The following is a 922,746-nucleotide window of genomic DNA, read 5'->3' as shown; positions in this document are numbered from 1 at the left end:
GTGGCCGCTTCGGCGTGGGGTTTCTTCCGGGCGTTCGACATGTCCGGGATGGAGTCGATGGGCCCGATGGATTCCATGGGGCCGATGGATTCGATGGACTCGACGGGGTCGGCGGCCGACCGGAGGCTGCACGGCATGGCGCTGGCCGACATGCCGGAGATGTTCGTCGCCGGAGCGGCCTTGCTGCTGGCGCTGGTCGCCGCGCTGGTCCTCGGCCGGAAGCGGCCCGCGCCGGCCGTCTTGACACAGCCGACGGTGCGCGGACGGCGGATGATCGCGGCGGTCGCCACGGCCGCGCTGACGATCGACATCAGCAAGACCTCGACGCTGGGCTTCGTCATCCCCGGCCTGCGCACGGAATACGGCATCGACGCCTCGACCGCGTCGCTGCTGGCGGTGAGCGGGCTGTCCGGCACCGCGCTGGGCGCGCTGGCGTTCAGCCAGCTGGCCGAGCGCATCGGCAGGCGGGCCTGCTACCTGCTCGCCACGCTCGGGTTCACCGCGACCAGCATGTGCGGCACCATGCCGGACTTCGGCGGCAACGTGGTGATGTGCTTCCTGATGGGCATCGCGGTCGGCGGGCTGGCCCCGATGCTGATCACCGTGCTCAGCGACCTCTTCCCAGGACGCGGCAGGGGAGCGGTGGTGACCGGGCTGTCGATCGTCGCGACCGCGATCGGCTACCTGATCGCGTCCGGTTCGGCGCTGTGGCTGGAGCCGGTGTACGGATGGCGCGTGCTGTGGCTCATCGGCGCGCCGACCGGACTGCTGCTGGCGGCCGCCGCGGCGGTCATCCCGGATCGGCGGAGCGTCCCCGCGAACCCCGGGCCGGAGACGAACTGGCTGGTCCGGAACACGCTCACGACCCGGCTGCAATGGGTGTTCGCCTTCGCCATCGGCTTGACCACCTTCGGCCTGACCACGTGGGTGCCGACGCTGTCCCGCGTCGGCGGGCTCTCGCTGACCACGGCGAACGCCCTGCTGACCGGATCCGCGGTGGCGATGGTGGTGTGCGCGGGACTGCTGGTGCTCGGCTACCGCCGATTCGGCCCGACAGGCGTGACGGTCCGGCTGGCCGTGTGCACCGCGGTCCTGCTGCTGGCGCTCGCGGTGTCCGGATGGGCGGTCGCCGCGCCGTGGCTGTCGGCGGCGGTGCTGACGGTCGCCTTGCTGGGCGTCAACACGATGGCCGCGGTGTTCCTCCCGGTCGCGGCCGACGTGACCGAGGACGGCAAGCGCGGCCGCGTCGCCGGGTCGGTGTCGTTCTTCAACCGGCTGGGCGGGCTGACCGGGCCGCTGGTGCTTTCGCTGCTGGTGAAGTCGGTGACGGAGGTGCTGTGGTCGGTCGCGCTCCTGGCGCTGCTGTGCGGTTCAGTCGCGGCCTACACCAGCAGGCGGCAGCGGGTGCTGCGGAAATCCCGGGCCGGGCAGGCCTGACCGGCCGGCTTCGTCCCGGGGGCGCTGCCGGGACCGCCTCGGCGGTTCCGGCAGTACTGTCGCGGGCATGAACGCGTTCCAGGCGTGCCTCTGGGTGTTCGCGGGCGTCTGCGCCGGCTGCTGGCTGCTGTCGGTGCTCACCAGGGAGTACTCCTGGGTGGACCGGATCTGGTCGGTCGTCCCGGTGGGGTACGCCGGGATCTTCGCCGGGCACGCGGGATTCGCGGACGCCCGGCTGAACCTGCTGTTCGCGCTCGTTTTCCTGTGGGGCGCGCGGCTGACGTTCAACTACGCCCGCAAGGGCGGCTACGCGCCCGGCGGCGAGGACTACCGCTGGGCGGTGCTGCGCGGCCGGATGGCCCCGTGGCAGTTCCAGCTGTTCAACTTCTTCTTCATCACGCTCTACCAGAACGCGCTCCTGCTGCTCATCACGCTTCCCGCGGGGACCGCGCTGGAGCATCGGACGCCGCTGGGCATCGCCGACGTCGTGCTGGCCGTCGCGTTCCTGGCCTGCCTGGCCGGCGAGACGATCGCGGACCAGCAGCAGTGGAACTTCCACCAGTGGAAGAAGCGCGAGACGGCCGCCGGGCGGACTCCCGACCCGCGGTTCGCGCAGACCGGGCTCTTCCGGTTTTCCCGCCACCCCAACTTCTTCTTCGAACAAGCGCAGTGGTGGCTGGTGTTCCTGTTCGGCGTCTCCGCGGCGGGCGCGGTCACCTGGACCGTCGCCGGAGCGGTCCTGCTGACGGCGCTGTTCGCCGGTTCGACGATCTTCACCGAGAGCATCACGCTCGGCCGCTACCCGGAGTACGCGGACTACCAGCGGCGCGTTTCGCCGATCGTGCCGTGGTTCCCGCGCCGGCGTCCACTTCGGACTGAGTAGGGGCGGCTTTGTGACTGTCCTCACGCACGTGCCGTGAACCTCCCCGCGGTCCGATGAGTCGGAAAGGATACCGTTCGCCCGGTAGGGTCACGGTTCACACGACTGGGGGTAGTTTCATGATCGGTTTCGAAACCGACCTCGACGATCTGCGCAAGGCGAGCAGGTTCGTCGCGGCCGCCGGGGACGCGGCGGACACGGCACGCGGCGGCGTGCGCGGGCTGGACCTGCCCGACGCGGTCGGCCCGGCCGCCATCGTCGGCTCGATCAACCCGTTCGGCGGCGGCCCGGCCACCGCGTTCGGCGGCTCGCTCGGCATGCCCAAGGTCGCGGCGGCGTACGAAAACCACCGCGCGAAGGTGGAGGAAGCGCTCGCGAAGCTGGCCTACACGACGCACCAGGCGAGCGAAGCGCTCCAGCGGGTGGCCGAACTGTACGAAACGTCGGACGCCGACGCGCAGTCCGCGGTGCGGCGCGCGGGCGGGGAGGTGCGCTGACGTGAGCGAGCAGGAAGACTACTTCGGGCTCAGCGGCGGCGGGGAAGGCCGTCCGCGCGCGGAGCTGCTCGAAGGCATCAGCGAGGACCTGCAGAAGGGCGCCAACGACGCGCTCGACGGGCTGGAATTCCTGCGCTACGCGGAGTTCTTCAAGTTCTCCATGGCGAACGAGCTGTACGAGGCGTACCAGGACAAGGTCACCGAGGTCTTCCGGGAGTTCTCCGAGGCCGACCTCAAGGACACCGGCGGCGGCCTGCAGGCGATGATCAACTCGTACGAGCCGGTGTGGAAGAACCTCAGCCGCGGGTCGCTCACCGAACTGCGGCGGGCGAAGGAACTGCTGGGTTCGTGGCGCGGCAACGCGGCCGAGGACGTCAAGACCTATCTCGACCGGCTGTCGGAGACCTACGAGGCGCTCGCCGCCGAGATCACCGTCGTGGAGAGCGACCTCGTCGCCAGCCGGGACGCCATCTGGGCCGCGCGGGACGACCTCAGCTCGCTCGCGCTGACGTTCCGCGAGACCGCCGAGAAGTACCAGAAGGCGAAGGCCAAGGAGGGCGAGATCTCCTGGTCGAAGGTGGCGGCGGTGGCCTTCACCGGCGCGCTGGTCGGGATGCTCGCCGTGGTCGCCACCCCGGCCGGCGCCGCGGCTGTCGGGGGCGAGCTGACGATGAGCGCGGTCGGCGCGCAGGCCGCGGTCGCGGGCGCCGGAGCCGGCCTCACCGAGGTGACGGCGCAGGCGTCGGCCAAGGTCGAAGGCGACAACGCGGACGACATCTTCGAGAGCTTCCTCGGCGGCGTGGACAAGATCCGGTCGCACATGCGGGAGTCGGCGGGGCGGCTCGCGGACAAGATCCTCGAGAAGTCGGTCAACCTGCCGCCGGTCCCGAACCCGCCCGACGTGAGCCCCGGCGATTCGTTCGACCCTTCCAACTTCGAGACCTCGAACACCCCGAAGGAAACCGAAAAACGGGTCCGGGACCGCAACGTCGACATCGCGCCGGACGGTTCGGTGTCGCAGCCGCTGTCGCCGTCCGCGATGCACTGACGTGGCCGGTCCGGAAGACCTGATCCAGGCACTGTCCGCGTTGTCGGTCGAGGCGTCCTCGCCCGACAACGCGGTCACCGCCACCGTCAACACCGACGGTGTCCTCACTGGACTGAAACTGTCCGGCACGGCAAGGAATTTGCCGCCGGACGAGCTGGCCTCGCTGGTGCTGCGCACGTACGCCGAAGCGCAGCGGGAGTCGGCGAACCGGACGGCGGCCCTGCTCGCTCCACTCGGGACCCGCGGCTACGTGATGGACCGGTTGAAGTGGCGGGCCGGGTTCACGCCCGAGGTCGCGCCCGCGACGCCGGTTCCTCGACGGCCCGCTCCGCCCGCTGAGGAGCGGCCGCCTGCTTCGCCGGCCGAGGCGAAACCCGTTGCCACGCCGGTGTCTCGGCGAACGGCGGGAGGATCCGCCGCCGTGCAGGGGGAGGGCGACTACCTCCGCAACCGCACTGCCGACCCCGGGCATCCGGCGGAACCGGAACGCCCGGTGAGCGACGAGGACTGGTACGAGGCGGGCGTGCGGTTCGACGAGGCCTGGTAGCCGGTCAGCCGAGCGTTCCTTCGTCGCCGAGCAGCTTGCGCAGTCCGGGCAGGACGGCGGAAAGGTCTTTGCCAGTACGGAAAGCGACCACCGTCGTCTCGGTCTCGCCGGTGGTGCCGAACAGCGCGACCGTGTCCGCCATCGCGGCGTCGAAGGCCGCTTCCGGGTCCGTGGCCTGCCCGCGCAGCCACCGGCGAAGAACGTGGTTGTGCGCCGTGACCACTGCCGCCGCCATGAGTTCGGCGCGCAGTGCGGTGTCCTCTCCGCCGCCCATCCAGCGGTGGACGAATTCCTGGAACAGCCGCTGGTACTGCCGCGTTCCGGCGATTTCGCGCGCCCGCAGCGCGGGCACGCTGCGGGTGAGCCGGTACCGGGCCAGCGCCAGGTCGCCTTCCGCGACGTAATGCCGCAGCACCAGCCGCGCGGCTTCGGTGACCGCGACGATCGCGGTGCGCGGGTCGGATCCGGCGAGCCGGGCCTCGATCGCGCTCAGCAGCACCTCGTGGTCGGGGAAGATCACGTCCTCTTTGGACCGGAACGCGCGGAAGAACGTGCTGCGCCCGACGCCCGCGCGGTCAGTGATGTCGTCCACCGTCGTCTGGTCGTAGCCGCGTTCCTCGAACAGCGCGAACGCGGCCTCGGTCAGCCGCTGCTTGGCTGGTTTCTCGGGCATCGGGCCACCTTTCGCACGCACGCTGCGGCCAGCCTAATCCGCCGCCGCCCGGGCCGGGCACAGTGAGGTGGGCCACCCCGGTCTCGCCTACTCGCCGGTACTGAGTACCGTCATCATGAAACCAAGTACCGGAGGGATGGGTGAGGCACGTGGAGCTCGTCGGCGTGGTCGGCTGCGGCCAGATGGGGGCGGGGATCGCCGAGGTGTGCGCGCGGGCCGGCCTGGACGTCGTGGCGGTCGAATCGAGCCGGGCGGCCGCCGACGCGGGCCGGGCGCGGCTGGAGGCGTCGCTGGGCCGGGCCGAGCGCAAGGGGAAGATCGCGTCCGCGGCCGAGGTGCTGGAGCGGATCCGGATCACCGAGAACCTCGACGACCTGGCCGACCGGACGCTCGTCGTCGAGGCGATCGTGGAGAACGAGGCGGTCAAGGCGGAGCTGTTCGGGAAGCTGGACAAGATCGTCGCCGCGCCGGACGCGGTGCTGGCCTCCAACACGTCGTCGATCCCGATCATGAAGCTCGGCACCGCGACCGAGCGCCCGGCGCAGGTGCTGGGCATCCACTTCTTCAACCCGGTCCCGGTGCTGCCGCTGGTCGAACTGGTGCCGAGCCTGCTCACCGGCGACGAGACCACCGACCGCGCGCGGAAGTTCGCCGAGGAGACTCTCGGCAAGCACGCCATCCTGTGCCAGGACCGCGCCGGGTTCGTGGTGAACGCGCTGCTGATCCCGTTCATCCTCGCCGCGGTGCGCATGCTGGAGTCGGGCTTCGCGACGAAGGAGGCCATCGACGAGGGCCTCGTGCGCGGCGCCGCCCACCCGCAGGGCCCGCTCGCGCTGGCCGACCTGATCGGCTTGGACACCACGAAGGCGGTCGCGGAATCGCTGTACGAGGAGTTCAAGGAGCCGCTGTACGCGCCGCCGCCGCTGCTGGCCCGCATGGTCGACGCCGGCCTGCTGGGCCGCAAGACCGGCCGCGGCTTCTACACCTACTAGGAGATCTCCGATGAGCTTCGACCTGTTCAAAGTCAACGAGGACCACGAGGCGATCCGCGAGGCCGTCCGCGCGGTCGCCGAAGAGCAGATCGCCCCGCACGCCGCGGAGGCCGACGAACGCGAAGAATTCCCCAAGGCGTCCTACGACGCACTGGTCGCGTCCGACTTCCACGCCCCGCACGTGCCGGAACAGTACGGCGGCGCCGGCGCCGATGCCCTGGCCACCTGCATCGTGATCGAGGAAGTGGCACGCGTGTGCGCGTCGTCCTCGCTGATCCCCGCGGTGAACAAGCTCGGCAGCCTGCCGCTGATCCTGGCCGCGAACGAGGAAGTCAAGGCGAAGTACCTGCCGCCGCTGGCCTCGGGTGCGGCAGGATTCTCGTATGGACTGTCCGAACGCGACGCGGGCTCGGACACCGCCTCGATGCGGTGCCGCGCAACGCCTTCCGGCGACGACTGGATCCTGAATGGACAGAAGTCCTGGATCACCAACGCGGGATTCTCGGAGTATTACACGGTCCTGGCAGTCACTGATCCAGACGGCCGCCGCGGCGCCAACGTGACCGCCTTCGTAGTCGAGAAGTCCGACCCGGGATTCTCCTTCGGTGCCAAGGAAAAGAAACTGGGCATCAAGGGCTCGCCGACGCGTGAGCTGCTGTTCGACCAGGTGCGCATCCCGGGTGACCGCATGGTCGGCGAGCCGGGGCAGGGCCTGAAGATCGCTTTGAAGACACTGGACCACACCCGCGTGACGATCGCCGCCCAGGCCGTCGGCATCGCGCAGGGCGCCTTGGACCACGCACTGGCGTATGTCAAGGAGCGCAAGCAGTTCGGCAAGCACATCGCGGACTTCCAGGGAATCCAGTTCATGCTGGCAGACATGGCGATGGCGGTGGAGACGGCACGCCAGATGGTGTACACGGCTGCCGCCAAGTCCGAGCGAGGAGACGACGACCTGTCGTTCTTCGGCGCGGCGGCCAAGTGCCACGCCTCGGATGTGGCGATGAGCGTGACGACAGACGCGGTACAGCTGCTCGGCGGGTACGGGTACACGCGGGACTTTCCGCTGGAACGCATGATGCGGGACGCGAAGATTACGCAGATTTACGAAGGCACGAACCAAATCCAAAAGGTCGTCATGGCCCGTGCCCTGCTCAAGGGCTAGATCGATCTTGGTCCGGTAGTTCGGACGGTCCTGGTGGTCCATGATCAGGCCGCCTCTAGGCCGTCATCGGCATCAGGCCGTCCGAACACCGTGTCGATCGCCTGCCGGGCTCGCTCGTGGCTGGAGGGCACGAGATGGGTGTACGTGCGCAGTGTGAACCCCGCGTCGCGGTGCCCGAGGTACTCGGCCAGTTCCTTGATCGACACCGCCCGCGCGAGCAGGACAGAAGCGAAGAAGTGGCGCAGCGCGTGCATCCCGTCGGCTCGTCCCCGGTGGGTCAGGCCCGCTTTCCGGAATGCGCCCTGCCACACGACTTTAGTGAACAGATCTCCGGTGTAAAGCCGTCCGTTCTCTCCGGTCATCAGCAGCCGCACGGTGACCCGCTCGCCGTCCGCTTTCTGCCAGGGCAGTGTGACCGCGACGGCAGGGAAGCGGTCCTCGTGGTCGTCTATCTCAGCGAGCATGGACGGCGACAGCGGAATCGTCCGCGACCGGCCGCCCTTCGGCGGGGCGAACATCATCACGCCCTTCACCGTCTTGATCTGCCGCCGGATGTGCACGACCATCGCTTCGCGGTCCACATCGTCAGGTGAGAATCCGAGGATCTCGCCCTGCCTCAAGTCGAGTCCGCCGCCAAGCGGAACAGTGATCTTGAAGCGGTCCGGGAGTCCTTTTCGGACTTGCTCTACGCGTTTTTCCTCCCAGACCACGATGTCCGGGCTTTCGCCGACTGGGCGGCGGACAGTCTTGGCTTGGCAAGGATTCTCGCGGACGAGTCCTTGAGCGCATAGCGGCTGAACGCCTCCTCGGTGACTGCCTGACTCGGTGCCAGCCGGATCGTCATCGTCCGCGACAGCTCGATCAAGTCCTTGAGGAACCGCGTCTGCCGCAGCATCACGTCGGCATCTCCGAAGTGGTTCCGCAGCGCCTCCGACCCGATGAACATCTCCGCCTTGACTGCGCCCGCGCCGAACAGGATCCGGTTGCGTCCATGCGGCTCTCCACGACTTGGTCCAGCTTCTGCTTGTCCCGCAGGTCCGGGCCGAACACCAGGCGCGCGTACGTCTCGCCCGGGTCTGTGACCGCAGCCCGCCACTGCCGCTTGCCGGTCACCTCGTCAATGCGCTGCCGCACCGGCCGACCCGCAGCCCGGTCCTCCCGAGACTGATACTCGTTGTCCGGAATCACTTCGCCCACCATCACAAGCCCCTGCGGGAACGCGTCGTCGAAGTCGATCGCAAACCGGTGTCCCTTTTCGATAGCCATCTGCGCTCAGCGCCGTCTCTGCTTCGTGAAGTTGCTTGCCCAGAACCGCGATCGCGTCAGAGTCGACGAGAAGGACCACGGGGAACGCCTTGCCGAAGCGGATCTCCGCTCGGTTCGCGTACGTCAGCGCGCGGACGCGGATCGGCAGGTCTGCCGTCACGTGGATCTGGACCGTGTCGCGCATGTCGCCCGCGCCTAAGCCACGCGCTTGCGAGACACCTGCGCGGCCGGACCTCTCGACCAGTCGCCGAACGTCGTAGCCGTGCTTGCAGTCGTCATGTCTGCCTCCCTTGGCCTTTGTCGCCGAGCGAGTCTCGGCAACGTGCCACCCGATCTCCGCCAAAAGGCGGGACATGATCACCACGTGGCGGGACATCTTGGGACGTCCCTGGTACGGTCGAAGACGTCCCTAAAAGTCCCAAGGGGGTGCGGATGCCGAACGAACGGCTGCGTGACGCGCTGCTGCGCAACGGGCTCACGCTGGAACAGGTCGCCAAAGCGCTCAGCGTCGATCAGAAGACGGTCGAGCGGTGGATCACCAAGGGCCGCACCCCGTACCCGAAGCACCGGCACAAGATCGCCGCGATGGCACGCGAATCGGAGACCTACCTGTGGCCGGACTCCGTCGCTCCGGAACGCAGGGCCGAGACGGCCGCCGCCGAGGTCGTGAGCGTGTTCCCGCACCGCAACGCGATCCCGGTCGAGCTGTGGGACCGGCTGATCAACGACGCGTCAGAGACCGTGGAGATCCTGGTACACGCGGCCCTGTTCCTGGTCGAACGCCCGCGGTTCATCAAGGACATCGCAGCCAAAGCCGCGGCCGGCGCGAAAATCCGCCTGGCATTCGGCGACCCGGATGGCGACAGCGTCGCCCTGCGCGGAGAAGAAGAGCAACTCGGCGACGGGACGCTCCCGGCACGCGTCCGGAACGCTCTGGCGTTCTATCGACCGCTCGTCGGCGTCGAGGGGGTCGAGATGCGGTTCCACAACACGACGCTCTACAACTCCATCTTCCGCTTCGACGACGAGATGATCATCAACACGCACGTCTACGGGTTCCAAGGTGCGCACGCGCCATCCCTCCATCTGCGACGACTCTCCGCCGGGGACCTCTTCGAAACCTACTCGGAAAGCTTCGAGACCGTCTGGAACCTCGCCAAGCCCGCCACCATCTAGGAGGCACCACATGGCACGCGTCGACTACTACAACGATCCGGACGCGCCAAAGGCCAACAGCATCGCCGTCGCGGTGTCCGCCTTCATCCAAGACGAAAACGGGCGAATTTTAATGATCCGCCGTACGGACAACGACCTTTACTCCATTCCCGGCGGCCAGCTTGAGCTAGGCGAGACTCTAGTACAGGCAGCCGTACGAGAAGTCCGTGAGGAAACAGGCGCGGAGTGCAAAGTCGCAGAGGTAATCGGTCTCTACTCCGACCCGAAGCACGTCATTGCGTACGACGACGGCGAAGTACGTCAAGAATTCTCGATCTGCTTTCGCGCAAAATATTTGGGGGGAACCATTCGCGCTAGCAATGAAAGCTCTGAAGTCTTCTGGCTGCATCCAGATCTTGCAGACCAAGTAAAGATGCATCCTTCGATTCGCAAGCGAATCAAGGACGCACTCACACCCGGCACTGCTGTCACCTTCACGTGAGCAGTTAAAGCATTCACGCAAGAAAGGTTCGATTGATGCTGCGATACGGAATCAAGGAGCTACATTTCAAGGATGGTACCGCCGAACCGATACCCCCAACAGGATTGACAGTAATTGTCGGACCAAATAACGCGGGAAAGTCCGCACTCCTCCGAGAAATCAACATGGCGGTACAAAACGATGCAGTTCCACCGCAATATTCCTTCTGGCTAAGATCAATAACAGTAGAGCGCGAGCAGGATCAAACCAAGTTCGACGAATGGTTCAACAAGCTTGGAAGAAGCGTTCCATCCTGGATGCGGCACGCAAATAACAGTGACTTCGGGATCTGGGACAACAGCGGGCAGCAGTTCTTATCACGGGAGGAGGCCCGTTCGCTTTGGTTTCAAAGCCCCCATCTAGGCCTACTGGCTCGTCACGTGGTTGCACACCTAGAAGCGTCTGCCCGCGGATCCATTCCCCTATCAACAGGACCCCGCGATCCGCTGACGACAGCCTTTGATCCGATCCACAAGCTATGGGACGACCGCACCCTTGAACAATCATTCTCCCGAATGGTCAAACGTGCATTCGGGTTTGATATATGTATCAACCGGTTCACTCAGCAACTCAGACTTCTAGTCGGTTCCGTTCAGATGGGACCCGAGACCTTGCCGCCCAGCCGGGAATTGATGGAAGAGTACGCCAAACTAAAAGGTGTCGATGAACAAGGCGATGGAGTAAAGAGTTTCGTTGGAATCCTGTTAACAACCATCGCATCGGAGATGCCGCTCGTTTTAATCGACGAACCGGAGGCATTCTTACATCCTCCCCAGGCCAGACTTCTTGGAAAGTATTTGGTGGAAGAGACACCGGAAGACGGTCAAGTCCTCGTAGCAACACATAGCGGGGATGTCATTGAAGGCATACTTGATTCCAAGAATGGAAAAGAAGTAAAGATAGTTCGAGTGGCACAAAATTCGTTGGGCAACAGGAAGGTGAGTCAATTACCTCCGCATAGGGTCGCAAACCTTTGGTCGGATCCGCTGCTTCGATACTCGCGCATGCTCGATGGTTTATTCCAACGTGGAGTTATTCTCTGCGAATCCGACGGAGACTGCCGCTTCTACTCGGCTAGCTTGGACGTTCACCTATCAGGAGAAGTTGAGCATGATCTGCATTTAACGCACACGAACGGAAAGGCCAGATTTGCGAAAGCCTTACGTGAACTACGAGCTTTCGGAGTTCAATCAGCCGTAATTGGCGACATCGATATATTAAACGATAAGAAGCTTATGCGAGCTTTGATTGAAGCGGCTGGCGAAGACTGGATTTCGTGCGAGGCTGACCTAGATATACTGCTGGAAGAGGTAAAGAGCAGGGCATCTGGCGCGACAGTCCGCGACCTAAAGCCAGCAGTGCAAGGAGTAATAAATCGCCCTGATGGAAGTAGTATTAGTGACACCGAATCGTCCACGATCATCAAGGCCGTAAGGAACAAGTCGGGCTGGACGGACCTCAAACGCTCCGGCTTCTCCAGCCTTGAGGGACCGACCAGGCAAGCCACGATGAGACTAGTGAGCCGCCTTGAGCGAGCTGGAATCTTCATTGTCCCAGTAGGCGAACTTGAACGGTGGTTTCCGGATCTTAATGCAGGCCATGGACCATCTTTCGTAACAGCAGCACTTGAATCTGGCGCACACGCTACTCCAACAATCGAACTGAGGGATTTTATGCAAAAAATAGTCGATTACTTCGGCATCGAAATCGAGACAGAATGCGAGGAATAAATCGCGAAACACGCGCCCCGCGATGCGACGAATTTGTCCCTTTCCGATGGTGCTTAGCTGACAAGTACTTGCCGAACTTGGCTCTATAGGATCAAGGTGTGCGCTGCCTGCGGCGGCGCGCAACCGGTCACCTCGCGTACGGCGAGGCTCGCCGGTTGGCTGGGCGGGCCTCCGCTGGCGCTCCGGCCGGCCCGCCCGGCGAGCCCGCCGCAGAGTCGCCCCGGGTGTGCGCACCGCCGCAGACGCCGCCCACGATTCAATGAGCCAGTACCGGTCCAGCTCAACAGCAACAGCTTCCCGCGGATTCCGGCCAACACCCGCGCTCACCTCCGGCGCTGGGCTGTCCTCCTCGCGCCCGATTCTCGAATGCCGCGCCGGCAGCCTCAAGGGCGCCTACGGCGTCGCCGCGCGATGAGCGAAGCTCACCCTCGACCCCGCCAGCACGGCACTCACGATGGCAAGGGCGAGAACGACGGACAGAACAGCCAGCGCCTCCCCGCGCCTGCGCGACCGGCAGGCGCACGACAGCGACAGCCCCCGGACACCGGAGCGCTCGGGGGCTGTCCCAGGCCGTCTACAGGCCGCCGGACGTCGGGGAGAGCTGAGATTTGGCGAGAACTGTCAAGATGTGTTTGCGCAGCTCAGTGGTACTTTTCCGGCCGATCCCGCAAGTCGCTATTTATTGGGGGAGAGATCACCCAGATCTACGAGGGAACGAACCAAATCCAGCGGCTGGTGATGGCTCGGCAGTTGCTGAAGGACTGAGGTCCTGTTCCGGCGGTCCTGGTTGTCCGTGATCATGCTGTCACGGCCACCAGGATTGCCGGGACCCGAACGGTTACGCGCGTTTGCCCGATCCCGGGTGCCCGCCGCTGACGATCCGAACCTGGCGTACTGGATACAGAGGCCCGCTGATCCGTTTCCTGGCCCGGCTCCTGTCCGGGGCGAAGGGAACCGGTTTTGTGCCGCTGTTACGTCAGCGCTCCAGGACTAGCCTGGTCAAGACGTCGCGAGATCCTGACTGACGGCCGTCGAGCCAAGCCGAACTACTCGACGACCTCCGCCCCATGCACACGGGCGGCCCGCGTCCGACCCGGAGGCGGACCCCGCAGTGATCAGCCCTCGACAGCGGAACAAAGCGGCAAATCCGCCCCTCCGCCCGGACGGTCCGCGAAACCCGCGACCCGATCAGCGGTCGTAGTAAGTAGTCGGCCCCTCCGGCCACTGCCGCGTCGGAGGTGGCTGCTCCGTCCGCCCGTTCCGCTTCCGCCGGTGCAGCGTCCGTGCGCTGGCTGCCATGCTGCTCACCAGCGAAGCGATCACCAGCCCGATCACCAGGTTGATCGCCGCCGTGGCGATTTTCGCTTCCAGGCCCACCGTCAGGGTGAGCGGCAGGACCACGGCGATGGCCGTCACCAGCACCATGATCCAGCCGAAAAACTGTCCCGGCGCGGGGGTCGCCACGCTCAGCAGGTGCATCAGCCCCGTCGCCAGCAACGCGACAGCCGCGGCGGAAATGGCGTACGTCGGCGTGCTCGCCTTGCCCCACAGGCCGTCGCCTTTCGGGGCGAGGACTGGTACCTCGAAGATGCCCCGCGCGATCAGCAGGCCGACCACCGCCACCAGAGCCGCGACCACCGCGGTGGCTATTCCGCCTGCCCACAGCCTCGCCGCTGCGATGCCTGGCCGGGTGTCTTCCCCGTATTCGCCGGGGTAGTGCTGCGCCATCGGCGGTCCCTCCGTCGCAAAACCGGTCGCTGCCGATTGTCTCGCTATCGAGGCTGTTCCGCCGGGTCGGCGGACTTGGCCAGCGAACGCAGCCGGAACGACAGGACCACGAGGGTTACCCCGTAGATCACCGCGTAAATCCCGATCAGCAGCGCGACGCCGAACGCGCCCGCGATCGGGTGGAACAGCACGAGCACCCCGGCGATCACCGAGAGCGCGCCCGCGACGATCAAGAACGCCTCGCCGGTGATCTGCTTGCGCAGCCGGATCGCGGCGACGATTTCCATGATCCCGGTGACCACCGCCCACGCCCCGACGAGCGTCGCCAGCACCAGCACGGTCACCCCGGGCCACACCAGCGTCATGATCCCGGCGACCAGGCCCAGCACGCCGAGCAGGGCATACGCGATCCGGTGCGCGCCGTCGCCCGGCCGGAACGCCTGCAGGAGGGCGCCGACCGCGTCGACCAGCACGTAGATCCCGAACAGGAAAGCCAGCGCCAGCACGGTGATCCCGGGCCACACCAGCGCCAGCACGCCGAACAGGACGCCCAGGATCCCGCGCGTGAGCACGAGCGGCCACGCGCGCCGCGGATCGAGCACCGCGAAGCCGAGGACGGGCGGAATGGGCGTGGACATCGGATGCCTCCCGGGGTGTCGTGCTGACCTGGCGAAACGGTAGCCGGGCCCGGGCGGCAGCGCCGGGACCTCACCCGATCGAGGGCGTCACCACGCGACCGTCAGCCCGGCGAGCCGCCACGTTCCGGGGTCGGGTACCCGCTTCGCCTCGAGAACACGCAAACCGGGGAACCGGTCCAGCACCGCGGTCAGCGCCACCTCCGCCTGAACCCTCGCGAACGACGCGCCGAGGCAGAAATGCGGCCCGTGCGCGAAACCGAGGTGCGCGCCCGCCGAACGGCGGACGTCGAAGCGGTCCGGATCGGCGAAGACGCGCGGGTCCCGGTTCGCCGCCGCGATCGACGCGGTCACCGGCTCGCCCGCGCTGATCCGCGCCCCGGCCAAGTCCAGGTCCTCGGTCGCCCGCCGGGGGATCGTCAGCAGCTGCGAACCGCACCAGCGCATCAATTCCTCGACCGCGCCCGGCCACAGTTCCGGTTCGGCGCGCAGGATTTCGAGCTGATCCGGGTGCGCCAGCAGGGTTTCCACGGAATTGGCGATGAAATTCGCCGGGGTCTGCCCGGCCAGCACGAGCTGCCAGACCAGCGCGACGGCTTCCGTTTCGGACAGCCCCGCGCTCGTCAGATGCGCCAGCATCGCGCTGTCCGGACGCGTCACGAGCGTCCGCGAGCTGTCGATGATCCCGGGCACGGCGGCGGCGAACTCTTCTCCGGACACCTGGACGACCGCCGCGCCGTATTCGTGCCAGCGCGGCCGTTCGGCTTCCGGCACGCCGACGAGCGCGCAGATGACCTCCGTCGGCAGCGGCCGGGCGAATTCGGCCAGCAGGTCGACCGGGCCTTCCGCGGGCAGCGCGTCCAGGTACCGGGCGACGATTTTCTCGATCTCCGGACGGAAGTCCAGCGCCCGGCGGGCGGCGAACGCGGGCGCGGCGAGACGGCGCAGCCGGGCGTGCTCGGCCCCCTCCATTTCCTGCATGGTCCGCAGGTACGGACGGCAGTGCTCGGGCACGTCCGGACGTTGATAACTGGCCTCGCTCAAGGCGAACCGCTGGTCGGTGAGCATCGCGCGGGCCTCGGCGTGCCGCGTCAGCACCCACATCGGCGGGAAGCCGGGGCCGGTCAGCTTAGCCAGCGGAGCTTGTTCGCGGGCGGCTCCGTAGGAGGTGAACGGGTCGCTGGCGACGGCCGGATCGGTCAGGTCGAGCTCGGGAACGGGGCGCACGGGGGACACAGACGACCTCCAGATGGGCATTTCAGATGATCTCATCATATGAATGATGGCGGTATCTTGGCAAGGAAGCGGACCGGGAGGACTCACGATGGCGCGGCTGACCAGGGCGCAGACGCAGGAGCGCAACCGGGCGAAGGTGCTGGCCGCCGCCCGCGAGGAGTTCACCGAGCGCGGGTTCCGCGACGCCAAGATCGACGTGATCGCCGAGCGCGCCGAGCTGACCCGCGGCGCGGTCTACTCCAACTTCCCCGGCAAGCGCGCGCTCTACTTCGCCGTCCTCGCCGCCGAGGCGGAACAGTTCGCCGCCCGGCCGCCCGAACCGGATCCGGGCCTGACGCCCGCCGAGGCGCTCGGGGCGTTCGCCCGCGCCTGGGTCGCCCGGCTTCCGCTGGCCACCGATCCGGACGCGCGGCTCGGCGTCGATCTGCTGCCGGAAATCCTCGCCGACGAACTCACCCACCGGCCGTACGCGCAGCTGCTGCGGTTCGACGCGATCGTGCTCGGCCTGGTGCTGGAACGGCTTTCGCCGTCGTCCGGGCGGATGGTGCGCGTGGCCGAAGCGGCGCTGACGATGCTGCACGGGGCGAGTCAGCTCGCCGCCGCGGCACCGGGTTTCGGCGAGCCGTTCAACGTCGTGCGCGCTTGCGAAGCGTTGCCCACGCTGGGACTGAACGACAGCTGGCCGGAGCCGCCGATCGTCCCGCAAGCCCGGGAAGTCGGGGAAATCTGGGCTCCGCCCGAGGTTTTCGACGCCCTGCGCGAGCGTCCGGCGCGCATCGACGGCGACGGAGTGGTCGCGGTGATCGGGCTGCACCGGCTGTCCGCGGTGGAGGAAGCCTTGCGCGCGGCCAAGGACGTCACGCTCGTCGTCGTCACCGGTCAGCCGGGGGAGCTGGTGCCGTTGACCCAGCTGGTGCTGGCGGATCTGCGCGGGCTGCTGAAGCGGTCGTGCCCGGAATCGGCGTGGCCGCACGTGCGCGTGCTCGTGGACGAGACCGGCGCGGTCGCCGCCGCGGCAGGCGTTTCGGCGGTGAGCGACGCGACCGAGACCGCCATCCGGGTCCACAATGGACAGATCGTGCTGCGGGCGGAGGGCTTCGGCGCCTGCCACGCGGCCGCGACGGGCGCGGTGCCCGCCGGACCCGGGGGAGACCGGTAGGGCCCGCGGAATCCGCTGCCGGGGCCGGGCAAACCCTTCCGAGGTCGGTGGACACGGCCGTCGCCGCGGCAGATAGTGGAGCGAAGATCGGCCGAAAGGAGCGGCGATGGCCGAGATCGCTCCGGTGCTGCCGGCGGACCGGCGGTTGCGCGGCCTGCTGCGGCACGGCACGTTCGCGCAGGTCCTCGACCACGCGCTGAACGCACGGGGGCTGAGCCTCGAACAGGTCCGGCGGCGGCTCGCCGGACAGGGGGTGCGGGTCAGCCGGGCGGCGCTGAGCTACTGGCGCCACGGCCGCAGCCGTCCGGAACGGGCCGAATCGCTGCGCGCGGTGCGGGCGCTGGAGGAGGTGCTCGGCCTGCCGCCGGAATCGCTGGTTTCGCTGCTCGGCCCGCCTCGGCCGCGGGGAAGGGGAGCGGCGGCGGACCCGGAGGCCATCGACCGCAAACGGCTGTGGCCGGGCCACCGGCCGCTGCTGGCGGAGCTGGACCTGCCGCCGGACAGCCTGGTCCGCCGCCTCGACATCCACGAGCACCTGCGGGTCGACGAGCACCGGCGGCTCACCCGGGTGCACACCCGGCTGGTCGTGGAGGCCACCGCCGACCGGGTCGACCGGTGCGTGGTGTTCCTGTGGGCCGAAGGGTCCGCGCCCGCGCTACCCGCCGAGGTGCGGTACTGCCGCCCGGGCCGGGTCCGGGTGGATCCGGAAGCCGGGGCGACGGTCTGCGAACTGCTGCTGGACCAGCGGCTCGCGACGGGCGAGCGCAGCGTGCTCGAGTACACCGCGGTCTACCCGCCCGGCCCGGAACTGACCTTCTACCACCACCGGTTCACCCGCCCGGTGCGGCAGTACCTGCTGCAGGCGGAGTTCGCCGGGGCTCCGCCTGCCACCTGCGTTCCGTTCCGGCAGAACAGCGTGCAGGCGCCGCGCCGTCCCGGTCCGCCGCTGTGGATCGGCGCCTCCCGGACCGCGCACCTGGTGCTGACCGACGTGCGGCCGGGCATCGCGGGCCTGGCCTGGGAATGGGCTTGACCGGCGGTCCCGGGGAACCGCCGGTCAACTCCCTCTCTTCACCTGGTCAGTAGACGAACCAGGAGACCTTCGCCGTCCCCGCCGTGCCGGAGGTGTCGGTGGCGGTGATCGTCGAATCCCGCAGGCCCGAGGTGGTCTGCGGGGTTCCGGAGATCACGCCGGTGGCGCGGTCGATCGACAGCCCCGAAGGCAGTCCGGCGGCGCTCCAGGAATAGCTGCCGGTGCCGCCGGAGGCCCGCATCGCCAGGCGCACCGGCGTGCCGTGCGGCACGAACTGGAAACCCGGGTCGGCCACGGTGACCGGACCGGACGAACCGCCCTGCACGGTGAGCGTGAACGTGGTGCCGTGGCTCGCCGTGGCGTTCTTGCCGGTGATCGTCACCCGGTAGGTCCCCTGCGGCGTCGAGGCGCTGGTGGCGATCGTCAGCTTCGCCGAACCGCCCGCGTTGACCGACGCCGGATCGAACGTGGCACTCGCCCCGGTGGGCAGTCCGCTCGCGGACAACGCGATGTCCCCGTCCGAAGGCGTGCCGCCGATCTGCTGGTTGGCCCAGTCGCCCATCGAGCCCCACAGCTTGCCGTGCGCGTTGTAGGACGCGCAGTCGGTGCGCAGCCAGGAGAAAACGCCGTAGATCTTGCCGTTGTAGTAGTACGGCCCGCCCGAGTCGCCTTGGCACAGGCCCTTGCTGCCGTCGCCGTAGCCGTCGCAGAACATGTACTGCGGCTTGAACACCGACGAATCGATGCTGCTGCACTTCGAACCGTCCACAGTGGGCAGTACGACCTCGCGCAGCTTGGTGTTCTTGGTGGCGTCGTTGGCGTCGGTCTTGCCGTAGCCGATGGCGGTGCCCTGGGTGCCCAGCGGCAGGTCGTCGGCCGAGGACGCGATCTTCGGATAGGTCATGCCTGCCGGAACGGGGATGTCGGTCTTGGTGAAGATGATCGCCACGTCGTTGCCGTTGCGCCAGCCCTGGTCGCTCTGCGGGCTGTAGTCCGGATGGATCCGGAACTCCGCGATCTCGATCCGGGTGCCCTTGCTGGTGTCGCTGAGGTCGTCCCGTCCGTAGATCAGGTACTTCGGATCGCCGTCGGCGAACTTGCAGTGCGCCGCGATCAGCACGGCCCGTTTGGCGACCACGCTGCCGGTGCAGGACTGCTCCTGCGGGCGCACGCCGCCGGTGCGGTGCTCGGAAATGATGAACGGGTACTTGGCGACGGTGGTCGGCTGCCCGTTGATCACGCTCGGGGTCGCCGACGGCGCGGCACCGTTCACCGCGGTGGCCGAGACGGTGGCGGTCGTGGACTGCCCGGCGTTGACGGTCGCGGAAGCCGGGCTGACGCTGAGCGAGAAATCGCCTTGACCGGAACCGTTGACGGTCAGCGTGACCGGAGTCGTGTGCGTGGCGTCGGCGGTTTTTCCGGTCACCGTCACAGTGGTCTGCCCCGGCGAGGCCGAGGACGACGCCGCGAGCGTGAGCGTGGACGTGCCGCCCGCGGTCACCGACGCCGGGTCGAAGGTCGCCGTGACCCCGGCCGGAAGCCCGCTCGCCGAAAGCGCGACGCTCTGCGCGCTGCCCTTGACGACCTTGGTGGTGATCTTCGCGGTCGCCGACTTGCCCGGGTCCACGCTGACCGACGCCGGGTCCGCGGCGAGGGAGAAGTCGTTGGCCGCGGGCGGGGTCGTGCCGTTGATCAACGGGTCCGCGAGGTTGTCGCCCTGCATCGAACCCCACCCGGTGCACAGGTCGTAGCCGGTGCCCGCGTCGTAGGTGCCGTTGTTGCCGGAGATGACGTCGTGGAAGGCCGAGGAGTACTGCGAGGACTGGGCGATCGAGTACACCGTGGGGTTGATGGCGCCGAGATTGCTCTTGCCCGAGCTTTTCGCCTTCTGGTTGACCATCGCGAGGTAGCCGGCCCACAGCGGGGAGGACAGGCTGGTTCCGCCGACGTCCTGCCAGCCGCCGTTCATGTACACCGAAAGCGCGCCGGCCCCGTAGTCGGCGTCGAGCGCGACGTCGGGCACTGAACGGTATTTGCTGCTGCCCGGCTGCCATTCCGGCTTGCTGTAGACCGCCGAGTACCCGCCGCCGGAGCGGGTGTTGCCGGTGCCGCCCTGGTTCCAGCACGACTCCGACTGGTAGGTGCCCGCGCTGTCGCTCGTCCGCAGCTGGGTGCCGCCCACGCCGGTGAACAGCGGGTCGCTGGCCGGGTAATCGGCTTGCACGGTGGAGTTGTCGCCGTTGTAGCCGCAGCCGGTGGCGCCCCAGTCGCCGGAGGCCGACAGCAAGGTCACGCCCTGGGCGACCATCTGGGTGTAGGAATCGTGCGACGCGGCGATCGGGTCGGATTCGCACTTCTCGCCGAGCAGCCATGAGCCCGACAGGATGGTGATCGCGTTGTCGCTGGCGATTTTCGCCATCTCGTCGACCCAGGCTTTGTCGCTGTTGGGCGCCTCGTAGACGATCTGGGCGGCGCCCGGCGCGGTGGCCGCGACCGCCTGGATGTCCAGCGTCACCTCGAGCTGCCCGCTGCCCGGCTGGGAAACCCCGCCGTCCACCGGGACCACCTGGGGCTTGACCGCGGGCTGTTTGAAGTAGTTCGTCCAAGCGTCGATGTCGGACTGCTTGAACGAGTCGAACTCGATCAGCCCGACCGTCTGCCCGGAACCGTTGTAGGAACCGGAAAGCTGCTTCATGCTGTAGGCGGTGCGGAACTGCTCGGGCGTGTAGCCGCCGCCCGGACCGCCGGGTCCTGCCGGGGCCGAGGCGCGATGCGCGACGGGCCGGTTCGTCAGGCCGGTCACCGTGCGCACGACATTGGCGAGCGAGGACGGCACGCTCGAGGCGGATTCCCTGGCGTAGAAATGCTTTCCGCTCGAGTCGGAGTAGTCGCCGAGCCGGGTGCCGAACGCCGTCTCGACCTGTCCGACGGTCCCGACCGCGTCGATCACCTGGCGGTTGGCCGAAACGTCGGTGACCCGCAGGCCCTGTTTCTCCAGATACGCCTTCGCAGCGTCCACATCGGACGCTCGCGGGGCGAAGCGGGCCGTGTAGTCCGCGCTGGACAGGAAGTGCCGGTAGTCCGGCGAACGCGGATCGCTGACCGCAGCGACGAACTGGGCGAGCCCGGCTTCGTCGTGCGGCCGCAGCGACAGCGCGATCGGGATTTCCCGGTCGGTGTCGGTGGCGCCGAGGCGGTGCGCGCCGGCCGGGGCGGAGCCGGTGGGCGCCAGCGGCGTCCGCGACTCCTGTGCGGCGGCCGAGCCCGGTATCGCCAGGGCGGCGGTCAGGACGAGACCGGCGGCCGCGGCGGCCGGTCTCGCCCACGGGGAACGAGGGAGCACGATTCCTCCAAACTGGAGCGGAGAAGAAACAGCCGGCCAAGGCTAGCCGCGCCGGCGGTCTCCGAATCGGGCTCGCTGAACGTTCGACGATGTTCAGCCGGGATTTTGAACGACGCCGTTTTCCCTGGTCAGCGTGGGTGGGTTGAAACAGTTTTCCACAGAATGGCGGGCTGTTTCACCGCGCCGGGAGAACTGAACGGGAAAGGAGAACCGGCACGACCATCAGTGCGATGGCCGTCCAGGGCAGCGCCCCGGTGCCGAGCAGTGCTCCGCCGATCAGCGCGCCGCCTGCGACGGCTCCGTTCCAGCCGGCGATGGTCAACGATTGCGCGATATCGGCCCGGCGGCCGGCCAGGACCGCGGTGACTGCTTGAAACGACGTCGGCGCCCCGCCGAAAGCCAAGCCCCACAACGCACTCGCGGCGAGCAGCAGCACCGGTTCGCGGCCGCCGAAGACCAGTATCGCGAAACAGGCGGCAGTGACGGCGGCGCAGCACAGCAGTACGGCGCGCGGATGCCGGTCGAGAGCGAGCCCGACCAGCCACAGCCCGGCCACCGTGGCCGCGCCGAACAGCAACAGGCCGGCGCTCAACAGCGCGAGATGCCCGCGGCCGGCGTAGAATGGGCCGAGATACGTGTAGAACATGTTGTGCGCCAAGGAAAACGCGATCACCAGAAGCAGCAGCGGGCGCAGTCCCGGCGTGCGCAGGACCGCGCGGAGACTCGTCCGGGCACCCGGTTCCTCGCCGGGCAGCGGCGGAACCACCGCCACGATCCACCACAGCAGCGGCACCGCGACGAAGGCCATCCCGGCGAACACCCAACGCCAGCCGACGAGTTCGCCGAGCGCGGCGCCGGCCGGAACGCCGAGCGCGAAACCGACCGGCGTGCCCGCCATCGCGACGGCGAGCGCGCGGCCGGACCGCTCCGCGGGCACCAGCCGCATGGCGTAGTTCGCGACGAGGGACCACAGGATCCCGGTGAGCGCCCCGGAGGCCACCCGGGCCGCGAGCACCAGCGCGAACCACGGGGACAACGCGACCGTCAGGTTGGTCGCCACGAACCCGGCGACGAGCAGAAGCAGGAGTTTCCGGCGAGGCATCCGGGCCGACGCGGCAGTCAGCGGCAACGCGGTGAGCGCGGTGGTGATCGCGTACACCGACACGAGCTGCCCCGCGGCGGCCGGGGACACCCCGAGATCGGCCGCGGCGGGAAGCAGGATCCCGGCCGGGACGATCTCGGTCAGGCAACCGAGGAACACCGCGGTGGCGAGGGCGAGCAGAGCGGGCATCGGGAGGGTGGTGCGGCCGGGCGGTGCCGTGACGTCCATGGCGGGTCCTCGGGTGGTGGCGGTCGGTCCGGTCGCGTTCGTTGCGCGGGGAGGTGCGGTCGGTTGGTGGGCTTTTGAGGGGCGGTTTGGCTGGGTGGGTGTCTGGCGTTGGCGGGGGTGTCGGTGGCGGGAGCGGTGCGGTGGGGTTGCCGGTGGGGCGTTGCGGGTCGCGCGGTTTGGCGGGGCGGGTGTCTGGCGTTGGCGGGGGTGTCGGCGGAGGGAGCCGTGCGGTGGAGCCCACGAGAGCCGGGGCGGTTCGGCCGCCGGTGTGATGGGCGGCGCAGGAGTGCGTCCGGCGCAGTGCCCGGCGAACGGGGGAGATGCGGCCGGGCGGCGCCGCGCCGCCCAGGTGGGGGCCCCTGGCGTCGCGGTGACCGGCCCGGCCGCGCGCGGTTACGTCGTGTGCAGCAGCAGGTTGTGCGACCCTTCTCCGGGATCGACGACCTTGTCCTTCGCGGCCGCGTCGGTCATGCCCTTCAGCACCGCGTCCGGAGTGGCGTCCGGATGCTCGGCCAGGAACATCGCGGCGACCCCGGCGGCCTCCGCCGAAGCGAGCGACGTCCCGGAAACCACGCTGGACGCGCAATCGTCGGCATTGTCCGCCGTCCGGATGTCCTTGCCTGGCGCGTAAGGTCCACGCAGCTGCCGAAATTCGAGGACGGCACCCGGTGGTCGGCCTGGTCGGTGGCTCCCACGGTGATCCCGGTGGTCTGCCGGGCGGGCGTGACGTCGCAGGCGTTCACCCCGGCGCCGCCCGAACCGTTGCCCGCGGCGACGGTGTAGGCGAGGCCGTTCTGGGTCATCTTGTAGAGCTGGATGTCGAGAACTGTCCCGCTGGGGCCGGAGAAGCTGAGGTTCAGCAGGGCCGGGCGCTGCGCGTGGACGTTCACCCAGTCCAAAGCGGACAGAATCTCCTCGGTGGTGCCCGTGCCGTCGCAGCCGAGGGTCCGCACCGACTCGATCGAAGCCTCTTTCGCGACCCCGTAGCGGTGGCCGGCGATGGCAGCGGCGACCTGCGTGCCGTGGCCGTTGCAGTCCGATCCGCTCTGGTCGTCGCCGGGGTCGATCGCGTCGTACGCGGCGTGCGCGCGGCCGCCGAAGTCGTGGTGGCTCGTGCGCACCCCGGTGTCGAGCACGTACACGTGCACGTTCGCCGCGGTGTTCGGATAGGTGTAGCTGCCGTCGAGCGGGAGGTCCGTCTGGTCGATCCGGTCCTGACCCCACGAAGGCGGGTCTTCCTGGGTCCCGGCCGCGGTGTAGACCTGGTTGGCCCCGACCGTGGTGACGGCCGCGTCGGTGAGGTACTTGTCGTGCTGTTCCCGGGTCGCCGAAAGGGAAAACGCCTGCGAGACCGAGTAGTAGACCCGGCGCAGCGTGCCGCCGTACTTGGCGATCAGCGCGTTCGCGGCGGCGGTGACCTTGTCCTTGTCCTTGTCCATCGGCTTGAGCCGCACGAGGTACACCGCGGTGTCGTCGGCGACCGCCGCGGGCGCGGTGCTGCCGGCCGCGAGGCAGAGCAGCGCCGCCAGCACGACGGCTTTCGGGGTGCGTTTCATGGTGATCCCTTCGGGGACCGCCGCCGGGACCGGGGAGTCCCGGCGGCGTTCGGGCGAGGTCAGAGGTTGTTGAGCCAGGTGCGCAGGTCGTCCGGGCCGCTGCCCTCGTCGAACCCGACCACCCGGCTGCCCTTCTCCTGGCCGCCTGAGACGTCGATCAGCGTGGGGATGTACTCGATGCCGTACTTGTCGGCGATCTCCTTGTTCTGGCCCTGCTCGCTCAGGTCCACCTTCGCCCAGATCCACTTGCCGTTGTCGGCCGCGTGGTATTTCTCCAGGTACGGGGCCATCTTCTGACAGGGACCGCACCAGCTGGCGTAGAAGTCCAGCACCACCGGCTTGGTCTTGGACATCTCCATCACCTGGTCGTAGTTGGCCGAGGTGACGTCGACGACGGTCTCGTCCTGCGGGGCCAGCGAGGCGTACGACGCCGGGGCCGGCGCCGCGTTCGCCGGGGCCGCCGCGGCGCCGCCGAGGACGCCTGCCGTCATCGCCGCGACGGCCGCGAACATCCGGATTCTGGTTCCCATCGTTCTCTCCTCTATTCGGGGTGGTTGACCGGCACCGGCGCGGGACGCGCCGGGGTCTCGGGGGCCGGGCCGGTTTCGGTGGGATGCCCGGCCGCGACCCAGTCTTCGATTCCTTCGCGGTACTTGCGGACGTCGGCGTAGCCGAGTTCGAGCAGCCGGGCGCCGACGAATTCGCTGTTGCGGCAAGGGGTGTTGGCGCAGTAGACGACGATCGGCGCGGTTTTGTCCGGGACCACTCGCGGGGCGTGCTCGTCGGTGAACCGCGCGGCCTGCTCGTAGGGGAAGCCCGGGATGTTGCGGGCGCCGGGGAGGTGTTCGCGGGCGTAGTAGTCGGGCGGCATGGTGTCGACGACGATCACCGTGCCCTCGTCCATCGCGGTTTTCAGCTCTTCGCGGCCGATCAGCGGCAGCATGCCGGTTCCTCCCGGGTTCCGGCGGCGGGTCAGCAGGCCCGCCGCGAGGTGACTGACGAACGCCACGACCACCGAGTTGATCGTGGGAATCCCGAAGTCGAAGACGACCGCGAACGCCGTCCCCAGCGCCCAGCTGACCAGCGCGGCCGGCGCCCAGTCGCGGCCGGCGACCGCCTGCCCGCGGCGCAGCGCGGCGAAAACGGGACGGCACCGGCGAAGCACGAAGTACTCCGCGATGAGCACCCCGGCCACCGGCGGCGCGAGCACGCCGACCGCGGTCAGGAATCCGGCGAAGTCGTCCGCGATCCCGAGCGCCGACGCCGCGGTGCCGAAGACCCCGAGCACCAGCACGACGCGCACCCGGCCGACCTTCCGGTCGAACAGCACGTCCACGACGTTGACCAGGCCGAGCGAGGAGGAGTACAGGTTCCAGTCGTTGATCTTGAGGATCGCGGTGGCCAGCACCAGGGTGCCGAGCAGTCCCGAGGACGACGTGACGATGCCGACGACGTCCGAGGTCGCGGCGGCGTGCGCGAGCAGCACGCCGATCAGCCCGATCAGGTACTCGCCGAGCGTCACGCTGAGCACGGTCTGCTTGACCACGTCGCCGCGGGTGCGGTTGAACCGCGTCATGTCCGGGGTCATCAGCGCGCCGAGGATGAACGCGCCGGACACCAGCGTGGTCGCCGCGCCGAGCGACAGCGGCGGTCCCGGCGGGGGAGCGGCGATCAAGGCCGCCAGCGAGTGCGTGTGCAGCGCGTCCAGCACCGAATACCCGGCCAGCACCAGGAAAGCGGGCACGGTCAGGTAGGCGGTCCAGGCCATCAGGCGGAAGCCGTAGACGGTGATCACGGTGATCGCCAGCCCGCCGACCAGCGCCCAGCCCCATTCCGGCAGCGCGCCGCCGAAGGAGTGCATCCCGTGCGCGAACACCCCGTTCTGCACGCCGAACCAGCCCGCGAGGCTGATCGCGACCAGCAGGCCGACCAGCGCGGAACCCTTCCGGCCGAACCCGGCCCAGCGGGCCAGCACCGAGGTGGACAGCCCCTCGCGCACCCCGGCGATGCCGAGCAGCACGGTGATGACCTCCAGCAGCACCGACCCGATCGTGATGGCCAGCACCGCGTTCCAGAAGGTCATGCCGTAGCCGAGCAGCGCGCCGACGATGAACTGCTGGAACGAGGACACCTGCCCGAACCGCTGCACCGCGACCGAGGGCCAGGACCGGCGGGCGGAGTCCGGGACGCGGGTCAGCGAATAGTCGTCGTGGCGCCCGCTCATCGGCCGGTCGCTTCCAGCGCGGCTTCGGCGACGACCAGGAAACCCTGGCCGGGTTCGGGCCGGAAGGAGAATTCGCGGGCGAAGAACTTTTCCAGAAACGGCACCCGCTGGTGGTAGACGAACATCGACCGCGGATTTCCGGTGATCAGCCCGGAACCGGCGAACAACGGGAGTTCGGCGAGGAAGTAGCGCACCGCGAGGCGCAGCGCCTCCTCGTCCGGCGCGTTTCCGGTCCGGCCCTGCAGCACCCAGGTGGAAGCGCCGTAGCAGGCGGAACGGAATGCGCGGTCGGTTTCGAAGCAGTTTTCCGCCGCGGCCAGCAGCCGCCGATAGGCGGGCAGTTCGCGCAGCCGGGCCATGCCGAGGATCCGGCTCTCCGGATCGGGCACGTCCAGCGCGCGCAGCGCGGCGGCGATCTTGTTGTGCACGTGGCAGGACTGCCGGTGCGCCTTCTGTTTCGCCCTGGCCGGCGGGTATCCGAGCGCTTCGAGCGTGTAGGCGGTGACCTCGTCCGGGACGAAGAAGCAGAACTCGGCGAAGTGGTCCGCGGTCCACGCGGCGAGCCGGATCAGCCGTTCCGCGGTGAAATAGCCGTTGAACGGGCTCACCCCGACACAGGCGTGCCGGACGTCCGGGTACAGCCGGGCGCAGCCGGAAGACAGCGGAGTCGCGTCGAACATGGAAATCCTCCACCTTTTCTCGTCCCGATTCCGCGTTTCCCCGGCGGGGCGGGACCGGTGCGCTCACTGTGCCGGGACGGAAGCGGGCCGGGTAATGCCTGCCGGTTATGCCGTCGCGGGACGGCGAAGTGGCGAGTTCGGAAAGAGGATTTCCTACTTTGGTCGGGCGATCGCCACACTTTCGCCGGTGCACTCGCCCGCGAAAGCGTCATATCGTGGACTTTCGTGGAGTTGGAACTCAAGCATTTGCGCCACCTCCAGGCGATCGCGAAAGCGGGCAGCCTCAACCGCGCCGCCACCGAACTCGTGCTGCCGCAGCCCGCGCTCAGCCGCGAGCTGCGCCGGATCGAGGAACTGCTCGGCCGGCCGCTGTTCGAACGCGCCCGCGCCGGGGTGCGGCCCACGCCGTTCGGGCGGCTGATCCTCGACTACGCGGACGGGATCCTCGCGCGCGCCGCCCGGATCGGGCCCGCCCTCGCGCAGCAGTGCGCCCAGCGGGCCGGCGCGCTGCGGGTCGGCTGGTCGCAGACCGTGCTGTCCGGCCCGTTGCTCCGCGCGCTGGAGACGGCCGGGCTCGGCGACCGGGCGGAGATCCGGACCGCCGGGTCGACCGCCGAACTGCTCGTCTGGTTCGGGCGCGGCGAACTCGACCTCGCCGTGCTGTCGGAACAGTGCGAGGTGCCGCTCCCGGCGAACACCGGCCGGATCGACCTCGCCGAGGACCCGCTGCTGATGATGCTCCCGGACTGGCATCCGCTCGCCGCCCGGCACACCGTGGACCTGGCCGAGCTGGAACACGAGCGGTGGATCTCCTCGACCGGGCCGGACCGCTGCCGCGAGTTCCTGGCCCGGGTCTGCGGCCCGTACGGGTTCGCCCCGGTGATCGCGCACTACGTGCCGGTCTCCGGCCCGCGCGACGAGATCGTCCGCTACCAGGGCGACGTCACGCTCATCCAGGCCTCCCGTCCGCTCGCTCCGGGGGTGGTGCACCGGCCGGTCGCCGATCTGCGGATGCGGACCAGCCATTTTCTGCTCTACCGCGAGGACAGCCCGGTCGCCGCGCGCGCCGGTCTCCTGGCCGGCCTGGTCCTCGACGGCTTTCACGACGACCGCGGCGGCTACGACGGCCCGCGCGCGATTCCCGGGGAACTGCCGTGGCTGACCGCCCGGACCAGCTGATCCGCACCGGTCCGGACCTCGAGCTGCGGCAGCTGAAGCTGCTGGTCGCGATCGCCGAGGCAGGCAGCGTGCCGGCCGCCGCGGCCGCGCTCGGAACCACTCCGGCGAAGCTCGCGGCGCGGATCCGGCGGCTGGAACGGATGATCGGGGCGGCTCTGCTGGCCGCGGAACCGGCCGGGAAGCTGTTCACCGAGACCGGCGAACTCCTGCTCGAACACGCCGCGGTGGTGGTGCCGCAGTTCGACCGGATGCTGTCGGCCGCTCGCGCCGGCCTCGACCGGCCCGCCGCCCAGATCCGGATCGGCTCGGTGCCGACGCCCGTGCTGCCGCGGCTGATTCGCGAGGTGGGCCGCCGCAATCCCGGCGCCGAACTGGCGGTCCGGACCGGCGAATCGGCCGCGGAGCTGGCCGAAGCACTGCTTCGCGACGAACTGGACCTCGGCGTGCTGCGGCAGGACGCCGTGCGGGAACGCCCTGCTCTCGAATGGGTTTCGATCGCCACGGAACCGCTGGTGGTCGGGATTCCGCACCGGCATCCGCTCGGCGTTCCGGACTCGCTCACCCCGGCCGCGCTGTCCGGACAGCGCTGCGTTGCCCTGGACCAGCCGCGGACCCGCGCTTTGCTCGCGGCTTTCGCCGACGCGGGCGCCGATCCGCGGCTGTGCTACGCGGAAACCGAATGGGCGGCGTTGTGTCTTGGCTACGGTGCCGGGATTCTGTCGGTGACAGCTCTGCCGACGACCCCGATGCCGGACACCTCGTACCGGCCATTGCATTGTGCGGCAACGAATTCGACGCTGGTGCTGGCTTGGACTGGCGGGTCGCTCGCTGGTTGCGTCCCGCGCGTGCGGGCGGCGATGACGCGCGCGCATGCCGAGCACCTTCGCGCTCTGACAACTGCGTGAGGGCCGCTTCGGAAGAAACCCGAAGCGGCCCTCACGGAAACCCGTCAGCCGATGCGGTAGCTGTACAGCAGAGTCGCCAGCACCTCACCGGTTCCGACCTGCGGCAGGCCGGTCGCCCCGGTCGGCAGCGACGGCACGGTCACGATGTTCAAGTGCCCGGCCACCTGCTGCCCGCGGTCGCCCGACGGCGTGATCGTCACCAGGATGGTCGCGGTCTCGCCCGGTTTCACCAGCTGCGGCGTGCCGCCGGTGCCGTTCGGGTCCACCGACTGGCCGTACGGGTCGCCGGTCGACGACGTCACCGAGGCGTCGAAGCCCGCGGTCTGGATCGACGCCGTGTAGCTCGAATGCCCGGCCGGCGCGCCTTCCGGGCCAAACGGGCCGATCTCCTGCACGTCGGCGAACCAGACGCCCTTGGTGACATACCCGGTCTTCTCGCCGATCGCCGCGACCGACACCGTGCTGCCGTTCTGCGCGGACTTCAGGTCGCCGAGCACGTCGATGCCCGCCGCCGAACCCTGGATCTCCGCCTGCGCGGGCACGGTCGAGGACGTCGCGACGGTGAACTTGCTCGTCTCCGGCGGAATCGAGTACACCGGCGCGTTCGTGTTCAGCTCCGGCAGGTCGACCTCGGTCGAACCCTGGATCGGCTGCGGCTGCAGCGTTTGCCGGGCGTTGGTGCGCGCGTCGATGCCGATGGCGATCGGCTCGATGCCGGTGTTGCGCACCGTCACCGGCACGGTCACCGCCTTGCCCGCCGGGAGCGACGCCGCCCGCGGCAGCGCGGGCGCGCTGGCCGAGACCTGGTCGAAGCCGACGGTTCCGGTGAACGGCTGGTCGATCTGCTTGCCGGTGACCGGGTTCTGCACCACGAGCACGAGGTGCCAGCGGCCCGGCAGCGGATTCGCGTCGACGAGCTGCAATCCGGTGCCCTGCTTCAGCGTGGTGGCCGAATCGAGGTAGGCGTTGCTGTTCACGTCGGCGAGCTCGCCGTTCGGGTCGACCAGGACGCCGTCGAGCAGCGTGCCCGGATCCTGCAGTTTCACCGCGACGTCGAGGTCCCGTTTGCCGCGCGGGACGTCGAATTCGTAGGAGAACGTCTGCGCGGGCGACACGGCACGGGCGTTGCCGCCGGTGATCGTGCCGCTGAACGCGCCCGGCCCGTTCCTGGTCGGGATCAGCGCGCGCAGCACGGCCGACACGGAGGTCTGGTGGCCGTCGGAGCTGCCGAAGGTGATCGAATAGTCCGCGTCGCCGCCGCTGCCCGGAGTCTGCAGCGCGACGTGCACCGGCTTCGTCTGGCCCGGCTTGAGTTCCAGGATCTGCGGCGACACCTGGCCGTACGGGACGGCTCGCTGCGCGGTGGTCGCCAGCTGGACGTCACCGGTGTAGCCGGCCGGTCCGGACGCCGAGTACAGCACCGCGGTCCAGGTGCCCGCGGCCGGGCGCGTGACGTCCACGTTGGCGTAGTTCGCCGTCGCGGCCCCGCCCTGCGGACGGCTGTTGGCGACGAAGGTGCCGTCCGGCGCGAGCAGCGTCAGCCGCACCACCGGGGTGACACTCTGGCCGTTGACCGTCTTCGGGCTGCCCTGCCAGGCCATCCGCGCCAGCAGCCGCTGCGCGCCGTTCGGCACGGAGAACGTGACCTTCTGGTACGCCCAGTTCGTGCCGTTGAAGTACGGGAACGTCGGCAGCTTGGTCGAATCGAACGCGGTGGTCTGCGTCTGCGTGCCCATCGGGACGAACGTCCGCGTGCCGGTGCTGACCGTCAGCGGCTTGGCGCCCGAGTTGGTGACGTTCACCGACGCCTGCTGCGTGCTGCCCGGCGCGCCTTCCAGCGTCAGCTGGTCGGCCGACAGCGTGATGTTCGAGGAAACGCCTGCCGGCGCCCCAGTCGAACCCGGAGCGGTGAGCGCCGCTTCGACCGCCGCGCGCGCGTCGAGAAGGCCAGCGCCCTGCTCGTCGGCCGGGAGGTTGAGGTCGCGCGCGGTGCTGGTGATGATCTGCTTCACCTGCGCGGGCGACGGCGACGCACCGTGATGCGCATTGCGGTAACTCTGGATCACCAGCGCGGCGACACCCGCGGTCAGCGGGGCGGATTCGCTGGTGCCGCCGAAGGATTCGAGGTCGGTCGGCTTCGGGACGGTGTTGAAGTTGCGGCATTCCGAGTACGCCGGGGAGCAGTCGGCCCAGTTGCCCTCGCCGGGCGCGACGAGGTCGATGGTGCGGCCGTTCTGCGTGATGCCGGACGAGGACAGCGCGGAGATGTTGTCGCTCACCCACTTCCCGTTGGAGAAGCCGAAAGCCGCGTAACCGGTCTGCGCGTACAGCCGGTTGTCGGTCGTCGCGCCGGTGGAGATCACCAGCGGGTCGGTGGCCGGGCTGCCGATCGTGGACGTGGTGCCCGCGTCGCCGCTGGACGCGGTGACCGTGACGCCCGCTGCCACGGCCTGGTCGTTGAAGACCTGGAACAGGTTGCGGGAGCTGGAATCCGGGTACTGGTTGAGGCCGAGCGACTCGTTGAGCACGTCGACGTGGTCGACCGTCACCGCGTAGTCGATCGCCTGCAGCACCGCGGAGTTCGTGGCGGTCTTGCCGAAGACGTTCAGGCCGACCAGGCTCGCGCCCGGCGCGACGCCCTTGACGACGATGTTGCAGCCCGCCGGGAGCGGATGCTTTTCGTTCACGAACTTCGACAGGTCGTGCACCACCACGCCCTGCGCGGCGATCGAGGAAGCGTCGCCGAACGCCTCGGCCCCGGCGTCGGTCGTGTTCGGGCCGTCGCCGGAGAAGTCCTGGTAGTCGGAGAACACATGGCTGCCGTCCGGACGGATGAAGTCCGCGTAGTTCGGGTCCATGTTGTCGGCGAGGAACGCCACCTTGACCCCGGCGCCGTTGGCCAGATCGGACGCGCTCTTGCCGCCGGTGGTGCTGTACGCGCGGATCGAGGTCAGCGCTTCGGGCTCCAGCAACGGTTTCGCCGGATCGGCCGGGCAGGTCGCGTTCGGCACGCCCGGCGCGGCCGGCCCGCCTGCCTTGGGCGCGGCGGCCGGTGCGCCCGGTTTGGCGTCCGGCAGCGTCACCTTGCTGTCCGGCAGCACCTGCGCGACCGCCGGATCGTGCGCGAGCTGCGCGGCCTGCGCGGGCGTGACGGTGGCGGAAAACGCGTTGCCCAGCGCGAAATGCTTGACCTTCGCCGGTGCCGCGCCGGAGAGCTTGGCGAGCACCGAATCCTGTTCTTGGGTGGCTTTGGCGCGGCGGGTGTCCGAGGCCGCCTTGGTGGGCGGCGCGCTCGGCAGCTGGTCGGAAAGGACGACGATCACCGATTGCGGCGCGGAGTCGGCCGCGGCTGGTACGGCAGCCCGCGCCGGCTGGGTCGCCCCGGCCAGTACCAGGCTGCCGGTCGCAGCCATGACCAGGGCGCGAACGGATCGCGAGGAACGCCCCATGTGCGGTTCCCACTTCCTGCTAGAAGGGTTCGTGAGTTGCCGGCCCCGACGAAATCGGGCGCATTCGCGCCGCGCTCGATTTCCCGGCAACAGAACTCTTTCCGGTTCCTTCCCGATCCACAAGCGACAATAGTGGGAAACAAATCCGGCAAACGGGACCGAATTTCCGCGCGGCCGCGCATTCGGTCCCGTTTGCCGGAATCGCGTTCAGTCCTGGGGCAGGTGCCGGCGCGAGTGCCGGGTCACCACAAGGGTTCCCGCTACGGCGGCCAGCGCGACGCAGGCGAGCAGAACCGGGTAGCCCGCTACTCCGTTCAGGGCCGCTAAAAGTGACGGCAAGAGGAATCCGACGTAGGCCAGCGCGTAGTACACGCCGGTCAGTTCCGCGATTTCGCCCGGCCGGGCGAGCCGTTGCAATTCGAGCAGTCCGGACACGACGACGATGCCGTAAGCGGCGCCCAGCACGACTGCCGCGCCGAGCGCGAGCCACGGCGATTCCCGCGCCGCCGCGAAGACGCTCAGGACGAGGCCGGCGCAGAGCACCACCATCCCGGTGAGCACGGCCCGGGCGCTGGTCGCGCGGTCGACGCGCTTGGCGATCGGCTGGATGCCGACGCCCGCGCCGATCGCGCAGACGGTGAGCAAGGTGGAGTAGGCCAGCGCCCACGACCCGGTCCGGTGCTCGACGAGCTGCGGCAGGATCGCGTACGCCACGCCGCAGGAACCGAAAATCCACGGTGCGGCAGGCAGGATCACCCGGCGGAAGCGCGGATGCCGGGCGGCGGCGGGCAACGCGGCGCGGACCGAATCGGTCCGGACGGCGAGTGTTTCCGGACTGCGCGCGACCGCGGCCAGCGAGACCAGCGCGAGTCCGATGTGGACCAGATAGGGCAGGACCATCGGCCACGGTCCCCACTGCGCGAGCGCTCCGGCAATGCCCGGGCCGATGCCGAGGCCGAGCGTGAGGCACAACGCCGCGCGCCGGGTGCCCAGATCGGCCGCGCGGTACGGGTCGGCGTCGGTGAGTTCCTTGATCCAGGTGGAACCCACGGCCATCGCGATCGCCACCGCGATGCCGGAGAGGAACCGGCCGGCGGCGATCCACGCGACGCCGAGCGGGCCGAGCGCCAGCAGGACGCTCGCCAGCAGCGACAACGCGGTGCCCGCGAACATCACCGGGCGGCGACCGTGCCGATTGGACAGTCCGCCGGAGAGCAGCAGTCCCGGCACGAGACCGACGACGTACGCGCCGAGCAGGGCGTCGACGGTGAACGCGGAGTAGCCCGCGGCGTGGTACATCACGAGCAGCGGGGTGAACTGGTTGCCGCCCCAGCCGCAGGCGAACACCGCCGCGGCGGCCGGGAACCAAGCCGGGCGGGCGGTCGTTCCGGGCGTTCCGGTAATGCGGTGAGTGGTAGCAGTCATCGACGGTGCACCGAATCCAAGTGGGCTCGCAGGGCCGGAGCGAAGGTGTCGGCCTTCGTCTCGGCCTCCGCGATGATGTGCAGAAGCTCTTCGTGCTCGCCGACGACCTGCGGCAGGCGAGCCGGGATCGGCGCGAGCGCGTGGACGTTCATCCGGCGCTGGCGGTCGGCGAGGGTGGCGTAGAAGCTGAGCAGCAGCGCGTTGCCGCCCGCCTCGACGATTGTGCGGTGAAACAGCGCGTCGGCCTCCGCGAACGCAGGCACGTCGCCCGCTTCCGCGTGCCGCCGCTGGATGTCCAGCACCTCGCGCAGCTGCTCCAGCGCGGCGGGGATCAACTCCGGACGCCGCCCCAGCCGCTGTACCGCGGCGCTCTCGACGGCCTCGCGGGCCTCGAGCACGTCCTCGGCCTCGCCCGGGGTGATCGGCACGACGATCGCGCCGCGCTTCGGGATCAGGTTCAGCAACCCCTCGACCTGCAGCCGCAGGAACGCCTCGCGCACCGGAGTCCGGCTCACCCCGAGGCGCTCGGCGATCTCGCCCTCGCTGAACAGGTGCCCGCCGGGCAGTTCGCCGGTGAGCACCAGTTCCTTGGTGAGCTCGTAAGCGCGGTCGGCGGCGGGTTTCAACGCGTTCACGCTGAGACGCTAGCATGCATCCCAGCTTGTATCTAAGCTGTTGTGACCTGCGGATCAGCCGGTTTTGTCGGTGTCGCGTGGGATGCTCGTGCGGTGCTGCTCCTCGATGCCCGGCCGACCGTGCCCCAAGCCGTTGCCGCCCTCCGCGCCGCCCTGACCGGCGGCCTCGACCCCGACCAGGACCCGCCGCGGTCCGTCGTGCCCGTGCCCTCCGGGCAGCTCCTGCTCATGCCCGCGTTCTGGGACCGCTACGCCGGGGTCAAGGTCGCGTCCGTGGCTCCGGACAACCCCGCGCGGGGCCTGCCGCGAATCCAAGGCCACTACCTGCTGCTGGACGGCCCGACGCTCACCCCCATGGCCCTCCTGGACGGCGTCGCCCTCACGTCGGTGCGCACCGCCGCGGTCTCCGCGGTGGCGGCGGACCTGCTAGCGGTGCCGGACGCGGAACGCCTGGTGGTGTTCGGGACCGGCCCGCAAGCAGAGAGCCACATCGAAGCCCTCCGCGCGGTGCGGCCGGTGCGGGAGGTGGTGGTAGTCGGCCGGAATCCGGAGCGTACGCAAGCCTTCGCCGCGCAGTACCCATTCGCCCGGCCAGGCACGGCCGACGACGTGTCGTCCGCCGATCTGATCGCCTGCTGCACGTCGTCGCGCACGCCGGTGTTTGATGGTGCGAAGGTCCCCGAGCACGCCACCGTCGTCGCCGTAGGCTCTCACGAACCCGATGCGCGGGAAGTAGATGATGTCCTCATTGGACGGTCCACTGTGGTGGTCGAAGGAATCGCCGCGGCTACCCGCGAGGCGGGAGAGGTAGTGCAGGCAATGGAGTCCGGTGCGCTTGCCTCGGAGGACCTGGTTTCACTCGCGACATTGGCGCAGGGTTTCGCGGTGCCGTCGGGTCCGCGGCTGTTCAAGAGCGTCGGGATGGCTTGGGAAGACCTGGTAGTCGCTGCGGCCGTCTACGAAGCTTCCCTGTGATGTCACGGTGAGACGCGACTGCTCACCCGGACGCGGTCAGTGCGTGGCCCGAGCGCACCGCTCGCGGCGGGTCCGCTCGGGTGACCGGTTTGCTGGGCGAGCGCGTCGGTGAGGAGCCCGGACTCGGTGAGTGCCGTGGTGGCTCCGCCGGGAGGCCGCGCGAGTTCGGCAATCCGGTCGGTTGGGGGACTTCGCGGTGGTCGGCGGGTTTCGGTGTCGTTGAGGTGGCTGGGCTCGGTGTGCGGTGTGTGGGTTCGCCGGGAAGGCGGGGCGAGTTCGGCAACCCGGTCGGCTGGGGAGCCGTGCGGTGGTCGGTGGGCTCGGCGTCGTTGAGGTGGTTGGATTCGGTGTTCGGTGCGTGGGTCGGCCGGGAAGGTCGCGTGAGTTTCGGCAATCCGGTCGGTTGGGGAATCTCGCGGTGGTCGGCGGTTTTGGTGTCGCTGAGGGCTCGGTGTTCGGTGCGTGGGTCGGCCGGGAAGGTGGAGCGAGTTCGGCAATCCAGTCGGTTGGGGGACTTCGCGGTGGTCGCCGGATTCCGCATCGTCGAGCTGCCTGCCTGGTCCGGGCGGTCCACTTCGGACAGTCCAGGCGCGGCGAGATCCGTGGTGCCGCAGTTCGAGGGCCAACGGCAGCTCCGGCGTCGGCTGGACGCTCGAGGTCGCGGTGTCCTGCGGGCCGTCGGAGGCGATCGACCATTCGACGCCCGGCGAACGCGGCACGAACGGCTCCGGGGCGGCTAGCCTGGGTGCCCTCGACGGCGAGGGGAGACCGGGATGTCCGAGGAACCGACCACCGCGGCGGAACTGTTCGACGCGATCGGCGCCCAGTACGAGGAAGCGTTCGGCCACCGGCCGGTCGTGGAAGCGGCGGTACGGGAGCTGATCGACGTGCTGCCGCCGTCGGCGCGGGTGCTCGACGTCGGCAGCGGAACCGGCCGCCCCGCCGCGGCGGAGCTGGCGGCCGCGGGACATCGGGTGACCGGCATCGACGTGTCGGGGAAGATGGTGCGGATCGCCCGCGAGCAGGTGCCCGGAGCCGAGTTCGTGCAGGCTGACGTGCGGGAATGGCAGACCGCGCCGGGCACGTGGGACGCGGTGTGCGCGTTCTTCTCGTTCGTGCAGCTGTCGAGGACGGAGACGGAGCAGGTCCTCGGCCGCATCGCCGGCTGGCTGGCGCCGGGAGGAAGGTTCGCGCTGGTGACCGTACCCGGCGACATCGAGGACGTGCCGATCGAATTCCTCGGCCACTCGATCCGGGTGACAAGCTTCCCAGCGGACGCACTGACCGACCGGGTGCGAGCGGCAGGCCTGGAGGTGACCGGCACCCGAACGGAGCGCTTCGAACCGGACAAACCGGGCGCGGAACCGGAGGAGCACCTGCTGATCTCCGCCCGCAAACCCGGCTGAAACACATTCGTGTTCCGTCCGCCGGGAAAACGGGGCGGCATTTTTCGCGCTGACCGGATGAACACGCCGGAAACTGCGCGGAAAATACCGCCCCGCCCCGCTGGACGCGGCCGGGTTTTAGGCTGCCGAATGAATATCGCAGCGGCCGGGCAGCCGCCGGATCGGCACGTGTCGCACTGTTCGCGTCCCGGCCGATTCCGCCGACTGCACCCGCGGCCCGGCTGTCGCGGCCGACGCCTGCACTGACTGCGGCGCTCAACCTGCGTCCGCATCCCGCCTGTCGCGGCCGATGCTCGCACTGACTGCGGTGCTCGACCTGCGTCCGCGGCTCGCTGTCGCAGCTGATGCCTGCCCTGACCACGGCGCTCAACCTGTTTCCGAGGCTCGGCTGTTGCGGCCGATGCCTGCCCTGACCGCGGTGTTCGACCTGCGTCCGGAACTCGCCTGTCGCGGCCGATGCCTGGGACCGCGGGGCTTGCCTGTCGCGGCCGATGTCCGGACTGAGCGTGGCGCTCGACCTGCGTCCGCAGCTCGGTTGCCGCGGCCGATCCGCTTTGACCGCGGCGTTCGACCTGCTTCTCTCGACGGACTGGGCTGGCTGCCCGCCGCGGCCGGGATTCGCAGGTCGCCGCCGCGGGCGGTTCGCGCGCCTTCCCGGGGTGCGCGAACCGCGAGCGCTCAGGCGGGGATCGCCTTCGCTGCTACTGGTTGCCCCACTGCTGCTCGCCCTGCTGACCGCCCTGGTCGTAACCGCCCTGCTGCTCGTAACCGCCTTGCTCGCCGCCCTGGTCGAAACCCTGCTGCTGGCCGCCCTGCTGGAAGCCGCCCTGCTCGCCCTGGCCGAAACCGCCCTGGCCGCCTTGGTCGAAACCGCCTTGGCCGCCCTGGTCGAAGCCGCCCTGCTGACCGCCCTGGCCGCCCTGCTGGAAGCCGCCTTGGCCGCCCTGGTCAAAGCCGCCCTGACCACCCTGGTCGCCCTGGCCGAAACCGCCCTGCTGCTGCCCGGGCTGCCCGCCGCCCTGTTCCTGGCCGCCTTGCTGGCCGCCGCCGAAGTTCTCCTTCAGCTTGTCCGCGCCCTGGCGGATCTGGTCGCCGTGCTTGCCGCCGGTTTTCTCGTCGGCGAATTCGGCGGCCTTGTCGATGCCCTGGCCGACTTTGTCCGGGTTGTTGCCCGCGAATTCCTGGATCTTGTCCTTCGCCTGGTCGAAAAAGCTCATCGAAATCCTCCTTGATCTATTCGTGACACATGGATACCAGCCGGGTACCCGGCCGACCGGACGGCGAGACGCCAGTCCCCGGTTCGGGTGAGGCGCGGCGCCGGTTCTGCCCGGGTCGGGCCACGGGTGGGTTACCCCACACGCCCGGACTCGGACCCGACCGGCCGGTAGGGTCGCCGCGGCAGGGCGCCGGAGCCGAGGAGGACGCGTGGCGGGACCGTTGAGCGGGCTGAAAGTCGTCGAGCTGGCCGGGATCGGGCCGGGTCCGCACGCGTGCATGGTGCTCGCCGACCTGGGCGCGGACGTCGTCCGCGTGGAACGGCCCTCCGGATCGCTCGACCTCTCCGGCGGCAAGCCGGACCCGCTGCTGCGCGGCCGCCGCTCGGTCGCGGCCGACCTCAAGACCCCGGAAGGCCGCGAACTCGTCCTGCGCCTCGCGACGAAGGCGGACGTGCTGATCGAAGGCCTGCGCCCGGGCGTCACCGAACGGCTCGGCGTCGGCCCGGACGACTGTTTCGCGTGCAACCCCCGGCTGGTCTACGGCCGGATGACCGGCTGGGGCCAGGACGGCCCGCTCGCCCAGCGCGCCGGGCACGACATCAACTACCTCGGCCTCACCGGCGTGCTGCACGCGATCGGCCGCGCGGGCGAACGCCCGGTCCCGCCGCTCAACCTGGTCGGCGACTTCGGCGGCGGCTCGATGTTCCTGATCGCGGGCGTGCTCGCGGCGCTGTGGGAGTGCGCCCGGACCGGACGGGGCCAGGTCGTGGACGCGGCGATGGTCGACGGCGCGAACGTGCTGGCCCAGATGATGTGGTCCTTGCGCGGCCTCGGCTCGTGGTCCGACGAACGCGGCACCAACCTCTTGGACGGCGGCGCCCCGTTCTACGACACCTACGTCTGCGCGGACGGCCGCTACGTCGCCGTCGGCTCCCTGGAACCGCAGTTCTACGCCGCGCTCTTGGACGGCCTCGGCCTCGCCGCGGAAGACCTCCCGCCGCAACTCGACCGCGCCGGCTGGCCCACCCTCCGCGCCGCCTTCACCCGCGCGTTCCTGACCAAGACCCGCGACGAATGGACCGAAGTCTTCGACGGCACCGACGCGTGCGTCACCCCCGTCCTCGCCCCCGACGAGGCGCCCCGGCACCCGCACATCGCCGCCCGGTCCGGCCTGATCACCCTGGACGGCATCGTCCAGCCCGCCCCGGCGCCGCGGTTTTCGCGCAGCACGCCGGACGTGCCGTCCTCGCCGCCGGTCCCGGGCGCGGACACGGAAAAGGTCCTCGCCGACTGGGGCGCCTAGCTTCCGCAGCACCGGCGGGACATGGCGGGGGACGGCGTCGGTTCCGGCCGGTCGGCGACCTGTCAGTCGCAGCGCCTTGGCTTCGCGACCGCATCAGCCGGACGCGGCGAACGACGGCCCAGGCCCGGTCGGTCGGCGACCTGCCAGCCGCAGCACTCGAATTCGCGACCGCACCAGCCGCTCGCGGAGAACGCCGGCCCACGCCCAGCCAGCAAGCCCCAGAAACCACGGCCCACCAGCGCAACCGCCCCGCCTAACCCCGCAACCGCACCGGCAGCTCCATATGCCCGTTGGTGATGAACGACGGCACCGGCTCCAGCTTCTCCTCGGCCACCGCCAGCGCCAGCCCCGGGAACCGTTCGAACAACGCCGGCAGCGCGAGTTCCGCCTCCATCCGGGCGAGCTGCGCCCCGAGGCAATAATGCACGCCGTGGCCGAACGCGAGCGCTGACTTGTCCTTCCGCGACAGGTCGAACTCGTCGGCGTCCGGGCCGTGGTGGTTCTCGTCGCGGCCGGCCGGGCCGAAGGACGGAAGGATCGGGTCGCCCGCCCGGATGGTCGTGCCCGCGACCTCGATGTCCTCCAGCGCGAACCGCAGCGGCAGGTGCGAAAGCGGGGCCTGCCAGCGCAAAGTCTCGTCCACGACGTCGGTCCAGGTGCGCGTTCCGTCCAGCACCTGCCGCAGCTGCGCGGGATGGGTCAGCAGCGCGGTCACGGCCTGGTCGAGCAGGTTGACCGTCGTCTCGTGGCCGGCGGTGATCACCAGGATCAGCGTGTCCACGAGTTCCTCTTCGCTGAGCCGGGAGCCGTCGGAGTCGCGGGCGGCGATGAGCGCGGTGGCGAGGTCGTCGCCGGGCTCGGCGCGCCGCCGGGAGACGAGGTCGGCGAGAATTCCGTACAGCAGCTCGACGTTCGCGGTCGCTTCCTCCGCGGTCGCCGACGTCGCGAAGATCCCGGCCACCGCGGTGCGCAGGCCCGGCCGCGCTTGTTCGGGGACGCCGACCAGCCGGCAGATCACCTCGATCGGCAAGCGGTAGCAGTACTGTTCGCGCAGGTCGGTTTCCGCCGGTCCGGCGTCGAGCTCGGCGAGCAGGCGGTCGGCGATCTCGGCGACCACCGGGCGCAGCGCGGCGATCCGGCCGGGCGCGAAAGCCTTGGACACCAGCGAACGCAGCCGCCGGTGCTCCTCGCCGTAGGCGGTGAACATGTTCCGCACCGAAACCCAGATGTGCAGCGGCCAGTCGGAGGAGATCTCGCCGTCCCGGTAGGCGGGCCAGTGCCGCCGGGCGTCCTTCGACACCCGCGGGTCGGCGAGCAGGGCGCGCAGCAGCGGCAGGCTGGTGACCGACCAGGCGAGCACGCCGCCCGGCAGTTCGACCACGGTCAGCGGTCCGCGGGCGCGAAGCCGGGCGCCCTCGCCGTGCACGTCCGGCCCCGCCGGATCCAGCACGAAGGGCGTGACGGCGTGGTCCATGGGCGCTCCTCGCGGCCCGATGGTCCACAATGGACGGACGATGGGGGAGGTGTCCGTTGCGGCCGCCGGGTCCGCGACAAGCGTAGCGCGGCTAAGGATCGCGCTGCCGCGGTTGAGGGGTGGTCCGGACCAGGGGTTGACGTCAGCCGTCGGAGCGCTTGCGGTGCAGCGAAAACCGCTCGAACACCGACAGCTCGCCGGTCGGCTTGTTCACGTTGTAGTAGGTCACGTGCAGGGTCGTCGTTCCGCCCGGACGGTGCCCGGGGTCGACGGTGAACGCGGCGAATCCGTAGGGGTGGTCGAGGTCGCGCACCGCGCTCCACACCGCTTTTTCGCGCACGTAAGCGGGTTTCCGCTTGCCCGTGGCCGGATCCTGCTTGTCGGCGACGGAGGTCAGCACCTTTCCGGTGCCATCCTTGAAGAAGCTGCCGTTGGTGGTGCCGGAAACGCCGCCTCCGCCGAGAATCATGTGCACGGTGCCGTGCGTGGTGTCGATGTCGTCGGTCGCGTCGGACACCGGATTCGGCGTGAGCGTTTCGCTTTCCGCGACGACGCCGTGCACGGCGAGGGAGCGTTCGTAGTCGTGTTCGTGCCCGCAGAGCACCAGGTCGACGCCGTAGCGGTCGAACAGCGGGCCGTACTTCTCGCGCAGGCCGAGGTCGGCGCCGTTCGCGTCGGACGTGCTGATCATGACCTGGTGCATCGCGACGACGATCCAGTCGACGTCGCGCGACGCCCGGGCCGCGGCCAGTTCTTTCTCCAGCCAGGCCAGCTGCCGTCCGCCGGAATAGCCGTTGACATATATGTCGCCGCCGTCCTGCAGGCAGTGGTCGTCGTTCTGCAGCACCAGCACCCGCACCGAGCCGACGGTGAAGCCGTACCAGAGACCGGCGAGTTCCGGGTCGGTTTCGGTGGAGGGCAGCTGGAAGTACGCCTGGTAGGCGTCCATCCCGAGCGCGCCGTTCTTCCTCTCGATCTCGTGGTTGCCCGCGGCGGGCATCCACGGCCGGTACCGCGCCGAGCGGGTGTTGTTGGCGAAGAAGTTGTTCCAGGTGCGCACGCGGTCGACGTCGAGGTTGGCGTAGCAGAGGTCGCCGTTGAGCAGGTGGAACAGCGGCGCGACGGTCTCGATGCCGGTGACGATGTCCTTCGTGGCCGGGGTGGAGAAGAAGTCGAGCGCGGGCGCGCCCTTGAGATCCCAGGTGACCTGCGGCGCCGACTGGTCGCCGAAGCTGGTGAAGGTGAACGCGGAACGGCCGCTGGGCGCGGTGCGGAACGTACCCGCGTCGGGCGTCGCGCCGTCGTGCTGGGCGAGGTACAGGTACTCGGTGTTCGGGCAGAGCTGGTCGATCTGGGCGTGGTGCACCCAGACCGTGCGGTTGGAAGCGCCGTCGAGGTAGGTCCGCGTGACGGCGGGCGCGTACGAGCCGAAGCCGGCGTCGAGCGTGCCGTAGAGGACGCGGGGACGGCGGACCGGACCGTCGGTGAGCCACGAAACCACCATTTGCCGGGCCGGGTCGCGGCCGAAGGTGAGATGCAAACCCTGCACTGGTGTCGCACCACCGCCCCGAGTTGGCATGAGCGGAGCGGCAGTTGCCATACCAGTGCCGAGCAGTGGTACGGCAGCGGTTGCGCCCATGAGACCTAATGCTCCTCGACGGCTGACGGCGTTGGACATGGCGGCGGCCTCCTCCGGCTCCCCAGGCGGATGCGAAGCTATGCGGGCGGCGCGGCCCGCCGATGAACGGCGGCTGTCCGGCATGTGAAGTGTCGTCCGGGCCTATTCCGGTTCGTTCCCTTTGCCGGAAAAAGGTTTCCGTACTGTCCGAAGTGGACCGTCCAGGCTTCGCCGGATCGATTCAGAAGGGTTCTGCTAGCCTCCGGGGTGACGTGCGGCTCGCCGTGGTGCCGCGTTGCTGCCGGAGCGCTTCACGGAGCGTGCGCTGAGTGCTTCGGCTCGAACCTCCGAGGAGCGTTATGACAGGCATCGTCCGGGTCCGGGGCCGTGAGGTGCTCGACAGCCGGGGCAACCCGACGGTCGAGGTCGACGTGGTGCTGGCGGACGGGTCGGCGGGCCGGGCGGCGGTGCCGTCCGGGGCGTCCACCGGCACGCGCGAGGCCGTTGAGCTGCGGGACGGCGACGCGAAGCGGTTCCACGGCAAGGGCGTGCGCAAGGCGGTCGACGCGGTCAACGGCGAGATCGCCGACGCCGTGGTCGGCATGGAGGCCGAGGCGCAGGCCGACGTCGACCGCGCCCTGATCGCCCTCGACGGCACCGAGAACAAGGCGCGGCTGGGCGCGAACGCGACGCTCGGGGTCTCGCTGGCGGTGGCGAAGGCGGCCGCCGCGGCGAACACGCTGCCGCTGTACCGCTACGTCGGCGGGGTGTACGCGCACCTGCTGCCGATGCCGATGATGAACATCATCAACGGCGGCGCGCACGCGGACAACCCGATCGACTTCCAGGAGTTCATGATCGGCCCGGTCGGCGCGGAGACGTTCGCCGACGCCGTGCGGATGGGCTCGGAGGTGTTCCACACGCTGCGGAAATCGCTGCACGACGCGGGACACAACACGAATGTCGGCGACGAGGGCGGGTTCGCGCCGCAGCTGGGGTCGGCCGACGAGGCGCTCGAGTTCGTGGTCCGCGCGATCGAGCAGACCGGGTACGAGCCGGGCAAGGACATCGCGCTGCTGCTGGACCCGGCGGCGTCGGAGTTCTACCGCGACGGCGTCTACGACTACACCGGCGAGGGCCGCAAGCGCAGCGTCGAGGAGCACGTCGCGTACCTGACCGAGCTGACCGAGCGCTTCCCGATCGTCTCGATCGAGGACGGTCTCGCCCAGGACGACTACGCCGGCTGGAAGCAGCTGACCGACGGCATCGGCGACCGCGTGCAGCTCGTCGGCGACGACCTGTTCTGCACGAACGTCGAGATCCTGCGCGACGGCATCAAGCGCGGCATCGCCAACTCGATCCTCATCAAGGTCAACCAGATCGGCACCCTGACCGAGACGCTGTCCGCCGTCGACACCGCGCACAAGGCGGGTTACTCGGCGGTCATGTCGCACCGCTCGGGCGAAACCGAGGACACGACGATCGCCGACCTCGCGGTGGCGACCGGCTGCGGCCAGATCAAGACGGGTTCGCTGTCGCGGTCCGACCGCACGGCGAAGTACAACCAGCTGATCCGCATCGAGGAGGAGCTGGGCACCGAGGCTCGCTACGCGGGCTGGGACACCCTGCGCTGAGCTTGGCTTCAGGGCGGCCCGGGCTTTTCCGCCCGGGCCGCCTTTGTCTATTTCTTCACCCTCAGGAACATTGCCGTCGCGGTGAAGGCCGCGCTCACCCAGAACGCCGCCCGCGCATGCGCCGAGTCCACGACGACGGCACCCGCCACCGCGGGCCCGATCACCGCGCCGAGATTGAACGCAGTGGTCGCGATCGCCCCGGCCACCCGCGGCGCGTCAGTGCTGGCGGTGGTGACGATCGCGGCGATCAACGCGGACCCGACGCCGAACGCCGTCGCGCCGGTCAGCAAGGCGGCGGTCAGGAGCCCCGGAAGACTCTGCGCCGCGAAGAACGCCACCATCCACACGATGGTCAGCACGGCGATGCCCGCTTTGAGGACCTTCGGACCTGCCTTGCCCGCGATCGTGACGCCGACGAACGAGCCCACGCCGAACACCGCCAGCACAACCGGCACCCAGCCGGTCGATGTGGACATCGTGCCGAGGTAGGTGAACGCGGCGAACGTCCCGGCATTGACGAGAACACCCTTGAGCACGGTGGCCGCGACGCTCGGTCGAGCCAGGACCCGCCACTCGCGATACACCGGACTGGTCGTCGGCGGATTGTCGAACGAGGACGTGGTCAATGCGGCTGCGGCGGCCGCGGTGACCGCCGCGATGGCCCAGAACGCAGCCTGCCACCCGGCGTACTGCCCGAGCACGGTCCCGGCCGGAACGCCGACGATGCACGCGAGTGTGACCCCGGAAAGCAACACGGACGTCGCCCGCCCGACCGCGCCCGCCGGGACGAGCGAAGGCAACGACGCGAGAGCCACCGCGAGAAACCCGGCATTGGCGAACGCAGCGACGGCGCGGGTGGCGAGCAGGAGGGGGAAACTGACGGTGAGGGCGGCGATGACGTGCGCTCCGCTGAACAGCCCGAGGAAGGAGAGAAGCGCCAGCTTGCGCGGCAACTTGCTGCCGAGCATGGCGAGCATGGGCGCCCCGACGACCATTCCGGCCGCGAAGAGGGACGTCAGCAGCCCCGCGGTGCCGAGGGAAACGCCGGTGCTGGTGGCGATCTGGGGGAGGAGCCCGGAGAGGACGAACTCGGACGTGCCTTGGGCGAAGACTGCGGTGGCGAGGAGGAAGATTATGGGAGGCAAGGGGTTTCGCTCCGAGGTTGGTGGCGTCGCGGACGCCTGGGGATGAGGACGGTTTGGGTGCGGAGTGGGGCTTTGGCCTGCGGGCAGAGCAGCTGTGAGTTCGCTTGACCGCCTGGTTGTCGTTGCCGGGCAGGGCTTTGCTGCGGCGCGGTTGCCGCGTGCGGCCTTTGTCCGACGCTGCGATGCCAAGCACGCTTTGCCAGGGGTGCTCCGGTGGCAGCAGGCTTTGCCGTGATGTGGTCCCGTTGGGGAGCCGTGTTGCTCCGCTGTGGTGGGCGGGGTTTGCCAGCAGCGCGGGCATGCCTTGCCGTGACGCGGCCGTGGTGGGAGAGCTGTGTTGCTGGCTCCGCTGTGGTGGGCGGGGTTTGCCAGCAGCGCGGGCACGCCTTGCCGTGACGCGGCTGTGGCGGAGAGCTGTGTTGCTGGCTCCGCTGTGGTGGGCGGGGTTTGCCACCAGCGCGGGCACGCCCTGCCGTGACGCGGCCGTGGCGGGCGAGCCATGTTGCTGGCTCCGCTGTGGTGAGCAGGCTTTGCCACTCCCGCGGGCACGCCTTTGCTGGATGCAGCCGGGTCGGGAAAGCCGTGCTGCTAGCCCCGCCGCAGTGCGCAGGCTTTGCCGCTGACTGCCGTTGCCATGCGCGGACCTTGTCCGTGACATGCCTGGGCAGCATTAACCCCAGCGGCACCACGATGCGAGCGTGCTTTGCCGGCGACCCTGATGCGCGCAGGCTTCGCCCGGGCGCGTCTGCGACCAGCAGACTTTGCCTGGGGCGTCAGACTTCACCATGACGTGGCCGCCGCGCGCAGGGTTGGTGTTGGTCGGCTTGACCTCGCCGCCGCGGCCGCTTGTGCTGCGGCCGGTCGGTTGTGCCTGCTTGTGCTGGTGACTGCCGTGCGTGTTTGCACCGGTCAGAGCCAGCACAAACCTGCCCACGGCACAGCTCGACCGCGCGTGGTGGTGGTGAAGCTTTCGCCGGTCAGCCCGGCCCGGGAGTAATCCCGGCACCCGTCACTCCGCCGCCCACCTTGCGGATGGGCGGCTACCGTCTGTTGGCCTCCGGCGACGTCATGCCTCGAACTTTACCCTGTCGTTCTCACGGAGTCGCGTGCGTATTGCTGTTCCGCCGTCGTGGCAGGAAAACCCGGTCGGGGCGTGCGGTATGTCGATGCGGTCGCTGGTATTCGAGGCATGGCGGTTCGTCTCGCGCGGATCCGGGGTGGGCCGGGTTCGCGGTCAGCCGCACGCTGCCTTCCGGTTGGTGTGCTGACGGTGGGTTGTTGAGTCCGGTTTCGTTGGGGGAGGGCGGCGCGGGTTCGTGGTAGCTCGTCTCGCGTGGGCGCGGCGGGGGCTAGGTTCGCGGTTGGCCGCGGAGCGCCTGTCGGGCGGTGTGGCGATCGTGGGTCGTTGAGTCCGGTGTGGCCTGTGGGCGTGGTGGCGCGACTGCCGGAGCACGTGTTCGGTGCGTGGCAGCTCGCATAGCAGGGGCGCGATGGGGCGGAGGGTGGTGCTAGCGGGCTTAGCCGACTCCGGCGTGGGCTGCGATGTCGTCGGCGAAGGACGTCACCCTGGTGTACATCCCGGGCTTGCCCGGTTTCCCGCATCCGTCGCCGTAGGACACGATGCCCACTATCGTGTCTCCTACTACGAGCGGGCCTCCTGAATCTCCTTTGCAGGCGTCGACACCGCCGTTCGGGTAGCCGGCGCACAGCATGCTCGCCGCGGAGTATTCCGGGTAGGCGGTGTGGCAGGTGGCGTCGTCGGCCAGCGGCACCGTGGCTTGGCGGAGGTAGTCCGATCGGTCGCCGCCGTCGGCGGTGCGGCCCCAGCCCAGGACGGTGGCGTTGGTTCCGGCGGGGTAGCGGCTCGGGTCGCGGGCCAGGTCGGCGGGGCGGTAGGGGAGCGAGCCTCGGACGGTGAGGACGGCGATGTCCGAACCTTCTTGCGGCGTGCGGAAATCCGGGTGTTGCCAGACGTCTGACACCGCGCGGACGATGCCGTCCTGGCTGCGTTTGTCTTCCCGTCCGGCTACTACGCTGAGTTCCCTGGCCGGAACAGTGGCGGCGCAATGCGCGGCGGTCGCGACCGCGCTGCGGCTGACGATGACGCCTCCGCAGAACTGGGTTCCGTGACTGTCCACTAAGTACACTGCATACGGATATCGGGCCAGGGAAGCCTTTTCTCCCCCGATGATGACCGGGGCGGCACTGGCGACGGATGCGGTCAGGCTGATGACGGACAGGACGACGGCGACGATGAATGCGACTCGGCGTGGCATGGCGGACCCCCTCGGCTGCGGCAGCGCACGGAAACCACTTTAACCGGCGGTTGAGCGGAAAACCGTCGCTGAACCGGGTGGAAACCGGGACAGTCCGGGCCCGTGCTCCTGCGGCGGCTGGGGGAATGGGTTTCGAAACCTGGCTCGGGCAAAGGGATTCCGGGCGGATTCGCGGGTGGGGATCACGCGGATGGAGTAGCGACGGAGCCAGAACGCGGGATCCGGGGGCGGGACTCGTTGGCGGCTGGATCGCGATTGAGGAAAGCGTTCAGCGGCCACGGCTTCCGAACGGAACCGGCAGCTACTTCGGAAGGAGAGCAGGCGGTGAGGCCTTGGGCTACACGGCCAACCACCGAGAAATTCGGCGGGGCTTGCGGGGGTGGGGTCGCTGGTGACGCATCGGATCCGCTGGCAACTTCCGAGAAATTCGACGCAGCGGCGGGCGGGGTCCGCCGGTGAGACCTCGGGCTCCATCGGCAACCTCTGAGAGATTCGGCGGTCGCCGGGGAGGACTTCGGCCCCGCCGGGTACCTCGGAGGGACTCGGCGTGCGGATGGCTGAGGGCTGCCGGTGAGGTCTTGGGCCCCGCCGGGTACCTCCGTGGAATTGGGTGCGGCGGTGGCTGAGGGGCTGCCGGGGAGACCTCGGTCCTCGCTGGAAACTCCCGAGAGGTTCGGCGCAGCGGGGGAGTGCGGGTCGCCGGTGAGGCTTCGGGCGCGCCGGGAACCCCGGAGAGATTCGGCGGAGCGGTGGCTGAGGGTCCGGCGGTGAGACCTCAGGCTCGCTCGGCAACCTCCGAGGGATGCGGCGGTCGCCGAGGAAGCCTTCGGGCCCCGCTGGAAACGCCCGAGAAGTTCGGCGCAGCGGGGGAGTGCGGGGTCGCCGGTGAGGCCTCGGGTCCGCCGGGAACCCCGGAGAAATTCGGCGGGGCGGCGGGCGAGGGGTTGTCGGAGGACTCGGGCCGGACGGGAACCTCCGAGAGATTCGGCGGGGCGGTGGCTGAAGGACTGCCGGTGAGGCCTCACACCCCACCGGCAACCCCCGAGAAATTCACCGGAACGCCGAGCGACGGGCCGCCCCAAACCCCAAGCCCCGCACCGGCAACCCCGCACACGGTCAGCAGAGCGGCGCCACCGGCCCGTCCGAGCCGGTCTTCACGTACGTGTCCGAGATGTAGTGTCCGGGCCCGATCCGGTCCCAGATCTTGCTCGTCCCGAATTTTCCGGTCACACTGTCTCCGTTGACGTAGCATTCGATGTTCACCTTGGCGTAGTTCGCCGCCAGGCCCTTCACCGGCGAGGACGTGTGCGCGCCCGACCGGACGTTCACTGGGTCGCCTGCCGTCTGGACCAGGCCGGTCGCCGCCGCGGAGCCTGTCCACAGGTAGGTGACCTTCACGTTTCCGTTGTCGCTCAAGCCGACGCCGGAGCTGAAGGTGCCGTCCGCCAGGTCGATGCCCGCCGGGTTGCCCACTTTGTACCCGAGGTCGTCGCGGCCTCCGTTGTAGCCGTTGTGGTAGGCGGCGTAGGCCTCTGGCTGGCCTTGGGGCAGGTCCTTGTACTCGGCGCGCACCGAGGGCGGGTTCCAGTAGTCGTCCTTGGTGTTCCACGGGCCGACGTCCCAGACCGGCGCGTATTCGCAGCGGCTGTTGTCCGTCTTGCACACTCGAACGGTGTAGTTGCCGGTTCCCTTGGGCGACAAGGCTTTCCCGGACGGCAGCGCGACGAAGTGGTCGTTGCTCGCGATGACGTGGCCGTTCGCGGTGGTGTGGCCGGTGAGGCCTTCGCGGGTGGCGTAGATGGTGTAGGTGAGCGGGGCGGCCGCGACGAGGGTGTTCGCCTGCGGGGCAAGGGAAGCGGTCAGTGCGACGTCCCGCACGGCGGGGCGAGCGGCGGTCGTGCTGGACAGCGTGATCCTGGTCTGCACGACGCTCACCGCGCGCGGGAGCGCGGTGCCGGCGGGGGTCCATTCCGTCCAGTCGTCGGCACCGGAGCGGCCGCGGACGTCGACTTCCACCGACGTTCCCTGCGGCGCGTCGGCGGAGATGTCGGCGGCTACCCGGTTCGCCGGCGCGGACAGGCGGCGTTCGGCGGAAACCAGGTAGCCCTCGGCGCCCGCGGCCCGGTCTGCGGGTCTCCACGCGGAGTCCCGCAGCGTGAGCGTGCCGCTGGCCGCGGCGACGTTGACGTCGTCACTGTCCACTGAGGACAGATCGGCTCGCCAGGCGGCGGAGGTTTCGGCAGCGCTCACGGGGGTCGCGACTGCGGTGACCGCCCCCGCGGCGAGCAGTGCGGCGACCGTGCGCCGGACCGGTGCGTTTCCGACCACGACGGATCTCCCTTCACTCGTCCGAATCGAACTGCCGGAGTGTCGGAGGGATCCGTACACGATCCATACAACGATCTCGCCTGGCCGTGTACTGGAGGCGGGAGGTTGACAGCGGAGAGTGAAGCAATATAACTTTGCTAGCAAAGTTAATTTAGAAGCAAAGGAAGTTCGGGATGACCATCCTGGTGACGGGGGCGCGCGGGAATGTCGGGAGCGAGGTCGTCCGGGTGCTCCGCGAGGGCGGGCACGAGGTGCGGGGGTCGGCGCGGGACGCGGCCGTGCTGGACCTGCCGGACGCGGTGTCGCTGGACCTCGCGGCGGAGAGTGGGTTCGAGGACGCGCTGCGCGGCGTGGACGCGATTTTCCTGTATCCGACGCGGCCGAACGGCGCGGCGGATTTCCTTGCCGCAGCACGAAAGGCAGGCGTGTCGTACGTCGTGCTGCTGTCGTCGCCGGACGTCTACGAAGGGGCGGCGGACAACCCGATCCGGCTGGGGCATCTGCCCGCGGAGGCGGCGGTGGCGGAGTCCGGGCTGCCGTTCACCGTGCTGTATCCGGGCTGGCTGGCGGGCAACACCCGGCGCGACTGGGGCGCGGCGATCCGGGCCGGGGAACCGGTGCGGCTCTTCTCTCTGGAGGCGCAGTTCACGCCGACCGCTGAGGCGGACGTGGCCGCGGTTGCCGCGAAGCTGCTCACGGAACGTAGCTATCCTGGCCGCAGCCTGGCGGTGACCGGCCCGGAGTCGATGACGCAGCGTGCGGTGGTCCAGACCCTTGCGGAGGAATTGGGTCGCCCGATCGAAGTGGTGGCCGAAACGCGGAGCGAGGCTCTGGCGCGGCGTCCGGAATGGATGCCCGCGGCGATTCTGGAGCATCTGATGGACGTGGAGGAGGCATCGGTGGGCCGGGTGGCTCCGGTGAACAACACGGTGGAACGGTTCGCGGGACGGGCGACGTCCTTCCGCGAATGGGCGCGGGCGCACAAGGACGACTTCGCCCCGCGGCCCTGAACAAGTCCGATGTGGACGAAAACTACGTGCGCTTCCAGGACACGCAAGCGGGCTGCGTCCGCGATTCGCACAGTTCCCGCACCGCGCCCAGCACTTCTTCGGCGGAAACGTCGCTCCCGGCGGGCTGCGGGAAGTGCGCTCCCTGGAGGCTGAAATAGTCGACCGGATCCTCGCCGGCACCGTCCGCGGGGAAGAAAGTCTCGCCGTTTTCGTGCCACACCAGGCTTCCGCGCGCGCCGCGCAACCCGGCGACCAGGTACGGCGTCCGCGGCTTCCGCCCGGCGTAAAGCCACCAGACGACCCCGGCGTCCGGCCTGGGCGGTTCGGCGGCGCGCAGGGCGGAGAGCACGTCGTCGGCGGCCGTTTCGGTGACGTCGTACCCGGTCCGGCGACGGGCGTCTTCGCTGCTCGCCATGGTGTGCTCCGCTCGTGAAGTGTCCTGATACTACTCGGTGCCGCTCGGTGAGCTACTTGTGGAATGGCCGGCGCGGAGGCGGGCCGCGCGGAGCGTCAGATACCGCTGCTCGGCGGTGTTTCCGGTGCGGGCGGCGGCCGCGGTGTAGTGGCGGACGGCTTCCTCTCGTTCGCCGGCCAGTTCCAGGAGATGCGCGCGGGCGGCGGCGAGGCGGTGGTGGTCGGGGAGCCGGTCGTCGAGTCCGGCCAGCATGGTCAGCCCGGCGTCCGGCCCGTGCACCATCGCGGTCGCGATCGCGCGGTTGAGCGTGACGACCGGGTTGCCGGTCAACGCCTCCAGCCGCGTGTACAACGCGAGCACGCGCGGCCAATCGGTGTCTCGGGCGCGCGGCGCGATGTCGTGCGTGGCGGCGATCGCGGCCTGCAGGCGGTATTCGCCGATGCCGTCGCGGGTCAGGGCAGCGGTGATCAGCGCGACGCCTTCCCGGATCAGCGAACGGTCCCATCGCGACCGGTCCTGGTCGGCAAGGGGGATGAGGTCGCCGTCCGGTCCGGTGCGGGCCGGCCGGCGGGCGTCGGTGAGCAGCATCAGCGCGAGCAAACCGGCCGCCTCGCCGTCGTCCGGCAGCGCGGCGTGCAGGAGCCGCGCGAGCCGGATCGCCTCGGCGGACAGTTCGGTCCGGTGCAGCCGGCGGCCGCCGCTGCTCGTGTAACCCTCGTTGAAAATCAGGTACAGCACGTGCAGCACGGACCGCAGCCGCGCCTGCCGTTCCTCCGCGGCGGGCATCCGGAACGGCAGGCCGGACTTCTTGATTTTCGCCTTCGCCCGGCTGATCCGTTGCGCCATCGTGGTTTCCGGCACGAGGAACGCGCTCGCGATCTCCGCGGTCGTCAGCCCGCCGACGGCCCGCAACGTCAGCGCGATCGCCGACGCCGAGGTCAGCGACGGATGTGCGCACAGGAACAGCAGCGTCAGCGTGTCGTCGTGGTCCGGCACTTCGGCCGCCGGCGGCTCGGCGGCGACGGTGTCCTCGCGCCGCCGCCGGGCCTGGTCGCTGCGGAAGCTGTCGATGATCCGGCGGCTGGCCGTCTGCAGCAGCCAGCCGCGCGGATTCTCCGGGATCCCCTCGGCCGGCCAATGGCGCACGGCGGCGAGAAGGGCTTCCTGCGTCGCGTCCTCGGCCGCGCCGAAATCTCCGGACCGGCGCGCGAGGACGGCGAGGACCTGGGGCGCGAGCGTGCGCACCAGGTCCTCCACCTCGGTGCTCACACCTCCGGCGCGCTCATGACCTGGCGCACCTCGATCGGCACTCGCAGCGGCGCACCGTCCGGGCCGGGCGCGGCCGAGACCCGGGTCGCGATCTCCAGCGCGCGGGCCTCCGATTCGACGTCCACCACGCGGTACCCGGCCAGCAGTTCCTTGCCCTCCGGGAACGGCCCGTCGGTGACGACCGCGCCGCCCTTGCCGTCCGCGACCACGGTCTTCGCCGCTTCCGGCCCGGCCAGCCCCTCCGCCTCGACGAGCTCCCCGGCTTCGGACAGCTCCGCGTTGAGCACGTGCTGGAACTGGATGTGCGCGCGGATGTCCTCCGGAGCCCACTCCGGCATCGGCACGTCGCAGTCCTCGCCCTGGGCGTAGGTCTGCAGCAGCATGTACTTCGGCATCGCGTTCCTCCAGTGTCCGGCTCGCCGCTTCGGGGCGGGCTCATCAAGGGAACGGAGCCCGCGCGCGGTCCTCGACACGCCTCGCGGACATCTTGCCGGGGAAATGCGCGCCGCGGGTGGCGTGTGTCTCAGTGCCCGGGACGTCCGAACGGCCTAGCAGGTAGGTTGCGGGAAGCAACTCACCTGGAGGGACCCGTGAGCACGACGACCTTCGCCGCGGTGTCGGCGGTCAAGCAGCGCTCCGACACCGAGTTCAGCGTCGACCTCAGCCCGGCGTGGACCATCGGCGGCCGCCCGAACGGCGGCTACCTGCTCGCCACCGTCGCCCGCGCCGCGACCGTCGTTTCCGGGCATCCGGACGTGCTCGCCGCCAGCGCGCACTACCTGCGCTCGCCCGAACCGGGCCCGGCGGAGATCGAGGTCGAGGTGCTGCGGACCGGCCGGACCGCGACCCAGCTGCGCGGACGCCTGCTCAAGGACGGCGTTCCGCAGGTCGAGGCGCTGCTGACGCTGGGCGTGCTCGGCGAGGCCGAACCGTTCTGGCAGGACGGCGTGCCGCGGCCGGAGTTCGGGCCGTTCCCGGAGAAGCCGTGGGGCCCGGACGTGCTGTCGTCCGGCATCCCGATCGCGATCCGCGACGAGATCGACGTGTACTTCGACCGCCCGCTCGCCGACGGGCCCAGCGGCCGCGGCGAACTGCGCGCCCTGCTCGCGCTGCCCGGCGACGAGCCGTTCGACCCGGTCAGCCTGCTGTTCGCGGTCGACGCGCTGCCTCCGGCGACCCTCGATGTCGCGCCGTCCGGCTGGGTTCCGACCCTGGAACTGACCGCCTACGTGCGGGCGCATCCGGCTCCCGGCCCGGTGCGCGTGCTGCACCGCGCCCACCTGATCGGCGACGGCCGCGTCGACGAGTCCTGCCACGTGTGGGACAGCGCCGGGACGCTGGTCGCGCAGGGCACTCAGCTGGCCGGGATCCGGATCGGCTGAATCCGCGGAATCACTGCCCCGGGTACGGCGGCTGCTGCTGCGGGTAGCCGGGGTACGGGCCGGGGGCGGCCGGACCCGGGAACGCCGGCGCGGGCGCGGGCGAGTTCATCGACAGCAGCAGATTCTCGACGGTCCTGCGGCGCGCGCCCGCGACGACCGCGACGGCCATGATCTCGAGCGCGAGGCCGAGCACGAACCAGAACAGGTGGTAGCTGGTCAGCGCCTCGAGGTCGTGCTCGTAGCACCAAGTGGTCGCCTCCCCATTGCGGGAAACCTCGCAGTACCAATGCGGTTTGGCCGCCACCACCATGATCAGCCCGACGCCGATGCTGACCATCCCGGCGATCATGAAGAAAACCTGCAGAATCCGCGCGAAGATCGACATGCGCGGAGCGTAGCGACCCGGTGCCCGCCGGGTCAGCGGGTTCCGGCAAGTGCCCCCGTCGTGACCAACCGGTACCCGGTGCGGCCGGAGAACTCCGCGGTCAGCGCGAACCGGTCGCCGCGCACCAGCGTGTGCCGCCATTCGATGCGCTTGCCCGCGCTCGTTCCCAGGCGCCCGATGGAGAACGCGCCCACGGTTTCGCCGCAGCCGAGCAGGGTGCGCTCGGCCCGCGTCGGCACGACGGCGCGGATCTGCTCCTCGCCGTGGTCGAGCCGGACGCCGGTGCGGCGGTGGAGTTCGCCGTACAGGCTGGTGTGCTGGAAATCCGCTTCCAGCAGCGGCCGGGCGAGGTCGGCGGGCAGCCACACCCGGTCGACGGCCAGCGGGTCGTTCCCGGCCAGCCGCACGCGTTCCAGGTACAGCAGGGGAGTGGAGCCCTCCAGCGACAGCCGTTCGGCGACCACCGCGTCCGCGCGGATGTCGAGCCGGCGCACGACGCTGTGCTGGTCGAGCCCGGCCTCCTCGACCGCGGCGAAGAGGCTGTAGAGCGCGCCGAGCGGCTGCTGGATCTCCGCGGCCGCGGCGACGCGGGGCTGGCGGCCGCGTTCGGCGATGAGCGTGCCGTCCGCGCGCAGTTCCCGCAGCGCCTGCCGGACGGTCTGCCTGCTGACGCTGTACTCCTCGGCGAGCGCGAGCTCCCCGGGGAACGCGCTGTCGAACTCCCCGGCGCGGATGCGCACCAGCAGCCGCTGCTGCAACTGCCGCCACAGGGGCTGTCCGCCGGTGCGGACCAGCTCTGCCTCGCCCATGCCGGGAACAGTACCGCTTGCCAAATGTACGGACAGCTCTTAGATTAAATGTACGTACATTAGCGAGGAGGCCAGAGTGCGCACAGGAGTGAACCGGTGACCGGCGCGACGCTCGGAGCGACGCACGCGACGGCCGAATGGCGGGCCAAGCTCGCCCGCCCGGTGCCGGGACTCGCGGTCGCGCTGCTGGTCGCGGCGGTGGCCACGGCGGGCGGCAAGCTCGTTCCGGTGGTCGGCGGGCCGGTGCTCGCGATCCTGCTCGGCGCGGTCGCCGGGGCGGTCGTGCCGGGGCTGGGCGGCTGGCGGTTCAGCCCGGGCTACGCGATTGCGTCGCGGCCGGTGCTCCAGCTGTCGATCGTCGTGCTGGGCACGGGACTGTCGATCCAGCAGGTGGTGCACGTCGGCGGGCAGTCGCTGCCGGTGATGCTCGGCACGCTCGCGGTCGCGCTCGGCGGCGCGTGGGTGCTCGGCCGGGTGCTCGGCGTTCGCGGGGACACGCAGACGCTGATCGGCGTCGGCACCGGCATCTGCGGCGCGTCCGCGATCGCGGCGACCAGCGCGGTGCTGAAGCCGAAGGAAGCCCACGTCGCTTACGCACTCGGCACGATCTTCACCTTCAACGTCGCCGCGGTCCTACTGTTCCCGCCGCTCGGGCACGCGCTCGGGATGTCGCCGCACGCCTTCGGCCTGTGGGCGGGAACCGCGGTGAACGACACGTCTTCCGTCGTCGCGGCTTCCTACGCCTACGGCGGCGACGCCGGCGCGTACGGCCTCGTCGTGAAGCTCACCCGCACGCTCACGCTGATCCCGATCGTGCTGTTCCTGGCCGTGCTGGTCGCGCGCAAGCAGGCCGGCGGCCGGGTTTCCCTGCGCGCCATGCCTTGGCACCGCCTGGTGCCGCCGTTCCTGATCGGCTTCCTCGCCGCGGCCACGGTGGAAAGCGCGGGCTGGATCCCGGAATCCTGGCACGCGCCGCTCTCGACGCTCGGCACCTTCCTGATCACCATGGCGCTCGCCGGGATCGGCCTCGCGCTCAAGCCCTCCGACCTGCGCAAGGCGGGCCACAAGCCGTTGCTGATGGGGGCGATCCTGTGGATCGCGGTCGCCGCTTCCAGCCTCGGGCTGCAGGCGCTGACCGGCGCGATGTGACGCGCTAGCGCACGCGCGGATTCCGCTTCCGCCGCCTGCGCTCGGCAAGAGCCGCCAGGAGCCGGGGCACCGCCCGGCTCCGGCGCACGAACACCAAGGATTCGCCGCGTGGGGCCGGTTCGGTCCCCGCGGCGTTTTCGTGGTGCGGGCCGCGCCGGAATTCGCGGAGCCCGGCGGCGAACTCGTCCGGGTCGCCGCCGACGTCCGGATGGTGGGTGCGCACGAACCGGCGGTAGGCCGCCTTGTCGGCTTCGGACCACGCCCTCCGCTCGTCCACCGCCGTCCTTCCCCGGTTGAGGGTTTCGCTCATCGTTCCTGTTGGAAGTCGTGGTGAACTGCCAACCGGCGGTTCAACGATACAGTTCAAGCACATGACCGAGGAGATCGAACTCGGCCTGTCCGAGCTTCGCGCCGTCACGGCTTACGCGGTGGCCTGTGCGGAGCCCGCGCTGCCGATCTTCGAACAAGCCCGCCCAGGCGATCGACGCCCGCACGAGGCGATCGAGGCGGCCCGGGCGTTCGCCCAGGGAGCTAAGCGCGGCAAGGCGATTCGCGACGGTGCCTGGGCGGCGCAGCGGGCGTATCAGGAAGCCCGCGATGCCGGACAACACGCGGCCGGCGAGGCCGCGCGGGCCGCAGTCGCCGCTGCCGGAGCGGCGTTTCTGCATCCGCTCGCGAAGGCGACGCAGGTGTGGCACATCCTCGGCCCGGCCGGCCACGCGGCGTACGCGTTCGAGCTGGCTGGTCTGGAAGCGCGGCAGCCAGCGGCCGATCCGGTGGTGGTCCGGGTGTTGTCGCGATACCCGGAGGCTCCGGGCGGCCGCGGACGCGCGGGGGAGCTGGTGCGCGAGCTGGATGCCTTGCTGCGCAAGGGTTAGCGAACCCGCTCCACCCGCCGCTCGTCCCAGACCGGTTCCGGGGTCTCGCGCACCACGCCGTCCGAGCCGAAGACCAGGAAGCGGTCGAACGAGCGCGCGAACCAGCGGTCGTGGGTGACCGCGAGCACCGTGCCCTCGTACGATTCCAGCCCGTCCTGCAGCGCCTCGGCCGATTCCAGGTCGAGGTTGTCGGTCGGCTCGTCCAGCAGCAGCGCGGTGGTTCCGGCCAGTTCCAGCAACAGGATCTGGAACCGCGCCTGCTGCCCGCCGGACAACCGGTCGAACGTCTGCTCGCCCTGGCGATGCAGTTCGTACCGGCGCAGTGCGGCCATCGCCGCGCCGCGATCGGCCGAATGCTCCGTCCACAGCACGTCGACCAGCGTGCGGCCGGTGAGTTCCGGGCGGGCGTGCGTTTGCGCGAAATGGCCGGGCACGACGCGCGCGCCGGTCTTCCATTCGCCGGTGTGCGCGACGTCGCCGCCCGCGAGCAGCCGCAGGAAATGCGATTTCCCGGAGCCGTTCGAGCCGAGCACCGCGACGCGCTCGCCGAAGAAGATCTCCAGCGAGAACGGTTTCATCAACCCGGTGAGTTCCAGGTTCTTGCAGGTCACCGCGCGCACGCCGGTGCGGCCGCCGCGCAGCCGCATCCGGATGTCCTGCGGCCGCGGCGGTTCCGGCGGGGGACCGGCTTCCTCGAACTTCCGCAGCCGGGTCTGCGCCGCCTTGTACCGGGAGGCCATCTCGTCGCTGCGCGCCGCGTACTGCTGCATGTCCCGGACCAGCCGTTTGAGCTGGGCGTGTTTCTCGTCCCAGCGCCGCCGCAACTCGTCGTAGCGGGCGAACCGTTCCTGCCGCGCTTCGTGATACGTGCTGAATCCGCCGCCGTGCACCCAGGCGTCCGCGCCGTCACCGCCCGGTTCGACGCTCACGATCTTGTCCGCCGCTCGCGCGAGCAGTGCGCGGTCGTGCGACACGAACAGGACGGTTTTGCGGGTTTCCTTCAGCCGGGCTTCGAGCCAGCGTTTGCCGGGCACGTCGAGGTAGTTGTCCGGCTCGTCCAGCAGAAGCACCTCGTCCGGCCCGCGCAGCAGCGCCTCCAGCACCAGGCGTTTCTGCTCGCCGCCGCTGAGCGTGCGCACGAGCCGCCAGCGCGCGCGGTCGAACGGCACGCCGAGCGCCTCGGTCGTGCACATGTCCCAGGTCGTCTCGAACTCGTACCCGCGCGCTTCGGCCCAGTCGCTGAGTGCCTGCGCGTACTGCATTTGCGCGGCCTCGTCGTCGACCTCCAGCAACCGCTCCTCGGCCGCGTCGACGGCTTGGGCTGCGTCGCGAACCCGTTTCGGGGCAACGGAAACCAGGAGATCGCGCACCGTGCGTTCATCGCGCACTGACCCGACGAACTGCGCCATCACGCCCAGCCCGCCGGATACCGTGACCGCGCCCTCGTCCGGCTTCAGCTCTCCCGACAGCAGCCGCAGCAACGTGGTTTTGCCCGCGCCGTTGGGGCCGACCAGTGCGACGACCGCGCCCTCGCCGACCCGGAACGAGACGTCGCCGAGCAGCGGACGCCCGTCCGGCAGCACGTAGCGCAGATGCGCGGCTTCCAGATGGCCCATGGCGGGGACTCTACCCAGCGCGCCGCGAATGGCCGCACGGTTTTTCCGGCGTCGTGAGTGGCAATCCCGGTTCTAACCGGGATTGCCACTCACGAGCGGTTATGCCTTGCGCTGCATGCTTTCCCGGGCCGGGTTGGCCTGCTCGGCCGCCTTCGGGTCCTTCTCGTCCTGCTTCGCGCGCACGCCGGACTCGACGCGGTCGCCGAGGTCCTTGTCCACGTTGTGCCAGTACTCGAACGCCCGCTTCAGCACCGGTTCGGACACCCCGTTCAGCAGGTGCCCGACGATGTTGTCCACCAGCCGTTCGCGCGCGGCGTCGTCCAGCACCTCGCGCACGAGCGTGCCGGCCTGGCCCCAGTCGTCGTCCTCGGCGTGGTCGACGTAAGCCGAGCGGACCATCTCGCCGTCGGCGTGCCAGCCGGCCGGCGTGCCGTAGCGTTCGGTGTCGGCGCGCGGGCCGCCCTTGGAGTTCGGCGCGTACACCGGGTCGGAGACCTTGGCGTAGCGCATCGAACCGTCCTTGCTGTAGCTGTGCACCGGCGCGACCGGCGTGTTCACCGGCAGCTGCTTGTAGTTCGCGCCGATCCGGTACCGGTGCGCGTCGGCGTAGGCGAACAGCCGGCCGAGCAGCATCCGGTCCGGGCTCGGGCCGATGCCGGGCACCAGGTTGTTCGGCTCGAACGCGGCCTGCTCGATCTCGGTGTGGTGGTCGGTCGGGTTGCGGTCGAGCGTCATCCTGCCGACCTCGATCAGCGGGTAGTCGCCGTGCGGCCACACCTTCGTCAGGTCGAACGGGTTGAACCGGTAGGTCTTCGCGTCCTCGAACGGCATCACCTGGACGTGCAGCGTCCAGCTGGGGTAGTCGCCGCGCGCGATGGCCTCGAACAGGTCGCGGGTGTGGTAGTCGGTGTCGGCCGAGGCCATCTGGTCGGCCTCGTGCTGGGTGAAGAACTCGATGCCCTGGTCGGTCTTGAAGTGGTACTTCACCCAGAACTTCTCGCCCGCGGCGTTGACCCACATGTAGGTGTGCGAGCTGTAGCCGTTCATGTGCCGCCACGTGCGCGGGATCCCGCGGTCGCCCATCAGCCAGGTGACCTGGTGCGCCGATTCGGGGGACAGCGTCCAGAAGTCCCACTGCATGTCGTGGTCGCGGAGATTGCTGTCCGCGCGGCGTTTCTGCGACCGGATGAAGTGCTGGAACTTCAGCGGGTCCTTGATGAAGAACACCGGGGTGTTGTTGCCGACGAGGTCGTAGTTGCCCTCGGGGGTGTAGAACTTCAGCGCGAACCCGCGCGGGTCGCGCCAGGTGTCCGGGCTGCCGCGCTCGCCGGCCACGGTCGAGAACCGCGCCGCCATCGGGGTTTTCGCGCCCGGCTGGAACACCGCCGCCTTGGTGAAGCGGCTGACGTCGGCGGTCACCTCGAAGTGCCCGAACGCGCCGCTGCCCTTCGCGTGCGGCTGCCGCTCCGGCACCCGTTCCCGGTTGAACTGGGCCATCTGCTCGATCAGGTAGTGGTCCTGCAGCAGGATCGGGCCGCCCGGGCCGAGGGTGAGCGAATGCTCGTCGCTCTCGGCCGGGATCCCGGAGTCCGTGGTGGTCGCCGGGGGTTTCGGTTCTTCGGTCATCTCGCGAGCTCCTCGTGGTGGTCGGAAACGCCGGAGCAGTCCGGGCACAGGCCCCAGAAGACGATCTCGGCCTCGTCGACGGCGTACCCGTGCCGGTCGTGCGGCGTGAGGCAGGGGGCCTCGCCGCGGACGCAGTCGACGTCCTCGGCCCGGCCGCAGCGCCGGCACACGACGTGGTGGTGGTTGTCGCCGGTCCGCCGTTCGAACCGCGCCGGATGCCCGGACAGCTCGATCCGGCGGACGAGACCCGCTTCGCCGCACGCGGCGAGCACGTCGTAGACCGCCTGGATCGAAACGCTGCCCAGGCTTTCGCGCACGCCCGCCGCGATCGCCTCGACCGTCGCGTGCGGATGCTCGCCGAGCCAGCCGAGCACGGCTTGCCGCGGCTTGGTGACGCGCAGGCCGGCCGCCCGCAGCGTCGCCGCCGAGTCCGGCATCGGAGTCCTCCCCGGGGATCTGGAACCGCTCCAGTTCCGCCGGTTACCCGGTCTCCGCGAGCCTCACACCTGGGTGTCACCCACCGGCCGGACGAACTCGGCGAGATGCGCGCGAAGGACGGCGACGCATTCCTCCGGCGAGGTGAGTTCCGGCTGCAGCACGGCGCGGAACGCGATCCCGTCCAGGAGCGCGGCCAGCCGGGGCGCTTCGACCTCGGGGTCTTTCGGTTCGAACCGGCCGCTGCGGACCTGGGCGTCGAGGATGCGCCGGGCCAGCGTGACGGTGCCCTGGACCGCTTCCCGGGCCAGGTCGTCCAGGCCCGGATCGGCGCGCGCGGCCATCAGGAATTCGATCAGCACGGTCACCTCGGTGCGCCGCCGCTCGTCCAGCGGCAGCAGCTCGGACAGGAACTCGGCGAGCTGGTCGACGGCCTCGTCCGGCGACAGCTCCGACAGCGACCCGATCTTCTCGCGGCGTTCGACGAGCCGCGCGGTCGTGCGGTCGATGGTGGTGCGCATCGCGAACCGCATCAGCTCGTGCTGGCTGTCGAAGTAATGCCGCACTGACCCGATGTTCAGGCCCGATTCCGCGGCCACCGCGCGCAGCGACACCGCGTGCAGCCCGCCCTTCGCGGCCAGCCGCAGCACCGCGTCGGCGATGTGTGCGCGCCGCTCTTCCCCGTCCACCACTCTAGGCACTGGACTTTTATATCACAGCCGTGATAGAAACGGTTTGTATCACAGGTGTGACAGAAAGGGGTGCGCTGTGGAGACGGTGCTGAACATCCTGCTGATCCGGTTCGGCATCATCGCCGGGATCGTCGTGGTCCTCGGGCTGGGCGCGTTCGCGGTGATCGTTTCGCTGCGGCGGCGCGGCAAGGGGGAGCGCGTCCGGGAAGGCGCGGCGGTGCTGGCGAAATCCGCGGCGAGGGCGATGGACCGGCGCGGGGCGCGGGGAGTGCGCGGCCGGGTCGGCGGCGAGGTCGTGCGGCGGGCCGCGCGATGGCTGGACGAGGACCCGGGCCGGAAGCGGTCCGGCCGGTGAACGCGGTGCTGCTGGCCGACGGGAACGAGGTGCTGCAGCACCTGATGCACGACCTGCTGGTGAAGGGGCTGATCGTGCTGGGGGCGGTAGTGGTGGCGGTCGTCGGGATCGTGGTGATCTGGAAGAAGGTGGGGCGCTGAGGGTTTCCGCCGCGCCAGTCGGCGGGACAACCCCGCGCGGTACGCGACACGTGGCGGTGCCTGCCGGCGCCGGAATTTCGGCACGATGGAGTCTTCCCCTGGAAGACGGAGGCCGTCGATGAGTTATCCGTTCGATCCCGAAATCGCCGCCGCGATCCCGATGCTGCCCGAGGTCGACTTCCTCGATATCGCCGCTTCGCGGGCGGGCATGGCGGAGCTGATCGCCTCGATGCAAGGCGACGTCGACGAAACCGGCGTGACCGCGCGCGACGAGTCCGTGCCCGGCCCGGAGGGCGCGCCGGACGTCCCGATCCGGATCTACACCCCCGATCGCGTCGCCACGAAGGCGCTGGTGTTCGACATCCACGGCGGCGGTTTCGCGCTCGGCGACTTGCAAGTCGACCACGCGACCAACGTGGAACTGGCGAGGGACCTCGGCGTGGTGATCGTGTCGGTCGAGTACCGGCTCGCGCCGGAGAACCCGTACCCGGCCGGGCTGGAGGACTGCTACGCGGCGCTCGAATGGTCGGTCAAGCACGCCGGCGAACTGGGCGTAGATCCGGAAAAAGTGGTGCTCTACGGCGTGAGCGCGGGCGGCGGCCTGGCCGCGGCGCTGGCGTTGCTGGCCCGCGACCGGGGCGGCCCGTCGATCGCGTTCCAGTTCCTCGCCGTGCCGGAACTGGACGACCGCCTCGAGAGCGGAAGCATGCGCCGGTTCGCGGACACGCCGATGTGGCATCTGCGGGCGGCCGAGGCGAGCTGGGACTACTACTTGGGCGGACCGGGCAAACGCGGCGGCTCGGACGTCCCGGTATACGCGGCACCCGCTCGGGCCACCGATCTCTCGGGATTGCCGCCCGCGTACGTGTCGGTGGCGGAGTTCGACCCGCTGCGGGACGAGGGAATCGCCTATGCGCAGAGCCTTTTGGCGGCGGGGGTGCCGACGGAACTGCATTTGTTCCCGGGGACTTTCCACGGCTCCGGGGTGATCCGGCACGCGACGGTGAGCCGCCGGGAAGCCGCGGAACGACGGGCGGTGCTTGCCCGGGTTCTCGGGGTTGAGGCGGGCTGAGGCCGGGGTTCTGGGGGGTGAGGCGGGCTGGCGGGGGTTCTGGTTGCTGTGCTTCGGCAGGGTGCGGCTGGAATCGCCTGCCTCCAGGCCGATTCCGGCGCGCCCGTTGGGCTCGTTTCCGCGAGTGGGGCTGCTTGTGCTGCTCGGGCGCGCTTCCTGAACCCGCGCTCGTTTCCGCAATTGGGGCTTGCTTCCGGAACTGGGGCCTGCTTCCGCAACTTGCGCTCGCTTCAGCAACTGGGGCCTGCCACCACAACTCGGGCTCGCTTCCGCAACCCGCGGTCGCTTCCACAACCCGACCTTGCTGTGGACAGCTCAGCCAAAGACGCCGGAATTGTCCGCGGAGGCCGGTAGAGTAGAAACCGGGGGGACCCCCGCACCCCTCAACCGGATTCCGCCAACCTCCGTGCCACCAGCGCCAGCCGTGCCCGGAAGCGGCCCGCCGGGTCGTCCAGCGACCAGCCCAGTGCGTCCTCCACCTGCGCCAGCCGCGCCGCCACCGAGCTGTGGTGCCGGTGCAGCGCCACCGCTGCCTGGCGCAGGGAACCCGTGCGGCAGAAGGCTTCCAGCGTCTCCCGATCGGCTTTCCCGAGCGCGTTCAACGCCACCACGTCCGGCTGTGCGCGCAGCTGCTCCGCGGGGATCTCCGCCAGCAGCGTCACCGCGCCGAGGTCCTCGTGCACGACCAACGGCCGCGACGTCGCCGCGAATCGTTGTGCCAGGCGGGCTTGCAGCCACGAGCGCCGGGCTTCCAGGCCGTCGACCGCGTCGCCGACGCCTACCCGGACGGTGTCCGGAAGCGTGCGGTCCTTGGCCCGCAACGCCAACGTCTCGGACAGCGTCGGCACGACCGAATCCGGCCCCTCGCGCGGCTGCAGCACCACCGCGGCCACCCCGCCGACCACCGCCACCCGCGCGCCGAGCGGTTTGCCGCGGGCGACGAGCGCGACCGCGTCCGCCCCGGCGTCCCGGCCGGCTCCCGAAGCGACCGCGACCACTCGCAGCGGGCGCGTGGTGTCCAGGCCGAGAAGGCTCAGCGCCCGCGCCCGGTCCTCGTCCGCGGCCTGCTCGCCGAGCACCAGTTCGACCAGCGCCGGGTCGGCGAGATGCGGTGCGGCGGGCGGCGGTTCGACCGGATTGAGCACCTTCGCGGCGATCGCGAGCCGTTCGAGCACCAGGACGTCGAGCGGGCCCGGCTCGCCCGCGCGTTCCAGCCAGACCCGCCCGGCGCCGTCGAGGTCCACGACGACCGCGCCGGACGGTTCCGGGCCGTCGCCGCCGGGTTCGCCGGTCGGCCGGTACCGGAGCACGGTTCCGTCGACACAGCGAATCCCGGCGACGCATTCGGCGAGAAACGCCGTGGCGCGTAGCAGATCCGGCAGCGTCGCCCGGCGGGCGATCAGCTCGTCGAAATACGCGATGACGCGCACCGCCGTTTCCGCGCCGGAATCGACCGCCGACAACCGCAGCAGCAAGCCCTTCACGGGTTCCAGCCTAGCGCGAGTCTCAAGTGGACAGTCCGGCCAGCGGATGCAGCTCCTCCCAGCGCGGCACGCGCGGCGGGAAGCGCAGCGTCAGCCCGGCTTCCGCGGGCGTGCGGTCGGCCTTGCGCGCGTTGCAGCTGCGTGCCGACCCGCCGCAGGCGGCGACGGTGTTGAGCCAGCTCGTGCGCGCGCCGCCGCGCGAAACCGGCGTGATGTGGTCGACCGTGGTGGCCCGGCGGCCGCAGTAGGCGCACGTGTGCCGGTCGCGCCGCAGCACGCCGGAACGCGACCAGCGCGGCGGCCCGGAATAACGCCATTTCATCACGACGTAGCGCAGCAGCCGCACCACCTTCGGCCGCGGGAAGACGCCGAGGTCCGGCCCGTCGCTTTCGTGGACGACCGCGACCTGGCGGACCAGCATCCGGATGGCATGGGGGAGCGAGACGGTGTGCAGGGGCTCGTAGCCGGCGTTGAGAACCAGGACTCCCATGGCGACGGGCACCTCCTTTCCACAGTCGTTACGGGCCGGGAACGCAAAAGCCGCCCGGCCGGGGTTCCGGCGGGCGGCTCCTCGCTCACGGCGTGGCAGGCCACGTCATGGCGCGGAGCCGGAAATGCCCATCAGGTGCATGCATTCGTCGCGACGCGGCATTCCGGGGTTCCTTTCGTGGCTGGACGAGTTCATCATTGCCGTCCCGCGCCGCGGCGTCAACGGAAAATGATCGTCCCCGGGTTCAAGATCCACAGTGGACTATCGAGGACGCGCGGAAGCGGTTTCCCGTTTCGGCGAAGCGCGGTACAGCTCGCCCAGCAAGGCCACCGCGGCGTGCGTGGCCGGATGCGGATCGTGGGCGCGCCAGGCGAGCTGCACCGGCACCGGCGGAGCGTCGCGGACCCGGCGGTAAACAATGCCGTCACGGCGATACTGCGTCACCGTCGAATGCGGCGTGACGCCGACGCAGCGGCCCGTGGTGATGGCGGCGAGCCAGTCGTCGACGTCATGTGTGACCTCGATCCGCGGCCGCGATTCCGGCGGCCACAGCTCGGCGGAGGTGGTGCCAGTGCGCGGATCGACCACCAGCAGCCGCGACGCGAGATCGGCGAGCGTGACGGTGCGGCGCCGCGCGAGCGGGTCGTCGACCGCCATGGCGCAGTAGCGGTCCTCGTGGCCGACCGTCGCGTGCGCGAACTTCCCGGACGGCACCTGATGCCGGACCACCGCGAGGTCGGCCAGTCCTTCCGCCAGCCCGGCGGTCGCGGTGTTGGCGCGCACCAGCAGCAGTTCGACCTCCGGGTACCGGGAGGCCCAGCGGCGCTGGAATTCCGCGGTGTGCCTGCCCATCGCCGACCACGCGTGGCCGATGCGCAGCCGCGTGTGCCCGGTGGTCGCTTCGCGGACGAGATCGTCGGCCTCGGCGAGCAGATGCCGGGCGCGGGCGAGCACCTGGACGCCGGCGGTCGTCGGCTCGAGGCTCCGGCTGGTGCGGTGCAGCAGTCGCACGCCGAGAAACCGTTCCAGCGACGCCAGATTCCGGGACACCGCCGCTTGCGAGACGCCGAGTTCGAGCGCGGCGTCGGTGAACGTGCCGGCGTCCACGATCGTCACGAGGCAGCGCAGCTGACGCAGCTCCAGATCCATGCGTCCAGCGTATCGCTGATGCGGTCAATGCATTTTGCGCATGGATCGGCCGGACGCATGCTCGACCGCATGGCGACTACGGAACTGGCTCCTTCCGCGCGCGACCACGCCCGGGCGACCGGGGCCGCGATGCTGCTCGGGAGCGCGCTGTCCAACCAGGTCGGCGCGGCGACCGCGGCGCTCGCGTTCCCGGTGCTCGGCCCGCCGGGCGTGGTGGCGGTCCGCCAGTGGGTGGCCGCGGTGGTGCTGCTGGCGGTCGGCCGCCCGCGGTTGCGGACGTTCACCGCGCGGCAGTGGCGGCCGGTGCTCGGCCTGGCCGCCGTGTTCGCGACGATGAACCTGTCGCTCTACACCGCGGTCGACCGGATCGGCCTCGGCCTGGCCGTGACGCTCGAGTTCCTCGGCCCGCTGGCGATCGCGCTGGCCGGTTCGCGCCGCCGGACGGACCTGGCGTGCGCGATCGCCGCGGCGGTCGCGGTCGGCGCGCTGATGCGGCCGCAGCCGAGCACCGACTACCTCGGGATCGGGCTCGCGCTGGTCGCCGCGTCGTGCTGGGCCTGCTACATCCTGTTGAACCGGACCGTCGGCCGTCGCCTGCCCGGGGCCGCGGGTTCGGCCGCCGCGGCCGGGGTGTCCGGGCTGCTGTACGTGCCGATCGGGTTGGTCGCGATGCTGAACCACCCGCCGACGACCGGTGCGCTCGCGGCGGCGCTCACCGCCGGAGTGCTGTCGTCGGCGCTGCCGTTCCTCGTCGATCTGATCGCGTTGCGCCGGGTGCCGGCGCAGTTCTTCGGGGCGTTCATGAGCGTCAACCCGGTGATGGCCGCGCTGGTCGGGCTCGTGGTGCTCGACCAGCGGCTGGACGCCGTCGCGTGGGCGGCGATCGGGGTGATCGTGGCGGCGAACACGGTGGCCGTGCTGCGGCGGGCCGCGTAATTGTCGGTGGGGCGGGCTAACGTAGGCGGCGCTGGTTGAGGAGGTGCGGCATGGTGCGGATCGCGGATCAGGAGTGGCCTTCCACAGTCGTGCCCGCCGACGCGCGCGAACGCGCCCAGGCGACGGGCGTGCTGGTCCGCCGCATGGGCTGGGTGTCCGAGCGGCTGACCCGGGAGGAACGCGATGACGTCGAGCGGCAGCTGGAATTCTGGTACTCCCGCGGATACTGCCCGGACGCGCTGCTGATCGCGATGAGCGCGCTGCCGGACGGGACGCGCCAGCGGCCGCGGCGGTCCGGCGAGAAACCGGGGGACTTCCTGCGCTCGCGGATGAAGGCCTGGTTCGCCGACGAGACCGCCGCGGACCTGTCCGAGGTGCGCGAGCCGCCGCGGCGCGGGCAGACCTTCGAAGCCTGGCTGGCCAACCGGCGCAAGCAAATGGCCGACGAGGGCACGTACCAACGGCGCTCGCGGCTGAGCGACGCCGGGGAGCGGGCCCGGGCCGAGGCTCGTTCGATCGCGGCGTCCCGGCGGAAGGATCCGCTCGCGCGCGTGCGCGAAAGCGAACGTCGGCGTGCGGCGGCTTTGGAGAGTTTGCGGGTGGTCGGCGAGGCCGTGGAGGTGCCACCGCCGCCGGCCGAGACGCGCACGACGCCGCGGATGGTCGCGTCGTTCGCCGGAAGGCAGGCGCTGGCCGCGCATTCGCCGCAGGTGCGGCGGATCGTCGAGCGGTTGCGGGCGGAGAAGCGGGGTCCGTCGGCGGCAGAGCTGGCGGTGCTGCGGAACGCGGTCCGCGACGCGCACCACAGCGCCGGGCTGGGCACGTTGGAGGCGGCGAGCGCGGAGGTCAACGACGTCGAGACGCTGACCCCGGACGGGCAGCGGATCAAGGATTTCCTCGCGCGCGCCGCGGACGACCGGCTGCCGCTCGACGCGACAGTGCGGTTGCTTCACTCGATGCGGTGAGCCGTGCGTGTCGGGTCGCCCGCGGCGGGGAGGGAGCTTCCAGACTCGCCCGGTGACGAACACGGCGATGGACGATGCCGGGCGCTGCCTGCTTTCGGTGGCGTGGAACATCCGGACCGGCGGTCCGCGGGCGGATCCGCGGGCGGACGAGGTGCGGGAACGGCTGCGGACGGTGTGCCGGGAGCTGGGGCACGCGGCTTGCCGGTTCGCGGCGGGGGAGGTCGGCGGGGATCCGGTGCCGTTGTTGCGGTTGGCGGATCGGGCTTATGAAGTCGACACGTTGTTGTTGCTGGTGGGGACTTCGTTGATTCCGGATCCCGGGCGGGACGCGCGGTGGTGGGGGGAGATTGAGCGGCTGGTCGCCGAGGTGGACGGGATGGTGGTCGAGGCTTCGGCTTCGTTGGGTGGGGTTTGTGTGTGAGTCTCGGCTCGGCTCGTCGCCCTGGCGGGCGACATTGCCGGGTGAGTGGTGCGTGGGGCCCCCGATTTTTTAGTGTGACTACGGCGCTGGGGTGCTTGTCAAGGCGGGAAAGATGCCTTGACAAGCACCCCAGCGCCGTGTTTTTGGCTGTGTATCGGGGGTGGGGGAGGGGTGTGGGTGCCTCGCTCGTTGGGTGCAGTGGCTGCGGTGGGGTGGGTGGCTTGATGGTGCGGTGCGGTCGGGTGGGTGGCTCGATGGTTGGGCGGCGCGGTGCGGTGGGTGGACGCGCGGGGTGAGTGCGTCGGGTCAGTGCGGGGGCACGCGGGCTGGTGGGCGAGGGTCCGTGAAGGTGGTCCTCACGAGGTCGGCGGGTCGTGAGGGGAACCTTCACGGAATCGGAGTCCGTGAAGGGTTTCCGCACGGACTCCGAACTGCGGTGCGATCGTCGCGGAGTCGTTGGAGGGTAAGAAAAACAGCCCGGGAGGAGCGGCTCTCAGGCAAACGGACCCCAAATGCGAGGGCGGAGTGTCAGGGGCGTTGGCGCACTCCGGCAAGTACGGCGCTCACGCTCGGCAGCCAGCGGTGCCTCGGGTCCGGTGCGGTCAGCCATTCCGGGCCCGTTCCGGGTGCTTGCTGTCCGGTCGGCAGCGGGAGGAGTGCGCCGCTGTCCAGGACGGTGACGTCTGCGGGCAGGCTGCCGCGCAGGAGGAGTTCGCCGTCGGTTTCGGCGAGGATTGCCAGGCGCGGGCCGTGTTGGGTCGGGAGGATCAGGGACGGGCCTTCGCAGCCCAGCGCGGACAGGTGGTGCCGGACCGGGCCCGAGGTGAGTTTCGGCAGGGTTACCGCGCACAGGCCGTTTTCCAAGGCCAGAAACAGGCGCGCGCCTTGCCGCCGGACGGACCAGCCGAACACCCCGCCGTAATACGCGTCCGCCGGGTCTGGGCCGGTGTGGTGGTCGGGCCGCAGTTGCTGGTCGAGAGTCATCGTCGACGCCTTCCGCTCGCATAGGGGTGCCCGACCATGCTAACGGCACTCAGTGCCACTAGCAACCCGGGCTGCTACCGTTCGGGCATGACCGAGACGCCGCGCACCCGGGTCGGGGCAACGCCGGCCGGGCGGCGGCAGTTGCGTCGCGCGCTGGCGACGGCGGCCGTGGATCTCTTCGCCGCCAACGGGTACGAGGCCACGACCATCGACGACATCGCCGCGGCGGCGGGCGTCGGGCGGCGGACGTTTTTCCGGTATTTCGACAGCAAGGACGACGTCCTCTTCGCCAACCACGACGAGATCGTCGCCGAGATGGAGCAGGTCTTCGAGACCGCCGACCCGGCGCGCGACCCGATCGAGGTGGCGACCGCGGCGGTGTCGCTCGTGCTGGAGTCCTATGCCGCGGAACTGGACGTCTCGCTCAAGCGGTTCACCCTCACCCGCACGGTGCCTTCCTTGCGGGACAAGGAAGTCGCGACGGTCGACCGCTACCAGCGCGTCCTCGCCCGCTACCTCCAGGACCGCTTCGCCGCCGCGGGTGACGAGGCCGCGACTCTCCGGGCAGCAGTGGCGGCGGCGGCGATCGCGGCCGCCAACAACCACGTCCTGCGACGCTGGCTCCGCAGCGGCGGACGGGACGACATCGAAGCCGCGGCGAGGGAGGCGTTCGCCCTGGTCGCGGACGCATTCCGGACGTCCGGCGCGAAGCCTTCGAGCGAGCCGGAGCCCGGGACGGTGGTGGCGGTGCTCAGCACCGCGACGCCGCTGCACGAGGTGGTGACCCGGATCGGCGCCGCGCTGCGCGAGGCCGAATCCCCGTGAAGTGCACTGAGTGCCACTGAGGCATCGAGGTGCGGTGGCGCTGGGCTGCTCGGCGCGGTCCGGGGTGGTGACCGGATTCTGGGAGTGAGCGTCGTGCGCGGGCGGGAGAGTTGCTGGTTGTGCGGGGCCGGAGGTGGCGGCCGGGGCCGGTGAACGGGTGCGGTGTGCGAGCGGGACTGTGCTGGGCTGCTCCGGCGAGGCGGTTTCGCAGCGACGCCGGGCGTTGGAGCTGGGGGCGGTGCGTGGCCGTCGGCGGGAGTGTGGTGAGCGGCCTGGTGATAGGCGAGATGGTGCCGGGGTTGGGGCCGTGGGCGGGTGTTGGCGGGAGCGCGCCTGGCGAGAGGGCGAGACGGTGCGGTGCGCGGTCGTCGGTGGGACTGTGCTGGGGTGCCTGGCGAGAGGGTGAGACGGTGCCGGGATTGGGTGCCGTGCACTGGTGTCGGCGGCGAGGACGCTGGTGAGCGGGGTGCGCATCCCCGCGGCGGAGGAGCGCCGAAGCGGCAGGCATCGGCGCTCCAACCGGATCAGGCCTTGTCCACCGCGGGCTTCAGGACCTCTTCGCACCACTGCCGGAAGGTCGTCGGAGTTTCCTTGGCGTGCTGCGGAGTGCGGACGACACCCTCGTCCAGATGGTTCAGCTTCGCGGTCGCCATGTCCATCATGGACTGTGCCATCGCCTCCGAATATCCGCGGGCGAGGACCTGCGCGCCCAGCGCGGAGACCGGGATCTGCTGGTACTTAACAGAAATCCCCAGCGTGTCGCTGATGATGGACGCCTGCTCGTTCGGTGACAGGTCTTCCGGGCCGAGCACGGGGACGTCCTCCCGTCCGGTCCACAAAGGATCGAGCAGCAGCCGGGACGCGACGGCGGCGATGTCTCGCGTGCAGACGAGCGGGGCGGCGTAGTCGGGCGGCAGGACGTCGTAGAACGTGCCTTGTTCTTTGAGCGCACCGGTTTGGCGCAGCAGATTGTCCATAAAGGTCGGATTCGCGAGTGCACGGAAGGCGACTCCGGTGTCGGCGATGAGGTCGTCCATCGCCAGCGTCGCGGTGACGTGTCCGGCTCGTTCGGCGGAGGCGGTGCCGCGGCCCAGTGCGCTGACCGACACCACTCGGCGCACGCCGTGGGTTCGGATGGCTTCGACGGCGGGGCGGGCGAAGCCGGAGTAGGCCTCCTCGGCGCTCGCGGCTCGCGGGTCGGGCGGGACGAGCCAGAAGACGGTGTCCGCGCCGGCGAAGGCTCGGGCGAGTACTTCGGGGTCGCGGTGCGAACCGGGGTGGATCTCGACGCGTTCGCGCAGGTCAGCGGGGATTTTCGCGGGATCGCGGACGATCGCGCGGACGGGGCGGGAACCGTCGGCGACCTCGGCGAGCACTCGGCTGCCGATGTTTCCGGTGGGGGCGGTGACGACGATCATGCGGGCTCTCCTGGAGACTGTCGAAGAGGTGGAGAAGGAAGTAAACTCCACCGTACCGTTTACTTTTGGCGGAGGCAAGGATGGCGCGTGAAGGCGGTTCGCAGCTGCGGGGTGCGGAGTTGCGCAAGCACATCCTGCTGGCGGCGAAGAACGTGTTCCTCGAGACCGGGTTCGAGCGCGCGTCGATGGACGCCGTCGCGGCCAGCGCGGGGACGTCCAAGCGGTCGCTGTACGCGCACTTCGAGAGCAAGGACAAGCTGTTCCTCGCGGTGCTCGACCTGGTCCGCGAGCTGTATCTCGGCAAGCTGAGGACGCCGGACGCGTACGCGGGCGAGCCGATCGAGGCGGTCGCGCTGTTTTGCGGGCGGTTCCAGCAGCTGCTGACGTGGGAACCGCAGGCGCGGACGTGCCGGCTCTGCATTTCGGCTGCGGAGCGGTTGCCGGACAGCGCGAAGGCGTATTACGACGCGATGTTCGACGTGATGTACGCGCGGCTCGCCGGGTATCTGGCTGCGCAGTACAAAATGGACACTACAGAGGCGGCGGCGCTCGCCGAGGATCTCGTCGGGCGGACGGTGCTGCCGCGGGTGTTCCGGGTGCTGCTGAAGGCGGAGCCGGCGATCGAGGAAATGCCCGGGGTCGAGGCGACGGTGGAAAACGTCGAGCTGGAACCGATCCGGCAGATCGTCTCGGCGGCGCTGGGGCAGCGGGCAGGAAAATCGTCGGCGTCGACGTGATCCGCGGTGACGTCGGCCACGGGGCGGCGACGAAAGCGCTCGCCACGCGTGGTGAGACAGCGGCGAAGAACGAGCGGGAAGGCGATCTCACCGGAGGACGGTGCCGCGGTCCGAAAAGGACCGCGGCACGTCTTTGGTTCAGCGCAAGGCGTTTACCGTGATGGTGAGCGTGTCCGGGTCGCCTGCCTGGACGGCGCCGCTGAAATCGGGGCCGGGCGAAACGTCGTCGTAGGGGAAGGCGTAACCGCGGTTGTCCGGCAGTTTGCTGTGCACGATCCGCGCGTAGTGGTTGGTTTCCGGGTTTTGGTAGAACTTCGCCGGGTCCTCGTCGGTCGGCTGTTTCGGGTTGTCGCGCAAGGTGGTGCGGTTCAAGGCCGCCGCCAGCCGGGGGACGATCGCTTTGCGGGCGTCGCTGTCGCCTTGTTTGATGGCGAACGGGCCGCTGTCGCAGCTCCACACGTCCGGCGTGGCGGGCTTTTCGAAGCGTTCGCCGTTGGTGAAGGCAAGCACGCCGTCCGCGCCGACCTGGCCGGTGAACGCGCCGAGTCCGGGCACCTGGGTGTCGACGGTGAGCGTCTCGCTGCGGTATTTCTGCCACACCTCGTCGATATAGCCGTCGAGGTATCCGCCGAATTGGTCGGCGCGGTAATGCGCGGACAGCGCGCGCAACGGTTTGCCGTCGCCGCCGGTTTCGATCAGCGTGCTCCATTTGCCGCCCTGGGCGTTGAGTGCGTCGCAGATCGGGTCGAGCGAGCGGGCGGGCAGGCCGGGTACGGTCTGGTCGCCGGAACCGGTCGTGGTGAGGTGCAGGCCGAGCGGGATCGCGACGAAATCGACGTAGCTGATGTTGGCGAACAGCACGTCGTTGTTGAAGGTGAATTCGCAGAACGACCAGTTCCGGGCGTAATTCGGGTCGTCGGCGGCCAGGAAGCTCGGATGCACGAGCGCCGGGCCCTTGTTGACGAAAAAGTCCAGCTTGCTGTCGAGGGCCACATAAATCCGGGCCGCGTACATTTTCGGCACAGTGACCTGGGAAAGCGACTTCAGCGGGATCGCGCAGTCCTCGGCGAGCGGGGTGTGGTCGCTGTCCGGGGACGGCGGATAGTACGGCGTGCCATCGGATTTCAGGACGACGAGCCGGTTGTCGAGCGTCGTGCCGGTGATGTACGCGTAGGTCTGGCCGGCGCCGGACTGGTCGTCGAAAGCGACCTTCGCGGTGTCGGGGGTGGCAGCGGAGGCGAACGCCGAGTTCCAGAGTGGAAATGTCGCGGCCGCCGCGGATGCGCCGAGGAATGCCCGCCGGGAAATCAAGGAAAACCGCCTCCTGGAGTCGTGCCATTTTCCGGTGACCGGCACGCTAGTCACGGCCGGGAAAGCGGGTCAACGAGTCCGCGGGAAATTGGCTGGTTTTGTCATTTCCGGAGCCGGGCCCGGACGCGCGCTGAGGCACGGGCCGCCGCCACGGCCCGTGCCTCAGTGTCCGATGTGGACTTTCCGGGTCAGCTCGCCTGCAGGTCGATGCAGGCGTAGAAGGCGTTCGCGGTGTCCGCGATGTTCCAGACGGCGAGCACCGTCTGCCTTCCGGTGTGCCCCTTGAGGTTCACGTTGTGGGTGACCGTCGCCGGGGGCTGCTGGCCGCCGCCGTCCACGGTGGCGATCTTGTCGTTGCCGATCCAGTACTCGTAATTCGACGTGCGGTGCCGGGCGGTGAACTTCCAGGTGAAGGCCACCGTGGAGCCGACCGGCGTCGCCTTCCAGCCCTTGTTGTTGTCGTTCAGCTCGGCGAACTGCGCGTTGCCGCCGCTGCAGCTGTGCAGCCCCTTCGGCCCTTCGACGCTCTGCGGCTCCCACTTGATCTGGCCGCAGGACACCACGCCCTGCGCGCATTGGGCCTGCCGGCTCGCCGGCGCGTTGACATACCCGTGCGCGCTGGCGGTGCCTGCCGGGCTGATCAGCACGAGCACCGGCGCGATCGCCGTGCCGACCGCGGCGGCGACGAGTTTCCGGTTCGCTTTCATGGGCAGCTCCTTCGGGGAATGCTCGTTTCCCCGTGCGGGTACGACAAAACGACGCACCGGCTTTCCGGGAGCCGGCCCGCACGGGGTGGGAGCGAAGGGGGTGGGCTTCTTGGTCTAGACCATACGCCCGAGGTTCGGGAAAGGTCAACAGCTGGCAAAGAAAGGCGGGGGAGGGGTTATCCGTCAACGTTGTCACCCCGGACCACTGTCTCTTGTGGTGCGTGCGGCACGGGTTTCCGCGGATTGCGCCGGACGGGTGGCGAAGCGCGGATCATGGCCACCCAGCGTGATTTCGTCCGGTCCGGACTGTCTATAGTGGACAGTGGGAAGCTGCGCGGGCGCACGGAAAGCGGCGGGCCGGGGAAGTCCGGGGCAGCGATTCTGCCCGGGTTTCGAAATCCCCGACTTCCGGGGGGTTGAACGGATTCGATCCGGAATGCTCAACTGGTTGGTTGGCGTTCTCGCGGGCTTGGGGCAGGTTTGCCTTTGCCAGCCGCGGAATTTCGCACGGCCAGGGGACGGTCAGGGGCACCCTGGGACGGGGTACGGGATGCCTGGCGGCGCGACTCTGGCGGAGAACCAGGGAGCCGTGGAACGTTCAGGACTGTCGCGACGGGGTCAGCGGCGGGTTCCCTCGCCGCCGCGCCCGGTAAGCCGCCGCCTTCATCTTGTTCCCGCAGGTGGCCATCGCGCACCATTCGCGCCGCGACCCGCGCGAATGGTCCAGGTAGACCTGCGTGCATTCCGGCCGCCCGCATTCCTTCAGCAGATCCGCGTCCGGCCCGCCCAGGATCGTCACCGCGGCCCGGGCCACTGTCGACAGCGCCTGCGCTGCCGTCGCCCGGACCTGCAGTCCGGTCCGGGTCAGCTGGGGGACCGCGTCCGGCTGCGCGGCCGCTTCGTTGACCAGCGTCAGCGCCTCCGCGTCGTACTCGTCGCCGACCAGCCGGGCCGCGACCAGCGCGTAGATCGCCTCCCGGACCGCGATCGCCCCGGTCAGGTCCGCGGCCGTGCTCGCCGGGTCGGTGCCGGTGACCCCCGACTCGCGGAACCAGGCGTCCAGGCTGCGCGGCGACCCGAGCATCTCGGCCGGTTCGTCGTTGCGGCGGGCCCGCAGCGTGCCGACGAAGTCCAGCGCCGGGTTGCCGCAGGGGAAGGCGTGCTCCATGCGCACCAGTCTGACAGGTGACGAATCGCCGCGCAAGCACCTCTAACCGCTCTAGGGGGTTATGAGTAGCAGGTCACAGAAAAGCGTAACCGTCTTGACCGGTGACGAATTATCGTGCGAAGGTTCTCCCGTCGCCGAGACCGGAGGGCAGCGGCCCGGTCACCTGCCGGAAGGGCAAGTCCGATGGACCAGATCACGTGGGCGTTCCGGGAAGTTCTCGGCGCACTGGCGGCGCTTACCGGCACCGTCCTCAGCGGCTTCTGAAAATGTTCTGGAAAGGGAAAATCATGTCTGAAACCACTTACACCGCCGTCGTCACCACCACCGGCGAAGGCCGCAACGGGGGACGAGCGGTTTCCTCCGACGGTGCGCTCGACCTGAAATTCGCCATCCCGAAGGAACTGGGCGGCAACGGCGGCGCGACCAACCCGGAGCAGCTGCTCGCGGCCGGCTGGTCCTCGTGCTTCATGGGCGCGGTCCGGATCGCCGCGGCGCAGCGGAAGGTGAAGCTGGCCGACCTGGCGGTGGTCGCGGACGTGACGCTGCACCACGACGAGGCGAACTTCTGGCTCAGCGCCGCCCTGCATCTCGAGCTGACCGGCGTTGACCAGGAGACCGCCGACACGCTGGCCGCCGCCGCGCACCAGACCTGCCCGTATTCGAAGGCGCTGGGCGGAAGCATCGAGGTCACGGTGGACGCGACGGTGGCCTGACCGGGACGGTTGGTCGGGGGTGCGCACGGCATCCCCGACCCGGTGATGTCGCGGGCTCGCGGCCGCCGTTAAGAGCACCCGGCCGAAAGCTGCCGGCTCAGGTCCGTCCCGGCGGCGCCTGCCGGGCCAGCTCGCGCGCGACTTCGACCGCCACCTCGATGGTCCGCGCCGCGAGCGGGGACTCGGCGCCGCGGCCGGGCGGCCAGTGCAGGTAGATCGAGCGGGCCGGGGCGGGGTCGAGGTCGTGCACCCGCAGATCCGGCCATCCCTCCGGTCCGTGGATCGCACCGCAGTCGCGGCACACGACCTGGTGGATCGCCAGCCAGGGCAGCACCGCGAGCCCCATCCCGGCGCGCACCATCGACAGGATCGTCTCGCTGCCCGCGGACCGGAAGACGATCCGCGGCCGCGCGCCGGCGTCCGCGAGGGATTTCTCCAGTCTGGGCTGGTCGCACGTGGCCGGCCAGGCGACCATCGGCCTGCCGTCCAGTTTCCGGGCGGGCACCGGGCCCGCCGGCAGGTCGCCGGGCGGCGCGACGACCAGGTAGGGGTCCTCCAGCAGCAGGGCGTGTTCGGTTTCCTCGCCGAGCAGGCCGTCGTAGAACAGCAGGTCCAGCTCGCCGAGCCGGGGCTCGTCGGGTTCCGAGAGCCGGATCTCGCAGCGCGGGTGCTCCTCGCGGAGAAGGCGCAGCACCGTCGGCAGGATGGCGTGCGAGACGCTTTGCAGGGTGCCGACGTCGATCCGGCCTTCCCCGGCCTTGAAGCGGTCGACCGCCCGGCCCAGCGCTCCGGCTTTCGCCAGCACCTCCCGGCCGTGTTCGAGGACCACGGCGCCAAGGGGAGTGATCCGCACCGGCCGCGGACCGCCCGGCCGGTCGAACACCGCGCCGCCGAGGGACCGTTCCAAGGCCGCGATGTGCTGGCTCACGCTCGACTGCGTGTAGCCCAGCCGGGTCGCGGCGCGGGAGAACGTTCCCTCCTCGGCGATCGCGAGCATCGTCGTCAGCTGCCGCAGGTCCAGGTCCGCCATGACCTCAGTCTATTACGGTTCACGATGGATTCGATCGTGAACAATCGCTTTTCTTAATCTCCTGGCGCTCCTAGCGTCGTTGCCATGACAGTCGCAACGATCACCGCCGAGAGAACTTCCGCTCGCCGGCTCCCGTCGCTCGCGTGGGCGCTGGGCGCGTGCCACCTCGTCGCGCGAGGCGGTTCGTTCGTGCAGCCGATGCTGGTGCTGTATCTGACGCAGGACCAGCGGATGACCCCGGCGGCCGCGGGAGCCGTGGTGGCGGCGGTGGGCATCGGCGATTTCGGGTCGCAGCTGCTGGGAGGCTGGCTCGGGGACCGGGCCGGGCGGCGGAAGACGATGCTCCTCGGGTTCCTCGGGACGGCAATCGCCTTGGCTGCCTTGGGATCCGCCGAGGCGACGCCGGTCATCTGGGGCACGGCCGCCGGGTACGGCCTCGCGGCCGGGCTCTTCCGCCCGGCCGGATCCGCGGCGGTGGCGGACCTTCCGCCGGAGCAGCGGGTGCGGGCGTACAGCCTGCTTTATTGGGCGGCGAATCTCGGATATGCCGTCGCCGCAACGGTTTCCGGGGTGCTCGCGAGTCGCGGTTACGGGCTGCTGTTCTGGTTGAACGCAGTCGCGATGCTGGTCGCCGCCTTGATCGTGGTGGCGGCGGTGCCGGAGACGTGCTCCACTGCGAGCGGTCCGAAACGTGCGCTGCTGCCGGTGTTGCGGGCGGACCGGCTGATGCTCGCCATGACCGCGATTCACGTCGGCTGCTTCACGCTGCTCATGGAAGCGTTCGCCACCTTGCCGTTGCTGATGACCGCGCAACAGTTCAGCTCCGCCACCTATGGTGCGGTGCTCGCGCTCAATGGGCTCGCCATCGTTGTCCTGCAACCGTTGGCCGTCGGCGTGCTGGCGAATCGCGACCGGGGGACCGTGCTAGCCATCTCGATGGTGCTGGTCGGCCTCGGCGGTGGATGGGCGGCTTTGACGCACAGCATTGCTGGCTATGCCGTCGCGATTCTCATTGTCAGCCTTGGGCAGATCGGGCTCGCGGTCCAATTCGGAGCGACCTTCGCCGCTCTTGCGCCGCCGGACCTGCGCAGCGGGTACCTGGGCGTCGCGTCGAGTGCGTGGAGCCTCGGCGCGGTCCTTGGCCCGATCATCGGCACGGCGTTGCTGCAGCAAGCCGGTCGGACTTGCCTGGGCGTCGTTGCTTTCGCCGCTGGGCTCCTGCTTTTCCTGGCACAGCAAGCCGTTGCTGGACGCCTCCGCGTCCGAAGTGGTCAGTCAACCGAGAAGGGAACACACTGATGTCAACCATGACCGACAGCGAATGGCGCACCTTCCTCTCCGAAGGAACGAGGCTGGCGCATTTAGCTCTCACGCGCGCCGACGGACGTCCGCACGTCACCCCGATTTGTTTCGTGCTGGACGGGGACGAACTCGCCTTCGCTTTGTCGCCGGGGAGTGTCAAAGGGAAAAGCCTGGTGCGGGACGGACGCGTCGCGGTCTGCGTCAGCGACGAACAGCAGCCGTACAGCTTCGTGACTATCGAAGGCCAAGCCCGGATTTCCGCCGAGCCGGACCAGATCAGGCGGGTGGCGGCGGGGATCGCCGAACGCTACTACCCCGAGCAGTCCGCAGTGGACCTTGCCGAATCGTTCGTCCACGGTGGATTCACCGCGGTGCGGATCAGCATCGCGCACGTGATCGCCCACTCTGATCTCGGCTGAGTCTCACCGCAACCTCGCCCCCACCCGCTCGAGTGCAGCCAGCACTTCGGAGCGGGCGGTGGCGATTTCGCTCGCGGTCAGTGTTGCGGACTTCGGGCGGAGCGTGACCCGCAAGGTGAGCGACCGGTGGTCCGCCGGAATCCGCGAACCCCGGTACTCGCCGACGTAAGCCACCCGCTGCACCAAGGCATGGGCCCGGCTCGCGGAGTCGGCGACCAGAGACCAGGGCACCGTGTCGGCGGCGAGGACGGAGAGGTCGAAGTCCGACTCGGGCAGGTCGCCGACCGGGGTGTAGCGGTTCTCCCGGGACGGGTGTGCCCGCAGCGCGTCGAGATCCAGTTCGACGCAGGCGATCGCGCCCCGGTCGATCCCCGCCGCCCGGAGCACCGACGGCCGGACCAGCGCCAGCGTGCCTCCCGGGCGGATCGCCAGTCGCGCCGACTGGTCAGTCCAGGCCGGGCCGGGTGCACCGGACAGATCCAGCGCGGTGAGATGGCAGTACCGGCGGACCAGGTCGACCAGCCCCTTGGCCCGGCGGAACAGGGCGGCCCCGTCCGGTCCGGCGAGCAGGATCCCGGCGGACGTCCGTTCGGCGGCGGCGAAGACGGTGCCGACTTCGAAGATGCCGAACTCGTCGTAGTAGCGGAGGTTGGCGGCCGCGGCTTCGAGCAGGTTCGGGACCAGCGACGGGCGCAACCGGGCGCGGTCCGGGGCCGGCGGGTGGCTGATCGCCAGGTCGGCGTCGAGTCCGCAGGCGGTGAGCAGGTGGTCGGCGGACCAGGGGTAGGTCAGCACCTCGGTCGCCGCGCCGCGGGCGGCCAGCACCTCCCGGACTCGGCGGCTCAACGGGAGGCGGGGGCTCGGCGTGAGGGTCACGACGGGCCTCGGCGCGGGGAGCGCGTCGAAACCGTGGATCCGGGCCAGTTCCTCGACGATGTCCACGGGCAGCGAGAGATCGCCGGTGGAACGCCACGACGGAGCCGCCACCCGCAGCAGTTCCCCGGTGATCTCGGCGGTGCAGCCGAGGGCGCGGAGGATGCGCAGGATCTCGTCCGGAGGGAGCCGGACCCCGATCCGGCTTTCGAGTTCCGCCAGGCTCACCTCGATTTCGGCCCGCCGGGTGGCGGCGAGGACGAGATCCTCCTCGCCGAGTGCGACCGCGGACGGGTCGGCCTCGGTCAGGAGGTGGAGGAACAGGTCGGCGGCCTGGTCCGCGCGTTGGGTGTCCAAGCCTTTCTCCTGGCGTACCGACGCCTCGGTCCGGGTGCCGCGGCGGGCTCGGCTCGGGAGCAGAGCTGGTATCTCAAGCACGAGTGAGCCATCCGAAGTGCGGACGTCACTCGGTTGCCCGACGGCGAACATCACGTACGCGCTCAGGTCGGCGCACAGGTTCCGGCTTGGTGCGCCGATTCGCCGGAGCCGGTCGCGGACGAACGCCGGAGTCGGTACGGAACTGTCCACTGTGCACCGCAAGGCCAGGATCCTTCGGTGCCAAGCAGGGTCGGCCACGGTGAGGCCAGCAGTGCTCGGCGGCCGGACGACCTGGGGAAGGGGGGTCAGCGGGAGTCCATAGAGGACAGACAGCTCGCGGGCGATTCCATAGTGGCTCCACAGATCAGGACGATGGGTGAGCGATTTGTTGTCGATCTCGAAGACGACATCGCCCTCAACGAGGTCGTACCCCTCGACCTCGACGGTTTTCAAGGTCAGCTCGTGCGCCAACTGCTCCGGCGCACAGTCGGGCAGCGGCACGTAGTCGGCGAGCCAGTCCCGGGAAATCTTCACGGCAGCGGGCCTTTCAGGCGAATTGAGTGAGGAAGCGCAGGTCGGCGCTGTGCATCAGCCGGACGTCGTCGATGCCGTAGCGCATCATCGCCAGCCGGTCCAAGCCGACGTTCAGGTAGCAGCCGGACCAGCGTGCCGGGTCGAGCCCGGCCGCGCGCAGCACGTGCGGATGCGGGCTGCCGCCGGGCATCACCTCGAGCCAGCCGGTCCGTCCGCAGGTGCGGCAGCCGCGCCCCGAGCACACCCGGCAGGCCATGTCGATTTCGAAACCCGGCTCTACGAAAGGGAAGTATCCGGCGCGCATCCGCGTCCGCACCGGTTCGCCGAACACCGTGCCGAGGATGGTGTCGACGAGGAACCGGGCGGTGGCGAGCGGAACCGCGTCGTCGACCACGAGCACCTCGTACTGGAAGAACGCGCGCTCGTGCCGGGCGTCGGTGCTTTCGTTGCGGTAAACGCGGCCCGGGTAGGCGATCCGGACCGGCGGTGCGTGCGTGCTCAGGTGCCGGACGCTCGCGCCGGTCAGGTGCGGGCGCAGGCACCGGCCGTCGGCCAGCCAATAGGTGTCCATGCTTTCGCGCGCCGGATGGTCGGCGGGGAAGTTCAGCCGGTCGAATTCCCTCTCCGCGGAGCTGATTTCCGGACCCTCGACGACCGTGAAGTTGAGCGCGCGGAAGGCGTCGTCGAGGTCGTCTCTCAGCTGGGTCACCGGATGCAGCCCGGCGGTCGGCGGCGGAAGGCCGGGAATGGTGGGGTCGAGCGGGTGGTCCAGCGCGGTTTCGGCGACCGCCTTCGCGGCGAACGCGGCGGCAAGGCGTTGGTGTGCTTCGGAAAGCGCGAGGCCGAGCTGTTTGCGGGAGGCCGGGTCGTACTGGCCGAGGTCGCGGCGGACGGCGGCGAGCGGGCTGGATTTGCCGAGCACGGAACGGCGTGCGTCGGCGACGGCGGCCGGAGTGCGGGCCTGGGCGAGCTCGGCGAGGGCGGCGTCGGTCAGCGCGGTGATCCGGCGCAGCGTCGAGGCGGGGTCAAGGGGGTCCACGGGAAGGGTTTCCTCACTTCGGAGCGTGAAGTTCTGGACTTCACCCCCGGGCAGCGAGGGGAGACGCGGACGTCAGCGGGCGGAGCCCGACGCGCACGCGCAGCCCCCGGGCACTGCCCGGGGGCGGAGAAATCGCTGCGCACGCATGCGCCCATCATGGCACGCCCCGCTCGCGCTGAGCAAACCCTTTGCGTCGGTCGTGCGGGGAACTCCGAGAGAATCAGCGTCCCTCGGGGTTCCCCGCACGACCGGTGAGTCAGTGTCCGACGGCGGCCCGGACGGATTCCTTCAGCGAGCCGAGCGTCGCGATCACCGCGGTGGGTTCGTAGCCGCAGTGCGCCATGCAGTTCGAGCAGCGCGGGTCCTTGCCGCGGCCGAAGTTCTCCCATTCGGTGGTCTCGATGAGTTCCCGGTACGTTTTCGCGTAGCCGTCGTCGAGCAGATAGCACGGGCGCTGCCAGCCGAGCAGCGAATACGACGGAATGCCCCACGGCGTGCATTCCAGGTCGCGTTTGCCCTCGAGGAAATCGAGGAACACCGGCGAATGGTTGAGCCGCCAGCGTTTCCGGTTCCCGCCGCCGAAGGCCTTGGCGAACAGTTCCCGGGTCTGCTGCACGCCGAGCCAGTGGTCCTGGTCCGGGGCTTTCTCGTAGGCGTACCCGGGCGAGATCTGCATGTTGTCGACGCCGAGGTCGTTGAGGTAGTCGAGCACGTCGATGACGTCCTGCGGGGTGTCGCCGGTGAAGAACGTCGTGTTCGTCATGACGCGGAAGCCCTTTTCCTTGGCGAGCTTGATCGCGTCGACCGCCGCCTGGAAACCGCCCTCCTTGCGCACCGACGCGTCGTGCCGTTCTTCGAGGCCGTCGATGTGCACCATCCACGCGAAATTGCGGTGCGGCTTGAACTTGTGGATGTGCTTGGGCAGCAGCAGCGCGTTGGTGCACAGGAAAATGATCTTGTTGCGGGCGAGCAGCTGCCGGGTGATCTCGTCGATCTGCGGGTGCATCAGCGGTTCGCCGCCCGCGATCGACACCATCGGGGCGCCGCTCTCTTCGATCGCCCCGACGGCCTGTTCCACCGGCATCCGCTGTTTCAGCAGGGTGTGCGGCTGCGCGATCTTGCCGCAGCCGCCGCATTTGAGGTTGCACGCGAAGAGCGGTTCCAGCTCGACCAGGAGCGGGAACTTCTCCTTGCGCAGCAGCTTCTGCTTCATCAGGTAACCGCCCAGTCGAAGAGACTGGCGCAACGGCATGGCCATCGCTCAGAGCACCTCCCGAGGTAGGGTGAACGTCATTTCTTCCTCCGTCAGCGGGTTTTCCGCGACGCTGACCGGCCCCAGTCCGCGCAGGGCCTCGACCGTTTCGGCCACCAGATGCGGCGGCGCCGACGCGCCCGCGGTGAGCCCGATCCGCCCGGCCCCGGCGAGCCGGCGCAGGTCGACGTCGCCGCAGCCGTCCACCAGCACCGCCGGGGTCCCCTCGCGTTCGGAGACTTCCACCAGCCGCCGCGAGTTGGACGAATTCCCGGAACCCACGACCAGCACCAGGTCCACCTCGCGGGCGATCGCGCGCAAGGCTTGCTGCCGGTTGGTCGTGGCGTAGCAAATGTCGTCCTTGCGCGGCGCGGAAAGTCCCGGGAATCGTTCCCGCAGCACGGACGCGATCTCTTCGGCCTCGTCGAGCGCGAGGGTGGTCTGCATGGTGTAGGCGGTCCGCGAAGGGTCGCGCACGGTGACCGTCCGGGCGGCCTCGACATCTCTCACGACCACCACGTTGTCCGGCGCTTCCCCGACGGTTCCTTCGACTTCCTCGTGCTCGGCGTGCCCGATCAGGAACACCGTCTCGCCGCGCCCGGTGTAGCGGCGGACTTCGTTGTGCACCTTGGTGACCAACGGGCACGTCGCGTCCACAACGGACAGTCCGCGATCTGCGGCGGCCCGCCGGACGGCGGGAGAGACCCCGTGGGCGGCGAACACGAGCGTTTCGCCTTCCGGAACTTCCTCCACCTCGTCCACGAACACCGCACCGCGACCCTGCAACCGGTGCACGACATGAGTGTTGTGCACGATCTGCCGGCGCACGTACACCGGTGCACCATGCTTCTCCAGCGCCCGTTCGACGATCTCGATCGCCCGCTCCACTCCGGCGCAGAACGACCGCGGACTAGCTAACCGCACCGTACGCGGCCGCACCGCTTCGGCCCACGCGGCGAGCGCGGGCGCGGTCCGGCGCAGGCTCCGCAACCCGGCGAGTCCATTCGAGACAGTCGAAGGACGCAGCAGCGGTTCGCCGACCGTGTCCACAATGGCCCGGACCGCCGCGAACGGTTCACCGCTGGCAGCAAGCCACGCGGACTCCATGTCGACCGCAAGCGCGCCACTGGAAGCCAGCGAAGCCCGTTCCCGCTCTCGCACCACGTGCGAACTGCCGACCACCGGTCCTAGATGGACAGTGAGCCCCAGCCGCCGCAACGCACCCGCCAGCAATGGCGCGGACGGCACCGGAATTACGCCGGAAGGCCCGCGCACCTCGGTGGCTACGACGACGTCCCCCGGCCGTACGGAAGGAGTGAGCCCACCGCCGAGCCCCGCGACGATCCGCGGTCCGGACGGGAGCCGGGCCGCAGCGGCGGCGGCCCGGCGAGGCCCGAGTCCGGTGTGGACCGTCCGCGGACCGGGACCGCGCAGCGCGGCCTGCTCAATCCGCAGCGGGGTGCAGACGATCGGCGTCATGACCCGCCCCGTACGTACCGGCCGAGTGCGGACAGCGGAAACACCACGCGGTACAGGTGATACGAAAGGTAGAAGTCGCCCGGGAACCCGGTGCCGGTGTGCTTGTCCTCGTCCCATCCGCCGTCCGGCCGCTGGCGTTCGCACAGCCATTCGACGCCGCGGGAGACCACAGTGGACTCGCGCTCCCCGGCAGCCAGCAGCGCCAGCAACGCCCACGCGGTCTGCGACGGCGTCGAATCGCCGCGCCCGGCCCACGCCCGGTCGTCGTAGGACCGCAGGTCCTCGCCCCAGCCGCCGTCGTCGTTCTGGTGCTCGGCCAGCCACTCCACCGCGCGCCGGATTCGCGGGTCGGTCCCGGGGATCCCGGCCGCGACCAGCGCGGGCACCACCGCACCCGTGCCGTACACGTAGTTCGCGCCCCAGCGGCCGAACCACGAACCGTCCTCTTCCTGGTTGTCCAGCAGCCACCGCACCCCGCGACGGCAGGCGCGCGTGTCCGTTTTCCCTTCCGCGGCCAGCATTTCGACCACGTGCGCGGTCACGTCCGCCGACGGCGGATCGATCACCGCGCCGAAATCGCAGAACGGCAGCCGCGTGGTCAGCACCTGCGTGTTGTCCGCGTCGAACGCGCCCCATCCGCCGTCGCTGGACTGCATTCCCTCCAGCCACGCGACGCTCCGGTCGACCGCCTCGCGGATCCGCAGGTGGTCCGGTTTGCCCATCCGCCGCAGCGCGAGCACCACCTCGGCGGTGTCGTCGGTGTCCGGATACCCGTCGTTGGCGAATTCGAAGGCGAACCCGCCCGGCTCCAGCGAAGGCCGCCGCACCGCCCAGTCGCCGGGCACCCGGATTTCCTCGCCCAGCATCCACTCCGCGGCGCGGACCAGGGTTTCGTCGCCGGGGGAGACGCCCGCGTCGAGCAGCGCGGTCATCGCCAAGGCGGTGTCCCACACCGGCGACTGGCAGGCTTCGAGCCGCCGCACCCAGCCCTGCTCGGTCTTCTCCCGGATGGTGAAGCCGTCCAGCCCGGCGATCCCTGCCTTGAGCGCGGGATGGTCGAGCGGATAGCCGAGCAGGTGCAGCGCGAGGATCGAGTACACCCACGGCGGCTGGATCCCGCCCCACGAACCGTCGGCTTCCTGCCGCGCGAGAATCCACTCCGCCGCCTGCTTCATCGCCAGCTTCCGCACCGGGTTGAACGGCAGTTTCGCGTACGCGTGCAACGCGGTGTCGAGGTTCTGGAACACGCCGTCCCACGTCCACGGCGCGCGGGTCTTCGGCGGGCGTTTGCCGGTGCGCAGTTCGTCGACCTCGAAGGGCAGCTTCCGCACCGGGCGCAGCGTGCCGACGATGGTCAGCGGCACGATCGTCTGCCGCGCCCAGCAGGCGAAATCGTAGACGTTGAGCGGGAACCACGACGGCAGGAAGATCAGCTCCGGCGGCAGGCTCGGCAGGTCGTCCCACGACCACTGGCCCACCATCGCGAGCCAGATCCGGGTGAACACCCGCGTCGCCTCGATCCCGCCGTGCTCGCGGATCCATTCCGCGGCGGCGGCCAGCCACGGCGCGTCCGCCGGATCGCCGGCCAGCCGGAGCGCCACCCACGCCTCGACCGTGGTGGACAGGTCGGCCGGGCCGTCCGGGAAGTTCGCCCAGGTGCCGTCCGCGCGCTGCTGCGAGCGGATCCAGCGGGCGGACTCCTCGGCGATCTGCGGCGTCAGGATGCCGAGGAAATGCCGCAGCAGCAGGTCTTCGGCGTCCATCGTGACGTTGGTGGCGAGTTCGCCCTTCCACCATCCGGCGCGGTCCTGTTCGCGGCGCAGGAATTCGACGGCCGCCGCGACGGTGTCGGCGGCGGTGCGGGCGACGGGCGCGGAGGCGCGGGGGACGGTCTGGGTCATCACGCTTCCCTTCCGGCGATGAAACGGGCGATCGAAACGAGGTCGGAGCGCGGGCCGGACGGGACGACGGCCAGCGCTTGCTCGGCGGCGGCGACGTGCCGCGCCGCTTCCGCAGTGGCCCATTCGCGGCCGCCCGCGTCGTCCACCAGCGCCGCGATCCGGGCCAGGTCGGTGTCGTCGTCCCCGGCGAGCCATTCGGCCAGCCGGCGGCCCGCCGCGCCGCCTTGCGTGGTCGCGTAGGTGATCGGCAGCGACTTCTTGCGCGCCCGCAGATCGGAGTACACCGACTTCCCGGTGACCGCCGGGTCGCCCCAGATGCCGAGCACGTCGTCGACGAGCTGGAACGCCAGGCCGATCTCCTCGCCGAACACCGCCAGCGCGTCGACGACCTCGGCGGGCGCGCCGGCCAGCACCGCCCCGATCGCGGCGCTGGCGGACAGCAGCGCGCCGGTTTTCCCGGCGGCCATCGTCACGCATTCGGCGAGCGTGACGTTGTCCCGCTGTTCGAACGAGACGTCCAGGAACTGGCCGTGGATCAGGCGGCGCGTGGTCTCGGTGAGCAGCCGGCCGGCGGCGACCGCGTGCGGGGAACCGCTGTCCAGCACCACTTCCTGGGCGAGCGCGAGCATCGCGTCCCCGGTCAGGATCGCGCTCGCCGACCCCCACAGCGCCCACACCGTGGGCCGGTGCCTGCGTTCGGTGTCGCCGTCCATCAGATCGTCGTGCACGAGCGAGAAGTTGTGCACCAGTTCCACCGCGACCGCGCCGGGCACGCCGGCCTCCACCGGCGCGCCCGCGGCCTGCGCGGACACCACGGCGAGCGCCGAACGCACGGCCTTGCCCCCGTTGCCTCGCACCGGCACGCCGTTCGGGTCGGTCCAGCCGAGGTGGTAGGCGCTGATCGCGCGGCTGGTGTCGTCCAGCCGGTCGACGGCGGCGCGCAACGCTGGCTGCACGACGTCCCGGGCGCTGCCGAGCACCGGCGGCGCCGCCGCACGCGTTTTTTCGGCAGGAAACAGATTGGCGGTCATGCTCCGACTCCCTCCCTCTTACCGTTGTGCTGAAGAAGGGCAGCGGCCGCGGTCGCGCCACTGCGCGCGGCCCCCTCCATGGTCGCGGGCCATCCGGTCGCGGTCCACGCGCCCGCCAGGTACAGCCCGGGCAACGCGGTGCGCGCGGGCGGGCGAAGCGAGGCGGTGCCGGGACCGGGCCGGAATGTCGCGTGCCGCTCGCGGGTGACGAAAAAGTCGAGCACCTGCGCGCCCCGCGCCTCGGGCAGCAGCGCCAGCAGCTCGGGCAGCAACTGCTCGCGGAGTTTGGCCGTGGGCAGGTCGATCTGCGCGTCCGCGGCGGACAGCGACATCGCGAGATACTGCCCGGAGTCCAAACCGGACTGTCGCGTTCGGTCGAACACCCACTGCACCGGCGTGCGCACGCCCGCGACGAACGGTTCGCCGAGGACTTTCCGGTCGAGCACCACGTGCACGTTCACGATCGGGGAGCTGCCGAGCCCGCCCGACCAGCCCGGCGGCAGCCCGATCGCCCCGGCAGGCGCGAGCTGTTCGGTCACCGGCGGCGGAGTGGCGAGCACGACCTGGCTGAACTCCTCCTCGCCGCGATCCGTGACGACCCGCCAGCCCTCGCTGATCGCGCGCACCTTCGTGCTCACCCGGACGTCCGCTCCGGCCTCGATCAGCCGCTCGTGCGCGGGGTCGCCGTGCAGTTCCCGCAACGGCACCAGCGACCACCCGATGTCGGCGGCGGCCGGATCGGTGAGCAGGCCCTCTTGGAACACTGTCGCGGCGAGGCTGAGCGACGCGTCGTCGGCGGTCGCGTTCAGCGTGGCCACCCCGACCAAATCCCACAGCGCTTCGATCGCCGCCGCGCTCTGCCCGTGCCGCCGCAGCCATTCCCCGAACGACTGACGATCCGTGCGGTCCGCCTTCGGGTCCACCCGGCGCAACGCGAGCGCGGCGAGCGCGAACCGGGCCCGGTCGAGCGGGCGCAGCGGGTCGTAGCGCAGCAGCGAGGTGGCCAGGTGCAGCGGCGCGGGCAGATCGTCGCGCCGCAGCCACGTCGGCGCGGCCGCGCCCGGCAGCCGGATCGGGATTTCCAGGCGCGGCTGCAGCACCACCCGGTCCGCGACGCCGAGCCGGTCGAGCAGCGCGCGATAAGCGGTGCAGCAGCGGAGGAACACGTGCTGTCCATTGTCGACATGCAGCTCGCCGCGGGTGAACGAATGCGTGAGCCCGCCCAGATGCGGCCGCGCCTCGAACAGCGTGACCGGACGGCCGGCGTCGGCGCAGGCGAGCGCGGCGGCGATGCCCGCGAGCCCGCCGCCGACCACCGCGACCGGGGCGGTCATCGGCCGATCCCGGTCAGCGCCCGGAACGCCACCACCGCCTTTTCCCGGCCGGACAACGAAAGCCGCCGGTCGAACACGCGCGCCGGCTGTTCGTCGATCCGGTCCAGCAGGGTGCGGTAGATGCCGGACATCGCGGTGCAGCACGCGGCGCTGCGCCCGTCCAAAGAGGGCACCAGGCGAAGCCCGCGGGAATACCAGTCGCGGGCCCGCGCGGCGCTGTCGTGGATCAGCGCGGAGAGCCCGCCGTCGGGATCGGCCAGCCTGCCGTCCGGTCCGACGGACAGTTCGACGCCGAACCGGTCGAGGTCCTCTTTGGGCAGATACACGCGGCCGTTGAGCAGATCCTCGCGGATGTCGCGCAGGATATTGGTCTGCTGCAAGGCAATTCCCAATTCGTCGGCGTACACCGGCGCGTTCGGCTCCGGACGGCTGCCGAAGACGCCGAGGCACAGCCGCCCGACCGAACCCGCCACGCACCGGCAGTACTCGACCAGTTCCTCGAAGCGCACGTATTCGCGGCCGGTCACGTCCATTTCGACGCCGTCGAGCAGTTCCTCGAACGCGCCCAGCGGAATCGGGTACCGGCGCGCCGCGTCGGCGACCGCGACGTACACCGGATCGGTGGCCGCGGACAGATCGCCGAGCGATTTCCGCACCGCGGCGAGCCCCTGCAGCTTGGTCTCGGCGGACGCCTCGGTGTCGTCGCCGATGTCGTCGATGATCCGGGCCAGCGCGTACACCGCGCACAGCGCCGCGCGTTTGCCCGGCGGCAGCAATCGGATTCCGTAGTAGAAGTTGCGCGCCTGTTCCTTGGTGACCGCCGCGCAGTGCGCGTAGGCCTCGTCCACTGTGCCCAGTGCCGTCATCCGGACCGCCTCCTCGTGCCGACTTGCAGCCACCCCAGCCAACTCAGCAGTCCGGCCCGGCTCGGCCGGACCGGTGCGGACAGCACGTCGCCGCCGCTCGCGCGCAGCGCGTCGACCGTCGCGAGCCCGCCGGCGAGGAAGCCGCTGACCGCGAACCGCCCCCAGCCGGACAGGTGCCCGAGCAAATCCGCGCCGCCGCCCAGCAGGACGGCGGCGCGGTCGGTTTCCCACCGCATCAGCGCTTTCATCTCCGGCGACGCGTGCGCGGCGCCCAGCTCCTCCTCGGCCACGCCGAACTCGGCGAGATCCTCCTGCGGCAGGTACACCCGCCCGTTGCGGTAGTCCTCGCCGACGTCCTGCCAGTGCTCCACGAGCTGGAGCCCGGTGCAGATCCGGTCGGACAGCTGCTCGGCGACCGGATCGTGGACGCCGAGCAGGCCGAGCACGATGCGCCCGACCGGGTCGGCGGAAAGCCGGCAGTACGCCAGCAAGTCCGCGAAGACCGGATACCGGTGCACGCGCTGGTCCTGGATGTTGGCCTGCACGAGCCGCTGGAACGGTTCCTCGGTCAGCCGCCCGGCGCGGATCGCCGGGAGAAGTCCACGGACCGCGGGATCTTCCGGTTCGCCGTTGCCGAACGCCGCGGACAGCTGCGAAGAGAAAGCCTCGAGCCGCGCGACCCGGTCGCCCTCGGCCTCGTCGCCCAGATCGTCCACAGTGCGCGCGACGGAATAGACCGCGACGAGGTCGGCGCGCAGCTGTTCCGGCAGCACCCGCAGGGCCACCGGGAAGTTTTCCGCGCGCCGTTTCTCTCGCAGTCCGTTTGTGTCCGCAGTGTTACGGGCGGCCGGGGTCGCTCTCATCCCCGCCAGTGTCGCGCCCCCGGACGGGCGGCTTCTGCCGCCGGAAAGCGAATTTCGGTGGCTTCGACTTGGCACGAGGGGCCAAAGTGGGGACAGGATGTCCCGAGGCGACCCGAGACCGCTGCCTGCGACGGAAGGACTCCCGGACACATGGGACCAGATCAGGTGACCCGGCTTGACGAACTGGAGACGGTGGTGACCCGCCGGCTGCCCGCCATGCTCAACGAGGTCCGCGACCAGCTCGCGGACGAGCATCCCGACTACGCGGAGTTCCTGACCGAAGAGCTCGCCGACCTCGTCGCCGCCAGCGCGGGGTTCGTCCGGCGGCTGATCGACATCGCGGCCGAGCCCGACGAGCGGCTGCCGGAACTGGGGTCCGGCGTCGAGCAGACGGTGTTCGAGGAAATCGGCCGGGCGCAATACCAGCAGGGCAGGCGGGTCACGAGCCTGCTGTCGGCCTACCGGGTCGGCGCGCGCGTGGCGTGGCGGTACGTTTCGGAAGCGGCGCTCGATCTCGGCGTGCCCGCCGAACTGTTCGCCTCGCTCGCCACCACCGTGTTCGCTCTGGTGGACCAGCTTTCGGAATCGTCGCTGCGGGGGTACCTGCAGGAGCAGTCGGACGCGGTGCGCGCGCGGGAACGGCTGCGCGACGAGCTGACCGCGCTGCTGCTGTCCGACCGGGCGGACAAGGCCGCGGTGCGGGCCGCGGCGGCGCGCGCGGACTGGCGGCTGCCGAAGCACGCCGCGGTCGTGCTGGTGGAGGACGAAAACGAACTGGGGCGGGAATTGGTGTTCCGCCTCGAAGACAGCTGCCTGCGGCTGCGCCGGCCCGGCGTGGTGGTGGCGATCGTGCCGGACCCGGGCGGCCCCGGCAGACGCGCGTGGCTGGCCAGGGCGCTGCGCGGCGGCGGCGCGGTGGTCGGCGCGACGGTGCCGCTCGACCGGCTCCCGGCCAGCCTGCGCATCGCCGAGGTGACCGCCCGGTTGCGCCGCGACCACCTGCTCAGCGACGATCCGGTGTTCGCCGACGAACACCTCGACGCGATCATCGTGCACCGCGACGACCGGCTGCTCGACGTGCTGAGAAGACAGGCCCTCGCCCCGCTCGCCGAGCTGAACGAATCCGCGCGGGAACGATTGTTGACCACGCTCACGTCGTGGCTGCTGCATCTGGGGGAACGCAAGGCGGTCGCGGAGGATCTGCACATCCACCCGCAGACGGTGTCCTACCGGCTCGGCCGCCTGCACGACCTGTTCGGGCCCTCGCTGGACGACCCGGCCGTGCGCGCGACGCTGGTGCTGGCGCTCGCCTGGGGGCCGCCCGGGCAGGTGGACGAGATCGCCTGATCGGGGAATTCCCCTGATGCGGCGGCACAGGGGACGTGCTTGGGTCTCGTAAGCGGCCGGCGCCGGTACGGCATCGCCGCTCACGAGATACTGGGGGAGGAGGTTCGCGTGGACCCGTCAGCTTTCGGCGCCGAATCGCGCCGCGAGCGCGCGGTACAGGCCGGGCGCCGTGCCGCGCAATGCGACGGGGATTCGCAGCCAGCGCGGCACGTAGTAGTCGCCCGGACGCGCGGCGGCGCGCACCACGGCGGCGGCCACGCGTTCGGCGCTCACCGGCCGCGGGGTGCTGCGGGTGTACGGACGGCCGCGACGCTCGAAGAATTCCGTGCTTACCACGCCGGGAACTACGATTCCGACCGTAACTCCGGTGCCGTGCAACTCGAGTCGAAGGCTGTCGGCGAAAGCGTCCACACCGGACTTCGCCGCCGCGTACACGGCTTCTCCGGCGACGCCGGTGCGTCCGGCGATCGAGGAGACGAAAACGATCTGCCCGCGGTCGCGTTCCAGCATCGCGGGCAGCAGCGCGCGGGTCAGGTCGAGCGGCGCGGTCAGGTTCACCGCGATCAGGTGCCGCAGCCGTTCCGCGGACAGCTCGGGCAGCGGACCGGCCCAGCCGAGGCCGGCGTTGTTGACGAGCAGATCCACCGATCCGGTGACTTCCCGTGCGCGTTCGGCGAGTTCCGCCGCGGCTCCGGGGGGCGCGAGGTCGGCGGCGAGCGCGGTGCCGCCGGTTTCCCGGGCGAGGGCGGCCAGCCGGTCCTCGTCGCGGCCGTGCAGCAGCACGTGGGCGCCCGCGCGGGCGAGCCGGCGCGCGGTGGCGGCTCCGATGCCGGACGACGCGCCGGTGACGAGGGCGGTGCGGGCCATCAGGCGGCGGGCAGCGCGGCCGGACGGTGTCCCATGCGCAGCGTGATGCCCGCCGAGCGCAGCGAACGCCGGAACCACCACAGCGAACCGGCGATGGCCAGCCCGATCACCGAGTACGACCCCGCGGTGCTCACCATGAGGAAGCTGCCGACCGTTTCGCGCGCGAGCATCAGCAGCGTCACGCCGCCGTTCACCGCGAACACGAGCCCCCACAGCACCGACACGCGCTGGAAGAACCGGCGCATTCCGGGATGTCCGGAGAGCGTTTCCGGGAATGCGCAGAAATCGCCGGCCAGCCGCGCGAGCAGCGGTTTGTTGAACGGCGCGGACACCAGGAACAGGCCGGCGACGAGGAAATTCTGTAGAGTCGGCTGCAGGAAGTACAGGAAGGCGCTGCCGGTCGCCAGGCCCAGCACAGTGCGCGCGACCAGCAGAGCCGTGGTCAGCAGCAGCACGGCGGGGATCTTCTTGCGCAGGACCAGCCGGGCGCCGACCACGGCGACCGACCAGCACAGCGCGGCGATGACCCCGCTGTCGAAGCTCACCAGGGTCAGCAGGAGATAGAACAGGCCGGCCGGGACGAGCGCCGACTCCAGCAGGTGCCGGCTCCCGTCCGCCAGGAGATTGCGGAGCGAGGGGAGGTCGATCGTGTGGGGGTGTCGCATGCGGGTTCTGCTGCCTCCGGTGCCAACCGGGCGACTCGGCCTCGGACAAGGCTTGAGCATAAGCACGGGGGATGGGGACGGTGTGAGGTGAAGAGTCCGTGACAGTTTCGGGGATGTCGCTGGTCGTGGCTGTCCCCGCCGCCGTCGCCGGCGCGGCGTGCATGGGACTCGCGAGCGCAGCGCAGGCCAGGGCGACCAAAGAGGTGGAAACCGGCAAACCGCTCGACCTGACGCTCTTCAAGCGGCTCGTCGGACGCCCATTGTGGCTCATCGGGATCGCCGCCACCATCCTGGGTCTCGTCCTGCAGCTCGTCGCGCTCGCGTTCGGGCCGTTGCTGCTGGTCCAGCCGCTGCTCGTGACGTCGCTCATGTTCGCCGGGCTGGCGTCCGCGCGGCTGGAGCGCCGCCGCCCGGACCGCACGATGAGCGTCGGCGGGCTGCTGTGCGTGGCCGGGCTCGCCGCGTTCCTCGTGATCGCCCGTCCGAGCGGGAACAGCGAAACGCTGGTCAGCGGCGGCGCGCTGCTGCCGCTCGGCATCGCGCTCGCCGCGGTGACCCTGGTGTCGCTTGTCGTTGCCGCGTTGACGAATTCCGGATCTTGGCGGGTGCTCGGGCTGGCCGTCGCCACCGGCGTCCTGTACGGCCTCACCGCCGGGCTGATGAAGGTGGTCGCGGGCCAGTTCCGCGTCGGGATCGACGAGCCGTTCCGGCACTGGACGCTGTATCTGGTGTGCCTCGTGGGGCCGCTGGGATTCCTGTTGAGCCAGAACACGTTCCAGCAGGGCCGGTTCCTGACTCCCGCGCTCGCCGTGATCACCGCGCTGGACCCGCTGGTCGGCGTGGCGATCGGGCTGTCGTGGATGGGCGAATCGGCCGACGGGAGGCCGCTCGCGCTGTTCGGCGAGGCGCTGGCCGGGCTGGTGATCGTGGTCGGGATCGCGCTGCTGTCCACGCGCGCGTCGCATTTGTCGGCGGAATCGGACCAGCCGCCCGCCGAAGAGGAAACCGCATCGGAAGAATCCGGCGAACGGCCCGATTCGGACCCGGACGACGGGTACGGGCTGGCCGGGACCGCCTGCTAGCGAAAAAGGGGGCAGCGTTGGAGCGCGTGCTGATCGTGTCCGCGAACATGGGGCAGGGGCACAACGCCACGGGACACGCGCTCGAGGACGCGATCCGGCGGCGCTGGCCGGGCGCGACCGTGCGCTGGGTCAACGCGCTGGAACGGCTGGGCCCCGGTTTCGAGGGGCTTTTCCAGCGGATTTACGTCGCCAACGTGGAAAGCGTCCCGTGGCTGTACGAATTCTTTTACGGCGCGATCTGGCGGATTCCGTGGTTCGCCGCCGCGTCCCGGTGGTTCACCGCCGCGTGGTGCGGCCGGCGGCTCGCGAAACCGCTCGCGGAATTCGCGCCGGACCTGGTGCTGTCGACGTATCCGATGGGCACCGCCGGGCTGGCCTGGCTGCGCCGCAAGGGAAAGCTCTCGGCGCCGATCGGCGCATGGGTTTCGGACTTCGCGCCGCATCCGTTCTGGGTTTACGGCGCGGCCGATCTCACCATGGTGATGCACGACGTCGCGGTCGCGCCCGCGCTGCGCTCGTCGCCCTCGGCGCACGTCGGGGTGTCCGCGCCGCCGGTGCGCGCGGTGTTCCGGCCCGGGGACCAGGGTGCGGCGCGCCAGGAGCTGGGGCTGCCGCCGGACGCGTTCGTCCCGCTGGTTTCGTGCGGTTCGCTGGGTTTCGGCGAAATCGAGACCACGGTGCGGGAATTGCTGGCGGCGGACCCGTCGGTCGTGCCGATCGCGATCTGCGGGCGCAACGACGCGGTGGCCGACCGGTTGCGGGCGCTGAACGAACCGAGGCTGCACGTGGTCGGCTGGACCGATCAGCCGGAGCGGTACACGCTGGCGGCCGACGTCGTGGTGACGAACGCGGGCGGGGCGACCTCGCTGGAGGCGCTGGCGTGTGGGCGCCCGGTGCTGATGCATCGCCCGATCGCCGCGCACGGCAAGGCCAACGCCCGGCTGATGGCCGCGGCCGGGCTCGCCCTGGTGTCCACAAAGGACGGAGAGCTGGCGGAGACGGTGCGGGGCCTGCTGGCCGAACCGCACCGGCTCAAGGAGATGGCGGAAGCGGTCGCCCGGCATTGCGAGACGGCCACTCCGCTGGAGGAGGCACTGGAATCGCTGGTCTCCGCGCCGCTGAACCCGCCGACGCAACGGCTCCGGCCGGAGGATGCGCTGTTCGTGCACGTGGCCACCCCGGAGGTGCCGCAGCAGGTCGGGGCGGTGCTGGTGTTCGACCCCAAGGCGGACGGCACGCCGGTCACCCGCGCGGACGCGGAACATTTGCTGGCCGCGACGCCGGGTTTGCGCACGCGCTTGCTGCCCGGCAGCGGATTGTGGCGGGCGCGGTGGCAGGAGGACCCGGGCCGGACGCCGGCGGATGTGCTGACTTCCGTGCGGGTCGGCCCGGACGCGCCATTGGGCTCGGTGTTGACGCGTGAGATGGACGCGTTTTTCTCGGAGCCGGTGTCGCCGGAGCATCCGGTGCGGGCGCGGCTGGTGACGGGGATCGAGGGCGAGCAGGGGGCGCTGCTGATCGCGCTGCACCACGCGGCGAGCGACGGGATCGCGGTGATCAGCGCGCTGGTGGGGCAGGCTCGGGGGAAGGAACCGCTGGTTCCGGCGGCGATTCCTCGGCGGAGGGGGTGGCGGAGCCGCCTCAGTGCCGGTTGGGGTGCGTTGGCGCGCGGTGCTGTTGGGGGCGGGCGCACGGGTGGGGTATTCGGCGGGGCGAGTGTGTCTGCGGCGGGTGGTGCTGGTGCTGGGGTTGTCTCTGGGGTCGGTGAGCTTGCGGTGGGTGGTGTTGCCGTTGGGGGTGTCGGCGGGGCGAGTGCGCCTGCGGTAGGTGGCGTTGCTGGTGGGGCGAGTGTGCCTGCGGTGGATGGTGTTGCCGGTGGGGCGAGCGAGCCTGCGGTGGGTGCTGCTGCCGGTGGGGCATCCAGCCCGTCGCCGATCGAGCCGACGGCGCGTGCGGGCGGCGGGCGCATGGACGAAGCGTCCCCTGCCTCCTTGGGGCGCAACGGGTCTCGACCCGGGCCGGGTGCGGTGCGAGCGGGGCTTGCCCGGCTGGCGGCACCAGTACGTGGGGTGCTCGCTCGCGTGGCGGGCCCGGTGTGGCACGGACTTGACCGGCCGTCGGGAGCAGCCGGTGGGTCCGGCGTCGCCGAGACTGTGCGCCCGAACTCCAGTGCAGGCGGCAAAACCCAAGCCGCCGAGCTGGTCCGCGGGGTCTGGACTCTCGCTAGGGCCGGTGCCGCGCCCCGGGTCGAGTGGGAGAAGCGGATCGACAGCCCGCGGCGGCATTTCGCGCGGGCGCACCTCTCCGCCCCCGAGGTCCGGAAGGCGGCGCGGCGGGCGGGGGTGCCGACGACCAACCTCGTCCTCGCGCTCGTCGCCGAGGCCCTGCACCGCGAACTCGGCGGCACCGCGCCGGATCAGCTGCGAGTGCTGATCCCGATGTCGGTCCGCGACACCGGGACCTTCCGCCAGCTCGGCAACCACACCGGCGCGGCCTCGGTCGATCTGCCGACCGCCGCGATGTCGCTGCCCGAGCGGGTGCGCGAGACCGACCGGATGCTGTCGGAGCAGGTCGGTCGCGGCGCGCCGCGCGCGGGGAACGCGGTCGTGCGCGTGCTCGGGGTTCTGCCCCCGGCGCTCCACCGCCGGGCGGCCAAACTCGTCTACCGGGGCACGTGGTTCAGCGTCATCGCTTCGGTGCTCCCCGGCGCGCGGTCGCCGGTCGTGCTCAACGGCGCGCTCGTCCGCACGGTGTACCCGGTGTTGTCGCTCGCCCCGGGGGTCCCGGTGGCGGTCGGCATCATGACGTGGGCGGACCGGTTCACCGTCTGCATCACCGTGCCTTCCGCACACGAAGACCGCGGGGATCGGCTGGCGGCGGCGGTCGTGGAGGCGTTCGGGCGGTTGTGAGCTACTTCGAGAAGTGCGTCCGCGGACGGGGGAGAAGTTCGCCGTCTGCTTCGATGTCCACCATCTCGTTGTAGAACGCCACCAGTCCGGCGATCGGCTGGACTGCCGCGGCCGGGTAGGCGTACGTCCACGCGAGATGCTCGTGCAGGACGTCGCCGACGCGGACGGACCAGTAGCCGGACGTCTCGCCCTTGTACGGACAGGCGGTGGCCATGCCGGGCTCGGCGACCAGGTGCGTGAAGTCGACTTCGGTGCGGTTGAAGTAATACCGCGTCGGGAGGCCGGTTTCGAACAGCAGCACCGGTGACGACGATTCCGCCAAGGCCACCCCGTCCAGCCGCACGCGGACGTGCCGGGTCGAGCGCAGGGCGTCCACCCGCGTATACGGGCTGCGCGGGTGGACGAAAACCTGTTCGTCCTCTTCGAACCAGGCGTCCCAGGCGAACCGGAGGTGTCCGGACAGGACGTCGTCGGATGTCCAAGCGGCAGCAGGCTTTTCCACCTCGCCGACCCGCAGCGAGTACCGTCCGTCGGGCTCCGATGCCAGGACATCGGGGAGCACGTCGGCGATCGGGAAATAGAACTGCGGATAGTACGGCCATTCCCAGACGTATTTGGCCCGCCTGCTGTCCACAATGGTCTTCCCGGCGAGCACGCCGCGCACTCGCCGGGGGACCGGTTCGACGTGTCCGGTGTGGACTGCTGCCGCTGGGTAGTCGGTCATCGGTCAGCCGCGCTTCGGGAGTTTCCAGCCGGGGCGCGGGAAGTGGCAGGTGTAGCCGTGCGGGTAGCGCTGGAGGTAGTCCTGGTGCTCCGGTTCCGCCTCCCAGAAGTCTCCGGCCGCGGTGACCTCGGTGACGACTTTGCCGGGCCAGAGGCCGGAGGCGTCGACGTCGGCGATGGTGTCTTCGGCGATCTGCTTTTGCTCGTCGGTGGTGTAGAAGATCGCCGAGCGGTAGCTGGTGCCGATGTCGTTGCCTTGGCGGTTTTTGGTGGTGGGGTCGTGGACCTGGAAGAAGAATTCGAGCAGGGTGCGGAAGTCGGTCTGTGACGGGTCGTAGGTGACTTCGATGGTTTCGGCGTGGGTGCCGTGGTTGCGGTAGGTGGCGTGGGGGACGTCGCCGCCGCTGTAGCCGACGCGGGTCGCGGTCACGCCGGGCTGGTGGCGGAACAGCTCCTCCATGCCCCAGAAACACCCGCCGGCCAGGATCGCTTTTTCCGTCATTTCCATCTCTTCCGTCGAGGAATCCGTACCCAGCACGACGCCGCGGAGGCGGTCGCTATTCCGATCGCCCCGGGCCCGGTCAGAACTCCGTAATATCTCCCTCCGCCGCGGCCGCGACGAACAGGTCCAGCAGCGTCCGCAGGGCCTGCGACGGCGGTCGTTTCGCGGAGACGACGACAGTGAGCGGCCAGGTCAGCGAGGTTTCGGCGAGGGGGATCGCCACGACGCCCGGGAGGCCCAGCCGGGCGGTGCCGGGCAGCACCGCGACCCCGAGTCCGGCGGCGACGTAGCGCGGCACCGTCCGCAGGTCGGCGACCTCGGCGGTCACCCGGCGCGAGAGCCCGAGCGCGGCGAACTCGCGGTCGACCGCGAGCCGGTTGCCGAAGCCGCGCGGACAGTCGACGAACAGTTCGCCGTCCAGCTCCGGCAACCGGACCGCTTCGCGCTCGGCGAGCGGATGGCTGTCCGGCAGCACGGCGTAGTACGGCACGCTGGCCAGCTGCGTCGCGTCGAGGCCGCCCAGCTCCGCCCGGGAAAGGCCGAGCAGCGCGACGTCGAGGCGGCCGTGGCGGACGTCGTCGGCGAGGCCGGACGAGCCGGTCAGCGACACCGTCAGATGCAGGTCGACCAGCGGGTGCTTGCGGTGGAACGCGCCGAGCAGCACCGGCAGATCGAACGCGTTCATGCTGGTCAGCGTGCCGATCCGGAGGCTCCCGCGCAGGCCGGCGGACGCTTGCTGCACCACCTCTCGGGCCCGCTCGACCGACTCCAGCGCCGCTTTCGCCTCGGGCAGAAAGAGCGCGCCCGCGGGGGACAGCGCGACCCGGCGGGTAGACCGGTCGAACAGCGTCGCGCCGAGGTCGGTTTCGAGGGCGCGGATCGTCGCCGAGACCGTGGACTGCGTGGCGAACAGCCGCTGCGCCGCCCGCGTGAAGCTCAGCTCCTCGGCGACCGCCACGAAGTACTCCAGCTGCCGCGTGTCCACCGGCCGAATTATCGCGGATCCCGATAACTCTGTCCAAGACTTTTCGTTGGACTTGGTGAGTCCGGCGAGGGATCGTTTCAAGGGCAGGTTCTCGCTTGGAAGGTCGACATGGTCACCACAGCTCCGCCCGCTTTCCCCGCCTCGGCCGGATGGCGCGTCAGCCACGGCTGGGGATTCCGGGTGATCGCCTTCGCGTTCGCCGCGTGTCTCGCGTTCTCCACCGTGCCGACCCCGCTGTACGCGCTTTACCAGCAGCGGGACGGGTTTCCGACGTTCCTGGTCACCGTCATCTTCGCGGCGTACGCGGTCGGCGTGATGGCCAGCCTCTACCTCGCCGGGCACGTCAGCGACTGGCTCGGCCGCCGCCGCGTGATCCTCGCCTCGACGCTCGCCGAGGCGCTGTCCGCGGTCCTGTTCCTGCTCTGGCCGGAGGTCCCGGGCCTGCTCATCGCGCGCTTCGTGTGCGGCGTGGGCATCGGCGCGCTGACGGCCACCGCTACCGCGCACCTGTCCGAACTGCGCGCCGTGACCAGGCCGGACCAGGACCTCGGCCGCTCCGGGTTGATCGCCACGGTGGTCAACATGGGCGGCCTCGGGCTCGGCCCGGTGGTCGGCGGGGTCTTCGCGCAGTACCTCGACGGGCCGTTGACCAGCACGTTCGTCGTGTTCCTGATCGTGTTGCTGGCGGCGGCGCTCGCGGTGTGCCTGGTGCCGGAGACCGTCGAACGCCGCGAGGAGCGTCCGGCGTACCGGCCGCAGCGGGTGTCGCTGCCCGCCGGGGCGCGGCCGGCGTTCGTCGGCGCGGCGATCGGGGTGTTCGCCGCGTTCGCGATCACCGGACTGTTCATGTCGCTCGCGCCGACCCTGCTCGCCGAAGGACTGCACGAGCACAACCGGATGCTCGCCGGGGCGACCGCGGGGTCGATGCTGGGCGCGGCGGCGGTGGCGCAGGTGGTCTTCGCGCCGCTGGCCGCGCGGGTCCAGCTGCGCCTGGGATTCGTGCTGATGCCGATCGGGCTGGCGGTGCTTTCGGTGGCGGCGTTGCTGCCTTCGCTGACGCTGTTCCTGGTTGGCTCGGTGCTCGCGGGGAGCGGGATGGGGCTGGGTTTCCGTGCCGCGGTCGGGACGGTGGCCGCGCTGGCCGACCCGCTGTCGCGCGGGGAGGTGCTGGCCGGGATCTTCCTGGCGGCTTACGCCGGGCTGGTGGTGCCGGTCCTGCTGGTCGGCCTGACGCTGCTGTGGGTGCCGAGCCCGGTCGCGCTGGTCGGGTTCTCCGCGGCGGAGCTGGTGCTGCTGGGGTTCTCCGCCTGGCGGGTGCTGCGGACCGCGTGAGTCAGGCGACCTCGGTGGACCGCGTCCGGGCGGCGCGGGCGCTCCACCGTCCGTCGTGCCGGTCCACGCGGATCGGGTGGCCGAACGCCCGGCTGATGCTGGCCGTGGTCACCGCCTGGTCGATCGGCCCCGACGAAACCGCGGAACCGTCGGCGATCAGCATCGCGTGCGTGGTGGTTTCCGGCAGTTCCTCCAGGTGGTGGGTGACCACGATGGAGGCGAGCCGCGGATGCGTGCGGGTGAGCAGGTCGATCGTTTCGAGCAGCTGCTCACGGGCCGCGACGTCCAGGCCGGTGGACGGTTCGTCGAGCAGCAGCAGCCGGGGTTCGCTGATCAGCGCGCGGGCGATCAGGGCGCGGCCGCGTTCGCCCTGGGACAGCGTCGGCCAGCGTTCCCCGGCCTTGCCGGTCAGCCCGAGCAGGCCGAGGAGTTCGTCGGCCTGCTCGACCTGCGCGGCCGTGGGCTGCCAGCGCGGCGGCGTGTCGATGCTCCCGGTCACGCCGGTCAGCACGACCTCCCGGATGGTGAGCGGCGAACGCAGCGGATGCCGCGGGTTGACGTGCCCGATGCTGCGGCGCAGCGCCTGGAGTTCGACCTGGCCGAGACGTCCGCCGAGGACGTCGACGGTGCCGCTGGTCGGATGCGTGACCGCGCCGCAGAACCCCAGGATCGTGCTTTTCCCGGCCCCGTTCGGGCCGAGCAGCGCCCAGTGTTCGCCCGCCCGCACGGTCAGGCTCACGCCGTGCAGGATTTCCTTGCCCTGCCTGCGGAACACGACATCGGTCAGCCGCAGCACGACCTCGCTCACGAAAGTGCCTCCTTCAAGGCGGTCAGGTGCGCCCGGCTCAGTTCCGCGGCGGCGGACGCGTCTTTGTCCGCGATCGCTTCGACCAGCGCCAGATGCGTGGCTTGGTCTTCTTCGGGCGCGGTGATCGGCCGTGCGCGCAGCATGTCGGTCATCGCGCGGTGGATGCGCGGCACGAAACTGTCGAACAATTCCATCAGCACGTCGTTGTGCGCGGCGACGAGCACGGTGCGGTGGAACGCGGTGTCGGTGTCCACCAGGGCTTCGACGTCCGGATCGCCGATCGCGCGGGCGGCGAGCGCGCGGCGGATCGCGCGCAGGTCGGTCGGCGTCCGGCGGTGCGCGGCGAGGGCGGCGGCTTCCGCTTCGATGGCGATGCGCGCCTCGATCACCGCGCCGATGGTGGCGCGGCGCAGCACCGCGTCCCAATCCTCGGCGACGTCCAGCGCGGTCACGAAAACGCCGGAACCCTGGCGGGAATCGAGCACGCCTTTGCCCGCCAATTCGCGGATCGCTTCGCGCAGCGTCGAACGGCCGACGCCCAGTTGCGCGGCCAAAGTCGTTTCCCCGGGCAATTTGTGGCCGAGCGGCCATTCGCCGGCGCGAATGCGCCCGAGAAGGACTTCGGCGGCCTGCGCGGCGAGCGGGTGCCGGTGCACGAGAGGGGGCATCGGAGGGCTTTCTGGTCGGGCGGGAGTGCCGGAGCGAGGCTACTGCGGGACATTCGCGCGGCGGGGTGTCGAGTGTGGAGCGTCACTAGTCTACTTGTCTGAGGAGCGAGCGAATTTCTGACCCGTTCGGGTGGGTTACGGTGTTTCGACTGCCGGATTTCGGGCGGTCCGGGTGAGGATCGGCCGCATGCGTGCCAGGAAAATGGCCGTCGTGGGCGGAGCGATCGCCGCGGCGGTGTGTTCGGTGGCGTTCGTGGCCGGTCCCGGCGCGAGCGCCGCTCCGTTGCCCGGGGGCCTGGGGCCGTGCGTCGGCGACGCCTGCCCGGACAAGTACCCGCCGGTCAACAACGGGCCGTTCGCGGGACGGGACAACGGCATCAACGTCTTCGCCGGCGGCGATTTCCGGGTGCGCGAGGCCGCTGCCGAGGCGGAAGGCCGGGTCGTCGTGCTCGGCGGTTTCGACATGGCCAAGCGGGCGGGCGCGTCCTCGGTCTACAACGTCGGCATCGTGGGCGTCGGCTCGCGCGTGCCCCCGCCGGACGGCGCCGATTTCCTCACCACCGGCAAGGACGTCACCATCGCGCCGGGCCAGCGGCTGCTCGCGGAGGGCGGCGTCGTGCGGTACGGCGGCACTGTCACCGGGACCGTGGCCGGCACCCTGAAACAGGACCCGAACGCGGCGGACCCGTACCAGCAGCTCCGGCCGCAGCTGCAGGAAGCCAGCACCTGCTACGGCAAGGCCGCGGCGACCGGGACGGCGAAGAACGAGGGCTACCGCACGCTGTTCACCGGCGACGGGAAGTCCGCGCTGCAGGTGTTCAATGTGGACTTCGACCTCACCGGCGCCGGAGGCGGCATGCAGGGCCTGGAGTTCACCGGCATCCCGGCGGGCGCGACGGTCCTGGTGAACCTCGTCGGCGGCGCCAGGGTGATCAACACCTACACCGGCGACCTCGCCGACCAGGACCCGATCAACCATCTGCGCGAGAAGCTGCTGTGGAACTTCCCGGACGCGTCGCAGGTGAAGATCGCCGGGCAGGCACAGTTCCAGGGCAGCGTGCTGGTCGGCAACCCGGCCAGCGACACGACGGTCACCGCGTCCGGCACCAACGGCCGGTTCTTCACCGCGGGCAACCTGCTGCACACGTCCGACGGCGCGGCGGGCGGGCAGGAGTTCCACGCCTACCCGTTCACCGGCGACCTGCCGGACTGCACCGCCCCGACGACGACGCCCACGAGCGCTACGTCCACCTCGAGCAGCTCCAGCACGACTACGTCGACGGAGCCGACGAGTTCGACCAGCTCCACGACGTCGACCGGGCCGACGAGTTCGAGCAGCACCACGACGTCAACGGAGCCGACCAGTTCGACCAGCTCCAGCACGTCGACTTCTTCCACGACGTCGACCACGACTGAGCCGACGTCGTCCAGCACGACCTCGTCCAGCACGACCTCGTCCAGCACGACCTCGTCGAGCGTTACTTCGTCGACCAGTTCGACGACGTCCTCCTCGACCGCGCCGACGTCGTCCTCGGAGACTTCCAGCGCGACGTCCTCGAGTTCGCAGCCGACGTCCTCGGGCAGCAGCACGAGCCCGACGTCGTCCAGCTCGTCGTCCTCGGCGTCCTCGTCGTCTTCGGAGGCCCCGGCCCCGATCACGACCACGAGCGACAACTCCGGCGGCGTGGCCCCGGGCACCGGCCCGTCCGACCAGGGCCCGCTCGCCTCGACCGGCGCGGACATCCGCGGCTACCTCATCGGCGGCGGCGCGCTGCTGCTCATCGGCGGCGCGCTGGTGGCGGCAGTGGCAGTGCGGCGCAAGCGCTCCTGACGTAAGCCGGGAAGGACTCCGTGGGGGAATCTGATTCCCTCAAGGAGTCCTTCACGGACAGTCAGGCGGGGGTGCGGGAGGCGCGGTATTCGGCGGCCCGCGCTTCGTAGGCGCGGAGTTCCTCTTCCCGGTCCGGCGGCTCGTGCTGGCCGCCGTCCGGCTGGTCGGCGAAGAATCCCCGCAGGGCCTCGTTCGAGTCGGCGGCGAGGTGCCCGGTGCGGGCGAACATCGCCGTCTCGTAGCGGGTCAGCGCGGCTTCGACGGTCGGTTCCTCGTGCAGCGCGTGCGCCAGCTCGGCACCGTCGAGCAGTGCCAGGTTCGCGCCGTGCCCGCCGAACGGGGCCATCGCGTGCGCGGCGTCGCCGAGGACGGTGATGCCGGGCACCCTTTCCCAGGTCAGGGGAGCGGGCAGGGCGGTGAACGCGCGCGCCACGTAGTCGCCGTCGTTGTCGGTCAGCAGCGGGCGCATGGCCGGGGCCCAGCCGTGGAACTCGCGGAGCAGGAACTCCCGCACCGACTCGCGGTCGGTCAGATCGACGCCCGCCTGGGCGGCCCAGTCCTCTTCGGAACGGAACGCCACGTAGCCGCGGATGATTCCGTTGCTGTTGCGCTGCACGATCACCGCCCGGCCCGCGCCGTCGGCGGCGAACAGCTGGCCGTTGCCGACCAAAGCCGCGATGCCGGGGTGCCGGTTCTCGACGTCGTCGAATCGGACGTCCAAAAAGGACACTCCCAGGTACTCCGGCTGCGCGTCGGTGAGCCGGCGGCGCACCTTCGACCAGGTGCCGTCCGCGCCGATCACGACGTCGGCGTCCACTGTGGAGCCATCGGCGAAGTGCAGGCGGTGGACACCGTTTTCGGTGGTCACCTCGGCGAGTTTGCGTCCCCAGTGGACAGTGCCGGGCGGGAGCCGTTCGTACAGCATCGTGCGCAGCTGGCCGCGGTCGATTTCCGGGGCGGCGGTGTCGTCGTCGGCGGGGGTGAACTCCTTCAGCAGGGCGCCGCGGTGGTCGCGTCTGGTCATGGCTTGGCCTTCGGTGCGGGCCAGCGCGCGGAAATCGGCCAGCAGCCCGGCGTCTTCCAGCGCGATCTGCCCGCTGTCGGCGTGCAGGTCGAGCGTGCCGCCGGGATCTCGGGAGTCCACGGCGGTGTCGGCGTCGTAGACGGTCGCGGCGATTCCGTGGCGGCGCAGGACGTGCGCGGCGAGCAGCCCGCCCGGGCCGCCGCCGACGATCGCGATGCGTGGTGTCTCGTTCATGGTCTTCCCCTCTCGTGCCGGTGTGGTCCGCACCAGCATAAGTGGAACCATGCAAAAAGTGCAACTGTACAACTTAGTGAGTCATTGCACTTAGTGTGGCAGCTTCGCCTCCAGTCCGGCGAGCACGATGCCGAGGGCGTAGCCGAAGCTGTCCGTGCTCCGGCCGCCGCCTGCTCCCGCAATCCCTGCGCCAGCAGCGGAAACGGGATGCTTTCGAGGGTCGCTTCCAGGTCGTCGGGCCAGGTCTGGTCCTCGACCGGTCCCTTGTGGACGATGACGGCCGGGTAGCCCGGCTCTCGGACCACGCCCGTACCGGACGCGGGGTTACGTGGTGCCGGTGACGAACACCGAATCGTTCCTGTTGCGCCCAGACGGCCTCATCGCGTGGGCTGGGGGAGCCGAGTCGAACGTCGCGCTGGACACCTGGTTCGGCTAGGCGTTCGCGCGGCTCCGCCACAGCAGCCACCCGAAGTACGGCGCCCCGATCAACGCGGTCACCAGACCAGCCGCGATCTGGGTCGGGGCGAGCACGGTGCGGCCCAGCGTGTCGGCGACGCACACCAGCACCGCTCCCAGTGCGGCCGCCACCGGCAGCGAGCGCGCGTGCCGCGAACCCACCAACGCCCGCGCGGCGTGCGGGGCCACCAACCCGACGAAACCGAGCGCGCCGACCGCGCACGCGGCCGCGGCGGTCAGCACCGCGGCGAGTGCGGCGAAGGCGAGGCGAGACCGGTCCAGCGGGACGCCGAGGACGCGCGGCACGTCCTCGTCCAGCGAGACGAGGTCGAGGGTCCGTGCGCTCGACAGGGCGATCGGCAGGGCGATGACCAGGCACACCAGCACCGGCAGGACCTGGCTGAACTCCCGGCCGTAGGTCGATCCGGCGAGCCAGGTGAGCGCGAGGTGCGCGTTCCACGGCGACGTCAGGACCACGACCAGCGTCGTGATCGCCTGGGCTCCCGCGCTGACGCCGATGCCGACCAGCACCAGCCGGTCCGACGACAGTCCTCGGCCGGCCGAACCGCGGCCGGCGGCGAGCCAGTGCACGAGGGCGAAGGTGGCGAAGGCGGCGACGGTCGCCGCGCCCATCATCGGCCAGATTCCGATGCCGGGCACCAAAAGCACGACGCTGATCGCGCCGACGCTCGCGCCCGGCGTCACGCCGAGCAGGCTCGGTTCGGCCAGCGGGTTGCGGCAGATCGCCTGCACCAGCGCGCCCGCGACGGCCAGCGCGGCCCCGCCGAGCAGTGCGGCGAGCATTCGCGGCCAGCGCAGGTCGAGCGCGAACGACACCTCGGTGCCGGACACCCCGCGCAGCCAGTTCAGGACGTCGCCGAGCAGCACGATCCGGTCGCCCAGCAGGAGCGCGGCGAGCACCGCGCCGACGAGTGCGACGGCCAGCAGCACGCCGGTCCCGGCCACCCAGCGGCGAGACCGGACGGTGCCGTGTGTGCCGCGCGCGGACGGTGTTCCGGACGGCTGCCGTCGCGCGAGCCAGACCAGCACGGTCGCGCCGGCGAGGGTCGTGACGACGCCGGTCGGCACCGAAACCGCTTTGTCCGCCGGGACAAGAGCGCGCAGCAGGACGTCGGCAGCGACCACGACCAACGCTCCGGTCAGTCCGGCGAGCGGCAGCAGCAGCGGATGTTTGCCGAGCCCGGGCACGCGGCTGGCCAGCAGCCGCGCGATCACCGGCGCGCACAGGCCGACGAACCCGATCGGCCCGGCGACGGTGACCGCGATCGCCGAAAGCAGCACCGCCACGACGACGGCGAAGGTACGCGTGCGGCGGACGTCGATGCCCAGCACGCGCGCGTGGTCGTCGCCGAGGCTGAGGACGTCGAGCCGGTGCGCGAGCACGAGGGTAGCCACGATGCCGATCGCGATCACCGGTGCGGCAAGGGAAACCTGCCGAAGTCCGGATTGGACAGTCGTGCCGCTGCCCCAGCCGTACAGGCCCGCGGTCCGCTCCTGGAACAGCATCAGCAGCACCGACGTGAGCGCGGTCAGCGCCAGCGCGATCGCGGACCCGGCGAGGACGAGCCGGGCCGCTCCGCCGCTGCTGCTGCGCGCGACCAGCAACACCAGCCCGGCCGCCGCGAGACCGCCGAGGAAGGCGACGATTCCGTTGACGTAGAAGGGAAGCGAGATCCCGAACGCGGCGACGCCGACCACCGAGACGTACGCGCCGGCGTTGACCGCGAGCGTGTCCGGCGAGGTGAGCGGGTTCCGCGCCACCGATTGCAGCACGCAGCCCGCGAACCCGAGCGCCAGCCCCACGAGCAGCGCCGCGGCCAGCCGGGGGAGCCGGCTGGCCACGAGCACGGCCACCGCCTGGCCGCGCGCATCGTCTTCCGTGCCGGGGAAAACTGCGCGCAGAAGTTCGCCGAGCCCGATGTGCGACGTGCCTTGCAGCAGGTGCACGGCGGACAGGACGAGCAGCGCGACGATCCCGGTCCCGAAGATGACGGACGCGGTGAGCCGCGAGGCGCGCGGCCGGGCGGGCGCGGTGGCGGGTGCGGTCATCGGATCAGCGCGTCAGCGCGGCGGCGAGCGCGTCCACGTAGGCGATTGCCGACTTCGGGCCGCCGAACATCCAGATGCCGTCCGGGATCCGGTGCAGCTTCGCGGCCTTGACGAACGGCAGCTGCTTCCACACGGCGTTGCCGGCGAGATCCTGGGTGAAGACGTCGGATTCGGCGGCGTTGGCGGCGTAGACGAAGGTCGTGGCCGGGTCGGCGATCTTGGTCAGGCCCTCGACGTCGGTCGGCGCGAGGCCGTAGACCTTGTCGCCCTCGCCGGTCCACTGGTTGGCGGCGCCGAGCTGCTCGGCGACGGCGCCGAGGAACGAGCCCTTCGTGTACATCCGGACGGTGACCGTGCCGGAGGTCGAATAGCCGTCGGCCATGACGAACTTGGCCCCGGACTTGCCCGCGTCCGCCAGCTTCTTCTTGCCCTCGGAGACCTTGGCGTCGAATTCGGTCAGCAGTTTCCGGCCCTGCTCCTGCGTTCCGGTCGCCTCGGACAGCGTGGTCACGGTCTTGCGCAGGTAGCCGATCGGATCGGCCGAATCCGAGCCGCGCAGGGTGAGCACCTTCGTCTGCTTCGCGAGCTGCGCGATGACGTTCTCCGGCAGGTCCGTGGTGGTGACCACGAGATCCGGGTGCAGCGCGGCGATCGCGCCGAGGCTCGGCTCGCCGCGGGTGCCGACGTCCGGAGTGGACTCGGCGAGCGGAAGCACCTTGTCGTAAGTGTTGTAGCCCTTGACGTCCGCCGCGCCGATCGGCTTCACGCCCAGCGCCAGCAGGTTCTCGGTGAGCCCCCATTCCAGCGACACGATCTTGGCCGCCGGGCCGGGCAGGTCGACCTTGCCGCGCTCGTCGGTCAGGTGGACCGGGCCGGACGGCTTCGCGGCGGCGGCCGGGTCCCCGGCGGCGGGGGCCTCGGTGGTGCCGCACGCGGCGAGCGCGAACGTGGCGAGCACGGCCGCGGCGGTCTTCAGGATCGGCCTGCGGGCAGGACGGGAGAACACACTGGACACGGGTTTTCCTTCGGAACTAGAGGGGTGGGTCAAGCTGAGCGGACCGGCCGCGGCCGGGAGGTGTGCCGTCCGACCGGGCGCGTGCGGACGTGCCCCTCGCCGTCGACGTGCACGTCGATGCGCAGGCCGTAGACGTCGCTGAGCAGGTCGGCGGTCAGCACGTCGGCCGGGCGGCCTGCGGCGCGGACGGTGCCGCGGCACAGCAGCACCACCTCGTCGGCGACGGCGGCGGCCTGGTCGAGGTCGTGCAGCACGACGCCCACCGCGACGCCGTGCTCGTCGGCGAGATCGCGGACGAGGTCCAGCGTTTCGATCTGGTATCTCAGGTCGAGGAAGGTGGTCGGCTCGTCGAGCAGGACGACGCCGGTGTCCTGGGCGAAGCAGGTGGCCAGCCAGACCCGCTGGAGTTCGCCGCCGGACAGTTCGTCCACCGGGCGCTCGGCCATTCCGTCCACGCCGGTGTGCCGCATGGCCCGTTCGACCAGCTCCGGCCCCTCGGGATCGCCGGAGCCGAAGCGGCCGCGGTAGGGATGGCGGCCGTAGGACACGACGTCGCGCACGCGCACGCCGCCGGGCGTGGGGCGCGACTGGGTCAGCAGCGTGACGCGGCGGGCGAACTCCTTGGGGGACAACGCGAGCGCGTCTTGCCCGGCCAGGGAGACGTCGCCCGCGGTCAGCGGATGCAGCCGGGCCAGCGAGCGCAGGAGGGTCGATTTCCCGGACCCGTTGGGGCCCACCAGCACGGTGACCGCGCCCGCGCGCAGGACGATCTCCGCGTCCTGGACCACCGGCTTCGCGCCGTAGCCGAGGGCGAGCCCGGTGCCGGCGAGCGCCGGTGCTTCCGGCCAGGTCTGACTCATGAAGGTTAGCCTAACCTGATCGAGTGAATATCCGAAACCGGACACCGCGGCGGTGTCGGACGTCACGGGCGTTTTGTACCGGGCGGGGCCGCCAGGATGTGAAACGCCTTTCCCGCGTCCCGTTGCCGCTCTAGCTTCTGATCGGGTCAGAGGTTTTCGGATTTCCGGGTGACGAGGGGAGCCGGTGCGTGGCCACGGGCGAACTCGCGACGACGACGCTGCCGGTCGGGGCAGGCTGGCTCGGGTCCCGCATCGGCGAGCGCACCGCGCGGGGCGTGGCCGGGACGGTGTCCGGCCTGATCCGCGACGGGGAGGTGCCTCCCGGCACGCGGCTGCCGACGGTGCGGGCGCTGGCCGCGGAGCTTTCGGTCAGTCCCACGACGATCGCCGAAGCGTGGTCGCAGCTGCGCGCGGCCGGGTTGATCGGCACCGGCCGGCGGCGCGGCACGATAGTGCTGGAACCGCCGTCGAGTCCGCCGCCGGAGCGCGCGTTTTCCGGCTGGCAGACGGTCGACCTGGAACACGGCCTCCCGGATCCCGGACTGCTGCCGCCGCTGGAAGACGCTGTCGCCGCGGGAGTCCACACGGAACGGTTCGGCGGTCCGGTCAAGAACTCGATCACGCCCCAGTTGCGCGCTGCGGTCAAGCCGACGTGGCCGTTCGCCGCCGAATCGTGGACCGTCGCGGCGGGCGGGCAGGACGGGATGCTGCTGGCCTGCCAGGCGGTCGCGCGGCCGGGCGACGTGGTCGCGCTGGAAGCGCCGACCGCTCCGTGGCTGCGCGAAGTGCTGCGCCGGTCGCGGATCCACGTGGTACCGGTGCGTTGCGACGAGGACGGGCCGCTGCCGTCGTCGCTGGCGGCGGCGCTGGAACACCGTCCGGTCGCGTTCGTCTACCAGCCGCGCGCGCAGTCGCCGCTCGGCCATTCGGTTCCGGCGGACCGGCTCGCGGAACTCGCCGCCGTACTGTCCGAAGAGGACATCGCGGTGATCGAGGACGACGACTTCGGGCCGCTGGCTTCGGCTCCGTCGCTGAGCCTCGGCACGCACTTGCCCGGCCGGGTGTTGCTGGTGCGGTCGTATTGCACGGCTTTCGGGCTTGAACTGCGCAGTTGCGTGATCGGCGGTTCGGCGGTGCTGGTGGAGCGGGTGCGGCAGCAGCGCGGGCCCGGGTCGGTGTGGTCGAGCCGGATTCTTCAGGACGCACAGGCGTTTCTGCTCACTGACCCCGGCAGCGGGGAACTGCTGAACCGGGCGCGGCATCGGTACGCGCACCGCCGGGCCGCGTTGACGGAAGCGTTGCGGGAGCACGGGATTTCGGTGCGGGCCCGGGACGGGCTGACTCTGTGGGTGCCGGTTCCGGAGGAATCGCGGACGTTGATGACGTTGGCGGCCAACGGGGTTTCCGCCGGATCGGGCACGCGGGCGGGCAATCCGGGGACGCCGCATATCCGCGTGGCGACCGGGCAGCTGCCGGACGACCCGGCTTTGGTGGCGGATCTGGCGCGGATGATCGCCCGGGCTGCTCGGCGGCCTTGAGGTCTGTGGTGGACAGTTCTGTTCTGGACAACGCGGCTTGGGCTTCGCTGACTGGCCCGCATGCCGGGTTCGCCGAGCGGGCCGGGCAGGCCGTGCGTTATCCGGTCGACGTTTCGGTCTTTTCGGCGGTGCCCGACGAGCCGTCCGCGGGCGTGTGGGACGACGTCGCCGCGCTCGCCGGGCCGGGTGCGGTGGTGCCGGTCTTTCCGCAGGCCGGGCCGCCTCCGCCGGACTGGGAGCTGCTGGAGCGGATGGCCGGGGTCCAGCTGGTGGACGCCGGGGTCGACGCCGTGCCCGACCCGGAGGCGGTGCGGCTGACCGCGGCCGACGTGCCGGAGATGCTGGCTCTGGTCGCCCGTACGGAACCCGGCCCGTTTTTGCCGCGCACTGTTCTCCTCGGGACGTATCTCGGCATCCGGCACCGCGGGGTGCTGGTCGCGATGGCGGGGGAGCGGCTGCATCCGCCGGGGTGGACGGAGATCAGCGCGGTGTGCACGGATCCGGCTTACCGCGACCGCGGTCTCGCCGGACGGCTGGTGCGCGCGGTGGCCGCGGGGATCCGCGAGCGGGGCGAGACGCCGTTCATGCACGCGGTGGCGACGAACGTGAACGCGATCCGGCGGTACGAGGGAATGGGATTCCGGGTGCGGCGGCGGACTGCGTTCGGCCGGGTGCGCATTCCGGAGGACTGGCGGGCGGCGGCTTGAACTCGTGAGCGCCTGTGCCGGTGAGAACCGGCACAGGCACTCACGACGGTAGTCAGGAATCGCTCAGCGGAAGGCCCGGCGGATTGATGTCCGCCTTCTTCACCGCTTCGTTCTCCAGTCCGTACGCGGCGAGCCATTTCGCGTACTGGCCGTGCTGGATCAGGTAGTCGATCGCCGCGGCGACCGGTTTCACGAGGCCGTTGTCCTTTTTGGTGGTAGCCGCGATCAGCCCCTGCAACTTGGCTCCGGCCCCGGAGTACGTGCCCGCGGTGCGGGTCGGGTTCGGGGTTTTCGCCGTCTGCGCCACGTGGTAGGAGATGCTCGGGTTCGGTGAGAAGTAGGCGTCGATCCGACCGGACGCCAATGCCAGATACGTGCTGTTCTTGTCCGCGAAATTGCGCACGTCGAGCTTCTTGCCCTCGGCCGCCAGCTTCCGCTGCCATTCCCGGAGGATATTCTCCTGGTTCGTCCCGCTTTCGACGGCGACGGTTTTGCCCGCCAGCACTTCGTAATTCCCGTCGAAGGTCCACGGGTTCGAGCGGTTCGTCTCGAAGGCGAGGTTGTCCTCGCGGTACGCGGCGAAGTCGAAGCCTTGCTGCTTGCGCTGTTCGGTCACCGTGATGTTCGAGAACCCGGCGTCGAATTGGCCGCTTTGCAGGCGTACGAACAGGTTCTGCCAAGACGCGTTCTGCACGTCCGGTTCGAGGCCCAGCACCGCGGCGACGAGACGGCCGAGGTCGGGTTCGGCTCCGGTCAGGGTGCGCTGGTCGGTGCCGACGTAGGCCAGCGGCGGGAATCCCGACGGCAGCGCGCCGACGCCGATCGTCAGCTTGCCCCGGTCGAGGAACTTCTTCGGCAGTTGCGCGCGGATCTCCGCGACTACCGGGACGGTCAGCGAAACCGGGTGCGCGTCCGCGGTGTTCGCGGCGACGGTGACGGTCTGCGAACCGTTCCCGCCGGTCGACGCCTGGGTGTTGCCGCCGCAGGCGCCGGCGAGGAGCGCGATCGCGGCGAGGACGGGCAGGAGCGTGCGGGTTTTCATGCGTTCTCCGGGAGTTCGAGGCGGGCGACCTTGCCGAGGAAGGCTCGGGTCCGGTCGTGGCGGGGACGGTCGAGCACGGCGGACGGCGGTCCTTCTTCGAGGACGCGTCCTTCGTCGAGGAACACGACGTGGTCGGCGAGTTCGCGGGCGAATCCGATCTCGTGGGTCACCACGATCATCGTCGTGCCGGAGCGGGCCAGTTCCCGGATCACCGCCAGCACTTCGCCGACCAGCTCCGGGTCGAGCGCGGACGTCGGCTCGTCCAGCAGGATCAGCCGCGGTTCGAGCGCGAGCGCCCGGGCGATGGCGACGCGCTGCTGCTGGCCGCCGGACAGCTGCCGCGGATAGGCCCCGGCTTTGTCTTCGAGACCTACGCGGGCAAGCAATTCCTTCGCCCGTTTTTCCGCTTCGGCACGGGAGAGCCGTTGCGTGACGAGCGGCGCTTCCACGACGTTGTCGAGAATGGTGAGATGCGGGAAGAGGTTGAAATTCTGGAAGACGAACCCGATCCGGGACCGTTGCCGCAGAATGGCGCGCTCGCTCAGCTCCTTGAACCGGTCGCCGTGCACGCGCACGCCGACGAGTTCGCCGTCGATGCTGACGTAGCCGCTGTCAAGGCGTTCCAAATGGTTGATGGCCCGCAGCAAAGTCGATTTGCCGGAACCGGACGGACCCAGCACGACGGTCACCTGCCCGCCGGGCGCGGTGAGGTCGATGCCGTCGAGCACGCGGATTCCGTCGTAGGACTTGACCGCGCTGCGAACCCGGACTTCGGCGCTCATCGGGCGACCCCCAGCGCGCGCAGCCGGGCGCGGAACCGCTGGAACGGCGTCGGCGGGACAGTCCGCAACGCGCCGCGGGAGTAGAAGCGTTCCACGTAATACTGGATCACCGACAGGACGCTGGTGAGAATGATGTACCAGACCGTGCCGACGAGCAGCAGCGGAATGATCTGCCCGCTGTTGGTGCTGGCCTGGGTTTCGACCACGCCGAACAATTCCAGCAGCGACGTGATGTAGACGACCGAAGTGCCTTTGAGCAGGCCGATCAGCTGGTTCGCGTAGGCAGGCACGATCGCGCGGGTGGCCTGCGGCAGGATGATCCGCCGGTATTGCCGGGACCGCGGAAGTCCCAGCGCGGCCGCCGCTTCGAGCTGTCCTTGGTCCACCGAAAGCACCCCGGCGCGCACGATTTCCGCGGCGTAGGCGGCTTCGTTCAAGCTCAGGCCGAGCACCGCGACGACGAAGAAGCTCAGCACGTCGGTGGCGCTGAAGCTGAGAAACGACGGACCGAACGGAATGCCGAGGCTGAGCGTGCTGTACAGCGCGGTCACGTTGGCGAGAAACAGCAGCAAAACGATCAACGGAATCGACCGGAAGATCCACACATACGCCCACGAAACCGCTTGGAGCAGCGGGTTTTTCGACAACCGAAGGAGCGCGAGCACGATTCCGCCGACCAGCCCGAACACCGCGGCGAGGCCGGTCAGTTCCAGGGTGAGCAGCAGTCCTTCGAGGATCACCGGACGGAAGAACCAATAGCCGAAAACGTCCCACTGAAAGACCGGATTGGTGATCAGCGCGTGCGCCAGCTGGGCGAGCAGCACGAGCACGACCGCCGCCGAGAACCACCGGCCGGGACGGCGCAACGGGGCGACTTTCTTCGCGGCCAGCTCGCGCAACCGCGCTTCGCCGGGCGGCTCGGGACCTGCGGACGGCGCCGGCACGGCGCGCAGCGTAGGAGGAGAACTCACAGTGGCTCCTGGGGATCGCGGAGAGGGCGATGGCCACTGTGACCCGAGGGGTTCCCGGCTGTCGAGCGTCCTCTGGGGACTCCCACATGGTGAGCGCGGTGGTACGGCAGACGGTTTTGTACCGGCTTTGTTCCTGACTGTCTACTGTGGACTAACGGAGCAGGTGCCGTTCCAGGAACGGGTTCCGGAACTTCCCGGCCGGATCCAGCTCGGCCGCCAGCGCGCGGAACTGCCGTACCCCTTGGTGATCCAGATCCAAAACCGCGCCGTGGAACAGCTTCCCCCAATGCGCGCGGACCCCGAAGGGGGCCAGCTTCTCCTCGAGAGCCGGCAGCACCGCTTCCACCTCCGGTTGCCGCTGCTGCCAGGTGAAATGCAGCGCCACCCGGTCGCCGCCGTACGCCGGGCCGAGCCAATGCTCGTCGCCGGCGACCGTGCGGATTTCCGACACCACCAGCAGCGGCGCGATCCGGTCGCCGATGCTGCGCAACGCCTCGAACGCGGCGGCCGCGTGTGCTCGCGCCACGAAGTACTCGCTCTGCAATTCCGCTCCGACGCTTGGCGCGAATTCCAGGCGGAAATGCGGCAGCCGGGCGTACCACGGTCCGGGAACGCCGCCTTGCACCGTGGTGTTTTCCGCCGAAATGCCCGCCGCGTGGGCGGGGTGGCGCGGGCCGTCGGCGGGCAGCGCGCCGAACAGCGAACCGGGGATCTCCGCCGGGACGCGGTTTTTGAGCAGGACCTGGTCGACCGCGTCGCGCGCCCAGTTCGTGAACAGGCTGACGCTGTAGCCCGCGGCCTGGATTTCGTCGAAGTGCTCCAGGGCGGCGGACCACGGGAGGGCGTCGAAAACGTCTTGGCGGACCGAGTAAGCCGGCTCCAGGTCGAGGGTGAGCCGGGTGAGGATGCCGAGCGCGCCGACGTTCACCACCACTCCGGGGAACTCGGCGTCGCCGCGGGAAAAGGTGCGCAGGGAGCCGTCGGCGGCGAGGAGTTCGACTGCCGACACCGCCGAGGCCAGGCCGGGCAGTCGCTCGCCGGAGCCGTGGGTGCCGGTGGCGACGCTGCCGGCGACGGTGAGGTGGGGGAGCGACGCGAGGTTGGCCAGGGCGTACCCGGCTTCGTGCACCCGTGCGACCACGTCGCCGTAACGGGTCGCGCCGCCGATGGTGAGCGTCGCCGCGGTGATTTCCGGGGCGCGGTTGAGCGCGGAGAGGTCGAGCTGGACGCCGTCCGGGCTGTCGGCGATCGCGTTGAAGCTGTGCCGGCTGCCGAGGGCTTCGACCCGGGCCGCGCCGGCGACGAGGTCTTGCGCTTCGGCAACGGTGCGCGGGGCGACGACCTCGCGCGCGCGGTAAGCGAGATTGCCCGCCCAGTTTTCGATCACGAGCGCCGAGCCTAACCGGCCCCGGCACGGCAGACTGGGGACAGGCCGAGACGAGGAGACCGACATGCATTCCGCTGGACTCGTGCTGCACCCGCGCCGCGATTCGCAAGCCGCGGTGGACGCGGTGCTGGGCTGGGCCGCCGGGCGCGGGATCGAGATCCTCGGCATCGTGGACGAGATCGCCAGGGTCGATTGCGCGGCGACCGGCGTTCAGCCCGCTGAGCTGGGCAAACGGTCGGATTTGGTGGTCAGCCTCGGCGGCGACGGCACCATGCTGCGCGCGATGCGGCTCGCCGACGGGCAGCACGCGCCGGTGCTCGGCGTCAACCTCGGGAAGCTCGGCTTCCTCGCCGAGGTCGACGTGCCGGACCTGCCGCTCGCGCTGTCCGCGATCGACCGCGAGGAGTTCACCGTCGAGCCGCGGCTGGCGGTGGACGCGCGGTTCGGCTGCCGGATCGAGACCGCCTTCAACGACGTCGCGGTGGTGCGCGTGCCCGGGGACGGGAGCGCGGCGGTCGCGGTGCTGGTGAACGGTGAACAGTTCGTGAGTTACGCCGCCGACGCGGTCGTGGTCGCGACGCCGACCGGTTCCACCGCGTACAGCTTCTCCGCCGGAGGGCCGATCACGAGCCCAGCGGTGGAAGCGCTGCTGGTCACGCCCGCCGCGCCGCATTCGGCGTACAGCCGCGGCGTCGTGTTGTCGGTGCACGACACCGTGACGCTGGAGGTGCTGCCGTCGAGCGGGCGGCTCGCGGTGGAGGTCGACGGCCAGGTGGCGGGTTACGCCGGGCCCGGGGAGACGCTCGACCTGCATGCCCGGCCGAACGCGGCCCGCGTGGTCCGGCTCGGCATGACGACGTTCTACCAGCGCGCCCGGCGCAAGCTGCGGCTCTCCGATTCGGCGGAGATCCCGCTGTCCTGAGCAGCCCGCGCGTTCTCCTGGTAACCGTGCGCTGACCTGCGGTGATCCCGGCCGTGATGTGCCCGCTGTCACTTGTCGGTGACATTGCCGTGTCCTGTTCGTAATGTCGTGGCGGCTTTGCGACCCGAACGAGGAGATGGTGGTGCGAGGTGTCCGGTAGACATCGGGACGGATCGAAGTCGTGGCGGCTGCCGACCGCGGCCGGCGTGCTGGCCGTCGGCGCGCTCGCGGTGCCGGTGTGGCTGACCGCCGGCTCGGTCGAACCGCAGCAGTTCCCGGCCGCTGCCGCGGAGATGCACGCGTTCAGCGCGCCGCGGCCGTCGAGCACCGTTCCGTCGACCACTTCGACGCCGCCGCCGGCGTCTTCCAGCGCTGCGCCGACGTCCTCGCCTTCGCCCTCCTCGACGAGCAAAACGCCTTCGAGCACTCCGAAAACCCCGGCGGCGAAAGCATGTTCGTCCACTTTGGCCGGCACGCAGCCTTCGGTGGCCCAGGCGGGCAATTTCCTCAAGGAGAAGTTCTCGGTGGATTCGGTCGGCGGCCGGGCCGGACGGTCCGGCGCGAGCGACCATCCGGCCGGTCTCGCGCTGGACTTCATGGTCGACGCGAAGACCGGAAACGCTTTGGCCGCTTACGTTCTCGAGCACCAGGACGAACTCGGCGCGAAGTACGTGATCTGGCAGCAGCGCTACAACGACGGCAGCGGCTGGTCGGCGATGGAGGACCGCGGCGGCGAGACCGCGAACCACTACGACCACGTCCACGTTTCGTTCGAGCGCGGCGCGAAGGTTTCGGTCACCTGCTGACACCCGACTTTCGGAGGTGGGCCGGATTCGTCCCGGAGAGCACACTGTGCGCTGCCGAGTGGTCACCGTCCGCGCGTGGTGACCTTCCTTTCGCTGCGTGAGGAGCTCCGATGGCGGGCAAGTTCTCGATCCGGCTCACTCTCAGCGTCGTCGGAGTGCTGGCGGCACTCGGCGGCACCACGACCGCCGCGGCCGCCGCTGCGCCGGACGATCCGGTTTCGTGGCGTGTACCCGCGACTCCCGCGGAGGCGGCTTCGCTGGCTCGCGCCGGTTTCGACGTCGCCGAGACCGGCCCGGGCGTGGCGTACGTGATCGGAAACCAGACGGTCGCCGGGCAATTGCGGGACCGCGGTTACTCCCCGGAATTCTTCGACACTGTCTACAAAGGAGTGACCACGCGCGCCGCGGGCGACACGTTCTACGGCGGCTACCGCACAGTTCCGGCGCAGGAAGCGCACCTCGCGAAAGTCGCGGCGGCGCATCCGGATCTCGCCACTGAGTACACGATCGGCCAGTCGTGGCGGAAGACCCAGGGCAAGGGCGGCCACGACATCAACGCGATCTGCCTGACCAAGAAACAAGAGGGCGACTGCACGCTGTCGACGAAATCCCCGAAGCCGAAATTCGTGCTGATGGCGCAGATCCACGCGCGGGAGATCGCGACCGGCGAACTCGCCTGGCGCTGGATCGACTACCTCGCCGACGGCTACGCCGGCGACGCCACCGCCAAGTCCATTTTGGACACCACCGAGGTCTGGGTGGTGCCGATCTCGAACCCGGACGGCGTCGACATCGTCGCCTCCGGCGGGAATTCGCCGAAACTGCAGCGCAAAAACGCGAACACGAGCAACGGCAACTGCGGCGGGACGCGGAGCGGCATCGACCTGAACCGCAACTCGACCTTCCGCTGGGGCGCGGACTCGAACTCGCCGTGCGCGGAGACCTACCAGGGCCCGGAGGCCGGATCGGAACCCGAAGTCCAGGCGCTGGAAAAGCTGTTCCGCTCGATCTATCCCGAACAGCGCGGCAGCGGCGACAACGACCCGGCTCCCGACACCGCGCGCGGCACCATGATCACGTTGCACAGCTACGGGAACGACATCATCGTCCCGTGGGGCTTCACGTCCGACCCCGCGCCGAACGACGCCGCGTTGCGCAAGCTCGGCGCGAAGTTCAGCGATTCGAACGGGTATCTGGTGGGGACCAACACGGAAACCGTGGGCTACTCGACGAGCGGCACGACCGACGACTTCACCTACGGTGCGCTGGGAGTCGCGAGCTTCACCTTCGAGGTAGGCGGGCAGAGCGGCAGCTGCGGCGGGTTCCTGCCGCGGTACTCGTGCGTGGACAGCACGTTCTGGCCGAAGAACAAGGGAGCACTGATCACGGCAGCCCAGTCGGCGGCGGCTCCTTACCAGCAGTGAGGTCCGGGGCACTCGGGCGGATGACGCCTGGGTGTCCCGTAGCGTGTCCGCGTGGATTACCTCCAGTGGCGCGAAGACATGCGCGAAGCGATCGACGGTTACCTGCCCCGCATTCAGGCGATCTTCGCGCGTCTCGGTCAGCTCGAACCGGACACGGTGACTGACGAGGTCGATTCAGTCGCGCTGAGCAAGGCCGAGGAGGCCGATCTGCCGCGGGCGCTGCTCGAGCTGTACGCGTCCATCGGGGAAGCCAGTTTCGCGCACCTGCACAACGCTTACTTCATTCACCCGCTCGCCTTGGTGCTGGAGAGTCTGCACCGTCCCGACATCCCCGCCTGGGCGCCCGAGGTCACCGACGAGCGGCTCGCCGTCTTCGCCTCGGACGGTGGCGGACGCATGTTCGCGGTCGGATACCGCAGCGGAACCGTCTTCCGGCTACCCGTCGGCGGCGTGGTGGACCAGGTCTACGACGGCTCGATCGACGCCATCGGACCGGGCGAGATCGCGAAGGACGTCCCGGAGTTCCTGGACCGGCTTCTGCGCATCGCGCGGAGCTTCGCCGAGGAGCGCGAGGAAGACGAGGTGGAAAGCCTCATCATGTGAACGGGCTGCTATCCCCGAGGTTAACTCGGCGGGCGATCTACCTCACGCCGCCGACCCGGCAAACGTCACCATCCCGGCCCTGCCATATGTACGTACATCCCGTATAGTAGTTCTGTAACAGAACTAATCGCGCGGGAGGTGGCAGTGACGATCGGCCTGGAGCGGCCTCGGCCCGCGGTCGTGCGGGAGCATCCGAAGGCCGGGTGGTTCGCCGTCGGCGCGGTGTGTTTCGGGGCGTTCATGGGGCAGCTCGACGCCAGCATCGTCACGCTCACCTTTCCCGCGCTGCAGCACGAGTACGGGGCTCCGCTGGCCGCCGTCCAGTGGGTGTCGCTGGCGTATCTGCTCGCGCTCGTGGGGTTGCTGGCCGCGGTCGGGCGGGTCGCGGACGCGGTCGGGCGGAAGCTCACCTACGTGCAGGGGTTCGGCGTGTTCACCGTCGCGTCGGTCGCGTGCGGGCTCGCGCCGACGCTCGGCTGGCTGGTCGCGTTCCGCGTCGTGCAGGCGATCGGCGCGGCGATGCTGCAGGCCAACAGCGTCGCGCTGGTGGTGCGCAGCGTGCGCGAGGACCGGGCGCGCGCCGCGCTCGGGGTGCAGGCGGCGGCGCAGGCGCTGGGGCTCGCGCTCGGGCCCGCAGCGGGCGGGCTGCTGGTGGACACCGTCGGCTGGCGGTGGGTTTTCCTGGTCAACGCGCCGGTCGGGCTGGCCGGGCTGATCGCCGGGCGGTACCTGCTGCCGCGCACCCGCGAGCGCACGCCGCTGGGCCGCTTCGACGGGGCCGGGGTCGGGCTGCTGGCGACCGCGTCGACGGCGTTGCTGCTGGTGATTTCCGGGGTGTCCGGCCTGGAAATGCCGGGGTGGCTGCTCGTCGCGCTCGCCGGGGCGATGGTGTGCGCGGCGATCGGGTTCGTGCTGCGGGAAAAGGCGGCTAGCAGCCCGATTCTGCAGCTTTCGGTGCTGAAGCCGCCGGTGGTGTCGCTCGGGCTGGCCGGGGCGCTGTGCGGATACCTGGTGCTGTTCGGGCCGCTGACGTTGCTGCCGCAGGTCCTCGGCACGGCGGGCGGAACCGGGGCGGTGCTGACGTGCCTTCCCGCCGGGTTCGCGGTGGCGGCGGTGCTGGCCGACCGGGTGCTGCCGAAGCGGCTCGGCTCCCGCGGGCGCACCGTGCTGGGCGCGCTCGTCGCGGCGGCCGGCTGCGCGGCGCTGGGGCCGGCGTCCGCTCCGTGGGAGGTGGGCGTGTCGCTGGTGGTGGCCGGGCTCGGTCTGGGAGTGTTCATTCCAGCCAACAACTCGGCCGTCATGAGCGCGATCCCGGCGCGGATGTCGGCCACCGGAGGAGGACTGGTGAACATGGCGCGCGGACTGGGGACGGCGCTCGGCGTGGCGCTGGTGACACTGTGCCTGCACACCGGCGGGGAAACGGCCGCGCTGGCGGTGCTGGCCGGAGCCGGTGTCCTGGCCGCGGCGACCGGGCTGGCGGCGCGCCCGGAGCGGGCCCGGTGACCGCGCCCGAACCCGCCCTCGCCGACGTCGTCGCGCGGCTCCGGCGAGCCATGCGACGGGCCGCGCGCACCGCCGATCCGGACAACACGCTGTCGGTCGCGCAGCTCGAACTGCTGTCGTGCCTGTACGAGAATCCCGGCGCGCGGCCGAGCCGGATCGCGCAATTGCTGAAGCTCGCGCCGAACTCGGTGACCACGATGGTCACCGGCCTGCGCTCGCGGGACCTGGTCACCCGCACCAGCGGCGGCGACGACCGCCGGACGGTGGCGCTCGAACTCACCGACACCGGCCGCGCCGCGGTGGAACGGTGGCAGGGCCACAACGCCGCGATCCTGGCCGCCGCGCTGGACGGGGTGCACCCGGCGTGGCGGCACCTGATCGCGGCGGCGGTGCCCGCGCTGAACGAGCTGGTGGGGGCGATCGACGCGCTGGCGGAGTCCGGGCAGTCGCACTGAACCGGCGGGTTTCCGTTTGGCCACGCCGGTTGCGGTGGGTTGTTCGTTGTGACGCGGCGGTCGGTGTGGCGCGCTGGATCGGCGGGTTTTGTGTGGCCATGCCGATCGCGGTGGGTTGTTCGTTGTGATGTGGCGGTCGGTGTGGCGCGCTGAACCGGCGGGTTCTGTTTGGTCAAGCCGATCGCGGTGCGTTTTCCGTTGCGGTGCGCCGGCGAGTTGGCCGGGGCGGCGCGCTGAACCGGCGGTTTTCGCTCGCTGAGGCCGGTCGGCTCAGCGGCATCGGAGAAGCACGGCCTCTAAAGCGCGGGCGGCCCAGCCTCCACCCGGCGCAGCACGTGCTCCAGCTTGTCCTCCTCCGCGCTCCCGAACGGCAGGCATTCCTCCCACCACGTCACCCCGGCCTCGGCCAGCGGGGCGACGACGCTTCGCGCCCGGGCCGCGGCGGTTGGGCCATCGGCCCGCCACCCAGACCGGCGGGCGCGGGCGTTGCACCGGCGCGGGCAGCAGCGCGATGTCGCGGGCGGTGAAGTGCTTGCCGGAGAACGTCACCGGTTCGCCGGTCCAGAAGAGGGAGATCAGGTCGAGATTCTCGTCCAGCTTCTCGGCGACCGCCTTCGGGTCGCCGAAGTCGCCGTACTCCGCTTCCAGCGGCGCGCCAGCCCGGCTCGAACACCACCCGGCCGCCGGTCAGCTGGTCCAAAGTGGACACCAGACGGGCGAGCTGCTGCGCGCGACCGGCGTGACCATCGGGCCGAGCCGGATCCGGCCGGTGGCCAGCGCGTCGGCGGTGAGCAACTGCCACGGATCGCCGAAGGGGCGGCCGGGGCGTTGTCCAGCACCACGTGGTCCCACACGAACAAACCGTCCCAGTCCGCCCCTTCCGCCGCCGCGGCGACCTTGGCCACCGCGCGCGGGTCGGCGAAATCGCCGAAGTTCGGGACGCAGACCGAGAAGCGCAAGAGCACCACCCTGCCCACCCCCGGCGGACGCGTCAAACGGGTTTGCCCGCCACGAAAGTCTGCCGCACCCGCGCCCGCAGCAGTGCGTCCGCTTCGGTGAACGGATCGACGTCCAGCACCACGAAATCCGCGGCCAAGCCCGGCGCGAGCTGTCCGGTCAGGCCTTCCCATCGGCACGCGTACGCGGCATCGCGGGTGCCGTGGGCGAGGGCTTCGGCCAGCGGCAGGGCGTATTCCGGCAAGTTGGGTTCCAGGTCGGGGTTCAGCGCGGAGCGGCGGGTGGTCGCGATGTACATGTTCGGCAGCGGCGGATGCGGCGCGGTCGGGGCGTCGGAGCCGAACGCGAGGACGGCCCCGGCGGCGGTCATTTCCGGCCACGGGTAGCCGCGCTGTACGCGGTCGTCGCCCAGCATCGCGCGCCAGTTGTCCTGGATCGCCGGGTCCGCGTGCACCGGCTGCATCGACGCGACCGCACCGAGTTTGGCCAAGCGCTGGACGTTCTCCGGGGTCACCGTCTCCAGGTGTTCGAGCCGATGCCGCCGGTCGCGCGGGCCGTTGACCTCGATCGCGTGTTCCAACGCCGACAGCGCGATGTCCGACGCTTCGTCGCCGATGGCGTGCATCGCGACCTGAAGTCCGGCCGCGTCCGCCGCCGCGACGACCGGGGCCAGCGCTTCCAGCGGCCACAACGGCCCGGGGTGGCTGCCGTCCGCGAAGGGCTTTTTCATTGCCGCGGTGCAGGTGTCGATGACTCCGTCGACCATCACCTTGATCCCGGTCACCCGCAGCCACGGTCCGGACAGCCGGGCGCTCAACTCCGCCGCGCGCTCGACCTGGCGGAGGTCGTCCTCGGTGTTTCCGGTGCGCTCGATCAGCCAGTGTCCGGCGACGCGCAGGGGGAGCCGTCCGTTGTCGAGAGCCCGTTCGAGCGCGGCGAGGTCGGTCTCGGTGAGTGCCAGGTCGACAGCGGTCGTGACGCCGTCCGCGAGGTAATGCGTGAACGCCGACGCCAGTGCGCGGTCGCGGTCGGCGTCGCTGGTCTGCTCGTCGAGGAAGTGGCGCATCAGTTGCAGCGCAGCGGTTTCGTAGAGCATGCCGTCCGGTTCGCCGGACGCGTCGCGGCCGATGCGGCCGTCGAGCGGGTCGGGCGTGTCGCGGTCGATCCCCAGCTCGCGCAACGCGGCGCTGTTCACCCACGCGGAGTGGAGGTCGTTCGCGGCGAGGTAGACCGGACGGTCCGGGACCGCCGCGTCGATCAGCCGCCGGTGCGGTGCTTGGCCACCGAGCGCGTCGAAAAGCCAGCTGCGGCCCAGGATCCGGGGCGCGGACGGATCGGCCGCCGCGGCGCGGGCCAGCCGGTGCTGGAGGTCTTCGGGCGAGGTGGCGGAGAACAGGTCCACTTGCTCCAGCGCTTCGCCCATCGAGACCAGGTGGGTGTGCGCGTCGACGAAACCGGGCAGCACGAAGGCGCCGTCCAGGTCGACCACCCGGGCCTCGATCCGGTCGGCCTCCGCGGTGCTGCCCGCGTATTCGATGGTTTCGCCTCGGACGACCAGAGATTCCGCCCAGCCGGACGCGCTCGCGGTGAAGATCCGGCCGCCGCGGTAGTGCACCGGGGTCATCGGGCCACCACCGTCTCCGCGGCCAGCGTCGCCCACTGGCCGCCGAAAGAAGCGTCGGCGTCCGGGACACCGCACAGCTTGGATTCGCCGGGTCCGGAGCGAAGGAAGCCGACGAGATCGACGGCTTGCGTTGGGATGTCGGGGTCGAGGAAATGGTTGGTGTGCACCAGGAAACCTGCTTCCGGTTCGAGGGTGGTTACTGCGGCGGGGAGGTGCGGATCGGGACCGAGCGCAGGAGATCGCGCGCTTCGGCGAGGCCGAGGTCAGGCGGTGGCGCGGGGGCGGCCGGCGAGCAGGTAGACGCCGGCCGCGATCAGCATTCCCGCGGGCAGCGACAAGTCGATTCCGCCGGCCGCGCTCGCGAGGAACCCGGTGTACATCCCGGGCACGGCCAGGCAGGACGCCGAAGCCGCCGCGCCGAGGACGAGGGCGGCGATTCCGGCCCAGTGCACGCCGCCGACGTACCAGAACGGGCCGCCGCGGCGTTCGTCGGCGAGTGCGTGGCCGTCGTAGCGGTTGCGGCGCAGCAGAAGGTCGGTGGCGTAGATCGCCATCATCGGGCCGAGCACGACGACCATCAGCTGCATCAGGTCGTTGACCGCCTTGAGGAAATCCGACACCAGCAAGGCGTACAGGGTGAGCAGCACTCCGGCCGTGCCGTCGAGCAGAACGCTGCGGGAGCGGCGCAGGCGGACGCCGATCGCCTGCAGCGCGAGGCCGGAGCTGTACACGGTCATCGCGTTGTTGGCGATCGCGCCGAGGATCACCGCGATCAGGAAGATCGGGGTGAACCATGGCGGCAGCACGGATTCCAGCGCGGTTTGCGGATCGCTCATGTCCAAAGTGGTCGCCGCGAACGCGCCGAGCGCGGTGAACGCGATGCTCGGCAGAAAGGCTCCGGCGGCGGTCCAGGCGGCGACGGCGAACGGCTTGGTGTCGCGCGGAAGATACCGCGCGAAGTCCGCGCTGTTGTTGTAGGACAAGGAAGCCGACGCGACCAGCGCGACGCCGCCGGCCAGCGCCGCCCACAGCGCGACTCCGTGCAGCGGTGTCGCGGGCTGGTAGCTCCACGCGGTGTGCCGGATCAGGAATCCGCCCAGCACCAGGAATACCGCGGTCGTCACGATGGCCAGCGGCAGGTAGAGGCGCACGATCACGGAGTGGCCGTAGACGCTGATCACCAGGGTCGCGGCGGCGATCGCGACGATCACGAGGACCTTGCCCAGGGTGTTCAGCTCGATGCCGAGCCGCGCGCACAGGCTGAACGCGGTCACCGAGGCCGCGGACCAGCTCAATGCCACGTAACAGACCGAAACCAGCCAGCCGTTCAAGCCGATCACGAAGCGGTTGCCGCGGGTGCCGAACATCGCCCGCATGATGACCTCGCTCGGCGCGCCCGCCGCCGGGCCGCTGACCGCGACGAGGCCGACCAGCACCCAGCACAGGTTGCCGACGACGATCACCGCGAGCGCCTGCAGCAGGGTCAATCCGCTGAGCACCAGCGCGCCGCCGACCACCAGGCTGAGGTAGCTGACGTTGGGCGCGGCCCACACCCCGAACAGGTCCCGGGCGCGGCCGTGCCGTTCGGCGTCGCTGATGACGTCGATGCCGTGGGCTTCCACGCGGGGACCGCGCCCGGACCCGGCCGGGGGCGGCGCGGACGTGCCGGGCGACACGGGCGGGGTGGCGGGAGCGGTCATGGCGGAACCTCCGGACCGGGGACGCGACTCGGGCCACGGTAAGGACCCAAATCGATTTGGGCAATGCTCTCGGCGAACCGGGTTCCAAAACGATTTGGGCGAGGTTAGGCTCCTGCGTCATGGCCGGGAAACGAACGCGGGCGACCATCAAGGACGTCGCGCGGCGCGCCGGGGTTTCGCCGACGACGGTGTCGCACGCCTTCAGCGGCAACGGGACGGTCGCGGCCGAGACCGCGGAACGGGTGCGGGAGGCGGCGCGCGAGCTGGGCTACCGGCCGGACACGGTCGCGCGCGGGCTGCGGTCCAGCCGGCTCGGGGTGCTCGGGCTGGTGGTGCGGCCGCTCGACCCGTCGGACACCGCGTTCCTGGAGGGCGTCGACTACTTCCTGCGGTTCGCCGGGTCGGCGGCGCTGGCCGCGGTGGAACGCGGGTACGGCCTGATGCTGGTGCCGGATCCGACGCGCGCCGACGCGCCCTCGGTCGGCCTCGCCTGCGACGGGTTCCTGATCACCGAACCGGTGGAGAACGATCCGCTGATCACGATGCTGGACCGCGAATGCGTGCCGTTCCTCGGCGTCGGGCGGGATCCGGCGCGGCCCGCGTCGCCGGACTACCTCGACCTCGGCACCGGGCGGATCGTCGCCGAGGTGCTCGACCACCTGGCGGCGGCGGGCGGGACGCGGGTCGCGGCGGTGCTGGGCACCGACCGCAACGAATGGAACCTCGACGCCGAAACCGCTTATCTGGACTGGGTTCGCGCTCGCGGGCAAGAGCCGCTGGCGGTGCGCCGCGCGGAGGTCGCGGGAGAGGCGGGCGGACGCGAGGCGGGGGAGGAGCTGTTCGGTCTGGCTTCGCCGCCGGACGCGGTGTACTGCCAGACCGGGCGGCACGCGGCCGGGGTGCTCGCCGCGGCGCTGGCGCGGGGTTTGGCGGTGCCCGGCGACGTGCGCATCGCGTGCGGCGCGGATTCCGAGTCCGAGCACACGCGGGCGTGCGTCCCGCCGATCACCGCGGTCGACCTGCGGCCGGTGCGACTGGCCCGGACCGCGGTCGCGGTGCTGGCCGATCGGGTCGAAGGCATCGAGCCGCCGGTCCCCGGGCCGGCGGAGTACGAACTGATCGTGCGCGGGTCGACCCGGGGATAGACGGGGAGTTCAGGCGTGCGGAACCGCTCCGACGCGCGAGTCGCGCGGCCGCAGCGCGCCGCTGAGCGCGAGCCGGCCCGGGCCGGTGAACGCGAGCAGCAGCAGCGCCCAGCAGAACATCGCGGCCGCCTCGCCGCCGTTCTCGATGGGGAAAAGCCCTTGCGGCGCATGGACGGCGAAGTAGGCGTACGCCATCGACCCCGACCCGACCAGTGCCGCGATCCGGGTGGCGACGCCGAGCAGGACGAGCCCTCCCGCGACGAGCTGGATGAGCGCGGCCCACCAGCCCGGCCAGGAGCCCGCCGGGACCGCGCCGTGCGCGCCGAGCACCCCGAACAGCGATTTGACGCCGTGGCAGGCGAAAAGGAACCCGACGACGATGCGGAACAAACCGAGCGCGTAATCCTGTGCCGCGTCCAGCCGGTGCATGATGCCTCCACATAGGACGACTCGGGCGGACGGCGGGACGTCCGTTCGGACACCAGTGCCGGTCCGCGAGAGTGGTCCAGACCTTTCCTGGACCGTGTCAAGGTATACCGGTGACGCGCGTCTCCGCGATACCTGCGAAAGTCAGGTTCCGCCCGATCCGCCGGGTGTGGTAACCGCGGGGGAACGGGTCGGGGACCGGTTCGGGGAAAGGCCGGGTCCGTTGGGGGGAACGGGGTTTCCGGCGTCTGCGGGCGAGGATCGCGCCGGGCGGTCCGGTCTCGGCGGAGGATTCCGCCGCTGCTGAAATTGTTTCGCGTTCCGGGTCCGAAAACCAAGTCCGGACTTGGTTTTCGGAGCTTCGGCACCGGTTTACAGCGTGACCACGATCTTGCCGTGGGCGTGCCGAGCGGCCTGCATCTTCACGGCTTCGCGGAACTGCTCGACCGGGAAGGTCGCCGCGATCGGCACCGTGAGTTCGCCGGAACGGATCGCGTCCGTGATCCGTTCAAGGGTGCCTGGCTTGGCGTCGAACGCACCCGTCGCGTGCACGCCCGGCAAAGCGGGGCCGTCCGCGACCGTGGAGATCCGCCCGGGGTGTCACGCCGAGTTCGAGCGCGGTCTCGGCGGTCTCCCTGCCGAACAGGTCGGTCGCCGCGGTGATCCCTTCCGGTGCCAAGGCGCGCACCCGGTCCGAGAGGCCGGGACCGTAGGCGACGGGTTCGGCACCGAGGTCGCGCAGGAAGCCGAACGTGCTCTCGGAAGCCGTGCCGAGCACCCGGGCGCCCGCCAGCTTCGCCAATTGCACGGCGAAGATCCCGACGCCGCCCGCCGCGCCGCCGATCAGGACGGTGTCGCCGGCGCGGAGCCCGATCGCGGCGAGTGCGGCGGAGGCCGTCAGACCGGCGACCGGAAGCGTGCTCGCCACCTCGTCGCTGATGCCCTCCGGAGTGCGCCACAGCGTGGTGGCGGGGGTTTTGACCAGAACGAAATCGGCGACGGATCGGCCGATCGCGCCTCCGTGCACCCGGTCGCCCACGGCGAATCCGGTGGCTTCCGCTCCGATTTCGTCGACGACGCCGGCGAAATCGCTGCCGAACCCGGCGGGCAGGGCGATGCCGAACCGCGCCGCCATCTCGGGCTTGGCGGCGATCTGCCAGTCCATCGGATTCAGCCCGGCGGCGGTGACCCGGACCCGCACCTCGTCGGGTCCGGCGTGCGGCTCGGGCACTTCTTCCAGTTCGAGTGCTTCGAGTCCGCCGAATCGGTGGTAACGGACGGCTTTGCTCATCGGTCTCGTCTCCTCGGGGTGATGGGACTTGGTCTCATCAACCGTACCGCAGTGATGAGACCAAGTCCCGTAGACTGTCTTCATGGCTCGCTGGCAACCCGACGCAGCAGGACGGCTCGCCGCCGCGGCCCTCGACCTGTTCGAGGAACGCGGCTACGAAAACACGACCGTGATCGAGATCGCGGAGCGCGCGGGGCTTACGAAAAGCACGTTTTTCCGGCACTTCCCGGACAAGCGGGAGGTGCTTTTCGGGGAAAGCGGGATGACCGGTCTGCTGGTCGAAGCGATCGCCGCGGCGCCTGCCTCGGCCGGGCCGCTCGAGGCGGTGGCGCATGCCTTGGACGTGCTGGGCCGGGAGATCTTCACTGGTGTACGGCGCGAGTTCAGCGCCCGGCGGCAGGCTGTGCTGGACGCCAATCCGGAACTGCGGGAACGCGAGGCGCGCAAGAGGATCGGTCTGGTCGAGTCGATGATCGAGGCGCTCGAACGGCGTGGCGTGCCGGAGCGGACGGCGCGGGTGGCCGCGAAGGTGGGGGCGGTTGCTTGGGAGATCGCGCATGACGAGTGGATTGGCGGTGGTGGGGAGGAGTTCGGGTCTCTGGTGCGGGGGGTGCTTGCTGAGGTGGGGGTGGTTAGTTCTGGTGGGGGAGGTGCTGGCCGAGGTGGGGTGGTTAGTGCTGGTGGGGGAGGTGCTCCGCGGGGTGGGGGTGGTGCTGGTCGAGGTGGGGGTGGTGAGTGCTGGTGCGGGGGAGGTGCTCGCTGATGTGTGGGCGGTGAGTGCTGGTGGAGGAGATGGACGCCGGGGTGGGGGTGGTGAGTGCTGGTGGGGGAGTACTCGCCGGGGCGTGGCCGGTGAGTGCTGGTGGGGGAGGTACTCGCCGGGGCGTGGGCGGTGAGTGCTCGTGGAGGAGATGGTCGCCGGGGTGGGGGCGGTGAGTACTGGTGCGGGAAATGCTCGCCGGGGCGTGGGCGGTGAGTGCTGGTGGAGGAGATGGTCGCCGGGATGGGGGCGGTTAGCGCTGGTGCGGCAGGCGCTCGCCGAAGTGCGGGCGGTGAGCGTCGGTGGTTGCGGATGCTCGGGTTCGCGGCGTTGTCCACATCCCGTTTGAGTTGTGGAGTATTCGGCCCGTTCGCGTCTCGGGAGCCGGTTTTGTCGGGTGGGGGCAGTAGACTGGACTAGGGGCAGCCCCCCAGGAGAGGGCGGGGGTGGGTCCGGCCGCGAGAGCAAGGGCAAGCCGCTTCGCGTGCGCGATCTCGTTCGAGGTTCGGCTGGAGTCAGCGCTTGAGCGGCTTACTCGGCGAGGGCTTGGGCTCGGCGGTCAGGAAGGGTTCACCTCGAACGGAGCGACGGTTTCGTTCGCTCGGGCGTGGGAAATCCGCGGCTGTGGCTGTCAGCGATCGAACAATGCTCGGGTGGCGTGCGCGGTACCCCGGGAAACTGAATTCCCAAGCAGTTCAGAGGGCTCAAGACCGCGGCGGCCACCCGGATTCCAGCAGGGCGAACACCGACGCCAAGGCGGCCGCGGGGTCCGGTGCGGTGCCCGTGAGGTCCGGGATTTCCAGCACGAACCGCGCCAAAGCCCGCACTGCCGGGGCGTCCGGTGGCAGGCCGCTTTCCTCGGCCAGTGCTTCGGTCAGGTCCGGTTCGCAGGAATGCCACAGCCGGCGCGCGTATTCGCGCAAGGCGGGCGTTTGCACGATCAGGTCGCGTTTCGGGGCGTGTTCCGGCGGGATCTCCGTCGAGTACGGGCCGCGGGCGGCGAAGAATTTGTGCAGGGCTTCGAGAATCGGTTCCTTCCGGTCGCGGAGCGCGGCGACGATTCCGGCTCGCCGTTCCGAGCCGTCGTCGAAGATCAGGGCTTCCTTGCCGTCCGGGACGTGTGCGAAGAGGGTCGCGACGGAGATGTCGGCCTCTTCGGCGATCTGCGCGACGGTCACCCCGTCGTAGCCGTGCTCCAGGAACAGCCGCAGCGCGACTTCGTCCAGCTTGCGCCGGGTCTCGAGCTTGCGGCGTTCGCGTCGTCCGGTGTTGGCCACGACCCCACTCTACCCCAAACCTGAAGTGGGTTTAAACTTGGAATCACTTCAGGTTTAGGAGGGGTGTCATGGCGGTGCTGGTGACCGGGGGCAATGCCGGGATCGGCTACTTCGTCGCGGAGCAGCTGGCGGAGGCGGGTGCGGAGGTGGTGCTCGGCAGCCGGGACGCGGCGAAGGCGGAGGTCGCGGTGCGGGTGCTCCGCGAGCGGGCGCCGGGGGCGCGCGTGTCGTGGGCGCGGCTGGACCTCGCCGACCTGGCTTCGGTGAAGGGGATCGAGGTCGGCGAACTCGACGCGGTCGTGCTGAACGCGGGGGTGTATCTCGACGGGCCGGAGCGGCGGGAGACCAAGGACGGGCACGAGATGACGTTCGGGGTCAACCATCTCGGCCATTTCGCGCTGACCGCCGCGCTTCAGGACCGGTTGAAGCCGGGGGCGAGGATCGTGACCATGGGCAGCTTCGCGGCGAAATCGGCGAAACTCGATTTCGAGGATCTGCAAAGCAAGCGCGATTACCGGCCGAAAACCGCGTATGAACGGTCGAAGCTCGCGCAAACGCTCTTCGCGCTGGAGCTGGACCGGCGGCTGCGGGCAGCGGGCAGCAGCAGGCTGAGTGTCGTCGCGCATCCCGGCGGGGCGTTGGACAGCCTGACTCCGGACCGGCCGCCGCTGCACGTGCGGAGCAAGAAGCTGAGCCTCGCGCGGATTGCCTTGCAGGGCAAGGACGGCGGCGCGCGGCCGGCGGTGCGGGCGGCGGTCGGCCCGGATGTCCACAGTGGTCAGATCTGGGGGCCGCGCGTGTTCGGCCTCAAGGGAGCGCCGCGGCCGGAACCGGTGCGCGGGCCGTACGCGGACGCCGGCGCCGCCGCCCGGTTGTGGGCGGCGAGCGTGGAACTGACCGGGGTCGAGCCGGTGTTCAGCTGACGTCGATCAGCACCTTGCCGGTGATGCCCTTCTCCGACGCCTCGTGCGCGCGAGCGGTTTCCGCCAGCGGGAACCGGTGCACGGGCAGCCCGTGGTCGGGGCCGAGCCGGAGTCCGCCGTCGCGCAGGGCGGCGTTCAGGTCTTCCGCACCGGCGCGCAGCCGGTCGAATCCGACCGTGTAAAGCACCAAGAACTGGTAGCGGCTGTTAAGCCAAACGTTCTGTCCGAAGTCGACGGTCACCTTCCCGGTGCCGCGGTCGTCGCCGTAGGCCGCGACGACGCCGCGCGGGCGCAGGACCGCGGCGTGCAGGGGAGCGTTCACGCCGACGGCGACCTCCACGATCGTGTCGACCCCGTCCGGCGCGATTTCCCGGATCGCCGCGGCGACGTCTCCTTCGGTGTACCGCACGACATGCTGCGCACCGGCGGCCCGCGCGAGCGCGGCCTTGTCCTCGGTGCTGACCGTGGCGATGACGGTCGCTCCGGCCCAGCGCGCCAGCTGGATCGCGGCGTTGCCGACCGCGCCCGCGCCGCCGCTGACCAGAATCGTCTTGCCGGCCAACGCATTCGGCGCGAGCCGCTGCGGTCCGTCCTCGTCGACGGTGAGCGCGCGGTGCGCGGTGAGCGCCGGGATCGCGAAAGCGGCGCCCTCGTCGAAACCGACCTCGTCAGGGATCGGGACGAGCCGGTCCGCCGGGAGCACGGTGTACTCCTGCGCGGTCCCGGACGTCGGCGAGTACGCGGCGGCCAGCAGCAGCCACACCCGGTCGCCCACGGCGAAGCCGTCCACCCCGGCGCCGACCGCGTCCACGACGCCGGCCCCGTCCTGGTTGGGCACGGACAATTCCGCGTCGGCGCTGGCACGGGAGGAGCCGGCGCGCGCCTTCCAGTCGGTCGGGTTCACCGCGGACACGACGATCCGCACGCGCACTTCGCCCGGCCCCGGCTCGGGCACGGCGAGTTCGGACAACGTCAGCACTTCCGGGCCGCCGAACTGGCGGTAGGTCACAGCTTTCACCCTCGGTGCAATTCACCGGCGGGCGCGGCTATTCCCGGTGCGATCGGGTCAGCGCCCGCTGAGCCGCGCGATCACCGGGGCGAAGTCCTCGAGGAACGCGCCGTTCACGCTGAAATACGACACCCCGAGTTCCTCCCGCCGCCGCTGCAGCTCGTCGGCCATCGCCGCCGGTCCGCCGCGCAGCAGGGTGAGGGAGTCGTGTTCGATGAGGGTTTCGATGTCGTGCCCGATGAAACCGCGGATCCACGGCGGGATCTCCTCGCCGACGACGAAAATGTTCATCGCCAGTTCGATCTCCCGGCTCCCGGCCGCGGCGCGGATCTCGGCGGCGTGCTTCGCGGTGTCCGCGCGGCTGGTGAGGACGCTGCCGGCGAGAGTGACGATGTCCGCGCGCTCACCGGCCAGCTGACGGGCTTTCGGCCCGCCCGCGGCGACCATCACCGGCGTGTGCGCGTCGCCGTCGAGACGGCGCAGGTGCGAGATCGTCTCCGACACCTGGGCCAGCCGCTCCGGACCGGTGCCGTAGGGCAGGCCCACCTCGGCGGCGGCCTCGCGCATCGCCGGGATCCCGGTGCCGATCCCCATCTCGAACCGGCGGTCGGTGAGCACGCTGAGGCTGTGCGCCTCCCACGCGGCCGCGCGCGGCGTGCGCAGCGGGCTGGCGAACACGAAGGTGCCGACCCGCAGTTCGGTCGTCACCGCCGCCGCGACGGCCAGCGCCGCGGTCGGGGTCGGCAGATGGAGGTTGTCCGGCGACAACAGGGTCGAATACCCCAGGTCCTCGGCGCGGCGGGCGGTTTCGCGCCATTTCGCGCTGCCCTCCTGCGCTGCCGCGACGACCCCGAACCGAAATGTTTTTCCCGCCATGGCACCAGAAAACCACGGCTGCCGCACTCGCGCCAGCGAATGCGGCAGCCGGGTGAGTCAGCCGCGCTGGTACTGCTCCCAGGTCAGCTTCGGATTGACCGCGGGACCGTCGTCCTTGCCGTGGTCGGCCAGGCCGTTCTGCCCGAGGTAGTACGCGCCGACCTGGTGCTGCGCCCCCGAGGACAGGTCGGGATCGTTGACCGCGATCGCGTGGATGTGGTAGCCCCAGTCGCCTTGCGCGGGCGTGCGCACCCAGGCCGCGAACCCGACTTTCCGGAGGTCCTTGGCGAATTCGGTGCGGGTCGCCGAGGACATGTTCGCCACCGAAACGTCGAACGCGCCGCCGCCGTCGTGCGTTCCGGCCGACGCGCCGACGCCGCCCGGGTTGTACGAACCCTGGGTGAGGCCGACCTCCTTGCCGAACAGCTTCTCCGCCGCCTGCAGCATCGCCTTGGTGCGCGTGTTGAGCGTGACGCCGTGATAGGTCACGTGGCTGCCCGCGGAGACGACGTTCGACACGGTGTAGGTGCCGGAGCCGAGCTTCTCCAGCGACGTCTTGCCGGGCAGGCCGGACGCGTCGATTCCGGTGTAGCCCAAAGACTTCTGGTACTTCGAGTAGGCGTCGATGGTGGTGGTGCCGAAGTAGCCGTCGACGTACTTGGCGTCCAGCAGCCCCTTGGCCTGCAGCGCCTTCTCGACCAGCAGGACGCTGTCGTGCGCGCCCGGCGTCTGCGTGCTGTCCGCGCGCTGCGGGTCGATCTGGGCCGCGAGCAGCACGGCCTCCATGTTCGCCGCCGGCAGCGCGGCGGCCACGCCCGGAACGGCGACGGCGACCGTGGCCGCCGCCGCGGCCCCGGCGGTGAGCACTGCGAGTTTCCTGAACATCCGTGTCCTCCCGGTCCTGGTCGGTCCGGGCCGAGCATCGCCGAGCGGGATACACGGGACGTACAAATGCGGGTCGACCTCACTCCAGCCACTCGGTGACGAACCGGTCGTTCTCGTGGATGTGCACCGCCTCGTACGGTTCGGGACCGAGCGAGACGAACTTGTGCGGCATGTTCGCCGGGGCGACGAGCACGTCCCCGGCGACGCCCTCGCGCTGTTCGCCGCCGAGGGTGAACAGCGCGCGCCCCCGCTGGACGACGAAGGTTTCGCGGTAGGGATGCCGGTGCAGGCGCGGTCCGGCGCCGGGTTCGACGGCGTACTCGCGGATGACGGAGACGCCGGAGCCGACCTCGTAGCCCTCGACGTCCCGGGTGGCGGGTTCTGTCATGTCTTCCGAGGTTAGCCCGGTTGGCGCGGTTCAGGGGATCGTGCCGTGGGCCCGTCTCGGGGATGCCGCCGGTCGGATGTCTGTCCGGGCCAAACCGGCCAGATCTCTGTCATCCGGTTGACCTCGCCGCCCGCGAGCCGGAAAGGTCGGACAACACGAGGTCTGGGAGGCGCCGTGCGGTACTCGGTCGTGGCAGCGTTGGCGACGGCAGCGGTCGTCGGGGCGGGGACGGTCGCGGCGGCGGCGCCGCAGGCTCCGTTGGTCGGTGATCCGGCGGCGTACGTCGATCCGCTGATCGGCACCGGGCGCGGCGGCACTTCGGTCGGCGAGATCAACAACTTCCCCGGCCCGGCCGCGCCGTTCGGGATGATGCAGTTCTCTCCGGACACCGACGGGTCTTACGCCGGCTACCAGTACCACAGCGACAAGATCCGCGGCTTCAGCCTCGACCACGCGTCGGTCGGCTGCAACGCGTTCGGCGACGTGCCGATTCTGCCGATCACCGGCGACGTCGGAGCGAAACCGTGGGATCGCGTCGAGCGCTTCACTCATGACGGCGAGCAGGCTGAGCCCGGCTATTACGCGGTCACGTTCCCCGATTCCGGCGTGCGTACCGAGCTGACGGCGACCACGCGCACGGGGTTGGCGGCGTTCACCTTCCCCGCCGGACAGAACGCGCAGGTGCTGGTCAAGGGCGGCGCGAGCCTGGCGGGCAACTCCGCGGCCGCGCTGCGGATCACCGGCGACCGCGAGGTCAGCGGGCAGGCGACGACCGGTCGTTTCTGCGGGAAGCCGAACAAGTACACCGTTTACTACGATATCGTCTTCGACCGTCCGTTCACCGCCCACGGCACCTGGGACGGCAAAACCGTCCAGCCGGGCAGCGACCAGGCCGACGCGCCGAAAGCCGGGGCATACCTGACGTTCGGCGACGCTGGCGTGGTGCACGCGAAGGTCTCGATGTCCTATGTGGACGTTCAGGGCGCGAAGAAGAACATGACGCCCGGCTGGGACTTCGCCGCGATGCGCGAGAACACGAAGGACGCCTGGCGCGACGCACTCGGCCGGATCCGCGTGGCGGGCAAGGATTCCGCGCAGCTCAAGACCTTCTACACCGCGCTCTACCACGGCCTGATGCACCCCAACACGTTCAACGACGCCGACGGCCGGTATCTCGGCTTCGACAACCAGATCCGCACGCTCCCGGCCGGGCACGCGCAGTATGCCAACTTCTCCGACTGGGATACCTACCGCTCGCTCGCGCCCTTGCACGGCATGCTGTTCCCGAAGGAAGCCAGCGACATGGCGCAGTCGCTGACCAACGACGCGGTCCAGGGCGGCTGGTGGCCGCGCTGGCCGATGGCCAACGGCTACACCGGGCAGATGACCGGCGACAGCTCGGTCGCGCTGCTGTCCAGCCTCTACGCCTTCGGCGCGCACGACTTCGACGTCAAGACCGCGTTGAAGTACCTGGTCAAAGGCGCGACGTCGGTGGACGAAACGCCGGGCGCGTACCAGGAACGCCGGGGGATCGCGGACTACCTTGCCCGCGGCTACCTGCCGAACAACGACGCCTCCCGCGGCGACCACGCCCGCGTCGGCGCGTCGATCACGCTGGAATGGGCGATCGACGACTTCGCCATCGCGCAGTTCGCGGCCGCGATCGGCGACCGCGGCGTCGCCCGCGACTTCGCGAAACGCGGCCAGAACTGGCAGCACCTGTTCAACCCGGCCACCGGCTACCTCCAGCCGCGCGGACAGGACGGCCGGTTCCCGGACGGCCCGGCCTACCAGCCGCCCGCGCCCGGCACCTTCGGCCAGGACGGGTTCGACGAGGGCAACGCCGCGCAGTACACCTGGCTCGTGCCGCAGAACACGGCCGGGCTGGTGACCGCGATGGGCGGTCCGGCGGCGGTGTCCGCGCGGCTCGACACGTTCTTCCAGAAGCTCAACGCCGGCCCGAACGAACCGTACATGTGGGCGGGCAACGAACCCGACTTCGGCGTTCCCTGGCTGTACAACCACGTCGGCCAGCCGTGGAAGACGCAGGAAGTGGTGCGCCGGATCGCGACCACGCTGTTCAGCGCGACTCCGGACGGCGAACCCGGCAACGACGACCTCGGCGCGCAATCGTCCTGGTACGTCTGGGCCGCGCTGGGGCTGTACCCGTCGACTCCGGGCACGCCGGATCTCACCGTGCACAGCCCGCTGTTCGAACGCGCGGTGCTGACGCTGCCCGGCGGCCGCACCCTCGACCTTCGCGCGCCGGGAGCGTCGACGACCACGCAGTACGTCCACGGTCTGACGGTGAACGGGCACCGGTGGGATCGCACGTCGCTGCCGCAAGATCTCGCACGCAACGGCGGGCGGCTCGACTTCGCGCTGTCCGCACAGCCGGACCGCACCTGGGCGGCGAACACTCAGCCACCGTCCTATCGGGACGGTGAGGAACCGTTCGTCGGCTCAGTGGCCAACCAGGTCACCGTCGAACCGGGCGGCTCCGGCACTGTCGCGGTGAACGGCCAGCGGCTCGGCGGGCACTTGCGCTCGCTGGACCTCTCGACGTCGGCGCCGGCCGGGATCGCCGTGTCCGGCCCGCGAGCGGTGTGGCTCGACAACCGCACCGGCGGCGGGAAAACCGAACTGACCGTGACGGTCGCGGCCGGGACTCCCGCGGGTTACTACGAAGTGCCGGTGACCTTGCGTGGAGCCGGACATTCGGTTTCTTCCTCGGCAATTGTATTGGTCGCGCCGAAGGGAAGCCTGGCCGCCGCTTTCGGCAATGCCGGCGTTTCCGACGACGGCGACAGCGGTTCGGCCAATTTCGACGGAGCCGGGAACAGCTATTCGCGGAAAGCGCTCGCCGACGCCGGTCTCGCTCCGGGTTCGACCGGACACGCGGCGGGGACGACGTTCGTCTGGCCCGCCGCGCCGTCCGGCCGTCCGGACAACGCGGCGGCGGCCGGACAGAAGCTCGATTTAGGTGGAACTTCAGCCGCCCGCCTGCTTTTCGTCGGTTCGGCGACGAACGGAGACCACCGGGGGAGCGCGACCGTCGCGTTCACCGACGGCACCGCGGCGACCGCCGATCTTTCGTTCGGTGACTGGGTGTTGCCGGGCGGAAATGCCGAACCAGTGTTCGGCAATACGCTCGTGGCCCGCACCGCGTACCGGAACCAGCCCGGCGGCCAGGGAATCGGCGCCTCGGTTTACGCCACCGCGCCGCTGGAAATCCCGGCGGGCAAGAAGATCGCGGCGGTGACCCTCCCGTCCGATCCGGACCTCCACGTTTTCGCCCTCGGCCTCGGCTGAGATTGTCAAGCGGGATTCCCAAGGTGTGATCTGTTCGAGGGACCCGGAATTTCTCGGCCGTCTTCTTCGTAGGTGCTCAAGTGCTCACGACGAAGGGGAGTGGCGTGAACGAAACACGCGAAGCGCCCAAGGCCGGGAGCCAGCTGAAGCTGGTGCTCGTGCTGGGCGTTCTGGTGGCACTGGGGCCGCTGTCCATCGACATGTACCTTCCGGCCCTGCCGGACATCACCCGCGAACTGTCGACGACGGAGTCGACGATCCAGCTGACCCTCACCGGAACGGTGCTGGGGCTCGGGCTCGGCCAGCTGATCGCCGGCCCGCTTTCGGACGCGATGGGGCGGCGGATCCCGCTCGTCGCGGGAAGCGCGATCCACGTGCTCGCGTCCCTGCTGTGCCTGGTGGCTCCGACGGTCGAGCTGCTGAGCGCGGCCCGCGTGCTGCAGGGGCTGGGCGCCTCGGCGGGCGCGGTGCTGGCGCTGGCCGTGGTGCGCGATCTCTACACCGATCGCGCCGCGGCGAAACTGCTGTCCAAGCTCATCCTGGTGATGGGCGTTTCCCCGGTCCTGGCCCCGACGCTCGGCAGCGCGCTGCTGGCGTGGACGCACTGGCGCGGGGTGTTCGTGGCGCTCGCCGCGATCGGGCTGGCGAGCGGCGTCGCGGCGGCGCTCGCGCTGCCGGAGACCCTGCCGCCCGCGCGGCGGCAGCCGTTCCGGTTCCGGGCGACCGTGCGGTCCTACCGCGGCCTGTTCACCGACCGCTCGTTCGTCGGGCTGGTGCTGGTGGCCGGGTTCGCGATGGCCGGGCTGTTCGCGTTCGTCAGCGGCGGGTCGTTCGTGTTCCAGCAGCAGTACGGGCTGGACCAGCAGCAGTTCGGCCTGATGTTCGGGGCGAGCGCGGTGTGGCTGATCGCCGCGACGCAGGTCAACGCCCGGCTGATGAACCGGTTCGAACCGCACCAGGTGCTGCTGTTCGCGAGCGTCGCGGCGGCGGTGTCGGCGGCGGTGCTGCTGGCGACCGCGCTGACCGGGTTCGGCGGCATGTTCGGCGTCGCGGTGCCGGTGTGGGTGGTGCTGTTCTTCGCCGGGCTGATCCTGCCGAACGCGCCGGCGGTCGCGCTCGACGCGCACGGGGACAACGCCGGGACGGCGGCGTCGCTGCTGGGCGCGGTGCAGTTCGGCGTCGGCGCGGCGGTCTCGCCGGTGGTCGGCTTGCTGGGCAACAACGCGGTCGCGATGGCGACGGTGATGTTCGGCGGACTGCTGGTGTCCGGGCTCGTGCTGTGGCTGATCGCGCGGCCGTGGCAGGTCCGGGCCGCCGCCGGACAGGCGGACCTGGTCGACGCCCGGGTGCCGGTGGCGGTCGACTAGCTGGGGGTCGTGAGTGGCGTTGCCGGCTCTCACCGGGAACGCCACTCACGACGCATCACATGCTGCGGAGCACCGAGACGACCACGCCGAGCACCGTGGCCCGGTCGCCGTCGATCACGTCGTAGGCCGGGTTGCGCGGCTCGAGGTAGACGTGCCCGTCGCGGCGGCGGTAGACCTTCACCGTCGCCTCCTCGTCGATCATCGCGGCGACGATCTGGCCGGAATGCGCTTCGGACTGCTGCTTCACCACCACGATGTCGCCGTCGCAGATCGCCGCGTCGATCATCGAATCGCCGCGCACGCGCAGCCCGAACACGGTGCCCCGGCCGGTGAGCCCGCGCGGCAGCTGCATGACGTCGTCCACGTGCTCCTGCGCGGAGATCGGCGTGCCGGCCGCGATGTCGCCGACCACCGGCACCGGCACGGAGTCGCCGCCGTCGCGCGAGCGGACGTCGCCGAGGAAGGCGCGCACGTCGATCGGCCGCGACATAGTGGAGCTGCGGCGCAGGAAACCCTTGTCCTCCAGCGCGGCGAGGTGCTTCGACACCGAGGAAGTCGACCGCAGTCCGACCGCTTCGCCGATCTCGCGCGTGCTCGGCGAGTACCCGTGCCTGCCCACCCAGTCCCGGATGGTGGCGAGGATGTGCTGCTGCCGTTCGGGCAGGGCCGAAGCGTCGAGGTGGTCGAAGACGTCGTCGTAGGCGGTCACGGGCCGATCGTAGAGGGCGTCCGGGCCGGTCGCGCGGACCGGGGCGGGTTGTTCCCTCGGTCGCTCCACTGTGGACTGTGGCTGCGCTTGGTAGAGTCGTCCCTCCGGAGGGTGACGGGAGGGGACCGGGATGACTCAGCCGGTGATACGGCCGAAGGTGACGGGGATCGGCATCGCGGTGGCGGTTTTGCTCGCGTGGCTGGAGATATTCGCGATCCGCGGGGGATTCTGGTCGGTCAGCGAAATCGTGAGCGGGGGAACCCGCGTCAGCCTGTCCAGCTACCTGTCCGCGGCGAGCCTGCTGCTGGCGATCGTGGTGCTCGCCGGCATCGCGCTGATGTTCGCGCGGCGGCAATCGGCCGGCCGGATTCTGCTGTGGGGCGCGCCGGCGCAGCTGTTGTGCGCGCTCGCCGGGGTGGTCCTTGCCCATTCCTGGTGGGACAGCGCCTCGTTCGGCTTGATGACGGTCTTGGCGGTGGTGCTGCGGCTGCCCGCGGTGTCGGCGAAGATGCCTCCGCCCGCGGGACACGGAATGCCTTACGGGGCACCGGTTCCGGGGATGCCGCAGTATCCGGGGCAGGTTTCGACGGGGCAGCAGTATCCGCAGCCGGGCCCGGTCCCGCCGCAGTATCCGCAGCAGTACGGCGCACCGGGCATGCCGCAGCAATACCCGCCGCAGTACCCGCCGCAACCGCCTTATCCCCAGCAGCCGATGCCGGGCCAATGGCCTGCCTCCGGGCCGCCCCAGCAGGGGTGGCCGGGCCAGTGATCAGTGCCCGGCGAAGCGCCGCTGTTCGTCGGTGACCTCCGCCAGCACGCGCTTGAACTCCGCGTACTCGCCCCGCCCGAGCCGCTGGGCGTGCCGGTCCTCGATCGCGGCGAGAATCCGGGCCGAGGCCGCGATCATGGCCTGCCCGCGTTCGGTCGGGCAGACGAGTTTCGCGCGCCGGTCGGCCGGGTCGGGGCGGCGTTCGACGTAGCCGAGCGTCGCGAGTTCGTCGACCATGGCGCCGATGACCTGCTTGCGCCGTCCGGACCGGCGGGACAGCTCGGTCGCGCGCGCCCCGTCCGGGCCGAGGTAGGCGAGCACCGCGCCGTGCCGTGGGCTCAGGTCGCCGAACCCCTCGGCGGCCAGCGCGGTGAACAGCTCCCGCTGCACCGCGAACAGCAACCGCCCGGCGAGCATCCCGAGGTCGGGACCGGCGGGCACTCGGGAGTCGGGCACGGCGGAGATCGTAGCGCGGGGTCAGGACCGCCGGGGGAGCACGCAGAATTCGTTGTCCTCGGGGTCTTTCAACACGATCCAGTGGTCTTCTTCCGCATCTTCCACGACCTTCGCGCCGAGGGCGACGAGTCGGGCCACCTCGTCGCGCTGGTCGATCGTGTCCGGCGCGATGTCCAGGTGCAGCCGGTTCTTGACCGTCTTCCCCTCGGGCACCGGCTGGAACAGCAGCGACGGCCGGTCCGGCGCTTTCAGCTCGACATAGGTGAGTCCGTGGTTGTCCGTCCACCGCTCGGTCCGCGGATAGTCCAGCGCTTCCCGCCAGAACGCGGCGAGCGCGTCGGCGTCCCGGCAATCGATGGCGACGGCGATCAGGTGGCTGCTCATGATCGAGGAGTTACCCGCGATCGGCGTGGGTTATGCCCGGGACCTTATGTGTCCACAGTGGACAATCAATGCGGGTGGGCGAGCAGCGTGCCGAGACCCGGTCCGGCGGCAGGCCTGCCGAGCAGGGTGAGGCAGTGCCAGAGCGTCACCTGGGTCGCGGTGAGCACGGGTTTGCCCGCGCGTTGTTCGAGTTCGGCGAGCAGCGGCGCGGTGTGCAGGGCGGTCTCCGGCAGCAGGACGGCCTGGGCGTCCGAGGAGGCCGCGGAATCGACTAGGTCGCGGATGCGGCCGCTGTCCCAGGCGGCCAGGTCGCGGTCCGAACCGGCGTCGGCGGAGACGGCGTGCACGGTGGCGATGTCTTCCTCGGCGAGGAACGCCGAGAACGCGTCGGTGATCTCCGGCGCGTACACCGAGGCGAGCGCGACCCGCCGGAGGCCGAGCCGGTGCGCGGCGGCGAGGAACGCCAGCGACGTGCTGCTCGCCGGGACGCCCAGCGCGTCCGTCAGCGCGTCGGTCTGGGTTTTGGCCGCCGCGACGCCGTCGATGAAGCTGCAGCTCGTGCACGCCCAGCTGACCACGCGCGGGGACGTCGTGAACTTCGCCGCCGTCCGGACCAGCCGGTCCGGCTCGCTCAGCTCGCGCACGGCGGCCTGGACGTTCTCCCGCTCGACCGCCTGCCGGGCCCACGGGACGTAGGCGAATTCCACGCCCGGCCGGGCGTCGAGGCATCCGGCCAGGGCGGTGAAGTCGTCCTCGGCGCAATCGCGAGTGGGATACAGCAGACCGATCATCCCGGGCAGTGTCGCACCTGATCGCCCGGTCGGCAGAACTTCAGGAGCCGGGGCCGGAACGGATCTCGGCGGCGGGCGGGGCCGGGACCGGCTCGGGGCCGCTCCCGCTGAAGTCCAGCGTGCCTTGCTTCGGGGACTCGTACCGCAGCAGGGAGCAGGCCGAACCGACGCGCTCGAGGCAGATCGCCCGGCCGCCGTTCCGGTGCCGCGGCACCGGCGTGCCCGCCACGTCGAGGTCGTCGATCAGGGTGCCGACGAAGAAGTCGAGGTCCAGGAAGTGGTTGAGCGCCTCGCGGCAAACCCGGGCCATCGGGGAGTCCAGCGACCCCGCTCAGGAGAAGACCGGGCGAATCGTGCGAGGTCCGTTCAGGAGAGGTCCGGGCGGCGGGAACGCGAGACGGGGGCGGGTCAGGAGCCGGGGCCGGAGTAGATCTCGGCGGCGGGCGGGGCCTTGGCCGGGACGGGCTCGCCCAGCTCGAGGTCCACCGCGCCGTCCGTCGGGGACTCGTACCGCATCAGGGAGTAGGTCGTTCCGAAACGCCCGAGGTAGATCGTCTTGCCGCCGTTCCGGTACCGCACCGCCGGAGTGCCCGCCAGGTCGACGGGTTCGCCCGCGGAGTAGCCGGGCTTGTCGAGGTCGTCGGCGGCGGCGCCGAGGAAGGCATCGCAGTCCAGGAGGTTCTTCAATTTCGCGCCGCGACCGCGGAGCAGCGGAGCGTCCGCCGACAACCACTTGCCGCCTATCTTCGACCAGGCTCCGGCGGGCAGTCCGACGATCGTGGTCAGCGCGGTGTCGACCTTGATCCACATCTGGTCGCCGACGCGCACGAGCGACAGCGGCGCGCCGTCCTTCTCGACCGAACCGCTCGCACTGTCGTGGTTGAGCTGCAGGTCGACCATGAGGCCGTCGACGGTCGTGCCCTTGACGTGGACAGCTCTGGCCATGTCCAGTTCGTTCGCGACGGTCTCGCCGACCGTGGCGGCGTCGGGCGGCGCGTCGAACGGTTTGACCGGCGAACTCGGGGCCGCGCTGGCCGGCGGCTGGGCGGGAGCGCCCCCGGAGCAGGCGGTGCACGCGAGCGCGGCGGCGGCCGCGACACTGGCGCAGCGCAGGACGCGACGGGGCGAGACCGGGCGAATCATGCGGTTTTCCGTTCGGGAGAGGCCCGGGACGCCCCGGACGGCGGGAATGCGAGACGGTGCGGTCAGGAGCCGGGGCCGGAGTAGATCTCGGCGGCGGGCGGGGCCTTCGCCGGGACGGGTTCGTCCCATCCGCTGAACTCCATCGCGCCTTGCTCCGGGGACTCGTAGCGCAGCAGCCGGTGCGCGCCGGCCGCCTCGAGGAACATCGTCCGGCTGCCGTTGCGGTACTTCAGCGCCGGGACGCCCGCCACGTCGGCGGGTTCGCTCGCGGAATAGCCGGGCTGGTCGAGATCCTCGGCCATGGCGCCGACGAGGAAGTCGCGGTCCACGAAGAGCTTGACCCCCTCGCCCAGCCCCTTGGCCATCGGGGAGTCCATCGACACCCACTTGCCGTCCAGCGGGGAGCGGGCCCCGGCGGGCCGCCCGGCCAGCTTGGCCATGCCCCGGGTGAACTTGATCCAGACCTTGTCGCCGACGCGGACCACCGGGATCTCCGAGCCGTCCTGCTCGATCGAGCCGCTCGCGCTGTCCTTGTTGAGCTGCACGTCGATCTTCGTCGTGCCGTCCTTGCCCTTGACGTGCACCGCGGCGGACTTCTTCATCGCGGCCTTGACGGTGTCGCCGATCGTCGCGGCGTCGGGCGGCGCGTCGACCGGCGAACTCGCGGCCGCGCTAGCCGGAGACGGGGCAGGAGCGCCCCCGGAGCAGGCGGTGCATCCGAGCGCGGCCGCGACGGCGGCGCAGCTCAGGAGAAAACGGGGGGAGACCGGGCGAATCATGCGGTTTTCCGTTCGGGACAGGCCTGGGACACCCCCGGGCGCATCCGCTTATCGCCTGCTCCAGTGGTCCGTTACCGCTCGTCCGGCTCCGTCATGGATCCGTGATCACGCGGTCCGCGGCCTCGCGTTCCCGGGCGGGCGCGGGAACGCGAGGCGATCCGGTCAGGAACCGGGGCCGGAGTAGATCTCCGCCGCGGGCGGGGCCTTCGCCGGGACCGGTTCGTCCCATCCGGTGAACTCCATCGTGCCCTCCGAAGGGGACTCGAGCCGCAGCAGGCGGTGCGCACCGGCGGCCTCGAGGAAGATCGTCCGGCTGCCGTTGCGGTACTTCAGCGCCGGGACGCCCGCGACGTCGGCGGGTTCGGCCGCGGAGTAGCCGGTCTTGTCGACGTCGTCGGCCATGGAACCGACGAAGACGTCGTAGTCCATGAACAGCTTGAACACCTCGCCCATGCCCTGGGCGAGCTGGGAGTCGAGCGACACCCACTTGTCGTTGACCAGCGCGGCGGCCTCGGCGGGCAGCCCGGCCTCCTTGGTCAGCGACTTGCTGAACCGCATCCAGACCTTTTCGCCGACGCGCAGCACCGGGACCTCGACGCCGTCCTTCTCGATCGAGCCGCTCACGCTGTCCTTGTTGAACTGCATGTCGACTTTCATCTTGCCGTCGTCGCTCTTCGAGCCCTTGACGTGGACCGCGGTCGACTTCTTCATCGCGGCCTTGACGGTTTCGCCGACGGTCGCGGCGTCGGGCGGCGCCGCGGAGGGGGCGGCCGACGAGGTCGCGGCCGGGCTGGCGGCGGCGGGCGGCTGGGCGGCGTTGCCGCCGGAGCCGGAGCAGGAGGTGCACGCGAGCGCGGCGGCGGCCGCGACGGCGCCGTAGCTCAGCAGAAGACGGTGCGAGACCGGGCGAATCATGCGATTTCCGTTCGGGACAGGCCCGGGACGCCCCCGGGCACATCCGCTTATCGCCCGGATCCGCGGTCCGTTACGGCTTGTCCGGTTTCGTTACCGGCTTGTGCCGCCCGGCCGGTCCACAGTGGACGAATCAGCTTCAGCTGGCGGCGCGGGTCGCGGCGAAACCGGGGTGCGGCAGCCGCTGCGGACGGCCGTCCGGGTGGTGCTCGAAGTGCCACCATTCGTTGTCGTACACGCGATACAGGCCGAACCGTCCACCGTGGACTTCGAGCCACTGCGCGCCCTCGTAGGGCCGCACGTCGAGCGCGACGCCTCGCACGTGCTGCGATTGCGAGGGCGGAAGAGTGAGGTGCAGGGCGAGTTCGCGGGAACCGGCGCGTTGGACCTCGGCGCGGAACAGGTCGGCCTGCGTCGCCGCGTCGCGGTGGCCGGACGTCAGGCCGAGCAGGATTCCGTGCCGCCACAACGCTTCGGTGCGCGCGGCGGTGAACGCGGCGTGCGTGCCCGGCGTGAGCCCGGCGAGGTTTTCGGCCGGATAGCGGGCCCCCAGCGCCCACTGGCACGCGACGTGCCGCGCCCGGCCCCGCGCGACCACCCACGCGACGGGTACGAAAAGCACCGCGAGCACGTGGGTGACCACTCGGTAGATTCCGGTCACTGCAACGCCTTCACGACCGCGGCGGCGGCCTGCGCGATCAGCTTGTCGTCGGTCTTCGCGTCCTTGTGCGGGCGATCGGACAGCACGGCGAGCACGATCGGCGCGCGGTGCGGCGGCCATACCACGGCGATGTCGTTGCGCGTGGCGTAATCGGCGGATCCGGTCTTGTCCGCGACCTGCCAGTCCGCGGGGACGCCGGCGCGGATCACGTGCGCGCCGGTGGTGTTCGCGCGCATGATCTTGGTGAGCACGGCCTGCTTGTCCGCCGGGAGTCCCGAGTCGAGCGCGACGGCGCGCAGGTCCTTGGCCCAGACTCGCGGGGTGGTCGTGTCCCGGACGTCACCAGGGCTCGTCTCGTTGAGAGCGGGCTCGATGCGGTCCACGCGGGTGACCGTATCCCCCAGCCGGCGAAGCTCCGCAGCCAGCCCGGCGGGACCGCCGATTTCGCCGAACATGAGGTTATCCGCCGTGTTGTCGCTGTAACGCAGCGCAGCGTCGAGGACGCTCTGTAACGAGATTCGCTCCCCGACGTGCTTTTCCGTGATCGGCGAATTGGGCACGAGATCGCTTTGCCGAATCGTGACCGTCCGGGCCAGATCGTCCCCGCGGTGCAGGATGGCTGCCGCGTTGAACACCTTGTGCGTCGAAGCGTAGGCAAAGCGGTCGTCGGCGTGATAGGCGACCTCGCGGCCGTCGCCGGTGTCGATCGCGTACACGCCGAGCCGGGCGTCGAAAGCCTTCTCCAGCGCGGCGAAGTCCGGCTGCGCCACCGGCTTGGCCTTGACCGGCGCGGCGGACTGCGCGGCGCTCGCCGGGGCGTCCGGTGTTGCTGGTGCGGCACACGAGGCTAGCGCGGCCACTGCGAACGAGGCCAGGGTCAGCCTGCGGAACACGGGGTTCTCCCTCCGAAGTCGATCATCTCCTCGAGCAGCGTGCCCCCGGCCGGTTCATGCGGTCCAAGACACTTTTGTGCCAGTTGATGCGAATCTGGCATAAGCTCAGGTCGTGGACCTGGTCGGCTGCTGCAAGGCGTTCGTGAGCGTGACCGAAGCGGGGAGCTTCACCGGCGGCGCGGCGATCGCGCGGATCCCGCAGCCGGTGGCGAGCCGCCGGATCGCCGCGCTCGAGAAGCACCTGGGGGAGCGGCTGTTCGACCGGTCGACGCGGCGGGCGCGGCTCACGCCGTTCGGCCGGGACCTGCTGCCGTCCGCGCAGCGCCTGGTCCGGCTCGCCGAGGCGATGGAGCACGACGCGCAGCGCGCGCGGCGGCGGCCGGTGCGGCTGGCCGTCCCGGACACCGCGACCACTCGCGATCTCGCCGAACTCGAGGCGCAGGCGCGCACGGCCGAGGTGTTCCTGGAGTTCCGCGTCGCCGGTCCGGCGGAGCGGGCCGAGCTGGTGCGGACGCAGGAGGTGCGGGCCGCGCTGGTCGCGGTGCCGCCGGAGGACGGGGTGTGGACGGTGCCGCTCGGGCTGGCGAGCGAGGCCGAGCCGGACGAAGCGGTGGTGCACCTGGAAACCCTGCGCGCGGGCCGGTCGGCCGGTGCGCGCCGCCGCGTGTGGGTGCAGCCGGAGGACGACGTGCCGCATGTGCGCGACCGGGTGTTCCGCGCGCGCGACGCGGCCGGGCTATTGCCCTCGCAGGTCGAGGTCGCGGCGACGTTGACGACCGCCGCGGCGAGCGTGATCGCGTCGGCGGACCTGCTGCTGTGCTCGGCGGATCAGGCGCGGGAACTGGGGTTGGCGTGGCGTCCGGCGGGTGGCGTCCGGCTCGCGCGCGGCTATGACGTGGCCGCCGGGCTGGGCGACGACGTCGACCGGGTGCGCACGCCGCTGCGCGCGGCGATCGCTCGCTGTCTCGGCGCGAGCGTTGCGGCAGACTGACGCGGTGAACACTGAGGCGCTGCTGGCGCGGCTGCGGGACGAACTCGACGAAGGCGGGCTGCGAGGCTCGTTCCTCGTCCGAGACCTCGGGTCCGGCCGCGAAATCGGGATCGAGCCCGACCTGGAGTTCGCGACCGCGTCGCTGGTCAAGGTCCCGCTCGTGGCGGTGACGCAGGACCGGATCCGGCGCGGCGAACTGGACGGCGCGCAGCAGGTGGAGATCGAACCCGGCCGCGCGGACAACGCCGGGCCGACCGGGCTGGCGCGGTTCCGGCATCCGGCGCGGGTGGCGCTGGACGACCTGATGTACCTGGCTTCCGCGATCAGCGACAGCGCGGCGGCCGACGAACTGCTGGCCCTCACCTCGCCCGCGGAGGTCACGCGGACGGTGCGGGAGTGGGGCGTCACGGGCATTTCGGTGCGGCATTCGCTGAGCGAGCTGAACGACACGCCGCTGGAACGGTTCGACGCGGCCGAAGCGCACCTCGCGCATTCGCTGGCGATCGGCGCGGTGACCGAGGGGCGGGGACATCCGGTGCGGCAGCTGGACGTTTCGCGGGCGAGTTCCGGTTCGGCGCGCGCGTTCACCGACTTGCTGACCGCGTTGTGGACGCCGTCGAAAATCGACCCGGACGTGGCCGCCCGGGTGCGGCAGCTGATGGGCGAAAACCTGCTGCGCCAACGGCTGGCACCGGATTTCGCGTCGGATTCCGCGAAGTGGTCCTCGAAAACCGGGACGCTGGTGAACTTGCGGCACGAGATCGGCGTGGTGGAGCACTCGGACGGCCAGGCGTTCGCGGTCGCCGCGCTCACCGAATCCCGCGTGCCCGCGGCGATCCAGCCGGAGGCGGAGATCCTGATGGCGCGGGTCGCGCGGTCGCTGCGGGACCATCTGCGCGCTCGCGGCTGACCGGCGGCCGGATCCGCCCTCGCGGCGAATCCGGCCGTTCCCGCGTCAGGCCAGGCCCAGCAGCGTGAGGATGAGAACGATTCCGTGCGTCTGCATTTCCCGCACCTCCCTCCCGGATCCAGGCACGGAAAACCCCCGCCGCGAAAGAGCGTTCTTTCGCGGTAGAGCAGGGTTTCCGTGATTCTCGGCGAACCGCCCGGAGCGAGCGGCGTGCACCCAGAATGCGATCCGGGAACGAATGCGGAAAGGGGTTTCCCGTTTCCTCGGCGAGCAGGAAACACCGCCTCCCGGGCGGCTAGCGGAGGGCGGGGTTTCCCCAGGCCAGCGCGGCGGGGCGGGTCGCCCGGGCGAGCGGGTCCGCCGGGGGACGGCGGACCTCGAGCCGCAGCCGCCGGATTCCGGTGACGTCGAGTTCGAGGTGCCGGGGACTGCCGGACGCGGAATGGTCGAGATGGCGGATTTCGCCGTCGAGCCGGACGCAGAACACGCCGATCTGGAAAGCCGCGTCCTCGGCGTCGTCGAGCACCCCGGCGACCGCGGTGAAATGCGTGTACGCACCGCCGAGGTCGATTTCCGCGAACGCCCAGGCCCCGTTCGTCGGCCCGGCGGTGCGGAAAACGACGCTGTGCTCGTAGCTGATCCCGTCGATCCGCGCCGTGCCGGCGGCGATGTCCGCGCTCTTCTCGCGCCACGGCAGTTCGGTCGCCAGCACCGGCCCGGACGCGGAATCCGTTGCGCCGCGCCAGATCCCGCGCACCGGCCGCTCGTTCTGGCTGCGCCCGGTGATCGCGGAGACCAGCCCGGCGACGCCGTCGTCGGTGAACGCGGGAATCCGGAAATGCGTGGTGGAATACGGCGTGAGGAACGCCGGGACGTCCTCGACGGAACCGCCGGGCAGCACCACCGGCAGGATGCGTTTCGTCTCGCGCTCCAGGTCGCGGGTGAGCGCGTCGCGCATGATCCGCGCCTCGAACTGGGAGCCGCGGCCCTCGTCGAAGGGCGCCTCGCCGTCGGCGCGCCGTTTGTAGTCCGGCGAGGCGATCACCAGCACGAAATCGGCGGCGCGGATGTTCCGGATCGCCCAGGCCGACCAGTCGAGCCGGGAGGCGTCGTCCCATTGGTCGAGCCGGACGTCGAGCCCGATCCGGGCGCGCAGGAAGGTGGCGAAGGTCCCGACCTGCCGGTAGTGCTCGGCGGCGGTGTCGTGGGCGTAGCTGACGAAGATCCGGGGTGCGGCGGGGGCGGACATCGGGCTCCTCGAATTCCGGCGGAAGCGACCGGTCCAGTTTCGGCCCCGGCGCCCGCCCGGGGGTTTTCGGCCACAAAGTGTCCAGAATCTGTCCCTTGTCGGCGTCGCCGCCAAAGGTATCGTCGGGGTCCGGAACCGGGATCGCCAGGACGCGGAAATCGACGGGGGAGCGCTGCCCAGGTGTACCACTACGACGTTTTCATCAGTTATCTGCGCACCGCCGATCCGATCGCCCGGTGGGTCCGCAACCATTTCCATCCGCGGCTGTGCGAACTGCTCGACGGCAACCTGGACCGGGACGTCCAGGTGTTCTTCGACGGCTCGGTCCGGGTCGGCGGGAAGTGGCCGGACGAACTGCGCTCCGCCTTGCGGCACACCAGGATCCTGGTCCCGGTGTGTTCCCCGAAGTACTTCTACGACGAGTGGTGCCGGGCCGAATGGGCCTCGATGGAGCGCCGTGAGGAACTGGCCGGAGGGGACAGCCCGACGACGCTGATCTATCCGGTCATCTATTGCGATTCGAAGAATTTCCCGGCGTTCGCGCACGAACGCCGGATGCAGGACCTGACCGAGTGGAACCATCCGTACGAGCAATTCGAGGTCTCGGCCAAGTACATCGGTTTCCACGACCGGATGAACCGCATCGCGACCGAGATCGAGGAACTGGTCAGCGCGGCACCGGCGTGGCGGGCGGACTGGCCGGTGCTCAATCCCCGGCCGGACGCGCCGCCCGTCTCGAGCTTTCCGAGGCTCTGAGCGATGCCCGGCGTCGTGATCACGTTCTATTCCTACAAGGGCGGCGTCGGCCGCAGCTTCACCCTGGCCAACATCGCGGTGCTGCTGGCCCGCTGGGGGCATCGCGTGCTGTGCGTCGACTGGGATCTCGAGGCGCCGGGGCTGCGCGAGTACTTCCGGCCGGCGCTGGACCGCGACCCGGAAGGCGGGGTGGTCGACCTCGTCGCCGATTTCCGGGAGGGCGGCGTCCGGCCGAACCGGCACATCGTCCCGGTCGCGCTGGACAACGTGCCCGGCGCGCTGGACTTCCTCCCCGCGGGCGGCGACGGCCCGCGGTATCCGGGACAGGTGCAGGGAATCGACTGGGAAAGCCTGTACGACGAGGAGTTCGGCGAGTACCTCGAACGCTGCCGGAAGGCGTGGACCTCGGACTACGACTACGTCCTGCTCGACAGCCGCACCGGGATCTCCGACGTCGGCAGCATCTGCACCGCGCACCTGCCGGACCGGCTGGTCGTCCTCTACACCGCGAACATGCAGAGCGTGCGCGGCGCGGTCGACGTCGCCCAGCGCGCGAACGTCGCGCGGAACGCCCTGCCGTACGACCGTCCGCAACTTCCCGTGCTGCCCGTGCTTTCGCGGTTCGACACGCGCGAGGAGTACGACCGGTCGGAAAGCTGGCGGGAGATCTGCCTCGACGAGACGCGGAGCCTGTTCGACAGCTGGCTGGACCAGACCGTTTCGCCCGCGGTGATCGCCCGCCACCTCACGCTGCCCTACGTGTCGTATTGGACCTTCGGCGAGCAATTGCCAGTGCTGCTGGAAAAAAGCCCGGGCGCGGACCAGATCGGCTACGCGCTCGAGACCGTCGCCGCGGTGATCGCGCATTCCTTCGACCGGACCGAGCTGCTGGCCGAAAACCGCGACGCCTACGTGGCGGCGGTGCGCACCCAGACGCAGAATTTCGCCTACGACATCCAGGTCAGCATGCCCCGGTCGAACCTGGGAGTGTCCCGGGATCTGGTGGCGGAGCTGGAGAAACTCGGCATTCGGGTGGGGCGTTCGCTCTCCGGCGACCGGTCTTGGCTCGGCCGCGTGGAAACCGACGCCCGGCACCTGTGCCTGGTGATCGACGGCAAGGCGAGCCGGTGGCAGCTGGCGGAGGTCGAGCTGTTCCTGCACCGCACGCTCGGCCAGGACCGCAGGCTGATCCCGGTGCTCACCGAAGGGACCGACCCGCGCGACCTGTCCGGCTACCTCGGCAACCTGCGCCACCTGCGCCTTGGCCCGGCGACCGGCCCGGCGAAGGCCGCCCGCGCCCTCGCCGACGAGATCGGCGCCGGCCGGGCACTGGTCGACACCGGCCAGTCCGACCTGGTTTCCCTGCTGCGCCAAGCGGCGCACGCCCGGCTGCGGCCGCCGCTGTGGGACCTCGTCGACGACCTGGCGGGCGAAATCCCGGCCGCGGTCGGAGCCGGGGACAGCGTGCGGGCGCAGGAACTCGGCGCGGACCTGGCCGTGCTGCTGCGCCCGCGCCGCGGCGACGACGGCGCGACACCGCCGCCGCGACGGGTCCAGAACGCCCTGGCGTGGGCCCAGCAAGTGCTCGACGTGCGGGTGAACGGCAGCTAGCCGCGCCCCGCCAGACGCCCCGCCCGCGCCCGCGGCCGGGATGCCCCGAGAAAGGACGGCGGATGCACGAACGACTGAGCCACAAACAGTCCGCGGCGATGATCGCGCTGATGGTGAACGGCCGGGAGATGACGAACCCGGAACTGCGCGCGGCGGCGGGCTTCGCGCTCGACGGGAGGGACCGGCACAAGCTCAACGAACGCTACGTCAGCAGCCGGAAATCCGGCCGCGCCTACGCACACCAGCTGACCGACGCCGGCTGGGACTGGTGCGCGGAAGAACTGGCCGCGCTGAGCCCGCCGAAGCCGGTGCGGAGCACGTTGACGGTGGTGGCTTACCTGGCGTTGAACAAGTTCTTCGAGTACCTGCGGCTGCACAACGTTTCGCTGAAGGAGATCTTCGGCGGCGCGGACGGAAACGCGCCGCAGGCGGTGAACCTGAAGGAACTGATCGTCACGACCTACCGCAAACTCGCCAGCGAGCCGCGGGGCTGGGTGGGGCTGGCCGATCTGCGGTCGTCGCTCGGCGACGCGGAGACCGCCGAGGTCGACGCGGTGCTCAAGGAGCTGAGCCGGACCGGGCAGGCGAAACTGGTGCCGGAATCCAACCGCAAGATGCTGACCGCGGCGGACCGGGCGGCGGCGGTGCGCATCGGCGGTGAAGAGAATCATATGCTGTCGATCGAGGCGTCATGATCGAACATCTGGCCGTGCTGGCCACCTTGCGGTTCGACTGGGCCGACACTCCCGACCACGTGTGGCGGGATTCCCCTTACCACGTCGACGGACTGCACGCGGACGTGATGGCGGCGATCGACGTCGGCATCCGCGACGCGGCGGCGAGCGACGGGCCGAGCCCGATCGGCCTGGTCATGCAGGGCATGAAGGGCGTCGGCAAAACCCATCTCCTCGGGATGGTCCGGAGGGCGGCGCACCGCGCGGGCGGGTACTTCTTCCTCGACGACCTCACCGCCGGCGACGCGTTCTGGGAGAACACCGCCGACGCGTTGCGCCGCGGCTTGCTGCGCACCGACGATTCCGGGGAAACGCAGCTGCGCAGCTTTGTGCGCCGGGTCTGCGAACGCGGGGATGTGTCCTGGGAAGCGACCTCGGCTCTGCTGGGCACCGGAGCGTTGACGCGCGCCCACCTCGACGCGTTCGTGCTGGGACTGCGGAAGCTCGACCGCCAGGTCGCCGTGGAGTGCGCGGACACGGCCCGCGCACTGGTGCTGTACGCCGCCGAAGACCTGACCCAGAACGAGATCGGCGACGAGTACCTGGGCAGCTCCGAGGAATCGAAATCCGGCGTCCGCCGGAAGTGGGGCATCCGGGCGAAGCCGAAGTCCGCGCTGGGGCAGGTGCACGACATCACCCGGCTGCTCGCGCTGACCGGGCCGCTCGTGATCGGGGTCGACCAGCTCGACACGCTGATCGCCCGTTCTTCCTTGCAGGCGAGGGAAATCGGGCATCGCGGGGAGGAGGATTTCCTCGTCGCCCAGATCGCCGACGGGCTGATGGAACTGCGCGAGGTCACCCGGCGGACGCTGACCGTGCTCGCCTGCCTGCCGACGACGTGGATGCTGATCAAGGACAAGGCCGCCGACACCGTCCCCGACCGGTTCCGCGAAACCCTCACGCTCGGCCGGGTGCTGGACGCCGAGGTCGGACGGCGGCTGGTCGAACGGCGGCTCGGAGTGGCTTACGCCGCGATGGATTTCACTCCGCCGCATTCGACCTGGCCGGTCGCCCCTTCCGCGTTCGACGGGCCGTGGGAGGAGTACACCCCGCGGGAGCTGCTGAAGCGGATCGGCGCGCACATCGACGCGTGCGTCCGCGCGGAACGCGTGCAGGAGCTGACCAGCTTCGACACCGACGCGCCGCCGGTCCTGCCGGCGCGTGCGGAACCGAAGCCCGACCGTTTCTCCGAACTGGACGCCTGGTTCGAGCAGCTCCGCGCGGCCGCGGACCCCTCGGCGCTGCTCGACCACAAGGTGGAGGACGAGGTGATGCCCCGCCTGCTGTCGGCCGCGCTGCGCGGCTGGATCACCGAGGTCGGCGACGACGAAATGGAGTGGGACGCCCGCGGCAGCGAGGACGAACTGCACGCGTGGCTCACCCATACCCTCGACGAGGACTCCGACCTGGAGGAACACTGGGCGTTCCGGGCGATCTCCGTGCGGCATCCGCTCGCGGTGCTCAACCGGTTCCGCAAGGCGCGCTCGGCCGCCGGGCTCCGGCCGGGGGCGGACAACCGGCACCTCATCCTGATCCGGAACTCCTCGTGGTCCAAAGGAGAGAAAACCCAGGCCGAACTCCGGGCCTTCGAAGCCGCCGGGGGGAAGCGGCTCAAGATGTCCGAGGCGGACGTCCGCACGTTCTGGGCGCTGGACGAGATGTTCGTCAAGGGCGGCCCGGACGTCCACGAATGGCTCATCGACCGCAGGCCCGCCCGGCGGTCCCAGCTGCTTTCCGGAGTCCTCCCCGACACCGCGGCTCGTTCCGAAAGCCGCGCGACACCGCCATCCCCCGCACCGCAGCGGCCCGCGAACCCGAGTCCCGCTGCCCAGCCTTCCCTCTTCACCCAACCCGCCCCGCGCTCGAACCGCACCGGAAGCGCCCAAGCCCCCCGTTCCGACGGAACCCACCCCCCGCCCGGCGGCACGGTCACCCTCGGCACCGAAACCGGCTCCGGCAAGCCCGTCCGCATCGAACTCTCCGCACTCCGCAAGCACGCCGCCGTCTTCGCCGGTTCCGGATCGGGGAAAACCGTGCTGCTGCGCCGGATCATCGAGGAATGCGCGCTGCTCGGCGTGTCGTCCATCGTGCTGGACCCGAACAACGACCTCGCCCGCCTCGGCGACGCGTGGCCGAGTCCGCCGAGCGGCTGGGGGCCGGAAGACGCGCGGCTCGCCGAGCGCTATCTCGAGGACACCGACGTCGTCGTCTGGACTCCGGGCCGCGCCACCGGGCGTCCGCTCGGGTTCGAGCCGCTGCCGGATTTCGCCGGGGTGCTCGACGACGAGGACGAGTTCTCCGCGGCGGTCGAGGTGGCCGTCGCCGCTCTCGCGCCGCAGGCCCGGCTCACCGGAAGCACCGCGAAAGCGGACATCGGCCTGGCCGTGCTGCGGCAGACCATCGTGCACCACGCCCGCACCGGGTCGCGGAGCCTGCCGGAGCTGATCGGCCTCCTCGAGGATCTTCCCGACGGCGTCACGAATCTCAACGGCGGGCGAAAAATCGCCGCCGAGGTCGCGGAGCTGCTCAAGGCCGCGATGGTGAACGACCCGCTGTTCGCCGGAGCCGGAACCCCGGTCGATCCGGCGGTGCTGCTCACCCCCGCCGGCGGCAAGCGGGCGCGGATTTCGGTGATCAGCTTCGCCGGGCTGCCCGCCGAGGCGCAGCGGCAGAGCTTCGTGAACCAGCTGCAGATGGAGCTGTTCGCGTGGATCAAGCGGAATCCGGCGGGGGACCGGCCGCTGGGCGCGCTGTTCGTGATGGACGAGGCGCAGACGCTCGCGGCGTCCGGTTCGCTCACCGCCAGCACGCGCAGCACGATCGTGCTCGCCGCGCAGGCCCGGAAGTACGGGCTGGGGCTGCTGTTCGCGACGCAGGCGCCGAAGGGCCTGCACAACCAGATCGCCGGCAACGCGATGACGCAGTTCTTCGGTCGGCTCAACAGCCCGGCGCAGATCGCCGCGGCGAACGAGATGGCGCGGGCGAAGGGGAGTCCGGTGGCGGACATCTCGCGGCTCGAGCGCGCCCAGTTCTACGTGTCCGGCGAGGCGTTCGGGTTCCGGCGCGTGGCGACGCCGCTGTGCCTGAGCCACCATCCGGCGAGCCCGCTGCGCCTCGAGGAGGTGCTCGCGCGGGCCAGGAACGGGGAGGGAAGAGGGGAGGGGTGAAACAGCGGCCCGGGCCCGGGGATCCGTCCGGGCCCGGGCCGCTGCGGATCAGACGCCCGCGACCGACTGGATCCAGTCGCGGTACTGGGTGATGTTGATGTAGGCGGTGTAGGACTGGCGGTCGCTGGTGGAGGCGACGCCGACCTGCTTGCCGTTGGCGTACATCGGGCCGCCGGAGTCGCCGCCGGCGGTGATGCCGTCGACGCGGTTGGCGCACACCGAGACGCCGGCCGCGCCGTCCGGGCAGTCGACCGAGGTGACCTGGACGTTCGCCACCTTCAGCACCTGCGACTGGCAGTTGATCTCCGGCTGGTCGGTGCAGGTCGCGCCCCAGCCGTAGACCTGCGCGGTGTCGCCGACGTTGACGTCGCCCGCGGTGCCGAGCGGCGCGTACTCGGTCTGGACCTTCTGGTCGATCTGCACCAGCGAGATGTCGGCGTCGGGGGAGTCGTGCACCGACGTCGCGGAGACCTCGGTGCCCTGGGTCTGGTCGAGGCTGCCGACGTGGAAGGTGATCTGCTTGCCGCCCGCGCCCTGCGTGCAGTGCCGGGCGGTGAGGATCCAGTCGGGCGCGATGATCGTGGCGGAACAGAGTTCCTGGCCGCCGGCGAACATCCGGGCGGCGGCGTGCAGGGAGTCGGCGGTGCTGCCGTCGATGATGGCGGGCTGGGCGGGGGCGGCCGCGGCCGGGGAGGCCGCGGCGACGGCGGCGAAGGCCAGGCCGGACAGGACTGCGGCGGTACGCGCGATTCGCACTGGGGATCAACTCCGGTGGGTACGGGGAGTAGTGGTCAGGTACTGACCCACCGTCGTGAATGTCGGTAAATGACGGAACCCGCCGAAGGTTTGGGCCGCCCGAGTTCCCGACTTTCGTCGTAGGACAAGCGGCCCAGCCCGCCCTGACGCGGCGCGGAGGCGGACTGTGAGCGCGCTCACCGTGCCCGGAGGGCCAGAATGGTGTCGGGTGGACGAGCGGGCGCGAAGGGCCCCGCCTGGACAGGGAGTGCAGCACGCGGATGGAAGCCGGCTCACAGGGATCGGCACGGCTGAAGTCGTCGTACCGCTACGACGACCTCGACGTGCTCACGCTGCTGCTGGCGGGGGAACTCGACGCCGGCACCGCGCTGGTGGTGGTGCGGGCGGTGACGTTCGCGCTGGCGAAGCGCCCGATGGCGCTGGTGCTGGACCTGACCGGGCTGACCGAGCTGAGCGACGCGGGCGTGCACGTCCTGCGGGCCGCGCAGGACCGCGCGGCCGCCGAGGGCGTGGTGCTGCGGCTGCTCGCGCACCCCTCGGGCGCGGCGGGCCGGCGGCTCGCCGAGACCGGGATGACCGGCGTGTTCGACATCTACCCGGACCGCACCGCGGTCCGCGTGGAGACCGACCGGATCGCGTTCCTGCGCCGGATGAAGCGCCGGCTCGACGCGGGCTGAGCCGGTCCGGACCCCGGCGTTCCGGGCCTTTCCGCAGCGGCGAAGTGGCCCGAGCGGGTGAACTTCGGAAATTTCTTCGCCAGTGGTCCGGACCAGTGCGGGGATGTTGCGAGTTCACGCCAGCAGCGCTTCGGCCAGTCCCTGCTCCCGGATCGAGTCCCGCAGTTTCGCCAGCGCGCGGCACTGCGTCACCCGGACGTTGCCCGGCGAGATCCCCAGCGTCTTCGCCGTTTCGGCCGACGTCAGGCCGACCACCACGCGCAGGGTCAGGATTTCCTGCTGCAGCTTCGGCATCCCGGCCAGCAGCCGCCCGAGCGAGGCGCCGAGGTCGGCGGTGAGCGTGTGCGATTCGGGGCCGTCGCCGAGATCCGGGTTCTCCGGGACGTCGGGCACCGGCCGCGAGCGGTCGCGCGACACCGCGCGGAAGGCGTCGGCCACCTTGTTCGCCGCGATCGCGCGCACCAGGTGCAGGAACGATCCGCCGCGGTCCTCGTAGCCCGGCACCGCCTGCAGGACCGCGATGCACACTTCCTGCGCGACGTCGTCGGCCGACAGATAGGACAGGTCGCGTCCGCCGATGCGGGCGCGGCAGTAGCGCGCGATCACCGGTTTCAGCAGCGCCAGCAGTTCCGGGGCCGCGCCGGGGACCTCGTCGCGGGCCGCGCGGACCACGGTTTCCAGGCGTTCGGCCAGCCCGGACGGGCGCGGCAGCGCGGCGAGCGGGACGTAGCCTTCGACCGGTTCGGGCACGGTGGCGGTGGGCATAGGGGTCGTTCCTTTCGTACGGGCGGCCGCGGTGGTCTCGCCCGCTCGGTCCGGGAGTCGGGAGTCCGGGCGCGGATGTTGCGCCCCGGCGGGTGTTGTCCAGCTTCTGTCCGTTGCGCGGCAACGGAATTCGCGGGGACCTGGACAGATCTTGGACAGGTTTCGCCCGCCGGTAGCGCGTCCGGGCGCGCCGGCGATCCCGGTGCGGTCGGAGAAATCCCGAGCGGGAAGGGGAATCGCGATGATCACGCACTGACCGCCGGCCGCGGCCCGGCCGGCCGGGTTCAGCCGGCCGGGCTCCACCGGATGCCGTAGGCGAAGCCGGGCGCGAGCCGGTCGAACCCGAGGTGCACGTCGCCCGACCCGTCCGGGGTCACGAGGTCGCCGCGTGCGCCCGGATCGCGTGCGTCGTCCTGGAACACGCGGTCCAGCCGCACGATTTCGGCCGGCGGCGCGGCCGGGAAGCGCACGTGCAGGTCGAACCGGTCGACCGGATGCCGCGGCACGCACACGTAGTGCGGATGCCGGAACTCCGCGCGGAACCGCAGCGCGAGCTCGTGCTTTTCCCCGCGCGCCAACGGCTTGGCCAGCCGCAGCGCCAGCCCGACCCGGTCGTTCGACTCCATCGCGCGGCGGACCAGCGTGCCGCCGTGGAAGACGTCGACGTCGAGATCGCTTTCCCGCACCGGCCCGGCGGCCGCGGACGTGGTGGTGAGGGTGAGCGCGAGGTCCAGTTCGGCGACCCCGTCGTGGTCGGCGGCGATCCGCCGGAACTCGAACACCTCGGGCCGTTCCTGGTCCAGCGCGAGCGAGACGCGCAGCAGTTCGGTGTGCCAGCTGCCGTCGGGCGCGGGCCGTCTCCCGCCCTCGCGCGGGGCGGCGAGCGCGAGGTGCGCGACGTGCTCGATGCCCTCGTCGATGCGCCGCCGGATCGTGCGGTCGTCGCGGTCCAGTTCGCGCGCGGCCCAATGCACCCGTTCCTGGTAGAACGGCTTGCGCGCCGGCTCGTGCATCGCGAACGCCGCGAGCACGGCGATCCGGAGGTCGTCCGGGAGGGTCTTGGCCAGCGGCTCCAGCACGTGCGCGAGCCGGTCGCGGATCTCGACGTTTTCCGCGTGGTCGGGAATCCCGCACACCTCGCGCAGGACCGGGCCGACCCGAATCCCGAGCGGAGTGGTGAATACGCCGCGCCCCTTGCGGAGCACTTTCAATTCCGCGACCAAGTCCGCCGCGTTCGGTTCCACCCGTTCCTCCCTCGCGTCTCCCCGCCCGCAGCCACTGTTCCGCAATGCGGCCGCCGATGTCCAGCCTTGCCCGCGGATGGCGCACGGACTGTGACCGGAATGATTTCCCATTCCCGCGTCCGGCTGGCGCGCCCGGGTTTATCCGCGCGGGAAATTCGCTCGGATGGCGCCTTCCGGAAACGGCGGGTGACTGTTCCAGTCCGTTGCCGGCGAACGGTCAGCCGGTCCGGCTCGCGCTCTCGTGAGCCGGCCCGCGGCGGACTCCCCTGCTGGTCCCGGCCGAATTCCTTTCGCCGCGGGCCGGGCCGGGGCAATGCGACTGCGTTGCCTCTCCGTTCCCCGTTCACGCGACTAAGGCGGAAACGGGAAACTCCTTCCCCGATTGCCGCGTGCTCCCGCATTCTCGGGACAGGCCGCTGATCAGGCGGCCGGAAATCCTCGGAGGGAGCTTGTCGTGAAGGTCGTCTGTTCGTTTTCCCTGCTGGTGCGCGCCGCGTTGTGGCTCGCCGGGGTCGCGCTCGTGTCCGGGCTCGCCCTCGGCCATCCGGGCGGTCCCGCGCCGGTCGCGCCGCCGGTGTCGGTGCGGACCGCGCCGTGACGAAGCCGCGGCCCGGCGCCTGCCGGATCGTCATACTGGGAGCGAGAAGAGGGTGGAGGCGGATGACAGCGCGCGCGACGTTCGGGGCGGAACTGCGGCGGCTGCGCACTTCGGCCGGGCTTTCGCTGACCGAGCTGGCGGCCCGGGTGCACTACAGCAAGGGGTATCTGAGCAAAGTCGAAACCGGCCTGGCTGCTCCGAATTCCGCACTCGCTGCTTTATGTGAATCAGAATTCGGTACTCCGGGTGCCCTTACCGCACTGGTTCCCGCGGAAACCGGAAAACGCCGCACCCGGCCGGACGTCCGCCCGTCCGGCCTTCCCCCGATGGCTTCCGGCTTCACCGGGCGCGATTGCGAATCCGAAGCCGTCCGCGAGATTCTCGAGTCCGACGGCGGCGTCTGCGTCATTTCGGGGATGGGCGGAGCCGGCAAGACGGCGCTGGCGGTGCGGTGCGCGTACCGGCTCGAAGCGTCCTTCGCCGACGGCAGCCTCTTTCTCGATCTGCGCGGCACCTCCGACGAACCGGTCGCTCCAGCCGACGCGCACGACCGGCTGCTTCGGATCCTGCAGGTGCCCGCCGAGCGGATCCCGGCCGATCCCGACGACCGCGCCGCGCTGTTCCGGACCTGCCTGCGCGGCCGGAGTTTCCTGCTGGTGCTGGACAACGCGGGCAGCACCGGGCAAGTGCGCCCGCTGCTGCCCGCGGAACCGAAATGCCGCGTCGTGATCACCAGCCGCTCCCGCCTGCCCGCATTGGACGAAGCGCGGCACGTCTCGCTGGGCGTCCTCCCGTCCGCTTCCGCCGCCGCGCTGGTCGCCGCCTTGACCGGGGCGTCCCCCGACGCCGCCCTGCGGATCGCCGACCGCTGCGGCCGCCTCCCGCTGGCCATCCGGATCGCCGCGGCCCGCCTGCGCGCCCACCCGGCGTGGGATGTCGCGGAATTGGAGCGCCGCCTGGCCGACGAAACCCGCCGCCTGGGCGAACTCGACGACGGCGAACGAAGCCTGGCTGCCGCTTTCCGGTTGTCCGTCCGCCAATTGGAGCAGCCGGAAGCGCGGCTGTTCGGCTTGCTCGCCCTGCACCCCGGCCCGGACTTCGACGTCACCGCCGCGCAAGCGCTGGGCTCGCTGGACGCCCGGGAGGCCGAGCGGCTGCTGGACCGCCTGCACCAGGCGTACCTGCTCACCCAGCCGGAACTGGGCCGGTTCGGTTTCCATGACCTGGTAAGGGTTTTCGCCGCCTCCGGCGTGGTAGGCCAGGACGCTTTCCGCCGGCTGGCCGATTTCTCCGTCGCCGCCGCGGAACGCGCCGACCGGCTGGTGAGCGGCCCGCGATACCGCCCGGAAGTGACCTATCCGCCCGGCCTGCCCGAGCTCGAGTTCCCGGACCAGGACGCCGCGATCGCCTGGTTCCGCGCCGAATGGCCGAACCTGGTCGCGCTGTGCCGCCGGGCCGGGGCGTCCGAGCGATGCTGGCAGCTGGCGTTCTTCCTGCGCGGATTCTTCTACCTGACCAAACTGTGGGACCCGTGGATCGCGACGCACCGCTGGGCGCGCGCCGCCGCCGAAGCCGTCGGCAACCGCTGGGCCGCCGCCACGACGACCGCGAACCTGGGGATCGCCTACGTCGACCGCGGCGATCTGGACGAAGCCTCCCGGTGTTACCGCCAAGCGCTGCGCGAGTACCGGGAAATCGGCGACCGCCACGGCGAAGCGACCGCGCTGGCGCATTCGGCCTGGGCGGAGCACTACCGGGGCAACCACGAACAAGCCCTGCGCGACCTGCGCAGCGCGGCGGAGTTTTATGCCCTGACCGGCAACCGACGCAGCGGCGCCATCACGACGCGGGGCATCGCCCTGGTCCTGGCCGCGCTCGGGCAGCCGGACGAAGCTGGCCGTTTGGTCGAGGAGACGCTGGCGGTGTTCGAGGAGCTGGAGCTGGAATTGGACGTCGTGATGGCGCTGAACTGCCTTGGCTGGGCAAGGTTCCGCGCCGGGGACCACTCGGGTGCGGAATCGGCTTACCGGGAAGCCGCGGCTCGCGCGGAAGCCTGCGGCAGCACCCATGAGGCGGCGCGGGCTTACCTGGGGTTGGGAAATGCGGCTGCGGCGCTGGGGGCTGAGGGGGAGGCCGCGACGCAGTGGGAACGGGCCGAGGCGGCGCATCCTGGGCTGGATCCGGTGACGGTGGGGGAGGCGGCTGCTCGGGCCGAGTTTCGGTGAGGGGTTCGGCGTTGGCCGGGTGTCGAGTTGCCGAGGCAAGTGGCCGTCGAGCTGCGGGTTGTTGGTCTAGTAGGGAGCACGTGACTGGATTGGGGGCGGTGAACGCACCTGCAGCTGCCGGGGACGGCGTGGGTAGGGCGGCCGATCGGTGCGGGATGCGTGTGAACTGTGGCGGGTCTGGCTGGGTCGCCGCTTGCAGTCAAAGGGTCCGTGGGCGGAGCGAACTTGCGTGCCCGCTGTCTCTGCGGGGCGTGACTGGATTGTGAACCGTGGCGGGCCTGGTTGGAGTCACCGCTGCGGCTGGGTGACGAAAGAGTGCGCGCGGCGGAGAGGACCTGCGCGGGGAGTGTGCCCGCTGTCTCTGCGAGGCATGGCTGGGTTGTGAACTGTGGTGGGCCTGGCTGAGTTGCCGTCGTGGCCCGGTGGCAAGGGAGTGCGCGCAGCGGTGCGGAGTGTGCCCGCCGCCTCTTCTAGACGTGGTTGGACTGTGAACCGTCGCGGGTCTGGCTGGGTCGCCGCTTGCAGCCAAAGGGTCCGTGGGCGGAATGGACTCGCGGCGCGAGTGTGCCCGCTGTCTCTGCAGGCGTGGCTGGGTTGTGAACTGTGGCGGGCCTGGCTAAGTCACCGCCTGCAGCCAACGAGCGCGCGGCGGAGCGGACTTGCGACGGGAGTGTGCCCGCTGCCTCTGCGGGGCGGGCCTGGCTGAGTCACCGTCGCCCGCTGTCAGGGGGTGCGTGCGGCGGGGCGGGCTCGTGCCGGGGAGTGTGCCCGCCGTCTCTGCGGGGTGTGGTCGGGCTGTCCGGGCCGGTGGCGGCGTGTTGGGATGGGTGGATGGGATCGTCGCCCGAGCCGGTTGAGGAGTTGCCTCGCGTGGCGGGGTTTCGGGCGCTGATGTTCGCTTTGCCGCCGGTCGGGCGGAGGTGGTCGGCGGGGTTGCGGGCCGCGGCCGCGGTGGTGGTGCCGGGGGTTGCGCTGGTGCTCGCGGGGGCATCGGCGTCGGCGTTGTTCGTCACGTTGGGGACGTTCGCGGTCTTGTACGGCGAAGGGCGGCCGTACCGGGTGCGGGCGGGCGTCGTGGCTACTGCTGGTGCGGGGTTGCTCGCGGCGGCCGCGTTGGGTGCTTCGGTGGGGACGGTGGTTCCGCCCGGTCCGGTGTCGGTGCTGGTGGTTTCGGTGGTCGCGGTGCTGGCGACGTACGTCGTCGACGCGTTGCGGCTCGGACCGCCCGGGCCGTTGTTCTTCGCGCTCGTTTGCGCGGGCGCGCAGGCGGCGGTCGAGGCGGGGGCTCGGCCGTGGGTGGTGCTCGGGTGTGCCGCGGCGGGCGTCGGATCGTCGGTGGTGGTGTCAATGGCCGGGGTGCTGGCCGACCGGACCAAACCGGAGCGGACGGTCGTCGACCGTGCGGTTCGGGCCGTCGACGCGTTCGTTTCGGCGGAGCGGAAAACCGCCGAGGCACGGCACGCCGCCGGTGCTGCGGTGTCCGCGGCGTGGACTGCGCTGCATGACGCGGGACATCCTCGCCGTGGCACGCAACCGGATCTAGTGGCGACGTTGCTCGCCGCTCACCGGCGGTTCGCGGACGCCTCGCCGGGGGAGTCCGTCGAATTGCCGCCGGGGAAGCTGCCGTTGCCGCGGCCGAACATCGGGTACCGGTTGCGGCGGGCGGTTCCGTTGCAGTCGCACGCCGCGGTGACGGCGTTGCGCGTGGGCGTCGGGTGCGTGGTCGCCGGGGAACTGGCGGTGGCAGTCGGATTTGGCCGGCCGCATTGGGCAGTGCTCAGTGCGCTCGTGGTGCTGCAGCAGGGACTGGACCGGCGGCGGACGAATGTGCGTGCGCTGCACCGGTTCGCGGGCACGGCGGCGGGGCTGGTGCTGTTCGGGTTGGTGATGATGTTGTCGCCGTCCGGGGTGGTGTTGATCTTGATTCTGGCAGTGCTGCAGTTCTGTGTGGAGCTGGTGGTGCCGCGGAACTACGCGGTGGCGACAGTCGTCATCACGCCGCTCGCGTTGCTGGCCGCCGGAGTGGCGAGCCTGCCGGGCCCGGTGTGGCCCGCGGTGGCGGACCGTTTCGCCCAGACGGCGATCGGGGTCGTGGTGGCGGTGGCGGTGCAGTACGCGGTGGTGCCGCGTGCGCATCGGAAGACGTTGGACTGGACCGGATCTCGCGTGCGCGCCGCCGCGCGTGCGGTGCTCGCCGGTGCGCCGGTCCCGCGTGCGGCGGCGCGCCGGGACTTGCAGTTCGAACTGGAGGGCGCGACCCGGGCAGGGGTGGATTCGGTGCACAACGAACCCGGCTGGGCGGCGGAGCGCTGGTCCGCCCACGCGGCGCTGGTCCACGACGGGTACGACCTGCTCCAAGCCTGCTGGTCCGCACCGGACGGCGGGTTGCGGGACGCGGAACGCTGGGAGCGCGCGTTCGGCCGGTGAGCCTCGGATGACTGGCCGGAGGGATCGGCCCGGAGCGCGGATTGTGGGGATGCGTGCTTCGGCCGAATGGGGGCGCTGGCGCTCGGCGAAACTGCCCGGTCGGAGGTGACTCGCGATGTTGATCCCTTGGCCGGGTCTCGCGGATGCCGAACGCGAAGCGGCCGCGCTTCGGCTGGCCTGCTTCGCGAACCACGGAGCCGATCCGGCGAACAACTCGCGCCGGTCCCCCGCCTGGCCGTTCCGCCGCCGGACGCGGAGGCCGTCGAGAGCTGCCCCGCGGTCCGCCTCTTCCGCGACCGTGCCCGGGCGAGCGACCCGGCGTTCCGGCTGACCGACGAAACGGCGGTCGACGTCGTGCTTGGCAGATCGCGCCTTAACCACTGCCCGGCTGGCGAGCAGCGGCTCGGGTTCCGGCCGTGACCGTGCACCGGCCGTCCGCGTGGATTCCGAGCCGGTCCGAACGACGCTGGCTAAAGACGGTGCGGGGCGGCCTCGATCTCCTCCGGACCGGCCTTGTCGGCCGTTACCGCGCACCGGCCGTCCGCGCCGCTCCGAACCACGCTGGCTAAAGACGGCGCAGGGCGGCCTCGATCCTCCGGACCGGCCTCGCCGGGCGTGATCGTCAGCGGGCCCGCGACCTCCAGCAGAAGCAGCCGAACTGGCTTCTCCTCGATGGCGCGGCTGATCAGCGGGCCGACGCCGTGTGCGCGCAGGCGTCGGCGTGCACGGCGGCGAGGGATGCCGACGGTCCACTGCAGGACCGGCAGCAAATCCTTCGTCAGGTCGTGCGCGGACGTCACAGTGACGCCGGGCGTCGGGCCGCAGGTGACGAGGTCCGCGGTCGGCCGTCGCTGGCGCAGAAGGCGGCTCGGCCATCGGCGGACAGGGCCAGCAGGGCCCGGGCACCATCGGAGCTGACGGCGGGCAGGACGTGGTCGTAGCCCGCAATCCGGCGCGTGACCAGGCGGTGCACGCGCCGCCCGCGGATGCTGGTCATCAGTTCATCGGTGCGGTGCAGGCGCGGGCGACGGCGTCCAGCCGTTCTCGGTCCACAGGCGTCAGGATTCCTCCTTCGCCGGCTCTGGGCGGGACGGCCGGACGAACCAGGCTCCCACCACCGCGACCGCTCCGATGCAGCCAGCCACGATGAACGCCATCTGCAGCCCGTTGGCGTCGGGGCTCACGGCGGCGTGTTCGGCGCTGCTGACGGTCGCGACGCTGACGAACACCGCGGTGCCCAGTGCGCCGGCGACCTGTTGGAGCGTCGAGAGGATCGCGCTGCCGTGCGAGTAGAGGTGGTCGGGCAGCGCCGCCAGGGACTCGGTCATCAGCGGCGTCATCATCAGGCCCAGTCCGGCCATCAGGACGATGTGGATGCTGATCACCGCGATCAGCGGGGAACCCGGTCCCAGCAACGAGTACAGCCAGAGCGAGACCGTCATCGCGAGCGCGCCGGGGAGCACCAGCGGGCGCGCGCCGACCCGGTCGAACAGCGCGCCGACCGGGCGGCCGAGCAGGCCGAGCACCAGGCCGCCGGGCAGGACGGCCAGGCCGCTGACGAACGTGGACTTGTGCAGGACGGTCTGCAGGTACAGCGGCAGCAGGATCGCGCCCACGCCGATCAGGCACATGAACAGCAGCGCACTCAGCCCCAGCGCGACGACGAAACTGCGGTGGGTGAACGGCCGCAGGTCGAGCAGCGCGCGGTCGCGTCGCTGCAGGCGAAGCTGCCGCCAGCCGAACACCGCCAGCGAAACCACCCCGACCACAATCGGCAGCCACGGCGGCACCAGCGCGGTTTCGGCGGATTCACCCGCGGACGACAGGCCGTACAGGACTCCGCCGAAACCGACGGCGGAGAGGAGCACCGAGAGCACGTCGAGCGGAACCGCGCGGGTTTCGCTGTCGATCCGCAGCTGCAGCATCCCGGTGACCAGCGCGGCCAGCGACAGCGGCAGCACGATGAAGAACATCCACCGCCAGCCGAGCGACGACAGCACCGCGCCGCCGATCGTCGGGCCGATCGCGGGCGCGACCGCGATGACGATGCTGATCGTGCCCATCGTCGCGCCGCGGCGCTGGGCGGGCACGAGCCGCATGACGGTGGTCATCAGCAGCGGGATCATCACCGCGGTGCCGCACGCCTGCACGACCCGGCCCGCCATCAGCAGGCCGAAGCCGGGCGCGACGCCGCACAGCAGCGTGCCGAGGCTGAACGAGGCGAGCGAGAAGACGAACACCTGCCGCGGCGTGAACCGTTCGAGCAGGAACCCCGTCGTCGGGATCACCACCGCCATCGTCAGCAGGAAGCCGCTGGTGAGCCACTGGATCGTGGTGGTCGGCACGGAGAGGTCGACGGTGAGGTCGCGCAGCGCGACGCTCAGGATCGTCTCGTTGAGGATCATCACGAACGCCGACAGCACGAGCACGCTGATCAGCAGCCCGGGTTTGACGGGCGGCCGCGCCGGGGCCTCCGGCACGGGGGAGGAGACGCCGCTCATGCGCGCACCCCGCTGACGGACGCGAGGCCGAGTTCAAGGGGTCGGACACTCGCGACGACTGCGAGCCCGGCGGCGCGAACGGGACGGCCGGGGAACGTCGGACGGCTGCCGGGGAAAGCTCTGCGCGCGGCTGCACCGGCCGCTGCGGACGTGGTCGGGGACTGCTGGATCTTCACCTGGCCAGGATACGGAGGAGCACCGACAAAACCGGCGTCCTTTTCCGCCCGCAGCCCTCGGAACCAGCCGCGACCGGGCTTCCGAAAGCACCCGAAAAAGCCGCTCGACCAGCGATCGGCCGCCGTTCGCCGGAGCGGTAAGCGAATCAGGAATCTCGTCTCGCGGCCCTAGCGGCACTCCACAGTGGATAGTCGCAGCACTTCACGGATTCATCGCCAGCACCAGGAATCCCGCCAGCAACACCAGATGCACCCCGCCCTGAAGCCGCGTAGCGCGCCCCGGCACCACGGTCAGCACACTCACCACCACCGTGAGCGCGAGCAGCACGATGTGCGTCGGCCCGAGACCGAGCAGCAGCGGGCCCTTCAGCCACACCGAGGCGAGCGCGATGACCGGGATGGTCAGGCCGATGCTGGCGATCGCGGAGCCGTACGCGAGGTTGAGGCTGATCTGCATCCGGTCGCGCCGCGCCGCGCGGACGGCCGCGAGCGTCTCCGGGGCCAGGATCAGCAGGGCGATCACCACGCCCACGAACGACTGCGGCAGCCCGGCCGCGCGCACGCCGGCCTCGATGGCCGGGGATTCGACCTTCGCCAGTCCGACGACGGTGACCAGGGCGACCAGCAGCAGAGCGAGGCTCACCAAGGTCTTCTGGAGGCTCGGCGGTTCCGCGTGCTCTTCCTCGCGGGTCTCGCCGTCGGCGTCGACGGGCAGGAAGAAATCCCGGTGGCGGACGGTCTGCGTCATCACGAAGGTGGCGTACAGAACCAGCGACGCACCGGCCGCGAAAGCCAGCTGCGGACCGGAAAACGCCGGGCCGGGCGTGCTCGCGGTGAACGTCGGAAGCACAAGGCTCAGCGTCGCCAGGGTGCCGACCGTCGCCAACGCCGCACCGCTGCCTTCGGGGTGGAACCGCGTTTCCCCGTACCGCCGCGCGCCCACGAGAAGCGACAGCCCGACGATGCCGTTGGTGGTGATCATCACCGCGGCGAACACCGTGTCGCGCGCCAGGGTGTCGGCCTTTTCGCCGCCGGAAGCCATCATCGTGACGATCAGCGCGACTTCGATCACGGTCACCGCGACCGCGAGCACCAGCGAGCCGAACGGTTCGCCGACCCGGTGCGCGACCACCTCGGCGTGGTGCACCGCGGCGAGAACCGTGCCGGCCAGCGCGATCGCCACCAGCGCGACCGGCGCCGGACCCAGCGTGCGACCCCACGTGAGCGCCAGCAGGACCAGGGAAAGCAACGGCAGGAAAGTGGTCCAGGACAACAGATAACCGCGGACGCTCGCCATGCGCACACCCTGGCATACCGGACCCGCCGTCGCCGGGCACGCCGTCCGGGCGGGGGAGTGCCGCGTCCGAAATGGACACTGCCGGTCGTCCGGCGGGCGGCGCACCGTGACCGGGGCGGGCCAATTTCACTCGTTCGGCCTAGCAACACCAGGATTCCGCAGGTCGGCGGCGGGGTACGCGCGGCGCACAGGGGAGCTCGGCGCGGAAAGGAGCCGAAGATGACCCGCGAGATGAAGAGGGCCGACCGCGCGATGCCGGCCGGCGGCGACGGCGCGGAGTACGCGTTCTGGCGCGAGCACACGCACATCAACCTGAGCCCGGTGGCCGCACCGTCGATCCTGGGGCTCGCCGGGTTCGCGGTGTCGACGTTCATGGTGGCGGCCAACCTGGCCGGCTGGTTCGGCGACAGCACGACGACGCCGCTGCTGCTGGCCCCGTTCGCGTTCGCTTTCGGCGGCGTCGCGCAGTTCCTCGCCGGGATGTGGTCGTACCGGGCCCGCGACGCGCTCGCCACGGTCGTGCACGGGGCGTGGGGTGCGTTCTGGCTCGGCTACGGCGTCTACCAGCTGTTCGTCGGCCTCGGCGGACTGCCTTCGACGGCGGCGAGCCCGGTCGCGGCGGCCGCGATCGGCTTCTGGTTCATCGGGCTCGCGGCGATCACCTGGACCGGCGCGCTCGCCGCGCTGGCGGAAAGCCTCGTGCTCTGCGCGCTGCTCGCGGTCCTCGCCGCCGGGGCGACGCTGCTGGCCATCGGGATGATCGGCGACGTCGGCGTCGTGCGCACGATCGCCGCGTACTTCCTGCTCGCGTCCTCGGTGCTGGCCTGGTACGCGTGCAGCGCGATGGTGCTCGAAGCGGCGCACCACCGGGTAATCCTCCCGATGGGCCTGCGCGCTCCGCGGCCCGCCCGGACCACGACAGTGCCGTTGCACCAGGCGATCCAGTTCGACCACGGCGAACCGGGAATCAAGGCCGGGCAGTAGCCCCGCCGAGGAGGTGACCACGGAATGAAGATGAGCACGGCGCTCACCGCGCTGACTCCGCAGGACCGCAAACTGCGGGAAAGCAGGCTGCCGCTCACCGCGGAATTCCTGGCCGGCGCGTGGCTGGTGTTCGCGGCGTTCGCGTACAGCTACTCGTTCACGCTGTCCGCGACGGCCGGCTTCTGGAACAGCCTGGCGTGCGGGATCGCCGTGGCGGCGGTCGCGCTGGTCCGGTTCGGCCTGCCGGAACGGGCGCGCTGGCTGGGACTGGTCAACGTCGCGATCGGGTTCTGGCTCATCGCCGCGCCCTTCGCGTTCGGCTACCCGGTCGACGGCCACCGCGACGCGATCCGCACGAATTCGCTGATCGTCGGCGTCCTGCTGGCGATTTTCGCGGTGATCTCGGTGACCGTCGCCTATCGCAGGCACAGCGGCGAGTTCCGGGAGTAAGGAGCGTGTACTGGCCGGTGCTGGCGGTGCTCGCGCTCGGCGTGCTCGCCTTGGGCAGCGCGGGATTGCGGGCGCGCAAGACCGCGCCGCCGATCCGGAAGGAGGCGCTCGCCGGTGCCTGGCTAGTCGCCGCGTCGGGCGTGGTGTGGTGGGCGTCCGCGCCCGCCGCCGGGGCGGTGTTCCTGGTGATCGGCGCGGCGGTCGTGTTCGGCGCGGCGCTGCCGGACGGGCGGCTGCCGTTCCGCCGGGGCGGCTGAACAGGCCGGGGTTTGCCGCGGGCGGCGGCCGGTTACCCGCCCGGGGTGAGGCCGGGCGGCCGTCGGCTGCCCGGCGATTGTCGGGTGCGCGGGAGGTCGGTCATGACACAGCTGAAGCCCCGGCCAGTGGTGATCGCCGCGGCGCCGCACCGGGGCAAGAAAGGCTCGGTGCTGCTGGGACTTCTGCGCACCACCGACCACAAGCAGATCGGGCTGCTCTACCTCGGCAGTTCCTTCGCGTTCTTCCTGATCGGCGGCGCGATGGCGCTGCTGATGCGCGGCGAACTGGCCCAGCCCGGCCTGCAGTTCCTGTCGCAGGAGCAGTACAACCAGCTGTTCACCATGCACGGCACGATCATGCTGCTGCTGTACGCGACGCCGAATGTGTTCGGGTTCGCCAATTTCGTCCTGCCGCTGCAGATCGGCTCGCCGGACGTCGCGTTTCCCCGGTTGAACGCGTTTTCCTATTGGCTGTACCTTTTCGGCGGGCTGATCGTGCTGAGCTCGTTCCTCACGCCCGCCGGAGCGCCGGATTTCGGCTGGACGGCCTACACGCCGCTGTCGGACGCCGTGCACAGCCCCGGAATCGGCGGCGACCTGTGGATCATGGGCCTGATCGTGTCCGGTCTCGGCACGATTCTCGGCGCGGTCAACATGACCACGACGATCCTGTGCCTGCGCGCGCCGGGAATGACGCTGTTCCGGATGCCGCTTTTCACCTGGAACATCCTTTTCACCGCGATTCTCGTGCTGCTCGCGTTCCCGATCCTCACCGCCGCGCTGTTCGGCCTGGAAGCCGACCGGCGGCTCGGCGCGCACGTTTTCGATCCGGCCAACGGCGGCGCGATCCTATGGCAGCACCTGTTCTGGTTCTTCGGCCATCCCGAGGTGTACATCGTCGCCCTGCCGTATTTCGGGATCGTCACCGAGATCATCCCGGTGTTCAGCCGGAAACCGCTGTACGGCTACCGGCTGATGGTTTTCGCGACGGTCGGCATCACCGGCCTGTCCGCGACGGTGTGGGCGCACCACATGTTCGCCACCGGCGCGGTGCTGCTGCCGTTCTTCTCGATCCTCACCTTCCTCATCGCGGTGCCGACCGGGCTCAAGTTCTTCAACTGGATCGGCACGATGTGGAAGGGGACGCTGTCGTTCGAATCGCCGATGCTGTGGTCGATCGGATTCCTCGTCACGTTCCTGCTCGGCGGGCTGACCGGGGTGCTGCTGGCCTCGCCCGCGTTGGACTTCCACATCACCGACACCTATTTCGTGGTCGCGCACTTCCACTACGTGCTGTTCGGCACGATCGTGTTCGCCACGTTCGCCGGGATCTACTTCTGGTTCCCGAAGATGACCGGCCGGATGCTCGACGAATCGCTCGCCAAATGGCACTTCTGGACGACGTTCATCGGTTTCCACACGACCTTCCTGGTGCAGCACTGGCTCGGTGCGCAAGGAATGCCGAGGCGGTACGCGGACTATCTCCGCAGCGACGGTTTCACTGTGCTGAACACGATTTCCACCATCGGTGCGTTCATTCTGGGCGCTTCGGTGCTGCCGTTCATCTGGAACGTGGTGAAGAGCTACCGGTACGGCGAACGGGTCAACGTGGACGATCCGTGGGGCTTCGGCGGTTCCCTGGAATGGGCCACGTCGTGCCCGCCGCCGCGGCACAATTTCACCGAGCTGCCGCGCATCCGTTCTGAGCGCCCCGCTTTCGAACTGCATTACCCGGAAGTGGCGAAACGGGCGCGCGAGGAGCAGCACGTCCACTGGCGGCGGAAGGCCAAGGAGAAATCGAACGCCTGATCACGGCTGAAATCCCTTGACCATGGCGCGCAGCCCGGCCGCGAACCACCGGTCGTAGTACTCGGCGGCCGCCGGGTCGGCCGGCTCGTCCGGCGGCGAGCCGACCTGGGCGAGCGCGTGGCCGAGGGTGTAGACGCCGATGGACTGCAACGCGATCAGCGCGGTCTCCTGGGCGATGCCGTCCGCGGCGAACCGGTCGAGCACCCCCGCGAGCAGCGGCGTGACCGCGTCGGCGTCGACCGGATGGGTGGCCAGCAGCGGGACCGCGTTCGGATGGCTGAGCAGCATGGCGCGGTACGCCTCGGCGAACCCGGTCGCCGCCTCCGGCCAGGACTCCCGCGGCTCGAGGTCGGCGAGCGCGGTGGTGACCAGCCGGTTCACGACCGCGGCGAGCACGGCGTCGCGGTGCGGGACGTGGCGGTACAACGACATCGCCGCGACGCCGAGACGGGAGCCGAGCGCGCGCATGGTCAGGGCGTCGAGGCCTTCGTCGTCGATGAGGCCGATCGCCGCGGTGACGATCTGGTCGGCGCTGACCTGCGGCGGGCGACCCGGTCGGCGGCGCGGCGTGTCGTTCATGCGGTCAGCGTGGCAGCCAGCGTCGTGCCGAACATGACCAGGGTGAGCAGGCCGACGACCAGGTGCTGGACGTCCGGGACCACGTCGTGCCCGGCGGTCGGCAGGATCTTCCGGGTGCGCGCGTAGTCGCGGGCGTAGACCTCCCGCTGGGCGGCCGTGCTGATCCCGAAGTACGGCAGCCACCAGCTGGCCACGTGCCCGGCGAGGATCAGCGCGCACAACGCCAGCGCCGCGATCGAGGACCACGGCCGGTGCAGCGCCACGCCCGCGGCGATGAGCAGCGGGAACGGGTAGTTGATCGCGGCGGCGAGCAGCCGCGGGCGGAGGTTGCCCGGCGCGAGGTCGTTGAGCGGGAACATCGGCACCCATTCGGTCAGGACGAGCCAGGCCAGCCAGAGCAGGGGGACGGCGACGGCGATCGGGGTCACGGCGGGCTCCTCTTCCGGTGCGTACGTCGTAAGCTTACAAGGTACGCAAATGAGCCCGCAAGGAAGCGCCGGGTGAGCGCTTGGCGGGGTCAGCCCTGCTGCCGGCGGAATTCGTCCAGCACCCGGCGCTCCCGCTTCGTCGGGCGGCCCGCGCCGCGCTCGCGGCGGGCGACCGGGATCGCCGCTTCCGGCGGCGGCTTCGGGGTGCGGTCGATGAGGCAGGTGGCCGCGACGGCGGCGCCCACGCGTTTCTGGATCACCTGCACGACCTCGACCACGCGGGTCGTCGTCCCGATCCGGGCGCGGACCTCGTCTCCGGGAACCACTGTCGTCGCGGGTTTCGCCGGGCGGTCGTTCACGCGCACGTGCCCGCCCCGGCAGGCGGCCGCGGCGTCGGCGCGCGTCTTGGTCAGCCGGACCGCCCAGAGCCAGCGGTCGATCCGCGTCGATTCCATGCGTCCATCATGGCGCGTCCCAGTGCCAGCGGAGGCCGAGGATCCCCGGAGTGACCGAGGCGGAGACGACGTGCGCGGGCAGGCCGTCGGTGATCGGCAGTTCGGCGACGGCCGTCTCCGGTCCGGCGGGGGAGTCGAGCCGGTAGGCGTGGCAGGCGCGCGGCGCGAAGCCGGGTGCGAAGTGCAGTTCGAGCAGGTGTTCGTGCACGGCGTTGCGGAACCGGCGCTCGTACGACCGGTCCGGGCGGTCGTCGGTGAATTCGAACTCGTACTCGGCGATCGCGGTTTCGCCGCGGTCCAGGCCCCGGGCGAGGACGAGTTCGGCCACCGTGAACCCCTCCTCGGCGAGGGATTCCGTGCGCCCGGGCGAGCAGTAGCGGGTGCGCACCAGCCGCGGCGGGCAGCCGGGTCCGACGCCGTGCGCGGTGACCAGCCGGATGTGCGTGTCGTCCTCGGTCGCGCGCAGGACCTCGCGCACTTCCAGCCGGTGCAGCCGCCGGTCCGGGCCGACGTGCACGGCTTCGTGCAGGCTGACCACCACGAGCGACGTCCGGTACGCCGTCTCGAACGAGTTCAGCACCCGCAGCACGGCGTTTCGCTTTCCCCACAGCCGTTCCCAGCGCACCATCGGGACCGGCGGCGGTTCCGGAGCGCGCTCGATCAGCCCGGTCAGCGAGCCCGGCGGCAGGTCGAGCACGCCCTCGAGAATCCGCACCGCGACGCGCGAACGGGCGCGGGCGGGCACGGTGCGGCCGGTCCGCCAGTAGCTGAGCGTCGTGGTGCTGACCGCCGCGCCCGCCGCGGCGAGCCGGTCCCGGAGCCGGTCGAGTCCGAGCCCGCTGCGGTCGATGGCCAGGGTCAGGGCGCGGCTGAACGGCCCGTCCGCCAGCGCGTCGGCGAGCCGGTCCGGCTGGGCGCCGGGACCTGTCGAGAACACCTGCGTCCTCCTCGGGTCGTCCCCACCCATTCGCCTCCGGATCAGCCGGCGGCGCAACCCGTCGAAGGTCGGGTCTTGGCCGGTCAGCGCGGATTCCGGCGAACGGCGGGCGACCCCGCCGGACCGGGAACGGGCCGGCCCCCTGCGCCGACCCGCTCCCGGCGGCCCCCTCGTCCCCCGACGAACGAGGGGACCGCGCCGGTCCGCCGCCCTCCACAGGACGGACCGGCGCCGGCCGCGACTCCCGCGAACGGAACAGCGCCGGACGGCTTTCGTGACGGCGGTCGCCGGCAAAGCCACCCGATCGGGTGAGGATGTGCCGGTTCGTAGGCTGGCCGGGTGAATCGCACGGACCGGCTGTACGCACTGGTCGAGGAGCTCCGGGCGGTCGCGCCGCGCACCCGGACCGCGGCGTGGCTCGCGGCCCGGTTCGAGGTCAGCGTGCGCACGATCGAACGCGACCTCGGCGCGCTGCGCGAGGCAGGCGTCCCGATCTGGACCGAAACGGGCCGGACCGGCGGCTACGGCCTCGACCGCGAGCGGACCCTGCCGCCGCTCACCCTCACGCCGGAGGAGGCCATCGCGATCACCGTCGCGCTGCGTTCGGCCGCGGGGTCGCCCTTCGCGGGCGCGGCGGAGTCGGCGGCGCGGAAGGTGCTGGCGCGGCTGCCGTCGGACGTCCGCGACGCCGAACAGCACCTCGCCGCGCGGCTGCACCGGGTCGGCGAGCCCGAACCGCCTGCCGTCCGCAGCGGACTGATCCTCACCGCGCTCGCCGCGCGCCGCGTCCTCCGGCTGTCGTACGTGGACGCCAAGGGCAAGGAAACCGAACGCGACGTCGAGCCGCTGGGCCTGCTGTGGGGTCCGGCGGGCTGGTACGTGCTCGGCTGGTGCCGCCTGCGCGACGCGGTCCGCGGCTTTCTGCTGGACCGGATCCGCGCCCTCGCGCTTACCGGCGACCACGTCGAACGCCGCGAGGTCGACCTCGACGCCGAACTCGCCCGGATCTCCGCCCGCCCGCTCGGCGAGTGACCTGCGCCACGCGGCGGCGAAACACCGACAGGACGGTGTCGCCGGCGGCCGCGATCGTTCTCCCATGGCAAACGAATTGCACCCCGAAGAAATCCCCGCCCTCTGGTGTCGGATGTGGAACGAGGACGCCTCGCTCGCGCACCGGCTGCTCACCGCCGACGGCCGCCAGTGGTCCGGCGCCAAACCCGGCCTCGACCCGCTGGTCGGCCCGGCGGACGCGGAGGCGTTCATCGCGAAGTACCAGCGCGAGGTCGGCAACAAGTTCGTCCCGCGCACTTTTGTCGTCGACGGCGCCGACCGGCTCGCCTTCACCTGGGACGTCACCCGGCGCGACGGCGTGGTCATCACCGGAGCCGACCTGTGCGTGCTCACCGGCGGAAAAGTCTCGCGGAACTGGACGATCCCCTCGCCGGACGGCCGGTCGGACCTGCCGGACGGGCCGGGCCGAGGAGGCCTGGACCGCGAGGAACTGCGGGTGCTGGCGAAGGACGCGCATCCGTGGCAGGGCGAACTGGTGCTCGACCCGGTGCGGCAGACCGTCGCCGGGACCTGGTCGGACGGGGAGCGCGGCGGGATCGCGGTCATGGTCGCGGTCGACGGCCGGGTGGACCGGGAATGGGTGGTGCCGGGGACCCGTCCGCTTCCGTGATCCCGGGGGCCGGCGCGTGCGATCATGGGGTCCGGCCAGCAGGAAGGACCCCATGACCGCCTCGCCCGTCCACCGGTTCCGCGCCCGCGACGGGCTCGAACTGGCCTACCGCGAACTGGGCGAGGGCACGCCCGTCGTGCTGCTGCACGGGTTCACCTCGTCCGGCGAGGCGTGGCTGCGCAGCGGGCTGGCCGCGCAGCTCGCCGAGCGAGGATTCCGCGTGCTGCTGCCGGATTTCCGCGGCCACGGCGCGAGCCCGCAGCCGGCCGATCCGGCCCGCTACCCGCCGGAGGTGCTCGTGGACGACGGGCTCGCGTTCGTCGAGCAGCTCGGACTGACCGAATACGCCCTCGGCGGGTACTCGCTCGGCGCGCGAGTGGCGCTCCGCATGGTCGCGCGCGGTGCGCGGCCGTCGCGGCTTCTCCTTGGCGGGCAAGGACTTGCCGCGATGCGGCGAGGCGGCGGGGGAGGTCCGCTGCACCGGGTGCTGACGGCGTTGACCGAAGGCCGGACCGTGGAACCGGCCGACGCCCAGACCGCGCACTGGATCGCCCGCCTCGGCGCCGATCCGCGCGCGCTGATACAGGTTCTGCGTTCGGTCGTGCCGATGGAGGACCTCCCCGCGCTCACGATTCCGGCGCTCGTCGTGGTCGGCAGCGAGGACGCGGGGCACGCGGACGCCGAGCCGCTCGCCGAGCTGGTGAACGCGGAGTTCGCCTCGGTGCCCGGCGATCATTACGGTGCGTCGGCCGCGCCGGAGTTCACGGCCGAGGCGGTGCGGTTTTTCGCCGGTGGACGGTGGAACTGACCGGGCTCAGGCTCCGATCCGGCGCTCGAATCCTTCGGGAATGATCAGGTCGTCGCGGCTCAGGTCGTGCACGCTGCGGTGGCCTAGCGCGAGCAGTGTCGAGTCGATGCCGTTGCGCAGCACGTCCAGCACGTTCTCCACCCCGGCCTGTCCGCCGGCGGCGAGGCCCCACAGGTACGCGCGCCCGATCAGGACCGCGCGGGCCCCGAGCGCCAGCGCCTTCACGACGTCGCTGCCGCGGCGGATTCCGCCGTCCAGCAACACTTCCACCTCGCTCCCGACCGCCTCCGCGACCGCGGGCAGGGCGCGGATCGTGGCGGGCGTGCCGTCGAGATTGTTGCCGCCGTGGTTGGACACCGAGATCGCGCTGACCCCGGCGTCCACCGCGCGGCGCGCCTCGTCGACGCGGTACACGCCCTTCAGCAGGAACGGCCCGTCCCACTGCTTCCGCAGCCAGCTCACGTCTTCCCAGCTCGGCGGCGCGGTCTGCATCCACTGGCCGTACGCGCCGAAGAACGACGGCACCGGCGTGCCGGGTTCGGCCATGTTCGGGACGCTGAGGTCGGGCAGTTTCCGGGTGCGGGCGTAGGCGAGCAGCCAGCGCGGACGCGTCATGCCCTCGGGTGCGAACCGGATCAGCTCGCGCAGCGTCAGCTTGTCCGGGATGTGCGGGCTGCCCCAGTCGCGGCTGTGCGAGAAGGACCAGTCGAGCGTGAGGATGATCCCGACCGCGCCGGCGGACCGGGCGCGGTCCAGCCGGCGCAGGATGTCGTCGCGGCTGCCGGTCCAGTACACCTGGAAGTACGTGTTCGGATTGGCGGCCACCACTTCCTCGATCGGCTTGCTGGCGAACGAGGACAGCCCCATCGACGTCCCGCGCGCGGCGGCGGCGCGGGCGACTGCGACCTCGCCGTCGGGGTGCACCGCCTGCACGCCGGTCGGCGAAATCACCACCGGCAGCGCGACGTCCCGGCCGAGGACGTTCGTGCTCAGGTCGCGTTCGCCGGGCAGCCCGGCGGTGCGCGGGGCGAACCGCAGTTCGTCGTACGCCGCCAGGTTGTCCTGCAGCGTCAGGCCTTTTTCCGAACCGGCGATCAGTGCCGAGTAGACGGACGCGGGCAGGCGTTTCTTGGCCCGCCGCTGTGCTTCGGCGACGGATTCGAACCAGGTGCTCATCGTTTTCCCTTCGGGTCGGCGCGCAGCGGGCGCCAGGCGACGCGCGGCCGCAGCGGGACTGCGGTCCGGTGGTTGAGACAGCCCGCCCACACCCCGGCGCCGTACGCGAGATCGTCGGCGACCGCGCCGGCGGTGTAGCGGAGGGGATCGAGATCGGGGCGTTGCCGCAGCCAAGCGGTGAACGGCGGCCCGGCGAGCAGCGAGGCGAGCGCGGCCCGGCGGCCCCAGCGTTTCCGCCCGCCCGGCAGCAAGAACGCGGCGAGCAGGGGAGCGGCGAATTGCGTGCTGTACCGGCCGAATCCGAGCCACGTTTGTCCTGCGGCGGTGGCCATCGCTCGGGTGACCCCCTTGGTGGGCACGTCGCTTCGGCGGAGCAGGCGGGTCATGCTGAACACTGCGCCGGCGAACGCTGCGGCGGCCGGGAGCGGACGGCGAGCCAGCAGCGCGGCGACGGTGAGCGTCGGCCAGGGGTGCAGGACGAGCGGGGCCATCGCGGCCGGGCGACGGAGCGCTAGCGGTGCGGCGGAAGTTCCGTAGCTGGCGCGGCGGCGGAGCAATCCGCGCCAGGTGGCCGGTTCGTGGTGATCGACGTGTGCGGACGGGTCGTAGCGGATCCGGTAGCCCGCGTCGTGGAGCCGCCAGCCGAGGTCGACGTCCTCGCCGACGCGCATCGCCGGATCGAAGACCGCACCGTCGCGCGCGACGGATTCCAGTGCGCTCCGGCGGACCAGGAGGGCGGCAGTGGGCACATAGGACAGTCGGGTGCCGGGTGCGACGCGGGCGGCGGCGGTGCCCAGGTCGAGGCTGCTGGCGGCGCGCGTGTAGCGGCCGGCCCAGGTGTCGGGCGCGAGGGGGCGCACGCGCGGCGCGACGGCGGCGACGAGCGGGTCGGCGAAATGCCCGGCCAGCCGGTCGATCCAGTCCGGCGACGGGACGCAGTCGCTGTCCAGGAAAGCGATCAGGTCGGTGGAAACGTGCTCCAGCGCGGTGTTCCGGGCCGCGCCCGGGCCGCCGTTGACGTCGCGGCGGACGAGTTTCGCACCGTGCGCGGAGGCTGCCGCGGCGATGGCAGCGGGGTCGGCGGATCCGTCGTCGACGACCAGCGCGGGGCAGCGGCCGTCGAGTCCGGCCAGGCAGCGGCCGAGCAGTTCGGCGCGGTCGCGGACCGGGATCACGACGGTCGCGTCCGCGGTTTTGGCCGGTGGCAACGGATGTGCGAACCCGACGTCGGTGAGCAGCCGGGCGAGGACGCCTTCCGCCGAGGTCTCCACCGGGTGGTCCGCCAAGCGTTCCCAGGCCGTCCGACCGCCCTTCGTGAGGCGCAGGACGCGGGCGGGCGAGCCGCCGAAGAGCAGGCCTTCGGAGAGCTGTTTGACGCTCGGGTCCAGGGCGAGCCGGAATCCGGCGGGCAGCGGGGCGGTCACAGTGCCAGCCCTCCGTCCACCGGGATCACGGCACCGGTGGTCGCGCTGCTTTCCGGCCCGACGAGGAAGGCCAGGACGGCGGCGACCTCGGCGGGATCGAGCAGGCGTCGCATAGGTTGCTGCGCGGCAAAGCTTTTTGCTGAGGGGAGGCCGTATAAGCGGGCGCTCTCGGCGAGAATCGGCGTGTCGGTCGAGCCGGGGCTGACCGCGTTCGCGGTGACGCCGGAGTCGGCTAATTCCGTGCCCAGCGCGCGAATCAACCCGGCGACTCCGGCTTTCGCCGCGCAGTACGCGGCGAGCAGGGGCAATCCGCGTGTCGCGGCGGCGGACGCGACGGCGAGGAATCGTCCGGAGCGGGGTTTCGGCCGGCGCAGCAACGCGGGAATCGCGGTGTGGGCGAGGTTGAGGACGCCGCGGAGGTTGACGTCGAGGACCGCGTCTTCCTGCTCCGGCGGCATTTCCCACAGCGGCACGCCGCCCGCGATCACTCCGGCCGCTGCGATGGCTGCGTCCAGGCCGCCCCAGCGTTGTTCCGCTGCTGCTACCGCTGCGGCCAGTTGCGCGCGGTCGCGGACGTCTGCGTGGAATTCTTCTGCGGTGCCACCGGTTTCGCGGATCTTGGCGACCACTGTGGACAGTTCTTCGCCGGTGCCCATCGGATAGGGGAGAGCCGGGTTGTCTTCGGCGACGTCCACGGCGAGGACGGCCCAGCCTTGTTCAGCCAGCTTGGTCGCGGTGGCTGCGCCGATGCCGCGCGCCGCGCCGGTCACGAGGGCGGTTTTCATGGCGTCACCGCGGAAGTCCAGTCGCGCACGTGCGCTCGCAACTGCGCCGCGAGGTCGTCGAGGAGCTTCCGGCCTTCGTCCGCGGTCGCTCCGGTGGGGTCGCCGAGGATTCCGGTGTCGGTCACCGCGCGCACGCCGCCTTTGCGCAGAACCGGAAGCAACTCGCTCAGCGGCCGAGTGTCGCCCGGAACTGCTTTGCCCAGCTGCACTTTGTCCGGGCGAAGAGCCAGCTGCAGAGCGGTTTCCGGCCGTCCGGCGTGCGGATCTCCTTGCCAGCGCGGCTCGAACACCGAAACGTCCCGTGATTCGGCACGCAGGGTCGCGACCGCGCGGGTCACCGAAGCCGCGTTGCCGCCGTGCGCGGACACGAAAAGCAGCCGCCGGAAGGTCTCGCAGGCCGACCGGCCGAGTTCCACGAGCAGGAGTTCCGTGGCCGCCTGCCCGATCGACAGCGTCCCGGCGAATCCCGCGTGTTCGCCGCTCGATCCGTAGGGCACCGCTGGCGCGACCAGCACGTCCGGGCGCTCCGCGGCGAGGCGGTCGCACAACGCCGTGGCGAGGTCGGTGTCGGTGCTCAGCGGCAGGTGCGGACCGTGCTGCTCGGTCGCCCCGAGCGGCACGGCGAGGATCGCGCCGGACGCCGCGTGTTCGGCGACGTCCGGCGACGACAGGTCGGCCAGGCGCATTTCAGCGGCCCGGGGCGAAGCCCGCGAGCGGGTTCTCGTCGCAGGCCCGTTCCGGCGGACGGCGCATGCCGATGGTCACCGGGACCTTGCGGTGCGAATGGTCCAGCGACGGCTTCGGCACGCTGCCCGCGGCGACCCCGGCCAGCGCGCGTTCGCCGTGGCCGCGCACGCATTCCGGGTCCGGGCCGTCGAGCGGCAGCCCGGTGAAGAACTTCGCCGCCATGCACCCGCCGCGGCAGGCGTCGAAGGCCGAACACGACGTGCAGGCCCCGCCGCTCTGCGGGCTGCGCAGCTCGGCGAACAGCTCGGATTCCCGCCACACCCGGGCGAAACCGCCTTCGCCGCGCGTGTTGCCGGCGAGGAAGGTGTCGTGGATGGCGAACGGGCACGCGTAGACGTCGCCGACCGGGTCGATCAGGCACACCACCCGGCCGGCGCCGCACAGGTTCAGCCCGGGCAGGCCGCCGTCGCCGTACCCGGCGAGGTGGAAGAACGAGTCGCCGGTCAGCACGTTTTCGCCGTGGGCGACCAGCCAGTCGTACAGCTCCCGTTGCTGGGCGGCGGTGGGGTGCAGCTCGTCCCAGACGTCCGCGCCGCGGCCGGACGGGCGGAGCCGGGTGAGCCGCAGCTGGGCGCCGTAGCGGTCGGCGATGGCTTTGAAGTCGTCGAGCTGTCCCGCGTTCTGCCGGGTCACCACGACGGAAATCTTGAAGTTCCCGAACCCGGCGGCGGCGAGGTTCTCCATCGCCCGGATCGCGGTGCGGTAGGAGCCGGGGCCGCGGACGTGGTCGTTGACCTCCTCGGTGGCGCCGTCGAGGGAGATCTGGACGTCGACGTAGTCGCTGCCGGCGAGCCGTTTCGCGACGTCCTCGGTGATCTTGATGCCGTTGGTGGAGAACTTGACGCCGACGTGGTGCTCGGTCGCGTAGTCGACCAGCTCCCAGAAATCGGGCCGGACGGTCGGTTCGCCGCCGCCGATGTTCACGTAGAAGATCTGCATGCGCTCGAACTCGTCGATCAGCGCCTTGCATTCTTCCGTGCTCAGCTCGCGCGGATCGCGGCGGCCGGACGAGGAAAGGCAGTGCACGCACGACAGATTGCAGGCGTAGGTGAGTTCCCAGGTGAGGCAGATCGGCGCGGCGAGCCCGAACTGGAATTCGTCGACAAGCGACATCACACGCTCCTCGGATGGATCATGTCCGACGCCGCGAGGGCGGCGAGGGCGGCGCGGTAGCGGGGAAGTTCCGCCGGCGCGACTCCGGCCTGTGCGCACGCCGCGCGGGCGGAGGGGTGGTCGGGCAGCGCCTGCACCGCGGCGAGCATGGTGCGGCTCTTGAGAAAGGACAGCCGGCGGGTGCCGAAGTGGTACAGCAGCGCGCCGAACCGCTCCGGCCGGATGGAGACCCGGCTGTCCAGTTCCCAAGCACCGTCCAGATCGAACGCCGCGGCGCTGCGATCAGTAGACACCGCACATTCCGTCGATGGAGACCTCTTCGACGAGCAACTCGTCGGCTACGACCTCTTCGGCCTTCGTCTCGGCTGCGGCTGTCGTCTCGCTCATCGTGACTCCCTTGTCTCGGCCGGCGATATTTGACACTTGGTGTCGAATGTGAGGGCGACAATACTGTCACGCAGTGCCAGAAGCAATGCCTCGCCGGCGCGGGGCACCCGAACGGGCGTTCTCCGCGGCCGGGAACCGACTGCCCCGCCGGTCCGACTCCTCAGGAGGCGGACCACGCGAAGGGAGCGGAATGGCCATCGGCGTCGACGGAGAGCCACGCACGGAACCGGCACGACCCGCGGGGTGGGCGGCGATTCGCCCGTTGGTGCTGCGGCTGCACTTCTACGCCGGAGTGTTCGTCGGCCCGTTCCTCCTGATCGCTGCGCTGACGGGGATCGCGTACGTGTGGACGCCGCAGCTGGAACAGGCGGTCTACGCGCACGAACTGCACGTCCCGGCCGCTGCGGGTGTCGTGCCGCTCGATCAGCAGGTCCTCGTCGCCCGCGCTCAGGTCCCGGACGGCAAGATCATCGGCGTCCGCCCGGCACCGTCCGCGACCGACACCACCCAGGTGATCTTCGACCGTCCGGGCCTGGCGCCGAGCTATCGGTACACAGTGTTCGTCAACCCGCATGACGGGGAGATCCGCGGCGCGCTGGAGACCTACGGTTCCGGCCAGGCGCTGCCGGTCCGAGGCTGGATCGACACCCTGCACCGCAACCTCCATCTGGGCGATTTCGGCCGGCTGTACAGCGAACTGGCGGCAAGTTGGCTGTGGGTGATCACCCTGGCCGGCTTGGCTTTGTGGCTCGGCCGCCGGAGGCGCCTGCGTGCTGTGCTCCTGCCGTCCGCCGGAAAACCCGGACGCCGACGGCTGCGTTCCTGGCACGGTTCGACCGGCCTGTGGATCGCCGCGGGCTTGCTGTTCCTTTCCGCCACCGGCTTGACCTGGTCGCTGCACGCGGGCGCGAACATCACCGACCTGCGGTCCAATTTGGACTGGACGACGCCGTCGATCTCTTCTGGTTCCGCCTCGCCTGGCGACGTCGGCTGGCAGGCCGTCCGCGACGCGACGACCCGGGCCGGATTGTCCGACCCGGTGGAGATCCGCCCGCCTTCCAACGGCGGCTACGTGGTGCAGCAGGTGGGGCGGGGCTGGCCGTCCAAACAGGACTCGATGGCGGTCGATCCCGGTACGGGGAAGATCACCGGAACGCTGAGGTTCGCCGACTACCCGCTGGCCGCGAAACTGAGCCGGTGGGGGATCGACGCGCACATGGGGCTGCTGTTCGGGGTGGCGAACCAGGTGGTGCTGACGGTGCTCGGGGTGCTTTTGGCGTGCGTTGTCGGGTGGGGGTATCGGATGTGGTGGTTGAGGGGTCGTCCTGGCCGGGGTCGTTTGGGTGGCGGGGGTGGCTCCGGTGGGTTGCGGTCTGGTGGGGCGCGGTCTGGTGGGTTGTGGTCGGGTGGTGAGCCGCGCGGGACGCGTGTCGGTCGGATGCGGTCGAGTGGGGTTCAGCCTGGTCGGTTCTCGTCGGATGGCGCGTCGGGCGGGATTCGCTCCGATCGATTGCCCTCGGCTGACGCGCGGCCGAGCGACCTGGGAAGCCCGCCGGACGATCGCGGGGGCCGGCCTGCTCCGCACCCGGCCCGCGGAGTGCGCGGCGGGGCCACCTTCGGCCGGTTGCCGCTGCGGGGCGCGTGGCGGCGGATTCCCGGGCGAGTGCTGGCTCCGGTGCTGGTCGGAGTGGCGGTCGTGGGATGGTTCCTGCCGGTGTTCGGCGTGTCGCTGCTGGGCTTCCTGGCGGTCGACTGCCTGCTGGGACTGCGTCAGGAGGCCGCGCGATGATCGCCGAACCGGGGCTGCGATGGATTCTCACGCTGCTGTTCGCGGCGGCTGGAGTGTTTTGCTTGTACCGATGCGCGCGGCGTCCCGGCGTGAACGGCCGAGTGGCGGACGCGCTGCACGCGGCGATGTGCGTCGGAATGGTCACGATGGCGTGGCCGGCGACGATGACTTTCGCGCGGATCCCGCAGGTCGTCCTGTTCGCCGCGGCAGCCGGATGGTTCGCGGTGAGCGCGGCGCTGGGATTCGGGCACGGGCGGCTGCCGGGCGCACATCACGCGCTGATGATGGCCGGGATGGCGTGGATGGCGTTCGTGATGCCGTCGGCGATGGCGGGAATGACGATGTCCGCGACCGCGATGGGCGGCGAGCACGCCGGAATGGACATGGGCGACGCCGGGATGACCATGACCGGCCACGCTCCCGCGCACGTGGTGGTAGTCGCGGTGGTCCTGGCGGTGCTCTTTCTGGCGGCGGGAATCGCGTGGCTGGCCCGGGCCATCGACCACGCCCGGACGCTCGCCCGCCCTGGACGACGGGAAGTCGGGCTGGCGATGGAAGGCGTGATGAGCCTGGGGATGGCGGTGATGGCAGTGGCGATGATCTGAGCCGGGATTTGCGGCGATTGGCCGGGGTATTGCCTTCCAGGGCTGAGGTGGAGTTGGTTCGCCTCGCCTCGCCTCGCCTCGCCTCGCCTCGCAGCGCCTCGCCTCGCCTCGCGTCGCGTCGCTGGCCTCGCTTTACGTCGCGTCGCAGCGCGACCGGGCGGGTTGTTGCTGGGCCTTTGTTGGGGCTCGCGGGGCCAGAGCCGGAGCGGGCTTCGCGGGTCTGGTTCCGGCGGCGGAGCTTATTGTTTCGGTCGGGCAGGCACGAGCCTGTTGTTCGGGCTGGGCGTCCCGAGTTGCGCGGTTCTGAGCTGGGGAACCGGGATTGCGAGCCTGTTGTCGGGCGGCCAGCGAGCTGTGCGGGTTTGGCTTGGATTGCGCGGGAATCCCATCGTCTTGGCTTGGGCGGGCCGAGATTTGCGTGTTGTTGGCCAGAACAGGTCAGGCTTTACGGATTCGCGAATCTTGCCGATGAAGACGCCATTCCGAGTACCGCGGCTCTCGGATTCCCGCAGTCGGCGCCGCGGCTTGTTTCCACACTGCGCAGTCGCTCCCTATGCCATTCACGTCGCGTGGCGGCCCCGCGAGTGTTCCGGCTGGGTGAGCTGCCAGACCGGGATTCGCGGGAGGGTGGGTGTCAGGCGGCGCGGTGCCGTCCGGTCGGGCGTTGGGAATCTCGGCCGCGTTTCGGGTGCGGGCGGACCAAGGCGAGCGCGCCGTGGGTCGACACGGTGGGGTACTCCGGCGCGTCTGCGGTGTCGGCCAGGTCGGGGCCGGGCTGGTGCCGGAGGCGGTGTTGCCGGTGGACCGCGTAGAGCAATGCCAGTCCGACGACCAGGAAGACGTGCGACAGCACTCGCGCGACGGTCACCCGGTCGCCGATCAGGTCACTGGTCGTGAGCACCGCGAGGACGATCACGAACCCGGTGATCATCGGCAGCTGGCCGGCCGCCGCGCGGGTGCGCAGTGCGGCCCACAGCAGGCCGACGCCGACCGCGAGGTTCCAGGCCGCGCTTTCGTTGACCAGGTGGCCTTCCATAAAGCCGCCGTGCGCGTTGTCCATGCCGAGCAGTTGCGCGAACGCCAGCCCGCACTGGACCAGGCCGACCAGTCCCAGCGCGACCCGCAGACCCCATTTTTCCCGCGGCGGGGCCGGGGTTTCGGCGAGGATGCGGTCGGTGAGGTCGGGCACTTCGGGCGCACTGCGGACCAGCAGGGCGCGGCGCAGCGTCGCGCTCCGTTCGTACCAGTTCCGGCACGACGCGCAGGTCTCGAGGTGCTGGTCGACCTGCGGTTCGGGCGCGGGACCCGCTTCGCCGTCGAGTCGCGCGGACAGCGCTTCGCGGAAGATTTCACAGCTCACGTCTGTCATAGTCGCTCGGATGCGCGCCGGAGTTCCCGGCGGGTTCGGCGATTTTTCTCCGGGCTGGTCACGGAACTGTCCCGGACGGGCATGGACTACCGTGAGGTCCGTGTCCACCGGCCGCGACCACGACGACGAGCGGATCACCGCGCTGGCCCTCGCCGCCGGCCGCGGCGACCGGGCCGCGTTGGAAGCCTGGGTCCGCGCGACGCAAGCCGACGCGTGGCGCTTCCTCGCCCACCGCACCAGCCCGACCGAAGCGGACGACCTCACCCAGGAAACGTACCTGCGCGCGTTCGGCTCGCTGCCACGCTTCGCGGGCCGGTCATCGTCGAGGACGTGGCTGCTGTCCATCGCCCGCCGGGTGGTCGTGGACCGCATCCGCGCGCGCTCGGTCCGCCCCCGCGAATCCACGACGGCCGACTGGCAGCGCGCCGCAGAAGAACAGTCGGCCCGGACTCGCACCGCGGGCTTCGAAGACCTGATCGAACTGGGCCTGCTGCTCGACACTCTCGACGAGGACCGCCGCGAAGCCCTGGTCCTGACCCAGTTCCTGGGCCTGTCGTACGCGGAGGCAGCCGAGGTGTGCGGCTGCCCGGTCGGCACGGTGCGGTCCCGGGTGTCCCGCGCCCGCGACGACCTGCTGCGCGCCCAGGAGGAGAACGACACCGCGATGTGACGGCGTTGCTCCGGCTTCGCTGGGGCGCGGTTGCTGGCTGGTGAGCGGATCGTGCGGCGGCTGGGTTGATTGTGCGGTGGCCGGGCCCTGCTGCACGCGGCGGATGGCAGGCCGGAACTCGGTTGGTGCCGCCGGACAATGAGCTGCTGCCCGGTTTTTCGGCGGTCGTCTTGCGGAGCGGCGGTGGCGGATTGCCGGGCTGGGTGATTGGCTCGCTTCCAGAGCCAGAGCCAGAGCCAGAGCCAGAGCCAGAGCCAGAGCCAGAGCCAGAGCCAGAGCCAGAGCCAGAGCCAGAGCCAGAGCTATCAGCGTGCGCTCGGCGTGGCTTCGGCGCGGGACCGTGGCCGTGATCCACGTCGCGGGAACTCGCCGCGGTTTCCGCTCGACCATTCTGCTGTGCGCACAATTCCGGCCCCGCACCGGCGGGGTTTGCTTGCCGCGGCGGGGGTTGCCGCGGTGGCCGTCGTGGTGGTGGTCGCCGCGGCGGGCGATGTCTATTCGGCTCTCGGCAATCCGGTTCCCGGTGCGTTGACGTCGTTGGGCACCTCCTTGCTTCGGTTGGTCGCCGACGCGGCCGGGGTGGTTTGCGTCGGCGGGCTGGTGTTCGCGGCGTTTCTGAGCCCGCCGGGCGAGGCGGGGCGGCTTTCCCCGGACGGTTACGCGGCGACCCGCACCGCGGCGGGTGCTGCGGGCGTTTGGGCGCTCGCGGCCGCGGTGCTCGTGCCGTTCGACGCCGCCGACGCCTCCGGGCGGTCGGTTTCCGAGGCGTTGCGTCTCGCGGACCTCGCCGTCCTCGTCGACGCCATGGAGGAACCCAAGGCGTGGCTTTGCGTCCTGGCGGTCGCGGCCGTCGTGGCGATCGGCGTCTGGCGCACGTTGACCTGGCGCACCACGGTGCTGTGGCTCTGCCTCGCCATCGCCGGGTTGCTGCCGAGGGCGGTCGCCGGGCACGTCTCCATCGGGGCGTGGCACGACCTCGCCACGAATGCCTTGGTATGGCACGTGATCGCGGCGGCGCTGTGGACCGGTTCGCTGGTTGCGCTGCTGGTCCACCGCGGTCCGGACGCGGCACGAGAGATCGCGCTCCGCCGGTATCGACGGTTGGCTGCCGGTTGTCTCGTCGTGGTCGCCGCATCCGGCGTGGTCGACGGTCTCGCACTGGGCCGTCCGGCCGGATTAGGTACTGGCTATGGCTTACTCCTCGGGGTGAAGGTCGTGGTCACGATGGTGCTGACGGTGCTGATCGCCGTCACGCGCCGTCGTTGCGGCGGCGGCACAGCGGCTCTCGTGGCGGAGGTCGTGGTGCTGGCTGGAGCACTGGGCGTCTCAGCCGGGTTGGCACATCTGGTGCCGCCCGCGTTCGTGGACGATCCGGCGACCGTCGGCGAGACCGTGCTCGGCTACGACCTGCCGGACCCTCCGGCGTTCGCGCGTCTCCTTCTCGATTGGCGTCCGGATTTGCTCCTCGGTGTCGTGGCGGTGCTCGCCGTCGCGGCTTATGCGGTCGGGGCGCGGCGCCTCCGCAACCGCGGCGACGACTGGCCTCGCGGCCGGTTCTGGGCGTGGACGTCCGGCTGGGCGACGGTGCTGATCGCGACGTCGTCCGGCCTGGGCAAGTACTCGTCCGGAACCTTCAGCCTGCACATGGTCATCCACATGACACTGGCCATGCTCGCCCCGGTGCTGCTCGTCCTCGGCGGACCGGTGACCCTCGCACTGCGCGCCCTGCCGGTGGCGGGCAAGGGACCGGACGGTCCGCGCGAGTGGCTGGTGGCGCTGCTGCACTCGCGGTTCACGCGCCTGGTCTCGCACCCGCTGGTGGCGTCGGCGGTGTTCGTCGGCTCGTATTACGCGCTGTACTTTTCGGGCCTGTTCGGCGAGGCGATGCGCTACCACTGGGCGCACCAGTTGATGAACCTCCATTTCCTCGTGTCCGGCTACGTTTTCTTCTGGCTGGTGATCGGCGTCGACCGCCCGCCGCGTTCGCTGCCGCATCTCGCGCGGCTCGGCATGATGTTCGCGGTGATGCCGTTCCACGCGTTCTTCGGCGTGATCCTGATGAACAAGCAGACGGTGATCGCCGAGACGTTCTACCGCTACCTGTCCTTGCCGTGGATGCCCGACCTCCTTTCCGATCAACGTCTTGGCGGCGGCATCGCCTGGGCCACCGGGGAAATCCCGATGATCGTGGTCGTCGTGGCGCTGCTGGTGCAGTGGGGCCGCCACGACGACCGCGAAGCCGCCCGGCTGGACCGCCGCTTCGACCAAGGCGAGGACGACGATTTCGCCGCCTACAACGCGATGCTCGCCGACCTGGCGGCCAGAAGGCAGTAGCCGCGGCCCGACACCCGCCGCGGCGGAACCCAGGTTCGGGCGTGCCTGGGTTCCGCTCGACCGGCATCGGGACCGCCGCCTGCCGCACCCGGATTCCCGGCTGCCGCACGCCCCGCGTCGCGACCCACCGCGGCGATCTCCTTGCGCTGGGCCGATTCCCGTCGCTAGACCACGGCAGTCACCACCTTGTCCAAGGCTCCGCCTTTGACGTCTTCGACGAGAACTTTCAGCTGTGCCAAGCTCATCTGCACTCGCTGGCCGAAGTCGTCGGTCAGCACGACACGGCGCTCCGGCGGGGCGGCGTCGTCGAGGAACAGCTCGGGGCAGCCGCAGTCGCAGTTGCCGCAGAACGTGGCCACCGGCTGAAGATTCCCTGCTGTGGCTGGGCTTTCGGACATTCTCGCTCCTGTCTGATCGGGTCGGGTCGGGCACTGCCACCATCCGGATAGTCGTCGGGGAGGCGCGAAAGGTTCCCAAGTCACCCGAAGGAGTGGCGACGGAAAAACAGGCGTACTATGGAAATCAGTCCGCCTTCCGGCGCAGGCACTGCCACCGAATTCGTGCCCGTCCTGGAATCCGGAGAACCATGTCCACGCAGACCGCCGCCCCCGCGGCGACCCCGACCCGTCACCTCGATCTCGCCGTCGGCGGGATGACCTGTGCCGCTTGCGCGGCGCGCGTCGAGCGCTCCCTCGGCAAGCTCGACGGCGTCCGCGCCACGGTGAACTACGCGACCGAACGCGCGACCGTCCACTATCCGCCCGATCTCGACCCGGCCTCGCTGGTCGCGACGATCGAGAAGGCGGGCTACACCGCGACTGTCCGCGGCGAAACGAGCCCGGAACACCGCGATGCGCGGGTGCGTGACTTGCGCCGCCGGTTGATCGCGGCCGCGGTGCTGGCGGTCCCGCTCGGCAACCTCTCGATCACGCTCGCGCTGGTGCCCTCGTTGCGATTCCCGTTGTGGGAACTGGTGTGCCTGCTGCTCGCGACGCCGGTCGTGTTCTGGTCGGCCGCGCCGTTCCACCGGGCCGCGCTGCGCAATCTGCGGCACCGATCGTCCAGTATGGACACCCTCGTTTCGCTCGGCGTGCTGGCGTCCTATCTGTGGTCGGCGGCTTCGGTGCTGATCGGATCGGGCAGCGAGGCGGGTTACTGGATCGGGTTCGGCGCGACCGCGCCGGGCGCGGATTCGGTGTATCTCGATGTCGCGGCCGGGGTGACGACGTTCTTGCTCGCCGGCCGGTACTTCGAGGCGAGGTCCCGGCGCGGCGCGGCGGACCTGCTCGGCGCGCTGGACGCACTGGCCGCCAAAGACGTGCGGATTCTGCGCGCGGACGGCGAAGCGCTGGTCGGGATCGGCGAGCTGGCGGTCGGCGACCGGTTCGTGGTGCGGCCGGGGGAGAAGATCGCGGCGGACGGAACCGTCGACACCGGTTTGTCCACAGTGGACGTCAGCGCGATCACCGGAGAACCCGTTCCGGCGGAGGTCGGGCCGGGAAACCGGGTGATCGGCGGGAGCGTCAACCTGAACGGCCGGCTGGTGGTGCGCGCGGAGGCCGTCGGCGCGCGGTCGCAGCTGGCGCAGATGAGCGCGCTGGCCGAGCGGGCGCAGGAGCGGAAGGCGGCGGTGCAGCGGCTGGCCGACCGGGTGTGCGCGGTGTTCGTCCCGGTGGTTTCGGCGTTGGCGGTGCTCACCCTGGCGGGGTGGCTGCTCACCGGGAACCCGGTTCGGGACGCGTTCGGCGCGGCGGTGTCCGTGCTGATCATCGCGTGTCCGTGCGCGTTGGGGCTCGCGACGCCGACCGCGCTGATGGTCGGCGTCGGGCGGGGTGCCCAACTCGGGATTCTCGTGAAGGGGCCGGACGCGCTCGAGGCGAGTCGTACGGTCGACACCGTCGTGCTGGACAAGACCGGCACGGTCACGCAGGGGCGGATGACGCTCGCCGAGACCCGGGCGTTCGGGGCGTTCTCTCCAGCGGAGGTGCTTCGACTCGCGGCCGCGGTGGAAGTGTCGTCGGAACACCCGATTGCCGCGGCGATTGTCGCGGACGGGCCAGCGGTGCTTCCAGCCGCTGAGTTCCAGGCGTTGCCGGGACTGGGCGCGCGCGGCGTGGTTGAGGGAACGGCCGTGGTGGTCGGGCGGCCGAGGTTGCTGGTGGACGAAGGGGTTTCGGTTAGCCCGGACGTCGAGGCCGCGGTGGCGTCTGCGGAGGCGGACGGGGCGACGGTTGTGCTCGTGTCGGCGGCTGACGAAGTCGCGGGCATGCTCGTCGTGCGGGACGAGGTGAAGCCTTCGGCACGGGCGGCGGTCGGGCAATTGCATCGGCTAGGGCTGAAAACGGTGTTGCTGACCGGCGACAACGAGGCGACGGCCCAGGCGGTCGCCTCGGAGGTCGGGATTCCCGAGGTGCTCGCCGGGGTATTGCCGAGCGAAAAGGCGGCGGCGGTGTCCGCGTTGCAGCGCAAGGGACACCGGGTGGCGATGGTCGGCGACGGAGTGAACGACGCTCCGGCGCTGGCGACCGCTGACCTCGGGCTGGCTGTCGCCGAGGGGACTGATCTCGCCTTGCGCTCGGCCGACATCATCCTGGTCCGCGACGACCTGTCGGTGCTGCCGGACGCGATCCGTCTCGCGCAGCGGACGTTGCGCACCATCCGGGGCAATCTCGTCTGGGCCTTCGGGTACAACGTGGCCGCGCTGCCGCTCGCCGCGTGCGGGCTGCTGAACCCGCTGATCGCGGGGGCCGCGATGTCGCTGTCGTCGGTGCTGGTGGTGGCCAACAGCTTGCGGTTGCGGAACTTCGCGCCCGGGCGCTGAGCCGGAGGTGGGCGGGATCACCCTGGCCGTCGCTCACCCGATTAGGTTAGGTTTGCCTAATCAGTCGGCGACGGAGGGTGAGGTGCGCGGTGACGCGGGACGCGGGAGCCGGGATCGAGGGACGGATCGCGCTGGTCACGGGAGGTGCGCGCGGAATCGGCGCGGCCGTCGTGGAGGCGCTCGCCCGGGCCGGTGCCGTGGTGGCCGCGGTGGACATCGACGAGGAGGGGTTGCGGGAGGTTGCCGCGCGCGACTACGGCGCGGGGCTGGCTCTGGCGGGTGCCGGAGGTGCTTCGGGCAGCGGACCGCTGGGCGATGCCGCGACGGGTTCGGGTGCGGTGGGTGCGTCGGAGGGTCGTGCGGGTGCGCGGCTTTCGGGGAGTGCTGCGGCCGGGGCTTCCGTGAGCGGCGAGGTCGGGCGGGCTTCGGTCGGCGCGTCGCGGGCTTCGGCGGGTGCCTCGGATGATGCGTCGCGCGCTTCGGCGGGCGTGTCGGAGGTCTCGGGTGATGCGTTGCCAGCTTCGGTGGGCGTGTCGGAGGTCTCGGGTGATGCGTCGCGAGCTTCGGTCGACGCGGCAGGGGCTGCGGCGGGCGTGTCGCCAACTTTGGCTGATGCTTCAGCGGATGAGGTTGCGAGCGGGGATATCCCGCGACCGTCGGCCGATTCGGCGGCGGGAGCGTTCGCGGGGCGTGGCGCTGCGCGGGCAGCCGACCACGCTGATGCGGTGCGGGATCGTCCGGCGGGCGACGTCCGGTTGCCGGTCGGGCGGGTGGTGCCGTTTGTGGCGGATGTCGGGGATCCGGGGGCGGTCGCGCGGGTGGTGGCGGACGTCGAGAGGGAGCTGGGGCCGATCGGGATCGGGGTGTCGGTCGCGGGGGTGTTGCGGCCCGGATCGGTGGGGGAGACCAGCGACGAGGACTGGGCGGCGACGTTCGCGGTCAACTCGACCGGGGTTTTCACGCTGCTGCGCGAGATATCCCGGCGGATGCAGCCGCGGGGGAGCGGGGTGCTGATCACCGTCGGGTCGAACGCGGCCGGTGTCCCGCGGACCGGGATGGCCGCTTACGCGGCTTCGAAGGCGGCGGCGACCATGCTCACCCGTTGCCTCGGGCTGGAACTCGCCGGTTCGGGGATCCGGTGCAACATCGTCTCGCCGGGGTCGACCGACACCGCCATGCAGCGTCTACTGTGGACGGACGATTCCGGCGAAGCCCGGGTGATCGCGGGGGATCCGGAGGAGTTCCGCGTCGGGATTCCGCTCGGGCGGATCGCCGATCCGGCGGATATCGCGGACGCGGTGCTGTTCCTCGTGTCCGACCGGGCGCGGCACATCACCATGCAGAACCTCTATGTCGACGGCGGCGCCACGCTTCGTGCGTGACCCGGGTCGACCCGCCGGGCGGCTTTTCCTTTTCGTCCGGGTACGTTAGTGTCCATTAGGTTAGGCTAACCGAACAGTCGAGGTCCGGGCCCTGTGCGGGGAACGGACGGGGCGGCTCGGCCGCCTGCGCGTGTGCGAAAGGGAATTCACCTCGTGTCCTCACCTGCTCCGGCCCGTCCGCGGCCGGTCCACCGGGCGGCGGATCTCCTGGCCGCGTACCTGCCGGGGTCGTTCTACTACTCGTCGGCCCGCGGGGTGCTGCTCGCCGACGGGGTGCACTCGCACGTCCGCGGCACGGCCGGGAACCGGGCCGCGGCGGCGGCCGAGGCGTTGGAAGCCGCGGTGCTGGCGGGGGTCGAGAATCCGGTCGTGGTGGGGGCGATCGGGTTCCGGCCGGATTCCGGGAGCAGCCTGATCGTTCCCGCGGTGGTGCGCCGGGCCGAGGCTCCGGGCGGCGTCGCGGCGAACAGCCCGGGCGGCCGGGCGAAGCTGGCGGCCGGGACTTCTGGCTCCGCTGCGGGCGATCGGGCGGCGGACGGCGAGTGCTCGGCTCGGCTTGATCTCGGGGGCGCGCCGGGCGGCGCGGTGGAATCCAGGGAAAACCCGGACGGACCTTCGCGCACCGCAGACAGCCCGAACGTAGTGAAGCCCACCGAAAACCACCCCGCCCCCCACGGCGACGCAGCCTCCGAAGACCCCAAAGCCTCGCACACCAACCGATCCCCCTGGACCGTAGTCCCGAAGCCGGCTCCCGAGGTTTACGCCGAGAGCGTTCGCCGAGCGGTCGACCTCATCGGGGACGGGGAACTTCGCAAGGTCGTCCTCGCCCGGGCGCTGGATCTCGTTGGCGAGCAAGGCGTTTCGGTGCGGAAACTGCTCCGCGACCTCGTCCAGGCGGATCCCGCGGCGCATGCCTTCGCCGTGGACGTCAGTGCGCCCGGGGATCCGGCGCCGCGGACGCTTGTCGGGGCCAGTCCGGAGTTGCTGGTGTCTCGCAAGGGGAACGTCGTGACCGCGAATCCGCTCGCCGGGTCGCGGCGGCGGACCGGGGATCCGGCGCGGGACGCTCGGGCGGTCGCCGAGTTGCGGGTGTCCGAAAAGGATCTCGACGAGCACGCGCTCGTCGCCGCGCAGGTCGCGGAGGTGCTGGGACGCTACTGCACCGAGCTGGAAGTCCCGGAAGCGCCGGAAGTGATCGGCACGCCGACGATGTGGCACCTCTCGACCCGGATCACCGGGCGGGTCGGGCCGGGCGGGCCGTCGTCGTTGGAGCTGGCCGAGGCGTTGCATCCGACGCCTGCGGTGTGCGGGGTCCCGGTCGGGCTGGCGCGCGACACGATCGCCCGGCTCGAGCCCGAGGACCGGGGGTATTACGCGGGGCTCGTCGGCTGGACCGACCTCGCGGGGGACGGCGAATGGGTCGTCACGATCCGGTGCGCCGAGGTGTCCGGCGCTACCGCGCGGCTGTTCGCGGGGGCGGGCATCGTCGCCGGGTCGGATCCGGCCGCGGAATTGGCGGAGACCAGCGCGAAATTCGGGACGCTGCTGCGTGCGCTGGGTGCGGAGGGAGTCGCGTGAACCTCTGGCCGGAAGAGACCGCGGCCAGGTACCGGGCCAGCGGGTATTGGCGGGGGCAGACGTTCGGGGCCCTGCTGACGTCGCTCGAAGCGGCGTACGCGGACCGGACTGCGGTCGTCGGCGAGGAGCAGCGCTGGACGTTCGGCGAGCTGGACGAGCGCGCGCATCGGCTGGCCGCGGGGTTCGTCGCGAACGGGATCGGGCCGGGCGACCGGGTGGTCGTGCAGTTGCCGAACATTCCGGAGTTCGTGTCGGTCGTCTTCGGGCTGTGGCGGGCCGGCGCGGTGCCGGTGTTCGCGTTGCCCGCGCATCGCGAGAGCGAGTTGCGGCACTTCGTAGAGCAGAGCGACGCGAAAGCGATCCTCACTGTCGGTGAGCACGCTGGGCACGATCACGCGAAGATGGCGCGGGAAATCGCGCAGCAGCAACGGAAAGTGTTCGTCGTCGGGGAGCCGGAGTTCGCGGAGCTGGCGGCGACCGCGAAGCGGGAGTTGCCGGAGCCGGATCCGGAGAGCATGGCGTTTCTGCAGCTGTCCGGCGGAAGTACCGGGCTGCCGAAGCTGATTCCGCGCACGCACGACGACTACCTGTACAGCGTGCGGGAGAGCGCGCGGATCTGCGGGCTCCGGAAAGAAAGCGTGTACCTCGCGGCCTTGCCAGTGGCGCATAACTTTCCGCTCAGCTCGCCGGGGCTGCTCGGCGCGTTGCACGCGGGTGCGGCGACGGTGCTGGCGCCGCGGCCGGACGCGGACACCGCGTTTCGGCTGATCGAGGCCGAGGGGGTCACGATCAGCGGCGTCGTCCCGCCGTTGGCGGCGGCCTGGGTGCAGGCGGCGGCGCGGACGGAACGGGATCTGTCCTCTTTGGACGTTCTGCTCGTCGGCGGCGCGAAATGCGGCCGGGAGCTGGCGGAACGCATCGGTCCGGCGCTGGGATGCCAGCTGCAGCAGGTGTTCGGCATGGCCGAGGGCCTCGTCTGCTACACCCGGCTGGACGATCCGGAGGACCTCGTCCTGAGCACGCAGGGGCGGCCGATCTCGCCGGACGACGAGGTGCGCGTCGTGAATCCGGACGATCCGCTGGCGAAGTCGGACGACCTCGTCGCGCCGGGCGAAATCGGGGCGCTGCTCACGCGCGGGCCGTACACGATCCGCGGGTACTACAACGCGGCCGAGCACAACAAGACCGCGTTCACCGAGGACGGGTTCTACCGCACCGGCGATCTGGTGCGGCAGAGGGAATCCGGGCATCTCGAAGTCGTCGGGCGGGCGAAGGAGCAGATCAACCGCGGCGGCGAGAAGGTCGCGGCGGAAGAGGTCGAGAACCACCTGATGGCGCATCCGGGCGTGCTCGACGCGGCCGTCGTCGCGGTGCCCGACGAGTACCTCGGCGAGCGGACCTGCGCGTATGTCCTTCCGGCGGACGGAGCGCAGCCGAGCGCGGCGGAACTGCGCCGGTTCGTGCGCGGGCGCGGGGTGGCCGCGTTCAAGGTGCCGGATCTGGTGGAGGTGGTCGGGGAGTTCCCGGTCACCGGCGTGGGCAAGACCAGCAAACGCGAACTGCGGGCGGCGCTGGCCGCCCTGGCGAAGGAGAGGTGAGGCGTGTCCCTGCCGAAGATCCGGGCGTACCCGCTGCCGACGGCGGCGGACCTGCCCGAGGGACGGGTGCGGTGGCGGCCCGACCCGGCGCGGGCGGCTCTGCTCGTGCACGACGTCCAGCGGTATTTCCTTGCCCCGTACGAAGGTTCGCCGATTCCGGAGATGGTCGCGAACATCGCGGAACTCGCCGAAAAAGCGCGCAGCTACGGCATGCCGGTGTTCTACACCGCGCAGCCGGGCAGGCAGCCCGCCGCCGATCGCGGGCTGCTCACCGAGTTCTGGGGCGACGGCATCGGCGCGGTGATCGACGACGACCCGCGCGCGGCGGACATCGTCGACGAGCTGGCCCCGCGGCCGGGCGACACCGTGCTGGACAAATGGCGCTACAGCGCCTTCCAGCGCAGCACTTTCCGCGAGCAGCTCGGCGACCGCGACCAGCTGCTGATCACCGGCGTGTACGCGCACATCGGCTGCCAGGCCACGGCGGTCGAGGCGTTCATGCGCGACGTCCGGCCGTTCCTGATCAGCGACGCGGTCGCGGACTTCGATCGCTCCCGGCACGACCAGGCGTGCGAGTACGTCGCGCAACGCTGCGGCGTCGTCACCACCACCGCCGGCGCGCTCGCCGCGCTGTCGGCGCCGATTCCCGCAGGAGCACCTCGATGAGCACCCCCGGACTGACTGCCGAGCAGGTCAACGCCGACGTCGCCGAGCTGCTCGGCTGCGGCCTCGACGAGCTGACCTCGGACACCGACCTCGCCGACCTCGGCCTCGATTCGATGCGGATCATGAGCCTGGTCGAGAAGTGGCGCGGCGCGGGCGCGACCCAGCTGGAGTTCGCCGACCTCGCCGAGGACCCGCGGCTCGGGCACTGGACGAAGCTGCTCACCGGCGGCGCGCAGTGAGCCGGGACGCGCACCGGCATCGCCACCTCGCCCGGATCGCCGAGGTCCGCGCGGGCCGCCAGGCCGAGAAAGTGCCGTACCCGATCCGGATCCGGCGCGCGGAGGTCGTGCGGACCAGCGCGGTCGGCGCCGGACTGCTGCGCGTCACCCTCGGCGGGCCGGGCACGGCCGGGTTCGAGGCGCATTCGCCGGACGAGCACGTGAAGATCCTCTTCCCGGACGCCGACGGCCAGCTGCGGCTGCCCGAACCGAACGGCGACCTGCTCCGCTGGCCGAAGCCGTCGCCGGTCTCGCGCGAGTACACCGTCCGCCGTTACGACCCGGAGTCCGGCGAGCTGGACCTCGACGTCGCCCTGCACGACGGCGGACTCGGCTCGGACTGGGCGCGTGCGGTGCGGCCGGGCGAGACCGTGCACGTCGCCGGTCCGCCGGGCGGGCTGATCGTGCCGCACAACTACGACCGCTACCTGCTCGCTGGGGACATCACCGCGTTGCCCGCACTCGCGCGCTGGCTGGAGGAACTGCCGCGGACCGCCGTGGGCTGGGCGTTCGCCGAGGTCGCCGACGCGAGCGAGGAGATCGACCTCGACGCTCCGGACGGCGTCGAAGTCCATTGGCTGCACCGCGGAGCAGCCGCGCCGGGCAGCGTCGAGCTTCTCGCCGACGCCGTGCGCGAAGTCAAAGTGCCCGAAGGCGAACGGCTTTACGCGTGGGTCGCCGGGGAAGCGGGCGCGATCAAGCCGCTGCGCCGCTGGCTGCGCGACGACCTCGGCCTCGCCCGCGAGGACTACGACGTGACCGGCTACTGGAAACGCGGCGTCGCGGACTTCGACGACGAGCACGACCACTGACCCCTCGTGAGTGTTCATCCCGGTTAGAACCGCGACGAACACTCACGACCCCCCACCCGACCGCACTACTTGAGGACCCCCGCATGACCGTCACCAGAAAGACCCGTCTCGCCGCCGCCGCGCTCGCGGTCGCCCTCACCGTCGTCGCCGGCTGCGGTTCCGGCGACGCGCAGAGCGGCGGGAGCGACGCCCCGACCCGCGTGTTCGCCGCCGACAACGGCGAGATCAAGATCCCGGTCAAGCCCCAGCGCGTGATCGCCACCGGCTACGCCGTTCCCGCGCTGCTCGAGGCGAAGGCTCCGCTCGTCGGGATCTCGACGTGGAAGCGCGGACTGCCGATGATGACGGCCGAGGACCGCAAGAAGTACGACGAGCTGCCGAAGGTCGCCGGCGAGCAGGCCGCCGAGACGAACTACGAGGCCATCGCGCAGGCCGATCCGGACCTGATCGTGATCGGCGTGCCGAAGCCGGTGCTCGCGGACATCGACGTCAAGCGGCTGCAGGAAATCGCGCCGGTCGTGGCGATCGGCCCGTCGGTTCCTTCCGCGTGGCGGGACCTTTCGCGCAAGCAGTCCGACGCGGCGGGCGCGCTGGCCGGGTTCGACGCGGCGCGCCAGGAGTACGAGGCCAAGGCGAAGCAGCTCAAGGAGAAGTACCAGGCCGTGCTGCCGCAGCTGAAACTGGGCCACGTCGGCGCGTACGGCGAGGTCGCCAAGGGCAATTTCCAGCGCGAGTTCAACGATTCCTGGGGCACGAACGTCGCGCAGGACATCGGCGCGAGCTACTTCGGCCAGGTGAAGGTCAAGGGCGGCGGTTCGAAGGACGTCAGCGAGTACCCGTCGATCGAGGAGCTGCCGACCGCGTTCGCGCAGGCGGACGCGATCACCTACTCGGTCAAGCCGGACGGCTCGGTGCCGCCCGCGGTGAAGTACGTGCTCGATTCGCCGCTGTGGAAGGAACTTCCGGCGGTGAAGGCGGGCAAGACGTTCGCCTTCCGCTACACCGAAGCGGCCACCTACCGGGCGGCGATGAAGACGCTGGACGCGGTGGACCAGGCGTTCGCGCCGCTGCTGAAGAAGTGACCGCGCGCAGCCGGACCGCGCTGCTGGCCGCCGCCGTCGTCCTGCTGGCGGCGGTGGCCGTGGTCAGCGTGGGCGTCGGCGCGCACGGCATCGCGCCGGCGGAGGTGCTCCGGGCGATTTTCGGGCACGGCGATCCGGCCGATCAGGCGGTGGTGCGCGACGTCCGGGCGCCGCGGGCGTTGCTGGCGGTCGGGGTCGGCGCGGCACTGGCGGTAGCCGGGGTGCTCGTTCAGGTGCTGTCGCGGAACCCGTTGGCTGAACCTGGCGTGCTCGGCGTGACCGCCGGGGCCGGGTTCGCCATCACGATCGGTTCCGCGCTCGGCATCGCGGTTTCCGCTTCGGGAGAGCTGCTGTTCGCGGTGTTCGGCGCGGTGCTGGCGACCCTGCTGGTGTACGCGGTCGGCCGGCGGTCGCCGTTGCGGATGGTGCTGACCGGCACCGCGCTGACGTTCGTGCTCAGCGGCGTTTCGCTCGGGCTCCGGCTGTTGCTGCCGGACACCTTCGACCGGTACCGGTTCTGGGCGGTCGGTTCGCTGGCCGGGCGGGAACAGGCTCCGCTGACGGTTCCGTTGATCGTGATCGCGGCGAGCGTGGTCGCCGCGTTCCTGTTGAGCCGTCAGCTGAACGCGCTCGCGCTGGGGGACACCGTCGCGCACACTCTCGGCGCGCGCGTGGCCCGAATTCGTGCGGTGACGCTGTTGCTGATCACTTTGCTGGCCGGGGCGGCGACCGCGGTGGCCGGGCCGATTCTGTTCGTCGGATTGATCGTGCCGCATCTCGCGCGGCGCGCGGCGGGTGCTTCGGTGCCGTGGCTGACCGCGTTCGCGGTGGTGCTCGGCCCGATTCTGCTGCTGGTGTCGGACATCGGCTCGCGCGTGCTGCTGCCGACCGGCGAGGTGCCGGTCGCGATCGTGACTGCCTTCGTCGGCGGCCCGGTGCTGATCTGGGCGGTCCGCAAGTACGGGACGGCCGCGCTATGACCGCGTTTGTGTTCCGCCGCGGGCGGATTTCGCTGCGGGTCGAGCGCCGCACGGTCGTGCTCGTCGCCGTGCTCGGCGTCGTGCTCGCCGGACTTGCCTTGCTGGGGCTGTGTTACGGCGCGGCCTGGGCGAGTCCGGCGCGGGTGTTCGCCGCGCTCGGCGGATCGGGCGGCGGACCGGGCGTGGTGATCCGCGAATGGCGGCTGCCGCGGGTGGCGGCCGGGCTCGTGTTCGGCGCCGCGCTCGGGCTGGCCGGGGCGATTTTCCAGAACGTCACGCGGAATCCGCTCGGCAGCCCGGACGTGATCGGTCTCGATTCCGGCGCCTACACCGGTGCGCTGATCGCGATGACGGTGCTGTCCGGGTCGCCGGCGCAGCTGACGTTCGCGTCGGTGGTCGGCGGGCTGGTCGCCGCGGCCGCGGTCTATCTGCTGTCGATGGGCGGAAGCCGATCCGGATTGCGGCTGATCGTCATCGGGATCGCGGTCAACGCGATGCTGACCGCGTTGAACTCGTGGATCGTGCTGCGCGCCGACCTGGAAGTGGCGATCGCCGCGGTCGGCTGGAGTGCCGGTTCGCTCAACGGGATCGGCTGGAGCGACGTCGCGGTGCCGTTCGGGGTGCTCGCGGTGCTGTTCGCGGTGCTGCTGACCCGGGCGCCCGCGCTGCACCAGGCGGCGCTCGGCACGGAACTCGCGGTGACGACCGGGGTCCGGCACGAATCGCTGCGGCTGCAGCTGGTCGTGCTCGGCGTCGGCTGCACGGCGACGGTCACCGCGGTGGCCGGGCCGATCGCGTTCGTCGCGCTCGCCGCCCCGCAGATCGGCCGCCGGCTCGCCCGCGCGCCCGGCATTCCGCTGCTGCCCGCCGCGCTGGTCGGCGCGCTGCTGCTGGCCGGGGCCGATCTCGTCGCGCAAATGCTGCTCGCCCCGGTGTCGCTGCCGGTCGGCGTGGTCAGCACGGCGATCGGCGGCTGCTACCTGATCTGGCTGCTCACCAAGGAGGTGCGGCGGAAGTGACCGCCCGCTTGACCGCGCGGGACCTCACCCTGCGCTACGGCGACCGCGTCGTCTCGACGCAGTTGCGGCTCGACGTGCCGGACCGCGCGTTCACCGCGGTGGTCGGCCCGAACGCGTGCGGCAAATCGACATTGCTGCGCGCGTTCGTCCGGCTGCTGCGTCCGTCCGACGGCGGCGTGACTTTCGACGGCCGCGAAGTCGGGGCGTATCCGGCGAAGGCGCTGGCGCGGGAACTCGGCTTCCTGCCGCAGGATCCGTCCGCGCCGGAGGACGTCCGCGTCCGGCAGCTGGTCGCGCGCGGCCGGTTCCCGCACCAGTCGCTGCTGTCGTCGTGGTCGGCCGAGGACGAGACCGCGGTGGTCAGCGCGATGACCGCGGCCGGCGTCGCCGGGCTGGCCGACCGTCCGGTGCAGGAGCTGTCCGGCGGGCAGCGGCAGCGGGTGTGGATCGCGGTCGTGCTCGCGCAGCGCACGCCGTACCTGCTGCTCGACGAACCGACGTCGTTCCTCGACATCGCGCACCAGTACCAGGTGCTGGAGCTGCTGAAACGGCTGCGCGACGAGGGCCGCACGGTGATCGCGGTGCTGCACGACATCAACCAGGCCTGCCGCTACGCCGACCACGTGGTCGCCATGCGCGACGGCCGGGTCGTGGCGCAGGGCGCGCCCGGCGACGTCGTGGACGCCGATCTCATCAAGGAAGTCTTCGACCTGCCGAGCGTCGTGGTGCCCGATCCGGTCACCGGGACGCCGATGGTCGTGCCGTCGCTCTGACCCCAGGAGTCCCCAGTTGAGCACCGCACTCGCCACCCTCGAGCTGACCAGCGCCCAGCTGGGCATCTGGAACGCGCAGCGGCTGGAGCCGGATTCGCCGTACTACCTGGTCGGCGACGTGATCGAGATTTCCGGCGGCGCACCGGTCGATCTCGCTGCGCTCGCCGAGGCGATCCGGGCGACCACTGAGGAGGCCGAAAGCCTGCGGCTGCGGGTGCTCGACACCCCGGACGGGCCGCGGCAGGTCGTGTCCGCCGATCCGGTTCCGCTGCCGGAAGTCGTTGACCTGCGAGGGGAAGCGGATCCGCGGGCGGCCGCGCACGCCCGGGTCGCGGCGGAGCGGCGGCGGGCGGCCGAGGCGTGTCGCGGGATGCTGGACCGGGCGTTGTTCTCGCACCTGATCCTCCGGCTTTCCGACACCGAAGTGTGGTTCACCCAGCTCGGCCACCATCTGGTGTTCGACGGCTACACCGCGGCGATGCTCGCCCGGCGCACCGCTGCCCGGTACACCGCCGCGGTGCGGGGCGAAGAGCCGCCGCCGTCGACGTTCGGCCGGTTCGCGGATCTGGTCGAAGCCGACCGCGAGTACCGGATGAGCGAACGGTTCGCGAAGGATCGCGCGTACTGGTGCGACCGGTTCACGCCGATGCCGGAGCTGGCCGAGGACGCCAGCGCGGCCGGGCTGCCGGAAGCGACGTTCACCGCACGTGCCGAACTCGCCGCGGACGAGGTCGCCGCGCTGGGCGAACTGGGGAAACGCGCCGGGACGACCTGGGGTGACGCGCTGATCGCGTGTTACGCGGCGTTCCTGCACCGGGTGCTCGGGACGGCGGACGTCGTGTTCGCGGTGCCGTTGATGTGCCGGGTGGGCGCGGCGTTGCGGACCCCGGCGATGGCGGTCAACGTGCTGCCGTTGCGGGTGCGCGTGCAGCCGGGCGACCGGCCGGAGGAGCTGACCGCGCGGGTCGCGCAGGCGTTGCGGGAAATGCGCGCGCACCAGCGGTACCGCGGGGAGAACCTGCCGCAGGATCTGGCGGTGCCCGGCGCGGGCGCGTTGCTGCACGGACGCGGGATCAACCTCAAGGCGTTCGATCTGGAGCTGGCGTTCGGCGAGGCGCGCGGGACGATGCGGAACGTCGCGGGCGGGCCGCCGGAGGACATGGGGCTCAGCGTGCTGCCGACGGCCGGCGGCGGGCTGTTGCTGGGTTTCGAGGTCGACGCTCGGTCGCAGGATCAGGCTGGCGTCGACGCGCAGCTCGCCGCGTTGAAGGCGTTGATCTCCGCGTTCACCGGGGCGGACGCGCCGGTGGTCGGCGGGGTGGATCTGGTGCCGGACGTCGAGGCCTTGCTGGCCGAATGGTCGACACCCGCCGTCGTCTCGCCGGAAGAAGGGCTCCTGGACGGGCTCGGCGGGCAGACCGCGCTGGTCTGCGGGGACGAGCGGCTCACCGGCGACGAGGTCCGGGCGCGGGTGCACCGGATGGCGCGGGCGTTGCGGGCGCGGGGCGTCGGCGCGGACGACGTAGTGGCGCTGGCGTTGCCCCGGTCGGCCGATTTGGTGGTGGCGCTGCTGGCGGTTCTCGACGCGGGGGCCGCGTTCCTGCCGCTGGACTTGGCGCATCCGGCGGAACGGTTGCGCTCGCTGGTCGCCGAGGTGGCCCCGAAGCTCGCGGTGACGGATTCGGCCGCTTTGCCGGGGGTTCCACAGCTCCGGCTGGACGATCCGGCGGTGCGGAACGAGATCGCCGGGTACTCGGCGGCGGAACTGTCCGATGTGGACCGTCATCCGGAACACCTCGCGTACGTCATCTTCACCTCGGGTTCCACCGGGCAGCCCAAGGGAGTGCTGGTCCGGTCCGGCGGGCTGGAGACGTTGCTGCGGAACCACCGCGCGACCACCGTCGCCGAGACCGCGCAGGGGCGGCGGCTCCGCGTGGCGCACACGTATTCGTTCGCCTTCGACTCGGCGATCGAGCAGCTGCTGTGGATGCTGTGCGGGCACGAATTGCACGTCTACGACACGGAAACCGCGCGTGACGTCGACGCGCTGCACGCCGCCTTCGTGCGCGACCGGATCGACGTCATCGACACCACGCCGTCGATGGCGGCTCCGTTGCTGGACGCGGGATCGCTCGATCCGGCGTTGCTGGTGCTCGGCGGCGAGGCGACTCCTCCGGCGCTGTGGCAGCGGGTCGCTTCGTCCGGGATCCGCGCACGCAACATTTACGGTCCGACTGAGACCACTGTGGACGGTGCCAGCGCGCCGATCACCGGGGACGAACCGGTGATCGGGTTCGCCGTGCCCGGCACGCGGGCGTACGTGCTCGACGCGGCGCTGCGGCCGGTGCTGCCGGGCAGTCGCGGGGAGCTGTACCTCGCCGGGCCGCATCTGGCGCGCGGTTACCTCGGCCGTCCGGGCGGGACGGCGGAGCGGTTCGTCGCCGATCCGTTCGGGCCGCCGGGGAAGCGGATGTACCGCACCGGCGACGTCGTGCGCTGGGTTCCCGGCCGTGGGCTGGAGTATCTGGGGCGGCGCGACGGGCAGGTCAAGATTCGCGGCCACCGGGTGGAATTGGGCGAGGTCGAGAGCGCGCTCGGCGCGGTTCCCGGCGTGCGGGCCGCCGCGGCGGCGGTGCGCGGACCGCGGTTGGTCGGGTATGTCGTCGGCTCCGGGCTGGCGGCGGAAGACGTCCGGGCGGCCCTCGCGGAGCGATTGCCGGAGGCGATGGTCCCGGCGGCGGTCGTGGTGCTGGACGAACTTCCGGTGACCAGCAACGGAAAACTCGACCGGGCCGCGTTGCCCGCGCCCGCGGCGGCCGAGGGCGGACGGGAGCCCCGGACCGAGCGGGAACGGTTGCTGTGCGCCGCGATCGCCGAGGTGATCGGCGTGGAGCGGGTCGCGGTCGACGACGATTTCTTCGCCCTCGGCGGCGACAGCATCACCGCGATCAGCGTCAGCAGCCGGTTGCGGGCGCACGGACTGGATCTCCGGCCTCGGGATCTGCTGGCGCGGCGCAGTTTCGCGGCGTTGGCGGCGGCGAGCCGGGAACTGTCCGAACCGGACAGTGCGCCGGACGAGCCAGTCGGCGAGGTTCCGGCACCGCCGATCATGCGCACGTTGTTCGAGCTGAATCCCGATCCGGCCGCCCTTGTCGGTTATGCACAGTGGACAGTGCTGCGAGTGGACGGTCCGGTGCCGGGGCTTCTCGCCGGGGTCCAGAAGATTCTCGACCACCACGACGTGTTGCGGCTTCGCGTCGAACCCGATGGCACGGTGACGATCCGGCCGCGGGGATCCGTCGAAGCGTCGGTCATCGAGGCGACGGGGGACCCGGCCGAGGTGGCGGAGCGGCTGGCGTCCGAATTGGACCCGCGCGCCGGGGCGATGCTGCGGGTCGCGCGGGTGGGCGACCAGGTGGTGATCGTCGTGCACCACCTGGCTATCGACGGGGTCTCCTGGCGGATTCTGCTGCCTGATCTGCAGACGGCGTGCGAGGGCGGGGTGCTCGAACCCGTGCGCAATTCCTGGCGCCGGCATGCCTTGGCGCTCGCCGAACAGGGTGCGAGTGGTGCGCGGCGCGGCGAACTCGACTACTGGCGGTCGACGCGGAAAAGCAAGCTCGACCCGGCGCGCGACACCGTGGCCACCGCGCATCGTTCGGTCACCGTTGCCAGCGAAGAGGAAAGCACCGCGATCCTCACGACGCTGCCCGCGGCTTATCGCGCGGGTGTGGACGAGGTGTTGCTCGCCGCGCTCGTGCTGACGCTGCGCGGCGAGGAAGACTCGATCACGGTCACGATGGAGGGGCACGGCCGCGAAGGCCTGGATCTCGCCCGCACGGTCGGCTGGTTCACCGCCGAATATCCAGTCCGCATCGGACTGTCCGGTGTGGACACTCTCGATCGCTTGCTGCGCGCGGTCAAGGAAGCCCGGCGCGCGGTGCCGGACGGCGGGATCGGCTTCGGCATCCTCCGGTACCTGGACCCGGGTGCCGAGTTCGCCCCGGAGATGCCGGACGTCCTGCTCAACTACCTCGGCCGGTTCACTCCGCTGTCCGGCGGCTGGCAGCTTCCGGACGAGGACCCGTTCGCCGTAATCGAGCCGCCCGCGAAGGCGCTGGAGCAGGTTCTGGCGCTGAACTGTTTCGTCCGCGAGGAAAGCGCGCCGCGGATCGCCGTCGAATGGACCGCCGCCAGCCGGGTGCTGCCGCCGGAAGAAGTCGAACGTTTGCAGCAAGCCTGGGCGGCGGCGTTCGCCGCGCTCACCAAGCACGCGCGGGAGACCACCGGCGGGCTCACCCCGTCGGACCTTCCGCTGGTGACGCTTAGCCAGGAGGACATCGACGCCCTCGAACGGCAGGGTCCGGTCGCCGACGTCCTGCCCGCGACGCCGCTGCAGGCCGGATTGTCGTTCCACACGCTCACCAGCGGTGGACCCGACGTCTACACCGTGCAGGCGGTGACCCGGCTGGAGGGAAAGCTCGATCCGGAGCGGATGCGAGCCGCCGCCGAAGAACTGCTGCGCCGGCATCCGGCGTTGCGCGTCCACCTGCACACCACAGCGGCGGGCGAGGTCGTGCAGGTCGTGCCTGCTGAGGTGCACCTGGACTGGCGGCACGTCGAACATCCGGAGAGCGCCGACGACGAATGCGCGGCCGAGCTGGCGCGTCCGTTCGACCCGGCGGCGCCGCCGCTGATCCGGTTCCTGCTGCTCACCCTCGGCCCGGCCGAACACCGGCTGGTCCTGACCCTCCATCACGCGCTGCTCGACGGCTGGTCGATGCCGCTCGTCGGCCGCGCGCTGCTGGCCACTTACGCCGAGCTCGACGGCGGGCCGGCCGCTCCGGTCGCGCCGCCGCTGGCCGAGTACCACCGGGTGCTGGCCGCCCGCGAGCACGACGCGGCGGTCGAGGCCTGGCAGGCCGCGCTGGCCGGCCTGGAAGAAGGGACGCGGCTCGCCCCGGCGACCGCGGAGTCCTCTTCGGACCGTCCACAACGGATCTGGATCGGCCTCGGCGCGGAGTTCAGCGAACAGCTGCGCGTCTTCGCGCGGGAACGCGGCGTGACGGCGACGGCGGTGTTCCAGACCGCGTGGGGCGTCCTGCTGGCGCGGCTCACCGGACGCCAGGACGTGGTGTTCGGCTGCCCGGTGTCCGGCCGTCCGTCCGACGTCCCCGGCGTGGAAGCGATGATCGGCCAGCTCGGCACCACCATCCCGGTGCGCGTGGCGTTCGCGCCGTCCGATCCGGCCGCGGCGGTGCTGGCGCGCGTGCAGGACGAGAACGCGCGGCTCACCGACCACCATCACCTCGGCCTGCCGGACATCCAGCGCGCGGCGGGCGTCGGCGAGCTGTTCGACACGATGCTGGTGATGGAGAACTTCCCGCTCTCCAGCCGGGAACGCGAACCGCTCGCGGCCGGGCTCGACCTCGCCGGCGTCGACATCACCGACGCGACGCACTATCCGCTGACCGTGATCGTGCTGCCCGGCGACGAGATCTCGATCGGACTCGGCTACCAGCCGCAGGCCTTCGACGAACCGACCGTGCGGGCGTACGGCCGCTGGCTGACGACGCTGCTGCACGAGATCGTCGCCAACCCGCAGCAACCGGTCGCTCGGCTGCGTTCCCTTGGCGCCGATGAGGAAGCGGCTCTCCTGCGGCAAGGAATCGGGCCTGCACCGCGCCGGGAGGCCGGTACCTGCCTGGAGGAATTCGCCCGCTGGGTGCGGGAAACTCCGGACGCCGAAGCTGTCGTGTGCCGGGATCGCCGCCTGACCTATGCGGAACTGAACCGGAAGGCGAACCAGCTCGCGCACGCCTTGCGCGCGGCCGGGGTGCGGGAGCAGGACCCGGTCGCGGTGCTGCTGGAACGCGACGTCGACCTCGTGGTCGCGCTGTTCGGCGTGCTCAAAGCCGGTGCGGTGCACGTGCCGATGGATCCGACGTACCCGGCGGAACGCTTGGCGCATCTGGTGAAAGACAGTGCGCCAGCCGCGGTGGTGTCCACTTCAGCCCCCGGCTTCGGCGTTCCGGTCATCGACCCGAAGGTCCTGAGTGGACCATCCACTTGGGACGATGTGGTCCCGGATCCGGACGAGCTGGCGTATGTGATCTACACGTCCGGGACCACCGGAAAGCCCAAGGGCGTCGCGATCGCCCATCGCGGCATTCCGAGCCTGGTCGCGCTGCAGGAGGACGTCGTCGGCATCCGGCACGGCGAGCGGTACCTGCACTTCGCGTCCACGAGTTTCGACGTGTCGTACTGGCAGTTCTTCCTGCCGCTGCTGTCCGGCGGCACCTCGGTGATCGCGCCGGAGGAGGTCCGCGGGTCCGGCGACGACCTGCTCGCCTACGCCGCCGAGCACCGGGTCACCGGGCTGAACCTGCTGCCGTCGTTCCTCTCCGCGATGCCGGACGACGCGACCGTGGACCCGGAGGTGTTCTTCGTGGTCGGCGCCGAACGGCTCGACCCGGAGCTGGCGCACCGCTGGGGCGGCAGGCGGGCGCTGTTCAACGCCTACGGCCCGACCGAGGTCACGATCAACTCCGTCACCTGGGTGTACTCCGCGGACGACCCCGGCCCGCTGCCGATCGGCAGGCCGGACCCGCAGGTGCGGGCGTACGTGCTGGACGCCGGGCTGCGGCCGGTCGGGACCGGCGTCACCGGCGAGCTGTACCTCGCCGGGCCGAAGCTCGCGCGCGGGTACGTGAACCGGCCGGGGCAGACCGCGGAGCGGTTCGTGGCCGATCCGTTCGGCGCGCCCGGCGAGCGGATGTACCGCACCGGCGACCTGGTGCGCTGGCGGCCGGACGGGCAGCTGGTGTTCCTCGGCCGCGCCGACCACCAGGTCAAACTGCGCGGGTTCCGGATCGAGCCGGGCGAGATCGAGTCGGCGCTGGCGCGGCATCCGGACGTGCGGGCCGCCGTCGTGCTCGTGCGCGAGGACCGGCCGGGGGACCGGCGGCTCGTCGGGTACGTCGTGCCCGCCGACGGCGCGGATCCCGATCCGGCCGCGCTGCGCGAGCACCTGGCGGCCGAACTGCCCGCGCACATGGTGCCGTCCGCGGTGCTTTCGCTGGAGCGGCTGCCGCTCGGGCCGAGCGGCAAGCTCGACCGGGCCGCGCTGCCCGCGCCCGGTCCGCGCAACGTCGCCGCGGCCCGGCAACCGGCGACGGAAGCGGAAACCGTGCTGCTGGAAGTGGTTCGCGAACTGCTCGGCCCGGACGTCACGATCGACGACGGGTTCCTCGACGCTGGCGGCGACAGCATCGCCTCGCTTCGGCTGGTCGCGCGCGCTCGGCGCGCGGGCCTGCACCTGACCGCGCGGGACGTTTTCGAGGGCGGCACGATCGCCGGGATCGCGGCGCGCTGCGGCGAGCAGACCGTGGCGGTGTCGCCGGATCTCACCCCGGCGGTCGGCGACGCGCCGCTGACGCCGGTCATGCGTGACCTGCTGGAACGCGCTGGCTCGGCGGCCGACGGGTTCTGCCAGTGGGTCGAGGTGTGCGTGCCGTCCGGGGGCGACGTGCCGCGATGGCGGGCCGCGCTCGACGCGGTCCTCGAACGGCACGACGTGCTGCGTTCGCACCTGGCCGGCGACGTGCTGCGCGTCCCGGAACCGGGCGCGGTGACCGGGGCGGACGTGCTGATGGTCGTTCCGGCCGGCGAGGACGCGGACCTGCGGGCGCTGCTGGACGACGAGATCGCCGCGGTCCGGTCCGCCATGGACCCGCGGAAGGGGCCGATGCTGCGTGCGGTGTGGGCGGACGCCGGGCCCGCGCGCCCGGGGCGGCTCGCGCTCGTCGCGCACCACCTCGTGGTGGACGCGGTGTCGTGGCGGATCCTCCTCGACGACCTTGAGCAGGCCTATCTCGGCCGCCAGCTGCCGGAGCGCGGGCCGTCGTTCCTCGGCTGGGCCCGCGCGCTGGTCGCGGCCAAGCCCGCGCGGCAGGTGGAAAGCGCGCACTGGCAACGGCTCGCGGCTTCGGCTCGTCCGGTCAGCGGGGCGGCGCGGCACCACGAGATAGAGGTGTCGGAGGAGATCACCCAGGCGGTGCTGACGACGTTGCCGGGCGCGTACCGGACCGGCCCGGACGCCGTGCTGCTCACCGCGTTCGCGCGCGCTTACCGGGCTTGGCGCGGTACGGAGCTGCTCGTCGCCTTGGAAAGCCACGGCCGGCCGGACCACACGCCGGACTTCGCCGGGGCCGTCGACCTGTCCCGCACGGTCGGCTGGTTCACCGCGATGTACCCGGCCCGGATCACCCCGCCTTCCGACGAGACGGCCATCGCCGCGGTCCGCGATCAGCTCCGCGCCGCTGGCGACGGGCTCGGGTTCGGCATCCTCGGCGGTACATCGACCGGTGCGGACGTCAGCTGGAACTACCTCGGCCGGTTCGAAGCGGCGCCGCAAGCGGAGACGCCGTGGCAGCGGCCGCCGGACGCCGATCCGCTCGGCTCGGCCGGCGCACCGCTCGCGCACGCGCTGATGGTGAACGCGATGGTGCGCGACGACCGGCTGGCGGCTCGGTTCACCTGGCCGTCTTCGGAGTTCAGTGCGGAGGAGATCGCGGCGTTGGGTGCGGCGTTCCAGGCGGAACTCGCTGCGCTGGCGGACGCGGTGCCGGCCGGCGAACTGCTGCCGCTGACACCGCTGCAGGAGCTGATCCTGCGCGAATCGCGGGCCGCGAGCGAGGATCCGTATCCGGTGCAGGCGGCGTTTTCGCTGGCTGGAGCGTTGGATCTGGCCGCGCTGGAGGCTGCGGCGAACGCGTTGGTGCGGCGGCATCCGAACCTGGGCGCGGTTTTCCCGGCCGGGCACGAGGTGCAGGTGCTGCCGGCCGAGCCGCAGGTCGGGTTCCGCGTGCGCTCCGGGGACGTCGAGCGGTTGCTCGCGGAAGACCTCGCCGAGCCGTTCGACCTCGGCGCGGGACCGTTGCTGCGGGTCACCGTGCTCCGCCACGGCCCGGAGCGGCACGAACTCGTGCTCACCAGCCATCACCTGCTGTCCGACGGCTGGTCGGCGCCGAGGATCCTGGCCGAGTTGTTCGCCGGGTACTCCGGCGAGTCGCTGCCGGAAGCGGTGCCGGTGTCGCGGTACACGCGCTGGCTCGCGGCGCGGGACCACGCGGTGACCGGGCATGCGTGGCGGACGGAACTGGCCGGCCTGCCCCCGCGGAAGCTGCTGAGCGGACCGCCCGCGGCGGCCGAGCCGGAACTGTTCACTGTGGACGCTTCACTGGTCGCTTCGTTGACTCGAGCCGGTGCCGAACACGGCGTCACCGCGGGAACGTTGCTGCAGGGTGCGTGGGCGGCGGTGCTCGCGGCTCGGGCCGGGGTCGCCGATGTCGCCTTCGGGGCAATGGTTTCCGGGCGGACGTCCGAAGTGGACGGTGTCGAGGAGATCCTCGGCTTGCTCGCCAACCCGGTCCCGGTGCGGGTGCGGTTCGCCGGAACCGTGGGGGAGACGCTGGCGCGAACCCAAGCACGGCACCAGGAACTGCTCGCGCACCAGCACGTCGGTCTCGCCGAACTGGCCGCGCTGACCGGCCAGGACCGGCTGTTCGACAGTCTCGTCGTGTTCGAGAACTATCCGGTGGACCCGGCGAAGATGCGGGAACCGGCGCCGGGGCTGGAGATCACCGGGACCCGGTTCCGCGAACGCACGCACTATCCGATGACGGTCACCGTGGTGCCCGAACTCGCCGGCGGCTGGTCCGGCGTATTCGGTTACCAGTCCGGGATTCTGTCGGCGGCGGAGGCCCGGTCGCTGGTCGCGGACCTGCTGCGGTTCCTGGCCGAGCTTCCCTCGCGGCTGGACGAGGACGCGGGCGAGTGGCTGCGCTGAACCTGTGGCGGACCGCGTTCGTGCTCGTGCTGGGCACGTTCATGGCGACGCTCGACAGCACGATCGTCTCGGTCGGCGTGGAGACACTGGCGGAGCGGTTCGCCGCGTCCGTCGCCGAGGTCCAGTGGGTCACCACGGCGTATCTGCTCGCGGTGGTGGCCGCGGTGCCCGCGTCCGGCTGGCTCGCCGCGCGGTTCGGCGGACGGCGGACCTGGCTGGCCGCGGTGGTCGTGTTCGTGGCGGCGTCGCTGCTGTGCGGGCTGGCGAGTTCGTTGCCGATGCTGGTCGCGTTCCGCGTGCTGCAGGGGCTGGCGGGAGGGTTGCTGCCGCCGACGGGACAGGCGCTGCTGGCGCGGGCGGCCGGGCCGGAGCGGATCGGGCGGCTGATCAGCGTGGTCGGCGTGGTGCCGTTGCTGTCGCCGGTGCTGGGTCCGCTGGCGAGCGGGGCGATCCTCAGCGTCGCGGACTGGCCCTGGCTGTTTTACGTCAACCTGCCGGTCGGGGTGATCGCGGTCCTGCTCGGTCTGCGGTATGTCGCCGCGGACCAGCCGGCTGACCCGCGTGAGCCGTTCGATTTCCGGGGCGCTGCTTTGCTTTCCCCGGGACTGGCCGCGGTGGTGTTCGGCCTCACCGGGTTCGCTGACGGATATCCGAAGCTGCTTTCCACGGCGGCTGTCGTGGCGGGTTTGCTGATGCTGGCCGCATTTGTCCGGCACGGGCTGCGGGTGCGGGCGCCATTGCTGGACCCGCGATTGTTCGCCCGGCCGCCATTCGGTGCCGCGGCATTGGCGTTGGTCGTGCTGGGGGCTTCGGTGTTCGGCACGATGTTTTTGCTGCCGTTGTATTTGCGGCGCGGGGCCGGATTGGGCGCGTGGGACACCGGATTGTTGTTGGTGCCCCAGGGAATTGGCGCTGCTGCGGGGTCGGTGCTGGTGCATCGCCTGGTGGACAGGATGGCTCCGCGGACGCTGGTGCTGTCCGGAATCGGATTGGTCGCGCTCGGCACCGCGGCGTTCACTCAGCTGGGGCCGGAACTTCCGGAAGTCGTGCTGGTCATTTCCCTGGTGCTGCGGGGATTCGGCGCGGCGATGATCAGCGCGCCGGTGCTGGCGCTGGTTTATCGCAGCCTGGAGAAAACGCAGCTGCCGAAAGCGGCTGGCGCGTTGAATTTGCTGAACACTTTGGGCGGTTCGGTCGGGACCGCGGTGCTCGCGCTGATCTTGCAGAACCGGTTGGCCGTGCGGGGCGTGGACGTCGCGGCGGCCTTCGCGGACACGTTCTGGTGGGTGCTCGGACTGGTCGTGGCGGCGGCTGCCGGGGCGGCGAAGCTGCCGAAGGAAAGGAGCCGGTAGATGCAGGACACGTTGCCCAGCCCGGTGGAGGTGACCGCGGGAGCCGCGCCGGATGTCGCGCGGCACCGCGAAACGGTCTCGGCGGTGCTGGCCCGGCGCGATCCGCGGCTGCTGGTGATCGTGGGGCCGTGCTCGGTGCACGATCCCGCGGCGGCGCTGGAATACGCGGAGCTGCTCGCTGGGATGTCAGCTCGGTACGCCGACGATCTGGTGGTGGTGTTGCGGGCATATCTGGAGAAACCGCGGTCGGTGACCGGATGGACCGGGTTCCTGCCGGACCCGACGCTGGACGGCAAGGGCGATCTCGCCGCCGGGGTCCGGCTGGGGCGGCAGTTCCTGCTCGACGCGGCGGCGACCGGGCTGCCGCTGGCGTACGAGTTCGTGGACCCGGTGCTGGCGCCGTATGTCGCGGACACGGTGAGCTGGGGCGCGATCGGGGCGCGGACGGTGGCCAGCCAGCCGCACCGGCAGCTGGCGTCGTGGCTGCCGATGCCGGTGGGGATGAAGAACTGCGTGTCCGGACGGCTGGGACCGGCGGTGGACGCGATCCGCGCGGCCGGGGCGGCGCACGCGTTCCCCGGCCTCGGCGGGGACGGGCGGATGAAAACCTTGCGCAGCAGCGGAAATCCGGACGCGCATCTCGTTCTGCGTGGTGGTCCGGTGCCGAATTACGACGCGGCGTCGGTCGCGGAGGCGATGAAGGTGCTCGGCGAGGCGGGGCTGCCGCGAAGAGCGGTGATCGACGCCTCGCACGGGAACAGCGGGAAGGACCACAACCGGCAGCCGGGCGTGATCGCGGACGTGGCGGACCAGGTCCGCGCCGGGGCGGCGGTGGCCGGGGTGATGATCGAATCGTATCTGCGCGACGGGGCGCAGGATCCGGAGCGGGTGCCGGCCGATCGGGCGGTGAGCCGGACGGATCCGTGTCTCGGATGGGAGCGGACGGTTCCGTTGCTGGAGTCGCTGGCGCTGGCCAGCCGGGCGAGGTCGGTGCGGGTGGTCCGGGGGGCGTGGGGGAATCAGGGGGCGTGAAGGTGGCCCGCACGGACCGCGGGCGGGGCTGAGGTGGCAGGTTGGTTCGGCGGGCGGGGCTGAGGTGGCAGGTTGGCTCGGCGGGCGGGCTGAGGTGGCAGGTTGGCCAGGCGGGCGGGCTGAGGTGGCAGATTGGCCAGGCGGACGAGGCTAAGGCAGCAGATTGGCCCGGCGGGCGGCGTTGACCGCCTGCAGGCGGGTCTTCGCGTCCAGCTTCCGCATCGCGTTGCGCAGGTAGCTTTTCACCGTTTCCGGGCCCAGGCCGAGCGCCTCGGCGATGTCCGCGTTGGTCTGCCCGGCCGCGGCTCCTTCGAGGACGTCCAACTCGCGCGGGGACAAAGACGGACCGCGGACCGGGTCGCCGGTCAGGGACTGGCACACCGCGTCGATCCGGGCGCGCAGCTGCGGGTCTTCGACCGCGGCGGCGATCCGGCGAAGCTCCGCGTGGCTCTCCCGGATCGCTTGCAGATCGGCCGGTTTCCCGGGCGGCGCGGCCTCCGGTTCCGGGGCGAGCAGATCCAGCCGCCGGCGTACTTCGGCGCGCACCGCCAGCTCTTGTTCCAGATCCCGGGCCACCTCGACCATCGCGGTGACCGACCGGTCGCCGAAGCGGACGTGCTCGCGGACCGCGCCGTACAGCACCGCCCGGACGGTCCGCTGCACGATCACCGGCACCGCCATCACCGAACGCACGCCCTCGGCCTGGACGGCCCGGTCGAAGTGGTGGCTGATCGCGTCGCTGGTGTAGTAGTCCGGCAGCACCACCGGTTTCCGCACGCCGATCGCGCGGCCGCCGAGGCCCTTGCCCTCCGCGACGACGAGGCCGAGCAGCGACGTGTTGCCGAGCAGTTCGGTCATCCGCAGCCGCTTGCCGTCCGCGACCTCGCCGCCGAACGCCAGCGGCACCCCGGCCGCGCCGCGGAGCCGGGCCAGGGCGCGGCGCACTTCGGCGGCGGTCTCGGCGGCACTCGTCACGGCAGGCACCCCACTTCGGCGGCACGGAGGCTCCGGCAGGAGGTGCGATTCTACCCAGCCGGTCCGCCGTTGTCGCCGCACCTCGGGCGAAACGCCTGGTCAGGGCGGTTCCGGAAGGCGGTCCGGCGCTCCGGGCCGACTACCCCTCTTCGGGGGTGGCCGACCGGCTGACCCGCGGCGACGATGTGCCGACACCGGCCGACGATGACCGTGGAGCAGCCCCGTGAGCCCTGAACGCACCATGTTCGACCTGTTGCAGACCTATGCCGCGCCGGACGCGGACGCGACTCAGTTGCTGTGCGGACGCCATCCGGCCGACGCCGTCGCGTTCACCCTTGTCGAGGCCGACCTCAGCAGCCGCGACCTCACCTATGGCCAGCTCGAGGCCGCCTCCGCGCGGTTCGCCGCCGCGCTGGCCGCGCACGGCGTGGGTCCCGGCGACCGGGTCGCGACGCTGATGGGCAAGTCCGCCGAACTGGTCACCGCGCTGCTCGCGATCTGGCGGCTCGGCGCGGTCCACGTGCCGCTGTTCACCGCGTTCGCGCCGCCCGCGATCGCCCAGCGGATCGTCGGCAACGGGACGCGCGTGGTCGTGGTCGACGCCGGCCAGCGCGCCAAGCTCGATCCCAGCGACGACCTGCCCGCCGACCCGTCGCGGATCATCGTGACGACGGGCGAAGCGTCCGGCGGCGACCTGTCGTTCGACGCGCTGCTGGACGAACCGCACCCGCTGCCCGACCCGGTCGCGGTCGGCGGCGACGGCACGCTGGTCGAGATCTTCACCTCCGGCACGACCGGCACCCCGAAGGCGGTGCCGGTGCCGCTGCGCGGGCTTGCCGGGATCCACTCCTACCAGGAGTTCGGCCTCGACCAGACCGACGAGGACGTCTTCTGGAACGCCGCCGACCCGGGCTGGGCGTACGGGCTGTACTTCGCGCTGCTCGGCCCGCTCGCGACCGGGCGGCGCAGCATCCTGCTGCACGCCGGGTTCAGCCCCGAGCTGACCTGGCAGGTGCTCGAACGCTTCGGCGTCACCAACTTCACCGCCGGTCCCACGGTGTACCGGGCGCTGCGCAGCTCGGGCCTGCCGGTGCCCTCCGGGCTGCGGCTGCGGCACTGCTCGTCGGCCGGGGAGCCGCTGACGCCGGACGTCGTGACCTGGGCCGAGGAGGTCCTCGGCTGCCCGGTGCGCGACCACTACGGCCAGACCGAAACCGGCATGGTCGTCGGCAACGCCTGGCATCCGCAGCTGATCGCGCCGGTCAAGACCGGGTCGATGGGACGGCCGCTGCCCGGGTTCGCCGTCGAGGTGCTGAAGGCGGGCAGCGACGAGATCGCGGAGATCGGCGAGACCGGCCGCGTCGCGATCGACGTTTCCGCCAGCCCGCTGATGCCGTTCTCCGGCTACCGCGACGCCCCCGAGCGGACCGCGGAACGCTTCAGCCCCGACGGCCGCTGGTACTACACCGGCGACATCGCCGCCCGCGACCGCGACGGGTACCTGACCTTCGGCTCCCGCGACGACGACGTGATCCTCATGGCGGGCTACCGGATCGGCCCGTTCGAGGTGGAAAGCGCGCTGACGCAGCACGAGGCCGTCGCGGAAGCCGCGGTGATCGGCGCGCCGGACGAACTGCGCGGCGAGCTGGTGGTGGCCTACGTGGTGCTGAACCCGGGGGTCGAAGGATCGGACGACCTGGTCGAGGAGCTGAAACAGACGGTCAAGACCCGGCTGGCCGCGCACGTGTATCCGCGGCGGATCCACTTCGTGGCGGAACTGCCGAAGACGCCGAGCGGCAAAATCCAGCGCTTCGCCCTGCGCAGCCGGGAGCTGAGCGCGGCTTCGAGCTGAGTTTTCCCGCGGCCGGTGCCACACTGGCCCGATGCCGCCTGATCTGCACGGCCGGGTCGCCCTCGTCGCGGGGGCGACCCGCGGTGCGGGCCGGGGAATCGCCGCCGCGCTCGGCGAGTCCGGGGCGACCGTGATCTGCACCGGCCGCAGCAGCCGCGAGGTCCTTCGGCGCTCGGATTACGACCGGCCGGAGACCGTCGAAGAGACCGCTGAGCTGGTATCTCAGCTGGGCGGCGTTGGTATTCCGTTTGTCGCCGACCATCTGGACCACGATGACGTCCGTCGGCTGGCCGCTTTCGTCCGCGCGGAATACGGGCGGCTTCACTTGCTGGTCAACGACATTTGGGGTGCGGAACGGCTCAAGGGCGGCCCAGCGGAGTGGAACACGCCGGTGTGGGAGCACGACCTCGACGCTGGGTTGCGGATTCTGCGGCTGGGGGTGGAGACGCATCTCGTCACGTCGCATTTCCTGCTGCCGCTGGTGATCCGGGAGCCCGGCGGGTTGGTGGTCGAGGTGACCGACGGGACTGCGGCGCACAATGCCGAGCGCTATCGGATTTCGGTGTTCTACGACCTGGCCAAGGCCTCGGTGAATCGGCTGGCTTTCTCGCAGGGGCATGAGCTTGCGGCTTACGGAGGTGCGGCTGTTGCTGTCACACCGGGGTGGCTGCGGTCGGAGATGATGCTCGACGCTTACGGGGTGACTGAGGAGAACTGGCGATCGGCTTTGGCTGCTGGGGCTCCTGCCGGGTTCGCGGAGTCGGAGTCGCCGCGGTATGTGGGCCGCGGGGTGGCTGCGATGGCGGCGGATCCGGGGCGGGAGAGGTGGAATCAGCGGTCGGTGAGTTCGGCGGAGCTGGCGCGGGAGTACGGGGTGACCGATGTGGACGGGCGGCAGCCGGACAGCTGGTGAAGTCAGACGTATTGCTGCCAGCTGAGTTCGCTGCTCTCCAGATCTGCGCACACTCCGCGAAGCCAGGCCAGTTCTGCGGTGACCACGGCCGTGCGGTGCTCGTGTTCCAGCAGATGCAGCCGCGGGACGTAGGCGTCGCGCGATGCGCGGAGCACCGCCTCGGTACCGTCGAGACGTTCCTGCAGCGCGTCGATCCGCTGCCGTAGGCAGGATAGTGCGTCTTCCGGGGTGAGCAGGTGCAGGAACGACACCGCAGCCGGGAAGAGCGGGAACTCGTCTGCCGGGCTCGCGACGCCGGACCGGACCGCGGCCAGCAACGTTTCCCGGCCTGCCGGAGTGATCTCGTAGACCGTGCGCTCGGGTCGCCGTTCTGTGCGTTCGACAGCGTGGACGCGGACCAGCCCGTCGCGGACGAGCCGGTCCAGCGCGGTGTGCAAACCCGAGCGCGTACGCACATTCACGACCAGGTCGACGCCGCGTTCCTTGATCAGCTGCTGCATCCCGTAGGCGTGCCGCGGTTCTTCGGCGAGCAGTGCCAGAACCGCGAGAACTACGGGGGACAGGTTTCCTCGAGGTGCCATAGTCTGTATCGTACTAGTCTGTAACAGACTATTGAGGGGAGGGTCTGATGGAGAGCCGGAGGCTTGGTACGGCGCTGCTCGAAGTCGTGGTCTCCGTCGGGGGCTATTACGTGCTGCGCGCGTGCGGGGCGGGCGTCTTCTGGTCGCTGACGGGACCGGCGCTAGCGGTCGCGGGGCTTGCCGGGGCAACGACTATCCGCCGCAGGCGGCTGGACTCGGTCGGGCTGCTGGTCCTGATCGAACTGGCCACGACACTCACGCTGACGCTGGTGACGCAGGACCCGCTGATAGCTGCGCTGCGGGAGGCGGCTTACGTGCTGGTTGCTGGGCTTTTCTGCCTGGTCACGTTGTTTCGGCGGGCTCCGCTGACGCACGTGTTCGCAGCGTCAGTCGCGAGTTTCGGCGACTCGGCGCGGGAGCGGGCTTTCGCCTGTGCGTGGGCGTCCGTGCCGCGGTACCGGCGGTGGCAACGTGCGCTGACCGCGTTGACGGGAGCGATCTTGCTGGCTGCGGCAGCGGTGCGGGCGGTGATTCTGCTGAGCGCGTCGGAGGCCGGGCTTGCGCATGCGGTGGACGTGTCGAATACGGTGACGCTGTGCATGCTCGGGGCGCTTGGCGTGGCGAGCGGGGTGCTGATCCAGGTGCCCCGGCGGATCATCGAACGCCTCGCGTCGGCGGAGACGGCCGGCTGACTGTTCAGCGGTGTCCTCGTGCGGGATCCGGCCGCGTCGTCCGCCCGCGTAGATCGAGCGGACCCGGAAGATTGGCTTTCGTGTGACCTGGACTATTCCGCTGGAGTGTTCGTTCCGGTCGAACGTGCCTCGGTCCCAGAAGACCACCGGCCGCTGGGGTGTCGGGTTTTCGGGACTGGTGCGCCAGGAGAACACGCCGCCGCCGGTGTCGTTGGCCCAGGGGAGGAGGCCGCCGGCTTCGGGGAAGAGCCGGCAGTCCGTGCCTTCCAAGGAATTTCCCCCAGGGGAGTCGAAAGGCTCGAGCACTCCCGTGGATGTCGTCGCGGACGAACGTGCCCAGGTCGACGCGGGCGTCGATAGGATTGGCGAAGTTCACCGCGTTGCGGAAGAAGCGGGACAGCAGGGCCTGGTAGTCGTCGGGGAATCTGATGCCGACGGCCTGTTCGACCTCGGTCCAGTCCAGCCTTGGCGGATTCCGCCGGTCCAGCCGGAGTTTCGGCCGATCTCCTCGACCGGTTGGCTCACCTGCGCAATCACAACCGAGGCAACTGCCGTATCGCCGCCGTGTACTCCTTCGTGATCCGCGAGACGATCTCCGCTGCCGGAAGGACTTCCGTGATCAGACCGGCCGACTGGCCCGCCTCCACCTTTCCCGTAACGACATCGCCGTGCAGTGCCGCGTCCTTCAGCGAGGAAGCCTGAAAAACCTTGCGCCGCAAAGACTCCTCCGCGCCGGAAGTCTCCAGTTCCTCCATCCGCGCGGTGAAGTCGTTCGCCAGCGCCCGGATCACTCCCAGCCCGTGGCCCACCGTCCGCGTGTCGTCGACTCCGGCGGCGAGAACCGCCTCCTGGTACGACGGATGCACGGTCGCCTCGGAACTCGCCAGGAACCGGGTTCCGAATTGGGCTGCACCGGCGCCCAAGGACAGCATCGCGGCCAGACCGGCGCCGTCGGCAACCCCGCCGGAGGCGATCACGGGGAGCGAAGGCACGGCCGAGACCACGGCACGGACCAGAACCTGCGTGGTGACCATTCCGGGCGGCGGATGTCCGCCTGCCTCGGCACCGACTGCCACCAAACCGTCGACACCGGCGGCAGCGGCCTTCAACGCATGCGAGACACCCGCGACAACGTGCAGGCATCGGGTTCCGACGGCGTGGAATCGCTCGAGATACCGGCGTGGGCCGCCTTGGGAGGCGATCAGCACGGGAGGGCGGCGCGCGAGCAGGAGGTCGATCACCTCGTCGGCGCCAGCGCGGTAGAGCGGCAGGTTCACCGCCCACGGACGGTCGGTTCCGGCGGCCATTTCGTCCAGTACCCGCGCGAGGTCGGGCAAGCGCATCGGCCCGGCGGCGACGACACCCAGACCTCCGGCGTTCGACACCGCCAAGGGGAGCGCCGAGGAGGACGAGGCCCACGACATCCCGGCTTGGATGATGGGCAGGTCCACGCCCAGCAAATCGGTGACGGAAGTGCGCAGGCGGGTCATGAGTTCTCCAGCAGAGCCCGGGCATGGCGGGCCAGACGGGTTTTCTGCACCTTGGCGCTGGCGGTCATGCCGATCGACTCGAAGCCGTCCACAATGCGCAGGTATCGCGGGACTTTGAAGCCTGCCAAACGCTCTTTCGCCCACGCAAGCAGGTCTTCTTCCGAAATTCCGGGCGAGGTCAGGACGACAAAGGCGAAGGGTACTTCGATCAAGCGTTCGTCGGGGACTCCGACGACGGCGGCCTGGCGTACCGAGGGGTGCCGGTGCAGCACGTCTTCGACATCCGCGGGGGCCACGTTTTCCCCGCCCACGCGGATGATTTCCTTGGTGCGCCCGGTGAAATGGAACCGGCCCGAATCGTCCAGCAGGCCGACGTCTCCGGTGGACAGCCAGCCGTCGGCGTCGATGGTTTCGGCGGTGCGCACGGGGTCGTCCAGATAGCCTTGCATGACGTTCCATCCCCGGACCAGCACCGAACCGGGTTCGCCGGGGGCACAGTCGCGGGTGTCGTCCAAGGACCGGATGCGGATTTCCACTCCTGGTTCGGGGGCCATGGCTCCCGAGGCACGGATTTCCTCCGGTTCCCACCAGGCGGATTGGGCAACATTCGGGGAAGCTTCGGAAAGTCCATACCCGGCAACGCATTCGCGCGCGCCCAGTTCGTCGATGACGCGACGGACGACAGTGGGAGAGGCGGCGACCCAGGCGCCGCGCAGGGAAAGGCGGCGGCGCGGGCGGTCGGGGTGGTTGAGCAGGAGCAGGGCGATGGTGTCGTTGCCGGAGAAGTGGGTGCAACGTTCGGTTTCCAGCAAGCGCAACGCTTCCGCTGGTTCGAATTTCGGCATCGTCACCAGGGTGGTGGCGTGTTGCAAAGAGGACAACACTGACAGGGTGCTTCCGGCGACGTGGAAGAACGGGCGAGCGGAATGGAATCGGTCGCCGGGGCGCAAACCCATGCGGGCACCGGAAAAGAAAGCGTCGGCGCACATGCTGCGGTGGGTCAACAGGACGCCTTTGGGCCGCGAAGTCGTGCCGGAAGTGTATTGCACGAGAAGGAGATCGTCCGGCGTCGCAACGGGTTCGGCGGGAGAACCGGCGGCCAGGAAATCGGTCCAGCTGTCTTGGCCCAGGATGATGACCCGTTCCAGCGACGGAAGGGAAGTGCAGCCGGGTTCGATGCCTGCCTCGGCGAACATTTCGGGGAAGTTCACGTTCAGGACGCGCTCGGCGGCGAACAGAGTGCTGACCCCGGCGTGCGACAAAGTGTAATGCACCTCGTCGGCGGTGAAGCGGGTGTTCACCGGGACGACGAGCGCGCCCAGCGAACCCAGGGCCAGGAAAAGCGTGACCCACTCGGGAGTATTGCCCAGGCAGAGCCCGACTCGCGAACCCCGGACGATCCCGGAAGCGGCCAGCGCCCCGCGTACCCGGGAAACCTGAAGAGCCAGTTCCCGGTAGGTGATCCGGGCGTCGGCGGTGACGACGGCTTCGACGTCGGGGGCCAGGAGCGCGGCCCGGGCGAGGGCGTCTTGGACAGTGAGCGGGCAGGCGGTGCGCAGGTCGGTCATCGGGGCTCTCCAGTGAACCGGGCGACGCCGTCGCGCCAGCTGCCGTCGGCGAGGTTCTGTTCGATGGCGGACATTTCGATCCGGATTCCGCGGTCCAAGTCGGTTTCCGAACCCAGGTCCACCGCGCGTTTGGTCAGGGCGATCGCGCCGGGCGGGGCGGCGGCGATAGCGGCGGCCACCTCGGCTCCGGCGGCGGTGAGGTCGGGGACGACGCGGTTGACCAAGCCGAGCGACGCGGCTTCGGCAGCGGACAACGGCGTGTTGGTGAACAACAGTTCCTTGGCCCGGCGTTTGCCGATGGCTCGCTGAAGCCGTTGCGTCGCGCCGACGGTGCCCCAATGCGGTTCAGGGAAGCGGAAAACGGTGCCCGAGGCGGCGAGGGCGAAGTCGGCGGCGAGGGTGATCTCGCCGCCGGACCCGACGACGGTTCCGTGCACCAACGCGACCACGGGGCAGCGGCACGCCTCGATCGCCGCATAAGCCGCGAAGGACGCGACTCGGCGGCGGCGGACCCAGGCGGCGTCCTTGCCGGTCCGTTCCTTCAGATCGGCCCCGGCGCAGAAAACCGGACCGGCGCCGCTGAGCAGCACAACCCGGGCGTCTGAGATGTCAACGGCGTCGAAGGCTTCCTTCAGCGCGTGGCACATCGCGAGGTCCACGGCATTGCGCGCCGACGGCCGGGCCAGTTCGACGCGGGCGATTCCGTCGGTGACGTCCAGCGTCACGCGTTCGTTCATCAGAGCACTCCCGCGGCCCGCAGGCCCTCGATCTCGTTGTCCGACAGGCCCGCCAGGTCCCGCAGCACGGCGTCCGTGTCCGCTCCGAGCACCGGTGGCGTTCCCAGCGCCGGAGCCTCCCCGGCAGTCTCGCGCAACGGCGTGCGCAGCGCTGGGAACGTGCCTTCGACGGGATGCGTGAACTCCCCGACGACACCCCGCGCGACGGCGTGCGGATCGGCCAGCGCCTCGCGGACCGAACGTACGCCTCCAGCTGGTATCTCAGCTGCCTGCAGTTCTTTCACCAGCTGATCCCGGTCGTGCTGGGCGATCGCCCCGCGCAGCGCCTTCATCACGCGCGCGCGGTGTTCGACGCGGCCCGCGTTGTGCCGCAGCGAAGGGTCAGCGGCCAAAGTGGACAGTCCGAGCACAGCGCACAGCGGCTGCCAATGCTGGTCGCTGCCGCTGATGTGCAGCCATTCGCCGTCCCCGGCCTGGAACGCCGCCGACGGCACCCGGCCCGGGTGTTCGGTCCCGGTGCGGACGGGGTCCTCGCCGAGCGCGAACAGCCGCGCGGCGTTGAGGGCGTGCAGGCTGAGCTGGACGTCCATCATCGCGACGTCGAGGTGCCGGCCGCGCCCGTCGGACGAACGCCCGGCCAGCCCGGTCAGCACGGCGATCACCACCCACAGTCCGGACGTCAGGTCCGCCACCGGCACCCCGGTTTTCGCGGGCGGGCCGGCGGGATCGCCGGTCATCGCCATCACCCCGGACAAGGCTTGGAACACCGTGTCGTAGCCCTTGCGGTGCGCGTCTGGTCCGGTCTGGCCGAATCCGGTCGCGGACACCAGCACGAGGCCGGGATGGGCCGCGGACAGTTCGGCGTACCCGAGGCCGAGCCGATCGAGCGTGCCGGGCAGGAAGTTCTCCACCACGACGTCGGCGCGGGCGGCCAGTTTCCGGACCACATCCCGGCCGCGTGGGTCCTTCAAGTCCACAGTGACCGATCGCTTGCCACGGTTGAAGGCGAAGAAGTACGCGCTTTCGCCGTGCGGCAACCGCGGTTCGAAGCCGCGGGTTTCGTCGCCGGAGCCGGGGCGTTCGACCTTGATCACGGTCGCGCCGAGTTCGGCGAGGATCTGCGTGGCCAGCGGCGCGGCGAGGACCCGGGAAAGGTCCAGCACCGTGATCCCGGCGAGCGGGCCGGTCATGAGCGGAACCCGCGCATCAAGGCGTTGACGTCCTGGCCGGCGCGCATCGCAGCCTCCGTCGGCAGGTCCGCGACGCGGTAGAAAAGGTCCTTGGCGGCGGCGAGCGCGCGCGGTTCGACCGCGGCCCAGCGCTGCGCGACGGCGAGCGCGGCGGGCACGATCTCGGCAGGCTCGACCACCTGGTTCACCAACCCATAAGACAAGGCTTCGGCCGCGGTGAGCAGCCGCCCGGTGCTGACCAGCTCGAACGCCAGCTTGCGGCCCAGATGCCGGACCAGCCCGGTCATCACCAGCGCCGGCACGATCGAATGCTTCAGCTCGGGATAGCCGAACTTCAGATCCGACCCGGCCACCACCAGGTCCGCCCCGATCGCCAGCCCGGCGCCGCCGCCGACCGCCGCCCCGCGCACCGCGCTGACGACCGGGACCGGCAGTCGCTGCATGCGCGTCTGCAGCCGGGCAGTGAGCGCGGCGCGTTCGAGAACGGCCTCCGGCTGGTCCGGCGTGAGCGACGAGAACTCGTTCAGATCGGCCCCGGCGCAGAACCCGCGACCGGCCCCGGTCAAAACGACGGCGCGGACACTGGGATCCCGCCCGGCTTCGGCCAATGCGATGTCGAGCGCGCGGGTGAGCGCGGTGTCCAACGCGTTGAGTTTGTCCGGCCGGTTCAACGTGAGGACGCGGACGGCGTCGTGATTTTCGGTCAGCAGCACAGGTTTCTCCCCAAGAAAGGTCAGGCGGACGCGAAGCCGGCGCGGGCGACCATGCTGTGCAGCGGGCGGCCGAGCGCTTCTTCGCAGGCCGCGGACGCCGCGGCGAGCTGGTCGAGATCGAGGCCGGTTTCGACGCCCATCGCGGCGAACAGGCTGGCCAGGTCCTCTGTGCACACATTGCCGGTCAGCCCGGCCCCGTAGCCGATCTTCGCCGGATGCCCGCCGACGCCGCCCATCGCCGAATCGAAATGCCGGCACCCGGCTTCCAGCGCGGCGACGGCGTTGGCGATCCCGGTCCCGCGCGTGTTGTGCAGATGCGCGACCAGCGGCAGGTCCGGGTTTTCCCGCGACAGCCGGGTGTACAGCGCGCGCACCGAACCGGGAGTCGCGACGCCGGTCGTGTCGCCCAACGTCACCAGGCTCGCGCCGAGGTCCGCGAACCGCGCGACGTCTTCGGCCACCCGGCCCGGGTCGACCCTGCCCTCGAACGGACAGCCGAACGCCACCGAAACCACTCCGACCAGGCGAAACCGACCGCCGGCGAGCTGGACCATCTCGGTCACGCGCTCCCACTGCCCGGCCCGCGTGGTGCGCAGGTTCCGTTCGGTGTGCGCTTCGGTCGCCGACACCAGCAGGCTCAGTTCTTCCGCGCCGTGCCCGGCTTCGAGGTCGGCGAGCGCGCGTTCGACCGCACGCGGATTCGGGCAGGTCGCCTTGAACGCGACGCCGGGGCGGCGGTCGATCCCGGCGAGCACCTCGGAGGCGTCGGAGAACCCGGGCACCCGCGCGGGATGGCTGTAGCTGGTCGCCTCGATCCGGCGGAAACCGGTGCGCGCGAAGGAGTTCAGCAGCGCGATCTTCGTCGCGGTCGGCACGGGCTCCGGCTCGTGCTGCAGCCCGTCGCGGGCGAAGCACTCGCAGAGCGTGACGGCGTCGGACATCCTGGGCCCACCTCCTCGTCGGTGGGTCCAGAAGTACGCGAGGGTGTTGATAAAGTCAACACTACTCGGCGGCCGGGTGAGCCCGCTCACTCTCCTCGACGGCCAGCGCGTGCTCGGCCAGCTTGTCCAGCGCGCGGTCCAGCACCCGCGCCTCCTCGGCGGTGAGCACGGCGAGGAAGTCCGCGTCGCGCTCGTTGGCGGCGGTGATCAGGCCGCGGTACACCCGGGTGCCCTCGGCGGTCAGGGCCAGCTGCGACGTGCGCCCGGACCCGGCCGTGCGGTTCACCAGCCCGCGGTCGGTCAGCCTGCTGACGACGCGGCTCATCTGCGCTTTGTCGAGTCCGGCGCGGCGGGCGAGCCGGTTGAGGGTGAGCGTCGGGTCGGCCGCGATGAGCGCGATCGCGCGCCATTCGCCGAGGCTCACGTCGAAGTCGCGCCGGTAGCGCACCGCGGCGCTGCGCGACATCGCCGACGACGTGCGCGAGAGCCGGTAGGACAGCAGTCCGGAGATGGGGACCAGGTCGTGTCCGTCTGCGCGTTCGGCCATGGCCGGACATCGTAGCCGCTGCCCGCTGGGTGTTGACAAACTCAACACTTGATGCGGAGACTGCCACTCGCCCGATCCGGACGAAGGAGTCTCAGCCGTGGCCGAACCATCCGCTGTCACCGGCGCTCCGGCAGTCGCCGCTGTCGACCGCAAAGCGACCTATCGCACGATCGCCCGGCGCGTCATGCCGCTGCTGGTGCTGTGTTACGTCGTGAGCTACATCGACCGCACCAACATCGGGATCGCGCAGCAAGGCCTGAAACGGGACCTCGGCTTCGGCCCCGCGGTGTACGGGCTCGGTGTCACGCTGTTCTTCGTCGGCTTCATCCTCTTCGAAGTCCCGAGCAACGCTCTGCTCGCCCGGATCGGCGCGCGCAAAACTCTCGCTCGCATCATGGCGACCTGGGGCGTGCTGACCGTGGTGACCCTGTTCGTGCAGAACGAGATCATGTTCTACGCCGCGCGGTTCCTGCTCGGCGTCGCCGAAGCCGGGTTCTTCCCGGGTGCGCTGTACCTGCTGTCGCTGTGGTTCCCGTCGTCTCGGCGCACGCGGATGACGGCGGTGTTCTTCATCGGCATCCCGGTGTCCGGCGCGCTCGGTTCGGTGATGTCGGGCTGGATCATGCACTCGCTCGGCGGCGCCGGCGGGCTCGCGGACTGGCAGTGGCTGTTCCTGATCGAGGGCATTCCGCCGATCCTGCTGGCCGCGCTCGTGCTGCTCTTCGTCACCGACAGCCCGGAGCAGGCGAAGTGGCTGACCCCGGAGCAGAAGGCGGCCGTGCGCGCCGACCTCGACGCGGACCTGCGGGACAAGGGCCCGGCGAAGCGGAAACACAGCGGCCTGCTGCTCGCCCTGCGCGATCCGAAGGTCTGGATTCTCGGGCTCTGCGCGTGCGGCGCGTACACGCTGGCGAACGCCGTCTCGTACTGGACGCCGCGGATCATCGCCAACGCCGGCGTCGGCAACGTCCTGAACCTCGGGTTCTTCTCGGCGATCCCGCCGCTGCTCGGCATCGTGGTGATGCTGCTGGTCGGCCGGCATTCCGACCGCACCCTCGAGCGGCGCTGGCACGCGGCGACGAGCTGGATCGTCGCGGTGTTCGCGATGCTGGCGATCTCGGTGTCCGGCGGCGACGTCGTGGTCGTCGTCCTCCTGCTCGCCGTGATGGCGGCCGCGCACTACTCGGGGCTGACGGTGTTCTATTCCATCCCGTCGATCTACCTGACCGACCGGGCCGCGGCCACCGGGATCGCGGTCGTGACGTCGATGGGCTCGTTCGCCGCCGCCGCTTCGCCGTCGTTGCTCGGGTTCATCGAGTCCTCGACCGGGAGCCTGTCGCTGGGGCTGCAGATCAGCGCGGGCATCATCCTGCTCGCCGTCGTGGTGCTGCTGGTCGGCGTCCGGCCGGGCGACCTTCGCGAACGGCGGCGCTGACCCTCCACAGTGTGACTCTCGGCGCGCGGCGGCCCGGTCGGCCTCGGCGGGCCGTGGTCTCTCATCGCTCTCACAGCTTCCCCGGAGTAGACCGGGTGCGCCGGAGGGAGGAGCGGTGAGCGATGGAGCGCGCGAACGGGCATTGGGCCGAGCGGATCGGCGTGGTCGCGCTGGTCGCGGTCCTGCTGGGCGGGGCCGCCTACGGGTGGGCCGAACTGCGCGCGCTGCTGTCCGGCACGTCGGCGTCCACCGCGCTCGACGGGCAGGCCCGGCCGGGCGGGGACACGAACATCCTCGTCATGGGACTCGATTCGCGGCTCGACGAGCGGGGCGAACCGCTGCCCGCCGAGCTGTACGACCAGCTGCACGCGGGGGACCAGCACGCCGGCGGATACCACACCGACGTGCTGATGCTGCTGCACGTTCCGGCCGACGGGGGACATCCGACGGTCATCTCGATTCCGCGCGACGACTACACCGACCTCGCGGGGTGTCCGGACGGGGTGTGCCAGGGCCGGATCAAGGAGGCTTACGGGCACGCGTTCGCGGCGGAGTCCAAGCGTCTTGCCGCGCAAGGCGTTACCGAGAAGGCGGCTCGCGAACAGCGGGCCCGGGACGCCGGCCGCGCGGCGGAAGTCGCGACGGTGCGCCAGTTCCTCGGCGGAGTCGCGGTGGACCATTTCGTCGAAGTCAGCCTGGTCGCGTTTTTCCAGCTCGCCCAGGTCGTGCAGCCGATCACGGTGTGTTTGGCCGACGCGACGCACGACAGTTTCTCCGGAGCGGATTTCCCGGCCGGGCAGCAGCGGATTTCCGCGGCGCAGGCGCTCGCCTTCGTGCGGCAACGAAGCGATCCGCGGCGCGAGTTCACCGACCTGGACCGGGAACGGCGGCAGCAAGCGTTTCTCGTTTCGGTGGCGCATCAGCTGAAAGAAGGACGGGTGTTCGGGGACCCGGTGAAACTCGGGCAGCTGGTTTCGGTCGCGCGGGAGAACGTCGCGGTCGATTCCGGGCTCGATCTCAACGCACTGGCGCGGCAGGCGGAATCGTTCGCCGGCGGGGATCTGACGTTGGCGTCGCTTCCGGTCGAAAGGTTCGAAAAAGACGCGCGCGGCGAAGACGTCGATATTGTCGACCCGGTGAAAATCCGCGCCGCCGCCGCCCGGCTGCTCGGCCGGACGGTCCCGCCGCCGCCCGCCGCGACGGCCGGGCCGGCGGTGGACGTGGTGAACGCGAGCGGCCGGGAGGGCGCTGCCGCCCGGGTGCTGAAGACGCTCCCGTCGCGGGGGTACCGCGCCGGGCGCACGTCCAACGCGCGGCACACGCACCGCACCGTGGTCCGGTACGGGCGCGGGGATTCCGCGTCGGCGGCGAAACTCGTGGCCGCGCTCGGCGGCGGGTACGCCGTGTCCTACGACGGCGCGCTGGCCGCGGGGGAGCTGAAGCTGGTGCTCGGCGCCGACTTCCGGGAAACGGCCGACCAGGTGGACCCGGTCCCGGTCGCCCCGGAGTCTCCCGCCGACGAATTGTCCGGAGGCGGGGTGCCCTGCGTGCGGTGAACGGGAGAAGCACAACGTTCCTGTGAACCCGTTGAGAACGAATTCCTAAATTGCCTCCGCCGAGCGACCGCGGCGGCACTGCGTCCGCTAATGTCCGGAATCGCGTGCCGAGCCGCACAGCAGCGGCCGGGGGATTGCCCGATATCTGTTCTTGTTCCGATTTCAGTGCCTGGGAACGGCACTGCTGCTTCAACCCGGCCTCACGCCGCCCATTGTTGAGTGGCACCAGTCCGGTTTCGTGACTCCTGTTCTCCTGGAAAGAGGTTTCCCCGTGACGCTGGACGCGGATCGGGCGCGCGCGGTCGCGCCCGAGAGGCTCGCCGAAGAGGCGACGGCGGTTTACCGCGCGGGCCCGGCGCCCGCCGCGCGCACGCTTTACGACATTTTCGCCGAAACAGTGCGCAAGCACCCGAATGCGCTCGCGCTGGACGACGGAATCGAGCGGGCGACGTATCGCGAGTTCGCCGCGCAGGTCGAAGAACTCGGCGGACGCCTCCGTGCCGCCGGGGTGAAGCCGGGCGACCGGGTCGGCATCCGGATGACTTCCGGCACCGCGGCGCTCTACCGCGGCATTCTCGCCGTTCTTTCCGCCGGCGCGGCCTACGTTCCGGTCGACGCCGACGATCCGGCCGACCGCGCCGAAACCGTGTGGACGGAAGCCCAGGTCAACCTGGTGCTGAGCGACGCGGGCGTGCGGCGGCCGCGCGGACCGCAGTGGCCGCGGGTCCGTCCGCAGCCGCAGGACGACGCGTGGATCATCTTCACCTCCGGCTCCACCGGCAAACCCAAGGGCGTCGCCGTCACGCATCGCGCGGCCGCGGCCTTTGTGGACGCCGAAGCCCGGTTGTTCTGCACCGCGCGGCCACTCGGTCCGGGCGATCGCGTGCTGGCCGGGCTGAGCGTCGCGTTCGACGCGTCGTGCGAGGAGATGTGGCTGGCGTGGCGGCACGGCGCGTGTCTGGTCCCGGCTCCGCGCTCGCTGGTCCGCGCGGGTGCGGACCTCGGGCCGTGGCTGGCCGAGCGCGGTGTCACGGTCGTGTCGACCGTGCCGACGCTCGCCGCGCTGTGGCCGGTGGACGCTCTGGCCGGCGTCCGGCTGCTCATCCTCGGCGGCGAAGCCTGCCCGCCGGAGGTCGTGACGCGCTTCGACGACGGCGAACGGGAGATCTGGAACACTTACGGCCCAACGGAAACCACCGTCGTCGCGTGCGCGCAACGGCTGCGCGCGGGCGAGCCGGTGCGGATCGGGCTGCCGCTCCACGGCTGGGAACTCGCGGTCGTCGACCCGGAGGACCCGGCGGGCATCCCGGTGCCGTGGGGCCGCAGCGGCGAGCTGGTGATCGGCGGCGCCGGGCTCGCGCGGTACCTCGACGCGGCGAAGGACGCGCAGAAGTTCGTGCCGCTGCCGGGTCTCGGCTGGAGCCGCGCGTACCGCAGCGGCGACCTGGTGCGCGCGGTGCCGGAAGGGCTGGAGTTCGTCGGCCGCGCGGACGGTCAGGTCAAGATCGGCGGACGGCGCGTCGAGCTGGGCGAGATCGACGCGGCGCTGCGGGCGTTGCCCGGCGTCGCCGCAGCGGCGACGGTGGTGCGCCGGACGGACAGCGGCGCGCAGGTACTGGTGGGTTACGTCGTGCCGGAGGGCGCTGACCTCGACCGCGCCGCCGCGCGCAGTCGCCTGCGGGACCGGTTGCCTGCGGCCTTAGTGCCGAGGCTCGCGTTGGTGCCGGACCTGCCGGTGCGCGCGTCGGGCAAGCTCGACCGCGACGCGCTGCCGTGGCCGCTGGAGGAACCGGCCGCCGCGCCGGTGGCACCGTCCGATCCGAAGCTGGCCTGGCTGCTGCGGGTGTGGAGCGAACACCTCGGCACCGCGGCCGGGCCGGACGACGACTTCTTCGACCTGGGCGGCTCGAGCGTGACTGCCGCGCGGCTCGTTTCCGTGCTGCGCGAACGGTATCCGAACGCGGCAGTGTCCGAGGTGTACTCCTGCCCGACGCCGCGGGAGCTGTACGAACGCCTCGCCGGAGCGCCGGTCGAAACCGTCGCGGCGGAAGAGCCGCGCGTCGCTCCGGTGCGCGGCAGCGGCTGGTGGCAGGCCGGGGTGCAGCTGGTTTTGCTGGCGCTGTCCGGAATGCGCTGGCTGCTTTCGGTGTCGCTGCTCGGTTCGCTGGTCGCACTCGTGCTGCCGGTGCAGTGGCTGCCGCGGATGTCGTGGTGGATTCTCGTGCCCGCGTGGCTGGCGTTGCTGAGCCCGCCGGGCCGGATGCTGCTCGCCGCGGGCGGCGTGCGAGTGCTGCGCGGAAAGCTCGCGCCGGGGGAGTACCGCCGCGGCGGCATTGTCCACTTGCGACTCTGGACGGCCGAACGGTTCGCCGCCGTCGTCGGCCCGCCCGGGGTCGCCGGCACGCCGCTCGCCGCGCCGTATGCCCGGCTGCTCGGCAATCGGGTCGGCCGCGCCGCCGATCTGCATTCGCCGCCGCCGGTCAGCGGCCTCGCGGACTTCGGCGACGGATGCGCGATCGAGCCCGAGGCGGACCTCGCCGGATGGTGGCTGGACGGTCCGCTGCTGCGGATCGGCCGCGTCCGGGTCGGCGCCGGGGCGCGGGTCGGCGGCCGCAGCACGCTGCTGCCGGGCACGGACCTCGGGGTCGGGTCGGTGCTGCTGCCCGGCTCGACGCTCGACACCCGCGTGCCGGACGGCGCGGTCTGGGGCGGTTCCCCGGCCGGGCCTTCGGGAGACCGCCCTTCCCGGCCGGCCGAGCCGGCACCGCGGGCGAAGCGGTACTCGCTGGCCTTCGCGCTCGGCGGCACGGTGCGGTCGGCGTTCCTGTTCGTGTCCGCGCTTCCGCTGGTCGCGGTCGCGCTGCTGCTGGTCCCGACGGCGGACGATCCGCGCGGTGCCGCATTGGCGCTCCTGCCGTGGACGCCGTTGCTCGTCTTCGCCGGAATCGTCCTGTACGCGGTGACGATCGTCCTGCTCGTACGGCTGGCCAGCCTGGCGATCCGGCCTGGCATCCACCCGGTGCACAGCCGGGCGGGCTGGGCGGCCTGGTTCGTGCACGAACTGCTGGACATCGCCCGGCGGCAGCTGTTCCCGCTCTACGCCGCGCTCGCGACCCCGGTCTGGATGCGGCTGCTGGGCGCCCGGATCGGCCGCGGCGCCGAACTGTCCACTGTGCTCAGCCTGCCGTCGCTGCTTCGGGTGCGAGACGGGGCTTTCCTCGCCGACGACGTCCTCGCCGCACCGTACGAAGTGGACCGCGGCTGGGTCCGGCTGGGCGTCTCGGAGGTCGGAGAACGCGCGTTCGTCGGCAACTCCGCCGTCGTCGGCCCGGACCGGACGCTCGGGGCCGGGGCGCTCGTCGGCGTCCTGTCCGACACTCCGGCGGAGGTGCCCGACGGCACGTCCTGGCTCGGCCGCCCCGCGTTGGAGCTGCGGCGGACTGCCGACGCCGCCGACCCCGCCCGCACGTTCGCGCCGCCGCGCCGGTTGAAGCTGGCGCGGGCATTGGTCGAATCCTGCCGGATCGCGCCGCTGCTCGTCGCGGGCCTGCTCGGGCTGGCCGTGACCGCGGTACTGACCGGAGTGGACCTCGCCGACGGCTTCTGGCTCGCCGCCGCTCTCGCGCCGGTGGTGTTCGTGGCGGCCGGTCTCGCCGCCGCGCTGCTCACGACGCTGGCGAAATGGACGCTGGTCGGCCGATTCCGGCCGGGGCGGCATCCGCTGTGGAGCGCGTTCGTGTGGCGGAACGAGCTGTACGACACCTTCGTGGAGACGCTCGCGGTCCCGTGGTTCGCCGGGTCCTTCCTCGGCACGCCGGTGCTGAACTGGTGGCTGCGGACCCTCGGCGCCCGCATCGGCCGCGGCGTCTGGTGCGAAAGCTACTGGCTGCCGGAAACGGACCTCGTCCACCTTGGCGACGGCGCCGTGGTGAACCGCGGCTGCGTGCTGCAAACGCACCTGTTCCACGACCGGGTCATGCGCCTCGACCCGGTCCGCCTCGGTGCCGGCGCGACCCTCGGGCCGCGTGCGTTCCAGCTGCCGGGGAGCGGGATTTCCGAGGGGGCGACGGTGGGCCCGGGTTCGCTGGTGATGGCGGGGGAGACGGTGCCGGCGCGCACCCGGTGGCGGGGGACGCCGGTGCGGCCCTGGCGGTGAGGGGTTGTGAGTGTTTATCCCGGTTAGAACCGGGATAAACACTCACGACCCACCTACGGCAGCCGCGTATGCGCCGCCCCCCTCGCCAGCGCCCCCGCTACCTCCTCGTCGCTCAGCCCCGCCGCCGCCAGCACCTCCCGCGTGTCCGCCCCCGGCGGCCGCGGCGGCTCGGCGGCCCGGCCCGGCGTCCGGCCGAGCTTCACCGGCACCCCGACGCCGCGGTACCCGTCCCGCTCGACGACCATTTCCCGATGCCGCACCTGCGGAGCGTTCATCGCCTCCGCGATGTCGTGCACCGGGGACGCCGGAACCCCCTTGGCCAGCAGCAGTTCAGCCAAAGTGTCCCGGTTGTACTGTCCGATCAGGACACTCAACTCAGCGCGCAGCGCACCGACATTGGCGACCCGGTCGGCATTGCAAGCGAACCGAGGGTCGGAAGCCAGCCCGGGCGCGCCGAGCACGTCGACCAGCGCGGCGAACTGCCGGTTGTTCCCCGCCCCGACGAAGAAAGGTCCGTCCGCCGTCGAAAAAGTCTCGTAGGGCGCGATCGACGGATGCGCCGAACCAGTCCGCTGCGGCACCGCGCCGTCGGCGAGCCACGCCGCGGAATGCGGATGCAGCAGACTGATCACGGTGTCCAGCAAGGAGCAATCCACCAGCTGCCCGAGCCCGGACCGCTCCCGTTCGTGCAGCGCCAGCAGGATCCCGGAAAACCCGAGCACGCCGGTCACCACGTCGACCACCGGCACCCCGATCCGCAGCGGCGGCCCGTCGGCCTCGCCGTTCACGCTCATCAGCCCGCCGTACGCCTGCAGCACCGCGTCGTACCCGGGGAGCCCGCCGAGCGGCCCGTCAGTGCCGAAACCGGTGATCCGGCAGTGGATCAGCGCCGGGTGCTCCGCCCGGATCGTCTCGTCCGGCCAGCCCCAGCGCGCGAGCGTGCCCGCCTTGAAGTTCTCCACCACCACGTCCGCCCCGGCGAGCAAGGTGCCGAGCAGTTCGCGGCCGTCCGGACCGGACAGGTCCAGCACGATGTTCTTCTTGCCCCGGTTGAGATTCGCGTAGTACGCACTCGTCCCCTCGGACAGGAACGGCGGGCCCCAGCCCCGCGTCTCGTCTCCCGAAGGCGATTCGACCTTGACCACCTCGGCGCCGTGGTCGGCCAGCATCTGCGTGCAGTACGGCCCGGCCAGCACCCGCGAAAGGTCCAGCACCCGCAGCCCGTCGAGCGCGCCCATCAGTACGACCTCGGCAGCCCGAGCACGTGCTGGGACACGTAGTTCAGCACCATTTCCTGGCTGATCGGCGCGAGCCGCAGCAGCCGCGCCTCCCGGAAGTACCGCTCCACGTGGTACTCCCGTGCGTAGCCCATCCCGCCGTGGGTCTGGATCGCCTGGTCGGCGGCCTGGAACCCGGCGTCCGCGCACAGCCATTTCGCCATGTTCGCCTCCTTGCCGCAGGACATCCCGCGGTCGTAACGCCAGGCGGCGTTGCGGGCCATCAGCTCCGCCGCGTCGAGCCGGGTCGCGGCCTCGGCGAGCGGGAACGCCAGACCCTGGTTCTGCCCGATCGGCCGGCCGAACACCTGCCGTTCCCCGGCGTAGCGCACGGCCCTTCGCAGCGCGGCCCGGCCGATGCCGAGCGCCTCGTGCGCGAGCAGGATGCGTTCCGGGTTGAGCCCGTCGAGCAGGTACCGGAAGCCCTTGCCCTCCTCGCCGACGCGTGCCGATTCCGGCACCCGCAGCCCGTCGATCAGCACCTCGTAGGACGACACCGCGTTGCGGCCGAGCTTGGGGATCGCGCGCAGCTGCACCGCGTCGGATTCGATGTCCACGACGAACAGGGACATGCCGTCGGTCGGCTTCTCCACCTCGTCGCGGGGGGTGGTGCGGGCGATCAGCACCATTTTCTGCGACTGGCCTGCCTTGGTGATCCAGACCTTCCGGCCGTGCACCACGTAGGAATCGCCGTCGCGGCGGGCGAAGGTGGAAATCCGCGTGGTGTCGGTGCCCGCGTCCGGTTCGGTCACGCCGAAGCAGACGTGCAGCGAACCGTCGACCGCGCCGGGCAGGATCTCCCGGCGCATTTCCTCGCTGCCGTGCTTGACGATCGTGTTCAGCCCGAAGATGGTCAGGTGCATCGTGCTGCACCCGTTCATCCCGGCCCCGGACGCGGCCACTTCCTCCAGCAGCAGCGCGGCTTCGAGGATGCCGAGCCCGCCGCCGCCGTACTGCTCCGGGATCGCCATGCCGAGCCAGCCCGCCGAGGCGAACGCGTCGTAGAACTCGCGCGGGAACTCGGCCCGTTCGTCGCGTTCGGCCCAGTACTCGTCGGGGAACCGGGCGGCCAGCTCGCGCACGGCGCGCCGGATGTCCTCCTGGTCTTGGCTCAGCTGGAAGTCCACAGTGCTGCTCTCCATCGTGCGTATATGAGAACGCTAAGTTCGGATATACGACCAACGTAAGGCGGCACGCGGTTCGGGTCAAGCGCCGTTCCGGGCGATCGGCGCGATAGGGTTCGCAGATACGAACGCAGGGGAGGCTGGCATGACCGAGTCGACGGCCAAGGCGCACCGGACGGTCGGCCGCGTCACCAGCATCCTGGAGTGCGTCGCGCGGCAGCCCGGAATGCGGCTGCACGAGCTGGCGGTCGCCCTCGACGCGCCGAAATCCTCGGTGTTCGGCCTGGTCAAGGGGCTGGTGTCGACCGGATACCTGATCGAGGCGGACGGCGCCTACCGGCTCGGTCCGGCACTGGGGAACCTGCTCACCGGCGGCCTGCCCGGCATCGCGACCGCGGCCCGGCCCGCGCTGGAGGAGCTGCGCCGCCGGTTCGGGGAAACCGTGATGCTCGGCGCCGCGGTCGGGGATTCGCTGATCTACGTGGACGCGGTCGAGTCCGAGCAGCCGATCCGCTACTCCGCGCCGCTGCGCACCCGGCGGCCGCTGTACCCGCCGAGCGCGGGCAAGATCTTCCTCGCGTACTGGTCGGCTCGCCGGCGCGAGGCGTACCTGAAGTCGGTGCTCCCGGACGACGAGCGCGTGCGGGCGGCGATGGACGAACTCGACACTGTGCGGGCGAAGGGAGTCGCGCTCAACCGCGGCGAAACGCTGCCCGACGTGAGCGCGGCGGCCCGGCCGATCCTGGTCGACGGAGAGGTCGTCGCGGCGATCGCGGTGGCGGGTCCGACCCCGCGGATTTCCGGACGGCTGCCGGAGATCGGCGACGCGCTGGCCGGCGTCACGGCGGCGGTCGTGAAGCGCTGGGAAGCCGCGCGCCAGGGCTGAGCCCGAATTCCCGAAGCCCCTTGACCGGTGTGTTCGCGGTCTCTTAGCATCCGGATATACGCATCAAGCGTTCCCAAATACGCACGCAATGGCGCGCGCAGGCTGGCTTCCGCTCGCCCGTGCCCCAGTTCCGGAGAGCAGGACCATGCCCAGTGTTGTGGACGACAGCGTCGGAACGACCCGGAAAGCCCCGCGCGGAGTCGGGGTGGCGGTGATCGTCGGCTCCGCGCTCGAGTGGTTCGACTTCTACCTCTACGCCTCGATGGCCGCGCTGGTCTTCGGCCACGTGTTCTTCCCGCCCGGCAACGACGCCGCGGCGACCATGGCCTCGGTCGCGACGTTCGCGGTCGGCTTCCTGGCCCGGCCGGTCGGCGGCATCGTGTTCGGCGCGCTCGGCGACCGGATCGGCCGCAAAAAGGTGCTGTCCTGGACGTTCGTGCTGATGGGCGTGTCCTCGGCCGGGATCGGCTTGCTGCCCGGCTACGCGAGCGCCGGGCTTCTCGCGCCGGTGCTGCTCGTGGTGCTGCGGCTGCTGCAAGGACTCGGCGCCGGGGCGGAATTCGGCGGCGCGATCGCGGTCGCCTACGAGCACGCCGATCCGCGCAAACGCGGCCGGCAGGGTTCGTGGCCCGCGCTGGGCGTGAATGTCGGGCTGCTCGTCTCCTCGCTCGCCGTCGCCGGACTGACCACTTTGGACAAGGAGTTCCTGCACGGCTTCGGCTGGCGGATCCCGTTCCTGGCCAGCTTCCTGCTCGTCGGCGTCGGACTGTGGGTGCGCCGCCGGGTCCCGGAGACCCCGGAGTTCGAGAACCTGGTGCGCAGCAAGAAAAACCGGCCGCGCGGCTGGGCGAACCGGCCGCTGGTGAAGCTGTTCCGCAGCGACTGGCGCGCGCTCGCGGTGGTCATGGTGATCACCATCGGCTACAACGGCGTCAGCTATGTGTTCAAGACGTTTTCGCTGGCCTATCTGACGAATTTCCGCGGCGTGCCGGCGAATGTCGGCGCGCTGGGGATCAGCATCGCGAGCGGGACGGCGATCGTGACGGTGCCGATCGCCGGGTGGATCAGCGACCGGATCGGCGCGAAGAAGGTCGTGGTCGCCGGCGCGGTGGCGACCGGGTTGCTGGCGTTCCCGTTCTTCTGGCTGCTCGACACCGGGGTCAACTGGTACATCTGGCTCGGCCTGGTCTTCGCGACCGGCATCGTGGTCCCGGCGATGCTGTCGGCGCAGGGAGCGTTCCTGGCCAAGCAATTCCCGGCCGAAGTCCGTTCGACCGGCCTCGGCACCGGCCGCGAGGTCGGGGGAGCGGTGTCCGGCGGACTCGCGCCGCTGGCCGCGCTCGCGATCGTGGAAGCGTCCGCGACCCACGCGACCTGGGGCGTTTCGCTGCTGTTCCTCGCGGGTGCGCTGTGCATCGGGCTCGGCGCGCTGGCTGACCAGAGCCGCAACGCGCTCAACTGAGCCGAGGCCACCGGGTGCGGGTCTTGGGCAATTCCGGCCCGTACACGGCTTCGGCGACCGAGCGCTTCAAGTTCGCGCAGTGGTGCAGGACGTGCGCGGGAAAACCGTTGCCGGCAGGGCGTTCCGGCGGCTTCTCGGCGCCGGCGGCAACGAGTGTCCATCCTGAACCGAGTTCGAGGAGGCTCCGGTGTTTCGTGGTGTAGTACTCCGGAGAAACGTCGATCGCCACCCCGGTCGCACCCGCCGCGGCGGCGACCAGGTGCAGGTGGAACCGGCTGGAGATCCACGTCTGTCCGGGCGCGAGCGGAAGGCCGCGGCGCCAGACGTCGCGGAACGGGTGGAACTCCGCGCCGGGCAATTCGGGTTCCAGCAACGCGAAAACCTCGCGGTCGACGCGAGGAATCCCTTCCACCACAGCGAGTTCGCCCGGCGGAAGCCGCCACTCGCGCACCAAGTCGAGCACCTGCGCGGCGAGCGCGGACGGCCGCTCGGCGCCGATGTCCGATTGCACGCACAGGACGAACTCCCGCGACGTGGGCGTGGTCGGCGGATGCGGGTCGAGGAAAACATCGTCGCAAGACCGTTCGACGCCCGCGACACCGTGCAGGAGTTCGGCGGACGGATCGTCGCGGACGTCAACGACGTCGAACCGCTCAGCGAGCGCGCGCAACAGCACGGCCGCGCTCGCCGGGAACGGGACGAAACCCTGTCCGGTCATCGCCGAACGGGCTCCGGAACGCTGCGCGGCCGCGGCCGCCCCGGCGACCAGTCCCAGGTGCCGGGGCCACAACGCGTTGACATAGCCGCCGCCGAGCAGATGCACGACGTCGAGGTGCCCGAGCAATTCGATGCCCGCGTCCCAGCGCGGCGCCCGGCCGGGGTCGTGCACCGCGGCTCGCACCCAGGACGCGACTTCCCACGGATCGTCCGACGGTGCTTCGCCGCACAGCCGCCACAAGGTGTCGGTGCAGCGCAAACGCGGGTGCAGATCGCCGAGCAAATGCTGCGCGGGCCCGGGCGAATGCGTGTCGAGCCAGACTTCGGAGTCCGGTTCGGTGCGGGCCAAGCGGCGGATCCAGGCCGCGGCGATCAGTTCGTCGCCGAAGTTCGGATAGCCGCTCGGCCCGACCAGGTAATGCCGGCGGGGAGACGGGGACCGGGTCACGAAGCGACGCTGAGCTGCGTGTCCAACGCCTGGTCGCCCTGCGCCTTTTCGTTGCCGCTCGGCTCGCTCTGGATGCGGTCCTTGGCCACGCCGTCGGCCTCGAGCGCGCTCGAGATCGCCTGCGCGCGCTCCTCGGAAAGCTTCTTCGCCTTCTCCGCGTCCGGGTAGCCGGCGTGGGTCACGACCTTCAGCTTGACGTCGTTGCCCTGCATGGCTTTCGCGATCGCGGCGAGGCCTTCCTTGGCCGGGCCGGTCAGTTCCGCCTTCTCCGGCTCGAACTTGATCGGCGAGGCCTGCGACGCCTGCTGGATCGCGGCGGTGACCGCCTGCGCGGCCGGGCCGCCCTGCCCGGGGGCTCCGTTTTCCCCCGACGCGCCGTTCTGCCCGGACGCGCCGTTCTGCCCGGCGTCGCCGGACTGGTTGGCTCCGCTGGGCTGCGCGGCCGCGCTGGACTGGGCGGTGTTCTGCCCGGACGCTCCGGATCCGGACGAGTCGTTCGATCCGCCCGACCCGCACGCGCTGACCAGCGCGACGACGGCTGCGGCCCCGACGACCGCCTTGACGAGTGCCCTCTGCATGGGAATTGCGCTCCTTCGGCTGGGTTCGCCGGGATCTGAACACGGGGCCGGGGCGGCGGCAACCGGGGCGCACCCCGGCGAACGCGCCGAGCGACGGCGCGGTTTCGCGCCGTCAGCAGGGCGGGGGCGGCGGCTCGCGGCCCGGTTCGCCCGCGCTGACATCCACCCGGGTGAGGGACCCGCCAAGTCCACAAAGGACAGTAAGATCGACGCGCGCCTCACTGGTGTATAACGTCCTATTCAGCGGCGCGTCAGGGTGATTTGTCCGACCTCGCCGACGGCCGCCCGGAGGCGCGCGTCGGGACCATTCGGGCTTGAGAAGCCCCGGGAGCGGCCGCGGATTCCCGGGGTGCATCTCAGGGTGTTCCCCGATGCCGGGCAGTCGCGGCCGCCAGCATGCTGAGCGATGTGACCCTCATAACGCGGAAAGCCAGGGCGGCGGCGCCCGCGATCGCCGTCGGCGCGCTGGCTTTTTCGCTGGTGCCGATCCTTCTGCTGCATCTGGTCGCGGCGGGCACGATCGACCCGGTTCGCGACGTCATCAGCGATTACGTCTTCCCTCCCGGCGGAGCGGTGCTGCTGGCGGCGGCCTCGCTCGGGCTGGCCGGAGCGTCGCTCGCGGTCCGGCACGCGCTGCTCAAACAGGGCTTGCCGAGCCGAAGCCCGGAATCGGTGCTGATCGCGTTGTGGGCGGCCGGATTGGTCCTCGCGACGTTCTTCCCGACTGATCCGACCGGCGCGGAGACGTCGTTTTCCGGTGCGGTGCACCGATACGCGGGCGCGGCGATGTTCGTGTGCCTGCCGCTGGCGGGATGGTTGCTGGCACGCCGCCAACCGGAAGCGAAGGCGGTGCGCTGGCTTTCGCTGGCCTCCGGCGCCGCTTCGCTCGCCTTTTTGCTGGCCCACGCGCCATTGCTGGAGCAGTCCGTGCCCGAGTTCCTGGGGTTGTTCGAGCGCGTGCTGTACGCCCTGCTCTACGCACAGCTTTTCGCCGTCGCCGCGATGGCGCGAGCCGAGGTGGCCTCATGACGATTCTCGCCATCGCGCTAGCCGTGCTCGGCGCGGTTTTCTTTGCCACCGGCGCACTTTTGCAGCACGGCGTCGTCAACAGCCTGTCCGGCCGGCCGCGGCTGCGCGAACTGATCCGGGCGCCGCGCTGGCTCGGCGGCCTTGGGCTGCTCGGCGCCGGGGCGGGCGTGCACGCGGTGGCACTGGGGATGGCTCCGCTGACCGTCGTGCAGCCGGTCGGGGTCATCGCCGTGGCGATCACCGCGATTCTCGACCGGAGGCGGCGGGAGCTGCCCGCCGTCGCGGTCACCATGCTCGGCGTCGGCACGTTCGTGACCGTCGCCGCGGGCAGCACCACGAGCACCGAGGTCGGGGCCGACGCGCAATTGCGGGCAGCCTTGCTGGTGCTGGGGGCCGTGGCGCTGCTGACGCTGATCGGCGCGCTCGCTTCGCGTCCGTCGATCCGCGGACTTTGTTTCGGCGCGGCCGGCGGCGCTGCCTACGGCTTCGTCTCGGTATTGATGCGAGCCGTTTCCCTCGAGATCCGCGAGGGAACCGTCGACTTCGGCACCGCGGTGTCCGTCGCCGCGATGGTGACCGCGCTGCTGGTCGGCGGCTGGCTCGTGCAGTTGTCTTACCGGTGCGGCCCGCCGCATCTCGCCGTCGCTTGCCTGACTGTCGTGGATCCGCTGGTCGCGGTGGGCCTCGGCGCCGGGGTGCTGGGGGAAGCCACCCGCCTCGACGCTGCGGCGACCGCGGTCGCGCTGACCGCGGCTGTGCTGGCGGTCGGCGGCGTCGCGGTGCTGAGCCGCAGCAGCTCTTCTTCCGTCCACTCCACCAGATCGGAGCACCCTGTGAACGACGACCGGGCTTTGCGCATCGTGGTCGCCGCCGAAACCTATCCGCCGGACGTCAACGGCGCGGCGCAGTTCGCGCACCGGCTCGCCACCGGGCTCGCCGGCCGGGGCCACGAGGTCCACGTGCTCAGCGTCGACCCGGAGGGCCCGGCGCGCACCGAAAGAGACGGCGACGTCGTGGTGCACCGCGTCCGGTCGCACCGCACCCCCTTCCACCGGACCTTCCGGATCGGCCTGCCCTGGGAGGTGAGCAAGGACGTCGCTGCGCTGCTGGAGGAGCTGCAGCCCGACTTGGTGCACGTCCAGGCGCATTTCGTGGTCGGCCGGTACGTGCTGAAGCACGCCGCGGCGATGGGTGTCCCAGGCGTGGCGACGAACCATTTCATGCCGGAGAACCTGTTCGGTCACGTGCGAGTGCCGACGTGGCTGCGCGGCGCGGCTTCGCGGTGGGCCTGGCGCGACCTGACGCGCGTCTTCTCGACGGCCCGCGTGGTCACCGCGCCGACGCCTAGGGCGGTGGAACTGTTGCACGACAACGGTTTCCCGAAGCGTGCGATCCCAGTGTCATGCGGAATCGACATCGCTCGCTACCGGTCGCGCACGGTGCCTCGATCCTCCGGCGATCCGACGGTCTTGTTCGTGGGGCGGCTGGACGAAGAAAAGCGCGTCGACGAGCTGCTGCGCGCGGTCGCGCTCGTACCCCGGCTGCGCGCGGAGATCATCGGCGACGGTTCGTGCCGGGCGGACTGGGAAAAGCTGGCCGGCGAACTCGGAATCGCGGACCGGGTCCGGTTCCGCGGGTTCGTGTCCGAAGAGGACTTGCTGGACGCCTACGCGGCCGCGGACCTCTTCTGCATGCCGGGCGTCGCCGAATTGCAGAGCCTCGCGACGATGGAGGCGATGGCGGCGGGCAAGCCGGTGGTGGTGGCGGACGCGATGGCGCTGCCGCACCTGTGCCGTCCGGGGTACAACGGCTGGTTGTTCGAGCCGGGCAACGTGGGGCAGCTGGCCGAGCGGCTGCACGCGGTCGCCGCGGATCCGGCGACGGGGGCGCGGATGGGGGCGGCGAGCGGCAAGCTGATCGCCGGGCACGCGCTGGAGTCCACTTTGGACGCGTTCGAGGCCTGTTACGCCGAGGCGATGGGCCGGGTCGCGGCGGTGCCCGCGGCCGCCTGAGATTTCTGGGGGAAGAAGGGGGGATGGCCGGGTTCGCCGGACTAGGGGAGGGATCCGGCGAACCCGGCCGGGCTCAGGCCAGCGTAATGGCGTAGAGCTGGACGCGCGGGTCGTTCGGCAGGCTCACCGACTGGACGGTCTTGCTTCCGTCCACTGTGGCTGCGAGACCGAACAGCCGCACCGGCGGACCGTCGACCCCGCTGCCCGCTTTGATGCGGTGCGGCAGGTCGAGCACGACGGTCGTGCCGGACGGCGTCGAACCGGCCCAGTCGCCGAACGTCACCGGGAGATCCGCGCTGGATCCGTCGCTGTAGTGCACGGTCAGCGACGTGGACACCGGCCCGTTGTGCGATGAGCCGATCAGCCGCACCGCCTGGTGCTTTCCGGCGGGCAGCAGCAGTGATTGCCCGCGTGCTTCCACGAAGTTCGCCGCGGTGCCGGTGGGGTCTGGCACCGCATAGGTGACTCCATTGTGGACGAAGGTTCCGGCTGGCGGCAGCAGGTCAGCGTCGTAACTCCAGCCGCTGCCGTCGAAGTTGCCCTCCGTGGAAGCCGCGACGGTCGCGGTCCCGTCGTGGTTGCGGTCGTGGCTGAGATCGACCGCGCACTGGGTTCCGGAGGTCGCCGCGCACACCGTCGGTTCCCGGACTTCGATGCTCGCGGTGCGGGTGACGGTATTCGCTCCCGGCCCGGATACCTTGAGCTGCACCGAATACGTGCCGACTGGGGTGTTCGCCGGAACGGTCATGGTCACCGGTGCGGTCTTCTGGGTCGGCAGCCGGAAGGACCACAACAGCTGCAACGGTTCGGTCTGCACCCGCCAGCCAGACGGTGCCGACGAGGTCACGAAGACCGGCTGGGTCCCGGGATTCTGGCCCAGCACGTCCAGGCTCAAGTGGACTGTCTGCGGTGAAGATTGCTGAGGCAGCACAACGGAACTCGGCCGCAGCGTCGCGTCCACGTGCCGACGGAGATCGCCGGCCGCCTTGTTCACCGACGGCGGTTCCGTGCCCGGCTGCGTGCCCCAGCGGGACGGTGTCGCATCGACCTGGTAGGCGAGATCGCCGCCGTGCGCGACCGCGGACCAGTCGAGCCAGGTCTGCCGGATGTCGCGCCTGTTGAGGGAAACGCTTTGCACGTAACGGTTCGTGTCGCTCGCGCCCGGCGCGGTGATGGCGAGCGTGCCGCCTTGCCGGCCTTCGTACTGTCCGATCCGGACAGTCGCCGAGGCGAACTGCGGGCTGGACACGGCGAGGAAGTTCGCGCCGCTCATCGTCGGGTAGAGGCCGAGCGAGGAGAAGACGTACCAGGCGGACATCGTGCCGAGGTCGTCGTTGCCGGTCATGCCGTCCGGTCCGGTGGTGAACAGCGTCATCGCGGCGCGGACGACGGTCGCGGTCTTCGCCGGCGCGCCGACCCAGTTGTACATATACGGGGAAAGCAGGTCGGGTTCGTTGTTGGGGTTGTAGGTGGCCTTGGCGTAGTAGTCGTACGGGCTGGCGATCCAGTCCTTGCGCGCGGTGCCCGCCGGGTCCTTGAGCAGGTTGTCGTAAGCGAAGAAGGAATCGAGCCGCTTTTCGGTCGCCTGCCTGCCGCCCATCAGCTCGGTGAGCCCGGCCGGGTCCTGCGGGACCAGCCATTGGTACTGGTAGGCGCCGCCTTCGTGGAACTGATGGTCGGCGTCGACCGGGTCGTACGGCGTGAGCCAGGTGCCGTCGGCGGTGCGCGGCCGGAACTGCTTGTCGGCGGCGTTCCACACGTTGCGGTACCACTGGCCGCGGTCGGCGAACATGCGCGCGTCGGATTGGTGGCCCAAGCCCTTGGCCATCAACGCGAGCGCGGCGTCGGCGGCGGAGTACTCCATGGTCGCCGACGTCGGGTGCTCGCAGTCGTTGTCGCCGCCCTTGGCCGCGCAGTCCTTGCCGAGCGTGAGTCCGCTCGGGAGGTAGCCGCGGTCGTTGTAGTACTTCACGCCGGAGCGGCCGTTGTACGGCGAATCGGCGGGTGGCGTACTGGTCGCGTTCTTCTTGAGCAGCGCGTACGCCTCGTCCTCATGCCCGGCCAGCAGGCCCTTCGACCACGCTTCGACGAGGAACGGCGTCACCGGGTCGCCGGTCATGATGTTGGTTTCGCTGCCCGCCAGCGCCCATCTCGGCAGCCAGCCGCCGTCGCGGCCGATCGCCAGCACGGACAGCGCGACGTCCCGGGCTACCTGCGGTTCCAGCATTTCGAGCAGCTGGTTCTGCGGGCGATAAGTGTCCCAAAGCGAGAAGTTCTGATACGGCGTGTAGCCGTTGGCGCGGTGGACTTTGCCGTCGAAACCCGCGTAGTCGCCGTTGAGGTCGCCAGCCAGGTTGGGGTGCAGCTGCGCGTGATAGAGCGAGGTGTAGAAGGCGGTCTGCCGTTCGGTGGTGCCGCCGCTGATCTTGATCGCACCGAGCCGGTCCGCCCACTGCTTGCGCAACGCGGCGCGGGTGGCGTCGAAGTCGTAGCTGTCGCTGGTTTCCTTCGCCAGGTTGTCCCGCGCGCCAGCCAGACCGGTGTAGGAAAGCCCCACCTTCAGGACGACATCGTGGTCCGCGCTGGCGTCGAAGCTGACCCACGCGCCATTGCCGCCGATGCCCGCAGCGTCGCGGCTGCCCGCGGTGCGGGTGCTGCCGCGCCAGGTGCCGTAGGAGGCGAACGGACGGTCGAAAGTGGCGGTGAAGTAGACGGTGTGCTCGTCGTGCCCGGCGCAGAAACCGCCCGCGCGCACGCGACCCTCGAGGGTCCGGTCGCCGACGACGTGGATCTCGGAATCCTTCACGGACTGATTCGCCTGGCCGGTGTTGAACAGCACGTTGGCCTGGCCGGTCGACGGGAAGGTGTAGCGCTGCCAGCCGGTGCGCGGGGTAGCGGTGAGCTCGGCGTCGACGCCGTATTTCTTCAGCCCGACGCGGTAGTAGCCGGGTTCGGCCTTCTCGTCGTCGTGGCGGTACTCGGATTTGTAGGAGTTCTTGTCGACGGAATCGACGGCCCCGGTGGTCGGCATGACCGGCAGTTCGCCCATCACCCCGCAGCCGACGCCGGAGAGGTGGGTCTGGCTGAAGCCGTAGATCGCGTTCTGCTGGTAGTCGTAGCCGCCTTGGCCGCCGGTGTCCGGGCTGACCTGGACCATGCCGAAGGGAGCGCTGGCTCCGGGGAAGGTGTTGCCGAAGTTCTGCGTGCCGACGAACGGGTTGACCAGCGACACCGGATCCGCCGCCGCGACCGCGCTCGCCGGCGTGCCGGCCACCAGCCCGGCCGCCGCGAACCCCGCCGCCGCGACCGCGGCCACCCGTCTCTTCTGCGACCACATGGACGCGCTACCTCCAGGGCTGACAACGTTGTCATCGTGCGAGCCGGTCCGAAGACGACCGGCTGGTGAGCAGCTTGTCATCCCGCCGAGGGTTTGAGAAGGCCGACAACGGGACAGCTTCCGGGGTGCGTCGAGTTCGCTGGCCGAGGCGGGTCGCGCAGCTCTGCCGAGGTTCGTGAGGGGAACCCTGGGGGAATCAGAGTCCGTGAAGGTCCTCACGAACCACCGCACCGCCGCACGAGCCCGTCACTCGCCGTCCGGCCCAGCCGTCTCCGGCAACCGGAGCACCGCCTGTGCCCCGCCGCCGGGGAGGTTCGAGAATTCCAGCTCCGCTCCCAGCACCCGCGCCTGCGCGACCGCGATCGTCAGCCCCAGCCCGTGCCCGCCGCCGCGGGAGTCCGTGCCGGTCCGGAACCGGGCGGGGCCCTCCCGGAGCAGCACCTCCGGGTATCCCGGCCCCCGGTCGCCGACCACGACGCACCGGCCGGCGACCTCCACCGTCACCGGGGGCTCCCCGTGCTTGGCCGCGTTCGACAGCAGGTTCGCCAGGATCCGTTCCAGCCGCCGGGGATCCGTCCGCACCCGGACCGGGGCCGGGGCCGCCGCGTCCGGCACCCGCCGCCGGACGAACTCCGCCAGGTCGATGTCCGCCGGTTCGGCCCGTTCGGCCGCGGTGTCCAGCCGGGCCACCTCCAGGACGTCCTCCACCAGCGACCGCAGCGCCGCCACCCGGTCGCGGACCAGTTCCGCCGGACGGCCGGGCGGCAACAGCTCGGCCGCGGTCACCAAACCGGTCACCGGTGTCCGGAGTTCGTGCGCGATGTCCGCGGTGACCCGTTGCTCCGCGGCCAACCGGGCCTGCAACGCGTCCGCCATCGCGTCCACGGCCTGCGCGAGGTCCGCCGCTTCGTCGCGCGGACGCGGGCCGATCGCGTCGCGCACCCGGGCCGGAGCGCCGTTCGCGACGTCGCGGGCGGCGTCGGCGGCCCGGCGCAGCCGGCGCGCCATCCCGGCGCCGAGCACGACGCCCAGCAACGCCCCGGCGACGGTCACCACAGCCGAACCCGCCAGCAATTCCCGGTCCAAAGTGGCCAGTGCCTGCGTTTGCGCCGCATAGCTGGCCCGCACCGAAACGACGTGCCCGCCCGTTTCGGCGGCGGCCCACAGAACACCTCCGTCCAAAAAGGTCGCCCGGTTGCCGCCGCGGACGGCGTCGCGCAGGGGAGCGGGCAGCGCCGGATCGTCGAACTGGCCGTCGACGCCCGGATTGCGCAGCAGCAGCTGGATCCATTCGTCCTGCGCACGCCGCGCCTGATCGGCTTGGGTGCGCGCGAATTGCTGATGCACCAGCAAACTCAACGTCAGCGCGACGGCGGCCGACACGAGAGCCACCGCCGCGGTCAGCCGCCACCGAAGCGTGGCCGGGAGGAGTTTCACGGCTCGGCGCGGAGCTTGTATCCGAAGCCGCGCACGGTCCGCAGCCGGTCTTGCCCGATTTTCACCCGCAGCCGCTGCACGTGGACGTCGACCACCCGCGTATCGCCGCCCCACGCGTAATCCCACACGCTGGCCAGCAAGGTGTCCCGGCTGAGCACGATGCCGGGCGATTCGGCGAACCGCAGCAGCAGCCGCAGTTCGGTCGGGGTCAGGTCCACCGGCTGCCCGGCCCGGCGCACGTCCAGCCCGGCGCGGTCGATTTCGAGGTCGCCGAACCGGACGAACGCGTCCTCCTCGGGGCCGGACCACCCGCTTCGCCGCAGCACCGCCTGGATCCGGGCGATCAGGACCGCGGTGTCGAACGGTTTGACGACGTAGTCGTCGGCCCCGGCTTCGAGCCCGAGCACGACGTCGACCGCGTCGTCGCGGGCCGACACCATCAGGATCGGCGTCCGGCTTTCCTCGCGGATCCGGCGGCACAGGCTGACGCCGTTGAGGCCGGGCAGCATCACGTCGAGCAGCGCCACGTCCGGCGGCTGAGCGCGGAACCGGTCGAGCCCGGCGAGCCCGTCCGCGGCCGCCGACACCCGGAATCCGGCGCGTTCGAGGGCGAGCTGCGTCGCCTCCCGGATCACGTCGTCGTCCTCGACGAGCAGCACCCGCGTCATGTCCCCTCTCACTCCGGCGAAAACCCGTTGCCGGTCCAGCGGTAGCGCGCGACCCCGTTGTCCGGCCCGGTCGCCGACATCGTGGCCAGCCGCCCGTCGAGCACGGTCAGCAGCGCGCCGGAGTTCTCCAGCTTGAACAGCTGTTTCCCGGTGACGGTGTAGACGTAGCCGCCGAGGTACGCGCTGACCGGCACGCCGGTCGCGCCGCTGCTGCCGGTGCCGGGAGCCCCGGCCGCGGCGCACGGGTAGACGTTCACCACGACGTCGACCTCGCCGGTCAGCTCGTGGTAGGCGGTGCTGACCGGATACGACCCGGCGATCGGCCCGCTCGGGCACGGGCGCAGCGCCGCCTTGGTCCGCGCGCTGACCGTCGGGTCCGCGCGCAGCAGAGCGACGGCGTCCACGCTCGGGCCGCGCGGGTTGTTCGCCGGTGCCGGGGTGGCTGCTGCCGGCGGAGCCGGTCCGGCGACGCGCACACCGTCCACATCGGAGCAAGCAGTGAGCGACAGCAGCGCGACCGCCGCGACCACTGTCCTCCGCATGCTTCGCACAGTAGCCATTGTGCCGTCCGAGCGCTGCTCGGGAAGCGCTGTTACGAGACCGATGGGTTTCCTCCGGACAGCCGCGACGCGGAGCGAGGCCGGCGGTGATCCGCCGTTCCTACCTTGGCCGGGAACCGAGCAGGGAGAGGAGTCCGATGAGGACGGAAACGGTGCGGGACCCGGCGGAAACGCGGGTGCCGAAGGGACGGCTGCTGGGCGTGGACGCGGTCCGCGCGCTGGCGATCGTCGGGGTGTTCGTCGAGCACTTCTTCGCCAGCGGCTGGCTGCGCGGCGGTCCGCCCGACCAGGCCCCGGGAATCCTGGCCTGGCTGAACGTGCAGACGTCGTCCCGGGCGATGAGCCTGTTCGTGCTGCTGTTCGGGCTGTCCGCGGCGTTGATGACCGGCGGCGCGACCCCGTACGGCGGGAACGAACAGCGGCGCGCCCGCGGCAGGCTCGCGGTCCGGGCGGTGGTGTTGTTCCTGCTCAGCCTGGCGATCGACGAGTACGGCAGCTCGGTGATCGAGTACTACGCGGTGCTCCTGCTCCTCCTGCTGCCGCTGACCCGGCTGCGCGCGCGGACGTTGTCCGTTCTCTCCGGAATCGCCGTTCCGGCGGTGACGCTTTACGCCTTCTGGGTGTTCAACGCCCATTCCGAATGGCTGCGCTCCGGATCCGGCACAGCGAGCGGGCTGGCGATCCTCGGGCATCCCGGGCAGTGGGGCGAGTTCTTCACGGGGATGCTGCTGTCCGGCGGCGGCTTCCAGGTCGCGTACGGCCTGCCGCTGGCGCTGGCGGGAATGGCGATCGGCCGGCTCGACCTTCGCGCGCACCGGGTCCGGATCCGCTTGCTGTACACCGGTTTCGTGCTCGCTTCCGCGTCGGCCCTCGGCTCGTGGATCGCGACCTATCCGCTGGGCGGAGCCGACGCGATCGCGACGACCCCGCCGCCCGCGATGCCGTGGCAGGTGCTCCTGGCGATGCCGGCGGACGGCTCGCTGTACGCCACCAGCCCGCTCGGCATCGTGCTCATGATCGGCGTGGCGATGGTGCTGCTCGGCGGGCTGCTGATCGCCTTGGACCGCCCGTTCGGCCGTCGTGCGCTGTGGCCGCTCGCCGCGGCCGGCGGGATGGCGTTCACCTGGTACGCGGCGCATTTCGCGGTCTTGAAGCTGGTGCCGAAGCCGTATTCGTTCGTGTTCCTGGCGACGGTCGTCGCGGTGATGCTGGCCGCCTCGGCGGCGTGGCGGCACTGGCGGCGGCGGGGTCCGCTGGAATGGCTGGTGCACCGGGCGACGCTGCTCGTGCCGTGACCGCGGGGCCGGTCCGTGCGGGGATCAGCGTCCCTCACGGACCGCCGAGGCGGCCGGCGGGCGTCGGCGGGTGGCCAGCAGAGTGCAGCCGACCGCCGCCGCGTAGCCGAGGGCGACCACGGTCATCGGGACGCTCAGCGACATCGTCGAGCCCGCGCTCAGCAGCGTGCCGAGCACCGCGGTGCCCAGCGCGCCGCCGGTCTGGCGGGCGGTGTTCAGCACTCCGCTGGCCAGGCCGGTGTGCTCCTCCGGAGGCGTCGACATCGCGACCGACGTCATCGCGGGCATCGCGATCGAGCAGCAGCACAGCACCACGCCGCCCGCTACCACCAGCGGCAGGGAGTCGGCGGCGGCCAGCAGGACCGCGCCGAGCCCGGCGAGGCTGAAGCCGGTCAGCATCGGGACGCGAGCGCCGAAACGGGCGGTGAGCCGTCCGCTGGCGGTGGCTCCGATGCCGATCGCGACGGTGAGCGGGAGCGTCAGCATGCCGGTCGCGTACGCGCTCTGGTGCAGCGGGCCCTGGAGGAACAGCGACAGGCAGAGCAGGGTGCCGTAGAAGCAGAAGTTGAAGAGCAGCCCGGCGGTGCTCGCGGCGGAGAACGGGCGGGACGAGAAAATCGCCAACGGCAGCATCGGATCGCGGCGGCGCCGCTCGACCGCCACGAACGCGACCCCGGCCAGCACCCCGGCGGCGATCAGCGGGAGGGCCCAGCCGGAGCGGCCGACCTGGATCAGCCCGCCGGCGAGCGCGGACAGGGCGACGGTGCCGAGGACGAGCCCGTACGGGTCGAGGCGGCGGTCCCTCGGCGGCGATTCGACGACGTACCGGCAGGTCAGCACGATGGCGAGGGCGGCGAACGGAACGTTGACCCAGAAAATCGCGCGCCAGTCGGCCAGCGCGATGAGCATTCCGCCCGCCACCGGGCCGGTCGCGAGGCCGATGGCCGCGATGCCGCCCCACACGCCGAGTGCGTGCGCCCTAGCCCGCGGTTCCGGGAACTGCCGGACGATCAGCGCCAGCGAACACGGCAGCAACGCGGCCGCGCCGATCCCCTGCAGCGTCCGCGCGGCGATCAGCACCGGAAGGGTCGGGGCCAGCGAACACAGCGCCGACCCGGCGCCGAACACGACGGTCCCCAGGACGCAGATCCGGCGCGATCCGTAACGGTCGCCGAGCGAGCCCGCGGTGAGCATGCCCGCGGCGAGGGCGACGGTGTAGCTGGCGATCACCCATTGTTCGCCGCCCAGCCCGCCGCCGAGGTCGCGCCGGATCGCTTCGACGGCGACGTTCACCACGGTCGCGTCGAGCTGGACGACGAAAAAGGGCAGGCAGAGCGCGATCAGCGCCAGCCGTTGCGTGCGTGCGGAGGTGGTTGCGGTCACCAGACCAGGATGACGCGGAAACCGTTCGGTGTGGACCGAAGCGTCAAAGATACGGCCGCTGGTTCCGCTTTTCCGCGACATAAGTCTCGTAAGCCGCGCGCGTGGAGTCCAGCTCGGACACTTCGCTCACCGGAACGTCCCACCAGGCCGAGCCGGGCGGATTGGGCGCGAGCGGATCCGTCTCCACGTGCACCACCGTCGTGACCGGATTCGCCTTGGCCTGCTTCATCGCCGCCCGGAACTCGTCCACAGTGGACGCGCGGAGGACGGTCGCGCCGAGGCTGGCCGCGTTGGCCGCGAGGTCGACCGGCAGCACGTCGCCGTCCAGCAATCCGTTGTCGGCGCGATACCGATACGCCGTGCCGAACCGTTGCGAGCCAAGGGATTCCGACAGCGACCCGATCGAAGCGAACCCGTGGTTCTGCACCAGCACGATGATCACCTTGAGCCGCTCGGCGATCAGCGTCACGATCTCCTGCGCCATCATCAGGTACGACCCGTCGCCGACGAGCACGACCACCTCGCGGTCCGGCGCGGCCAGCTTCGCCCCGACGCCCGCGGCGACCTCGTATCCCATGCACGAGTACGCGTATTCCACGTGGTAGGCCTTGGGATCTCTGGCCCGCCACAGCATTTGCAGATCGCCGGGCATCGACCCGGCGGCGTTGATGACGACATCGCGGTCGTCGAGCGAGCGGTTCAGCGCGCCGAGGATCTCGGTTTGCGCGGGCAGCGGCGCGTGCCCGAGATCGAAGCAGGCGTCGGCGGCGCGGTTCCATTCGCCGGCGAGTTGCCGGGTCCGCGCGCGATGGGCGGCGGAGACCTGCCAGCCGGACAGCGCGGCCGACAACGCTTCCAGCCCGCGCCGGGCGTCGGCGACCACCATCTCGGCGGAGTGTTTCGCGGCGTCGAAGCGGGCGACGTTGAGGTTCACGAACCGCACGTCCGGGTTGCCGAACACGGTGTGCGAAGCGGTGGTGAAGTCGCTGTACCGGGTGCCGATTCCCAGCACCACATCAGCGTCGGCGGCCAGCGCGTTCGCGGCGGAAGTGCCGGTGGAGCCTAGACCGCCGACCGCGCACGGGTGGTCCCACGGCACCGCGCCCTTGCCCGCGTGCGTGTCGGCCACGGGAATCCCGGTGGTGTCGGCGAACGCGCGGAGTTCCGGCCAAGCCTCGGAGTACACGACGCCGCCGCCCGCGACGAGCAGCGGAGCCTTCGCCGACCGCAGCAGTTCCGCAGCGCGGGCCACGGCTTCCGGCGCGGGCACCGGGCGGTCGACGTGCCAAACCCGGCGGTGGAAGAAGTCTTCCGGCCAGTCGTACGCTTCGGCCTGGACGTCTTGCGGCAGCGCGAGGGTGACGGCGCCGGTCTCCACCGGATCGGTCAGCACCCGCATCGCGGCGAGCGCGGCCGGGATCAGCTGTTCGGGCCGGGTGATCCGGTCGAAGTACCTCGACACCGGGCGGAACGCGTCGTTCACCGACACGTCGCCGCAGCGCGGGTCTTCCAGCTGCTGCAGCACTGGATCGGGGCCGCGGCCAGCGAAAACATCGCTCGGCAACAGCAACACGGGCAGCCGGTTCGTGGTCGCCAGCGCGGCCCCGGTGATCATGTTCGTGGACCCCGGGCCGGTGGACGCGGTGCAGGCGAAGGTCTGGAGCCGGTTGCGCATTTTCGCGAACGCGGTCGCGGCGTGCACCTCGCCCTGCTCATTGCGCGCGAGGTAATACGGAAGGATTCCGGCGGGCGCGGCCTGCAGCAGGGCTTGGCCGAGCCCGGCGACGTTGCCGTGCCCGAAAATCCCGAAGCAGCCCGGGATCAACCGGTGCTCGACGCCGTCGCGTTCGGAGTACTGGTTGGCGAGAAACCGCACCAGGGCTTGCGCGGTCGTCAGTCTCATCGTGCGCCTCCGAACGGCAGCCGCGGGTCGACGGCCTGCGATTCCCAGGTCTCGCGGACCCACGCGTGGGCGGGGTCGTCGCAGATCAGCCACGCCCGCTCCGGGCCGGGCCCGGCCATCACGTTCAGGTAGTACAGGTCGTAGCCGGGCGCGGCCATCGACGGACCGTGCCAGCCGTGCGGGATCAGCACGACGTCGCCGGTGCGGACTTCCTTCAGCACGTCGATCGGGCGTTCCTCGGTGCCGTAGACCCGCTGATAGCCCATCCCGCCGGCGGCGACCTCGAAGTAGTAGATCTCCTCCAGCTCGCTCTCGCCCTCGCGCGCCTCGTCGTGCTTGTGCGGCGGATAGGACGACCAGTTCCCGCCCGGCGTGAGCACTTCGCAGACGAGCAGCTGGTCGGCGTCGAAGGTGTGCGGCAGGCAGTAGTTGTTGACCTGACGGCTGCAATTCCCCGCGCCGCGCAGTTCGGTCGGCACCCCCGAAGCGGGCCCGTAGCGCGCGGGCAGCCGCTTCGAGGTCTTCGCCGAGGGCAGCGCGAACCTTCCTCGGCCGGTCAGTACAGCTTCGGAATCCCTTGGCAGGTAAGCGAAATCGGTGACCGCATCGAACACGCTAGCACGACCGGCCAAGTCGAACTTCTGTCCGTCGACCGACACCGAACAGCTGCCGGACAGCGGGAGCACGAGCGTCTCCGCGTCGCCGGTGGAGACGGTCTCGGCGCCGTCGAGTTCCAGCACGCGCAGGCCGGAGAAACCCCAGTCCGCCGATTCGGGAGTGATTACGACACTGAACTGGTTCACCGCAACCCCACCGCCGTGTCGACCGCCTTGGCGACGTCGCCGTCGTGCGGATAGAGCAGCGAACGCCCGACTACCAATCCCTGCACCGTCGGCAGCGCGAGCGCCTCCTGCCAGGACGCGAACGCCGCGTCCGGATCGGCCACCTCGCCGCCGAGCAGCACGACGGGCAGCGTCGAGGCGGCCAGCACCCGCTCCATCTCGGCGACCACCGGCAGCTTCAGCCAGGTGTAGGCGGACGACCGGCCGAGGCCGGACGCGATGGTGACCGACCGGATGACCGCGTCGGGGGAGAGGTCGTTCTTGATCTTCCCGTCGACCCATCCGGACAGGAACGGCTCCACCAGCGCGAGCAGCTTCCGGTCCGCGAGCGCGTTGACGGCCTTCGCGGCGTTCTCCAGCACGCTCGGCGTCGCCGGGTCGTCCAGGCAGATCCGGGTGAGCATCTTCCCGCCGTCGAACCGCATGCGCGCGATGGTTTCCGCGTCGTAGCAGGCGAACCGGTCGTCGATCTCGAAGCTCGACCCGGCGAGTCCGGTGCGGTTCATCGAACCGAGGACGGTCTTGCCGTCGAGGACGCCGAGCAGCAGCAGGTCGTCGATCACGTCCGGCGTCGCGAGCACGCCGGTGACGCCCGGGCGTTCCAGCGCGAGGCACAGCCGTTCCAGCAGTTCGCCGCGGTCGGCCATCGCGAGCGGATCGGCCCCGACGGCGTTCGCGCCGCGGGCGGGGTGGTCGGCGGCGATGATCATCGCCACGCCTTTCTCGTTGAACGGCGATCGCGCCGGTACCCGCGCGGCGGCGGCTTCGGCGATGGCGTCCGGATCGTGGACCCGGGTGGTGACGATGCGTTCGACGGTGTTCATTCCGTCCCTCCGAGCCTGCGCAGGACCTGTTCTTCCGTGGGCATCGCGTCCGAACAAGCGAGTTCCCCAGCGACGTGCGCGCCCGCGGCGTTCGCGAACCGCATGATCCGTTCGACGTCCCAGCCCGCCAGCAGCCCGTGCACCAGCGCGCCGCCGAACGCGTCGCCCGCGCCAAGGCCGTTGACCACCTCCACCGGAACCGGCGGCACCTCCACCTCGCCGGTGTCGTCCACCGCGAGCACGCCCTTCGGCCCCTGCTTCACCACCGCGAGCGAGATACCTTTGTCCCGCAACGCTTTCGCCGCGTCGCGAGGTTCGCGCAGAGCCACCGCGGTGTCGCATTCGTCGAGGTTGCCGACCGCGACCGTCGCGTAGTCCAGCGCCTTGCCCGCCCATTCGCGCGCCTGCTCGCGGGACTCCCAGAACATCGGCCGGTAGTCGAGGTCGAGCACGGTGTGCCCCTCGCGGCCCCGGGCTTCCAGCGCGGCGAGCGTGGCGCTGCGGCTCGGCTCCTGCGACAGCCCGGTCACCGTCGCCCAGAAGACTTTCGCGCCGCGGATCGCGTCCAGGTCGAGTTCGCCGGGGGAGAGGTCGAGGTCGGGGGCCTTCGGGAACCGGTAGAAGTAGAGCGGAAACTCGTCCGGCGGGAAGACCTCGCAGAACGTGACCGGCGTCGGCAGGTGCGGCGAGGTCCCGACGAACCGGTCGTCCACGCCGTACCCGGCGAGCGCGCGGCGCAGGAACCGGCCGAACGGATCGTCGCCGGTTTTGGTGATCACCGCGCAGGAGCGGCCGTACCGGGCGGCGGCGACCGCGACGTTCGCGGCGCTGCCGCCGAGGTATTTGCCGAACGAGGCGACGTCTTCCAGTCCGACGCCGGTCTGCAGCGGGTAGAGGTCCACCCCGATCCGGCCCATCGTGACGAGGTCGAACCCCGTGGTCATCGCGTCCTCCTCGCAGGCTGTGCCCCGACCGTGCCCGGTGCGCGCGGACTTTGTCAAGACATACGGACATATGCGGTAGGCTTCGGCGATGACCACCAGCCCGGCCTGGGACCCGGTCCGCGGGATCGCGGTGGACCCGGCCAGCCCCGAGCCGCTGTACTTCCAGGTCGCCCGCCAGCTGCGGGCGGCGATCGACGACGGCCGCCTTCCCGCGGGCTCCCGGCTGGCGAACGAACTCGACCTCGCGGCCGGGCTGCGGCTGTCCCGGCCGACGGTGCGGCAGGCGATTCAGTCGCTGGTCAACCAGGGTCTGCTGGTGCGCAAACGCGGCGTCGGCACCCAGGTGGTGCGCACGAAAGTCACCCGTCCGCTGCGGCTGAGCAGCCTGTTCGACGACCTCGCCGGGCTGGGCGAGACGCCGTCGTCGGAGGTGCTGCTCAACCGCGTGGAACCGGCCGGCGCCGAGACCGCCGCGCTGCTGGAAGCACCCGGGCTGAAGCGGGTCCGCCGGCTGAAGCGGATCCGCCGCACCCGCGGCGAACCGCTGGCGATCATGAACAACTGCCTCCCGGACGGCGTTCTCGACGTCGAGGACGAGGAGTTGCGTTCCCAGGGGCTCTACCAGCTGTTACGACGGGCCGGGATCCGGCTGCATTCGGCCCAGCAGAGCATCGGCGCCCGCCTGGCGACCGAGGAAGACGCGGAGCTGCTGGAAGAACCGCCCGGCGCGGCGTTGCTGACCATGCAGCGCACCACGTACGACGAAACGGGCCGGGTGGTCGAATACGGCTGGCACGTTTACCGGGCTTCGCGGTATTCGTTCAATCTCCCGCTGACGCACGGTCCGCAGTAGAAATCTCCGCCGCCGATTCGGCGGGGCAGGACAATTCCTCCAGCCGCGCCAGCAACTCGGCCGGCGACTTGAGCAGATGCTGATTCTGTTCCAGCGCACGGACTTGCGCGACCGAAAGCGTCTGCGTGAACGCCGTGACCCGGCCGTTTTCGTCAGTGTGCTTCACCAGCAGCAGCGAACCGACCAGCGCGACGAAACTGTCGCACGCCGCGGCGGCGGAAAGCAGTTTGTTCGCCGCGTCCGCGTGCTGGGCGTTCACCTCGCTCATCGGTTTCTGCAAAGCGACGACCTCGACGGCGTGCTCGACCTTCTGCAGCCGCTGTCTGACCTCCTCGCGGGTCAGCGAGCGCCTCGCCCGCAGCGTGAACCGTTGCGCCCAGGACGAGATCACCGGCGGCCCGTCCGGGACGGCTTCGATGCCCTGCTGCGCGAACACCTCGGTGACGGCGGCGGCGAGCCGTTCCGCGGCCGCGTGATCGTCGCCGGAGACGTAGACGAAGCAGTGCTGGTCCAGCGCGCGGGTGCGGGCGGTCACCGCGACCGCCATCCGGGACGGCAGGTCGCCGGGAGCCGGGTCGGCCTTGTCCAGCACGCCGTCCAACCGGCCGCGCAGCTCCTCCTGATTGCCCTGTTCGCCGTCCTCGGCGAGGAGTTCGCGCAGCATCGCGAGGCAGCGGCCCCGCGTCGGCCCGACGCTGCCCCGCGGCAGGTGCATGACCTCGGCGATCAGCTGGTAGTCGGCGCGGCCGGCGAGCACGGTCAGCCGCAGCAGCTCCTGGCAGCGGTCGGGCAGCCGGCGGAAGGCGTTCCAGACCCGGCGGTCCCGGTCGGCGCGCAGCGCCTCCTCCTCGGGGCCGGGCAGGTCGCTTTCGAGGGTTTCGGCGACCTCGTCGCTCAGCGGGACCGGCCGGGCCTGCCGGCGGGCCGCTTCGCGGCGGGTGGTGACGATCAGCCAGGCGGTCAGCGAACGGGGATTCTTCAGCCGGTCGGCGTTCCGGAACAGCTCGAGCCACGTCGTCTGCAGCACGTCCTCGGTGTCCTGCGTGCTCAGCCCCTGCGCCCGCGCCACGTGCCAGGCGATCGGCGTCAGGTCCTCGACCAGGGCCTTCGCCGCCGACTGGTTCCCGGCCTTCGCCTCGCGCAGGGCGACGTCCAGCCGCTCCCCGTCCGCCGAACGGCCGACACTGTCCGCTGTCCCGGTCATCTTCCCCCCGCCGATCCGCCTGTCCCCGACCGCCGATCCTAGAGCAGCGCGGCCGTCGACTGTCTACTTAGGACTCGTGCACCCTCGTGAAGTCCGGCTCGCGGCGTTCCCGGTGCGAGGCGAGGCCTTCGCGCACCTCCGGACCGGCGAAGCCGTAGAACTCCAGTGCCAGCGAGGAGTCGAAGATCGCGCCCGCGAGCTGGCGGTACCAGAGGTTGAGGCTCTGTTTGGTCCAGCGGATCGCGTTCGGCGCGCCGTTGGCCAGCTCGTGCGCGATCTCCCGAGCGGCAGGCAGCAGCCCGGCCTCCTCCTCGACGCACAGCGACACGAGCCCGATCCGCTCCGCCTCGGCCCCGCTCATCGGACGGCAGGTCATCAGGTAGTACTTGGCCTTGGCCATCCCGCACAGCAGCGGCCAGCACACCGCCGCGTGGTCGCCCGCCGCCACGCCGAGCCGGGTGTGGCCGTCGATGATCTTGGCATTGGCGGCGGCCACGGAGATGTCCGACAGCAGCCCGGCGACCAGGCCCGCGCCGACGGCCGGGCCGTGGATCGCGGAGACGGTCGGCTTGGAGCAGTCGATGACGTTGTAGACCAGGTCGCGGGCCTCGCGCATGGTCCGGGAACGGGCTTCGAAGTCGTTCGCCAGCTTCTCGACCAGGTCGAAGGATCCGCCCGCGGAGAAACCCTTGCCCTCGCCGCGCAGCAGGACGGCCTTGACCTCGGGGTCGCGGTCGAACTCGCGCCAGATGGCGGCGAGTTCGCCGTGCGCGGCGTCGCTGACCGCGTTGAGGTGCGGCGCGTCCAGGACGAGTTCGATCACGCCGTCCTCGTCCGGCCCGTCGACCCGCAGGTTCTCGAACTGCGCGTAGCGGCTCATTCGGCTTCCCTCCGTCGTCCGGAACACCTGGGCCAGCCTGCCATCGGTGCGGACGTCGCCGCCAGAGCCGAGGTCACCCGCCGTCTTCGGACAGTTCGACGGCGAGGCTGGTGCTCGGTCCGGACGGGCCGAGCAGGTCGAGCGCGACCGAACCGGCGCCGGGGCTGGCCCGCAGCTGCGCGGGCTGTCCGCAGAACAGCGGAGCGTGGTTGCGGTGGCTGATCCGGCGCACCCGCGAGGCCGGGGAGTCGAGCCGCAGCACCTCGGCCAGCGCGAGCGACATCAGCGGCCCGTGCACGACCAGGCCGGGATAGCCCTCCACCCGGGTCGCGTACGGCCAGTCGTAGTGGATGCGGTGCGCGTTCGCGGTGGCCGCGGAGAAACGCATCAGCAGCGTCGGATCGGTGGCGAATTCCCACGTCTGCCCGTCAGTCCGGCGAAACGGCGACCCGACCGGCTCGAGCGCCGCGGCGGTTTCCGGGACCGCGGGCGCGGAGGACGGCCCGGCCTCGCGGTGCAGCAGGTCCTGGCGCTCCTCGAGGTACGGCGTTCCGTCCATTCCGGACAGTTCCGTGCGCACCTGGACGAGCACCAGTTTCCCGGAACGGCCGGACTTCTCGGCGACTGAGTCCACAATGGAGCGTCGGCGCACCGTCTCGCCGACCCGCGGCGCGCGGTGGACCACGACCTCGCCTCCGGCGAACATCCGGCGCGGCAGGTCCACCGGCGGAAGGAAACCGCCGCGGACCGGATGGCCGTCGAGGCCGAGCCGCGACGACACCGGCCAGCGCGGCAGCGCGACCCAATGCCACAGCGGCGGCAGGGCGTCGCCTTCGCGCGGCGCGGGGAGCCCGTCGTCGAACAGCGCGGCCAGCGAGGCGACGGGACCGGGTTCGACGACCTCTTCGCCGACGAGGGCGTGCGGTTCCCAGGCTTCCGGTTCGGGCATGGGGTTCCTCAGATCCTGTCGCGGGCGAGGCGGTCGGCTGAAAACCTTATCAGGAATGCGCCGGGCGACCCGCTCGAACAGCAGGGATGAGCGGGCCGGCAGAAGCACGGCTTGTGCAATACTTTGTCCGGAAGACGTGTGCCGGAGGGGGAGGCGATGCCCGAAACCACGGGCGCGGGACCGCGCCGCGGTCCGGCGAACCTGAAAGCGCTGGCCGCGCACGAGATCCGGCGACGGGTTTTCTCCGGTCAGCTGCGGGCCGGGGAGAAGATCGACCAGGAAGCGCTCGCCGACGAACTCGGCATCAGCAAACTGCCGATCCGCGAAGCCCTCATCACCCTCGACCACGAAGGCGTGGTGGAGCACATCGCGCGCCGCGGCGCGTTCGTCGCCCGGATGACGCGCGACGACATCCGCGACCACTACCGCGTGTTCGGCCTCGTGTCCGGGCTGGCGGCGGAGCGCGCGGCGAAAAACCTGTCGCCGGAAAGCCTTCAGGCCCTGCGCGATCTCGCGGACCGGATGGAGTCCGGAGCGGACCGGGCCGAGCAGGAACGGCTGAATTTCGAGTTCCACCGCAGGATCAACCACGCCGCCGACTCCCGCAGGCTGCTCTCGATCCTGGGCATCCTGGCGAAAACGGTGTCGCACGGGTTTTACGAGGCGCACGAGGACTGGCCGGGCAAGGCGCACGAGGACCACCGGAAAATCCTGAACGCGCTCAGCGCCCGGTCGGCCTCGCGGGCACGGTCCATTGTGGAGAAACACTTCTCCGACGGCGGCGAGCGCGCGGTCGCCTTGCTGGAGAAACAAGGCTTCTGGGACCGCTGATTCGTCAGCGTCGCTTCAGCAGCTGTGCCAAGTGGACCCCGCGCACCCCGGCCAGCTGGTCGGCTTGCGTGCGGCAGGAGAAACCGTCGGCGAGAAACACGGCGTCCGGGTTTTCCCGCAGGGCCGGAAGCAGCGCGTTCTCCGCTACCGCGACGGAAATGTCGTAGTGGCCGCGTTCCATGCCGAAGTTCCCGGCCAGGCCGCAGCATCCGGCGAGAGTGCGCAGTTCCGCCCCGGTCGCGGCGAGCAGCGCCCGGTCGGCCTCGAAGCCCAGCACCGAGTGGTGGTGGCAATGCGGCTGCGCGACCACGGTGACGCCGGACAGATCGGGAGCTTGCCAGCCTTCGGTCTTGGCGAGGAGTTCGGCGAGGGTGGTGACCGCGCCGGAGACCGTTTTGGCGTCCGGATCGTCTGGGAACAGGTCCAGCAGATCGGACCGCAGGACAGCGGTGCACGACGGTTCGACGCCGACGATCGGGAGCCCGGCCTGCGCGTACGGGCGCAGGGTGTGCACGAGATCGCGAAGCTTCCGGCGGGCGGTGTCGAGCTGTCCGGTGGTGATCCAGGTGAGCCCGCAGCACGGCCGGCGCGGCGGGACCAGCACGCGATATCCGGCGTCGGCGAGCACCGCCGCGACCGCTTCGGCGACCTCGGTGTCCATTCCGTCCGAAAAGGAATCCGCCCACAGCACCACTTCCGGTCCCTGTTCGCGGATCCTGCGCCGGGACCGGGTGAACGAACGGCGGGCGAACTTCGGCGCGCGGCGGCGGGTGTCCACTCCGGACAGTGCTAACAGGACCTTCTCAACCGGCCGGAGCGACATCAGCGCGTTGCCGACGAGCGGGCCGAGCACCGGGATCCGGTGCAGCAGGCGAAGCCAATCCGGCAATCGGCCCAGGGTGTAGTGCGAGATCGGACGGAGCCGGTTGCGGTATTTCCGGTGCAGTGCTTCGGATTTGTACTGCGCCAGGTCCACTCCGGCCGGGCAGTCGCTGCCGCAGGCCTTGCACGACAAGCAAAGATCGAGCGATTCGTGCACCGCGCGGTCCGACCAGCCGGACACCAGCGAACCGTTCGCCACTTCCTGCAGCACCCGCGCCCGGCCGCGCGTGCTGTCCTTTTCGTCGCGAGTGGCGAGATAGGACGGACACATGAACCCGCCGGCGGACCGGTTGTCGGCGCGGCATTTCCCGACCCCGACACAGCGGTGCACGGCGCGGGTGAAGTCGCCGCCGTCGCGCGCGAAGGAGAATCCGCCCGCGACGACCGGGAGCGGACGTGCTTGCGGGCGGCGGAGATCGGCGTCGAGCGGATGCGGCCGGACGACGACGCCCGGGTTGAGCAGGTCGTCGGGATCGAAGAGGTTTTTCACCGCGCCGAACAGTTCGATCGTTTCGGCCGAGTACATCCGCGGGAGCAGTTCGCCGCGCGCCCGGCCGTCGCCGTGCTCGCCGGAGAACGAGCCGCCGTAGCCGACGACCAGGTCCGCGGCGGCGGTCATGAACGCGCGGAACACCGACGTGTCGCGTTCCAGCGGCAGCCCGAGCCGGACGTGCACGCAACCGTCGCCGAAGTGGCCGTAGGGGAGTCCTTCGAGGCCGAATTCGTCCAGGAGCGCGTCGAAATCCCGCAGGTACGCGCCGAGCCGTTCGGGCGGGACCGCGGCGTCTTCCCAGCCGGGCCACGCCTGCTCGCCGGCCGGGGTCCGGCCCGCCAGCCCGGCCCCGTCCTCGCGGATCCTCCACATCGCGGCGGCCTCGGCGCCCGGGGCCAGCATGACGTGGTCGAGCGCCTGGGAGTCCGCGACCAGACGCTCGGCGTGGTGCCGGGCCTCGGCTTCCGTTTCGCCGCCGACCTCGATCATCAGCCAGCCGCCGCCTTCCGGCAGCGACGGGACGTCGCCGCGGTGGTTGCGCACCAGGTCGACCAGCCGCGCGTCGAGTCCTTCGACCGCCAGCGGGCGGTGCGGCAGCAACCCGGGCACCACGTCGCCGGCCGTCGCCATGTCCGGGTAGCCGAGCACGACCAGCAGCCGCGCGGGGGAGATGTCGACCAGGTCGACGGTCGCCTCCAGCGTGACCGCCAGCGTGCCTTCGGTGCCGACCAGCGCCCGGGCCAGCGACCGGCCGTTCTCCGGCAGCAGATGTTCGAGGGAGTAGCCGGAGACCTGGCGGCTGAACCGGCCGAATTCGGTGCGCAGCAGGCTGAGCCGGGTGTCGATCAGCTCCGCGAGGCCCGGCACCGCGTCCGACGGACCCGCGGCGAACCGGCGTCCGGTGCCGTCGACCACGCTGAGTTCGCGCACGTTGTCCGCGGTGCGGCCGTAGGCGATCGCGTGCGGACCGCAGGCGTTGTTGCCGATCATGCCGCCGAGCGTCGCGCGGGCGTGCGTGGACGGGTCGGGCCCGAAGCGCAGCCTGTGCGGCGCGGCCGCCCGCTGCAGGTCGGCGAGGACGACGCCGGGCTGGACGACCGCGGTCCGCGCTTGCGGGTCGAGGTCGACGATGCGGTTGAGGTGCCGGGAAAAGTCGAGCACGATGCCCGGCCCGATCGCGTTGCCCGCGACCGACGTGCCCCCGCCGCGGCTGGTCAGCGGAACGCCGTGGCGGCGGGCGATCTCGAGGGCCGCGAGAACGTCGCCGGTCTCCCTGGGCAGCACGACGACCTGCGGGACGACTCGGTAGTTCGACGCGTCGGCGGAGTACTCGGCGCGTCGCCGGACGTCGGCGTGCACCTCGCCGCGCACGTTCGCGCGGAGGTCGGCGAGCAGATCGGTTTTGGTGGGCATCCCGGCCTGAACTTAGGTGTTTGAAACAGTGCCGTCAATCCGTAGGCTGGCCCGATGACCTCGGGACGGAGGGGACCGCCGCCGGAGCTGGCCAGGGTGCGCCGGGTGAGCGTGGTGGACTCGCTGGTCGAAGAGATGACCCGGAAAATCCTCGGCGGCGAATGGCCGCCCGGGACCGCGCTGCCGTCGCTGCGGAACTTCGCGGCCTCGGCCGGGGTGTCGATGCTGACCGTCCGCGAAGCAGTCCGGACGCTGCAGGCGCGCGGCTGGGTCGAGACGCGCCAGGGGGTCGGGACGTTCGTGCTGGAACCCGAGGCCGGCGGTTTCGTGCCGTGGCAGCTGGGCGCTTCGGACGCGGCCGAGTACCGGGAGCTGGTCGAGGCGAGGGAGGCGATCGAATCGACCGTCATCGCCCTTGCCGCCCGCCGCCGGACCGCCGCCGAGCTGACGGTTCTGACGGATTTGGTCGACCGGATGGCGGCGGCCTCGACCGACCGGGACCGGTTCCTGGAAGCGGACGCGGAGTTCCACGTCGCGCTGGCCGAAGCCGCGCACAACCGGATCCTGCTGCGCAGCATGCTCGCGATCCGCGTGCCGCTGCGCCGCCTGATGGCCGACCGGCTCCGCGAAGAACTCGCCGAACACGGCGATCTCACCCGTTCGTGGGAGGACCACCGGACGATCGCGGAAGGCGTCGCGAGGGGCTCGCCGGAACCGGCGTGTGCCGCACTGGCACGGATCGCCGCGCGAGCCCGGTCCTATGTGGACTCGAGGCTGCCCGGGTTTGCCGCCCGGCCGTCCGGGTAACCGCCCTCGCGACGACGACGCCGGGAGGTGATCGACGTGGCCACGCACGAGACCGTGGACGACGAGCTGTGGACGGAATTCCACCGCGTAGTGAACATGACCTCGCGAGAACTGGCCGACTGGCTGCGCACCCGGGAAGCCGGACCGGACACCGAACCGCTGCCGGACCAGGCGGGCCCCGCCACCGGCCGCAAGGTCTTGGCCATCCTGGGCAAACGCAGGTCGGACGTGAACGAAGCGGACGCCGAGGTAATGCGCGACGTGGTGGACCGCGTGCACGCCTCGCGCAGAGACGACCTGGAACCGGTAGCGGGGGACGCTGGGTGGCGGCAGGGGCTGATGTCCCTGGGCCACGACCCGGTGAAACCGGTGCGGGGCTGATCCTCGCGGCTGGCTTGGGCGGAGACGGAGAGCCGCGGGTGGACGAAATCTGATCCAGCTCGGCTGCCGCTTGTTCCCGCGCGGGCGGTGGCGGTCGGTGTTGCTGGGGGACCGGCTGCCTGGGGCAGAGTGACGGCCGGGCGAGGGCGGCCTCCGGCAGGTCGGCCGCCGCGCATCGCGGGATTGAGCGCGGGACGTCTGAAGCGGGCCGTGCTCCTGCGGCGTGGAGCGCGGGGGCGGGCTGAATGCGGCAGGGGCAGCATGCCCAGCGGGTGGGGAGATCCCCGTGCGGAACGTCTGAAGTGCGGCCGTGCTGCGGGGGCGCGGGGGCGCGCCGAATGCGGCAAGGGCAGTGCGCCCAGCGGGAGGGGGAAATCCCCGTGCGGGATGACTGAAGTGCGGCCGTGTTGCGGCGGCGCGGAGCGCGCGGGCGGGCTGAAGGCGCAGGGGCAGTACGCCCAGCGGGAGGGGCACCGCGCGCGGGAAGCGTGAAGTGCGGCCGTGCTGCGGGGGCGTGGAGCGTGGAGCGTGCCGAATGCGGCAGGGGCGGCATGCCCAGCGGGAGGGAGATCCCCGTGCGGGATGCCTGAAGTGCGGCTGTGTTGCGGCGGCGTGGAGCGCGCGGGCGCGCTGAACCCGCAGGGGCAGTACGCCCAGCGGGAGGGGAAACCGCGCGCGGGAAGCGGGAAGTGCGGCCGTACTGCGGCAGCATGGAGCGCGGGCGCGTGCCGAATGCCGTAGGGGCATGCCAGCGCGACGGGAGATCCCCCTTGACTGCGCTCCTCCTCGACCGGTTCCGCGTGTCAGCCGTGCTCCTCCCGCCTGGCAACGACCAGCGCAGTCCCCGAGCGCGACCAGGCACAACCCGGCCCAGTAAGCCCCAGGCCTCGGTGCGCCCCCGCGACGCACCGAGGCCCGGGGTTCTTCCCCTCGGCCGGTGGTTCGTGGGTCAGCCGCCCGCCATGGCTCCGATGATCAGGAACGGTTCGGCTCCGGACAGGACCTCGGCGGGCAGCGTGGTGTCCGGGGCGGTGTTCGACAGGTCTTCCTCGCAGGCGAAGAACCGGACGAACGCGCGGCGCCGGCCGGTGGTCGTGTCGCGGACTGTGCCGCGCAGTTGCGGGTAGGCGCGTTCCAGCGCGTCCAGCAGGGCGTCTCGCGTCGGCGGGTCTTCGACCGGCAGCCGGATTTCTCCCTCGACCTTCGCCAGGCGGCGCAGGTGCGTGGGCAGTTTGACGCGCACGAGCGTGGTCATCGCAGCGTCTGCACCTCGACCGAGCACACCGCGGGCAGGTCGCGCACGATCGGGGCCCAGCTGTCGCCCCCGTTGTTCGACGCGTAGACCTGTCCGCCGGTGGTGCCGAAGTAGATGCCCGCTTCGTCGCAGGAATCCACGGCCATCGCGTCGCGCAGGATGTTGACGTAGCAGTTTTCCTGCGGCAGGCCGGCGGTGAGCGGCTCCCATTCGTCGCCGCCGGTGCGGCTGCGGTACACGCGCAGCTTGCCCTCCGGCGGGTAGTGCTCGGAATCGCTGTGGATCGGGACCACGTACACCGTTTCCGGTTCGTGCGGGTGCACCGCGATCGGGAAACCGAAGTCGCTCGGCAGGTTGCCGCTGATCTCCCGCCAGTGGTCGCCCGCGTCGTCCGAGCGCATCACGTCCCAGTGTTTCTGCATGAACAGCACGTCCGGCCGCGACGGGTGCAGCGCGATCCGGTGCACGCAGTGCCCGACCTCGGCGTCCGGGTCCGGGATGCCGTCGGAGTGCAGGCCGCGGTTGATCGGCTGCCAGGTTTCGCCGCTGTCGTCGCTGCGGAACGCGCCCGCGGCCGAGATCGCGGCGAACATCCGCTTCGAGTTCCGCGGGTCGAGGATGATCGTGTGCAGGCACAGCCCGCCCGCGCCGGGTTGCCAGCCCGGCCCGGACGCGTGGTTGCGCAGCCCGGTCAGCTCCCGCCAGCTCTTCCCGCCGTCGGTGCTGCGGTACAGCGCCGCGTCCTGCGCACCCGCGTACACCGTGTCCGGGTCGGTCAGCGACGGTTCCAGATGCCAGATCCGCGTGAACTCCCACGGTTTCGGCGTGCCGTCGTACCAGAGGTGCTCGCCCGCCCCGCCCTCGTAGGCGAAGTCGTGGTCGACCTGGTTCCACGTCTTCCCGCCGTCGTCGGAACGCTGGATCAGCTGGCCGAACCACGACGTGGACTGCGACGCGTACAGCCGGTCCGGGTCCGCGGGCGAGCCGGCGACGTGGTAGACCTCCCAGCCGCCGAAGTGCGGCCCGTCGACCTCCCAGCGCGTGCGGCCCTCGTCCGAGGTGAGGATGAACGCGCCTTTGCGCGTGCCGACCAGTACTCGAACTCCAGGCATGGCTTCTCCCTGACAACGGCCTTCTGACCTGGCCTAACCTAACTTCGCCAGCCGCGCGCCGCCTCTCCATTCTTGCGCTCCCGGCGACGCCAGCGGCGGCAGCGCGACCAGCACCGGAGGCGACCACGAGGGCGCGACGTCCAGCCGGACGTCCTGGCGCAGCGGCACCGGCCCGGCCCGGATCCGCACCGGCCGCGCGGCCGAGCCGACCGCCCGCACGCTCGGCGCGAGCTGCGCGCGCGGATCCGCGGCCGACGGCAGCGCGCAGGCCAGCAGCCGGTAGGTGCCCGGGGGCACGCCGACGAGCGCGAACTCCAGGTCCGGCCCGAGCAGCGAGCCGCTGACCGGCACGCCGCGCGCCGACGACGAGGCGAACAACCCGACGTACACCGCGGGCGCTCCGTCGAGCGCGGCCACCGCGGCCGGGCTCAGCAGCGCGCGGCCGGTGACCGCCCCGCCGGCGCAGTCCGGGCCCGCCACCCGCACCGGCTCCGGCGGGTGCTCGGCGAGGAGGCCGGGCAGCTGCCGGAACCGGTGCGGGCTCACCCCGACCGCCGCGGTGAACCGCGTGGTGAACGTGCCCGGCGCGGAGAACCCGACCTCGTGGCAGATGTCGACCACCTTCTCGCCGGTGTCCAGCAGCAGCTCCTTGGCGAGCTGGAACCGTTGCGCGGCAAGGAATTTCCCCGGCGGCAGGCCGATCTCCCGCTCGAACGCGCGCGCCAGGTGGAACGGGCTGTAGCGGACGTGGTCGGCCACGTCCTCGAGCGTGAGCTGCCGGGTGCGTCCGGCGGCCAGGAACCTCGCCGCCTCGAACACGGCGTCCCGCATGTGCACACCTCCTCGGATGTGCCGCCATGGTAAATCCGCGCACCGACAATTCCGGGACGTCGGCTGCCCGCGAAGCAAGGAAGCCAGGGAAACCGGGCGTCAGTCGTCTTCCAGCTCGACCACCACCGCGGAACGCGGGCAGCTGACGCAGGCGAGCACGTACCCGTCCGCGAGCTGCCGCGGGGTGAGGCAATTCGGCTGTTTCATCGAGACCTCCCCGGAGCGCAGCCGAACCAGGCATTCGCCGCAGTTTCCGACAGTGCACGAGTACGGCATCGGCAGCCCCGCGGCGAGCCCGGCGTCGAGCAGCGTGTCACCGGGTTCCACCGTCGCCGCGCCGACGTTCTCCACGACCATTTCCCGCGGTTCGGCGCTCATTTCCGCCGGGTCGAAAGCGCCGCTGGTGTAGCGCTCCTCGTGGAAGCGCCCGTCCGGCACGCCCAGTTCGGCGACCACCGCACGGGCCGCGGCCAGCACCGGTTCCGGACCGCACACGCAGTACTCGGCGGTCGGGGAAGCGTCGGCCAGCCAGCGGCGCAGCAGGTCCGCGTCGATCCGGCCGCGTTCGCCGGTCCAGCTCGAGTCCGGACGCGACAGTACGTGTGTGATCCGCAACCGGCGCGGATGCCGTCGTCGCAAACGGGCCAGTTGAGCGGCGAAGATGGTTTCTTCCGGAGACCGGTTCGCGTACAGCAGCGAAATCCGGCTGCGCCCCGGCCGGGACAGCCGCGTGCGGACGATGCTCATCATCGGCGTGATTCCGCTGCCCGCGGCGATCAGCACCAGGTCGGCGCGCGGATCGGGACGGAACGAACCGGACGGGCCGCGCACCGACAGCCGGTCGCCGACCCGCAGGCGGTCGTGCAGATAAGCGGAGAAGCGGCCGTCGTCGACCCGTTTCACGGTCACTTCGAGCCGCTTCTTTCCGGGGACCGACGAGGCGGAGTAGGCGCGGCGCACCGAACGGCCGCCGAGATCGGCGATCAAGGTGAAAAACTGGCCGGGACGGAAATCGAACGCGGCTCCGTCCTCCAGCGCGATGGTCACCGCCTGCGGGGTTTCCCGGCGGATTTCGGCGACCCGCACGGTTCGCAGCCGCCGCTCGAGTTCCGGCGCGGAATCGGCGTACCCCTCGGCGTGGAGCTGGCTGCGATAACTCCGGTCGATGACGAATCTGAGCAGTTTCGGGAATTTCGCGAGCAGCCTGAACAAGAACCCCGACGACGCGCCTACCGCGTTGTTGAGCGACGCCTGTTTCATCGCCAGCGCCATCAGGTCCGGCACTTCGGCCCGGTCGACGTGGGCCTCCGGATGCCACAGCCGCGAGCGTTCGACGGCTTCGCCGGGCGCCAGTTCGGCGTGCGTCACGTCGATCAGCAACGCGGCTTGGGGGAGATTTCCGCGCAGGGCAAGGGGTTCCAGCAGGGCCGGGTCGGCGGTGAGGGAGGCGGTGCCGCGCAAGTGGAGGATGCCGGTGCGTCCGGGGACGAGCGCGGCGAGGGCGAGTTCCGGGTCTTGGAGCAGGTTGCGGTCGGTGTCGGCGCGTTTGTTGCCGTTGCGGTCCGGCAGCAGGATCGTGCGGCCGTTGACGACCTGCGCGAAACCGGGCTGGTCGCCGCGCGGGCTGGTGTCGCTTCCGCCCGCCGCGTCGCCGGTGCTGAGGACCAGGAACGGGGAGCGGGCCAGGAACTCGGCGACGTCGGGCCGGGCCAGCGGACCGTCTCCGAGAGCGGGAGTCGGCTGCGCGGCCGACACTGGGCGCGGTTGCCAGAGCCGGGAGCGGAAGACGGCACGTCCACAGTGGATGTACGTCTCCTGCACTTTTACTACGGTTTCGCGGCCGTCTGTCGCGGTGACGGTTCCGTTGAGCCGGAGGGTTTCACCGACGCCGGGAAGCAGGACTACGAACGAAATGCCGTGGCCGATCGCCGGTTCCGGCGCGTTGGCGGGCAATGCGAAAGAAACCTCCTTTGGGGAGCGGACGCGCAGGAAGCCGGGCACGCCGCCGACGAACGTACTGTGCCGGGCGCCGGCGGCGGTCCGGTAGCCGCAGCCGGCGAACGGGGAGTGCGCCAGGATCGTTTCGCAGCCTTCGTCGAGCCAGTCGAGCTGCTTCAGCTTGATCGCCGCGCCGGGACGGCCGATGACCGCTTCCAGCTCCTCGACAGTGGTCATCCGGCGCGCGGTGGTCGCCGTGTTTGCGCTGGTCATGGCTATATTGTGAGCTTTAGCTCGGGTATTTGGCTACTCGCTTTTCCAGCCGCGCGAAACCGGTGTTCAGCGGGGATCGGCCCCGGTGGCTGCTCGCATTCGGCGGGTCACTTCGCCGCCGCGCGGTTCGCGTTGAAGCGCGCCTTTTTCTGCCGGTTGCCGCACGTGTTCATGTCGCACCACCTGCGGGTGCGGCTCTGGCTGGTGTCGAAGAAGGCGGCTCGGCAGGTCGGCGAGGCGCACAGCGCCAGCTTTCCGTCGCGTTCGCCCGAGATGATCTCGATCGCGTCGGCGGCGATCACGCCGAGGGCGTCTTCCACCGCGGTGGCCGGGCCGAGTTGCCAGCGCCGTTCGCCGTCGGGCGTCAGGACGGCTGCGGCCCGGCCTTGCGCGCTGCGGGCATTGATCACCTGGACCGCGGACGCGGGGAGGGGTTCCTGGAGCGCGGCCGCGGTCGCGGCGGCGTGGATCGACTCCCGCAGTTCCCGGGCGAGTTCGAGCTGTCCGGTGGTGCAGGAGTCCACGGCGAGGCCGCTCACTGCCAGCCAGTCGGCGAGCCGCTGCGGGGTGGGAATGCGCTCGACGGGATCGCCGCGACGCTCGGTCAGGGTCGCCGTGAAGCTGGTCGCGAGCACGGCGCCGAGGCGGAAGTCGGGGAACGCGGCAGGCATGGAACCAGCTTAGCCGGTTGCGCTCGGCCGCGTGGGCCTGCTAGAACCGGCTAAGCCGGTTCCAACTCCCGGAGGAGGATTCATGACCCGCCTGACCAGCGACGTAGAACCGTTCCAAGCCCGCGCGACGGACGCCGACCTCGAGGATCTGCGGGCGCGGCTGGCCGCGGCGAGGCTTCCGGAAGCCGAAACGGTGCCCGCCGACCAGCGATGGGGCCAGGGCGTTCCGCTCGCCGACCTGGTCGATCTCGTGCACTACTGGCGGACCGGGTACGACTGGCGTTCGTTCGAAGAGCGGCTCGACCGGATCGGCCAGTTCCGGACCGTCATCGACGGCCTGGGCATCCACTTCCTGCACCGCCGGTCCCCGCGCGCCGACGCCACCCCGCTGATCCTGACGCACGGGTGGCCGGGAAGCGTCGCGGAGTTCGTGGACGTCGTGGACGAATTGGCGGATCCGGACGAGGCCGGCGCGCCGGCCTTCCACGTGGTGATTCCGTCTTTGCCGGGATTCGGATACAGCGATAAACCGGCCGCGACGGGATGGGGGACGGAAAAGATCGCGGCCGCGTGGGCGGAACTGATGGATCGGCTCGGCTATCGGAGGTTTCTGGCACACGGCGGTGACTGGGGCGGCAATATCACCACGATTCTCGCTGGCCGGTTTCCGGAGCGGGTGATCGGTGTCCACACGTTGTTCGCCGAAGGCCCGCCCGGATTGCCGGCGGACGGGCTGACGGCGGACGAGCGCAGGTGGGCCGAGGAGACCCGGCATTTCTGGCGGCATCGCGCGGCGTATGCGAAACAGCAGGCGACGCGTCCGCAGACCATCGGGTACTCGCTGGTCGATTCGCCGGTGGGGCTGCTCGCCTGGATCGTGGACAAGTTCGCGGAGTGGTCGGACACCGAGGACAGTCCGTTCGAGACCATTTCCCGGGATCGCGTCCTGGACGACGTGACGCTGTATTGGCTGACGCGGTCCGGGGCGTCCGCGGCCCGGATTTACTACGAGAGCCACAATTCACTGGATCCGGAGCTGCGGGTGGACGTCCCGGCGGCGGTCAGCATGTATCCCCGCGACACCGAGAAGACCCCCCGGCCCTGGGCGCGGGAGCGGTTCCGGCAGATCGTCCGGTGGCGGGAGCCGGAACGGGGCGGGCATTTCCCGTCGCTGGAGGTCCCGGAGTACTTCGTGCGGGACTTGCGGGAGGGGCTCGCCGCGGTGCTGCGGGCGTGACCGGGGCACGGGAGCGGAACCCGGATTTCGTCCGGGTTCCCCTTCCGGCTATGCGGCGGCGAAGATCGGGGCGAAGAACGCGGCGAGTTCGGCGGTCGCGGCAAGGGGAAGGACGTTCGCGACGTACTGGTCCGGCCGGACCACCACGACCGCGCCGCCGGGCGAAATGCCGCGGGCCGCGAAGATGTCGTCCGCCGGATCCGCCGCGTACACCTTTTCGTAGTCGATCAGCGAGAAGGGGCCGGTGCGGGGGAGGAAGATCTCCGGGACCTCGCCGAGATCGATTTCCTCATAGGGTTGCGGGTAAACGACTTTCACGTCGAACCAGGCGTCGATGTCCAGGTTCTTCGGCGTGTGCGCCACGACCGGGGAATTCTCCGCGCTGCCCAGCCACGCGGCGAATTCGGCGAGTTCGGCGCCCGAATCGGGTGCGGCGGGGGCGAAAACGTAGACGCGCCACCGGCCGTCGGCTTGGGCGTGGTGTCCTAAGTGGACGACGTTCGCGTCGCACACCCGCATGACGGGGGCCGACTTGAACCGCTTGCCGATCGGGAAACCGGTCGCCAGGTCCTGGTGGTCCGGCCGGGCGATGAGCACCGAAGGCTGGTAGCACGTCATGAACCCGGACGGGAACTCGAAGGTCTTCACGTAGAATTCTTCCAGTTCCGCCGGATCGGCCAGGTCTTCCGGCCGGGCCGCCATCAGCGTCGACCATTCCTTGTCGAAGTCGATGAGGTTTTTCGCGATCAGCTGGCGTTCCGCGGAATAGGTGGACAGCAGCGAAGCGGGACCGCGGCCGTCGAGGACGTGGCCGAGTTTCCAGCCGAGGTTGAACCCGTCCTGCATCGAGACGTTCATGCCCTGCCCGGCTTTCGCGCTGTGCGTATGGCAGGCGTCGCCGGTGATGAAAACACGCGGCAGCCGGGTTTCGCCGACGGGAACGTCGTCGAATTTGTCAGTGAGCCGGTGGCCGACCTCGTACACGCTGTGCCAGGCGACGGTCTTCACGTCCAAAGTGTAGGGACGCATGATCGCGTTGGCGCGCGCGATGATTTGGTCGATCGTCGTCTTGCGCACCGCGCCGTGATCGTCCTCGGGCACCTCACCGAGGTCGACGTACATCCGGAACAGCGACCCTCCTTCGCGCGGGATCAGCAGGATGTTGCCGCCGTCGTGGGACTGGATAGCGCATTTCGTGCGAATGTCCGGGAAATCGGTGACGGCGAGGACGTCCATCACGCCCCAGGCGTGCAAAGCCTGGTCGCCGACGAGTTTCCGGCCGATCGCCTCGCGCACCGCGCTGCGCGCACCGTCGCAGCCGACCACGTATTTCGCCCGGACCACGCGATTCTCGCCGGTGCGCGGGCCGGTGGTGTGCCGCAGCGTGACGGTCACCGGGTATTCGTCGCCCTCGGTGATGGCCAGCGACTGGAATTCCAGGCCGAAATCGGGCTTCATCCGGCTCGGCGAATGGGCCATGTACTCGGCGAAATAGTCCTGCACGCGCGCCTGGTTCACGATGAGGTGCGGGAATTCGCTGATCCCGGTGGGGTCGTCGGGCACGCGCGACGAGCGGACGATGCGTTTCGGGTCGGCGGGATCGGGTTTCCAGAACGACATCGTGGTGATCCGGTACGCCTCTTCGACGATCCGGTTCGCGAAGCCGAAGGCCTGGAACGTTTCGACGCTGCGCGCCTGGATCCCGTCCGCCTGCCCGACCTCGAGCCGTCCGCCGCGGCGTTCCACGATGCGCGTGGCGACGTTCGGGAACCGGGACAGCTGCGCGGCGGTGATCATGCCCGCGGGGCCGGTGCCCACGATCAGCACGTCGACCTCGTCCGGCAGTTCCTCGGGCCGGTCGATCCCGGTTCCGGCGGCGGGCAGGACGCGCGGTTCGCCGGAAACGTAGCCGTGGTGGTGGAACTGCATGGGGTTTCCTCACCTCACTGTGAGCACTGCGAAGCGGCAACGTGTTCGATAATAGAACTCGTTGTTCAATTATTGAGTGCATCGATGCTAAGGTGGGCCGCTCCGGTGCACAAGACCCCGCGGGGAAGGACCGAGTCGTGACGGAAGCCAAGCAAGCGGCCGGGTCGCAGACGTTGTCGCGCGGGCTCACCGCGCTGGAAGTGCTCGCCGACGCCGATACGCCGCTGTCGATCGGCGAGCTGGCCGCGCGGCTCGGGCTGCACCGGTCGATCACCTACCGGATCGTGCGCACGCTCGAGGACCACGGCCTGGTCGTGCGCGGCGCGAACGGAGAGCTGGAACTGGGTGCGCGGCTGGCGGCGTTGGCGCGCAACGTTTCCCGCGATCTGCAGTCCACCGCGCTGCCCGAACTGACCGTGCTCGCCAACGAACTGGGCATGACGGCGTTCCTGGCAACGCTGGACGGCGAGGATTCCGTCGTCACGCTGGCCAGCGTCGAGCCGCGGCAGGCGACGGCGGCGGTGGCGCAGCGGCCGGGCAGCCGTCATCCGATCACCGACGGCGCACCGGGGCGCGCGATCCTGCAGCAGCTGCGCGGGGAGAAGGCGCCGTACGAAACGAGTCATGACGAGGTGATCCCCGGGCTGTCGTCGATCGCGGTGCCGCTCGCGGTGCCCGGGCAGCATCCGGCCGCGCTCGCGGTGGTGTATCTGACCGGCCCGGCTGATATCTCTGCGATCGGGGAGCGGCTGGCGCGGTCGGCCGAGGTGATCCGGGCCGAACTGCATCCGTAATGGACGCGGTGGACAGCGGCCGGGCGCGGGAAGCACGATGGCGACCGTGGTACAGACGACGCGCTTCGCCCGCTTCCCGCTCGGACACTTCCCGACCCCGCTGGAACCGCTGGACCGGCTCGCTGCGCGGCTGCGCGAACGCCACCGCGACGTTCCGGACCTCTGGATCAAGCGCGATGACTGCACCGGATTGGCGACCGGCGGCAACAAAACGCGCAAGCTGGAATTCCTCGTCGGCGACGCGCTCGCCCGCGGCGCCGACACGCTGATCACCCAGGGCGCGACGCAGTCCAACCACGCCCGGCAGACCGCCGCGGCCGCCGCGCGCGCCGGGCTGTCCTGCAAACTGCTGCTGGAACAACGCCAGGTGCGCGACGAGGAGTACGAGAATTCCGGCAACGTGTTCCTCGACGAACTGCTCGGCGCGGAGATCGTGGACCGAGTACCGGCCGGAACTGATATGTCAGCGGCGATGGAAGACGTGGCGGCGAAGCTGCGCGCGGAGGGACGGCGGCCGTACGTGATCCCGGGCGGCGGCTCGAACCCGATCGGCGCGCTCGGGTACGTCCAGTGCGCGCTGGAGCTGGACGCCGCGCCGGTCCCGGTCGATTGGGTCGTGCACGCGACCGGCAGCACCGGCACCCAGGCCGGACTCGTCGCCGGACTGCGCGCGGTGCACAGCCCGGCGAAGGTGCTCGGCGTGAGCGTGCGGCAGCCGGAAGCGCGGCAGATCGACGCGGTGCACGCGCTGGCCGGCCGGACGGCGGAGCTGATCGGCGCCGAGGTGTCCCGCGACGACGTGCTGGTGGACGACCGCTGGGTCGGCGAGGGCTACGGCGTGCCGACCCAGTCCATGGTGGACGCGGTGCGGCTGCTCGCCGAAACCGAAGGCATCCTGCTGGACCCGGTGTACTCGGGGAAGGGCTTCGCGGGCTTGCTCGGCGCGATCGCGGAGGGCCGGTTCGCCGCGACCGATCGCGTCGTGTTCGTGCACACCGGCGGCGTCGCCGGACTGTTCGGCTACCGGTCGGCCTTCTCGTGATCGCGGGGATCCTCGGCGGCATGGGTCCCGCGGCGACCGCGGAGTTCTACGCGAAACTCGTCGCGCGCACGGCCGCGGAACGCGACCAGGACCATCTGCGGGTGGCGATCTGGGCGGACCCGACGGTGCCGGACCGGGTGGCGGCGGTCCTCGACGGCAGCACCGACCCGTATCCGGCTTTGCTCGCCGGAGCGGAAAAACTGCGCGATCTCGGCGCGAACCTCATCGCGATTCCGTGTCACACCGCGCATTTCTTCCTGAACCGGCTGGCGGCCGAGAGCGGTGTGCCGTTCGTGGACATGATCGCGGAAACCGCGGATTACCTCGCCGGACGGACGGGTCCGGTCGGGCTGCTCGGCACTCGCGGGACGATCGCCGCCGGGCTGTACCAACGCGGGGTGCCCGGCGTCGAGTGGACAGTGCCGTCCGAAACGGGGCAGCGGAACGTCGATGCCGCGGTCGCGGCGGTGAAACGCGGCGACCTGGCAGGCGGAGCGGAGCATTTCGACCGGGCGCTGGCCGACGTCGACGCGCCGTTGTCGGTGCTGGCGTGCACAGAACTTCCGTTGGTGGCGGGGCAGGCGGCCGGAGTCCTGGACCCGACGGACCTGCTCGCCGACGCGATGATCCGCCGCTGCGGGGGAAAACCGGTCGACGCCCGGCCGTCCGGCTGACAGAGTCCGGCCATGACTGATCTGCTGACCGCCGCGGATGTGCAGCTCATGCAGGGTCTCGCGCAGCGGATCACCGCCGTGCGGCCGGAACTCGTCAACAGCGACGCGTCCTACGGCGAACTGGCCTGGAACTGGGGCAGAGCGCACGCCGCCCAAGGGGCGAGCTGGGTCCGCCGGCTGTGCTTCGCCGGGGACGACCTGGTCGCGTGGGGCTGGGCGCACCTGCCCCGGAGCGTGCGGCGCAGCGACGGGTCGGTCAAAGACATCACCGGCGCGTATCTGGCATATCAGGTCCATCCCGAACACGCCGAGCTGGTGGACGAGGTGATCGGCTGGTTCGACGCCACCGCCGACGGCCTCGAACGTACCGTGCTGCCCGGCGCGGCGGACAAGTTCGGCTTGGAACGCTGGGCGGCACACGGCTACCGGCCCGATCCGGACGGCCTCGGCGACACCGGATCCTGGACGCAGCTCAACGAACGCGCTCTCGAGGTGCTCGAAAAACCGTTGCTGCCGGACGGATTCCGCTTCCGCACCGCTGCCGAAGCCGGACCGGAGGCAGCCGTGCAGGCGCACCTGGCTGCGTGGGAAGCCAGCTCGTACTCGCTGGAGAGCTACGAGGGCGTCCGCGCGACCCCGGCGTATCGCGGCGACCTGCACGTCCTGGTCGAAGCACCGGACGGGACGATGGCGGCGTCCACGATCATGTGGCTCGACGAGGCGAACAAGACCGTCGAATTCGAGCCGGTCGGCACCCATCCGGACTACCGGCGGCGCGGGCTGGGCCGCGCGATGCTGCTGCACGGCATGGACCGCGCGCGGGCGGCCGGAGCCACCCACGCGACGGTCGCTTGCCTCGGCGCGCCGGGACGTCCGGCGGCGCGCGGGTTGTACTACAGCGTCGGATTCCGGGAGATCTCGCGGGACGTGCCGCTGCTCAAGCCTGCGTGAGCGGCGGCTGGCCCATCCGCATCGCGCCGAACTTCGCGGACCTCCGGACCGCCTCGAAACCGTAGTCGAGCATCGCGCTCTCGTACTCCCGCAGCGCCGGGAGGAGGTCGGCACCAGGCTCGGTGAGTTTTCTGGTGAGCAGTTCGGCGTCCCGCAGCGCGATGTTCGCGCCGACGCCGACCGCGGGGCTCATCGCGTGGATCGCGTCGCCGAGCAGCGTCACCGGCGTGGTCGGCCACGGCTCGATCGGCACGCTGGTGCGCATGAAAATGGGGAACACCGTCCCGGGATCCGCGAGGGCCAGCAGTTCGCTCGCCCGCGGATTCCACGTGCGGGCCAGCGAAACCGTCATCTCCCGCAACTCGAGTCCGGTGGCGGCGCGGAGTTCGTCGTCGGAGTACGGCAGCAGTTCGGTGCGGGCGGCGAGCAGGCACATCACGTAGTCGCCGGTGTCGGTCAGGCCCGGCAGCGAGGCCGGACGCCGGGAGTGGACCGGGGCGATGCCGATGTGCTGGTGGTCCGGGCCGACGAGCCCGCGGTAGAGCCCGAACCATTCGTCGGGGATCAGCTCGGCGGTCTCGCGGGTGAGCGGAAAGCGGCCGTACAGGATGCGCACGCCGGTGTCGATCACGCGGGCGTGCGGGAGATAGTGCCGGCGTAGCACGGAATTCACGCCGTCGGCGGCGACCAGGACGTCGGCGGACGCGGCCGATCCGTCGGCGAAGGTCGCGGTGACGGCGCCGTCCAGGCGGTATCCGGTGCACTCGCGGCCGAACTGCACGACATCGTCCAGGCCGTGCAGGAGGATCTCCCGCAGGGTGAGGCGGTTGATCGAGACATTGCGCTCGACGGGTTCCTCCGGCGGCGTCCCGGTGAGGTAGCTGGTACGCGACGGCGTCGAACTGGCATCCCAGATCGCCTGGCTGAGATGCGCGGGAAGCAGCCGGTCGAGGGCGTCGAGACCGTCGGGGTCGAGCCGCAGGCGATACCCCTGCCGCCGGCCGGCCGCTGAGATATCCCGTTCGCAGACTGTCACGGCAACCCCGGCGCGGTGCAATCCCTGCGCGAGCGCGAGACCGCCGACGCCGGCTCCGATGATCAGGACGCGAAGTTTTCCGGGCACAGCGAATTCCCCTTCTGGATACGGGACACGGGGACGTGCTGGACGCACCGGAGAGGTGCGGGTACGAGCGCGACGCGCCGCCCGGACTACCCACCGGGCCGTGGCTTTCGACGTCCTGGGCCACCCTAGCTTTTTCCGGAAGCGGATTGTCAAGGACCGATTTCCGCCTAGGCTGGAAGCATGTGCGCGACCGGGCCGGAGATCCGCGGGCCGCGGGTGGACCTGCTGACCGCCCCGGATTGCCCGCACGCCGAGGCGGCGCGGGCGCTGGTCGCCGAATGCCTCGCCGCGAGCGGCCTCGAGGCCGCGGTGGTCGAACGCGTCGGCCGGTACCGCTCTCCGACGATTCTGGTCGACGGGGTGGACGTGATGGGAACGGCCGAATCGGTCGCGGGAGCCGCGTGCCGGCTCGACGTGCCGACCCGGGAGCGGGTGCTCGCCGCGCTGTCCGCTGCCGCCGTGGAAGCCTGACCGGAAGCCGGCGCGGTCCGCGAGTTGTCTTCGCGGCACTCGTCGCCCTGGTCTACATTACAGATGTAATGTAGGGTCGGTCCGACTTCGGCCGAGGAGGTGCGGATGAGCCGGTCCGGAACCCCGGACGACCCGGCCGGGACGAAGCTCGCGCTGCGCCGGGCGGCGGTCGGCGTGGTCGCTTCGGAAGGGCTGCGCGGTCTCACCTACCGGGCGGTCGCCCGGGCGGCGGGCTGCACCACCGGCGCGGTCCAGCACCATTTCTCCTCGATCGACGACCTCCTCCAGTCCTCTTTGGACCTGGTGCTGGAGGAAAGCGCGGAAAACGGCCTGATCGGCGCCCGCACCGGCGTCTACGCGGACGGTCCCGAGGTGCGCCAGCGGTTCCGGGACAGCGCGGACCTGCAAGTGTTCCAGTACCAGCTGGTCGTGGAGGCGGCGCGGCGGCCCGAATTGCGGCCGGTCGTGCGGCGGCTCTACGACGGCTATCTCGCCGCGGTCGGCAAGGAGCTGTCGGCCGGCGGCGGGCTGGCCCAGCTCGTGTTCTACGCCCTCGACGGAATGTTCCTGCACCAGGCGGCGGATCCGGACGTCGATCCGGGCCCGGCGCTCGAAGCCCTGCGCGGCCTGCTCGCGGCCGCGCGGTAACCGAACCTCGCCGCACCCCGGTCGCGCACGGCGCGGCCGGGGTCGAAGTGTTGCCGAATGCCGTTGCGCGGCAAGATCTTCCCACTGTCCTTTTCGGAATTTCCCGGCCGCTCAAGGTGTTGACTTAATCAACACCCGGGGGCACACTCGGCGCATCCCCGAACCCGCCGAACCGAAAGGCGCACCGATGCCCGACACCGCCGCCGCGACGTTGCTGATCGACGGCCGCTGGCAGTCCGCCCCGGCGACCTTCGACGTCGTCGACCCCGCGAGCCTCGCCGTCCTCGGCCAGGCCGCCGACGCGGGGCCCGGGCAGGCGCGGGACGCGCTGGCCGCGGCCGCGCGCGCCGCCCGGGGCTGGGCGGACACCGATCCGGAGACCCGCAGCGGCCACCTGCGCGCCGCGGCCGCCGGAATCCGCGCGCGGCAAAGCGAACTGGCCGCGTTGCTGAGCCGCGAGAACGGGAAACCGCTCGCCGAGGCGAACGGCGAACTCGCCGGAGCCGCCCGGATGCTGGAGTGGGCGGCGGAGGAGGGCCGCCGCGCGTACGGGCGGGTCACCCCGGCGAACGCGGCCGGCCCGGGGCTCGTGCTGCGCGCTCCGGTCGGCCCGGTGCTCGCGATCACGCCGTGGAACTTCCCGGCCAGCATGCTGATCCGCAAGGTCGGCCTCGCGCTCGCCGCGGGCTGCCCGGTCCTCGCGAAACCGGCCGAGCAAACCCCGCTGATCGCCACCGCGCTGCTGGAAATCGTGCAGGACACCGGATTGCCGGACGGCGTGCTGCAGTCGCTGACCACCACGCGGCCTGCCGAACTCGTCGGGGAACTGCTGGCCGACCGGCGGTTGCGCAAGGTCAGTTTCACCGGTTCCACCGAGGTCGGGCTGGGCCTGCTGCGCCAGACCGGCGACATTCTCCGCCGCACGTCGCTCGAAATGGGCGGGCATTCCCCGGCGATCGTGTTCGAGGACGCCGATCTCGAAGCGGCCGCGGCGGGCGTCGTCGCCGGGAAGTTCTTCAACGCCGGGCAGAGCTGCACGGCGGTGAACCGGTTGTACGTTCACGAAAGCGTCCGCGACGACTTGCTTTCCTTGATCGAAAAGAAAACCGCCGCGCTGAAGGTCGGCCGGGGCGACGCCGAGGGCACCGACGTCGGGCCGTTGATCGACGAGGCCGGGCTGGCGAAGGTGGAGAACCAGGTCGCGGACGCGGTCGGCAAGGGCGCGCGCGTGCTCGTCGGCGGCCGCCGATGGACGGATTCCGCGCTGCCGGGCCATTTCTTCGAGCCCACGGTGCTGGCCGACGTCACGCCGGACATGCTCATCAGCCGTGAGGAAACGTTCGGCCCGGTGCTCGCGGTATCGGACTTCCGCACCGACGACGAAGCCGTCGAATTGGCCAATTCCACCGATTACGGCCTCGCCGCCTACGTGTTCGGCACCGATCTGCGCCGCATCTGGCGCACGCTCGACCGGCTCGATTTCGGCGTGTTCGGCGTCAACGACCCGGCACCGGTGCGTCCGGAACTTCCGTTCGGCGGCCAGAAGAACTCCGGCCAGGAACGCGAAGGCGGGGCCGAAGGCATCGAGGCCTACACCGAGACCAAAGCCGTCGCTCTGCGGTTCTGAACCGCTCCCCGAAAGGAATCCGCATTGACCACCGCCGAACTCGCCGCCGCCGACCGGCGCGCCCTCATCCATCCGCACACCGTCATCGGCGACCCGGCCGAACCACTCGTCCTCGACCGCGGCGAAGGCGCGCTGCTGTGGGACACCGACGGAAAGCAATACCTCGACGGCACCTGCGGCCTCTGGCAATGCCCGGTAGGCCACGGCCGCACCGAACTCGCCGACGTCGCCGCCGAACAGATCCGCAAGCTGGAGTTCTACTCGTCCTTCGGCGACTACTCCAACGCGCCGTCGATCCGCCTCGCCGAACGCCTGCTGTCGCTCGCCCCGGCCGGGCTGGAGCGCGTTTTCCTCACCAACGGCGGTTCGGAGGGCAACGAAACCGCGATCAAACTCGCCCGGCTCGCCTTCCACCACGCGGGCTCGCCGGAACGCACCGTGGTGCTGGCCCGGCACGGCGGCTACCACGGCATGGGAGGCGCGTCGCTGGCCGCGACCGGGATCGAGGGCCTGCGTGCCGGATACGGTCCGCTGCTGCCGGACGTCGAATGGCTCGGCAAACCGCACGGCCTCGAGCACGGTCCCAACGCGACTGAACTGCTGGTTGCCGAATTGGAGAAGCGCATCGAGGAGATCGGTCCACATCGGATCGCCGCGTTCATCGGGGAGCCGGTGCTCGGCGTCGGCGGAATGGTGCCGCCGCCCGAGGGCTACTGGCCGCGTGTACAGGAAGTGTTGCGCCGGCACGGGATTCTGCTCATCGTGGACGAGATCGTGACCGCGTTCGGCCGCACCGGACATTGGTTCGGCAGCGAGCATTTCGGCGTCGAACCGGACATGATCGTCACCGCTAAGGGGCTCACCAGCGGGTACATTCCGATGGGTGCGGTCCTCATTGGACGGAGGGTGCTCGAACTCGCCGAAGGCGCGACGTTCCTTCATGGTTTCACCTACAACGGCCATCCGGTCGGCTCGGCGGTCGCGCTGGCGAATCTCGACCTGATCGAAAAGGAGAACCTGCTCGAACGCGCCACCGTCCTCGGCGCCCGGCTGCGCGCCCGGCTCGATCCGCTCGCCGAACTGCCGCACGTGCGCGAGGTCCGCGGCGTCGGCCTGATGCTCGGCATCGAGTTCGCGGACCGGCCCACCGCGCCGGTGCAGGCGGGCTGCCGCGCGGACGGCGTGGTGGTCCGCGCGTCCGGGACCAGCATCGTGCTGTCCCCGCCGCTGGTGATCACCGAGGACCAGATCGACACGCTGGCCGACGTGCTGGGCAAGCACGTCGCGGCCGCGGCGAGCTGACGGAGGGGCCATGAGACGCCGGATGCCGACGCTGTTGTCCGCCGCGCTTCTGCTCGCCACCGCCGGCTGCGCGATTTCCGAGGGCGGCCCGAACTCGCTCGTGTTCGTTTCCTACGGCCAAGGCGCGTACCAGGCGGGCCAGCGCGCGGCGTGGTTCGACCCGTACGAGCAGCGGACCGGGACCACGGTCACCCTCGACGGCCCGTCGAGCAACGCCAAGCTCAAGGCGATGGTCGAGGCGGGGAAGGTGACCTGGGACGTCGTCGACACCGACGCGTCCGCGGCCGCCGCGGTGTGCGGGAGCCTCCTGGAGCCCATCGACATGGGGGCGCAGGCCGCCGGGTTCCCGGAAGGCTCGCTCACCGACTGCGGAGTGCCGGACGCCTTCTTCGGCATGATGCTGATGTACGACTCCAAGGTCTACGGCCAGCATCCGCCGACGAAACTCGCGGATTTCTTCGACCCCGAGCAGTTCCCCGGCCGCCGCATCATCTACGGCGGCGATCCGAGCGTCGGCACGATCGAGGCCGCGCTGCTGGCCGACGGCGTGCCGCGAGACCGGCTGTATCCGCTGGACCTGCCCCGGGCGCTGCGGATGTACGACCGGATCCGGCCGCAGCTGTCCATCAGCAGCACGTACGGCGACCAGCAGCAGCGCATGGCCGGCGGGCAGGCGGATCTGGCGCTGATTGTCAGCGCCCGGGCGTTCTCGCTGCTCAAGGCGGGGGCGACGAACTGGAAGGTGGTGCCTGACATCCCAGTGCCGGTGACCTGGGATGTCTTGGTGGTGCCGAAGGGGACGGCACGCGCCGAGGAGGCGAAGAAACTCATCCGCTTCGCCTCGCAACCGGCGCAAGCGGCGGACTTCGCCGCGCGGGCGGGCGTGGGACCGGCCAACACGGCCGCCCCCGCCGCCCGTTCGGAGATCGGCCGCCAGCTCGACATCTGGGGCGAGGGCAAGGAGGACTTGCGAGTGCTCAGCAACGTGCGTTATTGGGCGGCGAACCGGCCCGCGCTGGTGAAGGCGTGGTCGGATTGGACGACCGGATGACCGCCGCGGCGACGAGACCCCCGGCCGTGCCGCGGGCCGGGTCCGGAAAACGGCGGACCTCGTGGCTGCTGCTGCCCGCTGCGGCGGTGGTGCTGGTGTTCTTCTTCTATCCGCTGGCCGTGATCCTGTGGCGCAGCTTCACCGAACCGTCGTTCGGGATCGGCAACTACCTGGCGGTGCTGGGCGATGAGGTGCAGCTCCGGGTGCTGCTGCGGACGTTGCGGACCGCGCTGATCATCACCGCGGCCACGCTCGTCATCGGCTACCCCTACGCGTACGCGATGACGCTCGTCGGCCGCCGCGCGCGGTCGGTGCTGACGCTGCTGGTGCTGATGCCGTTCTGGACCAGCCTGATGGCGCGCAACTTCGCCTGGTACGTGCTCGAACAGCGCGGTGGCGTCCTCGACAAGGCGCTGTCGGCGATCGGCTTCGACGGCGTCGTGCTGCTGGGTTCGGTAGCCGGCGTGACGGTCGCGATGGTGCAGGTGATGCTGCCGTTCATGGTGCTGCCGCTGCAAAGTTCGATGCTGAGCATCGACCGCAGCCTGCTCCACGCGGCGGGCAGCCTCGGCGCGCGGCGGCCGGTGGCGTTCCTGCGGGTGTACCTGCCGCTGTCGATGCCGGGCGTGCTGGCCGGGGTGTCGGTGGTGTTCATCATGTCGCTGGGCTTCTACATCACCCCGGCGCTGCTCGGCACGCCGCAGCAGGCGCTGGTCGCGCAGGTGATCGGCACCCAGGTCAACGACCTGCTGGACTTCGCGGGCGCCGGTGCGCTCGGGACGATCCTGCTGGTCGTCACGCTCGTGGTGCTCGCCGTGCTCAGCCGCGTGGCCGCGCCGCTGGGCACCAGTGCGGCCGGAGGTGCCGGCCGTGGCTGACAAGCCGTCCATCAGCAGGGCCGCCGCGGTGCGGCAGCGCAGCCTCGGCTGGGGCTTGCGGGTGTGGGTCGTCCTCGTGGCGTTCGTGCTCGTCGCGCCGACGCTCGTGGTGATCCCGATGAGCTTCGGCGCGGGCTCGACGTTCGAGTTCCCGCCGAAGGACTGGTCGTGGCACTGGTACGCGGAGTTCTTCACCAGCAAGCAATGGCTGGCCGCGCTGGCGAATTCCGTGCAGGTCGGCCTGCTCGCGGCGGCGCTGGCGACGGTGCTCGGCGTGGCGGCCGCGCTGGCGCTCGACCGGATGCGCGGGGGCGTCGTGAGGCAGCTGCTGATGGCTCCGATGATCCTGCCCGGCGTCGTGGTGGCGGTCGCGATCTACGGGGTTTTCCTGCGCTGGCAGCTGAACGGCACGATGCTCGGTTTCGTGCTGGCGCACGCGGTGCTGGGGCTGCCGTTCGTGCTCACGTCCGTGCGGACGAGCCTGGCCGGGTACGACCCGACCATGGAGAAAGCCGCGGCCAGCCTCGGCGCGCCCCGGCTCACGACGCTGCGCAAGGTCGTGCTCCCGATCATCGCGCCCGGCGTGCTGTCCGGATTCGTGTTCGCCTTCGCCACGTCGTTCGACGAGGTCGTGGTCGCGTTGTTCCTGCAGACGCCCGCGATCAAGACGCTGCCGGTGAAAATGTACGAATCGATCGTGCTGGAAATCGACCCGACGATCGCCGCGGCGTCGAGCCTGATCGTCGTGTTCACCACCCTTCTGCTGTTCGTCCCCGCTGTTCTGCGCCGAAAAGAGCACTCATGACTGACGGAATCGCGACCGCACACGTGACGAAGGCTTATCCCGGCGTCGACCGGCCCGCCGTGGACGACGTTTCGCTGCACATCGCCGACGGCGAGTTCATGACCTTCCTCGGCCCGTCCGGTTCGGGCAAGACGACCATGCTGTCGATGATCGCCGGGTTCACCCCGCTCACGTCCGGATCGATCACTGTGGACGGTCAGGAGATCTCGCGGCTCAAACCGCACCGGCGGAATCTCGGCGTGGTTTTCCAGCAGTACGCGCTGTTTCCGCACCTGTCGGTGGCACGCAATGTCGCTTTTGGACTGACCCAGCGCAAGGTGCCGAAACCGGAGATCGCGCGGCGGGTGGACGAGGTGCTGGAACTGGTCGGGCTCACCGCGGTGCGGGACCGGTTGCCGCGCCAGCTTTCCGGCGGTCAGCAGCAACGGGTCGCCTTGGCGCGGGCGGTGGTGTACGAACCGCGCGCGCTGCTGATGGACGAGCCGCTGGGCGCGCTGGACAAGAAACTGCGCGATCAGCTGCAGCGCGAAATCGCCCGGATGCACCGGGAATTGGGAATGACGTTCCTCTTCGTGACGCACGACCAGCAGGAGGCGCTTACCTTGTCGGACCGGATCGCGGTGTTCAACGACGGCCGGATCGAACAGGTCGGCACGCCGGAGGAATTGTACGAGCGGCCGAAAACATTGTTCGTCGCGCAATTCGTAGGGGAGTCCAACGCGTTGTCGCTCACGCCGGGGGAGGTGACGATCGTGCGGCCGGAACGGTTGACCCTGCACACTTCCGCGGATCCAGTCCCGAGTGGACATCAGCGGGCGAGCGCGCGGGTGACCGACATCGTGTACGTCGGGGATCACACGCGGATCTGGTTGCGGTACTCCGACGGTGCCCGCGGTTGTGCGGTGCTGTCGGCCGGGGTCGCGCACGACCATCGACCGGGGGACGAGGTGATCGTCGCGTGGCATCCGGAGCATCAGGCCGTGGTGCCGAGCGGCGACGTTCCGGAATTGGCGGCGGTATGACTGAGGATCTGCTGCTGCGCGGCGGGGTAGTCCGGACTTTCGACCCCGCGATCGGAACGGTTTCCGCGGTGCTGATCTCGGACGGCCGCATCGCCGCGGTCGGCGACGACCAGACAGTTTCCGCCGCCGCGGCGCCGGACGCACGGGTCGTCGAGCTGGCCGGCCGGACTGTCCTGCCTGGACTGAACGACGCGCATCTGCACCTGGCCTTCCACGCGGCCGCAGGCCCGGAGTTCTGTGTGGACCTTTCCGCCGTCTCGGACCTGGCTTCGCTGGCCCGTGCGCTGGCGGACGCGTCGCCGGGGGAGTGGATCGTCGGCCGCGGCTGGCGGGAAACGACGATCGCCGAGTTCGCCGACGGTCGAGCGGCGCCGACCCGCGCCTGGCTCGACGGGGTGACCGGCTCGAAACCGACGGTGCTGCATCACGCGTCGTCCCACGAGGTGTGGGCGAACAGCGCGGCGCTCGCCGGTGCCGGAATCACCGCCGCGACCCCGGATCCGGAAGCTGGGGAGATCGTCCGGGACGCCGCCGGGGAGCCGACCGGCGTGCTCGTGGAGAGCGCGCAGGAACTGGTCGCTTCGCTGGTGCCGCAGCCGAGCCGGTCCGTCCGGCTGGATTCGATCGTGCGCGGCATGGAACGGCTGAACGCGCTCGGGATGACGAGCGTGACCGACCCGATCGTCCCGCCGGACCTGTGGCAGGACTACCGCGACCTGCACGCCGCCGGCCGGCTGCGACTGCGGATCACCGCGCTGCTGCACTGGAACTGGCCGTCGCCGGCGACTTCGGCCGCCTCGCTGGCGCAGCTGCTGGACGAGACGGACTTTTCCGTCGGCGACGACCTGCTGCGGATCGGCGGCATCAAGCTGTTCGCCGACGGGGTGCCGACGCACTGCACCGCGTGGATGCACTCGGCGTACCCGTCCGGCGGGCACGGAAGCCTGGTGACCTTCGGCCCGGACGACGAGGCGCGGGTCCGTGAGCTGCACGAACTGATCCGGGTCGCGCACGTGCGCCGGGTGCGGGTGCAGGTCCACGTGACCGGCGACCGGGCCGCGGACGCGGTAGTCGACGCGATCGAGGCGGCCCAGGCGGCCGACCCTTGGCCAGCCGCCCGGCACGCGCTGATCCACGGCACTTTCCTGTCCGCCGCGGTGCTCTCCCGCCTGGCGCGGTCCGGGATCGGAGTCATCACCAGCTCGCTGATGCGGACCTACAGCGGCCCGTCGATGGTCCGGGTGCTGGGCGAGGCTCGCTGGGCCGACGCGTTCCCCGCGCGAGCCCTGCTGGACCACGGCGTGGTGGTCGCCGACAGCTCGGACGCCCCGGTGACCGTGCCGGACTGGCGCCGCGGCGTGGCCACCTTCACCGGTTCGCCCGGGCCAAACGCCTACGCCGCCGTGGCCAGCCCGCTCACCAGGGAGGAAGCGCTGCGGTTGTGGACCACCGGCCCGGCGTGGCTGGAACACGCGGAGGGCGCCAAGGGCACTCTCCGCGTCGGATCCCTCGCCGACCTGGCGGTTTTTGCCCACGATCCGGTCACCGCGGCGGAGGCGGAGTTGCTGAGCGTACGGTCGGATCTGACTGTGCTCGGGGGACGGATCGTGACAGAGTGAGGTTTCGTGTACAGCAGCAATACGGACGCCGACCGCGGCGCTTTCGTGTGGATGGTGAAGAACGCCGTCGTCCCGCGGCCGATCGCGTGGGTCAGCACGGTGGACGGCGAGGGCGTGCGGAATCTCGCGCCGTTCAGCTACTTCGCGCCGCTGACGATGGACCCGCCGACGGTGGTCTTCTCGATTTCGGAAGCGACAAAGGACACTCTGGCCAACGTTGAGGCGCGGGGCGAGTTCGCGATCACGATAGCGCTGAGCGGCCAGGAGGAGTTGGTCGCGCGCACTGCGTCCACAGTGGACTCCTCAGTGGACGAAGCGGAACAGGTCGGGTTGTCGTGGACGCCCGGGGTGCGGATCGCCGTGCCGCATCCCGCGGGGGCGGGCCCGACCCTGGAATGCACGCTGGTGAAGATCGAGGAATTCCGCGGCGCGCACCTGGTGTTCGGCGAGGTGGTCGGAGTAGCGGTGGACGACCGCCTGCTGCGCCCGGACGGCCGCCTGGACCAGGACGTGTACCGGCCGGTGGGCCGCATGGGCGGCGCGACGTTCACCCGGGTGGACAACTGGGTGCGGGTGCCGATTCCCGCTCCGGAGGAGTTCCTGGCCGGAGGTCAGCACTCGGACGCGGGCAGCTGACCCTGCCGGCAGGCCGATTCGCGCTGGACTTCGCCGGAGGTCCTCGGCCGGCCGGGGCCGCCGGGGTCGAGGTAGCCCTGGTATTCCTTGCAGCGCGGGTTGAACTTGCCCGCGGTGACCGCGCGGAGGCCGCAACCGGGACTGGTCGCGGGATCGCGCCGTTTGGTTTTCGGCGTGGTGGTCTTCGGCGCGCGGGTCGCTTTGGCCGGGGTTGAGGCAGCCGGCGGTGCGGTGGCCGGGACTGCCGCGGCGGACGGAGCTGGTTCCGGAGTGAGCTGGCTCGTCGGCGGTGCTCCGGCGACGGCGTGCTGGGCAGGCGGATGCCCGGTGCACCCGGCCAGCGCCAAGACCAGCGCGACGGCGGCGGCGAGGCGGGTCCGGGTCATGCCAGGAAGACGGTCCCCGGTCCGTGATCGTTACCGCGCTTTCGCGTAGCCTCGACCCGGTCCGCACCTGAGCAGGGAGGTTCCCGTGGCCGACGCAACCCTCTCCGGGGTCCTCGACCGGCTCGCGGAGCTGCACGACCCCAAGATCCGGGCCGTCAACGAGAACCACGGCGACGACCACAGCGTCAACCTCGGCAAGCTCCGCGCCCTCGCCAAAGAACTCAAAGCCCAGCCCGACCTCGCCCGCGAGCTGTGGCGGACCGGCGACACCAACGCCCGTCTGCTGGCTCTCCTCGTCGCGCGGCCGACGCAGTTCGACCGTGCCGACCTCGACACGATGCTGCGCGAAGCGGGCACCCCCAAGGTCCACGACTGGCTCCTCGCGAACATCGTCAAGAAGAGCCGCCACGCCGAGGACCTCCGCGTGGCCTGGCTCGACGACCCCGATCCGGTCGTGGCGAGCGCGGGCTGGGCGCTGACCGCGGATCGCGTCGCCAAGAAACCCGACGGGGTGGACCTTTCCGGGCTGCTCGACGTCATCGAAGCCGAGATGAAAACCGCCCCGGACCGGTTGCAGTGGGCGATGAACCACTGCCTCGCCCAGATCGGCATCGAAAACCCCGGCCTGCGCGACCGCGCGATCGGCATCGGGGAGCGGCTGGGCGTGCTCAAGGCCTACCCGACGCCGCCGAACTGCACCTCGCCCTACGCGCCGGTGTGGATCGCGGAGATGGTCAAGCGGAAGGCTTGACGAAACCCTGACGAACACCGTAGTCGCCGCAATCCTTCCAGTCGCACGAGCGTGCCCTGCGAGATGATCGTCGGTTCCGCGGGCAGCCAGGCCGGCTCCGCGAAGGCCACGCGCCACACCGGGGCCGATCCGGTCGGCGAGGACCGGGACTACGGCCGTCAGGTCCGCCGAAGCGGGCCGCCAGCCGCCGTCCACGAAACCGGTGGGAGGCAGCGGCGGCTTGAGCCGAAGCCTCGGTTCGGCGGGCGGGCGGGTGGCGTCGGCATGGCGGGCTTCCGATCCCGGCCGCGGGACCGGCGAGCGGCTCGGGCGAGCTAGGCGAGCTGGCGCGAGAGGAGGATGCCGCTGCCGAGGAGGATCTCCAGCGCGGCATCGGTGCTGTCGGCGGCGGAAGCGGCGCTCAGCGCGCGTTCCGCGGCGTCCGGCGAGGCTTCCGGCGGAATCGCCAAGAGCGTCAAGTGGTGGAGGCGCGGCCCGACCACCACGACGGTGTGCTGCTGGAGGCCGAAGAATCCGGCCAGCCGCACCAGATTCGGGCCGTGCGCCAGACGGGCGGGCGCGAGGTCCCAGGCGGTCGGGTTGAAGCCGATCCGGTCCACTCGTCCGGAGCGGTCGGCGAGCGCGGCGACGAGGGCGCTGAACTCCGTGACCGGTTCTCGCGAACGAGGCCACCAGGCACCGTCGAAACAGCCTTTCGCGGCACCAGGTTCCTTGAGCCGCAACCGGTTTCCGGTCACGAGGGATTCGATCACCGGGCCGGCGGCACGGTGCTGGGGGACTGGCATCATCGGGGCGCTCCGTCCGGCGTGCGGGTGGCCCGGCGGCGGATGCCGTCGGCGCTGCGCGGCGGAAACAGGGTGCGCGCCGAAGAAGAGGGCAGGGCGTCAGCGGCGACGGTGCCGCGCTCGGCTTTCGTGCGGCTGCGGGTCGTTCCGTTCGCTGGAGGGGGCGGCGGGCTGGCGGAACAGGCCGCCGTAGCGGTCGTCCTGCGGCCGCACGAGCGCGCCGGGACGGGGCGTCTCGTCGACGGGATGGCTGAAAACGAGGGTGCTGACGAAAGTGGTGATCGGGTTTTCCTTTCCGGGTAAAGCAAGATCCGCCGGACACTGGGAATCAGGAGGCGGACGAGCCACGTCGCACCACCGCCATTCCCTGGTGGGCGCCACCGGCCGGCGCCGCGAAGCGGTTGCGGCGAGGGCGGCTCGGCGGCCTATCGGCCGCTTGGGGTGACGGTGGTGTGCCGTGGGCCCGGCTACACGCCGCGCTTTCGTCCCCGCCACGAGGGGGCTGGGCTGCCGGCACGGGATGTTCCCGGACACCACCGACGGTACACCCCTGCGTCCCGGCCGCGGGGACCGCCGAGTGCCCCGGCCGGTGCGGTGCGCCGCCGCACGAGTGCCGTTCCGGGCTTTCACCAGGGCGGGAAGCCGCAATCGGGTGAACCGGAGTTCGCCGTGCCCAGCCGTGCTGAACCCGCGCCGGGCGCCTGCTCGGTGTAGGGTTCGGGGCAGGGACCCCAGACCTCGGTCGCGCCGATCGAGCCGCGTCACGGCTGCCGACGACCGAGGAGGTTCCGCGCATGGCGGAAATCCGCGAGAACGGGCCTTTTCGCCGGGCGGATGCGCCCAGGGAGCGTTTCCGTCCCGCCAGGGCCGGCAGTTCCCGGACGGCTTCCGGCCCGCTTCCGCGGCCGGCCGGTCCTTCTCACGGCATCGGGTGGCGTCCTCCCGCCGCCCGCACTCGACTTGGAGTTCCACAATGGACGAAATGAAACCGGCGGCCCCGCGAGGGCCGGGCCCTCCGCACGGAAGCGATTACGCCGAGCTGTCGGCACTGGTGAAGTCGGCGGGACTGTTCCGCCGCCGTCCGGTGCACTACCTGATCCGCGGCAGCGCGGCCTTGCTGGCTTTCGGCGGGGCCTGGGTGCTGCTCGCGCTCGCCGGCGACGGCTGGTGGCAGCTGGGCACCGCTCTGCTGCTGGCGGTCGCCTACACGCAGCTTTCGTTCCTCGGCCACGACGCCGGGCACAAGCAGATCTTCCGGGGCCGCCGCGCGAACGACGCGGTCGGCACGGGACTGGCCGGACTGGTCGGCCTGAGCTACGGCTGGTGGGTGGGCAAGCACAACCGGCATCACGCGAACCCGAATCTCGAGGACTCCGATCCGGACATCGACATTCCCGCGCTGGCGTTCAGCACCGGCCAGGGCCGCGCGAAGGCGGGTTTCCTGCGCTGGATGGCGAAATACCAGGCGTTCCTGTTCTTTCCCTTGCTGCTGCTGGAAGGCCTCGACCTGCACTGGTCGGGGATCAAGGCGGTGTGGCACGGCGGGATCAAGTCGCGGAGACTGGACGCGGTGCTGCTGACCGGTCATCTGGCCGCGTATCTCGCGGCGGTGTTCCTGCTGCTGCCGCCGGGGATCGCGGTCGTGTTCATCGCGGTGCACCACGCCGCGTGGGGCGTCTACATGGGATGCTCGTTCGCGCCCAACCACAAGGCGATGCCGCACCTGGAGCAGGGCCACCGGCTGGACTTCCTCCGCCGCCAGGTGCTGACCTCGCACAACGTCCGCGGCGGCCACTGGATGACGTACGCGCTCGGCGGGCTGAACTACCAGATCGAGCACCACCTCTTCCCGAACATCCCGATGGCGACCTTGCGGCGGGCGCAGCCGCTGGTGCGGGACTTCTGCCGCGCCCGCGAGATCAGCTACAGCCAAGGCGGGCTGCTGCGCACCTACGCGGACGTCCTGCGGCATTTGCACCAGGTCGGTTCCCCGCTGCGGGCGGCGCCGGCCGGCGGGGGCGGTTCCCGATGACGGCGGGGCGGAGCCGGGAAACAGCGGCCCGGGTGACGATGAAGCGGGCCGGCGCCGAACGCGGGCACGTCGACGGCGGCTGGTGGCCGCGTTCGGCTGACCTGGCCGCCGAACTGCCCGCACTGGCCGCCGCGCTCGAAGAGTGGGTGGGCTCGGTGGCCCGCGTGTCGTATCACCTGGACACCTGGGGCCCGGCCGCGCGCAAAGTCCGCCTCGGCGACCGGACCGTGCGGCTGGAAGGGTTCCGGGAGACGGATCCGGACACCGTCATAGTGCTCGGGACGGACTCCCGCCGGGTGAGCCTGCTGGTGGTGCCGGAGGAAGTCCCCGGCGGGGCGGCCCGCGCGGTGCTGCGCTCGGCCGCGGACGGCGATTCCACCGCCACCGCGGCGGAAATCCTGTCCGCCAACGGCGCGGCCGGAACACGGTGACTGCGATGTCCATTGTGGACTGCCAACGGCCGCGGGCCGGCCAGCGCGGAGACCGGAGATGAACAGCCTGCGCGCCGCGCCGCCGCCCGCGGCCCGGCCCGCCGGCACCTGCCCGGTGTGCCGGCACGAGAAGACCGGGCACGACGCGATCGCGGAACGCTTCTGCGCCGCGACCGCGGCGGCCGGACACCACCGCGGCTGCGCTTGCGCCGCGGGAAGCACGGAAACCGCTGAAGAGGACGGGAACATGGCCCGCGAGCTCGACTACGTTTCACGGTACGACCAGCGGCTCGCGGCGGTACGGGACGTGCTCAAACAAGACACCGGCCTGACCGACGCCGCCTGCCAGGCTTTGGCGGCGCGGCTGCTGCACCTTCTCGACGAGGCGCCGGAACAACTGCGACGCTGACGGCCTTCGCGCGTCCGGGCCGTCCCGCGTCGGTGAGGGGTGCGGGAGTCCGGCCTCGGCCAGGGGCTGGCCGGAACCCTTGCCGATCGCTGTTGCGCGGGCTCCCCGGCCGTGAACACGGTGGTGAGCGGAGACGGCTCGAACGGTGTGGTGAGCGGAGGAGGCTCGAACGAGGCGGCTCTCGTCGAAGCGGGCCACATCGGAAGCCCGGCCACAGCGCCCGCGGCCGAAAGCGAACGCGATTCCGGGCGGGGCTCGTGGGCAGCAGCGCACTCCTCGACCACGCACCCTCGGTGGACTACGCCCGCCGCCATGCCACGGAACTGCCGCGCGAACGAGCCGCAGTGCTAGTGCAGGACTGGCTGTGCACCAGGTAGCAAAAACGCCCCCGCGATCAACCGCGGGAGCGCTTCCGCGCCACTACGCAGCCACCCTTCGTCTGGATCCTCCACCAGCAGTGCTGCCGGGAAACGGAGCCCGCGCACGGCTGGACACCAGTTCCGTCCGCTCGGCAGGCAATTTCCGGTGCGCTCCCTGGTCTCCGCCGAGGTCCGTGAGGGGAACTCTGAGGGAATCAGATTCCTTCAGAGGGTGTTCCGAAACCCGGGCAGCTAGTCGTTGAGCCTTGTGCTATGTGGCGGCTTGCCCGCCTCCACGCAATGGCCTCCGCGCCACGCCCTTATCGCAGCCGACGCCTGGCCACGCCACTGGGTTTCGAAACACAAGCTCAGGGATCCTCTCACGGACCTTCGCATCCCCGGCCGGGGGAGCAGCGCACTCGGAGGCGGGTCCGGCGGGATGCCCGGGCATTGCGGCGGCAGTGGAGCCCGGCCGGAGCGGCGGTCGTTCGAAGGAGCCGGAGCCACGCGCGCGGCTCCGGCTCCGCACGGGATCAGCCTCGCTTCAGCAGACCCTGCATCTCGGCGATCTCCGCCTGCTGCGCGTCGACGATCCGCTGCGCCAGAGCCTTCGCCCCGGCATCCGCCCCTTGGGCCAGCTCGGTCTTCGCCATCTCGACCGCGCCCTGGTGGTGCTTGATCATCATCTCCAGCCACGACCGGTCGAAGTCCGCACCCTTGGCGGCGTCCAGGCTTTTCATATCGGCGTCCGACATCATGCCGGTCATCTGGTGGTCGCCGGACATTTCGTGGCCGCCGGGCATGGAGTGGCTCGCGGACGGGGCGCCCCAGGCCGTCAGCCAGCCTTGCATCTGCCGGATTTCCGGGTCCTGCGCCTGGTCGATCCGGCCCGCCAGGTCCACCACCTTCGGGTTGCTGCTGCGCGACGGCACCATTTTCGCCATCTCCAGCGCCTGCTGGTGGTGCGGGACCATCTGCTGGGCGAACGCGACATCAGCGGCGTTGTGCCCCGCCTGCGCACTGGGCGCGGGAGCCGGGGCGTCCGGGCCACCGCACGCGCCGAGCAGGAGCGCGGCGGCCAGCACGGCACCGCCGAAAAAGATTTTGCGCATGAAAAAACCTTCTCTCAAAAGGAAAATTGCGAAGCAAGACCGGAACGGGAATGCCGATCAGGTTCGCAGCACGCAGAGAGAAGTCAGGACGACCCGGCCCCGTCTGTCGGGCGGGCGGTCGGTCGCGGGGGAGCCGCGCGTGCCGTCGAAGGCCGCGGTCACGGCGGTGTACCGGCGGAACGCCAGCAGGCCGAGGACGAGCGCGCCGGCGGCGTACAGGACCGCCAGGCAGAGATGCAGCATCGAGTGCTCGCCGGCGGGCATGCCGGAGTCGGCGGCCGGGGCGGTCGAATGCGTCTCGACGGACACCTGGCTCGTCATGGCGTGCCCGGCGGCGGGGGAGGGCGCGTGGTGCATCACGGCGACGCCCAGCGCCAGCGCGAACAGCAGCAGCACCCGCTGCACGCTGCCGAGCCGGGACGTCGCCATGGGGCCAACCGTACCCGGCACCAGGGAGTCAGCGCGGGGCGGACAAACCGGTCACGCTCAGTGGTCGGCGAACGCGTCCCGTATCGGAAGTTGAACATTCACTCAACCGGGTTCCAGCCCGTGGCGCCGAGGCTGCCCCCGCTCGCCCGGGGCCGGGGTGTGCTACTAGGTTCGAGGGGGCAAGACTTGATGTCGAAGACAGAAGGAGGGCCCATGGCCCGGTACGAGCTGCCCGAACTCGATTACGACTACGGTGCTCTCGCGCCGCACATCTCCGGTGAGATCAACGAGCTGCACCACAGCAAGCACCACGCGACCTACGTCAAGGGCGCGAACGACACGCTGGACAAGCTCGCCGCCGCGCGGGAGGCGGGCGACTTCGGCTCGATCGTGGGGCTGGAGACGACGCTGGCGTTCAACCTGGCCGGGCACGCCAACCACGTCGTGTGGTGGAAGATCCTCTCGCCGGAGGGCGGGGACAAGCCGACCGGCGAGCTGGCCGCGGCGATCGACGAGGCGTTCGGCTCGTTCGACAAGTTCAAGGCCCAGTTCACCGCGGTGTCCACCACGATCCAGGGCAACGGGTGGGGCGCGCTGTCGTGGGATCCGATCGGCAAGACGCTGATCACCCAGCAGCTGCGCGACCACCACAACAACCTGATCCTGCCGACCGTGCCGATCCTGCTGGTCGACGTCTGGGAGCACGCGTTCTACCTCGACTACAAGAACGTGAAGCCGGACTACGTCAACGCCCTGTGGAACGTCTTCAACTGGGCCGAGATCAGCAAGCGCTTCGACAACGCCGTCGCCGGCGGCAACGGCCTGCTGCTCAGCTGAGTCCGACGCACTGAAGGCACCGGAAACGGGGTCCGGCCCACGCGGCCGGGCCCCGTTTCGCACGTTCGGCGCACTCCTCGCCCGGGTGGGGGAAAAGCGCTGCGGCAAATGTCGGGAACTGCTGCTCCGCCGCGTCCGGCAACGCCTGCACGGCCCGGTTCCCGGTGCATCCGGGCGTGCACGCCGCACGCCCGCCGAATGCGCCGATCCGGCGGGACGATTTGCCCGCGTTCGCGGTTCCGCTTAACCGCGGGTGGAAGCGCCACCTGATTCAGCGAGATTCGCTGGCATTCGGTGGGTTCTTTCCGCAACCGGAAAAAGCGCCTGGACAGCGGCGGATCGGCGCGGCACTCTGGAAGCGCAACCATGTCGGGGGGCAGGGGGAGCCACATGGCGTTGCGCATTCATTTCACCGACGACGATTTCGGCCGGACGAGGCGGCGCACCGGCCCCGATCCGCTGTGGGAACTGGTGCTGAGCCTGACCGCGCTGCAGAGCCGCCGCCCGGCGGGCGGGCCGCGGGTCTGGTCCGCGCGCGCCCGCAAGCAGCTGCGCCGGGAAGGGCTGCTGCCGCACCCCCGTCCGGTGCCCGCGCTGGAACTGCGCACCCGGGCGGTGAAGGCGCTGCCGCCGGGAGGACAGTCCGGCGCCGGCGAGGCGGCGGTCCGCCGCACGGGTGCGCTGAGACCGGCGGACCGGCGGCGGGAGATCGGCCCGGTCGCCGGGGACGGCGTCGTACACGTGGAGAAAACGAAGCTGCGTGCCGGTCTTCAAACGTTTTTCGTGCACGGGACCGCGCCGTCGTGGGCCGGGGAGCTGGCCGAGCGGGCGCTGCTCGGGGCGGTGCCCGCGTCGTACCCCGCTGCGCGGGCCGCGGTCCGGCCGTCCGCCGGAGACGAACGCGTCGCGCCGATCCGCTGGGAGCGCCCGGAAACTTCCGGCGAACCTTCCGCGGACCGCAGTGTCTACTTCGGAGGCTTGCTCGTGATCCCGGCGTATTTCCGGGTCGTGGAACCGGATCCGGCGACCGGACCACCGCCGCCGGTGGTACTGGCCCGGCGCGCGCTCGAGGCCGCCCCGGACCCGCTGCCGGACCTGCTCGGCCCGACCCGGGCCCGTGCGCTGCACGCGCTGGCGGTCCCGCGGTCCACGGCGGAACTGGCCGGGGAGATCGGCGTGACCCCGGACGCGGCGGGCAAGCACGCGGGGGTCCTGCGCCGCGCCGGATTGGTGGAGAGCCGGAGGGACGGGAATACCGTCCGGCACGCGGTGACGGCCACCGGGCAGGCGTTGCTGAGCGCGTCCGGCGGACGGCGGGAATGAGGGTGCGGCCCGGAAAAACCTCACGTACTGGCGGAAGACAGCGGCAATAAACGACGGGCCGGGCACCTGCTCTGTGTGGCGTTACCCACGAATGAGTGAAAAGAATGGGTGAAATCGGGCGGCGGCCGCGACGTCGCTTGCCCGTGCCGGACGCCTTTTCCTGCGACTTGGGCACATTTGTCCCCCAACCCTGCCGCGTTCCGGGTTTTCCCGGCATTCTCGGTGCATGGCTTCTGCTGGTTTCCGCGCGTCCGCGGTGCGCGGTCGCGCGGTCCTCCTCCCGGTACTGGCCGCGGCCGTCGCGGTCTCGGCGCTGGCCGGGGTCTGGCTGGGCCTGTGGATCCACCGGGAGGGCTCGGCGGCGATCGACCGCGCGCCCGGCCGGACGATAGTCGCCGCCGTCGAACCCGGATCCGGTGCGCTGCGCGGAACCGAGGGCGCCGCGATGCCCGACACCCGGCGCGTCCGGTGGACCGCCCCGGACGGCGGCACCGAGGAAGCGAACATCCCGCTGCGTTCCGATCCGGCGGCGCGTGGTTTGACGCGGGTGCGGGTGGATGCGCGGGGTCAGTTGCGGTCGTCGTCGCCGGATCGGGCGGATGTGTGGTCGGTTTCGGTGCTGACGACGGTGGCGTGGGAGATGGTGACGGCGATCGCGGGGTTCGCGGTGTTCCGTCGTTTCGCGCGGGGGCGGGCCGTCGTCTGAGGGGTCGGCGCGGGCGGTGCGGAGGAGGCGAACATTCCGCTGCGTTCCGATCCGGCGGCGCGTGGTTTGACGCGGGTGCGGGTGGATGCGCGGGGTCAGTTGCGGTCGTCGTCGCCGGATCGGGCGGATGTGTGGTCGGTTTCGGTGCTGACGACGGTGGCGTGGGAGACGGTGACGGCGATCGCGGGGTTCGCGGTGTTCCGTCGTTTCGCGCGGGGGCCCGCCGTCGTCTGAGGGGTCAGCGCCAGCGGCAGCGGTAGAACCAGACGATCGCGAGCGGGATGGCGGTCGTGAGCACCGCGCCCGCCGCGATCGGCGGGGCCGAGCCCATGCCGAAGCCGACCACCAGGGTGACCAGGCCGGTCAGGAACACGCTCAGCACGCCGAGCGCGGCCGCGGCGAAGGCGAACGCCGGCATCGGGCGGAACTTCTCGAACCGGCGGGCGAGACGGGGATTCTCCCGGGCGAGGCAGCGCTCGATCTCGTCCAGCTGGTGTTGTTCGTGGTCGCGCAGCGCCATCGTCCGCTCCGCCCGTCGACCTGGCCGGGACTTCTCCGCTGATTCTGCCACGAAACGCGGCCGGAATCCGGGGCCGAATCCGATTCGGCGCCCCGGGCGGGCGAGTCCGCGGGCGACGGCGCGGGGCGGCCCGCCGCGCCGTCGCCCGCGCGGGTCAGTCGCGGCGGCGGCCGCCGGCGATGAGCCGGTAGCCGGTCAGGATGACCAGCGCGCCGAGCACCGCGAGACCCCACGTGCGCAGGTCGAAGAACGTCCCGAGCTGGGTGTGGAACAGCATTTTGCCGATCCACCCGCCCACGAACGCGCCTCCGATCCCGAGCAGGATGGTGATGATGCAGCCGCCCGGGTCCTTGCCCGGCATGAGGGCCTTCGCGATCAATCCCGCGATCAGGCCCAGCACGATCCAGCCGACAACGCCCACGTCGGTCCTCTCCTCGGTACGGCGGCGGCCCAGCGGGCCGCCCCTGGCCGGACCAGGATGGCATGGTCCGGCCAGGTGGCGCGCGCCAGCGCCGGGGCCCACGGTCGGGCCCCCTGTCGGCGGCGCCCGCCGGAAATCAGCGGCGAAGGGCGGTTTCCTTCTCCATGTGCGACAGCTTCGCCGGATTCCGCACCGCGTACAGGCCGGTGATCTTGCCCTCGTCGATCCGCAGCGTGAGGACAGTGTCGACCTCTCCGTCGAGCTTCAGCACCAGCGCCGGGTGGCCGTTGACCTGCGTCGGGCGCAGCGGCGCCGGAATCTGGGCGCTCCCGGCGGCCAGCAGCCGCGCGACCTTGTCCGCGCCGACGATCGGCCGCAGCACCGCCTGCTTCACGCCGCCGCCGTCGCCGAGGAAGACGACGTCCGGGGCGAGCAGGTCGAGCAGTCCCTGCAGGTCGCCGGTCTCGACGGCCTTCTGGAACGCGGCGAGCGCGCCGCGGGTTTCGGCGGGGCTGACGTCGCCGCGCGGACGGCGGGCCGCGACGTGCGACCGCGCCCGGTGCCCGATCTGCCGCACCGCGGCCGGGCTTTTGCCCACCGCTTCGGCGATTTCCTCATAGGGCAGGTCGAAGACCTCGCGCAGCACGAACACCGCGCGCTCGGTCGGCCGCAGCGTTTCGAGCACCAGCAGCATCGCCATCGAGACGTGGTCGGCGAGTTCGACGTCCTCGGCGACGTCCGGCGCGGTGAGCAGCGGTTCGGGCAGCCAGGTGCCGACGTAGGACTCCTTGCGCCGGTCGAGCGCGCGCAGCCGGGTCAGCGCCTGGCGGGTGGTGATCCGGACCAGGTAGGCGCGGTGCTCGCGGATCTCGTCGAGGTCGACGCCGGCCCACTTCAGCCAGGTTTCCTGCAGCACGTCCTCGGCGTCGGCGGCCGAGCCGAGCATCTCGTAGGCCACGGTGAACAGCAGGTTCCGGTGGGCGAGGAAGGTCTCGGTGGCGCGGTCCGGGCTCGCTTCGCCGGGTGCTGTCATGGGTGGCTCCTTCGCGTTCTGGGGGTCGATCGCCCATAGGACGCCGGCCGCCGGGGGTTTGTGACAGCGCGTCCGGTGCTGACTTCCCCCGCGGGATGCGAGGGTAGCCGGAGAGGACCCCGGCGGAGAGGAGTTCGCGACGATGGCGGAGCGGGGACCGGACTGGCTGCGGCGGACGTGGGACGAGGCCGCGCCGCGGTACGACCGCGACATCGCGTGGTTCGAGCGGGCGCTGCTCGCCGACGGCCGCGAATGGGTGTGCGGGCAGGCCTCCGGGGAGGTGCTGGAGGTCGCGGTCGGGACCGGCCGGAACCTGCCGCGGTATCCGCCGGACGTGCGGGTGACCGGGATCGACCTCAGCCCGTCGATGCTGGAGCTCGCGCGCCGCCGGGCCGCCGGGAGCGGCCGCGAGGTGACGCTGGCCGAGGCCGACGCGCAGTCGCTTCCGTTCCCGGACCGCACGTTCGACACCGTGGTCTGCACGCTGGGCCTGTGCGGCGTCCCGGACGAACGCGGCGCGCTCGCCGAGATGCACCGGGTGCTGCGGCCGGGCGGGCGGCTGTTGCTGCTGGACCACGTCGGCAGCGACCGCCGGGCGGTTCTCGCGGTGCAACGGCTCTTGGAGAAGCTGACCGTGTGGCGGCTGGGGGATTACCTGACCCGCCGGCCGCTGCCGTTGCTCGCCGCGGCCGGGTTCGAGGTGGAGCGGGCGGAACGCAGCAAGGCCGGGATCGTCGAGCGGGTGGCGGCGCGGAAGAGGTGACCAGTCCTGTACAGTCGTATTGTACGTTCGTATGGGAGGGTGCGATGAACGGAAACGGGAAGCATGTCGCCGCGGGCGCGCTGATGGTGGTCGTCGGCGCGGTGCTGTACTTCGTGTTTCACGACGTCGAGACGCCGGTGATCGGGCTGCGGCAGGTCGGCGTGGTGGTCGGGGTGATCGGGATTCTTGAACTGCTCGGGGTCGCGTGGCGGGCGCGCGCGGGGGCGTCCCGGCGGTGAAGCGCGCCACCCATGTGCTCGACGCGGTGCTGAAGGTGCTGGCAGATCAGGGAATCGGCGCGCTGAGCGTGCGGACCGTCGCCGCGGCGGCGGGGGTATCTCCGGCTCAGGTGCAGTACTACTACCGGACGAAGAGCGACCTCGTGCGCGCCGGTTTCGAGTACGCGGGTGAGCAGTTCCTGGCCGAAATCGAAGCGGCGCAACCGGAAACGATCTCTGGTTTCGTCGAACTCTGGCTGCCGGTGGACGAACCGCGCGCCCGGCGGGCCCGGGTGTGGCTCGCGTACGCGGCGGCGGCCGTGGTGGATCCCGTGCTGCGGAAGGAAAACGCGAAGCTCGATCGCGAGCTGCGGCAGTGGTACGTCGACGCCGGGCTGTCCGAGGACCTGGCGGCGCAGGTGTTCGCGATGATCGACGGCGTGACGCTCCAGTGTCTCTCGCTGCCGATGGCGGAACGCCGGGCGCTGGCCGACCGGACGGTCGGCGCGTTCCTCGCCGCGCTGCCCGGGTAGATGTAACACGTGATACATTCGCCGCTGTGGCAGAGAGCAAATGGCTGGTGCTGGTGGTGCGGGTGCCGTCCGCGCCGTCGCGGCACCGGGTCGCCGTGTGGCGCGAGCTGCGGCGGGTGGGTGCGTTGTCGCTCGGGCAGGGCGCCTGGGCGGTGCCGGACGTGCCCGGGTTCGCCGGCGGCGTCGCGCGGGTCGCTGAGCTGGCGCGGCGCGGCGAGGGCGAGGTCATCACGCTCGACGCCGCGGAACGGGACGGTTCCCGGCTGGTCGAGTTGTTCACTGCCGAGCGGGAAGAGGAGTGGGCGGAGTTCGTCGCCGACTGCGGGAAGTTCGACGCCGAGATCGACAAGGAAATCCGGATCGGCAAGTTCACGATGGCCGAACTGGAGGAGGAAGAGCAGAGCCTCGAGCGGTTGCGGCGCTGGCATCGGGACCTGAAGGCGCGGGACGTGTTCGGCGCGCCCTCGGCGGCCGAGGCCGAACAGCGGCTGAAGCGGTGCGCGGAGCGGCTCGCCGACTACACCGAGCGGGTTTTCCAAGCCCTGCACCAGATGTGAGGTTCCGTCGAGTCGCGGGGTTCGCCGCGGAGGTAAGGGTTCGCGATGCGTTCCGCTGAGCTGCGTCCGCTGTACGCCGCCGGTTTCGTCACCGCGTTCGGCGCGCACAGCATCGCCGCCAGCCTCGGCGCGTACACCCACGGCGATTCGTTGCTGACCTTGGGCTTGCTGTTCGCGGTCTACGACGGCGCCGAGGTCGTGCTGAAGCCGGTGTTCGGGTCGCTGGCCGACCGGATCGGTCCGCGCCCGGTCCTGCTCGGCGGGCTGCTGGCGTTCGCGCTCGCGTCGGCGGCCTTCGTCGTCGCGGGAAATCCGGCCGCGGTCGGGCTGGCGCGGTTCGGCCAGGGCGCGGCCGCGGCGGCCTTCTCGCCCGCGGCGGGGGCGTTGGTCGCCCGGCTGTCGCCGGCGAAACGGCAGGGGCGGGCGTTCGGGGGTTACGGGGCGTGGAAGAGCGTCGGCTACACGGCTGGTCCGTTGCTCGGCGGCGTGCTGATCATGCTGGGCGGGTTTTCCTTGCTGTTCGGCACTCTCGCGGTGCTGGCCTTCGCGGTCGCCGGGTGGGCCGCGTCGGCGGTGCCCGCGCCGGAGCCGTTGCCGCGGCAGCGCCAGACCGTCCTCGACCTGGCCCGGCGGCTCGTCGAACCCGGGTTCCTGCGGCCGGCCGCGGTGCTGGCCGGCACGACGGGGGCGCTCGCGGTCGGGATCGGATTCCTGCCGGTGGCCGGGGCGGCGAGCGGGCTCGGCACGGTGGCGACGGGCGCGGTGGTGTCGGTGCTGGCGCTGTGTTCCGCGCTGGTGCAGCCGTGGGCAGGCCGGCTCCGGGACGCCGGGCGGATCCCGGACGGCTGGGGGATGGCCGGCGGACTGCTGCTGACCGCGGCCGGACTGGCGCTGGGCGGCTTGGCGCCGGGCATCGCGGGCGTGGCGGCCGCGGCGGTGGCGATCGGCGTCGGGGTCGGGGTGGCTACGCCGATCGGGTTCGCGCACCTGGCGGGTTCCGCGCCGAAGGAACGGCTGGGACAGACGATGGGAGCGGCCGAGGTCGGCCGGGAACTGGGCGACGCGGGCGGACCGCTGCTGGTCGGAGCGCTCGCGTCGGCGGCGACGCTGGGCGCGGGATTCGGCGGGCTGGCTGTGGTGCTGGCGGTGGTCGGTTTGGTGGTGGCTGGCTTTCGGAAATCGTGAGGGAACCCTGGGGAGACTGATTCCCTGCGAGGGTGTGGCGGGACCTGGTGTTCGGTGCGGCGTCGCGTGATCTCGCGTCGTGGAGCACGGCGTAGTGGGTGTTCGCGGCCTGAGCGGCGGACGGGGCAACGCGTCCACGATGTACTGCGCGAGCAGGCCCGCGAACGCGACGGTCAGCCGGTAGCGATGGCCGGGTCGCTGAGCGAGGCCTGGCCGGTTTCCGCATGCCCCGCGAAGCGGCGGACGAACCGTCCGTCGTGGTCGGCTTTCACCGTGATGTCGTACCAGCCGTGGGCCACTCCCCATTTCGGCACCGCGCGGGTAGTGCCCGGGGCGAGGGTGTACTGGTATGTCTCGGCGGGTGCGTAAGCATCCACCCCGGTGAAGGTGACGGTACGGCTGGTCGGGTTCTTGAACGTCACCGTCACGTACCCGGCGGCGTGCCGGGCGGTGACCTCCGGGCCCAGCCCGCCGATCGTTCCGGCCTGTTCGCGGAGCCAGCCGTTCGGGCCGAAAACCGAGTACTGGTACCAGTCTCCCGCGCCGCTGGGCAGCCGCCAGCTGTCGGTGACCGACTTGCGGGCTTCCACCGTGTAGGGCCACGGGCCGTCGGAGCGCATCCGGGACGTCACATGGAATCCGGCCCCGGCGGTGCCCAGGTTGGTGAAGGTGAAGTGCATCCGGCCGTCACGGGCTTCGGTGTCCGCGGCCAGATCGTACGGCAGCGGGCGCGCTTTGCGGGCGCCCGGTTCCTGTTTGGGCAGCGAACCTTTCGACGGGGGCACCGGGTGGTAGGTCGGCGGGGTGCTGTGGTCGGCGGGCGGCTGGTAGTCGCCGGTGCCGGGCAGGGGCGGGACGGCGCTGGCGGCCCCGGTGAAGTCGAACGCCGACGTCAGGTCTCCGCACACCGCGCGCCGCCACGGCGAGATGTTCGGGTTGTGCACGCCGAAACGCTTTTCCACGAACTGGATCAGCGAAGTGTGGTCGAAAGTCTGCGAGCAGACCCAGCCGCCGGTGCTCCACGGCGAGATCGCCAGCAGCGGCACGCGCGGGCCGAGTCCGTAAGGCATTCCGGTGGCGTACGACGCGGCCGCGCCGCCTTCGTACCATTCCCCGGCGACGCTCGCGGTCGATTTGCCCCAATTGGCGTCGCGCGGCGGGTACGGCGGGACGACGTGGTCGAAGAAACCGTCGTTCTCGTCGTAGGTGATGAGCAGGACGGTTTTGCTCCACACGTCCGGATTGGACGTGAGCGCGTCGAGTACGCCGGAGACATACCAGGCGCCGTAATTGGCAGGCCACGCCGGATGTTCGCAGTACGCCTCCGGCGCGACGATCCAGGAAACCTGCGGAAGGCGGTTCGCTTTGACGTCCGCGGCGAGGTGGTCGAAAAAGCCGTCGCCCGCGGCGGCGCGGGTGCCGGTGCGCGCTTGGTCGTACAGCGGAGTGCCGGGAGCCGATTTCTGGTATTGGGTCAGGTAAAGCAGCGAATTGTCGCCGTAGTTGCCGAGGTAGGGGTCTTTGGTCCAGCCCCAGCCGTGGTCCTTGTCGAGACCGTCGCCGACGTCCTGGTAGATCTTCCACGAAATCCCGGCCTTTTCCAGGATCTCCGGGAAACTGGTCCAGCCGTAGCCGGATTCTTCGTTGCCCAGCACCGGACCGTTTCCCGAACCGTCGTTTCCGGTCCAGCCGGTGTACATGTAGTACCGGTTCGGGTCGGTCGAGGACAGCATCGAGCAGTGGTAGGCGTCGCAGATGGTGAACGCGTCGGCGAGAGCGTAGTGGAACGGGATGTCCTTGCGCGTCAGATACGCCATCGTGGTGCGGGTTTTCGCCGGGATCCACTTGTCCCACCGGCCGGTGCTCCACGCCGTGTGCGTGCCGTTCCAGTCGTGGTTGAGGTCCTCGATGAAGGTGAGGCCGAGGTTGTCCTCGGCGGGCCGGAACGGCAGCGTTTCGGCGCCGCTGGCGTCGGCCTGGTGCCACACCGGTTTTCCGTTCGGCAGCGAAACCGGGCGCGGGTCGCCGAAGCCGCGGACGCCGTTGAGGGTCCCGAAATAGTGGTCGAACGACCGGTTTTCCTGCATCAGCACGACCACGTGCTCGACGTCCGCGAGGGTGCCGGTGCGCACGGCGGCGGGCACCGAGGCCGCCCGCGCGATGCTCGCGGGCAGCGCCGTGCCCGCGGCGGTGGCCGCGGCCAGGTGCATGAATCTGCGGCGGCTGACCGATGACATCGGTGTCTCCTCGAAAACTCGGGGACAGTTCGCGGACGCGTTCGGGAATTTCCCACCCGGGAAAGCCGAACGAATCATCGACGGATCGTCCGCGCGCTGTCAACCGCTGACCGGGAGGGCGCCCGTTTTTACTGCGTCACAGCCGGTTCGCTGCCTGTTTCACCGTCTTGATCACCGGTGCCGTTTCCACGTGGGCGACCGCCGGGAGCGCGGCGACGCTCGTGGTGAGGTAGCGGTACAGCTCGTGATGGCTGCCGCACACCACTGTCGCGTACAGGTTGGTCGGGCCGGTGGTCGCGGCGGCGAAGGCGACTTCCGGGTGCGCGGCGAGTGCGGCACCCGCTTCCTCCAGCGCCGCCGGGGCGACCGAAAGCCACAGCAGAGTCCGGATTCCCTTGCCGTGCAACCGCCAGTCGAGGTCGAGATCGAAGTACAGCACGTCCCGTTCGCGCAGTTCCGCCATCCGGCGGCGGACGGTGGTGGGGGACCAGCCGGTCGCGGCGGCGAGCTGTTCGAATCCGACGCGGCCGTCGGCGGCGAGTTCGGCGAGCAGCTTGCGGTCGCCGTCGTCGAGCACTGCCGGGCCGGGCCGGCGGGGGAGCGGCGGCGGGCGCAACCGGGCGACCGTGGTGTCGTCCAGCACGCCGAGTTTGGCGACCAGGCTGTCCGACCCGCCGTAGAACGCGTGCAGCACCGAATGCGCGGTGACGCCTTCGACCCGTGGCGTGCGCGGAAGTTTGGCCAGCAGCAACGCTTCGCTGTCGGCCTCGCTTTCGAGGCGGACTGTGCAGGTGATTTCGGTGCCGCCGGACGTCAGGCTCACCCAGGCGGTGTCCGGGCGGCGCGCGAGCGCTTCGGCGACCGCGCCCGCGGCGGCGGGGGCGCATCGGATGCGCAGGAACCAGCGCACCGCACCGAAAGCGTTCTCGTTGACGCCGCCGATGACCCGGACCGCGCCGGTCGACCGGAGCCGGGCGTAGCGCCGGGCGACGGTGCGATCCGACACGCCGAGCGCTTCGGCAATCGCGCTGAACGGAGCCCTGGGATCGATCTGCAGGGCGTGGACGAGCTGGCGGTCCAGGTCGTCGTAGTCGGAATCCACCGTGTCGATCTTACTGATGTCGGAATCCGCCGCTCACGGGTCGTTTTCTGGCGGGTCGGCCACGGGCGGGCCGAGGGTCGGTTCTGCCCGCCAATCGAAGGAGAGATCATGACTACCGAGGTGCTCGTCGTCGGCGCCGGCCCGACCGGGATGACGACCGCGAACGAACTGCGGCTCGCCGGAGTGTCCTGCGTGCTGGTGGACCGATTGCCGCGGGCCAGCGAACTGTCCAAGGCGGGCGGGCTGCAGTCCCGCACGCAGGAGGCGCTCGACCAGCGCGGCCTGCTCGAACCGTTGCTGGCCACCGGCGACTATCCGGTCACCACCGCGCATTTCGCCGGAAACCTGCTGCCGCTGGTGCGGGGGCGGCACCGGTTTCCGTGGCGGTCGCTCCCGCAGGTGGCGCTCGAGGGATTCCTGGAGAAACACCTTGCCGCGGAAGGAATTCCGGTCCGCCGCGACCACGAACTGGTCGGGCTGGAGCAGGACGCGGACGGCGTGACCGCGAGCTTCGCCGACGGCACCGCGATCCGCTCTCGCTACCTGGTCGCCGCGGACGGCGGGCGCAGCACGGTCCGGAAGCTGGTGGGCGCGGAGTTCTCGGGCCGTCCCGGAACGGAGACCACAGTGGCCGCCGACGTGCGGCTGAGCGCCGAGGTCCCGATGCACACGATCACCCCGGAGGGCTACCGCGCACAGGTGTTCCCGCTCGGCGTCGACGCCGAAGGGCGACCGCTGCGCCGCCTCACGCTCGGCGGGCCCGGCTGGTCGCTGGACCGTGAGGTCCCGGTGACCGAGGACGAGATCCGCACCGGGCTGAAGACGGTTTTCGGCGACCGGGTGGAACTGGTCGAACTCCGCTACGCGCGCCGGATCACCAATGCCGCGTTGCAGGCCGCGCAGTACCGGCACGGCCGCGTTTTCCTGGCCGGTGACGCCGCGCACGTGCATCTTCCCCTTGGCGCACAAGGCATGAACAGCGGGATCCAAGACGCGATGAACCTCGGCTGGAAGCTCGGTGCGGCCGTCCGCGGCACCGCGCCGGAGGGACTGCTGGACAGCTACCACGCGGAACGGCACCCGGTCGGCGCGGCGGTGCTGCGCAACGTCCAGGCGCAGTCGCTCCTCCTGGACGCCGGGCCCGATTCGGCCGCGGCCCGGTCGCTGTTCGCGGAGCTGGTGCAGCTGCCCGAGGTGCAATACCAGCTGGACGACCTGCTGTCCGGCATGGGCTTCCGCTACGCCTTTCCGGGCAGCGAGGAGCATCCGCTGATCGGGCTTCCCGCGCACGATCTCGGTCCGGAGTTGCGTACCGGACGCGGGGTTCTCGTGGATCCGGAAAAGCGTTTCGGCGCTCTCGCGGTGCGGTGGGCGGACCGGGTCACCCGCGTCGAGACGGGGGCTGAGGCGATGCTGGTCCGTCCGGACGGATACGTGGCGTGGGCCGGCGCTCCGGAGGGTTTGGAACCCGCGATTCGCCAGTGGTTCGGTGCGCCGGTGAGCTAGCGTGGCCGTCGTGCGAACGTGGCTGACCGACACCCGGACCTCGTACGACACCGTCGCCGCCAGCTATGCCGACCGGTTGCGCGATTCGATCGCCGGAAGTCCTTCGCTGCGCATGACCCTGGGGTTGTTCGCCTCGCTGGTGCGCGAAACCGGCCCGGTGGCCGACATCGGCTGCGGCACCGGGCACGTCACCGCGCATCTGAACGGTCTCGGCCTGGCCGCGTTCGGTCTCGACCTCTCGCCCGGCATGATCGAGGTGGCCCGGCGAGACCACCCGGGACTGCGGTTCGCGGTCGGCTCGATGACCGCGCTCCCGCTGCCCGACGCTGCGGCGGCCGGGTTGCTGTCGTGGTGGTCGCTGATCCACGTCCCGGACGCGGAGGTGCCCACGGCGCTCGCGGAATTCCACCGCGTGCTGCGGCCGGGAGCACCGGTTGCGATCGGCTTCCACGTCGGTGACGTGGCTCGGTTGAAGACACAGGGTTACGGCGGCCATCCGATGCAGGTGCACGTTTATCGCCGCCGTCCCGCGCAGGTGTCGGAGTGGTTGCGCCAGGCCGGGTTCACCGTCGAGGCGGAGTGGGTGGAGCAGCTGGACAGCGAGGTGCCGCAAGCGGTTGTCTACGCTCGCCGTCCAGCCTGAGGGATTCAGCCGAGGTCGAGCTTCGCCAGCCGTGGCAGCACGCCGTCGCGCCAGCCCGGGCCCATCCGCTCGCACGCGTCGGCCTGGCGCTTGTCGTCGAGGTCGAAGCCGGAGTGGTTCAGCAGGAGCCGGGTGCCCTGGCCTTCGGGGACAAGCGTCCAAGTCAGGGTCCAGTCGCCGTTGAAGGTGTAGACGAACTTCGCCGGCGGCTCGGATTCGATGACGCGGCAAGGGATCGAGCCGAATCCGGGCATTTCTAGATGGAACTCGTGGCCGACGTCCGGCCCGACGTCGCCGGGCGCCCACCACTTCGCGTGCAGTTCGGGATCGGTGAGCGCGCGCCAGACCTTTTCCGGTGCGGCGGCGATGAACTGGTCGACCGAGATGCTGCCGGTCCGGGCGTACGTCACGGGGTTTCCTCCTCGTTTTCCAGCAGGTCGGCCATGCTCCGCAGGCGGCCGCGCCAGAACCGCTCGAACGGGTGCAGCCATGCGCCGACCTGCTCCAGCGGGTCGCTTTCCAAGTGGTAAAAGCGTTGTCGCCCAACGGGTTCGTCGCGGACCAGCGCGGCGTCCCGCAGCACCTTGAGATGCTCGGCCACCGCCGGACGGCTCAGCTCGAACCGCGCCGCGAGGTCGCCCGCCGTGCGCGGGCCGTCCGCCAGGATCTCCAGCAGGCGCCGCCGGACGGGACTGGCGAGAGCGAGGAAGACGTCGTCGGGCATGACGCTACGTTACGTCGGAAGTTTCCGACATGTCAACCGGCGGGGTGGCGGGCGGCGATTCCGAAGCTGGAGTGGATCAAGAAGATCGTCAAGGGCTGAGTGTCAGGACGGCGCTCCGGAGGGCGCGCACGGCTTCGTCGCGGGCACCGGTCAGGGCGGGGGCGTCCGTGGCGTGCGGGGCGCGCAGCGGGACGTGGCGGGGGAGTTGCGCGAATCGGTCGGACACCGCGTCGAGCACGTCGGGGCCCCAGGGGCCGCCCAGCACGATGAGTTCCGGGTCGGACACGGTCACCAAAGCCAGGAGCACGCCGCAGATCGCGTCGGCGAGGGTGGTGCGGACGGGGTCGGATTCGAGCGCGGTTCGCAGGGCGGCGACGTCGATCGTGGTCGAATCCGGTTGGCGCACGCCGAGATCCGCGAAGACATCGACGAACGCCATTGCCCTGCCGCCCGGGCCGCGGGTGAGGACGTGCGCGATTTCCCCGGCGAAACCGGCGTGTCCGCGCCGCACTTCGCCGTCCGCGACGACCGCGCAGCCGAGTCCTTCGCCGAGGAACAGGTACGCGAAATCGTCGGCGGCCTGTTCGGTGCGCGCGGCCCAGTTCACGTCATTGTCCACTGTGACCGGTCCCGCGACGAGCGGCGCGAGGACGTCGGCGGGGGAGAGTTCCCCGAGCAGGAAGGGGGAATCGGGCAGGTGGACCAGTTTCCCGGTGGCCCGGTCGACCGGATCGGCGGCGCTGACGACCGCGAGCCGGAGCGGATCCGCGTCGGCGGCGACCCGGGCGGCGGCCTTGCGCAGTGCCCGCGCGACCTTTCGCGGACGCACCGGGCGGCCGAGGTCTTCGACGTGCCGGGCGCGCACCTCGCCGAAAACGTCGACGGCTTCGGCGACGGCGCCGTCGTGGGCGATGCTCACCACCAGTGCCGTTCCGAGGTCGTCGGCCAGCGCGTAATAGGTGCCGACGCGGCCGCGGCCGGTGGTGCGTTCGCCGGTGTCGCGCAGCAGGCCGGCCTCGGCGAGCCGGGCCACGCTGTCGCCGACCGCGGGCTTGGAAATGCCGGTGCGGGCCGCGATCTGCGCGCGCGTCAGCCGCCGTTCGGCGAGCAGCGCCCGCAGGACGTGCTGGTCGGTCAGCGACCGGAGCAGGTCGAGAGAGGGCTTGGCCGGGGTCACCGGCGGGAGTGTAGCCGATTTGGTCAGGAGTGTTGCCTGAATCGGCGCGGGGCCTTACCGTCGGTTCAGTAAGGAGCCCTTCCTGAATGGAGCGCGCGCCATGCCTCTTCCCCCGTTGCCGCATTGGGAGACGACCCCGGACGACGTCCCGGCCGCGATTCGCGAGACCAAAACCGCGCTGCGGGCGCGGATCGAGGCGTCCGGGCGCACTGTGGAGGAGGTATTCGCGGTGGTGGAGGCTCGCGTCACCGCCGCGGTCGAGGAGATCGAAGCGGCGAAAGCACGGATATAGCGGGATGTGTGGCGCATGCCGTGAAGCGTGGTCAGGCTGACGGCATCTGGAAGCTGCTGAACCAATACACGGCGTTCTGGCTTCGAATCAGTCCATCTGTCGTCCGAACTGCGGAGAAGTTGCTGGCGTAGGAGCTGCCGTCGGAATGAGTGCCGCGGATGCGCAGTACTTCGGCCCCCTGCACACTGCCCGTGTCTGGGTGTTCGATGGCCTCTTCCACGAAAGGTGCTGCGGAGGACGGCATCGCGTGGGCGACATTTGCCCGCTCAAGGACTACCTTGCATGCGGCCCAGTCTTGCGCTATTGCGCGGCACAGCCCGTCGTAATCATGAGTTCGTGCGAAGCTGACAGCTTTGTTCAGCAGGGATTCGGCTTCGGCGCGAGTTGGAAGCGGAAGGATCTTTGTACTGGCGACTTGCTGACCGCCCCACACCACTGGAGTACTGCTGAGAACCAGGAGGCCAGCAGCCGCCGCGAGGCCCGCGCCGGTCAACACAAGCAGCGCTCGACGTGGATGTTTGGCCACAGCTGACCCCCTGGCTCACTTAGCTCTACCGGTGAAGCATGTGCGCGTCACGCGACGACTGCATCGTACCGCAGCCACCCGTAGTAGACCGCACGTTGATCACAAACTGATCGAAATTCCGCCGTAAAGTGCCTGAATGCCAATTCCGCTAGTGAGCGTATTGTGCACGGCGACGATTCCACCCGTATCCCTGGATTGACCATTAGGAGCAGTTCCCGACCAGTTGGTTAGAAAGTCCAGCGGTTTTTCCCCTTTGACGGGGTTCAAGGTGTCGCAAAAGTTTCCCAGAACAAGGGATCCGCCGATTCCGGCGACTGAAACTGAAAGCGTCAAGTTGGTGCACGGGCTCTGATTGATCGTCCCCTTGGGGCTCCAGTCATCCCAATCGAGAAGCTGCTCTCCGGGCGGAGGTGCTATTCCCGCATTGCAAGCAGTCAAGTCGTACGCAAGTCCGTCGGCATTGGTGGTCGCGCAAGTTTGCCATTCTTTTACTGCGTAGTCCGTGCCGTTCTGATTCGGGTATTTAATCTCCCCGGCCTGCGCGCAATAGTCCGCCCAGGCATCGATCTTGTTGGGATCGAGCTTGCTCGGCACATTTTTCCGCGCGAAGCACATCGGCCTGTTCCAGACGGTTCCGTCGTCAAGCACTGATGCGTCAGATTTGTCGCGATGGGGCACGGTCAAGCTGCTTGCCAGCATGTCCACGCCGTTGATTTCGACATGCTTCGGGGCAGGCAGGCCTTTTGGAACGATCAAAATGTCGCCAGGCTCGGTAATCACCTGGTAGTCGTCGGGATTTATGTCGAGATTCCATCTCTGGCGCACATTGCCGACGAGCTGGCCTACCAGCTGCCTTTGCTGTGCCGCTGACATCGGAGCTGCCTGCATTCCGTCAGATGCGGCGGCGGCATGGGCATATCCGAGCCCTGCTGTGAGCATTAGGCTCGCAAAAAATGCCGAAAATAGTTGCCTATTCTTTCGCACGTCGATTCCTTCGATTTCCGTTGATACCTTTAATGGACCTCAATCCGGAGGCAGGGGGAAATCAATTTCGATAACGCGGAGTGATTGACGCAAGACTTCAATCGATGATTTCCTCCCCCTCGAAGCACGCTACCGGAGGCAAGATCATGTCGTACATCTGCCATTTGAGTGAACTCGCAGTAACCAAAGGCTTCGGTCGCAAGCAAGCGTGCGCATAAGGGACAAATGCTCCCCTTAAAGTTCGGGCAAGACGAGACGGCGGAACTGGCCGAGGATGCAGTTTTCGTCTCAAAAGGTCGGTAGATGTACGAATATCGTTCCGCTAAAGATTATTTCTTCGGCACTCTCGCGAACGCGCCGGCCGTTCGGACACCACGCTCTCGGCCGCCGTGTTCGCCGACGTCGACACTGACTACAGCCCCGCCGCCCCGGCAAGTACCTGCCGATCGAGCTGCACGACTCCTCGCAAGGGATCTTCGAGGTCGTGTGGGTCGTCGGGCACTTGGCCGGGTCCCAGGCGGTCACCGTCGTGCGCGGCTGGGAAGGAACCCCGGCGCGGGCGTGGAACGCGGGCACGCAGCTGGTGTGCGCGCCGACCGCCGGGCGCGACACGTTGTCCGTACTGGCCTCGGCCGACCTGCCGATCGATCCGCACCTCGGGATGCGCGTGGCGCGCACGAACAAGCAGGACGTCGTGGAACGCGCCGAGCACCGGCGTGGCGACGGCTGCCGCGCCAGGGAGGCGGTGCGGCGAGGAAATCTGGCCGGTGCTGGACTACGCCGACATCGAGGCGGGCCGAGTCTCCGAAGAAGACCTCGCCCGGCTCCGGAAGCGCGGCTGCCTCGTCGTGCGCGGGCACTTCCCGCGCGAGCAGGCGCTGGCCTGGGACCAGAGGATCGTCGACTACGTAGAGGGCAACCGGTTCTTCGAGCACTATCGCGGTCCTGGGGACGATTTCTTCGGCACCGTCGGTTCGCGGCCGGAGATCTACCCGATCTACTGGTCCCCGCCGCAGATGGAGGCGCGGCAAAGCGACCGGATGGCGCGCGTGCAGGCGTTCCTCAACGCGCGGTGGCGCTCCGAATCCGACGGCGTCCAGTGGTTCGACCCCGGCCGGGATTCGCTGTACCCGGACCGCATCCGCCGCCGTCCGCCGGGCGTGGATTCCGGTGGTCTCGGCGCCCACCTCGACCCGGGCACGCTGGACCTCTGGATGACCGAGGCGTACCAGCGGGCGTTCCGGCATCTGTTCGACGGCACCGTCGAGTCCTACGATCCGTGGGACGCCGCGCACCGCACCGCCGGGCCGCAGTTCGAGGGCTCGACGATGTGCTCGGTGTTCCGCACTTTCCAGGGCTGGACCGCGCTTTCCGACATGAAACACGACCAGGGCGTGCTGCACACGGTGCCGATTCCGGAGGCGATGGGCTACCTGATGCTCCGCCCGCTGCTGGCCGACGTGCCGGAGGACGACATGTGCGGCGTCACGGTGAACCAGGTGTTCCCGGCCAGCGAGAAATGGCATTCCTTGCTGCTGCGGGCTTCCAGCGGCATCCCGGACGTGCGGGCCGGGGATTCCGTGTGGTGGCACTGCGCTCTGATCCACAGCGTCGCGCCGGTGAAGGACCAGCAGGGCTGGGGCAATGTCATGTACATCCCGGCCGCGCCGTGGTGCCCGCGCAACGAGGCGTACGCCGGGTCGGTGCGGGAAGCGTTCGAGTCGGGTTCCAGTCCCGCGGATTTCCCGCCCGAGCATTACGAGCGGTCCTGGCCGGACCGGTTCGCTCCCGCGCGGCTGAACGCGACCGGACGGCGCGGGCTCGGCATCGGATGACAGTGGTCTAGTCCATTCGGGCCAGTGGTACGGCCGGGTCCGGTACTGCGAGGTAAAGCTGGTGGTACGCGGGGGAAATCCCGGATGCCGCGGCCGGCCGGTGCGTGCCAGTGTCGGGAGACGGCGGTCGCAGCGGCCGCCGGAGCCGAACAACGGAGGCATCATGGACGTTCAGGACGAGCAGGTTCGCGAACTGCCCGAGTACACGCCGCCCGCGCTGGTCGAGGTCGGTGAATTCAGCGACGACACCCTCGGCTTCGGGGGCCGCCTGTCGGACACGATGGGCTTCTTCGGCTCCTGAGCCGGGCAGGAGCGCAGCCGATGAGCGGGCCGGGATTTCTGGTGCTGCCCGATCTTCCCGCCGCGGCGGGGATCCGGCGGCCGTGGGCGGACGCCCAGGTGCACGCCCACGCGTCCGGGAGGCCTTGGCTCGTCGGCCGTTGGCGTCGCGCCGAGGTGGCGGTGGGGACGGCCGGGCCGGTGCGGCTGGCGGTGATCGGGCATTGCCCGGTCGCCGCTGCCCGGCTCGAAAAGCTCGCGGCCGGGGTGTCCGCGCCGGCCGACCTCGACCGGATCGCCGCCGCGCTGCCCGGATCGTTCCACCTGGTGGCCACTGTGGACGGTGCAGTGCGGTTCCAGGGCAGCGCGACCGGATTGCGCCGGGTGTTCCATTGCCGGGTGGACGGGGTTCCGGTCGCCGCCGACCGGGCTGATCTGCTCGCCGGCCTGGTGGGGTCCTCAGTGGACGAAGAGCTGCTCGCCGCGCGGATGGCGTGCGGACTACAGCTTCCGCCGCCGCTGAACGAACGGCCGTTGTATACCGGAGTGTCCGCGGTGGATCCCGGAAGCTGTCTCTTGTGGACGGACGGGCGGACGCGGGTGCGGCAGTGGTGGCGGCCGCCGCTCGCCCGCGAGCCATTGGCCCGCGGCGCCGAGGGAGTACGGGCCGCGCTGGCCGAGACAGTCCCCTCGGGACGCGTTTCGTCGGACCTGTCCGGCGGCATGGATTCGACCTCGCTGTGTTTCCTCGCCGCCCGGGAAAATCCGGAGCTGCTGACCTTCCGCTGGGCCGAGGCGGAGGCGGGCAACGACGACGCGGAGTTCGCCGCCCGGTCCATCGCCGCGCTGGACCGGGCCGAACACGTGATCGTCCCGCAGCGCGAACTGCCCGCCGTCTTCGCCGATCCGGACCGGCCGGTCGACGCGGACGAGCCCTACGCGTTCACCCGTTCCGCGGCCAGAATCCGGTACAGCGCCGAAATAGTGGCCGCACGCGGATCCGAACTGCATTTCGCCGGGCACGGCGGGGACGAACTGTTCAGCCCGCTGCCCGGATACCTGCACTCGCTGCTGCGCCGTCGCCCGGTCGCCGCGATGCGGCAGGTCCGCGCACACGCGGCGCTCCGGCGCTGGCCGCTGTTCGGGACGATGGCGGAGCTTCTCCGGCCGGGAACCGTCGCCGGCTGGTGGCGGCAGCAGGCCGCGCACCTCGCCGATCCGGTCAGCCCGGCCCGCCGCCCGGTGCTCGGCTGGGGCGTCGCGCCGCTGCGGGCCCAGCCGGGGCTCACCGCCGACGGCCTGGCCTTGGCGCGGAAAGTCCTGCACCGCACCGCGAACGAGGCCCGGCCGCTCGGCCGGGATCCCGGCGAACACCAGGCGTTGCTCGTCCTGCGCTCGGCCGCCGCGCAGTACCGCTTGACCGCCGGGCTGTTCGCCGGCGCCGGGGTGGAACTGCGGTTGCCGTTCTTCGACGACCGGGTGGTGGAGGCCGTCCTGCGCGTCCGGCGGCACGAGCAGGCGGACCCCGGCCGCTACAAACCGTTGCTGGCCGAGGCGATGCGCGGGATCGTGCCGGACGCCGTGCTCGGCCGGGCGACGAAAGGCGAGTTCGGCGCGGACATCCGGGAGGGCTTGCGCCGCAACCAGACCGCCGTCCTGCGCCTGTTCGAGGATTCCGCTCTGGCCGCGCGCGGTCTCCTCGACCCGGACCGGCTGCGGGCCGCCGTGCTCGCGCCGCAACGGGACTACCGCGTGGTCGCCGCCCTGGAACCGCTCATCGGATGCGAGACGTGGCTTCGCGCCGCCGATCGCCCGTCCCCGAGGAGGCTCGATGCGCTTGCCCCCTGAGGTGACCGCCGCCGGAACTCCGGACGGCACGGTCCTGCTGGACCTGACGTCCGGTCGGTATTGGCAGCTCAACTCCACCGGAAGCGCGGTGTTGCAAGGACTTCTCGACGGCAGCGATCCGGAGGTCGTCGCGGCGGAACTGGCGGCTCGGCACGGGATAGACGAGGCGGTGGCGCAGAAGGACGTGGCTGCGGTGGTCGACCATCTGCGGTCCGCCGGGCTGGTGACGCCATGACCGCCCCAGTCGCGCTCGCCACCCGTACCCGCCTGCCGCTGCGCCGTCGCCCGATGCCGTTGCTCGCCGTCGCGCTGGCTCGTCCGCTGGCGAAGCTGCGTCCCGCCCGCCTGCGCCGAGTCCTGGAATTCGCCCGCCGCGGAGCGCGACCGGCCACCACGGGCGAGGCTTCCGCGGCCCGCTCAGACGTCGTTTCGGTCAGCCTCCGCTGCGCCGGGCAAGGCTGCCTGCAACGCTCGATCGCCGCCGCGCTCCTGTGCCGGCTGCGGGGTTCCTGGCCGACCTGGTGCACTGGCGTCCGCACGAGCCCGTTCGCCGCGCACGCCTGGATCGAGGCCGACGGCCACGCGGTCGGGGAGCCTTATCCGGACGGCCACTACGCGCCGATGCTGTCGGTTCCTCCTGCGGCGAGGGTGATGTCCACAAACGCCTGAGTTGCCGCGGTAATCGGCCCCGACCGATATATCAGCCACTGCGGGAGCGTTTCCGGCGGCGAGAACCGCAGCACCTCCGCCCCGGCCCGGCGGGCCAGGTCCGCCCAGCCGTCCGGCATCAGGCTCGCGCCGATCCCGCGCAGCACCATCGGCAGCACCACGCTCCGGTCGCCTGCTTCGGCCGCGATCGACAGGTCCGGCACCGTCGCCGCGAGGCGGTCGAAGAACCCGCGCACCGCGGTCGGCGACGTGGTCACGACGAACCGCATGCCGCGGAGCGCAGACCGCTCCACCGCCCCGTCCGAACCGATCTCCGTGCCCGGCGGGGCGACCAGCAGCAGCTCTTCGTCCCGCAGGTGATGCGCGACCAGCCCCGGCCCGACCGGGCGTTCCGCGCTCCCGCACACCCCGGCCTCGCAGCGGCCCTGCACCACCATCGCCACCACCTCGGCCGCCGACAACGCCGCCGACGTGCTCACCAGCACGCCCGGATACCGCGTGCGCATCTCGGCGACGATGCTGATCACCGGCTCCAGCGCGGACGACGACGTGGCCGCGACGTCGATCCGCCCGGCCGGCCCGTCGCCCGCCATCCGCGCGGCGGCGCGCAGGGCGTCGAGGTCGCGCAGCACCAGCCGGGCGCGCTCGGCCAGCAGTTCGCCGGCGTTCGACAGCACCGCGTTGCGCCCGACCCGGTGGAACAGCTCGACGCCAAGGTCCTGTTCCAGTTTCGCGATCGCGCGCGACAACGACGGCTGCGCCACCCGCAACGCCCGCGCCGCGTGCGTGAACCCGCCGTGCTCGGCGATCGCGACGAAGTACTCCAGCTGGCGGCGTTCCATAGCGATACGCTATCGGACTGGTGCCTCAGATGTCTTTGACGTACCGCCAGCGCACGCGCGACGATAGGGCCATGGTCCAGACGCGCCCGACGTTGCAGGGCACCTTCGGCATGGTGTCGTCCACCCACTGGCTCGCCTCGGCGGCCGCGATGGCGGTTCTCGAGGACGGCGGCAACGCCTACGACGCCGCGGTCGCCGGCGCGTTCGTGCTCCACGTCGTGGAACCGCATCTCAACGGGCCCGGCGGCGAGGTGCCGATGATCCTCGCGCCGGCGGGCGGCGCGCCGAAGGTGCTGTGCGGGCAAGGGCCCGCGCCCGCCGGGGCGACGATCGAGCACTACACCTCGCTCGGCCTCGACCTCGTCCCCGGCACCGGCCCGCTCGCCGCCGCGGTGCCCGGCGCGGTTGAGGCGTGGCTGCTCCTGCTGCACGACCACGGCACGAAGTCGCTGCGCGAGGTCCTCAAGTACGCCATTCACTACGCGGCGGACGGTCATCCCGCGGTCGAGCGCGTCGGTGCGACGGTGGAGACCGTCCGCGAATTGTTCGAGAACGAATGGACGACGTCGGCCGAGCTGTACTTGCCCGGCGGGGTCGCGCCGAAACCCGGTGGGCTGCTGAAGAATCCCGCGCTCGCGCAGACCTGGCGCCGGCTGATCGCGGAAGCGGAGGCGGCCGGAAGCGACCGGGAAGCGCAGATCGAGGCGGCGCGGAAGGCGTGGCGGGAAGGATTCGTCGCCGAAGCGCTCGCCGCCTTCGCCGCGAAACCGGCCATGGACTCGTCCGGCGAACGGCACGCGGGCACCCTCACCGCCGACGACATCGCCGCGTTCCGGCCGACGTATGAGGACCCGGTCACCTACGCCTGGAACGGCTGGACCGTCGCGAAACCCGGGCTGTGGAGCCAAGGTCCGGCGTTCCTGCAGCAACTCGCGCTCCTGCCGGACGAGCTGGAGTACGCGACGCCGGAGTACTACCACCGGCTCATCGAGGGCACGAAGCTCGCGATGGCCGACCGCGAAGCCTGGTACGGCGACAGCACGGACGTGTCCGTCGAGGCGCTGCTTTCCCCGGAGTACAACGAAACCCGGCGCGCGCTGATCGGCGAGCGCGCGTCGTTCGAGCTGCGTCCGGGCAGTCCCGGAGGCCGCACGCCCCGGCTGAGCCGGCACGCGCACTACGTCGCGGGCGGCGGGGTCACCGCGTCGGCGATCGGGGCGGGGGAGCCGACCGTCGCGAAGGACGGCCTGACCCGCGGCGACACGTGCCATCTGGACGTCGTCGACCGCTGGGGCAACATGATCGCCGCGACGCCGAGCGGGGGCTGGCTGCAGTCCAATCCCGTGGTGCCGGAGCTGGGTTTCCCGCTGGGCACCCGGCTGCAGATGGCGTGGCTCGACCCGGGCCTGCCCAACTCGCTCGCCCCGGGCAAACGGCCGCGCACCACGCTTTCGCCGTCGCTCGCGCTGCGCGACGGCGTGCCGGTGCTGGCGTTCGGCACCCCCGGCGGCGACCAGCAGGACCAGTGGAACTTCCACTTCTTTCTCGGCACGGCGCTGCGCGAAAAGGTCCGCGGCGGGCTCGATCTGCAGGGCGCGATCGACGCGCCGAACTGGCACACCGACAGCTTCCCGGGCTCGTTCTACCCGCGCGGCATGGCGGCGGGGAGCGTGACGGTGGAATCGCGGATCGGCGCGGACGTCATCGCCGCGCTGGAAAGCCGGGGCCATGCGGTGACGGTCGGCGAGCCCTGGTCGGAGGGGCGGTTGTGCGCGGTGGCGAAGGATCCGGAGACCGGGGTGTTGTCGGCGGCGGCGAATTCGCGTGGCGCGCAGGGGTATGCCGCGGGGCGGTGACCCCTCACGGACGGTCGCCAGGCCGCACCTCTACCGGGAAACTGCGGCGGCGGAATCGGTGTAGCGGGCCCGGAGTTCGCGTTTGAGCAGTTTCCCGGTGGCATTGCGCGGAAGCTCGTCCACCATTTCGACTCGGCGGGGACATTTGAAAGCGGCGATCCGTTCCCGGCAATAGGCGATCACCGTGTCGCCGTCGAGCGAATCGTTCGCGGGCACCACCACTGCCACCACGGTTTCGCCCCACTGCGGATCCGGCGCGCCGATCACCGCGACGTCGGCGATGTCCGGATGCCGGTGCAGCACCTGCTCGACCTCGATCGGATAGACGTTCTCGCCGCCGGAAATGATCATGTCTTTCTTGCGATCCACCAAAGTCACGAATCCGTCGGCGTCGGCACGGGCTAAGTCGCCGGAATGGAACCAGCCGCCGCGCAGGGCTTCGGCGCTCGCTTCGGGCAGGCCCCAGTACCCGGCGAAGACGTTGGGGCCGCGCAGCACCAGTTCGCCGACTGTCCCGGCGGGAACGTCGTCGTCGCGTTCGTCGACGATCCGGGCCTCGACGTGCAGGAAAGGCCGTCCGACGGAGCCCGCGTGCGAGCGGACGAACGCCGATTCCAGCACCAGCGCGGCGGGGGAGAGTTCGGTCATCCCGAAACCCTCCACAAAGGTCAGTCCCTTGCTCTCGTAGAACTCGATCACCGGCAGCGGGCACGGCGCGCCGCCGCACAGCAGATAGCGCAGCCGCGACAGATCGTAGGAATCGAAGTCCGGGACCTGCGTCATCGCCGCCCACATCGCGGGAACCATGAAGTGGACGGTGATCTTTTCCCGCTGGAGCAGCGCGAGTGTCTCTTGCGGATCGAATTTGCCCGCGACCACCACCGTTCCGCCCGCGTAGAGCAAAGGCAGGGTGAACAATGCCAGCCCGCCGATGTGGAAAAGCGGCGCCACGGTGAGCGTGCGGTCCGACGGGAGGATGCCTTCCCCGGAGGTGAGCACGTTGATCGCGTTCGCCTCCAGGTTGCCGTGGGTGAGCATGGCGCCCTTGGGCCGGCCGGTGGTGCCGGAGGTGTACATCAGCACCGCGACCTCGTCCGGCCCGGTCGGTTCGGGTTCGACGCGGTCCTCGCGGGGAAGTTCGCTGTTGTCGACCAGAGTCCGGCCGCCGGAGGCTTCTCGCGCGAGCGCGGCGAAGGTGCCGTCGTGCACTACGACCACCGGCCGGGCGTCGTCGAGGAGGTACTCGATTTCGGCCGCGGTGAGCCGGAAATTGATCGGCAGCGTGATCGCGCCGAGCCAGGCGACGGCGAAGAGCGTTTCGAGGTAACCGGTGGAATTCAAGCCCAGCAACGCCACCCGGTCGCCCTTGCGCACGCCCAGTTCGCGCAGCCCCGCCGCCCGGCGCGCGACCCGGCTTTCGAGGTCGGCGTACGTGATCCGCTCGCCGGTCTCCGCGGCGACGAGCGCGACCGACTCGGGGGTGACGGTACTGCGCCGGGAAATCCAGTGCGCCAAGCTCGATGCCATGCCGAGACTCCTTCGTCTCCGGGACCCCGACGAAGGTAACCGTACGGACGGTCAGTGGTCAAACTTCGATTACAGTGGGCCGATGCCACCGAAAGGCCGCGCCGCGGAGATCCTGGCGACGTTCACCCGCCGCGTCGCCGAACGCGGCTACGACGCCACGAACTTCTCCGACATCGCCGGCGAGCTGGGGCTGTCGAAGGGCACCATCGTGCACCACTTCGGCACAAAGGACCGGCTGTTCGCCGCGCTGCACGAGTCGTACCTGCGCCGGAGGCTCGCCGAGGCCAAGCTGATCCGCGACCGCCTCGCGACGCCGACGCAGCGCTTGGCCGGGCTGCTGTACGCGTTCGTGCTGTACCAGGTGGTGGACCGGGAGGCGACCGTCGCCTTCCAGCGCGAGGTCGTCCGGCTCGCCGACCACGAAGCGATGGCCGAGGGCCGCCGGTTGCGCGCGGAATACCTCGAGCTGGTGCGCGCGACGCTGTCCGAAGGGGTCGCGTCGGGGGAGTTCCGGCCGTGTGACGTGGAGGTGCAGAGCCTGCTGATCTTCGGGTCGGCGCACTGGGCGTGGACGTGGTTCGACCCGGCCGGCCCGGTGCCGGCGGAGCAGGTGGGTGCGCAGCTGGTCGACCTGGTCCTCGGCGGGTTGCTGACGCGTCGCACCCGGCTCGGGGGGTTGACCGGAGTGGACGGAAAGATCGCCGAGGTCGTGCATCAGTCCATTGCGGACACTACCGGATCCTGAGCCGCCGCATCATCTTCAGCCCGGACAGCATTCCCTCCACGTACTTCTCGTACTTCTGCCCCGGCCGCGGGCTCATCACCGGCTTCTTCAGCACCGCCAGGTTCTGCACGTCGGTGTACTTCAGCAGACCCTGGTCCCCATGCCGGGCGCCCACCCCGGAGGTCTTCACGCCGCCGGACGGGGTTCCCTTGGCGGCGTACGCGGTCGCCAGGCTGTCGTTCACGTTGACGTTTCCCGTCTCCAGCCGGGCCGCTACCGCGGAGGCCGCGCGGATGTCCTTGCCCCATAGCGAAGCGTTCAGGCCGTAGTCGGTGTCGTTGGCCAGCTCGACGGCCTCGTCCACCGTCCGGTAGCGGTGCAGCGCCACGACCGGGCCGAAGGTTTCGGTGACCCCGCACAGCATGTCCTTCGTGACGCCTTCGAGGATGGTCGGCTCGAAGAACGCCGGGCCGAGGTCCGGCCGGGGACGTCCGCCGCACAGGACGGTCGCGCCCTTAGAGACCGCATCGTCCACATGGGACTTGACGCGGTTCATGTGGTCCACCGAGACCAGCGAACCCATTTCCGGCCCGAAATCGTAAGCCGCTCGCACGTCCAGCGCGGAAGCCTTGGCGACAAAGGCTTCCTTGAATTCCTCGTAACGCGACTCCGGCAGGTAGATCCGCTCGATGTGCATGCAGATCTGCCCGGTGTTGCCGAACGCGCCGAACACCGCGCCCGGCACCACGTCGGCGAAATCGGCGTCCGGCAGCACGATCATCGGGTTCTTGCCGCCGAGCTCGAGACAGCAGCCGATCAGGTTCCGGCCCGCCCGTTCGCCGATCACCTTTCCGGTGGCGGTGGAGCCGGTGAACATCACGTAGTCGGCCTGGTCGATCAGCGTCGGGCCGACATCTGGGCCTTCGCCGCACACGACCTGGAACAGGCCGTGCGGCAGCCCGGCTTCTTCGAGCAACTGCACGCCGTACAGCGGGGACAGCGCGGTTTTGTTGTCCGGCTTCAACACCACCGCGTTGCCCGCCAGCAATGCCGGAATGGCGTCGGAAATGCCGGTCGCGAACGGGAAATTCCACGGCGCGATGATTCCGACCACGCCCTTGGGCACCCGGATCTCGGTCGACGAAGACACCAGCGGAACCGGCCCGCCGCGTCGAGCCGGGGCGAGCAGTTTGGGCGCCCGTCGCAGATAGTGGCTCATGACCATCGGCGGATCGCACGTTTCCTCGATCGCCATCCGCCGGTTCTTTCCGCTTTCGACCTGGATCAGGTCGGCGATCGTGCGTGCTCGGTCGAGGAACAGCGAATGCGCCCGCCGGAATACCGCGAGCCGCTGTTTGAGCGGCGTCGCGGCCCATTTCGCCTGCGCCGCCCGCGCGGTGGCGAAAGCCTGCTCGATGTCGGACGGCGTCGACTGCGGCAGGTCCACCAGGACGTCGCCGGTGTAGACCTCGGTGAGCGGCCACACCGCACCGCCCGAGCCGGGCACGCGCGCGACGAGCCGGCGGAGGAAGTCGTCGGTCGTCGAAGCCGGGCGGGTGGGCCGGACCGGGCTGAGGGTCATGGTCTTCCGCTCCTGTTCAGTTGCCGGAAAGGACCAGCTGCGCGCCCATTTCGCCGATCATGATGCAGGGCGCGTTGGTGTTGCCGCCGGTGATCGACGGCATGATCGAGGCGTCGCAGACCCGCAGCCCGTCGATCCCGCGGACCTTGAGGTCGGGCCCGACGACAGCCAGGTCGTCCACGCCCATCCGGCAGGTGCCGACGCCGTGGTACACCGAGGTCGCGCGGTTGAGGATCGCGTCGCGCAGCTCCTGGCCGCGCAGGTGCCGGCCCGGGTGGATCTCCTCGTTGACCGAGCCCTTGAACGCCTTCGACGCGAAGATCTCGCGCACCATCTCCGATCCCTCGCCGAGCACCTCGAGGTCGGACGGGTCGGAGAGGTACTGCGGGTCGATCAGCGGAGCCGCGGCCGGATCCGCCGAGGCGAGCCGGATCGTGCCGCGGCTCTTCGGGTAGATCAGCGTGGTGAGCACGGTCAGCGCCGGCCGCTTGTCGACCGGATGCCGGACCGGCGCGTCCTGGTTCGGCGACACGTACGCCCACGGCAGCAGGTGCAGCTGCAGGTCCGGCACGTCCCCGGCCTGCGACGTCTTGAGGAACGCGAGCGCCTCGAACACCGAGTTCGCCAGGAACGTCGAACCCGGCTTGAGCAGTTCCCGGGCCATCCCGCGGGCGAAGTACGGCGCGGTGCCCTTGTTCTTGCACGACGACACCTGGAACGTCAGCGCGTGGAACATGTGGTCGTGCAGGTTGTCGCCGACCGGCAGATCGGCGAGCACCTCGATGCCGTGCTCCCTGAGGTGCTCGGCGTGCCCGATCCCGGACAGCATCAGCAGCTGCGGCGAACCGACGAACCCGGCGGAGAGGATGACCTCCTTGCCGGCCCGGACGGTGCGGCGCTTGCCGTTGGCGTCGGTCACCTCGACGCCGGTCGCGCGGCCGTTCTCGATCACGACTTTCCGCACGAACACGCGGGACTGGATCTCGAGCGTCCGGGGCGCGAGGTGGTGCAGGTAGCCGCGCGAGGCGCTGTAGCGGAGGCCGTCGGCGGCGTTCTGCTGCATCCGGCTGACGCCTTCCTGCGATGCGCCGTTGTAGTCGTCGATGATCTCGCAGCCGATCGCGTCGGCCGTCGCGTCGAGGAACTGCAGCGTGCCTTCCTGCGGGATCTTGTTGCGGGTGATCTTGATCGGCCCGCCCGCGCCGCGGAAGGCGTTCTCGCCGTCCTCGAAGTCCTCCATGCGCTTGTACGCGGCGTTGACGCTGTCGGCGTCCCAGCCGGTGTTGCCTTCCGCCGCCCAGGAGTCGAAATTCGCCCGGTTGCCGCGGACGTAGACCATTCCGTTGACCGAACTGGAGCCGCCGAGCACCTTCCCCCGCGGCACCGGCATGCGCCGATCGAGAACATGTTTCTGCGGGACCGAGTAGTACCCCCAGTCGCTCATTTTCTTCAGCTGGGGCACCGCGTGCAACGGCGCGACCAGCCCCGGCTTGCGCAGCAGCAGCTGGTTGTCGCTCTTGCCCGCTTCGAGCACGATCACGCTGGCCCCGGACTCCGCGAGCCGCCCCGCGACGGCAGCCCCCGAGCTGCCCGACCCGACGACCACGTAGTCGGCTTCGCTCTTTCGGGCCACCCTGGCTGCCATGTCCGCTCCTCGTCCCGCGCCCCGCCGAAACTGTAACCTGTTCTAGTTCAGGCACGGTATAGCTTTCCCGTCGCACGCGCAACGCCTCGCGGGCGAACCTGATTGACTGGGCCGCATGGGGACCGAGGAAGCGAACCGCCGCATCGACGCCGCGCTCGCGGGCGGGGAGAAGACGCTCGATCTGCAGGGCCTGCATCTCGCGGAGGTCCCGCCGCGGGTGGCGGAGCTCGGCGGTCTCGAAGAGCTGGTGCTGGAGGACAACTTCCTGCGGGAGCTGCCGGAGTGGTTGACGGAGCTGCCGTTGCGGGCGCTGAACGCCCGGCTGAACCGGCTCGTCCGGCTACCGGAGCGGATGGGGGAGATGTCCACGCTGCGAAGCCTGGAGGTCGACCGCAACCGGCTCGCTGAACTGCCTCGGACGCTGGCCGGGCTGGACCTGACGGAGCTGTGCGTTTCGGTGAACCGGCTGGCGGAGCCGCCGGAGTGGATCGGCGGGATGACCAGCCTGGAAGCCCTCGATCTCGGCTCCAGCCGGCTGACGGCGGTCCCCGGATGGGTGCGCGGCCTGGCGAGGCTGACCCGCCTCGACCTGGACGGCAACCGGCTCGAAACCCTCCCGGACTGGCTCGGCGAGATCTCCGGTCTGGCGAAGCTGTTCCTGCACGGCAATTCGCTCGCCGAGCTGCCGGACTGGCTGCGGGGCTTGCCGCTGGACGAGCTGTACCTCGACGACAACCCGCTGGCGCAGGTGCCGGCCTGGCTGGGCGAACTGACCGGGCTGACGGAACTCGGCCTCGCCCGCCTGCACCTGGCCGAGGTCCCGGAATGGCTCGCCGGGCTGGACCGGCTGGCCGAACTCGACCTGAACGGCAACCGGCTGACCGAACTCCCGGACTGGATCGGCGGACGGGAAAACCTGACCGTGCTGGACGTCGCGCGGAACCGGCTGCGCACGGTGCCGCCGCTGCCGTCCGGGCTCCGCGGGCTGAACCTCGCGTCGAACCCGCTCCGGGAACTTCCCGCGCATCTGACGGCGCTGACCGGCCTGACGACCGTGACGCTCAGCGACTGCGCCCTGGCCGAGATTCCCGCGTGGGTCCGCGGCTGCACCGGGCTGACCCTGCTCTACGTCGACCAGAACAGGCTGACCGAGGTTCCGGAGTGGATCGGCGAGCTGACCGAGCTGGAAGCCTTGTGGCTCAACGACAACCGGCTGGCCGAGCTGCCGGAGTCGCTGCGCGGCCTGCGCGGTCTCCGCCGCTTGCACATCGGCGGCAACGTGCTGCACGGGCTTCCCGAGTGGCTCGGCGAGCTGACCGGCCTGACCACGCTCGGCATCGCCGGATGTCGCCTGTCCAAGCTGCCGCGGTGGCTGGGCGGGCTGACCGGGCTCGACACCTTGTGGCTCAACAACAATCCGCTGCGCGAGCTGCCGGATTGGCTCGCGCGGCTGGGGAGCCTCGAACAACTGCGGCTTGACAATACCCCGCTCGCCGAAATTCCGGACTGGCTCGGCGACCTCGCCCAGCTCTCCAAGCTGTACCTCGACTCCGTGCCGCTGGCCGAGTTGCCTTCGTGGCTGCGCCGGACCGAGCTGACCGAGCTGAGCATCCGCAACTGCGGGCTGGAATCCTTGCCCGAGTGGTTCGGCGACCTCGCGTCGTTGCGGGTTCTCGAGGTGTCCTCGAACCAGTTGACGGAGCTTCCCGGTTCCTTCGCCCGCCTGACCGGGCTGACTGACCTGCTGATGGACCACAACCGGCTCGCCGAGCTGCCCGCTCAGGTCGCCCCGCTGGCCGGCCTGCGCGTGCTTTCGTGCACCGGCAACCGGATCGCGAAGGTGCCGGACTGGGTTCGCCGGTTCACCGAACTTCAGGATCTGTCGATCGGAGGAAACCGGCTCAGCGGGGCGCCGGAATGGCTGGGCGATCTCGGCACGCTGACGAGACTGGACCTCGGGCGCAGCGATCTCGAAGCGGTGCCCGAGTGCCTGCGCGGCCTGCGTCATCTCGAGGGTCTCAGCCTGAACCACAATCGGATCGCGGACCTTCCCGCCTGGTTTCCGGAACTCGCGAGCCTGACCGAGGTGCGCTTGGACAGCAACAAGCTGACCCTCCTGCCCGCAGAACTGGCCGGGTTGAACCGCCTGGAATTGCTTTCCGTGCGGGACAATCAGCTGGCCGAGCTGCCGGACTGGCTCGGGTTGTACCCGGCGCTGACCGAGCTGTGGCTCAGCTCGAACCCGCTGGGCCGGCTGCCGGAGACGGTGCGGGAGCTGACCGGCCTCGCCATGCTGGAACTGGACGGCATCGGGATCACCGAACTGCCTGCGTGGCTGGGCGGTTTCGCCGGGCTGCGCTACCTCTCGGCGGACGGGAACCCGCTGGACCTGGCCGCCTTCGACTTCAGCGGGCTGACCCGGTTGCGCTCGGTGTTCCTGGCCCGGTGCTCGCTCGCTGAGGTGCCGGAAACGCTGGGGCAGCTCACCGGATTGAGGCATCTCATCCTCAGCAACAACCAGCTGACGCGGCTGCCGGACTGGCTGACCGGCCTGACGGACCTGGTGAATCTTCACGTGGACGGGAACTGTCTCACCGCATTGCCGGAGAACATCGGCGACCTGGCCAAACTCCGCCGGTTGCGTGCGGAACGGAACGACCTCGCGGACGTGCCGGCCAGCCTGACCGCGCTCGGCGGCCTCCAGACGCTCAACCTAACGGCCAACCAGCTGCGTCGCCTGCCGGACGATCTGGCCCGTATGGTCATGCTGGAGAATTTGTCCCTGGCCGGGAACTTCCTCTCCGAGCTGCCGGAATCTTTCGGCGACCTCGCCAGCCTCCGCGACCTGGACGTCCGGGGGAACCAGCTCGGTGCCCTCCCGGAAAGCCTGCCGTACCTGCACCGCCTCACCACTCTCCTCCTCTCCGACAACCGGCTCCGCAGCCTCCCCGCCGCCCTCTGCGAGCTGCCCAGCCTCGCCACGCTCACCGTCTCCGGAAACCCGCTCATCAGCCCGCCCCCGGAAATCACCGCCAGCGGGTCCGGATCCGTGCTCGAATTCCTCCGCGAATGCGAACGCGGCAGCACCGCGCAATGGGTTTCCAAGCTCCTCGTCGTCGGAGAAGGAGGCGTCGGTAAAACGTCGCTGGTCCGCGCCCTCGCCGAGGACGAGCACGACCCCGACGAACCCTCCACGCACGGCCTCCTGGTCCGCGACCTGCTGCTGGACCATCCCGGTCTTGACGTCCGGATGCGGCTGAGCACCTGGGATTTCGGCGGCCAGCAGATCTATCACGCCACCCACCAGTTCTTCCTCACCAACCGCTCCCTGTTCGTCCTGCTGTGGAATTCGCGGCTGGGCTGGGAACAGGGAAAACTGCATTACTGGCTCGATATCATCACCGCCCGCGCGCCGGAATCGCCGATCGTTCTCGTGGCTACGCACATCCACGGTCGTCCGGTCGATCTGCCGCTCGCCGAATTGCGGTCGAAATACCCGAGAATCGTCGCGAGCGTGCACGTCGACAACGCGACCCGGGACGGCGTCGGCGAACTTCGCGACCTTCTCGCGCAGCACGCGGCGGAGCTGCCGCTCATGGGTTCGGAATGGCCGACCTCCTGGCTGACCGCCGCGGACGCGGTGCGCGCGGTGCCGGAGAACCACATCACGGTCAGCCGGATGTGGCGGATCATCGCCGACGCTGGTGTCACCGGCGCGGAGCCGAGCCGGTTCATCGCGCGGGCGCTGCACGAACTCGGCGACATCCTCTACTACCCGGAGGATCCCGAACTGCGGGAAACAGTCGTGCTGCGCCCCTCGTGGGTCAACGACTACATCAGCCGCGTGCTCGACAGCGACGAGGTCGCCGAAAAGCACGGGCTGCTCACCCGGGAACACCTGACCGCGCTCTGGCACGACCTCGACACGGGGATCCGCGACCATTTCCTCGGCATGATGGACAAATACGACCTGTCGTATCGCGTCGAGTCGAGTGGCGGGGGAGACCTGAGCCTGGTCGTCGAACGGCTGCAGTGGAATCCGCCGGAGTACGAGGGGCAATGGGCGGCCGTGCGGGAGGGTTCCCAGCAAATCAAGGTCATCTACCAGCTCAACACCATGCCGCCGGGCATCCCGACGTGGTTCATCGCGCGGTCGCACCGGTTCAGCCGCGACGTGCACTGGCGCACCGGCGCGCTGCTCGGCCACCGCGACGGCCGCCACCTCGCGCTGGTGAGCGCGGACCGGCAGCACAACACCGTCGAGCTGACCGTGCGCGGGCCGTCGCCGGTCGGCTTCTTCATGGTGCTCGACGAAGGCCTCAACCTGACCCTGGAACGGTTCCCCGGCCTGAACATCACGCGCCGCGTGCCGTGCCGGTGCGAGCCGGACTGCCCGGAGCTGTTCGACTACGAGAACCTGCGCGCCCGGCTGGAACGCACGCCGCCGAGGCACGAGATCGAATGCCATCGCTCCGGCGAGCAGGTCTCGGTGCCGGAGCTGCTGTTCGGCCTCGCCCCGGCCGAGCGCGATTCGACGCGGGCGTCCGTGGAGCAGCTGGCTAGGACGGTGGAGCGGTTCGGCGAGCGGCTGGAGGAGCAGAGCGACTACCACCAGCGGATGTTCCTGCGCCTGCAGCGGCTCGCGCAGCAGCAGCAGGAAGCGCGCTGCCCCAGCGTGTTCGCGGTCGTCCCGGCCGGGCGGCGGCGGATCACCGGCTCGCCGTACGAGATCCACCTCTACTGCGAGGAACCCGGCGCCTGGCACCGGCTCGACGGCGACAAAGGCGTCTACTCGGTGGCGCAGCCGCGGGATTGGTTCGTGAAGCTCGGGCCGTATCTGGAGCATCTGATCCGGGTGCTGAAACACGCCGCGCCGCTCGCCGGACCAGTGCTCGGCGTGGCCGCGGGCGTGCTGAACGAGCAGCTGAAATCCGACTGCGACCTGATGAAGGAACTGGCCGCGCAGCTGCCGAAGGACCTGCACCGCGAGCGCGTGCTGCCCGGCGCGGACCGGCCGGAGGACGACCTCCCGGAACCGCACGCGAAGACCGACGCGGACTTCCGCGCGCTGAAAGCCATGCTCGGCAAACTCGACCCGGACGAGGAATGGGGCGGCCTGTCCCGCTACGACACGCCGGAGGGTCTCACCCTCTACCCGTGCCCGGAGCACCTGGCGTTCTATCGCGACCCCGCGTGAGCGCCTTTGCTCCGTTCGGTGCGACCCCGCGCACGTCGGCCGCGCAAACCGGGCCATAGCGGACACCCCGGACCCGCGGGCGATTGACGGCGGGCCGGGCGCCGCCGTACCGTGCTGCTCGCGCGACGGCTTCCCGAAGCCGGTGAGATTCCGGCACGGTCGCGCCACTGTGTGCCCATCGCGGGCGAGTCAGGTCGAGGAGCCGTCGTCAGGTCCACCCGCAAGGGACGCGTCATCCCGAAGGAGAGCCATGGCCACCATTCCGGCCGACCGGTCGACCCCGGTCGTTCTGCCCGTCTCGAAAGCCGCTTTGCTGCTCGGCGCGACGATCGTCGGCGCGCTGCTGCTGTACTACTTCATCGGCGTCGACCAGGGCGCGGTCTCGATCTTCGGCAGCGACACCCACGTGCACGAGTTCGTCCACGACGCGCGGCACTTCCTCGGCTTCCCCTGCCACTGACGCGCGCGCGGAACGGACAACCGAACAATGCAGAACAAGCTGATTCTGCGCGGCCTCCTCGCCGGAGCGCTGGGCGGACTGCTGGCGTTCGTCTTCGCCCGGATCTTCGCCGAACCGGTGACCCAGGCGGCGATCGACTACGAATCCGGCCGCGACGACGCGCGAATGGCGCTCGACAAGGCCGCCGGGATGCCCAGCGAACACGAAGGCCACGAGATTTTCAGCCGTGCCGTGCAAGGGAATCTCGGCCTCGGGCTCGGCATGGTGCTCTTCGGGGTCGCGATGGGCCTGCTGTTCGCGGTGACCTACACCGTGCTGCTGGGCCGGGTCGGCAAAATCCGGGCGCGGGTGCTGGCGGTGCTCGTGGCCGGGGCCGGATTCCTGACGCTGTACCTGGTGCCGTTCCTGAAATACCCGGCCAACCCGCCGGCGGTCGGGCACGAAGCCACCATCGGTGCGCGCACTGGGCTGTACTTGACGATGGTCGTCGCGTCAGTGCTTTTCCTGGTCGCCGCCGTCGTGGCGGGCAAACGGCTCGCGCCGCGGCTGGGCAACTGGAACGCGACGCTCGTCGCCGGCGCCGGGTTCGTCGTGCTGTCCGCGCTCCTGATGGCGGTGCTGCCGTCGCTGGGTTCGCTGGCCGTCAACGTCGCCGAATACGGCCCCCAGGCCAGCGAAATCCCGCTGCCGCTCAAGGGTCCCGACGGCCAGCTCGTGTACCCCGGATTCCCCGCCGACACCCTCGTCGAATTCCGGCTCTATTCGGTGCTGGCACAGGTCATTTTGTGGACGACCATCGCGCTCGTCTTCGGCCCGCTCGCCGAACGCGTGCTGGACCGCGGCCGCGCGGCTACCGTCGAGGCGTGAACCCGCTGACCGGACTGGGCCCGTTCTTCGCCGTCGACACGCATTCGGCGGGGGAACCGGCCGAGCCGTGGCGTCTTCTGTCCGAGGTGCTGGACGACGGCCCGGTGCTGCGGGACCGCGTCGCACAGAACCGGGCCGCGCTCGGCGGCGATTTCGTGGAACTGCGGGTCGCGGCGTCGATCGCCCATCTCGGGCTGGCGGCCCGGATCATCTCGCCCGCCCTGGGTCTCGCGGTCGGCGCGGGAGCGGTGCCGGACTATTCGACGGCGTGGTGGCAGCCGAAGCTGGGCGGCGCGTTTCCGTTGTCGTTGGCGGAAAACCCGCCGGTCGAGTCCGAGGTGGCCGGTGCGTTCGCCGCCCGGGTCCTGCGCGGGCCGCTGGCGCGGCTGGACCGGGCGATGGCGCGGTTCTCGCTGGCCCGGAACGTCCGGCGGGGAAATGTGGCGTCGGCGTTGAACGGCGCGGTGACGGTCTTGCGGTCCGAGCGTCCGGAGTGGACTGAACGGGTCGCCGGGATTGTTTCCGCGCTGGAGGAAACGCCGGAACTGGCCGGTACCGCGACCCGGGAGAACGGGCGGTTCCGGCGGCGCAGCTGCTGCTTGTTCTATCGCGCGGCACCGGATCGGGACGGCCCGAAGTGCGGGGACTGCGTGCTGGTGTGACGGACCTTCGCGCCGGTCGCGTCGGCGAGCGGGCGCGAAAACCGGCCGCCAGCGCCGAGTCACCCGAACGGGCGGACCCGACAGGGGCGGGGGCGTGCCGGGTTTGCCCGGAAACTGCGTAAGGTCGAACCTATGCCAGGGGATGACGGCCTGCTCACGCAGGACAGCACGCGCGGGCTCACCGCGGCCGAGGTGGCCGAGCGGGTCGCCGCGGGACGGACCAACGACGTGCCTTCGCGGACGAGCCGCAGCGCGTGGGAGATCGTCCGGTCGAACGTCTTCACCCGGATCAACGCGATCTTCGCGGTGCTCGCGGTCATCATCTTCTCCACCGGCTACCTGCTGGACGGCCTGTTCGCCGGGGTGATCGTCGCCAACAGCGTCGTCGGCATCGTGCAGGAGCTGCGGGCCAAGCGGACGCTGGACCGGCTCGCGATCGTCGGCCAGGTGCGCCCGCGCGTGCGCCGCGACGGGGTCAGCGGCGAGCTGGCCCCGGAGGAGGTCGTGGCCGACGACGTGATCGAGATCGGCGCGGGCGACCAGGTGGTGGTCGACGGCGAGGTGCTGGCCGCGGACGCGCTGGAGGTCGACGAATCGCTGCTCACCGGCGAATCGGACCCGGTGGTGAAGCGCGCAGGCGACCCGGTCATGTCCGGAAGTTTCGTGGTCGCCGGCAACGGCGCGTACCGGGCGACGAAGGTCGGCTCGGAGGCCTACGCGGCGAAGCTGGCCGAGGAGGCGGGCCGGTTCACGCTGGTCGATTCGGAGCTGCGGAACGGGATCAACAAGATCCTCAAGGTCATCACGTACCTGCTGATCCCGGCCGGCGCGCTGTCGGTCTACAACCAGCTTTCCGGTTCGCAGGAGCTGCCCGCCGCGCTGCGCGGGATGGTCGCGGCGCTCGTCCCGATGGTCCCCGAGGGCCTGATCCTGCTGACGTCGGTCGCGTTCGCGGTCGGCGTGATCCGGCTGGGCCGGCGGCAATGCCTGGTCAACGAGCTGCCCGCGATCGAAGGCCTGGCCCGGGTCGACGTCGTCTGCGCGGACAAGACCGGCACGCTCACCGAGAACACGATGCGGCTGTCCGAGCTGCGGCGGCTGCACGAGGCGGGCGAGGAGCCGGAAACCGTGCTGGCCGCGCTCGCCGCCGCCGACCCGCGGCCGAACGCCAGCCTGGTCGCGATCGCCGAGGGCTGCCCGGCCGCGCCGGACTGGACACCGACCGCCGTCGTGCCGTTCTCGTCGGCGCGGAAGTGGAGCGGCGCGGCGTTCGGCGAGCACGGCGACTGGGTGCTCGGCGCGCCGGACGTGCTGCTGCCCGCCGAGTCGCAGGAGCGCGCGGAGGCGGAACGGATCGGCGCGCAGGGCCTGCGGGTGCTGCTGCTCGGCCGCGCGGCGAACGCGGTCGACGCGCCGGACGGGCCGGGCAAGGTCACGCCGGTGGCGCTGGCCGTGCTGGAGCAGAAGATCCGCGGCGACGCCCGCGAGACGCTGGACTACTTCGCCGCCCAAGGCGTCGCGGTGAAACTGATTTCGGGCGACAACGCGGTGTCGGTCGGCGGCGTGGCCCGCGCGCTGGCGCTGCCCGGCGGCGACGCCCCGGTCGACGCGCGGACGCTGTCGGACGAGCCCGGCAAGCTGGCCGACCAGCTGGAAGGCACCGCCGTGTTCGGCCGCGCGACGCCCGCGCAGAAGCGGGCGATGGTCGCGGCGCTGCAGGCACGCGGCCACACGGTCGCGATGACCGGCGACGGCGTCAACGACGTTCTCGCGCTGAAGGACGCGGACGTCGGCGTCGCGATGGGCGCGGGCAGCCCGGCGACCCGGTCGGTCGCGCAGCTCGTGTTGCTGGACAACGCTTTCGCCACCCTGCCGCACGTCGTCGGCGAGGGCCGCCGGGTGATCGGCAACATCGAACGCGTCGCGAACCTGTTCCTCACCAAGACGGTCTACTCGGTGCTGCTGGCGCTCATCGTCGGCGTGCCCGGGCTGATCGGCCTGGACGCGATGCCGTACCCGTTCCTGCCGAGGCACGTGACGATCGTCGGCTGGTTCACGATCGGCCTGCCCGCGTTCGTGCTCTCGCTGGCCCCCAACAACGACCGTGCGCGCCCCGGATTCGTCGGCCGCGTGCTGCGGATGGCCGTTCCGGCCGGGGTGGTGATCGGAGCCGCGTCGTTCGCCGCCTACCTCCTGGTCCACCCCGGCACCGCGACCACCGAGGCCGAGCAGGTGCAGGCGAGCACCACGGCGTTGATGACGTTGATGGCGCTGGCGCTGTGGGTGCTGGCGGTCGTCGCGCGGCCCTACACCTGGTGGAAGGCCGCGCTGGTCGCGACGATGGCGGTCGTTTCGGCGCTGATGTTCCTGCTGCCGTGGACGCGCGAGATCTTCCAGCTGGACCCGAGCAACGCCAGGTACACCCTCACCGCGGTGTGCTGTGCCGCGGCCGGGGTGGTGCTGATCGAGATCGGGCGGTGGATCGGGAACCGGATCGGGAAGTAGCTCACCGGGGGACGCGATCGGCCTTCGGGAGCCGGAGGTCGATCTGGAATCCGCGCTCGCCGTGGGTGATGAAGGCTTCGCAGCGCGGGACGCCGGTGACGAGATGCCGGTAGCGGGCGCTCATCGCGGCGGTCAGTTCGCCGACGCGCTGGCCGTCGAGCCGGACTTCGATCGCGTAGGACCCCTTGTGCTTGCCACTGGACACAGTGGACGGTGCGAGTTCGGCGGCGACGATCGTGCGCGGCGCGCCGGAATGGTAGCGCCGCAAGGTTTCCTGGTGGTTTTCCTCTTTGGTGACGGTGACCGTCCGCTCCGGCTCCAGGAGATCGGCCTCGGCGGCGAGATTGGCGATCTCCAGCGCGTCCGGGCCCGCGAGATGCAGATACATTCCGTAGTGGCGGCCGTTCCCGCCGCCGGTGATCCGCGCCGGGCAGGTTCCGGCGTATCCGCTTTGGGCGAGCGCGCGGAGAACGGGCTGATAGCGGCGAGCGTCCGCGCGGGACAGATAGCCGACCGTTTCCGTGCCGGCGGGGTTGACCGCGTCCACGCGGACCGCGTGGAGATCATGGGGATTCTGCGGTTCCGGGACGAGGAGCGCGACGGCCGGGAGATGCTGGTCGAAGCCTTCGCCGGCGGCGATTCGGCGGGCCGCCCGCTGCAGTGCGGGCTGGTAGTGCGCTTCGCCGACGATCGCGACTCGTCCATCCGCCGACAGCCGCCGCCGGGTCAGCGGGGCGGCCGGGACCTGGGTCCGGGCGGGCGCGGCCGGTACGGCGGCTGGCTTGGCCACCGCCACTGGCGGCGCGTCGGTCCTGGTCATCGCTCGCAGCGCGTCCGCGAGCGCCCAACTCGCTCGCGGGGTCGAGAAGGCGAAGGTCGCGCGGTAGCCGTTCGGCCCGGACAGCCGCAGCGAACCGTATTCCACGACTGGGAGCCGCCGGTTGTTCTTGTACCGCCGGTCCGGTCCGCCCTTGACGTTCACGTACTGCCAGGTCTCGTCGACGACGCGGGAATCGCCGGGCACCGAGCCGTCCTCGATGAACCGTTGCACGTCCGCCTCGATCCGCAGCTCGCCGTACTCGACGTCGGCGTACTGCTTGCCCTCGCGCAGCAGGATCCGGTCGGGCAGAAAGTAGACCGCCCGGTGGCTCGTGGCGAGCGACGGGACCGCGATGTTCGCCGAGAGGTGCGGCGGCCCGCCGATGTCCCGGTCCAGCGAATGCCGTTTGACCAGCGCGGACGCTCCGGCGTTGAGCTTGTGCTGCCGCGTGGTCGACAACGCCGCCGACGCGACGACCTGCCAGGCCCGGCGTGCCTCCCGCACCGGTCCGAAGGCGTCGACCAGTCCCTGGAACCGTCGCGCGGCCCCGGCGTCCTGCACGTCGTAGAAGCCCACGACCGTCCGCCGGATCCGGTCGTGCAGGAAAACCCATGCGGTGAGCGGCGCCCCGGCCAGCAGCGTCCACGGCGACACGGCCGCGAGCGCCAGCGCGAGCACCAGCACCCACGGCCACCACCGCATCGACCGCGCCGCGGCATTGAGCTGGCTGACGAACTCGCTCGAATCGGCGGCCGCCATTTCGAGGGTGGTCGCGCCGGTGATGTCGGCCAGGACGACGTCGCTCGCGGGCAGCAGCGGCGGTGCGCTCGGGGCCGGTGTCCGGGTCGTTGTCCGCGTCGTGGTCCGGTAGCTGACCAGCCCGCCGCCGAGCGTGACGTAAGCGCCGCGCGGGCCGGCCCCGACGCGGAACCCGGGCACCCCGGCCGACGCGCCGAGCCCGGCCCGCGACATGCTCACGCGCAGCGGACCGACGTTGACCCTCGTACGCAGATAGAACGACATAGGCGACCTTCGACGGACGGCATTGGCCCGCTCTGGATCGCCGTGCGTGCGCCGACTGTTACGCGTCGGTCGGGAGACGGTGCTGCAACGCGCCCAGCCGCTCGCCCCGCTCCTGATCGCGCGCGTCCTGCGCGGCCATTTCCGCGTCGGTCAGCACGATCGCGTCCGGACCCGGGAAGACCGTCGAATCGTGGTCCGCTCCGGCCCAGCGGACGGTGAACGGCGGCCCGCCGTCCGGCGAGCCCACGGCCACGATGCGGCCCCGGTGCTCCGGCACGTCCACGTGGATTCCCTTCACGACCAGCCAGTCTCCGCGCTGTGCGTGCATGGTTCCTCCTCTGGCGGATGCTCCTCGCCCGACGCGATACCTCGCCGCGCCGGACGCGAAACCTCGGAGTAGTCCGATCAGGTGCGGGCAAGCGGCCTGCGGGTTCGGCCGGCCCGGTCCGCACGGGGGCGCCGGGGCAGGCCCGGTCCGCGTCAGCCGCCCAGATGAGCCAGGAACTCGTCGTTGAACCGCTGCACGGCGTGCGGGCTGCCCGGGAACAGCACCCGCTTGGCGGACAGCGTTTCCGCCAGCGCGTCGGCGACGTCCTCGAATCCCGGGGTGCCGCCGCCGGTCACCACCAGCTTCGGGAACGACGTGCGGGCCAGCGCCTCCGCCGGGACACCCGTTTCCCACGGCCGTTCCGTCATCAGGTTGCGGGCGGCCTCCAGCAGCGGCGGCGGAAGCGGCAGTTCGACGTTCAGCACCCGCAGGAACCCGGCCACGAACGTCGCGGGGTCGGCCGCCCAGTAGTCGCGGAGGGCGGCGAGCCGGTCGGCGCCGCGGCGACCGGAGCCGTTCGGCAGGGCGGGCGGCTCCGCCACGGTGAGCGACCAGACCTTGTCCGGCGCCAGCGCGGCGGCCCGCATCCGCCCATCGACGTGCCGAGCAGGTGCGCGCCGTCGCCGAGGAGTCCGGCTACGTCGGCGGCGTCGCGGTCCGGGGTCGATCCGAGCGGCCGGCGGGCTCGGCTGGCAGCCCCGGCGGTACGGCGCGATGATCCGGAACCGGCCGGCGAGCGCCTTCTGCCCGGCGAACGCGGCGGCGGCCGAACTCAGGCTGCCGTGCACCATGACGATCGGCGGGCCGGATTCTCCCCGCCGTTCGGCGGCCAGTCCGGTCATCGGGCGGCCGCCTCGGCGCGGTCGATGTCCAGGCAGCGGGATTCGAAGCGCCAGCCGTCGGGGTGCGGACCACGACGTCCTGGTAGCCGCCGGTGGCGATGATGAACGGCGGTTCTTCGACCTGCAGTTTGGTGACCAGGCAGGTGACGGCCGCGCGTCGGCGTCGCCGGTGACCACGTAGTTCGTCAGCAGGTGGCGAGCGCCGTCCTCCTTGCCCGCGGCGATGTGGCCCTTGATGAACTCGGCCCGTTCGGCGCGGCCGGAAAAGGTGCCGTAGGGGGAATGAACTGCCCGTCCGGGACCCAGGCATCGACTCACCCGTCGACGTCGTGGTTGTCGAGGGCGCGCATCTGGGCGTGGGAAAGCTCGACGATCGCGAGCTTGTCCTCAGTGGATAGTGGCATGGCGGCGTTCTCCTTTGCCGGTGCGGACTTGCGATGCGCAGAGCACAGCGGACGGCGATGCGCCGAACCGCCCGTGTGAACTGGGCGGCGAAATCGCCGAGACGCACGAAGCCGCAAGCGAGCGCGGTCGCGGTCACCGTGGTGCTGGCCGGATCCGCGGCGGCCAGCAGCGCGCGGGCCCCCCGCCGGACGCGGGCCGACGACGACGCTTTCCCTTTGTTGGCAAGGGTTTTGTCGAGGGTATTCGGGTGGCCGAGCAACAGCGTCTCGGCCAGCAGCGCGTCGAGATGTCCCGGCCGCGCGCCCTCGGTGGACAGGTGGATCGCCGCTTCGACCAGCGCGCGCTCGTCGTGCCGTAGCCGAACCGCGCCCGGCCGGCCACCGGCAGCGAAAGCAGGAACTCGTCCTGTTCGGGAGCCAGTTCCGAGATGCGCACGGCCGCGCCGTACCGCAGCCGGCTCACCGAATCGGTCGCGGCCTGCTGACCACCTTTTCGCCGGCTTACCCGAGCTTCGCGGTGACCACCGGACGCTCGGTCGGCCCGCTGTTCACATTGGTCCGCCGACGCCACCGCAACCGGTCGTCCTCGAACTCGATGGTGACCGTGTCGTGGAACGGCGATTCCACGAAATACCACTCCAGCACCAATTCCCCCGGAGAACGCCACTGCGCGGCGGCGAGGATACGCGTCGATTCGGCCTGATACGAGTGGTGCAGCTGCCAAGTGGTCACGCCAGTGTCCGACTCGACCCAAGTGGACAGTCCACATCGGACTGAGTGGCGGCCGCGCGCATCGTCCAAAGTCACTACTAAGACGTCATCGTCCACAGTGAACGAGATCTCCGAAAGGTCGTCCTCATTGGACTCGCATTCGTACCGCTTGCCGTCCAGGTCAACGGAAGTCGGCGAAAGCGCGGGCGCATCCACGGCAAGGTCAGCGGCCAGCGAAGCATCGGCCACAGTGGACGGAGTGCCGTCGAACGCGGGAACCAGCAGGTCGTGCACCAGTCCGGACAACAGGCGGTGCTTCCCGTGCGTGATGCTGCCCGTCGTGACGACCACCGCATCGTGCTGGGGGAGCACGAAGACGTCTTGGCCGAACATTCCGGAAGCCCGATAGCCGCCGTCGGCGTCGAGCCACAGCTGGTATCCGTAGCCTTCCGGGCGTTCCTCCCCGCCGGAACCCGGGGCCGGGACGAATTCGGCGCCGTTCCAGCTTCCGGCGTCGGCGTTCGGGACGTGCCACGCGGTCGCCTCGCGCACCCAGCCCGCGGGCAGGACCCGGTCGCCCTGCCAGAGTCCGTCGTGCAGGTGCAGGACGCCCCACTTCAGGAAGTCGATGCTGCGCAGGCTCAAACCGTTTCCGCCGGAGCAGATGCCCTCCGGGTCGGTGTCCCAGCTGTGGCCGGAAAAACTGAGCGGTTCGAACAATCGCGGCCGCAGGTAGTCGAACACCGACTGGCCGGACGCCCGCTGCACGATGGCGGACAGCATGTGCGACGTCGCGCTGGAGTAGGTGAACGCCTTGCCCGGCGGCGACTCGACCGGCGTGCGCAGGTATTCCCGCACCCAGCTGGTCTTCAGCAGCCGCCAGGTCTTGCCGGAGAGGCCGACGCGGTGGCCGGTCCGCATGGTCAGCAGGTCTTCGACGGTGATCGCGCGCAGGTGTTCCGACGCGTCGGTCGGCACGAGTTCCGGGAAGAACGAGACCAGGCGGTCGTCCAGCCGCAGCAAACCCTCGTCCCGGGCGAGGCCGATCGCCGTGCCGACAAAGGACTTCGTCGCCGAATGGGTCGTATGCGGCCGGTCCGCGCGGTAGGGCCACCAGTAGTGCTCGAACGCCAGCTTGCCCGACCGGTAGACGAGCAGGCTGTCGAGCGAGATCTCGTCGGCGGCCAGCCGCCGCAGGAAGCCGCGCACGCGGTGGGCGTCGAGGCCCGCTTCGGACGGGGCGACGGAGGGGAAAGCAGAGGTCACGAAGGCTCCCGGACGAGTGTTTTCTTGCGGTTCGCGAGCCGTTCGGCGACCCGCGAAAGGAGGATGTTCACGATGATGTAAAGCAGCCCGGCCCCGACGTAGGCCTGGATGAAGTCGCCGCTGAACTCGCCGAGCACCTTGCCGTTGTTCAGCAGTTCGGCGATGCCGACGACGTAGCCGAGGCTGGATTCCTTGATCACCCGCACGGTCTGGCTGATCAGCGCGGGCGCGAGCGCGCGGGCCGCCTGCGGGAGCACGACGAACGTCATGACCTCCCAGTGCCGCAGACCGATCGCGTGCCCGGCCTCGCTCTGCCCGCGCCCCACGGCGAGGATCCCGGCCCGCACGATCTCGGCGAAGATCGCCCCGGCGTGCGCGACGATCGCCAGCACCAGCTGCCAGAAGATCGGCACCCGGACGCCGAGGATCGGCAGCCCGAACATGAAGAAGAACAGGATCAGCAGCAGCGGCATCGCGCGGAAGAACTCGATCACGGTCGCGGACGGCCAGCTCAGCCACCGCTTCCGGCTCAGCCGGCCGAGTGCGAGCAGCACGCCGAGCGCGACCGACAGCACCGTCGACACCACGCCGACCAGCAGCGTCATCGCCAAGCCCTGCCCCAGGAAGCGCAGCATGGCGCCGTCGGCGAGGATCGCCCAGCGGGCCGGGTCGAGCTGGCCGGAGGCGCCGAGCCGGACGAGCACGAGGGTCAGCAAACCCAGCAGCACGAGTCCGCAAAGGATCGACACGGTGCGCAGCCGGGCCTTGGCCTTCGGGCCGAGCGCGTCGAAGAGGATGTCGTCGTTCACCGGAGCACCCGGACCTTTCGCTCGATGAGCCGGACGACCCCGCTGACCGCCAGGTTGATCGCCAGATAACCGCAGGCCGCGACGGCGAAGGCCAGGATCGGCTCGGCGGTCTCGAGGTTGAACGAGCGGGTCTCCAGCGTCAGCTCGTCCACGCCGACGGCCGCGCCGAGCGCCGACCCGAGCGCGACGTTGATCAGGATCGTGCCGAGCGGCTGCACCATCGCGCGAAACGCTTGCGGCAGCAGGACGTCCAGCACGACCCGGCGGAACGGCAGCCCGATCGCCCGGGCCGCTTCGACCTGCCCGCGATCCACCGCGCGGATGCCCGAACGGATGGTTTCGCAGACGTACGCACCGAAGTAAATGCCCAGTGCGAGCACCAGACACCAGAACAACGGAATCAGCACGCCGGCGTCGGGCAGCCCGAAGATGAGCAACACCGCGATCAGCAGCAACGGCGAGTTGCGGACCAGGTCGACGTACAGCCGGCCGGCGATCCGCAGCGGCCGGACCGGGCTGATCCGGCAGATCGCGACGGCGCAGCCGAGGACGAGCGCGAGCGGGAAGGCGCACGCGGTGAGCAGCAAAGTGGTGGTGAAACCGCCGAGGATTTCCCCGGCGTGACCGGAAAGCACGGATGGTCTCCCTTCAGGAGCCGGGGACGGAGCCGGGCACGGGCGGCTCGGGAGCGGGACCGGACACGAGCGGGCCGACGGTCTGTTCCCACAGCCGCCGCCAGCTGCCGTCGGCGGCGATGCGCCGCAGGAACCCGACGACGATCTGCTTGAACGCCGGATCGTCCTTCGGCAGCCCGATCCCGAACGGGCTGCTGCCGTACGTCGCGGGCGTCATCCGCAGCCGCGCGTCGACCGCCGCTTTGCCCAGCAGGATCGCGGTGTTCGCCGACCACGCTTGGACGCGGCCCTGCCGGACCGCGGCGGCGCACTGGCTCGATTCCTCGAACACCACCGCACGCGCCTGCGGACACGCCTTCTGCAGCGCTTCCTGCGCCGCGCCCGGCTGAACCGCGACGTCCTTGCCCGCCAGGTCGCGGACCGCGGTGATCCGGGGACCGTCCGCCGCGGTGACGATGCCGGAGCGCGCGACGTAGTACGGCCCGGCGAACGAGACGAGCCGGGCCCGGCTTTTGCTGATCGTGTAAGTACAGACGGCGACATCGACCGATTGGTTCTGCAGGATCGCTTCGCGCGTGTCGGCGCCGCCGGTGATGGTGTCCACCTCGGGCGTGCCGAGCAGGTATTTGGCCAGCAGCTGGGCGATCCCGATGTCGAACCCGGTGATCTTGCCGGTCGCCGGGTTCATCATGCCGAACCCGGGCGTGGTCACCGAACCGGACTGCCGCAGGACGCCCTGGGCGCGGATCCGGCGCAGCGTCGGCGTTTCCGGCAGGTCGGCGCCGACCGGACCGCGCGCGACGGCGTCGGCTTGATCGAGCGTGGCGTAGGCGGGGTTGCCCGCGGTGCGGGTGGTTCCGCCGCCGCAGGAGGCGAGCAGCGGGACCGTGCCGGCGGCGAGCAACGCGGTCCGGCGGGAGAAGAGGACGGACATGCGGACCTCCCGGCTCAGTGGCTGAGCACGCGGGCGAGGAAATCGCGCGCGCGTTCGGTCCGGGGCGAGCCGAAGAAGACGTCCGGCGCGGCGGATTCGGCGATCCGGCCGTCGGCCATGAACACGACGCGGTCGGCGGCCTTGCGGGCGAAGCCCATCTCGTGGGTCACCACGATCATGGTCATGCCGTCGGCGGCGAGCGCGGTCATCACGTCGAGCACCTCGTGGATCATCTCCGGGTCGAGTGCGCTGGTCGGTTCGTCGAACAGCAGCACGCGCGGCTCCATCGCCAGCGCGCGGGCGATCGCGACCCGCTGCTGCTGGCCGCCGGACAGCTGTGCCGGGTACTTGTCGCCGTGCGCGCCGACGCCCACCCGTTCCAGCAGCTCGTCGGCCCGTTTCCGCGCGTCGGCGCGGCTGAGCCCGCGCACGCGGACCGGGCCGAGCATCACGTTGTCCCGCACGGTTTTGTGCGCGAAGAGATTGAAGGACTGGAACACCATGCCGACGTCCGCGCGCAGCCGGGCGAGGTCCGCGCCCTCGGCGGGCAGCGGGCGGCCCTCGATCTCGATCGTGCCCTCGTCCGCGGTCTCCAGCCGGTTGACGCACCGGCACAGCGTCGATTTCCCGGACCCGGACGGGCCGATGACCACGACGACTTCGCCGCGCCGCACGTCGAGGTCGATCCCGGTCAGCACCCGGGCCGAGCCGAACGACTTGCCGACGCCGCGCAGCCGTACCAGAGGCTGATCTGTGCTCATGAGTGCTCCTCGTCGAGCCGGCGGGGTAGGGTTCACTACACAACGGAGAACCCTCCGGCATCTTGTAGTAGCCACTACGTCCAGTCAAGGGTGTCATGTCCACTACTTACCTCGGCGGCGACCATTTCGACGACCACGTCCGCGCCCGGCTCGACGACCTCAAGCCGGCGGAACGCCAGGTCGCGCGGTTCATGCTGGCCCATCCGAACGAGGTCCTGTTCTCCTCGGCGGGCGATCTCGGCGCGGCGGCCGGGACCAGCGACGCGACCGTGGTCCGCACCGCGAAAGCGCTCGGCTATTCGGGGCTGCCGGAGCTGAAGCGCCACCTCGGCCAGACGTTCACCGCGCGCACCGAGCCGACCGTCCGGCTGAGCGCGGCGATGGAGAACCTCGGGTCGACCGGCTCGCGCCAGATCGACCGCGTGATGGCCGACAGCGCCGAGCGGCTGCAGGAAATGCAGCGGCAGCTCGCGCCGGAGGCGGTCGAAGAGGCGGCGCAGCTGCTGCTCGACGCCCGGATGGTGTTCACCTGGGGGCTCGGGCTGTCGTCGGTCTGCGCCGAGTACGCCGCGTTCCGGCTGTCTCGGCGCGGCCTGGTGACGCGGCATTGCGCCGACACCGGGTTCCGGCTCGCGGACGCGCTCCTCCCGTTGACCGCCGAGGACGCGGTGCTGGTGTACGTCCCGGCTCGGCAGAACCGCGATGTCGAGCTGATCCTGCGTTACGCGGAGGAGGTCGGCGCGGCGGTAGTGCTCGTGACGAGCCAGCTGTCGGCGGACCTCGAATCCCGCGTCCGGGTAGTGCTGCCGGCGCCGGATTCCCCGACGAAGTTCACCGGCGAAACCCTGACCGCCTCGATCGTGACCGACATCCTGGCGCACACCATCGCGGGCCGGGAGCCGGACCGCGCGAAGACGACCGCGGACCTGCTGACCCGCCTCCGGGCGGACCTCGGCGAGCGGAAGTAGCTCCTCGTGCGCGGCGATCGCGGTGAGAACCGCCGCGCCCGGCCCTCGCCGCGCTCCGGCCTCCGCACGGCTCTTGCCCGTGTGCCGCCTCCGCCTCGTGAGTGCGTATCCCGGTTAGAACCGGGATCGCCGCTCACGAGTCTTGGCCACGCCTCGGTGCTCGGGGCCTCTCGCTCGCCGCCCGGTGCCCCCTCGGCAGCGCCTGTGCTGCGGGTCGGCCGACCCGCCCCCGCCCCTCTCCGCCCCGGCTCCCGCCGCGCTCCGGCCTCCGCACGGCTCTTGCCCGTGTGCCGCCTCCGCCTCGTGAGTGCGTATCCCGGTTAGAACCGGGATCGCCGCTCACGACCCCCTGACCTGCCAAAACGCACTACTCTATGGTGGTATACACGCCGCGTATACCTCTGCGGTATAGTGATCTTCACCCCGGGATTCCGGGGCCAAGGGAGGAACAGGGGAATGTCGGTTTCACACACCTTGCTCGCGTTGCTCGAGTCGGGTCCGAGACACGGGTACGACCTGAAACGGGCGTACGACGAGCAGTTCGGGCAGGACCGCCCGCTCGCGTACGGCCAGGTCTACTCGACGCTGTCGCGCCTGCTGCGCAACGGCATGGTCGAGGTCGCGGGGGTCGAGAGCGGCGACGGGCCGGAACGGAAGCGCTACACGATCACCGACGCCGGGATCACCGACGTCGAGCAGTGGCTGAGCACTCCGGAAAGCCCGGAGCCGTACCTGCAGAACACGCTGTACACGAAGGTGGTCCTCGCGCTGCTGTCCGGCCGCGACGCCACCGACGTGCTCGACGTCCAGCGCAGCGAGCACCTCAAGGTGATGCGCTCGCTCACCAAACGGAAGTACGAGGGCGACCTCGCCGATCAGCTGATCTGCGACCACGCGCTCTTCCACCTCGAGGCGGACCTGCGGTGGCTCGAGCTCACCGCGGCCCGGCTCGGCGAACTCGAGAAGGCGGTGCGCTGATGACCAGGCCGGGAACTCCGTTGCTCGCGGGCAACGGGCTGCACAAATCGTTCGGCCAGACGCGGGCGCTCGACGGGGCGGCGCTGACCGTCTCGGCGGGCGAGGTGCTCGCGATCATGGGCGCGTCCGGTTCGGGGAAATCGACGCTGCTGCACTGCCTGGCCGGGATCGTCCGGCCGGACTCGGGGGCGATCCACTACGGCGGGCGCGACCTGGTCGCGATGGACGACAAGGGCCGGAGCGCGCTGCGGCGCACCGAATTCGGCTTCGTGTTCCAGTTCGGCCAGCTCGTTCCCGAGCTGACCTGCCTGGAGAACGTCGCGCTCCCGCTGCGGCTGACCGGGGCGAAGCGCGGGCCGGCCGAGGCCAAGGCGAAGGAATGGCTCGCCCGGCTGGAGGTCGACAACCTGGCGAAGCGGCGTCCGGGCGACGTGTCCGGCGGCCAGGCGCAGCGGGTCGCGGTGGCGCGGGCGCTGGTGACCGGGCCGAAGGTCGTCTTCGCCGACGAGCCCACCGGCGCGCTCGACTCGCTCAACGGCGAGAAGGTCATGCAGATGCTCACCCAGGCGGCGCGGGAAACGCACGCCGCGGTGGTGCTGGTGACGCACGAACCGCGGGTCGCGGCGTACTCCGACCGCGAGATCGTGGTCCGGGACGGGCGCACGGTCGACCGGGAGCTGGTCGCATGACGCGGGATCTGCTGCTGGGACTCCGGCTGGCCGTCGGGGGCGGCCGGATGTCCGGCTCGGCGCTCCTGCGGCTCGCGATGACCGCGTTCGGGATCGCGCTCGCGGTCGCCGTGCTCCTGCCCGCCGCCTCGGTGAGCCACCTGGTGGACGCGCGGGCGGAGCGGGCGGCGGCGATCAAGCAGGACACCACGCCGCGGGAGGGGATCGCGCCGCTGGCGACCTACCGCTGGTACCCGTCGATCGGCGCGGACTTCCTCCAGCTGACCGCGGTGGCTGCGACCGGGCCGAACTCGCCGGTGCCGCCGGGGCTTTCCCGGCTGCCCGCGCCGGGCGAGGTGATCGTGTCGCCGGCGCTGGCGGAGAAGCTGGACTCGGCCGAGGGCGCGTCGATCAAGGCGCGGCTGCCGGGGACCGTGGCCGGCCGGATCGCCGAGCCGGGCGTCAGCGACGCGGCCGACCTGACGGCGTACTACGGGTCGACCGCCGCGGAGATCAAGGCCGAGGGGGAGAGCGCCAACAGCGTGTACGCCTTCGGCAAGCCGGTGGAAGGGTTCGCGCTGTCGGCGGTCATGTGGATGATCGTCGCGCCGATCGCCGCGGTGCTGCTGCTGCCGTTGCTGATCTTCGTGACCACCGCGTCGCGGATGGGCGCGGCGCAACGGGAACGGCGGCTCGCCGCGCTGCGGCTGATCGGGGTGGACGCCCGGCAGATCAAACGGGTCGCGGCGGCGGAGTCGCTGGTCGGCGCGGTGATCGGGCTCGTGGCGGGCGGTGCGCTGTTCTACGCGTTGCGGCCGTTCATCGGGGACTGGCTCCCGTTCGGCCTGCGCGTGTTCGCGGACGACTTCACGCCGTCGTGGGTGTCGCTGCTGGTGATCGTGCTGCTCGTGCCCGGCCTGGCGGTCGGCTCGGCGCTGTTCGGGCTGCGCCGGACGATCGTCGAACCGCTCGGCGTGGTCCGGCAGGGCAAACCGGTGCGGCGGCGGATGTGGTGGCGCTGGACGATCACCGCCGTCGGCGTGGTGTTCCTGCTCGGGACGCTCGTCGTCGCGCCGGGGTCGGGGGACCAGGCGGCCGCGCTGGCGCTCGCGGTGGGCAGCGTGTTCCTGCTGATGGGCGTGGCGGCGCTGCTGCCGTGGCTGGTGGAGCGGATCGTGGAACGGCTGCGGGGCGGTCCGCCGTCGTGGCAGCTCGCGGTGCGCCGGCTGCAGCTCGACAGCGGCACCGCCAGCCGGGTGGTGTCCGGGCTGGTCGTCGTGCTGGCCGGGACGATCCTGATCCAGGGCGTGCTGACGTCGATGACCAGCCGCACCACCCGGGCGTACGAAACGCCGGACGGCGTCGCGGCCGCGCCGGTGCGGGTGCAGACGACGAGCGCGCACGAGGCGGAGGTCCGCCGGCTGCTGTCCGGCGTGCCCGGGGTGACCGGCGTGCACAGCGCCCGATCCCTGCAGCTCAGCTCGGGCGACCGGGAGATTTACGGCACCGTCGGGGACTGCGTGGCGCTGAAGACGCAGGCGAACGTCGGCGACTGCGCCGACGGGGACATCTTCTACGTCGCGGGCTCCTCGGCCCAGGCCGCCCCGAAGGGCGACTACCAGCTGACCGGCTATCGCAACGGCAAGACGGTGTCCGGTCCTCAGTGGACAGTGCCGGACCACGTCCGGGTCGTGCCCGCCAGCAACACCGCGAAGGCGGCGGCCAGCAGCCTGCTGGTCACGCCGGGTGCGTTCGGCGACCACAAGCTGCCCGTGGAGCGCACCGAACTGTTCGTGGCGGGCACCGGAAGCGTCGATTCGCTGGTCGACCGGGTCGCGACCGCGGTGCGGCCGCTGGCGTGGAAGGCCGAAGTCGGCAAGACGGACTACCTGTCCGACTACTCCGGCCGCGACGAGCGGATGATGGCGAGCTTCCGCGCGGTGCTGCTGACCGCGTCGCTGTTCGTGCTGGCGGTGGCCGCGATGAGCCTGCTGATGCTGTCGATCGAGCAGATCAGCGAGCGCCGCCGCCCGCTCGCCGCGCTGTCCGCGGCCGGCGTGCCGATCGGGGTGCTGGCCAGGGGATCGCTGTGGCAGACCGCGGTTCCGGTGCTCGTCGGGGTGGTGCTGGCCGTCGGCGCCGGGCTCGGGCTGACCGCGCCGATCCTGCGGCTGGCCAAATTGCCGATGATGGTGGACGGCGGGGTCCTGGCCGGACTGGCCGGGGCCGCGGTCGCCGCGGTGCTGCTGGTGACGGCGCTGACGCTGCCGCTGCTGCGCCAGGTGACGCGGCTGGACACGCTGCGCTCGGAGTAGACCGGGGGCGGTCGGGGAAGGGCTCCTTGCGGGAATTCCCGCAAGGAGCCCTTCACGGCTTCTGTCGAGTTGCAGCTCCGCGCACCCGTCCCGGCCCTCGAGCCGCACTTCGACCCGGGAATCGGCGACCGCGACGACGTGTGCGCCGGGCGAGCCCACCATCGGCTTGCTCGCCGGGTGCAACAGCGGCCCGGAGACTGCGGCCAGTGCGGAAACCACTGGCATCGCCCCGCCAGCGCAGCGAAGGCAAGGTCAGCCCGTCCCGCATGGCCGCGGAGGCCCCGTTGCGGTCAGTTCCCGCCGACCCGGTCGGACAGTTCGCCGCAGTCGACCTCGACGCCGCGCTCGGCGAGCACCTTGACGGCGGCGATCCCGGACGATCCCGCGCCGACGACGCAGACCCGGAAGCGATATGACCACTGGTCATATGACCGGCGGTCAGATGAGTACGATCGAGGCCGGGGGAGAGTCAAGAAGAGGAGGCCGGGGGTGCCGACGGGAACGTGGGAGCGGCTGCCGGAGCAGCGGCGGGCGGCCGTGCTGGCGGCGGCGGAGGCGGAGTTCGCCGCGCGCGGTTTCAGCGGCGGCAGCCTCAACACGATCTGCCGCGAGGCCGGGGTGTCGAAAGGCAGCCTTTTCCAGTACTTCACCGACAAGGCCGACATGTACGTGCACCTCGCCGAGCTGGCGAGCGCGCGGATCCGCGCGGCCATGGAGACCGAAATCGCGAAGCTCCCGTGGGACGACGACTTCGCGGGCGCGCTCGACCAGCTGCTCGACGCGTGGGTGCGGTATTTCTACGACCACCCGCTCGAACGCGCGATGACCGCCGCGGCCAACCTGGAACCCGATCCGGTCGCGCGCACGCCGGTGCGCGAGGCGGTCAACCGGCACTATCTGGCAGTGCTGCGCCCGCTGTTCGAGCGGGCGGTGGCGGCGGGCCAACTGAGCGCGGAAACCGACGTCGAGATCGTGTTGTCGTTGCTGCTGCTTGTTTTGCCGCACTTGGCGCTGGCTCCGCACGTCGCGGGTTTGGACCCGCTTCTCGGCCTGGCGGAAGGAGATCCCGCGCACGCGACGGCGACGGCGCGCCGGATGACCGGGGCGATACTGGCTCCGTATCTCCGCTGAGGGTGCGGCACCGGCGGGTCAGGTCGGGACGCGTGCGGTGCGCAGGTAGGACGCCAGCCGGATTCGCAGTCCGCGCAGGTCTCGCAGGGCCAGCGGCAGGTGGTAGGCCGGGCGGTAGCCGACCGCGGGGCCGGTCTCGCCGCATGGCCCGGCGAAGTAGACGAAGCCGTCGTCGTGGTCGTGGCGGGCCGGGGACCACGGCTGGTCCTGCCAGGCGCGCGGGGCGGCGTGGCTGGCGATCCAGTAGTTCGGGGCCTTCATCGTCTCGGCGATCGCGGCGGCGAACCCGGAGGCGTCGGTCTCGCTGACGCCCAGCCCGCGGCCCGGCCACAGCCGCGGCAGCACCCGGTCCGCGGTGTGGTCCTCGAGCCACGGCGCACAGGCGAAGACGGCGTGGGAGCCGTCGACCGAGACCGACCAGCGCTGCATGGCCGCCGTGGGCGGGATTTCGTACATGGCGACCACCTGCCGGGAAGACGAGGGTTGGGCGAAGCATAAATGAACTCCGTCCCGGTGCGCCGGGCGCGGCGGGGATCCGGTGGCGGCGGGCCGAGGCGCGATTTCGGGGCGGGCACGGTGATTGTCGCCGCGCAAGCCGGTCACCGGCCCGCCGCCCCGGGCCCGGCGGGTTCCGTCCCGTTCGCTCGGCAACACCCGTCCGGGGGAGACCCGGCGTGCGGCTCGGGGATAATCCGCGTGGTGGCCATGCTGCGGTTCGAATTCCATCCGCCCTCCGAGCTGGGCGGTCCGGTCGTCATGCCCTACGTCGACGACGTCGCGCTCGCCGACCTGGTCGACCGGTTCGAACTCGCCGCCGGAATGTCCCCGGCAGGCGAGGCTTACGGCGGCCTGATCCCCGCGTATTTCCGCGGCACGATGGCCGAGCACTTCCACGGTCTCGGCGCGGAGGACGGCAAAACCACGCTGCTCGCCTGCGCGTGCGGGGATTGGGGCTGCTGGCCGCTGCTGGCGCGCGTCACCGTGACCGGGGACGAGGTGGTCTGGGATTCGTTCGGACAGCCGCACCGGCCGGAACGGGACTATCGCGGGTTCGGGCCGTTCCGGTTCGCCCGCGCCCAGTACGACGCGGCGGTGCTGCGGTTCGGGTCCGCCTGACGGGCTGCCCTAGCCGCGGGGGCCGGTTTCGGCGGCGGTTTTGAGGTCGGAGAGCCAGGTTTCCAGGCCCATGTCGGAAGCCGGGTCGGCTTGCGGGCCCGAGTGGCTTTCCTCGGTGCGGACGAGGACGCCGTCGCGGGACGGGCGGAAGGTCCAGACGTGGGCGCCGTCGATGTGGTAGCCGGCGCTGTCCGCCGGGCCGGTCCAGCTGAGGCATTCGCCGCGTTGGAATTGCCTGACGGTGGAGCTGATGACGACTGTGCTCGGGGGAGTCGTGGGCACGTGGACGGTCGCCTCGAACCGCGAATGCCTGCGCAGCGGACCCGGATCCAGCCAGCGCACGGTCATCGGCGCGGCGGGTTTCTGCCAGGATGTCCAGGCTTCCACATCGGTCTGAAGGTTCCAGATTCGGCGCAGCGGTGCGTGGATCAGGATTTCCGCCCGATGCCGGGCTTTCGCGGACTGGTCGACGCCTTTGCCTTGACAGGTCAGCGAGGCCAGTCCGGCGGCTTGAGCGGGGCCGCGGCGAGCGTGCCCGCGACAGCCAGCGGGATCGCGAGCAGGGCGGTCCGGAGGCGAGGGCGCGGCGAGATGGTCGGGAGCACGAGCGTTCTCCTCGCATTGTTAATGCTATTAACTATAATAAAACACTATAGTGAGGCGCTGGTGAACGTCAATAGGAGAAGTGAGAGGCTCTAACGCGACGGCGCGCTCAGGTCTGAAGGAGGACGTCCGTCAGGGCGAAGGCCGGTCGAGTTCGCACGCGCGCCCGGCCGCTGCAGCCTTCGGCGCGGTACTCCACCGCGACGACGGGGCCGGTTTCGTGGCGCTCGATCGTGAGCACGGTGACTCGTTCGCGGAAGACGTCGACCACGAGGTCCGACTCCCGCCGGTACCGGATGCGGACGCTGTGCTGGACCACGTCCCAGGTGAGGTGGAGTTCCTCGGCGCCGGAGAGGGGAATCCTGACCTCGCGCACGAAGTCGTCGCCCGACGCCTCCTCGGTTTGCGGGAGGACGTCGAAAACGGAAAACTACACCTCGTCCTCGGCGACCGCGAACTCCATGCGGGGCAAGTTATCGGGCGGCGAGGGCAGAACCGAAGTGAATTAACCGGTGCCGCGTCCTGAAAGCCAGCGGTGTGCCCGTCCGCGGAAAGGCGCGGATGCCAGGTCGAGAAGCCGCAGTGAAGGGGCGCGTTCGCCCCTGAAGCACGCGAAAGGGCCCCGCCTCCCGAAGGAAAGCGGGGCCCCGCGCGGAAAATCAGTGTGCCGCGGCCAGTGCCGCCGTCGCGGGCGGCATCAGCTTCGGGTATTCCTTCTGGAACTTCTCGATCATCTTCGCGGACGGGATGATCCGGTTCGGGTTGTTCTGGTTCACGGCCTGCTTCTCGCCCCACGCGCCGGCGGCCTTGCGCTGGTCGGGGGTGCCGTGGCTGTGGTAGCAGTCGCCGATGGAGGCGTCGAGGTAGGTGACCTCCTGCTGGATGCGGGCGTTCCACGCCTCGCCCTTGGCGTGCGCTACGAAGTAGCCGCCGTAGGCGTCCGGGCCCATTTCGCCGGATTCGTTGCGCGGGTAGTTGTTGTGCGCGAAGTCGACCTGGTGGCCGTATTCGTGGCCGACGACCGCTTCCACCGACACGTCGTCGAAGCCGAGGTGGTTGACCACGTCGAGCAGGCCGTCGCCGAGCATGATGCGCTTGCCGCCGAGGCTGTCGGCCGGAGCGGAGTACGCGTTCAGGGTCAGCAGCGGGTGGCGGCCGCCCTGCAGGGCCGGGACCTCGTACAGCACCTTGGTCGCGAGCGCGCCCGCTTCGGCGGCCCGCTTCGGGTCGAGGCCGAGCTTGAACGTCTGGGTCGTGCGTTCCTGGCTGCCCAGATCGGTGCCCTTCCAGGCGACCAGCTGGATGTTCCAGCTCTCGATGTCCCAGAACCCGCGCAGCTTGTCGATCGTCGCGCCGGCGCGCGGCGTGTACTGGCCGTCGGTGCCGAAGACCTGCGGGGTCTTGTCGCTGGCGACGGCCTGGGTGTAGAGCTGGCCGATCGCGCTCAGCGCGCTGAGCGCCTTGCCCTCGGTCGGGGTCAGCGTGGACGCGAGCTTGTTCGCGTACGTCAGCAGCGATCCCTCGGTGCAGCCCGGAATCGGGCCCTGCGCGGCGTGCGCCTGCTGGCCCGGCCGCTTGACCGGCGAATCGAACAGCGGGTCGACGCCGCGCAGCGCGTTCGCGGGCAGCCCGTTGTAGAGGTCTTCGACGTCCTGGTACAGCTGCGCGATGTCCTGGTCGACCGACGTCGGCTCGGCCGCCTGCGGCGCCGCGGTCGCCGGGACGGCCGTGGCCACCGTCAGCGCCGCGAGGGTGCCCGCCGCGGCGAGCGTTCTGCCGAGAATCCTGGTCCGTTTTCGCATGGGCCCCTCGTTCCGGTTTCAAGATCGCCAAGTACCGCCACCCTAAGACGATCTTGGGCGCGGAAACCGGGCCGGGGAAAAGAACCCCGGGATGGCCCACGCCTTTCGGCGGGTTTTCGCCCTGCGGACATCGGCCGAAAGTACTATCGGGCACTTCTCCGGCGGCACCGCGGAGACGGGCATTCGGGGAAAGCGGCCGCTAAGCCCCGATCCGGAACCGCATCCGGCAGACCACCGCGTCGGAACGGCGGCGCAGCGCCCGGGCCAGCACCGCGCCGCGGCGGTTCTGCAGCACGCGCTGCCAGACGTGTTCCGGCTCGACCTCGGCGACGAGCACGAAGACACGGCAGCCGTCGTGCCGGCGAAGATGCTCCACGATCGGCTCGCCGAGGCGGCGGCGCTCGTCGTGCAGCTGGACCAGCGCGACCTCCGGATGCCAGCGCTCCCACGCTTCGACGAACTCGCGCGCTGACGCTTCTTCCTCGGGGTGCGTCACGTGGACGGCCTCGACGTGATCGCCGAGCGAGAGCGCGGCGGCGAGCGCGTCGCGGGTCAGCCGGGACACCGTGTGGACCGGGACGACCACCAGCGACCGGTCGGGCTGCGGCGGAGACGGGACGCGCCCGAGTTCGAGGCGATCGCCGATCCGGCGGTAGCTGCGGTGGACCCATTCCATCAGCAGCACGAGCAGCGGCAGCGCGACCACGATCAGCCAGCCGCCTTCGGCGAATTTCGTCGCGGCGACGACGATCGCGGCGAGTCCGGTGAGCAGTGCGCCGAACCCGTTGAGCGCGGCTTTCCTCCGCCAGCCGCGCGGGCGGGCCCGGAACCAATGCCGCACCATTCCGGTTTGCGACAAGGTGAATCCGACGAACACTCCGATCGCGAACAGCGGCACCAGCGTGTTCATGTCGCCATTCGCGAGGAGCAGCAGCGATGCCGAAGCGAGCGCGAGGAAACCGACGCCGTAGCGGTACACCTGGCGTTCGGCGCGCAGGGCGAAAACGTGCGGCAGGTTGTTGTGTTTCGCGAGCAATTGGGCCAGCACTGGGAGCCCGCCGAAGGACGTGTTCGCGGCCAGCGCCAGCAAGACGACGGTGGAGAATTGCACTGCGTAGTAACCGAAACCGTTCCCGAGCGACGCGGCGGTCACCTGCGACAGCACGGTCACGCCGTCGACCGGGTGGATCGAGAACTTCCCGATCAGCACGGCGATTCCGAGCAGCATCACCGCGAGCAAGCCGCCGAGCGCGACCTCCGCGCGCTGCGCCCGGCGTACGCGCGGTTTGCGGAACGACGGGACGGCGTTGGCGATCGCTTCGACCCCGGTCAGCGCTGCGCAGCCGTTGGCGAAAGCCTTGAGCAGCAACAGGATTCCGACCGTTTGGAGGTTCTGGAGGGAGCCGCTCGCGACCGTCGCCGCCGGAGCGTCGCGGAAGAGGCCGACCACGACGACGGTGAGAATCGAGCCGACGAACACCGCGGTCGGCACGATGAACGCCCGCGCGCTCTCGGCGATGCCGCGGAGGTTGATGCCGGTGATCAGCGCGAGCACGCCGAGGCAGAGACACAGCTGAGAGGGCAGCAGCGAGGGAAACGCCGAGGTCAACGCGGCGACCCCGGCGGCCGCCGACACCGCGACGTTCAGCACGTAGTCGACGATCAGCGAGGCCGCGGCCACCAGCGAAGCGCGGCGGCCGAGGTGGGCGCGGCTGACGCCGTAGGCCCCGCCGCCGTCCGGGAACGCGGCGATGACCTGCCGATACGACAGCGTCAACACAGCGAGCAGAACGGCGATCGCGAGCGTGACGGGCAGCGTGAAGCCGAGTCCGGTCCCGCCGGCGACGGCCAGGACCACCACGATCGCCTCGGGTCCGTAGGCGACCGACGCCATCGCGTCGAGGGACAGCGCGGCGAGGCCGCCGACGACGGACAGCCGGTGCCGGTCGGCGGCTCGCGGCGTTTCCGGGCGGGACAAAGTTGCGGTCACCCGCTCAGGCTGACCTCCGGACCGCGCTGGCAGGATGGCCGTTGACGCTTTCCTGACAGTGATCTAGCGAACGCGGGTCACCTCGACGACCCGGCTTTCCAGTGGCGCACCGCGAACGGCCCGCCCAGAAGCACCGCGAGCCCGACTACCCCGGCCACGACCATGCCCGGCCGCGTGTCGAACGCTCCGGTCGCGACGAGCACCACGCTGGTGAAGATCGCCAGCACCTCCAGCGCGGAGCGGCGCCGGCGCGGACGCCCGGATCCGCGGGCCAGCTTCGCGCTGAGCCGCGGATCCGTGGCGGACAAACCGCGTTCGATTTCCTTGAGTGCACGCTGTTCCCGGTCGGTCAGCATGCCTCACCCTGCTTCCGGTGCGCGTGCCGGCGACGAAGCAGGAAACGGAGCACGAGCACCCCGCCGAAGACCGCCGCGAACAGCGGGAGCGGATTGCTCCGCACCGCCTGCGCGCCCGCGCGGACCTTCTCCGCGGCCGGTGCCGAGATGGTCTTCTCGACCTGCTCGGCAGCCCGGTCTATGGTCGCGTCGACCTTTTCGCCGGCTCGGCCGCGGACGTCCAGCTTCTGCGAAAGCGCGTCCAGCGTTTCGGCCAGTTCCTCGCGGGTGACGTCCCGGTCCGCCCGGGCCTGCTCAACCTTGCGTTCGGTCATCACTGCCCCCGTGCTTGATCGTCTCGACGTCCTCGCGGACCCTTTCGACGGATTCCTCCGGCACCACCGGCCCGGCGCGGCGCGCTTCCTTGCCGCCGACCAGCGCGGCGAGCCCCGCCATCAGCAGCAGCGCGCCCCCGATGATCAGCGCGGAGAGCCACCCCGGAAGCACCAGCGCGAGGGCGAGCACGGCCGCGGCGATCAGCGTCGCGCCGCCGAGCAGCGCCAGAACACCGGCGAAGCCGACGAGCCCGGCTCCGATGCCGAAACGCTTGCCCTTCGTCTGAAGTTCGGCCATGGCCAAGCGGAATTCGTCTTGGAGCAGGCGCTTGACGGAAGCGGTCAGGTCGGCGGCGAGGTCCGCGGTGGACTTCTCGCGCGCGGGCGTCCGGTTCATTTCCTCCAGCACGGCTTCCTCCCTTCCTGTTCGAGGCGTACCCGGCTCGCGGACGGCGAAACCGGTCAGCGCCCGGCTGATTCCCGCTTGGCGAGGGTTTCCCGGAGCGCGCCGACCACCCAGTCGTGGCCCAGCGGCAGCGGGCTCGGCACCTGGTCGTCCGGGTCGTCGGCACTGTGCGCGAGCACTTCGACTTCGACGCCGGACTCGCGCAGGGCGGCGATCTCGGCGTCGTGCCGGGCCAGCCAGGCTTCGTCGGCGACCGCGGCGTCACCGGGACTGGTCACGCCCTCGGCGGCCGGATCGACGAGCAGGACGGACCGCACCGACCCGGCATGTTCGGCGGCCAGCCGCAGGGCGTCGGCGGCGAGCGGGCCGCTCGTGACGAGGTCGCTGCGCTGCGGCGCGGCAAGGGCCTCCGCGCTCTCGCGCCACGCCCCCTCGACCGGGATCCGGTACCAGAGGATCTCGTGGTCCTCGGCGAGCGGCCGCCAGGTGGCGGGCAGGCCGTCGTGTTTGGCGAGGCCGGCCGGGTCGAGCACGACCAGCCGGGGCGCGCCGGTCCGGCCTGCCGTGACCACCGGCGGGCCTTCCGCGCGGACCGGGTCGGACGGGAACGGTTCGGGCATGTCGGCTCCTTCCACGAGCTTCCGGTTACCCGGGCGCGGGAAGGAGAAACGGCTCGGAGGCGTAACCGCGGCGAACGTGGGTAGCCGGGGAGTGATCGGAGGAAGGAGACGATCTCATGACCACTGCCCGCGACCTGATGACTCCGAACGCTGTCTGCGTACGCGAGTCGGAGACCGTGAACGACGCCGCACGGAAGATGGCGAGCGAACAGCTGGGTGCGCTGCCGGTGTGCGGCGAGGACAACCGGCTCAAGGGAATGCTGACCGACCGCGACATCGTGGTGAAGGTGATCGCCGAGGGCAAGGACCCGCGCGCCGTGCACGCGGGCGAGCTGGCGCAAGGGGAAGCGGTGACGATCGGCGCGGACGACGACGTCACCGAAATCCTGCAGACCATGTCCCAGCACCGGGTGCGCCGGCTGCCGGTGATCGACGGCCACGACCTGGTGGGCGTCGTCGCGCAGGCGGACGTCGCCCGCGCACTGCCCAATCCGGACACCGGCGTGCTGGTGGAGGCGCTGTCGCACGATTACTGAGCCTCGCGGGTTTGCCTTGAGCGTGCCTGGGTACCCGCCGGGCAACGCAGTGCGGGCCAGGGGCTGGCGGCCGCGTGACTGTCGCAGGGGGACGGTCACGCGGCCTTTCCCGTGATTGAACCGCGGCGCAGCGGGTAGCCGGAACGGAACAGAACCGACTTTTCCGGGGAGGACTCCGTGGCAGACCGCATCCGACCGCCGCAGCAGCAGGATCCGCCGGGCACCACCGCGGACATGGACCCGCGGCCGCGCGATTCGATGACCGACTACGAGGGCCGCGGCCTGCTCGCCGGACAGCGCGCGCTGATCACCGGCGGGGATTCCGGCATCGGCCGCGCGGTCGCGATCGCCTTCGCGAAAGAGGGCGCGGACGTCGCGATCTCCTACCTCAACGAGCACGAAGACGCTGAATACACCGCTGATCGCGTGCGTGCCGAGGGCCGCGAATGCGTGCTGCTTCCGGGCGATCTCGCCGAGGCGAAACAGTGCCGGGACATCGTCGAGAGCACTCTGTCCGAACTGGACGGACTCGACATCCTGGTCAACAACGCGGCGACGCAATGGCCGGTCGACAGCCCCGAAGACCTGACCGAAGAGCAGTGGATGCACACGTTCGACGTGAACCTGCACAGCTACTTCCGGGTGACCGCCGCCGCGCTGCCGCATCTGGGCGACGGCGACGTCATCATCAACACCGGTTCGGTGAACGGCTTGCGCGGCAACAAGAGCCTCATCGACTACTCGGCGACGAAGGGCGCGATCCACGCTTGGACGTACTCGATGGCGCAGGCGCTGGCCGACCGCGGGATCCGGGTGAACTGCGTCGCGCCGGGTCCAGTGTGGACACCGCTCATCCCGTCGACGTTCCCGCCGGAGAAGGTGGAGAAGTTCGGGTTGCAGGTGCCGCTCGAACGGGCCGCGCATCCGGACGATCTCGCGCCGTCGTACGTGTTCCTGGCTTCGAACCGGCTGTCGTCGTACTACAGCGGCGAGGTGCTGGCCGCGCTGGGCGGCGAGACCGTGCCGGGCGGGTAACCGGGGTTCGGTCCGGGAAGGGCTCCTGGGAGGAACCAGTTCCTTCAAGGAGCCCTTCGCACCTCGGGGATTGCGCCGACGACCGGGGTCCGGTCGCAGGTCAGCGAAGAATCCGCCAGTCGGGCCTTCACCGGTCCGGCGAGTCGAGACCGGCGGCCAGCAGTTCGGCGAGATGGATGCCTTCCCGGCCGCCGTTGTCCAGTTCGTGCAGCTGGGTCCGGCAGCTGAAGCCGTCCGCCAGCACCGCTGTCCGCCGGTCCGCTTGGCGCACTCGGGGCAGCAGCACCCGTTCCGCGCACGCCTTGCTGACTTCGAGGTGTCCTCGTTCGAAGCCGAAGTTCCCGGCGAGGCCGCAGCATCCCGAATCGAGCCGTTCGACGTCCACTCCGGCCGCCTGCAGCAGTTCCTTGTCCGCGTCCCAGCCCAGCACCGCGTGCTGGTGGCAGTGCACTTGAGCCAGCGCGTGCCCGGGAATCCGCGGCGGCCGGTAGCCGGGGGAGTGCCGGGTGAGCAGTTCCGCGAGGGTGACGGTCTGGTCCCGCAGCCGCCGGACGTCCTGGTCGCCGGGGAACAGCTCCGCCACGTCGGAGCGGAAGACCGCGGTGCAGCTCGGTTCCAGCCCGAGGACCAGGCCACCGGCTCGGAGATGCGGCGCCAACGTGCGCACGGTGCGCGTCAGCACTCGCTTCGCGACGCCGAGCTGGCCGGTCGAAATCCAGGTCAGACCGCAGCACCCGGACGGCTCCGGCAGCGTCACGCGCCAGCCCGCGTCCTCGAGGACCCGCACGGCGGCTTCGGCGACGTGCGGGTGGAAGTAGGACGTGAAAGTGTCCGGCCACAACAGCACAGTGCCGCGTGCGCCGGTACCGGTGGGTTGCCGCCGGGCGAACCAGCGCGGCAGGGTTTTCGGGGCGAAGCGGGGGATTTCGCGGTCTTCGACCCCGGCAGCGCGCGTGGCGAGGCGGGTTTTGCCCAGCAGGTTCACAAGCCGGGCGGTATGGGTTTTCGCGACCAGCCGGGCGATCAGCGGAAGCCAGCCCATGCTGAAGTCCGACCGCGGCCGTTTCCAGGGGCGGCCTTCGTAGTGGTGGGCAAGGAACTCCGCCTTGTAGGTGGCCATGTCCACATCGGCCGGACAGTCGGATTTGCAGCCCTTGCAGGAAAGGCACAGGTCGAGCGCCTCGCGGACCTCGGCGGAGCGCCAGCCGTCGGAGATCGGGCCGTCGCCGTGCCCGTTGAGCATCTCGAACAGCAGCCGGGCGCGGCCGCGCGTGGAATGTTCCTCCTCGCGGGTGACCTGGTACGACGGGCACATCACGTCGCCGCTTTCCGGAGTGGACTGACGGCAGCGGCCGACGCCGACGCACCGGTTGGCCGCCTGGGAGAACGAGCCGCCGTCGTTCGGGAAGCGGAAGTAGAGATCCTGCGGCTCGGCGGGGGACCACGAGCCGCCGAGCCGCAGGTTTTCGTCCAGCGAGTACGGCGCGACGACCTTGCCCGGATTCATCCGGTCGGCCGGGTCGAAGATCGCCTTCAGCTGGCCGAAAGCGGTGACCAGATCGGTGCCGAACATGCGCGGCAGCAGTTCGCCGCGGCTCTGCCCGTCGCCGTGCTCGCCGGAGAACGAGCCGCCGAACTCCGCGACCAGGTCGGCGGCCCGTTCCATGAACCGCCGGTAGGTCGCGACGCCGGACGCGGTGTACAGGTCGAACGGGATCCGCGTGTGCACGCAGCCCTGTCCGAAGTGGCCGTACAGGCTCGGCCCGGTTTCGTCGGCGTAGCCGAATTCCGCGTACAGCGCGTCGAGCCGGCGAAGGTAGTCGCCGAGTTTTTCCGGCGCTACCGCGGAATCCTCCCAGCCCTCGAAGGTGTCCCGCTCGCCGGGGACGTGCGCGGTCGCGCCGAGCCCGGCCTCCCGGACCTGCCAGAGTTCGGCCTCCTTGGCCGGATCGTCGAGAAACGCGACCTCGGCGCCCTCGATCGAGTCGAGCAGCCCGCGCGCCTGTTTGTCGGCTTCTTCCCGTGTCTGCGCGCCGAACTGGACCATCAGGAACGCCCGGCCGCGCGGCAGTTCCTCGCGGGCTTTTTCGTTGAGGTGCTTCAACCGCTCGTCGTAAAGCAGCCGGTGGTCGACGCCTTCGAGCGCGATCGGTTCGTGCGGCAGGATGTCCGGCACCGCGTCGGCGGCGGTCCCGATGTCCGGATAGCCCAGCACGACCATCGCGCGCTCCGGCAGCACCGGCACCAGCTTCAGCTCCGCGCGCAGGACGGTGACCAGCGTCGATTCGCTGCCGACGAGCAACCCGGCGACGTCGAAGCCGTGTTCGGGGAGCAGCGAATCGAGGTTGTAGCCCGACACCCGGCGCGGGATGTCCGGAAAACGGCGGCGGATCTCGTCGGCGTACTCGTCGCGCAACCGGCGCAGCTGCCGGTAAATCGCCGCGCGCCGGTCGCCGTGGTGCTCGATCTCGGCGTATTCGGCGTCGCTCGTTTTGCCGCACCAGAACCGGGTTCCGTCCGCCAGCAGCACTTCCAGCGCCGCGATGTTGTCCACGACCTTGCCGGTGCGCTGGGCGGTCGCGCCGCACGAGTTGTTGCCGATCATGCCGCCGAGCGTGCAGTTCATGTGCGTGGCGGGCTCCGGGCCGAAGCGGAGTCCGGTGTCGGCGAGCTGCCGGTTGAGGTCGTCCAGCACGATGCCCGGCTGCACCACGCAGGTGCGGCGCTCGGCGTCGACGGATTCCAGCTCGGAGCAGTATTTGGACCAGTCGAGCACGACCGCGGTGTTGGTGCACTGTCCGGCGAGACTCGTTCCGCCGCCGCGCGAGAGCACCGGCGCGCCGAACTCCCGAGCCACCGCCAACGCTTCGACGGCGTCGTCCGGGGAACGCGGGAGCACGACGCCGAGGGGAACCTGGCGGAAATTGGACGCGTCGGTGGAGTAGGCGGCGCGGCTGCCGTCGTCGAAGCGGACCTCGCCCTCGACCCGCTCGCGCAGGGCGGCGGCGAGGGCCTCGGTGTCGATTTCGGCGGGTTCCGGCGGGCGGACGACGGGATGGGGGAGTTCGGCAGTGCTCATCAGCCCTCCTTGACCGCGTATTCGGCGGCCGCGTCCGCGTGCAGGCGCAGCCCGTGCCCGGCGGCGGACATCGACGGGGAGACCCGGCCGCCGCTCGGGTCGAGACCGCCGTAGAACAGCTCCTGTTCGATCCGGTCGTGGTCGGCGAACCATTCGAGGTGCCGGAAGTTCGGGGTCGCCGCGGCCGCGTGCGCGGACAGATTCGGCGCGCAGTGCGCGGAAACGTCGCGATTCGCGGCGGCGGCCAAGGCGGCGACGCGTCGCCATTCCGTGTAGCCGCCGCAGCGCGTCACGTCGACCTGGAGACAGTCCACCGCGGGCAGCATCCGGGCGAAATAGGGCAGGTCGTAGCCGTATTCGCCAGCCGCGATGTCCGGTCCGTCCGGCGTGCGCAGCTGCGCGAGCCCGGGCAAATCGTCGCTGGACACCGGCTCCTCGAACCACGTCACGCCGAACTCCCGCAACGTGTCCGCGATCCGGCGGGCCCGGCCGATCGAATAGCCGCCGTTCGCGTCGACGTACAACGCGGCGTCGTCCCCGATCGTCTCGCGGGCGAGCCGGACCCGGCCGATGTCGCGGGCGACCGCGGATCCCCACGACTCGCCGATCTTGATCTTCACCCGCGGAATGCGCTGTTCGCGGACCCAGTGGTCGAGCTGTGCGGCCAGTTCGTCGTCGTCCTGCGAGGTGAACCCGCCGCTGCCGTACACGTCGACCTCTTCGTGCACCCGGCCGAGCAAGCGGCTCAGCGGAAGGTCGAGCAGCCGCGCGGCAGCGTCCCAGATCGCGATGTCCACAGCGGACAGTGCACAAGAGACCAATCCAGCGCGGCCGAGGTTCCGGATCGCGTGCTGCATCGCGGTCCAGCACGCGGGCGGGTCCAGCACCGGCATGCCGACGACCGCCGAGGCCAGTTTGCCCTCGATGAGCGGGACACCGGAGAAGTCGGCGTACGTCCAGCCGAGCCCGTCGGCGCCGCCGGCCCGCACCCTGGCCACGACGAGCGTGGTGGAGTCCCAGGAGAGCGTGCCGTCGGCCTCCGGCGAAGGAGTGGGCACCCGGTAGGCGCGCGCGTCGATCCGTTCGATGTGCGGGGCGGCGACGGTCACCGCGACCGTCCGGGCAGGAATTCCTGCAGCTTCGTCTTCGCGCCTTGGAACATCAGGTGGAACGCTTCCGGATCGCCCTTGAGCACGGACTCGGCCACCGATTTCATCTGCTCGAACGTCGCGTGCGGCGGAATCGGCGGGACCTCTGCGTCGCAGCGCACGTCGAGCACGGCCGGCCGGTCCGCGGCGAACGCGGTCCGCCAGGCCGCAGCGAGGTCGCCCGGATCGTCGACGTTCACGCCTTCGAGCCCGATGCTGCGGGCGAATCCGGCGTAATCGACGTCCGGCAGCGACTGCGATTCCTCGAACTTCGGCGCGCCGCCCATCGCGCGCAGCTCCCAGGTGACCTGGTTGAGGTCGTTGTTGTGGAACACGCAGACAATGCACCGCGGATCCGTCCACAACCCGTGGTAGCGGGCGATGGTGATCAGCTCGGCCATGCCGTTCATCTGCATCGCGCCGTCGCCGACCAGCGCGATCGCCGGCCGGTCGGGATGCGCGAACTTGGCCCCGATCGCGTAAGGCACGCCGGGGCCCATCGTCGCGAGCGTGCCGGACAGCGTGCTGCGGATGCCTTCGCGGATCCGGAGATTGCGCGCGTACCAGTTGGTCGACGAACCGGAATCGGCGGTGACCATCGCGTTGCCCGGGATCTGCTTCGACAGCTCGTGCACGATCCGCATCGGGTTGACCGGTTTCGCGCCGACCTCGGCCTGCTGGTCCATCGTGGTCCACCAGTCGGCGACGTTCTTCTCGATTTTCTCGCGCCACGACCGGTTTTCGTTCCGGTTGAGCTTCGGCAGCAGCGCGCGCAGGGTCGCCGCGGCGTCGCCGACCAGGTTGACCTCGGTGGGGTAGCGCATGCCGATGAACCGGCCGTCGAGGTCGATCTGCACCGCGCGGGCCTGGCCGTATTCCGGCAGGAACTGGCTGTAGGGGAAGTTGGAGCCGACGATCAGCAGCGTGTCGCAGTCGCGCATCATCTCGTAGCTCGGCCGGGTGCCCAGCAGCCCGATCGCGCCGGTCACGTACGGCAGGTCGTCCGGGAGGACGTCCTTGCCCAGCAAGGCTTTCGCCACTCCGGCCCCGGTGAGGTCGGCTGCCTGGCGCACCTCGTCGACCGCGCCGCGCGCGCCTTGCCCGACCAGGATCGCGACCTTCTCCCCGGCGTTGAGCACGTCGGCCGCTTCGCTGAGGGCGGGTTCGGGCGGCACCGGATTCGGCCACGCGGTCCCCGGCGGGCTGGACGGCATCTGCTTGAATGCGTGCTGCGGCGGCTCGTACGGCTCCTCCTGCAGGTCCGCCGGGATGATCAGCGCGGTCGGCGTGCGCGACGCCTGCGCGACCCGGAACGCGCGGTCGAGCGCGTTGGGCAGCTGCTCGGCGACGTTCACCTCGATGCAGTACTCGTTCGCGACGTCCCGGTACAGCGTCTGCAGCTCGACCTCCTGCTGGTAGCTGCCGCCCATCGCGGTCCGCGCGGTCTGCCCGACGATCGCGACCACCGGCACGTGGTCGAGTTTCGCGTCGTAAAGCCCGTTCAGCAGGTGGATCGCGCCCGGCCCGGATGTCGCCATGCACACGCCGACGGCCCCGCTGAACTTCGCGTAGCCGACCGCGGAGAAGGCGGCCATCTCCTCGTGCCGGGCCTGGACGAAGCGCGGCTGGTTGTCCGCTTTGCCGAAGGAGGCGACGAGACCGTTGATCCCGTCGCCGGGGTATGCGAACACCTGCTCCACGCCCCAGTCACGCAGCCGCGAAAGCACGTAATCGCCGACGGTTTCGGTCATGACAAGTCCCTCCCGTGCGTTGGGTCTTCCCCGGCTACCCGGAGGTCCGGGGCGTTACACGTCGTCGCGCAGGCCCTGTTCGGGTCCGGTCGCGTTCGTGGTGGTTTCCGCGCCGTCGAGGTGGCGCGCGGTGTTGACGAGCCCGACCATGCTGAAGGCCTGCGGCATGTTCCCGAGCTGCCGTCCGGCGGTCACGTCGTATTCCTCGCTCAGCAACCCGACATCGTTGCGGACCGCCAGCATCCGCTCGAAAACCTCGACGGCTTCCTCGGTGCGGCCGGTGCCGTGCAAGGCGTCGGCGAGCCAGAAACTGCACGGCAGGAACGCGCCTTCGCTGCCGCGCAAATCGGCAGGCCCGGGGTCGGCGTCCGGGTCGTACCGATGGACGAACCCGTCGTGAGACAGCTCTTTCCGCACCGCGTCGACGGTTCCGCGCACGCGGGGGTCGCTGCCGGGCAGGAAGCCGACGCGCGGGATCAGCAGCAAGGCCGCGTCCAAGCCGCGCGAACCGTAGAACTGGGTGAACGTATTGCGCTCGGCGTCGTAACCCTCGCGGCACACTTCCTCGTGAATCCGGTCGCGCAGCGCCCGCCAGCGGTCGACAGGCCCGTCGAGTTCATGGCGTTCCACCGTGCGGACGGCGCGGTCGATGCCCGCCCACGCCATCACCTTGGAATGCACGAAATGCTGCGGTTCGCCGCGTACTTCCCACAGGCTGCGGTCCGGCTGGTCCCAGTGGCCTTCGAGGAAATCGAGGAGCCCGCGCTGCAGGTCCCACGCCGGATGCGTCACCGGAAGCCCCGCCTCGCGGACGAGGTGCAGGCCGTCGAGCGCCTCGCCCCACACGTCGAGCTGGATCTGGCCCGCGGCGGCGTTCCCGATCCGCACCGGGGCCGAACCGGCGTACCCGTCCAGCCAGTCCAAAGTGGACTCCGGAACCCGGCGGGAACCGTCGAGTCCGTACAGGACCTGGAGTTCGGCCGGATCGCCGGCTGCTGCCCGGACGAGCCATTCGCGCCACGCGCGCGCCTCGTCGGGATAGCCGGTGCCGACGAGCGCTTGCAGCGTGAAAGTGGCGTCGCGCAGCCAGCAATAGCGGTAGTCCCAGTTGCGTTCGCCGCCGAGTTGTTCCGGCAGCGACGTCGTCGGCGCGGCGAGAATGCCGCCGGTCGGCTCGTAGGTCAGCGCCTTCAAGGTGATCAGCGCGCGGCGCACCGCGGCGGGCCACCGGCCGTCGTACCGGCAGCGGCCGATCCAGTCCGCCCAGAAGCGTTCGGTGTGCGCCAGTGCTTTCTCGGCGTCGGCCGGATCGGGACGTTCCCGGTAGGAGGGGTGGTAGGTCAGCACGAACGGCACCCGTTCGCCCTCGGCGACGGTGAACTCGGCCAAGCCGTCCGTCGGCACTGCGACCGGCGTGGTCAGCCGAACCGCGTCCGGACCGGCGACCGCGTCGAAGCGCCCGTCGACGTGCCGGACCCACGGCCGCACTGAGCCGTAGTCGAACCGGGGCCGCAGGCAGGTCCGCATCGGGACTCGGCCGCGCAGCCCTTCGACGATCCGGACGAGATCGGCCGCGCCGTCGCGCGGCGGCATGAAATCGAGCACGCGCACGGCACCGTCGGCGGTCTCCCATTCGCTGGCCAGGACGAGGGAATCGCCGACGTAGCCCCGGCGCGTCGCCGGACCGCCGCTCGCGGGCCCCAGCTGCCACACCCCCGCGCGCTCGTCGTGCAGGAGCGCGGCGAAGCACGCGGGGGAGTCGAACCGCGGCAGGCACAGCCACTCGACCGCACCCTCCCGCGACACCAACGCCGCGGTGTGCAGATCGCCGAGCAGGGCGTAGTCCTCGAGCGGGCGCTGGTTCATGGCGGGGAACTCAGTCCCGGCCGAGCGCCTTCGCCAGTTCCTTCTTCGTCATCGTGGACCGGCCGTGGATGTTGCGCTTCTTGGCCTCGTTGTACAGCTGGTCGCGCGTCGGGCCGCCGGGGCCGAGCCGCTTGCCGGAGCGGTGCCCGCCGCGCTGCTGCGGCGATTTGTCCCGCACCGAGGATTTGCTCGCGCGGTCCGATTCGCCCGACTGCGCCCGGTTCTTGTTCACCGTGCGCGCGGCGATCTCCTTCGCGCGCTTCTTGCTCGCGCCGCGCTCTTCCTGCGACTCCTCGATGTGCTGGTACTGCCGTTCGCGTTTCGCGCTCCAAGCCTGCTGCGGCATCCCAGTCTCCTTCCGCCGTTCTTGATCCCCGGGTTGCCCGCGCGGGCGAGGCGGAAACATCGCGGTTCGCCGCGCCGGAAACGGGTACCCGCTCGCGAGTGGGACGCGAACAGACTCTCGCCGGGCGGCTGCTGGCCGAGCACCTGGTCGCCGGCCGGCTCGAACCGGGGACCGAGATCGGCCTGCGGGTCGACCAGACGCTGACCCAGGACGCCACGGGCACGCTCGTGATGCAGGAACTGGAGGCGCTCGGGCTCGACCGGGCGCGGACCGAGCTGAGCGTGCAGTACGTCGACCACAACCTGCTGCAGGCGGACGAGAAGAACGCCGAGGACCACGCCTATCTGCGCTCGGCCTGCCGCCGGTTCGGGCTGTGGTTCTCCAAACCGGGCAACGGGGTGTCGCATCCGACGCACATGGAGCGCTTCGGCGTGCCCGGCAAGAGCCTCGCCGGGTCCGATTCGCACACCTGCGCGGCCGGGGCGCTGGGCATGCTCGCCGTCGGCGTCGGCGGCCTCGAAGTCGCGCTGGCCATCGCCGGGGAGCCGCTCTACCTGCGGATGCCGGAGATCTGGGGCGTCCGGCTGGAGAACGAGCTGCCGTCGTGGGTGTCGGCGAAGGACGTCGTGCTGGAGATGCTGCGCCGGCACGGCGTGAGCGGCGGACGGCACCGGATCGTCGAGTACCACGGCCCCGGGCTGGCCTGCCTGAGCGCGATGGACCGGCACGTGATCGCGAACATGGGCGCCGAGCTGGGCGCGACCGCCACGGTGTTCCCCGCCGACGAGGCGATCCGCGCCTTCCTGCGGGCGGAGGGCCGCGAACACGACTTCCGCGACCTGCGCGCCGGACGCGACGCTTCCTACGACCTCGAGGACGAGATCGATCTGTCCACTGTGGAGCCATTGGTGGCGAAGCCGTCGTCTCCGGGCAACGTGGTGCCGGTGCGCGAGGTGTCCGGGACGCCGGTCGGGCAGGTCGTGCTCGGGTCGTCGGCCAACCCCGGGTTCCGCGACTTCGCGGTCGCCGCCGCCACGATCCGGGGCAGGCAGACGGCCGATTCGGTCAGCTTCGACGTCAACCCGACGTCGCGGCAGATCCTCGTCGAACTGGCCCGCAGCGGGCACCTCACCGACCTGGTCGCGGCCGGGGCCCGGGTGCATCAGGCGGGCTGCCTCGGCTGCATCGGGATGGGGCAGGCGCCCGCGCCGGGCACGAACTCGCTGCGCACGTTCCCGCGCAACTTCCCCGGCCGGTCCGGCACCGCGGACGACGCGGTCTGGCTGTGCTCGCCGGAGACCGCCGCGGTGTCGGCGCTGACCGGCGTCCTGACCGATCCGCGCGATTACGCCACCGCCCACCACCTCGCGCACCCGCGCGTGACCGCTCCGGCCCGTTCGGCCGCCGACCCGCGCGTCTTCGCCGCTCCGCCGCCCGAGGAGGAGGCGCTGCGGGAGGAGCTGGTGAAGGGCCCGAACGTCGCCGGGCTGCCGGACTTCGACCCGCTGCCGGACGAGATCGAGGGCCCGGTCCTGCTGAAGGCCGGGGACAACGTGTCGACCGACGAGATCTCGCCCGCCGGCGCCCGCGCGCTGCCGTACCGCTCGAACATCCCGAAGCTGGCCGAGTTCACCTTCACCCGGATCGACGAGGACTACCCGAAGCGCGCCGCGGACAGCCCGGTGCATTTCGTGGTGGCGGGGGAGAACTACGGCCAGGGCTCCTCGCGCGAGCACGCCGCGATCACCGCCCGGTACCTGGGCCTGCGCGCGGTGCTGGCCCGCTCGTTCGCCCGGATCCACTGGCAGAACCTGGTCAACTTCGGCGTGCTGCCGCTGGAATTCGCCGACCCGGACGACAGCGGGAAGATCGAGCGCGAAGACGTGCTGTGCGTGTCCGGGCTGCACCGGCTGGCCGAGGTGGCGGAGTTCCTCGTGCGGAACCGGACGCGGGGCGAGGAATACCGGGCGAGGCACCAGTTGTCGCCGCGCCAAGTCGACGTGCTGCTGGCGGGCGGCCGGATTCCGCAGCTGGCGCGGACGCTGCACTGAGGCTGGTCAGGAAGCCTTCAGCGCGGCCTCCAGGTCGGCCCGGGACATCTTCGAACGGCCCTTGACGTCGCGTTCCTTCGCCAGTTTCTGCAGTTCCGTCTTGGACAGTTCGGACAGGTCCGGGGTCTTCGAGCGGCTGTCCGAACCGCGCGGCTTGCGGCTGCTGCGCACGCTGTTGGCCAGCGCCTCCATGAGGTCGACCACCTTCGTCGGCTGCTGCGGCTCCTCGGCGGGCGTGACGGTGTTCCCGGCCCGTTTCGCCTCGATCAGCTCGTCCACGCGCTGCCGGTAGGTGTCGTGGAACTCCTCCGGCTTCCACGGCTCGGACATCGCGTCGATCAGCTTGACCGCGAGGTCCAGCTCCTTCTGGTTGGTCTTGGCCTTGGCCGGCAGCTGCGGGACGTCGTCCGCCTTGCGCACCTCGGCGGCGTAATGCAGCGTGTTGAGCACGATCACCCCGTCGCCGGCGCGGGCGAGCGCGAGGTGCTCGCGGCCGTGGAAGACGAACTTCGCCACGGCTGCCTTGTCGCGGCGGGCCAGTGCGTCGAGCAGCAGCACGTACGGCCGCTGTCCTTCCTCTTTGGCCGGCGCGAGCCAGTAGGCGCGGTCGAAGTACACCGGGTCGACCTCGGCGAGGTCCACGAAGGCCTCCACCTCGAGCGAGCGCGACCGGCCCGGCGCGATCTCGTCCAGTTCCTCCTGCTCGACCAGCACGTACTCGTCGTCGCCGACCTCCCGGCCGCGGACGATGTCGGAGTAGGGCACCTCGTCGCCGGTCCGCTCGTTGACCCGCCGGTACCGGATCCGGTCGCGGGTCCCGCGCTGGAACTGCGTGAAGTGCACGGCGTGGTCCTCGACCGCCTTGTACATCCGCACCGGGACGTTCACCAGCCCGAACGACAGCGAACCCTGCCAGACCGGACGCATCGGCCGCTCCTTCCTCTTCGTTGCCCGCCGGGTACCCGATCCGGGCGCCCGGCACACCGCGCCGGTGTAACCGAGGGGGTTTCGGGGTAGCTTCTGCTCCGATGCGCATAAAACCTCGCGGAAGCCAGTTCTTCCAGCTGCTCGCGGACGCGGCCGCGAACCTCGTCACCGCCACCGCCCTGCTGCGCGACCTCACCGAGGCCGCTCCCCCCGACCGGGAGGCGATCGCGGCCCGGCTGCACGAGGTCGAACACGCCGGCGACGACCTGACGCACACCATCATGGTCGAGCTGAACAGCACGTTCGTCACGCCGTTCGACCGCGAGGACATCCAGGCGCTCGCCGCGCGGATCGACGACGTCCTGGACTTTTTGGACACTGCCGCCGACCTCGCGGTGCTGTACCGGCTCGAGGCGTTCCCGCCGGGCACCAAGGGGATGCTGCGCGTGCTGTGCCGGGCCGCGGAGCTGACCGCGGAAGCCATGCCGGGGCTGGCGAAGGTCGGCGAGCTGTCGCCGTACTGGATCGAGATCAACGCGCTGGAGAACGAGGCCGACCACACCTACCGGCGGATGCTGGCCGACCTGTTCCAGCCAGGGGCGGACGCGCTCGAGGTGCTCAAGGCGAAGGAAGTCGTCGAACAGTTCGAACTGGCCGCCGACGGGTTCGAGCACGTCGCGGACGTGGTGCAGACCATCGCGGTCAAGGAGTCCTGAGTGGACGGCACCGCCGCGCTGGTCGCCGTCGTGGTGCTGACGGTCTTCTTCGACTACACCAACGGTTTCCACGACGCCGCCAACGCGATCGCCAGCGCGGTGTCGACCCGGGCGCTCCCGCTGCGCACCGCGCTCGTGCTGGCCGCGGTGATGAACCTGGCCGGGGCGCTGCTGTCGACCGGGATCGCCGCGACCGTCGCGAAAGGAATCATCGACGTCCCGGCCGGGCCGGGCGCGCTGACCGTGGTGCTCGCCGCGCTGGTCGGCGCGATCGCGTGGAACCTCGTGACCTGGTATTTCGGGCTGCCGTCCTCGTCGTCGCATTCGCTGATCGGCGGCATGGTCGGGGCGGCGCTGGCCGCGGCGAGCACCGTGCACTGGACGGGCATCGTCGAGAAAGTGCTGGTGCCGATGGTCGCGTCGCCGCTGCTCGGGCTGGTGCTCGGCTACGGGGCGATGATGGCGGCGCTGTGGCTGCTGCGCCGGGCGAACCCGCACCGCAGCGGCCGGGTGTTCCGGCGGATGCAGATCGTGTCGGCCTCGGCGCTCGCGCTCGGACACGGGTTGCAGGACGCGCAGAAGGGCATGGGGGTGCTCGTCCTGGCCCTGATCGCGGCGGGCAAACAGGACACGTTCGCGGTGCCCCTGTGGGTGACGCTGGTGTGCGCCGGGGCGCTGTCGCTCGGCACCTGCTCGGGCGGCATGCGGATCATGCGGACGCTCGGCCGCCGAGTCTTCCCGCTCGACCCGCCGCACGGCTTCGTCGCGGAATCGGTCGGGGCTTCGGTGCTGTACCTGACCGCTTTCGCGGTGAAGGCCCCGATTTCGACCACGCACGTGATCACCGCGGCCGTGATGGGGGTGGGCGCCACCCGGCGGCTTTCGGCGGTGCGCTGGGGAATCGCGCGCGACATCGTGCTGGGATGGGTACTGACGTTCCCGGCGGCGGCTGGGGTGGCCGCGCTGATGTTCTGGCTTTTGTCGGCGTTCGGCTGATCACCTGGCGGCGGCGACCAGGTCTGCAGTGCGGTGGTGGTGCTGGCCTCTGTCGGGTTGCTCACCTGGGGACGAGGGGTTGTCGCTGGCGGGGCTGAAGTCAGGGAGACCGCTGCTTCGCGGGTGAGCGTGTCCAGCGCGCGGCGCGGTGGTTGTTCTGGCCTCTGTCGTTGGGCTGATCACCTGGGCACGAGGGCGAGGACTTCGTCGTCGCTGGTGGGGCTGAAGTCCGCGTAGAACTGGCCGACCGCGCGGAACTCGTCGGGTTCCTGCAGGCAGACCACTTCGTCCGCTTCGCGGGTGAGCTTGTCCAGCGCGGGCGGCGCACCGACCGGAGCGGCGAAGACCAGTCGCAGCGGGGCGTGTGACCGGAGTGCGCGCAGGGCGGCGATCGCGGTTCCGCCGGTGGCCACGCCGTCGTCGATCACTACCACGTCGTGGCCTGCAGGGGAGCGGGGAACGCGCTCGCCCAGGTAGCGGCGGACCTGGTCGCGGGCCTCGGAGCGGGCGTGGTCGACCTGAGGGGCGACGTCGTCGGGCGTCAATCCCAGCGCGCGGAGTCCGGCGCGGTCGAAGAACGGCGGTCCGTCCGCCGCGACGGCGCCGAGTCCGAGTTCCGGCTGTCCGGGTGCGCCGATTTTGCGGGCGACCATCAGTTCCAGCGGCGCGTCCAGTTCCTGCGCGACGGGTGCGGCAACCGGCAGCCCGCCGCGGGCGAGGCCGAAGACGACCGGGTCGGCCCACTCCCGGCAGGCCAGTGCGGAGGCCAGCCGGGCGCCCGCGTCGGCGCGGTTCCGGAACGGTCTCATCGGCGGTCCTTCTTCGCGATGCGGCGCAGCAACAACCCGGCGGCGGCCAAGCCCGCGGCTGGCTTCCGGGTTTTCTTCCGCTGAGCGGGTTTCCGGCGCGAACCGGTTGCCGCAGGCCGGGTGTCCTTTGTGGACTTCCCGGTGCGGCGAAGCAATTGCCCGGCGGCGACAGCAGCCGCGGCCACCCCGGCCGCCACCGCGCCGTGGTGGCGGCTGAGCACCGGCTGGACGTCGTGCGCCTTGGCCTGCTGGTCGAATTCCCCGTGCGCGCCGTAGTCGAAACCGCGCGGGCCGTCCGCCGGTTCCCACAGGTTCGCGGGCTGGGCCGGCGACTGGGGCTGCCCGGTCTGCTGTGCACCGAAGCCGGTGCGGGCGAGGTACCGGTCGAGCAGACCGGGCGCGACGGCGTTGGCCAGCAGCGTCGCGGCGGTGCTCGTGCCGACCCAGTACTCGCGGCGGCGCGGGTGGTCGGCGGCGTGCAGCACCGCGCGGGCGGCGAGTTCGGGCTGGTAAATCGGCGGCACCGGCTGGGCGTGCTCGGGAAGCCGGGACAGCAGCCAGCTGAACTGCGGCGTGTTGACCGCGGGCAACTGCACCATGGTCGTGCGGATTCCGCTGTGCTCGTGGAGAAGTTCGCAGCGAAGCGCTTCGTTGAAGCCCTGAATCGCGTGCTTGGCCCCGCAGTACGCGCTCTGCAGCGGAATTCCGCGATACGCGAGCGCCGAGCCGACCTGCACGATCGTGCCCGCGTCGCGCGGTTTCATCCGTTCGAGGGCGGCCATCGTGCCGTGCACGAAACCGAGGTACGTCACCTCGGTGACCCGGCGGTATTCGTCGGGGCGGATGTCGGCGAACCGGGCGAACACCGAGCTGAACGCGACATTCACCCAGACGTCGATCGGCCCCAGCTCTTCCTCGGCCCGGGACGCGGCGGCGTCGACCTGGGCGAAGTCGGCCACGTCCGTCGGCAGCTCCAGCGGCGTGCCCCCGGCTTCGTGGACGTCCTCGGCCGCGGCGGCGAGCCCCTTCTCGCCCCGCGCCAGCAACGCCACTTTCGCGCCGCGGGCTCCGTAAGCACGGGCGACGGCCCGGCCCACCCCGGCGCTGGCCCCGGTCACGACTACGACGGGCGGCATGGAAATCCTTTCCCCGGACCAGGAGTCCGGCGGCTCGGCGGACACTCCCCGCACACCGCGCTGAGCGGTGCCTCCGCCGGGGCTTACCCGCTCCTGGCCAGGCCAAACGGGAACGCCGAGAGCGCCCGGTTTGCCCAGCGAGGCCACGGGTAACCGGGCGGGCGACAGCGACCGCCGGAAGGAGCGCGAGATGAGCAGGCTGCTGGTAGACCCGGAAAGCGCGACCGTCCCCTGTGGACAGTGCGGGCGCGAGGCGGTGCACGTGGGCAGGCTGGTCCAGGAGGACGGGACGCCGGTCAGCCACGCGGTGGTGTGCACGGTGTGCCGCGCGCACCGGCCCGGACCCGGGCTGGGGGAGACGCGCCGTCCTCGGCTGGCCATGCTCGCGCGGCCCTCGGAAGGATGACCGGGAAACCTGGGCACGGCCGGAGAGCCTGATTCCGGAGCAGCCGGTCCGGAATCAGGCTCCCCGGTTGCCGGAACCGCGGCGGCATGACCATCAGGAGCACGGTGTTCTGCGCAGCGCCGACCCAGAAGAACGTGGGCTTGCGGCGCGGCGCGGCCGGAGTTCGCGCATCAGTCGATGCCGAGCACGGACTCCGCGGTGGTCCAGTCGGTCAGCATGGCGTGCTGCGCGTCGGCGAGGGTGGCCTTCCCCGCGCAGACCGCCTTCTTGACCGCGTTCTCGACGGAATCCTTGCGGTAGGAGTTCTGGTCGCCGTCGTGCGGTTCGGGCCAGAGATTCTTCGGGTCCTTCGGCGCGCCGCCCAGTTCGAGCGGCAGGAAGTGGTCCTCCTCGTACGAACTCAGCGAGGTGTCGGAATAGCCGTAATCGATGATGCCCTGCTTCTTGAGCTTGGTGGTGTAGGACGTAGGCGGGCGGACGGTGGCCGTCCAGCCGGGGACGCAGATCGTGTCGTCGAGGGTGTCCTGGGTGACGTCCGGGTTGGTCGCGCCGGGCGTGCAGACGGGATCGGGCAGCGGCAGATAGGCCTGCGAGCATTTCGCGGCGAGCGGGCGGGCAGCGGCGGCGTGCGCGGCGGGCGCGGTCAAAACGAGCGAACCGGCCAATAAAACGGCAGGCGCGCCGAAACGGGCAAGTCGGGACATGGAAATCTCCTCCCTGGAGCACGGTCGCGCCAGGGTGTGCCGAATCCGGACGAGCGCACTACCTACCTTCGAAGGAATGCGTGAAGAATTAACCGGGTGCTCAACTTGCCGGGCGACAAAATGCGCGAGCGGGCTCGAACTGCTTGATCTGTCGGCATTCGGGCGTTCAGGGCAGGCTGCGGCGGCGTGCCCCGGACGTCAGGAAAGATTCTTCGAAACCGTTTCCAGTCGGTTTTTATGCGCCTTCTCGGCGAGCCGGTAAAAAGCTGCGGGAATCGATTTCCGCTGCGCCGTTCGGCTGAAGTCGCGGTGCGCCGGTATCCGTTCCCGGCCCGGATGCGACCTTTTTCGTGAACGCGTCCGGAAGCGATCTTTTCGGGCGGAATTCCCGGGGGTGGACGATGGGCGAACGGGAAGAGCCGAGGTCCGGAGCCGGGCGCGGCGAGGGCGCGGAAAGCGGTCCGGCGGGCGAAAACGCGCCCGCCGAACCGGAACTGGGGTACGAGATTCCGATCGGGATGCCGGTTCCGGCCGCCGAGCTGGAGCGGCTGAAGGCGGCCGCGGAGCGGCACCGCGATCGGGAGGAGGAGGCCGACGCCCCGGCACGGGCCGGCGACGAGGCCGCGGAGGAAGAGGGTGATCACCGTGATGCCTGAGGCACAGGCGCTCGAGGGCCAGGCCGGCGGAACGGCGGGCGGCGCGTCGCGGGAAATGGCGGATCTGACGGTCGGCGAACTGCTCGCCGAACCGCCGTCGCCGGAACGGTCTCCGTTGTTCGCGCACCGGTTCCCGGTGCCGGTCGAGGAGTACGACCGGCTGAAGACCGGCGCGCGGGAGCACGGCGCGGAGGCGCTCGCGCCCGGGGACGCGCTCGACGTGCAGCTCGACGAAGAAGCGGCGGCGGAACCGGCGGAGGACAATCCGCCGGAGGACGAGATCGCCGAGGGCCTGGCCCCGGCGGCGTCGGCGAGTTTCGACGGGATTTCGCAGACCGCGTTCCGGCCGCCGGACTGCACGGTCGCGGTCGGTCCGAAGCAGGTGCTGGCCGCGGTCAACGTGGACCTGGTCGGCTACGACAAGACTGGCCTGCAGCAGTTCCGGTGGGCCAATTTCACCGCGCTGTTCAACCCGGTGCTGCCCGCCGGCGCGCAGCTTTTCGACCCGAAACTGGCCTACGACCACTACAGCGGCCGGTGGATCGTCTGCATCGCCGCCCGGCGGGCGAACCCGCAGGGCTCCTGGATCATGCTCGGCGTCTCGCAGACCGCCGACCCCGCGGGCGCGTACTGGATCTGGAGCACGGACGCGACGGCGAACGGCTCTACCGCGACCGGCAACTGGTCGGACTACCCGATGCTGGGCTTCGACACCCAGGCGATTTACGTGTCCACCAATCAGTTCGCCTTCGGCGGCGGGTTCGCCCACGCGAAACTGCGGATCTTCAACAAGGCGGAGCTGTACGGCGGCGGGGCCGGCGCGGCCCACACCATCCGCTGGTGGGATTTCTGGGGCCTGAAGAACCCGGACCGCAGCGACGCGTTCTCCGTCCAGCCGTGCTGCCATTTCCAGGGCCTGGGCGGGAATCCGCGCGCCTACCTGGTGAACTCGCTGTTCCCGTCGGGGTCGAGCCTCACCCTGTGGACGCTGGCGAACCCGCTGGCCCTGTGGTCCGGCGGCGCGCCGAGCCTGACCTCGGCCTCGGTGCCCTGCCGCAGCTACAACCTGCCGCCCGGCGCGGTGCAGAAGGACGGCGGGGCGACGCGGATCGCCACGAACGACACCCGGTTGCTCAACGCGGTCTTCCAGTCCGCGGGCCGCACCCAGCGGTTGTGGACGACGCACACGTCCGCGTACAGCTGGCCGGGCGACACCGAGGCGCGGTCCGTGGTGCAGTGGTACGAGATCGACGTGCCGAGCCACTCGATCGCGCAGCAAGGCGCGTTCGGCGCACCGAGCAGGCACTACTTCTTCCCGGTGATCCAGACCGACGTCTCGCGCAACGCCCACCTGGCGTTCGGCCGGTCCGCGGCCGACGAATACGGGCACTTCCGCCAGACCGGCCGCCTCGCCGCCGACCCGCCGGGCACGCTGCAGGGCAGCGCCTCGGTGATCGCCGGGCAGAGCGCCTACACCGGGGGCCGCTGGGGCGACTACTTCGGCATCGGCCGGGACCCCTCGGATTCCCGGACCGTGTGGAGCTACGGCGAATACGCCGGCGCCGGCAACACCTGGCGGACCCGCCTCAACGCGGCGAAGTACTGAGAGCAGGGAGGTTCTCATGAACACTGCGCACAAGCTCCGGATCGCGGCGGAGGCCGTGCTCGCCGCGCTCAGCGCGGTCACGCTGGTGCTGAGCCTGACGGTTCCGGACTGGATCGAGCGCACGACCGGCGCGTCTCCGGACGGCGGAGGCGGGGAAGCCGAATGGCTGCTGACCGCGGTCGCTTGCGTGGCGACGGTGCTGTTCGCGGGGCTGGCCGCGTGGGAGTGGCGGCGGTTGCGGACGGCGTAAGCGGCGGGGCGGGCACCGGCTCCGGTGCCCGCTTTTCCGGGTTTCAGCGAGGAATCTCGCGCGCCGCTCTAGGCTGGCCCGGTGACTTCCTTCGCACCGTCGGCCGCGGTCCGCCGCCCGGACGTTCCGAGGTATTTGGTGGAAGACTCGCACGTCCCGGCGAGCCCTGGTTCCCGGAACACCTTCGGCGGGCGGCCGATCCTGCCCGAAGGCGAGGACTGGCCGGAATGCTACTGCGGCGCGTGGATGGTGCTCTTCTTCCAGCTGGACGTCCCGCCGGACATCCCGCGCTTCGGCGGCGACCACCTGCTCGTGTTCCAGTGCCCGGTGCACAACGACGCGGCCTGTCTGCGGGAAAAGTCGGAGCAGTTTCCGCGGCGATACTGGGAAAAACCGCGGATTTGGGGCCATCCTGGCGCGTTCTGGCGGATCATGCTGCATCGGGATCCGACCGTTCCGGCCGAGGAGGAACCGCATCTCCCCGGCTCGGAACTGGTGCTCCGTCCGGAGTGCGAGACGGAGACCCGGTGGCGGGCCGGACCCTCAGGCGAAACCGGAGTGAGCGTCGGCCGGAGCGAGTTCAAGGTGGGCGGTCTGCCCCACTGGCAACAGGATCCGGAAAGCCACCGCTGCGGGTGCGGAGCCGAGATGCTGTTCTTGTGCGGGCTGCCGGAGGACGTCGGGTTCGAGAGCCGCCCCGGTCAGCCTGAACAGCCGGACAGCTCCTATTCCGACGCCTACGTGCTGTTTCTCGGCAACGCACTGTACTTGCTCGCGTGCCCGGAACACTGCCATCCGGCGGCGGTCTGGCCGGTGCTGCAGCGCTGAGCCCGCGCAGCGTCACTCCTCATATGTGATCGAGTACCGGGCCGCTACCGGATTGATCTTCGCCGGGTCCAGTGCGCCGTCCGTCAGCACCGCCGGTCCGGCCTCGAACAGGTCCTCCAGATAGTGCTCCCAGCCGCCCGGCGAGGAGATCTGCAGCAGCCGCGGCGGGGGATCCGACACCGCCCGCAGCGCGTGCGGGACCCCGCGCGGCAGCAGCGCGAACATCCCCTTCGTCGCGACATGAGTCTCGTCCGCGAAGTCGATGCCCAGTTCGCCCTCCAGGACGTAGACGCACTCGTCGGCCTCGTGGTGGACGTGGCGCGGGATGTCGCGCGCCAGCGTCACCTCCAGCAGGGAGAACCGGGTCTCGGTGTCGCCGGTCATCGCCTTCACCGCGAACGCGGGAGGCAGCGGCACCCGGCCCGGGCGCGCCTCGCCGGGCTGGAGGAGCAGGAAACGGTCCTTCGGCATGGGGTATCCTCGCAGACATAGTGGAAGCGGAGTCCGTTTCCAGATTAACCCGAGGAGGACGTCGGTTGTCAACGGAGCGCAGGCCGAGGGCGGACGCGGAACGCAACCGGGCGCGGGTGCTCGAGGCGGCCCGCACGCTGCTCGCCGGGCAGGAAGACGTCCAGCTGCCGGAGATCGCGCGGGTCGCCGGGGTGGGCGTCGGGACGGTGTATCGCAATTTCCCGGACCGGCGGGCGCTCGTGGAAGCGGTGGCGGAGCAGCGGTTCGCCGAGATCGCGGAGTACGCGCGCAAGCGGTGCCTCGACGGGAAATCCGGCGTCAAACGCTATCTGCGGCACGTCGGCGAGGTGCTGTCCGGGGACCGGGCGCTGTCGTCCGCGATCGAGGCGGCGCGCGGGTCGGCGGGGAGCGAACCGCGGGGGCAAGCGCGCGAGGAGCTGGAAACCGTGGTGGCGCAGGCGATCGAGGCGGACCAGGCGGCGGGGGTGCTCCGCGCGGATTGCACGGTCGGCGACGTGTATCTGCTGGTCGGCTGCCTGTCGTCGGTGGTCCGCACGGGGAGCGGGGACTGGCGGCGGTTCCTGGAACTGGCGCTGGAGGGCTTGCGGCCCCGGGACTAGTCGGCCAAGCGCAGCAAACGAGACTTGAGTTCGCCGCTGTCGTGCATCGCGATCAGCACGGCGGCCATGTTCCGCACGCCGGGTTCGCGGACGATCAGCCCGTCCGGCACCGCGAAATAGCTGCCGCCGGCGCACTCGCCGGTGCTTTCCCAGCGGCGCATGATCCGGTCCGCCTCGTCGAGGGTGACCATCGTCGCGCTCCACCGGGACCCGTCGGGGCAATGGACCTCGACGTCGACGTTGTCCACCTCGTCGGGGTCTTCGCCGCCGCCGACGAGGAACTTCGCGTCGAACGCCGACGTCCGGAAGACGTAGAACGATGAGTCCCAGCCTGCGGAGAGGATTTCGGTCGCCACGGCGAAAGCCTAGCGGGCCGTTCCGGGGCACGGTCCGGAACGGCCCGCGGGATCAGGCGAGGTCCTCCAGCGCGACCCCGGGGTCGGCCAGCCGCTCCGGGTCCACCGTCGTGCCGGAGCGGATGAGCGCCTTGATCGGGTCCGTGACGTCCCAGACGTTGACGTTCATCCCGGCCAGCACGCGGTTTTCCTTGAGCCAGAAGGCGATGAACTCGCGCCCGGGCACGTCGCCGCGGAACACCACGCGGTCGTGGCCCTCGATGGCGCCCAGGTACTCCATGCCGAGGTCGTACTGGTCGGTGAAGAAGTACGGAAGCTCGTCGTACGACTCCTCCTTGCCGAGCATCCCGGCCGCCGCCACCGCGGGCTGGTTGAGCGCGTTCGCCCAGTGCTCGACGCGCAGGTGCTTGCCGAGGAACGGGTGGTAGGCGTTCGCCACGTCGCCGGCGGCGAAGATGTCCGGGTCGCTCGTGCGCAGGCTCGCGTCGGTCACCACGCCGTTGTCGACGCGGAGGCCGGCCGCCTCGGCCAGCTCGACGTTCGGCTTCGCGCCGATCCCGGCCAGGACCGCGTCCGCCTCCAGGACGCTGCCGTCGCCGAGGCGGATCCGCTTGCCCTGACCGCCGTTGCTGATGTGCTCGACCTGGACGCCGAGCCGCAGGTCGACGCCGTGCGCGCGGTGCAGGTCGGCGAACACCGGGGCGACCTCCGGGCCGAGCGCGGTGAGCAGCGGCAGGTCGAGCGCCTCGACCACGGTGACCTCGACCCCGGCCTGGCGCGCGGCGGCGGTCGCTTCGAGGCCGATCCAGCCGCCTCCGATGACCACCAGCTTCGCCGCGGTGCCGAACAGCTCCTTGAGCCGGTCGGCGTCCTCGATCCGGCGCAGGTAGTGGATTCCCGCGGTGTCCGGCAGTTCGCGCGGGCTCGCGCCGGTGGCCAGCAGGAGCTTGTCGTAGCCGAGGCTGGTGCCGTCGTCGAGCGTCACCTGCTTCTCGTCCCGCGCGATCGCCGTCGCCTTGACGCCCTGGCGCAGCTCGATGTTCTTCTCGGCGTACCACGCGGCGTCGTGCACCTGGAAGCTCTCGGCCTCCGCGTTGCCCGCGAGGTAGTCCTTCGACAGCGGCGGACGCTCGTAGGGCAGGTGCCGCTCGTCGCCGACGATGGTGATCTTCCCGTCGAAACCCTTGTCGCGCAACGCTTCCGCGGCCTTGGCTCCGGCCAGCCCGGCTCCGATGATGACGAACGGCGAGGTCACTGGCGAACTCCTTCGATGCGGGGACGACGGGAGTACTTATATCACTAGCGAAGTTTGGTCTTATTCGGCCGCCCGGTCAAGGTCCCCTGATCAGAGGCACCCCTTGGGGGCAGCGCCTACCCGGAAGGGTGTTACTTCGCTGCTCAGTAGCCGCCTCCGCCGGATCCGCTCGCCGGCGCGGAAGTCGTGATCGCGGCACCGCCGGGCGTGACCGTCCACCACAGCCCGCCGTTGAGATTCAGGCCCTGGCCGTTGGTCTGCCCGGGGGACTTGTCGCCGATATACCGGTACAGCGGGTGCCCGCCGAGCGTTTCCTGCCGGGACCCGTCCGGCCGCGTGATCGCGCCGACGCTGCCCGGGGCCGGGCCGGCGAGCGGCGTGCCCGCCGCGACCGGGGGCCAGTAGCTCGCGCAGCTTCCGGTGCAGGCCGACTGGCCGTCGTGGTCCGCGGCGAACAGGTAGATCGTGTCGCCCTTGGTGTCGGTCAAATGCGTTGGCGCGGCGGGCGGGGCGGCCGTGCTCCCGCCGCCGCAGGCCGCGGCGAACAATCCCGCCGCGGCCAGTGCGGCCAGCAGTCCGAAGGTTCCCGGGTTCGCCGGAGTTTCGACAGTCATCCCAGCCTCCAACCGTGCGTGGGTGGCGCCCTTCCCCGGACACGCGGCCCGGACCGGAACGGTTCAGCCGGCTTTGTCGAGGGTCACAGCATCTGGACGGGAGGGACCCCGGCACGTACGGTATGGCGAGCCTTACCTAAGTCACTCTCCGAGGAGGACCCATGCCAGAGCGTGCGCTCGACCGGGCCGTCCCTTTCGTGCTCGCCTTGTTCCGGATCGTCGTCGGGCTGCTGTTCGCGGCCCACGGCGCGGCGGCGCTGTTCGGCGTTTTCGGCGGCGGGCCGAAGGGCGGCACCGTCGCCTTCGGCATGTGGCCGTCCTGGTACGCCGCGGTGATCCAGCTCGTCGGCGGCCTCCTGGTCGCCTTTGGCCTCGGCACCCGGATCGCGGCGCTGCTCGCGTCCGGCTCGATGGCGTACGCCTACTTCGTCGTCCACCAGCCGGACGGCTTGCTGCCGCTGCAGAACAAGGGCGAGCCCGCAGCGATGTTCTGCTGGGCCTTCTTGCTGCTGGTGTTCACCGGCCCGGGCGCGCTCGCGCTCGACGGGTTGTTCCGGAAGCGGTCCGGCGACGCGCCCGGCGCGGAAGCCGAATCGCGTGGGGTGCTGGGCGCGGTTCAGGCCAATCCCGAGTAGCCGGGCCGGCGTCCGCGATCAGACGATGCTCGCCGCCCGCGACCACTGGGCGGCCAGCCGCGCGGCGTCCCGGGCGCGACCGAGGTCGACTCCGGCGCGGGCGACCAGCCGGAGCCGGGAAACGCCGTCCGGGACGCTCGGCGGCCGGAAGCAGCCGACGACGATGTCCCTTTCGTACAGCAGGTTCGCGGCCTCGACGGCTTGTTCCGGAGAGTCGGCGGGAATCGACTGCACCGCGCCGGGCGCGCGCGAAACCCTTGCGGCGTCGGCGATCGCGACGGCAGCGCGGTGCAAGTCTTCGACTCGCGAAGGTTCGGCGGCGATGATCCGGCACGCTTCCGCCGCGCTCGCGGCCGCGGCGGGGGCGAGGCCGGTGTCGAAGATGAAGGTGCGCGCGGTGTTGACCAGATGTTCGCGCAGCAGCGGCGATCCGAGCACCGCGCCGCCTTGCGCACCCAACGCCTTCGACAGCGTGGCCGTCACCGCGACGTGCGGCGCGCCCGCGAGACCGGCCGCGTGCACCGCACCCCGGCCGTTGCCCGCGACGCCGATGCCGTGTGCTTCGTCGACCACCAGGAAAGCGTCGTACTTCGCGCACAATGCCGCGGTGCGCACAAGATCCGTGGCGTCGCCGAGCACCGAATAAATCGACTCGACCGCCACGATCGCCCGCTCCTGCGACCGGTCGCGCAGCAAGTGCGCGAGGGCGTCCAGGTCGCCGTGCGGGCAGATCGCGACGGGGGAGCGGGACAGCCGCGCGCCGTCGATCAGCGACGCGTGGATGTGCGCGTCGGTGATCAGCAGCGTGTCCGGCGAACCGAGCGCGGTGATCACGCCGATGTTCGCCGTGTAGCCGCTGGAAAACGCGAGCGCGGCCGGTTGCCCGGTGAGGCTGGCCAGTTCGCGTTCCAGTTCGGTGTGGCACGGCGTGGTGCCGGTGACGACTCGCGACGCGCCCGCGCCCGCACCGTACTTTTCGACGGCCTGGACAGCGGCGGCGCGCAGTCGCGGATCGGTGCTGAGGCTCAGGTAATCGTTGGACGCGAGGTCCAATGTGGACGCCCGCGGATGCCTCCGGTCGTCGGTCCGCCGGACGAGACCGGCGACGTGCCGGTCCCGTCCCGCGGCGGTGAGCCAGTCGTGCATCGACACCATGGCGGTCACGCGTTGGGCGCGGCGGCGGTGCCCGCTCCGCGTTCCCGCAGTGCCGGAGCGGTGTGCGCGGCCCGCTGCTGCTCGCCCGCGCCGAGCACCTCGAAGCCGGCGTCGGCGATCATCTCCAGGTCGGCCTTCGCCGCCTGGCCCTCGCTGGTCAGGTAGTCGCCGAGGAACAGCGAGTTCACCACGTGCAGCGCGAGCGGCTGCAGCGACCGCAGGTGCATCTCGCGGCCGCCGGCCATCCGGACTTCCGTTGCCGGGCAAGCGAACCGGGCGAGCGCGAGGATGCGCAGCGCGCGCAACGGGCTCAGCTCCCACGTGCCGGCGAGCGGCGTGCCCTCGAACGGCATCAGGAAGTTGACCGGGATCGAATCGCTGCCGAGGTCGCGCAGCGCGAAGATCGCGTCGATCAGCTCGTCGTCGGTCTCGCCCATGCCGACGATCAGGCCGGAGCACGCGGAAAGCCCGGCGGACTTGGCCTTTTCGACCGTGTCGACGCGGTCGTCGTACCCGTGCGTCGTGCAGATCTCGGAGTACCGGGACTCGCTCGTGTTCAGGTTGTGGTTGTACGCGTCGACCCCGGCCTCGCGCAGCTTCTCGGCCTGGCCGTCCTTGAGCAGCCCGAGGCAGGCGCACACCTCCACGTCGGAATGCGCGGACTTCACCGCCTCGACCGCCTGGGCGACCCGGTCGACGTCGCGGTCGCTCGGCCCGCGCCCGCTCGCGACCAGGCACACCCGCGACGCGCCGCCCTGGATGCCCGCGCCGGCCTGGCGCGCCGTTTCCTCGGCGGACAGCCACGAGTACTTGAGGATCTGCGCGGACGACCCGAGCCGCTGCGAGCAGTACCCGCAGTCCTCGGGGCACAGGCCCGATTTCAGGTTGACGAGGTAGTTGACCTTGACCTTGTTGCCGAAGTGCGCGCGTCGCAGCCGCCCCGCGGCCGCGACCAGGCCGAGCACGTCCTCGTCCGGCGCTTCCAGCACCGCGCGGGCGTCAGTTCGGTCGAGTACGCCGCCGGCCAGCTGCCGGTCGGCCAGGTCGTCGAAGGTTTTGAACACCTATCAAATCCTAGGCGGCCGATCGGCCGGAAGCAAGCGGCAGGCAGAATGGGAGGGGTGAAGGTGACGCGAGACCAGATCGTCGACCGGGCGTACGAGCTGCTGCGGGAAGCGGGGCTGAGCAGCTTGTCGATGCGGCGGGTGGCGCTCGACCTGGGGGTCCAGCCGGGCGCGCTGTACTACCACGTCGCCAACAAACAGGAGCTGCTCGCTGTCGTCGCCGCGCGGATCCTGAAGGGGCTGCCCGGGGTGGCCAAGGATCCGCGCGAGGCGGCCGAAGAATTCCGCTCGGCGCTGCTGCAGGTCCGCGACGGCGCCGAGGTGGTGTCGTTCGTGCAGGCGTACCGGCCGGATCTGCTGGTGCCCACGCACGCGCTGCGCGAGCTGTTCACCGGGAAATTCGACGAGCGGCGCGCGGAATGGGCCGCGCGGACGGTCGTCCACTATGTACTCGGGTTCGTCGCGGAGGAACAGAACCACGCCGAACTGGTGCGGGCCGGGATCGTCGAGGAGGACCCGGCGCACAGCGGGGATTCGGACGAGGCGTTCGGATTCGGCATCGACGCGATCCTCAATGGACTGTCGTGAGCGCTGGTTCTCGCCGGTGGCGGGACCGGTGCCAGGTCGCCATTTACCTCGGCGCGCTGGCCGTAGGCGCACTGGTCGGCTGGCTGGCCCCGGCTGCCGGGCCGGGGCTGGAACCGGCCATCAACCCGGTGCTCGCGGCACTGCTGTACGTCACGTTCCTGCAGGTGCCCGCCGCCGAACTTGGCCGCTCCCTTCGCGACGGCCGGTTTCTCGGCGCCGCACTGGCGGTGAACTTCGTCGTCGTGCCGTTGGTCGTCGCGGCGATGTCCGTCTTTTTCCCTGCCGGGCAAGCGTTGCGGCTGGGGATGCTGCTCGTGCTGCTGGCCCCGTGCGTGGACTACGTGCTCGTCTTCAACGGTCTGGCTGGAGGCAGCAGCCGCCGTCTGCTCGCCGCGACCCCGGTGTTGCTGCTCGCGCAAATGCTTCTGCTGCCCGGATTCCTGTTCCTCTTCCTCGGCGCGGATTTGGCGCGCGTGGCGCGGGCCGGACCGTTTCTCGAAGCGTTTCTCACGCTGATCGTGCTCCCGCTGGCACTGGCCTGGCTCACCCAAGCCTGGGCGGCCCGTAGCCCGGCCGGACGCCGGTTCGCCGACGCGGCCGGGACCGCGATGGTTCCGCTGATGGCCGCGACGCTGGCGACGGTGGCCGCGTCGCAAACCCCGAAACTGCACGGCGAACTCGGCCCGGTCGCGTCGGTGGTGCCGTTTTACGTGGTTTTCCTGGCGGTGATGGCGTTCGCGGGCCTCGGCGTCGCGCGGGTGTCCCGTTTGGACGTTCCGGCCGGACGCGCGATCGTTTTCACCGGGGCGACGCGGAACTCGCTCGTGGTGCTCCCGCTGGCATTGGCGTTGCCGGACGAATTCGCGGTCGCGCCGGTCGTGGTGGTGACGCAGACGTTGGTGGAAGTGCTCGGGATGGTGTGTTACGTCCGCTTAGTGCCGCGATTGCTGCCGTAGCCGGGGATAAAGCCGCGCCGGTTCGCCGCGGTCGAGTTGTGCGCGCAGGCGGGCGGCTCCGTCCGGGAGGAACGGGGAGAGTTCGGTTGCCAGTACCCGGCAAGTGCCGAGGACGGTGCCGAGCACCTCGTCGAGATCGTTGCCGCTCAACGTCCACGGCCGGGTCTGCTCGACGTACCGGTTGGCGTCCGAGATCGCCTCGACCACAGCGCCAGTGGCGGCGCGGAAGTCGAAATCGGCGAGTGCCGCGTCGATCCTCCCGGCGAGCGGGCGAACTGTCCTCAGTGGAGGCCCAGGGACGCTCCGGCGGGCGAGGCTGAGCACGCGGTGCACGAGATTGCCGAGACCGTTGGCGAGTTCGTCGTCGGCGCGGGCGATCAGCCGGGCTTCGGTGAAGTCGGTGTCGCCGAGCGGGGCGACTTCGCGCAGCAGCCACCAGCGGACCGGGTCGGTGCCGTAGCGGTCGATCAGGTCGGCCGGGCGGACGGTGTTGCCCGCGGTCTTGGAGATCTTCGCGCCGTCGAGGGTGAGATAGTCGTGCACGAAAATGGTGTCCGGCAGCCGTTCGCCCGTCGAGAGTAGCAGTGCGGGCCAGTAGACGGCGTGGAACCGCAGGATGCCTTTGCCGATCACGTGCACCCGCTCGTCCGCTTCGGTCCAGCGGACCGGATCGGCGGTGAGGTAGTTGGCAAGCGCGTCCCACCAGACGTAGATCACCTGTTCCGGATCGCCGGGCACCGGGATGCCCCACCCGTCCGAGCGCGCGGCGGGCCGGGAGACGCTGAGGTCGGACAACCCCGAGCGCACGAATCCCAGCACCTCGCGGAGCCGGGCCGCGGGCTCGATCCGGATGCGGCCGGATTCCAGCAGACCCAGGATTTCGCTGGTATAGCGGGAAAGCCGGAAGAACCAGTTCCGCTCGGTGACCACCTCGGGCGGGGTTTCGTGTTCCAGGCAGCGTTCGCCGTCCGCGTAGAACTGTTCGCAGCCCGGGCAGTAGCGGCCGGTGTAGTCGCGCAGGTGGAAGTCGCCGCGCCGGGCGCTGGCCCGCCACAGCCGCCGGACGCCTTCGAGATGGCGGCGATCGGTGCTGGTGCGGATGAAATCGTCGACGGCGAGCCCGAGCGGTTCCCGCAGCGCGGCGAATCGCGCGGCACCGCGGTCCACGAACTCCTGCACGGGAACGCCCGCCGCTTTTGCCGCGGTGACGTTCTTAAGGGCGTTCTCGTCCGTGCTGTGTTTGATTGCGCCGGCTCCGCCGACGCGGGCGGGATCGCCTTTAAGTCGGCGTCTGGAGGAGCAGCGCACCCGGCCCGGGGGGCCGTGCGCACTGCTCCTCCAGACGCCGACGCGATCCCGCGTTCGGGTTGGGTCAGTGCGCGACGGCGGCCCCCCGGTGGGTGAAGCCTCGAGGCCACTGGTTTTCCCGTCAGCGTCCGGTGGCGCCGTCGATCAGCTCGCGCAAGATGTCAGCGTGCCCGGCGTGCCGTCCGGTTTCCTCGATCAGGTGCGTCAGCGCCCAGCGGACGCTCGGCCCGTCGCGGCCCGGCAGCGGGGCGGCGAGATCCGGGCAGGCGTCGAGGACTTCGTTGGCGAGCTTGACCGTCTCCCGGTAGCGGGCGACCACGTCGGCCACGCTGTCCTCGGTGCGGAACGTCGACTGCCAGTTCGCCACGGGCTCGCCGAGGAACAACGACCGTTCCACGAACGTCAGGTGGTTGAGCAGTCCGGCGAGATTCGTGCCGGACGGCACCGCGGCGGCGTGGGCTTCCGGGTCCGGCGCACCGTCGGTCTTGGCGGCGACCGAAGTGCGGAGGTAGTCGAGGAAGCCGCGCAGGACTTCGGTTTCGCTGCTTCCGGTGCGGGGCGGCGGGGTGTCGCGACGGCGGGCCACAGTGGTCTCCTTCGGGGTTCAGGCGGCGCGGCGGATCAGCAGGACGTGGTCGACGACCTCGGCGGTCTGGCCGCCGGGGCCGGTCGCCATCCGGGTGGGGGAGCCGGTGCGTTCGACGGTCCATCCCGTCGGGTCGAGGGCGAGGTCCGCGGCGATCTCCGCCGGGCTGGGGAAATGCGGGTCCGGATCCTGGATCCACGACCACGGCGCGATCGAACCGTGGTCCACGACCAGCAGCCGGCCGCCCGCACGCAGGGCATGCGCGGCTGTGCGCAGGACCGTCGTCCGGTCCAGTTCGAAGGGGGTCTGCAGGTAGTGCGCCGTGATCAGGTCGAATTCGCCGGCCGGGAAGCTGACCCGCAGGTCGTGCCGCACGGCGGTGATCCGCGTGCCGGAAAGCCGGTTGACCGCTACGGCCGAGACGTCGGTGGCGGTCACGGTCCAGCCGCGCCCGGCGAGCCAGCGCGCGTCGCCGCCGTTGCCACAACCCAGGTCGAGCGCGGTGCCGGGCGGAAGGCCGGAGACGGCCTCTACCAGGCGGATGTTCGGCTGCGGGTCGCCGGGCGGCCGGGCGGCGTGCACTTCGTCCCAGAACAGGGTCGCGTCGGTGGTCATCGGCGGGCTCCTCGGGTCGGGTCCGTCCAGCGTCGCCGGAACCGGGCCGGGAGTGCACGCGATCTTGCCGGAACGGCAATTCCCGCCTGGTGGATTCGCCGGGAGGGCGGGTTCGATGTGGACCGGCCCGCGGCAACCGCGACGCGGCGGCGCCTCGCGGCGTTCCCGCCCGCGCACTTCCCGGAACGCGGCTGGGATCCAGGAGTTCGTCGGGGCTTAAGCGAAAATGCCCGGCCCGGACGCCCGCTCGTCACCCGGAACCGCAGCGGGGCGGGGTTTCCCGCGACCACGCGCAGGGCTGCCGGGTCCCGCCCAGCAGGAGCAGGACGTCCGGGCTCACGCCCGCGCGCACCCGGGAGGCCAGTTCGGGCGACGTCGTCCCGAGTGCCGAGTAGACCGCGCGGACCAGGCATCTCGCCGCGCGCGGGGAACGCCTGGTGCGCAACGAGATCTCGATCAGAAGGGCCTCGCGGTCGCACGTCCGGCCGCGGCTCGGCGCGACGATGCCCAGCCGGGATTGCTCGGCCAGAGGGAGACATCGCAGCAGGCTGTCGACGACGCAGTCGATCGCGAGCCGGTTCAGTTCCGTGCGAGGCAGGCGAGGCCCGGGCAGAATTTCCTTCCGCACCACCATGGGACCATCAACTCCTGGCCGCAGAGTAGCCGATCCTCCGCGCCGCGTGACGTTCCTGTTCCGTGCGACGGAAAACGATCCGCCGGGAATCCATTGTGGACGGTTCAGCCGGGCGACCCGGACAAAACGGCGAGCCGGTCGAGGGATTCGCGAATCCGGGCGGGCACGGCGTCGCGGGGCTCGCCGTCCGGGACCGACAGGTGCAGCGTCGCGCGGCTCGTGCCCGCCGCGCCGGGCGCCAGCTGCAGCCAGCCGCCGCTCCATTCGAGCCGGAGCCGGTCGCGGCGCCCGGAGAGGGGCGCGGCGACCGGCATCCATTCGTCCAGGTGCGCGGCATCGGCGGCGACGGCGTAGACGTGCTCGGCGGGCGCGGGCATCCTCCGCTGCGCTTCGAACTCGCTCATGGCCCAGGCTGCCCGTTCCGCGGCGGCGCGAAACCCGCGAGTCCACAGTGGACGCTCACGGACGGTAGCCGGTCCGGGCGCTGGTTCACACCACCTCGCGCAGGAGGGCGTCGAGGTCGGCGGGCGTGCCCAGGGTGCGGAGCTCGGGCGGGGCCAGGCAGCCGATCCGGTGGTCGTCGTCGCGCACCGCGGCGGCGAACTCGGCGACGCGGGACGCCGGCGGCGCGACCGTGGGCCCGCCCAGGTAGCGGATGACGATGAGGTCCTCGCCGGAATGCGTTTCCACGGCGGCGGCCCAGCCGCGGATCTCGTCCCACAGCAGGGCGACGTCGCGGCCGGGGTAGGCGGGGAGGTGGCCGTCGAGGGCGACGTAGGCCGACACCGGGGTGTCGTGGTCGACGGTGCAGGACTCGAGGCCGATGCCCAGTGCGCCGGTGACGTCGGCGAGGTAGTTCCACAGGCGCATCAGCGCGGGGTGCGACGGGCCGGTCTGGGCGGTGTGCAACGGCAAGGACACGGGGACAACGCCTTTCTCGCGCGAAGGACTGACACGGGACAGGGGTGGCCTGCTCCGCGTCACGGGCCGCATCCGGCGGCGCGGCGGGGGTTTCCGGCTAGTGGCCGGAACGCGCCCTTGCGGGCGGTCCGCACCTGATTCCCGGTGAAGGGGCGCGGGAAACCTGAGGAACGCGGCGAATCGGCCCGCGGGATCGGCAGGTCATCCGGATTCACCTCCGCCGCTCGACAGGGGACGCTCTTTTCTTCTAGCATGTCATCGAAACGATGACAACTGCCAAGTCGTCGAGAGGATGACGCGATGGCGGAAGTAGACCCCGGCCTGCTGGTCCAAGGCGTCCGCGAGGCGGTGCTGGCCGCCCGGAACGGCGGAGTGTCGGCCGACCGTTCGCTGGCCGCGCTGTCCGCGCTGCGGGAGGTGCGCGAGCAGCTCGGCGCCTGGGAACCGGAACTGATCGCGGCCGCGCGCGCCGCGGGCGCGAGCTGGGCGGCGCTGGCCCCGGCGCTGGGCGTGGCGAGCAGGCAGGCGGCGGAACGCCGGTACCTGCGGCTGCGGCCGTCGGCGACCGGGGAGACGACCGGCGAAGCCCGAGTCGACGCCGAACGCGACCGCCGCGCGGGAGACCGCGCGGTCGCCGACTGGGCCCGCCGCAACGCGGCGGTGCTGCGCCGGCTGGCCGCGGAGGCGAGCGCGGCGCCCGGCCTGGACCCCGCGGGACAGGAAAGCGCCGACCGGCTCGGCGTGGCGCTGGGAGAGGACGATGTCACGAACCTGCTGCCGCCCCTGGCGGACGTGCGCGCGCACCTCGAACCCCGGCACGCGGCCCTGGCGAACCGGGTCGGGGAGATCGGCGAGCACACCGACCGCCTCCGCCAGAACGCGGCCGGGCAGCGGCGGAGCCGGACGCGGTGAGCTGGGCCGGGGTGGTCGTGGGCGGGGTGTTGCGGCGGGGCGGTTGCGCCGGTTGGCCGAGCGAGGGTGTGGTCGGGCGGCGGAGCGAGGCGTGGTGGACCGGGCCGGGTTGGTCGCGGGCTGGGTTGTTGTGGTGGGGCGGTTGCGCCGATTGGCCGAGCGAAGGTGGTCGGGCGGCGGAGCGACGCGCGGTGAGCCGGGCGGGGCTGTTCGGGACTGGGCACGTTGTGACGCGGCGGTCGCGCCGGAGGTTCACGCGAGGGCGTGGTCGGGCTGCGGGCCCGGGCTCGCTGAACGGGACGAGGGCCCCGGTGGAGGAGGTCTGCGCGTGGCGGGAAGGTTGCGCCGATTGACCGAGCGAGGGTGCGGTCGGACGGCGGAGCGTGGCGTGGTGAGCCGGGCAGGGTTGTTCGAGAGCGGGGGCGTTGCGGCGCGGGAGCCTGCGTGCGGTCGGGCGTCGGCGCGACCAGCCGCGTCCCGAAAAGGGATTCTCGCCGGCGGCAAGCGGGTGCGAGAACCCCGCACCACCGCCACCCGGAGACCGCCCGCGCCGAGCCGACCCCGACGGCGTGCGGACGAATCGACCCCCGCCCGAAGACCGCCCCCACTGAGCCGAAGCTCTCACCCCGGGCGCCCCGCGCTGCCGATGCCCCGGCGATCCGAGATCATTTCCCGCGGCGGCGTTCGTGCGAGCCGCCGGTGTAAGGCATGCTATTCGCGGTTGAACAGCCAGCCGCGTACTTTTCCTGCCCGGACGCAGGCGTTCCGGGCTTCCTGAGGAGGGAAAGAGCGATGAGTGAGCTGACCGACCCGGTGCTCGACCCGCCGGGTTCGCTGTCGATCGAACGGGCCGACCGCGCGCCCGCGGCGGTGCTGGCCCTGAACGGGGATCTGGACCTCGGGACCGCCCCGAAATTGACGGCCGCGGTCGCCGAAACCGTTTCCGGGAAGCCCCCGGTGCTGGTGCTGGACCTGACGGGGGTCGACTTCCTCGCCTCGGCGGGGCTGACCGTGCTGCTGGCCGCGTGCCGGGAGGCGCCGGAGGGGACGCAGGTGCGGATCGTCGCGTCCGGGCGCGCGACCCTGCGGCCCATCCAGCTCACCGGGCTGGAGCCGAGCCTCCCGCTGTACCGCACGCTCGAAGAGGCGCTGGCCGCGGAGTGATCAGTGCGTTTCCGCCCCCGCAGTGCGCTGGAGCACCACGAGCGCGACGTCGTCCTGCGGGGGCCGGGAGCCCACCATCGCGGCCATGATCCGGGCGCAGGCCCGTTCCGGGTCCTCCGGCCCGACCAGCGCGGCGAGCTGCGCCATGCCGGCGTCGACGAGCCGGTCGCGGCGCTCGACGAGGCCGTCGGTGTAGAAGGCGGCGACCGCTCCCGGCGGCAGTTCCACCGTGGTGGTGCGCCGCTGCACGGTGGATCCGACGGTCAGGCCGACCGGCGGGTCCGGCGGGGCCTGCACGAGTTCGGCCGGTCTGCCCGGCGAGGCCACCACCGGCGGCAGGTGCCCGGCGAGCGACAGCACCATGCTCTCGTGCCCGGGCCGGAGCACGCCGTACGCGACCGTCGCCATCACGCCGTGCTCGAAGTGGTTCGCTTTCCGGTCGAGTTTGGCGAGCACGACGGCGGGATCGTCGCAGTCGAGCGCATACGCGCGCAGCGCGCTGCGGAGCCGTCCCATGATGACCGCGGCTTCGAGACCGTGCCCGGAGACGTCGCCCATCACGATGCCGGTCTGGTCGCCGGGCAGCCGGAAGACGTCGTACCAGTCGCCGCCGAGCCCGGCCTCCGCGCCCGGCACGTAGCGGGCGGCCAGCCGCAGGCCGTCGATGACGGGCAGGACGCCCGGCAGCAGGCTGCGCTGCAACGCGATGGTCGCGGCCTGGTTCTGATGCATGATCTCCGCCTGCAGCACGGCGGCCAGCCGGTCGGCGAGCAGCCGCAGGGTTTCGACGTCGGTGGTGGTGAACCGGCGTTCCCGCACGGTTCCGATGTGCAGCACGCCGACCAGTTCGGTGCCGGCCAGCATCGGCACGCCGAGCATGGTGTGCAGGCCGCGTTCCGACAGCAGCGTGTTGAGCACCGTCGTCGGGTCGATCTGGTCGATCACGACCGGCTCCCGGCGCGCCGCGACGGCCCCGGCGAATCCCGCGCCGACCGGCACCTGGACGCCCTGGTAGACCTCCTCCTCGAGCCCCGCGGCGGCGATGGCCACGAGGCGCTGCCAGCGCGAGTCGTGCCGCAGCACGGTGGCGGTGTCGACGTCGAGGACGGTGCAGGCCCGGGCGAGAATCTTCGCGAGGTTGTCGCCGAGGTCGGCGTTGCTCGCCCCGGCGCCGAGGATTTCGGCGAGACGGGTGCGAGATTCGGGCTCCGGCGCGTGAGGCGGCATGCAGCGACAGTAACCGAACCGCCGCCGCGGTCCAGAGACGCGCGGCAAGAGGTGTGAAGTCGGCCCGGTCCGGGTACGCCCGTTTGGGCATCGGCGAAGTCGAGCACGAGAAAGGGACTTCCCCACGTGAGGTCAAGCGGCTGCGGCGAGGGGCGGGCGAGCGCGGCGGCGTTTTCCGGCACGAACTGTTTCCGGCACCCCGGCGCGCGGTCCGCGGCCGAGGGGCCTGGTCGTCCTGGGCGGCGGAAGGGGGACCGGCGGTGACCGGCCCGGATTCCGCGGCGGGCGACGAGCCGTGGGTGCTGGACCTGCGCGGCACCGGAGTAGCGGCGCTGCCCCGGGTGCGCGCCTGGGCGGGCAAATCGCTGGGGCACCTGTCGCCGGACCACCTCGCGGACGTCCTGATGGTGATCGAAGAACTCGCCTCGAACGCCTACGAGCACACCTCGGGCCCGAGCTGCGCGCGGCTGACCGTGCTCTCCCGGCCGTGCGTCGTGGTGATCGAGGTGGAGGACCCCGAACCCGGCCGCCCGCGGGTCCGTCCGCCGGACTTCGAGCGGGCGCGCGGCCGCGGGATGCTGCTCGTCGACCGGCTCGCCGACGGCTGGGGAGTGCACGAGCATCCCGGCGGCAAGACAGTCTGGGCCCGGCTCGGCTGCGGGGCCCCGGAGCGGGAGGCCTGCGAGCCGTCCCGCTGAGCGCGCGGGTCACCGGCCCTGTTGCGGGTCGGAGTCGTCGTGCTCGTCGCCGGAAGTGCCCTGTTCACCTCGGATCGTCTCGCGTTCTTCTTCCGGGGTGTCGCCGTAGACGTCGTCGGATTCGCGGGGTTCGGTCATGGTCTCGCTCCTTCCGTTGCTTCTTCGGGTACCCGGTGGCGGCGCCGGCTACCCGGTTGTCCGCTGTGGCTCGGGGTACCCCTCGCGCGAGCGGAAGGAGGCTCGGAATGGCCGAAGGGGACATTCACACGTGCCGCGAGGGCGGGCTGTGGAAGAACCGGATCGAGGGCATCCGCCGGGTGGCGAACACCGCGGCGCGCCGGACGGACGCGGTTTCGGTCGGGCGGGAGATGGCGCAGGCGCGCGGGGTCGGGCACTTCGTCCACGGAGAGCCCCGGTCCAATAGCGACGGGGAGATCGTCGAGCAAAGTTCCTACCGGAGCGCGGCTCGCGTCCGCTGACGGGCCGTTTTCCGGGCGGTGCGGCGAAAATCGCGGTTTGCGCGCACCGGACGGGGGTATCCGGGCGGACCGACCGAGATGGAGGACCGCCATGACGATGTCCGTGCGCACCGCATCGGAGGCCCGGCCGCTGGGCAGAGTATTCCGGCTGCCCGGGGTCTACCGCCCGCAAGAGGACACTGCCCTGCTTTCGAGCGTCTTGGCCGCGGACGCGCGCATCGGCTGCGGAATGCGCTGCGCGGACCTGGGCACCGGCAGCGGTGCGCTCGCGATGGCGTTGGCCCGCACGGGCGCCACGGTCGTCGCGGCGGACATTTCGATGCGGGCGCTGGCTTCCGCGTGGATGAACACCGTGCTGCGGGCACTGCCGATCGGCCTGATCCGGGGCGGCCTCCAGGAAACCGTCGAAGCCGGACCCTACGACGTCGTGGTCGCGAACCCTCCGTACGTGCCGTCCCCGACGCCGACGGTCCGCTCGACGCGCGCGTGGGACGCCGGCCCGGACGGCCGCGCGATGCTGGATCCGTTGTGCGCGGCCGCTCCTTCGCTGCTGACTCCCGACGGCGCGCTCTACCTCGTGCAGTCGACGATGTCCGATGTGGACAAGACCCGCTACGCGCTGGCCGCGGGCGGGCTGCGCAGCGAGGTGCTCGCCCGGGCGGAAATCCCGTTCGGGCCGGTGGTCTCCGGACGGCTGGACTACCTGGTCGAACGCGGTTTCCTGCGGCCGGGCGACCGCACCGAGGAACTGGTGGTGCTCCGTGCGGCGCGATGAACGCCGGGTCCGGGTGGTGCCCGGCGGGCCGGTGCTGGTCGAGGGGCCGGTGGAAGTGTCCACTCCGGACGGACAGACGGTGCGGTCGGACCGGTTCGTCGTCGCGGTGTGCGCCTGCCGCCGGAGCAAGAGGTTTCCGTGGTGCGACACGAGCCATCGGAAGCGGGTCCGCGGCTGAACGGGGCCGGCCTGGTCGCGGGGGCGCCGCGACCAGGCCGTTTCGCGGCGGTCAGGGCAGCGGCCGGCGCAGCGACGACCGCCCCTCCTGCCAGCACCCGAGCAGATGCTGGTCCAGCTGCGCCTCCAGGAATCCGGTGGCCTGGACGCCGAACACGACGTCCGCCGCCAGTTCCGGTTCCGCGGCCAGCAGCCCGCCCACGACCTCGTGCCGCATCACCTGCTCGTGCACCGCGTCGGCCTCGATGTGCTCGGTGTAGAAGAACCGGCAGGCCTCGGGCGCGCCGAGGCGGCGCAGAATCCGGTCCATCCGCTGCGCGCCCGGCGCGGTGGTGATCTCCGCGGCGGCGAAGTGCCCGACCAGCGCCCCGCGCGACGCCCGGTGCAGGCCGAACATCGACATCATGTTGACCAGCGCGAGCATCGGCCCGGGAACGTGCTCCAGCAGCGCCAGGTACCCGTCGGGCAGGCCGGCCGCCGCGAGCAGGTCCGCGAACAGCTTGGCGTGCACCCGGTCGGCGTGCCCGCCGCCGAACTCGTCGAACTCCACCGCCACCAGCCCGGCCTTCGCCGGACCGGACAGCCGCGGGATGACCCACGCGTGCGGATCGGCTTCCTTGAGGTGGTAGACCGAGCGGTGCGCGAACAGTTCCCGCACGTGCCACCATTCGCCCTCGGCCAGCAGGAACCCGACCGCTCCGTCGGCGTCGTGTTCGGTCAGCAGCGCGTCGAACTCGGCGTCCACTTCGGAGCCGCCGGGGACCGCTTCGCGCAGTGCGGAGCGGAACGCTTTTTCCAGCTCTGCCCGGATTTTCAGCAGCCCGGTGTCCCACTCGCGGTCCGCGTCGACGCCCGGCAGGCCGCGGTAGTGCAGTTCGTAGCAGAGGTGCAGGGCGAGGTGGAGGTCGTCGCCGAACGGGTCGGCGTCGCGGAGGTCGACCGCGGTCTGCTGGCCTGGCTCGCGCAGGAGGTCCAGCAACGCCGCGGAGACCGGTCCGCGCGCGGTCGGCAAAGCGGTGAGGGAGGTCGTCATTGCCCCCGGGTACCCGCCTGGAGCGCCCTCACGCGTGGAACGGTGCGCGCGGCGAGCATCGCGACCACTCCGTCCGGCCCGGCTTTCCGCTGGGCGGCCGAGCCGGTGCCGTCCCGAAGCGCGGCTTGGAGGAGGCGGTGGGCGAGTTCGTGCTCTCCAGCCGCGCGAAGGGCGGGTTCGGTGTAGCGGAGCAGTTCGGCGAGAGCGTCGGCAGCGGGCAGCGGTCTCGCCCGCACCGGATCGACGAGAGTGCCGGTGAGGCCGTGCCGGGTCGCTGCCCACACCGCCGCCGAGCCGAGCTGCGGGTCGATCGCGGGGGCTTCGATGCCCTTGTCGAGGTCAGCCAGCGCGGTGGCGACGAGGGCCCGCGACAGGATCGCCTGGAGGAGCGCGCCCTCGACGGTCAGCGGCACGTCGGCGACCCGCAGTTCCACCGTCGGCCAGCGCGGCGAAGGCCAGGCAAGCCAGAACGTCTGCTCGCGATCCACCAGCGCTCCGCACTCGACCAGCGAATCGACGAGACGCAGGTGCTCGGCGTGCGAACTCGCGTGCGGGGTGAGCCCGGAGCCGGGGAAACGCGTCTGCAGCGCCATTCTCCAGCTGTGTAGCCCGGTGTCGCGGCCCCGGTCGAAAGGGGAGTTGGCCGACAGGGCGAGCAACGCCGGGAGCCAGCGCGCGAGGTGATTCACGACCGCGACCGCGGTGTCCGCGTCCGGCACTCCGACGTGCACGTGGCAGCCGCAAGCTTCGTAATCGGCGGCGAGATCGCCGTAGTGCGCGTCGATTCGCGCGTACCGGTCCGGCGGTACCGGCTCGCCGGAACAGCGCAGGGCGCCGACCGGGCTTCCGGTCGCGAGGAGCACGCAACCGGCCTCCGCCGCGGCGCGGGACAGCGCCAGCCGGCCGCGGCGCAACTGGTCTTCCAGCTGTGCCGCGGTCGTGCAGACGCCGGTGGCGTGCTCTACCTGGGTGGCGCGCAGTTCCCGGTGCACGGCCGCGCCGTCGGCGAGCCGCCCGACGTTGCCGAGGACCTCGTCCGCGACCGGCATCGGGCGGCCGTCTTCCGGCGCGGCCAGCAGGAACTCTTCCTCGACCCCGAATGTCGGCATGTCCATCGGCACCTCCCCGGGGTACCCACGCCGAGGGAAGGCAATCCGCAGCGGTCCTTTCCGGACCCTCGTCGCCGTGCTGCCGCGTCTGGGTTCAGCTGTGGAACCGGGTGGTCTCGTGCAGCGGCGCCCGCCCGACGGCGAACCGGTTGACCGGCGCGGCTTGATCCGCGTAACCGAAGGAGATGCCGAACAGCAGCTTGCCGCGGTCGAGGCCGAGCGTTTCCCGCACTGTGTCCGCGTAGAAGCTCAGCAATCCCTGCGGGCAGCTGGAAACTCCGTGCGCCTGCATGGCCAGCAGCAACGTCTGGCCGTACATCCCGACGTCCGCGGCGAGCCGGGCCTCGGCGGTGTCCGGGGCGAACAGCAGCGCTACGTGCGGGGCTCCGTAGAAGCGCAGGCTTTCGGCGTCGTAAGCGGCGCGTGCTTCGTGGTCGTCGAACCCGATCCGCAGCGCCCCGTACAACGCGCCGCCCGCCGCGGCCCGGCGCTCCTGGTGCACGGCTTCGTAAATGGCTTCGCTGTACGGGAAATCGACCGAGCGGCGGCCTTCCTGGTGTGCGGCGACCAGCGCGTCGGCGAGTTCGTCCCGCTTGGCTCCGCTGACCACCTCGACCTGCCACGGCTGCGCGTTGGAATTGGACGGCGCCGCGGCGGCGAGGCCGAAGATCTCGCGGAGGGTGCGGTCCGGAACGGGGTCGGGCCGGAACGACCGGGTCGCGCGCCGCCCGCGGATCAGGGTCGCGGCGGCGTCGGCGAGTTCGGGCATCGGGGCACTCCTTAGGTAAACGTGAACGTATACTTAAGTACGGTAGCAGGCTCCGGCGGCTTAAGTAAACGTTTCTGTACACTTGGGCGCATGGTCGAGGAGAAGGCCCGCCGGGCCGGTCGCGGGGGACGCGAGCGCATCCTGGCGGCCGCCGCGGGCCTGTTCGCCCGACACGGCATCACCGGCACGACGATGGAGCAGGTCGCGGCCGCGGCTCCGGTGTCGAAACGGACGCTGTACCTGCACTTCCCGGTGAAAGACGATCTGGTCGTCGCCTATTTGCAGGACCTCGTGCGCTCCGGCGACACCCTGCACGACGTGCTCACCCGCACGGATCTCCCGCCGCGGCAACGGCTGCTGGCGATGTTCGACCTGCCGGACTCCGAACCGGTGCGCGGCTGCTTGTTCGTGGACGCGGCGGCCGAGTACCCCGATCCGGACAGTGCGGTGCACGCGTACGCGCGGGAGCAGAAACTGCTGATGCTCCGATTGGTGACCGACCTCGTCGCGGAACTGGGGGCCCCGGACCCGCTGGGGCTCGCCGAGCAACTGGTGACGCTGGCCGACGGAGCCGCGAGCCGAGCGATGATCCTCGGCGACCCCGGATACGGCCGCCACGCCCGGGCGGCGGCGGAGGTGCTGCTGGAGTGCGCACTGGGCTGACTCCGTGCCTGCGGGTTGTCCACAATGGACTCGGGCGGCTAGTGCTCCCGCCGATCGTGGGTCAGGCAACGGCACGGCGACCTGGAGTGCGGCGGCGCGGGCCGGGTCAGGAGCGGTCAGGGCGGGGGGCTGCCTGCCGACCGGCCGCTGCTGGCTGGCACCGGGCCGCGGGTGAGATGGCAGCGTGGGCCGGGTGAAGAGCGGGCAAGAGCGGAGGTGGCGCGGCTGTCCGCTGCCGGGCCGTGTCGGGCCGTCGTGCCGCTTCGGGCGAGCCTCGGGCTGGGGGTGAGATGGCAGCGCGGGCTGGATGAGATGGCAGCGTGGGTCGGGTGAGATGGCGGCGCTGGTCTGGTGGAGAGCGGGCAGGGGTGGAGGCGGCTGTCCGCCGCCGGGCCGTGTCGGGCCGTCGTGCCGCTTCGGGCGAGCCTCGGGCCGCAGGTGAGATGGCAGCGCGGGTCGGGTGAGATGGCAGCGCTGGCCGGGTGAAGAGCGGGCAAGGGCGGAGGTGGCGCGGCTGTCCGCCGCCGGGCCGTGTCGGGCCGTCGTGCCGCTTCGGGCGAGCCTCGGGCCGCGGGTGAGATGGCAGCGTGGGCCGGGTGAGATGGCAGCGCTGGCCGGGTGAAGAGCGGGCAAGGGCGGAGGCGGTGGGGCTATTCGCCGCCGGGCCGTGCAGGGCCGTCGGGCAGCTTCCGCCGAGCACCGGGCCGCGGGTGAGATAGCAGTGCGGCCCGGATGAGATGGCAGCGTGGGCCGGGTGAGATGGCAGCATGGGCCAGGTGAAGAGCGGGCAAGGGCGGAGCCTGGGGTTGCGACCGCCCTTGCCCGAACCGGCCGGGAGGGTCTGGCCCGGCCGGTTCGTCCCCCTTGGCGTCGGTCCCACCCTCCCGGCGGACGCGACGCACCGTGGAGGACGCTGCCGGGACGGTATGGAACAGGTCTTGAATACCGCTGGAATCCGCAGGTCAGCGCGTTGCCGGGCGGTCGGCGAGCGGCACCTCGCGGACGAAGTGCGCGGCGGTGAGGGACAGCAGCGCGACGACGAGCGTCCCGATCGCGACCGCGTGCAGGCCGTCGGTCACCGCGGCCGGTGTGGTGCCGCCGGCGAGCGCGCCGACGTACAGCGAGCCGAACAGGGCCGCGCCGATGCCGCTGCCCAGCGTCCGGATCAGCGAGCCCAGGCCGAGTGCCGCGCCGAGGTCGCGGGGTTCGACGCTCAGCCGGGTGATCAGGATGGTGGTCTGGATCAGGCAGCCGAGCCCGGCCCCGAGCGGCAGTCCGACCAGCGACGCGAGCAGCGGGTCGGTGTCCGGGCCGAGGAAACACACCCCGGCCATGCCGGCGGCGACGCACGCGCTGCCGATGATCGGCAGGATCCGGAAACGGCCGGTGCGGCGGAGGTACCTCGAACTCCCGTTCATCACCGCGACCATTCCGGCGGTCGTCGGGATCAGCAGCAGCCCGCTCAGCGCCGGCGGCACCCCGCGCGCGTTCTGGAAGTACAGCGGGAGGAAGGCGACCGTGGCGACCATGGTGACGTTGAAGGCGAATCCGAGCACCTGCGCGAGGGCGAAATTGCGGGTGCGGAACATCCGGAACGGGACGAGCGGTTCGGGACAGCGGCGTTCCGCCAAGACGAACGCGGTCAGCGCGGCGACCGCGACCGCGCACAGTCCGAGGATCGTCGGCGAGTTCCAGGCGTAGCGGGTGCCCGCCCAGCTGGTGACGAGGGTGAGGCAGACGACCGCGGCGACCAGCAAAACCGTTCCGGCGTAATCGATTCTCGCCTTCCCGCTCTTCGGCGGCAGCCGGACCCCGACGACTGTCCCGACGAGACACAGCAGTCCGAAGGGGACATTGACGTAGAAGATCCAGCGCCAGTCGAGCGCGTCGGTGAGGAAGCCGCCGATCAGCGGACCGCCGACGAGGGAAACGCCCAGCAGCAATCCAGTCCAGCTCGAAATCCGCGTGGATTCCTGGGGTGGCACCAGGACCTGGACCATCGCCATCGCGCCGACGAGCAGCCCGCCCGCCCCGATGCCTTGCAGCGCGCGGAAACCGATCAGCGCGCCCATGGACGGGGCGAGGCCGCAGAGCATGGATCCGGCCAGGAACACCGCGACCGACACCAGGAACATCGCCTTGCGGTCGAACTGGTCGCTGAGCTTGCCCCAGACCTGGGTGGACGCCGCGATCGCCAGCGCGTAGGCGGTGATGATCCAGGTCATCGACCCCGGGCCGCCGAGATCCGCGGCGATGCTCGGCAGCGCGGTGGCCACGATGTAGCTGTCCAGCATGCCCAGCGCCATGCCGGACAGCGCCCCGGCGACGCCGATCTTGACGCGCGGGGTGAACGGGCTGGCTTCTTCGGGCACGGCGGTTTTCGGCATGGACGTCCTTCCCCCGGGAGATGTGCTCACACGGTAGCCATAAAAGTGCCCACTAGGCAACTTTGCCTGGTGGGCACTTCAGGCTGCGCGGCGGGGAGTCCTCCGGGCCGGGTTAGGCGAGTTTCAGCAGCAATTCGCTCAGCTCGACCGGCATCGTGATCATGCAGTCGTGCCCGGTCGGCAGCTCCCACACCTGCGACGGCGTCCCGTTCGGCTGGATCGCGGGCACCGGGCGGCGGACGATGCCTTCCGGGGTCGCGCCGACGCAGTGGATGTGCGTGCGCGGGATCGCCCGCGCGGCCGGGTTGTCGAGCCGCACCGGTTGCCGCAAGCAGCGCACCGGCTGGTCGGAGAGCATTTCGCGCAGCCAGGCGACGTCGGCCGGATCGGTGACGCCGAACAGCCCGAACGGTGCGGGCCGCTCCGGCAGCGGCGGAACGCGCCAGCCGTCGCCGTGCTGTTCGGCGAGGTCGATCAGGCTTTGGCTCACCGGCTGGACGTCGACCGCGGTTTCGCCGTCCTCGGGCACCATCGCGTCGAGGTAGACCAGCTCGGCGACCCGGTCCGGCACCTCGTTGGCGGCCGACGAGACGACCAGCCCGGCGTAGCTGTGGCCGACCAGGACCACGTCCTCTTCGCCGCGGAGCAGGTCCACGACGTCCTGGACGTGGGTGTCGAGCCCGACTTCCGGGCTGAGCAGGTGTTTCTTGTCGCCGTAGCCGGTCAGCGAGGGCGCGAGCACCCGGTGCCCGGCCGCCTCCAGCAGCGGGACCACCCGGTCCCAAGCCCGGCCGCTGTGCCACGCGCCGTGGACCAGCACAAACGTCGTCATATCAGGATTCCTCGGGGTTTTGCGGTTACCGGAAGTAACCCGGTACTGTTCGAGAACCATCGTGATCGCCTGTGTCGCGGCGGGCAATAAGGCACTCATTAGTGCCCCGGTTCTCCGGAGGTAACCATGGCCGACGAGGTGTGCCGGACCCGAGTGGTCCTGGAGATCGTGGGAGACAAGTGGGCGCTGCTGATCGTCCGCATGCTCCGCGACGGCCCGCGGCGGTTCACCGAACTCAAAAAGGAAATCGAAGGAATCAGCCAGCGGATGCTCACCGTGACGCTGCGGGATCTGGAGCGCGACGGGATTCTCACCCGGACTGTCCACAATGTCATGCCGCCGCACGTTTCCTACGAGCTGACGGAAATGGGCCGGACCCTCCGCGAAGCGACCGCACCATTGCTGGAATGGAGCGTCGAGAATTTAGCGAAAATCGAAAAGGCGCGCGCGGATTACGACGCGCGCTGAACGGAATGCGCCAATTCGCTGAACCGGCGCAGCAGCGGATCGCTTGACCGGCGCGTCGGCCACAGCAGGCGCAGTGCCACGCGGGGCGCGTTGCGCAGCGGGAGATGCGCGACGCGGGCGTGCGTATGAGCTTCCGCGGCCGAGGTGGTGGTCGATCCGACAGCCCGGCCGGACGCGATGATCGTGAGCCATTCGTCGTAACTGCCGCACTGAAGCACCCGCGCGGGCCGGTTTTCCGGCGGCCAGTCGAGCGGGCTGGTCGCGCCGCTGACCGTGTTCACGACCACTGGATGCGCGGCCAGTTCCGTCCAGTCCAATTCCGCGCGCGTCGCCAATTCTGAATTCGCGGCGACGGCGGCCAGCCGGTCTTCCTCGAACAGCAGGGTTCCGCTGATTCCGGAAGCGTCGATTTCCCCGCGCACCAATGCCGCGTCGACGTCGCCGGAATGCAGCGCGGCCACGATGTCGTCGCGCCGCAGGAGGGTGGCGGTCGCGCCGGTCGACGTTTCGAAAGCGGTCAGCAAATCGCTCGCCCACGGATCCGGCAGTGCCCACTGGAATCCGATCCGCAGCCCGGCGTTCCCGCTCGCCGCGGCGAGCGCGGTGTCGAGGTCGCGCAACACGACGCGCAGCCGTCCGAGCAGTTCCCCGCCGGCCTCGGTCGGTTCGGCGCCGTGCGGCGTGCGCTCCAGCAGACGGGTGCCGACCGACTCCTCGAGCTGCTGGATCGTGCGCGTGAGCGCTGGCTGGGTGATTAGCAGTTCGCGGCTCGCGGCCGTGAACGTGCCGCACGTCGCGACCGTCACGAACGCGCGCAGATGCCGCAGTTCGACCTCCATGCCCGGCAGCCTACCCAGCTATGCCCGCCGCGCATGGCGTCGCCGTGACAGGCATTTCCCTGCCAGGTTCCGGATTTCTAGCGTGGGAGGCATGGACCAGGAGACCTTCCCCGGCTGGCTCGTCCGCGACGCCTCCGGTGCGACGCTCGACCGGCTCGACCCGGCGATGCTGGACGACCTCGACACCACCGTCCGGGTGCGCTGCTCGAGCATCAACTACAAGGACGCGCTCGCGCTGCACGGCCGCCCCGGCGTCGTCCGGCGGCATCCGCTCGTCGCCGGGATCGACCTGACCGGCGAGGTGCTCGCGTCCCGGCATCCGCGCTGGCAACCCGGCGACCTGGTCACGCTCAACGGCGCCGGACTCGGCGAAGACCTGCACGGCGGCCTCGCCGGCGTCGCCGCGGTCAACGGCGACGACCTCGTCCGCGTCCCCTCGCGACTCGGGCCCCTGCGGGCTGCGGCGATCGGCACCGCCGGATTCACCGCCGCGCTCAGCCTGCTCGCGCTGGAACGCCACGGCCTCTCGCCGGAAACGGGCCCGGTCCTGGTCACCGGCGCGGGCGGCGGCGTCGGTTCGATCGCGGTAGCGCTGCTCGCGGCGGCGCGCTACGAGGTGATCGCCGCCACCGGCCGTCCGGCCGAACTGTCCGCTCGACTCGCCGCACTGGGCGCGGTTCAGATTCTCGACCGCTCGGAGCTTGCTTCTTCCGGCAAACCCCTGGGCAAACAACGCTGGGCAGGCGTGGTCGACGCGGTCGGCGGCTCCGTCCTCGCCGGTGCGCTCGCTGGCCTGCAACACTCCGGCGTCGCGACGACCTGCGGACTCGCCGGGGGCGCCGAGTATCCCGGCAATGTCCTGCCGTTCATCCTGCGCGGTGTCTCCCTGCTCGGGATCGACTCGGCCCGCACCCCGCCGCTCCGCCGCGAAGCCGCCTGGCAGCGCCTGGCTCAGCTGCTCGATCCGACGGTCCTGGACTCCGTGACCCGGGTCGTCCCGCTCGCGGAGGCCAAGGATGCCGCCGCTTCGCTTCTGGCCGGTGCCGGCACCGGTCGCATCGTGGTCGACGTCGCTTCGGCCGGAAAGGAACAATAATGGGTGCTTTCGAGGAATTGATGTCGTTGCGCGATGCCCCGCGCCCCGCGGCCGGCGAGGTCACGATCACCGGCTCGGATCCGCTTTTCGCGTCTCCATTCCGGATCGGCGAGACTCTCGCCGACGCACTCGCCGCCCGCGCGGTCGCCGCGAACGATTTGTGGGAACTGCGCACCGGACGTCGGCAGAAGATCGCCGTCGACGTCCGCGCCGCTGCCGCCACCGCACTCGGCGGCGAAGACATGACGCTCATCCGTGCCGAGGATGGCCACTATCGCCCCGCGCCGCTTTCGCCCGCCGTTGAGCACATGGTTTCGCTCACCCAGCCGTGGCCGACCGCCGACGGACGCTGGTTTCTGCCGCATTTCAACCTGCCGCATCTGGAACGCCTCGTGCTGGACGTCCTCGGCTGCGAGCCGACGCCGTTTTCGGTCGCCGCGGCTGTCGCCAAGTGGAAGGCCGATGATCTGGAAGACGCCATCGCCGCGGTCGGTGCGTGCGGGGGAGTGGTGCGGACGCCAGAGGAATGGCTCGCGCACCCGCACGGCGCATACCTGGCTTCACGCCCGGTTGTCGAGATCACCAAAATCGCGGATAGCGCGCCGTCGCTGCTGCCCGCTGGCGGCGCTTCGCCGCTCTCGGACGTCCGGGTCCTGGACCTGACTCGCATTCTGGCCGGTCCGACCGCCGCGCTGAGCCTGGCCGAACACGGCGCGAATGTACTGATGGTGACCGCTCCGCACCTGCCGCAGGTGGCACCGTTCGTCCGGGATGCCAGTCATGGCAAGCGAAGCACGTACCTCGATTACTCCACAGTGGACGGTGCGGCTCGATTGCGTTCCTTGGCCAGCACTGCGGATGTGTTCGTCGAAGGCTACCGCCCGGGCCGGATGTCGGCACACGGCTTCGGTCCGGAGGATCTCGCGGCGCTGCGTCCGGGAATCGTCTACGTGAGCGTGAACTGCTTCGGATCCGGCGGCCCGTTCGGAATGCGCGCTGGATGGGATCAGGTCGCGCAAGCCGTGACTGGTGCGTGTGTGCTGCAAGGCGGCGACCGTCCACAGTTGACTCCGGTGTACCTGTGCGATTTCCTGACCGGTTTTCTTGGTGGTTACGGCGCGATGCTGGCTTTGGCGCGGCGGGCTCGGGAAGGCGGGTCTTACCACGTGCGGGTTTCGCTGTGCCAATCGTCTATGTTGTTGCAGCGGCAGGGTTTGTTGACCGATTACGCGGATGCCCCGGGCCGTCTTTCGCCGGAGGAATTCGAGCGGTACGCGGTTTCGGATCCAGGCACGGTTTACGGCGACTTGAAGAGCCTCGGGCCGGTGATCCGGATGAGCGAGACCCCGCCGCGGTGGGAGGGGACGACGCCGGAGCTGGGGAGTTCCCCGCCGGAGTGGTGACCGGGTCCGGCCCGTTCTGCCGGGATGGTTTCCTCCTGCTTCGGATGGGTGCCTCGCAGGCGGGATTCGGGCGGTTCTCCGCGTTGCGTGCGTTCCAGGCCGCGAGCCTTTTTCTCGTACTGCGCCGCGAATTGGATGCCGCGGCGAACCGTCGGGTTGCCAGAAGTTCGCGGGGTGAGTATTCCATCGGGGCCGCTTCGAGGCTGCTCGCGGTGAGGATCGCATTGGCCATCGTCGATCACGGAGGTGAGATTCGCGACGGCCGCGCACTCTTTGCGTTCGTGGTGCGGTCGTCGCCCAAGGCTTCTTGCTCCGCGTCGGAGAGCTGCCGGCTGACTCGCCAGGAGACCGGCAGGCCGGCGAGTTCCGGGCGACGGTCGCTCCGGCCTGGCCGGTCGGCGCGGGGTCGGGGATCACCGGCCGCGACGAGTTCGTCCTGGCCGGTCCTGCGGTGCCGCGGGTTTCGTTGACGGTCCCGACTGTGCCTTCCGGGCGTTCGGGTGCTGCGTTTCGCGGCCGGGGTCCTGGCATTCTGTAGCGGCTCGGGCCGCGCGCAGGTGTCCGTCAGGGATGCTTCGGACCTCGCCTCCAGGACCGCGTCGGTTTGCTTGGCGAATTTTTCGCCTTCGGGATCATCGCTCCGTGCGGCCATCGGGGCGGCGCTGAACACGTGCGGGTCATCGACGTGCTTCAAGGAGAGGTTTGCCACCAGAAGTTCGTTGCGGGCCAGGATCCGCGCCGGTCCTCCCGGTTTTTGCCTGTGCGGCAAGAGGGAGGACTGATGGCGTCGCACGAAGACGAAATGGACCAGGGCAGGGCCGCGCTGGCGGTGCGGGATTTCCCTGCCGTATCCCGGCATTTCGGGCGCGCGCACAATCTCGGCCACGACGTGCTGGCCGATCATCTGGCCGCCCACCGCGGGCTGCTGGCAGCGGCAGCTCGACCGGGCCGGGACGCAGCTCTTCCTGATGGGCCGGCGCTGTTCGACCGGAACCGGCGGAAACCGGAGGGGGCTGCCTGAACGGAGTCGCCGTGCCCGCGCCGAACTTTGTCCGAGGACGTACTATTGTGGCTGGGCGGGGACAGGCCCGGGCGGACTGGACGGTCTGCCGGGGCACGGGTGCGTAGCTAAGGTCGAGGGATGTCGACAGCAGTGGGTGGGTCAGCGAAAGGCGGCTCCCGGGCGGGGCGGCGGGTGAGCCTGGAGGCGCCCGCGGATCTCGCCGCGGCTCCCGGGTATGGGGCTCGCCGGCTGTATCAGGCGTATTTGGCGGCGTGGAATCGGCATGTCGATTCGGTGCTGACCGGGCCGCAGTTCGCGGTGCTGTCGGCGGTGCGGGCTTATCCCGGGTTCGACCAGACGGCGCTGGCCAAGGCGGTGGCCCTGGATACGTCGACGATGGCGGACGTGTGCCGCCGGCTGGAGAACCGGGGCCTGATCGCCCGGGGGCCCGCGCCGCACGATGCGCGGGCGAAGGTGCTGACGCTGACCGAGGACGGGGCGGCGGCGTTTCGCGAGGTGACCCGGCGGACGCGGAAACTGGATCAGGCGTTGCTCGCGGACTGCCCGGCGGAGCGGCGGGGGGAGATCGCCGGGTTGCTGAACGAGCTGGGGGCGTTGTGGGAAGCGGTTGCTGAGCGTCGGGAGATTTGAGTCTGGGGGCGGTTCGGTCTCGGCTCGTCGCCTGGCGGCGACATTGCTGGTGAGGGCTGCGTGGGGCACCCCGAAGCCCATTGTGATGACGGTCCGGGGGTGCTTGTCAAGGCGGGAAAGATGCCTTAAACGTGTCGCTGCGTGCTGACCTGGCATTTTAGCCGGACGAGGCTCTCACCTGGTCGTTACGGTGTCAAGGGGTCGTCGCCAGTCGCACATCGGCGAGCCCGAGTCGCAGTTTTCCTCTCTCTTCCCACGTTCGTTCCCACAAACGGCGCGAGATCGGGGGCGGGATAGCCACCCGGCCCGCTGGGCCTCGCATGCCTCCCGAAGAGGTCGTGAGGGCTGTTGAGCCGAACCTTTGGGGCTCGGTTTCGCGACCGTGCCGCCGGACCTCGGCTCAAGTCCACGGTCGCATCCATTGCGCCGGTACAAGCGGCTCCTTGAGAACCCCACGTCAGACCTCCCCCGCGCGCGTCTTCGGTGCCACGCCCTTGACCGTCCTGTCCGCGCCCGGCACCATGGTCGAGCAGATTTCGCCAACTTCGAGCAAGGAGCACCTGCGCGCGGAGTTTCTTGGAAAAGACCCCGAGTCCATCGAGGGCGAGTCGCCCACGCTGTTTGCCACGGACGGACCGACCGCATCACCTGCATCGCTCAGGGGCGGAAGGTCACCGACCCGCAGGTGCTCGCCGACGTCGGCCCGGTGCCCGACCATGAGACGCTGATCGAAATCCTCGAAGACGGGGGAATCCCCGCGTACGGCGTCGATGACCGCCGGTGCCGCCTTGATCGAGAGCGGCGCTTCGGGGGAGCTTCAAGGGAGTTGTACATGATCCCGAGCGCCTCCGCTTTTTCGTACGCTTCGCGGGAGCGCTGTGCGACGCTGTCCTCCGACGGCTCGTACGCGTTGGTGATCGCGACCGTACGTGCGGAACTGTCAGCGGATTTCTTGGCCTTGCGGTCGATCACGTCCTACATGGCGTGACCTTTGTTGTTCGCCAGCCAGTGGTGAGTTTCCCGGCAACCACCAGGGTCGGCCTGCCGCCTTCAAGGGCCCGGGGTGACGAGGTGACGGCTTCGACGCGGACTTGGCCGCGGTCCGCGTAGATGATTTTCTTGCCGAGATCGATGTTGTAGCGCTGGATTGCCCGTTTGGAGATGAGCTGCGGGAACAACGACACCGTGTTCCGGCTCCGGTCCTTGCTGACCGCAGCGATTTGGACCCATGCCTCGGGATGCGGCTTCGCTACCGGTTCGCCGTCTTCGTCGAAGTGCGAAAAACGGCATGGGCCAACGAATTCCACTGCCGACCATGTGGTCAGGATAGGGTCCTTGCCCCGACCCTTGAGGCGCGACGACAATCCCGTCGCGATAAAAGAACCGTCCATTGTGGTCAATTGGGTACCAGCGGAGCGTGAGCCAGGCCTGCTCGTCGGTCTAGCGCTGCGGGCGTCCATCGCCGTGCTGGAACCAGTCCGCGGGTCCATCCGAGGAGTTGCCAGCCCAGAGTCAGTTCCGGCAGGACGAACCGGCCGACCAGTTCGCCAGCTCGGCCCAAGCTTGCCCGGGGAGTAGACCGGTGCATCGAGCGCTGTCACGAGCCAGCACCCTGCATTCCCCGGGAGAGCCGTGCGAGGCCATGGGCCTGGTTTCGCCAGAGAACGAGAAAAGCTATGAAATAAATGCGGCGTAGATTGCCCACCTCGAACGCTCATTGCGCCGGCCCAACAATCGGTGCACAGAACCGGCGGTCACGCACCGGCTTCAAGCATCCAGATACCGAGCATCGGGGGTGCAAACCCTCGGAGAAGGCCTTCGTGGACATTCCCGAGCAAGCGGGTGGTCGCCGCGCCTGAGTAGAGCCCTGCTGGTCTCTCTGTCCGCGACAGAAGTGACCCTCAGTAAACAGACTTGCCCCGCATGCGGCCACCAGGGTGATCTTGTGCCCGTAGTGTCGAAAATTTGTCACATGTCTGTATTGTCGGTGAGAGTGTTGCCTGTACATGACAGGCTTCCGAAAGTTCTAATAGTGCGTGACACACATTTAACGGGGAGTAAATTGTGGTCAAGCTGAAAAGACGTTTTGCGCGACGCGATTCAATTGCCTTAACAGGCATCTTCGCGGCGTTTGCCATGGCGTCGACGATTTCGCCTGCAATGGCATCCGCTGGCGGGCAGGATCTCGGGTCGACCGATTCATCGATCGGTACTTATTGTGCACAAACGTACGTGAAGAAGGTTCCCGGGAAGCCGGAAGCTATCCTGACGCACAAGGTGTGCGGTTCAACAGAGAAGGAAGTGCGGGCCAAGCTGCCCGTGACTGCGGCGTCCACACTGCTTGCGCAACTGTTCGAAAACCCCATAGGCCAGGCCGGTCTGCGAACCGACATCTACGCAGATTCGTTCTGTGATCCTGCCGGATGGGGGTTCTCTGACCTTCGCGCCGCGAACGATGCCGTCCGGGGCGCGACCCACATCAAGACCTTCAATTCGTGCAACGGCGGGGAGCTCTACACCGATACTCACTATGGGGGTCTCTGCCACAGGTGGAGTTACGCTTGGGAGTTCAATTTCCCCGGCGGTTGCAACGATCGACTGCATTCGATGAAGTTGTACGCCTATCCCGGCCCTCAGTAAAATTGAGTCTTCTGGTCCCGGCTCATGGGAACGTGAGCCGGGACCAGCCTCTTATTCGGTGCCGGGATGGATGAACCTGGCAAGGTCAGCATGAAACTGGTTGGGTGTGGGCATTCGGCCTTGGCTTGCGATGCGGTACTCCGCCTCGGTGGTGGGCTTGGAGAAGTCGAGGGAGTATCGGTGCCCGTTCTCCGGGACAAAGTCGAGGTAGTCGGGTGAGATCCCGACGCCGATGGCGAAGAGGTAAGAGTCGTCCAGTTTGCCGGTGACTGCCAGCCAGGCACCGGCGTAGTGGAGCACGGCAGCGTGCAGGCTGTGCCCGCCGACAATCCATGGTGTGGGTGGCCAGGTGTCGATACCCGCGACCAGATCGTCTAGGTGGGCTCGGATGCCCTGAAGCACTGCGCGGCGGTTTTCGGGCACGTGAGAAGGCTCGATGACAGTCAGGAACTTGCTGAGGGCGCGTCCAGGCGCTTCCCACTCCAGCGGTCCGGTCCGATCTTCGAACGATGTCTTCGGGACGGTCCCGACCAGCAGGCCGGCGCAACCCTCGGCCCAGTTGTGGCCGAACCAGATCCCGGCCGCAGGATTCCTCTCCAAGTCATGCACCCAGTGCGTCCCCTCGTCTCTCCACGCGGAGAGGTCATAGGCGACAAACGGCAGTGCCGGAGAGGCGTGATCGGATAGAGACAGACGTTCAGCTTGGGCCATGCCCACCATGGTGCACCCCACGCCGATCGGATGCTCAAGAGAGGTCGAGCGCGCGTTCGAACGCCTGGGCAGGCGTGTCCATAGCAGGATCACCGTCCATGCCAGCCGCACCGGACTGGCGCATGAGCACGTCACCTGGGCACGAGCGATTCCGGCTACGCATCAAACTGCCGGGTACCCGGCCAGTGGTGTCCGCCCCCGAAACTTCAGTCGATGAACACGGCCGTCGTTGCGCCTCCGTGGCCGTGGGTGGCGCGCGCTGCGTCAAGGTCGAGCCCGACGGCGATGCTGTGGTTTTCGCCGTGCCAGGGATTGTGACCGGGCGTTTGGCCAGACCGCCCGTCGGCAACTACTCCAGTCCTCGACACGCCGGTCGCATCCTCGACACGTTCCAGCGCGAGGCGCGTGGTGCCTCGGTCGTTCCGCCTCTGTGAGTTGGAGCGTGTCGATGGGCGAGAGCAAGGTCCCGTTGAGGTTTCGGAAGACGAAATCGCCGAGGCGTCGTCCGGCCGCGACTCCTGGAGGGCCCGGGGAGCCTCGACGCACCGCGGCGTCAACGACATCACTTGCGTGACCTTCCCTTGGGGTAGGACCGCAACGTCTTGTCGGGCTCCATGACATCCCGGACCGTGACCTGCGGCACCTTTGCGTCGAGGTCGAGCCGCATCCGGCGAAGACCTGCGACCTCGGCGGCGCGCAGGCCGCAGTCAAAGGCGAGCAGGCAGCCGCGTAGAACCAGAACGGCACGTAGTCGGTCAGGAGACACAGGCCCTGATCGGTGAGAATCCGCTGCTCGACCGCGACCTCAATTCCGTTGGCGCAGCCCTTCTCGACATAGCCCTTGGCCTGGGCGAAGCGCATGATCTGCCGCATGTACACCATGCGGCTTTCGATCGTGGAGGACGACATGCCTCGCTCCTCCTTGTCGAGGTACTCCAGGAACTTCTCCTGAGAGACCTGCCGCACGTCGTACCGCGCGAACGCGCGTGAAAGGACGTTCACCGCGCTTTTGCGCGCGGAGTGGGGTGGTGTGTCAGCCCGGGGCGAGCGAAGTGGCGTGGCGTCGGTCCTGCTGTATCAATCAATCCGGCCGAGTAGCAGTCGCTGCCGCATCGGTCTCGCCCCACTGCGGCGCGGTCTGAAGTGCCGCATCGCCTCGTTCGGTGACTGCCCCGGCGCCCACCGCTGCCGAAGTCTCCTCTTGGCACGAAAATCCCGCCGGACTATTGCGTGTTCGGATAATCCGTGTTCGGATTAACCGCGTCCGGGTGACGGGCGGGCGGAGGCGGCTAGCGGGTAGGAGGTCGAGCAGGTGGCGGCGAGTCAGTCTTTCGAGGTAGTGGTCGCCGGAGGCGGGTTGGGCGGGCTTTGTGCCGCCTTGTCGTTGCGGCAGCGCGGGTTGCGGGTCACCGTGGTCGAGGCGGCGCCGCAGCTCGGGGAGATCGGGGCCGGGATTCAGACGGCTCCCAATGCCAGCCGGATTCTGATTGGGCTTGGGTTGCGGGCCGAGTTGCAGAAGGTGCGGTGCGAGCCTCAGGATCAGGTTCGGCGGCGGTGGGCCGACGGGAGCATTATCGCGCAGTTGCCGCTCGGGCAGCGGGTCGTCGACAAGTACGGGGCGCCGTATTGGCATTACCACCGGGCGGATTTGCATTCCGTCTTGCTGCGGGCGTGTGTGGACCCCGACGGGGCCGGGCCGGTGGTGAAGGTGGCTACTGCGGCCAAGGTTGTCGATCTCGATCGCGGGAATCCCGAGAGGCCTGCGGTGATCACCGAGGACGGGCGGCGGTTCGAGGGCGACGTCGTCGTGGGCGCGGACGGGATTCGGTCCGCGGTAAGGGATCTCGCCGGATTCGACGACACGCTCGCGTTTTCCGGCGAGATGGCGTATCGGGCGTTGATTCCGGGCGATTCGATCGCGGCGGATCCGGCTACCCGCTTCCTGGTCGACCGTTACCATTCTACGATCTGGTATGGCCCGGACAAGCATCTGGTGCACTACATGATCCGCGGCGGCGAGTACCTCAACGTGGTGGCGATCGTGCCGTGCACGGAGGACGTCGAGAAGAACTGGAGCGCGCCCGCCAGCGCGGAGCAGCTCGCGGCCGAGTATTCCGATTGGGACGACCGCGTGCCGATGATGCTGTCGAAGGCCAAGGACGACGTTTCGGTCTGGGCGATGTACCGGCGGCGGCGCGATCCGGTGTGGGTCGACGGGCGCGTCGCGTTGCTCGGGGATGCTTGTCACGCAATGCTTCCGTACCAGGCGCAAGGGGCGTCGCAGGCGATGGAGGACGGGGCGGTTCTCGCGGAGGAGCTGGGGCAGGCGACTCGCGAGGGGATCGACAGCGCGTTGGCCCGGTATGTGCACCGGCGCGCCAAGCACGCGGGGATGGTGCAGGACGCGTCCCTGCGGAACATGAGTTTCTACCACCTGCCGGACGGCCCGGAGCAGCGCGAGCGCGACGAAAAGCTGCGGAGCTTCGTCGGCGAGTCCGATGTGTCCTACGACTGGCTGTGGAACGGAACCCCGCTCAACGACCCGGACAACGAATCGATTCACTACCAGTTCGCCCGATAGCACGAAACGGCACACGCAGACTTCGCAAAGGAGCAAAGGCTATGCGTACCGGAGACCAGGTGGTCCAAGACTTGCCGTGGCGCTGGCGCGTCCAGGGCAAGATCTTCCTCATCGGCGGGCTCGGCTACATGTTCGACGCCTGGGACGTGGCGCTCAACGGATTCCTCACCCCCTTGGTCGGCACGGAATTCGGGCTGTCGGCCACGCAGCGGGGGTTTGTCGCTACCGCCAATCTGATCGGCATGGCGGTGGGGGCGGTCGCCTGGGGGACGGTCGCGGACCGGATCGGCCGCAAGCGGGCTTTCAGCATTACGTTGCTGCTGTTCGCGTTTTTCTCGGTCTTCGCGGCGCTGTCGCCGAATATCGAGGTGTTCCTGCTGCTGCGGTTCCTCGCCGGAGTCGGGCTCGGCGGGTGCATTCCGGTGGATTACGCCATTGTCAGCGAATTCTCGCCGCGCAAGCAGCGCGGGCGCGTACTGTCCGCAATGGACGGTTGGTGGCCGGTCGGCACGACGCTGGCGGGGGCGTCCGCGACGCTGCTGGTTCCGGTTTCCGGGAACTGGCGGTGGATGCTGGTGCTGATGATCCTTCCCGCGGTGCTGTTGTTCTGGGCGCGGCGCGGGGTCCCGGAATCGCCGTTGTATCTGGTGCGCAAGGGACGCGAGGCGGAAGCGCGGCTGGTCATCGACGATCTCGTCGAGCGTACCGGCGCGCCGAAGGAGCCGTACCGGATTCCGCCGGCGATTCAGGAGGACAAGCGCGGTGGCGGGGTGTTCGCGGCGGTCGACCAGCTGCGCCGGGTCTGGGCGTACAACCCGAAGGTCACCGGGGTGGCCTGGGCGCTTTTCATCACCGTGATGCTGGTGTACTACGCCGCGCTCAGCTGGATGCCATCGATCCTCAAGGCACAGGGGTTCGGCGAGATCGCGGCGTTCGCTTCGACCACTTTGATGAACGCACTCGGCATCGTCGGGGTCGTGGTGGCGGTGCTGCTGGTGGACCGCATCGGCCGCAAGCGGGTGATCGCCGCGGCCGGGCCGCTGGCCGCGGTCACGCTGGTGATTTTCTCGCTGGTGCTCGGCTCGGCCGGGGCCGCGGTGGTGGCGATCGGCGCGTTCGGGCTGTTCTCGCTCATCGTGATCCCGGTGATGTACGCCTTCGTGTCCGAGCTGTACCCGACGGAGCTGCGCGCGTCGGGCTTCGGCTGGGCCTCGTCGTCCAGCCGGGCGGTCACCGGGTTCGCGCCGTTGCTGTTCGGCAGCGTGCTGTGGCCGGTGCTGGGGCTGCCGCTGACGTTCGCGCTGCTCGGCCTGCTCGTCGTCGGGGCCGTGGTGTTCATGGTCTTCTGCGCGCCGGAAACCCGGGGCCGGGAGCTGGACCGGATCGACGGCGAGACCTCGCCCGAGCCGCATCAGTCCGAACTGGACGCGGTCTGATCCGCCGCCGCAGAAAGGAAATCGCATGAAGCCCGCCGCGTTCGCCTACCATCGGGCGCACGACGTCGCCGACGCCGTCGGCCTGCTTTCCGACCTCGCCGGACGAGGCCGGGAGCCGAAAGCGATCGCGGGCGGGCAGAGCCTGATGCCGATGATGAGCTTCCGCCTGGCCCGCCCGAGCGACCTGGTCGACCTCGGACGGCTGCGGGACCTGCCGGGGATGACCGACATCGCGCACGCCGGTTCCGCGCTGGCCGTCGGCGCGATGACGACGCACCGCCAGGTCGAATTGGCCCGGCTCGGCCCCGGTTTCGCGGTGCTGTCGGAGGCGATGCGGTACGTCGGGCACCTCCCGATCCGGTCCCGCGGCACGGTCGGCGGCAGTCTCGTGCACGGCGACGCCACGGCGGAGTGGTGCATGCTCGCGCTGCTGCTGGACGCGGTGATCGTCGCGGAGGGTCCGAACGGCCGCCGGGAGATTCCGGCCGGGGAGATGTTCTACGGCTTCTACGCGACCGCGGTGGAGGCGGACGAGGTCGTCACCGAGATCCGGTTCACCCGGGCGGCGCCGAAGGCCGCGTTGACCGAGTTTTCCCGGCGTGCCGGGGATTTCGCGACGGTCGCGGCGGCGGTGTCGCTCGAAGCCCGCGCGGACGGGTCGCTGGAAGGCGGCCGGGTGGTGCTCGGCGGGGTCGCGCCCGCGCCGTTGCGGATCCCGGAGGCGGAGGCGGTGCTGGCGGACGGCGCGCCGGAACCGGAGTTGTTCGCCGAGTGCGGCCGGGCGGCGGCGGAGGCGATCGAGCCGCGGAGCGACGCGCAGGGGAGCGCGGACTATCGGAGGGCGTTGACGAGAACGTTGGTGGCGCGGAGTTTGGGCCAGGCTTGGGAAAAGGGGACGAGCGGATCCGAGGCCGCGGCGGCGGGAGGCCAGGGTTGGCAGGGGGGTGGTCGGTGATGGCGAGCAACCCCGAGGAACCCCGGTTCGACGGTCGGGGCGGCAAGTGGATCGGCGCGTCCGTGCGGCGGCGCGAGGATCCGCGGCTGGTCACTGGCCGGGGACGGTTCGTCGACGACATCCGTCTTCCCGGTCTGCTGCACGCCGGGTTCGTGCGGGCGACCGTCGCGCACGGCAAGATCACCGGGCTCGACCTCAGTGCGGTCCGCGAGGTCGACGGCGTCGTGGCAGCGTACTCGGCGGAAGACCTCCAGCTCGGCGACATGGTCGCATTGCTGGACCGCCCGCCCGAGGAGTTCACCCCGACCACGATGCCGATCCTGGCGCGCGGCAAAGTGCGGTTCGTCGGCGAGCCGATCGCACTGGTCGTCGCGAAGGATCCGTACGCGGTCGAGGACGGCATCGAGGCCGCGCAGGTGAGTTACGAGGTCCTCGACGCCGTGGTATCCGAGGAGACCGCGCTCGCCGAGAACGCTCCGCTGGTGCACGAGGACGCGCCGAGCAACGTGCTCCTCGACGTCACCGCGTTCGACACCCCGGGGGTGGACGAAGCGTTCGCGGACGGGTGCGTGATCGAGCTGGTCACCCGCAGCGGCCGGCAGAACGCGTTGCCGCTGGAAACCCGCGGCGCGGTGGCGTCCTGGGACGACCGCGACGAGCAGCTTCTCGTCCAGACGTGCAGCCAGGTGCCGCACCAGGTGCGCACCGTGCTGGCGCGTTCGCTGCGGATTCCGGAGCGTTCGGTGCGCGTGGTGGTCCCGGACATGGGCGGCGGCTTCGGGCAGAAATGCGTGGTGGGAAGGGAGGAAATCGCGGTCGCGGCGGCGGCGAAACGGTTGCGGCGTCCGGTGAAGTGGATCGAAGACCGCAGCGAAGCGCTCGCGTCCGGGTTCCTCGCGCGCGAGCAGCGGTACCGCACCCGCGCCGCGTTCGCGCCGGACGGCCAGCTGACCGCGCTGGAGTCCGACATCGTCTGCGACATGGGCGCGTACTCGTGCTATCCGTTCACCGTCGGCATCGAACCGTTGATGGCGGCAGCGGAAATGCCGTCGGTGTACCAGGTTCCGGCCTATCGCGTGCGGGCGAGGGCGATCGCCAGCAACAAAGCGCCGACCGCACCGTATCGCGGGGTCAGCCGTCCGCAGTACGTGATGGTGATGGAGCGGATCATGGACCTGGCCGCGCGGAAGCTCGGGCTCGACCCGGTGGAGATCCGCCGCCGCAACGTGATCACCGAGTTTCCGTACACCGGCGTCAACCAGGTCACCTACGATCCCGGCAGCTACCTGGAATCTCTGGAACTAGGCGAAAAGATACTTCGCGACGAGGGCTGGTACGACCTGCGCGAGAAGAACCCGCACATCGGAATCGGCTACAGCTGTTTCTCCGAGCGCACCGGCTACGGTTCGGAGGCGTTCGCGAAGCGGAAGATGACCGTCGTCCCGGGATTCGACGTGAGCGAGATCCGGATGGACCTCACCGGTTCGATCGTGGTCACCAGCGGCACGGTCAGCCACGGGCAGTCGCACGAGACGACGTTCGCGCAGATCGTCGCGGAACGGCTCGGCGTCGACCTCGCCAAGGTCAAACTGCGTCAAGGCGACACCGAACGGATTCCCTACGGCTGGGGCACTTTCGCGTCGCGGTCGGTGACCATCGGCGGCTCCGCGGTGGCGACCGCGGCTACCCGGCTGGGCGAGCAGCTCTGCCTCATCGCGGCGCACCTGATGGACACCCGCGTCGAGAACGTCGGCCTCGACGGCGACGGCGGAGTGATCCAGCTCGACGACCCCAGCCGGCGGCTTTCCTTCGAGGAGATCGCCGACGTCGCGTACCTGCGCAGCCACCTGCTGCCCAAGGAAGCCGAGCCGACGCTCACCGCCACCGCGGCGTTCGACGTCCCCGGCGACGGCACGTTCTCGAACGCCACCCACGCGGTGGTGGTCGAGGCCGACCCGGGCACCGGGCAGGTGAAAATCCTCCGCTACGCCTGCGTCGAGGACTGCGGCGTGGTGATCAACCCGAAGGTGGTCGACGGACAGGCGCGCGGCGGCATCGCGCAGGGCATCGCCGGCGCGTTGTTCGAGGAGGTCACCTACGCCGAGAACGGCGAACCGTCGGCGGCGAGCTTCATCGACTACCTCGTCCCGACCGCCGCGGAGATCCCCGACATCACCGTCGACCACCTCGAAACCCCTTGCGCCTTCACCGAAAGCGGCGCGAAGGGAGCCGGGGAGGGCGGCACGATCGGCGCGCCCGCGGCGGTGCTGAACGCGGTCAACGACCTCCTCTGGCGCACCGGGGTCCAGCTGGAGCAGACCCCGATCCACCCCGAGTCCGTCCTCGCCGCGCTGAGCGCGGCCGACCGGGAGAAAGCGGGTACCGGCGCATGACCGACAAACAGCTGATCGTCCTGACCGTCAACGGCGAGGAGCACGAACTGCTCGTCGAACCGCGCTGGACGCTGCTCGACGTGCTGCGCCACCACGTGGGCCTCACCGGCACGCACGCCGGCTGCGAGCACGGCGTGTGCGGCGCGTGCACGATCCTGGCCGACGGCGAACCGGTGCGCGCCTGCCTGATGTACGCCGTGCAGGCGGAAGGCTGCGCGATCCGGACCGTCGAGGACCTCGGCACCCCGGAGGAGCCGAACGATCTGCAGCAGGCGTTTTCCGAGCACCACGGCCTGCAGTGCGGGTTCTGCACGCCCGGTTTTCTCATGCTCGCCGAGGGGTTCCTCGCTCAGGAACCGGCTCCGACGCGCGAGGAGATCCGGGAAACGGTGTCGGCGAACCTGTGCCGCTGCACCGGATATCAGACCATTGTGGACGCTATCGAGGCGACCGCCGCGAAGCGGTGCGCCGAGTCCGGCAGGAAAGAGGACGCGGTCCGATGATTCTCGAGAACACCCTTGACCTTCCCGGCGATCCGGACACGGTGTTCGCGCTGCTCAACGACGTCGAGCGGGTCGCGGGCTGCCTGCCCGGCGCGGTGCTGGAGGGCCGGGACGGCGAGTCCTACCTCGGCAAGGTCAAGTTCAAGGTCGGCCCGGTCAGCGCCGCGTACGCGGGCAAGGTCCGGTTCACCGAGATCGCCGAGGGCGAGCGGCGGCTGCGGCTGTCGGCGCGGGGAGCGGACAGCCACGGCAACGGCGACGCGGAAGCGGACGTCACGCTGACCCTGGCGCCCGGGCCGAAGGGCTCGTCGCTGAACCTGCACACGGATCTCGTGGTGCGGGGCAAGATCGCGCAGTTCGGCAAGGGCGCGATCAGCACGGTGTCGAACCGGATCCTGCAGCAGTTCGCGGAGAATCTCGGTGCGCTGCTGGAAAACGGCGGCACCGCACCGGAACCGGCCGAAACCGCCCCCGCCGCGGATTCGCTCGACGGCCTGGCGATGCTGGTGCCGCCCAACGCGAAGCGGTATCTCCCCGTCGTCGCGGCGGGCGTGCTCGGGCTGTTCCAGGGCTGGCTGCTCGGCCGGGTCCGGTCGCAGCACAAACTGATCAAGGAGCTGCTGCGTGAACGCTCCTGAGAACGGACTGCACGGCGCAGAGACCGACCAGACCTACGCCCGCGCGGGTTTCGGCGCCGCGGTGCCGAGAGGAACCGCGCCGGTGCTGGTCGTGGTCGACCTGACCCGCGGCTTCACCGAACCGGAATTCCCTTCTGGCGCAGACCTTTCCGCGGAAGTCGAAGCCGCCGGCGCGCTGGTCCGGGCCGCCCGCGAGAGCGGGGCCCCGGTCGTGTACACCGCGATCAGCTACACCCCTGCCGAGGCGGACGGCGACGCGATCGCGTGGCTGCGCAAGGCTCCCGGCATGCGCGGCCTGCGCGACGGAAGCGCCGAAGTCGCGCTCGATCCGCGGTTGGAACGGCACGACACCGACCAGCTGATCGTCAAGAAGGGCGCGTCCGCGTTCCACGGCACGGGTCTCGCCGCGCTGCTCACCGGCCTCGGCGCGGACACCGTGCTGATCTGCGGTGCGACCACCTCGGGTTGCGTGCGAGCCACCGCCGTCGACGCGGTCCAGTCCGGATTCAACACGCTCGTCGTCCGCGAAGCCTGCGGCGACCGCGCGCGTGGACCGCACGACGCCGCTCTCTTTGACCTGCAAGCGAAATACGCCGACGTCATCGGGCTGAGCGAGGGCGTCGCGCTGCTCGCCAAGGCCCGCTAGGAGTTCCCGCATGTCTTCCGTTTCCGCCCGGGTGCTGAACCAGCCCGCGCTCGCCGAACTGGCGGACGTCCCGGCGCAAAGCGTCTGGGTGCGCTCCGGTTCCGTCCGGCTGCACGTCCTCGACTACGGCCCGGCCGACGGCGTCCCGCTCGTGGTCCTGCCCGGGATCACCAGCCCGGCGATCACCATGGACTTCGTCGCCCGCGAGCTGACCGACCTGGTCCGCCCGCTGGTGCTGGACATCCGCGGCCGCGGCCTGTCCGACGACGGGCCCGGCTACGACCTCGACGCGTACGCCGCGGACGTCGAGGCGGTTATCGACCAGTTGAACCTGTCCGCTCCGCTGCTGTTCGGCCACTCGATGGGCGCGCGGATCGCGGCCAAAGCCGCGCTGTCCGGCCGGATCGCGGGCACTGTCCTCGCCGATCCGCCGATGAGCGGCCCCGGACGGCCGTACCCGACCTCGCTGGCGGTCTTCGAATCGCAACTGGACCAAGCGCAACGGGGGACCAGTGCGGACGAGGTCGCCGCCTCGTGGCCGCGATGGCCGCGCCGGGAGCAGGAACTGCGCGCTCGCTGGCTCGCTTCGTGCTCTCGCTCCGCGATCGCGGCCACGCACGCCGGCTTCGAATCCGAGGAATTCCTTCCGCTGTGGGAAAATCTGCCCGGACCCGCCGTGCTGGTGTACGGCGCGGAGAGCCCGGTGGTGACCCCGGCGGATGTCGCGGTGCTGGAGAAATCGGCACATCAGCTGGCGCCCGTGGCGGGTGCCGGGCACATGATCTTCTGGGACGAGCCCCTGCCCGCCCTGCAGGCGCTGCGCTCGGCGCTGAAGGACCTGCTCGCTCGCTAGCCGGGGCGGCTTTTTCGTACTCGGATAATCCGTATTCGGACAATCAAGGAGGTCGCCATGGACCAGAACCTGTTCAACGACATCTGCTTGCGCCAGCTGACTTTTTCCGGCGTGCACGAGGGGGAGACGGTCGTCGTGCTGACGCGCGGCCACGAACGCGCCGAGTACGCGGACGCCTTCCTCTGGGCCGCTCAGCAACTCGGCGCGGCGACCTACCACCTGCGGCTGCCGTCGCCGGCGAGCGCGTCCGGCGCGTGGGCGGTCGGGCAGTCCGGCCTGGACCAGCTGCCGCTCGCCGTCGAGGCGCTGAAGGCCGCGGACATGGTCGTGGACTGCACGTTCCTGCTGTTCAGCGAGGAGCAGTTCGCCATTCAGGCCGCCGGAACGCGGATCCTGACCGCGGTTGAGCCGCCGGAGCTGCTCGCCCGGCTGATGCCGACGAAGGAACTGCGCGAGCGCGTCGAGATCGGCGCGGAGCTGCTGGCCAAGGCCAAGACCATGCGGATCACCAGTCCGCACGGGACGGACGTGACCTACCAGCTGGGCGTGTATCCGACGATGAGCGAGTACGGCTACACCGACCAGCCGGGCCGCTGGGACCACTGGCCCGCGGCGTTCGTGTTCACCGGCGGTTCCGACGACGGCGTGGACGGCAAGATCGTGCTCGCGCCCGGCGACGTGCTGCTTCCGTTCAACACCTACGTGCAGACGCCGGTCGAACTGACCATCGAAAAGGGTTTCATCCAGGACATCCGCGGCGGCGCGGGCTCGTCCGGGCTCGACGCCGACCTGCTGCGCAGCTACATCGAGTCCTTCCACGACCCGCGCGGCTACGGCATGTCGCACGTCGGCTGGGGCCTCGACGAGCGGGCGCACTGGCACGGCCTGACCCAGTTCCCCGGCGGCATGGGCATGGAGCTGCGCAGCTTCTACGGCAACGTGATGTTCTCGATCGGCCCGAACAACGAACTCGGCGGCCCGAACGACACGGCGTGCCACTTCGACATCCCGATGCGCGGCAACAGCCTGTACCTCGACGACGAGCTGATCGTCGACGCGGGCGAGCTGACCGTGAAGGACATGCGCCCGGCGGCGAAGCGATGACCGACCACCACATCGGGATGATCGTCCCGAGCTCGAACCTGACCATGGAAACCGAACTGCCGCGGATGCTGCGCGCCCGCGAGGAGCGATACCCGGAGGACCGGTTCGTCTTCCACTCCGCCCGCGCGCGGATGCAGCACGTGACGCCGGAACAGCTGCGCGCGATGAACGCCCAGGCGGAACGCGCGGCGACGGAACTGGCCGACGCGCGACCGGGCGTCGTCGCGACCGCGTGCCTGGTCGCGATCATGGCGCAGGGGCCCGGTTATCACTGCACCGCCGAGGAGTCGATCACTTCGGCATTGCGCGCGGAAGGCTCGGACGCGCCGGTGGTTTCGTCGGCGGGTGCGCTGCTGTCCGGCATCGCCGCGTTGGAGGCGAAGCGGGTCGCGATCGTCACGCCGTATCTGAAGCCGTTGACCCAGGCGGTGATCGAGTACCTGGAGGACGCGGGCGTCGAGGTGGTCGATTCGCTCTCGCTGGAGGTGCCGGACAATCTGGCGGTAGCGCGGCTGGACCCGGCGGATCTGCTGGCGCACTACCGGAAACTGGACCTTTCGCGGGCGGACGCGCTGGTGCTGTCGGCGTGCGTGCAGATGCCGTCGCTGCCGTCGATCCAGCCGGTGCAGGACGCGGTGGGGATCCCGGTGCTGTCGGCGGCCACGGCGACGACCTTCCGGATTCTCAGCGAGCTGGGGCTGCGGCCGGAGGTGCCGGACGCGGGGCATTTGCTGAGCGGGAAGGTTTCGGCGGCGCGGGCTGCCTGATCCGCGGAACCCCGAGGGCGGCGTCGGCCCTCGGGGTTCGCTGCGTTTTTACCGCCGGGCGACCGCCAGCTCCCGGACCCGCGGCGCGACTTCCCGGGCGAACAACCGGATCGCGTCGACGGAGTCCACTGACAGGAGAAACGCGCTCATCCCGTGCGTGAGGGCCAGTTCGGCAAGCTGCTCGGCCCACTCGGAGCTGCTGCCGGACGGAATCCCCGGCAGGTTGTACAGCCGCCGGATCTCGCTGGGGGAGCGGCCGGCTTTCCGGGCCGCCTCGTCGATCAGCGCGTTCGCGGCGGGCAGGCGGTCCGGCGGGATGCGGGTCATGCTCGGCAGCCAGCCGTCCGCGGCGCGGCCGATCAGCCGGAGCATCCGCGGGCCGAGCGCGCCCAGCCAGATTTCCATGCGGTGCACCGGAAACGGGCCGGGCGGACTGCCGGTCAGCCGATGGTGGGACCCGGGCACCGTGGCGGGCGGCCCGGGTGTCCACAGTGCACGGACGACGGCGATCGCTTCCGTGAGCGCGGCGAAGGCTTCGCCGGGCGGATACCGCGGGCCGCCCTGCGCGGCGATGTCGTCCCAGTACGCGCCGGCGCCGAGGGCGAGTTGGGTGCGGCCGCCGCTGAGCAGGTCGAGACTCGCGGCCGAGCGCGCGAGCACCGCCGGCGGGCGTAGCGGCAGGTTCGCGACGTTGGGGAACACGCGCAGCCGTTCGGTGCGCGCCGCGACGACGCTCAGGACGGTCCACGCGTCGAGCAGGTCCGGCCGGTACGGGTGGTCGGGGACGCTGAGCAGGTCGAGCCCAGCGGTGTCGGCGGCCTCGGCGAGCCTGGTCACCCGGCCGGGACTGGCGGCTTCCGGCAGGAGGATGACGCCGAACTGGAGGTCGTGGCCGTAGTCAGGCATCGGCGGCCCGAAATCGTGTCATGACGACATGATTACCGGACGGAATGATATCTGTCCAGCGGTAGGATTCCGGCATGGACGAACTGCGCCCGCCGACCCTGCTCGCGCTGCCGTCGTACCTGGCCGGGCACGTGGCGCGGATCGGGCGGCGGGAACTGGCCGGCGCGCTCGAGACGCACGGCCTCCGGCTGCCGCATTTCGCCGTGCTGGCCGGGCTTTCCGACTTCGGGCCGCTGGCGCAGCACGCGCTCGCCGACCGGCTCGGCCTCAACCGCAGCCACCTCGTCGGCTACCTGGACGAACTGGAACGCCGGGACCTGGTCGGCCGCGAACGGGACCCGGACGACCGGCGGCGCCAGCGCGTCGCGCTCACCGCGTCCGGGAAGGCGCTGACGCGGGAGCTGAAAGCCGAGGCCAGCCGTTCGCAGGACGTGCTCCTTTCCGCACTGTCCGCGAAGGAACGCGAGACGCTGACCTCCCTGCTCCGGCGGGTGGTGGCCGCGGACGACCGGGCACAGGCGGCCGGGTAGTTCCGCTCCGGGTGGTTGCCGTGCGGCACAACGGGTAACCGGAGGTTTCCCGACACCCGAGGAGGCAGCATGGCCGCACCCACCAGGACCGACCTGGTCACCGTGATCACCGACGACCATCGCGACGTGGAGCGGGTGTTCGCCGAACTCGAGAGCGAACCCGAGGCGGGCAACCGGAAAGACGTGGTCGACCACGTGATCGCCGAGCTGGTCCGGCATTCGGTCGCCGAGGAGCAGCTCATGTACCCGGCGGCGCGCAAGTACCTCGACGACGGCGACGAGATCGCCGACCACGAGATCGAGGAGCACGCCGAGGCCGAGAAGGTGATGAAGCGGCTCGAGCGCAAGAAGCCCGGCGAACCGGAGTTCGAGGAGCTGCTCGGCAAGCTGATCGCCGACGTGCGGCACCACATCAAGGACGAGGAGAACGGCCTGCTGCCGCGGCTGCGCGACGCGTGTTCCGCCGAGGAACTGGACAAGCTGGGCGAACGGGTGCTCGCGGCGAAGAAGGCCGCGCCGACCCGGCCGCATCCGCACGCGCCGAGCACCCCGCCGGCGAACCTGGTCCTCGCTCCGGGCGCGGCGATCGTCGACAAGATCCGCGACGCGCTGGCCGGGCGGAAGAGCTGACTGGACGGAAGAGCTGAACGATGACTGACGACGTGTTCGTGCTCGGGCTCGACGAGGAGAACGAGCGCATCCTGAAGAGACTCCCGTCGGCGGCCGGGCTGCGGTTCCGCCCGCTGCTCAGCCCCGACGAGCTGCAGCACGGCGAGATCGACTTCCCGGACCTGATGAAGAAGGCCCGCCAGCAGCTGGACGACTTCGACGGCGAGCCCGCCGCGATCGTGAGCTACTGGGACTTCCCGGCCGCCACGATGGCCCCGCTGCTGTGCGAGGAGCACGGCCTGCCGCACGTGCCGCTGCCGGCGGTGCTCAAGTGCGAGCACAAGTACTGGAGCAGGCTCGAACAGCGGAAGGTGATCGACGAGCTGCCCGGGTTCGGCATCGTCGACCTGGACGGGGACCCGCAGCCGCCGCCGGGGGTGGACTTCCCGATGTGGCTGAAGCCGGTCAAGGGATTCTCGTCGGAACTGGCGTTTCACGTGCGGGACGAACAGGGCTTCCGAGAAGCCGTGAAGGAACTGCGGGAGGGCGTCGGACGGGTCGGGGACGCGTTCGAGGACGTGCTGCGCCAGGTCGAGCTGCCGCGCGAGATCGCCGAGGTCGGCGGTGCCGCGTGCCTGGCCGAAACCGAGCTGCGCGGGGTGCAGGCGGCGGTCGAGGGGTACGTTTGGAAGGGCGAACCGCACCTGTACGCCGCGCTGGATTCGGTCGATTTCCCCGGCCGGTCCTCGTTTTTGCGGCACCAGTACCCGTCGCAGCTGCCGGACGAGACGGTCGGGCGGATGTTCGACGTCGCCGAGCGCGTGATGCGCCAGGTCGGCTTCGAGAACGGCACGTTCAGCATCGAGTTCTTCTGCGACCCGCGGTCCGGGCAGGTGTGCCTGCTGGAGATCAACCCGAGGCACTCGCAGTCGCACGCGGAGCTGTTCGAGCTGGTCGACGGCGTGGCCAACCACGAAATCATGGTCCGGCTCGGGCTCGGCCGGGAACCGGACTTCCCGCGCGGCCGCGGGCAGTACCGCATCGCCGGCCGCTGCTACCTGCGCCGCTTCGACGGCGACGCGGTGGTGACGCGGATTCCGACCGAGGCCGAGATCGCCGAGCTGTGCCGGGAACTCGGCGGCACGACGATCTCGATCACGCCGGAGGAAGGCCAGCGGCTGTCGGACCTTCCGGAGCAGGACAGCTACTCGTTCGAGCTGGCGGAGCTGGTCATCGGGGCGGACAGCCAGGACGAACTCGAGGCCAAGTACGAGAAGTGCCAGGAACGGCTGCGGTTTGAGTTCGAGGACTGACTAGGAGGGACAGACGGTGGAGGGCGACGTCGAGACGCGGTACGAGAACCAGCTGTGGAAGAACCGCGTGGAGGGGCACCAGCGCGCGGCGAACACGGCGAAGTCCCGTGAGGAAGCGGTGAAAACGGGACGGCATATGGCGAAGGCTCGACGGTCTGTCCACATTGTCCGCACGGAGGACGGAAAGGTGGCGAGCCGCGACGACTACCGGACGAGTCGTCGCGGCGTGCCGCTGCCGTTGGAATGACGCCGGGTGTTCGGCGGCGGGCTGGAGAATCCCGGCCACGAACAGCGGGCCGGGCGTGCCGGTGCGGAAAGGGCAGCGAGACCGAGGCGATCGGGTTGCCGGAGCGGGAAAACGCCGCCGTGCTCGACGAGCGCCGCCCGCGCTACCGGCGGAGGATGCGTTCGATGTGGTTGCGCGCCTGGCGTCCCTCGGGGATCTGCTGCATCAGCCAGTTGTGGAACATCCCGGGATACTCCGCGTAGTCGACGTCGATCCCGGCGTCGCGGGCGCGGTCGGCGAAGCGGCGGGCGTCCGGGAGAAGGACGTCGCGGGTGCCGATGAACAGGCTGAACGGGCCCAGCCCGGCCAGGTCCGCGTACAGCGGGCTGATCCGCGGGTCGTGCGGATCGGTGCCCTCGGCGTACATCTTGCCCGCCTCGCGCAGGCCGGTGATGCCGAGCATCGGGTCGTGTTCGTCCAATACGACCGAAATCGGGTCTTCGAGCGTCACGTCGAGCCACGGCGAGATCAGGATCGTCTGTTTCGGCTGCGGACGGCCCTCGTCGCGGAGCCGCTGCGCGACCGACAGCGCGAGGGCGGCGCCGGCGGAATCCCCGGACAGGACGGTGTTTTCCGCTGGTTCTGAACCAAGCGTTTGCTCGAACGCCGCGTGCACCATGGGAATCGTCTCGACGTTGCTGTGCCGCGGGACGAGCGGGTAGATCGGCAGCGTGACCGTGCAGCCGAGCCGGCGCACCAGGTCGGCGGCGAATTCCCAGTGGTGCGATTCGATTTCCTCGACGTACCCGCCGCCGTGCAGGTGGAAGACGTGCAGCCCGGCGTTCGCCCGCGGCCGCACGGTCCAGCACGGGAAGCCGTGCACCTCGCGGTGTTCCAGGTCGAACTGCTTGCGCAGCTTCCGCGGCGGCCGGGCTTGCGCCGGCCGCTGGTGGCGGTGCAGGCGCTGGTGGAGCACGCGGGCGTCGTCGTAGAAGGCTTTCTGCCGCGTCGCACGCAGGTACGCTTGATACAGCTGGGCTTTCATGCTGATCATGTGCGACGGGTACCCGTTTCGCTCCCACGGGCAACACCCGTTTCGGACTCGCCGGTCCGGGTACCCGGCAGGCATGATCACGCGCGCTCTTCCCTCGCTGCCGTACGAGATCATCGAGGACGAGGACGTCCGGATCCCGGTTTCGGACGGCACCCGGCTGGCGGCGCGGATCTGGCGGCCCGCCGGATCGGAATCGCTGCCCGTGCCGGGGATCGTCGAGTACATCCCGTACCGCAAGCGAGACCTGACCTCCGTCCGCGACTCGATCCACCATCCCTATCTCGCCGGGCACGGCTACGCCTGCGTGCGCGTCGACCTGCGCGGCTCCGGCGAGTCGGAGGGCGTGCTCGCGGACGAATACCTGGAACAGGAGCAACAAGACGCCGAGGACGTGCTGGCCTGGCTCGCCGACCGGCCGTGGTGCGACGGGCGCACCGGCATGATGGGCATTTCCTGGGGCGCGTTCGCCGCGCTGCAGGTGGCCGCGCGCAAGCCGCCGAGCCTCGGCGCGATCGTCATCTCGTCGTTCACCGACGACCGGTTCGCCGACGACATGCACTACATGGGCGGCTGCCTGCTGTCGGACAACATCGCCGAGTCCGGGACGATGTTCGGCGAGGCGACGATGCCGCCCGATCCCGCGCTGGTGGGGGACCGCTGGCGGGACATGTGGCGGGAACGGCTGGAAAACTGCAGTCTGTGGGCCGAACAGTGGCTGCGGCACCAGCGCCGGGACAGCTACTGGCGGCACGCCTCGGTGTCCGAGGACTACTCCGGGGTGCAGTGCCCGGTGCTCGCCTCCAGCGGCTGGGCCGACGGGTACTCCAACGCGGTCACCCGGCTGCTGGCGAATCTCGACGTGCCGTGCCGGGGGCTGATCGGGCCGTGGTCGCACAAGTACCCCCACCTCGGCGAGCCCGGTCCGGCGATCGGCTACCTGCAGGAGGTCGTGCGCTGGTGGGACCACTGGCTCAAGGGCGCCGACAACGGCGCGATGGACGGCCCGGTCCTGCGCACGTGGATGCAGGAAAGCGTGCCGCCGTCGACGTCCTACGAGGACCGTCCCGGCCGCTGGGTCGGCGAGGCGGAATGGCCTTCGCCGCACGTCCGGCCGACCGAGTACCCCTTGGCGCGGCACCGGCTCGCCCGGCCCGGCGAACCGGTCGAAGAGGAGTCGCTGAGCGTCTCGTCGCCGTTGTCGGTCGGGCAGTTCGCCGGGAAATGGGCGTCGTACAGCGCGCCGCCGGACCTGCCGTACGACCAGCGCGAGGAGGACGGCGGGTCGCTCGTGTTCGAGACGGACGTGCTCACCGAGCGTTGCGAAATCCTCGGTGCCCCGGTGGTGCGGCTGCGGGTTTCGGCGGACCAGCCGGTGGCGATGGTGGCCGCGCGGCTTTCGGACGTCGCGCCGGACGGCCGGGCGACCCGGGTCACTTACGGCCTGCTGAACCTCACCCACCGGGACGGCCACGAGGAGCCGAAACCGCTTGCGCCGGGCGAAGAGTGCACTGTGGACTTCGAGCTGAACGGCGTGGCGCAAGCTTTTCCGGCCGGGCACCGGATCCGGCTCGCACTGTCCACTTCGTACTGGCCGCTCGCGTGGCCGCCGCCAAAGCCGGTCACTCTCGCCGTGCGGACCGGCGCCAGCGCGCTGACCCTGCCGGTGCGGCCGATCGGCGAACCGGACGAGGTCGAGCCGGACGAGTTCGGCGAGCCGGAAGGGACGCCGCCGCTGCCGACCACGCAGGTGAGCCGGCCGGAGCAGAAGTGGACGGTGTCGCGGGACCTGGTGGAGTACCACTCGGCACTGGACATCGTGAAGAACTCCGGCACGATCCGCTACGACGACATCGACCTGGAAATCACCCGCGACGTGCACGAGCGCTACACGTGGGTGGCAGACGATTTCTGTTCCCCCGCCGCGGAAACCGCGTGGACGGTGACGTTCGAGCGGGACGACTGGCTGGTGCGGACGGAGACCTACACGCGGGTCACCTGCACGCCGGAGGAGTTCGTGATCGACGCCCAGCTCGACGGCTACGAGGGGGACCGGCGGCTGGTGTCGCGGAATTGGCATCGCCGGGTGCCGCGCGACCTCCTGTGACGGGCTATTCGACGAGCTGTTCGGACACCGCCCGGTCGCCGAGCGCGATGGTTTCCTTCACCGTCCCGTCGGAGACCTTGCGCAGCGCCGCGGCGGCTGTCTTGAACAGCGGCTGCTTCGACGCCGGATCCCAGTCCGTGATGGTCAGCTCGTTGGCCGCCCGGACCCCGTCCGCGCCGGTCGGGTCGGCGGTGTCCCAATAGCCGTAATGGAACGGCAGGAACAGCACCCCGTCGCGGATCCCGCACGGACGCGCCTTGGCGAGGACGCGTCCGCGCGGGGTGCGGATCTCGAGCAGGTCGCCCTCGGTGATCCCGGCGCGTTCGGCGTCCCGGCCGGACAGTTCGGCCCAGACCTCCGGGGCGGCGGTTTCCAGCTGCGGCGCGCGGCCGGTCTTGGTCCGGGTGTGGAAGTGGTACAGGGTTCGCCCGGTGATCAACGCGAACGGGTAGCCGGCGCTGGGCGGTTCCTTCGGAACGAGGTATTCGGCGGGTTTGAGCATGGCTTTGCCGTGCGGGTTGTAGTCCCGGTATTCCTCCGGCTCGACCAGTTTGCCGGTCTGCAGATCCTTGCCGTATTCCTCGCAGTAGTCCGGGTCGGCGAAGAACTTTCCGTCGGCGTAAAGCCGTTCGGTGCCGTCCGGATGGGCTTCGTCGACCGGCCATTGTACTCCGCTGACCACGCGGAGCTTCTCATAGGACAGTCCACTGTAGTCACAGGGGCGTCCGGCGGAAGCCTTTTGCCAAGCCGCGAAGGCGGATTCGGCGTCGTGCCACGGCGGGAAGGCCGCGCCGTCGCGGTCGCGTAACTCCATTCGGCGCGCGTAGTCGAGGAAGATGTCGAGATCCGGCCGTGCTTGCCCGGGCGGGTCGACTGCTTTCTCGGACAGGTGCACGGTGCGGTCGGCATTCGTGAAGGTGCCGGTTTTCTCGCCCCACATCGCCGCGGGCAGCACCACGTCGGCGAATTCCGTGGTTTCCGTGCGGAACGCGTCCTGCACGACGAGGAAAAGGCTGTCTTGGCCGAGAATCCTGCGCACCCGCGCGAGTTCCGGCAGCGACACCGCCGGGTTGGTCGCGGAAATCCACCAGAATCGCAGGTCGCCGCTTTCGGCGAGGTCGAGCATCTTCATCAGGTGGGTCGGCGGGCCGTCGTGCGGGATCTGCTCCGCCGGCACGTTCCACAGCTCGGCCAGTTCGGCCACGTGCGCGTCGTTGTTCCAGTTCCGGAACCCGGTGAGATCGCCGTCGGCGCCGCATTCGCGGGTGTTCTCGGCGGTCGGCTGGCCGTTCATCTGCAGCACGCCGCAGCCCGGTTTGCCCAGCATCCCGCGCAGCAGCACGAGATTGTTGACCTGCACCGCGGCGGCCGTCGCCTGGTGCGATTGGTAAAACCCTTGCAGCACCGTGCACAGCAGCCGGTCAGTGGTGCCGACCAGCCTTCCGGCGGCCCGGATTTCGTCCGCCGGGACCCCGCAGAGCGCCGCGGCGCGCTCCGGCGGATAGTCCCGGACGACCTTGACGAGATCGTCGTACCCCACGGTGTGCTGGTCGATCCAGGCGTCGTCGCACCAGCCGTGGTGGATGACTTCGTGGAGAATCCCGTTCATCAGCGCGACATTCGTGCCGGGCAGCGGGGCCAGATGCAGCTCCGCGGCTTCCGCGACCGGGGTTTTGCGAGGATCGACGCAGAGCAGCCGTGGCGGTTGCGGTCCGGCGAGCCGGTCGAGGATGCGGGACCACAGCACGGGTTGCGTCGCGGCGACGTTGTGCCCGAACAGCGCGATGACGTCGGCGTGGTCGACGTCGGTGTACGACGACGGCTGGCCGTCGCAGCCGAAGCTTTCCTTCAGCGCTTCGCCCGCGGTCGCGGTGCACAATCGCGTGTTGCCGTCGAGGTGGTTCGTCCCCAGCGCGCCGCGGGCGATCGCCGCCAGCGTGTAGTACTCCTCCGCGAAAAGCTGTCCGCTGGTGTAGAAGCCGAGCGAGCTGGGGCCTTCGGCGTCGAGCAACTCGCGGCTGCGTTGGACGATCCGGTCCATCGCTTCGTCCCAAGTGGACTCGCGGAGCACCCCGTGGTCGCGGACGAGCGGGGTGCGCAGCCGGTCCGGCGCGTTGTTCGCCTGCCAGCCGAAGAGGTCCTTCGGGTCGAGCCGCCCGCGGTTGACGCGGTCGTCGGCCCGGCCGCGGACGCCGGCGATGCGGCCGTCCTTCACTGCGATGTCGAGTCCGTCGCCGTTCGAGTGCAGGACCGCGGCGGTGCGGACCCAGCGGTCGACTTCGCCGACCTCCAAGCCGTCGGCGAGGTGGCAGTCCACGCGCACCGGCCAGTCCTCGCCCGGGCCGTACGGCGTGCGCGTGCCCCATGGTTCGGCGATCCCGTCCCGCACCCTGCCTCCCTTTTCCCGGCCGACCCGCCGGGGTACCCGCGCAGGCGGCGGCCAAACTCCGGGTTTCGGCCCCGCCCCCTCGGGTACGCCGCCGGGAAGAGGCGCGAAGGAGGCCTGGCAGATGACTGAGCAGCGGATGCTCGTGGTCCTGGACGAAGGTGCGACGGGCGAGGCCCCGCCGGGCTGGCGGCAGGCGGCTCCGGAGCACCGGGTCGTGCACTGCCCGCCCGACCGGGCCCCCGCGCTGCTCGAACAGGCCTCCGGCGCGAAGCCGCTGGCTGACGTGGTGGCGGGCGGCCAGTGGGTGCCGGTCGCGCTGCGGCTGGCCGAACGGTACCCGGACGCGGTGCGGTCGGTGCTGCTCGTCGGGCCGGATCCGGAGGGCAACGGCCGCGCGTCCGGCGACTGGTTCGCCGCGCACGGCACCCGCGTCGCGTCGGCCCGTGAGGCGGGCGTGGAGGTCGAGGTGCTTCCGCACGGTCCGGCGGGTGCTCCGCTGAGCGAACCGCGGGTCGCCGCGGCGGTGGTCGCGACGCTCGACCGGCTCCCGGCGGTGCGCCGCCCGGATTGGTGACTCGAGAAGGAGCGAACACAACCGGTTTGGAGGCGGCATGACCGACGAGCGGCATGCGGAGCGGAAGACGGCGAATCCGCGCCGGGCGCAGGTGGACGACGACGAGGGACGACCGCCCCGGCGGCCGGAGCCGGAGAGCCCGCTGGAGGACGAGGAGGGCCGGTCGAAGCGGGGGCATCCCCAGTCGGGCGACAATTTCCGCGGCGAAAGCTGACCGGGGTACCCGGCACAAGGCCTGGTTTAACGTCTGATCGGCGGGGTTAAGCCAGGGCGCATGAGGATCTTGCTCTGGCACGTGCACGGATCGTGGACCGACGCGTTCGTCCGCGGCCGGCACGAGTATTTCGTCCCGGCGAGCCCCGAGGGCGCCCCGTGGGGGCTGGGGCTGGCGGGACGGGACTGGCCCGCGGCGACCGAGGTCCCCGTCGACCGGCTCGCGGACGCGCGGCCGGACGTGGTCGTGCTCCAGCGGCCGGAGGAAGCCGCGTTCGTGCGGCCGCAGCTGGGCTCGCGGGTGCCGATGGTGTACGTCGAGCACAACGCGCCCCGGCACGGCGCCGCGGTGTCCCGGCATCCGATGGCCGGGCAGGACGAGGTGCCGATCGTGCACGTCACCTCGTACAACGCGCTCATGTGGGACAACGGGATCGCCCCGGTGGCGGTCATCCCGCACGGCATCCCGGACCCGGGCGAGCGCTACACCGGCGAGCTGCCCGCGGGCGCGGCGATGATCAACGAACCGCGCCGGCGCGCCCGGGTGACCGGCGCCGATCTGCTGCCCGCGTTCCGCGAGATCGCGCCGGTGAACGTGTTCGGCATGGGCACCGAGGAGCTGCCCGGCGGACAGGGCGACGTGCGCCCGCCGCGGCTGCACGACGAGCTGGCCCGGCACCGGGTGTATCTGCACACCGCGCGCTGGACGTCGCTCGGCCTGTCGCTGCTGGAGGCGATGCACCTGGGAATGCCGATCGTCGCGGTCGCCTCTACCGAAGCGCCTTCGGCGGTGCCCCCGGACGCCGGGGTGTGCTCCGCCGACATCGAAGTGCTCGCGCGGCGGTTCCGCGAGCTGGTGCACGAACCGGATTTTGCCGTTCTGGCCGGGAAAGCGGCCCGGGAACACGCCTTGGCGCACTTCGGTCTCGACGCGTTCCTGTCGCGCTGGGACCGCCTGCTGGCCGAAACCGCCCCCGCTGCGGAAGGAGTCTGATGAGGATCGCGATGGTATCCGAACACGCCAGCCCGCTCGCCGCACTGGGGGAGGAGGACGCCGGCGGGCAGAACGTGCACGTGGCGGACCTTTCCGCGGCGCTGGCGCGCGGCGGGCACGAAGTGACTGTCTACACGCGGCGCAACGACCCGAACCCGCCCGAGACGGTGGAGACCCCGGCGGGTTACCGGGTGGTGCACGTTCCGGCCGGTCCGGCGCGCCGGCTGCCGAAGGACGAGCTTTTGCCGCACATGGGGGAATTCGGCAGCTGGCTGCGCGACCGGTGGACGGAGGAGCCGCCGGACGTGGCGCACGCGCATTTCTGGATGTCCGGCGTGGCAACGGTGCTCGCCGCGCGCGAAGCCGGGGTGCCGACGGTGCAGACGTTTCACGCGCTCGGCGTGGTGAAGCGGCGGCATCAGGGCGACGCCGACACGAGCCCGCCGGACCGGATGCGGCTGGAGCGGATGGTCGGCAAGCAGGTCGACCGGATCGTCGCGACCTGTTCGGACGAGGTGTTCGAACTCGCTCGCCAGGGGGTGCCGCGGCAGCGGATCTCGGTGGTGCCGTGCGGGGTCGACCTGGACCGGTTCGGCGTCGGCGGCCCGGTCGCGGAGCGGACCGCGCCCAAGCGGCTGGTTTCGGTCGGGAGGCTGGTCCCGCGCAAGGGGTTCGACCTGGCGATCGCCGCGCTGCCGAGGGTCCCGGAGACCGAGCTGGTGATCGCGGGCGGCCCGGCCTCCGGCGCGCTGTCCCGGGACCCGGAGGCCCAGCGGCTGCGCCGCCTCGCGGAGCGGTTGGGGGTGGCCGACCGGGTGCACCTGGCAGGTCAGGTGAGCCGGGCGGAGATGCCGGCGTTGCTGCGTTCGGCGGACGCGGTCCTGTGCACGCCCTGGTACGAGCCGTTCGGAATCGTTCCGTTGGAAGCGATGGCCTGCGGAGTGCCGGTCGTGGCCGCGGCGGTCGGCGGCTTGACCGACACGGTGGTGGACGGAATCACCGGCCGCTTGGTGCCGCCGCGCGATCCGTCCCGGCTGGCGACCCGGTTGCGGGCGCTGCTGGACGAACCCGCGGAGCTGGAGGCCCTGGGGACGGCGGGACAGGAGCGGGTCCGGGCGCGGTACTCGTGGGACCGGATCGCGGCGGAGACGGTGCGGGCGTACGAGAAGGCGGCGCCGGTGGCGGCTTCCGACTGGGCTGCGGTGCGCTGACTGTCCGTGAGGGGAAGCCTGGGAGACTTTGATTCCTTCAGGGTTCCCCTCACGGACGGCTATCCGGACTTCCGCTGTGGTCCTTCCCGCAGCCCCCGCAGGCATTCCGCCGCCGCGGCGGTGCCATATCATTTCCGCTATCCGGTGTAGCGGCGCGCGACGGACTTTCGCTGCGGCTCCTCCAGCAACCGCAATCCGTGCTCGACCTCGGCCGGGACCACGGATCGCTCCCGGAGCACCCACGGCAATCCCCGCAGGCACTCCGCCACCGCGGCGAGCGTGGTCCGGTCCCGGGGCGCGGAGGCCAGCACCGCCGCGCCCCGGCGGAGGACCGAACGCCACGGGCGGCGCAACATCAGCGTCCACAAGGTGTTCCGGATCCCCAGTCCCCGCCGCCGGCGCGGGTCGCGGAGTTTCGACGGGGCGTGGTGGATCACGACGTCCTCTCGCCAGCACATCCGCCAGCCCCGCGCGGCCAGGTCGAGGGCGAGCAGTTCCTCCTCGCCGCCCAGCCACAGGCGCGGCGAGAAGCCACCGGCGTCGCGGAACGCGCGCACGCGGAACATCGTCAGCCCGGCCATCACGCCGAGCAGCGCCGGGCCCGGCATCCAGTCCGGGCCGGGCACCGGCGAGAACCGCATTTCCGGCGTGATCGGGTCCTCGCGCAGATCCGGTTCGACCAGGCAGCGGCCGGTCACCGAGCCGAGGCCGGGGTGGGCGTCCAGCACGTCGGCGGCGCGGGTGAGGGAGCCCGGCTGCCAGGTGGTGTCGTCGTCGCAGAACGCCACGTACGGCGTGGTCACCTCGCGCACCGCGAGGTTGCGCCCGACCGCGCCGAGGTTCCGGTCGAGCTTGATCAGCCGCAGGTCCGGGAAGTCGTGCGCGACCAGGTCGGCGGTGCCGTCCTCCGAAGCGTTGTCCACCACCAGAACCGGCGGCCGCTCGGGCAGCGCGACCAGGTGTTTCAGGGTTTCCCGCAGCTGTTCGCGGCGGTTGTGGGTGATCACCACAACGGACGTCCGGTCCATGTCATCCCTCCGTCAGCCGGGCTTGGCGTTCGATCGCCGCGGGCAGCACCCGGCGGCGGGCCAGCGCTCGCGGCAGCCGGACCGCGGCGGCGGGCAGCGCGGCGAGCAGGCCCGGTTCTCTCCGGGCGCGGGCGAACAGCCGCCGCAGCTGGGCCGCGCAGACGTCGGCCGGGCGGCGTTGCCAGCCGATGAGCAAGTGGTTGCGCGCCTCGGCTCGCCGCCGCCAGCCGGGCGACGGCCGGGACCGCGACGGATGATGGTGCGCGACCACGTCTTCCGCGTAGCAGAGCTGCCATCCCGCCGCGGCGAGGTCGTAGGACAGCAGCTGTTCCTCGGCGCCGAAGTGCAGCATCGGGTCGAATCCGCCGACCTGCAGGAACGCCGACCGCCGCACGATCGCGGAGCAGGCCAGGAAACCCAGCACGAGCGGGCCGGGCGCGTCCGGCGGCGTCCCGAGCGGACTTCGTTCCAGCGCCGGGTTGATGGGGTCTTCGCGTTCTTCCGGGCCGACCAGCGTCCGTCCGGTGAGGAGTCCGAGGCGCGGGTGCGTGTCGAAAATCGTTTCGGCGCGGCGGAACGCGTCCGGGGCCCACCAGGAATCGTCGTCGCTGAACGCGACGTACGGAGTCCGCGCCGCGATGACGCCCTGGTTGCGCGCGGTGGCGCCGTGGTTGCGCGGGCTCCGGATCACCCGGACCCGCTCGAAGGAAGCGGCGGTCTCGGCCGTGTGGTCCGCCGAGCCGTTGTCCAGGACGATCACCGGCGGCGGCGGGTCCATTGTGGACAGCCGGGTCAGCGTGCGCGCCAGTTCGTCGGCCCGGTCGCGGGTGGCCACGACGACGGTCGTCCGGTTCACGGCGTTTCCTCGAGCGCGCCGACGAGTTCGGCCAGCGGCCCGGGGAACGGGTGTTCGGCGGCGGCGCGGGCGCGTCCTTCCGCGGAGCAGCACCATTCGAACCACTTGTCGAGGTCGGCCCGGGTGGCGCTCGAGGGCAGGATCGCGGGCCAGCGCAGCGCGGTCGCCTGCGCGGTGACCTTGCCGCCGTGCGCGACGGGGTCGATCGCGAGCACCGGGACCCCGGCCTTCAGCCCGAGGGCGAGCCCGTGCAACCGGGTGCTGACCAGCACGTCCAACCGGGACAGCGTGCTGACGAACTGGTCCGGCGTCGCGCAGTGCCGCCAGTCGTCGGTGGCGAGGCGGGTGTCGAGCGGGACGCGGCCGCAGTCGAGGTCGCGCAGCCATTCGGCCAGCGTCGCGTGCACCGCGTCGTGCCGCCGGTCCGCGCCGTACTCGGGCTGGCCCGGCGCGAGGACCACGCCCACCACCGGCGGCGACGCGACCCATCCGGCGAAGGAAAGGTCGGCGGCGCAGGCATCTCCGTCGTCCCGGGGGAGGACCACGTCGAATCCGGTGACCGCGGGGTCCGCCGGATCGGGCACGGACACGCCGATCGCCAGCCGCCGGCACCGCGGGTAGCGCTGGTGCAGTTCTCGCAGTTGCGTGCCGCGCAACGGGCCGCAGGCGAAAACGACATGGGTGAACGCGTCCGGCGGAGCGTCGTCGAGGTGCGGGCCTTCGGGGCGGAACGCGGGGCTCCACGCGGTCAGGTGGTCGACCCCGGCTTCGGTCAGCACGTCGCTCACCGCGCGCAAACTCAGCACGTCGCCCGCGGTCGCCTCGCCGCGCCGGAAGCTCGCCCAGCCGGTCAGGAGTACTCGCATGCCCGGCGGTTACCCGTGAGTCGCGGGGGTTAACGCGGCGCTGCGCGGGTATCCGGCGCGGCATGGTTTTCTCCCACGCGGTAGTCACCGGCGGAGCCGGATTCGTAGGCGCGCGGCTGTGCGCGAAACTGCTCGAAGAAGGCACGCGAGTGACCGCGGTGGACAATCTCGCGACCGCCCGCCCCGGCGCGCTGGACGCGGTCGCCGGACATCCGCGCTTCGAACTGCTGGAGCACGACGTGACCGAGCCGATCCCGGTTCCCGGCGCGGTCGACGTGGTGTTCCACCTGGCTTCCCCAGCGTCCCCTCGGGACTACTTCCGGCTGCCGCTCGAGACCTTGCGCGTCGGTTCGGCAGGCACTGAGAACGCTCTCGCCGCGGCACGCGGGGCGCGGTTCGTTCTCGCGTCGACCAGCGAGGTGTACGGCGATCCGCTGGAGCATCCGCAGCGGGAAAGCTATTGGGGCAATGTCAACCCGATCGGCCCGCGCAGCGTGTACGACGAGGCCAAGCGCTATGCCGAGGCGCTGACCAGCGCGATGCGGCGCGGCGAAGGCGCGAACACTGGGATCGCGCGGATCTTCAACACCTACGGGCCCGGCATGCGCGCGGACGACGGCCGGATGGTGCCGTCGTTCATCGCCAAGGCGCTCGCCGGCGAGCCGCTCCAGGTCGAAGGCAGCGGACGGCAGACGCGGTCGTTGTGTTTTGTGGACGACACCGTCGACGGATTGCTCGCGCTGGCGCGGTCCGGCCATTCCGGACCGGTGAACATCGGCAACCCGGACGAGCTTTCCGTGCGGGAGATCGCGGAACGGGTGATCGCGATCACCGGCTCGGCGTCGCGGATCGTGCACGTCGACGCGGCGGTGGACGATCCGCGCCGGCGGTGTCCGGACATTTCGCTGGCGCGCCAAGCGCTCGGCTGGGCGCCGCGGGTCCCGGCGGGGGAGGGCCTGCGACGCACCGCGGAATGGTTCGCCGCGCACCGGGCCGCCGCCGCGTGAAGCGGGAGAGCCGCTTCGCGGAGTAGCGACGTCCTGGGCTTTTCCGGTGGTTTCGTTTATCCCCGACTTCGCCGGGTAGTGCTCCCGGGACGGCGGACCACCCGGGTCCGCGCCGGAGGAGAAGGGGTGAGCGGGTGCGCTTCCTGGGAATCAACGCGGTGTTCCACGACCCCGCCGCCGCGCTCGTCGTCGACGGCCGGATCGTCGCGGCGGCCGAGGAAGAGCGGTTCAGCCGGCGCAAGCACGGCAAGCAGGCGGTGCCGTTCTCGGCGTGGGAACAGCCCGGCCAGGCGGCCCGCTGGTGCCTGGAGCGGGCCGGGCTCACCGCGGCCGACCTCGACGCGGTCGGGTTTTCCTACGATCCGGACCTGGTCGAACCCGGCCTCGCCGGACACGATCCCAGCGGCGAGGAACTGCGGACCGAATTCGCCCGCCGGGCCCCGAAATTCCTGGCCAGCGAACTGCCCGGCCTGGACCAGGAGAAGGTGCGGTTCGTCCGGCACCACGTCGCGCACGCCGCGTCGGCCGCGCTGGCCGCGCCGCTGGGCGACTCGGCGGTCCTGGTCGCGGACGGACGCGGCGAAAGCACGTCGTATCTCGCCGGCGAATATCGCGACGGACGGTTCAAAGAGCTCGCCGCGCAGAAACTCCCGCATTCGCTCGGGCTGTTCTACGAGGACCTCACCGAACATCTGGGCTTCGCGCGGTCGAGCGACGAATACAAAGTGATGGCGCTGGCCTCCTACGGCGGACCGGTGCATCTCGATTACCTGCGCGAGCGCGTCTACGTGACCGGGGACGGGGGTTTCCGCACCGAACCGATCGACTGGTCCGCGCTCGCCCCGCGATGTTCTCCCGGGGAGGAACCGGCGCAGCGACACGCTGATCTGGCGTCCAGTGTCCAAAAAGTACTGGAGGAAGTACTCCTCGAGCTTGCTGGCTGGCTGCACGAACGGACCGGGCAGCGCACCTTGACCCTCGCTGGCGGCATCGCGCTCAACTGTGTGGCCAACACGCGGCTGTTCGCGGAAAGTCCCTTCGAAGCACTATGGATCCAGCCCGCCGCCGGCGACGCCGGAACCGCGCTCGGAGCGGCACTGCAGCTGGCGGCCGACGCCGGCGAGCGGATCGAACCGATGTCGGAGGCCGCGCTCGGTCGCGAGTGGACCGACGACGAGCTGGAAGCCGTTCTGCAGAAAGCGAAACTGGACTACGAGCGTCCGGACGACGTCTCGGACGCGGTGGCGGAGGCGCTGGCGGACGACCAGATCGTGGCCTGGTTCCAAGGCCGCGCCGAATTCGGCCCGCGCGCGCTCGGGCACCGGTCGCTGCTCGCGCACCCCGGCCGCGCCGGGAATCTCGAGCGGCTCAACGACGTGAAGGGCCGGGAGCAATTCCGTCCGGTGGCCCCGATGGTGCTCGCCGACCGCGCGCCGGAGATCTTCTCTCGCGGCCCGTTTCCCAGTCCCTACATGCTTTTCGTGCACGACGTCGCCGACGAGTGGCGGGAACGGCTGCCCGCGGTGACCCATGTGGACGGTACCGCCCGGGTGCAGACGGTCGACCCGGCCGGCGATCCGCGGACCGCGCGCGTGCTTTCCGGGTTCGCGGACCGGACCGGGCTTCCGGTGGTCGTCAATACCAGCCTGAATACCGCGGGGCGGCCGATGGTCGATTCTCCTCGCGACGCGTTGGAGTGTTTCGGTTCGGCTCCGGTGGATGTCCTGGCGTTGGGGCCGTTCGTGGTCCGGCGTCGCCGGAACCGCTGATTTTTCGAGGAGGTGCCGTCATGGCAGACCACTTCGCCGACTTGTGTTCGGCCGCGCGGCGACTGAGTTTCGCCACCCCGCGCCTTGCCGCGTGGGGCACGCATCTGGCCAGTGTTTTCGAAAGCGGCGGGCGGTTGCTCGCGTGCGGCAACGGCGGGAGCGCCGCCGAAGCCCAGCATCTGACCGGCGAGCTGGTCGGCCGGTTCCGGCGCGAACGCCGTCCGCTGTCGGCGATCTCGCTGCATGCCGACACCTCGGCGCTGACCGCGATCGGCAACGACTACGACGAGGCCGAGCTGTTCGCCCGCCAGGTCCGCGCCCACGGGCGGCCCGGCGACGTGCTCGTCTGCCTGTCGACCAGCGGCACCAGCCAAAACGTGGTGGCGGCGGCGAAAACGGCGCAGGAAATCGGCGTGACCACCTGGGCGTTCACCGGGCCGGCTCCGAACCCGCTCGCCGCGCTGTGCGACGACGCGGTGGCGGTCGACGCGCCGAGCGTGGCCACGGTGCAGGAACTGCATTTGGCGCTCGTGCACGCGCTGTGCGAAGCGCTGGACGACGCGCTCGGGGTGCCCGCGTGAAGCCGCTGGTAGTGGTCGGCGACGTGTTCCTCGACGTGGACGCCGAGGGCGTCGCGGAACGGCTCTGCCCGGACGCGCCCGTCCCGGTCGTCGACGTGACCAGCCGGTGGCTGCGGCCCGGCGGAGCGGGTCTCGCCGCGTTGCTGGCGGCCCGGTCGACCGCCGACGTGTCCCTCGTGACCGCGCTCGGCGACGATCGTTCCGCCCGTACGCTCGCCGCGTTGCTCGAACCGGAAGTGACGCTGGTGCCGGTCCCGTTGGAGGGCGCCACGGTGTCGAAGACCCGGGTCCGGGCGGCCGGGCAATCGCTGGTGCGCTTGGATTCCGGCGAAGGAACCGCGTCCGTCGACGGCTTGCCGGACCGCGCGGAGCAGGCGTTGCGCGGCGCCGGGGCGATCCTGGTGTCCGACTACGGCCGGGGCATTACCCGGAACCCGCGGCTGCGGGAGGTGCTGACCGAACTGGCGGCCCGGATTCCGGTGGTGTGGGACCCGCATCCGCGCGGCGCCGAGCCGGTGCCGGGCGCGCGGCTGGTCACGCCGAACGCCAGCGAGGCCACCGCAGTGGTCCCGGACGCGCTCGAAATGCCCGGCCTGCTGCGGGAACGCTGGAACGCCGAGACAATCGCGGTGACGATCGGTTCCCGCGGTGCGCTGGTGGCCGACGGCACCTCGGTGCGGCGGATTTCGGTACCGGAAGGCGCGCAGGTCAGCGGGAGCGCGACGGACACCTGCGGCGCGGGGGACCGGTTCGCCGCGGCTGCGGCGGCCAGGTTGCTGGACGGTGCGTCGGTCACCGAGGCGGTGCGCGTCGCGGTCGAGGCGGCAGCCCGGTTCGTCGCCGCGGGCGGGGCCAGTGCACTGTCCATTAAGGAGGATTCCATCGCGGAGTCCACAAAGGACTCTTCAGGGCCGGATTTCGCTGCCGGGAACGCCTTCGCGGTGGCGGAACGCGTCCGCGCGGCCGGCGGGCGGCTCGTCGCCACCGGCGGCTGTTTCGACCTCCTGCACCCCGGCCACGTAAGCCTGCTGCGCCAGGCGCGAGCCCTCGGCGACGCACTCGTGGTGTGCGTGAATTCGGACAGTTCCGTGCGCCGGTTGAAAGGACCGGGACGTCCGCTGCTGTCCGCGCAGGACCGGGCGCGGCTGCTGACCGCGCTGTCCGTGGTGGACGCGGTGGTGGTTTTCGAGGAATCGTCCCCGGTCGCGATCCTGGAACGGCTGCGGCCGGACGTCTGGGTCAAGGGCGGCGATTACGCCGAGGCGGAGCTGCCCGAGCGGGCGGTGGTCGAGCGGTACGGCGGCGAGGTCGTGCTGGTGCCGACCCTGCCCGGCTATTCGACGACGAGGCTGGTCGCCGCCGCGGCCGGCCAGTGAAGCTTCCGAGGGGAGTCTGATGCGTTCTCTTGGCAATGTCCTGATCACCGGCGGTGCGTCCGGTCTCGGCGCCGCGACGGTCGAGGCGGTCCGCGCGGAGGGCGGCACCCCGTGGGTGCTGGACCGCGCGCGGCCCGCCGACGGAGTGGAATTCGTGCAGGTCGACCTCGCGGACTCGGGCGCGGCCGAGGCAGCCGTGCGCGAGGTGGCCGACCGGGCAGGCGGGCTCGACGGGGTGGTGACCGCGGCGGGGATCGACGCGTGCGGCCCGCTCGGCGAGGTCCCGGCCAAGGACTGGGAGCGGGTCGTGCACGTGAACCTCCTCGGCACGGTCGCCGTGGTGCGTGCCGCGCTGCCGTTCCTAGAGCAGTCCCACGGCCGGATCGTCACGGTGTCTTCGACGCTCGGCATCAAGGCGGTCAGCGACGCGACCGCTTACTGCGCCTCGAAATTCGGCGTGGTCGGGTTCACGCGCGCGCTGGCCGCGGAACTGGCCGGGCGGGTCGGGGTGACGCTGCTCGTGCCCGGCGGGATGTGGACCCGGTTCTTCGACGACCGGACGGAGCAGTACCGCCCGCCCGCCGACGCGAAGCTGAACCGGCCGGAACACGTCGCCGGGACGATCGCGTTCGCCCTCGGCCAGCCGCCGGACGCGGAGGTGCGGGAACTGGTCGTGTGCGCGTCGGAGGAGGGGTCGTGGCCGTGAGCCTGCCCGGAGCCGCCGCGGAAGGGGCCCGGCCATGACCGTGCTCGCGTTGCGCGCCCTCGGCATCGGCGACCTGCTCACCGCGGTCCCGGCGCTGCGCGGCCTGCGGCAGGCATATCCGGACGAACGCCTCGTGCTGGCCGCGCCGGAATGGCTGCGGGACCTGGTCGGACTGGTCGACGCGGTCGACGAACTGCTCCCGACCCCCGGCCTCGGCGCGCTGCGGTGGCCCGGCCCGCCGCCGCGGCTGGCGGTGAACCTGCACGGCAACGGGCCGGAGAGCATCCGCGACCTGATGGCCGTCCTGCCGGACACGCTGCTCACCCACCGGAATCCGGCGGTCCCGGAGATCCCCGGCCTCGACTGGACGCCGGGCATCCACGAGGTCGACCGCTGGTGCCGGTTGCTCGAGTACGGCCAGTGCCCGGCCGACCGCCGCGACTTGCGGCTTCCCCCGCCGCCCGGGCCGAGTCCCGCGCCCGGGGCGGTCGTCGTGCACCCGGGCGCGGCGTTTCCGGCCCGCCGCTGGCCGCCGGAACGGTTCGCCGAGGTGGCGCGCGAGCTGGCCGCGGCCGGGCACCGCGTGGTGCTCACCGGCGGGCCGGCCGAACGCGACCTGGCGGAGGAGGTCGCGACCCGGGCCGGGCTGGGCGCCGACGCGGTGCTCGCCGGGCAGACCGGGCTGGCCGAGCTGGCCGCGCTGGTGGCGGAAGCGGCGCTGGTGGTGTGCGGGGACACCGGAGTCGGCCACCTCGCGACCGCGTTCGGCACGCCGTCCGTCCTGCTGTTCGGCCCGACGCCGCCGCGGTGCTGGGGCCCGCCGCCGGACGTGCCGCAGCATGTCGTGCTGTGGGTGGGCGACGTCGGCGACCCGCACGGCACGGAACCGGACGCCGGACTGCTGCTGCTGAGCACGGATCGCGTGCTGGAGGCGGCGCGGTCGGTGCTGCGCGAGGGGGTGTCGCATGGGTGAACGGATCGGCGTCCTCGGAGCGGGCTACGTCGGGCTGACGACGGCGGCCTGCTTCGCCGCGATGGGCCATCAAGTGTCCACTGTAGACATCGACGAGGCCAAGGTTTCCCGGCTGCGGGACGGAGAAGTCGGCCTCGCCGAGCCGGGCCTGAAAGAACTGGTCGCCGAGGGGCTCAGAACAGGCACGCTGGCCTTCTCCGGAGAGGTCGCCGCGGTCGCCGGGTCGGCGATCGTGTTCCTGTGCCTGCCGACGCCGCCGGGCGACGACGGCGCCCCGGACCTGCGCGCGCTCCGCGACGCGCTGGGCGACCTCGGCCGGGTGCTCGCGCCGGGCACGGTCGTGGTGACGAAATCGACCGTGCCGGTCGGGACCGCGCAGCGCCTTCCGGAGTACCTCGGCCGCGCTGACCTGCCCGTGGTCAGCAACCCGGAATTCCTGCGCGAAGGCCATGTCGTGCACGATTTCCGCTGCCCGGACCGGGTCGTCGTCGGCGCGGATCCGCCGGATTCGCCCGCCGCGGACCGGGTGGCGGAGCTCTACGCGCCGACCCAAGCCCGGATCGTGCGCACGAGCAGCGCGAGCGCCGAGCTGGCCAAGTACGCCAGCAACGGCTTCCTCGCGGTGAAGGCGTCGTATGCGAACACGCTGGCCGAACTGTGCGAACAGTGCGGCGCGGACGTCCGCGACGTGTCCGCGGTGATGGGCCTCGACCCGCGGATCGGCCCGCAGTTCCTGGCCCCCGGGCCGGGCTGGGGCGGCTCCTGCCTGCCGAAGGACGCCAGCGCGCTGCTGCGGGCGGCGGATTCGGCGGGCGTCGAGTTCGGGCTGCTGCGCGACGCGGTGCGGGTGAACGCCCGGCAGCGCACGCGCATGGTCCGCGCGATCCGGACGGCGGCGACCGGGCGGCCGGACGGTCCGCTGGACGGCGTGCGGATCGGCGTGCTGGGCCTCGCGTTCAAGGCCGGCACCGGCGACGTGCGCGATTCCCCCGCGGTCGCGGTCGCGGCCGAACTGGTCCGGCGGGGAGCCGAGGTCACCGCGTACGACCCGGCCGTCCAGTCCGAAATGGACGGAGCGACGGTGGTCGACGACCCCTATCTGGTCGCGAAAGACGCGGCCGCGCTGGCCGTTCTCACCGAATGGCCGGAGTTCCGCGGCCTCGACTGGCGCCGGCTCGCCGAGGCGGCGGACCGGCCGGTCGTGGTCGACACCCGCAATCTGCTCGATCCGACCGTGCTCGCCGAGGCCGGGTTCGCCCGGATCGGCGTCGGCACCCCCGTGGAGGTACCCGATGCGTGTTCTCGCCCTAGGCTGCACCCTCAAGCGCTCGCCGGACCGCTCCAGCAGCGACCTGATCGCCCGGCAGCTGCTCGAGCTGTTCGCGGAGCGGGGGGTGACCGGCGAACTGGTCCGGGTGGCCGACCATGACGTGCGCCCCGGCATCGAGACGGACATGGGCGACGGCGACGAATGGCCGGAGATCCGGCGCAAGGTGGCCGCCGCGGACATCCTGCTGATCTCGACGCCGACCTGGGTCGGGCACATGTCGAGCATCGCGCAGCGCGTGGTGGAACGGCTGAACGCCGAGCAGTCCGAGACCGACGACGAGGGCCGCCCGGGGATGTTCGGCAAGGTCGGCGTCGTCGCGGTGGTCGGCAACGAGGACGGCGCGCACAAGATCACCGCGGACCTTTTCCAGTCGCTCAACGACATCGGCTTCACTATTCCGGCCCAGGGCGGCACGTACTGGAACGGGGAAGCCATGCAGGGCGGCGACTACCAGGACCTGGACGAGACGCCCGAGGCGGTCGCGTCGACGAACGCGACTCTGGTGCGGAACGCGGTGCATCTGGCGGAGCTGCTGGGCAAGCAGCAGTACCCGGCTTCGTGACGCTGCCTTCGCGGGCCGGGCAGCGGCCTGGCCCGCGAAGGTTCACGGCCGCTGTCCGATTCCGGTCGCGATCTCGTGTCCGCGGTGCTCGTCCGGGGCCAGCGGCGGAGTGCCGCCGCCCTCGCCCCGGCGGAGCCCGTGCAGAAACTCCCGCACAGTCGCCTCCGCCGGCCACGCCGGCTGCCACTCCAGCTCGGACCGGGCCCGCGTCGTGTCCATCACCGGCAGCCGCAGCACTGTCTCGAACAGACCGGGCGTCGCGGGCACCAGATGCAGCCGCCAGGCCGCCGCGAGCGCGGGCTTGACCAGACCGGCCGGCACCGGCACCCGCCGCGCGCGCAGAATCCGCGCCAGCAACCGCGGGTCGACCACAGGGTCGGTCGCGATGTTGAACGCGCCCGACACCGGACGCAGTACGCAACGGCGGATCGCGTCGGCGAGGTCGTCGGCGTGCACGACCTGGAACCGCAGACCGGGGATGTCCGGCACGATCGGCACCAGGCCCGGCCGCAGCAGGCTGCCCGGCACGAACGGCCCGGCGAACAACCGCCGCTGTTCGGTCGACGCCGCGCGCTGGAAGACGAAACCGGGCCGGACGCGCACCACCCGGATCTCCGGATTCGCCCGTTCGAAGGAGTCCAGAAGCCGCTCCACGTAAGCCTTTTCGCGCGGGTACGCCGCGCCCGGCCAGCCGTGCGTCGGGTAGTCCTCGGTGACCGGGCGGTCGTCGGAAGCGGGGGAGTAGGCACCGACCGACGAGGCCACGACCAGCGTCGACACTCCCGCGGCCGCCGCGGCCTCGAACAGCCGGAGCGAGCCGCGGACGTTCGTCTCCCAGGTCAGGTCCGGGCGATGGGTCGGCTGGAAAAGCCAGGCCAGGTGGACCACCGTGTCGACGTCGCGGAGCACCGGAGCCAGCTCGTCGTGCGCCACGTCGACGCCGACGTACTCGGTCTTGGGCGGCGGAATGCCCGCCGGACGGCGTTCGAGGCCGGTGATCGCCTCGACGTCCGGGTCGGCCGCCAGCGCGCGCACTGTCGCGGTGCCGATGTTGCCGGTCGCGCCGGTCACTGCGATCCGTCGGGAAGTCATCCGGCCCGGGTACCCGCCGGGAGCTGGGCCAATCAGTGCTGGTCGAGCTGCCGCAGCAACCGGCGGACCGGCAGCGCCATCGCGCCCAGCCCGAGCGTCGCGGTCACCCCGTCCTTCGACGAGACCAGCCGGTCCTCGACCTGGCACACCAGCGACCGGCAGCGCTCCAGGTCCACCTCCCGGCCGGGCACCGCGGTGTCCCGCACCGCGGCGGCGAGTTCCCGCAGCAGGTCGGCGAGCGCGTCCCGGGCCTGCGGCCACGGGTAGACGAACGGCTCGCGGCCCTCCGAGGTCGTCCGCACCGCCTCGACCAGCTGCTCGACCGGCGGCCACAACGCGCCCAGCGTCCGCAGCGCCCGTTCGTGCTGCACCCCGGAATGGCGGCTTCGCTTGCGCAGATTGAGGAACCGGCCTTCCCGGGTGAGCCCGGAGGCGTCCTCGGCCGCCCGAGCGAGGCTGCGCACGTCGCTGATCCGGCCCAGCCACTCGTCCAGTTCCTCCGGCGGCTCGTCGGCCCGCACGAGCTCGGCGGTGTCCTCCAGCAGCCCGGCGAGCGCGGAAGCGAGCCGGTCGGCCGCGGCGGCGACGCGTTCTCCGTACAGCGGCGGGAAGATCAGCACGTTCACCGCCAGCCCGATCGCGGCGCCGAGCGCGGTCTCCAGCAGCCGGTCGCCGAGCAGTTCCGAACTCCGCGCCGTCCCGTAGGTGACCAGCAGCATCCCGGTCACCCCGACCCACACGCCGGACCCGCCGAACCTGCGCCAGGAACCCAGCAGCAACCCGATGAACACGACGATGGCCAGCGTCGCCGTCTGCTCCGGCACCAGCTGCGCGACGCCGGCGGCGAGCAGCACGCCGAGCGTGACCGAGCCGACCTGTTGCGCCCAGCCGAGCAGGCTGCGGTAGACGGTCGCCTCCACCAGGAAAACCGCCGCGTAGGGCGCGAGGAACGGCTGGGAAAGCCCGATCACCTGGGTGGCCAGCAGCCAGGCGGCCACGGCGGCGACGGTCGCCTTGGCCGCCTGCAGAGCGGTGCGCCGCTCGCTGCCGGGCACGCGGATCGCACGGGCGGCCCAGCCCAGCGGCGTGCGATCGAGTTTGGGCGTCACGCGCGTACGGGCGCGCCCAGGTGGACGAGCTTCGTCTGCGTCATCTCGTCGAGCAGCTCGGGGCCGTAGCCGTAGCCGGACCCGCTGCCGCGCCGCGGGTGGGCCGCCCCGCCGGGAGCGCCGCCGAAGACGTCGTTGACCTTGACCGTTCCGACCGCCAGCTCCCGCCACGCGTGCTGCGCGTGTTCCATCGACGCGGTGAGCACGGTCGCGGCGAGCCCGTAATCGTCGTTGGCGGCCTCGGCCAGCCCGTGTTCGAAGGAATCCACCACGCACACCGGCGCGACCGGGCCGAAGGTTTCCTCGCGCAGCACCCGCATCTGACTGGTGCATCCAGTCAGGACGGTCGCCGGGTAATGCGCGCCCGGTCCGGCCGGGACTTCGCCGCCGGTGCGGAGTTCGGCACCCAGCGACACGGCGTTCTCCACGTGGGAGTGCACATGGTCGCGGTGGCGAGGGTCGACCAGCGGCGCGAGCTTCTTGCCTCGGGCGATCTCGACCAGAGCTTCGGTGAACGGCTCGGCGATCGCGCGGTGCACGTAGATCCGTTCCACCGCAACGCAAATCTGCCCGGAGTTCGCGAACGCCCCGAGCGCGGCCTGCTCGGCGGCCCAGCGCGGGTCGACGTCCTCGTCCACGACGAGCGGGTCGTTGCCGCCGTTCTCCAGCAGCGCCTTCGCCCCGGTCGCCGCCGCGCTCGCCGCGATCGACCGGCCGGTGGCGGTGCTGCCGACATGCGCGAGCACATCCACGTCGCTCCGCGCGGCCAGCACCGCGCCGATCCGGCCGTCTCCGTGCACGGTCTGCAGCACGCCTTCCGGGAAAACCCCGGCCAGGACTTCGCCGAACAGCGTTCCGGTGTGCGGACACCGTTCGCTCGGCTTGTGCACCACAGTGTTTCCGGTGACGACGGCAGCGCCGATGAGCCCGCACGAGACCGCGACCGGGTCGTTCCAGGGCGTCAGCGCGACCACCACCCCGCGCGGCTCCGGGACCATCAGGTCGGTGGCGGCGAAGTCCCCGAGCAGGGTGCGGCCGCGGTGCACCGGGCCCAGTTCGGCGTACTGGTCGAGCGTTCCGGCGCCGGCCAGCACCCCGGCCTCGGCTTCGTCGAGCGGACGGCCGGTTTCGCGGCGGTTGATCTCGGCCAGGTCGCCGGCGTGCGCGCGCAGCCGGTCCGCGGCGGCCCGCAGCGCCGCGCCGCGTTCGGCGGCCGGGGTCCGGTCCCAGCCCGGCTGCGCCCGGTGCGCGAGGCCCAGCGCGGCGTCGAGTTCGTCCGGGCTGGCCATCGGGACCGCGCCGACCGGGCTCCCGTCGGCCGGGTCGGTGATCGCGAGCGTGGCGGCCCGGGCGTCGAGCGTGGTCATCGCACCTCCTGCTGAGTCGGGTCCCGCTGCGGGTACCCCGGCGCCCGGACTGTCATGCGTTCCGTTTGCCCGCGCCCAGGCGGGGTAAACCGGCGCGAGTGAACACTTTCCCGGACTACTCCGTGGTGATCCCGACCACCGGACGCCCCGCGCTGCGCACCCTGCTGGACACGCTCGCCGCCGCCGAAGGCTCCGGCCCGGCCGAGGTGATCGTGGTGGACGACCGTCCACAAGGGACTCCGCTGGAGACGCCCGGGGGCGTCCGGGTGCTGCGCACCTACGGCCGGGGCCCGGCCGCCGCGCGCAACGCCGGCTGGCGCGCGGCGAAATCGGACTGGATCGCCTTCGTGGACGACGACGTGGTCCTCGCCGCGGACTGGCCCGCCCAGCTGGCCGCCGACCTGGCCCGGCTCCCGCCGGAAGCCGCCGCGTCGCAGGCCAGGATCGTGGTTCCGCTGCCCGAAGACCGGAAACCGACCGACGACGAACGCGGCACCGCCGGGCTGGAAACGGCGCGGTGGATCACCGCGGACATGGCCTACCGGCGGTCGGCGCTGGTCGAGTCCGGCGGTTTCGACGAACGATTTCCGCGCGCGTTCCGGGAAGATTCCGACCTGGCCTTGCGCGTCGTCCTCAAGGGACACCGCATCGAGCGCGGCGAACGCGTCACGACGCACCCAGCGCGCCGGTCGGGCTTTTTTGCCAGCGTGAAAGCCCAACGAGGCAACGCGGACAACGCCCGGATGCGGTACAAGCACGGCGTCCTGTGGCGGCAGCGAACCGGCGCGGGCAGCGGGATGCTGGGGCGGCACGCGGTGACCGTCGCCGCGGCAGCCGCCGCGCTCGCGCCCCGATGGCGTCGCCCCGCCCTGGCCGCCTGGGCCGGGTTGACCGGCGCCTTCGCCGCGCAGCGCATCCGCTCCGGGCCGGCCACGCCGGGCGAGATCGCGCGCATGCTCGTGACGAGCGTCCTGATCCCGCCCGCGGCCTGCTACCACCGGCTTCGCGGGGAAATCGCCGCCCGCCGTTCGCTCGCGCCGCAAGCCGTGCTGTTCGACCGCGACGACACGTTGATCCACGACGTCCCGTACCTGTCCGACCCGCAGCAGGTCCGCCCGGTCGACGGCGCGGTCAGCCTGGTGCGGGAACTCCGGCGGAGGGGCGTGCGGGTCGGGGTGGTGAGCAATCAGTCCGGAGTCGCGAAAGGACTGATCGAACCGAGTCAGCTGAGCGCGGTGAACGCCCGCGTGGACGAGTTGTTCGGCGAATTCGGCACCTGGCAGGTGTGCCCGCACGATGCCGGCGACGGCTGCGACTGCCGCAAACCGTCCCCGGAACTCGTCCGGCGCGCGGCAAAGGAACTGCAGGTCGATCCGGCGCGATGCGTTGTCATCGGAGACACCGGCGCGGACGTCGAGGCCGGCCTCGCGGCGGGGGCGCGCGCTGTGCTGGTGCCGACCGCCCGCACGCTGCCCGCCGAGATCGTCCGCGCGCGGCGAGAGGCGCTGGTGGCACGAGATCTCGCGGACGCACTGCGGCAGGCCGGGGTCGTGGCGTGAACCGGGTTTTGGTGGCCCGGCAGGACAACCTCGGCGACGTCCTGCTGGCCGGCCCGGCTATCCGGGCGATCGCCGCGCAGGCCGGGCACGTCACGCTGCTGGCCGGACCGCACGGCGCGGCCGCCGGGGAACTGCTGCCGGGAGTCGACGAGGTGCGGGTCTTCCGCGCGCCGTGGATCGACCCGGATCCGCCGCCGCTGACCCGCGAATCCGCCGAAGCCCTCGCCGGGCAGCTGACCGGCTTCGACACGGCGTTCGTTCTGACGTCGTTCCACCAGTCGCCGTTGCCGCTCGCGCTGCTGCTGCGGATGGCCGGGGTGCCGTGGATCGGCGCGATCTGCGACGACTATCCGGGCAGCCTTCTCGACCTCCGCCACCGCGTGCCCGGCGATCCGCCGGAGGCGCTGCGGATGCTGTCGCTCGCCCAAGCTGCCGGATGCGCGCTGCCTCCCGGCGACGACGGACGGCTCGCGGTCCGGCGTCCGCTTCCGGAGGTTTCGGCGCTGACCGGCATCGGCGACTACGTCGTGGTGCACCCGACGGCCTCGGTCCCGGCGCGCAGTCCGTCTCCGGTCCACTGTGGACGGATCGTGGACGCGCTCGGCGAAGCCGGGCACCGGGTGGTGGTGACCGGCGCGAAACCGGAGGGGATGACCGCCGACGTCGATCTGAGCGGTCGCACCACTTTGCCCGAACTGGCCGCGGTACTCGCCGGTGCGGAGGCCGTCGTGGCCCCGAACACCGGTCCGGCGCATCTGGCGGCGGCGGTCGGAACGCCGGTGGTGTCGCTGTTCGCGCCGGTGGTGCCCGCCGCGCGCTGGGCTCCGTTCGGGGTTCCGGCGGCGTTGCTCGGCGACCAGCACGCGCCGTGCCGGGGCACCCGCGCCCGGACCTGCCCGGTCCCCGGGCATCCGTGCCTGGACGGCATCGACCCGGCCGAAGTCGTGGCCGCGGTGGAGGAACTGACCGCGAGGCCGAGCCGCCGGATCACCGCTTGACCCGCAAGGGCGCTCGAACCGCAAGGGAAGGAGAACCATGGTGGACCCAGCACCGTTGCCCGAGGAGGTCGACGGACCCCGCACGGCGATCGTGACCGGCGCGGATTCCGGCATCGGCCGGGCGGTGGCCGTCGCGCTCGCCGGCGGGGGAGCGGACGTCGGAATCACTTGGCACAGCGACGAAACCGGCGCGGAGGAGACCGCGGCCGAGGCGAGGGAACAGGGCGTGGAAGCGCACGTGCGGCAGCTCGACCTGACCGACCTGCCCGCCGCGGGGAGCGTCGTGGACGAACTCGCGGACGAACTCGGCGGCGTCGACGTGCTCGTGAACTGCTCCGGCACCGGCAGCAGCGAACTGGCGATGGACATGGACTTCGACACCTGGCGCAGCGTCGTCGACGTCGACCTGCACGGCGTTTTCGTGTGCTCGCAACGCGCCGCGCGGCACATGATCGACGCCGGGCGCGGCGGCCGGATCATCACGATCACCAGCGTCCACGAACACGTGCCCCGGGTCGGCGCGGCCCCGTACTGCGCGGCGAAAGCCGGTGCCGGCGCGCTGACCCAGGTGCTCGCGCTCGAACTCGCCGAGCACGGGATCACGGTCAATTCCGTGGCGCCGGGCGAAATCTCCACCCCGATGACCGGCCAGACCGACGCCGATCCGCGCGACCAGGACCGCCCCGGGATCCCGCTGGGCCGTCCCGGCCACGCCCGGGAAGTCGCCGCGGCGGTGGCTTTCCTGGCCACCCCCGCGGCGGGATACATCACGGGTGCGTCCCTGGTGGTCGACGGCGGGCTGATCCGCATGGGCGCGCAGGCCGGAACCGCGTTCCCGGACCACAGCTGGCGACGTCCCTAAGCCCGCTTTTCGCGGCTGCCGCTGAGCGCGACCGCCAAGGCGACGAGCGCGGTCAGCCCGTGCAGCCAGTTGTCCGCCCAGTTGAGGTTCACCGGGTCGTCGCGTGCGGTGCTGAACGCCGTCGCCAGGATCCCGTACGCGGTCAGCCCGGTGAACGCCACGAACAGCACCCAGCAGTACGCGATGGCACCGGCAAGCTTGCGTGCGGCCAAAAGTCCGAGCAGGCCGAGTGCGGTGTGGACGATGTTCAGCACCGTGCTGGAGCTGAACAGCCAGACGACGCGCGTGGTGTCGTGCCCGCCGTGCGCGGTTTCCGGCACGAAGAACCCGGCGATGCCGAGGGCCAGGTAGATCAGCCCGAGCACGGCGACGACCGGACGGGCCCAGGAACGGGTGGTGACCGTCGGCATGGGGGACTCCTTTTCCTTGCGGCCGTAGTTCCCTTGGCGCGCACCAGTTTTTCCGGTCACTCCTCGCGGAGCGACTTCGCGACGGAACCGCCGGCCTCGTCCGCCTGCTCGCCCGGGTCCGGGTCGGCCCGGCGCCGCGGGAGATCCTCGTCCGGGGCCACGGCCTCGGCCGCCTCCGCGCGAGCGAGCGTCTCGTCGTCGGGCGGGTTCGGCACGGGCTGGACGTCCGGCTGCTCCTCGGCGAGCCTGCGGCCGAGCGGCTCGCCCTCGCGCGCCTCGGCGGGGGTCGTGCCCTGCCGGGTCGCCGGGCTCCAGCGTTCGGCCGGTTCGACGCCGGCCTCCAGCGGGTCGACTCGCAGTTCGTCCTCGTCGAGAGATTCGGATTGATCGAGCGTTTCGGGCTCAGCCGGATCGCTGTCGGCCATTGTGCTCCCTTCTCGCTTGCTTTGCTCGCCGGATACCCGCTGGGAACGGGACAAAACGGTTTCTCAGGCGGCGGCGAGGTCGCGGATCGCGGCCTGCGCTTTCTGGATTTCCTGTCCGACCAGGAGCGCGGTGAAGCGCGCGACCGAGGCGCTGTGCGCGGCCGAGGCGACCGCGTCGCAGGCTGCCTGCGCGTCGTCGGAGACATGCCGCACGCGGCCGCCGAGCAGCGCTTCCTCGAGCTGCGCGGACAGGTCGGGCAGGAGTTCGGAGAGATCGTCGGCGAGGAGGCTCAGCAAACCGAGCGTCCGGTACAGCTGGGCGGGGGAGTCGTAGCCGCCGGCACCGGCTTCGCGACGGAGCCGGCGCAGCGCGGTCTGCGCCTGCTCGGCCGGTGCGGGAGACGTCGCTGAATGGTCCATGGAACGGCAGTACCCGGTGGTGGCACGGCTAACCGGAAGGGTTGCGGCCGGTTGCTCCGGGTATCCGGGGACGATGAACGAGATCGTCGAACTGATCCGGAGGCGCGGCTGCCTCGCCGAGCCCCGCGACGCGGAACGGATCGCGCACGCGGTGCTGCGGACGCTGTCCGAACGGATTTCCCCGGAGGCGGCGGCAAGCCTGGCGGTGCAACTGCCGGTCGAGCTGGCCGAGGACCTCCGCCCGGGCGGCGGCGCGGGAGAACGCTTCGAACTGGAGGACTTCGTCGGCCGGATCGCCGAGCGGGCGGATCTGCCGGACCCGGAGGCCGTCCACCGGACGGGCGTGGTGCTGGAGGTACTGGGCCGCGAGACGGTGCGGGTGGCCGCCGAGGTGTGGGAGGTGCTGCCGGAATCGCTGCGGCATCTGGTGGAGGCTCCGGCTGCTTGACGGTGCTGCCTCCGGGCCGGTGATGGTGCCTGAGGCTGGGTGGTGCTGTCGTTGCGGCGGCTGGTGGAGGCTTGCGGGATCGTTCAGCCGTGGCGCATTCGCCGCCCGTGGGCTCGCGTGGCCGGTTGGGGTCGGGTGACGGTTGCGTCTCCGGGGCTGGTGCGGTTGGGCATGGCTGGTCGATGGTGCGCGGGGTCTGGGCGGTGCTGCTGTCGCGGCGGCTGGTGGAGGCTGCGGGATTGCTCAGCTGCTCCGCATTCACGCCGATGGAGCCGAGCGTGGCCGACGGGGGGCCGACTGCTCTAGTGCTGCGCCTGCGGTTGGGCGTGGCCGTTCGATGTCGCACGGCACCTAGGCGGTGCTGCCGTCGCCGCGTCTGATCGAGACTCCGGCTGCCTGGCCGCTCAGGCGTTCCGCATCCGGGGCCGGTGCGGCTGGGCGTGGCCGCCGGGTTCGCTCGGGATGTCGCGGTCCACGTGGTCGGCGTGGTGGAGTGCCTGGGCGAGGAGCCCGCGGACGTGCTCGTCCGCGGCGGAGTAGTACACGAACGTTCCCTCGCGCCTGCCCTTCACCAGGCCCGCGAGCCGGAGCTTGGCCAGGTGCTGGCTGACCGCCGTCGGGGCGGCCCCGGCCAGTTCGGCGAGGCAGGCCACCGACGATTCTCCCTGCAGCAGCGCCCAGAGCACCTTGATCCGCGTCGGGTCGGAGAGCAGGCGGAAGCTTTCCGCGGCCAGGTGGACCTGCTCGTCGGAGGGCATGTCGAAGTCCGGCAGGGAGGAGTGCATGACCTGCATGCTACCGTCCCTTCCTGGCTATCTGCGCATCTGCGCAGGTATGCTGGCAGGAGGCCGGCGCGTTCGCCCGGTCGCGTGAGTTCCGAGCATCCCGGGAGTTGTCGATGGCAGAGCCGCGTCGGGACCGTCCGCAGCCGGGGCACGGCCACGGTCATGGTCATGGGCACGGCCACCCGGAGACCTGGCGGCACCGCGTCAAGCACTTCCTCACCCCGCACAGCCACGACAGCGCCGACCGCCTCGACACCGCCCTCGAGACCAGCCGGCGCGGCATCCGGGCGCTGATCTGGTCTTTCGCCGCTCTGTTCGGCACCGCCGTCATCCAGCTGGCCCTCGTGGCGGTCACCGGTTCGGTGGCCCTCCTCGGCGACACCATCCACAACTTCGCCGACGCCCTCACCGCCCTCCCGCTGGGCATCGCCTTCGCCCTCGGCCGCCGCGCCGCGACCCGCCGCTACACCTACGGGCTCGGCCGCGCCGAGGATCTGGCCGGAGTCGTCGTGGTGCTGATCATCGCCGGATCGGCCGCGCTCGCCGCGTACGAAGCGATCGACCGGCTGCTGCACCCGCATCCCGTGGAGCAGCTCTGGGTGCTCGCCGCGGCGGGAGTGGTCGGGTTCGCCGGAAACGAACTCGTCGCGCGGTACCGCATCGCCGTCGGCCGGGAAATCGGCTCCGCCGCCCTGGTCGCCGACGGCCTGCACGCCCGCACCGACGGGTTCACCTCGCTGGCCGTCGTCCTCGGCGCGCTCGGCGTCGCCCTCGGCTTCCCGGCGGCCGACCCGGTGATCGGATTGCTGATCACGGTCGCGATCCTGTTCGTCTTGCGCGACGCGGCGAAGGAAGTCTTCCGGCGGCTGATGGACGCCGTCGACCCGGCGACCGTCGAACTGGCCGAGCGGACAGCCGCGGCGGTGCCCGGCGTGGAGGGCGTCCGCGAAGTCCGGATGCGCTGGATCGGCCACAGCCTGCGCGCCGAACTCGCCATCCAGGTCAACAACACGCTCACCGTCGAACAGGCGCACCACCTGGCGCACACCCTGGAACACGACCTGATCGCCGCCGTGCCCCGGCTGACCGCGGCGACGGTCCACGTCGAACCGGCGATCGGAGCGGAGACGGTGCACCTGGGCTGAGGCGCGCATCGGCCGATCGGTTGATCCGCCGCTCCGCCCGGTCCGGCCGGAAAGTCTGGCCACCCAGTCGATTCGCCGCATCGGCGCCGCCGGGCACGGTTGAGGCATGGCAATCATCGAGGTGGACAGCCTCGTCAAGCGGTATGGCGCGCACACCGTCGTCGACGGGGTCAGCTTCGCCGTCGAGCCGGGCGAGATTTTCGGCATTCTCGGCCCGAACGGGGCGGGCAAGACCACGACCGTCGAGTGCGTCGAAGGGCTGCGCAGGCCGGACGGCGGCGCGATCCGGGTGTGCGGCCTCGACCCGCGACGCGACGAGCGCGAGCTGCGCCAGGTGCTCGGCGGACAGCTCCAGGAAAGCGAACTGCCGGACAAACTCAAGGTCGGCGAGGCGCTCCGGCTCTACAACTCGTTCTACCGCGACCCGGCCGACTGGCGGGAACTCGCCGAAATCCTCGCTCTCGACGGCAAGCTCGGCACCCAGTTCCGCCGCCTGTCCGGCGGCCAGAAACAACGGCTGTCGATCGCGCTCGCCCTGCTCGGGAACCCGAAGGTCGCGGTGCTCGACGAACTCACGACCGGCCTCGACCCGCAGGCCCGGCGCGACGTCTGGGGCCTGGTCGAGCGCGTCCGCGCGCGCGGCGTGACGATCCTGCTGGTCACGCACTTCATGGAGGAGGCCGAGCGGCTGTGCGACCGGCTGGCGGTCATCGACGCCGGTCAGGTCGTCGCGGTGGACAGCCCCGCCGGGCTGGTGTCCCGCGTCGACGACCGGCAGCGGCTCCGGTTCCGCCCGGCCGCGCCCCTGGACGACGCGGTGCTGACCGAACTGCCGGAGGTCTCCGCCGTCGAACGGGCGGGAAGCCAGCTCGTCGTCACCGGGACCGGAAATCTGCTGCTCGCGGTGACTTCCGCGCTCGCCCGGCGCCAGCTCGTCGTCGCGGACCTGCGAGTGGACCAGACCACGCTGGACGACGCGTTCGTCGCGCTCACCGGCCGTTCCATCGAATCCTGAGGAGACCCCGGTGCCCGCCTTGTTCCGGCTCGCCGCCACCGAAACGAAACTGTTCTTCCGCGAGCCGATCGTCGTGTTTTTCGCGCTCGCGTTCTCGCCGGTCCTTTACGCCGTCCTCGGCCTGATCCCGGCGCTGCGCGAACCCGGCGCGGACGGGGTCCGGACGATCAGCCGGTACCTGCCGATCGTGGTCGCGATGGGGATCGCGCTGTTCTCCCTCAGCGGGCTGGCGCAGCTGTTCGCCGCTTATCGCGAGAAGGGCGTTCTGCGGCGGATGCGGCTCACACCCGTGCGGCCGGCCGTCCTGCTTGGTGCGCAATTGCTGATGGCCGTGGTGCTGTCGGCAGCATCGACGCTGGTCATCCTCCTGATCGGACGGCTGGCCTTCGACGTCGACCTGCCTCGGCAACTGCCCGCGTACGTGCTCAGTTTCGCGCTGCTGGAGCTGGCGTTGTTCGCGCTCGGCCTGCTGGTCGCGGCGCTCGCGCGATCCGCGAAAAGCGCCAGCGCGGTCGGTTCCCTGGTGTTCTTCCCGCTCGTGTTCTTCGCCGGACTCTGGGTGCCGCGCGCCACGATGAACGAGGTGCTGCTCACGATCAGCGACCTGACGCCGCTCGGCGCGGGCGTACAAGCGTTGCAGGACACGGCTTCCGGGAATTGGCCGCACCTGTTGCACGTCGGTGTCATGCTAGGGTGGCTTGTCGCGACCGGGGGCTTGGCCGCGCGCTATTTCCGCTGGGAGTAACTGGTGGGCATCGAGGGGGACCTGCGCGAAGAGTTCGACCGCTGGGAACGCGCACAGACAGCGACCTTCACCGCGCTGCCTTACGTTCTTCTCGCGGTCAGCGTGAGCATTACGCTGCTGCAATTGCCCGCGCATCTCCCCGTCGTCCTTGGCCTTTCCGGTGCTGCCGCGCTGTGGCTGCGATGTTTTCCTTTGCGCGCATTGCGGGCCGGTTATTACGCAGGTTTCCTGGCGATAACGGCGGGGTTGGCGGCCCTCGCACCGTGGTACGGCTTGTTCGCTTTCGCCGGATACCCGCTGGCTTTTCAGTACTTGACCGGACGCTGGCGGTACGCGGGCGCCGCGGCCACCGCGATGGTCTCGGCGGTGGCGTTCCTCGGCGGAACAGCCAAGATCGACGCGGAGAATCTGTGGTGGGTGTGGCTGGGCGTCAGCGTGCTCTCGATCGCCGTCGCCTGGGCGGTGTGCTATTTCGTGGAAATGGCCTACCAGCGGAATGAACTGCAAAAACAGGCGCTCGCCGAACTGCACGAGGTCAACCTCGAACTGGAGGCCGCGTTGGCCGAGAACGCCGCGTTGCACGTCCGATTGCTGGCCCGGGCCCGCGAGGCCGGAGTGCTGGACGAACGCCAGCGAATGGCGCGGGAGATCCACGACACCCTCGCCCAGGGCCTGGCCGGGATCCTGACCCAGCTGCAGGCCGCCGAGCACACCGCCGCCGAGCCCGCGGTGCTGGGCCGGCACCTGGCGAACGCGACGGAGCTGGCCCGGGAAAGCCTGGTCGAGGCGCGCCGGACGGTCCAGTCCGTGGAGCCGGCGGTGCTCGCCGAAGCCCGGCTCCCGGAAGCGATCGGCGAGGTGGCGAGGAAGTGGTCGGCGGCCAACGGGATCGCGGCCGTGCTCACCACCACCGGCGACGCCCGGCCGATGCACACCGATGTCGAAGTGGCGTTGCTGCGCACCGCGCAGGAAGCGCTGTCGAACGTCGCCAAGCACGCACGAGCGAGGAGGGTCGGACTGACCCTGTCGTACATGCCGGACCTGGTGACCCTCGACGTCCGCGACGACGGCGTCGGCTTCGAACCGAATGCCAAGCGCGCCAACGGTTCCACGAACGGCGGTTTCGGACTGGCCGGAATGCGGCAACGGGTGCAGCGGTTCGCGGGACGCTTGGACGTCGAGTCGGAACCAGGCCGCGGCACCGCGATCTCGGCGGCCGTGCCCGCGATTCCGGCCGGGGGCGCGCGGTGATTTCGCTCTTGATCGTCGACGACCATCCGGTGGTGCGCGACGGGCTGCGCGGCATGTTCGGCGCCGATCCCCGCTTCGAGGTGGTCGGCGAGGCCGCGGACGGCGCCGCCGCGATTACCGCCGGGGAGAACCTGCGCCCGGACGTGATCCTGATGGACCTGCGAATGCCGGGCACGGACGGCGTCGCGGCGATCAGAGAATTGGCGAAACGCGGTGTCCCGGCGCGAATCCTGGTGCTGACGACGTACGACACCGACAGCGCCGTCCTCCCGGCCATCGAGGCGGGAGCCACCGGGTATCTGCTGAAGGAAGCGCCCCGGGAGGAGCTTTTCCGCGCGGTCGAGGCCGCGTCGCAAGGCCAGGCGGTGCTGTCGCCGACGGTCGCGACCCGGCTGATGGGCCAGCTGCGGCAACCTGCGGCGGACCTGTTGTCGGAGCGCGAGATCGAGGTCCTGCAGCTGATCGCGAAGGGCGCGACGAACCGCCGCGCGGCCGAGCAGTTGTTCATCAGCCAGGCGACGGTGAAGACGCATCTGCTGCACGTCTACGCGAAACTCGGCGTAAACGACCGCGCGGCGGCGGTGGCCGCTGCGTTCGCGCAGGGGTATTTGCCGCTCTAGACCGGTGCGTGAAGAGTCAGCTCGAACGGCGCGAACCCGCGGCCGCGGTAGAAGCGGATGGCGGATTCGTTGGCCGCATAAGCCGTGACGCTGGCTTGGTTCGCGCCGGATTCCCTTGCCCACGCGAAGAATTCCTCCGTCAAGGCCGTCGCGACCCCGGTTTCCCGGTGTGCGGGGTCGACGCGCAGGCTTTCCAGCACGCCGACCACCGCCCCCGGGCGAAGCGGGTCGGCGCGGCGGATTCGGCCGATCAGGTGGCCGATCGGGGAGCCCGTGGCGGAAAGCGCCAGCAGGCACTGGGAATCGTTGCGGTGCACCAGATCCGTGAAGTAGGCCGGGCCTTCCCGGCGCGGCCAGGAGAGGTCCAGATACGGATCGCGCCGCCCGCCGTCCTCGGCGAACAAGGCTGCTGCCGAGGCGACGAGCTGCGGCACGGATTCGGGTGTGGCGCGGACGACGGAAGAGGTCATTCCGAAAACGCTAACCGGTCCGATTAATCTTGCAAATATCGAATTCCGCCGATCAATCGCCTTCCCGCGACCGCTAGGCCGGCCAGACCCGTTCCCCGCCGACCCACGTCTCCCGCACCCGCACCTGGTCCAGCGTTTCCGGATCGACGGCGAACGGATCCTCCGCCAGCACCGCGAAATCGGCCAGGAAGCCCGGCGCGAGCCGCCCCTTCGTCGTTTCCTCGCCGGACGCGTAAGCCGACCCCGTCGTGTACACCCCGAGTGCGGCCTCGACGCTGATCCGCTGCGAAGGCCCGAACAACTCGCCGTCCGGGGCCCGCCGCGTCACGCAGCTGCGCAGGGCGTACAGCGGCGGGAACGGCCCGCACGGATGGTCGGACGAACCGGCCACCGCGACCCCGGCGTCGAGCATCGACCGGTGCGCGAACATCCGCTCGACGCGCTCCGCCCCGTAATACCGGGTCAGCTTGTCCCCGTGCGCGGCGGCGTAGTTCGCGAACGGCACCGCGACCATGCCGTGGCCGCGCATCCGCTTCAGGATCTCGTCGTCGATGATGGAACAGTGTTCGATGCGGTGCCGCGGGTCCTGCCGGGGGTGGGCGGCCTGGGCCTGGTCGACCGCGTCCAGGACGCGGCGGATCGCGCGGTCGCCGTTGGCGTGCACGCAGACTCGCCAGCCGGCGTCGTGCACGTGCCGCACGGTGTCGGCCAGTTCGGCCGCGCTCACGCGCTCGAGGCCGTGGCTGCCGGTGCCTTCGATGGGCTGTTCGACCAGGCAGGTCCCGCCGTTGACGGCACCGTCGGCGAAGGTCTTGACGCCGCCGAGGCGCAGCCGCGTTTCCGGGGTGAGCGGGGCCTCGGGGAGGGCGCGGAAGTAGTCGAAATGGTCGTAGGCGGCCAGCGCGTTGACCCGGAGCGTGAGCTGGTCCTGGTCGGCGAGATGGCGGAGGACCTGCCATTCGGTGCGGCCGACCAGTGCGTCCCCGACCGAGGTGATGCCCGCGGCGTGCAGGGCGGCGGCGTGCCGGGTGAAGGCGGCGGCCAGCACCTCGGTGGACGGGTCCCGCACGATCGTCGGGCGCGGGGTGAAGGCGGGGAACGCCAGGTCGTAGAGGGCCTGGTCGTGGATGACGCCGTCGAGACGGCCGGCGGCGTCGCGGCCGAGGTGGCCGCCGGGCGGCGGTTCGCTCGAGTCGGTCAGCCCGGCCAGTGCCAGGCCGGGGGAGTTGAGGACCCCGGCGTGCAGCGTCACGTGCACGACCAGCACCGGGTGGTCCGGGCAGGCCGCGTCCAGTTCGGCGCGGGTGAGCTCGCGGCCGCCGTTGCTGCGGAACGCGTCGTAGCCGCAGCCGATGACCCATTCGCCGGGCGGCGTCGCGGCGGCTCGTTCGCGCAGGGCCGCGGCGAGGTCGGCGGTCGAGCGGATTCGCGAAGGCGACAGGTCGACCTGCAGCGTCTGGGCGGCGACGACGGTCGGATGCTGGTGGGCGTCGTTGAACCCGGGGACGACGGTGGCGTCGCCGAAATCGTGCACCTGCGCCGAGGGGAACTCCGCGCGCAGGTCGGCGACGGTGCCGTGCGCGACGACCCGTTCGCCGCGCGTCGCGAAGGCCGGAGGCTCGGCGCCGGACCTGGCCACGATGCGCCGGGCGGTGACGATCTGCGCGGTTTCCGGTGCGGACACGGGGTTCCTCCAGGGTCGACGGCGGACCGGGCGGCGCTGTGTCCACAAAGGACGGTGTGACCACGGTGCCGCGCCGCCGATTCTAGGGGCGGCGCCGGCGCGGGCGCAGCGCCGAAGCGGGTTGCGGCATTCGGGTGATCTCCGCCCCATCCGGGCGAAGTCCGGAATGAGAACCGCCCGTCCGGCGGTGTATACGCTGGAAGCACAGGGCGTCCGGCCCGGCTCCGCGGCGGCAGGGAGGCTCTCATGTCCGGCATCGGTGCGGCGCGGATCGCGCTCAGTGCCGCGGCCGAGCCGTGGGAGGTCCGGATCGGCCGCGACCTCGCCGACCGGCTCGACACCAAACCGCCTTCCCGCTGGTCCCGGCCGGGCGCGGCGGCCGAGGACCTCGCGGACCTGGTCGGCCCGGGCGAGGTGGTGCTGGCCCCGTCGGCGACCCGGCCCTCAGGCGGCGACGTGGTGTGGACGCCGGAGCAGGCGCTGGGCGCGGGCGCGCGCGGGGTGGCGCTGTGGGTCGACGACCTGCCGTACCCGCGCATCGTCGGCGCGATCCCGTACCCGGAGCTGATCGCGGTCGAGCACGCGATGGCCGGGAAACACGCGTGCCTGGTGCTGACCGGCGTCCGGACGACGCTGGTTTTCCGCTACCGCTCGTGGGCGTGGCCCGCGGTGGCGGACCTCGTGACGCACGTGCGGTCGCGCGCGCATCGGCCCGGCGCGGCGGAACCGGCGCACGCGGGCCCTCCGGCGCTCGACTGGGACCGGCTCCCGGCGTCGCCGCTGGTGGCGCTCGGACAGCCCCGGCACGCGCGCTATGTGGGCGCGGAACCGGAACTCCCGCGGCGGTGGCTGTGGCAGCAATCCCGCCCGGCCGCGTTCGTCGTGCTGACGCGGCAGGAGCTGGTCGTGGTCCGGCATGTGCAGGGCAGGCGGCCGTTGACGCACGGGGTGCAGCTGCTGGCGGTGGCGCGAAACCGGATCGCCGGTCTCGGCGGCCGCGGCGATCGGCTGCGCATCGCCGCTCCGGCGGGCCGGTACGAGGCGGATCTGGGCGCCGAGCTGGCGCAGCAGGCGCGGTCGCGGTTCGGGCCGATGCTGCGCGCGGACGGACGGCGAGCGGTGCGGAAGGTCTCGAAGGCTGCTCCGCAAGCCTGACGGAAGTCTGGGAAGGGAACTCTGGGGAATCTGAAACCTGGTGATCGGTTCGGTGCGCCGGTGGTGGCAGCGCACGCCGAGGCCATGACTAACCGCCCAGGTTCCGCCACACCCTCTCCGGGCCGATCCCCGGCGGGTTGTCACAAATCGGGCAGCTGTCCGGTCTTAGCCGACGATCTGGCTGTGCTACTCCCGAGGAGAACCCATGAGCTTGGCCCCTTCCGCCCGTCTCGACGAGGCGGTCCCTTCGCGGTACGCGCTGAAGGTCGGCGACATCGACGTGCTGGTGATCAGCGACGGCGTGCTGCCGATCACCGCCGAAACGCTGGCCACCAACGCCGACCGGGCCGATCTGTCCGCCTGGCTCCGCGAAATGTTCCTGCCGCCGGAGACGATCGACTGGCCGCTGAACGTCGCCGTGGTGCGCAGCGGCGGCCGGACGGTCCTGATCGATTCCGGGCTCGGCGCCGAATTCCCCGGTTTCCCGCGCGCCGGGCAGCTGGCGACGCGGCTCGTCGCGGCCGGGATCGACCCGGCGGCGGTGACCGACGTGGTGCTCACCCACCTGCACATGGACCACATCGGCGGGCTGCTCGTCGAGGGTCTCCGGGGCCGCCTGCGCGAGGACCTGCGGGTCCACCTCGCGTCGGCGGAGGCGGAGTTCTGGCAGGCGCCCGATTTCTCCCGCACCGTCATGCCGGAGCCGATCCCGGAGGTGCTGCGCACGACCGCCGCGCGGTTCCTCGACGTGTACCGCGGCCAGCTGCGGCCGTTCGAGACCGAGCACGAGGTGGCGCCGGGCGTGCGGATCTGCCGGACCGGCGGGCACACTCCCGGCCACAGCATCGTCCGGCTGGAGTCCGGCGGCGACCGGCTGACCTTCGCCGGGGACGCGGTGTTCCAGCCCGGTTTCGACAATCCGGACTGGTACAACGGTTTCGAGCACGACCCCGAGGAATCGGCGCGCGTCCGGATCCGGCTGCTGCGGGAGCTGGCGGCCAGCGGCGAGCAGCTGGTGGCCACGCACCTGCCGTTCCCGTCGGTCTGCCACGTGGCGGTGGCGGGCAACGCGTTCCGCTTCGTGCCGACGGTGTGGGACTACTGACCGCGTTCCCCGGGTGCGTTCTCGCACCCGGGGTTCCGTCGCGGCTACTGCACCGCGTGCTCTTGTGGTAAGCAAGCGGGCTATGCGCGGAAAGATGATGCGCGGCCTGACGGTCGCCGCGATGAGCCTGCTGACCTGTCTCGTCGCCGCACCGCCGGCGCCGGCCGCACCGGAGCCGAAGGCGCCGCCGGAATTCGTCGCCCTGCGCGACATCGATCCGACCATCGTGCAGGAAATCCGGTACCGCACGCCGCACAACTTCACCGGCGCGCCGGTCGACGGCTACCGGCAGCCGATGTGCATCCTCACGCGGGACGCCGCCGTCGCCCTGCACAAGGCGCAGCTGTCGTTCCTGCGCCAGGGCTACACGCTGAAGGTCTACGACTGCTACCGGCCGCAGCGCGCGGTCGACACCTTCGTGCGCTGGGCCGAAAACCTGTCCGACCTGCGGATGAAAGCCGAGTTCTACCCGCGCGTGGACAAGGACCGGCTTTTCGCGGACGGCTACATCGCCGCGAAATCCGGGCACAGCCGGGGGAGCACGGTCGACCTGACGCTCGTCCGCCTTCCGGCGCTCCCGACGCGGCCGTATCGTCCGGGCGAACCGCTGACGCCTTGCTACGGCCCGAAAGCCGAACGATTCCCGGACAACTCGCTCGACATGGGCACCGGATTCGACTGCTTCGACACTCTCGCGCACACGCTCGACCCGCGGATCGCCGGCAAGCAGCGGGAGAACCGGATGCTCCTGCTGCACGGGCTGGAGCGGGCCGGATTCAAGAACCTGCCCGAGGAATGGTGGCACTACACGTTCAAGCCGGAGATGTTCCCGGACACCTATTTCGACTTCCCGGTCTCGCGGCGTTCGCTGAGCTGCCGTCCGTTCTAGGGCACTGGGCGACCGGCTTCGCGGCGGCAGCTGGAAAAGCGATTCCCCGGACCTTTCCGGACGACTTCGTCAAGCTCGCGATCATGACGACCGGCCTGGGGTTCGACGACTTCGAGTGGGGCGTGTGGGTGTCGCTCAGCGAAGCCAGCTCCTCACGCGTCACCGAACTGTGGGAGGACTCCGCCCGGGTCGGCGAACCGCCGTATTTCGCGGTCGAACAGCGGAACGGCATCGACCGGGCCCGGGTGCGGGAGATCGCCGAGCTGCTCCGGCATCCCGGGCGGTAGCCGCCTCAGCCCTTCCGCAGGTTCCGGCGCACCAGCGGCCAGAACGCCGCGATCACGGCCAGCGACACGATGCTGGTCCAGACCTGGGTGCGGGCGGAGTCGTCGGTCAGCAGCATCACGACGACGATCGCCACGACGCCGGCGACGGTCAGGATGCCGAGCCACGGGTGCAGCCACATCTTGAGCTTCAGCCCGGCGCGTTCCTCCGGCGTCATCTTCTGCCGCATCCGCATCTGGGTGAACGCGATGAACGAGTACACGAAGAGCGCGACCAGGCCCGCGGAGTTCATGATGAAGTCGAAGATGCCGGAGTCGGGCGCGACGAAGTTGACGAAGACCGCGAGGTACCCGCCGACCGTGCAAGCCACCACCGCGACGACCGGCACGCCGGACTTGTTCTTCCGGGCCACCGCGCGCGGGGCGAGCCGTTTCTCGCCGAGCGCGGAGAACATCCGCCCGGCGGAATAAAGCCCGGAATTGAGCACCGAACACGCGGCGGTGAGCACCACCGCGTTCATCACCAGACCGGCTCCGGGCAGCCCGAACAACGTGAAGGCGTGCGCGAACGGCCCCTCCTGCTTGGGATTCGGCAGCTGGTCCCACGGGACGATCGTGACGATCAGCAGCACCCCGCCGACGAAGAACAGCAGGATCCGCCAGATCACCGTGACGACGGCCTGGCGCACGCCCTTGGCCGGGTCCTCGGATTCGGCCGCGGCCATCACCGCGATCTCGGTGCCGAAGTAGGAGAAAATCACGATCGCGACGCCGCTGAGCACCGGCCACCAGCCGTGCGGCGCGAACCCGCCGTGCTGCCAGAGGTTCGGGATCGAAAAGCTCGCCTTCGGCCAGAGCCCGAGCGCGAACAGCGCGCCGACGGCGAGGAACACGACGATCGCGGCGACCTTGATGCTCGCCAGCCAGTACTCGACCTCGCCGAACGACCGCGCCGACACCAGGTTCGTCGCGGTGAAGAACAGCAGCAGCACGACGGAAAACGCCCACTGCGGCACGTCCGGGAACCACCCGCCGAGCACCGACCCGCCGACGACCGCCTCGAACGCGATCACGCCGATCCAGTAGTACCAGTACAGCCACCCGACGAGATACCCCGCCCACTCGCCGAGCCCGGCCCGGGCGTACTCCATGAACGACCCGATCGCCGGCCGCGCCGCCGCCATCTCCCCGAGCATCCGCATCGCGAGGAAGACGAGCAGCCCGCCGAGGAGATAGGAGACGACGGCCGCGGGCCCGACGGACCGCACGACGTTGCCGGAGCCGACGAAGAGGCTGGCCCCGATGATCCCGCCGAGGGCGATCATGGTGATGTGCCGGGAGCGGAGCTTTGAGGGGCTGCTCTTGGGCGGGGTTGCGGCGGCTTCGGTTGGGGTGGTGGGGGTTGCGGCGGCTTCGGTTGGGGTGGCGGGGGCTGCGGCTGCTTCGGTTGCGGTGGCGGGGGTTGTGGCTGCTTCGGCTGAGGTGGTGGGGCCTGTGGCTGCTTCGAATGGGGTGGTGGGGGGTGGGGTTGCGTCGGCGGGGGTCGGGTTGTGTGCGGTCGCTCCGCCACCGGCCACCTCGCCCGGAGCGCTCGTGCGCGGGATCGGTTCGCCGGGGGCCGCTTCGCTCGCGGTTGTTCGGCCTGCGGTCGCGCGGGCGGTGGCTTTGTCCACCGCCGAATCTGCCGAGGTTGTCTCGCGTGCGGCCGCTTCGCCCGGGGCAGTTGTGCGTGCGGTCGTTTCGTCCGGGGTCGCCGTGCGGGCGGTTGCCTCGGCCGGTGTCGCGTCGCCTGCGGTGGCCTCGCTCCGGGTCGCCTCGTCGGGGGAGTCCGGGTTTCCCTGGCCCTGCCCGGTGATCCGATCAGCCATCGATCGATCTTCCTCTCGTCCGGCCGTGCTGTCCCGCGGCTGGCCCGGCCGACAACGATGCCGGAACCGGGCCTCGCTGACGCGGGACAGTCTGCGGCCGCCGGGTCCGTCGAGGCTAGGGGCGGGCGGCGGAGGATGCCGGACGGAACAGTTGTCGATCATCCGAATGGAGCAGTGAAACCCTGCCGTGAATGCCGGATTTGTCTGGTGTTAGCCAGGCGGGCTGCGGAATCCGTCGTTCAGGCTCGCTCGAAGTCGCGCAGTGTCTCGGTGATCTGGTGCCTCGTGCTCGCCGCGACGCGGGGATTCGTTGCCGCGTAAGCGGTGTAGGCGTTGAGGCCGGTGCTCAACGCGTAACCGCGGCCGCGGGTCCAGGTGTCCTCGTCGAGGCCCGCCTCGGCGCGGAAGATCTCGCGAGCCGGAGACGGGAGGAGGGTCCACGCGATCAGCGCGTCGCAGGCCGGGTCGCCGACCCCGAGTCCGCCGAAGTCGAGGACTGCGCTGACTTCGCCGTCGTTCAGCAGCAGGTTGCCGGGGTGCAGGTCGCCGTGCACCCACACCGGCGGATGCGGCCACGGCGGCGCCGCGAGCGCGGCGTCCCAGATCGCGGTGAGCGCGGAGCTGTCGAAAACGTCGGCGGTCCCGGCGATCGCGATCCGGGTGTCGGCGTCCCGGCGGGCCAGCGGCGCGCCGATGAACCCGTTGTGCGGCCCCGCGGCGAGCGACGGGTCGGCGGGGATCCGGTGGAGTGCTGCGACGAACCGCGCCAGTTCCGCCGCGGTTCGGTCCGGGTGGGCGAGTCCGCCGATCTCCGGCGGCGAGCCCGTCAGCCAGCGCGACACCGACCACTGCCACGGATACCCTTCGCCCGGCGAGCCGAGCGCGACGGGCTCGGGAATCGCCAACGGCAGGTGCGGCGCGAGCCGGGGGAGCCAGCGGGATTCCTTCTCCGGCTGCTCCGCTGCCCATTCGCCGCGCGGCAGGCGCACGGACAATTCGTCGCCGAGCCGGTAGATGACGTTGTCCGACCCGGCAGGGTCGAGCCGCGACAGCGGGAGAGCCGCCAGTTCGGGCAGCTGGGCGGCGAGGAGACGCTTGACCAAGGCCGCGTCGGCGGAGTGGGTGGTCGGCAAAGGCGAATCTCTCGGGGAAAGGTCCGGAATGTTCGCCTTGATCAGACCACGCAACGCCGTGCTCGTCCAACGGTTTTCGCTCTTCCGGGCAGGTCGGCCAGCGTGGAAGGTCAGTGCGGCTGGGAAAGGTCGCCCGGGCGGAAGGCTTCCACCGTAATGCTCACCGGCCCGTCGAGTTCGGTTTTGTGTTCTCGGGGGTAGACCCAGCGCAGCGCGGCTGTCGACCCGGTTCCGGTATAGCCTCGTTCGTAGAAGATCTTGCCGTCGCTTTGGTAGCCGGAAATCGAGTAGTGGTCGCCTTCGTCCTTGCGGTAGGTCACTCGCCCGCCGGTTGATTCTTCCTTGGCCGCCGCGTCGGCCAATGCTGCCGCGGTGGTGCCGCCCGAGTTGGTGCCCCATACGGTCAAAGTCGCGTCGAGGGACGGGTTGGCGAACGTCATTCCGTCGCCGTTTTCCGGCTGGTAGGAAGCGGCGGTGTAGCCCTCGGGGACGCGCGTGGTGAAGCCGAACCGCGGGTTGGTGTAGGTGTTGCTGACGGCCGGAGCGGTCGACGAAGACGGCGGTGCGGAAGGCGTGGTGGCGCCCAGCATTGCCACGAATTTCGGCTGGAGCAGGTCGGCGATTTCACCGTATGGAACCGTCACGGTTTCTTTTCCGGCGGCGGTGACGCAGCCCAGGTCGTACCACAGGATTTCGAATTCGGCCCCGGCCTTGGTGAATCCGAGCGACGCCGCCGGGACGTGGCCGCGGTCCGGGGTTCGGTCGGCGGCGTCGATGGTGGATTTCCGGCCTGCCTCGGCGAAGGAGGACAGCTCGCAGAAACCGTTTTTGGTGTGCGGTTCGATGCGTTCGGTGAGTGTTTTCATGCCAGCGGCGGTGAGTGTTTCGGGCCGGAAGATGTCCTTCGGGCCGAGTGCGTTTCCGGTGGTGAGGTCGACGGTGACGGTTTCCGCGAAGCGCCACGTGGTGTGCCACAGCACCTTCGAGTCGAGATCGTGGTCGTACCGTACGGAAAGCAGGCTCGGGGTCTGCAGCAGGATCCGCGCGGTCGATCGCGCGGCGGGGGTTTCCCCGGCTTCGGTGAACAGCTGCTGCCACTCCGGATTGGCGCGGGCGTCGCGGATGGCTTTCAGGCGTTTGTCGATCGGAGCGCGCAAAGAATCGTTGGTGCGTTTCCGCACCGCGGCATCCGGTCCGCCGGACACTTGCGGGTATTGCAGACTAAAGGAGACCGGGAGGGTTTGGTCGCGGCCGGAATCGGTGTGGATCGCTACTGTGAGGGCCGCGGGCGCCGGCGGATCGTCTTGTCGGTTGAAGACCAGGATTCCGCCGGTGACCAGTGCGCCGACCACCACCAGCACCGCGACGACCTTGCCGGCGATGACCGCGGTCGCTCCGGCTCCGGTGCCGGCGGCGGGCACCCCGGCCGCGACGGCTCCGGCCCCGGCTCCGACGGGCGCGGCGGCGGTGCCGGCGGTGGTCAGCAGGGCCAGCGGGGTGAGCGCGGTCAGGGCGGCGGCCGAGGCGGCCAGGCGCTTCCAGCCGCGTTTCTCCCAGTCCTTTCCGTACGCCTGGCGGGCGACGGTTTCCAGTTCGGACACGAAAGCGTCCGCTGTGGACGGTCGCCACGCCGGGTCTTTGGCCATGCCGCGCGCGATCAGCGGACGCAGCTTTTCAGGCACCGCGTCGAGCGGCACGGGCGCCATCTGGTGCAGCGAACGCAATTCCTCGGTGGTGGTGGCCTCGAACGGCTGGTGCCCGGTGATGCATTGGTAGAACACGCAAGTGGCGGCGTACACGTCGGTGGCGGGCCGACCCGGTTGCCCGGCCCATTGCTCGGGCGCCATGTACGACGGGGAACCGGCGGTCAGTCCATTATGTCCGTCCAAAGTGGCCAGTCCGAAGTCGACCAGTTTCGATTGGCCTTCCCGCGACACCAGCACGTTTCCCGGTTTGTAGTCGCGGTGCACGACCCCGGCGGCGTGCGCGGCGGCGAGACCGAGCAGTGAACCCTTGAGAACGGCCAGCGCGGATTCCGGGGCGAGGACGTTTTCGGTCGCCAGGAGCGCGCGCAGGGACACGCCGGGCACGGCCTCCATCACCAGGGCGGCACCGTGCGGCGTCTCGACGAAATCGAACAGCTGCACCACGTGCGGGCTTCGGACGCCGGACAGCAGCCACGCCTCGCGCCGGAACGCGGCGGCGATGTCCGGGTCGGCGAGGTACTCCGCGAGCAGGTACTTGATCGCGGCCATCCGGCCGGATTCCTGGTGCTTGGCCAGCACGACGCGGCCGAAGCCGCCGACGCCGAGCACGTCGACCTCGGTGAACCCGGGCACTTGCCAGTCGCTCATCCCCGCCGCTTCCCCTCTCCGCGAGGCCGGTCGCGGTCGGCGAGATCGTACTCCGCGACTGTGGCATCCGGGGCGGAGTTGTCACATTTGTGCCCGGCCGAGGGACGGCGGTTCCGGGTCGGGGGCATCCTGGCCGCTCAGCAGGCGCAGTCCCGGCTCGGTGGTGCGGTAGAGGACCTCGCGGCCGGACCGCTGCCCGGCGACCAGGCCGCTGTCGCGTAAGACCCGGAGGTGCTGCGAAACCGCGCTCGGCGACACGCGCAGAGCTTCGGCCAGGCCGGTGGTCGTGGCGGGGGAGCGCAGGGTTTCGAGCAGCTCGGCGCGGCGGCGGCCCAGGAGACGGACCGCGGGTTCGGCGGGACGGCGCTCGGCGGCTGTCCACAATGCACCGCTGCCCCGGGCCGGATAGCGGATCGTGGTCTGGGTGGTGGTGTGCAGTTTGATCACCACCCACGACGGACCGAGCACGACGGGGGAGAGCACCAGCCCGCCGGAAGGACGACCGGGCGACGGGCGCTGGTCGCCGTCGAGAGTGAGCCGGCCGTGGTGCCAGTTCAGTCCGGCGTGCAGACCGGTGAACAGGTGGCCCGCGCCGCCGTCGGCCCACTGTCTGGCGCGGTAGGCGATGTCGGCGTCGAGGACGGCGCGCAGCCGGGCCCAATGCGGGGCGATCAGGCGGTCGTGCGCCTGGCGGAGTTCGGCGGCGACGGCCCGGAGCCCGGCCGCGGGGTCGGCGGCGAGTGCCCTGGCCGGGGCGGGCAGGTCGGCGCCGAAAACGCCGCGCAGGCTCCGCCGGACCTGGCTCGGGGTCGTCCGGCGCAGCGCGGCGAGCGCCTCGTCGATCGTGCTCGCCGCGCGGGCCGGGGCGGGCAGCAGGAACTGCGGCCAGCTGGTCCGCCGGGTGACGAGCAACGGCCAGGTCCAGGACAGGTCCAGCGGACGCACGGCGAGTTCGGCGGCGGCCCAGCGAGTCCAGCGTGCGTGGCGCGCCCGGCCCCAGCAGCCGGCCAGGGCCTGCAGACCGGAGACGGTTTCGGACAGCGGCGACACGGCGAGCCTGGTCCTGGCGAGGTCGTCGGTGCTCAGGGCGAGGGTCAGCGGCACGTCGCGATTATGCGGCAGTTGGTCGTGGTGCGGGAGGTTGCCGGGTGGGTGGGTGCTCCGCGGGGCGGTCAGGGTGGTGGCTGGCTTGCCGGTGCGGCCGAACCAGCGGCCTAGGTCTTGCTGGTCGTCGCTGGTTCAGGCGACGTATTCGGTTCGGGCAGCGGTGACACGGCGAGCCTGGTTGCGGCCAGGTCGTCGGTGCTGAGCGGGACGTCGCGATTATGCGGCAGCTGGTCGTTGTGCGGGAGCTTGCCGGATGGGTGGGTGCTGCCCGGGGTGGTCAGGGTGGCGGCTGGTCTGCCGGTGCGGCGGGGCGGCCGAACCAGCGGGCGAGCTGGTGGTTCAGGTCGTGCTGGTCATCGCCGATCCAGGCGACGTATCCGTCGGGGCGCAGCAGGACGGCCGGCGCGTCCAGGGCGGCGGCGGAGTCCGCCAGGAGGTCGACCCGGTCCGCCCAGCCGTTGACGGCCAGCCGTTCGGTGCGGTCTAGCACCAGGCCGCGGCCGCGGTGCGAGTGGTCGAAGAGGCGGCCCTGTTTCAGGGCGAGGTCGGGCAGGCGGCGGCCGAGCAGGTCGGGGCCTTCGCCGAAGTCGTAGCGGAGGTCGATCGCGGTGATTTTCCCGATCAGGCGGCGGTTGACCTCGTCGAGGTCCATCAGCTCGGCGAGCAGCCGCCGCACGGCCCGCGGTCCCGGCTCGGCGGACGACAGTTCCATCTGCGCGCGGGTGTTGTCGAGAACGTCCGCGGCGACCGGGCGGCGTTCGGCCGGATAGGTGTCCAGCAGCGGGTCCGGAGCCCAGCCGCGGACCTGGGCGGCCAGCTTCCAGCCGAGGTTGAACGCGTCCTGCACGCCCAGGTTGAGGCCCTGCCCGCCGGCCGGCGGATGGAGATGCGCGGCGTCGCCGGCCAGCAGCACCCGGCCGACGCGGTACCGGTCGGCCAGCCGGGTGGCGTCGCCGAAGCGGGACAGCCAGCGCGGCGAGTGCACGCCGAAATCGGTGCCGGCGACGGCGCGCAGTCGTTCTTGGAAGTCTTCGAGAACGGGTGGTTCGGCGCTGAGTCCGGCGGCGGGGACCAAGACGCGATAGATCCCATCTTCGACCGGACTCAGCAGGAACCGCTTGTCGGCCGCCCGGATCTCGGCCACCTTGGCGGCGATCTCCTCCGGCGGCGCGGTCGCGGCCATCTCGCCCATCAGGGTCTCGTTCCGCGAGGGTTCGCCCGGGAAGCCGACGCCGAGCAGTTTGCGCACGATGCTGCGCGCGCCGTCGCAGCCGACGAGGTACTGCGATCGCACCCGTTCCCCGTCGGCCAGTTCGACGGTCACCCCGTCCTCGTCCTGCTCGAAACCGGTGACCGGGCATCCGTGCCGGATCTCGGCGCCCAGCGCCATCGCGTGGTCTTCGAGCAGGCGGACGACGACCGGCTGCGGGATGCCCAGCAGGTAAGCGGACGCGAGGTCTTCCGGCGCGGGTTTGGCGATGCCGGCGAAGATGCCGCCTACCGGACGCCGCCGTCCGCGGTCGAGGAACGGCTGCAGCAGCCCGCGCATCGCGAGTTGTTCGAGGCTGCGGATGTGCAGGCTGACGATCCGCGCGAGCGGGAGGGGCTCGGTTTCCCTTTCCAGGACGAGAACCCGCACGCCGTGCAGCCGGAGTTCGGCGGCCAGCGTCGCGCCGGTCGGACCGCATCCGGCGATGACGACGTCGATCATGAACCACCTGTTCGTCCAGCCACCGCCCCGGGCCTGTCAGTCTGCGGCGCCCGGGTTCGCCCGGCAACCGGATATTCGCCCGCCCGGCCTTCGCCAACGCTGCCGGGCGGGCGGCGGTGCTCAGGGGAAGATGACGTCCGAGCAGGAGTAGAAGGCCTCGCCGGAGTCGGGCCAGTGGCGTTGCCAGATCGAGTAGATCAGGTGCCTGCCGCTGCGTCCGCCGGGCAGGTTGGCCTGGAGCTGGTAGGCGTTGCCGGCGATCGGCGGGTTGTCCTGCTTGTAGAACGGGGTGTCCTCGAGGTCGGACCACTTGAGCGGTTTCGTCGGGTCGTAGCCCGGTTTGGTGACGTACAGCTCGAAGGTGCCCTCGTGCGCGGCGGTCAGCTGGTACTGGAAGGTGTACGGGCCGCTGCCCGGCAGCGTGGTGACCGGCCAGTCGTCGCGGGCGAGGTCGAGCCCCTTGTACTTGTCGCGGCCGGCGCTGCACAGCTTGCCGTCCGGGATGATCTCGCGGCTGCGGCCGCTGGCGTCCCCGATGTTGACCTCGTCCCAGTCGTAGATCGGCCAGCTGTCGCCGACCGCGACGGCGGCCTTGCACGCGGCGGACTGCGGATTCTCCGGACCCTCCTGGAAACACTGCATGATCCGGCTGATCGGAGTGCCCATCGAACCGTGCGCGAGAGCGGGAACGGCGGTGACCGCCGAGGCGGCGCCGAACACGGCGGTCAGGATCGCGACCTTGACGGCGGAGCGGGAGAACTTCATCGCGGGCTTCCTCTCCTGAGAGGTCTAGACCATGCCACGGTAGGCGGGCCGGGGCGCGGGGGTGTAGGCCCGAAAGTCGGGCACGGGGGATTTCGCGCTTGCTGCGATCGCGTCGGTGTCCGGGGATTGGTGGGGCCGGGGTGGTCGGGGTTGGTTGTTCGTGTTCGCCGGGCGGATGGGCGGTGTGGCCTGGCTGGTTGTTCGTGCTCGCCGGGGTGGATGCGGGCGTGGGGCGGGGTGGCCTAGCTGGTCGTTCCTGCTCGCCGGGCGGATGGGATAGGGGGTGGTGTTGCTTGGGTTTGTCGGTCATGCGCGCCAAGGTAGTGCGGGGCGGTGTGGCCGGGCTTGTCGTTTCTGTGCGCCAGGGGGTGCGGATCGGCGTGGTCTGGGCCTGCCGCTCCCGCGCGCGGAGCGGGCGGGGTGCGGGACGGAGTGGCCTGGGCTAGTCGGTCTTGTGCGTCAAGCGGTTGCGGGGCGGGGGGCGTGGCGTGGCGAGGTCGTTCCTGCGCGTGAACCAGTTGCGGCGTCCGGAGCGGCGTGGTCGCACGCGTGGATCGGTTGTGGGGTGCAGAGCGGTGTGCCCAGGCTGGTCGCTTCTGCGCGCCAAGTGATGCGGGGCGTGGCCAGGGTTTGCCGTCCCTGCGCAGCAAGCGGGCGTCGATGAGCGCACCCGTCGCCCGGTACCAGGGCTACTCCGGCGAGCAGGTGGTCTCCGGCCTCCCGCCAGGCGTCGGCGACTGTCCTGCGCCGCAACTCGTGCAGTCATGCAGTCGTGCGGCCGGGCAGCCATGCGGCCGGGCAGCAGGTCGCCCCTCGTCGGCACCCCGGGCCGTCGGGATTCCAAGGAGGAACAACCCGGTCTCTGCGACGGCAACAACTTTCCCGCATAGCGTCGCCGCGCTGTCGCACCAGGGCCGAGCCACCCCGCCGACGGTGAACCCCGTCCGCAAACCGGAACTTTCGATGTAGCCCCAGTCTACATGATGGCGAACACATGTTCGACCCGAGAAAACTCCCGCCCATGAAGCGACGCGACCCCCAACCCAAGCTCCCCGCCGCGTACTGGCGGTTGTGGTGGGCCTCGGCGGTGGACAACGTCGGCGACGGGATCTTCTCGGCCGCCGTCCCCCTGCTGACGGTCACGCTCACTCGCGATCCCTTGCTGGTCTCGGTCGTCTCGGCGGCGACTTACCTCCCGTGGCTGCTGCTCTCCCTGCCCGCGGGCGCGCTCGTGGACCGGCGGGAGCGGGTTGGGCTGTTGTGGCGGTCGCAGGCTTTGCAGGCGGCGATCGTCGCGGTGGTCGCGGTTCTGGTCGGGGTGGGCCGGATCGACATCGTGGGGCTGGCGGTGACCGGGTTCGGCCTCAGTGCGTGCGAGGTCGTGTTCGCGAACGCGTCCCTCGCGGTGGTGCCGGACCTCGTTCCCGAGGCGCAGTTGCACCGGGCGAACGGCAGTCAGTACGCGGTTGCCACGGCGGGGCAGTTGTTCGTCGGGCCGCCGGTCGGCAGTCTGCTTTTCGCGGCTGCGGCGGCGTTGCCGTTCGGCGTGGACGCGGCTTCGTTCGTGGTGTCCGCCGCGGTGCTGGCGACCTTGCCTCGACGTCCCTCGCTGCGGAGGGCGCAGCCGCCGATTCGGGTCGCGGTGGCGGAGGGGGTGCGCTGGCTCGGGAGGCACCGGCTGTTGCGGACGTTGGCCGGGCTGCTCGCGGTGAACACCTTCTGCTACCAGCTCGGCAACGTCACGGTCGTGCTGCTCGCGACGCAGACTCTGCACGTCAGCGAGCGCGGTTACGGCGTGCTGCTCGCCGGGGCGGCGGTCGGCAGTGTGCTCGGCGGGATGGCCAACGCGCGGATCGTGGCGAAAATCGGGGCGCTGCAAGCATTATCGACGGCGTTGCTCGCCAACGCGGTGCTCTTCGTGCTCATCGGCACCAGCCCGAACGCGGTCGTTCTCGGGCTCCTGCTGGGGGCCAACGGATTCGCCACCACGCTCTGGAGCGTCGTCACGGTCAGCCTGCGGCAGCAGGCGGTGCCGACGGAACTGCGCGGGCGGGTGCACAGCGTTTACCGGATGCTGGGCTGGGGCCTGATGCCGCTGGGGTCGCTGGCCGGCGGACTGGTCGCGGACGCGTTCGGCATCCGGGCGGCGTACCCGGTGGCCGGGGTGCTGCGAGGGATCGCGTTGGCGGTTGCGCTGCCGGTGCTTCTGTCGGCGATGCGGGCCGGGAAACGGGCGGCTTAGCGGCGGTCCGCGGGTGGCTGAGGGGAAGCGAGCAGTTCGGCGGACTCGTGCAAGACGCCGCCCAGCATCACCTTGCGGACGTTGGCCGCCGCGGTGATGTCGGCGAGCGGATCGCCTTCGACGAAGACCAGATCGGCCAGTTTGCCCGGGGTGACGGCACCAAGATCGTCGCTTCTGCCTAGCAGTTGGGCTGCGTTGCCGGTTGCCGTGCGGAGCGCTTGGTACGGGCTGAAACCGTGGGCGACCATAGCGCGAAGGTTGAGATGCAGGCTCAGCCCGAGGAAGTCGATGGGTGCGTCGGTGCCCGCGACCACCAGGCCGCCTCCGTCGTGGATGCGGCGCAGGGTTCCCACTGCCGACGCGAGAACGTGTTCCAGGGTTTCGCGCACGGCGGGTTCGGTCACCGCGGCGGTCACCTGGGCGAGCGCTTCGGCTTCCCAGCGCGGAAACAGCGCGCGGACGCGAGGGTCGCTGGTCCAGTCGTGCTCGGCCAGCAGGACCGCGGCGGAGAAGAGCGTGGGAGTGAGCGACATGCCGCTGGTCGTCAGCGTGGACACGACGTCGGAGTAGGTGCGGCCGCGGCGGGTCATCGTCTGCGAATACCCGAGCCTGGTCGACGCGCCCAGATGCTCGACCCCGTCCAGGCCGAGCCAGGCGGCCGGGTGCAGGTAGTGGGACGTGACCGGGATTCCGGCCGCGCGGCCCGCCTCGGCGAGCGCGCGCTGCCCGCTGACCGGCAGCCGCACGTAGGCCTTCAGCAGGCGGTGGCCGAGCGCGCGAGCGCGGGCCAGTTCGCGTTCGACCTCCGCTGCCGAGGCGGTCGGCCGCATGAACCCGTAGTAGACGCGGCTGCCGTCGATCGGCTCGCCGGTGCCGAAGCAGCGTGGGCCCACCTGGCGGCCGGCGAGCAGCGCTTCTTCTTCCTGCAGCGCCTCGTAAGCCGGGTCGCCGGCCGACCGGACAGCGGTGATTCCGAACGACAGCCAGAGTTTTCCTTGCCGCGCGCCGAAAAACCGGCCTTTGAGCCGGTTGTGCACGTGCGCGTCCGTCAGTCCGGGCAGCACAGTCAGGGCGGAGGCGTCGACGCGCCGCCCGGGACGGTCTTCGCGATGGTCGTCGACCGCTGCGATCCGGTCGTGCTCGACCACGACGTCGACGTTTTCGCGTAGCGTGCGGGATTGGCCGTCCCACAGGCGGCCGGCGTGGATCACGGTACGACCGGAGGCTCTGGCCGCGGTGTAGCGGAGTCCCGTTTCGACAGTGCGGATCCGGCCGGTGGCCACTTCGGCCAGACGGAGTTTTCCGCCGCTGAGATAGAGGATCTGCCGCCCGTCGCCGCTCCAGGACGGCGCGTCGGCGATTTCGCCGGTCAGCCGACGGGGTTCGGCCGTGGGACGGCCGGCGCGGTCGACGGGCAGCAGATGCAGCTGTCCGCCGAGGACGCAGGCCATGCTCGTGCCGTCCGGCGACCACACCGGCCCGTCGTACCCGCGGGAGCTGAGGGAGCGGTGCGGCGCGGCTTCGTGGACGGTGCTTTCGCCGGAGCGCACATCGAGGACCAGGATCCCGTTGCCGCCCTCGCGAAACCGGGCCGAGTACGGCCGGGCCACGGCCATCGCGAGCTTCGTGCGGTCCGGGGACCAGCTGGGCCGCCCGGGGTACCACTGCGGGCCGAGAAGCTGCCGAACCGCGCCGTCCAGGGAAGCGAGGAAGAGAGCGCCTTCGTGGTCCTGGAAGGCGATGGCGGTCCCGTCCGGGGACCACGCCGGGGCGACCGCCGCCCCGTTCGTGCTGGTGAGCCTGCGCTGGTTTCCGGTGGCCAGCTCGTGCAGCCAGAGGGCCGGGCTGCCGGACCGGTCGCTGACATAGACCAGCTGCTGCCCGTCCGGTGCCCAGGCGGGCTCGGCGGTCAGCGCGTCGTCCCGGGTGAGCCGCTGCGCCGGACCGTCGAGCGGCATCGTCCAGAGCGAGCCGAGCGCACAGAACGCGATGCGGTCGCCGGCGGGGGAAAGCGCCGGGCTCACGATGCCCCGCACCGGGCCGGAATCCGCACGGCGCGGCGGGATCCGGGTCGCCGGACGGCGCGGCGGGTCCGGTACCTCCGCCTCGAAACTGATGTCCCGTACCGTTCCGGTCGCCAGGTTGCGCCGCCGGATGCGTCCGTCCGCGGTGTAGACCACTTCGGTCGGCGAGAGCCAGTGCGCCCGGAAGCCGAAGACGTCCTCGTCGGGCGCGGACACTGTCCGGTCCCCGATGACCAGTGCCGCGCGCCGCGCGTAACTCCCTAGCCGTTTCGGGGTGACGCCTTCGAAGCGGACGTAACCGATCTCCTGTCCGCCGGGGGTCCAGAACGGAGCGGCGAGCTGCGCGCCGTCCGCCTCCACCCGCCGTTCCCGGTCCCCGTGTGCGTCCACCACGTCGATCGCGGCGCCGTCGGCGGTGAACGCGAGCCGCTGGCCGTCGGGGGACCAGGCGGGTGCGGCTTCCTCTACCGCGCTGTCCGCCCACGTCGTAATCCGCCCGGTCGCCACCTCGAGGACGTGGATTCCGTAGCCGCGGCCCAGATCCGCTGAGAAGGCGAGCCGCGTGCCGTCCGGGGAGAAAGCGGGTTCGCGGTGGTCGTGCGGACCGCTGGTGAGCCGCCGCGGGTCCTGTCCGGGCACGACGGTCCAGAGCTGGAAAGCGCCGGTGCGATAGGACTGGAACGCCACCGCCCGCCCGTCCGGGGACCAGTCGGGCGCGGTCGCGTCGGCCAGCGGGCCGGTCGCCGCGGCCGCGGGCCCGCCGCCGGCCGGGACGATCCAGATCCGGCTGAGCAGATCGATCGCGACGGCGCCGGACGGGGCGAGCGCGGCGCGGAAGTGGGTTCCCTCGGCGATCCGGATGGTTCCTCCCCGGTTCATTCCCGGCATCCGGGAAATGGTCTGCGCGGCCCGTCCGAAGGCTGCGGCCGCTTCCGCACCGGTGTAGCATCCGCGGGGAACGCAAGCGAGCGGATTGTCTTTTCCGGCGAGGGGGAATTCGCGGTGCCGAGGACAACGCCCGGCCGGGGCCGATCGGAATTGGCCGGGTATTCGTTCCCGGGCCGTCCCTCCGGTTAGCGCGGCCGGACAATCGCTCATTGCTCCGAATGGAGTCCGGCGGGACCGCGAGGCGCGCGTTCCGGGCAGTGCGGTCGCGCAACGCGGCGCTGCGGTGATTTTTATCGTGTTATGCTCGTCCAGGCCGATTTATGCTCGCCCAGTCCGCAGGCGGCTGGGTGTCAGGGGGAGTGGCAGGCTTCATCATGGCGGTGGCGACCGAACTCACGGGATTCCTGGAACGGTTGAACTGGACGCCCGAGCGGCTGGCGAGAGAGGTGAACCGGCTCTGCGGGCCGGGCACGGTCAGCGCCAAGGCCCCCTACCACTGGCTGCGCGGCTCGTATCCGCGCCGGGGGATCCCGGAAGCCGTGGCGAAGGTGCTGTCGGAGTACCTGCGCGAGCCGGTCGAGGTCGCCGAGATCTGGCCGGGGTCCGCGGGTCCGGCGGCGCGCCGGTCCGGCCCGGCGGAGATCACCCCGCTGGTCCAGGACTCGTGCAGTTCGGCTCGGCTGGTCCAGCAGGTTTCCGAGACGAACGCGGACGAGGCGACCCTCGACCAGCTCAACCACGAGCTGTCCGGATTGACGACCTCGTACCTGCACGTCGCGCCCGGCCCGCTGCTGTACCGCGCGGCGATGCTGCGCGACCGGGTCGCGAGACTGCTGCGCGGGCAGCAGAAGCTCGCCCAGCGGCGGGAACTGCTCGCGCTGGGCGCGCGGCTCTGCGCGCTCCTGGCGTGGATGTCCGAGGACCTCGGCGACCGCAACGCGGCGTACAACCACGCGGCCGCGGCGTGGGAGCTGGCCGACCTGGCGGACGACGACCGGGCGCGGCGCTGGGTGCGCGCCGCGCAGGCCCGGCAGTCGTACTGGCTGGGCAGCTTCGTCGAGTCCGCGCAGTTCGCGCTCGACGGCCTCGACCGGCCCGCGGACGACGAGCTGGGAGTCCTGCTGAAACTCCTGGCCGCGCGCGCGTGGGCGGCGGCAGGCATGGAGACCGAAGCCCGGCGCGCCCTCGGCGAATGGGCCGAGCAGGCGGAACCGGTGCGCGGCGTGGGCCTGTTCGCCCTCCGGCAGGACGGGCAGACCTACCTCGCCGGGCACACGATGCTGCTGCTGGACGACGCCGGGGCGGCGCTCGGCGAACTGCAGACCTCGCTCGGCCTGCTGGAACGCGAGCCGGTCGAGCAGCGGTCGTATTCCGTGGAAGCACTGGCCCGGATCGACGCCGCCCGCGCGCGGATCAGGCTGGGCGAGCCGGACGGCGTCGCCGAGATGCTCGTCCCGGTGCTGCGGCTTCCGCCGGAGAAGATGATCACCACGATCTCCGCCCTGCTCCGCGCCGCCGCCGAGGAACTGCACGGCGCGCCCGTCCCGTTCGCCGACGCCTCCGAACTCGGGGGGCGAATCGAGGAATTCCTGGTCTCCGCGGTCGCGGAGCGGGCGGCCGGAAGGGCGAGCTGAAAAAAGCCCCCACCGCTATTCTTTCGGGCCCGGTCGCCTTTTCCGGCGGCCGGGCCCGGCTGCGTGAATTTCCTGGACAGTCCCGGTCAGCGGCCGGGGTCAGCGGTGCTGACCAAACTGACTTGTTGCTGACGAAGTTTACTGCAATTCGCTTGCTGCTCGCTGTCGGGGTCGCGTTCAATTAAAAGGAAAGCAGTCCACGGCGCCCGGTCGAGGGCGCCTCGCCGACGATGCAGGGGAATCGGAGCGCGATGGATCGCGTGGTGTACACGAACCGGAAAGAATTCTCGCACGACCACATTGTTTCGGTGGCCAAGAAAGATCGTTTCGCGGTTGTCGTCAAGGGATTCTGCGATCCGGAAGTGCTGCGGATCGCCCAGGAGAAGCTCTCTTCCTACCGTGCGCGGGAGCAGTCGACGACGGACGCGCAGTTCTGGCGGATGGGATTCCCGTACTCGGAGATCGAGGACGAGACGACCCGGCGCCGCTACCACGACGAGGCGTTGTCCAGCATCGAGCGGCTCCGCTCGATGTTCGCCCCGTACGCGTCCCCGGAGGACGATCTCCGGCTGCTGCTCGACGAACGGTGGCGGGCGGGCGCGGAGCTGATGCGGGTGCGGGGCGAGAAGTGTTTCGTCGGCGTGTGCCGGTTCCAGGGCAACAACGTGGACCTGGTGCCGCACACCGACAAGGTCGAACGGTTCCTGCCCGCGGGGTACCAGTCCCGGCTGCAGGCGCAGCTGTCGACCAACATCTACGTCAGCATCCCCGAGGTCGGCGGGGAACTCGAGATGTGGGACATGGAGCCCGCCGAAGACGAATACCAGCGGATGGTGGGCGGGCGCAGCTACGGCATCGAACGCGACCGGCTGCCCGCGCCGGTCGCCGTCGTCAAGCCCGAGCCGGGCGATCTCGCGCTGCTCAACCCGAGGCTGATCCACGCGGTGCGCCCGTCCGGCGACGCCACCCGGATCACCATCGGCACCTTCATCGGGTACCTCGGCGAAGACGAGCCGCTCGTCTACTGGAGCTGACCGCCTCCCGCCTCCCGACTCTCCCGCGGCCCGGCCCGGCCGCACGTTCCCGCCTGCCGTCGCGTTCCCGAGGGCGAACGCGATCGTCGTCCTGCGCTGACTCCTGGGGTGATCGATGACTTCTGTCGTGCCATTTGCCAACCGGTATTCGCTGACCGCCGCACAGCGCGAGGCGTGGCTGTCGGTCCAGCGGGACCCGGGCAGCGGGACACAGCGGATCGGCATCCTGTACGAGTGCGCCGGCGAGGTCGACCTGCCGGTGTTCGAGGAGGCGCTGCGCGGCGCGGTCTCGGAGGCGGAACCGTTGCACCTGTCGTTCGACGGAGAGCCGGAAAGCGTTGCAGGGAACCAGGTTCGCGGCGAAGCGGAGTGGGCGCTGCCCGTGTTCGACTTGAGCGGAGAGGCCGATCCGCGGGCGGCCGCCGCCGAATTGGCCCGCGCGGAACTTGCGCGGGTGCCGGACCCGGGACACGGTCCGCTGTTCCGGTTCGCGGTGTTCCGCTGGGGTCCGGGAAGCTTCGCGTGGTTCCAGGGCGCACATCGGCTGGTCGCCGACGAGACGTCGTTGTCCTTGCTGTGCCGGCGTACCGCTGAGCTGTACGACGCGTCCGCCGACGGCCGGCCGGCGCCGCCTTCGTGGTTCGGCTCGGTGCGGCAGATGGTCGATGCCGACCGCGATTATGCGTTGTCCACGGCGGAAATCGACCGCAAGTACTGGCACGAGCAGCTGGCCGTGCCGCCGGAACCGGTGCGCCTGGCCGAACCGGCCGGTGCGGCGCACCGCACGGACGATGCCGAACTGCCGGGCCTGCTCGCCGCCGCGCGCCGGACCGGGGTCCGGCCGGGCGACGTGCTGACGGCCGCGGTGGCGGTCTGCACGCACCGGATGACCGGGGCCGCCGATTTCGTTCTCGGGCTCTCGCTGCCCGCGCGCCCGGACGAAACTTCGGCGACGGTGCCCGGTCCGCTGGCCAACACGGTGCCGCTCCGGGTGCGGGTGAGTCCGGGCACGAGTCTCGGCGACTTCGTGCGCGAGGTCGCGGAGTCGGTCCGGGAGGCCGAACAGCACCAGCGGTACCGGGGCGAGGACGTCGCGCGGGAGGTCGGGATTCCCGGCGGGATCAGGGAATTCGCCGGTCCGACGGTGGTCTGGCGGCCCGAGCCGCGCGAGATCCGGCTCGCCGGCCGTCCGGTGACCGCGCGGCCGGTGCCCGGTGCGCCGCCGGCCGATCTGCTGGTGGCGGTGTCGGGCGCGCGGGTGCAGGTGGAGGCTCCCGGCGAGGCGGAGCCGCACCGGGAACGGCTGCAACGCCTGGCGACCGCGATCGCCGCCCGGCCGGGGACGCCGGTGGACGAGGTCGGGCTGCTCGGCGAGGACGAAGTGCGCCGCGTGCTCGTGGACTGGAGCGGCTCGTCGGACGAGATTCCCCCGGGGCTGGTGCACGAGTGGTTCGAAGCCCGCGCGGCGCTGCGGCCGGACGACGAGGCGGTGGTGTTCGGCGAGCACCGGCTGACCTACGCCGAACTGGACGCGCGTTCGGCCGCCCTCGCTGCGGCGCTGACCGCTCGCGGCGCGGGGCCGGAGGCCGTCGTGGGCGTGGTTCTTCCCCGGTCGGCCGATTTCGTCGTCTCGGTGCTGGCGGTGCTGAAGGCCGGCGCCGCCTACCTCCCGATCGACCCGGAGTACCCCGCCGGCCGGATCCGCTTCCTGCTGGACGACGCGAAACCCGTGCTGGTTCTGTCCGAACCGGACCATGAGCGCCGGCTGAGCGACGGTTCGGTCCCGTGGCTGACCGTTCGCTCCCGGGTGCCGGACCCGGACCAGCCGGCGCGGCGCCGGGCCGATCCCCGGAATCCGGCGTACGTCATCTACACCTCGGGCTCGACCGGCACTCCGAAGGGCGTCACGGTGCCGCACCAGGGTCTGCCCGGTCTGGTCTCCGCGCAGGCGGTCCGGTGGGAAGTGCGGCCGGGGAGCCGGGTGCTGCAGTTCGCGTCCCCCAGCTTCGACGCGTCCGTTTCCGATATTTTCGTCGCGTTGTGCACCGGCGCGACGCTGGTGCTCGCCCCGGCGGACGACTTGCTTCCCGGCTCCGCGCTGGCCGAAACCGTGCGGCGGCACCGAGTTACCCACCTCAAGCTGCCGCCGAGCGCGCTCGCCGCGATGTCCCCTGACGAGCTGCCGCCCGGGGTGACGGTGAGCGTCGCGGGGGAGGCATCCTCCGCCGAACTCGTCCGGAAGTGGTCCGCGGGGCGGCGGATGTTCAACGTCTACGGTCCGACCGAGACGACCGTGTGCGCCGCGATGAGCGACGAGCTCGCGGCCGACGCCGGGCCGCCGCCGATCGGACGGCCGCTGCCCGGCCACCGGCTGTACGTGCTGGACGCGGGTTTCTCGCCGGTTCCGGCAGGCGTGACCGGCGAGTTGTTCATCGCCGGGACCGGGGTCGCGCGCGGGTACGCGGACCGTGCGGGGCTGACGGCCGACCGGTTCGTGGCGTGCCCGTTCGGCGTGGGCGAACGGATGTACCGGACCGGCGACCTGGTGCGGTGGCGCGAGGACGGCCGGCTGGAGTTCGTGGGCCGGGCCGATGACCAGGTGAAGGTGCGGGGCTTCCGGATCGAGCTGGGCGAGGTGGAAGCGGCGCTGGCGGCCTGCCCGGGAGTCGGCCGGGCGGCCGCGGCGGTCCGCTCCGACGCCTCGGGCGACCAGCGGCTGATCGGCTACGTCGTGGCCGCGGAGGGCACGACCGCCGACCCCGTAGCGATCCGGAACCTGCTGCGGGAGCGGCTGCCGGAGCATCTGGTCCCGGCGGTGGTGCTCGTGCTGGACGACTTTCCCCGCACTCCCAACGGAAAATTGGACCGGCGGGCCCTGCCGGAGCCGGCGTTCGCGGCGCATTCGCCGGGACCGCGCACGCCGGTGGAAGAGGTCGTCGCGGGCCTGTTCGCCCAGGTGCTCGGATTGTCCGACGTGGGCGTGGCGGACAGTTTCTTCGAACTCGGCGGGCATTCCCTGTCCGCGACCCGGCTGGCCGCGAAACTGCGGTCGGTCTTCGGCGTGGAACTCGGCGTCCGGGAGCTGTTCCGGGCGCCGACCGTGGCCGCGCTCAGCCGCTGGCTGTCCGGCGCGCGGCGGGCCCGGCCCGCGCTGCGGCCGATGCCGAGACCCGCCCGGCCCGCGCTGTCGTTCGCGCAGTCCCGGCTGTGGTTCCTGCACCAGCTGGAGGGGCCGTCCCCGACCTACAACATCACCTCGGCGCTGCGCCTGACCGGCACGGTGGACCGGTCCTCGCTCGCCGATGCCCTAGCCGATCTCGTACAGCGGCACGAAAGCCTGCGGACGGTCTTCGCCGAACACGACGGGGTCCCGTGGCAGCGCGTCCTCGACGGCGACGACGCCCGTCCGGACCTCGCGACCGTCCGCGTGCGCTCGGCCGGCCTCGACGAGGAACTGCGCCGCGCGGCCCGCCACGCGTTCCGGCTCGGCGAAGAACTGCCGATCCGCGGCACCCTGTTCCAGGTCGAGGACCGGCCCGCGGAACACGTCCTGCTGCTCGCGGTGCACCACATCACCGGGGACGGCTGGTCGATGGAGAAGCTGTGGCGCGATCTCGCCGCGGCGTACCGGGCGCGGCTCGCCGGCGCGAAACCGGACTGGCCCGCGCTGCCGGTGCAGTACGCCGACTACACCCAGTGGCAGCAGGAAGTGTTGCGGGACCACGGGAAAGCGCAGCTGGACTACTGGAGCCGGAAACTGGCCGGGGCTCCGGAGCGGATGTCGCTGCCGACCGACCGGCCGCATCCGGACGTGATGTCCTACCGGGGCGAGACCTTCCTCGTCCGGTGGGATTCCGCGCTGCACGCGCGGCTGTCCGCGCTGGCCGCGGAATGCGAAGCCAGCATGTTCATGGTGGTCCACGCCGCGCTGGCGGCGCTGCTTTCCCGGCTCGGCGCGGGCGACGACGTGCTCGTCGGCGGCCCGACCGCGGGCCGGCTGGACGAGGCGCTGGACGACCTGGTCGGCTTCTTCGTCAACACCCTGGTGCTGCGGGTCGACACCGGGGGCGGGCCGAGTTTCCGCACGCTGCTCGCCCGGGTGCGGGAAACCGACCTGGACGCCTACGCCCATCAGGACGTGCCGTTCGAACAGGTCGTGGAGGCGGTCAACCCGGCGCGCTCGCTGGCGCACCATCCGCTCTTCCAGGTCAGCCTGGCCTGGCAGATCTCGCGCGGCGAGCCGGTTCTCCCCGGAGCCGAGGCGGAGACGGTGTTCGTGGACAACGGGACCGCGAAGTTCGACCTGACGTTCCACTTCTTCGAGCACCGGACGGACGGCGGCGATCCGCTGGGGCTCGAAGCGCTGGTCGAATACAACACCGACGTATTCGACCGGTCCACCGCGGAAGCCATCGCCGGACGGCTCGAACGGCTGGTGCGCGCCGCCGCCGAGGACCCGGACCGCGGCCTCGACCGCGTCGATCTGCTCACGCCCGCCGAAAGGCAGCAGGTGCTCCGCGACGGGACGGGCCCGGCAGCCGTCCGGCCGCCGGGGTTGGTGCACGAGTGGTTCCGGAGCCAGGCGAAGAGCTGCCCGGACGCGGTCGCGCTCGTCTGGGGCGAGCAGCCGACGACTTACGCCGAACTGGACGCCGCGTCGGACGAACTGGCCGCGGCGCTCGTCGCCCGGGGAATCGGACCCGAGCAGCTCGTCGCGCTCGTCCTGCCGCGCGGTCCGGAATTGGTCGCGGCCTTGCTGGCGGTGCTGAAAGCGGGAGCCGCGTACGTGCCGGTGGATCCGGACTACCCGGCCGAGCGGGTGCGCTTCGTTCTCGAGGACGCGGGAGCCGCGCTCGTGCTGTCGACCGCGGAACTGGCCGCCCGGTTCGGCGCCGCGTCCTGGACGGTGCTGGAGGACCTGGACCGGCCGGCCGGAGCGCCAGCGCCGGTCCGGGCAGCCGATCCGGAGAACCCGGCCTACGTGATCTACACGTCGGGCTCGACCGGCAAGCCGAAGGGCGTGGCGGTCCCGCATCGCGCGCTGGCGAACTTCCTCGCGTCGATGGCCGAACGATTTCCGCTGGGCCCGGACGACCGCTGGCTGGCCGTCACCACCGTTTCGTTCGACATCGCGGGCCTCGAGCTGCTGCTTCCGCTGATCCGGGGCGCCGCCGTCGTGCTCGCCGACCGCGACACCGTGCGCGATCCGGGCGAACTGGCGCGAGCGATTTCCCGGCAGGCGGTCACGGTCATGCAGGCGACCCCGTCTCTGTGGCGGACGCTCGTTCCCGAGCACGCCGGGGCGCTTTCCGGTCTGCGCGTGCTCGCCGGCGGCGAGGCCCTGCCCGCGGATCTCGCCCGCGAGCTGTGCGCGGCGGGGGCGCGGGTGACCAACCTGTACGGCCCGACCGAGACCACAGTCTGGTCCAGCGCCGCGCCCGTGTCGGCGGACGAACCGGTCTCGCTCGGCAGTCCACTGTGGAATACCCGGTTGTACGTGCTGGATTCCGGGCTCTCGCCGGTCCCGGCGGGAGTGGCCGGCGAGCTGTACATCGCCGGCGACGGAGTCGCGCGGGGCTACGCGGGGCGCGGGGGCCTGACGGCCGACCGGTTCGTGGCGTGCCCGTTCGGAACCGGGGAGCGGATGTACCGGACCGGCGACCTGGTGCGGTGGAGCGGCGACGGACGGCTGGAGTTCGTCGGCCGGGCCGACGACCAGGTCAAGGTGCGGGGTTTCCGGATCGAGCCGGGGGAGGTGGAAGCGGCGCTGGCGGCCTGCCCCGGGGTCGGCCGCGCGGTCGTCACGGCCCGTCCGGACAGCTTCGGGGACCAGCGGCTGATCGGGTACCTCGTCCCGGGCGGCGACCGGGCCGCGGCCGAGGAGCAGCGGGCCCGGCAGGTGGAGGACTGGCAGCGGATCTGGGACGACGCTTACCGTTCCGCCGACGACGCCGACTGGGGCGAGGACTTCTCCGGGTGGAATTCCAGCTTCGACGACGCGCCGATCCCGGTCGCCGAGATGCGGGAATGGCTGGACCACACGATCGCGTCGCTGCGGCGGCTGCGGCCGAAGCGGGTGCTGGAGATCGGCGTGGGCACCGGGCTCCTGCTGTCGCGGCTGGCCCCGGACTGCGAGGAGTACTGGGGGCTCGACCTTTCCGGCACGGTCGTCGAGGCGCTCGGCCGCCGGGCCGCCGCCGATCCGGTGCTGCGGGACCGGGTCCGGCTCCGCCGAGGGAGCGCCGACGACCTCGGGGACCTTCCCCGGGGCCGCTTCGACACCGTGGTGCTGAACTCGGTCGTCCAGTACTTCCCGGGCGGCGACTACCTGGCGGAGGTGCTGGAGTCGCTCGTGTCGCTGCTCGCGCCCGGCGGGAAGGTGTTCGTCGGCGACGTGCGCGACCTGCGGCTGGCTCCGCTGTTCCACACCGCGGTCGCGGCGGCCCGCCGCGCCGGGGAAGAAGATCCGGCGCGGGTGCGGGCGGCGGCGGAGCAGCAGCTGAGCCGGGAGAACGAATTGCTGGTCCCGCCGGGGTTCTTCGCGGCGCTGAGCCGGGACCTCCCGGCGATCACCGCCGCCGAGGCGACGCTCAAGCGCGGCCGCTACGACAATGAGCTTTCCCGGTACCGGTACGACGTCGTCCTGCGCACCGCGCCCGCGCCGGAGATCGCCCCGGAAAGCCTCCCGGCGGCTCCCGCGCGCAGCGTCGAAGAACTGGCGGAATGGCTGGAAAGCGCGCCGCGGGGCGACTTCCGGCTCGTCGGCCTGCCCGACCGGCGGCTGGCCGGCGAGGCGGCCGCGCACGCCGCGCTGGCGGACGGCCGTCCGATGGCCGAGGTCCTCTCCGCGCTCGCCCGGACCGAGGGACTGGTGCCCGAGGACCTGCACGAGGCGGGTGCGCGGTTCGGCTACCGGGTGAGCACGCAGGTGTCGGGCAGCGGGCCGGGCCGGTTCGACGCGTATTTCCTTTCCTCGCCGGACGTTTCGGTGGCCATCGCGGACGGCTCGCGGCGCACGAACAGCCCCGCCGCCTCCGGCGATTTCGGACGGCTGGCCTCCGCCGCGAAGGAGTTCGCGGCCGCCCGCCTCCCCGAGTACATGGTCCCGTCGGCGATCCTGGTTCTCGACGAGTTTCCCTTGACCCCCAACGGCAAGATCGACCGCAAGGCGCTGCCCGCGCCGCTCGCCGGGGCGGCGGGCCGGTCGCGGAAACCGCGCACGCCGGTCGAGGAGGTGCTGACCGGGCTCTTCGCCGAGGTGCTGGGCCTGCCCGAGGTCGGGGCCGAGGAGAGCTTCTTCGACCTCGGCGGCCATTCGCTGCTCGCGACCCGGCTGATGGACCGGGTGCGCTCGACGTTCGGGGCCGACCTCGGGGTCCGGGTGCTGTTCGAGGCCCCGACGAGCGCCGCGCTGGCCCGGCGGCTCGGCGCGGACCAGGAAGGGGACGGCCTGAAAGTCCTTTTCGGACTCCGCACTCGGGGAGCGCTGCCGCCGTTGTTCTGCGTGCATCCGCTCGGCGGCCTCGGCTGGCCGTACGCGGGCCTGCTGCGCTACCTCGAGCGGGACCGGCCGCTGTACGTGCTGCAGTCGCGCGGCATCGGGGAGCCCGGCGCCCTCCCGGAGTCGGTCGCGGAGATGGCCGCCGACTACGCGGACCGACTGCGTTCGGTGCAGCCGTCCGGTCCGTACCACTTGCTCGGCTGGTCGTTCGGCGGCGCGGTGGCCCAGGCCGTCGCGGTCCTGCTGGCCGAGCAGGGAGAGCAGGTGGACCTGCTGGCCGTGCTCGACGCCGGACCGGCCGTGCGCGATCCCGACCGCTCGCCGGAACTTGGCGACGAGGAAGTGCTGGCACTGCTGTGCGAGGCGACGGGCACGGACCCCGGCGGGATCGAGCGGGAAGGAGGCGGGCTGGCCGGATTCGCCCGCGCGGCCGGGGAATCCGGCGGCGCGCTCGCCGAACTCGCCCGCGACGAGGCCGCGTTCGCCGCCCTGGTCGGCGTCCTGCGCCGCAACTACCGGCTGCACCAGGAGCATCGAGCCGAGCGGTATTCCGGGGACCTGGTGCTGTTCCGCGCGACCGGTTCGCCGGGGCAGCCGCGGGACCTGGCCGCCGAATGGCGTCCGTACGTCGAGGGCAGGCTGGACGTGCACGACGTGGCGAGCCCGCACGAGCGGCTGTTGCGGCCCGAGGCGCTCGCGGAGATCGGCCCGGTCCTGGCCGCCGCGCTCGCGGCCGGACGGAAGTAGGCCGCGATGACCGACGACCTCCCGCCCGGCCCGCGCCGGGCAGCGCTCGCCGGCCCGGTGCGGCCGGAAGACAGCCCGCGGCCGGTTCCGGCCAAGGTCGTGCCGCTGCGCCGGCCCGGCAGGTGGATCGCCGCCGTCCTCGCCCTCGGCTGCCTGGCCTTCCTGCTCCGCTCGGTGGCGACGAACCCGAACTTCGACTGGCCGATCGCCGCGCGCTACTTCACTTCCCGCGCGGTGCTGGACGGCCTGGTGGTCACATTGTGGCTGACCGCGGTGACGGTGGTGGCCGGGTTCGTGCTCGGCATCGTGCTCGCGGTCATGCGGATCTCCGGCAACCCGGTGCTCGCGTCGCTCAGCTGGGGCTACGTCTGGCTGTTCCGGTCGACCCCGCTGCTGGTGCAGCTGCTGTTCTGGTTCAACATCGGAGCGCTGTACCCGACGCTGTCCATCGGGATCCCGTTCGGCCCGACGCTGCAGACGATCGACCTGGTCAACCTCATCGGCCCGACCGCGGCGGCGGTGATCGGCCTCGTCCTGCACGAGGCGGCCTACGCGGCGGAGATCGTCCGCGGCGGGCTGCTTTCGGTCGACCAGGGGCAGGTCGAGGCAGCGCAGGCGCTGGGCCTGCGGCCGTGGCGCACGTTCCGCCGGATCGTGCTGCCGCAGGCCATGCGCTCCATCGTCCCGGCCGCGGGCAACATGCTGATCGGCACGCTGAAGGGCACGTCGATGGTCAGCGTGCTCGCGGTGGAGGACCTGCTCTACGCGGTGCAGCTGATGTACAACCGCAACTACCGGATCATTCCGCTGCTGCTGGTGGCGACCCTGTGGTACGTCCTCGTCACGAGCCTGCTCTCGGTGGTGCAGTACTACGTCGAACGCTTCTACGCCAGGGGCGCGCTGCGCGAACTGCCGCCGACCCCGTTGCAGCGGCTGCGTTCCCGGTGGCGGGCCCTGCGCGGGACTCCCGGCGCCGGCCGGCCCGGACGGGAGGGCGCATGAGCGAGCCGGAACGGCTGATGGTGCGGGCGCGCGGGGTGACGAAGAGGTTCGGCGCGATTCCCGTGCTGCGCGGCGTCGACCTCGACGTGCGGCCGGGCGAGGTCACCTGCGTGATCGGCCCGTCGGGTTCGGGCAAGAGCACCCTGCTGCGCTGCCTGAACCACCTGGAGAAGATCGACGGCGGGGAGATCGAGATCGACGGCAGGCTGCTCGGCTACCGGCGCCGCAAGGGCAGGCTGTACGAGCTGAAGGAATCCGCGATCGCCCGCAGGCGGGCCGAGATCGGCATGGTGTTCCAGAGCTTCAACCTGTTCCCGCATCTGACCGTGCTGGACAACCTCGTCGAGGCTCCGATCGCGGTGCGCGGCCGCTCCCGCGCCGAGGCCGAGCGCACGGCCGCGGACCTGCTCGCCAAGGTCGGGCTCAGCGGCCGGGAACACGCCTATCCGCGGCAGCTTTCCGGCGGGCAGCAACAGCGCATCGCCATCGCCCGCGCGCTCGCGGTCGACCCCAAGCTCCTCCTGTTCGACGAGCCCACCAGCGCGCTCGACCCCGAACTCGTCGGCGAGGTGCTGGCGGTGATGCGGGAACTCGCGGCGGGCGGCATGACGATGGTGGTGGTCACGCACGAGATGAGCTTCGCCAGAGAGGTCGCCGACACCGTCGTCTTCTTCGACGGCGGCGAGGTGGTCGAGCACGGCCCGCCGGAGCGGGTGCTGGGTTCTCCGGAGCACGCGCGGACCCGCGCGTTCCTGTCCCGGGTGCAGGTCCAGCCGTGAGGGCCACGGCGCTCGCGGCGTGGTGCTGCGGGATCCTGCTCGCCGCCGGGTGCGCGGCGGGCGGCGTGCCGGCCGAGGACGCCGACCCGGTCGCGGACGTGGTGTCCGGGATCGCGACGGACCCGGCGCTCGCGGCGGCGGTTCCGGCGGGAATCCGGGCGAGCGGGCGGATCCGCGTGGCGACGTCGGCGAAGGGCAGCCCGCCGATCCGCTACCGCTCGGAGGAGACCGGCCGGCTGATCGGGGTCGAGATGGACCTGCAGCACGCGGTCGGCCGCGTCCTCGGGATCCGGATGGACTCCGAGGAGGCCACCTTCGACGAGATCCTGCCCGCGCTCGGCTCGGGCCGCTACGACGTCGGCCAAGGGAACTTCGGCGTCACCGAGGAGCGCAAGAAGGTCGTCGACTTCGTCACCTACTACACCGACGGCTTCGGCTTCCTGGTCCGCGCCGGGCGGCGCCAGGATCCGGTGTCGGGGCCGGCCGATCTGTGCGGGCTGCGGATCGGGGCGGTCGCGGGCACGAGCTTCGAGCAGCTCCTGCGGCAGCGGGCGGGCGAGTGCGCCGCGAAATCCCGGGAGCCGTACCGGGTTTCGGTGTACCGCAGCACCGCCGACGCCATGCTCGCGTTGTCGCAGAACAAAATGGACGTGCTCGTCTCCTCCAGCGTGTTCCTGCAGTACGCCGCGCAGCGGCTGCGGGGCCGGATGGTCTTCGTGAACAAGATCTACGAGGAGCAGGTGGGCTTCGTGGTCAAACGCGGTTCCCCGCTGGCCGAGCCGCTGCGGGCGGCGGTGCAGCGGCTGATCGACGACGGGACCTACCGCCGGATCATGGCGAAGTGGGGGCTGGAGCCGGCGTCGATCCGGCATTCGGAAGTGAATCCGCCCGGTCTGCGGTGAAAGGAGCCGAGGTGCGGACGCTGGGAGTGGTGACGATCGGGCAGACCCCGCGCGCGGACGTCACGGCGGAGCTGGAGCCGCTGCTGCCGCCGTGCCGGATCGTCGAACACGGCGCGCTGGACGGGCTGGACGCGGAAGCGCTCGCCGCGCTGCGGCCCGGGCCCGGCCAGGCGTCGCTCGCCACCACGCTGGCGGGCGGACGGCCGGTGGTGTACCGCCACGAGGCCGCCGAACCGCTGGTGGGCGCGGCGGTGCGGCGGGCGGAGGAGGACGGCGCGGACGTCGTGCTGCTGGCCTGCGGAGGAGCCTTCGGCGCGCTCGCGCACCGAAAACCGTTGCTGCGCACCGAAATTCTGGCCCAGCAAGGAGTGCGGGCGCTCGCCGGCGGGATGCGCGTCGGCGTGCTGCGCCCGCTGGCCGGGCAGGTCGAGGAGGCCCGGCTGGCCTGGCGCCGGGCGCTCGGGACCGACCAGGTGGTCGTGGACGCGGTCAATCCGTTCGACGCGCGTCCGGCCGATCTCGCGGCCGCGGCGGCGGGCCTGACCGGCCGGTGCGACGTGCTGGTCCTGGACTGCTTCGGCTTCGGCGAACGGATGCGGGCGGCCGCGGCGCGCGAGTTCGGCGGCCCGGTGCTGCTGATCCGGAGCGTCGCGGCGAGGCTGACCGCCGAGTTCCTGGCGGGGGTCTGACATGGCGGAGCTGGCCGCCGGACCCGCGCGCCGGGACGGCATGGACGCCCGCGCGCGGCGGAAATCGCTGCTGGCCAGCGTGCTGGGCAACGCGCTGGAGTGGTACGACTGGAACGTCTACGCGGTTTTCGCGACCTTCCTCGCCTCGGCGCTGTTCGACCAGGCGGACCGCGTCTCCGCGCTGCTGAGCACCTTCGCGGTGTTCGCCGTCGGTTTCGTCACCCGGCCGCTGGGCGGGATCGTGTTCGGGCTGCTGGCCGACCGCATCGGCCGCCGGGGCGTGCTGGTGGCGACCATGCTCACCACCGCGGGCGCCAGTCTCGTCGTCGGCGTGCTGCCCGGCTACTCGCACCTCGGCACGTGGTCCTCGGCGATCCTCCTGGTGGCCCGCCTCGCCCAGGGGATGGGGCACGGCGGCGAGTCCTCGGCCTCCTACGCCTACGTCGCCGAGATCGCTCCGCGGGAACGGCGTGGGCTGTGGTCCAGCTCGGTCTTCCTGAGCGTGTCCGCCGGCACGCTGCTGGCCACCGGACTCGGAGCGGTGCTGACCGCGACGCTGACCCCGGGGCAACTGGCCGAGTGGGGCTGGCGGGTGCCGTTCCTGGTGGGCGGCGTGCTCGGGTTGTTCGCGCTCTACCTGCGGCGCAACGCCGAAGAAAGCGACGTGTTCAAGGAAATGCCGGCCGGCGCCCGGCCCTGGCCGCGAAAGCGCTTGTTCGGCGCGGGCCTCCGGATCGTGGCGATCAGCGCGGCGATCGGCGTCATGTACTACTCGTGGATCGTGTTCGGGGTCGGCAACGCGGTCAGCAGGCACGGGATGCCCAGCAGTTCGGCGTTCGCCGCGGGGTTCCTCGCCCAGTCCGCGGTGCTGTTCGTGCTCCCGTTGTGGGGCAGGCTGTCCGACCGGATCGGGCGCAAGCCGGTGGTGCTGGTGTTCGCGCTGGGCTCGGCCGCGCTCGCCTTCCCGATCACCGCCGTCGTCACCGACCAGGGCTGGACTTTGTTCGTCTCCGAATTCACGGCGGCGCTGCTGTGGTCGGCGGTCGCGGCGGTGTATCCGGCTGTGGTTTCGGAGATGCTGCCTACTTCGTCGCGGGGGACGGGGATCGGGATCGCGAGTTCGTTGTCGAATGCGGTGTTCGGCGGGACTGCTCCGTATCTTGGTGAGTTGTTCGAGGCGTGGCGTCTGTCGTGGGTGTTCACTTGTTACGTCGTCGTGCTGTGTTTGCTCGCTGCGGTGGTGGTGGCGACGATGAAGGAAACCCGGGGGATCGAACTGTCCCAAGTGGACTGAGGGGCGGGGCTCGGGAAGAGCCCCGCCCCCGGATCACTCGCGGACGGCGGGGACGTCGGCTGCTTCCCGTTCCGGCTCCGCTTCCGTCGCGGCGGAGCGCCCGCGGCCCAGCAGGAAGATCGTCGCCATCGCGACCACTGAGATGCCCGCCAGGAGCAGCATCGTCGCGTTGTTGCCCGCGGCGAAGAGCGAGTCCGTCAGGCCGTCGGCGGACGCGCGGTCGAGGCCGGTGTGCTGCTGGAGCAGGTCGCTCGCCGAGCCTGGCTTCGCGACGACGTCCGCGGTCCACGGGCCGGGCGCGACCTGCTTCGCGGCCAGGTCGTCGTGCAGGGCGCCTCCGGCGACGCCGCGGAACAGCGTCATGCCGAGCGCGAGCCCGACCGCGCCGCCGAAGTTGTGGAAGGTCCAGGTGGCTCCGACCGCGAGACCGGACAGCCGCGGGGGAACCGAGGAAAGCGCGGCCACCGCGGACGGCCCCAGCACGAACGCCCAGCCGATGCCCATCAGGGCGAACGCGACGATCACGAAGCCGAGCCCGCTCGTCGCGTCCAATTGGGACTGCAGGAGCGCCGAAAGCGCGAAGGCGGCGAATCCGGTGCTGAGCACGACGATCGGGCCGACGCGGTCGACCAGCCTGCCGACGAACGGCGAAAGCACCGCCATGGTCGCGGTCGTCGGCAGCATCATCAGGCCGATCGCCACGTCCCCGTAGTGCCGGACGGTGCTCAGGTAGAGCGGCATGAGGAACAGCGCCGTGGCGTAGAAGAAGGCGAGCGAGAACTCCGCGGTCACCGCGCTGAGGAACAGCTTGCGGGCCAGCAGCCGGAACGGCACGAGCGGGTACTTCTGCCGCCCGTCGACGAGGACGAAGACCACGAGCGAGACCGCGCCGGCGACGAGGCTGCCGAGCACCTGCCAGGAACCCCAGCCGAAGGTGTCGCCGAAGGTGAAGCCGAAGATCACGCCGGAGAGCCCGAGCGCGAGCAGGACGAGCCCGGGCCAGTCGAGCTTCACGTCCCCGTCAGCCTTCGATTCGGTGAGGCTGACCGAGCAGATCGCCAGCGAGACGACCACCAGCGGCACGTTCACGAGGAAGACCCAGTGCCAGCTCAGCGCGCCGACGATCAGCCCGCCGAGCATCGGGCCGACGGCGAGGCCGATCCCGTTCACCGCGAACAGCATGCCGATCGCCCGTCCGCGCTGGGCTTCCGGGAAAGCGTTGGACACGATCGTGCTGGAACTCGTGTACAGCACCGCGCACGACGCGCCCTGCAGGAACCGGAAGAACACCAGCAGCGGGATCGTCGGGGCCAGCCCGGCCCCGAGCGAAGCCAGTCCGAAGAGGACAGTCCCGGCGTAGAGCACCTTGCGCCTGCCGAGGATGTCCGAGAGCCGGCCCGCGGTCACCATGAACATCGAAAGCGCGACGAGGAAGATGTTGACGATCAGCTGCGTCTGCGTCATCGTCGTGCCGAGATCGCGGGCGATGTCGGGTGCGGCGGTGTTGACGATGGTCAGGTCGATGCAGCCGAGAAAACTCACGATGCCGACTCCCGTCAGCACCCACCATTTCCTGCTGTTTTCGCCGATCACGCCGGTGTTCTCCTCAGGGGTTCGTCGTCGGGAAAGGGCGCCGGGCTCTCCGCCCGCCCGCGATCATTGGACCGGCATTTCGCCGTCCGCGGCGGCGCGCGGCCGGTCAATTTGGTCAGGACGCGGTCAACGTGGTCAAAGCCCGGGAGACCGGCGCGCGGGCCGGTAGGGTTTCCGTCCTGGCCGCCCGTCCCGTCCGGGCGCCGCCTTCCCGCCGGATCCGCGGAGGACAGCGATGAGCGGTGATCTGCCCGAGGTGCGCGCGCTGGGGTCGGAGCTGAGCAACTGGGGCCGCTGGGGCGCCGACGACGAACGCGGCACCACGAACCTGATCACGCCGGAGCGGATCGCGGCGGCGGCCGGGCTGATCCGCACCGGGGAGACGATCGACCTCGGCATCCCGCTCGACGCCGACGGCCCGCAGCCGGGCGGGCTCCGGCAGAACCCGGTCCGGCTGATGTCCGAGAACGGCCAGGAGCAGGAGCTGCCGGGCGGGCTCACCTGGGCCGACGACTACGTGTTCATGCCGCTGCAGGCGGGCAGCCAGTACGATTCGCTGGCGCACGTGCACTACGACGGGCTGCTCTACAACGGCCACCCCGGGCACGAGGTGACCAGCAAGGGCGCCGCCCGGTGCGGGATCGAGACGCAGGCGAAGGGCATCGTCGGCCGCGGAGTCCTGCTCGACCTGGCCCGGCTGCGCGGCGTCGACTGGCTCGACGGCGGCGAGGTCGTCACGCCGGCCGAACTCGAGGCGGCCGAGCGGGCGCACGGGGTGACCGTCGGAACGGGAGACATCCTGCTGATCCGCACCGGCTGGTGGCGCAAGTTCCTCCGCGACCGCGACGCCGCGGAGTTCATCCGCACCGAACCCGGCCTCGGCCTGGCGTGCCTGCCGTGGCTGCGCGAACGGGACGTGGCCGTGGTCGGCGCGGACAACTCCGCCGTCGAGGTGGTGCCCGGCGAGCGGCCGGACAGCATGTTCGAACTGCACATGGTGCTGATCCGCGACATGGGGGTCACGCTCGCGGAGATCCTCGACCTGGAGGAACTGTCGGAGTCGTGCGCGGCGGACGGACGGTACGAGTTCTTCTACGCCGGGCCGCCGCTGAAGTTCACCAGGGCGGTGGGCTCGCCGATCAACCCGCTGGCGATCAAGTAGGGCGGGTGGCGCGGGCCGGTCTGCTATTGAGGGTCGCTGAGGTGCTGATCAAGTAGCGCGGTTGTCCGTGGGCGTGGCTGTGGGGTCGGGCGGGGATCGCTTCGTTGTCGTGGGCGATGCGGGCGGCGTTGGGGGAGTTTTGCGCCAGTCTGCCGTTGTAGGTCATCGGGCGGGTTTGTTGATCAATTCGGCCGCGTTCAAATAGCGAGCGCGGCTGTGGCTTCGTTGTCGTGGGGCGATGCGGGCGGCGTTGGGGGAGTTTTGCGCCGGTCGGCCGTTGAGGGTCATCGGGGCGGGTTCGCTGATCAATTCGTTCGCGATCAAGTAGCGCGCCCGAACCGCGGGCGTGGCTGAGGTCCAGACCAAGATCGATTCGCCGCCGCCGAGCCAGCCGCACGCGGAGAGTCCATAGTGGACAATCCGTCGCGGCCGCCGCCCCGGCGAAGGTCAATCCGCGGGCAACCGCCCCTATAACTTCCTTTACCGAACCGTTCCCGTGGATCCCATGCGGAATATGCACCGTATTGGCAGTTTGCCGATAGCGGGCATTTCCTCCGCGGCGTCCGGGAAGGACGTTCGGCTGTTCGGCTATTGGTCCCGGAGAGGCTGCAACGTTTCGGCCGGCGGGGGCGACTGTGCGGGCGGAGGTGCTCATGGCGGAATCGACAGCGGCGATCCCCTCCGGGGCGCTGCCGGAAGTGCGATCTCGGGCGAGCGCGTTACCCGGCGGTAAGGCCTACTGCCGTCGCGCGCCATTCGTGTGGTGCGGCCCGAGTCGTGAATTCCGCGCGGCCGGGGAAGCGGCGGAATTTTCCGGTGATCGGGTGAGGTTTAGCGGGCGGATTCGGCGATTCTCCGAGATCGACTTGTACCGCAAGCAGTTCGGAAGCGTTTTAGGGAAGGCGGACGGTGATCATTTCCCGGTATGCGGCGGAAGTCCGGCATGCGGCCGCGACGTTGCTGCGATCGGGGGAACGGCGACGGCTGTCGGCACCACTTCTTTGGTGGCGGGCATTGTTCCGCCAGTCTGGAGAATGGACCGTTTACGCTGGTCGGAGCAGCGGGAATCGGTGCGCGGCGCGGCCGGGGCGTCCGCCGAACGCGAAGGCGGACCGTCCGCTTATCCGGGCGTCGCCTCGAGGTGTGAGTCCGTTGTTCATATTTTAGAATGCTCTCGGCAATGTGTGACGCTGGGTGCGAACCGGCGTATGCGGGAGTCCTTCGTTTGGCGGTTGCTGGAGCGCAACGGAGCTAGGCAGGGTATGGATTCCAGCGCGGGTCTGGGCTTGCTGACGCCCGCGCTCTGCTGGGGCTAGTGCCGCGCGGTCAGGGGGCAATTCACCGCGCGGTTCCGACGAGTATTCGAAAGGCATGGTCATGCACTCCCGGAAAGAAAGAACCGACGTCCCGAGACCGCGCCCGGTGCCCGGCGTCGGCAGTGCGGACCGGCTGGCCGCCGTGCTCCCGCGGCTGGCCGCCCGGCATCGGGTGCCGGGAGCGCAGGTCGCGGTGTGGTCCGGAGGCGAGGCCGTCATGGTCCAGACCGGGGACGCGGGCGGCGGCAGGCCCATGCGGGAGAGCACGCGGGTGCCGGTCGGCTCGATCACCAAAGTCGCCACCGCGACGGTCGCGATGCTGCTGGTGTCCGACGGCGATCTCGAGCTGGACCAGCCGGTCGGCGAGATCCTGGGCGATCCCGGGCTTTCCGCGTCGCTGACCTTGCGCAGGCTGCTCAGCCACACGAGCGGGCTGCCCTCGGACCCGGCCGACGCCGCCGGGTCCTGCCGGAAAGAGGTGCGCTCCGCGGAGTTCGTCTGCGAGCCGGGGACCGCGTTCTCCTATTCCAACCTCGGCTATGCGCTGGCCGGCCTGCTGATCGAAGAGGTCACCGGGATGAGCTGGCGCGAGGCGGTCGCGTCGATCCTGTTGCGGCCCTTGGAGATCGAACCGTTCTTCGTCGACAGCCCGGGCGTCGCGACCGGGCACGCGCGCGACGGCGGGCGGCCGCTCGCGCAGGTGCTGCCGCCGATGCTGGACCCGGCGGGCGCGCTCGCGCTGAGCGCCCGCGACCTGGTCGCGCTGGGCCGCGTCCACCTCGGCAAACCCGGCCTGCTCGACGTCGTGACCGCGAGCGACCTGCACCGGCCCGTGGAACGCGCGGAACCGTTCGGCCTCGCCGACGGCTGGGGACTGGGGCTGGCCTGTTTCGGCGACGAGGACTTCCGCTGGCTCGGGCACGACGGCACGGCCGACGGGACCTCGTGCCACCTGCGGATCGACCAGTCCGGCGCGTGCGTGCTCGCGCTGACCGCCAACGGGGCCGGGGGCGGCGACCTCTGGCACGACCTGGCCGGGGAGCTGCCGGAACTCGGCCTCCCGCCGCATCGCGTCCAGGCTGCGGAATCCTGCCCGATTCCCATGCCGGACGGCGATTTCGGCAATTATCGCAACGGCGCGATCGGATATGCGATCCGACCGGACGCCGCCGGCGGCGCCTGTCTCGACGTGGACGGCGACGTCTTCCCCGAACTGACCCGGTACGCCGACGGCTCCTTCACCGTCCGCGATCCGGCGACCGGCCGCGCCACGCCGTGCGGCCGGTTCCGCGGCCGGCCCGGCGCGGCGACCGCCGTCGAAATCGGCGGCCGGCTCGCGCGGCGGTGCTGAGCCCGCCCTCCGAACTTCTCGTCCTCGCCCGCGTCGAAGCGGGATCCCTTGGCGTGCCCGGAAGGTAGCGAAAAACGATGACCGCCCCCCACATTCCGGCCGGACCGGACCCTGCCGCCACTCTGCCCGAGCTGTTCGCCGCCCAGGCGCGGCAGGCTCCGGACGCGCTCGCCGTGGACGGCGCGGCGACCCGGCTGACGTACGCCGAACTGGCCGGCGAAGCCGGAAGCCTCGCCGCGCATCTGCTGCGGCTGGGCTTGCGGACCGAAGACCGGGTCGGAGTGCTGGCGCGGCGGTCGGCCGGGCTGGTCGTCGCGGAGCTGGCCGTGGTCGCCGCGGGCGGCGCGTACGTGCCGCTCGACCGGCGCGCGCCGGACAGCCGGTTGCGGACGCTGCTGCTCGAGGCCGGGGTCACGATCCTGCTTACCGACGATCCGGTCCGCGCCGCGGAGATCCACACTGGACAGATCGTCGTGCTCGGACGGGTGCGGCCGCGGGAGGATTTCCCTTCGGTGCGACTGCATCCGGACAACCTGGCCTACCTGATGCACACGTCCGGCTCGACCGGGACGCCCAAGGGGGTCGCGGTCCGGCACCGGGACGTCGCGGCCCTCGCGGCCGACCAGCGGTTCGCCGGGGCCGCGCATCGCCGGGTGCTGCTGCACTCGCCGGCGGCCTTCGACGCCTCCACCTACGAAATGTGGGTGCCCTTGCTGACCGGCGGCACCGTGGTGGTCGCGCCGCCGGGAGACCTCGACGTCGAGCTGCTCCGCGAAGTCGTTTCCCGGTACGGCATCGGCGCGATCTGGTTGACCGCGGGCCTGTTCCGGGTCGTCGCGCAGGAGGCGCCGGACTGTTTCCAGGGCGTGCGAGAGGTCTGGACCGGTGGCGACGTCGTTCCGGCCGGGGCGGTGCGGCGGGTGCTGCGCGCCTGCCCCGGCGTCACGGTCGTGGACGGGTACGGCCCGACCGAGACCACCACGTTCGCGACGGCCCACGCGGTCCAGCCGGGGGACGTGACCGCGGTGCCGATCGGCCGCCCGCTGGACGACGTGCGCGCGTACGTCCTGGACGACGCGCTGAACCCGGTCGCGGCCGGCGAACCCGGCGAGCTGCACCTGGCCGGGGCGGGGCTGGCGCGCGGGTACTGGGCGCGTCCCGGGGCGACGGCGGAGAAGTTCGTCGCCGATCCCGGCGTGCCCGGCGAGCGGATGTACCGCACCGGCGACCTGGTGCGCTGGAACGGCCAGGGCGAGCTGGAATTCCTCGGCCGCGCCGACGACCAGGTCAAGATCCGCGGCTTCCGGGTGGAACTCGGCGAGATCGAGGGCGTGCTCGCCGCGGACGACACGGTGGCGGAGGCGGTGGTGGTCGCGCGGGAGGACGGGCCGGGAGCCAAACGCCTGGTCGCCTACGTCGTGCTGGCTCCCGGCGCGCCGCGGAAAGACCTGAAGGCCGCGGCCGCGGCGGTGCTGCCGGGCTATCAAGTGCCCTCGGCGATCGTCGTGCTGGACGAGCTTCCGTTGAGCGCCAACGGAAAGGTCGACCGGAAAGCACTGCCCGCGCCGCCGAGCGAACCGGCGGACGGCGGCGCCGAACCGCGTACGGACACCGAACGCGCCGTCGCCGGGATCGTCGCGGAGGTGCTGGGACTGGACCGGATCGGCGCCGAGGACGATTTCTTCGCTCTCGGCGGCGACTCGATCCTGGCCGTGCAGGCGCTGTCCCGGCTGCGGCGCAAGCTCGGCGCCGAGCTGTCGGCGCGGGCGCTCTTCGACGCGCCCAGCGTGGCGGCACTCGCGCGGCTCGTGGACAGCGGTCCGAGAGCCGGGCAGGAGATCCCGGCGGGGCCGCCGCGGGACCTGCTGCCGCTCTCCCCGGCGCAGCGGCGGCTGTGGTTCCTCGACGAACTGACCGGCGGCAGCACCGAGTACAACACGGGCGTCGGGATCCGCCTGTCCGGCCCGCTGGACCTCGGAACTCTGCGCACCGCGCTGGCCTCTCTCTGCGCACGGCACGAATCGCTGCGCACGACCTTCGATTCCGTTGCGGGACAAGGCATGCAGCGCATCGCGCCGACCGGGGAAATCCCCTTGAGCATAGCGGATTCCGCCCCGGACGACGAGACTCTGAAGGCGGAATTGCGCCGGCCGTTCGACCTTCGGACGGGCCCGCTGACCCGGGCCGCGCTGTACCCGCTCGGCCCGGACGAGCACCTGCTTCTGCTGTGCCAGCACCACATCGTCACCGACGGCCGGTCGATCGAGGTGCTCACCGGCGAACTTCTCGACCTCTACCGCGGCGCGGCCCTGCCCCCGCTGCCGCTCGGCTACCAGGACTACACCCGGTGGCGGCTGGCGTCCGAACGCCTCGACCAGCTCGGCTACTGGCGCGCGGCACTCGACGGCCTCGAACCGCTCGCCCTGCCGACCGACCGTCCGCGGCCGCCGCAGCGCACCACCGAGGGCGCGGTGCACCGGCACGACCTGTCCGCCGACCTGGTCCGCCGGGTCGCGGAAGCGGGCCGTGAGCAGGGTGCCACGCTGTTCATGACCCTGACCGCGGCCGTGCAGGCAGTGCTGGCCGCCTACAGCGGGCAGCGGGACATCGCGGTCGGCACGGCGGTGTCCGGACGCGACCGGGCCGAACTGGAGCCGCTGACCGGATTCTTCGTCAACACGCTCGTGCTCCGGTCCTCTGTGGACAGTGCGCAGCCGTTCGAGCGCTTCCTGGCGGAATTCCGGGAGACCGTGCTGTCCGCGTTCGCGCACGGGGACGTGCCGTTCGACCGGGTCGTGGAGGAGGTCCAGCCCGAACGCGACCCGTCGCGGACGCCGTTGGTGCAGGCGGTCGTCGTCCTGCAGCGGCCGCTGGTGGCGGAGCGTACGGTCGCCGGGCTGCGGGTCAGCGAGTACGCCCTGCCGCGGCCGTCGGCGCGCTTCGATCTCGTGGTGGAGTTCTGGCCGCGCCCCGACGGCCTGCGCGTCACGATCGAGTACGCCACCGCGCTTTTCGACGGCGCCACCATCGAACGCCTCGCGCGCAGCCTGGAGGTCTTGCTCGCCGGGATCGCCGCTGATCCGGCGCGGCCGGTGGGCGACCTGCCGCTGCTCACCGCCGAGGACCGCCGGTTCCTGCTCCCGGGGCAACCGGAAAACCCGTCCGGCAACCGGCCTCGGCAGACGGTGCCGGACCTCTTCGACCGACGTGCCGGCCAACGGCCGGACGACCTCGCGGTGGTCTCCGGCGACGTCCGGCTGACCTACGCCGAACTGCGGGCCCGCGCGAACCGCCTCGCCCAGCGCCTGATCCGGCGAGGCGTCCGCCCGGAGGACCGGGTCGGCGTCCTGATGGACCGCTCGGCCGACCTCGTCGTGGCCGTGCTGGCGATCCTCAAGGCCGGTGGCGCCTACCTCCCGCTGGACCTGCGCGCTCCGGCCGACCGGCTGCGCCGCGTCCTCGACGGAGTGCCGCTGGTGCTCACCGACCGCACTTGGCACGACACCGCCACCACTGTCCATAATGGACTCACGCTGCTGGTGACAGACGTCGACGAACCTTCCACCGCGCCAGAAATCGCACTGAGCGAACAAAACCTCGCCTACGTCGAGTACACCTCAGGCTCCACCGGCGTCCCGAAGGGCGTAGCCGTGCGGCACGCGGACGTCACGGCCCTCGCGACCGACCCGCGGTTTTCCGGCCACGAGCGAGTCCTGCTGCATTCCCCGCTCGCCTTCGACGCCTCCACCTACGAGCTGTGGGTGCCGCTGCTCAACGGCGGCACCGTGGTCGTCGCGCCGCCGGGAGACCTCGACGCCGACGCGGTCCAGCAGCTGGTCGCCCGGCACGGCCTGAGCGCGCTCTGGCTGACCGCGGGCCTCTTCCGGCTCTTCGCCGAGGAGACGCCGGAGTGCTTCGCCGGCCTGCGCGAGGTCTGGACCGGCGGCGACGTCGTGCCGCCGGCCGCCGTCCGCCGGGTGCTCGACCGCTGCCCCGGCATCGCCGTCGTGGACGGCTACGGCCCGACCGAGACCACCACGTTCGCCACGTCGTTCCGGATGCCGGCCGAGGTCCCCGACCCGATCCCGATCGGCACGCCGCTGCGGGACGTCCGGATCCACGTCGTCGACGACCGGTTCCGCCTGCTCCCGCGCGGCGCGGCCGGCGAGGTCTGCGTCGCCGGAGCCGGGCTCGCGCGCGGGTACTTCGGCCAGCCGGGCGCGACCGCGGACCGGTTCGTCGCCGACCCGTTCGGCCGGCCCGGCGAGAGGATGTACCGGACCGGCGACCTCGGCCGGTGGCGGGGCGACGGCACGCTCGAATTCCTCGGCCGCGCGGACGATCAGGTCAAGATCCGCGGCTTCCGGGTCGAACCGGCCGAGATCGAACGCGCGCTGGCCGCGGAGGACGGGGTGGCGCGGGCGTTCGTGACGATCCGCACGACCGGCGGACGCAAGCAGCTCGTCGGCTACGTGGTCGGACCGGCCGACCCCGAGGACCTCCGCCGCGCCCTCGGCCGCACCCTGCCGGACTACCTGGTGCCGTCGGTCCTCGTCCCGATGGCCGAGCTGCCGCTCACCGCCAACGGCAAGGTCGACCGCCGCGCGCTGCCGGAACCGCAGGTCGCCAGCGAGCGGACGACGGCCCCGCGCACCGGGCGGGAGGCCGTGCTCGCCGGGATCTGGGCGGACGTGCTCGGCCTCGACCGGGTCGGCGTGGACGACAACTTCTTCGCCCTCGGCGGCGATTCGATCCTGAGCATCCAGGTGAGCGCCCGTGCCCGGCAGGCCGGGCTCAGCGTGACCACCGCCGACCTGTTCCGCCACCAGACCATCGCGGCGCTCGCGCCGGCCGTCGGCGAGGCCGGCGCGATCCCGGCGCGCGGCCCGGAGAGCGGCGAAGTCGTCCTGACCCCGATCCAGCACTGGTTCTTCGGCCTGGGCGCGGACCGCTTCGACCAGACGATCGCCGTCGAGCTGCCCGCCGACGTCGACTTGACCGCGCTGATCAGTGCGCTGGGCGCGTTGTCCGAGCGGCACGACGCGCTGCGGATGCGGTTCACCCAGGACCGCGACGCTTGGCAGCAGCACAACGCCCCGGTCGGCGAAGGGCACACGCTGCTGCGGTGGTCGCTGACCGGCGGGCCGCGGACCCTGCACCTGGCCGCGCCCCACCTGGTGGTCGACGGCGTGTCGTGGCGGCTGCTGCTGGAAGACCTCGACCGCGGTTATCAGCAGGCCGTGCGCGGCGAACCGATCGACCTCGGTCCGCGGACCACGTCCTTCCGCGAGTGGGCGCGAAGGCTCGCCGAACACGCGGCAGCGGGCGGCTTCGACGACGAACTCGCGCACTGGTGGGAACTGCCCGCGCCCGCCCCGCTCCCGGTCGACGGCACGGCGGAGAACACCTTCGGCCGCGCCCGCGTCGTCACGGCCCGGCTCACCGCCGACGAGACGCGCGCGCTGCTGCGCGAGGTGCCGCGGGCGTACCGGACGCAGGTCAACGACGTGCTGCTGGCCGCGCTGGGCCGGGTGCTGGGGGAGTGGACCGGGCAGCGGCCGGTGGTCGATCTCGAAGGGCACGGCCGCGAGGAGCTGTTCGACGGGGTCGACCTGTCGCGGACGGTCGGCTGGTTCACCAGCATCTTCCCGGTCGCGCTGGACGTTCCGGACGGCTGGGGCGCGGCGCTGAAAGCGGTCAAGGAGCAGCTGCGCGCGGTCCCGCGCCGGGGGATCGGCTACGGCGCGCTGCGGTATCTCGCCGGGTCCGCGCCGGTGATCGAACCGCAGGTGAGCTTCAACTACCTGGGCCAGTTCGACCTGCCCGGCGACCTGGTCCTGCACCGCGAACTCGCGCTGGACGTCTCGCCGGACACCGTCCGCCCGCACCTGCTGGAGGTCGTCGGTCGCGTCGAGGGCGGGGAGCTGGAGCTGGCCTGGCATTACGCCGACGGCGTCCACGAGAAGTCCACTGTGGACCGGCTGGCCGCGGCGACGGCCGAAGCGCTGCGCGAGATCGTCCGGCATTGCGCGGAGCCGGGAGCGGGCGGCCGGACGCCGTCGGATTTCCCGCTGGCCGCGCTGGACCAGTCCACAGTGGACGAATTGGCCGGCGACGGCCGTGACGTCGAGGACGTCTACCCGCTGACGCCGATGCAGGCCGGGATGGTGTTCCACGACCTCGCCCAGCCCGGCGACCGGGTCTACTTCGAACAGGTTTCGTTCACTGTGGACGACGTGCCCGAGCCGCGGCGGCTGGGCGAGGCCTGGCAGCGGATCGCCGAGCGGACCCCGATTCTGCGCAGCCGGATCGTCTGGGACGGCGTGCCGCAGCCGCTGCAGGTCGTGGACCGTACGGCGGAGCTGCCAGTGTCCTATCTGGACTGGTCCGCAGTGGACGCCGAAGAAGCCCTCGAGCAACTGCTGGAGCAGGACCTCGCCGAAGGATTCGATCTCGCCCAGGCCCCGTTGACGCGGCTGGTCATCGCGAGGGAATCCGCCACCAGAGTGCGCGTGCTCTGGACGTTCCACCACGTCCTGCTCGACGGCTGGAGCGTGTTCGGCCTCCTCTCCGACGTCGTGGCCTTGCTGCGCGGCGAAGAACCGCCGGTCCGGCCGCCGTTCCGCGACTACGCGGCCTGGCTCGCCGACCAGGACGACGAACGTGCCGAGGAGCACTGGCGCGCCGAACTCGCCGGGGTGACGCCGACTCCGTTGCCCCTCGAACGCCCCGCCGTCCGCACGCACACGGCAAGCTCGACCGGCCGCGTCCCGGTGGAGTTCGACGCCGAAACGTCCGCCGCGGTGTACGCCTTCGCGCGACGGAACCGGCTGACCGTCAACACCGTCGTCCAAGGCGCGTGGGCTGCGTTGCTGGCGCGCTACAGCGGCGAAACCGAGGTGTGCTTCGGCGCGACGGTCTCCGGCCGTCCGGCGGAACTGCCCGGCGCGGACGACATTCCCGGCATCTTCATCAACACCCTGCCGGTGCGCGTCCGGCTCGACCGCACCCGCGCGGTCGCGGACTGGCTGCGCGATCTCCAGGCGGCACAAGCGGAATCGCGCCGGTTCGGGCACGTCGGCCTGACGAAACTGCAGGCGTGGAGCGGCGGCGGCAGCTTGTTCGACAGCATCGTCGTCTTCGAGAACTACCCGATCGACGAGGTGTCGGAGCTGCGCGACGTCCGCGCGGCCGAGCGGACCAGCTACCCGCTGGGCGTCGTCGCCTACCCCGGGCGCAAGCTTTCGCTGATCCTCACACACGACCCGGCGCGGATCGGCGACCAAGCCGCGGCCAGGCTCGCGACGCACCTCGAAGCACTGCTCCGGAGCATGATCGCGGCACCGCACGAGCCGGTGTCCCGCGTGCCGATGCTGTCCGAGGCCGAGACTCAGCAGCTGCTCGCCGAACGGAACGAGACCGCGCGCCCGCTCCCGGCCAAGGCGGTGCCGGAGCTGTTCGAGGCCCAGGTCCTCGGTAACCCGGACGCCGTCGCGCTGGTGACCGACGACGAGCAGCTCACCTACCGGGACCTCGACCTCCGCGCGAACCGGCTCGCCCACCGGCTGCTCGAGGCGGGCGTGCGGGCGGAGGACCGGGTCGCCGTCCTGATGAACCGCGCGCCGGAACTCGTCGTCGCCGAACTCGCGATCCTCAAGGCCGGCGGCGCTTACCTTCCGCTGGACCTGCGCGCCCCGGCCGAGCGGCTGCGGCTGCTCCTGCGGGAAGCGGAAGCACGAGTCCTGCTCGCCGACGCGGCGTGGCTGGCGACCGCCGAGGAAGTCCACCTCGGCGCCATCCTCACCGGCGAGAGCGGCGGCCCGGACACCCCGCCAGCCGTCCGCGTCGAGCCCGACCAGCTCGCCTACGTCATCTACACGTCCGGTTCGACCGGCCGTCCGAAGGGCGTCGCGGCCCGGCATCGCGACGTCGTGGCCCTTGCCGCGGACCGGCGGTTCGCCCGGCACGACCGGGTTCTGCTGCACTCGCAACAGGCCTTCGACGCCGCGACCTACGAACTGTGGGTGCCGCTGCTCAACGGCGGCACCGTCGTGCTGGCCCCGCCGGGGGACGTGGACGTCGAGACGCTCGGCCGCTCGCTGACGACGCACGGCGTGACCGGGGCGTTCCTCACCACCGGGCTGTTCCGCCTGGTCGCGCAGGAATCGCCGGAGGTCTTCGCGGGCGTGCGGGAAGTCTGGACCGGCGGCGACGCCGTCCCCGCGGCCGCGCTGCGCCGGGTGCGGGCGGCGTGCCCGGACACCCTGGTCGCCGACGTGTACGGGCCCACCGAAACCACCACGTTCGCGACCGTGCACCCGCTGCCCGGCGAGGTGCCGGACGTCGTCCCGATCGGCGGGCCGCTCGACCACACCCGGGCCTACGTCCTCGACGACGACCTCCGGCTGGTCCCGCCCGGCGCGCCCGGCGAACTGCACCTCGCCGGCGCGGGCCTGGCGCGCGGGTACCTCGGCCGTCCCGGGCTGACCGCGGACCGGTTCGTCGCGGACCCGTTCGGCCCGCCGGGGGAGCGGATGTACCGCACCGGCGACCTGGTGCGCTGGAACGACGAGGGCTCGCTCGAGTTCGTCGGCCGGGCGGACGAGCAGGTCAAGATCCGCGGGTTCCGGGTCGAGCCGAGCGAGATCGAGGCGGCGCTCGGCGAGCATCCCGGCGTCGAGCAGGCGGCCGTGCTGGCCCGTTCGGACGGCGGCGTGAAGCGGCTGGTCGCCTACGTCGTCGGCGAAACCGAGGGCCTGGCGGAATTCCTCGGCCGGACGCTGCCGGACTATCTGGTGCCCGCCGCGTTCGTCCGGCTGGAGCGGTTCCCGGTGAACGTCAACGGGAAACTCGACCGGCAGGCGCTGCCGGAGCCCGAGTTCGGCGCGCGGGACCACGTCGCGCCGAGGACCGGGCGCGAACGCGCGATCGCGGAGATCTGGGCCGACGTGCTCAACGTCGACCGCGTCGGCGCGACGGACGACTTCTTCGAGCTGGGCGGCGATTCGATCCTCAGCATGCAGGTCGTCTCCCGGGCCCGCAGGGCCGGGCTGGAGCTGCAGCCGGGCGACCTCTTCGCGCACCGCACCCCGGCCGCGCTCGCCGCGGCGGCCCGCACCGCGGCCGCGGCCGTCGAACGCGGTCCGGTGCGGGGTCCGGTGCCGCTCACCCCGATCCAGCACTGGTTCTTCGCGACGCAAACCGCCGAGCCGGACCACTTCCACCAGTTCGTCCGCTTGGCACCGCTCGATCCGGACGCCGCGCACGCGGCCGTCGAGGCGCTCTTGACGCACCACGACGCGCTCCGGATGCGCTTCGCCCGCGGCGAAACCCACTGGCTTCAGGAAAACGGCCCGGCCGGCGCGGAAGCACCGCTGGTCCGCTTCGAGCAGGACCGGCTGTCCGTGCATCACCTCGTGGTCGACGGCGTGTCGTGGCGCGTGCTCCTCGAAGACTTCGAGCGCGCCTGCGACCAGGCGTCGCACGGCAAGCCGATCGACCTCGGCCCCCGCACGACGTCCTTCCGCGACTGGGCGATCCGGCTCGCCGAGCACGCTGCCGAGGGCGGCTTCGACGACGAACTCGGCTACTGGCGCGGCGTGTCCGGCAGCACCGCGGTGCCGGTCGACGGCCGAGGCGACGCGACCGTCGCGTCGATGCGCTCGGTGACCGCCCGGCTGTCCGCCGCCGAGACGAACGCGCTGCTGCGAGACGTCCCGAAGGTCTATCGCACGCAGGTCAACGACGTGCTGCTGACCGCGCTCGGCCGGGTCCTGCGCGACTGGACCGGCGGGACGCCCGTGGTCGATCTGGAAGGGCACGGGCGCGAGGAGCTGTTCGAGGACGTCGACCTGTCCCGCACGGTCGGTTGGTTCACCACCGTCTTCCCGGTGGCGCTGGACGTCCCGGACGACTGGGGCACGGCGCTCAAGTCCGTCAAGGAACAGCTGCGCGCGGTGCCGCGACGCGGGATCGGCTACGGCGCGCTGCGCTACCTGACCGGCACGGCCCCGGAGATCGACCCGCAGGTGAGCTTCAACTACCTCGGCCAGTTCGGCTCCGGCCGCATCGAATCCGACGAAAGCCCCCGCTCGGCTCGCGCGCACCTGCTGGACGTCGTCGGCCGCGTCGAGACCGGCGAACTGGAATTGACCTGGTACTACGCGGAAGGCGTCCACGATCGGTCCACTATGGACACTCTGGCCGCCGCGATGACCGCCGCGCTGCGCGAGATCATCCGGCACTGCGCCGATCCGGCGGCGGGCGGCCGGACCCCGTCGGACTTCCCGTTGGCCGCGCTGGACCAGTCTGCTGTGGACAGTCTGGTCGGCGACGGCCGCGAGGTCGAGGACGTCTACCCGCTGACGCCGATGCAGTCCGGGATGGTGTTCCACGCCCTGTCCCAACCTGGCGAGCGCGTCTACTTCCAGCAGGTCGGCTTCGTGCTCGACGGCGTCGAGGACCTGGCCGCGCTGGAACGGGCCTGGCAGCGGGTGGTCGACCGGACGCCGGTGCTGCGGACGCGGATCGCCTGGGAGGGCGTGCCCGAGCCGGTCCAGGTCGTGCGGCGGCGGCTCCCGGTCCCGATCACCCGGCACGACTGGCGCGACCGGACCCCGGACGACCGCGACCGGGCCTGGCGGGACCTGCTCGCCGCCGACCGGGCCCAGGGGCTCGATTTCACCGAAATGCCGTTGCTGCGGCTGGCTTTCGCGCGCTTGTCGGACACCGAAGTCCGGGTGCTGTGGACGTTCCACCACGTCCTGCTCGACGGCTGGAGCGTCTTCGGCGTGCTGTCCGACGTGTTCGCCGCCTATTCCGGCGCCGAGCTGCCCGAGCGTCCGCCGTTCCGCGACTACCTCGCCTGGCTGGACCGGCAGGACGACGCGGCCGCCGAAGAACACTGGCGGCGGGAACTCGGCAGCCTCGTCGCACCCGCGCGGCTGCCTTACGACCGGGCCCCCGCGCAGGCGCACACGAGCCGTTCGTCGGAATGGCTGCGCGTGCCGGTCGAAAATTCCGGACAGCTGCGGGACTTCGCGCGCCGGGCCGGCCTGACGCTCAACACCGTTCTGCAGGGCGCGTGGGCGCTGGTGCTGGCGCGGCTGAGCGGCGAGCGCGACGTCTGCTTCGGCACGACGGTTTCCGGCCGTCCGGTCGACCTGCCCGGCGCGGACGACATCACCGGCATCTTCATCAACACCCTGCCCGTGCGGACCACGGCGACCGGTGCCGACGTGACCGCGTGGCTGGCCGAACTGCAGGCCGCGCAGGTCGAGTCCCGCCGGTACGGCCACTTGCCGCTGACGAAGCTGCAGGCGTGGAGCGGCTGCGGCGGAAGCCTTTTCGACAGCATCGTGGTCTTCGAGAACTATCCGGTCGACCAGGCTTCGACGCGTGGCTTGCGGCTGCGCGACGTCGACGCGGCGGAGACGACGAACTACCCGATCAGCGTCGTCGCGTCGCCGGGGGAGCAGCTGACCTTGGACGTCGGCTACGACCCCGACCTGTTCGACGCCGAGACCGCCGAGCGGATCACCCGGCAGCTCACCGCCGTCCTCGACGCGTTCGGCGCGGACCCGCACCGGTCGCTGGAGGACATCGACCTGCTCACCGAGGCGGAACGGCACCGGGTGCTGGTCGAGTGGAACGACACCGCCCAGCCGCTCCCGGCCGACGACCTGACCGAGCTGTTCGCCGCACAGGTCCGGCGCGCTCCGGACGCGGTCGCGGTGGCTGGTGATGGAGTACGGCTGACGTACGCGGAGCTGGACCGGCAGACCGACCAGCTCGCGCGGTACCTGGTCTCGCTCGGAGCGGGACCGGAGCGGCTCGTCGGCGTGCTGATGGACCGCTCGCCGGGGCTGATCGTCGCGGAACTGGCGATCGTCAAAGCGGGCGCGGCCTATCTGCCGCTCGACACCCGTGCCCCCGAGCCCCGGCTCAAGACTCTCCTGTCCGGCGTGAAGCTCTTGGTCACTGACGAGTCTTGGCACCATACCGCCGTGAATGTCCACAGTGGACTGACAGTCGTCCCCGGCGAGCACACCGCGGACGTGCCGCTGCCGAAGGCGGACCCGGCCAACCTGGCGTACGTCATGTACACCTCCGGTTCGACCGGAAAGCCGAAGGGCGTCGCACCCAGCCGCCGCGACATCGTGGCACTCGCGGCGGACCGCCGTTTCGCCGCGCACAGCCGCGTCCTGCTGCACGCGTCGCAGGCCTTCGACGCCTCGACCTACGAACTCTGGGTGCCGCTGCTCAACGGCGGCACGGTCGTCGTCGCCCCGCCCGGCGACCTCGACCTCGAGACCCTCGGCCGGCTGTTCGCCGAGCACCGGGTCGACGCCTCCTTCCTCACCACCGGCCTGTTCCGGCTGGCCGCGAAGGAGGCCCCGGAGATCTTCCGCGGGCTGCGGGAAGTCTGGACCGGCGGCGACGCGGTCCCGTCGGCCGCGGTGCGGCGGGTGCGGGAAGCCTGCCCGGACACGACCGTGGTGGACGTCTACGGCCCGACCGAGACCACGACGTTCGCGCTGGCGCACCCGGTCCTCGGCCCGGTGCCGGACGTCGTGCCGATCGGGAAACCGCTGGACAACACGCGCGCCTACGTCCTCGGCCCGGACCTGCGGCCGGTGCCGCCGGGCGCGCTCGGCGAACTCCACCTCGCCGGCCCGGGCCTGGCGCGCGGCTACCACGGCGCGCCCGGCCTGACCGCCGAACGGTTCCTGCCCGACCCGTTCGGACCGCCAGGGGAGCGGATGTACCGCACCGGCGACCTCGTCCGCTGGACCGCGCGGGGCGAACTGGACTTCGCCGGGCGCGTGGACGAGCAGGTCAAGATCCGCGGCTTCCGGATCGAACCCGGCGAGGTCGAGGCCGCGCTGGCCGCGCATCCGGGGATCTCCCAGGCCGCCGTGCTGGCCCGGGAGGACCACGGCGTCAAACGGCTCGTCGCCTACTACACCGGCGACGCGGACGAGCTGACCGCCTTCCTCGCCCGAACCCTGCCGGACTACCTGATCCCGGCCGCGTTCGTCCGGCTCGACCGGCTGCCGTTGACCGGCAACGGAAAACTCGACCGGCACGCCCTGCCCGCCCCGGACTTCGCCGCGACCGGCGCCCGGACGGCCCCGGCGACGGAGGCCGAACGGGCACTGGCCGAGATCTGGTCCGAGGTGCTCGGGGTCGAAAACGTCGGGGCCGAGGCGAACTTCTTCGCACTCGGCGGCGACTCGATCCTCAGCATCCAGGTCGTCTCCCGCGCGCGCCGGGCCGGGCTGAACCTGTTGCCGCACGAGGTGTTCCGGCATCCGACGCTGGCCGCGCTGGCCGCGCACGCGGGCGGCGGGCGCGGGCCGGACGCCGAGCAGGGCCCGGTCGTCGGCGAAGCGCCGCTCACCCCGATCCAGCGGTGGTATTTCGAGACCCAGCCGGAGCGGTTCGACCAGCGGGTGGTCCTGGAATTCGCGGAGGACGTCGACGAGGCAGCGCTGCGGCGAGCCCTCGAAACGGTGTGGGCGCACCACGACGCCCTGCGCCTGCGCTTCGGCCAGACGCAACACTGCGCCCCGGCCGGCCCGGTGGAGCTGCTCGTCGGCGAGCCCGCCTTCGCCGTCGAACGCGGCCCGCTGCTGAACGCGGTCCTCGACGGGCGGCGGTTGCTGCTGGCCGCGCACCACCTGGTCATCGACGGCGTCTCGTGGCGAATCCTCTTGGAAGACCTGGAAACCGCCTACCGCGGCGGAGACCTCGAACCGAAGACGACGTCATTCCTCGCCTGGGCCCGCCGCCTCGCCGAACACGCCGAGGCGGGCGGTTTCGACGACGAACTCGCCCACTGGCAGTCCCTCCCGCCGGTCGCGCCGGGCGAGCCGGGCGTCGTCGCCGACACGCGCGAGGTCACCGTCCGGCTCACCGCCGAGGAAACCCGGGCGCTGCTGCAGGAGGTCCCCGAGGTGTACCGGACGCAGGTCAACGACGTGCTGCTGACCGCGCTCGGCCGGGTGCTCCGGGACTGGACCGGCGGGACGCCCGTGGTCGATCTGGAAGGCCACGGCCGCGAGGACCTGTTCTCCGGCGTCGACCTGTCCCGGACGGTCGGCTGGTTCACCAGCATGTTCCCGGTGGCGCTGGACGTTCCGGACGACTGGGGCGCGGCGCTCAAGTCGGTGAAGGAACAGCTGCGCGCGATCCCGCGGCGGGGCATCGGGTACGGCGCGCTGCGCTACCTGACCGGCACGGCCCCGGCGATCGACCCGCAGGTCAGTTTCAACTACCTCGGCCAGTTCAGCGCGGCCGAGGACGGGCTGTTCCGCGTCGGCAGCCTGGACTCCGATGTCGATCCGAACGCGCCCCGCACCCACGTGCTCGACGTCGTCGGCCGGGTCGAAAACGGGGTGCTGGAGCTGACCTGGTCCCATGCGATCGCGGGGGACACCGTCGCAACCCTGGCCGAGCGGATGCGGACGGCGCTGCGGGAAATCATCGCGCACTGCGCCGAACCCGGCGCGGGCGGACGCACCCCGTCCGACTTCCCGCTGGCCGCGCTCGACCAGTCCGCTGTGGACGCTCTGGTCGGCGACGGCCGCGAGGTCGAGGACATCTACCCGCTGACGCCGATGCAGGGCGGGATGGTCTTCCACGGTCTTTCCCAGACCGCGCAAGGCATGTACTTCGAGCAGGCCACCTTCGTGCTCGAAGGAGTCGCCGATCCGCAGCGGCTGGGCCGGGCGTGGCAGCAGGTCGTCGACCGCACGCCGGTCCTGCGCACGTCGTTCGCCTGGACCGGCGTGGCCGAACCCGTCCAGATCGTGCACCGCGAAGCCGAGCTGCCGGTGCGGCAGCTCGACTGGACGGACCTCGAGGAGCCCGGAACGGAGCTGGCGCGGCTGCTCGCCGAAGACCGCGCGCGAGGACTGGACCTGGCCGTCGCGCCGCTGTCCCGGGTCGCGCTCGCCCGGCTGTCGGACACGGAAGTCCAGGTGCTGTGGACGTTCCACCACGTCCTGCTCGACGGCTGGAGCGTCTTCCAGGTGCTCTCGGACGTCTGCACCGCCTACGCCGGGCAGCCGCTGCCGTCCCGGCCGCCGTTCCGCGACTACCTCGCCTGGCTGGGCGAACACGACCAGGCCGGCTCCGAAGAGTTCTGGCGCGCGGCACTCGCCGGGATCGAGGGCCCGACGCGGCTGCCTGCCGACCGGACGCCGCCGTCCGGCCACGCCCCGTGCTCGGCCGAATGGCTGCCCGTCCGGCTCGACCGGTCCGCCACCGCCCGGCTGGACGCGTTCGTCAAACGCCACGGCCTCACGCACAACGTCGTGCTGCAGGGCGCCTGGGCGCTGCTGCTGTCGGTCTACAGTGGACAGAGCGACGTCGTGTTCGGCGCCACCTCCTCCGGCCGCCCGGCCGAAGTGCCCGGGGTGGACGACATTCCCGGAATCTTCATCAACACCCTGCCGGTGCGGGTCGCCGTCGACCGGGGGGTTCCGGTCGCGGACTGGCTCGCCCGGCTGCAAGCGGCGCAGGCCGAAGCGCGCGGGCACGGGCACGTCCCGCTCGCCCGGGTGCGGGACTGGGCGGGCCTGCCGGGCGGGGTGAACCTGTGCGAGAGCCTGGTGGTGTTCGAGAACTACCCGATCACCGGGGCGGCGGCCGGGCACGGCCTGACCGTGCGCGACCTGTCCGCCCGGGAAACCACGAACTTCCCGGTCACCGTCGTCGCTTCGCCCGGTTCGGAGCTGTCGGTGGACGTCGGCTACGACCCGGCGCTCTTCGACCCGCGGACGGCGACCGACCTGGCCGCCCGATTGCTGGAAATCCTCCGCGGCCTGACCTCGGACGGCGCCCGCCCGCTCGGCGCCGTCCCGGTCCTGACCGCCGCCGAGACCCAGTTCCTCGCCGAACGGGCCGGGACCTGCGAGGAGCCGGACCCGCGGTCGCTGCCCGAGCTGTTCGCCGAGCAGGTCCGCCGCCGGCCGAACGCGCTCGCGGCCGTCCTCGGCGGCGAACCGGTCACCTACGCCGAGCTGAACCGGCGGGCCAACCGGCTCGCGAACCGGCTCGCCGGGCTCGGGCTGCGGCCGGAGGAACCGGTCGGCCTCGCGGTGGACCACGCGGCGGCGGTGGTCGCCGAGCTGGCCGTGGTCAAGGCGGGCGGCGCGTACCTGCCGATCGACGCGCGCGCCCCGCTCGAGCGGCAGCGGGTGCTGCTCGACGGGGTCCGGTTCGTCGTCGCCGCGGAAGAACATCCGCTGGGCCAGACGGTTCTGCTGTCCTCTGTGGACGACGAGCCGGACAGCGACCCCGGGTGCGCCGTCGACCCGGACCAGGCGGCCTGCGTGATGTACACGTCCGGCTCCGCCGGGGCGCCGAAGGGCGTCGTGGTGCGCCACCGCGACGTCGCGGCGCTGGCCGCCGACCACCGGTTCCGCGGCGGGGCGCACGAACGGGTCCTGCTGCACTCGCCGCTCGCGTTCGACGCCTCGACCTACGAGCTGTGGGTGCCGCTGCTCACCGGCGGCTGGGTCGTCACCAGCCCGGAAACCGGGCTCGACGCGCCGCTGCTGCGCGGCCTCGTCCGCGAGCACGGCCTGACCGCGATGTGGGTCACCGCCGGGCTGTTCCGGATCCTCGCCCAGGAAACCCCGGAGTGCTTCGCCGGCCTGCGCGAGGTCTGGACCGGCGGCGACGTCGTCCCGGCGGAGTCCGTGCGGCGGGTGCTGGCCGCGTGCCCGGGGCTGCGGATCGTCGACGGCTACGGCCCGACCGAGACGACCGTGTTCGCCACCGCCCACCCGATGGACGCGCCGCCGCCGGACCGGATCCCGATCGGCCGCCCGCTGGACGGCGCCCGCGCCCGGGTGCTCGACGCGGACCTGCGCCCGGTGCCGCCCGGCGTGCCCGGCGAGCTGTGCCTGGCCGGCGCGGGTCTCGCCCGGGGCTACCGGAACCGGCCGGGGCTGACCGCGGACCGGTTCGTCGCCGATCCGTCCGGCCCGCCGGGGGAGCGGATGTACCGCACCGGCGACCTCGTCCGCTGGCTGCCCGACGGCACGCTGGAATTCCTCGGCCGCCGCGACGACCAGGTCAAACTGCGCGGGTTCCGGGTCGAGCCGGGCGAGGTCGAGGCCGCGCTGGCGAAACATCCGGACGTCGCGCAGGCCGCGGTGCTCGTCCGGGAGGACCGGCCCGGCGCGAAGCAGCTGGTCGCCTATGTCGTGTCCGAGGCCGGCGAAGGCGTGCTCAGGGAGTTCCTGGCCCGGTCCCTGCCGGACTACCTGGTGCCGTCGGCGTTCGTGGCGCTCGACCGGCTTCCGGTCAGCGCCAACGGAAAACTCGACCGGCGGGCGCTGCCCGTCCCGCGGGCGGCGGAGACCGGGCACGTCGAACCGAAGACGGAGACCGAGCGCGCGCTCGCCGGGATCTGGGCCGAGGTGCTCGGCGCGGACCGGGTCGGCACGCAGGACAGCTTCTTCGCCCTCGGCGGCGATTCGCTGCGCAGCCTGCAGATTTCCGCCCAAGCCAGCGCGCTCTTCGACGTCCGGCTGACCCCGGCCGACGTGATGGCCGCGCGCACCGTCGCGGCGCTGGCCGAAACCGTCGAAGACCTCGTGCTGAGCGAGCTGGAACGGCTTGCCGCAGAACTGGAATCGTGAGGACTCCCCATGACGTCGTCCCGTGAGGACCGCATCGCGGCGCTGCCCGCCCACCTGCAGGAGGCGCTGCGCCGCCGGATGGCCGGGAAAGCGGCCGGCCGCGCGCCGGAGATCCCGGCCGCCGACCGTTCCGGCCCGCTGCCCCTGTCGTCCGCGCAACGGCGGCTGTGGTTTCTGAGCCGGCTCCGCCCGGACGATCCCGAGTACAACAGCGCGTTCGCCCTGCGGTTGACGGGCGAGCTGGACGTCTCCGCGCTGGCGACGGCGTTGCGGCTGCTGGTGGCTCGGCATGAACCGCTGCGCACGACCTTCGCGGAGGTCGACGGCGAACCCCGGCAGGTCGTTCAGCCGCCGTACGAGGTAGCGCTTCCGGTGGTGGATGCCGCGCCGGAGGACCTCGACGCGGTGCTGAAGGCGGAGTATTCCCGGCCGTTCGACCTCTCGCACGGGCCGGTGCTGCGTGCGGTGCTCGTCCGCCTCGGCCGGGCTGAACACGTGCTGCTGGTGTGCGTGCACCACATCGCCACCGACGGCGCGTCGATGGGCGTGCTGACCGAAGAACTCGGCCTCCTCTACCGCGACGGCGAGCGCGCGCAGCTGCCGCCGCAGCCGTTGCAGTACGCGGATTTCGCGGTCTGGCAGCACGATCGGCCGACCCGCGCGGCCGGGCTGGAGCACTGGACCCGGCAGCTGGCCGGCGTGTCCCCGCTCGACCTGCCGACCGACCGGCCGCGCCCGGCCGCCCGCGGCAGCGCAGGCGCGGTCCGCGAGTTCGGGGTTCCCGCCGACGTGGCGCGCAGGCTCGCCGAACTGGCGCGGACCTCGGAAACCACGCTGTTCACCGTGCTGCTCGCGGCCTGCCAGGCGTTGTTCGCGCGCTACACCGGGCAGGAGGACATCGCGCTCGGCACGGTCGTGTCCGGGCGAGACCGGCCGGAGCTGGAGCGGGTGGTCGGGTTCTTCGTCAACACCGTCGTCCTGCGCTCGGAGGTCGACCGGTCGGCTTCGTTCGCCGACCACCTGATCGCTGCCCGGCAGACCGTCCTGGACGCCTTCGCGCACGACGACGTCCCGTTCGAGGAAGTGGTCGACGCCGTGCACGCGGGCCGCGATCCCGGCCGCAACCCGCTGTTCGACGTCATGGTCCTGCTGCACAACGCCGCCGGGACCGGGCCGGTGTTCCCCGGGCTGGCCGCCGAACCGGCCGGGGTCGCGCGGGATTCCGCCACCTTCGACCTCACCGTCGAGTTCGAGGAATCCGGCGGCAGGCTGGCAGGGCTCGTGGAGTACAGCACCGAGCTGTTCGAGGTCGGGACGATCGACCGGCTGATCGCGCACCTGCTGCGGCTGCTGGCCGGGATCGCCGCGGACCCGGGCCGCCGGATCGCGGACCTGCCGCTGGCCACCGAGACCGAGGAAGCCCGGCTGCTCGGCTGGCGCGGCCCGGTGCTCGACGTCGCCGACGTTGCGGACGGCACGATCGTCGACCTCCTCGACCACCAGGCCCGGACGCAGCCGACCGCGACCGCGCTGGTCTGCGGCGACGTCCGGCTGAGCTTCGCCGAACTCGCCGCCCGCACCGACGTGCTCGCCGCGGATCTCGCCGCGCGCGGCGCGGGGCCGGAGCGCGTGGTGGCGGTGCTGCTGCCGCGCTCGGCGGACGCGATCGTCGCGTTGTTCGCCGTGCTCAAGGCGGGGGCGGTGCACCAGTCGATCGATCCCGGCCTTCCCGCCGAGCGGATCGAGACGCTGCTGGCCGACACGCGGCCGGCGGTGGTGCTGGACCGCCTCGGCGGCTTCACCGACCGGCCGCGCCCGCCCGCGCCCCGGCCCTCGGACGCCGCCTACGTCATCCACACGTCCGGTTCGACCGGCACTCCCAAGGGGGTCGTGGTCGAGCACGCGGCTTTGGCCAACCTGCTGGCCAACCACCGGGCTGTCTTCGGCCGGGAACGCCTGCGGGTGGCGCTGACCGCGTCGCTCTCGTTCGACACGTCGTGGGAAGGGCCGCTGCTGCTGGCCGACGGCCACGAACTGCACCTGATCAGCGACGAAATCCGGCTCGACCCGGACGCGCTGACCCGCTACGTCCGCGAGGAACGGATCGGCTTCCTCGACGTGACCCCGTCCTATCTGCGGCAATTGCTGCCCGCCGGGCTGCTCGAGGGGCAGCAGCGGCCGAGCTTCCTGATGGTCGGCGGCGAGGCCATCGGGCCGGGCCTGTGGCGCGAACTGGCCGCGTCCGGGGTGGCCGCCGGGAACTACTACGGCCCGACCGAGTCCACTGTGGACGCCACGTGGGCCCCGGTGGCCGGGAACCGGCCGTCGATCGGCCGTCCGCTGGGGAATGTCGGCGCGTACGTGCTCGACGACCGGCTCCGGCTCGTCCCGGCCGGGGTCCCGGGCGAACTCTGCCTCGCCGGAGCCCAGCTCGCGCGCGGCTACCTCGGCCGGCCGGGGCTGACCGCCGACCGGTTCGTGGCGAATCCCTTCGGCGCGCCCGGAACCCGGCTCTACCGGACCGGCGACCGCGCCCGCTGGACCGCCGACGGCAGGCTGGAACACCTCGGCCGCACCGACGACCAGGTCAAGGTCCGCGGCTTCCGGATCGAGCCCGGCGAGGTCGAGGCCGCGCTGCGCGCCCAGCCGGACGTGGTCGACGCCGCTGTCGACGCACGGGACGGACGCCTCGTCGCCTACCTGGTCGGCGATGCCGAACCCGCCGGGCTGCGCGCCGCGCTGACCCGGTCGCTGCCTGCCCATCTGGTGCCGTCCGCGTTCGTCCACCTCGACCGGCTTCCGCTGACGAGGCACGGAAAACTGGACCGCCGGGCGCTGCCGGAACCGGAAATCTCCGCGGCCGCGCAGTACGTCGCGCCGCGAGACGAACGCGAACGGCTCGTGACCGGCGTCTGGGCCGAAGTGCTCGGCCTGGAACGAGTCGGCGTCGAGGACGACTTCTTCGCGCTCGGCGGCGATTCGCTGCTCGGCATCCGGGTGGTCGCGCGGCTGCGGGCGGAGCTGGGCGCCGACGTCCCCGCGCGGCTGGTTTTCACCGCGCCGACCCCGGCGTTGCTGGCCGCGCAGCTGCCCGCCGCGTCCGCACCGCAGGAGGCGATCCCGGTCCTGCCGCGCGGCGACGGCCCGTTCCAAGCGCCGCTTTCCTTTGCCCAGCAACGGCTCTGGTTCCTCGACGAGTTCGACCCGGGCAGCACCGAATACGTCTCGCCGACCGCGCTGCGGCTGCGCGGCGAGCTGGACGTGCCCGCGCTGAACCAGGCCCTCACCGCGCTGGTGGCCCGGCACGAATCGCTGCGCACGACCTTCGCCACGGTCGACGGGCGCGGCGGACAGATCGTTCACCCGCCGTACGCGGTCGACCTCCAGCCGGTCGACGGCGACCTGGCCTCGGCGCTGGCCGCCGCGACCGGCCCGGTCGACCTGCACACCGGTCCGCTGCTGCGCGCCGCGCTCACCCGCCTCGGTCCCGACGACCACGTCCTCACGCTGGTGCTGCACCACATCGTCACCGACGGCTGGTCCTCCGGCGTGCTGCTGAGCGAACTCGCCGCCTGCTACGCCGCGTTCACCCGCGGCGAGGATCCCGGGCTGCCGCCGTTGCCGGTGCAGTACGCCGATTACGCGGTCTGGCAACGCAACCGCACCGATTTCGACGGCCAGCTCAGCTACTGGCGGCACCGCCTCGCCGGACTCGAACCGCTCGAACTGCCGACCGACCGGCCCCGTCCGGCGGTCCGCACGAAGAACGGCGCGCTGCACGAGTTCAGCGTCCCGGTCGGCACCACCGCGCGGCTGGCCGAACTGTCCCGGCAGCAGGGCAGCACGCTCTTCATGACCCTGCTCGCCGCCTGCCAGGTGCTGTTCGCGCGGTGGTCCGGACAGGACGACGTCGCGGTCGGCACCGTCGTGTCCGGCCGCGAGCGCACCGAACTGGAAGGCATGATCGGCTTCTTCGCCAACACCCTCGTCCTGCGGTCCACAGTGGACTTGAACCGCGGCTTCGCCGATTTCCTCGGCGAAGTCCGCGACACCGTGCTCGACGCCTTCGCGCACCAGGACGTCCCGTTCGACCGCGTCGTGGACGACGTCCAGCCCGAACGCGACCCCAGCCGCACCCCGTTGTGCCAGGTCATGGTCGTGCTGCACAACACGCCGGACGCCCGGCCCGCGCTGCCCGGGCTCGCCGTCGAGGAGGTCGCGCCGCCGATCGTGACCGCCGGATTCGACCTGGCGCTCCACTTCCAGCAGACCGCCGGGCGGCTCGACGCGGTGGTCAACTACAACACCGACCTCTTCGCCGCGGCCACGATCGAGCGGCTGAGCGACTGGCTGCGGATCCTGCTGGCCGGGATCGCGGCGACTCCGCGGCAGCCGCTCGGCCGGCTGCCGTGGATCACCGCCGACGAGCGCGACCGCGTCCTGCGCGAGTGGAACCCGGCCGCCGTCGCGGCCCCTGAGCCGACACTGCACCGGCTGTTCGCCGCGCAAGCCGCCCGCACGCCGCACGCCGTCGCGGTGACCTGTGAAGGCGTCGAACTGACCTACCGCGAACTGGATCGGCGGGCGAACCGCTTGGCGCACCGGCTCCTCGGAGAAGGGGCCGGGCCGGAACGCCTGGTAGCCCTGCGGTTGCCCCGTTCGGCGGACCTGGTCGTCGCGATCCTCGCCGTGCTGAAAACCGGCGCGGGTTACCTGCCGATCGACCCGGACTACCCGGCCGCACGCATCGACGCGATGCTCGCCGACGCGCGGCCAGTGTGCGTCGTGGACACCGTTACGGCGGACGGCCAGCCGGACACTGATCCGGGCGTGCGAGTCCGGCCGGAGAACACCGCGTACGTCATCTACACCTCCGGCTCCACCGGCGTGCCCAAGGGCGTGCTCGTCCCGCACGCGAACGTGACCCGGCTGTTCTCCTCGACCGAGCACTGGTTCGGCTTCGGCGACCAGGACGTCTGGACGCTCTTCCACTCCTACGCGTTCGACTTCTCGGTGTGGGAGCTGTGGGGCGCGCTGCTGCACGGCGGCCGCTTGGTGGTGGTCCCCTCGGACACGGTCCGCTCGCCGGAGGAGTTCCTGACCCTGCTGGCCGACCAGCGGGTGACCGTGCTCAACCAGACGCCGTCGGCGTTCTACCGGCTCGGCTCGCTGCCGTCGCCGCCGTTGAGCCTGCGGTACGTGATTTTCGGCGGCGAGGCCCTGGATCCGGCGCGCCTGGAAGACTGGCGACGGCGGCATCCGGACGGGCCGCGGCTGATCAACATGTACGGGATCACCGAGACCACCGTGCACGTCACGCATCGGGTGCTGGACGATCGCGCGACCGTCGGCGTGCCGATTCCGGACCTGCGCGCTTACGTCCTGGACGCGTGCCTCGAACCGGTGCCGCCCGGCGTCACCGGGGAGCTTTACGTCGCCGGTGCCGGGCTGGCGCGCGGCTATCTGAACCGGCCGGGGCTGACCGCGTCCCGGTTCGTCGCGGATCCGTTCGGCGAGCCGGGCACCCGGATGTACCGCACCGGCGACCTGCTGTGCTGGACCGCGGACGGCGAACTCGCCTACCGCGGCCGGGCCGACCACCAGGTCAAGATCCGCGGGTTCCGGATCGAGCTGGGCGAGGTCGAGGCGGCGCTGTCCGCGCACCCGGACGTGACCGGAGCGGTGGCGGTCGCGCACGGCGCCGGGGACGCCCGGCGGCTGGTCGCGTACCTGACCGGGACCGTGCCCGGAACGACGGCGCTGCGCGAATTCCTCGCCCGCTCGCTGCCCGCGCACATGATTCCCGCGGTGTTCGTCGCGCTGGACGAGCTGCCGCTCACCGCGAACGGGAAGCTCGACCGCCGAGCGCTGCCCGCACCGGGCGCGCGGGCCGAAAACCGCTATGTGGCCCCGAGGACCGAGATCGAGACCGTTCTCGCCGAGGTCTGGTCGGCGGTGCTCGGCGTGGAGCAGGTCGGCGTCGAGGACAACTTCTTCGGCCTCGGCGGCGACTCGATCCTCAGCATCCAGGTCGTGTCCCGCGCCCGCCAAGCCGGATTGGCGGTGTCGTCGAAGGATCTTTTCCAGCACCAGACCATCGCCGAGCTGGGCCGGGTCGTCACCGCGGGCGGGCCGGTCGCGCCGGCGCCGGAGCGGAGCGGGCCCGCGCCGCTCGGGCCGATCCAATCCTGGCTGTTCGAGCACCTGGCCGAACCGTGGCGGCTGACCATGTCCGTCCACCTTGTACTGTCCTCAGTGGACGTAACGCGGCTGACCGCCGCGATCGCCGACGTGACCGCTCATCATCCCGCGCTGCGGATGCGGTTCTCCCAAGCGGACGGGAACTGGCAGCAGGAACCGGCCGCGACGGAATCGGCGGATCTCCTGCGGCACGCCGATCTGTCCGAAGTGGACGACGTGGTCGCGGCGATGCACGAGGAGGCGGTGCGCGCACAGACCTCGTTGGACCTCGGCACCGGCCCGGTGTGGCGCGCGGTCCTGTTCACCTTCCGGGACCGCTCGCCGCAGCTGTTCCTCACCGCGCACCACCTGGTCATGGACGGCGTGTCCTGGCGCGTCCTGCTGGGCGACCTCGAACGCGCCTACCGGGGCGAAGCGCTGGAACCGGTGGGCAGTTCGTTCACCCACTGGGCGCGGACGCTCGCCGACCACGTCCGTTCCGGCGGGTTGGACGGCGAAGCGGAGTACTGGGGCAGCGTGCTGCGCGGTGTCGAGACCGCGCTCCCGGTCGACCGCGATGGGCGCAACACCGCGGAGTCGGCGCGCTCGGTGTCGGTTTTCCTCGGCCGGGCGGAGACTTCCGCTCTGTTGCAGGACGTCCCCGGCGCGTACCGGACCGAGGTCAACGACGTCCTCCTGAGCGCCCTCGCCCGCGTGCTGGCGCGCTGGACCGGCCGGTCCCAGGTCGTGCTCGAGATGGAAGGCCACGGCCGCGAGGACCTCGCCGCGCCGCTCGACCTGTCCCGGACGATCGGCTGGTTCACCGCGCAGTACCCGGTCGCGTTGACCGTGCCCGGCGAAGGCTGGGGCGAGATCCTCAAGTCGGTCAAGGAACAACTGCGCGCCATCCCGAACAAGGGCGTCGGCTACGAAGCGCTGCGCTACTTGACCGAATCCCCGCTGCGGAACGACCCGACCCCGCGGATCTCGTTCAACTACCACGGCCGCTGGGACGTCGGAACCGCCGAGGACGGGCTTTACCAGGGCCGCGGCGAAAGCCTCGGCCACGATTCCGCGCCGGACGGCATCCGCCCGTACCTGCTGGACGTCGTCGGCGTGGTCGAATCCGGCGCACTGCACCTGACCTGGGAATACTCCGCCGAGGTGCACGACGAGGCGACCGTCCGCGGCCTCGCCGAGGCGACCGTCGAGGCGCTGCGGGAAATCATCGCGCACTGCGCGGAGGCGGGCGGCCGCACGCCGTCGGACTTCCCGCTCGCCCGGCTCGACCAGGCGGCGGTGGACCGGCTGGCCGGCGACGGCCGCGAGGTCGAGGACATCTACCCGCTGACCGCGCTGCAGGCGGGCATGGTGTTCCACAGCCTGGTCGACACCGGGTCGAGCGCGTACTTCGACCAGTTCCGGCTGCGGCTGGCCGGAGTCCGGGACCCGCGCGCGCTGGCCGAGGCCTGGCAGCGGGTGGCGGACCGGACGCCGATCCTGCGCAGCAGCACGGTGTGGGACGGCGTGGACGAGCCGGTGCAGCGCGTCCATCGCGGCGTGCGGGTGCCGGTCGGGCAGCACGACTGGCGCGGTCTCTCGCCGGAGGACCAGCGGGCCGAGCTGGCGAAACTGCTCGAAGCCGATCTGGCCGCGGGCATGGACCTGACGACCCCGCCGTTGATGCGCCTGGAAATCGCCCGGGTCGCCGACGACGAGGTGCAGCTGCTGTGGACCTCGCACCACGTCCTGCTGGACGGCTGGAGCACCGCCCAGGTCTTCGCCGAGGTCTGCGAGCAGTACACGGCGATCGTCGAAGGCACGCCGGCGAAGCTGACGCCGCGGCGGCCGTTCCGCGACTACCTCGCCTGGCTGTCCGAACAGGACCGGACGGCGGCGGAGGAGCACTGGCGCGACGTGCTCGACGGCTTCGCCGCGCCGACGCCGCTGCCGTACGACCGCCGTCCCACGGAGGCGCACCGAGCGGAATCCGGGGCGACGGTGCTGGTCGAACTGTCCGAAGAGGAATCAGCGGCCCTGCGCGAAATGGCGAGAACCGCCGCGCTGACGGTCAATTCGGTGGTGCAGGGAGCGTGGGCGCTGCTGCTCGCGCGCTACAGCGGCGAGCCGGACGTCCTGTTCGGCACCACGGTGTCCGGACGGCCGCCCGAACTGCCCGGCGTCGAAGCGATGATCGGGATGTTCATCAACACCGTGCCGACGCGGGTGGAAGTCCGAAATGGACAGTCGGCGGCGGAATGGCTGCGCGCGATCCAGGCCGGGCAAGCGGAGGCGCGCCGGTACGACTTCCTGGCGCTTTCCCAGCTGCAGACCTTCACCGGGGTGCCAGCTGGTGCGTCGTTGTTCGACAGCGTGGTGGTTTTCGAGAACTACCCGATCGAAGACAGCGGACAGGACGGCGTCCGGGTGCTGGACGTGGAATCGCTCGACACCACCAGCTATCCGCTGAACCTGACCGCTTATCTCCACGACCGGCTCGGGCTCGAACTCTCCTACGACCCGAAGCTCTTCGACGCGTCGACCGCGCAACGGCTGGCCGGACACCTCGCTCAGCTGGTGCGTGCGATCGCCGAAGACCCGTCGCGGCGTGTCGGCTCGCTGTCGCCGCTCACTGCCGACGAACGCGACCAGGTGCTGGCTCTGGGGCAAGGCGAGACCGCCGACCTCCCGGCGGAGACGGTCCTGGAGGTCTTCGACGCGACCGTCGCGCGGAGGCCGCACGAGACCGCGTTGGTCTTCCACGACACCGTCCTGGACTTCGCGGAGGTCGACGCCCGCGCCACGCAGCTGGCGGAGGAACTCATCGAACGGGGTGCCGGGCCGGAGCGAGTGGTGGCCGTCATGCTGCCGCGTTCGGCCGAAGCTGTGATCGCAGTCCTGGCGATTTTCAAAGCGGGCGCGGTGTATCTGCCGATCGACCCGGACCTGCCGGAGGAGCGCGTCCGCTTCCTGCTGGACGACGCGCGCCCGGTGGTCGTGCTGGGCAGGCCGGACGAGAGCTATGCGCCGCCAGCACCGGTGTCGAAGCGGCCGGACGCGGACACCGCCGCGTACGTCATCTACACCTCGGGCTCGACCGGCACGCCGAAGGGCGTCGTCGTGGAGCACCGCGCGCTGGTGAACCTGCTGGTCGCGCACCGCGCGGTCTTCCTCGACCGCGGCCGGGAGCGGGCGGCGCTCACCGCGTCGCTGGCCTTCGACGCGTCCTGGGAACCGCTGCTGGCCATGATCGACGGCCACGAGCTGCACGTACTGGACGACGACACCCGCCTCGACCCGCGCGCTCTCGTCCGCGCCGTCCGCGCGCACGGGCTCAACCTGCTCGACCTCACCCCGGCCTACCTCCAGCAGCTGCTGGACGCCGGGCTGGCGACCGGCGAAGTGCGGCCGCGCACGGTGATCACCGGCGGCGAGGCGGCCACCGAAACGCTGTGGCGGCAGCTGGCCGCCGCGGACGTCACCGGCCACAACTACTACGGGCCCACCGAAGCGACCGTCGACTCGATCCACGCGCCGGTGGTCGGGGAGCAGCCGCTGATCGGCCGTCCGCTGGCCAACTTCCGCGCGTACGTCCTCGGCGACACCGGCGAACCCGTGCCGCCCGGCCTGCCCGGCGAGCTGTTCCTCGCCGGACCGCAGCTCGCGCGCGGCTACCTCGGCCGGCCGGGGCTGACCGCGGACCGGTTCGTCGCGGACCCGTTCGGTCCGCCGGGGGAGCGGATGTACCGCACCGGCGACCAGGTCCGCTGGACCGCCGAGGGCTCGCTCGACTACCTCGGCCGCGTCGACGACCAGGTCAAGATCCGCGGGTTCCGGGTCGAACCGGGGGAGATCGAGACGGTGCTGCGGCGGCATCCGGCGATCGCCGACGTCACCGTCGTCGCCCGCGAAGGCCGCCTGGTCGCGTATGTCGTCGGCGAAGCGCGGGGCTTGCGCGAGTGGACCCGCGAACGGCTGCCGGAGCACCTGGTCCCGTCGGCGTTCGTGTCCCTGGAGGCGCTCCCGCTCAACCGCAACGGCAAGCTCGACCGGCGCGCCCTGCCCGCCCCCGGCCGCGCCGGGACCGCCGAGTACGTCGCGCCGCGGACGGCCGCCGAACAGCGGCTCGCCGCGATCTGGGCGGACGTGCTCGGAATCGACCGCGTGGGTGCCGGCGACAATTTCTTCGAACTCGGCGGCGATTCGATCCTCAGCATGCGGCTCACGTCTCGGGTGCGGGCCGAATTCGGCGTCGAGGTGTCGCCGCGGATGCTGTTCTCCGCACCGACGCTGAGCCAGTTCGCCGCGGAACTGCCTGCGCGGCAAGCTGATCGGGAAGCGATCCCGGTGGTTCCGCGCGACGGCGGGCTGCCGTTGTCGTTCGCCCAGCAGCGATTGTGGTTCCTGGACGAATTCGAGCCCGGCGGCACGGAATACCTTTCCCCGACCGCTTTGCGGTTGCGCGGCGAACTCGATGTCGACGCCTTGCGGCGAGCGCTGAACACGGTCGTCGCAAGGCACGAATCGCTCCGCACCACCTTCGACGCGATCGAGGGCCGCGCCGTCCAATTCGTCCACGAGCCCGCGCCGGTCGACCTCCCGGTGGCGGACTTCGACGAGGAAACCCTGGTGCGCGAAGCACGCCGGCCGTTCGACCTGCGCACCGGACCGCTGCTGCGCGCCCGGTTGTTCCGCGAGGAGCCGGGCGACCACGTCCTGCTGCTGGTGCTGCACCACATCGTCACCGACGGCTGGTCGGCCGGGGTGCTGGCCGCGGAACTGGAGACCTGCTACTCCGCCTACGTCCGCGGCGAGGAGCCCCGGCTGCCCGAACTGCCGGTGCAGTACGCGGATTTCGCCGCCTGGCAACGGGATTTCCTCGACAGCCCCGACCTCGAAGAGCAGCTCGACCACTGGCGGGACCGCCTCGCCGGGCTCGCGCCGCTCGAGCTGCCCACCGACCGGCCGCGGCCCGCGGTCCGCACGAACGAGGGCGAGTGGTTCGGCTTCGCCGTTCCCGCCGAGGTCGCGGCGAACCTCCGCGCGCTCGCGGGCGCGCAGCACGGCACCCTGTTCATGACGCTGGTCGCGGCTTTCCAGGTCGTGCTGTCGCGGTGGTGCGGTCAGGAGGACGTCGCGGTCGGCACGGTCGCCGCCGGACGGGAGCGGGCCGAACTGGAACGCCTGATCGGCTTCTTCGTCAACACGCTGGTTCTGCGGTCCACAGTGGACTCGCGCGGCTCGTTCCGGGAATTCCTCGGCGAGGTGCGCGACACCGTGCTCGACGCGTTCGCCCACCAGGACGTGCCGTTCGAACGCGTGGTGGACGCCGCCCAGCCGGTGCGCGACCCGAGCCGGACGCCGCTGTTCCAGGCCATGGTCGTGCTGCAGAACACCGGCGACCGGCCGGGCGGCGGCGCGCTCGTCGCGGAGGAAGTCGCGCTGCCCGCGACGACCGCGACTTTCGACCTGCTCGTGCAGTTCGAGGAGGACGGCGGATCGCTGCACGCCGCGATCAACTACGCCACCGGCCTGTTCGACGCGACGACGATCGAGCGGTTCGCGAGCCGGTTGCTGACCGCGCTGACCGTTCTCGCCGCTCAGCCGGACCAGCCGATGGCGTCCCTGCCGCTGCTGCCGCAGGCGGAGCTGGACCAGCTGCGGGCCTGGAACGACACCGCCGCACCGGTCCCGGCGGCGTCGCTGGCGCAGTTGTTCGAAGCCCAGGTCGCGCGGACGCCGGACGCTCCGGCGCTGGTCTCCGCGGCCGGGGAAGTCACTTTCGCCGAGCTGAACGCGCGGGCGAATCAGCTGGCCCGGCTGCTGATCGAGCGGGGCGCCGCGACGGAGCGGATCGTCGCCGTCCGGCTGCCGCGCTCGCCCGCGCTCGTCCTCGCGGAACTGGCGGTGGCGAAGACCGGGGCCGCGTTCCTCCCGGTCGACCCGGGCTATCCGGCCGAGCGCATCGAGTTCATGCTCCGCGACGCCGGCCCGGTCTTCGTCGTGGACGGCGAACTCGACGCCGGGCAGTACGCGGAAACGAACCTGGACGTCCCCGCCGACCCGGACCAACCGGCGTACGTGATCTACACGTCCGGTTCGACCGGCCGCCCCAAGGGCGTGGTGGTGCCGAACGCCGGCCTGGCTTCGTTCTCCGCCGCCGAGATCGAGCATTTCCAGGTCCGGCCGGGCGACCGGGTGCTGGCGTTCAGCTCGCCCAGCTTCGACGCCTCGGTGCTGGAACTCTGCCTGTCGCTGCCCGCCGGTGCCGCGCTCGTCGTGCCGCCGGAGGGTCCGCTGCTCGGCGCGCAGCTGGCCGAAGTGCTGGCGGCGCAACGGATCACGCACGCGCTCTTCCCGCCGGTCGCGCTGGCGACAGTGCCCGACGTGCCGCTGCCGGACCTGCGCACCGTCGTGGTCGGCGGGGACGTCTGCCCGGCCGAGCTGGTCTCCCGCTGGGCACCGGGGCGGCGGATGATCAACGCGTACGGGCCCACCGAGACCACCGTGGTGACCTCGTGGAGCGAACCGCTGGCGCCCGGCGGGACGGTGCCGATCGGCAGACCGATCCGGAACACCGAGGTGCACGTGCTCGACGCCGGCCTGCGCGAGGTGCCGATCGGGTCGGCGGGGGAGCTGTATGTCCGCAGCATCGGCCTGGCGCGCGGCTACCTGTCCCGGCCCGGCCTCACCGCCGACCGGTTCGTCGCGGATCCGTTCGGCCCGCCCGGATCGCGGATGTACCGCACCGGCGACGTCGTCCGGCAGCTCGCTTCGGGCGAGCTGGAGTTCGCCGGGCGGGCGGACGACCAGGTCAAGATCCGCGGGTTCCGCGTCGAACTCGGCGAGATCGAGGCGGCCCTGCGGCGGCATCCCGCGGTTCGCGAGGCGGTGGTGGTGGCCCGGGAGGACGGCGGCCACAAGCGGCTGGTCGCCTACGTCGTCGGCGAAACGGCTCAGCTGCGCGCTTTCCTCGGCGAGACGCTGCCGGACTACCTGATCCCGTCCGTGTTCGTGCCGCTCGATTCGGTGCCGGTGAGCCCCAACGGGAAGATCGACCGCGCCGCGCTGCCCGCCCCGGACCTGTCCGCGCTGCAGACCGCCGAATACGTCGCCCCGGGCACGGACCTGGAAGAACTGCTGGCGAACGTCTGGGCGGAGGTGCTCGGGGTTCCGCGGGTCGGCGCCGCGGACAACTTCTTCGAACTCGGCGGGGATTCGCTGCTCAGCATCCAGGTCGTGCACCGCGCGCGGCAGGCCGGGCTGGCGATGCGGTCGAAGGACCTGTTCACCCACCAGACGGTCGCCGAGCTGGCCCGGGTGGTCCAGCCCGCCGATTCGGCCGAGGACGATCGCGAAGCCGTGGTCGGGGCCGTTCCGCTGACGCCGATCCAGCGCTGGTTCCTCGACGCCTCGCCGGCGAACCCCGCGCACTTCAACCAGTCCGTGCTGATCGAGCTGAACGGCCCGGTCGACGAGGAAGTGCTGCGCCAGGCCGTCGATGCGCTGGTGGCGCACCACGACGCGCTGCGCCTGCGCTTCGAGCGGACCGCCGGCGGATGGGTCCAGCACAACGACCCGGTCGCCCCCGGTTCTGTTCTCCGCCGAGTGTCCACTGTGGATCTGGAGCGGGCGGCGGACGCCGCCCAGGCGAGTTTCGACCTGGCCCGGCCGCCGCACCTGCGGGCGCTGGTGTCGGATTCCGCGGAGAACCCGTGCCTTTTCCTGGTCGCGCACCACCTGGTGGTCGACGCCGTCTCGTGGGGCATCCTGCTGGAAGACCTCGAACGGGCCTACCGGCAGATCGAAGCCGGGGAAAAGCCGGACCTGGGCCCGAAAACGACGTCGTTCCGGGACTGGGCGCACCGCCTGCGTTCCTATGCCGAATCCGGCGCGCTGGACGGGGAACGGGCGCATTGGGCCCGCGCGCTGCCCGGCTGCGAGATCCCGGTGGACCGGACGGGGGCGGCTCCGCAGCCGCAGCAGCTGGTGTCGGTCCGCGTCGGCGAACGGGACACCGACGCCCTGCTGCACCAGGCGCCCGGCGCCTACCGGACGCGGATCAACGACGTCCTGCTGACCGCGCTGGCCTGGACGCTCACCCGCTGGACCGGCGAACCGGCGGTGGCGGTCGACCTCGAAGGCCACGGCCGGGAGGAGATCCTGGACGACGTCGACCTGACCCGCACGGTCGGCTGGTTCACGACGCTGTTCCCGGTCGCGCTGGAGGTCGATCCGGCGGCGAGCTGGCGGAACCTGGTGAAATCGGTCCGCAGGCAGCTGCGCGCGGTGCCGGGCAACGGCTTCGGCCACGGCGTCCTGCGCTGCTTCCGCTTCCCGGACCTCGGCCGGTCCGCGCCGAGGGTCGCGTTCAACTACCTGGGACAAGGCGAGAACACCGGCTCCGGCGACGGCCTGTTCCGGCGCTCGCTCCCGCCGCTGGGCCGGGACCAGGACCCGGCGAACCGGTCGCCGCACGCGCTGGAGGTCGTCGGCGGGGTGCGGGAGGGGCAGCTGGAATTCTCCTGGTACTACCAGCCGGACCAGCACGCCCGGGAGACGGTGGCCGGGGTGGCGGCGGGATTCGCGGACGCACTGCGCGCCATCGCGGCGGACTGCCGGGGTGAGCAGGCGTGACCGGGATTGTCGTGGGCTGCCGCGCAGGGGGGCACGGGTTCGCTGCGGTCGGTTCGGTGGGCACTGCTGCCGTTGTGGGCTGGGCGGCGGGTGGGGTTTGGGGTGGGAGTCGTCGTGCGGGTGGTTATGGGTGCGCGGTGGTCGATTCCGTCGGTGTGGTGGGTGTTGCTGCGGTTGAGGGCCGGGAGGCAGGCGGGGTTGTCGTGGGCCGTTGCGCAGCGGGGCACGGGTTCGCTGCGGTCGGTTCGGTGCGCATTGCTGCTGTTGTGGGCCGGGTGCCGGGCGGGGTTTGTGGCGGGAGTCGTCGTGCATCTGGTTGCGGGTGCGCGGTGGTCGATTCCGTCGGTGTGGTGGGTGTTGCTGCGGTTGAGAGCCGGGTGCCGGGCGGGGTTTGTGGTGGGAGTCGTCGTGCCGCTGGTTGCGGGCTCGCCGCGGCCGATGTCGTGGGTGCGGCGGGAGTTGCTGCCGCTGAAAGCCGAGCGACGAGCCGGACGGTCGGCGGCAACCGAGTGCGGTGCGCGGGTCCGGTGGGCTTTGCCGCTGAGCCGGATGCGCCTGGGGCTCGCGTCGCGGGAGTTGCGGGCGGGCATGCCGGGAGTTGCCGAGCGCGGTGCTCGGGCGAGGTGGGCTTCGCTGCCGAGTTCGAGGCCGCGGCGGCAGGTGTCGCGGGAGTTCGGGGAGGCGGGGCATGAGCGGGATCGCGGGCAATCGCGACTATCGGCTTCTCTGGACGGGGCAGGTCGTGTCCGAGGCCGGGTTCAACACGACCACCATCGCCTTTCCGCTGCTGGTGCTGGCGCTCACCGGGTCGGCGGCGCAGTCCGGGCTCGTGCTCGGGGCGGTCGCGATCAGCCAGCTGGTCGCCGGGCTGCCCGCCGGGGCGTTGGTGGACCGGTGGCCGCGGAAGCGGATCATGCTCGGGTGCGAGGCGGTGCAGGCGGTCGCCGCGGGCGGGCTGGTGCTCGCGTTGCACTGGGGCGTCGCGCAGGTGTGGATGCTGGTGGCGGTCGCCGTCGTGATGGGGTTGAGCCGGGCCTTGTTCGAGCCGGCGGAGGAGGCGAGCCTGCCGAAACTGGTGGCGGAGGAGCAGGTGCCTTCGGCGGTGGCGATGAACGCCGCCCGGACCAGCGCGGGGCAGTTGTCCGGGACCGCGCTCGGCGGGTTTCTCTTCGCGGTGGGGCGGGTGGTTCCGTTCCTCTTCGACGTGGTCGCGCACGTGTTCGCGTTCGTGTCGCTGGTGTTCGTGCGGCTGCCCAAGGAGCCGGAGCGGACGGAGGGCGGGCCGCGGCATCTGGGGCGGGAGATCGTCGAGGGGCTGCGGTGGGTGTGGGGGCGCGCTTCGCTGCGGGTGACGGTTTTGTGCGTGGTCAGTTTGAATTTGTTTTTTTCCGCTTATTATTTGGTGATTATCGTGCTGGCCAGTGAGCGCGGGGTGCCCTCCGGGGAGATTGGCGTGATGGCGGCTATGCTGGGCGCCGGGGGGATCTTGGGGTCGTTGGCCGCGCCTTATCTGCATCGGTGGCTCAGCGCTTACGGGCTGGTGATCGGGGTTTTTTGGGCGTTGACTTTGCTGACTCCGCTGGCCGTGTTCGTTCATAATGGGTATGTGATGGGGGTGTTGTTCGCGGGGATTGCGTTTTTGCCCCCGGGGGCTAATACTGCGATCGCCACCTATCAGTTGTTGTCCACTCCGGATGGGTTGCGGGGGCGGCTTGGCGGGGTGATCGGGGTGACCGGCGGGTTGGCTGCCGCGGCTGGGCCCGCGTTGGGCGGGTGGCTGGTTGAGGCGTTGCCCGCGGTTCCGGCTGTGTTGGTGTGCAGTGGGGCTATTGCGGTGGTTACTTTGTTGACTACGTTCAGCCGGACTTTGCGGGGGTTGCCTGCGGCGGGTCGGGTTCTCGAGGCTTCTCAGTGACGGACGAAAGGGAGATGTGATGGACGACGGTGCCGTTTTTCAGGTTTTGGTCAATGACGAGGAGCAGTATTCGTTGTGGCCCGCGGACAAGGAGGTTCCTGCCGGGTGGCGGCCGGACGGGATGCGGGGGAGCCGGGAGGAGTGCATGAGCCACGTGGACGAGGTGTGGACGGATATGCGGCCTCGTTCTCTTCGGGAGAGGATGGCTGCTGAGTAGGGGTTTGGCTCGTCGCCTGGCGGCGACATTGCCGTCGTCTTGGGTTGCGTGGGGCACCCCGAAGCCCGATTGTGCTGACGGTTCGGGGGTGCTTGTCAAGGCGGGAAAGATGCCTTGACAAGCACCCCCGAACCGCAGGGAGGCTTCGTATCGGGGTGCGGGGGAGGGGCTGGGTGCCTCGCTCGTTGGGTGCCGATGCTGCGGTTTTAGGGCTGGGTGCCTCGCTGTTTGGGTGCAGCGGTTGCGGTTGGGGGCTGGATGCCTCGCTCGTTGGGTGCAGTGGTGCGGTTTTCGGGACGTGAGGGAGCCCTGAGGGAATTGCATTCCCTCAGGGCTCCCTCTTTTTCTGTTACGGCAGGGTCAGTCCGTAGGCGCTCAGTGCGGCTGGGACTGGCTGGAAGAAGGTTTCTCCGCCGGAGTTGCAGTCTCCGCTGCCGCCCGAGGTGAGGCCCAGTGCGGTGGCTCCGTCGAAGAGCGAGCCGCCGCTGTCGCCGGGTTCTGCGCAGACTGTGGTGTCGATCAGGCCGCTTACGCTGCCTTCCTGGTAGTTCACCGTGGCGTCCAGTGCGGTGACCTGGCCGTCGTGCACGCCGGTCGTCGAGCCGCTGCGGGTGACGGTTTCGCCTACTGTCGCGTCGCCTGCCGCGGTGATTTGCTGGCCGGTGTTCACGGCGCTCGGGGCGTCTACGCCGGGGTCGTAGGTGGCGTAGGAGTAGTCCGTGCCCGGGAAGTTTGCGCCGGACGTGCTGGCGATGTGCTGCGAGTTGCCCTGGTCGGCCCACCAGTCGTTGGTGGCCACGCCGCAGTGGCCGGCCGTGAGGATCGCGGCCTGGCCGCCCGAGGTGTGCACGTTGAAGCCCAGCGAGCAGCGCAGGCCCTGGCCCCAGATCGCGTCGCCGCCGCTGATCAGCGGGCGCAGTTCGCCCTTTGTCCGGGCGAAACGGGCCTTGTCGCCGAAGCGGTGCACGGCGGTGGTCACCTGGGCGAGCTTGGCTCCGGTCACCGTCGAGTCGGCGGTGACGAGCACCTGGCCGGTTCGCGGGTCGACGCGCCACGCGGTGCCGGGGACGCTCGCCGTGCGGGCGAGCTCCGCGGTGACCGCTTTCAGTTGCGACGCACGGTATTTCACGAACTTCGGCGTCGCGCCGGCCGCGCGGACCTGGTCGGCGGCAGCCTGGTCGGTGACGGTCACCGTCAGGCTCGAGGTGGCTTTGTCGTAGAACGAGCCCACGGTGCGGTCGCCGAGCGACTTCGCGATGCTGGCGGACATGGCGGTCGCGGCTCTCGCGTTCAGCGGCGCCGCCGAGGGCTGCGCGGCCGCGACGCCCGAGGCGGCGAAAACTGATCCAGCGGCCAGAACCGCCGCGGCGAAGGCGGCGGTGCCGCGTCCGCGTCTTTGACTGAGTGCTGGGATCATGCACATCTCCGTTTCTCGCGAATAGGACGATGGCGCGCCGCGGTCAGCGAATGCGGGCGCAATTCGCAGTTTAGGGACGCCGGGCAATCGCTTATACCCACGAAAGTCGCGAATCCCGTTCGGTTTTGCTGTTCAGTGGCGCCCGCCGTCCGCTGAACGGAAGTCCTTGCCTCATTAGCGGCGCGCTGAACTGCGCGGATGCTGAACCGGAACCGCTTATTCCGCGTTCGGTTCATCCCGGTAATCGAAGTTCGTGCCGCCGCGCACGGTTCGGCTTCCGGCCTTGTCCCTCCTTTCGACGGTGTTCGGACTCCGGCGGCCCTGGGACTCTGTGGTTTCCGTCGCGGGCCCGGCGCCCGCGAAGTCGTCCCCCGGCCGTATCCCGGGCCGAACTCCACTCCCGCGATCGGCGGGAATGGCTGCTATGGAAGGGAAAACGATGCGGAAAATCATGCTGGCGGTGATGGGCGCGGCGGCCCTGCTGTTCGGAGCCGCGGCACCGGCGGTCGCGGCGCAGCCGGCCATCATCGGAGGCGGCGACGCCACCGAAACCTACTCGTTCATGGTGTCCCTGGACAACGGCTGCGGCGGAAGCCTCGTCGCGCCCCAGTGGATCATCACCGCGCACCACTGCGGGTACGCCTCGCAGGCGCGGATCGGTTCCACCGACATCAACTCCGGCGAAGTCGGCCAGATCGACAACGTGATCACCAATCAGGGCACCGATCTCACCATGATGCACCTGAGCCAGCCCGCCCAGTCAGCGCCGGTCGCGATGGCGCAGAGCAACCCGGCGCCGGGAACGGGCGCGCGGCTGCTCGGCTGGGGCTGCACGAGCTGGCCCAACTGCCAGACGCCGCAAACCCTGCAGCAGATCGACCTTCAGGTCCTCGACAGCAGCGCGTGCGCGGAGGGCGGCGGCGGCTCGGGCGACGTCTGCATCTCCGGCGACTACGCGCATTCGGCGTGCCACGGCGATTCGGGCGGCCCGGCGATCGTCGGCACCGCCGGGAACTGGACGCTGGTAGGCGAAACCCACGGCCCCGGCGACAACGGCGGCGAATGCGCCACCACCACGCTCTACACCGGCATCGCCCAGTACCAGTCGTGGATCCAGCAGCAGATCGGAAGCTGACCCCTGCCCCGGAAACCCTCGTGCGGAGAGGAAAAACCATGACCCTGCACCGCTTTGGCCGCCTGGCCGCGGGCGCGGCCGTCGCGCTGGCGCTGCCGCTGACCGGAGCCGTCCCGGCCTCGGCCGCACCGCTGGACGCGGTCGAACTCTACTACGACGCCAGCGGCCTGCCCGACTACCAGTCCGAGGCCGCCCAAGCCGCGGCGAACTGGAACAACTCGGTGCACAACGTCCACCTGAACAGCGGCGGCGCCGCCACGATCATCATGCACGAAACCACCGGCGGCGGCTCCTACACGCAAACCGACGGCCACGGCACCGGCGACATCTACATCGACACCCAGCAGGTCGCCGAGGGCAACGACCCGACCCGGATCATCGCCCACGAGATCGGCCACAACCTCGGCCTCCCCGACCACTACGAGGGCCCGTGCTCGGAACTGATGTCCGGCCACGGCCCGGGAATCACGTGCAAGAACGCGATGCCCGACGCCCAGGAGGCGGCCCAGGTGGAGGCCAACTTCGCCAACGGGTTCGTGACGGTTCGGCTGCCGGACAAGCACATCTACCGCTGATCCCGCGGAGCGTGCCCGGCGCGCGGGTCGCGGTGGTGCGGTCGGCGTTGGCCGGGTTCGGTTGCGGGCAGGAAGATTTTTGTTGGTACGGCGGTGCTCGCCGGAAGCGCGGTGCTTCCGGCGAGCGTCGTTGTGGCTCAGGCGTGTGCAGTCGCTACATCGCCGGAGATTCCCGGCGCGCGGGTCGCGGTGCTGCGGTCGGCGTTGGCCGGGTTCGGTTGTGGGCAAGAAGATTGCCGTTGATACGGCGACGCTCGCCGGAAGCAGCACGCGTCCGGCGAGCACCGCCGTGGCTCAGGCGCGGGCCACCTCCACATCGTCCAGAATCCCCAGCGCATCCGGCACCAGGACCGCGACCGAGTGGTAGGCACTGACCAAATAGGACGAGACCGCGCGGTCGTTGATGCCCATGAACCGCACATTCAGGCCCGGCCGGTATTCGTCGGCGAGGGATTTCGGCCGCAATCCGATGACGCCCGCGTCGTCTTCCCCGGTGCGCATCGCCAGCACCGAAGTGGCGCCCGCCTCGCTCACCGGGATTTTGTCGCACGGCAGGATCGGGACCCCGCGCCACGCCATCACGCGTTTCCCGTCGACCACGACCGGCTCCGGGTAAATGCCCGCCCTCGTGCATTCCCGGCCGATCGCCGCGATCGCCCGCGGATGGGCGAGGAACAAGCGCGTTTTGCGCCGGCGGCAGAGCAGTTCGTCCAGATCTCCCGGCGTCGGCGGGCCGGTGCGCGTGGTGATCCGGTTTTTGAGGTCGGCATTGTGCAGCAGGCCGAAATCCGGGTTGTTGACCAGTTCGTGCTCCTGCCGTTCCCGCAGCGCTTCGACAGTGAGCCGCAATTGCTGCTCGAACTGGTTCATCGGGTCGTTGTACAGATCGGTGACGCGCGTGTGCACCCGCAGGACCGTTTGCGCCACCGCGAGGTCGTACTCGCGCGGCGACGGCTCGTAGTCGACGTAGGTCCCGGCGAGGACCGGTTCGCCGTCGTGGCCCGCGGACAGGGCGATGTTCGCCTCGCCCTTGTGGTTCTGCGGTTTCCGCGGCTGGGACGCGGCCTGGGCGACGTGCGCGCGCAGCGAATCGAGCCTGCCGTTGAGCCGGGCGTACGAACCGGCGGGCAGCACGAGGGCGACCACCCTGGTGGCGGCGCGGGCGGTGAACCTCCAGGCGGCGTCGTCCCCGGTGAGCAGCTCGCCGCCGAAATGATCGCCGTCGGTGGAGGTGCCCAGGAGGGTCTCGGCGCCGTACTGCCCGGGGCCGTGCCGGGTGACCTTGCCGTGCACGACGAGTACGAGCTGGTCCAGCGCCTGCCCGGCGGTGACGAGCGTGGCGCCCGCCTCGTACTCGCGCTGTTCGAACGCGTCGGCCAGCGCGCCGAGCGCCGTTTCGTCGGCGAACCCGCGCAGCAGCTCGATTTCGGTCAGCTCCAGCGGGACGACCTGCACCCGCGCTCCGGTCTGGAAGAAGCTCACCTTGCCGTCGCCGACGGTGTAGGTGAGCCGCCGGTTGACCCGGTAGCTGCCGCCGGGCACCTCGACCCACGGCAGCTGCGACAGCAGCCACCGCGGGGTGATCGAGCGCATCTGCGGCAGCGACTTGGTGGTCGTGGCGAGGGTGCGGGCCGCCTTGACGCCGAGGGAGAGCTGCTGCTCCTGGGGTTCCGCGTGTTCCGTGACGGGCACCGGGCTCAGCCCTCCCGGCCGATTTCGGCGGCTTCCAGCACGGCGAGCGCGTCGGGCACGAGGACGGCGGCGGAATAGTAGGCCGAGACCAGATAGGACAGGATGGCCTGCTCGTTGATGCCCATGAACCGCACGTTGAGGCCCGGCTGGTACTCGTCGGGCAGCCCGGTCTGGTGCAGCCCGACGACGCCTTGGGCCTGCTCGCCGGTCCGCATCAGCAGCACCGAGCTGGTGCGGGTCTCGGTGACCGGGATCTTGTTGCACGGCAGGATCGGCACGCCGCGCCACGACGGCACCTGGTGGCCGCCGAGGTCGACCGAGCCGGGGTAGATCCCGGCCTTGCTGCATTCCCGCCCGAACGCCGCGATCGTCTTAGGGTGCGCGAGGAAGAACCCGGGGTCCTTCCACACCAGCGAGAGCAGCTCGTCGAAGTCGTCCGGCGTCGGCGGGCCGGTGCGGGTGGGCACCCGCTGGTCGAAGTCGGCGTTGTTCAGCAGGCCGAAATCGGGGTTGTTGACGAGTTCGTGCTCCTGCCGCTCCCGCAGCGCCTCGACGGTGAGCCGCAACTGCTGCTCGGTCTGGTTCATCGGCTCGCTGTAGAGGTCGGCGACCCGGCTGTGGACCCGCAGCACGGTCTGCGCGACGCTCAGCTCGTACTCGCGCGGCGAGCTGTCGTAGTCGACGAACGTGCCGGGCAGCCGCGGTTCGCCGTCGTGCCCGGCGGCGAGGGCGATCTCGGCCTCGCCGTGCTCGTTGCGGGCCGTGTCCCCGCCCGCGAGGAAGGCGTCGAGGTGCGCGCGCAGCTCTTCCGAGCGGTTCAGCACGCCTTCGAATTCCTGGCGCGACAACGTCAGCACGGTCGCCGCGGTGACCGCCTTGGCGGTGTACTCCCAGATCCCGTCCGAGGTGGTGAGCACGTTCTCGCCGAAGTAGTCGCCGTCCACCAGCGTGCCGAGCACCGTCTGGTCGCCGTAGGAGCCGACGCCTGCCTTGGTGATCTTGCCGTGCGCGATGAGGAACACCTGGTCGGCGCGGCTGCCGAATTCGGCCAGCACGTCGCCCGGCTGGTACTCGCGCTGCTCGAACCGGCCGGCCAGCTCGGTCAGCGCCGCCTCGTCGTCGAATCCGCGCAGCGGCGCGAGCTCGCCGAGCTCGGGCGGGATGACCCGGACCTCGGAGCCGCTGGTCGCGAACGTGACCCGGCCGTCGCCGACGGTGTAGCTCAGCCGCCGGTTGACGCGGTAGGTGCCCGCGGACACCTCGACCCACGGCAGCACCTTCAGCAGCCACCGCGAGCTGATGCCCTGCATCTGCGGCACGGACTTCGTGGTCGTGGCCAGCTGCCGCGCCGCCGCGCGGCCTAGGCTCAGAGGTTCCTGGTCTTCCACGTCCGCGGAGTCGACCGGATCGGTGACAGTCACAGCGAAACCACCTTGTCTTCGGTTGCCAGGCCTGGGGCCGGGTTCAGGATCGGTAGCGAGGGTTCGTGGCGTGCCATTCGAAGCCGCCGCCCATCCAGTCGCGGACGCCGGCGAGGAAGCGCTGCAGTTCCGGCGACGGGATCGCGAGCAGGGCGCGGTGCCCCTGTTCGAACTCGCGCACGATCCGGTTGTGCAGCGCGACCGTGGTCTCGACCGCCTCGGAGACCGGGCAGTTCCGGTCGGCGGCGATCTGCAGCACCATGTTGCAGACCGGGTTCTCGTCGGCCGCGTCCTTGGCCACCGAATGGAGGTCGTTGACCAGGACGGTCGCGGTGCCCGCGCGCATCATCGCCTCCCGCACGCGCGGGTCGTAGTAGAAGGGCGCGGGCAGCTCGTACCCGCCGACGGCGTCGATCAGGGTCATCGACGTGTAGAAACTGTCGTGCTGGCGGGCCGCCAGGTACTCCCAGGCCGGGGGGTAGCGGCCGGTGTGGCGCCACGCGGCGTAGGCGTCCCAGCTGACGAACATCGCGAACGTCGAGTAGCAGACCCGCTGGACCAGCACCGGCGAACCGTGCCTGCCGAGATGGTCGACCGCGGAATGGAAGCCGACCCGGATCGGGTCCGCCCGCAGCGCCTCCTCCAGCGGCGCGGTGAACTCGCCGGCGGGCGCGACCGGGTCCATCGCGGCCATCACGAGCGCCAGCCGCGGCGGGAGTTCGGTCGGCGAGGCGCCGAGGGAGCTGTCGTCGGCGTAGTAGTCGTCGGCCGCCCACCACACCGCGTTGAGCTGCGCGGCGATCAGCAGCCGGTCGGGATCGGAGGAGTCCGGGTGGGCGAGCATCGCCAGCCTGCCGAAGCCGGCGTGCGCGATCTGGTCCAGTCCCTTTCCCTCGAACCCGCAGTCCGCCGCCCACGCGACGAGCCGCCGGTCCACCTCCTCGGCGAGCGGGTCGTCCACCCGCCGCACGACCGGGCAGTACAGCGGCGACGCGCTGCCGTCGCCCCACTCCCGTTCCGCGTACGCCGGGTCCTGCCCGCCGGACGGAGGCGCGAACTGCGCCGCGATCCGCGCCGCCGAGGTCCCCAGCCCGGCCGGCCCCGCCCAGAGCGAGGACGGGCACGCCAGGTCGGGGCGGACGGCCGCGATTCCGGACATGGCGGCCCTCAGACGCGGTCGGCGGCGATGAGCAGGTAGTGGAAGCTGCCCTCGCGGTAGGCGGTCAGGAACGGCTGCTCGATGCCGGTCGCGACGGACGACTGCTCGCGCAGTTCCCAGTACGGGATCGTCGCCTCGGTCAAGTCCACGACGGCGATCGGGACGAAGCCGGTGGCGGCCAGCGCCGCGAAATAGTCGCCGCGCGCGTGGATATTGCAGATGTAATGCTGGTCGATCTGGCTCACCGCGCGCGAACGCCCGCCGGTCAAGTCGTTGTAGCACCCGGTGATGGTGACGAATCGGCCGCCCGGGGCGAGCTGCCGCGCGTGTTCGGCGAAAAGCTCGGGCAGGTCGACGTACATCGTGCTCTCGTTGTTCCAGATCCCGGCGAAATCGCCGCTTTCGAATCCGGTGTCGAGCATGTTCCGGAGATGGAATCGCACCGAATCGTCGATTCCGCGCAGCCGGGCCTGTTCATTGGCGAAATCGACCTGCTGTTCGGAAATGGAGATGCCGTCCACCCGGCAGCCGAACCGCTGGTGCGCCTGCACGCTCGTGCCGCCGCGCCCGCACCCGGCGTCGAGCAGCCGGTCGGTCGGGGCGATGTCTCCGAGGTGCCGCAGCAGAAACTGCGACTGCGCGGTCTCCAGCCGGTGCATTTCGGCGATGATCGCCTTGTCCCGCTTCTCGCCGCGTCCGTCCAGGACGGACGGATCGTAGTCGCCGATTCCGTAGTGGTGGTGGTACAGCCCGTCGATGTCGCCGAGGCGCAGGTTGACCGGATCCTTTTCGGCGTTCCAGTAGTCGGCGACCGATTGCTGATACGCGGTGCGGGCAACCGGACGGGCAACAGACGTCATCATGTACTCCCTTTTCCGGAATGCGATTTCCGGTCGGCGCGCGGTGAACTGCGCCGGCGCCGTTCGTCTCGCGGCGGGGCGCTCGGCTTTTCTCCCTCTGCGTCCGAGGCTAGCGAGGATTCTTTTGCGCGGACAAGACGATTCGCGGGAATTCACTCGCGGGCTGGCGGGAGCGCTCCGGCGTGCCTCTTCTGGCCTAGGAAGCCACTCCTGCGGGGTGTTCGCGGCCCGGCCGCCGGGCCTCGTTCGATGCCGCAGCGGACACGGGCGGATGACGGCGGGCGACAGCCCGTGGGCGATCCTGGCAGACGGGTGACGCCCGATGGGCCGAAGCGGTTCCGGGCCGCGGAACTCCGCCGGCCCGCGCGGGCGAGCCGGTCCCGGGCCGGGCGCCGCGGGGACCGGCCCGGCGCGTCAGGCGGTCCGGGAGGCCAGCCGCAGCAGGACGACGCCGCCGACGATCAGCGCGAGCGCGAGGATCCGCGGCCCGCTCACGGTTTCATGAAGCCAGAAGATCCCGACGACAGCCGTGCCGACCGCGCCGATCCCGACGAACACCGCGTACGCCGTCCCGACCGGGACCGTCTTCATGCCTACGTTCAGCACGTACAGCACGAGGACGGTGAGCGCTCCGCAGCCGAGCGTCGGGACGAGTTTGGTGAACCCGTCGGTGAGGCGAATGCTGTGCGCCCAGGCGATTTCGAGCAGCCCGGCCGCGAAAACGGCGATCCAGCCCATCGTCAGGCCTCGGCGAGCGCGGCGCGGACCTCGGACGGCAGCGCCAGTTCCCGGGCGGCCAGGAGATCGGCGAGGTGGTCCGGGTCGCTCGTGCCGGGAATGACGGCGACGTTCGGCGCGAGGTCCAGGAGCCAGGCGAGCGCCAGCGTCGCCGCTGGAACGCCGAGCTGCCGGGCGTGCCGCGCGACCGGCGAATTCTCCTGGACCAGCGCTCCGTTGCCGAGCGGGCGGAACGCCAGGTACGGGATCCCGGCGGCGGTGGCGGCGTCGAGCACGTCCCGGCCGCCGCGATGCCCGACGTGGTGCTCGTTCTCGACCGAGGCGATCGGCGTGACCGCGCGCGCCTGGTCCAGCAACCCGAGGGTGACGTTCGAGACGCCGACGTGTTCGAGCAGGCCTTCGTCGCGCAGTTCGGCGAGCGCGCCGACGGTCTCCGCCCACGGCACGGTGCTGTCCGGCATGAACCTGGCGTGCACCAACGGAAGCCGCTCGACGCCGAGTTGCGCGAGGTTGTCCCGGACGGCCGACCGCACCGCTTCCGGCGTCGCGTCCGCGACGAACCCGCCGTCCGGGCCGCGGCGCGCGCCGACCTTGGTGGCGAGCAGCAGGTCCTCCGGGTACGGGCGCAGCGCCTCGGCGAGCAAGCGGTTCGCGACCTCGGGTCCGTAGTAGCCGGACGTGTCGATCAACCGGACGCCCGCGTCGACGGCTGCGCGGACGGCGGCCTTCGCGCGCTCCGGATCGGCCGGTTCGCCCATGGCTTTCGGCCCGGCGAGCTGCATGGTCCCGTAGCCGATCCGGGAGACGGTGTGGCCGGCGAGCGTGAACGAGTGCATGGTGCAACCCCCATCAGTCAGGTGGACACTGTGTCCACTTATGACTCTACTCGATCCGGACACGATGTCCAGATACAGTGGCGGGGTGAACGGCAAGCCAGTCACCGAGCGGGCGGACGCCGCGGCGAACCGGCGGCGGATCCTCGCCGCGGCCGAGCGGTTGTTCGCCGCGAAAGGCCCGGACATCACCATGGGCGACCTGGCCGCGGCGGCGGGCGTCGGCCGCGGCACGCTGTACCGGCGCTACGACAGCGTCGCCGCGGTCGCCGTCGCGCTGCTGGACGAGCACGAGCGGCGGCTGCAGGAAGCGATGCTGTCCGGTCCGCCGCCGCTCGGCCCGGGTGCTCCGCCGCGGGAGCGGCTGGTGGCGTTTTACGACGCGATGGTCGATTTGCTGGAGCGGCACCTGCCGCTGGCGCTGGGCGCGGAGACCGGGGCCCGGCGGTATCGGACCGGGGCGTACGGGTTCTGGCGGGTTTTCGTGGCGGCGCAGGTCCGGGAGGCCGGGCTGAAGGACGAGGCGCTGCCGGACGTGCTGCTGGCTCCGCTGGCGCCCGATCTGTACCAGAATCAACGGCATGAGCGCGGGTTGCCGGTCGCGGCGGTGAAGAAGGCGCTGCGCCGGCTGGCAGCCGCGCTGCCGGAAACGGGCTGAGCGGGTCCGGTGCGGGGTACATTCGCCGGATGAACGGCGGCGCGCCGATGCGGATCGGCTGGATCTGCCTCGCGGCGGTCAGCGCGGGGATCCTCGGGTTCGGGATCGTCGTCGCTGTCGTGCCGCCCGCGGGGACCCGCTGCTCTACCGCGCCGACGCGCTCGCCACCGCCGGGCTTGGCTTGTTCGGCGGGCTGATCGCGGTGTTCCCGTTCCGCGCCGGGCAACGGTGGGCGTGGTTCGCGCTGTGGTTCTACCCGGTGTTCTGGCTGGCGCATCTGGTGTTCGGCCTGCCGCCGGGGACCGACCACGTCCATCAGGCGGTCTTCGCGGCGCTCTCGCTGGCCGGGTTGCTGGCGCCGGCGCGGTCGTTCTTCCCGGCTGAGGGGCAGCACGCCCGCCGATGGCCGAGATCGGGGTCCGGCGTGTCATGATTCGCGGTGTGTCCGCGAGAAAGCCCGCTGTGGCAAGGGATTCCACTCCGGCGAGCGGTCGGGCCGTCGCTCTGCGTGCCGGGTGGTGCTGGCTCGCGGTGGTGGTCCTCGGCGCGGCGGCGGCGGTGGGGTTCGTCAGCTCGAGTCCGGTGGCGTCCGCGGCGGCCTTGCTCTTCGGGCTCCTGCTCGCCGCCTTGGCGACCGCCGCGGCGTTCATGTTCTCCGGACGCGGCTGGTTCCTCCTCGGCGGCTTCCTGCTGACTGCCTTCTATCTCGGGTCCGTCGGGGTGACGTCGGTCGGTTTCCTGGCGGCGCACGGGGACAGATACCGCGCGACCGCGGTTTCGTCCGAATGCCATCACGTCAAGGGCGGCACCGCCTGCACCGCGCGCGTCGACCGGCCGGACGGGACGCTGCTGGCCGAGGACCTGTCGGTGAAATCGCGGATGAAAGCGGGCGAGAAGGTCGCCGTCGTCGAGGATCCGGCGGGCATCGTCGCGGCGCATCGGGCGGATCAGCTGGACCCGGCGGCGCTGCCGCTCGATCTGCTGCTGCTGGGGGTGTCGGCGGCGTTGCTGGCCGGATTGTTCGGGTGGAGCGCGTGGCTCGGGGTCCGGCGGCCGCTGAGACGCTGACGTTGCGGTGATGTCTGCGCGTTCGTCTCTGGCCCGCCCGCGAAGCCCTGGCCATGCTCCAGTCTGAACCGTTCGACGCGGGAGGACGCCTTCATGACCATGCAGCCTGAGCGCGGCGCGGACGTGCCGCTGCCCGACCTGTGCGTGCACGAGCTGTTCGCCCAGCACGCCGCCGCCGCGCCGGACGCCGTGGCCGTGCGGTACGGCGACGAACGGCTCAGCTACGGCGAGCTGGACCGGCTCGCCAACCGGTTCGCGCACTCGCTGCGGGCACAGGGGATCGGGCCCGAGACGCCGGTCGCGCTGTGCATGGAGCGCGGGACGACGCTGCTGGTCGCGATGCTCGGCATCCTCAAGGCGGGCGGCTATTACGTCCCGCTCGACCCGGCTTATCCGCCCGAGCGGCTCGCGTTCATGCTCGGCGACTCCGGCGCGACCGTCGCGGTCACCGAACGCGCGCTGGCGGACCGGGTGCAAGCCGCGCCGACGGTGGTTCTCGCCGACGAGGCCGACCTCAGCGGGTGGCCGGACACTCCTCCGGAGACGAAGGCGGCGCCGGACAACCTGATCTACCAGATGTACACCTCCGGCTCCACCGGCCTGCCGAAGGGCGTGCAGGTGCCGCACCGCGGCGTGGTCCGGCTGGTGCACGGCTCCGGATTCGCCGAGTTCGGTCCGGGAGAGGTGTTCCTGCTGCTCACGTCGTTGTGCTTCGACGTGTCGACGTTCGAGCTGTGGGGCGCGCTCGCCACCGGCGCGACGCTGGCGGTGCTGCCGCCGGGAGTGCCGGCCGCGGCGTCGATCGAGGAGGCGGTGCGCCGGTTCGGGGTCACCACGGTGTGGCTCAGCTCCGGGCTGTTCGGGCACGTGGTCGACGACCGGGTGACCGCGCTCGCCGGGGTGCGGCACGTCATCGCGGGCGGCGACGTCGTGCCGCCGGTGCAGGCGCGGCGGGTGATCGAAGAACTCGGGGCCGAGATGAGCAACGGCTACGGCCCGACGGAGTGCACGACTTTCGCTTGCGTGCACCGGGGAATGACGGTCGCCGACACCGCCGGGCCGATCCCCATCGGCAAGCCGATCGCGAACACGCACGCGTACGTCGCCGATGCCGACGGCGTGCCGGTCGCACCCGGCGAGCGGGGCGAGCTGCTGCTCGGCGGCCCTGGCGTCGCGCGCGGCTATTTCCGCCGCCCGGCGCTGACCGCGGAACGCTTCGTCCCCGACCCGGCCGGCGGCGGCGGACGGCTCTATCGCACCGGCGACGAGGTCGCGCTCCGGCCGGACGGGGCGTTCGCCTTCTTCGGACGGCTCGACCAGCAGGTCAAGATCCGGGGTTTCCGGGTGGAGCCGGGAGAAGTGGAAGCGGCGCTGACGGCGCATCCGCTCGTCCGGTCAGCCGTGGTGGTGCCGTACGAACGCGACAGCGACGACCGGGTGCTGGCCGCGTACGTGGTCGCCGAACGGCCCGCGGCGGCGGAGTTGCGGGAGTTTTTGCTCGCCCGGTTGCCCGCGCATTTGGTGCCCTCGCTGTGGTCCTGGCTCGACGAGCTGCCGATCACGCCCAACGGCAAGGTGGACCGCGCGGCGCTGCCGGAGCCGGAGGAAGCGGGATCGGTTAAGGAGTTCGTGGCGCCGAGGACGCCGGTCGAGGAGGCGGTCGCCGAGGTGTGGCGGGAATTGCTGGACCTCGAACGCGTCGGCGTGCACGATGATTTCTTCGCCGACCTGGGCGGGCACTCGCTGCTGGCGACCCGGGTGGTGGCGTTGCTGGGGGAGCGGTTCCCGGTGGAGCTGCCGGTGAGCGTGGTGTTCGAGGCGTCGACGGTCGAATCGCTGGCGGCGCAGGTGCACCGGGCGGTGGCGGAGTACGTGGCCGGACTGTCCGATGTGGACGTGGAGCACGCGCTGGGCTGAGCGGGGCCGGGCTCCTTGGCGACGAGGAGCTTGCTCGCCTCGAGGAGGTGCGCCGGGCCGCGGCGCACCTCCTCGTTTCGCGTTGTTCGTGAGCTCGCACCTCTCGACGGCCGTGTCTTTGCCGTCCCGTACCGCGGAGCAACGGGGTTTCAGGCTCGTTCGATGACCGTGGCCAGTTCGGCGACCGTCCGGGCGGCGAAGAGGTCCCGCAGCGAGACCCGGACCCCGAGCTTCTTCCGGATCCGCGCGAGCACCCGGGTGGCCAGGAGGGAATGCCCGCCGATGCGGAAGAAGTCGTCGTGGACGCTGATTTCCTCCACCCGCAGCACTTCCCGCCAGATGTCCGCCAGCGCGTGCTCCACCGGGGACGACGGCTGCGCGATCGGTTCGGCGCGCACCGCGTCCTCGATCGACGGGTCCGGCAGCGCCGCGCGGTCCACCTTCTTGCTCGGCGTCAGCGGCAGCGCGGCCATCGCGACCCAGTGCGCCGGGACCAGGTAATCCGGCAGCTGCGACCGCAGACTTGCCCGCAGCGCGGCGAAATCCGGCTCGCCGGAGGCTGCGACGACATAGGCGACCAGCGTCCGCTCCGGCAGGTCCTTCACCACGACCGCGGCCGCGCGCACCGCGGGATGCGCGTCGAGGGCGGCTTCGATCTCGCCGAGTTCGATCCGGAAACCGCGGATCTTGACCTGCCGGTCGAGCCGCCCGAGGAATTCGACGGTCCCGTCCGAGCGGAAGCGGGCGAGGTCGCCGGTGCGGTACAGCCGCGCGCCGGCCGAGTACGGGTCCGGCACGAATTTGTCCGCGGTCAGCCCGGGACGGCGCAGGTAGCCGCGGGCCACGCGCAGGCCGCCGAGGTGCAGTTCGCCGGGTACGCCGACCGGCGCCGGCCGTCCGGCCGGGTCGAGCACGTACGCGCTGGTCGCGGCCACCGGACGGCCGATCGGCAGGCTGGGGGCGTCGAGATCGGCGTCGTCGGCCCACTGCAGCATGCTGGAGATCGTCGCCTCGGTCGGGCCGTAGCAGGCCAGGAAACGGCCGGGCGACCGCAGTTCGCGCCAGCGCCGGGCGTCTTCGGCGGTGACGACGTCCGCGCCGACGTTCACCAGGTTCAGGTGCGCGACCCGCGGATCGCGCGGCGCGAGCACGCCCAGCAGTTCCCGGTAGTAGGCCGGGGTGATGTTGACGCTGGTGATCCGGTGCCGGCCGAGCTGGTCGGCGAGTTCCTCCGGTTCCCAGAACAGCGGGTCGCTCAGCACCACCGACGCGCCGGCCAGCAGCGGCGCGCCGATCTGCTCCAGCGAACCGTCGAAGGCCAGCGACGCGAGCGACAGCACCCGGTCGGCCGCGGTGATCCCGTATTCCCGGGCGATGAGCTGTGCGTGTTCGGCGTAGGAGCCGTGCTGGATCTGGACGCCCTTCGGCCGCCCGGTCGAGCCGGAAGTGTAGATGACGTAAGCGAGTTGGTCCGGGTCGATTGTCCATTCCGGACTGTCCGAAGAGGAGTCCGCGGTCTGGTCGAGGTCGATGACTGGACAGCCGGCGTCGGCGAATAGCCCGGCGTAGCGTTCCTCGGTGATGACTGCGGCGGTGCGCGCGTCCTCGACGAGATAGGCCAGCCGCTCGGGCGGGTTGGCGGGATCGAACGGGACATACGCCGCACCGGATTTGAGGACGCCGACGAGCGCGACCACGGCGTTGACGCTGCGTTCGAGGCAGACTCCGACCGTCGCTTCCGGGCCGAGCCCGTTCGCGCGCAGGTGCCGGGCCAGCCGGTTGGCCGCTGCGTCGAGCTGGGCGTAGGTCAGTTCCTGGCCGCTGCAGTGGACCGCGAGGCGGTCCGGGGTTTCGGCTGCTCGTTGGGCGAACAGGTCGGGGAAACAGCCTGGTGCGACGTCGTAGCCCGGGGCCGTTGCCCAGTCCTCCAGTAAAGCGAGTTCTGCGGCAGGGGTAAGCGTCAGTTCGCTCAGCCGTCGCGCCGGATTGTCGGCGATGCTTTCCATCAGGCGCTGGAACCGGGCGGCGAGGCGGTGCGCTGTGGCGGGCTCGAACAGGGCGGTCGGATAAGTGAGCGTGCCGGTGAGCGAACCGTCGGGGCGATGCTCGAACTGCAGGCCGAGATCGAACGACGCGGCGGTCCAGTCCACATCGGACTCTTCGACGTCCAGCCCGGGCAGCCGGAACCGCCGCTCGGGCACCTCGTGCAGCCCGAAAAACGCTTGCACCAGCGGATTGCGGGAGAGATCGCGGTCCGGTTCGAATTCGCCGACGAGCCAGTCGAAGGGGACGTCCTGGTTGCCGAAGGCGTCCAGCGCGGTCCCGGACACCTGGTCGAGGAAGGCCGTGAACGCCGGGTCGCCGCCGAGGTCCGCGCGCAGCACGAGGGTGTTGACGAAGAATCCGGCCAGTCCCTCGACCTCGGCCGGGGTGCGCCCGGCGACCGGGCAGCCGACCGCGACGTCCGTGCCGCCGGTGTGCCGGGCGAGAAAGACCTGGTAGGCGGCCAGCAGGACCATGAACGGCGTCGCCCGCCGGGAGCGCCCGAGCGCGGTGAGCCGTTCCGCGAGCGCGGCGGGGACCTCGATCCGCACGGAGGCCCCGGCCGGATCCCACACCGGGCCCCGGGGGCGGTCTGCCGGCAGTTCCAGCGGGGCGAGCCCGGCGAGCCGTTCGCGCCAGTAGGAGAGCTGGCCGGCGAGCCGGGTCCGGGCGTCTTCCCGTTGCCAGAGCGCGAAATCGGCGTATTGGACCGGCAGGGCGGGCAGCTCGGGCAGCGTTCCGGTGTGGAACGCGCGGTAGAACTCGGCGAGTTCGGCGGCGAAAACGTCCCAGGACGCGCCGTCGAAGGCGATGTGGTGCACGACGATCAGCAGCACGTGCTCGCGCGCGTCGAGACGGAGCAGCCGGGCCCGCAACGGCAGGTCCGCCGAGAGGTCGAACGGCACCGCCAGCTCGGCCGCGACGACGGTGTCCAGCTCGGCGTGCGTGACTCCTTCGATCGGCAGCGGCACCGGCTGCGGCTGCCCGACCACCTGGACCGGCACGCCCTCGCGGCTGCGGTACCGCGTCCGCAGCACCTCGTGCCGGGCGACGAACGCGTCGAGCGAACGGCTCAGCGCGGCGACGTCCAGCTTGCCGCGCACGCGCAGCAGCAGCGGGAGGAGGTATTCGGTCCCGCCGGGCCGCAACGCGTCGAGGAACCACAGTCTTTCCTGCGAGAAGGACAGCGGCAGGTCGCCGGGCATGGTCATGGCGCCAGGGTGGCTGCTCGCCGGGTGCCGGGCCAGAGCCGGGACAGTGCGCTCGTTGCTGCGCGTTCTTCTCTGTCGCGCCGCCGCGCGCACGGGAAGGCTGGGCTCGCGACGGGACGGGTGTGCCCGGCGCGAGAACGAGGAGGACCGGATGAGCGAGGACGAGCGCACTTACGGCGTCGTGCTCAACGACGAGGAGCAGTACTCGATCTGGCTGGTGGACCGCGAACTGCCGGCGGGCTGGCGGTACGAGGGCAAACGCGGTTCGAAGCAGGAATGCCTCGACCACATCGACGAGGTGTGGACGGACATGCGGCCGAAGAGCCTGCGCGAGCGGATGCGCGCGGAGGCTTCGGCCTAGCTGCCGGGTCCGTGCGGGTTCCTCGCCCGGCTTGTCCGCTGAGCAGCCTCGGCTTGGCTCGGGGCCAAGTGCCTCGGCGAGGGGAACCCTCGAGGGACTCAGAGTCTGTGCAGGTTTCCTCATGGACGTCCGCCGACCAGCCCCGCCGATCGACCCGCAGGGGGAGCGATGACCACCGAACAGTCCCGGCGCGACGAGCTGCTGGAGCGCTACCTGGCCGCGGCACCGGTCCCGGCCGCGGACCCGGCCCGTCCGGCGATCCGGGCCGACCGCGGCCGTCCGTTGCCGCTTTCTCCGGCGCAGCAGCGCGTTTGGGTGCTGGACCGGCTCCGGCCCGGCGGCACCGAGTACGTCGTGACCGCGGCGTGGCGGCTGCGCGGCCCGCTCGACGTCGAGCGCTTGCGGGCCTGCTGGCAGACAATCGTGGAACGCCACGAGATCCTCCGCACCACCTACGGCGAACGCGATGGCGTACCGGAGCAAATCGTCGGAGCGGCCGCGGTGGATCTGACGGTCCAGGACGTCGCGGCGGAGGACGTCGAGGCGGTCACTCGGGAAGCGGCCTCGGTGCCGTTCGATCTGGCCCGGGACCGGCCGCTGCGGGTTCGGGTGCTGCGGCAGTCGGCGACGGAGCACGTGCTGCTTCTCGTCGTGCACCACATCGCGTACGACGGGTGGTCGACGTCCGTCGTCGCGCGGGAACTCGGGGCGCTGTACCGTGGGGAGACGTTGCCCGAGCTGCCGGTCCAGTACGCCGATTTCGCTTCCTGGCAACGGAAACTCGCGGCCAGTGCGCGGGTGGCGGAGCAGGTCGAGTTCTGGCGTCGCCGTCTCGACGGGGTCGCGGCGCTGTCCTTGCCGACGGACCGTCCGCGTCCGCCGGTGCACGATCCGCGCGGGGACATCCTGCGGTTCACCGTGGACGCGGACCTCGGCACCGCCGTCGCCGCGCTGGGCCGCGCGCATCGGGCGACGACGTTCATGGTGCTGCTGGCGGCGTATCAGATTCTGCTGAGCCGGTATTCGGGACAGGCGGACGTCACGGTCGGCACGCCGGTCGCCGGACGCACGCGTGCCGAGGCGCAGGAGTTGATCGGGCTTTTCCTGAATACCTTGGTGCTGCGCGCCGAGGTGGACGGTTCGCGGTCGTTCGCGGACTTTCTCGCCGACGTTCGCCGCGACACCCTCGACGCGTATTCCCATCAGGACGCGCCGTTCGAGCGGCTGGCCGACGAGCTGGCCCCGGACCGCGATCTGTCCCGCAATCCGCTTTTCCAAGCCATGCTGGTGCTGCAGAACACCGCTGACGCCGGGTTCGATGCGGCCGGGGTGCACGGCGAGCAGATCCATTCTCCTTGGCACAGTGCGAAGTTCGACCTCACGCTGGAAATGACCGAGCGGCCGGACCGAAGCCTCGACGGGGTGCTGGAATATCCGGTCGCGCTGTTCGATCGGTCCACTGTGGAACGGATCGGCGCGCATTTCACCGAGCTGCTGCGCGGGATTGTCGCGAATCCCGCCGCGCGGCTGTCGGATCTTCCCTGGATGAGCAGTGCGGAAAAGGCCGAGCTGGCCCGGTGGAACGACACTGACGTCCGTTTCGAGTCCGGGACATTGCTGTCGATGCTCGCCGAAGGCAGGGCTGCCGGGGGAATCGCGGTCGTCGCGGACCGGCGTGAGGTGTCCTATGTGGAGCTGGAGGAGCTGTCGAATCGGGCGGCGCACTGGCTTCGGGCGCGTGGGGTGGGCCCGGAGTCGGTGGTGGGGGTTCGGCTGGAGCGCGGCTTGGAGATGGTGGTCGCGCTGGTGGGGATTCTGAAGGCGGGGGCGGCGTATTTGCCGTTGGATCCGGGTTATCCCGAGGACCGGCTGCGGTTCATGGTCGAGGATTCCGGTGCAGAGGTGGTGATCGAGCCGGGTGATCTCACCGGGCTCGTTCAACCGGCGTATCCGGTAGATGTCGTGGTGCGGCCGGAGAACGCGGCGTACGTGATTTATACGTCGGGGTCGACTGGTCGGCCGAAGGGTGTTGTGATCGAGCATCGCGGGATCGTGAACCGGCTGCGGTGGATGCAGGACGAATACGGTCTCACGCCACAGGATCGGGTGCTGCAGAAGACACCGTTCGGCTTTGATGTGTCGGTGTGGGAGTTCTTCTGGACCCTCTCCGTCGGCGCGACCCTGGTGATGGCCCGCCCGGGTGGCCATCGCGACCCGGCTTATCTCGCCGAGGTTATGTCCGAGGGGATCACCACAGCGCATTTCGTGCCGTCGATGCTGCGGGCGTTTCTGTCCGGCCCGGTGCCCTCGTTGCGCCGGGTGCTCTGCAGCGGCGAGGCGCTCCCGGACGAGCTGGCCGACCGGTTCCACCAGGTCATCGACGCCGAGCTGCACAATCTCTACGGGCCGACCGAGGCGTCGGTGGACGTCACGGCGACCCGGTGCCTGCCGGGGGAGCCGGTCACGATCGGCCGTGCGATCGCGAACACGCGGGTTTTCGTGGTGGACGCCGAGCTGCGCGAGGTGCCGGCGGGCGTGCCCGGCGAGCTGGTCATCGCCGGGGTGCAGCTGGCGCGCGGTTACCTGAACCGGCCGTCGCTGACCGCCGAGAAGTTCGTCCCGGACCCGTTCGCGCGGCGGCCCGGCGAACGGCTGTACCGCACCGGCGACCTCGCCCGGAGGCTGCCCGACGGCCGGATCGAGTACCGCGGGCGGCTCGACCACCAGGTCAAGATCCACGGCAACCGGATCGAACTCGGCGAGGTCGAGGCGACCCTGCTGACCCACCCCGACCTGCGCGCGGCGGCGGCCGCGGTGCGCGACGACCGGCTGATCGGCTACTTCGTCGCCGAGCCCGGCCGCACCCCGGACCCGGCTGGCTTGCGCACCCATTTGGCGCGCACGCTTCCGGAACCGATGCTGCCGTCAGTGTGGCTCGCGCTCGACGCGTTGCCGCTGACCGCCAGCGGCAAGATAGATCGCAACGCCCTGCCCGCACCGGACGGCGCGCGCGTGAGCCATCGTTACGTCGCGCCGCGCACCCCGGCGGAGGCGGCGGTGGCGCGCGCGTTCGCGGCGGCGACCGGCGTCGACCGGGTCGGGGCGGAGGACAGCTTTTTCGCGCTGGGCGGCGATTCTCTGCGGGCGATCCGCGCCGTCGGGCTGTTGAACGCGGAGGGAATCGAGGCGAGCGTCGCGGACCTCTTCCGGCGGCAGCGGGTGGCCGACTTCGCCGCCGGGCTCGGCGGTCCGGCGGCAGCTTTCGAGGCGGTCGAGCCGTTCGCGCTGCTTGCCGCGGGGCAGCGCGAAGCATTGCCGGACGACGTGACCGACGCTTACCCGCTGTCGCTCGCGCAGGCAGGCATGGTGCACGAGATGCTCGCCGGGGCCGAGCGCGGGCTGTACCTGAACCATCTCGGCTACCCGGTGCACGAAGAATTCCGGCTGGACGCCTTGCAGCAGGCCGCAAACCGGCTGGTCGCACGGCACGAAATCCTGCGCACGTCGATTGATTTCGCCGCGGACCCGCCGTTGCAGCGGGTGCACGAGACCGCCGTCCTGGAAGTGACCTGCGACGATCTGCGCGCGCTGCCCGCCGACGAGCAGGCCGCGCGCGTGCGGCAGTACCCGGAGGAAGACCGGGCGCGCGGGTTCGACCTGCTCCGTCCGTGCCTGCTCCGGCTGCACGTGCACTGGCTTGCCGACCGCGAATGGCGGCTGTCGTTCAGCTACGTGCACGCGATTCTCGATGGCTGGAGCCAGAATTCGCTGGTCGCCGAGCTGCTCGAGGATTACCGGGCTGGCGCGGCCGGGCCGGTCGAACCACCGCCGGTCCGGTTCGCCGACACGGTCGCCCGGGAACGGGAAGCGCTGGAGTCCACTGTGGACCGCGAGTTCTGGGCGGACCGGGTGAGCGCCGCGGCCGAACGGTTCGCCGTGCCGCCGGGCTGGGCAGGCGAAGACGACGGGGTCTACCGCACGGTGCGGGTGCCGTTCGGAGATCTGACGTCGCGGTTGCGGGCGGTGGCTTCGTCGGCGGGAGTTCCGCTGAAGAGCCTGCTGCTGGCCGCGCATCTCACCGTGCTGCGGACGATCGCCGGACATGACCGGCCGTTCCACACCGGCGTGGTGACCAACAGCAGGCTCGAGCGCGCGGGCGGCGACCAGGTGCGCGGGATGTTCCTGAATACCGTGCCGTTCACGGCACCGGCCGACGCGCGAGACTGGCCGGAGCTGGCGCGCGCGGTGTTCGCGGAGGAGACCGCGCTGTGGCCCCACCGGCATTTCCCGCTGCCCGCGATGCAGGCCGCGTGGGGCGGGCAGGCCCCGCTCGTCGACGTTTTCTTCAACCACACCGACATGCACGTGCTCACCGACGCGCAGGTCGACCTCGCCGAGGTCGCCGACAGCACGCCCAACGAGTTCGGCCTGTCCGTCTCGACGGTGCCCGGGGCGTTCGTGCTGGAGGCGTTCACCTCCCGGATCGGGGTCGCGCATCTGGAGTTTCTCGCCCGGGTGTACCGGCATGTGCTGGAGCAGATCGTCGCCGCGCCGACCGCTGCCCCGCGCCGATCCGGGCTGCCCGCGGCGGATCGGGCAGCGCTGCTGCGGAACCCGCCGCGGACCGAGCAAGCCGCCCGGATGCTGCCGGAACTGTTCGCGGCCACCGCAGCGGCACACCCGAACGCCCCGGCCCTGCAGTGCGGTCCGGTGACGCTCACCTACCGGGAATTGTCGGTGCGGGTCGTTAGGCTGGCCAGGTATCTGAAGAAACGAGGAGTGCGGCGCGGTTCCCTGACCGGGGTCCTGCTCGACCGCGGTCCGGACCTGCTCGTCGCACTGCTGGCCGTGCACCGGGCGGGAGCCGCGTACCTGCCGATCGACCCGCGCTACCCAGCCAAGAGGGTCGGCTACGTGCTGGCCGATTCCGGAGTGGAGGTGGTGCTCAGCGAAGAGTCGCTGGTGGGGTTGCTGGAGGGGACCGGCTGCTCGGCAGTGCTGCTGGACCGAGACGCGGAGGCGATCGCTGCTTGTGCGGCGGAGGTGGCGGTGCCGGGGTTCGACGGTGGCGGAGTCGCGGCCTGCCCGGCGAGCGTACCGGTGTCCGAGCCTGACGGCAGCGGACTTGCGGGTTGCCCGCCGGATCTGCCCGTGCCTGGGCTCGATCGTGGCGATATCGTGGCCTACCCGGCGGATGCGCCGGTGCCCCAGCCCGAGGGTGGCGAACTTGCTGCCAGTGCGACAGGCGACCCCGAGGGTGGCGAATTCGCGGCAGATCCGGCGGGCGTGCCGATACCGCAGCACGAAGGCAGCGAACTCGCGACCCACCCCGAGCACCTCCCCGTACCCCAGCCAGACGGCAGCGAACTCGCCTACGTCATCTACACCTCCGGTTCCACCGGGCAGCCCAAGGGCGTCCAGATCGGGCACGCCGCGCTCGCGAACTTCCTGCTGTCCATGCGGCGGCGGCCCGGCCTCGCGCCGGGTGCCGCAGTGCTGGCGCTGACTACGGTTTCGTTCGACATCTCCGCGCTCGAGCTGTACTTGCCGTTGCTCGTCGGCGGTCAGGTGATTGTCGCGACTGCGGAGGAGAGTGTCGATCCGCAGCGTCAGGTCGCGTTGATCGAGCGGGCCGCGCCGGCGGTTGTGCAGGCGACGCCGTCTGGCTTGCGGCTGCTGGTCGATTCGGGATGGGTTCCTCCCGCGGAACTCACCGTCTTCGCGGGCGGCGAGAAGCTTCCGGCCGACCTGGCCCGGCGGCTCACCGCGGGCGGGGCGCGGCTGTGGGATCTCTACGGGCCCACCGAGACGACGATCTGGTCCACCGTCGCCGAACTCGACGGGGATCGGGTGGTTGCCTGGGAGCCGGTCGCCAATACCGACATCTTCCTGCTCGGCGACGACCTCGAGCCGGTCCCGTTCGGGGTGGTCGGCGAGGTCTGGATTGGCGGCGACGGGCTCGCCCGCGGCTACGCCGGCCGTCCCGGTCTTACCGCGGAGCGGTTCGCGCCCGATCCGCACGGGCTCCGGCCCGGCGGGCGGCTCTACCGCACCGGCGATCTGGCGCGGCGGCGTCTCGACGGGGCGGTGGAGATCCTCGGCCGGGCCGACGACCAGGTGAAGGTGCGCGGGCACCGGGTCGAACCGGGCGAGGTCGAGGCCGTGCTGCGGGCCGACCCGCGGATCCGGGACGTCGCGGTCCAGCCGACTCCCGTCGCGGACGGCTGGGAGCTGACCGCCTATGTCGTCGCGGCCGCGGAACTGTCCATTGCGGACGTCCGAAAAGGACTGTCCGGAATCCTGCCGGACTACCTGGTGCCCAGCAGCATTGTCCGGCTGCCGGAACTGCCGCGCACTCCGGCCGGGAAGCTCGACCGGGCCGCCTTGCCCGCGCCGGCGGCCGCGGTGCGCGAACGTCCGCACGTCGCACCGCGCGGGCCGGTCGAGGAACTGGTCGCCGGGGTGTGGGCTGAGGTGCTCGGCATCGAGCGGATCGGCGCACAGGACGATTTCTTCGACCTCGGCGGACATTCCGTTGCCGCCACCCGAATCTCGGTGCGGTTGCGCGCGGCTCTGGACGCCGACGTACCGGTGCGGGCGTTGTTCGACCACCCGACCGTCGAATCCCTCGCCGCCGCGGTGGCCGGGTACCCGCGGCTGGCTTCGGAACCGGCTGCCCGGTCGACCATCCGGCCGCGGGCCGCGGCGGTGAGTGAGGACGCATGAGCGAGACATTGCTGGACCTGATCGCCGAGGGAGTGGCTGCCGGGGGAACAGCGGTCGTCGCCGACCACCGCGAGGTGTCCTATGTGGAGCTGGAGGAGCTGTCGAATCAGGCGGCGCACTGGCTTCGAGCGCGTGGAGTGGGCCCGGAGTCGGTGGTGGGGGTTCGGCTGGAGCGCGGTCTGGAGATGGTGGTCGCGCTGGTCGGTATCCTCAAAACCGGGGCGGCGTATTTGCCGTTGGATCCGGATTATCCCGAGGACCGGTTGCGGTTCATGATCGAGGATTCCGGTGCTGAGCTGGTGATCGAGCCGGGTGATCTCACCGGGCTCGCGCAACCGGCGTATCCGGTGAATGTCCTGGTGCGTCCGGAAAACGCGGCGTACGTGATCTACACCTCGGGCTCGACGGGCAGGCCGAAGGGTGTCGTCATCGAGCATCGCGGCATCGTGAATCGGCTGCGGTGGATGCAGGACGAATACGGCCTGACCCCGCAAGACCGCGTATTGCAGAAGACACCGTTCGGCTTCGACGTGTCGGTGTGGGAGTTCTTCTGGACCCTCTCCGTCGGCGCAACCCTCGTCATGGCCCGCCCGGGCGGGCACCGTGACCCGGCTTATCTCGCCGAGGTCATGTCCGAAGGGATCACCACAGCGCATTTCGTGCCGTCGATGCTGCGGGCATTCTTGGCCGGACCGGTGCCGCCACTGCCGCTGCGGCGGGTGCTCTGCAGCGGCGAGGCGCTCCCGGACGAGCTGGCGGCTCGCTTCCACCGGATGGTCGGCGCCGAGCTGCACAACCTCTACGGGCCGACCGAAGCATCAGTCGACGTGACCGCGACCCGATGCCGGCCAGGGGAGCCCGTGACCATCGGCTACCCGATCGCCAACACCCGCATCCACCTCCTCGACGGCGAGCTGACCATCGCGGGAGTGCAGCTGGCGCGCGGCTACCTCAACCGCCCGGCGTTGACCGCGGAGAAATTTGTGCCCAATCCGTTCGCGGAGCAACCCGGCGAACGGCTGTACCGCACCGGCGACCGTGCCCGGCAGCGCGCGGACGGCGCGTTCGAGTACCTCGGCCGGTTCGACCATCAGGTCAAGATCCACGGCAACCGGATCGAACTCGGCGAGGTCGAGGCAGCGCTGCATGGGCATCCGATGATTGCCGCGGCGGCGGCTGCGGTGCAGGACGATCGGCTTGTCGCTTATTGCGTTTACCGCGAGGGAGCCCCGCCTTCGACGTCCGAGTTGCGGGCGCATCTGGCCCGCACCTTGCCGGAGCCGATGCTTCCGGCGGTGTGGATTCCGCTGCCCGCTCTGCCGCTCACGCCGAGCGGCAAGATCGACCGCAACGCCCTGCCCGAGCCCGACGGCACCCGGCCCGAGCTGGCTGGCGGCTATGTCGAACCCCGCAACGCGACCGAAGCGGCGATCGCCGGGATCTGGGCGGAGGCACTCGGCGTCAGTCCGGTCGGCGTGCACGATCCGTTTCTCGAACTCGGCGGTCGTTCGCTCGCCGCTACCCGGATTTGCGCACGGATCTCCCGGAACACGGGGCGCCGGTTGTCCGTCGCGGATCTGTTCACCGCACCGACCGTCGCGGAGCTGGCAGAAGTGGTCGAAGCGGCACCGCCGATCAGCAACGTCCATAGTGGACATAAGGCCATTTCGCCCGCACAGCACCGAATGTGGTTTCTCGATCAGCTGTCCGGGCCGTCCTCCACGTACACGATGTACGAGGCCTACCGGTGCGCTGGAGAGCTGGACGTCGAGGCGTTGCGGCGCGCGCTGGCCGAGGTGGTCCGGAGGCACGAGGCCTTGCGGACGACGTTCCGGAGCCGGCGCGGGGAACCGGAACTGGTCGTTTCCGCCGAAACCGACGTGCCGCTGACGGTGGTGGACGGCTCGGCGGAGGAGATCGTCGAGGCAGAGCTGAGCAGGCCGTTCGATCTGGCGCGCGGGCCGTTGCTGCGGTGCGCGGTGATCCGCGGCGAGCCGGGCCGGTTCACGCTGCTCGCGGTGCTCCACCACATCATCGCCGACGACACCTCGATGGAGATCTTCTGGCGCGACCTCGCCGAATGCTACGCCGGGCGAGCGGACGCGCTGCCGGAGCTGACCGCGTCGTACCCAGCGCCGGACCAGTCCGGTCTCGAATACTGGAAGTCCGCCCTGGCCGGCGCGCCACCGGCGATCGAGCTGCCGGACAGCCTTCCGCGACCGGCTCGTCAGGCCCAGCTGGAAGGCACTGTCGAATTCTCCGTGCCGCAGCAGGTCCTCACGGCGCTCGAATCCGTGGCGACCGAGGCGGGCGCGACCGGGTTCATGGCGTTGCTGGCCGCGTTCGTGCTCGACCTGAGCCGGGCGACAGGACGGGACGATCTCGTCGTCGGCACCTTCGCCGGCAACCGGCCGTCGGTCGAGGCCGAAGACCTGATCGGGCTGTTCGTGAACACGCTCGCGCTGCGCGTGCGCGTTCCCGGCGATCCGGAGTACCGCGAGGTGCTCGACGCGGTGCGGGAGGCGGTGCTCGGCGGGTTCCGGCATCAGGACGTCCCGTTCGACCAGGTCGTGACGGCAGTGCGGCCGCCGCGCGATCTGAGCCGGAATCCGGTGGCGCAGGTGGCTTTCCAGTCGCTCGGCTCGCTCTCGGACCGGCTCCGGCTCGACGGCGTCCGCGCCGAGCCGTGGCGGGCCGGGCAGGGCGGGAATCCGTTCGACGTGCTGGTGACGGTTCGCGAGCATCCCGCCGGTCTGGCCGGCACGCTGCATTACGACCGGGCGCTGTTCGCCGAAGCCGCGGCGAAGACGATGGCCGATCGGTTCGTGCAGGTGGTGCACACGGTCGCGGTCGCACCGGGCACGCGTGGCTCGCAGCTGCCGCGATGAACCGATCTCCTACACTGGCCGGGTGGACGGCGAGGCGGCGTACCGGCCGCAGCTCGGCGAACGCGAGCTGCGGGTGCTCCGGCTCGTCGCCGAGGGGTACAGCAACAGCGAGATCGCGGCCGAACTCGGCTGGTCGGAGCACACGGTGAAGAACGCGCTGTACGACCTGATGGCCCGGCTGGGAGTCCGCAACCGCGCACACGCCGCGGCTTACGCGGTGCGGAACGGCTTGATCTAGCCCAGTGCGAAAGGTCTCGGCTGGGCGTCGTGGTTTCGGTGAGTCTTTCGGGCGGCGCGGCGGGAGACGCGCCCTCCCGGCCGCGCCGAGTTCCGTCGGCGCGCAGGCGGTGGGGAGCGGTTTGGTTTAGCCGAGCGTGAAAGGTCTCGTCTGGGTGGTCTCCGCCCAGACGGCGGAGCGCAGTTCCTGGAGAACGTCTCGCCGCTGCCGCGTTGAGAAACGCGCCCCGCCGTAGCAACGCCAAGTTCCTCCGGCGCGCAGGCGGGGCGCAACCACCCCTAAATAAGCCCCTGCCGCAAGGCGAACGCAACCGCGTGCGCCCGATTCCGCAACCGCAGCCGGTGCGTAATGTCGTGCACGATCGTCGTCACCGTGCGTGCCGAATAGGCCAGTGCGGAAGCGATTTCGGCGGTCTCGTGGCCGTCCGCGACCATCCGCAGCACGTCGCGTTCTCGGGCGTCCAGCGTGGGCGCGGCCGGTGCCGGTCGCCGGGCTTCGAAGAGGTCGCTCAGCAAGTCCGGCGGCATGGTGCCGTGGCCGGTCGCCGCCGCGCGGACGGCGGAGACCAGCGTTTGTTCGCAGGCCTGTTCCCGCCGCAGCACTCCGCAGGCGCCCGCCTCGATCGCGCGTGCGGCCCGGGCCGCGTCGACCCTGCCGGTCACCAGCAGCACCGCGGCGTTGCGCTCCTTGGCGGTCCGGATCGCCTCGACGGCCGCGTCGTCGACCTCGTCGACCGCCAGCACGGCGACCCCGCCGTCGTCCCCGGTGAATTCCGCGCAGCCGTAGAGCGCGCTTTCCAGTCCGGCGCGCAGGAACGGGTCGGCGGCGAGCACGCGCACCGGGACGGTCCGTTCGAGGGTGGTCATTTCCCGTTCTCCTCTCGGCTCGCCGCCACCGCGACGGGTTCCGGTTCTTCGAGCAGGTCCGGCAGGTCCTCCACGCGCCGCAGCGACGGCCGCGCGGCCAGTGCGCCCAGCACGACGAGAAGCAGCCCGGCGAGCAGGAACATCAGCGCCATGCCGCGGCCGGGGCCGGTGCCGATCAGCTGCCCGACCGAACCGGCCAGCGCGCCGCCGGGGCGCAAAAGCGGTTCGAACACGCCGTCGGCGAGCGGGCCGGCGACGAGGTAGGCGACTGGGCTCGCGGCCTGCGACACGGCCCGCGAGGTGGCCATGACCTTGCCGAGGTTGGCCGGGTCGACCTTGCTCTGCAGCACGGTCTGCGCGGTCCCGGTGATCACCGGCAGGGTGCACAGGAAGAACGGCCCGATCGCGATCACCAGCGCCAGCGACGGGGCCAGCGAGTGGAGCGCCAGCGCGACCCCGCCGAACGCCATGAACGCCGCGATCCCGCGCATCCGCTTCTTCGGCCCGCCCCAGACGCCCATCACCAGGCTTCCGGCGAACAGCCCGCAGCCGCCCGCGAACACCTGGAAGCCGAGTCCGGCCGGGCTGGCGAAGGACAGCACCAGCGGCCGCACGAGCGTTCCGGCGATGCCGAAGCAGAAGTAGAACCCGGCCAGCACGCCGAGCAGTCCGGTCAGCCCGGGACGGCGCCGCAGTTCCGCCCAGCCGGCCGGAACTTGCCGCCAGATCGACGGTCCGCCCGGTTCCGGTGCGGCGGTGCGCACGGCGGCGCGCGGCAGCGGGACCAGCAAGACGACCAGCAGCGACGCGGCGAACGTCACCAGGTCGATCAGCACCACTCCGCGCAATCCGGTGAACGCCAGCAGCGTCCCGGCGACGACGGGGGCGGCGATTTGCGCGCTGAACACCACCTGCGACAGCCCGTTCGCCCGGCTGAGGTGCTGTTTCGGCACCAGCAGCGGGATCATCGCGCTGAACGTGACCTGCTGCAGGGTCCCGCACATCGCGGTCAGCGCGGTCACCACGTAGACGTGCCAGGTCTGCAACTGGTCCGCGTTGATCAGCAACGCGAGCACCCCGACCGAGGCGAGCGCGACGCAGTCCGCGGCGACGAGGATCCGGCGGCGGTGCCACCGGTCGGCCAGCGCGCCCGCGAACGGCGCGATCACCAGCGCCGGGATCGCGCCGGACAGCATGATCAGCGCGAACTGGGTGGCCGAACCGGACCGCTCGTAGGTCCAGACGCCGAGCACGAACCCGGTCAGCGCGGAACCGACGATCGAGACCAGCTGGGCCGACCAGAGGAGGACGAATCCCCGCGTTCCCATCGTGGTCAACGGTGCTCCTTCCGGGTGGCGGCGGCCGGGGCGGGCAGGTGCCCGATGCGGACGTAATGCGCGAGATACCGTTGCAGCAGAACGCGATCCGCCGCCGGGCAGACCAGCCCGCCGGCCGCGACCACCACCTCGGTGTGCGAGCAGTCGAACACCGTCCGCCGGGGCGGCGACGTCCGTTCGATCATCGCCGTGATCGCGCTCAGCGCCGGGTCCGCCGTTTCCGCGGCGGCCGCGGCCAGCGCGGCGTGCCAGTCCCCGAACGGGACCGCCTCGATCGGGTAGCCGAACTCGCGCAGCCCGGCGACGACCTCTCCGAACCGCATCGTCCGCTGGTTGTGGAAGTGGAAATCGCAGCCGTAGCCGGTGCGCCGCCGCGAAAGGTGCCCGATGGCGGCGGCCACGTGGTCGACCGGGGCCATGTCCTCCTCGATGGCGAAGTCCTCCTCCGGCGCGGACCCGAGCAGCGCCAGGCAGCGCAGCAGGTTCGCGAACCGGTCGCCGAGCGGGCCGATGCCGGTCTTGCTGTGCCCGGTCACCCGCGCCGGACGGTGCACGGTCACCGGCAGGCCGCGTTCGCGCGCGGCCCGGGCCAGCCGGTCGGCGGCCCATTTGCTCAGTTCGTAGCCGCGGTCCAGCCCGGCCGGATCGTCGGGCGGGACGTCCTCGGTGATCACCGCGTCGCGGTCCAGCGGGTAGACGCCCAGCGACGACACCAGGTGCACCGGGATTCCGCCGCCCCGGCAGGCCAGCCGGAGCAGTTCGACCGTACCGAGGACGTTGCCGGGGCGCAGCTGGGCGTACGGGCGCAGGAAATTCGCTTCGCCGCCGCAATGGAAGATGACGTCGAGGTCCGCGGCGACCGCGTCCAGTTCCGCGGCGGACAAACCCAGCCGAGGGCTGCCGAGGTCGCCCGGGACGGCGATGATCCGGGAGCGGAAGCTGTCGTCCCACAAGAGGTGGTCGCGCAGCACCTGTTCGATCCGGGCGGCGCCCTCGGCGGCGCCGGCTGCCCGGACCAGGCAGCGCACCACGACGTCGCTGTGCCGCAGCAGGTCGGCGAGCAGATGCGGGCCCAGGAAGCCGGACGCTCCGGTGAGCAGGGCGATCCGCGGGGCCATCGCGCGCTGGATCGCGGCCTCGGCCTGTGCGGGCGTGCACCGCGGATCGAGGTCGGCGGGCAGCACGGCGTCCGCGAGCACCTCGGCGAGACGGTCGTCGTCGCGGTGGCCGGGGGCGCGGACGGCGTCGGCGAAGGCGGCGAGGGTGCTGGCTTCGAAGAGGGTCCGCACCGGGACCTCGACGTCCAGTTCCGCGCGGACCTTCGCGATCAGCGTCCCGGCCAGCAGGGAATGCCCGCCGCGCAGGAAGAAGTCGTCGTCGCGGCCGATGCGGTCCACGTCCAGCACCGACGCCCAGATCGCGGCCAGCCGTTGCTCCAGCTCGCCCTCGGGCTCGGTGAAGGCGGACGTCGTGGTGTCCGCCGGTTCGGGCAGCGCGCGGTGGTCGACCTTGCCGTGGGAGTTGAGCGGCAACGCCGGGAGCACCGCGAAGGAGTCCGGGACCAGGTAGCCGGGCAGCGCGGCGCGGAGGGCGGAGCGGACGGACAGCGGGTCGACGGCTCCGACGAGGTAGGCGACCAGCCGGCCGTCTCGAGCGGTGACCACCACGTCCTGGACGCCGGGGTGGCGCCGGCAGGCCGCTTCGACCTCGGCCGGTTCGATGCGGTGGCCGCGGACTTTCAGCTGCCGGTCGACGCGGCCGAGGAACTCCAGCCGTCCCTCGCCGTCGAGCCGGGCGAGGTCGCCGGTGCGGTACATCCGCGCGCCGGGCGCCGGGGAGAACGGGTCCGGGACGAACTTCTCCGCGGTGGCGCCGGGCCGGTCCCGGTAGCCGCGGGCGGGCGCCTCGCCGCCGAGGCAGAGTTCGCCGGGCGCTCCGGGGAGCACCGGACGCAGCCGGTCGTCGACGACGCAGGCGCGGACGTGGGGGAGCGGATCGCCGATCGGCAGCTGCACGCGGCCGTCGAGTTCGCCGGCGTCGAAGGTGAGGTAGCTGGTCGCGCAGACGGTCGCTTCGGTGGGGCCGTAGTGGTTGTGGAGTTCGACGCGGCCTTTGGTGAGGGCTGCCCAGGTCTGCACGGCGGTGGTCGGAACCGCTTCGCCGCCGACCATCATCGTCCGCAGTGGACAGTCGAACGGGACGTTTTCCGTTGCCAGTTCGGCAACCCACTTCTGCCAGAGCGCGGACGGAGCGTCCACCATGGTGATCCCGCGCTCGCGGCAGAGCTGGACGAGTCCGGGACCGGTGAGCGACGCCGGGTCGCGCCAGGGCAGCACGGCCGCGCCGGAGACCAGCGCGGGGAAGATGTCGCCCGCGGCGGCGTCGAAGGTCAGCGGCGGGATCATCAGCACCCGTTCGCCGGGGCCGAATCCGTGCAGTTTCCGGAAGGATTCGGCCAGTTCGGCGAGTGCGCCGTGGCATACGGCGACCGGTTTCGCGGCTCCGGTCGAGCCAGAGGTGTAGATGACGTACGCCAGGTCGTCCGGCCCCAGCGAGATCTCCGGCGGCGGACCGGCTTCGGGGATGCTGCCGGTGCGCAGGACCGGGCCGTCGAACGCCAAGTCGTGGTCGGTGATCAAGGCGGCGGGAGCGGCGTCGGACAGGAGTTCGGCCAGCCGCGCGGGCGGATGGCCGGGATCGAGCGGCAGGTACGCGGCACCGGCCAGAAGCACGCCGAACAGACCGGTGATCGCGTCCGGGCCGGCGGGAAGGCCGAGGGCCACGACGTCGCCGCGCCGGACTCCGGAAGCGTGCAAGGCCCCGGCGATGCGGCGCGCGCGGGAGACGAGTTCTGCGTAAGTGAGGCGGCTGTCGTCCTCGACCGCGACGGCGTCCGGAGTCAGCGCGGCCTGCCGGGCGATGAGGCTGGTGACCAGGGTGCCATCGGAGACTACCGGCGCGGCCGGATGCCCGCCGTTGCGCAGCCGGATCCGGTCCGCCGCGGACAGTGCGTCCACTGTGGACACCGGGGCGTCCGGCGCGGCGAGGAGGGCCCGCAGCAGGTGTTCGTACTGGCCGGCGAAGCGGGCGATGGTGGCGGCGTCGAACAGGTCGGTCGCGTAGTCGAGCCGTCCTTCGATTCCGTCGGGGGTGGTGGCCAGCGCCAGGGTCAGGTCGAAGCGCGCGGTGGTCACCGGGAGGTCGAGCCAGTCCGCGCGGATTCCGGGCAGTTCGAGCCCGGCACCGGCGGTGTTGAGCACGAACATCACCTGGAACACCGGATTGTGGCTGAGATCGCGGGCCGGCCGCAGGTCCTGTGCCACGCGTTCCCACGGATAGCTCTGATGCTCCAGCGCGCCGAGACAGGCGTCCTGCACCTGTGCCAGCACCTCAGTGACTGTCGGATCGCCGGTCAGCTTCGTCCGGACGGCGACGGTGTTGGCGAACATCCCGACGCACTGCTCGATCCCCGGCACGGTCTCGTCGCGCATCGGCATGCCGACCACCACGTCGTCCTGACCGGCGTGGCGGGCGAGCAGAAGCACGTAGGCGGTCAGCAGCACGGTGTTGGCGGTGACGCCGTGCCGGTGGCAAAACGCGGAGAGGTTGTCGGCGGACAGGTGGAAGGAATGGCCGTTGCCGCGGAAGGATTCGGCGGGCGGACGCGGCCGGTCGGTCGGCAGTTCCAGCAACGCCGGGGCGTCGTGGAGCTGCTCGCGCCAGTACTGCTCGCCCGCGGCCAGCGGCCGGGTCGCTTGCCAGGCCGCGTAATCGCCGTAGCGCACGGGCGGCTCGGGCAAAGCAGGCGCGTTCGCCGGATAGAGCGCGGACATTTCGCGCAGCAGGATTCCGACGGACGCGGCGTCGGCGACGATGTGGTGCAGCGTCAGCACGAACAGGTGCACGTCGGCGGCGAGCGCGACCAGCAGCCCGCGCACCAGCGGCGGCCGGCTCAGGTCGAACGGCCGGGCCCGTTCGGCGGCGAGGACCGAATCGGCCGTCTCCGGCACCTCTCGCAGGTCTACATAGGACAGTTCCGGTGCGGTCCCGGGCAGCGCGAGAACCTGGACCGGTTCACCGTCGGACTCGGCGAAACCCGCCCGCAGCGCTTCGTGCCGATCGACCACCGTGGCCAGCGCCCGGCGCAATGCTTCGACATCGAGCGCGCCGGTAAGCCGCCAGGACTGGGAGATCGTGTACACGCCGTCGCGCGCGCCGAGCCGGTCCAGGAACCACAGCTGCCGTTGCGCGGGCAGCAGCGGGACGGGGGCGTCGCCGGTCCGGCGGGGGATCGAGCCGGTCGCGGCGCCGAGGCCGTCGCGCGCGGCCAGCAGCCGGAACAGCTGCTCTCGCTCGGGTTGCGTCATCGATGCGCTCCTGGTGGGGAATCGGCTTGGAGCAGGGAGAGAACCTCGTCGTCGGGCAGCGCGGCGATCCGCTCCCGCAGCAGCGCGATCTCGTCGGTCGCCCCGGGACTGGACTCGGCCGCCCGCAGTGCCGCGGCGAAAGCGGCGATCGTGCGCGCGGCGAACAGCGTCCGCAGGCCGACCCCGGACTGGAAGTGTTCGCGCACCTTGGCCAGCAGCCGCGCGGCGAGCAGCGAATGGCCGCCGAGGTGGAAGAAATCGTCGTACACCCCGATTTCCTCGACGCCCAGCACCTCCCGCCACAGCCCGGCCAGTTCCCGTTCGACGGCGTCGCGCGGGGCGACCCGCTCCGTTTCTCGGGACTCCCAGACGGGATCCGGCAGCGCGGTCCGGTCGGTCTTGCCGTTCTTCGTCAGCGGCAGCGCGGACAGGAACACGGCGGTCTGCGGGACCAGGTACGCGGGCAGCTGCTCGGAGAGCCGGTCGCGCAGCGGCGCCCACTCGGCCGTTTCCGCGACGACATAGGCGACCAGCCGCACGTCGTCCGGACCGGCCGCGCGGGCCAGCACGACGGCGTCCGAGACCCGCGGCTCGGCGCGCAACCGGGCTTCGATCTCGCCGAGTTCGATGCGCAGGCCGCGGATTTTCACCTGGTGATCGGTCCGGCCGAGGAACTCCAGCGTCCCGTCGGCGCGCCGCCGCGCGAGGTCGCCGGTGGCGTAGAGACGGCTTCCGCCGGCGGAGAACGGATCCGGCACGAACCGTTCGGCGGTCAGGCCGGGACGGTTGTGGTAGCCCCGGGTGATCCCCGCGCCGCCGACGAAGATCTCGCCCGCGACGCCCGGCGGGACCGGGTTCAGCCCGGCGTCGAGCACGTGCAGCCGGGTGTTCGGCAGCGGCGGGCCCAGCGGCACCACCGGACCGTCCGGACGGACGGCGCCCGCCGCGACGATCATCGTGACTTCCGTGGGGCCGTAAAGGTTCCAGACCCGGCCGTCGGACAGCGCGGCGACGAGTTCGCGATCGAGCGCTTCGCCGCCGCACAGCCGTTCCCGCACGTTCGCGGGCACCCCGCCGGAGGCCAGCAGCATCCGCCAGCGCGTGGGTGTGGCCTGCAGGATCGTCGCGCCGCAGTCCGCCAGCCGCCGCGACAACAGGACCGGTTCGGCGGAGTCCTCGGTGCTGATCACCGCGACCGTGCCGCCGCGGATCAACGGGATCAGCAGCTCTCGGACTGACATGTCGAACGCCAGCGTGGTGACCGACGCCCAGACGTCGTTCTCGGTCACGCCGAGCCGGTCGGCGAAGCCGGTGAGCAGGTTGACCACGCCGCGGTGCGGCACGGCGACGCCCTTGGGCCGCCCGGTCGAACCGGAGGTGTAGATGAGGTACGCGAGATCGGCCGGGTCGTGCGCTACTTCTGGCGCGGTGTCCGGCTCGGCGTAGTCCAGGCCGACGTCCAGCACGGTCTCGAACCGGGGCAGCCGGCCGGCGGTTTCGCGGTCGACGACGGCGATCCGGACGCCGGCCTCGGCGACGACGTAGGCGTGGCGTTCCAGCGGCCATTCCGGATCGAGCGGCACATACGCGCCGCCGGCCTTCCAGATCGCCAGCAGCGCCACCACCATCTCGGCGGACCGGCGTACCCCCAGCCCCACCGGCACGTCCGGGCCGACGCCGCGCCGGCGCAGGGCGTGCGCGAGCCGGTTCGCCCGGACGTCCAGTTCGCGGTAGGTGAGCGAACCGGCGATCGCGGTGGCCGAACCGCGGTTCCGGACGTGCGGCGCGATCAGGTCCAGCGCGGTGGCCGCGGCGGGCAGCGGACGCGTGAGACCGCTGTCGAGAGCGGCGCGGCGCTGTGCGGCGTCCAGCAGGGGGACTGCGCCGATCCGCTGAGCCGGGTCGGCGGTGACGGAGGTCAGGAACGTGCACAGGTGCTCGGCGAAGCGGACGATGGTGGCTTCGTCGAACAGATCGGTGCGGTACTCGAGGTATCCGTGCAGGCAGTCGCCTTCGTCGCGGACGCCGAGCATCAGGTCCAGCTTCGCGGTGCCGGTGTGCGGACCGGCGAAGTCGGCGACCGTCACCCCGGCCAGCTGAGGCAGTGCGCTGTCGCTGTGCCCGTTGAAGCCGACCTGGTAGATCGGCGAATGCCCGAGACTGCGCTCCGGGCGGACGGCCTCGACCACCCGCTCGAACGGGATTTCCGCCCCGCCGAGGGCGTCGACCAGCGCATCGCAGACGTCGAGGAGCAGGTCCTCGAAGGCCGGCTCGCCGGCGGTCGAAATCCGGACCGGGACGGTGTTGACGAAGAAGCCGATCAGGCGCTCGGTGTCGACTTGCGAGCGTTGCCCGACGACGGTCCCGACCACGACGTCGTCCTGCCCGCTGTACCGGGCGAGCAGTGCGTGGTAGGCGGCCAGCACGGTCATGAAAACCGTGGCCCCGGAGGTGTCCGCGAGCTTTCGCACCGCTTCGGTGAGCGCGGGCGGGAACCGGAACTCGTGGATGCCGCCTTCGTAAGCCGCGGTCGCGGGGCGAGGACGGTCGGTCGGCAGGGTGATCAGTTCCGGCGCGCCGCGCAGCCGGTCCGCCCACTCCCGCAGCAACTCGGCGCCTTCCGGGCCGTCGAGGTGGTCTCGTTGCCACCGCACGAAATCCGCGTACTGCATCGGGAGCGGCGGCAGGTCCGGTTCGGCGCCGGACAGCTCGGCCCGGTAGCTCTCGGCCAGTTCGTCCAGCAGCAGCGAGACCGACCAGCCGTCGGCGATCGCGTGGTGCAGCGTGACGACCAGAACGTGCCGGTCCTCGGCCTCGCGCAGGAGCAGGACCCGGGCGAGCGGCCCGGCGGTCAGGTCGAACGGGGTCCGGATCTCCGCCGACGCCGCCTGCCCGACGGAGTCCTCGCGGACCGAGCGGACGGCGAAGGAGAAGCCGTTCTCGGTGACGACCTGCTCCGGAACGCCGTCCCGCTCGCGGAAAACCGTGCGCAGCGCGGCGTGCCGGGCCGAGATCCTCGCGAAGGCGCGCCGGAGGGCGTCGGTGTCGAGCGGTCCGGAAAGCCGCAGCGCGGTGGGCACGTGGTAGACCGGCGAGCCGGGGTCGAGCCGGTCGAGGAACCACAGCCGTTCCTGGCCCGGCGAACACGGGAAGACGTTCACGGCGCCCCGATTCCGGCCTGGTCGGCCTCGGTCTCGTCCAGTTCGCGGGCGAGCCGGTCGTGCTCCACCAGCTCGCGCAGCTGGACCGGCACCTGGTCGCCGAACAGCCGCAGGTACGCCCGCGCCTGGTCCGGATCGGCGCGCAGGAACGGATAGTCGGTCGGCACCATGTGCCGCACCACCAGCATCGGCACCGGGCTGCGCAGCGGCCGGAACGCCGGGTTCCACAGCCCGCCCTTGTCCGGCGGCCCGTTGTGGAACTCGCCGATCATCAAGCCTTCGGCGACGTACTCCGACTTCAGCGCGTGCTGCACGGTGTCGATCACGCCGGAGCGGTCGTCCGGCGGCGCGTCCGGGAACAGCAGCAGGATCGTGGTCAGCTGCGCGCCCGGATGCCCGCGCGGCGCGAGTTCGAGGAACCAGTCCCGGTAGAAGTGCAGGGTTTCGGTCAGCCGAGGGCCGGCGGCCGGGACGCCGGGTTCGACGGCGAGGTAGAACCGGCCTCGCTCCAGCGAAGGCTGCGCGAACGGGCACACGTTGCCGCTGCGGCCGAGGTCGGGATGCGGGCCGGACAGATAGCCGCGGCCCCAGTCGAAGATCGCTCGCAGGTGGACTTCGTACCGCAGCAGGCGTTCGGGCAGGGCGAGCGGATCGAGGTCGTGCCGCTCCACCAGGACGCGGCCGGGATCGGTCGGATGGATGAGCATCAGCTTCGGTCTCCAGGCGAGTGCGGTCCGGCGGTCCGCCTGCGGGCGAGCGCGCCGCCGGTCAGGGCGAGGGCGAGCGCCGCGGCCCCGCCGCCCCAGGCCAGCGCGGCGTGCTGGCGGCGGGCGCGGCGCAGGGCGTCCGCGTACGGGATCGTGGTGTGCGAAACCATGGTGTAGAGCGGCATCCAGCGCTTCGGGAAGACGCGGCTGAGCACCAGGTCGGCCTTCTTGCGGGCCAGGAACAGCGGCGAGGCGACCCGGCTGCGCAGCTCGTCGAAGTTCTCCTCGGACAGGTCCGCGAGCACGTCGGTGTGCGGCTTGCGGCGTCGTTCGAAGGTGCGGAGCGCTTCGGCCCAGTCGTCGTCGGCGAGACACTCGCGCAGCACGGCGCAGTCCTCCAGCGCCGAGTTCATGCCTTGGCCGTAGAAGGGATAGACGGCGTGCGCGGCGTCGCCGATCAGCACCACGCGGCCCTCGTGCTGCCACGGCGAACTCCGGACGGTCACCAGGTGTCCGGTCGGATGCGAGAGGAACTGCTCGACGATGTCGGGGACCAGCCGGCGGACGTCCGGGAACCGGGTGTCGAACAGCGCCCGCACCGATTCTTCGGTGGTGAGAGAGGCGAAGCTCGGTTCGCCGGACAGCGGGAGGAACACGGTCGCGGTGAGCGAACCGTTGACATTGGGGTGCGCGACGATCAGCCCGTCGTCGCCCGGCCAGACGTGCAGCGCGTCCGGACTGCTGCGCATCTCGCCGGACGGGCCGGCGGCGATCGCGAACTCCTTGTAGCCCCAGGGCAGCACGCGCTGCCGGAAGTCGGCGGGCAGGCCGCGCAGCAGCCGGGTGCGCACGGCCGAGAACGCGCCGTCCGCGCCGACGACGAGATCCGCGGACGCGTGGTATGGACCACTCGCGCTGTCGAAAGCGCACACGGGTTCGGCGGTCGCGGACCCGCGGTCGAGGTCGGTGAGCGTGACGCCGAAGCGGGCGCTGACGTTCGGGTATTCCAGCGCTTTGCCGAGCAGGATCCGGTTGAGGTCGTCGCGCAGCACCGAGCGCAGGATCTGGTCCTCGTGGCTGCCGTAGGGCTGGAAATCCAGTTCCCCGTCGCGCTGGTGGATCACCCGCCCGCGCATCGGCGCGGCCGCGGCCAGCACCGGGCCGAGCAGGCCGACCTGGTCCAGCGCCCGGATTCCGCGCTGGGAAAGGCCGAGGTTGATCGACCGGCCGCCGCCCGCGCCGGCCGCGCGCGGATCGGGCCTGCGCTCGTGGATCTCCACCTGGTGCCCGAGCTGCGCGAAGTGGATCGCGGCGAGCGAACCGGCCAGCCCGGCCCCGGCCACCAGAACCCGTCTGCCGCTCATTCCGCCCGCCGCCGTCCCGCGTGAGGGCAATTGTGCCGTCGCCGTTCGGCGTGCTTTTCCGTTGAGCGGCCCCGGGCCGCCGGGCGGGCAATTCGGCCGATCGGAGCAGTATTGCCAATAGCGCTTCGGAAGCGCTCCCGATTAATCGCGAGCAAAGCGTGTCCGTCCGGCTGCGGAAAGTCGCCGGACCATTTCGGTAACGTTTCGCGGGCGCGTTCCGATCGACCGCCCGCCCTCCGTCCCGGTCGCGGCAAACGCCCAGGTCCGCTGCTGCTCACCGATCCTCCTGCGCGATTCGTGGCCGGCCGGGCGCGCGGCCGGGGTTCTCCCTGTTGGCCGATAGCCCGGGCCGGGGCGCGGGCACTACTCTGTTCCCGCTTGCCCGGCTGATTTACCGGGGCTGTCCCGGGCACTTAATAAACCGGAAGATAACGGGTGCCAGCATCCGTAGAATTACCGCAATTCGCTGGTCGGGCGAAGGGGGAGAGCGTGGTCGAGAAGGAGTTTGTCGGCAGGTCGGCGGAACTGGCCGCGTGCCTGGACCGCGCGGCCGCGGTGACGGTGGTGGAAGGGCGGCCGGGGATGGGGAAAACCCGGCTGCTGGCCGAGGTCGCCCGGCGGGCGCCGGATCCGGTGTGCGCGGTGCCCGGCGGCGCGCCGGAATTCCCCCGGCGCCTGGCGCACGCGCTCGGCTCGGAATCGCTGGTGGTGGTGGACGACGCGCAATGGGCCGACGAAGCGTCGCTGCGGCTGCTGATGTCGCTGGTCTCGGGACCGGGAAACGAGCGGCGGCTGGTGCTGTCGGTCCGCGACGGGCAGCGGCAGCCCGCGCTGACCCGGCTGCTGCACGCCGAGCGGGTCCCGGCCCGGTACGTGACGCTGCCCGCGTTCACCGACGACGAGGTCGCCCGGCTGCTGCCCGGGCACGACGAGGCCGAGCGGGCGCGGATCGCCGCCGCGGCCGAGCGCGTCCCGCTGTATTTGCTGCTGCTGGCCGATTTGCCGCCGCACGAGTGGCCGGGGCCGGACGACAGCCCGGCGGCCGAGGACCGGCCGATGCTGCCCGCGGAACGCGTGCTGTTCGCCGAAGTGTCGGCGCTGCCGGAACCCGAGCGGCTGGTCGCGCAGGCCGCGGCGTGCGGCGGCGCGACCATCGACGCGGACCTGGTCCAGGCGATGACCGTGCTGCCCCGGGCCGAAGTGGGCCACGCGATCGAACGGCTGCTGTGCCGAGGCGTGCTGGCGGGCGGCCCGGCGGGGCTGCGGTTCCGGCATCCGCTGGTCCGCGCCGCGGCCGCCCGGGTGGCCGGCCGCGGATGGGCGGCGGGCGCGCACCACCGGGCGGCGGCCTACCTGCGCGAACTCGACGCGCCGCTCACCTCGCGCGCCTATCACCTCGAGAAATCCTTGTACCGCCACGATCTGGTCGCGGTCGGCGAACTGGCGTCGGCGGGGGAGGAGGTGCTCGGCACCGATCCCGCGGCCGGCGCCCGCTGGCTCGGCGCGGCGGTGGCGAACCTGCCCGAACGGATGCGCGGCGGGCACGAGCACTGCCGGCTGTCGGTGCTGCGGGCCGAGGCGTTGCTGGCGTCCGGGCAACCGGCCGGGGCCCGCGCGGTGCTGGCGGCCCTGCCGGACTCGCCCCGCGTGCTGGCCGTGCTTTCCCGGTGCGAGCACGCGCTCGGCCGGACCCGGCGCGCCCGGTCGATCGCCGAAGCCGCGATCGCCGCGTCCGGCAAGGCGGACGCACGGGCCCAGCTCGAACTGGCCCACCTGGAATTGCTGGACGGCGACACCGCCGGGGCGCAGGAACGGCTCCGCCGGACCGCGGCCGACCCGGGCGCCGGACCCGCGGTGCAGGCCGCGATCGCCGCGCTCGCCGCCATCGGGCTGGCCTGCGCCGGGCGGACCGCCGAAGCCCGGCACGCCCAGCAGGCCGCGGCCGACGGGTTCGACCTGCTCGACGACAGCGACGCGCGTTCGGTGCTCTACACCGTGCCCGCGCTGTGCTGGGCCTCGTGTTTCCTTGACGACGACCGGCGCGCGCTCGCCCTGCTGGACCGGGCGCTGCACCTGAGCGAGTCCGGGCTGCGGCAGGGGTTGCCGTTCCTGTACTCGGTGCGCGGTTACGTGCTCTGGAAACTGGGCCGTCTCGGCGAAGCAGCGGAGGCGGCCGCGGAAGCGGAAACCGCCGCGACCCGTTTCGGCCACCACGACGTCGTGCCGATGGCCGCTGCGATCCGGTTGCGGGTCATGCTCGCGGCCGGGGACCGGTCGGCGGCCGAACGACAATGGCGGGCGGTGGAGAAACTGCCGCGGCCCACGGTCGAATGGTGGCGGCGGACGGTGGAGCACATCCTCGCCGAGGCCGGCCTCGAACTCGGCATGTTCCCCGGCGCGGTCGAACAGCCCGCGGAGCGGACGGCGAATCCGTTGGCAGTAGCCAGATTGGCGCAGGATTGCCGGGTCGCGCTCGCCGAGGGCGCCGGGGCGGAGGCGCGCCGGCGGGCGGCGGAAGCGATGGACCGCGCCGCGGCGACCGGGTTGAAGAGCGACCTCGGCCTCGCGCTGCTGGCTCGCGCGACGGTTTCGGCCGCCGAAAACGATCTCGCCGCCGCGTTGACGGACGCTTCCGCGGCGGCGGTCGCATTCGGCCGGGCGTCGATGGTGCTGCACCGGGGTCGCGCTGTGCTGATGGTCGCGGAAGTGCTGGGGAGACAAGGAAACTTCGACGCCGCGACGCAGCGGATCGGCGAGGCGCGGGAGGTGTTCCAGAGCGCGGGCGCCGGTGCGCTGCTGCGCGAGACCACGAAGGTGCAGCGGCGGCTGGCCGGCCGGCGCAAACTGGAATCGCCCTCGGGCGGGCGGGCTCTTTCGCGCCGCGAGCGGCAGGTGGCGGAAATGGTGGTGCGCGGGCTGACGACCAAGGAAATCGCGGCGGAGCTGTTCCTGAGCCCGCGCACGGTGGACGCGCATGTGGCTCGGGTGCTGAACAAACTCGACCTCAGCAGCCGCGCCGGGATCGCGCGCCGGCTGATCAGCTGACGCGCCGGGCGTTTCCGGGCCGGGGTCAGTGCTGTCCCGGGACATGGAACAAGCCGCTCGGCCCGGCCGCGCGCCGCTGTACCGTCAGCGCCGATAATCGGTGAAAGCGCGCACGGAAGGGCTGTTTTCGTGGCTGCGAAAAATCGGTGCTTCTCATGAACCCCGCGGCGAAATACGCCATTCTGGACTTGGACGGGACCCTGCTTCCCGGGCACACTTCGCGGCATTATCTGCGGGTGCTGGTCGACGACGGGACCTGCGATCGGCAAGCGGGACTGTCCTGCCTGGAAGCGATCGACCGGTTCGCGGCCGCGGACAAGGCGCCGCCCGGGCTGACGGAGGAGATCTACCGGCTCTACGCGCTCGCGATGAAAGGCGCGTCGGTCGAGCAGGCCCGGTTCGCCGCCCAGAAAACCTGGCGGGCGAGCCGCGGAAAACTGTTTTCCTTCGTCCCGGACCTGCTTTCGCTGCTGCGCGCGAGCGGGCGCCGGATCCACCTCCTGTCGGGCAATCACGATTTCCCGGTGCAGGAGGCGGCGATCGACCTCGGCCTGTCCGGCGGGCACGGCGCCGTCGTGGAAGTGGCCGACGGCCGGTTCACCGGACGCCTGCTGTCCGCCCCCGGCGCGGCCGGCGGCAAACTGGCCTTCGTGCGCTGCCTGGCCGAAGCGGCCGGGTTCGACGCGGAGAACTCCCTGGCGATCGGGAATTCCGCCTCGGACGCGGAGGTCTTTTCCTGCGTGGGCAAAGCCGTGGCCTTCGAACCGGACGCCGAACTCCGGCGGCTTTCCGCCGGACAGCCCTGGCACCTCGCGGATCGGCGCACGATCCTGGGAGTTTGCGCGCGCTTGGCCGGGCACTCGGCGGCCGCGTGACGAGACGTTTTCCGTCTTTCCGCGGGCGAGAATGCGGTGACCGCTTCGGGTCGGCGAGCGGCTCCGTGATCGTGTTGGGTGCCAACGTGATCGCGATCGGCGGCGCGTCCGGTTGACGCGGTTTGCGTGGAACATTGCTCTGCGGCCCGCCGGTCAGCCGTGGCACGTCGTAACGCGGCGCACGATTCTGGCGGTCTGCGCGCACTCGGCAGCGGCCTGAGGAGACGTTTTCCGTCTTCCTGCGGTCGGGAAACTGCGGTGTCCGCTTCGGATCGGCGCGCGGGCTTCGTGATCATGTTGGGTGCCAAGGTGATCGCGATCGCTGGCTCAGGTGCCGCGGGAATGTCAAGGCCCTGTTCCGCGTCCTGGAACATTGCTCTGCGTCCTTGATTGATCGCTCGCCGTCGACTGAGTGCTGGTATCGTCTTCCGGCGGAGGCGCGACGGCAGCCGGAAACGGTTTCCGCCCGTTCTCCCGTGGCCGGCACGGACGGCACCACCCCGCCGCCGTGGCCGGCCCGGTCGACCGCCGCTTCGGCGCCGGACCGTCCGCCGACCGCGGCGGTGCCGGGGCGGAACGGCGGCGGCGCCCGGAGTCCGCCGACGTGCTCCGGCGGAATGCAGGAGCGCCCGGAATATTCTGGGGCCGGGTCGAGGACGCGGCGGATTTCCGCGCGCCATTCCGCCCAGGTTCTCCGACGGACACGAAAAGCGGGGGAAGACCATTGTCACGGCCCGCGAGCACGACGGCGCGCGAACGCGTTTCGGTGACGCAGCGTGATGGTTTGCGACCCTTTCCGGGGACGGAGTTGTCGCACGACGAGGCGGGCAGGCCAACGCGCTGCGCCACTGGGGCGATCTCTTTCAGTGAACGGGTGCGACCGGTTGTGCCGGACGCGCCGCTGGGCAAGCATGAAGGCGCTGGAACGGGACGGCACCGGGAAAGACGCCGGTGCGCCCGAATCGGGCGGCGGCGGGGCGCGGCGCCGCCCGGCAGCGGCGGAAGCGCCGGGACCGCGAAGGGCAGCGGTCGCGCAGTCGCGCCGAGGCGCGCGGGACGAGGTCCCCGGCGCGCCGGACCGCGCGGGCGCACGAGGGACGGGTGGATTCGGTGGAGGTTGCGGCCGTGACTACGAGTGACGACAACGGGCGGTGGGCTTGCACGAGCGTGGTGCCGCGCAAGCCGATTCCCCGGGCGCTTTCGATACTGAGCGCCATTCGCGATTCGGGCGGGATCGAAACGCTGAGCGAGATATCGCGGTCGACCCGGCTGCCGAAAAGCACCGTGCACCGGCTTCTCGCCGAGATGCAGGGATACGGAATGGTCGTGCGGGCCGGATACCATTACCGGCACGGGGAAGCGGTGTGCCGGCTCGCCCGCCCCGGTTCGACGCAGGAACTGCAACGGCTGCGCAGAGGCATTCTCCCGTCGCTGATCGACATCCACTGGCGCACCGGCTACCTGGTCGGGCTCGGCGTGGCCAGCGGCAATGTCGTCGATTTCGTGCATTTGATCTACAGCAGCGGCTACTGCTCGCTGGCCGAGCGCATCGAAAACGATTCGCAGCTGGCCGGAAGCGCGGCGGGCCGCGTGCTGATGGCGTTCGACCCCGGCCTCGCCGCGCGCTTCGCGGTGTTCGCCGGCTACCGCGGGGAAGACGAGAACGGCGGCGGCCTCCCGGCGTGGCTGAGCGCGGAACTGCGCGAGATCCGGCAGCGCGAGGTGTCGTTCAACCCGCGCATCCCCGGCGCGCTGATCGCCGCGGCGGTGCCGGTCTTCAACGTGACCGGGACCGCGGTGGCCGCGCTGAGCGTGGCGGCCCCGCGCCGGGTGTTCAATTCGCGCGAAGCGCACGCGTCGCTGCAGGCGACCCGGATGACCGCGCAGCGCATCCTCCGCGAAACGGTGGCGGCTGATTGGCGCAGTGCGAAATCCGGCCGTCCGGTGGAATAACCGCGGCGGCGGGAGCGTCCGGAAGGCGGAACGTTTTTGGGGGAACGGCGCAATTCGGCTAGCGGCGAAACCCGGCAATGCCCGCGTTCTTGATGCCGAGCACGGCTTGGCGCCCGGCTGTGCCCCGCGAATGTCCGCTGATCGGCGCACGCCCTTTTGGCGCGCGGCCGTGTCCCGCCCGGTGAGCGGCGGAGCGGACGGGACAAAACCGCTGCCACGCAACCACTTCGCGCCCGAAACCCCCTGATCGGCCCAAGCCGTGCCCGCACCCGGAGCCGTGTTCTCCTCGCTGAACTCGCGCGAAGGGCCGCAGCGCCTTTCCCCCTGGGACCAAAGACTCCCGGGACGCGGACGTCCTCCCGCAGAGACACTGAGCCGCCGCGGCCTAGCGTCGGCCGCGAGACGACGAGGCACCGGCCGGAGGAGGCAGGACATGGACGAGGAGCGGAGGGCCCGATTGCCGAGGGCTGCCCGCCCGCCCGCCGAACGCGGCGAGCACGGTGCCGCGCTCTGCTGGCGAGCCGGGGAACGTCGCTGCCGCACCGGCGGCCACGACCTTCTTCGTGTCGTTCGGGTCGCTGTTCCGTCCGGCGGTGTTCGCGGTGCCGGTCTCCGGGCGGGTGAGGGGGGCCGGGTGCTGTGCCGGGGAGCCGGGGAACGCCACTGCTGCGTCAGTGGTCGCGATTCTCTTCGTGTCGTTCGGGTCGTTGCTCCGCCCGGCGACGTTTGCGATGCCGATCCCCGCGCGGACAAGGGGAGCCAGGTGCTCTGCTGGCGGGCTGGGGAACACCGCTGCCGCACCGGCCATGACCTTCTTCGTGTGGATCGGTTCGCTGTCCCACCCGGCACCGCTCGCGAACCCGATCCCCGCGCGGACAAGGGGAGCCGAGAGCCATGGCGGTGAGCCGGCCGGTGGTCGCCGGGGTCGACGGGTCCTCGGCCGCGGACGCGGCGGTCCGCTGGGCGGCGGTGGAGGCCGGACGGCGCGGCACGGGGCTCGTGGTGTTCCATGCCGAACTGTGCGACGACCCGGACCTCCTCCCGCACGGCAGCCCGCCCGGCGACGCTGAACCGCTGATGGAGCCCGCCCGCCTGCTGCTGCGGCAGGCGGCCGAAACCGCCCGCCAGGTCGCGCCCGCGGTGCCGGTGCGGATGTGCGTCCGGCTCGGGACCGCGGCCGAACTGCTGGCCGCGCTGTCCGACGAAGCCGGGCTGCTCGTGCTGGGCGCGCACGGGCTTGGCGGCGCGCGTGGCGGGGCGATCGGGTCGGTCGCGTTGCGGGCGGCCGCTTCCGCGCGGTGCCCGGTGGTGGTGATCCGGGGCAGCGCGGCGGAGGACGGACCGGTGGTGGTTGGCCTCGACGACTCTGACGGCGGCGAGCGCGCCCTCGCCTTCGCCTTCGACGCCGCCGTTTCCCGCGGGGCCGGAATCGAGGCGGTGCACGCGTGGCACGACGGCCGCCCCGGCCGGGAGAACGGATTGCGGGAGCAGGTGGCCGCCTGGGCGCGCAAGCATCCGGTCGTTCCGGTGCGCGTGCACGTGGTGCGAGTGCGGTCGGCGGCGCGGGCGCTGTCCGGTATTTCCGCTGGCGCGCAACTGATCGTCGCGGGTGCCCGGGCTCGCGGCCCACTCGCCGGGGGTCTGCTCGGTTCGACGGGGTATTGGCTGCTCGCGCACGCGTCCTGTCCGGTCGCGGTGGCTCGCTGAGCCCGGGGTGGGTCCTCAGTGGACAGTGCGCTTCCGGAACCCGGTCCGCCCGGTCTGTGACTTTCGGCCTTCGCCTTCGGGCAGTCCGGCCGCGTCGCGAAGGCGGCCGGGCGAGGTTTCCTGAAGGGGCGACCCCGTTCCCGAGAAAGGAGTGCGCAATGACGTCACTGTTGCCCGGTTCCCGGATAACGCTGCCGAACATCGCCGCCTGGCTCGACCGGCCGTGGCCCTTCGTCGACCACAACCCGGTGCGCATCGAGGAAATCACCGAAGGCGGGACCTATACGGTCCGCGCGGAACTCCCGGGTTTCGACCCGGAAAACCACATTTCCGTGACGACGCACGACGGTCTGCTGACCGTCGAGGCGGAGCGCGAGGAGCGCAAGCACCTCGACGGCCGCAGCGAGTTCGCCTACGGCAAGTTCAGCCGCACGGTCCAGCTGCCCGCCGGAGCGGTGACCGGCGAGGTGACCGCGCGCTACGCCGACGGCATCCTCGAGATCTCGATGCCGCTTGCCGGACAGCCGCATGAGAATCGGGTCAAGATCGAGGTCCAGTAGAACGCTGTTGAGTGTCCACTGTGGACTTCCGGGAAGCAGGACGGGCCTTCGATCCGCTCGCTGTTCTCGCGCCCGCTCGTCCGGGGAGAGCGCGTCCCGCCCTAGCGGTGAGGAGCCAGGTATGAAGAGAGGTCGCCAGGTCCGCGCGGTGATGACGGTCGACGTCGCCGTGGTCCAGCCGGGGATGCCGGTCGAAGCGGCCGCCGCGCTGCTGGAGCGGCGCGACGTCGGAGGTGCGCCGGTAGTCGGCGAGGACGGCCGGGTTCTCGGCTTCGTCACGCGCGGCGATCTGCCGAAGCGAGCCGGCCGCCGTCTCGGGAGATGGCGCAAGTCCGCGAAAGCGGCCGAGGTGATGAGCACGCCGCCGGTGACAGTCGGCGCGGACGACGACCTCGGCCGCGCGGCCCGGCTGATGAACGCGCGCCGGGTGCACCGCCTGCCGGTGCTGGCCGCCGACGGCACCCTCGCCGGTCTCGTCTCGCGCGGCGATCTCGGGCGGGTGTTCCTGCGGCCGGACAGCGAAATCCGCGACGAGGTGCGCGACGAGGTCCTGGACCGCGAACTCTGCCTCGACCCGGCGTCGCTGGACATCGCGGTGCGCGACGGCGTCGTGTCGCTTACCGGCACGGTCGAGCGGAACAGCGTGGTCCCGGTGATCCCGGTGATGCTGGCACTGGTCGGCCGCGTGGACGGCGTGGTGGCGGTGAAAGAGCATCTGCGGGTGGGAGTGGATGCCCGGACCGTCCTGGCCGACGAACCGGCCGCGGGCAGAGTGCTCGGGTGACCCCCGATTCCCCGTCGCCCGACGGGAAGAGCGGCCGTGGTCCTTTCCGGACTGCGGCCGCTTCCCTTGCCGGGGCGGGGGAGCGGGTGTGCTTGCGGGAAGGGGCTGGGAGGGGCCTCCGCCTTGCGCGCCGGGCTTTCGGTTGGACGCGAGTGTGCTTCCGGACGTGGGTCCCGCCTTGCGCCCGGTCTTGGGCTAGTTGTGGAGGGGTGTGGGAGGCGCCTCTGCCTCGCGCAGTGCCTTGGGTTGGTTGCGGGTGTGCTTGCGAAGGGGTGTGGAAGGGGCGTCTGCTTTGTGCGCGGGGCCTTCGGCTGGCTGCGAGTGTGCTTCCAGAAGGGGCTCCGCCACGCACGCCCGGCTCTTGGCCGAATGCGAACGTGCTTGCGGGAGGCACCTCTGCCTCGCGCACCCCGCCCCCGGCCGGATGCGAGTGTGTTCGCGGAGCAAGTCTGTAGTCCGGAAGCGCGGGTGCTTGCGGATCGGCCGAGGAGGGTTCTGACTTGCGTGGCTGCCCCTCGGCCGAGCGCGAGCGTGCCCCGAGAGCAGCGGGAAGGCCCCCTGCCCCGCACACCCGTCCCTCGTCCGAAACCGAGCGTTCTCCCCACCACCATCCGACCGCCGCTGCGTGCCGGGCTCCATCCCCAGCCGGAAACCCTCCGCGAAAACCCGCCCGGTCGCCGGAGATGCGCTTTCGTCCCTCCGGGAAGGGACTTCGGCCCCTGCCGGAGCACTCCCGGGCGGGCCACCGTGGACCCCGTCGCCGGAAGCGGCGGCGGGAAGGGGTGGCGGGGGTGGCCGGGAAGAAGCGCGACGGCGCGGTGCTCGTCGGGGTCGACGAGTCGGAGGCGTCGCTGGCGGCGGTGCGCTGGGCAGCCGCGGAGGCGGCGCTCCGGGGGTGCCGGCTGGAGCTGTTCCAAGCCGGGACTGCCGAGCGGCACGCGCGGGAGCGGTTCGCCCGCGCGCACCGGTGGCTGAGCCGCGCCGCGCAGGTCGCCGGGGAAGCCGCGCCGGGGGTGGCGACCCAGCCGGTCGTGCAGGCCGGATCGGCGGTCGAGCTGCTGGTCGGGCGGTCCCGGTCGATGTCGCTGGTGGTGCTGGGTTCGCACGGGCTCGGCGGGCTGCGCGGGGCGGCGATCGGCTCGGTCGCGCTGCGGGTGGCGGCGGGGGCGTACTGCCCGGTGGTCGTCGTGCGCGGGCGGGCGGCGCCGGGCGGGGCGGTCGTGGTCGGGGTGGCCGGCGACGACCGCGCCGGGGGATTCGCCTTCGAGGCGGCGGCGCACCGGCGGGTGCCGCTGATCGCGGTGCGCGCCTGGCGGTCCGACCGGCCGGGACGGGCCGCGGAGGAGGACCGCGCGCTGCGCGAGTGCGTCGCCGCGTGGGCGGACAAATACCCGGACGTCGCGGTGCGCGTCCGGGCGGTGCGGGAGCGTTCGGCGGGACGGGCGCTGATGGCGGTCGAGGGCGCGCAGCTGGTCGTGATCGGCAGCCGCGGCCGGGGCCCGGTCGCGGGCGGGCCGCTCGGGTCCACCGGCAACCGGCTGCTCGCGCAGGCGGCGTGCCCGGTCGCGGTCGTCCGCGGGGCGTGCCGGTGAACGGGCGGGAGAAAACCTCGCGGCTACGGGACATCAGGACCCGCCCGGACGGCCCGCCTGCGGACGGGCGAGGCGGATCCGAGGGTGCGTCGCGGGCAGCACCGCCCCGAGCCCGAACCGCGCAAAAGCGTTGTCGCGGCGGAGCTTTCCCCGCGCGTGACCGAGGAGGAGCGATGCGCGCACAGCCCGGCGACTGGCTGGTGGTGAAGAGCGCCCGGGCGGAAGTCCCGGACCGGCACGGCCGCATCGTCGCGGTCGGGACCGCGGACGGCGGGCCGCCGTTCACGGTCCGCTGGTTCCTCGGCGGCTACGTCTCGACGGTCTTCCCCGGACCGGACGCGGTCGTGCTCACCGCGGCCGAGCGGAAAGCCCTCGCGCCGGGCGGTGCGCGCCGCCCGCGCCGCGGCACTGAGGACGTTGGTCCCTCGCGCCGGTGACTCCGGACCGGCGTGCTCAGACGGGCCGGTCGCCTACTTTCGAGCCAGTGCCAGGGAAAGGACGGGTCTGATGCGCGCACGCGATCTGATGTCCTCGCCTGCGGAGACGGTGCGTCCGTGGACCTCCGCCGGCGAGGCTGCCGGGATTCTCGCCGGACGCGGCTTCCCCGCGCTCCCGGTGGTGGACGACGACGGGCGGCTGGTCGGCATCGTCACCCCGGCCCAGCTCGTCCGCGGCCGGACCCCGGGCGCGATCGAGACGACCGTCGGCGCGGTGATGACCTCGCCCGCCGCCGGGATGCCGCCCGGAGCCGACCTCGCCGACGTCTGCCGCGAGCTGGTGGACGCGGACAGCCAGGCGATGCCGATCGTCGAGGGCTCGCGGGTGGTCGGCGTCGTGACGCTCGGCGACGTGGTCCGCGCGCTCGCCCGCGCCGACACCGCGATCGCCGCGGACGTGCGGCACCGGCTCGAGGTCTACGGCGGGACCGGCCGCTGGAAAGTCGAGGTGCACGAAGGGATCGTGCGCATCACCGACCGGTACGACGACGAAACCGACCGCGACGTCGCGACGCTGCTGGCGCTCGCGGTGCCCGGCGTCGTCGGCGCGGCCCACGACGGGGCGGGCAGATGAACCGCCGGGACCGCACGGTGCTCGTCGGGATCGGCGGATGGGACGGCGCGGCCGAAGCGGTCCGGTGGGCCGCCCGGCTCGCCGAGGGCCGCGACCTCGAACTGGAGCTCGTGCACTGCCTGCAGACCGCGGCGCCGGCCGGGTTCGCCGGGCCGGGACCGCTTTTCGAGGACCCGCCCTCCGACGGCGGACTCCTCGCGCCCGCCGGGGACCCGGCCGTTCCGTTCGGCGACGCGTCCCCGGTCCGCAACGAGGTGTACACCGACTCCGCGCCCGATCTGCTGATCGACCGGTCCCGGGACGCCCGGATGGTCGTGCTCGGCGGCACCGGGGCCGACGGGTTCACCGCCGTGCTGGCGGGCGCGGCGGTGTCGGCGGTCGTGAGCAACGCGGGCTGCCCGGTCGTGGTGGTCCGCGGGCGGCGCGGCGAGGGCCCGGTCCCGCTCGACGGGCCGGTGGCGGTCGGCGTGGACACCAGCCCGAACAGCGAGGCGGCGATCGCGGCGGCGTTCGAGGAGGCCAGCGCGCGTAACGTCCCGCTCGTCGCGGTGCACGCCTGGGCCGACGTCGTGTGCGACGCGATCGAGCGCACCGCGCGCCCGGCGCAGCGGTGGGAGACCCGCCGCCAGCCGGTCGAGGAGCAGCTGTTCGCGCAGCGGCTCGACGGATGGCAGGAGAAGTACCCCGGCGTCGAGGTGCGCCGGAAGCTGGTCCGCGACCGGCCGCGGCAGGCGCTGCTCGACGAATCCGCGCGGGCCCAGCTGATGGTCGTCGGCACCCGCGGCCGAGGGGGCTTCGCCGGAATGCTGCTGGGCTCGACCGCCCAGGCGCTGATCCACCATTCCTCGTGCCCGGTCCTCGCGGTGCGGCCGGAGGCCCGGCGCTGAACCGGTTCACCGGGCCCGCGCACATCTGGCGAAATGACAACAACGGGGGCGGCCCGCGGAAAGCCCGGACGGAGCAACCGGCAATTCCGCCCGCGCCCGGGATTTACGCCGGAAGCGCCATTCCGCGGCCGGACGGCCCCGTCGTTGCGCCGCGCGGCGGACCGCCGGATCGCCCGCTTCCGCCGGGCGGCCAAGGAATCGCGGCGGCCGGGACGTTTTTCCCGCGCGATTTCCCCGCGGCGGGAGAACCCGGCACGATCGTTTTCCCGTGCAGCGCCGGAAAACGCGGCCGTGCCCTTTTCGCGCGCTTGACGGCCCGTCCCGCGAGCCGCAAGACTGAATTCCCAGTGGCGCCGCGCACCGGGACGCGGGGGCCGGACGGGCAGGAGCCGGGGTGAACCAGCGGGACACACCCGAACACGCGAATCTGACGTTCCCCGATCAGCCGAGGATGGAACTGGACCAGCTTCTCGGCGAACTGGTGGAACGCGCCCAGGAGGTCATCAGCACGCAGGGCAGGCTGCGCGGGCTGCTGCGCGCGACCCAGTCGATCACCGGCAGCCTCGCGCTGCCCGCGCTGCTGCGCCGCCTCGTGGAGGCCGCGGCCGAACTGGTCGGGGCGCGGTACGCGGCGCTCGGGGTGATCGGGCCGGACGGACGGCTCACCGAATTCGTGCACACCGGCATGGACCCGGAGGCGGTCGAGCGGATCGGCAGGCTGCCCGAGGGCAAGGGCCTGCTCGGCGCGGTCGTCGAGGACCCGCGTCCGGTGCGGCTGGCCCGGCTGCAGGACGATCCGCGCTCGACCGGGTTCCCGGAAGGGCATCCGCCGATGACCAGTTTCCTCGGCGTCCCGGTGCGGGTGCGCGGCGAGGTGTTCGGCGATCTCTATCTCGCGGACGCCGCACAGGGCCAGTTCGGCGAGGAGGACGAGCAGCTGGCGCTCGCGCTCGCCGCCGCGGCGGGCAGCGCGATCGAGAACGCGCGGCTGTACGAGACGGCGCGGAACCAGCAGGAATGGCTGCGCGCGTCCGCCGCGGTCACCCGGGAGCTGCTGTCGGCGGACCTCGGCGATCCGATGGGCCGCGTCGTGGAATACGCCCGCGCGCTCGCGTCCGCGGACCTGGTTTCGGTGACCCGCCCGGCGGAGCGGGAGGGCTACCTCCGCGTGGAACGCGCGGTCGGGACGGGCGCGGAGCAGCTGGCCGGGCGGGAGCTGCTCACCGAGTCCACTGTGGCCGGCACGGTCTTCGCCAGCGGCGAGCCGAGGATCGGTTCGTGGCCGGACGAGCTGTCGCGGCTGTCCGTGCCATCGGTGCTGACGCTGAACCTCGATTCGGTGATGCTGGTGCCGCTCGCCGGGAACGGGACGGTGGCCGGGGTGCTGACCGTCTCCCGGCTGGCTGGCCGCCCGCCGTTCACCGCCGACGACCTCGAGATCGCGGCCTGGTTCGCCGACCAGGCGTCGGTGGCGCTCGAACTGGCGCAGGCGCGGGCCGAACGCGAGGACGCCGCGCTGCACGACGAACGCGACCGGATCGCGGCGCGGCTGCACAGCGAGATCCTGAACCGGCTCTACGCCACCGGGCTGTCCCTGCAGACCACGGCCGGGCTGGCCAAATCCGCGGTGGTCGCGGCGCGGCTGCGCGAGACGATCGCCGACCTGGACGACGTGATCAACCACGTGCAGCAGACCGTGTTCCGGCTGGACGACGTCCTGCCGCCGGCCCCGGAGCCGATCCGCGACCAGGTGCTGCGGGTGCTCGCGCGGGCGCGCGAGGAATGGGGGCTGGCGGTGTCCACGCAGCTGACCGGGAAGCTCGATCCGGTGCCCTCGGACGTCGTGGTGCCGCTGCTCGCCGACGCGCTGCGGCTGATCGCCCGGCACACCTCGGCCGAATCGGTGGAGGTCGAGATCCACGCGGAGCCGGCGCAGACGACGGTGACCGTCCGGTACGAGGGCGCGGGCGACGTGGCCGTGACGGCCGCGCCCGGCCTGGCCGCGTTGGCGGAGCAGACGAGCCGCCGCGGCGGGACGCTGACCGTGGCCGGTGGTTCGCGGCTGAGCTGGACCGTGCCGGTGGAAACGCGGCCGCCGGAGAACGAGTGAGCACTGCAGGCCGCGCCGTACGCTCGAACGAGCCCGAGGTGGGAGAAGAACCGATGCTGCGGGTTTTCCTGGTGGACGATCACGAGGTGGTCCGGCGCGGGGTCGCCGACCTGCTGGAGGAGGACCCGGAGATCTCCGTGGTCGGCCAGGCGGGCGACGTCGCGCAGGCGCTGGCCCGGATCCCGGCGCTGCGCCCGGACGTGGCGGTGCTGGACGTGCGGCTGCCCGACGGCAACGGCATCGAACTGGCCCGCGAGCTGCGGTCGTGGTCGGCGGACCTGAAATGCCTGATGCTCACCTCCTACACCGACGAACAGGCGATGCTCGACGCGGTGCTGGCCGGCGCCGCCGGATACGTCATCAAGGACATCAAGGGCCTCGACCTGATCTCGGCGGTGCGGGAAGTCGGGGCGGGAAAATCCCTGCTGGACGCGCACGCGGCGGCCGCGCTGATGGCGAAACTGCGCGACAGCGCGGAAAAACAGCGCGGGCCGCTGTCGCATCTGTCGGATCAGGAGCGGACGCTGCTCGGCTTGATCGGGGAGGGATTGACGAACCGGCAGATTTCCGAGCGGATGTTCCTGGCGGAGAAAACGGTGAAGAATTACGTGTCGCGGTTGCTGACGAAGCTGGGGATGGAACGGCGGACACAGGCGGCGGTGCTGGCGACGGAACTGCGGGGCCGTCCGTCGCGGCCGGGCGGCTAGACGCTCGTCGGGCGGTCCACGCCGAGGAGGTCCTCGAGCGGTCGGCGCGGACGGCGGGAACTCGACGGGCGGGGAGTTGAACGAGGCGTCGATCCCGCGGGCGACGGAACTGCGGGGCCGCCCGTCGCGGCCGGGTGGTTAGACGCTGAGCGGCGAGGGCGTGACGAGCACGTCCTCGAGCGGTCGGCGCGGAGTGCGCGGAACCGGGGCGCCGTAGCCGAGCCGGAGGACGATCTGCGGCCAGAGCCCGCCGCCGAGCAGGTCGCGGAGGCGGGCGCGGATGGCGGGGACCTCGACCGGCTGGGAGATGAACGACGCGTCGATTCCGCGGGCGGTGGCGGTGAGCAGGACGCGTTGCAGGGCCTGTCCGGCGCGGAGCCGGTCGATCGGCTGGTCGGCGAACGTCCCGACCACGACGACCAGCGGCGCGGCTCCCGGCGCGCGGGCGCCGCCGCCGAAATCGCGCAGCACCCAGGTGTCGTCCGCGGTGACCGCTCCTCCGGCGGCGAACGGGACGCCGTCGCGGCGGTCGCGGCCGCGGCCGGTCCAGCGCCGCCATTCGGACCGGAAGGCCGGGTCCTCCGTCTGCAGCCGGTGGCTTTCGCGGATCAGCTCCTTGAGCCCGGCGAGCTGGTCCTCGCCGAGCCGCGGCAGCCAGGCGTGTTCGACCTCGGCCGCGTGCCGCAGCGCCCCCAGTGCCCCGGGCGGAACGCATCCGGCGGTGAACGGCGTGCGGTTGGTGTGCCGCAGCGGGATGGCCGCGGCCAGCGCGGCGAGCTTGCGGTCGGTCGCCGCGACCGCGCGCGGCCGCACGAGCGCGAGCAGGTCGGGATCGCCGCGGCGGGGGAAATAGCTGGTGGCGGGCTGGACGCCGGCCGCGTGGATCGCGGCGCGCAGGTTGAACAGCGCGGCCCCGCAGGACAGCAGCAGCTCGCGCCGGTCCGGGTCGGCGACGGGCAGCGTGCGGTCGGCGTCCGCGTGCACCTCGATGCCCGCCGGGCCGACGCTGAACAGCCACGGCTGCGTGTTGTGCGTCGACGGGGCGAGAGTGGCGCTGAGCAGCACCGACGCCACCTGTTCGGCGCTGAGCAGGCCGGACGGCGCCACCTGAAGGGTCATCCTTCTCCCCGGGGCCGCGAAACGCGGGACACTGTGTCGTGCGTAGTCGTTCGCTTCAGCATGCGTCCGCCGGGCGGGGGCGCACAGGGGCGAAAGTCATCTGTCTGAGCACGCCGAGCGCCGAGAGCAGGTCTGATGCCGGAAACCACCCGGAAGCTGTCCGGAACCCTGTCGCAGCTGCGGCTGCGGGAGACGCTGCGCGATCTGCAGGAGCGGATCGAGCTGCTGATCGGCACCCGGGACAAAATGGACGGCCTGCTCGAGGCGGTGCTGGCCGTCGCGTCGGGACTCGAGCTGGACGCCACGCTGCGGCGGATCGTGCGGGCGGCGGTCGAACTCGGCGAGGCGCACTACGGCGCGCTCGGCGTGCTCAGCGACGACGGCGCGCTCGCCGAATTCGTCTACCTCGGCATCGACGCCGAAACCCGGAAGCGGATCGGCCATCTTCCGGAGGGGCACGGCCTGCTCGGGCTGGTGATCGACGACGCGAAACCGTTGCGGCTGACGGAGATCTCCGCGCATCCGGCGTCGGTCGGCTTTCCGGCGAACCATCCGCCGATGCACTCGTTCCTCGGCGTGCCGGTGCGGGTCCGCGACGAGGTGTTCGGCAACCTCTACCTCACCGAGAAAAAGGGCGGGGCGGAGTTCACCGACGACGACGAGGTGATCGTGCAGGCGCTGGCTGCCGCGGCCGGGATCGCGATCGAGAACGCGCACCTGTACGAGCAGACCCGGTTGCGGCAGCGCTGGCTCGGCGCGACCGGCGAGGTGACCACGGAACTGCTCGGCGGCACCGACCCGGTCGACGCGCTCGAGCTGATCGCGGGCCGCGCTCTGGAGCTGACCGGCTCCGACGTCACGATGCTCGCGCTGCCGGGCACGGGCAGGCTCGACACCGACGACGACTGGGAAACCGACTCCGCCGAGCTGACTGTCACCGTGTGCGCGGGCGGCGGCGAGAACCTGGCCGGGCTGCGGATGCCGGTGGCCGGCACGGTGCCGGGCGCGGTGTTCCAGGACCGGACCCCGCGCCGGATGGCCGAGCTGGAGCTGCTGCACGGCCGCCGCGGTCCGGCGCTGGTGGTGCCGCTGCGCGCGGGCGACCACACCTCGGGTGTGCTGATCGCCTTGCGGGACCCGGGATCGGCGTTGTTCGAGACGGCGCAGCTGCCGGTGCTCGCGTCGTTCGCCGACCAGGCCGCGCTGGCGTTGCAGCTGGCTTCGCAGCAGCGGGCCGCGCGGGAGCGGGACGTGCTGTCGGACCGCGATCGGATCGCCCGGGACCTGCACGACCACGTGATCCAGCGGCTGTTCGCGGTCGGGCTGGCGATGCAGAGCACGCAGCGCCGCGCGAAAACGCCCGAACTGCAGCGGCGGCTGCAGGAGAGCATCGACCAGATGCACGAGATCGTGCGCGAGATCCGCACGGCGATCTTCGACCTGCACGGCGGCGCGGCGGGAGCGGTGCGGCTGCGGCACCGGCTGCACGACGCGATCGCGGAACTCACCGACGACGCGCCGCTGCACCCGACGGTCAGCATGGCCGGACCGCTCGACGCGATGCCCGCCCAGCTGGCCGAGCACGTGGAAGCGGTCGTGCGGGAAGGAGTGAGCAACGCGGTCCGGCACGCGGGCGCGACGGCGCTGTCGGTGTCGGTCGCGGTCCGCGACGAGACGGTCCGGATCTCGGTGACCGACGACGGGCGCGGGCTGCCGGAGGGGCTTTCGCCCAGCGGGCTGGGGAACCTGCGGGAACGGGCGGAGTCGGCGGGCGGCGAGTTCGCGATCGGCCCGGGACCGGGCGGCGGGGTGCGGCTGGACTGGTCGGCTCCGCTGAGCTGACGCGGCCGAATGCGGATTCCGCCGGAATGCGGCGAAAAGCGAGCGGAATTCAGCGGTGACGACCTCGAGCGGTTTCGGCGACAGGCGGTCCCAAGGCCCCTTCGGCGCGTCCGTCCACTGTGGAGCGGCGGAGTCCGGGCGAGCGGCCGGTTCCCGGACTGTCCATTGCGGACAATGCCGGGCGGGCCCGGGAAACCGGCCGCTTCCGGCGAGGCCGATTCGGCGGGAACACGGGCCGGGGTAAGGTGAAAAACCGTCCGACGGCACTGCGATCCTCGGTGGTTGCGTGCCTGAGAAGACGGTGAAACGGGCGGGGTCCGAAGCGGGGGATTTCTCGGAATCGGCCTTGCATTCCGAGCTGCTGGTCCCCGGGGAGAGGAAGGAGAAGAGACGCCGATGAGCGACGGGTTCGCCGGCTCGGTCGCGCGATCCGGCGAGGACGAGCTGTTGCGGGCGTTCGTGGAGATGGCCGACACGCTGGCCGACGAGTACGACGTGGCCCACCTGCTGCACCGGCTCGCGCGCTACTGCGTCACGCTGCTCGGGGCCTCGGCCGCCGGGCTGCTGCTCGCGGACCAGCGCGGCAACCTCGAGGTGATCGCCTCGTCGGAGGAGAGCGGCCGGCTGCGGGAACTGCTGCGGCTGCAGACCGAGCAGGGGCCGTGCCTGGACGCCTATCGCAGCGGCGAAGAGGTGGCGGTGGAAGACTTGGCCGCGCAGGCCGGCCGGTGGCCGAGGTTCTCGCCGGAGGCGACGCGGGCCGGGTTCCGGTCCGTGCGGGCGCTGCCGATGCGGCTGCGCAGTCAGGTGATCGGCACGCTGAACGTGTTCGGCCGCGACGGGACGCCGCTGACCGGGGCCGCGCTGAGCGTGGCGCACGCGCTGACCGACGTCGCCACGATCGGGATCCTGCAGGAACGCGCGATCCGCCGCCGCGAGCTGCTGACCGAGCAGCTGCAGCACGCGCTCAACAGCCGGGTCGTCATCGAACAGGCGAAGGGCGTGCTGGCACACGCCGGCGGGCTGGAGATGGAGGCGGCGTTCGATCGGCTCCGCGCCTACAGCCGGGGGAGCAACCAGCGGCTCAGCGAGGTGGCCGAAGCGGTCGCGAGCAGCCGGCTGCGGCCGGCCCAGGTCCTCGGCGAGCGCGGCGCGGACTGAACGCCAGGCGTCACCCGGCGTGCGCGGGAATCCACCCGGAATGACCGTAACGGCCCCGTTCCGTGCACCGAAGCCCGGCCGGGGAGGGGCGTGAGCAGCCCGAACGGACGTCTTGGCAAGCCCGCCCGGACGCCGTTACGGTGAGTGTCCCGGGCCGGACCTCGACGGGACCCCCGCCTGGGCGAATGCAGATGCCGCGTGCCCCAGCCCCCGGCTTTCTGACATCTGCGACCCGGAATCCGTGCGGACAGTCCGGAGTGCCTGATGTCGCTTACGTCCCCCGAAGCGGTTTTCCGCGCCCGGCGCAGGAAATCGTGCGAGCTCTGCGGCGAGCAGATCCCGCCGGGGAAACTGCAGACCGCGCTCGTCCCCGATTCCTCGCGCGCCGATCCGGCCGATTTCGCCGGACACGGCCAGCGCCTCGTCTACGCGTGCGGCGACGAGCACATGGCCCAGCTGGTCGAGAAGGCCCGGCGAGACTGGATCGACGCGCAGTGGTGGTTCGGCCTGCTGTGCCAGGCGAGCCGGACCGCGCGGCAGGCGTCGCTGCCCGAACTCGCCCGCCAGGCGCGGCTGTCGGACCGGCAGCTCGCCGCGGCGCTGGAGTGGAACGCCAGCCGCGAGCACCCGCAGCGGCGGTTGCCGGGAGGGCAGTCCTGCTGATCGCTGGCCGCTTCGCGCGAGTACCTCGCGGTGCCCGGCGAATGATCGGCAGCGCAACGGCCAGCAGCCCGCGCGCACGAGCCAGCCGGGGAGCGTTCCGGCTGCTCCGCTGCGGCTGAGGCATGCGGAAGCAGGCTTCCCGGCCGGATCGCGCACACTCCGGTCGTGCAGCCCCGTGCCGAGACGAACGGCCGCGCGGGCAGCGTCGAGTCGAGCACTCGCGGGGAACACGCCACTGCGGACCACGCGCCGGGCAAGGCGAGCGGACCGGCCTTGGTCGTCGAGGCGCGGCCCCCGGCAGACCCGCGCCGTTCCCGCAAAGCCTGGTCCGGAGCCCCAGATCGGGCACAACGCCAATCGAGCCCGCATTCGGCAGGCGTTTCCCGCGGATTCCGCGCCGGATCCCGGGAAGAATTCACCGCATTCGCCGGGAGCCCCGCCACGGACCGGTGCGGCACGTCCGCCGGAGCGAATCCGGACCCCGGACAAAGACCATTCTCCCCGGGAATTTGCCAGTTCCCGCGCGACCGAACGGAGGTTGTGCCTTTTCCCGCCGAGCCCAGACTGGAGTGCGGCGGGAACGAAGCTGTTCTCGCGGGGACGGCCGGGAAACGGCCGTCGATGAGGTCGAGCCCATGCCGGGAGGCCGCCTGTTCGGCGCGGGGACGCCGCTCGTCGTCTCCCGCGCCCTCCGTCCGGCCCTCCCGGCGAGGCGGGAGCGAAGGAGGACGGATGAGACTTGACGGGAAGGCGGGCGTCGCTCTGGCGGCGGTCGCGCTGGTGGCGTCGTCGCTGGCCGCTTCGGCGTCCGCGGCGGGCGACCGGGCGGAAGCCGCGCCGCCGCCGGCGTGTTCGCCGGGCACCACGGTGGCGACCGACGACGGGCCGGTGTGCGGGATCGCCGGCCCGGATGTCCGGTCGTGGGAAGGAATCCGGTTCGCCGCGCCGCCGGTCGGCGATCTCCGCTGGGCTCCGCCGCGGCGGCCGGCCAAGTGGACCAAGCCGTTCGCCGCGACCGCGCCGGGCAACGCGTGCCCGCAGCTGGCCGGTCTCGGCCCGGGCTCGGAAACCGAGGACTGCCTGAACCTCAACGTCCGGGCGCCTGCCGATCCCGGGCACGGGAAGCTGCCGGTGATGGTGCAGCTGCACGGCGGCGGATTCCTGATCCTGCAGGCGCAGAACGCGAGCCGGCTGGTGACCGAGGGCCGGGTGATCAGCGTCGAGGTCAACTACCGGCTCGGGATTTTCGGGTTCCTCGCGCACGAGGCGTTCGGCGAGCACGCCGGCGACTACGGGCTGCAGGACCAGCAGGCGGCGCTGCGCTGGGTGCAGCGCAACATCGCGAAGTTCGGCGGAGACCCGCACAACGTCACGATCTACGGGGCGTCCGCGGGCGGTTCGAGCGTGTGCGACCACACCGTTTCGCCGACCGCGAAAGGGTTGTTCCAGCGCGGCATTTCCCAGAACGGCGAATACAACTCGCTGCTGGGCACGGACATCCAATGGCAGCCGCAGGACTGCAAGGCCGACCTGCCCGACGAGGAGCAGGCGCAGCGGGCCGGGGCGCGGTTCGCCAAAGCGCTGGGCTGCCAGTCGAACGCCGGGGCGTGCCTGCGCAAGCTTCCGGTGGCGGCCCTGCTGAAACAGGCGGGCAACGGGATGAAACCGGACAGCGGCACGATCGCGCCGATCGTGAACGGCACGACGCTGCCGATGTCGCCGGGCGAGGCGTTCGCCAAGGGGCGGGTCAACCCGGTGGCGCTGATGCACGGCGTGGCCCGCGACGAGGTGCAGCTGCCGTCCGCGTCGACCCCGGAGGACTACCGCAGGCTGGTGGCGCAGCAGTACGGCGAGCACGCGAAGGAGGTCAGCGAAAGCTATCCGCTGAAACGCTTCCCGAATCCGGCCCCGTTCCTCGCCTTCCGCACGATCGTGGCCGATTCCAATTCGGTCTGCCCCGCGCTGCTGAACGACGAGCGGCTCTCGCGGCACATTCCGGTGTACGCCTACGAAATGGACGACACCGACGTGCCGCCGGCGTTCTTCCTCGATCCCACCAAACCGAACGGCGCCTACCACGTCGCCGAGGGAATGCTGCTGACGCCGCCGCCGGGAATTCAGCTCACCCCTAACCAAAAGGTGCTTTCCGACCAGCTGGTGGCGCAGTGGACCGGCTTCGCCCGCACCGGGAACCCCACCGTGGACGGCACTCCCCAGTGGGACCCCTTCACCGAGCGAAACCCGGTCGTCATGTCTCTCAACGCGGCGGGGGACAGCCAGCTCACCACCGAGATCCCGCGCCAGCACCGCTGCAGCGGGCTCTGGAACCCGCTGGCCCCGTTCGCCCAGCACCGCTGATTCCCCGGTGCCGGCGGGCTTTCCGCCTGCCGGCACCGGTGCTCAGGGGCGGCCGCCTTCCAGATGGATGGTTTCGCCGGTGAGGAATTCGGCTTGCAGCAACCACAGCACCGCGTCGGTCACGTCGGCGACGGTGCCGGTGCGGCCGACGAGGGTCCGCTGTGCGGCGTTGGCGAGGAAGTCCGGTTTGGCGTCTCCCTTGCCGTCCCACACGCCGGAGTCGACGATTCCCGGCGACAGCGCGTTGACCCGGACGGGCGCGAGTTCGGCGGCGAGATGCTTCGCGGCGAAGGCGGCCGCCCCGTTGGTGACTCCGGTCACGACGTTTCCGCGGGCCGGCCGCCAGCCGACCTGCCCGGAGAACAGCAGCAGCGACCGCCGGATCGTGAAGTGCTTCGCGAGCAGCAAGGGACCGATGACCTTGGCGGTGAAGGCGTCGACGGTCTTGTCGCGGTCGAGTTCGCGAATCGGCGCCGCGTGGGGTGCGGCCGCTGTGTTGACGAGGTGATCGACCGGTCCGAGTTCGGCGGCTGCGGCGGCGATGGTCGCCTCGTCGCACAGGTCGATGTGCAGTCCGCCGGGCCGATGCGACGCGACGCGCACCCGCGCGCCCTCCGCGGCCGCGGCGTCGGCGATCGCCGTGCCCAGATGCCGTCCGCCCAGCACCAGCACTGTTTGTCCGGCCAGCCGGTTGCCCATGGTCCTTCTCCGTTTCTTCGGGGTGTCGTGGCCGAAGTAGGCTATGGAAAAGTAACCAGGTACTTCAACGTAACCGGAACCGGAGGAATCGCCGTGCCCTACAACGTCATGTCCGCCCGCTGCCCGTCCCGGGTGGTGCTGCACCGGATCGGGGCGCGGTGGACGGTCTTCGTGGTCAACGCGCTGGAGCACGGCCCGCTGCGGTTCACCGCGCTGGCGGAGAAGATCGAGGGCGTCACCCCGAAGGTGCTGACCGAAACGCTGCGCGCGATGGAGGAGGACGGCCTGCTCGCCCGCGTCGAATACGCGGAGCAGCCGCCCCGGGTCGAATACGGGCTCACCGACCTCGGCCGCTCCCTGCTGGTGCCGCTGCGCGCGGTCCGCGAATGGGCGGAAACCCACGTCCCCGAAATCCTCGAAGCCCGCGAACGGGCCCACTCTCTCCGGCAGGGCTGAGCCCCCTCCGGGCGCCTGGCGGAGAAAATCCCGTCACCGGCAGCCTTCCGGCGCGCATAGCCTCCGGGAACCGCGAGGTCGTGATCGACAGCGGAACGCGTTGACGGGTCAGGAAGGCTGCGGATCGTGACACTGCGGGAAAAGGCCGAAAGCCGCCTCGCCGGGGAGTTCGTGCCGGGGGAGCGGGTGCTGCACGCGCTGATCGCGTTTCGCGCCGGCGGCGTGCGGAAGACGATGGTCGCCGGCGCGGCGGGCATCGCCGGCTTCGCGGGCGCGGCCGGGATGGCGCTCGCCGCGCGACGCGGGCAGGCCGAAGCGCCGCAGGTGCCGATCTCGACACCGGGCCGGTTCCTCTTCGCGCTCACCTCGCACCGCATCGCACTGTTCACAGTCGGCGGCATCGTCCGGGCCGCACCGGGCAAGCCGTTGCAGTCGTGGCTGCTCGACCAGCTCGCGTGGGTCTCGGAACCCGAGCTGAATTCCGGGGTGGCGCAGGCGTTGCGGGGCCGGATCGGGGTTGTCGGCGAAGGGGTTCTCGGTTTTGAGTTCGCCCGTCTTCAGGCCGACGAGGGACGGTCGATGATCAAGCGGCTGGCCCGCGTGGTGAAGGAACTCGAAACCGGCACTGCTTTCTGACCCGGGGTGGCGCACTGCGTTCCTGGATCCGGGCCGGTTCGGCGGGTGCTGGTCCGAAGTGGATGATTCTCAGCTGCCGGGTCGGGCGGGTCATCGCGATGTAGAGGTCGTTGCGCTCCAGCGGTGGGGCGAGAATTCGGGCCCGGTCCGCGATCGGCACCGAATCGGGCTCCGGCCCCTTCGCCTCCCCGGGCGTCAGCACCGGCACGGCATCCGCCCGGTTCGGCCCGCCGTCAGCGCGGCCTCCCCGACGAGCGCACCGGCGCCCGCGCTGTCGTGATCGAGCAACTCGCCGTCCAGCGCGGTAGCCACCCGCGCCCGCCGGCTGAGCAGCACCGGTTCGCCCGCCTCGTCGTCGAACAACCCCAACCAGCCGGTATACCTCCGGCTCCCGTCCCGCATCTCCCACCACCCGAAACCGAGCCCGTCCTCGACGGCTTCGAGCCGAGCCGATTCCACGCGCAACGCGTCGAGCGCGCGGCGTCAGCCAGACGGCCGAGCCGGAACCTCCGCAGTCCGGTTTGCGTCGCAGCGCGGTTTTGTCGGTGGGGCCAGGTAGCGTTCCGGTCCGTGGACGTTCGGGAACGAATTCAGGAGCTCGCCGATCAGATCGTGGTGCTGCGCGACGCGTACTACCGCGGTTCGCCGATGGTGGCGGACGCGGAGTACGACGCGATCGAGGACGAGCTGCGCGGGTTGATCGAGGCGAGCCCGGAGCTGGCCCCGGACCCGAATCCGCTGGACCAGGTGGGCGGGCCGGCGGTGCTGCACGCGCCTGTCCGGCATTCGCGGCCGATGCTGTCGCTGGAGAAGGCGACGCGGCCGGAGCAGGTCGAGGCGTTCTTCGCCCGGTTCCCCGGCCAGCCGGTGGTCGTGATGCCGAAGCTCGACGGCCTGTCGCTGGCCCTGGTGTACGAGGACGGCCGCCTGGCGCGCGCGGTCACCCGCGGCGACGGGACCACGGGCGACGACGTGACCATGCTGGTGCGGGCGCTGACCGACGGCATCCCGCACCAGGTCAGCGCGCCCGGCCGGGTCGAGGTGCGCGGCGAGGCGGTGATGCTGCGCTCGACGTTCGCCGCCTACAACACCGCGCACCCGGACAAACCGCTGATCAACCCCCGCAACGCGGCGGCGGGCACGCTGCGCGCGAAAGACGCGGCCGCGGTGGCCGAGCGGCGGCTGCGGTTCTTCGCGTTCGACCTGGACACCGAGCCGGGCAGCGCGGAAACCGACCTGGGCAGCGGCCTGCTGGCGCTCGGGTTCACCGCGGCCGACATGCGCCGCTGCGCCGACGCGGCCTCCGCGCAAGCCGTGATCGCCACGATCGAGCAGCAGCGCAACGACCTCGACTACGACATCGACGGCGCGGTCCTGCGGCTCGCCGACCGGGCCGCGTACGCCGCCGCGGGCACCCGATCGAGTTCGCCGCGCGGGGCGCTGGCGTACAAGTTCGCCGCCGAGGAGAAGACGACCGTGCTGTCCGACGTGGTCTGGGACGTCGGCAAGACCGGCAAGATCGCCCCGGTCGCGTGGCTGGAGCCGGTGTTCGTGGGCGGCACCACGGTCACCCGCGCGACGCTGGCCAACCAGGAGGTCATCCGCGCCCGCGGGATCAAGATCGGCGACACCGTGCTGGTGCGCCGGGCGGGCGACGTGATCCCGTTCGTCGCCGGGGTGCTCGACGAGTCGAAACGCACCGGAGCCGAGCGGGAGATCGTGCCGCCCTCGGAGTGCCCGTCGTGCGGGCAGCCGCTCACCGAACAGGGCAACAGCCGGGAACTGTTCTGCACCAACGTTTCCTGCCCGGCCCAGACGGTGCGGCGGCTGATCCACTGGGCGTCGCGGGCGGCCGCGGACATCGACGCGATCGGCGGCGTGTGGATCGAACGGCTGGCCGAGGCCGGGATCCTGGAGCACCCCTCGGACTTCTACCGGCTGACCAAGGAACGCCTGCTGGAATTCGACCGCATCGGCGAGGTCTCGGCGACGCGGATGATCGAGTCGATCGACAACAGCCGCCGGGTCGGGCTGCGCCGGGCGCTGATCGGCCTGGCGATCCCGATGGCGTCGGAAGGCACCGCCGCGCGCCTGTGCCGCGCCGGGTTCGGCTCGCTGGAAGCGGTGCTGGACGCGGGCGTCGACGGGCTGGTCGAGGTGGAGGACATCGGGCCCAAGGTCGCCGCCTCGCTGGTGGAACACCTCACCCGGCTGCGCCCGGAACTCGAGCGCCTGCGAGAACGCGGAGTCTCCCTGGACGTCCTGGAGGAGGACCTCCCGCCGGCGGTCGTCGCGGGAGCGCCGCTGGAGGGCAAGACCGTCGTCGTCACCGGCGCGATCAGCGACCCGCGATCCGGGGAGAAGGTGCCGCGCCCGACTTTCCAGCGCCTGTGCGAAACAGCGGGCGCGACCACCGCGTCCTCGGTGTCGGCGAACACGGACCTGCTGATCACCGGCGCCGACGTGGGCGCGAGCAAGATCGCGAAGGCGGAGAAACTCGGCGTCGAGGTCGTGGACCAGGGGGTGATCTGGGAACAGCTGATCGCGGCCGGAGTGGCCTGACCCCGCGGCCGTCTCCCCGGCGGCGGAGGACTCGCCTCCCCGCCCTGCCGCTCGGGGAGGGCGGCCGCGGCGCTCGGTGGGCGAGGGCAAGTCTCGAGAACCTCGTGCGCGGCGAGCAGCCGTGCTCACGACGGCTTCCCGGAGCCCGCTCGGCACGAGACTGTCGAGAACGGAGCCAGCCGGGGGAATTCCCGCATAGTCCCGCGCCGCGAACCGCGGCCACGTACGATTCCGCCCAGAATCGACCATCCCCGGGGGAACGCCATGAAACGCCTCGCCATCGGCCTCGTCCTGTCCGCGGTCGCCGCGCTCGGCGGAGCGGGAGCCGCGAACGCCGCGAGCTACCCGACGTCGGACTTCGGCGGCGAAATCAGCGGCGGCCGCACCGGCGGCACGCTGACCTGGTACAACCGCGCGGTCGGCGTCACCGGCTTCGTCCGCGACGACCCGACGGCGGGCAGCACCACCGTCACCTTCGAGTTCCGCAGGCGGGCACCCTGTTCGACGTCCAGACCCGCACCGCCTCGAACGACCAGAAGACCTTCGGCTGGACCGAACCCGGCCCGTCCGGAGGATTCAGCATGGTCGACATCTACCTCGGCCGCAACGGCAGCAAGATCCTCATCGCCTCGGTGCCGCGCAAGGCCTGACCGAAGCCCGGCGTTCGCGAGACGGTTCCGGGGCGCCAGGAGAGCCGTCCCCGGTCGGCGATGTCCGCGAGACGGTGCTCCGGCGCGGGCAGTGCGGGCGTGCGAATCGCTTGCGGACGCCGGGCCCCTCGCGAAGTCCGGGCGGTCTCTGGCTGGAACTTCGGTCGCAGTCGCTCGCCCTGATCGGAGCCCGGTCGGCGACGTCCGTGAGAGGTTGCTGCGGCGCGGGCAGTGCGGGCGTGCGAATCGCTTGCCGAGGCCGAGCCCCTCCTGATGTCCGGGCGGTCTCTGGCTGGAAATTCGGTCGCGGTCGCTCGCCCTGATCGGAGCCCGGTCGACGATGTCCGCGAGAGGTTGCTCCGGCGCGGGCAGCGCGGGCGTGCGAATCGCTTGCCGACGCCGAGCCCCTCGCGATGTCCGGGCGCTCTCTGGCCGGAACTTCGGTCGCCGTCACTCGCCCTGACCGCCCCGAAGTCCGGCACCCGGCACCGGAGTTCCCGGATCCGGGCACAGCTTCACCGCGACCGCGGCCAGATCCGGCACCGTGTACTCGGCGTCCAGTTCGCTGACCGTCCCCAGCACCCCGACCACCCGCATCCCACCGGACCGCGCGGCCGCGACCCCGGCGGGCGCGTCCTCGAACACCACGCAATCCCGCGGCGCCACCCCCAGCTCAGCCGCGGCGGCGAGATACCCCTCGGGGTCCGGTTTGCTTTTCCGGACGTCGTCGGCGGTGACGAGCACGTCCGGCACCGGCAGCCCGGCGACGCGCAACCGGGCCCGCGCGACCCGGTCGTTGCCCGACGTCACGATCGCCCGCGCGGACGGCGGCACCGCGTCGAGCGCTGCCCGGCTCCCGGCCGCGCCGTGATGCCCTCCACGTCGCTGGCCTCCCGGTCCGCCAAAAGCCGGGCCTCCCGCTCGGCGTCCAGCCCCGGCGCCACGAGCCGGACCAGGTCGAGATTGCCGCGCCCGTGCGACAGTTCCACGACCCGGTCCGGTTCGAGCCCTCTCGCGGACGCCCACTCCCGCAGCTGCCGGACGATCGCCGGCATCGAGTCCACGAGAACGCCGTCGAGATCGAACACCACGGCGCGGCAGGACAGGACTGCCCCGCCAGGCAGAGTCAGGACGATGGACATAGGTACTCCAGACGACGCGGAAAAGCGGTCAACGAACGAAGAACTCGTGCGCGCGACTGAAGAGAAGCGTGCCTGGCCCGTCGCGCACTGTCCTGAATGGACACTGCCGACCTCCTCTTCCCGCGCTGTCAGCAGTTTACCCGCGAGTTTCCGGTTTTCGATTCGGACCGCGGCGGGGTTCAGCGGCTGGCCCGCCCGTAGCGCCAGACCGCGACCGGGACGGCGACGGCGACGATCGCCGCGCACCAGACGAGCGAGGTCAGCACCGGATGCTGGAGCGGGAGCGCGACGTCGGCCCCGGTCCGGAAGCCGGGGTTGCCCCACAGTTGCCGGCAGGCGTTGGTGATCGCGCTGATCGGGTTCCAGTCGGCGATCGCCCGCAGCCAGGCCGGCATGCCGTCGGTGGGCACGAACGTGTTGGCCACCATGGTGAACGGGAACAGCAGCGGCACCGCGTGGTCGGCCGCCTCCTCGGTTTTGAACAGCAGTCCGAGCATCACGCCGATCCAGCCCACCGCGTAGCGGAACAGGAAGAGCAGGCCGAAACCGGCCACGGTCGGCCACAGGCCCAGATGCGGGCGCCAGCCGACCAGCAGCGCGCAGGCCGCCACGGCCACGAAATTGAGCGTGCCCAGCAGCAGGGACGAGGCGGTGTGCCCGATCGGCACCGCGGAACGGGCCATCGGCATCGACCGGAACCGGTCCATCACGCCCAGCGTCAGGTCGCTGGCGACGGTCGTGATGGTGACGCCGACGCCCATCATCGCCTGCATGGCGAAAATGCCGGGCATCAGGTATTCGCGGTAGTCGCCGCCGCCCGGGACGCTGATCGCGCTGCCGAAAATGTAGCCGAACAACAGGACGAGAATTGCCGGGAGAATGAATTCGCTGGCCAGTTCGCCCGGCTGGCGCACGAGATGTTCGACTTCCCGGCGCACCAGCGTCCAGCCGTCGCTGACGGCCCATCGCGCCCGGGCCGCGAACGTCGTCGCCACGGCGGGGCGCACGGGAAGGTCGGGCCCCGGCTTCGGGGCGGTGCCGGTTCGCGCGGTCGCGGTCATGCCGCCGCCTCCCCGCCGGACGCTTCGGCGTGGTGCCCGGTCACCTGGAGGAACACGTCGTCCAAGGTGGGCCGGCGCAGGGTCATGTGCTCGATGGCGATGCCGGCGTTGTCCAGTTCCCGCACGATGCGGGCGAGCCCGCCCTCCTGGCCGCCGAGCGCGATGCTGGCCTCGCAGCGGTCGGGGTAGAGCGCCGGGCTGTTCCCGGTCGCCTTGCGCAGCACCGATTCGGCGATGCCCAGTTCCGCGGTCCCGGCCACCACGATGTCCACGTGCTCGGCCCCCACCTGCGCCTTCAGCTCCGCCGGGGTGCCGGTGGCGACGACCTTGCCGGTGTCGATGACGACGATGGAGTCCGCGAGCTGGTCGGCCTCGTCGAGGTACTGCGTGGTCAGCAGCACGGTCGTGCCGGTGTCGGCGAGGCCGCGCACGGCGGTCCACACCTCGGCCCGGCCGCGCGGGTCGAGCCCGGTGGTCGGTTCGTCGAGGAACAGCACGGCCGGCGCGATGAGCAGGCTGGCCGCCAGGTCGAGGCGGCGCCGCATGCCGCCGGAGTAGGTGGAGACGACCCGGTCGGCGGCGTCGGCCAGGCGGAACCGCTCCAGCAGCTCGTCGGCTCTGCGCCGGGCGGCTTTGCCGGTCAGGTGGTAGAGGCGGCCGAACATGCGCAGGTTGCCGCGGCCGGTCATCTTCTCGTCGACGGCCGCGAACTGGCCGGCCAGTCCCAGCCGGTAGCGGGCCCGGTCGGCGTCGCGGACCACGTCGATTCCGTCCACGAACGCGCGGCCGGAATCCGGGAGCAGCAAGGTGCTCAGGATGCGCACGGCCGTGCTCTTGCCCGCTCCGTTCGGGCCGAGCACGCCGTAGATCGTCCCTGCCGGAACGACCAGGTCGAGCCCGTCCAGTGCTTGTGTCGCGCCGAAGCGCTTGCTGATGCCCTCGACGAGCACCGCGATGTCCGATCCCACTGCTGCCCAGCCCCTCTGTTGATCCACTGTACGCGAAGTGATACGCCGTATCACCGTGGATACAGCGTATCGGCTTGCTAGAGTGGACCGCAAGGAGGCAGGTGGAACCGTGTCAGCTGAGGACGCCAAGCAGCCGAGGCTGCCGCAGATCTGGACCGAGGGCGGCGCCCCGCGCAAACCGATGCTGACGAGGGAAAGCATCATCGAGGCCGCGATCGCGCTCGCGGACCGGGACGGGCTGGGCGCGGTCTCGATCCGGCGCATCGCCGGCGAGCTCGGCGCCCGGCCGATGTCGCTGTACCGGCACGTGCCGAGCAAGGACGACCTGCTCGAGCTGATCAACGACGAGGTGCTCGGCGAGGAGCCGGTGCCCGACCAGCCCTCCGAGGACTGGCGGGCCGACCTGCGGCTGGTGGCGAACCTGCAGCGGCGCGTCGCCATCCGGCACCCGTGGTGCATCCAGACCGCCATCGGCAGGCCGCCGGTGGGGCCGAACGCCATGCGGATCAACGAGTTCGCCATGGCGACGCTCGACCGCTTCGGGCTCGACATCAACACGATCAACGCGCACGTCGACACCCTGAACGGCTACGTGGCCGGCACCCTGGCCGACGATCTCGCCGAGGCCGACAACGTGCGCGACGCCGAGGCGACCCCCGAGGAGTGGCAGGCGATGCTGCAGCCCTGGGTCGAGCAGCTGAAGGCGGGCGGGAAGCATCCGATGACCGTGCGCTTCATGCTCGAGGAAAACCACTGGGACGACGAGAAAAGCTTCGCGTTCGGAGTCGAGCGCGTCCTGGACGGCATCGCGGCGGCCTTGCCGGAGCGCTGATCCCGCCGCCCGGCCCGGCTCCATCCTCGCTCAAAGTCCGGTCGACCTCCGTCGGCGAAGCTGATTGCCGCAGCGAAGCCGACGAAGGGAACCGCCGTGCCGGACGCCCGACGCATCATCGACCTCAGCCACGCCGTCGTCCACGACATGGTGACCAATCCGTGGCTGCAGAAGCCGTTGATCAGCGAGTTCGTCACCCGTGATCAGTCCGCCTCGTTCTCCGAGACCGGGGTCACCTTCCACATGGCCCTGTTCAGCATGCCGGGGATGACCGGGACCTACCTGGACTCTCCCTTCCAGTTCCACGCCGACGGGGCGGACGTCTCCTCGGTCCCGCTCGAGCAGCTTTTCGACATCCCGATCGCGGTGATCCGGATCCCGGCGGGCGTGCGGCCGATCGGGCCGGAGCACACCGGGCACTTCCGGTACTGCGGCCTTTATCGACGATCTCCCCTTCTGAATCGCCTTCGTCAGGCCCGGGCCGTCTGTTCTCCGGAATTCACTCGGCCGGACGTGCCCGGGCGAGCTGATTCGGGTCCAGCCCCGTATTCGGAGCTGGTCCGGAGAAAAGGGGTCTTCCTGTTATTTTCCGACGACGCTCGGCAGGGTGCGCTTTCATCGGGCACTCTCCTTGGTCTTTGCTGCGGTATCGGGCGAAACTCCGGGAAGAATGGAATATCCGAATCGACTGTACACGTTTGGTCTTGGATCTGGCGCGCATTCTCGGTGATATGCCCTATATCCCCGGCTGCTTTTCCGGGCTCCGGCCGAACCGGCGTCCCGAGTCCGCGCCCCAGGCACCGATCCGGTGCGCCCCCGTTCTCGCGCACGCCTAAATCGAGGAATGGTGAATGGGGCACAAGAGACTGGCCCTGGTTTTTCTGGTCCAGCAGGGTGTCCGGGAAATGCCGCTCGAGTCGATGCCGCTCGCCTCCGGGTATCTCAAGGCCACCGCCGAGGCGGACGACCGGATCGCCGGCGAAACGGAAATCACCGGTCGACGGCGAGGGCGAGTTCGCCTTCCGGGAGCTGCTGCACGCCTGCCTCGACCGGGCCCCGCGCACCGGTCTCGGAGCGGTGGGCGGGATTTCCTGCCGCGACCCGGAAAGGGCGACGGGGACGACGCCGGCCCGCAAGTGATCGCCGGCCTCGACGAGATCCCGTCTCCCTTTCTCGCCGGCGAGATCTTCGAGTTCGACCTGCCCTCGACCTGTACTACAAGACGGGCGCGGAGAGTGCGGTCAACTCCACCAACCACGAGACGATCGTGCATTTCATGGGGATGAGCAGAGCCGCCGTGCTGGCTGAGGACCGCGACCGGCCCCAGAACAGCAACGGAAACCCCGGTCGGCCCTCGGCTCCCGTTTCCCCGTAACGCCGGGCGCCGGGCCTCGGCGTAATCGGTCCAGCGGCCGACGCCGTTCAGCTGGCTTCAAGACGAGGTTTCGTCTCCTCCGGCAACCAAGCCCGCATCATCTCCGCATACCGCGGTGCGGTGTCCAGCAGCTCCTCATGCCGCCCCAGCAAGGTCTCCCGGCCGTCCATCAGCAGTACTCGGTGTGCCCGGATCGCGGACGACAGCCGGTGGGCGATCACCACCAGGGCGCCTCCCCGGGCGGCGAAGGCTCGTTCCGCCTGGACCTCCGCCGCCGGGTCCAAAGCGGACGTCGCTTCGTCCAGCACGACGACTTCGGCTGGCGCGGCATAAGCCCTCGCCAGGGCGAGGAGCTGGGCTTCTCCCGCGGAAAGGCCTGCCGCGCCGGGGGCGAGTTCGGCGTCCAGGCCGCCCAGGCGGGCCAGCAGCGGGGCGGCGCCTACGGCCGCGGCGGCCGCGGCGAGGCGGCGGTCCGAGGCTTCGGGGTGGAACAGGGACAGGTTTTCGCGCACGGTTCCGGCGAAGAGGTACGCCTGTTGCGGCACCAGCACCAGATGCCGGGGGCGGTCGGCCAGTTCGCCGACCAGCGCGCCGCCCAGCCGGACTTCTCCGTGCTGGGGTTCGAGCAGACCGGTGAGCAGACCGGCCAGGGTCGACTTCCCGATGCCGCTCGGGCCGACCACGGCCAGGTGTTCGCCCGGGTGCAGATCGAGGTTCAGGCCGCGGACCACTGGTTCCGGGGCCGCGCCCCAGCGGAACGTCAGATCGCGCACGGTCAAGCCGCGCCCGGCGGGGAGCGAGATTCCCGGGCGGCGTTCGGGCGGGGCGGCGGTTTCGGCGAGCCGGCGCAGGGCGACCAGCAGGCGGAGCACGACCGTGGACGCGGTCGCGGCGAGTGCGCGCAGCGCGGGCTGCAGCGTGGTGGCCAGGTAGACGAGCGCGCCCAGCGCGGCCCCGGCGGTCAGTTCGCCGCGGGCGACCATCGACGGCGCGAGGGCGAGCGCGAGCACCAGCGGGACGAAACCGCCGAGTGCGACGATCACCGACCGCAGTGCCGCCGACCTGGCGACTCGCACCGCGGCCGCGGCTTGCCGGTCCAGTGCGCGGTCGGCGGTCAGCCCGGCGACCGGTTCGGCTCCGCAGGCGACGACGTCGCGCATCCCGGCGAAGATCGAGCCGGTGATGGCCGCGGTGCCTTCGTCGGCGAGAGTGAGCGCGCGCTGCCGCCGGGCGAGGGAGGGCAGCAGCGAGGCGAATCCGGCCAGCGCGAGCACGACCGGGACGACGACCGGCAACGTCAGCGACCCGGCGACGGTGACCAGCCCGGCGATCGCCGCGGCGGTGGTGACGACCATGCCGCGGGCCTGCACCAGAAGCCCGCCGGTGGCGTCGCGCACGACCTCGACGTGCTGGGTGATCCGCGCGACGCCGCGAGCGTCCGGTCCGCTCCGCGGCGGCGCGGGATCGTGCAGCACCCCGCGCACGACGGCGGTCACCAGCGCGTCGCGCAACGGCTCGACAACCTTGCCGAGCTGCCGCCACACCAGCCGGGACCCGAACGCGCCCGCGAGGGCGGCGAGGCCGAACACGCCGAGCCAGCCGAGGCCGACGCCGGGCTTGCCCGCGGCGAATCCGGTGTCGACGGCCAGCTCGACCAGCCGTCCGGAGAAGAACGCGGGCAGTCCTTCGAGGACGGAGCAGGCCAGGAGAACCAGCCCGCCGCGCCATTGCCCGGCGAGGGCGTTGCGGTAGAGCCGGCCGACGCGCACGGCCGCTCCGGGACCCGGGTTCACGTTTCCTCCGTGAACACCGCGCGATACCCCGGCAGCTGCCACAACCGCGCGTGCGGCCCCACCGCCCGGACCCGCCCCTCCGCCAGCCACACCACCAGATCCGCCCGGGCGGCCATCGCGGCCCGGTGCGTGACGACCACCCGGGTCCGGCGGCCCAGTTCGGCCGTCACGGCGCGTTCGGTGATCGTGTCCAGGCTGGCGGTCGCGTCGTCGAGCAGGAGCACTCGCGGATTCCGCGCGAGCGCGCGAGCGAGGCCGACCCGGGCGCTTTCCCCGCCGGACAACGGAGTTTCGGCGAGGGGAGTGTCGTAACCTCGCGGCAAGCGCACGAGGACGTCGCGAATCCGCACGGTCCGGCAGGCCGCGTCGACCGCCGGGACGCTGGCCCAGGAGCCGTACGCGACAGCATCGGCGACGGTGGCGCCGAGCAGCGCGGGTTCGGCGGAGGCATAGCCAACGACCGCCCGAAGTTCGTCGGGACGCACGACCGCGAGGTCGCGGCCGTCCAGCAGAGCCTTTCCGGCGTCGGGGCGGCGGAGCCCGGCCAGCACGGAGACCACAGTGGACTTTCCGGAGCCGGAATTTCCTACCACAGCGGCGAAACAGCCGCCGGGGATGGTGAGGTCGACGTCGGTCAGCGCGCCGGGCACGGTGACGCCGCGCAGTTCCAGCGTGCCGTTCCCGGGCAACAACCCGAGGGCACCGCGCGGCGGTGGCTCGGTTTCGAGCACCTCGGTGATCCGGTGCGCGGCCGAGCGGATGCGGGAAAGCGTGGTGAGCACCGGGATTTGCGTGACGAGACCGAGGCCGAGCGCGACGTAGCCGAGGGCGGCGAGGACGTCCCCGGCGGTCAGCCGCCCGGCCAGCACGCCGAAACCGGCGGCGGCGAGGGTGAGGATTTCCACCGTGGGAAGCAAGAGACCGGCCCGCCACACCATCCGCGCCTGGGTGCGCCACATGCCCTGGCCGGCGAGGTTCAGCCGGGGCAGCGGGCGCAGGACCCGGGCGGCTTCGGCGTCGGCGGCGCCGGACGCGGCGATCGTCCGCAGCCCGGCGACGGCGTCGAGCAACCGGGCGGACAGCTCGCCGGAAACCTGTTGGTAGGCAAGCACGTCCTTGGCCGTGCCGCGCAGGTGCGACCGCGCCAGCAGCACCGCGAAGGGGAGGCCGCCGAGGAACACCAGCGCGAGCCGCCAGTCCAAGAGCGCGAGCAGCACGACCGCGCCGGAGGACATGACGGCGGTCGCGACCAGTCGCACCACGGCGGCCGCGACGCCGCCGGCGGCCGCGCAGTCTCCGGTCACCCGGCTGACCGCGTCGCCCGGGGCGAACGGCGATCCGGTGCCCGCGGCGAGCAGCCGGTCGGTCACCCGGCGGCGGAGCCAGGCGCTCGCGTTGCTGGTCAGCCGCGCGGGAAGGGTCATCAGGACGGCGTCCGCGGCGATTTCCGCGCCGCCCACGGCAAGCAGCCACCCGACCGCCGCGGTGCTGCTTCGTCCGCTGAGCACCGCGTCGGTCGCCGCCGCGAGGGCTCCGGGCAGCAGCAGCCCGGCAGCCGCGGAGAGCAGCGAGGCGACGACGACCGCGGCGAGGCGGGGGCGGTCCAGGAGGGCGGCCGAGATCAGCAGGCGATCGGCGGATCCGGCCATGGCGCTCCCTTCGGGTGACGGCCGGCGGACCCGGCGGCGCGGCGACCGGCCTCGCCGCGGGCAGGCGGGGCAGAATGACAGGGCGGGAACGGCGCACTTGGCCTGCGCCGTTCCCGCCCCGCCCGTGCGGTCAGTAGCAGAGAAGCAGGCTGAGCGTGCTTTCGCCGCAGTACGCGCTGTAATGGCTGTGGCCGTGGTGGTCCAGTCCCTGGCCTTCGAGGGCTTCCGGGGCCTCCAACGCCTGCAGCTCCAGGACGTGTTCCATGGGTCTTCCCTTCTCTCGGGGTCCGCCGGCGCTCATCGGCCGGAGGTGTGCGGGGACGGTGCGGCGCCCAGGAAGGGCAGCAGTTCCGCGCCGTCCAGTAGTGCGGCGAGCGTGCGGAGGACTCCCGCGCTGCCGGTGCTGACGTCGGTCGACAGGCGAAGCAGCTGGTTGCCGGGGAAGGCCAGCCCGCCGCGGTAGGGGACGGCGTGCCAGGACAGCCGGGACAGGTGCAGGTCGATGGCCTCGCGGTCCGGCTCGTCGGCGAAGGACAGCGCGGCGGCGAGCCCGCACCGGCCGTAGAGCAGGCCCGGGTGGATCACGAACTCCCCGCGGCACGCCGCCCGCAGCCCGGGCAGGCTCCGGGCCGCCGCCGAGTCCGGCAGCCGGCGGGCGATCTGCTCGGCGACCAGCAGGATGCCGGCGCTGCCGATCGCCGCGTACGGGAGCATGCGCAGGGTTCCGTCGCGGACCTGCAGCGAGCCGTCCGCCGCCGGGCCGCATTCCTCGAGGTCGCGGGCCAGCACCCGGTCGGCGAGGGTGAGCCAGGACGGCTCGCCGGTGTGCTCGTGCAGGCGCAGGAACAGCAGCGCCGGTCCGGACCAGCCGCTGAGCAGGCCGGCCCTGGCGAAGCGGCCGGGCGGGTCGGCGGTTTCGAAGGCCGTCGCCAGCCGCAACGCGACGGCGAGCGCTTGGCGGCCGAATTCGTTGTCGCCGCGGGTCGTGGCGAAATGCAGGCGGGTGAGGCCGATTCCGGCGAGCCCGCTTTCCAGGCCGTGGTCGGTGGTCTGGTCGGCCAGCGACTGCGACGCGGCGAGCAGTTCGTCCGCTTCCGCGGAGTAGCCGAATTCCTCGAGCACGTACGCGATGCCGTGGCTGCCGTCGAAGAAGCCGGGCCGGGATGGCGGTTGCCGGCGCACCGCGGCCAGCAGCCACTCTTCGTACTCCGGATAACGGCCGGCTCCGGCCACGTGCAGCGAGTGCAGCACGCCTGCGGCGCCGACGCCGAACCCCGCGCCGCCGGAGCGGAACTGTTCGATGTCGCCGGGAAACAGCCGGTCGGCACGCTCTGGCGTGGCGCTCGCGAGGATGGCTTCGGCGATCTGCTTGCGCACCAGCGGCCAGTCCGGCCGCGGCTCGTCCAGCGCGGTGTGCGCCGCCGGCGCTTCGGTGCGCGGGGCGAGCACGGAGACCACCCGGTCGGCGTATCCCTCCGGCAGGGCGAACCGCTGCTGGGCGAAATCCGCGATCCCGCGCAGCTTGCTCGGCGCGAGTTCCAGCAGCATCACCAGCGGAAGGAACAGCCACAGCCGGAGTGCGGCCAGCGCGTGCTCGTCGATCTCGAACCCGTGCCGGTCGGCGGGCGCGCGGAAGCCCGGGGCGCCGAGGCCGGGACGGTCGCCGGAATCGGCGTCGAAGGCCAGCTCGAAGTCGACGAGCGACACCCGGTCGCGCTCGTCCACCAGGATGTTCTTGCCGTGCAGGTCGCCGAAGACGATCCCGTGCCGGTGGATGTCCGAGACGATGCGCTCGACCTGGGCCAGCACGGCGAGCGCGCGGTCGCGGTAGGCCGCGAGATCGCCTTCGGCGCGGGAGCCGCCGGTGAGCGGGTAATGCCGGGCGAGCCAGCTGCTCAGCGAGATGCCGGGCAGGTGCTCCATCGCGAGGTAGTGGTGCTCCCATACGGTGAACTGCTCGTACACCCGGGGGATGCCCGGAACGTCCGCGAGCCGTTCGAGCACCTCGCGCTCGCGGTCCAGCCGGGCGACCGCGTCGGAGCCGTCCCGGTCCAGCCCGGCGTGCGGCCGGGCCTCCTTCAGCACGACGGTCTTCCGGTCGACCCCTCGTTCGGCCAGATAAACGCCGCCGCCGTTGGAAAAGTGCAGGGAACCGGTCACTCGGTACGGGAACCGGGCGCCGTTCTTGCGCGCGGCGAGGCTTTCGGACAAACAGTCCGGAATCGGCGCCCAGTCCGGTACGGAAAAGGACGGTTCGCGCCGGTCGGGCACGAGAGTTCCGTCCGGACGGCGGATTGCCAGCACCCGCGTCCCGGCGTGTTCGGTCCACTGTTCGGCGAATCCGCCGTACCGGACGTAAAGCGGTCCTTCGCGGTACCGGAGATCGCTCAGAATATACGCTCCGTGCTCGCCTTCCAGCTCGGAAGAAAGGTCGCGGAGTATCCGGGAGAGCGCCTCGTCGGACTCCGGGTAAATCGTGATCAGTTTGCCGCTTCCCTCGCGCGGCGCGTATTTCGAATTGCGGCTGATCAGGATCGTCCGGGAGCGCAGGTGCTTGTACGCGACCCGATGCTCCACACAGTACCGATGCACGCGGGACAGCACTCTCCCGGCGTTGTCCAGCCCCGCGGAGACGTGGATTTTCCAGCCCTGCGCGGGAAGTTTCCGGCCGGACGGGCGCAGCGAACGCCAGATCCCGCGCGTCTCGACCGTCCATCCGGGTCCCGGCTGCGGCAGGCCCGCGGCCAGGTCGCCGGCCGCGCCCGGGGTTTCCCCCGGTTCGTCGAAGAACAGCGGATCGGCGAAGCAGAAAGCCTCGTACCGGACGTCCATGAAAACGGACCCTTCTCTTTCCCTGGGGAAAACCGGGCGACTTCGATGTCGGACGGTGACACCATTCCCGCACGAGGGGGGTGCCCCGGCCAATCCGCCAACCCGGGGGTTCGCCGGACCTCGTGAGGGTGACAGGGGCGGGTCCGGGTGGCGAAAACGGGAACTGCGGGTGAGTCATCCCTACCCGATCGGGGTGTAACGAAGACGTTTCCCGGCAGATCACCCAGGTCGGCGCGGAAAGAGCGGGGGAAATTGGCGGAAGGCCATCAACCCGTTCCGGTGACCCGGATTCCGCCGGTCGTCCGGTGCGAACCCGGTGCGGACTGGTCCATTCGGGGCGGCGCCGCGCATTCGCGTCGCGAACGTGGTGCATTCGTTACCGGAAAACGCCTCGCCGCACGCCTCCGGGCCGCGCAGGACTCCTTGTACTTGCGTTCGCGGGGCAGGGAACGCGGAACCGGCCGGGCAGGGCCTCGCCCGGCAGCCGTCCGTGACGGGAATCCTGCGGGAATCAGCGTCCCTCGGGTTCCCTCACGGCCTTCCGGGCGGCGCGGGCGAAACCCTGGGCGATCCAGTGAGCCCGCGCCGGAGAGCGTCACCCGGCCAGGGCTTTCCCCGGGCGCACCAGGCTTTCCAGCAGTTCCACCGCCCGCCGGGCGGCGGGGTGCTCCGCGATCGGCTTCTTCACCGCGAGGCTGAGGTGCCGCACCGGCGTAGGGGAGGCCAGCGCGACCGTCACGAGGCCGTCGGGCAGTTCGCCGATCCCCAGCTCCGGCACCACGGTCAGCCCGATTCCCGTTGCCACGAACGACATCGCGGTCCGGTAGTCGTGCGTTTCGACGACGAAGCTCGGCGAGAACCCGGCCTGCGTGCAGGCGTTGAGGAGCACCTGGCGGCACGGGCCCTCGCGCAGGTCGTTGTCGACCCAGTGCCGCTGCGCGAGCGCGGCCAGCGGCACGTCGGCCAGCCCGGCGAGCGGGTCGTCGGCGCGGACGACCGCCAGGTACGGGTCCTCGGCCAGCCGGTGCACGACGACCGACCCGGGGTGCTCGGCCCCGGTTTCCTCCACGAAGATGTCGATGTCCGGGTCGCCCGGCGTGAACTCGGTCAGCATCAGGTCCAGCCGCAGCCCGGGGAATTCGCTGCGCAGCGCGGCGACGGTCGGGGCCAGCCAGGTCGACCCGGCGGAGCCGAAGTAGCCGATCGACAGCCGGCCGACGCGTCCGGCGCGCAGCTCGCTGACCACCTGCTCGACCCGGCTGAAGGCCTCGAACAGCGCCTCGGCCTCGGCGGCGAGGGTCCGCCCGGCCTCGGTGGGCTCGATGCCGCGGCCGGAGCGCTCGAACAGCTGCAGCCCGGTCTCCCGTTGCAGCGTGGTGATTTGCTGGCTCACCGCGGACGGCGTGTAGCCGAGCGAGGAGGCGCTCGCGCGGATCGACCCTGACGCGACGACTGCGCGCAGCACGCGGAGCCGGGGAATGTCCAGCATGCGGCGAATGTACAGCACTCCTTAACGGAGGTACAGAACTCATCGCTTGTGCTGTACACCCGGTCGAGGCGACGATGATCAGGTGACCGATCTCGTGGAAACCGTTCACCCCGCCGGCAAGACCGACCTCGGCAAGATCGCGGCGGCCTCCGGGCTCGCCGTCGTGTTGTGGGCCTCGTCGTTCGTCGCCATCCGGAGTGTCGGGCACGCGCTGTCCCCGGCGCCGCTGGCGCTGCTGCGGCTCGCCGTCGCGGCCGTCACCCTCACCGGGTTCGCCGCGGTCAAGGGCGCGGTCCGGGTCCGGTTGTCCCGCAAGGCGTTCCTGCTGGTCGCGGCCTACGCCGTGCTGTGGCTGGCCGCGTACACCGTCGTGCTCAACGCGGGGGAGCGGCACGTCGACGCCGGGACCGCGGCGTTGCTGGTGAACCTCGCGCCGTTGCTGGTCGCGTTCGCGGCCGGGAAGTTCCTCGGCGAAGGCTTCTCGCGCTCGCTCGTCGTCGGCTCGCTCGTCGCGCTGGGCGGAGCGGCGCTGATCGCGACCGGAGCCACCGGAAGCAACGACTGGGCCGGTGTCCTGCTGTGCATCCTCGCTGCGGTGCTCTACGCCGCCGGAGTCATGGTCCAGAAGATCACGCTGCGCCACGTCGACGGGCTGACCGCGATCTGGCTCGGCTGTGTCGTCGGCACCGCGGCCCTGCTGCCGTGGACGCCGCAGCTGATCGGCGAACTGCAGGCGGCGCCAACGGGCGCGGTGCTCGGCAGTGTCTACTTGGGAGTGTTCCCGACCGCGGTCGGCTTCACCGCGTGGGCCTACGCGCTGCGCCGCACGGACGCGGGCCGGCTCACGATGGTGACCTACGCGGTGCCCGCGGTGGCGGTGCTGCTGTCCTGGCTGCTGCTCGCCGAAACCCCGACCGCGTACGGACTCGTCGGCGGCGTGCTCTGCCTGGCCGGGGTGGCCATCTCGCGCCGGCGTCAACGACGTCCCGAAGCCGACACGAGGGGATAGGACGACACGGCGGACCGCGGATCGGCGAGCACCTCCGGCAGCCGCCCGGCCCATCCGGCGTCGCTGCCCGCGCGTTCGAGGGTCCGGCCTTGCACAGCCCGGAAATCGTCGCGCTCGCCTCGTCGGGCGCGGCGAGCACGGTGTGCCCGCGCGGCTCTTCGAGGACCAGCCAGCCGCCGGGCGCGAGCGCGCCGGCGAGTGTGGCCACCAGCTCGTCCCGCTTCGGGAAGTGGATCAGCACCAGCCTGGCGTGGATCAGGTCGGACATCCGGTCGCTAGCGTTGTCGACGGGTACTCGTCGGCCATTCCGCCGTCCTGCCAGCACTGCCGGCAGGACGGCGGAAGTCTCAGCAGGTTTTGCGGACGTAGGCCGGATCGCCCTTCGGCGTGACGTCCCGGTCGCGCTGGACGACGCTGAGCGTGGCGCCCCACTTGGCGCACGCGTTGCGCAGGCCGGCGTCGGTGTATTCGATGACGATCACGTGGTTGCCGAAATACTGCGTGTACTCCGCGCAGTTGTCCTGCTCGCCGCATTCCTCGGCGACCGCGAAGTCAAGCCCGTTGTCCGCGCGCGACGAGGCCAGTTCCGAGGTGTTCTTCTGGGCGATGGCGAGGCCTTTTCCGTGCGCCCGCCCGGAAAGCAGCTTGACGAGGTCTTGGGCGTTCCGGGCGCTGAGCAGACCCTGGGAGCGGGTGAAGCTGTCGTAGTTGTCCGGCTCGATCGCCTGGTAGCCCTTGCGCGCGCACTCGTCGATCCACCCGCCGACCTTGGCCGCGATCCGGTTCCGGTTGTCCGCGGTGCGCAGGTCGAGCAGCGCCTCGTTCCAGTCGGGGTCCTTGACGACGTTGCCGTCGTCGTCGCGCAGGACGAGGTCGCCCCATTCGCCCTCGGCGCCGGGCTGCGCCTGGAAAGCGTTGACGTAGCAGATGTTGTACTGCCCGGCCTCGGCCGGGGCGCTGTGGTCGCGGCTGACGACCTGGACGCCGGCCGGCGGCCGGTAGGGGCCGCCGATCTGGTAGTCGAACCCGGCGTGCGGGGCCGGCGGCGAAACGTCCTTGACCTGGCTGTGCGGTGCGGGAAGCGGCGCGCTCTGCGCCGGGCCGGCGGCCCCGAGCGTGCACGCCGAACTGCCGATCAGCAGGGCGGCCGCCGCGGTGCCGCGAGAAATCCGACCAGGGAGCGAAGGCATCTGGTGACTCCAGCGATGGTGAGTACGGCCCCGCCTCGGACGCGGGAGAAGGCATCCTGGCGACTGGGTCCGGGCTCGCGGAAATCCGCATTACCGGCTGGGCGTACTTCTGGCGCCTGCCTGCCTGGCAGGCACCGGAAGTTTACCGGATCACCGCGGCGCGCCGTCAAGAGTCGTTAGCTGCCCAGTGTTTTCCGCAATCCGGGCTGGAGCGCGTCGCCGTGCGCGAGCACCATTTCGTCGCACAGTTCCCAGATGCGCTCGACCGGAAGCGCGGCCGCGGTGGCGGGATCGGTCATCGCGGCGTGCCGGATGTGCCGGGGATCGTCCTCGACCGCCGCGCGCACCACGAGTTCGGTCGTGCTCAGGTAGGTGCGGTTGAGCGCGGCCAGCTGCGGCGGAAGCGGGTCGACGCGCGTGGGGTGGATGCCGGTGGCGTCGGCGAGGCACGGCACTTCGACGGCCCCGGTCGCCGGGAGATTGGGGATCAGCCCGCGGTTGAGCACGTTGCCGTAAACGGTGCGCGGCGTCCCGGTGACGACACTGTGGATGATCTGCGGCGCGTATTCGTTGGTGCCCTCGACGGTGAGCGGTTCGTCGCGTTCGACGGCCTGGCGGGTGCGTTCGTATTCGGCTTCGTTCTCCGCCACGACGTCCAGGTACGCGCCGATCGGCAGCCGCAGCCGGTCGATTTCGCTGGCGTGGCCGAGATACCAGGGCACGTATTCGGAGGAGTGCTCGCTGGTTTCGGTGGGGTAGTAGCCGAGCCGCCGGAACATGTCGAACCGGACGCGCCGCCGCAGCTGCGGGTCCTCCGCGAGTTCGGCAAGCCTCGGGTACAGGTCGGCGCCCTGGTGCTCCAAGCGCAGGATCCAGGCCTGGTGGTTGATGCCCGCGGCGTGGTAGGCGACCTCGGACAGCGGCACTTCCAGCAGCTTCGCCAGGTCGTGCACCGTCCAATACACCGAATGGCACAGGCCGGCCACGCGGTCCGGGCCGAGCGTTTCGGACAGGTATTGCACGTTCATCGCCATCGGGTTGGTGTAGTTCAGCAGCCACGCCTGCGGGCACACCTGCGCGATGTCCGCGCCGAGTTCGCGCAGGAACGGGAAAGTGCGCAGGGCGCGGAAGATTCCGCCGATGCCGAGCGTGTCTCCGATGGTCTGCTTCACGCCGAAGCGAGCGGGAATGTCGAAGTCGACGCGGGTGGCTTCGCCCATTCCGATTTGGACCATGTTGACGACGAAGTCCGCGTCCGCGAGGGCTTCGCGGCGGTCGAGGTGTGCGGTGAGGACGGGTTTGGCGCCGCGGGCTTCGGCGATGCGACCGGCGGCCGCGTGCGCGGTGCGCAGCCGTTCCGGATCGATGTCGTGCAGCGCGACGTGCACCTGCGCCAGTTCGGGATAAGCGAACAGGTCCGCGAGCAGGCCCTGGGTGAACACGACGCTGCCGGCGCCGACGAAGGTGATCTTGGTGGTCATGCCTTTTCCGTTTCAGTGAGGTGGAGTTCGTTCCAGGTCGGTTGGCCGTCGATTCCGCCGCGCGCGAGCGTCGAACGGCCGCCGCCTTCGATCCCGGCTCGCAGTGCGTCGCGAAGCGGCAACCCGCGGAGCGTCGCGGCGAGGAACGCGGCGTTGAAGCTGTCGCCGGCCCCGACCGTGTCGAGCGGGGTGAGCGGCGACGCGGGAACCGTGACGGTTTCGCCGCGATGGTGGGCGAGCGCGCCGTCGGCGCCGTTCTTGACCACCACGGTCGGCCCCGGTGCGGCGAGCTGCGCCGCGGCGTCGAGCAGGCTCGACTTTCCGGACAGCTGCCGTGCTTCGGCGGCGTTGGGCAGAAGGAAGTCGGTGTGCTGAAGTACCAGCTTGATGCCGCTGGGATCCCACTGCCGGGCCGGGTCGTCGTTGGTGTCCAGCGACGTGGTCGCGCCGTGCGCCCGCGCGGTGCGGAACAGCTCCGGCAGCCCGGCGGCCAGCTTGGGCATCAGGAAATACGACGAGGCATGGACATGACGCGCGTTCGCGAGCAGCTCGGCCGGGACGTCCGCCGCCGATACCGCGTCCAGCACTCCGGAACTGGTGACGATGGCCCGGCTTTCGCCGCGGGTCAGGATCGCGGTGAGCGGGGTCGCCCGGGTCGGATCCACGGTGAGGGCCTGGGTGTCGACGCCCCGGTCTTCGAGGATGTCGCGGACGAAGCGACCGGCGGCGTCGTCGCCGATCCGCCCGGCGAAGGCGACTTTCAGGCCGAGCCGGGCGGCTCCGGCGGCGGTGATCGCGGCGGACCCGCCGAGCGTGAGGCAGCCGTGGCCGACGAGGTTCTCCCGTTGCCGGAAGTCGAGGTCCCCGGTCAGCGGCCCGAGGACGACGTCGGGGTTGACGTCGCCGAGCACGAGCAGGTCGAAGCGGTGCGGCATGCGTGGTTCCTCTGCGGGAGTGCGGTTCAGCCTTTGAGGCCGCTGGAGGTGATGGACTGGATGAACGTCTTCTGCGCGCCCAGGAAGGCCAGCAGCACCGGCAGCACGGTGATGACGTTCCCGGCCATCACCGCGGCCCAGTTGGTGTGGTGCTGTCCCTGGAAGGTGGTCAGGCCGAGCTGCAGGGTGTACTGGGTGTCGTGGTTGATCGCGATCAACGGCCAGGTCAGGTCGTTCCAGGTGCTGAGGAAGGTCAGCACGGCGACGGTGCTCAGCGCCGGCCGCGACAGCGGGAGCACGATCCGCACCAGCACCCGCAGCCGGGAACAGCCGTCGATCCAGGCCGCTTCCTCGAGCTCGCGCGGCAGCGAAAGGAAGAACTGCCGCAACAGGAACACCGCGAACGGCGTGACCAGCGACGGGACGATCAGCGCGCCGAGCGAGTCGATCAGGCCGAGCTTCTTCATCACCAGGAACGTCGGGATCATGGTGAGCTGGAACGGCACCGCCATGGTCGCCATCATCAGCCCGAGCATCGCCTTCGAACCGCGGAACCGCATGCGCGCGAACGCGTAGCCGCCGAGCGAGCCGAACACGAGGTTGGCGAGCACGGTCACCACCGACACGATCAGCGAGTTGGAGAACCAGCGCAGGAACAGCGCGTTCTCCAGCACGTACCGGTAGCCGGAGAAGTCGATCCCGGACGGCCACAGCGACGGCGGGAACCGGTTGATCTCCGCGTTGCTCATCACCGAACTGACCAGCAGCCATGCCAGCGGGGCGGCGAACACCAGTGCCAGCGGGGCCAGCAGCAGATGCCACGGGCTGAACGGGAGCCGCCAGCGCCGTGGTCGACGGAGCAGGTCGGGCAGTTCGGCGGCGGAAACCGGGGCGACGTGGGCGCGCGTGGTCATCGGGCCTCCTTGGTGCGGCGCAGCAGCCGGGCGCCCAGCCCGAGCGCCAGCAGCACGACGGCGAGCACGTAAGCGGCGGCAGCGCCGTATCCGGCGGTGAAGTTCTGGAACGCCTGCTGCCAGATGAAGTAGACGATCACCGTGGTCGAGCCGAGCGGGCCGCCCTTGGTGGTGACGTAGGTCAGGTCGAACACCTGCAGCGACTGGATCAGCTGCCACAGCGTCAGGAAGGTGGTCACCGGCAGCACCGCGGGCAGGGTCACGTGCCGGAGGATCCGGAAGGGGCCGGCCCCGTCCAGCCGCGCGGCTTCGATCAGCGACGGCGGCACGTCCTGCAGCGCGGCCAGGAAGACCACCATGCAGAACCCGGTGCCGCTCCACAGCGTGATGGCCACCAGGATCAGCAGCGCCTGCGACGGATCGGTGAGAAACCCTTGCGGGCTGAGGCCGATGCGGTGCAGCAGCGAGTTGGCGACGCCGAACTCCGGGTCGAGGATGAAGGAGAACAGGACGCCCTGCGCGGTCGCGGACAGCACGAACGGGACGAACATCAGCGTCCGGTACGCGCCGATGAAGCGCACCCGGCGGTTCAGCGCGAGCGCCAGCGCGAGGCCGAGCACGATGCTCAGCGGAACGTACAACGCCGTGTACAGCAGCGTGTTGCCGACCGCTTGGCCGAAGTGCGGGTCCTGCGCGAGCGCCGCGTAGTTGTCGACGCCGACGAAGCGGGACGGGGTGACCAGGTCGTCGGCCTGGAACGACAGGATCAGCGACCACACGACGGGCACCAGGCCGAGGCCGATGATGACGACGACCGAGGGGCTCAGGTAGGCCCAGGCGGCGGCGGTTTCGCGGCGGCGGCGGGATTTGGCGGCCGGAGCGACGGTGATCGGGCCGGGATGCACGGACATGGGCGGGAGTCCTAACGGGGGATGATCAGGGCGGCGTTGGCCGCGGAGGCGCAGTCGCGCATGGCGTCGGCGGGGGTCGCGCGCCCGAGCAGGACGGAGACGATCGCCGCGGCGACCGCCTGCGAAACCTGCGGGTAGGCCGGGTGGTTCGCGCGGACGTGCGAGTTCTCGAGCGAGCGGACGAACACGGAAAGCCCCGCGGTGTCCTGGGTTTTCCGCTGCCAGTCCGGAAGGCGCTGCGACGCGGCGCTCAGCGGGAGGCTGCCGGCTCCGATGTCCCAGACGACGTCCTGCTCGGGCGCGGTCAGCCAGCGCAGGAACGTCTTGGCCGCGGCGACGCGCCGGTCGCCGTTGTCGAAGACCGTCCAGGTGTCGGGTCCGGAGATGGTGATCGGCTTTCCGGTGAACGTCGGCAGCGGGACGATGTGGTAGTCGAGTCCCGCGTCGACGATGTCGGGCAGCTGCCACGGCCCGGTCGGCACCATCGCGATCCGGCCCGAGGCGAACGCCTGGTACATCTGTTCCGAGCCGGGCTTCGGGTCGAGGTAGACACTGCGGTCGGCGGCCAGTTTCCGGACGACTTCGAGTGCCTGCACGCCGCTGTCGGCGAAGCCGATGCTGCGGCCGTCCTCGCCGACGATGGTGCCGCCGAGGTCCCAGATCATCGGCCAGATCCGCCAGACCGTGTCCTCGTCGCCGGCGCCGGGCCAGGCGGTGCCGAACTGCCCTTGGTTCCGGTCGGTCAGTTTTTTCGCGGTGTCCACGAAATCCTGCCAGCGCCAGGAATCGTCCGGCAGCGGAACGCCGTGCTGCTGGAACAGTTTCTTGTTGCAGGCGACGGCCAGCGAGTCGAGCATCGCGGGCACCGCGCGGACCCGTTCGTTGACGGTGACCGCTTCGAGCGCGGGCTTCCAGAACTGGCCGTGCACGACGTCGCCCATGTCGGCCACCCGCGGGCTGCGGGCGATGCTGGCGAGGTCGGAGCCGAAGATGTACGCGATGTCCGGGTAGGAGCCGGACGCGAGCGCCGCGGTCACCTTCTGCAGCATGGCGTCGGCGAGCACGCCGCCGCCGAGGTCGATCCGGATGTCGGGGTGGTCGCGCTGGAACGCGGCGACCAGTTGCTTGAGGACTTTGAGGCCGGTGTCGTTCTGGCCGTGCCACATTTCGACGGTCACCGGCCCGGACGTGGCGGCCGGGGCTTCGGCGCACGCCGCGGCGGCGGGCACCAGCGCCAGGGCCGCCGTGCCGCGGAGAAAGCCGCGCCGGTTCAGAGTTCGCACGCGCATGGGTTTCGGTTTCCTTCCCTTGCGCTAGCGGGGACAGTGGGAGGGGGAGGTCATCTGCGGTTTCCTTCCGGCGGGGAAAAATGGGCGGCTGCCGTTTCGGGGAGGGGAGGAATATCGACCGGCACGGAGCCGGAGCGCAGGGAGTGCGTGGCGAGCGCGCCCGCCGCCACGGCCTCGCGGGCGGCGATCGGCGACAGTTCCGGCGGTTCGCCATGTACCACGTAGCGCAGGAATTCTTTCATGGTAAGGAGATCGGCGTCGGCGTGTCCGGCTTCGACGCCTTCGATCGGGTACTCGCGGTCGCCGTCGAGCGACCAGTTGCGGCGGCGATTCCACACTTTCACCACGCCGCCGCCGGTGTCGCCGAAGTTTTCCGCGCGGCCTTCGGTGCCGATTACCGTGTAATTGCGCCAGTAGTCGGGCGTGAAATGGCATTGTTCGTAGCTGGCGAGGACCCCGTTGTCGAGTCGCATGTGGACCATCGAGAGGTCTTCGACGTCGACGACCGGGTTGAGGCCGGTCTGTGCGGCGGGAGGCCAGTTGTCGAAGGAAAACCAGTCGTCGGCTAGCCGGTCGCCTTGGCCGCTGCGGTCGGGGAGGCCGCCGTAGACGGTCAGGTCGCCCATCGCCGTGACGCGGCGGGTGAAACCGCCGGCGAGATAGTGGATGACGTCGAGGTCGTGGCTGGCTTTCTGGAGCAGCAGGGAATTCACGCGGCTGCGGTCGGCGTGCCAGTCCTTGAAGTAGTAGTCGCCGCCGTTGCCGACGAAATGGCGGCACCACACGGCTTTCACCTCGCCGATCTCGCCGCGCGTCACGACGTCGCGGAGCGTGCGGACGACGGCCGCGTGCCGGAAGTTGTGTCCGATGTAGAGCGGCGTGCCGGTCTCCTGCGCGGCGGCGAGGACCGCGTCCGCGTCGGGAAGCGTGGTGGCGAGCGGCTTTTCGAGGTACACCGCCACTCCGGCGCGCAGCAGGTCGACGGCGATCTCGGCGTGCGTCCAGTCCGGCGAAGTCACGATCGCGGCGTCGACGAGGTTCGCGAGTTCCCGGTGCCCGGACACGATCTCGACGGCGCCGAACAGCTCGCGCGCTCGCGCCCGGCCGCGCTCGGCGGGATCGGAAGCGGCCGCGATCGTGGCCGCGACCCCGGATTCCGCCACATGCCGGGCGATCCCGGCCCGCAGGCCGACGCCGACCACGCCGACCCGCAGCACCCCGGGGTTTCCCACGTCGCCACCTCACCTCTGCGTGATATTGATCTGCATGATGGCAAATCAATCATAAATGCGCAATGGGTGGCGGGTCCGCTCATCCGGCGACGACCAGCTCCACGGAGGCCGCCGCGAGGTCGGCGGCGAACGAGGCGGGCGCCTCGGCGTCGGTGACCAGGACGTCGATCGCGTCGAGCCGGCAGATGCGGGCGAAGGTGGCCTTGGTCAGCTTCGTCGCGTCGGCCACCACGATCACGCGCCGCGCGACCTGGCTGAAATGCCTGCTGACCTCGGCTTCCCCCTCGTGCAGGGTGGTCGCGCCGTACTGCGCGCTCAGGCCGTCGACGCCGAGGATGACCGTGTCCAGTGCGAACGCCGAAAGCGCCTCCGAGACGAGCGAGCCGACCAGCTCGTAGGACTGCCGCCGCGCGACGCCGCCGGTCACGACGATCTTGACCTGCGCGCGCACGGACAGCTCGTAGGCGATGTTGAGCGCGTTGGTGACGACGGTCAGCCCGGGTTCGCCGTCGCTGCGGACGAACCGCTCGCTCTTGCCCAGCGCGCGGGCGACCTCGGTGGTCGTGGTGCCGCCGTTGAGGCCGACCGTTTCGCCCGGCCGCACGAGGTCCGCGGCGCGCGCGGCGATCGCGGTCTTGGCCTCGGCCTGCCGGGCGATCTTGTACTGCAGCGGCAGCTCGTAGCCGGTGCCCAGCGCGGCCGCCCCGCCGTGGGTGCGGGTGATCAGCCGCTGGTCGGCGAGGATCGAGAGGTCCCGCCGCGCGGTCGCGGGGGAGATGCCGAGCGCGTCGCCGATCTCCGCGATCGTGACGTTGCCCCGTTCGCTCACCAATTCGAGCAGGGCGTTCAGGCGTTGCTGGGGCGTCATGCCGGGTCTCTCGTTCCTGGTCGGAGGCGGGTCGGTGCTCATCCTAGAGGGCGGCCGCGGCTGCCTGGGTGATCGAAGATGCGCTATAACGCGTAGACCAATCAAAAACACTCAAGTAGGGTGACGGCTGCGATCACGTCCCCTTGGATCGAAAGGCCTCCATCCCGTGTCCTCCCTTCCGGATGCTTCCGGCTCCTTCGCGGCCGCCGAACTGGCTTCCCAGCCCGAAATGTGGCGCGCGGCGGCCGCGCTGGCCCCGTCCGCCGCCCTGCCCCAGCCCGGTGAACGAGTGGCCGTCGTCGGCTGCGGCACCAGCTGGTTCATCGCGATGAGCTACGCCGTCGCCCGCGAACAACGCGGCCACGGGGTCACCGACGCCTTCGCCGGCTCCGAATACCCGGCGTCGCGCGAATACGACCGCGTCGTGGCGATTTCCCGCTCCGGCACCACGACCGAGATCGTCGATCTGCTCACCGCCCTGCCCGCGCAGCACACCGTGCTGATCACCGCGGTCGGCGACAGCCCCGCCGCGGCGGTCGCGGACGAGGTCGTCGAACTTTCCTTCGCCGACGAACGATCCGTCGTGCAGACGCGGTTCGCGACCACCGCCCTCGCCCTGCTGCGCGCGGGCCTCGGCGACGACGTCGACCAGCTCGCGTCGGCCTGCGCCCAGGCGCTGGCCGAACCGATCGACGACCTGCTCGACGCCGAACAGGTCACCTTCGTCGGCCGCGGCCCGGCGGTTGGCCTGGCCTGCGAAGCCGCGCTGAAAACCCGTGAGGCGGCGCAATTCTGGGCCGAGTCCTATCCCGCCATGGACTACCGCCACGGCCCGATCGCGATCGCCCAGCCCGGGCGGCTCGTCTGGTCGCTGGGCCCGGCTCCCGCCGGACTGGCCGAGGACGTCGCCCGCACCGGCGCGCGCTTCGTGCACCACGACCTGGACCCGCTCGCCGCGCTCGTGGTGGCGCAGCGCTTCGCCGTCGCACTGGCCGCCCGGCGCGGCCTCGACCCGGACCGCCCGCGTTCGCTGACGCGCTCGGTCATCCTCGTCTGATGATCGTCGCCGTGACGCCGAACCCGGCCATCGACGTCACCTACCGGGTCGGCGCCCACGTGCCCGGCGAAACGAACCGGGTCCTGGACGTCCAGCGGCGGCCGGGCGGCAAGGGCGTGAACGTCGCCCGGGTGCTCGCCGCGCTGGGCGTCCCCGTCCGGGCGGTGCTCCCGCTGGGCGGCGAGGCGGGCCGGTGGCTGGGGAGCTCACTGGACATTCCCTTCGCGACGGTCCCCATTTCCGCGGAAAACCGCACCACCGTAACGATTTCCGGAGACGGCCATCCGACCGTCTACCCCGAACCCGGCCCGGAAGTGTCCACAGAGGAATGGACGGCTTTCGGTTCCGTCCTGGCCGATTGCGTGGCCGACGCCGAGCTGCTGGTGGTTTCCGGTTCGCTGCCGCGGGGCGCCGCGCCGGAGTTGGTCGCCGAGTGGATCCGCCTCGCCCGGGAAGCCGGAGTGCGGACGCTGGTCGACGCTTCCGGCCCGGCGCTGCTGGCTGCCGCCCGGGCCGGTGCCGTAGTGAAACCGAACCGAGCCGAACTGCTTGCCGCGACGTCCGCTGCCGACGAAGCTGCCGGCGCCGCCGCGCTGCTCCGGTTGGGTGCGCAGTTAGTCGTGGTCTCGCGCGGGACAGAAGGCATCGCCGCCTATACCTCCTCCGACGGTGTCTTCGCCGTCCCCGCCATTCCCGATGTGCACGGCAATCCGACCGGAGCCGGGGACGCCGCGACCGCCGGACTGGCCGCCGCCCTCGCCGCCGACCGCCCCCTGATCGAAGCCCTGCGCTCAGCCGCCGCGTTGGGTGCCGCAGCCGTCCTCCGTCCCGTCGCAGGAGAGGTCGATCTGCCCGCCTACCACCGATTCCTGAACGGAGCCCCCGCATGATCACCCGCCCCGGCCTGCCCCGGCTGCTGACCGCCGCCCGCGAGCGCGGTTCCGCTGTCGGTGCGTTCAACGTGATCATGCTGGAACACGCCGAAGCCATCACCGAAGGCGCGGAACAAGCCGGACTGCCGGTGATCCTGCAGATCAGCGAAAACTGCGTCCGCTACCACGGCGGGCTCGCGCCGATCACCGTGGCTTCACGGGAAATCGCTCGTCGCGCGTCCGTCGACGTGCTGGTGCACCTGGACCACATCGAAGACCTGTCACTGATCCGAGAGGGCATCGAACTGGGCGTGGACAGCGTGATGTACGACGGATCGCGCCTGCCGTATCCGGAAAACCTGCGCACGACCCGCGAAATCGCCGACCTGTGCCACGACGCTGGCGTAGCGGTGGAAGCGGAACTCGGCGAGGTCGGCGGCAAGGACGGGGTGCACGCCCCCGGCGCCCGCACCGACCCGGCCGAAGCGGCGGACTTCGCGGCCGCGACTGGTGTCGACGCACTGGCGGTGGCCGTCGGCACGTCACATGCGATGGTGGAGCGGACCGCCCAGGTGGACCGGACTCTCGTGGCGCGCTTGAGAGATACCGTACCGGTTCCGCTGGTATTGCACGGCTCGTCCGGGCTGTCCGACGAGGAACTGCGCGGAGCCGTGGCGAGCGGGATGACGAAGGTTAATATCTCAACCCACCTCAACGGCCTGTTCACGCGCTCGGTCCGGCAGTTCCTGGAAGAGCAGCCGGACGCGGTGGACCCGAGGAAGTACGTCCGCCTGGGACGGACGGCGGTGGCTTCGGAGACCGCTCGGCTTCTCCGGTTGCTCGCTGGTTGAGTGTGCTGGTGCTTGCTTGGGATCGACTGACGCGCGGGGAGTTGGTGGGCCTGGGGGCGAATCGCTCCTCTGCGGAGAGTGGTTCAGTGCGACGGTCCTTCGCCGGGCGGGGTCGTTCGCGTGGGTTGCTTGGCTGGGCTTGGTCGTTTGCCGGGCGGGGTGGGTGGCGAGGGTTGTTGGCTGGGTCTGGTCGTTTGCCGGGCGGGGCCGGTCGCGAGGGTTGCTTCGCTGGGCCTAGTCGTTCCCCGCCTGCGGGGTGGTCGCGAGGGTCGCTTCGCTGAGCCTGGCAGTTCGCGGCACAGGGTTGGTCGCGATGGCCCCGTCGCGGAACCTCGCCGCGCCGGGGTTGGTCGCGATGACCCCGTCGCGGAACCTGGCCGGTAGCCGCACTGGGTCGTTCGCGACGGTCCCTGGCTGAACCCGGCCGTTCGCCGCGCCGGGGTCGGTCACTGCTTGGCGCCGAGTCGATGGCGGAGCAGACGGCGGGACCGAGTACTCTTGGTATACCAAAGTGCCCCCGCCGAGAAAGGTGCTCTCCGTGTTGATCCGTGACGTCCGTCCGTGGGGCGGTCAGCGCAGCGACGTCGAGGTGTCCGGAGACCGGATCGCCGCGGTCCGCCCGCACGATCCGGCGGCGGGGCCCGGCGGGGACGTGGTCGAGGGGCGCGGACGGCTGCTGTTCCCGTCCTTCAGCGACGTGCACGTGCACCTCGACTCGACGCGGATCGGCTTGCCGTTCCGGCCGCACACCGGGGCTCCGGGAGTGTGGGCGATGATGCTGAACGACCGCGAGAACTGGCGGAAGGCCGAGGTGCCGCTGCCGGAACGCGTGGCGGGCACGCTGGAGCGGATGATCGCGAACGGCACGACCCGCGTGCGCACGTACGCGCAGGTCGACGTGGACTGTCAGCTCGAGAAGCTCGACGCCGTCCTCGCGGCCAAAGAGCGCTTCGCCGCGCACGCGGACGTCGAGGTGATGGCGTTCCCGCAGGCGGGGATCCTGCGCGAAGCGGGCACGGCCGACGTGCTGGAGGCCGCGCTGCGATCGGGGGCCTCGGTGGTCGGCGGGATCGATCCGTGTTCGCTCGACAAGGATCCCAAGGGGCACTTGGACGTCGTGTTCGGGCTGGCCGAGAAGTACGGCGTCGAGGTGGACATCCACCTGCACGAGCCGGGGCACCTCGGGGTGTTTTCGACCGACTTGGTGATCGAGCGGGTCCGTGCGCTGGACATGCGGGGCAAGGTGACCATGTCGCACGCGTACGAGCTGGGCTCGGTTTCCGAAGCGGTGAGCCGGCGGCTGATCGACACGTTCGCCGAGCTGGACATCGCGATGGCGACCGTCGCGCCGCCGGTCGACCGGCAGCTGTCGCTGGCGGACCTGACGACCGCGGGCGTACGCGTCGGCCTGGGGGAGGACGGCCAGCGGGACTACTGGAGCCCGTACGGCAACTGCGACCTTCTCGACCGCACCTGGCAGCTGGCCTTCACGCACGGTTTCCGCCGCGACGAACTGATCGAGATGGCACTGGCGATCGCGACGATCGGCGGCGCGTCGATCATGAACCACGACGTCCCCCGGCTGGCAGGAATCGCCGACCGCCCCGGCGTGGCGGCCGGAGACCGCGCGGACCTGGTCCTGGTGGACGGTGAAACGCCGACCAGCGCGGTAATGGACCGAGGCAAGGACCGGACGGTGCTGCACAACGGCGTGGTAGTGGCGGATGGCTTGGCGGTCGTCGACCTCTGACGGGAATGTTCCGCCGGACCGGTCTTCGCGTCGGGTGCCGATCCTGAGATCTCAACGCTGCCGAAATGGGTGGCGTTGAGGTCTCGCTGGAGCGGGGCTCTTCGCTGTGGCGTGCGGTTGGTATCTCACTGACGCTGGTTGCATATACCGCGACGGGTGTTGGAATATTGCCGCAGCCCGGCAGACCTTGAGATCTCGCTGGAGTCAGACGTATCGCGGCGGTGTCCGACTGATATCTCACCGGTGCTGGTGCATATACTTCGACGGGCGTTGAGATATTGCTGCAGCCCGCAATATTGAGTTCTCCCTGGAGTTCGACGCGTTGCCGTGGCGTCCGATTGATATCTCACCGGGGTTGATTGCATACGCCGCGGCGGGCGCAGGGGATATTGCTGAAGTCCAGCAGGACTTGAGGCCTGGCTGAAGCGGGCGCATCGCCGTGGCGTGCGGCTGGTATCTCACGGGCGTTGGTTGCATATACCGCGGCGGGCGTTGGAATATTGCCGCAGTCCGGCAGAAATCGAGGCCGCAGTGGAACCGGGCCATCGCAGTGGAGCCAGGCTGGTATCTCACCGGCGCTGGCTGCATACACTGCGACCGGTGTTGGGATATTGCTGCAGTCCGGCAGTTCTTGAGACCTGGCTGGAATCGGGCGCATCGCGGGGGAAGCCAGGCTGATATCTCAACCGGTGCGGCTCGCATATACCGCGCCAGTCGTTGAGATATCCCCGCAAACCCACCAGATCCTGAGATCTCAGCCAAAGCACCGCCCAGCTCAGACCGCAGAGAACCCGGGCGCAACCGACCCGCCTCACCCCGCCGAAGCGGATTCCTCCGCCGGATGCCTCCGGGCCGCCTCCCTGGTGCCCGTGGCGAGGTGGGCCAGCACTAGGCGTTCCACCCGTTCCACGTCCCGGTCCACGATCGCCTCGTACAGGAGTTCGTGTTCCGCCGCCATGGCTTCCAGGTCGTCGTGCTGGCCGAGCAGCCAGCGCATCCGGCTGCGCAGCGCCCGTTCCAGTTCGCCGAGCAGTTCGTTCGCCGACAGCGCCGTCACGACCTCGTGGAAGTCCGCGGCCGCTCGGCGGGCGGAGACCGCGTCTCCGGCTCGGGCGGCGCGCAGTTCCGTGTCCAGCACTTCCCGCAGCCGCGCCAGGCCCTCGCGTGTGCGGCGTTGCGCGGCGAGCCGGAAAGTGAGGCCTTCGAAGGCGATGCGCACCTCGTTGAGGTCCGCGACATCCGACGCGGTGAACTCCCGCACCACCGACCACGACCGCGGCCGCGGCGTCACCAGGCCCTCGTTTCCCAGCGCGCGCAACGCGTCCCGCACCGGAACCCGGCTCACGCCCATCTCCGCGGCCAGATCCCGTTCGACCAGCTTGCTGCCCGGAGCCCGCGTGCCGTCGAGGATCTCGTTCCGCAGCCGTTCCGTGACGCGGTCGGACTCCGACGCGAAACCCGGCTCCATCCGATCCCCTCCCGCCGCCGTCACCGACAGCATCGGCGAACCTCCTCCCAGGTTCCCGGAAAAACCCGTCCCCGGCAAGGCCTGGCCGCCAGGTTCCGCCGTTTGGTATACCTAAATCCCCGACTGGAAGGACCCCGATGCGCACTCGCTGGCGTGCCCGCCATGTGCTGGCCCATCAGAACGGGCGGCACGCCCTGCTGGAAAACGGCGAGGTCGTCTGGGAGGACGACGTCGTCGTCTACGTCGGCCCGCGGTACGCCGGACCCGCCGATCTGGACGTCGACCTCGGCGAATCGCTCGTCCTCCCGGGCCTGATCGACCTCGACGCGCTGACCGACGTGGACCATCTCCTCCTCGATTCCTGGGCCCCGGCGGACCGCGCGGCGGGACTGCAATGGTCCGAGGACTACTTCGCGAACCGCCGCCGCGACGTCTTCACGCCGGAAGAACGGCAGACCATTCGCGAGTACGCGCTCGTCCAGCTGGCGCTGCACGGCATCACGACGTTCATGCCGATCGCGTCGGAGGTCCATTCGTCGTGGGCCGAACCGTACGAGGAACTCGTCGCGATGGCGGACTTCTCGCGAAACCTCGGGCTGCGCGGATACCTAGGCCCGGCTTACCGTTCCGGCGTCAACGTGGCCACTGTGGACGGTGCCCGCACGGTCGCCTTCGACGAGCGGCGCGGCGAGGAAGGACTAGCCGACGCGCTGCGATTCCTCGACCACGCAAAGGAACTCGGCGACCCGCTCGTCAACGGCGCGCTGCTGCCGTGCCGCATCGAAACCCTCACCGAAGACCTCATGCGCGCCACCGCCGCCGCGGCGCGCCAACGCGATGTCCTCGTCCGGCTCCACTGCCTGCAAGGCGTGCCGGAACGAGAACTGATCCTGGACCGTTACGGCGTGACACCGCTGGAAATGCTCAAGCGCACCGGCCTGCTCAGCGATCGGCTGCTGATCCCGCACGGCCAGGTCCTCGACCGCCATCCCGACGTCTACGGCGAAGACCGAGGCGACGTCGCGACCTTGGCCGCGGCCGGCGCGTCCGTGATCCATTGCCCGCTCACGTCTTTCCGCTACGGCCACGCCCTCCGCTCGTTCCGCGACTACCGCGAATCAGGCCTGAACCTGTGCCTGGGCACCGATTCCTTCCCGCCAGACCTGGTGCGCGGCATGGACGTCGGCGTCCACCTGGCGAAGGTGCTCGACGGCCGCGCCGACGCGGCCCCGGCGGAGTGGTACGTCGAAGCCGCGACGCTCGGCGGGGCCCGTGCGCTCCGCCGCGACGACCTCGGCAAGCTGGTGCCGGGCGCGCAGGCGGACCTCGTCGCGTTCCACGTCGGCGATCTGCGCGGCGGCGTCCAGGACGACCCGATTCGCACGTTCCTGCTCAGCGGAACCGCGCGCCAGGCAACGCATTCCGTCGTCGCGGGCCAGCCGGTGCTGGTGGACGGGCACGTGCCCGGCGTCGACGAGCAGGACCTCCGCCGTCGCGCGCAGGCGTTGTTCGAGAAGATGCGCGCCGCCTATCCGGAGCGGGACGTCGAACGCCGGGAGGCGGGGGAGTTGTTCCCCCCGACCTTCCCGGCGTTCCAGGAGTAGCGGCGGGGCGGGGCTATCGCCGCGAGACGATCGCCCCGCCCTTCACCACCAGCCGCCGCGGAGGATGGGACACGACGGCCTCGGCCGGGTATACTGTGTCGACAAGGAAGAAATCGGCGTGGTCGCCGACCCGCAGGCCGTAATCGTTGAGCCGCAACGCTTTCGCGCCGCCGTACGTCGCCGCGTGCAGCGCGAGTTCGATCTCCGGGTCGGTCCGGAACGAGCTGCGGTACGCCAGGTGCATGGCGCGCGTCAACATGTCGCCGTCGCCGTACGGTCCCCACAGGTCGCGGATGCCGTCGTTGCCGCACGCGACATTCGCGCCCGCAGCGTGCATTTTGGCCAGCGGAGGCACCGGCCGGTCGTACACCGCCGCCGTGGTCAGCGTGATCTGCTGCTCGGCGAGGCCCTCGATCAGCCGGTCCTGCTGGGCGTCCGGGATGCCGCAGATGCCGAACGCGTGCCCGATCGCGACCTTCCCGGCGAGCCCGAGCGCCTTCGTCCGCTCGATGATCAGCTCGATTTCCCAGGCCCCGAGCGGACCTTCGTCGTGCAGATGCAGGTCGACGCCGCACCCGTGCCGCGCGGCGAGGCCGAAGATCGCGTCGAGATGCCCGCGCGGATCGCGGTCGTAGCCGGCCGGATCGATGCCGCCGACGTTCTCCACGCCGGACGCCACGGCCCGCTCCAGCAATTCCAGCGTGCCGGGCCGGGTGAGCAGGCCGCCCTGGGGGAAGGCGACCTGCTCGACGGTGACCCGGCCGCGATGCCGCGCCGCCGCCTCCCGCACCGCCTCGATGCCGGACAGCCCCAGTTCGGGGTCGACATCGGTGTGCGTGCGGACGAACGAGGTGCCGTTCGCGATCATCGTGTCGAGCAGCGCGGCCGCGGGTTCGGGCGAGGGGAGCCCGAATTCCTTGCGGCGGCGCTGTTCGTTCGAGATCCGGTCGGCGAGGACCGAACCCGAGGTGTTCGGCGCCCAGGGGAGGCCCCAGAGCGTTTTGTCGAGGTGGCAGTGCGCGTCGACGAGGCCGGGCAGCAGCAGCGCGCCGCCGCCGTCCTCGACCGGAACATCGGCTGGAACATCAGCCGCGACATCAGCCGGGCCGGCCGCGGCGGGCCCGAACCCGGCGATCAGCCCGTCGCGCACCAGCACGTCCGTCGGATCGCCGCCGCCGGGCCGGACGTTGCGCAGCAGCAGGTTCACGCGACTCCCTCCGCGGCCTCGGCCCGGACGGCCGGCTCGCGCCGCTGGGAGGTGGCGAGGCTGACGCCGACGGTGAGTACGACGTTGACGACGATCGCGAGGAGTCCGGGATTGAGGCCCCACAACGTGTTCTTCGAAGCGAGGACCGTCCACGCGACGATCGCCACGCCGACCACGAGCCCGGTCGCCGCGCCCGCCTTGGTCAGCCGCCGCCACACCAGCCCCAGCACGATCGCCGGGAAGAACTGGGAGACGCCGTTCTGGCCGGTGAGCAGCAGGTTCACCAGCAGGGCCGGCTGGAAGACCGCGAACACCAGCGCCACCGCGGTCACCACGACGACCAGCGCGCGCGACAGCCGGAACACGCCCAGTTCGGTGGTCTTCGGCCGCAGGACGCCCTGGTAGACGTTGCGGGCGAGCAGCGTCGCGGACTGCAGGAGCAGCAGGCTGATCGGCACGATCGCGGCTAGCGCGCCCGCGCCGCCGACGAGCCCGACCACCCACGACGGCATGGTCTTCACGGTCAGCGAAAGCAGCGCGCCGTTGGTGGCGCTGCCCTTCAGCCCGGGCACGACCAGCACGGCGGCGAAACCGACGAACAGCGTCAGCGCGATCAGGATCTGGTACAGCGGAAGGTAAATCGCGTTGCGGCGGATCGTCTGCTCGGACTTCGCGGTGTACATCGCGGCCAGCGCGTGCGGGAACATGAAGAACGCCGCGCTCGTGACCAGCAGGGTCGACATCATCCACGGCACGCCGAGCGGGCTGCCCGGCGCTGGTACGCCAAGGAAGCCGGGGTGCTGTGCCTGCACGGTGTCGATGAGATGTCCGAAACCGCCGAAGTAGTGCACCGGGATCGCGATGCCGACGACCAGCACGGTGCCGATCAGCAGGATGTCCTTGAGCACCGACACCCACGCGGCGGCCTTCATGCCGGACGCGTAGACGAACACCGCGATCAGCACGACCGCGAGCACCATGCTGGGGACCCGGTGGATGCCGGTCGTCGTCTCGACGATCTGCCCGAGGCCGAGCAGTTGCGCCTCGATGTAGGGGATCATGAACGCCACGCCGACGATCGCGGTCAGCGCGCCGAACCACGGGCTGCGGAACCGGTGGGTGAAGAAGTCCGCTTGCGTGACCAGGTTGTGCTTCTTCGCGTACCTCCACAATGGAGGGAGGAAGAAGTAGGACAGGACGAAGGCGCACGTTCCGTAGCCGGCGATGTAGAACGCCGCGCCGCCGTTGGCGTAGGCGAACCCGGAGGCGCCGAGGTAGGTGAAGGTCGAGTACGTCTCGCCCGCGGCGAGCACCCAGAACAGCAGCGTCCCGTAGGACCGGCCGGCGACCGTCCACTGTTCGAGGTCCATCTGCTTCCGGCCGCGCGCGGCGAGTCCGATGGCCACCGCCAGCGCCACCACGGCCAGCGCGACGACCGCGCCCGCGTTCATCGTTGCTCCTGCTCGGTTTCGGCGGCGCCCGGGCGCCGGATGCGGTCGGCGACGCCGAGGAAGACGGGCGTGAGGGCCACCCAGAGGAGGATCCAGAACCCGATCTCGGGCAGGAACCAGATCCGGCCGCCGCCGCTGAACCAGGGCAGGCCGGCGATCATCGCCACGTAGGGGGTGAAGGCCACCGCGGCCACCACTGCGGAACGCTTCATCGCGCACACCCTTCGTTGTTTGGTATACCATAAGCGCGGCTGGTGGCGGATTGTCAAGGGTGCGGATGGGACCGATGCGGGCTCGCTGCCGTTTCTGACGGCGGAGCTTGGGGTTCGGGGGTTGTTTGTCCGATTTGGACACGGCTGGCCAGGGGCGGTTTAGTCGCGCTTTGGTAGACCGGATCACCCGCGGTTGCCGAGGCGAACCGGTCGCCCGCAGCTCATGGTCGCGGTACGTGACCGATCGCGGCCGCGCTGGCGAGGGAGGTCCACCGGCGCGGGGTGCCGGTCGCGATCGTTCTCGAGCGCCGGGCCGATCCGTTCGGGGTGCACAAGGTGCTGCGCGCGGTTCTGCGTTTCCTCGCCGACTGCGCGGGTCCGGTACTGATGTTGCGCGGTGATATCTCAGCACTAGGCCTTCCTGCCACGGTGCGCACGCGGCTGCGGTGGGCACGAGAAGCTCGTTGCGACACCTATATCCGCCTTCTGGAGGACGTCCCGGCGGGCCTTCGGTGTTCGTGCCCCGCCTGCTCAGCTATCGCCGCGTGGAGACCTGCGCGAAAATCTTCGACCGGACGCCGGAGATCGAGCAGCTGTGGATCTGCCCATGCCCCGTCTGCGAGGACCGGACCCCGTCCGTACTCGACCGGTCTCCGGCGGTCCGGCACGACCTCGACCGGCACCTGGCTTTGCGGGATGAACTGTTCCGGCGGCAGCTGACCGCGGGACAACGCCGAAGCTCCTGGCACGAGACGTGCAGTCACGCGGGATACGTCCATCGGCAGGTCGCGGAGGTCGTGCGGGGCTGGAAGGGAACCGGCGAACCTGAGGGCGTGGTGCCGGGTGACCGAGGACCCGTTGCCACGCGACATTCCGGGCCAGCCGACGACCGGGGCCGTCCGTCCGCGCACCCACGCAAGCGCACCTGTCCGGGCACGTCGATCGGGCGCCTGAGCAGTGCGGTGAAACGTCAGCGGCCGACGTCCAGCCCGCCGGACAGGCCGCGGAAACACCGGACCGCCAACTCCGCCGGTGCCGCCTTTTCCTCAGTCCCAGCCCAGATCTCCAGCGAAATCCGGATCGCGTCCGTCGCCGCGGCCGCGACCAAATGCACCGTCACCTCGTCCGTCTCCGGAGCCAGCCGCGCCAGCACCGGCCGCAGTCGCGTTTCGGATTCGCCGTTCACCCGGTGCCATACCGCCGCCAGTGCCGAATCGTCGCCGCTCGCGGCCCGCAGCAAGCCGCGTGTCCAGCTGAATTCCGGGGTGGCGTCGGCGGCGGAGATCGTCTTGCGGATCGCGTCCTCGACCGCTTTCAGCAGCGGCGTTCCTTCGGGCGTCGACGCGAGGTGCTCCCGCCACGAATCGGCCCCGACGACCAGCAGCGGCGCGACCGCGTCCTCTTTAGTGCGGAAGTAGCGGTAGAAGGTGCGCGGCGCGACGCCCGCCGCGGCGGCGATCGCTTCCGCGGTCGTTCCCTGTGCGCCCTGTTCGGTGAACAGGCGCGCGGCGGCGCGGGCGATGTCGAGTTGAGTCGCCGCTTTGCGCCGTTCGGTCAGGGTCGGGGTCTTTCCGCTCACGCGGCCACGGTACCTCAATGGTGCAGGATTCGTCAGAGTGGCACAATGTGCCACCAAGGCGTAATGTGCCGTAATGAGGAAAGGAGCGGACCATGAACCGTTACGAAGGACGCCGCGTGCTGATCACCGGAGCTGGCTCGGGCATCGGGCAGGCGACGGTCCTGCGGATGCTGGCCGAGGGCGGCCGCATCGTCGCCGCGGACGTGAGCGAAGCGGGCCTGGCGGACACCGTCGAGAAGGCGGGCGCCGCGGCGGACCGGCTGAGCACCGTGGTCGTGAACGTCGCCGACGAAGCGTCGGTGCGGACCGGGGTCGCGTCGGCGGTCGAGCGGCTCGGCGGGCTGGACGCGCTGGTCAACGCCGCGGGCATCCTGCGGTCGGCGCACACCCACGAGATGCCGCTCGAGGCGTTCGAGCAGGTGCTGCGCGTCAACCTGGTGGGCACGTTCCTGGTGATCCGCGAGTCGATCCCGGCGCTGCGGGAAGGCAGCAAGCCCGCGGTGGTGAACTTCAGCTCGACGTCCGCGATGTTCGCGCACCCGTACATGGCGGCGTACGCGGCGAGCAAGGGCGGCATCCAGTCGATGACCCACGCGCTGGCGTCCGAGTATGCGAAGGACGGCATCCGGTTCACCGCCGTGCAGCCCGGTTCGATCTCGTCGGGCATGACCGACGGCAGCGGCAAGAGCAAGCAGAGCGTCGGCCCGGGCTTTCCCGAGGACGCCGACTTCACCCTGCTCGGCAAGCTGCTTCCCGCGCTGGGCCAGGGATTCGCCGGTCCGGAGACGGTCGCGTCGGTCGTCGCGATGCTCGCCAGCGAGGACGCCGCGTTCATCACCGGCACCGAGGTCCGGATCGACGGCGGCACGCACTTCTGATGCGCGTTTTGTTCAAGAACCGGCGGACGGGCAGGCCGTAGCTTCGCGGCATGACACAGTTTTCGACCGCCCGGCGCGGGGCGCGGCGATGATCCTCGTGACCGGCGGCCTCGGCATGATCGGCGCGCACACGGCCCGGGCGCTCGCCGATCTCGGGCAGGACGTGCTGGTCACCGGGCATCGCCGGACGGCCGTCCCGTCGTTCCTGGCGGGCCGGGTCGCCGTGGAAACGCTCGACGCGACCGACCGGGACGCCTTCCTCGCGCTCGGCGACCGGTACGACCTCACCGACATCGTCCACCTGGCAGGCAGCATTCCGGGCGAAGACCCGGTCACGTTCTTCCGGACGGACCTGGCAGGGCTGACCAACGCCCTCGACGCGGCCCGGACGTGGCGGGTGCGCCGGTTCGCGGTGGCGAGCAGCCTCGGCGTCTACGTCGGCCGCGAGGAACCGAGCTGGCACGAGGAGTTGCCGCTGCCGGCCGCGGAACTGCCGCACCTGATCGTGGCGTTCAAGAAAGCCGTCGAACCGCTGACGACGCACAGCCTGCGGGGGAGCGGAGTCGAACCGGTAGTGCTGCGGATCGGGACGGTGTGGGGTCCGCTGGTCGACCCGGAGTCGCCGTTCTTCCCGATTCCGTCGTATCTCAACGCCGGGCTGTGCGGCGCCACGCCGCGTCCGCTGGTCGCCGACGAGGGGTTCGACTGCTGTTACGCGCCGGACGCCGGCCGCGCGATCGCGTTGCTCACCACGGCGCCGTCGTTGAGATATCACACCTACAACGTTTCGAGCGGGCAGCCGGCGACGAACCGCGAGTTCGCCGAGGCGTTGGCGGAGATCGTGCCAGGCGTGCCGGTTCGGCTGGAGCCCGGCGGGGAAACGGGGCCGTATCTGGATATTTCCCGGTTCCGGGAGGAAACCGGCTTCGCGCCGGAGTTCGACGTGCGGGCGGCGGTGGCGGACTACGCGGCGTGGCGGAAGACGAATCCGCGCTGAGCTTCCACCGGCCACAGTGGACGGTCCGGCGGTGGTGCGAGAATGGCCGGATGGCAGGAGAACAGGGCGGCGAATCCGAGACGGACCGCGTGGTCCGGCAGCTCCGGGACGAGATCCTGGACGGAGTCCGCGCGCCGGGCAGCAAGCTCGTCGAACGGGATCTCGCCGCGGACCTGGGCGTGAGCCGGGTCCCGGTGCGGGACGCGCTGAAAACGCTGGTCGCCGAGGGCTTGGTCACGCCGCGGCCCCGCACGTGGGCGGTGGTGCGGGAGTTCACCGCCAGCGACATCGCGGATCTGCAGGAAGTGCGCGCCGCGCTGGAAGTCCTGACGTTCAAGCTCGCCGCCATCCGCCATTCGCGCGCCGGGCTGGACAAGCTCCGCGCCGCACTGGACGAGGAAACGGCCGCGGCGGCCGCCGGAGACGCCGTGACGGCCCGCCGCGCCGCGGCCGACTTCCACGAGGCCGTGACGGCGATGGCGGGAAACGAGCTGCTCAACGAGCTGGAACTGACGCTGCGCAGCCGGATGCGATGGCTGCTGGGCCAGCACGAGGATGTGGAACGGGTCGCGCGCGAGCACCGGGAACTCTACGACGCGATCGCCCGGCGGGATGTGGAGACCGTGGAAGCGCTGCTGCTGGAGCACATGGAGAGCGGGCGGCATCTGCGCGGGCTGGGACGCGACAACGACTGACGCGCCAGCGCCGTTCGACTGAGATCTCACCGCGTTCTCGCGGATCTGGGCCCTGATTGCGGGTTGCCGAAGGGCGCGGTGGTCGCGTGCGGTTGTGCTGGGAGCGTTCGCCTGGTCGCACTGTCCTTTTCGGAGTGCGGGCCTGATTGTGGGTTGTGGAAGGGCGCGGTGGTCGCGTGCGGTTGTGCTGGGAGCGCTCGCCTGATCGCACTGTCCTTTTCGGAGTGCGGGCCTGATGGTGGGTTGTCGAAGGGTGCAGTGGCCGCGTCCAGCTGTGCTCTGCGCGGGCAGAAGCAACGCGTGGGCATCGCGCGTGCGCTGGCGCTGGACCCGCGGCTGATCGTCTGCGACGAGTCGGTGTCCGCTTTGGACGTTTCGGTGCAGGCGCAGGTGATCCACCTGCTGCAGGACGTCCAGCAGGAGACCGGGGTCGCCTATCTGTTCATCTCGCACGATTTGTCCGTGGTCCGGCACTTCGCCGACCGGGGTGGCGGTGATGCATCTGGGACACCTGGCTGAACACGGCACGACCGCGGAGGTGTTCGCCGCTCCTCGGCATCCGTACACGCGGGCGCTGCTGTCGGCGGTGCCTTCGCCGGGCGCGGACCGCGCGCACCGGATCCGGCTGGCTGGCGACCTGCCGAGCCCCTTGGACCCGCCGAGCGGCTGCGTGTTCCGCACGATCTCCCGGAAATGCTTGCCGTTCCGGCAAGTTTTCGTGCCCTCGCCAGACAGGGCTGGCGAAACTGGCCGCATGATCACCGCATCCCGGCTGGCGCCTCGCTCTGTCGTGGCGCTCGCTCTCTCCGTCTTGCTCGCGGTCGGCGCCGTGGCCTGCTCCGCCCCGGCTGCTCCGCCTTACGCCGCGGTCACCCAGAACGATCCCGCGTTCCAGAGCGCTTTCCGGCACGAATTCGCCGACGTCGACGGCGTCCGCATGCACTACGTCACCGGCGGCAGCGGCAGCCCGGTCGTCCTGATCCACGGCTGGCCGCAGACCTGGTACGGCTGGTGGCCGGTGATGCCGGAACTCGCGAAACACCACACCGTCTACGCGATCGACCTTCCCGGTCTGGGCGACAGCGCCGGTTCGCCGAGCGGATACGACAAAGCCACCCTGGCCCGGTATGTGCACACCCTGCTCGCCGGGCGGCTGAAAATCCGGAATGCCGCCGTCGTCGGCCACGATTTCGGTGCGGCGGTGGCATTCCAGTACGCCAGCCAATTCCCCGGCGACACCGCCCGGCTCGGCTATTTCGATTTGCCGCTTCCCGGTCCGGCGATCAACGCCGCTGCTTATCGGACGTTGAGCTGGCACATCGCTTTCCACTCCCAACGCCGGGTTCCCGAAGCGGTGGTCGGCGATGATGTGCGGGAATACCTCGCACTGTTCTACCCGCAGGTTTCCTTCGGCGGGACGGCATTCGGCGGCAGCTCGGAACGGTCGCCGTTCACCGAGCCGGAGGTGAATGAGTACGCCAGGACATATAGCCGCCCTACAGTTCTGTCGGGTGGTTTTGAGCTTTACCGGGCGCTGGACAAGGATGTCCGCGACACTGTGGCTGCGGCACCGGTGAAGGTGCCGACGTTGCTTCTGACCGCTCAGGGCCAACTCGACGCGATCCGGGCGACGGTGGCACCGCGGATGACTAACCTCGTGCAGGCGGCGGAGGTTCCGCACGCCGGGCATTGGCTGGTCGAGGAGAATCCGCAGTTCGTCGCGGAGCAGTTGGTGCGCTTCCTGAACGGCTGACCGCGGATTTCGGACCTGGCACCTCCCCGGGCCATCGGAAACGACGGCCCGGGGAGGTGTGGTCTGGACCGGCTTATTCCGCGATGAGGTCAGGCTCCGGAGACCGCCACCACGCCGGTCATGGTGCCCACGTAGGCGTGGTCGCCGGACAAGGTGGGAGAGGCGAAATGCGGAAGCGCGCCAATGTCCAGCTGAGCCAGTACGGTCCCGTCGGCCGGGGACAACGCATACAGCACGCCGTCGTTCCAGTCCGTCACCCACACCGCGCCCCCGCCGATGGTCGGGGAGCCGTTCGCGGTCCCGTCGGCGTGCCAGGCCACCGTGGGAGTGCCGTCGGCGGCGATGCGGACCGCGCGCGGGCCGTCGTTGCAGGGCAGGTACGCGGTGTCGCCGCTGGTGGAGCTGCCGCCGAAGGACTGGCAGATCTCAGCTTTGGCCTGCTGCCCGCCGATTCCGCCGAGTTTGTCGTGGTGCAGCACGTATCCGGTTCCGCGTTTGCCGACCGCGATGACGTGGTCGCCGAGCAGCGTCGGGCTGGACGAACCGAGATCGAGGTCTTGCGCGTTGTCGTCGGCCCAGGTGTCCGGGGCGAACAGGTCCACCCGCTGCAGCGTGGGCGACAGCGCCAGCACGGAATCGCTGTCGTCGTACCCGGTGGTGGATTCGCCGTTGCCCACCGCGTAGAGCAGGCGTTGCCCGTCGACGACACCGCCGCCGGGCGCCCAGATGCCGGCTTCCCTGGTGGTCGGCACGCTGTAACTGAGCGGGTCGGTTCCCGCGGTGGTCGCCGACACCACCGAACCGATGTAGTTCGCGCAGTCCCCGGCGAGCCCGCCGTACGCCACGTAGACCCGGTCGCCGAGCACCGTCAGCGCCGCTCGCTGCTGGTGTGCCAACCGGTCGCCCTTGGGCGGTTCCAGTTCCGTGCGCACCTCGATCGCGCCGGTTTTGACGTTCACCCCGACGAGCACGTGCTGCCCGCCGGTGAGTTCGGCCAGCGCGAAAACCCGCGACGTGGCCTGGTCGTAGGCCATGGTGCCGGTGATGCCGAGCGGGTCGATGTTGCCGCACGGCAACTCGGATCTCTTCGCCGGTTCGCCGACGTGCGCCGACCAGCGGACCGCGCCGGTGGCCGGGTCCAGCGCGTAGACGGTGTCGTTTTCCGTGGCAGCCAGAATCTGGCCACCGACCACCAGCGGCTGTCCGTAAACCGCACCGTCCAAAGTGGTCTGCCAAGCGGTGCCGAGCGTGCCCAGCGGAGCGAGATCGGCCGCTTCGCCGGTGCGGGCATTGTCGTGGTGATAGGTAGGCCAGTCGCCCGCGGCGAGCTGCTGCCGGGAATGACCAGCAGCCGCCGGTCCCGCCGCGGCCGATGCCGCCGCCGGCGGGCTGGCGCCCAGGACGACGACCGCGATCGCGAACACCGTGCGGAGACAATTCCTTTTCATGAGGTATCACTCCTGGTCGCTGGTAAGCGACTCCCCGGTACCGCAGTATCCAGCCGGGCACCGGTTCGCGATACCTCCGAACGGCAGAACAAGCGCGCAGCGGCGGGAATGCTTGCGCTGGCACGACGTTTCGTACGACGGCCGCAGACGTCCATGATTCAGACAGCTGTGCGTACCCTCGGCGTCGGATGCTCGAGGAGAATCCGCAGTTCTTCGCGGATAGTTGGCGCGCTTTCTCGACGACCGACGCCGCGCGCTGCGGATCCGCCTGTTTCCGGCTGGTGCCCGGCTTCACGCGCTGAGCCGGTTCCAGCAGCAGCTCACCGACGACATCATCGAGCGGGCCCGCTACTGGCGTTCCGTGCTCATGGCGGAGTTGAGCGTGGTGCCCAGCCCCGCTGGATGATCCGGCCCAGTTCGTCCAGATGCGGCCGGGCTTCCCGGGCCGCGTCAGGGGCGGCGGTGTCGAACAGCAGCTCCAGTTCCAGGAGGGTGGTCTGGGCCTTGCGTTCCGGGGACACCGGCTCGTCCGAGCTTGCCCACGACTCGCTCCACTGGCTGGATCCTTCCCGGCCCACCGTGGACCGGAAAATCAGTTCCTCCACGGTGTCCACCGTCAGGTTCAGCTCCGCGGACCAGTGCCGCAGCAACTCGACGTATCTTGCGTACGCGGTGGGTCGCCACTCGTCGATCAGTGGGTGCAGGTTGGTATGCGTCGCGAACCAGCGGCGTACAACAGAGTCCAGGATCGGAGCGCCGGCCGGGTCGGTGGACAGCGCGGCCGTGACGAACCGCAAATACTTGGTGCCGTACGCCACCCCGAGGTAGCGCAACGGCTTGTCCGCCAGAGCGCGGAAGGCCGCCAACCCGCCGCGTTCGCGGGCGACGACTGCCACGGCCGCCAGGCGTTCGGTCGCGTCCGGGTTTTCGGCCAGCACGCGAGCGGTGCGCCAGGGGCCGTAGCCGGTGCGTCCGTAGCCCCAGATCATCGCGGCCAGGAAAGCTCGTTCCGCACCCTCCGGCGTCACCGCGTGCGCGGCGCGGCGGGTGGCTTCGGCTCGGTCGACGCGGTCGGGCAGTGCGTCCAGGAACGCGTGCTGCCTCGGGAACTGCCGTTGCCAGGCGTCGCGGGGCCAGCTGATCGGCGGCTGGGCCGGCTCGCCTTGTTCGCGCCAGCGCCGGACGGTGCGGAGCAGTGCTGCCGGAACTGGTATCTCACCTGGAACAGCTGTCATATCGCCGTGGTACTACAACGAGGAGCCATCAGATCACTGGGCCTCCGGGGGCGCGTTCGTCAAGGCCTGGGCAGAAGGGTTGGAACAGCGCTGATCCAAGTCTCGGCGCATGGGTGAAAGCGACGCCGCCTCCGCCGATCAGGTCTAGACATCCGATGGATGCCCGACTTACGCTCCGGTCCGTCACCGTTCGGTCACGGATCCGACAGGAGGGCCACCGTGTCGATTCCCGCGAGCCTGGCGCTTGCCGCGCTGCTGGCGGCCGGAGGTACGGCCGCTCCCGCCGCGGCGGAACCCTCCGCCTGCCACGGACCGATCCGGCCGGCCGCGATCCAGGTCGTGCAGTCGTGCGACGGCATGGACCGCATCCTCGCCAAGGCCGCCGCGACCGTGCCGCGCTCCGGGCAGATCGCCTGGCAGCAGCGGCCGGTCACCGCGTTCACGCACTTCGGCATGAACACTTTCACCGACCGGGAATGGGGTTCCGGCGCGGAGAAGGAGTCGACGTTCGCGCCCGCCGCGGTCGACACCGACCAGTGGATGCGGTCGATGAAGGCGGCCGGCGTGACGCAGGTGATGCTGACCGCGAAACATCATGACGGGTTCGTCCTTTACCCGACGCGCTATACGAATCACTCCGTCGTCGCGAGCCCGTGGTGGGTCACTCCCGGCTGCGGCGACGCCGCGGTGGCGAAAGCCCGTGCGGCCGCGCAGAACGACCGGGCGCAGGACCCGTCCGCGTACTGGCAGGTCCGCGCCGCCGGGTGCGCCAATCCGCGTGGCGACATCTTGCGCGATTACGTCGATTCCGCGCGGAAAGCCGGGCTGAAAGTCGGCGTGTACTTGTCGCCCGCCGATGGTGCGGAGTTGCCCGCGCAGTTCTTCGCGGACCAGGTCAAGCGGGTTGAGGCGAAGGTCGCGGCGGGGCAGCCGCTGAGCATCGAGGAGCAGGCGACCTACGACGATCGTGCGAACACGCCCGCCGGTCAAGGAAGGTACGGCACGGGAAGCGCGGCGAAGGTCCGGACCATTCCGTCGCTGGTCCCGAACGACGACCGTGCCGCGGCGCTCGCGGCCGGAAAGCTGCCGAAGTTCACCGTCACCGAGGACGATTACAACACCTACTACCTGAATCAGATCTACGAGCTGTTCACGCAGTACGGCCCCATCGACGAGCTGTGGCTCGACGGAGCGAATCCCTGGCGCGGCAACGGGATCAGCGAAACATATGATTTCCCGGCCTGGTTCCGGATGATCCACGGGCTGTCGCCGGACACGGTCACGTTCGCCGGGCCGGCGGGCGTGCGCTGGGTCGGCAACGAGAAGGGCCAGGCCCGCCAGACCGAATGGAGCGCGCTGCCGACCACGGGCGATCCGAACGCCGCGCACAACGAGGAGTTGTTCGTCGGCGGTGCGGAGGGCGCCGACCTCGGGTCGCGGCAGGTGCTCGCCGATCCGTCCGTGCGGTATCTGGAATGGGCACCGGCCGAAGCTGACGTATCAATCCGGCCGGGTTGGTTCTACCACCCGGACGAACAGCCGAAGACTCCCGCGCAGCTCGTCGACCTCTACCGTGCTTCAGTGGGACGCAACGCCTCGCTGCTGCTGAACGTTCCGCCCGGTCCCGACGGCCGGGTCGCTCCGGCGGACACCGCCGCGTTAGCGTCCTTCGGGGAGGCGATCGCGAAGACCCAAGGGCAGAACCTCGCCGCTGGTGCACGCGGGCTCAGCGCCGTCACGGATTCCTCGCTCACCACGTCGTGGTCGCCGCCGCACGGCGCGCTCGCCGGGACGATGGACGTCGTGCTGCCGAAGCCCGTCGCCTTCGACCAGATCCGGCTGGGGGAGGACATCACCCGCGGCCAGCACGTCGAGGGTGCCACCGTCCAGGCCGAAGTGGACGGTTCCTGGCGCACGATCGCGACCGTCACCACGATCGGCGCCAACCGTCTCGTCACCCTCCCGGCACCGGTCGCCGCCCGCCGTTTGCGCGTGGTCGTCACGCAGTCGCGAGCGATGCCGTACCTGGCTGCCTTCGCGTTGTACCGGACCGTTCCCGCCGCCTGAGAGGAAGTCATGACTCTACGCCGCAGAGCCTGGCTCGCCGCTGTCGTCGCGACGAGTGCCCTCGCTGTCGTCCAGCCCGCCGCAGCCAAGCCGGGTTCGGTGCCGGTCGTTTCCCCGACTCCGCACCAAATCGCCCGCGATTCCGCCGACGTCCCGTTGCCGTCCTCGGTCGTGCTGGTCACCGACGGCACCACCGACGGCCCGGCCAAGGACCTGCTGATTTCGCTGTTGCGACAGCACGGAGTCAAGAAGATCAGCCCCGGCCCGCAGCGCGGGTTCGCCATCCGGCTCGGCAGCGGGGGAGATGCGCCGGCTCAGGCCGAGGGCTATTCGCTCGCCGTGCGACGCGACGGAGTGAGCATCACCGGCCGCGACGGTGCCGGGCAATTCTATGGCGTGCAGACGTTGCGGCAGCTGTTTGTCCGAAGTGGACACAGTTGGCCGGTAAGCGGCGTCGCGGTGCGGGACTGGCCGAACATGGCGCTGCGCGGGTCGATCGAAGGCTTCTACGGTCCACCGTGGACGAACGAGGACCGCGTGCGACAGCTCAAGTTCCTCGGCGAAACCAAAGCGAACACGTACATCTACAGCGCGAAAGACGACGCGTACCTGCGCGCGCAGTGGCGGGATCCGTATCCGCAGCAAGAGCTGGCCGCGCTCGGGCAGCTGGTGCGCACGGCGAACGCGAACCACGTCGACTTCACCTATGCGCTGTCTCCCGGCGTCTCGATCTGTTTCTCCTCGCCTCAGGATGTCGCGGCGGTGAAAGCGAAATTCCAGGCTGTCTACGATCTCGGCGTGCGGTCGTTCTCCTTGCCGTTCGACGACATCTCCTACACCAAGTGGAACTGCGCGGGCGACCAGGCGGCGTACGGGGCACCCGGCCAGGCTGCCGCGGGCAAGGCGCAAGTCTCGCTGCTCAACGAGATCACCAAGAACTTCGTGAAGACGCACGACGGAGTCCGTCCACTGCAGACAGTCCCGACGGAATACAGCGACCTCAAGGATTCTCCGTACAAGACGCAGCTGCGGGAGCACCTCGATCCGTCGGTGGTCGTGCAATGGACCGGCACCGCGGTGGTGCCGCCGAGTGTCACTAACGACGAAGCGCAACAGGTGTCCACTGTGTACGGACGGAAAGTGTTCCTCTGGGACAACTATCCGGTCAACGATTACGAACAGTCGGCAGGTCGGCTGTTGCTCGCGCCGTACGCGCACCGTGAAGCGGGGTTGTCGAAGTATCTCAACGGCATCGTCTCGAATCCGATGAACCAGGAAGCGGCCAGCGAGGTCGCCGAGTTCGGGGTGGCCGACTTCTCGTGGAACGACGCGGGCTACGAACCGGACCGCTCGTGGCCGCAGGCGCTGGCTCGGCTGGCTGGCGGCGATCCACGCGCGACGGCGGCGCTGAAGGTGTTCGCGGACCTCGAACACCTGGCACCCGTGTTCGGCCCCACGCCGTGGCAGCCCCAGGCACCCGTACTCGCGGCCAAGGTCGCCGACTTTTGGCAGCGCTGGAACGCCGGCGACCACCGTGCGCTGGGCAAACTGCGTTCGTATGCCGAACAGATCCGCAACGCTCCCACGGTGATCCGCGGCGGACAGGTGCAGAGCGCGTTCGTCGCCGAGGCGGCCCCGTGGCTGGACGCGACCGCGCTCTGGGGCGACGCGATGGTGACCCGGCTGGACGCCCTCGCCGCGGCGACCCGAGGGGACGACGCCACGGCACAACGGCTGACGGCGGCCGCGGACGCGCTGGTCAAGCGCGCGGAGGCGGTGAAGACGGGCAACAGCAACCGGTGGGGTGTGCGGCAGGCACTCGTCGGCGACGGCGTGCTCGACGTGTTCCTCGTCCAGATCCGCGCGGCGACGGCCGGCTGAACGGAGGAGTGATGGACGTGAGCAGGAGGAGTTTCCTCGGCGGCGCGGCCGCGGTCGCGGCGAGCACGGTGTTCGCCGGACCGGCGGGCGCGGCCGGCCGGCGCGGCCTGAGCGTGTCCGGCGACCGGTTCTTGCTGGACGGCAAGCCGTTCCAGATCGTTTCCGGCGCGATCCACTACTTCCGGCTGCGTCCGGACCAGTGGCACGACCGGCTGTCGCGGCTCAAAGCGCTGGGCCTCAACACCGTCGAAACCTATGTGGCGTGGAATTTCCACCAGCCCGCGCCGGGCCGCGCCGATTTCCGCGGCCCGCGCGATGTCGCGGCGTTCATCCGGCTGGCCGGGGAACTCGGATTCCAGGTCATCGTCCGGCCGAGCCCGTACATCTGCGCGGAATGGGAATTCGGCGGTCTTCCCGCGTGGCTGCTCGCGGACCGGAACATGGAGCTGCGCTGCGCCGATCCGGCTTATCTCAAGGCCGTCGACGCGTGGTACGACCAGCTGATCCCGCAGCTCGCTCCGCTGGAGGCGCAGTACGGCGGGCCGATCGTGGCCGTGCAGATCGAAAACGAATACGGCAGTTACGGCAATGACACGAGCTATCTCGCGCATTTGCGGGACAGTCTGCGGGCGCGCGGAATAACCAGCCTTCTCTTCGTCGCCGACGGTGCTTCCGAATTCTTCATGCGGTTCGGCGAATTGCCGGGCACTTTGGAAGTCGGAACCGGCGACGGCGATCCGGCGCCGAGCATCGCCGCGCTGAAAGCCTTCCGCCCCGGCGCGCCGGTCATGATGGCCGAATACTGGGACGGCTGGTTCGACCACTGGGGCGAACAGCACCACACCACCGATCCCGGGAAAACCGCCGCCCACGTCGACCAGCTGCTGGCTACCGGCGCTTCAGTGAACCTGTACATGGCCTGCGGTGGCACCAACTACGGCTTCACTGCTGGCGCCAACACCTCCGGTCTGCAATATCAGCCCACGGTGACCAGCTACGATTACGATTCCCCAGTCGGCGAGGCGGGCGATGTCGGCGCGAAGTTCACCGCCCTGCAAGCCGCGATTGCCAAATACACCAAGCAACCGCTCGTCCCTCCGCCGGCTCGCTCGCCTCGCCTGCCCGCGCAATCGGTCGCCCCGTCCGGCGCGGTGTCCCTTTTGGACTCGCTGCCGGTACTGTCCACTGTGGTCCGTTCAGCGCAACCGGTCTCCATGGAACGGCTGGGACAGTCGACTGGCCTGATCCACTACCGCACCACCGTGCAGGGCCCGCACTCCGGCCCGCTGAGCATCCACGGCCTGGCGGACCGCGCGCTGGTGTTCGCCGACGGGGTGCAGCTGGGCGTTCTGGACCGCAACCGTCCGGACGCGACGCTGGACCTGAAGCTGGAGAAACCGCGGACCCGGCTGGATATCCTGGTCGACCCCATGGGCCGGGTGAACTACGGGCCGTACCTGGCGGATCGCAAGGGCATCGACGGCTGGGTCGCGATGAACACCCAGCAGAAACTGTTCGGCTGGGAGATCCGGCCGCTCCCGCTGGACGACCTGTCCCGGCTGCGGTTCTCTTCCGCCCCGCCCGGCGCCGGGCCGGCCTTCCACCGGGCGACCGCCCTGATCGCCGAGCCTGCCGACGGTTTCCTCGCCCTGCCCGGCTGGGAGAAGGGCGTCGTGTGGCTGAACGGCTTCAATCTCGGCCGGTACTGGAACATCGGCCCGCAGAAGACGCTGTACGCGCCGGAGTCGCTGTGGCGGAAGGGGAAGAACGAGCTGGTGGTGCTGGAAATGCACCGTCCGGGGAAGACGATCGAGATCCGACCGGAGGCGGACCTGGGCTGACCGCAGCGGGCAGTCGAGGACAGCCAGAAACAGCCAGGAACAGCCAGGAACAGCTTCACCCCGGCGACCGGCTCACTGCTCCCCGGCGAGGTTCTCGATCGCCCGCTTCCGGCTGTGGTCGAACACGATCGAACTGCGGAACTGCACGACCTCCTTGCGGCTGCTGAGGTCCTCGACGAGGAAGGCGTGCAGCCGCGAGACGTCCGGGACCGCGACGTGCAGCAGGAAATCGTCGCCGCCCGCCAGGACGAAGACGGCCATCACCTCGGGCATGGCCAGCGCGTCGCGGCGGAAGCGGTCGATCACCGGACGGCTGAGCGGGCGGATCTGGGCGAACACCATGGCCTGCACCGACCTGCCCAGCGCGGCCAGGTCGACCTCGGCGTGGAACCCGGTCAGCACGTGCCGGGCCTGCAGCCTGCCGATCCGGTCGGAACAGGTCGACGCCGCGACGCCGACGCGGTCGGCCAGGTCGCGCATCGGGATCCGGGCGTCCTGCTGGAGTTCGCCGACGATGAGGCTGTCGATCCGATCAAGGTTCGGAAGTTCGGTCATTTCCCGAACATATCACCGCCGGCGAGCCTGGAAGGCGGCAGAAGAGGCAGTCTTGGCTCCGTGAACCGAACAGAGAGCTTCACCGGGGAAACCCTGCGGGTCGTCCGGGGAACCCGGTCAGGCGTCGCGATCGCCGTCGCGATCCATTCGACGGCACGGGGCCCGGCGATCGGCGGGTGCCGGATCAAGGCGTATCCGTCGTGGCGGGACGGGGCGGACGACGCGCTGCGGCTGTCCGCGGCGATGACGATGAAGTGCGCTTTGGCCGGACTTCCTTACGGCGGCGGCAAAACTGTCGCGGCGCTGCCCGCGGAGGGATGGGACCCGGCGCGCCGGCCCGGCCTGATCGCCGACCTCGCCGAGGCGATCGCCGCGCTGGGCGGCCGGTATCGCACGGGGCCGGACATCGGGACGACGTCCGAGGACATGGCGGAGATCCACCGTCTCGCGCACGGCTGGGCGTTCTGCCGTCCGGAAGAGCAGGGCGGCAGCGGAACGTCCAGCGCGGCGACCGCGCGGGGAGTCTTGGCGGCGCTTCAGGCCGGGGTCGCGCCGGGTTCGGTCGCGGGGCTGCGCGTGGGCGTGATCGGGTTCGGCAGCGTCGGACGGCTGATTTGCCAGTCGTTGCTCGAACGCGGCGCACAGGTGGTCGTGACGGACGTCGACGGCGGGCTCCGGCCGCTCGCGGAGCGGCTCGGCGCGACGTGGACGACGGCGGATCTGGTGCGCGAACCGCTGGACGTGCTGGTGCCCGCCGCGACCGGCGGCTTGCTGACGGCCGGGTCGGCGGCGGCGTGCGGGGCGTCGCTGATCGTCGGGCCGGCGAACAACCAAATCGCCGCCGAGGACGTCGCGACAGTGTTGCGAGACCGGGGAATCACGTGGATTCCGGATGTCGTCGCGAGTGCCGGAGGGATCATTCACGCGGTCGGCCGCGAGGAACTCGGGATGGACGAGGCCGCGGCGAACGCGAGGATCGACGCGATCGCCGACACGACGAGTGCGGTTCTGGCGCACGCGCGCGAACGGGGGCTGACGACCGTGCAGGCCGCGCGGGAACTGGCGGCGGCCGGCTGACGCACGCGGGCCAAGGCCCCGGGTCCCGGCCCGGAGCCTTGGCCGCCTTTCGTTTTCGCCAGATCAGTACCAGTGCGCGCGGCCGCCGATCCGGCGTCCGGTTCCCCCGAGCACCGCGAGGATCGCGCCGATCACCACGAGGGCGATCCCGATGCTCCACAAAATCTGGATCGAGGTGATGAACCCGATCACGAGCAGAATGACGCCGAGAACAATCACGGGGAAAACCTCGTCTTCCTTCTCTCAGTGGGGAATGAGGCGTGCTCACTCTCGGATACCCTCACTCGGACGAGTGAAACATCGGATCGGCCGCGAATTCCGGAGCCATCGGTATTCGCGGTGAATTTGTCACCGCATTGCCCGGGACGAAGGCAGGAATTCAGGCAAATGGAGCAAGGAAGCGCTCCGGCGCGAATTGCTTCGGCGAACCGGACGAAGCGGACCGATCCCCGCCCGCCTGCGTCGGCGCGGCCGGACGGGCATCATGGGGTGGCGGCCGGGCGCCTGCCCGGCCCGGGGCAGGAGCGACCGAGGACGGGACCAGGACGATGGACGAGCCGACCGACCCCAGCAGCGACCCGGCGCGCGAGTTCCGCGTCGAGCGGGAGGACCGGCCTCCGGCCGCGGTGCTGACGGTGTACGGCGAGGTCGACATGATCACCGCGCCGCTGCTGACCGCCGCGGTCGACGAGGCGCTCGCCGGCGCGCCGCCGGTGCTGGTGCTCGACCTCGGCGCGGTGGGATTCCTGGCCTCGGCCGGACTGACCGCGCTGGTGGCCATGACGCAGCACCGGCCGTCCGGGCCGAGCCTGCGGATCGTCGCGTCCGGCCGGGCGACCGTGCGGCCGATCCAGCTCACCGGGCTGGAGCGGACCCTGCCGCTGTACCCCACGGTCGAGGCCGCGCTGGCCGCGTCCTGACCCGGGCAGTCCCCTTCGGACGGACGGCACGGGTGAACCCGGCCCGCGGCGGGTAACCGGGCGGCGGAAGAGGTTCCGGCGCGCGCTGGCGCCGCGAGAGGAACAGCCCGTCGATCGGGGAGAACATGCGCATCGGCTACACCTTGATGACCGAACAGACCGGGCCGCGCGAGCTGGTCGGCTGCGCGACCGCCGCCGAGCAGGCCGGATTCGACTTCGCGGCCTGCAGCGATCACTATTCGCCGTGGCTGGCCGAACAGGGGCACGCGCCGTACGCGTGGAGCGTGCTCGGCGCGGTGGCCCAGGCGACTGAGCGGATCGAACTCATGACGCTCGTCACCTGTCCGACGATGCGCTACCACCCGGTGGTGGTCGCGCAGAAGGCCGCGACGGTGCAGCTGCTGTCCGACGGCCGGTTCACCCTCGGGCTCGGCTCGGGGGAGAACCTGAACGAGCACGTCGTCGGCATGGGCTGGCCGTCGGTTTCGGTGCGGCACGACCGGCTCGCCGAGGCCGTCCAGATCATCGGCGGCCTGTTCGACGGCGGCCCGTTCACCTACCACGGGCGGCATTACCGCGCCGACGGGGCGAAACTCTGGGACCTGTCGCCGACGCGGGTGCCGATCGCGATCGCGGTGTCCGGCTCGAAATCGGTGAAGCGGTTCGCGCCGGTGGCCGACGCGATGGTGGCGGTCGAACCGAAAGCCGAGCTGTGCGCGGAATGGGACCACGAGCGCGTCGGGCCGCCGACGCGCAAGATCGGGCAGCTGCCGGTCGCCTGGGACCCGGACCGCGGGGCGGCGATCCGGCGGGCGCACGAGCAGTTCCGGTGGTTCGGCTCGGGCTGGCCGGTGAACGCCGAACTGCCCGGCACCCAGGCGTTCGACGCGGCGACGCAGTACGTCCGCGAGGACGACGTGGCGGCGGGGATCCCGTGCGGTCCGGATGCCGGGCCGATCGTGGACGTGGCGAAGCAGTTCGCCCAGGCGGGATTCACCGATCTGGCGTTGATCCAGATCGGCGGTCCGGAGCATCAGCCGGAGTTCATGAAGTTCGCGGAGCGGGAACTGCTGCCCGCCTTGCGGTGACAACGGAAATGGGCCCGGGTGCCGAGGCATCCGGGCCCATTTCCGCGTGCGTCACGGATGCCGCAGCAGCGCCCCGAATCCGTCGGTCAGGTCAAGCCGCTCGTCCATCACCACGACGTCGGCGCCGACGGCCAGCGCCGCGTACGGCAGGGCCTCGTCCGCGCGCCGCCGGGCCGGGTCTTGCACCCCGAGCGCGTCCAGCCGGGATTGCGCCACGCCGACCTGAGCCGGTTCCGAACCGGCGTACACGCTGGCCTCGCCGGAGTCGCCGACCAGCAGCGTCGCCACGTTCGCCTCCGCCAGCGCCGCGGTGACGGCGGACAATCCGCTGACCGCCAACGCCGAGTCGCGGCCCGCCTGGGCGCGGAAACGGTCGGCCAGGTCGTCCAGCTCGCGCAAGCGTTGCCCGGTAAGCAGTTCGTGCACCGCACGGTCCAGCTCGTCGTGGCCCGCCCCGGAGGCCCGGCTGCCCGCGTCGACCTCCGCGGCGAGGGAGCGGGCGGGTTCGGGCAGCCGCTCGCGCAGTTCGGTGCGGGCTTGGACCTCGCCGGCCAGGACGATCGCTCGCGGCCGCACGCGCTCCGCCGTCTTCGCGACGTGGTCGGCGACTTCCGCGAGGTTGTTGTGCGCGGTCTGCTCGGCGTGCGACTGGATGTCGCGGTGCGCCGGGCCGCCGCCGCGCACCTTGTGCACCGGGTGTTCCTGCCCGTGCACGGTCTCGGTCTCCACGCTGCCGTCCGGCCGGTGCACCTCGATGTCCGCGCCGGTCCGGTCGACGAGCACCACCAGATGCGCGGGGGTTTCGTCGAGGTGGCTGACGGTCGGCAGGAAGTACGGCAGCTCGGAAAAGCGCGCCTCCTGCGCGGGCGGCGGGGCCGCGAGCCGCCGGTCCAGCAGGACGGTGCCGTGCGCGGCGACGATGGTCCGCCCGGCCTTGCCGACCGGCGGAGTACTCTCCTCCACGGTGCGGAGGACCGCCTCGACGCTCGCGCGGTCCGCGCCCTGGTCCTCGAGTGCGGCCTCGATCTCCTTGATCCGCAACCGCAATTGCTTGGCCGCGTCCTCGGTGTCGTGCGATTCGTCGAAGTGCACTGAGACGAACGGCCCGTCGGTCAGCAGCGCGCGAAGTTCTTGTGTGTCCATTGTGGAGTCTTCCTCCCGTTGGTTCGGGACGGTTTCACCGGGTCCGGGGCAGCTCGGGCGAAGCGGTGTCCAGCGGCACCGCGCCGGAGCGGACGAGGCCCAGCTGCACGGTCTGCCGCCGGCCGACCTTCTCCAGCGCCCAGTCCGTGGCCGTGCGCAGGCGGTTTCCCGGCAGGGACAGCAGGTGGTAGCCGCGGGTGACCACCCGGGCGGGCAGGCCCGCCAGCGGGACGTGCAGCGGATTGGCCGCGCCCTGGCCGGACCCGAGGTCGACCGCGAAGCCGAGGTCGCGGTGCCGGTACTGGCGGGCGCGGCCGACGCCGAGCGACGCGGCGACGTTGTTCCCGGCCAGGGTTCCTTGCCGCTGCGCGTGTTGCGCGGTCATCGGGGTGGTTTCGCCGGGCCGGGTCAGGTCCGGCACCGCCGCCGCGTCGCCGCAGGCGAACACGTCGTCGCGGCCCGGCACGTTCAGTTCCGGCGTGACGACCAGCCTGCCTTTCACGGTTTCCAGGCCCAGGCCGGAGACCAGCGGGTCCGGGCGGACGCCCACGCACCACACGAGCGTGTGCGTCGGCACCGCGTCGCCGTCGGTCAGCGTCACGCCCTTGACGTCCGCTTGGTCCACCGACGTCTTCATCCGGACCTCGACGCCGCGCTCGCGCAGCACCCGGTCCGCGGTCTTGCCGAGCCTCGGGTCCAATTCGGGCAGCACGCGCTCGGCGATGTCCAGCAGCAGCCAGCGAATCCGCTGGCCTTGGAGTTCGGGGTGCCGGCGCGCCAGGGCCGCGGTGAACTCCGGGCCCTGCGCGGCGACCTCGGTGCCGGTGTAGCCCGCGCCGACGACGACGAACGTGCACCGGGCGTCGCGTTCGGCCTGGTCCTCGGTCGCGGCGGCCAGTTCGATCTGGCGGGTGACGTGGTCGCGCAGGTACAACGCCTCGGGCAGGCCGCGGAAACCGTGCGCGCATTCGGCGACGCCGGGGATCGGCAGCAGCTTGTTGACGCTGCCCGCGGCGAGGATCAGCCGGTCGTAGCCCAGCTTACGCTCGCGGTCCTCCGGGTCGGTGTAGGTCACGGTGCGGGCGTCGAGGTCGACCGACTCCGCGGTGCCCAGCGCCAGCCGCACGCCGCGCAGAGTGTCCGGAATGGACACCGCGACGTGCCGCGGGTCGACGATCCCGCTGGCCACCTCCGGCAGCAACGGCAGGTACAGGAAATAGTCGGTGGGGTTCAGCACGACGATCTCGGCGCGGTCGCCGAGGGTCCGCAGCAGCTTCCGCGCCGCGTGGTAACCGGCGAACCCGCCGCCGACGATCACGACTCGCATGGGCGCCTCCTTTCCGCCGGACGGGTACCCGGAGCGCGGCCGGGCAATCGCGCCGGTTTCGGCCCGCCGCGCCCCGGGCACCCGGACCCGGTACCCGATGGCGAGGAGGACTGCATGAGCAGCACGATCACCGAAATCGTGGACGTCGACGTCCCGGTGTCGACCGCGTACAACCAGTGGACGCAGTTCGAATCGTTCCCCGAGTTCATGGAGGGCGTGGAGGAGGTCCGCCAGCTCGACGCGACGCACACGCACTGGGTCACCGAATTCGGCGGCGTCGGCCGGGAATTCGACGCGACCATCACCGAGCAGCACCCGGACGAGCGGGTCGCGTGGCGCTCGGATTCCGGGCCGGACCACGCCGGGGTGATCACCTTCCACCGGCTGGCCGACACCAAGACCCGGGTCACCGCGCAGATGGAACTCGACCCGGAGGGATTCGCCGAGAACGCCGCCGACAAGCTCGGCATCCTGGACCGCCGCGTGAAGGGCGACCTGATGCGGTTCAAGCAGTTCATCGAGCAGCGCGGACGCGAAACGGGGTCCTGGCGCGGCGACGTCGAGCGGCCCGGCTGACCCATCGCCGGCCGTGGGGCGCCGCACAGGCGGGCATGGCCCGGCCGGGCGGCGGGTAACCGGGACGCGAGCGATTCCCCGTCCAGAGAGGAGAACAGCATGGCCCGCGTGGCAGTGCTCGTGGACGAAATGACCGAGGACGACGAATTCCGGGTGCCGTGCGAGCGATTGCGCTCCGCCGGGCACGAGCCGGTGGTGGTCGGCTTGGCGAAGGGCAAGAAGCTCACCGCCTTGCACGGCACGGAAATCACCACCGACCAGGCGGTCGACGACGTGGCCGCGGCGGACTTCGACGCGGTCGTGGTCCCCGGCGGGTATTCGCCGGACAAGATCCGCACCAGCGAGCCGATGGTGGCGCTGGTCCGGGAGACGGCCGCCGCGGGCAAGCCGGTCGCGGCCGTGTGCCACGGGCCTTGGCTGCTCGCCGAGGCGGGGCTGGCCAAGGGCCGGACGGTGACGTCGTGGCCTTCGCTGCGGACCGATCTGCGCAACGCCGGAGCCGAGTGGGTCGATCGCGAGGTCGTCACGGACGACGGCGTGATCACGTCGCGGAATCCGGACGACCTGCCCGCGTTTTGCGACGCGTTGCTCGAGCGGCTGAAGTAAGGCACGGTGCGCGAAAGGGCTCCTTGAGGGATTCTGATTCCCTTCGAGGAGCCCTTTCGCGTGTCCGGAGCTTGAGTCTCAGGAGAGCGCGAACTTGATGCCGAAGTGGTTCAGCGTCGCGGGAAGCCTGCCCGGCTGGAGGTCGGCGGCAGTGCCGCGCGGCGCGAAGGCCGCTTGCTGCAGCAAAGCGGCGAGCAGCGTCGACGCGGTGAAGAGCACCACGTCGCGGCCTGGGCACACACCGGGTCCGGCGCTGAACGGCACGAGCGCGGGGTTGGCTTTCGCGCGGCCGTCCAGCCAGATGTCCGGGACGAAGGAATCCGCGTACGGCAACGTTTCCGGATCGCGGTGGAAGAACGGCGTGTAGATCAGGAACGACGTTCCCTCCGGGCCCCAAGCGGTGTCTTCGGTGCTTTCGCGCAGCAGCGCGGGCGTCGTCGGCCAGAGGCGGACGGACTCCAGGACGCAAGCGCGAAGGTACGGAAGTTGTTGCGGCGTCGTGAGATCCGCTTCGGCGGCTTCGCGCCGGGCCTCGGCCAGTTCGTCCGGATGCGTGGCGAGCAGGGCGAGTGCGCGCAGGGTCGCGATCGCTGCGGCGTCGAAGGCGAACAGCCAGTGCGGCACCTGGCCGGTCGGGTCGAGGTCCGGGCCGGCCGGCTGTTTCGCCATCGCCGCGCCGAGGCTGCCCGGGCGGTCCAGGCCGAGCTGGCGGTCGAGCAGGGACTGGAACTGGCGGCGCTGGTCCTCGCGGCGCGGGTGCGCGAACGCCCAGTTCGCGTTGAGCCGCAACTGGTCCAGGAGATCGGTGACGCGCCGGTCGGCCGTCGTGTCGCCGCCGAGCACGATCTTGCGGACGATCGTCCAGAAATGCTCGGTGAACTGGGTCGCGTCGAGATCGGGGAACCCGGAAAGCATTTCGTGCGCTTCGGTGCGGATGTCGTCGGCCCAGGTCCCGGCGAGTTCGTGGGCGGCGCGGCCCGGTTCGAGCACGGTCTCGTTGAGTTTCCGCCGCCGCGCGCGGGCGGAACCGCTGGAGATCAGGACGCCGTGCGGCTGGAAATGGCGCAGGGCGGCGTCTTTTTCGGCGGTGTCCGGGCTGAACGGCGTGGGCGTGCCGGCCAGCAGCGCGCCGACGTGGTCCGCCTCGAGCACCAGCCGGAACGAACGGCCGGGGACCGGCAGGTCGAGCGGGCCGGGGCCGTAGCGTTCGCGCAGCTCGCGCAGCAGCCCGACGGCCGAGCGGTCGACGTGCAGTTTCTGCGCCGCGGCCATCGCGCGGGGACGGCGTTTGATCAGTCCGATGCCGACAGTGGGGGCGACCACCCGCGCGACGATGCGCCCGGTGTCGCGGACCGACGCCCGCTGCGGGCGGATGTCGGCCGGGGGCAGTTCGGACAAATCCGGGCTCGCGGTCGCGTGGGTGGTCGCCATGCTGTTCGGGTACCCGGGCCGGTTCGAGTGAAACCCGGGCCGCGCTCCCGGCGGCCGAGGATCCGTTGTGGACGGGGAAACCGCCAGGTGCGGACCGGTTCCGCGGCCGGCGCGGAGCCCGGATCGTCCACAGTGCCCCCGGCTCGGCCGAGGTTGCGCCTGGTCGCGGGCAGGACGCTGCGGTACGGTCGAGGGCAGGAGCGGTTCAGCCCACGTGCCGTCGCCTGACCCCGATGCGGCCCGGTTTCGTCCGGGCCCAGGGCCGGGCCGCACGTTTCGGCCCGGTCTCGCAGCCGCGAGGAGGGCTCGATGCACGAAAAGCTTGCTTGCTTGCCGGGATCGCCGGCGAGGATCCTGATCACCGCCACCGCGGACGAGACCGTCGTCGCGGTCTCCGCGGAACTGGACCAGCGCTCCACCTCCCGGCTGCGCGAGGCGCTGGCCGACGAGACTTCGCTGGGGCCGCCGGTGCTGGTCGCCGACCTGTCCGGGCTGACGTTCTGCTCGGTCAGCGGCCTGGAAGTGCTGACCGAGGCCGCGCGGGCGGCGGCCGCGGCGGGCGTGGAGTTCGTCGTGGTGGCTGCCCAGCGCGCCGTCGTGCGGCCGTTGCGCGTTCTCGGGCTCGACCGGGAACTGCGGGTGGTCGGATGCCTCGCCGAGGCCGTCGCGAGGAACGCCGCCGCGCGGACCCTGGCGGCCGAGGTCGGCTGACCGCGTTCGACCGGTCCGGCCGTCCCGGGTTTTGCCCGGTGCGGCCGGGCCGAGTTCTCTTCCGGCGCGCTGGCGTACCGGCGGGATCCGAGTACTTTGGCAACCGCTTGCCGGTGTCCGGGCCGGCCGGGGAGGCGACAGTGGAACGCGGAAGGCCGGTCGATTACTCGGCCGTCGTGCGGCTGAGCGGCGACCCGTCCGCGTTGCGCGGCGAAGTGGGCGACGCGCTGGCCGCGGAGCCGCGGATGGTGGTCTTCGAGCTGAGCGAGCTGACCTCGTTCTCCAGCGAAGACCTCGCCGCCCTGCGCGACACGGCCCAGCCGAGCGAAGCGGTGTTCGCCTGCCGCGAGGGCCGGGTGGCCCGCCAGGTGCTCGAAGAGGAGGGCGTCCCGGTCTCCGATTCGGCGTCCGCGGCGCTGGCGCTGGAGGACGAGTCGGTGCGGCCGTCCGGAGAGCAGTTCCGGTCGCTCACCGAGATGCTGCTGGCCGCGCGGACCGTCGGCGAGGTCCTGCAGCTGATCGTGGACGCGACGGCCTCGCTGGTGCCCGCGGCCGAACTGGTCTCTATCACCCTGCGCGCGCCGGACGGCGGCTTCCACACCGCCGCCTTCACCGACCCGAAGGCCGTCGAACTGGACGTGCTGCAGTACAAACTGGGCGAGGGCCCGTGCCACGACGCGGCGGTGCCGGGCCGCCCGGAATTCCTCGAATCGCCCGACCTGCGCGGCGACGCGCAGTGGCCGCGGTGGTCCCCGGAGGCCGCCGGACTGGGCTGGCGCTCGGTGCTCGCGACCGCACTGGTCGACGACGCCGACTCGCGGTTCTCCGGCGCGCTCAACCTCTACTCCCGCACCCCCGGCGGCCTGACCGACGCCGACCGCGACGTCGTGCTGCTCCTGGCCAGCCACGCGACCCTCGCGGTGGCCGAAACGGACGCCGTGACCCGGAGCGAACTGCACCAGGCCCAACTGCGGCGCGCACTGGACAGCCGCGACGTGATCGGCCAGGCGAAGGGCATCCTGATGGCCCGCCGGGGCCTGGACGCGGAGGCGGCGTTCGACCTGCTGCGCCGGACGTCGCAGCAGCTGAACGTGAAACTGGTGCACCTGGCGGGGACGCTCGCGGCGCGACACGAGGAACTGGACGGCCCGGTCGCGCAGATGGGGGAGCCGGACCCGGTGTGATTGCCCGGAGAGCTGCGGTTTTCGGCGGGTGAGGGTCGGGGAGATGCGGTTTTCGTTGGGGATAAGTGGGGAGCTGCGGTTTCGGAGCGCGCGCCAGGAGTTTCCGCGCCTGGATGGCTGGGCAGTCGAGCGGCCGGGCAGCCGGGCGGGGTGCCCTGGTGGCCCGGGCGGGTGGCCGAGCGGCCTGGTGGCCCGGGCGCCTGGGCGGCCGAGCGGCTTGGTGCCCGGTGGAAGGTGGCCGGTCGCCTGGGTGGCCCGTGCCGGATCGAGCGGCCCGAAAGACAGAGAAGCCCGGGCAGAACGAGCGGCCTTGACAGCCGAGTCGCCCCAGGAGCCGGACGGCCTGGTGTCCGGGTGGCTGGGTGGGCTGGTGGCTTGGGCGGCCGAGTAGCTCGAGTGGCCTGTGCCAGCTCGGGCGGCCGAGCAGTCCGAGGGGGCCGAGTGGCCTGCGTCGCCTGAGAGGGCCGAGCCGCCGAGAAATCCGCGCGACCCAAATGGCTTGAATGGTCCGAGCCCCGAGCCCCGAGCCCCGAGCCCCGAGCCCCGAGCCCCGAGTGCCGAGTGCCGAGTGCCGAGTGCCGAGTGCTGAGCCCCGGGCCGCCGGAGCTCCGAGCCCCGCCCGGGCCCCCGTGCCAAGAGCCGCCGAGTCCTAGAGCCGTGAGCCCCGGGAGCAGCGGAGCAGCCGAGTCGCAAGGCCCCCGGAACCGCGAGCCCCGAGTCGCGAGCAGCGGGGGTAGCCCGAATGGTCGAGCCGCCCGCGCCACCCTGGCCGAACGTGTCCGGCCCGGGCATCGCGAGGGCTTGCCGCCGAGCACCTCCCACACCTTCCCACCTGCCGCACGCGGAGCAGTCCGGCGATCCGACGTGTCCGGAGCCCCTCCGTCGGGTAGCCGTCCCGGGGGAGCCGACTGAGGAAGGAGCCCGTCATGGTGCACCCCGTGCCGCCGGGGCCCGAGCCTGTTCCGTCGCCGCCGGAGCCGGTGCCGCCGTTTCCGCCGGAGCCTGCGCCGCCGCCGCGGCCGGGGCCGGGGCCGTTGCCTCCGCCGGAGCCGCCCGTTCCGCCTCAGCCGCGTTGACCAACGGCGGGAGCGGCCGATTGCCCTGCGAGGCGGCCGGGTACCTCCCGGGAAAAGCGCCGGAGCGAACGGAGGCGGTGATGGACGAAGCGAACCAGGCCGAGCCGGGGGTCGTGGTCGGGGACGACGGCTCCGAAGGGGCCCGTCTCGCCGTCGACTGGGCCGCCGCTGAGGCGGAGGCGCTCGGGACCTGCCTGGTCGTCGTGCGGACGATGACGCTGCCCATGCCGAACGTGGACTTCGTGCCCGGCGTGCTCACGCCGGTGGCGGGCGAGATCGTGGCCGACCAGTCCGTTCTGGACTACGCGGAGAAGGAACTCGCCGAGGTCGCCGCTGAAGTCGCGCGGAAACGGCCGGAGCTTCCGGTGCGCACCCGGGTGCGGTTCGGGCGGGCCAGCTGGGAACTGGCGGACATCGGACGGCAGGCCGAGCTGATCGTGGTCGGCGCGTCCGGGCGCGGCGGGCTGCCCCGGCTGCTGCTCGGGTCGACGGCCTCGCAGGTGGTGCACACGAGCGCGCGCCCGGTCGTCGTGGTCCGGGCTTCCGGGGAGAAGGCGCGACGGGTGGTCGTCGGCGTGGACGGGTCGCCGGCCAGTGTCGCGGCGGTGCGGTACGCGTACGACTTCGCCGACCGGCACGGCTGCACCCTGCACGCGGTGCACGTGTGGTCGGAACCGCCGGAGGACGTCTTCGGCCCGGCCCGCTCCGGCGGCGAGGGGCAGCAGAGCCCGCAGGACGAGGGCGAGCGGGTGCTCGCGGAATCCCTGACCGGCCTCGGCGAGCGGCATCCGGACGTCGTGGTGCAGCGGGAGGTCGCGCTCGGCAGCGTGGCCGAAGTGCTGCTGGACCACGCGGAAGGGGCGACCTTGCTGGTGGTCGGCGGGCACGGTCGCGGAGCGTTGCGGGGAGCATTCCTCGGTTCGGTGAGCCACGCGATGGCCTATCACGCACCGTGTCCGGTCGCGATCGTGCGGGAGGGCGTCGAGGAGCACCCCGGCTAGCGTTGCAGGCTTCGCCGTACCAACGCCGCCGCCAGCCGGGCCGAATCCTCGCCCGGCACCAGTTTCGCCAGCCGCTCCGGGTCGGCGGGCAGCCCGGCCTTCTTCGCCCCGTCCAACGCCTTGCGGTCGAAATACGGGCGCAGCCACGGCCAGACCGCTTGTGCTTCGCGGCAGAAGATCTGCGCGCCGGTCGGGCCAACCCGGGGAAACTCGGTGAGGAGTTTTTCCAGCCGTTGCGGATCGCCGTCGGCGGCGTCGGCCATCCGGCGCAGATCGTCGTGGTATTTCTCGCGGAGGAAGTCCGCGCCTTCGCCGAGATGCTGCGCAGTGCTTTCGTCGTACCGGACGTAGTGGGCGCGACCGAGAGCGTCAACCCGTTGCTGCCACGTGGAATCGCGCATCGCGGCGGGGGAGCGCCAGCCCGAACGGGACAGTTCGCGCGCGGCGGCGACGGCGATCTCGGTGCTGATCCGCGTCGACAGCAGCGTGGTGAGGACCAGCAGCCGGTACAGCGGTTGCGGTTTGTCGGCCAGTTTGATCCCGGCCTCCTCGGCGAACGTCGTGCCGTGCTCGGCGAGGAGTTCGTCCACTCGGCGCATGCGGGCCGGATTCCCGTTAGGGCAGAAGCGAAACTCAGCGCGCGTACGGGTCCTTGGCGAATTCGACGCACAGCCGCCAGCCGTCCGCGCCGGGCGCGGGTTCGGTCCAGGCGTCGAGCGAATCGGTCAGCGCGCGCAGGATGTGCCAGCCGACCTCGTCCGGTCCGGGCGGGAATGCCCACGACGAAGTGGTGGCGACGGTGACCGTCATCCGGCCGGCGCAGCGGAACGCGCATTCCACGACCGCGCCGTCGTCCGCCCGTCGCGCCTGCGCCGCGACCGCCTCGTCCACGGCCAGCCGGAGATCCTCGACCTCGTCGGCGCCGAACGCCGCCGAGACAGCGAGGTCCTGCGCCACCAGCTTGGCCAGGGAAAGCAGTTCTCCGTGCGCTGCCAGCCGCAGTTCGACCACCGGGGAAGCCACCGTCAGCACGCCCGGTCCGTTCGCCTCGCGCTGAACACCATGCGCACTGGGTTACCCCGCCCGGCGGCGGGCCAACCACCGCCGCCGGAAGTCGCGCAGGCACCCGAACGGCCTGTTTCCGGCGCGCCACGACGGGTAACCGGGGGATCGGAGCACGGCAGGAAAGGAGTACCCGGCATGAGCACCAACGCATACCTCTCGTTCCTCGCGATCGGGATAGCGCTGGTCCTGGTGGACGGCCAGATCATCTACCGCAGCGGCCGCCGTTACCTCGCGAACGCCTACGGGGACCCTGGATCCGGCGCCTCGATGACGAGGCTGGTGACCGTGTTGTTCCACCTGGTGACCCTGGGCGTACTGGCCTTGATCTCGACCGTCGACCTCGGCGGGAGCGACCTGCCGGGCGTCGTCGGACGGGTGGGCGTGCTGCTGCTGATCCTGGCACTGGCGCACGCGGCCACCCTGGGCGCGCTGGCCCGCATCCGCGGCGAGCAGGACGTGGCGGACGCGATCGCCCACCGCGACGACCGGCTGGCCCGCCGGTCGGAGACGGACCTGCAGGCCCCGACGGTGACCCCGGTGCCTGGGCAGGAGGGGCGGCGTCCGGACGTGAGCCCGTCGCTGGAGCAGCGGTCGCCGTACACGGCGTGACTGAGCGAACCGGTGCGTTTCCGCGCGATTGCGGAAACGCACCGGTTTCGTCTGCGAGCGAGGGTCGACGGGTTCGGATTCCAGAGCAGCGTGACTGAGCGCACCGGTGCGTTTCCGCGGCAATGCGGAAACGCACCGGTGCCGTCTACAGCCGAGGGTCGACCGGCTCGGATTCCAAGGCCAGCACGGCGAAAACGCACTCGTGCACGCGCCACATCGGCTCGTCGCGGGCGAGGCGGTCCAGCGCTTCGAGGCCGAGGCCGTACTCTCGCAGCGCCAGCGAGCGCTTGTGGCCTAGGCCTCGGTGCCGCAGCCGGGACAGGTGGCGTTCCTCGGTGTAGTCGGGGCCGTAGATGATCCGCAGGTACTCGCGCCCGCGGACCTTCAGGCCCGGCTGCACCAGCCCGTGCGAGCCCCGGACCAGGTTGGCGGCCGGTTTGACCACCATGCCCTCGCCGCCCCGCGCGGTGAGTCCGGTCCACCATTCGACGGCCGCCGCGACTGAGGCGGGATCGGTGGTGTCGACCGGCAACCGCTCAGTCGGGGCCAGGAAACCGTCGCTGCTTTCGACGAGCCGGTCCGCCAGCGCGAGGTGCCAGTCGTGGGGTCGCTTGTGGTGCGCTTGCCCGGCCGACGCCAGCACCTGGAAGGGCGCGAAGCGCACGCCGTCGAGGCCGTCGGTCGGCCAGCAGTAACGCCGGTACGACTCTGCGAACGCGTCCGCGTTGCCCGCGCGGGAACGCGTGCGCTCCAGCAAGGCGGACACGTCGAGGCCGGACTTCTCAGCGGCGGCCAGCGCGGTCACCGCGGCCGGGAGCGCCGAGCGGGCGGCAGCGCCGACAGCCGCGTACTGCTCGCGCAGCAACTGTTCGGCCTTCACGCTCCACGGCAGCAGTTCTCCGTCGAGCAGCAGCCAGTCCGAGCCGAGTTCGTCGAACAGGCCCGCCTTCTCCGCGGCCGCGCGGATCCGGTCGACCGCTTCGGCCGTCAGGGCTTCGGGGAAGAAGTGCCGTCCGGTCCGCGTCCACACCGCGCCGAGCGCGTCGCCGGGCGCGCCGAAGCGGGCCCGGGCCGCGTCGAGCGACCGGCACACCAGCGCCACCGCCCTCGAGCCCATGTGCTTTTCCTCGCACACCACGGAATCCACGCCCTCCGCGCGGAAATAGCCGAACGCCTGGTCCGGGTGTTCCAGCAGCCCGTCGGCCGTCGCGGTGGCGACCGGCGACATGGTCGGCGGCAGGTAGACCAGCCAGCGCGGGTCGATCGCGAACCGCGACATCACCTCCAGCGCCGCGGCGGCGTTCTCCTCGCGCACGCCGATCCGCTTCTGGTAGGCGGTCTCGATCACCCGCCGGCCCAGGACGTCGGCGACGTCGAGGACGCCCGGATCGCGGTGCGCGACGGATTCCGCGGCCGCCGGGTTGGCGGGGAACGGTTTGGCGGGCTCGTAATAGACCTCGGCCGCCGGCACGGAGACGATCTCCTTTTCCGGATACCGCAACGCCGTCAGCGTCCCGCCGAACACGCACCCGGTGTCCAGGCACAGGGTGTTGTTCACCCATTCCGGCGCGGGCACCGGGGTGTGGCCGTAGACGACCATCGCGCGGCCGCGGTACTCGTTCGCCCACGGATAACGCACCGGCAGGCCGAATTCGTCGGTCTCGCCGGTGCTCTGCCCGTACATGCAGAAGCTCCGCACCCGCCCGGACGCGCGGCCCTGGAAGCGTTCGGTGATCCCCGCGTGCGCGACGACCAGCTGGCCGCCGTCCAGGACGTAGTGGCTGACCAGGCCGTCCATGAATTCCTGTGCCTCGGCGCGGAATTCGGGGGTTTCGGCGGCGAGCTGTTCGAGCGACTCGGCAAGCCCGTGCGTGACCTGCACATTCCGGCCGCGCAGTGCGCGCAGCAGCTTGTGCTCGTGGTTTCCGGTGACGCAGAAGGCATTTCCGGCACGCACCATGCCCATCACGAGCCGCAGCACGCCCGGCGTGTCCGGGCCGCGGTCGACGAGATCGCCGACGAACACCGCCCGGCGCTCCGGATGCTGCGCGCCGATCGCGCGGCCCTCGTCGTCGCGCTCGATGGCGTAGCCGAGTTCGCCGAGCAGCGTTTCGAGTTCGGCGCGGCAGCCGTGGATGTCGCCGACGATGTCGAACGGCCCGGTCTCGTGGCGCAGGTCGTTGTACAGCGGGACGCGCGTGATCGTCGCTTCGGCGACCTCTTCCGGGGTGCGCAGCACGTGCACCGTCCGGAAGCCTTCCTTCTGCAGGCTGCGCAATCCGCGGCGCAGCTGGTCTCGCTGCCGCCGGATCACGTGCGCGCCGAACGTCCGGTCCGCCCGGTCGGCGTTGCGCGCGACGCACAGCGATTCCGGCAGGTCCAAAACGATCGCCACCGGAAGCACGTCGTGCTCCTTGGCCAGCGCGACCAGCGACTTGCGCGAGTCCGGCTGCACGTTGGTCGCGTCGATGACGGTCAGCCGCCCGGCGGCGAGCCGTTTGCCGGCGATGTAGTGCAGGACGTCGAAGGCGTCCTTGGTCGCCGACTGGTCGTTCTCGTCGTCGGCCACCAGACCGCGGCAGAAGTCCGACGAGAGCACCTCGGTCGGCTTGAATTGCGCGCGGCCGAACGTCGACTTGCCCGACCCGCTCGCGCCGACCAGCACGACGAGGCACCGGTCGGGAATCTCAAGCGTGCTCATGCCGCACCTCCTTTCGTGAACAGGGCCAGCTGCGTCGCCGGGCCGACTTCGGGGTCGTCGGAGCCGACCGGCAGCAGCCGCACGCCGTAGCCGTAGCTGCTCGCGACCCGGTCCGCCCACGCGCGAAACTCGGCGCGAGTCCATTCGAAACGGTGGTCCCGGTGCCGCAGCTTGCCCGCGGGCAGCGACTCGAAACGCACGTTGTACTCGCGGTTGGGCGTGGTCACGACGACCGCGCGCGGGGCGGCGAACTCGAACACGGTGCGCTCCAGCGCTCCGAGCCGCGGCGGGTCGACGTGCTCGATGACCTCCATCAACACTGCCGCGTCGAGGCCGGCGAGCCGGTCGTCGCGGTAGGTGAGCGAGGATTGCAGCAGCTCCAGCCTGGCCCGTTCCGTCTCGGACATCCGCTCCAGCCGCAGCTTCCGCGCCGCGACCTGCAGCGCGCGAGCCGAAACGTCCGCGGCCACGATCCGCTCCACGGACTTTTCGGCCAGCAGATCGCGCACCAGCGCACCCTCGCCGCAGCCGAAGTCGCCGACCGAGCGGGCGCCCAGCGACCGCAGCACCGCCATGATCGTGCCGCGCCGCTGCTCGGCCAGCGGCACCGGACGGTCCGGCGCTTCGAGAATCGCGGGCTCGGCGAGCGCGTTGTCGATTTCCTCCGGCTCCGAATCGTCCACTTCGGCCAGCCGCGTCAACGCGGCGGTCGTCAAAGCCCGGCGGTGCGCGAGGTAGCGGCGGGTGATCAGCTCCTTCTCCGGATGCCCGGCAAGCCAGTCGCCGCCGGCGCGCAGGAGCTTGTCGATCTCTTCTTCGCCGACCCAGTAGTGCTTCGCGTTGTCGAGGACGGGCAGCAGCACGTAGACGTGGTTGAGCGCGTCGGCCAGCCGAAGCTCGCCGGTGAGCCGGAGGTCGACATAGCGCGAATCGCCCCACTGCGGGACCTGCGGATCCAGCGGGAGCGCGGTCGCCTCGACCGTCCAGCCGAGGGGCTCGAACATCCGGCGCACCAGCTCGGGGCCGCCCGGACAGGCCGGGATCCGGAGGTCGAGCGGGATCGCGCCGGCGGCCAGCTCCGGACGCGACTCGCACCGTCCGGCGAGCGCGGTGCGGAAGACTTCCTTGAGCGCCACGGAAAGCAGGCTGGACGCCGCGTAGGGGCGGTCGTTGACGTACTGGCCGAGCGTGAACCCGTCGCCGGAGCCCGCCTTGCCGCGCACCAGCGCCACTGGATCGACCTCGAGCATGAGCGCGGCAGTGCACCGCGTGTCGGACGCCTCGGGGTAGAAGACGTGCGCTTGACCGGCGGAAAGCTCGAACGACTGGACCCGGCCCGGGTGCTTGTGCAGCAGGAACCCGAGGTCGGAGGCGGGCTGGTGGGTCGTGGTGACTGTCAGGAACACCAGGGGAGTATTCCGTACGGCATTCGCCCGTGTCGCGGGAGTTTCGCCGCGCCGCTCCGCTCCGCACACAGCCAATCACTGGGAATAAACTTCCCATTGACCGGGAAAACGCCCTGGGCGCCCGCCCGCCCGCGACGTAGCGTGCCCGCCATGACAAGCGCGGATGCCAACCGGAAGGCCGGGACGAGGGCGGCGCGGATCCTGGCGGTTTTCGCCGAACGGGAGAGCGCCACGGCGGAGGAGATCTCCGTCGGCACGGGCATTCCCTCCAGTGCCGTCTACCGCTACCTGACGACGTTCGTCGAGATCGGCCTCGTGCACCAAGCCCGCACCCGCGGCCGCTACTGCGCCGGGTCGCTCACCGTCCAGATGGCCGAGAACTACCGCCGCGAGGCGCTCGGCCAGGGCGGCGTCAAGCGGCGGCTTCGGCAGCTCGCGGCCGACACCGACGAACTCGCCGCGTTCCTCATCGCCCGCGACAACGACGTGCTCTGCGTCGAAGCGGCCGAGGGGACCCGGGTCGTCCGGTGCAGTTTTTCGCCGGGGCTGAGCAAGCCGCTCGTCTTCGGGGCCAGCGCGCAGGCGTTGCTGGCGCATCTGCCGGACGAGCGGGTCGCGGCTTCGGCGCACGCGCACGGGCTGAGCGGGGAGCAGGTCGCGAAGCTGGAAGCAGAGTTGCGCCGGGTCCGCGACCAGGGCTTCGCGGAGAGCGTCGGCCAGGTCGATCCGGGCGTGTGGGGCGTGAGCGTGCCGGTGCTGGACCGGCACCGGAACCTCGTCGGCACGGTCAGCACGATGGCCCCGGATTTCCGCGTGCGCCCGCGCCGCGAGTCCCTCGTCACGCTCACCCACGCCGCCGCGCAGGACATCAGCCGATTGCAGGAGCACGTGTGAGCACAACCCCGTGGACCGGACGCCACGACGGCAGCGGTCCGGAACATCGCCGATGGCACCACGCCGTCAACGAATTCTCCAGCGCCCCAGGCGTTTCGCTGCTCGGCTTCGCCAGCGACGCCGGGGTCCGGCGCAACGGCGGACGGCCCGGAGCGCAGGCGGGCCCGGACGCGATCCGGAAAGCGCTGGCGTCGTTCGCGATCCCGCCCGAGTTCACCGTGGACGACCTGGGGGATGTAGTCGTCGAAGGCGACGAGCTGGAAGCGGGACAAGAGAACCTCGGCGAACTGGTCGGCAAGCAGCTCACCGACGGGAACTTCCCGCTCGTGCTCGGCGGCGGCCACGAAACGGCGTACGGCTCCTACCTCGGCCTCGCCCGCAGCGGGCTCCTGGACGGACGGCGCCTCGGCATCCTCAACCTCGACGCGCACTTCGACCTCAGGACGGCAGACCGCGCGTCCTCGGGCACCCCGTTCCGGCAGATCGCCGTCCGGGAAGCCGAACGCGGCGCGGGATTCAATTACGCCGTGGTCGGAATCAGCGAACCCGGCAACACCGCCGCGTTGTTCCGGACGGCCGCCGAACTGAACGTCCGCCACCTCCTGGACGTCGACTGCCAGGAACGCCGTCTCGAGCGAGTTCTCGACTTCGTCCGGGGCTTCGTCGCGGACGTCGACGCGCTGTACCTGTCGATCGATCTCGACGTGCTCCCCGCCGCGCAGGCGCCCGGAGTCAGCGCCCCGGCGACCCTCGGCGTACCCGCCGCGGTCGTGCTCGAGGTGTGCCGGCTGGTCGCGAGCGACCCGAAGCTCGCCCTCGCCGATCTCACCGAACTGAACCCCGTCTACGACGTCGACCACCGCACAGCCCGGATCGCGGCCCGTCTCGCGCACACGCTCGTGACGAGCCGTCCGGTCCCGGAAGGACACTGACCATGCCCCCTCAGCGAATCTGGCCGCGGCTCGCCGCCGTGCTGCTGGCCTGCCTGCTCGCGTTCCTGCCGGTGAGCGCGGCGAGCGCGGCCGAACCGCAGGGCGGGAAGCTCGCCGCGCTGCGGTCCGGGCAGACCGCGCTCCGGGTCGGCACCGACGCCACGTTCCCGCCGTTCGAGTTCACCGACGCCAAGGGCGGCCAGCTCGGCTTCGACATCGACCTGGTCCGGGCGCTCGCGCAGCGCGCGGGCATCAAGAAGGTCGACTTCGTCCAGATGCCGTTCGGCAACATCGTCCCGGCGCTGCAGGCGAACCAGATCGACGTCGGCGCGTCGGCGATCTACATCAGCCCCGCGCGGCAGAAGGCCGTGGACTTCTCGGACATCTACTATCCGGGCGGGCTCGCGGTTTTCGTGTCCGACAAGGACAATTCCGTCGCCTCGCTCAAGGATCTCGCCGGCAAGCGCGTCGCGGTCCAGGTCGGCACGAAGTCCGTCGACTGGCTGACCCAGCACCAGCCCGCCGCGCAGCTGATCACCGCGCAGACCAACGAGCAGATGTTCTCCTCGGTCAAGCTGGGCCAGGCGGACGCCGTCGTGACCGGGGCCCCGGCCGGGAAGTACTTCATCGCCCAGCAGGGCGGCCTCAAGCAGGTCGGCGACCGGCTGACCGAAGAGAACTACGGCTACGCCTTCCAGAAGGCCGACGCCGAACTGCGGACCGCGTTCAACGCCGCGCTCAAGCAGATGCGCGACGACGGTTCCTACCAGCAGGCCACCGAAAAGTGGTTCGGCGCGGAAAGCACCGCGGCGAAATCGGGCGGGCACTCGCTGTTCAACTTCTCCACCATCGTCGATTCCTCCGGACAGCTCTGGCAGGGCCTGCTGGTCAGCCTCCAGGTCATCCTGCTCGCGCTGGCGCTGAGCCTGCTGCTCGGCACGCTGGGCGGATTCGCGAAGCTCAGCAAGATCGCGCCGGTCCGGTGGATCGGCAACGGCTACGTGTCGGTGATCCGCGGAACTCCGTTCGTGGTGCAACTGTTCTTCATCTACTTCGGACTTCCGCAGCTCGGCCTGCAGCTCCCGCCGATGACCGCGGGCATCATCTCGCTCGGGCTCTACAGCGGCTCGTACGTGACCGAGATCTTCCGCGGAGCCGTGCAGTCCATCGACCGCGGGCAGCTGGAAGCCGCGCGCTCGTGCGGCATGTCGCAGGTGTCGGCGATGCGGCACGTGATCATCCCGCAGGCGTTCCTGCGGATGCTTCCGCCGCTGGGCAACGAATTCGTGTCGCTGACGAAGAACTCGGCCCTGGTGTCCTTCGTGACCATTCACGAGCTGTTCCTGGTGGGGCAGACCATCATCTCCCGCACCTTCGACGCGCTGACCGTGTACCTGTTCATCGGCCTGCTGTATTACCTGCTCACCAACCTGATCAGCTTCACGACGCGCACCCTCGAGAAGAAGATGGCGGTGTACATCTGATGGCACTGTTGGAAGTCCACGGCCTGACGAAGTCCTATGGGGACGTGAAGGTGCTCGACGGGATCGACTTCGCGATCGAGCCCGGACAGGTGGTCGCGGTGATCGGCCCCAGCGGCGGCGGGAAGTCCACGTTCCTGCGCTGCCTCAACCTGCTGGAGACCCCGACGTCCGGCCGCGTGTCGTTCGACGGCGAGGACCTGACCGGCCGCGGCGTCGACCTCGACCGCCTGCGGTCCCGGATGGGCATGGTGTTCCAGCACTTCAACCTGTTCCCGAACATGACAGTGCTGCGCAATGTCGTGCTGCCGCAGATGAACGTGCTCAAGCGGAGCAAGGAAGAAGCCGAGGCGAAGGCGCGCGCCCTGCTGGACCGCGTCGGCATGCTCGACCGCGCTGGCGCGTATCCCAACCGGCTGTCCGGCGGGCAGAAACAGCGCGTCGCGATCGTGCGCGCCGCCGCGATGGACCCGAAGCTGATGCTCTTCGACGAGCCCACCTCGGCGCTGGACCCCGAGGTCGTGCAGGACGTCCTCGACATCATGAGCGAGCTGGCCAAGGACGGCATGACGATGCTCGTGGTCACGCACGAGATGGGGTTCGCCCGCAAGGTCGCCGACCGCGTGGTCTTCGTGGACGGCGGGAAGATCGCCGCCGACCTGCCGCCCGCCGAGTTCTTCTCCGAGGGCAACGCGAACCCGCGCGCCCAGGCCTTCCTGGAAAAGGTGCTGTAGGGACGTCGTGAGTGGCGATCACGGTTAGAACCGTGATCGCCGCTCACGAGTCTTGACGCGCTCGGGTCCGCCGCTTAACCTTGCTTCCTCAGACAGGCACAGACGAAGAGCCACTGTCAGCGGTCTTCGTCGTGTCTGTTTTTCGTATGCCGGGATCGCTGACAGCCAGCGCAGAAAGTTGGCGGTCCATGAGTTCTCCCACGGTCGCAACGCCGCGATCGATCGCGAATGTCTCGCAGGTCACCGCGCTGATCAACACGTTGTCCGCGTTGCCGCGCAAGGCGAACCTGCTCTGGTACCTGGTCTTGGGCGGGCTGTTCCTCGACGCGTACTCGAACGCCGCGCTCGGCGCCGGTCTCGCGCCGATGACCAAGGAACTGGGGCTCAGCGCGGGCCAGGTCGGCCTGCTCACCGCGACCGCGCCCGCGGTCGCCATCCTGTTCAACCCGGCGGGCGGCTGGCTGGCCGCGCGGATCGGCCGGGTCAAACCGCTGATCGCGGCGAAGGCGATCGCCGGGCTCGGCGCGGTGCTGACCGCGACCGGCGGCAGCTTCGAGGCGGTCTGGGCCGGGCGCGGGCTGGTCGGCGTCGCCTACGGCGTCGACTTCGCGGTCGCGATGGCGCTGCTCGCCGAGTACACCCCGGCGTCGCTGCGCGGACGGCTCAACCTGTGGCAGTCCGTCTGGTACGTCGCCACCACGGTGAACCTCGCGCTGACGCTGGTGTTCTACAAAGCCGGCGTGGCGGTGGAGATCTGGCGCTGGTCGGTCGGCTCGGCCGGGGTCTTCGCGCTCGCGCTGCTGGTGCTGCAGATCGCGTTCCTCGCCGAGAGCCCGTCGTGGCTCGCGGCCAAGGGACGGCTGCCCGAGGCGGCGCGCAGCCTCCGCCGGATCTACGGTTTCGCCGTGTCGCCGGGAACGCCGAGCGCCGAGGACGCCGCGGCCGAGGAACGCAAGATCGGGTTCCGGCAGGCGGGCGTGCTGTTCCGCAAGCCCTACCTGCCGCGCACGTTCCTGTCCACGGCGATCTCGCTGACCCAGGCCATGCAGTACTTCGCGGTCGGCTGGTATCTGCCGGTGATCAGCCTCGCGATCTTCGGCGACAAATTCGAGACGGCCACGCTCGGGTCGATGGTCTTCAACGTCGCCGGGATCGTCGGCGGCGCGCTGTCGGCGTACTTCGGCCGGAAGATCGGGCTGCGGGTCAGCTCGGCGATCGGGTACGCCTTCGCGTTCGCCATCCTGCTGGTGATGGGGCTCGGCTTCGGGAAGCTGCCGATCGCGATCGGGTTCCTGCTGCCGTTCCTGTTCATCTTCTTCCATTCGGCGGGCCCCGGCGCGAACGGCAAGTCGATCGCCGCGCTGTCCTACCGCAGCGACGTGCGCACCCTCGGCACCGGCGTGACCGGCATGCTCGGGAGCTTCGGCAGCGTCGTCGGGCTGTACGTGTTCCCGCAGATCAAGGAGGCGATGGGGCTCGGCCCGACGATCGCGCTGCTCGCCGTGGTGCCCGCGCTCGGCCTGGTGTCCTGCCTCATCGTGCGCTGGGACCCGACCCGCAGCGGCGTCGACCCGGACGACGAGGAGATCTCGCTGCCGGGGAGGACGGCGTGACGCGGCGCGGAATCCTGGCGGTCGACGAGGGTTCGACGGGCACGAGAGCCGCCGTGGTCGGCGAGGACGGCGTGGCCGGGCCGTCGTTCTACACCGCGGTCGACGTCGTCCATCCCGAGCCGTCGCGGGTGGAGCAGGACGCGGCGCAACTGCTGGAGCGCACCGTCGACGTCGCCCGCCAGGCGATCGCGTGGGCGGGGGAGAACGGCGTCGAGATCGTCGGGATGTCGGTGTGCACGCAGCGCGCGACCGCGATCCTCTGGGACAGCGAGACCGGGCGGCCGCTGGCTCCGGCCGTGGTGTGGCAGGACACCCGGTACGCGGACGAGCTGGCGAAACTCGCTCCGGAGTGGGATCCGGTGCTCTGGGCGAGGACCGGCCGTCCGGTCGGCACCCGCGCCCCGTTCCTCTGGGCCGCGCGGCAGCTCGGCCGGCTCGACATGCCCGCCGACCGCGTGCGGTTCGGTTCGGTCGACACCTGGCTCGTCTGGCATCTCAGCGGGCGCAGCAGGTATGTCATGTCGGCGACCAACGCGGTCGCGTTCGGCGGGTACCGGCTGCGCGAGCACGCGTGGGACCGGGAATGGCTGGCCGCACTGGGTTTCCCCGCCGAGCTGGCCCCGCCGCCGGTCGACGACGACGGCGATTTCGGGTACACCGACCCGGATCTGCTCGGCATCGAGGTGCCGATCGCCGCGGTGATGGGCGACCAGCACGCCTCGCTGATCGCGCTCGGCGCGCTGACTCCGGGCCAGGGCACCTGCGTGCACGGCACCGGCACTTTCGTCGGCGCACTGGCCGGCGACGAGCCGCCGGACGGGCTCGGCAAGGTCGACGGCGTGCTGTGCCTGGTCGGCTGGCGCAGCTCCGGCCACAGCCGGTTCAGCCTGGAGGCCTACACCTCGACCACCGGTTCCGCCTTGCGGTGGTTCACCGAGGATCTCGGGCTGTTCCGTTCCGCGGCCGAGATCAGCGCACTGGCGGCGGCCCAGCCGAGAAGCACCTCGACCTGGTTCGTGCCGACGCTGGCCGGGCTGCGCACGCCAGTGCAGCGGCCCGACGCGCGCGGGCTGCTGACCGGGCTGAGCCTGGCCACCACGCGCGACGTGGTGGCGCGCGCGGTGCTCGACGGGATCGCGCACGCGGTGAGCGACACCGTCGACGCGCTGCGCACGACGATGAACCGGCCGGTCACCCGGCTGCGCGCCGGGGGCGGATTGGCCGCGAGCGACGTACTCCTGCAGAGCCAAGCCGACTTCGCCGGGGCCGAGATCGAGCGAGTTGCCGATTCGGCGACCGCCAGCCTCCGGGGCGCGGCGTATCTCGCGGGCGTCCGGCTGGGCGTGTGGCCGTCGTTGGCCGAAGCCGTCGCACATCAAGGAAAAGGCGAAATCTTCGAACCTCGGCTGCCCGAGGACGAACGCCGCGAACTGCGCGCCCGCTGGCAGGACGTGCTCGCGGTCTCGCTGTCCTGACCGTCCTTTGCGGACGTTTTCAACTTTGAGTGGAGAGACAAGCTCATGTTCACACTGCCGTCCCGACGGCCGAACGCCGTCGCCGCGAGGGCGACCCTGTCCGCGCCGCTGCGGCTGGACCGCCGCTCCGCGCTGACCGACCTCGAAACCGGCACGTTCGACGTGCTGGTGATCGGCGGCGGCGTCACGGGCGCCTACACCGCGCTCGACGCCGCCTCGCGCGGCTTGAAGGTGGCGCTGGTGGAGCGCGACGACTTCGCGTCCGGAACCTCGTCCAAGTCGTCCAAAATGGTGCACGGCGGCCTGCGCTACATCGAGCAGGGCAACCTCGACCTGGTCCGGCATTCGCTGCTGGAGCGCCAGCGGTTCCGCCGCAACGCCCCGCATCTGGTGCAGCGCCTGCCGTTCCTGTTCCCGATCCTGGCCAAGGACGGGGTGTTCGACGCCCGCATCGCCAAGGCCTTCGAGAGTCTCTTGTGGACCTACGACCTCGCGGGCGGCTGGCGGATCGGCAAGCTGCACCAGCGGCTTACTGTGGACGAGGTGCTCGCGCACGCCCCGACGTTGCGCGCGGAGAACCTCAAGGGCGGCCTGATGTATTACGACAGCCGCGCTGATGACGCACGGCTGACGCTGGCGATCGTGCGCAGCGCCGCCCGGCTCGGTGCGGTGGTGGTCAACGGCGCCGAGGTGACCGGATTGCGCACCGCGGGCGGACGGGTCACCGGCGCGACGGTGCGGGCCGACGGCGAGCAGCTCGACGTCCGGGCGCGCGTCGTGGTCAACGCCACCGGTGTGTGGGCAGACCGGGTCGAGGGCATGGCCGACCACGGGCACCAACCGCAGGTCCGTCCGGCCAAGGGCGTGCACATCGTGCTGCCGTGGGCGAAGATCCGCAACGACTGCACGGTCACCGTGCCGATCCCGGGCCGCGCGCGGCGGGCCACCTGCACGCGCTGGGGCGACGTCGTCGTGGTCGGCACCACCGACACCGACTACACCGGCTCGACCGACGACGTGCACTGCACCCGCGAGGAGATGGACTTCCTCCTCGAAGGGGCCCAGATCGCCTTCGACGCCAAGCTGGACGCCAGCGACGTGCTGGGCAGCTACGCGGGCCTGCGCCCGCTCGTCGGCGGCAAGGAGGGCGCGACGCTGGACATGCGCCGCGACCACCACATCACGGTGTCCGCGGGCATGGTCACGGTGACCGGCGGCAAGCTCACCACGAGCCGGCACATGGGCGAGCTGGTCGTGGACAAGGCGCTCGGCCTGCTGGGCCGGAAAGCCAAGTGCCGCACCAAGAACCTGCCGCTCATCGGCGGCGCCGGATACGACGCGGAGGCCACCGCCGCGACCGGCGGCGTCGCCGCGCACCTCGGCGGCCGCTACGGCACCGAGGCGCGGTTCGTGAGCGCGCTGGCCGACGAGAACCCGGCGCTGGCGGAGCCGCTCATCGAGGGACAGCCGTTCCTCAAGGCCGAGGTCGTGTTCGCGGCCCGCTCGGAGATGGCGCGCTCGGTCGACGACGTGCTGTCGCGGCGCACCCGGCTGCGGCTGTTCGCGCGGGACGCGTCGGTCGAGGCCGCGCCGCTCGTCGGCGAACTGCTCGGCGCGGAACTGGGCCTCAGCCCGGAAACCGTGGCCGCGCAAGTGGAGCAGTACCGGGCGGACGTCGCCCGGGAGAAGTCGATCCTGTTCGGAGACAACCTGTTGGGAGCCAACGCATGATCAGCCGTCAGACCGTCACGCACCCGTTCAACCGGGGCAATTACGTGGTCGGCGCGCCGACGCCGCCGCGCTGGGGCGGCCGCACCGAGCCGGGCAAGGGCGGCGCGTCGCTGCAGACGGCCGCGGTGGCCGTGCCCGCCGAGCTGACCGACGCGCTGCGCGGGCTGGCGGACGCGGTGCACACCGAACGCGACGAGGTCGTGCTGCGCACCCGCGACTGGTGGGCCGGTTCGATGATCGGCGAGACCGCGGACGCCCCGGCGACCCCGGACGCGGTGATCGCCGAGGTCAGCACCGTCGAGCAGATCCAGGCCGCGGTCCGGCTGTGCGGCGAGCACCGGGTGCCGCTGACCGTGTCGGCGGGGCGCAGCAACGTCACCGGGGCCGCGCTTCCGGTGTACGGCGGGGTCGTGCTGGATGTGTGCGGGCTCAACCAGATCGTGTCGTTCGACGCCGAATCGCAGATCGTCGAAGTGCAGGCGGGCATGTTCGGCGACCTGTTCGAGAAGGAACTGCAGGAGACGCACGGCGCGACCACCGGGCACTGGCCGTCCGCGTTCGCGATCTCCACGGTCGGCGGCTGGGTGGCCTGCCGCGGCGCGGGCCAGTTGTCCACCCGGTACGGGAAAATCGAGGACATGGTCGTCGGCCTCGACGTCGTCCTCGCCGACGGCACGCTGGCCCGCTTCGGCGACTACCCGCGTGCGGCGACCGGCCCGGACCTGCGGCAGCTGTTCGTCGGTTCGGAGGGCACGCTCGGCGTGATCACCGCGGTCCGGCTGCGCACGCACCCGCTGCCGACGTACTCGAAGGCCGTCGCGTACGGCTTCGAGACCTTCGCCGCCGGCCTCGACGCCTGCCGCCGGATCATGCAGCGCGGCGCGACCCCGGCCGCGATGCGGCTGTACGACAAGCTCGAGAGCGGCACCCACTTCGGGCACCCGGAGACCAACCTGCTGCTGATCGCCGACGAGGGCGACCCGGTGCTGGTGGACGCGATGATCAAGGTCAGCGCCGAGGAATGCGCGGCGACCGGGTCCGCATTGGACGGTCAGCCGGTGTTCGAACGCTGGCTGGACGAGCGGATGCTGGTCGGCAAGTCCGCCGACGGCTTCGCGCCCGGCCCGGGTTTCGTCGCCGACACCCTCGAGATGGCCGGTTCGTGGTCCGCGCTCCCGGCGATCTACGACGAGGTGGTGGCCGCGATCGAGGCGGTGCCGGGGACTCTCGCGGCGTCGGCGCACCAGTCGCACGCTTACACCGACGGGGCCTGCCTGTACTTCTCGCTGCGCGGCGACGTGGAGCCGGAGAAGCGGCGGCACTGGTACCGGTCGGCTTGGGATGCCGCGAACGCCGTGCTGGTACGGCACGGGGCGGCGCTGAGCCACCACCACGGGTCGGGGCTGCTGCGCGGGCCGTACCTGGCGGACGCGCTCGGGACCGGGTTCGAGACGTTCGCGGCGGTGAAGCGGGCGCTGGACCCGGCCGGGCTGCTGAACCCGGGCAAGCTCGGGCTGCCGACCGATCTGGGCCCGAACCCGCTCGACTCGGCGAGCTGACCCGGGTTTCACGGACAGTCGCGGGCGGCATGAAACGGTGGACGGCATGAACGAGAAGATCACGGCGGCGTTCGAGGACGTCCCGGTGTGCGCGTCGGTCGTCGGCGTCGCGAAGGTGCCGGATTTCGTGGCCGCGGCGTCCCGGGTCGGGATCCTGGCGTCGGTTCCGGTCGGGCAGCTGCCGAAGATCGTGGCGGCGCTGGCCGGGCGGGACAAGCTCGTGTTCGTCAACATCGATTCGTGCCCCGGGCTCGCCACCGACCGGGCGGGCGTGGACTTCCTGCGGGAGATCGGCGCGGCCGGGGTGGTCAGCACCCGGGTCGCGCCGATCGAACGGGCGCGGGCGCTGTCGATGCTGACCATGCACAAGGTGTTCGTCACCGACCGCTCCAACCTCAACCGGAGCCTCGAGGCGGTCAAGCGCAGCGGCCCGGACCTGGTGGAGCTGATGCCGGCCCCGATCATCCCGTGGATGTCCGGATCGGCGCGGGAGGTCATGTCGCCGTTCGTCGCGGCCGGTTTCGTCACCGACCGCGACGGGGTGGCGCATTCGCTGGCGATGGGCGCGGCGGCCGCCGCGTCCTCCGATCCGGGGCTGTGGTCGCTGACCCGGTCCCGGCTGCGTACGGGAGAAGAATGAGTTTCGTAGTGGTGGCCCGGTATACGACCGCGGAGCGGGACCGGGTCGTGGACCTGCTCGGGCCGATGGCGGAGGCGTCGCGGCGCGAGCCCGGCTGCCGGCGGTACACCGTCCACACGGGAATCGAGGACGGCGTCGTGGTGATCGTCGAGGAGTACGGCAGCGAGGCGGACTTCGCCGCGCACTGCGCGTCGGAGCACTTCGCCCGGATCGTGCTCGGCGAGGTCGTGCCGCTGCTGTCCGACCGGCAGGTCACCCGCTGCGTCCCGGTCGGCGCGTGATGGAGGTCCGCGGCGCGGTCCTGCGCGAGGTCGGGAAACCGCTGGAGATCGAGACGCTGACGCTGGCCCCGCCGGGACCCGGCGAACTGCTGGTCCGGGTGCGCGCGGCCGGCCTGTGCCATTCGGACCTGTCGGTGATCGACGGGTCGCGGCCGCGCCCGGTGCCGATGGTGCTCGGCCACGAGGCGGCGGGCGAGGTCGTGGAAGCCGGGCCGGGCAGCGGTTTCCGGCCCGGCGAGCACGTGGTCCTGACGTTCGTGCCCTCCTGCGGCGACTGCGCCCCGTGCACGGCGGGCCGCCCCGCGCTGTGCGGTCCGGCCGCGGCGGCGAACCGCGCGGGCACGCTGCTCGGCGGGGACGTCCGGTGGTCGTCGCCGGCCGGGAACCCGTTGCACCACCTCGGGGTTTCGGCGTTCGCCTCGCACGTGGTGGTGTCCGAGCGATCGGCGGTGCGGATCGATCGGACGCTGCCGTTCGAGATCGCGGCGTTGTTCGGCTGTGCGGTGCTGACCGGCGCGGGTGCGGTGTTCAACGCGGCGGACGTGCGTCCGGGCGACAGCGTGGCCGTGTTCGGGCTCGGCGGGGTCGGGCTGTCCGCGCTGCTTGCCGCGAAGGCTGCCGGTGCCAGCACGCTGCTCGCGATCGATCCGGTCGCCAGCAAGCGGGAACTGGCGCGTTCGCTGGGCGCGACGGTGATGGCCGACGTCGCGGAGATCCGCGAGCGGACCGGCGGCGGGGTGGACCGCGCCGTCGACACCACCGGCGTGGTCGCCGCGCTGAGCCAGGCGTACGAGGCGACCCGGCCCGGCGGCACCACCGTGACGGTGGGCCTGCCGGACCCGTCCGCCGGACTGACCCTGCCCGCGCAAAGCCTGGTGGCCGAAGAGAAAACCCTGCGGGGCAGCTACCTGGGCTCGTGCGTGCCGCGACGGGACGTGCCCCGGTTCATCGCGCTGTACCAGGCCGGGCTGCTGCCGGTGGAGGCGTTGCTGACGCATTCGATCACGCTGGACGAGATCAACGCGGGTTTCGCCCGGCTGCGGGACGGAGGCGCGGTCCGCCAGGTGATCGCCTTCTGAAACCGCGCCCCTCGATCCGCTACGAGTTCCCGCGCAGCGAAGCCGTCGCGATGGTCGCCGCGTTGATCGCGTTCTCCGCGGTCCGGGTGGACGAGGCGGAGTCGAGTTCGGTGAGCGACTCCTTGTTCAGCGCGTGCACGGCCCACTCGTAGGTGTGGTCGGTCGTGCACGGGCCCTGGTATCCGAAGAAGCTGGCGCTGCCGCGGTAGTAGGCCTGGCGTGCCCCGGCAGGCACGGACGGCTGATATGCGTGGTCGACGTTCTGCGGCAGTTCGGCGGCGGTCGCCGGGATGTCGTAGATGACCCAGTGGATGATCCCGTTGTCGAGGTCGTGCATGACGACCGCGTAGCTCTTGGCCGCTTCCGGCGCGCCGGACCAGGCCAGCGGCGGCGACTCGTTTTTCTTCTCCGGGTCGCCGTCGCCGCTGCTGGCGCAGTCGTGGGTCTTGGGGATCAGCCCGCCGTCGGAGAACGCGGTGCTGGAGAGGGCGAAGGCGGCGCGCGCCGAACTCGCCGACGCAGTGGCGGGGCTCGCGGCGCAGAGGACGAGCACGGCGAAGAGAGCGATTCTGGTGCGTCTCACTGGAGGCTCCCGAGGCTGCTGGTGGTCTCTTGTCCTTTCGTGGGAAGAGTGTGCGCCGGAACCGGCGGGCGGCGTCGGGCCAGTGGAAGGGAGTACCACGTTTCCCGCCAAGAGTGACATCCCTCGCCCGGCAGACTTCGTTGTGGCGCGCCACGATCCGGGCGGTCGCGGCGATCCGCGCGGGTATCGTGGGACGACCGGATCTGGACGGGCTGTCGGACGCGTTCCCGGCCTATCGGGCGGGTCGGTTGACCTGGCGGCGGCTGCCCGGGCTGTCGTGCTTGAAGCGCAGCGGCCGCGGGTTCTGTTCGGACGCCGAAGTGGCGGCCCGGGCTCGCGATCGGGAACCCGGGCCACCGGAGAGGGTCAGCGCCAGTCCACTTTGAACACCCACGCGTGCTTCCCGGACGCCCGCGCCGCCGCGGGAACGTCGATGACCAACCGGCCGTCGCTCTGCGTCCAGTGCAGCGGGCCGCCGTAACCGAGCAGGCTCACGCGGTCGCCCGGGCGGATCGGGACCGGCGCGTCGACCACCAGCTGCGAGCCGGGCGCGACCAGCGACATGACGTAGAACGCCGCACCCGGCCGCACGGTGAACCGCAGGTCGCCGAGCTGCGCCATCCGGGACCAGTAAGTCGTGCCGTAGATCGCTTCCCCGTTGGTGCGCAGCCAGGCCCCGGTCTCGCGCAGCCGCTGCTGCATCACCGCGGGAATGGTGCCGTCGAAGTCCGGGCCGATGTCCAGCAGGAAGTTGCCGTTCTTCGATACCACGTCGACGAGCGTGTGCACCACGTCGTCGGTGGTCATGTACTTGTCGTCCGGCGTCGCGCGGTTGTAGCCGTAGGAGAACGGGTCCAGGCCCCGGCTCGACTCCCACTTCGCGACGACCGTGTTCGGGTACGTCGTGTACTCCGGCGTGGTGAAGTCGTGGTCCGGGATGCCGCCGCGGTCGTTGTACGTGACGTCCTTGGGCCGCCGCCGGTTCTTGGCCCGGTTGAAATACTCGGTGAGCACTTCGCGGCTGTCGTTCACGCCGCCGATGTCGAACCAGAGCACGTCCGGGTCGAAGCCGGAGATCAGCTCCAGCACCTGCGGCGCCTGGAGATCCTTCACGAAATCGCGGCCGGCGGTGTAGCCGGTGTAGGGCAGCGGCGCGCCGGTGTACGGATTGCGCGGCGCGTGGCCCATCCGCGGATTGTCCGGGTTGAACCACTCCGGCAGCGAGAAGTACAGGCCGTTGCGCAGCCCCGGCGTGTACTTGCGCGACGCGGCGAACAGGTCGGCGACGAGGTCGCGGCGCGGGCCGAGCTTCTTCGCGTTGCGGCCGCTGACTTTGGTGTCCCACAAGGCAAAACCGTCGTGGTGCTTGGACGTGAGCACGTAGTACTGCGCGCCCGCGTCCTCGATCAGCCGCACCCAGGAACGCGGGTCGAACCGGGCGGCGGTGAACTTCGGGATGAAGTCGTCGTAGACGAACGATTCTCCGTAGGTCTTCGCGTGATATGCGTACGTGGGTCCGTTGGGATCTTGCTGGTTGTTCCAGTACCACTCGGCGTACTGCTGCCCGACCGGAGCCCACGCGGGCACCGAGTACACGCCCCAGTGGATGAAGATGCCGAATTTCGCGTCGCAGAACCAATACGGCGCGCGGTGCGTGGACAGCGACGCGTCGGTCGGCCGGAAGTCCGGGATGCCGAGCGGGACCGGCAGCGTCCGGGTGGCGATCGCCGACCGGTCGGCGAGCACCCGGATCCGGCCGGTCGCGGGAGTTCCGGCGGGCAGGCCGCGGTCGGGGGTGAGGCCGAGCCGCACGGTGGCCTGTTCGCCGGGCGCGAGGCGCGGGATCGGCGCGGGCGTGCGCATCCGGCCGCCCGGGACGTCGAGCGTGACGGTGATCCGGTCGCGCGTTTCGAGCCAGACGGTGCCGGTGTTGACGATCGTCGCCTCGACCGCCTGCGGACCGCCGTCCTGCAGGAGGTTCGCGGTCGCCCGGGCGTCGAGGACAGTGACCGAACGGCCTTGCGCGACCGGCTGCAGCGTCAAGGCGAACACGTGCAGGCTCGCCACATTCGCCGCCGGCGGGGCGGTCTTCGGCAGGGTCAGCGCGACCGCTTCGCGCGCCGGGTCGATCCACACCTGCGCGGTGCCGATCGACACCGGGTTCTGGTCGGTGACCCCGCCCGGGCCGTAGCGGAAGGCCGAGGCGACAGCGCCGCCCGAGCCGTACCAGTCGGAACCGGAAATCGTGGCGGTGCTGGTGCTGCCGTCGGCGTAGTGGACGGTCGCGGTGCCTCCGGTGCTGCCGTAGCTGCACGCGACGAGGAACGCGGCACCGTAGTAGCGGCCTTTCGGCAGGTCGAGGCGCTGCCCGAGCGCGATGACGTTGTTCTTCGCCCCGGCGGTGGCCGAGCCGAGCTGATACGGCACACCGCCCGCGGTGACCGTGCTGCCCGCCGGGATCTGCTCCGCCGGAAAGGTATAGCCGGAGCCGTCGAAGTTCCCGTCGTGCGCGCTCGCGGAGTCGATGCCGTCGTTGTCGAACCACGCGTCGAGCGGGACCGGAACCGGCGGAGGAGGCGGCCCGACCGGCGCGCCAGCGCCGTCCGCGACCACCGCCCGCTCCGGCCCGCCCGCGGCCGCCGCGGTGCCCGGCAGCCCGAGCAGCACCGCGCCGCCGAGCGCCATGCCGAGCGCGTGCCGACGAGGATAGGTCGTCATGGAACCTCCACAGTGAAGTCCAGTGATCCGATGCCTGGCGGGAGTTTCTCGATCACCAAAGGAATCAAGGGTAGGCAATCAGCCGATACATCTGATGAATCATCGTCGGCGCGCACTGGAATGCTGTCAAGGAGATCCCGCTCAGCGGGGCAGCGCGCAAAGCCGGCCGCCCCGGGGCGACCGGCTTTGCGCGAGCGAGGGTCAGGACCGCAGCCAGACCGCCGTGTCGGTCGGCAGTTCGGCGGTCACCGGGTCGCTGGCCAGCAGGAGTTCCGCGTGCGGCGGCAACGGGACCGGGGCGCCGGAGAAGTTGAGGACGAACGTGAATCCCGGTCCCCGGCGGAAAGCCAGCACGTCGTCGCCGAGCGGCAGCCATTCCAGCTCCCCGGTGAATTCCCTCCGCCGCCGCAGCCCGGCGCGGTACAGGCTGAGCATCGACGCCGGGTCCGCCGCCTGTGCTTCCGCCGTGTACGCCTGCCATTCCGCGGGCTGCGGCAGCCACGCACCGCCGGGGCCGAAGCCGAACGGCGGTGCGTCGCCGGACCACGGGAGCGGCACCCGGCAGCCGTCGCGGCCGGGGTCGGCGCCGTTCGTGCGCGTCCACACCGGGTCCTGCCGCAGTTCGTCGGGGAGGTCCTCGACCTCCCACAGTCCCAGCTCTTCCCCCTGGTAGACGTACATTCCGCCGGGCAGCGCCATGGTCAGCAACGCCGCCGCGCGGGCCCGCCGGGTGCCCAGCACCAGGTCCACCGAGCTGCCGTGCAACCGGTCGGCGAAGGAGAACCCGGTGTCGCCCGCCCGCCCGTACCGCGTGACGTGGCGTGTGACGTCGTGGTTCGACAGCACCCACGCGGGCGGCGCGCCGACGGCGTCGTGCGCCCGCAGCGTCCGTTCGATGACCTCCCGGAAGCGCGCGGCGTCCCACGGGCAGACGAGGAAATCGAAGTTGAACGCCGAATGCAGCTCGTCGCGGCGCAGGTACCGCGCGGTGCGGGACAGGTCCGGCAGCCACATCTCGCCGACCAGCACGCGTTCGCCCGGGTAGCTGTCGGCGATCTTCCGCCACGACCGGTAGATCTCGTGCAGCCCCTCCTGGTCGGAGAACGGCGTCTCGTCGCCGTCGGAGACGTCCGGCAGCCGCGCGTCCTTCACCAGCCCGTCGGCGACGTCGATGCGGAAGCCGTCCGCGCCGCGGTCGAACCAGAACCGCAGGATGTCCTCGAATTCCGCGCGGACGTCCGGGTTGTCCCAGTTGAAATCCGGCTGCCGCGAGCTGTAGAGGTGCAGGTACCACTCGCCGTCCGGCACCCGGGTCCACGCGGATCCGCCGAAGCGCGACTTCCAGTTGTTCGGCGGCTCGGCCCCGTCCGGACCGCGGCCGGGCCGGAACCAGAACCGTTGCCGCTCAAGCGAACCCGGGCCGGCGGCGAGCGCTTCGCGGAACCAGGGGTGCTCGTCGGAGCAGTGGTTCGGCACGATGTCGACGATCACCCGCAGGCCCCGTCCGTGCGCCTCGGCGATCAGCGCCTCGGCCTCGGCGAGCGAGCCGAAAAGCGGGTCGATGCCGCGGAAATCGGCGACGTCGTAGCCGCCGTCGTCCATCGGCGACGGGTACCACGGGGTGAACCAGAGCGTGTCGACGCCGAGCGCGGCCAGGTGGTCGAGCCGCGCGCGGACCCCGGCGAGATCGCCGATGCCGTCGCCGTTGCCGTCGGCGAAGCTGCGGACGTAGATCTGGTAGATCGCCGCGGTGCGCCACCAGCTGTCTTGTCTTCGGGATGCGGTCACGGAAAACCCTCCTCGTGGTGGGGGAAAGCGCCAGGCGCGGGCGGGCTCAGCCCTTGAGCCCGCCCGCGGTGAGCCCGGAAAGGATCTGCCGCTGGAACACCAGGAACAGCGCCACCATCGGCAGGCTGGCCAGGACCATCCCGGCGGTCAGCACGTTGAGCGGCATGTCGATGGCCACCCGCTGCAGCATCACCGAAAGCGTCTGCTTGCCGGTGTCCGGGAACACCAGCAGCGGCCAGATGAAGTCCTTCCACGCGGTGACCACCGCGAGGATCGACACCACGGCCAGGATCGGCCGCGAAATCGGCAGCACGATCCGCCACAGCGTGCGCACCGGACCGGCGCCGTCGAGCCGGGCGGCCTCGATCAGCTCGTCCGGGATCCGGTCGAAAAACCGCTTCAGCACATAGACGTTGAACGCGTTCGCGGCGGCGGGCAGCCAGATCGCGGCGGGGGAGTCGATCAGGTTGAGGTGCAGCAGCGGCAGATCGCTGATCGTGACGTAGGTCGGCACCAGCAGCGCGGCCGCGGGCAGCATCAGGGTGGCGAGCATGAGCCCGAGAACGGCGTTGCCGAACTTCGGCCGCAGCTTCGACAGCGCGAAGGCGGCGGGGACGTCGATCGCCATCTGCGCCAGCCACGCCCCGCCCGCGACGACCAGGGTGTTGAGGAAGTACTTGCCGAGGTTCAGCTGGTCCCAGGCCTCGGCGAAGGTCTCCGGATGCCACTCGTGCGGGACGAGCGTGGCCGGCGTCTGCGCCAGTTCCTGCGGCGTCTTCATCGCCCCGGTCACCGCCCAGTACAGCGGGAACAGGAAGGCGAGCACGAACACCAGGAGCGTGCAGGCGAAAACGACGCCGTAGACGACCTTGCCGCGGCGGCTGCGCAGCGCGCCGGGCGAGACGAGAGTCCTCATGCCTGGTCCGCCTTCCTGGTCAGCCGGACGTACAGCGCGGAGAACACGCCGAGCGCCAGGAACAGCAGCAGGCTCATCGCGCTCGCCGAGCCGAAGTCGTTGTAGACGAAGGCGTAGCGGTAGAGCAGCAGGAGCACGGTCACCGTCGAATCGTCCGGGCCGCCGCCGGTCATCACGTACGGTTCGGTGAACACCTGCATGGTCGCGACGATCTGCAGCAGCAGGAGCATCAGCAGGACGAACCGGGTCTGCGGGAACGTCACGTGCCGCAGCCGCTTCCACATCCCGGCCCCGTCGAGTTCGGCGGCCTCGTACAGCTCGCCGGGGATCGTGCCGAGCGCGGCCAGGTAGATCAGCGTGGTGCTGCCCATGTTCGCCCACGTCGAGACGAACACCAGCGACAGCATCGCGGTGCCGCTCGAGTCCAGCCATTGCGGACCGGACACGCCCAGCGCGCCGAGCGCGGAGTTGAACAGGCCGGAACCCGGGTCGTAGAACCATTTCCACATCAGCGCGGCGACCACCGGCGGCAGCATCACCGGCAGGTACACCGCGAGCCGGAAGAACGCCCGGGCGTGGCGCATCTCGTTGAGCAGCACCGCGGTCAGGAACGGCACCGCGAACCCGAAGACCAGCGCGAGACCGGTGAACAGCAGCGTGTTCCGCCAGGCGACGCCGAAGAGCGGGTCCGCGAACAGCCGGGCGAAGTTGTCGAGGCCGACCCAGGCGGGCGGGTTGACGAAATCGACCTGCTGGAAGCTGAGCAGCACCCCGCGCACGATCGGATACCAGGAGAACATCGCGAACACCACGAGCGCGGCGCAGAGCAGGCCGTACGCGGTGAGATTCTCCTTGAGCTTGCGGCGCAGCCGGGCCCGGCGGCGGGCGGCGGGGGAGACGGCCGGCCGCCTGGCCGGCGACGAGGACGTCGCGGGCCAGGCGAGGAGGCTACTTGACCTGGGCGAGGACACTGGTGACCTTGGCCGCGGCGGACGAGAGCTGCTGGTCGACGTTCGCGTTCCGATCGGTGAGCACCGCCTGCATCACGCTGTCCAGGATCGCGTACACCTGCTGCGCGTTCGGAGGTTCGACGCTGCCCTTGATCTTGCTCGTGGAGTCCACATAGGACTGGTAGTTCTGCGCGGGGACGTTGGCGTACTTGGCTTTCAGCTCGAGCTGCTTGTCGCGCACCGCGCCCTGCCAGACGTCGGGCGTCGGCTCGGCGGGCAGGCCGACCGGCTGCTTGCCGTCGACGTACTGCTTGATGTGCTTCTCGAAGCGGTCCGGGTTGAGATATTTCCACTGGATCCACTCGAGGCCCGCCTTGATCTTCTCCGGCGACGCCTTCGGGTTGATCATGTAGCCCTCGCCGCCGAGCAGCGTGCCCTTGCCCTCGGGCATTCCGGCGATGCCGTAGTCCTCGTACTTGCCGTTGAACTGCTTGACGAGCACCGGCACGTTGTCCGGGGCGGCCATGTACATGCCGAGCTGGCCCGCGCCCATCATCCGCTGCACGTCCTGGGCCTCCAGCAATTGCTTGCTGCCCATGGAATCGTCGGTCCAGCGCAGGTCGTGCAGGGTGTTCAGCGCGGCCCTGCCCTTTTCGTTGTCGAAATCGGCGACCCATTTGCCGCCGTCCTTGCGCGCGACGGAGCCGCCCATCGACGCGAGCCAGCCGGTGAGGTGCCAGCCGCCCTGGTTGTTCTTGCTGTAGTCGGCGTACCCGACGATTCCGTTGCCCAGCGCGGAAATCTTCTTCGCCGCCGCGCGCACCTCGTCCCACGTCTTCGGCGGCTTGTCCGGGTCGAGCCCGGCCTTCTGGAACAGCGGGCGGCTGTAGAGCAGGCCCATCGTGTAATTCATCGTCGGCAGGCCGTAGAGCTTGCCGTCCGGGCCGCGGAAATTGTCGAGCAGTTCCGGTTTGAGGTCGTTGACGTGCGGGACCTTCTTGACCGCTTCGGTGATGTCCGCGGCCTGGTGCCGGGCGATGATCTGGGCGGGGTCGGTGAAATAGACGTAGTAGACGTCTTCGAGCTGCCCGCCCGCCAGCTTCGCGCCGAACGTCTTCGGGTCCATGAACCCTTCGTGCGGTTCGATCTTGACGTTCGGGTGCGTCGCCTCGAATTCCTTGACGTCGGCGTCGAAAACGCCGCGTTCGAACGGCTGGCTCGTCGGCGGCTGGCCGGTGACGGTGATCGTGACCTTGCCCCCGGCGGAGCTTCCCGGATCGCCTCCGCTCCCGCAGGCGGCGGTTCCCAGGACCAGGCCCGTCGCGGCGAGCAAGGCGAACGTCCGGCGGGAAACGGAGGGGGACCAGGGTCTGCTCATCTCAAGCCTCATCTCGCGGGGGAGCACAGCAGGTGATGGCGGTCACCCTAGAGCCGGGCACCACGTCCGCGCAAGAACTTGAGGAAAAGCTGAAATTTATGGACAGCAGGACAACTCGGGGTTCAGCCGGTCCTGCGGGCCGTCGAGCCGCGCACCACCAGCTCCGGCGCGAACAGCAGCTCCTCCACCGCGACCTCGCCGCCGTTGATGCGCTTGACCAGCAGTTCGACCACCGCCCGGCCCATCGCCTCGATCGGCTGGCGGGTGGTCGTCAGCGGCGGGTCGGTGCAGTTCATCAGCGCCGAATCGTCGTAGCCGACCACCGAAATGTCGCCCGGCACGGACAAGCCCTGCCGCCGGGCCGCGCGGATCGCCCCCAGCGCCAGCGGGTCGCTCGCGCACAACACCGCCGTGGCCCCGCGCGGGTACAGCCGCGCCGCCGCCGCGTGCCCGCCCTCGATGGAGAACATCCCGTGCTCCACCAGCTCGTCCAGCACCGGAAGCCCGAGTTTCGCGGCGTGCGTCCGGAACGCCTCGAGCTTCCGCCGCGACGGGACGTGGTCGCTCGGCCCCAGCACCAGGCCGATCTTCTCGTGGCCGAGCGAACTCAGGTGCCCGACCGCCTGCTCGACGGCGACCGCGTCGTCGCACGAGACCTGCGGCAGGCCGAGGTGGCCGACCGCGGCGTTGATCAGCACCGTCGGCAGCCGCCGCTCCACGAGGTGGTGGTAGTGCGAGTGGACGGCGTCGGCCTGCGCGTACATCCCGCCGGCGAACACCACGCCGGACACCTGCTGCTGCAGCAGCATCTCGACGTACTCCGCCTCCGACACCCCGCCCGCGGTCCGCGTGCAGAGCACCGGCGTGAACCCCTGCTGGGCCAGCGCGTTGCCCATGACCTCGGCCAACGCCGGGAAAATCGGGTTCTGCAGCTCCGGCAGCACCAGCCCGACGAGCCGGGCCCGCTCGCCGCGCAGCTGCGTCGGCCGCTCGTAGCCCAGCACGTCCAGCGCGGTGAGCACGGCGGCCCGGGTGCTCGCGGACACCCCGGCCTTGCCGTTGAGCACCCGGCTGACCGTGGCTTCGCTGACCCCGACCTGGCGGGCGACTTCGGCAAGACGACGTGTCATGAGTGAAAGTTACCGCAAACCAGCGCAAGTTTCCGACAGCGGGCGGACTTCGCTTGCTCTCGCGACGAAACCGCTGGTGAAAGGCTGGGTGCATCGACCAGCGGCGTTGACTTCCCGGCGGCAGTGGGCTGTAATTCTTGAACGAATCAGTGAAAATACCTGACTGGATCCCGGGCATTCGCGGCAAAGCGTCCTGCCCCAGCCTCAACGAAGAGGTGCCATGCCGACCGCTCCGCGCTGTTCTCGTGCGCCCCCGGACCCGTTCCCGCCGGTCCGCTCCCTGGTCCCCGCCGTCCCGTGCCACGCGGGGCGCCCTTGTTCGAGTCGTCTCCCTCCTCCCTGGATCAGAGGAAACCCATGAGAACGAAGCGACTGCTCGCGCGCGCCGCGATCGCCGCCCTGTCCCTGCTCCTGACCGCCCCCGCCTGGCCCGCGAACGGCGCGCCCGCCCCCGCCGCCAAGGCCGCCGTCCAGCCCGCCGCCCAAGCCGCCACCGCGACGTACACCGCCAGCAGCCAGCTCCCCGGCTATCCCGTGTCCACTGTGGGCGACGGCAACCAGGCCACCTACTGGGAAAGCGCGAACAACCAGTTCCCGCAATGGATCCAGGCCGATCTGGGCGCCGCGACGAACGTCGCCCAGCTCGTGCTCAAACTGCCCGCGAACTGGGAAGCCCGCACCGAGACCTTCGCCGTGCAGGGCAGCGCGAACGGCGCGAGCTTCAGCGACCTCGTGCCGTCCGCGGGCTACCGGTTCGACCCGGCGACCGGCAATACGGTCACCGTGAACGTCACCGGCAACACCCGCTACGTCCGGCTGAACATCACCGCCAACACCGGCTGGCCCGCCGCGCAGCTGTCGGAGTTCGAGGTGCACGGCCCGGCGGGCGGCGACACGCAACCGCCGTCCGCGCCCGGCAACCTCGCCTACACCGAGCCGGCGAGCGGCCAGATCCGGCTGACCTGGTCGGCGTCCACCGACAACACCGGCGTCACCGGCTACGACGTGTACGCCAACGGCCAGCTCCGCGGCAGCGTCGCGGGAAATGTGCTGACCTACACCGACAATCAGCCAGCCAGCGCGAGCGTCGCGTACTACGTGCGCGCTCGCGACGCGGCAGGCAACCAGTCGGCGAACAGCAACACGGTGACCCGCAACGGCACTCAAAGCGGCACGAATCTCGCGCTGCGCAAGCCGATCACGGCGTCGTCGACCCAGCAGACCTACGTCGCGGCCAACGCCAACGACGACTCGGTGACCACGTATTGGGAGGGCAGCGGGGCGTATCCGAACCTGCTGACCGTGGCGCTCGGCTCGCACGCGGACCTGGACCGGGTCGTCGTGAAGCTCAACCCGGACCCGGCGTGGAGCGCGCGCACGCAGACGATCGCCGTCGAGGGCCGCGATCAGGGCGCGACCGATTTCGCCACGCTGGCACCCGCGCAGACGTACAGTTTCGACCCCGCTAGCGGCAACACCGTGACCATCCCGGTCAGCGGCCGGGCCAGCGACGTCCGCCTGCGGTTCACCGCCAACTCCGGCGCGGGCGGCGGCCAGGCCGCGGAATTCCAGGTCTTCGGCGTGCCCGCGCCGAACCCGGATCTGACGGTCTCGGCCGTGTCGTGGTCGCCGCAGAAACCGGTGGAGACGGACGCGATCACCGCGTCGGCGACCGTCCGCAACGCCGGAACGGCCGCCTCCGGCGCGACCGACGTAAACCTGTACCTGGGCAAGACGAAGGTCGGCACGGCGGCTGTCGGCGCGCTCGCGGCCGGAGCGTCCACGACGGTGTCGGCGAGCATCGGTACCCGGGACGCGGGCAGCTACGACGTGACCGCGAAGGTCGACGAGGCCAACACCGTCGTGGAACAGAACGAGGACAACAACTCCTACACCAGCGCGACGCCGCTGGTGGTCAGCCCGGTGCAGAGTTCTGACCTCGTCGCAGCCACCGCCTGGTCGCCGAACAACCCGGCGGCGGGCAACACGGTGACCTTCACCGCGACCCTGCGCAACCAAGGCACGGTCGCCTCGGCGGACGGCGAGCACGGCGTCACGGTGACGGTCGCCGACCAGAACGGGACGGTCGTCAAGACGCTGAGCGGGTCCTCCGCCGGGATCATCGCGCCTGGTGCCACCGCGTCGGTGCCGCTCGGAACCTGGACGGCAGCGAACGGGCGGTACACGGTGAAAACTGTCGTCGCGAACGATGCCAACGAGCTGCCTGCCAAGCAGGGCAACAACACCAGCACGCAATCGCTGTTCGTGGGCCGCGGCGCCAACATGCCGTACGACATGTACGAAGCCGAAGACGGCGTCGTCGCGGGCGGTGCGTCGGTGATCGGTCCAAACCGGACGATCGGCGACCTCGCCGGCGAAGCGTCGGGCCGCAAAGCCGTGACGTTGAACGCGACCGGCTCCTCGGTCGAGTTCACCACCCGCGCGGCGACCAACACGCTCGTCACCCGGTTCTCGATGCCGGACGCCGCGGGCGGCGGCGGACAGAACTCGACGCTGAACGTGTACGTCGACGGCACGTTCCTCAAGGCCATCGACCTGACCTCGCACTACGCGTGGCTCTACGGCGCCGAAGCGTCGCCGCAGAACTCGCCGGGCGCCGGACCGGCGCGCCACATCTACGACGAGGCCAGCACGCTGCTCGGCACGACGGTGCCCGCCGGGCACAAGATCAAACTGCAGAAGGACGCGGCGAACAGCTCGAACTACGCGATCGACTTCGTGAACTTCGAGCTGGCCGCCGCGACCGCGAACCCGGACCCGGCGCACTACGCGGTCCCGGCCGGGTTCAGCCAGCAGGACGTCCAGGCCGCGCTGGACAAGGTCCGCCAGGACCCGAACCTCACCGGGGTCTACCTCCCGGCCGGGCAGTACGCGATGACCAGCAAGGCCACCGTGTACGGCAAGCCGGTCACCGTGCTCGGCGCCGGACCGTGGTTCACCAGGTTCACCGCGCCGGCCGGGCAGGAGGACACCGACATCGGGTTCGACGCGCAGGCCAGCGCGAGCGGGTCGACCTTCAGCGGGTTCGCCGTGTTCGGGAACTACACCTCCCGCATCGACGGCCCCGGCAAGGTCTTCAACTTCACCGGCGTCACGAACATGACCATCGACAACATCTGGGTGGAGCACCAGATGTGCCTGCTCTGGGCGACCAATGTGGACAACTCGACGGTGAAGAACTCCCGCATCCGCGACACGTTCGCCGACGGCGTCAACTTCACCAACGGCAGCACCGGCAACCACGTCACCAACAACGAAGCCCGCTCCACCGGCGACGACAGCTTCGCGTTGTTCGCCGCCACGGACCTCAACCAGGGCAACCAGTACGACAACGTGTTCGAGAACCTGACCGTGCTGCTCCCGTGGCGCGCGGCGGGCCTCGCGGTGTACGGCGGGTACAACAACACCTTCCGGAACCTCTACATCGCGGACACGTTGACGTACTCCGGGATCACGCTCAGCTCGCTCGACTTCGGCTATCCGTTCCTCGGGTTCGGGCCGCAGCCGACGACCGTCCAGAACGCGACGCTGGCCCGCACCGGCGGCCATTTCTGGGGCAAGCAGACGTTCCCGGCGATCTGGATGTTCTCCGCGTCCAAGGAGTTCCGCGGCATCCGGGTGTCCGATGTGGACATCCAGAGCCCGACCTACAGCGGCATCATGTTCCAGACCAAATACGACGGCAGCCAGCCGGAGAACCCGGTCCAGGACACGGTGCTGACGAACGTGTCGATCAGCGGGGCGCACCGCAGCGGCGACGAGTTCGACGCCAAGTCCGGGTTCGGGATCTGGGCCAACGAGCTGCCGGAGCCCGGCCAGGGCCCGGCGGTCGGGTCGGCGACGTTCACCGGGCTGACGCTGAGCGACAACGACCAGGACATCCGGAACACGACGACCACGTTCACGATCAACCGCAGCTGAGCACCCGGGCGCCCGCCGGGACCCTCCCGGCGGGCGCCCGTTCCTTCCCCTTCCCCGCAGAGAAGAGAAGACGCCATGACACGGATGCGCTTGTCCCGTCTCGTCGCCGGTTTCCTCGCCGCCGGGCTGTTCGCGGCCGGCCTCGCCCACGCCGCCGCGGCCGGCGGCCCGTCACCAGGTCCAGCGATCGCCGAGGTGCCGTTGGCTCGCACGGTATCGGCCAGCAGCGTCCAGCCCGGCTATCCCGTCGCCAACGCGTTCGACGGCAATCAGGACACCTACTGGGAATCGGCCAACAACGCGTTCCCGCAATGGATCCAGGCCGACCTCGGCTCGGCCAAGCCGCTTTCGCGGATCGTGCTGAAACTGCCTGCTGCCTGGGAATCCCGCACGCAGACGCTCTCCGTGCGCGGCAGCACCGACGGCACGACGTTCACCGACCTGGTCCGCTCGACCGGGTACCTGTTCACCTCCGGCGCGGTGACCATCCCGGTGACCGGGTCCGCGCGTTACGTGCGGCTGGACGTCACCGCGAACACGGGTTGGCCCGCCGCGCAGCTCTCGGAGTTCGAGCTGTACGGGCCGGACACCGGCGACACGCAAGCCCCGACCGCGCCCGCGAACGTCGCGCTGACCGAGCCCGCCGCCGGGCAGGTCAAACTGACCTGGTCGCCGTCGACGGACGACGTCGGCGTCACCGGATACACCGTCTATCGGGACGGCGCACCCGTCGCCACGGTCACCGGCACCACCTTCACCGAGAACCGCCCGGCGGGCACGCGGATCGAGTACTTCGTGCGCGCCAAGGACGCGGCCGGGAACGAGTCCGCGGACAGCAACCACGTCGTCCGGGCCGGGACGCAGACCGGCCAGAACCTCGCGGCGGGCAAGCCGATCGAGGCGTCCTCGACGGTCGGCGCGTTCGCGGCGGCCAACGCGAACGACACCAACACAGGTACTTATTGGGAGTCTTCCGCAGGCTACCCGAACACCCTGACAGTAAAGCTCGGCGCCGACGCCGACCTCTCCTCGGTCGTCGTGAAGCTCAACCCGGACCCGATCTGGAGCGCGCGGACGCAGAACTTCGAGATCCTCGGCCGAGCGCAGGGCGGCACGGAATTCACCTCGCTGTCCGCGCGAGCCGACTACCGCTTCGACCCGGCCGCCAATCAGAACACCGTGACGATCCCGGTCTCCGGCCGTGCCGCGGACGTGCGGCTGCGGTTCTTCGCCAACTCCGGCGCGCCAGGCGGCCAAGCGGCCGAGTTCCAGGTGTTCGGAACGGCCGCGCCGAACCCCGACCTGGTCGTCACCGGCACCGAATGGACTCCGGCGAACCCGACCGAAGTCAGCGACCTGGCCGTCTCGGCGACCGTGCGCAACGCGGGCTCCGCTCCGGCGGCCGCGACGACGGTCAATGTCAGCCTCGGCGGCACTGTCGTCGGTTCCGCCCCGGTCGCCGCACTCGCCGCCGGAGCCTCCACCACGGTGACCGTGCAAGCAGGCAAGCGACCGCAGGGCAGCTACCGCGTGGCCGCGACCGTCGACCCGGCCAACACCGTGGTCGAGCAGGACGACACCAACAACACGTTCACTTCGCCGGCCCAGCTGGTGATCGCGCAGGCCCCGGGTCCGGACCTCGAAGTCACCGGCATCACGTCGAACCCGCCGAACCCGGCCGTCGGCGCGCCGGTGTCGTTCACCGTCGCCGTGCACAACCGCGGCACGAGCGGCGCGGGCGCCTCGGTGACCCGGCTGTCCGCCGGCGGAACCACGCTGAACGCCGACACCCCCGCCATCGCCGCCGGAACCACGGCGAACGTCGCGATGCCGGGCACGTGGCCGGCGGCGAACGCGACCCTCACCGCGACGGCCGACGCGACCGACGTGGTCGAGGAGACCAACGAAGCCAACAACGCACTCTCACGGGCGATAGTGGTCGGCCGCGGCGCAGCGGTTCCGTACGTCGAGTACGAAGCGGAAGCCGCGCAGTACCAAGGCCAGCTGCTGGAGACCGATCCGCTGCGCACCTTCGGGCACACGAACTTCGCCACCGAGTCGTCCGGCCGGAAGTCCGTGCGGCTGGCGAACCAGGGCCAGTACGTGGAATTCACGTCGACGAACCAGGCGAACTCGATCGTGGTCCGCAACTCCATCCCGGACGCCCCCGGCGGCGGGGGACAGGACGCGACGATCAGCCTGTACGTCAACGGCGCCTTCGCGCAGAAACTGAACCTGTCGTCCAAGCACAGCTGGCTCTACGGGACCACCGACGATCCCGAAGGCCTGACCAACACCCCGGGCGCCGACGCGCGGCGGCTCTTCGACGAATCGCACGCGTTGCTGACGCAGTCCTACCCGCCGGGCACGAAGTTCAAGCTGCAGCGCGACAGCGGCGACAGCGCGGCGTACTACGTCATCGACCTGATCGACCTGGAACAAGTCGCGCCGGCCTTGCCGAAACCGGCCGAATGCACGTCGATCACCGACTACGGCGCCGTGCCCGACGACGGGATCGACGACTCCGAGGCGATCCAGCGCGCGGTGACCGACGACCAGAACGGCGTGATCAGCTGCGTCTGGATCCCGCCGGGCCAGTGGCGGCAGGAACGCAAGATCCTCACCGACGACCCGAACGTGCCCAACGGCGGCGGCCAGTACAACCAGGTCGGCATCTCGAACGCGGCGATCCGCGGCGCCGGGATGTGGTACTCGCAGCTGTACTCGCTGATCCAGCCGCAGGACGCGGGCGGCATCAACCATCCGCACGAGGGCAACTTCGGCTTCGACATCGACAAGAACGTGCAGATCTCCGACCTCGCCATCTTCGGTTCCGGCCGGATCCGCGGCGGCGACGGCGGCGCGGAAGGCGGCGTCGGGCTCAACGGCCGGTTCGGCACCGGCACGAAGATCTCGAACGTGTGGATCGAGCACGCCAACGTCGGCGTGTGGGTCGGCCGGGACTACAGCAACATCCCGGCGCTGTGGGGCCCGGCCGACGGCCTCGAGTTCAGCGGCATGCGGATCCGCGACACCTACGCCGACGGCATCAACTTCACCAACGGCACCCGGAACTCGCGGGTGGTCGACTCGTCGTTCCGGACCACCGGCGACGACTCGCTCGCGGTGTGGGCGAACCAGTACGTGAAGGACCCGGCGGTCGACATCGCGCACGACAACGTGTTCCGCAACAACACGGTGCAGCTGCCGTGGCGAGCCAACGGGATCGCCGTCTACGGCGGGTACGGGAACAAGATCGAGAACAACCTGGTCTCCGACACGATGAACTACCCGGGCATCATGCTGGCGACCGACCACGACCCGCTGCCGTTCTCCGGGCAGACGCTGATCGCCGGCAACGCGCTGTACCGCTGCGGCGGCGTGTTCTGGGGCGAACAGCAGAAGTTCGGCGCGATCACGTTCTTCGCGCAGGGCAAGGACATCCCCGGCGTCACGCTGCGGGACACGGAAATCCGCGATTCGACCTACGACGGGATCCAGTTCAAGACCGGCGGCGGCGCGATGCCGGACGTGAAGATCAGCAACGTGAAGATCGACAAGTCGAACAACGGCGCGGGCATTCTCGCGATGAGCGGCGCGCGCGGAAGCGCGACGCTGTCGAACGTGACGATCACGAACTCGTCGGCGGGCGACATCGTCCGCGAGCCGGGATCGCAGTTCGTCATCACCGGCGGTCCGGTCCCGGCGGCGGCCGCCCGGCGCGAGACGCGATAGGGGGAGAACGGTCCGGTGCCGGGACTCCGTTCCGGCACCGGACCGTCACCATGAGTGATTGTCGTCCGGTGTTTCCGGCGGGAGGCCGGCAGCGTGTCGAAATCCCGCACCCAGGTTCGTACCTCGGGGTGAGCAGCCACCCGAAACGAAGGAGACCCGGCCATGACCGGCGAACTCAACGAGGAATTCACCGCGACCCTGCGCAAGAGCCCGGCCAAGGGCGGCCACACCTACCTGGTCTGGCCCGGGTCGGCGGAGTTCTTCGGCACCCGCGGCCTGGCGAAAGTCCGCGGCACCGTCGACGGCGAACCGTTCCGCGGCTCGTTCATGGCGCTCGGCGACGGCACCCACAAACTCCCGGTCAACGCCTCCCTGCGGAAGGCGATCGGCAAGGAGGCCGGGGACTCGGTCACCGTCGTCCTGCTGGAGCGGCTCGCCGGCGGCCGCCGGGAATGAACGCGGATAGTTGAACGTTTGACGACGTGTGAAGAACATTGGCTTCCTCTCGTTCGGCCACTGGTCGCCGAGCGCGCACTCCGAGACCCGCTCGGCCGCCGACTTCCTGCACCAGTCGATCGACCTCGCGGTCGCGGCCGAGGAGCTGGGCGTCGACGGCGCGTACTTCCGCGTGCACCACTTCGCGCGGCAGGCGGGCAGCCCGTTCCCGCTGCTCGCGGCGATCGGCGCGCGGACGTCGAAGATCGAGATCGGCACCGGCGTGATCGACATGCGCTACGAGAACCCGCTGTACATGGTCGAGGACGCCGGAGCCGCCGACCTCATCTCGCGGGGCAGGCTCCAGCTCGGCGTCAGCCGGGGGTCCCCGGAGCAGGTGATCGACGGCTGGCGGTACTTCGGCTACGCCCCGGCCGAGGGCGAAACCGATGCGGACATGGCCCGCGACCGCGTCGAGGTCTTCCTCAAGCTTCTCGAGGGCGAGGGCTTCGCGCAGCCGAACCCGCGCCCGATGTTCCCCAACCCGCCGGGCCTGCTCCGGCTGGAACCGCATTCCGAGGGCCTGCGCGACCGCATCTGGTGGGGCTCGGGCTCGAACGCGACGGCCGTCTGGGCGGCGAAGCTGGGCATGAACCTGCAGAGCTCCACGCTCAAGGACGACGAAACGGGCGAACCGCTGCACGTCCAGCAACGCAAGCAGATCGAGGCCTACCGCGAGGCGTGGAAGGAAGCCGGCCACGAACGCGAGCCGAGGGTGTCGGTCAGCCGCAGCATCTTCGCGCTGACCAACGACCTGGACCGCGCCTACTTCGGCCGCGACCGCAACTCGCGCGACCAGATCGGCATGATCGACGAGAACACCAGGGCGATCTTCGGCCGCTCGTACGCCGCCGAGCCGGACGAACTGGTCCGCGAGCTGAAAGAGGACGAAGCGGTGCAGGCCGCGGACACCTTGCTGCTGACCGTGCCGAACCAGCTGGGCGTCGACTACAACGTCCACGTGCTGGAGAGCATCCTGACGCACGTGGCCCCGGAACTGGGCTGGCGCTGACCGCACGAGGGCGAGGGGACCGCTGCCGTCCCCTCGCCCTCGCGCACGCCCGTGCCGGACCCGCCGGCCGGTCCCGCTAGCATCACGGAGTTTTCCGGGTGGCGGGACAAAGGGGCGGAAAGTGGGCACGGGGACGTTGAGCGGGCCGGTCCGGCCCGCGGGGACGGCGGGCGGGGAGCGAAGACCGGCGTTCCGGCCGGACATCCAGGCGCTGCGCGCGGCGGCGGTCGGGCTCGTCGTGCTGAACCATCTCTGGCCCACGCGGTTGACCGGCGGTTACGTCGGCGTCGACGTCTTCTTCGTCATTTCTGGTTTCTTGATCACCTCGCATCTGGTGCGCGAGGCCGCGAGCACCGGACGGATCCGGCTCGCCCAGTTCTACGCCCGCCGCGTGCGCCGCCTGCTGCCCGCGGCGTTTCTCGTCCTGGCGTTCGCCGTCGCCGCCGCGTACTTCCTGATGCCCTACCCGCGCTGGGAAGCCAACGCGCAGGAAGTCGTCGCGAGCGCGCTCTACTGGGAAAACTGGCTGCTGGCCGCGAATTCTGTCGACTATTCGCACTTCAACCAGTCGGCGAGCCTGTCCCAGCACTACTGGTCGCTTTCGGTCGAGGAGCAGTTCTACCTGTTCTGGCCGCTGCTTCTCCTGCTGCTGTTCAAAATCCGCGCCCGCTGGGCGAGGTTCGCCGGCGTGGCGATCGCCGGGGCAGCCTCGCTCGGGTTCAGCATCTGGTTCACCGACGTGTCGAAGAGCCAGGCGTACTTCGTGACGCCAGTGCGGGTGTGGGAGTTCGCGCTCGGCGCTCTGCTCGCCTTCGGCGGCGTGCGTTTCGTACTGCCGAAGATCGCCGCGAATCTCGCCTCGGTCACGGGCTTCGCCGCGATCGCCGCCGCCGCGGTCCTGTTCGACGACCAGACCGCGTTTCCCGGCGCGACCGCGCTGCTGCCCGCGGTGGGCACCGCGCTGGTCATCTTCGGTGGCACCCGCGAAGGGCGGCAGTGGCACACGCCGCTGTCCTCGTCGCCGCCGGTGCAATGGCTGGGGAATGTCAGTTATTCGCTGTACCTGTGGCATTGGCCGCTGATCATGCTGGCCCCGTTCGCCTTCCCCGGCGCGCTGGTCGCCGGTGCGCTGACCTGGCAGGTCAAGGCAGGCATCGTGGCCGCGTCCCTGATCGCGGCGTACGCGTCGAAGCGGTTCGTGGAAGACCCGGTCCGCACCTGGCAGCCGTTGAGCCGCCATGCCGGCGCGACCTTCGCCGGCATGGCAGCCGGAATGCTCGCGGTGTGCGCCGCGGCCGGCGGCTTGACCTGGACCTACGAGCGGCACGTCGACCAGGCGGCTCGCGACCTGGCGGCGGAAATGACCGGCCCCTGCCACGGCGCGCGGGCCCTGATGGCGGGCAACGCGTGCGCCGATCCGTTCGGCCCGGCCAGAAGCGTCGAGATGGGCCCGGCCAACCGGTACTACACGCCGCCCGCGGACTGCCCGCCGCTGCTGTCGCAGTACTCGGCGAGCGACGGCACGAAAACGACCACCCAATGCGATTTCAGCCAGGGCGCCGCCAACCCGACGGTGGTGTGGCTGGTCGGCGACTCGCACGCCCAGCAGTGGCAGGGGCCGCTGCTGAGCCTGGCCCGCAAGAACCACTGGCTGCTGTACACGAGCTACCTGGGCGGCTGCCCGTTCGCCGACATCGAAGCCCTGAACTACCGCGGCACCGCCCCCGACCGGCGGTGCATGAGGTGGACGAAGTCGATGGTCGGCGACATCGCGAAGACGCGCCCCGCGTACGTGTTCACGTCGTTCTACAGCAGACACGAACGAGCAGACGACCACAGTGGACGGTCGCAAGCGGAGCAGTACCAAGAGGGACTGAACTCGTACTGGACCCAGTGGACGTCAGCAGGCGCGACGGTCTTCGTTCTGGCCGACCCGCCACTGAACGGCCTGGTCCGCCCAACGGACTGCGTGGTATTGAACCCGGACGACCCACGGCAATGCGCGGTCGACCGCTCTGTCGCACAACCGCCAGACCCACTGACGGCGGCGGCCAAGGCGAGCGCCGACCCGAAGGTCCGGCTGCTCGACCTGACGGATTACTTCTGCGACCGGCAACGCTGCTACGCGGTGATCGGGAAGGTCGGGGTTTATTACGACGCCGATCATTTGAACCTGGACTACAGCTTGAGCCTCGACCAGAGCATCGCCGCAGCGGCGGGCATCCCCGGCTGAAACGGACGTCCACATTAGTTTCGCTGCTCCAAGGAAACTTGACTGGCATGAGGATCATAAAGCGACGTCCGTTCTCAGGCCTTGCTGCTGTCATCGCGTTGTTTTTCACCGCGGAATCCCTCGGAGGCACTCGGGATCAGTTGGTCCTGTCGGAACGCGGGCAGGTTTCCGGCAGATTCAGGAACGCGATGGAGCAACTGGGCGCCAAGGACCTCATACGTTCGAGAACGTGCTCCCGTGTCCGGCTGCGGCCAGCGGCAGACGCCGCCGACGGATGTCCAATTAGCGATTACGGTACTCGCGCGGCGCGATGACTCGTCTGGGCAAGTGCAGCATCCGATAGATCTCCGGGACACCTGCTTGAGGGGGCCGACTTCGGCGGAGGCTGGTCGTTCTCCAGTGCAACGAATCGGCGACGGCGACGGAAGTTTCGAGAGCCAAACATCGGAGATTTCTGTGAGCCGATGCTGGATAATTGCGACCTGACCGATGCGAACTTCACTGGGCGCTGTTGACTGGGGCGGCTGTGAACAATGCACAGTTTAGCCGGAAGAGTTTAACCTCGGCCAGGGTTGTGCGGGGGGGGGGGGGGGGGCAGGTCTTCGTTGACGGTGTCGCGATGACTCTCGAGCAAATGCGCAAGTCCATAGGTTAGCGAGCGCCACTAGGGCCTCGCACTATTCTTGCGCGGGTGCACGGCCGCGCCGGCCAGTGAGACGGCGGTGCGTGCCTGCGACCGTTCCGCGCCGAAACCCCGCATCGAGCAGCTGAACACGCGACTCGCCGACACGTTGTTTTCCATGTGTCAACTAGGCATGCACACGCACATCTCCTCGGAAGAGCGTGTCAACACTTCCGGTCCGGTAATGCTCGAAAGGAGGAGAACTGCGTCCTCCAGGGTTCTTTCCGGGTTCCGTTCCGCGCCGCCGCTCCTAGGCTCGCCCTCATGACCATTCCTTCCGAACCCATCGGCAGCATCCCCCGTTCGCCCGAATTGCTCGGTGCTCTCTCCGCGCGGCAAAGCGGGCAGCTCGGCGACGCGGCCTTCGCCTCCGTTCTCGACCGGGCCGTCCGCGAGACCATCGAAACGCAAGCGAGCCTGGGCGCGACCGTGGTCACCGACGGCGAGCAGCGCAAACCCAGTTTCGTCACCTACCCGATCGCGGGCGCGGCGAACCTTTCCCCGGACGGCGTCGTCATCCCGTTCGCCGACGGGCATCAGCGGCAGCTGCCCTGCCTGGCCTCCGGGCCGTTCCGCTACCAGGAGCACGCCGGACAGTATGTGCGGGCCGCCCGGCAGTGCACGAATCTTCCGGTCAAGCAAGCGGTCATCGCGCCTTCCGCGCTGTCGCTGCTTTATCCGGCGGCCGGGCTCGACGGCTATTCGCGCGAGGATTTCCTCGCCGACCTGGTCGACGGGGCCGAGGCCGATATCCGCGGCTGCCTGGAGGCGGGCGCGCACGTGGTCCAGCTGGATTTCACCGAGGGACGCCTGTCGCTGAAGCTCGACCCCAGCGGTCAGGTGCTGCGCGATTTCGTCGCCTTGAACAACCGGGTGCTGGCGCGGTTCAGCGAAGCCGAGCGGGCGCGCATCGGCGTGCACACCTGCCCGGGCGGCGACCAGGACTCGACGCACAGCCTCGACGTCGACTACGCCGAGCTGCTTCCCGCGCTGTTCGAGCACACTGCCGGCAACTTCTACGTTCAGCTGGCCAGCGAGCCCGATCCGGACCGGGTCCTGCGCGTCCTCGCGGACCGGCTCCGGCCGGGCGTCCGCGTGTTCGTCGGGGTGACCGATCCGATCGACCCGCGCGTGGAGACCCCGGAGGAGGTGCGGGACCGCGTTCTGCGCGCGGCCCAGTACCTCCCGGTGGATCAGCTGGGGACTTGCGACGACTGCGGCTTTTCGCCGTTCGCCGACGACCAGTCGACCTCGCGGCAGACCGCGTTCGCCAAGATCCGCGCGCGGCTGGAAGGAACCGCGCTCGCGGCGGATCGGCTGGGGGTCGGTTTTCCGGCGTCGCGCGACAGCCAGGAAACTCACCAGACCGCCGCTGTCGACTGAATATCGCGCGGCGCAAGGGAAAACCGCCCGGCGACGGTTACGCAGGGTGTTTCGCCGTGCCTGGATCGGGCCAGGCACGGCCACGACCGAGGCAGCGGTGGTGACCCGCTACTAGGTGCGCCCGGCGACCCGGGCCGGTTTGCCTGCCCCGATAGGGAAACAGCTTGCCCGGCCGGGTGTTCCGGCCGGGTTTCGCTGAACCGGATGGTCTTGCGGTAACGGGGTGCGTTCATGGCGCTACTGCTTGTAACGTCGGCCGTCGGGCAGCCAGCCCGGACGGCGAAGGGGAGAGATGTCGTTTTCGAGAATCAGCGGCGGCGCGGTGGCGCTGCGGACGGCGCGGGCGTTCGCGGTCCTCGCCGGGCGATCGCTGCTGCTGGGGCCGGCCGCCGCGGCGGCGTGGCTGCGGGGCGGACGGTTCGACCGAGCCGGCTGGCTGGCGGACACCGTGGTGGCGCTGGGACCGGCGTTCGTGAAGGCGGCCCAGCTGCTGAGCACGCGGGCGGACCTGCTGCCGCCGCGCACGTGCCGCGCGCTTTCCCGGTTGCACGACCAGGTTCGCCCGGTTCCGCTGCGCACGGCGCCCGCGCTGAGGTTCGGCACGGGCGAGCCGCGGCTGGTCGGCGCGGGCAGCATCGCCTGCGTGTACCGGGTGGTCCTCCCGGACGGCCAGGCGGTCGCCGCCAAGGTGCGCAGGCCGGGGATCGTCCAGTCCCTCTCGGCTGATCTCGCGATGCTGGAACGAGGCGCACGGCTGGCGGCCAGGCTGCCGATGCTGCGCGGCGTGCCGGTCGCCGCCGTCGCCGCGCAGCTCGCCGAGAGCATCCGCGCGCAGCTCGACTTCGGCAGGGAAGCGGAGCGGCTCGAAGGCTTCCGGAAAGCGCTCAGCGTCGCGGACGGGGTGACCGTGCCCGGAGTCCAGCCCGAACTGTCCACAGAGGACATTCTGGTGATGGACTTCCTGGACGGGCTGGCGCGCCGCCGTCCGGAGGAACTCGGCGAGGAGGAGCGCCGGAACGCGGTCGTCACGGCGTTGCGCGCGGTGTACCGGATGCTCTTCCTGGACGGGGTGGTGCACTGCGACCTGCACCCCGGAAATCTCTACTTCCGCGACGACGGCTCGATCGTCGTGCTCGACGCGGGGTTCACCGTCCAGCTGTCGGAGTCCGCGCGCGAGAAGTTCGCCGCGTTCTTCTACTGCATGAGCCAGGGCGACGGCGAGGCCTGCGCGGACATCGTGCTGTCCACCGCGACAGCCCCGCCCGGCTCCGACACCGCGGGGTTCCGCGCCGGACTCGCCGCGCTGGTCGAGGAGCACACCGGACGCAGCGCGGCCGAGTTCGACCTGGTTTCCTTCGCCGCCAAGCTGTTCGACCTCCAGCGCCGGCACGGCCTGCACGCCGATCCGCAGTTCGTGTTCCCGATCCTGTCCCTGCTGGTGCTGGAGGGCACGGTGCGCGCATTCCATCCGGACGTCGATTTCCAGCGGGAGGCCCGGCCCATGCTGGTGACCGCACTGATGGAACGCGTCGTGGCCGTGCCGCGGGAAGTCCGGTGAGGCCCGCCGTCCTGGCCCGGGCGCTGCGTCAGCACCCGCGGCAGGTCGACTTCGGGCTGCGCCGGTTCCGGCTGCGGCCCGGCCCCGCGCGCGGCGTGCTGGAGTCGTCCGGACGAGCGTTCCTGACCGGGTTGAACGCCTCGGTCGAGCCGGACCCCGGCGTGCTCGGGCGGCAGGTGTCCGCGCTCGAACCGGAGCTGCGCGGGTTCGCGTTCGAGGGCGCGGGAATGGGCTGCGCCCTGCTGGACCTGCTCCTCCCGGTCCGGCGCGGCCGGGTCGCCGCTCTGCTGAACGGACCGGCCGCGGACTATCCGCACCTCGTGCACGTCGGGGCCGGCTGGGCGTACGCGCGGCTGCGGCTGCGCCCCTCGCGGAACGCGGGGACGGATCCGCTGCTGCGGTGGCTGGCCTGGGACGGATTCGGCTTCCACCAAGGCTTTTTCCATCCCGACCGGGCGATCGGCCGCCGTCGCGTGGAACCCGGGGTCGGCCGGGGGCCGCGGCAGGTCCGCGACCAGGGGCTCGGCCGGGCGCTGTGGTTCTGCGAATGCGCGGACCCCGACGGCGTCGCGCTGCGGATCGCGGAATTCCCGGTCGGGCGGCAGGCGGACCTGTGGAGCGGAATCGGCCTCGCCGCGACGTACGCGGGCGGTGCGGACGCCGCCGAACTCGCCCGGCTCGCCGACCTGTCCGGGCCGTTTCGCGCACACCTGGCACAGGGCTGCGCGTTCGCCTGCGCCGCGCGGAGGGTCAGCGGCATCGTGCCCGCGCACACCGACAAAGCGGCCGAAGTGCTGGCCGGCACCAGCACCGGCGCCGCCGCGGACTGGACCGACCGGGCGCTCGAACGGTGCGCGCCATCCCCGTCCACGCTCGCGGACTACCAGCGCTGGCGCGCGGAAATCCGGTATCTCTGGGAGAGGAAGAACCGATGAGGCCCTTTCTGCGCCGGCATCTGGCCCGCGTAGTCGCCTTGGCCGGCTGCGCGGCGGTATTCGCGTTCACGGTCGTCCCGCAGTCGTCCTCGGCCGGGGAAACCGAGCTGGCGCGCCAGTTCTCGTTCGCCGCCTCGCCGGTCAGCCCGGACAACGCGCCCGGCGGAAGGCACGTGCGGACCGTCGCCCCGGCCTACGAGCAGATCCGTTCGTGGATCTCCTCCGTGGGCGCGGCGACCGCGCTGTTCTCCGCGGACGGCGGACCGGTCTCGCACGACGTCTGCCTGGTGGACCCTCGCACGGACACGGTCACCGTCGAACCCGCTCCGGGGACCGGCGCGCGATACCAGCCGTTCCCGCTCGTCCCGGCGGGGTTGCAGATGCCGTCGTTCGCGGCGCCGATGGGCTGCCTGCCCGCCGACGTCGGCGAGAACGGCCGTCAGGACGTCGTCGTCTACTACTGGGGCCGTTCCCCGGTCGTCTTCGAGCGGCTGCCCGGGACCGCGCCGTCGGCGGCGGCGTTCCGGCCGCGCGAGCTGGTCAGCCCGTGGCAGGTGTGGAACACCAATGCCGCCACGATCGGCGATTTCGACGGCGACGGGCACCCCGACCTCGTGTTCGGCAACTATTTCCCGGACGGCGCGCGCGTGCTCGATCCCACCGCGCACCAGCCAGAACTGGTGATGAACGATTCGCTGTCCCACGCCGCGAACGGGGGCACGCTCCGGCTGTTCCGCTCCGCGGGCGGCGGCCGGTTCGCCGAGACGCCCGACGCCTTCCCGCCGGAGGTGCGCACCGGATGGGCCCTGGCGCTCGCCGCCCAGGACATCGGCGGCCGGGGACTGCCGGATCTCTACGTGGCCAACGACTTCGGGCCCGACCACCTGCTGGTCAACGAGTCCGCGCCGGGCCGCGTCGCGTTCCGCACGGCGACCGGGACGCGGCACGCGACGACGCCGAAGTCGAAGGTGCTGGGCAACGATTCGTTCAAGGGCATGGGCGTGGCCTTCGCCGACCTCGACGCGAAGGGCGTCCCGGACATCCTGGTCAGCAACATCACCGAGCCGTATGCGCTGCAGGAAAGCAACTTCGCCTACCAGTCCACCGCGGACCGCGCCGGGACCGCAGCGCGCTTGCGCGACGGCGTGGCTCCTTACGACGACCGCAGCGAGGACCTTGGCTTGTCTCGCACCGGATGGTCGTGGGACGTCAAGGCCGCCGACTTCGCCAACTCCGGGTCCGAGGAGGTCATGCACGCGACCGGGTTCGTCGCCGGCGAGGTGAACCGGTGGGCGCAGCTGCAGGAAACGGCGATGTCGAACGACCTCGTGCTGAGCCATCCCGCGTTGTGGCCGCGGTTCACCGAGGGCACCGATCTGTCCGGACACGACCACAACTCGTTCTTCGCCCGCGGCGCGGACGGCCGCTACGTGAACGTCGCGGACCAGGTCGGGGTCGGCACCGATGCGGTCAGCCGCGCGTTCGCGGTCGGCGATGTGGACGGCGACGGCCGGCTGGACTTCGTCGTCGCCAACCAGTGGGCGCCGTCCACTCTGTACCGCAACACGTCGCCGGCCGGGGCTTTCCTCGGCCTGCGCTTGCGAAAACCCGTTGGCGGCAACGCGTGCCGTGCGGGCGGACCCGGTCCGGCGACACCCGCGATCGGGGCCGAGGCGGAAGTCGCCGCGCCGGGCGGCGGAAAACGGCTGCAGCAGGTGTACCCGGCCAACGGGCACAACGGCGTCAACGCCCCGGACCTGCACTTCGGCCTGGGCAGCCAGCCGCCGTCCGCCGTGCCCGTGCGCCTGGCGTGGCGGGACGGCTGCGGGCACCGCCACGAGGGTTCGGTGTCGCTCCCGCCCGGCTGGCACCAGCTGCGGCTCAATCCCGACGGCACCATCGAGGAGGACCGGTGACCAAGTCGCCGAGCGAACGCCGTTCCGCCGCCCTGCGCCGGTTCGGCGCGTCGATCACCGTGCTGACCGTGCTCGGGCACACCGTGCTCGGCTTCGAACAGGCGTATCTCACGCCGGTGGTCGCCGTGTTCGCCGCGCTGGCCGCGGAGATCGTGCTGGAGTCGGTCGAGGCCGCGGCTGCCGGCCGTCGTCCGCGCTACCTCGGCAAACCCGGCGCGGTGGTCGACTTCCTGCTTCCCGCCTACATCACCGGCATGGCGTGCGCGATGCTGCTGTACGCCAACGACCGGTTCATGCCGACCGTGCTCGCTTCCGTCGTCGGGGTCGCTTCGAAGTACCTCGTGCGGGTGCGGATCGGCGGCAAGAGCAGGCACGTGCTCAACCCGAGCAACGTCGGGATCGTGGTGGTCCTGCTGCTCTTCGGCTGGGTCGGCATCGCGCCGCCGTACGAGTTCACCGAATGGGTCACCGGCTGGTGGGGCGCGGTCGTGCCCGCCCTGCTGCTGGTCGCGGGGACGATGCTGAACGCCCAGCTCACCGGCAAGGTGCCGCTGATCCTCGGCTGGGTCGGCGGGTTCCTCGGGCAAGCGGTGCTGCGGGCGCTGTTCACCGACATTTCGCTGGTCAGCGCGGTGCTGCCGATCACCGGCACGGCGTTCGTCCTGTTCACCAACTACATGATCACCGACCCCGGCACCACGCCGTCGTCGCGGCGGAACCAGGTCTGGTTCGGGCTCGCCACGGCCGCGGTCTACGGCGTGCTGGTGCAGTTCCACGTCGTGTTCGGCCTGTTCTTCGCGCTGACGATCACCTGTGCGCTGCGGGCTGCGGCGCTGGCGGTCGCCGCGCGGAAGAGTCCGCAGTGGACCGTCCTGGTCCCCGCGCCGCGCACCGCCGCCGAACCGGTTCCGGCCCGGGAGCCCGCATGACCCGCCGCGAATCCGGCGAGCCGATCGCGATCGTCGGGGCGGCTTGTCGCTACCCGGACGCGGCCGATCCGGCGCAGCTGTGGGAAACCGTGCTCCACCAACGCCGCGCGTTCCGGCGGCTGCCGCCGGGACGGCTGGACCTCGCCGACTACTGGAGCGCCGACGCCAGCGTCCCGGACCGGACCTACAGCACCCAGGCCGCGGTGCTGGCGGACTGGGAGTTCGACCGGGAGGCGTTCCGGATCCCCGGTCCGACGTTCCGCGCCGCCGACCCCGCGCATTGGCTCGCGCTGGAAACCGCGGACCGCGCGCTCGCCGACGCCGGTCATCCGGCGGGTGCCGGCCTGGACGCGGACCGGGTGGCCGTCGTCGTCGGCAACAGCCTGACCGGCGAGGTGACCCGCGCCCGGACGCTGCGGCTGCGCTGGCCCTACGTTCGCGACGTCCTGCGCGCCTCGGTGCCCGAGGCGGACCTCGCGGAGGTCGAAAAGCGGTATCTGTCGGCGTTTCCGGAGATCGGCGACGAGACGCTGGCCGGGAGCCTCGCCAACACCATCGCGGGCCGCATCTGCAACCACTTCGGCTTCCACGGCGGCGGGTACACAGTGGACGGTGCGTGCGCTTCGTCGATGCTCGCTGTGATCACCGCCTGCCGCGCGCTGCGAGACGGAGGAGCCGACTTCGCGCTCGCCGGGGGAGTGGACCTGTCGCTCGACCCGTTCGAACTGGTCGGCTTCGCCAAGACTGGAGCGCTCGCCGCGGAGGAGATGCGGATTTACGACGAGCGTTCAGCGGGCTTCTGGCCTGGCGAGGGCTGCGGAATGCTCGCGCTCGCCCGCGCCGAAGACGCCCGGGCGGCGGGATTGCCGGTGTACGCGGAGATCCTCGGCTGGGGCGTTTCCTCGGACGGCCGCGGCGGCATCACCCGGCCCGAGGCGGACGGGCAGCTGCTCGCGCTGCGCCGGGCGAGCGAGATGGCGGGCGTCGAGCACGCCGAGATCGGGCTGTACGAGGGACACGGCACCGGGACGGCGGTCGGCGACGTGGTCGAGCTAACCGCGTTGAACCGGGCTCGGTCCGGGGCGCGGTCGGCCGCCGCGCTCGGTTCGGTCAAGGCGAACATCGGGCATACCAAGGCGGCTGCCGGAGCGGCCGGGGTGCTCAAGGCCGCGCTGAGCGTGTCCTCGGGGCTTCTGCCGCCGACCACCGGCTGTGCGGCCCCGCATCCGGCGGTCGGGGAGACTTTGCGGGTGCTGTCGGCTCCGGAGCCATGGCCGGACGCTCGCCGGTTCGCCGGGGTGAGCGCGATGGGGTTCGGCGGCATCAACACCCACGTCGTGCTGGGCGCCCCGGCGCGGACCAGGCCGGTGCGGTCGCCGGCGGCGGGCCGGCCGACGCCGGACTACGACGTCATCGCCGTCAGCGGCCCCGACCCCGATCGGGTCGCCGCCGAACTGGCGCGGATCGCCGAGGCGGCGCCGCGGTTGTCACGGTCGGAGCTGCACGACCTCGCGTGCCAGTACGCCCGGCGGGACACCGCCGGGCCCGTCCGAGCCGCGCTCGTCGCCCGCACCCCGGCCGAACTCGCCTCGCTCGCCGCGCGGGCAGCAACCGAGGTGCCGCACGCGCCCGGAAAGCTCTCGACCTTCCCTGGTGCCTGGCTGGGAAACGCCGTGCCGGGCCGGATCGCGCTGCTGTTCCCCGGGCAGGGCGCGAGCGGAGCGGAACCGGCCGACACCGCGGTGGCCCAGCCTGCGATCTACCGTGCCTGCCGCACCGCGCTCTCCCGGCTCGAAGAGCTGGGCGTGACCGCCAGCGTCGCGATCGGACACAGTCTCGGCGAATTTGCCGCGCTCACCTGGGCGGGTTGTCTGTCCGCAGAGGACGGTGAACGGCTGGCGATCGAACGCGGCCGGATCATGGGCAAGTACGGCACTCCCGGCACCGGCATGCTCGCCGTCGCGGCGAGCGCGGCCGAGGCGCAGGCGCTCTGCGCGGGGACGGACGTCGTGCTCGCTGCCGACAACTCCGCTCTGTCGCAAGTACTTTCCGGTTCGGTGGAGGAACTTCAGACGGTGGCGAGCGCGGCCGAGCGGCGCGGGTTCCGCGTCACGCGGCTTCCCGTGTCCCACGGATTCCACAGTCCCGCCATGGCCGCCTGCGCCGCGCCGTGGCGGGATTTCCTCGAGAGCATCGAACTCCGGCCGGTACGGCGCACCGTTCTGTCCACTGTGTACGGTCGGCAGCTCACCGAGCAGGACGATCTCGTCGAGCTGCTCGTCCAGCAGTTGTGCGCGCCGGTGCAGTTTCGGGCCGCTGTCGAGGCCGTCGACGCGGACCTGTTCTGCGAAGCGGGCCCTGGCCGGGCGTTGAGCGCTCTGGCCGGACGGGCGGCGGTCAGCATGGATATCGGCGCAACCGGCGACCGTGCGGCCGCCGACTCCGCGGCCGCGCTGTTCACCGCCGGGGCCGTCGCGAACCTCTCTCGGTGGTTCGCCGGACGCGTCGCGAGGCCGATCGATCTCGACCGCGAACCGCAGTCCCTGACGAACCCGTGTTCCGCGGCGCCCGCGGTGATTCCGGCTCCCCGGGAGGAGAAGGACGCCGTTCCGGCTCGCGACGCGGCCGCGACGGTCACCAGCCTGTTAGCCGAGGCGACCGAACTGGACGCGGCGTTGATCGGCTCCGACGCCCGCCTTCTCGCCGACCTCAACCTGAGTTCGCTGCGGGCCACTCAGCTCGTGGTCGAGGCGGCGTCGGCGCTCGGCCGGAAGCTGCCGTCGGTGTCGATGGCGTTCGCCGACAGCTCGGTCGGCGAGGTGATCGCGGAGATCGAACGGCTCCCGGAGACCGCGGAACCGGACGGGGAAACACCGGGCGTGCGGCCGTGGACCGGCTGTTTCACCGAGGCCCTGGTCCCGTCCCGGCTCGGACCCTGGCGGCCGACCGAAGCCGTGTACGTCGCCGATCCCGAAGACGTCGACGCACTGCTCGACGCCGGGCGGAAAGCCCTGCACCACCAGGCGCTCGTCGTGGTCACGCACGACTGCGCGACCAGCGGCTTCTTCCGCTCGCTGCACCAGGAACATCCCGGCGTCGGCATCACCCTCGCCCAGGTCCCGCCCGGCGCGACGGATGTCTCCGCGTTGCACGCCGAACCCGGCCGATTCCGCGAGTTGATCCTCGGCGAGGACGGCGCCTGGTACGAACCGGGCGAGCAGTTCGTTTCCGCGGAGCCGGGCGAAACCCCGCTCGACGGCCAAGACGTGCTCCTGGTCAGCGGCGGCGGCAAAGGCATCGGCTACGCATGCGCCTCCGCGCTGGCCAGCACGACCGGGCTCGCGCTGGCGATCCTCGGCCGCTCCCATCCGGAAACCGACGAACTCCTCCGGTCCAATCTGGACCGGCTCCGGGCGGACGGCATCCGCGTCGCCTACGAGGCCGCCGACGTCGGCGACCCGGACGCCGTCGCGCTCGCCGTGGAGAAACTCACCGCCGAAACCGGCCCGGTGACCGCGTTGCTGCACGCGAGCGGCATCAACGAACCTGCCCGGTTCTCCGCTCTGACCGCCGGCCAGGTCCGCGCTCACCTGCGTCCGAAGATCACCGGGCTCCGCGCGCTGCTCGCCGCCGTCCCGCCCGGATCGCTGCGGCTGCTGGTCACGTTCGGCTCGGTGATCGGGTCGGCCGGGATGGCGGGGGAGTGCCACTACGCACTGGCCAACGGCCTCCTGCGCGCCGAGGCCCGGCGGCTCGCGCGGGAGCTGCCCTCCTGCCGGGTGCTCGACATCGCCTGGTCGGCGTGGTCGGGCGCCGGCATGGCCGAACGCATGGGCGCGGCGCAGGCCCTCGCCCGCTCCGGGGCCGCGCCGATCCCGGTCGAGGAAGGCGCCGAGCTGTTCCTGCGCCTGCTGCGAACGCCGTCGACGGCCGCCGACGTGTCCGTGCACGGACGGCTCGGCGAACCGCCCCCGACGGGAACGGGCCGGTTCCTGGAGCGGATCCGGGCGGGCCACCCCGGCGTGGAACTCGTCGCCGACATGACGCTTTCGCTGCGCACCGACCCGTGGCTGGACGGCCACCGGGTCGACGGAGCAGTCCTGTTGCCCGCGGTCGTCGGGCTGGAGGCCATGGCGCAGGCCGCTTCCACGGTCGCTGGCCGGGCCCTGACGACGGCGTGCGACGTCAGGTTCGACCGGCCGGTCATCATTCCCGACACGGACGAGCACACTGTCCGGGTGTGCGCGCTGCGGGAGGGCGACGTCGTCACCACCGTGCTGCGCAGTGCCGAATCGAACTTCCAGACCGACCACTTCAGGGCGATGTTTCCCTTGTCTGGTACGGGAAAAGCTCTGCCGCTGCCGGAGGCTCCTGAGCGCGGCCGAATCGGACCGGCCGAACTGTACGACCGGTTATTGTTCCACAGTGGACACTTCCGCCGGGTCGCCGCGGCCGCCGTGCCGGATCCGTGGTCGTGCCGGGCCACGATCACCCCGAACGACGAGCCCTGGTTCACCTCGGTGCTCGGCGAACCGGCCGCGCACGACGCCACCGTGCACGTCCTGCAAGCGTGCGTCCCGACGCGACGGCTGCTGCCCGTCGCCTGCGACCGCGTCGAGTTCGACCCGCGCGCGGCGGGCCCGTGGGAACTCCGCGGCATCGAACAACACGCCGCAGACGGCCGCTACACCTGGGACGTCGTGGCCGCCGACGCGGAAGGCCGCGCCGCCGTCCGATGGACCGGCCTCCGACTGGCTGACACCGGACCGCTGCCCGACGACCGGCCGTGGTCTCTAGCGCTGCTGTCGGTGGCGATCACCCGGACCGCGGTAGCGCTGGGCCTCGATTCCTCGCTGCGCGTATCGATCGGCGAACCGTTCGCGGTGGACGCCGAAGCGGGCTGTCCGGTCGCCTGCGCTTGGGAATTCGTCGAACCGCACGAACCACCGGATCCCGGACTGCTTCGGGTCCTCTCGGGGCCGTGCGACGAGCCGCCCGAGCGTCTGGCCGCACGGGCGTCCACGGTGGCGAGGTGCCTGACCCAGGTGAGCGCAAGTCCTTCGGAGACAAGGTTTTCCGGGGCCTACGATGGAGGCTGGGTCGTCCTCGCCGCCGGACGCGCGCGGATCGCCTCTGCGGTCTTCGCCGTGGACGGGTACCGGCTGCCCGTCGCAATCGCGCTGCTCACGGCCGGAGGTGCCGAGTGACCCCGGCCTACCGGTACCGGCATCCCGTCACGCTGGAGGAGACCAACCTCGTCGGCAATGTGTACTTCGCGCATTACGTTCGCTGGCAAGGACATTGCCGGGAACGGTTCCTCGCCGAGCACGCGCCGGACGTCCTCGCCTCGCTCGCCGACGGCTTCGCCGTGGTCACCACCGGATGCGGCTGCGAGTACTTCGGCGAGCTGACCGCCGGGGACGTCGTCGAACTGCGCATGACCCTGACCGAACTCGAAGGCCACCGCGTGGCGATGGCGTTCGACTACTACCGCACCGAGGTCGCCGTGCCGCAGCTGGTGGCCCGCGGGCACCAGGCCGTCGCGTGCATGGCCCGCGGACCCGGCGGGCTGGAGCCGGTCCCGGTGCCCGAGCAACTCCGGGAGGCCCTGACTCCGTACTTGAAAATCCAGTAGTACGCTGAGGCGGTGACGACCACCGCCCGAGGGGAACGGCAGTACCGCCAGTACTGCGGGCTCGCCGCCGCCCTCGACACCGTCGGCGAACGCTGGACGCTGCTCATCGTGCGCGAACTGCTGCTCGGCCCGCGCCGCTACACCGAGCTGCTCGCGGACCTGCCCGGCATCGGCACGAATCTCCTGGCGGACCGGCTGAAGAAGCTGGGCGCCGCCGGAATCGTCGAGCGAGCCGAAACCGGAGCCGGGCACGCGTACCGGCTCGGCCCGCTGGGCGAACAGCTGCGGGAACCGGTGCTGGCGCTGTCGAAATGGGGCATCGGGCTGCTGGGCGAACCGAGCGCGGACATGGTCACGCGGCCGCATTGGGCGCTGCTCGCCGTCCAGGCGATGGCGGACGCGAACCGCCTGCCGGAGGTGGCGGAGACGTACGAATTCACCGTCGACGACGAGAGCTTCCACCTGACCGTCGACCGCGGCGCGCTGACCACCGCGCGCGGACCCGCCGCGTCCCCGGCCCTGAGCATCCGCACCGACGCGACGACGTTCGTCCGGATCGGCGCCGGAGCGCTCGGCCCGTTCGAGGCGCTGGCTACGGGAAAACTGACGTTCTCCGGTGACCCGGACGCGGTGGTGCGCTGCTCGACGGTGCTCGGGCTGATGGAGCGATCCGAGCCGCGTCGGGGCGGGTGAGCCGGGCGGTTCTCGGGGGCGGATGCGGGGCGGCCGGTGTGCGGGTGCCGAGGGGCGGGCGGGTTCGTCGGCGGTCCTGACTGTGCCCCGCCAGCTCGAGCCGCGCCTAAGTGCCGCGCTCGGCGACCAGCGACACGCGCTTGATCGACGCGCTGACCTCGATGACCGCGCGCGAGGTGTGGTTCGCGGCCGGGTGCCGAGGTTTCGCTCGGGAGATTCGCCGGTGCGGGCGGGTGTGACGGCGGCGGATATGGCGCGGCCAGTGCTCGCCCGCGGGTGTCGCCGGTCGCGCGGGCGGGTTGGCCGGCGGTCCGGTTGATGCAGATTTCAGTGCGCCTGCGCGCGGATGGGCCGCGAGATGCCGCGCGGCGCGGGCGAGCTGGCCGGCACCGGAACTCGGGAGAGCGGCCTGGTCCGCCCGCGCACGGGGGAACCAGGCCGCTGTCCGGGCCCGAAACCTCAGAGCCGAACCTCAGGGCGAACCTCAGAGTCCGCCCACCTTCACCGGGAACTTCTGGATCGTCGCGATCGTCGTGTCCGGGTCGTCCGGCAGGACCAGGTCCACCGGGTTCTGGAGCTGGTACAGGTCGCCTCGCGGCGGGAACTGCGTCAGCTGGCCGACGAGCTGCGCCGGGTTCTTCGTGGTCAGCACCAGCGGCTCGTACGCCTTCCGGGACTGGATGCCCGCGCGGCGGAGCATGTCGTCGGGCTGGTCGATCGTCATGGTGAAGCTCAGGACCATGACCTGCTCGTAGCGCGGCGGGAACTTCTGCGTCATCTTGAGCAGGCTCTTGGCGTCCACGTCGACGTCGTTCTGCTCGATCGTGATCGTGCCGCCGCCCTGCCGCGCGCTGTCGCCGCCGGGGAGTTCGCCCGACACCCGGTGGCCGACCACGCGCAGCCGCACCGAGTTGACCGGGTCGTCCGGGTTCACGTCGACCCGGACCTTGATCCCGCCGCGGAAATCGACGCTGACCAGGGCCGTGCGGATCCGCAGCGGCGTGTTGACCGCCAGGCAGCTGCACGGGATCTCCGCCCCGATCGGCGGCAGGCCGGTCTGCTGCGGGAAGGCCTGGGCCTGCTGCCCGCCCAGCAGGCCGCCGGCCGCGACGCCGCCCACCCCCAGCGCGGCCGCCGCGGCGGCTCCCTTCAGGAAGTCCCGCCGGTCCTTGCCGGAGCCGGGCTCTTCGGGTTTCTCGTCGTTCGGAGCAGGCATCCTCTACCTCCGCGGGTGCGTTTCGAAGAGTTCTGGCCCGCTTGAATTTAAGGTAGCGGCCGACCGTCCGGCCAGGCTCCGGACCAAGATCGACCCGGTCGTGTCCGCCGCCGGCGACCCGCGGCGACCGGACCTGGGGGAGCGGGCCAGCCGGACAGGCGACCCCGGTCATCAGATCGGTGGAGCGGCAGCGGCGAGAAGTCCCGGCGGGAACGCGCTGATCGAAAGGCGGCCGGGAATCGGCGTATCGCGCAAGCTCGCGGCGCGGAATCGCGCTACGCCGGGAGCGACCCCGTCCGGGACGGACCGGAAAACGAAAAGCGGGACCCGGCCGCCCGGCCGGGTCCCGCGTTCTCGAGGCGGAAATCAGTCTTTCTTCAGCGCGTTCTTGACTTTGTCGGCCGCGTCGCCGAGAGCGTCTTTCACGTTTTCCGCGGCTTCCTTGATCCCGGCCTTCGCCTGGTCGGCTTTGCCCTCGTTCCGCAGGTTCTCGTCGCCGGTCAGGGAACCGGCGGCTTCCTTGGCCTTGCCGCCGAAGTCGTCTGCCTTGGCGCCGATCTTGTCGCCCATCGACACGGGTCTCCTCCTTCATTGCCGAACAACGAACGCGGAATGCGATCAGAGTGGACGACAGCGCGGATCCCGAATCGTCACTCACCCGATCATGTGATCGTCGCCACTCGTTCGGTGAGTGAGTTTCGCGTGGCGGCGGAGTCGAACCGATGAACAGGACAACGGGAACCGACTGGAGGAGAACCGATGGCTTCGACGACTGACACGACGGCCAAGACCCAGGACGTGGAGAAGGTCAACGCCGGCCCGCTGACGAGTTCGCAGGGGACGACCACCGTCGCGGACGTGGTGGTGCAGAAGATCGCCGGGCTGGCGACGCGGGAGATCCCGGGCGTCTACGACCTGGGCGGCGGCGCGGCGCGGGCGTTCTCGGCGCTGCGGGAGCGGATCCCGGGCGCGACCGCGTCGGCCGGGCAGGGCGTCTCGGTCGAGGTGGGGGAGAAGCAGGCCGCGGTGGACCTGCAGATCGTGGTCGAGTACGGCGTTTCGATCGCCGAGGTCGCGCGCTCGATCCGGCGCAACGTGATCAGCGCCGTGGAGGGGATGACCGGGCTCGAGGTGGTCGAGGTCAACATCAACGTGGGCGACCTGCACCTCCCGTCCGACGACGACGAGGACGGCTCCGGCGACAGCGGCCGGGTGCAGTGAGCGGAGGCGGGCCGTCGGGCGGGCGAACGGACGGGGCGGCGCGCCCCGGGCCGGTGAACCCGCTCGAGGAGGCCGGCCGGATCGCCGCCGCGGTGCGGGAGCTGCCGGAGGTGGCGGACGTCCACAGCGGCCGGTTCGGCCGGGTCGCCACGCTCGGGGCGGGCGGCCGGGTGGGCGGAGTGCGGGTGACCGAGGAGGACGTGACCGTCGGCGTGACGGTGCGGACTCCGTTCTCGGCGGGCGACGTGGCGGCCGCGGTGCGCGCGGCCGTCGCGTCGCCCGGCCGTCCGGTGCACGTGCTCATCGCCGATGTCGCTGATGCCGCCGATACCGACGGCGTCGCTGATGTCGCTGATGCCGACGGCGGCGCGGACGTCGCCGATGCCGCCGGCGTCGCGGCGGCGGAAACCGAGTCGGAAAACGGGAAGGAGACGGTGTCGTGAACGCAACCGGATTGGGGCTGATCACCGGCCTCGCGCTGGGCCTGGCCGCCGCGATCGGAGGGTTCGGAGCGTTTCTGCTCGTGCTCGTGCTGGGCGCGGTGGGGCTGCTGGTCGGCCGCCTGCTGGACGGCAAGCTCGACCTTTCGCAGCTCACCGGCCGCGACCGGGGGTGAGCCGTGGCTGTCGCAGCGGAGGCCGGAATCGCTCCGGAGGAGCGGGGGAGCCTCACGATCAGCGAACACGCCGTCGAGCGGATGGCCGCGCACGCGGCGGGCGAGATCGACCGGGTCGGCGGGGCGGCGGGGCGGACGCTCGGGATCAGCCTCGGCGGCGAAGCGCTGGACCGGTCGGCGAAGACGTCCGCCCGGATCGCGGGCGGCGAGGTGGAGCTGGACGTGCGGATTTCGCTGGAATACCCGGCTCCGGTCGGCGCGACGACCGAACGGGTGCGCGGCCATCTCCGCGGGGAGGTCGAGCGCATGACCGGGATGCCGGTCCGCCGCGTCGGCATCACGGTGACGGCTTTGCACACGGAGACCGCCGGGCGACGGGTCGAGTGACGCGGCGGCTCGCGGGCGTGGTCCGGCGGGCTTGGCCGGTGCGGTCGCGGCGGCTCGCGGGCGTGGTCCGGCGGGCTTGGCCGGTGTGGTCGTGGCGTGCCGAGCGTCGGCTGTGGGCGCATGCCGGGGTCGCTGGTGGCGGGCGGGTTCGCGGGCGTGGTCTGGCGGGCTTGGCCGGTGTGGTCGTGGCGATCCAGTGGCGTGTCGAGTGTCGGCTCCGGGCGCATGCCGGGGTCGCTGGCGGCGGGGCGGGCGAAGCATGGACTTCGCCGGTCTCTCCCGATGGGGCTTGGCCGGGCTGCGTCGCCGGAGCCGGGCGGATGAAGCCGCGACCCCGCCGGTCTCTCGACGGGCTGGCCGTTGGTGCGTGCCCGGCAGCCGGTGTCCGGGGCGTGTCCGAGCGGCACCCGAACACGGCTCCGCCCAAGCCCATTAAGCGAAGGAGGATCAAGTGAAACGCCGAACCCGCCGGTCTCTCCCGGCGACCTTGACCGCCGCTGTGCTGCTGGCGGCGGCCGTCCTGGCGGCCGTCGCCGCGATTCAGCGGCTGACCGGGCACCAGCCGTGGCTGGACTACCGCGCGGTCGCCGCGGTCGTGCACGACGCGCGGTGGACCGATCTCGTCCCGGCGCTGGTCTCGGGCGCGGTCGCCCTGCTCGGGCTGGGCCTGCTGTGGGCCGCGCTCCTGCCGGGCAAACGCCGGATCCTTCCGCTGACCGGGGACCCGGATTCGGGCGCCGACTCCACGGGCTACCGGGCCGCGCTGCGGGCGGCCGCGGCGGACGTGGACGGTGTCGAGCGAGCCCAGCTTTCGACCGGTTCGCGCAAGGTCAAGGTGCGGGTGAAAACCGCGCGCACCCGGACGGACGGGCTGGCCGACGCGGTCCGGGCCGCCGTCGAATCCCGGCTGGACCGCATTTCGCCGGCCCGCCGGCCCGCGGTGTCGGTGCGGGTCCGAGCTACCAGGGAGGCGTCATGAACCGTCCGGCCGCGCTCAACCGTTTTCTGCTCGCGGTGATCGGGCTCCTCCTGCTCGCGGCGGGCGGGTTCGGTCTGGCTACCCACTTCCGCGTGCTCCGGCTCGTCGACCCCGAGGCACCGCTCGTGCCGGGGACGGAAGAACCGCCTACCTGGGTGTTTTACGTGATCGCCGCGGTGGCGGTAGTGGTGGGGCTGCTCGCGCTGCGCTGGCTGCTCGCGCAGCTCGCGCACCGGCCGCGCACGGGAGTGTGGCGGTTCGAAACCGACCCCGCCTACGGTCGCACTGAGTTGCGCGCGGACGACGCGGTCGCCCCCTTTGTCGAGGAACTGCGCGGATATCCCGGTGTGCACAAGGCGAGCGCGTCGCTCGCCGGAACCCGGGAAACCCCGGCTTTGGCGCTGATCGTCACCTGCGAGCAGGACGGGGACCTCGCCGAGATCCGCCGGCACCTCACCGAGGAGGGCCTTCCGCGGCTCAAGGAAGCGTTGGAACTGGACGACCTTCCGGTCGAGATCGAGTTCCGGTTCACCAGCCGCGCGGCGGCCCGCGTCGGGTGAGTGGCGGCGAGATCCCCGAGACCATCGTCAGCCGCGGCGTCCCGCGCGACTGCTAGGCCGGACGCGGAGTGAGCACCACGACCGGAATCTCGCGGTCGGTCCAGGCCTGGTACTTCGCGAAATCCGCGTACAGCTCGACCAGCCGCGGCCAGAGTTCGCGTCGTTCCTCCGCCGACGCGACCCGCGCCGTGACCGGGACGTCGCGGCGGCCCTTGAGGTGCACGCGGGTTTCCGGTTCCGCGCGCAGGTTGAAGTACCACTGCGGATGCTTCGGCAGCCCGCCCTGGGAGGCGACGACGACCAGGTCGTCGCCGGACCGCAGGTACAGCAGCGGGGTGGTGAACAGCCGTCCGGACTTGCGGCCTCGGTGGTCCAGCAGCAGGGTCGGCACGGGTTTGCGGAAACCCGCGCCGACGCGCCAGTTGTGGCCGACCCGGCCGTTGGTCAGGGTGAAGACCTTGGCCTGGATTCTGGCCATCTGCTTCATGAGCGCCGCCGTCACCGGCGAGTCCAGGCCCTTCGGCGCTTGGGCGGGAAGGGAAAAACGTCCCATCGTGACCTCCTGGCGAGGGGGCGGACGCGTCAGCGGGCAGGCGGTTGCGGGCGGTGCGCGGCGGTCGATCCGGCGAGCGGCATCGGGTCGAGGCCGAGTTTGCGGTGGTCCCAGGAACGGACCCGCGCCACGTCGACGCGGAGCGCGACCCGTTTGCGGAGCATGAATTCCACCATCGGCTTCACCTCGTCGGTGTACTCGCCATGGTATCGCTCCCAGATGCCGACCCCGACCGCCCAGAGCGCGGCCGGGTCGTCGACGACCTCGGCTCGTCCTTCCAGCGAGACGCCGCGCAGGGCGTCGTAGGTGAGGCCGTCCTCGATCAGCACGGTGACGCGCGGGTCGCGGCGGAGGTTGACTGCCTTCTGCGCCTTGGCTTTCGTTTCGAACCACAGCACGCCGTCGATGACCGCGTACCACATCGCGACCGCGTGCGGATGGCCGTCGGGGCCGAGCGAAACCAGCGTCGCGGTGCGCTGGGACGCGAGATAGGCGGACACCTCCTCGGGGGTCATCTCGATCTGCGCTCGCTGGTTGGTTCCCATCGGTTCCTCACTTCCTGCGGCGGGCCCCGGGCGGGCCGGCGAGTATCGAGGTCACGACGTCGACGAGGTCCTCGACGATCTGTTCGGTGGTCCAGTCCGCCGCGTCCGGACCGTGCAGGCGGCGGGTGCGGCCGACGTCGCCGAGGACGTTCAGCGTCACGGTCATCGCTTGGGACAGCCGGAAATCGAGCGTCCGCCGGGGGACGCCCGGGCTCAGCCGGTCGAGCAGGTCGACAAAGGCGGCGTTGCGCTCGAAGAACGACTCGGCGACCGCGTCCAGTCCGTCGCCGCCGGTCGCCAGCAGCCGGCCGACCAGCCGGATCCAGGATTCGCCGCCCGATTCGAGCACCGCGGCCACCGGCTGCACGAACGCGCGGGCCAATTCGCGTGCGGTGACATCCTTTTCCGGGAACTCGCGCAACACCGCGTTGCGCTCGCCGGTCACCTGGCCGAGGCGGCTGCGCAGGACGGCGTCGAGCAGGCCTTCCTTGGAACCGAAGTGGTAGTGGATCGCCGCGACGTTCGTCCGCGCCTCCTGCATCACGGTTCGCAACGACACCGCCCCGACGCCGTGCTCGGCGAAAAGCCGTTCCGCGGCGGCGATCAGGCGCTGTTCGGTGGCCGCTCCGCGAGCGGCGGGAATCCGCGCGGCGCCGGTGCCCATGGCGCGGACTCTATCAGTCGATTCAATCAGTTGATAGACTTTCGGCAGAGCCGGTCGTACAGTGATGTTCGGCCGCGCGGTTCGAGCACTGAAGGCGAGGTCCTCCAGTGCTCGAACCAGGATTCAGGGAATGAGCACGGTCTTGCCCGCCAACCGTCCCGAGGCCGCTTCGTCGTGTACGGCGGGGAGATCCGCCAGCGGGCGGCGGTCGGCGACGGTGATCCGCAGCGTCCCCGCGTCGACGCGCCTGACAAGCTCGGCCAGCTGTTCGGCGTTGCTGACGACGAAAACCTGAGCCGTCCGGATTCCGCGCCCAGGGTTCTCCGGCGGGGGAGTGGTGGCGCTGACCAGCGTTCCGCCGTCGGCGACCAGACCGGCGAGCGCTGCGATCTCCTCCGGAGTGGTGGGCACGAGGTTGAGCACGACGTCGAACGGCGCTCCGGCAACCGCGCTGGAGGCGAAGTCGAGGTGCCCGATGGTCCGGTCCGCTCCGTATTCGCGGAGGCGTTCTTCGGTGCGAGGACTCGACGTCGCGGTGACGGTCGCGCCTGCCTGATGCGCGAGCTGAACGGCGAAACTGCCGACCGCCCCGCCCGCGCCGTTGATCAGGATTGTCTGGCCCGCTTGCAGCTGAGCGTTGTCGAAAAGCGCCTGCCAAGCGGTCAATCCGCCGACCGGAAGTGCGGCGGCGTCGGGGAGTTCGACCGTCTTCGGAGCGGCGGCCAGTGCGTCGGCGGGAACGACGGCGTACTCGGCGGCCGCGCCGTCGGCGTTCATCGGCAGGAAGGCCACGACCGCGTCGCCGACCTGCCGGCCGTCGGTTCCGGGGCCCAGTTCGGCGATCGTCCCGGCGACCTCGACGCCCGGAATGTGCGGGAACGACAACGGAAACACTTCCTGCAGACCGCCCGCGCGGATTCCGAGGTCGACCGGGTTGAACGAAGTGGCGGCGACCTTCACGAGCACCTGTCCCTCGGCGGGCGCCGGCCGCTCGGCTTCTTCGAGGGTCAGGACTTCGCTTCCGCCGTAGCGATGGTAGCGCACTGCTTTCATGACATCCTCCGTAATCTGCTTCGAAGTCGAAGCAACCGTGAAGGCGAGTATGCTTCGAAGTCGAAGCAAAGTCCCGGAGACGTGAGGACGGCCACAATGTTTCGACTTCGAAGCATCTAGACTGTGGCCATGGCGGACGCGCTGGAGCCTCGGGAGCTCACCACCTATTTCGCGCTCATGGAGGCGGTGAGCCTGCTGCAGCACGCCGTCAGCCAGCAGCTGCGGGCCGAGGGCGACCTGAGTTACGTGCAGTTCGAGCTGCTGGCCCGGCTCGCCGATTCGCCCGGGCCGCTGACGATGACGGAGCTGGCCGACGGCGTCGTCTACAGCCGCAGCGGTCTCACGCATCAGGCGGGCCTGCTCGAAAAGGCCGGCCTGGTCACCCGCGGTCCCTGCGCCGACGACCGGCGGGCCACCGTCGTCGGCATTACCGACGCCGGCCGGGAGCTGGTCGCGAAGGTGCTCCCCGGGCACGTCGACGCCGTCCGCCGGTTGCTGTTCGCCCCACTGTCCACTTCGGACTTGGACGCGCTGGGCGCCATCATGACCCGCGTCCGCGACCACATGCGCGCCGAACCGCCGCGGTCGGCCACGGCGCGGCGGAGCGCGAAGGGGGGCGGCGTCCTCTAACGCGCATCGTCGTTGTTCTTAGACTGGCGGCGTGGAAGACATCGAGGCGATCGCCGTCCTGCAGGACCCCGTCCGGCGGCGGCTGTACGACTACGTGGTTTCCCAGGACCACGACGTGAGCCGGAACGAAGCGGCCGAGGGGGCCGGGATCCAGCGCACCCTCGCCGCCTTCCACCTCGACAAGCTCGTCGACGCGGGGCTGCTGGAGACGGAAAGCAAACGGCTGAGCGGGCGTTCGGGGCCCGGCGCCGGCCGCCCCGCGAAGCTCTACCGCCGGTCCGCTGCCGAACGGCAGTTCTCCGTCCCGGCCCGCGACTACCGCACCGCCGCCGATCTGCTGGCCGAGGTCGCCGAGGTCGCCCGTCTGGACACTGAACTGCAGGCCGCCGCCCGGCGCGAGGGCCGCGCTGCCGCTTGCCCGGTCGAAGACCTCGTGGCGGCGAAGGAAGTGCTGGCCGCGCGCGGGTACGAACCCCGTCTGGACGACGACGTCCTGCGCCTCGTCAACTGCCCCTTCCATGTCCTCTCGCAACGGCATCCGGGGCTGGTGTGCGGCATGAACCTGGCGCTGCTCGAAGGACTGCTCGAAGCCGCCGGCGGCCTGCGGGCCCGGATGGATCCGCGTCCCGGGCTGTGCTGCGTCGTGGTCGAGCTTTCTAAAAATAATAAGAGTTGACATAGAAGGGCCGGCGATGGTGAGGTGAGGGAGTGACGGACCACCACCTCGCCCAGCTCAACGTGGGCATCCTGAGACACCCCCTGGAAGACCCCCGGATGCACGGCTTCACGTCGATGCTCGACACCCTGAACGAGGTCGCCGACAACGCGCCCGGCTTCGTCTGGCGCCTGGTCGAGGACGGCGGCAACGACGCCACCGCGATCCGGACGTCCCTCGGCGCCGACGTCCTGGTGAACATGTCGGTCTGGGAGAACCGCGACGCGCTGTGGGACTACGTCTACCGCAGCGGGCACCTGGACATGCTGCGCCGCCGGTCGGAATGGTTCGAACTGCCGAAGGCCCCGTTCCAGGTGCTGTGGTGGGTTCCCGCCGGGCGCCTTCCGACGGTCGAGGAGGCTGTCGAGCGCCTGGAACTGCTGCGGGAGAAGGGATCTTCGCCGCGCGCGTTCGGTTTCCGGGACAGCTACCTGCCCGAAGGCGCCGCCTCCGCGCCGTGACGTCCGCCCCCCTTTCGGCGACACGTCCGGCGGGTCGCCCGGCCCGGCCGGCGGGATGGCTAGGGTGTCCGGCGTGGCGAACATGTCCCGTTGGTCGGATGAGAATGGCGGCTTGGACTTCGGTCTGCTGGTGCTGCGGCTGATGCTGGCGGTCGCGATGGGGGCGCACGGGCTGATGCAGGTCTTCGGCCTGTTCGGCGGCTCGGGCATGGCGCACTTCGAAAACCTGTTGCGCGGCTACGGATTCAGCCACAACATCGAATTCCTGACCTGGCTGACCGGCATCACCGAGGTCGGCGGCGCGGTCCTGCTGGCACTGGGCCTGCTGACCCCGCTGGCCGCGGCCGGACTGCTGGGCGTGGCCGTCAGCGCGGTCCGGGTCAAGTGGCCGGGCGGGCTGTTCGGCAGCAGCGGCCCGGGCTTCGAACTGGAACTGACGCTCGCCGCGATGGCACTGGCCCTGCTGCTGACCGGCCCGGGCTGGTACGCCTTGGACCGGCACACGGCATGGCGGCAGAAACCCCTGGGGTTCGGGGTGGGCGGGCTGTTCTTGTCCCTCTGCGCGGCGGTGGGGGTGGGTTCGCTGTTCTGATCGCGAACGGGGCCGATTTCCCGAACGGGCCTGGGCTTGTCCGAATCCGCAGTAGGGTCGGCTCATGGACGAGCTGGTCTATCAGGTTGTCGGCGCGGCGGCCGAGCGCGCGACACCGATCACCTTGGCGCAGGCCGGGTTGAAGGAGCGCGACCACTTGCAGGAGTGGGTGCTCGAGCACCCGGAGATGCTCGGTGACGGACTGCTGGTGGTCACGAGCGAATGCGACCGCTGGACCTCGGCCCGCGGCCGCGAGCGGGACCGGCTCGACGTCCTGGCGATCGACCCGGACGGGCACCTGGTGGTGGCCGAGCTCAAACGCGACGTCGCCCCGGAGACCGTGGAGATGCAGGCGCTGAAGTACGCGGCGTACTGCAGCCGGTTCACCCCGGAAACACTGGTCGAGGAGTACCGGGCGTGGCGCGCGAGCCGGGGCGAAAACCTCAGTGGGGAAGAAGCGTCCGCGCGGCTCGAGGCGCATCTGGGAGAGGACGTCGGAGGGCTGGCCGGCGCGCCCCTGGGCCAGCCGCGGATCGTGTTGCTCGCGGGCGGATTCACCGCGTCGACCACGGCGGTCGTGGTGTGGCTGCGGGAAATGGGCATCGACATCAGCCTGCGGACGGTCAGCGCGTATCAGACCGGCGGCGGGTCGGTCGTTTCGGTCAGTGCCCTCTACCCGACGCCGGGGGTCGAAGAATTCACTGTGTCTCCGCTGCTCGCCAAGCGCCAGCGCGACGAGGACGTGCGTCGCGCCGCCCGCCAAGAGCCGGCCGTGCGCCAGTTGATCGCCAGCGAGCTTCTCGATCCGGGGACTGAGCTGCGTGTGCTGGCAGGAGGACCGGACGCGGCGCAGTTCGCGGAGTGGGCCGCGGTCGCGCATCGGGACCGCGCGATCTGGACCGGCACCGCCAGCAGGCCGTTGCGCTGGGCCGGGACGGAAGCCGCGGAATGGGGAGCGACCGGCAGCTTCGCCGTGACCGGGCTGGTGAAGTATCTCTACAAGCAGGCGGGGGCGGCTGTGCCCGCGGGCGCCGCCACGCAGTTGGTCGCCACCCCGGACGGGCAGACCCTCGCCGCGCTCGCGGGCACGGGTGCCGGCAGCGGTCCCTTCGACTGGTCGGAGCTGCACCGGTTGCTCGCGAGGATTCCCGCCGGGCGTTGGACGACTTACGGCGACGTCGCGAACGTGGTCGGCACCGCCGGACAGCCGCTGGGCCGGCACCTGAGCACGTGCCGGGAATGCGAGAACGCCTGGCGGGTGCTTTCGGCGGACGGCAGTCCATCGCCGCACTTCCGCTGGGAGGACGGCCGCGACGAAACCGTCACGGACGTGCTGCGGCGAGAAGGCGTGCGGTTCGCCGGCGATGCGGCCGATCCGGCGCAGCGGCTTTCCGTCGAGCAGCTCAAGGCCTTGCTGGCCGCTGAATGAAATGCGGGCCGCTCCCAGAACCGGGGGCCGCTCCCTCTTAACGCGTAGCGCTCCCGCCTCCGTCCTGCTATCTTCCTCCCAACCGCTTGCAAATCGCAATCACTCGGAGGCTCGCCGTGCCGGACACCACCTGTCACATGTCGATGTCGTTGGACGGCTTCGTCGCCGGGCCGGAGCAGAGCAGGGAGGACCCGCTCGGGAAGCGGGGGCTGGAACTGCACGGGTGGCACCTCGGCGATCCCCGCGCGACTGACGCCGACCGGGCCGCCAGCGGATGGCTTTCGCGGCCTCGCGGCGCGTATGTGATGGGGCGCAACATGTTCGGTCCCGTCCGCGGCGAGTGGGACGAGGACTGGTCCGGCTGGTGGGGTGCCGAGCCGCCGTATCACGCGCCGGTTTTCGTGCTTACTCATCACGCTCACGAGCCGATCGAGATGGAGGGCGGGACGACGTTCTCCTTCGTCACCGGCGGGTTCGACGCGGCCTACGCTGCCGCCTGCGAGGCCGCCGGGGACAAGGGCGTCGACATCGCCGGGGGAGCCTCGACCGTGCGGCAGGCGCTCAACGCCGGGGTGATCGACGAGTTCGCTCTCGACATCGCGCCTGTCCTGCTCGGGTCGGGCGAGCGGATGTTCGACGGGGTGGAGAGCTTCGGCTTCGAGCCCGTCGAGGTGCTGCATTCGCCGCTGGCCACTCACATCCGTTATCGCCGCGTCAGTTCGTAGGCACCTCCAGCGTCGCGGCGAGCAGGCTGCGCGTGTACGGATGTGCGGGGGAATCGAGCACCTGGCCAGTGCGTCCGGATTCGACGGCCCGGCCTTCGCTGAGTACGACGACCTCGTCCGAAATGCTGCGCACTACCGCCAGGTTGTGGGTCACGAAGATCATCGACGGACCGTCGTTCATCAACGAGCGCAACAGTTCCACGACCGACGCCTGCACCGAAACGTCCAAGGCGGACGTCACCTCGTCGCAGATGATCAGTTTCGGTTCGCACACCAGTGCCCGGGCGATCGCGACGCGCTGGCGCTGGCCGCCGGACAGTTCCGCCGGGTAGCGGTCGGCCAGCCGGGCGGGGATTTCGACGCGGTCGAGCGCGGCGCGGGCGCGGCGGCGGCCTTCGCGGGCGGTGACGCCGAAATAGTGCCGGAGGGCGACCAGCAGGCCGTCCTCGACCGTCCGATGCGGACTCAGCGAGCCGTAGGGGTTTTGGAAGACATACTGCAGCTGACGTCGCGTGCGGGAATCTCGCCGGGCCGCGGAGGCGGGGATCGGCCGGCCTTCGAAGGCCACCGTGCCCTGCTGCTCGGGGTGCAGCCCGGCCAGACAGCGGGACATGGTGGTTTTGCCGCTGCCGGATTCGCCGACGACGGCGAGGCATTGGCCGGGGCGCAGGTCGAAGGAGAGGTCGAAGACCACCTGGCGTCCGCGGTAGCTGGCGTTCAGGCCGGAGACCGACAAGAGGGCCGGCTGGTCGGCGGGAGGTGCGTTCGGCTCGGGAGCGCGCGGGACACCCCGTGCCGTCCGAGCGACTTCGTTCGCGTGAAGGCACCGCGCGAGGGTTCCGGAAGCTGCGCGGGCCAAGGCGGGATGCGTTGTGCGGCAAGCGGTTGTGGCGTGCTCGCAGCGTGGCGCGAAGGTGCACCCGGCGCGGGCCTCGTCAATGCTGGGAGCCCGGCCGCGGATCGGGACCAGCCGGTGCCGGCGGGTCGCGGACGGCACGGCCGACAGCAGCGCGCGGGTGTAGGGATGCGCGGCGCGGGAGAGGACATCGCGGGCGGCGCCGTGTTCGACCACCTCGCCGCCGTACATGACCAGCACCTGGTCGGCGACGTCCGCGACCACCGCGAGGTCGTGCGAGACGTAGATCGCCGCCAGGTCCTGGGTCCGGCACAGGTCCCGGACCAGGCCGAGCACCCGCGACTGGGTGACGACGTCGAGCCCGGTCGTCGGCTCGTCCAGCACGATCAGCCGCGGCCCGGCGGCGAGCGCCATCGCGAGGGCGACCCGTTGCTGCTGGCCGCCGGAAAGCTGGCGCGGGCGGCGGCGCAGGAACGCGTCGTCGCCGGGCAGCCCGACGGTGTCCAGCAACTGCCGGACCCGGGCCAGCGCGGGCTGGTCCATTCCCTCGGTCAGCTGGGTCGACACCCGCAGGCTCGGGTTGAGCGCGGTCGCCGGGTCCTGGGGCACGTACGCGACTTTCCGGCCTCGCGCGCGCCGCAATTCCGCGGCGGGCAAGGAAAGCAGGTCGACGCCGTCGACCACGACCTGTCCGCCCGTGATCGTCGCGCCGGCGCGGGCGAAGCCCAGCAACGCGAGCGCGAGCGTGCTTTTGCCGGAACCCGATTCGCCGACGACGCCGAGGACCTCGCCGCGGCCGAGTTCGAACCCGAGATCCCGCACGATGGCGTTCCCGGCGGCCTCGACGGTCACGCCCGACACCGAGACTTCCTTGGCCACGTCAGCTCTTTCCTTCCGTGCGGCTGACCGTCCGGGCGACGGACTCGGCGACGAGATTGCCGCCGAGCGCCATCATCAGGATCAGCGCGATCGGGGCCAGCACGGGCAGCGGCGCGGCGGCCAGCCCGTCCTGGTTCTCGCTGACCATGAGCCCCCAGTCCGGGGCGGGCGGCGCGATGCCGAAGCCGAGGTAGTTCAGCGACGCGATCGCGGTGACCGCCCACACCAGCCGCATTCCGGTCTCCACCATCAGCGGCGACGTCACGCCGGGCAGCACTTCGCCGAGCACGAGCTGCCGCCCGGGAAGCCCGTTCGCCTTGGCCCACAACACGTATTCGCTGTCGAGCACCGGCAGCGCGGCCCCGCGCAGCACTCGCGAGACGCCGGGCGCGAACGCCACCCCGACGAGCGACGCGGTGAGCAGCGGATGGCGGCCGAAGGCGGCCACGAACACCAGGACGAAGATGGTCTCCGGGAAGCTCAGCACGATGTCCATCGCCCGCATGAGCACGGTGTCGGCGATCCCGTCGCGGTAGGCGGCGGTCAGGCCGATCAGCGCGCCGAGGACCACGCCGATGGCGGTGGCGAGCAGCGTCATCCAGGTGAGGGTGCCGCCGCCGGACAGCAGGCGGCTGAGCACGTCCCGGCCGAGAAGATCCGTGCCCAGCGGGAATCGCGCGCTCGGCCCTTCCAGCGGCGGCGCGACGATGGCGGTCGGCGGCCACGGCGCGAGCAGCGGGCCGAAGACGACGACGAACCCCGTCGCGGCGAGCAAACCGAGCCCGAGCCGCGCCCGTCCGGTCCGGGCCGCGCGGCGCAGCACCGAGACGCTCATCGGGTCCGCCCCGCTGCGGCGAGGACGTCCGCGAGGAGATTGCACAGGTAGTACGTGGCCGCGAGGATCAGCACGCACGCCTGCACGACCGGCAGATCGTGCGAGTTCACCGCGCTGACCAGGGCGGTGCCGAGGCCCGGATACGAGTAGACGTATTCGACCACCACGACGCCGGTGATCGTGACGGCCGCGACCAAGCCGGCGGCGGGCAGGCTCGCCGCGATGGCGTTGGGCAGCGCGTGCCGGAACAGGATGCGCCTTCTACGGAGTCCTTTGAGGACGGCCATCTGCGTGTATTCGCTGTCGAGCGCGTCGATCACCGAAGCGCGGACCAATCGGCCCAAGTACATCACCCCCATGAACGTGAGCGTGGCGACCGGAAGCACGAGTTCCGCCGGATGCCACCACGGCAGATCGCCGGGCGGGATGTCGGAGACTCCCGGCAGGACCCCGAGCATCGAGGTCGCGAAGAACGCGATCAGCAGCATGCCCACGACGAACGGCGGCAGCGCCATGCTCAGCGACGTGACCGCGACGAACGCCTTGTCCGCGAAACTGTCGCGCCGCGCGGCGCTGAGCACCCCGGCGGCCACCGAAAGCGGCAGGATCAGTGCCATCGAGAGGAAACCGAGGGTGAACGAGTTCACAATCCGCGGCCCGAGGATTTCCGCGACCGGCTCCCGGTTCTGCAGCGAAACCCCGGGATCGCCGGTGAGCAGTCCGCCGAGCCAGCGGCCGTACTGCGTCACGAGCGGCTGGTCGAGTCCGAGTTGACGGCGCAGCGCGGATACTTGCTCGGCGGTGGCGTCCTTGCCGAGGATGATCCGCGCGACGTCGCCCGGCAACGCTTGCGTCACCAGGAAAACCAGGATCGAGACCAGCAGCAGCACGAGCACGCCGAGCGCGAGCCGGCGCGCGAGCCAGCGGGCGGTCATCCGACGGTCACTTCGGTCAGGAACGACAGCGGGCGGCCGTTCACGTCGGGCACCAGCCCGTGCACCGTCGGCCGGTGCGGCATCAGCACGTCGGAGAACGCGGGCGTGATGTTCGGGCCGCTCGTGTACTCGATCTCGTGCATCTGGTTCATCAGCGCACACTGGTCTCTTTCGGGCGAGGAGAACAGTTTGCCGGCGAGCTTCACGAACGCGGGGTCGTTCCAGTTGGCGCCGTTGCCGATCCGGTCCGGCAGCAGCGAGCCGAGCACGGACGGCAGGTAGGGGACCGGGTTGTAGTCGACGTAAGCCGGCCACTTTCCCCATTTCGCCAGCAGTTCCGGCGTCGGGACCACGTTGACGCTCACCTTGACCCCGGCCTGCGCCGCGTTCTGCGCGAAAACCTGGGCCAGTTCCGACATGCCGGGCAGCAGGCCGTCGGTGGTGATCGCGAACGCCAGGTCGCGCTGCCCGGCTTCGGCCAGCAATCGCTTCGCCGCGGCGACGTCCGGAGTCCGCTGGGGAATGTCCGGCGCCGCGCACGGGGGCGCGGTGGTCTCGTAATCGTTCGCGATCCGGGCGTAGCCGCTGAAGACGTTGGACACGATCTGCTGCCGGTCGACCAGCAGCCGCAGGGCCTGCCGCACCCGGACGTCGCTGAACGGCGGGACCGCCGTGTTGAGCCCGATCCGCAGGCTGAAGTTCCCTTTGCTGTCCAGCAACCGGATTCCGTCCCGGCCGACGAGCGACTTGGCGATCGTCGGGGTGGTGTTCGACGCGATGTCGACCCGGCCGGACAGCAACGCGTTCGCCTGCGCCTGCTGGCTCTGGTACTCGACCAGCTGGACGGCGCGGAGCTTCGGCTTCCTGCCCCAGTAGCCGTCGAACCGCTCCACTGTGGACTCGCGGCCGGGGGCGAACGACTTGACCGCGAACGGCCCGGTGCCGATCGGTTTCGCCGGAGCCGACCCGGTTTTGGTCATCGGCAGCAGGACGCTCGCCCAGATCTCCTTGAACGGGCTGAACGGCTCGGTCAGTCCCACCCGGACGGTGAGCTTGCCGAGAGCCTGGACCGAGCCGGGGTCGATCATCTGGATGAGCGCCAGGCCCTGCGCGGCGTGCGCGGGATCGCGCAGGTATTTGATGCTCGACACGACGTCGGCGGAGGTGAACTCGGTCCCGTCGGTGAACTTCACGCCCGGGCGCAGCGTGATCGTCCACTGTGTCCGGTCGGCGTTCGGGGTCATGCCGGTCGCGAGCCGCCATTCGGCTTTGCCCGCCGGGTCCAGCGCGGTCAGCCCTTCGAAGAGCAGGGAGCTGCGCAGTTCCTGGATCGGGCTCTGGCTGCCGACGTAGGGATTGAGGCTCTCGCCCGCGTCGGCGGAGACGGAGACGCGCAGCGTGCCGGGGCCGCGCGCGGCCGCGTCGTCGGGAGGGCTGCAGCCGGCGACCAGCGCCGCGGCGAGCAGGAAGGTGGGCAGGCAACGGGGTCTGCACGACACTGGGGACCTCCAGGGAAGCCAGAAATCTAAGCAGTTAGACAAGCCCGGCGTCGCCACAGGGTACGGCCAGTTCCGGCGTGAGGGAAGAGTCTACAAGTGGAGAAGCTAATCGTTTAGAGTGTGCCTTTCGGCCCCGGTCGGCGACCAGAGAGGAAGCAGCCGCATGACCAGTCCGTACGAGCGCCTGTTCGTGAGGAAAATGCCCAACTGCCTCGATGACCTCGTCAACGAGGGAGCCGCGGCGGGCGTCGTCGAACCGCCCAACGTCGGCGAATCGCTCGCCCTCATGCGCGCGAAGGAGGTCCCGGAGAGCAAGATCCACCTCACCTACACGTGGATCGGCGAATGCGACACTCCGGTGCAGTGGGTGAAGGAGCACCAGCACGACTACGACGAGGTGCTGATCTGGCACGGCAACGACCCGGCGAACCCGGACGACCTCGGCGCGGAGATCTACCTCGACATCGAGGGCTTCCGGCACGTGATCACGACCAGCGGTTCGGTCTACCTGCCCGCCGGGACCCGGCACTGCCCGCTCGGCTTCACCCGGGTGGACCGGCCGTTCCGGTTCAGCGCGCTGTCGCTGAATTCGGAGTACGCCTCGGACGAGCACAACACGCTCGCGCCGTAGCGAGCAGCCGCCCCGCCGCGCGGTTGCCGCGGCGGGGCGGTCACCCGCTGGCGACCGCCCCGGCGGGCACGGCCGGTTCGGCGGAGCCGGGTTCGCAGCCGCAGGTCACGCCGATGCTGAGCGTTCCGTCCAAGACGGCCGAATCGCCGCGGCCGTCGAGCGCGTCGAAGGCCCGGACCGCGAATTCCTCCAGCGGAAGGCGGACCGTGGTGAGCGGGACGTCGCCGAGCCGGGCTTCCCGGGTCCCGTCGAAACCGACGACCGCGAGATCCTCCGGCACGCGCAGCCCCAGGCTGTGCGCGATGCGGATGGTCACCAGGGCCTGCTCGTCGGTGGTCGCGTAGACCGCGCGGATCCGGCGGCCGCTCGTCAGCACCTCGCGCACCGCGCGGCCCGCCTCGACCTTGTCGAAGGACGTCCGGACCAGCCTGCCCTCGGCGGGCAGCCCGGCGTCCGCCATCGCACGCCGCCAGCCGCCTTCGCGTCCTTCGGCCGGTCCGACCGCGATTTCGCCCGCCACGCACCAGATGTCCTCGTACCCGTGCCCGAGCAGGTGCTCGGTGACGCGCCGCGCCCCGGCGAAGTCGTCGAACACCACGCTGGGCGAATCGTCCGGCGCCGTCCACTGCAGGAACACGCACGGCGTTTCGGCCGCCAGCCGCGGCTTTTCGCCGGTCGTCACGAAAATCCCGCGCGGCCGCAGTTCGGAGAACGCCTCGCCGTATTCGTCGGCGAGCCCCGGCCGGTAGCCGGTGTTGCCGAGCAGCGTGAGCAATCCCCGGCGGCGCCCTTCCGCCTCGAGACAGCGCGACATCTCGCCGAAGAAGGCGTTCGCGGTGTCCGGCACCAGCACGCCGACCAAATTGGACCGGCCGCCGCTCAGCGCCCCGGCCAGCGGGTTGCGCCGGTAGCCGAGCATCCGGATCGCGTCCTCGACCTTGCGCCGCGTTTTCTCCGCCACCGGGCGGGGACCGTCGTTGACGACGTAGCTGACGACCGCCGTGGAGGTCCCGGCCAGCCGCGCGACATCGGACAGAACCGGCCGGCGCCCGGGACGCCCGGCACGGGGGAATTCGCCGGTTTCCGCTGCCACGGTGCCACTCTAGAGCACCGCGGCGGCGGGGGCCGGGTCCATCCGGCACAGTGGGAAGTGGACGTCCGGCGCGGGCCTGCGCCGGATCAGCCGCGATGTCTCGGCGGCGCCTGGAGCGGTTCGAGCACGTCGTCGACGCTCGCCTGCGACCTCGTCCGCGGAAGCCGCTTCACGCCGACCGGCGGCCGTCCCACCCACAACACCGCCTGGGGCGAATGCCCGAGCGTGACGCGTTCGGCGAGCGTCTCGCGCAGCCGCCGCCCCGCCTGGCTCAACCGGCCGGACGACAAGCCGAACCCGGTCGCGGTCAGCAGCACTGCGCTCAGCGCTTCGCCCGCCCGCAGCCAGGCGAGATGATCGTCGCCGGGAGTGCTGAGCACCACCAGGGACGCGCCGTCGCTTCGCAGCTCCGCTTCGCCTCGCGGAAGCGGCAGCCGGTTTCCCGCTGTCTGCGTCGCAGTGCGGACGAGGACCCCTTGCGCAGCGAAGGACGCGCTTCGTGCGTACGCCGCTTCGGCACGCAGTTGGGCGGGAACCTGTGCGCCTTCGCCGAGCGCGGTCATCAGGTAGCCGCGGACCGCGCGGTCCTCCACCAGGTGCAGAACCGCGCCTTCGCGGGCGGCTGCTTGCGACAGCCGGTCAAGGCAGTCCGCGGACACCGGCCGTCCGCCGCACGGCCGCAGGTCCTCCCGGCGGCGGGCGATCGACGTCGCCAGCGCGGCTTCCGCGGGAACAGGTTCGCCCGGTCGCGGCGTCACGACGGCCAGATGGCCCGGTTCCGCCGCGGACGGCAGCCGGTCCACCGAGCAGGCCCAGCCGAGACCGGCGAAGGCGATCCGCAGGTGGTGCAGGGCCGCGCCGCCGCTGAGCGTCTGCCATCGCCCGGCCGGGTCGTCGACGGGTCTGCGCCGGCTCGGGTCCGCGTACAGGTGAAGGGCGCGGTAGCCCGTGCGCCACTGCCAGGGCGGGGCGTCGGAGGCTCCCGGGGCGAGCAGTGCCGCGGCCACCGCCGCCTCTACGGCGGCGGCGCCGGGGGCCCGCGAATTCGCCCTTGAATTCGGCTGTGAATCCGGCATTGTTGCTTCCCGCTCGAGTTGGGGGAGTGCGTGCGGTCGGTGCCAGCCTCCATGGTGCGCCCCCGCACCGGCCCGCGATAGGGTCCAAGGTTCATCAATTCGGAGCGACCTGCGTCCTCGCCCGGCGGCCCGCGCTCCGGGACGCGCGAGGCTCCGCGGGTCCCGCGCGGGCGGCGGAGCCGGGCGAATGACCGGTGGTCGGCCCGGCCGCGCCGGGCGCCCGGTCTCGAAGTCCTCCGTGCCCCCGCGAGCCGCCTCGCGGGCGGAGTTTGCCCGGCCGGTCCGGGGGAATCCGGCGGGGGACGAGGAGGAGACGCATGGTCGAAGTGAGCCGGACGGTGCCCGCGCCGCCGGAAGCTGTGTTCGAGGTCCTGGCGGACGGCTGGTCCTATTCCGGCTGGGTGGTGGGCAGCTGCCACATCCGCGATGTCGACGCGAGCTGGCCCCAGCCGGGCGCGCGGATCCACCACAGCATCGGGGGATGGCCGCTGCAGCTGGAGGACACGACCGCGGTGGTGGCGGTCGAACCGGGGGTTTCGCTGGAGCTGGAGGCTCGCGGCGGCGCGCTCGGCACGGCGAAGATCGAGCTGTCGCTGGTTCCGGACGGCGCGGGCGAGACGACGGTGCGGATGGCGGAGTCGGTGACCGGCGGGATGGGCGCCCTGCTGCCGGAGAGCGTGCAGGCGCTGGTGCTGGGGCCGCGGAACCGGGAGTCGCTGGCGCGGTTGTCGGCGCTGGCGCTCGGGCGCTGGCGGGGGACCGGGGCGGATCCGGCGTAGCGGTGGTGGCGGCTGACCCGCCTGACGAAGCCGGGGCGGGTCAGCCGTAGACGGCTCGGTTCGCCGCGCGGATCACCGCGGCGTAGCCCGGGCCCAGGACGTGGTCGCGGGCCAGCGCGGCGCGGGCGGCGTTCGCGCCCGGCCCGCCGTGGACCGCGCCGCCGGGATGGGCCGCGGCTCCGGCGAGGTACAGCCGGTCCACCGGGGTGTCCGCCCGGCCGAGGCCCGGCACCGGGCGGAAGAACAGCTGCTGGTGGATCGCCGTCGTGCCGCCGTTGACCGCGCCGCCGACGAGGTTCGCGTCGTGGCCGGCCAGTTCCGCCGGGCCCTGCACGCGGCGGGCCAGGATCAGGTCCCGGAACCCGGGTGCGTTGCGCTCCACGGTTTTCTCGATGCGTTCGGCCTGCCGCCGCACGGTGTCCCGGTCGCTGCCGCGCGGGACGTGCGTGTAGGCCCACACCGCTTCGGTACCGGCGGGAGAGCGCGTCGAGTCCGCGGTCGTCATCTGGCCCAGCAGCAGGAACGGCTGCTCCGGCACGCGGTCCCGGGCCAGTTCCGCGCCGAAAGCGGACAACCCGTCCTCGTCGCAGCCCAAGTGGACGGTCCCCGCGCTGCGGGCGTCCTTCGCGGTCCACGGGATCGGCTCGGACAGCGCCCAATCGACCTTTACGGTCGCGCTGTCCCATTCGAACACCTCGAGATCCGCCAGCAGTCGCGAGGGCAGCCATTGCGATGCGACGAGCTTGCCGTACAACGTCGTCGCCGCGACGTCGGCCAGCACCGCCTTGCGGGCCCGGATCGGTTCGCCGTCCGCGCAGCGCACGCCGACCGCTTGGCCGCGCGCCACCAGCACTTCGGTCACCGGGACTCCACAGTGGACCGAGCCGCCCTTGGAACGGAGCCTGCGCACCAAAGCGGCCACCAGTTCGCTCGCGCCGCCCTCGGGGACAGGGAATCCGATGTCCTGGGCCAGCATTCCCAGCAGCCAGCCGAAAACCGCGCTTCCGGCGTTGTCGACGGAAAGGTCGCTGTGCGCGGCGTTTCCGGACAGCAGCAGCCGGGCGCCTTCGCCCTCGAAACGTTCGCGCGCGAACCGGCGGGCCGGGAGGGTGAGCATCCGCGCGAGGCGCAGCAGTTCGGCGGTTCCGGTGCGGCGCAGGAATCGGGCACCGGCCCGCAGCGGCGGGAACGGCGTGAACAACGCGTCGAGGAATTCGTCGCGGAACCCTTGCCACTGCGCGAAAAGCTCCCGCCAGGATCGGGCGTCCCCGGGAGCGAACTGCTCGACCGACTCCGCCGTGCGGTCGAGGTCGCGGGAAAGAACGGCGCAGCGGTCGTCCGGGAAGACGTGCGCGAGCGCGGCCGGCGCGTGCAGCCAGCGCAGGCCGTGCTCGGTCAGATCGAGCCCGCGCAGCACCGGGGACGCCGCGCCGAGCGGGAAGAACGCGGCGCACAGGTCCGAGCGGAAGCCGGGCGCGGTGATCTCTTCGGTGCGCAAGGCCCCGCCCGCAACGGGTTGTTCTTCCAGGACGACGACATCCCAGCCCTGGTCGGCGAGAAGATTCGCCGCGACGAGGCCGTTGTGCCCTGCCCCGATGACGATCGCGTCGGCGGTGTGCACGGGCTCAGGCCTGCGACTGGCGGGTCGGGCGGCCCCGGCCCAGCGCCCGCGCGCGGCCGAGCGGACCGGGTCGCGACGAGGCGAGCGGCGGCGACGGCGCGCCTTCCTTCCGGCGCATCCCGGCGACCAGGTCCCGGACGGCTTCGGCCGAGCTGTACCGCGGCGTCCAGCCGAGCACGAGCCGTGCCCGCGAGCTGTCGACCAGCGCCGCGCGGTCGGCCAGTTCGAGCCAGCCGGGGTGCAGCGGCTGAAGCCCGGCGAGCCACGCCGCGCGAGCGACCGTCCGCGCGACGGGTTTCGGCACCGCGACCCGCGTGCCGCCGACCGCGCGGGCGAACGCCGCCGCGTCGAGCACGTCGTCGGCGGCGAGGTTGAACGGGCCGACCGCGCGCTGTTCGAGAGCGAGCCGGAACGCTTCGGCGACGTCGTCGGTGTGCACGGCCTGCAGCCGCAAGCCCGGCCACAGCGGCACCGGGGAGAACCGGCCGCCGATCAGCCGGGGCGGCAGCACCGGCGGGAGCAGCCACCGGGTGAACTCGCCCGCCGCGCGCCGCTGCAGGATCGCGCACGGGCGCATCCACGCGACGGAGACCTCCGGATGCGAGGAGGTGAACAGGTCCAGCGCGTCTTCCAGATCCGCCTTGCCCCGGCTGTAGGCGCTGGCCGCGATTCCCCGGCACGGCCAGTCCTCGGAGACTTTTTCGTCGTTCGGCTCCGGCGAGTAGGCCGCCGCCGAAGACGCGCACACCAGATGCCGGACGCCCGCCCGGTCGACGGCTTTCAGCACGTTCGCGGTGCCGCCCTCGTTGGTGCGCGCCATCGGCGGCTCGCCCCACGCGGGGGAGATGGCCCAGGCGAGGTGCACGACGGCGTCCGCGCCGGAGAACACTTCGGTCAGCATCTCGTCGGCGCCCGGCGCGCCGACGTCCGCCGAACGCCACTCCGCGCGCGAGTACGGTTCAGCGGCGCGATCCGGCACCCGGCGCGCGACCCCGGTGATTTCGTGGCCGGGGCCGAGGGCGCGCAGCAGCGCGGTGCCGACGTTGCCGCTGGCGCCTGTGATCACGATCCGCATGCGAGCCGTTTACCCGCTCCGCACCGGCGGAAACGTTGCGCCGGGCGGGCCTCGGTCACTCCGGCCCGCTGTCCGCCTGCTCCGGCGTCGCGAGCCCTTTCCCGTCCCGGAATTTTTCCAATACGGTTGACATAATACACCTGACCCATAATCCTGGGGTTCGCTCAAGGGAGGGAGCAGTCATGTCCGGACAGCCGAAGACGCGGACCACCGAAGGCGTGGTGCAGGGGCGCTGGCGGCAGGGGCACGCGGTGTTCCGCGGCATCCCCTACGCCCAGCCTCCGGTCGGCGCGCTTCGCTTCGCCGCACCCGCGCCGCCGCACCGTTGGGAAGGGACGAGGCAGGCGGTCGAGTTCGGGCCCGCGACGCCGCTGTCCCTGCCGATCGACGTGCCCCCGCAGGGCGACGACTGGCTGACGCTGAACGTCGGCACTCCGGATCCCGGCGCGGCGGGGCTGCCGGTGCTGGTGTGGATCCCTGTGGGCGGCTACCTGTCGGCGGCGTCGAGCGACCCGATGTGCGACCCGGCGGCGCTGGCCGGGGCGGGAGTCGTCGTGGTGACCCTCAACTGCCGCGTGGGCGCGGAGGGATTCGCGTTCCTCGACGACGCGCCGCCCAACCGCGGGTTCCTCGACCAGATCGCGGCGCTCGAGTGGGTGCAGCGCAACATCGCCGCCTTCGGGGGCGACCCCGGCCGGGTGACCGTGGGCGGGGTGTCCGCCGGGGCGGGCTCGGTCGCCGCCCTGCTGACGATGAAGTCCGCGCGCGGCCTGTTCCGGCGGGCCATCGCCCATTCGGTGCCGGGGCTGCACAGCACCCCCGCGCTGGCCCGGCAGGTCACCGCCGCGTTCGCGGACCGGCTCGGCGCGGCGGCCCCCACCGCCGAGGCCCTGCGCGACATCGACCCGTGGCGCCTGGCCGCCGAGCTCACCACCTTCAACGCCGGCCTCCACGCGCACCGGGAGAGCTGGGGACGCCTCACGGAGACCGGCACCGCGCTGTGCCCGGTCGTCGACGGCGAGGTCCTGCCGGAAACGCCTTGGCCCGCGCTGACCGGCGCGCGGGCGAGCGGGATCGAACTGCTCGCCGGGCACACCCGGGACGAATTCCGGTACTTCAGCGTCGTGAGCGGGCGGTACGGCACCTTCACCGAGGAGCACGCCCGCGCGGCCCTGGAACTGCACGCCCCGCGGCCGGACGGCGCGCGGGCCTACCGTGCCGCGTTCCCGCAGGCGGGTCCGGAGGAACTGGTGGAGACGGTGTATTCCGACGCCCTCTTCCGCATGCCGTCGCAGAAGCTGGCCGAGGCGAACGCCGCGGCGGGCGGCACCTCGTACCTGTTCGAACTGTGCTGGACCGCCCCGGCCCTCGGCGGCATCCTGGGCGCCTGCCACAGCCTCGACGTGCCCCTGGCGTTCGGCACGCTGGACAGCCCCGTCGGCGTCCAGCTCCTCGGCGAGAAGCCCGGTCCCGAGGCCGTCGCGCTCTCCCGCGAACTCCAGGACGCCTGGGTCCGCTTCGTCACCGCCGGCGACGCGGGCTGGCCCGCCCATCGCCCCGGCGAGCACCTCACCCGCGTCCTGGACGTCGAGTCGAAGACTCTGCCCTACCCCGAAGAGGCATCCCGCCGGATCTGGGAAGGCAGCTTCCCCGAACCCTTCGACGTCTCGTAGCCGTCCGGAGACCCCGGTCACCCGCTGTCCAGTCCAATTTGACTTCGCATGCGAACACATGTTCGACTCCCGTCCTGGGCCGCCGAGAGCCGGGACGGTCCGGAGCGGGGAAGCGAGCGGGTGAGCCTGAGGTGAGCGAGTGGCCGTCGAGCGTGCGGAGAGTGGATCCGCCGATTCCGGTGTGGGTGGGCGTGCGGAAGCTGCTCGTGCTGGGCACGGAGGTCCTCGCGCCGCGCGACCGCGCCGGGCTGCGGATCGAGACCGAGCACCCGGGGCTGCTGTTCGAATGGGCGCGCCGGGAGGACGGCGGGCTGCTCGGCTGGGTCACCTACCAGCTCGTCACCGCCGACGACCAGTGGTCGCGGCCGGTCAGCCACTACGTGCCCGCGCACCTGCTCCGCCGCCGGGGGCCCGCGCGGCGGCAGCGGTACGGCGACTACCGGCCCCGGACGCACGGGTGATGGGCCGGGTGCGGGAACCTTCGTCCGGGTAGTAATTTCCCTTGCGAGCGAGGGGAGCGGACGACGGTGGCGGGTCTTCATGTCGGCTGCGCGATGTGGACGCACAAGGCGTGGCCGGGGCGGTTCCTGCCGCAGTCGCTGCCCGCGAAGGAACGCCTCCGCGCGTACGCGAGCTGGTGCAACGCGGTCGAAGGCAACACGACCTTCTACGCGACTCCCGCCCGCGGCACCGTCGAGACGTGGGCGCGGCAGACCGGCCCCGATTTCCGGTTCGTGGTCAAGGTGCCCAAAGCCGTGACGCACGAGCGCCGGTTCGCCGGGGTCGAGGCCGAGATGCGGGCGTTCCTGGACGCGCTCGAACCCCTCGGCGAGCGGGCGGTCCTGTGGACCCAGGTGCCCGGCTCGTTCGGCCCCTCCGACGTCGACGTGCTCGGCCGCTTCCTGCGCCGCCTTCCCGCCGGCCTGCGGCGCGCGGTGGAGGTGCGCCACCCGGAGTTCTTCACTGACGGCAAGGCCGCGTCGCTGCTGGAGGGGACGCTCGCCGCCGCGGACGCCGAGTGGGTGCCGTTCGACACCACGGTCTTCTTCCAGCGCCCGCCGACCAGCGAGGCCGAGCAGGACGCCTGGGCGAAGAAACCGCGGCTGCCGCGCCGGACGCGGGCGCTGACCGACCGGCCGGTCGTCCGCTATCTGGGCCGGGATTCGGTGGAGGAGACGGTCGCGGGATGGCAGCCGTGGACCGAGGTGGTCGCCGGCTGGCTGCGGGAAGGCCGCTCGCCGACGGTGTTCCTGCACACTCCCGACAACGACGAAGCACCGGCGCTCGCCCGCCGGTTCCATGCCGAGGTGCGGGCGCTGGTGCCGGAGCTGGAGGCGTTGCCCGAACCGGAGCCGGTGGAGCCCGCGACGCTGTTCTGAGCCCGGCCCGGTGATTAGCGGACCTGATCGCGAACAATGCCGGATCGAGCGCACTGCGACGCTTTTCCTGGGCCGCTTGGCCCAATTCCTCGCCGGACGGCTTTCGGTTGTCTCCCTTCGTGGTGAACTCGAGGCCGGTCGGTTGCGGGGCGAAGGGGGATGAGTCGTGCTGATGGTTTCCTTGGCATTGCTGGGTTCGAGTGTGCTCGCGGTGCCGGGAACGGCCGCCGCGCCGGTTCCCTGTGACCAGGCGAGCCTCGTCGCCGCTGTCACGGCCGCGAACGCGCATCCGGGCAGTTCTCTCGAGCTGACGGAAAACTGCACCTATCAGCTCACCGCGGCATTGCCCGCGATCACCGCCGCGACCACCGTCCACGGGCACCACGCCACTCTCGCTCGCGCCCGGACCGCCGCGCCGTTTCGCCTTCTGCGCACCGACGCGGCCGGGGTGTCGATCTCCGACCTTTCGGTCACCGGCGGCCGCACCGCGCCGGGCGAGGACGGCGGCGGCATCCTCAACACCGGAGCACTGACCCTGACCCGGGTGACGATCCGCGGCAATTCCACCGGAGACGGGCCGCCCGCCGCCGACGGCGGTTCCGGGGGCGGGGTGTTCAGCTCGGGCGGCACGCTGTCGATCGCCGACAGCACGGTCGACGGCAACGCCACCGGCAGCGGCGGGCCCTGGGCCCGGGCCGGCCAGGGCGGTTTCGCCGGTTCCGGCGGCAACGGCGGCGGAATCGGCGTCCGGCAAGGCGTTTTGACCGTCGAGCGCAGTTCGGTCGGCGGAAACCGGACCGGGGGCGGCGGAGACAGTTCGGCGGCTCCCGGCGGCGAAGGCGACAGCTGGGCGCACGGCGGATCCGGCGGCGGGATCTGGAGCACGCAACGAACTACCGTCACCGGCAGCACCGTGTGCGACAACAGCGCGGGCGACGGCGGGACCGGCGGCCCGGTCGGCAGTTCGCCCAGCGGATCCGCCGGTCATGGCGGACCCGGCGGAAACGGCGGCGGCGCCTATGTCGCCGGCGCCACGACATTCGCCCACAGCACGGTGTGCCGCAACACTTCCGGCGGCGCGGGCACCGGAGGTTCCGGCGCCACCCGCGGTTACGACGGAAACGCGGGCGACGGAGGCGGACTCTGGACCGGCGCGGGCACGGCGGCCCTCGTCGACGCCACGATCGCCGACAACCGCACCGGTTCGCCCGGCACGGTCCGCCCGGGAACTCCCGGCTCCGGCGGCGGGGTCTACGACCACGCCGGCGAGCTGACCGTCACCGGCGGCCTGGTCGCCCGCAACCGCGGCGGGCAGGACGGCGGCGGCGTCGGGCTGCACAGCACGCGGAAGCGCCCGGCGGCGAGCTTCCGGATCACCGGAGCGCGGATCGCCGACAACCTCGCCGGCGGCAACGGCGGCGGGATCGCGGTTTCGAGCGTCCACCTCGGCGCGGCGCACGTTCTTGCTGACAGCATCGTCACCGGGAACACCGCGTCCCAGGGCGGCGGGATGCACCTCGGCTCCGGCAACACGGTGAAGCTGGAGCACGACACGATCTCCGGAAACCACCCCGACGACTGCGTCCCGCGCGGCTGCGGAAAGGCCGGCTGACTTATCCGGCCGGAACGAACGCGATCAGCCGTTGCTGCGGATCGTCGACTACCTGCAGCACCACCTGGTCCACCGTCTGCCCGGTCCCGTCCGGAAGCCGGAGCCGCACCCGCAGGCGGGTGTGCGGCCGCACCACGTCGTTGCGTTCCCAGAGGGCCTTGAAACCGGGGTCGGTGCGCACCAGTTCGTCGATCCAGTCCCCGGACGGCGGGCCCGCCGGAAAGCTCGCGCGCACGACGCCGATCGTCGTGCGCCGCATCGCCTCCAGGTCCGCGAACCGGCTCTGGAGGACCGGGTCGGTGAACAGCAGCTGCACGTACCGGCGGCGCTCCGGCGGGATCGCCCCGAAGTCGGTGAGCAGCCGGACGGCGGCGGAGTTCCACGCCAGAACGGCCGTCGCCGGCCCGACCAGGATCGCGGGCACCTCGCCCATCCGGTCGACCAGGCGGCGCAGCGGACCGCTCGGCCCGGGGTTCTCCGGCGGGACGTCGGGTCCGGCGACGAGGTCGAGCGCGTACCGCGTCTGGTCGGCGCCGAGCCCGAGCGCGGCGGCGACGCGGCGGATCACGTCGGCGCTCGGCAGGACCCGGCCCTGTTCGATCCTCGTGTAGTACTCGTCGCTGACGAAGGCCCGCGCGGCGACCTCGCCGCGGCGGAGGCCGGGAACCTGGCGGCGGCCCGGTTCCGCGGAGGCGGGCGGCGGCGCTTCGTCGCGGCGGGCGCGCAGGAACGCCCCGAGCTGGCGGAGCCGCGGGTCGCGCGCCATCAGCGAGCGCTGCGGGGGAGGGGGATCGGATTCCTCCCCTCCCGCGCGCGAAGCCGGCGGCGCACGGTGGAGGCATGACCGACCGCGAACGCATCGACGTCCACACCCACCTGGTCCCTCCGTTCTGGGGCGAGGCCCTCGCGCGGCACGGCGGCGATCCGTCGGGCTGGTCGCTGCCGCCGTGGACGCCGGACGACCATCTGGAATTCATGGACGCCAACGGCATCGCCACGAGCGTACTGTCGCTCACCGCGCCGGGCGTGACGGGCTGGTCCGGCCCGGCGCGCCGCGAGACGGCCCGCCGCGTCAACGAATACACCGCCGAATTGGTGCGGGAACGGCCGGACCGGTTCGGGCTGTTCGCCACCGTCCCGTTGCCCGACGTCGAAGGCGCGGTCGCGGAGGTCGACCACGCGTTCGGCGCGCTGCGGGCAGACGGCGTCGTCCTGCTCTCCAACTACGACGGAACCTACCTGGGCGACGATCGTTACGCGCCGCTGTGGGCGGCGCTGGACCGGCATCGCGCGGTGGTCTTCGTCCACCCCGCGCACCCGCAAGTGCCGCTGCTTCCCGGGATTCCGGGACCGCTGGTGGACTATCCGTTCGACACCACCCGCAACGCGGTGCACATGGTGTTCCACGGCGTCCCCGAGCGGTACCCGGACGTCCGGATCATCCTCTCGCACGCCGGCGGGTTCGTGCCCTTCGCGGCGTTGCGGTTCTGCCAGATCCAGGCCGCGCTGGAACCCGCCGGGCCCACCGCCGAAGACTTACTGGCTCGCTTCCGCGGCTTCTATTGGGACACCGCGCTGTCTTCCGGGGAGTACGCCTTCGGCGCGCTCGCCCGGTTCGCCGATCCCGCGCGGATCCTGTACGGCAGCGACTTCCCTTACGCGCCACCGGAAGTGGGCACCCGCTTCACCGAAATCCTCGACAGCGAAAGCGGATTGACTCCCGAACAAAGCCGCGCGATCGACTCCGGCAACGCCCGGGCGCTTTTCCCCCGGCTGGGCTGAACCTCGTCCGGCCGTGCTGACGCGCAGCACGGCCGGCCGCCTGGTTCAGGGCAGCGGTGCGTACGCCGCCGCGTCGCCAGTGCGCGCGGTGCTGCGCACTCCGTCGACGCTGACCGGCACGTCGCCGGCGACGGTGACCCGGTGCAGGCGGCGGGGGAGGTCGTCGTAGTCCGCGACGCCGTAGTGCTGGGTGGCGCGGTTGTCCCAGATCGCGACGTCGCCGGGAGCCCACTGCCAGCGCACGGTGTTCTCCAGCCGCGTGACGCGGGCTTGGAGCAGTTCGAAAATCGCCGCCGATTCGGTGCTGGACAAGCCGACCAGCCGCTTCACGAAATGCCCGAGGAGCAGGACCCGCTCGCCGGTTTCCGGGTGGACCCGGACGACCGGATGTTCGGTTTCGTAGACCTCCGAACGGAATTCCTCGCGATAGGACTGTTCTTTCACGTCCACCCCGCCGACGCGGTACTCGTCCGCGCGGCCGGCGTAGTCGTGCGTGTTGGTGTGCACCGCCCACAGCCGCTCCGCCAGCGCCCGCAGGGACGCGGGGAGCTTGGCGTACGCGTTCGCGGTGTTCGCCCAGGTCGTGCTGCCGCCGTAGGCGGGGAGGGTGACCGCGCGCAGCAGGCTGATCGCGGGGATCCGGTCCACGAACGTCACGTCGGAATGCCAGCTGTTGGCTTTCCCGTGCTGGGCGTCGATCGGCAGGATGTTGCCGAGCCCGGTGCTGCGGACCGTCGGATGCGGCTGGGTGAGCCCGCCGAGCAGCCGGGCGAACGCCTGCTGCCCCTCGTCGTCGAGGTGGTGCTGCTCGCGGAAGAACACCACTTTGTTCTCCAGCAACGCGCCGCGGATCCGCGCCACGGTCTCGGCGGGCAGGTCCCCGCCGAGGCGGATCCCGTCGATCCGGGCGCCGATGTCGGCGCCGATCTTGTGCACGGAGAGGCGCGTGTCCACTGCGTCGGCGAGGGTCATCAGGTACTCCCATTCGGTGTGCTCGGCTGGTTTCCAGACTGGGCGGACGCGGGCCGGGAAGGCAAGATTGCGTTCAGCGTGAACCGAATTCGTCCCAGAATCCGGGCAGCCGGGCCGAGTCCGGGATGTGGGACGTCGTTGCCCGCCGGAAATCCGGCTGCCAGCCTGATCCGCACCGGATTCGCGAGACGGGCTCCGGTCCCGTCGATTTCGTGCTCCCTTTCCCCTGCGTGAAAAAAAGGACGTGCCGCCGTGACCACGAGCCGAAGGCAATTTCTGGGACTGACCCTCGCGGGGGTGGCGGCGGCCGCCGCCGGCTGCGGCACGGCGAGTGGCGGCACCACGAAAACCCTGCGCTACCAAGGCTGGGCGGGCCAGGTGACGCCGCCGGAACTCGCCGCCGACCTGGGCTACCTCGGCGACGTGACGCTGCAGTGGGTGGGCGACACGATCAGCGGGCCGCAGGACATCCAGTCCGCCGCGACCGGGCAGGTGGATTTCGGCGGCGCGTTCAACGGAGCGGTCGTCAAGCTCGCCGCGGCCGGCGCCCCGATCACCTCCGTGCTGGGCTATTACGGCGTGGACGAACGGGAGTTCAGCGGCTACTACGTCCTGGACGACAGCCCGATCCGCGGCCCGCACGACCTGGCGGGCAAGAAGATCGGGATGAACACCCTCGGCGCGCACTCCGAGGCCATGCTCGACATCTACCTCCAGCGCAACGGTCTGTCCAAAGCGGACATCGGCAAGGCGGAACCGGTCGCGTTGCCGCCGGTGAACACCGAACAGTCGCTGCGCCAGGGCAACATCGACGTGGCCGTGCTGAGCGGCGTCCTGCGCGACAAGGCGCTCGCCCGCGGCGGCATCCGCCCGCTGTTCACCGACTACCAGCTGCTCGGCGCGTTCACCGCCGGAACCTACGTGCTGCGAAAGGACTTCATCGAACGCAACCCGGACACCGTGCGCACCTTCGTCAGCGGAGTGGCCAAGGCCATCGAATGGAGCAAGACCACGCCGCGCGAGAAAGTCGTCGAGCGGTTCGCGAAGATCGTCAAGGGCCGCAACCGCAACGAGGACACCGACCCGCTGAAGTACTGGAAATCCTGGGGCGTGGCCGACAACGGCGGCGTCATCACCGACCGGGAACTGCAGCTCTGGATCGACTGGCTGGGCGGGCGCGGCGACATCCGGCCGGGCTCGGTCAAGGCGGGCGAGGCCTACACCAACAAGTTCAACTCGTACGCGAAGGGCCAGTGATGAGCGGAGCGCACAGCGGGATCACGTTCTCCGGCGTGGGCAAGGCCTTCCCGGTCCGGGGCTCCGGCGGCGTGCTGACCGCGCTGTCCGGGATCGACCTGGAGATCGGCTCGGGCGAGTTCGCGGTGATCGTCGGCCCGAGCGGCTGCGGCAAATCGACCCTCCTCGACCTGCTCGGCGGCCTCGCCGAACCCGACGCCGGGCTGATCCGGCTCGACGGGGCGCCGGTGCGCGGGCCGGGGCGGGACCGCGGGATCGTGTTCCAGCAGTACGCGTTGCTGCCGTGGCGCACGGCGCGGGGCAACGTCGAATTCGGCCTGGAGGCCACCGGCGTGCGGCGGGCGGACCGGGCGCGGCGGGCGCGGGAGTACCTCGATCTCGTCGGGCTGCTGGAGTTCGCCGACCGGCATCCGCACGAACTGTCCGGCGGCATGAAACAGCGCGTCGCCATCGCGCGCAGCCTCGCCTACGACCCGGACGTGCTGCTGATGGACGAGCCGTTCGCCGCGCTCGACGCGCAGACCCGGGAGTCGCTGCAGGACGAGCTGCTGCGGATCTGGCGGCGCACCGGGAAAACCGTCCTGTTCATCACCCACAGCATCGACGAAGCCGTCTACTTAGGACAGCGGGTCGTGGTGCTGACCTCGCGGCCGGGCCGGGTCAAGAGCGTGGTCGACATCGACCTTCCGCACCGCGACGCCGTGGCCGACGTCCGTTCGACCGGCGAGTTCGCCCGGTACCGGCACGCGATCTGGGAGCTGCTGCACGACGAGGTGGCCCGGGCGCGCGAACTGGAGAAGGAGGCCGTCGGAGCATGAGCGTCACCACTGTCCCGGAGACCGCGAGAACCGAGCGGACCGAACCCGCGGCGACCCGCCGGCGAGCCGGGCGCGGCCGGTTGCGAGCGGCCTTCGTGAAGAGCGTCGCGCTGGTCCTGCTGCTCGCGGCGTGGGAGATCGCCCCGCTCGCGGGTCTGGCGGACCCGGTTTTCCTGCCGCCGTTCCACGCCGTCCTCGGCGCGCTGGCCGAGCTGGCGGGCAACGGGCAGCTCGCCGCCAACGCCGGGGCCAGCCTGACCCGGTCGCTCGCCGGCTTCGCCCTCGCGGTGGCGACCGCGGTGCCGCTCGGCGTCCTGATCGGCTGGTACAAACCGGTTTCCGACGTGCTGACCCCGTTGGTGCAGGTGTTCCTCAACACCGCCGCGCTGGCGCTGCTGCCGGTGTTCGTGCTGATCCTCGGCATCGGCGAGACCTCGAAGATCGCCATCGTGTTCTACGCCTGCACCTGGCCGATCCTGCTCAACACCATCAGCGCGGTGCGGTCGGTCGACCCGACCCTGCTCAAACTCGCCCGGTCGCTGGACCTTTCCGCGCCCCGGCTGTTCGCCCGGGTCGTGCTGCCCGCGTCGGTCCCGACGATCTTCACCGGCATCCGGCTCGCCGGGGCGGCGGCGATCGTCGTCGTGATCGCCGCGGAGATGGTCGGCGCGAAAGCCGGGCTCGGCTACCTGATCAACTTCTCGCAGTACAACTTCGCCATCCCGCGGATGTACGCCGGAATCGTCGCGATCTCCGTTCTCGGCGTCGCGTTCAACCAGCTGCTCGTGACCGTCGAGCGGCGGTTCACGTCCTGGCGCACGGATCGCTGAGAAGGGACTGACCGATGGAAACGCTCGACTTGACCGCCGACGTGTTCGTGGCGGGCGGCGGCCCGGCCGCCACGTGGGCGGCCCTGCACGCGGCCCGCGACGGCGCGGAGGTCGTACTGGCCGACAAAGGCTACTGCGGAACCAGCGGCGCGACGGCCGCCGCGGGCACCGGCGTCTGGTACGTGCCGCCGGACCCGGCCGCGCGGGAAGCGGCGATGGACTCCCGCGAGGAACTCGGCGGCAGGCTCGCCGACCGGAGGTGGTCGTCCCGGGTGCTGGACGAGACGTACGAGCGGGTCAACGAACTCGCGGTCGCCGCCCGGTTCCCGTTCCCGGTCGGCCCGGACGGCCGCCAGCTCCGCAACGGGCTGCACGGCCCGGAGTACCTGCGCCGGATGCGCGTGCTCGTCCGGCGGGCCGGGGTGCGGATCCTCGACCACAGCCCGGTGACCGAACTGCTCGCCGATCCCTCCGGTGCGGTCGCCGGAGCGGCTGGCTACCGGCGGCAGAGCAGGCAGGACTACCGGGTGCGGGCCGGTGCGGTGGTGCTGGCCACCGGCGGCTGCGCGTTCCTGTCCAAGGCGCTGGGCTGCGACGTCAACACCGGGGACGGCGCGCTGTTCGCCGCCGAGGCCGGAGCCGACCTGTCCGGCATGGAGTTCTCGAACGCTTACGGCATCGCGCCGGAAGGCACCTCGGTGACCAAGACCGCGTTCTACCATTTCGCCACCTTCTTCCGGGCCGACGGCAGCGTGCTCGAGGGCGCCAGCGGCGTCCGGCGTTCGCCGATCGCGCGGGAACTGCTGCGCGGCAGGGTGTTCTGCCGGCTGGACCGGGCCGACGAGCAGACCCGCGCGGCGATGCGGCTGGCCCAGCCGAACTTCTTCCTCGCCTTCGACCGGATGGGCGTCGACCCGTTCGCCGAGAAGTTCCCGATCACCCTGATCGCCGAGGGCACGGTCCGCGGCACCGGCGGCATCCGGATCGTCTCGGACGACTGCGCCACCACGGTCCCCGGCCTGTACGCGGCGGGCGACGCGGCCACCCGCGAACTGATCTGCGGCGGGTTCACCGGCGGGGGCAGCCACAACGCCGCCTGGGCGATCTCGTCCGGCTCCTGGGCCGGCCGGGGAGCCGCCCGGTACGCCCGGTCGCTCGGCTCCCGTGCGGACAGCCGCCGGACGCTCGCGCTCGGCGAGGCCGGGCTCCGGCCGGGCGGCCGCGCCGACGGCGACCACCGCGAGGTGATCGCCGCGGTCCAGCGGGAAGTCCTGCCCTACGACAAGAACTACCTGCGGCACGGGAACGTGCTGACCCCGGCGCTCGCCTCGCTCGACGACGTCTGGACGCGGCTGCGAGCGTCGCTGGGCGGCACCGGCGAGTTGTCCGTCCGCACCCGGCAGGCAGCCGCGATGGCCGCGCACGCGCGCTGGATGTACCGCTCGGCGCTGGCCCGCACCGAGACGCGCGGCATGGCGAAGCGGCTCGATTTTCCCGCGCAGGACTCGGCGCAACAGCATCGCCTGCACACCGGAGGCCTGGACACGGTCTGGGTCCGTCCGGAAAGGACAGTCGTGGAGGCGGCGTCGTGATCGAGCTGGTGTCCGCGGAACGCTGCATCGCCTGCGACAAGTGCATCGCGGTCTGCCCGACGAACGTCTTCGACCGCGGCGCCGCCGGCATACCGGTGATCAGCAGGCACGACGACTGCCAGACGTGCTTCCACTGCGAGGCGAACTGCCCGGCCGACGCGTTGTTCGTCTCGCCGCGGACGGCGCCGGAACCGGACGGAGCGGTGGACGCCGAGGCCCTGGCGGCGGACGGGCTGCTGGGCAGCTACCGGGAGCGGCTCGGCTGGGGGAAGGGCCGGGTTCCGGCGTCCAGCCTGGCGATCGGCCCGCCGCTGCGCCCGGGCGCGGATCCGATCACGAGCTGAGCATGGCCGGTGTTCTCGGTGCCGACGACGGGAGGCGGCTGTGACGAGCACTCTCGCCGTCGAGCACGGCCTCGCCCCGGCGGCGGTGGTCCTGCGCGCCGTCCTCGCGCACGGCCCGCTGGCTCGCGACGCACTGGCGGAACTGACCGGAATCAGCCCCGCCGGAGTCAGCAGGCACTGCGCGAGCCTCGCCGGACTGGGCCTGCTGACCGCCCGCCCGGCAGCCCAGCCGCCGGGCCGCCGGGCCGGACGGCCCCGGACGGAAGTCGACATCGCCGCGGACCGGCACGCGGTGTTCGGCGTGCACATCGCGCACCACTTCGCGACGCTGGCCGCGCTCGACCTGCGCGGCCGGGTCCTGGCCTCGGAACGGGTGCCGCATCCGGGCGGCGAACCCGAGCGGATCCTCGCCGGGACGGCGGCGCGGCTGCGGGAATTCCGGCGCCGCCACCAGCGCGGCCGGACCGCCGTGGGGCTCGGGGTGGCCAGCGGCGGCTGGGTCGACCCGGACACCGGCGTGCTCGTGGAGCATTCCTCGCTGGGCTGGTACGACGTGCCCGCCGGGCCGATCCTGGCGGAGCTGTCCGGCCTGCCCGCCCGGGTCGACGGGCACGCCCGGGCGCTGGCCTCGGCGGAGGCGATGTTCGGTGCGGCGCGCGGCTGCGGATCGCTGGCGCACCTGTTCGTCGGCAACGTGGTCGACGCGGCGATCGTGTCCGGCGGACGGCTCTGCCGGGGTCCGGGTTCGGCCGCGGGCACCGTCGCGCACCTCCCGCTCGGCGCACCCGGGACGCGCTGTTCCTGCGGCCGCTCCGGCTGTTTCGAAGCCGACGCGGCGGAGTGGGCGGTCACCGCCCGCGCCGGGCGGGAGTCCATTGTGGAGGTGGTCGAGGCGGCCGGGGCCGGAGACCCGGCCGCGCTCGACGTCCTGCTGGGCCGGGCCCGCACGACCGGCCGGGCGGCGGCGCTGTTGTTCGACGTGGTCAACCCCGAGGTGCTGGTGGTCGCCGAACCGGGGATCGCATCGCTTCCGGCCTGCCTGGACGCCGTGCGCGCGGAGGTTTCGGCCCGGTCGCGCGGGCGCGTCGACGCGGCGAGCCGGGTGCTCCCGACGAGTTTCCCCGGCGGCGATTTGCTCGGCGTCGCGGCGGGGGCGGTGCAGCTGGACGCGCTCTACACCGACCCGCACGCGTTCCTCGGCTAGCGGATTTCGGCGAGTTTCCCGGTGGCGACGTCGAAAACGAAACCGCGGACCGAATCCCGATGCGGAAGGAAGGGACTGGTGCGGACCCGGGCGAGGGACTGGCGGACGTCGTCCTCGAGGTCGCCGAACGCCTCGGCGGCCCAGGCGGGTTTGATGCCGGTTTCCCGCCGGATCGAATCCCGGAATTCGTCGTCGCCGAAAGTGAGCATGCCGCAGTCGGTGTGATGAATGAGAATGATTTCCGTGGTTCCGAGCAGACGCTGGCTGATGGCGAGCGAACGGATCCCGTCCTCGGTGACGACGCCGCCCGCGTTGCGGATGACGTGCGCGTCGCCTTCTTTCAGGCCGAGGACGCCGTAAACGTTGAGGCGGGCGTCCATGCAGGCGAGGACGGCGACGTGCTTGGCGGGCGGCAAGGGGAGCGGGCCGGAGAAATGCTCGGCGTACGCGGCGTTGTTGGCCAGAAGCTCGTCGGTGACGGACATGATGATCCTTCCGCGAGAAGAATGGACGGGCCGAGTGGACCGCTCTCCGCCGCTGTGCGCAATCGTGTCCACGACCTGGGCGTCCGGCGGCTCGGCCGGGAAAAATGCCCGGGGGTGCGAACCCGCTGTCCCCGAAATTGTCGGACCCCGCCGCTAACGTGCCGGGCATGACGCTTCTGGGGTTCCGCGAGGAAGACGAGTACCTGCCCGACTACGGCACCATTGTGCTTCGAGACCTGCGCCGCGACGGCGGCGTGCCCGCGCTGGACAACGCATTGCTCGGCGAACTCGCGACGAACGCGCTGTCCGGCACGGTCGCCACGGCAGGCGACGGCTGGCTGCACGGCACAGCCAACGATCCCTGGCAAGCGGTTCGCTACGAGGCCCACGACGGACCGCCGGAGCTGCGCCTCGAGGCATGGGAAGACGTGGTGGAATCGCCTTTCCACAGCCAATCGGGTGTGGTGTCCCTGGGCTTGCTCACCGGCGGCACCTACGACGAGGAGCTGAATCTGGGCGCGAAAGGGCTTTTCCGGGTCCGGGTCTGCCGGAAACCGGCGGAGGCCGGAGAGGAAGGCGACGTCTGGCTGATCCAGTTCTGGCCGGCGCCCGACGGGCCAGAACCGCCGCGATGGCTCAAGCGCACGCGCGCGGCGGTGCACCAGGAAGACCCGGGCTGGCAGCAGGTCTTGGGGTACTACGTCATCGAAGTGTCGTGGTATTTCACGCTCGTCGGCCTGCCGCGCCAGGCGGGCTGGCTCGACGAACCGTTGCCCGGCGATCCGCCTTCGGAGAGTGTGTGCGCACAGCTAGGCGTCGACCCGCCGCGCACCCGAAGGGACGCGATTCCGTTGCTGGTCGCCGCGGGCCTGCTCGTGGAGGACGGCTCCGGCGGATTTTCGGCGGGAACGCCGCGGCGCGCCACGGATGTGCTCGACCTCCCGGCCGACCTGGCGGCCCAGCTGGACGCCGCCGCGGTCCGTGCCGCGTATGCCTGGCTCGCGGCCGATCTCGTCAGCATCGCGGCCTGGTCGAATCCGGCGCGCGTCGACGAAGTGGCGGCTTTGCTGGCTGTGCCGGAGGAAACCGTGGGGCCGCTGCTCGACTACGCGGTCCGCGACAAGCTGGTCCAGCGGGAAAATGGTGTTGTCACGCCACTTCCGCGCCCGCAGCTGCGGACTGGGCCGGTGCCGCGAGTCAAACCCGTTCGCCGCGAGCAACCTCCGACAGCGGCCGGTGCTCCGCCGCGAGCCGGGTACGTCTCCGGAGACGGCACGGTCGGGGTATGGCGCGAAGGGGAACTGGTGGTCCTCGGCCGGGTCGAGAGCGACTATCGCTACCGCGCCTTCGAGACCCTGGCCGGGATTTACGTCGCCGCCTCCGGCGGGCAAGGGCGACTGCTCGACTGGGCGGGAAACACCAGGCAGCTTCCGGTGGATTTGGGCTTCCTGCCGGTCCGCAGCGCCGACGGACGCTACCTGGCAGGCGTGCAGACGCACGTCGGCAGGCGGTCCTGGGACCAGGTGCACGTCTTCGACGTGACCACGGAAGAAACGTGGAGCCTTCCGAAACTGCCGGAACTGACCCGGACCATCCTCGGCCTCCACGACGGCGCGGTTTATTTCAGTACCAGTTCGGGGCTGGGAACGTTCGCCGCGTCCCGCTGGACCCCTGGCCGGGAACCGGTCGATCTAGGCTCGACGGTGCATCGGCTCGACCCGTTGTCGGGCGCCCAGCTGCGCGAGAAAGCCGGAGTGTTCACGGTGTTCGCCGCGTCCGGGGAACGGCTTGAAGTCTCGCAACCGTACCGCTGGCTCTTCGTGCCGGGCGGAACGAAGATGTATTCGTTCGGGTCGGAGCCGCCCGTCGCGGACCTGCTCGACCTGGCCACCGGGACGACCGCCGAACATCCGCTGCCCGAGGGCTGCGACCTCAGCGACACCATGCCGACGGCACCGGTCTGGGAAACCCCCGACACGCTGGTCTTCTCCCAGCCGAATCACAGGTCGACCCGCCGCGTCATCCGCTGGCTGCTGCGGCGCGGCGAGTTCGAGCATTTCGATCTGCCGGAGAGCGCGGGGTACCGGCCGTCGCTGGTGGAACCGATTCTTCTTGGCGGGGAGTCCGGTTTCGCGGGGTTGGTGGGGTCATGAGGCGTTCGGCGGGCGGGGTCCGGTGCTGGCTTGCGGCGGGACGTGTTCGAGCATGTCGACCTGCGCGGGCGCGCGGGGTATCGGCCGTCCTTGGTGGAGCCGGGCTCTTCTTGGCGGGGAGTCTGGTCCAGCCGGGTCGCTCGGATCATGGGGCGTGTGGTGGGCGGGGTCCGGTGGTCCGGTGCGTCGCGTGTTTGCTGGCGTTTGCGGTGCGGCGTGTTCGAGCATGCCGATGTGCCCGGGCGCGCGGGGTATCGGCTGTCCTTGGTGGAGCCGGTTCTTCGAGGCGGAGAGCCCGCTCCCGTGAAGCCGGTCCGGTCATGACGCGCGCGGCGCCAGGACTGGGCGGGACCCGGCCTTCCGGGCCGCCGCCGTTCTCCCCGCGGCGGCCCGGAGCGGTTGCCCGGTTCTGGCGTTCAGGTTCAGTGCCGAGCCGCCGCGACCGGTGCGGCGACGGCCAGCTTCCACACCGCGTACCCGATCGCGTCGGAGTTCTTCTCCAGCGGGGTGTCCGGGATGTTCGACGTCGTGTCGCAGGCGCGGTGGTAGCAGTTGTCGAACGCCGCGCCCGCCGTGCCGCCCCACTTCTCGGCCTGTTCGTAGCTCTTGATGTCGCCGGCTCCGGTCGCCAGGCCGCCGACCGGGATGCCCGCGCGCTTGAACGACGCGTGGTCGGACCGGCCGTCGCCTTCGGTGTCTCCCTCGGTCTCGATGCCGATGGAGGCGAAGTACTCGTCGAAGACCGCCTTCACCGAAGCGACGTCGTCGTAGACGAAGTAGCCCCAGTTCTTCGAGCCGATCATGTCGAAGTTGAGGTAGGTCTTGATCTTCGCGCGCTCGGTGCTCGAAAGCGTGCTCACGTAGTACCGGGAGCCGACCATGCCGGACTCCTCGTCGGCCCACCACGCGAACCGGACGCGCTTGGCCATCGCCGGGTTGGTGCGGGCCAGCGTCAGCGCGACCTCGAGGATCGACGCGCTGCCCGAACCGTTGTCGTTGATGCCGGGGCCGGCGCTCACCGAGTCGAGGTGCGCGCCGAGCATCAGGACCTGGTTCGCGTCGCCCTGGGGCCATTCGGCGATCAGGTTCTGCGACCGGCCGGTGCAGCTCGTGCAGGTCTGCCGCTTCGTGGTGTAGCCCGCGTTCTTCAGCAGGTTCTCCACATAGGACACCGACGCCGCGTACCCGCCGCCGCGCGGCGAGCGCGTGCCGCCGTTGTTGCGGGCGATAGTCTGGAACTGGTTGAGGTGCGTCTTGATGTTGGCCAGGGAGATGTCCGGGGCCGCGAGCGCCGAAGCGGGCGCGGCGGTGGCCGCGGGCACGCTGACGACGCCCAGTACCGCCACCAGGGCGGTGACCCCGGCGCCGAGTCTTGTCTTCCACTTCATGACGGTGCGTTCCTTCGGTTGGGGTTGGGGGAGAAGGGTTTGCCAGGGCCGGGCCCCGTCGCGCGGAGGCGAGCGGGACCCGGCCGTGTCAGGTCAGCGCGTGGTGCAGGTCGGCTCGCCGGAGACGGCCGGCACGGAGACGGCGTTCCAAGCGGCCTTGGTGGCGTTGAACTCGGTGCAGCTGCCCGGGTAGAGCGCGATCGCGGCCTCCAGCGTCGCCTTGCGGGCGGCCCGGTGGTTCCACGACGAGGTCTTCTTCAGCAGGCCGTTGTAGAAGATCTTGGCGGCCTTCTGGATGCCGACGCCGGTCACGCTGCTGTTGTTGCAGGTCGGGCTGGACGGCTTGCCGCCGCCCGGGTTCGAGCCCTCGGCGAGCAGGTAGAACCAGTGGTTCTGCGGGCCCGCCGCGGCGTGCACCTCGGTCCTCGGGATCGACGAGGAGTAGCAGTTCGGGTCCCCGACCTTCGACGGGTTGTACATGTAGCGGATCGGGCCCTGGCCGACCAGGTTGACGCCCTCGCCGACCTCGTAGTCCGGCCGGTCCTTCGCGTTGTTCGCGTACGCCTCGGTCATCGCGCCGAAAATGTCGCCGGTCGACTCGTTCAAGCCGCCGTTCTCGTTGCCCGAGCCCGCGCCGCCCGGGGTGGTCTGGAAGATCCCGTGCCCGAATTCGTGGCCGACGACGTCCATCGACGTGGCCTGGCGCCGGTTGTCCTGCGAGTGCCCGAAGTGCGTCGAAGAGCCGTCCCAGTAGGCGTTGACGTCGTTCAGGCCGACGGACGCCGGGAAGCCCCGGCCGCTGCCGTTGATGCCGTTGCGGCCCAGCCAGTCCTTCAGCATCTTCCACTCGGTCTGGACGCTGAAGAGCGCGTCGACGCAGCCGGTTTCGAGATTCGTGCCCGAGCCGTTGCCCCAGGTGTTGTCCGGTCCACTGTAGACAGACCCGCCTTCGCGACCGCAGCTGATGCCGGGGCGGCCGGGGTCGCGCATGCTGTAGGTGGAGCCGGACTGCGTCGTGTCGAGGGAGACAGTGCCGACGTAGTAGCTGTTGCCGGTGCCTGCGGCATTGGCCGTGTTCTGCTGGTTGTGGGCCGCCGGGGACTTGGCCCCGGAGCTGAAGGTCTTGATGTCGTCCCGCTGGTCGAGAATCGCGCCGGTGGCGGCGTCGACGAACACGTGCAGCCTGCTCGGCGCCGTGGCGGTGCGCCCGGAGACGACCACCTCGTAGGCGAGCTTCGGGTTCGTCCCGGCCAGCACCACCTTCTCCGGAGCGCTCACACTGTCCACAGTGGGCAGTTGAGCGCGCGCGGTGGAAGCGGCCTTCGCGGCGTCGAGAGCGGCCTGGGTCCCGACCGCGATGGGCGCGGTTTCCGCGGCGCTGGCGCCGCGCACGTTCCCCGCCCCGTCCGCGACGACGACCGCGTCCCCGCCGACGACCCGCAAGCCCTGGTAGGTGCGTTCGTAGGCGCTGTAGAAGAGTCCGGCGTCGCCCGCGGTCAGGCCGACGCGCCGGAACGCCTCGGCGGGACCGCGGCTGAGCGCGCCGAGTCCCGAGGCGACCGCCTGGTCGGCGGCGCGCGCGGCGGCCGCGTCCGGGGACGCGGGCTGAGCTTGGGAGGCCGCGCTCGCCGGGATTGCCGGGAGCGCGAGGGTCATGGCGAGACCGGCGGCGGCCGCCAAGCCCGTGGTGATTCCGCGATGGGGCATCGAGGTCTTCCTTCCATGAAGGCAGGACGATGGGTGCGGGGAGAGAGAACGTGCCCGGCCGCTTACGGTGGGTATGCGGCCGAGCACAGTCGAGTAAAGGATCGGCGCATCGGGGCGTCAATGCTCCAAACGGACCAACGGAATGTTCCGGATTCGCCGGTCAATTGGTATATGCCTTGCCGGTACTGGGATTCTCGGCGCGTTCGGCGCCCGGGCGACTTTCGTAGGGAATGTCCCGGCTGCCGTACGAATGTCGGACGGTCCCGGGCGCCGGGAACGGCCGCGAGACCTTTCGCGGCGGCTATTCGCCAGGCCCGGCGGGGGCGCGGGCATTGCCCGGTGATTCGATCCAGAGGCCCGCCGAGCCGGAGCCGCGGACCGCGGCGGGCCTCAAGCTGAACGCGCGGTCTCAGTGCGTCCGGCTGGTTCCGGTGATAGCCGCGCACACGTCGGCGGCCGCCGTCCACAGTCCTAAGTGGTCGGTCGCGACGGTCCGGCATTCCATTCCCTGCTCCCGGGCGCGGACGGACATGGGCCGGAAAGGGGAGTGCTCGCCGAAAAGAACGCAGCGGCCCGGCGGTCGCTGCCCGGAAGACGGCGGCAAGCGTTCCTCGTGCGTGGCGAGGTCGATCGGCCGCAGCCGGGCCACCAGGTCCGGGTCGGTGAACCCGAGGGCCTCGAGCCCGAACGGCGGCACCGTCCTCCCCGAGGGGTGGTGGGCCGACGCCGCTTCGGTGAAGGGCTGACGCAGCATCGGCATCAGGTCGAACGCGGATTCGCCCGGCAAGGGAAGGAAAGCATCGAGATAAACCGCCTCGCGCACCGCCTCCGGATGCGCGTCCGCGACCCCGGCGACGACCATCCCGCCGTAACTGTGGCCGACGAGCACGACCTGGTCTTCGAGCAGCCGCCCGACCTCGCCGAGGTGCTGCCGGAGTCCGGAACCGGTGAGCGTGGGCGCGACGACTGTGTGCCCTTGCCCGGACAGCCGCTCCGCGATCCGGTCCCAGATCCAGCCGCCGCACCACGAGCCGTGCACCAGGACGTAACGGCTCACGCCGAGGGCACCTTCGCCACGACGTCGACCTCGACCAGCACCTCCGGGGCGAACAGCGCCGCGACCCCGACCATCGTGCTCGCCGGAGGCTGCGGCACGCCTTCGCGCAGCGGGCCGAAGAGACCGGGGAGCAGCTCGGGGCGATAGTTCACCACGTAAACGGTCTCCTTGACGATGTCCGCGCGTCCGCAGCCGACCGCGGCGAGCGCGACGTCCAGGTTCCGCGCGATCTGCCGCATCTGGGTCACGTGGTCGTCGCCGCGGAGGTTTCCGTGCTCGTCCCAAGCGACTTGCCCGGAAAGGAAAACCAGGTCGGCGACGCGCACGACAGGCGTGAAGGCCCCGGGAAGAAAGTGAAGTCCGGCAGGCGTCAGGTACTCGGTCATCACCGCACCGCCGTTCGTTCGGGGGCGCCGGCCCAGGCGGTGATCGCGGCTTCCCGGAGCGCGGCGTCCGGCGGCTCGTTTTCGCGGCGCACCCACGCGATGTGCCCGTCCGGCCGGACGAGGACCTCGCGGACGTTCTCGGGCAGGGAATCGGCCGCGGTGATCCGGCCTTTCCACCCCTCGGCGACCTCTGCCGCGCCGTCCCCGGCGTAGCCGAAAGTGCCGCTGTGCACCAGTTTCGCGCCTTCCGAGCCGAGCATCCGGTCCGGCAGGCGGGCGCCGACGAGCGGGTCGCCGTCCGGTGCCGGATAGGACGTCGACAGCGCGGACACCAGACCGGCCAGCCGGGCGTTGACTTCGGGGAGCTCCAGCAGCGAGTTCAGCAGTTCGCGCAGCGCTGTCACCGGGCGCCGGTATTCGGGGACCAGCGTCAGTTCCAGCAGCAGCGTCTGGGCCTGGGTGTTGTCGGTGACCAGCTGCCCCACCGGGAACCGCTCCGCGTGGTAGGTGTCGAGCAGGCCCGCCGGGGCCCAGCCGCGGATCTCGGCGGCGAGTTTCCAGCCGAGGTTCATCGCGTCCTGCAGCCCGGTGTTGAGCCCCTGGCCCGCCGCCGGGAAATGGATGTGCGCCGCGTCGCCCGCGACGAAAACCCGGCCGGACCGGTAGTTCTCGGCCAGCCGCGTGGCGTTGCCGAACCGCGACAGCCAGCGCGGCTCCGCGATCCCGAAGGACGTGCCCGCCAGGTTCGTCAGCGTTTCGCGGAACTCGTCGAAGGTCACCGGTTCCGCGGCCGGAACCCGCATCCGCTCCGGACTGGTGACCACGAAACGGGTCAGCCCTCCCGAAAGCGGGGCGATCAGCACCGGAGTCCGCCCGGCCGCGGCGATCTCGTCGTGGTCGACGACGGCGAAATCGCCGAGCATCGAGCTCATCGTGCCGTCCGAGCCCGGGAAACCGATGCCCGCCGACTCCCGGACCTTGCTTCGGCCGCCGTCGCAGCCGACGAGATACGCCGCGCGAAGCCGGAAATCCCCGTCCGGCCCGACGCCCGCGACAGTGACCCCGTCGTCGTCCTGCGCCAGCGACACCACTTCGTGCCCGTAGGAGATTTCGACGCCGAGTTCCCGCGCGCGCTCCTCGAGCAGCTGCTCGGTCCGCGCCTGCTCCAGGAACAGGGTGTAGCCGTGGCGGGTGTCCAGCGCGGAGAAGTCCAATTCCCGGGGCAGGCCGGCGAAATGCCAGCTCGGGACGGTGCGGCCGAGCGCGAGGAACCGGTCGGCGATGCCGCGCAGTTCGAGGATCTCGATGCTGCGCGGATGCAGCGTGAGGGCGCGGGACTGCCCGTGCCGTTCCCGCTGCCGTTCGAGAATCCGCACCCGCACTCCGGCCAGCGCCAGTTCGGCGCCGAGCAGCAGCCCGGTCGGGCCTGCTCCGCTGATCGCGACTTCGGTGTCCATCATCGCCTCCACTATTTTCCGAACAACGTTCATTTAAACCTGCCGCCAGTGTCCTGCGGAAGCGCGAAGCTGTCAAACACGCTGGTAGGCTCAGCCCGACATGACCGCGCACCAGCCCCGCACCCGAGGTCGCCCGCCCGCCGCCGACCGGGCCCACGTCACCGCCGCCGCGCTCCGGCTGCTCGGCGAAGAGGGCCTCGACGCGCTCACCATGCGGAAACTGGCCGCCGCGGTCGGCGTCCAGGTGGGGACGCTCTACGGCTACTTCCCGACCAAAACGGCGTTGCTCACCGCGATGGCCGAGGAGATGCTCGACGGCTGCCGCGCCGCGGCCGACGGAATCGCCGAGCCGCGGGAACGCGTGCTGGCTCTCGCGAGGAGCCTGCGCACCGCGCTGTTGTCCCATCGCGACGGCGCGCGGGTTTACGCGGGCACGCACGCCGTCGGCCCGAACACGCTGGGCTTCGCCGAAGCTCTCAACAGCGCGTTGCGCGAGACCGGACTCGACGCCGCGGCGGCGATGAAGACCTCGCTGCTGATCCTGCATTTCGCGACCGGCCACGTGCTCGAAGAACAGGCCGCGCTCCAGTCCGGCCCGGACCTGCCCGCCGACATCGGCCACCTGCGCCAGGCGATCCAGGGCGGCGAGTACCCGCGTCTCGCCGAAGCCCAGGACCAGCTGACCGGAACGGACCTGACCGAACTGTTCGAACAGGGCCTGCGGCTGCTCACCGCGGAGCTGCCCTGACGGGTCGCGTTCACTGTGCGGTGGCAACGGTTCCGCACAGTGCCCGCGGCTGACCTGCCCCGGCCGGTGGCGGTTCACTGCGCGGCCAACGGTGCGACGCGGGCGAGGGGCAACGCGGCCGGCGGTTCGAGCACGCGGCGCTCGCTAAAGTTCGCGGATGGCGGTGCTCGAGATCTCCGACCTGGTGGCGGCGTGGGACCCGGTGACCGGGGAACGCCTTCCCGTCCGCCGGTCCGAGGTGGTCGCCGCGCTGCGGGCGGCCGGGGACGACCGGGCCGCCCGGATCGTGCGGCGGATCCCGGTGCTCGGCGACGTGCTGGATCCGGACGCGGTGGACCGGCTGCTGATCCGGGCGCACACCGAACTGCAGCGGCTCAACGAGGAAGTCCGGATGGCGGAGCGCTTCGCCGAACTGCTGGCGCCGGTCCTCGCCGCGGTCCGGGCGGAGGGGATCCGCCCGCGGGTCGCGGACATCGGGTGCGGGCTGGGGTTCCTGGTGCGCAGCCTGGCCAGTTCCGGGGTGCTCGGGCCAGACGTCGAGCTGGTGGGCGTGGACTTCAATCGCGCTCTCGTGGCCGAAGCGAGCAGGCTGGCCGAGGACGAGCGGCTCCCGTGCACCTTCGTTTGCGGGGACGCCTTCGCGCTGACAGAGAGCGCCGCCGTCTACCTGTCCAACGGGGTGCTGCACCACTTTCCCGCCGACGCCCTGCCGGAGTTCTTCCGCGCTCAGGACCGCGCGGGCGCGCAGGCGTTCATCCACTACGACCTTGCTGCCACCCGGCTGGCTCCCTTCGGCGCTTGGCTGTTTCACCGGGCCCGGATGCGGGAGCCGCTGGGACGGCACGACGGCGTCGCGTCCGCGCGGCGCGCCCACAGCGACAACGTGCTGCTGTCGGCCGCCGTGCAGGCCACCGGCATGGAGACGTTTCTCTTCGAACCGACCAGGTACACCAATCCGCTCTGCGCGGCGATGCGCCCGGTCGTCGGCCTGCGCCCGCAGTTGACCGGCGAGGTGCTGCGGGCACTGGGCCGCCGCGCTCGTGGATTGGTGCGGGCGAGATGACCGTGCTGGTTCCGCTCGGGCTGGGCACGCTCGCGCTCCTCGACGCCGCGCTCGCCGGTTTCCGGGCCGCGACCGGCCGCAACGCCCGGATCCGCAAGCGTTCCTGGTATCTGGCGGCCTCCCGCCGGGGGCTGGCCAGCGGCGCCGGGGGCCTCGGCCTGGTGGCGACGCTGATCGCGGCGACTCTGGCGGCCTCGGCGGATCCCGGGGCCCGGTACGCCGGGCTGGTCGAGGCGGGCGCGCGGATGCTGCAGGTGCTGATCCCGTTCGCGGCGGTCGTGGTGGCCTCGCTGCTGGCGTACTGGCTGCTGCCGATGCGGGGCAGCACGGTGGTGATCCTGCTCGGTCTCGGACCGTTCACGCTGGCCAGGCCGGCGGTCGTGGCCGCCGCCGCGGGGTGGTCGGTCGCGGCGTCGGGCGATTGGCTCGTCTGGACGGCCGCGCTCGCGGCCGCGGTCGTCGTGCTGGCGGTCGAGCCGGTCGTCCATTGCCGCTGGTACCGGATCCCGGCATGACGACCCGTTGATTCTCGGCACCGGATTCCGCGTATTTTCCTCCTTCTCGCTGCTGATTCTTCATTCCGTCGAAAATGTTTTCGGGGAACCGGCATTCCGGGGCGAAATGCTCCAGCGCGTCCCACGACCCGGTGAACGCGGTTGGCGGGCCAGGATTTCCGGCGAATAGTGAGTTCGTCGACAGCAGCCGGAAAACGCCGCTCCGGGCGGCGGGCGTTCTTGCGCGCCGCGGGGCGGAATCGGGATCCTGAGTGCACTGGAGTGCGAGGGGAGGAGCTGCGCGATGGACGACGTGGAGCTGACGCATCGCGAATGCGTCCGGCTGCTCCGGTCGCCGGAACGGGGCCGGCACGGGATCGTCGCGATCGACGGGCTGAAGCCGGTCGACCGCGTGTGCCTTCTCCTCGACGCGGGCGACGTGCTCATCCCGGCCGGGCCGGACAGCGGGCTGGTGCGCGCGGCGGCGCTGCGCCCGGTTTCGCTGGAGTTCACCGACCGGGGCAAGGACGGGCGGCTGCGGTGGACAGTCCGCGGAATCGGCCTCGCCCGGCCGATGACCGGGCTCGACCTCCCGCGTCCGGTGCCGCGCAGCACGGTGCTCGCCGCGATGCCGGACGCGTTCCGCAACGGAGTCCGGGTCGTGGTCGCCCGCTACCGCGGCAACCGGCCGGCGGACGGGACCGGGATTCCCGGCCCGCGCGTCGGTTGAGCGGATTCGCGCGCGGCGGGTGTTGGTGGCCGTTTGGCGTCGTCGCTGCGGGACTCCGCCGGGCAGTTCGCGGCCGGATTTCCGGCCCGCGTGTCGGTTGAGCAGATTCGCGCGCAGGGCGGGTGTTGGTGACCGTTTGGCGTCGTCGCTGCGGGGCTCCGTCGGGCTGGTCTCGACTGGATTTCCGGCCCGCGTGCTGGTTGAGCGGGTTCGCGCGCAGGGCGGGTATTGGTAACCGTTTGGCGTCGTCGCTGCGGGACTCCGCCGGGCAGTTCGCGACCGGATTCCCGCCCCGCGCGCCGGTTGAGCAGATTCGCGCGCACGGCGGGTGTTGGTAACCGTTTGGCGTCATCGCCGCGAGGCCCCGCCGGGCAGTTCGCGACCGGATAAGATGCTTTTGCCTGAAATCAGTCGTTCACGCGTTTCGTGCACCAGGGGCGAGCGGCTGGGTGATCAGGAGGGGGAACCGCGAGGTCGAGCGGGTGCTGGGCACAGCGCCGAGTGGCCGGGCGGAGGCGTCATCCAGTCGGAAGGAACCATGGGAACCACTGTCAGGGCCTTGGCCGTCACCGCGATCTGGCTGGTCGTCGTCGGCGACGTGCTGCTGGGCATGGGAGCCGTGATGGCGATCGCCGAGCCGGCCGGGCCCGGCTTCAATTTCGGTGCGGCTGGCTCGCTTTTCTTCGGTCAGTGCGCGACGGGCCTGGGCCTGCTGATCGCCGTCGCGGCAGCAGCGGCCCGGCTTCGGGACAAGGGACGCGACGGGCGGCCGCCGGTGCGGATTCTGCCCCAGGACAAGCGTCTCCGGCGCTTGACCGCGGTCGCGATCGGCCTGTGCGCCGTCGGGGCGGTCGTGCTGGGCGTGGGTCCGGCGTTCTTCAGCGGGCCGCCGGGCAGCGGCTTCACGAGCGATATCCCGGTCTTCGCGGTCGGCCTCGGCATTTCCGCCGCCGGCGTGCTGACGGGTCTTCCGCCGGTGCTGCACTGGCGCAAGAACTCTGACCGTTTCCTGCACCGCGCGTAGCGATCAGCCGTCCGTTCGGCCTGCGTCCAACGCGTCACAAGCATTTGCCCCGCCAGCCGAACCTGTCCTCGAACAGCGGGTCGCCAGGCGGAGTTCACCCAGAAGGAATCATGAGAACTGCAGTCAAGACGTTGACGTTGGTCGCGTTCTGGATCCTCTTCGCCGGAACCGCGCTGCTCGCCATGGGGTTCGTCATGCTCGTCACCGCGCCGCCGCACAGCGGGGCCAACATCGGCGCCGGAGGTGCCTTCCTTTTCGGGATGGCCTGCACCGTCGGGGGTCTGCTGATCGGCGCGGCGGCGGCGGTGGCTTGGCTGCGGCTCCCGAAGCCGGAACGGCGTCCCGCCGCCGATCTGCCTGCCTGGCAGCACCGGCTCCGGCGGTTGACCGCGGCCGCGGTGGCGCTGATCGCCGCCGGGGCCGCCGTCCAGTTCGCGGGAGCGGTGAACTTCACGGGGGAACAGGCGGACACCGACTGGACGGATACCTACGCGTTCTTCGTGGCCGGCGGCAGCATTTCCGGGTTGGGCCTGCTCGCCGGGATTCCGCACGTGGCGTACTGGTTCTCCTGGCGGAGGACCGCCGCCCACTTGTCGCGCCGTGCGTAGCGATCAGGCGGGCCGCATCGTGCGCATCGTGCGCTCGGCCTCCCACCAGGTGCGTACCGCGACGATCTTCCCCGCCGCGCCGACCCGGTAGACGAACACGCCCTCGGCCTCGAACACCTGTCCGCCGTTCTGGCTGCGGACGTGGCCGGTGTAAGCGACTTCGTCCCCGCAGGCGAAGGAATCGTCGAAGAAGAACTCGATCGACTCGTGGGGAGCGATGGCCTGGTCCCAGAACGCCGAGAGGGCGTCGCGGCCCCGGTGCCCCCGGCCCTCCGGGTCGAACTGCGAAGGGCCGACGGGATCTTCCACGAGGGCGTCGGCGGCGAAGAGGTCCAGCCAGGCCGCCTTGTCCTTCCTCCGGACGGCGGCGTGCAGTGCCTGGCTGGCGGTGCGCGCGGGATGGGCGGCGGTCATCGGGCCTCCTGGTGTCAATCGTCGCTAGCCTGGGGGTCATGGTGTTCGACTCCACGCGGCTGGATCTCCGGCCGTATGCCGGGTTCGAAATGGCGCGCTACGTCCGGCGCACGTACTGCAGCTGGGAGGACGCCGGCTGGGAGTCCTTGCTCGTGCAGCGGTTCGAGCACGTCCCGGTCGCCGAGGACGTGGCGCTCCCGGCCGCGGCCGACCTGCATCTGGTGCTGCCGGCCGGGAGGAGCGCGGTGATGGAGACGCGCCGGGACGGCCGGTGGACGCGCGCCCGGTGGACGCCGGGGCGCGTCGAGCTGATGCCTCCGGACCAGCCCGCCCGGCGCCGTTATCGGGCGGACGGGGTGCTGAACAGCGTGCAGGTCCACCTTCCGCGGGCCGTCGTCGATTCGACCGCGGCACAGCTCGGCGCCGCCGCGGTCGACTTCGACGCCATGGCCGCGTCGTTGACGGCGGGCGATCCGCTGGTCGAGGAGATCGTCCGGGCCCTCGGCGGCGCGGGCGGGGCCGACGATCTCTACGCCGAGTCCGCGGCCGCGTTCCTGGCGATGCAGCTGCTCACCCGGCATGCCGGGCTGTCCGCCGAGGCGGTGCCGGCGCGGGAGAATCCCCGGGTGCGGGCGGTGATCGCGGCGATGCGCGAGCGGCTCGCCGAGCCGCTCGCCCTGGCCGACCTCGCCGGCGAGGTCCACCTGAGCGTCTACCACCTGGTCCGGGTCTTCAAGGAGGCGACCGGCGCCACGCCGTACCGGTATCTGACCGGGTTGCGGATCGACGAGGCGAAACGATTGCTGCGCGGCACCGACCTGACGATCTCCCAGATCGCGGGGCGATGCGGCTTCGCCAGCCCGGCCGCGTTGTCGACGGCCTTCCTCCGGCACACCGGAACGCGGCCCTCGGCGTACCGCGATTCCTGACCGCGCCTGCCTCAGGACCCGGCCCGGATCTTCCGCGCGTGCCGGAAGGCGTCGCGGAGCTCGGACACCAGCAGGTCCGGCTGCTCCAAGCCGGGGAAGTGGCCGCCGCGGTCCAGTTCGTGCCAGGAACGCAGGTCGAGGTAGCGGCGCTCGGCCCAGTGCCGGGCGGCCGGCCAGGGATCGGCCGGGAACACCGAGCAGGCGGTCGGGACGGTCACCGGTTGCGCGTTCTCCGCTTCCGCGCTGCGGGGCACCCAGCGCATCGCTTCCCAGTACCAGCGCGAGGAGGACGCGCCGGTGCCGGTCAGCCAGTACAGCGCGATGGTGTCGATCTGCTGGGAAATGCTGACGCCGCCGCCGGATTCGGGCCGGGTGTCGGAGTAGGCGGCGAACTTCTCTCCCAGCCACGCGGCCAGCCCGGCGGGGGAGTCGAGGAGCGAGTAGCCCAGGGTCTGCGGGCGCGTGCTCATCTGCATCCCGAAGCCGTAGCCGTCGGCCAGGTGCAGATTGCGCCGGTCGATGATGCGTTGTTCGGCGGCGCTGGGCGCGAGCAGATCGTCCGGTGTCGGGGACGCCAGCGGCATCGTCAGGTGCAGTCCGGCGACGCGCTCGGGGACGAGCCGCGCGAGTTCGGTGCTGACGTAGGCGCCCCAATCCCCGCCGTGCGCGCCGAAACGCGGATAGCCGAGCACCGTCATCAGCCGCGCCCACGCCCGTGCGGTCCGCCCGGGATTCCAGCCCTGCTCCCGGGGCCGGTCGCTGAACCCGAATCCGGGCAGCGCCGGGATCACCAGGTGGAAGGCGTCGCGCGCGGAACCGCCGTGCGCGACCGGATCGCTCAGCGGCCCGATGACGTCCTCGAACTCGAGGACCGAACCGGGCCAGCCGTGCGTCAGCACCAGCGGAAGCGCGTCCGGTTCGGGGGAGCGCACGTGCCAGAACGCGATTCCCAAGCCGTCGAGGACCATCCGGTAGTGCGGGATGGCGTTCCACCGCTGTTCGAGGGCATGCCAATCGTGTTCGCGCCAAGCCGTCAGCAGGGTCGACAGCTGCGCGAGCTGGATTCCCTGGCTCGCGTCCGGCACGGTTTCGTGCTCGGGAAGCCGGACCCGGTCCAGTCTGGCCCGCAGATCGGCGAGGTCCGCGTCGTCGACGCGGACGGCGAAGGGCTCGGGGGCGGACGGCGTCTCGTCCGGAGAAAGTTCAGCCACGGAACGAACCGTAGAGCCGGGCGGCGCGGGTCTCCATGCTCGAGATTGCGGTGTGCGAGCCGATAATTGCGGTGTCCCGGCGCGCGGAGGCCGACGGTCCACCCGATGGGGCCGCGGAACTCGATTATCCGCCTGTCCGGGCGGTGGAAAAATGGGCAAGGGGATTTCTTGTCGCTGATTTTCCGTTGTCGTTCTCGGCATTCGGCCTCATGTAACGCGGCGGGTCGCGGCCTCGATTACGAGGCAGCGCGAGACGGCCGGGTCTTCTTTTTTCCGGTTGGTTTGGAAATGATCTGTCGGACGAATCCCGGGGATGGGAAGCGCATGTCGACCGAAAACGATGTCCGGCTCGGGGAAACCGACGATTTCGCCCGCGAGGCGCGACGGCGGGTGCCGTGGCCGCTGCTGACTGTGACCGCCGTTGTCGTGCTGGGCCTGTTCTCCTGGTGGCTCGGCCCGGTCGCGCTCGTGGCTCCCTGGGACAATTTCATTCTGCTGGACGGCGGTTACCGCATCGCGCAAGGCCAAGTGCCCGGAGCCGATTTCTCGAACGCCATCGGTCCGCTCGTTTACGCGCTCACCTCGCTGGGCATGCAGTTGCAGGCGGTGCCGTCGCTCGCCGCGGTCACGTACGGCTGTTTGCTCTTTCTCCCGATCGCGGCGGTGCTGGCCGGATATGTCGCGCATCGGCGGTTGCCCGGCGGGTATGCGACGGGATTCACCGTTTTTATGGCGCTGCTCGTCATTTCCGTGCGACCGCCGGGCTACTCGCCGGGCACGACGACGTACGCGATGCTCTACAACAAGTTCGGCTGGCTGCTCTACTCCGCATTGCTGCTCGCGGTACTGGTCCGGCCGCGCACCAGGCGGCCGCTGGCCGACGGCGTCGCGCTCGGCCTGCTGCTCGGCCTGCTCGCCTACGACAAGGCGAACTTTTTCCTGGTGGGCCTGCTCGCCGTCGGCCTCGGGCTGCTCCTGCGGACCGTCGCCGCGCGGGCGTTGCTCGGCGCCCTCGCCGGGTTCGGGCTGATCGTCGCGGTGTTCTGGCTGGGTTTCGGGATCGGCCCGGCCGGCTACGCGAGAGACGTCGTGACGGCGTTTGCCGCGCAGGGAACCGGAAAGCGGCTCGGTCTGCTGCTGCACAGCATCGCGTACAACGCGCCGGTCGGCGTTCTCGCGTTGCTCGTCGTGGCCGGTCTTTTCTGGCTCGCCCGGCGGCGCGGAGAACCGGCCCGGCCGTGGCGATTGCTCGTGGTCACGTTGTTCGTGCTCGGGTCGAGCGTCGTCATCTCCGCCGCCGACAGCCCGGAGAAATCCGACCTCGCCGCCCTCGTCGTGATTCCGCTCGTGCTGGTGGCGGCGCGGAAACCGGAACTGCCGCGCTGGACCGGCGGAGACGGCCGCGGCCGGATTCCGGTGCCGCTACTCGCCGGTCTCGTCCTGCTGCTCGTCGCGACGACCGCACCGATAGCCGGCAAGGACGCGCTCGCGCTCGGCATCAGCGCGACCCGCCGAGACGCCCTCGCCGCGCCGTCGCAGCGGATCACCAGCCCGCATCTCGGCGACTTCGTCGTCCCGGCGGACGCGAAGTGGCAGACCGCCTACCGCAACGCGGCCGCGGTCCCGGCGATGCTTGACGACGGCCTCGCGTTGCTGCGCCGCCATCTCCGACCCGGCGATCGCGTGGCCAGTTTGTCGTTGGCCAACCCGTTCGCCTTCGCGCTGGACCTGACGCCGGTGACGGGCGGCCCGCTCTGGTGGGACCTGGAGATCAGCTTCGACGAGCGGACTCATCCGCCGGCGGAGCAGGTGTTCGGGGACGCGCACTGGGTGATGGTGCCGAAGCTGCGGGCCGGGCAAGGCTGCTGCCAGGACACCGTAGAGGCGCTGACCCGCATCTACGGCGGCTATCTGGCGCAGCATTTCCGGCTGGTCGAGTCCACTGGGGACTGGACGCTTCTGGCTCGCGCTTGACCTCCGGGCGACAAGCTCCGCGAGGCTCGAGCATCTTTTCGGCGTGGCCTGGGGCGAAGACAGCTCGGAACCCGCGGTCCGTCCGCGCGGGTGGACGCGCGACGATCTCGAAGCTGGCAAGCCCCGGCGGGCGACAAGGGATTCATCGGGCACCGGTTCGGCCCGTTCCGGCGGCGCTCACGAATCCCTGACACTTGCCCGGCACCCTGTGCGGCATGAAATTCCTTCGCACGGCCGTCGCCGCACTAGCGCTGGCCACGGCAATTATCATTGCGCCGCAAGCAGAAGCGAGCCAGGGCGTCGGCGTGGTCGAGTACAACCTCGGTGATCAGGCCTTCCACGACCCGACCGTGTCCGTTCCGATGGAGCTGGCCGCGGTCGTGCACTACCCGCGTGACCTCGGCGGGCGGCCGCATCCCTTGATCGTGCAGGAGCACGGCAGCTGGTGGAGTTGCGTGGACCCGGTCGCGAAGACCCCGGGCGGCGACTGGCCGTGTCCGCCGGGGCAGCGGCCGCTGCCGAGCTACCGCGGTTACGACTATCTCGGCGAGAAGCTGGCCGAGCGGGGCTTCGTCGTCGTGTCGATCAGCGCCAACGCGATCAACGCGCATCTCCTCGGCGACGAGGGCTACTACTCGCGCGCCCATCTGGTCAACAAGCACCTGGAGCTGTGGCGCGACCTCGCGCGCGGCCAGGGACCGCTCGCGGCGACGCTCGGCCGGTTCCGCGGGCACGTCGACCTCGGCCGGGTCGGGACGATGGGGCATTCCCGCGGCGGCAAAGGCGTGATGTGGCAGGCCTCCGACAAGCACACGCCCGAATGGCCCGACGGGGTCCGGATCCGCGCGGTCGTGCCGCTCGCGCCGGTCTACTTCAACTCCACTGAGGACGACAACAGCGACGTGCTGGTCACCCGGGTGCCGTTCAAGGTGGTCATCGCCACCTGCGACGGAGCAGTCGGCACCGTGGGCCTGCAGTACGTCACGGACGTTCAAGGGAAGAACCGCGACGCCAGTTCGGTGGTAATGCAGGGAGCCAACCACAACTTCTACAACACCGAATGGTCGCCCGGAAAAATCGGTGGGGAGGACGACGCGCCCGCGGACTGCGTCGGCAAGATGACCCCGGCCCGGCAACGGGGCGACGCTGTCCGCGAGATCGTGTCGTTCTTCGCCAGCCGGCTTCGCTAGCGTCCCAAGCGGACGGTCAGCCTGAGCCGGAGGACCGGGCCAGCGCGGCGAGCCGCGGCCGCGCGGGGGTTACCCGGACGAAACCGGGCCGCGCGGCCACCAAACCGCAGGCGAGTTCGGGCGCAAGCAACAGGATCAGCAGCCAGATCGGCAGATGCCAGCCGCCGGTGAGCGCGTGCAGCAGTCCGAAGGCCAGCGGGCCGCACGCGGCGAGGAGGTATCCGCCGCACTGCGCCATCCCGGAGAGCCTCGCCGTGCCGGTGTGCGTGGCCGAACGCAAGTTGAGGAGCGTCAACGCGATCGGGAACGCGGCGCCGGTGGCGACTCCGAAGACCGCGATCCAGAGCCATCCGGCTCCGGGAGCCAGCAGCAGGCCGGCGAGCCCGACCGCCATCAGGGCGACGACTCCGGCGACGAGCGGCCGCTGGTCGCGCATCCGCGCGGCGACGACCGGCACGACGAAGCCGAGCGGAATGCCGGCGATGATGACGACCGAGTTCATCGTCCCGGCGGTGGCGGGGGAGAATCCCTGGCCCTGCATGATTTCCGGGAGCCACGACGTCAGCGTGTAGAACACCAGCGACGTCATCCCCATGAAGATCATCACGCACCACGCCAGCGGCGAACGCAGCAGCGAGCCCGATTCGCTTGCGGGAGGGGTTTCCGCGGACGGGCGCCCCGGCGGTCGGGTGCGGAGACTGAGCGGAACCCACACGAGGGCGGCGAGCACGGCCGGGATCGTCCAGGCGGCCAGGGTCAGCCGCCAGCCGCCCAGGTGTTCCAACGGCACGGCCAGGCCCGCCCCGGCCGCGCCGCCGACCGACAGCAGCATCATCGACAAACCGGTGAGTGGCCCTACGCGATCCGGGAAAACGCGTTTGATGACCGCCGGGAGCAGGACGTTGCCGACCGCGACCCCGCCTCCGGCGAGCACCGTGCCCGCGAACAACGTCGGCTGGGCGGAGATCACGCGCAGCAGCAGTCCGAGCGTGATCGCCAAGAGCGCCGCGGAGATCGCCGCCGTGGTGCCGATCCGGCGCGCGAGGACGGGGGCGAGCGCGGAGAAGGTGCCCACGCACAGTTCGGGCAAGGCAGTGAGCACGCTGACTCCGAGTCCGGACAGGTCGAACTCGTCCTGGAGCCGGCTCAGGACCGGGGGAACGCCGGTGATGGCCGCCCGCAGGTTGAGGGCCAGCAGCACCAGGCCGACGAGAGTCCAGACCGCGGCGCTCCGGCGTCTTTTCGCGCCCGGACCCGGCCAGCGGGAGGACCAGCGGGCCAGCCCGGCCGCAACCCCCGTCACCACCACGGTTTCGGCGAGCAACGTCAGCCACACCGTGCTCATCGAGACGCTCATCGGGACTTCCTTCCAGTCGGCCTCGCCTCCAGGTTCGTGGTGCGCATCGAACAGGTCCAGGTTGTCTTTCCAGACCAAACTGTGAAGAATCGACTACATGATTGATCTGCGCAGGCTCCACGTGCTGCGCGCGGTGGACCATTACGGCACGGTGACCGCCGCCGCGCGGGCGCTGCACTTCACGCCGTCCGCCGCGTCCCAGCAGATCCGCCAGCTGGGCCGGGAACTCGGGGTGGCCCTGCTCGAACCGCAGGGCCGCCGGGTGCGGCTCACCCCGGCGGCGCACCGGCTCCTGGCGCACGCGGACGACATCCAGGCGCGCTGGGAACGCGCCGAACTGGACCTGCGCGCCGACGGCGGCGAACCGGCCGGGCTGCTGCGCCTGGCCGGTTTCCCGGTCGCGGTCTCCGCGCTGCTCGCCCCGGCCGCCGCCGCGCTCGCCGCCCGCCACCCCCGGCTCGTCCCGAGGATCAGCGAGGCGGAGGCCGCCGACTGCTTCGACCGGCTCTTCGACGGCGACGCCGACCTCGCTGTCGTGGAGGCCGCCCCGGACGAACCGCCGCGCGACCGGGCCCGGTTCGAGCAGCGCCCGTTGCTGGACGACCCGTTCGACCTGGTGGTCGCCGCCGGACACCGGCTCGCCGGGCGCGACCGGGTCGATCTCGCCGAGGCCGCCGGCGAACCGTGGATCGTGCCGAGCGCGACGTGCACGTGCCGCACCCACGTCCTGTCCGCGTGCGGCGCGGCCGGTTTCACCCCGGACGTCGCCCACGACGCGCTGAACTGGAACGCCACCTTCGCCCTGGTCGCCCATGGGCTCGGCGTCGCGCTGGTGCCCCGGACCGCGCAGGCGCCGGAGAACGCCGCGGTGGTCCGGCTGCCCTGCGCAGGCGAGCCGCGGCGCAAGATCCTCACGGTCACCCGGCCCGGCGCCCGGGCCAACCCGGCGGTCGCCGCCGCGCTGGAGGAGTTGGAAGGCCTCGTTCCCTCGCTGCTGGCCGGCTGAGGCCGTCCGCGGCGAGTTGCCGCGGCTAGGATGCGCGTATGCATCTTGCGGAGGAGCCTGGTCCCCGGCGGCGTCGGCGGGGCGCGGAGCTGGAGGCCGCGCTGCTCGACGCCGCGTGGGCGGAGCTGATGGAGGGCGGGTACGCCGCGCTGACGTTCGCCGGGGTCGCGGACCGCGCGGGCACCAGTCGTCCGGTCGTCAACCGGCACTGGGCGACCAAGGCGGACCTCGTCCGCGCCGCGCTCGTCCGCGCCAGCGCCCGGTTCCCGCTCGCCGATCCGGACACCGGGTCGCTGCGCGAGGACACCGTCGCGTTGCTCGACCAGCTCAACGGGGCGTTCGCGATGTTCGCCGCGGCGATGACCGCCCAGCTGGCCGCCTACTTCGAGGAAACCGGCACGACGGTCTCCGAGCTGCGCGCGTCGCTGATCGACGAGCGGTGGGCGGTGATCGAGGCGGTCACGCGCCGCGCCGTCGCGCGGGGGGAGATCGACGAAGCGAAGCTCACGCCGCGCATCGCCCGGCTGCCGTATGACTTGCTGCGCAACGAAACCCTGCTGAACCTCGAGCCGATGTCCCCGGACGCGATCCGGGAAGTGGTGGACACGATTTTCCTGCCGCTGGTCTCCCGGGAACGCCGCTGTCCATAGTGGACTGACTGCTCGCCACTTCCGCTGAGGGGTGGATCACGTTCCTTGTAAGATGCACTGATGCATCTTATGGTGGAAGGAGGCAGGGACACACTCCAGAAAGAAGGACAGCGATGGACGCGGTGGCGGTCGAGGTGCGGACGATGGGCCGCACGGTGGACGAATCCGTGGTGGACCACTGGGAATTGAAGGCGGCGCGCCGGGCGCTGCGGAACCTCAAGGAGGTGGCGGGCGGGCAGGTGATGATGGACCTGCTGGCCGGGCAGATCGAGGATGGCGACCGGTTCCACCGGGAGATCGTCGCGGCTTCGGACGGCGGCTACCGCGAATCGCGCACCGAGTTCGCCGTGCGCGGGCTCAGCGGGACGGAACTGGCGGAATGGTTCCGCGGGCAGGCCGCTACGGGCCGGTTCCAGGACAAGGTGCTGCTGTTGAACGCGCACCCCGAGCACTACGCCGAGCCGCCGGAGTATCCGGGCGGGATGGTGGAGACGATCGGCGGGCATCTCACGCGCTTCCGCGTGTCGGTGGCCAAGGAACTGCCCGCCGCGGTAGCCGCGTACCTCGACCCGGCCTATCCGGTGTCGCTGATGAACGCGGAACTTTCCCTCGACGACGGCACGCCGTTCGCCTACTGCCTGCACCAGGCGCGGGACACCGGCACCGGGGCGGACGTGGTGGTGCGCGTCGTCTACGCCGCCGCGGCGCCGGATTCGATGATCGAAGGCCATTGCGAACATCTGGCGATCGAGTTCCGCAGCTGGATCCGCAACGCGGCGGCGGCGAGGAAGTAAGGGATGGAATTCACCGGGAAAACGGCTCTGGTCACCGGCTCCGGAACGCCCGGGGGCCTCGGGCACGCGATCGCGGAAATCCTCGTCCGGGGCGGCGCGGCCGTGGTCGTCACCGGCCGGGACCCGGAACGCGGTGCCCAGGTCGCCGACCGCCTCGGGGCCCGGTTCGTCGCCGCCGACCTGGCCGATCCGGACAGCGTGCGCTCGCTGGCGGCCGAAGCGGGCGCGGTGGACATCCTGGTCAACAACGCGGCGCTGATGACCGGTGCGACACAGGATCTCAGCGAGTTCGACGACGTCTTCGCGGTGAACGTGCGGGCTCCCTTCCTCCTCGCCACGGCCTTGGCGCCGAGGATGGCCGCGAACGGCGGCGGCAGCGTCGTCAACATTTCCTCGACGGCGGCCGGGATCGGCATGCCCGAGATGGGGGTGTACGGCGCGACCAAGGCCGCGCTGGAATCGCTGACCCGGGCGTGGGCGGCGGAGTACGCGGCCGGGAACGTCCGGGTGAACGCGGTCGCTCCCGGTCCGATGCACACGGCGAAGGCGGTCGCGCTGACCGGCCCGGACCTCGGCGGCTACGGCGGGACCGTGCCGCTGGGCCGCTCCGCCGACCCGGCCGAGGTCGCCGAGACGGTCGCGTTCCTCGCCAGTGCTCGCGCCGGTTATGTGACCGGCGCGGTCCTGGCCGCCGACGGGGGCCGGGCGGCGGTCTGACCGGATGGCGAAGCGGCTTCGCTTGCGGCTAAAGCGAATCCTCCGTTGGCGGCCGCTGCTGGGTCCCGTGCGGGTTGGGTGACCGGGGCGGCGGTCTGACTGTTGCCGAGGGGAACCGTTCTGCTTGCGGTTCAGGCGAATCCTCCATCGGCCGCCGCCGATTCCCGCGCCGCCGTCCGATTGTTCGCCGCGGCGGAGCCGGGAGCGTTCCGCTTGCCACCCAAGCGAATCCTCCGTTGGCGGCCGCTGCTGGGTCCCGCGCGGGTTGGGTGACCGGGGCGGCGGTCTGACTGTTGCCGAGGGGAACCGTTCTGCTTGCGGTTCAGGCGAATCCTCCATCGGCCGCCGCCGATTCCCGCGCCGCCGTCCGATTGTTCGCCGCGGCGGAGCCGGGAGCGTTCCGCTTGCGACCCAAGCAAATCCGCCGTCATCGCCCAACGCCCGAGACGCCGGGAAATCCGCCGTTCGTGCACCGTGCACTGTCGCGCTTCCCCCGTTTCGTCGCCGTGCCCGAAGCGGCGGACCCGGTGCGGTTCCTAACGTCGAGGCCAACGTTGTGATCCGGTCCGCACGACAGGAGCCCGCCGATGACCCGTCCCGCTCGCAGCCGGCTGGGGGTGCTGCTCGGCAGCACCACCCCGCCCGAACAGATCGGCTTCCAGGCCGCGGCCGCGGAAGCCGCCGGGTTCGGGGAACTGTGGCTGCCGGAGGACTATTTCTTCCTCGGCGGCATCGCGGGCGCCGCGCTCGCGCTCGGGGCTACGTCGCGGGTCCCGGTCGGCATCGGCGTCGTGTCGTCGGTCGTGCGGCATCCGGCGTTGCTGGCCATGGAGATCGGCACGCTGGCCCGCGCCCACCCGGGTCGGCTGATGCCCGGGATCGGGCACGGCGTTCCGGCCTGGACCGCGCAAATGGGCCTGACCCAGCGTTCGCCGATGAGCGCCCTGCGCGAAACCCTCACCGCGGTCCGGGGCCTGTTGCGCGGCGACACCGTCGACGAGGAGGGACGGTTCGCCGCCTTCCACGACGTCTCGCTCACCCACCCGGTCCCCGGGCAGGTGCCGTTGTTCACCGGGGTGCTCGGGGACAAGGGACTCGAGCTGACCGGCCAGCTGGCGGACGGTCTGCTCGTCAGCGCGCTCGCGCCGGTCGAATACGTGCGGGACGCGCGGCGCAAGCTGGACGAGGCCGCGCGCGCGGCGGGACGCGACGAGCGCATCACGATCACCGTCCTCGCCGCGGCCAACGTTACGCGGGACCCCGGGCAGGTGGCTGCCAGCCGGGAAGCGCTCAAGGCGGTTCTCGCTTTCTACCTCGCCGCGACCGGTCCTGGCCCGCTGTTCGGAGCCGTCGGTGCCAACGACCGGCTCGCGGAGATGCTCTCCCGCGGCGGTCCGGAGGTGGTCGCCGCGGAGATGCCGGACGACTGGCTCGACGTTTTCGGCGTCGTCGGCGGCCAGGACACCGCGAGGGTCCGGCTTCGGGAATACCTCGACGCCGGCGCGGACAACGTCGCCATCGCGACCGTCGTCGCGGACGGCGCGGAAGAAACCCTCGCTGCGGTCGGCGAACTGACCGGCGAATTCACCCACTGAAAGGGCGTCACCATGAGCACTGACCTCGAACGGATCCTCGAAGTGCACGAAGGCTGGTACGAGGCGAACGTCGGCCTCGTCGCCGGAAAAATGCTGCAGTACTTCCCGGAGGGCGACGGCTACCACCAGTTCAACCTCAACGGCCACACCTACCACGGCGTGCTGGACAAGCACCGGTTGTGGGTCAACGCCGCGAAAATCGGGCTGAGCATCACCGCGATCAAGGACGTCGCCGGCCCGGACGTGCAGATTTTCGGGGACGTCGCGCTGCTCACCGCCGAAGGAACCGCCGACGTGGTGGCGCCCGGCCGGCAGGACGCGGTCCCGACTCCGTTCCGCACCACCGAGTTCTTCCGCCGCGACGACGGCAAGGGCGGCCCGGACTGGCGGATCTGGCACATGCACGTCAGCGTCCAGGACCCGCAGATGCCCAAGCACGGAACGGAATGAGGCCGGTCTTGGACCGCATCGCTGTCGAGGGGAGGACCGGGCCGCTGTCGGTGCTGCGCACGACCGGCGGCCGGTCCGGCGTCCCGCTCGTGCTGCTGCATCCGATCAACTCCGCGGCGGTGGTCTGGGAGGACGTCGCCGCGCGGCTGGACCGGCCGGTCGTGGCTCCGGACCTGCGCGGGCACGGAAACTCCGGGCAGACCGGCCCGTTCACCGTCGAAGAGGGCTACGTGCCGGACGTCCTGGCGGTTCTCGACGCTCTCGGGCTCGACGAGGTGCATCTGGCCGGGGGATCGCTGGGCGGCACGATCAGCGTCGCGCTGGCCGCGGTGCGCCCCAAGCGGGTGCGCAGCGTCGCGACGTTCGGTTCGACGCTCGGCACCGGGGTTCCGGACGAGGCGATCGCGGAGATGGTCCGCGAACTCGAAGCCGCCGGGACGGCCGGGTACTTCGCCGGTCAGGTGCCCGGGATCGTCGGCCGGAAGCACCGGGATTCGGCGCGGATCAGGGAAGTGATGGCGGAAGCGGTCGGCGCCCGGCCGACGGCGGTGGTCGCCGAGATCCTGTATGGAGCGTTCGGCGCGGACATCCGGCATCTGGCCGGAAACGTCGCCGCGGCGGGGATTCCGGTGCTGGCGGTGGCCGGCACGGAGGACCCGACATGCCCGCCGGCGATGTCGCGCGAACTCGCCGAAGCCACCGGCGGCACGGCGACGGAACTGGCCGGGGCGGGCCACCTGCCGATGCTCGAGGAGGCTGACCGGGTGGCCGGCCTCCTGCGCCGGCACCTCGCGAGGGCGGAGGAAGGACGGCCGTGACGTATTCGATCGTCGCGCGCGACCCGGTCACCGGATGGCTCGGGGTCGGCGCCCAGACCCATTTCTTCGGCGTCGGCTCGTTGCTGCCGTGGGCCGAAGCCGGCGTCGGCGCGGTGGCCACCCAGGCGTTCGTCAACGTCGGCTACGGGCCTCGCGGCCTGGAGTTGCTGCGGGCGGGCGTACCCGCACCGTCCACTGTGGACCTGCTGGTCGCCGAAGACTCCGACGCCGCGTACCGCCAGCTGGGAGTAGTCGACGCGCGGGGCTCGGTGGGTGCGCACACCGGCAGGTCGTGCGCGCCGCACGCCGGTTCCGCGCGCGGGCATCAGGTGACGGTGCAAGGGAACATGCTGGCCGCCCCGGGCGTATGCCAGGCCGCGCTTTCCGCGTTCGAGACCGCGGAGGGGGATCTCGCCGACCGGATCCTCGCCGGGCTGCGGGCCGCGGACGGTGCCGGGGGAGACGTGCGCGGGGCGCAGTCGGCGGCGTTGCTGGTCGTGTCGGGCCGCCGGGGGCCGGAGCCGTGGAACGAGGTGATCGTCGATCTGCGCGTCGACGACCATCCGGACCCGCTCGGCGAACTGGCGCGGCTTCTGCCGCGTTCGCGGGCCTTCGGCGCGGTCGGCGGGGTGATGTTCGCGCGCGGCCTGATGCTCGGGCCGTTCGAGGGGGTCGAGCCGGACGAGCTGGCCGAACGGCTGAGCGCCCTCGCGTCGGCGGCGGAGGTCATCGGGCCGGACAACCGCGAGGCGGACTTCTGGCGAGCGGTGCTGCTCGCCCGCGCCGGACGGCGCCGGGAGGCCGCCGACCTGTTCGCGGAGGTCGTGGCCTTCCGGCCGGCGTTGCTCGGATTCGCGAAAGGGCTGGCCCCGCTGGGCTTTCTCGACGGCGAAGCGATCGCCGCGCTCACCGCGCACCTCGAGGAGCCGGCATGAACGCCGCCGCCGCGGTCCGAGCCGACCGGGTGACCGGACTGGCCGCCGCTCTGATCCAATGCGACACGCGGAATCCGCCCGGCGGCGAGCGGCCGGCGGTCGAACCGCTGCGCGCGGTCTTGGCCGAGCTGGGCGCCGACGTCGAGATTTTCGAACCGGAGCCGGGCCGTCCGTCGGTCCTGGGCCGCATCGGGTCCGGGGACGGCCCCACGCTGCTGGTCAACGGGCACGTGGACGTCGTCCCGGTGTCCGAAGAGGACTGGTCGGTTCCGCCGTTCGGCGGGCTGGTCCGGGACGGGCTGCTCTACGGCCGCGGCGCCTGCGACATGAAAGGCGGGATCGCCGCCGCGCTCGAAGGGCTGCGCGCCTGCCGCGACGCCGGGATCGTGCCGCCCGCGAACCTCGTCTTCCACTTCGTGGCCGACGAGGAGACCGGCGGCCGGGCCGGGACCGAGGCGCTGGTCGCCGCCGGACTGGTGCACGCGGACGCGGCCGTCGTGCCCGAGCCCAGCGAACTGCGGGTCGGGGTGGCCGAACGAGGGTCGCTGATGGTGGAGATCGCGGTGCGCGGCCGGGCGGCGCACGGCAGCGATCCGGCGGCGGGCCGCTCCGCGATCGCCGACGCGGCGCGGATCGTTTCCGCGCTCCACCTGGCCGACTTCGGCGACGGCGAGCATCCGCTGCTGGGCGCTCCGACCGCCAACGCGGGCACGATCGCGGGCGGCGCCGCGGTCAACGTCGTGGCGGCCGAATGCCGGCTGCGGATCGACCGGCGCGTGCTGCCCGGCCAGACCCGCGACGAAGCACTGGCCACCGTGACCCGGCTGATCGACGCCGCCGGGAAGTTCGACTACGACGTCGAAGTCCTCGCGTTCGCCGAGGGATCCGAACTGGACCCGGCTCATCCGTTCGTCGCGGAGGTCCGGCGGGCGGCGGACGACGCGCCGGTGCGGGGCCTGAAACTCGGTACGGACGCCCGGTTCCTGCGCAATCGGCTGGGCATTCCGACGGTGGTGTTCGGGCCAGGGTCGATGACCGTGGCGCACACCGCGGACGAGTACGTGCCGGTCTCCGAGCTGGTCGCCGCCGCTCGGGCGTTCGCCCGGCTGTACGCCGGTTTCCGGGGTGTCACGCCCTCCTGAGCGGGCGCGCCGAAGGTTAAGGTCTGCGCATGGAGCACGTCGCCGAGTCCGCGATCGACGACGTGGTGCGCGGAGCCGGGCACTTCGGGAGCGGTGGCGGCGGCGACCCGTATCTGGCGCAGCAGCTCCTGCTCGCGGCCGTCCGGAAGCACGGCCCGGTCCCGCTCGCGACGGCGGACGTGCTGGACCCGGACGCTCTCGTTCTCCCCGTGGTGTCCGGCGGCACCCCGCACACCCTCGCCGAGAAGGCGCACGGCACCGTCGAGGCGGAGACGCTCCGGGCGGCGGTGGAGGCCCGCGCCGGGCGGAAGTGCGCGGCGGTCCTGCCGGTGCAGCTCGGCAGCGTCAACGTGGCCGTTCCGCTCGCCGTCGCGGCCGAACTCGGGCTGCCGTGCCTCGACCTCGACCTGATGCGCCGCACACTGCCCTCGATAGACCTGACCCTGCTGCGGCTGGCCGGGTTCCCCGTCTCGCCGATCACCGTCGTCGGAGGCTCCGGGGTCGTCGCCGAGTTCAGCCAAGGCACCGGCGCGGTGCTCGGCGAGCTGGTGCGCGCCGTGCTGCCGCCGCTCGGGCTCGTGGCGCTGATCAGCGCGTATCGGGTGACCGCGGGGGACTGTGCGCGGCTCGGCGCGGCCGGGTCGATCAGCGAGTGCGCCAGGATCGGAGCGGCGCTCGCCGAAGCCGGGCACGAGCCGTATCTGCGCGCTTGCGGCGGACGCCTCGTGTGCACCGGAACCGTCGCCGAAGTTCTGCAGCATTCCTCGGACGGCTGGCCGCGCGGCGTGGTTTCCCTCGACACCGCGGAGGGTTTCGTGCGGATCGACTTCCAGAACGAGAACCTGATGGTCAGCCGGGAAGGCACGGTGCTGGCCACGGTCCCGGATCTGATCGGGGTCGCGGACGCGGACACGGGCGCCCTGACGCAGACTGTCGATCTCTTCGCGGGCCAGGAAGTGCAGGTGCTCACCAGCCCGGTCGACGAACGGTGGCACACGCCCGAAGGGCACACGGCGGCCGGGCCGCGCGCGTTCGGGTACGCCGTCGATCCGGTGCGGTTCGACGGGTCGGCGGCGTTGGTCGGCACGCGATGAGCCGGCTGCGAGTGGGCATCGACGCCGTCTCCGCCCGGGCCGTGGCCTTGGCCGGGACGGGCCGGATCGTGGCGTCCTGCCGAGGAGTTCCCGGGACCGACTCGCCGTCGCGGCTGCTCGGCGCGCTCCGGGTGGACGCCGGCGCGGTCGACCGGGTCGTGGCGGTCCTGCCGGAGCCCGTGCCCGCCGACGCGGGATCTCCCGTCGGAGTCCTGCGGATCGGCGGCGCGACCGCCCTTCCGCCGCTGGCGGGCTGGCCGGCCGGGATGTCCGCAGCAGTGGCCGGACCGGTCGCGACGGTGCGGGGCGGGCACGAATACGACGGCGCCGAGTCGGCCCCGCTGGACCTCGCCGCGGTGGCCGGATTCGCCCGCCGGTGCGCCGGAACCGTCCGCGCGGTCGCGGTGGCCGGAGTCCACGGGCTGGAGAACCCCGACCACGAACAGCGGGCCGCGGACCTGCTCGCCGACGTGCTCGGACCGGACGTGCCGGTGCGCAAAGGCAGCGAGACCGAGGCGATCGGGTTGCTGGAGCGGGAAAACACCGCGGTGCTCGACGCGGCGCTCGCCGAATTCGCCCGCGCCCGGATCGACGAGCTGGGCGCCGCGGTCCGGAAGCGCCATCCCGAGGCGGAGCTGTACGTGGTGCGCGGCGACGGGACGGTGTTGCCCGAACTCGCCGCGCAGCGGCACGCCACGGCTTGCCTCGGGGCGGCTCGGGCGGCGCTGCTGCACGGCGCGGTGCGGCTGGCCGGAGTGCCCGCGGCCGTGGTGGTCGAGGCGACCGGCAGCCGGACTGTCGTCGGGACGACCCGCGGCGGCTTGCTTCCCGAATCGGCCGCGTATCGGGAATTCGGCGGGATCCGGATCGGCGTCCGCCTCCCGCGGCTGACCGCGGCGGGGCGCGAGCGGTCTGTCTCCGCGGCGGTCGCGCGCGCGAGGTACGGGGACGACGACCTCCCGGTGGTGCTGGTCGGCGAGCGCTCCCTGCCGGACGCGATCCGGCCGCCGGACGCCGATCTCGCCGCCGCCGTCGGGGCGGCGACCGCGGAGGCGGCGGGCTCGGTCGACCGGATCTTCTGGCAAGGCGCCGGCGGACGCGAAGACTCGGCCGCCCGCGCCCGGCAGCTGGCTCGCGACGCCGCGGTCCGCGCGGGCGCCGATCCCCGCACGCTGCGGGAAACCCCGGTGAAGGAGGCGCTGATGACGTACGTTCCGGTGCCGGCCGCGCGCCTGCGGGCGACCGCGGTGGGACCGATCCTCGAACCGGCGGCGCCATGACGGTCACTCTCGCCCAGCTGCTGGACTTGCGCCTGCTCGAGCACTGCGAGGTGCTCGCGGGCGAATCCGGGCTGAACCGGCCGGTCGGGGCGGTCGTCCCGGGGTCCGCGGTGCCCGAGATTTCCGAGCTGGCCCCGCGCAGCGTCGTGGTGTTCGGCCGGGAGCAGCTCGTGCTCGACGATCTCGCGGCGGACCTCGCGATCCGGCTGGCGGGCAGCGCGGGCCTGTCCGGAATCGTCGCGGCGCGCCCGCACCGGCCGGTGCCCTTCGCCACCCGCCGGCTCGCCGACCGGCTGGCGCTGCCGCTCGTCGGCGTCGAGGACATCACTCCGACCGGGGTGGTCACCGCGTTCGAGCCCTACGTCAGCGCCCCCGAGATCGCGGGGCTGCGCGTGCTCGGCGACGCCTCCCGCCGCTTCCAGCGTCCGCCCGCCGACGCGCACGCGCTCACCTCGCAGCTCACCGCGACGCTCGGCGAACCGGTGGCGCTCGTCGACGCGGAAGGCCGGTTCGCCGCCGGTGATCCGGCGGTGCACGAACTGCTCGGCCGGTGCGCCGATCCGGCGCTGCTGGCCGATGCGCGGCCGGTCGCCCTGACGGCCGGCGCGGAGGGCGAGCTGATGCTGCACCCGGTCCAGGTCGTCGCGACCGGGCCCGCGGTGTACTGGATCGCGGTGCGGCGGCCCCGGTTCGCCGCCGGAGCGCTGCTCGAACCGGTCCGGCGCGCGATCGCGATCGCGGCGCTGTCGTTCGCGGTGCACGTGGCCGGGGAAGCCCTTCGCGACGAGCGGGAACACCGGCGTCGTTCGCTGCTGCTCAACGAAATCCTCGAACAGCCCGGCGAACCGGGCCGCCGCACCGTCGAGCGGGCGACCGCGCTCGGCTGGCGGCTCGCCGGACGGCACACCGCGGTGCAGGTGCAGGCGGCGGCCGTCCCGGCGGCGCTCCGGATGTCCGCGCTGGGCGCGGAACTGGAAGCACAGCTGGCCGAACACGGCGTCGCCGCGAGGCTCGTCGAACGCGCCGAGGGATGGCTGTTCTGGCTGACCGCCGACGTGCAAGCCGAGGCGGCGGATCCCGGTCCGCTGCTCGACCGGCTCGCCCGGACGCTCGCCGCCGTCGAAGCGGAGCATCCGGGGCTGCGGCTGTGCGCCGGAGTGGGCCGCGCGCACACCGGCGCGGCGGGCATCGGCCGCTCCGCCGAACAGGCCCGCCGCGCGGCCCTGCTGGCCCACACCTCGCACCGCCGGGCGGTCGTCGAGCACATCGACGCAGGCAGCGCCCGGAAGCTGATCGCCGGCTGGTACGGATCCGCTCCGTTGCGGGGCGCCGCGGCCGAGCTGCTCGCTCCGCTGGAGGAGGCGGATCCGTCCGGCGGTTTGGTCCGCACCTTGCGGTGCTACCTGGATTTCCAGTCCTCGGCGAAGGCCGCCGGGGCCGCGCTGGGCGTCCACCGCAACACCGTGATGCAGCGGATGGAACGGATCGCCGAGCTCCTGCCGGCCGACCTCGGCGATCCGGACGACCGCCTGGCCGTGCACCTGGCCACGCGCGCCGCCGGGGTCGACTGGGACGAACCCGGCTGACCGCGCGCACAAAACGCCTCCCCGGCATTCGGCCGCGGTGCACGATGACCGGGGGCGGCCGCGCGGGTTGAGTGTCCGGAATGGACACCGGAACCGCGGGAATCACCGTCGGATACAAGGCATCGGCCGAACAGTTCGGGCCGCGGCGCCTGGTCGAGCTGGCTGTTCTGGCCGAGGAGCGAGGCTTCGATTCGGTGCTGGTGAGCGACCATTACCAGCCCTGGCGGCACCGGCACGGGCACGCGCCGTTCTCGATGGCCTGGCTCGCCGCGGCGGGGGAGCGGACCGGCCGGGTCCGGCTCGGCACCAGCGTGCTGACCGCGACCTTCCGCTACCACCCGGCCGTGGTGGCGCAGGCTTTCGGCACTCTCGGCGCGCTCTATCCCGGACGGGTCGTGCTCGGTCTCGGCACCGGCGAAGCGCTCAACGAGGTCGCGGTCGCCCGCCTGGCGTGGCCCGGGTTCAAGGAACGGTTCGCCCGGCTGCGCGAGGCGGTCGACCTCATCCGTCGCTTGTGGACCGAAGAGCGGGTGAGTTTCGCCGGGGAGTACTACCAAACGGAGAACGCGACCGTCTACGACCGGCCGAAGCGGCCGGTGCCGGTCTACGTCGCGGCGGGCGGCCCGGTGGTGGCGAAGTACGCCGGACGGACGGCGGACGGGTTCATCTGCACCAGCGGCAAAGGCATGGACCTCTACACGGAGAAGCTGCAGCCCGCCGTCGACGCCGGCGCCGAGCAGGCGGGCCGCGAGCCCGGGGACGTCGCGCGCTCGATCGAGATCAAGCTGTCCTACGACACCGACGCCGAGGCCGCCGTCGCGAACACCCGGTTCTGGGCGCCGCTTTCGCTGACCGCGGAGCAGAAGCACGGCATCTCCGACCCCGTCGCCATGGAGCGCGTCGCCGACGGGCTCCCGATGTCCCAGGTCGCTTCCCGGTGGATCGTTTCCTCCGACCCCGACGAGGTCGTGGAACGGATCCGCCCGTACGTCGAGGCGGGCTTCACCGATCTGGTGCTGCACGCGCCCGGCGACGATCAAGCCCGCTTCCTCGACCTGGCCCGGCGGGATCTGCTGCCGCGGTTGCGCCGCCTGGGCGGATAGCCCTGCCGCCCGGTCCTCGCAGGGCGGCGAGCCCACTGACGGCGCTCCGGGCGCTGCTTAGCCTTCCCCCGACGCAGCGTGGCATGGAGGGAAGGAGCGGCCCGATGACGGCAGTCGACACCTGGCCAGGAGCACTGGGCGCCGACCTCCCGCCGCCGGACGGGACGGTCCGGCTGGCGCTCTTGGTCAGCGCGCGACGCGGCTGGTTCAGCGTGGCGGCCGCGGCTTCCGGGCTGGACCGGCCGCTCGCCGGGGCGGCTCCGTGGGACCCTGCGCGCCTTCCCGGGCGAAACGAACTGGTGCTGGTGACGGCGCCTCGGCCGGCCGGCGACGACCTGGCGCAAGCCCTCACCGCTGCTCATCGGGCGGGTGCCGCGGCGCTGGTCGTCCGCGAGGGCGCTCTTCCGCCGGGATTCGACCTCACGACCGCGGCCGTGCCCGTGCTGGTGGCGGAAAACCAGGTCGGCTGGGCGGAGATCGGCACGGTCGTGCAGTCCCTGCTGGCCGGCGCCCGGCTCGGCGCGCGCGGGTTGCCGCCCACCGCGGGCGGTCTCTACGACCTCGCCGAAAGCGCCGCCTTGGCGCTGGACGGCGCCGTGGTGGTCGTCGACGCGGCGTTCCGCGTGCTCGCTTTCGGCTGCCGCGAACCGGTGGACGCGCTCACCAGCGAAATGGTGCTCGCCCGGCGGATTCCGGTGGAGTTGCGGAAGCATCTCGCGCGGGTGCGGAGTGTCGCGCGCCTGGACCTCCCGGACGCGGCCCCGCGATGGAGCGCCCCGATCCGCTCCGGTGCCGCTGTCGGCGGCTACGTCCTCTGCACGCCGCGCCGGACGTCCGAGTCGGTGCCGCGGGTGCTGACCGAGGTGTCGACGGCCGCCGCTGCCTGGTTCCTCGACGAACCCGCCGGACGGGACGACGAGGACGCGATCCGCGCCGAGCTGCTGCGCGGGCTGCTGGCCGGTTCCGGATCGCTGGAAGCGCTGACCGAACGGCTCGGCACTTCCCGGCGGTGGCTGCTCGCCGCCCTCGGCCCGGTCGCCCCCGGCCGCGAGGGAGCCCTGGCCCGCTGCGCGCGGATGCTCGACCCCGCCACCGCGACGGCCGTGCTGGACTCCCTGCTGTTCGTCCTGGTCCCCGCCACGCCCGGCGCGGGACCGGCCGATTTCACCGAACGCCTGCGACGGCGTGCCTCGGCCGGCGCGCCGCTGGTGGCGTGTCTCGGCCGCCCCTGCGCCACCGGGGCCGAACTCCGCGCCGACGCAGGCCCTCTCCGGCACGCGGCACGCGTCCTCGCCGCCCGGCCGAGCCCCGGCACCGCGCATCTGACGGACCTGCTCCCGCACGTCCTGATCGCCGAGCTGACCGACCTGGCCGCCGAACACCCCGGCCTGCTCGGCGGTTCCCTCGACGTCCTGCGCCGCGACCCGTCCCCGCGCGGCGCCGAATACCTCAACACGCTCCGCTGCTGGTTCGACGCCGGCGGCGACGCCACCCGGGCAGCGGCCGCGCTTCGGATACACCGCAACACTTTCCGGTACCGGCTGCAGCGCATCGAAGAGCTGTGCGCGGTCGATTTGGACGATCCGGTGCAGCGCTTCACGATCGAACTGCAGACGCGGCTTCTGGCGCCGCCGGCCGCAGCAGCTCCTCAGGCCGGGGATCGACGCGGTCAGCAGCTGTAGTGCTGTTGCGTCTGGTAAAGGTCGATGCCGCTGTAATCCGCCGGGTTGAAGGTGAACTTGGCGCCCCAGGAGTAGCGCGGCGGCGGATTTCCGTCGTTCATTCGCGGGCTGTCGAAAGTGCCCCCGTTCGGCTGGCGGAACAGGTGATACCCGGCCGTGGTGTAGAAATCGAAGCTGGAATGCCAGACATCCCCGGAATGGGTTTGGTAGGTGAGCGTGGTGGCGCTCCACTCGCCGGTTCCGTCGGACCGGACGACGATGGTCCCGTTGTCCTGCTGGCAGTCGCCGGCGTGCAGCTGGCCCCAGACCACGCTTTTCTCCTCCAGTGGGCCGTGCGGACGCGCCGGGCCGGCGAGCGCGGGCGATCCGGCCAGCAGAGCCGCGCCCGCGGCTCCGGCGCCGAAAATCGCGGTGATCCTGCGAACGGTGGAATTCATCGTGGTTTCTCGCTTTCCGTTTCCGGTCCTGGGCAGATCCCCACCGTGGCCCGGGTCCGGACGCGCGCGGAATACCGGATTTTGGGGATTGACACCGTGGCGGCGGGATTCCGTTCCGGGACTCCTGATTCGGCAGCTCGCCGAGCTCGCGGGTGCGGAACCGGTGTTGTCCCGGCTCTGGCGTTCTAGCGGTGCCGCGCGCGGTGCGCTCGCTGCCGTCGCAGCTCCCGCTGCCGGTCGGCCCGGTCGGCGGCCGCGCGGGCGGCGTCCGGATAGTCGCGGATCAGCGCGGCCAGGCGGTTGGCGAGGGCCGTGGTCGAGGGCAGGTCGGCCGGATAGGCCGGATCGGTCGCGTACCGCGGCCGGGCGGTCGCCACCCGGCGGGCGAATTCCACCGGGTCGTCCGCGTGCTGCCAGGCGGCCGCGAACCGGCGCTGGGTCAGCCGGGCGGAGTGCTCGGCGATCGAGTCCGCTTCGGTCGGGTACACGCGGAGAAATTCCGGCGCACCCGGTGCCGGAACCCGGGACCCCTGGTATTCGGCCAGATCCTCGGTTCCGCCCCGGTCAGGCGCGGGTCATGGGGATGCGGGGTCGCGTAGACCTCTTCGGTGACCTCCGACTGGCGCCGGTCCGGCGGATCGTGCGGACCGGCCTCCACGTTGAACAGGTTGTTGCCGGCCGCCCCGCGTGTCCCCCAGCCCAGCTCGAGGGCCATCTGGCCGAGGACGAACGCGGCCGGCGCGCCGCTGCGGCGCTGTACTTCGACCGCCTGGTCCCGGAAACGCAGCACGAACCCGATCTGCGTGCCGTACCGGGCGCACAGGGCGACGCTGGCCGCGGCGCTGATGGTCACGCCCGCGCCCAGCTCCGGGGCGGCCGGACCAGCCGGGGTGGCCGAGGCAGCCGGGCCAGGCGGGGTGGCCGAGGCAGCCGGGCCAGGCGGGGCTGCCGATGCAGCCGGTCCGGATGGGGCGGCCGCGTCCTGCGTCGCCGAGCCCGAGTCCGGAGCAGGAACGCCGGAATCCGCGGCAGGCGCACCCGCGTCCGCCGGCACGGGAGCGCCGTCGGGCAAGGACGCGTCCCGGGGTTCCTCGTCGTCGTGGGTGTCCCGATGCGCCATCAGGCCCGTCGCCTGGACCGGGACCCCTTTCCCGCCAGCCGCGATCGCCCGGGCCTCCCGCTCGGCCGGGTCGCCGGGCCGGCTGATCGCTTCCGGCGCGCCGGAAGCTCCGCGTTGCTGCACGACGTGCGCCAGCTCGTGGGCGAGCAGCCGCTGCCCGGAAGCCGTCGCGGGCGCGTACTCCCCGGCGGCGAACGCGATGTGCGAGCCGATCGTGTAAGCCCGCGCGCCCAGTGCCCGGGCCGCGTCGGCGGCGCGCGAGTCGGCGTGCACCCGGACGGTGCTGAAGTCCTGCCCGAACCGCGCGCTCAGCACCGCGCTGGCCGGCTGGTCCAACGGCTCGCCAGGCGACCGCACCGCCTCCGCCGCCGCGTCCCGCTCCGGCCGGGGATTCCGCCGCGGCGACGGGTGGGCGTGGGTCATCGGCCCAGGGTCCGTCCCCGCCGTCACCGCGAACCGGCCAACGCCTGTCCGCACGGGCTGCGCGCCGGGACGGATCTGCGACGATGGGGGCGATCGCGGACCGGAAGAGGGAGAGCTGATGGACGAGTCGAGCCGGGACCGGTGGCGTCCGGGACAGGACTGCCAGGCGGTGGCCACGGCCCGGGCGCTGGGGCAGGACGTGGACAAGATCCACGGGGACGCCTGGGGCGTCGTCGGCACCTTGGGCGACAGCGTCTGCTACCTCGGCGTCACGGACAAGGTCGAGGCGATCCACGAAGCGCTGGGGCGCCGGATCCGCGAACGCGACCTGCCGGTCCGGCTGCTGGCCCCGAACTACTCGGGCGGGATCTCCGACGGCCAGCGCAACGGCACGCCGCAGATGCGGTACTCGCTGATCGGCCGCGAGACGACGAACGACGGGCTGTCGCTGCATTTCGAGGGCAGCGAGATCCGGGGAGCCGTCGCCGTGGTGGCGTGCGACAAGCCCCCGGTCGGGGCCACGGCGGCGATCCTGGAGCGCAACGTGCCCGCGGTGGTGCTGTCCGACGGCTCGATCCGGCCGGGCACGGACCCCGAAACCGGGGAACGGATCGACCTGGTCAGCTGTTTCCAGGTCGCCGGGGACCCGGACGAGGCCAAACGCGAGCGGTGGGCGCGCAACGCGTGTCCCGGGCACGGCAGCTGCGGCGGGATCTTCACCTACAACACGATGCAGTCCTTCATCGCCGTGCTGGGGCTCGAGCCGCTGCACATGGTGTCGCCCGCGTCCGAGGATCCGCGGCGGGTCGAGGAATTCCCCGAGCAGATCGTGGACTGCCTGGAAATCATGACCCAGCGCGGGATCGCGCCGCGCGACCTGGCCACGCCGGCCGCGTTCCGCAACGCCGCGGTCGTGGCGATCGCGCTGGGCGGCTCGACCAACGTCGTCCTGCACGCGCCGGAGATCGCCCGCGCGGCCGGGCTCGACTTCTGGTCGCAGGTCATGACGCAGCAGGAGTTCAACCGGCTCTCGAGGACCGTCCCGGTGCTCGTCGACGCCCGGCCGTTCGGGCAGTACAGCATGGTGGACATCGACGCTTCCGGCGGCCTGCAGGCAGTCGTGGCGGAACTGCTCCGGCACGATCTGCTCGACGGCTCGACCCTGACCTGCACGGGCGAGACGCTCGGCGAGCAGATCGAACGGCTCGCCCCGCCCGCCCCGGACGGAAAGGTGATCTTCCCCGTCGCCGCACCGTTCAAGCCGACCGGCGGCCTGCGGCTGCTGTCGGGCAACCTCGCCCCCGACGGCGGCGCGGTGATCAAGCTCGCCGGGGTCGAGACCGGCGTGGTCGACGGCCGGTTCGAGGGACGGGCGCGCGTCTTCGACAGCGAACAGGCCCTGCTGCGGGCGCTCGTGGAAACGCCGGACGAGTTCGCGGACCGGGACATGGTCGTCATCCGCTACGAAGGCCCTCGGGGCGCTCCCGGCATGCCCGAGATGCTGGACCCGACCTCCCGGATCACCGCGCTGTGCCGGCGAAAGGGCATCTCGATCGCGCTGATGACCGACGCCCGGTTCTCCGGCGGCTCGGTCGGGCTGGTCATCGGGCACGTCGGCCCGGAAGCCGCGCTCGGCGGACCGATCGCCCTCGTCGAGGACGGCGACACCATCACGGTCGACCTGAACACCGACACCCTCGAATGCGCCGAACTGGCCGACCCGGCGGTCAGCCAGGAGCGCCGCGCGAAGTGGCAGCAGGCCGCCGCGGCGAACGGCGGCGTCCATCCGCTGGTCCGCCCGGTGACGTCCCGCCTGCTCCGCCGCATGCGCGCGCTGGCCAGTTCCGCCATCGACGGCGCGGGCATCGCGGAGGTCGCTCCCTGACCCGGCTGGCCTGGCGTCCCGGAACCTGACCGAACCGCACCGGGTACTTGCCCGCCGGAGACTGCGTCGCGCGGTGACCCGCCACCCGCCGGTGGTGGCGGGCACGGCGCGGACGGCGGCCGGGCCGGTTCGGTTCGTCCTCGGCGTGCGGGTCCGCACCAGGGCCGTCGCGCCGGTCGGCCTCGCTCCGTCGAAACCCAGTCCGGCTTGTTCGGCAGACGCGGAAACGATTACGCGACCGGCCATCGCGCCTCCCTGTCGTGCCGCTCGCTGAACAGGCGAGATAGGATGCGGGCCACGGCGCAGAGGCTCGCGCCACAGCCGCGGTGCAAACGATTACCAGCCCGGTTGCCCGACGTGGAGCAGGCGAAAGGAGCGGCCCGTGCGGTCGAAGGTCACGCTGTCGGACGTCGCGGCGCGGGCTGGCGTGTCGATCGCGACCGCTTCGCGCGCGCTGTCCGGCAAGCCGCGCGTGTCCCGCGAAATGATCGAACGGGTGCACGCGATCGCCGCGGAGATGGGCTACCGGGCCGACCCCGTGGCCCGGGCTTTGCGGCAGGGTTCGAGCCGGCTCGTCGGGATGATCGTGCCGGTCATCGGCATCCCGTTCTTCGCCCAGCTGATCGGAGCCGTCGAGGACGAGCTGAACCGCGCCGGTTTCGAGCTGCTGCTGGCCGATTCGCACGGGTTCGTCGACGAGGAGGTGCGCCGCCTGCGGGTGTTCGGCGAGCGCCGCGTCGATGGGATCCTGCTCATCCCCTCCGACCGCGCGGCGTCGGCGCAGTCGCTCGCCAGCCTGCCCGGGGACGTGCCGGTCGTCGAGGTCGACCGGGCCACCGACCGGCCGGTCGCGGACTTCGTCGGCGTCGACAACCTGCTGGGGATGCAGCTCCTCTTCGAGCACCTGGCCGAGCAGGACGTCGCCAGCGTCGCCTTCGCGGGGGCGGACGACGCCACGACCGTCGGAGTCGAGCGGTGGGAGGGCTTCCACGCGATGGCCCGCCGGACCGGCATCGACGTCCGCGCAACCTACCGGAGCGAATTCAGCATCGAGAGCGGCGCCGGCGCGGCCGAGCACATCGCCGCCGCCGGACCGCTGCCCGACGCGATCGTCGCCGGGTCCGACCAGATCGCCGTCGGGCTCGTCTCGAAGCTGCGGGAACTCGGGTACGACGTCCCGCGGGACGTCCTCGTCACCGGCTTCGACGGGATCGAGCTGGCGCGGGTCTTCTGGCCGGTCCTCACCACCGTGGTCCAGCCCGTCCCGGCCATCGCGGCCGAGGCCGTCCGGCTCCTGCGGGGCCGCATCGACGGCTCCGACACCGGGGCCGTCCGCCGCAACCGCATCGCCCCCACGCTGGAGATCGGCATGTCGTCGAAGCGCGCGGAGCTGCCCGCTTCGGCGTGAGCCGGGGTCCCTTGACAACCCTCACCCGGTGCGTAATCGTTTTCGCAGTCTGCGGAAACGATTACGCATCCTGGAGGACCCGATGCCCGTCCCGGTCATCATCGACTGCGATCCCGGCCACGACGACGTCTTCGCCCTCTGGCTCGCCGCCGGGAACCCGGCGATCGACCTGCTCGGCGTCACGACGGTCGGCGGGAACGGACGGCTGGAGCACACGACGCACAACGCGCGCGTCGCGCTCACCGTCGCCGGAGTCGGGGGAGTGCCGGTCGCCGCCGGGGCGGACCGGCCGCTGCGCCGCGAACTCACCCCGGCGGCCTGGATCCACGGCGAAAACGCCCTCGGCGGCCCGGTCCTCCCGGACCCGACGGTTCCGCTGGACGAACGAAGCGCGGTCGAACTGATCTCAGACCTGCTCGAGGAAGCGGCGGAACCCGTCACGCTGATCCCGACCGGGCCGCTCACCAATGTCGCCACGCTCCTGGAGCAGCGGCCCGCCGTCAGGGAGAAAATCAAGGAAATCATCTGGATGGGCGGCTCGACCGGACGGGGAAACGTCCGCGCCTACGCGGAATTCAACGCCTGGGCCGACCCGGAAGCAGCCGACCTCGTGGTGAAGGCCGGTCTCCCGTTCACCATGGTGGGCCTGAACATTTCGCACCAGGCGCTGATCACCGAGGAGGTGCTCCGGTCGATCGCCGCGATCGGAAACGAGACCAGCGCGTTCGGGGTCGACCTGCTCCGCTTCTTCTGCGGCGCCTACGACGCCGTCGAAGGCATGCCGGAAGCCCCGTTGCACGATCCCATCACGGTCGCGCTCGCGATCGACCGGACCGTCGCCACCGTCCGGCGCAGCCGCGTCGACGTCGAGACCCAGGGCGAATTCACGTCCGGGGCCACGGCGGTCGACCTGCACGGCATGCTCGGCCGGGAGCCGAACGCCGACATCGCGATCACGCTGGACGTGCCCAAGTTCTGGCAGCTCGTCCGCGATGCCGTGGCGAACCTGAAGTAGCTCCGCGGCTACTGGCAGACCGGCACCGCGGCGCCGGGACTCTCCTCCAGCGGGAACCGATCGCTGAACGCCGGCTTGAGATCGCTCAGCCACACCGCGGCCGGGTCGTATTCGGCGTAGAAGGGCCGGCCCACCAGCTCGGGATTGCGCGCCTGGATCAAGTGCAGGGCGAACACCTTGCGGCCCGCCACCTCGACCACCCCGTCCACGCAGACCTTGCCCGCCGTCGTCGACATCGAAGGCCCCCGCACCGTCCGCGCCAGTCCGGAGACCGAGGCGTAGGCGTCGCGGAAGATCTCGTGCCCGCGGGCGAGCGGCACCGCGAAGTAGTCCGCGGGCCCGGTGTCCCGCTCCACGAACATGTAGTACGGCACCATGCCCAGCCGCACCTGCCGGCGCCACATCGATTCCCACACCAGCGCCGAATCGTTGATCGAACGGATCAGCGGCGCCTGCGTGCGGATGACGGCCCCGGTGCTGCGGATCCGGGAGACCGCCTGCTCGGCGATCGGGGTCTCGAGCTCGCGGAGATGGGAGAAGTGCGCCATCAGGGCCAGGTTCTTGCCCGAGCGGACGACCTGCTCGAACAGCGCGAGCAGGTCCGCGGCGTCCGGGTCGGTCACGAATTTGCGCGGCCAGAACGCCAGTGCCTTGGTGCCGACCCGGACGGACTCGAGCTGGTCGAGCGCGAGCAGCGGTTCCACGTACCGCCGCAGCACCGTCGCGCTCATGATCATCGCGTCGCCGCCGGTGATCAGCACGTTGGTGACCTCGGGGTGGGCGAGCAGGTAGTCCACGAGCTCCTGGACGCCGTCGTCGTCGGCCGCCATCCGCAGATCGGGTTCGCCGACGAACTGCGCCCAGCGGAAGCAGTAACTGCAATAGGCGTGGCAGGTTTGCCCCTGGCGGGGGAAGAACAGCACGGTCTCGCGGTATTTGTGCTGCACGCCCTCCAGCACGTGCCCGTCCACGACCGGCCGGTTGAGCCGCAGCTGTCCCGCCGGGTGCGGGTTGAGCCGCATCCGCACCCGGTGGGCGGCCTGCTGGATCTCGCGGCGCGGCGCGTCGCGGCGCAGCAGGCCGGCGATGTGGTCGACGTCCTCCTCCGGCAGCATGTCCTTCTGCGGGAACGTCAGCCGGTAGATCGGGTCGTCGGGGGCCGCCGACCAGTCGATCAGCTCGTCGACCACGTAGTTGTTGGTCCGGAACGGCAGGACCTCCGCCACGGCCCGCACCGCCAGCCGCTCGGCGGGCGGCAGTCCCGCGCGGGCGGTCAGCTGGTCGAGGTGTCTCGCGGTGAAAGCCCGGAATCCCCGGCCCGCGGAGGTTTTCTTGGCGGTATCCATCACGGTCACGGGCGCACCTTCACTCCGCTGACGAAGGCCGCGAAGCCCTCTTCGATCCTGGACGGCGCCGAGTCGGAGGGGCGAGGGCGTCTTCGCTGCGCGGCGTTCATGGTCGTCGTGTTCCTCCCCGGGAAATGAGCGTCGAGAAAGCCGGCGCGAGATCCGCCGGATGGCGAATTCCGCCCGCTGGAATGATGGCTGAACGCTGGACATTTCGGGCACGCGAAAGGATATCGTCGCACATCGTCCCCCATTTTCGGCCGAGTCCGGACGGCGGACCCGGTGTCACCTTTCCGTTTCCGGAGGCGAGCGTTCCCGCCGCCGGAAACGGCTTTCCGCGGTCAGCGGTGCTTGAACCGCGGCGTGCGTTTGGCGAGGAAAGCTTCCATTCCTTCGCGCTGGTCTTCGGTGCCGAACAGTGCGTGGAACATCCGCCGTTCGTAGGCCAGCCCGTCGGAAAGCGGGCTTTCGAATGCCCGGTTCACGCATTCTTTGGCCAGCATCACGCTGGGCATGCCGAGCCCGCAGATGGTTTCGGCGGCGGCCAGCGCTTCCCGCAGCAGTTCGTCGGCGGGCACGACCCGCGACACCAGCCCGGCGCGCTCCGCTTCCGCGGCGTCCATCATCCGCCCGGTCAGCACCATGTCCATCGCCTTGGCCTTGCCGACCGCACGCGGAAGCCGCTGCGTTCCGCCGGCGCCGGGCACGATGCCCACGGTGATTTCCGGCTGGCCGAATTTGGCCGTGTCGGCGGCGATGATGAAGTCGGCCATCATCGCCACTTCGCAGCCGCCGCCGAGCGCGTAGCCGGCCACCGCGGCGATGACCGGTTTCCGCACCTGGCGCAGCGTTTCCCAGTTGCGCGTGATGAAGTTGTCTTTGCAGACCTGCATGAAGTCGTAGTCCTTCATCGCCGCGATGTCGGCTCCGGCGGCGAAGGCTTTGTCGGTGCCGGTCAGCACGATGCAGCCGATGCTTTCGTCCTGGTCGAAAGCGAGCAGCGCCGCGCCCAGTTCGTCCATCAGCTGGTCGTTGAGCGCGTTCATCTGCTTCGGCCGGTTGAGCCGCACCAGGCCGGTTTTCAGCGCGCCTTCGCCGTGCACGCTGGTGAGCAGGTATTCGTAGGACATGCCGTTCCTCTCGGGCTCTCGGGGGCTGCCGCTAGAACTTTCCCGCGGCCGGACGCTGCAGCAAGTTCACGGCCGCGGCGGCCGCCAGCAAGGCAGGCGAGACCCAGAAGCCGGCGGAGATGTTCCCGGTGGCGTCGGAGATCGCCCCCGCCAGCAGCGGGGAGACGGCCTGCCCGAACGCGAACGAGACGGTCAGCAACGCGATCGCCGCGGTCCACGACGAGACGGGCAGCTGCCGCTGCGCCACGATCGTGATCGCGGTCGGACCCGCCAGGAAGCTGCCCCCGAAAAGGACCGCGGAGACGAACATCGCCGCCGGGCTCGCCGGGAAGACCAGGACCGGCAGCGTGCCCAGCATGGTGATCGCGAAGACCATCGACGGCCCCCGGGACTCCCGCACGACTCCCAGCACCTTGCCCCACAGCAGGGTCGCCACGGCCGACACGAGCCCCAGCACCGACCAGAACCAGATCACCTGGCCGCTGCTGCGCCCCTGCTCCTGCAGCAGCGCGATGATGAACGTCATGTAGCCGACGTAGCCGGCCCCGAACAGGCCGTACCCGACGAACGTGGGCGCGATCCGGCGGAATTCCCGGCCGCGCAGCAAGGCGATGCGGCTGCCCGCCGGCTCCGGCACGCTGCGCGCCGCCCACCAGGCCGCCGGCAGGCACACCGCGCCGAGGACGCCGAGGACGATCCACCCTTCCGGCCACTGCTGCACGCCGCTGCTCAGAACGATCGGAATGCCCACGCCGGACACGAGAATGCCGATGCCGACGCCCGCGACGTAAAGGCCGACCAGCGTGCCGCGCCGGCGCGGGTTCCGCGCCGGGCAGATCGCGGAAGCCAATCCGGCGCCCAGGATGAAGGTGAGCGCCGTCGAAGCGCCGCCGACAGTCCGCAACGCGATGAGGGCGGCCACGTCGGTGGTGGTCGCGGTGACCAGCAGAATCACGACGCTGACGGAGAAACCCGCGAGAAACGTCCGCGCCATTCCCCAGCGGTAAGCCAGCCAGGCGGCGATCAGCGCGCCCACCACGTACCCCGCGCCGTTCGCGGTGTTCATCGCGCCGGCTTCGACGTACGTCCATCCCAGGTCCGCGCGCATCGGCGGCAGCAGCAGGCCGTAGGAAAACCGGGAGAGCCCCAACGCGACCGCCGCGCCCCCGGACAATCCGAGGGCCGTGCCGACCTCCCGCCACCTCTGCCCGCGACTGTCGTCGGCTTTCAGGGGGGATTCTGCTGTCACTGGCCATTACCTCAAGACGCGGTCGTGAAGGAACACCGACAAGCTTGATCAGCAAGCCCGACGAACATACCGCTCGCCGGCGGGAACCGCGAGACGCCCTCTCGGAGCCGGGCCTGCCCGCGGCCCGGTTCCGAGAGTCCGCCCGGCGGCCGGCTCCCGTTACGGGGCGGCCCTTTCCACGGTGGCGAGAGGCTGGGACTGGTTGACGACGAAGAAGCACAGCACCTTCAGCGGCTCGGGGCCGGGCACCCGGGCGTAGTGCACCGCGTCGGCGGGAACCGTGTAGGAACTCCCGACCACGTGGTGCTGGTCGGGCTGGCCTTCGACGCACAGGTAGAACTCGCCGCCGATCACGTAGCCGGTTTCGATGCCGGGATGCGTGTGCGGCGACGCGCTCGTTCCGGCCGGGACCTCGATGACGCTCGTGTTGAGGACGTATCCGTCGGGAAATTCGGTTTTCTGCAGCAGCGTCCGTTTGATCCCGCCCTGGACGTGCACGGGGTCGGCCGGCGTCCCGACGGACGCTCCGGCGGACGTTTCGACATCGGTCATGCTTCTGCTCCTTCTGGGGCGGTTGCGTGCGTTCTCTTGCCGGCTACTGGGTTTTGACGCCAATGGCCGCCAAAGCCGTGCGCGGGACTTCCGCGAGGTAGCGCTCGTGTTCGCGGCGGACCGAAACCGGCCCGAGCGTTTCCTCGACGAGCGGTTCGAGGCTCTTCTGGATCTCGTGCGGCGAGCCGGGGATTTTGCAGAGGTCGTAGGCGCTGTACAAATGCATGAGCGCGTTGGCTTTCGCCTCTTCGGCGGTCTGGCCCTCCAGGATAAGCGGGTCATTTATACCATGTATTCGCGGTTCGCCAAAGCCCGCGTCGGCAAAGAGGCCGCGAATCTCCTCGCGAGTGAGGTGTTTGTGCGGATGGCCGGTGCGCGAATACGGATGCACGACGTCGTCGAAAAATCGCGCGGCGCCTTCGCCGGCCTCGAATGCGTGCAGCACCAGCGGGGATCCGGGCTTGAGCGTGCGGAAGGCTTCCGCGACGGCCAGCTGCCGGGTCTGCGGGCTCAAAAGCTGGGTGCCGTAGCCGATGAGGACGCCGTCCAATGCGTTGTCGCGGAACAGGCTTCTCGCCGCGGACTGGCGGATGTAGGGCAGGCCGTGCGCGCGGCAAGAGCTGATCATCAGGTTTGAGATATCAGCTGTGAGCACAGTAGGAGCGTCGTTTCCGAGGGTCGCGGCCAGCCGCGCGACGGTGCCGCTGCCGCCCAGGACGTCCAGCACCCGAAGAGACGACCGGGGAATTCCGGGGGAAGCGGGGGAGAACAGTTCCAGAAGGCTCGTCATGCCGGTTCGCCGGCTGTTCGAGGTGTTCTGCGTCCGGCTCCACGCCTGCCCGCGGCCGCCGGTGTCCTGGCCCTCGAATTCCCAGGACAACGTGTTCAGTTCCTTGAGGTAGGCCTCGATCGCCCCGGTCTCGATGCGTTCCGGGTCGAGCAGTTCGCGGAGGCCGGGGTGTTTTTCGCTGATCTCCTCCAGATACTGCGGAAAGGTGAGGTCGGCTACGTAGGTGTCGCTGGTCATCGCACTGCCTCCGAACGAATTTCAGGCGGAGCCGTCGAGCGCGCAGTGGCCACTGCGGCGATAGTGTCCACTGCGGCGATATCGGCGAAAATCCCGAGCACGATCTTTTCGGCGTCGGCGGTCTGCCTCGACGCGATTCCCGGGCGCGGCAAGGCGTGGGTGTAGAAGTGCGGCCCTTCGACCACGAAGCCGACGGCCCACAACCTCGGCTGAACGCGGCCGTCGGCCCTCTTCGCGCGCAGGTTCTCGTCGATGTCGATCCCGGACGGGTGGTACTCCCCGTTGCGGAACGGCCGCACCAGGCCGCGCCGGAGGAGGTTCGCGGACAGGGGAGAAGAGTCGGTGCGGGGCGAGTACTTGTCGAGCCGCGCGGAAACGACCACGTCGACGGGGACGGCGACCGGCCGGTCGGGGTAGGCCAGCGAGATCCGGTAACGGGGCTCGTCGCCGGGCGTTTCGATCCGGCTGGCCGCGCCGCCGGCGACCTCGATGATCCCGGCTTCGAACAGGGCCAGCCATTCTTCGTTGCGGCGCAGGGGAGGACCGAAGGCGACCCGGTTCACGATCGGGTCGAACTGCTCGACGAAATAGCGGTGCGACGCCGGGGTCAACCCGCCGTATTCCACCGCCGCGCGGAACGCCTCGCGGGCGTCCCGCAGGACGTCGGTCGCGGCCTTGATGCCGCTGGTGCAGTTGCCCCGGTACGCTTCGGCGAGGTCCTCTTCCATGGACGCCAGGAACCAGCGGCGGAACTCTTCGGGCGAGGCGAAGCGCCGGTCTTCCAGCGGCCACAGGACCTGCCGGATCAGCCGGAGTTCCTCCGGTGCCGGAGTGAAGCCGTGCGCGTCGACGTGCTCGCCGCTTTCCGCGATCCGATAGGCATAGGCCATTTCGGTGAGGAGCAGCGGCAGGAGATCGGCCTGGAAATCGATCCGCGGATCGCCCAGCGTCCTGGCGCGCGCCCGGAGCCGGGCCACGGCCTGCGGGGTGAAGAACTGGCAGACGTGGCGTCCGGTCTGGCCTTTCTGGTTGACGCCGCGGGCCGCGAAAGGCAGCGCCTGCCGAGAGCAGAGCCACAGCCGCGGCTCGCGTCCGGAAGGTTCGTACGCCAGCTTGCCGTTCTCGGTCCGGTACCGCCCGCCGCGGCCCAGGGTGAACGCGGAAACCACGTCGTGCGCGGTAAGGCCGAGGCCCTGGATCGCCACCCGCGCGGTGCGGTCGATCGCGTCCAGCTTGCGGACGGGGTAGGGAGACGCGAAGTAGGCGAGGTGCGGGTTCGCGGTCCCGTTTTCCCGCGCGAAGCCGGCCAGCCGCCGGTCCTCCTCGGTCTGCGTGCGGTAGCCGTGCCCCATGGCGAGCACGGAATAGCGCGCGAAGACTGTCTGCCCATTGTCGAGATCGATCGCGTACACGTCGTTCTCGAACCGCACGTCAATGGCCCGGGCGCGGATGTGCTGGACCCGGATGTCGGGAGACAGCGCGGAGACGACCTCGCGGCCGAAGGCGGCCAGGTATTGGCCGAGCACGACGCGCGGAAGGTGGCTTCGCCCGGCGGCTGCGGGGTCGTCGCCTTGGTGGCGAGCGGCCCAGTCGAGCACCGACGGCGTGCTGTCGTCCCCGACGGAACTCCGCGGCGGGCGCACCGTGACCTGGGACGCGAGGGTGTTGATCAGAAGATGGCCGGGCTGGTCCGTGGGATGGCTTCCCTCGCCGAGGTTGCCGGGATCGATCACCAGCACCTCGAGACTCGCGTCGGCGGGCAGCCGTTCCCGGTGCTCCGCGAGCCGCTCGAGGACGGTCAGCGCCCGCGGGCCGCCGCCGATGATGGCGAGCCGGAAGCTAGACATTGGCCGCGCCCGCCCGCGAAGCGCCGAAAGCCAGCTCGGCGACCGGCGCGGAATGCACCATCGCGATGTCCGGACTGGCCGGAGAGGGCGGAAACGCGGTCAGGACCAGCGGATCGTGCCCCGGGATGACGCGGTCGAGAGCACTGGTCCGGGCCGCGATGCGCGAATAACCGTCGAGATACTCCCCGAGGTCGGCGAAGCTCGGGTAGGGAATGTTCCGCCGGAAGTTTTCGTAGTAGTGCACCGCGTCGCTGGCGAGGAGGAGCTCCCCGCGTGCCGTGGCGACGGTGACGAACTGCAGGCCTCTGGTGTGGCCGCCGCACAGGTGCACGGAAATGCCCGGCGCGATCTCCTTCTCGCCGTCGGCGAAGTGCAGGCGGCCCTCGTACAGGCTTTGCACCGCGGCGCCCACGTCGGCGGGCTCGTAGTTCTTCCGCAACAGCTGATGCCGCATGTCCGGACCGGTGCAGAATTGCATCTCAGCGGTCTGCAGGTGAATGCGCGCGCCCGGAAAAGCGGAGATGTTTCCGGCGTGGTCGTAATGCAGATGCGTCACGATCACGTCGCTGACGTCCTCGGGAGCCACGCCGAGCCGCGCCAGGAGATCGACCGGATGCGTGTGGTAGTGCCGTCGGCGCCGCACCGCGGTTTCCGGCGTGAAACCGGTGTCGACCAGCACCGTGCGCCCGTTTCCGCGGATGAGCCAGACGAAGAAGTCGAGCGGCATTTCCGACCCGTGGAGCGGATCCTCGCCGAGGAAGTTGTCGGCGCTGCTGCGGCCGTAGTGCGAGGCGTAGCGAAGGGCGAATACCTCGTAAGCGGGCGAACCGGAAACGCCCGGGGTCATCGCGGGACCGTCCGGAAAGAAAGCGCGGCGGGCATGGTGGAAGCTGGCGCCATACCTGGGGAGACCATGGTTGGAGAACGTAGCCGACAGCAATCGCCGTCGGCAATAGGCGGCGTTTACACACCACGCGTCACTCCGTCGAGTTCTGGTCAGACTTGTGGCAGGGCAACGAAAAAGCCCAGCCAATGGCTGGGCTTCTCCGCCGGGCACGACGATTCCGCGGCGCATTATCGCGGCCGGTATTCCGGCGGCTCGAAGGCTCGCCCGGTGAATGGGACTTCGGGTTCGAGGCGCATTATGTGTCGACCCCGTTTTGCGCCGTCGCAGGTGGCCGCGGCGGCGCGGCCTCGTCGGCGAGCTGCCCGGCTCCCCGGTGGCCTCGGCCCGGCCGGGCGGTGAAAAACAATCCTTTCCGGATCGGCGGACACCTTTTTTCCGTGCCGCGAAACAAGAATCTCAAAGAGAATGGTTGCGCCCCGATGTGCCAGCCTTTACGCTGAAAGCGTGCACATCGTCCGCCGGAAACCCGCACCGCCGCCCGGCCGGTGAACCTTCAGCGCACGGAAGCGTCGCTGTCCGGGTTGCGATTCGGCTGCCGCAGTTCCCTGGCGAGGTTTTTCCACCGTTCGGCGCACACCAAGGCGAGTTCGGCGAAGTTGTCGCGGCGGTACTCGGGGAGACCCTGAATGAGATGGTGCCGCTGATCGTCGTCGATGTCGCAGATGCTGAGCCATTGCAGCAAAGTGCGCGCGACGGCGTTGAACCGCAGCGAAGGATCCTTGCGCAGGCCCTGCAAATCCGGTACGGCCGCGTCCTGCCGGGGCGGCTCCGGAGGCAGCCGGGCTTTCGCGTACTTGAGCGGCACGGGATCGTCGCCGCGGCGCAGCCGGTCCCGCACGTCGCGGGCCGTCCCGGTCGAGATCCCCGCCTTGCTCGCGATCTCGCGCAACGGGGCGTCCGGCCGTTCGGCGATGATCCTGGCGGCGGCCCGCCGTCCCTCGGCGGTGGTCAGCGGCCGGATCCTGCCGTCCTTGCCCATCCGGGCGTGCGACTGCGAGGAATTGCCAGTTGCCCGGCTGCGGATCGCCGCGACCGTGGGCGCGCTCAACCCGGTCACCTCGGCCACGGCCCGGTCCGACCACGCCGCCCCCGACTTCAGGATCCGCACCGCCGCGGCCTCGCGATCCGCTCGGCTCAGCGGAAGGCCGTGTCGCACATTCGACTGCACGGACCGCACGAACGCTTCGAAATCCGTGCCGTCAAAGTAAGTCACTGAGATTTCCGTATCGCCGCGGCGGCGGGCCGCGAGGACTCGATGCACTCCGTCGATCACCCGCATCGTGGCCCGGTGCACCAGAACGGGCGGCAGGCGCGCACCGGTCCCGGCGAGCACTTCGACGTGCTTCGGATCCTCTCCCTCCAGCCGCGGCGAGCCGGCAAGTTTCAACGCATCAAGCGACACTGAATCTGACACCGTTTCCCCCAGCCCAGATGCCCGAGTCGTCCACCTCAGACCGAGTTACCACTGTGGCAGACGAGTTCGCCGGTTGGCAATCGTTCATCGACGCCGTCCGGGGGATCATCTGATCGGACGCCCGCGAACCCCACATCTGCCTCTTGCGGCGACGGTGCGCGTTCGGCATCGAATGCGAATTCCGGCAAATGCGGTACTTTTCGCGCCGACGGCGGCAACGGTCCTGGCAAACGGGACGAACGCCCGCCGCGCTTCGGTTACACCGAGCAGCGGGGCGCCGGCCGGTGCTTTCCCCGCGGCTCAGCCGGGGCCATTCTTCGCGTCCGGCCAGTCCGGTCGTCGCACAGAGTCACCTCGGCGGTTTCGGTGGCCGGGATGGTCCGGGGTTTCCGGACGTCGCCTCGAACTGTGCGCAAAAGCGTTGGCAGGCCACGATTTCACCGCGCGGGCAGTGTTGTCGTCAGCCGTCTCCGCCGGCGGCCGGTGTTTCCGGCTCGCGGAGGTGCCCGAGGTCCCGGGAAACAGCTTGGGTGGTGGTCAGGAGTTCGGGCAGCAGCCGGCGCAGTTCGTCGATGTCCGCCTGCGTTTTGATCGAGGTGATGCTGATCGCACCCGCGACTTCGCCGGTGTAGTCCCACACCGGGGCCGCGATGCAATTCGAGATGGCTTCGTATTCGCCGTCGTCGTAAGCCCACCCCTGCCGCCGGACCTCCGCGAGGCGTTCTTCCAATGCCTCGCGGGTGGTGAGGGTGTTGCCGGTGAAGCTCTCGAAAGTCGCGTGGTCGAGGATCGCGGCCGCTTCCTGCCGCGGCAAATGGGCGAGAATCGCCTTGCTGACGCCCGCGGTGTGCACCACGACGTATCCGCCGATGCGCGTGTCGAGGTGAATCGAACCGACGGGCTCGATCTTGTCCACGTACACGATGCGGTCGCGCTGCCGGACCGCGAACTGCACCGTCTGCCCGACGCGTTCGCTGAGATCGACGATGTGCCGGTGCACCAGCGTGCGGAGGTCGAACTGCGCCAGCGCGGACTCGGACAGCGCCGCCAGCCGGAACCCGACGCCGTACCGGCCGCGTTCGTCCTTGCGGACGAAACCAGCGCCTTCGAGGGTCTGGAGCAGCCGCAGCGCGGTGGTGCGGTGGACTCCGCACATCTCGCTGATCTCCGCCAGGGTGCGCGGCCTGACGCTGCAGAACTCGAGGATGTCGATCGCGCGCTGGACAGTCTGGGCCATGCTGGGCTGGTGCTCCTCCGCCGGTGCGGCATTTCCGCCGCGAGTGCGCTGACCGCACAATGCTACGAGAGCGCGGGGGAGGGGAGCACGCCGACGTGCAGCAGCACGTTCCCGAACCGGCGCCGGTCGCCGGTGACGACCGCCAGCACCAGGTCGTCGCTGCCGGCCAGCGCGCAGAACTCCTCCCGGGACACCAGCGTGCGCGGCACCCCGGGGGAGAACAGCGCCGCGGTCTGGTCCTGGACTTCGCTGGGAAGGCTGTCCGGGCTCGGCCGCATCTGGGGTGATGCGCTCGATGTGGACGGTGCCGCGCACGACGGCGGTCACCTCGGGCACCGTCGGCGTGCCGGCGGTGAGATTGAGGAACACCGTCCGGGCCCGGGGCCCGGCGCGGTTGGCCGCCCAGTGCCCGTCGGCGACGAGCACGGTGGAGCCGTGCCCGGCGCGGGCCAGCGCGGACAGCACTTCGGGGTGGGTGATGGTGTTCGCGATCATCGCTGGACTCTCCCTGCTCAGCGGAAGTACTGGCCGCCGTTGACGTCGGTGACCGTGCCGGTGACGTAGCCGGCGTAGCCGGACGCCAGCCACAGAGCCGCTCCGGCGACGTCCTCGGGCGTGCCGGCGCGGCCGAGCGGGATGCCCGCGACAGTGCGCGCTTTGGATTCGGCAGTGGTGAAGGTGTCGTGGAAAGGCGTGGCTTCGATGAAACCGGGCGCCAGGCTGTTGACGGTGATGCCGTCCGGGGCGAGTTCGGTCGCCAGGGCACGGGTGAAGCCGAACAGCGCGGCCTTGGCGGTGGCGTAAGCCAAGGCGCCGGGATGCCCGCCGGTGTGGCCGGCCAGCGAGGCGATATTGACGATGCGGCTGTGCGAGCCGCGGCGCAGCAGGGGCAGAGCGGCCTGGCTGAAGAGAAAGGTGCTGTCGAGGTTGACCCGGAGGATCGACTGCCACAGTTCGATCGTCAACTGGTCGAGCGTGGCCCGTTGCACGAGCCCGCCGACATTGTTGACCAGCACGTCCAGTCCGCCCAGTTCGCGCTCGACGGACGCGATCGCGGCGGAGACCTGGTCCGGGTCGGTGGCGTCGACCGCCAGGGCCAGCGGTTCCTGGCTGGTGCTGTCCTCGAGGAATCCGGGGTCGGGTTCGTGTGTGCGGTAGGTGATCGCGATCCGCGCTCCCTCTTGCGCGAAGAGCCGCGCGATCGCTTTCCCGATGCCGATCCCGCCACCGGTGACCAACGCGGTTTTCCCGGCGAGCAGCTGATTCATGGTTCTCCTTGGGGTGGTGCGGATGTTCGTCAGGCGGCTGCGTTGCCCTCGGGGCGACGGTTGGCGTAGCGGTAGGTGGCTGCGGCGGTGACGACGAGGCAGGCGGCCAGGAAGGTCAGCCCGAGCCGATCGCTTCCGGTCGCCGATTTGATGACGCCGACCGCGTACGGCGCGACGAAACCGCCGATGTTGCCCAGCGAGTTGACCAGGCCGAGGCTCGCGGCTGCCGCGGCGCCGGAGAACAGGGCGGCGGGGATGGAGAGGAACGGCGCGATGGCGGAGAAGATCCCGATCGCGGCGACCGAGAGGAAGATCAGCGCCAGCGTCGCGCTGACCGGCAGGAGGTAGCCCGCCGCCACGAGCCCGACGGCGGCCACGACCATGCTGACGCTGGCGTGCAGGGCGCGCCGCCCGGTGCGGTCGGCCCGGCGGCTCCACCAGTAGACACACGGAACCGCCGCCGCGTACGGGACCATCACCAGCCAGCCCAGCGTGCCGTTGCCGAACTGGCCGAGGCTTTTGACGATGGCGGGCAGCCACAGGCCGAGGCCGTAGATTCCGCACACCATGCCGAAGTTCAGCAGGCCGTAAGCCCACGCGTTCGGCGATTTCAGCCCGGCCAGGAAGGGCCGGCGCGAGGGCGACGCCTTGGCGGCGAGTTCGGCGTTCATCGTCCGCGTCAGCCAGGCGCGCTGCTCGGTGCTCAGCCAGGCGGCGTCCTCCGGCCGGTCGGTCAGCCAGAACAACGTCAGCACGCCCAGCACGATCGCCGGAAGACCCTCGACGACGAAGACCCATTGCCAGCCGTGCAGGTCCCAGAGGCCGTCGAGGTTCAGGATCGCGCCGGACAACGGCGCGCCCACCGCGTTGGCCACCGGCTGCGCCAGCACGAAGATGCCGAGCACCGCCGCCCGCTGCGCGGTGGGGAACCACAAGGTGAAGTAGAAGACCACGGCGGGGAAGAACCCCGCCTCCGCCGCGCCCAGCAGGAACCGCAGCACCAGGAACGACGTTTCGCCGGAGACCAGCGCCATCGCGGTCGCCAGCGCGCCCCACGTGACGAGGATCCGCGAGATCCACCGGCGCGCCCCGAACCGGTACATCGCCGCGTTGCTGGGAATTTCCAGCAGGACGTAGCCGAGGAAGAAGATGCCCGCGCCGAGCCCGTAGGCGGCGTCCTGGATGCCGAGGTCGTGCGCGAGCCCGGTCTTGGCGAACCCGACGTTGTTCCGGTCCAGGTAAGCGACGAGATACAGCACCAGGATCAGCGGCAGGATCCGCCACCGCACGCGGCGCAGCGTCGTTTCGGCTATTCCCGGTGCGATGCCCGGCTTCGCGGCCGGGAACGTCCTGTCCATCGCGATCCTCCTTGACCACGGTCGCGCCCCCGATTTCGGGCGGGCGCTTGTCAGCGGTGGAATGTAGTGCATGGTGCACTAGTTGTGCAAATAGTGCACAGCTTGGCGATGGCTGCGGTTCGGGCGGGAGAACCTCGCGACCCGGCTGCGGGGCGTCGGGTTCGCCAGTGAGCGGATCGCCGGGCTGTGTGCCCCGGCGGCGGAAACTGTTGTGCGGCAAGCGGACTAGGCGGCTCTGGGTGACCGTTCGCGGCCAGGCCGCTGTGGCCGGCGGGCTAGGCCCAGTCGCTGCAGTGCCGGACGGCGTTGGTGCTGACGTGCCGCAGGCACACCCGCACCAGCGCGCGTTGCGTGCGTTCGAAACCGCTCGCGACCGCGCCGACGGCGCCCGGACCGCACGCTTGGCCAATGGGCGAGGTCGCGCCGTCGTACCAGGCGTCGGCGATCGCGCAGAAGCCCACTGCGCCTTGGTTGCGCACTGAGCCGGTGATCCGTCCGCGGTACGGCCCGGTGCTCGGCCCGGTCCACTCGATGGTCGCGGAGAGCACGCCGCGGTGCGGGCCGGTGTCCGAGGTTTCCGCGCCCGCGGTGCGGGACCAGGTGCTTTCCGGCAGGCGGGTGGCCGGATAGCCGGTGGGTGCCGGGGTCGCGGTGCCGGGCGCTGCCGGGTCGGACCCGAACAGCCGCGGGACCACCGACAGCGCGAACGTCAGGGCGGCGCCCGCGGCGACGGCGGCAGCCATGCGCCAGCACGCCCACCGCCGCCGGCGCCCGGTGCCCGCCGCGCGTGCCTGGTCCGCCTGGTCCCAGAGTTCGGCGAGACGGCGCGGGTCGCTGCCGCACGCCTCCGCGATCGCCCGCACGGCCTCCTTGGGCGGCAAGGCTTTCCCGTTGACGTACCGCTCCAGCGACGACCTGCTGTACGGCGTGCGGGACTGCAGTTCGGCGTAGCTCAGCCCGGCGGCCTGCTTGACCCGGCGCAATTCCGCCGCCAGACGCTCGAACGTGGGCGATCGTTTCGCCCCGGCCGCGGCGCGCCTTCGCCGCGGTTTTCCCGGTGCGCCGGAATCGGTTTCCCTCATATCTCTGATGTCCCCCTCGAAGCGCACGGCTTCCCGGTTCATCTCAGCACGTCCCGTGGGACGCGGGAACCCTTGCCGCGCAGCCCGGACGCGAGAAAGGTCGGCCAGCGAGGGGATTTTTCCGTTCCGCAGAAACGGCTCGGGTGCGGCCCGGGCAGAACTCGCACCGTTTTCTGAAGCAATTTCGTAGGGAGAGGAAGTTATCGACTATGACCGTGACGTCACGCATTCTCGTGGCGCTAGCTGGCGCGGCTCTGGCCAGCGCGCTCGCGGCGGGCTCCGCCGAAGCCGGAACCGCGCCGAGCCCGCCCCGGCCCGTCCAGAGCTGGGACGGCGGCGCCGTGCAGCTGTTCCCGGACACCGCCGCAGATTGGGCGTGCGACAAGGGCTACCTGTGCCTCTACGAGCACGCGGGCGGCAGGGGACGGCACCTCCAGTTCAAGGACCGCAAGGTCGTGCAGAACCTGACCTCCTACGGATTCAATGACCAGATGTCGTCGTGGCGGAACAGAACCGCGCACGACGCCTTCTGGTACTACGACATCAATGGCAAGGGGACCACCAGGCGAATGCCGGCCGGAGCGTCCCAGGCCTCGCTCGGCGCCGACAACGACAAGGCCAGCTCGATCTACATCACCTGAGCGGACCCCAGCTGCGATCCGGTCGGCTCCTTCGCCCTCGGGTGACGGAGCCGACCGGTTCCATCCCCGCCGCCGCTTGCTCGGCATCGCCGCTCCCTGCGCGAGCCTGCGGGGTCGCGCGTCCCCGGATCGACGCGGCTCAGTGGACGTATTACCTGGCGGGCTCGGTTCTCAGCCGTGGACAATCGCTGCCGGAGCACCCGCTGTTCGCTCGGCGAGGGATGGCGGCAGAATCCCGGACGGCAGAGCGGCGGCACGTACGCCCTGCTCGCGAATTCCGTCACCGCCGCCGCGGAACCCAAAGAATGGGACCACGTCAGCCCCGTCGACTACGAGACCGGATCCACCCCGGCGGGCTGGCACTGAGACGATCGTCTCAAGTGGACACTCAGGCGCGGCGCACACACTGACCACGGCGGCATCGACCGGCCGGGCCGCTGCGCCGTTCGGACGCGGGATTGCGCCAAACGGGAACCTACCTTCGTCGGTGTCGCCCCAGCCCGGGACTGTTCGAGAATCACAAACCTGAGGTTGATCACGTTCGGATTCAACGACGAGACGGCCAGGACGACAGCCCCCGGCCCCCACGCCCAGGAAGGAAACCCCTCCGCACCTGACCCAGGCACCGAATCCACGCCCTTTCTCTCCCGTTCCGCGCAGGAGGAAACACATGCGATCGACACGTTTCAGGCTGAGCGTCCTCGCCGTAGGCTCGCTGGGCACGCTGGCCCTCGCCATGACCGCGGTGCCCGCCGAGGCCGCGACCCCCGCCGCGGTCATGCACAGTCTCGGCTCCGCCACCGGCGGGCACTACCTCGACGACAGCGGCGCCCCGGTCGTCACGGTGCTGAACGACGCCGACGCGGCCAAGGTGCGCGCTTCCGGCCTGAAAGCGAAGGTGGTGCGGTACAGCCTGGGCCAGCTCAGCGCGGTGAAACAGCGCCTGGACACCACCGGCGGCGTGCCCAGCGCCGGCTGGGGCCTCGACCTCGCCCGCAACCAGGTCGTCGTCGACGTCTACGACGCCACCCCCAAGGCGCAGCAGGCGATGCTGCTCGAGACTGCCCGCCAGTACGGCGACCTGGTCCGCGTCGAACACCATCCCGGCGCGATGTCGTTGTTCATCAAGGGCGGCGACCAGATCAGCAACGGCCAAGCGTCCTGCTCCAACGGGTTCAACGTGGAGAAGGACGGCAAGAAGCTGCTCCTTTCCGCAGGCCACTGTGAAAAACTCGGCGGCGGCGGCCCGTGGAACGGCGGCAACACCGTCGACGCGGTGTTCCCCGAGGAGGACAACATGCTCGTGGAGAACGCTTCGGGCGAGGGACCGAGCGAGATCAACGACGGCACCAAGATCACCGAATTCGCCGACGCGACGGTGGGGGAGCAGATCAAGCGGTCCGGGATCACCTCGGGCGTGACGTCGGGCGAGGTGACCAAGGTCGACTACACCTTCGAAGCGGAGGGCTACACGGTCTACCACGAGTTCTGCACGACGGCGCACTCCGACCACGGCGACTCCGGCGGCCCGGCCTACGACGGAGGCAAGGGCCTCGGCACCCTCTCCGGCGGAGACACCCAGACGTCGTGCTTCTTCCCGGCCACGCTGTCGGCCAAGAGGTACGGGGTGACGCTGCCCAATTCCTGATCCGCCGGCGCCGTCGGGAGGAGTTCCTCCCGACGGCGCAAGCCTATGCGGGTACTGCCGACGACGCCTCCTCCGCCGCAGCGCGTTCGTCGTAGTTCGGGCGGCGCAGCAGCAACAACATGCAGCCCAACGTGAGCAGGACCTGGAAAATGGCGTACGCGAGCACCGCGGCGATCGAACCGGACACGTTCAGCAGGTACTGCCCGACGACCGGCGTCGTGCCGCCGAGCAGGGTGCCGCACAGCTGGTAGCTCAGCGAGATGCCGGTGTAGCGCACGTGTGCGGGGAAGCGGCTGGCGAGCATGCCCGCCAGCGCCGCGTAGTACAGGCAGTGCGGGATCGTCGCGATCGCCACGCCGGCCATCGCCAGGCCGTAGTTCTTGGTGCCGATCAGCAGGAACATCAGCGGCAGCAGCACGATCTCGGGCACCAGCATCACCGTCACCGCGCGGGACCAGCTGCGCATCTTCGTGGCGAGCACCGCGCCGAACGGCTGTACGACGATCTGCGTGACGTTGGCGACCAGGATGATCGTCAGGAACTCGCTCTTGTCGTACCCGAGGTGGCTGGTGGCCCAGGAGAGCGCGAACGTCGATTTGAAGTAGGTCGCGGACAGCCCGATCGTGCAAGCCCCGATGCCCAGCGCCACCAGCGTCGGATGCGACCGGACCACTTCCCAGAACGGCATCTTGGCGACCTTCTTGCGCTCGATCAGCGCGGCCATGGCAGGCGATTCGGTGACGCGCAGCCGGATGAACAGGCCGACGAGCACGAGCGCGGCGGACACCAGGAACGGGATCCGCCAGCCCCATTCGAGGAACGCCTGCTTCGGCAGCTGGCTGATCGCCAGGAAGCTGACGGTGCTGAGAGTGTTGCCGACCGGCGAGCCCTGCTGGGCGAACGCGCCGTACAGCACGGACTTTCCCTTGGGCGCGTGCTCGGAGGCGATGAGCACCGAGCCGCCCCATTCGCCGCCGAGTCCGATGCCCTGCACCATCCGGATGGTCACCAGCAGGATCGGCGCCCAGACGCCGATCTGCGCGTAGCCGGGCAGCACCCCGATCAGGGTCGTCGACACGCCCATCATCAGCAGGGTGATCACGAGGGTTTTCTTGCGCCCCAGCCGGTCTCCGATGTGCCCGAAGACGACGCCGCCGATCGGCCGCGCGAGGAATCCGACCCAGAAGGTCGCGAACGCGACGAGCGTGCCGAGCGCCCCGGTCAGCTCCGGGAAGAAGACCTTGTCGAAGACGAGCGCCGAAGCGGTGCCGTAGATGTAGAAGTCGAACCACTCGATGGTCGAGCCGACGAAGGCGCCGATCCCGGCGCGGTTGGCCGTCCGCTTCTGTTCGCTCGCGCCCATGCAGTCTCCCTTGAATGCCTCGGCACCGGCCGACGCCCGCGTCCCGATGTGCTGGCGGTAACCGTGCCAGCCGCGTCCAGACGTGTCCAATATGGACTCAAGGGGCGAGTGAGACGCTCGGCGTATCAATCGCCGGAGTGGGCAGCGCTTCCTCCGCGATGGCGAGGACGGTCCGCAGCGCCGCGGAAGAGTTGTGGGCCCGCCAGGCGAGCGCGGCGTGCAGGCGGAGCGGAGTGCCCGCCAGCGGCCGGTAGACCGTGCCGCTCTGCTGGATGTGCTGGCACGAGGTCAGCGTCAGCGTCACGCCGACGCCGGCCGCGACCAAGGCGAGGATCGTGTAGGAATCCGGTGCCTCCTGCGCCACTCGCGGCGTGAATCCGGCCGCCTCGCACGCCTTCACCAGCGCGTCGCGCAGCGTGGAGCCCGCGTTGGACGGGAAGCTCACGAACGGTTCGCCGGCGAGGTCTTCGAGCGCGACGCACTCGCGCCCGGCGAGCGGGTGGTCCGCGGGGAGGGCGCAGATCAGCTCCTCGACCTGGATCACCCGCGTCTGCACGCCGGGAGCCGGCGCGTCGGGCCGGTCGCCCGGCAGCCGGACGAATCCCAGGTCCAGCGACCCGTCGGCGACTTTCTCCAGCGCGACGTTCGCGTAGGTCTGGCCGCGCATGACGAGTTCGAGGCCGGGATGCGCGGCCCGGACCGCACGGGTCAGCCGGGGGAGCGCTTCGTGGCTGGACGCGCCGGCGAAGCCGACGGTGACCCGTCCGTACTCGCCGCGTCCGGCCGCCTTGGCCGCGCGGACCGCGATGCCGACGTCCTCGAGGGCGGTCCGGGCGGGTTCGAGGAACGCTTCGCCGGCGTTCGTCAGCCGCACCGACCGGGTGTTGCGGTCGAAGAGCCGGACGCCGAGTTCCTTCTCCAGCTGCCGGATCTGCTGGCTCAGCGGAGGCTGCGCCATCCGCAGCCGCTTGGCCGCCCGGCCGAAGTGGAGTTCCTCGGCGACCGCGACGAACGCGGAGAGATAGCGCAGTTCCACGGCCTGCCTCCAATAATACGAACCAGCTCTCGATCCGACACCGATTCAGTATTAGACAGCTATCAATGCCGCCTGGCAACGTGACGGGCACCCGAAGCGCAGCCCGAGGAGCCCCGATGCAGAACCCGGTCGGCAAGACCATGACGATGCGGGACGCGATCGCCGCTTTCGTCGCCGACGGCGCGACCGTGGCGCTGGAGGGCTTCACGCACCTCATCCCGACCGCCGCCGGGCACGAGATCATCCGGCAGGGCCGCACGGACCTGACGATCGCCCGGATGACCGCCGACGTCGTCACGGACCAGCTCATCGCCGGCGGCTGCGTGCGACGGCTGGTGTCGTCGTTCGTCGGCAATTCCACCGCGGGCTCGCTCGGCGAGCTTCGCCGCCGGGTGGAGGCCGGGCAGCTGGAATTCGAGGAGTACAGCCACTACGGGATGATCTGCCGCTACCTGGCCGGCGCGCAGCGGCTGCCGTTCTACCCGCTGCGGTCCTACGGCGGCAGCGACCTGCCCGCGGTCAATCCGGCGATCCGCAAGGTCGCCTCGCCCTACCCCGGTCCGGACGGCGGCGTCGAGCGGATTTACGTTGTCCCGCCGCTGAATCCGGACGTCACGATCGTCCACGCGCAGCGCGCGGACCGGGCGGGCAACACCCAGATCTGGGGACTGACCGGGATCCAGGCGGAAGCGGTCTACGCCGCGAAGACCGCGATCGTGGTCGTCGAGGAAATAGTGCCGGACGAAGTCGTTCGCTCCGACCCCAACCGCACTGTCATTCCGGCGCACGCGGTGGACGCGGTGGTCGAGTGCCCGGGCGGCGCGCATCCGGCGTTCGCGCAGGGCTACTACGACCGGGACGGCGCCTTCTACCGCGACTGGTCGCGGATCAGCAAGGACCCGGACCGGCTGCGGCGCTGGCTGGACGAATGGGTCCGCGGAACCGGCGACCACGCCGGGTACCTCGCGAAGCTCGGCGGCGAACGCTGGGCGAGCCTGGCCGTGGGCGAGGCGTGGAGCGAACCGGTCAACTACGGACGCCGGCTGTGACCGGCGGGAACACGAGGTCTGTCGCGATGGACGTCACGTCGTCGGAGTTGCTGGCCGCGGTCGCGTCTCGGGAGCTGGCGGGCAAGAACACGGTTTTCGCGGGCATCGGGCTGCCGACGCTGGCGGTGGCGCTGGCGCAGCGCACCGTCGCGCCGGGCATCGAGATCGTCTACGAGTCCGGAGTCTGCGGCGCGCATCCGGAGCGGCTGCCGGAGACGATCGCGGACGCGGTCCTGATCACCGGATCCGAGGCGGTGCTGCCGATGCCGGCGCTGTTCGGCAGCGTGCTGCAGGGCGGCCGCATCGACGTCGGCTTCCTCGGCGCGGCGCAGCTCGACCGGGAGGGCAACCTCAACTCGTCGGTGATCGGCGACTGGCACGCGCCGTCGGTGCGGCTGCCCGGCTCGGGCGGGGCGATGGAGGTCATGGCGAATTCCCGCGAGGTGTTCGTGGTGATGCGCCGCCACGACCCGCGTTCCCTGGTGTCGGAACTGGACTTCTGCACCTCGCCGGGCCCGGACCGCGCACTGCGCGACGGCATCCGCCCGCTGGGCGCGGGCGTCACCCGGGTGATCACCGACCTCGGCATCCTGGCGCGCGAAGGAGCCGGCGAGGAATTGCGCCTGGTGGCCACGCATCCCGGCGTGAGCGCGGACCAGGTCCGAGCGGCCACCGGCTGGGATCTGCGGGTGGCCGACGAACTCGCCACTGTCGAGCCGCCCGGGGAGGCGGAACTCGGCCTTCTTCGGGAGGAGATCGATCCTGAGCGGATCTACCTTCGCTGATCGAGGAAACTGTCATCCGAGACCCCGCTTTGAATCTTTCGCGGCGAGGTGGGCGAGCACGAGGCCGAATGAGGCGACAATGAGATAGTTCAGGGCGGGCTGGAGTCCGTTCCACTTGCTGGACTGCCACATTTGAAACCATTCCCCGCCGATTGCCAGGAAGCCGACCCCGAACAGGATCAATTGCATCACCCAGCCCAGGCTGGACAGCTGTTTCGCGGTCGACAGCGGGCGACCGGCCAGGTGAGCCCGCATCCAGGCGATGAACCCGGCGATGAGCGCGAGCGCGGTGAGCAGCTCCCAGGCGATGACGGCGACGTAAGCGGCGTCGGCAAGCCCGGGGCTGGTGATGGCGCGCCACATCATGTTCGGTGACTGGAAAGTGGTGTCCATGGCCAGGACGTGCCGGACGAAATCTCGATTCGTGTCGAAATCCGTGATGTTGCCGATGACGACCAGGGTCATTTGCAGGGCTGTCATTCCGGTGAGAACTGTTGCCGCGACAGCAAGAGTGCCGATTCTGCTGAAAACTCGCATACGTGGATCCTATCCTCTTCGGCGTGGGGTTTTCCGGAGTCGGACGCCGTGCCGGTGCGTGCTCCGTTTTCGTGCTTCAGGCTGAACGTCGAAGTCCCGCAAGGGCGAACTCGAATACGCGTTCCCGCTGGGCTTCATCGACGTATTCGACCGCCGTGATCCCGGAAATCATGCGCAGGACGTCGTCGATCGACGAATCCGGGCGCGCGGCTCCGGATTCTTGCGCCCGCGCCAGCAGCGGCCCGCCCGCCTCGCGCATCGCCCGGCGGCAGGCCTGGAAGCCGTCGGTGGTGCGGTTGAGGGATTCGGCGAAGGCCGGCTTCGTTCCGATGCAGGAGACGAAATGCCGGAGCCACGCCGCGAACGCGTCCCACGGTTCCAGGTCCGCGACGTCGCCCGCGGCGCGGCACAGCGCCTCGACCGCCTGGCGGTTGACCTCCTCGACCAGGTCCTCGCGGGTGGGGAAGTTCCGGTAGAGCGTCGCGATGCTCACCCCGGCCCGGCGCGCGACGTCCTCCAGCGAGGTCTGCGCCCGCTGCTCCTCGAAGGCCTCCCGGGCCGCGGCGACCAGCGCGTCGAAGTTGCGCCGGGCATCGGCGCGCTTGGGCCGCCTGCTCGGCAGTTCCGGTTCCATCCCCGTCTCCCGCGTTCGACAACCGTAGGAACCCTGCGGTTAAAGCGTAGGGGTACTTTCACTTTTTATCGTACGTGCTTCGGGCACGGGAGGGCGGAAAGCATGTCCGCGGAAAAGATCGCGCTGGTCACCGGGGCGAACAAGGGGGTCGGCCTCGCGACGGCACGCCAGCTGGCCGAGCGAGGCCTGACGGTGCTGCTCGGCGCCCGCGACGCCGAGAAGGGGGCGAGTGCGGCGAAGGAACTGGCCGAGGACGGCGGGTCCGTGCGGCCGGTGCGGATCGACATCGCCGACGCGGCGTCGGTGCGCGAGGCGGCCGCTTTGGCGGAGCGGGATTACGGGCGGCTCGACGTGCTGGTCGACAACGCGGGAATGCTGATCCGGAAACCGGCGGTGGAGGTCACGGCCGAGGACATGCGCCCGGAGTTCGAGACGAACGTCTTCGGGCTGGTGCGGGTGATCCACGTGATGCTGCCGCTGCCGCGGCGTTCGCGTTCGGCCCGGATCGTGAACGTCGCGAGCGATTCGGCGATGTTCGCCAAGACCACCGAACCGGGCTCGATGTTCGCGCGGTCGCACGAGTCCTTTGTGTACTCCGCGACGAAAGCCGCGGTGAACATGCTCACGGTCAAGTACGCCAACGCTTTCCTCGACGATCCGGAACTCGCGCACCTCAAGGTCAACGCGGTGACGCCCGGCTATGTGGCGACGGACCTCAACAACTTCAACGGCGTCCGCACCACCGAGGAAGGCGCCCGGGCGTCGGTGCACTGGGCGACCGTGGGGGACGACGCCGAAACAGGAGGCTTCTTCAGCGACGAAGGCCCGATGCCGTGGTGAACCCAGCCTGACGGCCGGGCGGTGAACGACGGAATCTCCGCCGTCGAGCAAGGCTCGCACCCGGCGCGGCGAAGCCCGGATCGCACGAACCGGCTCCAGGCCCCAGCGAGTTGGCTCGCGTCGAAATGCGGCCGTCGACGATGCGGCGGGGGAGGGCGCTGCAGGACCTCGCTGGCCGACCGGTGTGGTGTCAGAGTGCCGGTTCACGTCCGCCAGATCGCCTGCGCTGGAGAGCCCCCGAAGACGGTCGAACTGTGGGAAGACGTCGTGATGCCCGCGTTGAACGGCTGGCTGCCTGTTCAGCGGTCCCTCGATGCCGCCAGGCCCGGTGACGCCACCCGCCGCGGCTCCTTGATCAGGATCTGCGAAAGACAACGGAGCCCGTTGCCCGCCGCCCCCGGCGCACCGGCCAGAATCACTGGGCCGAACGAGCGGCGCGGCAAGCCGGGAAACGTCCGATTCGGCGGTTGTGCCGGTCTCGGGTGGGGCAAGGGGCGGGGCTTGTGCGCCCAGCCTGGTGGGGCTAGCCCTACTCCGGGTGGTTCGGTGCGGACAACGGGTCACCTCGCGGTGCAGACTTGTCGCAGATCCGATCGACAGGACCGGCGGGAACGGGAAGAGGACGAGGCCATGCGAGGGCTGGTGAAGTGGGCGGCGGACGCCGGGACGGGGTTCTGGCGGGCAGCGGCGCTGACCGCGGTCAGCATGGCCGTCCCGGCGGTGTGGGCCGCCGCGGTGTGGCTCATGATCGCGTGGGGCAGCCCGTGGGCGGCGACCGTGCCCGCGCTGTGGGCGGCGGTGGCCACGTTCCTGCTCGCCCGGCCGATCTGCTGGACCTTCCGGTTCTTCCGGCGGAGCTGGACCGGCGTGGTCGTGCCCGGCGGGTACCGGGAACCGGTGCCCGCGGTGCAGATGTCCACCGGGTACTGGTGGAACGGGTCGTCGTACGCGAAGAGCCGCCGCGAGGCCGAAAAGGACCAGCGGCTGCGGATGTTCTGGAGCGACCCCGCCACGTGGCGCGATCTGCGGTTCGTCGGGATCGCGCCGTTCACGGCCGGGATCGCGGCGGCCGTCCCGCTCGCCGGGGTCGCCTGCCTGGTCTGGGGGATCCTCGACCCGGGCCTGGTCAGCCTCCTGGTCGCGGCGGCAGGCCTGGTCGCGGCGGTGGGCGCCGCGCCCTACGCCTGGCGGGTCATCGAGCCCGTGACCGACCGGTTCCTGCGCGGCTCGTCCGCGATGCTCCTGGCCGACCGGGTGGACGAGCTGACCGCCCAGCGCGCGGACACCACGGTCGCGCAGGCCGCGGAGATCAGCCGGATCGAGCGGGACCTGCACGACGGCGCGCAGGCGCGGCTGGTGGGGCTCGGGCTTTCGCTGGCCACCGCGGAGAAACTCATGGAGACCGACCCGGACGGCGCACGGTCGCTGCTGCGGGACGCGCGGGCCGGCGCGGCCGCCTCGCTGTCCGAACTCCGCGAACTCGTCCGCGGCATCCGGCCCGCGGTGCTGAACGAACGAGGACTGACCGACGCGGTGCGCGCCTTCGCGCTGGACAGCCCGCTCGAAACGACAGTCAGCACGGATGTGAAGCTGACCCTGGACGCGCCCATCGAGTCCGCGCTGTACTTCGGCGTCGCCGAGCTGCTCACCAACGCGGCCAAGCACGCGAACGCGACGAAGGCGACCGTCCTCATCGCCCGGGACTCCGCCGGCATCGCCATCGAGGTGGAGGACGACGGCAAGGGCGGGGCGAACGAACAGAACGGCGGGGGGCTCGCCGGACTGCGGCGGCGCCTGGCGGTGTTCGATGGCGACCTGAAGATCACCAGCCCCGTGGGCGGACCGACCCGAGTGAGGATGAGCGTGCCGTGCGAGTAGTCGTTGCCGAGGACCTGTATCTGCTGAGGGACGGGATGGTCCGCCTGCTCGAGGCGTACGGCCACACGGTGGTCGGCACGGCCTCCACCGGCCCGGAGACCCTGGAAGCCCTGCGGACCCTGAAGCCGGACGTGTCCATCCTCGACGTCCGGATGCCGCCGACCCAGTCCGACGAGGGGCTGCGCGCCGCGCTGGCCGCCCGCAGCGAGATGCCGGGCCTCCCGGTGCTGATCCTCTCCCAGCACGTCGAACAGCTCTACGCCCGCGAACTGCTGGCCGACGGCACCGGCGGCGTCGGATACTTCCTGAAGGAAAGCGTGTTCGACGCCGACCAGTTCATGGACGCGCTTGAGCGCGTGGCGGGCGGCGGCACCGCGATGGACCCGGTGGTGATCAGCAAACTGCTCGCCAGCGGCAGTTCGAACCGCCGGCTGGAAGCGCTGACCGAACGCGAGCACTCGGTGCTCGGCCTGATGGCCGAAGGGCTGTCCAATCAGGCGATCGCCAAGCGGCTCTTCCTCGGCGACAGCGCGATCAGCAAGTACACCACCTCCCTGTTCAGCAAGCTCGGCATCACCGACGACGACAGCAGCAACCGCCGCGTGCTGGCGGTCCTCGCCTACCTCAACAGAGCCAACTAGCCAGTCCGGCGGGCCAGCGGCGCCGGTCCTGACGGATCTCCGGCGCCCGGGCTTCGGCATGCCCTCGGTCGCCTACGCAGCGAACAGGATCGACCACTCTCAGTTCACCTGAAAGGAGGCAGCATGATCGCGACGTTGACCGACCGGTACGTGGCCGCCGCTTTGCGGCACGTTTCGGGCCGGGCGCGGCCGCGGCTCGAACGGGAACTGCGCGCCGTGATCACCAGCGAAATCGACGAACGCGTCGCACTGGGCGAATCGGCCCGCGAGGCCGAGTACGCCACGCTCGGCGACCTCGGCGACCCCCGCCTGCTGGCCACGCACTACGCCGACCGCGCCACGGTGCTGATCGGCCCGGAGACCTATCCCGACTACGCACGGGCGCTGCGCTGGGCGCTGGCGGTGTCCCCGCCGGTCGCCTACGCCGCCGCCGCGTTCGACCGCCGGGCGCGCGGGGCTTCCGCGGCGCTCGTCGAGCCGCTGCGGCTCGCGCTGACCATGCCCGCTTGCCTCGCGGTGGCGGTGACCGCCTGGTTCGCCCTGGTCGACCGCGTCCGCGCGGACCGGCCGGACGGCTGCTGGACGCCCGACGCGCTGCTGCCCGCCCCCGCCCGCCCCCGAACCGGCCATCGGCAGCTGATTTTCCTCCACGGAAAGGAATTCCAGTGAACACCAGCCAGACGAGCACGGTGCAGTCCGTCTCGAGCAAGCACGAGTCCAAGAACATCCGCCGCGAGATGCTGCTCAACCTCGGCATCAACGTGGCGGCCCCGATGGCGCTGTTCTACGGTCTGCGCGGCGCGGGGCTCAACCAGTGGGTCGCGCTCGCCATCGGCATGGCGCCCGCCCTGCTCCGCGCGGTGTACACGGTCGTCAAGCAACGCAAGATCGACTTCACCGCGCTGTTTTCGCTGAGCGTCATGCTGTTCAGCATCGTCATCTCCTTCGTCACCGGGAGCCCGCGGCTGCTGCTGGCCAAGGACGGCCTGCTGACGGTGGTGATCGGCGGCTGGATCCTGCTCAGCCTGCTGCGGATGCCGTTCATCTTCCAGCTCACCCGGTCGATGATGTCCGACGAGGCCCGCGAGCGCGCCGACCTCAAATGGGCCAAATCGCCGACCTACCGGCACGTCATCCGGGTCATCACCGCGATCTGGGGCGTGGTGCTCGTGCTCGACGCCGGCGTGCGGGTGCTGCTGGCCTACACCCTGCCGATCGACAGCGTGCCGCTGATCAGCGGCCTGCAGTTCATCGGCGTGTACATCGTGATCGAGGTCGCCACGCGGATCTACTCTCGCCGCAAGGGTTTCGCCGAAGCGGTCGAGGCCGAAGCGGGCGTCCCGTACATGTGAGCGGAGTCCCCGGCTCTTCCTGATCCGGTCCCCACCGCTGTTCCAGGAATCTCGCAGAGGGGCACATCCATGGGCAAGCACATCGCTTTCGTCAGCATCCCGGCGCAGGGCCACGTGAATCCCGCGCTGCCGCTGGTGTCCGAGCTGGTCGCGCGCGGGCACCGGGTCAGCTACGCGACCGCGCCGGCCCGGCTCGACCAGGTCGCCGCGGCGGGCGCGGAGCCGGTGCCGGCTCCGTTCCGGCTGCCGCTGCCGCCCGGGGACGGCAAACTGCTCGACGCCCGCACCGTCGGCCTGCGGTTCGAGGAGTTCTACGCATCGGTCGTCGAGGTCTTCCCCCGGCTGGTGGAGCATTTCGCCGCGGACCGGCCCGACCTGTTCTGCGTCGACGCGATGACGCCGGTCGGCCGGATGGTCGCGCAGAAACTCGGCGTCCCGCTGGCCGCCATGCATCCCACCCACGCCAGCAACAAGGAATTCTCGCTCCGTGCCACCGTGATGGGCATCGAGGGAGCGCTTTCGGACCCGGCTTCGGTCGAGGTGGTCGTCCGCGCCGTGCAGGAGGTGGGCCGCAAGGTCCGCGCTTTCGCCGAGGAAAACGGGGTCGACCCCGATTACGACATGTTCGACTATCCGGCCGACCACAACCTCGTTTTCATCCCCAGGGAATTCCAGATCAAGGGGGAGACTTTCGACGACCGGTTCCGTTTCCCGGGGCCGACGATCGTCGAACGGCCCGATGCCGGGCATTGGCAGCCCGCCGGGAAACCGCTGCTGTACATCTCGCTCGGGACTTTGTTCAACGACAACCTGAAGTTCTACCGCAGCTGCCTGGACGCTTTCGGCGGCACGGAATGGCAGGTGGCGATGTCGGTGGGCGCGGAGGTCGACCTCGCGGCGCTGGGCCCGGTGCCGGGCAACATCGACGTGCGGCCGCATTTCCCGCAGCTCGAAGTGCTGCGCGAGGCCTCGGCATTCGTCTCGCACTGCGGCATGAACTCGACGATGGAGGCGCTGTTCTTCGGGGTGCCGCTGGTCGGGGTGCCGCAGCAGGCCGAGCAGCTGATCAACGCCGAACGCGCCGCGGAGCTGGGCTTCGGCACGGTCCTCGCGCCGGAGGAGCTGACCGCGGCGCGGCTGCGGGAGAGCGTGGAAGCGGTCGCCGCCGACGAGCGGATCCGCGCGAACCTCGACGAAATCAGTGCCAAGCTGCGGAAACGCCGGGGCGCGGTGCTGGCGGCGGACGCGCTGCTGGCGCAACTGGACCGAGCGGCGGCGGACGCGCTGCCGGACTGAACGCACGAAAGCGCGGCGACCCGGTCCCGGCCGGGTCGCCGCGCTCTCGTGCTTGCCTCACGCCTTGTCGGCGCCCGCAGCCGCCTCGACGGTCTCGCCTTCGATCACCTCGTCTTCCGACGCCTGCTTCGGCACGGCGGGCACGGACAGGCCGGGCACGGTCAGGTCCGGGACCTTCTTGACCGCGGCGAGCGCCGCTTCGATCGCCTCGGCGAGCGTCGGCGAAACGGTCTCGTCGAAATCGACCTTGGTGACCTGAATGTCCGCGTTGGTCGGGAGCGAGTCGGTGCCGAAGGTCGCGTCGCCGAACCCCAGCTCCTTCAGCGTGACCGACTCTTCTTCGGTGATCTCGCGGCTGAGGACGAGGGAAAACTTGTGCCCCACGTAACGTCACCTCTCAACGTTGCCAAGCATTGTGAACGGTAGGCGGGCACCCGGACACGACCTGCTCCACGCACCCGCCTCGAAAGATACGCAGCCGCGCGGGTGTTCAGCCCGGTGTTCAACTGCCCGCCCCGCCGATCCGAGGGGCGGGAGCGGTCCCGGTAAGGGGTGCCGGGCGACGGGCTAGGGGTTGCTAGGGGGTCGGCGCGGAAATAATGTCGGAAGCGAGGCGCCCGCCAATGGCGGCGGGTGTTCCGGCGAATGTTTCCTGTAAGTCCGGCGACGTTTGTCGCGACAATGGGACCGTTTTTTGCGCGGCTGCGTCTGGGGGCGGCCGGCCGCGGCGCGGTCGCCGCGGGCGCGGCCGCAGAAAACGTTCCCATTCTCTGTCCGCCCCGGTTTTCCGTCGTCACATGGGGGTTCGCACAGTGTTGCTTGCAGACAGCGACGTGTCTTCTGCCGAAACGGGTCCGCAGGAATACGACCTGATCGGGCCGGGGGTGTACGCGGTGCCGATCGTGCGCCTGCTTCCCGGCGATTCGCCTCGCCTGAACGGCGAGGACAAGGTGCACGTGCTGCGCCTGGCGGCGATGGAGACGACGCTGCCGCCGATCCAGGTGGACCGCGCGACGATGCGGGTCGTGGACGGCATCCACCGGCTGATGGCGGCCTCGCTCAAGGGCGAGCACACCATCGCCGTCGAGTTCTTCGACGGCAGCCCGGAGGACGCGTTCCTCAAATCGGTCGAGGCGAACGTCGAGCACGGCCTGCCGTTGACCCAAGCCGACCGTTCCGCCGCCGCGCTGCGGATCCTCCGCTCTCATCCCACCATGTCCGACCGGGCGATCGCGAAGTCCACCGGGCTCGGCGCGCAGGCCGTCGCGGCGCTGCGGCGGTCGTCGGATTCGGTGCCGCAGTCGAATTTCCGGGTCGGGCGGGACGGCAAGGTCCGGCCGCTCAACAGCGCGAAGGGCCGGCTGCGGGTGGCCGAGCTGATGCGGGAGAACCCGGACGCGTCGCTGCGCCAGCTGGCCAGGACGGCCGGGGTGTCGCCCGCCACCGCGCTCGACGTGCGCCGCCGCCTGGAGCGCGGTTCGGGGCCGGTGCCGAGCCAGGACCGTCGCGACCGCGGCGAGACGCCCGCCCCGAAGGCACCCGCGCCGGAACCGGCCGGACGCGGCGTGCCGGCCGCGGTCACCCTGGAAGTGCTGATGCGCGATCCGTCGTTGCGGCAGAGCGAACTGGGCCGCCGGCTGCTGCGGATGTTCCGGGACAACGTGCTGGGCGCGAAGGCGTTGACCGATATCGCGGCGTCGGTTCCGTCGCATTGCATCGAGCTGGTCACCCAGCTGTCCCGGGACAACTCCCGGATCTGGGAGGACTTCGCCCAGGAACTGGCCCGCCGCGCAAGGGCCAGCGGAGTGGCCTGAGCCGCCGGTCCGGGAGAGGACCTCGCGGCTTCCCCGCCGGTGCGGCGGGGAAGCCGCTTTTTCTGGTGCGTGCCGCGAAATCGCGCCCGGAGGCGGGGTGTCCGGATGTTCGGGTTCAGGGGGAAGCGCGTTTCCGTTCCGGGGGTGGGGAAAGAAAGCGGAACCGGACAACGACCGGACACCACGGGAAACGGGACCGGACAACAATCGGACACCAGGGGGAACGGAACCGGACAACGACCGGACATCAGGGGAAACGGGACCGGACAACAACCGGACACCACGGGAAACGGGACCGGACAACCGCGAAAACGGCGGCGGACGCGAAAGAACGCCACGGGCGCCCGGCCCGTGGCGTTCTTCGCGTGCGGATCAGACCGCGGCCGGAGCCGCGGCCAGCTTGCAGGTGGCGACGCTGAGGTCGGCCGGGCACGGGATGATCGACTCGACCTGCAGGCCCGCGTCCGCGGCTTCGCGGCGGATGTCGGCCTCGGTGCGCTCGCGGGCGTGGGTCTCGCCCACCACCATCTTGATCACGTTGCGAAACGCCGCGCCGGAATCGTGTTCGGCCAGCGGGTCGACGACCAGCAGCGTCGGGTCGTCGCCGGCGGCCATCGCGGTGCGGATGTTCGACAGGATCCGCACGCTGCTCTCGGAACTCCAGTCGTGCAGCACGTTCTTGATCAGGTAGAGGTCGCCGCCCTCGGGGATTTCCTTCAGGATGTCCGCCGGGCGGTAGGAGAGGCGCTGCTTGAGGTCCTCGTCGCCGGAGGCCCGCAGGTCCGCTTCCGCGCGCCGGCAGGTGTCGGGCCGGTCCACGCACACGCCGTGCAGGTGCGGGTGGGCGGCCAGGATCGTCTTGAGCAGCGCGCCGTTGCCGCCGCCGACGTCGACCACGACGCGGACGTTCTCGAAGGGCACGTGCTCGGCCAGCACGACGCCGATCGGGCGGGACCAGTCCTGCATGGCGAGATCGAAGATCCGCGAGGTCTCGGCGTCGTTCTCCAGGTACTCGTACAGCGAGACCCCGAACGCGGCGGGCATCACCGCGGTGCCGTCCTTGACCGCCTTCGCGAGCCCGCCCGCGGCCGCCTGTCCGTAGAGGCCGCAGATGAGCGACGCGAGGTGCCGGATGGACTGCGGGTGGTCGGACTTCAGCTGCTCGGAGGCGGCGGTGTTGGCGTAGCGGCGGTTCTCGTCGACGGTGAAGATCCCCAGCGCGGCGACCGCCTGCATCAGCGATTCCAGCGAGACCGGGTCGGCTTCGATCGTTTCGGCGATCTCGGCTCCGGTCTTCGGCCCGTCGGCGAGCGCGTCCGCGATGCCGAGGCGGGCGACGGCTCCGATCGCGGCCGACGAGATCGATCCCATGACATGACTCAGCAGTGACACTTCCATGGCCCTTGGCTCTCCCCGGCTGGCTCGTTGGATTGGCAGGCTCGTGCATTGGCTGGCGTGCTGTGCACACTAGGAGAACCGGGGTCGCGGGGGCGGGCGTTCAACCGCCCGCGCGCCCGGAAGTCGTTCAGCCGCACGGAAAGGGCAGTTGAACAACTTCCGCGGCCTTGCGCTTTTTCCCGGCCGGAGACGAGGCTGAGGCCATGACTGGTGCTCTCGAGTTTCCGGGTGCGCGCCGCTGCCGGGTCGCGGCGGCGCGCGGGTCCCGGCCGGCGGCGTGAACCTCGCGGGACTCTCCGGTCACCGAAGCCGATTTCGACCCGCGGCACCGAAACGCGCTGGGCCGCACGGTGCGGGCGCCCGTTCGGGGTGCGCCCGCGTATCCGTCTGTTATTCCGCCGCGGCCGCCCCGCCGCGGCGCTGCAGTGCGCAAGAGACAGATCCCCGGTAGTCAGGCGAGGTTGGGACCAGATGGCGAACGAAGACAAGCTCCGCGACTACCTCAAACTCGTGACGGCCAACCTGCGGCAGGCCCGTCGTCAGCTCGCCGACGTCGAGCAGCGCGCACAGGAGCCGATCGCGATCGTGGGCATGGGCTGCCGGTTCCCCGGCGGCGCGCACAGCCCCGACGCGCTGTGGCAGCTGCTCGCCGAGGGCGCCGACGCCATCGGCGAGTTCCCGCAGGACCGGGGCTGGGATCTGGAGAGCCTCTACGACGCCGACCCGGACCGTCCGGGCACCTCCTACGCCCGGCACGGCGGCTTCGTCTACGACGCGGCCGGGTTCGACGCCGAGTTCTTCGGGATCAGCCCGCGCGAAGCGCTGATGATGGACCCGCAGCAGCGGCTCTTCCTGGAGGTGGCCTGGGAGGCCGTCGAGCGGGCGGGCATTCCGGCGGATTCCCTGCGCGGCACCACAACCGGCGTGTTCGCCGGCGCCTACAACCAGGGCTACGGCGCCAACCCGGCGGCCGAGGCCGGCGGTTCGGAAGGCCACCTCGTCACCGGGGTGTCGACGAGCGTCCTTTCCGGACGCGTGGCGTTCACGATGGGGCTGGAAGGCCCGGCTGTGACGCTGGACACGGCGTGCTCCTCCTCGCTGGTGGCCCTGCACCTGGCCGCGCAGGCGCTGCGCTCCGGCGAGTGCTCGCTGGCGCTGGTCGGCGGGGTCACGGTCATCTCCGGGCCCGGCGTGTTCGTCGGCTTCTCGCGCCAGCGGGGCATGTCGACCGACGGGCGCTGCCGTTCGTTCAGCGCGGACGCGGAGGGTTCGGGCTGGGCCGAGGGCGCCGGCGTGCTGGCGGTGGAACGGCTTTCCGACGCGCGGCGCCACGGGCATCCGGTGCTCGCGGTGATCCGGGGCAGCGCGATCAACCAGGACGGCGCGTCGAACGGGCTGACCGCGCCGCACGGTCCTTCGCAGCAGCGGGTGATCCGCGCCGCGCTGGCCAACGCGCGGCTGTCGGGTTCCGACGTCGACGTGGTGGAGGCGCACGGCTCCGCGACCACGCTCGGCGACCCGATCGAAGCGGAGGCGCTGCTGGCGACCTACGGCCGGGAGCGGCCGGAGGGACGGCCGTTGTGGCTGGGTTCGGTGAAGTCGAACATCGGGCACTCGCAGGCCGCGGCCGGGGTGGCCGGGGTGATCAAGATGGTGCTGGCACTGCGGAACGGGCAGCTGCCGCGGACGCTGCACGTGGGCGAGCCGACCCCGCACGTGGACTGGTCGGCGGGCGAGGTGCGGCTGCTGGCCGAACCGGTGCCGTGGGAGCCGGGGGAGCGGGTCCGGCGGGCGGGGGTGTCGTCGTTCGGGATGAGCGGGACCAACGCGCACGTCATTCTCGAGGAAGCTCCGGCTGGGCACGAGACCGCCGAGTCCGCCGAGGTGTCCGATGTGGACGCTGCGGACGATGTGGACGCGGTGGAGAACGAGCTGCCGGTGGCGGTCGAGCGCGTCGCGGTGGTGGCGGGCGAGGCGACGGCGTGGCCGGTGTCGGGGCGTTCGGCGGACGGGTTGGCGGCGCAGCGGGATCGGTTGGCGGCGTGGGTTGAGGGTCGTCCTGAGTTGGACCCGGTGGATGTGGGTTGGTCTCTGGCGGTGACGCGGTCGGTGTTCGAGCACCGGTCGGTGACGGTCGGCGGCGACCTGGCGTCGCTGCGGTCGGGTGTGCCGGTGCAGGGTGTGGCGCGGTCTGGTGTGCGTCCGGTGTTTGTGTTCGGCGGTCAGGGTGCGCAGTGGGCCGGTATGGGTCGCGCGTTGCTGGATGAGAGCCCGGTGTTTGCGGCGCGGTTCGCGGAGTGCGCGCGTGCGTTGGAGTCCTGTGTGGACTGGTCTCCGCGGGAGGTATTGCTGGACGCGGCGGAACTCGCGTCGGCGGAGGTCGTGCAGCCGTTGTTGTGGGCGGTGATGGTGTCGTTGGCTGCGGTGTGGGAGGCCGCGGGTGTCGAACCCGAGGCTGTGGTGGGGCATTCGCAGGGTGAGGTCGCTGCGGCGACGGTGGCGGGGATGTTGTCGGTGGAGGACGCGGCTCGGGTCGTGGTGGCCCGGTCCCGGGGTTTGTCGGGGTTGTCGGTTGAGGGGTCGATGGTGTCGGTGGTCGCGCCGGTCGGTTCGGTGGCCGAGTTGGTGGAGCGGTGGGGTGATCGGCTGTCGGTGGCGGCGGTGAACGGCCCTGCGGCGACGGTGGTGTCGGGCAATCCGGAGGCGTTGGCGGAGTTCGAGCGGGAGCTGGCGTCGCGGAAGATGCTGCGGTGGCGGGTTCCGGAGACGGATTTTGTCGCGCATTCGGCGGCGGTGGAGCCGTTGGAGGGTGTGCTGGCTGACGAACTCGGCGGGATCGAACCGCAGGCCGGTCGGGTGCCGATGATGTCGACCGTCACGGGCGGCTGGGTGTCCGGCGAGGAGCTGGATGCGGGTTACTGGTACCGGAATTTGCGGCAGACGGTGCGTTTCGAGGAAGCGGCCCGCGCGTTGCTGGCGGACGGTTTCGATTCCTTTGTGGAGGTTTCCCCGCATCCGGTGCTGACCGCGTCGATCACCGAAACTGCTGAGGACGCCGTGGTTTCCGGGGTTGTCGCGGTCGGGACGGTCGAGCGGGACCACGCGGGTGCGGAGCGGTTGCTGACCGCGTTCGCGGAGGGCTTCGTGCACGGCCTGCCGGTGGACTGGGCCGAGATCCTGCCGGTCGGGACGCCGGTGGAGCTGCCCACCTACGCGTTCCAGCACCAGCACTACTGGCTGAACAACGAACTTCCCGCCGTTCGGCGCAGCGGTGCGGAAACGCCGGGCGAGGACTGGCGGTACCGGGTCAGCTGGGTGCCCGTCGCGGAGCCCGCGCCGGTGCGGCTCGCTGGGACCTGGCTCGTCGTGACGGCGGCGGGACAGTCCGGGCACCCGCTCGCACGGGAATGCCGCGACGCACTGGCGGACGCGGGTGCGAAGACGCGGACCCTGGAGCTGCCGGACGGCGCCGGGGATCGCGGCGAGATCGCCGCGCTGGTGGCGGACGACGAGTTGTCGGGCGTGCTTTCGCTGCTCTCGCTGGACGAGACGCACGGCCTGACGCAGACCGTCGCCCTGGTTCAGGCGCTCGGCGACCGGCGGCTCGAAGCTCCATTGTGGACTGTCACCAGCGGCGCGGTCGCGGCGGTTCCCGGCGAGGCTCCGAAGAATCCCGCACAGGCCGGTCTCTGGGGACTCGGCCGGGTCGCGGCGCTCGAACATCCCGACCGCTGGGGCGGGCTCGTGGACGTGCCCGAGACGCTGGCGGGCCGGGCCGCGAAGCGGTTGACGGCGCTTCTCGTGCCCGGCGGCGAGGACCAGGTCGCGATTCGCGAGACGGGGGTCCTCGGGCGCAGGCTGCTGCGTGCCGCCACGCCGCGCGGAGAAGAAACGCCTTGGACGCCAAGGGAAACCGCGCTGATCACCGGGGAAGCGGACAAGATCGGCGGGCACGTCGCCCGGCTGCTGGCCGACCGGGGCGCGTCGCGCGTCGTGCTGGCCGGGCGGCGCGGTCCGGACGCGGGCGAGACGGCGGCTTTCGCCGCGGAGCTGGCGGCGGCGGGCACCGCGGTCGACATCGTGGCCTGCGACACCGGGGCGCGGCCGGAGGTGGCCGCGGTCGTCGCCGGGCTCGGTTCGACGCTGTCCTCGGTGCTGCACACCGAAGAACTCATCGACGACCGGCCGATCGAGGACGCCGATCCGGCCGAACTGGACGCGGTGCTGGCGGTCAAGGCGGGCGCGGCGGCCTGGCTGCACGAACTGACCGCGGACCTCGACCTGGACGCGTTCGTGCTGACCTCGTCGGTCGCCGCGGTGTGGGGCGGCGGGCGGCAGCCCGGGTTCTCCGCGGCGAACGCCCGGCTCGACGCGCTGGCCGAGGCGCGCGTCGCCGCCGGGCTCCCGGCCGCCTCGGTGGCATGGGGGCCGTGGGGCGCGGACGCGATGAACTCCGCCGCCGACCAGGCGCAGCTCGAACGCCGCGGCCTGTCGCCGCTGGCCCCGGACCGGGCGATCGGGATGCTGGCGCGGATCATGGACGCGCGCGAAGCGGCGGTCACCGTGGCGGACGTGGACTGGGCGAAGTTCGCCCCGCCGTTCACCCTGCGCCGTCCCAGCCCGCTGCTGGAACTCCTGCCGGAGGTGCGCACCGCCCTCACCGCCGGCGAGACCGCGGCCGACCAGCAGGCGAGCGGCTCCCTGAAGCAGCAGCTCGCCGAACTGTCCGCGGCCGAGCAGGAACGGCTGCTGGTCTCCCTGGTCCGGACCGAAGCGGCGGCGGTGCTCGACTACCCGTCTCCCTCGTCCGTTCCGGCCTCCCGCGCGTTCAGCGAACTCGGCTTCGACTCGCTGACCGCGGTCGAACTGCGCAACCGCCTTGGCGCCGCCACCGGGCTGAAACTGCCCGCGACCCTGCTTTTCGACTACCCGAACCCGACCACGCTGGCCGGTTTCCTCGGCACGGAACTGCTGGGCGCCGCGGAACCGGCTCCGGTGGCGACAGCGACGACGGGGGCGACGGCGGCTCCCGACGACGACCCGGTGGTCATCGTCGGCATGAGCTGCCGTTTCCCCGGCGGCGTCCGGTCGCCGGAGGAGCTGTGGGAGCTGCTGGCGTCGGGCACCGACGCGATCGGCGCGTTCCCGCAGGACCGCGGCTGGGAGCTGGACCGGCTCTACGACCCCGACCCGGAGCACGCCGGCACCTCGTACGCGCGGCAGGGCGGTTTCGTTTACGACGCGGCCGAATTCGACGCCGGGTTCTTCGGGATCAGCCCGCGCGAGGCGCTGGCGATGGACCCGCAGCAGCGGATGCTGCTCGAAGTCTCCTGGGAGGCGCTGGAACGGGCCGGCGTCCCGGTGTCCTCGTTGCGGGGCAGCAAAACCGGGGTGTGGGCGGGGGCCAGCTTCACCGGCTACGGTCTCGTCGGCGCCCGCGCGGAGGAAGGCATCGAAGGGCATCTGCTGACCGGCACCACCACGAGCGTGCTGTCGGGCCGGTTGTCCTACACCTTCGGGCTCGAAGGCCCCGCCGTCACGGTGGACACCGCCTGCTCTTCGGCGCTGGTCGCGGTCGATCTGGCCAGCCAGGCGCTGCGGCTCGGCGAGTGCTCGCTGGCGCTGGCCGGCGGCGTGTTCGTGTCGGCCACTCCGGACCTGTTCGTCTGGGTCAGCCGGCAGCGCGGGCTCTCCCCGGACGGCCGGTCGAAGTCCTTCTCCGCGGAGGCGGACGGCATGGGCATCGCCGAGGGCGCGGGCATGGTGGTGCTGGAGCGGCTGTCCGAGGCGCGCCGCCACGGGCATCCGGTGCTCGCGGTGGTCCGCGGCTCGGCGGTCAACCAGGACGGCGCGTCGAACGGGCTGACCGCGCCGAACGGTCCTTCGCAGCAGCGGGTGATCCGCGCCGCGCTGGCGAACGCCGGGCTGTCCGCTCAGGACGTCGACGTGGTCGAGGCGCACGGGTCCGGCACGTCGCTGGGCGACCCGATCGAGGCGCAGGCGGTCATCGCCACCTACGGCCAGGACCGGCCGCGGGACCGGCCGGTATGGCTCGGCTCGGTCAAGTCGAACATCGGGCACCCGCAGGCCGCGGCGGGCATCGGCGGGCTGCTGAAGATGGTGCTGGCGCTGGGGCACAAGCAGCTGCCCAAGACCCTGCACGCCGACGAGCCGACCCCGCACGTGGACTGGTCCGCGGGCGCGGTCGAACTGCTCACCGCGCAGCGGGAGTGGGAGGCCGAGGGCCGTCCGCGCCGGGGCGGGGTCTCGTCGTTCGGCGTCAGCGGCACCAACGCGCACATCATCCTGGAAGAGGCCCCCGAACCGGAGGCCGCCGCGGACCCGGAGAGCCCCGCGGACCCGGAGAGCGCCGCGGACCCGGAGAGCCCCGCGGACCCGGAGAGCGCCGCGGGCCCGCACGCGTGGACGATTTCCGGTCGCACCGCGGAAAGCGTGCGCGCCCAGGCCGCCCGGCTCGCCGAGCACCTGGCCGCCCGCCCCGGTCTCGACCCGGCGGACGTCGCGTGGTCGCTGGCGTCGACCCGCACGCTGTTCGAATACCGCGCCGTGATCACCGGCGCCGATTTCGCGGAACTGGCTTCGGGGCTGGCCGCGGTGGCCGCCGGCGAGTCCGCTCCCGGCGTCGTGGTCGGCGCTTCGGCGGCGGCCGAGGAGAGCGAGCCGGTCTTCGTGTTCCCCGGGCAGGGCGCGCAGTGGGCGGGCATGGGCCGGGAACTCCTGGCGTCCTCGCCGGTTTTCGCGGCCCGGATGGCCGAATGCGAGCGGGCGTTGCGACCGCACGTGGACTGGTCGCTGACCGAGTTGCTGCGGAACGAAGAAGATCTCGACCGCGCCGAGGTCGGTCAGCCCGCGCTGTGGGCGGTGATGGTTTCGCTCGCCGCGGTGTGGGCGGCGGCCGGGGTCGCGCCGAGCGCCGTGCTCGGGCATTCCCAGGGCGAGATCGCCGCGGCCACCGTCGCCGGGATCCTGTCGCTGGACGACGCGGCCAAGGTCGTCGCGGTCCGCGGCAAGGCGCTGTCCGGGCTGGGCGCCGAGGGCGGCATGCTGTCGGTCGTCATGCCCGCCGAGGCGGTGCGGGAACTGCTGGAGCGGTGGGAGGACCGGCTGGCGGTCGCCGCGATCAACGGGCCCGCCGCCACGGTGGTCTCCGGCGAGACCGAAGCGCTCGCCGAGTTCGAACGGGAACTGGCTTCGCGCAGGGTGCTGCGTTGGCGCGTCCCGGTTTCCGACTTCGTGGCGCACTCCGCCGGGATCGCCGGGCTGGAGGACGAGCTGCTCGAAGGCCTGGCGGACATCCGGCCGCGGGCGGGCGAGTTCCCGCTGTTCTCCACGGTCGAATGCCGGTGGATGGACGGCGAGGAACTCGACGCCGCGTACTGGTTCGCCAACGTCCGCCGCACCGTCCGCTTCGACGAAGCGGTCCGGGAGCTGGCCGCGGCCGGGCATCGCGCCTTCGTCGAGGTGTCCCCGCAGCCGGTGCTGACCACCGGCATCGCCGAGACGATCGAGGACCTGGCAGTCCCGGGCGCTCCGGTCATCACCGGCACGGTGGAGCGGGAGCAGAGCGGCGTCGCTCGGCTGCTGGTCTCGCTGGCCCAAATGCATGTCGGCGGCACCGCAGTGGACTGGCCCGCCGTGCTGCCCGCCGGACAGCGGGTGGACCTGCCGACGTATGCGTTCCAGCGCCAGCGGTACTGGCTGGCCGGGTCCAGCCTGTCCGGCCCCGCTCCGGTGTCCGGCGGCGGCGCTGTCTCCGCCGCGGACGCCCAGTTCTGGGCTGCCGTCGAGGAAGGAGACTTGGGACGGCTGGGCGGCGCTCTCGCGGCGGACGCGCAGCGTTCCTTCCACGAGGTGCTGCCCGCGCTCGCGGCTTGGCGGCGACGGGAGCAGGACCGGGACGTCACCGGGAACTGGCGTTACCGCGTCACCTGGCGTCCGGTCGCCGATCCGGCTCCCGCGCCGCTGACGGGGACCTGGCTTGCGGTCGTGCCGACCGGGCACGGCGACGACTCTCTGGTGCGCGCGTGCGTCGGGGCGCTCGCCGCCCGCGGCGCGGACGTGGCCGAGCTCGAAGTCGACGCGGGCACCGCCACCCGGGAAGAACTGGCGGCCGCGGTCGCCGGGCCGCTGACCGGAGTGGTCTCGCTGCTCGCGCTGGACGAGACCCCGCTCGCCGGAGCGTCGGTGGTGCCGGGCGGGCTGGCGGGCACCACGACGCTGATCCAAGCGCTGGCCGACGCGGAGGTCGCCGCGCCGCTGTGGCTGGTCACCGCGGGCGCGGTCGCCACCGGGCCGGGGGACGTGCTGACCCGGCCGGTGCAGACCCAGACCCGCGGCCTCGGCCGGGTGCTGCTGCTGGAGCAGCCGGACCGCTGGGGCGGGATGATCGACCTGCCCGCCGTGCTCGACGAGCGCACCGCGAACCGGCTGTGCGCGGTGCTCGCCGGATGCGGCGAAGACGAGGTGGCGCTGCGGCCCGCGGGCATTCTCGGCCGCCGCATCGTGCGCGCGCCGCAGCCCGCCGAGCGGGAATGGCGGCCGCGCGGCACCACGCTGATCACCGGCGGCACCGGCGCGGTCGGCGGCCGGGTGGCTCGCTGGCTGGCCGAGCACGGCGCGGAGAAGGTGGTGCTGACCAGCCGTTCCGGTGCCTCGGCCGAAGGCGCGGCGGCGCTGGCCGCCACGCTGGCCGACGCCGGGACCGCGGTGGAGATCACCGGCTGCGACGCGGCGTCGCGCGCCGACCTGTCCGGAGTGCTCGACCGGATCGGGGCCGACGGACCCGCGCTCACCGCGGTGATGCACACCGCCGGGGTGCTGGACGACGGCGTGCTCGACCGGATGACCACCGACCGGCTCGCCCGTGCGCTGGCGGCCAAGGCCGGCGGCGCGGCGCACCTCGACGAGCTGACCGCGGAGCTGCCGCTCGATGCGTTCGTGCTGTTCTCCTCGGCCGCCGCGACCTTCGGCGGAGCCGGTCAGGCCAACTACGCGGCCGCGAACGCCTACCTGGACGGCCTGGCGGAGAACCGGCGTTCGCGCGGCCTGCCCGCGCTGTCGGTGGCGTGGGGACCCTGGTCCGGCGGCGGTGTTTCGCAGGCCAGCGAAGCCGCCCGCGCCCGGCTGCGCCGCAACCACTGGGAAGTCCTGATCGACCCGGACCTGGGCGTCAAGGCGCTGGCCGGGGCGATGGCCGGACCGGACACCGTGCTGACCGTGATGGACCTGGACTGGCCCGCGCTCGCCGCCGCGCCCGGACAGGCCGCCATCCTGGACCTGCCGTTCGTGCGCGACCTGCCGGACGCGCAGCGGCTGAAGGCCGGGCTCGAGGCCGACGGCGGCGCCCAGCGCGACGCGGGCGAACTGGCCCAGGACCTCGCGGGCCGCTCCCGCGCCGAACAGGACCGGCTGCTGACGGACCTGATCCGCGCCGAGGCGGCCGCCGTGCTCGGCTACGCGGGGCCGCAGGACGTGGAGCCGACCCGCGCGTTCAGCGAACTGGGCTTCGACTCGCTGACCTCGGTCGAACTGCGGAACCGGATTTCGGCCGCGGCGGGCGTGCCGCTGCCCGCGACGCTGATGTTCGACTACCCGACCCCGGCGGTGCTGGCCGAGCATCTGCGCACCACGCTGCTCGGCGCCCGGCCCGCGAGCCCGGCCGAACCGCTTTCGGCGGCGGCCGCCGACGACGATCCGATCGCGCTGGTGGCGATGAGCTGCCGCTTCCCCGGAGACGTCAACAGCCCGGATGAGCTGTGGGATCTGCTGTCCGCCGGGGGCGACGGGATCTCCGGGTTCCCGGCCGACCGCGGCTGGGACGCGGACGCGCTGTTCGACCCGGACCCGGCGAACCCCGGCACCACCTACGCGCGCCAGGGCGGCTTCCTCCACCAGGCCACCGCGTTCGACCCGGGCTTCTTCGGGATCAGCCCGCGCGAGGCGCTGGCGATGGACCCGCAGCAGCGGCTGCTGCTCGAACTGTCCTGGGAGGCGCTGGAATCCGCCGGACTGGACCCGGTCGCGCTGCGCGGTTCGCGCACCGGCGTGTTCATCGGCGGCTACTCCTCGAATTACGCGATGGTCAGCATGCAGCTGGCCGCGCAGAACGGCGCCGAGGCGGTCGAAGGCCACCTGATCAGCGGCAACGCGACCAGCATCATCTCCGGCCGGATCTCCTACACGCTCGGTCTCGAAGGCCCGGCGCTCACCGTGGACACCGCGTGCTCGTCGTCGCTCGTGGCCCTGCACACCGCGAGGCAGGCGCTGCGCACCGGCGAATGTTCGCTGGCGCTGGTCGGCGGCGTGTCGGTGATGGCCACGCCGTGGGAAATGGTCGGCTTCGCCCGCCAGCGCGGCATCGCGGCGGATGGCCGGTCCAAGGCGTTCTCCGAAGCGGCCGACGGCATGGGCATGGGTGAAGGCGCGGGCATGCTCGTGCTGGAACGCCTTTCCGACGCTCGGCGCAACGGGCACCCGGTGCTGGCTGTGGTGGCGGGTTCGGCGATCAACCAGGACGGTGCGTCGAATGGGTTGACGGCCCCGAATGGTCCTTCGCAGCAGCGCGTTATTCGCGCGGCGCTGGCGAATGCCGGGTTGTCGGCGTCCGAGGTGGACGTGGTGGAGGCGCACGGCACGGGAACGACGCTGGGCGATCCGATCGAGGCGCAGGCGTTGCTGGCGACCTACGGACAGGAACGGGCCGGGCGGGACCCGCTGTGGCTGGGTTCGGTGAAGTCGAACATCGGGCACACGCAGGCGGCGGCTGGGGTGGCTGGCGTGATCAAGATGGTGTTGGCGTTGCGGAACAAGGAGCTTCCGCGGACGCTGCATGTCGAGACGCCTTCGTCGCATGTGGACTGGGCGGCGGGTCAGGTCGAGCTGCTGACGGAGAACGTGGCCTGGGAATCCGGCGGACGGGTTCGCCGGGCGGGCGTGTCGGCGTTCGGGATCAGCGGGACCAACGCGCACGTCATCGTCGAGGAAGCTCCCGAGGAAGATCCTGCCGAGGCCGCGGCGACGGAAGAGCCGACGGTGTGGGTGGTGTCGGGTCGCAGCGCGGACGGGTTGCTCGCGCAGGCGGGTCGGCTTCGCGAGTGGGTCGTTGGGCGTGGGTTGGATCCGGTGGACGTCGGGTGGTCGCTGGCCACCACGCGGTCGGTGTTCGACCATCGGGCCGTCGTGTTCGGCGACGATCTCCTGAGCGGGCTGGACAGTCTGGTCGCGGGGGAGTCCGTCGGGTCGGTGGTGTCGGGCGTCGCGGATCCGGGTGTTCGGGTGGGTTTGGTGTTCGCGGGTCAGGGTTCGCAGTGGGCGGGCATGGGCCGCGGTTTGTATGAAGCGAACCCGGTGTTTGCGGAGGTGTTTGACCGGGTTTCGGGTCTGTTGGAGCTGGAATTGGGTGTTTCGGTCCGGGACGTGGTCCTGGATCCGGAGACGCCGGGCAGTGACCAGACCTTGTACGCGCAGACCGGGTTGTTCGCCTTCGAGGTGGCGTTGTTCGAGGTGTTGCGGGCGGCCGGGGTCGGTGCGGATGCGGTGGTCGGGCATTCCGTCGGTGAGGTGGCTGCGGCACATGCGGCTGGTGTGCTTTCTCTGCCTGATGCGTGTCGTCTGGTCGCTGCTCGCGCTCGGTTGATGCAGGCGTTGCCGGTGGGCGGTGCGATGGCGGCGGTCAATGCTCCGGAGGCCGAGGTGCTGGAGTCGCTGGTTGACGGTGTGTCGATCGCGGCGGTCAATGGGCCGGAGTCGGTGGTGGTTTCCGGCGAGGCCGAGGCGGTTGACCGGCTTGTGGCGTTGTGGAAGGAGCGCGGGCGCCGGGTTCGGCGGTTGCGGGTGAGTCATGCGTTCCATTCCGCGGCGATGGATCCGGTGCTGGCGGAACTGCGCGAGGTGGCTGACGGGCTCACCTATGAGCGTCCGGAGCTGTTGTGGGCGGGTGCGCTCACCGGTGAGCTGGTCTCGGATTGCGAGGCTGGTTATTGGCCTGCGCAGACGCGTCGCCCGGTGCGGTATGGGGCGGCGGTGGATGCTCTTGTCGCGCAAGGGGTGTCGGTGTTCTTGGAGGTCGGCCCGGATGGTTCGCTCTCGGCGCTGGGTCCGGCCGGTGCGGTGTTCGTGCCGTTGCAGCGCAAGGACGGCACCGGTCTGATCGCCGGGCTGGCGAGGGCCTTCGTGCAGGGGGTGAGTGTCGACTGGCGCACCCTGATTCCCCAGGGAAACCGCGTGCAGCTGCCGACGTATGCCTTCCAGCACAAGCGTTACTGGCCGCAGGGCGTGCAGACGCGACCGGGCGTCGCGCCGGGTTCGGCGGCGGACGCCGAGTTCTGGGCCGCGGTGGAAAGCGGCGATCTGACCGGGCTCGCCGACACCTTGTCTCTCGAGGACAGCGCGCAGCTCGGCGAGGTGCTGCCCGCGCTGGTCTCGTGGCGCAAACGCGAACAGGACCGCACGGCCACCGCGGACTGGCGTTATCGCGTGAGCTGGGCGCCGATCCCGGAGCCCGCCGCGCACGCGCTGTCCGGGCGCTGGATCGTGGTGCGCACCCCGGACCAGGCCGAGCATGAGCTTCCGCGCGTGCTGGCCGAGCACGGCGCCGAGGTGAGCGTGCTGGAAGCGGCGGAGAGCACCGACGTGGCGGCCATGACCGCGCGGATCGAAGACCTCGTCGGCGACGGCGCGGTCTCCGGGCTGGTGTCGCTGCTGGCGCTGGACGAGACTCCGGTGCCCGGCTTCCCGAACCTGGCCCATGGCGTGGCCGGGACCCAGACGCTCATCCAGGCGATGATCGCGCTGCATCTGCCCGCTCCTTTGTGGACCCTCACCCGGGGCGCGGTGTCCGCCCTTCCCGGCGAGCCGGCCGGGAATCCGGTGCAGGCGCAGGCATGGGGCGTGGCCAGGGTCGCGGTGCTGGAGCACCCCGACCACGGCGGCGGCATGATCGACGTGCCTGCCGAGTTCGACGACCCGGCCGCGCGGCGGCTGTGCGCGCTGCTGGCCGGCTCGGACGGCGAAGACCAGCTCGCGATCCGCGAGAACGGGATCTTCGGCCGTCGTCTCGGCCGGGCCGGTGCGCCCCAGGGCGCGGCGGGGCGGTTCGCGCCGTCCGGCACCGCGCTGATCACCGGCGGCACCGGCGCGATCGGCGGGCACGTGGCCCGCTGGCTCGGCGAGCGCGGCGTCGAACGGCTCGTGGTGACCAGCCGCTCCGGCGCCGGCGCGGCGGGAGCCGCGGCGCTGGCCGCCGAACTGGCCGGCGAGGGCACCGCGGTCGAGGTGTTCGCCTGCGACGCCGCTGTCGAGTCCGAGCTGGCCGGAGTGCTGGCCCGGATCGGGCACGACGGCCCGCCGTTGAAGGCGGTCCTGCACGCCGCGGGCGTGGCGCAAGCGACGCCGCTGGACGAGATTTCCCTGGCGGAACTGGCGACCGTGCTGGCGGCCAAGGCCGACGGCGCGGCCGCGCTCGACCGGCTCACCGCGGGGATGGAACTGGACGCGTTCGTGCTGTTCTCCTCGATCGCGGCGACCTGGGGCAGCGGCATGCAGGCCAGCTACGCCGCCGCCAACTGCTACCTGGACGCGCTGGCGGAGAACCGGCTCGCCCGCGGACTCGCCGCCACCTCGGTGGCTTGGGGCCCGTGGGGCGGCGGCGGCATGACCGACGCCGAGGACGCGGCGCTGCTGAGCCGTCGCGGGCTCGGCATGCTCGATCCCGGCCACGCGGTCGACGCGCTGGCGCAGGTCCTCGACAGCGGCGAGAGCCTGACGGTCGTCGCCGACGTGGACTGGGGCCGGTTCGCGCCGCCGTTCACCCTGCGCCGCCCGAGCCGGCTCATCGAAAGCCTTCCCGACGTCGTCGAGGCGTTGGAGAACCGGGACGGCGAGCCGGGCCCGGCCGCGGGCAACGAGCTGGCCGGGAAGCTGTCCGGGCTTTCCCAGGCCGAACAGCAGCGGCTGCTGGTCGACCTGGTGCGCGCCGAGGCGGCGACCGTCCTCGGGCACGAGAAGGAGGTCGTGGAGGCCGACCGGTCCTTCAGCGACCTCGGCGCCGACTCGCTCACCGCGGTGGAACTGCGCGACCGGCTGGGTTCGAGCACCGGGATGTCGTTGCCCAGCACGCTGTTGTTCGACTACCCGACTCCGGCCGCGCTCGCCGGGCACCTGCGGACGAGCCTGGTCGCGGAGGCCAGCGCGGTCGCCCCGGTGCTCGCCGAACTGGACAAGCTGCAAGGCCTGCTCGACGGGCTGGCCGCCGCGGACGAGTCCGCGCTGATCACCAACCGGCTCGAAGTCGTGCTGGCGAAATGGAAAGAAGCGAAGGACGACCACGCCGGCGACGGCGTCGAGGAGAAGCTCGAATCGTCTTCGGACGACGAAGTCTTCGACTTCATCGGCAAAGAACTCGGCATCTACTGACCAGACGAAGACGCGACTTCCTCGACGGGGTGACGTAAGTGAACGAAGACAAGCTCCGCTACTTCCTCAAGCGGGTGACCGCCAGCCTGCACGAAACGCGGCAGCGCCTGCAGGAGGTGGAATCCTCCGGCGAGGAGCCGATCGCCATCGTCGGCATGAGCTGCCGGTTCCCCGGCGGCGTGGCGACGCCGGAGGACCTGTGGGAGCTGCTGTCCGACGGGCGCGAGTCGGTCGCCGAACTGCCGCGGGACCGCGGCTGGGACGTCACCGCCGCGGAGGTGCGCGAGGGCAACTTCGTCGACGACGCCACCGGTTTCGACGCCGGGTTCTTCGGAATCAGTCCGCGCGAGGCGCTTTCGATGGACCCGCAGCAGCGGTTGCTGCTTGAGGTGGCGTGGGAGGCGTTGGAGCGCGCCGGGATCGACCCGGCGTCGCTGCGGGGTTCCGCGACGGGCGTGTTCGCCGGCGCGTCCGGTTCGGGCTACGGCTGGCTTTCGGGCAAGCAGGGCGAGCACGACGGACACGTGATGACCGGCAATGCCACGAGCATTCTGTCCGGCCGGATCTCCTACACGCTGGGCCTGGAAGGGCCGGCGATCACGGTGGACACGGCGTGCTCCTCGTCGCTGGTTTCGCTGCACCTGGCCTGTCGTGCGCTGCGCTCGCGGGAGTGCACGATGGCGTTGGTCGGCGGCGCCTTCGTCGCGGCTACTCCGGTGCTGTTCACCGACTTCAGCACGTCGCTCGGGCTTTCCCCGGACGGCCGGTGCAAGACATTCGGCGCGGGCGCGGACGGCATGGGCGTCGCCGAGGGCGCGGGTGTCGTGGTGGTCGAACGGCTGTCGGACGCGCGGCGGAACGGGCATCGGATTTTGGCGGTGGTGCGGGGTTCGGCGGTGAATCAGGATGGTGCTTCGAATGGGTTGACGGCGCCGAATGGTCCTTCGCAGCAGCGGGTGATCCGGGCGGCGTTGGCGAGTGCGCGTTTGTCCACTGAGGACGTTGACGTGGTGGAGGCGCACGGGACGGGTACGCCGTTGGGTGATCCTATTGAGGCGCAGGCGTTGCTGGCGACTTATGGTCAGGGTCGGCCGGAGGGTCGTCCGTTGTGGCTGGGTTCGGTGAAGTCGAACATCGGGCACACCCAGCAGGCCGCGGGCATGGCCGGGATCATCAAAACGGTGCTGGCGCTGCGCAATCAGGAACTGCCGCGCACCTTGCACGTGGAAGAACCGACCACGCATGTGGACTGGTCGGCCGGGGACGTGCGGCTCCTGGCCGAGCCGGTGCCGTGGCCGGCGGGGGAGCGGGTGCGCCGGGCCGGGGTGTCGGCGTTCGGCATGAGCGGCACCAACGTGCACATCATCGTCGAGGAGGCGCCTGCCGCCGAAGAGCCCGCGCCCGAGCCGGACGCGCCGGAAGAGGAAGCGCTGGAGGTCGCGGACGAGCGGGTACCGGTGCTGGAGCCGGGCGGGTTGACCGCGTGGCCGGTGTCGGGGCGTTCGGCGGACGGGTTGGCGGCGCAGCGGGATCGGTTGGCGGCGTGGGTTGGGGCGCGTCCTGAGTTGGATCCGGTGGATGTCGGATGGTCGCTGGCGGCGACGCGGTCTTCGTTTGAGCATCGTTCGGTGACGGTCGGCGGGGACCTGGCGTCGCTGCGGTCGGGTGTGCCGGTGCAGGGTGTCGCGCGTTCTGGTGTGCGTCCGGTGTTCGTGTTCGGCGGACAGGGTGCGCAGTGGGTGGGCATGGGGCGTGCCGCGTTGGCGGAGAGTCCTGTTTTCGCGGCGCGGTTCGCGGAGTGTGCGCGTGCGTTGGAGTCCTGTGTGGACTGGTCGCCGCGGGAAGTGTTGCTGGACGCGGCGGAATTCGCGTCGGCGGAGGTCGTGCAGCCGTTGTTGTGGGCGGTGATGGTGTCGTTGGCTGCGGTGTGGGAGGCCGCGGGGGTGACGCCGGAAGCGGTGGTCGGCCACTCGCAGGGCGAGGTCGCGGCCGCGACGGTGGCGGGGATGTTGTCGGTGGAGGACGCGGCCCGGGTCGTGGTGGCCCGGTCCCGGGGGCTGTCGGGGTTGTCGGTTGAGGGTTCGATGGTGTCGGTGGTCGCGCCGGTCGGTTCGGTGGCCGAGTTGGTGGAGCGGTGGGGTGATCGGCTGTCGGTGGCGGCGGTGAACGGCCCTGCGGCGACGGTGGTGTCGGGCAATCCGGAGGCGTTGGCGGAGTTCGAGCGGGAGCTGGCGTCGCGGAAGGTGTTGCGGTGGCGGGTTCCGGAGACGGATTTTGTCGCGCACTCGTCGGCGGTCGAACCGCTGGAAGGTGTGCTGGCTGACGAACTCGGCGGGATCGAACCGCAGGCCGGTCGGGTGCCGATGATGTCGACCGTCACGGGCGGCTGGGTGTCCGGCGAAGAGCTGGATGCGGGTTACTGGTACCGGAATCTGCGCCAGATGGTGCGTTTCGAGGAAGCGGCCCGCGCGTTGCTGGCGGACGGTTTCGATTCCTTTGTGGAGGTTTCCCCGCATCCGGTGCTGACGGCCTCGGTCACCGAGACCGCGGAAGACGCCGGGGTCGCGGGTGTGGTGACGGTCGGGACCGTCGAGCGGGACAACGCGGGTGCGGAGCGGTTGCTGACCGCGTTCGCGGAGGGCTTCGTGCACGGCCTGCCGGTGGACTGGGCCGAGATCCTGCCGGTCGGGACGGCGGTGGAGCTGCCCACCTACGCGTTCCAGCACCAGCGGTACTGGATGGAGGCCGCTTCGGGCGGCGACGGCGCGGGAACGGTCGCGGAGACGCGGTTCTGGGCGGCGGTCGAGGGCGGCGATCTCGCGCACCTGACCGAGGTGCTGGAGCTGGAGGACGAGCGTCCGGTCGGCCAGGTGCTGGAGGCGCTGACCACGTGGCGGCGCCGGGAACTGGGCCGGGCCGAGACCGAGAACTGGCGCTACCGCACCATGTGGACCCCGGTGGCCGATCCGGCCCCGGTTTCCCTCGACGGCGTCTGGATGGTGCTCACCGCGGACGCGGCCGGCGATCTCACCGCGAGCTGTGCGCGGGCGCTCGAGGCCCGCGGCGCGGAGGTGCTGGTCGCCGAGCTGCCCGACGGGGTCGTCACGCGCGAAGAAGTCACCGAGTTCCTCGACGAGGCGCTGCCGGAGACGCAGCCCGCCGGGGTGCTGTCGCTGCTCGCGACCGACGAGACGTCGATGCCCGAACACCCGGTCCTGACCCGAGGACTGGCCCGGACGCTTTCCGTGGCGCAGGTGCTGGTGGACCTGGAAGTCGAGGCACAGCTGTGGGTGGCCACACAGGGCGCGCTCGCCGCCGCGGCCGACGACACCGTGCCGAATCCGGTGCAGGTGCAGGCGTGGGGGCTCGGCCGCGTGGTCGGCCTGGAGCACCCCGAAGCCTGGGGCGGTCTGCTCGACCTGCCCGCGGAACTCGACGACGCGGCGGGCGACCGGCTCGCCGCGGTGCTTGCCGGCTGCGGCGAGGACCAGGTCGCGATTCGCGCCGGCGGCCTTCTCGGGCGGCGGCTGGCCAGGGCGGACCGGCCGAAGGCGACGGACCGGACGTGGACCCCGCGCGGGACGGCGCTGGTCACCGGCGGCACCGGCGCGATCGGCGGGCACACCGCCCGCTGGCTGACCCGGCGCGGTGCCGAACGCGTCGTGCTGACCAGCCGTTCCGGACCGGCCGCCGGGCACGTGCCCGCCTTGGCCGCGGAGCTGGCCGCGGCGGGAACCCGGGCGGACGTAGTCGCCTGCGACGCGGGCGTCCGGGCGGAACTGGCCGGGCTGCTGGACTGGACCGCGCGGACCGGACCCGCGGTCTCCTCGGTGCTGCACACCGCGGGCATCGGGCAGGCCGCCACGGTCGCGGAAACCGATCTCGCCGAGACCGCCGCCGTGCTCGAGGCGAAGGTCGCGGGCGCGGTGCATCTCGACGCGCTGACCCGGGATTCCGACCTGGACGCGTTCGTGCTGTTCTCCTCGATCTCCGCGACCTGGGGCAGCGGCCTGCAACCCGCATACGGCGCCGCGAACACCTTCCTGGACTCCCTCGCCGAACAGCGCCGGGCCGCGGGCCTGCCCGCCACCTCCGTGGCGTGGGGTTCGTGGGGCGGCGGCGGCATGACCGACGCCGACGGCGCCGCGCAAGGCATCCGGCGCGGTCTGCTGGTGATGGACCAGCACCGCGCCATCGAAGCGCTCGGCCAGATCCTCGACGGCGACGAGAACCGGCTGACCGTCGCCGACATCGACTGGGCGCGGTTCGCTCCGCCCTTCACGCTGCGCCGCCCGAGCCCGCTGATCGAGTGCCTCCCGGAGGTCCGCGAGGCACTCGCCGGACCGGAGGGCGCCGACGCCGAGGACGACGCGACGCTGCGGCAGGAACTCGCCGGGCTGTCGAAGTCCGAGCGGACCCGGCTGTTGGCCGGGCTCGTCCAGGCGCAGGCCGCCGACGTGCTCGGCTACGCCTCGCCCGACGACGTGGAGGCCGGCCGGGCGTTCAGCGACCTCGGTTTCGACTCGCTGACCTCGGTGGAACTGCGCAACCGGCTCAGCGCCGCCACCGGTCTCGCTCTTCCGGCGACGCTGCTGTTCGACGCGCCCACCCCGAACGCCGCCGCCGCGTTCCTGCTGGCGAAGGTGTCCGGCGCGGAGGGGACCGCCGCCCCGGCGCCGGTCGCGGCGGCGGTCACCGACGAACCGCTGGCGATCGTCGGGATGAGCTGCCGGTACCCGGGCGGCGTCACCAGCCCCGAGGACCTGTGGAATCTGGTGTCCGCCGGGACCGACGCCATTTCGGTGCTGCCCGGCGACCGCAACTGGGCGGTCGAGGACATGCCGGCCGGCGGCGACGGCTACTCCGGGAAACCGGTCCGGTCCGGCGGATTCGTGTACGACGCCACCGGTTTCGACGCCGGGTTCTTCGGGATCAGCCCGCGCGAGGCGGTCTCGATGGACCCGCAGCAGCGGTTGCTGCTGGAGGTGGCGTGGGAATCGCTGGAGCGCGCCGGGATCGACCCGGCGTCGCTGCGGGGTTCCGCGACCGGTGTGTTCGCCGGCGCGTCCGCCTCCGGCTACGGCTGGAGCTCCGGGCTGCGGGGCGAACTGGACGGGCACCTGGTCACCGGCATCTCCACCAGCGTGGTGTCCGGCCGGGTCTCCTACGTGATGGGACTGGAAGGCCCCGCGGTCACCGTGGACACGGCGTGCTCGTCGTCGCTGGTGGCGTTGCACCTGGCCTGCCAGGCGGTGCGCTCCGGGGAATGCTCCCTGGCGCTGGCCGGCGGGGTGATGGTGGCGGCGAGCCCGTTGCTGTTCAACCAGTTCAGCCGGCAGATGGGGCTCGCGCCGGATGGGCGGTGCAAGCCGTTCGGCTCCGGCGCGGACGGCATGGGCCTCAGCGAGGGCGCGGGCATGCTGGTGGTGGAACGGCTTTCCGACGCCGAACGCAACGGGCACCGGATTTTGGCGGTGGTGCGGGGTTCGGCGGTGAATCAGGATGGTGCGTCGAATGGGTTGACGGCGCCGAATGGTCCTTCGCAGCAGCGGGTGATTCGGGCGGCGTTGGCGAGTGCGCGTTTGTCCACTGAGGACGTTGATGTGGTGGAGGCGCACGGGACGGGTACGCCGCTGGGTGATCCTATTGAGGCGCAGGCGTTGCTGGCGACTTATGGTCAGGGTCGGCCGGAGGGTCGTCCGTTGTGGCTGGGTTCGGTGAAGTCGAACATCGGGCACTCGCAGGCCGCGGCCGGCGTGGCGGGCGTGATCAAAATGGTGCAGGCGTTGCGGAACCGGGAGCTGCCGCGCACTCTCCACGCCGACGAGCGTTCGCCGCACGTGGACTGGGCGTCCGGCGAGGTGCGGCTGCTGACCGAAACCAAGCCGTGGGCCGCGGAGGACCGGCCGCGCCGGGCGGGGGTGTCCTCGTTCGGGATGAGCGGGACCAACGCGCACCTCATTCTCGAGGAGGCGCCGGAGCCGGTCGCGGCGGAACTCGTCGACGAGCGGGTTCCCGTCGTCACGGGCGGACTGACCGCGTGGCCGGTGTCGGGGCGGTCGGCGAACGGCCTGGCAGCACAAGGGAATCGGCTCGCGGCGTGGATCGACGCTCGCGCGGAGCTGGACCCGGTCGACGTGGGTTGGTCTCTGGCGGCGACGCGGTCGGTGTTTGAGCACCGGTCGGTGACGGTCGGCGGCGACTTGGCGTCGCTGCGGTCGGGTGTGCCGGTGCAGGGTGTGGCGCGGTCTGGTGTGCGTCCGGTGTTTGTGTTCGGTGGGCAGGGTGCGCAGTGGGCTGGTATGGGTCGTGCGTTGCTGGAGGAGAGTCCGGTGTTTGCGGGGCGGTTCGCGGAGTGTGCGCGTGCGTTGGGGTCCTGTGTGGACTGGTCTCCGCGGGAAGTGTTGCTGGACGCGGTGAAACTCGCGTCGGCGGAGATCGTGCAGCCGGTCCTGTGGGCGGTGATGGTGTCGTTGGCTGCGGTGTGGGAGGCCGCGGGTGTCGAACCCGAGGCTGTGGTGGGGCATTCGCAGGGTGAGGTCGCTGCGGCGACGGTGGCGGGGATGTTGTCGGTGGAGGACGCGGCGCGGGTCGTGGTGGCCCGGTCCCGGGGGCTGTCGGGGTTGTCGGTTGAGGGTTCGATGGTGTCGGTGGTCGCGCCGGTCGGTTCGGTGGCCGAGTTGGTGGAGCGGTGGGGTGATCGGCTGTCGGTGGCGGCGGTGAACGGCCCTGCGGCGACGGTGGTGTCGGGCAATCCGGAGGCGTTGGCGGAGTTCGAGCGGGAGCTGGCGTCGCGGAAGGTGTTGCGGTGGCGGGTTCCGGAGACGGATTTTGTCGCGCATTCGTCGGCGGTGGAGCCGTTGGAGGCGGTGCTGGCTGACGAACTCGGCGGGATTGTGCCGCGGGCTGGTCGGGTGCCGATGATGTCGACTGTCACGGGCGGTTGGGTGTCGGGCGAGGAGCTGGATGCGGGTTATTGGTATCGGAATTTGCGGCAGACGGTGCAGTTCGAGAGTGCGACTCGGGCGTTGCTGGCGGATGGTTTCGATTCCTTTGTGGAGGTTTCGCCGCATCCGGTGTTGACCGCGTCGATCACCGAAACTGCTGAGGATGCCGTGGTTTCCGGGGTTGTCGCGGTCGGGACGGTCGAGCGGGACCACGCGGGTGCGGAGCGGTTGCTGACGGCGTTCGCGGAGGGCTTCGTGCACGGGCTGCCGGTGGACTGGGCCGAGATCCTGCCGGTCGGGACGCCGGTGGAGCTGCCCACCTACGCGTTCCAGCACCAGCACTACTGGCTGGAGCCCGCGCCGGGCGGCGAGGCCGCGGAAACGGTGGCCGAGGCCCGGTTCTGGGCCGCGGTCGAGGGCGGCGACCTCGCGCACCTGACCGAGGTGCTGGAACTGGACGACCAGCGCCCGGTCGGCGAGGTGCTGGAGGCGCTGGCCTCGTGGCGGCGCCGCGAACTGGGCCGGGCCGCGACAGGCGACTGGCGCTACCGCACCGTCTGGGCTCCGATCGCCGACCCCGGCCCCGTCGCTCTCGACGGGACCTGGGCGATCGTCGCGCCGAGCGGTCAGCGGCTCGCCAGCGACTGCGAAGCCGCTCTGCGGGCTCGCGGCGCCGAGGTGCTGCTGCTCTCGCCCGAAGACCCGATCCCCGGCGGCGAACTCAGCGGAATCCTCTCGCTGCTGGCACTCGACGAGACCCCGACGCCGGGCAATCCCGCGCTGAACAAGGGATTGGCCGCGACCCTCGACCTGGTGCGGGCACTGGGCGACGCGCATCCGGACACGCCGCTGTGGACAGCCACCTCGGGCGCGGTCGCCACCGCGCCGGGCACGCCGCTGACGAACCCGGTGCAGGCGCAGGTCTGGGGCTTCGGCCGGGTCGCCGCGCTGGAACACCCCGGCCGGTGGGGCGGTCTGCTCGACCTGCCCGCCGCCCTCGACGACCGCACGGCGGGCCTGCTGGCCGCGGTGCTGGCCGGCGCCGGGGAAGACCAGGTCGCGATCCGCACCGCGGGGATCCACGGCCGCCGGCTCGAACGCGCGCCGCGCACGGGGGACGCGGCGGCGCCGTGGATGTCGCTGGGCACCGCGCTGATCACCGGCGGCACCGGCGCGATCGGCGGCCGGGTGGCGGGCCTGCTGGCCGCCCGCGGCGCCGAGCGGCTGGTGCTGGCCAGCCGCACCGGGCCGAGCGAGGGCGTCGTCGCGCTGGTCGCCGGGCTCGCCGCGCAGGGAGCCGACGTGGAAGTGGTGGCCTGCGACGCGGGCAACCGGCCCGACCTGGCCGGGCTGCTGGACCGGATCGCCGCGACCGGGCCCGCGCTGTCCAGCGTGGTGCACGCCGCGGGCATCGGGCAGTTCGGCGCCATCGCCGACACGGACCCGGCCGAGGCGGCCTCGGTGCTGGCGGCGAAGGCCGAGGGCGCGCGGCATCTGGACGAGCTGACCCGCGACGCCGACCTCGACGCGTTCGTGCTCTTCTCCTCGATCTCGGCGACCTGGGGCAGCGCCATGCAGTCGGTGTACGCGGCGGCCAACGCCTACCTGGACGCGCTCGCGGAAAACCGCGCGGCCCGCGGCGAACCCGCTACCTCGGTGGCGTGGGGCCCGTGGGGCGGCGGCGGCATGACCAGCGAGGAGGGCATCGGGCAGCTGGCGCGCGGCGGCTTCTCCGTCCTGGAACCGGGACAGGCGGTCCAGGTCCTCGCGCAGCTCGTCGACGAGGGCGCGGCCCAGACGACGGTGGTCGACGTGGACTGGGCGACCTTCGCCCCGACGTTCACGCTGCGCAGGCGCAGCCCGCTGGTCGAAAACCTGCCGGAAGTGCGGCAGGCGCTGGACGAGTCCGGCCCCGCCCCGGCCGGGGACGGCGCGACGGACCTCGCCGAACGGCTGGCCGGACTGTCCCGTCCCGAACAGGTGCGGGCGCTGGTCTCGCTGGTCCAGGCGGAGGCGGCGGCCGTGCTCTCCTACGCCTCGCCCGACGACGTGGAGGCCGGCCGGGCGTTCAGCGACCTCGGTTTCGACTCGCTGACCTCGGTGGAGCTGCGCAACCGGCTCGGCGAGGCGACCGGGCTGCGGCTGCCCGCGACCCTGCTGTTCGACTGCCCGACCCCGGCCGCGGTGGCCGGCCACCTGTGGTCCGAGCAGTTCCAGGACGAGGCCCGGCCCGTCTCGCTGGTGGAGGAGGTCGACCGGCTCGGCTCGCTGCTGACCGACGCGGCGCCGGACGAGAAGACCCGCGACCTGGTCGCCGAGCGTCTCCAGAGCCTGCTTTCCCGCTGGACCGACGCGGGAGCCCGCGACGGGCAGGCGAACGCCGCGGAGAAGCTCGAATCCGCCTCCGACGAGGAAATCTTCGACTTCATCCACACCGAACTCGGCCGGTGATCCCGCGCTTTCGCGCGTCCGCGCTGGTGTATTGACGACTGGAATGGTGAGAACCGATGGCAGACGAGGCGAAGCTCCGGGATTACCTGAAATGGGTGACGACGAATCTGCACGAGACGCGTCAGCGCCTTCGTGACGTCGAGGACCGCTACGGCGAGCCGATCGCGATCGTCGGCATCGGGTGCCGCTATCCCGGCGGGGTGACGTCGCCGAAGGAGTTCTGGCGGCTGCTCTCCACCGGGGCCGACGGCGTCGCCGGGTTCCCCGACGACCGCGGCTGGGACGCCGAGGCGCTGTTCGGCCGCGAGCCGGACGGCACGGTGCCCAAGCCCGAGGCCGGGTTCATCGACGACGCCAGCGGATTCGACGCCGGATTCTTCGGGGTCAGCCCGCGCGAGGCGGTCGCGATGGACCCGCAGCAGCGGGTGCTGCTGGAGGTCTGCTGGGAAGCGCTGGAGCGGGCGGGGCTCGACCCGGCTTCGCTGCGCGGCTCGCAGACCGGCGTGTTCGCGGGCGCGGCGCTGTCCGGCTACGGCTTCGCCGCCGAAGAGGACCTGGACGTCCACCTGATGACCGGGACCTCGACCTCGGTCATCTCCGGCCGGGTGTCCTACTCGCTGGGCCTGGAAGGGCCCGCGGTCACCGTCGACACCGCGTGCTCGTCCTCGCTGGTGGCACTGCACCTCGCCTGCCAGTCGATCCGCACCGGCGAGTGCGACCTCGCCCTCGCCGGCGGGGTCACCGTCACCGCGATCCCGATCATGTTCACCCAGTTCGCGCGCCAGCTCGGCCTGGCCTCGGACGGACGCTGCAAGGCGTTCTCCGCCGACGCCGACGGCATGGGCGTCTCCGAGGGCGCGGGCATGCTCGTGCTGGAGCGGCTGTCGGCCGCCCGGCGCAACGGGCATCCGGTGCTGGCGGTGGTGCGGGGTTCCGCGGTCAACCAGGACGGCGCCTCCAACGGCCTCGCCGCGCCGAACGGCCCCTCGCAGCAGCGGGTGATCCGCGCGGCGCTCGCCAGCGCCCGGCTTTCGCCGCAGGACGTCGACCTGGTGGAGGCGCACGGCACGGGGACGACGCTGGGCGACCCGATCGAGGCGCAGGCGGTGATCGCCACCTACGGCCAGGACCGGGCGGAAGGCCGTCCGACGTGGCTGGGCTCGGTGAAGTCGAACTTCGGCCACACCCAGGCCGCGGCCGGGGTCGCGGGCGTGATCAAGACAGTGCTCGCGCTGCAGCACGAGCGCATGCCGCAGACCTTGCACGCCGACGAGCCGTCGCCGCACATCGACTGGTCGGCCGGGGACGTCCGGCTGCTGTCGGAAGCGCAGCCGTGGCCGTCCGGCGAACGGACCCGCCGGGGCGGCGTGTCCTCGTTCGGGGTGAGCGGAACGAACGCGCACTTCATCATCGAAGAAGCTCCGCCCTTGGAAGAACCCGAGGCTGACGACAACGCCGAGGACCAACCGCAGGACACCGCCGAAGCCCGGACCCCGGTGGTCTCGGGTGCGGTCGCCTGGCCGGTCTCCGGCCGGTCGGCGGACGGTCTGCACGCGCAGGCCGCACGGCTGCTCGACTGGACGGAGAGCCGCCCCGAACTGTCCGCGACGGACCTCGCCTGGTCGCTCGCCGGCACCCGCTCCGTCTTCGAACACCGCGCCGTGGTGATCGGCGCCGAACGCGCGGAGCTGGTCGCCGGCCTGCGCGAGCTGACCGCCGGGGAGACGGTCTCCTCGGTCGTGACCGGCGTCGCGCACGGGCAGGCCCGGACGGTGTTCGTGTTCCCCGGCCAGGGTTCGCAGTGGCTGGGCATGGGCCGCGAGCTGGCGCGGGTCAGTCCCGTTTTCGCGGCACGCCTCGCCGAATGCGAGCGAGCGCTGGAGCCCTTCGCGGACTGGAAACTGTCCGAAGTGCTCCAGGACGAGCTGGAGTCGGCGGACCTGGTGCAGCCCGCGCTCTGGGCGGTGATGGTGTCGCTGGCCGCGGTGTGGGAAGCGGCCGGGGTCGTCCCCGAAGCTGTCGTCGGCCACTCGCAGGGCGAGATCGCGGCTGCCACGGTGGCGGGCATTCTGTCCCTTGAGGACGGTGCGAAGGTGGTGGCGCTGCGTTCGCGGGCGCTGCGGGCGATCACCGGCATCGGCGGCATGCTGTCGGTCACCGAGCCGGTCGAACGCGTCGAAGAGCGGCTGCGGGCGTGGGACGGGCGGCTTTCTGTCGCCGTGATCAACGGTCCTTCGACGGTGGTGGTCTCCGGCGAGATCGAAGCGCTGGGCGAGCTGCGTGCGCAGCTTCAGGCGGACGGGATCCGCGAGCGCCTGGTGAAGGTGGACTACGCCTCGCACTGCGCGCAGGTCGAACAGCTCGAAGACGAGATCAAGTCCCTGCTCGCCGAGGTGCGCCCGCGGACCGGACGGGTGCCGCTCGTCTCGGCCGTCACCGGCGAACTGCTCGACGGCGCCGCGCTCGACGCCGGGTACTGGTACGACAGCCTGCGCGCCACGGTCCGCTTCGAAAAGGCGGTCCGCACTCTCGCGGGCATGGGCCACCAACTGTTCGTCGAGGTCACGCCGCACCCGGTGCTGCTGGCCTCCATGACTGACACCCTCGACGCGGCCGCCGCCGAAGCGGGTCCGGGCACCCAGCCCGCCGCCGTGTGCGCCACGCTGCGCCGGGACGACGGCGGCGCGACCCGGCTGCTGACCTCGCTGGCCGAGGCTTTCGCCGCCGGGGCCGCGGTGGACTGGACGGCCGTGCTCCCCGCCGGAGAGCGGGTGGAACTGCCCACTTACGCGTTCCGCCATGAGCGTTACTGGCCGAAGGGCACCCTCGGGCTGCCCGGAGCCAAGACCGGCGGCGGCGACCCGGCGTCGCTGGGCCTCGGCACCGCCGGGCACCCGCTGCTGGGCGCGGTGGTGGAACTGGCCGACGGCGGCGTGCTCGCCTGCACGGGCCGGCTTTCGCTGCGTTCGCACCCGTGGCTGGGCGACCACGCCGTGGGCGGCGTCGTTTTGCTGCCCGGCACCGGATTCGCCGAACTGGTCGCGCAGGCCGGCCGGCAGGTCGGCTGCGCGCTGGTCGAAGAATTGACCTTGCAGGCGCCGCTGGTGCTGTCCGCGGACAACACCGGCGTGCAGGTGCAGGTCGTGGTGTCCGCGGCCGACAGCACCGGCCGTCGCGACGTGAACGTCTTCTCCCGGCTCGACCGGCCGGACGAGGACCACGAGTGGGAGAAGAACGCGGCCGCGGTGATCGCCGCCGCATCCGACAGCCCCGTCTCGACCGCGGACCTCGCGGTGTGGCCGCCGCGGGACGCCGCCGCGGTCGACATCTCCGATCTGTACTCGGTGCATCTCGCCGACGTGTACGGCCCGGCCTTCCAAGGGCTGCGGGCGGTTTGGCTGCGCGGCGAGGACATCTTCGCCGAGGTCGCGCTGCCGGAGCAGGTGGCCGCGGACGCGGAAGCGTACGGGCTGCATCCGGTGCTGCTGGACTCGGCGTTGCTGGCCGGAGTCGTCGCGGACGCGGCGAAGCCGGACGCGGACGGCGACAGCGATCAGGGCCAGATCCGGATGCCGTTCGCCTGGACAGGCGTGCAATTGCACTCCCGGGGCGCCGCGACGCTGCGGGTCCGGTTGCGCCGGGACGCGCAGGGCAACCTGAGCATGTCCGGTGCGGACGCCGACGGCCGCGCGGTGGTTTCCGTGGGTTCGCTGGTGACCCGGCCGGTCTCGCCGGAGCAGTTGCGGGCCGGGGACGCTTGGCTGAAGGAAGCGTTCTTCACCGTCGAGTGGACGCCGTTGGCGGAGAAGAACATCCCCGGCGGCGACTGGGCGCTCGTCGGCGCCGACCTGTTCGGCGTGGCCGAGGAACTCGGTGCGGCCGGGATTCCGGTGCAGGCCTACGAAGACGTCGCACAGCTGGCCGCCGCCGAGACCGTTCCGGCGCTCGTGCTGTCGTGCGTGCAGGGCGACACCGACGACGTGCCGGCCGCGACCCGGCACGTCACCGCGCACGCCCTCGAAGCGACGCAGGCCGTGCTTGCCGAGCCGAGGCTCGAACCGGCGCGCCTGGTCGTGCTCACCCGGGGCGCGGTCGTCGTGCGGGCCGGGGAGGACCTGCCGGACGTGGCGTCCGGCGCGGTCTGGGGTCTGCTGCGGTCCGCGCAGCTGGAGAACCCGGAGCGGATCGTGCTGGCCGACCTCTCCGGGGCAGGGGAGGTCGCCGCGCTGGCCGCCGCGCTGGGCAGCGGGGAACCGGAACTGGCTGTCCGCGACGGACAGGCGCACGGCCGGCGGCTGACCCGCCCGGCCGGCGAACTGGCGGCGCCCGACCCGGCCGGCATCGCAGCCGCGCCGGACGCGCGCACCGCGCTGATCACCGGAGGCACCGGAACGCTGGGCGGGGTCGTGGCCCGGCACCTGGTGACCACCCGCCGGGCCGCCGGGGTGCTCCTGCTCAGCCGTTCCGGCGCGGGCGCGGAGGGAGCGGCCGCCACCGCGGCCGACCTGGCCGAGCGCGGCGCTTCCGTGCGGATCGTCGCGTGCGACGCGGCGGACCGCGACGCGCTGGCCGCGGTGGTGGACGCCGTTCCGGCGGACTGTCCGCTCGGCTCGGTGTTCCACGCCGCGGGCGTCATCGACGACAGCATGGTCGAATCGCTGACGCCGGAGCGGCTCGTCTCCGTAATGCGCCCCAAGGTCGACGCCGGCTGGCATCTGCACGAGCTGACCCGCGACCTCGACCTGACCGCCTTCGTGGTCTTCTCCTCGGTCGCCGCCGCCTTCGGTGGCGCCGGGCAGGCGAACTACGCCGCGGGCAACGCTTTCCTCGACGCGCTGGCCGCGCACCGCCGCGCGTCCGGGCTCGCGGGCACCTCGCTCGCCTGGGGGCCGTGGATGCCCGAGGCGGGCATCGGCCGCGACCTCGACGAGGTCATGCTGCGCCGGATGACCGGTTCCGGTCTGATGGCCCTGGACGAGCAGGAAGGCCTCGTGCTGCTCGACCTCGCGCTCGGCCGGGCCGACGCGAACCTCGTCACCGCGCGGCTGGACAAGGCGGCGCTGCGCGCGCAGGCCGCCGCGACCGGCATCCCGGCGCTGTGGAAGGTGCTGGCCGACGAGTTCATCCCGCGCCGCGCGGCCGCCGCCGCGGGCGCCGGGGGCGCCGGCGCTTCCGACGGGCTGCGCCGCGAACTCGCCGGGCTGGCCGGGGCGGAACGCGACCGGGTGCTGGTCGACCTGGTCCGCACGCACGCGGCCGCGGTGCTCGGGCACTCCTCGGGCGACGCGATCGAGCCGGGCAAACCGTTCACCGACCTCGGGTTCGACTCGCTGATCGCGGTCGAGTTCCGGAATCGGCTGAACCCGGCGACCGGGCTGCGGCTGCCCGCCACGCTGGTCTTCGACTACCCGAACCCGGTGGCGCTGGCCGGTTTCCTGTGGGAGCAGCTCGCCGACGACCTGGACGACCTAGGCGACCTCGCCGGCGCCGCGACGCCCGCCGCCGCACCGGCGCCGCGGGCGGCGGCGGACGGCGAGCCGATCGCGATCGTCGGCATGGCCTGCCGGTTCCCCGGCGGCGCGACCAGCCCCGAGACGCTGTGGGAGATGCTCGCCGCCGGCGGCGAAGGGCTCTCCACCTTCCCGACCGACCGCGGGTGGGACCTGGAAGCGCTCTACGACCCGGATTCCGAACGCACGGGGACTTCCTACACGCAGGTCGGCGGTTTCCTCCGGGAGGCCAGCGCGTTCGACCCCGGGTTCTTCGGGATCAGCCCGCGCGAGGCGCTGGCGATGGACCCGCAGCAGCGGTTGCTGCTGGAGACCTCGTGGGAGGCGTTCGAACGCGCCGGGATCGACCCGGCGACGCTGCGCGGCTCCCAGACCGGCGCGTTCGTCGGCGGCTACGGCTCGTCCTACCTGGCGCTCAGCATGGAGGACGAGGAGGAGCTGGAGAACCTCGGCTCGCACCTGATGACCGGCAACGCGGCCAGCGTGCTGTCCGGCCGGGTTTCCTATGCGCTCGGCCTGGAAGGCCCGGCCGTCACCGTGGACACCGCGTGCTCGTCTTCCCTGGTCGCGCTGCATCTGGCGACTCAGGCGCTGCGCGGCGGCGAATGCTCGCTGGCGCTGGCCGGCGGGGCCACGGTCATGGCCAGCCCGGACGGGTTCCTGGCCTTCTCCCACGCTCGCGGTCTCGCGGCCGACGGCCGGTCGAAGGCGTTCGCGGACGCCGCGGACGGCATGGGCATGGCCGAGGGTGCGGGCATGCTGGTGCTGGAGCGGCTGTCGGATGCCCGGCGCAACGGGCACCCGGTGCTGGCTGTGGTGCGAGGTTCCGCGGTCAACCAGGACGGTGCGTCGAACGGTCTGACGGCACCGAATGGTCCTTCGCAGCAGCGCGTTATTCGTGCGGCGTTGGCGAATGCGGGTGTTTCGGCGTCCGAGGTGGACGTGGTGGAGGCGCACGGCACGGGAACGACGCTGGGCGATCCGATCGAGGCGCAGGCGTTGCTGGCGACGTATGGCCGGGATCGGGATCGTCCGTTGTGGCTGGGCTCGGTCAAGTCCAACATCGGGCACACCCAGGCCGCGGCCGGCGTGGCGGGCGTGATCAAGATGGTGCTCGCGTTGCGGCACGAAGAGCTTCCGCAAACGCTGCACGTGGACGCGCCTTCGTCGCATGTGGACTGGGAGGCCGGAGATGTCCGGCTGCTGACCGAAAAACGACCGTGGACGCCCGGTGACCGGGTCCGCCGCGCCGGGGTTTCGGCGTTCGGCGTCAGCGGCACCAACGTGCACGTGATCATGGAAGAAGCCCCTGGTTCCGAGGCCGCCGAGGACGCCGAGACCGCGGCTCCGGAGCCGGTGCTGTCCGGCGCGGGCGCGTGGGTGCTGTCCGGCCGGTCCGGCGCCGCGCTGGCGGCGCAGGCGGGCCGGTTGCGCGAATGGGCGCTGGCGAACCGGGACGCGGACCCGGTCGACGTGGGCTGGTCTCTGGCCACCGCCCGGTCGGTGTTCGAACACCGCGCGGTGGTCGTCGGCGAGCCGTCCGGCGGGCTCGAAAGCCTGGCCGCCGGGGAGACCTCGGCCGAGGTGGTCTCGGGGGTGTCGGAGTCCAGCACCCGAGTGGCGTTCGTGTTCGCCGGCCAGGGATCGCAGTGGGTCGGGATGGGGCGGGAGCTGGCACAGGCGAGTCCGGCGTTCGCGGCGCGGCTGGCGGAGTGCGAGGCGGCGTTGGAGTCCTTTGTGGACTGGAAGCTGTCGGAGGTGCTCGAAGGCGAGCTGGAGTCGGCGGACGTCGTGCAGCCCGCGTTGTGGGCGGTGATGGTGTCTCTCGCCGCGATGTGGGAGGCGGCTGGCGTCCGTCCGGATGCCGTGATCGGGCATTCGCAGGGCGAGATCGCCGCGGCGACGGTTGCCGGGATGCTGTCCATTGAGGACGGTGCGAAGGTTGTTGCGCTGCGGTCGAAGTCGTTGAAGGCGTTGGCGGGCTTGGGCGGCATGTTGTCGGTGAGCGCTGCTGCCGCCGAAGTGGAAGAGCGGCTGGGCCGGTGGGGCGAGCGGCTGTCGCTCGCCGCGGTGAACGGCCCGTCCGCGGTGGTGGTTTCCGGTGCGCCGGAGGCGTTGGCGGAGCTGAAGTCCGAACTGGACGCCGACGGCGTGCGGGCGCGGATGGTCGCGGTGGATTACGCGTCGCATTGTGCGCAGGTGGAAAGCCTGGAGGAGGAGATCCGCGCGGTGCTGGCGGGGATCGAGCCGCGCAAGGGCCGGGTGCCGATGGTTTCGGCGATGACCGGGGAGAACCTCACCGGCGAAGAACTCGACGCTGGCTACTGGTACGAAAGCCTGCGCGCGCCGGTGTACTACGAGCGCGCCGTGCGCATCCTCGCCGACCGCGGCTACCAGCTGTTCGTCGAGGTGACGCCGCATCCGGTGCTTCTCGGCGCGACGAACGACACAGTCGAGGACGCCGCGGCCGCCGCCGGCCCCGGCGCGGTGGCGGCCGCGGTGTGCGGCACCCTGCGGCGCGGCGACGACAGCGCCGCCCGAGTGGTCCGGTCGATGGCCGAAGCCTTCGTGCGCGGTGCCTCGGTGGACTGGGCCGTGCTGCTGCCTGCCGGGCGGCGCATCGATTTGCCCACCTACGCGTTCCAGCACCAGCGGTACTGGCCCGCCGGTGCGCGTCCCTTGCCGACAGCCAAATCCTCTGGCGACGGCCGGCTCGTCAGCTCCGCGGCGGACGCCGAATTCTGGTCTGCCGTGGAGAAGGGCGACCTGGCTTCGCTCGGCGAAACGCTGTCGCTGGAAGGGGCACGCCCGTTCAACGAGGTGCTGCCCGCGCTGGCGTCTTGGCACCGCCGGGAGCAGGACCGTTCGACCGCCGCGAACTGGCGCTACCGGGTCGGCTGGGCCGCGGTCGCGGAACCCGGGACCGGGTCGCTGACCGGCGCCTGGCTGCTGGTGGTTCCCGAGGGCGTCGAGCCGGTGTGCGCGGCCGCGTTGTCCGCGCGCGGCGCCGAGGTCGTCGTGGCCGAGGTGCCGGCCGGTGTCGTGGACCGGGCCGAAATCCTGGCCGGAGCCGAATTCGGCGAGCTGTCCGGGGTGGTTTCGCTGCTGGCGCTGGACGAGTCGCCGGTGGCCGGGCATCCCTCGGTGCCGGTGGGCTTGGCGGCGACGCTCGGCCTGGTGCAAGCGCTCGGCGACGCCGGGCAGAACGTGCCGCTGTGGGTGCTCACTCGAGGCGCCGTGGCGGCCGGGCTGGGCGAGACGCTGACGAACCCGGTGCAGGCGCAGGTCTGGGGCCTGGGCCGAGTGGTCGGCCTGGAGCACCCGGAGCGGTGGGGCGGGCTGATCGACCTGCCGGAGGCTTTCGACGAGCGTGCGGGTGCGCGGCTCGTGTCGGTGCTCGCCGGGGCGGGGGAGCCCGAGGTGGCCCTGCGCCCGGCCGGGATTCTCGGCCGCCGTCTGTCGCGGGCGCCTCGCCCGCGTGCGGGCCGGACCTGGTCGCCGCGAGGCACGGCGCTGGTCACCGGCGGCACCGGCGCGATCGCCGGGCATGTGTCGCGGTGGCTGGCTGAGCAGGGCGCGCCGCGCCTGGTGCTGACCGGACGCTCCGGGCCCGCCGCGGCCGGCGTCGCCGAGACGGCGGCGTTGCTGGCGGAGCAGGGCGCCGCGGTGGACGTGGTTTCCTGCGATGTCACCGATCGGCCGGCGTTGGCTGGTTTGGTCGAGTGGTGTGGTCCGGAGTTGTCTTCGGTGCTGCACACCGCTGCGGTGCTGGATGACGGTGTGGTGGACCGGTTGTCGGTGTCGCGTCTGGAGACGGTGCTGGCGGCGAAGGCGGCGTCGGCGGGTTATCTGGATGAGTTGACGGCGGATCTTGATCTGGATGCGTTCGTGCTGTTTTCGTCGGCGGCTTCGACGCTGGGCGGTCCGGGTCAGGGGAATTACGCGGCGGCGAACGCGTATTTGGACGCGTTGGCGGAGCATCGCCGGGCGCGCGGGCTGGCCGGGCTGTCGGTCGCCTGGGGGCTGTGGGGCGGGACCGGGCTGGCCGATTCGAACGAGGCCATCCGGTCGCGGATGCGCCGCATCCCGATGCCCGCGATGGAGCCGAGGCTCGCCGTGCGCGCGCTGGCCGAGTCGCTGGCGGGCGCCGACCCCGTGGTCACCGTGATGGACGTGGACTGGGACCGGCTCGGGTCCGCCGCGGGCACCGCCGAAGTGCACCGGATGCCGCTGGTGCGGGACCTGCCGGAGATCCGCCGGCTGGCCGCCGACGCCGCGGCGAACCGGACCTCGGCCCCGGCGGCGGGAGAGCTGTCGCAGCGGCTCGCCGGGCTCAGCCACGCCGAACAGGAGCGCGTGCTGACCGACGTGGTCCGCGCGCAGGCCGCGGTCGTCCTCGGACACGCGTCGGCGGAGATGGTGCAGGCCCGGCAGGCGTTCCGGGACCTCGGGTTCGACTCGCTGACCTCGGTGGAATTGCGCAACCAGCTCAACGCGGCCACCAAGCTGCGGCTGCCCGCCACGCTGGTGTTCGACTACCCGACGCCGCTCGCGCTGGCCGGTTTCCTGCGCGGCGAGCTGACGGGCGACCGGGAACAGGTCGCGGCGCCGGCGGCTCCCGTGGCGCCGGCGGACGAGCCGTTGGCGATCGTGGGGATGGCGTGCCGGTTCCCGGGTGGTGCGGCGAGTCCGGACGAGTTCTGGGAGTTGTTGCGTTCGGGCACGGACGCGGTGGGTGCGTTCCCGACCGACCGCGGCTGGGATTTGGAGGGGTTCTACGACCCCGACCGGGAGAGCGAGGGCACCACCTACACCCGTTCCGGTGCTTTCCTGCGGGACGCCACCGGTTTCGACGCCGGATTCTTCGGGATCAGCCCGCGCGAGGCGCTGGCGATGGATCCGCAGCAGCGGTTGCTGCTGGAAACCGCCTGGCAGGCGTTGGAAGGCGCCGGGATCGACCCGACCACGCTCAAGGGCAGCGCCACCGGTGTGTTCGCGGGCGGTTTCGGCTCCGGCTACGCCATCGGCATGGCGCTGACCGGTCAGGACGGCGCCGGGGTCGAGGGGCACCTGATGACGGGCAACTCCACCAGTGTGCTGTCCGGGCGACTGTCCTATGTGCTCGGTTTGGAAGGACCGGCGGTCACGATCGACACGGCGTGTTCGTCGTCGTTGGTGGCGCTGCATCTCGCGGTTCAGGCGGTGCGGTCGGGCGAGTGCTCGCTGGCGCTGGCCGGCGGGGTCACGGTGATGGCGACTCCGTTCTCCTTTGTCGAGTTCTCGCGCCAGCAGGGCTTGTCCGTGGACGGGCGGTGCCGGGCGTTCTCCGACGACGCCGACGGCACCGGCTGGGCCGAGGGCGTGGGCATGCTGGTCGTCGAACGGCTCTCCGATGCCCGGCGCAAGGGCCACGAAGTCCTCGCCGTGGTGCGGGGAAGCGCGATCAACCAGGACGGTGCGTCCAACGGCCTGTCCGCGCCGAACGGTCCTTCTCAGCAGCGTGTTATTCGCGCGGCATTGGCGAATGCCGGGTTGTCGGCGTCCGAGGTGGACGTGGTGGAGGCGCACGGCACCGGTACGACGCTGGGCGATCCGATCGAGGCGCAGGCGTTGCTGGCGACTTACGGCCAGGAACGCGCTGGGGACCGTCCATTGTGGCTGGGCTCGGTGAAGTCGAACATTGGCCACACGCAGGCGGCGGCTGGGGTGGCGGGCGTGATCAAGATGGTGTTGGCGTTGCGGAACAAGGAGATTCCGCGGACGTTGCATGTCGAGACGCCTTCGTCGCATGTGGACTGGACGGCGGGTCAGGTCGAGCTGCTGACGGAGAACGTGGCCTGGGAATCCGAGGGACGGGTTCGCCGGGCGGGCGTGTCGGCGTTCGGGATCAGCGGGACCAATGCGCATGTGATCGTCGAGGAAGCGCCTGCCGCCGAGGAGGTTCCGGCGGCGGATCCGGCTCCGGTGGTGTCGGGGGTGCGGCCTTGGGTGCTGTCGGGTCGCAGCGCGGACGGGTTGCTCGCGCAGGCGGGTCGGCTTCGCGAGTGGGTGGTTGGGCGTGGGTTGGATCCGGTGGATGTCGGGTGGTCGTTGGCTACGACGCGGTCGGTGTTCGAGCACCGGGCGGTGGTGGTCGGGGACGACGTGCTGAGTGGTTTGTCGGATCTGGCGGCCGGGGTGTCGTCGGGTTCGGTGGTGTCCGGGGTTGCTGATCCGGGTGTTCGGGTGGGTTTGGTGTTTGCGGGTCAGGGTTCGCAGTGGGCGGGCATGGGCCGTGGTTTGTATGAGTCGAGTCCGGTGTTTGCGGAGGTGTTTGACCGGGTTTCGGGTCTGTTGGAGCTGGAGTTGGGTGTTTCGGTCCGGGACGTAGTTCTGGATTCGGAGACGCCGGGCAGTGATCAGACCTTGTTCGCGCAGGCGGGGTTGTTTGCCTTCGAGGTGGCCCTGTTCGAGGTGTTGCGGGCGGCGGGTGTTCGGGCGGATGCGGTGGTCGGGCATTCGGTCGGTGAGGTCGCCGCGGCACATGCGGCTGGTGTGCTTTCTCTGCCTGATGCGTGCCGGTTGGTCGCTGCGCGTGCGCAGTTGATGCAGGCGTTGCCGGTGGGTGGTGCGATGGCGGCGGTCAACGCTCCGGAGGCCGAGGTGCTGGAGTCGCTGGTCGACGGTGTGTCGATCGCGGCGGTCAACGGGCCGGAATCAGTGGTGGTTTCCGGTGACACCGAGGCGGTCGATCAGATCGTATCGTTGTGGAAGGAGCGCGGGTCCCGGGTTCGGCGGTTGCGGGTCAGTCATGCGTTCCATTCCGCCGCCATGGATCCGGTGCTGGCGGAACTGCGCGAGGTGGCCGAGGGGCTCACCTACGAGCGTCCGGAACTGTTGTGGGCGGGTGCGTTGACCGGTGAAGTGCTGACGGAGTGCGAGGCTGAGTATTGGCCTGCGCAGACGCGTCGCCCGGTGCGGTTCGGGGATGCGGTGGAGTCTCTTGTCGCGCAAGGGGTGTCGGTGTTCCTGGAGGTCGGCCCGGACGGTTCGCTCTCGGCGCTGGGTCCGGCCGGTGCGGTGTTCGTGCCGTTGCAGCGCAAGGACGGCACCGGTCTGATCGCCGGGCTGGCACAGGCGTTCGTGCAGGGTGTAGGTGTGGACTGGAGCACGTTGATTCCCCAGGGAAACCGCGTGCAGCTGCCGACCTACGCCTTCCAGCACCAGCGTTACTGGCCCGACGGCATCCTGGCGATGCCGAAGGCCGGTGCGGACGACAGCCCCGCCTCCGCCGCCGACGCCGAATTCTGGGCGGCGGTGGAGAACGGCGACCTCGCCGACCTCGCCGACCGGCTGTCCCTCGAGGACCACACGAAGCTCGGCGAGGTGCTGCCCGCGCTGGCTTCCTGGCGGCGGCGCGAGCAGAACCGTTCGGCCACCGCGGACTGGCGCTACCGGATCAACTGGACGCCGGTCGAGGGACTCGACCCGCGGCCGCTGACCGGCGCGTGGCTGCTCGTCGCCCCGGCGGACCACGACGTCGCCGGCTACGCGGAGGCGTTGTCCTCGCGCGGCGCGGAGACCCGGGTGATCCGGCTCCCGGCCGGCACGGCGGACCGCCTCGAGATCGCGGCCGAGTTCGACGACGTCGATCCCGCCGAGGTGCGCGGCGTGCTGTCGCTGCTGGCCTTGGACGAGACCCCGGCGCCGGGACATCCCGCCGTGGCCGGGGGATTGGCCTCCACGCTCGGCCTGGTGCAGGCGCTCGGCGACGCGCTCATCGACGCCCCGCTGTGGCTGGCGACCCGGGGCGCGGTGGCGGCCGGGCCGGGGGAAACCCTGGTCAGCCCGGTGCAGGCGCAGGTGTGGGGTCTGGGCCGCGTGGTCGGCTTGGAACATCCGGACCGGTGGGGCGGGTTGATCGATCTGCCGGAGAGGTTCGACGAGCGTGCGGGTGCGCGGCTGGTTTCGGTGCTCGCCGGGGCCGGGGAACCCGAGGTGGCCATCCGGCCGGCGGGTGTGCTCGGCCGCCGGCTGGGCCGCGCCGCGCGGGGCCGGGACGCCGAGGGCTGGTCGCCCCGGGGCGCGGTGCTGATCACCGGCGGGACCGGCGCGATCGCGGGCCACGTGTCGCACTGGCTGGCCGAGCGTGGCGCGCCGCGCGTGGTGCTGACCAGCCGTTCCGGCGCCGGTGCGCGGGACGTCGCGGGCACGGCGGCGCTGCTCGCCGAGCGGGGCACCTCCGTCGACGTGGTGGCGTGTGACGTCACCGATCGGCCGGCGTTGGCTGGTTTGGTCGAGTGGTGTGGTCCGGAGTTGTCTTCGGTGCTGCACACCGCTGCGGTGCTGGATGACGGTGTGGTGGACCGGTTGTCGGTGTCGCGTCTGGAGACGGTGCTGGCGGCGAAGGCGGCGTCGGCGAAGGATCTGGATGAGCTGACGGCGGATCTTGATCTGGATGCGTTCGTGCTGTTTTCGTCGGCGGCTTCGACGCTGGGCGGTCCGGGTCAGGGGAATTATGCGGCGGCGAACGCGTATTTGGACGCGTTGGCGGAGCATCGCCGGGCGCGCGGGCTGCCCGGGCTGACAGTGGCCTGGGGCGTCTGGGCCGGCGGCGGTTTCGCCGAATCGAGCGAGGTCGTGCGGGAACGGGTCAAGCGCGGCCTGATGCCCGCGATGGACCCGCAGCTCGCCGCGCGGGCGCTCGGCGAAGCCCTCGACGGGCCGGACGCCGCGGTCACCGTGATGGACGTCGACTGGGCACAGCTGGAGTCGTCCGCCGAGTTGCGGAACGCGCCGTTGGTGCAGGAGCTGCCGGAAGTGCGGCGGCTCGGCTCCGCGAAAGCCGCCGCGGACACCGCGCGCGGAGAGGGCGACCTCGCCCGCACGCTGGCCGCGCTGAACCCGGCGGAGCAGGAGCGGATGCTCGCCGAATTGGTGCGCACCGAGGTGGCGATCGTGCTCGGGCACGCCTCGGCGGAGGCGATCGAGGACCGGAAGGCGTTCAAGGACCTCGGTTTCGACTCGCTGACCTCGGTCGAGCTGCGCAACCGGCTGGGCGCGGCCACCAAGCTGCGGCTGCCCGCCACGGTGGTGTTCGACTACCCGACGCCGGTGGCGCTGGCCGCGTTCCTCCGCGAGGAACTGACCGGCGGCCTGACCGCCCCCGCGGCTGCGGCTCCCGTGGCTGCGGCGCCGGTGGACGAGCCGTTGGCGATCGTGGGAATGGCGTGCCGGTTCCCGGGTGGTGCGGCGAGTCCGGACGAGTTCTGGGAGTTGTTGCGTTCGGGCACGGACGCGGTGGGCGCGTTCCCCACTGACCGCGGCTGGGACCTGGAAGGGTTCTACGACCCCGACCGGGGCAGCGCCGGCACCTCCTACACGCAGTCGGGCGCGTTCCTGCGCGACGCCACGGAGTTCGACGCGGCGTTCTTCGGGATCAGCCCGCGCGAGGCGCTGGCGATGGACCCGCAGCAGCGGCTGCTCCTGCAGACCTCGTGGGAAGCGCTGGAGCGCTCCGGAATCGACCCCGCCGCGCTCAAGGGCACCACGACCGGCGTGTTCGCCGGCGGCTTCGCTTCCGGCTACGGGTTCGGCGTCACCCTGTCCGGCCAAGCCGGTTCCGGTGCCGAAGGACACCTGATGACGGGCAACTCCACGAGCGTGCTGTCGGGGCGGGTGTCCTATGTGCTCGGTCTGGAAGGGCCTGCGGTCACGATCGACACGGCGTGTTCGTCGTCGTTGGTGGCGCTGCATCTCGCGGTTCAGGCGGTGCGGTCGGGCGAGTGCTCGCTGGCGCTGGCCGGCGGGGTCACCGTGATGGCCAACCCCGGCACCTTCGTCGACTTCTCGCGCCAGCAGGGGCTTTCCACCGACGGGCGGTGCCGGGCGTTCTCCGACGACGCCGACGGCACCGGCTGGGGCGAAGGCGTGGGCATGCTGGTCGTCGAACGGCTTTCCGAGGCCGAGCGCAACGGCCATCGGGTGCTGGCGGTGGTGCGGGGTTCGGCGGTGAATCAGGACGGCGCGTCGAATGGGTTGACGGCGCCGAATGGTCCTTCGCAGCAGCGGGTTATTCGTGCGGCGTTGGCGAATGCGGGGTTGTCGGCGTCCGAGGTGGACGTGGTGGAGGCGCACGGTACGGGGACGAAGCTCGGGGATCCGATCGAGGCGCAGGCGTTGCTGGCGACGTATGGCCGGGATCGGGAGCGTCCGTTGTGGCTGGGCTCGGTCAAGTCCAACATTGGCCACACGCAGGCGGCGGCTGGTGTGGCGGGCGTGATCAAGATGGTGCTGGCGTTGCAGCATCAGGAGATTCCGCGCACGTTGCACGCCGAGACGCCGTCGTCCCATGTGGACTGGACGGCCGGTCAGGTCGAGCTGCTGACCGAGAGCACGCCGTGGCGGCCCAACGGGCATCCGCGCCGCGCCGGTGTTTCCGCGTTCGGCATGAGCGGCACCAACGCGCACGTCATCATCGAGGAGGCTCCCGCGCCGGAGCCCGCGGCCGCGGCGCCGACCGGCGAACCCACGGCCTGGGTGCTGTCGGGCCGCAGCGCGGACGGGTTGCTCGCGCAGGCGGGTCGGCTTCGCGAGTGGGTCGTTGGGCGTGGGTTGGATCCGGTGGATGTCGGGTGGTCGTTGGCTACGACGCGGTCGGTGTTTGAGCACCGGGCGGTGGTGGTCGGGGACGACGTGCTGAGTGGTTTGTCGGATCTGGCGGCCGGGGTGTCGTCGGGTTCGGTGGTGTCGGGCGTCGCGGATCCGGGTGTCCGGGTGGGTCTGGTGTTCGCGGGCCAGGGTTCGCAGTGGGCGGGCATGGGTTGGGACCTCTACGAGGCGAACCCGGTGTTCGCCGGCGCCTTCGACCGGGTTTCGGATCTGCTGGAGCAGGAACTGGGTGTTTCGGTCCGGGAAGTCGTGCTGGACCCGGGAACCCGGGACGGCGATCAGACCTTGTTCGCGCAGGCGGGATTGTTCGCCTTCGAGGTAGCGCTGTTCGAGGTGCTGCGGGAGGCGGGTGTTCGGGCGGATGCGGTGGTCGGGCATTCGGTCGGTGAGGTGGCTGCGGCGTTTGCGGCTGGTGTGCTTTCTCTGCCTGATGCGTGCCGGTTGGTCGCTACTCGTGCGCGGTTGATGCAGGCGTTGCCGGTCGGTGGTGCGATGGCGGCGGTCAACGCGTCGGAGGCCGAGGTGGCCGAAACGCTGATCGACGGCATGTCGATCGCGGCGGTGAACGGTCCGGAGTCGGTGGTGATTTCCGGTGACACCGAGGCGGTTGACCAGATTGTGGCGCTGTGGAAGGAGCGCGGGCGTCGGGTTCGGCGGCTGCGGGTCAGCCATGCGTTCCATTCCGCCGCCATGGATCCAGTGCTGGACGAGCTGCGCGAGGTGGCCGACGGGCTCACCTACGAGCGGCCGGAGCTGCTGTGGGCGGGCGCGTTGACCGGTGAGCTGGTCTCGGATTGCGAGGCCGGTTACTGGCCTGCGCAGACGCGTCGTCCGGTGCGGTTCGGGGATGCGGCGGAGTCTCTTGTCGCGCAAGGTATTTCGGTGTTCTTGGAGGTCGGCCCGGATGGTTCGCTCTCGGCGCTGGGTCCGGCCGGTGCGGTGTTCGTGCCGTTGCAGCGCAAGGACGGCACCGGCCTGATCGCCGGGCTGGCGCAGGCGTTCGTGCGCGGCGTGCACGTGGACTGGCACGCCGTGCTGCCCGCCGGCCAGCGGCTGGACCTGCCGACCTACGCCTTCCGCACGCAGCGGTTCTGGCCGGAAGGCATCCTGAAGCTGCCGAAGGCCGGCGCGCCGGAGGTCCGGGACAGCGCGGCCGACGCCGAGTTCTGGGCGGCGGTCGAAGGGGGCGACCTGAGCGGCCTCGCCGACTCGCTGTCGGTGGACAGCACACGGCCGTTCCACGAGGTGCTGCCCGCGCTGGCCTCCTGGCGGCGACGCGAGCAGGACCGGTCGACCACCGCGAGCTGGCGTTACCGCATCACCTGGGCCCCGGTCCCGGAGCCGGACGCCCGCGTGCTGTCCGGGACCTGGCTCGTCGTCGCGCCGGACGCCGACACTGCCCGGGATTGCTCGGCAGCGCTGGAAACCCGGGGCGCGGACGTGACCGTGGTCGAATGCCCGGCCGGGACGGTGGACCGTGCCGAGTTCGCCGCGCTGCTGTCCGACCTCGACCGCGATGCGCTGTCCGGGGTGGTGTCGCTGCTGGCCCTGGACGAGACGCCGGTCGACGGACATTCCTCGGTGCCGGCGGGCTTGGCGGCGACGCTCGGCCTGGTGCAGGCGCTCGGCGACGCCGGGGCGACCGCCCCGCTGTGGCTGGCGACTCGGGGCGCGGTGGCGGCCGGGCCGGGGGAAACCCTGGTCAGCCCGGTGCAGGCGCAGGTGTGGGGTCTGGGCCGCGTGGTCGGCTTGGAACATCCGGACCGGTGGGGCGGGTTGATCGATCTGCCGGAGAGGTTCGACGAGCGTGCGGGTGCGCGGCTGGTTTCGGTGCTCGCCGGATGCGGCGAGTCCGAGGTCGCGCTCCGTCCGGCGGGCGTGCTCGGCCGTCGGCTCGTGCACGCCGGACGGCCGGCGGCGCAGCCGTGGACGCCGCGAGGCACGGCGCTGGTCACCGGCGGCACCGGCGCGATCGCCGGGCATGTCGCGAGGTGGCTCGCCGAACAGGGCGCGCCTCGGGTCGTGCTGACGAGCCGTTCCGGTCCCGCGGCACGCGGGGTCGCCGCGACCGTCGCGGAACTGGCCGCGCTGGGCGCCTCGGTCGAGGTGGTGGCGTGCGACGTCACGGAGCGGTCGGCGTTGGCGGGCTTGGTCGAGTGGTGCGGTCCGGAGCTGTCCTCCGTGCTGCACACCGCGGGCGTGCTGGACGACGGTGTGCTGGACCGGCTTTCGGTGTCGCGTTTGGAGTCGGTGCTGGCGGCGAAGGCGGCGTCGGCGAAGGACCTGGACGAGCTGACCGCGGATCTCGACCTGGACGCGTTCGTCCTGTTCTCGTCGGCGGCTTCGACGCTGGGCGGTCCGGGCCAGGGCAACTACGCGGCGGCGAACGCATACCTGGACGCGTTGGCGGAGCATCGCCGGGCGCGCGGACTGGCCGGGCTGGCAGTGGCCTGGGGCGTCTGGGCCGGGGGTGGGCTCGCCGAGTCCACCGCGGCGGCGCGCAAACGGCTCGAACGCGGCGCGATGCCCGCGATGGACCCGAGGCTGGCCGCGCGGGCGCTGGGCGAGGCCCTGCGCGGACCGGACCCGGTGCTCACCGTGATGGACGTCGACTGGGCCGAACTCGCCTCGGGGCCGGGCACGGCGGGGCTGCGCGCCGCGCCGCTGATGCGGGACCTGCCCGAGATCCGCCGGATGGCGAGCACCGCGGCCGAGCCGTCGGCCCGCCCCGAAGGGGACCTGGCCGCCCGGCTGGCCGGACTGGGCCGCGCGGAGCAGGAGCGGGCGCTCGCCGAATTGGTGCGCACCGAGGTGGCGATCGTGCTCGGGCACGCCTCGGCGGAGGCGATCGAGGACCGGAAGGCGTTCAAGGACCTCGGTTTCGACTCGCTGACCTCGGTCGAGCTGCGCAACCGGCTCGGCGCCGCGACCGGGCGGCAACTGCCCGCGACGCTCGTGTTCGACTACCCGACCCCGAGCGAACTCGCCGCGTGGCTGCGGACCGACCTGCTGCCGGACGGCCCGGACGGCGCCGCGGAGCCGGTGCTGGCCGAGATCGGCAGGCTCGAAGCCGCGCTGCGGGACGGGGCGGCCGACGAACCGGTGTGGGCCGAAGCGGGCGAACGGCTGCGCAGGCTGCTGGAGGTCCTCGGCGACCAGACCGCCGCGAAGACCAAGAAACGGCGCGAGGAAGAGCTTGAGAGCGCCTCCGACGACGAGCTGTTCGCACTCGTCGACGGACTCGAGTGAATCCGCGCCGCCGACCGTGAACCATCGAACATCCTGGCTAGGGGCTGACCGTGTCTGACGACAAACTGCGGAGTTACCTGAAGCGGGCCATCGCGGACGCGCAAGACGCGCGGGCGCGGCTGCGCGAGGTCCGGGAACGAGCCGGCGAACCGCTCGCCGTCGTCGGCATGGCCTGCCGCTTCCCCGGCGGGGTGACCACGCCGGAGGAGTTCTGGGACCTGCTGTCGGCCGGGACCGACGCGGTCGGCGGCTTTCCGACCGACCGCGGCTGGGACCTCGACAGCGTCTACGACCCGGACCCGGCGCACGAGGGCACCTCCTACGTGGCGCAGGGCGCGTTCCTGCGCGACGCCACGGAATTCGACGCCGGCTTCTTCGGGATCAGCCCGCGCGAGGCGCTGGCGATGGACCCGCAGCAGCGGCTGCTGCTGGAGACCTCGTGGGAGGCGCTGGAGCGCGCCGGGATCGACCCCGCCTCGCTCAAGGGCACCGCCACGGGTGTCTTCGCGGGGGCCTTCGCCTCGGGGTACGGCATCGGCGTTTCCCTTTCGGGCCAAGCGGATTCGGGCGTCGAAAGCCACCTGATGACCGGCAACTCGACCAGCGTGCTGTCCGGGCGGGTGTCCTATGCGCTCGGTCTGGAAGGGCCCGCGGTCACGGTCGACACGGCGTGTTCGTCGTCGCTGGTGGCTTTGCACTTGGCCGCGTATGCGGTCCGGTCGGGAGAGTGCTCGCTGGCGCTGGTCGGCGGGGTCACGGTGATGCCGTCGCCGGGGACGTTCGTCGAGTTCTCCCGACAGCAAGGACTGTCCGCGGACGGGCGGTGCCGGGCGTTCTCCGAGGACGCGGACGGCACTGGCTGGGCCGAGGGCGCCGGGGTGCTGGTGGTGGAGCGGCTGTCGGAGGCGCAGCGGCTCGGCCATCGGGTTTTGGCGGTGGTGCGGGGTTCGGCGGTGAATCAGGACGGTGCGTCGAACGGTCTGACCGCGCCGAACGGTCCTTCGCAGCAGCGGGTGATTCGGGCGGCGTTGGCGAATGCCGGATTGTCGGCGTCCGAAGTGGACGTGGTGGAAGCGCACGGCACCGGGACGAAGCTCGGTGATCCGATTGAGGCGCAGGCGTTGCTGGCGACGTATGGCCGGGATCGGGAGCGTCCTTTGCGGCTGGGTTCGGTGAAGTCGAACATCGGGCACACGCAGGCCGCGGCTGGGATCGCGGGGCTGATCAAGGCGGTGCTCGCCCTTCAGCACAGCGAGCTTCCGCGGACGTTGCACGCCGGGACTCCTTCGTCCCATGTGGACTGGACGGCCGGTCGGGTCGAGCTGCTGACGGAGAATGTGGCGTGGGAGCGGGGCGAGCGGGTCCGGCGCGCGGGGGTGTCGGCGTTCGGGATCAGCGGGACCAACGCGCACGTCATCGTCGAGGAGGCTCCGGCGGAGGAGCCCGTCGAAGCGGCCGGGACAGACCATCCGACCGCGTGGGTGCTTTCGGGCCGCAGCGCGGAAGGGCTGGCCGCGCAGGCTCGGCGGTTGCGCGAGTGGGTCGTCGGGCGTGGGTTGGATCGGGTGGATGTCGGGTGGTCGCTGGCCACTACGCGGTCGGTGTTCGAGCACCGGGCCGTGGTGCTGGGCGAGGATTTGGCGGGTGGGCTGGACAGCCTGATCGGGGGAGTGTCGTCGGGTTCGGTGGTGTCCGGGGTTGCCGATCCGGGTGTTCGGGTGGGTTTGGTGTTTGCGGGTCAGGGTTCGCAGTGGGCGGGCATGGGCCGGGGGCTTTATGAGTCGAGTCCGGTGTTCGCTGAGGTGTTTGACCGGGTTTCAGGTCTGCTGGAGCTGGAATTGGGCGTTTCGGTCCGGGAAGTCGTGCTGGATTCGGAGACGCCGGGCAGCGATCAGACCTTGTTCGCACAGGCCGGGTTGTTCGCCTTCGAGGTGGCGTCGTTCGAGGTGTTGCGGGCGGCCGGGGTCGGTGCGGATGCCGTGGTGGGGCATTCGGTCGGTGAGGTGGCTGCGGCACATGCGGCTGGTGTCCTTTCGTTGTCGGATGCGTGTCGGTTGGTGGCGGCTCGTGCGCGGTTGATGCAGGCGTTGCCGGTGGGTGGTGCGATGGCGGCGGTCAACGCTCCGGAGGCCGAGGTCGTCGAGTCCTTGGTTGACGGTGTGTCGATCGCGGCGGTGAACGGTCCGGAGTCGGTGGTGGTTTCCGGCGACACCGAGGCGGTCGATCAGATCGTGTCGTTGTGGAAGGAGCGCGGGCGCCGGGTTCGGCGGCTGCGGGTGAGTCATGCGTTCCATTCCGCCGCGATGGATCCGGTGCTGGACGAGTTGCGTCAGGTGGCCGAGGGGCTCACCTATGAGCGTCCGGAAGTGTTGTGGGCGGGCGCGTTGACCGGTGAGCTGGTCTCGGACTGCGAGGCTGGTTATTGGCCGGAGCAGACGCGTCGCCCGGTGCGGTTCGGGGATGCGGTGGAGTCTCTTGTCGCGCAAGGGGTTTCGGTGTTCTTGGAGGTCGGCCCGGACGGTTCGCTGTCCGCGCTGGGTCCGGCTGGTGCGGTGTTCGTGCCGTTGCAGCGCAAGGACGGCACCGGTCTGATCGCCGGGCTGGCGCAGGCGTTCGTGCACGGTGCACACGTGGACTGGAGCGCGCTGATTCCCCAGGGAAACCGCGTGCAGCTGCCGACGTATGCCTTCCAGCACCAGCGTTACTGGCCCGACGGCATCATCTCCCTGACGCCGTCGGCCGCCGCTGACACCGAGTTCTGGACCGCGGTAGACGAAGGCGATCTGGACTGGCTCGCCGGGGAACTCGACCTCGACGACCGGCCTGACGACCAGCGGCACCTCGACGTGCTCCTGCCCGCGCTGGCGTCCTGGCGGCGCCGGAAACAGGACCGCTCGGCCATCGCCGACTGGCGCTACCGCACCGAGTGGACCGCGCTGCCCGAGCCCGCTCCGGCGGCTCTTTCCGGACGCTGGCTGCTTGTCGCGCCGGAGAGCGTCGGCACGCGGCCCTATGCCGACGCGCTGTCGGCCGCGGGAGCCGAGGTCGAGGTGATCGAAGTCCCCGCCGGTGTCGTGGCGCGGGACGCGCTCGGCGCGCTGCTGGACTCCGCGCCTGCGGGCGTGCTGTCGTTGCTCGCGCTGGACGAGAACCCGCTGCCCGGACTGCCCTCCGTCTCCGGGGGACTGGCCGCGACCCTCGGGCTCGTCCAGGCGATGGCTGAGGTCGGCGCGCCGCTGTGGGTGGCCACGCGCGGCGCGATGGCGGACGGTGCGGCGAATCCGGTGCAGGCGCAGGCTTGGGGCCTGGGCCGGGTTGTCGGCCTGGAGCATCCGGAACGCTGGGGCGGGCTGGTCGACCTGCCGGAGACGCTGGACGAGCGCGCGGCCGCGCGACTGGTCTCGGTGCTCGCCGGGTGCGTTGAGCGCGAAGTCGTGCTCCGCGACGGCGGGGTGCTGGGCCGCCGTCTCGTGCGCGCCGCACGCGTTTCGCGCGAGCCGTGGACGCCGCGTGGCGACGTGTGGCTCACCGGCGGCACCGGCGCGCTCGCCGGGCACGTGTCCCGCTGGCTGGCCGAAAACGGCGCGCGCCGGCTGGTGCTCACCAGCCGTTCCGGCCCGGCCGCCGGAGTCGCGGCGCTGGTCGCCGAGCTGGCCGGCCACGGCGCGCGGGTGGACGTGCTGGCCTGCGACGTGACCGACCGCTCGGCGCTGGCCGCGGTGGCCGGATGGATCGGCCCCGAGCTGAGCACCGTGCTGCACACCGCCGGGACGCTCGACGACGGCGTGCTCGACCACCTGTCGCCCGCGCGGCTGGCCGCCGTGCTGGACGTGAAAGCCCGCGGCGCGGCATTGCTGGACGAGGTCACCGCCGGGCTGGAGGTGGACGAGTTCGTGCTGTTCTCCTCGGCCGCCTCGACCCTCGGCGCGGCGGGACAGGGCAACTACGCGGCCGCGAACGCGTACTTGGACGCGCTGGCGGAGCATCGCCGGGCGCGGGGACTGCCGGCGCTGGCCGTGGCGTGGGGCGCGTGGGCGGGCGGCGGTTTCGCCGATTCCAGCGCGGCCGCGCGCACCCGGACCAGCCGCGGCGGCATGCGGCCGATGGAGCCGCAGCTCGCGGTCCGCGCCCTCGGCGAGGCGCTGCGCGGGGCCGAACCGGTGCAGACCGTGCTCGACATCGACGTCGCCGAGCTCCCGGCCGAGCTGCGGACCGCGCCGTTGCTGCGGGACCTGCCGGAGATCCGGCGTCTTCCCGCCGTCGCCGCGCAGCCGCCCGCCACCGGCGAACTCGTGCGGCGGCTGACCGGGCTGAGCCCCGCCGACCAGGACGAACTGCTCACCGGCCTGGTCCGCGCCGAAGCGGCGATCGTGCTCGGCCACGCCTCGGCGGACGCGATCGAGCAGCGGCGGGCGTTCAAAGACCTCGGGTTCGACTCGCTGACTTCCGTCGAACTGCGCAACCGGCTGGGGGCGGCGACCGGCGAGCGGCTGCCCGCGACGGCGGTGTTCGACTACCCGACCCCGGAAGCGCTGGCCGCGTTCCTGCGGACCGAACTGCTCGGCGAGCACCCGGGAATCGGCGCCGTCGCGCCCGCCGCCGTGTCGCCGGACGGCGAGCCGATGGCGATCGTCGGCATGGCGTGCCGGTTCCCCGGCGGTTCCAGCACTCCGGAGGAGTTCTGGGAGATGCTGGCCTCCGGCACGGACACGGTGGGGGACTTCCCCGCCGACCGCGGCTGGGACCTCGACAGCGTGTTCGACGCCGACCGGGACAACGCGGGCACTTCCTATGTGGCGCAAGGCGCTTTCGTCGCCGACGCCGCCGGGTTCGACGCCGGGTTCTTCGGGATCAGCCCGCGCGAGGCGCTGGCGATGGACCCGCAGCAGCGGCTTCTGCTGGAGACCTCGTGGGAGGCGCTGGAGCGCGCGGGGATCGACCCGGCGAAGCTCAAGGGCAGCGCCACCGGCGTCTTCGCGGGCGGCTACATCTCCGGCTACGGCCTCAACCTGGCCACCGAAAGCGGCGTCGAAGCGCACAACCTGACCGGCAACGCCACCAGCGTGCTGTCCGGCCGGATCTCCTACGCCCTCGGCCTGGAAGGCCCCGCGGTCACCGTCGACACCGCGTGCTCGTCGTCGCTGGTCGCCCTGCACCTGGCCGCGCAAGCGGTGCGCTCCGGCGAATGCTCGCTGGCGCTGGCCGGCGGCGTCACGGTGATGGCGACCCCGGGCATGTTCATCGACTTCTCGCGCCAGCAGGGCCTTTCCGCCGACGGACGGTGCCGGGCGTTCTCCGACGACGCGGACGGCACCGGCTGGGCCGAAGGCGCGGGCGTGCTGGTGCTGGAGCGGCTTTCCGACGCGCAGCGCAACGGGCACCCGATTCTGGCTGTAGTGGCCGGTTCCGCGGTGAACCAGGACGGCGCGTCGAACGGGTTGACGGCGCCGAATGGTCCTTCGCAGCAGCGGGTGATCCGGGCGGCGCTGGCCGATGCCGGGCTGACGGTGTCCGATGTGGACGTCGTGGAGGCGCACGGCACGGGAACGACGCTGGGCGATCCGATTGAGGCGCAGGCGTTGCTGGCGACTTACGGCCAGGACCGGGATCGTCCGCTGTGGCTGGGCTCGGTGAAGTCGAACATCGGCCACACCCAAGCGGCGGCCGGTGTGGCGGGCGTGATCAAGATGGTGCTGGCGTTGCAGCATCAGGAGATTCCGCGCACGCTGCACGCCGAGACGCCTTCGTCGCATGTGGACTGGACGGCGGGCGACGTCCGCCTCCTGACCGAGAACGCGCCGTGGCCGGCCGACGGTCGCCCGCGCCGCGCGGGCGTGTCGTCGTTCGGGATGAGCGGCACCAACGCGCACGTCATCCTGGCGGACCCGCCGGCCGCGATTCCGGCCGAACCAGAGGACGCGACGGTTCCGGTGGTGTCCGGCGCGGGTGCGCTGGTGCTGTCCGGCCGGACCGAGCCGGCGCTCGCCGCGCAGGCGCGTCGCCTGGACGACTGGCTGACCCGACGGGAGACGCGCCCGGAGGACGTGGCCTGGTCGCTGGCGACGACCCGGTCGGTGTTCGAACACCGCGCCGTGGTGATCGGCGACGGCGCCGGTCTGACGGATCTGGCGGCGGGTTCGCCGTCGGGTGCGGTGGTGACCGGGTCGGCGCGGACTGGGGTGCGTCCGGTGTTCGTGTTCGCCGGTCAGGGTTCGCAGTGGCTCGGCATGGGCGAGGAACTCGCGCGGTCGAGTGCGGTGTTCGCGGCGCGGTTGGCGGAGTGCGAGGCGGCTTTGGAGTCCTTTGTGGACTGGAAGTTGTCGGAGGTGCTGGCGGAAGAGCTGACCTCGGCGGATCGGGTGCAGCCTGCGTTGTGGGCGGTGATGGTGTCGTTGGCCGCTGTGTGGGAAGCGGCTGGGGTGCGGCCGGATGTGGTGGTGGGGCATTCGCAGGGTGAGATCGCGGCGGCGACGGTTGCGGGGATGTTGTCCCTTGAGGATGGTGCGCGGGTTGTTGCGCTGCGGTCGAAGTCGTTGAAGGCGTTGGCTGGTTTGGGCGGCATGTTGTCGGTGAGTGCCGCTGCGTCTGAGGTGGAGGAACGGCTGAGCCGGTGGGGTGATCGGCTGTCGCTGGCGGCGGTGAATGGTCCGGCTGCGGTGGTGGTGTCGGGTGAGCCGGAGGCGTTGGCGGAGTTGAAGTCCGAATTGGACGCTGAGGGTGTCCGGGCGCGGATGGTGGCGGTGGATTACGCGTCGCATTGTGCGCAGGTGGAGAGCCTGGAGGAGGAGATTCGTGCGGTGCTGGCGGGGATCGAGCCGCGCAAGGGCCGGGTGCCGATGGTGTCGGCGATGTCGGGGGAGACTCTGACGGGCGAGGAGCTGGACGCCGGGTATTGGTACGAGAGTTTGCGTGCGCCGGTGATGTTCGACCGCGCGATCCGGACCGTCGCGGGCGACGGGCACCGGATGTTCATCGAGATCACTCCGCACCCGGTGCTGCTCGGCGCGATGAACGACACCCTGGACGAACTGGCCGACGACGCCGCGCCGGGAACCGCCCCGGTCTGCGGCACCTTGCAGCGCGACGACGGCGGCGCGGTCCGGCTGCTCACGTCGTTCGCCGAGGCTTTCGTGCACGGCGTGGCCGTCGACTGGACGAAGGTGCTGCCCGCCGGGAACCGGGTCGAGCTGCCCACCTACGCCTTCCAGCACGAGCGGTTCTGGCCGCGGGGCACGCTTTCGCTCTCGCCCCGCGGCGGCACGGACCCGGCCGCGCTGGGGTTGTCCGAGGTCGGGCACCCGCTGCTCGGCGCGGCGATGGAACTCCCCGACGGCGCGACGGTGTGCTCCGGCCGGCTCTCCACCCGCGCTCAGCCGTGGCTGGCCGACCACGCCGTCGGCGGCGTGATCCTGTTCCCCGGCACCGGATTCGCCGAGCTGGCCGTGCGCGCGGGCGACCAGGTGGGCCGCGGCAAGGTGGAAGAACTGACCTTGCAGGCCCCGCTGGTGCTGCCCGCCGACGGCGGTGCGGTGCGGATCCAGGTCGTCGTCTCCGCGGACCGCGAGAGCCTGGAGATCTTCTCCCGCCCGGACGGTTCCGCGGCGGAGTGGACCCGCCACGCCACCGGCCTGCTGGCCGCTGCGTCCGCCCCGCCCGCGGCGCCGGAGGACTTCGCCGTCTGGCCGCCCGCGGACGCGACCGCGTTGGCCGTCGACGGTTTTTACGCCGCGAAACTGTCCGATGTGTACGGTCCGGCGTTCCACGGCCTGCGCGCGGCATGGCGGCGCGGCGAGGACGTGTTCGCCGAGATCGAGCTGCCGGAGCCGGTGGCGGGCCAAGCGGATCAGTTCGGCCTGCACCCGGCGTTGCTCGACGCCGCCCTGCACGCCGCGCTGCTGGAGGACTCCGGCGACGAGGTCCGGATGCCGTTCGCGTGGACCGGCGTCGAACTCCACGCCGAGGGAGCTTCGGTGCTGCGCGCCAAAGTCGGGCGCACGCGGCGCGGCGACCTTTCGCTGGTCGCCGTCGACCCCGCCGGTGCTCTGGTGGTCACGGTGGATTCGTTGACCAGCCGTCCGGTGTCCGCGCCCGCGGTCGCCGAACCGGTTTCGTCCGGCCTGTTGTTCGCCGAACAGTGGATCCCGGCCGCCGAAGCCGCGATCCCGGCCGGCGCCTGGGCGGTGCTCGGCGACGACCCCTTCGGCCTGGCCGACGAACTGGCCGCCGCGGGCCTCCCGGTGCGGACTTGCCCGGACCTCGCCGCACTGGCGGCCGCGGACCCCGTTCCTTCGATCGTGCTCGCCAGCGTCGCCGGGACGGGCTCGATGCCCGAGGCCGCGCACACCGCCGCCGCGGCGGCGCTCGAACTGGTCAAGGACTGGCTGGAGGAGCCGCGCCTGGACGCGGCGCGGCTGGTGGTGGTCACCCGGTCCGGCGCCGCGGCCGCCCCGGGCGAGGCCGTGGCCGATCTCGCCGCCGCTGCTGTCCGCGGGCTGCTGCGTTCGGCACAGGCGGAGAACCCCGGCCGGTTCGTCCTCGTGGACCTGCCCGCCGGAAACGCCGGGATCGCCGCGCTCCCCGGCGTGCTCGGCGGAGAGGAACCGGAGCTGGCGTTGCGGGAGAACGGCGCCCTCGGACGCCGCGTGGTCCGTTCGTCTGGCAACGCGATGGCGGTTGAACGACCCGAGGCGTGCCCCGACGGCCCCCGTTCGCTGCTGGTCACCGGCGGCACCGGCACCCTCGGCGGCCTGGTCGCGCAGCATCTGGTGCGCACCGGCCGCGCCCAGGAAGTGCTGCTGACCAGCCGGTCCGGCCCGGCCGCCGGCGGAGCGGCCGCCCGCGCCGCGCAGCTGGCGGAACTGGGCGCCGCGGTCCGGATCGTCGCGTGCGACGCGGCCGACCGCGACGCGTTGGCCGCGCTGCTGGACACCGTCGGAGAGGACTGCCCGCTCGGCGAGGTCTTCCACGCCGCCGGGATCATCGACGACGGCCTGGTCGCCGGGCTCACCGCCGACCGGCTGTCCGCGGTCCTGCGCCCGAAGGCCGACGCCGCCTGGCACCTGCACGACCTCACCCGGCACCTGGACCTGCGGCGGTTCGTGCTGTTCTCCTCGGCCGCGGCGACCTTCGGCGCGCCGGGGCAGGGCAACTACGTCGCCGCCAACACCTTCCTCGACGCGCTCGCCGGACACCGCCGCGCAGCGGGCCTGCCCGGCACTTCGCTGGCCTGGGGCCCGTGGGTGCACGAGGCGGGCATCGGCCGCGACCTCGGCGAACAGTCGTTGTCGCGGATCAGCCGCTCCGGAGTCACCGCGCTCGGCGCCGACGAGGGTCTCGCGGTGATGGACGCGGCGCTGGCCACCGAAGACGCCGTGCTCGTCCCGGTCTGCCTGGACGTGGCGGCCCTGCGCGGCTCCGACGTCCCGCCGTTGTGGCGGGCGCTGGCCGGTGCTCCCGCGCGGCGCACCGCTGCTTCGGCCCCGGCCGCGGACAGCGACTCCCTGCGCAAGCGGCTGGCCGCGGCTACTCGCCAGGAACGCGACCGGATGCTGCGGCAGCTGGTGCTGGCGCACGTGGCCGCGGTGCTCGGGCACGCCTCGGCGGCTTCGATCGGCGCCGACCGCGCGTTCACCGATCTGGGCTTCGACTCGCTGACCGCGGTGGAGCTGCGGAACCGGCTCCGAGCCGAAACCGGCCTGCGGCTGCCCGCCACGCTGATCTTCGACCACCCCACGCCCGCCGCGCTGGCCCTTTCGCTGCGCGGCGAGCTGACCGGCGACCTGCCCGCCGTCGCGCCTGCCCCGGAGCCGCGGCGGGCCGGACCGGACGAGCCGATCGCGATCGTCGGCATGGCCTGCCGGTTCCCCGGCGGCGCGGCCAGCCCGGAGGAGCTGTGGGAGCTGCTGTCCTCCGGCGGGGACGCGATCGAATCCTTCCCGGCCGACCGGGGCTGGCCGGTGGACGAGCTCTACGACCCGGAGTCCGAGCAGGCCGGGACCACCTACACCAAGGAAGGCGGTTTCGTCCGCGACGTCACCGGGTTCGACGCCGGGTTCTTCGGGATCAGCCCGCGCGAGGCGCTGGCGATGGACCCGCAGCAGCGGCTGCTGCTGGAGGTGTCCTGGGAGGCGTTCGAACGCTCCGGCATCGACCCGGCGAGCCTCTCCGGCAGCCAGACCGGCGCCTTCGTCGGCGGCTACGGCTCGGGTTACGCGGCGGCGGGCCTGGACGGCAGCGCGGAGTTCGAGGGCGCCGAAAGCCACCTGATGACCGGCAACGCGACCAGCGTCCTTTCCGGTCGCCTGTCGTACTTCTTCGGGTTGGAAGGCCCGGCGGTCACGATGGACACCGCGTGTTCCTCGTCGCTGGTCGCGCTGCATATGGCGGCGAAGGCGCTGAGCGCGGGGGAGTGCTCCCTGGCGCTGGCCGGCGGGGCCACGATCATGGCCAGCCTGGACGGGTTCGTCGCCTTCTCGCAGGCGCGCGGCCTCGCGGCAGACGGCCGGTCGAAGGCGTTCGCCGAGTCGGCCGACGGCATGGGCATGGCCGAGGGCGTCGGCATGCTGGTGGTGGAGCGGCTTTCCGACGCGCGGCGCAACGGGCATCCGGTGCTGGCGCTGGTCCGGGGTTCCGCGGTGAACCAGGACGGGGCCTCGAACGGGTTGACGGCGCCGAACGGCCCGTCCCAGCAGCGGGTCATCCGCGCCGCGCTGGCGAGCGCCGGCCTTTCGCCGTCCGAAGTGGACGCGGTGGAGGCGCACGGCACCGGCACGAAACTCGGCGACCCGATCGAAGCGCAGGCGTTGCTGGCCACCTACGGCCAAGACCGCGACCGCCCGTTGTGGCTGGGTTCGGTGAAGTCGAACATCGGCCACACCCAGGCCGCGGCCGGCGTGGCGGGCGTGATGAAGATGCTGCTGGCGCTGGAACACGAGCAGCTGCCGAAAACCCTGCACGCGGCCGAGCCGTCCTCGCACATCGACTGGACGGCCGGGCAGGTCGCGCTGCTCGCCGAACCGGTGGCCTGGCCTTCCGGCGGGAAGCCGCGCCGGGCCGGCGTTTCCTCGTTCGGCATCAGCGGCACCAACGCGCACCTCATCCTCGAGGAGGCCCCGCCGGAGGACGCCGGACCGCGTCCGGAGGCCGAGCCCCTGCTGCGCGGGCCCGGCGCCTGGCTGGTGTCCGGCCGCTCCGCCGACGGCCTCGCCGGACAGGCGGCCCGGCTGCGCGAATGGGCGGCCGCGCATCCGGAGACCGACCCCGCCGACGTGGCGTGGTCGCTGGCGACCACCCGCTCGGCGTTCGCGCACCGTGCCGTCGTCCTCGGCGAGGACCGGACGGAACTGCTGGCCGGACTGCACGGGCTGGCGACCGGAGGCGCCGCCGGCTCGGTGGTGACCGGAACGGCCCGCCCCGGCGGCGCGGTGACGTTCGTCTTCCCCGGCCAGGGTTCCCAGTGGGCGGGCATGGGCCGGGAACTGGCGGAGGCCAGCCCGGTCTTCGCGGCCCGGCTCGCCGAATGCGAGCGGGCACTGGCGCCGTTCGCCGACTGGAACTTGACGGAGGTGCTCTCCGGCGAACTGCGCACCGCGGACCTGGTGCAGCCCGCGCTGTGGGCGGTGATGGTCTCGCTGGCCGCGGTGTGGGAAGCGGCCGGAGTGGCGCCGGACGCGGTGGTCGGGCATTCGCAGGGCGAGATCGCGGCGGCGACGGTCGCGGGGATGTTGTCCCTCGAGGACGGTGCGCGGGTTGTCGCGCTGCGCTCGAAGTCGCTGAAAGCGCTCGCGGGCGCGGGCGGGATGCTGTCGGTGACGCTGCCCGCCGCGGCGGTCGAGCAGCGGATCTCCCGCTGGGGAGAGCAGCTCGCGCTGGCCGCGGTCAACGGCCCGGCCGCCGTGGTCGTCTCCGGCACTCCCGAAGCGCTCGCGGAACTGAAGGACGAACTCGACGACGAGGGCGTGCGCGCCAAGATGGTCGACGTCGATTACGCCTCGCACTCCGCGCAGGTGGAACGGCTGGAAGACGAGATCCGTGCGGTGCTGGCCGGGATCGAGCCGCGGCGGGGCCGGGTGCCGATGGTGTCGGCGATGACCGGCGAAACCTTGACCGGCGAAGAACTCGACGCCGGGTATTGGTACGCGAGCCTCCGCGCCACCGTGCGGTTCGACCGTGCGGTGCGGACGCTGGCCGACGAGGGACACCAGCTGTTCGTCGAGGCAAGCCCGCATCCGGTGCTGCTCGGCGCGACGACCGACACGCTGGAGGAAGCCGCCGCGGCCGCCGCTTCCGGCACCGAACCGGCCGCGGTGTGCGCGACGCTGCGTCGCGACGACGGCGGCGCGGCCAGGATGCTCGCCTCGTTGGCGCAGGCGCATGTCACCGGAGCCAGGGTGGACTGGACCGCGGTGCTCCCGGCCGCGGACCGGATCGCCTTGCCCACCTACGCCTTCCGGCACGACCGCTACTGGCCGACCGGGGCGCCGGCCGCCGGCGCGGTGCGCGGCGGCGACGGTTCGGAGGCCGAAGCCGAGTTCTGGGCGGCGGTGGAGGGCGGCGACCTGGCCCGGATCGCCGACACCCTGGCGCTGGAGGACCAGGAGCAGTTCGGCGCGGTGCTGCCCGCGCTGGCGTCCTGGCGGCGGCGGGACCAGGAGCAGTCGGTGACCGCGAGCTGGCGTTACCGCATGTGGTGGGCGCCCCTGCCGGAACCCGACCCCGTGCTGCTGAACGGGACTTGGCTGCTCGTCGTCCCCGAAGGCGGCTTCGCCGAGACGCTGCGGAGGGACTGCGCCGCGGCGCTGGCCGCACGGGGCGCCGAGGTCGTGGTCGCGGAGATCCCCGCCGGGCGCTCCGCCCGGCACGAGCTTTCGCCGGTGCTCGACCGGGCTGTCGACGGCGCGCCGGTCGCCGGGGTGCTCTCGCTGCTGGCGCTCGACGAAGCTCCGCTGCCGGACCATCCGGTGGTGGCCGCCGGACTCGCCGCCACGCTGGGCCTGGTGCAGGCGCTGGGCGACGCCGGGGTGCTCGCGCCGCTGTGGGTGGCGACCAGCCAGGCGATCGCGGCCGCGCCCGGCGAGGCGCCGTCGGGCGTCGTGCAGGCGCAGGTGTGGGGGCTGGGCCGGGTCGTCGGGCTCGAACACCCGGACCGCTGGGGCGGGCTGCTCGACCTGCCCGCCGAGATCGACGAGCGGGCGGGTGCGCGGCTGGCCGCGGTGCTGGCCGGCGGCGAGGAGGACCAGGTCGCCCTCCGCCGGTCCGGGGTGCTCGGCCGGCGGATAGCGCGGGCCGGGCGCCCGCGGCGAGGCGGGTCCTCGTGGCGGCCGCGCGGCAGCGTGCTGATCACCGGCGGCACCGGCGCGATCGCCGGGCACGTCTCGCAATGGCTGGCCGAACGCGACGCCGAGCGGCTCGTGCTCACCAGCCGGTCCGGCTCCTCGGCCGCGGGCATCGCGGCGCAGGCGGCGGGACTGGCCGAACAGGGCAGCCGGGTGGACGTGCTGACCTGCGACGTCGGCGAGCGGGCCGAGGTCGCCGGGGTGCTCGACTGGATCGGGCGCACCGGACCGGAGCTGTCCTCGGTGATGCACACCGCCGGCGTGCTCGACGACGGCGTGCTCGACCGGCTCTCCGCCGAGCGCTTCGAGAAGGTCCTCTCGGCCAAGGCCGCCAGCGCGGGCCACCTGGACGAGCTGACCGCCGGACTGGATCTGGACGCGTTCGTGCTGTTCTCCTCGGCGGCTTCGACGCTGGGCTCTGCCGGGCAGGGCAACTACGCGGCGGCGAACGCCTGCCTGGACGCGGTGGCGGAGAACCGGCGCGCGCGGGGCCTCAGCGGCCTGTCGGTGGCGTGGGGCCTGTGGGGCGGCGGCGGTCTCGCCGAGTCCAAGGACGCGATCAAGAGCCGGATGAAGCGGCTGCCGATGCCCGCGATGGATCCGCGCCTGGCGGTGCGGGCGCTGGGCGAATCGATCGACGGGTCCGACGCCGTGGTGACGGTGATGGACGTGGACTGGAGCCAGCTGGCCGGCCTGGCGCGGAGCCCGCTGGTGCGGGACCTGCCCGAGGTGCGGCAGCTGGCCGCCGCTCCGGCCGCGGCCGCGCCGGAGGCGGGCGACCTCGCCGGGCGGCTGGCGGGGCTCGAACGGGCCGACCAGGAACGGCTGCTCACCGATCTGGTGCGCGCGGAGGCCGCGGCGGTGCTCGGCCACCCGTCGGCGGACGCGGTGCAGGCGAGCCAGGCGTTCAAGGAACTCGGCTTCGATTCCCTGACCGCGGTGGAGATCCGGAACAGGTTGAACACCGCCACCGGGCTGCGGGTCCCGACTACGTTGATTTTCGACTACCCCACCCCGGTGGCGGTGGCCGCCTGGCTGCGGACCGGGCTCGTCGGCGACGACGCGGCCGAGGCCCCGGTGCTGGACGAGCTGGACCGGCTGGAGGCGGCGCTGGCGAAACCGGCGGCGGGGCAGGAGATGGAGGACCGGATCACGCGCCGGCTGCAGACGATCCTGTCGGCGTGGATCACGAAGCGGGGCGGAGCGGAAGCCGAGGACGGCGATGTCGAACTCGGCTCGGCGACGCCCGACGAGGTGTTCGAGTTTCTCGACAAGGAACTGGGCCTGTCCGACTAGGTGCTGCGGGCTTGTCGACGTCACGGTGTTGCTAAGGGGCCAGAGTGGATAACCAAGAGAAGCTCTTCGACTACCTCAAGAAGACGGCGGCCGAACTCCAGGAGACCCGCAAGCGGCTGCACAGGCTGGAGGCGGGCGAGGAGGAGCCGATCGCCATCGTCGGCATGGCGTGCCGGTATCCGGGCGGGGTGGAGACCCCGGAGGACTTCTGGGAGCTGCTCTCCGACGGGCGCGACGCGGTCGGCCCGTTCCCCTCCGACCGCGGCTGGGACCTCGGCGACTTCTACGACCCGGACCCGGAAAAAGCGGGCAAGTCCTACACCCGGTCCGGCGCCTTCATCAAGGACGCGAGCGGCTTCGACGCGGGCTTCTTCGGGATCAGCCCGCGCGAGGCGCTGGCGATGGACCCGCAGCAGCGGCTGCTGCTGGAGGTGTCCTGGGAAGCGCTGGAGCGCGCCCGGATCGACGTCACCACGTTGAAGGGCAGCAAAACCGGCGTGTTCGTCGGCGGGTTCACCTCGAACTACGCGATGAGCCTGGAACTGCTGCACGGCGGCTCGGGCGAGCTCGAAGGCCATATGATGACCGGCAACCTGACTGCCGTGCTCTCCGGCCGCATCGCCTACCTGATGGGGCTCGAAGGCCCCGCGGTGACCGTCGACACCGCGTGCTCCTCGTCGCTGGTGGCCCTGCACCTGGCCTGCCAGGCGATCCGCGCCGGCGAAGCCACCATGGCGCTGGCCGGCGGCGTGACCGTGCTCGTGACGCCCGGCATGTTCGTGGAATTCTCGAAGCAGCAAGGGCTTTCGGTGGACGGGCGGTGCCGCGCGTTCTCCTCCGACGCCAACGGCACCGGCTGGGCCGAGGGCACCGGCATGGTCGTGCTGGAGCGGCTGTCCGACGCGCGCCGCCACGGGCGCCCCGTGCTCGCGGTGATCCGCGGCTCCGCGATCAACCAGGACGGCGCGTCCAACGGGCTGACCGCGCCGAACGGCCCGTCGCAGCAACGGGTCGTGCGCGCCGCGCTGGACAGCGCCCGGCTGACCCCCGCCGACGTGGACGCGGTCGAGGCGCACGGCACCGCCACCACCCTCGGCGACCCGATCGAAGCGCAGGCGCTGCTGGCCACCTACGGCCAGGAACGCGACGGCGGCGAACCGTTGTGGCTGGGTTCGGTGAAGTCGAACATCGGGCACACGCAGGCCGCTTCCGGCGTGGCCGGGGTCATCAAGATGGTCCTGGCCCTGCGCAACGAAAAGCTGCCGAAAACGCTGCACGTCACCGAACCCACGCCGCACGTGGACTGGTCCGCCGGCGAGGTGGAACTGCTGACCGAATCGGTCGACTGGCCCGCGGGCGAGCGCGTCCGCCGCGCCGGGGTCTCCTCTTTCGGCGGCAGCGGCACCAACGCGCACTTCATCCTCGAAGAAGCTCCGGCGGAGGAACCGCCGGACGGGGCCGCCGAGCCCGAAGCCCCGGTCGTCGCCGGCGCCAACGCCTGGCTGGTCACCGGCCGGTCCGCCGAAGGGCTCGCCGCGCAGGCGGCCCGGATCCGGGACTGGGCGGCCGCCCGTCCGGAGCTGGACGCCGGCCGGATCGCCTGGTCGCTGGCCACCACCCGGGCGGTGTTCGAGCACCGCGCCGTGGTGCTGGGCGGCGATCCGCTGGCCGGGCTGGACAGCCTGGCCGCGGACGCCCCCAGCGGCGCGGTGGTCTCCGGGGTGCGGCGCGACGACGTGCGCCCGGTGTTCGTGTTCCCCGGGCAGGGTTCGCAGTGGGTCGGGATGGGGCGGGAGCTGGCGCAGGCGAGCCCGGTGTTCGCGGCGCGGCTGGCGGAGTGCGAGGCGGCGTTGGAGTCCTTTGTGGACTGGAAGCTGTCCGAGGTGCTCGCCGAAGAACTGACCACGGCGGATCGGGTGCAGCCTGCGTTGTGGGCGGTGATGGTTTCCCTTGCCGCCGTGTGGGAAGCGGCCGGGGTCCGGCCGGAGGCGGTGGTCGGGCATTCGCAGGGTGAGATCGCGGCGGCGACGGTTGCGGGGATGTTGTCCCTTGAGGATGGTGCGCGGGTTGTTGCGCTGCGGTCGAAGTCGTTGAAGGTGCTGGCGGGTCTGGGCGGCATGTTGTCGGTCAATGCGGATGCTGCCGAAGTCGAGAGGCGACTGAGCCGGTGGGGCGAGCGGTTGGCGTTGGCTGCGGTCAACGGTCCGGCCGCGGTGGTCGTCTCGGGCGAGCCGGAGGCGTTGGCGGAGCTGAAGTCCGAATTGGACGCTGAGGGTGTCCGGGCGCGGATGGTGGCGGTGGATTACGCGTCGCATTGCGCGCAGGTGGAAAGCCTGGAAGACGAGATTCGTGCGGTGCTGGCGGGAATCGAGCCGCGCAAGGGCCGGGTGCCGATGGTGTCGGCGATGTCCGGAGAAACCCTGACCGGCGAGGAACTCGACGCCGGGTACTGGTACGAGAGCCTGCGCGCGCCGGTCCGCTTTGAACGCGCGATCGCCACGCTTTCCGGGCAGGGCCACCAGATGTTCGTCGAGGTGTCCCCGCATCCGGTGCTGCTGGGCGCGATGAACGACACTCTGGAGGAGGTCGCGCGCGAGGCGGGAGCCGGTGCGGCGGCCGGCGCGGTCTGCGCGACTCTCCGCCGGGACGAGGGCGGCGCGGACCGGCTGGTGGCTTCGTTCGCCGAGGCTTTCGTGCACGGCGCGGCCGTGGACTGGACCACACTGCTGCCTTCCGCGGCGCCCGTCGAATTGCCGACGTATGCCTTCCAGCGCAAGCGTTACTGGCCGCAGGGCGTGCTGTCGGGCTTCCACGGGAAGTCCGGCAACGGCGACCTGTCGACGCTGGGGCTCGGCGTGCTCGGGCACCCGCTGCTCGGTGCGGCCGTGGACCTGGCGGGCGGCGCGGGCCTGGTGTGCACCGGGCACCTCTCGCCGAAGGCCCAGCCGTGGCTGGCCGACCACGCGGTGGACGGCACGATGCTGCTGCCCGGCACCGGATTCGTCGAGCTGGCCGTCTGCGCCGGGGACCAGCTCGGCTGCGGCGCGCTGGAAGAACTGACGCTGGAGGCGCCGCTGATCGTGCCCGCCGAGGGCGAGGGCCTGCAGCTCCAGGTCGTGGTGGCCGAGGCGGGCCGGGACGGCCGCCGGCCGGTGGAGATCTTCTCCCGCCCCGAACAGGCCGGTCCCGGCCAGGAATGGGTCCGGCACGCGGCCGGGACGGTCGCGCCCGCGGGCCCGGCCGGTTCCGCCGACGAGGACCTGCTGAGGTGGCCGCCGCGCGACGCCATGCCAGTCGACGTCTCAGAGCTGTACCCGACGTACCTTGCCGACGTTTACGGTCCTTCGTTCCACGCGCTGCGCGCCGCCTGGCGCCGCGACGGGGACGTCTTCGCCGAGATCGTGCTTCCCGACGACGTCGCCGAGAAGGCCGGTTCCTACGGCCTGCACCCGGTCCTGCTGGACGCGGCGCTGCACGCCTCGGTCATCGCCGAGGCCGACGCGGGCGTGCCGGAGGAGCCCGGCACCGTGCCGATGCCGTTCGCCTGGACCTCCGTCGAACTGCACGCCGCGGGCGCGTCCACGCTGCGGGTGCGGTTGCGGCTGGACGGGCAGGGCTCGGTTTCGCTGACCGCCGCCGACGCCACCGGAGCCCCGGTCGTTTCGGTGGGCTCGCTGGTGAAACGCCGCGTGCCGACCGGCCAGCTGCGGCCCGCCGACAGCGCGCTGGCCGACTCGCTGTTCGTCCAGGACTGGGTCGCGCTGCCGGACGCCGCGGCTCCGGCGGGGGAGTGGGCGCTGCTCGGAGCCGACCGCTTCGGCCTGCTCGACGGGCTGGGGCTGCCGGTGCGGGCGTACGCGGACCGCGCCGAACTGGCCGAGGCCGTCGAAGCGGGCGAGATCGACCCGAGCGTGGTTCTGTGGTGCGCCGGTGCGGAAGACACTGGCGAGGACATGCCGGAGAAGGTGCGCCGCGTCAGCGCTTCGCACCTGGAATTGCTGCACGAATGGCTGGCCGAGACCCGGCTGGCCGGTGCGCGGCTGGTGGTCGTCACCCAAGGAGCGGCCGGCGCCGAAACGACCGACTTGGCCGGAGCCGCGGTATGGGGCCTGACCCGCTCGGCACAGTCCGAGGAACCCGGTCGCCTGGTGCTCGCGGACGTGGGCGCCGAGCAGTTCGCGCTGCTTCCGGCGGCGCTGGGCTGCGACGAACCCGAGCTGCTGCTGCGCGACGGCCGCGCCCGCGGCAGGCGGCTGGTCCGGCCGGAGGGCCGGCTGTCCGCGGTCGAATGGCCGGACGGCACCCGCTCCGATCCCGCTGCTCGCACGCTGCTGGTCACCGGCGGCACCGGCACTCTGGGCGGCCTGACCGCCCGGCATCTGGCGGCCACCGGCCGCGCCGGGGGAGTGGTGCTGCTCAGCCGGTCCGGCGCGGCCGCGGGCGTGGCCCCGCTGGCGGCCGAGCTGGCCGAAATGGGCGTGTGGGTGCGAGTCGTCGCCTGCGACGCCGCCGATCGCGCCGCTCTGGCGACCGTGCTGGCGCAGCTGCCCGAAGAGCATCCGCTCGGCTCTGTCGTGCATTCCGCCGGGGTCGTGGACGACGGCGTGCTCAGCGCGCTGACGCCGGAGCGGCTGGCCGCGGTGCTGCGGCCGAAGGCGGACGCCGCCTGGCATCTGCACGAGCTGACCGCCGGGATGGATCTCGACCTGTTCGTGCTGTACTCCTCGGCGGCGGCGATGTTCGGCGCGGCCGGGCAGGGCAGCTATGTCGCCGCGAACTCCTTCCTGGACGCGCTCGCCGCCTGGCGGCGCGGCGCCGGGCTCGCCGGGATGTCCCTGCAACTCGGGCCGTGGGCGCACGAGGAAGGCATTGGCCGGCACCTGGACCAGCAGTCGCTGTCCCGGATCGACCGCAGCTTCATCCCGTTGAGCGGCGAGGAAGGCCTTGTCGTCCTCGACGTGGCGCTGGGCCGCGACGAGCCGGTCCTGATGCCCGCGCACCTGGACCTGCCCGCGCTGCGGGCGCTGGCCGCGGGCAGCACCGAGGTCCCGCCGATCTGGCGTTCGCTCGTCGGCGCCACCGGGCGGCGGACCGCGGTCTCGCGCGTCGCGGACGGCGCGGGCGAAGGCGAGTCGCTGCGGCGGCAGCTGGCGTCGGTCTCCGGTGCGGAGCGCGGCCGCGTCCTGCTGGACCTGGTGTGCGCGCACGTCGCCGCGGTGCTCGGGCACGCCTCCGCGGAAGCGATCGACGCGAACCGGGCGTTCACCGACGTCGGCTTCGACTCGCTGACCGCGGTGGAACTGCGGAACCGGATGAACGCGGCCACCGGTCTGCGCCTGCCCGCCACCCTGGTCTTCGACTACCCCACGCCGGTCGCGCTGGCCGGGCTGCTGCGCACCGAGCTGGCCGGCGACCTGCCCGCGGTCTCGCCGCCCCCGGCCCCGGCCGCGCGGCAGGCCGGGACGGACGAGCCGATCGCGATCGTCGGCATGGCCTGCCGGTTCCCCGGCGGCGCGGCCAGCCCCGAGGAGCTGTGGCAGCTGCTGGCCGCGGGCGCGGACGCCATCGGCCCGTTCCCGCAGGACCGCGGCTGGGACCTCGACCTGCTGAACGACCCGCTGCTGGGCTCCTTCGACCAAGCCGGCGGTTTCGTCCGCGACGCCAGCGCGTTCGACGCCGGGTTCTTCGGGATCAGCCCGCGCGAGGCGCTGGCGATGGACCCGCAGCAGCGGCTGCTGCTGGAGGTGTCCTGGGAGGCGGTCGAGCGGGCCGGGATCGACCCCGCTTCGCTGCGCGGCACGCAGACCGGCGCGTTCGTCGGCGGCTACAGCTCCCGGTACGCGACGGATATCGACCTGGAAACGTCCGGCGTCGCCGAAGCGCAGCTGGTGACCGGCAACGCCACCAGCGTGCTTTCCGGCCGGTTGTCCTACACGCTCGGGCTGGAAGGCCCGGCCGTCACGATGGACACCGCGTGTTCGTCCTCGCTGGTCGCTCTGCACCTGGCCAGCCAGGCGCTGCGCGGCGGCGAGTGCGGGCTCGCGCTCGCCGGCGGCGTCACCGTCACCGCGACGCCCGGCGTGTTCAGCGCCTTCGCGAAGGCGGGCGGCATCTCGGTGGACGGGCGATGCAAGTCGTTCGCCGCCGCCGCGGAGGGTTCCGGTTTCGCCGAGGGCGCGGGCATGCTCGTGCTCGAGCGGCTTTCCGACGCGCGGCGCAACGGGCATCCGGTGCTGGCGCTGGTCCGGGGTTCCGCGGTGAACCAGGACGGCGCGTCGAACGGCTTGACGGCGCCGAACGGCCCTTCGCAGCAGCGGGTGATCCGCGCGGCGCTGGCCAGCGCCCGGCTCTCCGAGTCCGATGTGGACGTCGTCGAGGCGCACGGATCGGCCACCACGCTGGGCGACCCGATCGAGGCGCAGGCGTTGCTGGCGACCTACGGACAGGGCCGGGAACGGCCGTTGTGGCTGGGCTCGGTGAAGTCGAACATCGGGCACACGCAAGCCGCGGCGGGCGTGGCCGGCGTGATGAAGATGGTGCTCGCGCTGGGACACGAGCAGCTGCCGAAGACCCTGCACGTGGACGACCCGACCCCGCACGTGGACTGGACGGCGGGCGAGGTGCGGCTGCTGACCGAGCCGGTGTCGTGGCCGGCGGGGGAGCGGGTGCGCCGGGCCGGGGTGTCGGCGTTCGGCATGAGCGGCACCAACGTGCACGTGATCGTCGAGGAAGCGCCTCAGGCCGACGCGGCCGAGCGGAAGCCGGGCGAAACCGGGACGCCGGTGCTGACCGGCGGTCCGGCGGCGCTGCTGGTGGCCGGGCGGAGCGCGGAAAGCCTGGTGGCGCAGGCGGACCGGCTGGCCGACTGGCTGGCCGAACGCCCGGAGCTGCCGCCGTCGGACGTGGCGTGGTCGCTGGCCACCACCCGGTCGGCGTTCGAGCATCGGGCCGTGGTGCTCGGCGACACCCGCGAAGAGCTGGTTTCCGGTCTGCGCGCGGCGCCCGGCCCGCTGTCCGGGGTGGCGCGGGCCGGCGGCCGGACCGCCTTCGTGTTTGCCGGACAGGGCGCCCAGTGGACGGGCATGGGCCGGCAAATGCTGGCCGACAGCCCGGTTTTCGCGGCCCGGTTCGCCGAATGCGAGCGCGCCCTTGCGTCCTGTGTGGACTGGAACCTGACCGAGGCGCTCGCCGGCGAGCTGGAAGCGGCGGAGATCGTGCAGCCGTTGCTGTGGGCGGTGATGGTGTCGCTGGCCGCGGTGTGGGAGGCGGCCGGCGTCGCTCCGGACGCGGTGGCCGGCCATTCGCAGGGCGAGATCGCGGCCGCGACGGTCGCGGGCATGCTGACCGTCGAGGACGCCGCGAAGGTCGTCGCCGTGCGGTCGCGGGAGCTGACCGGGCTGTCCGCGCCAGGCTCGATGGTCTCGGTGGTCATGCCCGCCGAATCGGTGCGCGAACTGGTGGAGCGCTGGGGCGACCGGCTTTCCGTCGCCGCGGTCAACGGCCCCGCCGCCGTGGTGGTGTCCGGCGAACCCGAGGCGCTGACCGAATTCGAACGGGAACTGGCCTCGCGGCACGTGCTGCGCTGGCGGATCCCGGCGTCCGACTTCGTCGCGCACTCCCCGGCGGTCGATTCGCTGGCCGAGGTGCTCGCGACCGGGCTGGCGAGCATCGCGCCCCGCGCCGGCCGGGCGCCGATGATGTCCACGGTCACCGGCGATTGGGTGTCCGGGGCCGAACTCGGCGCGGACTACTGGTTCGCGAACCTGCGCCGGACCGTGCGGTTCGAGGACGCCACCCGTGCGCTGCTCGCCGCCGGTTATCTGTCCTTTGTGGAGGTTTCGCCGCATCCGGTGCTGACCGCGTCGGTGACCGAGACCGCGGAGGACGCCGGGATCGGCCCGGTGCTGACTGTCGGCACCCTGGAACGCGAAAACGCGGGCGTGCGCCGGATGCTCGCTTCGCTGGCCGAAGCGCACGTCGGCGGCCTGCCCGTGGACTGGACCGCGGTGCTGCCCGCGGGCGCCCGCGTCGATCTGCCCACCTATGCCTTCCAGCACGAGCGTTACTGGCTGAGCGGCTCCGCCGCCGCAACGCCGCCCGCCGGAGCGGAAACCGCCGAGGAAGCCCGTTTCTGGGCCGCGGTCGAGGGCGGCGACGTGGCGAGGGTCGCGGACACGCTGTCGCTGCCCGACGAAGACCACCTGGACGCGGTGCTGCCCGCGCTGGCCTCGTGGCGCAAGCGGGAACGGGACCGCTCGGCCACCGAGTCCTGGCGCTACCGCATCACCTGGGCGCCGGTGGCCGAACCGTCCGCCGCCCGGCTCGACGGGAGCTGGCTGGTCGTCGTGCCCGCCGCGCAGGCCGAGGACGAGCGGGTGCGGGCGTGCGTGGCCGCGCTGGCCCGCCGCGGCGCCGAGCCGGTGCTGCTCGCGCTGGACGCCGCGGTGACCGACCGGGTCGCGATGTCGGCGGCGCTCGGACCGGTGCTGCGAGACACCGGCGAAGCGAGCGGGGTGCTGTCGCTGCTCGCGCTGGACGAGACTCCGCTGGCCGGGCATCCGGTGGTTTCGGCCGGCCTCGCCGCCACTGCCGCATTGGTGCAGGGGCTGGACGACGCGGGCGTGGCCGCGCCGCTGTGGCTGGCCACCTGCGGCGCGATCGCCGCCGGTGCGGGCGAGTTCCCGGCCAGTCCGGCACAGGCCCAGATCTGGGGCTTCGGCCGGGTGGTCGGGCTCGAGTACCCGGACCGCTGGGGCGGGCTGGTCGACCTGCCCGCCGCGGTGGACAAGCGGACCGGTGCGCAGCTGGTCGCGGTCCTGTTCGGCTGCGACGAGAACCAGGTCGTGCTGCGACCCGCCGGGATACTGGGCCGCCGCCTGACCCACGCTCCCCGCCCGAAGAGCGCGGGGACGTGGCAGACCCGCGGCGCCGCGCTGGTCACCGGCGGCACCGGCGCGCTCGGCGGCTACGTGGCGCGGTGGCTGGGCGAGCACGGCGGCGACCGGCTCGTGCTGACCAGCCGGTCCGGCCCGGCCGTGGCGGGCATCGCCGCGCGGGCCGCCGAACTGGCCGAACAGGGCAGCCGGGTGGACGTGCTGGCCTGCGACGTGAGCGTGCGCGCCGAGGTCGCCGGGGTCCTCGGCTGGATCGGCGACGACCTCTCCGCCGTGGTGCACACCGCGGCGGTGCTGGACGACGGCGTGATCGACGGCCTGAACCCGGCCCGCCTGGAAACCGCGCTGTCGGCCAAGGGCGGCGGCGCCGCGCATCTGGACGAACTCACCGCCGGCCGCGAGCTGGACGCGTTCGTGCTGTTCTCGTCGGTGGTGGCCACCACGGGCGGGCCGGGACAGGCCAACTACGCCGCGGCCAACGCCTACCTCGACGCGCTCGCCGAGCACCGGCGAGGACGTGGCCTGCCCGCGTTGTCCGTGGCCTGGGGCCCCTGGGAAGCCGGGGTGGCGCAGGGTTCCGAAGCGGCGCGGCAACGGCTGGCCCGCAACCAGTGGGAAGGCATGATGGCGCCGGAGCTCGCGGTGCGGGCGCTCGGCGAGGCGCTCGAGGGCGGCGACACCGTCCTCACGGTGACCAACATCGACTGGTCGGTCATCCTGGACACCCCGCACGCGGCGGCGAGCCTGCTCCAAGTCCCGCTGATGCGGGATCTGCCGGAGATCCACCGGCTGGCCGCGCTCGTCGCGGAAGCGCCCGCGGAAACGGCCGAGGGCGATCTGGCCGCTTCGCTGGCCGGGCTCTCCGGCGCCGAGCAGACCCGGGTGATGTCCGACCTGGTCCGGGGCCTGGCCGCGAAGGTGCTCGGCTTCGCCTCGGGGGAGTCCGTCGACCCCGGCCGCGCGTTCAGCGAGATGGGCTTCGACTCGCTGACCTCGGTCGAACTGCGCAACGACCTCGGCTCGGCCACCGGCCTGCGGCTGCCCGCGACGCTCCTGTTCGACTACCCGACCCCCGGCGCGGTCGCCGGCTGCCTGCTGGCCGAACTGCTCGGCGCGCTGCCCGAGCAGACCCGCGCCGTCGCCGCCGCGCCGGCGGCGTCCGGCGAGCCGATCGCCATCGTGGGCATGAGCTGCCGTTATCCCGGCGGAGTGGTCGATCCCGACGGGCTGTGGGCGCTGCTGGCCTCCGGCGGCGACGCGATCTCCGGTTTCCCGCTCGACCGGGACTGGGACCTCAGCGCGCTGGACGAGTCCTCCTATGTCAGCTCCGGCGGTTTCGTCGAGGACATCGCCGGCTTCGACGCCGGGTTCTTCGGGATCAGCCCGCGCGAGGCGCTGGCGATGGACCCGCAGCAGCGGATGCTGCTCGAACTGTCCTGGGAAGCGCTGGAACGGGCCGGGATCGCCCCGGAATCCCTGCGCGGCACCAGCACCGGGGTGTTCGCGGGCGGCTACTCGTCCGGCTACGGCTACGACGCGGACTTCTCCGGCGCGGCGCACCTGATCACCGGCAACGCGACCAGCGTGCTGTCCGGCCGGGTGTCGTACTCGCTGGGCTTGGAAGGCCCGGCCGTCACTGTGGACACGGCGTGCTCTTCGTCGCTGATGGCCATGCATCTGGCGGCGCAGGCGCTGCGGTCCGGCGAATGCTCGATGGCGCTCGCCGGCGGCGTGACCGTGCTGGTCAGCCCGGCCGGGTTCGTCGGGTTCAGCGAGCAGAGCGGACTGGCCGAAGACGGCCGCTGCAAGGCTTTCTCCGACGACGCGGACGGCATGGGCTTCGCCGAGGGCGCGGGCCTGGTCGTGCTGGAGAAGCTCTCCGACGCGCAACGGCAGGGCCACCGGGTGCTCGCCGTGCTGCGGGGTTCGGCGGTGAACCAGGACGGTGCGTCGAATGGGTTGACGGCGCCGAATGGTCCTTCGCAGCAGCGAGTTATTCGCGCGGCGTTGGCGAATGCCGGGCTGTCCGAGTCCGAAGTGGACGTGGTGGAGGCGCACGGTACGGGCACCAAGCTCGGTGATCCGATTGAGGCGCAGGCGTTGCTGGCGACTTACGGCCGGGACCGGGATCGGCCGTTGTGGCTGGGTTCGGTGAAGTCGAACATCGGGCACACGCAAGCCGCGGCTGGTGTGGCCGGGGTGATCAAGATGGTGCTGGCGTTGCAGCATCAGGAGATTCCGCGGACGCTGCATGCCGATGTGCCGTCGTCCCAGGTGGACTGGACGGCCGGTCAGGTCGCATTGCTGACCGAGAGCACGCCGTGGCGGGCCAACGGGCATCCGCGCCGCGCCGGGGTGTCGTCGTTCGGGCTGAGCGGCACCAACGCGCACGTCATCCTGGAGGAAGCGCCCGCCGAGGCGCCCGCGGAGGCCGAGGAGCGCGAGCCGGTGCTCAGTGCCGGTGAGGCGGGGGCGTGGGTGCTGTCCGGCCGGACCGCCGAGAGCCTCGTGGGCCAGGCGGAGCGGCTGCACGACTGGGTGCTCGACCGGCCGGAGCTGTCTCCGGCGGACGTGGGCTGGTCGTTGGCGACGACGCGGTCGGTGTTCGAGCATCGCGCGGTCGTCACCGGCGATTTCCCCGCCGGGTTGCGAGATCTGGTCGCCGGGACGCCGTCGGGCTCGGTGGTGACCGGGGCCGCGCGGGCCGGGGTGCGTCCGGTGTTCGTGTTCGCCGGGCAGGGTTCGCAGTGGCTCGGGATGGGACGCGACCTCGCGCGATCGAGTGCGGTGTTCGCGGCGCGGTTGGCGGAGTGCGAGCGGGCTTTGGAGTCCTTTGTGGACTGGAAGCTGTCCGAGGCGCTCGAAGGCGAGCTGGAGTCGGCGGACGTCGTGCAGCCTGCCTTGTGGGCGGTGATGGTGTCTCTGGCCGCGGTCTGGGAGGCGGCTGGCGTCGCTCCGGACGCGGTAGTCGGGCATTCGCAGGGTGAGATCGCGGCGGCGACGGTTGCGGGGATGTTGTCCCTTGAGGATGGTGCGCGGGTTGTTGCGCTGCGGTCGAAGTCGTTGAAAGCCCTGGCGGGTCTGGGCGGCATGCTGTCGGTGGGCGCGGCGGCCGATGTGGTGGAAGAGCGGATCGCCAAGTGGGGCGAGAAGCTGGCGTTGGCTGCGGTGAACGGTCCGGCTGCGGTGGTGGTGTCGGGTGAGCCGGAGGCGTTGGCTGCGCTGAAGTCCGAATTGGACGCCGACGGCGTGCGGGCGCGGATGGTGGCGGTGGATTACGCGTCCCATTGTGCGCAAGTGGAGCGCCTGGAAGACGAGATTCGTGCGGTGCTGGCGGGGATCGAGCCGCGGCGCGGCCGGGTGCCGATGGTGTCGGCGATGTCCGGAGAAACCCTGACCGGCGAGGAACTCGACGCCGGGTACTGGTACGAGAGCCTGCGCGCGCCGGTCCGTTTCGAACGCGCGGTGAGTGCCTTGGCGGAGCGCGGACACCAGCTGTTCATCGAGGTGACCCCGCATCCGGTCCTGCTTGGCGCGATCACCGACACCGTCGAGGACGCCGCTGCCGGGTGCGGCACGCTCCGCCGGGACGACGGCGGCGCGGCGCGGTTGCTGACCTCGTTCGCGGAAGCTTTCGTCCACGGTGCGCCGGTGGACTGGGCGGCGGTGCTGCCCTCGGGGAACCGGGTCGAGCTTCCGACCTATGCGTTCGAGCACGAGCGCTACTGGCCGAAGGCCGCGACCGGCCGCGGCGGGAACGCGGCGTCCCTCGGCTTGGGCGCGGTGGACCATCCGCTGCTCGGCGCGGCGGTCGAACTGGCCGGCGGCGCGGGTGTCCTCTGCACCGGCCGGTTATCGGTGCGCACGCATCCGTGGCTGGCCGACCATGTGGTGGGCGGCGTGATCCTGTTGCCCGGAACCGGGTTTGTCGAGCTGGCGGTGCTCGCGGGCGACCAGGTGGGCTGCGGTCTGCTGGAAGAACTGACCTTGCAGGCGCCGCTGGTGGTCCCGGCCGAGGGCGGCGTACAGGTCCAGGTGGTGGTCGCCGACGCCACCGGCGACGGCCGTCGCACGGTGGAGGTGTTCTCCCGCCGGGACGGAACCGGTGAAGAGTGGACCCAGCACGCCACCGGGGTGCTGGCCCCGGTCGCGGCCTCGCCGGTCGCGGACGAACTCTCGGTGTGGCCCCCGCAGGGCGCGGAAGCGATCGGCCTCGACGGGATGTACACCGCCGAAGGCGCCTACGGCTACGGCCCGGCGTTCCGGACTCTCCGCGCGGCTTGGCGGCTCGGTGACGAGATCTACGCCGAGGTCCGGCTTTCCGGGGACACCGCGGAGGAAGCGGACGCGTTCGGCCTGCACCCGGCGCTGCTCGACGGGGTGCTGCACGCCAGCGCGCTGTTCGGCACGGCTGAGCCGGGCGAGGCGCGGCTGCCGTTCGCGTGGAACGGCGTCCGGCTGCGGGCCAGCGGTGCGTCCGTTCTGCGCGCCCGGCTGCGCCGGGACGACGCCGGTGCTCTCGCCGTGCTGGCCGCCGACACCGCCGGGGCCACCGTGCTCTCGGTGGACTCGCTGGTCACTCGTGCGGTTTCGCTGGAGCAGGTCCGCGCGGCCGGTGCGGCGCAGCCTGACTCGCTGTTCACCGTGCAATGGCAGCCGATCGCGGAAACCGCCGCGAAGACCGGCGACTGGGCCCTCCTCGGCGCCGATCGCTTCGGAGTCGCGGACGCGCTTCCGGTGACCTCCTTCGCGGATCTCCCGGCGCTGGCCGAGTCCGGCACCGTGCCGAGCGTGGTGATGGTCTGCGCCGGCGGCGCCGGCGAGACCGATACGGCCGAGGCCGCGCGGCGCGCCACCGCCGAGACGCTGGAGCTGATTCAGCACTGGCTGGCCGACGACCGTTTCGGGACGGCGCGGCTGGTGGTCCTGACCCGGCGCGGTCTGGCGACCGCTCCCGGCGAACCGGTGGCGGACCTGGCGTCCGCGGCGGTCTGGGGTCTGGTGCGCTCCGCGCAGTCGGAGAACCCGGACCAGGTCGTCCTGGCCGACTTCGCCGAGGGCGACGACCTCGCCGCGCTGCCGTCCGCAGTGGACAGCGGCGAGCCGGAGGTGGCTGTTCGCGGCGGTGTCGTGTTGGGGCGGCGGCTGACGCGTCCGTCCGGTGATCTCGCGCTGCCGGAGGGGTTGTGGCGGCTGGAACCGGACGCGGGCGGCTCGCTGGAGGGCCTCGCGCCGGTCTCGCTCGCCGACGCGGCGCTGGAGCCGGGCCAGGTCCGGGTAGGGGTGCGGGTCGCGGGCCTGAATTTCCGGGACGTGCTGATCGCACTGGACATGTACCCCGGCGGAGGGGTGCTGGGCGGCGAGGTCGCGGGCCGGGTCCTGGAAGTCGGGCCCGGGGTGACCGGGTTCGCCGTGGGCGATCGGGTGCTGGGCATCGCCTCCGGCGGGTTCGGCCCGGAGGTCATCGCCGACGCGCGGCAGCTCGTGCCCATCCCCCAAGGCTGGACGGACGTCGAGGCCGGTGCTGTCCCGTCGGCCTTCCTGACCGCCTGGTACGCGCTGGTGGAGCTGGCGGGCGCGCGGGCCGGGCAGCGGGTTCTGGTGCATGCGGCCGCGGGCGGCGTGGGGATGGCGGCGGTGCGGATCGCGCGGCATCTGGGGTTGGAGGTTTTCGCGACGGCCAGCCCGGCGAAGCATGGTGTGCTGGCTGGGTTGGGTCTGGACGCGGATCATATTTCGACGTCGCGCGGTGTTGAGTTCGAGGGCGATTTCCTTGCTGCGACTGATGGTCGTGGTATGGACATCGTGGTGAACTCGCTGGCGGGCGAGTTGGTGGATGCGTCGCTGCGGTTGCTGCCGCGAGGCGGTTCGTTCGTGGAGATGGGCCGGACCGACCTGCGGGACCCGGAGAGCATCCCGGCGGGGATCGGCTACCGGTCGTTCAACCTGGCGGAGGCCGGGCCGGACGGACTGCACGACATGCTGGTCCAGATCGTCGAACTGATGGCGGCTGGGGTGCTGGCGAAGCTGCCGGTGCGGGTGTGGGATGTGCGGCGGGCGCGGGAGGCGTTCCGGTTCATGTCGCAGGCCAAGCACACCGGCAAGATGGTCTTCACCATTCCGGCGGCTTCGGCGGCGGGTTCGGCGCTGATCACCGGCGGCACGGGGACGTTGGGCGGTTTGGTGGCCCGGCATCTGGCGTCGACCGGGCGTGCGGACGAGCTGGTGCTGACCGGTCGTTCCGGTCCGGGTGCGCCGGACGTCGCCGTGCTGGCCGCGGAGCTGGCCACCTCGGGCGCGTCAGTGCGCGTGGTCGCCTGCGATGCGGCGGAACGTGACGACCTCGCCACTGTGGTGCGTGGGGTGCCGTTGCTGAAGACCGTGGTGCACACGGCGGGTGTGCTGGACGACGCGACGATCGCGTCGCTGACGTCCGAGCGGGTGTCGGCCGTCATGCGGCCCAAGGTCGACGGTGCGTGGAATTTGCACGAGCTGACCCTGGACCGCGAGCTGGACGAGTTCGTCCTGTTCTCCTCGGCGGCTTCCACCTTCGGCGCCGCCGGGCAGGGCAACTACGTCGCGGCGAACTCCTTTTTGGACGGTCTCGCGGCGGACCGCCGGGCGGCCGGGCTGCCGGGAACCTCGCTGGCGTGGGGCTTGTGGGCCGAAGCGAGCGCGTTGACCGGGCGGCTCAACGACAGCGAGCGCTCCCGCATCAGCCGCGGCGGGATCGGGGCGCTGAGCGCCCAGGACGGCCTCGAGCTGTTCGACCGGGCGCTGGCGCGGGACGAATCCGTGCTCGTGCCCGCCCGGCTCGACGTAGCGGGCATGCGCGCGAAGGCCCGGACCGCCGAGGACGTGCCGCCGCTGTGGCGCGCGCTGGTCACCGGCGGCCCGGCTCGGCGGGCGGCGGTGTCGGCCGGAGCCGGCGGCGCGGATTCGCTGCGGCAGCGGCTGGCCGGACTGTCCGAACCGGACCGGGACCGCGCACTGATCGACCTGGTGCGCACCCACGTGGCGGCCGTGCTCGGGCACGGGTCCGCGGAGGCGATCGACGCGAACCGGGCGTTCACCGACCTGGGCTTCGACTCGCTGACCGCGGTCGAGCTGCGGAACCGGCTGAACACCGCGACCGGGCTGCGGCTGCCCGCCACGCTGGTCTTCGACTACCCGAACGCGGTCGAGCTGGCCGGTCTGCTCCGGGACAAGCTGGTGCCGGACCTCGAAGCGCCCGGCGGCGCGCAGCCGGCCGAGGACCGGCTCCGCGCCGCGCTCGCCGCCGTTCCGCTGGAGAGGTTCCGCGAAGCGGGGCTCATGGAAGGGCTGCTGCGGCTGGCCGGCGTCGAGGATTCGGCGGCCGGAGAGGACGCGGGCGACATCGACGAGCTGGACGCGGACGACTTGATCCGCCTGGTGCTCGACACCGACAGCGACAGCGAATGACCGGGACGACGCGGGACGAGCGGGATGGGTGGAAGCGGCGATGAGCGAGAAGGCTGACAAGCTCCTGGAAGCGCTGCGGGCCTCGGTCAAGGAGACCGAGCGGCTGAAGGCGCGCAACCGGGAACTCGTCTCGGCGGCTTCCGAGCCGCTGGCCATCGTCGGCATGGGCTGCCGCTATCCCGGCGGGGTGCGCACTCCCGCCGAGTTCTGGGAGCTGCTGTCCTCCGGCGGCGACGCGATCTCGGGCTTCCCGACCGACCGCGGCTGGGACGCCGAGGGCGTCTACGACCCGGACCCGGACAACCCGGGAACGTCCTATGTGGTCGAAGGCGGGTTCCTGCGGGACGCGGCGAGCTTCGACGCCGAGTTCTTCGGGATCAGCCCGCGCGAGGCGCTGGCGATGGACCCGCAGCAGCGGCTGCTGCTGGAGATCTCGTGGGAAGCGCTGGAGGCCGCCGGGGTCGATCCGGCCGCGCTGCGCGGTTCGCGGACCGGCGTGTTCATCGGCGTCGCGCCGGGGGACTACGTCACGCATCCCTCGCTGCAGACCTCCGAGGGACTGGCCTGGCACCTGATGACCGGCGGCGCGGCCAGCGTCATGTCCGGCCGGATCTCCTACCTGCTCGGCTTGCAGGGGCCGGCGGTTTCCATCGACACGGCTTGTTCTTCTTCGCTGGTCGCGCTGCATCTGGCGGCGCAGGCGGTGCGGTCGGGGGAATGCTCGATGGCGCTGGCGGGCGGGGTCACCGTGATGGCCTCGCCGAGCGGGTTCGTCGGCTTCTCCCGGCAGCGCGGTCTCGCCGAGGACGGCCGCTGCAAGGCGTTCTCCGCGGACGCGGACGGCATGGGCATGGCCGAGGGCGCCGGGATGGTGCTCGTGGAACGGCTGTCCGACGCCCAGCGCGCCGGGCACCGGGTGCTGGCCGTCCTTCGCAGCAGCGCGATGAACCAGGACGGCGCGTCCAACGGCATGACCGCGCCGAACGGGCCTTCGCAGCAGCGGGTGATCAAGGCCGCGCTGGCCGGGGCGCACCTCTCGTCCGCCGACGTGGACGTGGTCGAGGCGCACGGCACCGGCACCACGCTCGGCGACCCGATCGAGGCTCAGGCCCTGCTGGCCACCTACGGCCAGGACCGGCCGGAAGACCGGCCGCTGCTGCTGGGCTCGGTGAAGTCCAACATCGGGCACACCCAGCAGGCCGCCGGGATCGCCGGGGTGATCAAGCTGGTGCTCGCGCTGCAGCACGGCGAACTGCCGAAGACCCTGCACGCGGAAAAGCCCTCGCCGCACGTGGACTGGACCGAAGGCCACGTCCGGTTGCTGACCGAGCGCACGCCGTGGCCCGCGGGCGGACGTCCTCGCCGGGGCGGGGTTTCGTCGTTCGGGCTGAGCGGCACCAACGCGCACGTCATCCTGGAGGAAGCGCCCGCCGCGCCTCCCGCGCCGGTCGAACGGCCGGAGCCGGTGCTCGGCACCGGAGCGGGCGCCGCGTGGGTGCTGTCCGGGCGGACGCCGGAAGGCCTTGCCGGGCAAGCGGACCAGCTGCGCGAGTGGGTGCTCGCGCGGCCGGAGCTGTCTCCGGCGGACGTGGGCTGGTCGTTGGCGACGACCCGGTCGGTGTTCGAGCATCGCGCGGTGGTGACGGGCGAGTTCGCGTCGGGGTTGAGCGACCTGGCGGCGGGTTCGCCGTCGGGCTCGGTGGTGACCGGGGCCGCGCGGACCGGGGTGCGTCCGGTGTTCGTGTTCGCCGGTCAGGGTTCGCAGTGGGTCGGGATGGGGCAGGAGCTTGCGCGGTCGAGTGCGGTGTTCGCGGCGCGGCTGACGGAGTGCGAGCGGGCTTTGGAGTCCTTTGTGGACTGGAAGCTGTCCGAGGTGCTCGAAGGCGAGCTGGAGTCGGCGGACGTCGTGCAGCCTGCGTTGTGGGCGGTGATGGTGTCGTTGGCCGCGGTGTGGGAAGCGGCGGGGGTTTCGCCGCGGGCGGTGGTCGGGCATTCGCAGGGTGAGATCGCGGCGGCGACCGTTGCCGGGATGCTGTCCCTTGAGGACGGTGCGCGGGTTGTTGCGCTGCGGTCGAAGTCGTTGAAAGCCCTGGCGGGTCTGGGCGGCATGCTGTCGGTGAGCGCGGCGGCCGATGTGGTGGAAGAGCGGATCGCCAAGTGGGGCGAGAAGCTGGCGTTGGCTGCGGTGAACGGTCCGGCTGCGGTGGTCGTTTCGGGTGAGCCGGAGGCGTTGGCGGAGCTGAAGTCCGAATTGGACGCTGAGGGTGTCCGGGCGCGGATGGTGGCGGTGGATTACGCGTCGCATTGCGCCCAGGTGGAGCGCCTTGAAGCGGAGATCCGCGCGGTGCTGGCGGGAATCGAGCCGCGGCGGGGCCGGGTGCCGATGGTGTCGGCGATGTCCGGAGAAACCCTGACCGGCGAGGAGCTGGACGCCGGGTATTGGTACGAGAGCCTGCGCGCGCCGGTCGACTTTGAACGCGCGGTGCGCCTCCTCGCCGAGCAGGGGCACAATGTCTTCCTCGAGGTGACCCCGCATCCGGTGCTGCTGGGCGCGATGAACGACACCCTGGGCGACACCGCCGCGGTGTGCGGCACGCTGCGCCGCGACGACGGCGGCAGCGCGCGGATGCTCGCTTCCTTCGCCGAGGCTTTCGTGCACGGGGTCGCGGTGGACTGGACGCGGGTGCTGCCGTCCGGGAACCGGGTGGAACTGCCGACGTATGCGTTCCAGCGGGTGCGGTTCTGGCCGTCGGAGGCCGCGCCGGCGCCGGGCGGCGACGCCGTGTCGCTGGGCCTGGGCGCGGTCGGCCACCCCTTGCTCGGCGCGGCGGTGGAACTCGCCGGCGGCGCCGGTTTGGTCTGCACCGGCCGGCTGTCGGTCCGCACTCATCCGTGGCTGGCCGATCACCGCGTCGGCGGCGTGATCCTGTTGCCTGGCACCGGTTTCGTGGAGATGCTCCTGCGGGCCGGGGAGCAGGCGGGCTGCGGCGTGCTGGAAGAACTGACCTTGCACGCGCCGCTGGCGGTGCCCGCCGAGCAGGGCGTGCAGGTGCAGGTCATCGTGTCCGAGGCGGGCCAGGACGGACGGCGCGCGGTCGAGGTGTTCGCCCGCCGCGACGACGCGGGCGAAGGCTGGACCCAGCACGCCAGCGGCACGGTGGCCCCCGCCGGGCCGGGCGAAACCCACGACGAGGAACTGGCCTCCTGGCCGCCGCGGAACGCCACTCGCGTCGAGGTCGACGGCCTCTACGAGGCTCTGGCCGACGCGTCCTACCAGTACGGCCCGGCTTTCCAGGGCGTGCGCGGAGTCTGGCGGCGCGGCGACGACGTCTTCGCCGAAGTGTCGTTGCCCGAGAGCATGGTCGAGCAGGCGGGCACGTTCGGCCTGCATCCCGCGTTGCTCGACGCGGTCCTCCAGGCCAGCGTGTTCGCCGGCGGCCCCGACGCGGAGGTCTCCGGCGAGGTACGGCTTCCGTTTGCCTGGACCGGAGTGGAGCTGTTCGCGGGCGGTGCGTCCGTGCTGCGCGCGCGGCTGCGCCGGGACGCGAGCGGCTCGCTGTCGTTCGTGGCGGCGGACGTCACCGGCGCGACCGTCGTTTCGGTGGGGTCGTTGCGCACCCGTCCGGTGGCGGCGGACCAGGTGAGCGTCGCCGACCCGGTGGTGCGGGACGCGCTGTTCGCGGTGGAGTGGGCGGAGATCGGCGAGACGGCTCCCGCCGACGAGGCTTGGGCAGTCGTGGGGGAGGACCGGTTCGGCGTCGCCGAGGTCCTTCCGGCCGAGTCCGTTCCGGACCTTTCCGCGCTGGCTGAGACGGTGCCGGGCGTGCTGGTGGTCTGCGCCGGCGGCGCCGGGGACGCCGACCCGCCCGCATCCGCGAGGCGGGCGACCGCCGAAGTGCTCGACGTGGTCCAGCGGTGGCTGGCCGACGAACGGCTCGAAGCGGCGCGCCTGGTCGTGCTGACCCGCGGCGCGGTGGCGCCGGTGCCCGGTGAGCGGGTGCGCGATCTGGCCGGGGCCGCGGTCTGGGGTCTCGTGCGGTCGGCCCAGTCGGAGAACCCCGGACGGCTGGTGCTGGCCGACGTCCTCGACGACGCGGGCCTCGCGCGGCTCGCGTCCGTTGTGGACAGTGGCGAGCCGGAGGTGGCTGTTCGCGGCGGTGTCGTGTTGGGGCGGCGGTTGACGCGTCCGTCCGGTGATCTCGCGGTGCCGGAGGGGTTGTGGCGGCTGGAGCCGGACGAGAACGGGTCCCTCGACGGGCTCGTGCTGGCTCCGGTGGCCGACGCGGCGTTGGAGCCGGGCCAGGTCCGGGTGGGCGTGCGGGTCGCGGGCCTGAATTTCCGGGACGTGCTGATCGCGTTGGGGATGTATCCCGGCGGAGGGGTGCTGGGCGGCGAGGTCGCGGGCCGGGTGCTGGAGGTCGGGCCCGGGGTGACCGGGTTCGCGGTGGGCGACCGGGTGCTGGGCATCGTCTCCGGCGGTTTCGGCCCGGAGGTGATCGCCGACGCGCGCCATCTCGTCGGCATCCCGGACAGCTGGTCCGAAGTGGACGCCGGTTCGGTGCCGGTGGCGTTCCTGACGGCTTGGTACGCGCTGGTCGAGTTGGCGGGTGCGCGGCCTGGGCAGCGGGTGCTGGTGCATGCGGCCGCGGGCGGCGTGGGGATGGCGGCGGTGCGGATCGCGCGGCATCTGGGGTTGGAGGTTTTCGCGACGGCCAGCCCGGCGAAGCATGGTGTGCTGGCTGGGTTGGGTCTGGACGCGGATCATATTTCTACGTCGCGCGGTGTTGAGTTCGAGCGGGATTTCCTTGCTGCGACTGATGGTCATGGTATGGACATCGTGGTGAACTCGCTGGCGGGCGAGTTGGTGGATGCGTCGCTGCGGTTGCTGCCGCGAGGCGGTTCGTTCGTGGAGATGGGCCGGACCGATGTGCGGGACCCGGCGAGCATTCCCGCCGGAGTGGTGTACCGGCCGTTCGATCTGGCGGAGGCCGGGCCGGAGGGCCTGCACGAGATGCTGGTGCGGGTGGTCGAGCTGATGGCCTCGGGCGTGCTGGCGAAGTTGCCGGTGCGGGTGTGGGACGTGCGGCGGGCGCGGGAGGCGTTCCGGTTCATGTCGCAGGCCAAGCACACCGGCAAGATGGTCTTCACCATTCCGGCGGCTTCGGCGGCGGGGTCGGCCTCCCGTTCGGCGTTGATCACCGGCGGCACCGGGACGTTGGGCGGTTTGGTGGCCCGGCACTTGGCGTCGACCGGGCGTGCGGACGAGGTGGTGCTGATCGGTCGTTCCGGTCCGGGTGCGCCGGACGTCGCCGTGCTGGCGGCGGAGTTGGCGTCGTTGGGCGCGGCGGTGCGTGTGGTCGCTTGTGACGCTGCGGAGCGCGAGGATCTCGCCACTGTGCTGCGTGGGGTGCCGTTGCTGAAGACCGTGGTGCACACGGCGGGTGTGCTGGACGACGCGACGATCGCGTCGCTGACGTCCGAGCGCGTGTCGACGGTGATGCGGCCCAAAGTGGACGGTGCGTGGAATTTGCACGAGCTGACGCTGGACCGGGAGCTGGACGAGTTCGTGCTGTTCTCCTCGGCGGCGTCGACGTTCGGCGCGGCGGGGCAGGGGAACTACGTCGCGGCGAACTCCTTTTTGGACGGTCTCGCGGCGGACCGCCGGGCGGCGGGGCTGCCGGGAACCTCGCTGGCGTGGGGGATGTGGGCCGAGACCAGCGCTCTGACCGGGCAGCTCAGCGACGCGGAACGGTCCCGGATCAACCGGGGCGGCGTGGCGGCGCTGAGCGCGCAGGACGGTCTCGCGCTGTTCGACCGCGCGGTGTCGCGCGACGAAGCGGTCCTCGTGCCCGCGCTGCTGAACGTCGCCGGATTGCGGGCGCAGGCAGCCAAGGGCGGCGAAGTCCCGCCGGTGTGGCGGGCATTGATCACCGCCAGGCCCGGTCGTCGGACGGCGGCGTCGGAGGCCGGCGCCGGTTCGTTGCGGCAGCGGCTGGCCGGACTGTCCGGTCCGGACCGGGAACGCGCCCTCGTCGATCTGGTGCGCACCCACGTGGCGGCGGTGCTCGGCCACCGATCCCCTGAGGCGATCGGCGCGAACCGGGTCTTCACCGAGCTGGGCTTCGACTCGCTGACCGCGGTCGAACTGCGGAACCGGCTGAACGCCGCCACCGGGCTGCGGCTGCCCGCCACCCTCGTCTTCGACTACCCGACCCTGCTCGTGCTGGCCGGGCGCCTCGCCTCGTTGCTGGCGGACGGCTCCGCGGCGCCGGTGCGCTCGGTGGCGACGCACGCCGCGGCGGCCACCGGCGAGCCGATCGCGATCGTCGGCATGGCCTGCCGGTATCCCGGCGACGTCACCGACCCCGAATCGTTCTGGCGGCTGCTGCGCACCGGGACCGACGCGGTCGCCGGGTTCCCGGACGACCGCGGGTGGGAGACGGTCTACGACCCCGACCCGGACAGCGTGGGCACCCTCTACACCCAGTCCGGCGGCTTCATGGCCGACGCCGCCGGCTTCGACGCGGGCTTCTTCGGCATCAGCCCGCACGAGGCGCTCGCCATGGACCCGCAGCAGCGGCAGCTGCTCGAAGTCTCCTGGGAGGCGATCGAGCGGGCCGGGATCGACCCCGGTTCGCTGCGCGGCAGCCAGACCGGCGTGTTCGTCGGCGGCTTCGCTTCCGGCTACGGGATGACCCTCGGCGCGGGCGCGGAGGGCAGCGAAGGCCACGCGACCACCGGTTTCGCCACCAGCGTGCTGTCCGGCCGGATCTCCTACACGCTCGGCCTCGAAGGCCCGGCGATCACCGTGGACACCGCGTGCTCGTCGTCGCTGGTCGCGCTGCACCTCGCGGTCCAGGCGATCCGGGCGGGGGAGTGCTCGCTGGCCCTCGCCGGCGGCTCGACGGTCATCGCCACCCCGGACGGCATCGTCGGGTTCAGCCAGCAGCGCGGTTTGGCGGCGGACGGCCGGTGCAAGGCGTTCTCCGCGGAAGCCGACGGCATGGGCTTCGCCGAGGGCGCGGGCGTCGTGGTGGTGGAGCGGCTTTCGGACGCGCGGCGCAACGGGCATCAAGTGCTGGCCGTGGTGGCTGGCAGCGCGGTGAACCAGGATGGCGCGTCGAACGGTCTGACGGCGCCGAATGGTCCTTCGCAGCAGCGCGTTATTCGTGCGGCGTTGGCGAATGCGGGTGTTTCGGCGTCCGAGGTGGACGTGGTGGAGGCACACGGCACCGGGACGACGCTGGGCGATCCGATCGAGGCGCAGGCGTTGCTGGCGACGTATGGCCGGGATCGGGATCGTCCGCTGTGGCTGGGTTCGGTGAAGTCGAACATCGGCCACACCCAAGCGGCGGCTGGCGTGGCGGGCGTGATCAAGATGGTGCTGGCGTTGCAGCATCAGGAGATTCCGCGCACGCTGCACGTCGAAGAGCCTTCGCCGCATGTGGACTGGGAGTCCGGCGCGGTCCGGCTTCTGGACGCCCCGGCTCCGTGGCCTTCCGGCGACCGGGTGCGCCGCGCCGGTGTTTCCTCGTTCGGCATCAGCGGCACCAACGCGCACGTCCTGGTCGAGGAGGCCCCCGCCGCGGACGACGCCGAGACCGAGGCGGTCCCGCCGTCCACGGCGGTCGAATCCGGCGGAATCGGCGCTTGGCTGGTTTCCGGGCGGACGGCGGACGGCCTGGCGCGCCAGGCCGAGCGGCTGCACGGCTGGGTGCTCGACCGGCCAGAGCTGTCTCCGGCCGACGTGGCCTGGTCGCTGGCCACCGCCCGGTCCGCGTTCGAACATCGCGCCGTCGTCGTCGGCGACCAGGCCGCTCTGCGCGCGGGCCTGCGCGACCTCGCCGACGGCGTCCCGTCCGGCTCGACGTCCGCCGGAGTGGCCCGCGACGACGTGCGCCCGGTGTTCGTCTTCGCCGGTCAGGGTTCGCAGTGGCTTGGCATGGGCGAGGAACTCGCGCGGTCGAGTGCGGTGTTCGCGGCGCGGTTGGCGGAGTGCGAGGCGGCGTTGGAGTCCTTTGTGGACTGGACGTTGTCGGAGGTGCTCGCCGAGGAGCTGACCTCGGCGGATCGGGTGCAGCCTGCGTTGTGGGCGGTGATGGTTTCCCTTGCCGCCGTCTGGGAAGCGGCTGGGGTGCGGCCGGACGTGGTGGTCGGGCATTCGCAGGGCGAGATCGCGGCGGCGACGGTTGCCGGGATGTTGTCCATTGAGGACGGTGCGAAGGTTGTTGCGCTGCGGTCGAAGTCGTTGAAGGCGTTGGCGGGCTTGGGCGGCATGTTGTCGGTGAGTGCCGCTGCCTCTGAGGTTGAGGAACGGCTGAGCCGGTGGGATGATCGACTCTCGCTGGCGGCTGTGAATGGTCCGGCTGCGGTGGTGGTGTCGGGTGAGCCGGAGGCGTTGGCGGAGTTGAAGTCCGAATTGGACGCTGAAAGCATCCGGGCGCGGATGGTGGCGGTGGATTACGCCTCGCATTGTGCGCAGGTGGAGAGCCTGGAAGCGGAGATCCGCGCGGTGCTGGCGGGGATCGAGCCGCGCACGGGCCGGGTGCCGATGGTGTCGGCGATGTCCGGAGAAACCCTGACCGGCGAGGAGCTGGACGCCGGGTACTGGTACGAGAGCTTGCGTGCGCCGGTGATGTTCGACCGGGCGATCCGGACCGTCGCGGGCGACGGGCACCGGATGTTCATCGAGGTCACTCCGCACCCGGTGCTGCTCGGCGCGATGACGGACACCCTGGACGAGGTGGTCGCCGCCGCGGGCCCGGGCGCGGCGCCGGGCGTCGTGTGCGGCACGCTCCGCCGGGACGACGGCGGTGCGGCGCGGTTGCTGACCTCGTTCGGGGAAGCTTTCGTGCACGGTGCGCCGGTGGACTGGGCGGCGGTGCTGCCGTCGGGCACCCACGTGGACCTGCCGACCTATGCGTTCGGCCACGTGCGGTACTGGCCGAAGCCCAGTGGCGGCCGCGCCGGTGACGCGGTCTCGCTGGGCTTGGCCGCCGTGGATCATCCCTTGCTGGGCGCGGCGGTGGAACTGGCCGGCGGCGCGGGCCTGGTGTGCACTGGCCGGTTGTCGGTGCGCACGCATCCGTGGCTGGCCGACCACGTCGTGCACGGGGTGCTTCTGTTGCCGGGCACGGCGTTCGTGGAACTGGCGGTGTTGGCCGGCGACCAGGTGGGCTGCGGCCTGCTGGAAGAGCTGACTTTGCAGTCTCCGCTGGTTATCCCGGCCGAAGGCGGCGTGCAGGTCCAGGTGGTGCTGGGCGCCGCGGAGGACGGGCGTCGGACCGTCGAGGTGTTCGCGCGCCGCGACGACGCGGGCGAGGACTGGACTCAACACGCCAGCGGCACGGTCGCCGCGGCGACGACCGCGGAGACCCGGGACCCCGAGCTGGCCGTCTGGCCGCCCCGCGAGGCCACTGCAGTGGACATCGACGGGATGTACGCCGACGAAGGCCCGTACGGCTACGGCCCGGCCTTCCGCGGCCTGCGCGCGGTCTGGCGTCGCGGTGAGGATGTCTTCGCCGAGGTCGCGCTCCCCGACGGGCTCGACGCGGAAGCGTTCGGCCTGCACCCCGCGCTGCTCGACGCGGTGCTGCACGCCAGCGCGCTGACCGGCACCGCCGAATCCGGCGAGGTGCGCCTGCCGTTCGCGTGGACGGGAGTGCGGCTGCACGCCAGCGGGGCGTCGGCGCTCCGGGCGCGGTTGCGCCGGGACCGCTCCGGCGCGCTGACCGTGACGGCTGCCGACCCGGCCGGGGCCGCGGTGCTCACGGTCGACTCGCTGATCACCCGCCCGCTCGCGACGGATCAGCTGACCGTCGCCGGACCCGGCGCGGCGGACGCGTTGTTCGCGGTGGAGTGGTCCGCGATCGGCGAAGCGCCCGCGCTCGCCGGGGACTGGGCTCTTCTCGGGGCCGACCGGTTCTGCCTCGCCGACACGCTCGCGCTGCGGTCCTTCGCGGACCTGCCCGCGCTGATCGCGGCGGAGAACACTCCCGACGTGGTGCTGGTCTGCGTCGGCGGCAAAGACCCAGCCGACCCAGCCGAGGCGGCGCGCCAGGCCACGGTGGACACGCTGAACCTGCTCCAGTCGTGGCTGGCGGAGGAACGGCTGGAGCGGACGCGGCTGGTGCTCCTGACCCGGCGGAGCCAGGCCGTCGAGCCCGGCGAGCGGATCGGCGATCTGGCCGGTTCCGCGGCGTGGGGACTGGTGCGGTCCGCACAGGCGGAAAACCCCGGCCGGGCAGTGCTGGCCGACCTGGCCGACGGCGCCGCCGCCGCGCTCCTGCCGTCCATTGTGGACAGCGGGGAACCGGAACTGGCGGTCCGGGGCCGGCTCGCCTACGCGCGGCGGCTCGTCCGTCCGAGCGGCGCCCGGCAAGCGGCGGCGCACCCGCCGGTCGCGGGCGCCGCCTTGGTGACCGGCGGCACCGGAACCCTCGGCTCGCTCGTCGCCCGGCATCTGGCGGCCACCGGACAGGCCGACGCGGTGGTGCTCACCAGCCGGTCCGGTCCCGCGGCCGCGGGAGCGGCCGCACTGGCCGCCGACCTGGCCGAACGTGGCGCCGGAGTGGCCGTCCTCGCCTGCGACGCGGCGGACCGGGCCGGACTGGCCACCGTGGTCGCCGCGATCCCGGAGCTGGCCTCCGTGGTGCACACCGCCGGTGTGCTCGACGACGCGACGATCACTTCGCTCACCGAGTCCCGGGTGGACACCGTGCTGCGGCCCAAGGCGTTCGCCGCCTGGCACCTGCACGAACTCACCCGAGACCGGAACCTCGCGCGCTTCGTGCTGTTCTCCTCGGCCGCGGCCGCCTTCGGCGTGGCCGGGCAGGGCAACTACGTGGCCGCCAACGCTTTCCTCGACGCCCTCGCCGCCGACCGGCGCGCGGCCGGCCTGCCCGCCACGTCCCTCGCCTGGGGCATGTGGGCCGAGGTCAGCGGCCTGACCAGCACGCTCACCGACGCCCAGCGCGCCAAGATGGCCCGCGAGGGCGGCGCGCTCAGCGCCGACGAGGGCCTGGCGTTGTTCGACGACGCGCTCGACCGGGCCGAGGCCGTCCTGGTGCCCGTGCGTCTCGATCTCGGCCGGATGCGGACCCAGGCGGCCCGCGGCGGCGAGGTCGCGCCGTTGTGGCGGGCGTTGCTCGGCGGCCCGGCCCGCCGGAGCGCTTCGTCCGGCTCGGCGGGCGCGGATTCGCTGCGCGAGCAGCTCGCCGCGCTGTCCGCACAGGACGGGCACGAGGTGCTGCTCGGCCTGGTGCGGACCCACGTCGCCGCGACGCTCGGGCACGCGACCGGCGAAGCGGTCGATCCGGGACGGGCGTTCACCGACCTGGGCTTCACCTCGCTGACCGCGGTGCAGCTGCGCAACCGGCTCAGCACCGCCACCGGCCTGCGGCTGCCCGCGACCCTGGTCTTCGACTACCCGAACCCGACCGCGCTCGCGGTGCGGCTCGCCGAACAGCTCGGCGGGGTCTCCGCGGGCCCGGCCGCGCCGGCCGGCGCCGGCGGGACCGCCGGCCACGAGCCCATCGCCATCGTCGGGATGAGCTGCCGGTTCCCCGGCGGGGTCGACAGCCCGGAGGAGTTCTGGCGGCTGCTGGACGGCGGCGAGGACGTCATCTCGGCGTTCCCCTCCGACCGCGGCTGGGATCTCGGCGGCCTGTACGACGCGGACGCCGCGCACACCGGCACCTCCTACACCCAGGCGGGCGGCTTCCTCTCCGACGCCAGCGGCTTCGACGCCGCGTTCTTCGGGATCAGCCCGCGCGAGGCGCTGGCGATGGACCCGCAGCAGCGCCTGCTGCTGGAACTGTCCTGGGAGGCGTTCGAACGGGCCGGGATCGACCCGGTCTCGTTGCGCGGCAGCCGGACCGGGGCGTTCGTGGGCGGCTACCCCTCCGGCTACGAGCAGAGCGTGCTCGCCGAGGAGGGCAGCGCCGACCTCGAAGGCCACCTGATGACCGGCATCGCCACGAGCATCCTTTCCGGACGGCTGGCCTACACGCTGGGCCTCGAGGGCTCCACGATGACCGTGGACACCGCGTGCTCCTCCGCGCTGGTGGCCCTGCACCTGGCCGCGCAGGCACTGCGCAGCGGCGAATGTTCGATGGCGCTGGCCGGCGGGGTCACGATCATGGCCACGCCGGGCACGTTCGTCGAGTTCTCCCGCCAGCGCGGGCTGGCGCCGGACGGCCGGTGCAAGGCCTTCGCGGCGGGCGCGGACGGCACCGGATTCGCCGAGGGCGCGGGGCTGCTCGTCCTGGAACGGCTGTCGGACGCGCGCCGCGCGGGGCATCCCGTGCTCGCGGTCGTCCGGGGCAGCGCGACCAACCAGGACGGCGCCTCCAACGGCCTCACCGCGCCGAACGGCCCGGCGCAGCAACGGGTCATCCAGGCGGCGCTGGCGAACGCGCGCCTCACTGCGTCCGAAGTGGACGCTGTGGAGGCGCACGGCACCGGCACCTCGCTGGGCGATCCCATCGAGGCGCAAGCGCTGATCGAGACCTACGGGCAGCATCGCCCGGCGGAGCGGCCGCTGTGGCTGGGCTCGGTGAAGTCCAACATCGGGCACACGCAGGCGGCCGCGGGCGTGGCCGGGGTGATCAAGATGGTGCTCGCCCTCCGGAACCAGCGCCTCCCGCGGACCCTGCACGCGGACGAGCCCTCGCCGCACGTCGACTGGTCGGCGGGCGAGGTGCGGCTGCTCACCGAACCGGTGTCCTGGCCCTCGGACGGACGGCCCCGGCGAGCCGGGGTGTCCTCGTTCGGGATCAGCGGCACCAACGCGCACGTGATCGTGGAGGAAGCCGCGGCCGCGGCCGAACCGCCGGAGCGCTCCGGCGCCCCGGCGGCGGTGCCGTGGGCGCTGTCCGCGCGGACCGGGGAAGCGGTGCGGGCACAGGCCGCGCGGCTGCGGGCGCACTTGCTCGACCGGCCGGACGCTGACCTGGTCGACGTCGGTTTCTCCTTGGCTCGCACCAGAACGGTCTTCGGCCACCGCGCCGTCGTCGTCGGCCGCGACCGCGACGGCCTGCTCGCCGGGCTGTCCGCGCTCGCCGGCGGCACCCCGTCGCCTGCGGTGCTGACGGGTGCCGCGACCGACCGCAAGACGGTGTTCGTCTTCCCCGGCAAGGGATTCGGGCCGCTGGCCGAGCTGATCGACGAATCGCCCGCCTTCGCGGCGAGCATCGCCGAGTGCGCGCGGGCGCTGTCCGCCGAGCTGGACGAAGCGGTGCGCACCGGCTCGGACCGGCCGGAAGTCCTTTGGGCCGTGCAGGTTTCGCTGGCCGAGCTGTGGCGTTCGGCGGGCGTGCGCCCGGCAGCTGTCGCCGGGCAAGGGATCGGCGAACTCGCGGCCGCGACGGTGGCGGGGGAGCTGACCCTGGCCGAAGCGGCGGCGTCGCTCGTCGAGGAAACCGCGGCGGAACGGCGTGCGGGAAGCGTCCCGGTTCTCAAGGTGGAAGACCTCGGCGGGTTCGGCGAGTACGTGGAGTTCGGCGCCGAGCGGCTGAGCCCGGCGGAACCGGAGGCCACGGTCACCGCCGCGCTGTCCGGCGCGGAGCCCGGCCTGAGCGCGTTGCTGACCGCGCTTTCCGCGGTGCACGTCCAGGGCGCCGCGGTGGACTGGACCGCGCTGCTCGGCGGCGGGCGGCGGGTGGACCTGCCGACGTATGCGTTCCAGCGCAACCGGTTCTGGCCTGCCCCGCCCGCGGTGCACAAGCAGGTTCCGGGGGAACGCGAGTTCTGGGCCGCACTCGACGGCGGAGACCTGACGGCACTGTCCGAAGTGCTCGGCGCGGCCGGGCAGTTGAGTGCCGAAATGCCGCTTTCCGCGGCGCTGGAACGGATTGTCGCCTGGCGCGGCGCCGGCGCCGCGCCAGGCGGGGAAACCGCGGCGGAACGGCAGTGGCTGCCGCTGCTGGCGGGGAAAACCGAGGCGGAGCGCCGGGAAGCGCTGCTCGGACTGGTCCGCGAGGAGATCGCCGGCGTGCTCGGCTACGAGTCGGTCGACGAGGTCGGGCCGAGCACGGACATCTTCGATCTGGGCGCGACGTCGATGTCGGCCGTTCAACTGCGCGAGAGGTTCGACGCGCGCACTGGTCTTAAGCTGCCCGAGGGTTTCGTCTACGACAACTACCTGCCGGAAGCCATCGCGGACTTCCTGGCGAAGGAACTGCACGACCCCGCCGGTTCGGCGGGGTAGGCGAAAGCGCGGGGCCGCCTTTTCCCGGGCGGTGCCGGGAAATCGCCGCGCGCGCTCGCCGTCCGCGAGCGCGGGGAACTTGGCCGTCCGACTTCGATGATGGGATCTGCCAGTGCACAACGAAGAATCGTGGAGCGTGCTCTCCGCCCCCACGTCGAACTCCGTCGTCCTCGCCGTCGATTTCCCCGCGCCCGGCCGCCCCGAGGCGGGATTCGCGGATCTGACCGCGGCGATGGGCTCCGCGTGGTCCGCGCACGGCGTGCTCCAGACGAAGCTGCCCGCGGTGACCCTCGCCGACCGGCCCGGCCCGGACACCTATCTGGACTACTGGACTGGCGACGAGCAGTTGAGCGGCCGCGAGGTGGTCGCGGTGCTCGGCTACTGCCTCGGCGGCGTCTACGCGGCGGAGATCGCCGAGCGGATCGCCCGGCGGCAGAGCGCCGAACCGGCCGTGGTGCTGTTCGACGGGCAAGTCACCGACAAGCAGCTGCTGGCGGTGGAGATCGACAAGCTGATCGCGCTCGGCGGCCCGGTGCTCACCGCGGACGAAGCGAGCCAGGCCCGGCTGCGAGCCGCCGAAATCGTGACCACGCCGGGGATCGCGCTCGCCGACGCCACCGACGAGATCGTCGCGCTCTACCGCGAGGTGGCCACCGGCGCGTTCCGCAAGGTCGGTCTCGCACCGGAACGCGGCGAAGAGGTCGTCCGGTTCTTCGAGACCTACATGGCGTGGCTCACCGCCGCCGAGGGCATCGACCCCGCCTCCGCGTGGGGCCGCTCGCTCGCGCTCACCTCGACCGATTTCGCGGCGCTGGAAGAAAACGGCTCGCCCACCGCGGTCAACGCGGCCAAGCTGATCGACCAGCGGGTCCGCCTCGAAGTCAGCCACGCCGACCTGCTGCGCGCCGACGACACCGCGCGGGCGCTTCGAGACCACTCCGGGTTCTGAGCGCGATGGCCGCCACGACGACCGCGACGACCGCGACCACCAACAAAGAAAAAGCATTGTGGCTGATGGAGGAACTGGTCCCCGGCGCGGGGATCAACAACCTCGGCTTCGCCCTGCACGTGGCGGGGCGGCTGCGCCCGGACGCGCTGCGCGAGGCGCTGGCCGTGGTGGTGGCGCGCACCGAAGCGCTCCGGACGGTCTTCCGCGCCGGTGGCGCCGACCTGGTCAAGGAGATCCTGCCCGCCGGCTCGGCGGAGGTGGCCGAGGTGACGGTCGAACCGCTCGACCTTTCCGGCGCGGAGCTGGAAAAGGACCTCACCGCGTTCGTGGAGCGCCCGTTCCCGCTGGAGGGCGATCTGCTGATCCGCGCGGGACACGCCCGCCTCCCGGACGGCGACCTGTTCTGCCTCGGCGTCCACCACCTGGCGTTCGACATGACTTCCGCCGCTCTGTTCCTCGAGGAGTTCCTCCCGGTCTACGAGGCGATCGTCGCCGGGCGTCCGGCGCCGCCCGCCCCGGCGCGTCCCGCGGCGGGCGTGGAAAGCCGGCCGCGGCCCGCCGATCTCGAGTACTGGCGCGAAAACCTGAGCGGCTTCACCCCCGGCACGCTCGACCTGTGGTGCGGACAGCCCCGCGTGCGTCGGCCGATGATGCGCGGCGGCTGCGCGCGCCACCCGCTCTCCGGCGAAGCGCTGACGGCGATCGGGCAGTTGCAGCGAAAGCTGCGCGCCCCGGCCGCGGCGGTGCTGCTGGCCGCCTACTCCGCGCTGCTCGTCGCGCACGGCGCGGGCGCCGATCTGGTGGTCGGGACCCCGGTCGACGTCCGCGGCGAGAACAGCGGCGCCATCGGCTACCACGTGAACGTGGTGCCGATCCGGATGCAGGTGGATCTGGCGGCCGGGTTCGGCCCGCTCGTCCGGCACGTCCGGGACGCCTTCCTCGGCGCGATGGCGCACGCGCACACCTCGGTGGAGGAGCTGACCGGCGAACTGCCCGGCATCGGCTCCACCTGGCAGACCGCGCTGTACCGGCACCTGTTCAACTTCGTGCCCGACCCGCCGGTCACCGAACTGGCCGTGGCCGGGCACTCCGCCCGGCTGCTGCGGGTGGACAACCCCTACAGCAAGTTCGACCTCGAACTGGTCGCCTCGCAGACGACCCCGGAGATCCAGTTCCGGTACTCCGCCGAGAACTTCGACCGCGCCGACGTGGAGGCGCTGCTGCGGCGGCTGGACGCCCTGCTGGTCGCCGCCGCCCAGTCGCCGGACCGGCCGCTGGCCGAAACCGCCGGGTGGAGCGAAACCGACCGCGAGACCGTCGAACGCGCCCGTCGCGCACCTGTGGCCGTGACCGTTCCCGCGGCCGTTCCGGCCCGCGCCGCGGCCGCGCTGGAGGAACGGCTCTCCCTGGCTCCCGGCGAACGAGCACTGTCCGGCGGCCGGGTCTCCGTCGTCGCTCCGGACGGACGGGAATTGCCCGTCGGGGTCCGCGGCGAACTGTGCCTGGACACCGGCGACGGCCCCGCGCGCACCGGAGAACTGGCCCGCTGGCTGCCCGACGGCGCGATCGAATGGCTCGGCAGGCTCGGCCGCCGATTCGACACCGCGCACGGCCCGGTCGACCTCGGCGACCTCGAAGCGGCGCTGCTGGACGAGCCCGGCGTGTCCGCCGCGGCGGCGGTCGCCGTCCCGGCGGACGACGGGGAACACGCCGTCGTGGTCTTCGCGGTGGCGGCGAAACCGTTGGCGCCGAAGGAAATCCCCTGGCCGGTGGTGTCGCTGGAGGCCTTGCCGGAGACCGCCGGCGGCGGCCTGGACACCGAGGCGCTGCGGCTGCTCGCCGAACGGGAGACCCGGCCGGAAACCGGCGGCCACGAGGACGAATGGGTCGAGGACCTGGTGCGGATCTGGGCGGAGCTGCTCGGCGGCGAGGCCACCGCACGGACCCACTTCTTCGAAGCGGGCGGCCATTCGCTGCTCGGCGCCGTGCTGGCGCAGCGGGCCGAAGAGCTCACCGGAACCCCCCTCGGGCTGACCGAGGTGTTCGAGCACCCGACTCCCGCGGCGCTGGCCGCGTGGGTGCGCGCGTCACAAGCAAGGCAGGAATCGGCTCACGAGACCGCAGGGAAGAACGTATGACCACGGCTTACGAAGATCACCGCCTCGCCGTCATCGGCGCCGGGGTGATGGGCACGAACATCTCGACACTCGCGCTCGGCCACGGCGTCCCGGTCGTGCTGGTGGACCTCGACGAGTCCGTTCTGGACACGGCGAAGGCCGCCATCGCGCAGAAGACCCGGCACGCCCAGCTGATGGGCGTCCTGCCGGACCGCCCGGCGGGGGAACTGGCCACCAGCACCTCGCTGTCCTCGATCGCGGACGCGACCACCGTCGTCGAAGCCGTCACCGAGGTGGCGGAGGTGAAGGAGAAGGTGCTCGCCGAGGCCTCGCGGATCGTGGCCCCGGGCACCACGCTGATCTCCAACACCTCGTGCATCCCGATCGACGAGATGGCCGAGTGGACCGCGCGCCCGGAAGAACTGGTCGGCGTGCACTTCATGAACCCCTCGTACCTGATCAAGATGGTCGAGGTGATCCGCGGCCCGCGCACCGCGCCCGCGGTGCTGGACAACGCCGTCGGGCTGCTTTCGGTGCTCGGCCGGGACTCGCTGGTGATCGAGGACTCGGCCGGGTTCGTGATCAACCGGCTGCTGCACCCGCTGATCAACACCGCGGCGATGTTGGTGGAGGAGGGCGTCGCCTCCGTCGAGGTGGTCGACGGCCTGCTCGAAGGCTGCCTCGGCCATTCCACCGGACCGCTGCGCACCGGCGACCTGATCGGCCTGGAGAACCTGGTCGATTCCCTCAACGTGCTCTACGAGCGCCGCGGCGACGAAAGCTGCCGTCCCTGCGATCTGCTGCTGCAGAAGGTGGCGGACGGCCACCTCGGCCGGAAAACCGGCCGGGGCTTCTACGACTACGGAAAGGTCGCGTCATGACGACCGGGGAGACCACCGCCACGCCGCGCACCGCGGAAAGCCTTCAGCAGGAACTGCTCGGCTTCCTCAGCGAGCGCATCAAGACCGACGTCGAGACCGACCAGGACCTGTTCGCGTCCGGCGTCGTGTCCTCGATGTTCGCGATGCAGCTCGTCGTGCACCTCGAATCGACCTACGGCATCGCCATCGTCGGCCCGGACCTCAAACTGGACAACTTCCGCACCGTGGCGGCCATGACCGAGCTGGTGCTCCGGCTCCAGGACGGCGATGTTTGAGAAGATCGCCGACGAGGTCGCCCTCCTCGGCGAGCTCGTCGGCGACCGGGCCGCGGGCTGGGACGTCGAGGGCGAGCTGCCCGCCGGGCTGCTGCGGGACCTCGGCTCCCGCGGCCTGCTGTGCGCGCAGGCGCCGGAGGCGTTCGGCGGACGGGGCCTGAGCAGCGCCGAAAACGGGGAGTTCACCGCCGAGGCGGGCAAGCTGTGCAGTTCGCTGCGCAGCATCATGACCTCGCAGGGCATCGTGGCGTGGACCGTCCAGCGCTTCGGCGGCAAGGCGCAGCGCCGCGAGCTGCTCGGCCGGCTCACCGGCGGCGAGCTGACCGCGGTCGGGTTCAGCGAACCGGGCGCGGGCAGCGATCTCGCGGCCATGCGCACCCGGCTCAAGCCGGAAGGGGACGGGTTCGTCCTCGACGGCGAGAAGAAGTGGGTGACCGGCGCCCGCTACGCCGATTTCGTGCTCGTCGTGGCCCGCCACGGCGACGGGGACGGCGCCGCCGCGGTCGTGGTGCCCGCCGCCGCCCCGGGCGTGCGGATCGAACCGGTGCCGCATCCGATGGGGTGCCGGGCCGCCGGGCACGCGAACGTTTTCCTGGACAACGTGGCGATCCCCGCCTCCGCGGTGCTCGGCGGGGGCGAGCAGCCGCTGTCGCTGCTGTTCACCACGGCGCTGTCCTACGGCCGGATGTCGATCGCCTGGGGGTGCGTCGGGATCATCCGGGCCTGCCTCGACTCCGCCGCGCGGCACGTCGCGCACCGGCGCCAGGGCGGGGTGGCGCTCGCCGAACACCAGCTGGTGCGGGAACACCTGGCCGAGATGTACGTGGCCGAGCAGCTGAGCCTGCGCGCCTGCGAACACGCCAGCCAGGGCTGGGACAGCTTCTCGCCCGACCTCGGCGCGCTGACGGTGCTCGCCAAGCACGCGAGCGCCGGCTACGCGGCCCGGGCCGCCGCGGCCGCCGTTCAACTGCACGGTTCGACGGGCGCGGGGGACGGGCACGTCGCCGCCCGCGCGTTCCGCGACGCGAAGCTGATGGAACTGATCGAGGGCAGCAACGAGATCTGCAAGCTGATCCTGGCCGATCACGTCTTGCGCAACCGGGGAGGAGAACTTCCGTGACCGACAAGCCGACCTTGGTCAAATGCCTGGTCTGGGACCTGGACAACACCGTATGGGACGGGACCCTGCTGGAGAACCCGGACGTGGAGCTGTTCCCGGGCATCCGGGAGACCATCGTCGAACTCGACTCGCGCGGCGTCCTGAACTCGATCGCCAGCAAGAACGACTACGACCTGGCCTGGAAGCACCTGGAGAAGCTCGGCCTCGCCGAGTATTTCGTGCATCCGCAGATCGGCTGGGGCCGCAAGTCCGATTCGGTGGCGCAGATCGCGGAGCGGCTGAACTTCGCGCTGACCACCATCGCCTTCATCGACGACCTGCCGACCGAGCGGGCGGAGGTCAACTACCACAGCGACGCCGTGCGTTGCTACGACGCCGCGCGGGCGGGCGAGCTGACCGGGCTGCCGGAGTTCAGCCCCGAGGTCGTCACCGTCGACGCGCGCCGCCGGCGCGAGATGTACCAGGCCAGTTTCCGCCGGGACGCGGAGAAGGAGGCATTCAACGGCCCGGACGAGGACTTCCTGCGCAGCCTCGACCTGGTGATGGCGATCAAGCGGGCCGACGAGGTCGACCTGTCCCGGGTCGAGGAGCTGACCCTGCGCACCAGCCAGATGAACGCGACCGGCGTGCACTACTCCGACGCGGACCTGCGGAAGCTGCTCGCCGATCCCGCCCACGAGGTGCTCACCGTCACCCTCGCCGACCGGTTCGGCCCGCACGGCGCGGTCGGCGTGCTGCTGCTGGAGCGGCATCCGGGCCTGTGGCACCTGAAGCTGCTCGCGACCTCCTGCCGGGTGGTCGCTTTCGGCGCGGGCGCGGTGCTGCTCAACTGGCTGATCGACGAGGCCGCACGGGCGGGCGCGCATCTGGTCGCCGACTTCCGGGCCACCGACCGCAACCGCATGATGGAGATCGCCTACCGGTTCGCCGGGTTCACCGCCGACGCCTGCGAATGCCTCGCCGTGCTCGGCGAAGCCGCCGCGGACGACCTGCAGCGCCTGCACCTGGTGGCCGACCGGCGTGACGCCCCGACGACCATGAGCCTCGCCGCGCCGGAACTGGCCGTCGCCGCCGAAACCGCGGCGCGTCCAGGCTGACCCCGGGGCCGCCCCGACCCCCAGGGGGCGGCCCCGATCCCCGCCGGGCGGGGAAGGCCCGCGTCCGCGCGTCCTTCCCCGCCCGCCGCCCGTGCCAGGTAGCGGCCGGATTCGCGCAGCTATCGCAGAAGATCTCCGGAATGCCGAGGGTGTTGTGAACGAGACTGACCGAACGAACGGCACGGGATGCGCGGCCGACGGCGCGGAGCCGGTGGCCATCGTCGGCATGAGCTGCCGGTACCCCGGCGGCGTCCGCTCGCCCGAAGACCTCTGGGAGCTGCTGGCCCGGGGCGGGAACGTGCTCTCGGCGTTCCCCGGAGACCGGGGGTGGCGGCCGGGCCTGCACGACCCGGATCCGGAAGCGGCCGGGAAGACTTACCTCGCCCGCGGCGGTTTCCTCGACGACGCGACCGGTTTCGACGCGCGGTTCTTCGGCATTCCGCCGCGCGAGGCGCTGGCGATGGAACCTCAGCAGCGGCTGCTGCTGGAAGCTTCGTGGGAGGCCCTCGAACGGGCTGCCATCGTCCCGGAGTCGCTCCGGGGCGCCAGCGCCGGGGTTTTCGTCGGCGCGGAGCCCCGGGAGTACGGCCCGCGGCTGGAGGACGCGCCCTCGCCGGTGAAGGGCTACCTGCTGACCGGCACCACGACCAGCGTGCTGTCCGGCCGGGTCTCGTACCTGCTCGGGCTGCGCGGGCCGTCCCTCACCGTGGACACCTCCGCGTCCAGTTCGCTGGTCGCGATTCACCTTGCCGCACAAGCATTGCGCGCCGGCGACTGCTCGCTGGCGCTGGCCGGCGGCGTCTCCGTGATGTCTACGCCCGGCAACTTCGTCGCGTTCAGCGGCCTGCGGGCGCTGTCGCCGGAGGGGGACTGCCTGCCGTTCTCCGCCGACGCGGACGGCACCGTGTGGTCGGAGGGGGTCGGCCTGCTCGTGCTGCGGCGGCTGTCCGACGCTCTGCGCGACGGACAGCCGGTGCTGGCCGTGCTGCGCGGTTCCGCGGTCAACTCCGACGGCGCGAGCGACGGCCTGACCGCCCCGAACGGCGAGGCGCAGCAGGCGGTGATCCGCCAGGCGCTGGCCAATGGCCGGCTCGATCCGTCCGAAGTGGACGCGGTGGAGGCGCACGGGACCGGGACCGTTCTCGGCGACCCGATCGAGGCGGAAGCCCTTTTCGCCGCCTACGGCGGGGAGCGGGCCGAGCCGTTGTGGCTGGGCTCGGTCAAGTCGAACCTCGGGCACGCCCAGGCCGCCGCCGGGGTGGCCGGGGTGATCAAGATGGTGCTCTCGCTGCGCAACGGTGTGCTGCCCGCGACCCGGCACGGCGGGAAGCCGACCCCGCGCGTCGACTGGTCGCGCGGCACGGTCCGGCTGCTGAGCGAACCGGTGCGGTGGCCGGAGGGCGGGCGGCCGCGCAGGGCCGGGGTGTCCGGATTCGGGCTCAGCGGCGCCAACGCGCACGTCATCGTGGAAGAAGCGCCCCGCGCCGCGGAGCTGGCGCCGGCGCCGGAAGCGGTCCCGGCTTGGGTGCTGTCCGCCCGCTCGGCCGAGGGGCTGCG

Annotated in this window: 725 protein-coding genes, 7 pseudogenes and 1 riboswitch (2 of these 733 cut by a window edge); of the genes and pseudogenes, 394 read left to right on the top strand and 338 right to left on the bottom strand. The window is 71.2% G+C overall.

The window, feature by feature from the left end:
• The 5 genes from F9C11_RS34120 to F9C11_RS34100 all read left to right on the top strand — a co-directional run.
• Window positions 1-1,437: the 3' portion of an MFS transporter gene (locus F9C11_RS34120; RefSeq protein ID WP_409181474.1), read on the top strand. 69 nt of this gene lie to the left of the window's left edge; only the last 1,437 of its 1,506 coding nucleotides appear in the window; the start codon falls outside the window, past its left edge; it ends in the stop codon at window positions 1,435-1,437.
• Between the two features lie 67 nt (window positions 1,438-1,504).
• Window positions 1,505-2,320 carry a DUF1295 domain-containing protein gene (locus F9C11_RS34115; protein ID WP_409181473.1) on the top strand — a complete coding sequence of 272 codons (816 nt, stop codon included), beginning with the start codon at window positions 1,505-1,507 and terminating at the stop codon, window positions 2,318-2,320.
• Between the two features lie 116 nt (window positions 2,321-2,436).
• The gene (locus F9C11_RS34110; protein WP_409181472.1) at window positions 2,437-2,814 is read left to right on the top strand and encodes a hypothetical protein; all 378 of its coding nucleotides are present in this window, start codon (window positions 2,437-2,439) and stop codon (window positions 2,812-2,814) included.
• 1 nt (window position 2,815) lies between these two features.
• Window positions 2,816-3,862, top strand: coding sequence for a hypothetical protein (locus F9C11_RS34105; RefSeq protein WP_409181471.1), 1,047 nt, complete (start codon window positions 2,816-2,818; stop codon window positions 3,860-3,862).
• A 1-nt stretch (window position 3,863) separates the two neighbouring features.
• Window positions 3,864-4,409 carry a YbaB/EbfC family nucleoid-associated protein gene (locus F9C11_RS34100; RefSeq protein ID WP_409181470.1) on the top strand — a complete coding sequence of 182 codons (546 nt, stop codon included), beginning with the start codon at window positions 3,864-3,866 and terminating at the stop codon, window positions 4,407-4,409.
• A 4-nt stretch (window positions 4,410-4,413) separates the two neighbouring features.
• On the opposite strand, the gene F9C11_RS34095 is transcribed toward F9C11_RS34100, so the two are convergent.
• Window positions 4,414-5,082: a TetR/AcrR family transcriptional regulator gene (locus F9C11_RS34095; protein ID WP_409181469.1), complete on the bottom strand. Its 669-nt coding sequence runs from the start codon at window positions 5,080-5,082 to the stop codon at window positions 4,414-4,416.
• 140 nt (window positions 5,083-5,222) lie between these two features.
• On the opposite strand from F9C11_RS34095, the gene F9C11_RS34090 reads away from it, so the two are divergent.
• Both F9C11_RS34090 and F9C11_RS34085 read left to right on the top strand, forming a co-directional pair.
• On the top strand, window positions 5,223-6,074 hold the full coding sequence (locus F9C11_RS34090) for a 3-hydroxybutyryl-CoA dehydrogenase (RefSeq protein ID WP_009076557.1): 852 nt from the start codon (window positions 5,223-5,225) through the stop codon (window positions 6,072-6,074).
• A 10-nt stretch (window positions 6,075-6,084) separates the two neighbouring features.
• Window positions 6,085-7,239 carry an acyl-CoA dehydrogenase family protein gene (locus tag F9C11_RS34085; protein ID WP_409181468.1) on the top strand — a complete coding sequence of 385 codons (1,155 nt, stop codon included), beginning with the start codon at window positions 6,085-6,087 and terminating at the stop codon, window positions 7,237-7,239.
• Between the two features lie 44 nt (window positions 7,240-7,283).
• On the opposite strand, the gene F9C11_RS34080 is transcribed toward F9C11_RS34085, so the two are convergent.
• Genes F9C11_RS34080 through F9C11_RS34070 form a run of 3 tightly spaced genes read right to left on the bottom strand, consistent with a single transcriptional unit; the run spans window position 7,284 to window position 8,505 of the window.
• The gene (locus tag F9C11_RS34080; protein ID WP_409181467.1) at window positions 7,284-7,949 is read right to left on the bottom strand and encodes a site-specific integrase; all 666 of its coding nucleotides are present in this window, start codon (window positions 7,947-7,949) and stop codon (window positions 7,284-7,286) included.
• On the bottom strand, window positions 7,925-8,185 hold the full coding sequence (locus F9C11_RS34075; protein WP_409181466.1) for a hypothetical protein: 261 nt from the start codon (window positions 8,183-8,185) through the stop codon (window positions 7,925-7,927). The genes F9C11_RS34080 and F9C11_RS34075 overlap by 25 nt, the downstream gene beginning before the upstream one ends.
• On the bottom strand, window positions 8,134-8,505 hold the full coding sequence (locus tag F9C11_RS34070) for a hypothetical protein (RefSeq protein ID WP_409181465.1): 372 nt from the start codon (window positions 8,503-8,505) through the stop codon (window positions 8,134-8,136). Before F9C11_RS34070 ends, F9C11_RS34075 begins: the two co-directional genes overlap by 52 nt.
• A 432-nt stretch (window positions 8,506-8,937) precedes the next feature.
• Here F9C11_RS34070 and F9C11_RS34065 point away from each other — a divergent pair, with 432 nt between their 5' ends.
• From F9C11_RS34065 to F9C11_RS34055, 3 genes are read left to right on the top strand one after another with little or no spacing between them, the layout of a single operon-like run.
• Window positions 8,938-9,681 carry a helix-turn-helix transcriptional regulator gene (locus F9C11_RS34065; RefSeq protein ID WP_116199256.1) on the top strand — a complete coding sequence of 248 codons (744 nt, stop codon included), beginning with the start codon at window positions 8,938-8,940 and terminating at the stop codon, window positions 9,679-9,681.
• A 10-nt stretch (window positions 9,682-9,691) separates the two neighbouring features.
• Complete coding sequence (locus tag F9C11_RS34060; RefSeq protein ID WP_409181464.1) at window positions 9,692-10,162, top strand: NUDIX hydrolase; 471 nt, start codon at window positions 9,692-9,694, stop codon at window positions 10,160-10,162.
• A gap of 35 nt (window positions 10,163-10,197) precedes the next feature.
• Entirely contained in the window at window positions 10,198-11,931 is a 1,734-nt protein-coding gene (locus F9C11_RS34055) for an ATP-dependent nuclease (RefSeq protein ID WP_409181463.1), read from the top strand.
• 1,188 nt (window positions 11,932-13,119) lie between these two features.
• Here the strand turns inward: F9C11_RS34055 and F9C11_RS34050 are convergent.
• The 3 genes from F9C11_RS34050 to F9C11_RS34040 form a co-directional block, all read right to left on the bottom strand.
• Entirely contained in the window at window positions 13,120-13,659 is a 540-nt protein-coding gene (locus tag F9C11_RS34050; RefSeq protein WP_409181462.1) for a DUF6069 family protein, read from the bottom strand.
• Between the two features lie 44 nt (window positions 13,660-13,703).
• Entirely contained in the window at window positions 13,704-14,297 is a 594-nt protein-coding gene (locus F9C11_RS34045; protein ID WP_409181461.1) for an HdeD family acid-resistance protein, read from the bottom strand.
• A gap of 87 nt (window positions 14,298-14,384) precedes the next feature.
• Window positions 14,385-15,521, bottom strand: coding sequence for a cytochrome P450 (locus F9C11_RS34040; protein WP_409187031.1), 1,137 nt, complete (start codon window positions 15,519-15,521; stop codon window positions 14,385-14,387).
• Between the two features lie 97 nt (window positions 15,522-15,618).
• On the opposite strand from F9C11_RS34040, the gene F9C11_RS34035 reads away from it, so the two are divergent.
• Both F9C11_RS34035 and F9C11_RS34030 read left to right on the top strand, forming a co-directional pair.
• The gene (locus tag F9C11_RS34035) at window positions 15,619-16,689 is read left to right on the top strand and encodes a TetR/AcrR family transcriptional regulator (protein WP_409181460.1); all 1,071 of its coding nucleotides are present in this window, start codon (window positions 15,619-15,621) and stop codon (window positions 16,687-16,689) included.
• 106 nt (window positions 16,690-16,795) lie between these two features.
• The gene (locus tag F9C11_RS34030; protein WP_409181459.1) at window positions 16,796-17,722 is read left to right on the top strand and encodes an XRE family transcriptional regulator; all 927 of its coding nucleotides are present in this window, start codon (window positions 16,796-16,798) and stop codon (window positions 17,720-17,722) included.
• A 46-nt stretch (window positions 17,723-17,768) separates the two neighbouring features.
• Here F9C11_RS34030 and F9C11_RS34025 read toward each other — a convergent pair whose 3' ends face one another.
• The 8 genes and pseudogenes from F9C11_RS34025 to F9C11_RS33990 form a co-directional block, all read right to left on the bottom strand.
• Window positions 17,769-21,065: a protease pro-enzyme activation domain-containing protein gene (locus tag F9C11_RS34025; RefSeq protein ID WP_409181458.1), complete on the bottom strand. Its 3,297-nt coding sequence runs from the start codon at window positions 21,063-21,065 to the stop codon at window positions 17,769-17,771.
• Window positions 21,066-21,240: 175 nt separating this feature from the next.
• Complete coding sequence (locus F9C11_RS34020) at window positions 21,241-22,395, bottom strand: MFS transporter (protein ID WP_409181457.1); 1,155 nt, start codon at window positions 22,393-22,395, stop codon at window positions 21,241-21,243.
• A gap of 393 nt (window positions 22,396-22,788) precedes the next feature.
• A complete protein-coding gene (locus tag F9C11_RS34015; protein WP_409181456.1) occupies window positions 22,789-22,917 on the bottom strand; it encodes a hypothetical protein in 129 nt (42 codons plus the stop codon).
• On the bottom strand, window positions 22,872-23,951 hold the full coding sequence (locus F9C11_RS34010) for a S8 family serine peptidase (RefSeq protein ID WP_409181455.1): 1,080 nt from the start codon (window positions 23,949-23,951) through the stop codon (window positions 22,872-22,874). The genes F9C11_RS34015 and F9C11_RS34010 overlap by 46 nt, the downstream gene beginning before the upstream one ends.
• Window positions 23,952-24,010: 59 nt before the next feature.
• The gene (locus F9C11_RS34005) at window positions 24,011-24,481 is read right to left on the bottom strand and encodes a thioredoxin family protein (RefSeq protein ID WP_409181454.1); all 471 of its coding nucleotides are present in this window, start codon (window positions 24,479-24,481) and stop codon (window positions 24,011-24,013) included.
• A gap of 11 nt (window positions 24,482-24,492) precedes the next feature.
• Window positions 24,493-24,894 carry a rhodanese-like domain-containing protein gene (locus tag F9C11_RS34000; RefSeq protein ID WP_409187030.1) on the bottom strand — a complete coding sequence of 134 codons (402 nt, stop codon included), beginning with the start codon at window positions 24,892-24,894 and terminating at the stop codon, window positions 24,493-24,495.
• Window positions 24,895-25,041: 147 nt separating this feature from the next.
• Window positions 25,042-26,034: pseudogene (locus F9C11_RS33995) on the bottom strand (purine-cytosine permease family protein); the annotation flags it as partial.
• 137 nt (window positions 26,035-26,171) lie between these two features.
• Complete coding sequence (locus F9C11_RS33990) at window positions 26,172-26,855, bottom strand: tRNA-dependent cyclodipeptide synthase (protein ID WP_409181453.1); 684 nt, start codon at window positions 26,853-26,855, stop codon at window positions 26,172-26,174.
• 225 nt (window positions 26,856-27,080) lie between these two features.
• Between F9C11_RS33990 and F9C11_RS33985 the strand changes: the two genes are divergently transcribed.
• Together F9C11_RS33985 and F9C11_RS33980 are read left to right on the top strand one after the other, a co-directional pair.
• Window positions 27,081-28,034 carry a LysR family transcriptional regulator gene (locus F9C11_RS33985; RefSeq protein WP_409181452.1) on the top strand — a complete coding sequence of 318 codons (954 nt, stop codon included), beginning with the start codon at window positions 27,081-27,083 and terminating at the stop codon, window positions 28,032-28,034.
• Window positions 28,010-28,939, top strand: a complete 930-nt coding sequence (locus F9C11_RS33980; RefSeq protein ID WP_409181451.1) for a LysR family transcriptional regulator — start codon at window positions 28,010-28,012, stop codon at window positions 28,937-28,939. The genes F9C11_RS33985 and F9C11_RS33980 overlap by 25 nt, the downstream gene beginning before the upstream one ends.
• A gap of 44 nt (window positions 28,940-28,983) precedes the next feature.
• Here F9C11_RS33980 and F9C11_RS33975 read toward each other — a convergent pair whose 3' ends face one another.
• From F9C11_RS33975 to F9C11_RS33965, 3 genes are all read right to left on the bottom strand, one after another.
• Window positions 28,984-32,352: a S8 family serine peptidase gene (locus F9C11_RS33975; RefSeq protein WP_409181450.1), complete on the bottom strand. Its 3,369-nt coding sequence runs from the start codon at window positions 32,350-32,352 to the stop codon at window positions 28,984-28,986.
• A 243-nt stretch (window positions 32,353-32,595) separates the two neighbouring features.
• Window positions 32,596-33,813, bottom strand: a complete 1,218-nt coding sequence (locus F9C11_RS33970) for an MFS transporter (protein ID WP_409181449.1) — start codon at window positions 33,811-33,813, stop codon at window positions 32,596-32,598.
• A complete protein-coding gene (locus F9C11_RS33965) occupies window positions 33,810-34,448 on the bottom strand; it encodes a GntR family transcriptional regulator (RefSeq protein ID WP_409181448.1) in 639 nt (212 codons plus the stop codon). Before F9C11_RS33965 ends, F9C11_RS33970 begins: the two co-directional genes overlap by 4 nt.
• A gap of 93 nt (window positions 34,449-34,541) precedes the next feature.
• On the opposite strand from F9C11_RS33965, the gene F9C11_RS33960 reads away from it, so the two are divergent.
• Window positions 34,542-35,423 (top strand): ornithine cyclodeaminase family protein, encoded by an 882-nt coding sequence (locus tag F9C11_RS33960; protein WP_409181447.1) that lies wholly within the window; start codon window positions 34,542-34,544, stop codon window positions 35,421-35,423.
• Window positions 35,424-35,425: 2 nt separating this feature from the next.
• Here F9C11_RS33960 and F9C11_RS33955 read toward each other — a convergent pair whose 3' ends face one another.
• On the bottom strand, window positions 35,426-36,142 hold the full coding sequence (locus tag F9C11_RS33955) for a trehalase-like domain-containing protein (RefSeq protein WP_409181446.1): 717 nt from the start codon (window positions 36,140-36,142) through the stop codon (window positions 35,426-35,428).
• Window positions 36,143-36,196: 54 nt separating this feature from the next.
• Here F9C11_RS33955 and F9C11_RS33950 point away from each other — a divergent pair, with 54 nt between their 5' ends.
• On the top strand, window positions 36,197-36,829 hold the full coding sequence (locus tag F9C11_RS33950; RefSeq protein ID WP_409181445.1) for a class I SAM-dependent DNA methyltransferase: 633 nt from the start codon (window positions 36,197-36,199) through the stop codon (window positions 36,827-36,829).
• Window positions 36,830-37,530: 701 nt separating this feature from the next.
• On the opposite strand, the gene F9C11_RS33945 is transcribed toward F9C11_RS33950, so the two are convergent.
• Window positions 37,531-38,046, bottom strand: coding sequence for an antitoxin (locus tag F9C11_RS33945; RefSeq protein WP_409181444.1), 516 nt, complete (start codon window positions 38,044-38,046; stop codon window positions 37,531-37,533).
• A 208-nt stretch (window positions 38,047-38,254) separates the two neighbouring features.
• Between F9C11_RS33945 and F9C11_RS33940 the strand changes: the two genes are divergently transcribed.
• Window positions 38,255-39,349: a CaiB/BaiF CoA transferase family protein gene (locus F9C11_RS33940; protein ID WP_409181443.1), complete on the top strand. Its 1,095-nt coding sequence runs from the start codon at window positions 38,255-38,257 to the stop codon at window positions 39,347-39,349.
• A 253-nt stretch (window positions 39,350-39,602) separates the two neighbouring features.
• Here F9C11_RS33940 and F9C11_RS33935 read toward each other — a convergent pair whose 3' ends face one another.
• Window positions 39,603-40,823, bottom strand: a complete 1,221-nt coding sequence (locus F9C11_RS33935) for a cytochrome P450 family protein (RefSeq protein ID WP_409181442.1) — start codon at window positions 40,821-40,823, stop codon at window positions 39,603-39,605.
• A gap of 142 nt (window positions 40,824-40,965) precedes the next feature.
• On the bottom strand, window positions 40,966-42,372 hold the full coding sequence (locus F9C11_RS33930; RefSeq protein WP_409181441.1) for a purple acid phosphatase family protein: 1,407 nt from the start codon (window positions 42,370-42,372) through the stop codon (window positions 40,966-40,968).
• Between the two features lie 428 nt (window positions 42,373-42,800).
• Here F9C11_RS33930 and eno point away from each other — a divergent pair, with 428 nt between their 5' ends.
• Window positions 42,801-44,075, top strand: coding sequence for a phosphopyruvate hydratase (eno, locus tag F9C11_RS33925; RefSeq protein WP_409181440.1), 1,275 nt, complete (start codon window positions 42,801-42,803; stop codon window positions 44,073-44,075).
• Between the two features lie 47 nt (window positions 44,076-44,122).
• Here eno and F9C11_RS33920 read toward each other — a convergent pair whose 3' ends face one another.
• The 3 genes from F9C11_RS33920 to F9C11_RS33910 form a co-directional block, all read right to left on the bottom strand.
• Window positions 44,123-45,220, bottom strand: coding sequence for an MFS transporter (locus F9C11_RS33920; RefSeq protein ID WP_409181439.1), 1,098 nt, complete (start codon window positions 45,218-45,220; stop codon window positions 44,123-44,125).
• Window positions 45,221-46,737: 1,517 nt separating this feature from the next.
• A complete protein-coding gene (locus F9C11_RS33915; RefSeq protein ID WP_409181438.1) occupies window positions 46,738-47,496 on the bottom strand; it encodes a S1 family peptidase in 759 nt (252 codons plus the stop codon).
• Window positions 47,497-48,612: 1,116 nt separating this feature from the next.
• The gene (locus F9C11_RS33910) at window positions 48,613-49,824 is read right to left on the bottom strand and encodes a hypothetical protein (protein WP_409181437.1); all 1,212 of its coding nucleotides are present in this window, start codon (window positions 49,822-49,824) and stop codon (window positions 48,613-48,615) included.
• A 173-nt stretch (window positions 49,825-49,997) separates the two neighbouring features.
• Between F9C11_RS33910 and F9C11_RS33905 the strand changes: the two genes are divergently transcribed.
• Window positions 49,998-50,834 (top strand): SDR family oxidoreductase, encoded by an 837-nt coding sequence (locus F9C11_RS33905; protein ID WP_409181436.1) that lies wholly within the window; start codon window positions 49,998-50,000, stop codon window positions 50,832-50,834.
• Between the two features lie 22 nt (window positions 50,835-50,856).
• Here F9C11_RS33905 and F9C11_RS33900 read toward each other — a convergent pair whose 3' ends face one another.
• The 3 genes from F9C11_RS33900 to F9C11_RS33890 are packed head-to-tail and all read right to left on the bottom strand — an operon-like array spanning window position 50,857 to window position 52,913.
• Window positions 50,857-51,249, bottom strand: a complete 393-nt coding sequence (locus F9C11_RS33900; RefSeq protein WP_409181435.1) for an Imm1 family immunity protein — start codon at window positions 51,247-51,249, stop codon at window positions 50,857-50,859.
• Window positions 51,250-51,279: 30 nt separating this feature from the next.
• Complete coding sequence (locus F9C11_RS33895) at window positions 51,280-52,518, bottom strand: RNA polymerase sigma factor (RefSeq protein ID WP_409181434.1); 1,239 nt, start codon at window positions 52,516-52,518, stop codon at window positions 51,280-51,282.
• Entirely contained in the window at window positions 52,515-52,913 is a 399-nt protein-coding gene (locus F9C11_RS33890) for a YciI family protein (RefSeq protein WP_409181433.1), read from the bottom strand. The genes F9C11_RS33895 and F9C11_RS33890 overlap by 4 nt, the downstream gene beginning before the upstream one ends.
• Before the next feature lie 195 nt (window positions 52,914-53,108).
• Between F9C11_RS33890 and F9C11_RS33885 the strand changes: the two genes are divergently transcribed.
• Window positions 53,109-53,900 (top strand): thioesterase family protein, encoded by a 792-nt coding sequence (locus F9C11_RS33885; RefSeq protein WP_409181432.1) that lies wholly within the window; start codon window positions 53,109-53,111, stop codon window positions 53,898-53,900.
• Between the two features lie 10 nt (window positions 53,901-53,910).
• Here the strand turns inward: F9C11_RS33885 and F9C11_RS33880 are convergent, their stop codons facing one another.
• A complete protein-coding gene (locus F9C11_RS33880; protein WP_409181431.1) occupies window positions 53,911-54,285 on the bottom strand; it encodes a hypothetical protein in 375 nt (124 codons plus the stop codon).
• 32 nt (window positions 54,286-54,317) lie between these two features.
• Window positions 54,318-55,094 (bottom strand): GntR family transcriptional regulator, encoded by a 777-nt coding sequence (locus F9C11_RS33875; RefSeq protein WP_409181430.1) that lies wholly within the window; start codon window positions 55,092-55,094, stop codon window positions 54,318-54,320.
• Window positions 55,095-55,190: 96 nt separating this feature from the next.
• Between F9C11_RS33875 and F9C11_RS33870 the strand changes: the two genes are divergently transcribed.
• Window positions 55,191-56,243: a YeiH family protein gene (locus tag F9C11_RS33870; RefSeq protein WP_409181429.1), complete on the top strand. Its 1,053-nt coding sequence runs from the start codon at window positions 55,191-55,193 to the stop codon at window positions 56,241-56,243.
• 4 nt (window positions 56,244-56,247) lie between these two features.
• On the opposite strand, the gene F9C11_RS33865 is transcribed toward F9C11_RS33870, so the two are convergent.
• Window positions 56,248-56,553 carry a hypothetical protein gene (locus F9C11_RS33865; RefSeq protein ID WP_409181428.1) on the bottom strand — a complete coding sequence of 102 codons (306 nt, stop codon included), beginning with the start codon at window positions 56,551-56,553 and terminating at the stop codon, window positions 56,248-56,250.
• Window positions 56,554-56,614: 61 nt separating this feature from the next.
• On the opposite strand from F9C11_RS33865, the gene F9C11_RS33860 reads away from it, so the two are divergent.
• Window positions 56,615-57,121 (top strand): putative immunity protein, encoded by a 507-nt coding sequence (locus F9C11_RS33860; RefSeq protein ID WP_409181427.1) that lies wholly within the window; start codon window positions 56,615-56,617, stop codon window positions 57,119-57,121.
• On the opposite strand, the gene F9C11_RS33855 is transcribed toward F9C11_RS33860, so the two are convergent.
• The 4 genes from F9C11_RS33855 to F9C11_RS33840 form a co-directional block, all read right to left on the bottom strand.
• Complete coding sequence (locus tag F9C11_RS33855) at window positions 57,118-58,737, bottom strand: ABC-F family ATP-binding cassette domain-containing protein (protein ID WP_409181426.1); 1,620 nt, start codon at window positions 58,735-58,737, stop codon at window positions 57,118-57,120. The two genes, F9C11_RS33860 and F9C11_RS33855, sit on opposite strands and share 4 nt — an antisense overlap.
• A gap of 99 nt (window positions 58,738-58,836) precedes the next feature.
• A complete protein-coding gene (locus F9C11_RS33850) occupies window positions 58,837-60,363 on the bottom strand; it encodes a catalase (protein ID WP_409181425.1) in 1,527 nt (508 codons plus the stop codon).
• Complete coding sequence (locus F9C11_RS33845; protein ID WP_409181424.1) at window positions 60,360-60,800, bottom strand: Fur family transcriptional regulator; 441 nt, start codon at window positions 60,798-60,800, stop codon at window positions 60,360-60,362. The genes F9C11_RS33850 and F9C11_RS33845 overlap by 4 nt, the downstream gene beginning before the upstream one ends.
• 63 nt (window positions 60,801-60,863) lie before the next feature.
• Entirely contained in the window at window positions 60,864-61,499 is a 636-nt protein-coding gene (locus F9C11_RS33840) for a TetR/AcrR family transcriptional regulator (RefSeq protein ID WP_409181423.1), read from the bottom strand.
• Between the two features lie 67 nt (window positions 61,500-61,566).
• On the opposite strand from F9C11_RS33840, the gene F9C11_RS33835 reads away from it, so the two are divergent.
• The 3 genes from F9C11_RS33835 to F9C11_RS33825 all read left to right on the top strand — a co-directional run bounded on the left by F9C11_RS33835 (window position 61,567) and on the right by F9C11_RS33825 (window position 63,057).
• Entirely contained in the window at window positions 61,567-61,845 is a 279-nt protein-coding gene (locus F9C11_RS33835; RefSeq protein ID WP_409181422.1) for a hypothetical protein, read from the top strand.
• A complete protein-coding gene (locus tag F9C11_RS33830; RefSeq protein ID WP_409181421.1) occupies window positions 61,842-61,985 on the top strand; it encodes a hypothetical protein in 144 nt (47 codons plus the stop codon). The genes F9C11_RS33835 and F9C11_RS33830 overlap by 4 nt, the downstream gene beginning before the upstream one ends.
• Window positions 61,986-62,103: 118 nt before the next feature.
• Complete coding sequence (locus tag F9C11_RS33825; RefSeq protein ID WP_409181420.1) at window positions 62,104-63,057, top strand: alpha/beta hydrolase; 954 nt, start codon at window positions 62,104-62,106, stop codon at window positions 63,055-63,057.
• Between the two features lie 383 nt (window positions 63,058-63,440).
• Here F9C11_RS33825 and F9C11_RS33820 read toward each other — a convergent pair whose 3' ends face one another.
• The 3 genes from F9C11_RS33820 to F9C11_RS33810 all read right to left on the bottom strand — a co-directional run bounded on the left by F9C11_RS33820 (window position 63,441) and on the right by F9C11_RS33810 (window position 66,180).
• The gene (locus F9C11_RS33820) at window positions 63,441-64,541 is read right to left on the bottom strand and encodes a PucR family transcriptional regulator (protein ID WP_409181419.1); all 1,101 of its coding nucleotides are present in this window, start codon (window positions 64,539-64,541) and stop codon (window positions 63,441-63,443) included.
• A 22-nt stretch (window positions 64,542-64,563) separates the two neighbouring features.
• Window positions 64,564-65,031, bottom strand: coding sequence for an HNH endonuclease (locus F9C11_RS33815; RefSeq protein WP_182891972.1), 468 nt, complete (start codon window positions 65,029-65,031; stop codon window positions 64,564-64,566).
• 261 nt (window positions 65,032-65,292) lie between these two features.
• Complete coding sequence (locus tag F9C11_RS33810; RefSeq protein WP_409181418.1) at window positions 65,293-66,180, bottom strand: LysR family transcriptional regulator; 888 nt, start codon at window positions 66,178-66,180, stop codon at window positions 65,293-65,295.
• Window positions 66,181-66,249: 69 nt separating this feature from the next.
• Here F9C11_RS33810 and F9C11_RS33805 point away from each other — a divergent pair, with 69 nt between their 5' ends.
• Genes F9C11_RS33805 through F9C11_RS33795 form a run of 3 tightly spaced genes read left to right on the top strand, consistent with a single transcriptional unit; the run spans window position 66,250 to window position 68,502 of the window.
• Window positions 66,250-67,116 (top strand): EamA family transporter, encoded by an 867-nt coding sequence (locus F9C11_RS33805; protein WP_409181417.1) that lies wholly within the window; start codon window positions 66,250-66,252, stop codon window positions 67,114-67,116.
• A 50-nt stretch (window positions 67,117-67,166) separates the two neighbouring features.
• A complete protein-coding gene (locus F9C11_RS33800; RefSeq protein ID WP_409181416.1) occupies window positions 67,167-68,081 on the top strand; it encodes a hypothetical protein in 915 nt (304 codons plus the stop codon).
• A 52-nt stretch (window positions 68,082-68,133) separates the two neighbouring features.
• Window positions 68,134-68,502, top strand: coding sequence for a hypothetical protein (locus F9C11_RS33795; RefSeq protein ID WP_409181415.1), 369 nt, complete (start codon window positions 68,134-68,136; stop codon window positions 68,500-68,502).
• A gap of 528 nt (window positions 68,503-69,030) precedes the next feature.
• Here the strand turns inward: F9C11_RS33795 and F9C11_RS33790 are convergent.
• Complete coding sequence (locus F9C11_RS33790) at window positions 69,031-69,486, bottom strand: hypothetical protein (RefSeq protein ID WP_409181414.1); 456 nt, start codon at window positions 69,484-69,486, stop codon at window positions 69,031-69,033.
• A gap of 87 nt (window positions 69,487-69,573) precedes the next feature.
• On the opposite strand from F9C11_RS33790, the gene F9C11_RS33785 reads away from it, so the two are divergent.
• Window positions 69,574-70,311 carry a TetR family transcriptional regulator gene (locus F9C11_RS33785; RefSeq protein WP_409181413.1) on the top strand — a complete coding sequence of 246 codons (738 nt, stop codon included), beginning with the start codon at window positions 69,574-69,576 and terminating at the stop codon, window positions 70,309-70,311.
• Between the two features lie 524 nt (window positions 70,312-70,835).
• On the opposite strand, the gene F9C11_RS33780 is transcribed toward F9C11_RS33785, so the two are convergent.
• The gene (locus F9C11_RS33780; RefSeq protein ID WP_409181412.1) at window positions 70,836-71,729 is read right to left on the bottom strand and encodes an NAD(P)H-binding protein; all 894 of its coding nucleotides are present in this window, start codon (window positions 71,727-71,729) and stop codon (window positions 70,836-70,838) included.
• 80 nt (window positions 71,730-71,809) lie between these two features.
• On the opposite strand from F9C11_RS33780, the gene F9C11_RS33775 reads away from it, so the two are divergent.
• Complete coding sequence (locus F9C11_RS33775; RefSeq protein WP_409181411.1) at window positions 71,810-72,466, top strand: TetR/AcrR family transcriptional regulator; 657 nt, start codon at window positions 71,810-71,812, stop codon at window positions 72,464-72,466.
• 138 nt (window positions 72,467-72,604) lie between these two features.
• Here F9C11_RS33775 and F9C11_RS33770 read toward each other — a convergent pair whose 3' ends face one another.
• The 3 genes from F9C11_RS33770 to F9C11_RS33760 form a co-directional block, all read right to left on the bottom strand.
• Window positions 72,605-73,777 (bottom strand): glycoside hydrolase family 64 protein, encoded by a 1,173-nt coding sequence (locus F9C11_RS33770; protein WP_409187029.1) that lies wholly within the window; start codon window positions 73,775-73,777, stop codon window positions 72,605-72,607.
• A 188-nt stretch (window positions 73,778-73,965) separates the two neighbouring features.
• Window positions 73,966-74,484, bottom strand: coding sequence for a lytic polysaccharide monooxygenase auxiliary activity family 9 protein (locus tag F9C11_RS33765; protein WP_409181410.1), 519 nt, complete (start codon window positions 74,482-74,484; stop codon window positions 73,966-73,968).
• Window positions 74,485-75,082: 598 nt separating this feature from the next.
• Window positions 75,083-75,652, bottom strand: a complete 570-nt coding sequence (locus F9C11_RS33760) for a CGNR zinc finger domain-containing protein (RefSeq protein WP_409181409.1) — start codon at window positions 75,650-75,652, stop codon at window positions 75,083-75,085.
• Between the two features lie 287 nt (window positions 75,653-75,939).
• Here F9C11_RS33760 and F9C11_RS33755 point away from each other — a divergent pair, with 287 nt between their 5' ends.
• Window positions 75,940-76,365 carry an Ohr family peroxiredoxin gene (locus F9C11_RS33755; RefSeq protein WP_409181408.1) on the top strand — a complete coding sequence of 142 codons (426 nt, stop codon included), beginning with the start codon at window positions 75,940-75,942 and terminating at the stop codon, window positions 76,363-76,365.
• Between the two features lie 97 nt (window positions 76,366-76,462).
• Here the strand turns inward: F9C11_RS33755 and F9C11_RS33750 are convergent, their stop codons facing one another.
• The gene (locus F9C11_RS33750; RefSeq protein ID WP_409181407.1) at window positions 76,463-77,395 is read right to left on the bottom strand and encodes a LysR family transcriptional regulator; all 933 of its coding nucleotides are present in this window, start codon (window positions 77,393-77,395) and stop codon (window positions 76,463-76,465) included.
• 84 nt (window positions 77,396-77,479) lie between these two features.
• Between F9C11_RS33750 and F9C11_RS33745 the strand changes: the two genes are divergently transcribed.
• Together F9C11_RS33745 and F9C11_RS33740 are read left to right on the top strand one after the other, a co-directional pair.
• Window positions 77,480-78,694, top strand: a complete 1,215-nt coding sequence (locus F9C11_RS33745; RefSeq protein WP_409181406.1) for an MFS transporter — start codon at window positions 77,480-77,482, stop codon at window positions 78,692-78,694.
• Entirely contained in the window at window positions 78,694-79,116 is a 423-nt protein-coding gene (locus F9C11_RS33740) for a PPOX class F420-dependent oxidoreductase (protein WP_409181405.1), read from the top strand. Before F9C11_RS33745 ends, F9C11_RS33740 begins: the two co-directional genes overlap by 1 nt.
• A gap of 3 nt (window positions 79,117-79,119) precedes the next feature.
• Here F9C11_RS33740 and F9C11_RS33735 read toward each other — a convergent pair whose 3' ends face one another.
• The 9 genes from F9C11_RS33735 to hpnC form a co-directional block, all read right to left on the bottom strand.
• A complete protein-coding gene (locus F9C11_RS33735; protein ID WP_409181404.1) occupies window positions 79,120-80,901 on the bottom strand; it encodes a hypothetical protein in 1,782 nt (593 codons plus the stop codon).
• A gap of 13 nt (window positions 80,902-80,914) precedes the next feature.
• A complete protein-coding gene (locus tag F9C11_RS33730) occupies window positions 80,915-81,940 on the bottom strand; it encodes a phenylalanine--tRNA ligase subunit alpha (protein ID WP_409181403.1) in 1,026 nt (341 codons plus the stop codon).
• A 256-nt stretch (window positions 81,941-82,196) separates the two neighbouring features.
• A complete protein-coding gene (hpnH, locus tag F9C11_RS33725) occupies window positions 82,197-83,198 on the bottom strand; it encodes an adenosyl-hopene transferase HpnH (protein WP_009076658.1) in 1,002 nt (333 codons plus the stop codon).
• Window positions 83,199-83,201: 3 nt separating this feature from the next.
• A complete protein-coding gene (ispH, locus tag F9C11_RS33720; protein WP_409181402.1) occupies window positions 83,202-84,671 on the bottom strand; it encodes a 4-hydroxy-3-methylbut-2-enyl diphosphate reductase in 1,470 nt (489 codons plus the stop codon).
• Window positions 84,668-86,572 carry a squalene--hopene cyclase gene (gene shc / locus F9C11_RS33715; protein WP_409181401.1) on the bottom strand — a complete coding sequence of 635 codons (1,905 nt, stop codon included), beginning with the start codon at window positions 86,570-86,572 and terminating at the stop codon, window positions 84,668-84,670. Before shc ends, ispH begins: the two co-directional genes overlap by 4 nt.
• Window positions 86,572-87,603 (bottom strand): polyprenyl synthetase family protein, encoded by a 1,032-nt coding sequence (locus F9C11_RS33710; protein WP_409181400.1) that lies wholly within the window; start codon window positions 87,601-87,603, stop codon window positions 86,572-86,574. The genes shc and F9C11_RS33710 overlap by 1 nt, the downstream gene beginning before the upstream one ends.
• Window positions 87,600-88,937 carry a hydroxysqualene dehydroxylase HpnE gene (gene hpnE, locus F9C11_RS33705; RefSeq protein WP_409181399.1) on the bottom strand — a complete coding sequence of 446 codons (1,338 nt, stop codon included), beginning with the start codon at window positions 88,935-88,937 and terminating at the stop codon, window positions 87,600-87,602. The genes F9C11_RS33710 and hpnE overlap by 4 nt, the downstream gene beginning before the upstream one ends.
• Window positions 88,934-89,803: a presqualene diphosphate synthase HpnD gene (gene hpnD, locus F9C11_RS33700; protein WP_409181398.1), complete on the bottom strand. Its 870-nt coding sequence runs from the start codon at window positions 89,801-89,803 to the stop codon at window positions 88,934-88,936. The genes hpnE and hpnD overlap by 4 nt, the downstream gene beginning before the upstream one ends.
• A complete protein-coding gene (gene hpnC / locus F9C11_RS33695; RefSeq protein ID WP_409181397.1) occupies window positions 89,800-90,666 on the bottom strand; it encodes a squalene synthase HpnC in 867 nt (288 codons plus the stop codon). Before hpnC ends, hpnD begins: the two co-directional genes overlap by 4 nt.
• Window positions 90,667-90,816: 150 nt before the next feature.
• Between hpnC and F9C11_RS33690 the strand changes: the two genes are divergently transcribed.
• A complete protein-coding gene (locus tag F9C11_RS33690) occupies window positions 90,817-92,013 on the top strand; it encodes a helix-turn-helix domain-containing protein (RefSeq protein WP_409181396.1) in 1,197 nt (398 codons plus the stop codon).
• A 117-nt stretch (window positions 92,014-92,130) separates the two neighbouring features.
• Here the strand turns inward: F9C11_RS33690 and F9C11_RS33685 are convergent, their stop codons facing one another.
• Both F9C11_RS33685 and F9C11_RS33680 read right to left on the bottom strand, forming a co-directional pair.
• Window positions 92,131-92,880, bottom strand: a complete 750-nt coding sequence (locus tag F9C11_RS33685; protein WP_409181395.1) for an SDR family NAD(P)-dependent oxidoreductase — start codon at window positions 92,878-92,880, stop codon at window positions 92,131-92,133.
• Window positions 92,880-93,545: a VC0807 family protein gene (locus tag F9C11_RS33680; RefSeq protein WP_409181394.1), complete on the bottom strand. Its 666-nt coding sequence runs from the start codon at window positions 93,543-93,545 to the stop codon at window positions 92,880-92,882. Before F9C11_RS33680 ends, F9C11_RS33685 begins: the two co-directional genes overlap by 1 nt.
• A 98-nt stretch (window positions 93,546-93,643) precedes the next feature.
• On the opposite strand from F9C11_RS33680, the gene F9C11_RS33675 reads away from it, so the two are divergent.
• Window positions 93,644-94,627, top strand: coding sequence for a DMT family transporter (locus tag F9C11_RS33675; RefSeq protein WP_409181393.1), 984 nt, complete (start codon window positions 93,644-93,646; stop codon window positions 94,625-94,627).
• Window positions 94,628-94,653: 26 nt separating this feature from the next.
• Window positions 94,654-97,536 (top strand): MGDG synthase family glycosyltransferase, encoded by a 2,883-nt coding sequence (locus F9C11_RS33670; protein ID WP_409187028.1) that lies wholly within the window; start codon window positions 94,654-94,656, stop codon window positions 97,534-97,536.
• A 1-nt stretch (window position 97,537) separates the two neighbouring features.
• Here F9C11_RS33670 and F9C11_RS33665 read toward each other — a convergent pair whose 3' ends face one another.
• The 3 genes from F9C11_RS33665 to F9C11_RS33655 form a co-directional block, all read right to left on the bottom strand.
• Entirely contained in the window at window positions 97,538-98,260 is a 723-nt protein-coding gene (locus F9C11_RS33665; RefSeq protein ID WP_409181392.1) for a DUF427 domain-containing protein, read from the bottom strand.
• 3 nt (window positions 98,261-98,263) lie between these two features.
• On the bottom strand, window positions 98,264-98,761 hold the full coding sequence (gene msrA / locus F9C11_RS33660; protein WP_409181391.1) for a peptide-methionine (S)-S-oxide reductase MsrA: 498 nt from the start codon (window positions 98,759-98,761) through the stop codon (window positions 98,264-98,266).
• A 79-nt stretch (window positions 98,762-98,840) separates the two neighbouring features.
• Window positions 98,841-99,746, bottom strand: a complete 906-nt coding sequence (locus tag F9C11_RS33655) for a LysR family transcriptional regulator (RefSeq protein ID WP_409181390.1) — start codon at window positions 99,744-99,746, stop codon at window positions 98,841-98,843.
• Between the two features lie 108 nt (window positions 99,747-99,854).
• Here F9C11_RS33655 and F9C11_RS33650 point away from each other — a divergent pair, with 108 nt between their 5' ends.
• Window positions 99,855-101,078 carry an MFS transporter gene (locus F9C11_RS33650; RefSeq protein WP_409181389.1) on the top strand — a complete coding sequence of 408 codons (1,224 nt, stop codon included), beginning with the start codon at window positions 99,855-99,857 and terminating at the stop codon, window positions 101,076-101,078.
• 1 nt (window position 101,079) lies between these two features.
• Here the strand turns inward: F9C11_RS33650 and F9C11_RS33645 are convergent, their stop codons facing one another.
• Entirely contained in the window at window positions 101,080-101,886 is an 807-nt protein-coding gene (locus F9C11_RS33645) for an ABC transporter ATP-binding protein (RefSeq protein ID WP_409181388.1), read from the bottom strand.
• The gene (locus F9C11_RS33640) at window positions 101,883-102,554 is read right to left on the bottom strand and encodes a FadR/GntR family transcriptional regulator (RefSeq protein WP_409181387.1); all 672 of its coding nucleotides are present in this window, start codon (window positions 102,552-102,554) and stop codon (window positions 101,883-101,885) included. Before F9C11_RS33640 ends, F9C11_RS33645 begins: the two co-directional genes overlap by 4 nt.
• A 187-nt stretch (window positions 102,555-102,741) precedes the next feature.
• On the opposite strand from F9C11_RS33640, the gene F9C11_RS33635 reads away from it, so the two are divergent.
• Window positions 102,742-104,385, top strand: a complete 1,644-nt coding sequence (locus tag F9C11_RS33635) for a choice-of-anchor A family protein (RefSeq protein ID WP_409181386.1) — start codon at window positions 102,742-102,744, stop codon at window positions 104,383-104,385.
• Window positions 104,386-104,446: 61 nt separating this feature from the next.
• On the opposite strand, the gene F9C11_RS33630 is transcribed toward F9C11_RS33635, so the two are convergent.
• The 4 genes from F9C11_RS33630 to F9C11_RS33615 all read right to left on the bottom strand — a co-directional run bounded on the left by F9C11_RS33630 (window position 104,447) and on the right by F9C11_RS33615 (window position 110,044).
• Window positions 104,447-105,643, bottom strand: coding sequence for an FAD-dependent oxidoreductase (locus F9C11_RS33630; protein WP_409181385.1), 1,197 nt, complete (start codon window positions 105,641-105,643; stop codon window positions 104,447-104,449).
• Between the two features lie 432 nt (window positions 105,644-106,075).
• The gene (locus F9C11_RS33625) at window positions 106,076-108,169 is read right to left on the bottom strand and encodes an iron ABC transporter permease (protein WP_409181384.1); all 2,094 of its coding nucleotides are present in this window, start codon (window positions 108,167-108,169) and stop codon (window positions 106,076-106,078) included.
• A gap of 4 nt (window positions 108,170-108,173) precedes the next feature.
• A complete protein-coding gene (locus F9C11_RS33620) occupies window positions 108,174-109,184 on the bottom strand; it encodes an ABC transporter substrate-binding protein (protein ID WP_409181383.1) in 1,011 nt (336 codons plus the stop codon).
• A 29-nt stretch (window positions 109,185-109,213) separates the two neighbouring features.
• Complete coding sequence (locus F9C11_RS33615) at window positions 109,214-110,044, bottom strand: ABC transporter ATP-binding protein (RefSeq protein ID WP_409181382.1); 831 nt, start codon at window positions 110,042-110,044, stop codon at window positions 109,214-109,216.
• Between the two features lie 188 nt (window positions 110,045-110,232).
• On the opposite strand from F9C11_RS33615, the gene F9C11_RS33610 reads away from it, so the two are divergent.
• Both F9C11_RS33610 and F9C11_RS33605 read left to right on the top strand, forming a co-directional pair.
• Window positions 110,233-111,582 carry an aminotransferase class I/II-fold pyridoxal phosphate-dependent enzyme gene (locus F9C11_RS33610; protein ID WP_409181381.1) on the top strand — a complete coding sequence of 450 codons (1,350 nt, stop codon included), beginning with the start codon at window positions 110,233-110,235 and terminating at the stop codon, window positions 111,580-111,582.
• A gap of 8 nt (window positions 111,583-111,590) precedes the next feature.
• The gene (locus F9C11_RS33605) at window positions 111,591-112,289 is read left to right on the top strand and encodes a GNAT family N-acetyltransferase (protein ID WP_409181380.1); all 699 of its coding nucleotides are present in this window, start codon (window positions 111,591-111,593) and stop codon (window positions 112,287-112,289) included.
• Window positions 112,290-112,341: 52 nt separating this feature from the next.
• Here F9C11_RS33605 and F9C11_RS33600 read toward each other — a convergent pair whose 3' ends face one another.
• The 4 genes from F9C11_RS33600 to F9C11_RS33585 all read right to left on the bottom strand — a co-directional run bounded on the left by F9C11_RS33600 (window position 112,342) and on the right by F9C11_RS33585 (window position 116,471).
• Window positions 112,342-113,331 carry a transporter substrate-binding domain-containing protein gene (locus F9C11_RS33600; protein ID WP_409181379.1) on the bottom strand — a complete coding sequence of 330 codons (990 nt, stop codon included), beginning with the start codon at window positions 113,329-113,331 and terminating at the stop codon, window positions 112,342-112,344.
• A complete protein-coding gene (locus F9C11_RS33595; protein ID WP_409181378.1) occupies window positions 113,328-114,113 on the bottom strand; it encodes an amino acid ABC transporter ATP-binding protein in 786 nt (261 codons plus the stop codon). The genes F9C11_RS33600 and F9C11_RS33595 overlap by 4 nt, the downstream gene beginning before the upstream one ends.
• Window positions 114,110-115,084, bottom strand: coding sequence for an amino acid ABC transporter permease (locus F9C11_RS33590; RefSeq protein WP_409181377.1), 975 nt, complete (start codon window positions 115,082-115,084; stop codon window positions 114,110-114,112). The genes F9C11_RS33595 and F9C11_RS33590 overlap by 4 nt, the downstream gene beginning before the upstream one ends.
• 151 nt (window positions 115,085-115,235) lie before the next feature.
• A complete protein-coding gene (locus F9C11_RS33585) occupies window positions 115,236-116,471 on the bottom strand; it encodes an FAD-binding protein (protein ID WP_409181376.1) in 1,236 nt (411 codons plus the stop codon).
• A 64-nt stretch (window positions 116,472-116,535) separates the two neighbouring features.
• On the opposite strand from F9C11_RS33585, the gene F9C11_RS33580 reads away from it, so the two are divergent.
• The 6 genes from F9C11_RS33580 to F9C11_RS33555 all read left to right on the top strand — a co-directional run bounded on the left by F9C11_RS33580 (window position 116,536) and on the right by F9C11_RS33555 (window position 122,184).
• Window positions 116,536-117,393, top strand: a complete 858-nt coding sequence (locus F9C11_RS33580) for an NAD(+)/NADH kinase (RefSeq protein ID WP_409181375.1) — start codon at window positions 116,536-116,538, stop codon at window positions 117,391-117,393.
• Between the two features lie 149 nt (window positions 117,394-117,542).
• Complete coding sequence (locus F9C11_RS33575; RefSeq protein WP_409181374.1) at window positions 117,543-118,199, top strand: hypothetical protein; 657 nt, start codon at window positions 117,543-117,545, stop codon at window positions 118,197-118,199.
• 110 nt (window positions 118,200-118,309) lie between these two features.
• Window positions 118,310-119,623 (top strand): M14 family zinc carboxypeptidase, encoded by a 1,314-nt coding sequence (locus F9C11_RS33570; RefSeq protein WP_409181373.1) that lies wholly within the window; start codon window positions 118,310-118,312, stop codon window positions 119,621-119,623.
• 51 nt (window positions 119,624-119,674) lie between these two features.
• A complete protein-coding gene (locus F9C11_RS33565; RefSeq protein ID WP_409181372.1) occupies window positions 119,675-120,226 on the top strand; it encodes a hypothetical protein in 552 nt (183 codons plus the stop codon).
• A gap of 144 nt (window positions 120,227-120,370) precedes the next feature.
• A complete protein-coding gene (locus F9C11_RS33560; RefSeq protein ID WP_409181371.1) occupies window positions 120,371-121,729 on the top strand; it encodes an MFS transporter in 1,359 nt (452 codons plus the stop codon).
• A complete protein-coding gene (locus tag F9C11_RS33555) occupies window positions 121,726-122,184 on the top strand; it encodes a MarR family winged helix-turn-helix transcriptional regulator (protein ID WP_409181370.1) in 459 nt (152 codons plus the stop codon). Before F9C11_RS33560 ends, F9C11_RS33555 begins: the two co-directional genes overlap by 4 nt.
• 513 nt (window positions 122,185-122,697) lie before the next feature.
• Here F9C11_RS33555 and F9C11_RS33550 read toward each other — a convergent pair.
• From F9C11_RS33550 to F9C11_RS33535, 4 genes and pseudogenes are all read right to left on the bottom strand, one after another.
• Window positions 122,698-122,781 (bottom strand): annotated as a pseudogene (locus tag F9C11_RS33550) (LLM class flavin-dependent oxidoreductase); the annotation flags it as partial.
• Between the two features lie 394 nt (window positions 122,782-123,175).
• On the bottom strand, window positions 123,176-124,765 hold the full coding sequence (locus F9C11_RS33545) for an amidohydrolase (RefSeq protein WP_409181369.1): 1,590 nt from the start codon (window positions 124,763-124,765) through the stop codon (window positions 123,176-123,178).
• On the bottom strand, window positions 124,762-124,932 hold the full coding sequence (locus F9C11_RS33540) for a hypothetical protein (RefSeq protein ID WP_409181368.1): 171 nt from the start codon (window positions 124,930-124,932) through the stop codon (window positions 124,762-124,764). The genes F9C11_RS33545 and F9C11_RS33540 overlap by 4 nt, the downstream gene beginning before the upstream one ends.
• Before the next feature lie 96 nt (window positions 124,933-125,028).
• A complete protein-coding gene (locus F9C11_RS33535) occupies window positions 125,029-126,465 on the bottom strand; it encodes a purine-cytosine permease family protein (protein WP_409181367.1) in 1,437 nt (478 codons plus the stop codon).
• A gap of 119 nt (window positions 126,466-126,584) precedes the next feature.
• On the opposite strand from F9C11_RS33535, the gene F9C11_RS33530 reads away from it, so the two are divergent.
• Complete coding sequence (locus F9C11_RS33530; protein WP_409181366.1) at window positions 126,585-127,610, top strand: LacI family DNA-binding transcriptional regulator; 1,026 nt, start codon at window positions 126,585-126,587, stop codon at window positions 127,608-127,610.
• Window positions 127,611-127,619: 9 nt separating this feature from the next.
• On the opposite strand, the gene F9C11_RS33525 is transcribed toward F9C11_RS33530, so the two are convergent.
• The gene (locus F9C11_RS33525) at window positions 127,620-128,039 is read right to left on the bottom strand and encodes a DoxX family protein (protein WP_409181365.1); all 420 of its coding nucleotides are present in this window, start codon (window positions 128,037-128,039) and stop codon (window positions 127,620-127,622) included.
• Between the two features lie 369 nt (window positions 128,040-128,408).
• Window positions 128,409-129,327 (bottom strand): annotated as a pseudogene (locus F9C11_RS33520) (NADP-dependent oxidoreductase).
• A gap of 82 nt (window positions 129,328-129,409) precedes the next feature.
• Between F9C11_RS33520 and F9C11_RS33515 the strand changes: the two are divergent.
• On the top strand, window positions 129,410-130,090 hold the full coding sequence (locus F9C11_RS33515) for a helix-turn-helix domain-containing protein (protein ID WP_409181364.1): 681 nt from the start codon (window positions 129,410-129,412) through the stop codon (window positions 130,088-130,090).
• A gap of 701 nt (window positions 130,091-130,791) precedes the next feature.
• Here the strand turns inward: F9C11_RS33515 and F9C11_RS33510 are convergent.
• On the bottom strand, window positions 130,792-131,364 hold the full coding sequence (locus F9C11_RS33510; protein WP_409181363.1) for a TetR/AcrR family transcriptional regulator: 573 nt from the start codon (window positions 131,362-131,364) through the stop codon (window positions 130,792-130,794).
• A gap of 68 nt (window positions 131,365-131,432) precedes the next feature.
• Here F9C11_RS33510 and F9C11_RS33505 point away from each other — a divergent pair, with 68 nt between their 5' ends.
• A complete protein-coding gene (locus F9C11_RS33505) occupies window positions 131,433-132,287 on the top strand; it encodes an SDR family NAD(P)-dependent oxidoreductase (protein ID WP_409181362.1) in 855 nt (284 codons plus the stop codon).
• Here the strand turns inward: F9C11_RS33505 and F9C11_RS33500 are convergent.
• The 4 genes from F9C11_RS33500 to F9C11_RS33485 all read right to left on the bottom strand — a co-directional run bounded on the left by F9C11_RS33500 (window position 132,280) and on the right by F9C11_RS33485 (window position 135,445).
• Window positions 132,280-133,305 (bottom strand): NADPH:quinone reductase, encoded by a 1,026-nt coding sequence (locus F9C11_RS33500; RefSeq protein WP_409181361.1) that lies wholly within the window; start codon window positions 133,303-133,305, stop codon window positions 132,280-132,282. The two genes, F9C11_RS33505 and F9C11_RS33500, sit on opposite strands and share 8 nt — an antisense overlap.
• Window positions 133,306-133,353: 48 nt before the next feature.
• The gene (locus F9C11_RS33495; protein ID WP_409181360.1) at window positions 133,354-134,172 is read right to left on the bottom strand and encodes an LLM class flavin-dependent oxidoreductase; all 819 of its coding nucleotides are present in this window, start codon (window positions 134,170-134,172) and stop codon (window positions 133,354-133,356) included.
• Window positions 134,173-134,229: 57 nt separating this feature from the next.
• Window positions 134,230-135,057, bottom strand: a complete 828-nt coding sequence (locus tag F9C11_RS33490) for a peptidoglycan-binding protein (RefSeq protein WP_409181359.1) — start codon at window positions 135,055-135,057, stop codon at window positions 134,230-134,232.
• A gap of 79 nt (window positions 135,058-135,136) precedes the next feature.
• A complete protein-coding gene (locus F9C11_RS33485) occupies window positions 135,137-135,445 on the bottom strand; it encodes a cupin domain-containing protein (RefSeq protein ID WP_409181358.1) in 309 nt (102 codons plus the stop codon).
• Window positions 135,446-135,619: 174 nt separating this feature from the next.
• Between F9C11_RS33485 and F9C11_RS33480 the strand changes: the two genes are divergently transcribed.
• Entirely contained in the window at window positions 135,620-138,757 is a 3,138-nt protein-coding gene (locus F9C11_RS33480) for a GH92 family glycosyl hydrolase (RefSeq protein ID WP_409181357.1), read from the top strand.
• Window positions 138,758-138,861: 104 nt separating this feature from the next.
• Window positions 138,862-140,124, top strand: a complete 1,263-nt coding sequence (locus tag F9C11_RS33475) for a Bcr/CflA family multidrug efflux MFS transporter (RefSeq protein ID WP_409181356.1) — start codon at window positions 138,862-138,864, stop codon at window positions 140,122-140,124.
• Window positions 140,125-140,179: 55 nt separating this feature from the next.
• Here the strand turns inward: F9C11_RS33475 and lexA are convergent, their stop codons facing one another.
• The gene (lexA, locus tag F9C11_RS33470) at window positions 140,180-140,833 is read right to left on the bottom strand and encodes a transcriptional repressor LexA (protein ID WP_409181355.1); all 654 of its coding nucleotides are present in this window, start codon (window positions 140,831-140,833) and stop codon (window positions 140,180-140,182) included.
• 130 nt (window positions 140,834-140,963) lie between these two features.
• Here lexA and F9C11_RS33465 point away from each other — a divergent pair, with 130 nt between their 5' ends.
• Complete coding sequence (locus F9C11_RS33465) at window positions 140,964-141,602, top strand: hypothetical protein (protein WP_409181354.1); 639 nt, start codon at window positions 140,964-140,966, stop codon at window positions 141,600-141,602.
• On the opposite strand, the gene F9C11_RS33460 is transcribed toward F9C11_RS33465, so the two are convergent.
• The 9 genes from F9C11_RS33460 to bla all read right to left on the bottom strand — a co-directional run bounded on the left by F9C11_RS33460 (window position 141,603) and on the right by bla (window position 147,621).
• Window positions 141,603-142,058, bottom strand: a complete 456-nt coding sequence (locus F9C11_RS33460; protein ID WP_409181353.1) for a MarR family winged helix-turn-helix transcriptional regulator — start codon at window positions 142,056-142,058, stop codon at window positions 141,603-141,605.
• Window positions 142,059-142,079: 21 nt separating this feature from the next.
• The gene (locus F9C11_RS33455) at window positions 142,080-142,442 is read right to left on the bottom strand and encodes a VOC family protein (protein ID WP_409181352.1); all 363 of its coding nucleotides are present in this window, start codon (window positions 142,440-142,442) and stop codon (window positions 142,080-142,082) included.
• A 65-nt stretch (window positions 142,443-142,507) separates the two neighbouring features.
• Entirely contained in the window at window positions 142,508-143,233 is a 726-nt protein-coding gene (locus F9C11_RS33450; protein ID WP_409181351.1) for a decarboxylase, read from the bottom strand.
• A 40-nt stretch (window positions 143,234-143,273) separates the two neighbouring features.
• Complete coding sequence (locus tag F9C11_RS33445; RefSeq protein WP_409181350.1) at window positions 143,274-143,543, bottom strand: hypothetical protein; 270 nt, start codon at window positions 143,541-143,543, stop codon at window positions 143,274-143,276.
• Between the two features lie 98 nt (window positions 143,544-143,641).
• On the bottom strand, window positions 143,642-144,376 hold the full coding sequence (locus F9C11_RS33440) for a hypothetical protein (protein ID WP_409181349.1): 735 nt from the start codon (window positions 144,374-144,376) through the stop codon (window positions 143,642-143,644).
• 62 nt (window positions 144,377-144,438) lie between these two features.
• Window positions 144,439-145,155, bottom strand: coding sequence for a hypothetical protein (locus F9C11_RS33435; RefSeq protein ID WP_409181348.1), 717 nt, complete (start codon window positions 145,153-145,155; stop codon window positions 144,439-144,441).
• Window positions 145,156-145,317: 162 nt separating this feature from the next.
• A complete protein-coding gene (locus tag F9C11_RS33430; RefSeq protein WP_409181347.1) occupies window positions 145,318-146,070 on the bottom strand; it encodes a hypothetical protein in 753 nt (250 codons plus the stop codon).
• 136 nt (window positions 146,071-146,206) lie between these two features.
• On the bottom strand, window positions 146,207-146,728 hold the full coding sequence (locus tag F9C11_RS33425; protein ID WP_409181346.1) for a D-alanyl-D-alanine carboxypeptidase family protein: 522 nt from the start codon (window positions 146,726-146,728) through the stop codon (window positions 146,207-146,209).
• Window positions 146,725-147,621: a class A beta-lactamase gene (bla, locus tag F9C11_RS33420; protein ID WP_409181345.1), complete on the bottom strand. Its 897-nt coding sequence runs from the start codon at window positions 147,619-147,621 to the stop codon at window positions 146,725-146,727. The genes F9C11_RS33425 and bla overlap by 4 nt, the downstream gene beginning before the upstream one ends.
• Window positions 147,622-147,733: 112 nt before the next feature.
• Between bla and F9C11_RS33415 the strand changes: the two genes are divergently transcribed.
• Both F9C11_RS33415 and F9C11_RS33410 read left to right on the top strand, forming a co-directional pair.
• Window positions 147,734-148,612 (top strand): LysR family transcriptional regulator, encoded by an 879-nt coding sequence (locus F9C11_RS33415; RefSeq protein WP_409181344.1) that lies wholly within the window; start codon window positions 147,734-147,736, stop codon window positions 148,610-148,612.
• Between the two features lie 4 nt (window positions 148,613-148,616).
• Entirely contained in the window at window positions 148,617-149,522 is a 906-nt protein-coding gene (locus tag F9C11_RS33410; protein ID WP_409181343.1) for a serine hydrolase, read from the top strand.
• Window positions 149,523-149,817: 295 nt separating this feature from the next.
• Here F9C11_RS33410 and F9C11_RS33405 read toward each other — a convergent pair whose 3' ends face one another.
• The gene (locus F9C11_RS33405) at window positions 149,818-150,771 is read right to left on the bottom strand and encodes an SEFIR domain-containing protein (RefSeq protein ID WP_409181342.1); all 954 of its coding nucleotides are present in this window, start codon (window positions 150,769-150,771) and stop codon (window positions 149,818-149,820) included.
• A gap of 180 nt (window positions 150,772-150,951) precedes the next feature.
• Between F9C11_RS33405 and F9C11_RS33400 the strand changes: the two genes are divergently transcribed.
• The 4 genes from F9C11_RS33400 (at window position 150,952) to F9C11_RS33385 (ending at window position 157,039) form a co-directional block, all read left to right on the top strand.
• Complete coding sequence (locus F9C11_RS33400; protein WP_409181341.1) at window positions 150,952-151,527, top strand: TIR domain-containing protein; 576 nt, start codon at window positions 150,952-150,954, stop codon at window positions 151,525-151,527.
• A gap of 3 nt (window positions 151,528-151,530) precedes the next feature.
• Window positions 151,531-153,138, top strand: a complete 1,608-nt coding sequence (locus F9C11_RS33395; protein WP_409181340.1) for a KGGVGR-motif variant AAA ATPase — start codon at window positions 151,531-151,533, stop codon at window positions 153,136-153,138.
• Between the two features lie 62 nt (window positions 153,139-153,200).
• Window positions 153,201-153,833, top strand: a complete 633-nt coding sequence (locus tag F9C11_RS33390; protein WP_409181339.1) for a hypothetical protein — start codon at window positions 153,201-153,203, stop codon at window positions 153,831-153,833.
• Window positions 153,830-157,039, top strand: coding sequence for a helicase HerA domain-containing protein (locus F9C11_RS33385; RefSeq protein WP_409181338.1), 3,210 nt, complete (start codon window positions 153,830-153,832; stop codon window positions 157,037-157,039). Before F9C11_RS33390 ends, F9C11_RS33385 begins: the two co-directional genes overlap by 4 nt.
• A gap of 48 nt (window positions 157,040-157,087) precedes the next feature.
• On the opposite strand, the gene F9C11_RS33380 is transcribed toward F9C11_RS33385, so the two are convergent.
• A complete protein-coding gene (locus F9C11_RS33380) occupies window positions 157,088-157,795 on the bottom strand; it encodes a S1 family peptidase (protein ID WP_409181337.1) in 708 nt (235 codons plus the stop codon).
• 260 nt (window positions 157,796-158,055) lie between these two features.
• Between F9C11_RS33380 and F9C11_RS33375 the strand changes: the two genes are divergently transcribed.
• Complete coding sequence (locus tag F9C11_RS33375; RefSeq protein WP_009076775.1) at window positions 158,056-158,472, top strand: STAS domain-containing protein; 417 nt, start codon at window positions 158,056-158,058, stop codon at window positions 158,470-158,472.
• A gap of 114 nt (window positions 158,473-158,586) precedes the next feature.
• Here F9C11_RS33375 and F9C11_RS33370 read toward each other — a convergent pair whose 3' ends face one another.
• Both F9C11_RS33370 and F9C11_RS33365 read right to left on the bottom strand, forming a co-directional pair.
• Window positions 158,587-159,237 (bottom strand): sigma-70 family RNA polymerase sigma factor, encoded by a 651-nt coding sequence (locus tag F9C11_RS33370; protein ID WP_409181336.1) that lies wholly within the window; start codon window positions 159,235-159,237, stop codon window positions 158,587-158,589.
• Window positions 159,238-159,521: 284 nt separating this feature from the next.
• Entirely contained in the window at window positions 159,522-160,481 is a 960-nt protein-coding gene (locus F9C11_RS33365; protein ID WP_409181335.1) for a hypothetical protein, read from the bottom strand.
• A gap of 454 nt (window positions 160,482-160,935) precedes the next feature.
• On the opposite strand from F9C11_RS33365, the gene F9C11_RS33360 reads away from it, so the two are divergent.
• From F9C11_RS33360 to F9C11_RS33350, 3 genes are all read left to right on the top strand, one after another.
• The gene (locus F9C11_RS33360) at window positions 160,936-161,079 is read left to right on the top strand and encodes a hypothetical protein (RefSeq protein ID WP_220507312.1); all 144 of its coding nucleotides are present in this window, start codon (window positions 160,936-160,938) and stop codon (window positions 161,077-161,079) included.
• A 62-nt stretch (window positions 161,080-161,141) separates the two neighbouring features.
• Window positions 161,142-163,304 carry an ATP-binding protein gene (locus tag F9C11_RS33355; RefSeq protein WP_409181334.1) on the top strand — a complete coding sequence of 721 codons (2,163 nt, stop codon included), beginning with the start codon at window positions 161,142-161,144 and terminating at the stop codon, window positions 163,302-163,304.
• A gap of 870 nt (window positions 163,305-164,174) precedes the next feature.
• Complete coding sequence (locus tag F9C11_RS33350; protein WP_409181333.1) at window positions 164,175-165,731, top strand: FUSC family protein; 1,557 nt, start codon at window positions 164,175-164,177, stop codon at window positions 165,729-165,731.
• Between the two features lie 470 nt (window positions 165,732-166,201).
• Here F9C11_RS33350 and F9C11_RS33345 read toward each other — a convergent pair whose 3' ends face one another.
• From F9C11_RS33345 to F9C11_RS33335, 3 genes are all read right to left on the bottom strand, one after another.
• Window positions 166,202-166,531 (bottom strand): hypothetical protein, encoded by a 330-nt coding sequence (locus F9C11_RS33345; RefSeq protein ID WP_409181332.1) that lies wholly within the window; start codon window positions 166,529-166,531, stop codon window positions 166,202-166,204.
• 258 nt (window positions 166,532-166,789) lie between these two features.
• Complete coding sequence (locus F9C11_RS33340) at window positions 166,790-168,232, bottom strand: MDR family MFS transporter (protein ID WP_409181331.1); 1,443 nt, start codon at window positions 168,230-168,232, stop codon at window positions 166,790-166,792.
• A 378-nt stretch (window positions 168,233-168,610) separates the two neighbouring features.
• Window positions 168,611-169,705, bottom strand: coding sequence for a calcium:proton antiporter (locus tag F9C11_RS33335; protein ID WP_409181330.1), 1,095 nt, complete (start codon window positions 169,703-169,705; stop codon window positions 168,611-168,613).
• 219 nt (window positions 169,706-169,924) lie between these two features.
• Here F9C11_RS33335 and F9C11_RS33330 point away from each other — a divergent pair, with 219 nt between their 5' ends.
• The 4 genes from F9C11_RS33330 to ctaD all read left to right on the top strand — a co-directional run bounded on the left by F9C11_RS33330 (window position 169,925) and on the right by ctaD (window position 173,205).
• Window positions 169,925-170,689, top strand: coding sequence for an acetate uptake transporter family protein (locus F9C11_RS33330; RefSeq protein WP_409181329.1), 765 nt, complete (start codon window positions 169,925-169,927; stop codon window positions 170,687-170,689).
• Window positions 170,690-170,713: 24 nt separating this feature from the next.
• A complete protein-coding gene (locus F9C11_RS33325; protein ID WP_354743351.1) occupies window positions 170,714-171,139 on the top strand; it encodes an SPW repeat protein in 426 nt (141 codons plus the stop codon).
• A gap of 5 nt (window positions 171,140-171,144) precedes the next feature.
• Complete coding sequence (locus F9C11_RS33320; RefSeq protein ID WP_409181328.1) at window positions 171,145-171,396, top strand: hypothetical protein; 252 nt, start codon at window positions 171,145-171,147, stop codon at window positions 171,394-171,396.
• A 102-nt stretch (window positions 171,397-171,498) separates the two neighbouring features.
• A complete protein-coding gene (gene ctaD, locus F9C11_RS33315; RefSeq protein ID WP_409181327.1) occupies window positions 171,499-173,205 on the top strand; it encodes a cytochrome c oxidase subunit I in 1,707 nt (568 codons plus the stop codon).
• On the opposite strand, the gene F9C11_RS33310 is transcribed toward ctaD, so the two are convergent.
• The 4 genes from F9C11_RS33310 to F9C11_RS33295 form a co-directional block, all read right to left on the bottom strand.
• Window positions 173,206-173,784, bottom strand: coding sequence for a TetR/AcrR family transcriptional regulator (locus tag F9C11_RS33310; RefSeq protein WP_409181326.1), 579 nt, complete (start codon window positions 173,782-173,784; stop codon window positions 173,206-173,208).
• Window positions 173,781-174,212: a hypothetical protein gene (locus F9C11_RS33305; RefSeq protein ID WP_409181325.1), complete on the bottom strand. Its 432-nt coding sequence runs from the start codon at window positions 174,210-174,212 to the stop codon at window positions 173,781-173,783. The genes F9C11_RS33310 and F9C11_RS33305 overlap by 4 nt, the downstream gene beginning before the upstream one ends.
• 89 nt (window positions 174,213-174,301) lie before the next feature.
• Complete coding sequence (locus tag F9C11_RS33300) at window positions 174,302-174,667, bottom strand: RNA-binding S4 domain-containing protein (RefSeq protein ID WP_199818137.1); 366 nt, start codon at window positions 174,665-174,667, stop codon at window positions 174,302-174,304.
• Window positions 174,668-174,674: 7 nt separating this feature from the next.
• Window positions 174,675-175,604, bottom strand: a complete 930-nt coding sequence (locus tag F9C11_RS33295) for a hypothetical protein (RefSeq protein ID WP_409181324.1) — start codon at window positions 175,602-175,604, stop codon at window positions 174,675-174,677.
• A gap of 339 nt (window positions 175,605-175,943) precedes the next feature.
• Between F9C11_RS33295 and F9C11_RS33290 the strand changes: the two genes are divergently transcribed.
• From F9C11_RS33290 to F9C11_RS33280, 3 genes are all read left to right on the top strand, one after another.
• Window positions 175,944-176,636, top strand: a complete 693-nt coding sequence (locus tag F9C11_RS33290) for a helix-turn-helix transcriptional regulator (protein WP_409181323.1) — start codon at window positions 175,944-175,946, stop codon at window positions 176,634-176,636.
• A 64-nt stretch (window positions 176,637-176,700) separates the two neighbouring features.
• Window positions 176,701-177,285: a nuclear transport factor 2 family protein gene (locus tag F9C11_RS33285; RefSeq protein WP_409181322.1), complete on the top strand. Its 585-nt coding sequence runs from the start codon at window positions 176,701-176,703 to the stop codon at window positions 177,283-177,285.
• A 52-nt stretch (window positions 177,286-177,337) separates the two neighbouring features.
• A complete protein-coding gene (locus F9C11_RS33280; protein WP_409181321.1) occupies window positions 177,338-178,093 on the top strand; it encodes an alpha/beta fold hydrolase in 756 nt (251 codons plus the stop codon).
• A gap of 6 nt (window positions 178,094-178,099) precedes the next feature.
• On the opposite strand, the gene mftD is transcribed toward F9C11_RS33280, so the two are convergent.
• The 7 genes from mftD to mftA are packed head-to-tail and all read right to left on the bottom strand — an operon-like array spanning window position 178,100 to window position 183,725.
• Entirely contained in the window at window positions 178,100-179,269 is a 1,170-nt protein-coding gene (gene mftD / locus F9C11_RS33275) for a pre-mycofactocin synthase MftD (RefSeq protein ID WP_409181320.1), read from the bottom strand.
• Window positions 179,266-180,693 carry a mycofactocin biosynthesis glycosyltransferase MftF gene (mftF, locus tag F9C11_RS33270; RefSeq protein WP_409181319.1) on the bottom strand — a complete coding sequence of 476 codons (1,428 nt, stop codon included), beginning with the start codon at window positions 180,691-180,693 and terminating at the stop codon, window positions 179,266-179,268. Before mftF ends, mftD begins: the two co-directional genes overlap by 4 nt.
• Window positions 180,690-181,478, bottom strand: coding sequence for a mycofactocin-coupled SDR family oxidoreductase (locus F9C11_RS33265; RefSeq protein WP_409181318.1), 789 nt, complete (start codon window positions 181,476-181,478; stop codon window positions 180,690-180,692). Before F9C11_RS33265 ends, mftF begins: the two co-directional genes overlap by 4 nt.
• Complete coding sequence (gene mftE, locus F9C11_RS33260; protein WP_409181317.1) at window positions 181,475-182,164, bottom strand: mycofactocin biosynthesis peptidyl-dipeptidase MftE; 690 nt, start codon at window positions 182,162-182,164, stop codon at window positions 181,475-181,477. Before mftE ends, F9C11_RS33265 begins: the two co-directional genes overlap by 4 nt.
• 1 nt (window position 182,165) lies before the next feature.
• Window positions 182,166-183,338 (bottom strand): mycofactocin radical SAM maturase, encoded by a 1,173-nt coding sequence (gene mftC / locus F9C11_RS33255; RefSeq protein WP_409181316.1) that lies wholly within the window; start codon window positions 183,336-183,338, stop codon window positions 182,166-182,168.
• Window positions 183,338-183,631 (bottom strand): mycofactocin biosynthesis chaperone MftB, encoded by a 294-nt coding sequence (gene mftB / locus F9C11_RS33250; RefSeq protein ID WP_409181315.1) that lies wholly within the window; start codon window positions 183,629-183,631, stop codon window positions 183,338-183,340. The genes mftC and mftB overlap by 1 nt, the downstream gene beginning before the upstream one ends.
• On the bottom strand, window positions 183,621-183,725 hold the full coding sequence (gene mftA / locus F9C11_RS33245) for a mycofactocin precursor MftA (protein WP_037355132.1): 105 nt from the start codon (window positions 183,723-183,725) through the stop codon (window positions 183,621-183,623). The genes mftB and mftA overlap by 11 nt, the downstream gene beginning before the upstream one ends.
• A 190-nt stretch (window positions 183,726-183,915) precedes the next feature.
• On the opposite strand from mftA, the gene F9C11_RS33240 reads away from it, so the two are divergent.
• Window positions 183,916-185,514, top strand: a complete 1,599-nt coding sequence (locus F9C11_RS33240) for a PepSY-associated TM helix domain-containing protein (RefSeq protein WP_409181314.1) — start codon at window positions 183,916-183,918, stop codon at window positions 185,512-185,514.
• On the top strand, window positions 185,511-186,119 hold the full coding sequence (locus F9C11_RS33235; RefSeq protein ID WP_409181313.1) for a DUF5134 domain-containing protein: 609 nt from the start codon (window positions 185,511-185,513) through the stop codon (window positions 186,117-186,119). The genes F9C11_RS33240 and F9C11_RS33235 overlap by 4 nt, the downstream gene beginning before the upstream one ends.
• Window positions 186,120-186,753: 634 nt before the next feature.
• On the opposite strand, the gene F9C11_RS33230 is transcribed toward F9C11_RS33235, so the two are convergent.
• Window positions 186,754-187,488, bottom strand: a complete 735-nt coding sequence (locus F9C11_RS33230; protein ID WP_409181312.1) for a zf-HC2 domain-containing protein — start codon at window positions 187,486-187,488, stop codon at window positions 186,754-186,756.
• Window positions 187,489-187,588: 100 nt separating this feature from the next.
• Here F9C11_RS33230 and F9C11_RS33225 point away from each other — a divergent pair, with 100 nt between their 5' ends.
• Window positions 187,589-188,158, top strand: a complete 570-nt coding sequence (locus F9C11_RS33225) for a sigma-70 family RNA polymerase sigma factor (RefSeq protein WP_409181311.1) — start codon at window positions 187,589-187,591, stop codon at window positions 188,156-188,158.
• A gap of 396 nt (window positions 188,159-188,554) precedes the next feature.
• Complete coding sequence (locus F9C11_RS33220) at window positions 188,555-190,492, top strand: cytochrome c oxidase assembly protein (RefSeq protein ID WP_409181310.1); 1,938 nt, start codon at window positions 188,555-188,557, stop codon at window positions 190,490-190,492.
• 164 nt (window positions 190,493-190,656) lie between these two features.
• Here the strand turns inward: F9C11_RS33220 and F9C11_RS33215 are convergent, their stop codons facing one another.
• Window positions 190,657-190,890 carry a hypothetical protein gene (locus F9C11_RS33215; RefSeq protein WP_409181309.1) on the bottom strand — a complete coding sequence of 78 codons (234 nt, stop codon included), beginning with the start codon at window positions 190,888-190,890 and terminating at the stop codon, window positions 190,657-190,659.
• Window positions 190,891-191,078: 188 nt separating this feature from the next.
• On the opposite strand from F9C11_RS33215, the gene F9C11_RS33210 reads away from it, so the two are divergent.
• From F9C11_RS33210 to F9C11_RS33140, 15 genes and pseudogenes are all read left to right on the top strand, one after another.
• On the top strand, window positions 191,079-193,313 hold the full coding sequence (locus F9C11_RS33210) for a heavy metal translocating P-type ATPase (protein WP_409181308.1): 2,235 nt from the start codon (window positions 191,079-191,081) through the stop codon (window positions 193,311-193,313).
• A gap of 77 nt (window positions 193,314-193,390) precedes the next feature.
• Window positions 193,391-193,549 (top strand): annotated as a pseudogene (locus F9C11_RS33205) (SDR family NAD(P)-dependent oxidoreductase); the annotation flags it as partial.
• 408 nt (window positions 193,550-193,957) lie between these two features.
• Window positions 193,958-194,695, top strand: coding sequence for a 2,3-dihydro-2,3-dihydroxybenzoate dehydrogenase (locus F9C11_RS33200; RefSeq protein WP_409187027.1), 738 nt, complete (start codon window positions 193,958-193,960; stop codon window positions 194,693-194,695).
• Between the two features lie 273 nt (window positions 194,696-194,968).
• Window positions 194,969-196,273, top strand: a complete 1,305-nt coding sequence (locus F9C11_RS33195) for an isochorismate synthase (protein ID WP_409187026.1) — start codon at window positions 194,969-194,971, stop codon at window positions 196,271-196,273.
• Entirely contained in the window at window positions 196,270-197,871 is a 1,602-nt protein-coding gene (locus F9C11_RS33190) for a (2,3-dihydroxybenzoyl)adenylate synthase (protein WP_409181307.1), read from the top strand. The genes F9C11_RS33195 and F9C11_RS33190 overlap by 4 nt, the downstream gene beginning before the upstream one ends.
• A 3-nt stretch (window positions 197,872-197,874) precedes the next feature.
• Window positions 197,875-198,537, top strand: coding sequence for an isochorismatase family protein (locus F9C11_RS33185; protein ID WP_409181306.1), 663 nt, complete (start codon window positions 197,875-197,877; stop codon window positions 198,535-198,537).
• Window positions 198,534-198,776: a phosphopantetheine-binding protein gene (locus F9C11_RS33180; RefSeq protein WP_409181305.1), complete on the top strand. Its 243-nt coding sequence runs from the start codon at window positions 198,534-198,536 to the stop codon at window positions 198,774-198,776. Before F9C11_RS33185 ends, F9C11_RS33180 begins: the two co-directional genes overlap by 4 nt.
• A complete protein-coding gene (locus F9C11_RS33175; RefSeq protein ID WP_409181304.1) occupies window positions 198,773-199,627 on the top strand; it encodes a siderophore-interacting protein in 855 nt (284 codons plus the stop codon). The genes F9C11_RS33180 and F9C11_RS33175 overlap by 4 nt, the downstream gene beginning before the upstream one ends.
• A gap of 83 nt (window positions 199,628-199,710) precedes the next feature.
• Window positions 199,711-200,709, top strand: coding sequence for an ABC transporter substrate-binding protein (locus F9C11_RS33170; RefSeq protein WP_409181303.1), 999 nt, complete (start codon window positions 199,711-199,713; stop codon window positions 200,707-200,709).
• A complete protein-coding gene (locus tag F9C11_RS33165) occupies window positions 200,706-201,689 on the top strand; it encodes a FecCD family ABC transporter permease (protein WP_409181302.1) in 984 nt (327 codons plus the stop codon). Before F9C11_RS33170 ends, F9C11_RS33165 begins: the two co-directional genes overlap by 4 nt.
• A complete protein-coding gene (locus F9C11_RS33160; protein ID WP_409181301.1) occupies window positions 201,686-202,708 on the top strand; it encodes a FecCD family ABC transporter permease in 1,023 nt (340 codons plus the stop codon). The genes F9C11_RS33165 and F9C11_RS33160 overlap by 4 nt, the downstream gene beginning before the upstream one ends.
• A complete protein-coding gene (locus F9C11_RS33155; protein ID WP_409181300.1) occupies window positions 202,705-203,481 on the top strand; it encodes an ABC transporter ATP-binding protein in 777 nt (258 codons plus the stop codon). The genes F9C11_RS33160 and F9C11_RS33155 overlap by 4 nt, the downstream gene beginning before the upstream one ends.
• Before the next feature lie 16 nt (window positions 203,482-203,497).
• Complete coding sequence (locus F9C11_RS33150; protein WP_409181299.1) at window positions 203,498-213,331, top strand: amino acid adenylation domain-containing protein; 9,834 nt, start codon at window positions 203,498-203,500, stop codon at window positions 213,329-213,331.
• Between the two features lie 41 nt (window positions 213,332-213,372).
• Entirely contained in the window at window positions 213,373-214,683 is a 1,311-nt protein-coding gene (locus tag F9C11_RS33145) for a DHA2 family efflux MFS transporter permease subunit (RefSeq protein WP_409187025.1), read from the top strand.
• Window positions 214,684-215,715, top strand: coding sequence for a 3-deoxy-7-phosphoheptulonate synthase (locus F9C11_RS33140; RefSeq protein ID WP_409181298.1), 1,032 nt, complete (start codon window positions 214,684-214,686; stop codon window positions 215,713-215,715).
• 150 nt (window positions 215,716-215,865) lie between these two features.
• On the opposite strand, the gene F9C11_RS33135 is transcribed toward F9C11_RS33140, so the two are convergent.
• Window positions 215,866-216,690, bottom strand: coding sequence for a LuxR C-terminal-related transcriptional regulator (locus tag F9C11_RS33135; RefSeq protein WP_409181297.1), 825 nt, complete (start codon window positions 216,688-216,690; stop codon window positions 215,866-215,868).
• Window positions 216,691-216,913: 223 nt separating this feature from the next.
• Here F9C11_RS33135 and F9C11_RS33130 point away from each other — a divergent pair, with 223 nt between their 5' ends.
• Both F9C11_RS33130 and F9C11_RS33125 read left to right on the top strand, forming a co-directional pair.
• A complete protein-coding gene (locus F9C11_RS33130; RefSeq protein ID WP_409181296.1) occupies window positions 216,914-218,542 on the top strand; it encodes an AMP-binding protein in 1,629 nt (542 codons plus the stop codon).
• Window positions 218,543-218,573: 31 nt separating this feature from the next.
• Window positions 218,574-219,455 (top strand): SDR family oxidoreductase, encoded by an 882-nt coding sequence (locus F9C11_RS33125; RefSeq protein ID WP_409181295.1) that lies wholly within the window; start codon window positions 218,574-218,576, stop codon window positions 219,453-219,455.
• A 2-nt stretch (window positions 219,456-219,457) separates the two neighbouring features.
• Here the strand turns inward: F9C11_RS33125 and F9C11_RS33120 are convergent, their stop codons facing one another.
• On the bottom strand, window positions 219,458-220,036 hold the full coding sequence (locus F9C11_RS33120; protein ID WP_409181294.1) for a PadR family transcriptional regulator: 579 nt from the start codon (window positions 220,034-220,036) through the stop codon (window positions 219,458-219,460).
• Between the two features lie 47 nt (window positions 220,037-220,083).
• On the opposite strand from F9C11_RS33120, the gene F9C11_RS33115 reads away from it, so the two are divergent.
• Window positions 220,084-220,728 carry a VC0807 family protein gene (locus F9C11_RS33115; protein WP_409181293.1) on the top strand — a complete coding sequence of 215 codons (645 nt, stop codon included), beginning with the start codon at window positions 220,084-220,086 and terminating at the stop codon, window positions 220,726-220,728.
• A 533-nt stretch (window positions 220,729-221,261) separates the two neighbouring features.
• Here F9C11_RS33115 and F9C11_RS33110 read toward each other — a convergent pair.
• From F9C11_RS33110 to F9C11_RS33080, 7 genes are all read right to left on the bottom strand, one after another.
• Window positions 221,262-222,218 carry an NAD(P)H-dependent flavin oxidoreductase gene (locus F9C11_RS33110; protein ID WP_409181292.1) on the bottom strand — a complete coding sequence of 319 codons (957 nt, stop codon included), beginning with the start codon at window positions 222,216-222,218 and terminating at the stop codon, window positions 221,262-221,264.
• Entirely contained in the window at window positions 222,215-223,786 is a 1,572-nt protein-coding gene (locus F9C11_RS33105) for an AMP-binding protein (protein ID WP_409181291.1), read from the bottom strand. The genes F9C11_RS33110 and F9C11_RS33105 overlap by 4 nt, the downstream gene beginning before the upstream one ends.
• Entirely contained in the window at window positions 223,783-224,523 is a 741-nt protein-coding gene (locus F9C11_RS33100) for an enoyl-CoA hydratase/isomerase family protein (RefSeq protein WP_409181290.1), read from the bottom strand. The genes F9C11_RS33105 and F9C11_RS33100 overlap by 4 nt, the downstream gene beginning before the upstream one ends.
• Entirely contained in the window at window positions 224,523-225,713 is a 1,191-nt protein-coding gene (locus tag F9C11_RS33095; protein WP_409181289.1) for a CaiB/BaiF CoA transferase family protein, read from the bottom strand. The genes F9C11_RS33100 and F9C11_RS33095 overlap by 1 nt, the downstream gene beginning before the upstream one ends.
• Complete coding sequence (locus F9C11_RS33090; RefSeq protein ID WP_409181288.1) at window positions 225,710-226,426, bottom strand: enoyl-CoA hydratase/isomerase family protein; 717 nt, start codon at window positions 226,424-226,426, stop codon at window positions 225,710-225,712. Before F9C11_RS33090 ends, F9C11_RS33095 begins: the two co-directional genes overlap by 4 nt.
• A gap of 20 nt (window positions 226,427-226,446) precedes the next feature.
• Entirely contained in the window at window positions 226,447-227,367 is a 921-nt protein-coding gene (locus F9C11_RS33085) for a hydroxymethylglutaryl-CoA lyase (RefSeq protein ID WP_409181287.1), read from the bottom strand.
• Between the two features lie 61 nt (window positions 227,368-227,428).
• The gene (locus F9C11_RS33080; RefSeq protein WP_409181286.1) at window positions 227,429-227,914 is read right to left on the bottom strand and encodes a MarR family winged helix-turn-helix transcriptional regulator; all 486 of its coding nucleotides are present in this window, start codon (window positions 227,912-227,914) and stop codon (window positions 227,429-227,431) included.
• A gap of 97 nt (window positions 227,915-228,011) precedes the next feature.
• On the opposite strand from F9C11_RS33080, the gene F9C11_RS33075 reads away from it, so the two are divergent.
• From F9C11_RS33075 to F9C11_RS33065, 3 genes are all read left to right on the top strand, one after another.
• Window positions 228,012-229,349: an MFS transporter gene (locus F9C11_RS33075; protein ID WP_409181285.1), complete on the top strand. Its 1,338-nt coding sequence runs from the start codon at window positions 228,012-228,014 to the stop codon at window positions 229,347-229,349.
• Window positions 229,350-229,471: 122 nt separating this feature from the next.
• The gene (locus F9C11_RS33070) at window positions 229,472-230,905 is read left to right on the top strand and encodes an LCP family protein (protein ID WP_409181284.1); all 1,434 of its coding nucleotides are present in this window, start codon (window positions 229,472-229,474) and stop codon (window positions 230,903-230,905) included.
• Between the two features lie 271 nt (window positions 230,906-231,176).
• Window positions 231,177-235,061 (top strand): Pls/PosA family non-ribosomal peptide synthetase, encoded by a 3,885-nt coding sequence (locus F9C11_RS33065; RefSeq protein ID WP_409181283.1) that lies wholly within the window; start codon window positions 231,177-231,179, stop codon window positions 235,059-235,061.
• Window positions 235,062-235,114: 53 nt separating this feature from the next.
• On the opposite strand, the gene F9C11_RS33060 is transcribed toward F9C11_RS33065, so the two are convergent.
• Window positions 235,115-236,299, bottom strand: coding sequence for a CaiB/BaiF CoA transferase family protein (locus tag F9C11_RS33060; protein ID WP_409181282.1), 1,185 nt, complete (start codon window positions 236,297-236,299; stop codon window positions 235,115-235,117).
• Window positions 236,299-237,480 carry an acyl-CoA dehydrogenase family protein gene (locus tag F9C11_RS33055; RefSeq protein ID WP_409181281.1) on the bottom strand — a complete coding sequence of 394 codons (1,182 nt, stop codon included), beginning with the start codon at window positions 237,478-237,480 and terminating at the stop codon, window positions 236,299-236,301. Before F9C11_RS33055 ends, F9C11_RS33060 begins: the two co-directional genes overlap by 1 nt.
• 127 nt (window positions 237,481-237,607) lie before the next feature.
• Here F9C11_RS33055 and F9C11_RS33050 point away from each other — a divergent pair, with 127 nt between their 5' ends.
• Window positions 237,608-238,348, top strand: a complete 741-nt coding sequence (locus F9C11_RS33050; protein WP_409181280.1) for an IclR family transcriptional regulator — start codon at window positions 237,608-237,610, stop codon at window positions 238,346-238,348.
• Between the two features lie 145 nt (window positions 238,349-238,493).
• Window positions 238,494-239,810 (top strand): MFS transporter, encoded by a 1,317-nt coding sequence (locus F9C11_RS33045; protein WP_409181279.1) that lies wholly within the window; start codon window positions 238,494-238,496, stop codon window positions 239,808-239,810.
• On the opposite strand, the gene F9C11_RS33040 is transcribed toward F9C11_RS33045, so the two are convergent.
• Window positions 239,803-240,975, bottom strand: a complete 1,173-nt coding sequence (locus F9C11_RS33040; RefSeq protein ID WP_409181278.1) for a polysaccharide pyruvyl transferase family protein — start codon at window positions 240,973-240,975, stop codon at window positions 239,803-239,805. The two genes, F9C11_RS33045 and F9C11_RS33040, sit on opposite strands and share 8 nt — an antisense overlap.
• A complete protein-coding gene (locus F9C11_RS33035; RefSeq protein WP_409181277.1) occupies window positions 240,972-241,553 on the bottom strand; it encodes an OmpA family protein in 582 nt (193 codons plus the stop codon). Before F9C11_RS33035 ends, F9C11_RS33040 begins: the two co-directional genes overlap by 4 nt.
• A 408-nt stretch (window positions 241,554-241,961) precedes the next feature.
• Here F9C11_RS33035 and F9C11_RS33030 point away from each other — a divergent pair, with 408 nt between their 5' ends.
• Both F9C11_RS33030 and F9C11_RS33025 read left to right on the top strand, forming a co-directional pair.
• Complete coding sequence (locus F9C11_RS33030; protein ID WP_409181276.1) at window positions 241,962-242,582, top strand: DUF998 domain-containing protein; 621 nt, start codon at window positions 241,962-241,964, stop codon at window positions 242,580-242,582.
• The gene (locus F9C11_RS33025; protein WP_409181275.1) at window positions 242,579-244,594 is read left to right on the top strand and encodes a glycosyltransferase; all 2,016 of its coding nucleotides are present in this window, start codon (window positions 242,579-242,581) and stop codon (window positions 244,592-244,594) included. Before F9C11_RS33030 ends, F9C11_RS33025 begins: the two co-directional genes overlap by 4 nt.
• Window positions 244,595-244,667: 73 nt before the next feature.
• Here F9C11_RS33025 and F9C11_RS33020 read toward each other — a convergent pair whose 3' ends face one another.
• The 4 genes from F9C11_RS33020 to F9C11_RS33005 all read right to left on the bottom strand — a co-directional run bounded on the left by F9C11_RS33020 (window position 244,668) and on the right by F9C11_RS33005 (window position 250,578).
• A complete protein-coding gene (locus tag F9C11_RS33020) occupies window positions 244,668-247,931 on the bottom strand; it encodes a GH92 family glycosyl hydrolase (protein ID WP_409181274.1) in 3,264 nt (1,087 codons plus the stop codon).
• Between the two features lie 246 nt (window positions 247,932-248,177).
• Entirely contained in the window at window positions 248,178-249,368 is a 1,191-nt protein-coding gene (locus F9C11_RS33015; RefSeq protein WP_409181273.1) for a sensor histidine kinase, read from the bottom strand.
• Window positions 249,365-250,036 carry a two-component system response regulator CseB gene (cseB, locus tag F9C11_RS33010; RefSeq protein ID WP_409181272.1) on the bottom strand — a complete coding sequence of 224 codons (672 nt, stop codon included), beginning with the start codon at window positions 250,034-250,036 and terminating at the stop codon, window positions 249,365-249,367. Before cseB ends, F9C11_RS33015 begins: the two co-directional genes overlap by 4 nt.
• A gap of 8 nt (window positions 250,037-250,044) precedes the next feature.
• Window positions 250,045-250,578: a hypothetical protein gene (locus tag F9C11_RS33005; RefSeq protein ID WP_409181271.1), complete on the bottom strand. Its 534-nt coding sequence runs from the start codon at window positions 250,576-250,578 to the stop codon at window positions 250,045-250,047.
• Between the two features lie 155 nt (window positions 250,579-250,733).
• On the opposite strand from F9C11_RS33005, the gene F9C11_RS33000 reads away from it, so the two are divergent.
• Window positions 250,734-251,891, top strand: coding sequence for a DUF418 domain-containing protein (locus F9C11_RS33000; protein WP_409181270.1), 1,158 nt, complete (start codon window positions 250,734-250,736; stop codon window positions 251,889-251,891).
• A 24-nt stretch (window positions 251,892-251,915) separates the two neighbouring features.
• Here F9C11_RS33000 and F9C11_RS32995 read toward each other — a convergent pair whose 3' ends face one another.
• The 5 genes from F9C11_RS32995 to iolC are packed head-to-tail and all read right to left on the bottom strand — an operon-like array spanning window position 251,916 to window position 257,787.
• Window positions 251,916-253,274, bottom strand: a complete 1,359-nt coding sequence (locus F9C11_RS32995) for an MFS transporter (protein ID WP_409181269.1) — start codon at window positions 253,272-253,274, stop codon at window positions 251,916-251,918.
• Between the two features lie 43 nt (window positions 253,275-253,317).
• Window positions 253,318-255,177 carry a 3D-(3,5/4)-trihydroxycyclohexane-1,2-dione acylhydrolase (decyclizing) gene (iolD, locus tag F9C11_RS32990; RefSeq protein WP_409181268.1) on the bottom strand — a complete coding sequence of 620 codons (1,860 nt, stop codon included), beginning with the start codon at window positions 255,175-255,177 and terminating at the stop codon, window positions 253,318-253,320.
• Window positions 255,174-255,980: a 5-deoxy-glucuronate isomerase gene (gene iolB, locus F9C11_RS32985; protein ID WP_409181267.1), complete on the bottom strand. Its 807-nt coding sequence runs from the start codon at window positions 255,978-255,980 to the stop codon at window positions 255,174-255,176. The genes iolD and iolB overlap by 4 nt, the downstream gene beginning before the upstream one ends.
• Entirely contained in the window at window positions 255,977-256,843 is an 867-nt protein-coding gene (locus F9C11_RS32980) for an aldolase (protein WP_409181266.1), read from the bottom strand. Before F9C11_RS32980 ends, iolB begins: the two co-directional genes overlap by 4 nt.
• Window positions 256,840-257,787: a 5-dehydro-2-deoxygluconokinase gene (gene iolC / locus F9C11_RS32975; protein ID WP_409181265.1), complete on the bottom strand. Its 948-nt coding sequence runs from the start codon at window positions 257,785-257,787 to the stop codon at window positions 256,840-256,842. The genes F9C11_RS32980 and iolC overlap by 4 nt, the downstream gene beginning before the upstream one ends.
• Before the next feature lie 88 nt (window positions 257,788-257,875).
• On the opposite strand from iolC, the gene F9C11_RS32970 reads away from it, so the two are divergent.
• A complete protein-coding gene (locus tag F9C11_RS32970) occupies window positions 257,876-258,640 on the top strand; it encodes a GntR family transcriptional regulator (protein WP_409181264.1) in 765 nt (254 codons plus the stop codon).
• A gap of 634 nt (window positions 258,641-259,274) precedes the next feature.
• Here F9C11_RS32970 and F9C11_RS32965 read toward each other — a convergent pair.
• From F9C11_RS32965 to F9C11_RS32955, 3 genes and pseudogenes are all read right to left on the bottom strand, one after another.
• Window positions 259,275-259,844, bottom strand: a pseudogene (locus F9C11_RS32965) (RNA polymerase sigma factor); the annotation flags it as partial.
• A gap of 67 nt (window positions 259,845-259,911) precedes the next feature.
• Window positions 259,912-260,724 carry an enoyl-CoA hydratase/isomerase family protein gene (locus F9C11_RS32960; RefSeq protein ID WP_409181263.1) on the bottom strand — a complete coding sequence of 271 codons (813 nt, stop codon included), beginning with the start codon at window positions 260,722-260,724 and terminating at the stop codon, window positions 259,912-259,914.
• Window positions 260,725-260,797: 73 nt separating this feature from the next.
• Entirely contained in the window at window positions 260,798-261,673 is an 876-nt protein-coding gene (locus tag F9C11_RS32955; protein WP_409181262.1) for a MaoC family dehydratase N-terminal domain-containing protein, read from the bottom strand.
• Between the two features lie 156 nt (window positions 261,674-261,829).
• Between F9C11_RS32955 and F9C11_RS32950 the strand changes: the two genes are divergently transcribed.
• Window positions 261,830-262,504, top strand: coding sequence for a GntR family transcriptional regulator (locus F9C11_RS32950; protein WP_409181261.1), 675 nt, complete (start codon window positions 261,830-261,832; stop codon window positions 262,502-262,504).
• 4 nt (window positions 262,505-262,508) lie between these two features.
• On the opposite strand, the gene F9C11_RS32945 is transcribed toward F9C11_RS32950, so the two are convergent.
• Window positions 262,509-265,292 carry an FAD-binding and (Fe-S)-binding domain-containing protein gene (locus F9C11_RS32945; RefSeq protein ID WP_409181260.1) on the bottom strand — a complete coding sequence of 928 codons (2,784 nt, stop codon included), beginning with the start codon at window positions 265,290-265,292 and terminating at the stop codon, window positions 262,509-262,511.
• A 54-nt stretch (window positions 265,293-265,346) separates the two neighbouring features.
• Between F9C11_RS32945 and F9C11_RS32940 the strand changes: the two genes are divergently transcribed.
• Complete coding sequence (locus F9C11_RS32940) at window positions 265,347-266,099, top strand: FadR/GntR family transcriptional regulator (protein WP_409181259.1); 753 nt, start codon at window positions 265,347-265,349, stop codon at window positions 266,097-266,099.
• Between the two features lie 36 nt (window positions 266,100-266,135).
• Window positions 266,136-266,480 (top strand): DUF3140 domain-containing protein, encoded by a 345-nt coding sequence (locus tag F9C11_RS32935; protein WP_409181258.1) that lies wholly within the window; start codon window positions 266,136-266,138, stop codon window positions 266,478-266,480.
• A 949-nt stretch (window positions 266,481-267,429) separates the two neighbouring features.
• Here the strand turns inward: F9C11_RS32935 and F9C11_RS32930 are convergent.
• From F9C11_RS32930 to F9C11_RS32910, 5 genes are all read right to left on the bottom strand, one after another.
• On the bottom strand, window positions 267,430-267,735 hold the full coding sequence (locus F9C11_RS32930) for a MoaD/ThiS family protein (RefSeq protein WP_409181257.1): 306 nt from the start codon (window positions 267,733-267,735) through the stop codon (window positions 267,430-267,432).
• Window positions 267,732-268,847 carry a WD40/YVTN/BNR-like repeat-containing protein gene (locus tag F9C11_RS32925; protein ID WP_409181256.1) on the bottom strand — a complete coding sequence of 372 codons (1,116 nt, stop codon included), beginning with the start codon at window positions 268,845-268,847 and terminating at the stop codon, window positions 267,732-267,734. The genes F9C11_RS32930 and F9C11_RS32925 overlap by 4 nt, the downstream gene beginning before the upstream one ends.
• Window positions 268,848-268,880: 33 nt before the next feature.
• Window positions 268,881-269,678, bottom strand: coding sequence for a helix-turn-helix transcriptional regulator (locus F9C11_RS32920; protein ID WP_409181255.1), 798 nt, complete (start codon window positions 269,676-269,678; stop codon window positions 268,881-268,883).
• Window positions 269,679-269,777: 99 nt separating this feature from the next.
• Window positions 269,778-271,889 (bottom strand): 2Fe-2S iron-sulfur cluster-binding protein, encoded by a 2,112-nt coding sequence (locus F9C11_RS32915; protein WP_409181254.1) that lies wholly within the window; start codon window positions 271,887-271,889, stop codon window positions 269,778-269,780.
• Between the two features lie 107 nt (window positions 271,890-271,996).
• Window positions 271,997-272,560 carry a CGNR zinc finger domain-containing protein gene (locus tag F9C11_RS32910; RefSeq protein ID WP_409181253.1) on the bottom strand — a complete coding sequence of 188 codons (564 nt, stop codon included), beginning with the start codon at window positions 272,558-272,560 and terminating at the stop codon, window positions 271,997-271,999.
• 82 nt (window positions 272,561-272,642) lie between these two features.
• Between F9C11_RS32910 and F9C11_RS32905 the strand changes: the two genes are divergently transcribed.
• Complete coding sequence (locus F9C11_RS32905) at window positions 272,643-273,797, top strand: epoxide hydrolase family protein (RefSeq protein ID WP_409181252.1); 1,155 nt, start codon at window positions 272,643-272,645, stop codon at window positions 273,795-273,797.
• 48 nt (window positions 273,798-273,845) lie between these two features.
• On the opposite strand, the gene F9C11_RS32900 is transcribed toward F9C11_RS32905, so the two are convergent.
• A complete protein-coding gene (locus F9C11_RS32900; RefSeq protein WP_409181251.1) occupies window positions 273,846-275,726 on the bottom strand; it encodes an FAD-binding monooxygenase in 1,881 nt (626 codons plus the stop codon).
• Between the two features lie 137 nt (window positions 275,727-275,863).
• Between F9C11_RS32900 and F9C11_RS32895 the strand changes: the two genes are divergently transcribed.
• The 4 genes from F9C11_RS32895 to F9C11_RS32880 are packed head-to-tail and all read left to right on the top strand — an operon-like array spanning window position 275,864 to window position 279,187.
• Window positions 275,864-276,520: an IclR family transcriptional regulator gene (locus F9C11_RS32895; RefSeq protein ID WP_409181250.1), complete on the top strand. Its 657-nt coding sequence runs from the start codon at window positions 275,864-275,866 to the stop codon at window positions 276,518-276,520.
• Between the two features lie 37 nt (window positions 276,521-276,557).
• Window positions 276,558-277,562 carry a D-cysteine desulfhydrase gene (locus F9C11_RS32890; protein ID WP_409181249.1) on the top strand — a complete coding sequence of 335 codons (1,005 nt, stop codon included), beginning with the start codon at window positions 276,558-276,560 and terminating at the stop codon, window positions 277,560-277,562.
• Complete coding sequence (locus F9C11_RS32885; protein WP_409181248.1) at window positions 277,559-278,236, top strand: aspartate/glutamate racemase family protein; 678 nt, start codon at window positions 277,559-277,561, stop codon at window positions 278,234-278,236. The genes F9C11_RS32890 and F9C11_RS32885 overlap by 4 nt, the downstream gene beginning before the upstream one ends.
• Window positions 278,237-278,248: 12 nt before the next feature.
• Window positions 278,249-279,187 carry a GNAT family N-acetyltransferase gene (locus F9C11_RS32880; RefSeq protein WP_409181247.1) on the top strand — a complete coding sequence of 313 codons (939 nt, stop codon included), beginning with the start codon at window positions 278,249-278,251 and terminating at the stop codon, window positions 279,185-279,187.
• On the opposite strand, the gene F9C11_RS32875 is transcribed toward F9C11_RS32880, so the two are convergent.
• Window positions 279,174-280,310 (bottom strand): FAD-dependent oxidoreductase, encoded by a 1,137-nt coding sequence (locus F9C11_RS32875; protein ID WP_409181246.1) that lies wholly within the window; start codon window positions 280,308-280,310, stop codon window positions 279,174-279,176. The genes F9C11_RS32880 and F9C11_RS32875 overlap by 14 nt on opposite strands.
• A gap of 180 nt (window positions 280,311-280,490) precedes the next feature.
• On the opposite strand from F9C11_RS32875, the gene F9C11_RS32870 reads away from it, so the two are divergent.
• From F9C11_RS32870 to F9C11_RS32825, 10 genes are all read left to right on the top strand, one after another.
• Window positions 280,491-280,781 (top strand): alkylmercury lyase, encoded by a 291-nt coding sequence (locus tag F9C11_RS32870; protein ID WP_409181245.1) that lies wholly within the window; start codon window positions 280,491-280,493, stop codon window positions 280,779-280,781.
• A 105-nt stretch (window positions 280,782-280,886) separates the two neighbouring features.
• Window positions 280,887-281,429, top strand: coding sequence for a TetR/AcrR family transcriptional regulator (locus F9C11_RS32865; RefSeq protein WP_409181244.1), 543 nt, complete (start codon window positions 280,887-280,889; stop codon window positions 281,427-281,429).
• 187 nt (window positions 281,430-281,616) lie between these two features.
• Window positions 281,617-283,056 (top strand): aldehyde dehydrogenase family protein, encoded by a 1,440-nt coding sequence (locus F9C11_RS32860; RefSeq protein ID WP_409181243.1) that lies wholly within the window; start codon window positions 281,617-281,619, stop codon window positions 283,054-283,056.
• 24 nt (window positions 283,057-283,080) lie between these two features.
• The gene (locus tag F9C11_RS32855) at window positions 283,081-284,358 is read left to right on the top strand and encodes an aspartate aminotransferase family protein (protein ID WP_409181242.1); all 1,278 of its coding nucleotides are present in this window, start codon (window positions 283,081-283,083) and stop codon (window positions 284,356-284,358) included.
• A 10-nt stretch (window positions 284,359-284,368) separates the two neighbouring features.
• Window positions 284,369-285,409, top strand: coding sequence for an extracellular solute-binding protein (locus F9C11_RS32850; protein WP_409181241.1), 1,041 nt, complete (start codon window positions 284,369-284,371; stop codon window positions 285,407-285,409).
• Window positions 285,406-286,287 (top strand): ABC transporter permease, encoded by an 882-nt coding sequence (locus F9C11_RS32845; RefSeq protein ID WP_409187024.1) that lies wholly within the window; start codon window positions 285,406-285,408, stop codon window positions 286,285-286,287. The genes F9C11_RS32850 and F9C11_RS32845 overlap by 4 nt, the downstream gene beginning before the upstream one ends.
• On the top strand, window positions 286,280-287,092 hold the full coding sequence (locus F9C11_RS32840) for an ABC transporter permease (RefSeq protein WP_409181240.1): 813 nt from the start codon (window positions 286,280-286,282) through the stop codon (window positions 287,090-287,092). The genes F9C11_RS32845 and F9C11_RS32840 overlap by 8 nt, the downstream gene beginning before the upstream one ends.
• On the top strand, window positions 287,089-288,114 hold the full coding sequence (locus F9C11_RS32835; RefSeq protein ID WP_409181239.1) for an ABC transporter ATP-binding protein: 1,026 nt from the start codon (window positions 287,089-287,091) through the stop codon (window positions 288,112-288,114). Before F9C11_RS32840 ends, F9C11_RS32835 begins: the two co-directional genes overlap by 4 nt.
• On the top strand, window positions 288,111-289,733 hold the full coding sequence (locus F9C11_RS32830) for an amidohydrolase (RefSeq protein WP_409181238.1): 1,623 nt from the start codon (window positions 288,111-288,113) through the stop codon (window positions 289,731-289,733). Before F9C11_RS32835 ends, F9C11_RS32830 begins: the two co-directional genes overlap by 4 nt.
• Before the next feature lie 6 nt (window positions 289,734-289,739).
• The gene (locus F9C11_RS32825; RefSeq protein WP_409181237.1) at window positions 289,740-290,369 is read left to right on the top strand and encodes a flavin reductase family protein; all 630 of its coding nucleotides are present in this window, start codon (window positions 289,740-289,742) and stop codon (window positions 290,367-290,369) included.
• On the opposite strand, the gene F9C11_RS32820 is transcribed toward F9C11_RS32825, so the two are convergent.
• Window positions 290,345-290,755 carry a hypothetical protein gene (locus tag F9C11_RS32820; protein ID WP_409181236.1) on the bottom strand — a complete coding sequence of 137 codons (411 nt, stop codon included), beginning with the start codon at window positions 290,753-290,755 and terminating at the stop codon, window positions 290,345-290,347. The two genes, F9C11_RS32825 and F9C11_RS32820, sit on opposite strands and share 25 nt — an antisense overlap.
• 85 nt (window positions 290,756-290,840) lie before the next feature.
• Between F9C11_RS32820 and F9C11_RS32815 the strand changes: the two genes are divergently transcribed.
• Window positions 290,841-291,506, top strand: a complete 666-nt coding sequence (locus F9C11_RS32815; protein WP_409181235.1) for a DNA alkylation repair protein — start codon at window positions 290,841-290,843, stop codon at window positions 291,504-291,506.
• Window positions 291,507-291,820: 314 nt separating this feature from the next.
• Here F9C11_RS32815 and F9C11_RS32810 read toward each other — a convergent pair whose 3' ends face one another.
• The gene (locus tag F9C11_RS32810) at window positions 291,821-292,294 is read right to left on the bottom strand and encodes a DUF5994 family protein (RefSeq protein WP_409181234.1); all 474 of its coding nucleotides are present in this window, start codon (window positions 292,292-292,294) and stop codon (window positions 291,821-291,823) included.
• 979 nt (window positions 292,295-293,273) lie between these two features.
• On the opposite strand from F9C11_RS32810, the gene F9C11_RS32805 reads away from it, so the two are divergent.
• Genes F9C11_RS32805 through F9C11_RS32795 form a run of 3 tightly spaced genes read left to right on the top strand, consistent with a single transcriptional unit; the run spans window position 293,274 to window position 295,163 of the window.
• Window positions 293,274-294,323: a fatty acid desaturase family protein gene (locus tag F9C11_RS32805; protein WP_409181233.1), complete on the top strand. Its 1,050-nt coding sequence runs from the start codon at window positions 293,274-293,276 to the stop codon at window positions 294,321-294,323.
• A 38-nt stretch (window positions 294,324-294,361) separates the two neighbouring features.
• Window positions 294,362-294,754, top strand: a complete 393-nt coding sequence (locus F9C11_RS32800) for a DUF5994 family protein (RefSeq protein WP_409187023.1) — start codon at window positions 294,362-294,364, stop codon at window positions 294,752-294,754.
• A 58-nt stretch (window positions 294,755-294,812) separates the two neighbouring features.
• The gene (locus F9C11_RS32795) at window positions 294,813-295,163 is read left to right on the top strand and encodes an RGCVC family protein (RefSeq protein WP_409181232.1); all 351 of its coding nucleotides are present in this window, start codon (window positions 294,813-294,815) and stop codon (window positions 295,161-295,163) included.
• Between the two features lie 892 nt (window positions 295,164-296,055).
• Here the strand turns inward: F9C11_RS32795 and F9C11_RS32790 are convergent.
• Both F9C11_RS32790 and F9C11_RS32785 read right to left on the bottom strand, forming a co-directional pair.
• Window positions 296,056-296,634: a DUF305 domain-containing protein gene (locus F9C11_RS32790; RefSeq protein ID WP_409181231.1), complete on the bottom strand. Its 579-nt coding sequence runs from the start codon at window positions 296,632-296,634 to the stop codon at window positions 296,056-296,058.
• Between the two features lie 57 nt (window positions 296,635-296,691).
• Window positions 296,692-297,063, bottom strand: a complete 372-nt coding sequence (locus F9C11_RS32785; protein ID WP_409181230.1) for a hypothetical protein — start codon at window positions 297,061-297,063, stop codon at window positions 296,692-296,694.
• Window positions 297,064-297,276: 213 nt separating this feature from the next.
• On the opposite strand from F9C11_RS32785, the gene F9C11_RS32780 reads away from it, so the two are divergent.
• The 3 genes from F9C11_RS32780 to F9C11_RS32770 all read left to right on the top strand — a co-directional run bounded on the left by F9C11_RS32780 (window position 297,277) and on the right by F9C11_RS32770 (window position 299,929).
• Entirely contained in the window at window positions 297,277-297,900 is a 624-nt protein-coding gene (locus F9C11_RS32780) for a superoxide dismutase (protein WP_409181229.1), read from the top strand.
• 390 nt (window positions 297,901-298,290) lie between these two features.
• Entirely contained in the window at window positions 298,291-299,223 is a 933-nt protein-coding gene (locus F9C11_RS32775) for a winged helix-turn-helix domain-containing protein (protein ID WP_409181228.1), read from the top strand.
• Window positions 299,224-299,449: 226 nt separating this feature from the next.
• Window positions 299,450-299,929, top strand: coding sequence for a hypothetical protein (locus F9C11_RS32770; RefSeq protein WP_409181227.1), 480 nt, complete (start codon window positions 299,450-299,452; stop codon window positions 299,927-299,929).
• Between the two features lie 238 nt (window positions 299,930-300,167).
• On the opposite strand, the gene F9C11_RS32765 is transcribed toward F9C11_RS32770, so the two are convergent.
• The 3 genes from F9C11_RS32765 to F9C11_RS32755 all read right to left on the bottom strand — a co-directional run bounded on the left by F9C11_RS32765 (window position 300,168) and on the right by F9C11_RS32755 (window position 301,903).
• Window positions 300,168-300,449 (bottom strand): DUF3040 domain-containing protein, encoded by a 282-nt coding sequence (locus F9C11_RS32765; protein WP_409181226.1) that lies wholly within the window; start codon window positions 300,447-300,449, stop codon window positions 300,168-300,170.
• Between the two features lie 154 nt (window positions 300,450-300,603).
• Complete coding sequence (locus F9C11_RS32760; protein ID WP_409181225.1) at window positions 300,604-300,870, bottom strand: GlsB/YeaQ/YmgE family stress response membrane protein; 267 nt, start codon at window positions 300,868-300,870, stop codon at window positions 300,604-300,606.
• Between the two features lie 136 nt (window positions 300,871-301,006).
• Complete coding sequence (locus F9C11_RS32755) at window positions 301,007-301,903, bottom strand: RNA polymerase sigma-70 factor (RefSeq protein WP_409181224.1); 897 nt, start codon at window positions 301,901-301,903, stop codon at window positions 301,007-301,009.
• A gap of 142 nt (window positions 301,904-302,045) precedes the next feature.
• Between F9C11_RS32755 and F9C11_RS32750 the strand changes: the two genes are divergently transcribed.
• From F9C11_RS32750 to F9C11_RS32730, 5 genes are read left to right on the top strand one after another with little or no spacing between them, the layout of a single operon-like run.
• Window positions 302,046-302,666: a class I SAM-dependent methyltransferase gene (locus F9C11_RS32750; protein ID WP_409181223.1), complete on the top strand. Its 621-nt coding sequence runs from the start codon at window positions 302,046-302,048 to the stop codon at window positions 302,664-302,666.
• Between the two features lie 44 nt (window positions 302,667-302,710).
• A complete protein-coding gene (locus F9C11_RS32745) occupies window positions 302,711-302,905 on the top strand; it encodes a DUF5708 family protein (protein ID WP_409181222.1) in 195 nt (64 codons plus the stop codon).
• Window positions 302,902-303,417, top strand: a complete 516-nt coding sequence (locus tag F9C11_RS32740; RefSeq protein ID WP_409181221.1) for a TetR/AcrR family transcriptional regulator — start codon at window positions 302,902-302,904, stop codon at window positions 303,415-303,417. The genes F9C11_RS32745 and F9C11_RS32740 overlap by 4 nt, the downstream gene beginning before the upstream one ends.
• A gap of 26 nt (window positions 303,418-303,443) precedes the next feature.
• Complete coding sequence (locus tag F9C11_RS32735) at window positions 303,444-303,974, top strand: Chromate resistance protein ChrB (RefSeq protein ID WP_409181220.1); 531 nt, start codon at window positions 303,444-303,446, stop codon at window positions 303,972-303,974.
• A gap of 45 nt (window positions 303,975-304,019) precedes the next feature.
• A complete protein-coding gene (locus F9C11_RS32730; RefSeq protein ID WP_409181219.1) occupies window positions 304,020-305,159 on the top strand; it encodes an MFS transporter in 1,140 nt (379 codons plus the stop codon).
• A 173-nt stretch (window positions 305,160-305,332) separates the two neighbouring features.
• Here the strand turns inward: F9C11_RS32730 and F9C11_RS32725 are convergent, their stop codons facing one another.
• Window positions 305,333-307,396 carry a phosphocholine-specific phospholipase C gene (locus F9C11_RS32725; protein ID WP_409181218.1) on the bottom strand — a complete coding sequence of 688 codons (2,064 nt, stop codon included), beginning with the start codon at window positions 307,394-307,396 and terminating at the stop codon, window positions 305,333-305,335.
• 136 nt (window positions 307,397-307,532) lie between these two features.
• Complete coding sequence (locus F9C11_RS32720) at window positions 307,533-308,498, bottom strand: Lrp/AsnC family transcriptional regulator (protein WP_409181217.1); 966 nt, start codon at window positions 308,496-308,498, stop codon at window positions 307,533-307,535.
• Window positions 308,499-308,606: 108 nt separating this feature from the next.
• Between F9C11_RS32720 and F9C11_RS32715 the strand changes: the two genes are divergently transcribed.
• Both F9C11_RS32715 and F9C11_RS32710 read left to right on the top strand, forming a co-directional pair.
• Window positions 308,607-310,004, top strand: coding sequence for an FAD-dependent monooxygenase (locus tag F9C11_RS32715; protein WP_409181216.1), 1,398 nt, complete (start codon window positions 308,607-308,609; stop codon window positions 310,002-310,004).
• A 1-nt stretch (window position 310,005) separates the two neighbouring features.
• Window positions 310,006-310,647 carry a class I SAM-dependent DNA methyltransferase gene (locus F9C11_RS32710; protein ID WP_409181215.1) on the top strand — a complete coding sequence of 214 codons (642 nt, stop codon included), beginning with the start codon at window positions 310,006-310,008 and terminating at the stop codon, window positions 310,645-310,647.
• Window positions 310,648-310,652: 5 nt separating this feature from the next.
• Here the strand turns inward: F9C11_RS32710 and F9C11_RS32705 are convergent, their stop codons facing one another.
• From F9C11_RS32705 to F9C11_RS32695, 3 genes are all read right to left on the bottom strand, one after another.
• Window positions 310,653-311,057 (bottom strand): SRPBCC domain-containing protein, encoded by a 405-nt coding sequence (locus F9C11_RS32705; protein ID WP_409181214.1) that lies wholly within the window; start codon window positions 311,055-311,057, stop codon window positions 310,653-310,655.
• On the bottom strand, window positions 311,054-311,371 hold the full coding sequence (locus F9C11_RS32700; protein WP_101439065.1) for a helix-turn-helix transcriptional regulator: 318 nt from the start codon (window positions 311,369-311,371) through the stop codon (window positions 311,054-311,056). The genes F9C11_RS32705 and F9C11_RS32700 overlap by 4 nt, the downstream gene beginning before the upstream one ends.
• 88 nt (window positions 311,372-311,459) lie before the next feature.
• Window positions 311,460-312,548 (bottom strand): ROK family protein, encoded by a 1,089-nt coding sequence (locus F9C11_RS32695; protein WP_409181213.1) that lies wholly within the window; start codon window positions 312,546-312,548, stop codon window positions 311,460-311,462.
• A 100-nt stretch (window positions 312,549-312,648) separates the two neighbouring features.
• On the opposite strand from F9C11_RS32695, the gene F9C11_RS32690 reads away from it, so the two are divergent.
• Complete coding sequence (locus F9C11_RS32690; protein ID WP_409181212.1) at window positions 312,649-312,840, top strand: hypothetical protein; 192 nt, start codon at window positions 312,649-312,651, stop codon at window positions 312,838-312,840.
• Between the two features lie 31 nt (window positions 312,841-312,871).
• Here the strand turns inward: F9C11_RS32690 and F9C11_RS32685 are convergent, their stop codons facing one another.
• A complete protein-coding gene (locus F9C11_RS32685; RefSeq protein WP_409181211.1) occupies window positions 312,872-313,366 on the bottom strand; it encodes a hypothetical protein in 495 nt (164 codons plus the stop codon).
• A 99-nt stretch (window positions 313,367-313,465) separates the two neighbouring features.
• Entirely contained in the window at window positions 313,466-314,350 is an 885-nt protein-coding gene (locus F9C11_RS32680; RefSeq protein WP_409181210.1) for a hypothetical protein, read from the bottom strand.
• A 389-nt stretch (window positions 314,351-314,739) separates the two neighbouring features.
• On the opposite strand from F9C11_RS32680, the gene F9C11_RS32675 reads away from it, so the two are divergent.
• The 5 genes from F9C11_RS32675 to F9C11_RS32655 all read left to right on the top strand — a co-directional run bounded on the left by F9C11_RS32675 (window position 314,740) and on the right by F9C11_RS32655 (window position 318,981).
• A complete protein-coding gene (locus F9C11_RS32675; protein WP_409181209.1) occupies window positions 314,740-316,185 on the top strand; it encodes a YbiU family protein in 1,446 nt (481 codons plus the stop codon).
• A gap of 163 nt (window positions 316,186-316,348) precedes the next feature.
• Window positions 316,349-316,486: a lasso RiPP family leader peptide-containing protein gene (locus F9C11_RS32670; RefSeq protein WP_409181208.1), complete on the top strand. Its 138-nt coding sequence runs from the start codon at window positions 316,349-316,351 to the stop codon at window positions 316,484-316,486.
• A gap of 20 nt (window positions 316,487-316,506) precedes the next feature.
• The gene (locus F9C11_RS32665; protein WP_409181207.1) at window positions 316,507-318,312 is read left to right on the top strand and encodes an asparagine synthase-related protein; all 1,806 of its coding nucleotides are present in this window, start codon (window positions 316,507-316,509) and stop codon (window positions 318,310-318,312) included.
• Window positions 318,296-318,547 carry a lasso peptide biosynthesis PqqD family chaperone gene (locus tag F9C11_RS32660; protein ID WP_409181206.1) on the top strand — a complete coding sequence of 84 codons (252 nt, stop codon included), beginning with the start codon at window positions 318,296-318,298 and terminating at the stop codon, window positions 318,545-318,547. Before F9C11_RS32665 ends, F9C11_RS32660 begins: the two co-directional genes overlap by 17 nt.
• Window positions 318,544-318,981: a lasso peptide biosynthesis B2 protein gene (locus tag F9C11_RS32655; protein ID WP_409181205.1), complete on the top strand. Its 438-nt coding sequence runs from the start codon at window positions 318,544-318,546 to the stop codon at window positions 318,979-318,981. The genes F9C11_RS32660 and F9C11_RS32655 overlap by 4 nt, the downstream gene beginning before the upstream one ends.
• Here the strand turns inward: F9C11_RS32655 and F9C11_RS32650 are convergent.
• Window positions 318,924-319,823 carry a LysR family transcriptional regulator gene (locus tag F9C11_RS32650; protein ID WP_409181204.1) on the bottom strand — a complete coding sequence of 300 codons (900 nt, stop codon included), beginning with the start codon at window positions 319,821-319,823 and terminating at the stop codon, window positions 318,924-318,926. The two genes, F9C11_RS32655 and F9C11_RS32650, sit on opposite strands and share 58 nt — an antisense overlap.
• 71 nt (window positions 319,824-319,894) lie before the next feature.
• Between F9C11_RS32650 and F9C11_RS32645 the strand changes: the two genes are divergently transcribed.
• Entirely contained in the window at window positions 319,895-321,679 is a 1,785-nt protein-coding gene (locus F9C11_RS32645; protein ID WP_409181203.1) for a gamma-glutamyltransferase family protein, read from the top strand.
• A gap of 30 nt (window positions 321,680-321,709) precedes the next feature.
• Here the strand turns inward: F9C11_RS32645 and F9C11_RS32640 are convergent, their stop codons facing one another.
• Window positions 321,710-323,206 (bottom strand): acyl-CoA synthetase, encoded by a 1,497-nt coding sequence (locus F9C11_RS32640; RefSeq protein ID WP_409181202.1) that lies wholly within the window; start codon window positions 323,204-323,206, stop codon window positions 321,710-321,712.
• Between the two features lie 82 nt (window positions 323,207-323,288).
• On the opposite strand from F9C11_RS32640, the gene F9C11_RS32635 reads away from it, so the two are divergent.
• Entirely contained in the window at window positions 323,289-323,951 is a 663-nt protein-coding gene (locus tag F9C11_RS32635) for a TetR/AcrR family transcriptional regulator (RefSeq protein WP_409181201.1), read from the top strand.
• Here F9C11_RS32635 and F9C11_RS32630 read toward each other — a convergent pair.
• Window positions 323,938-325,512: a succinic semialdehyde dehydrogenase gene (locus F9C11_RS32630; RefSeq protein ID WP_409181200.1), complete on the bottom strand. Its 1,575-nt coding sequence runs from the start codon at window positions 325,510-325,512 to the stop codon at window positions 323,938-323,940. The genes F9C11_RS32635 and F9C11_RS32630 overlap by 14 nt on opposite strands.
• A 16-nt stretch (window positions 325,513-325,528) precedes the next feature.
• Window positions 325,529-327,157: a GMC family oxidoreductase gene (locus tag F9C11_RS32625; RefSeq protein ID WP_409181199.1), complete on the bottom strand. Its 1,629-nt coding sequence runs from the start codon at window positions 327,155-327,157 to the stop codon at window positions 325,529-325,531.
• A 115-nt stretch (window positions 327,158-327,272) separates the two neighbouring features.
• Here F9C11_RS32625 and F9C11_RS32620 point away from each other — a divergent pair, with 115 nt between their 5' ends.
• From F9C11_RS32620 to F9C11_RS32600, 5 genes are all read left to right on the top strand, one after another.
• Entirely contained in the window at window positions 327,273-332,354 is a 5,082-nt protein-coding gene (locus F9C11_RS32620; protein WP_409181198.1) for a COR domain-containing protein, read from the top strand.
• A 138-nt stretch (window positions 332,355-332,492) separates the two neighbouring features.
• A riboswitch (cobalamin riboswitch) is annotated at window positions 332,493-332,548 on the top strand.
• A gap of 56 nt (window positions 332,549-332,604) precedes the next feature.
• On the top strand, window positions 332,605-332,814 hold the full coding sequence (locus F9C11_RS32615) for a CbtB-domain containing protein (RefSeq protein WP_009077103.1): 210 nt from the start codon (window positions 332,605-332,607) through the stop codon (window positions 332,812-332,814).
• A 27-nt stretch (window positions 332,815-332,841) separates the two neighbouring features.
• On the top strand, window positions 332,842-333,681 hold the full coding sequence (locus F9C11_RS32610; protein WP_409181197.1) for a CbtA family protein: 840 nt from the start codon (window positions 332,842-332,844) through the stop codon (window positions 333,679-333,681).
• Window positions 333,678-334,343, top strand: coding sequence for a (2Fe-2S)-binding protein (locus F9C11_RS32605; protein WP_409181196.1), 666 nt, complete (start codon window positions 333,678-333,680; stop codon window positions 334,341-334,343). The genes F9C11_RS32610 and F9C11_RS32605 overlap by 4 nt, the downstream gene beginning before the upstream one ends.
• Before the next feature lie 132 nt (window positions 334,344-334,475).
• Window positions 334,476-336,848, top strand: a complete 2,373-nt coding sequence (locus F9C11_RS32600) for an HAD-IC family P-type ATPase (protein WP_409181195.1) — start codon at window positions 334,476-334,478, stop codon at window positions 336,846-336,848.
• 1 nt (window position 336,849) lies between these two features.
• On the opposite strand, the gene F9C11_RS32595 is transcribed toward F9C11_RS32600, so the two are convergent.
• From F9C11_RS32595 to F9C11_RS32585, 3 genes are all read right to left on the bottom strand, one after another.
• Window positions 336,850-338,691, bottom strand: coding sequence for a DUF4236 domain-containing protein (locus tag F9C11_RS32595; protein WP_409181194.1), 1,842 nt, complete (start codon window positions 338,689-338,691; stop codon window positions 336,850-336,852).
• A 58-nt stretch (window positions 338,692-338,749) separates the two neighbouring features.
• Window positions 338,750-339,019 (bottom strand): DUF1918 domain-containing protein, encoded by a 270-nt coding sequence (locus F9C11_RS32590; protein ID WP_409181193.1) that lies wholly within the window; start codon window positions 339,017-339,019, stop codon window positions 338,750-338,752.
• Window positions 339,020-339,171: 152 nt separating this feature from the next.
• Window positions 339,172-339,861, bottom strand: a complete 690-nt coding sequence (locus tag F9C11_RS32585; RefSeq protein WP_409181192.1) for an alpha/beta fold hydrolase — start codon at window positions 339,859-339,861, stop codon at window positions 339,172-339,174.
• A 424-nt stretch (window positions 339,862-340,285) separates the two neighbouring features.
• Here F9C11_RS32585 and F9C11_RS32580 point away from each other — a divergent pair, with 424 nt between their 5' ends.
• Window positions 340,286-340,624 carry a hypothetical protein gene (locus F9C11_RS32580; protein ID WP_409181191.1) on the top strand — a complete coding sequence of 113 codons (339 nt, stop codon included), beginning with the start codon at window positions 340,286-340,288 and terminating at the stop codon, window positions 340,622-340,624.
• Between the two features lie 142 nt (window positions 340,625-340,766).
• On the opposite strand, the gene F9C11_RS32575 is transcribed toward F9C11_RS32580, so the two are convergent.
• The 5 genes from F9C11_RS32575 to F9C11_RS32555 are packed head-to-tail and all read right to left on the bottom strand — an operon-like array spanning window position 340,767 to window position 345,381.
• Window positions 340,767-342,242, bottom strand: a complete 1,476-nt coding sequence (locus F9C11_RS32575) for a serine hydrolase domain-containing protein (protein ID WP_409181190.1) — start codon at window positions 342,240-342,242, stop codon at window positions 340,767-340,769.
• Complete coding sequence (locus F9C11_RS32570; RefSeq protein ID WP_409181189.1) at window positions 342,239-343,051, bottom strand: amino acid ABC transporter permease; 813 nt, start codon at window positions 343,049-343,051, stop codon at window positions 342,239-342,241. The genes F9C11_RS32575 and F9C11_RS32570 overlap by 4 nt, the downstream gene beginning before the upstream one ends.
• On the bottom strand, window positions 343,048-343,686 hold the full coding sequence (locus F9C11_RS32565; protein WP_409181188.1) for an amino acid ABC transporter permease: 639 nt from the start codon (window positions 343,684-343,686) through the stop codon (window positions 343,048-343,050). The genes F9C11_RS32570 and F9C11_RS32565 overlap by 4 nt, the downstream gene beginning before the upstream one ends.
• Before the next feature lie 13 nt (window positions 343,687-343,699).
• Window positions 343,700-344,620: a transporter substrate-binding domain-containing protein gene (locus tag F9C11_RS32560; RefSeq protein WP_409181187.1), complete on the bottom strand. Its 921-nt coding sequence runs from the start codon at window positions 344,618-344,620 to the stop codon at window positions 343,700-343,702.
• A 14-nt stretch (window positions 344,621-344,634) separates the two neighbouring features.
• A complete protein-coding gene (locus F9C11_RS32555) occupies window positions 344,635-345,381 on the bottom strand; it encodes an amino acid ABC transporter ATP-binding protein (protein ID WP_409181186.1) in 747 nt (248 codons plus the stop codon).
• A gap of 95 nt (window positions 345,382-345,476) precedes the next feature.
• Between F9C11_RS32555 and F9C11_RS32550 the strand changes: the two genes are divergently transcribed.
• The 6 genes from F9C11_RS32550 (at window position 345,477) to F9C11_RS32525 (ending at window position 351,441) form a co-directional block, all read left to right on the top strand.
• Window positions 345,477-346,349: a MurR/RpiR family transcriptional regulator gene (locus F9C11_RS32550; RefSeq protein WP_409181185.1), complete on the top strand. Its 873-nt coding sequence runs from the start codon at window positions 345,477-345,479 to the stop codon at window positions 346,347-346,349.
• Between the two features lie 456 nt (window positions 346,350-346,805).
• The gene (locus F9C11_RS32545; RefSeq protein ID WP_409181184.1) at window positions 346,806-347,327 is read left to right on the top strand and encodes a PadR family transcriptional regulator; all 522 of its coding nucleotides are present in this window, start codon (window positions 346,806-346,808) and stop codon (window positions 347,325-347,327) included.
• The gene (locus F9C11_RS32540) at window positions 347,327-348,016 is read left to right on the top strand and encodes an ABC transporter ATP-binding protein (protein ID WP_409181183.1); all 690 of its coding nucleotides are present in this window, start codon (window positions 347,327-347,329) and stop codon (window positions 348,014-348,016) included. Before F9C11_RS32545 ends, F9C11_RS32540 begins: the two co-directional genes overlap by 1 nt.
• Entirely contained in the window at window positions 348,013-350,310 is a 2,298-nt protein-coding gene (locus F9C11_RS32535) for an FtsX-like permease family protein (protein WP_409181182.1), read from the top strand. The genes F9C11_RS32540 and F9C11_RS32535 overlap by 4 nt, the downstream gene beginning before the upstream one ends.
• 206 nt (window positions 350,311-350,516) lie before the next feature.
• On the top strand, window positions 350,517-350,726 hold the full coding sequence (locus tag F9C11_RS32530) for a hypothetical protein (protein ID WP_409181181.1): 210 nt from the start codon (window positions 350,517-350,519) through the stop codon (window positions 350,724-350,726).
• Between the two features lie 73 nt (window positions 350,727-350,799).
• Window positions 350,800-351,441, top strand: coding sequence for a TetR/AcrR family transcriptional regulator (locus F9C11_RS32525; RefSeq protein ID WP_409181180.1), 642 nt, complete (start codon window positions 350,800-350,802; stop codon window positions 351,439-351,441).
• Between the two features lie 18 nt (window positions 351,442-351,459).
• Here F9C11_RS32525 and F9C11_RS32520 read toward each other — a convergent pair whose 3' ends face one another.
• Window positions 351,460-351,897, bottom strand: coding sequence for a hypothetical protein (locus F9C11_RS32520; RefSeq protein ID WP_409181179.1), 438 nt, complete (start codon window positions 351,895-351,897; stop codon window positions 351,460-351,462).
• A 249-nt stretch (window positions 351,898-352,146) separates the two neighbouring features.
• Between F9C11_RS32520 and F9C11_RS32515 the strand changes: the two genes are divergently transcribed.
• On the top strand, window positions 352,147-352,557 hold the full coding sequence (locus F9C11_RS32515) for a hypothetical protein (protein WP_409187022.1): 411 nt from the start codon (window positions 352,147-352,149) through the stop codon (window positions 352,555-352,557).
• A gap of 9 nt (window positions 352,558-352,566) precedes the next feature.
• Here the strand turns inward: F9C11_RS32515 and F9C11_RS32510 are convergent, their stop codons facing one another.
• The 8 genes from F9C11_RS32510 to F9C11_RS32475 all read right to left on the bottom strand — a co-directional run bounded on the left by F9C11_RS32510 (window position 352,567) and on the right by F9C11_RS32475 (window position 358,648).
• The gene (locus F9C11_RS32510; protein WP_409181178.1) at window positions 352,567-352,944 is read right to left on the bottom strand and encodes a hypothetical protein; all 378 of its coding nucleotides are present in this window, start codon (window positions 352,942-352,944) and stop codon (window positions 352,567-352,569) included.
• A gap of 325 nt (window positions 352,945-353,269) precedes the next feature.
• Window positions 353,270-353,536: a hypothetical protein gene (locus F9C11_RS32505; protein ID WP_409181177.1), complete on the bottom strand. Its 267-nt coding sequence runs from the start codon at window positions 353,534-353,536 to the stop codon at window positions 353,270-353,272.
• Window positions 353,537-353,819: 283 nt separating this feature from the next.
• A complete protein-coding gene (locus tag F9C11_RS32500; protein WP_409181176.1) occupies window positions 353,820-354,962 on the bottom strand; it encodes a hypothetical protein in 1,143 nt (380 codons plus the stop codon).
• 199 nt (window positions 354,963-355,161) lie between these two features.
• A complete protein-coding gene (locus F9C11_RS32495) occupies window positions 355,162-356,952 on the bottom strand; it encodes an APC family permease (RefSeq protein WP_409181175.1) in 1,791 nt (596 codons plus the stop codon).
• A 77-nt stretch (window positions 356,953-357,029) separates the two neighbouring features.
• The gene (locus F9C11_RS32490; RefSeq protein ID WP_409181174.1) at window positions 357,030-357,308 is read right to left on the bottom strand and encodes a DUF3040 domain-containing protein; all 279 of its coding nucleotides are present in this window, start codon (window positions 357,306-357,308) and stop codon (window positions 357,030-357,032) included.
• Entirely contained in the window at window positions 357,302-357,622 is a 321-nt protein-coding gene (locus F9C11_RS32485) for a DUF3618 domain-containing protein (RefSeq protein WP_409181173.1), read from the bottom strand. The genes F9C11_RS32490 and F9C11_RS32485 overlap by 7 nt, the downstream gene beginning before the upstream one ends.
• On the bottom strand, window positions 357,603-358,031 hold the full coding sequence (locus F9C11_RS32480; RefSeq protein ID WP_409181172.1) for a phage holin family protein: 429 nt from the start codon (window positions 358,029-358,031) through the stop codon (window positions 357,603-357,605). Before F9C11_RS32480 ends, F9C11_RS32485 begins: the two co-directional genes overlap by 20 nt.
• A 53-nt stretch (window positions 358,032-358,084) precedes the next feature.
• Window positions 358,085-358,648: a hypothetical protein gene (locus F9C11_RS32475; RefSeq protein ID WP_409181171.1), complete on the bottom strand. Its 564-nt coding sequence runs from the start codon at window positions 358,646-358,648 to the stop codon at window positions 358,085-358,087.
• Window positions 358,649-358,764: 116 nt separating this feature from the next.
• Between F9C11_RS32475 and F9C11_RS32470 the strand changes: the two genes are divergently transcribed.
• On the top strand, window positions 358,765-359,184 hold the full coding sequence (locus tag F9C11_RS32470) for a CBS domain-containing protein (RefSeq protein WP_409181170.1): 420 nt from the start codon (window positions 358,765-358,767) through the stop codon (window positions 359,182-359,184).
• Window positions 359,185-359,361: 177 nt separating this feature from the next.
• Window positions 359,362-360,219, top strand: a complete 858-nt coding sequence (locus F9C11_RS32465) for an SDR family oxidoreductase (protein ID WP_409181169.1) — start codon at window positions 359,362-359,364, stop codon at window positions 360,217-360,219.
• 127 nt (window positions 360,220-360,346) lie between these two features.
• Here the strand turns inward: F9C11_RS32465 and F9C11_RS32460 are convergent, their stop codons facing one another.
• Genes F9C11_RS32460 through F9C11_RS32440 form a run of 5 tightly spaced genes read right to left on the bottom strand, consistent with a single transcriptional unit; the run spans window position 360,347 to window position 368,409 of the window.
• Window positions 360,347-363,298, bottom strand: a complete 2,952-nt coding sequence (locus F9C11_RS32460; RefSeq protein ID WP_409181168.1) for an FAD-binding and (Fe-S)-binding domain-containing protein — start codon at window positions 363,296-363,298, stop codon at window positions 360,347-360,349.
• Entirely contained in the window at window positions 363,298-364,407 is a 1,110-nt protein-coding gene (locus tag F9C11_RS32455) for an enolase C-terminal domain-like protein (protein WP_409181167.1), read from the bottom strand. Before F9C11_RS32455 ends, F9C11_RS32460 begins: the two co-directional genes overlap by 1 nt.
• The gene (locus tag F9C11_RS32450; protein ID WP_409181166.1) at window positions 364,404-366,197 is read right to left on the bottom strand and encodes a thiamine pyrophosphate-requiring protein; all 1,794 of its coding nucleotides are present in this window, start codon (window positions 366,195-366,197) and stop codon (window positions 364,404-364,406) included. Before F9C11_RS32450 ends, F9C11_RS32455 begins: the two co-directional genes overlap by 4 nt.
• Window positions 366,198-366,251: 54 nt before the next feature.
• Window positions 366,252-368,063 carry a glycoside hydrolase family 15 protein gene (locus tag F9C11_RS32445; RefSeq protein ID WP_409181165.1) on the bottom strand — a complete coding sequence of 604 codons (1,812 nt, stop codon included), beginning with the start codon at window positions 368,061-368,063 and terminating at the stop codon, window positions 366,252-366,254.
• 10 nt (window positions 368,064-368,073) lie between these two features.
• Entirely contained in the window at window positions 368,074-368,409 is a 336-nt protein-coding gene (locus tag F9C11_RS32440) for a plasmid stabilization protein (protein ID WP_409181164.1), read from the bottom strand.
• 98 nt (window positions 368,410-368,507) lie between these two features.
• Between F9C11_RS32440 and F9C11_RS32435 the strand changes: the two genes are divergently transcribed.
• Window positions 368,508-370,460: an aconitate hydratase gene (locus F9C11_RS32435; RefSeq protein ID WP_409181163.1), complete on the top strand. Its 1,953-nt coding sequence runs from the start codon at window positions 368,508-368,510 to the stop codon at window positions 370,458-370,460.
• Window positions 370,461-370,466: 6 nt separating this feature from the next.
• Here F9C11_RS32435 and F9C11_RS32430 read toward each other — a convergent pair whose 3' ends face one another.
• Window positions 370,467-371,387 carry a Ku protein gene (locus tag F9C11_RS32430; RefSeq protein WP_409181162.1) on the bottom strand — a complete coding sequence of 307 codons (921 nt, stop codon included), beginning with the start codon at window positions 371,385-371,387 and terminating at the stop codon, window positions 370,467-370,469.
• A 101-nt stretch (window positions 371,388-371,488) separates the two neighbouring features.
• On the opposite strand from F9C11_RS32430, the gene F9C11_RS32425 reads away from it, so the two are divergent.
• Entirely contained in the window at window positions 371,489-372,103 is a 615-nt protein-coding gene (locus F9C11_RS32425) for a DUF47 domain-containing protein (protein WP_409181161.1), read from the top strand.
• Window positions 372,104-373,099: an anion permease gene (locus F9C11_RS32420; RefSeq protein WP_409181160.1), complete on the top strand. Its 996-nt coding sequence runs from the start codon at window positions 372,104-372,106 to the stop codon at window positions 373,097-373,099.
• Between the two features lie 179 nt (window positions 373,100-373,278).
• Here F9C11_RS32420 and F9C11_RS32415 read toward each other — a convergent pair whose 3' ends face one another.
• Both F9C11_RS32415 and F9C11_RS32410 read right to left on the bottom strand, forming a co-directional pair.
• Window positions 373,279-373,908, bottom strand: a complete 630-nt coding sequence (locus tag F9C11_RS32415; protein WP_409181159.1) for a phosphoribosyltransferase — start codon at window positions 373,906-373,908, stop codon at window positions 373,279-373,281.
• A complete protein-coding gene (locus tag F9C11_RS32410; RefSeq protein ID WP_409181158.1) occupies window positions 373,905-375,044 on the bottom strand; it encodes an SDR family oxidoreductase in 1,140 nt (379 codons plus the stop codon). Before F9C11_RS32410 ends, F9C11_RS32415 begins: the two co-directional genes overlap by 4 nt.
• Before the next feature lie 190 nt (window positions 375,045-375,234).
• Here F9C11_RS32410 and F9C11_RS32405 point away from each other — a divergent pair, with 190 nt between their 5' ends.
• Entirely contained in the window at window positions 375,235-375,450 is a 216-nt protein-coding gene (locus F9C11_RS32405; RefSeq protein ID WP_409181157.1) for a hypothetical protein, read from the top strand.
• Window positions 375,451-375,620: 170 nt separating this feature from the next.
• On the opposite strand, the gene F9C11_RS32400 is transcribed toward F9C11_RS32405, so the two are convergent.
• The gene (locus tag F9C11_RS32400) at window positions 375,621-376,154 is read right to left on the bottom strand and encodes a hypothetical protein (RefSeq protein WP_409181156.1); all 534 of its coding nucleotides are present in this window, start codon (window positions 376,152-376,154) and stop codon (window positions 375,621-375,623) included.
• Window positions 376,155-376,555: 401 nt separating this feature from the next.
• Here F9C11_RS32400 and F9C11_RS32395 point away from each other — a divergent pair, with 401 nt between their 5' ends.
• The 4 genes from F9C11_RS32395 (at window position 376,556) to F9C11_RS32380 (ending at window position 379,494) form a co-directional block, all read left to right on the top strand.
• On the top strand, window positions 376,556-376,810 hold the full coding sequence (locus F9C11_RS32395) for a hypothetical protein (protein ID WP_409181155.1): 255 nt from the start codon (window positions 376,556-376,558) through the stop codon (window positions 376,808-376,810).
• A complete protein-coding gene (locus F9C11_RS32390; RefSeq protein ID WP_409181154.1) occupies window positions 376,803-378,416 on the top strand; it encodes a hypothetical protein in 1,614 nt (537 codons plus the stop codon). Before F9C11_RS32395 ends, F9C11_RS32390 begins: the two co-directional genes overlap by 8 nt.
• Before the next feature lie 16 nt (window positions 378,417-378,432).
• Complete coding sequence (locus F9C11_RS32385) at window positions 378,433-378,666, top strand: hypothetical protein (protein WP_409181153.1); 234 nt, start codon at window positions 378,433-378,435, stop codon at window positions 378,664-378,666.
• 81 nt (window positions 378,667-378,747) lie between these two features.
• Window positions 378,748-379,494: a hypothetical protein gene (locus F9C11_RS32380; protein ID WP_409181152.1), complete on the top strand. Its 747-nt coding sequence runs from the start codon at window positions 378,748-378,750 to the stop codon at window positions 379,492-379,494.
• A 12-nt stretch (window positions 379,495-379,506) separates the two neighbouring features.
• Here the strand turns inward: F9C11_RS32380 and F9C11_RS32375 are convergent, their stop codons facing one another.
• Window positions 379,507-379,965: a cupin domain-containing protein gene (locus F9C11_RS32375; protein WP_409181151.1), complete on the bottom strand. Its 459-nt coding sequence runs from the start codon at window positions 379,963-379,965 to the stop codon at window positions 379,507-379,509.
• Between the two features lie 65 nt (window positions 379,966-380,030).
• Between F9C11_RS32375 and F9C11_RS32370 the strand changes: the two genes are divergently transcribed.
• Window positions 380,031-380,585: a TetR/AcrR family transcriptional regulator gene (locus F9C11_RS32370; RefSeq protein ID WP_409181150.1), complete on the top strand. Its 555-nt coding sequence runs from the start codon at window positions 380,031-380,033 to the stop codon at window positions 380,583-380,585.
• Here F9C11_RS32370 and F9C11_RS32365 read toward each other — a convergent pair.
• The 3 genes from F9C11_RS32365 to F9C11_RS32355 all read right to left on the bottom strand — a co-directional run bounded on the left by F9C11_RS32365 (window position 380,582) and on the right by F9C11_RS32355 (window position 382,810).
• Window positions 380,582-380,941 carry a hypothetical protein gene (locus F9C11_RS32365; protein WP_409181149.1) on the bottom strand — a complete coding sequence of 120 codons (360 nt, stop codon included), beginning with the start codon at window positions 380,939-380,941 and terminating at the stop codon, window positions 380,582-380,584. The two genes, F9C11_RS32370 and F9C11_RS32365, sit on opposite strands and share 4 nt — an antisense overlap.
• A gap of 52 nt (window positions 380,942-380,993) precedes the next feature.
• Window positions 380,994-382,196 (bottom strand): NAD(P)/FAD-dependent oxidoreductase, encoded by a 1,203-nt coding sequence (locus F9C11_RS32360; protein ID WP_409181148.1) that lies wholly within the window; start codon window positions 382,194-382,196, stop codon window positions 380,994-380,996.
• A 143-nt stretch (window positions 382,197-382,339) separates the two neighbouring features.
• Window positions 382,340-382,810, bottom strand: coding sequence for a hypothetical protein (locus F9C11_RS32355; protein ID WP_409181147.1), 471 nt, complete (start codon window positions 382,808-382,810; stop codon window positions 382,340-382,342).
• Window positions 382,811-382,971: 161 nt separating this feature from the next.
• Here F9C11_RS32355 and F9C11_RS32350 point away from each other — a divergent pair, with 161 nt between their 5' ends.
• Complete coding sequence (locus F9C11_RS32350) at window positions 382,972-383,445, top strand: DoxX family protein (protein WP_409181146.1); 474 nt, start codon at window positions 382,972-382,974, stop codon at window positions 383,443-383,445.
• 18 nt (window positions 383,446-383,463) lie between these two features.
• On the opposite strand, the gene F9C11_RS32345 is transcribed toward F9C11_RS32350, so the two are convergent.
• Together F9C11_RS32345 and bioB are read right to left on the bottom strand one after the other, a co-directional pair.
• The gene (locus tag F9C11_RS32345; protein ID WP_409187021.1) at window positions 383,464-384,600 is read right to left on the bottom strand and encodes an 8-amino-7-oxononanoate synthase; all 1,137 of its coding nucleotides are present in this window, start codon (window positions 384,598-384,600) and stop codon (window positions 383,464-383,466) included.
• A 5-nt stretch (window positions 384,601-384,605) separates the two neighbouring features.
• The gene (gene bioB / locus F9C11_RS32340; RefSeq protein WP_409181145.1) at window positions 384,606-385,664 is read right to left on the bottom strand and encodes a biotin synthase BioB; all 1,059 of its coding nucleotides are present in this window, start codon (window positions 385,662-385,664) and stop codon (window positions 384,606-384,608) included.
• A gap of 48 nt (window positions 385,665-385,712) precedes the next feature.
• On the opposite strand from bioB, the gene F9C11_RS32335 reads away from it, so the two are divergent.
• Window positions 385,713-386,252 (top strand): TetR family transcriptional regulator, encoded by a 540-nt coding sequence (locus F9C11_RS32335; protein WP_409181144.1) that lies wholly within the window; start codon window positions 385,713-385,715, stop codon window positions 386,250-386,252.
• Window positions 386,249-387,208, top strand: coding sequence for a bile acid:sodium symporter (locus F9C11_RS32330; RefSeq protein WP_409181143.1), 960 nt, complete (start codon window positions 386,249-386,251; stop codon window positions 387,206-387,208). The genes F9C11_RS32335 and F9C11_RS32330 overlap by 4 nt, the downstream gene beginning before the upstream one ends.
• Here the strand turns inward: F9C11_RS32330 and F9C11_RS32325 are convergent.
• From F9C11_RS32325 to F9C11_RS32300, 6 genes are all read right to left on the bottom strand, one after another.
• The gene (locus F9C11_RS32325) at window positions 387,185-388,516 is read right to left on the bottom strand and encodes a methionine--tRNA ligase (protein ID WP_409181142.1); all 1,332 of its coding nucleotides are present in this window, start codon (window positions 388,514-388,516) and stop codon (window positions 387,185-387,187) included. The genes F9C11_RS32330 and F9C11_RS32325 overlap by 24 nt on opposite strands.
• A 121-nt stretch (window positions 388,517-388,637) precedes the next feature.
• A complete protein-coding gene (locus F9C11_RS32320) occupies window positions 388,638-389,102 on the bottom strand; it encodes a DinB family protein (protein WP_409181141.1) in 465 nt (154 codons plus the stop codon).
• An 18-nt stretch (window positions 389,103-389,120) separates the two neighbouring features.
• Window positions 389,121-389,717: a class I SAM-dependent methyltransferase gene (locus F9C11_RS32315; RefSeq protein ID WP_409181140.1), complete on the bottom strand. Its 597-nt coding sequence runs from the start codon at window positions 389,715-389,717 to the stop codon at window positions 389,121-389,123.
• A 250-nt stretch (window positions 389,718-389,967) separates the two neighbouring features.
• Window positions 389,968-390,351 carry a DUF2267 domain-containing protein gene (locus tag F9C11_RS32310; RefSeq protein WP_409181139.1) on the bottom strand — a complete coding sequence of 128 codons (384 nt, stop codon included), beginning with the start codon at window positions 390,349-390,351 and terminating at the stop codon, window positions 389,968-389,970.
• A gap of 104 nt (window positions 390,352-390,455) precedes the next feature.
• The gene (locus F9C11_RS32305; protein ID WP_409181138.1) at window positions 390,456-390,755 is read right to left on the bottom strand and encodes a hypothetical protein; all 300 of its coding nucleotides are present in this window, start codon (window positions 390,753-390,755) and stop codon (window positions 390,456-390,458) included.
• A gap of 85 nt (window positions 390,756-390,840) precedes the next feature.
• A complete protein-coding gene (locus tag F9C11_RS32300; protein ID WP_409187020.1) occupies window positions 390,841-391,221 on the bottom strand; it encodes a DUF6292 family protein in 381 nt (126 codons plus the stop codon).
• A gap of 351 nt (window positions 391,222-391,572) precedes the next feature.
• On the opposite strand from F9C11_RS32300, the gene F9C11_RS32295 reads away from it, so the two are divergent.
• Window positions 391,573-392,184 (top strand): HSP18 transcriptional regulator, encoded by a 612-nt coding sequence (locus tag F9C11_RS32295; protein ID WP_409181137.1) that lies wholly within the window; start codon window positions 391,573-391,575, stop codon window positions 392,182-392,184.
• A 792-nt stretch (window positions 392,185-392,976) separates the two neighbouring features.
• Window positions 392,977-393,348, top strand: coding sequence for an STAS domain-containing protein (locus F9C11_RS32290; protein WP_409181136.1), 372 nt, complete (start codon window positions 392,977-392,979; stop codon window positions 393,346-393,348).
• Here the strand turns inward: F9C11_RS32290 and F9C11_RS32285 are convergent, their stop codons facing one another.
• On the bottom strand, window positions 393,349-394,575 hold the full coding sequence (locus F9C11_RS32285; protein WP_409181135.1) for a PP2C family protein-serine/threonine phosphatase: 1,227 nt from the start codon (window positions 394,573-394,575) through the stop codon (window positions 393,349-393,351). It abuts the gene before it with no gap.
• Between the two features lie 260 nt (window positions 394,576-394,835).
• On the opposite strand from F9C11_RS32285, the gene F9C11_RS32280 reads away from it, so the two are divergent.
• A complete protein-coding gene (locus F9C11_RS32280; protein ID WP_409181134.1) occupies window positions 394,836-395,273 on the top strand; it encodes an ATP-binding protein in 438 nt (145 codons plus the stop codon).
• A 9-nt stretch (window positions 395,274-395,282) separates the two neighbouring features.
• On the opposite strand, the gene F9C11_RS32275 is transcribed toward F9C11_RS32280, so the two are convergent.
• Window positions 395,283-395,411 carry a hypothetical protein gene (locus F9C11_RS32275; RefSeq protein ID WP_268744698.1) on the bottom strand — a complete coding sequence of 43 codons (129 nt, stop codon included), beginning with the start codon at window positions 395,409-395,411 and terminating at the stop codon, window positions 395,283-395,285.
• 107 nt (window positions 395,412-395,518) lie between these two features.
• Here F9C11_RS32275 and F9C11_RS32270 point away from each other — a divergent pair, with 107 nt between their 5' ends.
• The 3 genes from F9C11_RS32270 (at window position 395,519) to F9C11_RS32260 (ending at window position 396,705) form a co-directional block, all read left to right on the top strand.
• Complete coding sequence (locus F9C11_RS32270; protein ID WP_409181133.1) at window positions 395,519-395,752, top strand: DUF2188 domain-containing protein; 234 nt, start codon at window positions 395,519-395,521, stop codon at window positions 395,750-395,752.
• Window positions 395,753-395,843: 91 nt separating this feature from the next.
• On the top strand, window positions 395,844-396,527 hold the full coding sequence (locus tag F9C11_RS32265) for a methyltransferase (protein ID WP_409181132.1): 684 nt from the start codon (window positions 395,844-395,846) through the stop codon (window positions 396,525-396,527).
• The gene (locus F9C11_RS32260; RefSeq protein WP_409181131.1) at window positions 396,514-396,705 is read left to right on the top strand and encodes a CDGSH iron-sulfur domain-containing protein; all 192 of its coding nucleotides are present in this window, start codon (window positions 396,514-396,516) and stop codon (window positions 396,703-396,705) included. Before F9C11_RS32265 ends, F9C11_RS32260 begins: the two co-directional genes overlap by 14 nt.
• Window positions 396,706-396,756: 51 nt before the next feature.
• Here the strand turns inward: F9C11_RS32260 and F9C11_RS32255 are convergent, their stop codons facing one another.
• The 3 genes from F9C11_RS32255 to F9C11_RS32245 all read right to left on the bottom strand — a co-directional run bounded on the left by F9C11_RS32255 (window position 396,757) and on the right by F9C11_RS32245 (window position 399,615).
• Window positions 396,757-397,737: an iron-containing redox enzyme family protein gene (locus tag F9C11_RS32255; protein WP_409181130.1), complete on the bottom strand. Its 981-nt coding sequence runs from the start codon at window positions 397,735-397,737 to the stop codon at window positions 396,757-396,759.
• Complete coding sequence (locus tag F9C11_RS32250) at window positions 397,734-398,852, bottom strand: glutamate--cysteine ligase (RefSeq protein ID WP_409181129.1); 1,119 nt, start codon at window positions 398,850-398,852, stop codon at window positions 397,734-397,736. Before F9C11_RS32250 ends, F9C11_RS32255 begins: the two co-directional genes overlap by 4 nt.
• 88 nt (window positions 398,853-398,940) lie before the next feature.
• Entirely contained in the window at window positions 398,941-399,615 is a 675-nt protein-coding gene (locus F9C11_RS32245) for a nitroreductase (protein ID WP_409181128.1), read from the bottom strand.
• 90 nt (window positions 399,616-399,705) lie between these two features.
• Between F9C11_RS32245 and F9C11_RS32240 the strand changes: the two genes are divergently transcribed.
• Window positions 399,706-400,278, top strand: a complete 573-nt coding sequence (locus F9C11_RS32240; protein WP_409181127.1) for a TetR/AcrR family transcriptional regulator — start codon at window positions 399,706-399,708, stop codon at window positions 400,276-400,278.
• Between the two features lie 962 nt (window positions 400,279-401,240).
• Here F9C11_RS32240 and F9C11_RS32235 read toward each other — a convergent pair.
• Window positions 401,241-402,665: an MFS transporter gene (locus F9C11_RS32235; RefSeq protein WP_409181126.1), complete on the bottom strand. Its 1,425-nt coding sequence runs from the start codon at window positions 402,663-402,665 to the stop codon at window positions 401,241-401,243.
• A gap of 112 nt (window positions 402,666-402,777) precedes the next feature.
• The gene (locus tag F9C11_RS32230) at window positions 402,778-403,497 is read right to left on the bottom strand and encodes an alpha/beta fold hydrolase (RefSeq protein WP_409181125.1); all 720 of its coding nucleotides are present in this window, start codon (window positions 403,495-403,497) and stop codon (window positions 402,778-402,780) included.
• Between the two features lie 126 nt (window positions 403,498-403,623).
• On the opposite strand from F9C11_RS32230, the gene F9C11_RS32225 reads away from it, so the two are divergent.
• Window positions 403,624-403,965 carry a winged helix-turn-helix transcriptional regulator gene (locus F9C11_RS32225; protein ID WP_409181124.1) on the top strand — a complete coding sequence of 114 codons (342 nt, stop codon included), beginning with the start codon at window positions 403,624-403,626 and terminating at the stop codon, window positions 403,963-403,965.
• Here the strand turns inward: F9C11_RS32225 and F9C11_RS32220 are convergent.
• A complete protein-coding gene (locus tag F9C11_RS32220; protein WP_409181123.1) occupies window positions 403,950-404,804 on the bottom strand; it encodes a LysR family transcriptional regulator in 855 nt (284 codons plus the stop codon). The two genes, F9C11_RS32225 and F9C11_RS32220, sit on opposite strands and share 16 nt — an antisense overlap.
• Window positions 404,805-404,895: 91 nt before the next feature.
• Here F9C11_RS32220 and F9C11_RS32215 point away from each other — a divergent pair, with 91 nt between their 5' ends.
• Window positions 404,896-405,900: an MDR family oxidoreductase gene (locus F9C11_RS32215; RefSeq protein ID WP_409181122.1), complete on the top strand. Its 1,005-nt coding sequence runs from the start codon at window positions 404,896-404,898 to the stop codon at window positions 405,898-405,900.
• Window positions 405,900-407,303 (top strand): CoA transferase, encoded by a 1,404-nt coding sequence (locus F9C11_RS32210; RefSeq protein WP_409181121.1) that lies wholly within the window; start codon window positions 405,900-405,902, stop codon window positions 407,301-407,303. The genes F9C11_RS32215 and F9C11_RS32210 overlap by 1 nt, the downstream gene beginning before the upstream one ends.
• A 238-nt stretch (window positions 407,304-407,541) precedes the next feature.
• Here the strand turns inward: F9C11_RS32210 and F9C11_RS32205 are convergent, their stop codons facing one another.
• Window positions 407,542-408,219, bottom strand: coding sequence for a hypothetical protein (locus tag F9C11_RS32205; protein ID WP_409187103.1), 678 nt, complete (start codon window positions 408,217-408,219; stop codon window positions 407,542-407,544).
• Here F9C11_RS32205 and F9C11_RS32200 point away from each other — a divergent pair.
• The 3 genes from F9C11_RS32200 to F9C11_RS32190 all read left to right on the top strand — a co-directional run bounded on the left by F9C11_RS32200 (window position 408,133) and on the right by F9C11_RS32190 (window position 409,945).
• Window positions 408,133-408,324, top strand: a complete 192-nt coding sequence (locus F9C11_RS32200; RefSeq protein WP_409187019.1) for a hypothetical protein — start codon at window positions 408,133-408,135, stop codon at window positions 408,322-408,324. The two genes, F9C11_RS32205 and F9C11_RS32200, sit on opposite strands and share 87 nt — an antisense overlap.
• A gap of 132 nt (window positions 408,325-408,456) precedes the next feature.
• On the top strand, window positions 408,457-408,957 hold the full coding sequence (locus F9C11_RS32195; protein ID WP_409187018.1) for a MarR family winged helix-turn-helix transcriptional regulator: 501 nt from the start codon (window positions 408,457-408,459) through the stop codon (window positions 408,955-408,957).
• A gap of 685 nt (window positions 408,958-409,642) precedes the next feature.
• On the top strand, window positions 409,643-409,945 hold the full coding sequence (locus F9C11_RS32190; RefSeq protein ID WP_409181120.1) for a hypothetical protein: 303 nt from the start codon (window positions 409,643-409,645) through the stop codon (window positions 409,943-409,945).
• Here F9C11_RS32190 and F9C11_RS32185 read toward each other — a convergent pair.
• Window positions 409,926-410,357, bottom strand: coding sequence for a hypothetical protein (locus tag F9C11_RS32185; RefSeq protein ID WP_409181119.1), 432 nt, complete (start codon window positions 410,355-410,357; stop codon window positions 409,926-409,928). The genes F9C11_RS32190 and F9C11_RS32185 overlap by 20 nt on opposite strands.
• A 664-nt stretch (window positions 410,358-411,021) precedes the next feature.
• On the opposite strand from F9C11_RS32185, the gene F9C11_RS32180 reads away from it, so the two are divergent.
• Window positions 411,022-411,597 (top strand): hypothetical protein, encoded by a 576-nt coding sequence (locus F9C11_RS32180; protein WP_409181118.1) that lies wholly within the window; start codon window positions 411,022-411,024, stop codon window positions 411,595-411,597.
• Between the two features lie 51 nt (window positions 411,598-411,648).
• Here the strand turns inward: F9C11_RS32180 and F9C11_RS32175 are convergent, their stop codons facing one another.
• The gene (locus F9C11_RS32175; RefSeq protein WP_409181117.1) at window positions 411,649-412,308 is read right to left on the bottom strand and encodes a hypothetical protein; all 660 of its coding nucleotides are present in this window, start codon (window positions 412,306-412,308) and stop codon (window positions 411,649-411,651) included.
• A gap of 1,312 nt (window positions 412,309-413,620) precedes the next feature.
• On the opposite strand from F9C11_RS32175, the gene F9C11_RS32170 reads away from it, so the two are divergent.
• The 10 genes from F9C11_RS32170 to F9C11_RS32125 are packed head-to-tail and all read left to right on the top strand — an operon-like array spanning window position 413,621 to window position 424,184.
• Window positions 413,621-414,889: an FAD-dependent monooxygenase gene (locus F9C11_RS32170; RefSeq protein WP_409181116.1), complete on the top strand. Its 1,269-nt coding sequence runs from the start codon at window positions 413,621-413,623 to the stop codon at window positions 414,887-414,889.
• A gap of 41 nt (window positions 414,890-414,930) precedes the next feature.
• Window positions 414,931-416,325 (top strand): MFS transporter, encoded by a 1,395-nt coding sequence (locus F9C11_RS32165; protein ID WP_409181115.1) that lies wholly within the window; start codon window positions 414,931-414,933, stop codon window positions 416,323-416,325.
• Window positions 416,326-416,350: 25 nt separating this feature from the next.
• The gene (locus F9C11_RS32160; RefSeq protein WP_409181114.1) at window positions 416,351-417,280 is read left to right on the top strand and encodes an FAD binding domain-containing protein; all 930 of its coding nucleotides are present in this window, start codon (window positions 416,351-416,353) and stop codon (window positions 417,278-417,280) included.
• On the top strand, window positions 417,280-419,673 hold the full coding sequence (locus F9C11_RS32155; protein WP_409181113.1) for a xanthine dehydrogenase family protein molybdopterin-binding subunit: 2,394 nt from the start codon (window positions 417,280-417,282) through the stop codon (window positions 419,671-419,673). The genes F9C11_RS32160 and F9C11_RS32155 overlap by 1 nt, the downstream gene beginning before the upstream one ends.
• Window positions 419,670-420,176 carry a (2Fe-2S)-binding protein gene (locus tag F9C11_RS32150; protein WP_409181112.1) on the top strand — a complete coding sequence of 169 codons (507 nt, stop codon included), beginning with the start codon at window positions 419,670-419,672 and terminating at the stop codon, window positions 420,174-420,176. Before F9C11_RS32155 ends, F9C11_RS32150 begins: the two co-directional genes overlap by 4 nt.
• Window positions 420,173-420,814: an SRPBCC family protein gene (locus tag F9C11_RS32145; protein WP_409181111.1), complete on the top strand. Its 642-nt coding sequence runs from the start codon at window positions 420,173-420,175 to the stop codon at window positions 420,812-420,814. The genes F9C11_RS32150 and F9C11_RS32145 overlap by 4 nt, the downstream gene beginning before the upstream one ends.
• Window positions 420,801-421,460, top strand: coding sequence for an isochorismatase family protein (locus F9C11_RS32140; RefSeq protein WP_409181110.1), 660 nt, complete (start codon window positions 420,801-420,803; stop codon window positions 421,458-421,460). The genes F9C11_RS32145 and F9C11_RS32140 overlap by 14 nt, the downstream gene beginning before the upstream one ends.
• Before the next feature lie 10 nt (window positions 421,461-421,470).
• Window positions 421,471-422,313: an alpha/beta fold hydrolase gene (locus F9C11_RS32135; protein ID WP_409181109.1), complete on the top strand. Its 843-nt coding sequence runs from the start codon at window positions 421,471-421,473 to the stop codon at window positions 422,311-422,313.
• A 57-nt stretch (window positions 422,314-422,370) separates the two neighbouring features.
• A complete protein-coding gene (locus F9C11_RS32130) occupies window positions 422,371-423,417 on the top strand; it encodes a leucyl aminopeptidase (RefSeq protein ID WP_409181108.1) in 1,047 nt (348 codons plus the stop codon).
• Window positions 423,414-424,184, top strand: coding sequence for an Asp/Glu racemase (locus F9C11_RS32125; protein WP_409181107.1), 771 nt, complete (start codon window positions 423,414-423,416; stop codon window positions 424,182-424,184). The genes F9C11_RS32130 and F9C11_RS32125 overlap by 4 nt, the downstream gene beginning before the upstream one ends.
• Before the next feature lie 48 nt (window positions 424,185-424,232).
• Here the strand turns inward: F9C11_RS32125 and F9C11_RS32120 are convergent, their stop codons facing one another.
• Window positions 424,233-425,090: an LLM class flavin-dependent oxidoreductase gene (locus tag F9C11_RS32120; protein WP_409181106.1), complete on the bottom strand. Its 858-nt coding sequence runs from the start codon at window positions 425,088-425,090 to the stop codon at window positions 424,233-424,235.
• 74 nt (window positions 425,091-425,164) lie between these two features.
• On the opposite strand from F9C11_RS32120, the gene F9C11_RS32115 reads away from it, so the two are divergent.
• From F9C11_RS32115 to F9C11_RS32100, 4 genes are all read left to right on the top strand, one after another.
• The gene (locus F9C11_RS32115) at window positions 425,165-425,620 is read left to right on the top strand and encodes a MarR family winged helix-turn-helix transcriptional regulator (RefSeq protein ID WP_409181105.1); all 456 of its coding nucleotides are present in this window, start codon (window positions 425,165-425,167) and stop codon (window positions 425,618-425,620) included.
• Window positions 425,621-425,689: 69 nt separating this feature from the next.
• Complete coding sequence (locus F9C11_RS32110) at window positions 425,690-426,250, top strand: hemerythrin domain-containing protein (protein WP_409181104.1); 561 nt, start codon at window positions 425,690-425,692, stop codon at window positions 426,248-426,250.
• Between the two features lie 20 nt (window positions 426,251-426,270).
• Window positions 426,271-427,542 carry an acetyl-CoA carboxylase biotin carboxylase subunit family protein gene (locus F9C11_RS32105; RefSeq protein ID WP_409181103.1) on the top strand — a complete coding sequence of 424 codons (1,272 nt, stop codon included), beginning with the start codon at window positions 426,271-426,273 and terminating at the stop codon, window positions 427,540-427,542.
• A 16-nt stretch (window positions 427,543-427,558) separates the two neighbouring features.
• Entirely contained in the window at window positions 427,559-427,789 is a 231-nt protein-coding gene (locus F9C11_RS32100; protein ID WP_409181102.1) for a DUF2188 domain-containing protein, read from the top strand.
• 142 nt (window positions 427,790-427,931) lie between these two features.
• Here the strand turns inward: F9C11_RS32100 and F9C11_RS32095 are convergent, their stop codons facing one another.
• On the bottom strand, window positions 427,932-428,822 hold the full coding sequence (locus F9C11_RS32095; RefSeq protein ID WP_409181101.1) for an alpha/beta hydrolase: 891 nt from the start codon (window positions 428,820-428,822) through the stop codon (window positions 427,932-427,934).
• Between the two features lie 73 nt (window positions 428,823-428,895).
• On the opposite strand from F9C11_RS32095, the gene F9C11_RS32090 reads away from it, so the two are divergent.
• Entirely contained in the window at window positions 428,896-430,926 is a 2,031-nt protein-coding gene (locus F9C11_RS32090) for a CocE/NonD family hydrolase (protein ID WP_409181100.1), read from the top strand.
• Between the two features lie 4 nt (window positions 430,927-430,930).
• On the opposite strand, the gene F9C11_RS32085 is transcribed toward F9C11_RS32090, so the two are convergent.
• Window positions 430,931-433,315 carry a molybdopterin oxidoreductase family protein gene (locus F9C11_RS32085; RefSeq protein WP_409181099.1) on the bottom strand — a complete coding sequence of 795 codons (2,385 nt, stop codon included), beginning with the start codon at window positions 433,313-433,315 and terminating at the stop codon, window positions 430,931-430,933.
• A 121-nt stretch (window positions 433,316-433,436) separates the two neighbouring features.
• Here F9C11_RS32085 and F9C11_RS32080 point away from each other — a divergent pair, with 121 nt between their 5' ends.
• Genes F9C11_RS32080 through F9C11_RS32065 form a run of 4 tightly spaced genes read left to right on the top strand, consistent with a single transcriptional unit; the run spans window position 433,437 to window position 436,307 of the window.
• Window positions 433,437-433,889, top strand: a complete 453-nt coding sequence (locus tag F9C11_RS32080) for a hypothetical protein (RefSeq protein ID WP_409181098.1) — start codon at window positions 433,437-433,439, stop codon at window positions 433,887-433,889.
• Window positions 433,890-433,926: 37 nt separating this feature from the next.
• A complete protein-coding gene (locus F9C11_RS32075; protein WP_409181097.1) occupies window positions 433,927-434,103 on the top strand; it encodes a hypothetical protein in 177 nt (58 codons plus the stop codon).
• 60 nt (window positions 434,104-434,163) lie between these two features.
• The gene (locus tag F9C11_RS32070) at window positions 434,164-435,096 is read left to right on the top strand and encodes a glycosyltransferase (RefSeq protein WP_409181096.1); all 933 of its coding nucleotides are present in this window, start codon (window positions 434,164-434,166) and stop codon (window positions 435,094-435,096) included.
• Window positions 435,096-436,307 (top strand): glycosyltransferase, encoded by a 1,212-nt coding sequence (locus tag F9C11_RS32065; RefSeq protein WP_409181095.1) that lies wholly within the window; start codon window positions 435,096-435,098, stop codon window positions 436,305-436,307. The genes F9C11_RS32070 and F9C11_RS32065 overlap by 1 nt, the downstream gene beginning before the upstream one ends.
• 137 nt (window positions 436,308-436,444) lie before the next feature.
• On the opposite strand, the gene F9C11_RS32060 is transcribed toward F9C11_RS32065, so the two are convergent.
• From F9C11_RS32060 to F9C11_RS32050, 3 genes are read right to left on the bottom strand one after another with little or no spacing between them, the layout of a single operon-like run.
• Window positions 436,445-437,335, bottom strand: coding sequence for a glycosyltransferase family 2 protein (locus F9C11_RS32060; protein ID WP_409181094.1), 891 nt, complete (start codon window positions 437,333-437,335; stop codon window positions 436,445-436,447).
• A gap of 1 nt (window position 437,336) precedes the next feature.
• Window positions 437,337-438,191, bottom strand: coding sequence for a glycosyltransferase family 2 protein (locus F9C11_RS32055; protein WP_409181093.1), 855 nt, complete (start codon window positions 438,189-438,191; stop codon window positions 437,337-437,339).
• The gene (locus F9C11_RS32050; protein WP_409181092.1) at window positions 438,188-439,057 is read right to left on the bottom strand and encodes a polysaccharide pyruvyl transferase family protein; all 870 of its coding nucleotides are present in this window, start codon (window positions 439,055-439,057) and stop codon (window positions 438,188-438,190) included. The genes F9C11_RS32055 and F9C11_RS32050 overlap by 4 nt, the downstream gene beginning before the upstream one ends.
• Window positions 439,058-439,119: 62 nt before the next feature.
• Here F9C11_RS32050 and F9C11_RS32045 point away from each other — a divergent pair, with 62 nt between their 5' ends.
• The 8 genes from F9C11_RS32045 to F9C11_RS32010 all read left to right on the top strand — a co-directional run bounded on the left by F9C11_RS32045 (window position 439,120) and on the right by F9C11_RS32010 (window position 447,361).
• Window positions 439,120-440,064, top strand: coding sequence for an NAD-dependent epimerase/dehydratase family protein (locus F9C11_RS32045; RefSeq protein ID WP_409181091.1), 945 nt, complete (start codon window positions 439,120-439,122; stop codon window positions 440,062-440,064).
• Between the two features lie 134 nt (window positions 440,065-440,198).
• A complete protein-coding gene (locus tag F9C11_RS32040; protein WP_409181090.1) occupies window positions 440,199-441,833 on the top strand; it encodes a carbamoyltransferase in 1,635 nt (544 codons plus the stop codon).
• Between the two features lie 20 nt (window positions 441,834-441,853).
• On the top strand, window positions 441,854-442,414 hold the full coding sequence (locus F9C11_RS32035; protein WP_409181089.1) for an SIS domain-containing protein: 561 nt from the start codon (window positions 441,854-441,856) through the stop codon (window positions 442,412-442,414).
• A complete protein-coding gene (rfaE2, locus tag F9C11_RS32030; RefSeq protein WP_409181088.1) occupies window positions 442,411-443,790 on the top strand; it encodes a D-glycero-beta-D-manno-heptose 1-phosphate adenylyltransferase in 1,380 nt (459 codons plus the stop codon). Before F9C11_RS32035 ends, rfaE2 begins: the two co-directional genes overlap by 4 nt.
• Window positions 443,791-443,809: 19 nt before the next feature.
• On the top strand, window positions 443,810-444,496 hold the full coding sequence (locus F9C11_RS32025; protein WP_409181087.1) for an SDR family oxidoreductase: 687 nt from the start codon (window positions 443,810-443,812) through the stop codon (window positions 444,494-444,496).
• Between the two features lie 34 nt (window positions 444,497-444,530).
• Window positions 444,531-445,469 carry a glycosyltransferase family 9 protein gene (locus F9C11_RS32020; protein WP_409181086.1) on the top strand — a complete coding sequence of 313 codons (939 nt, stop codon included), beginning with the start codon at window positions 444,531-444,533 and terminating at the stop codon, window positions 445,467-445,469.
• Entirely contained in the window at window positions 445,462-446,898 is a 1,437-nt protein-coding gene (locus tag F9C11_RS32015) for a UDP-glucose dehydrogenase family protein (RefSeq protein WP_409181085.1), read from the top strand. The genes F9C11_RS32020 and F9C11_RS32015 overlap by 8 nt, the downstream gene beginning before the upstream one ends.
• Complete coding sequence (locus F9C11_RS32010; protein WP_409187017.1) at window positions 446,822-447,361, top strand: flavodoxin family protein; 540 nt, start codon at window positions 446,822-446,824, stop codon at window positions 447,359-447,361. Before F9C11_RS32015 ends, F9C11_RS32010 begins: the two co-directional genes overlap by 77 nt.
• Window positions 447,362-447,403: 42 nt before the next feature.
• Here the strand turns inward: F9C11_RS32010 and F9C11_RS32005 are convergent, their stop codons facing one another.
• From F9C11_RS32005 to F9C11_RS31995, 3 genes are read right to left on the bottom strand one after another with little or no spacing between them, the layout of a single operon-like run.
• Window positions 447,404-448,453, bottom strand: coding sequence for an NAD-dependent epimerase/dehydratase family protein (locus F9C11_RS32005; RefSeq protein ID WP_409181084.1), 1,050 nt, complete (start codon window positions 448,451-448,453; stop codon window positions 447,404-447,406).
• A 32-nt stretch (window positions 448,454-448,485) separates the two neighbouring features.
• The gene (locus F9C11_RS32000) at window positions 448,486-449,562 is read right to left on the bottom strand and encodes an FUSC family protein (RefSeq protein WP_409181083.1); all 1,077 of its coding nucleotides are present in this window, start codon (window positions 449,560-449,562) and stop codon (window positions 448,486-448,488) included.
• Complete coding sequence (locus tag F9C11_RS31995) at window positions 449,559-450,929, bottom strand: aldehyde dehydrogenase family protein (RefSeq protein ID WP_409181082.1); 1,371 nt, start codon at window positions 450,927-450,929, stop codon at window positions 449,559-449,561. The genes F9C11_RS32000 and F9C11_RS31995 overlap by 4 nt, the downstream gene beginning before the upstream one ends.
• 98 nt (window positions 450,930-451,027) lie before the next feature.
• Here F9C11_RS31995 and F9C11_RS31990 point away from each other — a divergent pair, with 98 nt between their 5' ends.
• From F9C11_RS31990 to F9C11_RS31980, 3 genes are read left to right on the top strand one after another with little or no spacing between them, the layout of a single operon-like run.
• Window positions 451,028-452,488 (top strand): HAD-IIIA family hydrolase, encoded by a 1,461-nt coding sequence (locus tag F9C11_RS31990; RefSeq protein WP_409181081.1) that lies wholly within the window; start codon window positions 451,028-451,030, stop codon window positions 452,486-452,488.
• A complete protein-coding gene (locus tag F9C11_RS31985; RefSeq protein ID WP_409181080.1) occupies window positions 452,485-453,486 on the top strand; it encodes a glycosyltransferase family 9 protein in 1,002 nt (333 codons plus the stop codon). Before F9C11_RS31990 ends, F9C11_RS31985 begins: the two co-directional genes overlap by 4 nt.
• A 37-nt stretch (window positions 453,487-453,523) precedes the next feature.
• Entirely contained in the window at window positions 453,524-454,348 is an 825-nt protein-coding gene (locus F9C11_RS31980; RefSeq protein WP_409181079.1) for an SDR family oxidoreductase, read from the top strand.
• Here F9C11_RS31980 and F9C11_RS31975 read toward each other — a convergent pair.
• The 3 genes from F9C11_RS31975 to F9C11_RS31965 form a co-directional block, all read right to left on the bottom strand.
• Complete coding sequence (locus F9C11_RS31975) at window positions 454,345-454,758, bottom strand: DUF4383 domain-containing protein (protein WP_409181078.1); 414 nt, start codon at window positions 454,756-454,758, stop codon at window positions 454,345-454,347. The two genes, F9C11_RS31980 and F9C11_RS31975, sit on opposite strands and share 4 nt — an antisense overlap.
• 56 nt (window positions 454,759-454,814) lie before the next feature.
• Complete coding sequence (locus tag F9C11_RS31970) at window positions 454,815-455,183, bottom strand: hypothetical protein (protein ID WP_409181077.1); 369 nt, start codon at window positions 455,181-455,183, stop codon at window positions 454,815-454,817.
• A 63-nt stretch (window positions 455,184-455,246) separates the two neighbouring features.
• Entirely contained in the window at window positions 455,247-455,603 is a 357-nt protein-coding gene (locus tag F9C11_RS31965; RefSeq protein ID WP_409181076.1) for a hypothetical protein, read from the bottom strand.
• A gap of 73 nt (window positions 455,604-455,676) precedes the next feature.
• Between F9C11_RS31965 and F9C11_RS31960 the strand changes: the two genes are divergently transcribed.
• A complete protein-coding gene (locus F9C11_RS31960; RefSeq protein WP_409181075.1) occupies window positions 455,677-456,051 on the top strand; it encodes a DUF2267 domain-containing protein in 375 nt (124 codons plus the stop codon).
• Between the two features lie 404 nt (window positions 456,052-456,455).
• On the opposite strand, the gene F9C11_RS31955 is transcribed toward F9C11_RS31960, so the two are convergent.
• Window positions 456,456-456,836: a metalloregulator ArsR/SmtB family transcription factor gene (locus tag F9C11_RS31955; protein ID WP_354746552.1), complete on the bottom strand. Its 381-nt coding sequence runs from the start codon at window positions 456,834-456,836 to the stop codon at window positions 456,456-456,458.
• A 113-nt stretch (window positions 456,837-456,949) separates the two neighbouring features.
• Here F9C11_RS31955 and F9C11_RS31950 point away from each other — a divergent pair, with 113 nt between their 5' ends.
• The 5 genes from F9C11_RS31950 (at window position 456,950) to F9C11_RS31930 (ending at window position 461,612) form a co-directional block, all read left to right on the top strand.
• A complete protein-coding gene (locus F9C11_RS31950; RefSeq protein WP_409181074.1) occupies window positions 456,950-457,981 on the top strand; it encodes a cation diffusion facilitator family transporter in 1,032 nt (343 codons plus the stop codon).
• A 106-nt stretch (window positions 457,982-458,087) separates the two neighbouring features.
• The gene (locus F9C11_RS31945) at window positions 458,088-458,996 is read left to right on the top strand and encodes an ABC transporter ATP-binding protein (RefSeq protein WP_409181073.1); all 909 of its coding nucleotides are present in this window, start codon (window positions 458,088-458,090) and stop codon (window positions 458,994-458,996) included.
• A 10-nt stretch (window positions 458,997-459,006) separates the two neighbouring features.
• Window positions 459,007-459,741 carry an ABC transporter permease gene (locus tag F9C11_RS31940; RefSeq protein ID WP_409181072.1) on the top strand — a complete coding sequence of 245 codons (735 nt, stop codon included), beginning with the start codon at window positions 459,007-459,009 and terminating at the stop codon, window positions 459,739-459,741.
• Between the two features lie 3 nt (window positions 459,742-459,744).
• Window positions 459,745-460,992 (top strand): sensor histidine kinase, encoded by a 1,248-nt coding sequence (locus F9C11_RS31935; RefSeq protein WP_409181071.1) that lies wholly within the window; start codon window positions 459,745-459,747, stop codon window positions 460,990-460,992.
• Window positions 460,989-461,612, top strand: coding sequence for a response regulator (locus tag F9C11_RS31930; RefSeq protein ID WP_409181070.1), 624 nt, complete (start codon window positions 460,989-460,991; stop codon window positions 461,610-461,612). Before F9C11_RS31935 ends, F9C11_RS31930 begins: the two co-directional genes overlap by 4 nt.
• On the opposite strand, the gene F9C11_RS31925 is transcribed toward F9C11_RS31930, so the two are convergent.
• A complete protein-coding gene (locus tag F9C11_RS31925; RefSeq protein ID WP_409181069.1) occupies window positions 461,609-462,082 on the bottom strand; it encodes a GNAT family N-acetyltransferase in 474 nt (157 codons plus the stop codon). The two genes, F9C11_RS31930 and F9C11_RS31925, sit on opposite strands and share 4 nt — an antisense overlap.
• A 73-nt stretch (window positions 462,083-462,155) precedes the next feature.
• The gene (locus F9C11_RS31920) at window positions 462,156-463,766 is read right to left on the bottom strand and encodes an amidohydrolase (protein ID WP_409181068.1); all 1,611 of its coding nucleotides are present in this window, start codon (window positions 463,764-463,766) and stop codon (window positions 462,156-462,158) included.
• A gap of 246 nt (window positions 463,767-464,012) precedes the next feature.
• Between F9C11_RS31920 and F9C11_RS31915 the strand changes: the two genes are divergently transcribed.
• The 4 genes from F9C11_RS31915 (at window position 464,013) to F9C11_RS31900 (ending at window position 467,202) form a co-directional block, all read left to right on the top strand.
• The gene (locus F9C11_RS31915; protein WP_409181067.1) at window positions 464,013-464,921 is read left to right on the top strand and encodes a hypothetical protein; all 909 of its coding nucleotides are present in this window, start codon (window positions 464,013-464,015) and stop codon (window positions 464,919-464,921) included.
• A 205-nt stretch (window positions 464,922-465,126) separates the two neighbouring features.
• The gene (locus F9C11_RS31910) at window positions 465,127-466,026 is read left to right on the top strand and encodes an MBL fold metallo-hydrolase (protein WP_409181066.1); all 900 of its coding nucleotides are present in this window, start codon (window positions 465,127-465,129) and stop codon (window positions 466,024-466,026) included.
• 82 nt (window positions 466,027-466,108) lie between these two features.
• Window positions 466,109-466,915 (top strand): M15 family metallopeptidase, encoded by an 807-nt coding sequence (locus F9C11_RS31905; protein ID WP_409181065.1) that lies wholly within the window; start codon window positions 466,109-466,111, stop codon window positions 466,913-466,915.
• 83 nt (window positions 466,916-466,998) lie between these two features.
• Window positions 466,999-467,202, top strand: coding sequence for a DUF2199 domain-containing protein (locus F9C11_RS31900; protein ID WP_409181064.1), 204 nt, complete (start codon window positions 466,999-467,001; stop codon window positions 467,200-467,202).
• Between the two features lie 5 nt (window positions 467,203-467,207).
• Here F9C11_RS31900 and F9C11_RS31895 read toward each other — a convergent pair whose 3' ends face one another.
• The 6 genes from F9C11_RS31895 to F9C11_RS31870 all read right to left on the bottom strand — a co-directional run bounded on the left by F9C11_RS31895 (window position 467,208) and on the right by F9C11_RS31870 (window position 476,137).
• Window positions 467,208-468,524 (bottom strand): amino acid permease, encoded by a 1,317-nt coding sequence (locus F9C11_RS31895; protein WP_409181063.1) that lies wholly within the window; start codon window positions 468,522-468,524, stop codon window positions 467,208-467,210.
• A 782-nt stretch (window positions 468,525-469,306) separates the two neighbouring features.
• On the bottom strand, window positions 469,307-470,200 hold the full coding sequence (locus F9C11_RS31890) for an aminoglycoside phosphotransferase family protein (RefSeq protein ID WP_409181062.1): 894 nt from the start codon (window positions 470,198-470,200) through the stop codon (window positions 469,307-469,309).
• Window positions 470,201-470,310: 110 nt separating this feature from the next.
• A complete protein-coding gene (locus F9C11_RS31885; RefSeq protein ID WP_409181061.1) occupies window positions 470,311-472,554 on the bottom strand; it encodes a serine/threonine-protein kinase in 2,244 nt (747 codons plus the stop codon).
• A gap of 81 nt (window positions 472,555-472,635) precedes the next feature.
• Window positions 472,636-473,658, bottom strand: a complete 1,023-nt coding sequence (locus F9C11_RS31880; RefSeq protein WP_409181060.1) for an ArsR/SmtB family transcription factor — start codon at window positions 473,656-473,658, stop codon at window positions 472,636-472,638.
• Window positions 473,659-473,938: 280 nt separating this feature from the next.
• Entirely contained in the window at window positions 473,939-475,372 is a 1,434-nt protein-coding gene (locus F9C11_RS31875) for an FAD-dependent oxidoreductase (RefSeq protein WP_409181059.1), read from the bottom strand.
• A gap of 120 nt (window positions 475,373-475,492) precedes the next feature.
• Window positions 475,493-476,137: a lytic polysaccharide monooxygenase gene (locus F9C11_RS31870; protein WP_409181058.1), complete on the bottom strand. Its 645-nt coding sequence runs from the start codon at window positions 476,135-476,137 to the stop codon at window positions 475,493-475,495.
• A gap of 1,021 nt (window positions 476,138-477,158) precedes the next feature.
• Here F9C11_RS31870 and F9C11_RS31865 point away from each other — a divergent pair.
• Window positions 477,159-478,379 carry an MFS transporter gene (locus F9C11_RS31865; protein ID WP_409181057.1) on the top strand — a complete coding sequence of 407 codons (1,221 nt, stop codon included), beginning with the start codon at window positions 477,159-477,161 and terminating at the stop codon, window positions 478,377-478,379.
• On the opposite strand, the gene F9C11_RS31860 is transcribed toward F9C11_RS31865, so the two are convergent.
• Window positions 478,376-481,291 (bottom strand): amidohydrolase family protein, encoded by a 2,916-nt coding sequence (locus F9C11_RS31860; protein ID WP_409181056.1) that lies wholly within the window; start codon window positions 481,289-481,291, stop codon window positions 478,376-478,378. The genes F9C11_RS31865 and F9C11_RS31860 overlap by 4 nt on opposite strands.
• Window positions 481,292-481,650: 359 nt before the next feature.
• Between F9C11_RS31860 and F9C11_RS31855 the strand changes: the two genes are divergently transcribed.
• The 8 genes from F9C11_RS31855 (at window position 481,651) to F9C11_RS31820 (ending at window position 496,873) form a co-directional block, all read left to right on the top strand.
• On the top strand, window positions 481,651-482,925 hold the full coding sequence (locus tag F9C11_RS31855; protein WP_409181055.1) for a hypothetical protein: 1,275 nt from the start codon (window positions 481,651-481,653) through the stop codon (window positions 482,923-482,925).
• Between the two features lie 251 nt (window positions 482,926-483,176).
• Entirely contained in the window at window positions 483,177-483,959 is a 783-nt protein-coding gene (locus tag F9C11_RS31850) for a 2OG-Fe(II) oxygenase (RefSeq protein WP_409181054.1), read from the top strand.
• A 115-nt stretch (window positions 483,960-484,074) separates the two neighbouring features.
• A complete protein-coding gene (locus F9C11_RS31845; protein WP_409181053.1) occupies window positions 484,075-492,207 on the top strand; it encodes an amino acid adenylation domain-containing protein in 8,133 nt (2,710 codons plus the stop codon).
• A 6-nt stretch (window positions 492,208-492,213) separates the two neighbouring features.
• On the top strand, window positions 492,214-493,209 hold the full coding sequence (locus F9C11_RS31840) for an amino acid ABC transporter permease (RefSeq protein ID WP_409181052.1): 996 nt from the start codon (window positions 492,214-492,216) through the stop codon (window positions 493,207-493,209).
• Entirely contained in the window at window positions 493,206-493,988 is a 783-nt protein-coding gene (locus tag F9C11_RS31835; RefSeq protein WP_409181051.1) for an amino acid ABC transporter ATP-binding protein, read from the top strand. The genes F9C11_RS31840 and F9C11_RS31835 overlap by 4 nt, the downstream gene beginning before the upstream one ends.
• Window positions 493,985-494,890, top strand: a complete 906-nt coding sequence (locus F9C11_RS31830; RefSeq protein ID WP_409181050.1) for an ABC transporter substrate-binding protein — start codon at window positions 493,985-493,987, stop codon at window positions 494,888-494,890. Before F9C11_RS31835 ends, F9C11_RS31830 begins: the two co-directional genes overlap by 4 nt.
• Before the next feature lie 11 nt (window positions 494,891-494,901).
• Window positions 494,902-495,579, top strand: coding sequence for an AroM family protein (locus tag F9C11_RS31825; RefSeq protein WP_409181049.1), 678 nt, complete (start codon window positions 494,902-494,904; stop codon window positions 495,577-495,579).
• Window position 495,580: 1 nt separating this feature from the next.
• Window positions 495,581-496,873: an MFS transporter gene (locus F9C11_RS31820; protein WP_409181048.1), complete on the top strand. Its 1,293-nt coding sequence runs from the start codon at window positions 495,581-495,583 to the stop codon at window positions 496,871-496,873.
• Window positions 496,874-496,906: 33 nt separating this feature from the next.
• Here the strand turns inward: F9C11_RS31820 and F9C11_RS31815 are convergent, their stop codons facing one another.
• Complete coding sequence (locus F9C11_RS31815) at window positions 496,907-498,466, bottom strand: MFS transporter (protein WP_409181047.1); 1,560 nt, start codon at window positions 498,464-498,466, stop codon at window positions 496,907-496,909.
• Between the two features lie 235 nt (window positions 498,467-498,701).
• Here F9C11_RS31815 and F9C11_RS31810 point away from each other — a divergent pair, with 235 nt between their 5' ends.
• The 6 genes from F9C11_RS31810 (at window position 498,702) to F9C11_RS31785 (ending at window position 536,901) form a co-directional block, all read left to right on the top strand.
• The gene (locus F9C11_RS31810; protein WP_409181046.1) at window positions 498,702-499,628 is read left to right on the top strand and encodes a cyclase family protein; all 927 of its coding nucleotides are present in this window, start codon (window positions 498,702-498,704) and stop codon (window positions 499,626-499,628) included.
• Between the two features lie 1,422 nt (window positions 499,629-501,050).
• Window positions 501,051-502,295 (top strand): serine hydrolase domain-containing protein, encoded by a 1,245-nt coding sequence (locus tag F9C11_RS31805; RefSeq protein WP_409181045.1) that lies wholly within the window; start codon window positions 501,051-501,053, stop codon window positions 502,293-502,295.
• Window positions 502,296-502,372: 77 nt separating this feature from the next.
• Window positions 502,373-519,952, top strand: a complete 17,580-nt coding sequence (locus tag F9C11_RS31800; protein ID WP_409181044.1) for a non-ribosomal peptide synthase/polyketide synthase — start codon at window positions 502,373-502,375, stop codon at window positions 519,950-519,952.
• 9 nt (window positions 519,953-519,961) lie between these two features.
• On the top strand, window positions 519,962-534,769 hold the full coding sequence (locus F9C11_RS31795; protein ID WP_409181043.1) for a non-ribosomal peptide synthase/polyketide synthase: 14,808 nt from the start codon (window positions 519,962-519,964) through the stop codon (window positions 534,767-534,769).
• A 688-nt stretch (window positions 534,770-535,457) separates the two neighbouring features.
• Window positions 535,458-536,684, top strand: a complete 1,227-nt coding sequence (locus tag F9C11_RS31790; RefSeq protein WP_409181042.1) for an MFS transporter — start codon at window positions 535,458-535,460, stop codon at window positions 536,682-536,684.
• A gap of 19 nt (window positions 536,685-536,703) precedes the next feature.
• The gene (locus F9C11_RS31785; protein WP_409181041.1) at window positions 536,704-536,901 is read left to right on the top strand and encodes an MbtH family protein; all 198 of its coding nucleotides are present in this window, start codon (window positions 536,704-536,706) and stop codon (window positions 536,899-536,901) included.
• Window positions 536,902-537,250: 349 nt separating this feature from the next.
• Here F9C11_RS31785 and F9C11_RS31780 read toward each other — a convergent pair whose 3' ends face one another.
• On the bottom strand, window positions 537,251-538,171 hold the full coding sequence (locus F9C11_RS31780) for a S1 family peptidase (RefSeq protein ID WP_409181040.1): 921 nt from the start codon (window positions 538,169-538,171) through the stop codon (window positions 537,251-537,253).
• Between F9C11_RS31780 and F9C11_RS31775 the strand changes: the two genes are divergently transcribed.
• The 3 genes from F9C11_RS31775 (at window position 538,170) to F9C11_RS31765 (ending at window position 540,028) form a co-directional block, all read left to right on the top strand.
• Window positions 538,170-538,301: a hypothetical protein gene (locus tag F9C11_RS31775; RefSeq protein WP_409181039.1), complete on the top strand. Its 132-nt coding sequence runs from the start codon at window positions 538,170-538,172 to the stop codon at window positions 538,299-538,301. The genes F9C11_RS31780 and F9C11_RS31775 overlap by 2 nt on opposite strands.
• A 456-nt stretch (window positions 538,302-538,757) precedes the next feature.
• Window positions 538,758-539,453: a S1 family peptidase gene (locus F9C11_RS31770; protein ID WP_409181038.1), complete on the top strand. Its 696-nt coding sequence runs from the start codon at window positions 538,758-538,760 to the stop codon at window positions 539,451-539,453.
• 38 nt (window positions 539,454-539,491) lie between these two features.
• Window positions 539,492-540,028, top strand: coding sequence for a snapalysin family zinc-dependent metalloprotease (locus F9C11_RS31765; protein ID WP_409181037.1), 537 nt, complete (start codon window positions 539,492-539,494; stop codon window positions 540,026-540,028).
• A gap of 294 nt (window positions 540,029-540,322) precedes the next feature.
• Here the strand turns inward: F9C11_RS31765 and F9C11_RS31760 are convergent, their stop codons facing one another.
• The 6 genes from F9C11_RS31760 to F9C11_RS31735 all read right to left on the bottom strand — a co-directional run bounded on the left by F9C11_RS31760 (window position 540,323) and on the right by F9C11_RS31735 (window position 546,734).
• Entirely contained in the window at window positions 540,323-541,720 is a 1,398-nt protein-coding gene (locus F9C11_RS31760) for a family 2B encapsulin nanocompartment shell protein (RefSeq protein ID WP_409181036.1), read from the bottom strand.
• A gap of 5 nt (window positions 541,721-541,725) precedes the next feature.
• The gene (locus F9C11_RS31755) at window positions 541,726-543,141 is read right to left on the bottom strand and encodes a family 2B encapsulin nanocompartment shell protein (RefSeq protein WP_409181035.1); all 1,416 of its coding nucleotides are present in this window, start codon (window positions 543,139-543,141) and stop codon (window positions 541,726-541,728) included.
• A 43-nt stretch (window positions 543,142-543,184) separates the two neighbouring features.
• The gene (locus tag F9C11_RS31750) at window positions 543,185-544,300 is read right to left on the bottom strand and encodes a family 2 encapsulin nanocompartment cargo protein terpene cyclase (RefSeq protein ID WP_409181034.1); all 1,116 of its coding nucleotides are present in this window, start codon (window positions 544,298-544,300) and stop codon (window positions 543,185-543,187) included.
• A gap of 8 nt (window positions 544,301-544,308) precedes the next feature.
• Window positions 544,309-545,160, bottom strand: a complete 852-nt coding sequence (locus F9C11_RS31745) for a geranyl diphosphate 2-C-methyltransferase (RefSeq protein ID WP_409181033.1) — start codon at window positions 545,158-545,160, stop codon at window positions 544,309-544,311.
• A gap of 414 nt (window positions 545,161-545,574) precedes the next feature.
• A complete protein-coding gene (locus F9C11_RS31740) occupies window positions 545,575-545,898 on the bottom strand; it encodes a DMT family transporter (protein WP_409181032.1) in 324 nt (107 codons plus the stop codon).
• A 2-nt stretch (window positions 545,899-545,900) separates the two neighbouring features.
• On the bottom strand, window positions 545,901-546,734 hold the full coding sequence (locus tag F9C11_RS31735; RefSeq protein ID WP_409181031.1) for an aldo/keto reductase: 834 nt from the start codon (window positions 546,732-546,734) through the stop codon (window positions 545,901-545,903).
• A 40-nt stretch (window positions 546,735-546,774) separates the two neighbouring features.
• On the opposite strand from F9C11_RS31735, the gene F9C11_RS31730 reads away from it, so the two are divergent.
• The 5 genes from F9C11_RS31730 to F9C11_RS31710 all read left to right on the top strand — a co-directional run bounded on the left by F9C11_RS31730 (window position 546,775) and on the right by F9C11_RS31710 (window position 550,374).
• Window positions 546,775-547,389: a TetR/AcrR family transcriptional regulator gene (locus F9C11_RS31730; protein WP_409181030.1), complete on the top strand. Its 615-nt coding sequence runs from the start codon at window positions 546,775-546,777 to the stop codon at window positions 547,387-547,389.
• 29 nt (window positions 547,390-547,418) lie between these two features.
• Window positions 547,419-547,586: a hypothetical protein gene (locus F9C11_RS31725; protein WP_409181029.1), complete on the top strand. Its 168-nt coding sequence runs from the start codon at window positions 547,419-547,421 to the stop codon at window positions 547,584-547,586.
• Window positions 547,587-547,591: 5 nt separating this feature from the next.
• Window positions 547,592-547,822, top strand: coding sequence for a hypothetical protein (locus tag F9C11_RS31720; RefSeq protein WP_409181028.1), 231 nt, complete (start codon window positions 547,592-547,594; stop codon window positions 547,820-547,822).
• Between the two features lie 8 nt (window positions 547,823-547,830).
• On the top strand, window positions 547,831-548,457 hold the full coding sequence (locus F9C11_RS31715) for a hypothetical protein (protein WP_409181027.1): 627 nt from the start codon (window positions 547,831-547,833) through the stop codon (window positions 548,455-548,457).
• A 93-nt stretch (window positions 548,458-548,550) separates the two neighbouring features.
• Window positions 548,551-550,374, top strand: coding sequence for an amino acid adenylation domain-containing protein (locus tag F9C11_RS31710; RefSeq protein ID WP_409181026.1), 1,824 nt, complete (start codon window positions 548,551-548,553; stop codon window positions 550,372-550,374).
• Between the two features lie 149 nt (window positions 550,375-550,523).
• Here F9C11_RS31710 and F9C11_RS31705 read toward each other — a convergent pair whose 3' ends face one another.
• Window positions 550,524-553,628, bottom strand: coding sequence for an amino acid adenylation domain-containing protein (locus F9C11_RS31705; RefSeq protein ID WP_409181025.1), 3,105 nt, complete (start codon window positions 553,626-553,628; stop codon window positions 550,524-550,526).
• 151 nt (window positions 553,629-553,779) lie between these two features.
• Here F9C11_RS31705 and F9C11_RS31700 point away from each other — a divergent pair, with 151 nt between their 5' ends.
• The 4 genes from F9C11_RS31700 (at window position 553,780) to F9C11_RS31685 (ending at window position 563,841) form a co-directional block, all read left to right on the top strand.
• Complete coding sequence (locus tag F9C11_RS31700; protein WP_409181024.1) at window positions 553,780-553,989, top strand: MbtH family protein; 210 nt, start codon at window positions 553,780-553,782, stop codon at window positions 553,987-553,989.
• A 168-nt stretch (window positions 553,990-554,157) separates the two neighbouring features.
• Window positions 554,158-560,715, top strand: a complete 6,558-nt coding sequence (locus tag F9C11_RS31695) for an amino acid adenylation domain-containing protein (RefSeq protein WP_409181023.1) — start codon at window positions 554,158-554,160, stop codon at window positions 560,713-560,715.
• On the top strand, window positions 560,712-563,603 hold the full coding sequence (locus F9C11_RS31690) for an amino acid adenylation domain-containing protein (RefSeq protein WP_409181022.1): 2,892 nt from the start codon (window positions 560,712-560,714) through the stop codon (window positions 563,601-563,603). Before F9C11_RS31695 ends, F9C11_RS31690 begins: the two co-directional genes overlap by 4 nt.
• A gap of 22 nt (window positions 563,604-563,625) precedes the next feature.
• A complete protein-coding gene (locus F9C11_RS31685) occupies window positions 563,626-563,841 on the top strand; it encodes a response regulator transcription factor (RefSeq protein ID WP_009077456.1) in 216 nt (71 codons plus the stop codon).
• Window positions 563,842-564,119: 278 nt separating this feature from the next.
• Here the strand turns inward: F9C11_RS31685 and F9C11_RS31680 are convergent, their stop codons facing one another.
• From F9C11_RS31680 to F9C11_RS31655, 6 genes are read right to left on the bottom strand one after another with little or no spacing between them, the layout of a single operon-like run.
• Window positions 564,120-564,707, bottom strand: coding sequence for a response regulator transcription factor (locus tag F9C11_RS31680; RefSeq protein WP_409181021.1), 588 nt, complete (start codon window positions 564,705-564,707; stop codon window positions 564,120-564,122).
• Window positions 564,704-566,035, bottom strand: coding sequence for an MFS transporter (locus F9C11_RS31675; protein WP_409187016.1), 1,332 nt, complete (start codon window positions 566,033-566,035; stop codon window positions 564,704-564,706). Before F9C11_RS31675 ends, F9C11_RS31680 begins: the two co-directional genes overlap by 4 nt.
• A 5-nt stretch (window positions 566,036-566,040) precedes the next feature.
• The gene (locus F9C11_RS31670) at window positions 566,041-570,411 is read right to left on the bottom strand and encodes a non-ribosomal peptide synthetase (protein ID WP_409181020.1); all 4,371 of its coding nucleotides are present in this window, start codon (window positions 570,409-570,411) and stop codon (window positions 566,041-566,043) included.
• Window positions 570,408-573,572, bottom strand: coding sequence for an amino acid adenylation domain-containing protein (locus F9C11_RS31665; RefSeq protein WP_409181019.1), 3,165 nt, complete (start codon window positions 573,570-573,572; stop codon window positions 570,408-570,410). The genes F9C11_RS31670 and F9C11_RS31665 overlap by 4 nt, the downstream gene beginning before the upstream one ends.
• The gene (locus F9C11_RS31660; RefSeq protein WP_409181018.1) at window positions 573,569-574,279 is read right to left on the bottom strand and encodes a DUF6875 domain-containing protein; all 711 of its coding nucleotides are present in this window, start codon (window positions 574,277-574,279) and stop codon (window positions 573,569-573,571) included. Before F9C11_RS31660 ends, F9C11_RS31665 begins: the two co-directional genes overlap by 4 nt.
• On the bottom strand, window positions 574,279-575,673 hold the full coding sequence (locus tag F9C11_RS31655) for an FAD-dependent oxidoreductase (protein WP_409181017.1): 1,395 nt from the start codon (window positions 575,671-575,673) through the stop codon (window positions 574,279-574,281). The genes F9C11_RS31660 and F9C11_RS31655 overlap by 1 nt, the downstream gene beginning before the upstream one ends.
• 459 nt (window positions 575,674-576,132) lie before the next feature.
• On the opposite strand from F9C11_RS31655, the gene F9C11_RS31650 reads away from it, so the two are divergent.
• The 3 genes from F9C11_RS31650 (at window position 576,133) to F9C11_RS31640 (ending at window position 581,516) form a co-directional block, all read left to right on the top strand.
• Entirely contained in the window at window positions 576,133-578,688 is a 2,556-nt protein-coding gene (locus F9C11_RS31650) for a LuxR C-terminal-related transcriptional regulator (RefSeq protein ID WP_409181016.1), read from the top strand.
• Window positions 578,689-578,843: 155 nt separating this feature from the next.
• The gene (locus F9C11_RS31645; protein ID WP_409181015.1) at window positions 578,844-579,563 is read left to right on the top strand and encodes an HAD family hydrolase; all 720 of its coding nucleotides are present in this window, start codon (window positions 578,844-578,846) and stop codon (window positions 579,561-579,563) included.
• 1,125 nt (window positions 579,564-580,688) lie between these two features.
• Complete coding sequence (locus tag F9C11_RS31640) at window positions 580,689-581,516, top strand: IclR family transcriptional regulator (protein WP_409181014.1); 828 nt, start codon at window positions 580,689-580,691, stop codon at window positions 581,514-581,516.
• 385 nt (window positions 581,517-581,901) lie between these two features.
• Here F9C11_RS31640 and F9C11_RS31635 read toward each other — a convergent pair whose 3' ends face one another.
• Window positions 581,902-582,324 (bottom strand): hypothetical protein, encoded by a 423-nt coding sequence (locus F9C11_RS31635; RefSeq protein ID WP_409181013.1) that lies wholly within the window; start codon window positions 582,322-582,324, stop codon window positions 581,902-581,904.
• Between the two features lie 86 nt (window positions 582,325-582,410).
• On the opposite strand from F9C11_RS31635, the gene F9C11_RS31630 reads away from it, so the two are divergent.
• From F9C11_RS31630 to F9C11_RS31590, 9 genes are all read left to right on the top strand, one after another.
• A complete protein-coding gene (locus F9C11_RS31630) occupies window positions 582,411-583,223 on the top strand; it encodes a universal stress protein (protein WP_409181012.1) in 813 nt (270 codons plus the stop codon).
• Window positions 583,224-583,381: 158 nt separating this feature from the next.
• Entirely contained in the window at window positions 583,382-583,783 is a 402-nt protein-coding gene (locus F9C11_RS31625) for an Hsp20/alpha crystallin family protein (RefSeq protein ID WP_409181011.1), read from the top strand.
• A 121-nt stretch (window positions 583,784-583,904) separates the two neighbouring features.
• Window positions 583,905-584,567, top strand: a complete 663-nt coding sequence (locus F9C11_RS31620) for a CBS domain-containing protein (protein ID WP_409181010.1) — start codon at window positions 583,905-583,907, stop codon at window positions 584,565-584,567.
• Between the two features lie 791 nt (window positions 584,568-585,358).
• Complete coding sequence (locus F9C11_RS31615) at window positions 585,359-586,159, top strand: universal stress protein (RefSeq protein WP_409181009.1); 801 nt, start codon at window positions 585,359-585,361, stop codon at window positions 586,157-586,159.
• Between the two features lie 173 nt (window positions 586,160-586,332).
• A complete protein-coding gene (locus F9C11_RS31610) occupies window positions 586,333-586,596 on the top strand; it encodes a DUF1918 domain-containing protein (RefSeq protein ID WP_409181008.1) in 264 nt (87 codons plus the stop codon).
• A gap of 70 nt (window positions 586,597-586,666) precedes the next feature.
• Complete coding sequence (locus tag F9C11_RS31605) at window positions 586,667-587,230, top strand: HPP family protein (RefSeq protein WP_409181007.1); 564 nt, start codon at window positions 586,667-586,669, stop codon at window positions 587,228-587,230.
• Complete coding sequence (locus F9C11_RS31600) at window positions 587,227-588,117, top strand: universal stress protein (protein WP_409181006.1); 891 nt, start codon at window positions 587,227-587,229, stop codon at window positions 588,115-588,117. Before F9C11_RS31605 ends, F9C11_RS31600 begins: the two co-directional genes overlap by 4 nt.
• Window positions 588,118-588,511: 394 nt before the next feature.
• Window positions 588,512-590,227: a GAF domain-containing protein gene (locus F9C11_RS31595; protein ID WP_409181005.1), complete on the top strand. Its 1,716-nt coding sequence runs from the start codon at window positions 588,512-588,514 to the stop codon at window positions 590,225-590,227.
• Window positions 590,228-590,280: 53 nt separating this feature from the next.
• Window positions 590,281-590,934 (top strand): response regulator, encoded by a 654-nt coding sequence (locus F9C11_RS31590; protein ID WP_409187015.1) that lies wholly within the window; start codon window positions 590,281-590,283, stop codon window positions 590,932-590,934.
• Between the two features lie 138 nt (window positions 590,935-591,072).
• On the opposite strand, the gene F9C11_RS31585 is transcribed toward F9C11_RS31590, so the two are convergent.
• Window positions 591,073-592,053 (bottom strand): Acg family FMN-binding oxidoreductase, encoded by a 981-nt coding sequence (locus tag F9C11_RS31585; protein WP_409181004.1) that lies wholly within the window; start codon window positions 592,051-592,053, stop codon window positions 591,073-591,075.
• Window positions 592,054-592,188: 135 nt separating this feature from the next.
• Here F9C11_RS31585 and F9C11_RS31580 point away from each other — a divergent pair, with 135 nt between their 5' ends.
• The 4 genes from F9C11_RS31580 to F9C11_RS31565 all read left to right on the top strand — a co-directional run bounded on the left by F9C11_RS31580 (window position 592,189) and on the right by F9C11_RS31565 (window position 598,077).
• Window positions 592,189-593,895, top strand: a complete 1,707-nt coding sequence (locus F9C11_RS31580; RefSeq protein ID WP_409181003.1) for a GAF domain-containing protein — start codon at window positions 592,189-592,191, stop codon at window positions 593,893-593,895.
• A 396-nt stretch (window positions 593,896-594,291) separates the two neighbouring features.
• Window positions 594,292-595,056, top strand: a complete 765-nt coding sequence (locus F9C11_RS31575; protein ID WP_409181002.1) for a GAF and ANTAR domain-containing protein — start codon at window positions 594,292-594,294, stop codon at window positions 595,054-595,056.
• Between the two features lie 264 nt (window positions 595,057-595,320).
• A complete protein-coding gene (locus F9C11_RS31570) occupies window positions 595,321-595,719 on the top strand; it encodes a hypothetical protein (RefSeq protein WP_409181001.1) in 399 nt (132 codons plus the stop codon).
• A 732-nt stretch (window positions 595,720-596,451) separates the two neighbouring features.
• Window positions 596,452-598,077 (top strand): carboxylesterase/lipase family protein, encoded by a 1,626-nt coding sequence (locus F9C11_RS31565; RefSeq protein ID WP_409181000.1) that lies wholly within the window; start codon window positions 596,452-596,454, stop codon window positions 598,075-598,077.
• Between the two features lie 42 nt (window positions 598,078-598,119).
• On the opposite strand, the gene F9C11_RS31560 is transcribed toward F9C11_RS31565, so the two are convergent.
• Complete coding sequence (locus F9C11_RS31560; RefSeq protein WP_409180999.1) at window positions 598,120-598,776, bottom strand: SDR family oxidoreductase; 657 nt, start codon at window positions 598,774-598,776, stop codon at window positions 598,120-598,122.
• Window positions 598,777-598,869: 93 nt separating this feature from the next.
• Between F9C11_RS31560 and F9C11_RS31555 the strand changes: the two genes are divergently transcribed.
• Both F9C11_RS31555 and F9C11_RS31550 read left to right on the top strand, forming a co-directional pair.
• Window positions 598,870-599,232 (top strand): winged helix-turn-helix transcriptional regulator, encoded by a 363-nt coding sequence (locus F9C11_RS31555; RefSeq protein WP_409180998.1) that lies wholly within the window; start codon window positions 598,870-598,872, stop codon window positions 599,230-599,232.
• Between the two features lie 126 nt (window positions 599,233-599,358).
• A complete protein-coding gene (locus tag F9C11_RS31550; RefSeq protein ID WP_409180997.1) occupies window positions 599,359-599,868 on the top strand; it encodes a hypothetical protein in 510 nt (169 codons plus the stop codon).
• A 195-nt stretch (window positions 599,869-600,063) separates the two neighbouring features.
• Here the strand turns inward: F9C11_RS31550 and F9C11_RS31545 are convergent, their stop codons facing one another.
• Entirely contained in the window at window positions 600,064-600,327 is a 264-nt protein-coding gene (locus F9C11_RS31545) for a hypothetical protein (RefSeq protein ID WP_409180996.1), read from the bottom strand.
• A 111-nt stretch (window positions 600,328-600,438) separates the two neighbouring features.
• On the opposite strand from F9C11_RS31545, the gene ligA reads away from it, so the two are divergent.
• Window positions 600,439-602,430 (top strand): NAD-dependent DNA ligase LigA, encoded by a 1,992-nt coding sequence (gene ligA / locus F9C11_RS31540; RefSeq protein WP_409180995.1) that lies wholly within the window; start codon window positions 600,439-600,441, stop codon window positions 602,428-602,430.
• 341 nt (window positions 602,431-602,771) lie between these two features.
• Here the strand turns inward: ligA and F9C11_RS31535 are convergent, their stop codons facing one another.
• From F9C11_RS31535 to F9C11_RS31515, 5 genes are all read right to left on the bottom strand, one after another.
• Entirely contained in the window at window positions 602,772-602,903 is a 132-nt protein-coding gene (locus F9C11_RS31535) for a hypothetical protein (RefSeq protein ID WP_409180994.1), read from the bottom strand.
• A 627-nt stretch (window positions 602,904-603,530) separates the two neighbouring features.
• Window positions 603,531-603,914, bottom strand: coding sequence for an HAD-IA family hydrolase (locus F9C11_RS31530; RefSeq protein WP_409180993.1), 384 nt, complete (start codon window positions 603,912-603,914; stop codon window positions 603,531-603,533).
• Window positions 603,887-604,222: a hypothetical protein gene (locus F9C11_RS31525; RefSeq protein ID WP_409180992.1), complete on the bottom strand. Its 336-nt coding sequence runs from the start codon at window positions 604,220-604,222 to the stop codon at window positions 603,887-603,889. The genes F9C11_RS31530 and F9C11_RS31525 overlap by 28 nt, the downstream gene beginning before the upstream one ends.
• Before the next feature lie 179 nt (window positions 604,223-604,401).
• Window positions 604,402-605,283 carry an ABC transporter permease gene (locus F9C11_RS31520; protein WP_409180991.1) on the bottom strand — a complete coding sequence of 294 codons (882 nt, stop codon included), beginning with the start codon at window positions 605,281-605,283 and terminating at the stop codon, window positions 604,402-604,404.
• Window positions 605,280-606,251, bottom strand: coding sequence for an ATP-binding cassette domain-containing protein (locus F9C11_RS31515; protein WP_409180990.1), 972 nt, complete (start codon window positions 606,249-606,251; stop codon window positions 605,280-605,282). The genes F9C11_RS31520 and F9C11_RS31515 overlap by 4 nt, the downstream gene beginning before the upstream one ends.
• Window positions 606,252-606,360: 109 nt before the next feature.
• Here F9C11_RS31515 and F9C11_RS31510 point away from each other — a divergent pair, with 109 nt between their 5' ends.
• Window positions 606,361-607,083 (top strand): TetR/AcrR family transcriptional regulator, encoded by a 723-nt coding sequence (locus F9C11_RS31510; protein ID WP_409180989.1) that lies wholly within the window; start codon window positions 606,361-606,363, stop codon window positions 607,081-607,083.
• Between the two features lie 96 nt (window positions 607,084-607,179).
• The gene (locus tag F9C11_RS31505) at window positions 607,180-608,223 is read left to right on the top strand and encodes a cyclase family protein (RefSeq protein WP_409180988.1); all 1,044 of its coding nucleotides are present in this window, start codon (window positions 607,180-607,182) and stop codon (window positions 608,221-608,223) included.
• Window positions 608,224-608,505: 282 nt separating this feature from the next.
• Here F9C11_RS31505 and F9C11_RS31500 read toward each other — a convergent pair whose 3' ends face one another.
• The 5 genes from F9C11_RS31500 to F9C11_RS31480 form a co-directional block, all read right to left on the bottom strand.
• The gene (locus F9C11_RS31500; protein ID WP_409187014.1) at window positions 608,506-610,227 is read right to left on the bottom strand and encodes an ATP-binding cassette domain-containing protein; all 1,722 of its coding nucleotides are present in this window, start codon (window positions 610,225-610,227) and stop codon (window positions 608,506-608,508) included.
• A gap of 20 nt (window positions 610,228-610,247) precedes the next feature.
• The gene (locus F9C11_RS31495) at window positions 610,248-611,900 is read right to left on the bottom strand and encodes an ABC transporter ATP-binding protein (RefSeq protein ID WP_409180987.1); all 1,653 of its coding nucleotides are present in this window, start codon (window positions 611,898-611,900) and stop codon (window positions 610,248-610,250) included.
• Between the two features lie 130 nt (window positions 611,901-612,030).
• Window positions 612,031-612,165: a class III lanthipeptide gene (locus tag F9C11_RS31490; protein ID WP_409180986.1), complete on the bottom strand. Its 135-nt coding sequence runs from the start codon at window positions 612,163-612,165 to the stop codon at window positions 612,031-612,033.
• Between the two features lie 32 nt (window positions 612,166-612,197).
• On the bottom strand, window positions 612,198-614,732 hold the full coding sequence (gene lanKC, locus F9C11_RS31485) for a class III lanthionine synthetase LanKC (protein ID WP_409180985.1): 2,535 nt from the start codon (window positions 614,730-614,732) through the stop codon (window positions 612,198-612,200).
• A gap of 595 nt (window positions 614,733-615,327) precedes the next feature.
• Complete coding sequence (locus F9C11_RS31480; protein ID WP_409180984.1) at window positions 615,328-616,221, bottom strand: LysR family transcriptional regulator; 894 nt, start codon at window positions 616,219-616,221, stop codon at window positions 615,328-615,330.
• Between the two features lie 82 nt (window positions 616,222-616,303).
• Here F9C11_RS31480 and F9C11_RS31475 point away from each other — a divergent pair, with 82 nt between their 5' ends.
• Window positions 616,304-617,230: a DMT family transporter gene (locus F9C11_RS31475; protein ID WP_409180983.1), complete on the top strand. Its 927-nt coding sequence runs from the start codon at window positions 616,304-616,306 to the stop codon at window positions 617,228-617,230.
• A 347-nt stretch (window positions 617,231-617,577) separates the two neighbouring features.
• Here F9C11_RS31475 and F9C11_RS31470 read toward each other — a convergent pair whose 3' ends face one another.
• The 8 genes from F9C11_RS31470 to F9C11_RS31435 all read right to left on the bottom strand — a co-directional run bounded on the left by F9C11_RS31470 (window position 617,578) and on the right by F9C11_RS31435 (window position 626,050).
• Window positions 617,578-618,420, bottom strand: a complete 843-nt coding sequence (locus F9C11_RS31470; protein WP_409180982.1) for an endo alpha-1,4 polygalactosaminidase — start codon at window positions 618,418-618,420, stop codon at window positions 617,578-617,580.
• Window positions 618,421-618,596: 176 nt separating this feature from the next.
• Entirely contained in the window at window positions 618,597-619,901 is a 1,305-nt protein-coding gene (locus tag F9C11_RS31465) for an alpha-glucosidase/alpha-galactosidase (RefSeq protein ID WP_409180981.1), read from the bottom strand.
• Window positions 619,898-620,836 (bottom strand): carbohydrate kinase family protein, encoded by a 939-nt coding sequence (locus tag F9C11_RS31460; RefSeq protein ID WP_409180980.1) that lies wholly within the window; start codon window positions 620,834-620,836, stop codon window positions 619,898-619,900. Before F9C11_RS31460 ends, F9C11_RS31465 begins: the two co-directional genes overlap by 4 nt.
• Window positions 620,837-620,862: 26 nt before the next feature.
• A complete protein-coding gene (locus F9C11_RS31455; protein ID WP_409180979.1) occupies window positions 620,863-621,750 on the bottom strand; it encodes a carbohydrate ABC transporter permease in 888 nt (295 codons plus the stop codon).
• On the bottom strand, window positions 621,747-622,661 hold the full coding sequence (locus F9C11_RS31450) for a carbohydrate ABC transporter permease (RefSeq protein WP_409180978.1): 915 nt from the start codon (window positions 622,659-622,661) through the stop codon (window positions 621,747-621,749). The genes F9C11_RS31455 and F9C11_RS31450 overlap by 4 nt, the downstream gene beginning before the upstream one ends.
• An 11-nt stretch (window positions 622,662-622,672) precedes the next feature.
• On the bottom strand, window positions 622,673-623,950 hold the full coding sequence (locus F9C11_RS31445; RefSeq protein ID WP_409180977.1) for an ABC transporter substrate-binding protein: 1,278 nt from the start codon (window positions 623,948-623,950) through the stop codon (window positions 622,673-622,675).
• Window positions 623,951-624,000: 50 nt separating this feature from the next.
• Complete coding sequence (locus F9C11_RS31440) at window positions 624,001-625,182, bottom strand: Gfo/Idh/MocA family protein (RefSeq protein WP_409180976.1); 1,182 nt, start codon at window positions 625,180-625,182, stop codon at window positions 624,001-624,003.
• A 79-nt stretch (window positions 625,183-625,261) separates the two neighbouring features.
• Window positions 625,262-626,050: a DeoR/GlpR family DNA-binding transcription regulator gene (locus tag F9C11_RS31435; RefSeq protein ID WP_409180975.1), complete on the bottom strand. Its 789-nt coding sequence runs from the start codon at window positions 626,048-626,050 to the stop codon at window positions 625,262-625,264.
• Window positions 626,051-626,279: 229 nt separating this feature from the next.
• On the opposite strand from F9C11_RS31435, the gene F9C11_RS31430 reads away from it, so the two are divergent.
• The 4 genes from F9C11_RS31430 (at window position 626,280) to F9C11_RS31415 (ending at window position 630,580) form a co-directional block, all read left to right on the top strand.
• A complete protein-coding gene (locus F9C11_RS31430) occupies window positions 626,280-627,107 on the top strand; it encodes an SIS domain-containing protein (protein WP_409187013.1) in 828 nt (275 codons plus the stop codon).
• Entirely contained in the window at window positions 627,107-627,997 is an 891-nt protein-coding gene (locus tag F9C11_RS31425; protein ID WP_409180974.1) for a 1-phosphofructokinase family hexose kinase, read from the top strand. The genes F9C11_RS31430 and F9C11_RS31425 overlap by 1 nt, the downstream gene beginning before the upstream one ends.
• Entirely contained in the window at window positions 627,994-628,830 is an 837-nt protein-coding gene (locus F9C11_RS31420; protein ID WP_409180973.1) for a ketose-bisphosphate aldolase, read from the top strand. The genes F9C11_RS31425 and F9C11_RS31420 overlap by 4 nt, the downstream gene beginning before the upstream one ends.
• Window positions 628,831-629,368: 538 nt before the next feature.
• Window positions 629,369-630,580, top strand: a complete 1,212-nt coding sequence (locus tag F9C11_RS31415; protein ID WP_409180972.1) for an amidohydrolase family protein — start codon at window positions 629,369-629,371, stop codon at window positions 630,578-630,580.
• Window positions 630,581-631,391: 811 nt separating this feature from the next.
• On the opposite strand, the gene F9C11_RS31410 is transcribed toward F9C11_RS31415, so the two are convergent.
• Window positions 631,392-632,081: a GntR family transcriptional regulator gene (locus F9C11_RS31410; RefSeq protein WP_409180971.1), complete on the bottom strand. Its 690-nt coding sequence runs from the start codon at window positions 632,079-632,081 to the stop codon at window positions 631,392-631,394.
• 104 nt (window positions 632,082-632,185) lie between these two features.
• Here F9C11_RS31410 and F9C11_RS31405 point away from each other — a divergent pair, with 104 nt between their 5' ends.
• Entirely contained in the window at window positions 632,186-633,652 is a 1,467-nt protein-coding gene (locus F9C11_RS31405) for a chlorohydrolase family protein (RefSeq protein WP_409180970.1), read from the top strand.
• A gap of 13 nt (window positions 633,653-633,665) precedes the next feature.
• Here F9C11_RS31405 and F9C11_RS31400 read toward each other — a convergent pair whose 3' ends face one another.
• The 4 genes from F9C11_RS31400 to F9C11_RS31385 all read right to left on the bottom strand — a co-directional run bounded on the left by F9C11_RS31400 (window position 633,666) and on the right by F9C11_RS31385 (window position 638,101).
• Entirely contained in the window at window positions 633,666-634,859 is a 1,194-nt protein-coding gene (locus F9C11_RS31400; RefSeq protein ID WP_409180969.1) for an amidohydrolase, read from the bottom strand.
• On the bottom strand, window positions 634,856-636,310 hold the full coding sequence (locus F9C11_RS31395; protein ID WP_409180968.1) for a sodium:solute symporter: 1,455 nt from the start codon (window positions 636,308-636,310) through the stop codon (window positions 634,856-634,858). The genes F9C11_RS31400 and F9C11_RS31395 overlap by 4 nt, the downstream gene beginning before the upstream one ends.
• The gene (locus F9C11_RS31390; RefSeq protein ID WP_037713851.1) at window positions 636,307-636,522 is read right to left on the bottom strand and encodes a hypothetical protein; all 216 of its coding nucleotides are present in this window, start codon (window positions 636,520-636,522) and stop codon (window positions 636,307-636,309) included. Before F9C11_RS31390 ends, F9C11_RS31395 begins: the two co-directional genes overlap by 4 nt.
• A 970-nt stretch (window positions 636,523-637,492) precedes the next feature.
• Entirely contained in the window at window positions 637,493-638,101 is a 609-nt protein-coding gene (locus tag F9C11_RS31385) for a TetR/AcrR family transcriptional regulator (RefSeq protein WP_409180967.1), read from the bottom strand.
• A gap of 92 nt (window positions 638,102-638,193) precedes the next feature.
• Here F9C11_RS31385 and F9C11_RS31380 point away from each other — a divergent pair, with 92 nt between their 5' ends.
• The 6 genes and pseudogenes from F9C11_RS31380 to F9C11_RS31355 all read left to right on the top strand — a co-directional run bounded on the left by F9C11_RS31380 (window position 638,194) and on the right by F9C11_RS31355 (window position 642,424).
• Entirely contained in the window at window positions 638,194-638,979 is a 786-nt protein-coding gene (locus F9C11_RS31380) for an SDR family NAD(P)-dependent oxidoreductase (RefSeq protein ID WP_409180966.1), read from the top strand.
• 88 nt (window positions 638,980-639,067) lie between these two features.
• Window positions 639,068-639,976 carry an NAD-dependent epimerase/dehydratase family protein gene (locus tag F9C11_RS31375; RefSeq protein WP_409180965.1) on the top strand — a complete coding sequence of 303 codons (909 nt, stop codon included), beginning with the start codon at window positions 639,068-639,070 and terminating at the stop codon, window positions 639,974-639,976.
• Window positions 639,977-640,026: 50 nt separating this feature from the next.
• Window positions 640,027-640,671, top strand: coding sequence for a GntR family transcriptional regulator (locus tag F9C11_RS31370; protein WP_409180964.1), 645 nt, complete (start codon window positions 640,027-640,029; stop codon window positions 640,669-640,671).
• Window positions 640,672-640,971: 300 nt separating this feature from the next.
• Window positions 640,972-641,190 (top strand): hypothetical protein, encoded by a 219-nt coding sequence (locus tag F9C11_RS31365; RefSeq protein WP_409180963.1) that lies wholly within the window; start codon window positions 640,972-640,974, stop codon window positions 641,188-641,190.
• Window positions 641,168-641,293 (top strand): annotated as a pseudogene (locus tag F9C11_RS31360) (peptide ABC transporter substrate-binding protein); the annotation flags it as partial. The gene F9C11_RS31365 and the pseudogene F9C11_RS31360, both read left to right, overlap by 23 nt.
• A gap of 132 nt (window positions 641,294-641,425) precedes the next feature.
• Window positions 641,426-642,424, top strand: coding sequence for an alpha/beta fold hydrolase (locus tag F9C11_RS31355; protein WP_409187012.1), 999 nt, complete (start codon window positions 641,426-641,428; stop codon window positions 642,422-642,424).
• 89 nt (window positions 642,425-642,513) lie between these two features.
• Here F9C11_RS31355 and F9C11_RS31350 read toward each other — a convergent pair whose 3' ends face one another.
• Together F9C11_RS31350 and F9C11_RS31345 are read right to left on the bottom strand one after the other, a co-directional pair.
• The gene (locus F9C11_RS31350) at window positions 642,514-643,872 is read right to left on the bottom strand and encodes a PQQ-binding-like beta-propeller repeat protein (protein WP_409180962.1); all 1,359 of its coding nucleotides are present in this window, start codon (window positions 643,870-643,872) and stop codon (window positions 642,514-642,516) included.
• Between the two features lie 365 nt (window positions 643,873-644,237).
• Complete coding sequence (locus F9C11_RS31345) at window positions 644,238-645,107, bottom strand: hypothetical protein (RefSeq protein ID WP_409180961.1); 870 nt, start codon at window positions 645,105-645,107, stop codon at window positions 644,238-644,240.
• 219 nt (window positions 645,108-645,326) lie between these two features.
• On the opposite strand from F9C11_RS31345, the gene F9C11_RS31340 reads away from it, so the two are divergent.
• Genes F9C11_RS31340 through F9C11_RS31330 form a run of 3 tightly spaced genes read left to right on the top strand, consistent with a single transcriptional unit; the run spans window position 645,327 to window position 650,896 of the window.
• A complete protein-coding gene (locus tag F9C11_RS31340) occupies window positions 645,327-647,174 on the top strand; it encodes an alpha-L-fucosidase (protein WP_409180960.1) in 1,848 nt (615 codons plus the stop codon).
• 9 nt (window positions 647,175-647,183) lie between these two features.
• The gene (locus F9C11_RS31335; protein WP_409180959.1) at window positions 647,184-649,055 is read left to right on the top strand and encodes a beta-N-acetylglucosaminidase domain-containing protein; all 1,872 of its coding nucleotides are present in this window, start codon (window positions 647,184-647,186) and stop codon (window positions 649,053-649,055) included.
• Window positions 649,056-649,066: 11 nt separating this feature from the next.
• Window positions 649,067-650,896: a beta-galactosidase gene (locus tag F9C11_RS31330; RefSeq protein WP_409180958.1), complete on the top strand. Its 1,830-nt coding sequence runs from the start codon at window positions 649,067-649,069 to the stop codon at window positions 650,894-650,896.
• A 72-nt stretch (window positions 650,897-650,968) separates the two neighbouring features.
• Here the strand turns inward: F9C11_RS31330 and F9C11_RS31325 are convergent, their stop codons facing one another.
• Window positions 650,969-651,451: an Lrp/AsnC family transcriptional regulator gene (locus F9C11_RS31325; protein WP_409180957.1), complete on the bottom strand. Its 483-nt coding sequence runs from the start codon at window positions 651,449-651,451 to the stop codon at window positions 650,969-650,971.
• 60 nt (window positions 651,452-651,511) lie between these two features.
• Here F9C11_RS31325 and F9C11_RS31320 point away from each other — a divergent pair, with 60 nt between their 5' ends.
• The gene (locus F9C11_RS31320; RefSeq protein ID WP_409180956.1) at window positions 651,512-652,528 is read left to right on the top strand and encodes a Glu/Leu/Phe/Val dehydrogenase dimerization domain-containing protein; all 1,017 of its coding nucleotides are present in this window, start codon (window positions 651,512-651,514) and stop codon (window positions 652,526-652,528) included.
• Between the two features lie 63 nt (window positions 652,529-652,591).
• On the opposite strand, the gene F9C11_RS31315 is transcribed toward F9C11_RS31320, so the two are convergent.
• Window positions 652,592-652,747: a hypothetical protein gene (locus tag F9C11_RS31315; protein WP_086024889.1), complete on the bottom strand. Its 156-nt coding sequence runs from the start codon at window positions 652,745-652,747 to the stop codon at window positions 652,592-652,594.
• A gap of 329 nt (window positions 652,748-653,076) precedes the next feature.
• Between F9C11_RS31315 and F9C11_RS31310 the strand changes: the two genes are divergently transcribed.
• Together F9C11_RS31310 and F9C11_RS31305 are read left to right on the top strand one after the other, a co-directional pair.
• Window positions 653,077-653,448, top strand: coding sequence for an STAS domain-containing protein (locus tag F9C11_RS31310; RefSeq protein WP_409180955.1), 372 nt, complete (start codon window positions 653,077-653,079; stop codon window positions 653,446-653,448).
• A 125-nt stretch (window positions 653,449-653,573) separates the two neighbouring features.
• On the top strand, window positions 653,574-654,536 hold the full coding sequence (locus F9C11_RS31305; protein ID WP_409180954.1) for a TIGR03557 family F420-dependent LLM class oxidoreductase: 963 nt from the start codon (window positions 653,574-653,576) through the stop codon (window positions 654,534-654,536).
• 51 nt (window positions 654,537-654,587) lie between these two features.
• On the opposite strand, the gene F9C11_RS31300 is transcribed toward F9C11_RS31305, so the two are convergent.
• Together F9C11_RS31300 and F9C11_RS31295 are read right to left on the bottom strand one after the other, a co-directional pair.
• Complete coding sequence (locus tag F9C11_RS31300) at window positions 654,588-655,679, bottom strand: Vms1/Ankzf1 family peptidyl-tRNA hydrolase (protein ID WP_409180953.1); 1,092 nt, start codon at window positions 655,677-655,679, stop codon at window positions 654,588-654,590.
• Window positions 655,680-655,713: 34 nt separating this feature from the next.
• On the bottom strand, window positions 655,714-657,006 hold the full coding sequence (locus tag F9C11_RS31295; RefSeq protein WP_409180952.1) for an NAD(P)/FAD-dependent oxidoreductase: 1,293 nt from the start codon (window positions 657,004-657,006) through the stop codon (window positions 655,714-655,716).
• Window positions 657,007-657,120: 114 nt separating this feature from the next.
• On the opposite strand from F9C11_RS31295, the gene F9C11_RS31290 reads away from it, so the two are divergent.
• Both F9C11_RS31290 and F9C11_RS31285 read left to right on the top strand, forming a co-directional pair.
• Window positions 657,121-657,582 carry an SRPBCC family protein gene (locus F9C11_RS31290; protein WP_409180951.1) on the top strand — a complete coding sequence of 154 codons (462 nt, stop codon included), beginning with the start codon at window positions 657,121-657,123 and terminating at the stop codon, window positions 657,580-657,582.
• A gap of 99 nt (window positions 657,583-657,681) precedes the next feature.
• Window positions 657,682-658,188: a type 1 glutamine amidotransferase domain-containing protein gene (locus F9C11_RS31285; protein ID WP_409180950.1), complete on the top strand. Its 507-nt coding sequence runs from the start codon at window positions 657,682-657,684 to the stop codon at window positions 658,186-658,188.
• Between the two features lie 78 nt (window positions 658,189-658,266).
• Here the strand turns inward: F9C11_RS31285 and F9C11_RS31280 are convergent, their stop codons facing one another.
• Window positions 658,267-659,619: a cytochrome P450 gene (locus F9C11_RS31280; RefSeq protein WP_409180949.1), complete on the bottom strand. Its 1,353-nt coding sequence runs from the start codon at window positions 659,617-659,619 to the stop codon at window positions 658,267-658,269.
• A gap of 309 nt (window positions 659,620-659,928) precedes the next feature.
• Between F9C11_RS31280 and F9C11_RS31275 the strand changes: the two genes are divergently transcribed.
• The 3 genes from F9C11_RS31275 to F9C11_RS31265 all read left to right on the top strand — a co-directional run bounded on the left by F9C11_RS31275 (window position 659,929) and on the right by F9C11_RS31265 (window position 663,591).
• Window positions 659,929-660,330, top strand: a complete 402-nt coding sequence (locus F9C11_RS31275) for an STAS domain-containing protein (protein WP_409180948.1) — start codon at window positions 659,929-659,931, stop codon at window positions 660,328-660,330.
• 140 nt (window positions 660,331-660,470) lie between these two features.
• Window positions 660,471-661,514, top strand: a complete 1,044-nt coding sequence (locus F9C11_RS31270) for a GAF and ANTAR domain-containing protein (RefSeq protein WP_409180947.1) — start codon at window positions 660,471-660,473, stop codon at window positions 661,512-661,514.
• 1,156 nt (window positions 661,515-662,670) lie between these two features.
• Window positions 662,671-663,591 carry a universal stress protein gene (locus F9C11_RS31265; RefSeq protein ID WP_409180946.1) on the top strand — a complete coding sequence of 307 codons (921 nt, stop codon included), beginning with the start codon at window positions 662,671-662,673 and terminating at the stop codon, window positions 663,589-663,591.
• Here the strand turns inward: F9C11_RS31265 and F9C11_RS31260 are convergent.
• Window positions 663,588-664,190 carry an endonuclease gene (locus F9C11_RS31260; protein ID WP_409180945.1) on the bottom strand — a complete coding sequence of 201 codons (603 nt, stop codon included), beginning with the start codon at window positions 664,188-664,190 and terminating at the stop codon, window positions 663,588-663,590. The two genes, F9C11_RS31265 and F9C11_RS31260, sit on opposite strands and share 4 nt — an antisense overlap.
• A 34-nt stretch (window positions 664,191-664,224) precedes the next feature.
• On the bottom strand, window positions 664,225-664,623 hold the full coding sequence (locus tag F9C11_RS31255; RefSeq protein WP_409180944.1) for a hypothetical protein: 399 nt from the start codon (window positions 664,621-664,623) through the stop codon (window positions 664,225-664,227).
• A 168-nt stretch (window positions 664,624-664,791) separates the two neighbouring features.
• Here F9C11_RS31255 and F9C11_RS31250 point away from each other — a divergent pair, with 168 nt between their 5' ends.
• Entirely contained in the window at window positions 664,792-665,265 is a 474-nt protein-coding gene (locus F9C11_RS31250) for a hypothetical protein (RefSeq protein ID WP_409180943.1), read from the top strand.
• Between the two features lie 145 nt (window positions 665,266-665,410).
• Here F9C11_RS31250 and F9C11_RS31245 read toward each other — a convergent pair whose 3' ends face one another.
• Entirely contained in the window at window positions 665,411-667,966 is a 2,556-nt protein-coding gene (locus tag F9C11_RS31245) for a polynucleotide kinase-phosphatase (RefSeq protein ID WP_409180942.1), read from the bottom strand.
• Window positions 667,963-669,372 carry a 3' terminal RNA ribose 2'-O-methyltransferase Hen1 gene (locus tag F9C11_RS31240; protein ID WP_409180941.1) on the bottom strand — a complete coding sequence of 470 codons (1,410 nt, stop codon included), beginning with the start codon at window positions 669,370-669,372 and terminating at the stop codon, window positions 667,963-667,965. The genes F9C11_RS31245 and F9C11_RS31240 overlap by 4 nt, the downstream gene beginning before the upstream one ends.
• 150 nt (window positions 669,373-669,522) lie before the next feature.
• On the opposite strand from F9C11_RS31240, the gene F9C11_RS31235 reads away from it, so the two are divergent.
• The 11 genes from F9C11_RS31235 (at window position 669,523) to F9C11_RS31185 (ending at window position 681,791) form a co-directional block, all read left to right on the top strand.
• Window positions 669,523-670,266: an IclR family transcriptional regulator gene (locus tag F9C11_RS31235; RefSeq protein WP_409180940.1), complete on the top strand. Its 744-nt coding sequence runs from the start codon at window positions 669,523-669,525 to the stop codon at window positions 670,264-670,266.
• Window positions 670,263-671,198: a formimidoylglutamase gene (hutG, locus tag F9C11_RS31230; RefSeq protein WP_409180939.1), complete on the top strand. Its 936-nt coding sequence runs from the start codon at window positions 670,263-670,265 to the stop codon at window positions 671,196-671,198. Before F9C11_RS31235 ends, hutG begins: the two co-directional genes overlap by 4 nt.
• A gap of 2 nt (window positions 671,199-671,200) precedes the next feature.
• Complete coding sequence (locus tag F9C11_RS31225) at window positions 671,201-672,682, top strand: ABC transporter substrate-binding protein/permease (RefSeq protein WP_409180938.1); 1,482 nt, start codon at window positions 671,201-671,203, stop codon at window positions 672,680-672,682.
• Window positions 672,682-673,413: an amino acid ABC transporter ATP-binding protein gene (locus F9C11_RS31220; RefSeq protein WP_409180937.1), complete on the top strand. Its 732-nt coding sequence runs from the start codon at window positions 672,682-672,684 to the stop codon at window positions 673,411-673,413. Before F9C11_RS31225 ends, F9C11_RS31220 begins: the two co-directional genes overlap by 1 nt.
• Before the next feature lie 188 nt (window positions 673,414-673,601).
• The gene (locus tag F9C11_RS31215; RefSeq protein ID WP_409180936.1) at window positions 673,602-675,026 is read left to right on the top strand and encodes an MFS transporter; all 1,425 of its coding nucleotides are present in this window, start codon (window positions 673,602-673,604) and stop codon (window positions 675,024-675,026) included.
• A complete protein-coding gene (locus F9C11_RS31210; RefSeq protein WP_409180935.1) occupies window positions 675,023-676,501 on the top strand; it encodes an FGGY family carbohydrate kinase in 1,479 nt (492 codons plus the stop codon). Before F9C11_RS31215 ends, F9C11_RS31210 begins: the two co-directional genes overlap by 4 nt.
• Before the next feature lie 45 nt (window positions 676,502-676,546).
• Window positions 676,547-678,232 carry an FAD-dependent oxidoreductase gene (locus F9C11_RS31205; RefSeq protein WP_409180934.1) on the top strand — a complete coding sequence of 562 codons (1,686 nt, stop codon included), beginning with the start codon at window positions 676,547-676,549 and terminating at the stop codon, window positions 678,230-678,232.
• Window positions 678,229-679,791 carry an FAD-binding oxidoreductase gene (locus F9C11_RS31200; protein ID WP_409180933.1) on the top strand — a complete coding sequence of 521 codons (1,563 nt, stop codon included), beginning with the start codon at window positions 678,229-678,231 and terminating at the stop codon, window positions 679,789-679,791. Before F9C11_RS31205 ends, F9C11_RS31200 begins: the two co-directional genes overlap by 4 nt.
• Before the next feature lie 46 nt (window positions 679,792-679,837).
• A complete protein-coding gene (locus F9C11_RS31195; RefSeq protein ID WP_409180932.1) occupies window positions 679,838-680,431 on the top strand; it encodes a glycerol-3-phosphate responsive antiterminator in 594 nt (197 codons plus the stop codon).
• Window positions 680,428-680,712: a putative quinol monooxygenase gene (locus F9C11_RS31190; protein WP_409180931.1), complete on the top strand. Its 285-nt coding sequence runs from the start codon at window positions 680,428-680,430 to the stop codon at window positions 680,710-680,712. Before F9C11_RS31195 ends, F9C11_RS31190 begins: the two co-directional genes overlap by 4 nt.
• Window positions 680,712-681,791: a zinc-binding dehydrogenase gene (locus tag F9C11_RS31185; RefSeq protein ID WP_409187011.1), complete on the top strand. Its 1,080-nt coding sequence runs from the start codon at window positions 680,712-680,714 to the stop codon at window positions 681,789-681,791. The genes F9C11_RS31190 and F9C11_RS31185 overlap by 1 nt, the downstream gene beginning before the upstream one ends.
• A gap of 19 nt (window positions 681,792-681,810) precedes the next feature.
• Here the strand turns inward: F9C11_RS31185 and F9C11_RS31180 are convergent, their stop codons facing one another.
• The 7 genes from F9C11_RS31180 to F9C11_RS31150 form a co-directional block, all read right to left on the bottom strand.
• Complete coding sequence (locus tag F9C11_RS31180) at window positions 681,811-682,374, bottom strand: YbhB/YbcL family Raf kinase inhibitor-like protein (RefSeq protein WP_409180930.1); 564 nt, start codon at window positions 682,372-682,374, stop codon at window positions 681,811-681,813.
• 366 nt (window positions 682,375-682,740) lie between these two features.
• The gene (locus F9C11_RS31175; RefSeq protein WP_409180929.1) at window positions 682,741-685,092 is read right to left on the bottom strand and encodes an alpha-L-fucosidase; all 2,352 of its coding nucleotides are present in this window, start codon (window positions 685,090-685,092) and stop codon (window positions 682,741-682,743) included.
• A 201-nt stretch (window positions 685,093-685,293) separates the two neighbouring features.
• Window positions 685,294-686,880 carry an alpha-amylase family glycosyl hydrolase gene (locus F9C11_RS31170; protein ID WP_409180928.1) on the bottom strand — a complete coding sequence of 529 codons (1,587 nt, stop codon included), beginning with the start codon at window positions 686,878-686,880 and terminating at the stop codon, window positions 685,294-685,296.
• Between the two features lie 46 nt (window positions 686,881-686,926).
• Entirely contained in the window at window positions 686,927-687,796 is an 870-nt protein-coding gene (locus F9C11_RS31165; protein WP_409180927.1) for a carbohydrate ABC transporter permease, read from the bottom strand.
• Entirely contained in the window at window positions 687,793-688,767 is a 975-nt protein-coding gene (locus tag F9C11_RS31160; protein WP_409180926.1) for a carbohydrate ABC transporter permease, read from the bottom strand. The genes F9C11_RS31165 and F9C11_RS31160 overlap by 4 nt, the downstream gene beginning before the upstream one ends.
• A complete protein-coding gene (locus F9C11_RS31155; RefSeq protein ID WP_409180925.1) occupies window positions 688,745-690,124 on the bottom strand; it encodes an ABC transporter substrate-binding protein in 1,380 nt (459 codons plus the stop codon). Before F9C11_RS31155 ends, F9C11_RS31160 begins: the two co-directional genes overlap by 23 nt.
• A 122-nt stretch (window positions 690,125-690,246) precedes the next feature.
• A complete protein-coding gene (locus tag F9C11_RS31150; protein WP_409180924.1) occupies window positions 690,247-691,254 on the bottom strand; it encodes a LacI family DNA-binding transcriptional regulator in 1,008 nt (335 codons plus the stop codon).
• Window positions 691,255-691,611: 357 nt separating this feature from the next.
• On the opposite strand from F9C11_RS31150, the gene F9C11_RS31145 reads away from it, so the two are divergent.
• From F9C11_RS31145 to F9C11_RS31085, 13 genes are all read left to right on the top strand, one after another.
• Window positions 691,612-695,196, top strand: coding sequence for a CARDB domain-containing protein (locus F9C11_RS31145; RefSeq protein WP_409180923.1), 3,585 nt, complete (start codon window positions 691,612-691,614; stop codon window positions 695,194-695,196).
• A 75-nt stretch (window positions 695,197-695,271) separates the two neighbouring features.
• Window positions 695,272-698,931, top strand: coding sequence for a CARDB domain-containing protein (locus F9C11_RS31140; protein WP_409180922.1), 3,660 nt, complete (start codon window positions 695,272-695,274; stop codon window positions 698,929-698,931).
• Window positions 698,932-699,093: 162 nt separating this feature from the next.
• Window positions 699,094-699,387 (top strand): DUF1905 domain-containing protein, encoded by a 294-nt coding sequence (locus F9C11_RS31135; protein WP_409180921.1) that lies wholly within the window; start codon window positions 699,094-699,096, stop codon window positions 699,385-699,387.
• Between the two features lie 28 nt (window positions 699,388-699,415).
• Window positions 699,416-700,438, top strand: coding sequence for an LLM class flavin-dependent oxidoreductase (locus F9C11_RS31130; RefSeq protein ID WP_409180920.1), 1,023 nt, complete (start codon window positions 699,416-699,418; stop codon window positions 700,436-700,438).
• Window positions 700,439-700,559: 121 nt separating this feature from the next.
• Window positions 700,560-702,671, top strand: a complete 2,112-nt coding sequence (locus tag F9C11_RS31125; protein WP_409180919.1) for an acyltransferase family protein — start codon at window positions 700,560-700,562, stop codon at window positions 702,669-702,671.
• A 946-nt stretch (window positions 702,672-703,617) separates the two neighbouring features.
• Entirely contained in the window at window positions 703,618-704,736 is a 1,119-nt protein-coding gene (locus tag F9C11_RS31120) for a cobalamin-independent methionine synthase II family protein (RefSeq protein ID WP_409180918.1), read from the top strand.
• 292 nt (window positions 704,737-705,028) lie between these two features.
• Window positions 705,029-706,294, top strand: coding sequence for an ABC1 kinase family protein (locus F9C11_RS31115; RefSeq protein ID WP_409180917.1), 1,266 nt, complete (start codon window positions 705,029-705,031; stop codon window positions 706,292-706,294).
• Entirely contained in the window at window positions 706,291-707,229 is a 939-nt protein-coding gene (locus F9C11_RS31110; protein ID WP_409180916.1) for a DUF1702 family protein, read from the top strand. Before F9C11_RS31115 ends, F9C11_RS31110 begins: the two co-directional genes overlap by 4 nt.
• A complete protein-coding gene (locus F9C11_RS31105) occupies window positions 707,226-709,145 on the top strand; it encodes a CRTAC1 family protein (protein WP_409180915.1) in 1,920 nt (639 codons plus the stop codon). The genes F9C11_RS31110 and F9C11_RS31105 overlap by 4 nt, the downstream gene beginning before the upstream one ends.
• The gene (locus F9C11_RS31100) at window positions 709,142-710,074 is read left to right on the top strand and encodes an enediyne biosynthesis protein UnbU (protein ID WP_409180914.1); all 933 of its coding nucleotides are present in this window, start codon (window positions 709,142-709,144) and stop codon (window positions 710,072-710,074) included. Before F9C11_RS31105 ends, F9C11_RS31100 begins: the two co-directional genes overlap by 4 nt.
• Window positions 710,071-715,281 (top strand): SDR family NAD(P)-dependent oxidoreductase, encoded by a 5,211-nt coding sequence (locus F9C11_RS31095; RefSeq protein ID WP_409180913.1) that lies wholly within the window; start codon window positions 710,071-710,073, stop codon window positions 715,279-715,281. Before F9C11_RS31100 ends, F9C11_RS31095 begins: the two co-directional genes overlap by 4 nt.
• Window positions 715,278-715,709: an acyl-CoA thioesterase gene (locus F9C11_RS31090; protein ID WP_409180912.1), complete on the top strand. Its 432-nt coding sequence runs from the start codon at window positions 715,278-715,280 to the stop codon at window positions 715,707-715,709. Before F9C11_RS31095 ends, F9C11_RS31090 begins: the two co-directional genes overlap by 4 nt.
• Before the next feature lie 12 nt (window positions 715,710-715,721).
• Window positions 715,722-716,402, top strand: coding sequence for a winged helix-turn-helix transcriptional regulator (locus tag F9C11_RS31085; protein WP_409180911.1), 681 nt, complete (start codon window positions 715,722-715,724; stop codon window positions 716,400-716,402).
• A gap of 484 nt (window positions 716,403-716,886) precedes the next feature.
• On the opposite strand, the gene F9C11_RS31080 is transcribed toward F9C11_RS31085, so the two are convergent.
• On the bottom strand, window positions 716,887-717,618 hold the full coding sequence (locus tag F9C11_RS31080; RefSeq protein WP_409180910.1) for a twin-arginine translocation signal domain-containing protein: 732 nt from the start codon (window positions 717,616-717,618) through the stop codon (window positions 716,887-716,889).
• Window positions 717,619-717,984: 366 nt separating this feature from the next.
• Window positions 717,985-718,188: a CsbD family protein gene (locus F9C11_RS31075; RefSeq protein WP_409187010.1), complete on the bottom strand. Its 204-nt coding sequence runs from the start codon at window positions 718,186-718,188 to the stop codon at window positions 717,985-717,987.
• 189 nt (window positions 718,189-718,377) lie between these two features.
• Here F9C11_RS31075 and F9C11_RS31070 point away from each other — a divergent pair, with 189 nt between their 5' ends.
• The 6 genes from F9C11_RS31070 (at window position 718,378) to F9C11_RS31045 (ending at window position 721,381) form a co-directional block, all read left to right on the top strand.
• Complete coding sequence (locus F9C11_RS31070; protein ID WP_409180909.1) at window positions 718,378-718,839, top strand: Asp23/Gls24 family envelope stress response protein; 462 nt, start codon at window positions 718,378-718,380, stop codon at window positions 718,837-718,839.
• Window positions 718,840-718,892: 53 nt separating this feature from the next.
• Window positions 718,893-719,282 carry a hypothetical protein gene (locus F9C11_RS31065; protein ID WP_409180908.1) on the top strand — a complete coding sequence of 130 codons (390 nt, stop codon included), beginning with the start codon at window positions 718,893-718,895 and terminating at the stop codon, window positions 719,280-719,282.
• Entirely contained in the window at window positions 719,279-719,455 is a 177-nt protein-coding gene (locus F9C11_RS31060) for a hypothetical protein (protein ID WP_037370607.1), read from the top strand. The genes F9C11_RS31065 and F9C11_RS31060 overlap by 4 nt, the downstream gene beginning before the upstream one ends.
• Before the next feature lie 3 nt (window positions 719,456-719,458).
• Entirely contained in the window at window positions 719,459-719,842 is a 384-nt protein-coding gene (locus tag F9C11_RS31055; protein ID WP_409180907.1) for an Asp23/Gls24 family envelope stress response protein, read from the top strand.
• 451 nt (window positions 719,843-720,293) lie between these two features.
• Window positions 720,294-720,821 carry a DUF6286 domain-containing protein gene (locus tag F9C11_RS31050; RefSeq protein ID WP_409180906.1) on the top strand — a complete coding sequence of 176 codons (528 nt, stop codon included), beginning with the start codon at window positions 720,294-720,296 and terminating at the stop codon, window positions 720,819-720,821.
• Complete coding sequence (locus tag F9C11_RS31045; protein WP_409180905.1) at window positions 720,818-721,381, top strand: alkaline shock response membrane anchor protein AmaP; 564 nt, start codon at window positions 720,818-720,820, stop codon at window positions 721,379-721,381. The genes F9C11_RS31050 and F9C11_RS31045 overlap by 4 nt, the downstream gene beginning before the upstream one ends.
• Window positions 721,382-721,433: 52 nt before the next feature.
• Here F9C11_RS31045 and F9C11_RS31040 read toward each other — a convergent pair whose 3' ends face one another.
• From F9C11_RS31040 to F9C11_RS31025, 4 genes are all read right to left on the bottom strand, one after another.
• Window positions 721,434-721,934 (bottom strand): nitroreductase family deazaflavin-dependent oxidoreductase, encoded by a 501-nt coding sequence (locus F9C11_RS31040; RefSeq protein WP_409180904.1) that lies wholly within the window; start codon window positions 721,932-721,934, stop codon window positions 721,434-721,436.
• A 29-nt stretch (window positions 721,935-721,963) separates the two neighbouring features.
• Window positions 721,964-722,479, bottom strand: coding sequence for a pyridoxamine 5'-phosphate oxidase family protein (locus tag F9C11_RS31035; RefSeq protein ID WP_409180903.1), 516 nt, complete (start codon window positions 722,477-722,479; stop codon window positions 721,964-721,966).
• A 7-nt stretch (window positions 722,480-722,486) separates the two neighbouring features.
• On the bottom strand, window positions 722,487-723,143 hold the full coding sequence (locus F9C11_RS31030) for a TetR/AcrR family transcriptional regulator (RefSeq protein WP_409180902.1): 657 nt from the start codon (window positions 723,141-723,143) through the stop codon (window positions 722,487-722,489).
• 123 nt (window positions 723,144-723,266) lie between these two features.
• Window positions 723,267-724,196, bottom strand: a complete 930-nt coding sequence (locus F9C11_RS31025; RefSeq protein ID WP_409180901.1) for an NADP-dependent oxidoreductase — start codon at window positions 724,194-724,196, stop codon at window positions 723,267-723,269.
• A gap of 129 nt (window positions 724,197-724,325) precedes the next feature.
• Here F9C11_RS31025 and F9C11_RS31020 point away from each other — a divergent pair, with 129 nt between their 5' ends.
• The 6 genes from F9C11_RS31020 to F9C11_RS30995 all read left to right on the top strand — a co-directional run bounded on the left by F9C11_RS31020 (window position 724,326) and on the right by F9C11_RS30995 (window position 728,748).
• A complete protein-coding gene (locus F9C11_RS31020) occupies window positions 724,326-724,826 on the top strand; it encodes a MarR family winged helix-turn-helix transcriptional regulator (RefSeq protein ID WP_409180900.1) in 501 nt (166 codons plus the stop codon).
• 31 nt (window positions 724,827-724,857) lie between these two features.
• Window positions 724,858-725,502, top strand: coding sequence for a helix-turn-helix transcriptional regulator (locus F9C11_RS31015; protein ID WP_409180899.1), 645 nt, complete (start codon window positions 724,858-724,860; stop codon window positions 725,500-725,502).
• A gap of 32 nt (window positions 725,503-725,534) precedes the next feature.
• A complete protein-coding gene (locus tag F9C11_RS31010; protein ID WP_409180898.1) occupies window positions 725,535-726,002 on the top strand; it encodes a DUF3291 domain-containing protein in 468 nt (155 codons plus the stop codon).
• Between the two features lie 112 nt (window positions 726,003-726,114).
• Window positions 726,115-726,594: a DoxX family membrane protein gene (locus F9C11_RS31005; protein ID WP_409180897.1), complete on the top strand. Its 480-nt coding sequence runs from the start codon at window positions 726,115-726,117 to the stop codon at window positions 726,592-726,594.
• A gap of 64 nt (window positions 726,595-726,658) precedes the next feature.
• A complete protein-coding gene (locus tag F9C11_RS31000) occupies window positions 726,659-728,023 on the top strand; it encodes a hypothetical protein (protein ID WP_409180896.1) in 1,365 nt (454 codons plus the stop codon).
• 137 nt (window positions 728,024-728,160) lie between these two features.
• The gene (locus tag F9C11_RS30995) at window positions 728,161-728,748 is read left to right on the top strand and encodes a dihydrofolate reductase family protein (RefSeq protein ID WP_409180895.1); all 588 of its coding nucleotides are present in this window, start codon (window positions 728,161-728,163) and stop codon (window positions 728,746-728,748) included.
• Here F9C11_RS30995 and F9C11_RS30990 read toward each other — a convergent pair.
• From F9C11_RS30990 to F9C11_RS30975, 4 genes are read right to left on the bottom strand one after another with little or no spacing between them, the layout of a single operon-like run.
• Window positions 728,738-730,483, bottom strand: coding sequence for a dipeptide ABC transporter ATP-binding protein (locus F9C11_RS30990; protein ID WP_409180894.1), 1,746 nt, complete (start codon window positions 730,481-730,483; stop codon window positions 728,738-728,740). The genes F9C11_RS30995 and F9C11_RS30990 overlap by 11 nt on opposite strands.
• A 1-nt stretch (window position 730,484) precedes the next feature.
• Entirely contained in the window at window positions 730,485-731,318 is an 834-nt protein-coding gene (locus F9C11_RS30985) for an ABC transporter permease (RefSeq protein ID WP_409180893.1), read from the bottom strand.
• Complete coding sequence (locus F9C11_RS30980) at window positions 731,315-732,253, bottom strand: ABC transporter permease (protein ID WP_409180892.1); 939 nt, start codon at window positions 732,251-732,253, stop codon at window positions 731,315-731,317. Before F9C11_RS30980 ends, F9C11_RS30985 begins: the two co-directional genes overlap by 4 nt.
• A complete protein-coding gene (locus F9C11_RS30975) occupies window positions 732,250-733,752 on the bottom strand; it encodes an ABC transporter substrate-binding protein (protein WP_409180891.1) in 1,503 nt (500 codons plus the stop codon). Before F9C11_RS30975 ends, F9C11_RS30980 begins: the two co-directional genes overlap by 4 nt.
• A 163-nt stretch (window positions 733,753-733,915) precedes the next feature.
• On the opposite strand from F9C11_RS30975, the gene F9C11_RS30970 reads away from it, so the two are divergent.
• On the top strand, window positions 733,916-734,383 hold the full coding sequence (locus F9C11_RS30970; RefSeq protein WP_409180890.1) for a hypothetical protein: 468 nt from the start codon (window positions 733,916-733,918) through the stop codon (window positions 734,381-734,383).
• A gap of 40 nt (window positions 734,384-734,423) precedes the next feature.
• Here the strand turns inward: F9C11_RS30970 and F9C11_RS30965 are convergent, their stop codons facing one another.
• Together F9C11_RS30965 and F9C11_RS30960 are read right to left on the bottom strand one after the other, a co-directional pair.
• Window positions 734,424-735,476 (bottom strand): LacI family DNA-binding transcriptional regulator, encoded by a 1,053-nt coding sequence (locus F9C11_RS30965; protein WP_409180889.1) that lies wholly within the window; start codon window positions 735,474-735,476, stop codon window positions 734,424-734,426.
• A gap of 86 nt (window positions 735,477-735,562) precedes the next feature.
• Entirely contained in the window at window positions 735,563-736,483 is a 921-nt protein-coding gene (locus F9C11_RS30960) for an NAD(P)H nitroreductase (RefSeq protein WP_409180888.1), read from the bottom strand.
• Between the two features lie 386 nt (window positions 736,484-736,869).
• Between F9C11_RS30960 and F9C11_RS30955 the strand changes: the two genes are divergently transcribed.
• Window positions 736,870-737,331, top strand: a complete 462-nt coding sequence (locus F9C11_RS30955) for an SRPBCC family protein (RefSeq protein WP_409180887.1) — start codon at window positions 736,870-736,872, stop codon at window positions 737,329-737,331.
• Between the two features lie 40 nt (window positions 737,332-737,371).
• Here the strand turns inward: F9C11_RS30955 and F9C11_RS30950 are convergent, their stop codons facing one another.
• Together F9C11_RS30950 and F9C11_RS30945 are read right to left on the bottom strand one after the other, a co-directional pair.
• Window positions 737,372-738,952 carry a phytoene desaturase family protein gene (locus F9C11_RS30950; RefSeq protein ID WP_409180886.1) on the bottom strand — a complete coding sequence of 527 codons (1,581 nt, stop codon included), beginning with the start codon at window positions 738,950-738,952 and terminating at the stop codon, window positions 737,372-737,374.
• 4 nt (window positions 738,953-738,956) lie between these two features.
• Window positions 738,957-740,027: an NAD-dependent epimerase/dehydratase family protein gene (locus F9C11_RS30945; RefSeq protein ID WP_409180885.1), complete on the bottom strand. Its 1,071-nt coding sequence runs from the start codon at window positions 740,025-740,027 to the stop codon at window positions 738,957-738,959.
• A gap of 182 nt (window positions 740,028-740,209) precedes the next feature.
• Here F9C11_RS30945 and F9C11_RS30940 point away from each other — a divergent pair, with 182 nt between their 5' ends.
• The 4 genes from F9C11_RS30940 to F9C11_RS30925 all read left to right on the top strand — a co-directional run bounded on the left by F9C11_RS30940 (window position 740,210) and on the right by F9C11_RS30925 (window position 744,691).
• Window positions 740,210-741,700, top strand: a complete 1,491-nt coding sequence (locus F9C11_RS30940) for a carboxylesterase/lipase family protein (protein WP_409180884.1) — start codon at window positions 740,210-740,212, stop codon at window positions 741,698-741,700.
• Between the two features lie 161 nt (window positions 741,701-741,861).
• Window positions 741,862-742,161 (top strand): hypothetical protein, encoded by a 300-nt coding sequence (locus F9C11_RS30935; protein ID WP_409180883.1) that lies wholly within the window; start codon window positions 741,862-741,864, stop codon window positions 742,159-742,161.
• Between the two features lie 93 nt (window positions 742,162-742,254).
• The gene (locus F9C11_RS30930; protein WP_409187009.1) at window positions 742,255-743,079 is read left to right on the top strand and encodes a DUF72 domain-containing protein; all 825 of its coding nucleotides are present in this window, start codon (window positions 742,255-742,257) and stop codon (window positions 743,077-743,079) included.
• A 166-nt stretch (window positions 743,080-743,245) separates the two neighbouring features.
• Window positions 743,246-744,691, top strand: coding sequence for a hypothetical protein (locus F9C11_RS30925; protein ID WP_409180882.1), 1,446 nt, complete (start codon window positions 743,246-743,248; stop codon window positions 744,689-744,691).
• A 1-nt stretch (window position 744,692) separates the two neighbouring features.
• Here F9C11_RS30925 and F9C11_RS30920 read toward each other — a convergent pair whose 3' ends face one another.
• Window positions 744,693-745,457 carry a helix-turn-helix domain-containing protein gene (locus F9C11_RS30920; protein WP_409180881.1) on the bottom strand — a complete coding sequence of 255 codons (765 nt, stop codon included), beginning with the start codon at window positions 745,455-745,457 and terminating at the stop codon, window positions 744,693-744,695.
• A gap of 74 nt (window positions 745,458-745,531) precedes the next feature.
• On the opposite strand from F9C11_RS30920, the gene F9C11_RS30915 reads away from it, so the two are divergent.
• Window positions 745,532-746,473, top strand: a complete 942-nt coding sequence (locus tag F9C11_RS30915; protein ID WP_409180880.1) for an amidohydrolase family protein — start codon at window positions 745,532-745,534, stop codon at window positions 746,471-746,473.
• Window positions 746,474-746,518: 45 nt separating this feature from the next.
• Here the strand turns inward: F9C11_RS30915 and F9C11_RS30910 are convergent, their stop codons facing one another.
• Entirely contained in the window at window positions 746,519-747,445 is a 927-nt protein-coding gene (locus F9C11_RS30910) for a TauD/TfdA dioxygenase family protein (protein ID WP_409180879.1), read from the bottom strand.
• Between the two features lie 252 nt (window positions 747,446-747,697).
• Between F9C11_RS30910 and F9C11_RS30905 the strand changes: the two genes are divergently transcribed.
• Genes F9C11_RS30905 through F9C11_RS30880 form a run of 6 tightly spaced genes read left to right on the top strand, consistent with a single transcriptional unit; the run spans window position 747,698 to window position 753,490 of the window.
• Window positions 747,698-748,702: an ABC transporter substrate-binding protein gene (locus F9C11_RS30905; RefSeq protein ID WP_409180878.1), complete on the top strand. Its 1,005-nt coding sequence runs from the start codon at window positions 747,698-747,700 to the stop codon at window positions 748,700-748,702.
• Window positions 748,702-749,520 (top strand): ABC transporter ATP-binding protein, encoded by an 819-nt coding sequence (locus F9C11_RS30900; protein ID WP_409180877.1) that lies wholly within the window; start codon window positions 748,702-748,704, stop codon window positions 749,518-749,520. Before F9C11_RS30905 ends, F9C11_RS30900 begins: the two co-directional genes overlap by 1 nt.
• Window positions 749,517-750,350 (top strand): ABC transporter permease, encoded by an 834-nt coding sequence (locus F9C11_RS30895; RefSeq protein WP_409180876.1) that lies wholly within the window; start codon window positions 749,517-749,519, stop codon window positions 750,348-750,350. The genes F9C11_RS30900 and F9C11_RS30895 overlap by 4 nt, the downstream gene beginning before the upstream one ends.
• Window positions 750,351-750,364: 14 nt before the next feature.
• Complete coding sequence (locus tag F9C11_RS30890; protein ID WP_409180875.1) at window positions 750,365-751,942, top strand: FAD-binding protein; 1,578 nt, start codon at window positions 750,365-750,367, stop codon at window positions 751,940-751,942.
• Complete coding sequence (locus tag F9C11_RS30885) at window positions 751,939-752,286, top strand: 4Fe-4S dicluster domain-containing protein (RefSeq protein ID WP_409180874.1); 348 nt, start codon at window positions 751,939-751,941, stop codon at window positions 752,284-752,286. The genes F9C11_RS30890 and F9C11_RS30885 overlap by 4 nt, the downstream gene beginning before the upstream one ends.
• 40 nt (window positions 752,287-752,326) lie before the next feature.
• Window positions 752,327-753,490 (top strand): ROK family protein, encoded by a 1,164-nt coding sequence (locus tag F9C11_RS30880; RefSeq protein WP_409180873.1) that lies wholly within the window; start codon window positions 752,327-752,329, stop codon window positions 753,488-753,490.
• Here F9C11_RS30880 and F9C11_RS30875 read toward each other — a convergent pair.
• Window positions 753,487-753,975 carry a beta-class carbonic anhydrase gene (locus tag F9C11_RS30875; RefSeq protein WP_409180872.1) on the bottom strand — a complete coding sequence of 163 codons (489 nt, stop codon included), beginning with the start codon at window positions 753,973-753,975 and terminating at the stop codon, window positions 753,487-753,489. The two genes, F9C11_RS30880 and F9C11_RS30875, sit on opposite strands and share 4 nt — an antisense overlap.
• Before the next feature lie 167 nt (window positions 753,976-754,142).
• Between F9C11_RS30875 and F9C11_RS30870 the strand changes: the two genes are divergently transcribed.
• Window positions 754,143-756,128, top strand: coding sequence for a hypothetical protein (locus F9C11_RS30870; RefSeq protein WP_409180871.1), 1,986 nt, complete (start codon window positions 754,143-754,145; stop codon window positions 756,126-756,128).
• 422 nt (window positions 756,129-756,550) lie between these two features.
• Here the strand turns inward: F9C11_RS30870 and F9C11_RS30865 are convergent, their stop codons facing one another.
• The 5 genes from F9C11_RS30865 to F9C11_RS30845 all read right to left on the bottom strand — a co-directional run bounded on the left by F9C11_RS30865 (window position 756,551) and on the right by F9C11_RS30845 (window position 762,126).
• On the bottom strand, window positions 756,551-757,516 hold the full coding sequence (locus tag F9C11_RS30865; protein WP_409180870.1) for a M28 family metallopeptidase: 966 nt from the start codon (window positions 757,514-757,516) through the stop codon (window positions 756,551-756,553).
• 93 nt (window positions 757,517-757,609) lie between these two features.
• A complete protein-coding gene (locus F9C11_RS30860; protein WP_409180869.1) occupies window positions 757,610-759,223 on the bottom strand; it encodes a M4 family metallopeptidase in 1,614 nt (537 codons plus the stop codon).
• A 409-nt stretch (window positions 759,224-759,632) separates the two neighbouring features.
• The gene (locus F9C11_RS30855; protein WP_409180868.1) at window positions 759,633-760,280 is read right to left on the bottom strand and encodes an alpha/beta fold hydrolase; all 648 of its coding nucleotides are present in this window, start codon (window positions 760,278-760,280) and stop codon (window positions 759,633-759,635) included.
• The gene (locus F9C11_RS30850) at window positions 760,277-760,666 is read right to left on the bottom strand and encodes a RidA family protein (protein WP_409180867.1); all 390 of its coding nucleotides are present in this window, start codon (window positions 760,664-760,666) and stop codon (window positions 760,277-760,279) included. Before F9C11_RS30850 ends, F9C11_RS30855 begins: the two co-directional genes overlap by 4 nt.
• Window positions 760,666-762,126 (bottom strand): FAD-dependent monooxygenase, encoded by a 1,461-nt coding sequence (locus F9C11_RS30845; protein WP_409180866.1) that lies wholly within the window; start codon window positions 762,124-762,126, stop codon window positions 760,666-760,668. Before F9C11_RS30845 ends, F9C11_RS30850 begins: the two co-directional genes overlap by 1 nt.
• 97 nt (window positions 762,127-762,223) lie before the next feature.
• Between F9C11_RS30845 and F9C11_RS30840 the strand changes: the two genes are divergently transcribed.
• From F9C11_RS30840 to F9C11_RS30815, 6 genes are all read left to right on the top strand, one after another.
• On the top strand, window positions 762,224-762,871 hold the full coding sequence (locus F9C11_RS30840) for a TetR/AcrR family transcriptional regulator (protein ID WP_409180865.1): 648 nt from the start codon (window positions 762,224-762,226) through the stop codon (window positions 762,869-762,871).
• A 157-nt stretch (window positions 762,872-763,028) separates the two neighbouring features.
• Window positions 763,029-763,934: a class I SAM-dependent methyltransferase gene (locus F9C11_RS30835; RefSeq protein ID WP_409180864.1), complete on the top strand. Its 906-nt coding sequence runs from the start codon at window positions 763,029-763,031 to the stop codon at window positions 763,932-763,934.
• The gene (locus F9C11_RS30830; protein WP_409180863.1) at window positions 763,931-764,449 is read left to right on the top strand and encodes an oxidoreductase; all 519 of its coding nucleotides are present in this window, start codon (window positions 763,931-763,933) and stop codon (window positions 764,447-764,449) included. The genes F9C11_RS30835 and F9C11_RS30830 overlap by 4 nt, the downstream gene beginning before the upstream one ends.
• Before the next feature lie 283 nt (window positions 764,450-764,732).
• Complete coding sequence (locus F9C11_RS30825; protein ID WP_409180862.1) at window positions 764,733-765,158, top strand: hypothetical protein; 426 nt, start codon at window positions 764,733-764,735, stop codon at window positions 765,156-765,158.
• Window positions 765,159-765,717: 559 nt separating this feature from the next.
• A complete protein-coding gene (locus F9C11_RS30820; protein WP_409180861.1) occupies window positions 765,718-766,182 on the top strand; it encodes a hypothetical protein in 465 nt (154 codons plus the stop codon).
• 110 nt (window positions 766,183-766,292) lie between these two features.
• Window positions 766,293-766,790 (top strand): hypothetical protein, encoded by a 498-nt coding sequence (locus tag F9C11_RS30815; protein WP_409180860.1) that lies wholly within the window; start codon window positions 766,293-766,295, stop codon window positions 766,788-766,790.
• Between the two features lie 3 nt (window positions 766,791-766,793).
• Here F9C11_RS30815 and F9C11_RS30810 read toward each other — a convergent pair whose 3' ends face one another.
• Window positions 766,794-767,204, bottom strand: a complete 411-nt coding sequence (locus F9C11_RS30810; RefSeq protein ID WP_409180859.1) for a nuclear transport factor 2 family protein — start codon at window positions 767,202-767,204, stop codon at window positions 766,794-766,796.
• A gap of 38 nt (window positions 767,205-767,242) precedes the next feature.
• Here F9C11_RS30810 and F9C11_RS30805 point away from each other — a divergent pair, with 38 nt between their 5' ends.
• Entirely contained in the window at window positions 767,243-768,133 is an 891-nt protein-coding gene (locus F9C11_RS30805; protein WP_409180858.1) for a helix-turn-helix domain-containing protein, read from the top strand.
• Between the two features lie 11 nt (window positions 768,134-768,144).
• Here F9C11_RS30805 and F9C11_RS30800 read toward each other — a convergent pair whose 3' ends face one another.
• Window positions 768,145-769,344, bottom strand: a complete 1,200-nt coding sequence (locus F9C11_RS30800) for an epoxide hydrolase family protein (protein ID WP_409180857.1) — start codon at window positions 769,342-769,344, stop codon at window positions 768,145-768,147.
• Between the two features lie 324 nt (window positions 769,345-769,668).
• On the opposite strand from F9C11_RS30800, the gene F9C11_RS30795 reads away from it, so the two are divergent.
• Window positions 769,669-771,318, top strand: coding sequence for a hypothetical protein (locus F9C11_RS30795; RefSeq protein ID WP_409180856.1), 1,650 nt, complete (start codon window positions 769,669-769,671; stop codon window positions 771,316-771,318).
• Window positions 771,319-771,533: 215 nt separating this feature from the next.
• Window positions 771,534-772,508 carry an alpha/beta hydrolase family protein gene (locus tag F9C11_RS30790; RefSeq protein WP_409180855.1) on the top strand — a complete coding sequence of 325 codons (975 nt, stop codon included), beginning with the start codon at window positions 771,534-771,536 and terminating at the stop codon, window positions 772,506-772,508.
• 16 nt (window positions 772,509-772,524) lie between these two features.
• On the opposite strand, the gene F9C11_RS30785 is transcribed toward F9C11_RS30790, so the two are convergent.
• Entirely contained in the window at window positions 772,525-773,865 is a 1,341-nt protein-coding gene (locus F9C11_RS30785) for a CynX/NimT family MFS transporter (protein WP_409180854.1), read from the bottom strand.
• A 97-nt stretch (window positions 773,866-773,962) separates the two neighbouring features.
• Between F9C11_RS30785 and F9C11_RS30780 the strand changes: the two genes are divergently transcribed.
• The 14 genes from F9C11_RS30780 (at window position 773,963) to F9C11_RS30715 (ending at window position 788,717) form a co-directional block, all read left to right on the top strand.
• On the top strand, window positions 773,963-774,871 hold the full coding sequence (locus tag F9C11_RS30780) for a LysR family transcriptional regulator (RefSeq protein ID WP_409180853.1): 909 nt from the start codon (window positions 773,963-773,965) through the stop codon (window positions 774,869-774,871).
• Window positions 774,872-774,909: 38 nt separating this feature from the next.
• Window positions 774,910-775,521: a TetR/AcrR family transcriptional regulator gene (locus tag F9C11_RS30775; RefSeq protein ID WP_409180852.1), complete on the top strand. Its 612-nt coding sequence runs from the start codon at window positions 774,910-774,912 to the stop codon at window positions 775,519-775,521.
• A 113-nt stretch (window positions 775,522-775,634) separates the two neighbouring features.
• Window positions 775,635-776,315 carry a hypothetical protein gene (locus tag F9C11_RS30770; protein WP_409180851.1) on the top strand — a complete coding sequence of 227 codons (681 nt, stop codon included), beginning with the start codon at window positions 775,635-775,637 and terminating at the stop codon, window positions 776,313-776,315.
• Between the two features lie 3 nt (window positions 776,316-776,318).
• A complete protein-coding gene (locus F9C11_RS30765; protein WP_409180850.1) occupies window positions 776,319-777,032 on the top strand; it encodes an SDR family NAD(P)-dependent oxidoreductase in 714 nt (237 codons plus the stop codon).
• 587 nt (window positions 777,033-777,619) lie between these two features.
• Window positions 777,620-778,627 carry an LLM class flavin-dependent oxidoreductase gene (locus F9C11_RS30760; RefSeq protein ID WP_409180849.1) on the top strand — a complete coding sequence of 336 codons (1,008 nt, stop codon included), beginning with the start codon at window positions 777,620-777,622 and terminating at the stop codon, window positions 778,625-778,627.
• Window positions 778,628-778,639: 12 nt separating this feature from the next.
• The gene (locus tag F9C11_RS30755) at window positions 778,640-779,077 is read left to right on the top strand and encodes a nuclear transport factor 2 family protein (RefSeq protein WP_409180848.1); all 438 of its coding nucleotides are present in this window, start codon (window positions 778,640-778,642) and stop codon (window positions 779,075-779,077) included.
• An 8-nt stretch (window positions 779,078-779,085) separates the two neighbouring features.
• The gene (locus F9C11_RS30750; RefSeq protein ID WP_409180847.1) at window positions 779,086-779,895 is read left to right on the top strand and encodes an alpha/beta fold hydrolase; all 810 of its coding nucleotides are present in this window, start codon (window positions 779,086-779,088) and stop codon (window positions 779,893-779,895) included.
• Window positions 779,892-780,830 carry a DUF1028 domain-containing protein gene (locus F9C11_RS30745; RefSeq protein ID WP_409180846.1) on the top strand — a complete coding sequence of 313 codons (939 nt, stop codon included), beginning with the start codon at window positions 779,892-779,894 and terminating at the stop codon, window positions 780,828-780,830. Before F9C11_RS30750 ends, F9C11_RS30745 begins: the two co-directional genes overlap by 4 nt.
• The gene (locus F9C11_RS30740; RefSeq protein ID WP_409180845.1) at window positions 780,827-781,972 is read left to right on the top strand and encodes a M20 family metallopeptidase; all 1,146 of its coding nucleotides are present in this window, start codon (window positions 780,827-780,829) and stop codon (window positions 781,970-781,972) included. The genes F9C11_RS30745 and F9C11_RS30740 overlap by 4 nt, the downstream gene beginning before the upstream one ends.
• A gap of 29 nt (window positions 781,973-782,001) precedes the next feature.
• Window positions 782,002-783,066 (top strand): DUF917 domain-containing protein, encoded by a 1,065-nt coding sequence (locus F9C11_RS30735; RefSeq protein ID WP_409180844.1) that lies wholly within the window; start codon window positions 782,002-782,004, stop codon window positions 783,064-783,066.
• Complete coding sequence (locus F9C11_RS30730; RefSeq protein ID WP_409180843.1) at window positions 783,063-784,346, top strand: hydantoinase/oxoprolinase N-terminal domain-containing protein; 1,284 nt, start codon at window positions 783,063-783,065, stop codon at window positions 784,344-784,346. The genes F9C11_RS30735 and F9C11_RS30730 overlap by 4 nt, the downstream gene beginning before the upstream one ends.
• A complete protein-coding gene (locus F9C11_RS30725) occupies window positions 784,343-785,932 on the top strand; it encodes a helix-turn-helix domain-containing protein (RefSeq protein ID WP_409180842.1) in 1,590 nt (529 codons plus the stop codon). Before F9C11_RS30730 ends, F9C11_RS30725 begins: the two co-directional genes overlap by 4 nt.
• Window positions 785,933-786,012: 80 nt before the next feature.
• A complete protein-coding gene (fgd, locus tag F9C11_RS30720; RefSeq protein WP_409180841.1) occupies window positions 786,013-787,035 on the top strand; it encodes a glucose-6-phosphate dehydrogenase (coenzyme-F420) in 1,023 nt (340 codons plus the stop codon).
• 104 nt (window positions 787,036-787,139) lie between these two features.
• The gene (locus F9C11_RS30715) at window positions 787,140-788,717 is read left to right on the top strand and encodes a PucR family transcriptional regulator (RefSeq protein WP_409180840.1); all 1,578 of its coding nucleotides are present in this window, start codon (window positions 787,140-787,142) and stop codon (window positions 788,715-788,717) included.
• On the opposite strand, the gene F9C11_RS30710 is transcribed toward F9C11_RS30715, so the two are convergent.
• The 3 genes from F9C11_RS30710 to F9C11_RS30700 form a co-directional block, all read right to left on the bottom strand.
• A complete protein-coding gene (locus F9C11_RS30710) occupies window positions 788,705-789,154 on the bottom strand; it encodes a DUF6294 family protein (protein WP_409180839.1) in 450 nt (149 codons plus the stop codon). The genes F9C11_RS30715 and F9C11_RS30710 overlap by 13 nt on opposite strands.
• Window positions 789,155-789,339: 185 nt before the next feature.
• Window positions 789,340-789,642 (bottom strand): hypothetical protein, encoded by a 303-nt coding sequence (locus tag F9C11_RS30705; protein WP_409180838.1) that lies wholly within the window; start codon window positions 789,640-789,642, stop codon window positions 789,340-789,342.
• Complete coding sequence (locus tag F9C11_RS30700) at window positions 789,594-790,697, bottom strand: DUF4157 domain-containing protein (protein WP_409180837.1); 1,104 nt, start codon at window positions 790,695-790,697, stop codon at window positions 789,594-789,596. Before F9C11_RS30700 ends, F9C11_RS30705 begins: the two co-directional genes overlap by 49 nt.
• A 118-nt stretch (window positions 790,698-790,815) precedes the next feature.
• Here F9C11_RS30700 and F9C11_RS30695 point away from each other — a divergent pair, with 118 nt between their 5' ends.
• The 3 genes from F9C11_RS30695 (at window position 790,816) to F9C11_RS30685 (ending at window position 795,005) form a co-directional block, all read left to right on the top strand.
• Window positions 790,816-792,582, top strand: coding sequence for a dihydroxy-acid dehydratase (locus F9C11_RS30695; protein WP_409180836.1), 1,767 nt, complete (start codon window positions 790,816-790,818; stop codon window positions 792,580-792,582).
• Window positions 792,583-792,964: 382 nt separating this feature from the next.
• On the top strand, window positions 792,965-793,990 hold the full coding sequence (locus F9C11_RS30690) for a LacI family DNA-binding transcriptional regulator (RefSeq protein WP_409180835.1): 1,026 nt from the start codon (window positions 792,965-792,967) through the stop codon (window positions 793,988-793,990).
• Between the two features lie 82 nt (window positions 793,991-794,072).
• The gene (locus F9C11_RS30685) at window positions 794,073-795,005 is read left to right on the top strand and encodes a nucleoside hydrolase (protein WP_409180834.1); all 933 of its coding nucleotides are present in this window, start codon (window positions 794,073-794,075) and stop codon (window positions 795,003-795,005) included.
• An 8-nt stretch (window positions 795,006-795,013) separates the two neighbouring features.
• Here the strand turns inward: F9C11_RS30685 and F9C11_RS30680 are convergent, their stop codons facing one another.
• The 13 genes and pseudogenes from F9C11_RS30680 to F9C11_RS30620 form a co-directional block, all read right to left on the bottom strand.
• Window positions 795,014-796,351 carry a KamA family radical SAM protein gene (locus F9C11_RS30680; RefSeq protein WP_409187008.1) on the bottom strand — a complete coding sequence of 446 codons (1,338 nt, stop codon included), beginning with the start codon at window positions 796,349-796,351 and terminating at the stop codon, window positions 795,014-795,016.
• 341 nt (window positions 796,352-796,692) lie between these two features.
• A complete protein-coding gene (locus F9C11_RS30675) occupies window positions 796,693-797,481 on the bottom strand; it encodes an enoyl-CoA hydratase (RefSeq protein WP_409180833.1) in 789 nt (262 codons plus the stop codon).
• 31 nt (window positions 797,482-797,512) lie between these two features.
• Window positions 797,513-798,730, bottom strand: coding sequence for a YbfB/YjiJ family MFS transporter (locus tag F9C11_RS30670; RefSeq protein ID WP_409180832.1), 1,218 nt, complete (start codon window positions 798,728-798,730; stop codon window positions 797,513-797,515).
• A gap of 159 nt (window positions 798,731-798,889) precedes the next feature.
• Entirely contained in the window at window positions 798,890-799,282 is a 393-nt protein-coding gene (locus F9C11_RS30665) for a cupin domain-containing protein (protein ID WP_409180831.1), read from the bottom strand.
• Window positions 799,283-799,325: 43 nt separating this feature from the next.
• Window positions 799,326-800,309: a class I SAM-dependent methyltransferase gene (locus tag F9C11_RS30660; protein WP_409180830.1), complete on the bottom strand. Its 984-nt coding sequence runs from the start codon at window positions 800,307-800,309 to the stop codon at window positions 799,326-799,328.
• Entirely contained in the window at window positions 800,306-802,156 is a 1,851-nt protein-coding gene (locus F9C11_RS30655) for an FAD/NAD(P)-binding protein (RefSeq protein ID WP_409180829.1), read from the bottom strand. Before F9C11_RS30655 ends, F9C11_RS30660 begins: the two co-directional genes overlap by 4 nt.
• Window positions 802,149-803,003, bottom strand: a complete 855-nt coding sequence (locus tag F9C11_RS30650) for an N-acyl homoserine lactonase family protein (RefSeq protein ID WP_409180828.1) — start codon at window positions 803,001-803,003, stop codon at window positions 802,149-802,151. The genes F9C11_RS30655 and F9C11_RS30650 overlap by 8 nt, the downstream gene beginning before the upstream one ends.
• Before the next feature lie 553 nt (window positions 803,004-803,556).
• Window positions 803,557-804,450, bottom strand: coding sequence for a streptomycin biosynthesis protein (locus F9C11_RS30645; RefSeq protein WP_409180827.1), 894 nt, complete (start codon window positions 804,448-804,450; stop codon window positions 803,557-803,559).
• Between the two features lie 487 nt (window positions 804,451-804,937).
• Entirely contained in the window at window positions 804,938-805,714 is a 777-nt protein-coding gene (locus F9C11_RS30640) for an IclR family transcriptional regulator (protein WP_409180826.1), read from the bottom strand.
• Between the two features lie 62 nt (window positions 805,715-805,776).
• A pseudogene (locus tag F9C11_RS30635) lies at window positions 805,777-806,209 on the bottom strand (RbsD/FucU domain-containing protein).
• 17 nt (window positions 806,210-806,226) lie between these two features.
• Complete coding sequence (locus F9C11_RS30630) at window positions 806,227-806,982, bottom strand: SDR family NAD(P)-dependent oxidoreductase (protein ID WP_409180825.1); 756 nt, start codon at window positions 806,980-806,982, stop codon at window positions 806,227-806,229.
• Between the two features lie 29 nt (window positions 806,983-807,011).
• A complete protein-coding gene (locus F9C11_RS30625; RefSeq protein WP_409180824.1) occupies window positions 807,012-808,340 on the bottom strand; it encodes an MFS transporter in 1,329 nt (442 codons plus the stop codon).
• Between the two features lie 275 nt (window positions 808,341-808,615).
• Entirely contained in the window at window positions 808,616-809,422 is an 807-nt protein-coding gene (locus tag F9C11_RS30620; protein WP_409180823.1) for a helix-turn-helix domain-containing protein, read from the bottom strand.
• Window positions 809,423-809,631: 209 nt separating this feature from the next.
• On the opposite strand from F9C11_RS30620, the gene F9C11_RS30615 reads away from it, so the two are divergent.
• The 3 genes from F9C11_RS30615 to F9C11_RS30605 all read left to right on the top strand — a co-directional run bounded on the left by F9C11_RS30615 (window position 809,632) and on the right by F9C11_RS30605 (window position 811,711).
• A complete protein-coding gene (locus F9C11_RS30615) occupies window positions 809,632-810,063 on the top strand; it encodes a peptidase inhibitor family I36 protein (protein ID WP_409180822.1) in 432 nt (143 codons plus the stop codon).
• A 177-nt stretch (window positions 810,064-810,240) separates the two neighbouring features.
• On the top strand, window positions 810,241-810,429 hold the full coding sequence (locus F9C11_RS30610; RefSeq protein ID WP_409180821.1) for a hypothetical protein: 189 nt from the start codon (window positions 810,241-810,243) through the stop codon (window positions 810,427-810,429).
• A 304-nt stretch (window positions 810,430-810,733) separates the two neighbouring features.
• A complete protein-coding gene (locus F9C11_RS30605) occupies window positions 810,734-811,711 on the top strand; it encodes a S1 family peptidase (protein ID WP_409180820.1) in 978 nt (325 codons plus the stop codon).
• A 43-nt stretch (window positions 811,712-811,754) separates the two neighbouring features.
• On the opposite strand, the gene F9C11_RS30600 is transcribed toward F9C11_RS30605, so the two are convergent.
• Both F9C11_RS30600 and F9C11_RS30595 read right to left on the bottom strand, forming a co-directional pair.
• Window positions 811,755-813,074 (bottom strand): MFS transporter, encoded by a 1,320-nt coding sequence (locus tag F9C11_RS30600; RefSeq protein ID WP_409180819.1) that lies wholly within the window; start codon window positions 813,072-813,074, stop codon window positions 811,755-811,757.
• Window positions 813,075-813,171: 97 nt separating this feature from the next.
• Window positions 813,172-814,110: a LysR family transcriptional regulator gene (locus F9C11_RS30595; protein ID WP_409180818.1), complete on the bottom strand. Its 939-nt coding sequence runs from the start codon at window positions 814,108-814,110 to the stop codon at window positions 813,172-813,174.
• A gap of 116 nt (window positions 814,111-814,226) precedes the next feature.
• Between F9C11_RS30595 and F9C11_RS30590 the strand changes: the two genes are divergently transcribed.
• Both F9C11_RS30590 and F9C11_RS30585 read left to right on the top strand, forming a co-directional pair.
• Window positions 814,227-815,159, top strand: a complete 933-nt coding sequence (locus tag F9C11_RS30590) for a CoA transferase subunit A (protein ID WP_409180817.1) — start codon at window positions 814,227-814,229, stop codon at window positions 815,157-815,159.
• A gap of 26 nt (window positions 815,160-815,185) precedes the next feature.
• Window positions 815,186-815,944, top strand: a complete 759-nt coding sequence (locus F9C11_RS30585; protein ID WP_409180816.1) for a CoA-transferase subunit beta — start codon at window positions 815,186-815,188, stop codon at window positions 815,942-815,944.
• 12 nt (window positions 815,945-815,956) lie between these two features.
• Here F9C11_RS30585 and F9C11_RS30580 read toward each other — a convergent pair whose 3' ends face one another.
• Window positions 815,957-816,481, bottom strand: a complete 525-nt coding sequence (locus tag F9C11_RS30580; RefSeq protein ID WP_409180815.1) for a DUF2165 domain-containing protein — start codon at window positions 816,479-816,481, stop codon at window positions 815,957-815,959.
• A 76-nt stretch (window positions 816,482-816,557) separates the two neighbouring features.
• A complete protein-coding gene (locus tag F9C11_RS30575) occupies window positions 816,558-817,115 on the bottom strand; it encodes a TetR/AcrR family transcriptional regulator (RefSeq protein ID WP_409180814.1) in 558 nt (185 codons plus the stop codon).
• Between the two features lie 102 nt (window positions 817,116-817,217).
• Here F9C11_RS30575 and F9C11_RS30570 point away from each other — a divergent pair, with 102 nt between their 5' ends.
• From F9C11_RS30570 to F9C11_RS30545, 6 genes are all read left to right on the top strand, one after another.
• Window positions 817,218-817,955 carry an SDR family NAD(P)-dependent oxidoreductase gene (locus F9C11_RS30570; protein ID WP_409180813.1) on the top strand — a complete coding sequence of 246 codons (738 nt, stop codon included), beginning with the start codon at window positions 817,218-817,220 and terminating at the stop codon, window positions 817,953-817,955.
• Window positions 817,956-818,585: 630 nt separating this feature from the next.
• A complete protein-coding gene (locus tag F9C11_RS30565) occupies window positions 818,586-819,833 on the top strand; it encodes a sensor histidine kinase (RefSeq protein WP_409180812.1) in 1,248 nt (415 codons plus the stop codon).
• The gene (locus F9C11_RS30560; RefSeq protein WP_409180811.1) at window positions 819,824-820,474 is read left to right on the top strand and encodes a response regulator; all 651 of its coding nucleotides are present in this window, start codon (window positions 819,824-819,826) and stop codon (window positions 820,472-820,474) included. The genes F9C11_RS30565 and F9C11_RS30560 overlap by 10 nt, the downstream gene beginning before the upstream one ends.
• A 123-nt stretch (window positions 820,475-820,597) precedes the next feature.
• Window positions 820,598-821,143: a hypothetical protein gene (locus F9C11_RS30555; RefSeq protein ID WP_409180810.1), complete on the top strand. Its 546-nt coding sequence runs from the start codon at window positions 820,598-820,600 to the stop codon at window positions 821,141-821,143.
• Window positions 821,140-821,826, top strand: a complete 687-nt coding sequence (locus F9C11_RS30550) for a VC0807 family protein (RefSeq protein WP_409180809.1) — start codon at window positions 821,140-821,142, stop codon at window positions 821,824-821,826. The genes F9C11_RS30555 and F9C11_RS30550 overlap by 4 nt, the downstream gene beginning before the upstream one ends.
• A 69-nt stretch (window positions 821,827-821,895) precedes the next feature.
• The gene (locus tag F9C11_RS30545; RefSeq protein WP_409180808.1) at window positions 821,896-823,122 is read left to right on the top strand and encodes a macrolide family glycosyltransferase; all 1,227 of its coding nucleotides are present in this window, start codon (window positions 821,896-821,898) and stop codon (window positions 823,120-823,122) included.
• Between the two features lie 57 nt (window positions 823,123-823,179).
• Here F9C11_RS30545 and F9C11_RS30540 read toward each other — a convergent pair whose 3' ends face one another.
• A complete protein-coding gene (locus F9C11_RS30540) occupies window positions 823,180-823,506 on the bottom strand; it encodes a hypothetical protein (protein ID WP_409180807.1) in 327 nt (108 codons plus the stop codon).
• A gap of 449 nt (window positions 823,507-823,955) precedes the next feature.
• On the opposite strand from F9C11_RS30540, the gene F9C11_RS30535 reads away from it, so the two are divergent.
• A complete protein-coding gene (locus tag F9C11_RS30535) occupies window positions 823,956-824,936 on the top strand; it encodes a transcriptional regulator (protein ID WP_409180806.1) in 981 nt (326 codons plus the stop codon).
• Window positions 824,937-825,308: 372 nt separating this feature from the next.
• Here F9C11_RS30535 and F9C11_RS30530 read toward each other — a convergent pair whose 3' ends face one another.
• Window positions 825,309-826,334, bottom strand: a complete 1,026-nt coding sequence (locus F9C11_RS30530; protein ID WP_409180805.1) for a methyltransferase — start codon at window positions 826,332-826,334, stop codon at window positions 825,309-825,311.
• Window positions 826,335-826,805: 471 nt separating this feature from the next.
• Here F9C11_RS30530 and F9C11_RS30525 point away from each other — a divergent pair, with 471 nt between their 5' ends.
• The 13 genes from F9C11_RS30525 to F9C11_RS30465 form a co-directional block, all read left to right on the top strand.
• Window positions 826,806-840,767, top strand: coding sequence for a type I polyketide synthase (locus F9C11_RS30525; RefSeq protein WP_409180804.1), 13,962 nt, complete (start codon window positions 826,806-826,808; stop codon window positions 840,765-840,767).
• Window positions 840,768-840,805: 38 nt separating this feature from the next.
• A complete protein-coding gene (locus F9C11_RS30520; protein WP_409180803.1) occupies window positions 840,806-850,165 on the top strand; it encodes a type I polyketide synthase in 9,360 nt (3,119 codons plus the stop codon).
• Between the two features lie 56 nt (window positions 850,166-850,221).
• Window positions 850,222-869,574: a type I polyketide synthase gene (locus tag F9C11_RS30515; protein WP_409180802.1), complete on the top strand. Its 19,353-nt coding sequence runs from the start codon at window positions 850,222-850,224 to the stop codon at window positions 869,572-869,574.
• A 50-nt stretch (window positions 869,575-869,624) separates the two neighbouring features.
• The gene (locus F9C11_RS30510) at window positions 869,625-884,204 is read left to right on the top strand and encodes a type I polyketide synthase (RefSeq protein ID WP_409180801.1); all 14,580 of its coding nucleotides are present in this window, start codon (window positions 869,625-869,627) and stop codon (window positions 884,202-884,204) included.
• Window positions 884,205-884,248: 44 nt separating this feature from the next.
• Complete coding sequence (locus F9C11_RS30505) at window positions 884,249-900,541, top strand: type I polyketide synthase (RefSeq protein WP_409180800.1); 16,293 nt, start codon at window positions 884,249-884,251, stop codon at window positions 900,539-900,541.
• Between the two features lie 40 nt (window positions 900,542-900,581).
• Window positions 900,582-914,750: an SDR family NAD(P)-dependent oxidoreductase gene (locus F9C11_RS30500; protein ID WP_409180799.1), complete on the top strand. Its 14,169-nt coding sequence runs from the start codon at window positions 900,582-900,584 to the stop codon at window positions 914,748-914,750.
• Window positions 914,751-914,862: 112 nt separating this feature from the next.
• Window positions 914,863-915,699 (top strand): hypothetical protein, encoded by an 837-nt coding sequence (locus F9C11_RS30495; RefSeq protein WP_409180798.1) that lies wholly within the window; start codon window positions 914,863-914,865, stop codon window positions 915,697-915,699.
• 5 nt (window positions 915,700-915,704) lie between these two features.
• Complete coding sequence (locus F9C11_RS30490; RefSeq protein WP_409180797.1) at window positions 915,705-917,837, top strand: condensation domain-containing protein; 2,133 nt, start codon at window positions 915,705-915,707, stop codon at window positions 917,835-917,837.
• Window positions 917,834-918,697, top strand: coding sequence for a 3-hydroxyacyl-CoA dehydrogenase family protein (locus F9C11_RS30485; RefSeq protein WP_409180796.1), 864 nt, complete (start codon window positions 917,834-917,836; stop codon window positions 918,695-918,697). Before F9C11_RS30490 ends, F9C11_RS30485 begins: the two co-directional genes overlap by 4 nt.
• A complete protein-coding gene (locus F9C11_RS30480; RefSeq protein ID WP_409180795.1) occupies window positions 918,694-918,972 on the top strand; it encodes an acyl carrier protein in 279 nt (92 codons plus the stop codon). The genes F9C11_RS30485 and F9C11_RS30480 overlap by 4 nt, the downstream gene beginning before the upstream one ends.
• Window positions 918,965-920,092 carry an acyl-CoA dehydrogenase family protein gene (locus F9C11_RS30475; protein ID WP_409180794.1) on the top strand — a complete coding sequence of 376 codons (1,128 nt, stop codon included), beginning with the start codon at window positions 918,965-918,967 and terminating at the stop codon, window positions 920,090-920,092. The genes F9C11_RS30480 and F9C11_RS30475 overlap by 8 nt, the downstream gene beginning before the upstream one ends.
• On the top strand, window positions 920,089-921,189 hold the full coding sequence (locus F9C11_RS30470) for an HAD-IIIC family phosphatase (protein WP_409180793.1): 1,101 nt from the start codon (window positions 920,089-920,091) through the stop codon (window positions 921,187-921,189). The genes F9C11_RS30475 and F9C11_RS30470 overlap by 4 nt, the downstream gene beginning before the upstream one ends.
• Before the next feature lie 154 nt (window positions 921,190-921,343).
• A protein-coding gene (locus tag F9C11_RS30465) for an SDR family NAD(P)-dependent oxidoreductase (RefSeq protein ID WP_409180792.1) crosses the window boundary here: on the top strand, window positions 921,344-922,746 show its beginning. Its footprint extends 11,815 nt past the window's final position; only the first 1,403 of its 13,218 coding nucleotides appear in the window; its start codon is at window positions 921,344-921,346; the stop codon falls past the right edge of the window.

The sequence above is a fragment of the Amycolatopsis sp. VS8301801F10 genome (genome assembly GCF_046195355.1).
GTDB lineage: Bacteria > Actinomycetota > Actinomycetes > Mycobacteriales > Pseudonocardiaceae > Amycolatopsis.
The sequence above is the reverse complement of the archived record's forward strand: the minus strand, read 5'-3'. Positions and strand labels throughout refer to the sequence as shown.

Bases quoted from the DNA above. Each gene is read 5' to 3' on its own strand.
- F9C11_RS34115 (WP_409181473.1), top strand. From the start codon at position 1,505: ATGAACGCGTTCCAGGCGTGCCTCTGGGTGTTCGCGGGCGTCTGCGCC.
- F9C11_RS34110 (WP_409181472.1), top strand. From the start codon at position 2,437: ATGATCGGTTTCGAAACCGACCTCGACGATCTGCGCAAGGCGAGCAGG.
- F9C11_RS34095 (WP_409181469.1), bottom strand. From the start codon at position 5,082: ATGCCCGAGAAACCAGCCAAGCAGCGGCTGACCGAGGCCGCGTTCGCG.
- F9C11_RS34085 (WP_409181468.1), top strand. From the start codon at position 6,085: ATGAGCTTCGACCTGTTCAAAGTCAACGAGGACCACGAGGCGATCCGC.
- F9C11_RS34075 (WP_409181466.1), bottom strand. From the start codon at position 8,185: ATGTTCATCGGGTCGGAGGCGCTGCGGAACCACTTCGGAGATGCCGAC.
- F9C11_RS34070 (WP_409181465.1), bottom strand. From the start codon at position 8,505: ATGGCTATCGAAAAGGGACACCGGTTTGCGATCGACTTCGACGACGCG.
- F9C11_RS34065 (WP_116199256.1), top strand. From the start codon at position 8,938: ATGCCGAACGAACGGCTGCGTGACGCGCTGCTGCGCAACGGGCTCACG.
- F9C11_RS34060 (WP_409181464.1), top strand. From the start codon at position 9,692: ATGGCACGCGTCGACTACTACAACGATCCGGACGCGCCAAAGGCCAAC.
- F9C11_RS34055 (WP_409181463.1), top strand. From the start codon at position 10,198: ATGCTGCGATACGGAATCAAGGAGCTACATTTCAAGGATGGTACCGCC.
- F9C11_RS34050 (WP_409181462.1), bottom strand. From the start codon at position 13,659: ATGGCGCAGCACTACCCCGGCGAATACGGGGAAGACACCCGGCCAGGC.
- F9C11_RS34045 (WP_409181461.1), bottom strand. From the start codon at position 14,297: ATGTCCACGCCCATTCCGCCCGTCCTCGGCTTCGCGGTGCTCGATCCG.
- F9C11_RS34035 (WP_409181460.1), top strand. From the start codon at position 15,619: ATGGCGCGGCTGACCAGGGCGCAGACGCAGGAGCGCAACCGGGCGAAG.
- F9C11_RS34030 (WP_409181459.1), top strand. From the start codon at position 16,796: ATGGCCGAGATCGCTCCGGTGCTGCCGGCGGACCGGCGGTTGCGCGGC.
- F9C11_RS34020 (WP_409181457.1), bottom strand. From the start codon at position 22,395: ATGGACGTCACGGCACCGCCCGGCCGCACCACCCTCCCGATGCCCGCT.
- F9C11_RS34015 (WP_409181456.1), bottom strand. From the start codon at position 22,917: ATGTTCCTGGCCGAGCATCCGGACGCCACTCCGGACGCGGTGCTGAAG.
- F9C11_RS34010 (WP_409181455.1), bottom strand. From the start codon at position 23,951: ATGAAACGCACCCCGAAAGCCGTCGTGCTGGCGGCGCTGCTCTGCCTC.
- F9C11_RS34005 (WP_409181454.1), bottom strand. From the start codon at position 24,481: ATGGGAACCAGAATCCGGATGTTCGCGGCCGTCGCGGCGATGACGGCA.
- F9C11_RS34000 (WP_409187030.1), bottom strand. From the start codon at position 24,894: ATGCTGCCGCTGATCGGCCGCGAAGAGCTGAAAACCGCGATGGACGAG.
- F9C11_RS33990 (WP_409181453.1), bottom strand. From the start codon at position 26,855: ATGTTCGACGCGACTCCGCTGTCTTCCGGCTGCGCCCGGCTGTACCCG.
- F9C11_RS33975 (WP_409181450.1), bottom strand. From the start codon at position 32,352: ATGGCTGCGACCGGCAGCCTGGTACTGGCCGGGGCGACCCAGCCGGCG.
- F9C11_RS33970 (WP_409181449.1), bottom strand. From the start codon at position 33,813: ATGACTGCTACCACTCACCGCATTACCGGAACGCCCGGAACGACCGCC.
- F9C11_RS33950 (WP_409181445.1), top strand. From the start codon at position 36,197: ATGTCCGAGGAACCGACCACCGCGGCGGAACTGTTCGACGCGATCGGC.
- F9C11_RS33945 (WP_409181444.1), bottom strand. From the start codon at position 38,046: ATGAGCTTTTTCGACCAGGCGAAGGACAAGATCCAGGAATTCGCGGGC.
- F9C11_RS33935 (WP_409181442.1), bottom strand. From the start codon at position 40,823: ATGGACCACGCCGTCACGCCCTTCGTGCTGGATCCGGCGGGGCCGGAC.
- eno (WP_409181440.1), top strand. From the start codon at position 42,801: ATGACAGGCATCGTCCGGGTCCGGGGCCGTGAGGTGCTCGACAGCCGG.
- F9C11_RS33915 (WP_409181438.1), bottom strand. From the start codon at position 47,496: ATGCCACGCCGAGTCGCATTCATCGTCGCCGTCGTCCTGTCCGTCATC.
- F9C11_RS33905 (WP_409181436.1), top strand. From the start codon at position 49,998: ATGACCATCCTGGTGACGGGGGCGCGCGGGAATGTCGGGAGCGAGGTC.
- F9C11_RS33900 (WP_409181435.1), bottom strand. From the start codon at position 51,249: ATGGCGAGCAGCGAAGACGCCCGTCGCCGGACCGGGTACGACGTCACC.
- F9C11_RS33890 (WP_409181433.1), bottom strand. From the start codon at position 52,913: ATGCCGAAGTACATGCTGCTGCAGACCTACGCCCAGGGCGAGGACTGC.
- F9C11_RS33880 (WP_409181431.1), bottom strand. From the start codon at position 54,285: ATGTCGATCTTCGCGCGGATTCTGCAGGTTTTCTTCATGATCGCCGGG.
- F9C11_RS33875 (WP_409181430.1), bottom strand. From the start codon at position 55,094: ATGGGCGAGGCAGAGCTGGTCCGCACCGGCGGACAGCCCCTGTGGCGG.
- F9C11_RS33865 (WP_409181428.1), bottom strand. From the start codon at position 56,553: ATGAGCGAAACCCTCAACCGGGGAAGGACGGCGGTGGACGAGCGGAGG.
- F9C11_RS33860 (WP_409181427.1), top strand. From the start codon at position 56,615: ATGACCGAGGAGATCGAACTCGGCCTGTCCGAGCTTCGCGCCGTCACG.
- F9C11_RS33855 (WP_409181426.1), bottom strand. From the start codon at position 58,737: ATGGGCCATCTGGAAGCCGCGCATCTGCGCTACGTGCTGCCGGACGGG.
- F9C11_RS33850 (WP_409181425.1), bottom strand. From the start codon at position 60,363: ATGACCGAAGAACCGAAACCCCCGGCGACCACCACGGACTCCGGGATC.
- F9C11_RS33845 (WP_409181424.1), bottom strand. From the start codon at position 60,800: ATGCCGGACTCGGCGGCGACGCTGCGGGCGGCCGGCCTGCGCGTCACC.
- F9C11_RS33825 (WP_409181420.1), top strand. From the start codon at position 62,104: ATGAGTTATCCGTTCGATCCCGAAATCGCCGCCGCGATCCCGATGCTG.
- F9C11_RS33815 (WP_182891972.1), bottom strand. From the start codon at position 65,031: ATGGGAGTCCTGGTTCTCAACGCCGGCTACGAGCCCCTGCACACCGTC.
- F9C11_RS33810 (WP_409181418.1), bottom strand. From the start codon at position 66,180: ATGGATCTGGAGCTGCGTCAGCTGCGCTGCCTCGTGACGATCGTGGAC.
- F9C11_RS33805 (WP_409181417.1), top strand. From the start codon at position 66,250: ATGGCGACTACGGAACTGGCTCCTTCCGCGCGCGACCACGCCCGGGCG.
- F9C11_RS33800 (WP_409181416.1), top strand. From the start codon at position 67,167: ATGGTGCGGATCGCGGATCAGGAGTGGCCTTCCACAGTCGTGCCCGCC.
- F9C11_RS33790 (WP_409181414.1), bottom strand. From the start codon at position 69,486: ATGACTCTCGACCAGCAACTGCGGCCCGACCACCACACCGGCCCAGAC.
- F9C11_RS33785 (WP_409181413.1), top strand. From the start codon at position 69,574: ATGACCGAGACGCCGCGCACCCGGGTCGGGGCAACGCCGGCCGGGCGG.
- F9C11_RS33780 (WP_409181412.1), bottom strand. From the start codon at position 71,729: ATGATCGTCGTCACCGCCCCCACCGGAAACATCGGCAGCCGAGTGCTC.
- F9C11_RS33775 (WP_409181411.1), top strand. From the start codon at position 71,810: ATGGCGCGTGAAGGCGGTTCGCAGCTGCGGGGTGCGGAGTTGCGCAAG.
- F9C11_RS33765 (WP_409181410.1), bottom strand. From the start codon at position 74,484: ATGAAAGCGAACCGGAAACTCGTCGCCGCCGCGGTCGGCACGGCGATC.
- F9C11_RS33760 (WP_409181409.1), bottom strand. From the start codon at position 75,652: ATGGAGCACGCCTTCCCCTGCGGCAACCCGGCGCTGGACTTCGTCGGC.
- F9C11_RS33755 (WP_409181408.1), top strand. From the start codon at position 75,940: ATGTCTGAAACCACTTACACCGCCGTCGTCACCACCACCGGCGAAGGC.
- F9C11_RS33750 (WP_409181407.1), bottom strand. From the start codon at position 77,395: ATGGCGGACCTGGACCTGCGGCAGCTGACGACGATGCTCGCGATCGCC.
- F9C11_RS33745 (WP_409181406.1), top strand. From the start codon at position 77,480: ATGACAGTCGCAACGATCACCGCCGAGAGAACTTCCGCTCGCCGGCTC.
- F9C11_RS33740 (WP_409181405.1), top strand. From the start codon at position 78,694: ATGTCAACCATGACCGACAGCGAATGGCGCACCTTCCTCTCCGAAGGA.
- hpnH (WP_009076658.1), bottom strand. From the start codon at position 83,198: ATGGCCATGCCGTTGCGCCAGTCTCTTCGACTGGGCGGTTACCTGATG.
- ispH (WP_409181402.1), bottom strand. From the start codon at position 84,671: ATGACGCCGATCGTCTGCACCCCGCTGCGGATTGAGCAGGCCGCGCTG.
- shc (WP_409181401.1), bottom strand. From the start codon at position 86,572: ATGACCCAGACCGTCCCCCGCGCCTCCGCGCCCGTCGCCCGCACCGCC.
- F9C11_RS33710 (WP_409181400.1), bottom strand. From the start codon at position 87,603: ATGACCGCCAATCTGTTTCCTGCCGAAAAAACGCGTGCGGCGGCGCCG.
- hpnE (WP_409181399.1), bottom strand. From the start codon at position 88,937: ATGACCGCCCCGGTCGCGGTGGTCGGCGGCGGGCTCGCGGGCATCGCC.
- hpnD (WP_409181398.1), bottom strand. From the start codon at position 89,803: ATGACGGCACTGGGCACAGTGGACGAGGCCTACGCGCACTGCGCGGCG.
- hpnC (WP_409181397.1), bottom strand. From the start codon at position 90,666: ATGAGAGCGACCCCGGCCGCCCGTAACACTGCGGACACAAACGGACTG.
- F9C11_RS33690 (WP_409181396.1), top strand. From the start codon at position 90,817: ATGGGACCAGATCAGGTGACCCGGCTTGACGAACTGGAGACGGTGGTG.
- F9C11_RS33685 (WP_409181395.1), bottom strand. From the start codon at position 92,880: ATGGCCCGCACCGCCCTCGTCACCGGCGCGTCGTCCGGCATCGGAGCC.
- F9C11_RS33680 (WP_409181394.1), bottom strand. From the start codon at position 93,545: ATGCGACACCCCCACACGATCGACCTCCCCTCGCTCCGCAATCTCCTG.
- F9C11_RS33665 (WP_409181392.1), bottom strand. From the start codon at position 98,260: ATGACCGACTACCCAGCGGCAGCAGTCCACACCGGACACGTCGAACCG.
- msrA (WP_409181391.1), bottom strand. From the start codon at position 98,761: ATGACGGAAAAAGCGATCCTGGCCGGCGGGTGTTTCTGGGGCATGGAG.
- F9C11_RS33650 (WP_409181389.1), top strand. From the start codon at position 99,855: ATGGTCACCACAGCTCCGCCCGCTTTCCCCGCCTCGGCCGGATGGCGC.
- F9C11_RS33640 (WP_409181387.1), bottom strand. From the start codon at position 102,554: ATGCCCCCTCTCGTGCACCGGCACCCGCTCGCCGCGCAGGCCGCCGAA.
- F9C11_RS33635 (WP_409181386.1), top strand. From the start codon at position 102,742: ATGCGTGCCAGGAAAATGGCCGTCGTGGGCGGAGCGATCGCCGCGGCG.
- F9C11_RS33630 (WP_409181385.1), bottom strand. From the start codon at position 105,643: ATGAACGAGACACCACGCATCGCGATCGTCGGCGGCGGCCCGGGCGGG.
- F9C11_RS33625 (WP_409181384.1), bottom strand. From the start codon at position 108,169: ATGACCGCACCCGCCACCGCGCCCGCCCGGCCGCGCGCCTCGCGGCTC.
- F9C11_RS33615 (WP_409181382.1), bottom strand. From the start codon at position 110,044: ATGAGTCAGACCTGGCCGGAAGCACCGGCGCTCGCCGGCACCGGGCTC.
- F9C11_RS33600 (WP_409181379.1), bottom strand. From the start codon at position 113,331: ATGAAAACCCGCACGCTCCTGCCCGTCCTCGCCGCGATCGCGCTCCTC.
- F9C11_RS33595 (WP_409181378.1), bottom strand. From the start codon at position 114,113: ATGAGCGCCGAAGTCCGGGTTCGCAGCGCGGTCAAGTCCTACGACGGA.
- F9C11_RS33580 (WP_409181375.1), top strand. From the start codon at position 116,536: ATGCATTCCGCTGGACTCGTGCTGCACCCGCGCCGCGATTCGCAAGCC.
- F9C11_RS33570 (WP_409181373.1), top strand. From the start codon at position 118,310: ATGGCGGGCAAGTTCTCGATCCGGCTCACTCTCAGCGTCGTCGGAGTG.
- F9C11_RS33545 (WP_409181369.1), bottom strand. From the start codon at position 124,765: ATGACCCCGGTGCACTACCGCGGCGGCCGGATCTTCACCGCGAGCGCG.
- F9C11_RS33535 (WP_409181367.1), bottom strand. From the start codon at position 126,465: ATGACCGCTCCCGCCACCCCGCCCGTGTCGCCCGGCACGTCCGCGCCG.
- F9C11_RS33530 (WP_409181366.1), top strand. From the start codon at position 126,585: ATGGCCGGGAAACGAACGCGGGCGACCATCAAGGACGTCGCGCGGCGC.
- F9C11_RS33525 (WP_409181365.1), bottom strand. From the start codon at position 128,039: ATGCACCGGCTGGACGCGGCACAGGATTACGCGCTCGGTTTGTTCCGC.
- F9C11_RS33515 (WP_409181364.1), top strand. From the start codon at position 129,410: ATGGCTCGCTGGCAACCCGACGCAGCAGGACGGCTCGCCGCCGCGGCC.
- F9C11_RS33505 (WP_409181362.1), top strand. From the start codon at position 131,433: ATGGCGGTGCTGGTGACCGGGGGCAATGCCGGGATCGGCTACTTCGTC.
- F9C11_RS33495 (WP_409181360.1), bottom strand. From the start codon at position 134,172: ATGGCGGGAAAAACATTTCGGTTCGGGGTCGTCGCGGCAGCGCAGGAG.
- F9C11_RS33490 (WP_409181359.1), bottom strand. From the start codon at position 135,057: ATGTTCAGGAAACTCGCAGTGCTCACCGCCGGGGCCGCGGCGGCGGCC.
- F9C11_RS33485 (WP_409181358.1), bottom strand. From the start codon at position 135,445: ATGACAGAACCCGCCACCCGGGACGTCGAGGGCTACGAGGTCGGCTCC.
- F9C11_RS33465 (WP_409181354.1), top strand. From the start codon at position 140,964: ATGACTCAGCCGGTGATACGGCCGAAGGTGACGGGGATCGGCATCGCG.
- F9C11_RS33455 (WP_409181352.1), bottom strand. From the start codon at position 142,442: ATGAGCAGCCACCTGATCGCCGTCGCCATCGATTGCCGGGACGCCGAC.
- F9C11_RS33450 (WP_409181351.1), bottom strand. From the start codon at position 143,233: ATGATCGGTCTGCTGTATCCCACTCGCGATTGCGCCGAGGACGACTTC.
- F9C11_RS33445 (WP_409181350.1), bottom strand. From the start codon at position 143,543: ATGGCCCGGGTTTGCCGCGAGGCGCTCAACCACTTCCTGGACCTCGAC.
- F9C11_RS33440 (WP_409181349.1), bottom strand. From the start codon at position 144,376: ATGATTCGCCCGGTCTCGCCCCGTCGCGTCCTGCGCTGCGCCAGTGTC.
- F9C11_RS33435 (WP_409181348.1), bottom strand. From the start codon at position 145,155: ATGATTCGCCCGGTCTCCCCCCGTTTTCTCCTGAGCTGCGCCGCCGTC.
- F9C11_RS33430 (WP_409181347.1), bottom strand. From the start codon at position 146,070: ATGATTCGCCCGGTCTCGCACCGTCTTCTGCTGAGCTACGGCGCCGTC.
- F9C11_RS33405 (WP_409181342.1), bottom strand. From the start codon at position 150,771: ATGTCCGCCCCCGCCGCACCCCGGATCTTCGTCAGCTACGCCCACGAC.
- F9C11_RS33395 (WP_409181340.1), top strand. From the start codon at position 151,531: ATGCCCGGCGTCGTGATCACGTTCTATTCCTACAAGGGCGGCGTCGGC.
- F9C11_RS33390 (WP_409181339.1), top strand. From the start codon at position 153,201: ATGCACGAACGACTGAGCCACAAACAGTCCGCGGCGATGATCGCGCTG.
- F9C11_RS33385 (WP_409181338.1), top strand. From the start codon at position 153,830: ATGATCGAACATCTGGCCGTGCTGGCCACCTTGCGGTTCGACTGGGCC.
- F9C11_RS33375 (WP_009076775.1), top strand. From the start codon at position 158,056: ATGGAAGCCGGCTCACAGGGATCGGCACGGCTGAAGTCGTCGTACCGC.
- F9C11_RS33370 (WP_409181336.1), bottom strand. From the start codon at position 159,237: ATGCCCACCGCCACCGTGCCCGAACCGGTCGAAGGCTACGTCCCGCTC.
- F9C11_RS33355 (WP_409181334.1), top strand. From the start codon at position 161,142: ATGACAGCGCGCGCGACGTTCGGGGCGGAACTGCGGCGGCTGCGCACT.
- F9C11_RS33340 (WP_409181331.1), bottom strand. From the start codon at position 168,232: ATGAGCGGCGTCTCCTCCCCCGTGCCGGAGGCCCCGGCGCGGCCGCCC.
- F9C11_RS33335 (WP_409181330.1), bottom strand. From the start codon at position 169,705: ATGGCGAGCGTCCGCGGTTATCTGTTGTCCTGGACCACTTTCCTGCCG.
- F9C11_RS33330 (WP_409181329.1), top strand. From the start codon at position 169,925: ATGACCCGCGAGATGAAGAGGGCCGACCGCGCGATGCCGGCCGGCGGC.
- F9C11_RS33325 (WP_354743351.1), top strand. From the start codon at position 170,714: ATGAAGATGAGCACGGCGCTCACCGCGCTGACTCCGCAGGACCGCAAA.
- ctaD (WP_409181327.1), top strand. From the start codon at position 171,499: ATGACACAGCTGAAGCCCCGGCCAGTGGTGATCGCCGCGGCGCCGCAC.
- F9C11_RS33310 (WP_409181326.1), bottom strand. From the start codon at position 173,784: ATGAACGACACGCCGCGCCGCCGACCGGGTCGCCCGCCGCAGGTCAGC.
- F9C11_RS33300 (WP_199818137.1), bottom strand. From the start codon at position 174,667: ATGGAATCGACGCGGATCGACCGCTGGCTCTGGGCGGTCCGGCTGACC.
- F9C11_RS33285 (WP_409181322.1), top strand. From the start codon at position 176,701: ATGGCAAACGAATTGCACCCCGAAGAAATCCCCGCCCTCTGGTGTCGG.
- F9C11_RS33280 (WP_409181321.1), top strand. From the start codon at position 177,338: ATGACCGCCTCGCCCGTCCACCGGTTCCGCGCCCGCGACGGGCTCGAA.
- mftD (WP_409181320.1), bottom strand. From the start codon at position 179,269: ATGAGCACCTGGTTCGAATCCGTCGCCGAAGCACAGCGGCGGGCCAAG.
- F9C11_RS33265 (WP_409181318.1), bottom strand. From the start codon at position 181,478: ATGAAAACCGCCCTCGTGACCGGCGCGGCGCGCGGCATCGGCGCAGCC.
- mftE (WP_409181317.1), bottom strand. From the start codon at position 182,164: ATGCGCCTGGCCGACCTGTCGTCGCCGGACGTCGCCGAACACGCGGCG.
- mftC (WP_409181316.1), bottom strand. From the start codon at position 183,338: ATGTCGCTTGTCGACGAATTCCAGTTCGGGCTCGCCGCGCCGATCTGC.
- mftA (WP_037355132.1), bottom strand. From the start codon at position 183,725: ATGAGCGAGACGACAGCCGCAGCCGAGACGAAGGCCGAAGAGGTCGTA.
- F9C11_RS33240 (WP_409181314.1), top strand. From the start codon at position 183,916: ATGGCCATCGGCGTCGACGGAGAGCCACGCACGGAACCGGCACGACCC.
- F9C11_RS33235 (WP_409181313.1), top strand. From the start codon at position 185,511: ATGATCGCCGAACCGGGGCTGCGATGGATTCTCACGCTGCTGTTCGCG.
- F9C11_RS33230 (WP_409181312.1), bottom strand. From the start codon at position 187,488: ATGACAGACGTGAGCTGTGAAATCTTCCGCGAAGCGCTGTCCGCGCGA.
- F9C11_RS33215 (WP_409181309.1), bottom strand. From the start codon at position 190,890: ATGTCCGAAAGCCCAGCCACAGCAGGGAATCTTCAGCCGGTGGCCACG.
- F9C11_RS33210 (WP_409181308.1), top strand. From the start codon at position 191,079: ATGTCCACGCAGACCGCCGCCCCCGCGGCGACCCCGACCCGTCACCTC.
- F9C11_RS33180 (WP_409181305.1), top strand. From the start codon at position 198,534: ATGAGCACCCCCGGACTGACTGCCGAGCAGGTCAACGCCGACGTCGCC.
- F9C11_RS33170 (WP_409181303.1), top strand. From the start codon at position 199,711: ATGACCGTCACCAGAAAGACCCGTCTCGCCGCCGCCGCGCTCGCGGTC.
- F9C11_RS33160 (WP_409181301.1), top strand. From the start codon at position 201,686: ATGACCGCGTTTGTGTTCCGCCGCGGGCGGATTTCGCTGCGGGTCGAG.
- F9C11_RS33145 (WP_409187025.1), top strand. From the start codon at position 213,373: ATGGCGACGCTCGACAGCACGATCGTCTCGGTCGGCGTGGAGACACTG.
- F9C11_RS33140 (WP_409181298.1), top strand. From the start codon at position 214,684: ATGCAGGACACGTTGCCCAGCCCGGTGGAGGTGACCGCGGGAGCCGCG.
- F9C11_RS33125 (WP_409181295.1), top strand. From the start codon at position 218,574: ATGCCGCCTGATCTGCACGGCCGGGTCGCCCTCGTCGCGGGGGCGACC.
- F9C11_RS33120 (WP_409181294.1), bottom strand. From the start codon at position 220,036: ATGGCACCTCGAGGAAACCTGTCCCCCGTAGTTCTCGCGGTTCTGGCA.
- F9C11_RS33115 (WP_409181293.1), top strand. From the start codon at position 220,084: ATGGAGAGCCGGAGGCTTGGTACGGCGCTGCTCGAAGTCGTGGTCTCC.
- F9C11_RS33110 (WP_409181292.1), bottom strand. From the start codon at position 222,218: ATGACCCGCCTGCGCACTTCCGTCACCGATTTGCTGGGCGTGGACCTG.
- F9C11_RS33105 (WP_409181291.1), bottom strand. From the start codon at position 223,786: ATGACCGACCTGCGCACCGCCTGCCCGCTCACTGTCCAAGACGCCCTC.
- F9C11_RS33100 (WP_409181290.1), bottom strand. From the start codon at position 224,523: ATGAACGAACGCGTGACGCTGGACGTCACCGACGGAATCGCCCGCGTC.
- F9C11_RS33095 (WP_409181289.1), bottom strand. From the start codon at position 225,713: ATGACCGGCCCGCTCGCCGGGATCACGGTGCTGGACCTTTCCCGGGTC.
- F9C11_RS33085 (WP_409181287.1), bottom strand. From the start codon at position 227,367: ATGTCCGACGCCGTCACGCTCTGCGAGTGCTTCGCCCGCGACGGGCTG.
- F9C11_RS33080 (WP_409181286.1), bottom strand. From the start codon at position 227,914: ATGGCCGAACGCGCAGACGGACACGACCTGGTCCCCATCTCCGGACTG.
- F9C11_RS33070 (WP_409181284.1), top strand. From the start codon at position 229,472: ATGGAGCGCGCGAACGGGCATTGGGCCGAGCGGATCGGCGTGGTCGCG.
- F9C11_RS33060 (WP_409181282.1), bottom strand. From the start codon at position 236,299: ATGGGCGCGCTCGACGGGCTGCGGGTGCTGGACCTTTCGCGGGTGCTG.
- F9C11_RS33055 (WP_409181281.1), bottom strand. From the start codon at position 237,480: ATGGAGAGCAGCACTGTGGACTTCCAGCTGAGCCAAGACCAGGAGGAC.
- F9C11_RS33050 (WP_409181280.1), top strand. From the start codon at position 237,608: ATGACCGAGTCGACGGCCAAGGCGCACCGGACGGTCGGCCGCGTCACC.
- F9C11_RS33045 (WP_409181279.1), top strand. From the start codon at position 238,494: ATGCCCAGTGTTGTGGACGACAGCGTCGGAACGACCCGGAAAGCCCCG.
- F9C11_RS33035 (WP_409181277.1), bottom strand. From the start codon at position 241,553: ATGCAGAGGGCACTCGTCAAGGCGGTCGTCGGGGCCGCAGCCGTCGTC.
- F9C11_RS33025 (WP_409181275.1), top strand. From the start codon at position 242,579: ATGACGATTCTCGCCATCGCGCTAGCCGTGCTCGGCGCGGTTTTCTTT.
- F9C11_RS33020 (WP_409181274.1), bottom strand. From the start codon at position 247,931: ATGTGGTCGCAGAAGAGACGGGTGGCCGCGGTCGCGGCGGCGGGGTTC.
- cseB (WP_409181272.1), bottom strand. From the start codon at position 250,036: ATGACGCGGGTGCTGCTCGTCGAGGACGACGACGTGATCCGGGAGGCG.
- F9C11_RS33005 (WP_409181271.1), bottom strand. From the start codon at position 250,578: ATGCGGAGGACAGTGGTCGCGGCGGTCGCGCTGCTGTCGCTCACTGCT.
- F9C11_RS33000 (WP_409181270.1), top strand. From the start codon at position 250,734: ATGAGGACGGAAACGGTGCGGGACCCGGCGGAAACGCGGGTGCCGAAG.
- iolD (WP_409181268.1), bottom strand. From the start codon at position 255,177: ATGAGACTGACGACCGCGCAAGCCCTGGTGCGGTTTCTCGCCAACCAG.
- F9C11_RS32980 (WP_409181266.1), bottom strand. From the start codon at position 256,843: ATGAACACCGTCGAACGCATCGTCACCACCCGGGTCCACGATCCGGAC.
- iolC (WP_409181265.1), bottom strand. From the start codon at position 257,787: ATGACCACGGGGTTCGACCTCGTCACGATGGGCCGGATCGGGGTGGAC.
- F9C11_RS32970 (WP_409181264.1), top strand. From the start codon at position 257,876: ATGACCACCAGCCCGGCCTGGGACCCGGTCCGCGGGATCGCGGTGGAC.
- F9C11_RS32960 (WP_409181263.1), bottom strand. From the start codon at position 260,724: ATGAGCCGCTACGCGCAGTTCGAGAACCTGCGGGTCGACGGGCCGGAC.
- F9C11_RS32955 (WP_409181262.1), bottom strand. From the start codon at position 261,673: ATGCCCGAACCGGAAGCCTGGGAACCGCACGCCCTCGTCGGCGAAGAG.
- F9C11_RS32950 (WP_409181261.1), top strand. From the start codon at position 261,830: ATGCCCGAAACCACGGGCGCGGGACCGCGCCGCGGTCCGGCGAACCTG.
- F9C11_RS32945 (WP_409181260.1), bottom strand. From the start codon at position 265,292: ATGCCCACCAAAACCGATCTGCTCGCCGACCTCCGCGCGAACGTGCGC.
- F9C11_RS32940 (WP_409181259.1), top strand. From the start codon at position 265,347: ATGACCTCGGGACGGAGGGGACCGCCGCCGGAGCTGGCCAGGGTGCGC.
- F9C11_RS32930 (WP_409181257.1), bottom strand. From the start codon at position 267,735: ATGACCACGCTCGTGCGCGTCAAACTGCCCACGCACCTGCGCCGCCTG.
- F9C11_RS32925 (WP_409181256.1), bottom strand. From the start codon at position 268,847: ATGCCTGGAGTTCGAGTACTGGTCGGCACGCGCAAAGGCGCGTTCATC.
- F9C11_RS32920 (WP_409181255.1), bottom strand. From the start codon at position 269,678: ATGCGGGACGCCGTGTTCGAGGCGGCGAGGTTCCTGGCCGCCGGACGC.
- F9C11_RS32915 (WP_409181254.1), bottom strand. From the start codon at position 271,889: ATGACCAGCGCAAACACGGCGACCACCGCGCGCCGGATGACCACTGTC.
- F9C11_RS32910 (WP_409181253.1), bottom strand. From the start codon at position 272,560: ATGCCTGCCGCGTTCCCCGACTTCCGCCTCGGCGCCGTGCTCGCGACC.
- F9C11_RS32905 (WP_409181252.1), top strand. From the start codon at position 272,643: ATGACCCGCCTGACCAGCGACGTAGAACCGTTCCAAGCCCGCGCGACG.
- F9C11_RS32900 (WP_409181251.1), bottom strand. From the start codon at position 275,726: ATGCAGTTCCACCACCACGGCTACGTTTCCGGCGAACCGCGCGTCCTG.
- F9C11_RS32890 (WP_409181249.1), top strand. From the start codon at position 276,558: ATGGCGACCGTGGTACAGACGACGCGCTTCGCCCGCTTCCCGCTCGGA.
- F9C11_RS32880 (WP_409181247.1), top strand. From the start codon at position 278,249: ATGACTGATCTGCTGACCGCCGCGGATGTGCAGCTCATGCAGGGTCTC.
- F9C11_RS32870 (WP_409181245.1), top strand. From the start codon at position 280,491: ATGTGCGCGACCGGGCCGGAGATCCGCGGGCCGCGGGTGGACCTGCTG.
- F9C11_RS32865 (WP_409181244.1), top strand. From the start codon at position 280,887: ATGAGCCGGTCCGGAACCCCGGACGACCCGGCCGGGACGAAGCTCGCG.
- F9C11_RS32860 (WP_409181243.1), top strand. From the start codon at position 281,617: ATGCCCGACACCGCCGCCGCGACGTTGCTGATCGACGGCCGCTGGCAG.
- F9C11_RS32850 (WP_409181241.1), top strand. From the start codon at position 284,369: ATGAGACGCCGGATGCCGACGCTGTTGTCCGCCGCGCTTCTGCTCGCC.
- F9C11_RS32845 (WP_409187024.1), top strand. From the start codon at position 285,406: ATGACCGCCGCGGCGACGAGACCCCCGGCCGTGCCGCGGGCCGGGTCC.
- F9C11_RS32835 (WP_409181239.1), top strand. From the start codon at position 287,089: ATGACTGACGGAATCGCGACCGCACACGTGACGAAGGCTTATCCCGGC.
- F9C11_RS32830 (WP_409181238.1), top strand. From the start codon at position 288,111: ATGACTGAGGATCTGCTGCTGCGCGGCGGGGTAGTCCGGACTTTCGAC.
- F9C11_RS32820 (WP_409181236.1), bottom strand. From the start codon at position 290,755: ATGACCCGGACCCGCCTCGCCGCCGCCGTCGCGCTGGTCTTGGCGCTG.
- F9C11_RS32810 (WP_409181234.1), bottom strand. From the start codon at position 292,294: ATGATGCCAGTCCCCCAGCACCGTGCCGCCGGCCCGGTGATCGAATCC.
- F9C11_RS32805 (WP_409181233.1), top strand. From the start codon at position 293,274: ATGAAACCGGCGGCCCCGCGAGGGCCGGGCCCTCCGCACGGAAGCGAT.
- F9C11_RS32800 (WP_409187023.1), top strand. From the start codon at position 294,362: ATGAAGCGGGCCGGCGCCGAACGCGGGCACGTCGACGGCGGCTGGTGG.
- F9C11_RS32795 (WP_409181232.1), top strand. From the start codon at position 294,813: ATGAACAGCCTGCGCGCCGCGCCGCCGCCCGCGGCCCGGCCCGCCGGC.
- F9C11_RS32790 (WP_409181231.1), bottom strand. From the start codon at position 296,634: ATGCGCAAAATCTTTTTCGGCGGTGCCGTGCTGGCCGCCGCGCTCCTG.
- F9C11_RS32785 (WP_409181230.1), bottom strand. From the start codon at position 297,063: ATGGCGACGTCCCGGCTCGGCAGCGTGCAGCGGGTGCTGCTGCTGTTC.
- F9C11_RS32780 (WP_409181229.1), top strand. From the start codon at position 297,277: ATGGCCCGGTACGAGCTGCCCGAACTCGATTACGACTACGGTGCTCTC.
- F9C11_RS32775 (WP_409181228.1), top strand. From the start codon at position 298,291: ATGGCGTTGCGCATTCATTTCACCGACGACGATTTCGGCCGGACGAGG.
- F9C11_RS32770 (WP_409181227.1), top strand. From the start codon at position 299,450: ATGGCTTCTGCTGGTTTCCGCGCGTCCGCGGTGCGCGGTCGCGCGGTC.
- F9C11_RS32765 (WP_409181226.1), bottom strand. From the start codon at position 300,449: ATGGCGCTGCGCGACCACGAACAACACCAGCTGGACGAGATCGAGCGC.
- F9C11_RS32755 (WP_409181224.1), bottom strand. From the start codon at position 301,903: ATGACAGCACCCGGCGAAGCGAGCCCGGACCGCGCCACCGAGACCTTC.
- F9C11_RS32750 (WP_409181223.1), top strand. From the start codon at position 302,046: ATGGCGGAGCGGGGACCGGACTGGCTGCGGCGGACGTGGGACGAGGCC.
- F9C11_RS32745 (WP_409181222.1), top strand. From the start codon at position 302,711: ATGAACGGAAACGGGAAGCATGTCGCCGCGGGCGCGCTGATGGTGGTC.
- F9C11_RS32730 (WP_409181219.1), top strand. From the start codon at position 304,020: ATGCGTTCCGCTGAGCTGCGTCCGCTGTACGCCGCCGGTTTCGTCACC.
- F9C11_RS32725 (WP_409181218.1), bottom strand. From the start codon at position 307,396: ATGTCATCGGTCAGCCGCCGCAGATTCATGCACCTGGCCGCGGCCACC.
- F9C11_RS32715 (WP_409181216.1), top strand. From the start codon at position 308,607: ATGACTACCGAGGTGCTCGTCGTCGGCGCCGGCCCGACCGGGATGACG.
- F9C11_RS32700 (WP_101439065.1), bottom strand. From the start codon at position 311,371: ATGCCCGACGACGTCTTCCTCGCTCTCGCCAGTCCCGTCCGGCGGCGC.
- F9C11_RS32690 (WP_409181212.1), top strand. From the start codon at position 312,649: ATGCCTCTTCCCCCGTTGCCGCATTGGGAGACGACCCCGGACGACGTC.
- F9C11_RS32670 (WP_409181208.1), top strand. From the start codon at position 316,349: ATGGACGTTCAGGACGAGCAGGTTCGCGAACTGCCCGAGTACACGCCG.
- F9C11_RS32665 (WP_409181207.1), top strand. From the start codon at position 316,507: ATGAGCGGGCCGGGATTTCTGGTGCTGCCCGATCTTCCCGCCGCGGCG.
- F9C11_RS32660 (WP_409181206.1), top strand. From the start codon at position 318,296: ATGCGCTTGCCCCCTGAGGTGACCGCCGCCGGAACTCCGGACGGCACG.
- F9C11_RS32655 (WP_409181205.1), top strand. From the start codon at position 318,544: ATGACCGCCCCAGTCGCGCTCGCCACCCGTACCCGCCTGCCGCTGCGC.
- F9C11_RS32650 (WP_409181204.1), bottom strand. From the start codon at position 319,823: ATGGAACGCCGCCAGCTGGAGTACTTCGTCGCGATCGCCGAGCACGGC.
- F9C11_RS32645 (WP_409181203.1), top strand. From the start codon at position 319,895: ATGGTCCAGACGCGCCCGACGTTGCAGGGCACCTTCGGCATGGTGTCG.
- F9C11_RS32640 (WP_409181202.1), bottom strand. From the start codon at position 323,206: ATGGCATCGAGCTTGGCGCACTGGATTTCCCGGCGCAGTACCGTCACC.
- F9C11_RS32635 (WP_409181201.1), top strand. From the start codon at position 323,289: ATGCCACCGAAAGGCCGCGCCGCGGAGATCCTGGCGACGTTCACCCGC.
- F9C11_RS32630 (WP_409181200.1), bottom strand. From the start codon at position 325,512: ATGACCCTCAGCCCGGTCCGGCCCACCCGCCCGGCTTCGACGACCGAC.
- F9C11_RS32625 (WP_409181199.1), bottom strand. From the start codon at position 327,157: ATGGCAGCCAGGGTGGCCCGAAAGAGCGAAGCCGACTACGTGGTCGTC.
- F9C11_RS32620 (WP_409181198.1), top strand. From the start codon at position 327,273: ATGGGGACCGAGGAAGCGAACCGCCGCATCGACGCCGCGCTCGCGGGC.
- F9C11_RS32615 (WP_009077103.1), top strand. From the start codon at position 332,605: ATGGCCACCATTCCGGCCGACCGGTCGACCCCGGTCGTTCTGCCCGTC.
- F9C11_RS32610 (WP_409181197.1), top strand. From the start codon at position 332,842: ATGCAGAACAAGCTGATTCTGCGCGGCCTCCTCGCCGGAGCGCTGGGC.
- F9C11_RS32600 (WP_409181195.1), top strand. From the start codon at position 334,476: ATGCCAGGGGATGACGGCCTGCTCACGCAGGACAGCACGCGCGGGCTC.
- F9C11_RS32595 (WP_409181194.1), bottom strand. From the start codon at position 338,691: ATGTCGTTCTATCTGCGTACGAGGGTCAACGTCGGTCCGCTGCGCGTG.
- F9C11_RS32590 (WP_409181193.1), bottom strand. From the start codon at position 339,019: ATGCACGCACAGCGCGGAGACTGGCTGGTCGTGAAGGGAATCCACGTG.
- F9C11_RS32585 (WP_409181192.1), bottom strand. From the start codon at position 339,861: ATGACCGGACTGGCCGCCGAACGGCGGGGAGAATCCGGCCCGCCGATC.
- F9C11_RS32560 (WP_409181187.1), bottom strand. From the start codon at position 344,620: ATGTCCGTCCTCTTCTCCCGCCGGACCGCGTTGCTCGCCGCCGGCACG.
- F9C11_RS32555 (WP_409181186.1), bottom strand. From the start codon at position 345,381: ATGAGCACAGATCAGCCTCTGGTACGGCTGCGCGGCGTCGGCAAGTCG.
- F9C11_RS32550 (WP_409181185.1), top strand. From the start codon at position 345,477: ATGTCCACTACTTACCTCGGCGGCGACCATTTCGACGACCACGTCCGC.
- F9C11_RS32545 (WP_409181184.1), top strand. From the start codon at position 346,806: ATGTCGGTTTCACACACCTTGCTCGCGTTGCTCGAGTCGGGTCCGAGA.
- F9C11_RS32540 (WP_409181183.1), top strand. From the start codon at position 347,327: ATGACCAGGCCGGGAACTCCGTTGCTCGCGGGCAACGGGCTGCACAAA.
- F9C11_RS32535 (WP_409181182.1), top strand. From the start codon at position 348,013: ATGACGCGGGATCTGCTGCTGGGACTCCGGCTGGCCGTCGGGGGCGGC.
- F9C11_RS32520 (WP_409181179.1), bottom strand. From the start codon at position 351,897: ATGTACGAAATCCCGCCCACGGCGGCCATGCAGCGCTGGTCGGTCTCG.
- F9C11_RS32515 (WP_409187022.1), top strand. From the start codon at position 352,147: ATGCTGCGGTTCGAATTCCATCCGCCCTCCGAGCTGGGCGGTCCGGTC.
- F9C11_RS32500 (WP_409181176.1), bottom strand. From the start codon at position 354,962: ATGCGAAAACGGACCAGGATTCTCGGCAGAACGCTCGCCGCGGCGGGC.
- F9C11_RS32490 (WP_409181174.1), bottom strand. From the start codon at position 357,308: ATGCTGACCGACCGGGAACAGCGTGCACTCAAGGAAATCGAACGCGGT.
- F9C11_RS32485 (WP_409181173.1), bottom strand. From the start codon at position 357,622: ATGACCGAACGCAAGGTTGAGCAGGCCCGGGCGGACCGGGACGTCACC.
- F9C11_RS32475 (WP_409181171.1), bottom strand. From the start codon at position 358,648: ATGCCCGAACCGTTCCCGTCCGACCCGGTCCGCGCGGAAGGCCCGCCG.
- F9C11_RS32470 (WP_409181170.1), top strand. From the start codon at position 358,765: ATGACCACTGCCCGCGACCTGATGACTCCGAACGCTGTCTGCGTACGC.
- F9C11_RS32460 (WP_409181168.1), bottom strand. From the start codon at position 363,298: ATGAGCACTGCCGAACTCCCCCATCCCGTCGTCCGCCCGCCGGAACCC.
- F9C11_RS32450 (WP_409181166.1), bottom strand. From the start codon at position 366,197: ATGACCGAAACCGTCGGCGATTACGTGCTTTCGCGGCTGCGTGACTGG.
- F9C11_RS32445 (WP_409181165.1), bottom strand. From the start codon at position 368,063: ATGAACCAGCGCCCGCTCGAGGACTACGCCCTGCTCGGCGATCTGCAC.
- F9C11_RS32440 (WP_409181164.1), bottom strand. From the start codon at position 368,409: ATGCCGCAGCAGGCTTGGAGCGCGAAACGCGAACGGCAGTACCAGCAC.
- F9C11_RS32430 (WP_409181162.1), bottom strand. From the start codon at position 371,387: ATGCGTCCGGTCTGGCAGGGTTCGCTGTCGTTCGGGCTGGTGAACGTC.
- F9C11_RS32425 (WP_409181161.1), top strand. From the start codon at position 371,489: ATGCGCATAAAACCTCGCGGAAGCCAGTTCTTCCAGCTGCTCGCGGAC.
- F9C11_RS32415 (WP_409181159.1), bottom strand. From the start codon at position 373,908: ATGAGACCGTTCCGGAACCGCGCCGACGCGGGCGCCCGGCTGGCCTCC.
- F9C11_RS32410 (WP_409181158.1), bottom strand. From the start codon at position 375,044: ATGCCGCCCGTCGTAGTCGTGACCGGGGCCAGCGCCGGGGTGGGCCGG.
- F9C11_RS32405 (WP_409181157.1), top strand. From the start codon at position 375,235: ATGAGCAGGCTGCTGGTAGACCCGGAAAGCGCGACCGTCCCCTGTGGA.
- F9C11_RS32400 (WP_409181156.1), bottom strand. From the start codon at position 376,154: ATGTCCCGACTTGCCCGTTTCGGCGCGCCTGCCGTTTTATTGGCCGGT.
- F9C11_RS32395 (WP_409181155.1), top strand. From the start codon at position 376,556: ATGGGCGAACGGGAAGAGCCGAGGTCCGGAGCCGGGCGCGGCGAGGGC.
- F9C11_RS32390 (WP_409181154.1), top strand. From the start codon at position 376,803: ATGCCTGAGGCACAGGCGCTCGAGGGCCAGGCCGGCGGAACGGCGGGC.
- F9C11_RS32385 (WP_409181153.1), top strand. From the start codon at position 378,433: ATGAACACTGCGCACAAGCTCCGGATCGCGGCGGAGGCCGTGCTCGCC.
- F9C11_RS32375 (WP_409181151.1), bottom strand. From the start codon at position 379,965: ATGCCGAAGGACCGTTTCCTGCTCCTCCAGCCCGGCGAGGCGCGCCCG.
- F9C11_RS32355 (WP_409181147.1), bottom strand. From the start codon at position 382,810: ATGACTGTCGAAACTCCGGCGAACCCGGGAACCTTCGGACTGCTGGCC.
- F9C11_RS32350 (WP_409181146.1), top strand. From the start codon at position 382,972: ATGCCAGAGCGTGCGCTCGACCGGGCCGTCCCTTTCGTGCTCGCCTTG.
- F9C11_RS32345 (WP_409187021.1), bottom strand. From the start codon at position 384,600: ATGGTGTCGATGCACGACTGGCTCACCGCCGCGGGACGGGACCGGCAC.
- F9C11_RS32335 (WP_409181144.1), top strand. From the start codon at position 385,713: ATGGGAGGGGTGAAGGTGACGCGAGACCAGATCGTCGACCGGGCGTAC.
- F9C11_RS32315 (WP_409181140.1), bottom strand. From the start codon at position 389,717: ATGACCACCGACGCGACCCTGTTCTGGGACGAAGTGCACGCCGCCCGG.
- F9C11_RS32310 (WP_409181139.1), bottom strand. From the start codon at position 390,351: ATGGTGGTGCGGAAGGAAATTCTGCCCGGGCCTCGCCTGCCTCGCACG.
- F9C11_RS32305 (WP_409181138.1), bottom strand. From the start codon at position 390,755: ATGAGCGAGTTCGAAGCGCAGCGGAGGATGCCCGCGCCCGCCGAGCAC.
- F9C11_RS32300 (WP_409187020.1), bottom strand. From the start codon at position 391,221: ATGCGCCTGTGGAACTACCTCGCCGACGTCACCGGCGCACTGGGCATC.
- F9C11_RS32295 (WP_409181137.1), top strand. From the start codon at position 391,573: ATGGCGGAAGTAGACCCCGGCCTGCTGGTCCAAGGCGTCCGCGAGGCG.
- F9C11_RS32290 (WP_409181136.1), top strand. From the start codon at position 392,977: ATGAGTGAGCTGACCGACCCGGTGCTCGACCCGCCGGGTTCGCTGTCG.
- F9C11_RS32285 (WP_409181135.1), bottom strand. From the start codon at position 394,575: ATGCCGCCTCACGCGCCGGAGCCCGAATCTCGCACCCGTCTCGCCGAA.
- F9C11_RS32275 (WP_268744698.1), bottom strand. From the start codon at position 395,411: ATGACCGAACCCCGCGAATCCGACGACGTCTACGGCGACACCCCGGAA.
- F9C11_RS32270 (WP_409181133.1), top strand. From the start codon at position 395,519: ATGGCCGAAGGGGACATTCACACGTGCCGCGAGGGCGGGCTGTGGAAG.
- F9C11_RS32265 (WP_409181132.1), top strand. From the start codon at position 395,844: ATGACGATGTCCGTGCGCACCGCATCGGAGGCCCGGCCGCTGGGCAGA.
- F9C11_RS32255 (WP_409181130.1), bottom strand. From the start codon at position 397,737: ATGACGACCTCCCTCACCGCTTTGCCGACCGCGCGCGGACCGGTCTCC.
- F9C11_RS32250 (WP_409181129.1), bottom strand. From the start codon at position 398,852: ATGGACATGCCGACATTCGGGGTCGAGGAAGAGTTCCTGCTGGCCGCG.
- F9C11_RS32245 (WP_409181128.1), bottom strand. From the start codon at position 399,615: ATGCCCGAACTCGCCGACGCCGCCGCGACCCTGATCCGCGGGCGGCGC.
- F9C11_RS32240 (WP_409181127.1), top strand. From the start codon at position 399,706: ATGGTCGAGGAGAAGGCCCGCCGGGCCGGTCGCGGGGGACGCGAGCGC.
- F9C11_RS32235 (WP_409181126.1), bottom strand. From the start codon at position 402,665: ATGCCGAAAACCGCCGTGCCCGAAGAAGCCAGCCCGTTCACCCCGCGC.
- F9C11_RS32230 (WP_409181125.1), bottom strand. From the start codon at position 403,497: ATGACGACGTTTGTGCTGGTCCACGGCGCGTGGCACAGCGGCCGGGCT.
- F9C11_RS32225 (WP_409181124.1), top strand. From the start codon at position 403,624: ATGGCCGACGAGGTGTGCCGGACCCGAGTGGTCCTGGAGATCGTGGGA.
- F9C11_RS32220 (WP_409181123.1), bottom strand. From the start codon at position 404,804: ATGGAGGTCGAACTGCGGCATCTGCGCGCGTTCGTGACGGTCGCGACG.
- F9C11_RS32215 (WP_409181122.1), top strand. From the start codon at position 404,896: ATGGACCAGGAGACCTTCCCCGGCTGGCTCGTCCGCGACGCCTCCGGT.
- F9C11_RS32210 (WP_409181121.1), top strand. From the start codon at position 405,900: ATGGGTGCTTTCGAGGAATTGATGTCGTTGCGCGATGCCCCGCGCCCC.
- F9C11_RS32175 (WP_409181117.1), bottom strand. From the start codon at position 412,308: ATGGCCCAAGCTGAACGTCTGTCTCTATCCGATCACGCCTCTCCGGCA.
- F9C11_RS32165 (WP_409181115.1), top strand. From the start codon at position 414,931: ATGCGTACCGGAGACCAGGTGGTCCAAGACTTGCCGTGGCGCTGGCGC.
- F9C11_RS32160 (WP_409181114.1), top strand. From the start codon at position 416,351: ATGAAGCCCGCCGCGTTCGCCTACCATCGGGCGCACGACGTCGCCGAC.
- F9C11_RS32155 (WP_409181113.1), top strand. From the start codon at position 417,280: ATGGCGAGCAACCCCGAGGAACCCCGGTTCGACGGTCGGGGCGGCAAG.
- F9C11_RS32150 (WP_409181112.1), top strand. From the start codon at position 419,670: ATGACCGACAAACAGCTGATCGTCCTGACCGTCAACGGCGAGGAGCAC.
- F9C11_RS32145 (WP_409181111.1), top strand. From the start codon at position 420,173: ATGATTCTCGAGAACACCCTTGACCTTCCCGGCGATCCGGACACGGTG.
- F9C11_RS32135 (WP_409181109.1), top strand. From the start codon at position 421,471: ATGTCTTCCGTTTCCGCCCGGGTGCTGAACCAGCCCGCGCTCGCCGAA.
- F9C11_RS32130 (WP_409181108.1), top strand. From the start codon at position 422,371: ATGGACCAGAACCTGTTCAACGACATCTGCTTGCGCCAGCTGACTTTT.
- F9C11_RS32125 (WP_409181107.1), top strand. From the start codon at position 423,414: ATGACCGACCACCACATCGGGATGATCGTCCCGAGCTCGAACCTGACC.
- F9C11_RS32120 (WP_409181106.1), bottom strand. From the start codon at position 425,090: ATGCCTGACTACGGCCACGACCTCCAGTTCGGCGTCATCCTCCTGCCG.
- F9C11_RS32115 (WP_409181105.1), top strand. From the start codon at position 425,165: ATGGACGAACTGCGCCCGCCGACCCTGCTCGCGCTGCCGTCGTACCTG.
- F9C11_RS32110 (WP_409181104.1), top strand. From the start codon at position 425,690: ATGGCCGCACCCACCAGGACCGACCTGGTCACCGTGATCACCGACGAC.
- F9C11_RS32105 (WP_409181103.1), top strand. From the start codon at position 426,271: ATGACTGACGACGTGTTCGTGCTCGGGCTCGACGAGGAGAACGAGCGC.
- F9C11_RS32095 (WP_409181101.1), bottom strand. From the start codon at position 428,822: ATGATCAGCATGAAAGCCCAGCTGTATCAAGCGTACCTGCGTGCGACG.
- F9C11_RS32090 (WP_409181100.1), top strand. From the start codon at position 428,896: ATGATCACGCGCGCTCTTCCCTCGCTGCCGTACGAGATCATCGAGGAC.
- F9C11_RS32080 (WP_409181098.1), top strand. From the start codon at position 433,437: ATGACTGAGCAGCGGATGCTCGTGGTCCTGGACGAAGGTGCGACGGGC.
- F9C11_RS32075 (WP_409181097.1), top strand. From the start codon at position 433,927: ATGACCGACGAGCGGCATGCGGAGCGGAAGACGGCGAATCCGCGCCGG.
- F9C11_RS32070 (WP_409181096.1), top strand. From the start codon at position 434,164: ATGAGGATCTTGCTCTGGCACGTGCACGGATCGTGGACCGACGCGTTC.
- F9C11_RS32065 (WP_409181095.1), top strand. From the start codon at position 435,096: ATGAGGATCGCGATGGTATCCGAACACGCCAGCCCGCTCGCCGCACTG.
- F9C11_RS32060 (WP_409181094.1), bottom strand. From the start codon at position 437,335: ATGGACCGGACGTCCGTTGTGGTGATCACCCACAACCGCCGCGAACAG.
- F9C11_RS32050 (WP_409181092.1), bottom strand. From the start codon at position 439,057: ATGCGAGTACTCCTGACCGGCTGGGCGAGCTTCCGGCGCGGCGAGGCG.
- F9C11_RS32045 (WP_409181091.1), top strand. From the start codon at position 439,120: ATGGTTTTCTCCCACGCGGTAGTCACCGGCGGAGCCGGATTCGTAGGC.
- F9C11_RS32035 (WP_409181089.1), top strand. From the start codon at position 441,854: ATGGCAGACCACTTCGCCGACTTGTGTTCGGCCGCGCGGCGACTGAGT.
- F9C11_RS32025 (WP_409181087.1), top strand. From the start codon at position 443,810: ATGCGTTCTCTTGGCAATGTCCTGATCACCGGCGGTGCGTCCGGTCTC.
- F9C11_RS32020 (WP_409181086.1), top strand. From the start codon at position 444,531: ATGACCGTGCTCGCGTTGCGCGCCCTCGGCATCGGCGACCTGCTCACC.
- F9C11_RS32015 (WP_409181085.1), top strand. From the start codon at position 445,462: ATGGGTGAACGGATCGGCGTCCTCGGAGCGGGCTACGTCGGGCTGACG.
- F9C11_RS32005 (WP_409181084.1), bottom strand. From the start codon at position 448,453: ATGACTTCCCGACGGATCGCAGTGACCGGCGCGACCGGCAACATCGGC.
- F9C11_RS31995 (WP_409181082.1), bottom strand. From the start codon at position 450,929: ATGACCACGCTCGACGCCCGGGCCGCCACGCTCGCGATCACCGACCCG.
- F9C11_RS31980 (WP_409181079.1), top strand. From the start codon at position 453,524: ATGGTGGACCCAGCACCGTTGCCCGAGGAGGTCGACGGACCCCGCACG.
- F9C11_RS31975 (WP_409181078.1), bottom strand. From the start codon at position 454,758: ATGCCGACGGTCACCACCCGTTCCTGGGCCCGTCCGGTCGTCGCCGTG.
- F9C11_RS31970 (WP_409181077.1), bottom strand. From the start codon at position 455,183: ATGGCCGACAGCGATCCGGCTGAGCCCGAAACGCTCGATCAATCCGAA.
- F9C11_RS31965 (WP_409181076.1), bottom strand. From the start codon at position 455,603: ATGGACCATTCAGCGACGTCTCCCGCACCGGCCGAGCAGGCGCAGACC.
- F9C11_RS31960 (WP_409181075.1), top strand. From the start codon at position 455,677: ATGAACGAGATCGTCGAACTGATCCGGAGGCGCGGCTGCCTCGCCGAG.
- F9C11_RS31955 (WP_354746552.1), bottom strand. From the start codon at position 456,836: ATGCACTCCTCCCTGCCGGACTTCGACATGCCCTCCGACGAGCAGGTC.
- F9C11_RS31950 (WP_409181074.1), top strand. From the start codon at position 456,950: ATGGCAGAGCCGCGTCGGGACCGTCCGCAGCCGGGGCACGGCCACGGT.
- F9C11_RS31945 (WP_409181073.1), top strand. From the start codon at position 458,088: ATGGCAATCATCGAGGTGGACAGCCTCGTCAAGCGGTATGGCGCGCAC.
- F9C11_RS31925 (WP_409181069.1), bottom strand. From the start codon at position 462,082: ATGACCTCTTCCGTCGTCCGCGCCACACCCGAATCCGTGCCGCAGCTC.
- F9C11_RS31915 (WP_409181067.1), top strand. From the start codon at position 464,013: ATGTCCGGCATCGGTGCGGCGCGGATCGCGCTCAGTGCCGCGGCCGAG.
- F9C11_RS31910 (WP_409181066.1), top strand. From the start codon at position 465,127: ATGAGCTTGGCCCCTTCCGCCCGTCTCGACGAGGCGGTCCCTTCGCGG.
- F9C11_RS31905 (WP_409181065.1), top strand. From the start codon at position 466,109: ATGCGCGGAAAGATGATGCGCGGCCTGACGGTCGCCGCGATGAGCCTG.
- F9C11_RS31900 (WP_409181064.1), top strand. From the start codon at position 466,999: ATGACGACCGGCCTGGGGTTCGACGACTTCGAGTGGGGCGTGTGGGTG.
- F9C11_RS31895 (WP_409181063.1), bottom strand. From the start codon at position 468,524: ATGATCGCCCTCGGCGGGATCATCGGGGCCAGCCTCTTCGTCGGCTCC.
- F9C11_RS31885 (WP_409181061.1), bottom strand. From the start codon at position 472,554: ATGAGCGACTGGCAAGTGCCCGGGTTCACCGAGGTCGACGTGCTCGGC.
- F9C11_RS31875 (WP_409181059.1), bottom strand. From the start codon at position 475,372: ATGATCGACGTCGTCATCGCCGGATGCGGTCCGACCGGCGCGACGCTG.
- F9C11_RS31870 (WP_409181058.1), bottom strand. From the start codon at position 476,137: ATGAAGTTCTCCCGCTCCGCCGTCAAGGTCGCGATCCTGACCGCCGTG.
- F9C11_RS31865 (WP_409181057.1), top strand. From the start codon at position 477,159: ATGAAGCGACGCGACCCCCAACCCAAGCTCCCCGCCGCGTACTGGCGG.
- F9C11_RS31860 (WP_409181056.1), bottom strand. From the start codon at position 481,291: ATGCCGGGAATGAACCGGGGAGGAACCATCCGGATCGCCGAGGGAACC.
- F9C11_RS31850 (WP_409181054.1), top strand. From the start codon at position 483,177: ATGGATCGCGTGGTGTACACGAACCGGAAAGAATTCTCGCACGACCAC.
- F9C11_RS31845 (WP_409181053.1), top strand. From the start codon at position 484,075: ATGACTTCTGTCGTGCCATTTGCCAACCGGTATTCGCTGACCGCCGCA.
- F9C11_RS31840 (WP_409181052.1), top strand. From the start codon at position 492,214: ATGACCGACGACCTCCCGCCCGGCCCGCGCCGGGCAGCGCTCGCCGGC.
- F9C11_RS31835 (WP_409181051.1), top strand. From the start codon at position 493,206: ATGAGCGAGCCGGAACGGCTGATGGTGCGGGCGCGCGGGGTGACGAAG.
- F9C11_RS31820 (WP_409181048.1), top strand. From the start codon at position 495,581: ATGGCGGAGCTGGCCGCCGGACCCGCGCGCCGGGACGGCATGGACGCC.
- F9C11_RS31810 (WP_409181046.1), top strand. From the start codon at position 498,702: ATGAGCGGTGATCTGCCCGAGGTGCGCGCGCTGGGGTCGGAGCTGAGC.
- F9C11_RS31800 (WP_409181044.1), top strand. From the start codon at position 502,373: ATGACCGCCCCCCACATTCCGGCCGGACCGGACCCTGCCGCCACTCTG.
- F9C11_RS31795 (WP_409181043.1), top strand. From the start codon at position 519,962: ATGACGTCGTCCCGTGAGGACCGCATCGCGGCGCTGCCCGCCCACCTG.
- F9C11_RS31790 (WP_409181042.1), top strand. From the start codon at position 535,458: ATGAGCGGGATCGCGGGCAATCGCGACTATCGGCTTCTCTGGACGGGG.
- F9C11_RS31785 (WP_409181041.1), top strand. From the start codon at position 536,704: ATGGACGACGGTGCCGTTTTTCAGGTTTTGGTCAATGACGAGGAGCAG.
- F9C11_RS31775 (WP_409181039.1), top strand. From the start codon at position 538,170: ATGGCGGTCGCGGCTCTCGCGTTCAGCGGCGCCGCCGAGGGCTGCGCG.
- F9C11_RS31780 (WP_409181040.1), bottom strand. From the start codon at position 538,171: ATGTCCGCCAGCATCGCGAAGTCGCTCGGCGACCGCACCGTGGGCTCG.
- F9C11_RS31770 (WP_409181038.1), top strand. From the start codon at position 538,758: ATGCGGAAAATCATGCTGGCGGTGATGGGCGCGGCGGCCCTGCTGTTC.
- F9C11_RS31765 (WP_409181037.1), top strand. From the start codon at position 539,492: ATGACCCTGCACCGCTTTGGCCGCCTGGCCGCGGGCGCGGCCGTCGCG.
- F9C11_RS31750 (WP_409181034.1), bottom strand. From the start codon at position 544,300: ATGTCCGGAATCGCGGCCGTCCGCCCCGACCTGGCGTGCCCGTCCTCG.
- F9C11_RS31745 (WP_409181033.1), bottom strand. From the start codon at position 545,160: ATGACGTCTGTTGCCCGTCCGGTTGCCCGCACCGCGTATCAGCAATCG.
- F9C11_RS31740 (WP_409181032.1), bottom strand. From the start codon at position 545,898: ATGGGCTGGATCGCCGTTTTCGCGGCCGGGCTGCTCGAAATCGCCTGG.
- F9C11_RS31735 (WP_409181031.1), bottom strand. From the start codon at position 546,734: ATGCACTCGTTCACGCTCGCCGGCCACACCGTCTCCCGGATCGGCTAC.
- F9C11_RS31730 (WP_409181030.1), top strand. From the start codon at position 546,775: ATGACTCTACTCGATCCGGACACGATGTCCAGATACAGTGGCGGGGTG.
- F9C11_RS31725 (WP_409181029.1), top strand. From the start codon at position 547,419: ATGAACGGCGGCGCGCCGATGCGGATCGGCTGGATCTGCCTCGCGGCG.
- F9C11_RS31710 (WP_409181026.1), top strand. From the start codon at position 548,551: ATGACCATGCAGCCTGAGCGCGGCGCGGACGTGCCGCTGCCCGACCTG.
- F9C11_RS31705 (WP_409181025.1), bottom strand. From the start codon at position 553,628: ATGACCATGCCCGGCGACCTGCCGCTGTCCTTCTCGCAGGAAAGACTG.
- F9C11_RS31700 (WP_409181024.1), top strand. From the start codon at position 553,780: ATGAGCGAGGACGAGCGCACTTACGGCGTCGTGCTCAACGACGAGGAG.
- F9C11_RS31695 (WP_409181023.1), top strand. From the start codon at position 554,158: ATGACCACCGAACAGTCCCGGCGCGACGAGCTGCTGGAGCGCTACCTG.
- F9C11_RS31690 (WP_409181022.1), top strand. From the start codon at position 560,712: ATGAGCGAGACATTGCTGGACCTGATCGCCGAGGGAGTGGCTGCCGGG.
- F9C11_RS31680 (WP_409181021.1), bottom strand. From the start codon at position 564,707: ATGACCACCCTCGAACGGACCGTCCCGGTGCGCGTGCTCGCCGCCGAC.
- F9C11_RS31675 (WP_409187016.1), bottom strand. From the start codon at position 566,035: ATGGGAACGCGGGGATTCGTCCTCCTCTGGTCGGCCCAGCTGGTCTCG.
- F9C11_RS31670 (WP_409181020.1), bottom strand. From the start codon at position 570,411: ATGACGCAACCCGAGCGAGAGCAGCTGTTCCGGCTGCTGGCCGCGCGC.
- F9C11_RS31660 (WP_409181018.1), bottom strand. From the start codon at position 574,279: ATGCTCATCCATCCGACCGATCCCGGCCGCGTCCTGGTGGAGCGGCAC.
- F9C11_RS31645 (WP_409181015.1), top strand. From the start codon at position 578,844: ATGAACCCCGCGGCGAAATACGCCATTCTGGACTTGGACGGGACCCTG.
- F9C11_RS31635 (WP_409181013.1), bottom strand. From the start codon at position 582,324: ATGGCCGGTGCGGCAGCGGTGTTCCCCAGCCCGCCAGCAGAGCACCTG.
- F9C11_RS31630 (WP_409181012.1), top strand. From the start codon at position 582,411: ATGGCGGTGAGCCGGCCGGTGGTCGCCGGGGTCGACGGGTCCTCGGCC.
- F9C11_RS31625 (WP_409181011.1), top strand. From the start codon at position 583,382: ATGACGTCACTGTTGCCCGGTTCCCGGATAACGCTGCCGAACATCGCC.
- F9C11_RS31620 (WP_409181010.1), top strand. From the start codon at position 583,905: ATGAAGAGAGGTCGCCAGGTCCGCGCGGTGATGACGGTCGACGTCGCC.
- F9C11_RS31610 (WP_409181008.1), top strand. From the start codon at position 586,333: ATGCGCGCACAGCCCGGCGACTGGCTGGTGGTGAAGAGCGCCCGGGCG.
- F9C11_RS31605 (WP_409181007.1), top strand. From the start codon at position 586,667: ATGCGCGCACGCGATCTGATGTCCTCGCCTGCGGAGACGGTGCGTCCG.
- F9C11_RS31600 (WP_409181006.1), top strand. From the start codon at position 587,227: ATGAACCGCCGGGACCGCACGGTGCTCGTCGGGATCGGCGGATGGGAC.
- F9C11_RS31590 (WP_409187015.1), top strand. From the start codon at position 590,281: ATGCTGCGGGTTTTCCTGGTGGACGATCACGAGGTGGTCCGGCGCGGG.
- F9C11_RS31585 (WP_409181004.1), bottom strand. From the start codon at position 592,053: ATGACCCTTCAGGTGGCGCCGTCCGGCCTGCTCAGCGCCGAACAGGTG.
- F9C11_RS31580 (WP_409181003.1), top strand. From the start codon at position 592,189: ATGCCGGAAACCACCCGGAAGCTGTCCGGAACCCTGTCGCAGCTGCGG.
- F9C11_RS31575 (WP_409181002.1), top strand. From the start codon at position 594,292: ATGAGCGACGGGTTCGCCGGCTCGGTCGCGCGATCCGGCGAGGACGAG.
- F9C11_RS31570 (WP_409181001.1), top strand. From the start codon at position 595,321: ATGTCGCTTACGTCCCCCGAAGCGGTTTTCCGCGCCCGGCGCAGGAAA.
- F9C11_RS31565 (WP_409181000.1), top strand. From the start codon at position 596,452: ATGAGACTTGACGGGAAGGCGGGCGTCGCTCTGGCGGCGGTCGCGCTG.
- F9C11_RS31560 (WP_409180999.1), bottom strand. From the start codon at position 598,776: ATGGGCAACCGGCTGGCCGGACAAACAGTGCTGGTGCTGGGCGGACGG.
- F9C11_RS31525 (WP_409180992.1), bottom strand. From the start codon at position 604,222: ATGTCCATCGTCCTGACTCTGCCTGGCGGGGCAGTCCTGTCCTGCCGC.
- F9C11_RS31520 (WP_409180991.1), bottom strand. From the start codon at position 605,283: ATGACCGCGACCGCGCGAACCGGCACCGCCCCGAAGCCGGGGCCCGAC.
- F9C11_RS31495 (WP_409180987.1), bottom strand. From the start codon at position 611,900: ATGGCCGGATCCGCCGATCGCCTGCTGATCTCGGCCGCCCTCCTGGAC.
- F9C11_RS31490 (WP_409180986.1), bottom strand. From the start codon at position 612,165: ATGGAACACGTCCTGGAGCTGCAGGCGTTGGAGGCCCCGGAAGCCCTC.
- lanKC (WP_409180985.1), bottom strand. From the start codon at position 614,732: ATGGACGTCCGGTACGAGGCTTTCTGCTTCGCCGATCCGCTGTTCTTC.
- F9C11_RS31480 (WP_409180984.1), bottom strand. From the start codon at position 616,221: ATGCTGGACATTCCCCGGCTCCGCGTGCTGCGCGCAGTCGTCGCGTCA.
- F9C11_RS31470 (WP_409180982.1), bottom strand. From the start codon at position 618,420: ATGCCTTCGCTCCCTGGTCGGATTTCTCGCGGCACCGCGGCGGCCGCC.
- F9C11_RS31465 (WP_409180981.1), bottom strand. From the start codon at position 619,901: ATGACCACCAAGATCACCTTCGTCGGCGCCGGCAGCGTCGTGTTCACC.
- F9C11_RS31460 (WP_409180980.1), bottom strand. From the start codon at position 620,836: ATGCCGCACCGCTTCGACCTGCTCGTGCTCGGCGACGTCAACCCCGAC.
- F9C11_RS31455 (WP_409180979.1), bottom strand. From the start codon at position 621,750: ATGACCACGCGCGCCCACGTCGCCCCGGTTTCCGCCGCCGAACTGCCC.
- F9C11_RS31450 (WP_409180978.1), bottom strand. From the start codon at position 622,661: ATGTCCGTGCATCCCGGCCCGATCACCGTCGCTCCGGCCGCCAAATCC.
- F9C11_RS31445 (WP_409180977.1), bottom strand. From the start codon at position 623,950: ATGCGCGTGCGAACTCTGAACCGGCGCGGCTTTCTCCGCGGCACGGCG.
- F9C11_RS31435 (WP_409180975.1), bottom strand. From the start codon at position 626,050: ATGACGCCCCAGCAACGCCTGAACGCCCTGCTCGAATTGGTGAGCGAA.
- F9C11_RS31430 (WP_409187013.1), top strand. From the start codon at position 626,280: ATGTGGCGCGCGGCGGCCGCGCTGGCCCCGTCCGCCGCCCTGCCCCAG.
- F9C11_RS31425 (WP_409180974.1), top strand. From the start codon at position 627,107: ATGATCGTCGCCGTGACGCCGAACCCGGCCATCGACGTCACCTACCGG.
- F9C11_RS31420 (WP_409180973.1), top strand. From the start codon at position 627,994: ATGATCACCCGCCCCGGCCTGCCCCGGCTGCTGACCGCCGCCCGCGAG.
- F9C11_RS31410 (WP_409180971.1), bottom strand. From the start codon at position 632,081: ATGCTGTCGGTGACGGCGGCGGGAGGGGATCGGATGGAGCCGGGTTTC.
- F9C11_RS31405 (WP_409180970.1), top strand. From the start codon at position 632,186: ATGCGCACTCGCTGGCGTGCCCGCCATGTGCTGGCCCATCAGAACGGG.
- F9C11_RS31395 (WP_409180968.1), bottom strand. From the start codon at position 636,310: ATGAACGCGGGCGCGGTCGTCGCGCTGGCCGTGGTGGCGCTGGCGGTG.
- F9C11_RS31390 (WP_037713851.1), bottom strand. From the start codon at position 636,522: ATGAAGCGTTCCGCAGTGGTGGCCGCGGTGGCCTTCACCCCCTACGTG.
- F9C11_RS31380 (WP_409180966.1), top strand. From the start codon at position 638,194: ATGAACCGTTACGAAGGACGCCGCGTGCTGATCACCGGAGCTGGCTCG.
- F9C11_RS31375 (WP_409180965.1), top strand. From the start codon at position 639,068: ATGATCCTCGTGACCGGCGGCCTCGGCATGATCGGCGCGCACACGGCC.
- F9C11_RS31370 (WP_409180964.1), top strand. From the start codon at position 640,027: ATGGCAGGAGAACAGGGCGGCGAATCCGAGACGGACCGCGTGGTCCGG.
- F9C11_RS31355 (WP_409187012.1), top strand. From the start codon at position 641,426: ATGATCACCGCATCCCGGCTGGCGCCTCGCTCTGTCGTGGCGCTCGCT.
- F9C11_RS31350 (WP_409180962.1), bottom strand. From the start codon at position 643,872: ATGAAAAGGAATTGTCTCCGCACGGTGTTCGCGATCGCGGTCGTCGTC.
- F9C11_RS31345 (WP_409180961.1), bottom strand. From the start codon at position 645,107: ATGACAGCTGTTCCAGGTGAGATACCAGTTCCGGCAGCACTGCTCCGC.
- F9C11_RS31335 (WP_409180959.1), top strand. From the start codon at position 647,184: ATGACTCTACGCCGCAGAGCCTGGCTCGCCGCTGTCGTCGCGACGAGT.
- F9C11_RS31330 (WP_409180958.1), top strand. From the start codon at position 649,067: ATGGACGTGAGCAGGAGGAGTTTCCTCGGCGGCGCGGCCGCGGTCGCG.
- F9C11_RS31325 (WP_409180957.1), bottom strand. From the start codon at position 651,451: ATGACCGAACTTCCGAACCTTGATCGGATCGACAGCCTCATCGTCGGC.
- F9C11_RS31310 (WP_409180955.1), top strand. From the start codon at position 653,077: ATGGACGAGCCGACCGACCCCAGCAGCGACCCGGCGCGCGAGTTCCGC.
- F9C11_RS31305 (WP_409180954.1), top strand. From the start codon at position 653,574: ATGCGCATCGGCTACACCTTGATGACCGAACAGACCGGGCCGCGCGAG.
- F9C11_RS31300 (WP_409180953.1), bottom strand. From the start codon at position 655,679: ATGGACACACAAGAACTTCGCGCGCTGCTGACCGACGGGCCGTTCGTC.
- F9C11_RS31295 (WP_409180952.1), bottom strand. From the start codon at position 657,006: ATGCGAGTCGTGATCGTCGGCGGCGGGTTCGCCGGTTACCACGCGGCG.
- F9C11_RS31290 (WP_409180951.1), top strand. From the start codon at position 657,121: ATGAGCAGCACGATCACCGAAATCGTGGACGTCGACGTCCCGGTGTCG.
- F9C11_RS31285 (WP_409180950.1), top strand. From the start codon at position 657,682: ATGGCCCGCGTGGCAGTGCTCGTGGACGAAATGACCGAGGACGACGAA.
- F9C11_RS31280 (WP_409180949.1), bottom strand. From the start codon at position 659,619: ATGGCGACCACCCACGCGACCGCGAGCCCGGATTTGTCCGAACTGCCC.
- F9C11_RS31275 (WP_409180948.1), top strand. From the start codon at position 659,929: ATGCACGAAAAGCTTGCTTGCTTGCCGGGATCGCCGGCGAGGATCCTG.
- F9C11_RS31265 (WP_409180946.1), top strand. From the start codon at position 662,671: ATGGACGAAGCGAACCAGGCCGAGCCGGGGGTCGTGGTCGGGGACGAC.
- F9C11_RS31260 (WP_409180945.1), bottom strand. From the start codon at position 664,190: ATGCGCCGAGTGGACGAACTCCTCGCCGAGCACGGCACGACGTTCGCC.
- F9C11_RS31250 (WP_409180943.1), top strand. From the start codon at position 664,792: ATGAGCACCAACGCATACCTCTCGTTCCTCGCGATCGGGATAGCGCTG.
- F9C11_RS31245 (WP_409180942.1), bottom strand. From the start codon at position 667,966: ATGAGCACGCTTGAGATTCCCGACCGGTGCCTCGTCGTGCTGGTCGGC.
- F9C11_RS31235 (WP_409180940.1), top strand. From the start codon at position 669,523: ATGACAAGCGCGGATGCCAACCGGAAGGCCGGGACGAGGGCGGCGCGG.
- F9C11_RS31225 (WP_409180938.1), top strand. From the start codon at position 671,201: ATGCCCCCTCAGCGAATCTGGCCGCGGCTCGCCGCCGTGCTGCTGGCC.
- F9C11_RS31220 (WP_409180937.1), top strand. From the start codon at position 672,682: ATGGCACTGTTGGAAGTCCACGGCCTGACGAAGTCCTATGGGGACGTG.
- F9C11_RS31215 (WP_409180936.1), top strand. From the start codon at position 673,602: ATGAGTTCTCCCACGGTCGCAACGCCGCGATCGATCGCGAATGTCTCG.
- F9C11_RS31205 (WP_409180934.1), top strand. From the start codon at position 676,547: ATGTTCACACTGCCGTCCCGACGGCCGAACGCCGTCGCCGCGAGGGCG.
- F9C11_RS31200 (WP_409180933.1), top strand. From the start codon at position 678,229: ATGATCAGCCGTCAGACCGTCACGCACCCGTTCAACCGGGGCAATTAC.
- F9C11_RS31195 (WP_409180932.1), top strand. From the start codon at position 679,838: ATGAACGAGAAGATCACGGCGGCGTTCGAGGACGTCCCGGTGTGCGCG.
- F9C11_RS31190 (WP_409180931.1), top strand. From the start codon at position 680,428: ATGAGTTTCGTAGTGGTGGCCCGGTATACGACCGCGGAGCGGGACCGG.
- F9C11_RS31185 (WP_409187011.1), top strand. From the start codon at position 680,712: ATGGAGGTCCGCGGCGCGGTCCTGCGCGAGGTCGGGAAACCGCTGGAG.
- F9C11_RS31175 (WP_409180929.1), bottom strand. From the start codon at position 685,092: ATGACGACCTATCCTCGTCGGCACGCGCTCGGCATGGCGCTCGGCGGC.
- F9C11_RS31165 (WP_409180927.1), bottom strand. From the start codon at position 687,796: ATGAGGACTCTCGTCTCGCCCGGCGCGCTGCGCAGCCGCCGCGGCAAG.
- F9C11_RS31155 (WP_409180925.1), bottom strand. From the start codon at position 690,124: ATGAGCAGACCCTGGTCCCCCTCCGTTTCCCGCCGGACGTTCGCCTTG.
- F9C11_RS31150 (WP_409180924.1), bottom strand. From the start codon at position 691,254: ATGACACGTCGTCTTGCCGAAGTCGCCCGCCAGGTCGGGGTCAGCGAA.
- F9C11_RS31145 (WP_409180923.1), top strand. From the start codon at position 691,612: ATGAGAACGAAGCGACTGCTCGCGCGCGCCGCGATCGCCGCCCTGTCC.
- F9C11_RS31140 (WP_409180922.1), top strand. From the start codon at position 695,272: ATGACACGGATGCGCTTGTCCCGTCTCGTCGCCGGTTTCCTCGCCGCC.
- F9C11_RS31135 (WP_409180921.1), top strand. From the start codon at position 699,094: ATGACCGGCGAACTCAACGAGGAATTCACCGCGACCCTGCGCAAGAGC.
- F9C11_RS31120 (WP_409180918.1), top strand. From the start codon at position 703,618: ATGACCATTCCTTCCGAACCCATCGGCAGCATCCCCCGTTCGCCCGAA.
- F9C11_RS31115 (WP_409180917.1), top strand. From the start codon at position 705,029: ATGTCGTTTTCGAGAATCAGCGGCGGCGCGGTGGCGCTGCGGACGGCG.
- F9C11_RS31105 (WP_409180915.1), top strand. From the start codon at position 707,226: ATGAGGCCCTTTCTGCGCCGGCATCTGGCCCGCGTAGTCGCCTTGGCC.
- F9C11_RS31095 (WP_409180913.1), top strand. From the start codon at position 710,071: ATGACCCGCCGCGAATCCGGCGAGCCGATCGCGATCGTCGGGGCGGCT.
- F9C11_RS31080 (WP_409180910.1), bottom strand. From the start codon at position 717,618: ATGCCTGCTCCGAACGACGAGAAACCCGAAGAGCCCGGCTCCGGCAAG.
- F9C11_RS31075 (WP_409187010.1), bottom strand. From the start codon at position 718,188: ATGGGCGACAAGATCGGCGCCAAGGCAGACGACTTCGGCGGCAAGGCC.
- F9C11_RS31070 (WP_409180909.1), top strand. From the start codon at position 718,378: ATGGCTTCGACGACTGACACGACGGCCAAGACCCAGGACGTGGAGAAG.
- F9C11_RS31045 (WP_409180905.1), top strand. From the start codon at position 720,818: ATGAACCGTCCGGCCGCGCTCAACCGTTTTCTGCTCGCGGTGATCGGG.
- F9C11_RS31040 (WP_409180904.1), bottom strand. From the start codon at position 721,934: ATGGGACGTTTTTCCCTTCCCGCCCAAGCGCCGAAGGGCCTGGACTCG.
- F9C11_RS31035 (WP_409180903.1), bottom strand. From the start codon at position 722,479: ATGGGAACCAACCAGCGAGCGCAGATCGAGATGACCCCCGAGGAGGTG.
- F9C11_RS31030 (WP_409180902.1), bottom strand. From the start codon at position 723,143: ATGGGCACCGGCGCCGCGCGGATTCCCGCCGCTCGCGGAGCGGCCACC.
- F9C11_RS31025 (WP_409180901.1), bottom strand. From the start codon at position 724,196: ATGAAAGCAGTGCGCTACCATCGCTACGGCGGAAGCGAAGTCCTGACC.
- F9C11_RS31020 (WP_409180900.1), top strand. From the start codon at position 724,326: ATGGCGGACGCGCTGGAGCCTCGGGAGCTCACCACCTATTTCGCGCTC.
- F9C11_RS31000 (WP_409180896.1), top strand. From the start codon at position 726,659: ATGGACGAGCTGGTCTATCAGGTTGTCGGCGCGGCGGCCGAGCGCGCG.
- F9C11_RS30995 (WP_409180895.1), top strand. From the start codon at position 728,161: ATGTCGATGTCGTTGGACGGCTTCGTCGCCGGGCCGGAGCAGAGCAGG.
- F9C11_RS30985 (WP_409180893.1), bottom strand. From the start codon at position 731,318: ATGAGCGTCTCGGTGCTGCGCCGCGCGGCCCGGACCGGACGGGCGCGG.
- F9C11_RS30980 (WP_409180892.1), bottom strand. From the start codon at position 732,253: ATGACCGCCCGCTGGCTCGCGCGCCGGCTCGCGCTCGGCGTGCTCGTG.
- F9C11_RS30970 (WP_409180890.1), top strand. From the start codon at position 733,916: ATGACCAGTCCGTACGAGCGCCTGTTCGTGAGGAAAATGCCCAACTGC.
- F9C11_RS30955 (WP_409180887.1), top strand. From the start codon at position 736,870: ATGGTCGAAGTGAGCCGGACGGTGCCCGCGCCGCCGGAAGCTGTGTTC.
- F9C11_RS30945 (WP_409180885.1), bottom strand. From the start codon at position 740,027: ATGCGGATCGTGATCACAGGCGCCAGCGGCAACGTCGGCACCGCGCTG.
- F9C11_RS30940 (WP_409180884.1), top strand. From the start codon at position 740,210: ATGTCCGGACAGCCGAAGACGCGGACCACCGAAGGCGTGGTGCAGGGG.
- F9C11_RS30930 (WP_409187009.1), top strand. From the start codon at position 742,255: ATGTGGACGCACAAGGCGTGGCCGGGGCGGTTCCTGCCGCAGTCGCTG.
- F9C11_RS30920 (WP_409180881.1), bottom strand. From the start codon at position 745,457: ATGGCGCGCGACCCGCGGCTCCGCCAGCTCGGGGCGTTCCTGCGCGCC.
- F9C11_RS30915 (WP_409180880.1), top strand. From the start codon at position 745,532: ATGACCGACCGCGAACGCATCGACGTCCACACCCACCTGGTCCCTCCG.
- F9C11_RS30910 (WP_409180879.1), bottom strand. From the start codon at position 747,445: ATGACCCTCGCCGACGCAGTGGACACGCGCCTCTCCGTGCACAAGATC.
- F9C11_RS30900 (WP_409180877.1), top strand. From the start codon at position 748,702: ATGAGCGGAGCGCACAGCGGGATCACGTTCTCCGGCGTGGGCAAGGCC.
- F9C11_RS30895 (WP_409180876.1), top strand. From the start codon at position 749,517: ATGAGCGTCACCACTGTCCCGGAGACCGCGAGAACCGAGCGGACCGAA.
- F9C11_RS30890 (WP_409180875.1), top strand. From the start codon at position 750,365: ATGGAAACGCTCGACTTGACCGCCGACGTGTTCGTGGCGGGCGGCGGC.
- F9C11_RS30875 (WP_409180872.1), bottom strand. From the start codon at position 753,975: ATGTCCGTCACCGACGAGCTTCTGGCCAACAACGCCGCGTACGCCGAG.
- F9C11_RS30870 (WP_409180871.1), top strand. From the start codon at position 754,143: ATGACGCTTCTGGGGTTCCGCGAGGAAGACGAGTACCTGCCCGACTAC.
- F9C11_RS30865 (WP_409180870.1), bottom strand. From the start codon at position 757,516: ATGAAGTGGAAGACAAGACTCGGCGCCGGGGTCACCGCCCTGGTGGCG.
- F9C11_RS30860 (WP_409180869.1), bottom strand. From the start codon at position 759,223: ATGCCCCATCGCGGAATCACCACGGGCTTGGCGGCCGCCGCCGGTCTC.
- F9C11_RS30850 (WP_409180867.1), bottom strand. From the start codon at position 760,666: ATGACCGAGTACCTGACGCCTGCCGGACTTCACTTTCTTCCCGGGGCC.
- F9C11_RS30845 (WP_409180866.1), bottom strand. From the start codon at position 762,126: ATGATGGACACCGAAGTCGCGATCAGCGGAGCAGGCCCGACCGGGCTG.
- F9C11_RS30840 (WP_409180865.1), top strand. From the start codon at position 762,224: ATGACCGCGCACCAGCCCCGCACCCGAGGTCGCCCGCCCGCCGCCGAC.
- F9C11_RS30835 (WP_409180864.1), top strand. From the start codon at position 763,029: ATGGCGGTGCTCGAGATCTCCGACCTGGTGGCGGCGTGGGACCCGGTG.
- F9C11_RS30830 (WP_409180863.1), top strand. From the start codon at position 763,931: ATGACCGTGCTGGTTCCGCTCGGGCTGGGCACGCTCGCGCTCCTCGAC.
- F9C11_RS30825 (WP_409180862.1), top strand. From the start codon at position 764,733: ATGGACGACGTGGAGCTGACGCATCGCGAATGCGTCCGGCTGCTCCGG.
- F9C11_RS30815 (WP_409180860.1), top strand. From the start codon at position 766,293: ATGAGAACTGCAGTCAAGACGTTGACGTTGGTCGCGTTCTGGATCCTC.
- F9C11_RS30810 (WP_409180859.1), bottom strand. From the start codon at position 767,204: ATGACCGCCGCCCATCCCGCGCGCACCGCCAGCCAGGCACTGCACGCC.
- F9C11_RS30805 (WP_409180858.1), top strand. From the start codon at position 767,243: ATGGTGTTCGACTCCACGCGGCTGGATCTCCGGCCGTATGCCGGGTTC.
- F9C11_RS30795 (WP_409180856.1), top strand. From the start codon at position 769,669: ATGTCGACCGAAAACGATGTCCGGCTCGGGGAAACCGACGATTTCGCC.
- F9C11_RS30790 (WP_409180855.1), top strand. From the start codon at position 771,534: ATGAAATTCCTTCGCACGGCCGTCGCCGCACTAGCGCTGGCCACGGCA.
- F9C11_RS30785 (WP_409180854.1), bottom strand. From the start codon at position 773,865: ATGAGCGTCTCGATGAGCACGGTGTGGCTGACGTTGCTCGCCGAAACC.
- F9C11_RS30780 (WP_409180853.1), top strand. From the start codon at position 773,963: ATGATTGATCTGCGCAGGCTCCACGTGCTGCGCGCGGTGGACCATTAC.
- F9C11_RS30775 (WP_409180852.1), top strand. From the start codon at position 774,910: ATGCATCTTGCGGAGGAGCCTGGTCCCCGGCGGCGTCGGCGGGGCGCG.
- F9C11_RS30770 (WP_409180851.1), top strand. From the start codon at position 775,635: ATGGACGCGGTGGCGGTCGAGGTGCGGACGATGGGCCGCACGGTGGAC.
- F9C11_RS30765 (WP_409180850.1), top strand. From the start codon at position 776,319: ATGGAATTCACCGGGAAAACGGCTCTGGTCACCGGCTCCGGAACGCCC.
- F9C11_RS30760 (WP_409180849.1), top strand. From the start codon at position 777,620: ATGACCCGTCCCGCTCGCAGCCGGCTGGGGGTGCTGCTCGGCAGCACC.
- F9C11_RS30755 (WP_409180848.1), top strand. From the start codon at position 778,640: ATGAGCACTGACCTCGAACGGATCCTCGAAGTGCACGAAGGCTGGTAC.
- F9C11_RS30740 (WP_409180845.1), top strand. From the start codon at position 780,827: ATGAACGCCGCCGCCGCGGTCCGAGCCGACCGGGTGACCGGACTGGCC.
- F9C11_RS30735 (WP_409180844.1), top strand. From the start codon at position 782,002: ATGGAGCACGTCGCCGAGTCCGCGATCGACGACGTGGTGCGCGGAGCC.
- F9C11_RS30730 (WP_409180843.1), top strand. From the start codon at position 783,063: ATGAGCCGGCTGCGAGTGGGCATCGACGCCGTCTCCGCCCGGGCCGTG.
- F9C11_RS30725 (WP_409180842.1), top strand. From the start codon at position 784,343: ATGACGGTCACTCTCGCCCAGCTGCTGGACTTGCGCCTGCTCGAGCAC.
- fgd (WP_409180841.1), top strand. From the start codon at position 786,013: ATGGACACCGGAACCGCGGGAATCACCGTCGGATACAAGGCATCGGCC.
- F9C11_RS30715 (WP_409180840.1), top strand. From the start codon at position 787,140: ATGACGGCAGTCGACACCTGGCCAGGAGCACTGGGCGCCGACCTCCCG.
- F9C11_RS30710 (WP_409180839.1), bottom strand. From the start codon at position 789,154: ATGAATTCCACCGTTCGCAGGATCACCGCGATTTTCGGCGCCGGAGCC.
- F9C11_RS30700 (WP_409180837.1), bottom strand. From the start codon at position 790,697: ATGACCCACGCCCACCCGTCGCCGCGGCGGAATCCCCGGCCGGAGCGG.
- F9C11_RS30695 (WP_409180836.1), top strand. From the start codon at position 790,816: ATGGACGAGTCGAGCCGGGACCGGTGGCGTCCGGGACAGGACTGCCAG.
- F9C11_RS30685 (WP_409180834.1), top strand. From the start codon at position 794,073: ATGCCCGTCCCGGTCATCATCGACTGCGATCCCGGCCACGACGACGTC.
- F9C11_RS30680 (WP_409187008.1), bottom strand. From the start codon at position 796,351: ATGGATACCGCCAAGAAAACCTCCGCGGGCCGGGGATTCCGGGCTTTC.
- F9C11_RS30675 (WP_409180833.1), bottom strand. From the start codon at position 797,481: ATGTCCTACGAATACCTGCTCACCAGCGTGCACGGCGAAGGCGCGCTG.
- F9C11_RS30665 (WP_409180831.1), bottom strand. From the start codon at position 799,282: ATGACCGATGTCGAAACGTCCGCCGGAGCGTCCGTCGGGACGCCGGCC.
- F9C11_RS30660 (WP_409180830.1), bottom strand. From the start codon at position 800,309: ATGACCAGCGACACCTACGTAGCCGACCTCACCTTTCCGCAGTATCTG.
- F9C11_RS30655 (WP_409180829.1), bottom strand. From the start codon at position 802,156: ATGTCTAGCTTCCGGCTCGCCATCATCGGCGGCGGCCCGCGGGCGCTG.
- F9C11_RS30650 (WP_409180828.1), bottom strand. From the start codon at position 803,003: ATGACCCCGGGCGTTTCCGGTTCGCCCGCTTACGAGGTATTCGCCCTT.
- F9C11_RS30640 (WP_409180826.1), bottom strand. From the start codon at position 805,714: ATGGCCCAGACTGTCCAGCGCGCGATCGACATCCTCGAGTTCTGCAGC.
- F9C11_RS30630 (WP_409180825.1), bottom strand. From the start codon at position 806,982: ATGAATCAGCTGCTCGCCGGGAAAACCGCGTTGGTCACCGGTGGCGGG.
- F9C11_RS30625 (WP_409180824.1), bottom strand. From the start codon at position 808,340: ATGGACAGGACGTTCCCGGCCGCGAAGCCGGGCATCGCACCGGGAATA.
- F9C11_RS30620 (WP_409180823.1), bottom strand. From the start codon at position 809,422: ATGAGGGAAACCGATTCCGGCGCACCGGGAAAACCGCGGCGAAGGCGC.
- F9C11_RS30615 (WP_409180822.1), top strand. From the start codon at position 809,632: ATGACCGTGACGTCACGCATTCTCGTGGCGCTAGCTGGCGCGGCTCTG.
- F9C11_RS30605 (WP_409180820.1), top strand. From the start codon at position 810,734: ATGCGATCGACACGTTTCAGGCTGAGCGTCCTCGCCGTAGGCTCGCTG.
- F9C11_RS30600 (WP_409180819.1), bottom strand. From the start codon at position 813,074: ATGGGCGCGAGCGAACAGAAGCGGACGGCCAACCGCGCCGGGATCGGC.
- F9C11_RS30590 (WP_409180817.1), top strand. From the start codon at position 814,227: ATGCAGAACCCGGTCGGCAAGACCATGACGATGCGGGACGCGATCGCC.
- F9C11_RS30585 (WP_409180816.1), top strand. From the start codon at position 815,186: ATGGACGTCACGTCGTCGGAGTTGCTGGCCGCGGTCGCGTCTCGGGAG.
- F9C11_RS30580 (WP_409180815.1), bottom strand. From the start codon at position 816,481: ATGCGAGTTTTCAGCAGAATCGGCACTCTTGCTGTCGCGGCAACAGTT.
- F9C11_RS30575 (WP_409180814.1), bottom strand. From the start codon at position 817,115: ATGGAACCGGAACTGCCGAGCAGGCGGCCCAAGCGCGCCGATGCCCGG.
- F9C11_RS30570 (WP_409180813.1), top strand. From the start codon at position 817,218: ATGTCCGCGGAAAAGATCGCGCTGGTCACCGGGGCGAACAAGGGGGTC.
- F9C11_RS30565 (WP_409180812.1), top strand. From the start codon at position 818,586: ATGCGAGGGCTGGTGAAGTGGGCGGCGGACGCCGGGACGGGGTTCTGG.
- F9C11_RS30555 (WP_409180810.1), top strand. From the start codon at position 820,598: ATGATCGCGACGTTGACCGACCGGTACGTGGCCGCCGCTTTGCGGCAC.
- F9C11_RS30545 (WP_409180808.1), top strand. From the start codon at position 821,896: ATGGGCAAGCACATCGCTTTCGTCAGCATCCCGGCGCAGGGCCACGTG.
- F9C11_RS30530 (WP_409180805.1), bottom strand. From the start codon at position 826,334: ATGGAAGTGTCACTGCTGAGTCATGTCATGGGATCGATCTCGTCGGCC.
- F9C11_RS30525 (WP_409180804.1), top strand. From the start codon at position 826,806: ATGGCGAACGAAGACAAGCTCCGCGACTACCTCAAACTCGTGACGGCC.
- F9C11_RS30515 (WP_409180802.1), top strand. From the start codon at position 850,222: ATGGCAGACGAGGCGAAGCTCCGGGATTACCTGAAATGGGTGACGACG.
- F9C11_RS30500 (WP_409180799.1), top strand. From the start codon at position 900,582: ATGAGCGAGAAGGCTGACAAGCTCCTGGAAGCGCTGCGGGCCTCGGTC.
- F9C11_RS30490 (WP_409180797.1), top strand. From the start codon at position 915,705: ATGGCCGCCACGACGACCGCGACGACCGCGACCACCAACAAAGAAAAA.
- F9C11_RS30485 (WP_409180796.1), top strand. From the start codon at position 917,834: ATGACCACGGCTTACGAAGATCACCGCCTCGCCGTCATCGGCGCCGGG.
- F9C11_RS30480 (WP_409180795.1), top strand. From the start codon at position 918,694: ATGACGACCGGGGAGACCACCGCCACGCCGCGCACCGCGGAAAGCCTT.
- F9C11_RS30475 (WP_409180794.1), top strand. From the start codon at position 918,965: ATGTTTGAGAAGATCGCCGACGAGGTCGCCCTCCTCGGCGAGCTCGTC.